Below are 922,746 nucleotides of genomic sequence, written 5' to 3' on the forward strand. Positions count from 1 at the left end.
GACAACTACATATTCCGAGTTAGATGAATTACTTGAGATTTTTGCGAAAAGTGTGGAAGAGATGATGCAAAAAGGAGGTCACAGTGTCGTATGACAATTATTACAAATACATTTGGAAAATTAAAAGAAATTGAAGACGTTATCTCGCTATTTCATGATGATATGACGTTAATGTTTGGGGGATTTGGCGGAATTGGCTCTCCTCCATCATTAATACAGGCTATTGTAGATAAAGAAATTTCAAATTTACATTTAGTCGGAAATGATACAGGGTTTCCAGATGTAGGAATTGGCCGCCTTGTAACAAAAGAGCGAGTAAAATCATTAATTACTTCACATATTGGTTCAAATCCAAATGCAGGAAGACAGTTAAATGAGGGGCGATTACATATTGAGTTTTCACCTCAGGGAACGCTAGCAGAAAGGATTCGCGCTGGTGGTGTTGGACTTGGCGGGATTCTTGTCGATGTCGGCGTAGATACGATTGTGGAGGAAGGAAAGCGAACAATTGAGATGAACGGAAAAACATATTTAGCGGAAACAGCTTTAACTGCAGAGGTATCGATTGTATATGCGAAGAAGGCGGATCCGTTTGGGAATCTTGTGTTTGATAAAAGTGCTCGTAACATGAATCCGCATGTTGCGATGGCTGGAGATATTACAATTGTTGAGGCAGAAGAAATCGTACCACTTGGGAGTTTAGATCCTGAGGAAATTGTTGTTCCAGGTGTTTTTGTAGATTATATTGTACCGTCGGAAGGAGTGAATTGGAAATGGGTATGGGAGTAGAAGTAAGAGATAAGATTGCAAGGCGTGCTGCGAAAGAGATTCAAAATGGAATGATTGTTAATTTAGGGATTGGTATTCCTTCTCTTGTACCTAACCATTTACCAGAAGATATACATGTTATGTTCCATGCGGAAAACGGCATCGTTGGAATGGGGCCAACGCCAAGTAAAGGAAATGAAGATGAAAATTTGTGTAATGCGGCTGGATTGCCGACGTCACTCATTACAGGAGCAAGTTATTTTGATAGCTGCACAGCATTTGGAATGATTAGAAAAGGCTTGCTTGATGTGACAATACTTGGTTCACTGCAAGTAAGTGAAAAAGGAGATTTAGCAAATTGGATTGTTCCGGGGAAACGGGTTCCTGGTATTGGCGGAGCGATGGATTTAGCGCAAAAAGCAAAACGGGTTGTTGTTGTGATGAATCACGTTGATAAGTATGGAAATGCAAAAGTTGTTTCAGAATGTACGCTTCCATTAACGTCGAAAAAGTGCGTGGATTTAATTATTACAGATATGGCTGTAATAGAAGTTACATCTGAAGGATTAATACTACAAGAGCTAATGAGTCCTTATACAGTTGAGGATGTAAAACAAAATACGGAGGCATCTTTTCATGTGAGTTCTAATTTACTTGTGATTGAATGAGGGGAGCTAACAAATATGGAGCAATTAAAAAAACAAGTGTGTGATTATATTGAAAGTCATGAAGGAGAAAGTGTAAAGTTCTTAAAACGATTAATTCAAGAAAAAAGTGTATCTGGAGATGAGAGCGGCGCGCAAGCAATTGTCATTGAAAAGCTACGTGAATTAGGTTTAGATCTTGATATTTGGGAGCCTTCTTTTACAAAAATGAAAGATCATCCGTATTTTGTATCTCCAAGAACGAATTTTTCAGATAGCCCAAATATCGTTGCGACACTAAAAGGAAGCGGCGATGGAAAATCAATGATTTTAAATGGACACATTGATGTTGTACCAGAAGGTGATGTGAATCAGTGGGAACACCATCCATATAGTGGTGAGAAAGTAGGGAATCGCATATACGGTCGTGGAACAACGGATATGAAGGGCGGAAATGTGGCTCTTATGTTGGCGATGGAGGCAATTATAGAACTGGGTATTGAATTAAAAGGAGATATTTATTTTCAAAGTGTAATAGAAGAAGAGAGCGGTGGAGCAGGTACTTTAGCAACAATTTTGCGAGGGTATAAGGCGGATGGGGTTATCATTCCAGAACCAACAAATATGAAGTTTTTCCCGAAGCAACAAGGGTCAATGTGGTTTCGCTTGCATGTGAAAGGAAAAGCAGCGCATGGTGGGACTCGTTATGAAGGAGTTAGTGCGATTGAAAAAAGCATGTTTGTTGTTGAGCATTTGAGACAATTAGAACAGAAAAGAAATGAACGAATTACAGACCCGTTATATAAAGAAATTCCAATCCCTGTTCCAATCAATGTTGGGAAAATTGAAGGTGGTAGCTGGCCAAGCTCCGTACCAGATTCGTTGATTTTAGAAGGAAGATGTGGAGTTGCACCGAATGAGACGATAGAGGCTGTAAAAGAAGAATTTGAAAATTGGATAGAGCAATTAAAGAATGTAGATCCATGGTTCGAAGAATATCCAGTAGAGGTAGAATGGTTTGGGGCAAGATGGGTTCCAGGTGAATTAGATGAGGAGCATGTACTCATTACAACACTTCAAGATAATTTTGCTCAAATTGAAGGAAGAAATCCAATTGTAGAAGCTGCACCATGGGGGACAGATGGTGGTTTGTTTACACAAATCGCAGAAATCCCAACTATTATATTTGGACCAGGAGAGACAAAGGTAGCCCACTATCCAAATGAATACATTGAAGTGGATAAAATGATTGCCGCAGCAAAAATTATAGCATGCACATTACTAGACTGGTGCGAGGTGAAAAAATGAAATATTATGAATCATTTAGAGAACAGACAAACTACTATACTGTAGAAGGAGCGCTAGATTATTTTAATAAACGTATTCGGGTAGAGCATTATACAGGAAATGTAGAAAGTCTTATGCAAAAAATAGAAGAGTTAGCAGAGAAGCATTCTTTCACTAAATGCATTATAAAAGGAAAGGGAGAGCATGTTTCGACTTGGCTCTCTTTTGGCTTTTTATTAGAAGCGACAATTCCACATTATTTTCAAGGGCATGATGCATACTTTTTCGTGAAATATCGTGATGATGAAAGACGAAATAGTATTCAGTGGGCTGAAGAGGATCATATTATAAATGGTGTGAGAGAAAAGGAAGTAAAGGAGAAGCAAGTTCCAGAGAAATTTATCCTAAGAAAAGCGACAGAGGCAGACGCAGAAGAATTGGCAAGTGTGTTTGGAAAAGTGTTTGAAATTTATCCGACACCGTTAAATGAAGCAGACTATATTGTTCAGACGATGAAAGAAGATACAATTTATTATGTGTATGAATCAGAAGGACGTATTATTAGCACTGCTTCAGCAGAAATGAATGTGAAAGAAGGTAATGCAGAATTAACGAATTGTGCAACTTTACCGGAATGTCGAAAACATGGACTTATGAAAAGTTTACTCATTAAGTTAGAAGAAGAATTACAAGAGAGAGCAATCTTTTGTTCTTACACAATTGCACGTTCACTTTCATTTGGCATGAATGCAGCTTTTCATCAGCTAGGATATACATACACAGGAAGGCTAGCAAATAATTGTTATATTTTTGATAAATTAGAAGATATGAATGTATGGGTAAAAGATTTATCTCGCATGAATGGGTAGTAAGTTCTTTACTTGAAAGTTCAGAGTGTCTAATTGGAGCGGGTTAATCATCAGTGGGGATGATTAACCCACTGATTCAAGCTGTACTTTATCTCTTGTTGGCGGGAAAGTAGTAATATGAAATAAATAGAAAAATAGAACGGAATCGTCATGCTTATAATCGCGCACAGGGGTGCCGGAAATTCGGCATGTAATTTGCTGAATTTTTAGCAGGAGGAGGGATGACATTGCTGGCAGTTTCGACACAAGAAGTCATTGAAGCGATTTTGGGCAGTATTGATGAAGCGATTCATGCGGTGGATGAAAATGGTATTACAATTTTTTATAATACTGTTGCTGCAAAACACGATGGGTCCAAGATTGAGAATGTATTAGGGAAGCATTTATTAGAAGCATTCCCGTCTTTATCAAGGGAAACGAGTACACTTATGAAAGTTCTAGATACACAAAAGCCGATTTTACATCAAGTACAGCGTTATCAAAATTTAAATGGTGAAGATGTCTGTACTGTAAATACCACATTACCTATTTTTATAGAAGATAAAATTGCGGGTGCTGTTGAAATTGCAAAAGATTACTCAACGATTCAAAAATTAACGGATACAATTGTTGATTTGCAATCGAAAATGAAACGATCTTCTAGGAAGAAGGTAACAAAAAAACATGTTGCTTTTAATACAATTGTGACGAATGATTTTCGCTTTAAACAAACAAAAGATTTAGCGCAAAAGGTAGCTCCAACAAATGCAAATGTTTTAATATACGGAGAAACAGGAACAGGAAAAGAACTATTTGTACAAGCGATTCATGAGGCTTCAAACCGTAAAAACAAACCGTTTATTGCCCAAAACTGTGCAGCTCTTCCAGAGTCATTACTAGAAAGTCTATTATTTGGGACAACTAAAGGGAGTTATACTGGAGCTATTGAACGTGCGGGGTTATTTGAACTTGCAGATGGAGGGACATTATTTTTAGATGAATTAAATTCAATGCCTCTTGATCTGCAGGCGAAAATGCTACGCGCATTAGAGGATGGAGTAATTCGTCGCATCGGTGATAGTAAAACGAGAAAAGTGGATGTACGTGTCATTACTGCGATGAATCAGCCGCCAGAGATATGTTTGCGTGAAAATAAAATTCGTACCGATTTATATTATCGTTTAAATGTATTTTCGTTATACATTCCACCGCTTCGTGAGCGAAAAGAAGATGTATTATTGTTAGCGTCTTACTTTTTAAGAGACTATAACAAAGAATATAAAAAAGAGGTACTGCATATTGACAATGAGACGAAGGAAAGATTACTAGCCTATCATTGGCCTGGAAATGTAAGGGAGTTAAAGCACACGATTGAACATGCTGTAATTATTGCAGAAGGAGGTTCATTAACAGTTAGTTGTTTACCCCGAACATTTCGAAAAGAAGTAGAGTTAAGGAAAAAGAAGAAGTCTATTCTGCCATTACGTGAGGCACTGCATCAAACAGAAAAAGAATTAATCGATCGAGCGTTAGTGGAAACGGATGGGAATATTTTGCAAGCTGCTAAGCTATTAGGTATTCCAAGGCAAACATTGCAGTATAAATTAAACAAGTATGACAAAACCGCCGAATAATCGGCGGTTTTTGAGTGTTTGCACCAAAAAAGAGCGCTTACATATACAGAAAGTAACGAATATTGTATTGAATCGAGCGCCATTTAAAATAAAAAAATATTTTTTTCTTATATAATAGGGTATCTTTCGTCACCACTTCTTGAAAATGTATAGTTGGCATAATTATTGCTTATATAAATGGCGAGCGTAAAAAAAGGGGGAATAGCAATGTTACATGATGTATACAAACCAAATCGTCACTGGAAAGAGATCGAATTATGGAAAGATGTTACAGAAGAGCAATGGAATGATTGGGTTTGGCAATTAACGAATACGATCAAAACGTTAGATGATTTAAAGAAAGTGATTAATTTGACACCAGAAGAAGAAGAAGGTGTTAAAATTTCAACGAAAACAATTCCGTTAAATATTACACCGTACTATGCTTCTCTTATGAATCCTGATGATCCACGCTGTCCGATTCGGATGCAATCTGTACCGATTTCGGAAGAATTATATAAAACAAAGTATGATTTAGAAGATCCGCTTCATGAAGATGAAGATTCACCAGTTCCAGGCTTAACACATCGCTATCCAGACCGCGTGTTATTTCTAGTTACAAATCAATGTTCTATGTATTGTCGTTATTGTACACGTCGTCGTTTTAGTGGACAAATTGGAATGGGTGTTCCGAAAAAACAATTAGATGATGCTATTGCTTATATTCGTGAAACACCACAAGTGCGTGATGTTTTAATCTCTGGTGGTGACGGTCTTCTTATTAATGATAAAATTTTAGAATACGTATTAAAGAACTTACGAGCAATTCCTCATGTGGAAATTATCCGTATTGGAACGAGAGCACCAGTTGTATTCCCACAACGTATTACAGAAAATCTATGTAACATTATTAAAAAATATCACCCAGTATGGTTAAATACACATTTTAATACTTCTATTGAAATTACGGAAGAATCAAAACTAGCATGTGAAATGCTCGCAAATGCTGGTGTGCCAATTGGAAACCAAGCGGTAATTTTAGCAGGAATTAACGACAGTGTACCAATTATGAAAAAGCTGATGCATGATTTAGTTAAAATTCGTGTTCGTCCGTATTATATTTATCAATGTGATTTATCAGAAGGTATTGGTCACTTCCGTGCACCGGTTTCCAAAGGGTTAGAAATTATTGAGGGACTACGTGGACATACATCTGGTTATGCAGTGCCAACATTCGTTGTCGATGCCCCAGGTGGAGGCGGAAAAATTGCGCTTCAGCCAAATTATTTAATTTCACAAAGTGCGGATAAGGTTGTTCTTCGTAACTTTGAAGGTGTTATTACAACGTATCCAGAACCAGAAAATTATGTGCCAGGAAGAGCTGAAGGTTATTTTAAAGAGATTTATCCAACTTATGAAGAAAAACGCTCTGATATCGGTGTAGCAGGGTTGATGAGTGATAAGAAATTCAATCTTGTTCCGGATGATTTGCAACGTATGAATCGCCGCAAAGACTATGAAACAAATGAAACACATTCTTCCTTAAAGGATAAACGTGATAAGCGTGATCAGTTAAAAGATAAAAAATACCAAGCTCAAATGGCGAAATTAGAAGAAAATACAGAAGCTGAGGGTGACGCAGTATGAATTGTATGTGGTGTGACAGTACAGAGGCGAAAGAAAGTCTGAATACTGTATATTGGGAATTGCCAGATGGTACAAAAGCCATTGAAATTCAAAAGACACCATGTATTTCTTGCTCATCATGTGGAATGGACTATCAGCCTGATCATGTTGTAAAAGAAATAGAAGATCAGTTGTTTTTAATTTATACAAAAGATTTACCAAAACAATTAACATATGAAGAGTTAATGGAGCGCCCACGTCTACTAAAAAGAAATTATTTTGACTTTTAACCAGCAATTATGCTGGTTTTTTTCTTTTTCCGCTTGTATAATGTATCCAAGTTAGAAAGGTAGGGAATATTTTTGAAAAAGTCATTTTATCACTATATGATGAAGCATCGTGCGTCTTTAATCAAAAATGAAATATCGGATTTTGCTGAAGCTATGTATGACGATTTAAGTTTTCCGAAGCAATCAGAAGATTACGATGAAATTAGTTCGTATTTAGAATTAAGTGGATTACTGGATAGTATGTCTATTTTTGATGAAGCATGGGAGCTATACATACAAGAAAGATAACGAGCAAACATATACTACAAATATATCTACACTGGTACATCACTCTATAAAAAGTGATGTATTTTTTATTGGAAAAATTTTTGAATATAAGCTCATGTGATAAGCGTTTTTTAATCGTTTGCATATACTGTTATCAAAAATCACGACTTTAAAAAGGAGAGATATAAATGGCAAGAAAAAAACAACCTAAATATAATGTAGGAGATATAGTCGTGATTACACTATATGGAACTGTTGGTAAAATCACAAATATGAAAATGTTAGATGGCGTTTATGTATATGAAGTTAATAATCATGATGGATATTATGTGGAACAAACACTTCAACATGTCACGGAACAAGAAATGAAAAAAGGTGAAACAGAATGGATTGAATTACGATATCATTTTACGTTCGGTGATCTTGTGCAAGTTACGGGTTATGATAAAGATGTCTTTCGTATCGTTGGATTTCGTACAGAAGTGTGGCGATATAAAAATGATGCATGGGAAGATACAATATATGAATTATCGAGAATCACAGATGGTGAGTGGTTAGAGGCTGATGAATCAGATTTAACATTGCTTGCGAATGCACAAACGGCTAATGCCATCTTGAAAAAAATGAAACAAGATAAAGCAGGGATGAATAAATTAGATCTTGGAAAATTGAAGTCAATCAATAATTCCAAAAAGGTAAGTATTAAAACGAGCAGACAAGAAATTATTGATGGATTATTAGATATTTATAATGACTATCAATTATTATATGAAACATTTCAAGATGAAGAATATAAAATTGTAATGGATGTCGTTCATAATTATTTAGTTAAATTAACAGAGAAAAAATAACTAGAAAGCAAGAAGGAACTGAACAAAAATATAAGCTGTGTAAGGTATACCTACAATTGTTAAAAAAATAATAAGCCCTTTGATGACAGAGTCTGCCCATTTATCTTCATGCATGAACTCTTCTTTTCTTTGTTCCATTTTATTTCCCCCTTCAAATAGCTTGTACTACATCGTATGCTGTAAGACGAGTCAATATGACTGACAAATATGATATGGAAAAGAAAATCTATTTTTCTAATCTCGTATACATAATTTTGAAATTCCTTCATAAAACAGAAATAAAGGAGTGATGCTCATGAAGGAAATTGAGGTCGTAATTGATACGGAAGAAATTGCGGAGTTTTTTTATGAGCAACTAATAGAGAGAGGGTATGTACCAAAGCGAGAAGAGATTGAAGATCTCGCTGATATTACATTTGAGTATTTACTAGAAAAATGTATGATTGATGAAGTGTTTGATGAGGATGAAGGGTGAAAGTAACGACGGGAAAAACTCGTCGTTTTTTACACTTCAAAATCATTTCTTTACAAACTTGTCACAAATATAAAAGATTATTATTGGTATAATAAAAAGAAAATTTTAAACAAGAGGTGAAGGGATGTTCAAAAAAATTATTGATTCTTTACTAGGAAAGAAGAATAGACATCGTTCCTACTCAAGTAGTGATTATCGTCATAGAGGTCGCTCGTATTCAAGTAGCGATTATAATAAGAGGAGAAATCCCCATGGCTATGGACATCAGCATTATAAAAGAAAACACAAAAGTCGTAGCTTTTTTTCAAGTAGTTGATGAAGTGGCGTGATATACTTGCTTGGTTTGATAGGCCGCTGCACAATGATACAATTGTCTCGCAACGCTATAAAATTGAATCAGTAATTGGAATGGGTAGCTATGGTTTTACATATATCGTTTATGATTTAGAAACGAAAGAGAAAAAAGTTTTAAAACAATTAAGACAAAGTAAGCAAAGGTATAAGTCAGGTAGAAGGTCGTTTGCGCAAGAGCAAACAATTTTAGAGCAGTTAAATCATCCGGCAATACCGAGCTTATATGATAGTTTTATATGGAAAAAACAGCCGTTTTTTGTAATGGAGTACATGTCGGGTAAGAATTTCGAAGATTTCATTTTTAGAGATGGACATGTATATGAAGAGCAAGAAGCTTTTCATATTTTATATAAGGTACTTGAGATTGTTTCTTATTTTCATAGTAAAGGTATTATTCATCGAGACTTACGAATTCCAAACATTTTAATGAAAGAGGGACAAATCAGCATTATCGATTTTGGATTAGCTAAATTTATAGAAGAAATCGATGAACGGGCATCTACCTATGAAGGAGAACAAGCCTATATGCGAGAGGTTCATTATCGTAGTGATTTTTATGCACTAGGTCACTTTACATTATTTTTATTATACTCTGGCTATGAATCTACTGTAGAAGAAGAAAGGCCATGGTATGAAGAGTTGCAGATAATGAAAGAAAACTGTGAAATTATTATGCGAATGTTGCGGATGAAGTCTCCTTATTATGAAAATATACAAGAAGTTAGAGAAGATGTACGCCATGTATTAGAAAGGATGGGAGATACATGTTTCAAAAATTTTTAGCGAGCGTTGGAGTAGGAAGCGCGAAAGTAGATACAGTTCTTGAAAAAGAAGAATATTTAGTAGGAGAAGAAATTGTAGGTGTAGTTCACATTACAGGTGGAGCAGTTAGTCAACAAATTGAAAGCATTTACTTAACATTAACGACGTCGTATATACGAGAAGTAGATGATAAAAAAGTAAGCGCTACATTCGATTTAGAACGAGTACGTTTAACCGATCCGATTACGATATCTCCAAATGAAAAAGTAGAAATTCCATTTTCATTCCCAATGCCAATTGAAGCGCCGCTTACATTTGGGATGAAAAATGTTTGGGTTCATACAGGTCTTGATATTAAGCGAAGTATTGATCCGAGTGATCGCGATTACATTCAGGTGTTACCGAATGCATTATTTAACAGTGTGTTAGATAGCGCAAAACAATTAGGATTCAGGCTTCGTCAAGCAGAATGTGAAGAATTGCCACACCGATTACGTACCAATATTCCATTTGCACAAGAATTTGAGTTCATTCCAGTTTCAGGACAGTATTATGGAAAGTTGGATGAATTGGAATTATTAATTCTACCACGTGCCTATGATCGATTAGATATTGTTATGGAAGTAGACAGAAAAGCCCGTGGGCTAGCAGGACTATTTTCAGAAGCATTAGACTTAGATGAAAGAGTCGTTCGTTTTACTGTAACGCGTGAAGATATCCCAGCTATGCAGCAAAAAATTAACAGTTATATTTCTTAATAAAAGATGCATAAAAAAGAAATGGAGAGGAAAACTAAAACAACCGCTCCATTTCTTATTTTTATATAGTGAGGTTATGTATGTGAAACGATATCGACATGTATACTTGTTAATTGTGTTTCTCATTTGTTTTGTCGGATTATCACTTTCGTATCATACCGCTTGCATTGAAAAATTTGATGATGTTATTTCCAAATTTATTCAAAGTTTTCGGAACGAGTATTTGACAGCTTATTTCACCTGGATGTCTTATATTGGTTCAAAGAAAATATATTTCCCATTATTAATCATAGTTGTAATGTACTTTCTTATTCGAAAAAAGTTGTTAGGTGCGTTATTTTTAATCGTTAATTATTATGGATCTCGTTATCTTAACAACCTTTTAAAATTATGGTACGAACGACCAAGACCAGATGTATCGCAGCTTGTTACAGCTACAGGATATAGCTTTCCAAGTGGCCACTCGATGAATGCTACAGCATTTCTAGGATTTATCGCTTATGTAACAATCACGGAACATCGTATTACATTGCATAGAAAGTTGTTAATTATTTTAATTACATGTTTCGTTATATTTTCTATTTCTGTTAGCCGCGTATATCTTGGTGTTCATTATCCATCCGATATATTAGCGGGTTGGGCAGCGGGGGGAAGTTGGCTCATTTTATGTATTATGTTTCACCAAACATTCATCAAAAAAGAACCTATGTCATCATAGGTTCTTTTTGCGTAGGTTCTACATGAATATGAGTGTATAAAATTCCAAATCTTTCTTCTAACATTTCTTCAATTTCATCGGTAATATGATGGCTTTTACTCACGTCCATATGAGCATCTACTTCAATCGTAATATCCACATACGTTTGGTTCCCATACATACGTGCACGAATATCAACAATATTTTCAACACCAGAAACGAGCTTGACAGCATGTGAATATTCTTCCATTTTATCCGGATCGATGCCATCGGTTAACATATGAGAGGCTTCTGTAAAAATATCCCACGCAGTTTTACAAATAATAAAGCCGACAATTAAGGCTGCAATTGGATCGAGGATAGGCATGTCGAACTGTGATGCTACAATACCGACAACTGTACCTATACTAACGAGAGCATCGGATAAATTATCTTTTGCTGCGGCTTCTAGTGCTTTACTTTTTGTGCGCTGCGCAATTTTATTATTATATTTATACACAATGTACATGACGACAGCACAAAATAAGGCAACCCAAGCTGCAAGTACATTAGGCGCCGTTTTCTGTGGAGTGAAAAACGATTGAATTGCACTTACGATAACTTCAAGTCCGACCGTTGCCATAATAAAGGAGGCGACAAGTGAAGCAATTTGTTCTGCACGAGAATGACCATATGGATGATCTGGATCACGAGGTTTTCGAGAAATTTTTAAACCGATTAATACAGCTATAGAAGCACCGATATCTGTTAAATTATTTAAACCGTCTGCACGTAATGCACTGGAAAGAGCAATATAGCTAATTGCGATTTTTAGTGACGCTAAAAATATGTAGGCAATAATGCTGACAATGGCTCCTTTATCAGCTTCTTTATTAGAAAGTGAATTCATAACGATCACTCACCTTTCTGTTAGGAATTTCTTTCTAGTAATAGAGTATCAAACGGAACTCGTGTGGGTCTATACAAACATTGTTGACGCTTTATAGCTTTTTAAGTAGGGGATAACAAAGTTAGCTTAGGGCAAAAAGATTAATATATATACATCAAAAATATTTCTGATTATAATTAATGATGAGAATATTAGTAATATATGGGGGAATAGCAATTAGTGAATAAAAAGGCAACAGTTAAAATAGGGGTATTGTTTACAATTTTATTAATTGTATGTGTTTTTTATGGGTATAAGAGTTTAAATAGTTTTTTACTCTGGGACGAACTCGGTGATTTCAAGATGATTTCAAGTGATAAAGAAGTTGCAGATGGTATTTACTTTGTAAGAGGGAAGATATATTCTGAACATGTAACAGGAGATGAAACGTTACTTGTTGATGGGTATGCGGTAGTGAATCGTATTCAAAAGAAAAAAACGACATACTATACACAGACTTCTGCACCAAATCGTTCTTTATGGAGTAAAGGTCAAGTGACAGCTTTTTATAATGAACCAATACATATTGGAAATAAAGAATTAAAATTAATAAATAAAGAAAATGTGTCTCTTGAAACACCCTTTATAGAATTAAATAGTCAGAATGTAATTTCAACAAGAATAAATGATATTCAGGCGAATGCTACAAAGTTAGCAGATGGAAAAAAACGTTTTTATTCATTTAGAGCAGTAGAAAATAAAGAAAATGTAGTTGTGCTTGGGTCAGTAGATGGAAAAATAATAAAAGAATTACCTAATAGATATGGGAAATCTGTTTATATTGGAAATACTAAGGAACAAATTATAGATAGATTAAAGAGTGAAAACAACAAAAATTGGATATACTTTTCTGTCCTTGTTGTATTAACCAGTATTAGTGGGTTTGTATTATATATGTATGGGAAGGAAAAATGGACAAAAGATGTTTTTGTTTTTACATTTTTCGGTAGAAAGATAAATTAAAGAGGACGCACCTTTGCGTCCTCTTTAAAAATTTATATGAGTTCTTCTTCATTTTCATATCCAGTAAATAAAACTTCTTCAATTTGTATATGATCGAAAAAAATATTATAATCTTTTGAAAGGTTACCATAAGGGTAAAGACAACCGACATAATCCCGATTTTTCCGATTAGATTGTTGTTGTTTTCTGCCTATCTAAGGAAATGTTGTTTATCCCGCATTATAAGACCCTGCCTTAAAATGCAACGAAAGCAAAGTAGTAAGGTAGGGAATAAAACGGCCAGTAAAAGCATGATTCGTTCAACTAATAATCAGTGGGAGGTGATGCCCCACTGATTAAAGTTTCATTTTATTACCTAAATAGTTTGTTTGAATTAGTATGCTTCTAAAAACTCAGTAACTTGCTCTTCTGTTTTTGCATTTGCACTATGTAAATGACCAAGTTTTTCACCATTTTGATACACTAATAAGCTAGGAATTCCCATTACTTGATACTCTTCTGCAATACTTGGGAATTCATCTTTATTTATAGAATACCATTCAAATTTATTGAACTCTTCCATTACATCCCCGATAAAGTTGTCCATACGTACACAATCTGGGCACCATGTAGTAAAGAACTTAACAACTACTGGCTCCTCGCTTGCGATAATGTCTTTGAATTCCTTTTCACTCTTGATTTCTTTCATGTTTTGTTGCTCCTTTTTCATTTTTTGTATTTGGAATAATTCAGGTGGTGTTTTTGCTTTTAACAAACGTTTTTCTTTCCGAATAATTCGTTTGCAAATTGATCCACCGCAGTTTCTTGAAGTCCCGGTACAACATGCAAGTAGGTGTTCAATGTGATGCCAACTATTTTGTGTCCTAATCGTTCACTTACAAATTTCGGATGAATTCCTTGTTTCAACATGATAGTTGCATGAGTATGTCTCAGATCATGGAACCGAATATAAGGAACCTCACTTTTCTTTATAATCTTTTTCCAGAGCTGTGTCAAACTTCTGAAATTGCAGGGGTTACCGTTTTTATGTTTTTCCGAATTATTGAACAGCAACCAAAGATGATTCAATTATGTATCGATTAGGAGCATCCCCAATATAGTTGAATGGATAACATGTGGTTAATGTAAGTGTTGGTTTATCTTTTGCAACGATTACACTCATATCATTGGCGTCGGTAATCCAGTGTTTCCGAATTTGATAAGCGTATATCTTGTTATCGTATTCAAGTAAAATATAATCATTTTCTTGTAAATCTCCTAAATCGGTAAATACTGTATCCCGATGACCACTTAGTACAGTATGTCCATTTCCAGAAGGGGTTGATGTAATGTCACTAACGAACATTCCAACGCCTTTTTTCAATGTTTTGTCATCAGCACCCCAGTAAACTTGATATTTTCGTTTGATTTTCGGGATTACCATATATGCGATTTGTTCTCCTTGTTGGTGTTGCACTTGAGAAGATGGAAATTGTTTCTCGGGTTCTAGTAATGTTTGCTTATGATCAGTTAGGTTGTTTATACTTTGATACTTCTTAATCTCAGTACCTGTTAAAGTTTCAACAGTTTTTGTTGAATCATACCAAGTAATAAAGTAATAAACGAAAGAAAAAGAGCCAATAGTAATCAATAATACACCGAACCATTCAAGCTTTTTCAAATGTATCACTCCATATTAAAAAAGACAGGAATATCCCTGTCTTTTTTAGGTATTATTCTATGCATCCGTCTTTTTACGACGGAATACAAAAATTGAACCTAATAATATTAGACCAGCACTTACAAGCATCATTGTCATATTATTAGAAGCTGTATTTGGTAATTTCTCAGCTTGTTTTTTTGTAACTTCGTTATTGTTTGTTTCTTTTTTTATTGGAGTTTGTTTGCTAGCCATAAATCGATCATATTCCTCTTTGTTTACTTCACAAGGTAATCCATCATTATCACGATCTAAATCATGGGGATCGTTATTCGCGTTATACCCATTACTGTGCCAAAACTCCATTACTTCTTGATTATTTTTGAATTGACCGCAATCTTTGTCATTTGGGTTCTGAGCTGCAAATACAGATGAGTTATACCCGACAGTTAAAAGTGTGAATGCTGTTGCTGAAACTAATAGCTTTTTCATATATGTCTCCCTTTACCTAAATTATGTATTTATATTAAATATTTTACATTTTAAAAATCGGAAAGACAATATAAATTAATTTAAAATGTAATATTTTCCTATTTTAACATAGAGAGAATTTCTTTTATTATCTTTAGAACGAATATTCCCCTATGCTGAAATAAAGAAAAAAGACCACACTTCACGTAAACCGAATTACCCTTGTAATATTTGAAAGTACACGGAGAGAGGGCATGTACCTGTGATTGGGAAAATAACAATTTAGGTAGTATAACAATAGAAGTTGTTGATGTTCGCGAAAATTCATCGTTAGCTGCAGCTGTTATGAGACAAGTCTTAAAGAGAAGTAACCATGTTTACCTAATTTGGCATCATGATGGCTCTTACTTTTTGGTATAAGATTGCTGGGAACAATTGGCTACGAGATGATGTATGTAAAATCGATAAAGTTTACAAAGCATCAGGTGTTGTTTGGATTTCAGGAACGAACATCAATCTTCACAAAGGTTTATGTGATTCAAAGTATATAAGAGTGTAGCAAAAAATAACCGCCCCTTTACTTATAGGTAAAGGGGCGGGGGTTATGAGGGGTAAACATCTTCAAATTTTATCCCAACAAGCATATGTTTCATCATTATAAGGCATTGTGCACTATCATTAACTGTGAAAGAACAAACTTCCTGTTTCGTTTTTTTTACAACCAAAACATCAAAACTACAGGCTAAAACGTCTGTAAGATAGTCTTTTTCCTGAGTATCTATAGCGATTAAAATATTATAAGTATATCTTGGAAAAACACTCCCATTGTTATACCAGAAGATCCATGGTTCAGCATCTTGTTTATTTAAATTAATAAACATGTTAGTAATAGCATCGTTCACCTGACTCACAATATCTTGGTTTATATTTTCTCCCCAACGATAAGTAGGAAATGCTAATATATCTTTAGTAATCAGATTGCTAATTTTCTCAATCAATTCTGAAATTTGAAGTGCTTCTCCGCCGATGATTGCTTCCTGTGACGAATCCAAAAAGTTTATATCACGATTTGATTCTAGCACATTGACTAGAGTGCGAGGATCAGCGAAATCATTAAAATCCATATCTAATTCTTCAAAGAATTTCTTTAATTTAAGAACTTGTCCCAAATGTTCTTGTTTCACAGCAAACACATTATGAAAGTGATTATTCCCCATTTTTCAACAGTCCCTTCTATATAGAACATAAGACAGATATATGATGGGAATTCCAATATATAACTATTTTTTGTTTTAAAAGGATATTAAATTTTAAAAATCCCATAATTTAATTGATGATTTGCGTCATAATGGCAGTGGGAGTGATGAGTAATAGAAGAAATACAATGGAGGTTTTTTGCAGAAGAAATATAAAAAAGTGCTAACAAGTTTGCAAACAAAACTGCAAACTAAACAAATGCTTCTAAGCAAAGGTAAGAGGTAAAAAACGAATTTATAAAAATAGTAAAGACTTAACAAAATGTAACCTGAGAAGAAACCGTAAATTATAAGAATCCCTGCGGAACAGGGGGCAGGGATTCAGAGGTAAGGAAGGTTATTTTGTATTTGTCGAAACGTGTCGTTTTCAACAAATTAATCATACCATTAATTTTCAAAAGCTTATCATGTTAAATGTGTCTGAATTATATATAAACTATGTATAAATTGAAACAAAATAGTTATTTGAATGGAAGGAGCAAATGAGAGGTGAATTTACGTGAGAATCGCGAATGACTAGATGGTAATGGAGAAAAAGAATCCTAAACATCAATTTCATTTTGTAGAAAAAAACAAGGCCCTAGCTTCCTAGGGCGATGGGTATAACTACTCGTTTTTATCGAGCTATTACATGATAAACTGTAACCTGATTAGATACAACGGTAATTGTTACCAATAAAAGGGCAACTAGCAAACGCTAACGGCTTGGTTCATGGGGATGGAGAAAGTAACTTAATGGGTTATCTACTGTATTAATGCAATATCTATTTTAAGGAAACAAGTATATGTTATGGGTAAATAAAATGTAAGGATTCTCTCAGTCATGGAAGATTGGTGGTAGGATTAACGAAAGTTGAGATACACTCGACGGATCTGTTGCTACTATACTTTTTTGAAAAGATAGAGGATTTGAAAAGTCTGTTAATATTAGGTGGTTCAAAATCTAGTTCCTACGTAGAGTATATTATTAATTCTATAAATCGTACACCTTTTGAGTAGGATAAGCATATATAGAAGTATGGGACAAGCGTAAATCGCTTTTTTCATACTCATTGAAAACTCCTTATCACGAAAAGAGCACTTTTGAGTGCTCTTTTTAATTTGGAATACATAAGAGAGAAGTTTAGGTAAGTCATTTCATGCACAAAATGAAATGTATTAAAATATAATGGGGAAATGTAGGGAAGACATTTTTCTTGTGAGAAAATATAGATTTGGGAGCTTCAAACGATTGAGGGAAATATTTTCGATTTACTGAAAGATATTATGATTTGTGAATCCGTGATAAATAAAATGAGTCTAATATAGGTGGATGAACAATATGAGTTCAAGAAATTTAACGGTTACAGGAGCATGGTTTCAAGTAGGAGGAAATACGATAGCTGCTATTGGAACTACGAGGGGGTTTATAGGAGAGAAAAATGTTGAGGAACCACTTGTAATTGTAGGTGGATCATTACAGGCTCTTGGATATATACTACAATTGGTAGCGTTAAAAGATGCCTCTGAACAACAAGGATTACACATAGAAGAGGATAAACTCAGTAAAGAGGACCAATTGCACGAAAAAAATAAAACTTTGGAGAAAACAGGGATTGAATTACTGATTTTAGGGAATATTTCAAATGTAATAGGAACCTTTTTTAATATACACAAGAAAACAAAAGAGAATGATTATCTTATTATTACAGGAAATAGTCTGCAGTCTATTGGTGCATTTGTAGGGGTGGAAGTGGCACTAAATGAAGAACCCAAAATTCCATGGTTGATTGTAGTGGGGAATTCATTACAGACGCTAGGGGCTGGATTACAAGCATATCAAGGTATACACAATCTATCGAAAGAAAAACAAATGGTTGAGAAAAATGATCGGGAAAAAGAAGATGAGAGATTAGTTGGACTAATTGGTATTTGGATACAAGCAATTGGTACAGCAATTTCAGCAATTGGAATCACACAAATGACAGAGGAATAATTTGCGAATTTTGATTATTGAAAAAACTTATATGAGTGAAAGGGAATATTTCTTTCTCTTTTAAGATAGGACAAGGACTTTAATGGGGAATCTTCGTCAGTTTTTATGAACTGTATTGTTGTAGAAATTGGAAAGAATCATGGAGGTATTATAGTGTGTTTTTCTGCTTTCCTGTTATGGTCGTTTAAGTGGTCGTTTACTTAACGGTGTATCATAGAAAAAAGAATCTGTTACAGATTCTTTTTTCTATGATACATATTAAATTAGGAGAGTATGTTAAATCCTTGAAGGGAGCAAGGATTTAACGATAATAGTAACCGTGATATTAATGTAACATAGTTGTGTTATATAGTTAATTGATAATATTTGTATTGAATATTACTAATATTTAGTATAGATACTTACTACTGTAAGTATAGTAGTAAGTTATTTTGATTTACTAATTGATAAATTATTAGATAGAACCAGTAAAACAAACGCTTGTTTTGATTGATTTCTCTTATATACAATTCATTCTAGAAGTATCGGTCTATATATTTATATATGATATGACAAAAGGAGAAGAGAAATAATGGACAAACATATTGTGGGTATTTCTATGAAGGATGGTAATATCGACTGAATACCATTTTTTGTAATATCTTAGTTTGTTGTGAGTTCACATGAAATTCATATTGTTGTGATATTTTTATTTCACTATTGATCTGCTAGTAATAGTTATTTCAATAGAGAGGTTTGACCAAATGAAAAAAAAGTATATTATTTATACAAGGTCATATATTTTGTTGTTTAGGATTTTCTAATTAACTTATGCAAATAAGTAATTTGAAAGTTAATCTCTTCTATTCTATGTGTTATATGCAAGTATTATTAGAGAGACAGAGAGAAAGTGGTTATTTCAACTCGGCTAATTAGTTGAGAGGGCGAAAATTAAGGGAATAATGAATATTGTTTTTGGAGCCTGTTTTGGAGTGACAACTTTTTAAAAATTAAGCTTATTTGTTGAGGTGAAATCAATATGTTGGTTTTATTTTCGTGTAAATCAACGGAAGAATTGAAAGGCAGGAGAAAGTAACATGTCAGAAAATTATCGTTCTCGAGAGGAGCGAAGACAAGTACAAAAGAAGCAACCAAGTGCTCATAAAGAAAAAACGAAAGGTAAAACATCGTTTTTTCGTAAATTTTTAATTGGATGCTTAATACTTGGAATCGTAGCGCTCATTGGGGGAGTAACAACTTTTTTCGTTATGATTAAGGATGCCCCTAAACTTGAAAAATCAAAGCTTGTTAATGCGCAATCAGCAAAAATCTATGATAAAGATAAAAACCTGATATATGAATATGGAAAAGAAAAACGAACAAATATTACGTATGAGCAAGTACCTAAATTAGTAGAAGATGCATTTTTAGCTACAGAAGATGCACGTTTTTATGATCATAATGGAGTTGATTTCAAGGGTACTTCGCGTGCGATTTTAGTCAGCCTAACTGGGAACTATGGCTCGCAAGGTGGTAGTACAATTACACAACAGGTTATTAAAAACTATTTCTTATCTATGGATAAAACGCCTAAGCGAAAGGTGCAAGAGATATATTTAGCTCATAAGTTAGAGCAACAATATTCGAAACATGAAATATTAGAAATGTATTTAAATAAGATTAACTTAGGAAATCGTTCTTATGGTATTGCAACAGCAGCTGAAAACTATTATGGAAAAGAGTTAAAAGACTTAACTTTACCAGAGGTTGCGATGCTTGCAGGATTGCCAAAAGGTCCAAGTATATATGACCCAACAAAACCGCAAAATGTAGCGAGAGCAACAGAGCGTCGAAATGTTGTATTACATTTAATGAATCGTCATGGCTACATTTCAAAGAAAGAAATGGAAGAAGCATCAAAGGTTCCTGTAACTGAAGGACTCCTTCCACCTAAAGAAATTACAGAAATGCCGTATCCAGCATTTATAGACGCTGTTGTGAAAGAAGTAGAGAATGAATTACCAGATGCAAATATTGGATCTGATGGATTATCTATTTACACAACATTAGATCAAGAAGCCCAGAAATATGCAGAGAAGCTTTTAAATGAAAAGGTTATTAGCTATCCGAATGATCAATTCCAAGGTGCGTTTACGTTTATGGACACGAAGACAGGTGAAGTTCGTGCTATAGGTAGTGGACGTGGTGAAAATAAAGCGACATTTAAAGGGCGTAATATGGCAATTGAACTAGATCGTTCAGTGGGTTCAACAATGAAGCCAATTTTTGACTATGGTCCAGCGATTGAATATTTAAAATGGCCAACTTACCACCAGCTTGATGATTCACCATATAAATATTCAACAGGACAAGAGGTTCGAAATGCTGATAGAACATATAAGGGTATGATGACAATGCGTGAGGCGCTTAAACAATCACGTAATATACCTGCAATTAAAACAGCAAAAGAAGTTGGTTTAAGTAAATCGCAAAGTTTTGCAGAAAATTTGGGTATTCCATTTGAAAAATCGGCAGTTGAGGCAGATGCAATTGGAACCAACGAGGCGTCACCAACTGAAATCGCAGGAGCATATGCAGCATTTGGTAATGATGGTAAATATACGAAACCGCATTTTGTTAAAAAAGTAGTTTATCCTGATGGGAAATCAAAAAGTTTTGAATCAAAATCAAAACGTGTCATGGAAGATTATACAGCGTATATGGTAACAGATATGCTACGTTCTGTTGTTCGTTCTGGCACAGGTACAGCAGCAAATGTAAGTTCTTTAGATGTTGCAGGTAAAACAGGAACAACTAACTTTTCACCCGGTGATATAGCAAAATATGGTCTACCAGATAGTGCGACACGCGATAGTTGGTTTGCTGGTTATACGCCGCAATATACAATGGCAGTGTGGACTGGATATATGAAAAATGGTCCTGAAGATTATATAAGTAGTAAAAATACGAAAATTGCACAGCAGATTTTTAAAGAGATGATGAGCAAGTTCGGAACAAACACGTCACATTTTAAGATGCCAAGTAGTGTTGTTCAAGAAGGTGATGAATTACGTGTGAAAGGTGCAAAACGAGATTCTTCTCCAAATCCGAGCACGTCAAACTCAAATTCAAATTCAGGCGGACAGAAGAAAAATGATGAGCAGCAGAAACAACAAATAGAGGAAGAGAAAAAGAAACAAGAGCAAAAACAAAATGAAGAAAATGAGAACAATGATCAGAATGGCCAAGGTAACACCATTCCACCAAGTAATGGAAACGGAAATAACCAAGGTGGAACGACACCACCAAGTGATGGAAACGGAAATAACCAAGGTGGAACGACACCACCAAGTAATGGAAACGGAAATAACCAAGGTGGAACGACACCACCAAGTAATGGAAACGGAAATAACCAAGGTGGGACGACACCACCAAGTGATGGAAACGGAAATAACCAACAAGGTGGAACGACACCACCGAGTGGCGGAAATGGTGACGGACAAGTGAGTACAAATCCACCGAGCACTGGAAATAGTCAAGGCGAGACAAGTGCAAATCAAAATGATGGTCAATAAATCGAATGCCCGTTAAAATTCATTTTGAATGAAAGTGTAATAAAAACCCCTAAGATACCGTATTAATCGGTAACTTAGGGGTTTTCACATGCTTTTTAAATATTAAAAGTGCCGTGAAAGTTTTGGAAATAAATAGATGGAAAATGATAAAAAATTTGCGGTCCAGCATATGAAGAAGTGACTGGATAAGTATGACCAAGGCTACTAGGAGGAGCTCCATGATACCAAAAAGAAGGTGTTTCAGCAGGTGGATATTGCTGCCAAGCTGCAGGAAGTTCAATTCCGATATCAGAAGCTGCTGCATGAACGGGAGCTAGATGAACAGAAGGGGACACAGGAGCTGCAACAGTAATTCTTGAAGGAAATAGATACATAAAAGAATCACCCCTAAAGTGCGTTATACCATAGTATATTCTTTTAGTTGTTGTAAAGGTGCGTATTTAGGAACGATTAAGTGTAATAAGTAAGGCCTATGTTTTAGAATTAGGCACAAAGTCGTAAGACTAAATTAATCTATCACAGGTAGTGAATTTTTCATCGATAGGAATGCTATTTGGTATTTTCAAGATTTCGATTTAGTTGTATATCATTTGGAAATGGATGAAATTGAATTTAATGATGTAAAATAATAACTTTATTAAAAATAAAAAAATTTTATATCAAAATTATATTGTATTAATATCAGTATATAAAATATGTGTAGGCGAGTTGGTGATTGATACAACTCGCTTTTTTCTGTGTTTAAAAAAGATAATAGACATATGAAAATAAATGGTTTATTTTACTAGATTTATATAAGAGTTTATTTAAAATTAATATATTTCGGTTCAAAAGAAAAAAGAAATTTATGAAATCTTTTAGTGAAAAACTTCAACATTATTCTTAAAAAACAGTTTTGTTACAGTAGGAAAAGTATAGGAAACTTATCATTATAAAATAAATTGAAATGTTCTAAAAACTCTGATACATTGAAATAGAAATGTAGTTTCACAATATTGTAAAGGCTTACAGTTATGTGCACGAAGATCTATTAGGATTGGAGGAAATGATAATGAAAGCTGAAGAAAAATTTTCCCCGGGATTAGATGGTATAGTCGCAGCGGAGACGAAAATTTCGTTTCTTGACACAGTCAAAGGTGAAATTGTTATTCAAGGATATGACTTAATTGAATTATCAAAGACAAAAGGGTATTTAGACATTGTGCACCTTCTACTAGAAGAACATCTACCAAATGAGGATGAAAAGAAGACGATTGAAAAGAAATTGAAGGAAGAATATGAAGTGCCAGAAGGTGTATTTAATGTTTTAAAAGCATTGCCAAAAGAAACACATCCAATGGATGGGTTACGTACAGGCGTATCTGCACTTGCTGGTTACGATAATGATATTGAAAATCGTTCGCTAGAAGTAAACAAAGCCCGTGGTTATAAACTGCTGAGCAAAGTGCCAAATATTGTTGCGAACAGTTATCATATTTTAAATAATGAAGAGCCAATTGAGCCACTTCAGGAGTTATCCTATAGTGCGAATTTCTTCTACATGTTAACTGGTAAAAAACCAACTGAGCTTGAAGAGAAAATCTTCGACCGCTCCCTTGTTTTATATAGTGAGCATGAAATGCCGAACTCTACATTTACAGCACGCGTTATCGCATCTACACAATCGGATCTATACGGTGCTTTAACAGGTGCAGTTGCCTCTTTAAAAGGAAGCCTACATGGCGGAGCGAATGAAGCTGTTATGTATATGCTGTTAGAAGCAGGAAATGTTGAGAAATTTGAAGAGTTACTGCAAAAAAAGCTGCATAACAAAGAAAAAATCATGGGATTTGGACATCGCGTTTATATGAAGAAGATAGATCCAAGAGCTTTAATGATGAAAGAAGCTTTAAAACAATTATGTGATGTAAAAGGTGATTATACATTATATGAAATGTGTGAAGCTGGAGAAAAGATTATGGAGAAAGAAAAAGGGATTTATCCGAATCTAGATTATTATGCAGCTCCAGTTTATTGGATGTTAGGTATTCCAATTCAACTATATACACCAATCTTTTTCAGTTCTAGAACAGTTGGCCTATGTGCGCATGTGATTGAGCAGCATACAAATAATCGCTTGTTCCGCCCACGTGTAAATTATATCGGCGAGCGACATGTGCTTAGCAAATAAAAACAACTGGGGAGTTGTTAAGGCCGCCCGCCAGGTGGGTGTTTGACCGACACCCATTCTTAATAATAACGAATTTTCGACAGAAAGGAAAGAATAGCGTGATTAAAACAAATGAAATTAAACAAAAAGATGCAATTTTAGAAGAGATTACGGATTATGTATTAAACAAAGAGGTGACGAGCTCAGAAGCATTCAGTACTGCACGCTATGTGTTACTTGATACGCTTGGGTGTGGAATTTTAGCATTACAATATCCAGAGTGTACGAAATTACTAGGGCCAGTCGTACCAGGAACAGTTGTGCCAAATGGTACACGTGTACCAGGAACTTCATTTGTACTCGATCCAGTAAAAGGTGCTTTTAATATTGGATGTATGATTCGTTGGCTAGACTACAACGATACATGGCTTGCAGCAGAATGGGGACATCCATCAGATAACCTAGGTGGCATTTTAGCTGTTGCAGATTATATAAGCCGCGTACGTATTTCTGAAGGAAAAGAACCACTAAAAGTAAGAGATGTACTTGAAATGATGATTAAAGCGCATGAAATTCAAGGTGTACTCGCGCTAGAGAATAGTCTAAACCGCGTTGGTCTTGACCATGTACTGTACGTAAAAGTAGCAACAACAGCAGTTGTTACAAAAATGCTTGGTGGTACGCGTGAAGAAATCTTCAACGCATTGTCTCATGCTTGGATTGATAACTCTAGTCTTCGTACATACCGTCATGCTCCAAATACAGGTTCTCGTAAATCTTGGGCAGCTGGAGATGCAACAAGCCGTGGTGTTCATCTTGCACTTACTGCATTAAAAGGTGAGATGGGTTACCCAACAGCATTATCTGCGCCAGGATGGGGATTCCAAGATGTATTATTTAATAAACAAGAACTAAAATTAGCAAGACCTTTAGATTCTTATGTAATGGAAAATGTATTGTTTAAAGTATCATACCCAGCAGAATTCCATGCTCAAACGGCTGCAGAATGCGCAGTGAAATTACATCCAGAAGTGAAGGAACGATTAGAAGAAATTGATCGTATTACAATTACGACACATGAATCAGCAGTTCGTATTATCGATAAAGAAGGTCCGTTAAATAATCCAGCTGACCGCGATCATTGCTTACAATACATTACTGCAATTGGTTTATTAAAAGGTGATATCGTTGCGGATGACTATGAAGATGAAGCAGCTTTTGACCCTCGTGTAGATGAATTAAGAAATAAGATGGTTGTTGTTGAAAACAAACAATACAGTTTAGATTACCTTGATCCGAACAAGCGCTCAATCGCCAACGCTGTTCAAGTTCATTTTAAAGATGGCACAGTAACAGAAAACGTAGAGTGTGAATATCCATTAGGCCATCGTTTCCGTAGAGATGAAGCAATTCCAAAAGTTGTTCAAAAGTTCTCTGCAAATATGGCTGTACATTATTCAAGTAAACAACAAGAAAAAATTCATGAAGCGTGTCTGAATGAAGAAAAATTAGAAAATATGAATGTAAATGAATTCGTAGATCTGTTCTTAATATAAAATAGGGGGAATATGAATGGCTTGGGTTGTAAATAAACAGTCAACACAAGAAGAGCTTGCTAATCGATTCCGAGCTTTAGTAGAAGCACCTGAAATTTTACAAATCCCTGGTGCACATGATGCGATGGCCGCTCTTGTTGCAAAAAACACTGGATTTTCAGCTCTTTATTTATCAGGAGCTGCTTATACAGCAAGTAAGGGTTTACCGGATTTAGGTATTGTAACGTCTACTGAAGTAGCTGAAAGAGCAAGAGATCTTGTTAGAGCAACTGATTTGCCGCTTCTTGTTGATATTGATACAGGATTTGGTGGCGTGTTAAATGTAGCGCGAACTGCTGTAGAAATGGTAGAAGCAAATGTAGCTGCTGTTCAAATTGAAGATCAACAATTACCAAAGAAATGTGGACATTTAAACGGGAAAAAACTTGTTTCCACTGAAGAATTAGTGCAAAAGATTAAAGCGATTAAAGAAGTAGCGCCAACACTTGTTATTGTGGCGCGTACAGATGCTCGCGGTGTAGAAGGATTGGATGCAGCAATCGAAAGAGCGATTGCTTATGTAGAAGCAGGCGCAGATGCTATTTTCCCAGAAGCGCTTCAATCTGAAGAGGAATTCCGCTTATTTAACAGCAAAGTAAATGTTCCTTTACTTGCAAACATGACTGAATTTGGAAAAACGCCATATTATAGTGCAGAAGAATTTGCAAATATGGGCTTCCAAATGGTGATTTATCCAGTTACATCACTTCGTGTTGCTGCAAAAGCATATGAGCGTGTATTTACGCTTATTAAAGAAACAGGCTCACAAAAAGAAGGACTATCTAACATGCAAACGAGAAGTGAATTGTATGAGACAATTTCGTATCATGATTTTGAGGAATTAGATAACGGTATTGCTAAAACAGTTTTATCTGAGGATCAATAAAACAAAAAAGGCGATGATGATTACATCTTTGGCAAAAACAACTGCTTGATGTGGAGTCTCATCGCCTTTTCCTATTTCCTAATTGCTTGCAAAAGAGGTGGAAACATATGAACTCTATAGAAGATTACTCTGTAGGAAGATGGCTGAATAAAGATTGTCAATTTGTGAAAATGAGTAATACGATTGCAGAGGCAATCGATCTACTTGTCGCATCAAAAACTGATGAACTGCCTGTACTAGAGGGAAAAAGAATGGTTGGTATAGCGAAATTAGTAGACTGTGTTCAGTGGATGAAGGAAGAAAATGATGTGAGTACTCCAGTTCATATGATTATAGATGATTCCTTCCATAAGGGAACGAGAAAAAAACAAATGGAAGGGGTTCAGCACCTGCCATTTTATGTGATAAATGAAAAAAATGGAATGTTAGAAGGGGTTATAGATCAAAGAGAGATTTTTGCTTTTCAGAAATTTATAAAAGAGAAATTAGAAGATGCAGAGCGTTTAATTGAATGGTTACGACTCTCGTTTGATACGGCATATGAAGGTATAGCGATTGTAGACGAAAACGGCGTTATTCAAATGTTTAATGATACGTATAGCCGGTTCGTTGGCGTAACGAAAGACGAAGCAATTGGACAGTGTGCTGAAAATATCATTGAGAATACGCGCCTTCCAGTTGTATTAAAAACAGGAGTACCAGAAAGAAATCAAGTACATCGTTTGCAAGGGCAAAACCTAGTTGTACACCGGATGCCAATTTGGAAGAACGGACGAGTAATCGGTGCTGTAGGCATGCTTATTCATGAAGGAATTTCAGATATTTATAAAATACTAGAGAGATTTGATCAAAAAGATCGTGCTGTCAAACCGTCATTTTCTAAACCGAAGAAGAAGCAAATTCGATTCGAAGATATTCTTGGAGAAAGTCAGACGATTTCTGAAACGAAAAAAATGGCTCGAAAAGCAGCGCAGTCTAAAGCCTCCGTATTAATTATTGGTGAAAGTGGTGTTGGTAAAGAGCAATTTGCGCGTGCTATACATGATGCAGGTATAACCCAAAACGGTCCATTTATCAGTGTAAACTGTGCTGCTATTCCTGATAATTTACTAGAATCTGAATTGTTTGGCTATGCGGAAGGTGCATTTACAGGTGCGAAAAAGAATGGAAAGGCAGGGAAGTTTGAACTTGCGAATCATGGAACGTTATTTTTAGATGAGATTGGTGACATGTCTTTATTAACGCAGGTAAAAATATTACGTGTTTTACAAGAAAGAGAAATAGAAAAAATAGGTGGCACACATCCAATTTCTGTTGATTTTAGGCTAATTGCAGCGACAAATAAAGATTTAAAACAAATGGTGAGAGAGGGTACATTTAGAGAGGACTTATACCATCGTCTTCATGTTATTCCGATCCATATTCCGCCGCTCCGCTTTCGAAAACAAGATATCCCGCTTATTGTTGAAGAACATTTACAAAAATTATGTCACATGTATGGAACTGAAGAAAAAACAATTGATAAAGAAGTATTGCGCCTAATGTTCCATTACAATTGGCCAGGTAATGTTAGGGAACTGATCAATGTGTTAGAAAGATTATTTGCACTATCGGATGATACGCATATACGAGCTAAAGATTTGCCAGAAGAATTCTATTATCGGGATATGGAGCAGAAAAAATTAGTACCTATGATTCAGTCTTTACCAGCAAAACAAGAAGCGATGAAAGTTGTACGTGAAGAGGAAGAACGAGGGTTAATTGAACGCGTTTTAAAAGAAGCAAAAGGAAATAAGTCAAAAGCAGCAGCATTATTAGGAATTTCTAGGGCGACCTTATATAACAAATTGTCACGATTCAAAATCTAAACAACTTGTTATAAATGATGTAAAACTGTCTAGACAGTTTTACGTTTTCTTTTCATTTTGCCCGTGTTCTATCAAGTTTTTAGTTTGGCATAGATTTTGCATATAAATAAAATGAAGACCGAAATGATAGGGGGATACAGATGGAGAAAACAAAGTTGCAATGGGACGAATTTTTTTCGCTGAATAAGGAGCTTAATACATCCTTTTTTACACCTGAGGATTTTTCAGGTGATGAAGATTTAATTGCAAAAACAACAGAACAATTTGTTAAACAGGAAATTGTTCCTGAAATTGAAAATATCGAGCAACACAATTATCAAGTTTCTCGCAGATTGTTTGAAAAGGCTGGAGAACTTGGATTGTTAAGTATAGAAGTTCCAGAAGAATATGGAGGATTCGAATTAGGAAAGGCAGTTTCTGGGCTGGTAGCAGAGAAGATGGGATATGCAGGGGCTTTTAGCGTTTCCTTTAATATTCATGCTGGAGTAGGAACGTTGCCATATATATACTATGGAACAAAAGAGCAAAAGGAAAAATACTTACCAAAAATCGCATCAGGAGAATGGGTTGGAGCGTATGCGTTAACAGAGCCAAACGCTGGATCTGATGCGTTAAGTGCAAAAACAAGTGCTGTCTTAAATGAAGAGGGAACGGTATGGAAATTAAACGGTGAAAAGCAGTGGATTACTAATGCTCATATGGCTGATGTATATGTTGTTTTTGCGAAGACAAATAAAGGAATGACAGCATTTATTGTCGAAAGAACATGTGAAGGTGTTTCGATTGGCCTAGAAGAAAAGAAGATGGGGATTAAAGGATCTTCAACTGCGACACTCATTTTAGAGGATGTTGTAATTCCAGTAGAAAATGTATTAGGAGAAGTTGGAAAGGGACACCACGTAGCTCTTAATATTCTCAATTTCGCTAGATTGAAACTTGCTTTCGGAAATATTGGAACAGCGAAGCAAGCAATTGGCCTATCTGTTCAATACGGAAAAGAAAGAAAACAGTTTCAGACAGAATTAGTTGATTTTACGATGATCCAAGAGAAAATTGCGAATATGATTATTGCTACATACGGTGCAGAGAGCGCGGCTTACCGAACAGCAGGTGTAATTGATGAAGCGATTCATGAGAATGATGAAAGCATTATGCAGAAAATGTCTCAATTTGCAATGGAATGCGCAATCAACAAAGTAAATGCTTCAGAAACGCTTGGAAATATTGTGGATGAAGCAGTACAAATTCACGGTGGTTACGGTTATATGCAAGAATATGAAGTAGAACGATTATATCGTGATGCTAGAATTAGCCGTATATTTGAAGGAACGAATGAAATTAATCGTTTAACAGTTGCAAAAATGCTAATGAAACAAACAAAGCAACTAGGAGATCAAGTAGATGAAGGTACGTTTGAGAATGTAGAACGAAATCATCGTTATATTTTATTATCAAAACAATTATTGAAACAATCTTTGAAAACGCTATCTAAAACTCCTGAAATAAAAATTGAACAAGAGCAAGAATATTCACGCGTATTAGCAGACATGTTGAAAGATGTATATGTAATGGAATCAGCATTTTTACGTACGAAGAAAGCGGTAAGTAAAAATGGTGAAGAAAAAGAACGTACAAAACAGCTTGTAACAGATGTTCTTTGTGAAGAAGGGTATCGCAAAGTAGAATCAGCAGCAATAGTTCTTCTTTCTGCAGCAGTACAAGAAGAGCAAAATAGAAACGCTATTCTAGATGAAATTCGTCAACTGTCAGTGCCTCTATATACGAACGTATTTACGAAAAAGAGAGAAATCGCAAAAGCGATTATAAATCGTGGGAAATATATTGTTTAAATAGGAGGAGAGTAGTATGAAAAAGATTGGTTTTATTGGTTTAGGTAATATGGGCCTTCCGATGTCTAAAAATTTAGTCAAATCAAATTACATGGTATACGGCGTTGATTTAAATAAAGATGCTGAAGCTTCTTTTGAGAAAGAAGGAGGAATCATTGGATTGTCAATTGCAAAATTGGCAGAAACATGTGATTTGATTTTTACAAGTTTACCATCACCGCGAGCTGTTGAAGCTGTTTATTTCGGCGAAGAAGGATTAATCGAAAATAGTCATTCGAATATTGTTCTAGTTGATACAAGTACAGTAGCACCGCAACTAAATAAAAGATTGGCAGATGCTGCAAATGATAAAAAAGTAGATTTCTTAGCAGCGCCGGTTAGTGGTGGAGTGATTGGGGCGGAAAATCGCACATTAACTTTTATGGTCGGTGGACCAAAAGCAGTATATGAAAAAGGGTTATCGGTGATGGAAGTATTAGGAGCAAATATTTTTCATGTGAGTGAACAAATTGACAGTGGTACAACTGTAAAATTGATTAATAACTTACTAATCGGTTTTTACACAGCGGGCGTTAGTGAAGCTTTGACATTAGCGAAGAAAAATAATATGGATTTAGATAAAATGTTTGATATCTTAAATGTTAGCTATGGACAAAGTAGAATTTATGAACGTAATTATAAAAGCTTTATTGCACCAGAGAACTATGAGCCAGGATTCACTGTGAATTTACTAAAGAAAGATTTAGGATTTGCGGTTGATTTAGCGAAAGAAAGTGAACTTCACTTACCTGTAAGCGAAATGCTTCTGAATTTGTATGATGAAGCTGATAAAGCGGGATATGGTGAAAAAGACATGGCTGCTTTATATCAGAAGGTAAGTGAGCAATTAATCTCTAGTGATAAATAGTAATGGATCCTAGCAAATATAAAAAATAAAAAGGAGCGAATACAATGATTACAACAGAAATTAAACGAGTGAAAAATCATATTAATGGTGAATGGGTAGAATCTACTGGTACAGAGGTTGAAGCTGTTCCGAATCCTGCAACTGGAAAAATAATTGCGTATGTTCCGCTTTCACCAAAAGAAGATGTAGATCGAGCTGTTGAAGCTGCAAAAGTTGCTTACGAAACATGGTCAAAAGTGCCGGTTCCAAATCGTTCAAGACAGCTATATAAATATTTACAGCTTTTACAAGAAAACAAAGAAGAGCTTGCAAAAATTATTACATTAGAAAATGGTAAAACATTAAAAGATGCAACTGGTGAGGTGCAGCGTGGTATTGAAGCTGTAGAACTTGCAACATCAACACCAAATTTAATGATGGGTCAAGCACTTCCGAATATTGCAGGGGGAATTGATGGTTCAATTTGGCGCTATCCAATTGGAGTTGTTGCAGGTATTACACCGTTTAACTTCCCGATGATGATTCCATTATGGATGTTCCCATTAGCAATTGCTTGTGGTAATACATTTGTATTAAAAACATCGGAAAGAACGCCACTTTTAGCTGAGAGACTTGTAGAATTATTCTACGAAGCAGGCTTTCCAAAAGGGGTTTTAAACTTAGTACAGGGTGGGAAAGATGTTGTAAATAGCATTTTAGAGAATAAAGATATTCAAGCTGTTTCATTTGTTGGATCAGAGCCAGTTGCACGTTATGTATACGAAACAGGAACAAAATATGGAAAACGAGTACAAGCACTTGCAGGAGCGAAAAATCATGCGATTGTTATGCCAGATTGTAACCTTGAAAAAACGGTACAAGGTGTGATTGGTTCAGCGTTCGCGAGCAGTGGAGAACGCTGCATGGCATGCTCGGTTGTAGCAGTTGTGGATGAAATTGCTGATGAATTCATTGATGTTCTTGTGTCAGAAACACGTAAACTAAAAGTTGGTGATGGTTTCCACGAAGAGAATTATGTAGGGCCATTAATTCGCGAATCTCATAAAGAGCGTGTACTAGGCTATATTAATAGCGGTGTAGCAGATGGAGCTACTTTACTAGTAGATGGTCGTAAAATTAATGAAGAAGCCGGCGAAGGATATTTTGTTGGAGCGACAATCTTTGATGGCGTAAATCAAGATATGAAAATTTGGCAAGATGAAATCTTTGCTCCAGTATTAAGTATTGTGAGAGTAAAAGATTTGGAAGAAGGAATTAAACTGACAAACCAATCAAAATTTGCAAATGGTGCGGTTATTTATACATCAAGTGGCAAACATGCACAAACATTCCGTGATAATATCGATGCAGGAATGATTGGCGTAAATGTTAATGTTCCAGCTCCAATGGCATTCTTCGCATTTGCGGGAAATAAAGCGTCCTTCTATGGTGATCTTGGAACAAATGGAACAGATGGTGTACAATTTTATACACGTAAAAAAGTTGTGACAGAACGCTGGTTTTAATAGTTGAATAAAATACACATGTACATTGTTACTTGTACAAAAAATACACCACTCGTTAGAAAGTGGTGTATTTTTAATTGTTAACTATTCTTTTCGAAAGCTAACTTGATACCAAATCCAATTAAGATAATGCCAGTAATTCCTTGGATATATCTTTGGGTAGCTGGTTTTTTCATAAAAACACTAATTTTATCAATTAAGAAGATATAAAAGGCAAACCATATTACAGTTAAAACAAGATAGGTAAGACCCATGATTAGAAATTGAACGAGTGTATTATAGTCAGGACTTAAAAATTGCGGTAAAAAAGTTAAAAAGAATACAGCGATTTTTGGATTTAAAAGATTGGTTAGAAATCCTTGGCGAAAACAGGAGCTGTTTTCATCGGCATGTTTCATAGGTAGTTCATTCGTAGCTATGCTGTTTTTGTCTTTTAATGATAACAGTGCTTTAATACCTAAATAGACGAGATAAATAGCACCGACATATTTAAAAATAGAAAATAAGAAAGCTGATTTAACAATAATAGCGGAAAGTCCAATTACAGCAGCTAACGTATGAATTAAAAGAGCGATACATGTACCGAAAACTGTTTTTACTCCTCCCATTTTTCCTGAAGTAAGGGTGTTTTTCGTAGCCATTGCAGTGTCAGGCCCCGGTAAAATAATAAGACAAATTGACATAATAATAAAAAGAAGATAGTTCGCCACCATCACTCCACCTTTCTGTTTGTATGTTTTGAAAATTCAATCAAAATAAGTGTAACACAATTAAAGTTGTATGTTAAATAAAAATTAATTATGTTAAAGCCTATTTAATGAATTTATTCAAAGAGGTGTAAAATGTGGGAAATATAAATATCGTAAAAGGCTAGATGGAACAGCAAATGAGCCGTTTTCACCTAGCCTTTTACTTATGCATTGAGAAGATTAAAGAATCGATTTACATCTTCATCTGAGACATCACTTAATTGTTTATATTTATATTGTGGGTTTTGATCTTTGTCTACTACGACGGAGCGTACTCCTTCAAAGAAATCTTCGTGTCTCATGAAATTTTTAGCGAGCACGAGATCTGTCGCAAAGCATTCTTCTACCGATTTTCCCTTGCCATCAATAAGTTGTTTTAATGTTACTTTTAATGAAAATGGAGATTTTGATAGTAAAGTTTCTTTCGTTTTTAAAGTAAAGGCATTGCTAGCATTTTCTAATGAATGGACGATTTCTTCAATTGTTTGGAATGAAAAATGTGTATTAATTCCTTCTAATAAAGAAGCCAGTTCACTTTCTATATTAGGGGTGGCTGCAAATTTATGAATGATTTCTTTTAAAGTAGTATGTACATCTTGCTGGTTCCAGTTAACATTTTCAAGTTCTGTAAGGAGAGCAGATAATGAATCAGATGTCATATAATAATCAGCAGCATTTATAAATAATACATCAGCAGCTTTTAAAACAGATGCTGTTAACGCGACATAACGACCAGTTTGTCCAGGTGCTTTATTTAAGAAGTAAGCAGCTCCAACATCTGGGAAGAAACCAATATTCATCTCAGGCATTGCCCATTTTGTACGTTCTGTCACGATTCTATGTGTAGCACCATTCGTAAGGCCGACACCACCGCCCATTACAATTCCATCTAAACAAGCGACAATTGGTTTTGGATAATGATATATATATGTATCTATTTCATATTCTTCTTCAAAGAACTGTTCAGCATGTTGTAATGCAGCTTCATTTGAACGTGCTTCATATAATGTTTTAATATCGCCGCCAGCACAAAATCCTTTTGTACCAGCCCCTTTTAAGACGATAAGGGCAATGTGGTTATCTTTCTCCCATTCTTTGAGCTTTTGTCCAATTGGTTTTAACATATCATAAGATATAGAGTTAAGTGCTTTTGGACGGTTTAAAGTAATCGTTGCAACACCGTTTTCACTAATAGAAAATAAAACATTTTCGGTCATTTCGAATCCTCCTCTTATATATCTTCTCATTCTTATTTCTCGATACAAGCTAAAATGTCCTTTATAATTTATCTAAGATGCAAGTAGCATGCCAATTTTGGTATCTTTAATTAAGAAGAAGTAGTAGCGATAAAGTGTCTAACTGTCTAAACAAATGGGCATTAAGGCAATGAACTAGATACTTTTAGAATGGTGCATATTTTGACGAGTTATATTTGCAGGATTTCAACATACGAAAATGAATAGTACAACATCAGTTGTTTCCAATGTAAATGATATTGTTTGCAACTTGATAATGAAGGGAATATTATATTTACCATGTTTAATGTAACTAAACATAAGTAATTGGGGATAGCAACTTCCTTTTGTTGTATTCAGTGAATGGTCTTACTTTTAACAAAGAGGGAGTTTGTATATAATAGGGAGTAGGGAAAGGGGAGATCGGAATGCCAGGGCCTTTACTAGTATCGGTTATTATTTTGTCTTCTCTCATGTTAGGAATTACACAGTATTTTCATCGCACAGATACGACAGAAGAAATTAAAGATAAAGTACGTCTCGTATTTCCCGTTTTTATAATCTCTATTTCACTCTGTTTTGTGTTAAATAGAGATGGGTATATCGTGGCCTTATTTTCATTTTTTATAGCGATTATATTAATCACTATATTGTACTATATAATGAAAGATTATTTACAAAAATAAGAATGCCTGAAAGGGCATTTTTATTTTTGTAAATAAAATAATTTCACATACTGTATTATAGTGAAAAATACATAAAACATTAAAAAAGCAAAATAAATTCTACATCATGTATTCACTTGTCAATCGTGAATAGCCGCTATACTATTAAAGTATAGAGAACAAGAAAAGGGGCTGTACTTATATGAAATTTGAGATGCATACAAAGATTATTTCAAATGAAAAAGAAATGAGATTACATATAGAAGAAAATATATTTCAATTAACTTTAGATGGTTATCATTTATTTGCTTTGGATGAAATGTTACCTTTATATAAATCTGATCAAGAAAAAATCGGTAGTGCAATTGTTCAAAAGATAGAGTGGAAAAATGAAAAGACAACACTGAACTATCAACTTGTTTCATTACAATCGGTAAATTAAAAGAGAGAAAGGAAGGGAAAGATGAAATTATTTCATACAGCGGATTGGCATTTAGGAAAACTTGTTCACGGTGTATATATGACCGAAGACCAACAAATTGTTTTAGAGCAGTTCGTTCAAGCTGTGGAAGAAGAAAAACCAGATGCCGTAATTATTGCAGGTGATTTATACGACCGAGCAATTCCTCCGACAGAAGCAGTAGACTTATTAAATGATGTATTACAAAAAATAGTGATTGATTTACAAACGCCAGTAATTGCAGTAGCAGGGAATCATGATAGTCCAGATCGTATCCATTTTGGCAGTAGTTTAATGAAGAAACAAGGATTGCATATTGTGGGACAATTCCGATTCCCTTATGAACCAGTTGTTTTAAAGGATGCGTATGGAGAGGTACATTTTCATTTAGTTCCGTATGCTGATCCAAGTATTGTAAGACACGTTATGAAAAATGAAGATATTCGTTCACATGATGATGCGATGCGTATTTTTATGAATGAACTTTCGGAAACAATGAATCAAGAAGCAAGACACATATTTGTAGGACATGCATTTGTTACTTCTTCAGGTGAAGCAGAAGACAACACGAGTGATGCAGAGCGGCCGCTTTCTATTGGTGGTGCTGAATACGTAAATAGCCACTATTTTGACAAGTTTCATTACACGGCGCTTGGTCATTTACATCAAGCGCATTTTGTCCGTAATGAAACAATTCGCTATTCAGGTTCACCCCTTGCATATTCCATTTCTGAAGAGCGTCATAAGAAAGGATATTACATTGTTGAATTAGATGAAACAGGACAAACAACAATAGAAAAACGCTTATTTACCCCTCGTCGCCAAATGCGAACAGTAGAAGCGAAAATAGATGATTTATTAAAACATCCGACCAGCGAAGATTATGTTTTCGTTAAACTATTAGATGAAAATCCTGTATTGCAACCGATGGAGAAAATTCGTTCTGTATATCCAAATGCAATGCATGTTGAACGTTCTATACAAAGGCGGGAACTTACAGAATCAAATGAAATGACCGTATCTAGACATAAAACAGATGATTTATCTCTTTTAAAAGCCTTTTATAAAGAAATGAAGGGCTCAAATTTATCAGAAGAGAAAGAGCGTCTTTTCTTAGAAGTATTACAAACAGTGCAGGAACGGGAAGGTGAACGAGGATGAGACCACTTCAGCTTATTATGACAGCGTTTGGTCCATATAAACAGCGAGAAGTTATCGATTTTAGTGATCTTGGTGATCATCGTATTTTTGCCATTTCAGGAAATACGGGTGCGGGAAAAACGACGATATTTGATGCGATTTGTTATGTGTTATATGGAGAAGCGAGCGGAGAAGAACGCAGTGATACAAGTATGCTTCGCAGCCAATTTGCTGATGACAATGTATATACGAGTGTAGAATTAACCTTTCAATTGAAAGGTAAACAATATGAAATTAAAAGGCAGCTTGGTCATAAAAAACAAGGGAATAAAACAATTACTGGGCATGCTGTTGAATTATTTGAAGTAATAGATGATGAGAAGGCTCCATGTGTAGACCGTTTTCATGTAACAGACGTGAACAAAAAGGTCGAGGAGCTAATCGGACTAAGCAAACATCAATTTAGTCAAATTGTCATGCTTCCGCAAGGGGAGTTCCGAAAACTATTAACATCTGAAACGGAAAATAAAGAAGAGATATTACGCCGTATTTTTAAAACAGATCGTTATAAATTAATGCGTGAACTATTAGATCAAAAGCGGAAACAGTGGAAGGACATTTTGCAAGAAAAACAAAAAGAAAGAGAACTATACTTCCGAAATGTTTTTAAGTTACCAGTTCGAGACGGTTCGGTATTAGAGACACTAGTGCAGCAAGAACATGTCAATACGCACCAAGTAGTTGAAGCGCTTGAACAAGAAACAAGTTGTTATGAAGCGGAAGTTGAACAATTACAAATGCAACAAGTAGCACAAACGCAACAATTAAAAGTTGTAGAAGATCGTTTTCATGCAGCGAAATCTGTTAACGAAAAATTAAAAGATTTACAGATGAAACAAGAACAACAAACAACCTTACAAGAAAATCGTGCGCAAATAGAAATAGAGGAGCAACGATTTAAACGTGCAGAACAAGCAAAACGATTATTACCATTTGAACAATGGTATGAAGAAGCGATGCAAACCGAACAAAATACGGAACGATTGCTGAAACAAATATCTGTAAAGAAAGAACAAACAGTTAAGGCGTTTGAACTGGCTCATGCAAAATATGAAGAGTTAAAAGGAAAGGAATCTGCACGTGAAGAAGGTAAGAAGAACGTACAAAGATTGGAAGAATTACAGCCAATCTTTGCTTCATTAGCAGAGAAAAAATCAAAATTACAAAAGGCAGAACTTCAGAGTGAGAAATTGAAAGCTGATCTTTATAAGTTTGAAAAGCAACTAGAAGAGCAAAATTCTCAAAAACAGCAAATAGCTGGAGAACTGCAACAGTTAGAAGTAGCACTTGAGCAGTATGTAGAAAAAGTGGAAGAATTAACAAATATGCGAGAAGATGCAAAAGTCTTAAAGCAAGCATATGACGTTTGGCAAGAAAAACAAAAATATGAACAAGAAAAAGATACTGCCTATCAAAGGCTGGAATTAGCAGTTAAAGCCTATGAAGATATGGAAAGTCGCTGGTTAAACGAACAAGCTGGTGTATTAGCACTTCATCTTCATGAAGGAGAATCTTGCCCAGTATGTGGTAGCACGGCTCACCCAAAGAAAGCTACAGAGCAAGGAGATTCCATTGATGAAAAACAGTTAAATGAGCTGCGAGAAAATAAGAATGCTGCTGAAAAATTGCACATTCAATTAGAAGAAAAATGGAGTTTCTATCGCCTACAATATGAACAAGTGATAGAAGAAGTCGCGAATCGTGGATATCGCTCAGAAGAATTAGTTGAAACCTATCGTGCATTGGTGCAACAAGGCAAACAACTAGCAGCTGATGTAAACTCATTAAAAGAAAGTGAAGAAAAGCGCAAACAACTAGCACAAAGTCTGAAAAAGTTTGAAGAAAAATTAGAAGAATTACAGAAACAAAAGCGTGAAGTTGAAGTGATGCAGCACGGTACTGAGATGGAGTGTATGCAACTTCGTACGTTCTATGAACATGATCAGCAGAAAATTCCTGAGGACTTACAAACATTAGAAGCGTGGAAGCAGCAATTTGATCAAGCTGCAAGCACACTCCGTTTTATGGAAGAGGAATGGAAAAAAGTTCAAGAAGCGTATCAACATTGGCAAAATGAAAATATACGTGTGCAAGCTGAGCATGATGGGGTTGTAAAACAAGTGAACAGTGCAAAAGAGAAGAGAGAAGAGACTTTTGTACGATTTACGAAAGAGCTTAAAAAAGGTGAATTTATCGATCAACAAGGTTATAAAGCAGCGAAATTAACAGATGTAGAAATGAAACATCTGCAAGATCGAATTCAAAAATACTATTCATCACTTGAAGTATTAGCAAAACAAATTGAAGAATTAGCAAATGAATTAGAGGGAAAAGAATGGGTGGATATTACAGTTCTAGAAGAACAAATGAAGGAACTAGAAATTCAGCTCGATATTACAAAAGAAAAACGCCAACGTACTCAAAGTGCAGTTGCATACATTTCTGATCTATATGAAAACATTAAACGAATCGACGAACAAATTCATGAAGAGGAAAAAGCTTTTCAAGAGCTTGTTGATTTATATGAGGTTATGAAAGGGGATAATGAAAGCCGTATTTCTTTTGAACGTTACATTTTAATTGAGTATCTAGAACAAATTGTTCAAATTGCTAACGAAAGACTTCGTAAACTATCAAATGGACAATTCTATTTAAAACGGAGTGAACGAGTTGAAAAAAGAAATCGTCAAAGTGGACTAGGATTAGATGTATACGATGCATACACTGGCCAAACACGTGACGTAAAAACATTGTCTGGTGGAGAGAAATTTAACGCATCACTTTGTCTAGCACTTGGTATGGCAGATGTCATCCAATCTTATGAAGGTGGCATTTCTATTGAAACAATGTTCATCGATGAAGGGTTTGGATCACTAGATGAAGAGTCATTGACAAAAGCAGTCGATGCATTGATTGATTTACAAAAATCAGGACGATTTATCGGTGTTATTTCGCACGTACAAGAGTTGAAAAATGCAATGCCGGCAGTACTTGAAGTAACAAAGCAGAAGGATGGTTGTAGTCAGACTAGGTTTGTGGTGAAGTAATACCTTGAACCCTTCTAATTTACCCAGCATTTTTAACGTTATTTTAGTCCCAAGTCACACTAGCGGTCACACTTTTCGAATACTTCGTCGAGCTTTTCAGCTACAGAACGTTGCATATCAGGAAGTACGTAACTGTACGTATTTAATGTCGTACCTATATCAGCGTGACCTAGTCGTTCTGAAATTAATTTTACATTAACGTTTTGTTGTATGAGCATCGTAGCGTGAGTATGTCGTAAATCATGAAATCGTATGCTAGGTAGCCCAAGTTTTTCAGTTACATTGTAGAACAATCTCCGTATGCTACGAGAATCTAACGGTTTCCCATATTTCGAAGTAAGTACTAAGTCTAAGTCGGTGTATTTATCACCGGCTTTTTCTTTTTCATATTCGACGAAATTACGGTGAGTTTTTTATCCTAACTCTGTTAAACTCTTATTAAACTTTTCTATAATATTTTGATATTCTTCTTTTTCAAACTCATCATCCCATGTATGTTTACTAATTTCTAATTGGGTATACGGTAAAAGTGATTCTAAACAATTTCTTTTATCATTAATTGCTTCTGGTGATAACTCTGATAATATTTCTAGTAACTGACCATCATACATAACTCCAGCTAATGGGTTCTCTTTTATAAAAATACAAGCTTGTTCTATAGCTAATTTTAATAAAATATTTTGTCTTAACATTGTGTAAACATCATCTAATGATAATTCTTGAATCGTTTTATTTAAAAGCTTTTTATACCAGTTATCAAATTTTGAATTGACTTCAAAAGAAGCCTCTATATTATATATTTCTTTTAACAATGACTTTTTAACATCCACTATTCGATACCTCCATATGGTTTGAATAATTCTTCAATTTTATTTTTGTTTGCTTTCTTCAATCCTTGCTTTAATGTCTCCCTTGTATCAGGTGATAAGTTAGGATTTTTTAATGAATTTTCAAGAGCTCTTTGAATCTTTTTCAGTCTTATATGAATCAGTTATTTCTTGAAGATGATTCCAATAGCCACCACTTGGTTTAGGAACAGGATTTCCTTGTAAATCTCTCAAAGTGCCACTAAAATCCATTTCAGTTAAATGGTCATTAACAATATTATCGAAAGTTTTTAGATTTTTCTTTTGTGCTCTAGTTAAACTAGAAGCTGCATCATCAACTGTATTGCCTCCCGTACCTTCTCCATTATCTGCCCTCCAAAGAAAGTCTTTTATCGAAGGTCTCCCTGAGCCCGCACATTCAAAAACAAACTCATTATGATTACGATTAAATAAAGATGCATCGTATTCAAAGCCTTTTGTATAGCGGTTTCCGTATACGATGCATACACTGGCCAAACACGTGACGTAAAAACATTGTCTGGTTTAACGCATCACTTTGTCTAGCACTTGGTATGGCAGATGTCATCCAATCTTATGAAGGTGGCATTTCTATTCAAACAATGTTCATTGATGAAGGGTTTGGATCACTAGATGAAGAGTCATTGACAAAAGCAGTCGATGCATTGATTGATTTACAAAAATCAGGACGATTTATCGGTGTTATTTCGCACGTACAAGAGTTGAAGAATGCAATGCCGGCAGTACTTGAAGTAACAAAACAGAAGGATGGCTGTAGCCGGACGAAGTTTGTGGTGAAGTAAAACAAAGCTGATAGTAGCATATATCCTTTGTTATATCAGTATGAAGGAATCTTTATAGACTAGAAATAAAAATAGAGTATAAAAGATTCATTTCAAATTAGGGATGTTTAGTGTTTAGGTTTTTTGAGGAGAAATTTACCGATTAAAAGATAATAATAGACCAGCCTATTAAAGGACTGGTCTATTATTGTTTCATTTTACAGCTTCCTTTAATTCTTTCCCTGCTTTAAATGCCGGTACTTTTCCAGCTGCGATTTGGATTTCTTCACCCGTTTGAGGATTGCGACCTGTACGTGCAGCTCTCTCGCGTACCTCAAATGTTCCAAAACCAATAAGTTGTACTTTGTCACCAGTTTGTAAAGCATTTGTAATTGTATCAAATACAGATTGAACAGCTACTGAAGCTTCCTTTTGTGAAATATCGGCAGTTTGAGCTACATTTTTAATTAATTCAGTTTTGTTCATTTTTTCACCCCATATTATTTTTTGTCTAGGTCTATTTCGATGATGAGTAAAAGAATGTAGAAAGATTTGTGAAAAGTAAAAGTTGCTAGGATTACACTGTTATCTTAATTTCGGTGAAAGAGGCAGAATCCCTGCAAGATATGAGTGAATTTATATTAATTGTTCCTTAAAATAGGCGAATTCATATAGATTATAATAAATCAGATATATAAAATAGAAGGGAGGGGGAATTCAATTATGATTATTCGTACAAAGTTAGACGAAATCATATTAATTCGGCAGCATGAACATGGATTTTTGGCGGGAGAATTTGCAAGAAATTTTAGAAAAGATGCATTTGAAGATAAGACATATTTAAAAGAGTGTATGAATGCGATTTATGAACATGATAGAGGGTGGATCGGCTTAGATAAAACACCATTTTGGAATGATGCTAAAAATACACCTTATACGTTCATGGATTGTCCGAGTTCGCTAAGGTTTGTTTTTTATACATTAGGGCTAAATGAGATTGAAAATACAAATCCGTACGGTGCTATACTATGTAGTAAGCATTTTATATCATTCCCTCTTAACCAAGACGATCAGGAAATGATAGAGTTTTATAAACAGGAATTGGATCGTCAAAAGAAATTTTTGAAAACGTTAACAAAAAAACAACATGCTATGTTTGATAAGCATTATAAACTTTTGAAGTTTTGTGATGAGTTATCTTTATATGCTTGTATGAATGAACCTGGTGTAACGAAAAAAGAAGAAATTGATTTATTTAAAGAAGGATTTGAAGGCACTGAAATTTTTAATACTATTACAAATAAACCGTTAACAGCTGAATGGATAGATAAAAAGAAGATTCGAATTACGCCGTTTCCTTTTGAATCAGAATTTAAGGCACATGTAAGATATAAATCTATACAAAAAAATATAATAAAGGAAATTGGTATTGTTAAAGCGGATAAAGAAGCAAAATCTAAGAAACTAGAATTATATTTTGTGAGATAAGTATGTAGTTATATAAAAATAAGGAAAAGAGGGGAAAGAAATGTATAATGAATGCAGTAGCGAGTATTTTATGGTTGAGAAATTAGAAGATGGTATTTATGCAGCGATTGCAAAAGAAGGAGGAGGCTCCTTAGCCAATGCCGGTTTTGTTGATATAGGAGATCAAACTATTATTTTTGATACTTTTAACACACAACAAGCAGCTACGGATCTTAAAGAGATAGCAGAAGAAGTAACGGGTCACTCTATATCATGGGTTATTAACAGCCATTGGCACGGAGACCATATTCGTGGTAATCAAGTTTTTAAAAATTGTAATATCATATCTAGTCATAAAACATTCGAGCAAATGGCAGAAATTCATCCTCCTAGAATTGATAAACAGAAACAAGACATAGAAGGGTTACATACATATATACAATCCCTACAAGAGCAATTCACTCAAACAAATGATGAAAGCTTACAAAAACAGATTTCATTCTTAAATCAGTTAGCGATATCATTACCTACACTGCAACTTGTATTACCTCAATATTCTTTCCAAAATGAATTTACTATACATGGTTCGAAGAGAACTGCAAAATTGATTACGCTAGGCGGAGGCCATTCCGTTTGTGATACGATACTTTACTTACCTAAAGAAAAAATTTGTTTTATGGGAGATTTATTATTTGTGAAATCACACCCTACCTTTTTTGAAGAATCTAATCTTCAAGAATGGAAGCGTATATTAGAAATGATTGTGGGATTTGAAATTGATAAGGTAGTACCAGGACATGGCGCTGTAGGTGTAAAAACAGACTTGAGAAAAGTAATAGAGTATATTGAAGAATTAACGTTATTAGTCAGCGAGAATACAAATATTGATGAGGTCAAATGTCCGAGTGCTTATATAAATTGGTATGCGCCTGAGGTTTTTACATCAAACTTAAAGTATTTGAAAAAAGTAATGAAATTACCAATTTTGTAAAGTAATAGTACGACATAAAGAATATATGAGAGTAATACAAGAAAAGGGTACACCATTGCTATATGGGGTACCCTTTGTTTTTAAAATTTTATTAACTTGCAATTTTTCTTTTTGAGTTTTTTAATTTCTCAGCTTGTAAGAATCGATTCGTTTCTGCTACCACAACACCACTTAATCCAATTAGACCAATTAAGTTTGGGATGGCCATAAGTCCATTTGCGATATCAGCGAATGTCCACACGATTCCGAGTTTTAAGTTGGCACCAATTGCAATCATTACAATGAAGATGACTTTATAGTATTGTACAGCACCTTGTCCGAATAAATAGGCTACACATTTTTCACCATAATAAGACCATCCTAAAATAGTGGAGTAGGCGAATAAAATGATTGCAATACCAAGAATCATGCTACCAGCATTGCCAAATACAGATTGGAAAGCAAGTGTTGTCGCTTCAACACCAGTTTTTCCGGATTTCCAGGCACCCGTTGTAATTAATACTAAACCAGTAATTGTACAAACAATAAATGTATCAAGAAAAGTTCCTGTCATTGACACAAGCGCTTGTTTAGCAGGTGAATCTGTTTTTGCAGCAGCTGCTGCAATTGGCGCACTTCCTAAACCTGCTTCATTTGCAAACACTCCGCGTGCCATCCCGATTTGAATAGCGGAAGCAACCGTAGCCCCGATAAAACCACCAGCAGCTGCAGTGCCTTGAAATGCACCAGAAAAAATAAGTGAAAATGCTTCTGGAACTTGATCAAAGTGATAAAAAATGATTATAAGACCTGAAATGACATAAAAGAAAGCTTTAAGTGGAACGAAAAATCCAGTGACTTTCCCGATTTTTTTCACGCCACCTAAAATAACAATCGCAATTAAGAAAGCCATTAATATACCAGTTAAAGCAGGAGGAAATGAAAAGTTTATTCTCATAGCTTCTGCAACAGAATTCGATTGGACCATATTTCCGATTCCAAAAGAAGCGGTTGTTCCGAAAAAAGCAAATAAAATAGCTAGCCATTTTTTCCCTAAACCACGTTCTAAGTAATACATCGGACCGCCGGAATATTCGCCGTTTTCATTATTTACACGATATTTTACCGCGAGGATCGCTTCGGCATATTTCGTGGCCATACCGAACAATGCAGTAATCCACATCCAAAATATTGCCCCAGGTCCACCAATTGTAACAGCAGTTGCGACCCCGGCTATATTTCCCATCCCGATGGTCGCGGCCATCGCTGTCATGAGCGCTTGGAAATGACTAATATCCCCTAAAGAAGATGTATCTTCTGATTTTCGAAATGCTAGTTTGTGAGCGTATAGTAGTTTGCTAAACTGTAACCCTTTTAGACGCACTGTGAGAATGATTCCAGTTCCGACTAGAAGGAATAAGGTCGGTAATCCCCATACGTAGTGATTGATTTGTTCTAATACTTTACTTACTGTCTCCATCTTTATTCTCCTTTTAGAAAAAATAAAAAACCACTTCACATAAATGAAATGGTCTCTGGAGAAACAAGGAATAGAAAAATAAACCGATGCAAATCGGCGTTTTCTTTCTCTTGTCTCTGTCCTTTTACCTGAGAGATTATCCGCTAATACAAGCGGATTTGCTCCTTCGGTGCTCTGTTTCCTCCGCACTATATGATAGGCGAGAGGGAGTCTCTCCAGAGATTCGTCCCCATGCAGTTCTACTTGTAAACCAAGACCTGAGAGTTTCAAAGCTGAGTCATCAACTTTTTGCCCCGTCGGTAGATCAATTGACCTTCTCCTGAATGGTTCATCCGAATTATGTGATTAAAACTTAAACATATTGTTATGAAATGATTTTTACATAATCAATAAACAACATTATAGGTTCCGTATAAATGAATTGCAATCATTTTTTATTGGAAAATAATTTTAGGCAAAAATTTTATTTCTCAAAATGGAAGGGAATGGTGTAGTTAATTTATTTTTTGGTTATCCCTAATTTACCTTCTACTTCAGCTAATGTAGATAAAGCTATGACAATATTTTGATCAGCAAGACCTAAAGATTGCGTAGCATTTTCTAGACTATCTTTTAAAGGTTTCTCATTGTTTAAGCCTTGCGTAACAGATAATGCAGCATTTTCCATACAATTTGAAGCTGCTGTAAACGCAGTTTTAAAATGCTCTATTTTCTGCTTTATTGCAGGATCTTTTATTTTCTCTTCAGCTTTAAAGATCTCCGTTTTTTTAGAAATCTCGTTGAATTGGTTTGCTATACTATTCATTTTATCTAGTAAATCAGCTGTATTTATGTTACCTGGATTTGAATTTAGTTCAGTCCATGTCGGTAACCAATCTTGCTCCACGATATTATCATAGTTTGTAGTAAGTAAATCAATTGGGGATTTTAATTCTTGTTGATAGATTTTTTTATCGACAGGTTCTTTAACGGTTTGAATTTTTTTCTCCTTTGTGTAGTTCAAAAAAATAATGACCCCAATGCTGGCAATTATCAGTGTGCTAAAAAGACAAAGGCACCATTTTTTATAGAACGATTTTTTCATTTGGTATTTCCTCCTAATATGAAAAACATAAGCTGTATTAATCTATAATAACAAGTTACATAGGTAGAAGTTGTTGTATTTTGTCGAAAAAAGGAAGGGACTAGAGAAATAAATAATAATGGGATTATACAGTAAGAATAAAATATTAAATGATATTACTTTTAATAACATATAAGGATGAGGTTTTCGATGGAGAAAAAGAGATGGGAAATATACTCTAATATAATTATGGTATTAGTTTTAGGGGGCTATTGGCGCTAATATTCATGACGAAAGAATCAAAGATTGAAGGTTTTCCAGTTCCTATGTCAGCTATTCATATTGAAGGTGACAATCAAGCAGATTATCAATATATAACTCTAATGCCTATTTCAAACGCGAAGGGGTGGGAGAACCTTGGAGAAGATGGGCATACTGTAGTATTTCAAAAAGGAGATAGGAAAGGTTGAATCAGTTACTGAGAATGTGAGTTTCATTATCAATATACTCCTTTTATTGAGTTATTTAGTAAATATATTATAAGCATACCATGGTAAGGCTCCTTTTTGTTTTTATTCCGAATCTTTTGTTTTATAATTAATTTGTATATAACACTTTATATAGAAATGAGCTGATTGATTGTCAATTATTAAGAAAATAGGTCGTTTTTGTCCCGTAGATGAAAAAGGATACATTATAAATGATTCACATATCAATAATATTCAGCCAGTTTTTCTGGAGGTAATACAAGAAGTAAAGAATGCGTGTTTTCAATCGTTACAGGATGATTTGCATAGCATTTACATTAGAGGGTCTGTTCCAAGAGGGATTGGAATAGAGGGGATTGCAGATATAGACACAATTATATTCGTTCGAAAAGATCCGAGAACAATAGACTTGGAATGGAGTGAAAATATAGAGCAACAATTGCCTCGAAAATTTGGTTGTATATCTGGGGTGGAATTAAGTTTTTATGAAGTAGAAGAAGTGTTACATTCCAGTCGTTTTTCATTTATAAGTTTTATGATTCAAACACATGGAGTATGTATATTCGGTGAAGATATAAGATCACAGCTACCCAAATATAAAGTAAGTCAAGAATTAGCTCATGAACACCTGAAATATTTACAGATACAAATTGAACAAGCGCGTGAAGAGCTAATTCATAATAAAGGTAAGGAGGATATAATAGATTGTTGCCGCTGGATTATGAAAATCATAGTTAGAGCAGGATTAGCATTAACAATTGATAAAGAAGGACTTTATTCTAGAGACCTTTATCCAGCGTATGAGTTGTTTAATAAGCATTTTCCAGAACAAGAACAAAATATGAGGAAAGCGCTACAATATGCAGTTAATCCTATAGACGACATAATGGAAATTACAGCATATTTAGATAACTTTGGGAGTTGGATGATAAAAGAAGCGAATTATTATTTAAATAATAGTGAATGAAACAAAACATAATTTTATTATGTAAACAAATAGTGCCATTTTTTAGTTATAGTAAGGGGGAGCAGCATGTTATTAAAAATAATATTTTGTCGAGTTGAAAAAGAGAAAAAGGGTTTATTTTCAGAGGCGCAAGAGAAATGGGGAGGTTTACAAAATCTAGAGGGGTTTTATGGACAGTTCGGGGGCTGGAATGAAGATGAGGCCTGTATATTTACTGTATGGGGAAACATGGATACATATCAAAAATTTATGAATGAAATGCATGATCCAATTTTTCATAATAGCAATCAAAAGGATACGTATTTATCTTGTAAAATAGAGTTATTTCAAACGTTATTTGATATGAAAGCTACTTCATTTACGAATGCACTTGTAAAAAATCTATTTGTCAGGGTAGCAGTTTGTGATGTGAAAAGAGGCAGGGAAGAGAACTTTTTACATATACAAGAAACAATTTGGAATAAAGGAATGGAAAAATCAGAAGGAATGTTAGGTGGTGTTGTGGGAAGATCTCTTAAAAACTCCAATCGCTATGTCGTTCTTTCTTTTTGGGAAAATGAAATGTCACATCAGCGTTATGTGAAAGAAATTTTTCCTAGATTATATGCGTTAGCTAATGTAACTATGGATGTTGAAAGTATAAATGGAAAGCAAGTTGCGTGTATAGAAGAATGGTCTGTATATTAATTATGAAAAAAGTAAATAAATGATGTTATATCTAGGATAAATGCTTTTAATAGTTATTGTTGTATGAATTGTTAGTTTTAAAAGTAGAAGGTGTGCAATGAATGAATGTATGATGGGTATCTCATTCAATGAGATGAATTCTTTTAAACATGAAATTTATAGAAGACGTCAGATACCCTTTCATGTTAATATATTTAAGTTATATTAGGAGGCTTACCCTTTTGTGATTGTACGGTAGAAGCAGTGTGAGCTTGAATTTTTTAGAGAAAAGGATGTGCCTAACTTGCGTATTAATAAATTTATTAGTGAATCTGGAAAAGCATCTAGACGTGGAGCAGATAAGTTAATTAATGAAAGAAGAGTAATTATTAACGGAAAGGTTGCAAAAATAGGTGACCAAGTACAACCAGGTGATGACGTGCGAGTAAATGGAGAGCAGCTTCGAATTGCTCGAGACCATGTGTATATCGCTTTAAATAAACCAGTAGGTATTACATGTACAAGTGAAAAGGCAGTTAAAGGTAACATTATCGATTTAGTGAATCATCCTTTACGAATTAATCACGTTGGACGTCTTGATAAAGATTCAGACGGTTTAATTTTGTTAACGAATGATGGCGATATTATTAATGAAATTTTACGTGCTGAAAATAAACATGAAAAAGAATATATTGTTTCAGTAGATAAGCCGATTACGCCTGAATTTTTAAAACAAATGGCAGCGGGTGTTAAAATTTTAGGAACAAAAACACTTCCTTGTGAAATAACACAGTTATCAAAATATGAATTCCAAATTATTTTAACACAAGGATTGAATCGCCAAATTCGTCGTATGTGTGAGGCTTTAGGTTATCAAGTTTACACATTAAAACGTACGCGAATTATGAATATCCAGTTGAATAATTTACCTGTTGGACAATGGAGAGATTTAACGAAGAAAGAGAAAAAAAGATTATTTGCAGATTTAAACTACGAACCGCAAGATTGGTAAAAAGGGTAGGGGAAATCAAAAAACATGAAATTTGTTTTTGGTTTCCTTTTTTTATTGAGCAAAAAATGTTTTTTGACACTTGCAAAAATAAAATGAATAGGATATAGTAAATAACAATAAATGGATGTATTGCAAAAGCAAAGAAGAGGACACGAGTTATTTTTAACGGTTATACAGAGAAGGAAGGAATGCTGAGAACTTCCTAACGCAGGAAAATAACTTACCACCTTAGAGCTGCACTAGGGAAAATGAAAGTATCTAGTGCCGTGTAAGCGACGTTACCGCAAAAGAAGCCATTGTATGTTTAGTATGATGGGAATCTGGGTGGAACCACGGGTAAAAAGCACGCTCGTCCCTATTATTAGGGATGAGTGTGCTTTTTTATTTATGAAATGGAGCGATGAAAATGAGAGAACAGATGATTAAGATTATTTTTCCAGATGGTAGTGCCAAAGAATTTGTAAAAGGAATTACTCTAGAAGAGATTGCAGACTCAATTAGTTCGAGTTTAAAAAAGAAAGCAGTAGCCGGAAAGGTGAATGATCAATTATTTGACTTACGTCGAAATATCGAACAGGATGCAGAAATTCAAATTATAACTATGGATTCAGATGAAGGAGTAGAAGTTGCGAGACATACTGCTGCACATATATTAGCGCAGGCTGTTAAAAGAATATATGGCGATGTAAAACTGGGTGTAGGGCCTGTTATTGAAAATGGTTTTTATTATGATATGGATCTTCCAGGTAGTATAGGTGTTGAAGACTTACCTAAAATTGAAAATGAAATGCAAAATATTATAAATGAAAACTTGAAGGTGGAACGAGTTGAAATTACTAGGGAGGAAGCGAAAAAAGTTTTTCAAGATATAAATGATCACTTAAAGTTAGAGCTTTTAGAAGCAATCCCTGAAAATGAACTTGTAACAATTTATAAACAAGGAGAATTTGTTGATTTATGCCGTGGCCCGCATTTGCCGTCAACTGGTTACGTGAAAGCATTTCAATTAACTCATGTTTCAGGTGCATATTGGCGAGGAGATAGTAATAATCAAGTACTTCAGCGTATATATGGCGTTGCGTTTTCTTCTCAAAAAGAATTAGAAAACTATTTGCGGTTTTTAGAAGAAGCAGCAAAAAGAAATCATCGCAAGCTAGGAAATGAACTTGAGTTATTTATGTTCTCGGAAGAAGCACCAGGAATGCCCTTCTATTTACCGAAAGGACAAATTATTCGAAATGAATTAGAGTCCTTTTTAAGAGAAATACAACAAAAATACGATTATCAAGAAGTGCGCACTCCTATTATGATGAATCAAGGATTATGGGAAGAATCGGGGCACTGGGATCATTATAAAGATAATATGTATTTTTCAGAAGTAGACCACAAAAGCTTTGCATTAAAACCGATGAATTGCCCTGGACACATGCTTATCTTTAAAAATAAATTACATTCCTATCGTGATTTACCAATCCGAATGTGTGAATTTGGTCAAGTACATCGCCACGAATTCAGCGGTGCGTTGAATGGGCTACTAAGAGTTCGTACATTCTGTCAGGATGATGCACATTTATTTGTGACACCTGAACAAATAGAAAGTGAAATAAAGTCAGTGTTAAAACAAATTGACTATGTCTACAGAACATTTGGTTTTGAATATGAAGTTGAGCTTTCAACAAGACCTGAAGATTCAATGGGTGATGATGAGCTATGGGACCAAGCTGAATCGTCTCTCGAGAATGTGCTGAAATCATTGAATTATAATTATAGAGTAAATGAAGGAGATGGCGCATTTTACGGACCGAAAATTGATTTTCATATTAAAGATGCTTTACAAAGAAGCCATCAATGTGGAACAGTTCAACTTGATTTCCAAATGCCAGAGAAATTTGATTTGAATTATATTGATGAGAGAAATGAGAAAAGAAGACCAGTTGTTATCCACCGTGCTGTATTAGGTTCTTTTGATCGATTCTTAGGAATATTAATTGAGCATTTTGGGGGAGCATTCCCGGCGTGGTTAGCTCCAGTTCAAGTAAACGTAATTCCTGTTTCTACTTTAGCTCATGATCAATATACAAAAGAAATGGAAGAAAAGCTCAAACAGGCAGGTATTCGAGTTAAACGAGATATTCGTAGTGAAAAATTAGGGTATAAAATACGGGAAGCCCAGATTCAAAAGGTACCATATGTTCTTGTTATAGGGGATAAAGAAGTGGAGAATGGATCGGTAAATGTGCGTAAATACGGAGAAGAAAAATCAGAAGTTGTATCACTAACTGAATTTATGGAAAACGTACAGAATGAAATATATAATAAATGTTCTAAATAATAAAAAATCACACCGCTTATTAAAAGTGGTGTGATTTTTTATTACGATAAGCAAATTATTAATAGTTGTTTTCGCTTACTTCTTCAAAATCTACCTTACAAAAATGTAAGGTGAATGTAAGATAAATCGCAGGAAAATCGCGAATAAAAGTGAGAATATTGAGAAATAAGGGGGGCTATCAATTTCGTTAGAGAAGATAGAAAATTTAAGAAATATTAAGAATTTATGTAGGAGAAATCTAAGAAGTGTATGGCAAAGTAATGATATACAAAATGGGATGGAGTGATAGAAATGGCAACAGATGTAGTGACAGTAGAAAGTGTGGAGAAAACATATGGTAAAAGAAATGAAAGCCAGTCAAAAGCATTAAGAGGGGTATCACTTACGATACAAGAAGGGGAATTTGTTGGGATTATGGGTCCTTCTGGATCTGGGAAAACAACATTACTTAATGTAATTAGTACACTTGATTATGCAACAGGAGGAAGTGTGACAATAGCAGGCACAGATATTACTTCAATGAAGGGGAACGCTTTATCAGATTTTCGTTCTCAAAAACTAGGATTCATTTTCCAAGATTTTAATTTGCTTGAAAATCTCTCGATTTATGAGAATATTGCTTTGCCACTTTCATTACAAGGAGTGCCTTCAAGTGAGATAAGCGGGAAAGTAAATGAGGTTGCAAAGAAACTGGATATTGTGGAGATTTTAACAAAGTATCCATCAGCTGTTTCTGGTGGACAAAAACAGAGAACAGCTGCTGCGCGGGCTTTAGTACATAATCCGGCTATTGTATTAGCGGATGAACCAACAGGTGCACTTGATAGTAAAAATGCAAAAAGTTTGCTAGAAGCGATGCAAGATTTACATGAAAATCATGGAGTAAGTATATTAATGGTAACGCATGATGCATTTAGTGCAAGTTATTGTCAACGGATTCTGTTTATTCAAGATGGGCTACTTTATAAAGAATTGAAACGCCAAGGAACACGTGAGGATTTTTATCAAGATATTTTGGGTGTGCTTGCTCATATGGGCTCAGCGGCTGAATCCAAGTAGGAGGCGAGATCATGTTATTGAAATTATCACGTCATAGTATGAAAAAAATGCTAAAGGACTATCTAGTTTTACTTATTGGTCTCGTCATTAGTATAAGTATTTTCTACATGTTCCAAACGATGGCAATCAACAGTCAATTTACAAAAGATAATAGTATGATTAGTAGTATTCGCCTTGTATTTTGGGTCGGTGCGGTCTTACTTTCCTTCATTACGGTCTTTTATATCGTATATGCGAATTCCTTTTTACTTACATTGCGCAGGAAAGAGCTTGGTATGTATATGATGCTCGGTGCGAAGAAGAAAAAAGTAGCTCAGTTATTATTTATCGAAACATTCGGCATGGGAATTATCAGCATTATTATCGGAATTACTGTAGGAATATTGCTAGCAAGTGCAGCAGGAAATTTTTTAATGAATGGTTTAGAGATTTCGGCAAAAGGCTATGCGCCATTTTATATACCTGCAGTTCTTGTTACATGTGGATTTTTCTTGGTCTTATTTATTATTACTGGATTTATCAATAGTGTACGTTTATTGCGCAAAACTGAACTTGAGTTACTTCGTGAAGATGAAACACAAGATGAAATAGAAAAGAGTAAGCGTCGTGTTTTCATTTTTACTGTAATGGGAGTACTGCTGTTAGGAACCGGATACTATTCTATCCTTCATATAGACAAGTTACGTGAAATAGGTTTTATACTAGCAACGGGTGCTACAACGACAGGGACATATTTTATTTTTAGTTCATTGCTACCATTGTTTGTGACACGATTAAAAAGTAACAAAAATCGAAATGAAACAGGTTTAAATAGCTTTACATACGCTCAGCTTCGTTTCCGGATCAACAGTCTATCACGGGTACTTGGAACTGTAGCGATGCTAATTGCACTTGGTGCAGGAGCGATGACAGCTGGAATGGCATTTCAAAAAAATGTTGGTATTATGACGGATTTTTCTCGAGTCTATGATGTGACAATTCACGATCCGAATGAAAAAGATAAAGCTGCATTAAAGGAAATGAACATTGTAGAGCAGCGGACTTATAAATATAAAGTAGACGGAGAAGCAGTCTATTATTTACGAAACGATTTAACTGCAAAACCACCGCTCATTTCTGATCATCAAGATACTAAAAATGTAAAAGAGCCTGTACGTAAACGCGTAAAGGAACCTTTAACTGAATCATTATATACATCTATGGAAGCACCTGACGCTTCACCTAATCTCCCGCGTATTCCAAGAGATTGGGAAGATGCGATTGTAAGAGAAATTCAAGTTACACATAATCAATTTAATGGAAAACCTGTACGAATTGCAAATGACAATCAATATAAAAATATTCAAGGAACAGAACATAGTGTCACACTAGTGCAAGTAGATGATTTACAAAAATATAAACCTTTATTAATGGATATCGATCAACGACAAAAAGAGTTAGTAGAAAAAGAAACAGGCAAAAAAATAGAATTATATACAAAAATGACAACTTACCAATTTATGAATAGTTTTATGAGTGGTACGATGTTCATGGGATTCTTCCTTGGAATTGCATTCTTAGCAATGATGGCGAGCTCTCTCATGTTTAAAATATTAACAGGAGCTTCTCGCGATGTACGTCGTTACGAAATGCTTCGGAAAATTGGAGTACGACGTAGTATGTTATCACGCAGCATCTATAAAGAGATTTCATATCTCTTTATTTTCCCAGCTATCATTGGTATTGCACATGTTTTAGTAGGGCTTAACTTGTTCCGTCTCTTCTTAGTTGATCCATTTGTAAAAGTTTGGATGCCGATTGGGATTTTTCTTATTATTTATGTTGTCTATTACTGGATTACAGTTCAATTGTATAAGAGTATGGTTCTGCCGAAAGAGCAAATAATAAAGTAGATTTCATTACCCTTAAGAAAAATTCGATTTATGTACGATTAGCAATACCTGATTCTGATCTTTAATAGAGGAACAATAAATGAACGTGGAATTCACGTTCATTTATTTTGTTGGAAAATATATTTTGCATTTTTTTGAATAATTCGTAAAATGAAATTATAGTTCAGAAAGGGAGAATGTTATGTTACTTCGAGTTGGAAAGTGGTGGGGGATTACTTTTTTGCAATTATTTGCTGCACTGGGATGTATTCTTTGTTTAGGGGCACTCCCCCGTTTATTTAAAGGATTACAAATGGATCCTATTGGATATGGAAAAACGATTTTATATCTTGGTGAGAAATTACTTCATCCAGGGGAGATTATGTATGGATTTCGTGATTCTCGGACTCTATTTCCACAAATTTGGATACATTATATGGAGACAATGCTAGTATTTGTTTCGTCTTTTCTACTATCGCTATTTATAGCGTACGTGCTTGTTGTATGGGTATTGCAGCGTTCTCATATTAGGCAACGCGTATGGAATGGGGTTTTTCTTACACTTGAAAGTATTCCGGATATTCTACTTATTTTATTATCACAACTTTTGGTAGTGATTGTGTTTCAAAAAACAGGATGGATGCCAGTGAAGTTTGCGGGGATGTCCGGAGAAAGGGTGCGTCTTTTACCGATTTTGTGCCTTACATTACCGACAACGTTACTATTTATTAAATTGTTATTACTCCGTTTTAGAGAAGAGTCAGAAAAAGACTATAGTTTATTTGCGAAAAGTAAGGGATTAAGCTTACGGCATATATTAACGCATCATATTTCAAGAAACGTGTTACTCACTACAGTTTACTATGCAAAAACGAATATTTTATTCATGTTATCAAATCTTTATATTATTGAATGGCTCTTTAATACATATGGCATGCTTGTATTCGTAAAAGAAAATTCGAAAATAGAAGTGTTTACTGTGTGCTTAGTTCTATTATATGTCCCTATTTTCTTCTTATTTCGCTTGTTACATACGCTCATGCAAAATGTGATAAAGGAGCGTGTGTAATATGTGGCAAAGGTTAAAATATGACATGCGATTTTGGATTGGTTTGATTTTTTTAAGCGGACTTATGCTTGTCAGTATCGGAAATACTCTATTTTTCGATGGAGAAATTCGAGAAGTAACGATGTTGTATAACGAAAAAGGACAAGTAGAGGCAGCGCCTTTTCCTCCATCATCTCAGTTTTGGTTTGGGAGTGATAGTAAAGGGCGTGATTTATTCCAATTAATAATAGAAGGTGCAAAATGGACAATTGGTGCAAGCTTAATTGTTGCGATTTTGCGGGTTATCATTGGAGGAGGATTAGGGTTACTTCTTGGCATGTATAGTAAACGTTCTTTTTCGGTTATTTCTGCATTTTTTGATCCATTTAGTATTGTTCCCATGATTATGATTTCGTATTTTATGTTAAGAGAAGTTTTATTCTTTGAAAATGGTACTATTCCAGCTCCTTTCACAATACGAGTTCTGTTTCAGATTAGTATTCTCACATGTTTGGCTGTGCCCACTGTTATGCTGTATACAGGGCAAGAGGTACAGCGTGTAAAACGAGAAGAGTTTATGATGGCAGCAACTGTTCTTGGGGGGAGTAAATGGCATCAATTACGTCGCCATGTATGGCCTCATCTTGTACCATCTTTTTTCTTACTTGTTGCCCAGCAATTTGTTAGTATGTTGCTGCTTCTTATGCATCTTGGCTTACTGGAGTTATTCTTTGGAGGAACTATATTATTTACCGGTGACGTAGATAGTGTGACGAAGGAATGGACAGGATTGATTGGACAAAATTTTCGCCATTTGACCACGCATACTTGGATTGTTCTTATACCGATGTTTTTCTATAGCTTGACTATCTTGGCAGGAAATCTTATTAGTAATAGTCTGCAAGGATCGATTGGTATAGGAAATCTGAGAAGAAGGAAAGTAGGAAAGAAAGAAGAGAAAGTTGAGAAACAGGTGAAAAGTGAAAGAGAAGATTTTTCTTTCCATCAAGAAGTATCTAAATAAAAAAGATAGATGAGAACAATTTGTTTTCATCTATCTTTTTTCGATTTTACAAAGGCGGTAAATCAATTTTTCCTTCTTCGAACAACTCTTTTAGCATGTGTTTCGTATATCCAGCTGCTTGTCCGAATGTAATTTTTGCAGGCATTGGTGCTTCATTTACGTCTACTACTACATCAATAATACAAGGCTTATTTTGCTTAACAGCATTTTCAAAGGCAGGAAGTAATTCATCAATATGTTCTACTCGGTATCCAATTCCGCCACATATTTCTGCATATTTTGCAAAATTAGGATTTGTTAAGTCTGTACCAAATTCAACATTTCCCATTACTTCTTGCTCAAACTTAATCATAGCGATTTTATTGTTGTTTAAGACAACAACAATAATTGGTAACTTATATTTTACTGCAGTGACAAAATCATTCATCGTCATTCCAAATCCACCGTCACCACAAATTGCAAAGACTTGTTTATCTGGATAGGCAAGTTGCCCAGCAATTGCGCCAGGTAGACCGCATCCGAGTGTAGCCAGCCAACTTGAGATGATGAATTGTTGGTTCGTCATCCGAAAATGACGGGCAGCCCATACTGTGACATTCCCAACATCAACTGATAAAATGGCATCATCATGAGCAACATGTTGCAAGGCATGCATAACTCTTTGTGGTTTGATTGGAGTGGAAGAATCCTCTTCTTGGTTATGCAATTTTTCTTCCCATTTTTTCATCAATTCTTGATGATGTTCTAGGAATGAATGATCGTTATGCTTCTCCACATTTTCTAAAAACCATTTCAATGTTTTATCCGCATCACCAGCTAATCCGATGTCTGTCGCATAACGCTTTCCGATTTGTGCAGGATCTGTATCAATATGAAGCGTCTTTGCTTTTTCGGGTAAAAAGCCAGTGAAAGGGTAAGAAGTTCCGACCATGATTAATGTATCCGCATTCTTCATTGCTTCGTAAGACGGTTTTGTCCCAATTAATCCTAGTCCGCCTATACAGAGAGGATGTTCATCAGGAATAATTCCTTTTGCTGGTAGTGTTAAAACAATAGGGGCACCAATATGTTCTGCAAATGCAAGTAAAGATTCCTTCGCATGTTTTGCTCCTTTTCCAGCTAAAATAACAGGTTTCTTTGCGTCATTTAATGCTAGTTTTGCCAATTTTAGATCCTCTTCTTGTGGAAAGAGTTCGGGAAACGTAAAAGAAGAACTTGTTATACGTGCACCAGCTTCCACTTCAAACTTCGGAACATCATCTGGAATAGTAAGAACAGATACACCTTTCTTTGTATATGCCATCCGAATCGCTTGGTTTACAACGGCAGGGAGTTGTTCAGCTGACATAATTCGCTGATTATAGACAGCGACATCATCAAACATTCTTTCTAAGTTTACCTCTTGGAAAAATCCTGTTCCGAGTAAATCAGATTCAACTTGCCCTGTAATTGCGAGAACTGGCACTTGATCTAGTTTTGCATCATATAATCCATTTAATAAATGGATCGCTCCAGGACCAGCAATTGCCATACAAACGCCGAGTTTACCTGTTAATTTTGCATAGGAAGCGGCTGCTAAAGCACCAGCTTCTTCATGACGAACTTGAATGAATTTGATTTTGTCTTGTTTCTTTCGAAGCGGTTCAATAATAGAATTGATTGAATCCCCAGGCATGCCGTAAATGTGGTCAACGCCCCAATCGATAAGTAAATCAACAAGTGTTTCACCGGCTGTTTTACGAAACATAATAGATCCTCCTTATGCATTGAGATACTATTATGTTTTGGATAAATAGGTAAAATATACAAGAAATGAATCCTTATTTTAATGATGGTCAGCGAAAAGAATAAAAACGGTTATGAGTAAAAATCCACTAATAGACCAAGAAAGGAAGGGGAGAGGAGAAAGGTGTTTCTTAGCCTTCCATAACATCTCATGTATTGTGACATAACCTAAAGAACCGATTGCACTCCCCATTATCAGCCCTTGTAAGTGAAGTGCTTTCCCGTGCATCATCACCCCAAAGATTGTACCAGTACCGAGGATAATCGATAATAACAAGATTGTTAATAGAAATGAAATATATTTATGCTGTGTAAATAGAAAAGGAATGATTAAAGCTAATCCTTCTGGAATATGGTGTGTGACAATCGCAAATAAGAACGGAATTGCAGTTTCGTCATGATTTGTAAAAGCAGCTCCTAATGCAATACCACTCGGCATATTGTGAATAAAAATAGCGAAGGAGAGAAATAAAAAAGTTTGCCATGCTTGCTGCTCTTTTCTATGTATGATAGGGTGATGGCAATAATTATCAAGTAAACTCATAAGTAATATACCAATGGTAATGCCGAGCGTGGGGCCAATGATTTCATAGCTTGAAAAAGTTTCTGGAATTATTTCTAGCGATAATAACCCAAATAAAATGCCTCCACATAGCGCGTATAAACGATGCATTTTTTCTTCGATAAGTTGATGCGTGGCAAGTCCAACTGCGCCACCTAATAGTAATCCACCAAACGAAAAAAACGTAACGATCATTGGAAACCATAGTCGCTCCATATAATCACACTCCATTTTTCTAGCCTTCATTTTCAGCTTACTGTGTGAAAGAAGAGATTAGTCCAACTTATTTGGAAGTAATTTTTTATATAACTTAAATCTGGTAATGATGATGTATGTAATAAAAGGTTAAATTTCTTTAAGATCAATCTATTTAGTAACATCTGATATCACTGTCAATAAGGCATTGGGTGATTTTTGGGATTGTGAAATGGTGTCATAAAATGCCTTTCGAATAGAAGTTTCTCTTGGGTCATCAAACATTTGCATACCAACGCGTGTCATTGCATAAGAAAAACCAACTCGATTGATTGGATCTGCGAAACATAAAGAGCCACCCGCACCTGGATGTCCAAAGCATGAGGAATTTCCATAGTGAGAGCCTGTTTCTAACGGTTTGAAAAAGCCTAATGTAAAAGCGGTGTCTACGGTTTGTACAACATCACGCCAACAACCGTTCGTTTGTACAGGTGGTTTCGATAGTTCACTTAAAGTATATGGGCTTAAACCTAATATGGGGCCACCATTAGCAAATTCACTATAGATTTTTGCCATATCACGCACTACACCGATGCCATTTCCAGATGGAAATTCTATTTCTCGTAATTCTCTTTTGTTGAAGTTATCATGTGCAAGTAACCCTTTTGGATCCACCATGCTACGCTTTGCTAAGGATTTTGGATTCAAAAATGCCCATAGTAAGCTTTTCGGGAAAGAGCCAAAGCTTTTAAATATGTCAAAGATAGATTGGATTCCCTTAATAGTCGCTATACGTTCATTTGGCAGTGAAGTGGGTATACCAATATACATTTCTGCTTGTAAAGGCTGTGCAATCTCTTCACTAAAAAAATGAGTCAAATTTCTTCCTTTTGGATCTACATGACGAATTAATTCACTTATATACCAACCGATTGTCCATGTATGGTAGCCATGTCTTGTGCCGGGTTCCCAAGCTGGTTTCATGGTTTCTAAATAAGGAGCAACGTGCTTCGTATCAAAATCACCAAGTGTATATAATGGTAATTTGTTAATACAACATAACCCAGCTTGGTGTCCAAGCAACTGCCGGACTGTGATGTTTTCTTTTCCATTTACTCCGAATTCGTTCCAATAAGTAGATACTTTCTCTTCGTAATCGATATAACCTTTTGAATGCGCTAAGGCCAATGCAAGACTAGCAAATCCCTTTGTTGCAGAAAAAATGAGAATTGCTGTATCTTCTTGCCAGCGTTTTTTTGTATGATGATCACGATATCCGCCCCATAGATCAACAACGCACTCATCGTTATAATAGATGCAGCAAGCAGCTCCTAATTCTTCACGGTTTGTAAAATTCTCTATAAATGCATGTTTAACTTTTTCAAATCCAGGTTTGACGAAACCGTCAATATGAATGGTTTGTTCCATCGTTGTATCCCCTTAGTGTTTAAATTATAATATTTTAAAATATTGTTATGTATATTAATACTTCACTAAAATATGTAAATCCTTTTTGTTTAGTGAAGGAAAGGAGATTGATATTAAAGATAGAATATATATTCAGTTGTGGAGAGAAGGGAAAAGAGTAACCATGCAAAGTAACAAAGTAACACATCTTTTTGTAATTAATAAAAAACGCACCTTGTTTATGTAGGTTTACAGCTCTTGTAGTAACAGTTACTTTTGAAATCGTTCAGAATGTGAGACACAAAATGAGAAACGGTTTAGGTTAAAAGGGGGATTCTGGGAACACTGTAATAACGATAAAATCAGTTGATGAAAATGGTAAACTCGACATAGAAATTAAAGCTAACACATTTTCATATTGAAATGCCAAACTCTTTGTTACTGAGAGTGAATCATTATTAAAATCACTTCTATTATGCTTTTAATAGAAGTTTACTTAAAAGAAAGTATATCGGTAAAAAGATGATGAAATAAGAAAGTGTTGGTCTCATTTTTATTAAACAAATAGATGTTTTAGTTGAATAAATCAAAGAAAAAAATCGATTTCTTTCCATGAGTATATTAGGAGAAACAATCGGAACTTGTATCCTTGCATATTACATTTTGGATGAGACTATTTCTTTACAACAAGGTATAGGTATTGTACTTATCTTAATTGGTCTAACGTTATTTCTATTACAACCAAAGAAATAACGAATCATAGGATTATGGTCTATTATTGTTATTGATTACTGAAAAATGTTAAGATTATAAAAAAAATCAAGGGAAGAGTCAAGAAATGATTTATGTGATTAGACATGGACAAACAGATATGAACAAAGAAGGAAGACTTCAAGGGAGGATGGGGTTGCCATTAAATGAATATGGCATAGAGCAAGCAGAGTATTTAAGAGATAAGCTTAAAAACATAAAGTTTGATTATGTATTCTCCTCACCACAAGAAAGAGAATTCTAGATAAAATATTTCGTTTTAATATTCTTTATTTTATAATTATTTATAAACATAAATAATTACTATGCTTTTTTATTAGGAGGGGATTTGTGGTGAATATAGTACCAATACAGAAAGATGAAACTCTAATTAGAAACATGTCCAAACTGTACTGCATGGTGCATGAAGGAAAAGATTTTGATGAAATGGTAGAAAGAATTACAAGACATATAGATTATGAGAATTTCAAGGGTATAGTAGCTATAAGTGATGAGAATGAAATTATCGGTTTTGTTTATGGATATGAATCTTTAGAAGGGCAGTACTACAATCATTTGTTAAGGGAAGCATTAAGTTCGAAACAAGTGGATCGATGGTTACATGATTGTTTTGAATTTGTTGAATTAGCGGTCCATTCCGATTATCGGAAAAAAGGAGTAGGAACTGCATTACATAATTATTTATTAGATGGAATATGCAATAAAACTAGTGTTTTGACGACACAGGTAAGTAACAATCATGCTCGTTCGTTATATGAGAAACTAGAATGGAGTAATATAATGGAACCATTTCATCCAAGTAAAGATGATGTTCCTTATGTTATAATGGGAAAAGATTTAAGTACTGTATAATAATTGGCATCATATTTAGTAAGCAACTAGAAAATAAAAAAGAAGACCTGTTGCTAAAGTCTTCTTTTTTGAATATTAAACATCTAATCTAAATGCACCGTGCAATTATATAATTCTGAATCCCAGCCATTTTCTAGCTTTTTAATTTTAGTTATGGATGTATTTTTTGGAGAATCTGTCGTGCTCAAATGAGGTACTAATTCTTTAAGAAGATGCTTAATGTATGAGCCATGACTAACGATTAAGATGTTTTTGTTAGGGTGTTTATATGTAATGTCTTCAATAAATGGTAAAGCTCTCGCTTTAACACTGTCAGCACTTTCGATTCCTAAATCGAGTTCTCTCCAGCTCTTTCCCCATTTCGAAATTCGTTCTTCTTCAGTTGTTCCTTCGATTTCTCCACCACCCACTTCACGAAGTCTAGGGTCTAAATGGATTTCTATATTTTTAATGCTTTTTCCTATTGTTTCGGCGGTTTGCTTTGCTCTTAGTAAATCACTAGAATAGATTAAATCCCAATTTTCTGTAGCTAAACGTTCTGCTAGTTTATAAGCATCAGAGAGTCCGTCTTGATCAAGTGGGATATTTGAATTACCTTGAGCTCTCCCTTCTTTATTCCAGTGTGTGCTGCCGTGCCGAATGATTCCTAGTGTTGTCATTTTGTATCCCCCTTACAATAATAGATTTACCTTGGTAATTATATAATAATTCTGAAAAAAATTTCAACAGATTGTAAATAAATATGGACATGTGAGAGCGGAAGGAGTAGCGTTTTCTTTTTACAGGATGTTTCCTTATTTTTCAGCCTAGATTTTAGAAAATGAAGGGAGATACAGATGAAAGAAAAATGCGAAGGTATTGTGGAATGGTTTAAACAAGATGAAGGCTATGGGAGTATTTTGATAGATGGAATAGAGGAGAGTCACGTTTTTGTACACTTTAGCTCAATCACACCTGATTCAAGCAGGTTTCCTGATGGTTTTAGATACCTTTTACAAGGGCAGAGAGTTTCATTTCATTTAATTGAAATGCCAAAGTTAAATGAACAATCAAAAACTGCTAGAAATGTTGTAATTCTATCAAATTAACCATGTTCAAGTAGGATTTTTTTGTATTATAAAGAATCTTTATTGTATGGATTGGAAGGGGAGAATAAGATGGAAGTTATAATTCGTGCAGTAGAGATACAAGATGCTAAAGCAATTCATCGTATATGCATCCAAAATGATGTTTTGCCTTATATGGTTTTCTTACCTAGTATGCGAGTAGATGCGATGGAAAATAGAATTCGAAATTTAGCGCCGAATCAATTTGAATTTGTTGCAGAATATGACGGGCAAGTAGTAGGATTTGTTGGTTTAACGCAAGGACAAGGAAGAAGGTCACATTCGGGAGATTTATTTATCGGTGTAGACAGTGGATATCATAATAAAGGTATCGGAAAAGCTTTATTAACAAAAATGCTGGATCTTGCAGATAATTGGTTAATGCTAGAGAGAGTAGAACTTGGTGTTTTGGAAATAAATCCTGGTGCAAAAGCACTATATGAAAAGTTTGGGTTTAAAGATGAAGGTATAAAAAAGGGGAGTTTAAAATCTCACGGTAAGTTCATTGATGAACTCATGATGAGTCGTTTTCGGCCAAATGGTTTAATTGCACATACGTAAAGATTGGATAATTACAAGGAATTTACAAAAAGATGTATATTAAAGGACATAAAGCATGATATAAGATGGTCATGCTTTTTTGTTGCGGTGAGATTGTTAAGTAAGATATGTTGGTTGTGCGATGAAGTGTAATTTTTATTTTGACATAGTATATAGTTCCACTCATTTGTTTTTAAGATGTCATATTGAATTGAAAATGAAGCTTTTACTTATTATGTGAATACTCTATACTAGAGTACATACATTTTAAATTGGAGCGATTAAATACGATATGGAGCTGAGAAACTTAGAGCAAATCATTGAAATGAAAAAAGAAGAACTATTTACACTAGTATCTAATTATGGATTTCAACATGAAGAAGTACTTACAGTAAGTCAAGAACTAGATAAATTAATTAACTATATAATGTTATTAAAATAAGAAGCTATTATAATTTGTCGTGAATACCATTTTTCGTAATATAACATCAACGTTCTGAACCTCATAATACACAAAGAATTTAGAATTACATTCATTTTCTCGTATGGATAACACTTGAAAAAAGGTGAGTATCTTTTAACAATTCCTTATGAATTGATTCCCTAGACAACTATAAATATTAAAATAAAGAAAATTTCAATATTTAAACAATTAAATGTTAGACATGTTAAAAGTATATGTGGAAATAATATGTACATTTTAAGAACTTTATTAGCTGCTAGTCGAGAAAGCGAATTTTTGGTTATAATAATAAAGGAATTTATTATCGTATCGGTTAGGAGCGCAGCAAGTATGAAAACAGTTGTTGTCATAGGTGGAGGGATTACAGGTCTTTCTACGATGTATTACTTAGAAAAACTAAAAAAGGATTACAATATAGATTTAGAATTAATCCTTGTAGAAAAAAATGAATATTTAGGCGGGAAAATTCACAGTGTGAAAGAAAAAGATTTTATTATAGAAGCAGGGGCTGATTCAATCGTTGCTCGAAACGAAAATGTTTTGCCCTTTGTAAAAGAGTTGCATTTGGAAGAGGAATTAGTATACAACGAAACGGGTATTTCTTATATTTACTCAAATGATATGTTACATCCGATTCCTGCTGACACAGTATTTGGTATACCAATGAGTGTAGAGTCGCTATTTAGTAGTACGTTAGTTTCAACGAAAGGCAAAATCATTGCACTGAAAGACTTTATTACAAAGAACAAAGGTTTTACGAAAGATACCTCACTTGCTGTATTTTTAGAAAGTTTTTTAGGGAAAGAGTTGGTTGAGAAACAAATTTCTCCAGTTCTTTCGGGAGTCTATTCCGGTAAATTGAACGAGCTTACAATGGCATCTACATTACCATATTTACTTGATTACAAAAATACATATGGCAGTATTATGAAAGGGTTTGAAGTAAATAAAAAACAATTTCAGACTGCTGGGAATAAGAAGTTTTTATCTTTTAAAAAGGGTCTTTCTACGATTATCAATCGTTTAGAAGAAAAATTGACTGGGACAGACATACGAAAAGGAGTAACAACGACGAATGTAAAAAGAGTTGACGACGGATATGAAGTTTCTTTTTTGAATCAAGAGACAATAAAAGCAGATTACGTTGTTTTAGCTGCTCCACATGATGTTGCACAAACAGTATTAAGTTCTAATGAATTAGATGATGATTTCAATAAGCTGAAAAATTCCTCTCTTATTAGCATTTATTTAGGGTTTGAAATACCTGACGAACAATTACCTGCAGATGGTACGGGTTTCATTGTTTCAGAAAATAGTGATTTACATTGTGATGCATGTACATGGACGAGTAGGAAATGGAAGCATACATCAGATAAACAAAAATTATTGGTAAGAATGTTTTATAAAAGTTCCAATCCTGCTTATGAAAAAATGAAACAAAAAAGTAAGGAAGAATTGGTCCAAGTTGCTTTATCTGACATTGAGAAAAGCCTTGGGATTCAAGGGAAGCCGCAAACTGTTGAAGTTACGGACTGGAAAGATTTAATGCCAAATTATCATTTAGAACATAATCACGCAGTTCAATCTTTAAATGAGAAATTATCAGCTGCTTTTCCAAATATGTATCTAGCTGGGGCTTCATACTATGGTGTAGGTATTGGAGCTTGTATAGGAAATGGAAAGAAAACAGCAGAGAAGATTATGAACGCATTGAATAACCGTACTGAGTAATGTAACCTTTAATATTTTTTGACAAAATCCCCTTCTAGTAAAAGAAAGGGGATTTTGTCTGTTGTTACTAAAAATTGTACATATCGTTTATTATTTAACTTTGATTAGAGTGTCTGCACCTGTAGTTTCACTGTCTGTAACTATTTTTTAATATAGTGTAGTGCTATCCTAAGGGGAAAATAAAAAATCACTCTTGATAATAGCACTATTTTTATACCGTAAACAGTTGTTTTGTGCTTTTTAAAACACTTACAGGAAGAACGTTCTGATACCTTCACGAGATTTTCATTCTTCTCTAGTTGTTTCATTTGCATTTCATTAAAAATAATTTTACTCATTTCCCGTACCTCACTTTTATCGTTGTTTCCATTATAATAATGAATGAGTGTCAAAATACACAAAACCCCCGAATCATGAACTTTTTTTAAGTGTCCACGATTCGGGGTACAGTTCACTCAGGGATTAGCCTTTTTGTTTACTACGTATAACGGATTGTATCTTATCAAGAAAGGAAACAATATATGAGTATTACAGTTAATTCTCATGGTTATAGTTTATTAGAATTTCTAAACATACAGGAAATTAGTATTTTTTAAGTCTTAATCTACCCCTGTTTCAATTTAACGCGGATTATTTGCTTTTCGCAGCTACGCTTTCCTGAACACGATAGCAGTACCGAGCGCCGAGGCCGCCGGTACGAAGAGGTCGCCCGAGGTCGTCTCCGCTACCGGTAAACCGTTCTCTTCGAGATAACTTCGAGTGTGGGAGATATCGCTCACTGCTACCGCGTACCCGGCGAATCCTGGCATTGGGGGTGCAATCTCTCCTGGTAGCAGCTCTGACAACCGCGATCCGGGAACGATTGTGATGCGAGCCCCTTCCAAGTTGAAGATGTGTGTCACTCCATCCGTCCGGACCTCACAATCCAAGTATCGGCCATATCGCCTAGTGAATTCATCCAGCTCAGAATCGTCTACACATAAGATTGATTCGACTAGATCCGTTGCCCCATTCGGATGGTTCGGAGGTATTTGCTCCTCCATTATGGCTAAGGGTGGGTTTTCTGCTGCAGCCAGACGACCTTCGTGCACGTTGTCCCCATCAACTTCCAAATAGCGCACGGGAATAAGTTGAATTCCCCCAGACATCTCAAGAGGTCGCTGCACGGTGTTAACGCCGCCATGACTGATTCCACTCCGTTGGAAACGGTCCGCTGTCTGGTCGGCATCCTTGGTACCGAAACAAAGAATATGCGCTCCTTCATAACGGGACAGACATCTAGATACAGTATCGACAGTGCGTTTGATTTTTCCGATTATTACTTGGAGCACATCCGGTGATGCTTGCAACGGAACGAGTTTTGCATTGATCGGAATCCTCGCATCTTTCTCGGCAACCGTTACGATTTCGATGAAGCTGCCTAAAAACTCGGCATGCGAATTTGCTGCTCCGAATGGCTTCGGAGGTTCTCCTTCATTTTCAGCCATCGCCGGATAGGACGGCGGCGAACAGATAAATCCCAATTTTCTGTACAGCTCTAGTGCAGCTTCCATATCGGAGACTATATGGCCGACGTGATGAATGAATTTGATTTCAGCATGCATCTGCATCCACTCTCCTTGAATTCAATAATTGTAACAAAAGAAAAGTTTATTTTAATTGCATTGAACAATTTGGTGTAAAGGCACATAGCCATCAAGCTAAAGTTTTATTGCACCCCTAGAACGAAATTTTTAGGCTTTCTTGTAACAAAGAAGCTTATTTATCATTTTTGGGGTGACTTGTTTTCTTAAGTTGACAGCAATATGGTGATACCCCAATTTATAATCCTTTGTTTAGTTAATTATTCTTATTTTTAAGAACCTCGATGCTTTACATCTGCGGATACACCTCCCGCTATAGGCTAAGCCCTCCTCCAGAACCAATTAATCCCTTATATAATTCCTTTGTTTTATACTCTTTCGCATATAGTATGTAGTCTTTTATTTTTAACTAATTTATTCTGAAAAGACTACGGAAATAGTCTAAATCATTTTTTAAATCAAATACCTATAGCATGAAGACAGAAAAATCATCAAAAAGGGAAATGGATAGTTTGAAATATTTATATAATATTTTTATTTGTAAGCAAAATTCAGTTATGTTAAAATGTCTGAAAGATAAAAATTCTGATTATTATTGTGTTAGGTTTAAAACGAATGAAATATTGTGTATAAACCGAATAAATTAAGAAAATCATTAAGGAGCCTGATTCATGTATTTTGAAAACAGGTTTTTTATTTATGGTGAATTTTCCAGTAAGAGAAGATTTTTCTGATATAATAAACGAGTAGAAAGAAAAGGAGGGTTTTAATGACATTTCCTGTTTTAGAAACAGAACGATTACGTTTAGTTGAAATTGATCAATCTTATTGTCAAAAAATATATGAAATCTTTTCGCTTGAAGAAGTAACGCGTTATTATGGAATGAATTCTTTTACAGAATTTGGACAGGCTTCACGTATGATTGAGTCTTTTTCAAAAAATTATTTTGAAAAACGTGCAATTCGCTGGGGAATTGTATTGAAAGAAACAGGTACGTTAATTGGTACAATTGGATTGAATAATTTACAACTTTGGAGTAAACGTTCTGAGATTGGATATGATTTACATCCTTCTCATTGGGGAAAGGGCTACGCATCAGAAGCTGCTAGAAAAATCATTACTTATAGTTTTCAGGAATTAGATTTATTTAGAATTGGAGCAATTACATATCCTGAAAATGTCATCTCATGTAAGATGCTATCCAAAATAGGATTTCAGAAAGAAGGAATACTGCGCGGGTATATTCAACAAGGCGAAAAACAACATGATGCGTGTATCTATTCTATAATACGAACGGATTTGGAAAGGAACCATGATATATAATATGCATGGTTTTTTCGCATTAGTTATGGAAAGGAATAATAAAAATCCCTCTCATCCAAAGACAAGAGGGATATGAAACCATTAACCTAATTTAGGCAATAAACGTTCTCCGCTTTTCATGTTACTTTTACATAAAGGGCATTTTGGCTCTTCTTCAAATGAAAAGTTCTTTCTCATCCATCCTAGACAATCCTCTGATTCACATTCCCAAACAGGGGTTTGTTCTGGTGGTACTTCTGCTACATCGTTCTTTCGATTGCGATACATGTGACCACTCCTTTTATGTAAAATTTTTTAATTATATATTAAAAAGGTTGTTAACCGTGCGATGGTAACAACCTTTTTATTGTTTAAATTATAGCTTTACAACGTTTTTAGCTTGAGGTCCGCGGTTGCCTTCTTCAACTTCGAAGCTAACTTCTTGACCTTCGTCAAGAGATTTGAAACCTTCGCCAGTGATAGCAGAGAAGTGAACGAATACATCGTTACCGTCTGCAACTTCGATGAAACCGAAACCTTTTTCGCTGTTAAACCATTTTACTTTACCTGTTAATGTCATGGTAAGAGCCTCCTAAAAATAAGAAAAATAAATTACAATATGATCGGTCTTATTTCAACGAAAATAAAAATTCACATATTATCAAAAATCAATTATGAATACGTATTATCCTTAATAGATGCTTGATAATATGCAAAGTGAAACGTCTATAAATTTGACCTTAAGACCTATCTTACAACAAATGGTGAGAAATAGCAAGTGCTGGAAGTAAGTGGAGTAAGGGAGGTGCTTCAATCATGCTACTGGTACAGTGATTGTATTTTATGTTTTTAAGTTCTTTATTAATTAGGTATAAAAATAGGTCTTTTCAATGTAGTATGCCTAGTATAAAGTGCCTCAGATGATTAGGAATGGTATTTCTTGTTGCCTTCTTTTTATTGAATATAGTAAATTTAATGTAAAATAGGAAGTGTTTGTAAGTGATGGAGGGAGGAGTAGTTTTGAATAATAGTCGATTTAAAACAATTAAAGCAGCCAAGGAAGGTCGAAAGAAAGTACATCCAATTTTAGCAGTAATATTATCGGTTGTATTTTTGACTCTTGGCGAATTGTTTATGGTATTTATATTATTTTTACCAAAAGCAGAAACGACATTTATGAAGGGGATTTATGATAATGTAAGGATGTTATTGACATTTGGTGGAGCGATTTTAATTGTATTTTTATGGGTTCGTTTTGTGGAAAAACGTCGATTTTCATCAATTGGTTTTTGGAAAGATAATGCTTTGAAAAAATATTTACGTGGAGCTTTTATTGGTTTTATATTTATAACAATACCAGTTTTAATTTTAGTTTTAAGTGGTTCTGTTACCTTACATGTGCAACAGATTTCAAGTACATTCATATTAGGAATATTAGGTTCTTTAATCGCGTTTTTGGTACAAGGTGCCGCAGAAGAAATTGTTGTACGCGGTTGGTTATTTCCAGTTATTTCAGTTAGAAGTCGGATATGGATTGGGATTGTTGTTACATCATTTCTCTTTGGATTTCTCCATCTGTTAAATCCAGGCATAACAATTCTTTCTATATCAAATATCATATTAGTTGGTGTATTTGCAGCGTTCTATGTATTAAAAGAGAATAGCCTTTGGGGAATATGCGCTTGGCATTCTATATGGAACTGGGCTCAATATAATATATATGGTTTTGCGGTAAGTGGTACAACAATATACTCTACACCTTTGTTTAAATCAACAACAAGAGGACCAGAATCGTTACATGGAGGAACTTTTGGAATTGAAGGAAGTGTAATTACAACAATTATGCTTGCGGTTGCCTCAATAGTATTATGGAAACAACTGTGGGGCAGACGATCGAAACAGCATAATATGGATAGTTTGTGATGAGGGTGAAAATTCACCGTAAGTATCGAAGCCGTGATCGGATTGTTTGTTTTTTTATTGAGCGAACATAGTGTAATAATTGTCAAAAATCCATATGTCCTTGGTCCAAATTTGTAATAGCATCGCCTATCATATATTTAAATGGATTTAAAATAAAAATGCTTTTCTAATTCAATTGATTTTATATATAGGTAAGATAAAGCTAATCGTATTTTGCTGAAAAGAGATAGAGTGTGTGGAATGTAATTTGAATTTTTAGAAAATTGTAATCTTTTTACAGAATAATCTTGCAATATGAAATGGAATAGAAATACAATAAAAGGAAACATAGGGAATGAACTGATAAAAATAATACTTTTGGGGAGAATTTTTATGAAAAAACATCTTCAACGAATCATTTATAACGAGTACATTTAAAAAACGAAATCACTAGAAGGAAAATGAGTGATGGAATGTTGAGGGGGAATGTGTTCAATGAAAACACTATTAAAAATACTAGGGATAATTGCTGGGATGGCAGTAATTGGCGTGGCACTAACTTATGGAATCTTGTACTATCTCAATAATAGTAAGCCAACCGCTAAAAAAACACCAATTGCAGCTCCAGCAGTGGAAGTATTAGCTGATAGTAAAGTAAAAACAGAGAATGCGAAAATTTTAGAAAATGGAATTATTCATTGCCGAATAGTGATTTTAATAAAGACTTTAAGTGGACTGATGAAAAAGTACAGACTGCATTACATGAAATGGCACATCAAAAAGTAAAAGCGGATCAAAAATGGGGTTATATTTTTATAACACAAGAACGAATTGAAAGTTTAATTGAGATTGTTAAGAGTGGCAATATGAATCAAAAAAGTACATATATAGGTATTTTAGAAAGATGGAAGCAAGGAAAATACGAGAAAGTTGATGCTGATCATAATACGATTTGGAAATTACAAAGCGGTAATCTTGGTGAAGGTAAGGGGATAATGTCACAGGATGAGCAGAAAGATTTAATTAATAAAGTCTTCATAAAAAAAGAGACATTTTCAGGAAGTACGTTAATAGCGGGTGGGGAACAAGGGGAAAAATAACTTGTAAAATATACATAATTATATTGAAAATATTAGATTGTTCAGGATCTTATCTTGGTGGAGAAATATACCAAGGTAAGGTTGTTTTATTTGACATATGAAATATAGGAGAATAAGATTCATATATGAAATAAAAAAGAAAGGCTTTTTCAAATGGATATGAAAAAAAGGGAATTATACGGAAGTATTCGAGAGGTTTATCATCAATTGCAAAAAAATTTGGATAAGGCGATAGAAGAGTATGATATAAGTTATGTCCAATTTGGTGTAATACAAGTACTTGCGAAATCTGGAAAGGTATCGATGTCGAAGTTAATTGAAAATATGGGATGTGTTCCAAGCAATATGACCACCCTGATTCAAAGAATGAAGAGGGATGGATATGTTGCAACGGAAAAAAATCCAAATGATCAACGGGAAACACTTGTTTATTTAACTGAAAAGGGAGAAACAACTAGAGAGCAAGTCGATGGGAAGTATGCGAAATTTTTACAAGAAAATTGCAGTTGCTTTACTGATGAAGAAGAACGAAAGCTGCAAGAACTATTATTAAAATGGAAGCACCATTTAGTATAATTGCGGTATAAGAAAAAGTGTAACATCTTCTGTTACATTTTTCTTTATATAAATAATTCATATATGAAATAAAAATATATATAAAGTTTGAGGTGAAAGGAAAATTTTAGTAATTTATTTCATATATGAAATAAAAGAGGAGGAAAAAGATGAAAGGAAAATCAATGTTGTGTATTTTAGCGGCTATTGCGTTTTTTATTGGTTTAGATTGTTTAATCGTTTCACCATTATTGCCTATGATTTCACAAACAACAGGAATGCCTGCTGAAAAAGGAGGGCTTTTAATTACAGCCTATGCACTGTGCTATGGGATAGCGGCTCCATTTTTTGGACCATTGTCTGATAAAGTAGGGAGAAAACATTTGATCGTTATAGGGCTAATTATTTTTTCAATCACTACATTTTGTACTGGGCTTATGAATCGTTTTGAAATACTCTTATTGTTCCGTGGATTGACTGGTTTATCAGGTGCGATGATCATGCCAAGTGTATTTGCACTAGTAGGAGATAAAGTACCATACGAGTCTCGCGGAAAAGCGATGGGAATGATTATGGGAGCGATGATTGGATCAACGGTATTAGGCGTGCCTATCGGTGCGTTTTTATCTGAGGTAGGAAACTGGCAATGGACATTTTATATCATTGGATTACTGACTTTGCTTGTTACGATAATTGCAAGTCAATTGTTAGAAAAAGAGGTACCGAAAAATCAATTATCAGTTTCTGCACCGAAAGCAATGTTGAAATCATATAAAGTGATATTCACGAATTTTTCTATTTTCTTTGCGTTATCAGCAACACTTTTATGGACTGTTGGCTTACATGGTATGTTCTCATACATAGGTGTGTATTATGAAAGAAATTTTGGATTTACAGTTGGACAGATTGGAATTGTAATATTCTTTGCTGGTTTAGGGAGTGTAATTGGTAATATAGTTGGAGGGAAATTAGCAGATAAAATAGGGAAAAAAATAGTGGTTTCCATTGCGGGTGTTATCGCTTCAGTTAGTGTAATTACATTTTCACTCTATATTGATAATATCAAAATCGCGATTATGGCACATATGGTTTGGAGCCTATTCATTGGATTTGGTCAAGCATCACTAACAGCTTTGATTTCTGAATTAAGTCCAGCAATTAGAGGGACAGTTATGGCGTTGAATAGTTCTGCAATGTATATTGGAATGACGATCGCTTCGAGTGTTTCATCGTTTACCTTGAGTAAAGGATTTCCATTTGTTACTTTAGGGATTATTTGCGCAATTGCTAGTTTACTTGTTTTGCCGATGATTTATTTTCTTGTTAAGGAAAAGACTATGTCTAATAAAAAGGAAAGAAGTATGTAAAAGGGAAAGTATACCTACCAACTTAAACATATTCTCAAATGAACAAGGTGAGTTGATTTCTTGCGTAAAGGAAAATCAACTCACCATCTTTTTATGTATCTGGCTATTTGTAATCGTCTTTAAGATTTAGAGAAAAGCAGGGAAGATAAGCAGGTGATAACTATTCAAAAAAGTCTAATTTGGCAACTAGAAAAAACATTGTTATCTAGGAACAAAGATTCTATGGAGCAAAAAACATCAAGAATAAAAAATATTCATTTGATAGGATTTAGATAGATTATAAAGAGGGAAAAAGGAGCGGATTTGTCCTTAAAGTTATATTGAAACTCTTGACTTATTTTGGTATATTTTGTGATAATATGTTGAGTTAGAAGTGAACTTCTTTGATTTAAACACAATAGAAAACGATTACATTAATAGGAATGAACTTATGGAGGAACAATATGGGGAATCTTATTCTTTCTGAAAACTTTTTGATGGAAGAACCAAAAAAGGAATTGTTGTTTCAATTATTTGAAGAGGTGTTTCATATTCCTGTTCAAACGTTGCAAAACTTTGAATCCAATGGATTTTGGGATGCTACATACAAACCTTTTTCTTATTTACAAGAAGGGCAAGTAATTGCAAATGTGTCGATGTTTGCGTTACCAATGTTTATAAAAGGAGAGCAGATTTATGCAGCTGGTATTCAATCTGTCATGACACATCCAAAATATAGGAGAAGAGGTTTGATGAAGCAGCTTCTTGGTAAAGTATTACAAGAAATAGATAAACAATATGAATGTGCAATGTTATTTACAGAGAAACCGGAACTATATGAACCATTTGGTTTTCGAGTTGTACAACAACATCTGATGACGTTATTATATGATAAAATTCAATCTCGTTCATCTTCACTTCGAAAATTAGATTTTTATAATGAAGAAGATGGGCAACTTATAAAAGAAATAATACAAAACGCCCAACAGCTTTCGATGGAATTTTCACCATTAAACTATCAGTCTTCTTTTTATTTTAATATGTACGATGTGAAATGGAATGAAAAACTATATTATTCAGAGAAACTGGACGCACTTATTGCATTTGAAGTGAAAGATCAAGTGTTAAAATTATTTGGTGTTTTTGCACAAATTATTCCGATTTTAGATGATGTTTGTGCCGAAATAACTGAACCATTTACAGAGATTGAATTTTACTTTTATCCTGATGAATTAGGTATTGAAGAGGTAGCGTGCAAAGAGTTTCAGTCTGAAAAGTACTTAATGATTCGCGACAGTGAAAAGTTTGATTTGAATGGATATAAGTTTCCAATTTTAACAGAATTTTAAATAGAATCTTAATCTATAATTAATAACTAGTTACTTATTTTTATAAAAAGGAGCATCTGTTATGGATGCTCTTTTTTGATGTGTACACAGTAAATTTAATGCTAGATAAAATGAAAATTCTATTTGTTTTTACCGCAATTACATCCTTTTTTCTTTACATATCCTTGGCGATATAGGCTTTGTGATGATTGATAATTGGAAGATTGTGAAGATGAAGTGCGGATATCTTTATTATTAGAAGAATCTTTGTTAGAAGAATAATTGTTAGAATCGTACTCTTTATTCATGATACCATCACCTCCAGTTTGATATATAGTATAGTATATGTGAAAACTCTATTAATCGTTACTGTAGTATAAGGTAATGAATATAATGAAAATATGAGAGGATTCGTACATACAAGATTTTGAAGAACAAAAAGGATGCTTACAGAGTAAGTAAACATCTTTTTAGAACTCATTTTTCATCTTATTAACCGAAGTAAAGTGCAATATAATTTTTATAGGATCTTAAGTGAAAGGTACTTAAACTCTGATTTACTAGATAAAGAATATATTTGCGCTGTTGATATATAAATACACTTCAATGCTAACTTCTCCTATTAATACCCCCAATATGGATGAAATGGAAACTGTTGTTGGTAATATGAAGGTGGCTGTTCGGAATAGGGGGGATTTTGATGTGGTGTATTGTACAAAGTATTTCGATTTTGAGTGCAGTTTGCCGGAGGCCCAATTACGGTAGTTGATTGAATAGGGGATACCGCTTTCTTCCACTCCTGTTCATCGAGACAATAGGTATGAGCCATTACAGTTGATGGTGTCAGTCTTAAAATATCTGAGCCAAATATAACTTCTGGTGTAGGAGCGTTAAAAATTGCTAATAAATGTGTATGATCTACAGAGGCAATTTCATAATGCCACCAACCTTGGGGTACGTTAGCCACTTGACCTGGTTTAATAGGAAGATTAAGAAGTTGATTTGTAAATGGGTTAAGTATGGATACAATAGCTGCTCCAGAAATACAGTAAACAAGTTCAGCAGCATTTTGATGTACATGTGGCTCAACGACATTACCAGTGCTTAAAAAAATATCTAATAAAGATGTATTGTCTAATGTATTTAATTGTTTAATCCCTAGTACATTTATATAATTTTGTGCATCTTTTTTAAAAAAATTACTTGTACTTAAATCATGAGTAAAACGGACAGAGGGAGAAGTGTGATCTATATTGGAAGTCATTGATTTTCCTACCTTTCTCTTTTGAAATAGGGTTAAATACATGGATTAGGATATGAGTCTAGTTATTTTAGTGTGCAGGATTGATTTTACCTATTCGTATATAAAGAATAGATTTAGAATGAATAAATGATGTTTTTTGAAAAAGCATAGGCTTCATTTACCTTGTAAAAATCAAACTATTTTCGTAAATACATTGATACCCTTGAGTGATGTAACACTTAAAGAAAAAAGGTATTGTATTCTTACATCCAAATGATAAAGGAATGAATGATCATGTCATATAGTGAAATGATTAGAAAAGAAGTACTGAGCTGGGAGGGTGTTTCTGAAAAGCCACATCGCTTTGGGGGAATTGAATTCAATTATAAAAAGAAAGAGTTAGGTCATCTTCATGGTGACAAATTAGCAGACCTTCCATTTCCAAAACCAAAACGGGATGAATTAGTAAATCAAGGATTAGTAAGTCCACATCATGTATTACCTGAATCAGGATGGATTAGTTATCATATAAAAAGCGTAGAGGATCTGCCGTTTGTCATTGAACTTTTTCGGATGCAGTATGATAGATTCGTAAAAAATTAGAGAAAAGTTGAAGTTGGTACTTCATTTACAAAATAACTAGGTATAAATACCTAGTTATTTTGTAAATCGCTGAGAAATTCTGATTATTTTTTGCTTTTACAAAGTAAGAATAGATGTGAAACGTACATATTTAAGGAAATAGGAAAAATATTAGATGAATTACAAAACTTTTTTGAATTGTATGTAGGAATTCAGTTAATATATGAAAAAGTAGAATATTGACTAAGGAGTATGAGGTGTTTATGAAAGAAGATATTAAGATTAGAGATGCAAAAATTAGTGATTTATCTAGTATAGTGGATATATACAATTCAACTATTTCAAGCAGAATGGTAACTGCTGATACAGAACCTGTTACTGTTACGAGCAAGGAACAATGGTTTCATGAACATTCACCTTCTTTTAGACCTTTATGGGTAATAGAATCGCAAGGTGAGATATGCGGATGGGTTAGTTTTCAATCCTTTTACGGTCGACCTGCTTATAATGGAACAGCTGAAATAAGTGTATACATTCATCAAATACATAGAGGTAGGGGGATAGGTAAATATATCTTACAAAAAGTGTTAGATACTTGTCCGAAACTCAAGATTAAAACATTATTAGCATTTATATTTGCTCATAATAAAGCTAGTCTTCAGTTATTTTCTTGTTTTGATTTTGAAAAATGGGCGCATTTGCCTAACGTTGCAGAATTAGATGGAATAGAAAGGGATTTAATCATTCTTGGTAAAAGGATTTCTTGATATTTGAGTGAAATATTATAATAATAGTGTAATAAGGTCCGTATAATAAGAGATTAAATTTGTATGTGAAAGTAGAAAATATGCAGTTGGATTTGAAAATAAACAAGTTAATTAATCTAGCTTGTTTATTTTCATTTCATTTAATATTATGCATAATTTCATGCAAGCGATTGCGTATTTTGTTTTATAATGAAAACGGATACATAAAAATGTAATTTAAAGAGGAGAATGTCGATGAAAAATCAGTTTCAATATCTTTGTATTGTTATTTTGTCTATCGGTATGTTATTTGTATCATTATTAATTCCGCAAATTAGTTTTGCGGCTGTAAATGGAAAAGGAATGAATCCGGACTACAAAGCATATGTAATGGCCCCGTTAAAAAAGATTCCAGAAGTAACAAACTGGGAGACATTTGAAAATGATCTAAGATGGGCAAAACAGAATGGCTTTTCTGCTATTACCGTTGATTTTTGGTGGGGAGACATGGAAAAGAACGGGGATCAGCAATTTGATTTTTCATACGTACAGCGTTTTGCTCAATCGGTAAGAAATGCAGGTATGAAAATGATTCCGATTATTTCTACACATCAGTGCGGTGGAAATGTTGGGGATGATTGCAACGTACCAATTCCTTCATGGGTTTGGAATCAAAAAAATGATGATAGTCTTTACTTTAAATCTGAAACCGGAACCGTTAATAAAGAAACATTGAATCCACTTGCTTCAGATGTAATTCAAAAGGAATATGGTGAACTATATACGGCATTCGCAGCAGCTATGAAACCGTATAAAGATGTAATCACAAAAATATATTTGTCTGGGGGACCAGCTGGAGAACTGAGATATCCTTCCTACACATCTGCTGATGGAAGCGGTTATCCATCACGTGGAAAGTTTCAAGCATATACAGAATTTGCAAAATCAAAATTCCGTTCCTGGGTATTAAATAAATATGATTCCTTAAATGAAGTGAACAAAGCGTGGAGTACAAAACTTACTTCTGTTTCAGAAATTTTACCCCCAAGTGATGGGGAACTGTTTCTAAAGAATGGATATAATTCTTCATATGGAAAAGATTATTTAGAATGGTATCAAGGTGTTTTAGAAAGTCATGCAAAATTAATTGGTGAATTGGCACACAATGCTTTTGATCCAAGTTTTCAAGTACCAATCGGTGCAAAGATTGCAGGAGTACATTGGCAATATAATAATCCGGTTATACCTCACGGAGCAGAAAAGCCGGCAGGGTATAATAATTACAGCCATTTACTCGATGCTTTCAAAAGCGCAAAGTTAGATGTAACATTTACTTGTCTAGAAATGACGGATAAAGGTAATTATCCGGAATATTCAATGCCTAGAACATTAGTACAAGATATTGCAACATTAGCTAATCAAAAGGGAATTGTATTAAATGGTGAAAATGCTTTAAGTATCGGAAATGAAGAGGAGTATAAACGAGTTGCAGAAATGGCTTTTAATTATAATTTTGCTGGATTTACTTTACTTCGTTATCAAGATGTAATGTATAATAATTCACTAATGGGAAAATTTAAGAATTTATTAGGTGTGACACCTGTTATGCAAACGATTGTAGTAAAAAATGCTCCTACAACAATAGGAGATACTGTATATATTACGGGGAATCGTGCGGAATTAGGAAGTTGGGACACGAAACAGTATCCAATTCAATTATATTATGATTCTCGTAGTAATGATTGGAGAGGAAATGTTGTGTTGCCAGCTGAAAGAAATATAGAATTTAAAGCGTTCATTAAAAGTAAAGATGGAACGGTCAAATCATGGCAAACAATGCAACAAAGTTGGAATCCAGTCCCCTTGAAGACTACCGATTATGTAAGTTTGTGGTAATTATATTATGTAAACAAAAAGATCCTTTAATATGAGATAAAGGATCTTTTTGTTTTTGAAGGAAAAATAAATCTTAAAAAATGTCACATTCATCTTCCTTCATCCGTCTTGTGTGTAAAACAATAAGGAGGAAATTTATATGCAGAACTTTAATGTGGCAATTATAGGCGGGGGACTTGCTGGATTGACAGCTTCGATTTATTTAGCAAGGAAAGGTAAAAAAGTTGTTGTATTAGAGAAATCGAGTCGCTTTGGCGGAAGAGCAATAACAACGAATAAAAACGGCGTTCTTATGAATCTTGGGGCGCACGCTTTATATCGCGGTGGAGAAGCACTATCAACTCTTAAGGAACTTGGAATCAACATTCTAGGAGGAATACCTTCTACTAGTGCACATGGTATATGGAAAAATGATGTGTATACAATACCGACAGATTTTCGGTCAATCTTAGCTACACCATTATTTTCATGGTCTGCAAAAATACAATTTTTCCATTTGATGTTAAAGTTAGGGAAATTTGATTTGAAGACAATTCCTAAAATGAGTTTGAGTGTATGGGCAGAAAAAGAAATTAAAGATCCAATGGTAAGAAATATGTTTTATGCATTATGCCGAACATCGACTTACACATATGCTCCTACATTACAGTTAGCATCTTCTGTACTAAAACAAATACAACGATCAATGAAAGAAGGGGTTTTTTATGTCGATGGTGGATGGGAGACGATCATAACAAAGCTAAGAGACGAAGCTACAAATGCTGGCGTTCATTTTATAGCGAGTAAAAATGTAGTTGAAATTGAGCACTGTGGTCATATTCAAAGAATTCGTTGTTCTGGTGAAGAACTCTTTGAAGCTCCTACTGTTGTTGTTACTATACCACCAAAAGAAGCTTGTAAAATTATAAAGGGAGCAAAAGATACTGCGCTACAAATATGGAAAGAACAGTCTATGCCAGTTACAGCAGCTTCGTTAGATCTTGGTTTAAGAAGGTTACCCAATCCATCATATCAATTTGCTTTAGGATTAGATCAACCTGTATTTTTTACGAATCAATCAAGAGCCGCTAAGTTAAGTGATGATGGAACGGTAGTAGTGGGATTAATAAAATATCACAATCCTGCATTACAAGCTAGTAACTTTAGTGACGATAAAGTTTTGTTAGAACATACAATGGATTTATTACACCCGAAGTGGCAACAGGAGTTAGTTGAAAAGCAATATTTGCCTAAAGTAACAGTTGTATATGATTTTCCACATATTGGTCGTACTGAAAATCCAGGGCCTGCTGTTCCTGAAATGCCAGGGATATATGTTGCAGGAGATTGGGCTGGCCATGATGAATTATTAGCTGACGCTGCAGTTTCTAGTGGTAAACGAGCAGCACTACAAATTTTAGAACAAAGTAAAATCACAAATTGAAAGAGGGTCATGTGAGTTTGGAACTGGAGCAATTGTATCAAGCATATAAGCCTTTATTGTTTTCTTTAGCCTATCGTATGCTCGGGAGTGTTATGGACGCTGAAGATATTGTTCATGATACATTTCTTTCATTAGATCAAATAGAAGAGCTAGAGTCTGTTGATAATATAAAAGCGTACTTATGTAAGATGGTTACGAACCGTGCCATCGATAAATTACGTTCAGCAGCTCATAAACAAAATGTTTATGTTGGCATGTGGTTACCTGAACCACTCGTTGAAGAAAATGATGATCCTTCCATGACATATATAATGAAGGAATCTATTTCTACAGCGTATCTTTTGCTTTTACAACAGTTATCTGAAATTGAACGGGCAGTGTTTATATTACGAGAAGTTTTTGGTTACGATTATGATGAAATCGCATCAATTGTTGATAAAAACAATGCAAATTGTCGGCAAATCTTTCATCGTGCTAGAAAGGGAATTGTAGATAAATCGAAAGCTTCAAAATTAAGTATAAAGCAGATGGCTGCATATGTGGAACAATTTGTCGCATCTTTGCAGCGAGGAGACGTAAAGGCAATGCTAGAAGTGTTAAAAACAGATGCGATATTCAAATCAGATGGTGGAGGGAAGGTCACAACAGCTCTTAAACCAATTTACACATCTGAAAGGATTGTGCGCTTATTCTTAGGAGTTATCAAAACGTTACCAGAAGAACATTCCATTGCATTTAGAATGGTGAATGGTACACCTGGTATTATTGTAAATATAAATAATCGCGCTACGTATGTGCTTTCGTTTGAGTTTCAAGAAGAGAAAATAGCATCTATTTATATGATGATGAATCCAGATAAGCTTATGCATTTAAATGAGAATGTATAGAATGAAAAAGACGCATCTCAACAGAGATGCGTCTTCGATTTAAAATCATGTAAATTACTTCTCTAACATTTCAAGAGGAACATCCTTTTCGCCTAATACCTCGAACTTAATTTCTCCGTCCTCTTCGTAAATACGCTTAATAATCGGTATAGTTATCATTCGCTTTTTGTGCTGTTTACGTTTTCTAGCAGCGTCTAAATTAATCACGTTCATGTTCAAAGCATCCTTTCTTACATACAGTTATAAACAAAAGAAAATGCGTCCGAAAAGGGCGCTTTTTTAATTTGAAATACCGATTAAAAATGATTTTATAATTGCATTTTGATTGTAAAATAATGTGAATGGAATAATTACACGTAGAAATTAACTTTACCAAAAAACGAAACAATACGCTACAAAAAAATTCAATTCTTTGTCTTATAACAGGAAAAACCTATTCGTTTAGCATATAATGAAAGGTAGACAAACATAATCAACTTTCTCATCAATTTTTTATCATTAAATTTGTTGGAAAGGAGATAGATTGTATGAATTCATTAGAATTATTGTTGTTAGAGCTTGAAAAATACGGAAAAGAGCACGATAGTAAAAAAGAGAAACGAGAAGAAAAATTAAGAAATATTTCTCGTGAAATGGGACAATTTTTATCTATTTTAATAAAAGGGTGCGGCGCTCAAAGAATTTTAGAAATTGGTACTTCAAATGGATATTCAACATTATGGTTGGCAAATGCGGCTAAAGAAACGAAAGGAAATGTTACAACTGTTGAACTTTCTTCAGGACGAGTTGCAGAGGCACTTATGAATTTTGAAAAGGCAAATCTTAGATATCAGATTGATATTCATAATCAGGAAGCGGGGGCGTTTCTAGATACACAAGTAGAGTGTTCGTTTGACTTTATTTTCCTAGATTCAGAGCGTACTCAATATATGTGGTGGTGGGAAAATATAAAGCGAATATTAGAACCTAAGGGATTTCTGGTAATCGATAATGCAACTTCGCATGCAGAAGAGTTAGCGGAATGTATTCAGATGATTGAAGAAGATGATACGTTTGAAACAGTATTGCTAGGTTTTCAAAAAGGAGCGTTTGTAGCACGAAAAAAATAAAAAATATAGCCATAACAAACAAGGGGATTCAATAAAAAATGCATATACATTCTTATTTTTATGAGCAGGCACAAAAAAATCCTGACTGCGTTGCACTTTCGGAACAACATAATAGTTGGACTTATAAAGAGTTGGCGCAGAATGTTTCAAATCGTGTATCAGTGCTTATGCAAGAAGGAGCGGCACCAGGGCATATTTTTATTATAAAGTTAGACAATTGTATGGAATGGATTCAAGATGCCCTTGCAGTTTCAGAAATTGGTGGAATTATACTGCCAGTTCATCCAGACGTTACAGAAATGGAATGGAAAACAATTGTAAGTAGAACGGAGCCTAATTGGATTATCACATCTAAAGGGACTGTATGTCAAACAATGGAGCATAATACCATCTCATTTCCTTTTAGACATGTGAATAGTAAGGAAGAGTTATACTTCTTTGGCTATACTTCAGGCTCAACGGGCACACCGAAAGGTTTTGTTAAAAGTCATCGATCATGGACTAGTAGCCTTAAAGGATGGAGTAAGGCGTTTTCGCTAACTGAAAGTGATCGCATAGTAGTTCCATTACATTTATCTTATTCAGCTCAGCTATACCCGGCACTTCATGCATTAGCTACAGGAGCTGAGATTGTTTTATTATCTAATTTCACACCAGAGGCATTTTTCAAAGCGAAAGGCTCATGTGCTTCTATTACACCAGCTTTAATTGAACCTTTAACTCGTTATGCAAAGCAAAAACAAAGTGTACAGGAAATGATTCCGAAGTGTATGATTTCAGTTGGGACAAAATTATCGCCTATACAAAGAAAAAAATTTGAGGAATGTTTTTCTAAATCATTTTTGTATGAGTATTACGGATCATCAGAAATGGGGTATGCCTCATTATTAACACCAGAAGATGCAAGAACGGCACCTGAAACAGTCGGAGTACCATTCCCCGATGTGGAGATTGCTTTCTTTAATGAGAAGAAAGAACGAATAGTAACTGATAAAGAAAATTTTGGGAAATTATTTGTTCGATCTGGTCAGGCTTTTGAAGGATATATTGAAAATGAAGAGCAAACAAAAGCTACTTTCATAGAAGATTGGGTAACATCACATGATATTGGTTTTCAAAGAAAAGATGGAAAAATTGTTTTAATAGGTAGAGACCGAGACGTTATAAAAGCTGCTGGGAGCTTTGTGTATGCTGGTGAAATAGAAGAGGTATTGATGGGACTTACTGGTGTTATAGAAGCTATAGTGTTTGCAGAAAAAGATGATAATCGTGGAGAAGTCATACACGCTATTATTGTAAAGGAACCTTCTCAAACATTATTAGCTATTCAACGAGAGTGTCGTCAGAAATTAATATCATATAAGCAACCAAGAAATTGGACTATATTATCACAATTACCTAAGAAGCCGAATGGGAAGGTAGACAAAATAAAATTGAAAGCGGAATTACTAAACAATAAACCGTGTAATATGTGAAGAATCCGCCTTTAGCACGTAGCATTCTAGGTCTTAAGTCTGAGGAAAATAATGCACGAAACAGGTATACTTATGGTAAGAAACAGGGAATGACTGCATAAGCAGGAGTTTATTAAAAATCGATTTCAAACAAATATCATATAAGTGGTATACGATATTTTAGATGAAATATAGTGCAAATAAATTCGCACATATAAATAAAGGAGCGATTTTGTTGACTGAATTAGAGAAAAAAGAACCTGTATCAGTAGCGAAAGATAATATGCAAGTAGTTGTTGATACAGTTATTAAAGATGAAGAACTTGTTGAACTGAATAAAGAAGCTGATTTATATGTGAAAAAGTTAAATAGTGAACAAAATACTGATCTTTCAAAAGTGTTATCCCAGCTTGGAGATTTAGGAGATAAAGAACAGCAAGCAGCAGGTCAAACATTATCAGCATTAAAACGTCCTGTGACTGCAATGATGAACGGGAAGAATGAAGAGATTCCGAATACATTGCTAGAACTGCGTAAAGTCGTATCAGAACTTGATCCTAATTCATTAAAAGCGTCGGGTATGAAGAAATTTATGTTTAAAGTTTTTAAGAAAAATCCACTTGAAACGTATGTTCATAAATATCAATCTATAGATAAACAAATTGAAGAAATTATAAGATCATTGCTTATTGGACGTGACAATCTCCAAGAAGACACGGTTGGTTTAGAAATGCTAAAAGAGCAATCACATGATAAAATCCATGCATTGGATAAGCAAGTATATCTTGGTAGAAAACTTGCTAGTATGCTTGAAGCAGAAAAGCAAAATCCAGATCGTCAAAAGGATATTCCATTAATCAATGATGCGTTAGAAAAAATTCTTGTGCGTACACGCAACATGCAGCAAGCAAAAAGTGTATTGTTGCAATCTATCGCATCAGTAGACATCATTAAGAAAAATAACGAAAAGTTAACAGAGGCAATTCGTAATGCAATTACAATGACGCAAAATGTAGTTACTGTTTCAGCAGCGATTCAGCTAGCACTAACGAACCAACGTAAAACAATCGATGCGGTTAATGCGACGAATGAAGCAATCGAATCAATGGTATTAAGTAACTCACAAGCTTTAAAACAAAACACAGAAGAAACGACGAAGTTGCTTGAAAATCCAGCAATCAGCATGGATAAGCTGCGCGAATCATTCCAAAATGTATTTGCAGCTATTGAAGCATCTGAGAAATCATCAGAACGCATTATCGAATCAAGTAAGAAGTTTGTTATTGAACTTGATACATTTAATGATGAAATGAAGCAGAAGCTCATTCAGCGTCCAAAGAAATAAAAGGTCATTAGAGGAGGTGAAAAGATGGGTTTCTTCGAATTTGTTTTAATGATAGGTGGAATTTTGCTTTTGCTAGGGTTTACAGTTGTTGTTTTACTCGTTTACTTCGGCCGGAAATTTTACTTATCCTGGACGAAACCATATAAGCGGGCACACGAATCAATTGAAAAATTATCAAATAAATCAACACCATTTTTACAAGAATTTACGCAGCATCCTCTGTTTTATCGCTGGATTCGTACAGAAGGGAAAAAAGAACAAAAAGCATTTAACACACTTTTTTGTGCGGCAGATCAACGTACAAGAGAACAAGTTTTCTCTATGTTACCGAAAGATAAACAGAAAAAAGTACATGTAATGGCAAAAACAACGAAAAAAGTTACAAATGAAGATATTGATGTAACTGCAGTGAAAGTAAAGGATTTCTTACGGCAAGAAGCACAACAATCATCTAAGCCAACGGATCTATCGTTTTATAAATTGTATTTTTACGATCGTTATCCGGATGCATTAAATACTATTCAGGCGTATAAACGATCTGTTAATCCTTCATTACAAAGAATGGTTGATGAGATTACGATTTCGGTCTTAAATGCACTTCCTTACTATCAAGAACAACGTATGTTTGAACAACAACACAAACTGGAAACATTCTTAATGAAAGACTTAATCGCTATGTTGTCATTAGTAACACAGCTGCCGCCATCACAACGTCCTGAAAAAGAAGAAGAATTGCAAGTTTACTTACAAAACTTTCAAAAAGAAATGGAAGCGGTAGAACGAGATATTCGGGACTCTATTGATCATGATTTGAATGTGAAGATGAGAGCGGCGAAGGAGAAATTTAAGAATAAGTAAAGGAAAGCCTCTTGAGTAATTTACTCAAGAGGCTTTTGTAATTTCATTATTTAATTTGAATTGTACCCAAACTTACGCGTGCCTAATTTTTCTTTATATAGGCTTTCAATTTCAAATACTTCCTTATCGTTTTTGTGTAACCATTGCTGCCAACTTAGTGCACTTTTCCCCAATCAATTACTAATCGTTCTTTTAAATCATTAAATTTTGATAGAGGTGTTAGATTATAATAAAAATTATTACCTTTTCCTATTTCAGGTGCCATCCAATCTAGTTTAACTGTACATTGGAAATCGGAAACAGCCTGTGTAGATATAACTTCATACACACCGATGAACTTCGCTTTTGAACCATCAATACCAAGAAAGCTTACTATGTATTTGCAATTTTTTAAGACATCCTTGTCTTGATGTTGTTGGTATAACTCAAATTCCCCTTTTTCATATAATTCAGCTAGATTAATTCGTGAATCTTTATGACGAATAAGTTTTATATTAGTTCTTGTACAATCTAAACCATGCATTGTTAAAAGTTTTTTTAATGATAACATGTTAAAACCTCTTATCTATTAATGAGGAAATAATCGTTTTATTTATATACATAAAGTAAACCCCTCACTTTTAGAGTAAGGGGTTTTATAATTATTTCGCTTTTATAGTAGTTTTGCTAGAAGGATTACTCTCGTTATGCAACCGATCCAAAGCAGTCACCACATACGTATATGTCTCACCAGACATAGCTGTCTTATCTACATAAATTTCCCCAGGTTTTGTTTTTCGTACAGTAGTAAGTAAGTTTTCAGCTTTTTGAATGTCAGCGTCATTCTTTTCATCTACTCGATAGATTGCATAATACGTAGAATCATTGTTTCTATTATCGATAATTCCTAAGGCAATACCATCATTTCTTGCAATGGCACCTTTTAAAGTAGGTTGTTTAGGTGGATCTTGATCTAGCCAAGGCATTGGTGGAATTAATGCAGGGTGTTTATAAATATCTTTTTGTAGTCGGTCTTTTATTCCTAATGGATTGTTATTAATATCTTTTAAACTAAAGTGCATGCTACCTTTTATTTGTGAAAATTGATGATTTAATGTAATTTGTCTTGGATATTCTTCAGGGTCTGACCAAGCAGGGACTGAGTTATTATTAATTTTGTATGCAGCTTGTCCAATGTATAAGTGAATTGGTTTGTTTTCTGTTTCTTTTACCCACCAATCTAGTAAAACGTCATATGCTGCAGGTGCAAAACCGATATTCCAATAGATTTGCGGTGTAATATAGTCAATATATCCTTTTTTGATCCATTCTCGTGTGTCAGCATATAGGTCATCATAATTTCTTTGTCCAGCAGTTGTATTAGAACCGGTTGGATCATCAGCTATATTCCGCCATACACCAAATGGACTAATTCCAAATTTGACATAAGATTTTTCTTGTTTAATAGTGGTATTTAATCCACTTACAAGTTGGTTGACATTATCGCGACGCCAATCTCCAATGTTAGAGAATTTTCCATTATTGTAAGTCTCATAGGTATTCTGATCTGGGAATTCCTCCCCAGTTACCTTATAAGGATAAAAATAATCATCCATGTGAACGGCATCAATGTCGTAATTTTGTACGACTTCTAATATTCCTTCGGTTATAAAGTTTTTCACTTCTGGAATACCGGGATTATAGTATAGTTTTCCTCCATAAGATACAACCCAATCGGGATGTTGCTTAGCGGGGTGATTTTCTGCTAATTGATTTAAATTAGTGTGATTCATGGTTATTCGGTAGGGATTAAACCATGCGTGAAATTCAAGGTTTCTTTTATGGGCTTCTTCAACCATAAATGCAAGCGGATCATAGCCAGGGTCTTTACCTTGCACGCCTGTAAGATATTCGGACCAAGGGCCATATTGGGAAGGGTAAAAAGCGTCGGCGGTGGGTTTAATTTGCATAACAACTGCGTTCATACCTACATTTTTTACATCATCTAGTAGTTTGATAAATTCTTGCTTCTGCTTTTCGATAGGTAATCCTGGCTTAGAGGGCCAATCAATGTTGAGCACAGATGCAACCCATGAGGCGCGTAACTCATGTTTTTGATACGTAGTAGGTACTTCAGCTTGTATGGACCTAGAGGTTATGAACAGGAAGGGAATAATCAAGATGACGCTACAACAACTCATTAATAATTTTTTGAAAATCATCGTACGCCTCCTTACATATTCTATTATTGAGACTACTATATCACGTGAATGTAAGGTTCACAATTGAGAAAGTAGAGCGCTGAAACTTTTATTTCAAATAAAAAATAGTTTTACTGAATTTTCATTTCGTCAGAACTAATTTGTCTACATTCTTCATATGATTTTTAATAACGTGAAACTTCTTTTTGTTGGCGGTTTGACAGTCCTTGAAAAAGGATGGAAATTACTTAAAGCATATAGGAGGATTATGAAATGAAAGTTCTGTTTGTATGTTCTGGAGGAATGTCCAGTTCAATTGTTGTAAACGCTTTAAAAAAAGAAGCGGAGAAAAAAGGGATTAGTATGGTTGTACACGCAATTGGAACAAGCGAAGTGGAAGAGGAGGTGAAAAATGGTTGGGATGTAGTAATGGTTGCTCCGCAAGTAAGGCATAGATTTGATGCAGTGAAAAAAATAGCAGATGAACAGTCCGTCCCTTGTGGTGTGATTCCGCCGCAGGCTTATACACCACTTGGTGGTCCGGTGTTATTAAAAGCAGTGCAAGAACTCATTCATTAGGAGGGAGAGTAATATGAATAAGTTTATCTCGTTTCTTGAGAATAACTTATCTAGCCCAATGGCAAGGCTTTCTGAGCAAAGGCATTTACAAGCAATTCGTGATGGTGTAATTTCAGCATTACCGTTTATTATTGTAGGAAGTTTCTTTCTAATAGTAGCGTTTCCGCCTCTTCCAAAGGATAGTTTTATTTCATTATGGGCAGCCAAGCATCTAACGAGTATTCTAATACCATATCGGTTAACGATGTTTATTATGTCGCTCTATATCGCCTTTGGTATTGGATATAATTTGGCGAAAAGTTACAAATTAGATGCCTTATCAGGAGCGCAGCTTGCAGTTTGTTCCTTGCTCCTTACATTGACACCTGAATTAATTGATAAGAAAGGGTTTATGCTCCCAATGACAAACCTTGGGGGACATGGGTTATTTGTTACAATGATTGTTTCTATTTTATCGGTTGAGATTTTGAGATTCTGTAAGACGAAAAATGTGATGATTAAGATGCCAGAGCAAGTACCACCGTCTGTATCTCGTTCTTTTGAAGCACTTATACCTGCTGCTTTCGTTATTATTATTATGAGTATTATTACTGTTGTTTTTAGTATTGATTTACACCATTTAGTTGATAAGCTAGCTGCACCATTAGTAAAAGCTGGTGATAGTTATTTTGGAGTTATTATACCTGTGTTTCTCATTACATTCTTTTGGTCATTTGGCATACATGGTGTTTCTGTTGTTGGGACAGTTGCCCGTCCTTTATGGGAAGTTTATCTTGGTAAAAACTCTGCAGCAGTTGCAGATGGAGCAAGCAGTATACCATTTATTGCACCGGAACCATTATACCAATGGTTTATATGGATTGGCGGTTCTGGGGCTACATTAGGGCTTGTATTAGCCATGATTGTCTTCGGTAGATCAAAATATTCTAAAGCGCTGTCGAGAACGTGTATTGTACCTGGTATTTTTAATATTAATGAGCCAGTTATATTTGGACTTCCAATTGTATTAAACCCAATTTTAATTATTCCTTTTATTATTACACCGCTTGTGACCGCAACTATTGCTTATACCGCAACTGCTATGGGACTGGTTACAGCGACTTATATTATGCCGCCGTGGACATTGCCAGCTCCAATTGGTGCATATTTAGCGACGGGTGGAGATTGGAGAGCAGTTGTATTAGTCTTCATTAATATAGCAATCTCATTCCTTATTTATCTGCCATTCTTTAAAATGTACGATAAAAATATGATTGAAGTCGAAAAGAGCGGTGATGGCGAGCAAGGTTCTGTGAATGCTTAAGAATGAGAAATACGAAGAAATCATATAGATATGTATTTGAGTGATAGGCAATAAGTCTATCACTTCTTTCATGACTAAAGGTGAAACTTGTCCATTTTATCAATAGAAGAGGGTGAAATGAAAATGAGGATAAAGTTCAGTTATAAAAGTGTGTTTTTACTTCTATTTGTAGTAGTTTGTTCAAACCTTCTGTTTGCGCTTCTTTTAAGAATGTTAGATGTATCACAAATGCACAGTATATGGATTGTGACGAGTATTTCGGCAAGTATGATGCTGACAATTGTTGTATCTTTTATAGATGGTACGTATTCATCAAAAGTACAACTAATTGTTAGATTTGTATCTTTTCTAGTTAGTTGTACATTGCTTACATATATGATTGTCTTTTAAAGAAATGTAGAGGTGATACTATGTATATTGTTGGCTTAATATCTGGTAATAGATGTTGCTCTTGTTCATATTCAAGGGAATGATGCGGGATAAAAAATGAATTTTATAGCAGAGTAGCCTCGTATAAAAAATGAATATTTGGTATTATTTACAAAAAGGATTGTATAAGTCTAAGAATTTTAATAAAAATACTTTTATTTTGAAAGTGAATGATTACATGATTCATATTAACCAGTTTCTATATGTAATAGGCGCTTATATGATTGGCAACATATTAACAGCATATATGATTATAAAATGGAAATACGGGATAGATATTCGAGAAGCGGGTAGTGGAAATCCTGGTGCGCGGAATATAGGGCGTTTATACGGGAAAGGATATTTTATTGCTACATTTTTGGGAGATGCGCTTAAAGCGGCAATTGTTGTTTATGTAGCAATAATCTTATTTGGAGAGTCTATATTTCTATTAATCTCGTTACTAGCAGTTGTTGTAGGTCATATATATCCAATTTTCTTTAAATATAAAGGCGGAAAGGGAATTTCGACATTTATTGGCGGACTAATTGTGTTCAATTATTTGATAGCGCTTACTCTGGTCCTTATATTTATTTTGTTTTATTTAATTTTTAAGAGTTTCACAAAGGCTGGTTTAATTACAATCGCTTGTTTACCACTTTGTATGATTGCATACTCTTATTCAATGGTTACGATTGTACTAAGTGTTTGCATTATTATATTGATTTTGTACGCACATAGAAAATAAAGGAGATTAAAACATGGGGTTAATGTATAAAATTGCTGATCAAGCATGGGAATTTGAAAGTATTCATAAACTAAATTATAAAACATTCGTAGAAGAAATTCCACAGCATGAACAAACAGAAGAGCGCAAAAGCATAGATTTATTCCATGAAGAAAATACGTATTTAATATGTTTAGACGAACAAACATTAGTAGGAATGGTTGCGGTGCGAGGAAAGCGACCATTCTCCTTAGATAATAAAATACCTCATTTAGATGAGTGGTTACCAGAGCGTGGTGATCGTGTATATGAAATTCGTTTATTAGCTGTGGAGCAAGGATATCGAAACGGAAGAGCTTTACTCGGATTGATTCGATTTTTGCATCGCTATTTGCTTCTAAATGGGTATGATTTAGCGCTCATTTCAGCAACAACGCGTGAGTTACCTCTTTATGAACAAATAGGTTTTCGTCCTTTTTATAAATTAGTTGGGACAGAGCAAGCAGCATTTCAGCCGATGTATATCACCCCAAAAATGTTTGGACAATCTAGCATTATAAATGTGGTAACAAAAGAATATACGTTTTTACCAGGCCCTGTCGAAATTGGTGAAAATGTCCAGCAAGCATTTGCTTCTAATCCAATTTCGCATCGTTCCAACCGATTTAAAGCTGCGATGGAGAATGTGAAAAAACGACTATTGCAAATGACAAAAGCTAAGCATTTGCAAATCATGCTTGGGACAGGGACATTAGCAAATGATTCAATCGCTTTGCAGCTAAAGTTATTAAAGGGACGTGGATTCATTTTAACAAATGGTGAGTTTGGAAATCGTTTAATCAAGCAGGCGATTCGAGTAAACTTATCGTTTGATACATATGAAATAGAAATTGGGAGACCATTTTTATACAAGGAAATAGAGAAATTAGTGAAACATCAAGAGTACGAATGGTTATGGTTTGTTCATCACGAAGCATCCACTGGTATGCTAAATAATTTAGAAGAGTTAATTGGAATTAGTAAAAAGTACGGTATTAAATTATGTGTAGATTGTATTAGTTCTATTGGAGCAATACAATCCTCTCTAGAAGATGTGTATTTTGCTAGCGGAGTTAGTGGAAAAGCGATTGGAGCATACACGGGATTATCTTTTGTATTTTACAATCATATTGTGAATGCAAATGAAACATTACCTACCTACATGGACATAGGAATGTATGAGGAAAACGGGAGTGTACCGTATTCTCAATCTTGGAATTTAATATATGCATTACAAGAAGCGCTAAAGAAATTTGAAGATGAAATCGAGTATAAGAAGATATATCAAACATATGCTTTTATTGAAGAAGCTGTTACTAATATGGGATTACAACTTGTATCTCCAAAAGAGCATGCTTCATCTATCATTCTTACAATTGCATTGGATAAAGAACTTTCTTCTAATGAAATAGGAGATTCATTAGCTTCGCAAGGATTTATTATCCATTATGAATCATCCTATTTACAACAAAATAATTGGATCCAAATTGCTTGTTTAAATCAGTATAAAGAACGTGAAATGAAAAGAATGTTGGATTGTTTACGGATGCATGTGAAACAAGTAAATGTATAGTGAAAGACGGTTATAAAGGGCGAGTTTTTTATTTCATGTATTATGTATGTGCTGAATCAAATAAGGATTCCATTTTCACTTTTCCCTTTTCTCGAATTTCTGCATTTGTATGTGCCATGATATATTTATGTGCCCAGGCAATTGCGATAACATCATCTAACAGGCCAATCCCGATAATAGCTGCTAAATCTGGAATGAAATCTATTGCCCAAACGTAATAAGAGAGTGCAACTAATATAATCATTTTAGCTTTAAAAGGCAATCCGTTCTTTTTTAAGGTGTAATATAAAATAATGCTCTCATATACACCGGACTTACCTAACTTGGTTGCACCTTTTTTTAGTTTTTTCCATAGTTTCTGCTTCTCCATATTCTCACTCCTCATTTTATTTTTTCGTTCATATTGTAAATGTATATTTAACATTATGTGAAAACACGTAAAAATATAGATTTTTTAAAAGGATAGACAAACAATCGACAAAATAATCCTTTTTATCGTTTTATTCTTATTGCTCATTTTTATAAGAATAAAAAAGAAGATAGGAGGAGAAAACATGTGGCTTTTGTTTGAGGTAATAGCAGATAGTATATAATTTTATCCCAGGACTGACTCGAAGTTAAAGTGTCATATTGTAAAGTTAAATGAAGGTATAAGATACATAAGTTTTATTTAGAATAATCGAAGAATTGAGAAATTTATTTGGTTGTTTCCAATAAGGCATTATTACCGATGTTAAAAAAGAAACAGAAAGAATTTCTTCAATTAATACATAGCGCACATGAAAAAAGGATCTAAGAATTATTTTATTTTTCATATTTGCTGTAACAAGTGGTACAATGAAACCTTAATGTGAAAAATAAGGAAAAGAAGTGATCTGTTTGAAAACCTTTTTAGAATTAGGAATTAGTGAGACGTTAAATCAAACACTACGTGAAAACGGGATAGCTGAAGCAACGCCAATTCAAGAGCAAGCAATCCCGGTCGTTACGGCTGGAAAAGATATAATTGGGCAAGCAAAAACTGGTACAGGTAAGACACTTGCATTTGTCTTGCCAATTTTAGAAAAAATCGATCCTACGTCAAGTGATGTACAAGCTTTAATTGTTGCGCCAACTAGAGAATTAGCACTGCAAATTACAACTGAAATTGAAAAGATGCTTGTTCATAAAGAAGATATTAATGTTCTTGCGATATATGGCGGTCAAGATGTAGCACAGCAAATGAGAAAGTTAAAAGGCAGTACACATATTGTTGTAGCAACACCAGGACGTTTATTAGATCATTTACGCCGTGAAACGATTGTATTATCCAATGTTTCTATGGTTGTGTTAGATGAAGCGGATCAAATGCTTCATTTCGGATTTTTATACGATATAGAAGATATTTTAGATGAGACACCTGAGAGTAAACAAACGATGTTATTTTCAGCGACGATGCCAAAAGATATTAAAAAGCTTGCGAAGCGCTATATGAAAGAACCTGAAATGATTCGAATTCAAAGTGAAGAAGTAACGGTGAATAATATTAAACAACGTGTGATTGAAACGACAGATCGTGCAAAGCAAGATACGCTACGTTATGTGATGGACCGTGATCAGCCGTTTTTAGCAGTTATTTTTTGCCGTACAAAGCGTAGAGCGAGTAAGTTATATGCTGATTTAAAAGGCTACGGTTATAATTGTGATGAACTTCATGGTGATTTATCTCAAGGAAAACGTGAACGAGTGATGAAGAGTTTCCGTGATGCGAAAATTCAATATTTAATTGCAACAGATGTAGCAGCACGTGGGTTGGATGTAGAGGGTGTAACACATGTATTTAACTACGATATTCCAGAAGATGTAGAAAGTTACATTCACCGAATTGGAAGAACTGGACGTGCTGGTGGATCGGGCCTTGCAATTACATTTGTTGCACCAAAAGATGAAATGTATTTAAAAGAAATTGAAAAAGGTATTGGTGCAACACTACAAAGACAAGTAATCGAACAGCCTGCTAAACAAAAAAATGAAGTGAATGAAACAAAACAAAAGCAACAAATGAAAAAGCCAATGAAAACAGGTCAATATCGTCAAAAAGATAACCACGGAGAATCGAAAAATTCAAAACAGCGATCATTTCATAAACCAAGTAAGAAGAAAAGTAGTATAAAGCAAGGACAGCAAAGACGAGGTCGTTAATATAGAGTACGTGTTAAGAACAAAAGTCGTTTTCTTTTAAAGAAGGAAACGACTTTTTTATTCATAGCACTATTAGTAAGTTGACTTGGAATACCCCTTATTAAGTCAAAGCAGGCGTGTTAATATTTCTGAAATAAATTGTGGTATAATTTACATATAGGGGGACAGTAGATGACACAACATAAAGAAGAACAAATGAATCAAGCACTTGCATTGTTTTATTTTGCATATAAAACATTTACAGAAAAACCAGATGAAATTATAAAAGAATATGGTATACAGCGGGTGCATCACCGAATTTTATTTTTTATTGCTCGTTTTCCAGGGCTCAGTATAAATGAATTGTTATCTCTGTTAGAAATAAGTAAACAAGCTCTTCATGGGCCACTTCGTCAGCTTCTTGAAAAGGGGCTTATCGAAAGTAATGAAGCAGAACATGATCGTCGTGTGAAACAGCTTGTCCTAACGCAAAAAGGAGCAGAGTTAGAAAAAAAACTGAGTGATGTGCAAAGAAAACAAATGGGAAGGATTTTTTCGGAATTTGGTGAAACATGTGAAGAAAATTGGCATCAAGTTATGACTGAACTAGCAAATAATCGTTTAGGTTTTGATGCATGGTTATCTAAGCGTGAAGAGCCAGTTGATTAAAATGAGTAAATAAATTATTCGTCTGTTTTTAGAGTTTGAAAAACAATTTTATCCATGAATGTTGACAACTAGGGATGAATCATAGAATAAATGGATAAAAAATTCACATTACCAGATACTTTATTACGTGTACACATTACAAAATGTAAATAGTTATTTCCGAAAGGGGAATTATTATGATAAAACTTGTACTCATTCGTCACGGACAAAGTTTATGGAATCTTGAAAATAGATTTACAGGATGGACAGATGTAGATTTATCGAAAAATGGATTAACCGAAGCAAGGGAAGCAGGTGCAATATTAAGAAACAATGGATATACGTTTGATGTTGCATATACATCTGTTTTGAAACGGGCAATTCGAACGTTGTGGATTATTCTGCATGAAATGGACCTTGCATGGGTTCCTGTACATAAATCATGGAAGTTAAATGAAAGACATTACGGAGCATTGCAAGGGTTAAATAAGGATGAGACAGCAAAGAAATATGGTGATGAGCAAGTTCAAATATGGAGAAGAAGTACGGATGTAAGACCACCAGCTCTTACTGAAGATGATCCAAGGTATGAAGCTGATGATCCAAGATATAAATTTTTGAAAAAAGGCGAATTCCCGCTTACAGAATGTCTAGAGGATACAGAACAAAGAGTACTGGAATTTTGGCATAAGGAAATTGCACCGATGTTACAAGCTGGACAAAGGGTCATAATCTCCTCTCATGGGAATACGATTCGTGCTCTTGTGAAATATTTAGATGATTTATCGAATGATGGTGTTGTGTCATTGAATATTCCAACGAGTATACCACTCGTATATGAATTAGATGACAATTTACAACCCATTCGTCATTATTATTTAAGTATGGATGGTGCAGTACCTGAAGGTGTAATTCCAAAGCATATATCTTGATAAAAAATATTTGTGAAAGTTTGAAATGCATGCTTGTCTACATGTAAAATGTAGATTCATTATAAAAGACGTGGCTTTCTTCTCATGTATATGCAGTATAGCTTATTTTAGAAGGTTGTCCATGTCTTTTGTCATAATGAGAGAGAGTTGAGCATGTAATGATATCGTGAGAAGTTTTTGAATGGAGGGTGATGTAATTGACAGTCTCTAACATTCGAATTGGTTTGTTTTTTCTTGTACTAGTTTTTTTATTTCTTATTTTCTTTTATTGGAAAAATGAAGAGTTGTACGAAGAGAAAAAACAGCTGATTCGAAAAACATGGTATGGTGTTTTTATTACATCAGTCACAATTTATTTCATGGTGAAAGGAATTGATTTAACCCTCTGGAAAAACATTTTAATGTTCGTTGCAATGGTCATATTTGTTGATATTGCGTTTATTTTAACTCCAAACATTTCGGAAATATGGGGGGCGAAATTTAGTGATATTGGAAAGACCGTTCAATCTATTAAACGATCATTAATTGCTTCGAAAGCACGAGGTGAAATTTACACAACAATTATTCAAAATGTAAACCCAGTGGCATTTGGGACGATGGAGTGGCAAACTGAAACAGAGTATGCAAAAAGCTTAAATGTATTTCTTGATACGTATGGTGAAAAAATTGGAGCAAAAATCGTTGTATTTGTGACAGCCAATGAATTAAATACAAATTTCCGTGGTATCCGCTCTCAATTTAGTATTACAGTACCTTTAGAACATATAGAGCAGTTAAATGCACAAAAAGCAGTGCAGGTTGAAAATGTTGGTATTATACCAGCGAAAATAGTAAAAGATGTTTGTATTGTTATTGATGGTCAAAAGAACAATCTTCAAGATCGGGATTTTGAAAATGTATATAATTTAACGATTCATCATAGTTATTTTAGTAAATAGGACAGAAGCAAAAGTTTCTGTCCTTCTTTCATACATAAATATAGACAAAGTTCGTGAAAATGAAACATAATTGAATAAATTTGGACAATCATCCCAACACTAGCAGGTAGAGGTGATTGTAGTGGAAAAAGAATATAGTAATGAATTTTTCAAAGAAGAAACTGAGGATACAACAGATTTCTCTTTAATAAAAGGAGATACAATGCAGCAAGTAGAAAGTTTAGAAGAAGAATTAAAAAGAAACGGATAAAAGTGCGTCTGGTTTATATTTGAGATATAATTAAGAGAGAAAGGTTGTATCTCTTTTATAAAAGGGGGAGGAAAAAATGCAAGAAATCAAACAACAAAAACTTTCTTTTTTTAAGGAAAAAAAAGAAGCACCAAATACAGATTTCTCTCTTGTAAAAGGTGCATTAACAGAAAATATTAATCGATTAGAAAAGCTCATGAATCATGATGCATCAAAATATATACAAAGGAAAAAATTGGAAGAAAATGTATAAAAGCATTTTCTTTTTTTATTTCTTCTTCATTCCTGCTCCGAATTCCTCAAAATCCAGTTTCTTATAATATGGAATATTTTCTTCTGTGCAAATTAATTGTAAATGCAGATTCCGTTTTTGACATTTCACTATTAATTTTTGCACTATACCTTTTCCAATCCCTTGATTTTGGTAGGATGGATGAACGACTAATCCACATAGGTAAGCGTTAATTACCCCATCTGAAATGATACGCCCTGTTGCAATTAATTGATCGTTATCATAAACACTTATAACAAAAGTACTTTGAGTTAGAGCATGATGCAATTGCTCTTTTGAAAGCTTTAAAAAGTCATTCCAACCGACGGAATCGTATAAATCGAAAATATGTTCAGGATCAGGGAGGTTGTCTGTAAAATACATATACATTCTCCTTTTTTATGTATTATAAAAATTATAACAATATTCTGTGAAAAAAGTGTAGGATAGTTTTGTTAAATAGGAGCGATAGGTTTACATCTTTCATAAAAAGTAAAATGATGAAGCGTGGTATAATGATAAAGAAAAGAATAATTTAAAATTCAATGATTTATTTGAGAGAGGAGCTTTACAATGTATTCTACTTTAGAACAATTAACAAAGCACCCTGTATTTTATCATTTTGCAGAAATTTCAAAGGTTCCAAGAGGATCTGGAAATGAAAAAGAAATTAGTGATTACTTAGTGAAATTTGCAAAAGATCGTAATTTAGAAGTTGTACAAGATGAAGCTTTAAACGTAATTATTAAAAAGCCAGCAACTAAAGGGTATGAAAATGTTCCAGCAATTATTATCCAAGGTCATATGGATATGGTTTGTGAGAAGAATCAGGCAACAGTTCATGATTTTGAAAAGGACCCAATCGAGTTACGAATTGTTGGCGACATGTTGTATGCAAATCAAACGACTTTAGGTGCGGATAATGGAATTGCAGTTGCATATGCATTAGCGCTTTTAGATTCAACAGATATCGATCATCCAGCACTAGAAGTTGTGATTACAACAGAAGAAGAGACAACAATGGGCGGAGCTTTTGCTGTTGATCCAAAGCACTTTGATGGAAAAATATTTATTAATATTGATTCTGAAGAAGATCATAAATTACTAGTAAGCAGTGCAGGAGGAGCAAAAGCAGTTGAAACAATTTCTGTTGTTTGGGAAGAAATATCTGCTGATTTAGCTGCATATCGTTTATATGTTGGAGGGCTAAAAGGCGGCCATTCGGGTATGGAAATTGATAAGCAACGCGGTAATGCAAACAAAGTTTTAGGACGAGTATTATATGATTTATCGAATGAGATCCAATTTAACATGAGTGAAATCCATGGTGGATTAAAAACAAATGCAATTCCACGTGAAAGTGTAGCAACAATTTTATTATCTGCAAATGATGTACATAAGGCAGAAGAGAAAGTTGCAGATTGGACACGCATTTTACAAGAAGAGCTACGTGCTATTGATCCCGATGTACATGTGTCTCTTACGAAATTAGAAGAAAAAGTAGAAAAAGTATTTGCGAAAGAAACACAAAAACAGCTTATATCTTCTTTATTCTTAATTCCAAATGGTATTCAAAGTATGAGTATGGATATTAAAGGGCTTGTAGAAAGTTCAACAAATTTAGGAGTTATTGAAACATTACATAATGAAATTAAATTGCGAAACGAAGTAAGAAGTTCAGTAAGTAGTCTAAAGCAGCATATTACGAATGAAATTAAGCATATTGCAGAATTGGTCGGAGCAAAGTTTGAGAAGGAATCAGAGTATCCAGAATGGCCATATAATCCAAATTCATCGATTCGTGATTTGTTTGAAAAAGTGCATAAAGAAAAATATAATAAAGATGTTGAAATCTTCGCAGTGCACGCTGGTATCGAATGCAGTGTATTTGTTCAAAAAATGCCTGAATTAGATGCAATTTCATTTGGACCAGATATTTTCAACGTTCATACGCCGGATGAACATATTAGTATTTCTTCTGTTATTAATAACTGGGGATACTTCATTGATGTAATGAGAGAAACAAAATCTTTAATATAAATATGAATGAATCGAACTGTCTAAGATTTTCTTAGGCAGTTTTTTGATGTATTTATAGGATTTCTCACACGGATAGGGTGAATAGGTGATGTCAGTATTTGCAAATTTAGCTGGCAAGGGAACTAAGAAAGTAATAATTTCATGTACTGTATTAGAAAGAAAATAAAACATTATATTCAAAAAACACAATATTATCTATTCTATCAAGATAAGCCATATAATAAAATGCTAATAATACGATTTGAAAAGGAATGCTAAAAAATACATACTGATTGTACCTTTATAAGGAAGGAAAATATGAAAAAAGATATAAAAGGTTATTCATTATAAGTATATTAGTAGTAGGAGTTAGTGCATTTTCATATCTACAAAGCAATGTATTAAGTATAGGAAAAGTATTGGCAACATCAAGTAAAATACCTGCTAATTTTAAAGGGTTTAAAATGGTCCAGTTGTCGGATTTACATAGTAAAACATTTGGAGAAAATCAGAAATTTTTAATTGAGAAAGTAAAAAAGTAGCGGTTTAGGGAATAGCATCATTCCTCAAAGGGTTTTTAATAGACCGGAGATTGTAGTCGTACAGTTTAATTAATTTGTACGACTTTTTTATTTGTTTTCGATGAAATTACTGTTATCTATTCACCAATACTCTTTTAATAGAAAATAGTATTGATGAGGGGGAAATTTACATGAAAGATTGAAATTCTCTATAAAGTACAAGTATCCATTACAGTTTTGTTAAATTTTTTCAACGCTACATAAACTAACAAATTTTGACGTCCTTTCTTTGTTATAGTTTAAATAATTAAAATAATCAGTTTTCGTTCGAATAAAAATGTTTATGACTTGTGCATATAAAAAATATTATAAAGGAGTGTACACATGTATAAAGAATTTGAAATTGAGGAATACACTGCAATTGAGGAGCAAATTCATTATTATAGTCAAAGTTTATTAGTGAATCATCCTGAGCAAATAATAAAGTATTTGGAAAAAAGGCTAGAAAAATATGCGGAAACTTTAAAATATGCACATTTGTATCCGGAAAAAGTTATTTTACCTATACAACAACTAATTATTGAATATTCTTTAGATGTTGTTAGAATTAGAAAATATTTAAATTTAAAGACTTAATTTGTAATCATTTGAAATGAATCAGAGTCGACAGTGAGAAAAAATATTCTACTGTCGACTCTGATTCATTTTCAATAACAAACTTAGTTGTTAGAAGTATAGGTTGAAAAAAATAATACTCATAAAAGAAATTTGACATATAATAATTCAAGAGTAAAATAAAAGTGAGTACTCACTCATTTTAGAAAGGGAGGAGATTTTATTGCAACAACCTTCTGTTATTTTGCAAGATGTATCAAAGCGTTTTGGAAAAAAAGAAGTATTGCATAATATTTCACTATCTGTAGCAGAAACAGAAATTTTTGGTTTAGTAGGCCCTTCAGGTTCTGGCAAAACAACACTTATCAAAATGATTGCTGGTATTAGTGAATCGACGACAGGTGAAGTAACAGCTTTAGGAACGAAAATGCCTAATTTAAATGGTATGAAGCAAATAGGCTATATGGCACAGGCTGATGCACTGTATGAAGAGTTATCTGCTTATGAGAACGCAGATTTTATCGCAACAATGTATGGATTGAAAGGTAAACGTAAGAAAGAGAGAATTGAAGAAGTTTTTACATTAGTTGAATTATCAGAGCATGCTAAAAAACAAGTGCAACATTTTTCAGGAGGGATGAAGAAACGGTTATCTCTAGCGATGGCACTTTTACATGAACCAAAGCTTTTAATTTTAGATGAGCCAACGGTTGGAATTGATCCAGTTCTTCGTAAATCTATTTGGGAAAAATTTTATGAACTCAAAGGACAAGGAACAACGATTATTGTGACAACACATATTATGGACGAAGCTGAATTTTGTGAACGTCTTGGATTAATTAGAGATGGGAAGCTAATTGCAACAGGAACCCCAAATGATTTAAAAGGTCGAACTTCATCAGGGCGGATTGAAGATGTCTTTCTATTGGAAGGAGCGGTTGAATCATGAGAATTGGTGGTGTAATTATTCGGATTATTCGGCAATTTTTCCGGGATAAACGATCGTTGGCAATGATGTTCGGAGCGCCAATGTTACTCCTTTGGTTATTATCGCTAGTGTTTACACAAAAGGATTACACTCCCCATATTGCATTAATAGATGTTCCAGTACCTATAGTAGAATCAATGAAAAAACAAGATGCTACCATCTATGAGTATAGTAAAGAAAAAGCACATTCTAAGTTAGAAAATCAACAAATAGATGCCATTATCACTTTCGAACATGGAAAAGTGAATGTGTTGCTTGAAGGTAGCGATTCTTCAAAAAACCGTGCCGTGCTAGAAGCATTACAAAAGGCCACAGAAAAAAATGAAATGCCTGGTATGAAACCAAAAATTGATTTTTTACATGGTTCCGCAGATTTTACGATGTTCGATGGACTCGGACCGGTATTAATTGGCTTTTTCACATTCTTCTTTGTCTTTATTTTATCAGGAGTTTCATTTGTGCGAGAACGTTTAAGTGGGACATTGGAAAGACTGCTATCTACTCCAGTGCGTCGCTGGGAAATTGTCATGGGTTATATACTGGGATTTGGTATTTTTGCTTTGTTACAATCTGTTATCATTGTAAGCTTCTCTGTTTATATTCTTGATTTATATGTAGCAGGATCACTGTGGCTTACATTACTCATTACATGTATGCTTTCACTAACAGCGTTAACACTTGGTACTTTTTTATCGGCATACGCCAATAACGAATTTCAAATGATTCAATTTATCCCACTTGTTATCGTACCGCAAATTTTCTTTTCAGGTTTATTTCCAATGGAATCAATGAATAAGTGGCTACAAATGCTTGGAAAGTTATTTCCGCTCACATATGGTGCTGATGCGATGAGACAAGTGATGATTCGTAATCAAGGATTTGCTGAAATTGCGGGAGACCTTTGTGTGTTATTTCTTTTTGCACTACTATTTACAATAGGGAATATATTTGCTTTGAGGAAACATCGAAGAATATAAATTTTATTAAAAGGGGCATGATGCATGAAAAAAGATTGGTTAGAGGAGTTAATTGCTGCTACCGATACAGATAAGCGTAATGAACGGCAAATGCGTATATTAGAAGCAGCGGTTGATATGTTTGGAGAAAAAGGATATGCGTCCACTTCAACAAGTGAGATTGCAAAGCGTGCTGGTGTAGCGGAGGGAACGATCTTCCGCTACTATAAAACGAAAAAAGATTTACTTTTAGCGGTTGTAATGCCCACATTAACTAAGTTCGCTGCACCATTTTTCGTACAAGCTTTTGCAAAAGAAATACTGGAGAATACGTATGAAACGTACGAAGAGTTTTTAAGAATAGCAATACGAAATCGATTTGAATTTGCTAAAAAACATTTTCCAATGCTAAAAATTTTATTGCAAGAAGTACCATTTCAACCAGAATTAAAAAATGAAATACAACAATTAGTGGAACAAGAACTTTTTTCCCGTTTTAAAAAACTAATTATACATTTTCAAGAACAAGGGCAAATTATTGAAATGCCTACATCTTCAGTTGTGCGCTTTACTTTATCTTCTATAATGGGGTTAATTTTAACTCGATTTTTATTATTACCGGAAGAAAAATGGGATGATGAAGTGGAAATTGAACATACAGTTCAATTGATATTATATGGATTAACACCACGGAGGTAATAAATTTACCAGATGTCGATGGCTTTATCTTAAAGAATCGTTCTCCAAGTTGTGGAACTAGAGATGTGAAAATTTATACAGGATACGAAAAATCACCAGTAAAAGGAAAAGGTGAGGTGTATTGGTAATACTGTATTGAAAAAATTTTCGCATGTTGCAATAGAGGAAGAGGGAAGATTGTCGAATTTTATTATTTGAGAGCATTTCTTTACGAGACTGTTTACAATCGCACATTTTAAAACAATTAAACATCATAAAAGTTTAAAAGGACTTGTATCTTTTCAATCTGATCATAAATATTTATAGCGTATAATCAGACGAAACAAAAAGAATTAGGACGAATTATTGCTAACCATGTAAACGATAATCTTGAATGTGTTTTTGAAAAGTATGAGAAAATTTTATATGAATTATTGAAGCGGACACCTCGCTATACATCGAATATAAATTGTATGTCAGCATATTTTTGGTTACTTTAAAAATAAGTTAAAAAAGCAAGAGAAAGAGTATTTTATGGTACTTCTTAAAAAGTATGCAGAAAAGAAAATACCTCTTAGTAGTTTGCTTGTTGTTTTAAGTCATGGGTCTTGCGTTTTGAAGAATAACATTTAATAAGACAAACATAATTTGGACCGTCCCCTGAAGCATTTGTAGAAATTTCATATTCAGGTAAAGGAAGAGATAGTTAAAGAAAAAACCTCATAATTCGACAAAAAAATTCCTATGTTGTTGTAGAACAATGTAGGAATTTTTTTGTGCATGAGTACAGAATCTGTTTTAAAATTAAATTATGACAGAATTATAACAATTATCTAACTACTATCCTTATCTTTTAAAAAGCAATGTTTGTAGTACAGACTCGCACGCTGTCGAAACTCAATATTCGATAAGGGGTGTGTAGCGGAATGGAATTTACTCTAACTCGCGAAAAACAAATGATTAAAGAAATGGTACGTGACTTTGCTGAAAAGGAAATCGCACCAAAAGCTGTGTATTATGACAAAACAGCTGAGTTTCCATACGAAACGTTTCAAAAAATGGGCGAACTAGGTTTGTTAGGAATCCCATTCCCAGAAGAGTATGGAGGTTCTGGCGGCGATACTGTATCGTACGCATTAGCTGTTGAAGAAATTGGACGTGCTTGTGGCGGTACAGGCTTAAGTTATGCTGCAACAATTTCATTAGGTGCCTCTCCGATTTATTACTTTGGTACAGAAGAACAAAAGCAAAAGTATTTAATCCCGATGGCATCTGGAAAAACATTAGGTGCTTTTGGTTTAACAGAACCGAACGCTGGATCTGATGCAGGTGGCACACAAACAAAAGCATTTTTAGATGGTGATGAATACGTAATTAGTGGTGAAAAGTGCTGGATTACGAATGCGGAGTATGCAAATACAATTATTGTAACCGCTGTCAACGGTGTTGAGGAAAATGGTAAAAAACGTATTTCTGCATTTATTGTACCGACAACAAGTGAAGGTTTAACGATTTCAAGTCCATACGATAAGATGGGGGTTCGCGCTTCTAATACTTGCGAAATCGTACTTGATAGCGTTCGTGTACCGAAAGAGAATATTCTTGGTGATGTGAATAAAGGATTTAAGCAATTTTTATATACACTTGATGGAGGTCGTATTTCCATTGCGGCATTAGCTGTAGGGATTGCACAATCTGCTTTTGAGCGTGCACTTCAATATGCGAAAGAGCGTCAGCAATTTGGAAAAACGATTTCTAATTTCCAAGCGATTCAATTTAAACTGGCAGATATGGCTACTGAGGTGGAATTGGCGCGTAATTTAGTACATAAAGCAGCTTGGTTAAAAGATCATGATAAACCTTTCGGTAAAGAAGCAGCTATGGCAAAACTTTTTGCATCTGAAGCAGCCAGTCGTATTGCGAATCAAGCCGTGCAAATTCACGGTGGATATGGTTATATGCGTGAATATGAAGTTGAGCGTCATATTCGCGATGCAAAACTTTTAGAAATTGGTGAAGGAACTTCTGAAATTCAACGTCTCGTAATTGCAAGACATTTAGGATGTAGATAAAAGGGAGGGTTCACTATGTTTCAAAAAATCTTAATTGCTAATCGTGGTGAAATTGCAGTTCGTATCATTAAAACTTGTCAAAAACTTGGAATACGTACAGTTGCTATTTATTCAGAGGCAGATGAAAATGCACTTCATGTCAAACTAGCAAACGAGGCTTATTTAGTTGGTGGTCCGCGTGTCCAAGAGAGTTATTTAAATCTCGAAAAAATTATAGACATTGCGAAGAAAACAAATGCTGAAGCGATTCATCCAGGTTATGGATTATTATCAGAAAATCCATCCCTCGCGATTCGTTGTAAAGAAGAAGGACTTGTATTTATCGGCCCTTCTGAAGAAATTATTGCTAAGATGGGTAGTAAAATCGAATCGCGTCTGGCAATGCAAGAAGCAAATGTTCCTGTTGTACCAGGAATCACAACAAATATTGAGACTGCTGAGGAAGCGATTGAAATTGCGAAACAAATTGGTTATCCATTAATGCTGAAGGCATCCGCGGGCGGCGGAGGCATTGGAATGCAGTTGATAGAAACTGAGCAAACGCTCACCAGGGCATTTGAGAGTAATAAAACGCGTGCGCAAAACTTTTTCGGTAATGGTGAAATGTACTTAGAGCGCTATATTGCAGACGCGCATCATATCGAAATTCAGCTTCTAGCTGATACTCATGGAAATACAGTGTATTTATGGGAACGTGAATGTTCTGTACAACGCCGAAATCAAAAAGTGATTGAGGAAGCACCATCTCCATTTTTAGATGAAGCGACTCGTAAAGAAATGGGAGAAGTTGCTGTACAAGCAGCAAAAGCTCTTGGCTATATAAATGCAGGTACTGTTGAATTTCTTGTAGATGATGAGAAAAACTTTTATTTCTTAGAGATGAATACGAGATTACAAGTAGAGCATCCCGTTACCGAAGAAATTACCGGTCTAGATCTTGTTGAGCAGCAATTACTTATTGCATCTGGTGAAAAGCTTTCCTTTACGCAGGACGATATAAATCGTAGTGGTCATGCCATTGAAGCGCGTATTTATGCGGAGGATCCAAAAACATTTTTCCCATCACCTGGGAAGATTACGGACCTAACGTTACCAGAAAAAGTGCGCATTGATCACTTTTTAGAAAATAACGTGACAATCACACCGTTCTACGATCCAATGATTGCAAAAGTAATTGCTCATGGTGAAACACGTCAAGAGGCAATTGAAAAACTACAGAATGCACTTCAAGAACTGAAAGTGGAAGGCATTAAGACGAATACACCAATGCTACTGCAAGTATTAGAAGATGAAGTATTCCAAAGTGGAATTTATACAACAGGTTTTGTAACAAAACAACTTGTAAAAAAATAAGGTTTATGAATATTAAAGGGGGAAAAAATGATGACAAAAGTGTATGCATCGATGGCAGGTAATGTTTGGAAGATTGTTGTGGGAGTAGGAGATACAGTAGAAGAAGAACAGGATGTCGTCATTTTGGAATCTATGAAAATGGAAATTCCAATCGTTTCAGAAGAAGCCGGTACAGTCATGAAAATTAATGTGCAAGAGGGCGATTTTGTTAATGAAGGAGATGTATTAATAGAGATTGAATAGGGAGAAGAAGGGGTGAAATGTATTGAAGCTACCTACTTTTGCTGTCATTAAAGAAGTTGGACCACGTGATGGTTTGCAAAATGAGAAGAAAATTGTTGGCACAAAAGATAAAGTGAAATGGATTCAATTACTTTCAGAAGCTGGAGTATCGTATATTGAAGTTTCCTCGTTCGTTCACCCAAAATGGGTTCCTGCTTTAGCTGATGCAAGTGATGTGTTTTCAGAGTTAAAGCAGAAACCAGACGTTACATATGCTGCGCTTGTTCCAAATCAAAATGGTTTGGAACGAGCTCTTTTGCAAAATGTAGATGAGGTGAATGTTTTTTTATCAGCAAGTGAATCACATAATAAAAGCAATATCAATAAGTCTATTAAAGAAGCATTATCTGTTATAAAAGATATTACAAAGCAGGCACAATTTGCAGGTAAAAGAGTAAGAGGTTACGTTTCTACTGTATTTGGTTGCCCTTATGAGGGGGATGTAAGCATTGATGCTGTAGATGAGTTATGTAATCAGCTCTTCTCATATGGCATTTATGAAATCTCACTTGGGGATACGATTGGTGTAGCAAATCCATTGCAAGTAGAGTATGTATTAGAACATTTACTTAAAAAATATGATTCTTCTCAATTCGCAATGCATTTTCATAATACGTACGGGATGGCGCTTGCAAATGTCGTTCAGTCATTGGCATACGGTGTTACGACATTTGATAGTTCTTGTGGTGGTCTCGGTGGTTGTCCTTATGCACCAGGAGCCTCAGGAAATGTTGCAACGGATGATCTAGTACATATGCTCCATCAAATGGGGGTACAAACCAATATAAATGAAGAAAAATTATTAAAAGCTAGCCAATTTATTCAAAGTAAGTTAAACATTCAATTGCCAAGTCATGTGTATAAAGCATTGCAACATAAAACAATAAGTAGGTGATAAAATGTTACAATTGCAAAATATTTCAGTGAACTATATAACACCGCATATTGTAAAAATAACATTAAATCGTGAACGACAAGCAAATTCGTTATCTCTTGCACTATTGGAAGAGTTGCAATCTACACTCACTCATATTAATGAAGAAGCTGATGTTCGTGTTGTCATTTTAACAGGAGCGGGCGAAAAGGCATTTTGTGCCGGAGCGGATTTAAAAGAACGTGCCAATATGAATGAGGAACAAGTACGTCATGCAGTCGGAATGATTCGTTCCACAATGGATATGGTTGAACAATTATCACAACCAGTTATTGCTGCAATAAATGGAATTGCACTTGGTGGTGGTACTGAATTAAGTTTAGCGTGTGATTTTAGAATTGCAGCAGAAACAGCAAGTCTTGGACTTACTGAAACATCTCTAGCTATTATTCCAGGAGCCGGTGGTACGCAACGACTACCAAGACTAATTGGTATTGGTAGAGCAAAAGAATTAATTTATACAGCAAGACGTATTTCAGCAAATGAAGCGAAGGAATACGGAATGGTGGAATTTGTTGTACCAACAAACTTACTAGAAGAAAAAGCAATTGAAATTGCAGAACGTATTGCTAGTAATGGCCCAATTGCTGTTCGATTAGCAAAAGAGGCAATTTCAAATGGTTTACAAGTGGATTTGCACACTGGACTACAAATGGAAAAGCTGGCGTATGAAGGTGTGATTCATACGAAAGATCGATTAGAAGGACTACAGGCATTTAAGGAAAAACGTAAGCCGATGTATAAGGGGGAGTAAATGTGCTAGAACAAAAACAACAATCTAATTCGTTTGCAGAACGTGTTGAAACAATTAAACAAGGCGGAGCTCCGAAATATCATGAGCAAAATAAAGAAAAAGGAAAAATCTTTGTTCGGGATCGTTTAGCTCTTCTATTTGATAATGGCGAGTATGTAGAAGACGCTCTCTTTGCAAATTGCGAGCAGTCAGGCTTACCGGCAGATGGGGTTGTAACTGCTACTGGTAAAATACACGGACGAACTGTATGTGTGATGGCGAATGATTCAACAGTGAAAGCTGGATCTTGGGGTTCTCGTACAGTTGAAAAGATTTTACGTATCCAAGAAACAGCTGAAAAGTTACGTGTACCACTGTTTTATCTAGTTGATTCTGCCGGTGCTCGTATTACGGATCAAGTTGAAATGTTCCCAGGCCGCCGCGGTGCAGGACGTATTTTTTATAACCAGGTGAAGCTGTCGGGTAAGGTACCGCAAATTTGTTTATTATTTGGTCCTTCAGCAGCTGGTGGTGCTTATATTCCTGCTTTTTGTGACGTTGTTATGATGGTGGAAGGAAATGCATCCATGTACTTAGGTTCACCGCGCATGGCTGAAATGGTTATTGGTGAAAAAGTAACATTAGAGGAAATGGGCGGTGCTCGTATGCATTGTTCCGTATCAGGATGCGGAGATGTGTTATGTAAAACAGAAGAAGATGCAATTGCTCAGGCAAGACGATATATTTCATATTTTCCAAGTAACTATCAAGAAAATGCTCCTGCGACTAAGCCTCAAGAACCAAAGCAGTTCGAAAAAACGTTAGAACAAATCATCCCAGAAAATCAAAATGCTCCTTTTAATATGAAAGATCTTATTAACCGTATTATCGATGAAGGTTCTTTCTTTGAAGTGAAAAAGTTATTTGCGCAAGAACTTATTACAGGATTAGGACGAATCGATGGGAAACCTGTTGGTATTGTTGCAAATCAGCCGCGTATGAAAGGTGGCGTATTATTCCACGATTCTGCTGATAAAGCAGCAAAGTTTATTAACTTATGTGACGCATATCATATTCCATTATTATTCCTTGCCGATGTGCCTGGATTTATGATTGGAACAAAAGTGGAGAGAGCTGGTATTATTCGTCACGGTGCGAAAATGATTTCTGCAATGAGTGAAGCGACAGTACCGAAAATTTCAATTGTTGTTCGTAAAGCATATGGTGCTGGTTTATATGCAATGGCAGGCCCAGCTTTTGAGCCGGATTGCTGCCTTGCGTTGCCGACGGCTTCTATTGCTGTAATGGGCCCTGAAGCTGCTGTCAATGCTGTATACGCGAATAAAATTGCAGCGCTACCAGAAGAAGAGCGTGCAAGTTTTATTGCAGAAAAACGTGAAGAATATAAACAAGATATTGATATTTATCGACTAGCATCAGAAATGGTGATAGATGGTATTGTTCATCCGAATGATTTACGTGAAGAATTAAAGAAACGCTTTGAAATGTATATGAGTAAATATCAAGTATTTACAGATCGAAAACATCCAGTTTATCCAGTATAAAAGCCCTATTAAGGGTTTTCTTATTCGAAATATGAGGAGGGGAAAACAGTGAAACAAGTCGTATGGTTTCCAACAGAAGAATATAAAGAGAAAACGCGTTTGCACGGATGGATGAAATCGCTGGGTTATGACGATTATGAAGCATTTTATAACAAGTCAATTGAAGAAACTGCATGGTTTTGGGGAGAAGCAGAACGTGCAGTTGGCTATCAATGGATGAGGCCGTATACAGAAGTGTTAGATTTAGCAAACGGTACACCGTTTGCACAGTGGTATACAGGGGGAACGTGCAATGTAGTTGAATCTGCTTTATCTCGTTGGCTTGCAGATGAAGAAACAAAAAAACAACCTGCCCTCATGTATGAAGGTGAAAATGGAACAACAAAAACATTTACATATGAAGAACTTGATAGCTGGGTAAGCCGCGTTGCGAATGGTTTGAAGCATATGGGCATTGAAAAAGGTGATCGTGTAACAATTTACATGCCGATGATTCCAGAAACAGTTGTTGCTATGTTAGCAGTAATGAAAATCGGTGCAATTATTTCTCCGATTTTTTCTGGATTTGCAGCTGATGCAGTTATGACGCGTGTACAAGCAGCAGGATCCAAAATGATTATTACAGCTGATGGATTCTCACGCCGCGGTAAAATCGTTTCATTAAAAGATGAGGTGGATAAAGCGTGTGAACATTGTCCGACTGTTGAGAAAGTTGTGATTGTCCGTCATGCCGGAAATAATTTTACACCTCACAATTATGATCTTTCCTGGAGTATTCTTGAAAAGGAAAAGCCATTTACACATGCTGAAGAAATGAAAAGCGATGATCCGCTTATGCTCATATATACATCCGGAACGACTGGTAAGCCAAAAGGAACGGTACATACGCACGCTGGATTCCCTTTGAAATCAGCATTTGATGCAGGATTTGGTATGAATATTAAGCAAGGTGATCGTGTGTTATGGGTAACTGATATGGGCTGGATGATGGGACCATTTTTATTATTTGGTTCCCTTATTAATGGGGCAACAATGGTCATGTATGAAGGTGTTCCGGACTATCCGGAAGCAGATCGATTATGGGAAACTGTCGATCGATATCAAATTACACATCTTGGAATTTCTCCAACATTAATTCGAGCATTGATGGCAAAAGGTGATGAATATGTAAAGAAACATTCTCTGGAAAGTTTAGAGGTATTTGCATCAACAGGTGAACCGTGGAATCCTGATCCTTGGATGTGGCTTTTTGAAACAGTTGGAAAAGGAAAGGTACCAATTTGTAACTATTCAGGTGGAACCGAAATTTCTGGTGGAATCTTTGGAAACGTGTTAGTTAAACCAATTGCGCCGATTAGTTTTAATGCATCATTACCTGGAATGGCAGCTGTTGTATTAGATGAACAAGGCAATCCGATTCTTGATGAAGTTGGCGAATTGTGTTTAGAAAAACCATGGGTTGGAATGACGAAAAGCTTCTGGGAAGATGACGAGCGCTACGTTAATACATATTGGTCGCGCTTTGATAATAAGTGGGTACACGGTGATTGGGTAATCTATGACGGTGAACAATATATCATTACAGGACGTTCCGATGATACATTAAATATTGCAGGAAAACGCATTGGACCAGCTGAATATGAATCAATTCTTGTAAAACATCCTAATGTAATAGAAGCTGCCGCAATTGGTGTACCAGATGAGGTGAAAGGGGAAGTCTGCCATTGCTTTGTTGTTTTACAAGAAGGAATAAAATTTACATCTGAACTAAAAAAAGAATTATTGAATTTAGTAAACTCTCATATCGGAAAGGCGTTATGTCCAAAAGATATTCATGTTGTAGAGGACTTGCCGAAAACACGAAATGCTAAAGTAATGAGACGGGTAATTAAAGCAGCATACTTAGGGAAAGAGTTGGGAGATTTATCTTCGTTAGTGAATCCAGAAGTTGTATCATATATTCAGGGATTACAATCTGAGCAAGTATAAAAAATAAATAACGAACTCTTTTTTATAAGAGTTCGTTATTTATTTTTGGATATTCTACATTCTTTTCTATTGGATAACCGTTTGTTTTTCTACCTTCTATGTTTTTGTCTTTATCATTTTCATCCTTTTTTCATATTGTGTAGTAAAAGAATAAAGGAGTGGAAATTATGGGTTGTCGTGATGAATGGTTTGAAAAAACCCATTCTAAATGCCGGGATCACAAAAAGCATTCTAAATGCTGGGATGATAATGATGATTGCTTGAAGAAATTTAAAGAGTGTAAAAAAGATCATAATGAAAAATGTGATTGTTGCTGTACAACTGGTATTTTCCGTAAGTTAAGAGAACTAAGAGATAGTTTTAATTTAGTTACTTTGATTTTAAGAGGAACTACAATTGAAATTGTTGGTGTTGTTGAATCTGTAAATTGTGATACTGTTACCATAAGAACCGGTCGTACTACACGCAGCACAGTATCCCTTTGTGAGATTATTGCAGTTAGTGAACAAGAACCAGAAATTGCTTCTGAAATACATGCAGAGCTTCTTAACATTGTAAAAAAGAATAACTAGTTTTCTTTAAAAGAAGCTATTTTCAAAAGCGAATGGCTTCTTATTTGTGATTCTCATAATTTAGTAGGTAAACTTATATGTGTAAAAAATTAATAGTAATGAGAAAATATCGAATTTATACAGGGGAGCTAACCAATGAGTAGATACCACATTGGGCTTTTTAGGACTCTTCTAATTGTACAAACGCTTTTCATCCTTTTACATATAGTATCAAATAGAGTTCATTATTTTAATGAATTCTACGACAGCTCTAGCTCCTAGCACGTTTACCCTAATCACATTAGATTCTATTATTTATGATTACTGGTAAGAAGTAAAACTCGCAAGCTTTGTGGTATAAGGAAGCGAGTTTTCTTCTGTATATAGGAGAATTGATTTTTGTAATAAAAAATTCATTTTATAAGAAATGTACGCAATATTTGTTGTTCTCCTAAATGTGTTACATGTATAGCTCTCGTTTTCGGGGCTTTTGTTACCCAATTTTGTTCTAACATTCTTTCTAATATAGCTTTTCCTAAGGCTCCTGCTATATGGTGTTGTCTTTCAGTCCAATCTAAGCAACATTTTGAGAATGCTCGTCTTTTCCTGTGTAATGAATCCAAGTCAATACCAAATTCTTTGAAAAATAATTGTCCCTCTTTAGTCACCTCAAATTGTAAATTTTCCTTAACTAATATGTTGTTATTCAAAAGTGAATTTGTAATTTCAACACCTAATTTCCCAGCTAAATGGTCATAGCAAGTTCTGGCATATTGAATTTCTCTAGTCTCTTTCGATTGCTTTAAGGATTGAATTGGTTCTGGGGGAGCTAAATATAGTATTTTTTCTAGAGATTCTGCTATTGTATGATTTGTTATTTTGTAATAACGGTGTCTTCCATGTTTTTCAACATCTATAATTTCTGCTTCATATAGTTTTTGAAGATGAAAGCTAGCTGTTTGTGGTTTGATTTTTGCGGCATGTGCTAATTCAGTAGCTGGATGTGGACGACCATCCAAAAGTTGAATTAAGATGGTTGCTCGTGATGTATCACTAATAAGAGAAGCTATTTTTGCTGCGTTTACATTCATTTGCATCACTCCTTATTTTACATCCATATTTCGATGATAATGGAATTATTTGTGTTTTACAATACAAATAAATATCGAATTTAGGAGTGATAGTATGAATGCTAAAACAGAGAAACTGTTATGTAAAGAAATAAAACCAAAGATTTTATACTATGGAATGCCAATTTATTTATTATCGACATCAGATGAGGATGGAACAACAAATATTAGTCCAATGTCTTCTTCATGGGCTTTAGGAAACTATGTAATTTTAGGTATTGGTTTGGGAGGTAAATCGATTGAAAATCTTGAAAGGAATAGAGAATGTGTTATTAATTTACCTTCTTCATCGCAGTGGAAACAAGTGGAAAAAATCGCACCTTATACAGGATTAGAACATGTCCCAGTTTACAAACAAGAAATGGGATATACCTATCAAAAAGATAAATTTGCACTAGCTGGCTTGACTCCGCTAGATTCAAAATTTGTAAAACCACAACGTATTAAAGAATGCCCATTACAAATCGAAACAATCGTAAAACAAATTAGGATTCTAGAATATGATCCTTTCTTTGCAATTGTTGAAACCGAGGTTGTTCATGTACATGCGCATGAAGAGATAATACTAGGGGAAAACCATATTGATCCGCAAAAATGGAGTCCGTTATTTTATAACTTTAGGCACTATTTTTCGATAGGAGAAGAGCTTGGGAAGAATTATCGAGCTGAAAGTTAGTTGTATGTATTTTGAATGACAAATTATATACAATTGAAGTTTTTCGATGGACAGAAGATGAGGGATATGAATATTGGAATCCAAAAACACGGAATCTCTCTCTTATAGATTCAAAAGAACATGCAATTGAACTTGCTTATGAACATATAAGACAATATACTTCTGAAAAAGTAATGATGAAAGGTGATATTAATACATAATTGCAATTCGTTTTATAGGTGTCAGTGATAAACACTAGGCTTAATTAACTGAAAACAAGTAATTTACGAACTAGAAAATAGGGGGATTTTAGTGAGAAAAATAGTACTATATAGTGATCAAGTGCAAGAAGATAGAAAATTGGATTATGAACTTTTAAGATTATTAAATAAAGAAAACCCTTCAATAGCATATCTTCGATCATCTTCAGATGTAACAGGAAAGTATTTTAATTATGTAGTTAAATACTATAGAGAATTAGGAATTAGTAATGTAGAATATTTTGATTTAGATAAAGAATATGATGAAAGAAAGATTAATGACATATTTAATTATGATGCAATACATCTTTCGGGTGGAAATACATTCCGCTTTTTAAATTCCCTAAGAAAAAGAAATTTAATGCAGCCATTAAAATATTATGTGGAAAATGGTGGGGTTTTGATTGGGGTTAGTGCAGGCAGTATAATAACAACTAAAAGTATTGATACAGCTCAATTTGTAGACGAAGATATAATAGGACTAGAGGATAGAAGCTCTTTAGGTTTTGTAGATTTTGATTTTCTGCCTCATTGGAGTGAGGAACAAAGTGAAAAATATTTAGATTTATTAAAGGATTATTCCAAGTTGAGCAATAGGACCATTTTTGCTTGTAAAGATGGTGGCGGGATAGTTATTGATGGAGAAAATATTAAATTGATTGGAGATATAATAAAAATCTAATCTGGTGAAAATGATGGAGGTAAGAGGATTATCAATTGATCATATAAAGATTATGCGCTGAGTTCATCAATATGGATCTCAATTAAAAGAGAAAGTACGACAGCATCTAAAACAACAAATGATTCATGGTGAGTTGATGAAACCTATATTAAAGTAAAAATGCACTATATTTATATCGTTTCGTTGATTCAGAACAGAATACCATTGATTTTTATCTAAGTAAATCAAGAGATAAACAAGCAGCCAAGTGCTTTTTCAAGAAAGCCTTGGCCTTTTCGTACGTTTCTAAACCTCGTGTGATAACAGTAGATAAGAACTATCAAATTGATCAGATGTTTTTGATGTTGTTCAAACAGTTGCTGTAGTATCTAAGTCTCTATCATTATCTTCGTTATTTGTTTGAAACACTTCCCAACATCGATTTAAACAATAAAGAGGAAATTGATAAAGTCTTGCCGTGATCAATGGATTTACCATCTAGTTGCAGAGTACCAAAAAAAAGTGAAGCAAACAAAAAACAACTCCAAAATCAACTTTTATTGTATATTTTGGAGTTACTTGACGTTTACATTGAAAATGGGTCGGAATTTTGGACATCCTTTCACAATCTAATATAATTGGTTAACCAAAAATTACCGATGAAAAGTTCTTATATTAAATAAAAAAGCCGACTTTCAATCCATAATTCTGGAAGGAATAGTCGGCTTTTCTTAATTTCCACACTGTTTTTTGCTTATCTTAACCCAAAAGTTTTACGATTCTTTTTAAATTAACGGTGAATATGGCCATTGCTCCTTGTAATTCCATACCAATTAGACCCGAGGATGAAGCCACATCGTACCCGTGTTACCCTCAAAACTCATTATTTTTATTAACTCCTTTGATGGCACTCGCTACCCCAATAGCAATGAGATTAATGCAATTACAGTTGAAGAGGCTGAATGTTTCTTCAGTGAATTTTTATTTAAGAGGTTTATTTTTTTAGTTTACTAAATTAATTGATTTATTCACTGGACTTTTTTCGCTCTTTTTATCGTAATAAAAAATGAGTGAATGTTAATAGTTATTAAAATCTTCGGATCCATGAATTTCAATATGGGTGAATAGTGGCGAAAAATTAAATTGAAAATTTTGAAAATTAATATTGCGCTTATTTTTTACCTCTGATATATTATATTTAAGTAAAAATTCAGTAAATTATTAATTTTATTTACTAAAAATAGAAAAAGAGGTAATCATATTGGTAACATTAAATGAAATTGCCAAAAAGGCACAGATATCAAAAACGACTGTATCAAGAGTGTTAAATGAGGATCAAACTTTATCCGTTACAGAAGAGACTCGGAAAAAAATCCTTCAGGCTGCAGAAGAGTTAGATTACATACCTAAAAAGCAACGAAATATAGAAAAAAAAATTACCAATCCTAAGCAGTACGGAAAAATTGGGCTTTTGATGTATCTTTCTCAGGAATCGGAATTTGATGATCCATATTTTTTGGCCATTCGTAATGGAATTGAAAAGAGAATGATTGAATTGGGAATTGAACTATCGAAAGTGTTGAGACCTCCTTTCAATAAAAAGGATCTAGAAGGATTGGATGGATTAATAGTAGTAGGAGTCATAGGTCAAGAAGAGGTGGAAAATCAAGTAAAGCAAGTACAACATTTAGTGTTTGTCGATGTATCTCCTGACGAACAACTATATGATTCAGTGGTGATAGATTGTGAAAAAGCTACTGAAAAGGTTATTCAATACTTATTGGATTTAGGACACAAAAAAATCGGTTATATTGGTGGTCAATCATATACCATTGGTGGATTATCTGGAAAATTAGAGATTCAAGATGTACGAAAAAGAACATATGAAAAAATGCTAACGGAACAGGGATTATATAACCCGGAATATACTTATATTGGAAAATGGGCAACGAAAGATGGCTTAACGCTAATGGAGGAAGCGATCCATTCAGGGAATCTCCCTACCGCCTTTTTCATTGGAAGTGACCCTATGGCCATTGGTGCTTTGAAAGCTTTAACGGATTCAGGATTAAAGGTTCCTGATGATATCGCAATCTTTGGATTTGATGGGATTGAATTATGCGAATTTGTTACTCCTCCATTATCCACTGTAAAAGTTCATACCGAGGAGATGGGGAAAGTAGCAGTAAATCTTCTAGTTGAACGCATTGATGGGAGAACACTGCCATTAAAAGTGGTGGTTCCGACTAATTTGATTATTAGAAAAAGTTGTGGAGGTGAGGGGATTTAAAAAATTTTTAAGAAGGAATGAAAACGTATTCTTAAAGTTAGGTCTAAAGATTGTTTTACAAAAGACAAAATTGATCTTCAAAAAATGATAGGGGGATTTATGTTGAAAAAAAGAATATCGTTATTATTAATTTTAGCTATTTCTTTTGCAATGGTGCTTTCTGCTTGCGCGAACAGTGAGAAATCTTCTAGTCAAGGTAAAAGTGGGGAGAAAGTATTACGCTTTGCTACATGGGATACTGGAGAGAGTCTCAAATACCAACAAGATATTGCGAAAAAGTTTGAAAAGGCGAATCCAGGAGTGAAAGTGCAAGTTGAAGCATATGCTGACGGGTTTGAGGATAAGCTGGCTGCTTCTTTCGGCGCAAAAAATCCCCCTGATGTCATGTATATGTGGAATTATCCAGATTACTATAAATCTCTGGAGCCACTTGATGACTACGTAAATAAAGACAGTAGTTTTAAAACTACTTTTGATGATTTTTATACAAATATTCTAAACTATCACAAATTTAAAGATACTACCTATGGATTTCCAGTTGGTTTTACCACTCGCGTCATTTACTACAATAAAAAACTTTTCCAAGAAGCAGGGGTACCTCTTCCGACTTCTGGTTGGACTTGGGAGCAGTTCAGTGATGCAGCGAAAAAGTTATCCAATCCTGAAAAGAAACAATATGGGTTTGTTCTCTCTTCCAAAAAAAATTCATATGCATTCCAAGAATATGTATGGAGTAATGGGAGTAGTTTCATTAGTCCTGACGGCAAAAAGGTAGATGGATATATGAATAGTCCAAAAACACAAGAAGTCCTTAAAGACTTTCAACATATGATTGATGAAAATAGTGCTATTGTGTCTGATAAAGTCACTGATAGTTTCAAATCAGGGAAAATCGCTATGATCGAGAACGGCATTTGGCCTTTAGAAGAATTTAAAAAGGCTGGCATGGATTTTGGAACTGCAGAAATTCCAGCCTTTCATGGACAACCTTCAAAGGGTGTTATCCATTCTGCAGGAATTGCAATGGCCAAAGACTCTAAAGAAAAAGACATAGCTTGGAAATTTATCAAATACTTTGTATCAGCAGAAGCAGCAAAAATGAGAAAGTCTGATATGCCAGTACTTAAGAGTGTGGTTTCCGAACAAAGTCATAAAAATGATCAGTTATTAAGTACATTCTATTCTATGCTTGAAAGATCATCAGATACTCCAGGCTTTTTACTTACAAGCAAATGGACAGAAGTTGACAAAAAACTAGATTATGCAATTAGCAGTGTATTATTAGGGCAAAATTCAGCAGATAAAGCCTTGAATGAAGCGGTTAAATTAATAGAGCCTGAATTGAAAAAATAGTTTAAGAGAAAGAAGGGGATCATTTCATGATTATAAAAACTGAAAATAAAATAACTCAAACGGTTCCCGAACGACCTATATCCATTCTATCAAAGATTAGATGGGGAGACCTTACTCCCTATCTATTCATTTCTCCTTGGATCATTGGTTTCTTCTGTTTTACGTTCGGACCCTTGATTTTTTCTCTTATCATAAGCTTTTTTGATTGGCCTACTGTTGGAACCCCAACGTTTATTGGTTTCAAAAATTATGTTGATATGTTTACAAATGATCCAGTGTTTTGGCAATCTTTAGGAGTTACCTTTAAGTTTGCTGCTATTTTAGTACCGTTAAACATCGGTATTGCTCTCTTGCTAGCTATATTATTAAACCAAAAAGTAAAATGGCTTTCAGGCTATAGAACGATATTCTATCTTCCTACGGTTGTTTCGGGAGTAGCCCTTTCAATGATTTGGTCATGGATGTACGACGGTGAATACGGTTTACTAAACTATCTACTATCATTAATAGGCATTAATGGACCAAACTGGCTAAATGATCCAACCTGGTCACTTTTTGCCATCGTGTTTGCAGGTATTTGGGGGCAAGGGACTATGATGCTGATATTCTTAGCCGGTTTAAAAAATATACCGAAAGACCTATATGAAGCTGCAGATATAGATGGTGCAAGTAAATGGCACAAGTTCAGTAAAATAACACTTCCGATGCTGAGCCCAACCATTCTGTTTAATGTCATTACTGCTATCATTTCAGCATTTCAACAGTTAACACTCGCGCTTGTTCTAACAGGTGGAGGACCTTTAAGAAAGACGTATTTCTATGCGATGTATGTTTATGAAAATGCTTTCAAGTATTTTAAAATGGGTTATGCATCCGCAAATGCTTGGTTTATGTTCTTAATTATTTTGGCTCTGACATTACTGGTTTTCAAAACATCTAATACTTGGGTTTACTATGAAAATGAAATGAAAAAGAAACAAAAATAGGAAAGGAGGAATATGATGATTACGAGAAGTATAACAACGAAGGTTATTGTACATACAATACTGATTATTTTTTGTTTATTTTTTATCGCACCATTTCTTTGGATGTTCATTACAGCTGTAAAAACCCCTGCTGAGACATTTGTTTTTCCTCCGAAACTAATTCCGTCTCAGTTTGAATTTAGTAATTTTTATACAGCCTGGACTGTTTTACCTTTTACAACATTTCTGAAAAATTCTTTGATTGTTACAGGATTAGGCATCATCGGACAACTATTATCATCTTCTTTAGTAGCTTATGGATTTGCCAGATTCAATTTTAAAGGAAGGGACATTCTTTTTCTAATTTTACTAGCAGGAATGATGATTCCCTGGGATGTAACTGCAATTCCCTTATATATGGAATTTAATCAGTTGGGCTGGATTAATACTTTAAAACCACTGATTGTTCCTAACTTTTTTGGATCACCCTACTTCATTTTTTTACTTCGTCAATTTTTATTAGGAGTTCCTAAAGAAATGGAAGAAGCAGCGATCATAGACGGGGCGAACCATTTTCAAATTTTTTCTCGGATATTCATTCCGTTAATGGCTCCAGTATTGGTGGTTGTCGGTGTGTTTCAAATGTTAGGCTCATGGAATGATTATTTAGGACCATTAATTTTTCTGAACGATCAAAGTAAATACACTTTAACGTTGGGACTCATGCAATTCAAAGGGATGTTTGGAGTTGATATGACTTCTATCATGGCTTCGACTCTATTAATTTGTATTCCTCCCATTATAGTATTTTTTATAGCACAGCGCTTTATCCTGGATGGCGTTCAAAATACAGGTATCAAATAATGTTCCTGATCAAGGAAGACAGAAAGGAGGAAGTGGGCCGTGATCGCAAGGATTTATCATTTATTAGAATGGATCATGAAATTGTTATTTCTTAATTTATTATGGATTGGATTTACATTGATTGGTTTTGGGGTGTTTGGATTATTCCCATCGACTGTTGCTATGTTCCAATTAATAATGGATTTGATCAACAAAAAGGATACAAAAATGGTAGCAACTTTTTGGAATTCCTATCAATCTAATTTTAAAAAATCGAACAAAATGGGTTTTGTCATCGTTTTAATAGGCTCGATACTTATGACGGATCTTTATTTTTTTCAAATGTATGACACCTTGGTAAGTAGGGTTCTTTCCCTTATGAGTTTGTCAATGCTTTTATTTTATGTAGTGAATTTACTCTATATTATTCAGACATTTAATCATTTTGAAGTAAAAACATTTCATTATTTTAAATATGCCACATTAATAGGCATAGCAAATCCGATAAAAACGATCATGATCATCATCACTCTCATTCTGATGTCACTTCTTTTTTTAATATATCCAGGTCTAATTTTCATGTTTGGTGGTAGTGGTATTGCACTAGTCATCGTATTGTTTACAAAAAATATTTTTGCTCGCTTAAAAGGTGTAGCTCTATAATTCAATATTCTAAAAAAGAAAAAGAGGAGGAGAGGCTATGATCACACAAAAGGCAAACATTGAGGCCATTCATGAAGATAGTGTCAAAGTCAAAATTGACCAAAGAGAAGAAAATGGAGTTTTATTTGTTCATATCCATATAGGATCAGAACAACCCATTCAATTCCCAAAAGTTAATTTAGTTTGGCATCACCCAATTGTTGATATTCAATCATATTGGCATCCAGGATCCTCCCGTAGTAAAAGTTTCGGTGTGGATTGGGATGGAGGTTTTTCTTCTAAAGCAACAGTATTAGCCCCGGTTGGCTGTTTCTATAATCAAGAAGGACAGAACAGGCTGGCTGTAGCATATTCCAATGCGATGGATACTGTTAATTTTAATTTGGGCGTCCACGAAGAAACTGGAACGATGAAAGCGCAAATCACATTATTTACAGAGCCATCCAAAGTTCGATCATCCTATGATGGAGTGATTCGAGTCGATATGAGGGATATTCCTTATTATCAAGCAATCCAAGATATTTCCGTGTGGTATGAGGAAATGGATGGATATGGGCCATCCTTTGTTCCAGAAACTGCGAAGCTTCCTATGTATTCGACATGGTATAGCTTTCATCAGGACATATCTGATGATGAAATCGAGAAACAATGTGAGATTGCGAAACAGTTAGGTTGTGGGGCTGTTATCGTTGACGATGGCTGGCAGACAGAAGATGATCATCGTGGTTATGCTTATTGTGGAGATTGGGAAGTGTCTCCTAAAAGAATCGTGGGCATGAGGGAACATGTTGAGAGAGTACATGATTTGGGGATGAAATATTTATTGTGGTATAGTGTACCATTTGTGGGAATCTATTCAAAGACGTGGGAGCGCTTCCGAAGTAAAATTTTATATTTCAATGATAATCTCCAGGCAGGAGTTTTGGATCCACGTTACCCAGAAGTTAGGGAATATTTGATATCTACTTACGAAAAGGCTCTGAAAGAGTGGGATCTAGACGGATTTAAATTTGATTTTATTGATTTATTTGATTTAAATCGAGCGAAGGGCCAAGCAATTCAATTTGATCCAGAACGGGATTATGAATCCGTACAGGAAGCGGTGGATCGTCTATTTACTGATATTATGGAAAGTTTAAAATTAATTAAACCATCCATTATGGTTGAATTCAGACAAAGATATATCGGACCTTATATGAGGAAATATGGAAATATTTTTAGGGTAGGAGATTGCCCGAATGATGCAATTACAAACCGTGTTGGTATTATGGATCTACGCTTGCTATCAGGAAACACTGCTGTTCATTCCGATATGATTATGTGGAGTCCAGAAGATACGACTGAAAATGCGGCACTGCAATTAATCAATGTTATTTTTGGTGTACCGCAATTTTCCATGCGTTTTGAAAAATTAAATAAAGATCATTTTGAAATGGCAAAGTTTTGGCTAGGGTTTTCGAAAAAATACCAAGACGTATTATTGAATGGTGATTTAAAGCCTACTGCACCGGAATTACTTTACCCGATAGTAGAAACTATGAATGACTCAACCAGACTAATCGCCATTTACGCAGATGTTTGTATTAAGACTGGTACCAATATTCCCGAGGAATTTATTATTGTAAATGGCACTTTAAACAAGGAGTTCATCCTAGATTTAGAAAAAGATCTTGTCAATATAACAATTGAGACATACAGCTGTACTGGCAAATTAATCCGAAAACATAAAACCGATCTATCCAAAGGGTTACATAGGATGGAGACAGAGAAATCTGGAGTTCTAATTTTTAGAAAAGCCTAAATCGGATTATGGCTTCATGTTAATGAATGCTGGTATTCAACTAGAACAAACTGTTTTTAGGAACACTGCAATGGAACGATTTTTTTCACGGATTTTTATTCTAAAAAGCCGATCCTAGTTGCAATAAATAATAAATAAAAATGGTTCATGAGGAGGATCAAAATGTCAAAAATTACATTTCTAGGTGCTGGAAGTACGATTTTTGCCAAAAATGTACTTGGTGACTGCATGTTAATACCTAGTATCCAAGGATTCGAGTTTGCCCTGTTTGATATTGACCATCAACGCTTAAAGGATTCTGAGAACATTCTGCAAAATCTAAAGGAAAGCTCCGGTAGCAACGTGTACATCAAGACTTATACGGACCGGAAAGAGGCGTTAAGAGGAGCAAAATACGTCATTAATGCTATACAGGTCGGCGGATATGAGCCTTGTACGGTGACCGACTTCGAAATTCCAAAAAAGTATGGGCTTCGCCAGACAATTGGAGATACAATCGGTATTGGTGGCATTTTTCGCGCATTACGAACCATTCCGGTGATGCTTGATTTTGCCAAAGATATCCGTGAAGTTTGTCCGGATGCTTGGTTTTTAAACTATACAAATCCGATGGCGACGTTAACGGCGGCAATGATTCGTTACGGTGGCGTAAAAACGGTCGGATTGTGCCACAGCGTTCAGGTCTGTGTTCCGTACTTATTTCGTTCGCTCGGAATGGATACAGAAAATGTCCAGTGGAAAATTGCCGGAATCAATCATATGGCCTGGCTTTTAGAAGTGACAAGAGATGGGAAAGACTTATACCCAGAAATCAAGAAACGTGCGGCTGAAAAGCAAAAAGAAAAACATGATGATATGGTTCGTTTAGAACTGATGAACCGTTTCGGCTATTACGTAACGGAATCGTCCGAGCATAACGCCGAATATCATCCATACTTCATTAAAAGGAACTATCCGGAACTCATCGATAAGTTGAACATTCCGCTTGATGAATATCCGCGTCGTTGTGTTAATCAAATTGAGGACTGGGTGAAAATGCGTGAAGACCTTGTTAACAATAAAAACCTGACACATAAACGTACACTTGAATACGCTTCTTATATCATTGATGCAATGGAAACTGATAAACCATTTAAACTCCACGGAAATGTCTTGAATACAGGCTGCTTAATCAGTAACCTTCCGGAAAAAGCCGTGGTTGAAGTTCCGTGCCTGGTCGATCGGAGCGGAATTACACCTTGTTATGTAGGAGAACTTCCTGAACAGCTGGCGGCGCTGAACCGTACCAACATCAATACCCAGCTTCTTACTATTGAAGCAGCTATAACAGGTAAGAGAGAACACATTTATCAGGCCGCAATGCTTGATCCACATACTGCGGCAGAACTGTCTATCGATGATATCGTCTCATTATGCGATGATCTCATTGAAGCACATGGTGACTGGCTGCCTCAATTTAAAGGGGCAGAAATTTTGAAGACAATCTAAATAACGTGAATGAATGCGACAGAATAGACTGGGTTCCAGACTGGTTTATTCTGTTCTGGTGAAAAAATGTTCACTAGAACCCAAGGGCGTATATGCTTGGAAAAAGAGAGCAAACCACTAATTAATCTTTATGTAATAGGGATTTGCTCCTTTTTTTGTGCCTGTTTTGGGTGTAATCTCTAGGGTGATAGCCCCGAGCTGTGAAGGCAGAAGTAACAGGAAAAGACTTAGATTAGTAGAAGTAGTTATTCATTTTGCTGTGGATTCATTTGTCGGCGAAAGTGTAAAGGCCCCGTTAACGTATTTTTTGAAAAAATAGTAAATAAGAGATATTATATAAGCTAAGGCAACATGATAATAAGCTATTTATCTTAAAGGGTAATATAGAAATTGAATTCTTTAGAATAGGAATATCAATTTTGTATTGAATTATTCTATGTAATGATCATTGTTAGAAAGAAAAGAACATCGAGTCGTTAGGCATAAATCCTAAATTCCGGTGTTTTTTTGTATGAAAAAGTAGGCAGGATTTATTTATAATTCAATGTGAATACAGAAATTTGTTCTATAGTCAATGTATTTGTATATATAGTAAGTAATTGCCAAAATATAGGAATTGTATTGGGGAGATGCGACATGGATAGAGGTAGTTGTTTTGTAGGAGGAGATAGTGAACAAGACATTAAATTTTCTATCATAATTCCTGCACACAATGAAGAAAGGTATATTGGTAGATGTCTGGATTCTATTGTGGCTGCATCAAAAAATTATAAAAATAAGGTTGAAGTTATTGTTGTACTAAATCGCTGTAGTGATCGAACAGAAGAAATTGCCCAGTCATATCATTGCATAACTGTACAAGATGAAAACAAAAACCTTTCTAAAATAAGAAATGCTGGTGCAAAAGTAGCTAGGGGAGAAATCATTGTTACAATTGATGCAGATAGCTGGATGAGCGAGAATATGTTGAGTGAAATAGAAAAGCAATTAATGACTGGAAAATATATAGGTGGGGGTGTTAAAGCAAAGTTTGAACGTATTTCACTAGGAATCATAGTATCGGGAGTATTATTAATTCTTCCTCTCATTTTTAAATATGGACTCATATCAGTTGGGATGTTTTGGTGTTATAGGAGAGATTTTAATGCAATTGGTGGTTTTAACGAGGGTTTGTTAATGGCTGAAGATGCAGAATTTGCGATGCGTTTAAAAAAACATGGTAAGACGAGTGGAAAAAAATTCAACACGATAAAGAAAGCATATATGACAACTTCATGTAGAAAATTTGATGAACATGGTGATTGGGCATTAATAAAGAGACCTCAAATTATTTTTGCATATTTAAAGGGGACAAATAGAAAGTATGCAAATGAGTTATATTATGAAAAAGAAAAAGAAAAAGAAAAAGAAAAAGAAAACTAAGATAAACCGACTTGTCTTGAAAACGCAAGTCGGTTTTTATGTAAAAGAGGGTTTGAAATTAAAAATCCTCTGAATCTTTTTTTCGTATATGTAGGAATAGCGAAATGATGATAATAACAAAAATTATTATTGTTTGTACAAATAGATTTTTAAACTGAAATAACGAGATCCATGAACGCGCATAATCCTTAACAGATTGAAGAGATGGAATGCGAGTAGGCTCGGAACCATAAGTAAATAGTTTTTTTGTTTCGATAAACACGCTATTTTCTCCGTTGACCCCCATTACAATGGAAATATATCTTTTGTTTCCTTGTTGCACTGTACCAGCAAAACTATATCCAGCAGAATTTGAAAAGCTAGTTTGTAAACCATCGACGCCTTTAAATTTCACATTGCTATCAAGTGAATACAACATTTTATTTGTATTGAAAACATGTATATCTTTGAAGGTGAATTGATAAGAGGTTAATTTGGAAATTTCCAATATTATAGGATAATCTGTTAGTAAATGCTGGGCTAATTTGGAGGCATCTAAAGCTGTTATTTTAGATTCTTCTTGTTGATTCACTATAATACCGCTTGCATTTGCAAAATATGTTTTATTAGAAAGTCCAAGTTGTGTCGCTTTTTCATTCATTAAATTCGTAAAGTCTTGCTCACTTTTTGAAATATGTTCTGCTAAAGATACAGCCGCACTATTATTAGATGTAAGAACCATTGCATGAAACAGATCACGAACCGTTACTTGATCGGCAGTATTTATATCAATATCCTTTCTCTCTGTTTGAATGGAAGAATCATTTATTTTTACACGATCATCCCAATTGATATTCCCTTTATGTATTTGTTCTAACACAATATACTCTGTCATCATTTTTGATAAACTTACTGAGGGAAGAGGGATATCTTCATTTTTTTTATATATAATTTCTTCTGATGTTGTATCTATTAAAATAGCTGATTTAGCTTTAATTGAAGGTCCATTTACATAGAAATAAAAATAAAAAACAACAATTGCAGTAATAAGAAAAGATAAGATAAGCAGCATCAGTTTCTTAAAATATTGCATAGGCTATCCTCCTTGTATCTCGATATTACTAGTGTAAAAATTAATATTTAACTAGGAGGAAAGAAAAGTTAAAGAATTTCTAAAGAATTATAAGGAAAATATTAAGGTTGGATAATTATAGTGATGATGATGGGCTAAAAATATAATTTGACTTACATTTAAACATAAAGAAGATTTAACATTAGAGGACAGGAATGCATTAAGAATGTATAAGGAATAAATTATTCTAGTATAAATATAGAAGTGAATTATGCGGTAGAAATACTAGCTAGAGATGAAAAATTTCCTTAAGTTAAATGGGAGAAGAATCTGCATGTGTAAAAGGAATTTATTTTCTTTTGTGGAATGTTATTCATATTTACCTTATTAAAATTTGGAAAGGAGAATATTTATGAAGCATTCCCTATTAGAGAAAAACACAGATGCAGATCTAGGAAAGAAAGAATCCTTGCTTACAAAGTGCGCAAATATGTTTTCGAGATGGTCTCAGAAGTATGTACCGGACGCCTTTGTTATTGCTGTGCTGCTCACTTTGTTTACTTTTATTGTGGCATTTTTGATGAATCCCTCTAAGCCGTACACAATCGTAAAATCTTGGGGAGATGGGTTTTGGACTTATTTGACTTTTACAATGCAAATGGTATTACTAATGGTTACAGGGATGACGTTAGCGTCCGTCCCGTTTGTTAATAGAGGTTTGCAGTCAGTTGCAAAGTTAGCCGACACACCTCAGAAGGCTTATACGATGACATTTTTAATTAGTGCAATTGCGTACTACATCAATTGGGGATTAGCGGTAGTTGTGGGAGCAATCATTGCGAAGGAAGTGGCGAAAAAGAATCCGAATGCACATTTTCCATTGCTTGTAGCAGCTGCTTATGCTCCGACAGCCTTATACAGTGCAGGCCTTTCCAGCTCTATTGGCTTGACAATTGCCACAAAGGATCATTTTCTTGCAGATATGATTGGAATTATTCCTACCTCACAAACAATCTTTAGTTACTCTACTCTAATTATTTTTTTCGCTCTATTCATCACAATGCCGATTATTATTGTACTTATGGCTCCAAAAAGCGGGATTATCAGGTATCAAGCAAACGAAACAGATACAAATTCTTTTGTAAAACCCCCTCAAAAAGATTTAACTGCTGCGGAAAAATTAGAATGGACACCAATTCTCGGAATCGTATTAGGTGCAATCGGCACGTTGTATTGTGTGTATGAATTTATAAACGGTCGCAGCTTAGATTTAAATATCATTAATTTATTTTTCTTGTCACTCGGTTTATTACTACATGGTTCCCTTGGCAACTTTGCACAAGGATTTAAAGAATCCGCGCAATCCATTTCGCCAATTATACTACAGTTTCCGTTTTATGCAGGAATTATTGCTGTTTTAGGAAGTTCAGGATTGGGAAGCTCTATCATCGAATGGATGGCGTCCATTGCGACAAAGGATACATTTGATATATTTACATATTGGTCAGCGGGATTGGTGAACTTATTGGCGCCATCTGGCGGAGGGCAATGGGCTTTGCAAGGACCACTGCAGGTCCCGGCAGGATTGAAGCTAGGTGTGGATCCAGCTACTATCGCTATGGCGGTAGGGTGGGGAGACGCATGGACAAATCTGATTCAGCCGTTCTGGGCACTACCTCTATTAGGAGTGCTAGGATTGAAAATTAAAGATATCATGGGCTATTGTTTCATTCTCTGCATTTGGGTCGGGATAGTTACAAGTGTATTGATGTTATTTGTATATTAGCTTTCATAGGGATATCCAAGCTGAAGAACTACTTCACTTTAAGGGAAAAAGTATTCCTCGATGGATTAGTAGTCGTTGGCATGGTTCTGTTGATAATAAAAAGGCAATTTTGATGACTACCTTTGAGAGTTTCGAATGTCATAGATTGATAATTTAAAACAAAGTTTGATAAAACCCTGTATAATAGGGTTTTTCTTTTGCCCCTTTAAATTCATTTAGAATGCTCAATTAAAGGGCTAGTTTGTAGAGGGTTTTAACAGGTTTTTTAGAGTTATTATTTAAATAAGGATTTTGAAGTCTTTTGGTGAATATTAAATGTTAATTTAAAAGACGGAGGTTGTTGTGATGCTGAAACTGTTTCAATATAACTGGCAAGTTCGTGATGATTGGTTTACATTGTGCGAAGACATACCGGATGAAGAACTATTAAAGAAACGGGTCGGTGGGTTCGGCAGTATCCTACATACTCTATTTCACATTGTAGATGTGGAATATATGTGGATCTTAGGTTTGCGAGGTGAACCAGTGCCTGAGGAGCCATTGTTTGAAGATTATGCTAGCTTACAAAAAGTGAAAAATCTTTCAGCTCAATACCACGAGAAAGTCAAGCTGTTTGTGACATCTTGGACAAATGAAATGGATTCTCGGAAACTTTCAGAAACTGATTTCAATAAAGAACCGATTAGCTCGAGAGACGCACCAATCAGGCGCCGAGTCATTGAATGTACACATGGAGAGATCATACGTCACATCATTGTCCACGAAATCCACCATATCGGCCAGTTATCTATATGGGCACGTGAAATAGGAATGGAGCCAGTTTCCGCAAATTTGAGGGGAAGAGGGCTATTCGATAATTAGACTGCCTTTGCCAATTTCACAATCGGGCGCTTTAATGGCACAAGCATCAAGAAATAATCAAACTTATGTATAAACGAATGGTTTAATTGAATATATTTAAAGCGTATTAGACGAGATGGTAGTGGAGAAGCTAGATAAGTAGAACGGTCCTTGTAGGCGACTTTTTTGTTTAATAGCAAAAGCTCTGGAATGTATTAGGGGATGTTTGCTGAAATGCCCATAATAATATGATTATACAGAGAAGAAACGATGCAAATGATCCCATAAAAGAAGAAAGTTATGAAAAAAGGAAAGAAGTCCCGTGACGAAGCGGGACTTCAAGTAGCTGCCGAAAAAATTTAGACTCGACAATTCAATGGTAATATAAATATTCAGGAAATTCACCTGGTAAATGCGACCAAATAATACAGTCAGTTTAATAGAATTTGCGAAAGATGCTAAAAAATCGGCAGAAGAGATCCGGTGATTTAAATGAGATTGGATAATGTGAAGATGATTCTGAAATTGCGTTCCATAAAAAAGAATGTTATTCTAAAAATAGAATAATGAGAGGACTGATGGATGAATAATGATTAACTAATCGATATTTTAATTTGAAATTAATAACTTCAAACTACAAAATATAGGGTTAGTCTATCCATTTTTCACAAATCAGTTCATACTTTATTTGTCATGATTCCAATGATTAATAAGGACTTATTAAGTATAAGTGAAAGACTAATCCTTCCAATCACAAATTTGGGGGATTTTTTTATTCTCTTATAGGTAAGTTGATAATCATTAGTCTGTAACTTTAACCTAACAAATAAAGGAGAGAGAAAAGTGAGTAATTCAGAGACTATTGTTACACATGTAATGCTCTATATAAGTCGTTAATATCCATCAAACTTATATGGAGGAATTAAAAAATTGATGGATGTTCCGACTTTATATGAAACGTTTCGATATATAAAGGAGGAATTATTATGTCAATGATAAAAGTCCAAGACTTAACTTTTTCATACCCAGGTAGCTTTGATAACATTTTTGAAGGTGTAAATTTTCAAATAGATACGGATTGGAAACTAGGATTTATTGGTAGGAATGGACGAGGTAAAACGACGTTCTTTAATTTATTATTAGGGAATTATGAGTATAGTGGAAAAATCACTGCTTCGGTAGAATTTAATTATTTCCCTTACCCAGTTTCGGATAAGAACAAGTTTACTCATGAAATCCTTGAAGAAATTTGTCCCCAAGCAGAAGATTGGGAATTTCTTCGTGAAATATCCTATTTAAATGTTGATGCCGAGGTCATGTACCGACCATTTAAAACATTATCAAATGGAGAACAAACAAAGGTGTTGCTTGCTGCACTGTTTTTGAATGAGGGTCAATTTCTATTAATTGATGAGCCAACAAATCATCTAGATACTGATGCACGAAAGATAGTCTCTGATTATCTAAGGAAGAAAAAAGGATTTATTTTGATTTCACATGACAGAATCTTTTTAGATGGATGTGTTGACCATATTTTATCTATAAATAGAGCAAATATTGAAGTTCAAAGTGGTAACTATTCTTCTTGGAAGTTAAATTTTGATAGACAGCAAGAGCACGAAGAGGCTACAAATGAGCGTTTACAAAAAGACATAGGGAGATTAAAACAATCTTCAAAGCGTTCAGCAGGTTGGTCTCATCAAGTGGAAGCTTCCAAAAATGGAACAAGGAATTCAGGATCTAAGTTAGATAAAGGCTTTGTAGGACATAAAGCTGCAAAGATGATGAAGAGAGCGAAGAACCTTGAATCAAGGCAACAAAAAGCTATTGAAGAAAAGTCAAAATTACTAAAAAATGTGGAGAAAACTGAGTCGTTAAAATTAGAACAATTGAAATTTCAGTCAAATGAATTGGTTGTTTTGGCGGATGTGTCTGTTAAATATGATGACCAAATAGTGAATGAGCCAATTAGCTTCATAGTTGAACAAGGTGACCGAATTGTACTTGATGGAAAGAATGGAAGCGGGAAAAGTAGTATCCTAAAACTAATTCTAAGACAGCCAACGCAGCATACAGGCTCAGTTAATTTAGGGTCAGGGCTCATCATTTCCTATGTCCAACAAGATACTTCTCATTTGAAGGGATCGTTATCGGACTTTATTGAAGAGCACGAGATTGATGAGTCGTTATTTAAATCCATCCTACGTAAGATGGATTTTGACCGAATTCAATTTGAGAAAGATATATCTCATTATTCTGGTGGACAAAAGAAAAAGCTGCTTATCGCTAAAAGTTTATGTGAAAAAGCTCATTTATATATATGGGATGAACCATTAAATTTTATTGATATTTATTCGCGTATGCAAATTGAAGAGCTTATTCAACAATTTAATCCCACAATGGTTATTGTTGAGCATGATAAGGCATTCCAACAAACAGTTGCAACAAAAACTATATCTATGTAGTTCAAAGTGAATTTTTGATCAAACTTTATTTAAAATAACAGCTGACCATATATCAAATTCTTAGAGGCAGCGAGCTTGCTTTTAATTGAACTTTATTTCAAACCAACACTCGGATTTACTATCGACGCTAAGGTTGACGTAAACAGCTCACCACAGTATAAAGTGCACAACTCGAAAGGGAATACGTATTACATTACGGCTAGTGATGCGTATGTGAAGTAATATGAAAAAAAGACCGCCTATTACGGGCGGTCAATTTTTACTAATTTTTTTAATGCTTGTTTTATCGTTTTAACTGTTTGTTCAAGCCATTCTAATGGTGTTATTTCTAACCCGCCAAAATATATTCCATCTGCAGAAGACCGTATGTATTCATTTTTTTTCTGTATTACTATAATCGCTTTGAATAAATTCAGTTAGAAAAATAATAGCGTCTTGTAAATATTCCGTACTTTCTTCTTCAAGTAACTCTTGGAGTGCTTCTTCGTAAAATGTATCTTGATAAAATGTTGCTGCTAAGAACTGATAAACCGGATCTTCTGGATTTTTTTAATAGCATATATTTCTTTCCTCCTATTAGTCAACTGAATAACCTGTTAAAATGAAATTTCCATTGCCGTCTTTTTTTAGATAATTTCGGCATTTTTCATATCATGAGCTGTTGTAAACCCTCTCTGTATTCTACGCCCAATAATATCATTGTTAAAATAAATAGATTAAAAATATTTGAGTTTGGTATAAAATTGCAGTGTTCTGCCCCAAAGTAAAAGTGGGATGAGAGTAGTTATACCAGTGATTTACGGTGGATATTAATGGAAGAATAATATTAAAAAAGTAGTAGATACAGTTAGCAACGTTGGCTTTGAGGCAAAAATAGTTATGTAGCATACAGGGAAAAAGAGAGTACATAATATATCTGTATACAAGTACTCTCTTTTTGGCTTTTTATGATTTTGTAAAGTCCCAATTAGTAGAAACAAATCTAATATGGTAATTGTTTTGGTATATACCCGTTATTATGATTCTTTTTGCTTTGTACTTAATATATGGAACAAGTTCATAATGAGTTTTAGTTTTAAAATATTTAAAGGTCTATTTGAAGGTTTCTTCTCTATTTATAGTATCTAATAAATAGAGTTTGAAATAATAAGCATAGTTAAGGTTTATTTTCTTTTCAAGTGAATGCTCTATGGTTATTATTTCTTTTTTTCGTCAAGCCCTGTACTTTCTACTTTGTAATTGTCCTAATAATTTACAACAGCCAAAATTCTGCGAGCTGGTTCATTAGTAACATGTCCTGATACAAATATTGAACCTAGATCAGAAGGAGTAAATTTAAACTTTGTTACTGTGATATCAAGATTTTCTTGTTCTTTAAAACATTGGATGGCTACTTTTTCAGCTTTATCTTTAATAACTTGCTCCTTTTGTTCATTTTTATGCTCTCTGTATTTATACCCACCAAAAAAAATTAAAATGATTACTATTATTAAAAATAGATACCTTTTTCTCAAAATTAACCCCTCCTTTTAAAAAATATATGATTAAGAATATACTATTTATTCAGGGCGTGAAAGAATAGGAAACGATAAAGTTTTAGATCAAACCTACCATGAGATGTCCGAATTTGCATATTTTACAAATTTAGATAATGCGTAGCGTGGGGGTAGGTATCATCTTTTAGGAATCCTGTGGAGATGTAGAACTTATCAGCCTGCTCTGTGTCTGTATAAAGTACCAAGATTTTATAATGCCTTCTTGCAACACAAATGATGGTATTTAAAAGGAGTTTTCCCAGTCCATTTCTTCGATTATCCTTAGCAATATAGAATCTCCTCAATCGTCCAACCTCTTGTCCTTTTAAGGATGAGTCTATATTAAGTCCTCCAATACCAACTAACACATTTTTCTTGTTAAATACACCGTATAAGGATTCTCCGGGCTTATCAAAAGTGTTGATACCAATTTTATAATCATTAACTAGCCTTTCAAGAAAACGAAAGCCATCTTGCTTACTTTCTTGTACTAAATGAGTGAGATCATTATAAAAGAGATCTTGTATCTCTCTAACTTCAAAATCTTTCATATTTTTCCTCCTCGATAATTAAGTCTATACACTGTATTCTTGTTAGAAAAGAGTAATCCCTTTTTGTGCACTCCATACACTTGTAGTTGATATAACGTCTCAATATCGGAATTTATTTAAAAAATATACATACACCTATATGGTATAATATGGATATTAAATCTTTTTGAAGGAGGGATCATAATGATAAAGAGAGGACTCATTTCAGGAATACTTCTATTACTTATCGTATCTGTAGAAGCTTATTTTAGTGGGGAGTGGAGTCACATTTATTATGTATGTGGAACTTTAGGGTTAATTAGCATTGGGTTAGCTTTCGCTTACTTCATTGATAGCTTAATTTTAGGTAATAAAGGAACTCTATCTTCAAAAAAGGAAACGCGTAAAATTGGCCGTATCGACCAATCAAAAGGTTTTTTAATAATGGCTATACCAAATCTTATAGCAGCATTAGTTTACATCGTTATTTAATGTATATCGTATACATGTGAGGTTAACATAACGTCTTATAATTTATCGGTAGCAAGGAAAAGTTGGAATCCTTGTGTTTACTTGTTTTTTTGTTTCTACACTTGTCCGACCTATATACATGATTTTATACATTGTGAAGATGATGGGATTTTTAGGGTTATGAATATCCTGTATTAGTACAAAAATTCGTATAAATGAAAAAAGATTTTGATTTTGTTATCGAAAAGTAATAAGTATCCACTTTGAAAATTGATAGGTGTCCCTAAGCTCGGGGCTGTAATTCGAACTAAATAGATTACTTATGTGAAGATTATGGAAGTTAAAAATGAAAACAAGTGATACGTGAATTATTAGGAAATAGGGTATATCATTGCTATAGCGAATATATTTTTGAAGCGAAACGCTATGAAGTCGTTTTATAGTCCTAGTGACATGGTGGAGCAATTAGGTATCCAATCACCTACATTATGTGTTAGAAAAAGAGGATTACAGCTTCATAAGAAACGAGCGTGGGCATAGGAAGTATAGAAATGGCATTCCGTAAGGTTATAAACCTAAAGAACGACACAGATATGACACTAGAAAATACCAAAAAGTAAATTGTATCATGGCATCAAGGTGTTGCTATTTTGAATCGACATGAAGTTGAGCGCTATAAAGAACCGGATTTCAACGCTATAAACGATGATTCAAAATCAAAAAGAAGTCATTGAAAAACAAAATGAGTTGCTTCAGGAATTAACCTAACGACTAACTGAGCACGACCAGTAATTCATACAAATTGAATTTTGATTAATTAAGGAGTGAATTGAAATAGGAGGATACCCAGCGATTACAATAATAAAAGAATTAGATAATAGCGAATATGCGATTTATAGTTTTGGTCCTACTATTGATATTTGTGAGCAATACCCAGAAAGGTATGAAAGATGGCGTTTTAAGATTTTGAAAGATAAAATAACTTTTGAAGAAGGCTATGTTTTACTTGATGATATACCTAAGGAACATTTTCAGTTATTTTACAAGTGCGCATTTAAGGTATATAAGCAAGTTGAAGAATGTGGTGGAATGGAGAATTTTAAAAATATTGATTTACCAGATCAAATTTCATTTATTATTTAAAATTTATTAGGATAGATTGTATTTTATTGAAGCATTGATTGACAAGTATCATATAAAGGGAATCACCTTCATTTTATCGCTCAATTGAATGTAGAAGGTTTCTTCAGTCAAAGAATTCTAATTCTCTATCATCAGTTTGCTGTTTGTTACCGTAATACATGGCCTATTACATTTTGAAAATATAAATACAATACCTGGTATTTTTATTTTATCCATATCAAATCTTGCTTTAGCAGAACATGTTCGAAAAGAGCTTATGTTAGATTTACGTAGAATCCCCATCAGGCTTGAAATATAAGTTGGCCGTGAAATTTACAATAAATAAAAAGTACTTATTATCAGTGTAGGATATTCGAAATGATTAGCTTTTTCACTAGAATCTTTGTGATTTAAACCATAACTTCGCCACTTGGGCAAGGTTATGGTTCCTTTTAAAATTATTTTGCGGGATTTGAGTCAAAAATCAAATTTATTCTTCACTCACCAAACTTTCCCACTCACTTAAATACATGACTTCTTGTTTTACTTTTTTCTTTTCGGGAAGTAAACACAGAAATTCTAAAGAATTGCCATCAGGATCATAAAAATAAAGATTTGCAGTAGGTGTCCAGGTATGAACCATAGGCTCGGAAGGTTCAAGACCAAAAGCGGCCATTGGATTTATTCCTTTATTAAGAAGCCATTCTCTTGCATGAATGATTTCTTCATAGTTAACCTTGAATGCAAAGTGACTTGTATGGAATGCTTCTTCTGATACCTCCCAAACGCCCAGCATTTGTTCCTTCTTATTTTCTTTATCAAACCAAAAGAATGCTACACGACGTTCTTCAATAGTGCGAGCATGAAATAATCCAAGTTTAGTATAAAATTCTTTTGCTACTTCTAAATTTTTTGTTTTAACATGTGTTTCATATAAAGTACCTGGAAACAAAGCATATCCCTCCTTTATATTTTTAGAAATTCTTACTATAAAGCCTATTTTAATAAACTAGAAATAGAAGTGATATCGTATTTTCTTAAAATGTTTTTTCAATTTTGTAGCCTTAATGCTGAACAAAAAAGTTCTCTTCATTATCCGCGCTGAGTTCAATAGGGAACCCTAGATATATATTTGGAAGCATAAGTTGGGCAAAACGGCCATCTTATGCTTCTTGTTACAAAATAATTGAAAGAAAAAGAATTGTATTAAATAATTTAATTATAATTTGGTATAATTTAGGTAAATCCAGCTGCTAGGGGGCCAATAATGAAAGGGTTAAAGAAAATATTACCGTTCTTTTTTCAAAACAAAAGGAAAGATACAGATAAAGAGAATACGAATTATAAAGAGACGGCAACAAAAACACTTAACTATTTTATTGAATTAGAGCATTTCAATTTCATGAATTGCGATAAAGAGTCTATAACTTTGCATTCATTTAAAAGTTTTTTTCACAAAGAACCTAATATTCATATACCGGATTTTATCAATCCTAATGGAACTCCACATCAGGATATGCAAATATTCCTTCAAAAAAAAGGAAATAGCGCAAAAGGAAAATATCTTGCAGATAATAATGCATCATTATTTTATTTACCAGTAGCAAAAAATGAAGTATTAAGGCATTTCTCGAATGAATCAAAGCAAAAAACAAGTTTTACTGATTTCCAAAAGGACCCGAATAGTTTTTTGATTCATATTCAACTAAATCAGATGCTTAAGCTAATCCCTGATACCCCGCTCGAATCTAGTGTGGTGGTTAGTCCGATTGTGAAGTACTTTCTACGTACAGGTAAGAGTCTGAAGGAGCTAGAATCAGATTTAATTAATACGATTGCATCTGTAATTGAAAGTGATAATTATGGAAAAAAAGACAAAACGCTTGAATTTATCGGGTCAAAAGAACAAGATTCTTTAGAAAAAGACATCAATTACATACATATCAGATTTAAAAATTGGGAAGAGCTGACCAAAAATATTCAAAGTACATTACAATCATATATTTCAAAGAGACATTTCGATAAAGATGGTGTATTTCGGTTTTGCAGTGAAAAAGAATATGAGAAATATGTACGTTTAACATATAAAGAACATGTAGGCGTAAACAGCTTTTATATAAATGATTTAGAAAAAGTAAAATATGAAATTAAAGATAGCTCCGTTGGTAAAGCTTTAGAAACCTATTTATCTTTAAGTAACTGGGAGGTATTAAAAAACTCAGGGGAAAGAGTAGATTTATTTAAGAATGAAAGTATAAGTGAAATGAAGAACGTATTACGAAAAATACCTATTACGAGATGGCCCTCGGAATTTCCATTAGGACTTATGCAGCAGGTTGCTTTAAATCTTATTATTGCAAAATCAAAAGAAGAGAATGGCTTTATTTTTTCTGTTAATGGGCCACCGGGAACAGGTAAAACGACGTTGTTAAAAGATGTATTTGCAAATATTATATTTGAAAAAGTAAAGTTTCTAAAAGAAGCCACAGATGTATTCTCAAAAGTGCAATTTGCGGAGGGGCAAGAAGATTATTATTATTCCTTTCACCCTAAACTTAAGGAATATCGTATTTTAGTAACATCTAATAATAATTCTGCAGTTGAAAATATAAGTGTAGATTTACCAAAGGATAAGGATTTACTGAAGAACGGTTATCAATTTTTAGGATTCGACAAAGAGAAAAAATGTTGGGGGAAAATTTCTGCGGCAATGGGGAAAACTGCAAATATAAAGGAATACTTCACTACAATTACAGAAGATTTACAGCGTGTTGGTGATTTAGAGCATGAAAACGTATATTCATTTACACAATTAGAACAAAATGTGCTGAAAAAGATAGCTACGGCAGAAGAGAATGATGTCTTTCATAATGTTAATGAAAAGAAATGGCAAACATCTGAGGAACAATTTGTGAATATCGACGGTGAAAACAAAGATGAGCAGATGAATTGCGAGCGGAGCAAACTTTTTGCAAAGTTAATGAGTGAGTATAATGATTTTTTAATTGCAAATCAGGACAAGATTGAAAAGAACTTATCTTTAGCAAAAACCTATTTTTTAGGCGGTAAAGAAAAAGGAAATCTTGATTCCCAAATTAACGAAGCCAAAAGAGACAATTTCATTCAAGCTATGTTTGATACTGTGTTTTTACTCACTCCAATTATCTCTTCAACATTTGCTTCCATTGCAAGGTTTTTAAAAGATTTAAAGACGGAGGATATAGGTTGGTTGTTTATTGATGAAGCAGGCCAAGCTACGCCCCAATCTGCAATAGGTGCGATTTGGCGTTCAAGGAATGTTGTTGTTGTAGGAGATCCATTGCAAATTCCTCCTGTCGTTACATTAAGTGATGACCAACTTAAACTAATTGCAAATGACAGTGCTGGAATAAATGAGCAATATAATTTCTTTTATCGTTTAACTAGAAATGAAGTGAGTGTTCAAGAGTTTGCTGATCTTAATAATAGATATGGAGGCGAGATGATTGACTCAAATCAGAATAAAACATGGCTAGGGTCACCTCTGCGTGTTCATAGAAGATGTAAAAATCCAATGTTTTCAATATGTAATGAAACAACGTATCAAGGTAAAATGTTCTACGGATTAACGGATACTAAGAGTAAAGAAAGTAAGCCTCAATATGTTAGCCAATGGTTAGATATAGGTGGGAAAACATATGGGACAGGAAATCACTTTATTCCCGAGCAAGGTGAAAAAGCAATTGAAATTGCAAAAAAATTCTCGCAAGATAACCCAGATAAATCTTGCTATATTATTTCACCTTTTGTAAGTGTTGTTCAAAAATTAAAGCAACTCAAACAACAAAAACTACCTGGGAAAGAGTATGGAAATATTGAAATTGGGACCGTGCACACCTTTCAAGGGAAAGAGGCACCAATGGTTATTTTTGTATTAGGGGTAGATGATCAAAAACAAGGTCCACTAAAATGGGCTTCTAGTACGCCAAATTTACTCAATGTTGCAGCAAGTAGAGCAAAAGAGGTATTCGTAGTGATCGGGAATGCAGAAAGTTGGGGGAAACAAGAGTATTTTGACATTGCTTATCGATATTTAACAAAAGAGTTAGTTGAATTAAAATGAAATAGATAATCTCATGAATTGTTTGATGTAGGAGCTGTAATGGTAAATTTACAGTTCCTTTTTTGTTTTTAATTCAGTGACAACGTTCATTGTTACAATCACATTATTTTTGGCTCTTTTTGTTATAGGCCCAATAGCTACAAAACGAAAAGAAGAGCACGATAGATTGGAAAAGGAATTGTTAGAACAACAAGGGTATTAGAGCAAGAAATTAAGAAACAAGCGGTTGGTGATATACCGGAAGTGAAGGAAAATAAAATGAAGATCAATAAGAGGCCTAAGCTAAAAACAACTTTTGAAATAAATTTATTCGTTTACGGAGTTCGAATATAACTAATTGTAAAAATATGAAAATAAGTTTTTTCATTATATTGACAATGGAAATAAATAGCAATATAATTTGATTGATTAATCAATCATTTATTATGAAAGGGGTATCTAAATGGCACCTGGACTTACTAAAGATGAAAAAATGAAAAGAAAAAGATCTACTATCTTAAACGCCGCAATTAAATTATTTAGTGAGAATGGTTTTGCAGAGACAAAAGTTGCCGAAATAGCAAAAGAAGCAGGAGTTAGCTTTGGTACTGTATTTACGTATTTTGATTCAAAAGAATCACTTTATGAATCAGCGATTTTAGAGCCATTGGAGGAAATTAGACCATATTTTACTGAGATAGAAGAACACTTTAAAGGTGAACCTTTTGAAGTTGTGAGGGAAATGATAGATTGCCATGTACAACTTTTTTCAATGAGAAGTGAATACCTACGTCTAATTCAGCAGGTTCTTGCGAGACCTGATCGTTTTCCAAAGCTTTTTAAAGAACTAGACGATTTCGTAAATGTATTTATAGACTGTATTCATCCAGTTATTGAAGCAGGCCAAAGGCTAGATTACTTTTATGAAGAATCACCTTCATTAATTGCTAGGTCGTACTTATCCATCTTAAACGGAATGCGTTTAACGTTTATTGATGAATATGCAAACATGATGTGGAAGGATATAACGATACAAGCCCTGAGATTATTTGGACCTATCTCGAATAAATAAGGAGTGACTTATATGAAATTGAGGGATATCCATCCCAACATCAAACTTCGCCTAGCCATGCAATTTCTAGGCAGCCTGATTTCTATGGCCGTTATACCTTTTCTGGCAATCTATTTTTCTCAGAAAATCGGAGCCATTGAAACGGGTATTATTCTTATAATAATTGTGATTAGTGGAGTCATTGGAGGCTTTATCGGGGGGCATGTCTCAGACAAAATAGGTCGGAGAAAAATAATGATTTATTCTGAAATTGGTATATTGCTTTCGTATCTGTTTATAGCACTTTGTAATTCCCCCTGGTTTAACCTTCCTTATATTTCCGCAGCATTCTTTATTATCAATATGTTTTGCGGAGGAATGTTTCAGCCAGCAGCACAAGCTATGATCATTGATGTTACTAATTCTGAATCGAGAAAGCTTGTATTTACAATTAGCTACTGGTTGGGGAATTTATCAACTGCTATTGGAGGAATCATTGGGGCTTTTCTTTTTAAAAACCACTTGTTTGAGTTATTTATTGGGATTTCACTCATCTCTTTGTTATCTGTCTTCATGACCGTATTCTTCATCACAGAAACCTATACACCGGAACCTTCATCTAAGTCTTCTAATTATAAGAAAAAATTTTCATCAATAGAGATGCTTCAAACCTATTTAATCGTTTTAAAAGATAAGCTGTTTATGTTTTATATTTTCGGAGCGATCTTAATCTTTTCCTTGGAACAGTCTTTAACAAACTATATTGGGATTCGTCTTGAAAAAGATATATCCCAGCATTCAGCTTCATTGTTTGGAATAGACTTCGTGCTTGATGGCACGAAAATACTGGGTTTTCTCCGAACAGAGAATACAATTCTTGTAGTTCTCTTATCAAGTGTTGTATTATTCTTATTTAAAAAGTGGAGTGATCGCTGGACTCTAGTTACAGGGATGTTGATTTTTTCTATATGTTTTAGTGTTTTTGCTTTTACAAATAGCGTAGTATTTCTTTTTATTGCCATGTTTATTGGGACAATTGGTGAACTGATGTATGTTCCTATTAAACAGGCGATGATAGGGGAACTTGCACCACCTAACGCTCGTAGTACCTATATGGCTTTTAATAGCTTGACCTTCTACGGAGCAATGATTGTATCTTCATTGTTAATCATCGTTGGAGAGTGGATTCGCCCCATATATATGGGGGGATTGCTTCTTATTCTAGGATTAACTGGTACATCTTTGTACTACATAATAACAAAAACGTTAGACTCTAAAGTTAGTGAAAATAATGAAGGAAAAGTACCTGTTTCTTATTAAAGGATTGTTTTTCCACTAATGCATGAAAAGAACCTAACTAGAAAACGATTTTCCGCAATTGGGTGTGATTGTGGAGTAACACAGGCAGAAAATAATCAAACTTTTTTATAAAACCGAAACATAAACTTGTTGAATAGGAATCCATTTTGAACAATTTTTTTCAAAATGGATTCATTTTATCTATCATAGAATACGGGTTAACACGATATTTTTAATGGTAGAAATTTCATTGTGGATAAAAGGAGTAATTATGTTGAAAATCATTAAAAGTACAATTTTATTTGTTCTATGTTTAGTAGTTCTTAGTGGTTGTTTTACTATAGAGGGAAAAGTTGTTGGGGGGAAAGTAAAAAGTTCTTCAAATAGAATATTGGGAGACTATAGAAAGTTTACCGGTTCTGCAAGTCGAGATATGGAAGTTAAAAAGGGTGAGAATTGGGTATTTTCTTTTGATGAAACAACAAAGAAAGGAACAATAACTGCCTATGTTGTGGATTCAAATGATAATACAATACTAGAATTTAATAATGGGAAAGAGGAAAAAAATATTAAAGTAACTAAAGATGATACATATAAAGTTAAAATTAAAACAGAAGAACATGGTGGGGAATTTATAATGTCATGAAAAAAATAACAGTAGTTTTTCAAACGATCTTATTGTTATATTTTTTAGTATAGTAAAGTATCTTACATCAAGCGCAAACAAGCATACCCCCGTCCTAGATTTAGAACGGAGGTATGCTTGTTTGAGAAAGTGAATTTATTGTTGTTAGGTGAAAAAATTTATTGTTTATATGGAAGAAGTTTTACTGTAAATGTTGTTTTTTCAGCATCGCTGTATACCTCAATTGTTCCACTATGAATCTCCACAATGCTTTTGGCAATGGCCAAACCAAGCCCTGACCCTCCCGTGTATGTGGAACGGGATTTTTCGACACGATAGAAGCGTTCAAAAATATGTGGTAAATCTGTACTTGGAATAGGTTGTCCGTAATTTGTAATATCGATTGCAATCATGTTTCCGTCTTGATACGCTGTTAAGTCAATAAATTTCCCTTCATTTCCATATGTCATCGCATTCATAATTAAGTTTTCAAATACACGTACTAATTTATCTCCATCAGCGAGTACCATAAGCTTTTCTGATGGAAACGAAGGTCTACACTCAATATTGGCTTCCTGGAATTGTATACGAAATTGGACAGATAGTTGACCAAGCAGTTCAATTATATCAATAGGTACAGTGTTTAGTTGTAACTCTTTATTTTGAACACGCGTATACTCAAATAAGTCATTCATTAGCATGTTTAATCGATTTACTTTGTCATAAATAACTTGAATATAGTGGCGTAATTCTACTTCATCTCTGTAATTATCATGATGAATGAGAGTTACATAGCCAACTATAGATGTTAAAGGAGTTCGTAAGTCATGTGATACATTTGTAATGAGTTCACTTTTTGCTTGTTCGGTTTGACGTTCCTCATCAATAGAAACCTTTAATTGTTCAACAATTCGATTAACCCCATTCGCTAAGTCTTCTAAGTAATCATGCTGTAAAATGGATACTTTATGATTAAAGTTTCCGTTTGCAATGTAGCGAATCTCCTCAATCATGTTTTTTATACAAGCTTCATAGTATAATTTCTTCTCATGGCGATAAAAAAGATACACGTAGGAGGAGAAAATAGAAAACAAAAATACATAAGACACCATTATTGTCCAAAAAGATTCTTTAAGTCCCCTATATTTTTCATAGCCAATGATTCTAACAAACTCTTTACTTAACGCTGTCAATGTAAGTGAACTATCAATCACGCTTGTAACGAGTCGATATATAACAATTTCAGAAATAGGTGTAAGTAAAATAGCTAATAAAAGCCAAAAAACAATTTTCCACTTCGGAAGGACTTTTAATATAGCAAATATCTCATTTCTCAATTTTATAACCTACTCCCCAAACAGTATGGATGAGTTTTTCACCATTCGTTCTTGTTTCAAGTTTATCCCTTAAGTTGCTAATATGAACCATTACAGTTTTATTAGAACCGTAACCATCTTCATTCCAAACACGTTCAAATATTTCTTCTGAACTAAATACTCTCCCAGTATTGCTAGCAAGTAGGTATAGGATATCAAATTCAATAGATGTAAGCTTAATATATTCTCCATTCACTTTCACAGTATGATTATGCTTATGTATCTCTACAGAACGAATCCGAATAATTCCGTCTTCCTTTATTTGCGAGGCAGTATACTGGAAGGAGGATCTGCGCAATAACGCTTTAACTCTCGCAATTAATTCAAGTGGATTAAAAGGCTTAATCATATAATCATCAGCACCTGTCATAAGACCTAGAATTTTATCCATATCTTCGGCTTTTGCACTTAACATAAGAATAGGAACCGTATTTTTTTCTCTAACTTGCTGACAAACTTCTAATCCATTACGCTTTGGCATCATGATATCTAAAATCATAAGATCAATTTGATAAAGTGAGAGCATATGTAACGCTTCCTCACCATCATATGCTTTATAAATGTTGTAACCTTCATTTCGTAAATAAACGGCAAGCAATTCTACAATCTCTTTATCATCATCAATAATTAAAATATTTCTTTCCATCGTATATTTAATTCCTCTCTCTACATTTCATCATCATTAATATAATAACAAACATTTATGTGTTTGGGAGCTAAGATTATATACATAATTTCATGTAACGTATTGAAAGGATTTAAAAAACACATCACGAATAAAAATAAGAGGATGCTTTGTTACTTATGATAAATAGAATGTAAGTTTTGTTAGAAGAGAGTAACGTGTTACATAAAGAACTAGCTACATTAGAATCGAGTGAAGATTGGGAAAAAGATATAAAAAACTTTTTTATTAGAATGTATGTTTATTTTCGATGATAGAGGATGTGAGGTAATTGCGAAGAATAAAGAAATGATACGAGATTTATATAAGAAATATAAAGATTTGATTTCCTGTTATGAGCGAGAAAGTAATGATGAATTATTCAAATGAAAATAGGAGGAAGTGAAAAGTGTAATGAAACGTATTGCAATTGTATCAGCATGGGAGCCTGAGCTTACATACTTGCATCAGCATCATCCAAGTCATCGTGTAGAAAAACGAGCAGCTTGGGACTTTCATTTTCATTCTATAAATGACTTAGAAGTAATATCGGTAATTACTGGCGTTGGAAAAGTAAGCTGTGCTAGTTGCGTACAGTTATTAATAAGCGAATTTAAGCCTGAACAGTTATTTATGACAGGCATTTGTGGAAGTTTATCTGAGAAAGTAAAAAATGGTCATATTGTTGTTGCACTTAACACACTACAGCATGATGTAACGGCTGCAGGAACAGGAACAGATAGTTTCAATTTATATACTGGTAGAGCAGCTCCTATTGAAACAACAGAATATCTTGTAAGGCAAATAAAAAAAATGCGTGCTTATGATTCAGTGCATTTTGGGACTTTCATATCCGGAGATCAGCGTATTCGCAGTACGGAAATGAGATATTTACTACATACTGTTTACGGTGCAATAGCTGTTGATCAAGAAATAGCAGCTTTTGCGTATGTGTGTCATGTGAATAAAAAACCTTTTCTTTGTTTGAAAGCAGCTTCAGATCAAGCGAACGATAAAACAGTGGAAGAACAAAAAGTATTTAAAATGTTGGCATGTGAGAAAGCATGTGAATATTTAATTGCGTTTTTACGCGTTTACGAATTAACTACATCTCATCAATAATACGATGTATAAATCTATATCCTTTAAAAGGAGCCTAACTTTAGTCATGAAAATAATAAATAAAGTAGCAATTATCGGTGCAAACGGAAAGGCTGGTAAATACCTTATAACTCAAGCACTACTAGAAGGATACTTTGTCCGTATTCTCACACGAGATCCACAAAAGTTTAAAATATCGCATAAACATTTGGAAGTTGTAAAAGGAGATGCCCGCGATATTTCTGCAATACGTCGATTACTGCAAGGTTGCAATGCTGTTATTAATGCAGTGGGGCAACCTAAAAAAGAGTCATATATATTTAGCACAGTTACGAATCATATTTTAGAAGTAATGAAAGAATACGGGATCAAGCGATATATTCTTATTTCTGGAGGATCAATGGATGTACAAGAAGATACTAAAAGTTTATTAAATAAAATAGGGGCAAAGTTATTTCGTTTGTTTCTTTCGAGTATGATGAAAGATAAATACAAGGAATTACAACTAGTGCGAGATAGTAATGTGAATTGGACTATTGTAAGATTACCTTTTGTTGTAGACGGAGAAGGGACCGGTAAAATAAAAGAGAGTCTTATAGATTTACCAGGAATTAAGATTCAAAATGGAGATATTGCGCCGTTTGTTATAAAGCAAATTCAGGATGAAATGTATAGTTGGAAATGCCCATTTATTTCAAACTAGTTGGAAAGGTGGATGAAATTGTTATGATGGTTCATTATAAAAAATGTAGCGAAGTGAATATAGATTTCGTGTACGAAGCTTTTCGAGATGGTTTTTCTGATTACATCATAAAGATGGAAGTTTCAAAAGAAGATTTTATAAAAAGATTCTTCGGTCCGGAAGGAAATAAACTTGAGTATTCTTATATAGCGTTGGATGAAAATAAACCAATTGGAGTTATACTTGGTGGAATTAAAGAATATGAAAGTATGAAAACAATGCGATGTGGCGCATTAGCGGTTCATCCGGACTATCGTGGGGTTGGCGTTAGTCATAAATTATTTGAATTTCATAAAGAAAAAGCGATAAAAAATGGATGTCAGCAACTTTTTCTTGAAGTCATTGTCGGTAATGATAGAGCGATTCAATTTTATACGAAGTTAGGGTATGAAAAAGTATATGATCTGTCTTACTATAATTTGAGGGACACTTCTATTTTGACAAGTAAGAGTGTCCAAAATATAGAAATAAAGCAAATTAAGTTTGGCGAATTTCAAAACGGTATACAAAAATGGTTAAACTTCCATATAAATTGGCAAAATGATATCGAGTATATGGAGAAAACTGAAAATAATACGTATTATGGAGCTTATATTAACGATGATTTAAAAGGATGTATATGTGTTGGTGACAATGGTAAGATAAGTTTATTATTTGTTGATAAAAAATATAGAAGAATTAGAGTCGCTACAAGTCTATTACAAACTGTAAGCAAAGAATTACAGCTTTCCAGTCTTTCTATTGGATTCCCTAATAATGCTTTACTTGAAGGATTTGTAAAAAAGTGTGGATTCGAGAAAAGTTCGTTGGCTCAGTATGAAATGTATTATACATTATAACCGATAGAGTGGAAATAGAGAAAATCTGTGATTTTAAATGGAGGTATGACAATGTTAGCTTTAATAGAAAAAGTAGATAATGGATATGTAGCTCAATTTAATCGTCCGTTACATTATTCAGTAGAGCAAGTTTGGGCTGTATTAACAGAAAATGAAAAGTTAAAAAGATGGATGCCGAATCTTTACATAGAAGATTTGCGACAAGGAGGTAAGATAAAATTTGATATGATGGATGGTTCTGGAGAATTTATTAATATTGATATTTTGCGATGTCAAATAAATTCTGTATTAGAGTTCACATGGGGGGAAGATCGAGTTCGATTTGAGATACATAAAGATCAAGAAAATTGTTTATTAATATTAAAAGAGTTTATCCAAGAAATAAATGATCATACACCAAAAGATTTATCTGGGTGGCATGTATGCTTAGAAATTTTTTCTTCTGTATTAGATGATCGTGAAATGGAGTTTCCAAAAGAAGAGTGGGAAAGATGGTATAAGAGATATGAATTAGTAATGGATAAAATCAAAAATGAGAGAGTAAATTAATTGTATTATTATATAATAATTTCATATTAAAAAAGCGCATATACGACAGAAAGAACATTGTGCTAATATTGATATTTGAGTAGGGGATAATGTGCAGTTTGAGAATATAGTAGGAGGATAATATTGACGAAGAGTATACCGATATTTTTTATCCTATGTATCTTTGTTATCATTATTATAAATATTAAAGGGAATAATAAGAAGAAAAACGATACGAATCCATCTCTACTGTGTATAGAGAGTGCTAAGTACATAAATTCAGTGGTACTATCTCAAGATAAGCAGCCTCTACCAAATATTAAAGTTTATGAAGAGGCTATTAGTGAAAAAGAGCTTGCAGTTACAAATTCAAAAGGAGAGTTGAAATTTACGACCGGTGTTTGTAGTAAAGTTACTTTAATATTTATTACCCAAAATGGAGATATATTTACAAAGAAATATGATAGAAATAATATACCTGAAATTATTCAGTTGGATTAGCATAGCTTAAAAATAATAAGATCACTATAATTTTATTATGTAAACATATAACGGATTAAATAAGACTCTGATTTTGAAATTACTTTTTCAAAATTAGAGTCTTTTATTTAGTAGAGATAAGTTAATGCCGTACAAGGTTTTCTTAATTATTTACAGTATCTCTAGTAACTTTAATTCCTCTTCTACAAAATCTATTACTTCTTTTATTGTTTTACTAGAAAAATCAAATTGGATTCCAGCGGCTTCATATATTTCTTTTACAGATTTAGAACTACCTAAAGATAATGCCTTTTTATAGTTTTGCAATGTTTGCTGAGGGTTTTCTTTATACTGTTTATACATTTGTAAGGCGCCGATTTGTGCGATTGCATATTCGATATAATAGAAGGGCACCTCAAAAATATGTAGGACAGATAACCATTGTGCGACGATCCAACTTTCATGCCCATTTATATTTACTACGCTTGAATTATATGTTGTAGAGAGCTCTAAAAACTTAGCATTTCTTTCTTCAGCGGTATGATTTGGATTCTCATACAACCAGTGTTGAAATTGATCGATGATAAGCGTAATGGGTATATACTCTATAATTTGTGTTAATTGCTCTTGTTTAGCTTGTTTGAGTTCTTCTTTATTACTATAAAAAACATCCCATTTATCCATTGTAAATAGTTCCATTGTCATACTCGCTAATTCAGCAGTTTCCATTGGTAAATGCTGATATTGGTGTATTAAAATATCTTTCATTAAATCGTGATGAATACAGTGACCCATCTCATGTAAGAAAACAACAACATCATCTTGTGTTGTTGTTAAATTCATAAAAATAAACGATAACTTAGATGAAGGTAAATATTCACAAAATCCACCTGGTGCTTTTCCTTTTCTGCTTTCCAAATCTAGATTGGTATGCATTTTTTCTAGAAGAGCTGAAAAACTCGAATCAATTTTCGTAAAAATTGTTTTACTTTTTTCTATTAATTCATTTTCACTTTTTACAGGCTGTAAAGGCTTATGCTCTATAGGTACAGCATGTATATCCCACGGACGTAATGTATCTACTTGAAGCTTTCCTTGTAGTTCCTTATGTATTTTTTCTTGCAACGGCACAACGTATTTACGAATAGATTCAGCGAACGCATTGCATTGCTCGACAGTGTAATCAAAACGCTCGTATTTTTTAAACATGTAGTCACGATAATTCGTTAAACCAACATTCCTAGCTTTTTTTGTTCGAAGTATAATTAACTGGTTTAAGATTTCTTGAATTTCATTCTCTACGGATAGAAATTTTTCAGAGATAGCAGTCATCGCTTTTTGACGAACATTTCGATCTGGGTCTTTTAGATATACCCTTAATTCAGAAATGTTTACTTCTTCACCATTCCATATAGAAGTGAGGTTGCCTGTGATTTCAAAATATTTTGTGATTAACTCATCTTCAGTAACTTCTAGACTAATATTTTCTTCGTTAAAGAGTTCTATCGTATTTTTAATCTTTGTATCTAAGAATCCAAACTGAGAAGAATTTAATTGTAAACGGTAGGGTGATTCATAATATTTTTGATCTAATAGACTTTTATAACGTTTTAATATAGGCTGTACGTGTTTTTGATCAAAGTCAAAAGTTTCTTTTGCCTCTATATTATTCGTATTTTGTTGAAAGGCAATATAATGTTGCATGAATTGTTCATTGATAGAATTTAAAGTCTGTGATTGTTGTATTAACCAATTCTCAAGTTCTTGACTAGAAGATATTGAGACGTTTACTAGTATATCCAATTCTTTTATTAATTCATCTATATTACTAATATTGATAGGTATTGCCTGCTGCATGAAATATCCCTCACTTTTTTATTTACTAATAGAGGTATTCTATTCTTTTATACGAATTCCTTTTTAACCAGGAAGTTCATACTTACTACACCAAGAATAATACTCCTGTAGTAATTGTAATTAATGTAGATAGATTGTTAAAGACACTTATTTCAGCTACTTTAATATAAGAAATATTCCGCTTGTAACTGTTAAAGCTAATTTCACAAATATAAATGAAAATTCGGTAATTAATGTATATAATGATACAGCTATCTACGCTTTAGTTGTATTTTTCATTATTTCACCCCATTTAATCAATTTATTACCGGCCATATGCATATGGTAATCTTTCTGAGTCGATGCTACAATGTGAACAAATACAGACTGTACCGGTACGCAATAAACAAGAGGTGTAATCATGTATAAATATTTAAAGGTACTAAATGATTTAGAAAATATGATTCAAAAGGAAGAAATACAAGAAGGGAAGAAACTACCATCTATACGTTCACTTGTGACGCAATATGGATGTAACAAAGCAACAATCATACGTGCGCTTCATGAATTAGAGAAGCGTCATATTATTTATTCCGTACCTCAAAGTGGATATTATGTAGTGAAGAGAATGGGGATTTATGAGGAGGATGAAACGGAGAATATTGATTTTGCATCTTCAGCTCCAGACCCTGATGTATTTCCTTATTTAGATTTTCAACATTGTATTAATAAAGCGATTGATACGTATAAGAATCATTTGTTTATATACGGTACACCCAAAGGGTTACCATCGTTAATTTCAGTTGTGCAAAAACAATTAGTAAACTATCAAATTTTCACAAAAGAAGAAAACATCTTTATTACTTCGGGAGTTCAGCAAGCTCTCGCTATATTAACTTCTATACCCTTTCCAAATCAAAATGAAACAGTACTTATTGAACAGCCAAGTTATCATTTATACATTGAATACTTAGAAACAAATCGAACCCCTGTAATTGGTATAAAACGTACTGCTGAAGGTATTGATTTAATTGAGTTAGAAAGAATATTCCGAACGGGAAAAATTAAATTTTTTTATACAATTCCAAGGTTTCACAATCCACTTGGCACTTCATATTCTAAGAAAGAAAAAGAAAAGATTATTTCTCTCGCAAGAAAATACAATGTATTTATAGTAGAAGATGATTATTTAGCAGATTTAGAACAAAATTCGAAGACAGGCCCACTATATAGTTACGATAATTCTTCACATGTAATCTATCTAAAAAGTTATTCAAAGATTGTTTTCCCTGGATTACGTGTAGGCGTGGCAGTTATTCCTCCTTCTATTGCAGCGTTGTTTCATAAATATAAAAAGCTATTAGATATTGATAGTTCGATGATTTCCCAAGCTGCGTTAGAAATTTACATAAAAAGTGGGATGTTTGAACGACACAAGCAAAAAATTCAATCATCTTACTATGCTAGATCTAAAGTGCTATCAGAAACATTAGAAGAAGTTTATAAAGAAAATCAACATTTGTTTACATATAAAGGTGAAAACAATATAGGAATACATACGTGCTTATCATTACATAAAGGTATTGCTAAGGAAACACTTATTAAAAGCCTAAGACAAAATCAAATATTTATTGATGCTATTGATAAAAATTATTTGTCTTCTTTCCATAAGGAAACACTTTTAAAACTAAATGTATCAAATGTGAAAGAAGATAAAATCGCGGTAGGAATTCATAGAGTAATCGAGGAGATGAAACGAGTAAGTCGTGTAGATTTCCATTTTAAGAAAGGCTAATTCTTTATATAGGAGGCTTAGTATGAAGAAAAACGTAATAGTCTTGTTGATATGTATGGTCGTAGGAATCGGAACGATAGCAATTGTGATATATAATAAGAAAAGTGAACAATGTATAGCAGTTGCTATTCAAATAAAATCCGTTGTTGTAGATCATAACAACATGCCTTTAGCAAATGTTAAAGTTTATGAGGGTTCAATTACAAATAAGGAACGTGCTATTTCAAATTCACAAGGTGAATTTGATTTTTATTCTGGTGTTTGTGGTAAGGTTACTTTACAATTGGTTACTCCAGATGGAGAGAGCTATACGCAAAAATATGATAGAGAAAATGTACCTAAATTAATTCAATTGGAAAATGAACATTGAGGAGAATAATATGAAACCATTACAAGGAAAAGTGGCAGTAGTTGCAGGAGCAACACGTGGTGCTGGAAGAGGAATAGCGATGATGCTAGGTGAAGCCGGAGCGACTGTATATGTAACAGGGAGAAGTACAAGGGGAAATTTATCATCAATGGGAAGAACGGAAACAATTGAAGAAACAGCAGAACTCGTTACAAAACAAGGCGGAAAAGGAATTGCCGTTCGTGTGGATCATACAGTAGAAGCAGATATTAAAGCACTATTTAATAGAATCCAAGAAGAACAAAACGGAAAACTTGATATTTTAGTAAATGATGTTTGGGGCGGCGATCCGCTTACTGAATGGGAAAAAGATTTTTGGGAGCATGATTTACATAACGGCTTGCTTATGCAACAACGTGCTGTCCATTCACATATGATGACAAGTTATTATGGTGTTCCGCTTATGGTGAAAAATAAGAAAGGACTTGTTATTGAAATTACAGATGGGATTGATTATCAATACCGCGGTAATTTATATTATAGCTTAGCGAAAATCTCAACAATTCACTTAGCAGAAGCGATGGCAAAAGATTTAGAGAAACATGGTATTACTGCAGTTGCGGTAAGTCCTGGCTTTCTCCGTTCTGAAGCAATGTTAGATTTATTTGGTGTGACTGAGGAAAATTGGCAAGAAGGTGTAAAGGAAGATCCTCACTTTATCGCATCTGAAACACCTTTCTTTGTAGGAAGAGCAATTGCTGCTTTAGCAAGTGATTCAAACGTTCATAATAAAACAGGGAAAGCGCTTAGTTCATGGGAGTTGGCGAGGGAATATGGGTTTAAAGATATTGACGGAAGACAACCTGATTGGGGAAAATATTTCGAAGAGAATGTGTTAAAAGAACAATGAGTATTATATAAAATTAAAAGAAGGCTAAGAACCCTTTATAAATCGGTTTTAAGTCTTCTTTTTTGTTACTACAATCCTTGCTGATTAAATAGCTTCCTTTTTTATGTTCACATTCCTTTTATAGTTAAAACGAACAAGCTATTTTTTTGTCTAATGAATAATATATGGCATCAAATAAATAAGGAAGTGAATCACACATTGTCCCAATGTTTTATTGCTAAATTAGGAGGCCGGGAGGAAGTGCCCTCTGTTTGTACAAATGCTTTTGGAATAGCACAATTTAGAATTAATGATGATTTTACGATACTTCCATTCAAACTGGTAGTGCATGATATAGAACGAGTGACTGCTGCTCATATTCATTTAGGAGAGAGAGTAGAAAATGGTCCAGTTGTTGTTTTTCTATTTGGTCCGGTTACACGAGGAATTAGTGTAGATAGAGGAGTGGTAACAGGAACGATTACAGAATCTGATCTTGTGGGTCCTTTACAGGGAATATCATTACTGGATCTCGTAAGAAAGATGGGTGCTGGTAATACTTATGTAAACGTTCATACGGAAAAACATCCAAATGGAGAAATTAGAGGACAGATAAAAAGATTTTAAAATTTCTTAACTGTATATTGTTAGTGCAGAATATAATTCCCTATTTTTTCTTATAAGTATGATGACAAAAACCTTTAGACATAATTATGACTAAAGGTTTTTAATGTGGGGAAATGTATACAGGACCAACAATTTTAAAGGAGGTTAAGTTCATGGAAGATAATAAAAAATCGATCCTTGCTTTTATCGTGTTAGTTTTAGGTTTAGTGTTTTTTGTTGGAGGTATGGTTTATAGCTTGTGGGGACCATTTTAAATTTGTTCGTGACTAACTGACCCTGGGTAATCCAGTCATAAATTCCTTTTTATTAGTTAGGTTAAGTTATATATTTCGAACATAAAGGAGAACATTAGCAATGAATTATATACTATTTAAAGCGATAAATGGTCTTGCTAGACGAGGAACTACTATGGATACGATAATGATTTTTATCTCACAGAAGACTCGATATTTATACCTTTTCATATTAATATGTATGTGGTTTAGAAACAATTTCTACAAAAAAATTATTTTGTATGCAGGAATTTCAGCAGGAGTCACTTTAATTATAAACCGTATCATCCAAATTTTTTATTTTAAACCTCGTCCTTTTATTGTTCATCGAATTCGTTTGCTTATTCCATCAAAAAATAATTCTTCATTCCCAAGTAAACATACTGCTTTAGCTTCTGCTGTAGCAACTTCCGTTTTACTTCATGAACGTTGCATGGGCTCTATTATGTGGTTATTAGCAGTTTTGACAGGTTTTTCACGTGTTTGGGTAGGGCATCATTATCCATTTGACATAATTGGTAGTGCTGTTATAGGTAGTCTAACAAGCATTGTTATTGATAAAAATACATATACGTTTCAATCTTTTATTACTTGGATTATAAAGATGTATTCATCGTTTACAAAATTATTTAAATGAAAAGAAGCAGCAACTCTCCTTTATTATTCTCAAAAATTATACCCGATATAAAGAGAACATCCACTTCTTTTTGTGAAATTTGAAACAATCTAGTAAATAGATGAGGAGAAATAGGAATTGACTAGGATAACTAAAAACTAGGCACGGCTAGTATATACTTGTTTTTAGTTTTTATGTGCTGTGTGAACAATAAAGAACTGGATCAATGGTAATGCTATTTATTAATTACCATTAAAGGAATGGATTGTTGATGAATATTTTTTTTGAAAGCACAATTTTAATTGTTACGGGTATCCTTGCGTTAAAATTAACCGGAAGTAAATCTGTTAGTCAGATGACACGGGCTGAGATTATTATTGTTGTCTCCATTGCGCGTATTATTGTAGAGCCGGTATTAAGTAGGAAAGTAGGGCCATCAATCCTTGCTGCTTGTATATTTTCAGGCATTTTACTTGTTATTCATTATGTAGAAGTGAAATCAAGGGGGATGGAAAAATTTTTAAATGGTAATAGCATTGTTATTGTTGAGGATGGAGAAATTTTGAAAAATAATTTGAGACGTACGAAAATAACAGAACAGCAATTACTTATGTATTTAAGAGAACAGGGAATTCATGATATAACAACATTACAGCAAGCAACAGCAGAACCGAACGGTCGCATCGGATATCAATTAACAGCTGGTGCGCAGCCGGTTACATGTGAAATGTTAGAAAAGATGTTGCATCAATACAACCTGAAAAAATAGTTAATATGGGGTATATTAACTATTTTTTATTATTTTAAGGAATGTAGTAATACGTTATGAAGTCTTTTTAACCCAATCAACATGTCTTTTTCATTCAACATGGAGTAACTAATTCGTAAATAGTTATAGTTTGATTCATGATTCAAAATACAGGCCGTTCCTGGTAGGAATGAAACATTCACTTCATTTGCTTTTTTCAGTAGCATAAAAATATCAATTGAATTCGGAAGTGCTCCCCATAAATTAAAGCCACCTAGAGGTTGTTGAAAATAAACTTCTCCTGTTTGAAAAGTTAATATTTCTAGTGTTGTATCACGTCTTACTTGTAAAGCAGTACGCAATTTTTCTAAATGGTTTTTCATTCTTTCTGCTCGTAAAAATGGAAGAAGTGCTTTTTGTGTCAATAATGGACTGCCTATATCCATCGAAGCTTTCACAGCATATAACCATTCGAAAATAGGACCTTCTGCAGCTAATGCTGCAATACGAAGGCCTGGTGCTAATGTTTTACTGAATCCTTTTAAGTATATAACATGTCCGTTTGCATCAAAGGTTTTAAGTGGAGCTGGAATTTTAGCACCCTCAAAATATATTTCTCCAAAAGAATCATCTTCAATTATAAAGAAATGATATAGCTCCGCTAGTTCTACAAGTTCCATTCGTCTTCTTTTACTCATAACAGTACCTGTAGGGTTTTGAAAAGTAGGATTTACATAAATTAAAGTCGGCTTCTTTTTTTGACAAACTTCATCGATTAAATCAGAACTAATCCCTTGTTCATCAAGCTCAATTGGGATGATTTGAACCCCTTTATTTATAAATACATCGATTGCTGCACCATAGCACGGGCTCTCTATTATAACTGTGTCACCTGGTTTTAATAATGTTTGAGCAATTAAATCAATTCCTTGCTGAGCACCACTTGTAATTAATAAAGTAGAAGGGTCTACAGATAGTTTTTGATAATCCTTTAAATATCTTGCAATTTCTATTCGAAGCTCTTCATCTCCTTGAACTGATCCATAAGTTGCCAATATCATTTGATTGTCCGCTATTATTTTTTGCATTTCACCCGAAAGAAAAGGATTAGGTAAAAGCCGAGGATAAAGAATAGCTTGTGAAAAATCATAATGCTTTCTATGTTGATTCATTCCATATTGAGATCGCATGACATTGATTGATTTTCTATGCTGCCAATCATATGGCTTCGGCTGATTTTTCCGATTTATCGGTTTATGTATATACACACCTTTTCCTTGCTGAATATATACATATCCTTTCGTTTCTAACTTTTTATAGGCTTTACGAACGGTTAATATGCTTATCTGTAAATCATCCGCCATAGAGCGTAATGAAGGTAAAAAATCCCCATTTGATAGCATTCCACTTTGAATCCGCTCAACGATTTGCATATAAATTTGTTGATAGAATGGTATGTTAGATTCTTTCTGCAGTATAATCTTCATCAGCTCACCTAAGTTTCTTTTTAATTTAATTAAATCTAAAAACATATGCAGAAGCAACTATAGATTTATCAAACTGTTATACGCCTTGATATACTGTTATACACTGTTTCCTCTATACTCATTTCAAGAATACAAAGGAGGAAATGAAATGGTCATTTTTAATTATATTTTAATTTGTATAATTTTTGGGACAACATTTTTAACAATTAAAATTGGGATTGAAGCGGGGACGCCACCATTATTCTCGGCGGGAATTCGTTTCTTTTTGGCAGGCGTTATTCTCATTATCATATTTTCCTTAAAACGGAAACATGTCATGCCATACTTGTTATCAAAAAAAATTATGTACGCTGGTTTTTGTTTAACCTTTATGACATTTGCAACGTTATACTGGGCAGAACAGTATATTTCTTCTGGATTAGCAGCTATTCTTTCTGCGACAGGGCCAATGATGATTTTGTTATTACAAGTGAAAAGAAATAAAACAAAATTACAAAGGGAACAACTTCTTGCACTAATCATAGCGATTAGTGGAGTTGTTTGTATTTCCTTACCAGGTATGCATCAACATTTCACTTTTATATGGAGTATTGCTTGTTTTGTTATATTAATAGGAGAATTGTTTTATGCAATAGGCTCCATTTATTCAAAAGAAATACTTTCAGATTTGCCAAAAGTATCGCCATTTCTTATTAACGGAATCCAAATGTTTTACGGTGGAGTTTTTCTGTTGATTACTTCTATTTTTACAGAACAGCCAAATCTAGCTATGTTAACAACTTGGAGTGTACAATGGCCCATTTTGTATCTCATATTTATTGGATCAATTGGTGGCCATGGACTCTATTATTGGCTCTTATCGAAAACAAATCCAGTTTTCCCATCAACTTGGCTGTATGTATCCCCATTAATTGCTGTTATTACAGGATACGTATTTTTAGGGGAACCAATTAATCCGTTAATGGGAATCGGAGCATGTCTCATCTTGATTGGTGTATTTTTAGCAAATCGCTCTACACTTGAAGTGTATTTTAAACAGGGAAGATTATTTAAAAAAGAAATGTAAAATTATATTTTGGTTGTGAAATAAAAGAATATTTTATCTTAATGCGCCTAAAAATGACAGAAAAAACAAATTATTAGATAGAGTTAGAACTTTTTATATGTTATAATTATATATTGTTTTTATAAAATGGCCCTGTATATGATAGGGCTTTTTTGAGTTGTAAAGTGATAAGGGGAAAAATTATTATTCAACAAAGGGATAGGAGAGATACATGTGAAACAAGCATTAATTGTTATCGATTTGCAAGAAATCTTTTTTTCAGAAGAAAAAAACCACTTATATCAGCATGAACAATTACTTGCAAATGTGAACACAGCCATTAACTGGGCAAAAGTAAAGGAGATACCAGTAATTTTCATTCAGCATACAGATCAAAATCCATCAGATGAAATGGCGAAGGGGAAGTATGCCTGGGAATTACATAAAGGGTTGCGCCGAGAAAGTAATGATATTGTTATAGAAAAAATCACATGGGACGCCTTCTATCAAACTACTTTAGAGGAAACTTTAAAAAAATTAGGTATAGAGCAATTAATTTTTGTGGGTGCTCAAACTGAATTTTGTTTAGATACGACTATACGAATTGCCTATAGTAAGGGATATCAACATAATTTGCTAGTAAAGAGTGCGCATAGTACGTTAAATAGCAATCAACTTAGCGCCAAGCAAATTATTGACCATCATGAGTCTGTATGGAATAACCGTTTTGTGCAAATGCAGCCGCTTGATTTATATAAGTGATGAGAGAAATCATGAAGCTTTTCCAATCCTATTAAACAACTTGAATAAAATAGGGAAATGCTAGATGTTATGATTTCCGGTATTAAAGAAGAACCGCTAGAGAATGCAATTGCTCCTCTTGAAATTAAAGGGCAAGCGTCATTGAAAAAAGTCAGTATGTTTTTGAGCTTTAAAACAAGTACGAGGAAAATATTAATAGGAGGGGAAGTCTTATGGAGATAAAAATAGATGATTTAACCGGTACTGCAGTAAAAAAATTATTGATGGATCATCTACAAAGCATGGCACTACATTCACCCCCAGAAAGTAGGCATGCTCTAGATTTAGACGGATTGCGGAAAGAAGATATTACATTTTGGAGTGCATGGGAAGGTAATGATTTAGTTGGATGCTGCGCACTTAAAGAACTCAATAGTCAACATGGGGAAATAAAATCAATGAAAACATCTTCATTGCATTTAAGAAAAGGTATTGCCAAGCAACTTCTTCAACATATAATTGAGGAAGCAAAGCGACGTGGTTACCAGAGATTGAGTTTGGAAACAGGATCTATGGATGTCTTCAAACCGGCTAGAAGTTTGTATACAAGTATGGGATTTCAATATAGTAAACCGTTCTCGAAATATATAGCGGATCCAAATAGTGTGTTTATGGAAATGAAATTTATGTAAATGATGTAAATAACCAAAGAAATATCTGTATTTAATGAGAATGTATATCTCCTTTATTTGTAATATTGTCGTAATAATCGTAATGATAATTCTGAAAAAACAGAATTACATTCTGGTTCTAAGGGCCTTTCTAATTGTTTTGTTGGATTTTAAGGAAGAGTGAGGTAAATACTTTTAAAGCAATATAAAAAGAAAATTAGGTATCTTTCTGCGCGTTAAATTAGCATAAATAGGAATAAGTAGAGAGTTCAAATTTATTTGGATTTAAAGTGTTGTTAACCCTAATGAAACACGAATCAATCTAATCGCTTATATAATTAGATTGTAAGAGTTAATCGGAAAGAAGGGGTTACTGTGAAAGAAATGATTAGTAGTTATGAAGATGTATTGAATATGTTAGATTCATTATTACGTGAACCAACTCAATTTTGGGATGGTTTTTATTCAAATCGTGAAAAAGAAGTTCCCTTTTTTACTAATAAACCAGATGAGAATCTCGTTAATTATTTCGAAAAAAAATTACTTAGTCCAGGAAAAGTTCTTGAACTTGGATGTGGTCCAGGCAGAAATGCAATTTACTTTGCTGAAAAAGGATGCTTAGTTGATGCAGTAGATTTATCACAGAAATCCATTCAATGGGCAACCGAACGTGCAAAGGAGAAAAATGTAAATGTAAATTTTATTTATAACAATATCTTTGACTTAGAAATCAAAGAGAATACATACGATATTGTGTACGATTCAGGATGCTTTCATCATATTGCACCACACAGAAGAATGAATTATATAAATTTGGTGAAAAAGGCTTTAAAACCAGATGGTTATTTTGCAATCACTTGTTTTGTTCAAGGCGGAGAATTAGGTGGGGCAGACATAACGGATTGGGAAGTATACAAACTACAAAGTCTTAAAGGTGGATTAGGATTTACAGCTGAAAAACTTAGAGCCATTTTTAGAGACTTTTCTGAAGTAGAAATACGTAGAATGAAGGAGATAAATCAATCAAATCCAGTTTTTGGTGTCTCTGGACTGTGGACAGCTTTATTTATGAGTAAAAAGAATTAAGTGAATATAAAGTAATATCAGCGGAAGAAATATTTTTTTCAAAAAAGAAAACAAAGTCTTTCTGATAACTCAACATTCTTTTAAGTAACATAGTGAAACCCTCTCGTTTTATATACGAGAGGGTTTCATTATGTTTAGTTCATATGTACAAAGCATTAGTTTACTTTCTTTATAAATCCTTTGTAATGACGTTTTACGAGCTGACTTTCTAACGTTTTCATCGTTTCTAACGCTACCCCAACAATGATGAGTAAGCTTGTACCACCAATTTGAGCAGAAGGTGGTAAAGTAGCAATCTTTGTGAATACGAGTGGTAAAATTGAGATAGCGCCTAAGAAAATAGCACCAATAAATGTTAAACGATACAAAATTTTTGTTACATATTGCTCTGTCGATTTACCCGGACGAATACCTGGAACATATCCATTTTGCTTTTTCAGGTTCTCTGCCATTTGTTCAGGGTTTACTTGAATAAATGCATAGAAGTATGTAAAAGCAATGATGAGTCCAACATAAAGAGTCATTCCGATCGGATGCGCGAAGTCCAAGTTCGTGCTTAACCATTTCGATACATTAGAGTCAGGAAATAGCTGCGCAATTGTCCGCGGTGTCATGAGAAATGCAGAAGCAAAGATAACAGGGATTACACCTGCACTATTTACCTTTAAAGGTAAATGAGTATTTTTTGCTCCTTGATATTGATTCTTACCTGAAACAGCTTTTGCATATTGAATAGGTATTTTACGAACTGCTTGTTGGATATAAATAACACCGACAACGATTGCTAAAATAACTAATCCAATCAATATGATTTTGACAATATGCATAAAGAGTTGATCTCCAGCATTTTGGAATTGCTGTAAATAAATCTGATTTACCACGTTTGGAATTGCTGCAACAAGCCCTGCAAAGATAAGCATTGAAATTCCGTTTCCTACGCCGTTTGCAGTAATTTGTTCACCTAACCAAAGTAAAAATGCAGTACCGGCAGTTAGCACTGTAGCGATAAATAAATAAGTAGTCCATCCTGGATTAGAAATTAGTTGCCCGCCTGCTATATTGTTAAAGCCAATAGACATTCCAATGGCTTGAATAAATGCGAGAATGATTGTAAAGTATCGGGTAAACTGAGCTGATTTTTTACGGCCCATTTCACCTTGCTTTGCCCACTCTGTAAATTTAGGTACAACATCCATCTGTAACAACTGTACAATAATGGAGGCTGTAATATAGGGTGTGATACCAACAGCAAAGATTGAGAAGTGTTGTAAAGCCCCTCCGCCAAATACATTTAGCATACCTAAAACATTGGCTTGATCTTGTACCTTTAATACCTCTGCGTTAGTATGAGGAACTGGTATAAACGTGCCAATTCGAAAAACAATTAACATCGCAAGTGTAAAAAGGATTTTCCTTCTTATCTCAGCTACTCTCATAAAGTTTGAAATTGTACGAAACATCATGTCGCCTCCTGTATTTTTATCAGTTACATAAAACTGATTGTTATATCCCGATGAATAAACCACAAACCTCCTTCCGTTTAAAATTCATTTGACAAATGGATTTTCGTACATTTTGTAGTTTTTTCATGGATTTAAGAAATACAAGTATTTGTATAGACGATAGAGTTATTTTCGTAATCATTCAATAACCATAATATAACTAATAAATCAAAAAATGTACATAGATGTGCATGAAAAATGAATAAAAAGGGTACTTCTTTACAATTGTTATATGAAGAGTTGATTACATAAGTTTGTAATTGTTATCTATACATAAGTAGAGAATTATCCATAATGGTCGCATCGTTTATGGATTATATACAAGAGACACGAATGGATTTTGAAAAATTATATTCACTAAATGTGCGAATGGGTATGGCACTATTGTACCGGTACAGTTATTGTAAATGAACATTGTTGATACTCATCATAACTTTTAAAATTTGCATATAATACATTCACTCTAAATATTGAAGGGGTGCTTTATATGACAGAGTTACAAGATCAGTTTTTTGAAAGATTGAACCTTAAGAAACAACAGACTGTGAAATTTGAGGACTTGAACAAAATAATGAGCGCAATTGCGTATGAAATTCCGTTTGAGAATTTAGATATCGTAATAGGTAATACGAAAGAAATTTCTAAAGAGAATTTACAAAAGAAAATATTAATGAGTTCACGAGGTGGGCTTTGCTATGAAATGAATTCTATTCTATATTATTTTTTACAAGATTGTGGATTTGATGTGCAGTTGGCATTAGGCACAGTTTATAAAAGTGATTTAAATGTATGGTCTATTGAAGATAGTCATATTACAATCATTTTAAATTATGATTCCGCGTTGTATTTAGCTGATGTAGGAATTGCTTCATTTGTACCTCTCACACTTGTACCGTTTACTGGTGAGGTTGTTACTTCAAAAAATGGCGAATATCGCGTTAGAAGAAAAGATACAGATAAAGGAACGTATATTTTAGAAAGACAAGACATTCACTCGCGGCACACCTCACAAGAAAATATAGAATGGAAGGTGTGTCACGCTTTTCGTACAGATCCCATTGATGAAACAACTTTAAATGAAGTTCAAAGAAAAGTTATAGAAGATGAGAATTCTAGTTTTAATAAGGGGGCAATTGCAGTAAAACTTACGCATTCTGGATATGTCTCTTTGACGAAAGATAGCTTGACTCAAGTAATAAATGGTCAAAAAAGTAAAAGTGTAATTACAGAGAGTCACTACGAAAAGCTCTTACATGATAGATTTAACATAGAAATGTAAACCGAAGTAGTATGAATCTTAATGTAAAAGCATCATGGGAAATAGAGGGTTTATTTGCACAGCAAGGCCATTCTCTTTTATAGTAATATAGGTACGATAAAAGTAACAATGAATAGAAAAGGAGTCTACTATGTCAGTTATCGATAAATTGAACCTTAGTAAATATAGTAATATGGCAGTAATGAATCAACCAAACGATTATGCCCTATTTGCTGAACAAGCAATTAAGTTATCTAAAGATCATGATGCTATCTTCATTTTTGTAGAAACACTTGATGAGATGGTTAAACACACGCAACTTATTATTAATAAACAATTATTACTCGAAAAAGGCTATTTATTTTTCGCCTATCCGAAAAAAGGTAATACGCGTTATGGAACTTTTATTCACAGAGATGAAATATTTCCAGCGATGAAAGTTGGAGAGGATGGATATGTAGGTAATAGTGATATCAAATTCGCGCGGATGGTTAGCATGGATGACGTCTTTACTGTTATTGGCTTAAAACGTGAAAAAAAGAAACCAAAGAAAACATCTGCTGCTAGTCAATGTGTTTCTGATTATATAGAGAATATTAAAGATGTAGAAGCATTTTTAGCTAATCACCCAAATGAACTTCAGTTTTATCAAGGTTTAACACCAGGATATCAAAAAGATTGGGCGCGCCATATATTTTCAGCAAAACAACAACAAACACGCGAAAAACGTGTGCAGCAAATGATTGAAATTCTTTCACAAGGTTATAAATCAATGGATTTATTCCGCAGAAAGAAGAAATAAAGAAAATTTAATAGTAGAGCGTGATATTTTTAAATTAGGAAACAAATGTTAAATAATAAGATATAAAAGAATGAATAAGAAAAGGTGTTTTGAATGAAATCGTATATTGTAGTTGGAGCTGGAATTTTAGGAGCGTCTACTGCTTATCATCTCGCTAAAGAAGGAGCTCACGTTACTCTAGTTGATCGCCAGGATTTAGGACAAGCAACGGATGCAGCAGCAGGAATTGTATGTCCTTGGCTTTCACAGCGGCGTAATCAGGCTTGGTATAAAATCGCAAAAGGCGGAGCGCATTACTATACTTCTTTAATTCAACAATTAGAAGAAGATGGTGAAACAGATACAGGTTATAACCGAGTGGGTGCGATTAGCTTACATACGGATGATAAAAAGTTAGATCAAATGGAGGAGCGAGCATATAAGCGACGTGAAGGTGCTCCTGAAATTGGCGAAATCACTCGCCTATCGCCAGAGGAAACAAAAAAACTATTCCCGCCGTTATCAGAGGAATATGGATCTGTACATATAAGTGGCGCAGCTCGGGTAAATGGACGAGCGCTTCGTCAATCTCTTGTAAATGCTGCGAAGAAACATGGTGCTACCTTTATAAAAGGAGATGCTGTTTTAATTCATGAGAATAATTATGTTAAAGGAATTCATGTAAATGGCGAAACATTAACGGCGGATCAAGTAATTGTCACTGCAGGAGCTTGGGCAAACGAATTACTAAAACCACTTGGGGTAAATTTTCTTGTGACTTTCCAAAAAGCACAAATTGTTCATTTACATATGCCGGATACTAATACTGAAAACTGGCCAGTTGTGATGCCGCCAAACGATCAGTATATTTTAACTTTTGAAGATGGCCGTGTAGTTGTAGGGGCAACGCATGAAAATGATACTGGTCTTGATTATCGTGTTACAGCAGGTGGTTTACATGAAGTGTTTGATAAGGCATTGTCTGTGGCACCAGGATTAGAAAATAGTACAATGCTGGAAACGAGAGTTGGCTTTAGACCATTTACACCAGGTTTTCTCCCAGTTATTGGTCCATTACCTAATTTTAAAGGTATACTGGTTGCGAATGGTTTAGGCGCTTCGGGATTAACAGCAGGTCCATACTTAGGTTCTGAGCTTGCGAAACTTGCTTTAGGACAACCGGTAGAATTAGACTTAAATGATTATGACGTAGCAGGAGCAATCGAATAATTACAAAAACAAAAAAGATTAGGCATAGCTACCTAATCTTTTTTGTTTGTTTCACATTGCTCGCAGTAAATTTTATATGTGTAGAGGGAATTTTGAGTATTTTGGAGAAAAGCTATATGGATTGTAATTTTGAAATTTAGGAGATTAAGGAGTTGTCTTCGGTGGATCATGTTGAGATAAGAAGACCAATCATCGATGATTTTGAAGAATTAAATCAATTGTTTCGAACAGTCATTATCGATACGTTTGCTAGAGAAGGTCTATCGGAATTGGCTGATGACATAGAAAATGAAATTGAAACGAAAAAGCAGTACTTGAAATATGACTTTGAGAGCAATGGGAAAAATCGATATTTTTTGATAGCTGTAGATAAACGTTGTAATAAAATTATCGGCACAATTGAATTCGGTCCATCAAGTGAAATTATTAATAGTTGCACAGATGACGCATTAAAAGACTTGAATGAGGTGGGGACTGTATTTGTACTCCCGAATTATCAAAGATGCGGCATAGGAAATTTACTCTTAAATGCGATTTTTCTTACCTTATTAGGTAAAGGCATAAAAGAATTCTGTTTGGATAGCGGATATACTAACGCACAAAAAATATGGAAGAAAAGATTTGGAGAGCCTAACTTTTTGTTAAAAGATTATTGGGGCGAGGCGTGTGATCATATGATTTGGAGAAAATACATACATGATATACCTATAATATTTAGGAGGTAGTGAAAAAACGGTATTTTTACTCAACACGAATAGCTTTTCTTGCATACATGTGCTATTATTTACCTTTATAATAAAAGAGGACGTGAAGCAACTTGATTAAAATTGATTTACCTGCAGTTGATGTTTCTATAACAGAAAGAAAACAAGTAATAAAAGGCGATGAGCCAAGAATCACTCCAATTCATGGGTTCATTGATTTCCACCTATTCCCAAGAGATAAAGGCGGCATTTTTATGTTTTATAACATTAATGACGAACTTCTCTTTGTAGGGAAAGCACGTAAAATAAGACAGCGTATTAAAAAGCATTTTGAAGACAATGTTTCACCAATTAAAGCAAATCGTGATGAAGTATACCGCATTGATGCATGTATTGTAGAAGATCCAATGGAAAGAGAAATTTACGAAACATATATTATTAATGAGTTTCAAGCGAAGTATAATGTTGATAAGGTATTTTATAAATAAAATAAAAGCAATGTACAACATGATCTTAGTAATATAGTAAGGTCATGTTTTTTTATTTAACAAAAAAACATTGAGTCCCCTTTGATTATTCGACAAAATATGACAATGCAAAAGATTGTTTTTTGCTATGATAAGTAGGAAATTTATATATTGTGTTTATTGGGGGATAAAAAGTATGTTGAAAAAATTTACTACATGTATTTTGGGTGGAGCTTTAGTATTTAACTTATCTGGCTGTGAAAGTACATCAGATAAAACTTCTTCTGAATCGAAAGAAACAATTTCTAAGCAAGAAGAAAAGAATATGAAAACAAAAGAGAATACAGATTCGAAAAATAAGGAACAAACAAAAGCAAAGACAACAATAAAAGAAAAAGAATATCCATTAAACAAAACTTTTAATACGTCAAAATTTGATGTAACTGTGAAAAGGGTTGTAGAAAGAGATAAGGTGGGTAAAGAAAGCATAGGGATCCAAGAAGCTGATAATGGAAATGTCTTTATTGTTATAGAAGTTGAAGGGAAAAATATAACAAACGAATCGATGAAATTAGCAGTTTTGCCATCAGTTGATTTAGTGGATGAAAATGATAATGCTTACGAAATGAATGTATGGGCAGCTAGTAGTTATGCAGTTGAAAAAGGCGTAACTCCTAATCTTAATACAGAATTAAAACCTGGGGAAATAAAGAAAGATAATAGAGTTTATGTGATTAATAAAGAGAGGTTTGACACAGGTAAATGGTATGTTCTTGTTAATCATGAACATAAAGAACAAATTAAATAAAGTTTATACTAAGAGGGGATTTTCCCTCTTTTTTTTGTCTGGAAAAGTCCTTACATTTTGAATTCGTTTCCCTTTCTTTCATAACAGGTAAAAATAAACATATACTGGTACAAGCAAACAAGAAAGGAGACAATCATGAACTGGTTGGAAGCTTTTATATTAGGAATTATTCAGGGGTTAACGGAATTTTTACCTATAAGCAGTACCGGTCACTTGTATTTAGGAAGACATTTGTTTCATTTAGATGAAGCTGGGCTTTTTTTAGACACGATGCTGCATATTGGTACCCTGCTAGCGGTGTTTATTTATTATAAAAAAGAGTTTATCTATTTGGTTAAAAACCCATTTTCAAAACTTACATTTTTACTCATTGTAGGAACAATCCCGGCCGTTATTATCGGTCTACTATTTAAAGATTTCTTTGAAGAGATTTCAAAAACGGGCATAACTATCGGATGGGAGTTTTTAGTGACAGGTTTGTTTTTGTATATGGCAGAGAAACAAAAAAATGGGCGTAAGAAAATGAATGACATTACATATAAAGATGCTTTTATCATTGGCTCCTTTCAAGCATTTGCTATTTTTCCAGCAATCTCTCGTTCTGGTATGACAATTGTCGCTGCACTTTGGAGGAAACTAGACCGTGAAACCGCAGCGTATTTTTCATTCTTATTGTCAACACCTGCAATTGTTGGAGCAATCATCTTACAGTCTGTGGACGTTTTTCAAGGTAAAGCAGAAACAATTTCAAGTACATCGTTAATTGTTGGTACTTTATCTGCGGCATTTTTCGGATATATCGCAGTATCTTGGATGATTCAATATTTAAAACAGCATTCTCTTAAAGTGTTCGCCTATTATGTTTGGGCTCTTGGCATATTAATATTAACTTTACAGTTCACTGGCATATTTTAAAGAGAACCCTTGGAAATATACAGTTAAGCAGTAAGCATATATTAAACTAGCTCTTGCTGGTGAAGATGATTAGATTAACCTAACTTACTCACTTAGTATTTGTAATGAAAGGAAAAGATGAATAAATGTTGATAAAAAAATCCTGTCATGTAAATTTATAGCAGGATTTTTTATTTTATGATTCTATTAATATGCTAGGAGAAGAAAGTGGGAAATGAAAAATTATAGTTTAGCATGATAAAAGAAGCGGAAATATCTTTCGGGAGGTAGAAAATGTTAGGAAAAGCAATCGTTATTGGTGGAAGTATAGCTGGGAAATTAGCAGCAAAAGCTTTGTCTGATTTTTTTCAAGAAGTAATGATTTTAGAAGTGGGCACAGAATGGAATGAAAAAAGCCCCCGAAAAAGAGTACCTCAAACCCATCATCCTCATGTGTTATTAAAGGGTGGTGAAGAGGCTATTGAGAAATTATTCCCGGCAATTATGACCCAATTAAAAGAAGATGGTGGTATCATAAATAATTTTACGGGAGATTTGAAATGGCATCATTTTGGTTTATGGAAACAATCATTTATTGGAGAGTTGAATGCGGTTCAACAAAGTCGTCCTATGCTTGAGTGGCATATACAAAAAAGAATGAGTGAAGTAAATAATATTACAACAAAATATGAAACAATGGTTGAACAATTGATAATAGATCAACAACATCACAAAATCTCTGGAGTAAAAGTGCAGTGTATGAAGACAGGAAATAAAGAAAATCTCCATGCAGATCTAGTTGTAGATGCAAGCGGATTTGGTTCGAAAAATATAGAGTGGTTAAAAACATGTGGCATAAAGGTAAAAGAAGAAAAAGTATGGATTCAATTATTTTACGCAACTAGGGTATTCCGTTTAAAACAACATAAAAATCCTGATTGGTGCAATTTACTTATTTCTCCTAGCTTTCCTGAAAATCCTTATGGCGCCTTTATTCAAACTATTGAAGACAATCGCTATTTCGTAACTTTTAGCGGATATGCCAATGAGAATGCACCAAAAACAGATGAAGAGTTCCTTGCATTTGCTCAGAAGTTACCTGCACCAGATGTTATGCATTTTCTTGAACAAGCTGAACCAATTACAGATATAAAAATACACAAGATTCCTTATCAAGTTCGTCGCCGATTCGATTTAGTGAAAAATATGCCAGAAGGGTTTTTAGTAATTGGAGATGCTCATTGTCGCTTTGATCCAGTTTTTGGACAAGGAATTTCTGTTGCTGCCATGGAAGCTGTCGCGCTACAAATGAGTTTAAAGAAAAGAACATCGCTGCAGAATGGTTTTACTCGAGAATTTTACAAACGTATTTCTAAGGTGATTGCAACGCCATGGGAAATGGTTACTACAGAAGCATTCCGTCACCCTAAAATAAAAGGAGAGAAGTCTTTTATCCAACCATTTCAACAATGGTATACGAAAAAAGTATATCGGCTTTCTGCGAATAATACAGATATTTATATTCGTCTGGTTAGGGTAATGAACCTTATTCGTAGTCCTCTACATCTTTTTCATCCTAAGGTATGGTTTGCCATTCTTACAGCTCGGCAGAAATAGAGGGAGTTAACCTTACTTCAAGCAGTAGGAAATTAACTATTAAATGGCGAATTAATAATAGTTAATCGATTAAAAAGGAATGATTCATAAATGGAAATATACATAGAAAAATTAAAGAAACAAGATGCAGAAGAATTATTTGCTTTTGAGTGTTATAACAGAACTTTTTTTGAAAAGATGGTACCGAGTCGTGGAGATGATTACTATGTTTATGAAATGTTTCAATATAAACATGATGAATTGTTAAAGGAACAAAAAGAAGGCATTTCCTATTTTTATCTCATACGAAATAAGAAGAAAGCAATTGTAGGTCGAATAAACTTAGTAGACATAGAGAAAGATAGACAATTAGGATATCTTGGTTATCGTGTAGGAAAAGATTTTATCGGAAATGGAATTGCAACTAAGGCCGTTCAATTACTCCAAAATCAAGCAGTAAACGAGCAAATTACTGAAATTCATGCAAAGACAACAAATACCAACATTGCTTCACAAATCGTATTAGAAAAAAGCGGCTTTTCACGTACTGCAATTGATAAAAAAGCTACAGAGTTAAATGATTTCATTCATTACGTTTGGAAACAAACTAAAATACTATAAAAGAAATTTAAAAACAAAAGGGGAACAATGCAATGAAGGACTTACGTTATCCAATTGGACAGTTTACTCATGAAGGAAATATTACAGAAGAAACGGTAGAGAAATGGATTCAAGAAATTGCCAATCTTCCTAAAGAATTAACAAAAGCAATTAGAGATCTAGATAAGGATCAATTAGATACACCATATCGAAAGGGTGGATGGACAGTACGGCAAGTTGTTCATCATATTGTTGATAGTCATATGAATAGTTACATCCGTTTTAAATTAGCTCTTACAGAAAATAACCCGACAATTAAGCCGTATAGGGAAGAAAAGTGGGCAGAACTCCCTGACTCAAAATTACCTGTAGATGTTTCTCTTGTATTATTAGATTCATTACATAAAAGATGGGTAAATTTATTAAATTCTTTAGAACAGGCAGATCTTGAAAAAACTTTTAATCATCCAGAATCAGGTGAAACAAAACTAGAAGTAGCAATTGGATTATATGCATGGCACGGTCGTCATCATACGGCACATATTACTTCTTTACGAGAACGGTTAAGTTGGTAAGTGCTATGGAAGTAACATTAGAAAGGGCAGTAAATTTTGATGCAGAATCTATTTTTGCTATTCAAATACAAGCGTTTAAACCGTTATTAGAAAAATACAAAGACTATAAAACGAATCCAGCTAATGAAACGATTGATAAAATAATTACGAGAATAAACAATCCTAATGGAGGATTTTATAAAATAGTAGTTAATAATACTCTTGCTGGGGCTATTTGTGCATTTTGGAAACATACGACGACCCAGTTCTGGATTAGTCCTATGTTTATTCTACCTAATTATCAAGGAAAAGGGGTAGCCCAGAAAGCACTCGTTTTAGTAGAAAAGATGTTTCCAAAAGCAGCTAGTTGGGAATTAGCTACAATTTTAGAAGAAGAACGTAATTGTCATCTATACGAGAAAATGGGTTACATTCAGACGGGAGTAAAAAAGAAGTTGAATGATCATACAACACTTGTTTATTATAAAAAAGTAGTATCATAATTTTTTAAAGGGATAGATAAAACAGAATAAACCTGTGTTATCTATCCCTGTTATTTTGTATTTTTAAAACAAAATAATGTATGTTGTTCCAAAAAATACGGGGTTATAACTTTTGTTTTTGCATAAAAATGCAAAAGGGTTATTTTGTTGTATATTTTACTAAAGCTTTTTGGACGTTTAAAATACTGTCATCACCTTTTAATTCTTTTGTGATTGGATCGTGCATACTAGATATCCAAATTTTCAGTTCTGCATCTAAATCAAAATGTCCTGCTGTTTCGATACTAAATTGTGTAATGCTTTTATATGGAATAGAATGATATTCTGTTTTCTTACCAGTTACTCCTTGTTTATCTACTAAAATCATTCGTCGATTTGTAAATACAATTAAATCTCGAATCAATTTATATGCATACTCAACTTGTTCATCATCAAGCATAATTTTTTGTAAGTCACGCTCAACATTTTCTGTACTCGTATCAGATGCATTTCCTAAAATACCACTAAATAAACCCATATAAAATTCCTCCTTTATAATCTGTGGAATGAGTTTCTTTTATTGTATCACGTTATAGACTAAGAGATTCTTACAATGCAGCAAGAGCTTTTGAAAGAGAATGCAATGAATTTATTGATACTTCATCATAATATCTTGTGCTAAAATATAAGTATTTATAAGTTTAAGAAACAAATGCAGAGGGAGTATACATGAAAAATATTGGTTTAGTATTAGAAGGTGGAGGCATGAAAGGGTTATATACAGCGGGGGTGCTTGAATACTTCATGGAAAATGATATGTTTTTTCCATATGTAGTTGGAGTATCCGCGGGAGCATGTATGGGAGCAACCTATTTATCCCGTCAAAAAGGGAGAAATAAAAAAGTAAATACAGAGTTAGTATCTGATCATCGGTATATATCTTATCGAAATTTAATTCGAAAACGAGAATTATTCGGTATGGATTTTCTTTTCGATGAGGTGCCTAATCAAATTGTACCATTTGATTTTCAAACCTTTTTAAATACAAATGAGCAGTTTGTAATCGGCACAACAGATTGCGAGGCAGGGGAGGCTGTCTATTATAATAAGCAAGAGCACGGGAATGATATATTGAAAATTATTCGTGCATCAAGTTCTGTACCATTTATCGCTCCTGCTGTGGACTATGATGGTAAAAAGCTTTTAGACGGAGGGATTATTGATCCAATCCCTGTTCGAAAAGCGCAAAAAGATGGATTTCAAAAAAATGTTGTTATTATGACGAAGCCAGAAGGATATGAGAAAAAGCGTAATAAGTTTTCGCCTATAGCAAAATATTTATATAGACGATATCCGAAAGTCTCTGAGCTTTTAGTAGAACATTATCGTTTTTATAATGAAACAATTATGTATATGTCTTCGGAATTACAAAAAGATAATTTTTTTGTGATTCAACCAAGTACGCAACTTCCTGTTAGCGGGATTGAAAGGAATAAAGAAAGACTCGTTAACTTATATAACTTAGGGTATAACGATGCAAAAGAACAGTACGATAACTTATTACGATGGATAAATAACTAAGAAAATTGAGGAGAGCCATTGATACTAGGAAAAAAGGTGATTTTTGAAGAGTTAATGAAACTATATAGCCATTTATATAAACCATTCCCACATCGTGATACGCGTAACATGTATCGAGATTTTAAGAAGATGTTTTCTGAGGATGATTGTATAAATGCTGATTTAGATCTATATTGGATGAATATCTCAGGAACATTAAGTTATGTGTTAAATGGAAGGATAGAAAAAATTCCATTTAAGCAAATAAAATTACTTCGCGTATCATTTTTTGATCGCTTTAAACAATTTCGCTTTTTAGAAAAGCATATTGAAGATTACTACATATTCTATAGAGACTATATGTATTATGAAAGAGCACGTAAATTATTACTTTATTATCTGACTTATGAAAAGACCCAACACACGGACTAAACTTGTTTGTGTGTTTTTTGTTCATAAATAATACAACATTTATAAACTTGAAATCCCTTCTTGTATTGTAGATCGATTAACTGAGCTTATTTACAACAATAAAATGAACTTATTGAGGATTCTGAAGAAGCAGCAAAAATAGTTCGGACAATTAATAAAAAGGGTTTAGAATATCACTTAATTTATCCTGCAAGTGCACAAAAAATGAGGGTGAAAACAGAATTTTAGTGTTTTTCCATAAACCTACCACTCGTTATATAATCGAGATAGGCTTATTTTATATATCATGTAAGGGAGAAATGGAGAATGACAAATACATATCAATTACAAATACCAAAGCAATTAGAACAGTATAGGGATATTTTAGAAAAAAGTGTAAAACCTTATATTAAAATTACTGGTAAGATAGGGGAAACAACATTATTTCAAAGCAAATTTGGTGGTTATCCATATTTACCAATTAACCATGAGCACCCTAAAGATTCAAACGGAAAGCCGATGGTACTACTTGCACAATTAAATTTTGAAGAACTTCCTCATATCGAACCTATGCCAACAAAGGGTTTGCTACAGTTTTTTGTAAATGGAGAAGATGATCTTGTTGGTGCTGATTTTGATCATCCAACAACACAAAAAGACTTTCGGATTATTTATCATTCTGATGTAAATTATGACGAATCACAGCTTGTAACGGATTTTAGTTATTTAAATAATCTTGATTTAGAGCATTTTGTTATACCCGAAGCAGCTAAGTTATCATTCGAACAAACTTATCAACCTGTAACAATAGGAGATTATCGTTTTGAATCATTTTTTAAAGATACAGTTGATTTAGAAGATATCGTTGATAAAGAAGAAGAAATAGAGTTTGGTGAATTGTATGAGGAGTCTTTTGAGAGTCTAGGACACAAAATTGGTGGATATCCGTTCTTTACACAAAGCGATCCAAGGGAATGGGACGAATCATATCAAAAGCACAATATTTTACTGCTACAAATTGATACAGATGATTCTCTAGGTATTATGTGGGGAGATTGCGGCGTTGCGAATTTCTTTATAAACAAAGAAGACTTGATCAATTTAGATTCTACTAATGTACTTTATAATTGGGACTGCTGCTAAGGGAATTTAAAGCCACTTTCTATATAGATATTTAGAGAGTGGCTTTGTTTTTGCTTGAAAAGAAATATTTTAAGAAATTATATATTGCATGCGCGGGTTTTGATGAAAGTCACACCGAAAGAAATGTGAATTACATTTATTAGAGATTCCTTTTTGAAATGAGAGGAGATTTTTTTAGTAATCCAAAATATATTATGTTAACTAGATGGACATCGGAAATACAGAGCGTATACAAAAAGGTTAAGTGAATAAACACCGGAATTATATATATTCAATAAACAAGATGTTTAAGTATTATAAAGAACGAAAAAATTAACGATGAATTTATGAATCAAAATAACTGCTAATAACAAATAATTTAATCGCTCGTTTTATTAAGTTATAGTCGTCACAGTATCAATAATTAATCAGAGAAAGTTTTAGAATAAATTTGCTGTGACAAATTTGATCTTAAATCTATATAAAGATATATAGTGAGTTTCCTTGAAAAATCCTTGTTTCATCTCAAAAAGTATAGTTTACTTAGATTTTGAGATGAAACACCTTTTATTTTCATAACTACCTATAATTTATATTATGTTAACTAGAAAAAGCAATAAACTTACTGAAAGTATTTTTATGCCCTTTCCTTTCGCAGTGTGGATTTTCATTTTAGTCACTGTTAGTTTCGCATGTTGCAGTTACTTTAGATTAAGTGAATATAATGTACGAACGCTAAACAACCAGTACGTATGCACGACTAGTTGTTTAACATTCGTACTGGTGATCGAGTTTGTTCTAGTATGTGCACAAAAACTATTTTTTTAGTTGAAAAATTCCATGTTTTCTTTGTAAAAATAATTCTTTATCTTTATAGATCTATTCTGAGAATTTTTCAATCGTGTTTTTACCACTTAAATATATTCGATATTGTTTTTCTTTATCAATAAACTTTGGCTGGTAATTGTACGCAATAAGAATTTGTTTTAAAGTATTCATAAAGTTATATGAACCACCAACAAAACTTACAAAGTGTCTTTGAGGATTTACGTGACCATCTCCATCAAAATAACCTCTAATAAAGTGATGCAGATAATCTTTTGGGACATATGGAAATTGTACGTCATTCTTCGTATCTTCCCTTCTTTCTGCTGTTATTTGCTCTTCCTGTACTGTACGTTTGTTCAATTTTTGTGGTAGCTATGTAGCATGTTTCCTCGAGTTATCTTCCGTCGGTTCTTTTTACACTCTTTAATTTATAGAATTTTTAAATTTAATAGAATTATCACTCTTTTCTTCTTGATTTGTATAAACTCCATCCTTTAATATGAATATACAAACTTAAATGTTCCTATTTTGTTTAAATGAATCATAAATGATTAGATTTAGGTGATAAAGTTTATAAAAAATCAGGAGGGATATGTGTGTTTTCGAAATGGAAAAAAGGATTAGTAACTACTTTATTTGCACTAACAACGTTTTCGACAGTAGCATCTGCTGAAGAACTGCCTACAGATCAACAAAAATGGCAGAAATGGGTTATGATGTACTTGCGTTTGAATCAGGCTTTGCGGAAGCGAATGCTGTATATCAAAACATAGATGATTTAACAGCTGAGCAAGCTATGAAAAAAGCTATTTATGGAGTATGGCATACAGAAGATGTAGAAGAATTATTTCAATACATAAAAGAGCAAAAAGAAAAAGGAACACCCCTTATTTTAACGGGATTCGATATAAATATCCCAACACCATTTAAGCTATTAAGCTCTTCTTCTGATTCATCAGAATACCATTTATCAACTATCTTTCGGTATGCATGTTCTGTATTTATTGATATACCGCAATAGCCTCCCTCAGTACCAACATACAATGCGAGTACAAACACATCTTTATTATTTTCGATGACTTTAGAACTGGCTTCAAAAAATAGATCCTCAACATATCTAAAATCCGCTAACAATATATCTTTTTCATTTGATATATCTTCAAAATATTCAATGGTTTTTTCAGGAGTATAAGTAACAAAACCTTTTTGATTTGACTTCCAATCTCCATTAATTACTCGCTTTAGTAGCTCGGTATAATCCCTTTTTTCTTTGTTTTTACGTATTATTTGTTTGTATTTTGATATTCGTTATTATCTAATAATGTAAAGCAGCTATTACTTATATAATCGTATAGTCATCAAAATATTGATCGATGCTTTGTAGTTTTTCTACTTTAAAATTTGTAATAGCAAAAGAACTCTTATGTAAATGTAACGTTTCATCTAAGGTAATAATGTTGCCGTCTTTATCAAGCATTATGAACGAATAAACGCCCTCTATAGTAGCTGTTACTTTTCCTAACGCTTTTTTATCCAACCATATAGATAGTCCTGCAAACAAAGAAGCAGTAACAAACATTTTGTTATCTATTAATTCAAGTTTAATATAGTCTGGACTGTCAATATCAAATAGCTCAACGTAATTACATTCCGAATTTCCGTATTCTTTTGTAAAATAATCAATGAAACTACTAATAAACATTTCTTTGTTATTCAAATTTTCTAGTATTTCTCCACTTTCATTCAGTATAAGTTCCTCAAGTTTTTCGTTTGAAAGTATTTCGTTATATATTCGCATAGTTATTTCTCCTAAGCCCTTATTATTTCTGTGCATAATAATTTAAATGGTAACGATTTGTTTTTTAATAAACCTTTTTCATCCATGTATTGAATCAATTACTCTAATTTCTTTTCATGGGATATTCTTAGTTATCAAGTATCTTTCCCCTTGTATTTGTTTCACCTTAAAATATTAGTTGTATTATTTGTGAATGATTGTCCCATTAAAAATATATGGTACAGTTACTTTTCGTTGTAATAGACCTTTCACATGTTCGGGAAGTCGTAAATATGTTTCAGCGGTTTGTAACTCCATCCATTTAATTTCCTCGATTTCTTCGGGCCTTGATATGTGTATTGCTCCACCTGTGATTTTCCCTGCAAAGTTAATAAAAATAGCATGGTGCCCTTTTTCTTCAAAAAATGCTTCACTTATTGAAAAAATCCCATCTACCTCTATATCTAATCCTGTTTCTTCTTTTACTTCACGAATTGCTGCTTCTTCTAACGTTTCACCAAACTCGGCTGCACCACCCGGTAAAGTAAAATAAGAACCATTTGTGCCTGTATTTTTAACCATCAATACTTTTTCTTGAAACTCATCAAAAAGTAGTACGTATGTTACAGTAACTTTTTTCATAAGAACCTCCTTAGTAAATTTCTAATATACAGTTCTATATAAGGTGTTGTATCCCCTTGTTAATAAATTTTAAATATTATCATATGGAATATTAAGGATGTTATTTGTTTTTATTTAAAGAAATAGTAGAAAAAATGATTGTGGTTGGAATGATACCTCATAAAAAGAAACGACATAACCGGAGAACGTATGGGCAATTCTTAAGTCAATGTTGGGTTAATATAAAAATTTTTTTAAAAATGTTATTTATTTTAGGACTTTTAGGTGCATTTGTGGGATTTGGTTTTTACATAGTGGATTCAATATCGCATCGAGAATTTACAGTGTACCTTGCTTTGGCTTTTATAATTTGCTTTGTGTTGTCCTATATTCTAGGGCATATTATCAGTAAAGTTAAGGACTGGAATTTTTCAAATGCAGATGCAAACTTTGATGGAGATATCGGAGGTTGTTTTACTAACTCTTATTTTATTTCTATCATTTTTATTATTATTTGGTATGAACTACATCGTTTATAAAATAACTGGAAATAAAAAATTTAGTTCCTTTTCAAAAGAGCCCTAGTATTCATTTAGGGCTCTTTCCTTAAGCTATTTTTTGATATAGCTTTTGTTTTTCCTTCTTTTTCTGATTACTCGGTGGTCGAATTAAAATGGCAATAACAAAGGATATAATACACAGTATACCGATTGTAATAAAAGTAGGCTGAAATCCACCTAACAAAGCGCCGATAAATGCCCCCGCGAGTGCTCCAAAGCCAAAACCTTGATATACGATTCCATAATTTGTACTATGATTTTTGAGACCGAAGAAATCCCCCACAATTGCCGGAAATATGGTGATATTACCTCCGAAACAAAATGCAACACTTGCAACACAAGTAAAATAAATAGCGTAGTTTAAATTCATAAAACTGAGTGTAAACACAGATAAACCGATTACGACAAAAGTTGCGGATACAATTTTTAATCGACCTATTTTATCCGACAATGTCCCGAGAATAATGCGGCCTGCAGTATTAAAGATTGCAATCATTGCAACGGCATTTGCTGCGGTTGCTGCACTCAGTCCTACGAGTTGAACCCCGATATCTTTTACCATACCGATTAAATATAGGCCGCTCATGCACGATGTAAATAACATAAAAAATAATAAATAAGCTTGTTTTGTACGTAACATTTCTTTCGGTGAATAATCACTACTTACAGTTTCAGATACTGTTTCATTTGTAGGAGCCTCACGTAAGAAGAAAGATCCCACGAGTATTACAATCAAAACGATTATGCCCCAATATAAAAAAGCTTCCGATACACCAACTGTATCAATTAGCTTTCCATTCACGTATTTAAAAATTAAGCTTCCCATTCCATATGCTGAGACTGAAATACCAGAAATTAAGCCTTTACGATTTGGAAACCATTTAATTAAATTAGACAATGATGTGATATAAGCTGTTCCATCTGCATACCCTACGACGACACCAGCTAGTAAATAAAGTAACGCTAATGAAGAGACTTGTGAGCTAAGAATTAATCCAAACCCAAGAATAATTCCTGCAGTTGCAATAAGTTTACGAAGTCCCATTTTTTGTTGTAATTTACCTGCAAACAAAGTTGAAAACGATAAAGAAAAGCTGGTAATTGAAAAAGTTATTGCCACAGTATGAAGTTCCCAGCCAAATTTATTTACTAAAGGTTGATTAAACAAACTCCATGTATAAATAGTTCCCAGCCCAATTTGCACGATGATTGTGCCTAGGACAATAAGCCATGGGTTTATAGATGCTTGTTTCATGCGAACTGTCCCTTTCTTATCATGACATGATTTATCACAATTTAGTATATCCGTGTTAAAAGACGAGATACGAATTTAAAACTGGAAATTAAATTAGAGTGATTGTATAAAATCAACAAAAAGGCACTTCAGTAAGAAGCGCCTTTTTGTTGATTAGATTATATACGGATTTATTGTAAAAAAGCTGTGTTAAGATAAGACATTTTCAAATGCTTATATACATATAGTACCAAATGATGCCCTTATTTTTATAGGGCCTAAGATGTATTTTTCTTTCATAAAAAAGTCTTATAAAAATAAAAATTAATATTCGATTTCCTCATAATCTTTTGGTTGTGGAACAGTTTGCATATTTGCTGCATCTTTTGGATCGCTATATATAGCATTTTGCTCAATGCTTGTGTCTTTGATATTTTGTTTTGTAGTTCTATTGGTTTGTTTTTTCATAAGGGCTCACTCCTTTTCTGTATAAAAGTAGTTATACCCTAATTTAAATATTTTTACTGGTATGTAAAAGATGATTTCGAGAATGTATCAGCGACTAAATTGCTAAATTCTCGTAAATAATACAGATAATTGTCTCCCCCATAGTTATATCTTTTATTATACATTTTGGCAACGACAACATTATATTCGGGAATAACTAAAATGGTGGGTCCTGTAATGCCTAATATTTGATACGAGCCTTTAGGCACTCTTTCTCCAAGTTCACTTTGTAAAGCCGGTGTGTTTTGAACGAACCAAAAACATCCATTTTGTGGTAGGTCCATGTTTTCATATTTTGGGCTTTGAAGACTTGTTGCAATTTTAATGACCTCTTTCGGTACAATTTGTTTTCCGTTTAAATACCCTTCATTTAGATGTAAATTTCCCCAATAGGCGAATTCTCTAGCAGAAACGAAAAGATTCTTTTCTGTTCCATCATCTAATATTCCAGTACTGCATATCGCTTCTTCATGAGGATTTACTATTACCTTTACCAAATTCTCATGATGCTTTTTTCGCCATCCTGTTTCTTTAAAACCTGCAGGTATAAAGATACGTTTCTTTAATAGCGTTGGAAAACTTGTATTATATAGCTGATTAATAAGGTGCGTCATCATACGTACATTAATGTCTCTATATGCCCATCCTTTTCCAGGTTCAAACTCTCGATAAATGGTTCCGTCTACTTTTTCATTTAAACCGTGTGAATGGGTTACTAAATGTCTTAATGTTGTTTTACCAAGTAAATCTTTATCATAGTCTTTAAAATAATCAGCTGCGTAATCATCGAGATTCTTTATTTTCCCTTCATACAGGGCATAAGCGACTGCTAGACCTAAGTAACTCTTTCTAGCCGAAGCGACATTAAATTGTGAAGAAGCTGTTATTGGTGCACTGTTTTCAGTATTAGAATGTTTTCCACTATAATGTTCAAGCACCACTTCATTATCTTTCATAATAAAAAGTGCTGCTGCAGTACTATGATTCTGTTCTTTTATTTCTTCTACCCATGAAACTAATTTTTGAAATGTATTCAATGTATCATTCACCTCTAAATAAAATGCTATATCAGATATTAAATTCGACAAAAATAGAAAATGCCCTTAAAATTATTTACTCTACAAAATGAAAGAAAAGTGTCTCTACAATTTGAACATGTACATACACTCTTCTTTCATATAATAACTTTATTTATGCTACAAAGTTAAATGAACCACCAGCTCCAGCAGCTAAAGCAGCCAAAGCATCCGCCACAACCGCCGCATCCGAAGCAACGTCCACCACATCCGCCACAACGTCCGCATCCGCCGCAGCGACGAGCATCTTCTTGTGCATAATAGTATGGATATTGGTTTTGATTATCCCAGTACACAACATTTCCAGACTGATAATCATTTAAATTCAATGAGTGCAGTTCTTGTTGAAACTCATTCATTTTTATGACCTCCGTTTATAAAATTAATCTTCCATCTAACATAATTCATTGGTGCTTTTCTATATTTTTTTGCTTGTTTAATCTCTGTAATAAGCAGTGATAAATATAGAAACTATAAACTAATTTCAATACGTACAACAACAAAATATGAGTTTTTACTGGGTGATGTACCTTGTTCGGTTGCCTATTTTTAAATAGCTTATATGATGGATTCATTATTATAAACATTTTCAAAATATGAAATTGGACAATGAATATAATTTTACATGAATTTCTCATTTGTAAATTTAATGGGGGAATCTCGCAATATGATATGGGGGGTTACAATCGAGGTGGAAAGAATAAGTTGGGTACTTATACAGTAATATTTACATTTAAGCACCCCATACCCTTTATCAACATTTTATAAGTTGCTAATCTAACAATTTGATACATTATCTTTCTGCATCTTTTCTATTAATCTTTGAACAGAGGGTTCGGGCATTATTTTATATGTAATGAAATTTTCATTACTAGGGATGATCCAATGAAAAGCCAAGTGAGACTCTTTCGAAATCGGCGCTATATCACTATGTAAGTCTTTACTATAAACCTCGAAAACATGATTAATTTCATAATGGAGAGTCTCACTATCTTGCCAATCGTTTTCAATAACACCTAAAAAAGCGCTTAATTTCACAATCGATCCCTATTTCTTCTTTAAATTCACGAATTAATGCGCATTCTGCAGGTTCTCCTAATTCTACATGACCACCTGGTAGAAAAGAATGATGCCTTTTATAATTTGCTATTAAAAGTTTGTTATCTTTAATAATGATTCCTCTTACAATATGATGAAATTTTGTTTTCGATTAGGTTTCTCCTCTTTATCCATTTTCTTAATTAAAGTTAAACAAGTAAACGATATACTTCTTCCCCATCATAAACATGACCAAGATTTACAAAACGATAGCTTTCATAAAATCTTTTTGCCCGAGTGTTCTTTTTGTGTATAGATAGACGAATCTCTTATTCCGCACCTGTATTTCTTCTACCCATGAAACTATTTTTTGATATGTATCCAATGTACCATTCATCTCTATATGAAATGCTATGTCAAATATTAATTTCGACGAAAATAGAAGATGCCCTTTTATTTGTTAAATTCAAAAAATGAAAGAAAAGTGTCTCTACAGTTCATACTTGTATATACACTTTTCTTTCAAAAATATTTTTATTTATGTCACGAATTTAAATGACCCACCAGGTAACACCATTAAAACCGTCAAAACAATTAGAGCAACCACCACAACCACCACAACCACCACAACCACCGCAGCCAAAACAACCGAAGCAACCAACACAACGGAATCCACCACAACGAAATCCACCGCAACGGCCACCGCAACCACCGCAACGACCACAACCGCCACAGCGACGAGCATCATCTTCAATATAGTAATATGGATATTGGTTTTGCTGGTCCCAATACATAACATTTCCAGACTGATAATCATTAAGACTTAACGCTTGTAGTTCTTGTTGAAACTCATTCATTTTCATGACCTCCGTTTATAAATTAAAACCCCATCGATGCTTTCTTAGATTTCTGTTCGTTAAATCTAAGTAGAAATAGCGCTATAAACTAAGCTCAATACGTACACCAACAAAATATGACCTATCACTTGATGATGCACCTTGTTCATATGCCTATTTTTAGGTTGTTTTTACTATGGGCTCATTTTTATAAATGGAAATTATAAAAATATGAATTTAAACAATAATATTTAGCTTTATGTCATCATTTTCTAGTTCTATAGCTTAAGCGTGGTAATTTTTTGCGTGATATCTTTTAGTCATAAAAAACACAGATATTAAATTTTTAAAAAGATGAACTAAGAGTATATTAGTTTTTCCAGAAAGGGTACTTATATCATGTTTTTTTTACAACGTAGTACTCTTACATGTTATTTTATAAATTGCTAAGCCAACAACTTGATAATTCCTCTTTTTGCACCTTTTCTATTAATCCTCGGACTGAAGGTTCAGGCATTATTTTATATACAATTAGATTTTTATTATTAGGAATAATCCAACTAAAATCCAGGTGAGACTCTTTAGAAATTGGTTCTATATCACTATGTAAGTCGTTACTATCAACTTCGAAAACATGATTAATTTCATAATGAAATATTTCACTATCTTGCCACTGGTTTTCAATCACTCCTAAAAAGCGCTTAATTTCACAATCGATCCCTATTTCTTCTTTAAGTTCGCGAATTAATGCGCATTCTGCAGATTCTCCTAACTCAACATGACCACCTGGTAGAAAAGAGTGATGCCCTTTGTAGTTTGCTATTAAAAGTTTGTTATCTTTTATAATGATTCCTCTTACAATATGATGAAATTTTGTTTTCAATTAGGTTCCCCCTCTTTATGCAGCAACTACTTTATAGTATTTATGTTCATAAAGAATATTACATTTGTCCAAAATACTCATTTAGTAGTGGAATAATATAAATCATAGGTGTTTCGTAGGGATGAATGCGATGAATAACCGCAAGTGCATCTTTTACTATTTCTCGTTTGCACCGTATTTCCACCTTACATTCTTGTCCTTCGCATATTTGACCAATTTCTCCATTATAAGGTTCTGAGTTATTTAGCGGTCTCCAGTACCCTTTAACTGCGCTATAAGACAGGCAGTTATCATAATTCCCCACTTTACAAGCCTGAACTTTATTTAATGCATCTCGTAAGTCTTCAATAAATTCATCCGGAATAAATATTTCGATTTTTACTTCGTTAAATTGCATACTTTGTTTCACGCCTTTTCTTAATTAAAGTTAAACAAATAAACGATATACTTGTTCTCCATCATAAACATGGCCAAGATCTATGAAACTATATTTTTCATATAACTTTTTTGCCGGAATGTTCTCTTTATGAACAGTTAGGCGAATTTCTTTGCACTGAGAAAAATGGTTGGTAATCCATTTAATCATCACTATTAAAGCAGATTTTCCGTATCCTTTCCCTTGATATTTTTCATCAATCAAAAACCCATTAATCCAATACATGTCGACTGTATTTCTATCGAAGGCATGCATAATAAACCCAACCATAACATCGTTATCGTATATAGCAAATGGTATATATTCTACGTTGTCACCATCTGGTTTTATATATACTTTTGCAAGTGATACAGCTACAGACGGTACAAATTGATTTTGTTCCTTGGATACTTGTAATTTTAGTGCGTCTTCCCAGTTTTCTCTTGTCACGACTTTCAATTGTAGGTTTACCATATCAAACTCCTTTGGAATAATGGATTATGAAATTATTGAAAAATCCTTATATGAATTGAAACAACACAAATAATTGGTAAGAAAAAAACTTCCTTAATTTTAATTCTTCTTTTATATTCGTTTCATTCCATTAATCTCCTTTTTCTCATATAGATTTTAAAACATCGAATGTGATTTATTTACATCGTTTGTTCTTTCAATTCGTATGTAGTGATCTTTTTCGTTTTTTATATGTGCAAGTACAACGCCAAATATTGTTATGACACCACCAAGTATTGATAACATAGTAGGAACCTCTCCTAACCATATCCAACTAATAAAGCAAGCAAACGCTGGTGTTAAATAAAGTGAGCTCGTTGCTTCAGAGGCTCCAGCATGAGAAGTTATATAAGCCAAAGCTATATACGGAAGTACCGTTGGAAAAAGACCTAAATACACAGCGCTAAGAGTAACTTCTATAGGAGCTTTTACTATTTCAGAGCCAAGCCCTGGTAAAAAGATTAGCATTAATACAGTCCCTGCCCATATCGTATATACAGTAAACGGTAAACTTCCATATTTTTTGAGGAATGGTTTTTGAAAAACAAAGAATAAACTTTCTGAAATTGCAGCAATAAGTATAAGTAGTATGCCAGTGTTGAATCCGAGTTCATCTCCAGTACTAATTGATATGAGTGCTACTCCTATAAAACTAACTGCTCCTCCTATCCATCCCCATAATTTAAATTTTTCACGGAAAAATATAAGAGCAAGTACTGCAGTTATGATAGGGGTAACTGATACAATCAAACTTGCAGGCCCTGCGCTCACACTTTTCTCTCCATAATTTAAGGTGATGTGATAAACGGTAAAACCTAAACCGCCTAGAATGAATATTACCGGTATGTCTTTTAATTCTGGTAAACGCATTCTACGTATGACCGATAAAATAACTAAAGCGAATGAGGCTATTAATAAACGTAATAACGTAAGATGTTCCGGCGTATATGCTTCAAGCCCAACGCGAATTCCAGGAAATGCAGAACCCCAAAGAACAATCGTAATACAGTGTGAGAATAAAACACGGAAATTCCATTCACTATATTTCATATCATCTCTTCCTTTCATATAGAAAAAGCCAGCCACTTTTCCTTTTCCAATTATTTCTTTTCATAATATTCAATCGTTGATAAAATGTCTTCAACCAGTTCTTTAATAAAAAAACCAACCACTTTACGGTTCATTAGTAGAAAAAAGGGGGCTTTTTATGAATACATATAATCGAAAGTCGAATAAACAATCCCCTAAGTACCAACAGATTATGGAGTATATGAAAGTAAAGATTACAAATGGCGAATGGCCGATAGGTAGTAAAATCCCAAGTCAACGAAAATTGGCACAGATATTTGATGTAAATCGAAGTACGGTTATTACAGCATTAGAGGAGCTAACTGCAGATGGTTTAATCCAAGGGAAAATGGGTATGGGTACAATTGTGGTCAATAATACATGGACCCTATTAGCTACTGATCCACCGCCTAATTGGAATGAGTATGTGAAAGCGGGTTTGCATAAACCGAGCAAAGAAATGGTTCAAGAAATTAATACAGTAGAATCAAATAAACAATTCATTCACCTTAGTAAAGGCGAACTTGCTTCTAATATTTTCCCATTAGAAACAATGCAATTAGTCATGCAAGAAGTTTGTAAAAACCTCACTGCTTTCGGATATGAAGAACCAAAGGGGTTTCTCCCTTTACGTGAAGCCATCAGTAATTATGTAAGTTCATTTGGTATTCATGTCTCACCATCTTCCATATTAATCGTCTCTGGAGCTTTACAAGCATTACAGTTGATAGCTGTTGGTCTTCTACATAAGGGATCTCCAGTTCTACTTGAACAACCATCTTATCTCTATTCGCTTCATGTATTCCAATCAGCAGGAATGCATTTATCAGGAGTATCCTTGGATTGCCAAGGGGTTATACCAAGTGAGTTATCTAGACTGAATAAATACACTGGTGAAAAAACTGTTTTATATTCTATTCCTAGCTTTCATAATCCCACAGGAACTTTAATGTCAAAAACTCGGCGAAAAGAACTTATAAAAGTATGTGAGAAAGAACAACTTCCTGTTATTGAAGATGATATTTACCGTGAATTATGGATTGATGAGCCACCTCCTCTCCCGTTAAAGGCAATGGATAAACACGGACATGTATTACATATCGGTAGTTTATCAAAGACACTAAGTCCAGGTTTAAGGATCGGATGGATTATCGGCCCTGAACCTGTAATTGAACGATTATCAGATATAAAAATGCAAACAGACTATGGTTCTAGTTCTTTATCACAAAGAGTTGCTGAAAAGTGGCTTTCTAGCGGTTTGTATCAAGAGCATGTAGAATTTGTGAGAGAGCAGCTAAAGATACGAAGAACCATAATGATTCAAGCATTGGATATGTATTGCAAAAATATTGCCGAATGGAATGTTCCTAGTGGTGGTTTTTTTATATGGTTAAAAATAAAACCGAAAATTCCAATGAAAAAACTATACTCAAAAGCGTTATCTAGCGGGATACTTCTTAACCTAGGGCGTATTTATGGAGAAGAGTCTAATCAGCATATTCGACTTTCGTATGCCTATGCATCTGTGGAAGATCTAACAAAAGGAATCTATCAATTAAGCGAAATTGTTCGAGAGTTGATAAACTCATAGTAAAAAAGTCTGTTCCTTTAAGAAACAGGCTTTTTTGTAAATTTATTAATCCTTTTATTGAAATAAAGTGAAACTTCTATTGGCAGGGTGTTTAGTTCCCCACTGATGGTTAACACAACCAATAGGGATTTATATTTTTTTATTCATTCATTATGGTTCTAATTTCTTATAAGGCAAGAATATTTGCATTAATTTATCTCTCCACAAATAGCCTATTTGCTTGTTCTAAATATTACAGGTAGCAATTCGCATTTTTATTCCTTTCTAGTTTTTATAAAGAGTTTTCTCCAAAACTCCTTTTATAAAATCTGTTTTCGCCTTACAATAACGATCAATATCTTTCCGATAATTTTCAGCTAGTTTGTATTTCAATTCCTCATATTCTTTACGTGCAGCTTTATTCGACGATAAATAATCACGTAAAGCGATATGCTCTAAATAACCTTTCCCGTCCTTTGGACAAACATAGAGATGGTATTTCATAAAATGATCTTCTTTATTCCGTTGAAAAGCTTCACGACCTTCAACACCTAGATCTCCTTGATATTGATAACCTTCTTTTTCTAATCGTTTTATAATATCAGGCAAAATATCGTAACTATCTATAACGACATCAATATCAATAATCGGTTTCGCTGCTAATCCTTCAATAGAAGTGCTCCCTACATGTTCAATTCTTAAAGTCAAATCTCCAATATAACTTTCAATCATCATTTTGATTTTCTTAAATTCCATTTTCCATTCAGGATTATAAGGCATAATTTCTATTACTCTTGTTTTTTCAGCCATTAGTCTGTTCCTCCTTAATAAGACCTAGAACTTTTGCAAAAGCAGGTTCTGTTTTCTCTTTTTTTCAGAACTGTAATATCTCCCCAAATATGAGGTAGTTACTTAAAATTACAATATATATTCTAAATTAGCTAATAAAATATGATGAAAAATATTAAAGATAGAGAATGTTCTAGAAGCACCTTTATTTCAATATATTAAATTGAACCGAAGATGTATTTCATCTCTTCGTTAACAAACCAAAAATATTAAAGTAGCAAAGGAGGAAGTTTATTGGATATCTTTCACATCCTTTTAATCATTCATATTGTATTTGGGGCCATATGTTTAATTTCAGGGGCGGTTGCAATGTCTGCAAAAAAGAGAAAAGGAACTCATACAGAATGGGGTGAAGTTTACCATGCATCTTACGTTGTAGTTTTCATCACTGCAATTATATTATCTATTTTACATTGGAATGAGATTGCTTATTTGTTTTATGTCGCACTTTTTTCTTATTCATTTGCTATTTATGGCTATCTTGCAAGAAAAAGACGTTGGAAAAATTGGCTTCACCATCATATTAGAGGTATGCTAGGTTCATATATAGGTGCTGTAACGGCCCTTTTAGTGAACATCGGGAGCTATATTCCAATATTAAATTTACTTCCTAAACTATCGTTTTGGTTTTTACCTACATTGATTGGTACCCCACTTGCAATAATGGTTGTAAAAAAATACAAAAAACATACAAACAAGTAAAAAGTTCTATCTCTCTTGGAAAACAATAAAAGCACCATTAATCATGCAGTAAATATTCTGCTTCGATAATTAAATTCAATGATTTATATTATGACGCAATCATTTTAGTTCAAAGAAAAAGAATCCAGATTTTACTGGGTTCTTTTTTACTTTAGACTCGTCATGTTAAATCTATTTCTGTATCATTGTCAATTAATTATTAAAATAAAATAGACGATCTACGGATTAGAAAAATCCTTAAATCGTCTATTTTAGCTGTGTAACTTCCTACACTTACACTCTTGAAGTATGTTTCGAAATAGCGTTAATTATATTACCCCAATCATCAAAGTGAATTTCATGCCCCGTTCCCTCTAGTGGTAGTAACGATGCATTAGGAATTTCATTAGCTAGAGCTAAGCCATGTTCATATGGAAGCGCCGTGTCTTCGGTACCGTGAATAACCAAAGTAGGTATATATAGTTCTTTTAATTTCCCCTCATAGTAATCATCACCTTTAAGCAGTGCATGATTAAACATACTGAGTAGATTGTTTGCTCTTTTTATTTCTTTTGTTACCTGCTTTGTAACTCTTTGTTCATCAAATTTATGCTTTGGTCCACAGAGTAATGCTGATCCTCTAACCAAATAATTCACTACAGATTCGTTATCCGTCCAGTCCAATTTACTTCCATTCGCATGATTAGCAAGAATTTTTTCATCCATTGGAGGTAAATTTCGATCATTTTCATCAGACCCATAAATACTTGATGCAATCAAAGTCATTGTTAGAACTCTTTGAGGATGTCTTACTGCGATAACTTGAGCAATCATACCTCCCAAGGACATTCCAACAATATGCGCTTGATTAATATCGTATGTATCCAGTACTCCAACAGCATCATCCGCCATGTCTTCTACAGTATATTGAGAACTTCCTGGCTCGTAGACAACGGAACGTCCAACATCTCGATGATCGTATCGAATAACGTATCGCCCTGTATCCGCTAATCTTTGGCAAAACTCTTCATCCCAGTAAACCATTGAACACATTGCTCCCATAATCAATAAAGTAGCTGGATGATTAGGATCTCCAAAACTCTCTGTGCATATATCAATTCCATTAATTTTATTTATTTTTTCTTTCATAATTCATTCCTCATTTCATTCGAATTTGGTCGTTGGGAAAAAAGCACATCAAAACAGCCCAAAATTCACTTTAGAAAAATGCACGAATAGAAATGTACCTGAAATTAACGGAAACGATTGAACTTTATAATCATGCTAAACACTCTCCTTATAAGAGATGAATAAGAGGCTTTAGCCCACTATTTATTATAATATGTTTTGGTAGCGTAGTTAATCTATTTTACTACTAATGAATATTGATAAATAAAACATTCATATCATAATATAGATGTTTTATTTTAGCTTTTTACGTGCTGCAAACGATCCGGATAATTCGTGAACATGCCGTTTACACCCCATACAATCAATTTTTTCATATCTTCCTCTTTATCCACTGTAAATGGATGAATTTCTAAGCCGTGTTTTTGTATTTTTTTAACATAGGTAGCATTCATAGATGTATAATTCATGCCCAAGCCCAAACAATAAGTTTTGTACTCCTTTAAGTCTTCATTAGTTAATCTCGTTGCTTCCTTATGTGTTAATAATTGCACTAGAGGAATGCCTGAATTTAGACTATGAACTTTTTTTAAACTTTCTTTACTAAATGATTGGATGATTATTTTTTCCTTTACAATACTTGGATCAGTTAATTTGTATTGATTCAGTATTTCTAATAGTTTTTCCTCCATTCCAGGATAGTCTTCTGGTGATTTTGTTTCGATATAATATCGAGCATCATGTCCAAATGTTTCAATAATTTCTGCAAGTGTTGGTACTTTTACATCCTGAAATTCTTCTTTTACTAGATTGGGATGTTTTTTGTTAAAGAAACTACCAGCATCAAGTCTTTTTATTTCTTCTAATGTATGATCTTTAACAAGTCCTGATCCATTTGTTGTTCGATTTAATGTATCATCATGCATGGCAATTAAGTGCCCATCTTTTGTCATTTGAAGATCTATTTCTATATAATCGCTTTTAAATTGTTGACCTAATTTGTAAGCTGGTATTGTATGTTCTGGAGCATATGCGGATGCACCTCTATGAGCAATCGTTATTACGTTATCTGATTGGTTCTTAGCTTTTATGTAATTCTTTTCTTTTGTTTGCTGTAGAATGACGATGCTTATTCCTATCCAAAGGAAAATAATTGTAGTGATAAGTGGTTTTTTCATAGTAATATTTTAACTCCTAGTCTTTTACTCTATTTATCTATAATACACGTTAAAATTTAAGTAGGCTTAAATATGTTATTAAGGTTTTGTAACAAAGTTATGCAGTCTGTATAACGGATAATTGCATAACCAATATTTTGATAAAAAACAAACCATGCTTTAAGGATTGAATCTATCCTAAAGCATGGTCTATTTACTATGAGTTACAATTCAATATTTTTAGGTACTTCCTTTTTACCTTTAATCGGTAAGCAAGAGCCTATTAGTGCAATGATAGCACATCCGATAAACATAACAGATAATCCATATACAGCAAGTAAAGAAAGCGTACCAAAAATAATTAAATCCAGCACTGAATCGAGCACTGATAACAATGAAATTGTTGTTGCACGTACATGTGATGGAATTATATCATTACTCAGTTGTGAATAAATCGGGTATCTTATTGCTCTTACAAATCGTAATATAATAAATGCTCCTAAAACGACCCATAACGTATTTCCAAAGCACGCTGCTAATAGTAATCCACAGACAGCTAATGTACCTGAAAGATTTAATAAAAATATACGAGAGAATTTTTTGGTTAACCATCCTATTGAAATGGATGCAAAATATCCGCCTATTGCAGCGACTGCATATAATATACCAATTGCAAATACAGGAACTCCTGCATTTTTCAAAAGTAGTTGATCGTAGTTATCAAAAACCGCACTCGCTGAAATAAATACAAGTGATATATTCAAGAACATGATGAGTAATTGAGGTGCTTTTCGAATCACTTGTATTCCTTCGACTACTTGTGAATACGGTGACTCAATATATTCAAATCCCGCTGCTGGATTTTTTATAAATAAAAGTAAAAATAATTCTACGAAATGAAAAAAAAGCCCGAGTGTAATTAAAATAAGAAATTGCTCTTCTTTTAAATCTTTCGCAAAATAAGATCCAAAAATAACAGCAATCATCATTGAAATAAAGCTAGCCGATTGAATTTTTCCCATCGCTTTATCCATAAGATGTTGTTCATTCGTTTCTTTTAACGATTCATATATTAAGGCTTCGTCAGCACCTGAGAAGAAAGTGACTGATAAACCATTCAACAAGCTATATAAACAAAATAACCATATATTATCAGCAAAGAACAAAATAGAGATACTTATAATTTTGATGCAAGCGCCTGTTATAAACGAGAGTTTTAAGCCGAAGCGATCTGCAAAAACGCCTGCCGGTACTTCTCCAATTAAAACCGCTCCACTCCAGCACATTAATACAATGAGAATATTGGAAGGAGTGAGTCCTCTTTCAACATAAAACAACGTCATAACTGCTTGTAAAAAACTAATTGTTCCAAAAAAATGAACCCAAAATAAAATAGAAATATTATGATTTGCCAGCGTATATTTTTTCAAACTTTCTCCTACTTTCCGATATTTATATTCTTTGCGGAAATAGGAGTGCTAAGTTAGCTTAAATGCTATTCACTCCTCTTCCTTTAATTGAGATTCGTTTTAAATTTTTTAACATGCGAATTCCTCCTTACGTTTAATTATATGTATCGTAACAAAAAATCTAAATATTTACAAAACGAAAATATAAACTGGATAAGATTGTCGAAATGAAAAAAGTGGTATATAATAGGCAGTAACATTACTAGTAATTATTTTAGGTATTCCTAGAATAAAGGAGCGATACATATGAAAATTACTATTTATTTCGGAAGTCATGAAGATCAAGATGTACGTACAATGGATTGTCATTTAGATGTAGACGATGCAGAAGAGCTTGTTTCTGTTTCATAATATAAATTACAAATAATATGGGTTGAATCCTCTTCCCACTTACGTTCAAGACACCTTTTAAAAGGTGTCTTTTTTATTGTTTTTTGATGAAAATCCCTTTACTTTGTAGTGATTAAATAGTAAAATATAAATATACGAACAAACGTTCTTTTTCTATTTCAATCGTACTTGAAGGGATGATTTTTACAATGGCTCAAAACAAGCGCAGAGGAAGAAAAAAGCATACACCGACTATCTCAAATACAGGCTTTATCGGTTCTGTGTTTATTGATACATTGGAACTACAAAAAAAATCCTATTACTTTGCCCGAAAGAAACTTCAAATCGTCCATCATGTGTTAGATGGTCTTGCAGGAGCAACAAGCTCTCTATTTAAAGAACATAATATTTCTGCATATATATCTTGTGTGTATTTACATAAACAAAAGAAAATCGGTTTTGTTCTTTCCACAAAACCTTTTGAACAAGCTGATGGTGTTGCTTATTTTAAAAATTACTTAATTGAAAAGAATTTTTACGATTCTCAAGATGCTGAATTTCAAGAGGTATTTAATACAGGATTTATTGGGGTTGTATTTGCTGATTTATCTAGCATTGACCGCTTTAACTTTGATTTTGAAATGAGTATGCTATCAAAATTAATGAAGGATATGATTATTCCTGTTAAGGAGCTATTTTTACGTCATAATACCCCTGCTTATATCTCTACTTCTCATTTAGAGGAACAAAATAAATTAGGATTTGTTTTATCTATAAAACCTTATGATGAACGTGCAGAAGCGGATTTATATTTTGAAACATATTTAAAAGAACGTGGCTTATATATTGGTGATGAAGAAGAGGACATTGATAAGATTGTTATTCGAAAAAAAGTTGAATTCATATAGAAAAAATGCAGGATTACAATATATCCTGCATTTTTTATTTAAAGACTTCATTTTCTAAAATAACGACAGAATCATTTGTCATTCTCCCAGCCTCTTTTGTATAACTTACAAGTCGTTGTATATTGTCACAACACAACTTTGCTCCCCATACAAGTAATGGAACACCAATAAAATCAATATGGAACCTTCTTGAAAACAAGCCTCCAAACGTCATAGGAAGTGGCACTGTTGGAGATGTATTTGAAAAAATGATTTTTTCGTTGTTTTGATATTGATGTTGAAGAATTTCTCCTAAATTCTTCATAGCTGGAACAACTAACTTTGATGTTCCGTGCCCTATTGTGTAAACTGGGTTCCCTTTCTCGTCTCGCCCATGAAAAATTATTTTTCCCATATCAGAAGTTTTGAGTTTATTGAAATAATCCACATTTAAAATTTCTTCTTTGGTCAGTCTTCGATCGGTTGGTAATTTGTTTAAATGATATGCTGCCGCAAGTGAGGTTGTATGCGTTCCGCCAAAATCAGTGTAAATAAAGATCATGGTATCATTCCTTATCATAAGTGTTCAATGTTTATTAGTATCACCATTTCAATATTTACTAATCAAATAATGTGGGGATTTTATAACTTATTTGATTAATTTGATATATTTCTTTCAAAAATAATATCTTCTACTTATTACTGTAACAAGTGGCGTACAGAAAAAGCGTTTGTATAACGATTAACATATAATGTGTACCTCACAAAGAAATATACTTGAGTTTTAAGTAACAATACGATTATGATATCTAGATAGAATATAATACTGAAAGGATGGTGTATTCTCTTTGAATATCCTTGAAACAGAACGTCTTATCCTTCGCCTACAAACAACCGACGATGCATCATTTATCCTGGAGCTTTTGAATGATCCTTCTTGGTTACAATTTATAGGTGATCGCGGTGTGAGAACGATAGAAGATGCAAAAGCCTATATTTTGAATGGAACGGTTCGTATGTATGAGCAATATGGTTTCTGTCTTTTTTTAGTAGAACGAAAGGAGGATCATGTTCCAATTGGAATTTGTGGTCTAGTAAAAAGAGATTCACTGGAAGATGTAGATATTGGCTTCGCCTTTCTTCCCAAGTATTGGGCCAAAGGATATGCCTATGAAGCAGCTTCTGCGGTGATGGCATATGGAAAAGATAAATTGGGGCTAAATCGTATTGTGGGGATTACTACTCAAGAGAATCACGCTTCAGCTAAGCTATTAAAGAAAATAGGATTACAGTTTGAACGATTAATTCAGTTAGCTAATGATGCTGAAGAACTTAGTCTGTTTGTATTCGATAAACGAAAAGATAACCATATCAACAAATAGCAAACATATTAAAAATAGGAACTCATGTAAAAGACTCTCCAATCGGAGAGTCTTTGTCTTATATACTGAATTTTGATAGATCATTTGTCGGTATAACTATTTTATAGCCTGTACAGATACTGGCTTCCATCCCTTATTTTCAACCCAATCAATGTATACTTTATATTTTTTATTGCTTTGCTTATCTCGCACATTACCATATGCTTTATTCGTTCCATTATTTCCGATAAAATCATAAATGATTTGTGATTCAGGAACATCAACAGCGGAGGAAATTGCCTTTTTCATCTCATTCCAATCTGTCGTTCCCTCTTTAAATTGCATGGCAGGTTTTGTTCCTTGTTCTGTACCAACTGGCTTCCATTGATTATTTTGTTCAGTTTGGTTTTTAGTTGTTCCCTCTTCATTCACCTTCTGCTTTTCCATGTTTGTATTCTTTTGTTCTTCTTGTTTTTTCACTTGATTTTCATTAAGCTGCTTTTCTTTTTCCGGTAATTTTGAGGTTTCTTTCACTTGATTTTGTTGCTCTGCTAATGTTTGTTTTTCAACTTCTTTGTTTAATTGTTCTTTTGATGCGTCTTCTTCTGATTGTTTTGCGTTTTGTTCCTCTAATTTATTTTTTTTCGCTTCTTTAGATGCTAATTGATCTACCTTCTTTTCTTCTAGACGCTCTTTTCCTTTTGTTTGATCAGTAAAAAATAACTGATAAGATACCACGCTGACTGTCAGTAATACCAAACTTAATCCAATATTAACAACACCTCGCTGTCGACGGGTTTGTTGTTTTTCTTGAAACCTACTTTCATTTCCCATTCCTGAAACCTCCATATGACTTTTACAGTATACCTGTATGTTGTTTTCTTTACTTTAGACTCTAGTAAGTTTATTTTCATATTTTTGATGTTGATAAACTTTAAAATTCCATATGTATAGTCTTTCTCGTTTTCCCCCTTATCACTTACACAAACATCTATTGTAAATTCATTTTTTAATTCGTACATTATTACACACGCTTTTCTATATTACATTTTAATATTCAGAATTTCAACAATAAAATTCATATTAAGCTAGAATATTTCTACTATTTTTAATACAAGTTTCGATTGCTTTAACAATTCATTTATTTTTATGAAATACTTGGGAATTTAAAAACGAAAAATGGGGGAAAAATGATTAGGAACTTGAAAAATAGTAGCATCTAAAATACGTATACGTTAAAAATAAGAAGTATATTGACTTTGGATTTGAGACGAATTGTTTAGTTGGATTTTGACTAAAAGAGAAAATATGCGCTATAGAAATAAAATAGCGCACTCTAAATCATAAAAAAGAGTGTCAATCCTTCTTGGATTCCCCCCCCAATACTAAGCTAATTTTTAACATCTTACATATTTACGTTTGAAACCAAGCCTCCCTCTATCAATTTCTTTATGAATACTTTCGTAAGCATTTAGGAAACTGCTTTTTTTCTTGTCCCGTTTTACTTCTACTGTACCTATTTCCTTTGCGGTCTCGACTGCTTTTTCATGTAACGGCAAATATGAAATCCCCACGGTGTATAGAAAATTATTCATAGCGGATTTCGTTCGTTCTGGCGAATCATGAATCGTATTTTTCACAATTTCAAGCATATTGGAAATCTTACTTTCGGAAAATTCATTGTCTAAGCGATTCCCTAAAAGCCAGCAGTAGCAACTCCAGCCCGCTGACATTCTCAGTTCGTCACCGCTTGCAATCCATTTATCAGCAACGTCTTGTGCAAAATCTGACTCTGATAAAGTTACTGCCACCACAAAATCAGACAGCATATAAAAATACGCCCCATCCATCCAACGATCAAAATCCGACTCACTCATAGCTTTTGGGTTTGCAATAATGCCCGCAAAGTACATTGCATCGTAGTTACCTGTGGAATAAAGCTCTTCAGCTAAACGTTGATTCATTTTTAATTTCTTTGCGATTGGTTTCATAGCACCTGTAGCTACCCCAAAAAGCGGCTCTTGCGCACCATTGGATATGTACATTTTTTTCGTTCGTTCCTTACCGAGGGCTTCAAGCTCCTGCATAACTTTTTCGAAATCCATAGTTTTGCACTTCCTTCCTTTATATTAAGACCCTTCTAATTGTAACTTTATTTTGATAATGGTAATAAATATGTCCTTTTCTATAACCAGAGGACTTCGCAATATCTTTAACAGAAGTCTTTGCATAAGAAAATAGTTCGGTTACTTTTTCAGCTATCACTTATTTTTCTTGTTCACTGTTATAACGTCTTTTATTCAACACTTTTCTCCTTTCATTTGCATCTTCGAATTACGAACGTTAGTTCTCAATCTAGTCTATGTAAATTTTCTATATTTAGCAACTGTTTTGTTTTTTATTTTTCTTATAAATACGGTGCATGAAATTACTTATAGGAATGCAATTCATTTTTTTAATTCGTGTTTTTTATCCTCTTTACATATATTTATAAAGAGAATGGAGGGACAGAAATGAGAATTGCATATACAGAAAGTGATGTGGACTTATTAGCTCGTCTAATGAGAGCAGAAGCTGAAGGAGAAGGACAACAAGGTATGTTGGATGTTGGAAATGTCGGTGTGAACAGAGTCATGTGTGATTGTCTAGATTTTAAAGGAATTACAAATATTCAACAAATGGTGTACCAACAGCAAGGTGGAAATTATTCATTCGAAGCTGTAACAAAAGGATATTTTTATCAACGTGCAAGAGAAACTGACAAAGAACTGGCAAGGAAATGCCTAGAGTATTGGAGAGGGCATCCCGCAACCAATTCTCTTTGGTTTTTTAATCCCGTAGGAAATTGTCCTCCTGTTTGGTGGGATCAAACATTAGCTGGGCAATACAAAGAACATTGTTTCTACAAACCAAAGAGCATTGATTGCCCCAAAGTATATTCTGGAAAATAACGCTTATTTGATATGGCTTTAAACCCTTTTTACAATTCATTCTCCCTTTCAAAAGTTAAGAAAAAGCCTTGGCTATGTTTCATATACTAGCAAGGCTTTTTCCATTGGTATTTCTCTAATGAATTGTTAAATACGCTTATGAATTATTTGTAGTCCTCTGAAACGAGTTATCATCCAAATCCTCTTCAATTGATCCATGATTCATGTTTTTCCCGTAAAATATTTCATCCATTTCTGTTTTTAATTTTTTTGTAATTTCCTCTCGTTCTTTTACTGATAACTTCTCTTGTGTATAGCCAAATAGATAGTTGTTTAGGTCAAATTCTTTCAGTTTACATTTTGTGTGAAAGATATGCTCTTGATATACATTGACATCAATCATGTCATAGAGACTTTTCACGTTATTTGGAATGTAATTTTGAATAGAACTTATTTCGTGATCAATAAATAACTTGTTACCTGTTATATCTCTTGTAAATCCTCTAACGCGGTAATCAATGGTCATAATATCAGTATCAAATGAGTGAATAAGATAATTTAATGCTTTAAGGGGGGAGATTTCACCGCATGTAGCCACATCAATATCTGCTCTAAAAGTGCTGATCCCCTCATCCGGATGATATTCAGGATACGTATGAACTGTGATATGACTTTTATCTAACTGCATAACAACTGAATCAGGAAGAGGTCCCGGAGATTCAGTGAATGATTCTGTAGGTACTTCTACCACTGGTCCTTCTGATACTAATATAGTCACGCTTGCTCCTTGTGGTACATAGTCCTGTTTAGCGATATTTAGTACATGTGCTCCTATGATGTCCGAGACATTTTCCAAAATTTTAGTTAATCTGTCTGCATTATACTGTTCATCTATGTATTCTATATAAGCTTCTCGTTCTTCTTTTGTTTTTGTATAGCAAATATCATACATGTTAAAACTTAATGATTTTGTTAGGTTATTAAATCCATGTAATTGAATCCGTTGTTCTGGTGTTAGTTTCATAATAAAATTCCCCATTCTTTTTTCTGCTCAATAATGTTTTAGAAACCCTTTATGAAATATAGTTCCATTCTACAATTTTTTCATACATCTTCTTTTGAAGTAGAATTACTTGTAATAAACGACAACCTATTGATGGTAACTAATCAGTATGGATATACAATTCATTGTAAAAATACGGTAAATGAAATTTGAAATTAAATCCATTAAAAAAAGAAAAGATGTGTAAGCTAACAAGAACTTGTACATCTTTTCTTTTCTTATGTTTCAGACTAATAAAATCCTGGATCAATTTCTATAATTATCCTTAGTCAAACCACTATTTGTTTAAATCTTTTTTCGTTACTTCACTTCTAACATTCACATCTGTTGAGAATTCAGTATCGTTTTTTAGGTTATTTGGATATTTGTTTTTGCGTTTTCGATTATCATTTCGATTCGTCATCATTGATCCTCCCTCTTATGAACATTCGTACCTATTTTGTACAAAAGGACTGATTTAATACAATATGATTCGTTGATATTAACAACTACTTTACCACTTTTTGTAAACTTTCTTTTTGAAAAAACACTTACTTGTTGGCGCATACTACGTTTATTGGAGGTGACAATCATGGGACACAATCAAAACCCGTTTACAACAAAAAAGCGTACTGCCAACGGGCAATACGATAAAGAAGCACACAGCATCGACAGCCACGGTAACTTTGTACCTAATACTCCAACGAATGACGCTGTTCTTCGCACTGAAAGATCGAAGAACAAATGAAAGAAGCCCTGGATTTTCTCCTGGGCTTTTTCATTTCTAAAAATTATTGATATTGTTTGTCATAAATAACAAGTAAGTGGCATTCCTTTTTTACTGGTCTATCAAGAATACTGTTACCCCTGATTCTATGTGGTCATCCCTCTCTTGCATCAACAATGAATGCTCGAGTATCAATTACAGATGAAAGAAGTCATTTTTGCTACTAGAAACCGTAATAAAATTAATACCAGAAGATTTCACATTGTGTTTACACCCTGCGTAAGTAAGATTCAAAATCCCCCAATTTAATACAATTCGTTCAATGCTTTTCCAAGCTATTTGGACATGTTAAAGAATGAGGTGACAGTTATGAAAAATGAAATATTAAAGTTAGTTCCAGAATCGGTAAAAAAGTTAATCCAGAAGAAAGTTAAAGATAGCAACCGAAGCATTATTGAATTAATTATCGATGATGCAACTGCATATGGACTTGATCCGGAGCAAGTAGTCCCTTGTATCATGGCTGCTTATTATGCTCACCAGTCCACTCATTATCCTAGTGAAATGGAAGATGAATGGATCGGAATCTTAGTCTTCTACACGGCTATACGCTCAGCAATGAAGCTTTTATCTTACGGTAAATTTAAAGCAAAGCGATCAGAAAGTGGATGGATGAGATATACAGAGGATTGAACGATTCCGTTTTGAAGTAAGAGATCTCCCATGGGAATCTCTTACTTAGGGATGGAATTTCATGAAACGGAATGGTTGATTAGTACATAATAGATATCCTAAACTTCGCGTAGAAAACGCTTTACAGAAAACGCTTTACAAAAAATGCATTACTAAAGATAAGGTTCAGATACTTTCGCCCCCCAATAAGCCAATATGTTTTTTTATCCTATTTGATTCTTTATTTTCCAATTAAATACAGTGCGTGAAATTAACATTTATGTGCATGAAAAAGAACCTATCATTTATGATTAGGTTCTTTTCTAGTGACTTCTAGGATTAAAGTGTATGGTTATATTTCGATAATAATGGAATTCGTTTCGAAACGGATCCATAGATTCTAAATACCATTTGTATGAATGGCTCTAATTTTCGTGTACTTTGCATTACTATGCCACAAGTTATAAATGATAGGAATGCTCCACCAATTATATCTGCTGGATAATGGACACCAACGTAAATACGTGAAACTCCAACTAGTACTGCCCAAATTAATGCGATATATTTTAACCTTTCTCCTCTCAATAACATTGTAAATGCTATTGAGAATACGAGTACAGAATGATCACTTACAAATGATGAATCTACTGCATGTGGTACTAATTGATGAACGTGATAAGTTACAAAAGGTCTTGCATGATAATATACTGTATGAATAAAAACATTTAATAATAATGAAACTCCAACTGTAAGAACAGCATATACAACAGTATATTGTTTTTGAATTGCCATTTCTTTTTTTGCATTACTAAACCATAAAATAAGCATAAAAAGAGCTGCCACATAAAGCGCGCTATTTGTAATCATAATCATGAACTTATCTAAAATGCTTGAGGTTCCTGCTAAATTATTAATCCATTGAAATACTGTGTAGTTCATACCCGCTCTCTCCTTATTTTCATTACATTCGTACTTTAAAGAAGTACAAGTTTTATCGCTTTACACAGTATACAACAGCAATATGAAAATACCTTAAAACTTTTCTCATCTATTTCTCATTTTTATGGGCGACATAAGGAAACGAAATTGTAACTGATGTACCTTCTTTTTCCTTACTTTCTAATATAATATTTCCATTATATTTTTCTATAAGTCGTTTTGCGATGGAAAGCCCTAGGCCATTTCCCCCCTCCTTACGACTCCTTGCTTTATCTACTCTATAAAAACGATTAAGTACATATGGTAAATCTGATTCGGGTATTCCGACGCCATGATCTATAATACGTATGATAATATTTTCAGTTTGTATATTCGTTTGAATACAAATGTATTTCTCATTTGTTTTGGTATATTTAATTGCGTTATCTAGTATGATAATTATTATTTGCTCTAAGTAAGGTGCTGGTATAGCCGCGTAAGCCTCTTCGGCATATAATTGTATATCAAATTCAAATTCGGTTTGAAGAACTTCAAAATTTTGGATTACTTGTTTTAACACAGTATTTACATGTACAAGCTCGACTGATGATGCAGGAATTTGCTCCGATTCTGTTCTGGATAACTCTAATAATTCTGAAACTAACTTATTCAATCGATCCACTTCTTTCAAACTAGATTGAAGTGATTTTTGTAAAATAACAGGATCATCCTTTCCCCAACGGTTTAACATGGATAAATGTCCTTGAATAATTGTAAGAGGTGTTCGAAGTTCATGTGAAGCATCTTCAACAAACCGCTTTTGTTGTAAAAAAGACCTTTCTACATCATCCATTAGTTCATTAAATAGAAAGCCTAACTTCGCAAGTTCATCATTATTTTCTCGTACGGGAACTCTTTCTTTTAATCCGTTTGTTTTAATTCGATTCATCGTATCAGTTATATTCTGAACACTTAATAAAAGTTGTTTAGCAATAATCCTCCCACCTAAAAAACTAAGTATAAGTCCACCAATACCAGCTGCAACCATTACAACGAAAATAATTTTTAACAAGTGATCGAAGGCCTCTAAATTTTTTCCAACCTCAATTGTCCCCTTAAATGTCGCTGTTTGAATTGGCATCCGTTCTATTAATATCCTATCTTCTAAGTGTCTCTTTATATAAGTTTCAGGCTGAGTAACCGCTTTAGGAGAAGCCCACTTCGGATTAAAATCACGAGAAACTGAGACAACTGGTTGTCCATCTTTATCTAAAATTCGAATAATCTGATGCTTATCATTCATATTATTAAGAAAGTCCTTACTGTTTTCAATTGTTTGGTTAGAAAGTGTTTCTTTTTTATCAGTAAAATATGCTGCTATTTCTTTTACTTGCCTGTTCATTTGTTTCTTTTCATATTCTACTGACCACTGATTAATCACAATAAACTGCAAAATATTATATAAAGCGAATAAGATAAATAATAACGTGGTTGACCAAAGAGTTAGTTTCCATTTTATCGGAAGGTGTCGAATACGCTGTACAAAATCTTTAATCATCTCATCACATACCCAGCTCCTCTAACAGTCTGGATATACTCCTCCTTATCTATCCCATGTAATTTGTTTCGTAAATAGCGAACATATACATCAACAATATTTGTTTCCACAATCGCATCGTAACCCCACACTTGCTCTAAAAGTATATCTCGTGTAAGCACTCTGTTAATATTCTTCATAAACGTGAGTAATAACTCAAATTCTTTGTTCGTTAATTCAATGATCTCATCATTTTTTCTTAGCGTTCTTGATTCTACATGTAACTGTAAATCTTTAAAAACAAGCAATAGTGTTGACTTACTTTCTTCTTTTTGTTCGCGTCTAAATATAACTCGTATTCTTGCCAGGAGTTCTTCAATTGCAAATGGTTTCGGTAAGTAATCATCAGCACCGCTATCTAATCCTGTAACGCGATCCATAATACTATCACGCGCTGTTAACATAATAATGGGAGTATTCTTTGTCGCACGCAGTCTGCGACATACTTCAATTCCACTCAGTCCCGGTAACATCAAATCAAGAAGTATAATATCATAGTTCTTCTCTAGGGCTGCTTCCAATCCTTTTCGCCCATCATATTGTACCTCTACTGCATATCCTTCATATTTTAATTCTAATTCTAAAAATTCAGCTAAACTTTCTTCATCTTCAATTATTAATATGTGATGCAATTTTAATTCCTCCTATAGCATTAAATGAATTATCAATCCTAATCCAAATAAAATCGCAATCATTTGATGTAAGTTTCGATATAATACCGATTTATTTCTGTTTTTACTCCTATTCAAAAGAATTCCAACAGAGCTCAGTAATACTAAAATGCAAAAAGCAAATATACCACTGTAAATCTGTATCATGTGGTGACTTCCCTTTATAAAAAAATAAACTCCATGTGTTGTTGCAACAGCTAATACAGCATAACCAATAAACATATGATATTTCTTTGCTAACATATATAACTCTTTCATATACTTAAATTCGGATATTTTATTTTTGTGCAAAAATAACCAAATATGATGTAAAAACCAAAGCGATATAGCTGCAATCGTGCCATATTCACCAAGAGATCCAAGAGTTTTATTTACACTTTTTAATTCTATTTGATCTCCTAGCATAAAATTTGCGATATATACCATAACACTAAATGCAATAACACAAACTCCTATAACTTTTATAAACAAATGAAAAATTTGACTTCCGAACATTTTCTTCATTTTGCATCCCTCTTTCAATTTCAAAACATCACTACATTCCAAATTGTAGCAATCAAAAAAGAAAAAAGAATGAAAGAAAGATTAGAATAAGATGAGAAATACTTTATGTGAACTAAAAATCAAATTTCCCACCTTAATTTTTATATGTATAGATTTTCTTTCGCCAGTGCAATGATCTTTTGAATAAAAGGTTCTTTGGCATTAGTATATGACACTCGATCAAATGGATACTTCATGGCAAGCTCTTGTTTTAATTGGCTGTATTCAATATGTGCCCATTCATGATTTCTCATAAAATCGCGAAATAACAAATTGTTCTTCCACTCTTGACCACCGTACGTATAGACGTGTAAATGATGTGTCCCTGCTCTCCATTTCCCTTTTCTAAAAAAACGTCTCTGTGGAAAGTGCTTATGAAATACATATTCATATCCTATTGTTTGCAATGGTTCTATCCAACGATCAACCAAATTTAAATTTTTAACACCTATCATCATATCAATGATGGGTTTAGCATCTAAACCTTTTATTGACGTACTTCCAATATGTTCGATTGCTATAGTTTCTTTTTTTAGTAGTGCAACAAATTTCTTTTTCTCTTCTACAAATTCCTTATGCCAATTTATATTATATGGTTCAATGGTTATTTGTTTATCCATTTTTCACCTTCCATTTGAATTACTTAGCCTTCTAACTAAGTAAAACAGGGTTTTTCATTATCTTTCTTGAATATAATAATATTTAATCTAATTATATAGAATACGAGGTGCAAAATGAACGGAATTCCGATTACAATTCATTTAAATGATGTTACTTTTCAATTAAAAGAGCAACACGACTTCAATTGGCTTGCCAGTCTTGGAAAAATATTTGCAGTCTTTGATCAACAAGATTCAGGGAATATTTGCTTTGGTATCGAAAAAAATGGAAAGAAAATGCTTGTTAAATTTGCTGGAGCAAAAACAATGAATTATGCAGGTAATCCAGCAGATGCAATAGTAACTCTTAAACAAGCTATGTTACTTTATGAAGAGTTAAAACATAACTATTTAGTTGAATTGATAGACCATTTTGAAGTACAGAATGGTTATGTAGCAATCTTTAATTGGTTTAACGGAGAATGCCTTCATTCACATTGTTCATTTCCAACACCAACAAATTACAGTGATCCAAATTCTCCATTTTATCGCTATAAACAATTATCAATTGAAGAGCGTCTTACTTCACTCGATCATATTTTTTCTTTCCATGTACATGTTGAAAGAAAAAACTATGTAGCAATAGATTTTTATGACGGAAGTATTTTATATGATTTTAAAACAAATAAAATAAAAATTTGTGATATCGACTTATATAAAAAGAAACCCTATATCAATACAATGGGAAGACTTTGGGGATCATCACGATTTATGTCACCAGAGGAATTCGAGCTTGGCGCAGTAATTGATGAGAAAACAAATGTATTTAATATGGGGGCAACCGCTTTTGTGTTATTAGGAGGCGGACGCAATCACACTTTCGCTAAATGGGAAGCAGGAAAAGAATTGTATGACGTAGTATCGCGTGCGGTAGACAAAAATAGAAATCAACGCTATACATCAGTTGAAGCGTTTTATTTAGAATGGGAATTTGCGCGTAACAAAATGAGTATGAAAAAGTAATCCTCCTTCATTGTAGTAAAATAATTAATACATGAAGAAGTTATGTTTTTTTTGTATAATAACTTATAGTATCGAAAACTACAATAATGAGGCATGCTAGATGGATTTTATATATATCAATCAAAACGTATTAAATAATTTGCTTTACATTTTAATTAGCGTCTTTGTTTTTTACTTTCTATATAATAATAGAATATTTTTCAAAAAATATAAAAAAACACTTATTGTTATTTGCACTAGTGTACCATTAATTTTATGCATGAAATTCCCTATATACATCGATGAAAATTGTGTTCATGATTTGAGACAAATCCCATTTTTAATAGGTACACTTTATGGCGGTTTACCAGTTGGAATTGCTTTATTATCTATCATGCTATTGATTCGGTTTGTTTTTTACGGTGTTAACTTTTTAACAGTTATTGTTTATATTACCATGCTTATTTTTACTGCCTATTATTCTTCTAAATTCAATCAATTAAACAGAAGAAAAAAGCTTATTATATCAATGATTCTACCTTTTTTCCTTGCTTTACTTACAACCTTTATCGCTGTAGTTTTATCGGATTTCCCAATTACAAAATTATATATCGCTTATTTTATTATACTGCCTCCTATTATCATGTTATTTGTTGTGTATATAAATGAAGTTTTAAGAGATGCCGTTATTATGCGGTCAAAACTAGTGAAAATGGAGAAGATGGAGATTGTGAGTCAACTTGCTGCAAGTATTTCACATGAAGTAAGAAATCCTCTTACCGTAGTAAAAGGCTTTACTCAACTCCTTAAAACTCCAAATTTATCACAAGAATCGCGAGAACAATATATTGAACATATTCTTGGAGAACTAAACCGCGCGCAAGTTATCATTGATGACTACTTAACATTTGCTAAGCCGGCATCACAAAAAATTGATAACATTGTAATAGATCAAGAATTAAAAAGAGTAATAAGTATGATGATGCCATTATGTAATATGAATTCTATAAATGTTTCTGAGAAATTAGAAACAGGCTCCATCACCGGGAATACACAACATTTTCAGCAATGCTTTTTAAACTTAATAAAGAACAGTATAGAAGCGATGCCAAACGGCGGAAAACTAAGTTTCAAATCATCTGTTTGTGAAAACAAAATTACTATTGTCATTAAAGATAGTGGAATTGGTATGACACAAGAGCAAATCAACCGATTTGGGGAACCTTATTTTAGTACAAAAACAAAAGGAACAGGTTTAGGTACGATGGTTGCATTGAAAATTATTGAAACGATGAATGGTACTTTAGATATAAATAGTGTTGTTAATAAAGGAACCACTTTAACGATTACATTTCCACAAAGTAATGAGATTACTAAAAACACTAACATGTTGATTTAAAAGGGGCTCCTATGCTCCTTTTTATTTTTGACTATATAAAGGAGACATACTGGTTTTTGATGGGATATACAATGTTCGAGGGATTCATTTTTCAGATGAGCCTTACTCTTTCCTCAATTTATTTTGGTGTATATCACTGGTTTTCTTACGGTTTATTTGAAAGTTTTGCACCAATAATCCTTATCTTTTTAACAACAGCATTCTCTGGCTTTGTATAAGCATATGCTTTTCAAAAAATAAAATCGATGCTCTACTACCTATTTGACTTCATTTTGGATGGAATTTCACGCTCAATCAATTTTTTTCCAAAAGATCCATTAAGATAGCAGTTTTTCATCCCTGTAAAAGGTCTTGACTATCCCCATCTTGTAGATATTCCTTCTTTACTCCATTTTTTATTACCTAACATAGTTGTATCACTACCCACATATGTACTGATTAGGTTTTACATTCAAAAGACTCAATCAGCATCAATCACCAGTATACAAAAATAATTCAACATATTTAGGAGAGATAACTCTTGAATGCTCCCTACCCTTTAACATATCAATTATAAAAAGGAGCATGATAGCTCCTTTCTCATTAAATCTTTGAAGCAATAAACACATATAACTTCGAAATCAATATGTTTTTTTATGGATAAATAAAAAGATTCATATCAGTATGAATAAAAGCAAACTGCTGAATCATTTCATTTAGGCACTTCGCTGCTTTTGTAGGAATTTGATGCTTTACGTGATCAATGAATTTTAATTCATTACATGGCAATTTTTCATGCAATAATTTAGCATGACTATAAAATACTTTATCTTTCTTACCATAAACCAATAAAACCGGATGCTGAATATTTCTAAGCTGATTCGTACAATTATAATGCAAACTATAACGATAATACTGCCAGATATTTTTGGCATTCCCTTTTCGCGCTTCTTTAAACATCTGTATGAACAATTTATGTGTATTTGAGTTACTCCATGAAATAGACCATGCTAAAAATGAAACTGCCCCCGCTTTTGCCAGTTTCATGCCAAGTGAAATCTTATTCTTTAGATACCCATCCCTCACTTCTGACATTCCCCCAATTAGAATAGCCCCTAACACTTTTTCAGCAAAAGCCAATAAAAATTCTAATGCGATAGAGCTTCCAGTCGAATATCCACATACAAATGCTTTTTTAATTTCCAAATGATCCAACAAACATCTAATGTCTTCAGCAATCAGTGGATAGGTAATCGGTTGTTCTGAATACTGACTTCTTCCGTGCCCTCTAATATCAAAAGCAATCACCTTAAAATTTCGAGATAATTCCTCTATTTGATACTCAAAATTCACACAAGTAAGTACAGGAGGATGAATAAAAACAATAGGAATCCCTTTTCCCTTAACGATATAATACAGACTACTACCGTCCACATTCAACATTGGCATATATGTAATCACCTCAACAATCTAAAATCATTTCCAACTCTTTTTCTAGAAAAAGGTATCTCCAAAAATAATGCATACTAAAATTCATTTTAGTACATGAGTATTTCCATTTGTTAGCTATAAGCGTCAATATTATTTTGTTATACGTTCCTGATAACGTTAAAGCCGATTCTCGTTTAAAAAATGAATTTAGTCGCTTCTCAAGTTTTTCTTTTTATTTAGTTAAAAAAACAGATGATATGTTATGCAATAAATAACCTCGTGTAGTACACTTGACGATGTGTCTCTTCACTCATTTCTGTTATTATGCGGTACTTCTTTTTTTCTATTCCGGCAACTATTTAGAATAAATTACAATGCATTTTGTTCCATAAATGACATAGAAAATGAATATCATTCCTTTTTAACTCATTTTCAATATACTTCATCTCATTGATTAAAAAACATTATGTAAACAAATGAACTTTAAATCCTAAAAACCCCGATTGACCTGTACATGTTTTCCTTTGGAATGAGGGAGCCTGCAAGTACACTTAGGGTTTTTAGGAAAAAAGAATTAAGAAATATTAGCATAAATTAGCATCATAAATTTCTATAAAATATTGCAACATAAATTATATGGAATTAAACTTAGTGTTTCTTTTTCCTAATTATTTTTACAGGGGGTAAAAAATGAATACTCTTAACTTCTTGATGTCACTATTCAATTCTGGAAGAAGAACTCAGCAAATGTTTAAATTATTTAGAAATAGACGGAATAACAATAGAAGCTGGATCTGGTTCTCTTTACTAGGATTAGGAACAGTTTTTAGTGTAGTAGCAACACGTAATTCAAATATGATGAACCCTATTCAACGTTTATTCCAAGGTGTTCAAAATACGACAAAAACATTTATTCCATCCAAAGTAAATTTGACAACTGTAGAGTTTGCCGATGAAATTATGCCTAACAGTCAAAAGAAACCAGGGAACCAAAACCAATAACTATCGTGAATAATAAAAACTCGCCTTTTAATCACAAATATTTACAATAAAAAAGTATGTAAATTCAACAATTTTTTTGAAGGTTCACTTTGTTATTTCGGTAAAATTTCAATATAAAAAGGAGCATGATAGCTCCTTTTTCGGATTGAATCTTGTATTGATACTAAAAAGTACCTTTAATAGTTTTTCTAATTACATAATTCTGTGACGAATGATTAAATAAATGGATAGTTTTTAATACCCTCAACCCCAGCAGCTGCATCCAACAATAATTAATAAAATGAATAGCACAACTAATAATGCAAAACCTCCACCAAAACCACAAGAACCACCGAAACTCATGTTTTCTCCTCCTTTTAGTATAAAACTAATGGATAAATTGATTGTTTATTAACGGGTTGGTATTATACAGTATGTTTCTATATGATTTTTGAGCATGTCTTGGCTAAATTTAAAAAGACACTCCGCGAGTGCCTAAATTTTATCTGTATAACATCGAGAAACTTAAAGTGGATACCAAAACCCTTTAAAAATATTAAACTTTAGGTAAATGGCAAATACTAAAATGATAATGCCGATAACGAATCCTATATAATCCTCTTGTTTTGCTTTTGTTGTAAAATACCATGTTCGTTTCTCTTTTTTTCCGAATCCGCGTAAATCCATTGCATTTGAAACAGTATCAATTCGCTCTAAAGAGTGAATAACAAGTGGCCAAAAGATGAGTATCCGGTTTTTAATACGTTCCCAAAAATCCGCTTCTCCTCTTTCAAATGGTACACCTCTTGCTTCTTGAGCGTGCTTAATCAATTTATATTCCGCTTGTATATTCGGTATGTAGCGAAGCGCGATATTTATCGCGTAGGCAATCTTATACGGTAATCCAATTTTATATAGACTGCTAGCGAACTCACTTGGATGCGTTGTGTATATGAAAATAAGTGTAAATGGTAATAATGTAAAATACTTTAATGAGAGCGTAAGAGCATAAAAGAGTGTTTCAAACGTGATAGTAGCATATCCAATATACAAAAATGCTGTACTTGTACCAGTTAACTCAGATCCATGGGTTGGTGTAATCAATAAAATCATCAATGAATTTAGCATACTAAATGTGAAAATAACACTAAATATAATTACAATTTTTTTTAAAGGGATTTTAGCAATCACTAACCCTAAACAACCAATGAAAAACAAGCATAATAAAATACGAAAATCAAAAAATATAAATGTAAGAGTCATCCAAATTATAAATAACAACAATTTAATTGTGCCGTCCATACGATGAAAATATGTATAATTATCTATATAAAATAAATCCGATTTATTCATAATCTCCCCTCCTTTTTGCCTCCATATACATTTGTACAAAAACTTCTGGATAAGGGACTTTACTCAATTTTACTAATGTTATTAGCGAACTTTCCTCTAAATTAGATTGTTGTAATACTTCGCTATTTGTTAATACATTTGGAACAGTACCATCAGCAAGTATTTTCCCTTTATGGAGGACAACTGCACGGTCTGCATATTCTAAAGCTAGGTTCATATCATGTGTAATAAAGATGAATGATATTCCTTGTGTCGCTAATAGACTTATACAGGACATAAATTGTTGATAATGAAAATAATCTTGTCCTGCTGTTGGCTCGTCTAAGATGATAAGCTTCGGATCTCTTGTTAAAACCGATGCAATAGTAAGCCTCTTTTTTTGTCCGTAACTTAACGCTTGAATTGGCCAATTTCGAAATGGATATAATCCACAAATTCGCAATACCTCTTCCACTCGTTTATTTATTTCTGCGCTAGAAACTTTCTTTAATTTTAATGAGAAAGCAACTTCATCCCAAACAGTAGACTGTGTAATCATTTGATTAGGATTTTGCATGACATAGGAGATCACTTCTCCACGCTTTCGGATAGACCATGAACTTATATTTTCATTATCAAATACAATCTCCCCTTCCTTCGTTTTGTTCATTCCCGTTAATGTATGTGCAAATGTAGATTTACCTGCACCATTATGGCCTAATAACGCTACAATTTCTCCTCTTTGTATAGAGAGTGATATGTCCCTTAATGTAAAATCTTTGTGCGAATATGAAAATGATATATTTTCTATTTCGCATAAGATTTCTTTTTTAGGTTGTTTTTTAGACATAGTAGAATGTAACATCCATTGCTTAATCGCCTTATTCACTTTCTCATGATCTAGCGTTTCAATTGGATATAATTCTTCATTTAAAGTATTCATTTTTATATTTTTTAATGCTTCAATATATACAGGCTCTCTTAACCCTATTTTTTGTAGCATGTTTGTTTGTAAAATTTTTTCTGGCGAATCAATTGCTACAATTTTTCCTTCTTCTATTAATATGATTTTATCAAGGTCTAACTTTAGTATTTCTTCTATTCTATGCTCAATAATAACAACTGTTTTATTAAATTGTTGATGCACCTTTCGTATAAGTTCTACTGTTTTCAAACTACTCATGGGGTCTAAGTTTGCTAATGGCTCATCAAATAGTAATATGTCAGCATGTGTTGTTAACAGTCCTGCAAGAGAAACAGTTTGTTTTTGACCACCAGATAATTCATGTGGGCTTCGTGAATGAAACGTATGCATCTGTACTTTCTGTAGTGAGTCCATAACAACGGCCTTCATCTTCTCCTGTTCTACACAATCGTTTTCTAATGAAAAAGCAACATCTTCTCCTACGGTTAAACCAATAAACTGAGAATCTTGATCTTGTAAAATAGTTCCTACCTGCTTGCTTTGTTCAAAAATACTACCTTTTCGCGGATCCTTACCACATATTGAAATGTTCCCAGTACTTGATCCCTCATATGAAAAAGGGATAAGCCCATTTATACAATGGGCCAATGTTGACTTTCCTGATCCACTTCGACCGGCAATCAATACTTTTTCGCCTGGGTAAATACGGAATGTAACATCCTTTAAAGTAGGTTCTGTCACTTGTTTATATTGAAATGTAAATTGTTCAAAGGAAATAATCGGCTTCATAATAATCTCCCTACTTTTCAATCTTCAAATGTGTATGTTTTTTATTTGCTTTCGCTAATCCCAGTGTGATTGGTAAACCTAGAATTAAGAATACAAGGACATCTGCAATCGTTGCACCAAGTACTTGAATAACAATTTTATCCAAAGGTTCACCCATAATGATAATATCAAAAGCACCAGCAAATATGATTGCAACGACAATCCCAATTAAACCTGTTATAGCAAAATATGAAATATCTCTATTACGAAATGTTCCATTTTTCACACTGAAACTTGCTCGTTTTTGTACAAGTCCCATCGTAAATCCAATAATACCTGAGCTAAGTACCCATCCCCACCATACTCCCCATCCAGCGATGGTATCTGTCACCGTATGACCGATAAGACCAATCAAAAGTCCTGCAAATGGTCCGAAAATCGCACCAAATATTGTTAATATAGCCAAAGCAGGCTTGATAAATGTGTTTGGTGCAATTGAAAATCCCCATAGACCTAATACACCATATATTGCAGAACCGATTCCAATTGCTACGACTAATTTTGTAGATAATTTGTTCATATGAATTCTCCTCTCATTTTAGTGAGTTTCTATTAGTCCTATGTAAAAAAACATTGAATTATGAGCCTTCACTTCCTTTCTTCCCAATAAAAAATGACCTCTGCTATAAGAGGCCATTTGCATATGAATATATGATCCTCTTATCTTTCAAAAGACAATATGTCCTTTGCGGAATTAGCACCTTCCTATTATGTAGTAAATAAGGGTTGCTGAGGTTTCATAGGGCCGTTCCCTCCACCTCTCTAGATAAGTATTCGTTTGTAACTTGTATTATTGCACTAACGCAAATTAATTTCAATACTTTTCTTACTATTTTTATTTTTCGCAAAACAGATGATTAAAACATTGTATTCTTATCGGAATTATGGAATAATAAATTAAATAAAGCATGTTTACGGGAGGAATTTGACATGAAAGTAATCGGATTAATTGGTGGATTAAGCTGGGAATCAACGTCTCTTTATTATAAACATATTAATACACTAACTCTATCTCAGTATAATCAAAATGCAAAGCTTGTCCTTTATAGCATGGATTTTGGCGAAGTGACGAATTTATTACAAAATCATCAATATGAGGAAGTGCAAAAACAACTCGTCCAAGTAGCAAAAAAAATAGAGAATTCTGGTGCAGATTGTATACTTATGTGCTCAAATACAGTACATCAATTTGCGGAAGAAGTAGAACAAGCAATCTCTATTCCCCTTCTCCACATTGGTGATGTAAGTGCTGAAGAAATTGTTGAACACGATGTGAAACGAATTGGTTTACTTGGAACAAAACAAACAATGGAACAGGAATTTTATAAAACAAGATTAGCTAATTATGGAATTGAAACAATGATTCCGAAAGAAGATGACCGAAATTTCATTCATAATGTCATTCTCTATGAATTAAGTAAAGGAATTATTTCAAAGCAGTCCAAAGTACGTTTCTTACAAATCATTCAAAAACTTATTGAAAATGGTGCAGAAGGAATTTTATTAGGTTGTACTGAAATTCCGTTACTCATTTCACAAAAAGATCTTTCTATTCCTGTATTTGATACTGCTTTTTTACATGCTAAAACTGCAGTACAATTCGCTGGATAACAAAGAAAAGAGGCTATCTTATAGGGTGATAAGATGACCTCTTTTCTTTATCGTCAATGGAAATTAATCTCGATTACAAAGCCTTTGTTATAGATGGCATCGCTGAATGAGAAGTAACCTGCTCACTTTGAAACATAGGTAAATAAATTGTAACTGATGTTCCTACTCCTACCTCACTCATTATGCTAATTCTTCCTTGATGACTTTCAATAATTTTATAACTGAGCATTAGCCCAATGCCAGTTCCTTTTTCTTTCGTACTATAAAAAGGTTCACCAAGTCTTTTTATTCTTTCTTCAGGAATTCCTAAGCCCTCATCAACTATATTAATAATAACCTCCTCACGCTCTGATTTTTTCACGTAAATAGAGATTTCTCCTCCATCTGGCATTGCTTCAATTGAGTTTTGTAAAATATTAATAAAGACTTGTTTTAATTGATTTTCACAACAATCAATGATTAATTCTTTTGATTCTATATGAAGATTAATTTGGATATTTGTCATGATTGCCTTCGTATTGATTAACGAAACGACATTTTTTAATATGAAACAGAGATTCTTCTTTTCAATTGGAATAACATCAGTTTTTGCAATCGATAAAAACTCATGAAGTATAGCTTCAATTCTTTCAATTTCTGATAGCATAAGTTCAAAATATTTATCTTGGTCTTCTTGATTAATTTGAAATAATTGAATAAATCCTTTAATCACAGTCAATGGATTTCGGACTTCATGGGCTACCCCTGCAGCTAATTGTCCAATTGCCGCAAGTGTATCTGATTTATTCAATAACTCTTCAGTCTTTTTACGTTCCGTAATATCACGGACAATAATCATGACCTTATCTTTTAACAATGGTAAACATCTAGCTTCAAAGAAACTAATACTGCCCTTAAGTGTGAGTGGGTATTCAACAATAACAGTTGATTCTTTATACTGCACTTGGTGAATTGCTTCACGAAATTGCTGTGCAACGGGTGAAGGCAAGACCTCATAAAACTTTTTCCCCATAAAAGATTCTGCCGGTACGTAAAACTTAGCTGGCGAACCGGCTTTATAATCTATAATTGTTCCATCAGCCTCGGTTAAAAAGCACAAATCAGGTAATGCTTTGAAAATAAGCTCTAGTTCAGATGTTTGTTGCTTTAATTGCTCTTCAATTCCTTTTCGATGAGTAATATCAACTCCAACTGCCCAATAGCTATAGCCAGGTACTGGGAATTGTTCTGAAATATTTGACCACATGATTGTTTTTATTTCTCCATTTTTGCATGTTAAATTCATTTCCCAATCTCGAAAACTTTTTCCACGAACCGAAAATTTCTTTTGCATTTGCTTGCGATAACTTTCATCAGGGTATAGCAGTTCAAGCGCTTTTGGATTCCCAACGATTTCTTCTGCAGCATAACCTGTTACAAGCTCACATTCCCGGTTCCATAATATAAATTTCCCATTTTTATCAAGAGCATCAACCATAATGGGCATATTTTGTAAGATTGTGTGTAGCTGTTCTTCTTTTTGAGAAAGTAAATGTATATTTTTTGTTTGGTTTTGAAGTTTATTCATTGCACTATCTACAATGAGTTTTGAAAGCATTTCGAAGTATTTTTGACAAGTAAGAATGTCATTTTTTATTGAACAGGCAACAAATGAACCAAGATGTTGCTCATGAAAAAAAAACGGAATTTCAATCTTTGTAAGTTGTTTATTTTCTTCTCGATTCATACCAAATGAAAAAACACATGCCATATTTTGATCAAGAAGTTGATGTGAAATGTTTGTTAATTTATAAAATTGTTCTGCCATGGTTTCTATTGTGTTCACATCAATGAGTTCCAATAGCCGAGCATTCATTCTCTTTCCACCTCTATATGTAAATTTAATACCAATTTTTAATCACGCTTCTCCATTATACGAATAATGTTCTCATAGGTATATAGCAAGAGCATAATTATTCAAATAAATTTTATTTTTCAATTAAAAAGTGTTCAAAATGGTATATAACTGCCTTTCCATACGTGTGATAGAATTAAAAAATTCACAAATTATTCACAAAATAATTTAAAAATATATACAATACTACCAATATATTCTATATAATGAGCTGTAATAAGGCTTCTATGAATCTCATAGAATACCTTACCCCTAATAAAAGTAAAAAAGAATCCTTTGTGGATTCTTTTTTACTTTTTTTCTATGACATATTGATAAAGAGCATGTGCAACACCATGTTCTTCATTCGATCGTGTTTCATAGTGACAAATCTTTTTAATTTCGTCTACTGCATTTCCCATCGCGATAGACATATGTGCTTTTTCCATCATTGAAATATCGTTAAGACCATCGCCTATCGCAACGGTATTCTCTACCGGAATATTAAGATGTTCAGCTAAAGTATATAAACCATTACCCTTTTGAGCGTCACGATGGTTAATCTCTAAATTATGCCAATATGAAGCAGTAATTGCTAGCTCTGTATTATGTTGAAAATGCCTTTTTAATTTTTGTAATTTCTCTATGTTATAGGAAAATGGTAAAAGCTTATGCACATAAATCTCTTCTGCTAATATTGATTTACAGCTTTCTGTGATATGAAATGCTGTATGTTCAAGATACAGTGCTGCGATGACCTCAAGCTCTTGCTGAACCATATCTTTATTTGATCTTTTTATCCATTCTATTTCATGATTTACACTTTCTTCACCATACGCCGGAACGTATACACCTCGATCTGTATACAGTTGATAATACATACGATTTTGTTCAAGATACTCGACAATTTCAAAGGCTTGTTTATTTTGAATTGGATATCTTTTCATCATTTTTTGATTCGTATAAATAAGAGCTCCGTTTTCTGCAATAATTGGACACTGTAAATTCGCTTCCAGTAAAAGTCGTTCAATATCGACAATAGAACGTCCTGTACAAATCGCTATCACATGCCCCTGCTCCTGACATTTTTGAATCGCTTCTGCATTTTCTTTACTAATCATTTTATTTCTTGAAAGAAGAGTTCCATCTAAATCAATCGCAATTAGTTTCATTGTTTCGTCACCACTTTCTATAAATAAACATGCTCATATAAAGTGAAACCACTAATTAGTAGCCTTCACGAATCAGGATTATATGGGCAGTTGATTCCTCTATTTCCTTCCACTGAAATCGGATGGCTTCTTGTTCGTAAATAGTGGGATAAACAGATAAATCAGGTATCGTTTCCGTATTTACTTTGTCAAACCCAACTTAGTTATAATTTATGAAAAGCGTTTCATGTCAAGGGATATTTTTTAATTCGTTTGAAAAAATCTTAGATATTATAAAAAACATATTAAAAAAATGAAAACACCTACATAAAATAGGGGTTTTCATTTTTTAATACGCTTTATTCCTTCAAAAGAATAGGAAGTTGTTTTAACGTTTGTTCATTCTCTAATACACAGTTCGCTAAATGAAAGGATGGTGAAAGCTCTAGCTTTTTAAAATTGCTAATAAACGTAGTTAATGCAACTTCAGCTTCTAAACGAGCGAGTGGTGCCCCTAAACAAAAGTGTGGTCCTTTGCCAAATGTTAAATGTTTTTTCATTTCCAAATCGATGTAAATCAAAGCGATCTGCTTGCGGAAATTTATTCTCATCTAGATTGGCAGCACTTATCCACGTAACAATCATTTGTCCTTTTTTCATTTTTGGTCCAAATATTGTTGTATCTTCTGTTATAGTACGGGCTAATGTAATTACTTCTCTCATGAAAAAATATAGAAAACCACAAAAAAAAGAAAATACAGTGAATGAAAATGAAATTTATTATCAATACTATAATTATTAAAAGGGCAACCACCTTCGGTTACCCCTTATCATTTAAGCTTCAGGAATGAAGGTTTTGCAATCAGTTTCTTCCGTTGTAGATGCTTTGTTACCTTTATGGCTCACTACATAAATTGCCTCTGCATTACATTTGTTTCCGTTACCCCAAAATTGACAGTTGTTTACTTCACATAAAACATCTTGTGCCATAAGTATCACACCTCCTTATTCTTTTATCATTAACAAATTTGAGAGGTGTGATACTTCTATTTTTTATTTGTATTGATACTACGCTTAAGAATGATCATGTAGAATTAGACAAGAGAAACATTTTCCTCAAACTTTTTTTCTGTTATATAATTGATTTATTATTTTATAAATGATAAAGGAGATTGCATAATGAAAGATCCGTGGAATCCAACAACGAAAGAAATTATTGAATGGGCTTATACCGAAGATGCTATTTTCCCTGAACAAGACTGGGACTTATCGGTATGCAATATCACTAATGTCGCGGAAATGATACTGAATATTGCAAGTGATATAAATTGCCCCAACCAAGTTTTTTTTCTTCATTGTTTATATCTATTAGTTGGAGATGCTATTCGGACTAGCGGAAATACATATAATATAGAATCACTTCAAAATATCTTACAAAGTGCTGCAAATTCAACGAATACAGATATTTTAAGGTGGGTTGAGCGCTCCCAAACCCTTCTATCTAAACCAGAAACATTTTGTTACGACTTATGGTGTGATGGTGGTTTTATTTATAAAATTGATAAAATGAATGAAAAAAGGAGGACTCATCTTTAATCATGGAGCCCTCCTTTTTTGCATATTTTTCACACTTAAGCGTCTGATAATTTTTTCAACGCTTCCATATCCCCACTTACAATCGCATTAATATTTTCAGAAATAATTTTTATATCCAAGTGCCACCACTTTATTTCTAATAGTCCATTTATGATTTCGTCTGAAAATCTCTTTTTAATTTCAATGGCAGGATTGCCACCGACAATTGTATACGGTGGAATATCTTTAATGACAACAGATTTTGTAGCAATAATTGCTCCGTCCCCTATCTTCACTCCAGGCATAATTGTCGCATCCATACCAATCCATACATCATTTCCAATAACCATATCTCCTTTAAATGGTAAGTCAGAAAGTTCTGGTGTGAATCTTTCCCAGCCATGACCGAAAATATTAAATGGATACGCTGAAAATCCATCCATTCTATGATTTGCGCCATTCATTATAAATGTAACACCGGGTGCTATGCAGCAAAATTTCCCCATAACCAATCGGTCTCCAAAAATTTCATAATGATATAGTACTTGATCTTCAAATGTTTCCCCGTCTTTCGAATCATAATAAGAATAATCTCCAACAATAAATATTTGGTTTTGTTATTGTATTTTTAATAAAATAAACACTCTTGTTACTTTCGATAGGATATTTCACATTCGGATTAGGATTCATGTTGGACGACACCCTCCTCATTTGAAGTTCCTACTACTGGTTTCAAATTATATATTGGCAAAATAAATAATGAACCAATAATAAATAGTAATGCTGTTCCTTCATACATTGTACTTAGTGAAAATACTTCTTTTAATGAACCAGCAATGCTCATCGTTAATACCATTGAACCTGTAAATAAAGGACTCAAAATTCCATTTACCCGTCCAATAAAGTCTGTATCCGAATTTTGAATAATAAGTGTGTTTATCCCAATTTGGATACAAGGAAGAGCTAAACCACTGAAAAACTGAGCGATAAGTGTGATCCATAAATTTGTAGAAAATCCAATGATACCGATGCCAATTGCCTGTGCTAACATTCCTAAAATTAACATCTTTTGCGGCGCAATATTTTTCGCAAATACCATCGCTAAAGCTCCGCCAATAATCATTCCAGCACCATTTACAGTTAATAGCCATTGTAAGCTTTCTTTTGATAGATCTAATTGTTCTGTCACGATAAAAATACCGAGTGGCTGAATCAGCCCAATCCCTAATCCTGCTGCCATAAAACAAATACCGAGTAATGTTAATGCTTTCTTTGCTTTTACATATTTAATTCCATCCACCATTTCTTGCAGCAAACTCATTTTTTTCTTTTCTTCTTGTTCTTCAACATCTTTTGGCAGAAATAACAAAACTAAAGCCGCAAATAAAAAAGCAATACCTGTCACAATAATAGAAGTGTAAATTCCGAAGGCTTGAAATATAAACGTTCCAAGTATAGGACCTAATACCATGAAAATCGCAAAAATGGTTTGATATAATGACATAGCCAACTGTACTTCTTCTGTAGATAGATGTTGTTTAAATAATTTCATACCTGAAGGCTGTGAAAATTGCGAAAGAATTGCAGAGATAAGCGTGACGAAAAATACAACTTTCCAACTTCCAAAGATCAGCGTAAGCAATACTGCAAATACTGATAAAGAACTTAAAGCTTCGCACCAAATCATCGTTCTTTTTGGTTTCCACCTATCCGCGAATGTGCCTCCTATAAATGAAAAAATAAAAATTGGTGCAAATTCTGCAACTGAAATCATTGAAATGGCAAACGCATCACCATTCGTCATATCCATTACATACAGCAGTACCGCAAAGTTTCGGATCCAAATTCCTATCTGGAGAAATAATGCTGAAGCAATAATTGCTTGCACAAATCGATTTTTTAATACTACAGATACACTAGCCTTTTGTTTTGTTTCTACATCCATTGACATAAAAAAGCCTCCTATTCCACATTCTAAATAGGAGGCAGCACAATCATATTATAAAAGACAGGTCTATTCGCAGCGCGAAAATACATCCCTTTTACATATAAAAATGTACATACTAATCCTATTCAGAAGAATATTTCGTTTTTTAACGAAGATTTCTTGAAAAATAGAATTAGTTGATCATTGGGATGTCTTCACCCTTCCGTTTCGATTTAAAATTACACATACATACTCTATGTGAATAATTTTAAATATATGCATGTCTCAAATACCTATTCTAGAAAGATAATGGTAATTCCTCTAAAGATCGCATTAAATAATTCCCCTGCCACTTAATTTTTTCTCGCTCACCTTTTATTTGTATATTTGGCATACGTTTTAGCAATGTAGCAATTGCAATTTTTGCTTCTAAACGAGCAAGCGGTGCTCCTAAACAAAAATGACTTCCATGTCCAAATGCAATGTGGCGGTTATTTTCCCTCGTAATATCAAATACGTCCGGATTCATAAAGACATTCTCATCACGATTTGCAGATGCTAGTGAAATGATTACCATATCCCCCTTTTGAATCTCTTGATCATGAATTACAAAAGGTTCAGATGCCCAACGTGCCGTCGTAATTTCAACTGGAGAATAATAACGTAATCCTTCTTCAATTGCTGAATCAATAAACTCTGGCTTTGCTTTTAATAACTGTAGTTGATCTGTATTCTCTAGTAAAGCTAATACAGTATTTGTAATTAGATTCACAGTTGTTTCATGCCCGGCTACAATAAGTAACATAATCATTGAATAAAGCTCTGGTGCACTTAACTTACTTCCTTCACTTTCAGCTTGAATTAATGCACTAACTAAATCTTCTTTCGGCTCTTTTCTTTTCACATCAACCAAATATTGAAGATATGTAATAAACTCAGATAATTTTATTTCATTATCCTTTATCTCTTCTGGCGTTTCAGGTGAAGCAATTACCTCATGTGACCACACTCTAAACTTTTCTTGATCTTCTTTTGGAATACCGAGCATTTCACTAATTACATTGATTGGTAATGGGAATGCATAATCATTCACAAGGTTCAGAGAATTTGTATGTTCTACTTGGTCTAATAAAGTATCTGCGATATTCTGAATACGTTCATCTAATTGTGAAATCATTTTAGGAGTAAACGCTTTTTGAACAAGTGCTCGCAAACGACTATGATCAGGTGAATCTGAATTTAACATATGCTTCGTTAAATAGTCACTATTCTCAAGAGAATGAAATGGTTTTAACCCCTCTTGAGAAAATACATTTTCGGGATTTTTTTTCAAGCGAGAATCCTTTAAAAGTGGTAATGCATCTTCATATCTTGTAATAAGCCATTCTGTCCACAATTCACTCTTACATACGAATAAAATAGGTTGTAATTTACGTGATTCTTTATAAATCTCATAAGCATCTTCTTTAAAATCTGCAGAAGCTAAATGAATACCATCTTCTATTTTTCTACCAACCTTGTTTTTTAAAGACATTGCACTCCCCCACTTTCATGTATTTGTAAAAATCAATTCAATATAAATTATAACTTAACAAAAATAAGAAAATTGTAAATTTTTGTTATGATCTTACTTTATATATTGAAAAACAATTAAATAATGGCATTTTCAAAAAAAGCAGGCAAGAAGAAAGTATTTTCCTCCCGCCTGCTAAAATTCTTTTTTCTTAGTTTATTTTTTGCTAAGCAAAGCACATGAAGTTACTAATTTGTTGATATCGATAACTAACTTTTTGGCGACGACCAGCTCGCCATGTGTAACCTGATACTCCATTTCTTCTTACCTCAGTTGGGAAAAACCATAAATCTCTTCCAAACGGACCTGGTCGGTGTAAACGTAAGTATCCCCATCTCCCTAAACAATTACACATCCATGATTTTATATTACCGCTTTGTGCAGGAGCGGCGAACGTTGATGGTACAGAAGGAGCTTGAGATGGTGGTGGTGACGTGGGTGCATCTTCTGCATCATCAGGTCGATATTCCTCAAGTTCCACATCCCTCATTTCATCAGATGTTTCATAGCCAGAAATTTGCGGATTATAGTATGCTGTTTGATTATAGTCTACATATGGAAAATAAGTTTGTTGATTATACATAACAAAATCACCTCCTATGATTTATTACTTTATCCAACATATGTTGGATTGCTTTTATATGTAGCTTATTTATGTAGCCCAAAATAACGCGGAGAGATTTAAGGATTCAATCAACCACTCTTCTCTTCTTGAAGTAAAAAAGATGTAAAACTTTATCTCTTAAATCAAAGAGGTCGAAATGAGTTTTGATTAAACTTTTTATAAAACACAGAGATTTTTAAATTCAAACGTCAATACGATATCTAATATAAAAACTTCTGTATGCAAAAAAGTGCCTATGTGACATGACATAAGCACTTTTTTGCTATTAATTAACCAGTATACATTACCTACACTACATTCGAAACAGCACCTAATGTTTGTCACTTTTTTAACCGAACACTATAATAGCGCATCGCTTCCAAAGTCCCTTCCATTTCGAATACACCTTGTTTAATTAACGTACGCAAACGATATTCAAGAAAAACATCGCCAACTGACTGTTCTATCTGACCAAGAACTTCTCCAATAAGCCTCGTTGATTTATAAAATTGTTCTTCTGCTCTTTCTTTCTCCAGGTTCTTTGCACATTCAATGATAAAAGAATCGAAGTAAGTTTCTTGCACAGATGAAACTTTATGATTTTCCCAAATTCGTAATAAATTTTTCGTTTCAGAAAACCGCTGCCATTCTTGTTCAAATTGTTGTCGCGATTTTTCAGTAAGTACTGTACCCTTCTCATACGTCTCATAAATTGTTGCTAGCTGCTCGGGCGTTAACGCACTCGTCCCGTGAATCTCATAAATTTCATTCTCTTTTTGAAACAACCCTTTATGAGCCTCTGCTGTATTAATGATTCGAATATTTTTCTTATTTCTCAAATGAACAATTGCAAAACATAGTCCAATATGTTCATTTGCATTCTCTCCACTCCAAATCGTAATTGGCGTATCCCTTGGAATAGACTGTAGTTCTTTTAATGATTGAATAAACTTTGGTAAATATTCTTCTTCAAAATATAAATCTTCTAAATTTAAGTTTTTCGATAACCATTGCTGTCTCAAATGTTGTCCAGCGATTGTCTCCAGCTGATTGATTGGACCAATCGAAAAAAACTCTGAAAATGAAATAACATACTCTTGCTGCAATTTCTTTTTCTTTAACATGTACTTTAAACAACCTGCACTAGATTCCCCAAAAGTAATATGAATGTGCGTGCTCTCGGATATATTTTTCTTATGCAATTTACCATCTATCAATTCGTTCGGAATGCTCGTTAAATATGTAAATGAGTCTTCGTTGTAATTATTTTTTAACAAATCTAATTGCACTAAAATACCTTGAAGTAACTCTTTCGCTTCATCTTCTTGCATTTCATTGACGACTTTTTTTATTTTTTCTATTGTTTCTATCATTTATTTCCCTCTATTCATAAAATGCTATAATGTTTAGTGTAACATATATAAAATAACCTCTTTGTTTTTTTATGAAATAATAGCTAATAAGAATGAAAAAGATAAAAAAGCACATAGTGGAATAAACAACATGCTGTCCATTTTAGCAAAATACGTATCTTTTTTCTTTTTAAAGATGCCAAAATAATTAAATTCTCCAAACACTCTTAATCCAAACACCAACATACAAATCCAAGAACCACTTCGAATGATCATTTGAGGGATAAATGAAGGAATTATTTCTATCTCCCATAGTAAAAATAAAGCCGCAATGCTTAATAAGAGCGCAACTAATAATGTCATACCCATTCCAGGAGTGAAAGTTTTTTCTCCTGACTCAGTTGGAATCACTGCATTTATCCCCCATTTTCCGCCAAATGCCCAGTAAACATGCAATATACTAATACACATTAAAAGACATGCTGATATAGCGATGATAATAAGCAATATTAACACCTCCAACAATGTATTCTCTTCCCCACTTAAGAATATTAAATAAAATAATACTTAGCAACCTATTTTGAGGCCGTGCAATAAAGTGAAACTTTAATCAGAGAGGGACCTTAATTATTAGTTGAACCAAATGCTCGTTAATGCGGGATAAATGTAATTATGCTAAATTCACAAGAAAAAAACACATAGAAAAGCGATTTTCTGCCCAAAACTGAACCGAAAATCGCTTTTTAAATCCTTCGACATACATTTATTTTCGATTATTCATTTCAAACACTTGTTGTACATCTTTATCACCGCGTCCCGATAAATTAACAATAATACTTTGATCGTTTCGTAAAGTTGCTGCTAAATTCATTGCATACGCCACTGCATGGGAACTTTCTAATGCAGGAATAATACCTTCCACACGAGACAATTTATGAAACGCTTCTATCGCTTCGTTATCATTAATTGCTACATATTCTGCACGACCTGTTTCTTTATAATAACTATGCTCTGGTCCAACACCTTGATAGTCCAATCCTGCGGCAATGGAGTGTGCATCTGCAATTTCTCCATTCTCGTCTTTCATCATATAACACTTAAATCCGTGGATAATACCAGGCTCTCCTGCTGTAAGTGGTGCTGCATGCATACCTGTTTCAATCCCTTTACCACCTGGTTCAACACCTACCATATTTACTTCTTTATCATTATAAAATGGGGCAAATAAACCAATCGCATTACTTCCACCACCTACACAAGCAACCAAATAATCAGGTAGACGTTGTTCTTTTTCAATGTGCTGTGCTCTTGCTTCTCTTCCAATTACAGCTTGGAAATGACGAACAATTGTTGGATACGGATGTGGTCCCAGTGCAGAACCTAATAAATAAAATGTACTTTCATAGTTTTGAGCGTAATCTTCAAGCGCCGCATCTACTGCTTCTTTCAGAGTGCGTCCCCCTTCTTGTACAGCAATTACCTTTGCCCCTAATAATTCCATACGAAATACATTTAATTGTTGACGTTCTGTATCCATTCCTCCCATATAAATCGTGCAATCTATTCCGAACATAGCGCATGCAGTAGCTGTAGCCACTCCATGCTGTCCCGCTCCAGTCTCTGCAATGATACGTTTTGCTCCCATTCTCTTTGCGAGTAAAATTTGTCCTAATACATTGTTAATTTTATGTGCTCCAGTATGATTCAGATCTTCTCTTTTCAAATAGATTTTTGCACCACCAATTTCTTCACTCAAACGCTTTGCATAGTAAAGTGGATTAGGCCGTCCTACATATTCTTTGAGATAGTATTCATATTCTTTTATAAACTCTGGATCATCTTTATATTGATTAAATGCATCCTCTAGATGAATTAAAGCCTCTTGTAGTTGTTCTGGTACAAAACTACCTCCGAATTTTCCAAAATATCCATTTTCCGCATGTAATAAATTCATGTTACTTCCTCCCTTTAGTTATTAATTGTTGAATAAAAAAAACGTGTGAACGCAAAAAGCCCCCTACATGCATTAAAGCATGTAGAGGGCGATATATACGATTATACCGTGGTGCCACCTCTTTTGATTCTTTGTCACATAGACTAAGAACCCTCTCGTTTTTGGATACGGAAAAACAAATTCGATATCCTCATCCTTATAACGGCGGAACCCGGGTCGCATACTCCTAACGTTTCAGCGTACCTCTCCTAAGCCCATTCAGTATAATCTATCGTACTGGATTGCACCATCTCCAGCTCTCTGTAACGCATCAATTAAACGTACTTTTCTTAGTCAACGATTTTTATTATTTAAATTTAAATATGATATTATCGGATTGTTTATGTTTTGTCAATAAAATTTGAAAATTCAATCACTTTTTTACCAGAAGCAAGAAGGAATATCTAATATACGTAATTAAAAAAACGCAGTACCCTTTCATCATACAATAGGGCATTGCGTTTTTAAATATTTGTCTAGGAATCTCCTCTACGCATTATAACGATTTCTTCTTCGTTCCATTCTTGTTTGACCTTGCGTTGTTTCTATTTCATGATGTTGATGCTCCGTTTGCGTTGTATGATACATTGGCACTCTTTCTTCACGATTTGGTTCATACGTACGTTTTTCTTTTGGGTTAGAAGATTTTCTACTGAACTTTAGTATCTTCACTTTCAATCTTGGTAAACTCGGAATGCGAATTTTAAAATTCGGTTTAATTCGTTTCTTTTTTTGTTTGAATAAATTTGTTGTTTCTTGTTTTTCATTGATACTACCACGCTTTAGCATGTTGGCAAACAACCCACCAAGTATAAATCCGACTACTAGTAAGAGTAGATACAGTCGTTCTGAAGTTAATAAGTTCAGAACACGTCCAAGAACAGCTAATGATTGGGTTTGTTTTATATCCCACAATAAACCACCCCATAATGTCAGTAATCCTAAAGTAATTGCATAGGTACGGAATCGGAGTATAAGTGGAATTATCGCAATACATGCAGCGATTTTTGCGTTTGCTAGTAACGAGCTAGTTGTTACGTATTGGTTCCAAATTGAGAGCAAGAATGTGATAAATATAGTGTAAGCGAGCCAACTACATATTCGTGAATACATTCGTTTTGCATAATAGCTTCCAAAGCTCGTGAAAAACAACAGTCCTCCTAAATAAAATGACAATTCAAGAGGAATTTTTTTCATAATACCTGCAATTGGGAACAGGAAGCTGAGTACCATTAAAAGCACATCAAGTTTCTTCAAAACTCTCATCCCTTTCTTTTTTCTATCTTTCTTCTATATTACTAAGCAAATTTTCTTGTTTTTTAGCATGTTTCTCACTTCCAGCAAATTATCGTATATATGCATGCAAATAATAACATTCCTAAAAAACATCTTAATCCTACTAGTACTAAAAAGTAAACAAAAAAACAAAGCTATAATTGACAATAGAGATCTAGATTTGTATAAAGAAATGACAAATCCCGCTATTTGTAAATTAGCGGGATTTTCAAATTAGCCTATTGTACTACTTCTTGTTCTTTTCCTATCCAAAAGTTGGTATTTTAAAAATAATTTTATCTTACATGTAGAAAATCGTAATTAAATGATACTGTCCCTATTCTTATTTCGATCTTTCTTTCACCCAAGTAGCGATATCATTAATAACATACTCAGGGATATTGGCAGGACTATAATATTCATCCGGTCTACTTAATTCCCCATCACCTTCTGTAAAGAAGTGATTTAACTTCGGATACAGTCGATAATCTACGTTATCTCGTTCTTTTAATTGTTCTTTCCAAAGAGGAATTTCGATTTTTGATTGAACTTGATAGTCTCTTTCTCCTTGAATAATAAGAAGAGGTGTCTTTTGTTCTTTGGACATTTCTGCTGCTTTAGTTTTACGGATAGAATCCCAAAATACTGGTGATCCTAAATAAAAATCTTTTGGAGGGTTTTTGCTAGAAAAATTAGGATCATTTAATAATTCAAATTGCGATTTGTAAAATTTATATTCTTCAAGTTTCATTCCTCCAATAGAAAAAAGATACTCAAGCTGATCCAAAACAACATCTTGGATCGTACGAGCTGGTCCTCCCATCACAATTGCTCCAGCAATATTTTGATTTTGGTCTTTTTCGATCATTTTCGGAACCATCATTCCACCTTGACTATGGCCAAGAATATAAATTTGATTCTTATCTATCATAGATTCATTTTGAAGAAAACGAGTTGCAAGAAGTGCATCATCCGTTGTCTCTTTATCAACTGTATAAAAAGGACTAAATTGTGTCTTCAATCCATGTTCATATGTTCTTTTATTATAACGAAGAACAGCAATTCCCTTCGAAGCAAGACCTTCAGCTAAATCGCGAAATGGTTTTAAAGCAAACGCAGTTTCATCCTGATCGCTTGCTCCAGATCCTTGAACAAGAATTACCGCTGGGAACGGCCCCTCTCCCTTTGGGACAGACAATGTTCCTGGTAATGGAAACGCGCCACTTCCGACTACTACTTCTTTTTCAACAAATGATTCCGGCTTACTATATGATGGTCGCTCTGCAACAGTACGATACGACATACTAAGTTGAAAGTCATCTATTTTTCCAGATGGATCTAATTTAATTAGTAAAGGCACAGTAAATTTTTCAAAAACCAATCCAATCTCTACATTTGTATGAACGGAATTTGTCTCTTTTTGTTTTACCTCTCCAATGCCAATAAAAGAACCTGCTTGTAATTGTACCGGGAGTCCCTTCCAATAACTCTCCAGCCATTCTTCAGATATTATCTTCTGTAAAGAGCGAGAAGTTAAATCAAATGCAGATTTATAATTTTCAGTATGCATATAACGGATAAATTTAAGAGTAGTAGATATAACAGGATTTTCATCATCCGCATTGTCTATTTCTTTCATATTTGAGTTTGACTCTTTTAACATTGAGGTGAATGGATGGTTAAACGGATTATTATATGTATTGGGATAAAAACTTGTTTTCAATACATCTGTATTCCCCCCCTCATACAGACTTGAAGAAATAGCGAAATTTGTAGGTGAAATTTCTTCCTCAGCATGTGAAACAAAAGGAACACTTATCATACAAATTGTACTAACGAGTAAAAACTTATTCCCTATTCGTTTTCTCATTCTCATATTTATTGACTCCTTTCAAAATTAAATTTTTTAATACAACATTTAGTATTGTAAGGAAATAAAAAGTGTTAAAGAGATTAATAATCTCTCCTCCCTAACATTCAATATAAACTACCTTCCACCTCTTTTTTATTGTGTAATTTTTTTATAATATGTAATCAATTAATTACTAAAATCAATTGATTACATGGATAAATCCATACAAAAAAATGACTAAACTAAGTTAGTCATTTTCTATACCCTTGCATCTATCTTTTCCTTATACACCTACATCTTCTACTTGTTCTTCCACTGGCCACTTTTCTAATGTGTAAGCCATCTCCCAAAATGAATATTCATATTGACTGCTAATTACAAAGTGTTGTTTCATTCGCTTACGATCAGCTTCTGTTACTGTTTCCGCAATCGCATCTAATCTAGCAATTTGCTCTTCTACTAAAGTACGGAACCAGTCAGAGCCATATGCGGAAATCCATTCTTGATAAATCGGTTCTTTAGGTTGACACTCTTTTAAACGTTCACCAATTTCATAATAAAGCCAATAGCACGGCAAAATTGCTGCGATAATATCCCCTAAATGTCCTTCATATGCAGCACGATACATATGTGATGTATATGCATAAGCAGTTGGAGCAGGAACGAATGATTCTTTTTCTTCCGCCGTAATACCTAGTTTTTTCGCAAAATTCTCATGTAGTGATAATTCAGCCTGATATGTATTTTGTGCATGGTGTGCCATACGAGCCGTTGTTTCTAATTCAATAGCTTTCGCTGCTCCTAACGATTGGACTCTTGCGAAATGACTTAGATAATATGAATCTTGCAGAACATAATAGCGGAAACTAGCTACATCTAATGTTCCATCTCCTAGTTTTGTAACAAATGGATGATTAAAACTTGCTTCCCAAATCGGATTAACTTCATTACGTAATAACTGTGAAAATGACATGATAAACCCTCCCATAAACGTTTTGATTAAAACTTGCACCTACTTCAAATAGATGTACAAAATAAAAAAACTTTCTTTACACACGTAAAGAAAGTGGTTTGGACATCATCAATATTTTAATAAATATCCTCTTCTGTCACTTCCACTTCCCTACGCCAGTATTACCCAGATCAGGTCCTAAGGGTCTCAAAAATATATTTTTGATCTCAGCCTATATAGAGGCACCCCTAGTGGATTACATATAAACTATTTAACTCGATATTTATCATAACATATTCTGGAATACTATCAAATATGATTCATAAATTTAACACTTATAATATATAAGTGCACAAATGTTATCTATCTTCTACTAATCTCTCAATCTGCTCCTTCACATTCGAATTACAAATACCACCGTGATAACAAATTACCGTCTCTATATCAAATTCTAAAAATCTTCTAAGTGATTCTGTAGCTTTTTTCATGTCTGGCGTTGTGTGCGGAACAGGTCCTTTTAAGTTTCCATCAATGCATACCATCGCGTCACCCACAATTAATGTTTTATATTTTTCACTATATAAACTAATATGTCCTGGAGTATGGCCTGGAGTATGAATCACTTCGATACCCTCTAAAAATGGTAGTCTTTGTCCATCTTCTAATGTCCAATTTACTTTAGCTGTCGGCGGATTTTTATATAGTGCTTGCACAACATCTGGAAGTGCCGCCCATTTCTCTTCACTCATTTTATTTGGATCTCCTTTAATAAGGGGCAGCTGTCCTTCAATGTAAGGTTTGTCTAATTCATGGGCGTACACTTCAATAAAATGATCTGCTTTCTGCTGTAATTCAGGAAGACTTCCAATATGGTCTATATCTTGATGGGTTAAAATCACTGCTTGTAATTGTTCAAAAGGCACTCCAATACTAATCATCGTATCGCGAATCGCTTCTAATTGGCCCGGCATACCAGTATCGACTAATATAGCTTTTTTTCCATCCCAAAGTAATGTTGGATTTAATTCAAATTCTTGAATTTTTAATTTCAACACAGCTAGACCGTTTTCTATTTTCATATTACAAGTCCCCCTCGGTACATAAATTAGTGAAGTTATTTCACTTACTAAAATGTATCACGCTAAGGCTTTTTAATCAATTGTTAAATAAATAATAATAACATAAAAATATTTATTTGTCAATGTATTTTAATCTAAAACTAGATTTTTTTATCACACATCTTTTCGATACAAATTAATTAAGTCCTTTAGAGCTGCCGCTGCTGCTCCTCTTGGACTCGAGGCTCCCCCGATTGAAGTAACTTTCCCCATCGTATCAGTATGAAAAGTAATTCCTTTTTCCGTTCCATTTACATAAGCCAATGGATGTCCTTTCTCTATTTCACGCGGGCATACTTCAAGTTTCAGATTTCCTGAGTGATCTTTATATACCGATCCAATTAGTTTCAAAGATTTACCTTGTTCTTTTGCTTTCAGTATATCTTGTTTCGTAATGCTCTCTATTCCTTTTATAGATATAGAATTTAATGAACACTCTGCTTGCAGCAGACTATTTGCCAATAATAAGAGTTTACAAGCACTATCCATTCCACTTATGTCTAATGATGAGTTTGTTTCAGCGATTCCTTTTTGTTGAGCTTGATGCAATGCTTCCTCAAATGTTATATCTTCTTCGTACATCGTTGTAAGAATATAATTTGTCGTCCCATTTAAAATACCTTCTATACTCTCAATTTGACATCCAGCTAAACTAAATTGTCCAATATCTAACGTGGGGAGTGCAGCTGCAGTTGCCCCACTGTAACGAATGCTTGCGTTTGCTTGTGTTGCTTTTTCCTTTATTTCTTTCCACGCGGTAACAAGTGCTCCTTTCGAAATAGCTACTACATCCATATGGTTTTCAATCGCTGTTTCGATATACGTTCTTCCAGGTTCACCAGTTTGAAAATTAGTTGGTGTTGATTCTATTAATACATGACCAACAGGAACTTTTTCACTTTTATCAAGTGGATAGCGGCTGAGATATTTCCCCAACGCATAAGAACCTGTACCATACGTTAATAATTCTTTAATATGTAAACCGTTGACGTTATAGAGATTGACTGTACTTCCAATAACTCCAGTACAAACAAGTTCTATGCTGTACATCTCTTTTATATATGAAGCTTTCTCAAATACCAATCTTACAAACTCTTTTCCAACAGTTCCATATCCAGATATCACTATATTTATCCTCATATTATCACCTCAGGCTATTATGCTATTTTTAAAGTTAACTTCATTATACTCTGAAAGTACGCTGTGATTCACGAAGTAAAGCTCCCTCAAAAGAATTTGAAGGAGCTGTTACATTTCAATATAAATATGGATCCAGTTATTTTGGTAAATCTTTGTAACGTTCAAAAACAGGTAAAGTAAATTGTTCGTCCCCAATCATTACCATGCCGTTCGCAGGCCGTTTATTTTCTTCAGAGGCAGAACAGGCACTTAGGCTTGTTACGATTTTTTAACCATTTTTTCATTTCTTTCTTATAACCTCTACGTAAACATATACTACCATATTTTTTCTTACTTATTTTTAAGAAATCATTGCATGACTATTTTAATACTTCATCTCTTTTCCTATATGACAGGTGTCATTTGCTTTAACTGACACCTGTGCATACAAAATATTCCTTTTAAAAGATAAAATAATGACAAAATCATAAGAAAAGAGGAAAATAATGAGTAATAACAACAAAAGAATTCGTTTGCTTGATATATTAAGGGGCTTTGCTGTATTAGGAACACTTGGTACAAACATTTGGATTTTTGCATATCTAGGGGATGTTTCTTATATCTTTACGTTTGATCATGCAATTTGGTGGATGTCAGTTAATGATTTCATTCGTCTATTCGTTCTATTTTTTGTGAACGGAAAACTTCTCGGTTTATTAACAATTATGTTTGGTATAGGACTTGAACTCAAATACCAACAATCTTTACGCAAAGGCAATACATGGCCTGGCGTTTACCTATGGACTTCTTTTGTACTTTTATTAGAAGGTTTCATTCATTTCACCTTGGTTATGGAATATGATATTTTAATGAGTTACGGAATAACCGCAATAATTGTTGCTTTTATTATTAAGCTTGGTGACAAATGGATTAATCGAGCTATGAAAATGATAGGTATCTTTCATGGGGCTGCTATACTTTTCATTCTTGCTATATTTATGTATTTAAAATTCATAGGAAGTAACATTTCGCTAGGTAACGCTAATGAAATTATAACCCCTTATAGTGATGGAACTTGGTTTGAACAAATCCATTATCGCCTAACAAACTTTATCGCAAATCGACTAGAAGTAATTTTTGTTATCCCAATGAATATTGTCCTTTTCCTATTAGGAATACGTCTTATGCGCGCTGGCGCCTTCTCCCCTGATGAAAACGGGAAAAGAATTCGTACAAAAATGCTTAACATCGGCATTATGATTGGTGTCCCTCTCAATCTGTTAATCTTTATTCCAGGCGGTATCTTTGATTTACCAGCTCGCTATTTATTTGCACCTTTCCTTTCTATTTTGTATATTGCATTGATTGCTAAAATGATAGAAAGATTTGAACACTTTTGGTTATGGCAGCGCCTTGAAAATGTAGGAAAAATGTCTCTTAGCTGTTATGTTCTTCAAAATATTCTTTCTTCCATTCTCTTTTACGGTTGGGGCTTTAGCCTTGGCGGGAAAATGAACTCATTATCGATTGTCTTTATTTGGCTTTGTATCTGCTTCTTTGAAATGTATTTCGCAACATTTTGGCTAGCAAGATTTAAATTTGGTCCAATGGAGGCCGCACGAAGATACACATCTGGTTTCATTAAGTAAAAATGATTCTTAGTGGGATTTCACCATTCTCACTAAGAATCGCTCTTTTTAAGATTTTGTGTACTTTACCATGAAATAGAACTTATTATAAAGTCTTATTCCATCTTAGTAGGAGGATAGTAAAATGTTTAAAAAAATTTATCCCCACGATCAAATTGAAAAGTACTTATACTTAGATATTATTTTTATTGTCCTTTTGATTTACAATGTAATTCGAGCAGAAACAACCATTAACTTATTCTTAAAAATTGTTCTTTTACTGCTCGTTTTGTTGTCTTTTTACTTCGCATTGTGGTATAGAGATTGGCGCCTTCTCTTTTCTAGTTTATTTAGCTGCGTATTATTTGCACTACTTGCAATATTCATCGAATCACGGCTACTTCTGTATGGTTTTGTCATCGGGAATTTATTAGGAAGAGCCCAATCTAAATTGTATATCGGCATCGGTACAGCAGGCATCGCAATGATGTTTTTTCTAGTTAGTTGGTATACCTTTGGTCAGCCTTTTTCCATATTAAAAACTTCTTTTCTTCTTGTCTTTATTCTTCAACTTATACAGCCATTTGTCATCCACGTCCGGGAAAAAGCAAAATCTTTACAAAAAGAGCTAAGCGCCGCAAACTCTCAAATTGAAAGATATATCCAAGAAGAAGAAAGACACCGCATTGCCAGAGACCTTCATGATACACTCGGACAAACATTAACAATGATTAAACTGAAAAGTGAACTGACAATACGATTAATAGAAAAGGACACAACACAGGCGAAACAGGAATTAAATGATATTTTAGACACATCACGTTTTGCATTAAAACAAGTACGTGAACTTGTTACTGATATGAAATATATATCAATTGAAAGTGAATTAAATCACCTACGTGAGTTATTACGAACAGCCGGTATCCAATTCACAATTCATGCAACCGGAAACGCACCTTTGCTAACAAATGTTGCGGAAACAATGGTTGCCCTCTCTATAAGAGAAACCATTACAAATATTCTAAGGCATAGCCAAGCAAACCATTGTACAATCGTTCAAAAAATGGATACAAAATGGTTTCAAATAAAAATACACGATGATGGAATTGGCTTTCAACATGATTCACTTGGATTTGGAGTTCAATCAATTCGGGAACGAATGAAGATGATACATGGCACAGTAGATATACATACATTAAGAAACAACGGCACAACGATAATTTTAAAGATACCTATTTCAACAAACCTAGTAAAATCAAATTAGTCTTGTAAAACGATACAAGAAAGGCGGCAGTAAAATGATTCGTATCGTAATTGCGGAAGATCAAAAGATGCTTCGCGGAGCCCTCGTTTCTCTATTAAAACTAGAAGATGACATTGAAGTGATTGCAGAAGTTTCAAATGGGCTAGATGCTTGGAACATTATTACAAAACATCGACCCGATGTGTGTCTTCTCGATATCGAGATCCCCGACATTACTGGACTTGAAATCGCAGAAAAATTAAGAACTATTGGACATCCCTGTAAAATAATGATTGTTACAACTTTTGCTCGTCCAGGATACTTACAAAAAGCGATGGACGCAAAAGTGGAAGCATATTTACTAAAGGACGAACCAATTGAATTTCTTATTGAAGCGATTCATAAAGTAATGAATGGTGAACGTATAGTAAGTACAGATCTAGCTGCTACGCTGTTTTTAAAAGAAGATAACCCACTAACTGACCGTGAAGCAGAAATACTCCGTATGGTTAAAACCGGAATGACAACGAGAGAAATCGGTAAAACATTGTATTTAACAAACGGAACGGTTAGAAATTATTTATCATCCTCCATTCAAAAACTTGAAGCTGAATCAAGATTTCAAGCCATTCGTATTGCTGATGAAAAAGGTTGGATATGATGTAAGATGCGGTGTAGAAAAAGGGATGCTATTACATCCCTTTTCCACTTTCATTTTTTAACTGTAATCTATTTATTTTCCATTCTACTTAGTCTTGAAAATCTAATAATGACACCATCTTTCCAGCGCCAATTACATGTATAAGTAGCGGGATTCGCGGACCACTCGGTTGATTGAGAACAAGCCTATAAATGATTTTAAAAAGTAATTTTTGATTCTCTTTCATTACCTTTTTATTTTCATTGTGACAAATTGCATAAATATGTTCCATTAAATTGGGATTATTTACATTCGTACGAACTATTTCACAAACTTCCAAGACCCATTTTTTCTGTATGTCTTCTAATATTTCGTAAAAATCCCAATCTTTCTCTTGGTTCACTTCAATCATTTTTTGAGGCTGTAAATTTCGAATCCAGTGTTCTACACGGTTACTTATTTTCATGATGTCAATCAAGCTATAGTCTGCATCCGTTTTTGCTAATACTTCCTGTAAAATTTGATTATCAAAATTCACTAATGGTAAGATACCTGCTACTTGATTAAACTTTGGTAGTCTAGTTTTTTCAGTATTCGTTCTTGAAAGCTTCAATGCACCACATAAATCTTCATTATTTAACATTTTATTTTGATAACATTCCGTGTACCTTTCATACTCTGTATAATTGCGAAGTACATCCTCATCCATACCAATATGGAATGTAGCATTTGGTTTATATTTTGAAAACATAAATAGAATGACTTCTGGCACATACACATTCAATAACTCACTTGGAGTAATTATATTCCCAGCAGAACTAGACATTTTTTGATTGTCACCTTTTATTCCGATAAAATCATAGGCAACATAATCTGGTGCCTCATAATGAAAGATTTTTCTAACTATCTCCTTTGAAACATTATAACTACCTGTTTCAGCTGAATGATCTCTACCTCCTGGTTCAAAAATCACATCTTCCATCATCCATCTCATCGGCCAATCAATTTTCCAATTTAATTTTATATGACTCGTTTGCATTATTGATAATACATTGCGATTCCCACACTCACATTCATATTGGATTGTTTCCAATGTTTCATCAAAATTTGTTATTTTTGTTGAATCTTTGCAGCATTGCTTACAATATAGTGTAATTGGATAAAAAGTTTCTCGCTCATCTTCGGACGATTCGCTCGTTTTAAATTTCATTAATATATCGTAGATTTCTTTTCTTCTTTTTAATGAGTGTAGTATATGTTGATTATATCTCCCAGTTCTATATTCTTCATGTTGATAAATAAACTCTACTTCAATTCCAAAAGCCTCCAACGATTTTTCAAATTCTTTTTCAAAATGCTCTGCATACGATTTATGACAACCATATGGATCTGGAATATCACAGTATGGCATACCTATATACTTCTTAAATGATGGATCAATGTTTTTCGGAACTTTTCTAAACCGCGGTCATAATCATCCCATGAAAATATAAATCGTGTCTTTTTTCCTAGATCTTGAAGTGCTTTTACAACAAAGTAAGTCGTAATGTTTTCTCGAAAATTACCTATATGAACAGAACCGGAAGGACTAATTCCAGATGCGCATACAAATGTTTCTTTATTTGGATGTTTTCGAATCAGTTCATGTGCTATTTGATAAGCCCAATGCATATACAATTCACCCCTATGAAATTTAATATTTATTTTCTACCTTCTTTTTCAAAATAAAAAAACTCCCACCCCCAAGATTATTCATCTTGAGGACGAGAGTTGTTTACTTCGTGGTACCACCTCAGTTTATTAATATGTCACCATATTAACCTCTTCAGGTACGGCTCAATTCGCTTATACCCTATCTCTATAACGGGAGAACCCGCCGCATCATCCCTAAATTAATTAGTTCCTTGCGAAGCTCCAAGTCTTTTTTCATTAAGATTCTTACTCCTCCTTCTCAGCTACCGGAGTTCTCTGTATGCAATCATTCTTAACTACTCTTCTCTTCATTGCTATTTTTGTTATAAGTTATTTTTACATATAATAATTTACTACACTTTTATTGTCAAATTTTTCTGAACTAAAAGGATTTCTGCTGTTTTCATTGAATGTATATAGGTTCGCTTTATGGAAAGGAGAAAAACACAAGTGAAAGGCTGTCCTACTTATCAGTTTAATTATAAGAAATCGCAGAAAAAAATGAATCGAGTAACAGACAAAAAATTGTCCTATATTTAATCAATATACAAATGCTTTTGACGAGTTTTCCTCTAACAAACTAGAATTATAATTAGGCGCTAGTACAATATTTGTATACGTTCCTGTACCTGAAAGGTACTTGTACCTATGTTTTAACCCTGCTGGAATAAAAACAGATGCAGGACTCTCAATGATTTGTAATTCTTCTTCAATTTCCACCTCACATATAAGACCTGTACCATCTACTCTATTCCCCCAGAAAATAAAAGCACTATCACAATGATGTGCGTGAGTATCTACATGTCCCGCTAAGTTCTCATCTATATGGTTGTCATAAAATACACGTTGTATGACATAAAATGAAGCACGTTCATCAGTTCTATAATCCATCTGTACCCAACGTTCTCCTGGACCATCGCGATGATATAAAAGTTCAGATGCACCCTTTACAAATGGTTTACTAATTCGGAAAGACTTTGTAAGCTGAGGTCCTTTTCTTTCTATGTTTTTTTGTTGCATCCTACGTACTCTTCCTATCATTTCAGGTTGAACACCTTCATATGCTGAAAAATTTTGCTTAACAGCTTTTTTATGATATGGTGCGGTATGGGTAAATACATTTTTTCCAATAATCGGTCTCCAATGATCTACCTTACAACCGGTTGCCAATTGAAGAGATTGGGTTAATTCGGGAATCATTTTTAGTTGAAAGTATTGATTATATTTTTGAGATAACAGTACTGATAAATTTAGTAAATCAACAATCCCGGCTCTTTCACCTATTCCACACAAAGTCGCATCAATGACAGATGCTCCGGCATCAATAGCAGCAAGAGCATTTGCCATTGCTAGCCCTAAATCATTATGAAGATGAACTTCAATTTCACAAGGGAATGCCTCAACAGCCTTTTTCACGATTTCCGCACAATGACTCGGCTCCCAAATTCCTACAGTGTCTGCTAAACTAATTCGATTTGCTCCAGCTTCATACGCAACTTCTCCAAGGTGGGAGATATCCTCCCATGCAGTTCGTGAGGCATCTTCAATCGTAAATCGGATTTTCATTCCTAAAGATTTAGCCTCTTCAATCGCTTGTTTCACTTGATTTACAACGTAATCTTTTGATCGATTCGTATACTTTGTTTGTAAAGAAATAGGATTAATAGACGCCCAAATTCCTACCCAATCAGCCCCAGCACGATAAACCGCATGAACTTCTTCTTTTTTCGCACGAGCATGCATCAATATGTCAGCTTGCTTTGCAGAGGCGGCAACTTCTCTGCAAATTTCTTCTTCTTCTTTAGAAATGCCTGGATGTCCAACCTCAATAAGGGGTACTCCGAAATTTTCCAACATATGAAGTAGTGTAATTTTGTCTTCCTTAGAAAAACGAACACCACATTGTTGTTCCCCTTCACGTAAAGTTGCATCTAATATTGTTATGTGCTTGTTCATTTCTTTTTTCCTTCTTTCATTTCTATAAAGTTTAATACTTGTTCAAATAGGATGGAATGATTTTTTTCATAAACAGCCCAGTGTGTTGCATCAGGGATGACAACTTCTTTTTTTTGTTTTGCGCCTGTTAATTTTGACATCATATTTCGATCTGCAAATAGATCATCTTCTCCATAAATGACAAGTACTGGAGCAGTAATCTTAGATACATCATATAAAGGACGATTATTCCAAATAGAATATAAATCTTCTAGTGGACCAACTGGTCGACGGATCATTTGATTGTTTTTCTCACTCATAGGATCCGAATTGATAAATACTTGTTTTACGGCATCCATTGCTTCATTTGTAACGATTTTTTTATTTCCCATCATCATATGCCAATGATGCATTCCTTTATCAAAGTCCACCATTTGATAGGCTGATGCCTCAGGATTAAATTGATTAGGTTGTAATGGATTTTCAAGAGGTTTTGTCATCATAGGTAGCTCGAATCCATGCATATATCCATATAGAATGATTTTGTTAATATCTTGAGGATGGGTTATCGCATAATTACCAGCAACAACGCCTCCATATGACCATCCAACGATATGAATTTTTTTCACATTTCTCTTCTTTTTGATCCAAGTTACGACTGTTTCTAGATCCTTTGTCGCATCATTCAAATGAATAACCGGGCGATTTTTGGAAGGAGGTTCTGACATTTCTTGAGGGTGAGAAGAATGACCAAACCCTCTGAAATCCATAGCCCAAGTATCATACCCTTTTCTAGCATACTCATCCATCCACGAATATTTTGGTACATCAAATGCTTGAGCAGTCGGTACACTAAATGGTTCTAAAAATAAGATTACTTCATCGGATGTATACTGTTTTTTATTATTTAAGTTTTTATGAAGTAAATGTAATTTTTCTTCTCCTTGCTGAATTTCTAATTTTTCTTTTACCACTTTAGAAGTTTGAGCGTTTTGAGAAGTTTCTGTACTATTAGAGCAACCCGACATAAGAATTATCAAAAATAAACCTACTAAACTAATATGTGTCCATTTTATCTTCATTTAGAATGTTCCTTTCATTTCATAGAAACGATAGCTATTATTCCAGCAGCAATAATTAATCCTGCCGGTAATCCTTTTGTAAATAATACGGCAACAAGAGTCCCTACTAAGACACCTAACAAAATCGTAGGGTTCATAGTTAAAACTCCTACTCCTTTTCCTCCTATGTATGACACAGTAAAACCTGCTAGAATGGAACCTAAGCCGATAGGAGAAGTAATTAATTTTATTACGCTTTCACTTGTAATCTTTCCAGATGTAATTGGCACTAAAAGGAAGAGCATGAGAAAGAAAATACCAATTGGAAAAGAATATTGTTGAATAAGATGTAATAAAGTTCTTTGTCCAACAGCAAGTAAAACGCCTAATAAACAAGCCACACCAGCTAGCACATAATCCTTTACAAGCAGAGAAAGTATAACAATAATTCCAAGTAACAAAAAAGGAAGCATATTCTCTTACCTCATCTATAATGTTGTATAATCCCAACTATCATTTTCAGGTGCAGATACATGTACCATATTTTGATTGGAAAGATTAATTTGTATTAGATTTGGACTTATGACAGGTTTTAAATCTTCTCGATTTATTATAAATTTAAATGCTTCAAAGCTTGCTAGAATACCTACAATATTTGCAACAGGAGACAGTACAGTCCATGGAAGATCTTTTTGTACATAATTATTTGCCCATTTCTCATCCGCACCATGCTTGACAGAATGAAGAGCACGTCCATCTTTTAATTCATGAATTATATTTTTCATTTCTGGTGTTAGTTCTTGCTGATAAGATGGATATCCTAATGCAATTTCATAGGGTACAGAGTCAGGAGTTAAAGACATCACGCCACCTCTAAAAGGAGGTGTAACTGCAATCCATATAGAAGGAATCCCTAACATCCTGGCTGTACGATGGATAATGACTCTCGCTACTAAATTATCAGTTGCATCTATAATGAGATCTGTATTTTTCAGAAGCTCTAACGCATTCTCTTCGGTAACAAATTCTTTTGTTACGTCTACTTGTAATAAGGGATTAATGTCTTTTAAAACTTCTAAAGCGACGTCTGCTTTAGATTTTCCTAATCTACTAATAGAACTTAGCATTTGTCGATTGATATTGCTTGTTTCAAATACATCTTGGTCAATTACATGTAGAGAACTTACGCCCATTCTTGCCAGTTGAATGAGTGTAATTCCTCCTACCCCACCTGCTCCAACTACAGTAACGCGAGCATTTTTTAATTTTTCTTGCTCTTCTACAGAAATAACACCAATATTTCGCGTGAAACTTTCTTCATACATCTTTTGCGTATCTTTATTTTTGGTTAACATATTATTTTCCTCCTACAGCGTTTTATAATCCCAACCATCCTTTGGGGCTTCTTTTACTTGAACAGGGATATGACTATCCATATCAATAACAATTCCTTTAGGGGCTCTAGCTAGAGGTTCACGACCAGTTAATACTTGTATTGCTTCATGAAAACTAAATAGGGATAATAGATGAGCACGCATTGGTGTAATGATCCATCCCACTTTTCCATCACAAAAATCTTGTGCCCACTTTTTTGGTGCCCCTTTTTCTACAGAATACCAAGCACGACTTTTCTTTATATCCGCAACTTGTTGTCTTAATTCTGGATTTGTTAATTTATGTCCTACAATTGATACATTCAATGCTTCTTCATAAGGAACTCCTGTTGGGAAGAATGTAGAAACAAACCCTCTTGTAGGAGGACTACCTGACATCCCTACACTTGGTATACCTAATTCTCTAGCAGTTCTATGAATAATAACTCTTGAAGGCATATCATCAACAGCTTCTACTACAATATCGTGCCCTTTTATAAGTTCGGTTACATTATCTTCATCTACTTTTGTTTGTAAGAAGTTTGTTGATATATAGGGATGTATATCTTTCACTACCTGTTCTGCAACTTTTGCTTTTGGTTCACCTACAACACTAGAAAGCGCCAACATTTGTCTGTTAATATTAGAGACTTCAAATTCATCTGGATCAACACCAGTAATATGTCCAACCCCCATCCGAGAGAAGAGAATTGCTTCATATCCTCCTACCCCACCTAATCCAAAAATAATGACCTTCTTATTTCGAAGACATTCTTGTTCCTGTTCAGAATATACACCAATATTCTTCTTGACCATTTCCCAATAATATGAATCCATATCCATTTTGTAGTCTCCCTTATATGTAGTAACTATTTTGAGTAATAATACTTACCAAATAATCCTTATATATAAAGTAAGATAAAAATATGTTGCTTTTGTGAGTTATTTGTAAAAAAAATTAAAAATTTTCAACCCTTATTGCGATTAAAAGCTGCAAATTAGATTAAAAATAGCCACAATCTTTTCTAAAACAGATTGTGGCTATTTTTAGTGACCCCAAAAGAATGGATCGTTGCTATACCCCCTTATTGTTCAAAACTGTAATCAACAAAAAAGCCCACCCCTAATTTCATATGTACAGTGGTGGGCAATCTATTTTGATTTACTTTAAAAGTATGGACAATCCAACTCATTAATTGACTCCCAAGGTGTATTTTCTACACATTCGGTATTTTTGTTCTTTCTCCTGGTTACGTTTCTTAAAGGATTTACTTCGATTTTAAACACAGAAGTAGGTTCAACATACGTAAAAAAAACATGATCACTTGGTAAAGTTTTAGATACATCAATATCTCCTACTTGTTTAAACAATTGCTCGGCGCCATATAAAAAAAATCTCGTTATATCAGATTGCTTATTAATCCAAGCTAGCATTTCAGGAGATACAGATTTATTTAAATATACTTTTACCCGATCGCCACATTTATACCTCTTACACCGCATACTCACACCAGCTAACTAATTGTTAAGTTTGTAAATCCTAATTCTTTTTGTTTATGTTCTCTATATCGCGGTGAACATGTATAAACTAATAATCCGCGTGCATTTGTAAAAAGAGGATTATCTACAAATATCACATTTTTTAAACGGCCTTTTTGTTTTAAAATAAGTTCCAAACTATTTTTAATGATAACCGCGCCTCCACCATAGATAAATACATATGGATCATCTTTCATATCATCAATTTTATTAATAATATCTGTCGCAACCCGTGCAGCTAAGCCTAGAAGTGCTTGTTGGGATTCTGCTACTAGTAGTGCATGCCTTGGGTGTTTCTCATATAAATAAATTTGATTGAACTCTGTAATACTATCTATTGTTTTTGTTGGATACTTCCGATTCCATCTCGTAATTATTTGTAATAAGGTTTCTTTCACACCGTAGGACAGCCCTTTACTTAATTGTGGTCTAAAATTCACTCCAAACGAAACGACTTCTTCGGTTGTCCCCGCTCCTATATCAAATGATAATAATGTTTTGTCAACGAAATCTATCTCAGTCGTTGAATTTTTTTCACCTTCCACTTTATGTTTTAAGACATTTCCATCTTCATCGTATATAATCCCCCAAGTACCAGATGCACCTTCAGGTAAACATTTGCAAAACTCAATGGAGACATTTACCGTTACATCTCTTCCGTTCGGATAATGAAAAATAACTTTATGATTTCCCATATAACGGTTAGCGTTTTCCGATGCAATTTCTTGTGTAATAATTTGCATCGGAAGAGCAACTGATAAATCGTAACGAATATTAATATGATCCAACTTGGGACTATGACGCATAGCACTAATTGCTAAACCTGATAAAATCGTTAATACCATTAATTCATCTGTAGATTTATCAGATTTTTTCTCAATCTCTGTTCCTTTTAGCTGATCATTAATCACTTTCTGCCCCACAATATAACGCACGTTGTTTAACATAAGGGATGGAGAACAAATTGTTACATCAATATGTTTTTCAATTTCAGAAATCGATACATCCTCTTCGTCTAATAAACCTGTAGGCTCCCCAATATATAGTGAATAAATACTTGGAATATAAATCGGCTGTTGCCCTTTCACCATTAGTTTCAATCCGTTATTTCCAGCATCTGCACCAGCTTTTAACAGTGTGGACATATATACCCCCTGATTTTATCTGACATCCCTTCCAAATATATGCGAACATTAACTTTTACATTCAAATTAGAGTAAAATCTTTTTTAGCTTCTAATACATTACTAAATTCTAATATAAAAAATCACCATAAATTCCACCTTTGTGTAAAATGTATTTGACATTATCCTCTACCAATTTTATACTATTAATTTGTAAAGAGTTTTTTACAGTTAGTGAGTAAGGAGGGACTATATTGAATCAGAAGAAGTTTATTTTTCTAATTTCTGTACTATCATTGCTTGGGGTATTCATACATGGTACATATAAATATATAACTGAGGGAGCGATTTTAGGAGGAACGATTTGGGGAGCTTCTTTAATACTTAGTTATTTAATCAATCATATTACATGGGGCGATCCAAACGGCGTTTCAAAAGAAAGTAAAGATGAAATGGGACAACAAATTACATATAAAAGTTTCAAAATTGGATATTTTGTATTAGTCATTATTATGTTTATTTTATTGATTTATTCAGAAGGATTTTCGACCTTATATTCACTTGATAATATTCAAAATCTCCCTTTATTTATTGCACTTTGTTCTTCATTCATTGTTATTCCACTAGTAGAATTTATTGTTTCAAAACGATATCAATAAATGTAAATAAAAAGAGAAGGCGTTTTTTCTTCTTTCTTTTGTTCACAGCCAACGATTAAGCCTAAGCAAAGACTATGACTATACATACGATTTTCTTTTTCATAATTGCAACTATCCCCTCTTAAATATTATTACATCATATATTCCACTTTCAATAAGCTGAATATTAACAATCAACAAAAACACCCCGTGTTCCTATAACACGGGGTGTTTCTTACCTTTTCAGATGATTATTCGATTGATCCTCTTGTTCCTTTCTTAATTCATTTTCTTCATCTTTCGGTAATTGTTTATCATTAGCTTTAATCGGATTTGTTTCCTTATTTTCTATCAAATCATTTGGTACTTGTGGCATAACACGTCCAACAATTGCAGCAAGTTCTTCAAGAATTCCTTCGCCAGTATTTCCACGCTTAATTTGATTCCCCATTTGCTTTAATCGTTCATACGTATCAATATCAGCCACAACAACTGCATTTGCACCGTTTGGATCATGTTTTAAGCTTTCAGCTACAGAATATTTGATGGACTCTACGCGAGAACGATCCAATTTCGCTTTTACATCTATACCAACAACAGCGTATTTCCCTATAACTACCGCAGTTGCATCTTTCACCCCTGGTATACTAGAGGCTAAAGATGCTAAATGATCTGCAACCTTTTCATTGGGTTTATTATTATTTGCCTGATAATTAACATTTCTCATGGAAATATTTTTTTGCTCTGGTTTTTCTTGAGCATTATTTTGCTTCCCGATGCTACATCCTGTAACAGCTAGACAAATCATAAGCATGTATATAAGAATTTTCATTATTTTCACCACTTTATCATTGATGTTTAGTCATAAACTTTTTCTACAGCCTGCATCTTTTTCACTTTTTCTTCCGTTCCGTCATTTGCATTAATAAAAATTTGATACGTATCTTTTCCTAATGTTCCAACAAACTCATAACATAAAACTTCTTTATGAGTAGCATTCACAATAATCGCTTTACGTTCTTCCATTACTTTCACATCTGGATTGATTTTCTTTCTCGCATCAGCAGCTGTTAATTTTGCAGCTGGAATGGTCCGTTTTTGATGAGATGCTAAATATTCTTTTGCCGAAAAACCAACAATCGATCCATCATCTAAGGCAATTTTCATTTGAATCGCTTCTGGATAAATACGCACATCATTCTCATTCACAACGTACGTAAACACACCAATATTATCATATTGTGAACTATCGAAGAGCTCCATATTAGTAAACTTATGGTCCTTTAAAAAGGTTAATCCTTTACTTCCTGCGTCATTTAAACTGATTTTTTGTTCCTTAATTTCACGGTTATTCATTACCCATATTGGATATCCACCTTTTTCGGTAATATCCATATAAAATTCATTCTTTGTTTTAGGATCTTGAATCTTTACACTATAAAATGATTCTTTCGCACCTTTACCACTTTTCTCAACTTCTACTTTTTCATCGCCTTTTAAATTTAAAAATGATTTTGCAATTTTTGCCGCTTCATCTTTTGAAATCGCTTTGCCTGTTGCTTCAAAGCCGCCTTTTTTCGCCTTTTGCATACTTGTGAAAGTTGGACCAAAATTATCTGAAGAATAGGATGTTACATTTTTCTCAACCGTCTTAAGCCCGTCAATAATCGTGTTATCCGCTGGATCTTTATCTGAAGCAAGCGCAAGTTCTACATCCATCCAACGTAAATTATTTTTTAAGACAAGATGTTGTACTTTCCGAAGTTCGTCTTGAATATCAGCTGCATTAGAATATAAACCTTGCAATGCTTTATATTCTTGATCGTTTAAAGGCTCTTTCTCTAAATCACGAATTGCAGTACGATAACTAAAATCACCAATATTCGCGAGAAATTCTTCTGTTTTATTAAACGGCATTAATGTTAAAGGGAGTTGTCCTACATCAGAACGGGCTTCTGATGTTAAACGCCATACATCAGCTAATGCCGGTGATAACGATGTTCGCGAATTCATTGCGAGTGTTGTTCCAATTTTATCGTGTAATAAATCAACCTCATATGCTAGATCATGGAAAGCACGCTGATAGCTGTTTTCTGCCCGGATTAAAACCGCATTCTTTTCTTGGTGTTCTTTATAGCCCCAATACCCTGTTCCAACTACGCCGATTGTTAACAATACAATTATGATACCTCTTAACATTTCTTCACCTCCACTCTATTTACAGAAAATATGTTTGCCGATTTTTTTAATTTGTGGTCGACTCCAAATCCATTTACTCGTTGCAGTATCTGGATTGAAATAATAAAGTGCATTTCCAGTAGGATCCCAGCCATTAATCGCATCTAATACAGCTTTTTTCGCAGTTTCATTCGGTGTTAAATAAATTTGACCATCAGCAACTGCTGTAAAGGCACGTGGTTCAAAAATCACCCCAGATACTGTATTTGGGAATGATGGACTCGTTACACGATTCAAAATAACTGCCGCTACTGCAACTTGTCCTAAATATGGTTCACCACGAGATTCACCATATACTGCGTTCGCCATTAATTGAATATCATTTTGTGAGTAACCATTTGGCACATTTGTACCTTTATTTTGAGTTGGCTTGCTACCTTGTCCACCACCTGTGTTTCCTTTATTAGCAGTCGATTTCTCGTACTTTGTTGCTTTCGCAAGCAGTTGCTTCGTCTTCGCTCCCGCTAAGCCATCTACAGGTAAACCAAACTTTTGCTGGAAATTTCGTAGTGCCCAATATGTACCCCAGCCAAACACACCATCTACTTTTCCTTTATAAAACCCGTTATATTTTAATCGCGACTGTAATTCAATGACATCTTCTCCAGAGGCACCTCTTTGAATTACTTGATTAGAAAAAGCTTGCACATTTCTTGTTTGCCCACTACTTACAATTACAGATATACCGATTAATACAAATAAAATCAGTATTTTAAAAATTGCGGTAGAACGCATATAATTCCCTCCTTATTTGCAGTGATGATTTCATGGTTATGTTTTGTAAATAAAACTCTTTTATGTAATGAAGACAAAAAAATCCAAACTTATATGATTTAGACAGCATGTACACAATAAGAAAAACGGCTAAAAGGAGTTTATTATGAAGCGTATTTTTACATGTTTCGTATTAGGAATTGTATTTGCTACAACATATTGCAATATATATATGCACTCATCAGTTGTTCACGCTCAACCACCATATGCAAAATGGGGTAAACTTGCGGTAGAAAAAACGAAAGAAAAATATCCAAAAGCGCAAATTATTGATTACCTTCATATTGGAAGAAAACCAAAGACAGTAAATGTAACAACAGAAAAATTTAAATTATGGCTGCGTGAAGCTGGAAAGGAATATGGCGTTTTTGTTGATGTAGAGTTTGATACAAAAACAGAGAAATTTTTGAAGATTATATTTCAGAAAACCAGTAGATAACATGCATTGGCTTTCAATCAAAAGTAAAAACCCCTCTGTTGACAAATGTTAAACAGAGGGGTTTTTACTTTTAGAATAGACATATTAAATTTTTTGGAATCTTAAAGATCGATTTCCTAGGGTTTTTACAAGTACACAAATGAATCCAATTGCGATCCCGATTCCTACACTATATAAAAAGACACTTCCGTAACCATTTATTCTTGGATCCAGAGTGCCAATTAATAAGAGCTCCTCGTATTAAACTATAAATTACATATAATAGCGGAAATAATAGCCAGCTTACCGCATATTTCCGTTTAATTTCTTTCGTTTGGGGATTTAGAGCCATGCCCATCAAGTTAAGAAAATAGATTACCGCATACCCATCAAGCTAACCAGAAATCTTACATTTTTGTAAGATTAGAGATTACAGGGTGTATTTTTGAATATTTTGTGTATTATGTTTATAATAAATTCTTTCACACAAAGGAGATTATACCTATGTCATTTGAACAAACATTAGAAAAGTATGCTGCTCTTGCAGTAAATGTCGGTGTTAATATTCAGCCTGGACAAATATTATCTATTAATGCGCCACTTGAGGCAGCTCCATTTGTCCGCCTTGTTACAGAAAAAGCATATAAATCAGGGGCAAAGCATGTATATGTAGATTGGAACGATGAAGTATTAACACGTTTAAAATTTGACTTAGCTCCTGAAGAAGCATTCTCAGAATTTCCTGCTTGGAAGGCGCATGCACGTGAAGAGCTTGCAAAAGAAGGCGCTGCATTTATGTCTATCTATGCAGAGAATCCAGATCTATTAAAAGGTGTAGATGCAAAGCGAATTGCAAGTTCTCATAAGGTTGCTGGCGAAGCAATGGAAGTATACCGCGGTTATTTACAAGCAGATAAAGTAAGTTGGTGCGTGATCTCTGTTCCTACGAAAGAATGGGCTGCAAAGGTATTCCCTGATGTTACATTAGAAAAGCAAGAAGAAAAGCTATGGGATGCAATTTTCCAAGCAACTCGTGCAAATCTAGAGAATCCTGTGGAATCATGGAAAAAACATGATGAAACATTACATAAAAAAGTAGATTATTTAAATGAAAAACATTATAAGGCGCTTCATTATACAGGTCCTGGAACAGATTTAACAATTGAACTTCCAGAAAAGCATGTATGGGCTGGAGCTAGTAGCTTAAATGAAAAAAATGTACCATTTATGGCTAACATTCCAACAGAAGAAGTATTTACATTGCCATTAAAAACAGGTGTAAATGGGCAAGTATCAAGTACAAAACCATTAGCATTTGCAGGTAACATTATCGATAACTTTACACTTACATTTGAAAATGGACGCATTGTAGAATATAAAGCTGATATTGGTGAAGAAGCATTAAAACATTTAGTTGAGACAGATGAGGGTTCTCATTTCTTAGGAGAGGTTGCATTAGTACCTCATGATTCACCAATTTCTAATACAAATATTTTATTCTATAATATGTTATTTGATGAAAATGCATCTTGCCATTTAGCAATTGGGCATGCCCATGCAACTAACTTAATCGGTAGTAAGACAATGACAAAAGAAGAACTTGCAGAAAATGGGGCAAACTCTAGTATTATACACGAAGACTTTATGATTGGTTCTGCCAAGCTTAATATTGACGGCATTACAGCAGATGGCACACATGAACCAATTTTCTGTAAAGGAAACTGGGCGTTTTAATAATAAGTCAGGAAAAAAGTACTGTCTCCTGAAAGAAGGCAGTACTTTTTAAATTTTGGCTATGTTTTAAATTGATGTTGAAAATTAATATATTAATAGTAGATATACTATAATTAAGCCATATACATACAGGTTTGGAGGTATTATTACGGCAAGTGTTAATTCTTTGATTTCAGATATTCAAAAACTATCAGTATCTCAACAAGAACAGTTACTTTCCTATTTAGAAGACCTACTTGTATTAGGTACACAAGTTGATCAAGTAACACAAGAAGTCAAGGGATTTAGATTTGCCAAGGGAAAAATCTTCCCACATTGTAGTGCTGAAACTGTATCAAGAAACGGCAAGTATAAAGGGAAGCAACGATATATTTATAAATCCTGCAATAAGACTTTCACAAACTCTGCCACTTACAAAAGCAAGAAAACATTAGATAATTGGCTTAAATACGCTAAATGTATGATTGCAGGTTTTTCCATTAGAAAGAGTGCTACAATTGTAGAGATTAATATTGCAACAAGTTTCTTTTGGAGACACAAAATACTTGATTGTATAAGGTCATTTTTTGGTGTAGGCTCTGTTGAGGGTGTAATTGAGGCTGATGAAGTATTCTTTGCAGAGAGTTTCAAAGGTACAAAACCTTCTAAAACGCCGAGAAAATCTCGTAAAAGAGGAAAACAGATTAAAAAGAGAGGCATATCTAACGAACATGTTTGTATTGCTACTGCTATTGATAGACAGGGGGAGTTACTATGTAGAGGTAGAATGACACACCAAGAATTAGAAAGACTCTATGACGGTCGTGTAGGGGATAACTCTATCTTTTGTACTGACAGTCATAAGAGTTATGATCAGTTTGCCAAAGATTTTTCATTGGAACATAAGCGTATACAAAGAGGAAAACATAAAGAAGGAATTTACCATATTCAACACATTAATGCTGTACACAGCAAATTAAAAAAGTGGATGAATAAGTTTAATGGTGTTGCAACTAAATATATCAGCAATTATTTGTATTGGTTTAAATGGCTACACTTATTTGAAACTGACAAAGAAGTTGTTAAAATCAGGAACTTTATGGTTCAATGCAATGTAGCCCATGCTTATACAAGAATAACAGATTTTAAAGAAAGAGAGCCAATATTTATTTAGGTATATACATTTGTAATATTAGGGATGACGAATTATTTGTATTTCATGGAGGATAAATTGTAATGATGAAAAATAATTTTAAAATAGAAAATATTCCAGCGGTTTTGTGGGGTGACAAATCAGATAAGTTATTTGTGGTGGTGCATGGTAACATGTCAAACAAGGCAGATGACTCAATTATTGTATTTGCAGAAGAAGCAACAGCAGTAGGTTATCAAGTGCTTAGTTTTGATTTACCTCAACATGGTGACCGTAAGGATGATACTTATCTTTACAAAGTTCAAAACTGTGTCCAAGACCTTAATACAATTATGACCTATGCAAAATCGTTATCAAATAATATAAGCATTTTTGCTTGTAGCATGGGAGCGTATTTTAGTCTATTAGAATATAGCCATGAGCCGTTGAAGCAGTGCTTGTTTCTCTCTCCTGTGGTAAATATGGAACGTATCATAAATAATATGATGACGTGGTTTAACGTAAGTGAGAGTAGACTAAAAATAGAGAAAGAAATTTCTACACCTATTGGACAAACTCTCTATTGGGATTACTACTGTTATGTGAAAGAACATCCTATTGTTGCTTGGAATAATCCAACTTCAATTCTCTATGGTTCAGAAGATAACTTATGTGAGTTTGACGTTGTATCTGAATTTAATAAACGTTTTAACTGTAATTTGCAAGTAATGGAGAATGGAGAACACTATTTCCATACTGAGGAACAGTTGCAGTATTTCAGACAATGGCTGAAAAATCATATATACGTTAAATGATAATAAAATAAAAAATGATTGATGTATAATCTTCTTTAAAAGCGAATTAAGGGAAGTCAAAATGTCTTCCCTTAAAAGTTATATAATTTCAACATTGTTTTAAAAGATCGCCTAAATTTTCTATTCTCTTTAACCTTCACCACTTTACTCCTTTTTATAAAAAACAAAAAATCCGATTTCAAATGAAATTAGAAATAAAAGTAAGTCTATGACTTATTTTTACACATATCTCGGCTGTACCCCAATTACTGATCAAATCTCTTTACGATTCTCAAGCCAAACATCATAGTAAAGAAAACAACTACCATTACATAGCCTAGTACGAATTCTACTCGTATCATAGAATTCTTGTTAGTTATATAAAACAAACAGTATTACAGCACCAACTAAATGAGAAAGACCGAAGATTTGAGCCATAAATTTCAAACTCACCGTTAACTTGATGGGTATGGGATTTAGAGCCCAATCTAAAATTTATGTATGTTTATGTATCTCTTCTAAATACTCGATAAATAATTTAAGTGGTACTAATCCACGCTTTGGCATTTGACTACTTATTACTGCCACAAGTTCTAACTGCGGAACAATGATAATATATTGCCCACCATATCCCATTGCAAAATATATATAATACGGTATGTGAAATCTTTCATTGTCTAATATCCACCAGTGATAGCCATATGCCCCAACATGCTCGTATGTTAAAAAACGCGGCTTACTCGATTGTTCAATCCAACTTGAGGATACAATCTTTTCTCCGCTCCAAAATCCATTCTGTAGACATAATAATCCTATTTTTAACAAATCCTCCCCTTTCATTTTCACACCAAATCCACCAACATAAATATTTTGTGGATCTTGTTGCCACTCATATTCGGTAATTTGTAAAGGATTAAATAGATATTCCTTTGCAAACAGCTCCGTTGTCTTTCCAGTTGCAACTTGTAGGATATAACTTAACAAATGTGAAGAACCTGAATTATAATTCATTTTCGTTCCTATCTCTTCTATTAATGGTTTCTGTAAAATGTATTTTATCCAATTGTCTGATTCCACAAAATCGTTCGGAAATACAACTCCATTACCAAACTCCTTCCATTCTTCACCAGTTGTCATTGTCAGCAAGTGATAGATGGTTAATCCCTTCTTTTCTTTCGGTACATGCGGAATCCACTTTGCTATAGGAGTATGTATATCACTTATGTATCCTTTATCTATTGCTATACCGATTAAAATCGACACGATACTTTTAGTAATAGAATTAATTTTATATAAATTGTTTGCACATTCTTTTGTTTTATAATATTTGGTTGTTAACTCACCTTGTTGATAAACGAGAAATGTATTTACTTTCTTCATTTTAAACATATTTTCTAGCATATAAAAATCCAATACTCGTTCCTCCAAACACTTGCTTTCTTCTAATAGTCTTTACTATTCTACTGTGATATAGTGAAACTTTTTTTCTTTAATGGTATTTTTTAATTTTTTTGTTGATTAATTTAACGTTACTAATTGCTTTGCTCTAGGGATGTAATAAAAAAGATGAATGCTATAGTATTTTTTGATGTACTAAACAGCTTATGAACACGATAGTTTCCCTACAGAAAAAAGGAAGTAAATGATTAAAATTTACTTCCTTTTTTCTATGTTTACATACCTAAAAGAATACAACTACATATTACGATTAGAAATAAAACCAATAAACTTTTAGGGAAATTATTCATAGAATACTCCTTTAATTGTGAGATGTGTAACAGATTATAGCATGAATTAATTGCAACGTGTATCACATATATTTATTTTCCAAATATATACAACACATTGTTTGCATCATGCAGAAATATGATTTTTATTTTTGTAAGATTGTTCAAGACCTATCACAAAATGGGAAAAAACACACCTATATACCAAATAGTTACCATTTGATATCACTCAAAAATATCAAAATTCACTTCCATACAACCCTTAAAAAATCACATAAATTAAAGTCTTATTTGAGTATACCAAATGTAAAAGCTTGTATTCTATATCTAACAAAAATAAGCCCGATGCTTTCAGTATCGGGCTTATTTTTGTTAACTTAATGATTATGTTCTTTCGATCATCTTTTTGCTACTTTTTTACAATTTCGTTCTCACATTCCAAAGCTCTGGGAAAAAGCGTTGATCAAGAACACGTTTTAAATAAGAAACACCAGATGATCCACCTGTTCCCATTTTATGTCCAATAATACGTTCTACTGTTTTCATATGGCGGAATCGCCACTGCTGTAACCAATCTTCAATGTCGATTAACTTTTCAGCCAGTTGATATAAATCCCAATATTTTTTTACATCTGCATACACTTCTAACCATGCAGCTTCAACTGTCGCATCTTCTTCATAAGGCTGTGTAATATCACGATTTAAAACATTTGGATTGATTGGGAATCCCTCTTTTACAAGCGCCTGAATTGCAACATCGTAAAGACTTGCTGAATGAAGCGCTTTATGCAAACGAGCATGTAACTCTGGATCTTTTTCATAAATTTTTAATGCATGAGGCGTTTTATAACCAAGTGCATATTCAATCATACGGTATTGATAGGACTGAAATCCCGATGCTTGACCGAGTGAATCACGAAACTCAATATATTCAGATGGCGTAAGCGTTGCAAGAATATCCCAAGATTGAATAATTTGCGATTGAATTTTTGAAACGCGTGCAAGCATTTTAAATGCCGGTGCTAACCTTTCATTTTGAATCGATTCAATCGCTGCGTTAAGTTCATGTAAAATGAGTTTCATCCACAGTTCACTTGCTTGGTGAATAATAATAAACAACATTTCATCATGGTGATCAGATAATCTTTTTTGACTTCCTAACAAACTATCTAATTGTAAATACTCTCCGTATGTCATATTTTCTTTAAAATCCGTATGAATTCCCTTTTCCATAATTACTTTTTCATTTTCTTTCATAAAAATGAACACCCCTTCTATGCATCATCTGCTTGCTCTTATAGTGGTCTTAAGACTGCACGAACCGGACTACCATCCGCATCTGTCAATGCAAGTGGCAAGGCAATCAGTTCATAATCTCCGTCTTGTACATGGTCTAATACAACATTTTCTAAGATATGAATACCGTGTTTAAATAATTGATGATGGGTTGCTAATTCTTTATCATCTAATGGGTCCACAGAAGGTACATCTACCCCGATTAATCGAATGCCTTTTTTCGAAAGAAATGGTGCAATATCAGCACGTAAATACGGAATTACTTGCGGGAACTCCTGTGCATTTCCATGTGAAGAAGTCCGAAGTAATAACCTCTCTATTCCATCTAAAGGGAATTTTTCTAATTCTTTTGCGCCAATACTTTCGATACCTGATACATCTATAATTCGAGCTTTACCAACATAGACGTTAACATCTAAATCTAGTACTCTTTTCCCGTTATTATCAAAATGAAATGGCGCATCAATATGCGTACCTGTATGAATACTCATCGTTAATTTTCCAACATTAACAGATCCGCTTTGTTCTTTTGACCATGAGACTTCGTATGAAAATGGCGTATCTCCTGGCCATGTCGCGATATCATTATTTAATGGTTGTGAAATATCAATCCAATCAGATTCTTTCATCGCTTATGCCACAACCTCTCGCTTATTTTCAAATTTTTTATATTCTTCATCTTTCATGATTTTCTTCAAAATTTGCACAGACTTCCACACTTCTTCATACGTGTTATATAAAGCAACTGGCGCAAGGCGAACTCCATTTGGTGCACGAAAATCAGGAATAACTCCATTTGCTTTTAATGCTTTACATATACGCGCAGCTTCGGGATGCTCTAAATAAATATGTCCCCCGCGTTTCTCGTCCTCTAATGGATTTCCAATTGTAAATCCGAGCCCATTCAGTTCATGGTTGATTAAATCTAGCATATAACGAGTAATGTGTAATGATTTTTCTCGTAATCTTTCAATGCCAGCTTCTTTGAAAATCTCAAGAGAACCAATTAGTGGCGCTGTACTTAACACATGAGGTGTACCAATTTGATATGCCCCGGCATGTTCAGCTGCCATTAATGTATGTTCCATATCGAATTGCTTATCTTTTCTCGAACTAAACCAGCCAGAAAGCCCAGGAAGACGATCAAAATGTTTCTTGTTTACATATAATCCAGCAACACCACCAGGCCCTGCATTTAAATATTTATAATTACACCATACTGCGAAATCAACATCCCACCCCTTAAAGTCATGCGGGATTGAACCGATGGAATGGCATAAATCAAAACCAATATGGATACCACGTTTGTGCGCTTCAGCTGTTAATCGCTTCATATCAAGAATTTGCCCACTTCGATATAGCACGGCAGGCAATAAAATTAACGCAATATCATCCTTCATCGCCTCAATAATATCTTCCTCTTGAAGCATTCTACCATCCCTGCTCTTCACTCGTACAAGATGTTCATCTGGATCTAGTCCTTTTAAACGGATTTGGCTTTGCAACGCATAAATATCTGACGGGAATGTTAATTCATCTGCAAGAATTTTTGTGCGAATTCCTTTCGGTTCATAAAACGTCGCAATGACTTGATGAATATTCGTTGTCGTGGAACCGGTTACAATTACCTCTTCAGGTAAAGCACCAACAAGAGGAGCAGTTAATTCACCTAATTGTTCAGAGAGAAAAAACCAAGGATGTTCTCCTTCTGTCCACCCGTCAATACCATACTCTTTCCATGAATCTAGCATAGTAAGTAAAGATTTTTCCGCTCTTTTTGAAAGTAATCCTAATGAATTACCATCTAAATATATTGTATCTACTTTCTTATAAAATTCTTTTTGAAAATCAGCAAGTTCATCATATTTATCACATTCAATCGCATAGTCGCAAGATGGTTCAAATGGCTCTCGATACATTCTTTCACCTTCTCTTAATTTTCTTTTTATTCCAACTAATTGAAATATAACATCAAAATTGACATAACGTCAATGATATTATGTCAGTTGACTTTTTGTATTCGATTCAACTAGAATAAAAATATATTTTCAGATATTTCAGTATAAAGGAGTGTCCAGTTTGGAAAAAGGTCTTCTTTCAACAAGACAACAGCGATCTATAGAAACGAGAAATAAATTATTAAAATCTGCCCGCAATGTTTTTTTAGAAAACGGATTTCACAAAACAACAATCTCTCAAATTATTAAACATGCTGAAACTGGTTATGGTACGGCATATGTATATTTTAAAAATAAAGATGAGCTCCTTATTATCCTTATGGAAGATATTATGAACCGCTTTTATCAAATTGCCGAACGTTCCTTTTCGCCTAAAACAAAAAAAGAAGCTCACAGTATGATACAAAATCAAACGCGAGCTTTTTTACAAATAACTGAAGAAGAAAGAAATATATTACACGTCGTTGAAGAGGCTATCGGTGCGTCAAAAGAAGTTCGACGAAAGTGGAATGATATTCAAGAACGTTTTATAAATCGAATTATGCAAGATATCACCTATTCTCAGGAAAATGGATTGGCACGAAATGAATTAAATAAAGCAATAGTAGCACGTGGTTGGTTCTCTATGAACGAAATGTTTCTATGGGAAATTGTTCGAAATGAGAAGGAAATAGATGTAGAGGAAATTGTATTTACACTAACAGAGATGTATACCTCAGGACTATATAAGAAATCTTAATTTTTCTCATATTAAGAGTAAGCGCGCATTTTTTTGTTTATAATGAATGAATCATTATCCATCTTAATGTTACAAATACGATCGCACTACTTTCTCATTATTCGACTACAAATAAATCCCAGTGTATCAGTAGCAATTTTATTACGCTTAAGTACAATTCCTGCGTGACCAGAATTATAAATATATCTAGTTGGCTTATCCCAAGAAGTCCATAAATACTCAGTATCCTGAAAATGTACATATTGATCATATTTTGCTGATAGTAATAGAATGTTTTCTTTATTCACCTTTGGTAGCGCTTGACTAGGCTCCGTAATCTTCCAATATTGGCTTAATTGTTCGTATGTGACACCATGATGTTGTAAATCAGCTTTAATGAACTTTCCAGGACTTGTATTCCATATTGAATAGGACAATTGGTTAGCATAGAATATAGAAGCTAATACATCAATGTTACTCTCAACAAGAGCCGTTAAATTTGTTATAAACCCACCTAAACTTATACCTATTAATACTATTTGTCCTTTCTTATTCCTTTTTATCCAGTCGATTAATGCTCTTAAATCAACTACAGCTTGTTGGACCGATTGAATGGTTCGTTGAATATTTGCGCTAATCATATATTCGCCACTGTATAGAGATTCCTCGGGTTTTCTTTCAAAGTGATATGGAAGTGTAAAATAATACATATTCCATCCTAAATCCATAATTCGTTTATGAAAAATATTTTTAACTCGATCATTTGATTCCATTCGCCAACCATGAACAAAAATAACATTAGGAACTTCTTTATTTGTATATAAATAGGCCTCTCCCTTTACAATATCATTATTTAAATGGTCAGATTGAATAGCACTTTCATATTTAAATTCCCCTATTTCATATTTTCCTTCCTGTAATCTATGCGGATTAAAGGCAATAGCAGCTGGATATAATTTATAAAACTCCTCTATCCTCTTTTCACCTTCTAGTTTAGGAAAATTTCGATTAAATTGTAAATCCTTACTTTTTTTCTTGTGTAAATCATGTAAAGCAAATTGTTCTATCATTTTCCATATAATCATATTAATTCTCCCTAAATTGTAAATCTTAGTTATTTTTAACTTCAATTATAATCATAAGATATTTTTCAAGATATAACAAAGCTAACTGTGGTATTTCATTTATTTTAAAGTATGGAAGCTTGAGATATTCCCTATCTATTAAAAAAGAACCCTTAATTTACAAGGATTCTATGAATTATTTGCATCTTAACCTCCTATTTCGAAAAAGAAACTTCAATTAGACATCTTTTTTATTATATCCTACTCACAATTCCCAAAATAAACTTATATTCATCCCGCTTCTTTTTTGCTTTCTTAAACCCTTCTTTTGAGTCTAATATAAAACAAGTTTTTCGAAACCAAACTCGTAAATAGCATGATTCAAAACAAATAGGTTTCACAACTCCTTTTTGCTCAAATTCAGTCCCATCTTCTCGTTCTATTTCTGTTCGAATAAACCATCTATTTCCGATTCCAACCTCTATATACTTCATTTATAACGCTCCTTTCGCATTACTTCTAGGAAATTTCATTATAAACACTTCTACTATTTCCCTGGTAAGCGCACGTTTTGACAGATTCTCCTTTATTTTTTCTTTATTTATGTGAGCTAAAGGAAAAATATTTATGGCACCGAATAACTCAAAGGTATATAAATATTTCTTAAGAAAGGTATGTATATTATGAATAACCAATTTACTACTCTATTAAGTGAAATGATTTTTATAGAAAGACAATATAAATTTCCTAATCCAGATGCTGTTCTCTATCATCCTGGTCATTACACTGAATTAAATGAACAAATTATCACATTATTTCATGAGGAAAGCTTTAAAACCATTATGATTCCCAGTGTACATAATACATTTTTAAATGCAAATGAGTTTACTTTTCATAAAGAAGTCCTAGTTCAATCAGGAATTCCTGAAGAACTCGTTATTCCTATAACAGGAGAAGCTAATACTGCTAATGATGTTATAAAAAACGCAATGCTTCTTCTATCAAAAACAACCGAAAACAAAAATATTTTATTAGCGGGAAAAACTTTTTTTATGAAAAGATTCTTGCTTATAGCGACCGCGTTTGCTACAAATGACATGACTATCGATGTTCTTCCTTTACAAGATCATAGAAACCTTACGAAAGAAACATGGTACTTAACAGATATCGGTAGGAAACGAGTATGGAATGAATACCATATGATTTCAAAGTTTCTTAAAGAAAACTATCATTAAACCGTAAAGTAGTAGACTTTATCGCGTTGACCAACTTAAAAGATTTCCCCTCTCTATAGAAATCATTTCATTCTACTATTTCCCCGGTAAGCGCATATTCCGACAGAACATGCATCTACATACAAAAGAAGTAGATTTACCGACATCTACTTCTTTACAATTGGAACCGTTGCATTCGTTTATAAAACGTACTACACGGAACATCTAATAACTTTGCCACAGGTGATACATTTCCCCAGCATCCATCCTAATTATATCTAGGTACCTCCATCTGGCCTCTAAATCCGTACTACAATAAATCATCTCCCTTTTCTTCATTGTTGGAGATTCATTTTTAGGAGCTCGTGCGAGGAAATATAATTTTATTATAAAACCCCATAAAAACGTTTCCAATAAAATCAGGAAGATGACACAAACATGTTAACAATTCGAATATTTTAATGAACACTTTTGTATTTTCTATATATCACTACATTTTGCGCAATAGAACTCACTGTAATAAAAATCCATAACCATTTCATCGGATGATTATTTAGAAAAAATATTGTGCTTGCTATAATGAACAAAACAGTGGACACGATACTAATGCATAATTTTGTTCCTAGTTGCAAGATTCTCACTCCTTTTCGCCTATGTTTCTACTTTATTTTACTCGCTTAGAAACGTCTATATGTAATTCCATAAGCTATTCTCCATTAAATCTTCCCATAATAATAGTATTATAGTATTTACTATCAGCAAGCCTTTTATCATTTTTTAATATTCCTTCTATTTCAAAACCAAGTTTTTCATACAATTTAATTGCTTTACCGTTTGTTTCTAAAACATTCAAAGCAATCTTTTTGATCCCGTTGCTGTCAGCCCAAGAGATAGATTCTTTTAAAAGTTTTTTACCGATACCATATCCCCAAAACTCTTTTAATACACATACTCCAAATTCTACCTTATGCGAGAATCGCTTTAAATTCACTCCCTCACACCTTGAAAAACCAACAATCCTGTTATTCACTACAGCAACTAAAAATAGGTTTCTTGGACTTTCAGTGTCTGTTTGTATAATCTCTTCAAACCCCTTTGTATCTATGAATCCCTCTCCTTTTTCTCTATCCAAATTTTCAGTCTCTCCATCAATCTGTAATCTTAACTCTGATAAGTCTTTTGCATCTTTATCCATTGCAGATCTAATAGTATACATTACCCCATTTACGTCAAACTCTTGTTTGTTAATAATCATAATATACCCCTTTTACATTAAATTGATTTAGAAAAATAAAACTGCTAAAGCCCTTAATAATTTACTGCAATTCTAGCTAAATACCCTCCACCAATTTGTTCGATAAGATATTGTCCTAAATGGTAAATCTTGATAATCTCAGTTTATCATAGGTTCCATCAGTTAAGAATAAGTAGCTATTACCACTATCTAAAAAAATGTTTTATTGCTTCAAGCTGTATTTTATGATTACATTCGTCACAGCAATATTTACCTTTCTGATCTTCCTTGAATTTCTTATATTTTTCAGTTCCTTCATATACCCGAAATACATTTTTACAACAAAAACAAATAACCTCATAAAATATCATGTCCTTCCCCCTCCTTAAGGTAATACGTTACTTTTGAATTGCCCGCTCAAAGATCTTGATAAGTTCTTTCGTGTAATCTTTAACGTTAAGATCGAAATTTCTCATTAGCTCTAGGCTAACGCCATCACCCTTAAGGACGATGTGAAAAACTCTCGAAACCCTCCTTCTGCATGCCAAAACGTAGAATATTTCCAATAGGAAGAAAAATAGTTTTAGTATGGTCTGCTGCAAACCGAAGTTTCCCTTCATCTGTTCTTTCATTCGAAACAATTTCTATAACAGCGAATATACGTTTTCAATTTTCATCTATAAATTTCAGATTGGATTCAATATATCTTTGAAGCATTCCTTTTGGGGACGTTTGAGTTTCAATTTGCGGACAAATAAAGGACTGGCAAGCTATATAGTAATCCATAACAAATGTATCTAAAGAAACAATATCTATGCTTGACGATGTGATGTAAGAGAATGATAGATTTTCTACACGTAAATCGTTATGATGTAAGAAAAAAGAAAGTGAGCGAAAAATGAGTAAAATCGCGATTATTACAGGTGCATCCAGTGGATTTGGCCTTTTAACTACCCTTGAACTTGCAAAGAAAGACTATTTCGTCATCGCTACAATGCGTAACCTTGATAAACGAGCAGAATTATTATCTCAAGCTACTGCATTACACCTACAGAAAAATATCAAAATCCACCAGTTAGATGTAACAGATCAAAAATCTATACATACATTTCAACTATTTTTAAAAGAGTTAAACCAAGTAGATCTTTTAATCAACAACGCAGGATACGCAAGCGGTGGGTTTGTTGAGGAGACTCCAGTAGAAGAGTATCGGAAACAATTTGAGACAAATGTGTTTGGAGCAATCTCTATAACTCAACTTGTATTACCTTATATGCGAAAACAACAAAGTGGAAAGATTATTAATGTAAGTAGTATTAGTGGCCAAGTTGGGTTTCCTGGTTTATCTCCTTACGTTTCCTCCAAATATGCATTAGAAGGTTGGAGTGAATCCCTGCGCCTAGAGGTAAAACCGTATGGAATAGATGTTTCATTAATCGAACCCGGTTCCTATAACACAAACATATGGGAAGTTGGTAAAGAACTTGCAGAAAATTATGTAGAAACAACCTCTCCCTATAAAGAATATATGGATAAAATACAGAATCATATGAATAGTAGCAGTGAAACATTTGGCGATCCGATAGATGTTGCTCAAAAGATTGTAGCAATTGCTGAAACAAAAACGGCAACATTACGATATCCAATTGGAAAAGGTGTAAAATTGATGATGGTTGCGAAAAAAATTCTTCCGTGGAGAGTGTGGGAGTTTCTTGTACTTAGAAGTTTTAAAAAGATGTAATGACAAGTAAAAAACAAGAGTAGTTTCACACATTCAAATATCAGAATACTACTCTTGTTTTGAGTCTAAAACAAATAAATTACAACACTGAATGAAATCGTTATACATATAACCCCTATAAAAGATATTACATATTCCTTTGACTCTTTATCATATTTCCATTCCATAAATGTTCGAAAAATATGTAATACGACTAAAAATATAAAGATTAAGTAACCCATATTAATATAATCGAAACTCACTATCAAAATGAAGCTAGTAATTAGATAAATAGTAAAAATACTAATTTCTCCCCATTTATGTGCATTATTTACAGGTTTATATATAATGCTATTTTTCCTAGGTATATGTAATTTTTTTCTTAACACATTCTCTAAAAGAAAAAGTATGACAATGATTACTACAACTATTGAAAGTTTCCACAACACGAAATCCCCCCCATCTCTTGATCACGTTCAGCACCGTACGGATATATTAAGGTAAAAAATATAGAACAAAAACGCACATGAGGTAAAACAAAATATACAAGAAAAAAATTACATATTCTTTTGTGTAAGTAAATGCGACACATTATTGCATTTTGATTCTATTAAAGAAACAATTCCCTCAGGATACGTCGGTTTATCTTTCAACTCTTGTATACCTTTCCACGTAAGAATAATTTTTTCATGTTCTTTATGAAATAACGCTTCATTTATCTTTGTTATCGGCTTACACCAATGAAATAACGTACAGTAGTGATATGACTCGCCCTCTACTTCGAATATATGTTCATTTACAATCACTAATGTTTCCACTTGAACTTGTAATTCATATTCCTCAAGTAGTTCCCGAATAATTGCTTCATATGCTGTCTCACCAAATTCAATCGCTCCACCTGGAAAACGATAAAATGTTTCTTTGTCGTCACATTGAACAAGAACTTTAGAATGCTCCTCATCTATAATAATAGCTTCCACACGCAATAAGGGCCTTTTCATTTCCTCCCCCCCTATTTTACTAATTTGAAGATCGGATTTTCTCCGGTTGATCGCTCGGATAAGTAGCATACACACGATTATCATAATCCCAACTCATTATCGTGGCACTATCTCGTCCAAGTTGATGATGAACATGTTCTAAGACATCTTGAACACATTTTGTTAATTCTGGTTTATTTTCATACATGTCTTTATACAAATAAAATGGATTTTCATAACGGCGTTCTCCGCATTCTAGTACACCATCTGTTACCATTATGATTCTATTTCTTCCTGCACGTAACTCTCGAACACCAGAAGAATAACACGGGACTGGTAAAGAAAATGTATTCACATGCCCAATCCATTCATAAAAATGACGTTGGTTCAGCATATACTGTCCTAACTTATGTAACTCTTCATGAAATACATAAACGAGGCAGTCTCCTATAGAAAACCACCAAATATAATTTTCTTTTCTTATACATATTAAGCAAGCTGTCTCACCTTTTACTTGCTGGCACGACTGTTTGAATGAATTTGATTGAAAAAGTGCGAGTAAATGATTTTCAACAGATCGAAATACCGTTTCAACAGGCTCTTCTAATAAAGCTTTTATATTTTCATATTCATTTTTTATTGTATGTACTACTAAAGCAACACTTTCTGCACTATTGTGTCCATCTAATATCATTGCAAATTCCCAGTTTCCATTTGACCAAACGAAAGCACCGTCTTCATTCTTCTTTGCGCCTGCACTCTTATTCCCACCATATCTGCCAAGCACTATCTCACCATGTTGCTGAACTGAAATTTCCCCTAAATACATTTCGTCACTACCAACCCATGAATATTGTGTATTATTTGTTGTATGCATACTCATTCACCATATATGTTCGTATTCTTTCACATAGTTTTTGTATTTGTTCTTCTTGTCCATATGGTGCACCTTCCCAATTTGCTACCTTAGTTGGTGACCAAAATTCCTTCGGTGTATTTGGATAACGTGGAATTATATGCATGTGCATATGATTTACTCCATTACCAGAAACGAAAGCATAAATATGTTCTGCACCCTCGCATTCTTTTAATGCACGGCTTACTCTGCTCGTAATTAAACCAAAAGCTTTCGCTTCTTCTTCTGTTAATTCAGCTAATCCTGGCGTATGTCTTTTTATATCAATCATTACATATCCGAGATACGTCTTGTCCTCTTCCCAATAGACATGTCCTACATATACAAGGTTATCTTCATAAATTGTCCCACCAGGTACTTGAATATTTCCGTTATGTTTTTGACAAATAAAACAGCTTTCTTCAGAGAAGTTTTGAATAGACATATGCAGCCCTCACATTCCTTAAATTTACATTTAATAATATCATAAAAACGGAATGTAAGTTAGATTTTTCTTAAATATCAGAATTTATTTTTGGTTATTCATTTACAGAAATGAAAATCAAAATGATCTCGTATTTCGCACTTATTACCTTATTTTTCATAAGTCACCTTTACACTTATATAGGCATTTACTATAGAAAGCCATCTTTTACTGAAGGAGGAAGAAACCCCATGCACCCCTTTATGAATTCACATTTCAATCACCCACCCATCCCCCATCAAAACCAAGCTGTACGAACTACACCGCCGCTTCCTAACGATTCTTATTATATGATGCAGCGAATGACGAATCTTGAAAATCAATTAGCAAAATTAATCGCGTTAATGGAAGAAAACAACCAATTAATCAAATCGATGGAACAACAACAAAATCAAGTTTGCGCCCCGGGTGGAGGCCCGGTAATTGTTCGTATGTAATCTTTTCCGATCTTTCATCACAATAAAAAGCACGCATCGTATATGAGAAGATCCATTATGATGCGTGTTTTTATTTAACCTTTTCTTTTCCGGTGAAACCCTTGCGTAATCCGATCTAATACAATCGCAATGACTACAATAGCTAGTCCAGCTTCAAACCCCATTCCAATGTTAACTTGCGTTACAGAACGATATACATCTACACCAAGCCCTGGTGCTCCTACAAGTGAAGCTGTAACAACCATTGATAAGGACAGCATGATACTTTGGTTTACACCAGCCATTATAGTTCCCGTTGCGAGAGGTAACTGAACTTTAAATAACTTTTGCGATGTAGTTGAACCAAATGCATTTGCAGCTTCAATTAAATCTTCTGGTACTTGTCTAATTCCTAAATCCGTAAAACGAATTGTCGGTGGCATTGCAAAAATAACAGAAGCGATAATACCAGGAACAACGCCTACTCCGAAAAATGTAATCGCTGGAATCAAGTATACGAACGCCGGCATTGTTTGCATAAAGTCTAATGTTGGTTTTAATATTTTTGAAAACCGTTCATTTTGGGATGCTAACACACCTATTGGAATCCCGACAATAATGGAAATAATGACTGATGTGAGAACAAGCGCCAATGTTTGCATCGTTTGTCCCCAATAGTTAATGTTTAGAATAAATAATAAGCCGATTAACGCAAATACCACTAAAGATATTTTCCTTGTTGTATACCAAACGAGAAAACATACGATTATAATCATTAAAAATGCTGGAATCAATGTTAAGAAATTTGTAAGTAAATCAACAAAACCACCAATGACATATGAAAACCCTCTAAACAGTCCTTCAAAATTCGCATATAAACTAGCAACGAATGCATCAACCCATTCACCTAAAGGAATACGCGGAATACTATTCACCGTCATTCACCTCTTCTTCAATATTTCCTGCGAGGGCTTGAATGACACTTTCCCGTTTTATTATGCCTCTTAACCTTTTCTTTTCATCAATTACTGGTAACGGCAGCTTCATTTCCGCCATTTTTGCATATGTTTCTTCCAATAATGTATCTGAATAAACATGCGGAATATCCTTCAAGAGTAAATCTGCGATTGGCCATTGTTTTTGAACAGCTTTACTGGCATCATCAGCCGTTAAAATACCTAAAAATTCATGTTTTTTATTTACAACATATACAGTGGACACACCTGCATTTCTCATAATTTGTAGTGCTACACGTGGTCCGCGGTCAATTAGTAATGTTTCTGGTCTTTTCAAAATAGATTCAGCAGTAATCACTTTCCCTAAATTCACATCAGCAACGAATTTCTCTACGAATTCATTGGCTGGGCTTATCATAATTTCTTCTGGAGTACCAATTTGCACAATTTCTCCGTCTTTCATTAATGCGATACGATCCCCAATTCGTAGCGCTTCATCTAAATCATGTGTAATAAAAATAATCGTTTTTTCCATCTTATCTTGCAGCTCTAACAATTCATCTTGCATCTCTTTTCGAATGAGTGGGTCTAATGCGCTAAATGACTCGTCCATAAGTAGAACATCTGGATCATTTGTAAGAGCTCTGGCAATTCCAACGCGCTGCTGCATTCCACCACTTAGTTGCCCTGGATAACTATTTTTATGATGATCTAATCCTACTAATTTAAGTGATTCTAGTGCCTTTGCTTCTCTTTCTTCTACTGGAACCCCTTGTATTTCTAATCCATAGGCAACATTTTGTAAGACGGTACGATGTGGGAACAGTGCAAACTTTTGAAAAACCATACTCATTTTCGTTCTTCTGACTTTCCTAAGCGCCTCTTTCCCCATTGTTGCGATATCTTCCCCGTCTATGTATATGTGGCCTGCTGTTGGCTTTATAAGCTGATTGAGCATACGAACAAGAGTTGATTTTCCGCTCCCAGATAGCCCCATAATGACAAAAATTTCTCCGGTATATACTTCAAACGTTGCCTTTTTCACCCCAACGTTCATTCCTGTTTCTTTCAATATTTCTGATTTACTTTTTCCTTCTTTTAATAAGGCGACTGCTCTTTGAGGATTTTTTCCAAATACTTTTGTTACGTTTTCTACACGTACTTTTGTATTTTCCATAAAACGACTCCTTTTCTGCCTATCTATTCACATAGTGTAACGATTTTAAACAGAAATATTACATAAAGAGGATTTTTTTAAAATTCTTGTTTCCGTTCATAATAAGAAGGTTCACTTATAGATTTATTCCTACTAACAACGCGATCCAAAACGAAATGAAAATTTCTATTTATGAAACGGGAGGATTCAATGAAACGGAAAATATGGCTTATAAGCATTTTGTTATTTATCAGTATGATTATTGCCTCTTGTAATGCTACAAATGCAAATACGAAAGGGAAAATTAAACTTGGTGTAACAAGTTGGAAGGAAAATATTGCGGCTGCAAATATGTGGAAAGTTTTATTAGAACAAAAAGGCTATAAAGTTGAACTCATGTATTTGGAAAAAGCAGCCATTTGGACTGGTGTCGCTCGCGGCGATGTTGATGCAAATTTAGAAGTATGGCTTCCGGTTACTGATAAACCCTTAAATGATCGGTATAAAAATGACATTGTCTTAAAATCGAAATGGTATGAGGGCACTGGACTTGGATTAGTTGTTCCTTCTTATATGAAAGATATTAACAGCATCGAAGATTTAAACGTCCATAAGGATGAATTGAACAACAAAATTGTAGGGATTGAACCCGGTAGTAGCCTTATGAACTTAACGGATAAAGCAATGAAAGAATATGATATCAAGCTAAAACTTGTCCAATCTTCGGAAGCGGCAATGATGAGTGAGCTAAAAAAGGCTTATACGCAAAAGAAACCAATCGCTGTAACGCTTTGGAATCCACACTGGGGCTTTTCAGAATTTGATTTGAAATATTTAAAAGACCCTAAAAAAGTATATGGTGAAAAAGACGACATTTATTACTCTGTACGAAAAGGTTTTGAAAAAGATTATCCAGAGATTGTGAAATATTTCGATAGATGGAAAATGAATGATGAACAACTTGGTACTTTAATGGTGATGTTAAATAAAACAAAGGACCCTGAAGAAGCAGCACGAAAATGGATTAAACAGAATGTAGCATTAGTTGATGAATGGACAAAGGATTGATTTATGGCATAAAAATAGGCCGGAGAATCGTATATTCTCTGGCCTATTTTAAGTTATTTTTTTTCAATAACAGCGTCAACAATACCATATGCTTTCGCTTCTTCTGCAGTCATAAAGTAATCTCTTTCTGTATCCTCTGCTACCTTTTCAACTGGTTGACCTGTTCGATCCGATATAATTTTATTAATATCATGTTTTAACTTTAATATTCGTTTTGCAGTTATTTCAATCTCCGTCGCTTGCCCTTTTACTCCGCCAAGTGGCTGATGAATCATAATTTCACTATTTGGAAGCGCAAACCTTTTTCCTTTTGCTCCAGCGAGTAACAATAAGGCTCCAAATGACGCTGCGAATCCCATACAAAGTGTTTGAACATCGGGTTTAATCAAATTCATTGTATCTAATATCGCAAATCCCGCTGTAGTTGAGCCTCCTGGACTATTGATATAAAGAAAAATATCCTTCTCCGCATCTTCTGCCTCTAAAAATAATAACTGTGCCACGATACTGCTTGCTACTTGATCATTAATTTCTGATCCGATCATGACAATACGGTCTTTTAACAACCTTGAATATATATCATAGGAGCGTTCTCCTAATTTTGTTTGTTCTACAACATACGGAATTGCATTCATTATAATCCCTCCATCTACTTTTTAAGCTGCACATAGCATATAACCGTAAGAAGAAGGTGCTTTTGTATTGAATAATAGTACAGGCTGCTTAGGTGATACGTGTTCAAACTGTATTGTCGGAAGAAGTTTTGTTAACAATTGTGGTTTTTGTTCACGAATAGCTGTTACAATTACTTCAACGTCATCATCCTGCCCGGCTAATTCAATCTTCTCTTCTTCACTTACCGTTTTCAATCTATTTCTACTACGAAATAAGGAAGCCTTCACTGCGCCTTCTGAGATTGAACATATTTCCGCAATATCTGATAAGCTGTATTGAAAAACATCTTTTAACAAGAAGATAACGGATTGCTGTACATTTAATAAAGACAAGACTTTCTCTGCCATCTCATGCAAATCAGCAATTTTACCATGCGGTTCTTCAAATGGAATCTCCTGCTCTAATTTCTCTTGAACTGATTTTGTTTTTAGTTGATCTAGCCATTTATTTCGAGCAATTTTATATAGAAGCGTAATACAAATATCTTTCTCCACATATTTTTGAAGTACTTTACAAACCGTTTCTTGGGCAAGATCTTCTCCATCCCATTTACTTTTGGTTAAAAATGTACAGTACCTTTTTAACTCTGCGTAATTTTCAATTAAAAAGTTTATATTTGAATGATTCATATCGATAGAATTTCTTAACATCTGAGTTACTTTTGTGCACAAAATAACCACTCCTTTTCAGCGCTTACTTAATTAACGATTGAACAAATGAAAAAGTTACGGGTCAAATAAAAAAATCATGTTTATGTTTGTAATTGTGCGGTCATAAATATGTTATGTAGAATTTTACACGAGGAGGCTGGAATATGCCAAAATTAACTGTTGTAGGTAATGGCACATTTGATGTAAAAGAAGGAACAAAGTTAGTACTAGCACTCGAAGATAATGGTATCCATATTCTTCATCGCTGCGGCGGGAAAGCACGTTGTACGACTTGCCGTGTAGAAATCGTATCTGGAGACTTCTGCGAGCCTACACATATTGAGAAGAATACTATTACCGAAAAAGGAATTGAAGATCATTTGCGATTGTCGTGTCAAATGCACGTACATACAGACCTTACTGTTCGTCCTATATTAACAGTTGAAAATTCTGGATTAGACGCGGGACCACGACCAGCAGAATGATGAGGAAAAACGATGACGAATTTAAAACGCTTAGTTGGTGAATATGCTGCTGATTTTATAAAAGATGGGATGAAAATCGGCCTTGGTACTGGTTCCACTGTATATTGGACGATACAAAAATTAGGACAGCTAGTCAGCGAAGGTTTAACGATTCAAGCTGTACCAACATCAATCGAAACTCAGAAATTAGCAGAGCAACTGTCTATCCCCTTAATCTCTTTAAATGACGTAGATTATCTTGATCTCACCATTGATGGTGCAGATGAGATTAACCCGGATTTACAGTTAATTAAAGGGGGCGGTGGTGCACTTCTTCGCGAAAAAATAGTTGCTGTGTCTTCCCAGAAACTTATCATAGTCGCTGATGAATCGAAACTTGTAACGAATTTAGGTATTTTTCCTCTTCCTATTGAAATAGTACCTTTCGCTTGGGAGCAAACTGCAAAACGAATTCAATCCTTTGGTTGCCAGACAATTTTACGTATCCAAAACAATCAACCATTTATAACAGACAATGGCAATATGATCTTAGATTGTGTTTTTCCAAACCAAATAACCAAGCCACTTGAAACTCATCAGCAATTAAAAATGATAACTGGTGTAATTGAAACAGGTTTATTTATTAATATGGTAGATAAAGCAATTATTGCAACTGAAAAAGGAATTAAAGAATTATGACAAAACTAAAGGGCATGATCCCTCGTACATTACCGAGTTCATGCCCAAGAAGTTACCTAACGAAGGAACTGTCTAACTTTTTAGGGACACTTCACTAATAGCAGCTTACTAAACGAATTTAGCTAATTCAGATTGCAATCTATATCCTTCTAATTCCCAAATCTTATTTACGATCCGTTCTTTACAACATTCAATTCCAATATTCACATCATAATCAGCAGGATCAGCACATGCGCTGGATTCGGTTAAAATAAATCCATTTGGCAATTTCGCAACCACGACTGTACATTTACCATGAAATTCTTCCACTGTCCATTGAGTTTTTTCTAAAATATTATCAATATTCTGTTGAGTTACCGTATTATCCATTACTCCATAACCTCCCAATCATCTGCAAACAAATCAGTTTATAAAGCTAACCAAGGAACAAAATGTTCTTGTACTGTTTTCATTGTAATATATGCAACATATGAGACATTATGTCCTCTATGCTTGTTTTATAAAGACCTTACGACGCTAATACACCGTTGACCGTCTATATGAATTCTATTGGCCTTTTTGTCCTAATGCAGTTTCTTACCGCCCTCTGTTCGTTCTCCGGATTCATATATGATAAAATTAATTCAGTCTCTAATATGTCCAAACATGTAATTTTCATAGCATTAAAGTTAAGACTAGGCTTACAACATCATTCAAAATTAGATGAAGCAAGTGCATACAATTCGATAAAGAGTTTCAAGTGGTGTATTATTATCGATATTGAGTCAGGTCCAAAGACAGGAAAAAGAACCCCAAAATGGTCTTCTCGATTTAAAACAGTATCCTTATATTCCCATCATATAAGAAAGGACTGAATAAATTGCAATCAAAACAAATAAAAGAAATAACTGACTTAGAAACTGCCTTTCAAATTCGAAAAGAAGTATTTGTCAAAGAACAAGGTGTTCCTCTGGAAGATGAATTTGATACATTCGATAATTTAAGTGATGTATGTCATCATATTTTGGTTTATTTTAATGAGGTACCTGTAGGAACTGGACGCATTAGATTCGTTGATAACACCGGTAAACTAGAAAGAATCTGCATTTTACAACCTTATCGCAAATATGGTTTAGGAAAAGTGATTATCCAAACATTAGAAGAAATTGCTATAGAAAAAGAAATCTCTAAAGTCAAATTACACGGTCAAACACATGCAGAAGGCTTTTATAAAAAATTAGGCTATCATACTTCTTCAGACGTATTTATGGAAGACGGTATTCCGCATATTCTTATGACAAAGGATTTAACGATTAAAGAAGTTAGTAAATAATAAAGTAAAATCCCCTTTCTGCACTATGTAAAGGGGATTTTAAAACGATTCATTCATAATATACTCTATCAATTCTCTCATCTATACACTGTTGTCTCTTAAACTATCTCTACTCCCTTTATTGTTTCTTCAATCGCCTCTTTATTTGATAAAATCCAAAAGAACATCTCTTCATTTAATTTTAATAATTCTGTCGATTGAACAAAGTAAGTAATGAAGATGGCTTGAATACCTAGCATTACATACCAAATCGCCTGAATCTCTTCTTCTGTTAAAGGATTCTGTTTATGGTATCCCTTAAAAATATTTCGAACAATATATAACCAGTTACTTCTTAATTGTTCATCAGAAAATAATTCGCTTAAAATACTGGTGAAACAATAACACAAATCAAATATTTTCACATTGACTTCCATAAGCTCGAAATCTATAAATCCTTGAAATTCCTCTCCCTTAAAAATAAGGTTAGATAAATGCATATCTCGATGAATGAGTTGCATTGGTAACAACGTAATGGCGTCTTTAAAGTCTTTTTGTAGCTGGTACATAGTTTGAATGAGCTCAGGATGAACTTGCTCACTACTTTTCAAAATAGGTGTAGCCCAATCATAAATTACATTGTACAAATTACGTTCCACAAATTCGTCTACATGATTTATGGAACAAAGTGCCTGATGTAACTTAGCAACTTCACTTCCAATAGTACTACTTAACACTTTAAGATTTTCAACGCGTTTTACTTCTACAACATTTCCCTCTACATACTCATACATACAATAATATTTATCATCTTGTAAAATATAGCTTTCGTTACCTCTCGTCTTCAAAAGCCTTTGTTTTCTAATTCCTTTTTGTACAAGTTGATTTAATACATTTGTTTCAGCCATCAACTGCTTTATCGAACCTTTTTCTTTTAATATATAATTTTGCTTATTCCTTATAATCTTCGTTACTTTCGGTTGGATTGCTTCTGCTGTTACTTGCTCGTCTTGAAACCAAAAATTTGTAATATTTAATATGTGTTCCATTGTACATATACTCCTTTATGAAATCCGAAACCTTTTATACTTTTCGAAACATGAATTCAAAAAGCATACCTATTCCAACTCCAATTGTATAAGCTAATAAATCACTCCACAAAAAACCATATCCTAATACAAGCCCACCTAATGTCGTTGCCCGTATACTATCTATCCATTCCGCATGATATAATTGACTCATTTCAATCCCATAGCAAAATAGTAAACTTAAAAATGCAATCTTTTTAGTCTCCATTTTATGAAAAAGAAATCCAAATCCAATGAAAATCATCAGCGCCCATAGTGCATCTCCTAAATAGGCATTTAATAAATCTGGTAAAACATACGCGAACTTTCTTGATCCCAATCCAAAGATAATTACTATTATGGTTAGTGCCGTATACAGTACCCTATTTCGTTTATATTCCATCCTTAAATCCTCTCTCATCACACCAAACCTTTCACAAAACCTGTACCCCATATTTTTATAAAAGTGATGTGCATGTTCCCTTTCAGCACGATTTCCGATATGTAATCTAATTGAAACTCCTCATTGTTCCATCTATGTACAGCGTCTAAGCGTGTATTTCTGATTTCCACATCTCATTCTACTCTACTGTTCAAAGCCCCTATACCATTATTCATTTATTCCTCATGCAATACTTGAAAATCAGTTACCAGTGAAACTATATTTCCCTTCTCATCAATCCCCCAATAGGAAGGATAAAAACCATCACCATAACCCGAACGGAACATAATAATATTACTCCCCGTTTCCTCACACACTACACAATTTCCCCACTCATCATCATGTTCTGTTAGTACGTCATCTATTAGATCATCATACAAACTAATAAATTCGTCTCCTAGTTCTTGTTGTAGTCTATCTTCTACTTCTTCTAACTTATTAATTGCTTCTACATCTGCAAAACACCCTAGTCCCGTATCAACTGGATAGCCAAAAATGTAGCCTTCCTCTAGTTCACTTACATTCTGTCCTGGCTTTGTTGCCATCTTCCACTCTACCGCTTTTGATTCCGATACTTTCAATTCAGCACCAGCAATTACACCATCTTCCTCGTTCCACCAAGCAATAATTGGATATGTACCTAGCTTAATTGTTTGTTCGAAGTGATTTTTATTAAAAATAAGAGGATCACAAGCAACCAATTTTCCTGAAGTAACTTTTAAATGATCTAATACTTCAGGACGTAGTATTTCACTATTCAATTTAGATAATTCATGTAATAACTTTGACATACTATTTTTCTTCCTCTCGTTCATTTATTCATAGACTTTCCTAGAATTTAAGCTGAGAAATCATCAATAATTTCCACCACTTCAATTTTCCCATTAATTAAAAGCTCTGGAAGCTCATTTTTTACATTACCCTTCCAATATTCTTTAGCTTGTTCAATTTTTCGAGAGAAAGGAACACCATCTTCCTTTGGTAAAAGGTTTCCATCACCCTCAAAAGAATTCCCCATAACTCGAAGCTTAACAATCTGCAAAACTTTCCGACTATAAGAATCAAATAATTTTTTCCATTTCAAAGCATCTTCATAACTTTTCGCAGCGTATAAGCAAGACAATCTTGAAGGATATTCAGGATATTCTTGTAGTCTAACCATTTCTACTATCACTTCTCTAATTGCTCTGATTGTTTGGTCTACATACTTAATCGCTACTTCGGCATTTTCTTTATTCATGTTCAATCCTGTATTTGTATAATGATCTTGTACAATCTGAATAAAGTCTTCACCTTTTGAATTCAATTGTTCTCTCTCAAAAAAGAAGCGATATAAGGTATTATTTTGGTTCTTGTCAAAGGTAATTATCTGCCCAAGAATCATTTTCTTCCTAGTAACGATGTGATAAACATACAATTCGTTCTCTTTCATGGCCTGTCTCCTATTGGTCTTCATCAGACTATATTATATAATTTCCATCACTCTTGTCCGCAAAGAATAATTCGTTTCAGGTACTTGATTCATCAGTGTATCAATTACAAATATTTTATTATGAATTCTCATACATGTAGCATTCCATCCGTCTAGAGAACCTTCGTTACTTTTCTTTTTGAAAAGCAGTATGTACGTGTTGCTTCCTTTGATCCCTTCCCACCTCGTATTCTCTTATCTTGTAAGCTGATTACGATGCATGACTATTTGCCTCGTTGCTTTGAATTGTTGTTTTCCATAGAATTTTATTAATTTTTCTTCACAAAATAGACTTACAATATCTATATGAGCAAGCTCATGAAGCAAGATTGTCATCATTTTCTCACCAATTCCCTTATTCCTTACACTATTATGTACTACAACATCTTCAATATACGCTCGAAACACACCATCAGTTACTGCTCTTGCAAATCCTATTAATTGCTTCTCTTTCCATACACCAATCGCTATACTATTCTCTAACATTTTAGAAATATCTTCTTCATCTCTTTCAGGCCACCAACCAACAGAATTGTACAGTAGCTTCACTTTTTTTGCAGTAATAGGTTGTTTATGATGAAATGTATAATTGTACATTCTATTTACCTCCCAATATTCAATTTACATAATATAATTATTTCACAATTTTAATCGCTTTTCTAAAAAATGTTGACTATACCCTTTAGGATGATCTTCCACTACGCCAAACTCCCTGTAACCATGTTTCTTATAAAATTCAGGTGCTTGAAAACTAAATGAATCAAGTAGTATAAGCCTACAGTTTTTCTCTTTGGCAATTTCTTCGATTTTATTTAATAGTTGACTACCATATCCTCCATGACGTACTGACTCATCCACCCATAAAAAATCGATATGGAGGTGATAAAAATATATTGTGCCTGTTATGCCTCCAAATATTTTGCCAGCATTGTCTTTTAATAGAAAACTTACATGTTCTAGTGGGCTTTTTACTTCATCTGGTAGTACAGACATATTGTATTGGATTACTTTATTTTTAATGTACTCGCTGTCTTTTGAATTGTTTTGTTGTGTAATTTCCAAGTCTATTCTCCTTTCTCTTCATTATAGATAGCATCCTGTATACTCTTTATACAAACATTGCAATGTTTCTATTATTTTCATATCAGCTTCTTGATTCTCATACCGATTTGGTAACTCCATTCCACCAATTACATAAAGCAATGGATTTTCATGAAATGTTCCTAGTATACCAATATTTATAACAGCTGTAGACAATCCAACTGTCATATGTGCCAAGTGGTAACTTCGTATTCCCTCATATTCCCCTTGTTGTCTTACCATTCCATTTATAATGGGTTCCCATAACACTGGATCCGATTCATATCCTTGGAATATATGAATTAAAAGTTTAAGAACTTGTTTTAATTTCCCAACGTTTTTCACATCCCTTGGGTCTTTCGTAACATTAATCTTTGAAAAGGAACATTGAATTCTCTTATTTACTTCTTCCCATCCACCGCAAAAGTTCACAACAGATTGTGCAATACAATTGTCATGACATGCAATCATTACTTCCACAGCATTTCTTAATGTTAATACAGTTCTTTTTTGTAGATGTGGATATATTTCTTTACTATCTTCTTTCGGATTAAATACGATATTTGCGATTTCATCACTCCAGCGAACTTGATTCTCTTCAACCATTTTAGCTACCACAAATCAAATTGCCACTTTTGCGGCAGACGCTAGTGGAACCAATATATGATCATTATATAAAGCGATAATATTTTGGCTTTCTGGTGAATAAACAACGATACCTACCTGACCCGATTTTATTTCTTTTATTTTCTTGATTACTTCCTCCATTTGTACGCCTCTTCTCGATTTCGTTTTTATCCCTTTCAGTATTTCGATAATACAAATCAAAAATCCTTTTATGAGGTTAACAAATAGGTATTCTACTATTTTTGTTCCAACTCTACTGGTAAAACATAGACGCCATTTTCTTTCTGAAGTTCTACTACTTTCACAACAGCATTAGTATTTACAGTTCCGTATATATGTGGATAGTTTTGACCATTAGAAGCCAATTCGTATTTTATCTCCGCATCAACTAATGACGAATCAATTACAAGTAGTACTAACTCCATTTCCCTGCTAAAATGTTTTTCTGCCACTTGAAGAGATTGTTCTAAAAAAGAACAATGAATAAATCCTTCTTGCATTAGTGAAGCTTCAATTATATTTCCTTTTGCTTTTGCTACTTCCCATTCTCTTTTTTTCATTATCTTTGTAATCATAGTCATTTTCCTTCTTCCCTTCTTAGTTATAGAAAAAACAAGAGGATTTTCCCGCTAGTCACTTGAAAATCCTCTTTAAACATCTATTATTTACTTTCATATAACTCTTCTTGTATTCCTCGAATTAAAGGTGATGCTTCTCCAGAATAGAAGATTCGTAAGTCATGGAGAGCTCTTGTACATCCAACATATAATAATTTTGCATCATGCTTTGTACCTTTATAATGTACTTCATCAACATCGATAAGAAGTACCGCATCAAATTCTAATCCTTTTGCTAAATACACAGGCACAACTGAAATGCCGCCTTCATATTTATTTTGGTTTGCTTCGATGACATTAACAGTGATTCCTTCAGCTGTTAACTTCTCATATAAATCGCGGCATTCCTCATCTGTTCTTCCTATAACAGCGATCGTTTTCACATTTTCATTCTGCATATGTTGTAGAGTCTTTACAATTGCGGCAAATTGGTCGTCAGTCGAAATAACTTTTACTTTCTCACCACTGCGGAAAACAGGGGTTGCGAATCCTACTGGAACTTCAGCATTTTTAATCACTTCATTTGCAAACTCAATAATTTCTTTTGTAGAACGATAACTTCTCGTCAGTTCAAAATAACCCGTTTCTTGAAACACTTCTTTGAAGTCATTCCAGTCTTCAATTCCTTGATAATCATATATAGCTTGCGATAGATCACCTAAAATCGTAAAGGAATTACCCATTGTAATTTCTTTTAATATATATATTTGGAATGGTGAAAAGTCTTGCGCTTCATCTATAACAACATGGTGGAATTTTTGCCCGATTTCAATACCCGCTAATCTATGGTGAATATGAATAAGAGGTGCTAAATCTTCTACATACACTTCTTTTTTACGGCAACTTTTTTCTGTATCTTGAACAAGTTCTTCAGGCAAAAGTTCCAATATTTCTTTTCGCTGCATCATCGAACTATAAAATGATAACGGGCTCATTTTAGGCCAAAATTTCATATAGGCATTTAATCTCTTTGTAGCTTCTTTTTTTAATACTTTTTTCTCATTTGTTCCTTCAAACTTTTTAAGTTCAATCTCGATCCAGCGTTTTATTCGGCCAACCAATCTTTCTCTACGCTTCATTAATGGATAGTGTTTATATTCCACTTGCATCCATTTTTTAACCTCTTCTACTGTAATAGCAGCTTTATCCCACGCTTCAAAATCTTTTACTGGTACTAAATTCTCTTCAAATTGAGCAATACTTTTTTCAATAAATGACTTAAACTTCAGCGTTCCTTTTAATTTACCAAGCATAACCTTGCTATCATCACGATTTATTGCAAAAGCTTGTTTCAGTTTTTCTTCTGTATTTTTTACTTTCACCGCATCATCTAACGTACGCAGCGCCCAATCTTGAAATGTTGTTTGCCTAATATTTCCGACGCCAAGCTCAGGAAGTACACTAGAAATATAATCTAAAAACAAACTGTTTGGTGCAAATACAATCATTCTCTCTGCCTCTAGCTGTTCACGATATTCATAAATTAAAAAAGCAAGGCGATGTAAAGCGATTGTTGTTTTTCCGCTTCCTGCAACCCCTTGAATCAATAGTGGCATGTTTTTCTCTGCACGAATAATATCATTTTGTTCGGATTGTATCGTCGAAACGATATCTTTTAATTTATTATCTTTATTTTCACCTAATCGATATAGAAGAAAATCATCCGCAAGAGATACATCTTCACTTCCTTTTGTATATGTATCAACCACACGTTCTAGTTCTCTTTTGCGAATGGCGATATTTCTTTTTAAATACACATCTCCTTCTACTAGTCCGTCTGGTGAATGATAAAAAGCCGATTCTTCACCACCAGTAAATGAATAAAACATGCTCGCAACAGGTGCACGCCAGTCAATAACAATTGGTTTCATCGTTTCTTCATCTGAAACACCTACTTTACCAATATAAATTGGATTTGGTTCTAATTGTCCATCCTCCTGAAAATCTAGTCGTCCAAAGTATGGTTCTTGTACACCAACACGTAAGTTTCTCCGACTTGATTCCCTCATACTTTCAAGGATTTGCTCTTTAAAATCTTCTCCATAATAAACTGGGATCTTTTCCAACTTCTCTAATTGCTCATCCATTGTAGCTAAAGTCTCTTTCATCCGCTGGAATTCTTCTTCAAATATAGTACTCATTGTGATGATTCCCTCCTGTCCGTTCGAAAATTTCAGTCGAAATACAATTGTATAAAAAATACGTTTACAAAGTCAATAGATCGAGTAAGAATTTTCCAAAAAATAAAAAAGACAAAGGGTTTACGCCCTCCGCCTTTTTGTTTGCCTGCTCTATTAAATTAAATAGATAAGTAACATTCTAAATTGATTTCCCAAATAGTTTATCTGTAAATCTGCAATTTTGACCAATTCTCTAGAACTTGAGCAAAGGACATGTTGCATAATTCCTAAAAAACTTAATTAGTCCTTGCTATATTTTTTGGTAACGTGTCCAATCGCCAGAAGAAATGAGTTTTTGTAACATTTCGTCATTCTGCGCAACATAAACATATGCATCCCTATTATAATCTCCAAAATAGATAGTCTGTATAATATGATCATATAAATCTTGTTCTGGATTACCTGTATACACTTCCAGTTCATCTAACTTTTTTAAAATCTCATCATCTACTTCATATACTTCGCCATACACTTTATCCTCTTTCGATCGAATCATTGCAGGATAGCCTTCATTTGTATCAAAAAGTTTCCCATGAGTCCATGCTTCTTCAGCTATACACGTCGCCCTATGTAAGTAATGAGCATTTGATTGTTGTTTTCTTAAAGTGCCGTAAACAAAAACATAATGCATTTCCTTATCCCCTTTGTACTTCTCTATTTTCTTATTTGTAAATAAGCACGAATCATAAAGTAACTCACTTCAGCAGGAAGCAGTTCTTTAATCGACTTTAATCCGCCTTCTGCATGTTGCATTGCTGTTTCAATAAGAGATTCATATTCTGCTGGAACGAAACTATGCCAATCCACTTCCATTCCTTCTTCATAACAGCGAATTAAGTGATTTTCGACAGTTTGACTTGATAAGCCTCGTTCTTTTGCGATTATACTTAACTCCGTTCCTTGTTTATACATTTCATACGTTTCTAAGTGAGAATTTGTCGATGATTTTCCAGGTTTCTTGCGTTCCGTAACAACTTCTGTCTTAATCGTATCCGCGTAATCTGGATTTTCTTCAATAAAATGAATGACTGCTTGTAAAAAGTGCGAACCATACTTCGCAAGTTTATGTTCTCCAATCCCTTTAACTTGTAAAAGTTCTGGATCGCTTTGTGGCATTTTCGCACACATATCTTTTAGCGTTTGATCAGAGAAGATAACAAATGGTGGTACGCCTTCCCCTTGCGCGATTTCTTTCCGAACTTCACGTAATATCTCAAACAATGGATGATCCTGTACAATTTGTCTTGTTGCCACTCTTTCTTTACGTAACACATTTTCATTCCCAAGCAATACTTCTTTCCCTTTTTCTGTTACCTTTAAGGTTGGATACGTCCCGTGTTCCACCGCAATTAATTCTTCTGAAATTAAAAACTCAATAAACTCACTTACTTCTTTTACGCTACGATTCGATAAAAGACCATAAGTAGGTAATGTATGGAAATTGAATTCAACTACTTTTTTATTTTTTGATCCGGTCAGTACTTGTGCAATCATTTGCTTTCCAAATCGCTGGTTTGTTCGAATCATACATGATAAAACCATTTGTGATTCTCTCGTAACGTCGACGCTCTCACGTTCATCTGTACAATTCCCACAGCGTCCACAATCTTCTTTTGGTTCTTCACCAAAGTACTCTAGAATAAATGATTGTAAACATTGTTCTGTATGGCAGTAATCTGTCATATACTGCAATTTTTCAAGTTCATTTGAGAAACGTGATTCTCCAGTGGATTGATCAATTAAAAAGCGCTGTACTTGTACATCCTGAGAAGAATATAACAAAATACATTCACTATCTAATCCGTCACGGCCAGCACGTCCTGCTTCTTGATAATAACTTTCCATATTCTTCGGGAGTTGATAATGAATAACATAACGAATGTTTGATTTATCGATCCCCATACCAAATGCAGATGTCGCTACCATTACGCTCACTTCATCACGTAAAAATCGCTCTTGCTGTCCGTTACGATCATGATCATTCATTCCGGCATGATAACGAGCAACTGAAACCCCTGCTTTATATAAATCTTCATACAACTGATCAACAACTTTTCTTGTCGCTGCATAAATAATTCCAGATTCCTTTTTATTTTGACGAATATAGTCCGCTAAATATGCATTTCGATCCTGTCCCTTGATTACTGAGAACGATAAATTTTCCCGTTCAAACGTTGTCATAATTGTATTTTTTTGATCAATTTCTAGCGCGCGACAAATATCTTCTCGCACTTGCGGTGTTGCAGTCGCAGTTAACGCTAATACAAGCGGCTTTTCTGGAAGATAGTCTAATATACGATGTATATGTAAATAACTTGGGCGGAAATCATGTCCCCACTGCGAAATACAGTGTGCTTCGTCAATTGCAATCATCGGTATCTTCATATCAATTAATTGATCCACAAATTCCATTGAATCTAGACGCTCTGGCGCCACATATAGCAACTTATAATGACCTTGTTTCGCTAATTGGATTCGTTGGTTTGCTTCTGTAATTGAAATAGAACTATTAATGTATGTAGCTGAAATTCCATTTTGTACTAACGTATCTACTTGGTCCTTCATAAGTGAAATAAGCGGCGATATAACTAATGTCGTCCCCTCAAATACTAATGCCGGAATTTGATAACAAATCGATTTACCACCGCCTGTTGGCATAATACAAACGGTATCTTTTCCATCCAATACATTTTTAATTGTCTCATCTTGCCCTCTGCGGAATGACGTGTAACCAAAATAGGACGCTAAAAGTTCTTGTGCTTTTGTAAACAAAAAAGATTCACCTGCTTTTCTTAGTCTTTCATCTTGTAATATTATATCATTACTCGAAAATCATTGTACTCTCTACTTCTCTCCATCCCTTCGCATGCTTACGTATAATCGTTACAAACTCATGCAAAGCTGGAGAAAACCATTTATTTTTATGATACGCAAGTTGTGTCGCAAACTTTGTTTCATTTGCAATAACAGCGTGTAATCTCTTATCTTTCCACTCTTGCTGGGCCGTAATAATTGGTAATAAAGAAATCCCTAATCCGCACATTACACATTGTTTTATCGCCTCAATACTCCAAAATTCAAATGTACTTTCATGCTGAATTCCTTGCCTTTGTAAATAATGTTCAAAAAACGCTCGGTAACTGCAACCACGTTCCGTATACAAAAAGGTTTCCTCTTGAGAAAATTGAACGTCTTGCGAATCTGTTTTTGTTACAGTGTAATCTTTTGGGAAAACAAACACCATTTGCTCCATGACAAGTTGCTCGATATGTAAATCCTCTTCATGACGCTCGGTGTCTAAGAGAAAAGCAATATCTATATTCCCGCTCTTTAAATCATTTCTCAATTCCAAACACGTCGAAGCTTTTAATGTAATTTTCACTTTTGGATACTTCTTTTTATATTCGTGAAGAATAGAGGGCAATCGGTAAATTGTTAATGATTCTGGAGCACCAATTACAATTTTTCCAGTAATCTCATTATCCATGCTTGGGATTTGTTTTACTTTCTCGGACAAAGCAATCATTTCATTGGCATAAGGCAGTAAATGCTTCCCTACATCTGTTAACACCATTTTTTTCCCTAACCGATTGAATAAAGGCTGTCCCATTTCTTGTTCAATTGCTTGAATATGTCCTGTTACAGTAGATTGCGCATACCCTAAATAGTCTGCTGCCCGTGTGTATCCTCCTAACTCAACAATTGTTTTAAATGTTTTTAAATGCCGAATCTCCACTTCAATATCCCCATTCTAACATCATAATTTCCGATAATTAACTTCATATATATCTATTTTACTGATAAATAAACCCGATTTACAATAAAAGAAACAAATTTTTTTAACTTTTCAAAAGGAGATGTATGTACATATGAGAAAGAAAAAATTAGGGCCATTACTTCTCAGCGGCTTAATTATTGGTCCCATTTTAGGATCGGGAATCATTTTACTTCCCCCACTTATTTACAAAACAACTGGAGATTATGCCATTATTGCTTGGCTATTTATTATGGGAGTTGGATTTCTTTTTGCTTCATTGTTTGGTAAGTTAAGCATTCGCTTCCCCAGTGAATCTGGAATTGCACATGCAGTCGATCAAGCTTTTGGACCTTCTATGAAACAATTAACTTCTATTCTCTTTATCATAGCAGGTTGTCTAGGACCAACAGCTGTTCTGATGACAGCCAGTCAATATATAGCAGCTTTATTTTCAAACTTTAAATTTCCGTTAGAGGGAATTGGTTTTCTTTTAATGAGCGTTTGTATATTCATTTTATTATTAGATATATCATCTATTGGAAAAATATCATTTGTATTTTCAACAGCTGCAACCGTTCTTTTATTAAGTGGAGGAATCAGTTCTATTCCTCATCTTCGATCAGAACATCTATTTCAAACATCTTTTTCTTTTGGTAATTTTGGATATAGTATTTTACTGCTCTTTTGGGCTTTAGTAGGTTGGGAGATTATTGGGAATTACAGTATGGAGGTCAAAAATCGAAAGAAAACGATTCCGCAAGCAATTGCGATAAGCACATTTACTGTAACGGTTGTTTGTCTTGTCGTAGCAGGCGCTACACAATGGATTGAAATTCCAAATTCAAATCAAGAAAATTTACGAATAACAGTCATACTAGCTACTTTATTTGGTGAGTTTGCTATTCCTCTTATTGCCTTTATTGCTACTGTTCTTTGCATGAGTACATATTTATTGGTTGTTGGCGGTGTCTCACGTCTTATCGCTTCTGAGGCGAAATATATAAAGAAATTATCTAAACTTTCCTATCGTACGAAATCGAATGTACCAAGCTTTTCTTTACTGTTATTAGTAAGTATACATACTGCCGTATTTATCTGCCTATATAACCATCTCATTACAGTTGAACAAATCGTAGCCATTGCAAATGCTTTCTTTATCTGTAATACCATATGCGGAATCTTTGCAGCATATAAATTATTACCAGGTTTATTTAACAAAATTCTCTCTTTAAGTTTAATTGTCTGTTTCTTTATCATTCTCTCTTTCTCTTCCATCTGGATTTTAATGAGTATCGGAATACTAATTGCTTTCTATGGATTACAGTACTTCAAAAACAGACCAAAACCTTATGAAAAGAAAATTTCAATAAGATAATGAAAAGAAAAGATTCTCATTTGAACTATTTCTCACACAAATCACACATTCATTTCCATAATATAACCGCATCAAATTAAAGGAGGTTTATTTATGAAACGCAACAATAATCTAATTGCCTTTCGCTCTTCGGATAAACAACTCAAAGTCTCTAATAATGATGCCTGGAAATATGAATCTATTTATAAATATCGACCTTTATTTTCCTACAAAAAGCTTTTTAACATCTTTTTTAATGAGAAAAAACATGAATAGCATTCATACAACATTTCTCAATGCGCGACCCATGGACTTCATTCATCCTAATTGTTAATATTTAATGAATCTATTGGATTAAAGTCCCTTCTTACGACCTGCCTTTTATTTGCAGGCCTTTTTTATTCCCTCATGACCCTATAAATGTAACAAAAGCGTGAAATTGTGACACGTAATAAAGCAACAATTGATGACCGCTAAATTTTTTTCTCAATACACAAACCCCATTCAGTTTGTTACTATAAAGTTACTCCAGATGGGTTATTACTCATCAACATTATCTAGCCAAAGAGACCTGCCCGCGGGAAGTAGGTCTCTTTGACTTTGTTTGAAAGATTCTTATAGCCTCCTCACTAGGCCTCTCTTCATTTGGACACATTTACCAGCATTATTTCCAAGAAATTCATGTTATGCTTACTTTGTCGAGCCCGACATTCTCGACAATATACCCTTACGAAGCCCTGTAACTTCCCTTGCAGGGCTTCATTTCTTTTATATCCCCCTTATTAACATCTATTTCAATTTCATTTCCTACAATTGACTTAAAAAATCCCCTTTAAGATCCATATAAATTCCCACATCTCTTTATAAAGTGAAACTGATTATTAGCCCTCACCAATCGAGCTTTTACGGACAGTTAATCTCCCGCCTAACTTCTTTAGAAAAGCGGAAGCAGCTCGATCGGAATCACAGGTGTAGCTTTAAAATAAAGTTTGATCAAATTAATGAGAATGACGCTGATAAAAGACAAATAGAAAGAGCATGTATAAAAAAAGATTAATCAAAACATACTCTTATTTCATCTAATTGCTCAAATGTTTTATAAAAAAGTTTGATCGTTTCAATGGGCCTTCCTCAACTAAAGCACCCGTTAATTCAATAACCATCTCACATAATTTTTTTCAATAACCTTACCATAAATGGTGTCTTTAATGTCTCTTTTATTAGTGAATTTTGGTGTTTCATAAAATTATTGATCTGTTTTCGTCTATTTGGAACCATTAACAAAGGTAATCTACCAGGATTAAACCACCCAATTTTTGCAGTTTCAGGTCCATTATTTATTGGTTCTCCCCCTAGTAATTTTCCTAAAAATATATGTTGCATATCATCGTATTGAGGTTGGTGATATTCTCCTATTTTACGATCAATAGCAATTATATAGCCCGTTTCTTCTTTAGTTTCTCTTATAGCACACTTATCTAACTGTTCATTCTCTTCTAGTCTTCCCCCAGGCAAATCCCAGATAGGATAATCATTTCGTTTAACTAGCAATATTTTGCCTTCATTATTATCAACAATAGTAAAGCACCCTGTGGTTTTTGTAGTATTCATTATAAATATGATCTCCTTAACTTACTCAATTGCCAATCAACTTGTATTTCTCTTTGCCTAATAAATTTTCCTTCTTACTGAATTAAACTGGCCCTTTAGTTGAGTAATTTTATTGCTACTCAACATTTCCTTAATCCGCCTTTCAGTTCAGATCTTCTTTTCACTTTTCATTATAAAAACACCCCTTTAAATAAACAGATCCAAAGGGACAAAACATCGCAACTTTTTTATGAACATCGCGTCTTTTTTTAAAACACCGTGACTTTATTTAAAAGCAACAACAGGATGCCCGCGAAAGGCGCTTTTTCCCTCGTCCGAGGGGGCGAAATGACCGGAGATTCTAGCCGCTTGAGCTGGACAATGCTTTGGCCGAATTTTGAGGCGGGAGTCTTACTGTCCGTTAATGCGGCATAATTTTTTGGGGACACGTAACTTAGGAATGCACTTTATCATATCGTAAGGTATATGTATTCAAAGGAGTGTAAACATTATGTAACCTTATTGGCAGCCATATTATTACACATACGATACACCGTATAAAAATTGGGATTCACCGGTACGAGATTACCGCATCAGTAAGAATGAAATGATGTTACAAAATTACATGCGCTCTCTATGGGAACAACATGTCGCTTGGACAAGCCTTGCCATCATAAGCATCATTTTCAACTTACCAGATTTGAATGTCACAGTTGCAAGACTCCTACAAAATGCTCCAGATATGGGGAATTCACTTCAACCTTTTTACGGTAAAAAGGCCGCAAAAAAATATAGTGATTTGATAAAAGATCACTTAGTAATTGCTGCGGATCTTGTCAAAGCAGCAAAAGCTGGTGATCAAAATGCCGCATTAAACGCAGAGAAGAAATGGTATAGAAATGGAGATGAAATTGTAGAATTCTTAAGTAGTATAAATCCATATCTACCAAAAGAAGAATTTAGAAAAATGTTTTATGAACATCTAGCACTAACAAAATCAGAGGCTGTATCTATTTTAAATAAAGATTATCAATCCAGTGTTAAATTGTATGACAAAATAGAGAAAGGAGCTTTAGAAATGGCTGACGCTATTACAGCAGCGATCGTAAAACAATTCCCTCAAGTTTTTCAATAACAGAAGATATCGATTCATTTTTGAATCGGTATCTATTAAACTTTTTCTCCCTATCAACTCGTAAATTCCTTTACATAATTATTACCAACCACCTTATCTCTTTACATTTAACATGTATAGAGATATTTTATTAATATCCTTATTTATATTTATAGGAGGAAAAATATTGATTAACGCAGTAGGTATCGCTTTTATTCTTTCTAATAAGCCTGAAAAGAAGAAAAAAGTTTATCTTAATGATAGATTTGCACTAATAGACATTTTTGAATCTAAAGATGTGTATGATTCTGAAGGCATCCCACTAGTAGAGCTAACATGTAAATACAGTATTTATTTGGATGAAAAATACTATTGTAAATCTCTCGAAGACTACACTGGACAAGTATTTCCTTTCCTTAGTTCAAAAATAGGAAAAGGTCTTGTTAGAAATTTAAATTATTATTTTTCATATGTTGATGTGTATGATAAAAAACCACCAGTTAAAGAAATAAGAAGCCTTATGGAGGAAGTAATCAATTACAATTGAACTACCCCCACCTACCGTTACACGCTTGAGGTAGGGGTCTTCCCGCTAAATATGATAAAGGGGATTTCTACATCCCTTTTTTCTATGAATGATTAATCTTCAGCTCGATATGTTAGTACAGATAAAAATTCTTTTAGTGAATCACTATGTAAAAGTGGCTCCCACTCACCCATGCCATGTTCAGCTGTATACACTGGAAAATTAATATCTTTTACATCAACAAAAAATGGATCACCCATTAATTCCTCATATCCAATAACAAACCAGCTTTCTTTCCAATCCCCTTTTTCGTTTCCAATAAGAGATTCATTTTCTAACCCTCCTACACGATAACCTAATTGTCCTTCTTCAAAATCAGCTCTAGAAAATAGATAAACAGGCAACATTTCTTCTGTAATATCTAAAATTTCTACCTCTTGATTTTCTAACCGATCGAGCATACATAGCAACTTATCAATTTCATTCTTGTAGGACATTTTAACATCTCCCCATCCAGCTTCTCATCTTATAAGCCTATATTTCTAAAGATACACAACACTTTTTTATACAGTATCAATCGATTTCTTTAACTTTTACTAAATCTCGTTATGATTTTCAACCGCACATTTCAACCTCTGCAACATATATCCAATCCCTTTACATCCCTCTAGCGGGTAAGAAATAATCTCTTCTGGATATAATTTTGTTACTACTTTTTTATGTTTCTTTCCTGCAAGCAGGACAATTTCATCAAAATTTAGCAGCTCTTTATCAATCATCTGTTTTTTTAATTGTTCTATACGAATAATTTCATCACTATTTGAATCAAAAGCAAGATCATAGTTTTTTTCTATTATATCAGTTGGTAATAAAAATCCATGTTTAGCTGATAAAATAACCCAGTGTGTAAAAAATTGAGAAGCATATGCTTGGCATGCTTTTCCGAATGGACTAATGTATACACCCTTCGCTTCTGTTGGTCCCTTATCAGGGTACTTATCCCAAATCTTCTTTTTCCCACATGGAATTATGCATAGTCTTGTCATTATTACGTTCTTTCCCCTCTTCTCTTTCAATCCCATAAAATCTACTTCATAATAAAATCATAGCATTTTTCATTCACGGATAAAAATAGTCAGTTTTTCTTTTCTACCTAACCAAGTTCTATTTTTTCTAAATGAAATAGGAAAAGAACAGACCTTGATATCCGAAATTTTATCCTTCCTAAAAACAAAAAAGAACAAGCAGACTGTATATCTGCTTGTTCTTTTACATCCAAAGTACTCTTATAGAGCTTGGAACGTTTCTGTTAATACAGGAACGATTTGTTTTTTACGAGACACAACACCTTTTAAAGTTGCTGTATTGTTTTCTAACGTTACGTTGTATGCTTTCTCAACAACATTCACTGCTTTACCGATTGCAAGACCAACTGAATCGTTCGTTAAGATATCAGTTACAACGAATAAGAATAGGTCTAACCCTTTTTCTTCTACTACTGCAGAAATTACCTTTTCTAATTCCGCTTGGTGTACAAGAACGTCGTTTGTATCAACAGCGTTTACTTGTGCAATTTCAACTTTTGCATCGCCCATTTGGAATTCTTTTGCGTCAAGTGAGATTAATTGCTCCATTGTTTTACCGCTTAAATCTGCACCAGCTTTTAACATTTCTAAGCCATAGCTTTCTGCGTCAACACCAGCGATTTCCGCTAATTCACGAGCTGCCGCTACGTCCTGTTTTGTGCAAGTTGGAGATTTAAATAGTAAAGAATCTGAGATAATTGCAGATAACATTAAACCTGCAACCTCTTTACGAATTGCAACGCCATTTTCTTTGTACATTTTGTTTAAGATTGTAGCTGTACAACCAACTGGCTCACAACGATAGTATAAAGGATCGCTTGTCTCAAAGTTTGCAATACGGTGATGATCGATAACTTCTAACACACGAACAGATTCGATATCGTTAGCACTTTGTTGACGTTCATTATGGTCAACTAAAATAACGTTGTCCACTTCGTTTGCTACTGTCTCAACAAAACGCGGCCCTTCTACTTTAAAATGATCTAACGCAAATTGAGTTTCACCGCTGATTTCACCTAAACGTACAGGCTCAGCATTCATTCCTAATTCTTTTTTTAGCTCTGCATAAGCAATTGCAGAACAAATTGCATCTGTGTCTGGGTTTTTATGCCCGAAAACTAGTACTTTTTCCATGATTTCCACCTCTTCATGAAAAGGATATCTTAAAGAAGCAAATATGACAATATTTTAAACACATTTTTTATAAATAAAATCAAGTTTTTATCATATTCACAAAAAACATCCCTCTTCTCCTATATTAAAAGGAAAAAAATTTGGAAAAACGAATAAAATCATGAAAAGGAGGTTTATTATTATGCCTATTATAAAGCTTGAAAATGGTGTTGAATTATATTACGAAGAACAAGGAAAAGGTACACCTATTCTTTTTCTCCACGGTGTTTGGATGAGCAGCCGTTTTTTTCATAAACAAATTCCTTATTTCAGTGAAAAATATCGTGCGATCTCGATTGATCTACGAAGTCATGGGCGCTCTCCTCATATTGAAACTGGACATACAATTGCAAACTATGCCCATGATGTACACGCTTTTATAGAAAGCTTATCATTAAAAGATGTTATCTTAGTAGGTTGGTCGATGGGAGCATTTGTTGTATGGGAATATATAAAGCAATTTGGAGAACAAAATATTAAAGGTTCTGTTATTATAGATGAATTAGCGTCTGATTTTAAATGGCCTGATTTCCCTATTGGTGCCTTTGATTTCGCAACACTCATTCACTTCATGAGAGAAGTTCAAACAAATCAAGCGGAGTTTCTAAAGGGGTTTATCCCTCTCATGTTTAAAAATCCTCTTTCTACAGAAGATGCAACTTGGATGCTTGAAGAAGTAACAAAAGTTCCAGCTTCTATTGCGAGTGCTATTTTGTTTGATCAATCTGTTGTTGATTACCGTGAAGAATTAAAGTCAATTACCAAACCAACTTTACTTTGCTTTGGTAGAGAAGAAAAATTAATTCCAGTAGCTGCGGGCGAACATCTGCATGAACATATCCATAATTCTAAGCTTGTTATTTTCGAAAACAGCTGTCATTGTCCATTTCTAGAAGAAACTGATCATTTTAACAATGTGCTTCATTCTTTCTTCCAATCACTTTTATAATCATATATTTTAAAACAGAAGGGATTTTCAGAATCAAAACTTTACACTTTGATCAATCGTAACTTTTTCCTTAGCACTATTTCTTTCTAGTTCTTTACATTTTTCTTCCCAAAATTCAATGCCTTCACATCCTGCTTTTTTCTGACTTTCATAATCCTTCAACATTTTTTAAGCAGATTTTATTAAAAGTAAATTTGCAAGAAAGTTAAGTTAAGCCATACTTCCTATCCTTCAATCACCAAGATTCCATCAAAAAAGCAAAGGCATTCACCTTTGCTTTCTTTTCCTTCCTTATAGATGCTCTAAATAATTATTTGTAGCCTTCCCCATTGGATCTCAGTATAATACCCATCTGTAATTGCAACATACCTAAAGGTTCATAAGCATAAAAAATGAATTCGATCCTCTCCGCTTTCAAGTTCCAGGTTTATTTCATTTTAAAATATACATACTAAAAAAGAGCTGGCGAGATTACTCTCAACAGCCCTCTTTATTACTCATCCGAGTTATTTAAAGTCGCTAATGCGAAAATACCTTCATCATCATCTAATTCAAGTTGTAATCTTGCTGCAAATGGATTGATATTGTATTCCCTATCAAGCCATAAGCGAAGTGCTTCAATTAAGTTTGCTTGAATTAAAATTTGCTGGCGACCATTTACTTCTACTTCAGCAGAAAAACCATAGTCATCATCATACATCAATTCAACTAAAACTGCTTCTGGACCAACTTGACGCTTTTCTGCAATATATACACATAGTGCATTTATAAGCTCTTGTTCAGAGATTTTTATCGTTTCCATACTGCTTCTTCCGCCTGTTTCTTACGTTGATTTTTGAAATATTTAAATGCTCGAATCGCTAACATGACGATACCAGCCATTACTAACATATTTACCATGAACGCTAACACAGAACCAAGTGCTCCCATGTTTGCAAATAAGCTTCCCATTAATAAACCACCAAGACCACCTAGTAATAAACCTTTCATAAAGCTTCCTTTATTACTCTTTGGTGCTGTGTTTGATGCTTTTGTTTTTGAATCAGGGTTTGTTTTCTGTGCATTCACATTAGAATCTTTTTTGTTTAAATCCACTTTCGAATTCTGTCCTGAACTTGGTGTAAATGATTTTTTACCTGATTTGTAACTCTTCGCTGCTGCATGATCTACGAAAACAAAACTGCTAGCTCCAAAAACAACCATAAATGCAGTCATTACTGTAACGAGTTTTTTCAACATAGTATATCCAGTCTCCTTTTACTATAGATATATGTGAAATCTATCTTTCTCTAAAATAAGAATGATAGATTTATTTTAAAGTTAAATAAAAAGTTCTTATGAACTTATTATATGAACTTTTGTTGAAATAAGCAAGCGTTATTTACTTAACTTTATTAATAATTTAAAAAAACTTAAGTTAACAGGAAAAATAAAGAAAAACAGAATTGACTTTACAAGCAACTAAACATAATATAAGTTCATAAGAACTTTTATAATTTTGGAGGTGAAAAGATGGAAACATTTCATCTCACACGAAACGAAATGGCGACGCTCCTTCTTTCTCTTAGAGGATGGAATACAAAAAGGCCTCTCGTTATTTTGCAAGAAGCTTGGGCAAAGTCACATAAAAAAGATATTGAGTGTGGTCAAAGTGTTACAGCTTTTATTACAACCGCTCTTTCACCTATTTTTGAAAAACTAATTAAAATTGAAGATACAGATATTGGTTTTTCATTAAATGAGATTGTTGCGCTTGGTAATCAAATTGAAAACACCAGTTTTTCGGTAACAGCTATGCAAAACTGGGTAAAACGAGATATAAAAGAAATGATCGGTTCACCACAAAAAGGAAAAAAATATTCAATTGAACAAGCAGCATTATTATTTATTGTAGAAGATTTGAAAACTGCACTAGACTTTGAATCTATACGTAAGTTATTAAGACTTATTGTAAATGATCCAGCCGATCGAAGTGATGATTTAATTAATCCTGTTCATCTATACGTTGCTTACTCCTCTTTATTTGAAGAGTTGAATCAGGGTGGTTGTTTACAATTAAACGCGACTGATACCATTCGTACAATTGAAAATATTGTAAAAGAAAAAGCAGATAAAATCGCAAGTAAATTTGACCAAATCAACAATGAACAACGGGAAGCCATTCGTAATGCGATTATTATCGCAACGCTCTCTGTACATACCGCATATGTACAAATGTTGGCAAAACGCTATGTATCGGCAACATTATTTCTACAAAATTTAGATGTGAAACCATAAAAAAGAGGAGCGAAATTCGCTTCTCTTTTTTTCTTTCTTATTATAAATAGTACATATACTCTCTTTTTGGCAAAGCGACCATTTCTTGAATGTATTTGGATAGCTCTAAAATATCCATGGAATGCGAATTTTTATTTATATAAATACCACCTATGTATGAACTATACCCTTTCTTTTCCTTCATAACTTCCGATATATATCGAACTTCTTTTTTATAACATGCAAAATCACCTTCTAATCCCGATTCCCAATCTAAACTTCGTGATTTTGAAAGATATAATTGAGATAACTCTGCTAATTGCTCATGTTCCGATACTGCAAAATACTTCATTTCATTTAAAATAACCTCATCAACTAAAGGGACAAAATCTTTTACTTCTAATTCTTTTTCTCTTTTTTGAAAAAAGTTTTGTAATAGTGGGCTATAAAATGAAATGTTATCTTCTTTTATCTTCTGAAAAATAAGTTGAAATAATAAATCTTTTCCCACTACAAATGGATGACCAAATCCATTATGATAAAGAGCGCTTTTCACCTTTACTAAATGCTCTATATACGGTACTCCAGATTCTTCAATGACAAGCTTTTGATTCACCATACGCATAGTAGAAATGAGTTTCTCAATTGGAATTCTTTCTACTTGTAGTGATGAATAATATAAATCACGATTCCAAAAATCAAGCTGATCCATACCCAATGAACAAAACAAGAGTTCATCGATAATTGGAAAACTATTTTCTTCTGACAAGGCTTTGATTACATCTTCTAATAAATTAGGTGTCCGTTCTAAGATAGTACGTACATCTCTATCTTCTTGAATAATCTGTATCGTCCACTCACCATGATCTTGACCAGATATTCGTTGGAAGCAATGTGAATATGGACCATGCCCAATATCATGAAGAAGAGCTACTATAGAAACAACTTTCTGCTCATATTCTGTCAAATCAATGTCACTGATTGTAGTAAGATGCGTTATAACTTTATTTACAAGTACATATACCCCTATAGAATGTTCTATCCTTGTATGTGTTGCATTCAGATGTAAATAATATGTATGTCCTTGCTGTTTAATATGAGCCAATCTTTGAAATGCTTTTGTCTTTATTAATTCAATGATATCTCTATCTTGAATCGAAACCCTTCCATAAATTGAATCTGTAATCTGCACAGTTTCCCCCTCCTCAAATAATAAAATTTCTATTATATTATATCGAATTTTCTGTTTATTTAAAACTTCATTCTCCTTCAAGTATGAGAAATTTTTAATATACTTTTTATTGTCTCTTCATGAAATTCCAATTTGTATACCTTACTATAAAGATTAGAAACAGGATCGTACTAACACTATCTTTCACAAATACGTAAAAACCTTAAAATAGCTATACGGTAAACGTTTGATGTATAATTTATATATGAGAAATCAATTATATATTATTTCCCTAAACAGTAAGTGGCATTTCACCTCTTACAATTTTTAAAAATTTATGGACTAGAAGGTGCAACATGTTAGGTAGTTTTATTCATTCCGTATTATCATTTTTAGAAGGCCTTGGTTATTGGGGCGTTATGCTTGGACTTATGATTGAGATTATCCCAAGCGAAATCGTTCTCGCCTATGCAGGTTATTTAGTATTCTCAGGAAACATCTCATTTGTAGGAGCCGTTGTATTTGGTACGATTGGTGGTGTTATCGCCCAAATCTTTATTTATTGGATCGGGCGTTACGGGGGAAGACCTGTACTAGAGCGCTATGGTAAATACATTTTCATCCATAAAAAACAAATTGATGCCGCAGAAGCATGGTTTAACCGCTATGGAACCGGTGTTATTTTCACAGCACGATTCATTCCAGTCGTTCGCCATGCCATTTCGATCCCTGCCGGAATTACTAAAATGTCACCTATACGCTTTATTACACTTACAGCTCTTGCAATTATTCCATGGTCTATCATCTTTATCTATTTAGGCGAAAAGCTAGGAGAAAATTGGGGTAATATTAACGAAGTAGCTGGACCATATGTGACATCGTTCGCTATTGGTGGAGTCATATTAATTGTTTTATATTTCACTTTAAAAATATGGTTTAAAAAACGAAGAAAACTTGGTTAAATGAATCACTTAAGATAACGACTTAAAAAACACCATCAACTGAATTGATGGTGTTTTTAAGTCGCTATACTTTTATAATTGAATCTGGTTACTTTCTAAAAAATCAATGATTTCTTTTTTATGCTTCAAATCATGTTGAACAAGAATCAAAAAATAATCATTTAACTTCATACTTTCTTTTCCGAATTGATAATCATTATTAAAATTTTGACCAGGAATCTCTTTTATAAGACTGACTAAACGCTCTCTTGTAAGAGCAAATTGATTAATTATCCCAACTTTTGAAATACCAGATCTTGCATATTGAATAGCACTATTATTCATTTTCTCGACATCATTTGAAACATTCGGTAGGCTTTCTAAATGTATGAAATAAGATACCCTATGTTGAATTAAAAACTCGTCCCAAATTATAAAATGCGAAATAACATCTGCAATTCCCCAGGAACCATTTCGAAATGCTTTAAACCATATATCATCAGGTAAACTCTTTAATCCCTTGCACCATTCTATTAAACTTAACTTTTCCTTCAAAATAGATTCTTTACTCATGAGCCTCTCCTTGTTCTTTAATTTTCATTACCATATGTCATTCACATCGACTTATTCTAGACCGTATAAGAAAATCCTCCTGCATTAAGTAAAAGCAAACGGATAAGCAACCATTCCTTTCCTAAGTTCGTATATTATCGTAAAAGGAGGAATTTACACATGCATTGGCAACAAAAAGTTCAATATTTAATCGGTAAGCCTGTCGGAGTTTCTTTAGTAAACGGTCAAGGAACATCTGGAGTCTTATGTGGTGTACACGGTGGACATATTTATTTGTATGAATACTTATATCAAGCGCAATTTGCAATGAAACATTATGATTTTAGACAAATTCAAGATATACATCCTTTTCCAAATTGTCCACAACAAAACCCTTTATATTAAAAATAGGAGCAGCTTCAAAAAGCTGTTCCTGTTTTTATGTTTGTCCTACATACTAATCAATTTTTATTGAAATACATTCTTAAATTCATAATATGATAATTGACGTCCATCATAATCTACATCGTGCGTGTATGTAAATCCAATCTTTTCTAAAACATTCTTCGATTTCTCATTTGTACTTTTAATTCTGGCGATTAATTTTTGAACCTTCAAATCATGAAATACATATTGAATCGATGCATGAGCAGCCTCTGTAGCAAACCCGTTTCCCCAAAACTTCGGATCAAGAAGGTACATAATCTCCACATCTCTTGTTTCATCGATATATCTTAAACCACAATGCCCCACTAGTTCTCCCGTTGTTTTATGAAATAGGAACCACACACCAAAACCATTTTCAGTCCAATGTTCTATGATTTTTCCAACATACTGCTTGGCTTCTTCCCTTAACATCCCTCTAGATACTGCAAGCCATCTACCAACTTCATCGTTTTTCACAATTTGATGGAATGCATCAATATCTTCTAAAGTAGGTCTTCTCATTAAAAGTCTTTCTGTACGAATTGATTTGTCATTGACCTGGATTGACATATTCTCTTCCCCTTCATAATAAGTTTACTTCGTTAAATTATATCATGAATTTTCTTTCATTTTATATTATAAATCCTAAAACAACGATATATATTTATAGAAAAAACAGACTATCGTTCAACCGAAGTCTGTTTTTTCTATACTTCATTTTTATTTTTTCACATCTGCCCATTTCAAGCTAGTTGCTGGCCCAAATTGATGTACATATAAATCTTTTACATATGGCTTTTGTAAATAAGATAATCCTCGCTGGAACACCGGTGCAATTACCGCTTCATCAAGTAGCATTTTTTCTGCATCTTGCATCGCTTTCCAACGTGCCTTTTCGTCATTTCCTAATTCCATTTTTATCTTTTTAATTAATGCATCATATTCTGGATTGGCATAGCCTGTATTATTGACGCCACTTTCTGAAATAAATACTTCTAAGTACGTCATTGGATCTGGATAATCCGGTAACCAACGTGATAATGACATTTCATATTCTTTCTTTTTCTCTAATGCTAGTTTCTGAGCGTGTGGTTGTAACTTCACTTTCACGGTTAATCCTGGTAAGTTTTTCTCCAATTCTTCTTTAATAAATTCTCCTACTTTTTTAAAGTTATCTAAATCATAGTTTAGCATTTCTAACGTAACTTCATTCATTCCTGTTTCTTGCTTCGCCTTTTCCCAATATTCCTTTGCCTGTTTTACATTCGTTTTATTAAACTCTGTCGTTGTTTCCCTGAAATCTTTTTTATCCGGCCCTTTCAAGAAGCCATTTGGAACGTAGTAGTTGGCAGGTACTGATCCATCGTTTAAAAATGAAGTCGCAAGTCCCTTTTTATCAAAAGCCATACTAAGTGCAAGACGAGCATTTTTATTTTTTAGAATTGGCACGTTTTCATTAAAACGAAAGAAATACATAACCGGATCTGTATATTGTTTTAATTCTTTATCATTTTTATATTTATCAACAAATTCTGTCGAAATAACTGCACGGTCAATTTTATCTGTTTGATATAGATTTACTACCGTCGAAATTTCTTTAACAATTTGGTAATTTACTTCATCTAATTTCACTTCTTTTTTATCCCAATATTGATTGTTTTTCTTCATAGTGAAACTTGCTTCATGCTTCCATTCTGACAATGTAAATGGCCCGTTATATAGAGTTGTATTCGCTTCCAAACCATATTTATCTCCTTGTTTTTTTGCGTACTTTTCGTTAATTGGATAAAAGGATGGTAAACAAAGTAATTTTGTAAAATACGGGACAGCATGTTCTAACTCTACAGTAAACGTTTTATCATCTTGAGCTTTTATCCCTAATTCATCCAGCCCCATTTGCTTCTTGTTTATCTTTTCTGCATTTTTCACGTCATACATGATATATGCATATTCAGAGCCAGTTTCGGGATTAACAAGCTGTTTCCAAGCATATACAAAATCATGTGCTGTTACAGAATCACCATTAGACCATTTCGCATCACGTAAATGAAATGTATATGTTTTTCCATCTTTACTAACCTCATACTTTTGTGCAATACCAGAAATGACCTCATCGTTTTTTGAAAGTCTAAACAATCCTTCCATTACATTATTTAATACATTAAATGCAACAGCGTCCGTTACTTTTAAGGAATTTAATGATGGAATTTCTCCTGTCTCAGTTAACTGCAATATTTTCTTCTCTTCTTTTGGTTTTGTAGTCGTTTTTTCTTTTCCACAACCAGCTAAAAATGAAGAAAGTAGTAACGTACTAACAAATGAAAAACGAACAACTTTGTTCATTCGAAAACCCCCTTGTATTATTGTTCTATTACTCTCTTATTAAGGTAAATAACGACGTGCTCCTGCATATTCTTCAATGTAACCCGGGGTGTTTACAGGAATAATTTCAACTGTTTTTGCTGCATTTGGAGAATGAATCATTTTTCCATCTCCAATATACATGCCCACGTGATGAACACTCCCTTTTCCTTGATTGTACGCAAAGAATATTAAATCACCTTTTTGCAAGTTTTCTCTTTCAACAGCAATCCCCGCTTTTGATTGTGGACCTGAATCCCGCGGAATTGTGATACCATGTGATTTGTAAATCGTATGTGTGAAGCCCGAACAATCAAATCCAAAACCACTTGTTCCAGCCCATATATACGGTAACCCTAAAAATAGTTTCCCTGTATTCACTAAATCATCACCCGTTGGAATAGGAATATCATTTTGTGATTTATATACTTTTCCGTCATTTTTCCGTAACCATGCTTTTTGTCCGTTTGGTAATAATACTCGATACGACATATTATCTTCACTTATTAGTGGTAAACGTGTGTTATAACTAACCTCTAAAGATTTATATTTATCAGATGGATTAATGTATAAAATAGCTGTCGGCTTTGTAATTAGAACGAATGGTTGCTCCTTTTTTTCTGCAAATTCTTGATTGTAGGTTAGCTGTTTTACTGGAACCCATCCTGGATAACCAGCCTCATTTCTTGGCGTTGGCTGACCATGAACAACTACTTTTGCCCACTCACCTTGCCGATCAATGATTGTTACTTCCTGCCCCAATAAAGCTTGTGTTTCTAATTTATTTGTACTTGTTAACCAAAGCTTTTCATCAAGCGTCATTGATTTCGTCCATTTCCATAAATCAACAGGATTCGTTGCACTTGGCTCGTCAATAGGACGAAGCAAATTGGGCCCAGTCCATAATGTTGCAGCCGCTACATCTACATATGCTTGATTACCTTTTACCTCTTCAGCATTCGCTACAGAAAAAGATGAAAATACTAACAAGCAACTAAAAAACATAGTAATGACTTTCCTCATAAACACATCCCCCTTTTATTAATATTTCTCCCTGTTCAAAAAAATCGTGACTTCAAAGAAAACCCTTCTGCTGGAATTTTATTTTATATTCACTGCATGATACAGGTTTACCTTTGGTCCGTTATATGTGATTCCGCTCGGCTCTTCCATTAACCATAAAGGAGCATCAAGATCAAAGTAATGAATATTTGGATGAGCGGCTGCTACATGTGCAATTGCTGTTACGGAAAGCGATGATTCCATCATGCTGCCAACCATACATTTTACACCGGCAGCGCCGGCGATATCAGCAATCTTCCACGCTTCCCGTATCCCGCCGCATTTCATTAATTTAATATTTAATAGATCAGCATACTGTCCTTGAACAAGCTTTAAAGCGTCCTGCGCTGAGAAAACACTTTCATCAGCCATAATTGGTGTTTGTACATGATCTTTTACATATTTCATTCCTTCCCAATCTTTCGCATGAACGGGTTGCTCTACAAATTCTATATTTAATTTTCTATTTTCCATTTCCCGAATAATCGCGACAGCTTCTTTTGGACTCCAACCTTGATTTGCATCTAAGCGCAAAGTAACATCCTTCGGTACACTATTTCTAATTGCTTCAATACGCTCTAAATCCAGATCGGCTGATTTACCAACTTTAATTTTCAATATGTGAAATCCTTTTTCTACATGATTTTTTGCTTCTTTGACCATTAATAAAGGCTCATCAACACTTACTGTAATGTCTGTTCGAATCTCTTTCTTTCCACCAAGTAACGCATATAATGGCATATTATGAAGTTGACAATATACATCATATAACGCCATATCTACCGCTGCCTTCGCACTCGTATTTCCTACACAGCTCATTTGAATTTGTAACAGTAATGTTTGAAATTGCTGCAATTCTTTCCCGATTAATACAGAGCGAATCGGTCCTAAAATAGCCTCTTCCATTCCACTCGCAAAGTCCCCAGTAATAACTGGAGTCGCAGCTCCAGCTCCTTTTCCTACAATACCTTTATCTGTGTGAATAAAAACATCAATACTTTCAATTTCAGTTACAGTGCGCAATGCTGTTTTAAACGGTGTATGAAGCTTGATATAGCGCCGTTTTAACGTTAGATCCATGATTTTCATTTTCATTCATCCTTTCTGTCCAATAAAAAAATCCAGCCATAAGAACGACTCTTATGGCTGGATTTTGTCTATGAATGTGTAGACAAAGCAGCGATTTGATTATATTTTTTTTGTGCATCTTTTAATGCTACAAGCAATGCTTTTTGAGAAGATCCGAAATACCGATTTCTAATCTCTTCTACTAATTGTGGGTCATTCATATTTCTATGTAAAAATAAATGTTTTACAAATTGGCTCGTTAATGCAATGGTTGCTGAACAATCCGCATCCACAATTTTCCCTGTATCTTTTTCTACAACAAACGCAACAAAGTAGCTTTTAAACTTTTCTGTAATAGGATTATTTTGAGGTGCTTTAGCGTCCCCTTCGATGTAAATCGTATTAGAAGCATACACATATATCTTCCTTTCCTATACGAGGATAACGGTTTTCTTAACAGTCGAATAAGCTAAAGACTCATCGTTAATTAAGAAATGTATCCGTTTACTGTATATTATATACAATTTACAGAATCTTAACAATATTTATTTTAGTAAATATTGTACAATTAAACTTCCAATCTCTGAAAATATATAATTCGTATGATGTACACATTCAACATTTGAACTTAAAACAGCTACATATACTATTCGGTTATTTATGTCCAGTCTTGCAGCATCATGTGTAACAGTTTGCAGTTCTCCCGTTTTGTTCGCTGTTAAAAGCCCTTTAACCCTCTCTAACTTCCCACATAATTTATAGGTAAATTGTTGATTTTGAAGTGGTTTATAAAACTGTTCTTCGTTTTCATAGTACTTTAGTAAAGATACAATATCTTCAGCTGTTGTGACATTATCCTTTCCCGGTTCCTTAGGTGCTTGCATCATATATCGTTGTAGTTTCGTCCCATTTAACCGTAGTGAATCAATATGTCTTTGAATATGATTCATTTTCAACTTATTTATAAGCCAATTCGTCGCAGTGTTATCAGAAACTGTAATCATCAATGTAATAAGATCTTGTATCGTTATATTTGGTGTACGTAATGAAGCAACTATACCGCTTCCTCCAGTTTTTTCAAGAGATGCAATAGAAATTAACTCATATGAATTTAAAATACCCTCCTTCATCGTTTCTATAGCATATGAAAGAATAGGTAACTTAATAAGGCTAGCTGACGGATGAATCAATTGTTCATTGTACCGATACATAATTTCCCCTTGTACCATGACACTTACATCTCCATTTATACTTTTAATTTGTTTCTCTAATTCATATATAAAGTCTGTTTTTTTCATATTCCCCTCTCCTTTTTGAAAATTATAACAACAAAAACTGTTCGCAGTTATCGATATATCCATATCTTTTTATAAAGGGCATAAATCAGTGACATTATGCTTTCTTCTCTCAACTCATTCAAAGCGCGTGTAAAAAAACAGTTAGCTCTTTGCTAACTGTTTTTAACACACGCTATCTACTCAGGTAATACAAATATAGTTTCATTCGGCTTAGAAAATTGATACTCTTTTCTCGCAAACTTTAAAATCTCTTCTTCATTATCAGTCAAATTTGCAACCTCACTCTTTAAATAACGGGAATCTTTTTTTATAGAAATTAATTGCTTTTGTTGATTTTTGATTGTAGCTCGCTTTTCTACAATCATTTCTTCTTGCTTAGTAAGAATATATTGAACATAAAAAGTTGCTGAAAAAATAAAAATAAAAGCTAAAATAAACCGACGCAATTTTCTCTTATTCATAACTCGGTATTCATTATACTGTGTTTGTTGTAGTGTATTAGGAACATTTACTTTCTTGAGTTTCCTCATTTTTTAAATCCCCCTAACTCATTTTATTTCACTACCACAGGCATACTTTCTTACTAACCTAAATTCTCTTCACGTAAAATAAGCTCCTCCATAAAAAAATCTCATAAATTAACCAATTAGAGATACCTTTCGACGACATCTCTATATTTCAGATGAAAATTTTATATTTTGTGCTATATATTGGTGTTTTATGTTTTTAAGCTAGGCAAAAAGATCTCATAAACACATTTGCTTTTTCAGTGAATAATTTATTAGTAATTCCTTTTATTAAGGAGGTAAACAAATGAAATACCGCGACTTAGGAAAAACAGGTTTAACTGTTTCTGAAATTGGATTTGGAGCATGGGCAATCGGCGGTGATGAATGGGGACCTGTCAATGATGAACATTCTATTGCTGCTATGAAAACAGCAATAGAGCATGGAGTAAATTTTATCGATACTGCTGATGTGTATGGATTAGGACATAGTGAAAAATTAGTGGCACAAGTAATAAAAAAACATCGAAATGAAATTATCCTTTCCACAAAGGGCGGTTTAATTGGTCATCACTATGATCCTGATAGAGAACCTGTCTATGATACAGCAGAAAAAATAATTGCAGTATTCGAAACTAGCTTACTTCGCCTGCAAACAGATTACATTGATGTTTATTTTTGTCATATTTGGTGGGATAAAAAAGAAGAAACAGAAGCATTTCTTCGCGCATTTGAAATTTTAAAGCGTGATGGCAAAGTAAGAGCTGTTGGTGTTTCAACCCATGATTTACAATATATAAAAAATTTTAATCAATACGGTGAAATTGATGTTGTACAACTTGACTACAGCATACTTAACCGAGCACCTGAAAATGATATTTTACCTTACTTACAAGAGAAAAATTTAGGAGCTGTCATTCGTGGACCATTAAAAATGGGGATATTAACTGGAAAGTTTACTGACCAAACAACATTTCCTGATGGTGATTTACGACAAGATTGGCCAAAAGAAACATGGTTTCAAGATGATTTACAAAAAGTTGAACAATTGAGATCTCTTTCAAATCCTAACCGAACTTTAGGACAGGTGGCTCTTCGTTATGTACTATCACACCCTGCAGTATCTGTTGCTATTCCAGGAGCAAAAACCGCTCATCAAGCCACCGAAAATGTAGCTGCTTCTGTACGACCACTTCTATTAGAAGAAGAGTTAGCATATATACTAGAGCTTTAAACAAAAAAATCAGTAGCAATTCATTGTTACTGATCTTTTTTATCCTATTACATCCATAAGATTTTCATATTCAGCTAATTGCGCAGCTCAATATCATATTCCATTCTTTTTGCTGTTGCTTCTGCAATTTCTACCCCTAATAAATTTTTTACTATATGAAATGACATATTAATTCCGGCCGAAATTCCTCCAGAAGTAATAATGTGTCCTTCATCAACAAACTTTACATTCTCTAATACTTCTACAGTTGGAAATTCATTTCTAAATCTTTCAATACTCGCCCAATGTGTAGTCGCCTTCCTTGAATCAAGTAAACCTGCTTTCGCAAGAAGTAGTGCCCCTGTACATACAGAAGCCATTAACTTTACCTCTTTCATTTGCTGCCTGATCCAACTTATAATAATCTCATTTTTCATTTCATATTCCCTAACGCCTAATCCACCCGGAATGATTAAAATATCAACTGGTGGTAAATTTTTAATACTAAAATCTGGTTGTACTTTCAAGCCATTTCTTGCTGTTATTATTTGGCCCTCTTGGCTGACGGTATGAACAGTGAACGGATGAACTCCATTTGCTTCTGTTGTAACCGAAAAAACTTCAAATGGTCCCGTAAAATCCAATACTTCTACTTCATCAAATAAAAAAATTCCCACATGCCAGTGGTTTATCATATAATCTCTTCCTTTTTTATATGTATTTTTTCAATTTTCTTTATACAAGATGTAGAAGATGCTGATATCCCTTTTCTAATGCGATATCATATGCTGTTTTACCATCATTTTTCTTAATACTTTTATCTGCTCCATTTTCAATAAGTAATGCTACTATTTTTTCATCGCCTAATAAAGCCGCTTCATGAAGTCCTGTCCAACCGCCACTTTGTACAGCGTTAACATCTGCCCCCTGCTTAATTAAAAATGTAGCCATTTCGATTTTCTTGTTTGCAATCGCTGCTTGCAAAGATGTATTTTCATTTTGATTCTTCGCTTTCACATGTAAATTAGCGCCCTTTTTCAAGAGAAAACTCGCAATTTCCTTATGACCAAAATAAGCTGCTAAATGCAGTGGTGTCCAGCCATCTTCACTATAAACATGCACCAGATTTTGATCTTCATTTATTAATTCCACTACCTTCTCTAGTTCTCCATTCATTACAGCATTTGTAATTGCTACAATTGGATTCATCGTTATCTTCCCCTTACATAGATTCATTTTATTTCCTAACTATGAAATAATTCTATTGAACATGGAGAATTCCTTTTTACTCTCGATTAGTTTACATAATAATATTATAAATGTTAATTTGATTTTCAAATTATCGTATTTAAAAATATTTTTGCAATAAAAAACGGCCCATCTTTAGAATGAACCGTTCAGGATTTAATTAAATTATCTTTTTATTTTTACATAAAATAATTTAACGTGTTTATATAAAAAAATACAAAAATACCCGTGTTTTAGTGCATTTATTTCATTTTTAAAATTCGAATATATTTTTACAAATACGAAAATAGTTAATGGGTTTACTATAAAAACACCATTGATATTTTTCTATTCGAATTATATTTTCAAGTGAAATATAAAAATCATTTTTATATTTCACTTGAAAAATCATTAGTTTTATATTTTTTTATAAATGTAATAAGCTTTACATTAACCTATAGCAATTTTGCCTTCTTCCCTTTCCTGTCTCTTTTAATACATATGATTTTACTACGAGCTCGGTTAATGAATCTGTTAATGTTTTATATGATAAATTAGATAGTGCTAGCAGATCATTTGTATATAAAATCCTATGTTTTTCCAATAGTAATAATACTAATCGTTCAGATGGTTTTAATGTTTCATCACTTTCTAGTATAAAATCTACATCTTTCATAGGGATATTACATTCTCCTTATTTTTAAAATTACAATTATCGATTATTAATACGAAAATATTATATAATAAATCTGTTATTATTTCAAAATAGCATAGTATATAACTAAGGCATGCATGTTTTAGTTAAAGCTACTCCCTTCGCTTCTTCCATTCCCTTTATAACACCCTTTTGGCAATTTCATGTTAAGATCCCTTCCTTTTCTAATACAAAAAAGCCTCCACATTCGGAGGCTTCCTTCTATTTTACGATTGGCAATGTTAATTCACTTAATTTCACCGTAAGTTTCGTCCCTGCTTTTGGACGAATTGTATAGTCATAGTCACTTGCAATTAATACGACTCCTATTTGATGCCCAGCTTGGAATACATAATCATCCGGCTGCATGTCCCATGTAAATGAGTAATCTTTTCCTGGTATAATTGGTTCTGAGGAGTTTATTCCATTTAAGTTTTGTGGATCCATCCATCCTCTCGTCACAATTTCAGGTTTTACACCACCATAATCAACAAGCAATGCAGTTAAGTTTGATACGGGGCGATCAATACTACCCTTAAATGAAATTTTTGGTGTACCACTTATTCTCATTTCTTTTTCAAGCTTAGGCATTACATATACTAACCGATTTGGTGATTCTAATTCTGGATTTGCTACTAATTGATTCGATTTTATTTTTGCATCATCTAATAATGAGGACACTTGTTGTACCGCCCCCATTCGAAGCGGTAAATCTACTGCTTTATTACTTAAAAGCATACGTATTTTAGATGGAGCCGCTGCAGGGTCTGGCCAATTTTCTAGTTTTTGCCACGTTTTATTTTCTCGTTGTACATCTACCATCGGTTCGTTCATAATTCCATTTTCAATTCCGTATAACCAATAATCGAACCATTTATTTTGTGTTTGCTGCCAGTTATTACTTGATGTTCCACCATGTCCCCCTTGATGTAACCACATTTTGCGAGGAACATTATTTTCTCCAAGAGCTTCCCACCACCCTGAAAACTGTTTTGTCTTTACATTCCAATCATTTAAACCATGTACAATAAATACACTTGCCTTTACATTTTTAGCATCCTTCACGTAGTTACGCTTGTCCCAAAAATCATTATAATCTCCCGTTTTTCGGTCTTGTCCATCAGTTAGCTCTTTCGTGATTTTTTGACAAACTTCAGGATTCTCTCGTGATAGCACTGCTTCTGCCATATTATCTGTATCTTCACCTTGGTAACCACCTGGTGCAACAACTGCCCCATTTGCACGGTAATAATCATACCAGCTACTAATTGCCGCGATTGGAATAATTGTTTTTAACCCTTCAACCCCTGTTGTTGCAACAGCATTCGGCAATGTTCCATTATAAGATGCACCTGTCATTCCAACATTTCCTGTAGACCAATCTGCTTTTATTTCCTTACCATCTTCTGTGAATGCTTTTGCTCTTCCATTTACCCAATCAATGACAGATTTTGTGCCAAGTATTTCTTGTTCGTCACCAGTTGTTGGGCATCCGTCTGATTTTCCAGTACCAATACTTTCTCCTAAAATAACCGCATATCCACGAGGAACATAGTAATTTCCATATGAACCGAGATTGGCTGGTCCTGCATAAGGTTTGCCTCCAGTAGGATGTAATTCTTCATCAACATTATAAACCGGTACATCATTTATTCCCGACCGGTAAGGACTCATTTCATAAATAACGGGAACTTTCACATCTAGTTCTGTTTTCGGTCGCATTACTTTTATCGACACACGATCCTGTTTCCCATCTCGGTCACTATCAATCTCAGTTTCTACAAATAAATTTTCTACAATCGCCTCATCAATTGAATAAATAGGTTTCGTCATTCCATTTTCCAACTCAATTCTGGTCGACTGGGCTATTGTTTCTGGCACTTTACCATTTAACGGTAGCGAAGCAAATTTTATCGAACTCTCTTCGTTCTTTTCTGCATGTACTGTAATACTAGAAATACCTGATGTAAGTGTTAAAGAAAACATTGTCGAAAGCGCAATTATAAACTGTTTTTTCTTCAAATCCCTTCCCCCTTTATATTCTTCTATCCCTTCACTATACAACAAAATGACAGAAAATTAAGTTTACAAAAGAGCGAAAACTTGAGAAATTTGTAATATTTCAATCTTTCTTATATAGCTTATATGATTTCTCTAACCCAACATTATATTGCGTGTTATTATCTGTCCAATCTTCTCCTAAATTTCCAGGCCACCCTGATGTATTGGCGACATATTTCAAAAGTGCTAATTCTGTTAACCCTTTGTTTACTCCGCGTTTATAGGAATTCACCATATGCGATTAATACTCTCTCTCGTATCTTCCTCCATTAACGATCTATCGAATTAATTGTAAACATTATCATATCAACGTAAAATGAGAAACTCATTTTTATGACGTTATCATACAATTTTTTTGTTACATGAATGTGACAAAAAATATTTATAGGATTTGAGGGTATAGTAAATATGAGGTGTTGTTCCATGTTTAAAAAAATAGGGTTCATTTTTCTGTTTTCATTATTATTATCAGCAAATGTTTTCGCAGAAACAAATAAACAAATTGAAGTTTTTGATTGTCAAAAGGAGATGGTCGTGCAAAAACAATCTCTAGATACAGAAATTCAAAAAGAGGCAATACAGTATGCAAAATCCATTACTGGAGCATTTAAAAACCTAAACGTTGTCCCTAAAACTGGCCATATGATAAAAATCCCTTTATCTAAACCGGTTACCATTACAAATCAATGGATTCATACAACGATCGATGAAGTTCTTGTACTCCTTCCACTTAACGAAAAACCTTATATCATGATTTATGATGATGAAAATAATCCACACTTTTATTATGTGCAAGGTCACCCTGAACATTTATTGAAGCATTTAAAAGTAAAATCATAATTACTTATAAAGAAAAAGATTCCATAAGACAATGTCTTATGGAATCTTTTTCTTTATTTTTTTTACCTTGAAAGATTTTATTTTAAAATTATCTACGCCGTTTTTTCAAATATCTTTAGATGAGTGAAAATCTTTGTCTATACAGAACCTACAACTTTCTCATCATCTACTTCATATTTTACTAAACAATCATTTTCCAAGACTAGTTCTTTGTCAACTAAGTTACCTGTGACACGATCAACTATTTTTTTATAAACTTTATTTTGTCTGTATACTTGACCATCTATTTTTTTTACAAAACAATGATCTTCTTCAACGATAGAATACTTATATGGAGGATACTGAGATGCCCTAATTTCTCCGTATATATATTCTTCGTCAAGATGTAGATTGACTTGATAGGTAATATTTGAATTGTTTCTCAATTTGAGATCAATAATACCATTCATCAAAGTGGCACCTGTTCCAAATGGAATTACACGCCCGTAGTCAGGGAATGGGTCGAAACTATGACGATATCTTTCCACTGTTTCCAACTCTGAATGAAGAAACATCCAGTAGAGAAGATTCCCTAACTGACAGAGACCACCGCCTATTCCCTTTATCGCTTCGCCATTCATTAGAATAATTCCTTCTTTATATCCAGCCTTTTCATTAGAATTACCAACAAGATGCCAAAATGAAAATGTTTCTCCCGGTCTAATTACTACCTGGTTTATTTTACAGATAGCTAACCTTAAATTGGTGATTTTGTTATATTGCAGCTGTATATCCGTATCACCTAACTTTCTAATAAGCAAAGATTTATGTTTATAAATCCTGTAAGGTAATGGATTTCGCTCAAATGTTTTTGAAAATTTATGACCTTCAAGATGGTCACTTATTTTTTTAAATAGCCTACGTTGTCTAATTCTAATAGGAATTAAAAAAGGAAATCTTTGCGTTAATAATTTTCTTGCCATTGAGAGTCGAGCTCCTTTACATATTCTTAATCTGTATATTTCAATTTACATTGCTCCAATAATACCGATTTTTTTCATTTGTCATTTACCTCTTCTCGATTACATATAAACTTTAAGTTAATGAACACTTTTCCGGACTCTCTCAGCCATAACTGATACTAAAAATTTCGGAAGGATCAACTGTCGTTTTATTCTTTTAGGCTGTGTTACTAATCTATATAACCATTCTGTACCAGTATCCCTCATTAGTTTTGGAGCTCGTTTTACCGTGCCGGATAAAATATCAATCATACCTCCAATACCAATAGATAAAGGTACGTTTAATTTTTGAAGATTTTCATAAATGAATACTTCTTGCTTAGGAGATCCTAACCCTACCAATAGTAAGTGTGGGTCAAATTTTTGAATTCGAAGTTTGACTTCTTCTATCTGCTCATTTTTGACAAAGCCATGTTGTCCTTCAAAAATAGCATGTGGAAAGCGCATTTTTAAATTTTCTAACGCTTTCTCATTACTTTCTGGTGCAGCACCAAAAAGAAACACACGGTATCCTCTTTGATTACAATACTCTATTAAGTCATGTGTTAGATCTGCACCTGTAACACGCTCTTTCAATGTTCCTTTTAAAATTTTCGAACCGAGTATCACACCTATTCCATCTGCTGTTATTAAATCCGCAGATAGTAAAATGTTTTTGAAATGTACAGATTCCGCTGAAGTTTGTTTGGCCGACATCACAATTTCAGGATTCGCTGTAACAATAAACTTTGGTTTATTTTCCTTTTCAGATAACCAATTTTTTAATAAGTCTATTACTCTCTTATACTCTAAGCTACAAAATGGTATACCTTTTATGTACTGTTGTTCCATTTCTTACATACACTTCCCCTACGTGTTCTCTTATAATAAATGGCTTAAACTTTCTCTTTTACAAGCTGTAAATACTCATCAATATCCTTATTTATTTGAAGCAATGATTTCTCCCAAAACTCATTATCCGCAAGGTCAATGTCAAAGTATTGTTTCACCAACTCTTCGACTGGGCGCTTTCCAGTCTCACACAAGAATTTTTTATATTTGGAATGAAACTCACCACCATCTTGTTTTGCCATTTCTAATAATCCTAAACTTAGTAGATAACCAAATGTATATGGATAGTTGTAAAAAGGAACATTTGCTGAATAGAATTGGCCATATTTCATCCAAACAAAAGGTTGATATTGAGTTAGAGAATTTCCATAAGCTGCTTTTTGTGAGCGTACAGATAATCTCTCTAATTCATCCGCACTTAAAGGTCCCTTTTGACTTTCTTCATAAAATGTTTGCTCAAATTGAAAAGAAGCTCGAATTGCCATTACATAATTAAAGCTGTTTCTGATTTTCCAGCTAAGCAATGATTTTCTCAGTTCTTCACTTTCTGCTGTTTTAACTAAATAATCTACAAGTACCATTTCAAAGAATATGGATGCTGATTCCGCCATACTCATTGGAAGGTAATCATCCAAAAATGCGGTAGACTGCTCATCGCTCATTACATAAAAATGCCATGCATGTCCTAATTCATGTGCTAATATTCTTACGCTATCAATTGTTCCATCATATCGTAATGAAATTCGAGACTCTCCTTCACTTAAGAAAGGAGCGCAAAATCCACTAGGAGGCTTATTATCTCGTGGCTCAGCATCTACCCATCCATTCATAATAGCGCACTTTGCAAATTGTGCTAGTTCTTCATCAATATCCTTTAAGGCATCATAAATATTCTCGACCGCTGTTGAAAAAGGAATTTCAATCTGTTCAGTTTCTTCTGATGTCATAAGTTTATGCCATGTAAGTGTTTCTTTACTATTTCTATAAAAATCTAAAACACTCGATAACTTTTCAAGATTCCCTTCAATGGCATTCCACATTTCTAATAATGCATTTTTAGAAATCCCGTTTGATTGAAGGGATTGTGACAATACCTCTTTTTCTTGTAAGAGGTTACTTTTTAGATTACGCAATCTGCCCATATGATTTAGCACGCTAGCAAATACCACTTTCTCCTTTTCCAAAGCCTCTGTAAGAGAAAAAAATACCGATAATCTTTCATGATGAGTTTCAGCATTCATCGCAAGATAGTTTGCTTTTCCAAATGAGAATATTTCATTATTATTATGTATTTCTAATTTATTTCGTAATTGTATGTACATATCTTCCCAAGCTTTTAATTCATTTTCTATAAAGTTGATATTTTGATTTTCGGGGAAGTTACTTTTTTCATGATTCGATTCTTGTAGTAATATATGAACTTCTGTTTTCAAAGTATTTATTTTTGTGTGGGGGAAAGCAGTAGTCTTTTCATCTGTTTGTTCAGTAGAAAGGCAATAAAAGTAATACTCTGCCTTTTCGATATTTTGTATAATTTTCGAAAGAATTGCTGGGTCTCGATTTTCTTTATATGTTTCTATTAATTGCTCTATTTTCTCTATTTCTGTAGATAACATAGGGTCTTGTTCTTCAGGATATAGCCTTTTCAAATCCCAATTCGTTGGGTGATCAATTATTTGATTCATGTTATAGCCTCCCGCTTTTACAAATAGTTACAATACTGCCTTCATTAGCTAATTATATATGAATTAATATAATTTTCATATCTTTCAATATTCCAACTTTTCAAAGGAGACTCCGCCAGTAATCTTACAAATCCCTCCATACCAACCTTGTACATGTCAATTGTTGTAACATAAAAAGGGATTGATCATACAATCAATCCCCTTACTTTGACAAAGATATTTATACAAAAAATTGATTTATTTCCAAATTTCATTTACCCATTCAGGATGATCTACAAATGGATTTCGGTTATGTTGATACTTTGTATAGATTATTTCATTACGTTTTCGCTCAAAATCATCAACAGGGTCTTGTTCATTCCATTTTAGTAAGACTGATAATTTCCCCATATATGGATCTTTATTGTTATTTACTTTTTCATTAAGTTCTAAATCTACTTCACCGCTATCTCCTTCATAACGAACAGCCATGTAAAATAACATTCTAGCAATATCGCCTTTCACACTATCACGAGGTTCCCAAGAATCTTTATCGTATTTACATTCTGTCGCTTCTGAATGATTCACACCGCCATTATCAAAATCCAAATTCCCACGTGAACTATTGACTGATACATCCGTAGCTCTTAAGTGATGAAGGTCAGTTCCAGGACCTGCAGCCGTTCCAAAATCACCGTGAGATTTTGCCCAAACATGCTCTCGGTTCCAATTATCAACCCCTGAACCATTCGTGAATTTCCCTTGTGAACGTCCTGTATATAAAAGGAGCACATTATTTTTATTATTTGGATCTTCATCAGTATCTCTTAGTGCATCCCAAACTGCACTGTAGGATATCTTTGTATGATTATCAATAATATTATGAAGTTCCTTTTTCAATTCTACTCCCGTTTTCCCCTTCGCGCTATTATAATATGTATCATCATAATTCGCTGCCGCTACACCTTGATTTACTTTTGAAGTCGAAGAAGTGCCTTCACCATATACGGTATCTGTAAACGATAAAGATGAAGAACCTAGAATAAATAATGAAGAAATAGTAAAAATAGCAAGTTTTGTATTTCGGAACACCATATACACATATCCCCTTTAAAATTTAATTTTAACTAATGAACGAAAACAACTCTTTCTAAATACATGAAATATTTCAAAACTACATACACATTTTCTTTTAATATTATAGAAAATCCTATTCAGCCTGTATAAGTTTCCATGCTTTTGGTTTATCCGTTTTTTTCCCTAAAACAATCCAGCTTTTTTCTTTTCCATTTTCTTGATAATTGATTGGATAGCCATCTGTATATAAGAAATATTCAGTTGGATTATTCGGATTTGGATACACTTTAAACTGTGCAGTATTTGTTTTTCGTTTCGCAAGGTGTACCCAATTTGTCATGTTAGAGTAATTTAGGAACACATAATTATCATAGTTGGATTGTGTCATTTTCAGCAGTACACTTTCTCCTCGATGAAGGATTCCGTTATTATCTTTATCAAATACAAACTGAACTGGTGTGCCATGAACTTTATTATCATCTACGTGATTCGATAATAATGCGTAGTCATTAGAAGCATATACTTCAAATGTTAAGCCTCTATTTAGAAACTCACTCGGTACGACGAAGTATTTTTTATTTTCTTGTATTGCTTCTCCCTTAGAATCTTTCACTATCGTATTTTCAATATCTTCAGCAGCAGTTTTGCCAACATATGTTTTAAACCATAAATGGATAAATCCCGCTGTATTTCTTTGGGCTGTTTGCAAGCTTCTCTGAACAGCTGGCATAACTTCTTGCTGCCAAAGAGCATTGTTTCCTTTATTATAGTGAGATTTAATCTCGTCATTGGTAATGTTTCCGATTTCCACTTTTGCGAGTCTCGCTGTTTCATGGATCCACTGTTTTGGATCATTAGAATTCACTAAATTATATACGCCCTCACCATCAGATACTTTATACTGATCCTGAATTGTCGTCACGTAATTTTCAAAAGCACTATGAAACTTTAAAGCACTCATATCGACAGCTGTAAAATTAGCGGCATGCATTGGTTGGGTTGCATCTGTAAAGTAATGCGTCGCAACACCTAAATAATAGAAAGCTTGTTTTCGGTCATCCTTCTTAAAGTATTCACCTGCTAATTTAAAATATTTATCTCCTTGCGAGAGAGCTGTTGGTTCTTCTTCCCCTTTATAGTTCTTTCCCGTATCAGGATCATAGAAATGAGATTTCCATCCTCCCTTAATTAGCCCATCGATGCCGATTGTACCTGTACCTCCATCGTTAAATTCATCCAGGTAATCAGCATCATAAAGACCTCTTTCAAATAACTCCTTATATTCAGGCGTATTTAAAAATTGCAATTCATTTTCTTGAACTGTCTTATCTTGATTGCGACTCATAATTTGAATTGCATTTTGTGCAATCCATAAATGTGTACTTTCATTTGAATGATGCGGATGCTCTGCAGACCATCTTTTCACACGTTTGTGTTCTTGTTGTTCTTGGTTTTCTTGTTTCATTACTTCTCCTATTCCACAAGCTTGTACTTCTGCTGGGATTACCACTGTACCAGAAGCTATCGCTGTGACAAGAGCCATTGTACATAATTTCTTTTTCATACGAATCTCCTAAACCTTATTTCATCTATAACGTAAACGGTTTCACTTTAAGCAAAGATACCCTTCTACATTAAAATGTAGTTTAATCATAACTTATATATTTCAATTTATTTATGCAATTATACATATTTGATTACTAGCTAAAAAAAGAAACGGTACACATAAAAATTCTCTATGCAATGAAATAGAAAAACGAAGATTAAAAACAATTTCAATCCAAATAGACAAAATAACGGTTGTTAAATGAGCTACAAGGAGTTATTGTTTATCGATTATTACAATCAAAAATATTTATTAAATAAGAAAGAGAAATGAATATGGTTTGGAGAACACATGACAAAAGGGCGCGAAAAATAGTAAGATATGTTGCAGGATTTACTACACTTTTAATACTAGTATCCTTTATTTATCAATGGAATAACGGTTTAAACATTGATACGACTGAGAGAGTTTCTTTCGGACTAGTTCTCACTACTTTCCTTTGCAGTTTTTTACCCGTAAAAAAACAAATCAATGAATAATAAAAAAGTACTTGAGGATAGACCTCAGGTACTTTTTTTGCAAGATAACATGTTATGTCTAATTATGTTAGCTGTATTCTTAATTGTATAACAAAAAGGATTGATCAAAAGATCAATCCTTTACTCTACTTCATTTAAGAAAAACAGTGTTAAAACGCCTGGTCCTGTATGCGCACCGATTGCTGCACCAATTGTATTTACAATAAATACTTCACAGCCAAATTTTTCAGTAATTAATGCTTTTAATGCATTGGCAGTTTCTAAATCATCACCATGTGTGATTCCGATTGTTTGATCTTTCAGGTTCTTTCCTCGATCTTCCATGATATCAACCATTCGGCCTAAAACTTTCTTTCTTCCTCTTATTTTTTCAAGCGGTACAAGCTTTCCTTCTTCAACGTTTAAAATTGGCTTAATGTTTAATAGGCCACCAATAAATCCAGCTACCTTACTTAAACGCCCACCTCTAACAAGATACTGCAGGTCAGCTACAGTAAAGATATGCTCCATATGTTTTGTTAGAAAAGCAATTCGGTTCAAAATTTCTTCCTTTGAAGCACCCTCTTTAGCCATTTTCGCAGCCTCTAATACAACAAGCCCTTGACCAAGTGAAGCGCACTTTGTATTAATAATCTCTAAATCTAAATCCGCATATGTTTCTTTTACTTCTTCTTTAATTACTACTGAAGATTGATATGTACCAGAAAGTTCAGATGAAAAAGCTACATATATACAAGGTGTACCTAGCTTTGCATATGTAACAAATTTTTCTTGGAATGTTTCTAATGATGGTAACGACGTTTTGTACACTTCGCCCTCTCTCATCTTTTGTAACAATTGAGTCGATTCTAACGTTACCCCGTCTAAATACTCAGTTTCCGCTTCATCATATACACGAAGTGGAATCAAATCAATATCGTAAGTTTGCAGCAATTCTTTTGGTAAATCCGCCGCACTATCCGTAATGATTTTGACGCTCATTTTTTAAACCTCTATTCTATTATAAGTATACGAAAAAAGAATAATTACCTTTAAATTATATACGTAAAACACTTGTGAAGAAAGAAAAAGTATTATTAGACTATTTTATGCATGAGATAGCAAGAAATGAACTTCTTTTCAACATGATTTATATGGAGATACGAAACTATTATTTTATTACAAATCACGTTATCACCTATATAATAGAAATATAAAAACTTTTCAAGGGGTGTATTTTTATGGGAATCAAGTTTGCTTCATTAGAAGATTTAGAATGGATTAATTATCAATATGAAGACGCGGGATTTGTGCCAAGTGACTTAAAAAAGGATAAAGTTGCGATTATAACGTACAACGGAGAATATGCAGGGTTAGGACGTTTAGTATATATTGATCAAAATACGATAGAGATGGGCGGTATTTACATCCTTCCCAAATACAGAGGTTATAAATTAGCTGGAGATCTCGTTTCTTTTTTAGTGCAAGAAGCCAAACAATCAGATGCATCTCATGTCTATTGTATTCCTTTTGAGGAACTTGCGGATTTTTATAAAAAATATGGTTATAAAAAAGTTGATACAGATCAAAAAGCTGTTCATCCTATTATCATAGCTAAATATAAGTGGTGTTTACAAGAATACGATAAGAATGTTTTATTGTTTGCACTATAAAATTTTAATCAATTACGACTGACAGAAGTCTCCTCCCTAACACGTGCCTTGAGAAAGGAGACTTCTGTTTGAATGCAGTTAAAGTGTATTATACTTTTTCACTTGTAACGGAATGGTAACTACATATAAATCAACCACATAATAAGTAATCCAAATTCCTTTTCCTTCAGCATCCAGTTTTGATTGAAAAAATTGTTCCAACACTTTTCTTTCGCCCACTTTTTAGGAAACCATTGAAATACTTTAGGAACATTATATTTCTTGTTAGACCACATTTTTAACCTCCATAGAACGAAAATAACTACAATCAGGATGATCAGATTAATAAAATCCGAATATAAAGCTTTCAAAAAAACTCTCTCCCTTTTTATTAAAAATGCAACAGCTCCCCTCTTAAAATAGCTTTTTTTACAATAAAATACATGATAGAAAATAGTAAATATGTACCTACTATACCAACAATCGCGATTGAAATTTTACCTGCCATTGTTTCATTTGGATCTAAAACATGAGGTGAAATTGTACCAAAATTTGCAGTACACGCTAACATTACCATCGTACATTTTAAAACTTTCACTTTCTTATTCATACTAATTATCTCCTTACATCCTTAATAGTGGGAATCACATGGTTCTTGTTATGAACTGAAAAGTAAATTCTTTACTCCTTATAAAATAATACACAATGATAGTATAAAATCCGATCTAAAAATAAGGAAACAATTTCATGTTTTCATCAAAAAACGTTATAATAGATTGTAGCCTCTACGACTATGTTATAAAGGAGAATGAAATAATGGCTAAAATTAAAGTATACCAAGCAAAAGAAGAACACATGGAAACAGTAAAAGACATTATTGATGTTCAAGAAGAAAACCCAACTGCTGAACATTTACAAATGCTATACACATGTGTATTAGATACAGAGGATATGGCATTGCCTGAATCATATATCGAAGAAGATATTTTAATCGATTCTATTGAAGTAATGGTAAATGTGTCTCAAAATAAATTAAGAGACCTAGGCACATACGATGTAATTGAAGTACAAAACAAAGGCAAAAAAACACAAATTTTATTATTAGCAGACGAAGAATACGAAATAATTGAAGGCTAATTGGTTACGTTACATACGAAAAACTCCTTTCTAATCTAGAAAGGAGTTTTTCGTTTTCTATGCTTTTGATGTCTCTGCTTTTATATCTTTTTGTTCCTTCTTATATACCATTCGCTCATTCCCCATAAAGAAGATAAACACGAATGCTAAACCTGCTGGAACTAATGCCCACATAAATGTCTGAACGATAGAACTCGAAAGTGCATCAATAATTTTATCTAATATTTGCGGTGGAATTTGAGATCTTGCGCCTTCTGAAAGGATTGCTCTTGCATCCCCTAGCGCATTACTATTGATTCCACCGTCCATGCCTTTAAATGCTTCTTCTAATTGATCTTGAAAACCTGTTCTTTGAATCATACCAAAGATAGTAATTCCAAGTGTCATCCCTAGTGAACGAACAAAGTTACTAGTTGAAGTTGCCGATCCTCTTTGATTCATACCGAAATTATGGATTGCAGCCATACTTAATACCGAGAATGAGAAACCTACGCCAAAACCGATAATAATCATATAAATCGTTAACCATACACGACTTGTTTCTGGTGTTAATGTGCTTAGTAAGAACAATCCACCAAGCATAATAACAGCTGAAATAATCATGATATTACGGTAACTTAGCTTTGATGTTAAAAATCCACCTAACTGTGCTGTAACGACTGAGCCTAACATCATTGGTAATAGTAATAGACCGGAATTCGTTGCGGACCCGCCATATACTCCTTGAATGAATAAAGGAATATAGACAGTTGCTGACATAAAAGCAGCCCCGTAAAATAAAGCGATAATTGTACTCATCCCAAATAAACGCTGTTTAAACATTTCAAACGATATGATAGGTTCTTCCACTTTTCTTTCGATGAAAATAAACATAATCATTAAAATAGCGAATGCTGTAAATAAACTTAAAATAAAAGTAGAATCCCAATCATACTTCTGTCCGCCAAGTTCTAATGCAAACATTAAGCAAACGACTGCACCAACAAGTGTAATTGCACCAAACCAATCGATCTTTTGTTTTTGATGAACGCGTGATTCTTTATAAAAGAATATAATAAAAATAAGTGATAGAACCCCTAGCGGCAAGTTAATATAAAACACCCAGTGCCAGCTAATATAGTCCGTAATATATGCACCAAGTAACGGACCGAAAATACTAGACAATCCAAACACCGCACCAAACAATCCGCCCATTTTCCCGCGTTTTTCGGGCGGAAAGATATCAAATACAATCGTAAATGCAATCGGAACAAGCGCTCCCCCGCCAATACCTTGAATCGCACGATAAATACCTAACTGCGTAATATTTTCTGCTGTACCACAAAGTGCAGAACCAATCATAAAAACAATTAAACCGAAAATAAAGAATTTCTTTCTCCCATACATATCTGATAACTTTCCAAAAATCGGCATCCCTGCCATTTCCGCTACCATATAGGCGGATACGACCCAGACAAAGTTTTCTAATCCGCCTAAATCACCAACAATCGTTCCCATTGCTGTCACAACAATGGTATTATCCATTGATGCCATTAAAATCCCTAGCAATAAACCGGTAACTACAAAGCCGAGTTTACTATCCTTTGCAACCATGTGTCTTACTCTCCCTCTTAATACCTATATTTGTTTATGATCTTTTACAACTGATTTTCCTTTTTGATTAAAACTAGTATGATATTCTACAGCACCAATTTCACACCCAGGACCAATGGTAACATTGTTTCCCCTTACTACTTCAGCTATTGTATGTTCTAAATAAATATCATCCCCTTCAATAAGGCTTGTTTGAAGGGTACCAGTATGGGGTGTAAAAGGCATAAATCTAGATTTTTTTTGTACCGTAATCTTTTTGCCACCTATTTCTTGTACTTTGCTTCCTTCATAACGGAGTGTAATATGAATATTTTCAGCATTTAATAGACCTTCACTTTCAAGTCCACCTGTTAATAATAGCTCTTCTACTTCAATATCCTCCTTAACATGTAAACCTCCTTTAATATCTACAACATTTCCAGATAATTTGCCTTTGACTTCAAACATACCTCTCACTTTCATCTTCTCAACGTGGCCATTACCTTGTACTTGTGTATTTCCATACACTTTCACATATTCTGCCTGTATATTTCCTTGAACTTCACTTTCTCCATAGACGACATAATTTTTTGCCTTCATATCACCAGAAACATCACTCGTTCCATACGTCTTAAATTCATTACAACTAACATGGTTAGAAATTGTTCCTTCACCACGGATTTTCACTTTATTATAAGCTCCACCTGCCGAACTACCTGATCCGTTCACAGTGAGACTATGCTGATTTCCCATATCTATTCCTCACTTCCTCCTAAAATTAAACTTGCTGAATTTCTTTTACTTTCGCATTTTTATCCACATGAAGAACTCCTGTATATTCAATCAGTCCAATCTCACAATTTGGTCCTACCGTAACATTGTTCCCTCTTACTGTTTTGATTTGTACGTGATCAATATCTATATTGTCACCTTCTAACAATTCAGCTTCTAAGTGCGACCCAAACACTGTTTTAAAAAGTCTACTAAATGCTGTTTCTCTATGCCTTACTTTAATTGTTTGACCACCTATTTCTTTTGCTCTACATGTACCGTGAATATCGATGTCAATTTCATCGGCGCTTAGTAGACCTCCAATTGTAAACTGTCCTTCTGACGAAAAGATATCTACTTCACAATTACCGTCAATAGTCGCTTGCCCGCGGATTTTAAGCTCTTCACCTTTCAAAGTACCACCAATTGCTCCTTTTCCAGCAATTTTCAAATCGTTAGCTGTTACATCTTTTGTAATCGTTGCTTTTCCATCAATTCGCATATTTTCAGTGCTTACTGTACCGTCAACTTTACCAGACCCACTAATTTTTGCGCTCTTGCTTTTTAAATCACCATTTACACTACCAGAACCGTTACATTCGAAGTTGTCACATTCAACATTCCCGTTCACAGTTCCTTTTCCGTTTAATTGTACTTTATGAAACTCCCCACCATTAGAAGAACCATAACCATTTATAATTAAATTTTCTGTACGCACTATTTCTCCTCCACTATAATAGTTTTGATTTTAACGCTTCTGTATATTGCATAATTGTTAAACGTACAATTACCTTCGTACCTTTCTCGAAAAATAAATCATCTACATTTGATACTAAGAAGCATGTAGAAATACCGAGTTTACGAGCCACAACTAATTCACTATTCTTTTGTTTCATGATTTCATAATGTTCGTGAAGTACTTGCAGTATCATCTTGCCTTCTTCCAAGCTAATTTCTCCAGATTGAAGCAATTCCTCTAAAATAAATACATAAAGAATATCTACAAACTGAAATTCTGCCTGTTTATTCATTTGTTCTATAAAAAATTGTACAACCGGTTCTGAAGCAATACCCTTTCGGATGATGTCTTCTTTCATAAAAGAAATCTCAGATACACTTGGTGAAAACATATTTGCTAGTTCATCAAGCGATAGGTCTTCTTTCATCGTTTGAATTTTATCAATACGCTCTAATATCTTTTCTTTCGGAAAAAATGTTTCTTGCCCTGTAAAAGTCGATTTCCTGATAAACCAATCTTCTGGTATTAAATTCTTTCGTTTCCACCTATATAGTTGCCCGTATGAAATACCAGTCAGTTCCAATAAATCTTTTTTTGAAATTAAATCTGTACTCAACTGTATAACACTCCTTCCTGATAACAATGTAACATAACACTGTTACATTGTAAATGAGTGTTTTCCATAAATATGCATAATCATGTTCACAACCAGATGTTTATTCCACATAAAAAAGACCCTTTCGTATGCCATTTCATTTCGAAAGAGTCCCTTTATATCAAGGTTTAAACCATATATGGTAAAAATCAATCCATCCTTGAGAATTAATTCTTATATTTTGTACTTTTTCATGTGTACTTATGTGCTGTTTATTACGATATAAAGGAATAATATGAATGTTACGTAACAATGTGTCCTCCACATCGCGTAACAATGTCATTCGCTTTTCTACATTCGGTTCATTAAAGTACGCATGTAATTGTTTATTAAAGTCTAGAGAGCTATGTTGATTTATAAAACTATTTTTCGCAAGAAACATTTGTAAAAAACTTAGCTCTATTTTCTCACTAATTGTCGCGCTATCATGAATCAAATCCGCTTGTTCCATTGTTTCCGCTCGTAATAATTCCAGTGCATCGAGAAAATGTATTTCAATTGTAATTCCGTACTTTGCACATTCTTTTTGAATCCACTTAGAATCTTCCACATGATCTTGTTCTTTAAACGTATATAAGTATAATACTTCGCCACTATATTCGCTCTTTTGTAGAAGAGTGTTCACACCCTCATTTATGCTCCAAGTTGCACGATTTGCTAGTAATAATTCATCTGCTCCCTCACCGCGTTCTCCCTCTAACTCATCTATTATTTTATTACTATGAATTATTCCATATAATGCTTGCCTAAATGTACTATTTTGCAAAAGTCCTTGTTTTTTAGTATTTAACGTAACATACGTTACGTTAGATTCCATTTTAGAAAGTTCTTTATGAGGGTTCTCTATCTCTTTATGCTCAGCTTTCATCGAAACGTCATATTCATCCGTACTTTTCGGCACATTCCAAAGTTCAATTCGATCAAGAAATGGTCGTTCACGAAAGTATGAATTATGTACTTCTAATACAAAGATAGAATCATTATTTTCTCGTAATTTAAATGGCCCTGTTCCACTTACATTCCCTTCTTCATCTTCTGTTACAATAGAACACTGTTCTGTACCTAAAATATGTAATAGCAACTTATTTTCTGTATGCAAGTATATCTCCACAATATGTTCATTTACAATATGGATTCTTTCAACATGCTGCAACATCCACAAGTACGGATTATCCTCCCTATTCATAAATCTATCGAATGAGTAGACAACATCATGAGCTGTGAAACGTTTACCATTATGAAATTGCACACCTTTACGCAAATAAAAAGTCCACACTTTTTGGTCGTCATTATACTCCCAATGAAACGCAAGTCTCGGCTCTATTACATTGGTACTCTCGTTCACATATACAAGCGTGTCGTAAACATGTTTCACCATATGACATTCTGAACGCATTGTAGCATATACAGGATCCAATAGAATCTTCGGACGCATTTCAACTTGTAAACGAAGTACATCTTGTCTACCTTGAGTCGTCATTTCAATTTGATAACCAAATATTGAATTTATCCAAGTTTGGAATTGTTTTTGCAGCATTGGAAAATACTCCATATATTGTTCAACAAATTCTTTTCCGCCTTTTACATCTCCCTGTTTCGTTATTTCTTTCCCCTTTTCTAAAATTAATACAGCGGGATCTTTTTGAAACGATACCTTTGATCGATTCCCTCTCCCGCGTCCTGGAGACCAACCAACCCATCCTAGCTCTTCTAATTTTTTTATAATAAATTTACTGTTTCTATCAGTACAAAACAATGTTTCAGATATATTTTGTAATGTTATTTCTATTTTTTCTCCCTCTGGTCTCCCTTTTCCATACCGGATCCAAAGCTGAACGTACTGATCTAAAATAACCATATTCATCCCCCTAAAAGGTGAAAAATCCCACTCTTTCATTCTACCCTTTTTCATTCCTTGCTTCTATCTTAAGATTTCCATATAGAAAGGAGGAAATAAAGAATGAAAACTCTTATAAAACGTTATAGTAAACCGATTTGGATTCGACTACTAGGTGAATTGTTAACAAGAACAACTGAGGCGATGTTAGCGATAATTTTTATTGTACATGTCAATAAAGCTTTAGAAGGAAATGTCGTCTTGACGATGCTTCTCTTTGGCTTGCAACCACTTTCTGATATCATATTCACAATCATTGCTGGAGGCGTAACAGATAAGTACGGTAGAAAGAAAATTATGTTACTTGGATTATTCATACAGGCAATTGCAATCGGTGGATTTGTTTTCGCTGCATCAGTCCCGTTCTTTGCTTTGTTATATGTAATGAATGGTGTTGGCCGCTCCCTATACATTCCTGCTCAGCGTGCTCAAATTGCAGATTTAACTGCGCCAGAACAACAAGCGGAAATATTTGCTGTTCTTCAATCAGTGGGAGCAGTCGGAGCTGTAATTGGCCCGTTCATTAGTGCCTTTATTTATAATAGTCATCCTGAATACTTATTTATAATTCAAGCTATGGCCCTCCTGCTATATGCCATTCTCGTATGGACGCAGCTTCCCGAAACAGCGCCAATCATTCAAACAGCTCAAAAATCAACACAAGTCACAACAAAGAAAGAATTTATTTTTAAGCATTATGCCGTATTCGGACTTATGATATCTACTCTTCCGATTAGCTTTTTCTATGCTCAAACTGAAACAAATTATCGTGTATTCGCAGAGAATATCTTTCCAAATTTCTTATTCGTTCTCGCATTCATTTCAACTTGTAGGGCAATTATGGAAATCATACTACAAGTTGGTCTTGTCAAATGGTCTGAACGATTTTCAATGCCCAAAATCATCATGATTTCATATGTTTTTTATACATTGGCAGCCATCGGTTATGGTTATTCTACAACATTATGGTCACTCTTCTTTACATTGCTTTTCCTTACAATTGGTGAAAGCATTGCTTTAAATCACTTACTCCGCTTTGTTTCGGGAATCGCACCAAGTCACATGCGCGGATTATATTTTTCCATTTACGGCATACACTGGGACATTTCTCGAACATGCGGTCCCGTTATTGGAGCAATGGTATTAGGCCATGTAAACGGCAGTACCCTATTTTATATTTGTGCCTGCTTATTAATAATTGGTGGAATCATTCAAACCTATTTTGTTTCTTCCGTAGAGCGCAACAAATCAAAAGAGCTGTCTTTATAAAAGAACAGCTTTTTTTCTTCTCTTTACTAACCAGCACCATTATTCATGTTATCTTCTAGAGAAAATACAGAGATACGATCCTTGGATAATTACTTTTAATTCAATTTGTTGTATCCCTGCCGGTTATTCGTTTATACCGATCGTAATATTACAGGCACTTATGAGAAAAAATTAGATATAAGTACTGTTTTGAAAAAATAAATCATAAAAAAAGCTGCCCATTAAAGAGCAGCCCTAAATATGTATTTATACCTCAATATCTTTGCCATCTTCAACAATATGGTACAGTAAATGAGCCAAATGATGAATCGGACCATACTCTTCCTCTTCTTCATCTGTTTCACCTTGGAACTCAAGATCATTTAAGTATAATGCTAAAAATTGATAGAATAATTTCAAATCAAATCCATAGCAAGCACTTGGTTCTTCGTGATCTCCTTCATATTGTAACATTAAGTATTGCTCGTTTCCTTCTGCATCTTCCGCATCAAAGAATACAAAGAATCCTACATTTGTATCTAAATCAAATAGATGGCGAGTACCGTTTTCTGTTACTTTATTGAAGTCCTCTTCACTTAACTTATGTACTGTTGTTGCTTTTGCATTGTCTTCTTGATGAAAGTTTACTGTAAATGATTTCAATGCTGACACCTCCTGATTGTATAACAGTAGCATAACAGATTAGGACAAATAATACAAAAATGGATTGCTGACAATTGACAGCAATCCACTTAATTCACTTTCGCAATGCACGCAGTAATAAGCTAACAATAAATATTAAAACGATTGCACCAATTAATGCTGGAATAATTGCATAACCTCCGATAACCGGTCCAAACGTACCCAATAATAATGTTCCAAGCCAAGAACCAATAATCCCAGCAATAATATTTCCAATTACACCACCAGGTACATCTTTACCAACGATTAAACTTGCTAGCCACCCTAAAATACCACCAACAATTAATGACCATATGAATGCCATATTATTTCCTCCTTCATATCATAAAAAAATATTCCTAAATCATCGCTTACCATTAGTTATGTTACTTTTTTTATTAAGTTATACTTTTAACTTGCGTGTTGTAGAAATACGATTAACCCAAACGATTTAAAGGAACACTGCCATCGTCAACAAGGATTTTACGGGAGACATAATCTATATCTTTATTCTTTGATCTAATTATTCAAGATTGGGTTTAATAGGTGCATGTATAATCCCCCTAAAGGCTCCACAAACAGAACAAATGTTTTAATATTTTTCTTAAAATTCAGTAAAATGAACATATGAAAGGGGGAGCATAAATTGAACAATGTCGATTTACTATTATTAAACCTATCAGAAGTAAGAAGACGAAGCATAAAAGTTTGGACAACTATTCCTGAGGATACATTAGATTGGAGACCAGATGCTGAGGCATTAAGTTGTAAAGAGATGATAAGACATGTTTTAGAAGCTGAATACATTTATCTGCAAATATTAAAAAATCAAGGTGATGCACAAAATGTAACGTCACCTTATGAGACAAGAGCATTTACATCTGTTTCGGACGAACTCCATTTTGCACAACCATACCATGAACTGTTTATTGATTTTATAAAATCTTTATCAAATGAAGAATTAGAAAATATAAAAATAGATCGTTCAAACCTAACTGAACTTGGATACACGGGATATATTCGCTCTTTAGGTGATATGCTACTACGAATCGCGTATCATGAAAGTGTTCATACAGGACAAATATTAGATTATATGAGAACGATGCAGATAGATCGACCAGATATTTGGGACTAAGGTTCTTGATATTTACACATTGAAGAGAATAATTCTCTATTCGGCGGAATAATTGGTCCTAGGCCGTGATTTCCATGGATTTCCGGAAAAAACAAAGGATCTTCCGCCGTCATTGGTCGGCTCGCTCCTTTCATTATTTTTTACCTTCGTAACATAAACATTTCAGTTACAATCTCTTTTCAAATGTTACCATAGTCAGTTACAATCTCAAGGATATCAATATTACATGTTTTATCAGCACAAATTAAAGCAGCCGCTTCATTGATACCAAAACCTCCAAAAAAAGATTGTTTTTTATTAACTCTCTTCCCCCTCCTTATCATATTCTACTATTATTAGTATGTGAAAAAGACAAGGCGGTGAAACAATAAAAAAATAAAAAAGCCGCCTATTTGCTGGCAGCTATAAAGAGATAATACAATTGTTTTCCTTATATTCAACTAACGTTCATTTTTTAAATATGAATACAACTTAGTTAGCTTTCATTTTCCTCTTAAAACCTAAAACAGCAATTACAAAGATAATAATCGTATTGCCAACTATCCATAATAAATGTACAACCAGATCACGGTATTCACCAGATAAAGCAAATCGTGTAGCATCAACCGCATGAGCAAATGGCAATGCGTAACCGATTGTTTTAATTGTACCACCCATCATATCTAACTTGAACCAAGTGCCACTTAACCATGTGTAAATGAAACAAGTTTATCATATTTAGCGAGAAGACCTCTACCTCAAGCGCGTAACGGTAGGTGGGGGGGAGTTCAATGTTAAAGGACTTTATTATTAACAGCAGTTTCCCTCTTTTTATAAGACAAATATGCTAATACATTCTTACTTGCATCATATTTGGGATTATTTCCTTTTCTTGGCTCCCTAACATGTGTCTTCTCAAATCCAGGAATTTCAGGCATGCTTTCCAAAAATTCGACAATTTCTTTTTCAGTTCCCTCAATACGTACACGAATCATTTTTACTACTCCTCAATCTTGTTTTTCTCTATATTTAAGTATAACGTATCTGGAAAAGGCTGCAAGATAATTATCTTTTTAAAGTTGAGCTTTTTTGACATACAAAGAGCGCCATCTCAGTATAAAACGATTCTACTTTATTATTTTCAAAACAAATTTTGAAAAACTCCTTCATTTCATTTGAAGTTTTCATCATACAATCTGTTAACTTTGAGCGCGTTTGCTGTGGCACATCCATCATGTCGCACCACCAATCAAAATTAAATTGTTTCTCAAATGTAATACATGATCGCATTTGCAAACCGTTTTTTTCTAATAATGAAATCCATTCTGTTTTTGTCAAAGCCCGCTCGTGACTCGGATCACGTTTCTTCTCAATAAAATTATAAAATGTATCATACTCTGGATTTTCTGGAGACACATTATCAATTAAAACGAAAAAACCCATTTCTTCTAAAACTCGATGTACTTCCTGAATGAACTGAGATGGATTTTGGAAATGATGTGCTGCAATACGACATACTACTGTATCAAATGACGCATTAGAGAATGGTAAATTCTCAGCATTTCCAGCTACAAATGAAACGTTATCATGTCCATTAGAATGAATAAATTCTTTTGCTTTTTCCAACATTTGTTCCGTTAAATCAAGAGCAACTACACTTTTGAATAATGGTGCTAATGTATTTGCTACATGTCCACCTCCTGTAGCAATATCAAGAAGACGAGCATTTTTATGATCTTGAACTTGCTGCATTAAGTATTGCAAATCTGACCCTTTTGTATGAATTTGACTTTTGACATACTTTTCAGCGTTACTACCAAATTGAGTCTTTATAAGTTCTTCATTATTCATTCTGGATCAACTTCTTTCAACATATATTTACATATTCTTTTTCAGCAAGAATATATAAATGTCCTCTTTTCATCGTAGTATAGAAGTTTATTTGTACCTTCTCTATTTAACTTCGCCAAAATTCCCTCTATATTTTTATCACGCTAAGCATACACTCTTTACGCAACGAAACACCGTTTGAATAATAAAAAAATCCTGAGAAATAACGATTCTCAGAATTTTTACTTTAAAAATATTCTTAATTCAAATCTGTAAGCAGTTCGTTTTCCCATGCAATTGTATTCACGTATGAGTCCTTACTTCTAAACATTCTAAGCGTATAATTAAGATTGTACTTGTCCTGATTTATAAATTCTATGTCCAATTTATTAAAATGACTACCGATATGAAAAGCAAGAAAATACTCGTTCCAATCCGAATAGGAGTTTTGGGCAAGTTTTGCTGCTTGCACCATGTAATGATTCGCTTCCTTTTTGGATAAATAACCCAATCTCCTACCAATCCGGCTCAAACAAATACACCATGCATAATCAAATGCAGCAATCCCAGAATCCGGTAACATATGTAACCCATGATTAGCGACATAAAGTTTTTCATAGTCGGGTTGATCTTTAGGTAACTGTTTCCTCCTCGCTTCTGAAAGAGGGCTTAATTGATTGCGCATAGAATTAAATTCGTAACGCGACCCCTCTTCTAAAAACCACTCAATTCTCTCTTTTAACGCTGCTGGTTCTTGACAACCACATTTTCTCAGCGCTTTTTTTAAATGCTTTTTACCAAGTATACGGTCTCTTATGAAAGTAAATTCATATTCAGTATAATAATTCATAAGAAAATGAGTATCCAAACATACTGTGGACAAGCAGCGAAAATATTGATCAATCTGCTTTCTTTTCCCTAGAACTAGCACCCTGTCTCCTCCTTATGCTTTAATTTTCAGTCTGTAAAATTTCCATAATTCCCAAACAATTGGAAGGAGAAAGAAATATTGAAGCGGCAACCGGGTTACCATTGTAATAATGAATAATACAACATAAATCCAAGTACGTCTTAAAAACATGAAAGTATAATACAAAATATAACTCATTATATGTTTCTTTGTTAACTTCTGCTTCTCTTCTTTTCTTCCATTTCTAACAAACAATTCATTGATATATGAAGCAAATTCCACGCGGTTCAAATCGATTTCTCGCGCCTCTTTCGCCTTATCTTCGGCTTTTTCTAACTCCCCTATCTTAACTAAACATTTCGTCATCATTAACATAGCGTCCATATGCTCCGGTTGAATCGAAAGCAGATGTTCACAATCCTTAATGGCAGTGTCAAATTGGCTACGGTTATAATTTATACGAGCGCGATACAATAAAGCATCTGGATCATCCGCATCAATTAACAATACGTCGCTAAATGATTGCAGTGCCCGTTCCTGATTTTCTGTACGTAAATAATAAACACCTTGCATACGTAACAACTCGGGATCCTTTTGATACATTGAATATGCACGAGTTAACAATTCATTTACGGCTTCTAGTTCATTCGCTATAAGTTTCCTTTGTACTTCTTCTCGTAAATAAAAATACGTTTCGAAATCGAAATGATTGTCCTTCTCGAAAACGTCATAACGCATCCCCTTTAATCCGCTAATTCTCTCTAATAAAAACTGCACATTTTCTTCACCATATTCACTTTCCAAATCCTCTTTTTGCTCACTAAAACGAAAAACATCGTCGAGCAACACCCAAATTGAATGCGGAAAATAATAATGATATAAGAAGAACTCTATTAATTGATCTTGAAGTGCTGCTGCATATTGAACATCCCATATCACATCAGAACGCAATAATTCTTCCCAGTTTTCCGATTCCATTCGTGCAAAGAAATCATCATAAAGTGCCTCAATTCTTTCCATAAATGAATAGACTGGATGCTCTGCAATAACGGTAGTAGCAATTTCAGCGTTGCTGTCAATCCATGGAGAGATTATAAGCTCTCTATCATGTCCATCCGTTTCTTCTAGTTGAACAAGTGGCTTGTCTTTCATTTGCTTCGCACTTTTAATCGCTTGATCGTATGCCTCTCTCAACCGTTGATACCCTTCTGGATCATCTTCTGGATGATGTATTTTTAGACGTTTTGCATAAGCTTTTTTTATAGCTGAAATATCATCGGTAGGTTCAATCTCTAACGTACTCCAAATACTCATTAACGATTGATCCACCTTTCTATACTCTCGATATGTTCTTTTAGAATACTAGCGGCTTCTTTAATCTTTTTATCATTTTGTGTCATAAGTACACTTTCAAATTGTTGTAGCAATATAGCAATTTTTTTCCGTTCATCACCAAGAAATTCTTCATAAAGTCGTTCACCTTTTGCTAGAAGCAATCGATTTTCTTCTCGATCTCGTGGATGAATTTTAATGTCTCTCAATTCTAAAAGTCTAGACTCAATTTCTTCATCTGTAAGATTCCCAGCATTTTGTTGAATAACGACTCTTTTCTTCTCTCCAGTTGTTGTACTTATTACTTCAACTTCAAGAATACCGTTAATATCGTATGTATATCGGACATCAATAGACTCTTTCCCTGCAGGAGCTGGGGGTACTTTAATTTTGAGTTCCCCAAGTTTTAAATTGTTTACTACCATACGGTTTTCTCCCTGATACACATCTACAAGTATATATTGTTGCTTATCCATAATAGTATAAAGTCTTTCCACTCTACTTACAGGAATCGGTGTATTCCGCTCAATTATTGGGAGGAAATACCCAGACTCTTTCTTTCCATCACCTAATTCTTGAACAACACTTGTTCCTAAGGAATATGGACAAACATCGGTTAAGATAACTTCTTCTAACGCCTTATTTCGTTCTTTTAGAGCAACTTGAATTGCAGCACCTAAGGCAACCGTTTCATCGGGATTTATATTCGCATACGGCATACGTCCAAACATTTTAGAAATAACAGATTTGATAAGCGGCATTCTCGTCGCCCCACCAATTAAAATAACAGCATCTAAATCCTTCGGGTCCAGTGAGGCATCACGCAGTGCACGTTCTATAGGATAACGAAGTCGTAAAAGAAGTGGTGTTACGATTTTTTCAAATTCGCCTCTGTTAATACGAGTTTCGTATGTCTTATTATTTATCATAACCTTCATATTTGCAGCATGTTCATCACATAAAGTAAGCTTACAACGTTCTGCCTGTGTATAAATTAATGATAACGTTTTCGAATCAAGAGAATCGGAATCAAGTTGATGTGACTCAAGAAAAAAATTCATTAAACTTCTTGTGAAATCTTCGCCTCCAAGATAATTATCACCAGCGATTGATTTCACATCCATTATTCCTTCAAACAATTCCAAAATGGAGACATCGAAAGTACCCCCACCCAAATCAAATACAAGAAATTTTGTTTCTGACTCTTCTTGATATAATCCATATGCAATTGCAGCTGCTGTTGGTTCACTAATAAGGCGCTCAACCTTTAATCCGGCAATTTCTGCAGCTCGCTTTGTAGCTTTACGCTGTGCATCATTAAAATATGCAGGTACACTAATCACAGCACCCGTAACAACTTCATTTAAATAATCCTCTGCATCTTGTTTCAAGGATTTAATAACAAAAGATGAGAGTTCTTCAGAAGAAAAAGTATATGTACCTAGTTCATATTTTTTCTCTGTTCCTATGAAACGTTTAAAAGTTGATGCTGTCAGTTGTGGATGAGTAATTAATCGTTCTTTTGCAATACGCCCTACTAAAATTTCACCACTCTCATCAACACTGACTACCGATGGTGTAAGAAATTCGCCAAGAACATTCGGAATAAGGATCGCACCATCCTCCGACCAAGAGGCTACTAAACTATTCGTTGTTCCTAAATCAATTCCAATTGTTGCCATACTAATCCCCTCTCTTTTTTACTATATTTTACTATATCATTAGAATTAGGAAAAGTATGTAAAAACAAGGGAATTCAAAGGGATAAAACATTATATTAGCTTAGTTAAACACAATCTTGTTACGTGTAACTACTCCTCCATATACGAATGTTGAACGCATATTCGTGTTATCGAAAGTCAGCCTAATAAACTACAGTTTCGTCTTTCTAAACGTAAAGAACCAAGTAAGTCCTCTCTATTCAATGAACTAAACACTCTATTTCCTTCCGATCTTCTTGTTTTATATATTTATATACATTTAAACCATATGCTTGTACGACGAAGGAAAGTGACAATACAAATAGTTCTTTTAACACATTCTCTTCGTACTCATCGACCCAATCCTTTGTTTCTACGCAAAAATTAAAAATCAACGTATAGAAACTTCCGCATTCAATTTCTGTTTTACCTACACCCATTTCTCTTAATAACTCTTTACATAATAACGAATGTCTATCAATAAAACGCGGAAAGTAATAAGCATAAATCATTTCACGGCACTTCTCCCTAATTATTTCCTCAAATTTAATATAGTATATTCTACTTTCAAAATTGAGCGATCCTCTTGTTTTCCCACTATACTCCCGTAAAAAATCTTCAATTGTATCATATGTATAGCCTTCGTGTGTTTGATTCATATGTACTAGAATACCACTAGAGTTCACCATATATTTTGGGACTGATATGTAATAATATGCAATCCAAAAACAAAGCTTTGCTATTATCTCCTCTTTCTGCTCCTGCAAAAACTCGTCGAACAATTTTTTGAAAAATTGTTGAATCATAAGTATCCCTCCCTCATACATTTTAAATTTATTCCAATGTATTTTCTAATATGTAAATTTGATTTTTTAGCTTTATAAATTCAATTTTTCATCCCAAACAAAAAGATTGAATTTCCGTTATCAAACACGTAATATAGACTCTGATTCAAAAAAGAACGATTGAAATATATGAATAAAAGGAGGGTTTATATACAATTTTTCCCATTTTATAAGACTGAGAGGTTTTGTTATGTGGCGTAATAAAAACGTCTGGATTGTTCTAAGCGGTGAGTTTGTTGCAGGACTCGGTTTATGGCTCGGTATTCTTGGTAATCTAGAGTTCATGCAAAAACATATACCATCCGATTTTATGAAATCAATGATTATGTTTATTGGACTATTAGCAGGTGTTCTTGTTGGACCAATGGCTGGCCGAATGATTGATCAATATGAAAAGAAAAAAATCCTTCTATATGCAGGGTTTGGTCGCGTTATAAGCGTTGTTTTTATGTTTTTTGCTATTCAATATGAAAGTATTGCTTTTATGATTGCCTTTATGATTGCCATTCAAATTTCAGCTGCGTTTTATTTTCCTGCATTACAATCAGTTATTCCACTTATCGTTCGTGAACATGAGCTATTACAGATGAATGGTGTTCATATGAATATCGGGACAATTGCTCGTATCGTTGGTACATCCTTAGGTGGCGTTTTGCTTGTTATGATGAGTTTGCAATATATATACGCTTTTTCAATGATTGCATATGCACTATTATTTTTATCAACATTTCTATTACAATTTGAAGATCAAAAAAACAATACCCCAAATAAAAAAACAGAAAAAGACAACAGTTTTATGGAAGTATTCCGTATTTTAAAAGGAATTCCAATCGCATTTTGTGCACTTATTTTAAGCGTCATTCCCCTTTTATTCATTGGCGGTTTTAACTTGATGGTAATTAATATTAGTGAGATGCAACATGATACAACAATAAAAGGATTTATTTATACGATTGAAGGGATCGCATTTATGTTAGGAGCCTTCGTTATTAAACGTCTGTCCGAGTATTTCCCACCAGAAAAATTGCTATACTTCTTTGCGTTCTGTACTGCTTTTGCACATCTTTCACTGTTCTTTAGTGATGTAAAATGGATGGCACTTGTATCATTCGGGCTATTCGGATTTAGTGTCGGTTGCTTCTTTCCTATCATGTCGACAGTTTTTCAAACGAAAGTTGAAAAAAGCTATCACGGACGTCTTTTCTCATTCCGTAATATGTTTGAAAGGGTCATGTTCCAAATTGTCTTACTTGGAACGGGATTTTTCTTAGATACAATTGGATTGCAGTATATGGTGCTTATTTTCGGTGTCATTTCATTATTCATTATCCTTATGTCGTTATCAAAACAAAAGCAAACAACTAAAAATACTTCCAAAGTATCAAACATGTAAAATCCATCTCAACATTGAGATGGATTTTTTCTTATTGTAAGAGTTGTCCAAAGTCTCCGGTTGTTACACTCCCACTATTTGCTTCATCTGTATCGATATGCATATCTAATGCGTAAGTATCTTTTACACGAATTAGTACTTGATTAAAAACCAATCCTCTGTTTCCTTCTACTTTAACACTTACATATTGTCCATCTTTCACTTGAAAGGTATCAGCATCTTGAGGTGTCATATGTATATGACGCTCAGCGATGATTACGCCTTTTTCAATTTCTAAAGAGCCCTTTGGACCAATAAGAGTAATTCCTGGCGTTCCATCAATATTACCTGACGCTCGAATCGGAGCATCTACTCCTAACTTACGTGCATCTGTTTTTGAAATTTCAACCTGTGTAAACTTTCGGATAGGACCAAGAATACGGACTTTTGAGATTTCTGCCTTTTCAGTCTTAATCGTTACTGTTTCTTTTGCTGCAAATTCTCCTGGTTGTGAGAGTTCTTTTGCAACCACTAGCTCATATCCTTCCCCAAAAAGTTTTTCTAAATCTTCGTTTGTCAGATGGATATGCCGATTTGATACGCCGATTGGAATTTGTTTCACCTGAAACACCTCTTCATTATATAGTAGCATTCATACTCTTTAGTCTTTCCTTCTTTTTCTTTTTACACAACTACATTTTGAATTCTGGCTCAAAAGTGTTAAAATATAATTATGTGTTTTCAGAATAATAAAAGAATATAAAAAGTAGATCATTGAAAACACAGTTTTTTAGGAGGGGTTTTGATGACTTATACGTTAGCAACTAGAATGAAAGCATTCCAATCTTCTATATTTAGTGAACTAGCAGCTTATAAAAAAGAAAAAATTGCAGCAGGTCACAAAATGATTGATTTAAGTATCGGCAATCCAGATATGCCTCCTGCTGATATTGTAAGAGAAGCTATGGTACATACAGCAAGTGGAAAAGAAAATTACGGTTATACTTTATCAGGTATTCAAGAATTTCACGAATCAGTAACTGAATATTACGATAACAATCACCATGTTAAATTAGATCCAAACAATGAAGTTTTATTATTGATGGGTTCCCAAGATGGGCTCGTTCACTTGCCGATGGTTTTTGCAAATCCAGGTGATCTTATTTTAGTACCTGATCCTGGATATACAGCATATGAAACGGGTATTCAAATGGCAGGTGCAAAACCTTACTTCATGCCTTTAAAAAAGGAAAATGACTTTTTACCTAATTTACAAGACATTCCTGAGGAAATTGCTAAACAAGCAAAAATGATGATATTGAACTTCCCTGGAAATCCAGTTCCAGCAATGGCACATGAAGATTTCTTCAAAGAAGTTATTACCTTCGCGAAACAACACAAAATTATTGTGGTACATGATTTTGCCTATGCAGAATTTTATTACGATGGAAAGAAACCAATCAGTTTCTTATCTGTTCCTGGTGCCAAAGAAGTTGGTGTTGAAATTAATTCCTTATCCAAAAGCTATAGCTTAGCTGGTAGTCGCATTGGTTATATGATTGGAAATAAAGAAATTGTAGGTGCACTAGCGCAATTTAAATCAAATACAGACTACGGTGTGTTCTTGCCAATTCAAAAGGCAGCATCAGTTGCCTTACGTCACGGTGCCGACTTCTGCGCCAAAAATCGTATCATCTATCAAGAACGCAGAGATACTTTAGTCGATGGTTTTGCTTCTTTCGGATGGCATGTTGATAAACCCATTGGTAGTATGTTCGTATGGGCGGAAATACCAAAAGGCTGGACTTCATTAGAATTTGCTTATGCATTGATGGATCGTGCGCATGTTGTTGTAACTCCTGGTCATGCTTTCGGACCACATGGTGAAGGTTTTGTGCGTATCGCACTTGTCCAAGATAAAGAAGTGTTACAACAAGTTGTTGAAAATATTAAAAAGAGTGGTATTTTTTCTCTTGAAAAAGCAGATGTATTAGTCAAAAATTAATTACAAATCCCCTGCTTGCTTTTAGCAGGGATTATTATTTTCCCATTTAAAGATTAAAGAACGGAGACCTTTATGAATATCAAGAATATTAACGATATACTCCCTCATCGCTACCCATTTTTAATGATTGATAGAATCACAGACATTGAAGATGGAAAATCCGTTAAAGGATATAAGTTGATAACAAATAATGAATGGTTTATAACCGAGTCGCAAAATAACATGCCTCACATGCTAATTGTCGAAGCACTTGCACAGCTTGGAGCGTTCGTAGGAACAGACAATTCTACTGGATTAGGGTTTCTCTCTTCATTAGACGGTGTAACATTTAATGGAACCGCTACACCTGGTGACAAACTAGATTTGCAATATGAAGTTCTGCGAAACAAACGAGGATTTATTCTTGGAAAAGGAATTGCTTCTGTAAACGGTAAACCAATTGTTACAGTTGAAAAATTATTAGTTTACATTTCTTCATAAAGAGTCAATGATAGATGTTCATTATTATTACACAATGATAAGGGGTGCAAAAATGAAGAGCGCCGTCGGTATTGATGCTGGAGGAACACTAACAAAAATCGCTTATTTTGATAATGACAATGAATTGCATTTCGAAAAATTTTACTCACATGAACAAAACAAAATTAAAGATTGGTTCAATAAAAATAAATATATAAATAGATTGTCTCTGACTGGTGGTAAAGCTGAACAGTTACAAACAATATTTTCAGAAAAATACAATATAGAGTATGTTGCAGAATTCGATGCCACACTTGCTGGTGTTCATTATCTCATTGACCAAGAAAAGCATTCCATAAAAAACTTTATTTTAACGAATATCGGCACCGGTACGTCCATTCATTATGTCTATAACAACAAATATATTCGCACTGGTGGAACAGGGATTGGCGGAGGAACTATCATGGGGCTATCAAAACTATTAACAGATATAGATTGTTTTGAAGAAGTCATTCAACATACAAAACTAGGATCTAGGCGGAATCTCGATATTACAGTTGGAGATATTTATAACGGCATTCTTTCCCCTATTGATAGTAATTTAACAGCCAGCAATTTTGGAAAAGCTGCTAGCAGTGAAGTGGATTATAACAAATCTGATTTACTTGCAACTCTTCAAGGTCTTGTCGGTGAAGTAGTTACTGCATTAAGCCTTCAATTTGCAGAAGCGAAAGATGTAGCTCATATCATTTATATTGGATCTACCCTTTCAAACAATAAAAAACTACAAGAGATTATAAGTAATTATACCGTGTATCAAAATAAAAAACCTATCTTCTTGCAAGATCACGGTTTTTGCGGGGCTATTGGGGCCTTATTGCGTACAACAAAATAAATTTATTATTAACTTAGGAAGAGCTAGCGATCGACTTCACGGCCTAATTTCGACATTAATGTAACCTACATAATAAAAAGGGCCCTGAATAAATACCATGTCATCCATTAATATTGTGGATGACATGGTATTTCCCATATAATTGAAATACATTATGTAAGGGGGTGAAATTATGGATACTTCTGCGTTTTACTCTATTGTGATCATAATTGCTGCGTTGGTCTTATGGCGTAGAACTAGAGCAATGTATCGTCCTATTAAAGGAAACGGAATCCGCATTCTCTTACCCATACTATTTTTATTATTACCCTGCGTTCCCATCATCTTAAATCCAAAAGCACATGCCTCAGGTTGGGAATTGATTTGTGCAGTTATCTTTGGGTTCCTTTTGTCAATTCCACTTATTTGGACCACTAACTATGAAATTCGATCCGATCAGCATATTTATGCTGTAAGAAACAAGAGCTTTATTATTACCTTTCTCATCGTACTTATTATCCGGTTTTTACTTCGTGATTATTTAAAATGGCTAGGTCCAGAAACAAAAGCATCACTATTTATGACTGTAGCACTGGGATATATCTTACCTTGGAGAATTATCTCTTTCATCAAATTTCGTCAATTATACAAAAGTCGAATCCAAACGAACGACAATATTGACTTACGGTAACACTGAATATGTGCCCCTTCAGTACTTCTGAAAGGGCTTTTAAAGTTTTTTAAACCTAATTGGACTTACCATTAAGAGAGCGAGGATTAAAGTAATCCATGCATTGCTATATAAAAACAACCCCATTCCAGCTAATGGCAATCCAGCGGCTGGGATAGGTAATCCCTTAAAATATCCAATGGTTGGTTTAACGCTAAATTTAGCTAATCTTAAGGCACCCATCGTTGGGAAAAGGATAAATGCCAAAGAAGTTAAAATAGATGGTGCCGCTATCGAATGAAATAGAAGTGCAGGAGCAACTCCGAAACTAACAATGTCAGCTAAGGAATCCAATTCTACGCCGAATTCACTGTTCACTTTCAATTTTCTTGCAATCCTTCCATCAAGAAGGTCTAAAACAGCAGAAAAGAAAATAAAAATAGAGGCTGCTTCTAAAAGGCCACTCATATTCAAGGTAATTGAAAAAACACCACACAATAAATTTCCGATCGTAAATAAATTGGGTATAGCTTTTACTATGTGATTGAACAAGGTTGTCCCCCCTAAGTTGATCAAACTTCCCATATATGTAGCATTTTCTATATATTCTTCTGTTATTCTTTAAAATACATGACTACTGTACGCTAAGTAAATTTCGACAAGAGAAAAGTATCCAAGAAGGTTACAAACTTGAGGTTTATAAATTAAATACTGCATAATAAGCAGTATTTCTAAAGTGCGCTTAATCCCGACAACAGAGAGAATAAAATGATTATCGTTTGTAGGTGAGATTAGCGTAACTACTTCGCATGCCAATTTCACTCATACATCTTCTTCGTTAATAAAAGGCTTTGAGTGAGATTCTTGTAGTGGTTCTTCTTGTGTGGGAACGTTTTGTTTAATATGGATATTTTCATAAATACCCCCGATATAAAAGCCTTTATTTTCGTAATATTATATACTATCTAAAGTAAAACGAGTGTTGTAGTAAAACTATTTTTGATGTGATAGTACATAAGGTCATATAGAGTTCTTCTAAATTGAACTATCCCCACCTACCGTTACGCGCTTGAGGTAGAGGTCTTCTCGCTAAATATGACAAAAAGTACACCACTCTCTAATAAGTGATGTACTAACAATTATATAATGTTACAGAGTAGCCTGTTTTTTATTGAACCTTTTCATTTTCTAACATATACGTATCTGTGGATACCGACTGCAAGAACGTATTCATTTCCCCTACAGAATAAATATATAACTCATGCATTGCACGTGTACAAGCAGTATAAAATAATTTCCGTTCACTTTCTCGGCTATATTTTTTCTTTGATGCATCATAGATGATAACCGCATCAAACTCTACCCCTTTCGATAAATACGATGGGATAATCAAAATACCTGTATCAAACGAACTCGTTTCTTTCTTAATGAGACGAACTTGTAATGATGTTTGAAGTGCAAGATAAGCTTCTTTACTTTCCTCAGCTGTTTTACAAATAACCGCAATTGTCTTATGACCTCTTTGCTTCAACTGCTCGATTTGATCCACAATCTTTTTATGATGCGCTTTTCCTTCTTTCACTTCCGTTATACTTGGTTGTTTACCGTCACGCTGAAACGGTTCAATTTCATGCCCATCTGTAATTAACTGCCTTGTAAATTCAATGATTTGTTTTGTAGAGCGATAACTACGCGTAAGTACGATTCTTTCACTCAGCTCTTCTCCATACAACGTACTTAACTGTGAAAATTCATTCTCTGATGCATGTTCATAAATGGTCTGATTAAAATCACCTAGTATTGTCATTTTTGTATGAGGGAATATTCGTTTTAAGAATGCATATTGAAATGCAGAATAATCCTGCGCTTCATCAATAAATATGTGCTGCACAGATGTATTTCTTTGCAACTCTTCCAGTTGATCTTTTAAATATAAATAAGGTGTTGCATCTTCATATGACATATAAAAATCTTGTATTTTTTCTATTGTTTCTTTACATATTTCATTCCATCTTTGCGGTAATTTACTTTCCTCTACAAGTTGCTTAGCAAACTGCGGATCTTTAAATATTTGTATATAAATTGCTGGTGTATGAATAAATTGTAATTTTTTCACACGTCTTCGGAGTGGTTTAAAATGTTCTTTCACAACGATAGCCGCCAACATATTTTGTTCTCGTTCAAATTCATCAAACGCATCCTGGGAATATTCTTGCCTTTGCTGTAATTTCTGATGAACTTTTGCATACGTTTCCTTATCTAATAACTGTACTTCTTCTTCCACCCAAAGTTTTTTTCTCTCTATTTTTTCTTGTTCTTTCAGCTCTTTTAGTAGCCATTCAGAAATTAATTTTATTCGATTTGGAATCCGTATCGAAGAATCAAATTCATAAAATCGTTCTTTTATTTGTTCTTCGGAGATTAATACTTCTCCTCTAAATTTAATATCTTTAAATAACATACCTTCTCGTTTTAAGTAAGATACATACCGATCTACTACTTCAATAAAATCAGAACTTGCTTTATATCTAATTCCTTCTAATCGTGTTTCATAACTCTTTTCTTCCATTCTTGTCAATGCATATTCCATTTGTGTAAATGGATCTTCCAATTCAAACTTCTTATCAATATGACGCTCTAAGTATTCTTGGAATGTCGTTTGTTTCATATTGTCCTCACCAAGTTCCGGTAGCACTGTGGAAACATAACTATTAAACATCGAGTTGGGAGAAAAAAGAACGATTTGATCAGCGTGTAGAGAATCCCGATATCGATATAATAAATACGCGACACGCTGAAGCGCTGCCGATGTTTTACCGCTTCCCGCAGCTCCTTGCACAACAAGCAAACGACTTTTTTCATTCCGGATAATTTGGTTTTGTTCCTTTTGAATTGTTGAAACAATGCTTTTCATTTGTGTATTAGCGTTATTCCCTAATACTTCTTGCAGTAATTTATCACCAATCGTAACACCTGTATCAAACATACTTACAATTTGGCCATTTCGAATAACATATTGTCTTTTTAATGTCATTTCACCCGAAATCACATCATTAGGTGCTTCGTATTTTGCTCTTCCTACAGAATAGTCATAATACAAACTTGATATAGGGGCTCGCCAATCGTATACAAGAAATTGTTCTGTATTTTCATCGTAGAATGAGTGAATACCAAGATAAATAGCATCTTCACTTTTTTCACCATCTTCTAAGAAATCTATCCTTCCAAAGTATGGGGACTGTTGTAATCTTTGTAGTCCTTTTAGTTTTTGATAAGCATGGCGATGACTTTGCTCTCGTTCGGATAATAACTCTGCTTGTTGTTTAATACTCGCTGCCGTTTCAATAGCCTCTTCTGTATTATCAACATTCACTGTTACATCGTCCCAAAAATGTTTTCGAATCTGGACAACATCTTTCATTGCTGCACTCGTATATCGCTCTAATGTATCAATATGATTTTTTATCTTTCCAACTACTTCTTTCACACGATGTTGTTCCTGTTTCCATTCTTGATTTGTTTTTTCCATATCGCCACTCCTTATCAACTAATCGTTCTGAAGCTCATTGTTTGATGCTATAACAAATTCAATAAAAAGTTTGACAAACAAGTAATCGATTTGTTATAATTAAATTGGATAATTATTGAGTTTTATATAAAAATAAACAATGAGCGTTTTTCCATTTTAACACATATATATGAAAAATCAATAAAAAGGAGATACAAATTTGTATCTCCTTTTTATTTTGGAGGTTCCACTTCAAATTCTATTATTGATTCTCCGTCTTCCCCAATACTTTCAACACTTACTTTTTCAATTACACATTTTAAGTTGATACTTAAATCCGGTAGCTCCTCTGCTATTTCTTTTGCTATTTTTTCATTTTCTTTTCTCCCGACCGTCACATGCGGTATATAAGAAATATCGCTTCGGAAAAATGTCGCTAAAGGCCCTTTATATAACTTTTCATGTAATGTACTTACTTTTTCACTTCCCTTTTCAGTAAGTAAAAACAAGTACTCTCCTTCATTACTAATTTGATCTGTAAACTCGATTGCTATCGGATCAACCCCTTCTAGACTTTCAATAATGTGCTTTTTAAGTTCATCGTTAGTAATCATGCTTTCAAAAGGGAATACAAGTGTAATATGAGGATTAATCAGTCCGAATAAAGGATCATGTTTTTTTCTAACCACTTCAATTTCATCTATTTGCGCCTCATTTAGAAAAAGTAAAATGGTACGCATTTTCTATTCCTCCTTCAACAAAACCAAAAACAGCAATTTTATGAAACTGCACGAAATACTTTTCTAAACTTTATATAACAAGCAATTCTCCAAGGGATGATATAAGAAGCAGCAACACCATAAAACAATAAGCCTATTGTTCGCTGATCCAAATCGATTATATATTTCCTAAAAACATACCTTAAAACTACACTCCCTATAAAAGTAATGAGAAATGCTACACTTTTTTCGTATATATATTCCCATCTTCTCTCATAGTTTGTAAGTATAATAAGCGGAAGCGCAAAAAGAATCCCAAATAATATCGCAAAACTAAATTATAATACAGCCGGATGAATAGGACCAAAAAACATTAAAATTCCTGGTGATAAAAAAAGTAGTGGTAATAAAATTCGTTTTCCATTTCCCTTTATCGGTTTATGCATTGATCGATAACGTCTCCATAAAATTAACATTGCAATACATAAAAATGAGATTAATAGTGAAGAAGTATCCTCCACACATTGTCCCTTCTCTCCTAAAATATTTATCTAACAATCATTTATATCATTTGCTCAAAGGAAACTTTACGAATAAGTATACTACTAACTATGATATAGACTACAGTTAATCCCATTGAAATCATAATAAAATATGGTACGTCTATTAAGGTTTCACTATTTATAAACATGAAACTTCTTATCCCTACTTCTCCATAGAGCACACTCGTTACCCCTAAGAAAATCGTCCCCCCTACAGCAAGACCAATCCACTGAAATCGTTGTTTAAAAATAACTACTACTTGAAAAAAGCTCGCTATTGTAACGTAGAATAAAAACTGTGCAAAAAATCCCCCTACTGAATGTCCCCCTATACGCGTGCTTTCTGAACTATATACTATATTCTGTAAAAAAATCAATTGAAGAGATGAAAATACCGCGGCTTGTAATGTTATATAACAAACTGCCCCAACAAAAAATTGTAGTCTTGTTACCCCAAACGAAACAACTAAACGAAATACTTCATCCTGTATTATAAAAGTGCTTACTACTATAAAAAATGTAATTGCAATCGAAGGATTATTTAAAATATCCTGTAAAAATCCTACTTTTATTCCGTTTAAATCCGCTGCACTCGTTGTTCCTTTTATAAGTAACGCCACAATCCAAAATATAAGAATCGCTTTGTAATGAAATTTCATATGTAACTTTAATTGTTTCATTAGCATCATCATTTCACCTCATCATCTGTTATATAAATAAATAGTTTTTGTAGTGTTACGCTATCAATTTCTAATCCTTCTTTTTCAATAAATTGATAATCTTTAGTAGAAAAACCCTCCCATATAACAGCAATTTCCTTATTTCCATATACCTCTCGATGTACAACGTTTTTATTTATTAGAAATTCATCCACTTTATCTTTTCGGCCTGATATGCAATAGGCTTCCTGTAATAAATCTTCAACGGCTGATTGAACAACTACTTCTCCTCCTTTCAAAATCAGCACATCTTCCACAATATGCGCTACTTCTTCTACTAAGTGCGTTGATAAAATAATTGTTCGAGGGTGCTTACCATAATCTTCTAACAACATATTGTAAAATAATTCTCGGTGCGCCGCATCTAAACCGGTAGTCGGCTCATCAAAAATTGTAATAGGTGCCCTACTTACTAATCCCTTAATAATTCCAACAACATTCTGCATACCATGCGATAATTTATGATATTTTTCTTGTACATTAAGCCCAAATTTCCTCGTAAGTTCTTCAGCATAGGCTTGGTCCCAATTTTTATAAAACATGTTACATAGATTAAAAATCTCTTTCACCTTATAGTTTAAATAAACTTCTTCTTTCACTTTTACAAAACAAATATTTTGCAGCGCTTTCCTATTTTCAAAAACATTTTCATCAAATACGGATACACTTCCACTACTTGAAACGATCTGTCCAGAAAGAAGATGTAATAATGTCGTTTTCCCTGCCCCATTTCTACCGAGCAAACCGTATATTTTATGTTTTTCCATCGAAATCGTTACTGCATTTACAGCCGCTTTTCCCCTATATTTTTTCGATAAGTCTTTTGTTTCGAATGCAATCATAGTCATTCCCCCTCCTTCGTAATTTTTCGAATCATATTCATTAATTCTTCTTTTGAAATTTCAAGAACTTTTGCTTCTTCCCACACTTTAGGTAAAAATTCAGTCATAAAAGCATTTTGCCGTTTTTTTAATACAACTTCTTTTGCTCCCTTTGTAACAAACATTCCAATCCCTCTTTTTTTATATAAGATCCCTTCATCCACTAGTAAATTTACCCCTTTCGCTGCTGTAGCTGGATTGATTTGTAACATCTTAGCAAATTGATTTGTCGATGGGACTTGTTCTTCTTCAAGCAATATCCCCTTTAAAATATCAGCCTCAATTGTTTCTGCAATTTGTATGTATATTAACTTGTTCTGCTCAAGTGTTGGTTTCACGTTTTCACCACCTTAGGTTCATAGGTTCATTACTTATGCAATTAACCATATCACAAGAATATAGATTCATTCAATATTTTCCCATAATTTATTTCAAAAAAAGAAGTATCACACCTTACAGGATGATACTTCTCTAAAAACTATTTATAAAACGGTTGTATTTTCTATACATACTTTCAAGTTCTTTTCATTTAAACCATTTTGACAGAAATTCAACTTCATTCCCTTTAATAATTTTGTACGATCTACCACTTGTCCTAAATGATAACCTGTATGTTCCACTAAATGAAACAGATCATGCATGTCTATCCTACTCTTTTCCTTACAAGCTTTAACATAACTTTTTTCCCATTCATCAAATGTCCTCTGTACAGTTTCACATAACATTTCTGGACTCAATTGCACAATCGGAAAGTATTCTTCAATCCCATTTTCAAAATGTATATTTGGATTCGAATAACGGCTACTATTCCTTTTTATATGCTCACAAATATGTAATACGATGCCACCAATTGAATTCACTGAATCCCCTTGCTTCCATAATTCTTCTGCATGTAAGTGCCCAATTGTTTGCATTAGTTTAGATAAATAATGGTCGTACATTCGATGATAGGCAATCTTATAAAACAGCTCCATCTTTCTCTCCCTCCTGTCTCTTGATGAAAAAGATATGATCCTCTAAAATTGACTGATTTATCTCATCTCTAAATCCTATCATGAATCATACAATTCCTTTCGAAAATATACGCACTTTAATCAAAATTAAAAATTTTCATTTTTTATGTTTACAATTATCCATTAATTGTATATACTTACTAACGTAAGAAAAAAATTCTAAAAGGAGGTCGAATGAAATGATGAAATTAAAATTACATGTTGCACCTGTTTTACAATTAAATATTAGTTCGACCACCCTAATGGAGAATTGAAAATCGTTCGGTATTTTCTTTAATTAACACATTCGCCACAGGAGGTCGTATGCTTACCTGTGGCTTTTTCATGCCCTGCCACAGGAGAACCGTATCCTTCTGTGGCTTTTTTGTGCGATTTTTTTAAATCTCTGACACCATTTCTTTAAGAAAGGAGCAAATATTCAATGACTTTTCACGTACTGTTTTTCAGTATTACAATTCAACGAAAGCAATTATCTGAAGTCGAAATTGTGCATGATCAACACATTCAAAAAGCTATGAGTGATATAAAGGAGCGTCAAAGTCCTTACAGTAGTCACTTGTAATTCCTTTACGAAAGGAGGAATTCGTTAATGACTGTTCACATTTTCTTTTTTACGATTACTCTTCAAAAAAAATCTTTATCTGAAACTGATATTTTACGTAAACAACAATTAAAAGAGATTATGGACGAAGTAAAAGATCGCAAGAGTTCTTATTATAATCAAATGTATTAAAAAATAATTTTCAAAAGGAGCAATCATCTTATGAAATTTCGTGTATTCTTTTTAACCATTACCATTCATAAAAATCAATTTTCTGAAACTGAGATTTCACATGAACAGCAGATTCAAAAAATGATAAACGAAACAAAAGAACGTCAAGTTTCTTATTACAATCATATGTACTAAAAACTCATATAAATAGGAGGATTTACCTGATGAAATTCCAAGTATTCTTTTTAACTATCACAATTCACAAAAACAAAGTTTCTGAGTTCGAAATGTTACACGAACAACAAATTCAACACGCTATGAATGAAGTGAAAGAACGTCAACTTCCTTATTGCAGTCACCTATAATTCCTTTACGAAAGGAGGAATTTATTTATGAAATTTCATGTATTCTTTTTAACGATTACGATTCAAAAGAAGCGATTAACTGAAGCTGAAATTGTACAAAAAGAGCAATATAAAAAAGTTTCTGATGAAATTCGAGATCGTAGAAGCAAGTATTATACACATCTATAATGATGCAAATTTAAATATTATGAAAGGAGTGAATTAAGATGTTAATGGCGCGTTGTAAAAAAATGATTTGGATTATTGAGAGGGATTCCACATAGTTCGTTAACTTTTAAAAGGCCATATACTTCAAATAAGTATGCAAAAATCACACAATAAAAACGCCTAATTACACCTTGAAAAACTTAGTATTTAAATTAACTTTAATCGTTATATATAACAAGGCAGCAATCCCCCTTCTTCAAATCTTTTTAAATCACAATCAAAAAAAAGATACATTGCTAAAAAGCAATGTATCTTTCTTGATTCTTATAAATTCTTTTTATTTCCGATTATTTCTTTTCATCTTAATCAATCTCACCAAGTTTGAAACAATCGTTTTCGTCACAGCGTAAACTGGTACTGCTAAAATCATTCCAATAATACCAGCGAAATTACCTACACCAAGGATTAACACAATGATTGTTAAAGGGTGTATATTTAATTTCGAACTCATAATACGCGGTGAAATAATATTACTTTCAAATTGCTGTACAATTGTTACGATACCAATTACCCAAACAGCTTGCATGGGCGATACAAATAATCCAACAATTACAGCTGGTGCCGCTCCAATAAATGGCCCTAAGTTCGGAATAATATTAGTAAATGCCGCTATAATCCCTAAAACGAAAGCATATGGCAAATCAATAATTATATATCCTACAAATGTAAATGCACCGACAAATAAACAAACGAGCGCTTGTCCCTGGATATAGGCAGACAACGTTTCGCCTGTTTCTTTTATAATATGAAGTCCTTCTTCACGATACGATTCTGGTAAAAAACCAACAGCTTTCCTTGGGAATGCATGACCATCTTTAAACATATAAAACAAAATAAACGGTACTGTAAAAATTACTAATGCAACGTTTGTAATAATACCAAACAAAGCCGTTGCACTCGACGTGATTGTATTTGGTATTTCTTTCAAATACTCCATTACATTTTTTTCAATCGTTTCAATTGATACATAATTTTGTGTAGCTAACCATTCAAATAGCCTATGATGAGATAATTCTTGTATGTATACTTTTCCCTCTTTGATATATGTTGGCATATTTTTCACTAAATCCATCAACTGCTGTGAAATCGTCGGAACGACTACACCAATTGAGACTGCAGTTAGTGTAATGATAAAAACATATAACAACAATATCGCTAAATTTCTAGGAACCTTTTTCCCTTCTAAAAACACTAAAATGGGATTAAATATAAAGTATAAAAACAAAGCGATTAAAATTGGGAAAAATAAAGTTGAAATGAATATACCAATGGGTTGAAATAAAAATGATATTTTTGTGCAAATAAATATAATCCCTACAACCATTAGCACTTCCAATGTCCAAAAGTGCACTTTCGATTTCAAAAAAACAGCCTCCTTTAAATTAGCACTTCACTTTATTGTATCAAAACACTCATGAATTTTATACTCTATTTTCATCTTCAATGTTCCAAAATACTAATAAATACACTACAATAAGAATACATACAAATTTTCAGGGTAAAAGGTGATAAATATGACGCAATGTATCATTTGCAGAAAAGAAACGAAAGAACTTAGTGAACAACATGTTGTCCCAGAGATTTTATGTGGATATTATTTTACAAATTTAATTTGTGATACTTGTTATGAGCATCTCACAACAAACGTAGATAGACCATTAATTAGGCATAAACTAATCCAATACAAAATCGAACAAATGAAGCAACAAATTGATTCTCCTCTTTATACGAATGAATATGGTCAAGAATTAGCGGCAGCGGAAACGGAAGAAGTTGAAACGAACGACGAAGTATATTATTCTAATGCGTTAATTATGAAACTATGTAAAAAACATGATATTTCACTACATAATGAAATTTGGAAAGAAGAACGTGTAACGAAAGTAGCAAGCTCCATTCAACGTGAATTACTTTTAGATAACCGTAAATATAAAATGAGTATCTTAAAAATGGCTTATATATTCGCAGTACATACAATTGACGGTTATTTTAATGATCCTGATGCGATTGATATTTCTACTATTATATCTAATGTTGACTTTATCGAATTAAAAGAACGAAGCATTGTTCGTGATTTAAGTAAAAGCTCATTGTGGAATACCCTCAATACGACTAGCGATAACCACTACTTTATTTTATTAAGTGATAAAGATGGTCTATTCTGCTTTATTCGTCTATTTGATATTTTCGATGTTGTTGTCCATCTTTCTCGAAAAAAATATCAACTTCCATCTCCAATTGTTGGAGTGAATGATGTAGAAAAGCAAGAATTCTATATTGAGAATTTAAAACAATACATGGATCAATTATTTAAACAAAAGAGTACACAAACGACTCGCGTTTAATAATCTTTGGATAACAAAGTTATTTTTACAGATTGAATCATAGTTAAATAACAAGAATTCGTAACAAGAACATACGGTCTCCTTTCTTGTTGAAAAGACACTATGTTATAATGAGTATGAAAAGAACAATACAATCACATAAAACAATTATAAATTGTATATAAATAAAAAAGACTAGTGTGCGGCTACACACCAGTCCATGTAACTTAGCAGATTGGATTGTTCATTTATCCTATTTGTTTCTTACAAACGAGACAACCCACATTCTATTGGCGTAGGTGGGTTGTTATTTTTTGAGCTTATCGATTAAAACGACAACAAACGTTAACAGTGCAACGAGAAATAATCCACCTTGCAACAATAACGAAATTTCACTCATTTATTATCACCTCCCTTCAAGCCTGGAGAAGTGATAATTGAACAACCAACCGTACCATAAGTTACCTCTTAATTTTATCATATTTTCTAATTTTTTACGATGAAAACCGGCAAGTCTCTCGCTTGCCGGTTTTATTGATTCCTATTCTTTTATTCCTCATCTTTCTCTAGTTTTTCAACAATCGCTTCATAAAATCTCCGATCATCATCCACATTCACATGTACACGATTCACCTTTTTCGTAAATCCATAGTGGAACTGCGCTGTTAACGGCTCTTTTAATTTGATTTCAAAGGTAGCTGGTTCTTTTATAAATTCCATTACCGTTGCTTCGAATATTTCTTTTTCTTCTTCCTTAGTTAATACTTCACCTTTGTAAAAGGAAATTTCTTCTATTTGAAGAAATGGCACAACAATTTTCTTACCAAATCCGACTTGAATGATCATTTCGGTTTCTGTCATAATATATGGATTTTTACGGACTGCTTGTATCTCAGCTAAAAAATAAAGGATTCCATATATATTTAAAATGAGTAAAATCCAAGCTAACACTGGATTCCATTGATGAAGTAAATAATGAAACCCAATTGATTCAATTAATGTTGCGTGAATCAGCATAATATAAAATGGAATTGCTCCAGTCTTTTTATGATATGAAAAAACATGCTGACTTTCTGGCATCTTTGTACGCCAAGAAAATAAAGCATAGTAAAATAACTTACATTCTGTAACGATTACATTTACTACAGTATTTCTTGTGAATGTGTTATCAAATGCTTTATCAATTGCAAAAGAAAATGATGGATATTCATTCTTATATTGCTTATAACATTGTATAATCTTCGGTAATGCTCTAGCAGTCTTATATAGAATAAATAACTCTAAACCGATAAACACAATTTCTCCTGCAACTAAAATATAAGAAACAAATGAAAACGACTGTAAATAATCGCTTGGAATTATGAATCTTGCGGCAATATAGCCTGCTATTACAACTGGAAATATATAAGTTAACGAATAGCGTTTTCGTATGATAAAGAAATACGTAATAACTGGAATTACAATAAGAAAATCAAACAAGGACCCTAGCACCATTTCCTTCGGTACAGCGGGTACAATAGGAAGTGTATATGCTAGATAATTTGATATTACAATTAAAGCAATAAGACCAATCGAAACATTTCTTCTTTTATGTGAAATTGAATCACTCATGCACTCTCTCCTTTTTATTTAAAAATCTTATTAAGATGGTTTTTATAGAACAAAATAGCTCTTTCATATTCGTTTACACCTTCTAGTTTCACAACAGTTTTAAGCAATAATTTCATTGCTTCTTCATATTCTTTAATATTATATTTTGCAATGGAAAGAACTACTTTCATGGTTTCATTGTCCGGAAACTTTTTGAGCCCAGCTTCTAATGTAACAATCGCTTTATCGTATTCACCGATGCATCGATATGTACTTCCGAGTCCAATATATGCCCTAGATAATGCTTCTCCTTTAAGTCCATTTACAATTGCTTTTTCGTAAAATGGAACAGCTTCTGTTTTAAGTCCCATTACATCATGTATATAAGCGCATTCATAGAGAACTTCTGGATGCTGGGTAAAATTAGTTAACCCAATGAGTATATCCCTTGCTTGTACATATTTTTTCATTCCGAAATTGAATCGCTTGCTCCAATATGTGTTTCACCTACATCACTCCTTATCTGCTCCAGAATACATGCTATACCATCCTCTTCATTGCTATCTGTTATGCAATATGCTAATTCTTTTAACTCCGAAATTGCATTTTCCATCGCAATTGGATAACCACATTCTTTGAACAAGCCGATATCATTCCAATCATCACCAAATGCCATTACTTGTTTTGCACTTATCTCGTGCTTTTGGCACCAATTCAACACAGCATTTTCTTTCGAAACATTACGCCCCATTATTTGGACGAGCTGATTTTGATCTGTACAAATTACGTTTACTTTATGCCGAAATTGTTCTTCTAATTTTTCATAGTGAGAAAACGAGTGTAACAGTATTTTAGATACAGAACGTTGTTTCATTTCTTCATTTGTCATAACAATCGGCTTCGTCGCTGTTATAAAATTTGTTTTTATATTTTGATTAATGTAACATGTATCTTGTACCTCAATTGCAATGAAAGAAGCAGGTTGCGTTTGCATAACAAAATTGATAATTTCCGCTGTGTGAACAGCATCAATTGGGTAATGGTAATTCGTTTTTGTTATTTGATCCCGTAATAGAGCGCCATTGTAATACACCATCATTCCCATACTCTGTAATTCCTTTGGAAGAAACTGTTTTACAGAACGAGGAGCTCTTGCTGTCGCAAAAATAATATGTATTCCTTTTCTATGACAATCCAAAACTGCTTTTATATTTCTCTCTGATACCTTCTTTTCATTATTTAACAATGTACCATCTAAATCTAATACAATGACTTTGATATTTTGAAAAAGCATGAACACCTCTCCCTTTTTATAAACGACCCAAACTCCCCTCTTCTACACGATTGCATAACTGTTCTAACTTGGTTACAATCTCTTTTGCTGTTTCATCTTTCCCTTCACAAATACAAACATTACCATTTTCTCCGATTACATGATGGATGGCTGCATTTGAATATAATGAATGCGGAGAATTTGCTACCATAAGATTTGCTTTCGCCTGCCTCATTCTTTCACTCGCACGTTGAATTAATTCTACTTCATTGACATCGCTTTCAAGTTTAAATCCAACTAAAACCGTTTCTGAATCCCATTGTTTAATTTGTTTTAATATTTTTGGTGCTTTTTGAAAATGAATAATTGGTGCTATATCACTTGAAATCTTCCCATTCTTATCAAGTATATTTCCATCTTGATCACAAATTTTATTAACGATCCAATCCGATCCAGCTGCCGCCATAATTACTGCATCAATTTTCTCGTGTGTAATGATACTTTTCATCTTATCTTGTAAATCAACAATACCTTCGAATGGATGTAATTCTAATTGATCATTGGTAGTATTCGGCTTTTCAGCGAAATAACCATGTAAATATATAACGTGTGCTCCCTTTGTCATCGCTTCTTCAGCAAGCATTCTTCCGATTATACCTTTTGCTAAATTTGTATGACCACGTACTTGATCCCATTTCTCTAAACAGCCACCACTTGTAATTAAAATCTTTTTCCCCTTCATCATAACCATCCCTTACTTATTTTTCGAACGAAACCATTGTACACCAAAGTCAACAATTTCTTTTTGTTTCATTAATCTACACGTTGCATTTCCTACTTTATTAATTGTTACAGCATTTATACGTTCAAACTCTTTTCCAATCTCAACAAACAAGTCAGAATCATAATCCATTTCATCGAACTCTTTCCACACCCGTATGTTATTTTCTAAAACGGGTGCTCCAACTTTAATTAATTCACGTGCTCCTGTACGTATTTCAGATAGGTGAATCGATGTATTAGAATCATAGCCTACACCTATCAACAATACATATCCATCTAAATCATATATTTTCTTTAAAGGTGAGTGTTCTCCAAAACTAATGGAAAGTGAATGCTCAGCTATAATAGTCTCTGCATGTTTCCCCCATACTGCGAAGCTATTTAATGGATGATTACTCCGTTTTACATTCGGATATGTACGAAAACATTCTACAACTTTTCCCATCGCGAGTGTTGGGGTTATATCTGGATGAAATGCTGGAACGTTGTCTCGAATAATTTGCCACCAGCTTTCTGGGACAGGAGGTCTTGCCCAATTTTTTGGATCCGATAAATCAGACGTTTGTGTCGGCATAATGATCGTGCCTTCTTCAGTAATTACATTCATTAACGCTTCTACAACCGCGACTGCCCCACCAGATACCCAACCAATTGAACTAAGAGAAGAATGAACAATCACTGTCATTCCTTTTTTAAGTCCTAATGCCTGTAAATCATTCGATATCGTTTCAATTGTATTTGGTAATTGCGTTTCCGCTACTATGTCGTTTATTTTCATGATTACTCCCCCGTTTGTTCTGTGTTAAGATTTTATAAACTATCAATTTTCACTTTGAATTCACTCTCAATATTTTATCATATTTTTCTCAATTTTTAATCTAAATGAATACGTTAAGTACTAAATCTATAAATATAAGATTAAAAATCCAAAATAGTAAATTTACGGTATAATTATATAAATCAAATTCTTTTTAAGGGTGGATAATATGAAAAAATTCATATTCATTTTTGGAGTACTGTGTATGATCGGATTAAGTGGATGTACTCTATTTACAAGCGATTATGAAAGCTATTGGGTTCTAGAAAAATCTAGATATAATGAAGGTGAATTCGGACCAATTAATCTGTATGAAAAAGCACAAGAAGATCCAACACTTGTTCATCACTCAATCGAAAGAATTAGCGAAGGAAAAATGATGATATTTTTAGCATTTGGCGAAAAATATCAGAATGATAAAATTACAGTAAAAGAAGTGAAAGATAAAAAAGATAAATCAGTTATTGTATTACATGTGGAAAAAGATAAAGGTAGAGATAAAAACCCTGTTATGTATATTGGCGTAAATAAATTAAGAGACTCTGTAAACATTGTAAATGAAGATGGTAAAAAAATTTTTGAGATAAAACAGAATGAAGGATTTACGTCACAACAATAAAAACACAATACTTCATAACTAAAAAAACCAAAGAAAAAGACGTCCTTATCTTCATAAGAAATCCGTCTTTTTCATTCTATTACTTTATACAAACTATCACGATTTTACAATCTCGCTACCTTTTTCAGCATAACTCATATCGCCAACAGACTCAATTTTATACGTCCCATCTTGATAGAGGATTTTAGTTACACTTGCATTTTCTACCCCCATTTTTGTTTTACTACTATCAAGCATTTCTACTAATGAAGTGATCATCAGTCCATGAGATACGATTAAAACGTTACCTCCTCCATTTTTGGCGGTGTCTTCACTAATTTTATCGATTTCTTTTTTGATACGAGCTGAAAATACTTCCCAATTTTCAGCTTGTTTTGTAGAGTCTGCTTCTACAATGAAATTGGTAATCTCTTTAATAGAGAACTTCATTAATTCAGTCGCTGATTTCACACCAGCAAGGTTTTTAATAGCCTCCCACATATTTTCAATCTTTTCACCTTCATAAACCCCAAAATTTAATTCACGTAAATCTTTCCTTTGTTCAAGTTTTAAATTTGATTGTCCACTATACTTTAATACTAAGTTAGCAGTTTCAATTGCACGCCCACTATCACTACTATAAGCATCAACAAAAAGAATATCTTGTAATCCATTCCCTAAACCTTTAGCTACTTCAATGCCTTTCTCCACTAATGGAGAATCAGCCCAGCCTTGTACACGTTCATTTGTGTTTAATATTGTTTTGCCATGTCTAGTAATATATAACGTAACGATATTATCCATGTTTTTATCTGTTATATTTATATCTTTTTCCATATTATTCATATCTTTCTCTCCCTTTAGCCTAATCTATTTGTTTTATCCTTACTATGCGAAAACACGTCTCAGTAAACAGGAACTCTCACCTTTATTATATATGTTATCAAAATACCTTCACACATTGATAAAACATACTCTAAATTATATGTTACATATAAAGTTAGTTTACATCAATTCATATGATTAAAACCAAAAAGGAACAGCCCCCTATAATTATGCATCCGTTCCTTTCTCTTTACTTATGCACTAAAATCCCCAAACAGGAATTCAATCTCCCATCGTTGACCTGGTACAGTCACTTCCACCATGATGCTTTCCCTTCGCACTGTACTTATCTTATAGAATATATGATTGTCTTCTACTCTATTTAGAAAATGATTGAATCCTTTTAATTCCATGTAAATTTCTACATATAAAAAAATATTAGCTCCTTATTTTCAAAGAGCTAATATTCATTCACGCCGTTATTTTTTCTTCCTTTTTCACGACAACTGCAACATAGCTATGCAAAATCATTCCAACCACAACTAAACTCATTCCAATCCATGATAGCGATGATGGAAACGGAGCAGATAACCATAGCAACTCCCCTAATAGCGCAAATAAAACCTCACCAGATTGCGTCGCTTCTACAGTAGCTAATTTCTGCGGATCATCCTTTACAAGGTCAGTTGCAAAGAAAAATAATACAGTAGCAATTAAACCAGAACTAATTGCTACGATGAAGCATTGGAAGACTTGGTCACTTGATGGCAAGCCATTTGTAGAAACCTCATAACCTGATAACAAAAACCAAAATGGTAAACTTGCGAGTGTCATTCCAAGAACTCGCTGAAAAACATCTATCTCACCTTTACATATTTGCATCATTTTCCGATTACCAAGTGGATAAGCAAATGCTGCAACTATTACAGGAACTACACATAAAACAGTTTCACGAATCCCTAAAGAAGAAGCTTGCTCTACTTGCATGAGAAGAACACCTAATAATATGACAGCAGACATCATCAATTCTTTCATTGGAATTTTTTTATGTAGCGAATTCGTTGCAAAGAATGGTGTTAATAAAATTCCTGCTATAATCGTAATTTGCCATGTTGAGGCAACGAGCCACCCTGGTCCAAATGCACCTGCGAAACTAAGTGGTGCATAAAAAAGACCGAAGCCCACAATACTCCATAACAACCACTCTTTCGGATTATTTTTCATATATTGAAAGAGTTGCTTTAAGTTTCCTCTATACATGACTATCATGACAAGTAGCGGAACCATAAAGTAATATCGTAACGATGCACTCCAAATCCAGCTTCCCCCTTGTAAGTCCATCGCACGGTTTAAAATAAATGTAAAGGCAAAGAAAAACGATGCCAAAACTCCCGCTGCAATTGCTTTCATCCTAAAACTCCTTATACCGTTTTCCCTCTACTATATAACAAAATATAATCAATTTGAAATAAAATCCGGAAATTTCATGCTTGAATTAGTGCTTTTATATGTTTATTTCTTGTCGATACAATTTCCGTAATCGGCTTATGTGAGCTTGATGATAGCGGCTATGATCAGCTATATGCCATATCCCCCACCTAATCGTAGCTGTTTCAGCTTTTTCATAATAGACCTCGCGGGTTAAGTCGGTTTCTATTAGTTTTATACATTCATTATAAAACATATTATGAACATCTTGATAATCGTGCATGAGTTCTTGCAAAGAACCTTTTGTTATATTGGGCAATTCTCCTTTTTCATCAAGCATAGGACCATATTTTTCTTGTAATACTAATGGAGCCTGCACACCTTTCAAACGATACACCCAATGTAAATCTACAACTGCTAAATGCTGAAGAAGCTGTCCGATGCTATTTTCATCATTAGAAGGACCTTTGTAATACAATTCTTCTTTTCCTACACCTTCAACTAGATCTCTTAATCTTTTGAATGTGTCACTTACAGTAGCATATAATATTGCAACATGAGGGTTCATGTCCCTTTCTAAATATAAATCTTTCACTGTAATTCTCCCATCTAACTCTTTATCTTTTCATTGATCTCAGTTGCCTGTTCATGATGATTATAATGAATACGCCTCTTGTTTTTAAACATCTTCAACCCCTTTGAAACATTCTCTTAGAGAAATAAAACCATATGCTCCTCATTACGATATACATCATTCATTTTCAACGCTCTTCTTTCTACACCATACGTTGTAAAACCCATTGATTGATACAATGTTTTTGCTGCTTCATTATCTGAAACAACTCCTAAATTAATTTGCTCAATTTTCAGCTCTCTTGCTTTTTCAATTACTGCTCCAATTAAACATTTTGCGAATCCTTTCCCTCTACTTTGAGCATCTACATACATAGCAACAAGATGTCCTTTATGCTTAAAGGCTGCCTTTTGCTCTGTCAGTAATGTTACTACACCTAGCAGTCGATTTTCGTTATTAAAAGCTCCAAATGTGTAACTAGTTTTTGAATTTAAATTTTGAGCAACTTCCTCTACAGGATTTTCTTTTTGCATCGCTTCTTCATACGTTGTCACAAATGCATCTGGATTTACTCGTAATGCCTGCAAACGTAAATCCCAATATTGCACTGCATTAAGGTCAGATAAAATTCGAATCATTTTTATACACCCTTTCATAATTAAAAAGAAAAACCTGCTCTTTTAGCAGGTTTAACTCATATTTTTATTTTCTCTCTATATCGTCTTTAATAAATTACCGTGTTCTAAATAATATGTTTAATTAATTGATTCATACATCATTTCATAAAAATACGATTCATACTTCCAGCTGATGTAGAATTTAATTTCCATTGATTTTTACCATGTTTCTCCATCTCAACTTCAGCCTTTTCTTCAATGCTAGAAGTTGTTACCTCTTGTAACAATTTCTCATAAACAGCAAATACCTGATTAACAATTTGTTCATCTGTGGCATTTGGATTTGTTGAAGCAAAGTTCATCATTTCACTTTGCATTTTAGATTCTAATGCACTATTATCAATTGGTTTCCCTTTAATTTCAACCTTTGCTTTTCCATTTTTATTTGAAATTACTTTCGTTTCATACTTTACATTTTTTTGAATAGCTAACTTTATTTTTCCTAATAAACTTTTTAATAAATCGTCATTCACCTTTTGACCGATTTCTCTTTCCATCGTTTGCTTAAATGCTGCTTCAAAATCATTTAAAAATTGAGTACTATCTTCACCAGTTAAAGTTTTTAATTTTCCCGCATCTTTGTCATAAAACGCTGCATTTATGTAGGCATTTAACGCTTCTGCTGGCTTTTGTAAATCCTTCGCCTTTTCAGCTAATTTTTTGCCATCAATCTTATATCTTACTTTTTCATCTTTATCTTTTTTCGGATCTGAAATAAACTTTGTATACACTAGTTCATACTTTTCTCCAGCTTCTACATCAAAAAATATATTACCAGTAATTGACTTACCCTTATCCAACTCTCCCGGATTTAAGTTTCCTTCTGATCCAAAATAGGTTTTCATTTTCTTATCATCAAGATATAGAGCGAAATCATTTGGAAGAATATTTAATGATTTATCACCTTTATTTTTCATTGTCACTTCTACTTTTAATACCTGCTCATTTTCTAGTTTAGCGTATTGATCAGGTAAGACAAACTCAGCACTTTCTAATGTCATCTCGACATCTTTTAATTTGCTTGTGTCCCCTACTTCACTTACTTTTGTTTCCTCTGGTTTAGATTCTGTCTTCTTTGAGTTACAACCACTTAGAATACCTGCTGCTAAAATAGTTGCAAAGCAAATAGACATGACTTTCTTGTTAATCAACTATGCCACTCCCCTTTGTAAAATAAAAACAATTCATTAACTAATCTTAATTATATACAATAATACGACAATTTGTGTAGCTAAAATTTTAAATTTACATTATTTTTATATTCATCTCTTAATATACTAAATCGATATCTATCAATAAACATTCCATTTCGTACTCTATCTCTCCTCATAATTCCTTCACAAACAAATCCAGCATTTTCATAACTTTTTATTGCTTTTATGTTATCCACGTCTACACGTAGCCACACTTTCTCCAGACCAAATTCATAAAATCCAATTTGTAACATGCTGTATAACGCTGCGATACCATATCCGCGCCCCCAATATTCTTTATTTCCAATTGCAATTCCTAATTCAGCATTTTTATTCGTTTTATCAAAGTTTTTTAGATCGACCCAACCGATATGCACACCATCCTCAGAAACGATAGCTCGTTGTTCATACCCATTTTCCCGGTTCATACACATTTCAATCCACCTTTTTGTCTCATCACGTGTAAATGGTGGGTATTGATCTGGTACCACTAAGTGCTTTGTTACTTTTGTATCCAATGACCATTGATATCGATCTTCTACGTCGTCTAATGTAAGTTCTCTTAATACAATAATTGGTACACTCATTTTTTCATCTCCCTTTTATTTCCCTATAGAAAAGCCTTCAAATAACCTGCCACCATAGTTTTCTAAAGTTTTCTCGACAAAAATAATCAGTTTCTTTTTCTCTCCAGTTTTATAAAAATGATCAAAAGCTGCAACAAACTCTTCTGCAAATAATTCATCGTATTTTCTTAAAACTCTAATAAACCATTTTGAATTTCCAACCCATTTCCCATTTACTCTAAGTACAAATTCATGAACTAACTCAGCCAAAAGATTAGCAATAAACAATTCTTCTTCTCTCTTTGTTGCACCAATAAAATCATCTAATACATCCGTAATAAAGTAACGTTTCTGTCTAGTCAATTCTTCTGTCCACTTTTCAGGACCTTTATCTAATAATTGCCGTGCTTCCTGTTTTAAACTAGTTATTATTTCTTCCTTCCCTTTTAAAATAATCCCTTCCGAAACTAATTGTGGTAAACTAGGTCTCCCGCGCTTGCAGTCACTTTTAAAATATTCTTTATATGTTTTAAAATTATGTACAAACACTTCAACAGGCCAACCATTGCTAAAAAAAGATTCACGATAACAATGAGATAGACTATCATCCCATATTACAATATCAAGGTCAGATGTTTTTGTCGCTTCTCCTCTTGCAACACTTCCTCCTAATAAAGCGGCATTACAATGTGGAAATTGCGATTCAATAAATTTGTGTGCAGCGTCAATTGCTTTCATGCCGTTCTCCTTCTTTCATTTACACTTTTTATTTCTTTCTCTATCTCGGGCTTTTTTTATATACGCTTCTGCCTCAGATGTCTTACATGAAGTGACACCATGATCAACATCAGCTTTTCCAATTTCGCGTACAATTGTGATTGCTTTTTGCTCAAAGTCATCATTTCGAATTCCAATCGTAATAAGTGCACTATGTATCGCTTCCTTTTTCCATTTTTTTCGTATGTATATGCATCTGAACCTCTTTTAAAAATGGAAGAAAAAATTCATCTTCTAACACTTTATCCTTTATAGCAATATTAGCGAGTAATGACCAACCTGCTCTAGCAATCCATTCATCCTGATAGATTGTCCATTCCTTCAATTTGCCTATTGCAATCGAAGACAACGATACAGATGACATAAGTACATCCAGTAAACAATAATTATCAACCTCTTGTTCATAATTTTCTTTACTTTATACATGTACTTACGATATATTCGACACTATTTCTTATTTTCCTAGTTTTTTCTTCAAATACGGTATGTGAAATTTACGACATTTAAAATCAGAATCATTTTATATATACCCCCTCCATGTGCCGTTTTCTCCATCCTCTGCTGTTGTTATCCTGACCACTCAAGCTTTTACCGGCCATTTTTAATAAAAAAGATGTACGAAATAAACACCTTATCTCACTAAAGAATGGTTCATCAATTTTCAATATAGGTTTTGTAATAGAATATAAATTCTTTAAATATGTAAATTTTTGTTTTTTATCCACTTCTTTTTTTATTTTTAAAAACCTGCTAAACAAGAGTAATCCCCTCAGTAAAACAACAATATCTTGCATACTTTCCCACAATTTTTTTTGTACTTGTAAAAATCTTTTTTTGCATTTCTCTACCTAAAATTGCTAATATAATAGAGTAGAACTATTATAGAGAGAAGGAAAATTATGCACAATAGAATTCGAATGACAACTTTAGTAAAGAGAGCATTGTTGATTTGCGTCGGGGTATTATTTTTGTACGAAGCAGTTTATGGATCAACTCATATTGCTTTAGCAAGTACGGAAGATGAAACGAAGTCCGTTCAACTTGTAAGTGAAATTCAAACTGCTCTTGCCCCCAAAGAAGCTCCAAAGCAATATAACGGGCAAGTCAGAAAAGTTGCTTACTTAACATTTGACGATGGGCCTGGAAAATATACTGCTGAGCTGTTAGACATGTTAAAAAAAGAAGATGCAAAAGCTACATTTTTCCTAATTGGAGCAAATGTTAAAGCATTCCCTGATCTTGTAAAACGCGAAGTTGCAGAAGGACATTATGTTGGTATGCATAGTATGACACATAACTACAAAAAGCTTTATACAGAAGGTCATTATGTAGATGAAATGAAAGAAGACCAAGGCTTAATCGCTGGGGTTATTGGAAAATCACCAATATTAACCCGCCCGTCTTACGGATCAATGCCAGGTTTAAACGAAGCCCTTCGTAACAAGGTTGTAGAAAACGGCTTGAAAGTTTGGGACTGGACAATTGACTCTTTAGACTGGAAATATAATAAGATGCCAGTCGATGCTGCCTCAGCACAAATTGCACAAAATGTGCTTGCTGGTGCAACAGACCCAACAGAAGTTGTACTTATGCATGATATTCACCCACAATCAGTAAAAGCAGTACCTGCCATCATTAAAGGTCTGAAGGAAAAAGGCTATGAACTAGAAAGCTATCATGAGGATGAACACTTCCCATTAAATTTCTGGCATGACAAACGTATTTAATTTAAAAAGACTTGATTTTCTCTTTAGAAAAATCAAGTCTTTTTTTGTTTCTAAAGACGTTTTTCGTATACGCGAAGTTGATTATCATTCATGATTTCGATGTATGCTTGCAATGAGTACTTCTTTTTGAAAAGATGGGAGTATTACTGCCCATTAATACGAGGTAAAATCATTTCGTTTCTGTAGTATGCAATAATTATACATTTTTCATACATTCACTATACTCTATTCATACGGTATGTGAAATTACCTTGAGTCTCCTAAATAAAAAGGCCTCCTTACAAGGATATTTATCCTTATATGGAGGCCGGCATTGATTTATTTTTTTACGTTTAACCTTCTTGTTCTTGCTTTGTTGTTTTTACCTGCGTTTTATTTTTATCACGATGATTATAATTATATTTCGAACGATCTACAGGTGTAAATCCTTCTGGTGTGTAGAATCGGAGTAAATCACCATTTACAACTTCGTCAGAAAGCTTAAGTTTCTGCTGAACCATTTTTTCATTTTGTTTGATTTCATCCGTTGCTTCTATTGTTTTTCCAGTGGTTGTATCATAATACTTTCCATTAAGCGCAGTAACGGCCGGACTTACATAGTTACCATTACGGAAAGGAACAACTTGTTGATGCTGTGTTGATAATAAATCTGTACCAAATTGGATATAATTCTTTGTATCTGTACCTAATAAGTGTAACAGTGTTGGGAGCACATCGATTTCTCCACCATATTGGTGTTGAACTCCGCCTTTCATTCCTGGAACATGAATGATTAAAGGTACACGTTGCAGTTGTGCATTTTCAAATGAATTAATTTCTTTACCCATAATTTGTGACATTGCTGCGTTATGATTATCTGAAATACCGTAATGATCTCCATACATCACAATGATTGAATTGTCATATAAACCAGATTGCTTCAAGTAATCCATAAAGCCTTTTACAGATTCATCTAAATAATGTGCTGTTTGGAAATACGTATCTACAGATGTATCACCTGTTTTTGCTGGTTCAATTGTCGCTTCTTCCTTATTAATCGGATAAGGGAAGTGGTTTGACAATGTAATAAATTTCGCATAGAACGGTTGTTTTAATGTTTGTAACAATGGAATAGACTCATTAAAGAATGGCTTATCTTTTAGTCCATAGTTTACAACATCTTTTTCATTCATATCATAGTATGTTGCATCAAAGAATTTATTAAATCCAAATGATTTATAAATATCATCGCGATTCCAGAATGTTTTATAATTACCATGGAATACTGCAGATGTATAGCCCTGCTGCCCTAAAATAGCTGGTGCTGCTTGATACGTGTTATGAGCTTTGTTTGTAAATACAGATCCTTGTGGCAATCCAAATATTGAGTTTTCTAACATAAACTCCGCATCAGATGTTTTACCTTGTCCTGTTTGATGGAAGAAGTTATCAAAATACAATGTATTTGCATCATGCGTAAATGAATTTAAAAATGGTGTAACTTCTTGTCCGTTCAACTTGTAATTAATTAAAAAGTTTTGGAACGACTCTAAATGAATATAGATAACATTCATACCTTTCCCCTTACCAAAATACTCTGGGTTAGGGCTTGCATAGTTCGATGCAATATAATTTCTTACACCTGTCATACTATCTCCATCTGCTAAAGCTCGTTCTGTTGATGCTTTCATGCTTTGAATCCCATCATAAATCGTATAATTATATGCACCTAAATATTTTACAATGTAGTTTCTGTCAAATGTTCTTGTCAGTAATTCCGGACGATCAGATTCTGCTAAACCTAAGTTGATGCTAAACAACAAAATCCCTGTAATAAATACAAGTGACAATTTATGTTTAGCAACACGAATTGGTTTTGGATTTGCAAATTTTGTTATGACTAACACAAGCAGAATAATTGTATCTAAGAAATATAATGGGTCATATAGGTGTAATAACGCTAAAATACTACCACCTAAATCTCCAAAGTTATTTGTTTGTGTTAATGTCGGGAACGTAATAAAATCGCTGAAAAAGCGGTAATATACCACGTTTGAGTATAAAAGAATTGACAATAACAAATTAATAATAATTAACCAGATATAAGATCGTTTCCCTTTTGCAAATAATGCAAGTCCTAAAAATAGGACAGCTGAGCTTAACGGGTTGAAAAATAGCAAGAATTTTTGAATTGTGTTTGATATCCCTAGGTCAAATTCTGTAACATATGCTGCATATGTTTTTAACCAGAATAAAACAACTGCAAAAATGAAAAATCCAAAATGGTTACTTAACACACGTTTGCTCTTTAACAATAATTGTTTCATCTCTCCACCTCTTTTTAACCATCCAAGGCTTATTTTTTTATAAGTCTATCTCTGTTTTTAATTTACTTCCCCAAACAACCCTCTCTTTTCTTTAACCTTATGAAGAATATTAGTAATTATAAGTTTAAGGTTGTATTTATTCAACTATTTCTTACGAAACATGTTGACCTAGATATATATTTAATGAAATACATTTGTAACATTTTTTATGACTAAAATCTAAAGACCATCCGTTTAACAAGACTCACCTACTATAAACCTTTATGCACTACTTCGCAAACATTCTTATTTCCAAAATTACCAATTGGATTTGTTGTTACTAAATTATTCATGTATTAAGAGGTCTCGACTACTTTTTATTCCCTATAATTATTCATAGTTATAAAGAAATAATATAATTTACATCCAATCTTTTCCTTATTATTCTTTATAAAATGCTCATTAAAAAATAAAAACCCTCAATCTTATAATAAGATTGAGGGTTTCATACTGCAGATTATTTTTGGTTATACATTGCATTTATTTGCTTTTGAAGTTCTTCATTTTCTAAGAACTCATCGTATGTTGCTTCTTTATCGATTACACCGTTTGGCGTTACTTCAATAATACGGTTTGCAATTGTTTGTACGAACTGATGGTCATGAGATGTAAATAGTAATGTTCCTTTAAATGCGATTAAACCGTTGTTTAATGCTGTGATAGACTCAAGGTCTAAGTGGTTCGTTGGATCATCAAGTGTTAATACGTTCGCTCCACTTAACATCATTTTAGAAAGCATACAACGAACTTTTTCTCCACCTGACAATACAGAAACATTTTTCTTTACTTCTTCACCAGAGAATAGCATACGACCTAAGAAACCACGTAAGAAACTTTCTGTTTCATCTTGTGGAGAGAACTGACGTAACCATTCAACTAAGTTATATTCACTGTTCTCGAAATACTTAGAGTTATCTCTTGGGAAGTAAGCTTGAGATGTTGTAACGCCCCACTTAAATGAACCGCTATCTGGCTCCATTTCACCCATAAGAATTTTAAATAATGTTGTCATTGCAATATCATTACGTCCGATAAATGCAACTTTATCACCTTTATTTAATGTGAAGTACACATTATCTAACACTTTTTCTCCATCAATCGTTTTTGAAAGACCTTCTACAGTTAATAAGTCATTTCCTACTTCACGCTCTGGTGTGAAGCCAACGAATGGATAACGGCGTGATGATGGTTTAATATCATCTAATGTAATTTTATCTAATAACTTTTTACGAGAAGTCGCTTGCTTCGCTTTAGATGCGTTTGAACTAAAGCGTGCGATGAAGTTTTGTAACTCTTTTACTTTCTCTTCTTTTTTCTTATTTGCATCTTGTGTTAGTTTCAATGCTAACTGGCTTGATTCATACCAGAAGTCATAGTTACCAACATATAATTGAATTTTACCGAAATCAAGATCCGCCATGTGCGTACATACTTTATTTAAGAAGTGACGGTCATGGGATACAACGATAACTGTATTTTCAAAGTTCATTAAGAAGTTCTCTAACCATTGAATTGCTTTTAAGTCTAAATGGTTGGTAGGCTCATCAAGTAATAAAATGTCAGGTTGACCAAATAAAGCTTGAGCAAGTAATACTTTTACTTTCTCTGCCCCTGTTAACTCAGACATCTTTTTATCATGAAGGTCTTCTCCAATGCCTAGTCCTTTTAAAAGGATAGCCGCTTCAGATTCAGCTTCCCAACCGTTTAGCTCAGCAAACTCACCTTCAAGTTCTGCCGCGCGCATACCGTCTTCATCACTGAAATCTTCTTTCATGTAAATTGCATTTTTTTCTTGCATTACTTTATAAAGACGTGTGTGACCCATTATTACTGTTTCTAATACAGGAAACTCTTCATATTCGAAGTGGTTCTGTTTTAACACTGCTAAACGCTCACCAGGCGTAATATTTACATCGCCTGTTGATGGGTCAATTTCTCCAGATAAAATCTTTAGAAATGTTGATTTACCAGCACCGTTTGCTCCGATTAAACCGTAGCAGTTACCTGGTGTGAATTTTATGTTAACATCTTCAAATAATTTTCTGTCCGCAAAGCGCAATCCTACGTTACTAACTGTAATCATGTGGTTCCTCCAATTTTAATACTTTTATATATATACCTCACTAACTATAACATATTTAGCCATCTAAAGGTATATCTAATCATCTTTCTATTTCAGCAACCGCAATTTTCTATTCAAAACCAAAAATGAAATCACTTAAAAGAAATCATAAATAAACGGCTTATGTAATGGAATCAAATGTTCTAACTCTTTCACTTCTTCCTCAGTTCCTGAAACAGAGCCAATTTCGTATAACTCTAGCGGACGTTTATATCCGAATAACATTGCTGATAAATCATTTATATTTAAATGAATTCCTCCACTGTTCCATTTTTCTGTTTCTTCTTTACTAATAATTACTACTTTTTTACTTTGTAATTTAACCGTCACATTATTCCATGGGGCAAATGAATCTGAAATATGCAAAATCACTTCGTTTTGTTGATTACTCCAAACAAATGAATATTGATTTAAAAACTGCTCCACGTCTACAATTCGAACCATAAAATAAGGAGTAATTTCAGCCTTAACTCGAGGCTCTTGCAGAGTATAAAGTAATGGCTCTGTTTCACTTAGTATCATCTTAAGTTCTTTTATCATAGAATCATGTTGGCAAATAAAATTCCAAAGTCCCCTTCTAGCTTCATTATTTAGCGGTACAAATTCTTCTACTGTCATTTTTGAATCATTTATTTTGTACAGTATGTAACCAGTAGCTTCATTTTCTTCATTGTAATAGACTGCTGCCGCCTTGTCATGATAAACTGCTTGCCCCCACCAATCTGTACTTCGAACTAGCATACCAGCGAATCGCCTCGCAAATTGCTCATATACTGCTTCTATTTCTTTTGGATGTGAATCTTTATTAAAACGTCTCACATTCCCTTTCACATGCTTTTGCATCACTAAATCACTCTTCGTCATTGAACATATGAAACGATTGGCAAATAGTTCCCATCCAAACTTTCTGTAAAATGAAACTGCGAATGGATGTAACATTGATACACTAAATCCGTCTTGTTTCATTTTTTGCAGTACATGGTTCAATAGTTCTTTTACATATCCACTCCGTCTATACTCTGGGTATGTTGCCACCCCTGCAATTCCCCCCATTTTAAATACCTCATCACCAATATTTATTTCTAACGGAAGAAGATGCAGTTTTGCTGCGAGTTGATCTCCTTCTAATATCCCAAACAATTGATGGTGCTTTTTCATTAATGTTAGACGCTTTTCAATCTGACCTTCTGGTACTTTATATTGGAAAGCATATTCGGATAATGTAATTGCTTCTCTATATTGTTGCCCTGCTAATTCAACTACTTTCATGACTTTTCTCCTCCTATTCCCTTAATACATTCGTACTCATGCGGATAAAATCCTATGCAAAAATGAGAAAGGGCGATGAAATATACATCGCCCTTTCTAAAATCGTTATATATATTGGTGTAACAAAAAACATCTTCCACATAAAGTGAAACTTTAATCAGTGGGGTTTTCTTCATCCCCCACTGATTATTAGCCCTCACCAATTGGGCTTTTACGGGCAGTTTATCTCCCACCTAACTTCTTAAAGAAAAGCGGAAGCGGCTCGCACAGAATCGCAGGACGCCCAAACACCCGACAGAGAGGCGCTTTTCGCCTCGTCCGAGGGGGGCGAAACGGCCGGAGATTCTAGCCGCTAGAGCTAGACAATGCTTTCGCTGAATTTTGAGGTAGGAGTGTTACTGCTCGTTGATATGAGATAAAGATTTCCCATAAAACAAAAGGTTCTTTGTACTAATCACTTTCAGCATGTCCTTTGTATATCATATAAAGTGAAACTTTAGTCAGTGGGATTTTCCCTCATCCCTACGGATTATTAGCTCCACCGATTAGACTTTTACGGGCAGTTCATGCAAGATAAAATATGCAAAGCAAATAATGTCCTTGTTCGATCTTACAAATCGTTCGTTTAGATAATTTGAATAACCAGATGCATAAATTATCCAATTACTCCTCTATTCTTAACTAATAAATAAAGAAGGGAAGAATAAATAATTATGAGTTCTTATTATGACAAATTAAATAGATTGAATGGAAATCGAGATTCCCTTTCTCAAAGAACAAATGGCGACCTTAGAGGAGAGAGTTGTGAATCTACAAGGCCATCAGCATTTAGAGCAGTCAACATATCTTCGCTTCAACAAATACCTGCTAATACTACTGTTAAAGTTTTATATCCTAACATTCAATTTGATTTGGCCAATGAATTCAATTCAGCTGCCTCCATGTTCATCCCTAACACAAGGGGTGTATACTCATTGATTGCCAGCCTTCTTTTTTCACCTAATAATTGTAATTCATCTTACAGAGGAAGAATAAACATTCAAGTAAATGGTCATGAAATAGCTGCTGATAATGATTTCTTTGGAGCAAATATCCAAATTAAAAATATTATATCCGTTTCTACCATTGCTCAATTAAAATGCGAAGATATTGTTGAGGTATTTTTTCTCTCTAACGTAGCTGGTACAATTAATATATTTAATAGCATTTCACGTTTTGAAGGAGCTAGATTTCCCTCTCCAGCAACCTAATCTAAAACGTCTATAACAAATGTTTCACTAATGTTATAGACGTTTATTTTATGACTTCTCCAATTCAGTTTGTAGTTTGTTTAGTTCTTTAAAGAATGTAGGATACGAAACTCCAACAGCTTCTGCATCTTCTAGTATTGTGTTACCATCTGCTATAGCGCCCGCAATCCCAAGCATCATACCGATTCGGTGATCACTATGACTATTTACTTTATTCCCCTTTAACGAGGACTTACCGTAAATAATCATTCCATCATCCGTCGCTTCAATATGTGCTCCTAATTTAGTTAATTCAGCTACAACTGTATCTATTCGGTTTGTTTCTTTTACTTTCAATTCATGTGCATCCTTAATAACTGTATTCCCTTCTGCTTGTGTTGCCGCCAGCGCAATGATTGGGATTTCATCAATAAGTCTTGGGATAATATCTCCACCGATTTCAATCCCTTGAAGTGATGATGTTTCAATTGTAATATTCGCAGCTGGTTCTGACGCATCATTATGAATAGGATGTATTTCTAAATTAGCACCCATTTTCGTAAGAACATCAATAACCCCTGTACGAGTTGGATTCATTCCAACATTTTTTAATACAAGTTTACTATTTGGAACAATCGCACCCGCAACTAAGAAAAATGCTGCTGAAGAGACATCACCTGGAACTTGGATATCCGTCCCGATTAAATGTTGCCCACCCGCAATTTTTACAGTTTTGTCCTCACGAATTACTGTAACACCAAACGCTTCAAGCATTTTTTCCGTATGGTCTCGTGAAATATGAGGTTCTGTAACAGTTGTTACACCTTCAGCCGTCAGCCCCGCGAGTAGAATGGCTGATTTCACTTGCGCGCTTGCTACAGGTGAAGTGTAGTCAATTGCTTTTAAATTTCCACCCCTTATTGTAAGTGGGGTAAATGTTCCTTCTTCTCTACCGCCAATTTTTGCTCCCATAAGCCTAAGCGGATTCGTTACGCGTTTCATTGGCCTTTTTCCAATTGATGAATCCCCTTGAATACAGGAGTGGAAAGGCGTATTTGCAAGTATCCCAGACATTAACCGTATCGTTGTACCTGAATTACCAACATCTAAAACATTCTTCGGTTCTTGTAATCCTTCTATTCCTTTTCCAATTACAACCACTTCATCACCATTTTGCGAAATTTCTACTCCCATTTCTCTAAAACAAGAAATTGTACTTAAACAATCTCCACCAGGTAAAAAACCCTTAATTGTTGTTTTCCCTTGTGCAATTGCTCCGAACATAACCGCACGGTGTGAGATAGATTTATCACCAGGAATTGTAATTGTCCCTCTTAATCCACTTTTTACAGTTTGTATCATTACTTCTTTCACAGTGTCACCCTCTCCCTATCATATTGTTTCATACGTTTGGTACTGTTCTTTCTGAAGTGCTATCGTCGCTTTTAAGCGATCTTCTTCTCTTTGGAAACTAATACGAAGCACACCAAGTAATCCTTCTCGCGCTTCTATAATTTGCAGATTTGTAATACTAATTTCTTCATAAGCTAAAATACTTGTAATATGAGCTAATGCCCCTACTTTATCTAAAACATCAACATATAAGTCATGGAAAGCTGGAATCGCACCGCTTTTTCGAACGGGTAAAGAATCACGGTACTGTTTCGCATTTTCAAAGTAGTTTTGTAATTCAACAGAATCACCTACAGAAACCGTCTTGTACAGCTCTTTCATCTCACTAATCCACTCTTCTAGTAATTGTAATAAATGACTTTGATTCTGTTTTACGATATCACTCCACATTTTCGGACTGCTCGAGGCAATACGCGTAATATCCTTAAACCCACCTGCCGCAAGTTGATGGATAAGCGGATTGTCCCCTCCATGTTTTTCAACTTGTTTCACCAGCCCCGCCGCAATTAGATGTGGAAAATGACTCACAATTCCGGTTACATAATCATGCTCTTCTGTATTTAATACAAGAAAATGAGATCTTGTTCCTTTTAACCAATCTTTTAATTCTTCTACTCGATGATCTGACACATGACTCCTTGGTGTTAAAATATAAAATGCATTTTCAAACAAGTGAGCCTTTGCACTTTCAACACCCGTTTTATGCGAACCTGCCATCGGATGTCCCCCAATAAAAGCCACTCCTGCAGGTAATAGATCTTCAGCTTCATTCATAATCTCGCCCTTTGTACTACCTACATCTGTAACAATTACATCTTTACGTAAATCATATAATGCAAGCTGACGTAATAACTTTATTGTTTCTTCAACTGGAGAAGCAAAAATAATTAAATTTGCCTCTTCACAAGCAGCCTGTAAATCTCCTGCAACTTTATCAATTACATGAAATTCTTTCGCGCGCTCCATTTGTTCACTATGAATATCATAACCTGTAATCATCACTTCATGTTCCCTCTTTATTGCTAATGCAAGAGAACCACCTATTAAACCTGTCCCAATTAATACAACTTTTTTACACATTTGCCTCATCTCGAAACTTATTCTTTCTATTTATAAAGTGCTGTTTTAACACTGAAATCACTCCTTCATTCTGTTCACTCGTTCCAATCGTAATCCGGACACCATTTGAAAACGGACGAATAATAAAACCTGCGTGTGCACATCGTTCATAGATTTCCTCTGCATCGTCTATTGGTAAAAAGATAAAGTTTGTTTGAGATGGATAAAACGGAATCCCATTCTCGGTACAAAAACTCTCATATCGCTCTAATCCTTCTCGATTTACACGAGCGATCTCCTTTATAAATCCATCATCATTACAAGCAATTGTTGCCGCTCTTTGCGCAAATAAAGAAACATTAAATGGCAAACGAACAACATTTAATTTCTCAATCAATTCTGCCTGTCCAATTGCATACCCTATGCGAAATGATGCTAAACCATATGCTTTGGAAAATGTTCGTAATACAAGAAGGTTTTTATGTTTTTTCAATAATGGTATTGTTTTTGGAAAATCTTTCGCTGTTACATACTCATAGTACGCTTCATCAATTACAATTAGCGCATCATCATGTACACTATTTATAAATTTATTTAATTTTCGGTCATCAATATATGTGCCCGTTGGATTATTTGGATTACAAATCCAAATTATTTTTGTCTTTTCATCTACAGTTAAAACAATTTCCTCTAAGTCATAAATCCCTTTCTTTAATGGAACTTCTCTTACTTCACAACCTTCAATCACTGCATGATGACGATATTGCGGAAAAGTTTCTCCTGCTGTTACTACATTATCTCCCTTACAAAGTACCGCACGACTTATAATTTGAATAACTTCATCAAGTCCACTTCCGCATAAAATTTGTTCCTTTTGAACTTGCAGTTTTTCTGCGATTGTTTGACGAAGCTCTAATGCCCCTCCATCGGGATATAAAGCATGGTCATGCCATATTTTTTGTAATTCTTCTTTAACACGTGGTGAACAACCAAATGGATTTTCATTTGATGCTAATTTTACAAATGAATGATCCCCATATACTTCTTTCATTTGCTCCGCTGATTTGCCTGGCTTATATGGCTGTAATGATGATAATTGCTCTTTCATCTTCATTTGTAATCCATCCTTTTTAAAATTCTTTTGCATATTTGTTATGCTGTGTTATATTTTGCTTGATTAATTCCATGCGATCTTTTCCGAATTGTTCAACTAATGCATCCGCAAGTTCCCATGCAACAACAGCCTCTGCAACAACACTTGCAGCTGGTACTGCACAGCTGTCAGATCGTTCAATACTTGCTTGGAATGTTTCTTTCGTATCAATATCTACACTCGCCAGTGGTTTATATAATGTAGGAATCGGCTTCATTACACCTCTTACTACAATTGGCATTCCTGTAGTCATACCACCTTCTAATCCACCTGCATGATTCGTTTTTCTCGTATATCCTCTTTCTTCGTCCCATAGAATTTCATCATGTACAGAACTTCCTGGCTGCCTTGCCGCCTCAAATCCAATCCCGATTTCAGCACCTTTAAAAGCATTAATACTCATAATTGCTCCTGCAAGCTTTGCATCTAATTTTCGATCATAATGGACGTAACTTCCAACGCCAATTGGCATTCCTTCCGCAATGACTTCTACAATTCCGCCAATTGAATCACCGTTTGCTTTCGCAGTATCAATCGCATCCATCATTGTTTGTTCTACCTCTTTATCTAAACAACGAACAGACGAATTCTCTGTGATTGTTTGAATTTCTTCTATTGATAACTGCCCTACATGACTTGCTTTGACACCGCCAATTTCAAGAACATGCCCAGCGATCTGTACATCTAATTCTTTTAAAACTTGCTTTGCAACTGCACCAGCTGCTACTCTTACGGTTGTTTCCCTTGCAGAAGAGCGCTCTAGAACATTTCGTATATCACGGTGCCCATACTTAATTGCACCGTTTAAATCTGCATGTCCCGGACGTGGTTTTGTAATCGTGCGTTTCATTTCTTTACTTTCTTGCTCAGAAATCGGTTCAGCTCCCATTACTTTCGTCCAATGTTTGAAGTCATCATTTTTTACGATTAATGTAATTGGGGAACCAAGTGTCACTCCGTGGCGTACACCACTTACAATCTCTACTGTATCTGTTTCAATTTGCATGCGTCTCCCGCGACCATGCCCTTTTTGTCTTCTTAATAATTCCTTATTAATATGTTCTGCTTGTAACGATAACCCTGCAGGTACACCTTCTAAAATAACAGTTAACTGTGGACCATGTGATTCTCCAGCTGTAATGTATCTCATTTCTCTTACCCCTTTATTATTTTTTTGTACAAAAAAGTCCCTACTGAGCAATCAGTAGGGACGATTATTATCGCGGTACCACCCTAATTGTAGACTACTTTCGTCTACCTCTTATCATTTTTAACGATCTATAAGACCGTCTTTCCCTTCGTAAAGACCATGATCTTTACTACGAAAAAGATGCTCTAGGGCTGTAATTCATGCTTATCTTTGTACTGATTCTCAGCGTCCATCAGCTCTCTATAAACAGGGAGATAAGCACTACTGTTTCCCTTTCAACGCATATTCAATATGAAATTAAGATAATTTATTTTTGAAACCTTTTAACTCTTCCATGAATTTATGGAACTCTGGAATATCCATTTGTTGTGCAGAATCAGATAATGCAACTGCTGGATCCGGATGTACTTCAGCCATTACTGCGTCTGCTCCAATTGCCAGTGCCGCTTTTGCAGTAGGTAATAATAAATCTCTGCGTCCTGTAGAATGTGTTACATCTACGACAACTGGTAAATGTGTTTCTTTCTTTAAAATTGGCACTGCTGAAATATCTAACGTATTACGCGTCGCTCTTTCGTATGTGCGGATACCACGCTCACATAGAATAATTTGATCATTCCCTTGCGCGATAATGTATTCAGCTGCATGAATGAATTCGTCAATTGTTGCTGCTAAACCACGTTTTAATAACACTGGTTTATTTACTTTACCTACAGCTCTTAGTAAATCGAAGTTTTGCATGTTTCGTGCTCCAACTTGAATGACATCAACGTAATCAAGAGCCATCTCTACATCGTTTGGATTTAAAATTTCACTAATAATCGCTAAATCGAATTCATCAGCTACTTGACGTAAAATTTGTAAGCCTTCAATCCCTAATCCTTGGAAGTCGTATGGTGATGTTCTCGGTTTGAAAGCACCGCCGCGCATTAATTTTAATCCTTGTTCTTTCATCGCTTGCCCTACTTGGCGAACTTGCTCTAAGCTTTCTACAGCACAAGGCCCCATAATGAACGTTTGCTTTCCATTTCCTAATAATTCACCTTTTACATCAACAATTGTATTTTCTTTTTTCTTTTTACGTGAAACAAGTAACGCTTTACGATTGTCATCCTCCTGCAATTCTAAGCTTGCTTTGAAAATTGTTTTGAAAATGTGTTGAACTGTTGAAGTTTCGAATGGACCTTCATTATGTTCCGCAATCATATCCAGTACTTCACGCTCACGAACTGGATCAAAACGTTTCGTACCTTGCACTTGTTTTTGTTTTCCAATCTTTTGAACGATTTCTCCACGTTTATTTAACAGTTGTAATAATTGTAAATTGATTTCATCCACCTGTTTACGTAATTGTTCTAACTCATGATTTGCCATTTTAAAATCCTCCTTTTAATGTTTAAAACTATTTGAAGAGAATAAAAATTCCCTATTTTCTGAATTAAAATTCTATAAAAACTTATTGTGAGATCGATTCCGCCTTTTTTGTGTACAAAAAATCCCTACTGATCTACTCAGTAGGGACGATATTTATCGCGGTACCACCCTAGTTGTAGACTACTTTCGTCTACCTCTCTTCACTGTTAACGATCATTTGACCGTCTTTCCCTTCATAAAGACTATCATCTTTACTACGAAAAAGATGCTCCAGGAATGTAATTCGCACTTGTTTTTGTACTGGTTCACACCAACCACCAGCTCTCTGTTACAGGGAAACAACTACTACTTCTTTTCCTTTCACTGCATGTAATATTCAATTTTCAAGTTGGACCACAAAAATACAAAAAGTCCCTACTGATCCAATCAGTAGGGACGATATTTATCGCGGTACCACCCTAGTTGTAGACTACTTTCATCTACCTCTCTTCACTGTTAACGATCATTTGACCGTCTTTCCCTTCATAAAGACTATCATCTTTACTACGAAAAAGATGCTCCAAGACTGTAATTCATGAGTATCCCTGTACTGATTCACACCAACCATCAGCTCTCTGTTACAGTAAGATCTTCACTACTGTGATCTCTTCATTGCACTTTGTTTATTCAAATGTTTGTGAAATTGAATAAGTATGATTCGTATTATAGAATGCTTTTTAAAATACTGTCAATACTTTTTTAGTTATTTTTTAAAATTCCACTCTTTCCCCATTATCAATCTTGTAAATTTGTCATCACAAGTCCAATACGAATCATTTCGTTTTGAATAGATATTAATAATTGTTTCTCCACTTGGTAATCTGTTAACAATTGTTTAATCTCAATGATTTCATTTTCAAAAGAATTTGCCTCATGAAGGTTTTGCAGTAGCGAAAAAAACAATTCACCATAGGTTTCCACATGATATTTCATGTTATTTTTCTTTTCCAAAATAGCCAAAAATAGTTGTTTCATTTCCGCTTGGTCGTAACGTTCTGATATGGGGGAGAAACGAGTAAGAATTGTTTGTATTCCGTTTTCTGCAACTTCATCCATACATAATACAAAACGTAAAAACATGACATATTCTCTACCAGTTACAGAACTCATTTTTGGACGTTCCATTAAAAAGCCAGCTAACCAAGCCTCCCAAAATTTTTGTTGTTCTCTTACGCTTAATGTTTTCACATAATAACATAAGTATTCCATAAACTTAATTTTGTCATTTTCCGTTTCCTGTATAAAAAGTGGATATAACCAATCGGCTCGTTGATCCCAATATAATACACATTTAATAAAAACAAAGCTGAGCCACTTTAAAAATACTTTCTTTGTATGTGGATGTAATACATATAAATGTTCGACTGCATATTTAATATATCGCTTTATCTCTGTAAATAGCGGTAAATTTATTTGTGTATAGCAAAGGCCTGACCATGCATATTTTATTACCTTGTCTTGTTTTTTTAAGTCGAGATAAGGTAGCAAATTTTTTCTACACCATTGTTTCTCAATATGGTACAAAAATGTTATGTCTGCCGTTAATCGTGCAAGCATGAAATGTGTACTTTGTGACAACGTTCGCATTTGTTCTTCAAATAAAAACAAGTATTCGTGAATGTTCCGATCGTATAAGTGATCATATGCTAGCAGCTTTAATAATACTGACGTCATCTTTCCAATAGGATGTTGAATAGACTCATTATAAAAGTCATGTTCCCCTATCTTGAAATTCGGATCACTTTTCATTACTTGGGGAAATAAAGAAAAGGCAAAACGTTTCACAACACGTATACTATCCTCTTGAAATTCTTCTAATCGATTGCTGATTTCATAAAGAAAACTACTAATTAACCAATGAAAAGATGTATTCCTTACAAATTGTTGTAAGAGTGGAATAATTTTTTGTATCTGTTGATTAGTAAGCTTTCGATTATTCCCCCATGCCCTAATACAGACAAACCATACTTCATTACTTACCATACTTTCCCCTACTAATTGATAAGCAAGCGAAATACTCCACTCTGTATTCAATTTACATGCTTTTGATAACATTTCTAAAAAATGACGCTGCTCAAAAATACCGTCATGAGAAAAGAGCTTAACTTGTTTCATCATTTCATGCTCTTTCAATTGCAATAACCCATCAGCAGTTACGTTACATGTAATGCTTTGTACAGCATCCTCTACTCGCTTTTCACCATAACTCTCTGGGGAAAAATGCGGATGTTTTTGTTTCATTTTTTTATATGCTTGTACTGTACAATTACCATTCGGATCACATGTGTATAGTAAATCCATAACAAGACAAGCATCAAAAGCTCTCTCATTAACAAGGTGTTTCATCACCCTTTGTAACACCTCTTGTTTACTTTGTTCCGAGGCACAGGAATAATGCTTCTTTAAAAAATTAAATACTTCATGCCTATATGTAACATGTAAAAGTAAATTTTGTTCTAGCAACCATTTGACTTTTTCATCGTCAGTTGCAAATGAATTTCCACTCATTGCCTCTACCGCAATTCGTTTTTGTAATATACTATCTGTTTCAATCATTTGAGCGATATAGTAGTTTGCCTTTCTCTTATGATTCGCACATAAATATGCGAGGGATTCTTTTACAATACGAATTAAAAATGTAAAATCTTTTGGCTGTAAATCATGTTCAGAAAACTCGACTCTATTATATGTCACACCGTCCTTTTTTTCTAATGCAGCCTGTCTTAAAAATAACATTTGGATTTTTTCTAATCCCATAACCATAATTTGGTCAGCAAAATATGCGATATGCGGTTTCATTCTTTCATCCCAAATCTGTTGTACAAATGAAAATACAGGAACTGGTAAACGACTTGTTTCCTCTAATTCAATCGAATCCTGCATATCGTGTTCCCATCTTCTGACACGTTTTAATTTAATCTTTCCATCCAAAATAAACGCCAACAATAAGATGAAAATTTCTTTATGTTCAGGGAAAGAACATCTATGTAACAAATGTGAAACAAGTTCTATAGAACTGCTATTTTTTTCTGCTGTTTCTAGTAAAAGTAATGTCCATTTTGCAAATAATAGCGGTTCAACCTGCTCTTTTGTTTCGTTTAAATACGTACAAATGGCCCGCCATAACAAAGGAGAAATTTTTGAGTGATTTTTATAAATAAGCTGAAATAATTCTTTTTGATGACTAAAAAGAAATTGTTTGACAAGCCAATCGGCCAGCAATTCATCCTCTTCATTATGAATGGTGGAAAGTAAAAATAAATTTTGGAGTTTCCCTTCTGCCTCTAACCATTCTACCCACTCGTAATCACGAGCAAATTCTATAAAATACCGGAGTGTTTCAATCTTTTTTACTGATTGCTTTATATATGATAATTGCTCTTGTTCAACTGATGGTGGAACTGTCACAATATCACGAATCCGCATTCTTTTTGTAATATAGTTATCCCCCATTAATTCAGCCCAGCGCCTCACAGCTTGCACAAGTGCCTGATGATTGTTCACCTTATTTGGATAAACAATGGGGCGTACTCCCAAATGCTCCCAATGATATGTATTATCTCCTTGAGCAACAAATGCATAACGTCTTGTACTCGGTGGTAAACCTGTTGCTAAATATTTCATAACAGGATCATTATGGCTATATCCGATGAATAGTACCGTATAATTCGAAAATAAATCAACTAAAAATCTTCTTGCCCATCCCTCTGTTAAGTAAGCCCTTCCAAAATCACCGTCCGTTAATATTAAATTTTCTTTCTCCTGCTCTATATTGCCATGTATATATGCTAAACCTTTGAACGCTCTACCTGTTGGAAGTGCAGGTGCGTAATATATATTAATATCTCGATTCATTTGTCTAATTACACTTGTAAAATGTTGATCAAAATTTGTAGTGACGATGCGAACATCAATGTCATCTGAGAAAAGCCGCGGAATCGCATAGTGTAATGGATTCGGCTTTGAATCTTTCACATCAACAAGATCTTGTGCAACTTGATGTACATCTTTCGTCTTCGCAACTTTTCCAAGATAATAATCATGCGGTTCGTTTTTTTCACGCTTTTCAACGTATAAAGTTTCCGCAATTTCATCAACTAAATCATCGAAATTTGGTAAGTTTGATTTCCCTTTCATAGAAACCCCTGCTCCGACAAATAATACAAGCCTTCCTTGCTCAAGATTATCAAATAGTTCATCTGGAATTTCTACTTCTGAAGTAATCCACATCTGGATCCCCCCTTACCTAAAAATGTCATATACTCTCATTTTACTATAACATTTTTTGTTTATTTTTTTAATATTTCGACAAGATGTTTAACATAAAAAAATTTTTTACACTCATGTACATACATAAGTAATGTATGAACTTCTTGTTTTATACCAAAACTATGTAAAAACAGGAGGTGTGCACTGTGAGCAATTTTACTAATGTGCTTATCAAATTTATATCGTGTATCATTGCTTTTGCTATCGGACTTGATTTGTTTTTTGATGCAACAATTGTTGATGTTATTTCCTTTAGCCTGTTTGTAACAATCGTTTCCTATATGTTTGTTGATAAGATTCTATTGGAGCACATCGGCAATTCCGCCGCTATTATGGCCGACTTTTTGTTGACATATTTAAGCGTATGGATTTTCGGTAATATTTTATTGGACAATTATATGCAGATCGCATGGGGTAGTATTCTGTCCGCTATTCTCTTTACGTTATCTGAAGTATTTGTGCATCGCGCCTCTCATACGCATGAAAGACATAAAAATGAACGAATTAATATGAATGGTCGATTCGCGTATGGAACTGAGTTTGCTGAAGAACAAAACATCTTAGATAAAGATAAGAAAAAATAAGAAAAGAAGGATGTCACAATCTATATCATGACATCCTTCTTTTTCATAAACTTTTCTTTTGATAATATTGCTCCATAACAGATTGCGGAACCATTCCGCTACCTGCTGTCACTACTTCCTTTCAATTCGATTTTATACTTCTATCTTTATATTTTTGAAATCCACAACATCAGCAAATGCACCCAGTACTGCATTATGATGCTTAACAATTTCTTCCGCGCTCAATTGCTCCGAGTCAAATGTACTATGTGCATCGCGAATCAAAGTTACTTTATATCCTTCACTAAAAGCTCTGCGAGTTGTTGTATCCACACAATATTCTGTTTGCATTCCTGATATAATTACATGTTCGATTTCCTTATCTTCTAATACTTTACGAAGATTTGTTTTATGGAAAGAATCTGGTGTTTCTTTTTCGATAATGGTATCACCATCTTTCGGTGCAATGTCAGAATGAATATTCCAGGCCGGTTTTCCTTTTTCTAAAGGATGACCTTTAGGCCCATTATGCTGTACATATATAACAGGAATCTCATTTGAACGACATTTTTGAATTAATTCTTGTAAGGTTTCTAATAATTTCTGTCCATTATGTACTGGTCCATTTGCCGTATACATACCTTCTTGAACATCTATTACTACCAAAGCTTTCTTCATCACACATCGCTCCCTTTTTTTCTATACTCCATCATCCAGCAATCTTCTAATTTCCCTTCGTGTAACTCATGTGCTTTTAATCTTTTCACCTTTTGAAATCCACATTTTTCATAACACCGAATGGCACGTTCGTTACTTACTCTTGGATCCATTGCAATTGCTTCTGCCCCTAATTCGTTGATGATATATGTAATTGTAGCTTGTACGAGTTCTGTACCAATTCCTCTATTCCAATATGTTGGTTCACCAATAAATTGGTCCATGCCCCATATATCCTGATTTTCTCTATATCCATATAACTTGTTCCATTCTGATTCTATCGGGTACATTTGCACATAACCAATTTGTTCTCCAGCGTATTCTACTAGACACCTTTTTTCATCACTCTTTGGATTTTGGATAAAATGCATACGTACTTTTTCTGGAGATTGCGGATTATCTCTGCCTTCGTAATACTGTAAAACTTCAGGATTTGTTAACCATTTTGAAATTGTATTCACATCTTCTTCTATAACATATCTAATCGATACATCCCCTTTTTGAAATAACATATTTCACCTCTTTATTCATAACCTTATAATATTCTATACTCATTGAATTAAGTCCTCTTATTAGACAGTGAATACGATACACCGCCTTGCCATCATACCTTCGTATAAGTTTCACCTCAAAAAATACTACTATTTCTGGATGTTATAAAACCTTTACTTTAGTAATCTATAGATATCAAACCAACATAGGAGGAATAAAAATGTCTAAAGGTTATGATTCAAAAGAGCAGCAACAAGAAGAAATACATGCAATCCGGCAAACGATCACCGAAATGGAAATTGCATTTAATACACATGATGCGAATGAATTAGATCGACACTTCACCTTAAATGCCACATGGGTCAATGTGCTTGGCAAGCGGCTTTCAGGTTGGAAGCAAATCAATGAGACGCACAAAGTTCTTTTACCAGGACCTCTTCGTAATTCATACGCTCGTTATACAATTGAAAGCATTAATTTCATACGTTCCGACGTAGCTATCACACATATTAGACAATATCCAACAACCTCTGACGGGACAATAATAGAAAATGAGCAAGGCAGTCTTGCTGTTTATGTGATGGTCAAAGAAAAGGAAGCGTGGAAAATTGCTGCCGGGCAAAATACGCTCATTCAATAATACTTCACATATCCCCTATTTGAACTGGAGGTTACAACTCATGTCGCACGTAAATCTGAAAAAAATAACTTCTACAAACTGGCGAGAAGCTCTAAACCTTTCTGTAAATATTAAGCAACAAAAATTCGTTTCTGAAGTTACACCACCTGTTGCTATTGCACTTGCAAAAGCGTATATTAAGCCGGATGATAGAATGATTGAACCTTTTGGAATTTATCATAACGAGAAAATAGTTGGTTTCTTTAATCTACATTACGAACCGGATTATCAAAAGGACTTTTGGCTATTTCATTTTTTTATCGACAAAAGATATCAAAGAAAAGGGTTTGGGGGCGCGGCAATGAAAGTATTAATTAACCATATAAAAACCATTCATCCATCTTGCCATCGCATTCGCTTAACTGTGCACCCTGAAAATGATTCGGGTCAAAAATTCTATTCAAATCTTGGGTTTACCGATGATGAAATTCTCACATACGGTGAACAAACCTATTCCTTGTACCTCTAGAATTTTTTTATCTTAGCATGATAACGAACAAAGAGTGCCATGAAAAGTTCTAAAGACACTCTTTGTTCGTGTGAAGTACTATAGGTTATATCGGACTGTCTTAAAATCTCAAATACCAATATATTGCAACTTCATCACTTTGCTCATTTATCCCTTTATATACAAGAAAATCAAAGCCCCCTATAACAAATCCACAACTCTCATAAAAGTTGCATGCTCTAACGTTATTGCATTGTGTCTCCAGCATGATTCCTGGCATTTCACAAGCTTGCGCCCATTGCTTTGCTCGCTCAATTAATTTTCTACCTACTCCAAGCTGTCTAAACTGCTTATCTACTGTTATATCTTCCACGTAAGCAAAACCATTCCAATTCCTCTTTAATATAATCATTCCAATTATTTGGTGATTCATAACCGCCAAAAAGATTATTTGATCTGGATTATTAACATATTCACTATAGTCTATCTCATCCTCTTTATATATATCGTCTGAATAATTTTTCTCATAGCTTGGTATTTCTTGCACTGTGTATTCTATTTGTTGATTTATAGCTCCTAATGAAAGAACTAGCTTAGAGTCAACCGTAAAACTATCATCAATTTCAGGAAATTCATTCAAATCTTCTAATTCTAGTTTCCTAATAACAATGTCCATCTTTCTCTCCTCTAAGTAAAATATAATATATTCCCCATACTAAATATTTATAGCGATTCCTGCAATGTATAAACTAACAATTATGAGGAAAGGCGGACCAATCATTGCACCTCTTAGATGCATCTTATCATTGTTATACCCCTTCATTCCTTCAGTACTTGAAATAACAACAAACCTCAGATTAATCTGGCAAAGTATAACCCAATCTATAAATGTAAATAGAAACCACCTAAGAACTGTCTAGCGACACAAAAGCACCAACTGTTTTTGTGAACAGATAAAGACTAATGTTAAGTAAACGTAATAATAAAACAGTAAATCAAAAAAGATGTAATACTCATGAAACAAACTCCTTTTCAAGCTTCTCTCATTGAATTATTACATCGATTGTTTAAGTCCCTATAGTACAAAATTGCACATCTATCTTATTTGATTTTTTAACGCTGTTAAAAGCTATGCTACATATTTTTATAAATGATTAAAGAATTCTGCATGAGAAACTTCCTTAAAGCTACTGATTGCAGAAGTCAAATCATATCCATTCTCATTCATAATTTTTTCAGTTCCTTTAAAATAAAGTTTTCTCGGTGTATCCATCTATTCTGCTCGCATTGGTTAACAATTTTTTGATTCTGATTAATTGCGTTACTAAGCTTCACCCATGTGTCAGTAATTTAATTTATTCTAAATAAATGCCGTTTACTACTCCTTTATATAAAATACTTTGTTTTTACAAATAATACGCAAACATTTTTGCAACCTTTTCTTTCATTTTTTCTTTTATCGATAATTGATTGACGTCAGAGGATGTTACTCGCTTTGAATTTTGTAAATCTGCATGAATGACTGGCTTTATTTTCGAAATATAGACAGGGTCATGGATATAACAGTTCATTTCTTCATTTAAATGAAACGAGCGCGAATCAAAATTCACGGTCCCAACCATCAATACTTTTTCATCAATCAAAAATACTTTACCGTGTAACACTCCCTTTTTATAACCATATACTTCCATTCCCTGTTTTAATGCTTTTCGGATATATGGATACGCTGCTTCTTTCACTAACAGTGCATCCGAATGAGGTGAGAACAGAATTTTGACACGGACTCCCCTCTTTCTTGCATCTACTAATGCGTTCCAAATCGTTTTGTCTTTTGGTATAAAATAAGGTGTTAATATAATGATGGACTTTTTTGCTTGTTGAAACAGCATTGCATAATCTTGTCCAAGTTTTTCTCCGCTATAATATGCAGTAAATCGATGCGAGGTTGCTCCCTTTTCCTTTATCGCGCTGTGTTTCGGAATCGGTTTCTCTGAGTTTTTCTTCCAGTCTAACACAAATTGGTTTTCTAGATCTTGAACGCCTTCTCCTCGTATTTGAAGGTGATAATCTCTCCAGTAACCAAGTTTTTCTTTTTCCCCCAAATACTTCTTGCCAATGTTAAATCCGCCAATGTACCCTATCTTTCCATCAATAACTGAAATACGACGATGATTCCGATGATCCAAAGAAGAAGAAAGATAAGGGAAAGCAGGCTTATTGTAATATGTAAAATGCACTCCTTGTTTAACTAATAATTCTCTTTCCTTTTTCTTTAGTAAAATTCCACCTAGCCTGTCCAACGCATAGTATACTTCTACACCTTCCTGACTTTTTTGCCTCAATAACTCTAGAAACTGATGACTTACTTTATCATCAGCAATAGAGAAAAAGTTAATATGCACGTAATGTTTTGCTTTTTTTATATCTGAGAATAATTGATTGTTTAACTGTTTCCCGTCTGTATACATAGTAATATCACTTTGACGAATAGGGTATTGGCTAGGCTGCTGGCCAAATCTCCTACTTTTTTCAGCTGCTGTTCTGTCAATTTCATCCCACACAAGCAAAACAAAACATACGCCGATAAATACAAAGAGGAGTACCAGGAAAGTTTTCCCTATCTTTTTCAACATATTTAATCTCCTTTATATCTTATCGTTTTCTTTCTGTTAGTTTTTGTTATCGGTACAAAACTATTCCATACCCATCCATGAATCTAATCTTCACCATAGAATATATAAATAAATTACGTTCTTACATGGTAGATTTTTCTTATGAATATTCTATTCACGTTAAGTTAACATAACACCACTTAACGGTATTCCATGTAGCTATTAGCTAAAAAAATCCTTCCTCGAATAATTAACTGTAAAATTTCTCATTCACATAACCCTAAAATTGGAAATCGTACTATAATAACAAAATAGGCATTCTATATTTTGAAGCACATTTACAAGGAGGAAATACTACATGACAGTTAGCACTAAACTTAAACAAACTATCGCTGGATTAAAGAGTGCTCAAGCATGCCTAGAAGGATTTGTTCTTGATACTGATAACCAGCAAGCAAAACAATTATATAAAGGTGCAGCACAACAAACTCAAGAGATTATTGAATCTTTAAACCCTCGTCTTCAGCAAATTGAACAAGAAGAGCCTCAGTACAAGTAATAACGTAATACCTTTCACATAGAATATCTTCCACATGGAAGCGTGCTCAGCTTAGATATAACGATTATTAAAATGATGATTACAATTAAAATCAAGATAAGAAAAGGAAGTATCCCAAAACAAAAAAATGTACATTTTCATCTGGAGATGTACATTTTTTCGTTTTAAGTGTGTTATAAAATTCTTAAGTTGATGGAGAGGCAAATCCTTTATATCACAATAAAGCTAAACACTTTGAATCTTATTTTATTACTTTTGAATCTGAAGCACGTCTTGAAATTATGCGGAAGAAAGGAATAGAAGATAAACCTAATCCCAATATAACTGGATATGCTCATTTGTTTTTTTCTGTTGGTAGTGAAGAAAATGTGAATCAACTAATCAAAACATTAAAAGAAGCTGGATATCCTGTATTAAATGGACCACGTTTCACTGGAGATGGCTATTACGAGAGCATAATAAGTGATCTGGAAGGAAATCATATCGAGATAACCCTCTAGCATCATACTTATATTATTAGATATTTAAATTATGAAATGAAATAAAAACCGTTCAATAATTTTGAACGGTCTTACTATCTCATTCTTTAAAAAAGTTTGATCATTACAGCCATGCTGGTTCTGTCGTTTTCCTTAATGACAATACCGGTCTACTAACCCCTTTAGATGTTCTATGTTTTCTGAAGATGAATTTTCTGATAATCTAGCCCCAGCAATAATAGGAGCCCACTCCAAAACTTCATTCCTTGATAAGCCAGTATTATTGCAATATATACGTAAATACATTTCAGCTAACTCGACTGAAGACTGCGCATACAATAAATATGTTCTGTATACATCTGCACGAATATCTCCCGCGCTAGCATCTACCCAATCAATAATTTTCAGGTTATCATGACTCATGATCAAATTAAATGGATGAAAATCTCCATGACATAGCCTAGGTTCAATTACCATTGAATCCAATTTTATTAACAATTTATCCTTTTGTTCCTCATCTAGATTGTATACTGATTCAATCTGGCGATGTAGCTTTGCTGACATCGGTTCAAGTATATCCGAATTAACAACAACAGCATGCATCTTTTGTTGTATATCGACACAAATACTTATGTAATGCTCCGCCCGTTCCATATGATTTATCAAAAGTTCACCAACTGTTTGCCCTTTTACATATTCCATTATAATTGCTTGCCTATCCTTTATTTCTGTAACTTCAAATACCTGAGGGACGTTAAGTCCACATGAATAAGCGTAATCTTGTTTCTTTGCCTCGTATAAAGATTCTGTATTTGGAAAGTGTTTTTTAAACACTTTTACAATTTTATGATCACAAAGATATATCTTTGCTGTATTCCCAATAGCTATTGGCTTACCTAGGTTCAATTATTTTCTCTCCTTAAGATAAATTACAATAATGCCTTACACTTCATCTAATATATTCGATGTAATTATATTGAAAGCCTCCCCTCTTATATTAAACTCAGAATTTTTTAATACCCATATTTCGTTAGCGAAACAGGTGATCGATTAACAATACATACAGTAGAAGGATCAAATCTTGGTTCTTTTATTTTTTCCTATCGATCAGAGACCAATAAAAAAGACCCTGTAAAACAGGATCTAAATAAACTTTAAAACATCGTGTCAATATTTCAAATCGATTTATGCTCTTAATTATTTTTTCTCCATAATTGCAAAATAATTTTTCTCGTGATCAGCAAAATTAAATGCTCTTCCAGACGGCATATTTACAATTTCTCCGACTGTAATTTCTTTCTCTACAAACTCTTTATATAACTTATCGATATCTTCAGTGAAAAATAACATGGATGGCGTACTTAAATTTAATTCAGGCTGCATCTTCGCAATTAATTCTTTATTATGTAGAATAATACTCGTTTCCGCTTTCTCCGTTGGCGCAATTTCAATCCATCTAAATCCTTGACCATTATTTTCATCAGCAACTAAGTGGAAACCTACTTTTTCTGTCCAAAATTGCACAGCCTCATCTTGATTATTTACATATAACATAATTTGACCGACTTTATGAATCATCAACTTCTCTTCCCTTCTTCTACTTCAGTTGTATTCAGTATATACGAACTAGCGTTCTTTTTGAAGTACTTTTATGCTAAACTTTCACTTCACACATTTTTACACACTGATTTTCTCGCTCTCTTCATATTTTGAGATGAGTTTTAGTATTTAAATAATAGCCAACCTACTATCCCTTAACATAATAATATTATGTAAACTATATTGTTATATTCTCTCTTCACTTTAACCTATATATCTTAACTTGTTACAGGGGCATGAAATGTTGCTCCTTTTGGATGGATTGGCTTCTACTTTTCCCTTTCTCCTCTGTTGTTAGTGTAAAATGACAATACAGTTATTTAATTTTACAAGTTCAAACAAGCATAACCCCGTTCTAAATTTAGGACGGGGTTATGCTTGTTTGATTTTTGACGTAATATAATTTACTACACTAAAAATATAACAATAAAGTCGTTTGAAATTCTAAGTTTTATTCAACAATAGCTTACTTTAACAGAAGACCCGATTTCAACATAATCTTAACAGACATTAATATTGTTCTTCCGTTACTGCCCCCCATTTGTCCTAGTGACTGAGGAGATTACCATAGACCGCAAAGCACCGTGTTATCAATGATTCTCTTAATTCGAATGCTCTTCTTTTATGATTTAAATGTAATGAATTATAGTATTTCTATATACCCTTCTGCTCCATTCACCCTGATCCTTTGTCCATCCTTGATCAACTTCGTAGCATTCTCCACACCTACAACTGCTGGAAGACCGTATTCTCTGGCAATGACAGAACCATGGGTCATCAAACCACCTACTTCCGTAACCAAACCCTTGATAGATACAAACAGCGGTGTCCAGCTAGGGTCAGTAAAGGCGGTAACCAATATATCTCCCTCTTCTAAATTCGCATTTTCCATATTTAAGATGACACGTGCTCTTCCTTCGATAATACCGGAAGAAACAGGTAGGCCTGCAATAGCATTAGGTGGAATATATTCCCGTTTGTACTCACCTGCAATGATTTCACCATCAGAGGTGATAACACATGGGGGAGTTAGTTTTTCATATAATTTGTACTCGTCTTTTCTTTTGCTGATGATCTGGTAATCTAGTTTATTTGTGCGTACAACTTCGCGAAGTTCTTCAAAAGTGAGATAGTATATATCTTCTTTTTCATGAATAACATTGACTTGCACGAGTTGTTCGGCTTCTTTCAGTAAAGCCTGCTTATAAGCGAAGTAGCGATTAATCATGGCGTATTTTGGATATTCACGATAACCGATGAAATCCCGGATTAGGCTGATCATTCGTTTTGTCTTTTTAGCTTTTTGTTTACCACCCGGTAATTCTTTCAATTGATCTAATAACTCTTGTTCCTTTTTCAAAGCTTCCTGTCGCCCTTGCTCGAATTTCCAATTGCTAGCATTCGGCTCAAAGTTTTTAATGTTACCGAGAATCATGGGGACAAGTGTAGTTGGTTTTTCACTCCAACGAGTTTTAGTAATATCAATTTCTCCACTACATCGCATTCCGTATTTATTGAGATAAGAATAGATAGCGTCTCTGGTTTTTTGTCCTCCTTCAAACTTAACCAGTTCATCCAAAAAGTTATCATCTTTTACATGTTGTAAATAAGCAATTACTTCTGGATAAGGACGAATCACATCTGCGACATCCAATAATGCTAGACCCATTTCCGAAGTAATATTGTTTGGTACAGATTGAGAAAGCGTGTCTGCTACGTTTTTTTCACCTAACCACTTCTCCATTTTTTTATTGATCCATGATGAAGCATCCATAGCTGCCATAATTACACCCAAACTCTGCGGGTTAAATAATATCTTCTTTAATTGCTGGATATCTTCTAGAATAAAATTAAATAAATTTGATCCTGATTTCGTTTGAATGTTTTGTTTTAACTCTTCTATCGATGTTTGACTACTCTTAATCAAATCAGTAACGATCGTCGGATTGTTTTCGATTTGTGTTAGAAAATCCACAGATTTACCATTATTACTTTGACTGGAACTTTGTATTTTTTCATCATCTGGTAACGATTTTATAAATTTTTTTCGCTTGACTACGGTCATAAGTGCGTCTTTGATGAGCGGATTGGATTGTCCCATGACATTTAATAATTTTTTTCTACTGACAGGCGAAGCCAGATTATGTGTGACATCAACAAATAACCTTCCACCAGCTGCATGCATGGGTGGATGAGCTGTTAACTGGAATAAAGACATCCCCAATGGTTTCATGGGGTCAGTCATCATTTGTTGATGACCGACAGATACATAGACGTGATTTTCTTGATCACTCGCTTCAGGGATGGGGTATAAAGTAGTGATTGGCCGGCTCTGAACAATATATAATGTATCATCAACCAAACACCATTCGATATCTTGTGGGCAACCAAAATAAGCTTCGATCTGGCTTCCTATGCGTGCTAGTTGTAATATTTGTTGTTCAGTAAGTGTTTGGCTTTTTTGCTGATTGGGTTCTATTTGCTGTGTTTCTGTGCCTCCTTCTTTTAAGGCGTAGATTGCTAGTTTTTTGGTTGCAATCATTTTATCGATAATCTTTTCTTCTTGCACCTTATAGCAATCGGCAGATACCAAGCCGGAGACAAGGGCCTCTCCTAGTCCAAAGCTAGCATCGATAGATAGTAGCTTTCGATTGGAAGTAATCGGATCAGCAGTAAATAAAATTCCTGAAGCCTGCGGGAACACCATCCGTTGAATGATAACGGATATATACACTTGACTGTGGTCAAATCCGTTTTGCATACGGTAAATCACGGCACGATCTGTAAATAGGGAAGCCCAACATTTGCTGATGTGCTGTAAAATGGCTTCTTTTCCGATGATATTTAAATAGGTGTCTTGCTGGCCGGCAAATGAGGCATGTGGTAAATCTTCAGCAGTTGCACTGGAACGCACTGCATAAGCATGTTCATCGCCAAACTGGGAGAGATAGTAAGTAACAGCTTTCACAACATCGAAAGGAATCTCTACTTCCATAATGATTTTCCGAATTTCCCTGCTGATTTCACCAATTTGATTTCGATCCTCTACTTTTAGTAGTATTAGTTGATCCAACAATGCGTGGAACGCTTCGTTTTGTTCGAGGGCTTTTTGATAGGCTTCTGTCGTAACACAAAATCCTTCTGGCACTTGTATTCCATGAATCTTCGATAGTTCCGCCAAATTCATTCCTTTGCCACCGACCAAGATTTGTCTCGTTTTATCGATCTCCCGAAACTCTAGTACATAGGGTTTCATTTCCTTCCCTCCCATCTATCGCTCAATACCAAGACGAATTATATGAAAAAATTGTTCATCTGATCAACTAATTACGCTGTCCACTCGTTCTTGCTCCTGATGAAGTTCTATATTCATATCAAACACTCCTTTAAAAAAATTGCTTTGTTAAATTATATTATTGAAACCATTAGTAGGTAATAATTATGTCTCCAATAGAATAGAGTACCGAAATGAACATCACCAATTAAACCTGCCGATTTACGCAGGGAAAAACCCTCCAAACAATCGTTCGCACATTTCAGAACATTCGTTTGATTCAATCAAATATCTACAGAATTCTTTAACAAAACCTTTTTATTATAATTGCTTGCTTTCTCAATATGTATATATATTAGATGTGTTAAAATCAAAAACAACGGCATGATTTTTCAAAAAAAAAGGAAGGTGAACAAGAATGAACAGAAACCTTATATGGTTGGCATTGATTTTAAGTTTACTGGTAGTTGTGCCGTTTAATTGGCATCTCGGCATTACTTCGTTAGTTATAGTATTTATTAATATGATCACTAAATTTTCTTTATATTTCATAGGGATATTATCCGCTCTACACCTTATACAATATTTAAAACGAAAATCTAAATACGAAAAACAAATACTTGAACTTTTAAAAGAAATTAAGGAGAGTACAAAAAAGGATTGAGTCCTGTACAATACAGGATCCAATCCTTATTAGCTGCTTAGAATATTTGTCTAACTTTTTGGATTCACTTTAAATCATGAGTTTTTTTAATTGTCCACGATTCGAGGTACAGTCTAAATATTAAGAAATTGGGCTTTTTTTGTTACCTCATTAAAGCGTCCTATAATTGAATAACTGATGGTTTTCTTACAGAAAGTTTACGAAATTCATAGTAAATTAGTAAAGTAAAGAAGAGAATATCCAAATTAATATTCTCTTCTTTAGGTTTATCCGTTTAAAAAGAAGGCAAGTTATCTAAGTTATTTTCTTTAATACCGTCAGGTTCACTACGTATAATATCCCTGCCATACTTATGAAATACGTCCACATGAGCTAACTTCCCTGATTTTGCTTCATCAAGAGCAGTAATATAATCTAATTCTCTTCCACTACTTGTTTTAAAAGCAATAATATCATCCTCATCATTTTTACGAACTGCAACAATTTGTTCTACTCCTGAATCGACTTCCTCAACTACTTCCAATTGAGCTTGGTCTTCCCCTTGTTGTAAGTAATCATTATAAATTTTTTGAAAGTCTTCTTTATCCATAAAACCCACCTCCAAACATTTTATTAATATGTTCGGATGCTATTAGTTTTATGTACTGTGATCCTTAAGAAAATGATTCTTTTACAGTTTTTTACATTTCCATTCTATAAATGCGAACCTATTCCACTTTTTCAGCTCGTATTCAAATCGAACACAATTTTTGCTATAGAACTGCGCCCGATGGTTGAAGAATGAAATTAAAACGTTTCCCTAAGTGATCCATTCCCAAATTCAAATTTAGCTGTCTGTGCAAAGTTTAGACCCTTAGCGAGCCACGAAAACCCCTAGCGGCATAGTAAGATTCTGCTCCATTGTGATACACGAAGACGTGCCCAAAGCGATAATCGCAAAAAAGGGCACCGCCGAGTTCTCTAATATCAGAAGGTGTTTGCACCCAACTTGACGTTTTCTTATCGAAATTTTCAAGATTCTGCAACGCCCGATATTGTTCTTCCGTTAATAGTTCAATGCCCATGGCACTTGCCATATCAATAGCGTTATTTTCTGGTTTATGTTTTTTTCTTGACTCTAGCCCCTCAAGATCGTAACAAACACTTCTACGGCCTTTAGGACTTTCCGCTGAACAATCATAAAAAATGTATTCGCCCTTCTCTATATCATACCCAACAACATCCGGTTCGCCGCCAGTTCTTTCCATTTCATTGAGCGACCACAGTTTTTCAGTATTAGCATCCAGCTTTGCTTGGACTTTAGCCCATTCAAGACCTTTATGGCGATTCATGTTTTTCTCAAAACGAACTTTCAATACTTCAAGTAATTCTTCACATTGTTCTAGTGACAATTCCTTTTTATTGTTAATTTCATTTCCCTTTGTCATGTTAGGTCCCCCCCTTATTATTTATACTCATATTAATTTCAGTATATATAAATAATCATTTTATAATAAATCATTTAAATGATTGTGTGAATTCAGTTTACAATGGATTATAGGATTTAGTAAATCCATTTCTCCACAATCCTGCCCATATGCAGAGGAACGTTAGCTATTATAATAATGTCTGGGTAATAATAAGTAGGTTATCGTTGCTTATTAAAAAAGCAAGGCCCGATTGGCCCTGCTTGTTATTTGACTATTACTTTTCCATCCATTCCTTTCTGGAAATGGTACCGACATATCAGTTCGTATGTGCCGGTTTCATTCGGTTTCACGGTAATTGTTTTTTCTTTTCCCGGTTGAATTTCAGCGTCAATTTTGAGCTTCTCTACAGTGAAGGTGTGCTCTTTTTTACCTTTGTTTTTCAATATCAACGTTGTCGTTCTTCCAATCGGAATAGTGATGACATTCGGATTAAAGTAATCATCGTTCAACTCGACCTCAATCATTTCCACTGACTCAACAGGCTGTGTTACGACGCTGGATTCGGCAAATACACTGAGTGAGCCTGTATTTGTCACAACTATAAATATCGCAAGCAAAATGACCAATCCAGTTAACCACTTTTTCACAGACATTCGCAATCCTCCCTTTCCTAAGCACTATTGTTTTCCAATTCATAAAATATTATTACTATAAATGAGGTACAACGTGCTTCAAATAGTAACTCTTTCATCTGAAACAGTGACAAAGAAAAAAATCAACTCTTATAACAACCTTCTACAATCCATTCCTCTTCACTTAACCTGCACCATTAGTTTAAGTGTAATACTTCATATTCAAAAAAAATATTTTTTATCATCTCTTTCATCTAGTTACCTTTTTAACTAAATGGTACAACGAGTATTTCCTATTGATATTTATTGTATTTTATCTTTGGAATGTGCAATATTATGAATTCCCATTCAAACGATAGATTAGTTGCACAACGCCCGAGGAGAACGTTCTTGTATGAACCATCTTTAAATTCAATCTCTGTTTTATATCAATAAACAACGGTTTTCCTTCTCCCAAAATAACAGGGTGAACGGATAATCTAAATTCATCAACAAGCCCTAAATTGATAAAAGTTGTAATAAGACTTGCTCCACCATATAGCCAGATGTCTTTACCAGGCTTATTCTTTAATTTATTTACTTCTTCAATAATATTATCATTTATGAATATTACTTTATGATCGGTCCCTTTTTGCGTTCTAGAAAACACATATTTTTCTTTACTATGAACTAATTCCCAAATTTCTTTTTCAGTATCAGTATCTTCAATTTCTGGAGTAAATTGTCCCCATAAATCGTAGCTTTTTCTTCCATATAAAATAGTATCAATTTGATTTAAGAAATTAATAAACTCCATATCAGAGTCCATGATACACCAATCAACTTCCCCATTTTTCCCTTCAATAAAACCATCTAAAGTAACTGCTAAATCTAAAATGACTCTTCTTAGCCTTACGTTATTGGACATAATTCTTCCTCCCTTTAATCATTTAGATATTGTTTCCTTAACTATGTATTCTGCTTTTCATTCCCAGTTCATCTTCAAATATATAACCCTCTTATGGAATAACATGACTGATGTTTTTAAACATCTGTATTGTAAATGTAACGATTTTATTTGTATGTAAACAATTTTAACAACTGTAAATATTTTAAAAGATAAAAAACAACCGTTTACAGTATACAAATAGTGCTAGTATCAAGAGTAATTTTTTACTTCCCCTTAGGATAGCACTATACTACATTAACATAACTAATAAAAAAGAAATCATATTATAATATTGAATATATTATTACGAAGTTTAAATCTTAATTTTAAGGAGGCGTTGTCGATGCAAAAGAAAATAGTATTCTTTGGACTTAAATATGAGGGAATAACGCTTCACTAGCCTAAAAACTGCGTGGTTCTATCACTCGAAAGGGGTATCATATTGAACAAAATAACTTTAAAACCCATTGATAAAAGTAATTGGGAGGAAGCTACTAGATTATCAGTGAAAGAAGAACAAAGTACATTTCTTGCCTCTAATCTTTATTCTATCGCACAGGTTCAATTTTTAGATAACTTCTACGCAAATGGTATATATCTTGATAATAAATTAATAGGGTTTACAATGTTTGGTATAGACGCTGATGATAACAATTTTTGGATTTATAGGCTTATGATTGATAAAGAATATCAAGGAAAAGGGTTAGGTATACAGGCTATATTTCTCATTATTGAAAAGATAAGAAGCATTAATAATAAAAATATTCCTCTAATTATGATTGGCTATAATCCTAATAATCTTTCGGCGAAACTAGCTTATAAGAAGGCTGGATTTATTGAAACTGAATTATCATCTTGGGGTGAACAACTGGCGAAATTTATCTTTTGAACTCTAAAAATTCAGTGAGGCTTTACTCGAAAATGAGTAAAGCCTCCCTAAAATACTTACCTTTTTCATGAAGGTTGATGAGTTAGTAGGAACGAATTATGCTACGAAGTTTAAGAATTCTATAATTTAGTTACCAAATCATTTAAAATACTACTAGAAAGGGTGAACCGTATTGATTCGAGGTATCATTTTACATATCCCTTGTCACAGAAAATCTGAAAGGAGTTTTCTTAAACTACAAAAATACATACCTTTATGTGCACGATGCACAGGTATATTGATCGGTTTCCTTATGTTTCCAATTTATTTTTTAATAACACCTTCGTATACGCTATCATTAGCACTATCCTTCTCTGCTCAAATTCCATTATTCATCGATGGATTTACCCAAAAGTGGAAATGGAGAAGTAGCACAAATTTACTAAGAGTAACTACTGGTATCTTAAGCGGTAATGGTATGGGACTACTTATCTCATCTAGTATCATATGGATTCTATCCTAAATCTATTTTACATCGACGGAGGTATTTACATGTTCTGGATCTATTCAATTCTAATTCTCATTTCCGGTGGCAGTGGAATTGGTTTTATCTTTCATGAAAAGTATACAGAAGCAATAATAGCTTTTGTTATTTGTTTACTATTTATCGGATTGCTAAATTTTCATCTTAAGAGAAACCCCAAAAAGAGAAATTTGGATTGTGGCACTTTAGATTGTGCCGATTGTTCAGATTTTGATTGTGATTGCAAAGATTAAATGTAAACTTGAAATAAAGTTGCGGTATGGGACAGTCTCGTTCATAAATTAGTGGAAGTAGCAGTTTTAACTGGCAGGGAAAATTATCGTATTTCCAATGAACATTGTTCAGCCTATCGGGAAAAACAAAAAATTCTCATCTTAAATTCTAAAACGATGTTGAGATCCCCCCCTTCATTAACAGGGTTGTTTGTGGAATGGAGTTCATCGAAACAATCCAACTTTTTTATAAAACGGAAAGTTGATCCAAAAAGAAATGAAACCATTTTGATGAAGAGTTTATCAATACCTAATTGAACCACCCCCACCTACCGTTACGTGCTTGAGGTAGGGGTCTTCTCGCTAAATATGATAAATAATTTTAAGGACATTACATATTTTATATGACTAATAGTAATGTCCTTTCTTATTCCAGAATCGCGCCCTTTTCTGGAACAACAACATTTTCTTTTAATGATTTTTCATCCACTCTGACTTATTCAATATATAATGATTATATAGTTCGTTTTCTATCGTCTGTTGACTCAGATAAGTAAATCCACATTTTTCAATTACTTTATTTGATGAAATGTTGTTAATTAAAGCTACTGCGTTAATGACTTCCAAATTTGTATTTGTAAACAAATAGTCAATCAATCTTTTAGACGCTTTAGTAGCGTAGCCTTTCTTTTGATATTCACTTGAAATGGCATACATAATCTCTCTATTCGGTAAAGGAAGCTCATCTTTTATGCCCGTACAGCACCAACCAATAAATTCATCTGTTTCCTTAATAAATACCCCTAGTTTTAAAAAATGACCATCTATGTTTGATGTATTTACAGCGGCATCAAGAAACGCTTTATTTGCTGGTATTTCGTAATTGGTAACCCAATCAACCCGCTGTTCTTTTGTTGATTTCCAGTCTGGCAAAAAATTAAATATTTCTGGTTGGTTTGATATTCTGTGAATACTATCTGCATCTTCAATTGAAAACTCTTGAAGATAAATATCTCTACAATCTATCCTAAATAATTTTTCTGGTGTTTTATGTTTCATAACCTTTCCCCTTGTATTTTTTTCACTTCAACTATTTGAATAATCTAGTTCTATTAAACCCTTTTCTCCCAGTATAACTTACAAATTCAAGATGAACCTTCAATTTCCTCTTTCCCCTAACAATCTGGCCCTTTAATAAACTAACATGACTGACGTTTTTTAATGTATTGTAGTGTTTGCAAAATAAACTATAATCACTAATTTGAAATACTGTTTGTTCAAATGAATGCTATTACCTATCCCGGGAATTTGATAAAAAGACATCTTCAATATTTTCGAAGATGTCTTTTTATTCACTACACAGTGTAGCTATTATTTTAATACCTTTCTAAATTTGCGACCAAAAGTAAGTACCATACCTGCAAGAACCATCAATACACCCATTGCTGCACTATTATTTGTACTTGCACCCGTTTTTGGAAGCTCTTTATATGTATCTTCTTTTTTATCAGAAGTACTATTGTTTGAGCTATTACTGTTACCATTATCAGAGCTATTGCCATTATCAGAACCATTATTTTCGTTATCAGAACCGTTACCATTGGCCTTATCTTTAACAACCACTTTTTGTGTCATAGTTGATTCATTACCGTCTGAGTCACGAACAAGAAATTTCACTTCATACGTACCAACTTTAGTTGTATCTACTTCACCAAAATGTATTACTTTATCAGTAATATCGCCATCTTCTTTATCAATAGCTTTAACCCCAGACATTGAATTAAATTTATCTCCTACATTAATAGTCACTTCAGCAGGTACAGTTAATACTGGTGCTTCACCTTTTGACTCTTCTTTCTCTTTAACCGTTACTGTTTGTTTCGCAGTTACTTTATGACCCTGAGAGTCTGTAACCGTGTAAGTTAACTCATAAGTACCAGCTTTAGAAGTATCTACTTTACCGTCTACTTTTACTTTAGAAGTAATGTCGCCGTCTTCTTTATCAGTAGCCGATACCCCTTTCATTGGGTCGAATGGATCTCCTACATTAATCGTTGCTTCAGTAGGTACTGTTAACTTCGGTTCCATATCTGGAGTTTCTCCATTTTCCTCTACAATTACAGACTGTGTCGCAGTTGCATTAACTCCTTGAGAATCGACAATTGCATACTCTACAATGTATTTACCTGGTTTAGAAGTATCTACTTTACCTTTATATTTAACTTTGCTCGTTAAATCACCATCTTCTTTATCAACTGCCGTAACACCTTTCATTGGGTCAAACGTATCACCTATATGTAGTGTTGTTGTAAACGGTACAGTTAACATTGGTGCTTCATTTTTTGTTTCTTCTTTCTCTTTAACCGTTACTGTTTGTTTCGCAGTTACTTTATGACCTATAGAGTCTGTAATCGTATAAGTTAATACGTAAGTACCAGCTTTAGAAGTGTCTACTTTACCGTCTACTTTTACTTTAGAAGTAATGTCGCCATCTTCTGGATCAATAGCCGATACCTCTTTCATTGGATCGAATGAATCTCCTACATTAATCGTTGTTTTTACAGGCACTGTTAATGTAGGTTCCATATCTGCTGAATCCATTACATATACATTTCGTATATTTATTGTGTTCTCCCCTTGGGAATCGGTAACACCGTACACTATAATGTATTTACCCGGTTTAGAAGTATCTACATCTTCTGCACCTGCATAACTTACTTTACTTGTTAAATCACCATCTTCTAGATCAAAAGCTGACACTCCCAACATTGGGTCAAATGTATCACCTACATGTAGTGTTGTAAAATTCGGTATCGTTAATACTGGTGCTTCATTTTTTGTTCCTTCCTTCTCTTTAACCGTTACTGTCTGTTTCTCAGTTACTTTAAGACCATTAGAGTTTGTAACTGTGTAAGTTAACTCATAAGTACCAGCTTTAGAAGTATCTACTTTACCGTCTACTTTTACTTTAGAAGTAATGTCGCCATCTTCTGGATCAATAGCCGACACCCCTGCCATTGGATCGAATGAATCTCCTACATTAATCGTTGCTTTATAAGGCACTGTTAATGTAGGTTTCATATTCTCTTTAACCGTTACTGTTTGTTTCTTAGTTACTTTAAGACCCTGAGAGTCTGTAACCGTGTAAGTTAACTCATAAGTGCCTGGTTTAAAAATATCTACTTTACCGTCTACTTTTACTTTAGAAGTAATGTCGCCATCTTCTGGATCAATAGCTGACACTCCCAACATTGGAATAAATATATCTCCTACATGTTTTGTAATGTCATAAATTCCAGTTAATACCGGCGCTTGGTTTTCCGGAAGTTTTTCTTTCTTATTTTCTGCTGTTGCTTGTATTGGTTCATTCATTTTCAATGAATCTGTTGTCTGAGCGTTTACGTTGCTCGCCCCCGCCATCATTGATGTGGCTAATGTTGCTGTTGCTACAAATCCTACTAGTTTTTTAGATTTACTTGTCTTATTGCTCACCTAGAATCCCCTTCCGTTTTTCGAACTGTTATTATATTTCGAAATTTCAATATAATTATAACACGTTATATCCAATATATGTATAATGCGTTTATATATAAGAGGTAGATTCCTTAAGTAAAATAGGATACGATGATCAAATGTATATTGCTATGTATCGAGACCTCACAGTATAGGAAAGTAATGTACCTGTTTTATATAATTTCAAACTAACGCAACGAGAAATGGACTACCTCAAACTAGAATTTAAAAAGTTTTACGACATATTATTTTCCGATGAAAAAACCACAAAAGACTGCATTAGCTAAGGAAAGAAAAGAAAGTAAAAATCTGCAATTTCCTTCACAATTATTGGCCTAATAACGATTGTTATTCCATATTCCCCCATTCTACACTTGCCATTTTATATGAAGAAGGTTACGGAAATTGATAAAGCTGCTTCACACAATAATTAATGAAAAAAAGGATAGAATTTATGCCAATATGGATTTTTACATTATAATTGTGAGAGAGGTGAAAAATGAAAAAAATACTATTAATTATATTTTTGTTAATTTTAGGGATCGGTTCGTGCACCGTCTATAAATTTTATAAAGTTACACATCCCTATAGTTGGCAAGAAGAAAAAGAGATGCAAGAAAAAGCTTCAAGAGCAGCTGTCGAACATTTTAAGAAAGAGAGGGATTTGAATATTACAGTGACGAAAGTAGAATTTTCAGCAGATATTTCTAGAGGGTGGATTGATGTTTATGGCTATGTGACTGAAGACAAGAAGAAAAAAGTATATGCAAATGTGGAATATAAAAATTATTATAAAGTTGAAAGTTCGGTTGACTAATTATCCTGAATAAATAATTTTAAATACATTATGTTTATTTAGAATTAAAAGCACTGCTTTATTAAGAGGAAAATATAGGACTCAGATGAAGATACAATTTATTTGTTATCATCACTTGAGTTTCATTTTAGATATCTATTGTATCTTTTTCTTAATATAGTAATAGTCCATTCTGCTGCATCTCTCTGTAATTTTTTTGATTTGAAAATATAAGTTATAATAAGTAAGCGAGGAATTATAATTCGAAAATAAAAAGACAACTGATGATAGTTGTCTTTTACTTTTAGCATAACGACTTATCTTCCAATCTCCAACTAAACCACCGCGCATGACCATCTGTTTCCCCAACCGTTTCACGATATTCTTTTCCATTTATAAAATAATCAAGATGAAGATCTCTATCCCACATGTTGTTATAAAGATGGAAAACATCGCGTTTCGCTCCGATTTCTTTCACTTTATCTACTAAGTTATGTTTTATACTCTCTGGTATTTGATTCGCCACATGTGTGTGAAAAATGCAAATTACTGCATCATCTGGAATTTGTTCCACAACTTCTGAAAGAAGAGCTACTCCATCCCCTTCTATCAGTTTCACAGATTGTTCTTTTAAGCAAGCTGCTGCGTGATCAAACATTTCAAGTCGTTCTTTATGCTCAGGCCAAATAAGTGAGCGTAACCATAAATAATCTTCTTCATTCTTTAAATCATTTATATGTAAATCAAGTCCGATTCTTTCTATGACAGGTGGACTTTGTGGTAAGAAAAATGGCTGATTGTCCCCTTTTATTTCTGATTTCAATTGGACGTTGGAATGTATATTTCCATATACTCCTCCTGTTCCATATGAATAACTATATTGATCCCAGAACAATTGTAGACCCGCACTTGTCCCAATTTCAATTAAAGCTAATGGTTTATTAACTTTATGAAACATATAACAAAAACTCGGATATAAATATGTACACCTTCTTACTTCGTTTGTTTGTACTAGCTTTGTTTTTAAAATATCGATTATCTCTTCTCGATGAAGCTTACAAAAATCTTTAAAATGGTGAAAAGCATGTTCCAGATTTTTTTCTGGATTCGCAACAAGACTACTATAATATTGTTTTAATACATGACTATTCCCTTTCAATAATAAATAGTGAACGGCACCAAGTAATAAATTAGGAGTTGGCTGACCAAGTTGTGCGTGTGACGCTAATGCAAGAATTTCCTCATCTTCTGAAATTTCCAATGATAAATGTTCGTATAAAGCGCTCGACCCTTTACTTTCCTTTATAGAAAAATTTCTAAATATGTTGGAGATTTGTTTTGGTGAAAGCATTTATATTCCTCCTGACCACAAGTTCGAATATTCGGAATAATTATAACACAAATGGTTGAAATAGCATATTTTTACAAATAACCTTTTCATTTACTTAAAATCACAAATGAAGTTTAAAAATATATCTCCACACCATTAGGATCTTTTTGTTTCTTTTGATATAAAGGATTAAAATATACATATTTCAATGCCGTTTTACTATCAAGAATAGTTTCAATATGATTTATTTTTTTTTGAAATAGAAATGAAAGGTCCTGTTCTAATCCCGTTTTTTTTGTTGTCATTACAATTTTCTGTACTTCTTCTTTAGCCTGACTATCATCTATTGCATCCAAATTTGTTTGTAATTCAATTCGAAGACCATATGGTGTTGAAATGAAGCTTCTCTTTTCTCCTATACTTACTTTCCACTTTAATTTTTCAGCTTGTGCACAAATTGATTCACTTTCTTCTTTTGACGTTAGAAAACCAATATGATCAAATTTAATACTTTTTCCATAGCCAAAAGTTATATTAATCTTACCCTTTCTAGCCTCAATAATCCGAAAAAGTACCTGTTTATCACGAAAATCATCCCACGTTAATGGCGAATTAAATTGTTGAAATTCTCCATTATACTTTCCAATCCTGTTAGAAATGCGAAACCCATACTTTTTATAAAAATTCTCCATTTCTTCTAAATAAGGCGTCCAAAAATGATAATGAAATAACATTCAAATCTCTCCTCTGTATTCTATATATTTAATATAATTGTATAAACATGGCGTTATAATCACCTCTACCAGAAGCGGGAATTCTATTAATTTTTCTTCATACTTTTGAGGGATAAATTCCATCAAAAACAATAAAAAGTTCATTCCTTTCTATACAGGAATGAACTTTTTACTTTAAAAATTATACTTATCAATATTATCCTTCGTGAACACAACTCGTTCCGGCAGTACGATAATTCCGTTTCCATCTGCTTCGTAGTCATAACCTTGAATAGAATTCGGTTCCACCTTTACTTTACCTATATTTGGAACTTCAAAACTATCCCCAACTTTTAATTTCTTCCCTTTTACCACAATTTCATTTGCAACATAAGTTGCAAGTGCTCCTTGTTGTTTTACATCCCATAATCCAAATTGCTGAACTGTTCCTCGTTTTACATAATCACGCATTACATTTGGAGTTGAAAATCCTGTCACAACTACTTTTTTATCCATTTTTAAGTTTTCAGCAGCCTGCGCCATTGCTGGAAGTGCCGTTGCATCAGGGCAAATTACTGCATTAATATCGGGATACGTTTTTAAAATACTTTCGCCAACCGATAATGATTTTTGTGCGTTATTTTCCCCGTACTGCGTCGTTACAATTTCCCAATTTGGATATTTTTCTTTTATAATCTCTTTTGCTTTTGTTACCCACTGGTTCTGATCTGTTACGGTCGGACTTGAATAGAAGAATGCTACTTTCCCTTTATCTCCAATTTGTGATGAAGTCATTTGAATTATTAGATTTGCAAGTTGCTCCGGCGTTCCTTGGCTTATATAAAATGAACGATCTTTTGGATTCACATCAGAATCCCACGTTAAAACGGTCATTCCTTTTTTCTTTGCTCTCTGTAATGATTGTGAAAGTCCATCAACTGATGTAGAGGAAACCATTAATGCATCATAGTTTTGATTAATAAAATTATTTATATACTTCACTTGGCCTGATACACTCGCCTCTGATGGTCCATCATATTTCACTTGCACACCTAACTTATCTCCCATTTCTTTTGCCCCTTCACCACCCGATGTAAAGAAACCGACTCCTGTTAATTTCGGAATGAAAGCAAATTTTACATCATCTGCTTTTTTCTTGTCTGCTGTTTTGCTAGAACATGCGATTAAAGCGATGATACAAATACACATAATAATAAGAAGTCCCAGTTTTCTTTTCATGACATTTCCCCCTTATGCAAATTTCTTCTTTTCCTCATAGTGAGTTGCTGTAATTTGAAATGCCTAATAATAACCGAGAGGATAAGTATAATGCCAATAACTACATTTGACTGTTCGTTCGTTAAACCTGTCATTTGTAAACCGTACTGCATCATGCCAATAAATATACTTGCTAGTACCGTTCCGAGAATACTTCCTTTTCCTCCAGTGATGAGTGTCCCACCTAATACAACTGCCGTAATAACCGGCAGAATTGTCTCGGTTCCAATATCAGCTCGTGCTGAACCGAAATATGCTGTTAAAAAAGTGCCTCCTAATCCACCTCCTAACCCAGAAAGAATATACGCGATAATGACTACCTTTTTTGTACGAATGCCGGAATATTCCGCAGCTTTTTCATTCGTACCGGTCAGCGTAACATAACGGCCATACCTTGTACGATGAAGTAAGAGTGCAAACAAAACAGTCAAAATGAAAAGTAACCATAGTAAATTAGGAATTCCTATAAAACTGCCATTTGCAAGTTGCACGTAAGAATCTGGTAACCCGCTTATTCCCTCATAGCCACTGGCATTTGAGCCACCCGAGATAACAAGTGCAATTCCTGCATATAAAAACATCGTTCCAAGTGTAACAACAAGAGGTTCCACACCTGTCATTTTAATAATTAGCCCATTGATACAACCGGCTAGACAACTAATAAACAAGGCAATAATCGTAGCTACAATAACCGGAAGTCCATTCATCCAGAGCACACCAATAAGAATTGAAGTAAGCCCCATAATGGACCCTACAGATACATCGATTCCACCTGTAACAATTACAAATGTCATCGGAATTGCGGCAATCGTAATAAAAACGAAGTCATTCATACTGAAAAGTAAATTACTAATATTAAAAAAATCATTGTTAAATAAGCCAAAAAGTATGAACTCAATAATAAGTAATACAATCAGAACCCCTTCCCATCTGAGAAATCCACGTGCATACTTCATTGATTCATCCTTCTTTCTTCCAGCTGTCTTATTCCCTTCCATTTTTTCAAAGTACTGTCTAATATAATAATAAGTAACAGTAAAAATCCTGATATAGTACTATTCCAAAAAGCAGGTATTTTTAAGAAGACTAGTGAACTACTAATAACTTCTAAAAAAATCCCCCCTAGTGCTGCTCCAAATATAGAACCTGTTCCACCTTTTAAATGTATCCCCCCGAGAACAGCTGCAGCAATTACTTGCAGCTCAATTCCTGTACCAGTTTGATTTGGCACAAAGCCGATATTCATAACAAATATGCATCCTGCAATCCCGGCGCTTATTCCCGAAATAATAAATGCATATATTTTCACCCTATTTATCGGTATTCCAATGAGACGTGCTCCATCTTCATTATCTCCAGTAGCATAAAAATATCTTCCAAAAGGTGCTTTCGTTAAAAAAATATATAATAATAGTAAAATAGCCAAGATGATCCATACTGAAATAGGTAGCCCTAGTATCATAACAGAAGACATCTGTTTATAAGACTTAGGAATATCTTCAATCCATTTGCCACCTGTATAGATCAACATTGTTCCTCTAATAATTCCTAACATTCCTAATGTCATAATAATTGCCGGCACACGAAACATCGTAACCCCAATGCCATTTATCATTCCAATGACAGCTCCAAGCAAGATTGCAGCAATAATGGAAATTAAAATGCTATTACCATTTGTCAAAAACATCCCACAAACCGCTGCACTTAACCCCATAATAGAGCCCACTGAAACATCGATATTTTTAGTAAATAATACGAATGATTGACCTATAGCTAGTGTGACTAAGATAAGACTTGATTTCATAATTAAAGAAAGCGAACTAAACTGAACAAAACTAGGATTAATCATTCCTACAAGTGCTATGTAAATAAGTAATAAAATGATAATGGATGTTTCATGCATTTTAAATAGATTTGAAAAACGTTTCATTCCGTTACACCTTCCCTTCCTCCATAAGCGAGACGTGTAACTTCATCTATACAAATTTCTTCTTTCCCCAAGTGAGAAACAAATTCTCCATTTCTCATCACATATACCCTGTTTGCCAATTGAACAATTTCTTCTACATCAGAAGAAATCAATAAAATTGCAAGTCCGGATTGTTTTAAACTTTGAATTGCCTCGTACACTTCTAATCTTGCTTTCGCATCAATCCCGCGCGTCGGTTCATCAAGAATGATTAATGTAGGTTCACAGGCAAGATATTTAGCTAATACAACTTTTTGTTGGTTTCCACCTGATAAAGATGTCATTTTTTCATCTTTACTGGGTACGGCTATCCGAAACTTACTAATATACACTTTAGTTAAAGCGCTTTCTTTTTTGTGGTTTAAGAAAAAAAAACTGAGCCGGTGTAAAGACGCTGACGTTATATTTTCTTTAACAGATGCAATTGAAAAGATACCATTACCAGCCCTATCCTCAGGAACATATACCAACCCTTCATCTAGTCGTCTACTCGTCGAATACTTTGCAATTGACTTTCCTTCTAATAAAATAGCTCCCGACAGCACAGGTCTTAGCCCATATAATGCTTCTGCTAATTCCGTTCTACCTGATCCAACAACACCAGCAATTCCTACAATCTCTCCAGCATGTACGGTTAATGATATATTCTGAAATATATCACTCGACAGATTTGTTACCTCTAATACTCGTTGAAAATGTTTTATCGTTTCTTGAAGCGCCTCTTTCTTCTTCTCTTGTTTATAATCTTTTGGCAATAACCCCTCCATTAACATGTCATATGTATAGTCTGATACATTCCCTTGATTCACAATTATTCCATCTCGTAAAATAGCTACTTTATTCGCAATTTCAAAGATTTCCGGAAAACGATGCGTAATATAAATCATCCCAATTCCCTTTTCCTTTAAGCTTTTCATTAACACAAAAAGACTCTTTATTTCATGAGTTGTTAATGTCGATGTTGGCTCATCTAAAATAAGAATCTCTGCTTCTCTTATTAATCCCCTTAATATTTCTACTAATTGTTGCTGCGCAATTGATAATGAACTTCCGATTGCACTTAGCTCTATGTTCCATCCTAAACTTTTTATCAAATCTTTTACCTTTTTACGAAGTTCCTTCTTCTTTGCTTTTATTCCGATGCATATATTTTCTTCAATTGTCATATGAGGAAAAATTAACGGTTCTTGTGGGATTAAATAAATACCATTTGAATGTGCTTCTGCTGGATTAGAAAAACTTTGCTCTCTTCCTTTTACATACATCTCCCCGGCATCATAAGAGTATAAACCTGTTAATATCTTCATCAATGTTGATTTCCCAGCACCATTTCCTCCTACTAGAGCGTATACATCTCCGCGTTCTAATTCCAATGTAACCTCTTTTAATACAAGTTGGTTTGAGAATGATTTACTAATTTGTTTCACCTCTAATAAGGGCACGTTCTTCACATCTTGTCATCCTCCTTTATGCGGAACAATTTTTGAGAAAATGATTTTTTGTTCTACTTGTTTTGTAGCATTGTATATCCCTTTTTTCATATCTAGAACAAATTTTTCTTCAGCATAATGGCTATTTCTATCGGTATAAACAAAATACATAACACATATGTTTAAGCATCGGTCAATTGTTGAAAGGGATGAAGAGAATGTCACAGCTGAGTTTTGAAGAAAATTTGTTAACAAAAGTAGCCTGGTATTACTATAAAGATCATTTAACGCAGCAAGAGATCGCTTCATTGCTTCACATCTCACGAAACAAAGTCGTTCGGTTATTAGATAAAGCACGAGCTGAAGGTATCGTTACATTTCATGTAAAAGGTACAGGTTTACATTGCCTAAGCATTGAACGTGAACTGATTAAAAGATTTCATTTAAAAGACTCTTTTGTGATCCCTACGCCAATGGAAAATCCACCTTATTCTTTAGGAAAAGCTGCAGCGCAATATTTAGAGACTCATTTACAGCAAGGAGATTTACTTGGCATTGGTTGGGGAGAAACTATATCAAAAATGCTAGAAAACATCCATTTTGACATATCTATACAACCTTCGATCGTTACTCTTACAGGTGGTGTAAATCACTACCTTCCTAAAAAGCAGAACTATCTCAATCACATGCAAGGAGAACTTCATATCATTCCCACACCATTTTTAGCATCTACAACTGAAATGGCACAAAGCATTCTTTCAGAACCAGCCGTTAAAGATATGCTACATGTCGCTTCACTTGCTAATACAGCAATAGTCGGTATCGGTGGTTTATCTCATGATGCAACAATTGTAAAAGAAGAAAAATTAACGCTTCGTGAAATGACCTATATACGTAATCAAAATGGTGCTGGAGATATTCTAGGGCAATTTTACAATACACATGGAGAATTACTAGAACTTCCGCATCACGCTCGTTTAATTGGTACACCTCTTCCTGTTCTTCGAAAGATGAAACATGTAGTTGGTGTAGCTGGGGGTGAAGACAAAATAGATGCAATTTACGGGGCTTTAAAAGGTAAATTCATTCATACATTAATTACCGATGAGGACACTGCACTCTCCCTATTAAGAAAGGAAGGTGAATCATAATGTCTGCTCTATTAGCTTACGACGCAGGAACTGGTAGTATCAGAGCTGTTCTTTTCGATTTACAAGGAAATCAGCTGGCTGTAAGTCAAAAAGAGTGGGTTCATAAACCCGACTCTCGTTATCCTGGTTCTATGAATTTTGATGTGATAGAAAACTGGAAACTCGTTCAAGAGTGTACGAAAGATGTACTCAAAAAAAGCAATATATCCCCTTCTTCTATTAAAGGAATTAGTGCAACAAGTATGCGCGAAGGATTTGTTCTATATGATAAAGATGGTCAAGACATATGGGCATGTGCGAACGTTGATGGCCGTGCTTCTTTTGAAGTAAGTGAGTTAAAACAGATTCGTTCAAACCTCGAAGTAGAATTATATGAGAAGTCAGGGCAAACTTTTGCACTAGGTGCCTTACCTAGATTACTTTGGCTCAAAAAACATCAACCCGATATATACGATACAGTCCATTCTTTTACAATGTTAAATGATTGGATTCTCTATAAGTTATGTGGTGTGTTACAAATAGACCCTTCAAACGGATGTACGTCTGGTATATTTCATTTACAAAATAGAACTTGGGATAATTCCATTGCTGAGCAATGCGGCCTAACTTTAACATTTGCCCCAAAAGTAAATGAAGCAGGGACAGTTATTGGTCATGTAACAAAACAAAGTGCAGAGATGACAGGATTACACGCAGGAACACCGGTAGTTACTGGAGGTGGCGATGCTCAGATGGCCTCACTCGGTTCAGGAGTTGTAAACCCTGAACAAACCTTTATTTGCGGAGGTAGCTTTTGGCAACAAGAAGTAAATATAACAAGCCCAAAAATCGATCCAAACGCTCAAATTCGCGTCAATTGCCACGCTATCCCTACACTTTGGCAATATGAAACAATCGCTTTCTTCCCAGGTCTTGTTATGCGATGGTTTCGAGATGCTTTTTGCCAAGATGAAAAGGCACTTGCTACTAAACTAGGTGTAGATGCTTACGAACTATTAGAAGAACAAGCAAAACATGTTCCAGTCGGATCATATGGTATTATTCCCACCTTTTCAAATGTAATGAATTATATTTCATGGCGCCACGCCGCACCTTCTTTCATTAATTTAAGCTTAGATGCTGATAAATGCGGAAAGAAAGAACTGTTCCGTGCAATCGAAGAAAACGCTGCATTTGTAACACTTGGAAATTTAAAATTAATAGAATCATTAACTGGAAAATTCCCTTCTGAAGTTATTTTTGCAGGCGGTGCTGCAAAAGGCAAGCTCTGGCCTCAAATTGTTGCGGATGTTCTCGGAATTCCTGTCAAAGTACCCGTTGTGAAGGAAGCTGCCGCTTTAGGGACAGCAATTGCCGCTGGAGTCGGCGCTGGCATATATGACTCTATGGAGGCTACTTCTCAGAAATTTGTAAAATGGGAGAGCTCATATGAACCAAATGCTGAACATCACAAACTATATCAACAATTCTATCAAACATGGAAATCAGTTTATGAAAAACAACTCCCACTAGCGGATGAAGGATTCACATCACATATGTGGATTGCTCCAGGTGCACTGTAACACATTACATAAAGGAGTGAACAGTATGCTCAAAGTAAATGAAAATGATTTCGCCTATCGCTTTGGTAACCACGGTCCAAAGTATTTAATAAAGGGCCCTAATATTGACCTTGGTGTTGTAGTTATTCAGCCTGGGGAGGAATTTCAAAATCATTATCACACCACATGTGAAGAAGTTTTTTATGCCTTAGAAGGCGAAATTGATTTCTATATTGATAATGAAAGGGTCCCTGTAAAACAAGGTGACGTCTTACAAGTTCGCCCTCACGAATCTCACTATCTTATTAACCACTCAGATCAAATCTTTAAAGCTGTTTTTATTAAGTCACCACATTTACAAGAAAAAGATACTGTACAAACAGAAAATCCAAAATTAATAAAGGAGTGATTGACAATGACTTGGGGATTTCAAAATCGATTGAATACGATATTACCTGATGGAAAAGCAGTTATGTTAGCGATAGATCATGGTTACTTTTTAGGCCCTATCCACGGATTAGAACAACCTTTAGAAACAGTAAAGAATTTACTTCCCTATACAGATTCTCTCTTCTTAACAAGGGGCGTACTCAATTCCTGCATTCCTGAAGACTGCAAAACACCAATGGTAATGCGTGTTTCAGGTGGTCCAACTGTAGTCGGTAAAGATTTAGCAAATGAGACCATTGTTACACCAATTAAAGAAGCACTGCGGCAAAATGTGGTTGGGGTTGGTGTATCTGTTTTTGTCGGTTCAGAATTTGAAACACAAACTGTTACCAATTTAGCTAATGTTGTTTCTGAAGCACATGATTACGGCTTACCCGTTCTCGGTATTACAGCAGTTGCAAAAGAACTCCAAAAACGAGAAGCACGATTTTTAGCACTCGCATCACGTGTATGTGTGGAAATGGGTGCTGATATTATTAAAACGTATTACTGCGAAGGATTTGAAAAAATTACGAGCACATGCCCTGCCCCAGTCGTCATTGCAGGTGGCCCAAAATTAGACTCAATCGAAGACGCTTTAACAATTACATACCAAGCATTGCAAGAAGGTGCCATTGGGGTTGACATGGGACGGAACATTTGGCAATCCGAACACCCAGCTGCAATGATTCAAGCGATACACGGTATTGTCAAAAACGGCTTGCATGTAAAAGAAGCACTTGAATTATATAATGAAGTGAAAAACTAGAATAATGAATGAGAAAGAGCCATAACGATTTCTCCTTTAAGTAAGAGAGAAAAGAAATAGTAAAATGACAGACCCAATATTTAGGTCTGTCATTTTACCGTTAAGCTATGTTATATTTCTCTGTTTATGTTTGAAAAGATAAAATACCCTAACTGTTAAGCTACCTGTGACAAAATACTGTATCAAAAATAATTCGGACTCTTGATTTAAGTCAATGACCAGTCATTATCTTCCTATTAAAATGAAACCAACTTAGTAATATAGGAGGGTATATTATGGCTACTTCAGTAAAAGAACAATCATATCAAAGAAAATCTGCTCTGGTTGCTGGCATATCACTTATCATCATGGCACTTGCTGCATTTTTTTCCTATGGCTTTGCCCATGGAAGTCTTGTGGTGCAAGGGTATGCCAGCGCCACTTTTAATAACATTAAGTCATCAAATATGCTTTTCAAAGCTGAAATCTTCGGTTGGGTCATCATCCTGATCACTGACATTGTGATCGCCTGGGCTTTCTACATGTTTCTGAAGCCAATTAATAAAAATCTTTCATTACTCGGTGCATGGTTTCGTCTTATTTATGCAACTATATTGGGAATTGCCATACTGAATTTAATCTTTGTATTGCTTCTCTCGAAAAGTACAGACTATTTATCATTATTTAAAATGGATCAACTTCAGGCACATATGATGCTGTTTCTTGAAGCATTTGAATCTATTTGGTCTATAGGATTGATCATTTTTGGCGGACACCTCATGATTGTAGGCTATTTGGTTTTCAAATCCGACAGAATACCTAAAATCATTAGTGCCTTATTGTTGCTTGCTTCAATAGGCTATATTGTCATTAACTTATTTAACACAACTCTTTCACAATATGATGCGGTAATTTCAAATCTTAAAATTGTATTTAATGTACCAATGATTGTAGGAGAATTGGGATTTGGTATATGGCTGCTATTCAGGGGAGGAAAAGTCCATAAAGGTGTATGACAATTCCCTAAAATTTATCTTTATTGATTCGCTTCTTGATTCTACTTAATGATTCTGGGGTAATCCCAAGATAACTCGCCAATTGATGTTGGGGTACACGATCGACTAAATGAGGTCGTTTTCGTAATAGTGCTTTGTAGCGTTCTTCTGGAGTAGATGCAATAAATGAAGCCAACTCATCTTGTACCTCACCAAATTTGTGCTCGATCATCTTGCGTGTCATTGTTTCCAATTGTGAGTATTTGTTATACATGTCCTTTTCGGAGTCAAGATTACCAACAACCAATATACAGTCTTCTAGACAAATTAAAGAGTACGCGGATGACTTATCTTGTCTATGATGATTGAAATTCGAAATGGCTTGTTCTTCTGTATAGAAATTGGATGTAACCTCTTTTCCTGTTTCATCTATTGAATACTGTCTAACACATCCCTTCAATACAAAATAACACTTAGTTGGAACATCTCCTTGTCTAAGGAGTATTGTTCCTTTTTTATATTCCTCAATTTGTACATCTTCAACGATTGCCTGTTGTTCTTCTTCGTTTAGTGTTGTAAATCTAGTCATATACTTCATTAATATTTTTTTCATTTCCCTCTCCATTCAACTCCTCTGATTAAGTCATTATGATCAACATCATCTTTGTATTACAAAACTTCTTAGCAAGAACCTATTCAATCATACCTTTGAACTTTCTTTTTTTATTATAAATCCTACTTTAATATATTAGTTAGAAACATCATGATGCTTCGCTACGACTTATTATGGATTATTTATAACAAATGAGGATGATTATTTACATAGATTGAGCATGAGTATTTGCATTATAAAAAATGGTTTACTCATAATCTTATTCACCGAAATATTGATTAGGATTAAAAAAACACTTAGATAACAGCTCCAAGCATAAAATAATCCCTACTTTCAATTAAAAAAAGTAGGGATTTATGGCATTTTAATAAAATATACCTTTTTCTTAAAGGGGATCTCGCCGCATACCCATCAAGCTAAGAAAAGCAAATACCCCAAAACGAGAAAATTGACATCTCTAGGTGAAAATGTACAATTTTTTATTTTGAGAGCGTTATAAAATTCTTAAGTTGATGGAGATGGACCTGGGATCTCTAAAAAAATAAAAATCCCGTTTGTGGATACTAATTTATATTAGCATGATAGTGTTTGAGGCGGGATTCCATCATGTTAAATCGATAATATAATGACACAATTGACAAAACACATAGTGTTGTTATAATTGTACATTGTTATATAGGTAACAAAATATCTTTTTTTAGTGAGAAGGATGTGGAATTATGGCACAACATAAGGAACAAATAAGTAGAAAAGAACAAAAAATTAAAGTAGAACGTGTACAAACTGGAATTAGGATGGAAAAAAGAATGGTAAAAGTTTTAAAAGCAATGGCAGAGTATCACGATATTTCACTAGGCGTGCTTCTTGAAAGAATTGTTCTTCATGCTTTTGAAAACAAACCCGTATTTAACCAAGAGAGTCTTGAAAAGGTTAAAGCTATAAAAGACGTTTACGAAATGGATTATGGTTTAGAAATGAGCCGTCGGTGGAATGATTCAGAAAACTAGAGTGATTACCTTTGAGTACAGTATCATCTTGAGCCTTTGTAATCTATCAGTGAAGTAAAGAAGTTAAATAAAATTATCAGGAGCGATATGAAATGAAATTTAGTACATTAACAATATTTGACCATTACCCAAATCAATCAGCCCGAACACCTCGACAATTCTACAACGAGGTATTGGAACAAGCTGTTCGGGCTGAAGAAATGAATTTTGATGGGGTTTGGTTTACAGAGCATCATTTCTCAAATTTTGGAATCAATCCCTCTCCAGCAGTTCTCCTCGCTGCGTTATCCCAAAGGACGAACAGAATTCGTCTTGGTGTGGGTGTTTCAGTACTTCCATTACATAACCCTTTACGAATTGCTGAGGATTATGCGGTTGTCGATCTTTTATCAAACGGAAGATTAGATTTGGGATTAGGTAGTGGATATAATCAGAAGGAATTTGATGGTTATAATATTTCATTAGAGGAGAAAACTGAGCGATTTAACGAGTCTCTAGAAGTATTACAGAAAGCATGGTCAGGTAAACCTTTTTCTCATCAAGGTGAATTTTTCCAATACAAAGAAATCAAACTTAGTGTCCAGCCAATTCAATCTCCCTTTCCCCCTCACTGGATTGCAACTTCTAGTGAAAAAGGTGCTACTCATGTTGCCAGTATGGGAAACAATTTCATGGGACTTGGATTTAGCAAATCACGAGATGAATTAGCAAAGCTGATTGATACATACAAGAATATGTATCTGAAGTCAGGATTCGGTGATCCAGAACAGTTAGAAATTCCTGTTGCATTTCATGTTCATGTTGCTGAAACATACGCAGATGCTGAATCGAATGCAAAAGGTCCTTATCAATTATTTATGAATACTCCGAATGGGACGAATATCTCATATGAAGTCCTTAAACAGAAATTCAATCCAGTAATAGGCAGTCCTGATGACATTATCAAACAAATTCAATCCTACAGAGAAATAGGCGTTACGAATTTTATGGCAGTAATGAATTTCGGTGGATTAGAACATCATGAAGTGCTTTCATCTTTAGATTTATTTGGTAAGTATGTAATTCCTGCATGTAAGTGAAACATCGTTTAGCATATGAATTTCGTGTCCCTAAAAACGAAAAAAATGAGTTGAATTCTTATTAATAACTGTAGAGATATAAAATTTTCGTTTGGGGGATACTTTAAAATTTTAGCTTGATGGGTAAGGGTTCTCCCCCACATCCATCAACTGAAAAAATTATAAAATTTTATAAAAGAACATCTCAATATACCATGAAATGTTCTTTTATTTACCTTAACTATTTGCTATATGTTTCTCTATATTTTAGTTTACGAGGTTCTACATTATTTTCTATTTGTAATCTTGAGTCGAATCCTTTTGCAATCCTTTTCCAATCTACCATTTTGAAATTCTGATTTACTATTTTCCCATGTTCTATATTCTCTCCATCCTGCGCTAGAAAAATGCCGTTTGGATATTTTTCTCCTAATCCAAAACTCATTACATCAATACCGTCTGTATCACTTGTTCCATCAGTATTTTTACCATCAACAATAGCAAAATTACCAATATACTCATTGTTTCCTTTACGGTCATACACTGCATAAGTATTATTCCCCTGACTAGAAGCAATTAAATATCCTGTCCCATTTTTCCCATAATATATCGTCAAACCCTCAATATCTGCAGTTAAATGGGTTCCATCAGCACTATCTACTTTTGCAATCGGTTGGTTTCCTCCATCTGGTTCCGCATTAAATTTCCAAATTGCCACATCTTCTTCACCAATATATATTGTTCCATACTCATCATCTGCTACAATTCCTTCTGATTGAGAACTTAGCTTTAATTCACGTACTTTCTTTCCGTCTATTTTCCCTTTTCCATTGTCAAATAACTCATATTGTTCAAAAGTTCCATCCTTTCCTACAACTAATGCATAAAAAACACCCGTTTTTTGACTATGATAGAGACTAAATCCATATACTTCTTTCATGCTTGATTGAATGGTAGATCCCGTAATATTTTCTAATTCTCCTGTTTTAGAGTCTATCGTAAATATATCAATTGTATTTGTAGAACGATTTGAAGCTGCCGCAATGTCAATTTTTTTACCTCCAATGAGAAATCCATATCGTACATCAACATTATTTAGTTTCCCGAAGTTATATGAATATAGTTGTTTTCCTTTTAAATTATAGACAGAAATCCCCTCCTCCTTATTCGTTCCAATAATTTTACTCTTTTCAGGATCATGAGGATGAACCCAAATTGCTGGATCATCAGCTGCATCACCCGTATTGGCAACTGCATCTGTTTCCTCTTTTGCTTCCACTTTAACAAGTTTTGAATGCTTTTGTTTCTCTTGTACACTAGGACTTAGAGATTTTTCAACCAAATCCGGTGTAGAATGTACTGTTGAAAATAATACACTCGTCATTAAAGCAACTGTTGATATTTCCTTTAACATTTGTATTCCCTCCTTGAAAAAAATAGTTTTCTTCATCCTGTTAACTTGGACAGGTACACTTTTCTTGTATTATTTTATCTATTAATTTTTAATTATTTATGTATTTATTGTAAATTTTTGGAGAAAAAATCACAGGTGTTATTGTGGGCAGAGTGTTACGTGTATTATTAAAATTATCCAGAAGAAAAAAATTGCACTATCCCTAAAAAGTAAAACTGTTTTTGAAATATCCCCAAAATGAAAAGTTTATTTTTTAAGGGCGCCGTAAGTGTTCCTTCTGTTTTGAATTTAACTTATTTTTATAAAATTAAACGACGCAGAACGTATTTTCTGCGTCGTTTTACTTCAAACTTCAGATGATCTCCTAAAAAAACTCCACACCCTGCAATAATTTCTTCTTCATTTAGCAAGGTTGCTTCTTGAATTGTGATGTTATTCTTTTTCATAAAAGATTGTACAGCATAATAACCTATGGCATAACCTACGCCAGAAAAGAAATAAAAATTATGATACAAGAATGCATACTGTCCGAAAAAGGTTTGGACTATTTATTTACTACCAAAGAGGTTAAATATTATAACCTTACATAATCATTTATCCATCATTATATTTTGATGTTTATTCTAAAGGAAAACCTTGTTTTTCCCCTTTTTTAAGATCCAGTCCAATGCTATTGATTTGAATACCCCTAATTGCTTTATTTATATTTAAATAGGACACTAAATAAGAACTGTTTTACCCAAATATAAATTGATTAATACATATCTAGTCCAAAAAAAAAACATGAACATATTATATTACAACTCTCTAACAAATACTCTAAGAAAGGAGCTATCTATATGTTTGAAGACAAATCTAAAGTTAATTACCCATATGAATTTGCAGAAACTATAACAACACCAGTTAAAAAACCAAATTACACAAAATTTAAAAATAATACAAACACACAACCTTTGGTTATTTCAAAACATTACGTTGAAAAACTTTTATACTCCGAAAGAATCAATGCACCTAAAAACAAATAATCAAAGTTCTTTAAGAAAGACTACATCCATATATAGATGTAGTCTTTTACATACGATGTTTTTATAATTTAAGACTGTTGATAAGCACCCTTCGATGATTTCACATAATACACAGCATGCTCTGCTTTAATAATATGATCCGGTTTTGGTTTCCCGCGACTTTCTCTATGTCCAGCTATATGTTCTTCGCTTGTCTCCCAGTTTTTCCACGCATCTTCAGATTCCCAGCGAATCAGTACAACGACTTCTTCGTCTCCTCTTCTCACCTTTTTAACGAGAACACTTAAGTCGATAAATCCTTCAAATTTTTCAATGATGCCTTCTCCAGTAAAATGTTGAACAACAAGATCTGAAGTTCCTTCTTTTACTGTAATCGTTTTCGTTTCAATAAACATGTATCCCACTCCCTTTGTATGTAAATATTTCTAGTATTCTTCCATTATAATTGATTATGATAATTATTTTCAATTAAAATGTTTAAGCTGATTTTTCTTGAACAGCTTCATCAAGAAATTTAAAGTACGGAAGTAGTATTCCAGCTAAAGAAGTTACACATATGATAGATCCAATTAATACATATAACGCCCTTACTCCCCATATTTCACTCAATGTTCCTCCAACTAAAACACCTAGTGGCATCGCACCTCTTATTAAAAATAAGCGCACCGAAAATACTTTTCCCATCATATCATTTGGCACAACTTGCTGGCATATTGTCGTGTTATGAACATTAAAAAATGCCATGCATACACCCGCTATAACTTCAATAAAAATTGCTAAAGAGATACTGTGATTGAATCCTAGCGAAATATATGTGAGCCCTCCTATTAATAACGCTCCAAGCATGAGAAGACGCCGACTACGACGCTGCACTTTCCCAACAAATATAGAGCCAATTACGTATCCTAGAGGAAAACCTGCCATAAAATATCCGTAATTAGCATAGCTTGCTGAGAGGTCATCTATTATATACGGAAGATTGATAACCATCGTTACGCCGACTCCAAATTGAACAAATGTGAGAAAAACACCTAACCAGACAATAATGGGTTGTTTGAAATAATATGTAAATCCTCCAATAGATTGCTTTAACCAACTTTTACGAACTGTTTGAGCTACTCTATGCTCTTGTATAAATAGCAGTAAAGCACCACTTACAAATAGAAACAAACAAACGAAAAATAAAGTTAGCTTTACTCCTATAAACTCAATAACAATTCCCCCTAATACAGGGGCTAAAAACATCATAAGGCGAACCATTCCATCAATATACGCATTCGCTGATTGCAGCTCTTCTTTTGATACAATTGTTGGCGTAATCGCTTGATTGGCTGGTACGTAAAATGGAGTGATGAGACCCACTATCATTTGTACAACAAAAATATGCCATGTCTCTACATTCCCAATGATTATCATAAATAAAGGAAGTGAAAAAGCTAGTCCACGTGTCCACTGAGATACAATCATAATCCATTTCCTGCTCCATTTATCAATGAAAGGACCAATGACAAGTTGTAAAAGAAGCGACGGGATAAAGTAAAGTAGCCACATACTTCCTAAGGCCATTTTTGAACCTGTTAATTGATAAATAAGAACAGAATTACATAGCGTACCAAATGCACCACCTAATTCGGAAATCGCGCTGCCAATCCACATAAAGAAAAACGATCGATTTTTTAAAATATTTTTCCCCATTTTGCACCAACTTTTCTTTTTCATTCTCCTCCTATTGTGCATATTCTATAAAGGTAAAATCATTATACCTTTTGATGTACAAATGCATAATTAACGATTTAAATAAAATTCCAACTCTTTTGATATAGCCTCTAATGCTTTCTTTTTTAAACTATACTTAGCATCTAGAATATCAACTAACTTCGCAGATCTTAAAATTTTTAAATGATGATGAATTGTTGATTTTCCAATATTCAACTGCTCCGTTATCTCCTGCAATGTACGATCTTGTTCAAACAATAATTTTACAATGCGTAACCTCGCTTCATCACCCAATGCTTTATGTTTATGCACTAAAAAATAACTTGGCTCATATGGATCTTCTGGATATATACTTTCATTTGCAATTGGATAATGAAATATTTTTATATTTTCTATATCAGCTTCGATATTCCATGGTCGATACGTATATTGCGGGATAAGAAGAACATGATGTACACTGGGCTCTGGAGAATAAGTAACACCGCCTGTTGCCCATTCAACAAATTCTTCTGGTTGCATTTTTTCATTCATTTGACGTTTCGTTTCATAGTCTTGTTTTAGTATGCGTGACAGTTTTTCCGCTTTAGGTTCTATAACAGCTTCATACCATCCTGTCATCACTGCAGTGAGGTGCTCTGTCAGCTTTTTTATATCCACTTTGCAAATAAAATCGATGTAAGCAGGGAAAAATGGATTGCTATTTGTGATTTCTTGTAGTTCTTGAACTGCTTCCTTCTCCCCATTGGCTGCATTCTTTCTCATTTCTTCATATTTATAGCCGACAAATGGAATACATATATACTTTAATTCAGATTCTGACAACGAATTGATATACTGAGTAAACTCATATAAATCCTGAAAATCTTCTTGATATAATAGTTGCAGTAATGCTTTCCACGTATTATGTTTCTCTACGAAATGTAAATGCTCTTGCATTTCCACCGATAATGTTTGTCTAATCTCCTCCCATTCATTTCGAGATTTTTCTAACGTATCAATCAGCCTAGTATTCGTAATGGCTGCAATCCCAAGAGCACATTCGAAAAGTATCGAATACTTTACTTGAACGTCATATGTTTCCCTTTTTCTACTCGTTACATGTAAAACTTCCATTGTATCCCTCCTTATTTTGTTATGTATTAAATTCTATAAATATCGAATTTAACCTTCTATAATTTTAGAATTTTAAAAAACCTAAAAAAAAGACGCATATATCATTGGTACAAAATTAAAAATAACCATAAAAAAAGAGGTGCTAATTGGTCACATCCCCGTCAAGTAGACAATAATAAAAAGAGTTTTATGCCACGGCCTTTTCCCGATATTCTATCGGGGAAAGGCCGTGAAGTTTTTCTTGGAATCGCTCTTGATTGTAAAATGTGATATATTCTTGGATTGCTCGATAAGCTGTTTCATATGTTTTTGGACGCACTAAATACAACTTCTCTGTTTTTAAATGAGAGAAGAACGATTCAATACATGCATTGTCAAAACAGTTCCCTCGTCTAGAATGACTTCCTTTTATCTTTAATCGTTCTAACTGTTTTGCGTAACTTTTTGATGTATATTGAAATCCTTGATCAGAATGTAGAAGGGTTTTAGTAGTACGCTTGATTCCTTCTAACTGTTCTAATGTAGATAGTACAAGCGCTAAATCGTTTCGATGTGATAACTTCCATGCCACGATTTCATTGTTATACAAATCTAAGACAGCTGACAAATAAGCAAATTCTTCTCCAATTCTTATGTATGTAATATCTGTTACTAATTTTACATGTCTCTTATCCGCATAAAATTCTCGATTCAGATGGTTTTGAAACACAATCGATGCTTTCCTTCCGTAAAAAGGACGTTTTTTCCGAATCATAGAACGGATTCCTAATTCATGCATCAAACGTCTAACGCGTTTGTGATTCATATACATTCCTTCACGAATCAAAGCGCGGGTCATACGTTTGTATCCATAATACGGGTGTTTCCGATGGATAGATAAAATATGCTCTTTATGCCATGTATCTTTTTGACGGCGCAACGCTACATGGGAGCGGTTTTTTCGCCATTTGTAGTAGCCAGCTTTCGATACCTCGGCAATTTGTAATAACCAACGAAGAGGATATAATGTGCGTAGTCTATCGATAATCGAAAAACGTTCTTTCTTTAAGACCATTCCTTCCCGTGTAGATTTGGATTGCGCTTTTTTAAATATTCCACCTGTGCTTTCAAATAAGCATTTTCTTCTTCTATACTATTAAAATGCTTTCGCTTCCATATGCCACGTTGATCTTCAAACGATTGTCCTTTTTCGTAACGTTTCACCCATTCAACAATTTGAGCGTCACTTTTAATTCCTAACTGTGCTCGAATGAATTGTAATGTTTTTCCTTCCTCTAATCGAAGTCGAACGGCTTCTTGTTTTACTTCTTCTGTATATGTTTGAAATGATTGTCCTTTTTTCGCCATAAAAAAATCCCCTCCAGATAAACAGTATTGAGTCCATCATACCAGATGGACTCTTTTTTACTGTCTACCTAAATGGGATAATACCAATTAGCACCTCTTTTTAAACTTATTTTAGCACTTAAATTAACACCCACATGAATATCATTTTGTCACGAATTTGTCCTAACAGTTTCTTGGAGTTTTTCCATTACCCTTGATAAAGCTAAAATTGAATTTGTTGTTTCAAATTCTCCAACATTTAGGGAATGGTTTACATTTTGGATAACATCAATCGTTACATTTGATTTACTTAATTGGTCAATTTGATTCGCATTGTAATAATGGTCTTTATCCCCGATCACTAAAAGCCCTTCATGTTGGCTATTCAAGATTGAGTCAAAAACCGAATCAAAATTTATTAGAGGAGTGAATAAAATCATTTTTGACTTTAAGAATTCATCTCTCTTCATTAGGTCATTCGCAATTGGAATTGTTCCAAGTGATTTTCCTAAAAAAATCGAATTGTTGTATTGCCCATTTTTTAAAACATCAAAAATCACAGGGTTAATATCATCCATCATTATTTTTGTTATTTCTTCAATCGTTTTTTTCATTGTTTGCTCATCATAAGAGTAATGAATATGGACAATATCGATTTTATTTTGGAGCATTAACATCGTCGAATAATAGAACAAGGGTTTATCGTAATTGTAACCTGAACCTGAAAACATAAAGCAAATCGTTTTGGAACCCATTTCTATATGTGTATAACGAATCACCTTGTCGTTTGTTTGTATCTCCTTTTTCTTTCCTTTCATCATTTTCCCCTCCGAAATTTTTATAATACCATAATATAAATTTCCCTATTACTGATTACCCAATCTCTCCTCATTCAACTTGAGATTTTTCTAACGTATCCATCAATCTAGTATTCGTAATGGCTGCAATTCCAAGAACGCATTCGAAAAGTATCGAACACTTTACTTGGATATTATATATTTCCAGCTCCTCCCTAACACTTCCTTTTTATTAATTAATCAAATATTGAAATATTCTTTAATTTAGTGTAGTGGTTGCTCGTTTAATAAAAGCACCCGTTAGTGCATTAATAAAATGTACTGTACATGTCGAGACATCCTATAAAAAAATAGAAAAATCATTAATACCTGCATATGGTACTTGATTCTTGATTTTATTTTTTAAGCTATGTAAGGTGTATGCTTGCCATTCTTCTAAATTATTCATATCCCATTTTTGTATAAATAATTGATACAAATAAATCTCTCTTATTTTTAAGAAAATAGGAATTTGTATCATTATATCCTTATGAAGCGTATTTTCTGTTTTATATCCTGCAAAAAAATTACTCATAAATATATCACAAAAAGAATGTGTATTGCCATTGAAGAAGCTATGTTGCCAATAAGCATGATAGAAAGCTACTGCAATATCTTGAGCATACCAATTAAATGAGCATTCATCAAAATCAATTGTAGTTATACGACCTTCCTCATCAATAATTAAGTTTCCTTGATGGTAGTCATTATGAATAAGTCCGAAAGTATCAGGAGTAATAGTATATGAAGTTAGACTATGCACCAACTCTTCATATTTCTCTTTAATCCATGGATCTAACTTTCTTCCAAGATTAAAGACATCAGGATTTTCAACTTTCCATTCTGGACGTTGTATTGCTTTTAATTTAAAATCTTTGGATAGTGCATGCATTCTTCCTAAATTTTTACCGAGTTTTTTAAAAACCTTTTCATTCCAGTGGGATTTGTTCGTAACATCAATTTGATCACCCTTAATAAATTCAAAATATGTTTTAACTCGTTCTTCCTCATACCCTAAAGGAATTACTGGCTTAGGTACAAGTACACCTTTTTCATATAAAAAATTCATCCACTCTATTTCTTGTAAAATCATCTCCTTTGTTTTACCCTTTTCAGAAATTCTAACTACCCTTTCTTTCTCTTTAATATAAAATACGTCGTTATTAAATCCTCCATTCAACCTAACACGATTTTCTAACATCCTGTTTTCCCCTTAAACTCTCAATTTACAAGAACGCTTGTATTTAAACAGTAGCATAGTAATTTCTTTGTCTCTTCATTTACTAACCTGCATCGTTAGTTTAATAACACAGTTTCTTGTTTTTCTACTAACATGTAGTCCAGTGAAATAGAACATTCTTTTCTTTAAGCATTACAGAAACAACTTTATGATTCGTAAATAATGATGTCGGTTATTTAACTTTATCTCATCACCATCAATAAAAAGTGAGAGGTTCTTCAAAACAAAAAATAAATGTTAAGAAAAGTTTCGTCTTACGTGTATTTCAAAATCTTAGACATGTAATAACTATCAACTAAGTTTCCATCCATGATACAAGCGGCTCTTTTTATTCCCTCAATCTCATAACCTAATTTCTTATATAAAGAAATTGCTGATGTATTATTTATCCTTACCGTCAATTCTAATCTAATTACACCAATCGTTTTTGCCCAATTTTCAAGTTCTTTAAATAATTGGGTTCCAATTCCTTTTCCGCTATTTTCACGTGTTAGACCAGCAACAATATAAACACTATGTCTAATTCTTTTAGGTTTACTACCAATTGCCATCAAATATCCTACTAATTTATTTCCAATCTCAGCAACAAAAATAGCTGAATTAGAAGATTGAGATATTTTTTTGATAATATTTTGTTGCTGTTCAATTGTAGTAGCTCTTTCCCCTTCCTCAAATAACATGAATTCCGTTTCTTCATCAATCTTTCTGCACAATTTTAAAAAGGGTTCTGCATCTCTTTCCATAATGAGTCGAATCATGGAATATAACCTCACTTAAACTAATTTGCCATAACAATAAATAATTCGACATATGTAAATCAGCTTCTTTAAATTAAGGACTTTGAAAATTCTTGTCCTCTAAAACGAAAGAACTAGCATTATTAAGCTAAAAATGTACTAAAATTCTCATTCCTACATTGACAAGCATTAGCTCTATCCTTTTAAAATTAAATCAACATTTTGCTGCGGCCTTTCCACTTTCAAATAAAAATCCTCTGCTTTCCAATATCTATGTTCAAACTTTAGAAGATTCTTTTGTGTTTCTTCATGCTCGCGAAGAAATCTTTGTTCCCGCGAGCAATCTAAATACACTATATAATCAAAGTATTCTCGCCACTCTTTCCGCTGAAGAAAGACTCCTTCAATTACGATCACACAAGGATTCGGCATGATTACCTCTCTCATTTCACACGAATCCGTTTGATGATTATAGAACGGAAGGTTTAGCTGATTTTCCATCTTTATTTTTTGAAACAACTGCTCTTGCAACCATTGAACATCCCATTGTAATTGATAATACTCATACCACTCTTCATATCCAGTATCATAGCGCTTACTACGCTCTACAATATGATCATCGATATGAAAAATATGAAACGGAATACCTTTTTGTTTCATATCTCCTTCTAGCTGCTTTACCAATGTTGTTTTCCCCGAACGACTTAAGCCATCTATTCCTAAGATAAATCGATTACTTATATTTTTTGAAATGAGTTCTATTAATTTTTTCAAAATACTATCCTCGCCACTCTTCTTTTAGTAACGAATAGATTATAGTATCATGAGCAACACCACTTTGAATCATATATTTTCGAAGTAATCCTTCTTCCTGAAAACCAGCTCTTTTCAGTAATCGATGTGAAGCTTCATTTTCTGTATAAACAACTGCTGCAATCCTTATTAGCTGCAGTGTTTCAAATCCATATGTAAGAATTGCTTGTATTGCCTCAGATGCATAGCCTTTTCCCCAATATGTATCATCTAATTCATAGCCAATTTCAGCTCTTTTATGATTTGGATTGATTAAATGAAATCCGCATGTGCCAATTAATTGATTCGTTCCTTTTAATTCAATCCCCCAACGAATGACATTCCCTTCTTCATATCTTTTTCTAAATGTCTGAATCATATTTTTCACTTGTTCCATAGTTTGAAAAGACTCCATTCCAAAATAACGGATAACAGATTCTTTTTCAAAGTAATCAAACATTGTTTCAGTGTCTAACAATGTGAGTTCTCGTAATTTTAAACGTTCTGTTTCTAAAATTGGAAACCCCATTCCCTTTTCTCCCTCTACTCTAATGAGCTGCAAATTTCGATGTAATTACCATCTGGGTCTGACACATAAGCAATCGTTTGTCCCCATGGTTTCGTGATTGGCTCCACCAATACTTTTACACCTTGTTCTCTTAATTCCGAAATTGTTTCTTTCACATCCTCCACAACAAATCCAAGTTCAAAATTAGAAGATTCTAATGCACCATTTGGAATCGATAACCCAGTTAACTCCCGTACATCCTCTCTACTATTCAACGCTAAAATCGTCGTTCCAGTATCAAATTCAATGTATGTATCATGTTCACCCTTTATTGGTAAGGTTAAAATATCTTTATAAAATCGAAGACACTCTTCATATCGCTCTACATACAAAATGACATATTTCATTTTTAAATTCATTGTAATCTCCCTTTCAAATTCTCTTCTAAAAATTCGACAAAGGATGTAGAAAACCTTGTTTACATTCCAGTATTCATAATAATAAGCAAAAAAAAAGAAGACCGATTTCTCGGTCTCAAACATATTGGCATAAAACAGGAGATTGGTTTGGACATAACCAGTTCATACATTTATTATATTTTATATTTTCTGAATTTTAAATATAATATTCAACAATTCATATTGAGAAACTTTTTGACAGAAATCATGAAACATAGCTGCTTTTGAATAAATTTTCCCATATAAAGAAATGCTACAAATGGAGGTGTATACATATGGAACCAATGCTTTGCCCAAGTTGTAAAACAAACCGCACTCGCTTTAATATTCTTGAGCAACAAGTAAAACCAGTAAAATTAAATCCACAAACAGGACAAGTTGAAGAAGAATACACAAACGAAACAATGAATGCTTTTCATATGGCATATCAAGGACCTTCATATCGTGTCCAATGTGCAGTATGTGGGCTTGTGGAGAACCCGGAACAGTTTATCAAACCTGCGCAAAACCAATCATTTTAACACTTGAAAACTTGATTCGTCCTTAACGATCCAAAAGGTAACCTAAAAATCTCATTACCTTTTGGATTATCTATCAATTACTCGCTTTTAACCGTTCCACTCATCTCTTCATAATGCTTTTTTACCTTCTCTTGAAATTGACTATATGCCACTTTCACTTGTTTTTCCTGTTCCTCAACTAACTCGTTTATCCTTTTCTCTATTTCTTCTGCTAATTCTTGACTGATTTTCTTATCTTTATATAAGGTTGTAACTGTGTGTTTCATAGCAATCTGAACACTTCTTACATTTTCTTGCGTTTTCCGCTCATATTCATCAAGTTTCATTTTATCACTTACACTAGCCATATTTAAATCTACTTGAGCTCCAGCAGCTTTCAACTTTCGACTCGTAATATCTTTTCCTGTTTCTTTAAATTGATTTTGTAATTCTTTTGCATTATTTGCTAGTACGTACTTACCCTTACTTGCTTCTGCGATCTCCTTCAGCTGTTTGTTCGCTTCGTTATCTACTTGAAATCCAATAATATTCATAATAGGCTTGATGTTTGAGTGTGAAATTTTTTGAGCCTCTTCAACCGGATTTCCTCCACACGTTTCCACTCCATCACTTACTACATAAATAATATTCTTGTCGTCTGTTTTTGCAGATTGGAACGTTTCTGTCGATTTTTTAATTGCTTCAGCGAGCGGTGTCCAACCTACAGGCTGAAACCCATCTAATGATTGACGGAACGTTGTTTGATCATACTTTTGTAATGTGTATACATTTTCAATTGCTCCGCATGAAGCCGCCTTATCCTTTTCATCATTTGATCCTTTATGTCCGTATACTCGCAATGAAACATGAACACTCTCTGGTAAACCGGAAACAAACTGCTGAATTGCCTCTTTTGCAATCTCCATCTTCATTTCCCCATCAATTTTACCAGCCATACTACCACTCGCATCTAATAATATTTCAATGTTATAGTTTCCACTATCCTCTTTATTTTTTTGCCCCCCCTTCGTACCAATGCTGCTCTTTTCTTTCTCCTCAAATCCTCCTATCTCTAAAATCTGTAACGGTATTTTATCAAACGGCGTAATATCCTGCTTTAACAAACTATACATCGTATGTACATATAATTCTGCTTGCTCACTATTAGATTTATTCTTCAAATCGGCAGATTTTATATTCGATTCTGTATCACGAGCCGCCTCTTTCATAATCGGTTCCGATTCTTTCGATATGTCTAATAGCCCCACTTTATACTTTCCGTTATATTTTCCATTCGGATATTTCGTCATTTCTTCAAATGTAACAGGAATAGAATGAACAACTTGTTTTTCATTATCTATTTTCTTACTTACATTCTTGTTCTCTGTTTTCGTTGTTTCTGTTTGCGTACTACAAGCATTACAAAAAATAAAAATGATACATATCAGTGTTAGTTTATATACCCTTTGCACATTTCTTCCCCCTAACTATATCCATATACAATTAATCCCATTTACGAATAATTATAACAGAATAATCTTATCTTTCAGAAAAATAAACAAAAAAATTACATATACTCCTATAAACTCTTAAACCTAAAAAACGCCACTTGTTTTCCAAGTAACGTTTTTTCATTCTCCATATATTATTAAAGCTTACTTTAAAATTACTTTTCCTTTTAACACAAATAATCGAACAAGTACAAGTAAATCAATTATTATATGTAATAGTATAGACGGATAAATGGAACCTGTTGTCACATACAACCTTCCAAATAGGAAGCCTAGAATCATTGTCCCGACTATACCTTTCCAACCTTGATAAATGTGAGCCAAACCAAAAATAATGGAAGAAACAATCACCACTCCCGTTGTCGATAGCCACGGAAGCAATTGTGTTAAGTAATTCATCATGAATGACCGGAATAATAACTCTTCTGTAATACCTGCTGTAATACAAATTAGAATCCAAATCACAGATTCTCGATAGTTAGTAGGAAGCATTTCTGAAAAATTGCTCATTTGCTTTTCAGTATGTCTTTGAAAAACCTTGCTTTTCTTGATCGCAATAACTGAGATGATCATACCAATAAACGCTCCTACAAGCATTGAAATGTTTACATTTTCTACATGATGGATACGAATAGAATCTATAGACGTTAGTTTGAACCCATACGTTTCAAAAGGAATATCAATAAAGTACGATGTTACTAGCATAATAGCAGTTAATCCCCACATAGTACTCATTGTTCTTATATAAAATAAAACTCGCGCATTTTGATTCCTTTTTATATCTTCTTGCAACTTATTATACCAGCGCTTACCAATTATCCCTTCTCCTAAAACTAAATATACAAATAGGGCGGTTAAAATAACCATCTCAACAGCCTCCTTATTACAGTTCTACAAAACTTCCTTTTTTAATTCTCGTATCTTCCAAAATAACCTTATTAATACATATACATCTATACACACGCAAATCCCTAGAATAAGTTTTATCCAAATAGGACTATTGACCGAAGGCCCTAAGTAATTCAAATACACCCCTAGTATCATAATGACCAAGATAGGTGCAAAAAATCTCATTAAATCCATAAGTTTTTCAATCTTTGTTTCTTTCTCAGAATAAATATCAGGTAATTCATTATCATCCGTTACTTCTTTAGAAAAATAGTGCCATTTCGTAAAGCTTGTGACATGCTTCCAGCCAGACATCTCATAGATTTCAATGTATTCTTTTTGATTCATTTGTGAGTTTCGATTGTCTAGTTTGAAATCGGCTTTATAAACAACATCTTTCGGCTCCGTTTTCTTAAATGTATACATAAAATTGTAGTTTTGGAATGCCCAGCCCTTTTGGTGCATTTTTCTTAAATACGCCTCTTCTTTTTCTAGGTTCCACGCCGCAAAAAATTTTAATGTCTTCTTAATCTCCATACTGTCTTCACTCCCCTAGAATATTTTCCCCATTTTGAACAGAACGTTGTAACCTTTTAAATTCAAGTTCTAACACTTCTCTACCAAATGGGGTTAACACGTAACATTTCTTTCTATCTGTAGATGCTACTTCAACAATTAGTTTTTCTTTCAAAAGCTTTGTCGTGTTTCCATATAACGTACCAGGTCCAAGTTTTACTTCCCCATTCGTCATTTCTTCCACCATTTGCATAATCCCATAGCCATGCATAGGCTCTACTAGTGACAACAAAATATAATACGTTGCCTCTGTTAATGGAACATATTTCTGCGCTTTCACACTCATTATACCTACCTCCGATACATCGTCACATGATATATCGACACACGATACATCGTATATCGATATTGTATATCGTATTCCAAATAAATACAACTAAAAACGATGGGATTTTTAAAATTTTATATTTATTCTATACAAAAATATTATTATATTAATTTTCAGAAAAATTTGTTAAAATATAACAAATACACTTGTCTACTTTTTGAAAGGGTGATACATATGATAAATAAATTAAAAGAAAATATAAGTTCTGTTTTTGTCGGAAAAGAAAACGTGGTTGATTTACTCCTGGTTTCATTACTTGCGGATGGTCATATATTACTTGAAGATGTACCTGGAACAGGAAAGACATTACTAGCGAAAACAATTGCAAAAAGTATTGGTGGCGATTTTTCTCGTGTTCAGTTCACTCCTGATGTGCTTCCGAGCGACGTAACAGGAATTGAATACTTTAATCCTAAAACGAGTGAATTTGAATTAAGGTTCGGGCCAGTCATGACAAATATATTGCTAGCAGATGAAATAAACCGAGCTATGCCTAGAACACAATCTAGTTTATTAGAAGCAATGGAAGAGCGCCAAGTCACACTCGAAAAGCAGTCTACGCCTCTCCCTAAACCGTTCTTTGTTATTGCGACGCAAAATCCTATTGAATCACAAGGGACTTTCCCGCTTCCTGATGCACAGCTAGATCGTTTTTTAATGACCATTTCAATTGGCTATCCTTCCCCAGAAGACGAACTAAAAATGATGCGCCGTTTTCGAAATGACAGACCTTTAGATAACATTCGTTCTGTTATCACTTTAGAAGATATTTTACAAATGCAACAAAAAGTAAAAGAAATATACGTATCCGAATCGTTAGAACACTATATCATTCAACTTGCTAATGCTACACGAAATCATGATTATATCGCCAACGGTGTGAGTCCACGTGCAACACTTGCCTTAGTTAGGACGATACAAGCACTAGCCTATTTACATGGTCGTGAATACTGTACGCCTGAAGATATACAATTCTTACTTCCTTACGTATGGAAACATCGTCTTATTTTATCAATGGAGGGTGCTCTGCGCACGGCGAAACAGAAGTTAATTGAAATTATTTTAACGGAAGTAGACGTTCCTGTGGAGATTGAGCAATCATGAATTATACACGTATTGTAACCGTTCCATTATTTTTCCAGCATCACATTATAAAACTAACAATTCCGGTTGCTTTGTTTTTAGCGTTCTATGTAACAAATTCATATTTAGTTGTCCCATTTTTGTTTTATTATTTATTTGCTTATTTTATTTATCGTTATACAGCATACATAGATAAGCATTTTCAAATTATCGATAAAAAACAAACAACACGCTTATTTCCTGATGAAACAGGCAGTTTATCAATTCATTTACAAAACAAAGCTAAACTTCCTTTAGTGAATGGCACTTGCTTTTTACATATCAATCCAACCTTAATACCAAATCAGACAACTGGCGTTGAGCAAATATCTAAAACGTTATTTTCTTTTCGCTTTTCACAGCCTGCAAAGTCGGAACAGAGATGGGAATTACCGTTTACAGCTACAAAGCGAGGGGTTTTTAAAATTGAGCAATTTGAATGTATTATAGGTGATCCATTTCATATCATTCAAGTTCATCTGCCTATTGTAGATAAATTGAAGACTGAAATTATCGTTTATCCTACTTTAAAACGTGTTGCAGGGTTACAAGAGATACATCAATTAGCAATAGGTACTTATAAAACAAATTTTTCTTATTTCCATGATGAATCTTCCATTATTGGGATAAAGAAATATGAGAGAGAATCTTTTCGAAGTATTCATTGGAAAGCGTCTGCTAAAATGCAATCTTTACAAGCAAAACAATATGAAGCAGTCAAAAACTATAGTTGGACAATCTCCCTTTACTTAGGAGCAGATCGTGGAATTGGCTGGAGAGAAAACATTGAAGATTTAATTTCTTACACCTCTTATTTGTGTCAGTTTGCAACAGAGAAACAGATTCCTTTTGAATTGTTTGTTAGTATCTTTACGGAAGATGGCCCTTTATACCTTTCATTAAATGAGGGGCACTTACACTATGCAAAAGCGTTAGAAGAGCTGGCCCGTATTTCCGAGGACAGTACATTACTTTCACGTGAAGGCTTCCTTCACTATTTAGATAGAAAAAAAGAACGTTCTTCCATCCTATTCTTTATAGGAATACGAAAAGAAGATGTACCAAATATGAAACAACAAACGTATCTAATTACGGATGAAGGGATGGTGGAACAACTTGAAAACATGGCTCCATTACGTTAATGATTTTCTTCTTCTACTCCTTCTTTCTCTATTGACGGAGCAAGAAAGAACAATTCCCATCATCCTATTTTTAATCATTAGCTTTCTTTGTACGATTCCCATTCATAAAATGAAGACCAATAAGCGAAGAGCTTTCATTTTACTATTTATTCTACAAGTTATACTTTGTTACGTATTTTCTATCTTTTCTATCGTTAGCTCTATCTTACTCCCGTTCTTCTTTTACATCGTCCATGCACGGGATGACATAACAGCATACCATAAAATGCTAGGTGCCTTTTTATGGTTCATTGTTTCTTATTTTCTTCATTTAATGAAGTTACCTTCTCTATGGGTACTAGGCTTATTCGCTTTATTTATTCTACTGTCACTTTGGATTACTAGTTATAATAAAGATCAAAAAACAATTCGTTTTGTATCTATCACAGCAATTGGAATAGTCAGTCTTCTATTCTTCTTATTTATTCCGTATATACGTATCGTACTCTCGTATCTTTTCTACTGGGTAGCACTTGGTTTTGGCTATGGTATCGAAGCATTATTATCTATTACAAATCCAAATGATGCTACAGAAGCAATAGAAAAGTTAGGTGGAACGAGTCCAGAACTTCCAGAATCCGATCACCCATACGATGCCTTTGTTGCTCAATCCGTTACTGCTTCGATCATTGGAATCATTGCTGCATTTGTAATTTGGAAGCTGTACAAAAAGAGAAAATCCTTTCACCTTGGGAATATATCCTTTTATAACTCTGGTACAGTTATTCAAGAAGAAGGTATATTGCAAAAAACAACCCGAATGACGCGCCCACCAACGAACGCCATTCGCAAAGAAATATTCAAACTAGAAAAGAAATTAAAACCACCTTTAAATAGAAATCGTGGTGAAACGATTGACGCATGGATGGAGCGAATTCAAAGAGAAGAAGGTGCCTCTATTCAATTCGATATAATTATAGAGACATACAATGCTGTACGGTATGCTGACCAGGAAAACACTGAACTCTTCCGGCAATTTAAAGAAGAAGTAAATAAACTTTACGCCTATCAAAAGACGTTAAAAAAGAAGAAAAAATAAAACACCTCCTCGACAACTCTATTTTAGAGTAATCGAGGGGGTGTTTCTTATTTTACTCGTTGTCCATCATAAACCTGAATATCTAACGGAGCAGTTAAAAACTGATTCGCCTTTTTAACAAAAGAAGTAAAGTGTCCACTTGCATTATGGCTAGCGACTGCTTCTGCATCTTGCCAAACTTCTACCATAGTATATGCACTTTCTTTTTCAGTATCTTTATATAAATCATATGATACGTTACCACTTTCTTCTCTTGAAGCATGAATGAGCGGCCTAATTTCTTCTACAAATGCTTGTTGTTTTGCTGAATCTACTTGAAATACTGCGTGAATGATAATCAAAGTGCTTCCCCTTTCATTTTCTACGAACTTTTTCAAAATTACTTCCACTGGGCAACTTTATCGATTGACAGACGAACTGATTGATATCCACTATCGGCTGCTTTCCCAATTGAAATTAGCATAACTGGTACATAACGGTCTTTATCTAATCCGAAAGCTTCTGCAATTTTGTCTTTTTCAAAACCGCCAATTGGACATGTGTCATATCCATATGCACGTGCAGTCAACATAAGTTGCATTGAAACAAGACCACCGTCAATTAATACTGTATCTTTCATTACTTCTGGTGAAACTGTAGAGAAATACGCAGAAAGCTTTTGCATTTGATCTTCTTTTACTTCAGCTGGCATAAGCCCACGTTCTACTGCTGTACCATAAATCTCTTCCGCATTATCAAAGTTTTGTAAATCACCAAATACAGCGATCATTGCTGATGAAGTTTCTACTTGAAGTTGATTAAATTTCGCAAGCGGCGCAAGTGTTGCTTTCCCTTCTTCACTATCAATCACAAGAAAACGCCAAGGCTGCATATTAACTGAAGATGGAGCAAGCGTTGCCTCTGTTAAAATTTCTGTCATTTCTTCTTTACTGATTTTCACAGTTGTATCATACTTACGAATCGAACGACGTCCTGTTAAAATTTCTGTAAAATCATTTGTTTTTGTTACGTTACTCATAGATGTAATCTCCCTTTTTCCATTTTATATTTAGACTTCTTGTATGTTTTCTTCAATGCGATTTAGCATATTTAAAAGGTTATCGCGCTCTTCTTCACTTAACCCTTTTAGCGCAGTCGCTGCAAAACGCTCTTTCTCTTCTTGAAAGGCATGAATTTTATTTCGTCCATCTTTCGTAAGAGAAACTAAAGTAATCCTATTATCATCTGGATTTTTACGTCTTGTAATCATTCCATTTGCTTCAAGCTGTTTTAAATGCCTTGTAATTGCAGCATGATCAATATTCACTTCTTGTTGAAGTTCTTTTTGACTAATTTCATCAACCTCATATAACTGAAGTATAAGCTCCAGCCTAGATTGACTCATACCTGTACAACCTTCAAACTTCGAACTTACTTCTTTATTAAGAAAGTGTATTTTATATAAAATAATCGCTTCCTTTGAACATGAATTGGTCAATTTACTCCTCCTTTGCAAAGGCAACATATAATTATTTGATACATCAATAATTGATACATCAAATAATATACCCAATTAAAATTTTAAGCAACTATTTTGTTTTTTTATTTTTGGCTGACATAAAAAAATAAAACCTCTTCCCTTTTACCATAACCTCCATGAACAATATAAAGCCGTTTCCCTATAATAAAATTGGAAAACGACTGCAACTTTCTTACTTATTACAGATTTTCACCAAAGAACTCTGTTAACTTCGCTACTGCTTTTATGCGACGTTCCGTTTGGAGTGCAGCCACAGTATAGCTACCAGTACAAACAAAAGAGTTGTTAAATAATCTACCGCATATCGCACCTCTTCATCTCCTACTAATTATCATCCTTCAACAATCTAGCTTTTACTTGGTATTGATGTTCCCTAAACCTTGAGTCAATTTTCTTACCACCTGTTTTCTCCCAAAATTTAATACTTCATCATGTTACAAATTACAAAAAATTCCTTATAATAGAAATATCATACAAGACTGGAGAGTGATTGTAATGCGGCAATTTATTACTAAAAGAAATGAGGACATGAACATGAACATGAACATGAACATGAAAAACGAAATGAGGATTTTAACATATGAAAACAATAAATATAGGAATTGTAGCGCATGTAGACGCTGGAAAGACGAGTTTGACTGAGCGTATTCTTTATAATACCAATGTAATTCAGGAAATGGGTCAAGTAGATAAAGGAAGTACACTAACAGATTCGATGGAGTTAGAAAAACAACGTGGAATTACTATTAAAGCGGCTGTCGTTTCATTTTTTATAAATGATCTCAAAGTAAATGTAATTGACACACCAGGTCATGCTGATTTTATTGCTGAAGTAGAGCGATCTTAGTAATATCTGCGGTAGAAGGTATTCAAGCACAAACCAAAATTTTAATGAAAACTCTGCAGAAACTAGGCATTCCGACCATACTATTCGTCAATAAAATTGATCGGAGTGGTGCTCAAACTACTAAAGTAATCCAACAAATACGGGATATGCTTACTAATCAAGTACTCCCACTATATAAAGTGAAAAATGAGGGGACAAAAGATGCGTGTATCATTCAAAACGAAGTACATGCTGCTGTATATGATGAGTATATTGAACTTCTAGCATCACATAATGAATCGTTACTTGAATCCTATGTAAATGGTGAAGTATTACATGAAGACACTTTACGAGATGAATTTTGGGATCAGATTCAGCATGCAAATGTATATCCAATCTTTTTCGGTTCAGCGATGACGGGTATGGGTGTCCCCGAATTACTTGAAGGTGTTTCAAAAATGATTCCACAGAATGTTTCAAACAATAACCGAGATGAAATTTTATCAGGAGTTGTTTTTAAAATTGAAAGGGAACCTTCTGGAGAAAAAATTGCATACGTTCGGATATTCTCCGGCTGTTTACAAGTAAGAAAATATATTAATATCAATCGAAAACAAAGTGACGTAAACACCACTTCACACAAAGAAAAAATAAAAAAGCTTCATATATTTCATAATGGAAATGCTGTTCAATCCCCTATTGTTGGCACAGGAGAATTTTGTAAGGTATGGGGGCTTTGCAACATTAGAATCGGTGATGTAATAGGTGAATGGTCAGATAAAGTGAAAGACATTCACTTTGCAGAACCTCAAATGGAAGCTGCAATTGAAGCGCGGCCAAAAGAGAAAAAACATAACCTATATCAAGCACTCGTAGAACTATCCGAAGAAGATCCACTTATAAAAGTAATGAAAGATGACATTCACAATCAAATCTATATTCGGCTGTTTGGTGAAGTTCAAAAAGAAGTGATTGAAACAACTTTACAGGAAAAATATAATTTAGAGGTTTCTTTTTCAAATACAAGAATTGTATGTATAGAAAAACCAATTGGAGCCGGAAATGCTGTAGAAATCATGGGTGAAAACAATAACCCATTCTATGCAACGATTGGCTTTCACATTAAACGTGGTGCACCAGGTTCTGGTATCACTTATAACTTAGAAGTCGAGCTTGGCTCATTGCCTTTAGCATTTCATAAAGCCATTGAAGACACTGTATTCCAAACGTTAAAACAAGGCTTATATGGATGGGAAGTCACTGATATCGTCGTAACATTAACGCATACCGGCTATGCAAGTCCTGTAACGACAGCTGGTGATTTTAGAAAACTAACACCACTTGTCTTAATGGATGCTTTAAAGCAAGCCGGGACCAATGTATATGAACCAGTAAATGAGTTTGAATTAACGGTACCAACGCATTCAATTAGCACAGCAATGTATAAATTATCAGCTATACATGCAGCTTTTACAGAACCTGTACTTCATAACGAATCCTTTTGTTTAACAGGAACTCTGCCGATGGCCCAAACGGAGAATTTTAAGCGCATACTGCATTCTTTTACGGAAGGTGAAGGTGTCTTTATCTCTAGATCTTGTGGATATAGTAAAATCGACTCAAAATTCCCGTCGCGAAAACGAGTAGACTATAATCCACTGAATCGAAATGATTATTTATTGCATGTGCTTCGTGCTTATTAAGTGAAAATACTAGCATGCTCTGTTGTTCCCATAATCAACCTCCTTTTATATTGATTTGTTAAAAGAAAATAAATTTATCAACTTGAGCATAGAAAATAAAAAAAGAGAATCTAAAGAAAGTTCAATTCCTTAGATTCTCTTTTTCTCTAGTATTTCACGAGCAATATGACACTTTTATCGGGACGTTTAAAGTATCGTAACTAAGTAGAGAATTTATTATCAAATTATACTTGAAAACCAATTACTATCCATTCATCGACAACATCACAGAAATTTAATACTTCATCTTCGGGAACTATCCCCATAGTATGACTGGCATAATAGTAGACACCAATATGCTTTCAACTCGTATTCCGAAACTTCACAAACAGGAAATAAAAAGAGCGCTCTATCCAGATAAGCTCGAAAAACAAGGTTTTGTAAACAATCTGATCTTTCACACATTATGAGTGAAAAGTGAAGCTATTAATTGTCTCTTAGCTAATTGTTGATGATAGCATATTTATTATTCCCGAAGAACATTTGATCCCATAAACCCTCAGCTTTATAAATTTTTTTCACACCATTCAATTCATGAGTTAGTTGAACATCCCCTAAGATACGAGTATAGGTAGGGTTAGCTCCTGACTTTTTGGCTATCAAAGCCTGAGTAGAATCCAAATTGTCTAATAAACTTATTGAAACAATATCCCTATTTCTAATAAATTCTACTGTATAAGACTCAAAACTTGAAATAGGTTGAAGGTATATTAAATGGTTATCCATAAACTTTTTAGTTTCGGGATGTTCTATAATATCTTCCCTCTGAATTTTAGTAAGAGATTGATCGTCCGATATTATTTTTCCATCTTTGGCTAACATAAACACAGGCAACCTTTTGTAGTTATAATTCTTCTCAGCAATAATGTCGCAAGCAATGATGTCAAAACCATCAACTTTAGCTCTTCCCCAATACCAATGATTCATCAATTTCTCCATGCCAATATTGCCCCAGTTATGATCATGGTAACCAGTCCCATTTAATTGAATCATTTTATCACCAATAGTCAAAGTAGCTTCGATTGTCGCGGATGGTTGAGCAATAAACCATGCAAAGAAGTGCTCATCTCGGTCTCCGTAGAACCAATGACCGGTGTTTGGACGCCACATCGGTAATTTTGACGTCATTACAGCATGATATTTAATATACCCTTCTTCAAAATGAAGGACATATTGTCCATCTTGATATTTGAGGTAGGATTTGTTGATATTGACATCACAAATATCTTTTTTAGCGTTAAGCCTGCTACCTTTAGCCTCTTGAGAAGACATAAGGATTTTGGTGCCATCAGGATATGTAATATCAATTTGGACTGTAGGCCATGCTGGTCCAAGAACATCAAAGTGGTTTTTTGTGTAAAAGGTAGTCACCACAGTTGTTCCGTCCTCAAATTCGGCATCAGTATACCACCACTCAAAAGAACCCTCCCTTCCATCTGTGCGCATGCCATCCTCTTTTGGCTGCGGTTCTGTAGGATGAATATTTAATTTTCTATAAGTTTCCTCATCATTTGCCAATCTAACTTGTTCTACGTTTACACTCATTTTAACAACCTCCATTTTGTAATGTGCTAACGACCGAAAACTGATGATTGTAATAAAATTGATAATTGTAATGTTTCTTGTATACAGTATAGAAAAAAACACCATATAATATATTATAATTTTCTAAATATATGTTCATTTGTTTTCTTTCGTATTATTGAAGTTTATGTTTTTTTAAGATTAAAAGATTTTATCATTAACAGAAGATTTAAATGATAGAGGGATACTAGAAAAAGTTATTGAATAGCATTTCTTATACTTACTGCACTTATATGAAACCGACATACAACTTCCTAAAAATGCAAATATTTTTTATTGATTTAACATCTTTCGATAAAGTGAAACTTTAATCAGTGGGGGGTTCTTCATCCCCCACTGATTATTAGCCCTCACCAATCGGGCTTTTACGGACAGTTCATCTCCCACCTAACTTCTTAAAGAAAAGTGGAAGTGGCTCGTCTAGAATGTGAGGGGGATGGAGCTTCTGACGTAGAGGTGTTTTTTACCTCGCAGGAAGAAGCGAAGCCACCGAACATTCTAGCCACTGGAACTGGACAATGCTTTCGCTGAATTTTGAGGTGGGAGTGTTACTATCCGTTAATGCGGCATAAAATTGGCTATTTACAAATAGTAAGTGGGGAATATTTGACGCTTACCTCATTAATTTAACATAGACTAAGAAGTCGCTCGTCAGCAGACAAGCGACTTTTGAATTAAATATTAATCTATGTAACCCTTTTTGAAAAAGTTCATGCCGCACATTGCATGTTATGAACCACTGCTAGCAGAGGTTGCTGCAGAGGAAGCAGTAATTGCTGCTAGCATAGCTGCCTGCTGCGCCTGAATAAGAACCTCTACCATTGTTTGCAAGCCTGTGCTGGCAGCCTGACTTTCCGCACCTTTCTGACTTACGAACAGTTGGATCGCAATAAGAATATTTGCATCCGTATGCCAGCGGAATAATTTGTCCCCCTGCAATTTTCCAATGAATGCTCGAATAGAATGAACCTCTTTCTCTCCATCCTCAAGCAACGCTAGTAGCCCGATAGCCGGATAATGCATCTGTTTCACTTTTACTTTTTCTTGCTTCATCATGTTCCATATGTTTATGTAGCGTGCTACCAAAACATCTTCACTTACATCTTTCTTTAACGAAAGAATATGGCTTAAAAATTGAAGATCGTTTCCTTTGCGCATGCCAGCTGCCGCCAACTTCTGATAGAAACGTTCCACCCGGTCCATGAGCGTCTCTACTTTCTCTTGTTGCCCTGCTAGCAAAACAGCGAGCGGATAATCATTTGCACTTGTAAGAAAGAAATGATCCTCTTTCATGCGTTTATATACTTGCATCGACCGCTGAATGCGTGTGTCATGCTGCCCACTTTCTTCTGGTAAAAGCGCTGCTGCTGCGAGATAAGTAAATATACTCCGGCTAAAGCCGCCAGCAACCAAACGTTCATATATGTCTAGAAACTGCTGAAAGGCTTTTTTGTAATGCGTAAAGTGAATATCTAATGTTGCTGCAACTACAAAACGATGATAAGACTTTAAGTATGAAAACATCCCTACCTGATCCTTAATATAGCTACTAATTTCTAAAAAACGTCCAAGATCAAACGGTTTATCGCTACCTGTATACATAGCGGCAATCATCATTCCTGTCCGAGAATCACTCGTTTTCCACTTTAGTTCCCCTTTTAACTGTGCATATATATGTGTGTATTGCTCCAGTTTCTGCTGTAATGTGATCATAGCAATCCCCCTATGTTCCTTTTGTGCTTCTCTTCTATCATACTATAACTCTATATTTAGGAATATCATTTCCAATACATATTTTGGAACCTTATACTTTCCTTAGTATATTTTCTATAATCCCCTATTAGTTAAAAATAAAGTCCCAATTCCCATCTTCCTATCTCTTTTTATTCATTCCTAACAATATGTTCCATATGAATAGGCAAATCATTCACTTTATCCTTTAGAAAACCTGGTTTTAAGTTATATTCATTTATATGCTCTAAAGGTACCCATTGAAATACATACCTTTTGCCGTCTTCTTCAAGAACAAAAGTATCCTCTCCCTTTGCAGGCAACTCAAGCAAATTCACTTCATAATAAAAACTAATTTCATGGTACTGATGCTTATCATATGTAAAGAAGTTTTCAGCCATCCATAGCAGACTCTTCACATCAACATCTACTCCTAATTCTTCTCTAAGCTCTCTTTTCACTGCCAATTCACTGCTTTCTAGCATCTGTACACGTCCACCCGGTACATACCAGAAATCTTCTCCTTCATTTTGAATCATTAACATTTTATTATTATGTTTACATATCGCACCGACTCGATAGTTGAAACACGATTTTTCTAGTTTGAATGTAAGATCCATTATTCTGTATCCCCTTTATATGATTTAATATTTAACCGCTAAAATACTTCACTTGCAAATTTTGTTTATAAGCGATCATGATAGAAAACAATCCATTAAGAGCAAACAAGATAACTACTCCAATTGATAAATAAGCTAAATCTGGAGAAAACACATAAATCGCATGCCATGGAGAATCCGTAATATAGGTTAATCCCGGGATTATCGCAATAGATAGCACCAAGAAAATGATACCGTAAATGTACCATATGCTTCTTTTACGAACTTTTTTTGATCTCATCTTTACGAACAGATAAACAAGCATTAGAAAAAGTAAACATATTACCCCAATTGTAATTAATTGAACAATAGGAGTATTTGAAGGAATATCAACAGGTTCATCTCCATTTATTATATTTATAATACCTTGCTTCAAATAGAAAAGCGCCTCTTCTTCCAGAATATGATTTTTATTGGTAAGAATCACGCCGCCCCAACCTATTTTCGGTATAAAAAACATTTCAGCATGCGAATCAGGGGTTGAGCCTGAATGCCATATCATTTTCTCCTCAGAATCTGGATTTGTAATTCTTAGTCCTAGGCTATAGAAACGGTTTTCACCAGTTTGAATATGAGGTGATACATAAAGATTCATAGTATTTTCAGTTAAAAAATTGTCATTCTCTTTTCGACTAAGGAATTTGATGTATTGAACCATATCTTCTGCACTTGCTGTTATGTACCCATACGGTACTCCCCCATTATCATATGTTACCGAACTTTTTCTAGGAATCCCAAACCATGATTGATAACCAGCAAGATATCCTTTTTTATATGCAGTATCATTATCAGCTGCTGCATTCTTCATACCTAATGGTAAAAAAATCTCCTGCTTCATGTAGTCAGAATACGTTTGATTGGTAACTTCTTCAATAAGAGCACCAAGAATTAAGAAATTCGCATCACTATATTGATGCTTTTCTCCAGGTAGAGCGGTAAGCGCAACATTTGATAGACTTTCCACATTATCATTTATAGCGTTGAGCCCATCAAATTCTTTGTCTGATATTGCTAAACCCGAATAAGTACTAATCCCACTTGAATGGGTAAGTAAATGTTTAATTGTTATTTTAGAAGATGCTTCTTTATCTTTCAGTGTAAACCACGGAATATATTTTTTGACTGGATCTTCTAGGTTAACGGTACCTTCTTCAATTAATTTCATTATGGCTAAACCTGTTAATGATTTACTTATCGATCCTATAGTAAAGGGAGTTGTAGTCGTCACTGTTTCCTCAGTTTCTCCCGTTACTCCCCATGCTTTAGAATAAAACAAATCATTTTCATGAACAATAGCGATTGAAGCACCTGGAATTCGATGTTCTTTTAAAAAAGCTGCTACATAGTTGTCTATAGTATCTTTCATATCTTGTTCTGCGGAGACTTTTGAGGCTGATAGGAATAAAGTGCATGCATTAAATACTAAACAAATTAAAATTATAATGAATTTTAGTAGGTTCATATAAAGTTTCGCCTACTAACATTTATTTTTCGGATAGGAAACACTACCAACGTAGAGATTAGTAAGGAAATTGAAATGCTAGTAATCATTAGTAAGGAATTCCACCAAGAATTATCTGCTATGTGATACAAAATATTATAGTCAAACGCATTATTAGTATGCAGTGGGTTAAATGATTCTGTTAAAAACATAGATAGTATGAGTTGTGAGATGAGGTAAGTAACAATTGAAGTAAGGAATCCTATCACAAATACAATTCCTGTTCTATTTTTGGATTTTCGTATCTGTTTGATTTCAGAATGAAGATCTATTCCGTTCATTTCTAAAAAGTCTTTAACAAATGTTGTTGTATCTACTAAATCTTTTAGACTATCTTGACCGTGTTCACGACATTCTTGTATATGCTCTAAAAGCTGCTGCCTAATGATTCTTCTGTTCTTTGAACTGACTTGATATTGTTTTAATTCTTCCAAAACTTCTTTTACAAACTGTTTTTCTTCCTTGGTCAAATTTATGTTCATTCCAAATGCTCTCCCTTCAAATCACTTTGCAGTAGGGATTTTATATCCTGTTGTAATTCCAACCACTCGTTGATTTTTTTCTGAAGATACACTTTCCCCTTTTCATTGATTTCATAATAAACCCTAACCTTACCACTTTCTGTCATTTCACGGTAAGTATGAACCCATTCTTGATCTTTAAGCTTAGTCAAAATCGGATAAATGCTTCCTACTCCTTTCAGTTTTAAATTGTGTTTTTCTAACTCCTTCATAATTTCATATCCATAGCTTTTTCCCTTTGACAAAATAGATAACACACACATCTCTAAATGACCTTTAATTAAACTTGTTCTATCCATAGGATAAATTTAACAAAAATATATACTTCATTCAAGTATATATTTAGAATTTTTTACTTTTCTTTATATAATATTGAATTAAAACTTGATTAAAATGAAGTCCCATCCCCTTCTTTATTAACCAACACAAAAACTCCATTTTAAATAAAGTTTGATTAAAATGGAGTTAATCTTGCTAACTAAGTATAAAATTTTCATAAGAATCCTTCCAATTTACTTATGATACGGTTCATCTCGACTATCCTAATAGTCAACTAATTCATCATTTTCTATAAAGATTTGAATTTGACAACTATAAGATTCTTTATTAAAGACATCATTAAGTAACTCCACTTCTACAAAACTTTTAACTTTCAAATTATTTTCTTTTACATATTTAATGATTTTATTTCTCCGTTCCTCTTCATTTTCCTTGCTATAAGCGAATGTTAAATACTTTCCCTTTGGTAATATTTTTATATTTTGTCCAGCTTCTATATTGGAATTCCCTTGAAATCTACTAAAAACATACCTTGGCTCTACAGTCCACTCTGAATTAACCTTATATATGATTCCTCTTTCCATTGACATTTTCTCTTCTGTATCATGAATGATTTTTTCTAAGTCTGAATAAGAAAGTAACTCCTTTAAACTTCCTACTTCTTTACATGGTGCTACAATTATGCGACGCTCTTCAAAGAACTTAATGGATATTTCATCATCATGTAATATATCCTTAGAATTCTTTACCTTCATATTTAAGCTATCAATGGTTTTGATAATTTCTTGCATTTTATTTATATTGTCTTCTGCTCCATTTCTTTTTAATTGTAAAAATTGTAGTAGTGTATCAGTATCACAGTCCTTAAAAATCTCTTGAAGTTCTACTATACTTGTGTGTAACTCTCTACAGCTTTTTATAATGTCTATATGAATAAATTGATCTATGGAATACTATCTATAACCTGTCGATTCATCAATATATTTCGGAATGAGAATTCCCATTTTATGATAATATCTTAACGCTTTGATTGTAATGTCCTTTATTTTAGCTACTTCCCCAATGGAAAATAAGTTTTCCACCCTAATCACTCCCTTTATATTTTTTCTTACATTATCGTTGACTCTCTCTTTAGGGGAGATCGTAAAGCATTTACAATTAATATCCAATCAAAATTATATTCCCCGAAACATGTAAAACCCCGCCTAATTTTAGGACGGGGCAAAAGTGAATTTTTTAAATCTAATTTTCATTACACGAGGATTTTGAATTTTTAGAACTCCTAATTTTAGGAATGACGATTACCTAAATTCACTCTCCTCTGTTTGATACATATTCCCTCATCACAATTTCTCTTTTTGAAACCAAGCTTCTAGCAATTCCTGCTCTCTTCCTCTTAATATACCTGCTTTTCGCTCTATATCTTCTCTCGATTTCTCCCATTGATACACATCATATATGGTCTCTTCAATAGGTCTAAAAGAAAGACCAGCGTTAACAGCTTTTTCTATACTAATGAAAAAGCCACCTTTCCACGGTTCTGTTTCTCCTTCTAACGGGAAAGATTCAGGAATCCATAAAGGCATCTCCGTCCAAGGCTGCACTTGACTTTCCAATAGAAATTGCTCTTCTACCCATACAAATTCAGCATCGCTGTTTGTTACTGCTTTACAAGTATTTAATAGGTCTTCAATCGTCAATTCATCATTCGGTCCTGTTACATTAAACTTGCCTACTTTTCTGTTTTCTGTCATATCGAACGCCCACGTTGCTACATCTTTTACGTCAATCAATTGAACAGGACGGTCTGAACGCCCCGGCACCATTACTTTTCCACCTTGTGCTACACGCTGAACCCAGTACGGGAGTCGATCTGAATAGTCAAATGGTCCAACAAGAAGCCCTGCTCTTATATGCAAAACTCGCCCAGGCCAATGTTTTTCTGCTTCTTCCTCACATAAAACTTTCAATGCTCCATAATACTCATAAGGTGATATTTCCCCATTCTCAACCGCTTTCAACTTTTCAGTAGGCGGAATAGACTGTAAATGATAGCATTCCTTAATATGAAATGGAATCCAATCTTTATAAGTAGAGATACTTGATACAAAAGTATAATGTTCGATGTTGTCTCCAAGTACAGAAGCGATTTTTTTAATTTGATGAGGAGCAAATCCACATGTATCCATTACAACATCCCATTTTCGATTTTCTAAGACTGATACATCACTGTCTCTATTACCGATTAGTTGCTCGACTTCAGGAAATACATCCTGATTCGTACCACGATTAAATAAGGTGACCTCATGCCCTCTTTTCAATGCTTCTTCTACTAACGCTCTTCCTAAAAAACGAGTACCTCCTAATATAAGGACCTTCATAATTTCCCCCCATCCATTTTTATAATCTATAAAATTAGCATTCATTTAATTTAACGATTTTCCTACTTAAAAAGTTACGGGGATGACGAAAAATTAATAATATTTTTTTATGCACTGTAAACAAAGGTTGTTACTTTTGTTCAGCTAAGTGCTTTTTTGAGGACAACATTACTTATAAACTTCATCCTAAAAAGCCCCCCTTGGTAAGGGGAGACCTTTACGTTTCACTTTATTTCCACAACCTTTTAACCCCCACCAATTCCTCACCATTGAATTCCATTCTATATATATCTGGTTTTGATGTTTGTAGTAAAAAATCTAAATCGTACTGACTGTCATAATACCCCATCATTAAAGCCATAACAGCTCCATGAGTGCCTAATACTATTTTTTGCCCTTGATAAGTCTTTAATAATTCTTTTAAAACTTTTATAGCTCGTTTCTGACAAGCCGCATTAGACTCCCCTCCCTTTAAAGCGAAGTTTGGATCAGAAAATGACTTTTTTAACAAAGAAAATAATTCCTTATCAGGCATTCGCTTATCTTCCGCAGAAAAAATTCTCTCTTTTAAGTCTTCAAATACGAAAACTTCTTGCCCTAAGTGTTTAGCTAATCCCTGAATCGTTAGGACGGATCGATGGTATGGGCTTGAAACAAATACTTCAATACCCTCCCCTTGTAATATATCAGTTATTCGATAAGTATCTAATTTCCCTTTTTCAGTTAAGCCTCTTGTTCTTTCATTTTCTTCTGTTTTTGGTGATTCGCCATGTCTCACCATGTAAATGAAAGTCTTCATAATACTCCTCCTTTACATAGTTTTTCGTTATTTATCCCGCTATTCGCGGACAGTAAGACCTCCACTGATTAAAGTTTCACTTTATAGCCTCTTCACAAACAATACCCTACTCCCTCCATTCCCATCATAATTTATATGTACAGATACCCCATCCACTTCTCCATCACCTGTTTCAATTTCAAATCCAATATCCTGATGAAATTGAATTGATTTTTTATTTACTGGAGAAGTTACCGCTTTTGCGATATGACGATTATTTGCGCGAGCTGCATCGAAAAAATATGAGTATAGTGTAGAAGCTATGCCCTTTCTTCGATGCTTTGGATTTACTCCAATAAAATGAACATATGCTTCAGCGGTATATGTTTGTGAGAAAAATCCACATAAAAATCCTAGTGTCTCTCCGTCCTGTTCAATAATAAAACTCGTTTCTCGAAAATGAACAAAGAAAAGTTTTGGTAACATATCAGCCATATTTCTTCCGCCCCACCACTCATTAAGGACGGAATGAATCGTTACATAATCTCCCTCTCGAATGTGTCTGACTTTCATTTCGCTCTTCCTCTCATCCTATTAGTTTCCGTCTTATTTATACTTCTGATTATTAGGTAAATACAAATATCTACTGTTACATTGGCCCTTTCCATTCTAATGAAAAACATCACTTTATAATATTTGCTACTTATAACAACAACTCCTCTTCCTCCTAAAATTTTGACATATAAAAATATTTTATATAAAATATTTTTAATAATTAGAATATTAAAATTACAAAAGAGGTGAACAAATGAACCAACAAAGCTCTATTCAGAAAAAAGCACTCATAGCTAGTTTAATTGGTAGTTCAATCGAATGGTTTGATTTCTTCTTATACGGAACTGCCGCCGCACTTGTATTTAACAAATTATTTTTTGTAAACGAGGATCCCCTTGTCGCACTCATGCTTTCCTATCTTTCGTTTGGTATTCCTTTTTTCATTCGTCCGCTTGGAGGCATTATTTTCAGTCATATTGGTGATAAAATTGGAAGAAAGAAGACACTTGTGTTAACTCTCTCTCTTATGGGAGGAGCGACAGTATGTATTGGCTTGCTTCCTTCATATGAAACTATCGGTATACTAGCTCCTATTCTTTTAATATTACTAAGAATTATTCAAGGATTAGGAATTGGCGGCGAATGGGGCGGCGCTTTACTATTAGCAGTCGAATATGCACCGAAGGATAAAAAGGGACTTTTCGGTAGCATTCCACAAACAGGTGTAACAATTGGAATGTTACTCGGAACTGCTGCAATCTCCTTTATGACAATGATTTCTGGTGATAATTTTGTGACGTGGGGATGGCGAATTCCATTTATTTTAAGTGCAATATTAGTATTCATAGGATTATGGATTCGAAATGGATTAGATGAAACACCCGATTTCAAAAAGGCAAAAGAAAGTGGAAATATTTCAAAACTACCTATTGCCGACACATTACGTCATCACTGGAAATCCGTACTAATCGCTACAGGAACAAAGGTAGCTGAAACAGCTCCCTTCTATATTTTCTCAACATTCATTGTTTCCTATGGTACATCACAGCTGAAATTACTGAATACAACTGTTTTAAACGCTGTTACCATCGCTATGCTCATTACTACTATTATGATTCCGATTATGGGAAAACTTTCAGATTCCATTGGAAGAAAGAAAATGTACATATGGGGTACCATTGCGATTCTCTTATATGCTTTTCCATATTTCATACTATTAAACCAAGGAACTACTTTTTCTATCATTATCGCAACTGTTATTGGCTTAGGTATTTTATGGGCACCTGTAACAGCTGTATTAGGTACATTATTCTCTGAAATTTTCTCCACTCAAGTACGCTATACGGGTGTTACGTTAGGTTATCAATTAGGCGCTGCACTTGCTGGCGGCACAGCTCCAATGATTGCTGCTTATTTAATGAATGTGTACAACAATTCTTGGATTCCAGTCGCTTTATATATTGTGCTTACTTGCTGTATTTCTTTAATTGCCATCGCTGCCGTTTCAACGAAGCAGGTCGCAGAGAACATACAAAATCAAGATATACAAGCATAGTCAGTCGGGGGATTCTCAACTCCCCCTTTTCTATTAAAAAGGAGGATGATTTAAATGATTCATATTACAGAAGAAATGGTTAAAGACATTTATAAAATGAAAGATTGCTTACAAGATGTAGAAAAGGCATTCCAGTATTATTTGAACAATGAAATTACAACACCAGTAAGGTTGAATATACAGCATTCTCAAGAAGAGGCGAACTCCCTTTATATGCCCTCTTACGTAGCTCCAATCGAATTTGCATCTACAAAAATTGTTAGTATCTTTCCTCAAAATACGCAGAAAGGAAAAAAAGCACTGCAAAGCTTGATTGTTTTAACAGAAACAAATACTGGTAATCATGTCGCAACAATTGAGGCCTCCTATTTAACAACACTTCGTACAGGAGCAATGAGCGGTATTGCAACCGAACATTTCGCTCGTCAAGATGCTCGTGTATGCGTTGTCATTGGCTGCGGCGCTCAAGCACTCGGACAAATACAAGCTGTTATGGAAGTTCGATCTTTAAATCGTATTCTTCTCGTGAATCGTACAATACAAAAAGCAATTGAGTTTAAGAATCATTTACTCTCCTTATATCCAAATTGGAACGGAACCATTGAAATTATAGAATCAGCTGATGATGCTGTCGCAATGGCTGATATTGTCATTTGTAGTACCACTTCCACTACTCCTGTGTTTGATGGAAAATACATTAAACCTGGTACTCATATTAATGGAATCGGTTCTTACCAACCTCATATGCAAGAACTCGATTTCACTACATTACAGCGCAGTGATAAAATTATTGTAGATACATTGGAAGGTGTACAGCATGAAGCTGGTGATTTCTTGATTGCGAGCGAAAAAAATGAATGGAACTTTTCAAATATATATAGTGAACTTGGGGATATTATTTTAGGGCATAAACAAGGACGGACAAACTCTGATGAAATTACTTTATTTAAATCTGTTGGGGTTGCCTTCTTGGATACAGTGGTGGCTAGTTCGATCTATCAAAAATATGCGGAAAAGTTGTTTGTAAAGTGATTCGAAAAGTGACTCGTCAGCATAACGTAACATTTATAAATATCCGTCACAAGTACGATATTCCAACGTTTATAGTGAATATAACAATGTAAATGAGCGTATATAATTACGCTCATTTATTTTGATCACCACAAGTCACCTTTTGTTTTTCCATTTCCGCTATTCTCATTAATTTTACTAGCATATTGTTTTTGAATATACAGTAACTGTTAAGTATTCTCTTTTTATCTTTACGCAGTATGCTATGATATAGCCCTTCTTAATCCAATTACATTATCCATAATATAAAAATCGTATTATTCTTGTTATTATCAGCGGAATTTAGCGGTATGTTTGCAGAGTAATACAAATACATAGGCCAGAACGTATTTTTAAAAACCAGGAGCCATATGCCTCTAAACTGGATACTGCTAAATTTGATAGATTTTATGATACAGAGGCAAAAATACTAGAAGATATAGCTTCTCAAATTAAGGATCCAAATATTTTCGGGATAATAGATTTATATACAGAGCTAGATGCTTGCCAAAGTTGTAGTAATATTATTTTAGAATTTAGAAAACACCCTAACATTCAGCTTAGTATATATACAAAATAACGAAATTTCGAGGAGAGAAAATGGATTTAAGATACGATGAAATAAAGGAAGCAGTTATGGATACATATGACAGCCTTCATATTGGAGCAAAATATGAAATACGAGATACTTTTTATGCATTACTACATGATCATGAATCCTCAGAGGAATGTTATATTTATATTAGCTTCGCATTGTTACTGATTGAAAAAAATATAAGTATTGATTTTATAGAAACTCGTTTAAATGAGTTTCTGAACAACAAAAATATGGAGGTTTATCGAACTGAGTTAAAGGATGAGATTATTGAGTTTATGAATGATGTCGATAAGTTGAAGCAACACTTATAAAAGTATTATAATTCTTTAAATCTGTATAATTATAGTTTAAACACAAAAACATCCCCTTTTACGTAATGTCCAAACGTACTTTTTACTCAACGAATAGCATGTATTGACGATTAGACATTTACGATAAGGAGGCGTTTTTTAAACATGGATTTCTCCAATTATTATTACGACTATGTACACGAATGTTTTATGCGGAAAAAGCACCGTAAAAGTCACTTCTGTACGAAAGCGAAAAGATGTACATTACATAAAATTTTTATATTATCCTAAATAATATTTAACAAGCTAAATCCATACATCGAAGCTACTACAAAAATGACTGTCCATACAGCTAGACTAATCGTCATCCAACTTATGACGTGTGTCCGATTAGATCCAAATGTTAAAGCTAATACAGCTGCAATATCTGTTCCTACGAGAATTGGAGCTAGCAGAGCCAAACCTGGAATACCATATCGTTCCCATATTCGTCTTGATCTAGTTTCTTTTTTAGAAGGTGTTGTTATACCTTTTTTTAACTTTCTTGCTGCTTGCCATTTTGCATACTGCTTAAAGAAAAAGCCTAGTAATAGAACCAAGATAAGATTCCCTGTAAACGCCATAAGTCCTACTGCAAATGGTTGTAATCCCCATGCGATACCGAGTGGTACAACGATTGACACATCCATCCATGGTGCAAAAGCTAATAAAAATACAACTAAATATTGCCATAATTCACCTGCATTTTGAGCCCACTCCAACATACCTGTTCCCCCTCCTTTTTCGTTCAGATTAAATACGATTTAAAACACGAATGATAGTTAACCAATAGACAATGTATTGCCCTACACCCAGTACACCAATACACATTAATGGAACAAGAATATGATGAGAAAAGAGGAAGCAAATTCCCGCCATTACTGGAAGTGCAAAGCTATAGTAAATATACACATTCCTGCAAGCCTTATAGGTTACCCATTGTTGACCTTCATCTATTTCACGAAATTCGGACGGTGTAAATCCAAATAGTCTAATCCTATCATCAGAATTCTTTCGATTATAATACTTTGTAAGAATGAACCACAAAAAGGTAAACATTACCAAAATACCAAAACACAATCTAGCGAGAACGACCTGTGTGTTCATAAGAGAAAGCAGTAAAAATGCAATGATTAATACAAATAAACTCGCGCCTAGAAGCGGAGATTTTAAAATATGTTTCATCATAATCATTCCTCTCCATTTAAATAAAAAACATCTTCTACAGTAACCTGAAACGCAGCAGCTATTTTTAACGCCATAGTGACAGATGGAGAATAATCACCTTTTTCAATTAATCCGATTGTCTGCCTTGTCACTCCAACTGCATCGGCCAAATCTTGCTGAGTCCACCTAAATCGTGCCCGTAATTCTCTAACTCTGTTTTCAAGCATCACAATTTCCCTTTCTTCATTTTCTACCACCATTGTAAATGATTGACAATAAAATGTAAATGATCGTTTGCATTTTGCAATAAATAATTGCTCTAAAAACATCATCTATAAAATGGCGTTGTTTTGTTTATATAGCTTTTAAAGTATGCTTACGTACAAAAGGAATGAAACATTTTGATTGGAACATCATTACCATTGGTTCATTTCTAAAAAGGTGGGCTTTACTACTAGATCTTGAATTTTTTTGCCACTATACGCTGTTCCGGTAACCTCCTTACAACGTGAACACTTTCGATTGTACATACCTGTTGCTCTCTCCTATATATGCCATTTATACTTACTATAACGCCTTTTAATTGGGATATTTTTTACAATATATATTTATTATGTAATGGGGGATTTCTATATGGAGCGAAAGCATACTTTTGGTTATACAAAGGAGAACCACAACTATATATTACGTCCTAGTTGCTATGCTGTTATCTTCAATAGCCATTATACGAAAATAGCAATTATCAAAAAAGGAACTCGATATTTTTTACCTGGGGGTGGCAAGGAGCAAGGCGAAACAAAAGAATTATGTTTACGTCGTGAACTTGTAGAAGAGCTAGGATGGGATATTGAAATTCAGCACTATATTGGCAATGCTGAGCGATATTTTTATGCTGAAAATGAAAATACATACTATTTAAACAATGGATATTTTTACATTTGTAAAAAGTTAAAAACAGAAAATACTATTTCTGAACAGGATCATATTTTACATTGGCTTTCTCCTTATCAAGCACAAAATTTACTTATACACGAACATCAGCAGTGGGCTGTGCAACAAGCCTTATCATTCATAAAATAAAAACGTCCCCTTTCTACAGAAAGAGGACGTTTTTATCATTAACTCACTTTTTTTAAATCGAAAGCTGGCTTTTTTACCGTTCCTTTTTTCACTACGTACAGGCCGATAAATATAACGAATCCGCCGAGCAATTGCATCATATTCATTCTTTCTCCAATTGTTACTGCAGCGAAAATCACTGCAAACAATGGCACGAGATACATATATACCATTACTTTTGTTGAACCAATTTTACTAATACCAACATACCACATCGCTAGTCCAAAGACTGTTGCAAATACAATCGAATAACCTAATGATCCCCAGCTTAATGTATCTGTTGGCCATGATAATGTATTGATATTGAATAAACAATATATAACGAGCGGTACGATTCCAATTAATGTAGACCAAGATGTTACTCGCATTGCCGAATATTTTGTAATAAGTGGTTGTGCAAGAATTGGATACCATCCCCAAGCAATCGCAGCAACTAATCCAATTAGATTTCCAAGCCAAGCATACTCATATGTAGATTGATTCGTATGCCCTGTTAATAAAACAAGTGCTGCCCCACTAAATGATAATAAGGAACCGATCTGAATTTTCATCGAAAAACGTTCTTGTTTGTGCAACACTGCTAAAATCCCTGTAAATATAGGTGACATCGCAATTAATAGTGACGCATTTGTTGCTGATGTATATTTTACAGATAACATAAATAATGTTTGATAAAGTGTAGTACCAACTATCCCCACGACTAGTAACCTTAACCAATCTTTCTTCTCAATACGTAACGATCTTTCCATAAAAAATGTAATTAATAATAATACTGGAGATGCTATTAAAAATCGTAAGCTATTAAATTGAATGGATGACATATAAGCCACTCCATATTTACCAATTGTATAATTTGCTCCCCATACTAAAGCAACAGCTATTAGGAGCCATTCCATTTGCCATCGTTTCATTTGAATCTCCCCTTCCACTACCCTAGCATAGTAAAATTGGCTGGATATCACACCGTCCAATTGGCTGTTTTTTCACCCAGCCAATTTGTTATAATGAAACTAGATAAAGAATAAGGGGACGTTATAAATGGAGTGGAAGTTAGATACCGACAGCAAGATCCCAATTTATCAACAAGTTGTTGATTTTATTGAAAGACGTATTATGTATGGAGAGCTTCCTCCTGGTAGCTTTCTCCCTTCGGAACGAAAATTAGCAATCCAACTAAATGTAAACCGAAGTACTGTTACAACTGCTTATAATGAACTGCGTGCTATGGGAATTGTGGACAGCACAACTGGAAGAGGTACACGTGTAAGTACACATATGTGGGGCGTTTCTCCAACACTAACACCAAACTGGAGAGGATTCGTAGAAGGTGGTACTTTTTTACCTAATTTACCCCTACTTCGACATATTCGAGAACAAGTCCAGCAAAATGAAAATATCATTGATTTCGCGAATGGAGAACTTGGTTGTAACTTGTTTCCCCATGAACAGTTACAAAGTATATTACGTGAGCAGCCTTTAACGCAATCACTTAGCTATGATCATCCACAAGGCTATCTACCATTAAGACAAGCAGCAGCGAAATATATGAGAGATTATCTAAAAATTGATGCAACAGAACAATCAATTATGATTACATCTGGGGCCCAACAAGCACTTCATCTCATTGTGCAATGTTTATTAAATCCCGGTGATGCGGTAGCATTTGAAAGCCCATCTCATTGTTATTCATTACCTCTCTTTCAATCAGCCGGGATTCGTATTTTCCCGTTACCTGTTGATGAATATGGAGTGAATCCGGAAGATGTGCATGAGCTATATCGAAAGCACCGGATTAAAATGATTTTTTTAAATCCAAATTTCCAGAACCCAACAGGAACAATGCTTCATCCAAATCGGAGAAAAAAACTTTTATCTTTATGTGCAGACTTACGTATCCCAATTGTTGAAGATGATCCATCTAGTTTACTAACGTTAGAAAATAAAAAACCTTGTCCAACATTAAAATCAATTGATGAAAATGGCACCGTCATTTATGTCCATTCACTATCAAAAATGATCGCGCCCGGCCTTCGCGTTGGGTGGCTTGTTGCTCCGCAGTCAGTAGTGGAAAGATTAGCAGATGCACGGCATCAAATGGAATTAGGACTGAGCATTTTCCCTCAGTGGCTCATGCAACAATTTTTTGAGACCGTTCCTTTTGATACGCATATGGAACAATTACGAAGACAGCTCGTACAAAAAAGAGATACCCTTGTCGATTCCTTAAACTACTATCTTCAAGATAAAATTTCTTTTTCAATCCCAAGTGGCGGGATTTACATTTGGGGAAATTTAAAGGAGCCTATTAACGAAAAACAGCTTATTATGCAAAGTTTAAAACAACAAGTAGCCTTTATGCCTGGCAGTATTTTTGGTGCCAAAGACGGATATATTCGTTTATCATATGGAAAAGTAAATACCAATCAAATAGAGGATGGAATTTCTCGTTTACATGCCGCTATCAAGTTTTGTCAAAAATAAAAAACAACGTATTCAGTATGGATGCTTCATAAAAAAATACTTTAGACTAAAAAGGTGCTTTCTAGACGCGAAAACACCTTTTTGTTACTATAATCAAAATGATATAAATGAATATTCTCAACTTGAACGTATTCTAAAAAACATCTATCCTATACTTTTTTAGAATTTGTTTTTAATAAACTTTTAAAATCTAGTTCAGCGATTACTACACTTAATAATATAAGAGTTGCACCTAAATAACCTTTAGCTGTGAGAGTTTCACCTGTGAAAAAGAAAGCAAAACCTGCTGAAAAAACAGGTTCTAATGAAAAAATAAGGCCTGTATGTGTAGGACTCGTATATTGCTGTGCAATGATTTGAACAATAAAAGCCATTCCTGTACAGAATATACTTAATACTAAAATTGAAAACCATGATTCAACAGTACTAGGAAGTTTAGGATTTTCCATAAACATTGAGAAAATAATACTAAATAGACCGACAAAGCCCAGTTGTAAAACTCCAAGGCTAATTGAATTAACCTGCTTCGTTATTGTTCCAGTAATGATGATATGGACTGCATAAAATAGAGCACATAAAATACATAATATATCGCCATAACCTATTTTTAATTGGCTATTTAACGTTAATAACCCTATCCCTATTATTGTGAAAACAACTCCCAACATAACTTTTTTATCAGGCCTTTGTTTTAAAAAGATAGATGATAATACTGGAATAAATATCACTGTAAGACTCATTAAAAAACCAGCATTAGAAACCGATGTATACTTTGTACCAAAAGTCGCAAAAATATAAACTATAAATAAGATAGCAGCTAATAGACAAGCATATTTAATAGTTCTAAAATCAATTTTGATTAAATGCTTATAAAACACTATACCTGACAAAAGAAAAGCAATAATAAAACGTAATGCGATTAAATTATATTCCTGCATGTAATTAAGGCCAACTTTTGTAAGTAAGATGGATGCCCCCCAAAAAAATGTAACCAATAGTAACATTAAATCCGCCTTTAATTGTATTTTCATCCCTATTCCCTCGTTAGTTTTTAGTATATTTCATCATTTATTAGAGTAACTATCACCTTGACATAAGCTTTCAACCTAACCTAATGATTTTAATCCTGCCTATTAGGAGCAAAATCATTGTATCTAATTGATTTCGCTATTTCCAATTCTCTCTATTTATAAGTTATAATTACTCTCCTATCATTCATCTATTTTTTTATTTTAAATATTCAAAATAATTATTTTGGAATACCCCTCCCTGTTAATATTTTTAAGCATGTATACAGAACTGTATATTGATGTATCGAATATGTTTTGTCTAATTTCACTTTAATCCCCGATACTTAGCTGTTGTCAATTCTTGTATGTACGCATCAATCTCTGGCATTTCTTCTTCCCTAGCCAATCGGATTGCAAGCTCTATATCATAAGGAACTCGCACAAGTTGAATTGAAAAACTTGCTGCCTCTTTTTGGCCATATACACCTTCAAAAATCAAATAAGAGGCTTGTGTAATCTCAAGCGGGTTACCCACACTTCCTGCATTACACAACGTTTTCCCACGAAAATTTTGCACATAAGCTTGATGTATATCTCCGTAGCAAACGACATCCGGTTTCCTTTCACCTTCAATGTTTTCGGTAAGATTACTATTTTCAAATAAACTAACACGTTGTTCTATTGGAGCTCCGGGCTGAACTCTTTCATATAGACTTCTAGGTGATGCATGGAACATTCTAATTAGCTTCCCACTCATGATAAATTCAATTGAAAATGGCAATTCCCTTAAATAATTCCGCTGCTGTTCTGATAATTGCTTTTGATGCCACTCTAATGTCTCAGACTCAGTAGGTTTTGTTATAAAATCATCCCAGTTTCCCATCACAACATGTTCACATTCTTTCCGAATAATCTCAATTGCTTCACTAGAATGTGGCCCTTTCCCTACCAGATCACCTAAGCACATAATACGTTCTATCCCTCTTAATTTGATATCTTTAAGAACTGCATCTAGCGCAGGAATATTACCATGAATATCTGAAATAACTGCTATTTTATCCATATGAGTACCTCCAATTATTCTATATTTATTATATTTTTATCAAAAGATTTATACCAATTTGGGGTATAGGATGTAAAACCATTATGTTCTTCTAAAATCCTTCTTAACCTCATTTTCATTTCTTCTAGCAAATTAGGTGTGATTCGATTTGTCCACACAATATCCGCTGGAAAAATCATTGCTGCATACAATGCATATAGTTTCCAAAAATGAAGTGATGGCTCACCATCACAATACCCATGAACTTGTCCAACCGCAAACGGTATACTGATATCGACTGTAAACAAAGGCATCTTGTAAAAATCATGAATAGGATCTCCAAAATCAAACCTTGCAAAGTCGATAACAGCACGAAATTCTTTATGATGAAGCATGAGATTCGCTGGATGAAAATCATCATGTAAAAATACGATAGGACGAGCATGTAATAAATTTTTATGATTTTCCACAAAGCTTAACACTGGTTTTATGTCAATAAAATCCGTCTCATATTCTTCTAATGCTTGCAAGTATCTCTCATATTTATTCCACCTTAACATTTCCCAAGATTCTTCTACTTTCTTTTTCTTCACTGTATGAATTGTTTTTAATACTTCTCCCGCCCGTTTTCCAGCTAAATATTGCTCTTTCTCAGTCAATTTACCAAGTATATCTTTCCCGTCGTCTCCTTCAATCCATTCAAATACTTGTACACATTGATTGAATGGAATAAGATTTACGAAATGAAGTAATTTAGGCATTGGCAGCCCTAATAATTCAAAACGGCTCATATATTCATATTCTTCAAGCCTACGTTCACGAGTTGAAATATCACACACTTTTATAAAATAGCGTTCATGATTGGCTAATTCAATTTTATACTTTTGATCTTGCGAAAAACCTTTTGAAATAGCAGTACACTTTACTGCGCGAGGCCAATTTAATTGTTTTTCTAATTCCATTAACACTTCTTTCATATAGATTCTCCCAATTAATATATGTATGAACTACCTAACACATCTGTTCTGTTCTTCTGCTTATTCGTCCCTTGAAATTCAACCGCAAAAGGATATTCTCCATGTTTGAATAACTGTTCTTGTACAAATCCTTCACCAATAGGTTCACAAAACTGCACATTTACATTTCCAAGTAAAATGCTCTGACAAAGTGCATTCCAATCCTTATGATTTTCTGGCAAAGTTACTTGTACTTCGAGTATCTCTTTCCATCTATCTACTGTTTCACGTACGTTTTTCACTGCATAGTATATTGTCTGAATTTCTTTTACCTCGTTGCTATGTGAGGCAATGACACCTACTTCTTGTAAATCTAACCTTCTATTCTCATCAGATTCTTCCCACTGTATAAAGAAAGGTAATTTCGGACTGCTCTCTTCCTGTTCCACAAATAACATTTTCCATTCTATAAGATGACCGTCATTTCTCATTCGCTTTCCTTCAAATGGTCCTTTTACTTGCAAACCTTTTTCGGCTAGCTGTACAGCTAGTGCTTCGATATGATTGGTACGAAGAGCAATTTGCAGCATTCCTTCTCTATCTTGTAATTTCTCTACAGTTTCCTGAACGAGTGGATTGTCCGCTTGCTTCGCTTTATCTTCATGTTGCACTGCTAAAAATTCAATATAAGATAAGTCAAAATAACTTAAACTATTCCATGTTCCCCAGTTCGTATGTTCTCCGCCTTGCACCGTATGGAAACCGCGTTCCTTCATTTGTTTTTCAGCTTCTTTTGGTGTACAGCCAACAATATGAACAAGATGATCAAATGCTAACATGATTTCTTCCTCCTCTTATTTACATCTTTTAATTATATAATAATTCTGTTATTTCGTTCAATTTAAAAAACTTTTTAAAACCTAGTTGCTTTATAAGATTAATATGCATTATAATAATAAAAAATTAACATTAAGCTGATTGGAAAAACCAAAGGCTCTTTTCTCATTAGGGAAAAGAGCCTTTTTATTTATTATTTTACAGGGGGATTATACATGCAGAAATTAATTGTCTTTGCTATTATTGGTTTTTTTGCTCAACTGATTGACGGAGCACTTGGGATGGCATATGGGGTAACATCTTCTTCATTATTATTAATGTTCGGAATTGCACCTGCTGTTGCTTCCGCATCCGTTCATTTAGCGGAAGTTGTTACAACCGCGGCTTCTGGCGTATCTCACATCCGATTTGGAAATGTTGATAAATATACCGTTTCCAGACTCACATTACCAGGTGCAATTGGCGCTTTTGTCGGTGCTTGTTTTTTAAGCAATTTACCAGGTGATTTAATTAAACCTTACATTTCACTCTTTTTATTTACTTTAGGTATCTATATTTTATTACGATTTATTATTCAAAAACAAATTGTCCGATCAAATAAACGTATGTCTGCTAAGCAACTTATTCCGCTCGGATTGTTTGCTGGTTTTGTTGATTCAACTGGTGGAGGTGGCTGGGGACCTATCACTACACCAGTACTTCTCGCACGAGGAAATGAAGCACGAAAAGTCATTGGCTCTGTAGATACAAGTGAATTTCCAGTATCATTAGCTGCTACTATTGGATTTTTCATCTCATTAGGCTGGGAACAAGTAAGCTGGTTTTGGGTATTTGCCCTTATGCTTGGCGGCATTCTCGCAGCTCCAATCGCTGCATGGTTAGTGCGAATTGTTCCTTCACATTTACTTGGTGTACTCGTTGGTGGACTCATTATTTTCACAAATATCCGGACGCTGCTTACGTCATTTAAAGTAGATCCAACAATTATTACTCTTTCCTATATTGCGGTAGGTCTTGTCATTATCATTGCACTTTTCATTTCAATTCGAAATCATTCTGAATCTGCAAAACAAAATGCTGGATATTCAGCTGATCCAAAACGAGTTTTACCTTGAAACAGAAATAATAAAAATACAACTTAAAAAAACGGCATAAAACCTTTCCTCTTAGATAGAAGCGGTCAGATCCTCTTCCTTCCCTATGCCAAATGAAAACAAAAAGAGAATATGTTAGAAAATCAAAATGGATATATGGTATGAAATGAAAAAGGTAAGCAAATGAATAAATTTGCTTACCTTTTTCATTTCTTTTATGTTCTTTAAATCCTTTTCCTTACAGCTTTAACCGTATCTCGCATAACTTTCTTTTTGGCTTCTAAACTTCATGCATTCATGTCTCATTGCTTTTACGTAAATAATGTCGAATTTATTTTTCTGAATTTTCTTTCAATATTTAGAGGATTTTTCATATCTTTTTGCGAAACATTTGTATAACAATTTTTTCTTCATTTTTTTACATATTCAGTAGGTTGGTTCGGGCGGAGTTTTGAAAACGTTTCCTATACAATAACCGATTGTTTTTGATATATTCCTACAAAAATTCCTTGCAATATTTTCAGAAACTAATTACAATTGCCATATATTAAAAATCAATGCAATGAATAAATCCTCATCAATCCGATGAGGTAGAGGTTGCGGCATTTATTAGTAAAACGGATAAGACACAGAGAATGTTAATGACTCCGTTTAAAAGGAAATGCTGCCGAAGTTTGTATTTCTTCTCTGGAAGTATGAGCTGGGGCTGTCTCCGAATAGGAACAGAACTGTCACGTTTACAAAATACCGTGTAAACGTGGGGTGCTATCTTAACGGAAGGGTATGATGGGGTGGTTATTTGTGAAACGTTCCGCCAAATTCCTTTGGCGGTTTTTTGTATTTTTCTTCCCCCCGTTCCTTCCTGATCTTACAAGAAAAGGAGTGTTGAACATGAATAGCATAGCGGATCAAGCTACCTCTAAAACACAATCTACACAAGAAAAAGGTGAACTAAGGCGCGGATTAAAATCTCGCCACCTTACAATGATTTCTCTCGGCGGTACAATTGGTACCGGGCTCTTTCTTGCTAGTGGTGGTGTCATTCACGCGGCAGGACCTGGCGGAGCTCTCTTAGCATACGCAGCAATCGGCATTATGGTTTACTTTTTAATGACAAGTTTAGCTGAATTAGCAGCGTATATGCCTGTCACCGGCTCATTTAGCACATACGCAACAAAATTTGTCGATCCATCACTTGGATTTGCACTCGGCTGGAATTATTGGTATAACTGGGCAATTACTATTGCAGCTGAACTAGCAGCAGTTACATTAATTATGAAGTTTTGGTTTCCAAATACCCCATCTTTAATTTGGAGTGGCCTTTGTTTAGTTCTTATGTTTCTTATAAATTATTTATCTGTTAAAGGATTTGGTGAAGCCGAGTATTGGTTCGCTCTTATTAAAGTAGTAACTGTTATTATCTTTTTAATCGTTGGATTTATGATGATTTTCGGCATCATGGGTGGTGAAGCGGTAGGTTTTAAAAACTTCACGGTTGCAGATGCACCATTTAATGGTGGCATCATGGCAATCATCGGTGTATTTATGGCCGCTGGTTTCTCATTCCAAGGAACTGAATTATTAGGTGTAGCTGCTGGTGAAACAGCTGATCCAGAACGTAGTATTCCAAAAGCAATTCGCTCCATCTTTTGGCGCATACTATTATTCTACATCTTAGCAATTCTTGTTATCGGTCTATTAATCCCTTATACAACTGATAGTCTTGCAGCTAGTGATGTAACAGTAAGTCCCTTTACACTTGTTTTTGAAAAAGCAGGAATTGCATTTGCCGCTTCTGTTATGAACGCTGTTATTTTAACTGCAGTTTTATCCGCTGGTAACTCTGGTATGTATGCTTGTACTCGTATGCTTTGGGACTTAGCACGTCAAGGGAAAGCACCGAAATTTTTAGGTAAACTAGATAGCCGTGGTGTACCAGTAAACGCCTTGATTGCCACTTCATTAGTTGGAAGCGCAGCTTTCTTAGCCTCTTTATATGGTGATGGCGTTGTATATGTTTGGCTATTAAATGCTTCTGGGATGTCTGGCTTTATCGCATGGGTTGGAATTGCGGTCAGTCATTATCGTTTCCGTAAAGCATACATCGCCCAAGGTAAAGATTTAAATGACCTTCCTTATAAAGCAAAATGGTTCCCATTCGGCCCAATCTTCGCATTTGCACTTTGCGTAATTGTTATTCTTGGACAAAACTACGGTGCATTTATGGGAGAATCTATCGATTGGAATGGTGTACTCGTTTCTTACATCGGTTTACCTCTCTTCCTTGCGATGTGGTTAGGATATAAATTTACTAAGAAAACAAAAGTAATTCCTCTTGATAAATGTGAACTTTAAGTTATAAAGCTCAGCAAACATACAATGTTTGCTGAGCTTTTTTTATTGGAATGAATCCTTCATATTCAAAGGATATATTCATATTATGTCGAATGGTGTATTACATGTAAGAAATTCAACATTCGACATATTTGTAAATTCTCAATTTGAAACAGAAAGACTACATGTTCTTATAGGATCCATGATGCATCCGCCTTATACAAATTACAAAAACAATCTGAAGTAAACTTCTATATTTCAGAACCCGTTTATTCCCTTAAATAGAAGATATTATCCGCTGGAGCATCGAAATAAATAAGAAAAATTCCAAAAACTTCTACATTACAAAGAAGTTATTTCTACAAAAGGTGGGATTAAAATGAAAGTTACATTAGAAACCGTTTCTACAGAACATCTAAAAATATTAAAAAATTTCTACGCTCTATATTTACATGATTTATCCGAATTCTCCCCAACCCTTCATCCAAATGAGAATGGATTTTTTGAATTTGATGCTTTTGAACTTATTTGTAACCGAGATGAGCTTTCTCCATACTTCATTACATATGAAGAAAAATATGTCGGGTTTCTCTTGTTTACAAAATCGCCATTTACCGCACCTGAGACAGACTACTGTATTAACGACCTTTTCTTATTAAAAGCCTATCGTGGAAATAAGATAGCAGAGTTAGCAATTTTAGAACTTTTAAATCAGCACAAAGGAACCTATTATGTAATGCAATTAAAGAACAATAAAACAGCGGTGAACTTCTGGAAAAAGTTCTACCAAAAGAATGAGATAAAGTATCAAGAAGTTGAGAAAATAAGTGATGACGATCTATGCTTAACACAAACATTTATAGTTCCATCCTTACTTTTCAAGTCGTAATCCCTATACGCTTATCATTCATTGAAACCCTTTACTTCCCTATTTCTCATGTTTTTGCAATAATAGAATAAGAACTATAAACAAAGGTAGGGATTCTATGAACATTCGCGTAACTGATGAGGCAAAAGCCGTATTACATAAATCAAACACAAATAACAAAAACATCATACGGATTAGAGGTACAATGACAAATTCTTGTAGTATATTTGTTGATGTTGACTTAATTTTTGATGCATATAATCCAAATGAAATCGCTTATGAAGATGAAAGCCTTATTATTCAAATGGATGATTTTACAAAAGACTATATAGGAAATACATTAAAACTTGATTATAAAACGACAGGTTTTAGTATTACGACTCCTAGCGAAACACTTGTATATGGATTATCAATTAAAAAATAAAGCCATAGTGTTTATAAAAAAGTTTGATTAAAACATGATGGTAATGCCTAGATTTACACTATCGTTTAATGAATACTTTATAAGTTTATAAAGGCGTAGCGAAAATTGCACTGGGCATTCGCGATTGATCAGCAAGAAAAGACCTGACATTATATATCAGGTCTTTTTTCATGTCTTATTCTATACCAACTGCATCATAAGCCTTCGCTACAGCTTGTACTTCTTTAGAGTTTTTACCATATAAATCTTCTGCGGCTTGAAGTGCAGCTTGGCGCATCATTTTAAAATTAGATTTTGCAGTTAAATATTTGGTAAGGGCACGATAGTAAATTTTTTCTGTAGCTTCGCGGCCAACGCCATTTACTTCCACACCATAATGCCAGCCACCTTCTGACAATAAATATGCTGCTTTATTATTAATACTACTGTTAATATGAACACCGCCATTATCATATGGGCCAGGATAATATTTTCTATAATGATCTGGATAACCTTGAGTTGGTTCTAATGGATTGGGAATAGAAGCAGGATTACTTAAGGAACGCATCGCATCTCCTGCTATATCCGGTGTATAAATATCTTCTCCCGCCTCCCAATCATCACGGTCTACCATCGCACCGAAAATATCCGAAAATGACTCGTTTAATGCACCAGACTCATCTTGATACTCTAAATTTGCTGTATGCTCTGTTACAGCATGTGTTAACTCATGGGCAACAACATCTAAGCTCGCAGAAAATGGAATAAATAATTTTCCATCTCCATCACCATACGACATATACACACCGTTCCAACTAGCGTTATTCCAGTTTTCTCCTACATGAACAACAGAACGTAACTTTGCTCCTTTGTTGTCATAGGAATTACGATTAAATGTTTTCTTATAATAGTCGTATACTTTTTCTGCATTTACATGTGCATCAACACCTGCTTTATCTTCAAAGAACTTGAACTTACTTTCAATTTCATAACCCGTATATCCCAGTCCTTTTGATGTTGAATCATAAAATTGTTTATTCAAATTTCTCCAATCAAACGTATAAACACCGTTTCCACGTTTACCATCAAATAAATGGAATGCACTTGTTTTTTCATTTTGAACAATTTCAAATGATTGTCTGTTTCCTAAAACACCATATCCAAAACCAGTAATATGATCGACTGCATTATATTTATTGATCACATTTCCATTTGTTGCATCAATAAAATAATGCCAGTAGCCTGGTGCTGGTTTTGAAACAGATGCCTTTACAAGATAGGAAAGATAATATTGTCCATCTTTTTCATATACGTATAAATCTTTCTTAATACCATCATAGTGATCTACTTTTCCAATCTCTTTCTCAATACCAGCTTTCGCAATATTTACAGCCTCATCTTCTGAAATACTTGCAGTTGATGAGATATTTTTATTTTCTAAATTCGGGATAACTTGTCCAAAAAATGCTTTCACATTATTATTTTTATCAAGTGCTACTGTTTGATCAGAGCCATATACAGGAACACCATTATATTTTTCAATAAGCCTCACATGCGTTGTTCCTGCTTCTGCGTCTTTTTCTTCTCTAACGATTTCAAAATGTTTCTCCATATTTCCTGCTAATTGAAACATGTCTTTCTTACTCTTTAAATACTCGAACACCGTTTCTTTTTTATCTAGTCCTTCCGGTGCTTTCCACTCTTCCCCAATATAAGATGGTGTCTGAAATTCTTGGTTGTATTGAATTTTTTGCTCTGCTGCATAGGTACGTGACGTGCCTAATGTCGCAAATGCCCCTAAAGCCATAGATAAAGCCAATGTTGAAGATAAAATCTTCTTTTTCAAAAATACCACTCCCCATCTCTATATTTTTTAACACTTTTATATAATTCTAGTGATAATAGTACACAACCTTCTATCTGAAGTTTTAGAAAATTTACACAGAAAATTCGGGGCATTTAATTATAAAATTCATACAAAAAAGAACAGCGCTATCTGTAGACGGTAAACGTAAAGCAACTCCAAAATATACAATAAAAGTTGATTTTGGAGTTATTTTTTGTGTACTTCACTTTTTTCGGCACTCTGCATCTAGAAAGTAAATTTGTTGCCCCTTGTGCAAGATATATTTTGGGTAGCACCACATCACCATTAAGCTAAGATTTTGAAGTACCCCCAAAACGAAAATTTTATCATTCTACAGTTATTTATAAAAATTTAATTCATTTTCATTTTGAGGAACAATGAATTTCTTGGTTTAATGGCGATGCGATAGACTCTTTGTATGTATGTTTCACCGCTTTCAAGGATTATTTATTCGCAATTTTCATTTGTTTTATCTTGAGAAAAAACTCCTAGACAGACCCTCCAAAAAAGAACAGAAGGAGCCCATAGTGATAGGCTCCTCTTAAAAATTAAAGTTACAAGATTTATTTTACTAATAATGAATATGTTCCCTTTCCGTTTTCCTTTTCAAAAAATGCAACTACGTAGTACTTTCCAGGTTTCGCTTCAAATTCCCCTTTTATATTATTTCCATCCGCTCGGCCCGTAATGACAGGATTTCCTAGATCTGATTCGTGATATACATCCCATTGTATCCCAATCCCCTGTTCATCTATAAAGGAAATATCTACTTTTTTTGGAGATGTGACATTGAATGTGTACATATACGCCATATTAGGTCTATCCATATTTCCTTTTGAAAGCTTATTAAAACTAAGTACCTTTGCATCTTGATAGTTATGACCTGCTGGCTCATCTTTTTTTACGGTAACCGTTGTTTGTCCTCGGCCTACTTTTCCTTTATTATCTTTCACTGTTAACTTTGCAGTATATGTTCCCTCTCTCCCATATACATGGGTAGGATTTGCTTCTGTACTTGTTGTACCATCCCCAAAATCCCAAAGATAAGAAACAATTTTTCCGCCTGTGCTTTCTGTGCCATCACTATGAAACTCAACTTTTTCATTTACTATCTCATTGTATGGTCCATTCATGTTTACTTTAATCGTCTGTTTTTCTTCTTCTCCCGTTGCAACGCCATGGAATACAACATCGTATTCAAATTGATTGTTCGCATTCACACGATAATTGACAAAATATGCTGTAACTGTTTTGTAGCCGCTCCATTCTTTTTGCGCTAACTTTTCTAAAGATTGATTGATTTGCTTGCTCATCGCTTTCCAATCCTCAGATTCTCCTTTTGTTACGCCACCTGTATATGTTCCTTCTAATGTGAACGTATCAAAAAATTGAGACTTATGCTTTGTAATTGTTGCATCTTTTATCTTTGCTACACCTGTAATTTCTTTCTTTACATCAGCTAGTGGTTTTGGTGCATGTTCAGCTAAATAATCATCTGATACTTGTGGGACATTATATGTATCTCGATTATCAATCAATTGCTTCATATAGTCTTGGTATTCTTTATTTAAATTTGGATCCTTACTTAAAGCTTCACGATATGCATCATAGCCATTCACATCATTTGCACGAATGAAATCTTGAATCTTATCGAAAGTTTCAAATTGATGAGTATATAAGTAAGACTGCAGCGCAAAAGAATAATTATAAAAATCCCACTGCTCTGGTCCTTCTCCATATTTCGAAAACAATGTTCGTTCTGCTGTATAACGCTTCGCAGGATCAGATGATAATCCACTAATTATACTTTTGCGTGGAACAACATTATTCGTACGAGTAGATCCCGCAAAAAATTCGGCATTTCCTTCTTCAAACCAAGTCAAACGTTGATTTTGATACATTTCCCCTTGTCCCCATGATCCTGGAACTTCGTATCTTCCCTGTAAATAGTGTGTAAACTCATGACGAAACAATTCTTCCAAACTATAACGACTTTGCTGTGGTGTACGCTCAAATGTAAAGAACGTTCCGATTCCTTCAATATAAATTCCGCCATTATTCGTGTCATATCCATATAGTTGGCTATTTTTTTTATATTCATCTGGATTATTATAAATGACTATTGTCAGTACATCATCAGCTTTTCCTGCTTCTAACGCTCCATCTTTTCCAATTACACGATGATATTGCGCCTTTACTTCTTTAGCAGCCCAATATAGTCTCTTAACCTTTTCTTCCGTTACTTTATCTCCTGTTTTAAAGACAATAGCACCGTCATCGAATGTATACGTTTTTGGTAAGTACTGCTGTTGACCTTCTTCACGGATTTTCTTTAAATCTACTGTATTTCCGTAATAATCTTTTCCACCATAGTTTGTTGAAATTTGCTCTGCCGCATTAAAATAAGCTTCACTTAAACGAGGGTACATATGCATTGCTTGTGTAAGTACTTCTAAAGGTTTATTTGGATTACTATGAAATTTCCCTAAACGACCAGTATAATAAATACCATTATTAATTAACCATGTATTTTCTGTTGTTACCTGGTTCAAAAGAGCCATTCGACCAACTTCATTTATGTAACCATCAATTTTTCCGTACCATATTGTTTCATCCGCTTTTTTACGTGTATCAAGCAAGTAGGACTGTATATCATTATCAATTCCTTGCATGATCTCATACACGGCGTCCCCTTTCTTCCTGTCACTTACATATGTAGAAATATTATCGTTATACTGTTTTAATATATTCCCTGCATATTGAACTGTTTCAGCATCACAAGAAGCATTTCTAATTAATTTACCGTATGCAGATACCACTTTATCCTGTTTATCTGTACCAAGTTTAAAATTCGGATTTCTTCCAATTTCTTTTAATGCAGGTAAACATTTATCGTGGAAGCTTCGCTCATTTAAATAGCTTACCTCTTTATTATTAAAACCTACATAAGATACGGAACGTAATATTTCAGCAAACGTCTCAATCCCTTTTGTATCATCTTTTGTAAATGCGCTTCCACGACGACCTAATTCATCAATAATAAGCTGTATTCGCTCTTTATTTTGATAAAACGCTTTTGTTTCTTGATTGAATTGATCTAAATCTGTAATTTGATCCCATCCAATTTTCCCCAATGTATCAATGAATTCGTCATTACTCATTCTATTTAGCTCTGCTAAAGAATACTTTTGCTGAGATTGTTTTGCCGCCGCTTGTTTCACTGCCGGAGCTGGACGTTGTGAAAAATCGTTCACTTTTAAACGTTCTTCATAAGACAATGTTTCGTCTGCCTTTGTAGAGTGTGCAAGTTCATCTTTTGAAGTTCCGATCCCAGTTGGTTTCACTTGCAACACATTGTAAGGTGTTTTTTCTTCCGCTGATACTTGCGTTTGAATACTTCCAAACGATAAGGCCACAGTACTAATACCGAGCATCATTTGGGTAAATTTTGATTTCTTGTTCATCATATTTCCTCCATTTATATATTCCATTTAAAATAATAACATATTATTTGTATAAAATAATGTAATATGTAATATTTCATTTCTTTTTATCTTTCTAAATATATAAATTCTCCATTAATTGTTAACAACAAAACGAAAAAGTCGTTTCTAGATGCTGCTGATAACTGGTGTGCTGTGGTAACACCGATGACTGAAAAATGTTTAATATGTATTACAGCTGGATATATCCACTTATGATTTGATACGTATGTGAATCATAAATAAGAAAAGAGAGTCCCTTTTCCCAAAAAATGGTATTATCCCATTTAGGTAGACAGTAAAAAAGAGTCCATCTGGTATGATGGACTCAATACTGTTTATCTGGAGGGGATTTTTTTATGGCGAAAAAAGGACAATCATTTCAAACATATACAGAAGAAGTAAAACAAGAAGCCGTTCGACTTCGATTAGAGGAAGGAAAAACATTACAATTCATTCGAGCACAGTTAGGAATTAAAAGTGACGCTCAAATTGTTGAATGGGTGAAACGTTACGAAAAAGGACAATCGTTTGAAGATCAACGTGGCATATGGAAGCGAAAGCATTTTAATAGTATAGAAGAAGAAAATGCTTATTTGAAAGCACAGGTGGAATATTTAAAAAAGCGCAATCCAAATCTACACGGGAAGGAATGGTCTTAAAGAAAGAACGTTTTTCGATTATCGATAGACTACGCACATTATATCCTCTTCGTTGGTTATTACAAATTGCCGAGGTATCGAAAGCTGGCTACTACAAATGGCGAAAAAACCGCTCCCATGTAGCGTTGCGCCGTCAAAAAGATACATGGCATAAAGAGCATATTTTATCTATCCATCGGAAACACCCGTATTATGGATACAAACGTATGACCCGCGCTTTGATTCGTGAAGGAATGTATATGAATCACAAACGCGTTAGACGTTTGATGCATGAATTAGGAATCCGTTCTATGATTCGGAAAAAACGTCCTTTTTACGGAAGGAAAGCATCGATTGTGTTTCAAAACCATCTGAATCGAGAATTTTATGCGGATAAGAGACATGTAAAATTAGTAACAGATATTACATACATAAGAATTGGAGAAGAATTTGCTTATTTGTCAGCTGTCTTAGATTTGTATAACAATGAAATCGTGGCATGGAAGTTATCACATCGAAACGATTTAGCGCTTGTACTATCTACATTAGAACAGTTAGAAGGAATCAAGCGTACTACTAAAACCCTTCTACATTCTGATCAAGGATTTCAATATACATCAAAAAGTTACGCAAAACAGTTAGAACGATTAAAGATAAAGGGAAGTCATTCTAGACGAGGGAACTGTTTTGACAATGCATGTATTGAATCGTTCTTCTCTCATTTAAAAACAGAGAAGTTGTATTTAGTGCGTCCAAAAACATATGAAACAGCTTATCGAGCAATCCAAGAATATATCACATTTTACAATCAAGAGCGATTCCAAGAAAAACTTCACGGCCTTTCCCCGATAGAATATCGGGAAAAGGCCGTGGCATAAAACTCTTTTTATTATTGTCTACTTGACGGGGATATGACCAAAGGCACTCTCTTTTTTCAATTAGATAGTTTCTCCATGATCTAAACAAAGTAGATTAGCTTTAGCTGATGGCTCTTCAATAGATTGATTAGCAACACCAACAGATAAAATCCCCGTAAAAATCATTACAGTTAAAATTAGTTTTTTCATTATTTTTATGCTCCCTTCTCTAAATCTTTTTTGTCAGCATCTAGGGCAATGTGAAAGAATCTACTAGCTTTTTCATAATTGTTTAGGTCATAGAATTTGTTTCCGAGAATTGAAGCATATTCTTTTACATGACCCCATAGGTTTTCTTTCTTGAAATAATATATTCCCGTCATAATAACTTTCTCTAGTTCCCCAACCTCTGCCCCCTTATTGAGTTCTCTTAAGATAGCGAAATGGCACTTATATTCTTTAAGTTTTGTAAGGTTATATCCTACCTCAATTAGATCTGCAGCAAGAAAATTTTCTCCTAACTTATAATATTCCCTAGCTAATAAGAACATAGTTCTAGGGTTATTTTTTAAAGAATCCTTTAAATATTTAATAGCTAACTCTGAAAGGTTTTGATCAGCATATAATAATCCTAAATTATGTTTCACTTTACCTATTAGTTGTTCTTCGCCATATTTTTCAAATATTCTAAGAGCCGAAATGAAATTTTCCTCCGCAATTTCAAACAGTCTAAGTTTCGTACAAGCAAGTCCTATGGTATTTTGACAGGAAGCAACTTTCATTTCATATCCTGTATGTTTCGAAAATACCTCTTTTGCCTTATTAGCATATTTTGCAGCCAACAACGGGTTTAAGGATTGATAATGGAATACTGCAAACATGTAATCAAATTCAGCCTTTTCTAATTCATCTGGAATCGTTGCTAAGAGTTTTTCAGCCTTCTCATATTGTTCTTTTGCTTCATTATGATTTCCAACCGAAATTGCATAAATAGCTTTGAAGAAATGATAATAATATTTCAAAAATGTTTCGGTTTGCTCTGGAAATGGAGCAATCTTTTCTAGACAGTCTTTAGAACCATCTGTATCACAAACCAGTAAATTATATCTAAAGTTAAGTAGAGAATAATAGATAGAGATATTAGAGTCTTCCTCCATACTATGAATATTTCTATCAATCTCTTCCTTTAAGTGCTTAGCTTTTATTATATGTTGAGAAATAATTGCATTATACCAACCACTTAATAATGTTATTATTTCTTCTTTTGCTATTATATGTGTATCCATAATATTCCTCATCCTATTATAGTAATATCATCATAAAAAACAAATTTTCCGACATTTAACTTTCCATAGTCGAAACAATAGCAGAACATGTCCAATCCCTTGCTTATGCAGCGATTATGTGCTGAGTCCATCAATACGGATAAGAGCTATATTTCTCGCTTACTTAATTTTCGCTGCATCAAACGCTTTTTGAACTGCTTGAACTTCAGCTGAGTTAGCCCCATATTTATTTGTTGCAACTCGAATGCAACCCGCTCTCAATTCAGAGAAATCAGAAGTCATGTTTAACTCATCAGTGTTTGCATAATGGAAGATATCAAACATTTTATCCTCGCCAATACCTTTTACAATTACACCGTTATGAGTGCCACCTTTTGCAATTAAATACGCAACTTTATTGATAATACTAGAGTTGAAATGAACGCCACCATTATCCCATCCATTAAAATCGTTAAATTCACTATAATCATCTGGATAAGGCACTCCAGCTGAAGATTTAATTGAAGATGGATTTGCCATATCACGGAACACCGCTCCCGTTTGCTCTCCCATTGTCCAGTTAAATGCTCCATTATTTACGTATTTCTCAATGGCTGTTCCCATAATATCAGATAACGCCTCGTTAATCGCACCAGATTCTCCGGAATATTCCAAATCGGATTCACTAGATGTAACCGCATGTGTAAATTCATGTCCCGCTACGTCAAACGCCTTTACAATAGGATCTCCGTATACAAGCATGCTACCATTATTATAACTTGCTGCATTCTGCCAATTTTTCGGATCATTTGTATCTGCAGAATCCCAAGCATGTACAACTGATACTACTTTTTGTCCCTTATTATCAAAACTATTACGCTTATATTTATCCTTATAAAAATCATATACTTTTGTTGCTAAGTAATGAGCGCTTATCGCCTTTGGATCATTAAATGTTGTTGAAGTGCTAGTTGCTAGAGTACCAGGGTAATATCTTTCTTCTTTAGTAATATCTCTATAATTTACATCATACGTTTCAATTCCTTGCCCTCTAGTGTAATCAGCAAGCGCATATTTTCCATTACTTTGTTTAGAGATACCAAATGTACGAGAGATACCTAAATCATCTTTTCCTGTTCCAGTTAATGATGTAAGATTGCTTTTTCTACTTTCCTTTAAGGCCCCAACAAGCTTTTCACTAGCTTTTAAGTTAGATTCCTGCACCATATTTTTCAACATATCCCCATTATGTGCATTCACTAAATATGTTCCAGATACATATTTTGGTGTTGCAGCAGCAAATGTAACTTGGTATGCATTGCTGGCTTGTCCATTATTTTCATCAACAAAAATAACTTCCTTTACTTCTGGTTCAGAAATAAAATTGATATCATTCCCGTATTTCGTATAAATATATTGTTTCGCTTCTTCTTGTGATAGATTAATAGGCTTCTTTAAATCTTCTTGTTTTAAATTTTGCGCGCTATCCCCTGAAACACTTTTAAGAACACCCTTTTTATCTACGTGTGCAGTCAATTGATGGCCATATACTTCTTTTCCTTCGTATGTTTGTTGCATACGCACAAGTGTCGTCCCATCATAAGAACCTCGCTTTTGAAGAACCTTATAATCTACTCCTGTTTCTCCATTCACTTGTTTTGGAGACAACGCTTGCTCTGTTTTCTCTTTAAGAGCATCTTTTACTACATTCTCTGGCTCCTTTTGTGATGGTTGTGTAAGTTCACCTGTACGAAACGAATCCTCTTGAATTTGAACTTGTAGTTGATCTGTTTCCTCTGCATGACCTACTCCATATGGTGCTACGGCTGTTAAAGCTAATCCTGTTGTTAACGCGACTGTAGCTAATGTTTTTTTATTCTTCATCATATTCACCTCGTATAATTTTCTGAAATATTGAACTTGTAAAAAAGTATACTGTCTATTCTTGTCAAAAAAAAGAGAAAATGCAGAATTTATGTAACATTATGCAAAATTTCATATTTTAATGTCGATAATTAGTTAATTACATTCAATTATTCTAGAAAAAATTAATGTTTATATGGATCTAACTAATCCTTATTTAAGAACAAACATTAAAAACTTCATTTTGAAAAAATTTGATCAAAATGAAGCTATGTCTTCAAAATAAGTATGTGATTTTGATAATACAGTTTAAATAGAAATAAAACCTCAGCATGGATTGAATTTGTTTTCAAATTCTGTTTTAGCAATTTTAATATATTTATTAACAAACTCTGTTTGTACTTCCATGTTTCTGTCTTGGTCATATTCATACGTATCTATTAAACTCCTTTTTAATTTAAAGCAAAAGTAATACAAGAAATAGATACTATTCATAGTTTATACAAACAAAAACGAAGTCTTGTGGAGGACTTCGTTTTTTACAGTGCATAATGAATTACAGAAATTATTAACACTTTTATATTATTCAACAATTCTGAATGCGGTTCTTTTCGTTTAAAAACTATGCTACAAATCCGAAATATTCTCTTTTTGATGTAATTGGAAATTCTCTTATTTTCGTTAGTTTGATAGCACTAGGAATATACCCTATTAATGTTCAAATGGTAGATCAGACATAACCTTCTCTTCTTCCTCTTCATGACCTTCACCACATAATGCCACTGTTGGTATAATTAATCCCGTTGCCAATGCGAACGTTATCATTTCTTCTTTACTTTGCATGTTTTCACCTCGTATAATTTATATAATACCATATTAAGATTAAATATTTTATATATCGCATCAAAATAATAGTGAAATGCATTTTTTATAAAATTTTAATGAACAGTCTATTGCTTGTTATTTACGACAGGTGATGTGTGTCATTGATGAACTAGAAGAGTTTTTCAAAAAAGAAGCGACCGTGTTTACTGACGTTTGTTTCTGTTACATTCGTGCTCAAATGGTAAATTAAAATCAGCTATAACCTTTCCTTTTTATGGTATTTTTCACATGTTCCATAACTAGTAAAACTAATTCTGCTGTTAACAAAACATTATATACAAATTTTTCCTATTTATGTTTTTCACCACACTTGATTTCTCGATTTACCAATCTTAAATACATTATAATTGTCTAATAGTGTCGAAAAAAAGAGGGATTGAAATTTATCAATTTATTTTTGCAACATTCAGAATTCGGATATTAACGCTAATGTTCCATCTACGATTTTTAAAGCTTCCATTACCCATTCCCATATTATGCGTAACAACACATACCTATCAAGTTAACATGATAGGTTTCCACAAAAACGATACAAATAAGACACTGTTAACCTGAGCGCGGTGCTACCTTATTAAAGTGTTCTATTTCATGGTTAGTGTGTAATTTCTATGTAACAAAGAAAAAAGCACCCTATTTGGATGCTTATCGTATGAATCTCTATTGAGATCAAAGCTTATTCATAAATTATATACAAGCAAAAAGATATGTACTACGACGTACTATAACCTTTTATGTCTTCAAGTGAAATTAATGAGTGAATCTACCGCTAAGCTGTTGTTCAGCCATAGCTACTAAACGTTTTGTAATCTCACCACCAACTGAACCATTTGCACGAGATGTTGTGTCTGGACCAAGCTGTACGCCAAATTCTTGTGCAATCTCATACTTCATTTGATTAATTGCGTTCTCAGCACCTTGAATCACTACATTATTATTTCTGTTATTTTTATTTGCCATATGTATCACCTCCTACGTTTTTAACATGCTACGAATCACGGAAAAATATTTATTCCTTTTTATGGTAATTAATATTTAAAAGTTTCCGTTCATGTTCAATCAGAAAAACAAAAAGAACTTGTAGCAATTACTACAAGTTCTTTTTAAGGTAAGGTGATAAAAAGGGAACACAAACTATCTTAACAGGCATATTAGAAAAACATAGGGATGATGCTTGATAAGTTTATTATATAACAAATATTAACATTTAGAGACTATATTTTTGAAAATTATGTGAATTAAGAAAACCTAACCATTTATTTCATTTTTATTCTGTTTAAAGACCCACTATAGTTAAATGATTTTTCCATATATCCCTTGTATATTAATTGATCTTAAGATGTAAAATATCCATTAATAACTACATTGTATGTAAATTCAAACCACAGAAGGAGCTATATATCATGGATAAAAAAGATTTACGAAATCATCAAATCAACAACATGCCTTTAGATGCACTGAATACTCCGAGTAAGGACCAAGAACAAATGCAAGAATCAGATCCAAGGCTTTCTAACAGAAATGAAGATAGACTCATCAAAAGACAAAACAACAAGCTTTAGTTAAGAACGAATAGGGAATTTTGTTACATAAATAACTACCTTTATTACCGCTATACAGCTACATCTATTTTATTTTTTACTTCGAGAAGGTATTATATCTATAAATCTAGAAGGTAAAACAACATACTTTTTTTGCCTGGAGTGATTCCATATGAAAATGCTAGAACATGAAACGTAACAACCGTATATCTCAATTAGAGGCCCTCCTCCTCTGTTTATTCACTTTATTTTTCTTATAATAAACAGGAGGATCGAACATGAAAAATGATAAATTATTTTTAACACTTTTAGAAAATGCAAATACGAGCTTTAGTGGATGGGATTTCTCTTTTATTACAGAAACTGGTCGCATGAAAAGTGAATTACTTTCTTGGTCATATGGCAGCATGGCCTTTCAGCTTATACAAAACGCTCATGCTATGCTTGATATGGGAACAGGTGGCGGTGAATTTTTATCCCTGTTAAGACCTTTCCCTTCAACTATTTATGCGACTGAAGGTTATACACCCAATATCCCTATAGCAAAAAAGAAATTAGAACCTTTAGGTGTAAAAGTAGTAAAAGTAACGGATGACAACACCTTACCGTTTGATGACAGGCAATTCGATTTAATTTTAAATCAACATGAATCATACTCTGCTTCTGAAGTAAAAAGAATCCTTTCTCCAAATGGCATCTTCCTTACGCAGCAAGTAGGTGGCTTAGATTGTGCGGAAATCAATGAAACGCTCGGCGTACCACTCAATCTAGAATTTACAAATTGGCAGTTAGAAACAGCTCTAGAGGAAATACAACAAAGTGGTTATAAAGTTTTACAATATAAAGAAGAATTTCCCGTTCAAAGATTTTATGATATCGGTGCTTTCGTCTATTATTTAAAAGCCATTCCTTGGCAAGTACCTAACTTCGAAACTGAAACATATATAAATGAGCTATACAAAATACACCAAATTATTCTACAAAAAGGGTATTTCGATGTGAAACAACATCGTTTTATGATTAAAGCTCAAAATCTTTAATCAGTGGACGTTTCTTCTTGTTAAATGAATCAGGCTGTTACTGCGGGCTAATTCGAAGAGAGACCTAAAAGGTATGCCTCATTACCTTTTAGGTCTCTTTTTTGAATACATTACTTATTCTATCCTTAAAAATCATTTTACTGCGGTTTATTCAGCTGTTCTACAGGAACTGGATTTCCTCCCACTCGTTTCGCTTTCAATTCAAAATAGGCATCTAAAACTTCTCTTCCAATTTTAGAATTAATCCCTGATTTATCATCGTTTACCCATGGTACAACTACAGAAAATGCAACTTCCGGTTCCGCGTCATAAGGGGCGTAGCCAGCTAGGGTTAAATTATAACATTTTTTTCTATCTCCATTTTCGTCTTTACCTGTATCGCTATCACCACCATATATCGCTTCTGCTGTTCCTGTTTTTCCAGCAGGCTTATAAGGAAGATTTTGAAAGTGGGCTACACCAGTTCCGTCAGTTTCTTGAAATACCTTTCTAAATCCCTCTTTCACTTGATTTATATACGAAATATCCATATCTACACGATTTAAAATGACTGGTTCCATTGATTGAACAACCTTACCAATATCCTCTGCTTTATCTGGTTGCTCTCTAATCTCTTGTACAATTTGTGGTTTCATACGATAACCACCATTCGCAATCGTTGAAATATATTGCACAAGCTGAAGTGGTGTATACGTATCATATTGACCGATTGAATAATCAAGTAAGAATCCCGGTGTATTATCTTTTCTTCCCCGTTGTCCCGCAGTCTCATTTGGTAACTCAATCCCCGTTAGAACGCCTAAACCAAATTGCCCAAAATGATAGCGCATTTTATCAAATACTTCTTGTTTTATATTTAACGGACTATTCGGTACATAATCAATTCCAGCAATCTTTAAAGCGGTATGAAACATATATACGTTAGAAGATACTTGTAAAGCTCTTACATCATCAACATCACCAAAATCTTTCCATGATCTCTTTTCTTTTGTTGTTCCTTTAAATGTCATCGGCGCATCGAAAAAATGAGTAAATGGCTTAATAGCACCCGTTTGATAACCTGTTAGTAAAGTTGCTCCCTTTACTGTTGAACCTAATTCATAAGAGCTCGTCATTGTACCAAGTGCAAAATCTTCTACTTGCATATTTCCATCTTTATTTACTAGTTTTTTTCCTGAAATTGATAACAGCTGTCCATTTTTAGGGTTCATCATTACCACAAAGGCCCGATCAAGCAACGGTTCTATGCCTTTGAATGCCATTAAATTTCTTTCAATGCTTTCCTCAACTTGCTTTTGTAATTCCATATCAATCGTTAACATTAAATTATTGCCACTTTTTCCTTTTTTAATTTGTTCGGTTCGAAGTATCTTTCCCTCCTTATCTGTAATGTTTTTTGATTGCGCTTTCGTACCATGTAACGCATCTTCATATTGCTTTTCAATATAACTCTTTCCAACACGATCATTACGGTTATACTCTCGAACTAAATAATAGTCTAGTTGTTCCTTTGGAAGTCCTTCATCAGCGCTTGAAACGTTACCAAGTATAGAACGAAGTATCTTATCATATGGATATATACGTTCCCAATCTACAGTTGTATCTACACCTGGAAGATCCGCTAACTTTTCACTAACCACGGCATATTCGCCTTGTTTTACATCCTTCTTAATAATTTGAGGAATCATTTTATAACCAGCGCTCATTTTACTTTTAATTGCTAATACTTCTATATCTTGGACAGTAAGTTCCTTTAATTCCTCTGCTGTAATCCGCTCACGTCTCAATTCTTCCATCTTTTTATCTAATTCTTTTCCCTCTATTTTTTTTGCTCTTAGTTTCTTTTCATCCTCCTTTGTCACCTTTTCTGCTGCACGCTTCTTATGTAATTGCATCCAAAAATCTTTCTTATCTACCTCTGTTAATTTATCCATAGCTTCCTGCGGCATTTCAATGATTTTCGCAAGTAGTTTTGCCGTATTTAACATTTCTTCTGGATTAACGCCTGTCATTTTTGTATATGTAATAGTCCGTAATGGTTTATTATCAACAATCGAATGGCCTTCTCGGTCAAAAATTTTACCACGCGGAACAGGAGTACTAACCGTTAGATCCTCCTTCTTTTCCACCTTATTTGTATACGTCTTGCCATCTATAATTTGGACCTTACCTAATTGAATAATAACAGTTGAAAACATAAGAAATACAAAGAAAAACAGCACATTTAACCGAAAAGGAATGTGGTTTTTCTTTTTCCGTTTCGTTTTCTCTTTCTTCTTTTCCATTAGGCTCTCCTCTCTCTATTGTTTAAAGTCCCTTTCCCTCACACAATTCGCAAAATAAGTAACCAGAAACAAAACCATACATACTCATCCTGATATAAAAATTTTCTCTATTAATAATATTAAAGCACATAGATAATATAATTTATAGTATTTTATGGAAAATTAAGAGAATTAAAACTCGAAAAAACCGAGATAAAAATACCTCTTATCTCGGTTCTCCTACACCATTTAAAATTGATCTACAAACTGCCCAATCTTCTGCTGAAATACATAATCAAAATGATTCTCTTTCCCCATTAATTCTTCATTTACTAAAATTGTTGTTGCCCCTACTTCTCTTTTTGCAATTTGCGGGAATGATGCAACCGGCTGCACTTTTAAAGACGTTCCCATCACTAGTAATACATCCGTTTCATATAAACGCTGTATTGCATTTTGATATTGCGGTAATGTATCACCGTATAAAACGACATCTGGATTTAAGATAAAATTACATATTTCACATCGTGGCAGTTCATGATCTATCATATATTGCAAATCATATTTCGTTTTACATTTTGGACAGTGGGCTGTTTGGAGTGTGCCATGTAAATCAATAACGTGCTTACTACCACCTAATTGATGTAAACCATCGATATTTTGTGTTAACACCGTGATATCTTTTCCTTTTCTTTCTAAATCAGCTAAAAATTCATGCCCACGATTTGGTTTATATTGATGAAACGTATTAATTTGAAATATTTCTTTATAATGTTTCCAAAACTCTTTTGGGTTACGGTTATAATACCCTCTCGATAAGTACATTTCTACTTTTGCATCTGCATATAAACCATTCGCTGATCGAAAATCCGGAATACCACTTTCAGTACTCGCACCAGCACCCGTTAATACCGTAATCTTATTTGCTTTTTCTATAATAGAACGTACTTCTTCATATTGCTGCATGACTCTCACCTCTATGTATACTTCTTCCTATTATTATAACATTTGTCCATAGTAGGCGTTGCATTTTTGCTTAGTGTGTTGCCCCGCCGCATTCTACAATATCTGTTTCTACCTCTAATGCGACCTGTATTAACAATTCAATTCCTTTTGTAATAACAGGCAGTGACATACTTGATTGCCCAGGATGATTACTTGCTTGCTTTGGCAAAAACGGAATATGTATAAAACCACCTCGGATCCTATTTCCATTCTTACCTAACATATGCATAAGTCCATAAAAGAGATGATTACAAACAAATGTACCTGCAGTTTGCGAAACAGAAGCTGGTATTCCTTCTTCACGAAGTTTCTTTACAATCGCTTTCATTGGAAGCGTAGACCAATATGCGACTGGTCCTTCTTCTATAATAGGTACATCAACCGGCTGATTCCCCTCATTATCAGGAATCCTTGCATCATCAACATTAATTGCAATTCGTTCCACTGTAATATCTGGGCGTCCTCCTGCTTGTCCTATACATATAACAAGCTCTGGTTCTATTTCCTCCATATAAGTCTGTAACACTTGTAGTGATTTATGAAACACAGTGGGGACTTTTTTACTAATAATCTTGTAATCTCCCATCACTTGGCCATCTAGTTCCTTTGCAACTTCCCAGGCAGGATTCATTTCTTCTCCACCAAAAGGCTCAAACCCTGTTAACAATACTGCCTTCATCATCCCCACTCCCTTCTAAAACCTGTACGCAAGTCCATACATGATGAACATATTAATCACAAAAATAGTAATCGCAATTGGTGCTTGAGCCTTTATTACCGCGTTTTTATCTTTTAATTCTAATAGCATCGCTGGTACAATATTAAAGTTTGCTGCCATCGGCGTTATCAATGTACCACAGTACCCTGCAAACATTCCAAGCGCAGCCATGATCGCTGGGTTACCTCCATGCATTTGAACGATAAGCGGTAGACCAATTCCTCCTGTTATAACAGCAAATGCGGCAAAGGCATTCCCCATTACAACTGTAAACAACATCATCCCTAAACAATATGCCATAACAGCGACAAATGGATATTCTGTCGGCAATACTTGTCCTACTAAATCTGAGACAACTTGCCCCACACCAGATTTTGCAAAAATACCACCAAGCGCTGCTAACATTTGTGGTAAAATAACGGCCCATCCGACAGCTTGTAATAATCTGCTTCCCTCTTGTACAGGGGCTGTTATTTTTGCCTTTGTGATTCCCATTGCCGCTACGAAAGCAAGCAATGCCCCAAGAGCTAATGCGATTAATGTGACCTTCTCAGGATCAACGAGAAATACATTTCCAAACTTTAGCTTTCCTAACGTTAACGTACCAATGATTGTAAAAATGGGAATTAAAATAGCGGGCATAAAAATTTTATTTCTCAATTTTTCTGCATGTTTCACTCGCTCTTCTGTAGGTGCTTCTTTTTCATTGGACTTCGTTACTTTATTTAATGATGCTAAAACGACCATTGCTAATACAATACAACCGATATAAAATGACGGAATCATATTCCCAAATAAAAATGTAATAGAAAATAATGCCCAAAATAAACTAGAACCAAGGCGATTTGGATGCTGACGATCAAAAGCAATACGAATCGCGACAAAGGCAACAATAATACCTAATAAATAATAGATTGTATCAAGTGTAATAATATTCATCTTATATCGCCTCCTTTTGTTTGCTTTCTTCTTTTTTCATCGTTTTTTCAATATACTTATCGAATCGTTTAAAACGAATCCAACTGACAATAAAAGCTGAGATTGCCGTAGGAATTCCCCAAAGCGCCATATCCCACACACCAACATGCATTCCTACCGAATCAAAAAATCCCTTCATTAATAGAATTGCTCCTGTTGCGATAAAAATATCTTCCCCAAAAAACCATGCTGTATTTTCAGCTGCCGCTGCATTCGCTTTAATCTTTTCTTTCAGTTTTTCTGGAAGTTTTCCGTAACGCCCTTGTGCTGCCCCTTCTGCCATTGGTGCAACTAATGGTCTTACTGTTTGAGCATGCCCACCAATATTAAGTCCTACTGCAGCTGATCCTTCGCGAATCGCAAAATATGACATGAGTACTCTTCCTGTTGTAGCTCCTTTAGATTTCGTTATTAATGCTTCTGCTCTTTCTTTTAGTCCATATCTTTCTAGTATCCCAATGACAGGGAGTGTTAATAAAATTGGCATCGACATATATCTGTTTTCTATGAAAAACTTTCCAAACATACTAATCACATCATAAAAACTCATCCCTGAAATCATACCCGTTGCAATTCCTGCAACCATTACAACTAATAACGTATTAAGACGAAATAAAAATCCAACAGCTACAAGCAATATTCCAATTAATTTCAGCATTTATGTATCTCCCCCTTATTCTACTTTGGTGCACAAATAGAAATATCGTTTAATCGAAATGTTCTGTATATTTTTTCTGCAAATTGAACTGCGTGCTCACCATCACCATGTATGCAAATTGTTTGCGCATCAATATTGATTATCTTTCCACCGACTGTTTTTACATTTCCTTCCTTAACCATCTGCACTACTTGTTCAATTGCTATATCTTCATTTTTTATGATTGCATTTTCTTCTGTTCGGCTTGTTAATGTTCCATCTAATTGATACGTACGATCGGCAAACGCCTCTTGCACAAGCTTCAGTTCATATTTTTCGGCTGCTTGTATAAATTTACTATTTGCTAATCCATACAGGAATAACTCTGGATTTATTTGATAGATTGCTTTTGCAATCGCATCCCCAATTTCTTGATCAGTAGCTGCCATATTATAAAGTGCACCGTGTGGTTTTACATGATGCATCCTCCCTCCTGCCGCTCTTATAAATCCATCTAATGCTCCGATTTGATATAAAACATAATCATATACTTCATCTGGGGAAACGCGCATCATCCTTCTCCCAAACCCAATTAAATCTGGAAAACCTGGATGCGCACCTATTTCCACATTATTTCTTAGCGATTTTTCAACAGTCTGGCGCATAACAGTTGGATCACCAGCATGAAAACCACATGCAATATTTACTGACGAAACAAACGGAAGAATTTTATCGTCGTTTCCTATTTGATATGCACCAAATCCTTCTCCTAAATCACAATTCAAATCAATCGTAACCATGTTCTATTCCCCCCCTACTTTAAGCTTGTAAAGCGATAAATTTCTTTAATAAATTCATATTTTGTTCTTGCTCTATGTAAAGTTCTGTCGCTTCTGTTATAGAAGTCTTTGCAAACGTAACATAATCACCTGGTTTCAATTGTGCAAGGATAGGTAAATCAACTGATATGACATTACCAATTCGCGGATATCCACCTGTCGTTTGTCTATCTGCCATTAAGATAATTGGATTGCCACCAGGCGGCACCTGAATTGTTCCAAAGGTAACTGCACTTGATAAAATCTCAGATTGTTCTATTCTTTTTAGTTCTTCACCTTCAAACCGATATCCCATACGATCAGCATAATTAGATACTTTATATTCTTTTGTAAAAAACGCATCTAAACTCTCATTCTTAAATTGATCCCATTCAAAATCTGGAATGACACGAATAGTTGGGCTACGACTATATTTAGGTAAAACATGACTACATATCCCCCAACTTGTTGCCATTCTTTCTTCATCCATCAAGTTCTTTATCAAGCAAGTAGCAAATTTTGACGGTGTACCAATTTGAAAAAGATCTCCCTTTTTCAATGCCCGTCCTTCCATTCCACCTATACTCCCTCTTACATATGTACTTTTACTTCCCATACTACTTGCAACATCAATTCCACCTGCAAAGGTCACATATGTTCTACACCCAAATTGCACCTTCCCGAAACAAAGCATGCTCCCTTCTTTCGCCAGAACTGGTCGCCATAATGGAATTGGCTCCCCGTTTAACAGAGGCTCCGTATTCGCACCACCAATTGCCAGCAATGTTGTTTTCTTTATAAGTAGTTTCGGTCCCATCATTGTAATTTCTAATCCAGCTTCATTCCCTTCATTTCCTACTAACATATTTATCATTCTTAATGCTGCCTGGTCCATAGCACCGCCAACAGGTACACCATATTGTTGATAATGATATCTTCCTAAATCTTGAACCGTTGTAAACATCCCCGCATGTAAAATCTCAACATTCATTTCTTAGCTCCCTCCATAACCAGAAACTCTTCCTCTGTTATTGGGATAAAACGTAAATACATTCCGCTTTGGACATATGTAGGCTTTTCTTCATCTGGCTGAAACAATGCAATAGGTGTCCGGCCAATAATATTCCAGCCACCTGGTGTTTCTAATGGATATATTCCTGTTTGACTTCCGCCAATTCCAACTGAACCAGGCGCTATTTGTAAACGCGGTGTTTGTTTTCTAGGTGTTTCGAGCTCTTTGGGCATCCCACCTAAATATGGGAAACCTGGTGTAAACCCTAACATATAAACAAAATACGTCGCTTCACTATGAAGACGAATTACATCACTTGCACATAACTCATGGTATGCTGCAACTTCTTCTAAATCAGGTCCATATTTACCGCCGTAGCAAACTGAGATTGAAATACAATCATATTGTTTTTGCGTTTTATTTTGAGTATGACTAAGCAATCGATTTACGTATTCACATACAAAATCATAAGGCACTATCTTTCTTTCATTTTTCTCCCATAATTTATATACATCATAGTATACTGTTAAAGAAGCAAATGAAGGTACACACTCAATCATTCCATGAAAAGGATTTTGCTTTAATAGACTGCATAAATTTTGCACATTTTCATATATAGCCAAATCAATTTTTTCTCCAAATGTAACAACAACTGCTTGATCCCCTAGTGCTGAAAATTTCATCATATCCCTTCCTTTTCACCCATCCAGCCAAGTTCTTTCGAAATTTGATGCGCTGTTTCTTTCACTTTTTTAATAAAGGTTGGAATTGTCGATTCATTATACTCAATTTCTAATCCTGAAATACTAATACCAGCTATTACATGACCATCGCTTGCAAAAATAGGTGCTGCAATGGCAGCTGTATGGTTCTCAAGTTCCGAATAACTTATCGTATATCCTTCTCTTTTTGCCTTACGTAACTGGTTTTGTAACTCTTCTTTATCCACTATCGTTCCATCCGCAAATCGTTGTAATTGTACTTTCTCTACATACCGCATTTGATCGGCTTCTCCAAAATACGAAAGTAAAATACGCGGACATGCTCCTGCATATAAAGGTGCTCGTCTTCCAATCTCTGTGTATACTCTTACTGGTTGATCTCCATCCATTTTTTCAATATAAATTGCCTCATTATCATCTTGAATAATTAAATTGACAGCTTGACCAAGAGAATCACTAAGCTTTTTCATATATGGTTTTGCAATATTTCGTACCGATAATCGCTTCGAAACAAGTTGACCAAACCTTAAAAATATTAATCCCAGTCTATAGGCTCCCTTTGTTGTCTTTTGTAAAAAACCCATTTCCTCAAGCGAACCAATTAAACGGTATACAGATGTTTTAGGCATCCCCGTATGATGAACCATTTCCGTTAACGTTAACTCTTCATGTTCATAAAATAGTTCTAAAATATCCATCGTCTTTACAGCTGTTTTATTTATACTCATCCTAGCTCCCCTAAGTTCCGTAATTCGGAACAATAATTCCGTTTTTCGAAACAAATATATAATTTAAAATTATAAAATATTCTTTCTTTTTAGACAATATTTTTCTAAAATAAAAAAAAGCATTGAAATGAACATTCAATGCTTTTTAACACATATATCAAAACCTTATCTTTAATGCAACGCTCTTACTTGTTGCAACGGCCAAAATACTACTTCACCTTTTCCGACAATTTGATCTTCAGAAACAAATCCAAACATGCGGCTATCTTTTGAAACTTGACGATTATCTCCCAGTACAAATACTTGTCCTTCTGGAACTTTTTCTTTTCCAGTTTTTTGCTCTAACGTGAAATCAGGAGTTAGCTTCCCTTTACCTACCTGTTCCTTATACTCTGCTAGATATGGTTCATCTACCGCTTTTCCATTCACATATAATACGTCGTTTTTATACTCAATCGTATCCCCCGGTAAGCCAATTACTCGCTTCACTAAATCATATCCTTCTTTTCCATGAAACACGATAATATCAAAGCGATTTAAACCTTGTATATTATAACCAATTTTATTGACAAGGACACGCTCATTATTTTCTAATGTAGGCATCATAGACTCACCTTGTACGAGAGAAGGAGTAAATAAAATACCACGTACAATTAAAGCGATTCCTATTGTAATTCCTATTGTTTTAATCCATGAAATAATTTCTTTTTTCTTGCTTTTCTCCATTTTTTCCCCTCTTCTCTAGCATTATAATGATTTTGTCAATCCCACTAGATCTTGTACAGATTTTTGATTTATTTCAGCAAAACAAGATTTACCTTCTCGGACTGCAGTACCAATATGCGCTTCTGAAATTCCTGTTTCATTCAATACTCGTTGTATATTTTCCTTTGTCACACCACTTCCAGCAATGAGCTGTACATCACCTTGACTTACTCTTTGCATTTCATGGAGTACAGGAATATTTTCCACTATGCCTCCTTGTCCACCAGAAGTTAAAATATGAGTGATCTTTTCAAAATTACGCAATGTTTGAACTGCACCAACAAGATCAGCCATTTCATCTATTGCACGATGAAATGTGACATTCATTCCATCTACAACAGATAATAAATCAGCTAATTTTTCTTCATCAATTTGATTTTGTTCATTCAATACACCTAATACAACACCGGCTGCACCAAGTTCTTGCGCGACTCGAATATCTTCTTTCATCATTTCGATTTCTTCTGCTGTATATATAAATGACTTAGCATGAGGACGAATCATAACATGAATAGGTATGTTTACAGCTTTCACCGCTTTTTTTATAAAAGCATAACTTGGTGTTAATCCACCTTCTGTGTATGCTGAAATGAGTTCAATTCGATTTCCACCAGCTTTTTCAATTTGCTTCACATCTTCTAAACAAGTTGCAATAACCTCTAGCATGAAACTTACCTCTTTTCGTACTTTTTCCACATTATTATACCGTAGTATAAATCCGAAACATAGGTTTCTCATATAAAACTTGAAAAAAGCAAAGAAAATGAAAGATTTTTCAAACTCCTGTAAAGTTTAGAAAAACAAGTTCATTACCCTAAAGTTGCGTACTTGAGAAACAACTGAATTCTCTTTCTTTATTTCCATAATTACTATATTTCTGTTATTCTTTTAATATATTTCTAAATTTTGTCACAAACAATACAAGGAGGCTCATTATACGATGAATATGAAAGCTACAACATTGACAGCAACAACTATTGTAATCGCTTCTCTTTTACCATCCACTACTGAAGCAGATACGCAAACAACAGCTGTACAACCAAAGAGCAACGCAGGAATCGGATACGTAAAACTTGATAACGTTCAACTCTATCAAGAAAGCACAACAAATAGTGATTCCCTTGGAAGTATTTCATATAACACACCTGTGATTATTCTCGAAACTACACGTAACTGGTATAAAGTAAACTCCCAAAACAAAATTGGCTACATCCAAAAGTCCAATTTATCTTTGAAAAAGCTACATCCACAACAAACCCAACACATCGTAACTGCAGACGCCTTAAATATTCGTTCAAAACCAAGTATACAATCATCCATTATTGACGTATTACCAAACGGAGCATTTATCTCTGTCCAAGAAACACATCACGACTGGTATCTCATCTCTCACAACGGACAAAAAGGATACGTAAAAAAAGAATTTGTATCCAATCGTTCACACTCATTCGTTAATGGGATTACAATACAAAACAATGCTTACTACGTTGCAACTCCTAACTTAAAAGTACGCAGCGGTGCAGGGACAAACACTGCTGTTATTGGCTCTTTACAAAACGGAACGCAACTTCAAGTCGTTGATACTGTAGGTACATGGTATAAAATTCGTTTTGGCTCTGGATATGGGTATGTTGCAAAACATTATGTATTACAAAATAAACCACAAGAGAAATCTACATCACCTTCCATACCTGCTGTTTTTAAATTTCCAACACAAGGACAAGTTAGCTCACCATTTGAAGTGAGATGGGGACAAATGCATTATGGTGTTGACTTTGTGGCAACTGGAGATATTTCTATCCATGCTGCAGCTGCTGGGAAAGTTATCAAATCCTACTATTCTAGTAGCTATGGTAATGTTGTATTTGTCACTCATTACATAAAAGGAAAATTATATACGACTGTTTATGCACATATGAAAAACAGATTTGTACAAGCCGGAGATCGCGTTCAAGTTGGTCAAGAGTTAGGGCAGATGGGGAGCACTGGACATTCAACAGGACAACATCTTCACTTTGAATTACATAATGGGGAATGGAATTTCGAGAAAACAAATGCCGTTGATCCACTTCCTTACTTAGTACGGTAACATCTTATGCTACGTAATATTCCGTTACTTATTGAGTATCTAGCTTTCTTCGGTCTAATCTGTTGTTTTGTTATTTATGATACAAATATATATTTTTTAAGCATACTCATCTTATTTGTATGCTGTGAAATATTGCGAGAATTATATAAAATACGATTAAAAAAACACATTTCTCATCTATTTACATCACTCATTATTATCGTTTGTTTAATCACTAATTTTATGATTGATGGTCTATTTCTATCGAGTATGTTCCCTGTATTTTTTATAAGCGTTCTTCTTATTGTATCTCAATATATCTACGTGCCTGAACATCACAAAAAAGAAGATAGAGAAGAAAAGATTGTATAGTCTCTTCTGACATATACGTCCATACAAAAAAACCACTCTTGAAATAACAATTCAAAAGTGGTTTTTTCTGCACAAAACACTTTGTTTTTATAACTCCATACGGTTTAAAATATCTTTTAATGTTTTTAACTCTTCGATTGTCAATGTGATACCTTTTCCCATTTTATCATGTTCCGGTGCCCAATCACGCAAATCATACTTTGGCTCTTTGCCGTTCCAGCTAATTAGATTGAGTTCTTTGTTCCAGCCTTTAGGTGACTGTGATATAACTCCAAAAGTTTCTTTAATATCAAATTTGATTTCTGCCACTGTTTTTCCCCCTTTCACATATATATTCCCTTATCTTCTCTCCTACATTCTCTCATATGTTATATCGATAGTGCTAATTTTCCGCACGTCGATCATTGAACACCTTTCACTGTTCATCCCCTACAATAAAAAGAACTTTGGTGTATACCAAAGTTCTTTTTATCATTATCTTTTATCAAGTTTCGCCGCAATTCTATTTCCAATAAATTGTACAGATTGAACGAGAATCACAAGCATAAGTACCGTAACAACCATAACATCTGTTTGGAAACGATAATAACCGAAACGAATCGCTAAGTCACCGACACCACCACCGCCGACAACACCTGCCATAGCTGAGTAGGAAATAAAGCTTACTGTTAAAACTGTTAAGCTTAATACAAGACCTGAACGCGCCTCAACAAGCAGTACTTTCCAAACAATTTGCAGTGGCGACGCTCCCATTGCCTCAGCAGCTTCAATTACCCCTTTTGGAACTTCGCGCAGCGCTTGCTCTACAAGTCTTGCAAAATAAGGAATGGCTGCTACTGATAAAGGAATCGTTGCAGCGATTGGACCAATTGTAGTTCCTAATAAGGTTCTTGTAAATGGTACAAGAGCTACTAACAAAATGATAAATGGAAATGAGCGAATAATATTTACGATGCCGTTTAATGTACGATGGACAATATTTTGTTCCAAAATTTGTCCTTTGCTAGTAAAATATAAAATTACACCTAAAGGAATTCCTAAAATAATTGCCGCTCCAACTGAAAGTCCAACCATTAAAAATGTTTGCAAAAGCGATGTCCAAATTTCTGGAAGCAGTGGAATAACATTATTGAACATGTGCAATGCCCCTCTCTCCTTCAACACCTAATAGAAGTTTTGCGATTTCTGTTGTTGGTTTTAGATGTTGGTCACGTAAATGGAAGGATTCAACAACTTCTCCTTCTTCCATCACTGCTACTTTATTACAAATTTGTTTAATGACATTCATTTCATGCGTTACAATTACGATTGTAACCCCTAGCTCTTTATTTATCTTTTGTAGAAATTGCAAAATAGATCGTGTCGTTTTCGGATCGAGTGCCGATGTCGGCTCGTCACAAAGTAATACTTTGGGATCATTTGCTAATGCACGTGCAATCGCAACACGTTGTTTTTGCCCACCGCTTAGTTGTGAAGGAAAATGATATGCTTTATCGCTTAAGCCAACAATTTCTAAGCATTCTCGCACTCGTTTTTCTTTTTCTTCTTTTGAAACTGACTTCAATTCTAACGGCAAAGCAATATTATCCGATACATTTTTATTATGAAGAAGATGAAAGTGTTGAAAAATCATACCAATCGACTGTCTTGCCGTTCGTAAATCTTTCTTCGATAACTTTGTTAAATCTTCTCCATTTACAATCACCACACCTGAATCCGGCTTTTCTAGTAAATTCATTGTACGTAATAACGTAGACTTTCCTGCACCGCTCAATCCAGCAATTCCGAATATATCATGTTCTTCAATTTGTAATGAGACTGATTTTACACCATGAAATAAACCTTCTTTCGTCTGGAACGTTTTATTGATATCGCGTAACGTTATCATTTTCATTCACTCCTTTTCATTTGATTTAAAAACATCGTCTGCTATTAGCGAGAGTGTTACATCATCCATTGGCGGATTGTGTAAACCAGCTCGAACATTTAAATAATAACGGTGTAGTGGATTTTTTTCAGATAAGCTTTTCGCTCCAACAATTCGCATTGCTTTATCTACAACCGATATGGCTACATTCGTCGCAATATATTTTGCAGCTGCTAATTCGGCTTGCAAAGATTGTTTATCTTCTGCCTCATCATATTTTTTTGCAACTTGATATAAAAACGTGCGTGCCTGCATAAGTTCTAGCTCTAATTCACCTACTAATCTTCTAATATTCGGCAGTAAACTGATTGGATGATTTAAACTATTCGGTTGATATGACTTGGCAAAATCAATCGCATAATTTCTTGCAGCCTGCGCAATCCCTAAATAACATGCTGGTATATGCAGTAACCATCCAATTCCTTTTGGTTTCACCTGTGCACCTTTTACATCTGTAAAAAATTTATTTTGGATTTCAACATTCTGTAATACAAGATCATGGCTAGCCGTTCCACGCATCGCAACACTATCCCATGTCTCCTCTATATAGACACCTTTTTCGTGCCTTGGAATCACAAATTCTCCTATCTCTTCTCGTCCTTCAATACTTGCTGAGATGATGAAATAATCAAGTACAGGTGCCATCGTTGTAAAAGTCTTTCTGCCGTTTATAACCCATTTATCACCTTTTTTCACAGCTAATGTTTCTGGTTTCCCGCCCCTTGTTGGACTCCCTGTCTTCGGTTCTGTTGCTGCTCGGTTAAAAAGAGCACCTTTTTTTACTTCTTCACAAAACCAAGAAAACATATCAGGTTGCCATGAGCGATTTTCCGCAAGTTCTTTCACAATTCCAAGGTGCCAACCAATTGATAAAGCGGTTGCTCCATCTCCCTCTGCAATTTTTTCTTGAAATAAAACAAAATCATACAATGAAATGGCCTTTCCACCGACATCTTTTGGTAATGTTAGCTTCGTATAACCAATATTTTGTAAATCTTTAATATTTTCAAAAGGAAAAGATCCGAGTTCACTCAGTTGATGTTCCCTTTCTGCAAATCGCGGAATGAATTCTTTTATTTTCTCCAATACGAGAACTTGTTCTTCTGTTTCTATAAATGATAATGTCATATCAAGATCTCCTTTACTTTAAGTAGTCAGGGAGCACAAACCCCTCAAATTGTTCTTCAGATTGAATCATCTTTTTAAACTCTGGTGAATGATATGCTTCAATTAAATCTTTCACAAATGGTTTTTCTTTATCTTCATCGCGAACAGTAACAATAATTCTATGTTGTGATGGTGTTTTTTCTAATTCCAGCGCTTCTTTTAACTTATGTCCAGATGAAATAACAAGGTTTCCGTTAATAATACCGTAATCTAAATCTTTCATAGCTCTTGGAATTTGTGGTGATTCAAGCGGTACCAATTTGAAATCTTTCTTTTTAAACGTTATATCTTTTTCAGAGATTGTTAAAATATTTACATTGTCTTTTAATTTCACCCAGCCAATCTCTTCTAAAATACGTAATGCACGTTCTAAATTAACTGGATCATTTGGTACCCCAATCTTCATTCCATCCTTCAAATCATCTAATGACTTATGTTTTTCAGAGTATACACCTTGAGGTGCTGATGGAACCTGAATAACGCTCGAAATTTTTGCATTATTTTCTTTTGCGTACGATTCCATAAAAGCAGTACTTTGAAATATATTTGCATCAATATCCTTATTTGTTAGGGCTGGATTTGTTTCGTTTGGTGAATTAAACTCAACAATTTTAATTTTATAGCCCTTTTTCTCTAAATATGGTTGAACTGCCTTTTTCACTTGATCACTGTATGGTCCTGGGGTAAACCCTAAACGAATTTCTTTTTGGTCACCTGCAGATGATTTTGCGCAACCAGAAATTACAAATAAACTGCATACGATACTTACTAGTGTAAAAAATAAACGCTTCATCTTTTCTCTCCTCCTACTAAAAAAACAACCTTACATATAAGAAGGTTGTCATTTCTTTTCCTTCTTATCTACTCGGAATTAGCACCTTTTTATCACATGATAGGTTGCTGAAGTTTCATTGGGCCGTTCCCTCCACTTCTCTCGATAAGATTATATTTGATTATGCATTTTATTGTGTCACTATTCCGATAAAAATACAAGGTTTTTATCGGAATTTTTTCTATAATTTGTAAAGTTATAGAAAAAAAGACAGACTCAGCAGAACTATTCTACCTTTGTCTATCCTTTTTCTTACTTTCTTAATCACCTTTCAAAGTACGTATAGGTAACGATGCAACATACCCAATATAAGAGCACAATTCTTTAAAAAAGAACGGAATTTCTGTATCTAATGTTTTATATGCTGATGTGGGAGTCGGCGATGCGTATGCATCCATCCCAATATGCTTCGCTATTCTCATCGCTCGCTTCATATGAAGAGGATCGCTTACGATTGTATAAGTATGTAAGCCATTGTCAATTCCAACTTGCTTAGCATTCTTCAAATTATCTTCTGTAAAACGCGACTGTGTTTCAATTAATATATCTTCATCCTTTACGTCATGCTTTAATGCATACGCTTTCGCAGTCCGTGCTTCTTCCAGCTCTGATTCAAATTTAGTACCACCTGTAAAAATAATTTTCTTAATACTTCCATTTTTATACAAGGAGATTGCATGATTGATTCGTTCGCGGAATACAGGAGACGGTTTTCCATTCCAAGAAGCCGCTCCTAGTACAACAGCAGCATCTGTAGGTACCTCATCTGTTTTAAAGCGATTACTCCAAATATCGTAAGCTGCATAACTAATAAATAGAATTATAGAACTAATCATAAGCAAGAACACTTGCAGAACTCGTCTTTTCTTACTTTTCTTATTTTGTTTCATTTGTACTAGCCTCCGCGCATCATCCATACTTCTATTAATTTAAAATGACCTTTTTCGAATCATTACATTTGAGTTTATTTAAAAGAAGGAACTTTTCTAAACAATCAATTCGTATTATAAAGGATTTTCATTCAAATAGAGGATTTTTAATTTACTATTATTTGTGGTTCATACTATATGAGCTTGATTTATGTACAAATTTCCTCATACAACTCCATTGTAACGAATTTTTTCACGGAAGGGAATGATGAAACAAAAGTATATAAAAGAAGTAATCATTTTGTAAGAAAAAAAGGTATATTTTCCTCTCTTAAGAGCATATACCTCTTCCGTTTCACTTTACAATCCAATATTTCATATGTTGTTCCTCAAGTACACATGTAAAGCCTATCTTTTCTAACACTCTACTCGAAGCGACATTACTCGTTAAACAATCTGCCTTAATCGTTTGCACTTCTTCATTCTGCTCCAGCCACTTAACAAAGGCCTTTGCCATTTCAGTTGCATAGCCTTTCCCTTGATATTCTGGTACAATGCTATATCCAATCTCTACTGTACCAGTTGAATCAGGAGCACCTTTACAACCCATATCACCAATAATAACATTATCTTCCTTATGAATAATAAGTCCGCTCCATTTACTTTGTTTCGGGCTTTTTCGTAAACTTTCAGCAATCCACGGCAAAATATCTTTATAATCTGGCATTGGCCATTCTAAAGATATTTTATACGATATGATTTCCTGTAGCTCTTCTCTCCCTTTTATCATTGCCTCGACAAGTTCTAATGTAAAGGGGATCATCTTTAGTCTCTTTGTTTCTAAATTTGTCATATTTGCCTCCTATTTATACATGTCCATTTTGTGTAGTAATCGATCTTTCACGATTGGCCACTCACTTGCAATAATGCTATATACTACCGCATCTCTTACATAACCGCTTGGTAACCTTCTCTCATTTCGTAATATCCCTTCTTTTACTGCGCCTAGTCGTTCAATCGCTCGTTGTGCTTTTTCATTTCGCAAGTCTGTTTTTATTTGCACACGCAGCATGTGTAATTCTTCAAACGCATATTGCAATAACATGTACTTACATTCCGTATTCACACTTGTTCGTTGTACACTCGGATGATACCATGTTTGGCCAAGTTCAACCGTTTTGTTATCATTTGAAATACTATACAAACGTGTACTGCCTACAACTTCATTCGTTTTTTGATCTATAACAACAAATGGTAAATCCGTTCCCTTCTCATATCGTTTTACTGCCGTTTCAACATATCGCTCCATATCTTGATAACTTTCCATTTTAGCTATTAAATACGTCCAAACTTCTTTATTCCCTTCCACAATTGCAAATAATTTTTCTACATCATTTGCATCCATTAATCGCAACATCGCTCTTTTGTTTACTATTTCCATAAATACATCCCCTTTTCTATGTATCTAGCTATATTATAGTTTGCAACATAACACATATCAAAATATTCAAAATTTCATTTTCTATCGATTAAAATCTAATAATACGGAAAAAGGACTTACTTTAAGAACATAAGTGTGTCTTTTCATCTCTTACAGTAAAACATATGCAATTGGCCCACTAATCACTAATGTTAAAATCGTTCTTTCAATATACAAAATTAATAAGTTCTGAAACTTTTCATGGTATATCCATAGATAAAATACATGGGATAGACGTCGAAAAAAGCAAAACAAATGATACGGATACAACCGCAATCACAATCTTAGTTACAAGCGGCGCACTAACGACAAGTAATGAAAACTATTTTTTTATCCTTTTTCGATATTTATTATGACCATCTGCCACGCCAAAATACTCAAAGCCATTGTTTTTATAGAATTTGTTTAGTTTAGTATTATTTGCAACACAATCTAACTTTAAGAACTTTTTGTCAGTGTGCATATTATCTTGAATCCACATCAAAATCCTTTCACCTATTCTCCTTTTCATATACTTAGGGATAATCGCCAGTCTATGTAAATATAGTGAATCAAAAAAAACATCTTCACCAAAAATATGGCGATCCCACTCACTTTGCGTGGAAGAAACTGTAAAAGTACCTATCATTTCATTTTCTTTTAAAACGATGTAAGTGTTGTTGTTCGTTACAGCTTGTGCTATCTCTTCGTCATCTCTACCTTCTAAGAGGTACTGCCACTGATTGATTTCTTTATCTTTTAACCATTGAGCGATTTCTTTTAGCATATTAATAATAAGAGTACTTTCATTATTATGTGCAGTTCTAATTTGATAGCCTTCAAGAGTATTCTGATTCACTTTTCCTCCTCCTTTTTAATACTTCAGCTATTTATCTTGCTATTTGTGGGTAGTAAGCTCTCTTTTTATTACCTTTTATAACCCAAAAAGGCTTAGAGATTTCTCCAAACCTTTTTTATCCAAATAAAATTTTAGAAAACCACTTCTTGAGTACTTATCACATTATTGATTTCGCTGCGCTTTTTTAAACTCCTCCTTAATTTGATTAAGCGTTCCTTCTTCTGTAATTAATCGGTATGCTGCATACGCTAATGCTTTTGCGGATGTAACTAAGGCTTTATCGCCAAGTTCCGAACAAGCTGCTTCTCTAAATTCATTCGTATGCGCAATTAAATGGTCTGGACCAATTTTGATATAAGGATGAATCGTTGGTACAACTTGACTCACATTTCCCGCATCTGTTGAACCGATTCCAAGTCTCTCTTTACGATTTACTTCTTCACCAAGGTTTTCTAATTCCTCAGCAATCACTTCATTAAATGTTTTTGTCACTAATAATTCATCAATTTCATTCTGAAACCGATTGATTTTTACTGTTGTTCCTGTCGCCAGTGCTGCACCCTGCGCAATGTTTCGTACTTTTTCTGTTACTTCCGCACATCTCTTACGTGTTGCTGCGCGAATAAAGAAACGGGCTGATGCGTAATCTGGAATAATATTCGGCGCCTTTCCACCTTCAGTAATGACACCATGAATTTTCACATCTGACGGTAGCTGTTGACGTAGTGCATTAATCCCATTGTAAAGTTGAATAACCGCATCTAATGCATTAATTCCTTCTTCTGGTGACGCTGCTGCATGTGCTGATTTTCCATAGAAATAAAAATCAAGTGGATCAACTGCGAGTGACGGACTTGTTGTTGCTGTTTTTCCGCTAGGGTGAATCATAAGTGCCGCATCCATCTTGTTAAACAATCCTGCTTTCACATAACTTGCTTTTGCACTTCCATTTGGACCACCTTCTTCTGCTGGTGTTCCAAATACAACGATTTCACCGCCGATTTCTTCAATTGTTTCCGATAATGCAATCGCTGCTGCAACGCTAATTGTACCAATTAAATTATGACCACACGCATGGCCTAATCCAGGCAAAGCATCATACTCTGCTAAAAAAGCAATTGTAGGTCCTTGTTTTCCTGAGCTTTTCCGTGCGATAAAACCTGTTTCATGTCCTGCTATATTATGCTGCAATTGAAATCCTGCACTCCCTAAAAGTAAACTTAATGTTCTGGATGCAAAGAATTCTTGATTACCGATTTCAGGATTCGCATGTATATCATGACTTGTTTTTATGTATTTTTCTTTATTTCCTTCTATACTTTCCGTAATAATATTTCGGTGTGACGTTACTTGTTTTGTTGTCATTTTCCCCATTCCTCCTTTAAATTTACACATAAAAAAGCCTCTTTCTAAAAAATAGAAAGAGGCTTGAAAATACAAATTCAAAATAGCCTTCTTTCTTATCTTTCAAGTCTTTCACTTGCTGGAATTGGCACAGTATTCATATTGAATCCGCTGCCGAGGTTTCATAGGGCCAGTCCCTCCACCTCTCGTGATAAGAAAATTGTTTTTATTTTCATAAAATTATATTAAATTATTTTCATTCTAGTGTTATTCCGAGTAAATGTCAAGGAATTCCGATCTGATTTTAACGAATATCTAAAAACCCTTTTAAAACGCCAATCGTTTCAGGTGCATGTAATCTTGCACATATATAAGGGAATTCTGGACTTCCTTCAAACGTCATGTGAGATGTTAAAGGCGCTCCTGCCCAAAAGATTTCATCATCAATTAATAAAAATGGGAGTGACTTATTTTGTCTTTGTATTCTCACGTTTTTTAATGGAATTGGTCCATCACTATATATCGTGACCTGCGCTGCTGTACGCATTAATGCCTGCCATACTCTTTTGTCTACCTGTCTTGTACTTGGAAGCGAAATAATAATTTTTTGTTTTGCCGATAGAATATCTTTTAATAATCCTTTCGGTTCTTCCAAATTCATTTGCATAAACCATCTCAAACGTTTTGTAATTTTTCGTTCTAGCAATGGGCGCGAAGTAGTACGATCATATACATTTCCGTGTCTTTCTATGTGAGAAGTTAAGTGAGATAACGCTTGTTTTCGAGAAAGGTTTTTCCGCATATACTTACAGTCCGATAACTGAATAAACTTCCCTCTTGCTCTCGTTATCGCAACGTTTACTAAACGATGATTTTTATGATCAAAAAATAATACGCCGGGTCTCTCCTGCGGATAACTATCTACTGTATCAAATATCATCATATCTCGTTCAGACCCTTGAAATTTATGAACTGTTGCCGCTAATATAGGCGTATTTCGATACTTTGTTTTTTGCAAAATCTCCCTTATACATGTTGATAAGAAACGGGACTGCGCGCGATATGGCGTGACAACTCCAATCGATTGAACACCATCTAATAATCCAATTAAAATCAGCTGCATCGCAACGAAACCGGACATAATATTAAAACGTGAACCAGAGGCTGCATCTTTTAAAGAATAAGCGCCCATCAAACTTGTATCAAACAAAGCAATTGCTTCATTAGCAAATGGCTGTAATTTCGCTAATTCTTGTCTTGCCGAAACAGAAGGATGATCGAACACTCTATTCTTATAAATAAATGAGTTTGTAAACTTAGATATATCCGCATGCATTCGTCTTTGTTCCTCTAGCATAAATAAATTTGGATGCGTTTCATAACTATTTACAGATTGGACAATACCAGCATGATAAAACATATCTTCCCCTAGCCACTTTCTAACGAGCTCATGATTTGCCATCGCAATTGGTGGCAACTGTAAAAAATCACCGCAAACGACAATTCTTTTTCCAAGAGAAGCTGCTAAAGCAATTTGTGGTACATAAGCCATACTTACTTCGTCCACGACAATTAAGTCAAATGTTCGTTCGTAAATAAGAGAATCAATTGCACACTTAGATAGCGTTGCACCAATTACTTTTGCATTTTCAATATATTCTCTTTCTACTTCTTTAATTTTCGCTCTTTGTTTTCTAAGATCTCCTTCAATTTCTTGCATCCGCTTCTTATCAGAAGCAGTTGCTTTATACGATAAGATTTTTTGGCGAAGATCTTGGCGCATTTCCTCTAAATAAAGCTTTTCTTCTCCCCATGATCCATTCGTTGTTTCGACTAATCTAGAAGCAAGCAACGTTTCATGATTACGTATATGTTCATGTTGACTAAATCCATACCGGACGATTTCTCCTGGTGTCCATTTTTCTTTCTTCTCTATTTGCTTTGTGACTTCACTCATTAATACATCCACTGCTGCATTACTATGAGCTAGTACAAGTACTGATTTTCCTTTTTGATAATGCGCCGAAATAATGCGTGATAAGTTATAAGACTTTCCTGTTCCAGGTGGTCCCCACACATATGTCGCCCTATTATAAAAAGAACGATATGCAAGTTCATTCTTCGGATTTTTCATCTTTTCTATATGCCTTGGCGTGCTCTTTCCATCCAAAAGGCGTTTTACCCGCTGACGCTTTTGTTTATCTTTTCGTATATCTTTCAACCGCTCTTGCAGTTGTTCTAACAACTGCCATGGTTCACTGTATAAACTAGCTTCTCTTATTTCACCTTGTATATAATCATTCAATTTCAGCTCGATTTCTAATCCATGTACTGATAATACTTCTCCTGTTGTTTCCTCACCATCAAATTCAATTCGAATGGGTGTACCCTCTGGTAAGCTTACTTCTGAGATAAGCTGAAATACATAAACTGTACTTTCATAATCTGTATATAAAAAACGACCATTTATAATCGATAGCTTACTACCGCCTATCGTTTTCCAATGTTTAATTTCATATGCTAATGCTTGATGCCACTCTTTCATCGTTTCCGTTAATGAAGGAGTTTGTAAAGTTGTGTTCATTGCGTTGTCTCCTTCCTTCTTTCCAAACATACTTTCTCACTATATCATGAAACATCATAAAATTTGTAAGGTTTTTATCTTGCTTATTTTCTTAATTTTCAATATTATGATACATATTAAAATTATGGAAAGAAGGAATCGATATGCCGGTACAAAGAATCGAACATGTTGGAATCATGGTTGCAAACTTAGAAACATCGATCTCATTTTATGAAGAAGTAGTTGGGTTAAAACTTATCAAACGTATGGGACATCCAGATCCAAACTTAAAACTCGCTTTTTTAGGTGTAGATGGCGCCCAAGAAACTATTGTTGAATTCATTGAAGGTTATAATTCTTCTCTTCCAACAGAAGGTAAAATACATCATATTTGCTTCAAAGTAGATTCATTAGAAGATGAAATGGAAAGGCTGAAAAAATTAGGGATCACTTTTTTATTAAGTGAAGAAATTGAAACGCTACCAGATGGAACACGTTATTTTTTCTTCTCTGGTCCTGATGGAGAGTGGATCGAGTTTTTTGAGACAGAGCGTTCATAGAAAGGAACATATACAATGAATCAAGTAGAAATCCAACTAGGGCATATCAATTGTCTATTGTTACAACCCACGCAACAAGATAAAAAAATAACAATTGTTTTCTATCATGGATGGGGTTCTAGCATTTATAATCAAACATTTTTAGGTACTATTTTAGCAAACTTAGGATATACCGTAATTGTGCCAGAGATTATCTATCATGATTCACGTGAACCCTTGATAGATTATTTTTCTAAATCGATAATGGAACAATATTTCTGGAAAACCATTTTACATACCATTAAACATGATATAAATGATTTATTTACTAGTATCTATGAGAGTGAATACTGCTTAGGACATAAAATTGTAGTCCTCGGAAGTTCAATGGGTGGATTTATATCTTCCGGAGCTTTTATGGAGGACTCAAAAATTGATGCGCTTATTAATATAAACGGTTCAGGAGCTTGGATAACTTCTGAAGAGATTTTTCAAAAGTACGGTTCAAATGCCTCCAATGAAATTCATATGATTAGAAAAATGGATCCTATTCAGTTTATTGAACGCATTCATAATAGACCTATGCTGTTATTACATGGGGCAAGCGATGCTGTTATTTCACCTCTTGGACAACAAACATTTTATGAAAAAGTGCAATCACATTATCAAAACACACCCTCTAACATTACATTTATGCTATACCAAAATATCAATCATTCAATAAGTATTTCAATGATTGAAAAAGTTGTAAATTGGTTAGATGAGCAATTTGTTCTTTATAGCTAATTAAGACAGACTAGCAAAGCTTACATAAAAAATCAGCACCACTTATTTTGGTGCCGATTTTCTTACATATTAGGAAAATAGCGATGTATTCGCATATAACGCCGGTGAACCGCCCGAATGTACAAATAAAATATTATCTTCCTTCTTAAATGTACCTTTTCGGATTAGGTCGATAAGTCCAGCTACCGCTTTACCTGTATATACTGGATCCAATAAAATCCCTTCTGTTTTTGCTAAAAGCTGAACAGCTTCTACCATCTCAGGTGTGGGTAAAGCGTATCCTGGCCCAACGTACTCATCGAAACATGTCACTGCCTCACGCGGAATAAAATTTGGAATCCCAACGTGTGCTGAAGTTTCTTGCACCAGCTTAAATACTTTTTCTTCTTGTTCAGCTTTTCCGCGACTAACATTAATTCCAATTACCGGTACCCCTGTTTGATTTCCATAAAATCCAGTAATCAAACCCGAATGCATGCCCCCGCTACCACTTACACAAACAACTGCATTGAAATCAATTCCCTGTTCAAATGATTGGGTCATAATTTCCTGTGCACAAGCAATGTATCCCATCGCACCGGTAGGGTTAGACCCTCCAACTGGAATGATGTAAGGGGTATGTCCTTTTTCCGTTACCTCTTTCGCTACTTTTTGCATCTCATCCATAAGATCCGTCCCGTTCGGCACAACAATTACGTTCTCAGCACCTAGTAAGTGGTATAAAAAGTAGTTACCATTGAAATCCGGTTTAGAATCTTCTTCAAGTCCCTCTTCTAACACAAGGGTACACTTCATTTTCTCTTTTACCGCAGCTGCTAATGTTAAACGACAATGATTAGATTGAATACCTCCGCATGTAATTAACGTATCCGCACCTTTCGCTTGTGCAGCCGCTACAAGGAACTCTAATTTTCTCGTTTTATTTCCGCCAGCTGTTAAACCAAGTAAATCATCTCGTTTAAAATAAATAGAAGGCCCACCAAGCACTTCAGAAAAATGATCTAATTTTTCAATTGGCGTATATGATTCTGTGTATTTCCTTCTAGGGAATTTTGCTAAATTCATGCTCATTCATTCTCCTTCTGTATCCCCATTCAAGCTTTATACATATAATTAACGTAGCCTAACATGCTTTGCTTACTGCAATATAACCCTTACACTTTCAATTAAAGAAACTATATGTAGTAAAAACAACTTCAATGTTTTTTCGAAATAGATTATTTTCAGGAAACATTTTTCAGTATACTTGATTCATCGCAGTAAAGCGACTTTAACGATTTAAAAACATGATTTCTCCTAACATTTCAGTCATTTTTTTAAAGTTCATACATCCCCTACTTCCTTTTATAACTTTTGGATATGAGTATCTTTAAAATCCGTTTGATATTTAAGACCATATCCGAACAGACGATCCATCCCGATATGAGCTGTCCAAATTAAACCAATCATAAGGAGAACATCTAATTTTAGAAATACCCCTATCAAAATAAGTAATATGGATATTATGTAAGTATGAAATAGGTTATAAATCTGCGCACCAATACGATTATTGATAAGATATGCTAGCATTGAAACATCAGGCGCTAAAAGCAGTAAGAAAAATATAAACCAACTAAAATCACATAATGAATACATATATATGCTTGCGACTAAAACAATAAGCCCTTCCATATGTATGATTTTCTTCTCCACAGTTCACCCTCCCCCTTACAACTAACAGAATAATGATACTATTGTAACATTTAAATCTGAAACTAAACGCAACGAATTATCATACACAAAAAAAGCACAGGAATCCCTCCTGCGCTTTTTCTTACCATACCTATACTAACTTTCCATCACGTAATGTTAAAACACGATCACATACATCGAGTATTCTCTCATCATGCGTAATCATAACCGCTGCTTTTTGACTTTCTTTCACTTCCCGCTTCATCATTTCGACAACTTCACGTCCACGTTTTGAATCGAGGCTTGCAGTTGGTTCATCAGCTAAGATTAAATCCGGATTATTCATAAAAGCACGAGCAATCGCAACCCTTTGTTTTTCTCCACCAGATAATTGATTTGGGTAATGTTTTTTTCTTTGAGATAGCCCAAATGCAGCTAGCAAATGATCCACACGCTTTTCAGAATCTTTCCGGTCTTCTTTCTTCAATTTTGCAATATAGAGTAATTGTTCTTTTACATTTAAATATGGAACAAGATTTGCGAATTGAAAAATGAACCCGATCTTTCTTAAACGAATATCTGTCATTTCCTTTTCTGATAAACGGGTAATATTTTGTTCACGAATGTAAATATTCCCCTTTGATGGTGATAATAACGCACCGGCGATCGATAATAAAGTACTTTTCCCTGATCCAGAGGGACCAACAATACCGATAAATTCTCCAGCTTTTACATCAAGTGAAATCGGATGAAGGGCGGTTACTTCTGTATTTCCCTCACCATATACTTTACTTACTTCTTCTAATTTTAATAATGAAGTCATTACATACCACCTCCAATTGCTTCTAATGCATCAACCTTTAATACTTGATATAAGGAAATAAGCGTTCCAAGAATACTAATTACAATAAAGATTCCCGCATATTGACCAATCATTGCCGTCGTTAATAAGAACGGCATACTTTCTGGCAAAATCTTTTGCAATCCTTCTACCAATACAATACTTATCCCCATTGCCACAACAGATAAGAATAACGCTTGCATAACTAAACTATTTGCTAAATACGAATTTTTTGTTCCGATTGCTTTTAATACACCTAATTGCTGCGTTTTTTGTAGTGTAATGACATAGAAGAACACACCGATTAATAAAGCTGCGATCACAAGCAAGAATGCAATAATCATTGTTAATGTTCCTTGCTCTTCTTTATACCCTGGAATACTTTGAAGAACTTCTTTTTTCTCAATTACATGTGCATTTTTCACTTCTTTATCCGTACGAAGTGCAATTGCACTATAATCCTTTTGGTTTGGCTGAGCAATTTGTCCCCATACATCTTGATTCACATACACAACAGGTGTGTGACTAAACATCTGATCTTTCGTAAAGCCAACGATTTTGAATTCTTTTTTAGAAACCGGATCGATAATTGTATCACCAATATCTACACCTTTTTCTTTAATTGATTCGTCAGCAACCATTTCATCTTGTGCTGTTCCTAATGCATTCCCTTGCACAATCTTTGGTTCCAAGAACGTGTCACGTTCGCTTGCAAAAATCGCAATATCAACCTTTTTTGAACTATCCTTTTTTTCATACGTAGAAATTTTCACATGAAATGGTACAGCATCGTTTGCATCTACTTGCCCTACTACATCATCCACATCTTCTTTTTTAATTTGTGAACGGAGCAATTTATTTTCCGCATCATCTGCTAATACAAATTTTGTTGCATCCATATTTTGAATCGATGATGCATTATCATAGGATAAACCATTTGCTAATCCAGAAATCACAAGGACTAAGAATGATAATAAAATCATAATAAGCCCAATTAATCCGTATCTTAATTTTGATTGTTTTAATTCACGTAGAGCTAAAAACATTTCACTCGCTCCTTCCTCTTTCTTTCCATGTACTCATCTTAAAAAAGAAATATGAACGGAATATGAACAAAAGATTACAGAAAAATGTGCCAAATAAACAAGAGATTTACCTCTTCTGTAACATTTCAATTGCATTTTAAAGAGTAATACAAAAAAGAGAAACAGCTCTATAACAATTGTCCATGAACAATTTAATAAAAAGAAGGACCCTTTGTTTTATTACAAGTACGAAATAAAATATAATGTGTAACATTATATAGAGGAAAAAAAAGGACAGACAATACAGAGCAAGTCTGTATTGTCTGTCCTTCTTGTACTATAAATGGCCTCAGTTACTACTACAACATAGCTAATTGAAAAAGGGAATGCTTGATCCACAATTTCAAATCCCATATGTTCAAAAAAACGTTCATCGCTTAAGTTACCAATTCTATTTCTAGCAACTGCAGGAGTGCTTTGTGAGTTTTTTACTTCCATAAATATTTTTAGGTTATATACAAAAACATGCTTTGACATCGTCTAAAGCATGTTAATTATTTAAACGAATATAAAACTGCTCAGTTGATTTTTTCAACTCATCTATTTATTGAATTCATTAACTGGAAAAAGTATTCAGGTTTATGAGTCTTATTTAGGTTATACCATGCATGTAATGTATCTGGTGCAAATACATCTAATTTTTTCAGTACTTCCATTGTAAATTCCAGAGGAGCTACTCCTGATGCAGTAACCAAATTCTCACCAGATACCGCGGGTCTCATCTCATAAAATTTTTCTCCTTTATAATTAGGACAGACCATTTTAATATACTCTAAGTCATTGCTTGTGTGCTTTCTAGAATCTAAGTATCCCATATTCGCGAGGGCCTCAGTTGCACCACAAATTGCAGCAACAATAGTGCCAAACTTTAAAGCTTCGCCAATTTTTTTCAAGATAGGTTGATGAATATCTTCTCTCCAAGTATTCCCTCCAGGTAAAATTAAAAGATCTTTACTCCTAAGAGTACATTCATCAAGGGAAATATCTGGTTTTATGCTCAGTCCTCCCATCGTAGTAATAATTTCTTTATTTGCTCCTACTGAAACTACTTTTAAAGGTGCTACATCTTTTTTGAAATATCTTCCTGAATTTAGTTCAGCAATTAAATATCCATATTCCCAATCTGACATTGTATTAAATACATAAAGATAAACATTTTTTGTTTGCATCTATTAACACTCCAATCACAATTGATATAGCCTATTATAATAAAATCCTCCTGACAGCGAGCGTCAGAAAAAAGGTCTTAACGTTATAAATCCGTATTTCCCTGCCCCCACCCCATGCCCATCAACTTAAAATTTTGAAGTGCCCCATCGCCATCAAACTAAGAAAAGTAAACACCCCAAAAACGAAAAAAAAAGAGCTAACTTTTCCAAATAACTAACTACAGAGCAAGAAAATTTTCATTTTGGAGGTACCACAAAATCTTAGCTTGATGGGCATGTACGGTACCCCTTAAACAACATTTAAAATAGATGTTTTAAAAAACAACCCATTATCTTCCTTAAAATATTTGATACTATAAAATAAAGAGCATTCAATTTATGTAGGAGGGTTTAAAATGGGAATTAAAATGTCTAGTGCTTATCATCCCTTTTTAAATAGAATTGTCGGAATTGATGAAATTCAAGAAAATGAAGCCTTACAAACAGATTTATACTGCATTGATGAAAATTGTCGTAAACAGCTTAATTTTGTGGATGAGTTCGAACGTAAATATACTGACAAAAGCGTGAAAAAGAAAATGAAAATGATTACTTCATGAAGTTATAAAATTAGGACCGTACATATTAGACATATCTAAAATGTACAGTCCTTTTGTTTACTAGTGGTTCACTTATCTAACCTAAAGATAAGTATGTGGTCCTTTTACAATTTGAATTTCTTTTTAAGCTTCTTATATTTTCTATATGAACGTCTAACAATGTTTAACATGAAATACGGTATTTTAACAGGGAAAGGCAATTTATAAATGAAAGGCAAGTAAAATGTAAAATATGCCTTTTCTAGGTCTCTCCACTTACTATCTTCTTTCGTTTTTAAGAAATCAGATACATCGACTACATATCCCCTTCCGTTTTCCATCATCACATTTTTCCCGTGAACATCACAAGGAGTTAATCCTTGTTCCCTTGCATACTCTAAAGCTTCATTGATATCAAGGATTACCTGCTTAGGAATTTTAATCCCCTTATGAATAGCATCGTATAAGGTAATTTCTTTTAAACGTTTCAATACTATGAAATTTTCTCCTTTATATATAAGCTTCGAATAAGAAGGATGATTTCCGATTCTTCGGTATACTTCTGACTCTTTTTCAATTCCTTCTCCTTCTCGCGCGTAAACTTTCACTACCCAATCTTTGTATTCTTTGTGCATAAATACTGCAGCATAATTACCTGTCCCTAAACACTTCCAAAGTCTAGGAATACCTTTAACTACTACAGGCTCGAATTCATCCTCACTTCTTATGCTTACCTCTTTTAATAATTCATCCTCTATCAATCCCACAAAACTATTTATACTCATCATTTCCACTCCGGTTTTGCTAAAAGGGGTCCCACCCACATTTTAACGAATGTTGGTGCTACCTCAATTACTATCTTAACAAATTAAAATTTTGTCTCTCTATTCTTTCATTCTATCCTCATACTGTTTAGCAAGCTTATAAAAATAAGAACGTTTGATGCCATACTTTTTCATGGCTCCTACTGCTGTAATTGAACCAGATTTCCATTCCTTGTAAGCATCCGTAAATTCTTCTGTTATTTCGACAGGCGGACGTCCTAAACGTCTACCTTGTTTTCTGGCAAGAGCAATTCCTTCAACTTGACGTTGTTTAATATCAATGCGCTCTTTTTCTGCAAAGGCAGATAATATTGTCAGTGTTGCTTTTTGAATTGCGCTCTGAATAACATCATTTGCACTTTCTCCAGTGTAATTGACGTTAATGTATGGTTCCTTTATAAATTGTAAATTTACTTTATTTTTTTCGTAATATCTAAATTCTTCTAATGTATCATTCATATTTCTTCCAAGTCTTGTCAAGGAATCAAACACAATGGTATCTTCTGTACGAACAAGACGTTTTAGCATTTGATAATTCTCTCATTCCATATTTTTCCAGATTCTTCATCTATGAAAATATCCCGTTCTTCTATCCCTAAATTCTTCATATTCTGAATTTGCCGTTCTTCGTTTTGATCTTTACTCGAAACTCGCACATATCCAAATTTTTTATGTTTCATATGCTACACCTCATTGATAATTATAACAATTATGTCTATAAAGGTGTATAGAATAAACAGATGTCTGTAAAATGAGAAACGGATATTTATAGCAAGATTTCGTAAGGTATTTTGGGATAAAAAACTTTGAATTTCTTGAGCAAATAGTTGTAATTCATCGGATACAGAAATAGACATACAAAAACGCCATCCTTTCCTATGATTCTACAGAAAGGATAACGCCTTTTTTGCTTTAGAGGTAGTGCAAAAACTTAGCTTTATAGCGATGGAACAGAATCCCTATAAAGATTTTTAATGTAATAAAATACGTTTATGTTACTACTGGATATTTCATCTCCTATTCCTTTGCTAAATGCCATTTAATGATATGTCCAGCGTGTGTAAGACCTCCTCCAAACCCATAGAGTAAAAGAGTGTCCCCTTTTTTCACCTTTCCTTCATTCATACCTATGTCTAATGCTAATGGAATGGAGACAGAAGAAGTATTTCCCATGTATGTTACACTTGTTAACGTTTTATCCAGTGGGAAACCTGATTTTTCACATATAGATTCAATCATTCGTAAATTAGCACTATGTGGAACAAACCAGTTCACCTCTTCCAGTTGTAACTCTGCTTGACATAACAATTCTTTAATACCAATTGGTAGTGTCCGTGCTGCCCACTTATATACTTCTCTTCCATTTTGAACTATCTTCCCATGTGTTCTTAAAGGATTTCCAAACATGGTAGTAGATAAATTTTTACGATATACATGCATGCCTCCTTCCCCATTTGTCCCAATATGGGTAGCTATAAAGCTAGACTCTTCTTCATCTTTCTCTACTAAAACAGCTGCGGCTCCATCTCCAAATAAGATACATGTAGTTCGATCTGTATAGTCTGTAATCTTAGATAAGGTTTCTGTCGTTACAATTAAAATCTTGCGATGAAGGCCAGATGTAATTAAACCATTCGCCAGATGTAATCCGTATGTAAAACCAGCACAAGTCGCATTGAAATCAACAGCACCTGTATGTTGAATATTAAAATACTCTTGTATTTGGCAGGCTACACTTGGAAAAGTGTAGTCAGGCGTAGTTGTTGAAACGAGAATACAATCCACGTCGACAAGACTTTTATGATAACGTTCCACTAAGTTTTCAATAGCTTTAAAAGCTAATGTAGAAGCATATTCGTTATCACCAGTAATTCTTCTTTCCTTCATCCCAGTTCTTTGTACAATCCATGCATCATTTGTATCTACTAATTTTTCTAAATCATCATTGGTCAGCTTTTTTTCAGGTACATAGGTACCAATAGCTGTAATTCTTGCTTTTGATTGCATACATTTATCCCCCTTTACTATTTTCACACTTAGTTATATAATCAAATAATAGTACTAGGTACTAATTATTGTCAATATTCGAACATTTTATTCCTGGAAATTAAACTAACTAAAATATCTATCTATGGTATAAAGGAGAGACATTCATGCTCAATATTCAACAAATTGAAGAAATTATTCCCCATCGTTATCCCCTTTTATTAATTGATCGGATCATTGAAGTAGAAGAAGGAAAGCGTGCAGTTTAGATCCAAAATGTTGTAACTAATGAAGGATTTTTTACCGGTAATTTTTCTGACTATTCAATCATGTCCAACATCCTTATTGTAGATGCCCTTTTAACATGAATAAATAAGTAGAAGTTTATTGAAAAATTTTCTGGAGAAGAACAATGCTAAAACCCTGTGTTGATGTAGAAAAAAGAAATTCAGAATAATGTAAAGGGAGAAGAGTGATGATTGATATTTTAAAGATTTTTGCGGCCTTAGTTTTGGGATACCTTTTAGGAAGCCTTAATACAGCGGTGATTGTAGGGAAAATATACGGCAAGGACATAAGAAGCCATGGAAGCAAAAGCGCCGGGCTTACCAATACTCTGAGGGTACTTGGGAAATCTGCTGCGGTGTTTGTTCTTGCGGGAGATATATTAAAAGGGGTAATTGCCTGTTATATAGGCTTGTTCCTTAGCGTTTACTTTTATTCGGGAGAGGCTAAAGATTGCGTAAGCCTTTTAGCGGCGGGCGCAGGGGCGGTTATAGGGCATAACTGGCCGGTATATTTTGGGTTTAAAGGAGGCAAGGGAGCACTTACAGCAGTGGCTGTACTGTTTATGGTTGACTGGGTTATGGCCCTTTTATGCCTTGGCTTTTTTGTGATAATAGTAGCTTTAACCCGTTATGTCTCTTTAGGTACAATATGTGCTACATTGCTTGTTGCGGTCATTTCATTTATTCCTGTTTTTGGGAATACCTTATATTTTTATATATTTGCATTCCTAATGGCGTTTATGGTTATTTTCAGGCATATGGAAAATATACAAAGGCTGCTTTTAGGAACAGAAAATAAACTTATTTTTCCACAGCGTTGAGCATGTCGTCAAAATTGAAAAAAATTGGGGTTAGTTAACCGTTTAAGGAGGACGGCAACGATTCTTTACTTTTGGAGCCACTCAAGAAAAATGTACTTTATAATCCTATTTTGGGTATATCTCCTACCTTAGTAGCAATAAAGGGTTAATATAAGTCATCACATCATGCGTAAATATTAACGTACACATTGAATAGAAGAAATCAAAAAATACGTTATCCTTTCCTATGATTCTACAGAAAGAATAGCGTATTTTTTATTTTAGGGGGGTATTTTGTTTTGTTAGCTTGATAGCGATGGGGTAGCACCACATTGCTATCAAGTTAAAATTTTATAATGCCCCCCAAATGAAATTTTGTATCTCTATAGTCAATTACAACCCTAGTGCTTTAGATATTCAGTAGTGTATTCATTTCCTAAAGATATTTTATAATTAATGATTTAATCGACAGTTCGTAATGCTGGAATTTTAAAGTATATATATAAGGTAAATGCTATTAAAGATAAGGCACCAACCATAATAATAAATTTTATATTTATCTCAAGTGAAAGACTTAATGAAGTCAATCCATAGGAAATGGGTGTTAATCCCATGGAAGAGACTGTTTGAATACTCATTACTCTCCCAATCATTTCTGGTTCAGCTTCATTTTGCACAACAGAAACAGCACATATATTAGAAATTGTCATTGATATCCCCAAAAAAACAACAATAACAACACTTTGCCATAGTTCATTACTAAAACTTAATATCAAGAAACAAAGTCCTACAAACATTTGTGATGTTAGGCTAAGAATTCCTCTCTTTCTTTTGAGATTTATAATACCAAGGATAATAGAGCCTAGTACCATCCCGATAGCTAAAAATGACATTATAAAACTATAGTCTATTGTTTCTCCTTCCAATATATTTTTAACAAAAATCGGTAATCCTATAGTTAATGGACCTACGAAAAAAAGATTCAAAAATAATGTTTTTAAAATGAAAGCCATTAATATTGGTGCCTTCTTAACATAGCTAATTCCCTCTTTTAAACTTATAAGCAAATGATGCTTATTTTCTTGAGTGTTAACAATTTTTTTATTAACTTTAATAAAAAATATAAAGCAACTACCTAAAATCAGCAGGATTGTAATCAAACTAAAAATCCCTGTATAATCAAATCCAACAATTATAAATCCGCTTATCATTGGACCCAAAATTGAAGTAGATTGACTTGTAGTCTGAATAATTGAATTCGCTCTTGTTAGAAATTCTTTTGGAACAATAACGGGAGTAATAGAACTAGATGCAGGCCAGAAAAACGCATCCAAAACACCAAAAAATAACGCAAAAATAATTAATGTCCAGAGATGTATCTCACCTGTAAATAATAACAATAAAACTAATCCTCCAATTAATATGGCTTTTGTTAAGTCTGAAAAAAACATTATTTTCGATTGACTTAGTCTATCAGCTAACACGCCGCCTAACAACATAAATAAGATCCGAGGAATTGCTCCAATAATATAAATAATCCCTAAGGAAGCTTCTAAATTTAACTCCTGAACAACATACCATGCTTCAGCAAAATAAAACATACTGAAACTCAGCCCAGAGAAGATGGTACTAATCCAAAGTAATATAAAAGATTTTTGTTTGAATAAAGATTTTACTTTTGTCGTGACTGCAGTTTTTTGTAAAACAGGTTCACTCATCTTTATCCCCTTCCTTAAAATGAGGCTCATCTACTTGGAATCCAACTGTGGCTAAATAAAACCATTCCGCATCACTATTCTCAATTTCATCAATATCATAGAGTTCTTTTAAAAGATCATGATACTTAGCAACCCATTCTTCAAATCGCTTTTTTGTTGTGCGAATTTCTATTTGACTTGATATTCTAGCCCATTCTTCTGGCTTTTCAGACTGTGTTAAAAAAGCATTTTCAGGAGCTGATAAAGCACGACTCTTTGCTCTCTCCAAGGTTGCAATGGTTAATAACCTACGACTCTCTCCATATTCCGAATGAAAAGGTAATAAGTTATTAGAGGGGATAAAACTTTTAGCAACCGCTTGATATAGTTTTTGAGTCATATTTCTTTTTTTATTTTCCTCTACTATTTGGACTAAACCATTTTTTTCTAGATCACGTAAGTGATAGTGAATTTTCGAACGAGACAAACCAATAATTTGTGACAACTGTTGCCCTGAACGAGGTTCTTCAATCAAAAAAGAAAGGATTTGAACTCTTAAAGGATCACTTAATGATTTTAATTGTTCATACTCATTTAGAATTAATATATCTTTTTGTGTCATTTAACATGTTCCTTTCATCTGACTAGTCAGCTTTTATTGACATAAATATAACTGTTTTTTCTGATTATTGTCAATAAAGAAACAAAATATTTTCTAAAAAAATAAAAAACCGTTATCCTGTTTCTAGAATTATAGGAAAGGATGGCTTTTTTGTATGTCTATTTCTGTATCTGATGAATTACAACTATTTGCTCAAGAGATTCAAAGCTTTTTATCCCCACATATCTTACGCGATCTTGCTAGAGATGTTGGCTTTGTGCAAAGAACCAGTAAGTACCAAGCAAAAGATTTAGTCGCTTTATGTGTATGGATGAGTCAAAGTATTGCTACGACTTCTTTAACTCAATTATCTAGCCGTTTGGAAGCATCAACAGAAGTGCTCATCAGCCCCGAGGGACTGAATCAAAGATTTAATAGCGCGGCTGTCCAATTTTTACAACGCATATTAGCTGAACTACTAAATCAAAAATTAGCCTCATCTATGCCGATTTCTTCTCCATATACTTCTGTTTTCAAGCGTATTCGTATTTTAGATTCAACTGCATTTCAACTCCCGGATGTATTTTCATTCATTTATCCGGGTGCTGGAGGATGCAGTCATACAGCGGGGGTAAAGATTCAACTTGAATATGATCTATTAAGTGGGCAGTTCCTACATATTCATACAGGCCCAGGTAAACAACATGATCGAACCTACGGTTCTTTGTGTGTTCCGACAGTGACAGCGAATGATTTATGTATTCGAGACTTAGGTTATTTTCATTTGAAAGATCTACAACATATACACGATAAAAAGGCTTACTATATCTCTCGTATTAAATCTAATACACGTATTTATCAAAAAAATCCCATCCCTGATTATTTTCAAGATGGAAGAATCAAGAAAGGTACAGAGTATATACAAATAGATATGGAGGTCTTAATGAATTCTCTTCAGCCAGGACAAACATGTGAAATCTCCGATGCTTATGTGGGAATGATTGATAAAGTACCAACTCGTGTGATTGTTCATCGATTAACAAAAGAACAACAACAAAAACGATTACAAGATCAAATTGTAAGAGAAAAAAAGAAAGGAATGAAGTATTCTCCTCGTAGTAAACGACTCAGTGGTATCAATGTATATATGACAAATACCCCTACAGATATTGTCCCAATGGGACAAGTACATGATTGGTATTCTTTACGTTGGCAGATCGAAATTTTATTTAAAACGTGGAAATCATTCTTTCACATTCATCATTGTAAAAAGATAAAACGAGAACGATTGGAATGCCATTTGTATGGGCAATTGATCGCCATTCTACTCTGTTCCTCTATTATGTTTCAAATGCGGAAGTTACTTCTTATGAAGAAGAAACAAGAACTGAGTGAATATAAAGCCGTATATATGATTAAAGATTATTTTTCTCTTCTGTTTCAAGCCATACAAAAAGACACCCAAGAATTATCAAAGATTCTTCTTCGTCTGTTTAACCTCTTACAGAAAAACGGACGGAAATCCCATCGATACGATAAAAAAACAGTCTTTGATATATTAGGTGTCATTTACAATTGTACCATGTCTGATAATCAAGCGGCTTAAATCAAAAAATGAAACCCATTAGGGTTTATTTCGTATGCAAATCTTTAAATTCCCTACACGTATCCTTTAGAAAAAAGAAACAACCTCTACTATAATTGACGTTGTATAAGCTTAGCTTGATAGCGATGGGGTAGCACCAACAAAACGCGAATTTCGTACGCTACGCAAAATTTTATAAAGAAGAAGCCGATTTCCTATACGTTAAGAAATTGACTTTTGGGATTTCTATTAAATTAGAATTCTACAATTAGCAAAATAATCATTATTTACCCAATTGTTTATTATAAATATTAATTGAATGTACCTTTTCTGCTAATAAATTATCTATTATTTGCTTTAATACCCTTGGCTCGCGTAGTTCTTTATTATCAAATTTCACTAGCTCATTTATATTAATCCACTTACTATCTAAGATCTCTTCTTCTTCAAGGTACAATGAACCACCAGTAACTTCGGCATTAAAATGAAATAGGACAACTTGAGTGTTTGTACTGCTGATAAAATTATATACACCAGTTGTGCTATTAAGTTTTACATCAAAGCCTGTTTCCTCTTTTACTTCCCTGCAAGCTGAATGGAAAATGTCTTCACCATATTCAATACGTCCACTTGGAAAGTTCCACTTCTCAATGGCAGTTGGTTTATTTTCTTTTATTATTAAGACTTTATCATCTTTAAATACTGATATACTAACTACTAAAACAATCCCATTTTGAGTCATTTTATTTCCTCCAGTATTTTATACCTATTGAAACACTTTATTTTGTGAAGAAGTTAATTTTATGAACTCATTAACATCTTTAACACATAATTTTATCCCTTTTTCCCAAAAAGTTTCTAATGTGATATCTTCTCCTAAGTGTTTCATTACTAAATCTTCTGCTGACATACTTCCTGAATCACGAAGCAATTTTAAATAGTCTTTTTCAAATTCTTTCCCTTTTTCTTTTGCGTTTGCAAACATACTTAATGCAAATAAATATCCAAATGTATATGGGAAATTGTAAAAAGGAGATTGTGTAATATAATAATGTGGTGTCCATATCCATGAATGGAGTGAAGCATTATCAAGGGAACCATCATACCCTATATCTATTGCTTCTTGCATTATTTCATTTAAGCGTGATGATGAAACAATTCCCTTTTTACGTTCCTCATAAAATTTCTTTTCAAACAAAAACCTAGAATGAATATTCATAAAATTCATGACGCTACGCTTTAATTTCTCATCAAGTAAAAACAATTTTTCATTAATAGATCCCGCTTTTTTCATTGCAGCATCTAAAATAATCATCTCAGAAAATGTTGAAGCAGTTTCGGCAATACTCATTGGATACTGTTTATTTATTCCATTAATAGGTTTCATTGCATGGTTATGAAAGGCATGACCTAACTCATGAACTAATGTTAATAGATTTGTAAACGTACCGTCATATGTCATAAAAACTCTTGATTCCTTCGAAAGTGGAAACCCCGCACAAAAAGCAACAGCTGACTTATTAGAGCGATTTTCTGATTCTATCCAACCTTTATTGAAAGCCTGTTTAGCAAATTGCTCTAGTTCTGTTCCAAACTGACTAAAATGCTCCAATATGAAATCAACAGCATCTTCGTATTCTATTTTTTGATCACTCTTTGTAACAGGTGCCCAAAAGTTAAATGATTTCATTTTTTCATGACCATTCATTTTTGCTTTTTGATTTAAGTAGTTAGTGAAGGGGGTTTTGAATTTATTAACCGCAGACCACATTGCATTTAGCGTTTCTTTTTTCATACGATTTTTCATTAAGGGTTCTTCTATTACATTATCTAAGCCACAATTTTTGTAAACTTGTAATCGAAATCCTGCAATATGATTTAATATTTTCGCAAATAATTCTTCGTTTTCTCTCCACTTATTTTCTAAAGCGGTATGAGATTCTTTACGAACTTCTTCGCTAGGGTGTGAACGTAAATTTATAGCTTGCCCCACTGATAATTCGTTTTGTTGACCATTTATTTGAACTTTAATTCTAATATTGCTCATAAACGAATTATAAAATTCCCCCCAAGCATGATACCCATCTACCATAAGGTCTGACACTAAATCTTGTTCTTCATCTGAAAGTTTCATTTTAGTACCTTTACGCCATTCATTTAGTATGAACTTGTAATTTGCTAAAACATCAGTATTAAGTAAGTTCGCCCACAAATATTGATTCGTTTTTATTAAAGTATTTTTCACTTTTTTCAATGCAGATTCAAAACGAGTATGTATTGTTGTTATTTTTCCTTTTAATGTTATAGCATGTTGATCCTTAGGATTTTGAGCAAGAAGACAGGTTATAAAAGAATTAGCTTGTGATATATAAATTTGAATGTCTCCTATGTAATCAAGTAAATCTGCAACTTTTTCTGATTCATTTATGTTTCGCGGGGTATTAAAAAAATTTAGTTTGTCTTCAAATTTATTGACCTTAACATCTAAATCTTTTATATGTTCACTTAATTGAGATGATTCACTTCCACCTGGGAATAGATTATCTAAGTTCCAAACTTGTAAATATTTTGTTTCTTCCAATTATTCCCCCCCTTAAATTATAATAACCCCACAATGACCGAACGTATATTCTTGATTTTATCATATCCTAGAGTGTTATTTCATTATTTTACTCAAATGCTTTAAGTACATTTCTTTTCACTCTCCCTATCACTGCACCATAAATATCCATATTGATTATGTATTAAACACTATTAATAGTTCCAAAAACGACCGTTTATGGAACTTGTTTGTTTTTAAACAAAAGCTGTCACTTTAGGAGATGATTTGCGTAGTTTTTAAATGATAAATTGCATATAAAAAAGAGAAATCTATAAAATTACAGATTTCCCTTTCTTCGACTTGAACTACTTAACTTTAGATTAGATTTGTTTAATTTGGCAATCTTTGTTGAGCGGTTTTCAAACGATAAACTAAATTATGATCTTTTGTAATAATTGAAACTATAGTCTCACTGCTGATTTCTAATCTTGTACAGAAATAATAGAAAAGAATCATTTTCATTCGAATATTTGCAAAAAATAAATCCAGATCTTTAAAATAGTAACTTGGCTTTTCTCCAAAGTGAGTATAATAGTCTCTAGTTGTACATATATCGCCAGCAAAGCCTCTTATTTTTTTCAAATCTGAAAAAGTTAAATTTATTAACCTCTCTTCAAGACCTTTTAATGTATCACGGATCCTTCTTTCTTCAATTGTGTTCCGTAAACTTAATTTATTGTCGATTTTAAATGTGTTCCGTAAATAATATCTATTATATTAAGTTTAATAAGTTAACGGAAGACATCTTCTGTAAACAAAAAACAGATCAAATTCAAAATGATATTTGATCTGTTTTTTATGAGTGATGTAGATTGACAGAATTATATCCACGGTTTTTGTTTATTTAAAAATAGATTTTCATACGGTTAATAAAATGGAATCTAATTTTTTATATGTGTACCCTACTAATTTACCATTAGAAATTATACATGCATGCTCATATTTATTTTGATCGTTTAGCAAGATTGGTAAGTATGCTGGGATCATCTCGCCAACTCCTAAGTTCATATTATCTATCGTCCAAGAAATCTTTTTCCAGTCTAGAATGCCTTCTTCTGTTTTTCTAGGGGTATTATATAAATATGTATTAGGTACTTCAGCAAGAAAAACAAATAAACCACCTGAGTAGGAATTATTAACGTTCCATGTAATAGTCCCTTTATATTCGACCGTATCTAGATTAATACCGGTCTCTTCTTTTATTTCTCGAATTATACATTCCGAAGGAGTCTCTCCATCTTCTATTTTTCCTCCAACCCCATTCCACAACCCTTTTATAGGAGAGTTTTCACGATTTAACATAAGTAATTCATTGTTTTTTTTGATAAAACATAAAGTTTGTTTATACATATAAATCCCCCTTAAGAATATACAATTAGCAATTATTACTTGAGATATTTTATAACAAATACTACTACGTATTTGTTTGCGGTTATTCCAACTCTCGATGTATTGAAATAACGCTAAGTACTCATTTAATATAAAAAGATAAAATAATATCAGAATCTAAAATATTGGATTTGAGTCAATATTTTGGACACAACAAAGTTAAGTCTATGCTACTTCTTTAGCTAGATCTTCTATTGCTTGGGGCATTTTTCTTTTGCGGTTATACCATCCCTCAATGTATTGAACTAGCGCTAGGTTTGCTTGTTTAAATGTCACATATTTTGTACGATATACTTCTTCTTTCTTTAAATTGGCATGAAACGACTCTATACAAGCATTATCATATGGACATCCTTTTTTGCCGAAAGAAGGTTTGATTTTATAATTCGCGAGTATCGTTTGGAATTCTTGACTTGTATATTGTGTCCCTAAGTCAGTATGTAGAATGAGACCTTCTGATGGTTTCTGTGTATGGTAAGCGTTTTCTAACGCTTTTACCACAAGATTCGGTGTCATGTTTCGTGAAAATGAATACCCAATAATTTTCTTAGAATACAGATCCATCACAGATGCTAGGTAACACCAGCCATCTTTTTGCGTGTGAATATAAGTAATATCCGCTACCCCCTTTTCATTAATTGTCGTCGTAGAGAAATCTTGTTCTAATAGATTTGGTTGTTCCTCTACAGTTGATCTTGATGAATGTGGTTTATATTTTTTTAGATAATGGAACAAATATTTTCTTTTTTCATGAGCCGTTGTACACGTTTTATACTTACTGATAATCCTTGATCCAACAGTATTTAATGAATTTTGGGCGCACCGCAACGCTTTCCGCTATCTTGATGAATGTGTATAAATTTTTCGGTTAGTTCTTTATTTTCACGACTATGCTTCGACTCTGTTTTATGCTGGGATTGATAGTAAGAACTTCTTGCGATTCCAAGAGTTTGGCACATCATATGAATAGAATACGTTTCTTTCTGACAATCGGTAAATTGGTGTAGTTCTGTATCGTTTATTTTCTCGTGAATATGGCCATAGCCTTTTTTAAAATTTCATTCTCTTCTTTTAGACGAAGCATTTCTTTTTTCATTCATTTTAGATCTTCTAGCGTCATTTCGTCTTCCTCAACTGATGTGATAGGAGAATATGATTTAATCCATTTATAAACGGTTACTTCTGATACGCCATACTCGCTACTTAATGCTTTTACAGGTTGTCCCGAACGATATAGTTCAACCACCATTTTTTTTAACTCTTCATTAAATTTCTTGTTTGTCATACGGACACTTCCTCCTTGAAATTCATTGTAAGGACTTAACTAAGTTGTGTCCATATGACTATACTAACTCCACAATATCTAAAATTAGTAAACTTAAAATGCTATTTGAAAAAGAGCGAGATATATTACTTAATTACATCCAAGAAAGAAAAGGTTAGAATCTTAAATAACTTCCGCATATAAAAAAGATCTATTTATTTTTTACTTATGAAAGAAATCTTACAAAACTGTCATCTTTATGTAAGGTTATTAGATAGTTCAACTATGATTTCAATGTAATAATAAAAGCGTAGGAAATACATATATAGAAAAAATATAATAGACAGAGGTAATTAGAAGATGATTTTAAAACTATCATTTATACTTTTTGGAGTACTCTTAGTATTATGGGGTGTATATAGTACTAAAAAACATGAAACATTTTTAGACAAAATCACTGGAATAGGACAACTTTTAGCCGGAATTACATGTATAATTATAGGGATTTTAAACTTTATAATTAAATAATTTATAATAGACTAAAAAAGATCATTAATTAGGATCTTTTTTTAGTTCATCTAATCTTCAAATATAAATAATTCATCAATAGTTGTTCATAATACTTTTGCTATATCATGAGCTAATTGTAAAGAAGGATTATACCTTCCCTTTTCTAAATGACTTATCGTTTCACGTCGAACTCCTACAGCATCCGCCAGATTGCTTTGTTTCATATCTATTTTAGCTCGAAACTCCTTTATTCGTGTTTTAAACGCATTTGTTTAAATTTCCTCCTCTATATTTTTATCGTAATAATATAAAGAGAATTGGAACTTTAACATACAACTATAGCAATTTTTCCTCTTTTTTAAAATAATCCGGAAATATTGTTACATCAACAAAAAAACATATCAATTCATATGTGAATTGATATGTTTTTTGTATGATATTTAAAATGTTTCTCCCTGAAAACGGAACTACTTATTTCAAATAGCCCTTCTCATCATTTAGGAATTTCAATTCGAAACGTCGTACCTTCTCCTTTTACATTCTCCACTGAGATTTCTCCATGATGCAATTCAACAATCTTCTTCACAATGGATAATCCTAAGCCACTTCCCTCTACATTACGGCCCTCGCTGTATCCACCTTATAAAATCGATCAAAAATTCCCCATTGAATTCAAGCCTTAGCTTCATTAACAATTTCTATAATGAGGTTGAATATACCCTAATTGTATTCCTTTTGTTACAGCTTCTAATGAGGATGAAACATCCAATTTATCAAATATATGTTGAATGTGGTTTGATATTGTGCGTTCACTAGCATACAACATGGTAGCAATTTCTTTACGCTTATATCCTTCACATAGTAACTGTAAAATTTGTTTTTCACTATCAGTTAATTCTTCAACATAGTCCGTGGATATTGGAAAATAACAACTACCTTCGTTAATCTTAATTAAAATTTCTAACAACTTATCTGGCATGATATTTTTATTAATAAAGCCACTTACACCAATTTTTTGAGCTTCATATCGATAAACAGGCAAATCATAACCTGTTAATATAGCTATTTTCGTATCATATTTACTATCTAAAATACTTTTTGCTATTTCTAAACCATCCTCGCTACTGATATTGTTTAAATTTATATCTACTAAAATAATGTCTGGCTTAAACTCTTTAATGATTGTGATAACATTTTCAACATTTTGTAATGAATAGAATTCATCTATCTCAGGGTAATCTTCCAAAGCTATCTCCAAACTTTTTGAAAACAAAGCATGGTCATCTATTAATAAAATATTGATAGGAATCATCTCCTTTCATAGGAATAAAAATAATAATACATAAACCAGAAGGCTTGCATTCTGAGATAGTCATGTTACCGTTTAACAAAAACAGTTGTTCTTTAATAGAATTCAACCCTCTATGTTCATTAGGAATATGCTTCTCATTTCCCATACCTATCCCATTATCTTTTACTATAAGCTCTATTTTGTTATTTTCTTGTACCAAACTCAAAACTAACTTGGAACATTTAGAATGTTTGAATGCATTTGTTACTAATTCTTTTAAAATTCGGTATATAACAAGATTATAAGGTTCAACTAAGAATAAATTGTCATTACAATTAAAAGATATATCAATATTTTTCATTCCGTATTTTTGCTGTATCACCTCAAGCAAATTGCTATAATTCTTTTTTAATGTGAGTGTCTTTAATAATGTTGGTTGGTACTCTTGCATTTGTACACGTATTGACTGGTTTAAGTTGTCCAACGTTTTTACTATCATTTTATGAATTTCTTCTTTATTAGATTTATTCATCATATTTTTAACTGCTAATATATCTTGCAATATTTCATCATGCAGATAATTAGAAAACTCACTTTTCAACTTCTCCTCTTTAGCTATTTGCAAGAGATTGTGAACGTAAGAACTTTCTGGCAAAGTTTTTGGTTCTTCTGTATCCACCTTTAAGATCGTATTTTTTATGTCTTGAAATAATAGGATAAAATAAAGAAGAACAAACCAAAAAATCGTATGTATAATGATAAAATAGGTAATCATATTAAATCTAAACAACAGCCCAAGCGAACTAATAAAAACAATACAACATAAAAGCATGAATACCATTTTACCTTCCTTTAAAAGAAAATATTGCTTCAGAAATATATGGCTTTTAAAGGCAATGGCATGAATACTGAATAAGGGCAACAGGATCACGATATACCACCCTAAATTACTTAAATATTCAGGGCTTTCTGCAAACAACACAGCATACACAATAAAGAGAGCGATAAGAATAGTAACAGATTTAAGTAAATGTTTTTTTTCGCTTGTGAAGATAAATTTAATTCGTTTTCGATGTTTCAAAAATAAAAAAATGATACAAATAAAACTAAAAATCCATTGACATGAAAATAGAACAGCAAATATTTTATCGTTTATCAATTTCGCAACCAATGTTAATACGTATGTAATCTTTAAAATCCAGTCTGTTTCTTTTTTATAAGCATAAATAGAATCTTGGAAAAAGAACAAAAGCAAAAATTGTACTGTCTTATATAGAATTACTACACTAAATAGTATACTTACTGTATAAGAAATTTGACTTCCATTAAGTGTCAGTAAAAATTGCCATGCAGCAAAAAGTAGCAATTTGGAAAATTTTGATAACGTGTTATTTTCTTTTATGTTTACAAAACTAATATATGCCCCATATATGACCATTATTGTTATAAACGTTAGTGGAAGTAACTTTGCTGTTCCTGCAATCTTACCTTGCAAAAATTCATAGCATAAAAAAATAATCATGCAAAGTTGATTCATTAAAATAAATATTTGTTTTTGCTCATAGTACTTTTTCATAGACTCACTTACCTTTACTAGATTACATACAGATAAAGCTGATGTTTGTTTATTATCATCAGCTTTATCTGTAAATTTTTACTTTTTATCGCTAAATATAATTTTATAGCATGCTCTTTTTGTTAACAAATAATAAATGATATAAACCGCTGTAAAAATAATTACCGTAAAAAGAATTGGTAATATAAAGGCGCTGCTTTTTCCTAATAAATCGTCCATTAAAGCAGTTTTGTATGCCACCAATGCAAAAATACTATGCGCTAACCCTAATATGTAAGGGATGCTAAATAACGTAAAGATTTCTTTTTTAATTATCCTTTTTATTTTTTTCTTGTTATATCCCATTCTTTGTAAAATTATAAATTCATTTTTGTTTGACATCATACTCGAAAGATTATGAAAATAGAGTATGCTACCTGTTGCAATAAAAAAGATGATAGTAACAAAACTAATGAGCAGAAATGTTGAACCATTCTGCTGGATAATGTAATCATTTTTTTGATAACTACTTGTAAAATATATGTTATCTTTAAATAGTGGCGCTAAGTTTTCATAGACTTGTTTGTTATCTCTCATATCTGTTCCGTTAATGCTTATCATAGTCTTTTCTGGAGGCCCTAATGCTTTTATTTCTTTATAAAGTTTGTCAGAAATAATAAGAGTCCCTACACTATTGGCAAATCCGATTGGGGTAAGTAATGTAGTCTCTTTCACTTTTACATCCACGCTATTTGTAGATGTTAAGTTTAAAGTATATGTATTCTCTTTATCTAACTTTTCTTTTTCAGGCCTATATTTTACTAAGATGCTTTCATTTTCACCTAAATTCTCAAACTCTACATTTTTTCCCTGAAAATTTATTAACTCCCTGTAATCTGACTCAGAGATCAGATCAAATCCATGTTCTTTCTTCATACTATATTCTTTAGGTAAATTTTCAGAAGCGGATGTTCCTTGAATAATAGTCGTTTCTTTGTATTTCATGTTTTCTTTTCCGACAGTATCTTGCACAGCTTTAATTGCTTTATTAGCCAGTTCTTTATCTTCCAACGGGAACTCAATAGCTGACGGTACGATACGTTCTGTAGCAGCAACCGGATAGTAAAGCGTCAGTATAGTGGAACCAAATATAGCTAAAGTTCCTGCAGCTAATAAAGTTAACAAAATTAAAGTCTTTGCCTTCGAACGGATTTTAAATATAAAGTTTGGAATGATAATAATATTCGATTCCTTATAAAACCATTTTTTCTTTTTCTTCAATTTTTGAATAGCAAAAGGTAAAAAGGAGTGAATAAAGAAGATTGTCCCTAGTACCACGCTTAACATTGTTACAAGCGCGATTGGTGAAAATCCTATCGCTTTCCACAGCGATTCGGTTCCTCTTACAATATCAATAGCTAAGAAATAGCCTGCCAAAATCAAGAATAGTCCTAATAGCGATAAAGCTGTATTAACTTTCACCTGCTTTTCTTCCTTTTTCTCCAAGCGTACCAAAGTAAGTAAGGAACTTTTCCGAAGGATTATCCAGTTTGATAAAAATAAGACTATCAAAACAGCAAATATAAAAATAAAAGTGAATAGTACCGAATTGAGATTAATTAGCGGCACTTCAGAAGTATTAATTTGTAAGTTGAGTACTCTGACTATCATCTCGATAATTCCCTTATGAGCAATAGCCCCCAGTACTACGCCTACAATTAGAGCAGTAAAACAAATGATAATATTTTCAAAGGTTAATAATTTTACCATAGTTGACTTTCGATACCCCAAGAGCGAATAAATTCCCAGCTCTTTCATTCTTTTTTTCATAAAGAAAGTATTGGAGTATGACATATAGAACAGTACAAATGCCATAACGAAGATTGCCACCGTTCTCGACATTGTTTCTACTCTACCATCAGACGAGATCTTTTCCATGATAATATCGTTCATGGAAAAAGAAATAAAGGCGAAAAACACCATCAAAACAAAAGCCACTGAAACGAAATAGAACGCATAGAAGGAAAAGTTATTCTTCAGATTCTTTTTTGCTATTGTTAATAATCCCACAGTCATGCCTTCCTTTCACACTCTTAGTTATATCAATTTTCATCAATTTTTGAGATTTCCTTTAATATCTCTTCAAAAAATTCTTTTCTACCCTTTTCGTTTCTTTTTAATTCTTTCAAAATATTCCCATCCTTGAATATTAAGATTCTACTTGAAAAACTTGCTGCATAAGCGTCATGGGTTACCATCAAAATTGTTGTATGAAGATCCTCATTAACCTCTCTTAACTTTTGAAGTAGCTCTGTTGCAGAGTTTGAATCTAACGCGCCGGTTGGTTCATCTGCAAATAATATACTTGGCTGCTTCGCAATCGCTCTTGCTGCCGCAACCCTCTGCTTTTGTCCTCCAGAAAGTTGACTAGGGTACTTTGATAATTGTTCGAATATGCCAAAGCGCTTTGCTAAACTTTCTATAGTCGATTCAATTTCATTTGGGGATTTGTTTAACAAAGTAAGTGGTACAGCAATATTTTCTTGCACCGTTAAACTATCAAGTAAAAAATACTCTTGAAAAATAAAGCCTAAATGATCCTTCCTAAAATCTGCAGATTTGTTATTATTAAGTGTTTTAATATTGACGCCATTTATCAAAACATCTCCATCTGTCGGTGTATCAATAGTTGATAGTATATTTAATAAAGTTGTCTTTCCAGATCCTGAAGCACCCATAATGCCAATAAATTCACCTGATTCAATATCAAAAGATACTTTATTTAATCCAGGCAATTGCGTCTTATTGTAAATTTTTGTAACATCCTTTGCAGATAATAATGTATTCACCTTATTTGCTCCTTTCAATTCATTGATATGTTAATTTTATTCTTCAATATATAAAGAAGCATGAGTAAAAAACGCAATCTTCTACTTACATTACAAATTTACTCTATTTGTAAACACCCCCTCCGTTTAGCTGTCAGTTACATAATGAGCACTTTTAAAAAGTTGCCCTTCAATTTTTTCTATACGATTTGTGTTGCATTCCCATTGTAATCCAACTATGAATTACCCATTTTCAAATGGCTAACTCCAATAATCTACCTCGTTCGATTTACATATTTCCTTTTAACATTTTTATCACTTAATCCTATATAGGATCCTATAAAAAAGGGCTGATTTAAAGATTCCCTCTTCAAATCAGCCCTTCTCATTATTTCGGTAATTCAATCTGAAACGTCGTACCTTCTCCTTTTACACTCTCCACTGAGATTTCTCCATGATGCAATTCAACAATCTTCTTCACAATGGATAATCCTAAGCCACTTCCCTCTACATTACGAGCCCTCGCTGTATCCACCTTATAAAATCGATCAAAAATCCGATCCACTTCTTCTTTCCCCATACCAATCCCGCTATCTGAGATTGAAATTACTACACTCTTTTCTAATTCTCGGGCAGCAAATGCGATGGTTCCACCACTATCTGTAAACTTAATACTATTTGTAAATATATTTGTCCAGACTTGATGAAGTAAATTCTCATCACCCTTTATATTCACGTTAGGAACATCAAATTCAACCGCAATATCTTTTTCACGCCATTTCCATTCCAACATAAAAATGACGTCTTTCATTTGTTTTTGCAAATCAAACTCTTTTATTTGAAGAACCTTTTCCTCTTTATCTAAAGAAGCAAGCGTGAGTAACTGTTTACATAAACTAGACATTCGTTTACTTTCAGTCTCAATAATTTGCAAATAATGTTTCCGTTCCTCTTCTGTCATCTTTTCTGACTGTAATGTCTTCGAAAAACCTTGAATGGAAGATAGCGGAGATTGAAATTCATGAGACACGTTGGAAACAAACTCTTGTCTCATTTGATCTAACTCTTTTATACTTTTTGTCATCTTTTTAAAACTTGTAGATAATGTCCCAATTTCATCTTTTCGTCCTTCTTCTAATTCAATATCATATTCACCACTCGCAATTTTCTGCGTCGCTTTAGTAAATGTTTGAATTGGACGAACGATATAACGAGCTGCAATTGCAATAAAAATGATACTTAATACAACAATAAACCCTAGCAACACTGCTAAGAAAATCCTCATTTCACCAAACTGCTGCTGAATATCAGGACGAATAAATAAAGCATACTGCTTATCACCATGTTTCAGTGGAACCCCAACGCTATTAATTAATTCATTATCAAAAAAGCCTGTTATAAATAGTCGAGTTGGATAAGTAGAAACACCATTGTATGTTTTCCCTTGTAAGACTTCATTAATTGTTTCATCGCTAATTTTTGTCTTTCGAAAAGCATTTCCAATACGTTTCCCCTGTTTTTGATCATCTACTACATAAATCTCATACCCTAATTTTGCAATTGAATGCAAATACTCATCCTTATTTTCTTCCGTTTGTTTTTCATACAAGCGCTTTATTTCTTCAGCATAACGTAAAATCTTTTCACTATTATATGGTTTTAATTTCACTTGATAATACACATTGGTTAATAAAAAACCAATGATGCTACTAAGAAGCATAATCCCAATCGTAATCAATGCAAATCTAGAATAAAGTGACTTCATCTTATTTCAGCTCCAACTTATAACCAAGTCCACGTACTGTTTTAATTTGAAAATCATCTGTTCGTTTTGAAAAACGATCTCGAAGACGTTTAATATGAACATCAACTGTCCGTTCATCCCCTTCAAAATCCATTCCCCAAACAAGTTCAATCAACTCTTCTCTTGAAAATGTTCTACCGGGATACCCAGCAAGTTGTGACAATAATTCAAATTCCTTTAATGGCAATAAGATGGTTTGATTATTACATTTCACCTCAAAACTTTTTCTATCAATCGTTGTCCCATGAAGCGTGATAACGTCCGCACTCAACATTTGATAACGACGAAGCAAAGCTTTCATACGAAAAATTACTTCTGCTGGTTCAAATGGTTTTACAATATAATCATCTGTTCCAGAAACAAATCCTTTCTCTTTATCCACTAGTTGGTCTTTTGCAGTTAATAAAATAACAGGTATATCATGATACTTTCTAATTTCTTCACATAAAGTATAACCATCCACAAACGGCATCATAATATCGACAAGAGCAAGGTGAATATTTTCCCTTTCTAATATAGATTGCGCTACTTTTCCATCCTCAGCTTCAAAAATTTTAAACCCTTCCTTTTGTAAGTGGTAATGTAATAATTCTCTAATGTGCTTATCATCATCTGCTAATAAAATATGTATCATATTCGTTAAACCCTTCCTTGTTTATCTCTCTACAACATTACATTAAGAAACAATTGTGTTTTTTGCAAGAAAAAGACAGTATAAAAATGAAAACCTGTATCTTTGATTACCCAGCAATTAAAGATACAGGTTCTTTTTTATTTTACTTTCACTCTCTATTAGTTGAGCTGTACTTCCCTGAAAGTGCACTCGTTTGAGGAAGTTAAAATGACCGTGCAAGCCGGAACCCAAGGTCATCAATGTAAAATGTCGGATGGCTACGACGACGACATGAAGCTCCGCACCCCCTGGCCTCTTCAGCCCAGCTACCTCCTCGAAAAATTCGGTAGGAGCCGTACACTTGTTCATCATATAAATCAAAGCACCACTCCCAAACATTCCCTAACATATCATACAGACCCCATGCATTCGGTTCCTTTCTTCCTACTTCATGGATTTTGCCACCTGAATTTCCATCATACCAAGCAATCTTATCAATCTCTCCATATCTATAACCAGTAGTCCCCGCTTTACATGCATATTGCCACTCTGCTTCTGTAGGAAGTCGATAGCCATCAGATTCCCCATTACAAATAATATTTTCACCATTATCACTTATAGAATAACACTCTTTCAGTCCAGCTTTCTGTGAAAGTAGATTGCAAAAAGAAATGGCATCATTCCAAGAAATATTTACAACTGGTTTTAGATCTTTATCAAAAGAATTAGGTGACTGATTTGTAATCGCATAGTACAGATCCGCAGTTACAGGATACTGTGCAAGAAGAAATGGCCTTATTGCCACTTTCCATTTACTTTTTATTCTATCGTCCCTTAGCTCCACTTCTCCTTCTGGAATTTTTACCATCTGGTTGTCAATGTAACTCATTATTTTATTTAACACTTTACTTCCTCCTAACGATCTTAATGCCGTGAATTTCATTACATTTAGAACCATTAGATCGATACAAAAGTTACGTTGTTTTTTGGTGATATCCTTTAACTCCAAAGGATGATGTATTTTTATTATCTTGTATAGCTTCAATTTTTCCGTTCCATCTAATGATATCTGTAACAAAAATACCTATACTAATGTAGGCTATAACAATATAAGATTTGCATTTAAACAGAAAAACCAATCCTTCACATACTTTCTGTTCTCGGCAGTTATAGTAGATTATTTTTTAATACATTTGAATTAATCAAGGTCTGTGTTAGGTGGATTGTATCCGAGGTGACGTGCCATTGATACGATTTGTCCTTTGTGATGAAACTCATGTGTCTCAGTATGGGTTAAAAGCCATAGCGGAGTCGTACTCCACGGTTCTTTTTGCCATTTCACTTCATTTTCTATATTTTCGAACCAGCGCGTATTGAATTCATCAAAAAAACGTTGTACAATCTCATCTACTAACTCAAACCTTTCACGAACCAACTCGACATCTGAATGCTCAATTTCATAATCAGTAGCAAACGAAAAGTCTGATCGTTTTTTGTTACATGCGAATGATCCAAGCCAGTATCGATAGCAATCGGCTACATGAATATGGGTCTTTATAATGCTACCGCTTCCGAAATTCGGAACTGTGCTGTGCAACTTTTGCGGCGGGATTTCTTCCAAAAATGCAAATAAATTTTCTCTGGTAGAGCTAATAAAGTTGTATTGTTGCTTTAAAACATCTAACATTCAATATCACTCCTCTTTTATTTACCATAATCCCCGTTATACACAATAAACACAGAGACTAATTCTATATTCATCAGAATGAAACCTTTTTCCCTTTTAAAAGCTTTATACAAGAATTAATACATTTTCTTTTTTTACGTATATTTTCTTACAATCGTTCTTATTTCTTGTCTAAGAATTGCATAGCATACTTTATTTTATATGATAAGGTGGGGATAGTAAGAAGAATATAATTGTATCAATACATTTCAGTCTCATACATTTTTTATGGAACTATTTGCTCCCGATTTTGAATCAACCTAACTCTTTCAATCGTTTCATTGCCGAATGTATCGTTAGTCGATGATATGTAATTAATTCATTTTTAAAGATTACCCCGTATATGCCGTATGGTGTTGGTGACAGTTTTAATAACTCTTCTCTGCTTTGAATATCAATAATTATAGTTTTTATCCCCAACTTATTTACTGCTTCTAAAACGTTATCAGAAGCAACCTCGATAAATGGACATTGTTGTGTTCTTACAATCGTTAATTCATGAAAAGTTTGAAGTCTTTCATTCCAGTCGCTCGGAAAATATGGATTAGGAGAATCATCAAATTTATAAACTAGCAATTCAAACCCATAAGGTGCTTGTGCGATTTCAATAAATTCATTTTTAATAAAAATATCTTTACTTGGTGTCCAAGAAGTATTCGAATTCGTTACAACGATAACACCATTCTTATTTTGTTTTTTTGCTTCTTTCATACACTGCTGAATCAACTTCGACGCATAACCCTTACCTGTTATATGTACCCAAAGACAATGAATAACAATATAATTTTCGCCATAAACCACTCTTGAAGAGTATTCAATCGGTGCATATTCAATAAATCCTGCTAGTTTGCTATCTTCCATTATTTTTATATACTTTAAACCTTCTTTAAACCTTTCCATTAACCATCTATTTTTATTTATATATCCTGTTGAATTTGGTTTGCTACGAAGACAATAGCATCCTTCTCTTTCTAAGTTTGTTTCGTCTACACTAACTATGTCAAAAATTTCCACAGTATAACATCTCCAATCATGAATCGCCCTTTTCTTAACGGGATTAATATCGGAATATTCTTTCTTTTAATTATACAAAGAAATTAGAAAAGATGGTATGAAAATTGAGTTTCACACCACCTTTTTAAAGAAATTCATTATCTTTTAAACGACTTTACTATTTTTAACAACTCTATTATGTAGGGACAAAAGGAAGACCTTTTTTCTATAGTCTAAAACATTTTTTAATAAAGCAACGAAAGTATGTCGTGATAAAAGGAGTGGTATTCCCCACTCCTCTTCTTTTTTCTCATATTCGTTAAACAACACGTCTTTATTTGGAAATCAATCTGCATTTCCCATGTCTTTCAGTAAAAGATATTCATACTATCTTTACTCTTACTATTTATATGCCTTGAATTTGATATACTGTCTGTTCTCTATTCTAAAGAATGTATGCAAAGTCCACTACGAAGCTTCGGTTCAAACCAAGTGGACTTTGGCGGCATAACTTCTCCCGCATCTGCAATTGCTAATAAATCCTCCATTGATGTCGGATATAAAGCAAACGCTACTTTATAATCACCACGATTTACTAGGCGCTCTAGCTCCTCTAAACCTCGAATACCACCAACAAAATCAATGCGGCTATCTGCACGTGGGTCGTGAATTTGTAATACTTGACTCAATAAATGATCTTGTAAAATAGAAACATCTAAACGTTTTACAACATCATGGGAATCAAATGTTTCTACTTTTACAGTGAGTTTATACCACCACTGATCTAAATACATACCAAATGATTTTGGTTCAGTTGGTTTATATGGGGATACACTTGCTTTTTCCACATAAAAGTATTGTGAAATTTGCTGTAAAAATTGTTCCTCAGATAAACCCTTTAAATCTTTCACGACACGATTGTAATCCCAAATCGACAGTTCATCATGAGGGAATAAAACAGATAAAAAGAAATTAAATTCTTCTTCACCTGTATAGTTCGGATATTGTTCCCTACGCATAAGCCCTACTTTCACAGCAGATGCTGAGCGATGATGCCCATCTGCAATATATAGGGATGGAATCTCTTCAAATAATTCTACCAATGCCGAAATCGCATCATTTTCTGCGATTTTCCATATTACATGCTCCACACCATCATCGGCAGTAAATTGATAAATTGGCGTATGATTTTCTTGCCAATTTGCAATTAACTTTGTTACAGCTTCTTTTGTGCGGTATGTTAAAAAAATAGGACCAGTATTCGCATTACATACATCTACATGACGAATACGATCTTGTTCTTTTTCGTGACGAGTCCGCTCATGTTTTTTTATTGTATTATCAGTATACTCATCAATTGATGTACAAACGACAAGTCCAGACTGCGTTCGCCCTTGCATTGTTAATTGATAAATATAAAGACATGGCTCTTCATCTTGAATCAATACTTCTTCTTGGATTAAACGTTGTAGATTTTCACTTGCCTTTTCATATACGCTGTTTTCATATGGTGAAACGGCTGGGTCTAAATCTATTTCAGCTTTATCGATATGTAAAAAGGAATATGGATTTCCCTTTACAATTTCTCTTGCTTCTTTACTATTTAACACATCATACGGCAGTGCTGCAACTTGTGCAGCCTTATCAGATACTGGACGAATTGCCCTGAACGGTCGAATTGTCGCCAAATCTCTCTCTCCTTTATACAATCATTCGAACAGCTACTACACCTGTAATCCCCTTTATATTTCCAACTACATTTTCTTTAATTATATCATCAATTCCATTATCAATATCAATCATTGTATATGCAAAAGAGCCTTTACTACGGTTTATCATATCAGCTATATTAATATGATGTTCCGCTAAACATCCTGTAATTTGCCCCACCATGTTTGGAACGTTTTGATGCATAATTGTAATTCGTTTCTTTCCGACATAAGGCAGTTCCACATTTGGATAGTTTACTGAGTTATGGATGTTTCCTGTTTCCAAATAATCACGTAACTGGCGAGCTGCCATAATCGCACAATTCTCTTCAGACTCATATGTGGAGGCTCCAAGATGTGGAGTTGCCGTTACATTTTTCATTTTTATTACATTTTCATTTGGAAAATCAGTTACGTAATGATTAATGATCCCTTCTTCTAAAGCTTTTGCTAACGTAACTTCATCCACAAGTTCTCCTCTTGAGAAGTTAAAGAGACGGACACCCTTTTTCATTGTTTGCACAGCATGTTCTCCAATTATCCCTCTCGTTTGATCTGTCAGTGGAATATGCAATGTAATGTAGTCACATGTCGAAAAGATTTCATCTAAACTAAATGCACGTTGTACTTGTGTTGATAAGCGCCATGCTGTTTCAACAGATATATATGGATCATACCCTACAACATCCATACCAAGAGATAATGCATCATTTGCGACAAGAGCTCCAATCGCACCAAGTCCGATAACACCAAGTCGTTTTCCTGCAATCTCTGATCCCACAAATTGTTTTTTCCCTGCTTCTACAAGCTGCGGAACTTCTTGACCTTCTAACCCAGCTGTCCAACTAACCCCACTTATGATATTACGTGATGACATAATAAGACTTGCAAGAATAAGCTCTTTTACTGCATTCGCATTTGCCCCAGGTGTATTGAAAACAACAATCCCTCTTTCTGTACAACGTTCTACAGGAATGTTATTTACACCAGCCCCCGCTCTTGCAATCGCCTTTAAATCCTTTGAAAAACCTTCTTGATGTAAGGAAAAACTCCGTAGTAATATACCATCGGGATGTTCTAATCCTTCTCCAACTTCATATCGCTCTCCGTCAAAAATTTGCAAACCTTTTTCAGCAATCTGATTTAATGTTTGAACGCGAAACATTTCCCCATCTCCCTATCTATTCTCTAGCTCAAAACCCTTCATGTAATCTACTAATTGTTGAACGCCTTCTACTGGCATCGCATTATAAATACTAGCCCGCATGCCACCAACTGAGCGATGACCTTTCAATGTAACAAGCCCTAACGTATTAGCTTTTTGTAAAAATTGCTTATTTAAATCATTGGATGGTGTTGTAAATGGAATATTCATAAGCGAACGATATACAGGATCAACCGGTGAAGTAAATAATTTCGATTCATCTAGGAAATCGTATAGAATCGTTGCTTTTTTTCTATTTTGTTCTTCAATCGCAGATACCCCTCCCTGCTCCTTTAACCATTCTAATACTAGCTTCGTCACATAAATACTAAAGGATGGTGGTGTATTATATAAGGAATTATTTTTACTGTAAGTTTCATAGTTTAACATTGTCGGACAAGAGGTATCCACTTTACCAATTAAGTCTTTTCTAATAATTGCAATTGTTAATCCTGCTGGTCCTAAATTCTTTTGTGCTCCTGCATAGATGAAACCGAATTTCTCTACATCGTATTCTTCAGATAAAATATTTGAAGACATATCAGCAATAAGTGGAATATTCTCTAATTTTGGTAATTCAACATATTTGGTTCCTTCAATCGTATTATTCGTTGTTATATGAACATAATCTAGTTCTTTCGTAATCATTGAAACATCAACATGTGGGATCGTTGAAAATTGATTTTCTTCCGATGAAGCAATAACTTCTACTTCTCCAGTTTTCTGAGCCTCCTGTAAGGCTTTCTTAGACCATGACCCTGTAAGGACATATCCAGCTCTTTTATGTTCATTCATTAAATTTAATGGAACCATTGAAAACTGTAGGGATGCCCCTCCTTGTAAAAATAGAACGTCGTAATTCTCAGGAATGTACATCAATTCACGAAGCAAGCTACTTGCTTCATCTATAATATTTTGAAACTCTGAAGATCGGTGACTCATTTCCATAATAGACATGCCTGTCCGTTTATAATTCAAAAGCTCCTTTTGCACTTTTTCTAAAACTGGCAAAGGGAGTATAGATGGTCCTGCTGAAAAATTGTAAACTCTCTCCATCAACTGTATAACCTCCCTGTTTCTATATTTATTATTTTTTAAACTTTCTGAATTATAACCTATATAAAATATACGGTCAATTTGTTTTGCCTTATTAAGGTGCAAGACGCGATGGAACCGTTTGCAGATACATTTGTATTCATAAAAATACAAAAAAGTGTTAAGCCTTTCGCTTAACACTCCATTCATAAATTTATAAGAGCTAATTATCCGTAAAGAACCGATCATAAATTTGATAAAGAGCAGAAAGACCAAAAATCCAATAAATGGTATCAACAAGAACTGGTGTAGAACCAAACCATTTCTCAACTACATTATAATCCAATGCAACAAACAACCAATTCAAACCGCCAAGAATCACCAGAATTACTGTAAGGTACGACAAAAATTTCATTATGATTGCCCCCTAGGTGATAAAATGGTGAAAGGCCTTTCACTAAAATATATGTAACAAATCAAAAAACTTTCATATTTTTTAATTAAATTTTTCACGCATTCACAAGTAAGAATACCCTATCTAAATGTTCAACAAAAACAAAGTAATACTACCTCAAAATGATAAAACTGCGCAACTCAGGCAAAAACCTTGCTTTGGGGTAATAGGCCCAGATCGTAAAAGGCTATTCCCTCACCTCTTTAAAGCGTAACTACAACAAGGACAAGCCAGTTTTGGCTTGTCCTTGTTCCATGCCGCCCAGCGAATTCAAACGGCAATCACACAAAGCCGCTATTCGCCCTAGACCTATCACCCCTGCCACAACGCAGGCTTTGTCACCATGAACCATAACATCGCCATTAAAAGAACAATGTAAATCCAAACAGAACGCCGCAACAATTGAATCAAGGCGTCCTTGTCTTGGCCCGTTTCGCTGAATTTCCGAATGGTCGGCGAAAAGGCGCGGGCCAGGAAAAATAATGAACTCGCCATGAGAATAAGGGTCATCACTATCCAAGGGGTCCTCCAAGTCCAAGGGCCCGCCAGTACAAGCAGAACCCCGGATGTAACCAGCACATGCCCGGCATGCTTGGCCAGCCTGACCGAAAATCGGAATACATCCAGATAAGCCTGCTGTGCTTGGTCCTCTGAAGCCCGCAGTTTTTTGATGAGCGGAAGCAATACAAAAAATGGGCCGATGGATAAGATTGCACTGAAAATATGTATATACAGAAGCAGTCGATACAACATGTCCATCCTTATATCACATTAACCTTCGATGGGACGGAACTCATGAACCCAAACTCTCATATTTGGCAGCCACGGCATGCCAGGGTGAAGAGACAGAATAGATTGCTTATATTCCTCCACATTCGCATAGCCTTCTTGACTGGCATGCTCATCAGTCAATTCGCCAAGTGACTGCGAATAGACCTTCTCCACAACATACCGGCGACCTTGAAGCTCCATCACTTCCCCGACATCCGCATATCTCCCGTTGCGGCGAGTAGCCGTTTTCTGTCCTGCAAGCACTTTTTCAATGTCCTCCTGAATCGTGATGAGACGTTCAATCGTACATGTTTTTGGCGGTAAAGCGTTCGTTTCATTTTGGTTTGTCATCTGGGTCACTCTCCTTTTTTCATTTAAGCATAAGCCCACTTTATCATATAAAAAAATTATTCTATAAAGCAAGTTTCTATTTAATAGGGATAACAAACTTTCATACAATGTTTATACTGTAGATTTAAAATAAAGTTTGATAATTTATAATAAAGATTGATAAAGAGGTCTATTTTGTAGGGAAATTGCTTATGCATAAAATAAAACTAATTTTTTGTATACAGTAGCTATAAACTCTCTCGAGATTTGGAAAATAGATTCGCGAATCAACCAGGTTTCCAACCTGATGTGGTGATGAGCTGCGAAGCTATTATGAGTGCAGTGACATAATTAGGAGGTTTCCACTATGACAGCTTTATTTAAACCTATGGCGTTCCATCTGAAAACTGAACGACTTGAACTGAGTATGTGGGAGGAATCCGATTCAGCCTGGTTTAGAAAATTAATTGGCGAACGTGGTGTGGACATGCCAACCCTTGACTCCGTTCGTAGCTATCTTATTGAGATGCGCAAGAAAGCGGCTGAAAATGGCATTTCTCTTCTCACTATCCGTAGGCGAGAAGAAGGCGATTTCATCGGATACTGTGGCTTGATTATCGGCCGTTCCACCCTTGAAGAGCCTGAGATCGCATACGAGTTGTTCCGCCGTGTTCATGGTAAAGGATATGCGACCGAGGCAGCATCCGTTGTGCTGGACGCTGCGATTGCTACCGGGCGTCACAGACTTTGGTCGACTGTGGGCGCTTGGAATGTTGCGTCCCTTCGAGTTCTGGAAAAAATAGGATTTAATCGACATCACAGTACGTGGGACGAGCGCGGTGAGATTGTTTGGAACGTACGCGATTTTTAGAGATCCCGACCTAATTCGAAACTATGAAAAAGAGAAAAGGTCATTAGTTTAGGGGAGAATCCAGATAAAGATAAATGGACTGATTTATAACCCAAATAGTGACAAACTATAACCGAAGCATTTACTCCAGCTGAAGCAGTAACAAAAAATATTATTGCACTAATTGAGTGCTTATCTTGAATAAGATTTAAATGAGGATTTTCAACAATCTGGCGTTGCATTTCCAGTTCCCCTCTGATACAGGTTGTACAACTTCTCAGCACGATAAATAAGGGGAACAGAAAAAATGATTACTAAGAAGATACCCCATTCATAAAGATTTTCATTTTTATTTATTATTTCACCACTGAAATGAAAAAGGCACCTTAAAGGTGCCTTTTTCTGACTTGGTAACCACTTTAATTTTAATAATATAAGTGCTGGACTCCCATCCAATTACCATTTTACCATATTTATCTATATTATGTGTTAAAAAAATGAATTAAACATATTAAACAAGAGATTGATACCCGTAAATATCTACTCCTGCTACATCAGCATATTCATTCTTTCCTGTAATTTCTCTTCAAACGTACGTAATGTTTCTATTTAACTCGAGAAACTTCCATGTAATTTTTATTTTATTCAAAGTTGTAAATAATAAAAGGCAAACAAAGAAAATCTATTTTTAATAAAAAGCCTAGCAAAACCCCATTATATAAATTAAAATATCTATATATTGTAAATAACAAGATAGGGAGCTTTTAAATGAACAAGAAAAAGCTAGGTTTATTAATTTTAGTAATCATTATTCTTGGGTTTGTATTTCCTCTTTCACCTTATTTAACAGATTTAAATCATACAGAACAAAAGTTATATAATGAATTACAAAAATCCCAAGATATTTATACACTAAAAGAGCAAGAACCTAAAACAGTAGTAAGATTATATTTACATTCGATACAAGAAAAAAATTATGAAACAACTTATCTTTTCTATAAAAATGACAAAAAAATGACCGGAGAAAAGAAACAATTTTTAAAAGAGGCACCTAAATTTCATGAAACAATTCTATCATCTTTTAAATTTGCAAGATCATCCATAATAATAGACAAAGATTATAAGGATTCCGCCGTTATTAATATGCCCCCATGGATAGGTACAGACATTCAATTCCATATGTATCAAAAAAATGGAACATGGTTTATATACGACGTTCCTTTTCAATAATTGAATAATATATATTATTGATCTATAAAAAAGAATCTCGGGATTTCTTTATTTTTGAATGTAAACGTTTATTTAGAAGTTTATTTCCAAGTACAACTAAAACAGCCCGCATTAACTGAATAGGCTGTCTCTTTTAGTTCATCTAATCTTCAAATATAAATAATTCATCAATAGTTGTTCCTAATACTTTTGCTATATCATGAGCTAATTGTAAGGAAGGATTATACCTTCCCTTTTCTAAATGACTTATCGTTTCACGTCGAACCCCTACAGCATCCGCCAGATCGCTTTGTTTCATATCTATTTTAGCTCGAAACTCCTTAATTCGTGTTTTAAATGCCATTCGTTTAAATCTCCTCCTCTATATTTTTATCGTAATAATATAAAGAGAATTGGAACGTTAAAAATAAACATCCAAATAGAATTGCAACATCTAATTCTTTTAACCAATGATTTGAAAATAAAATTTCAATAGGAATAAACACCACTAATAATAATAAAGTCACAACAAAAGCATTTCTACAAGACTTATTAACAATATTCTCAAACATTTCATCATGTCTTACCATTCGATAATTTCTAAAACATAAGAAAAACCAAAACATGTTAAACAATTGAGTTTCATAAAACCCTAATAAACCTAATATACCAACAAAACCTAAATATCTTACCCAAGTTGTTTTCACTTTGAATCCCCCTAAATGATATATTTATAACAAAAAGTTATATTTTTCGCACTTCACGTTATAAATATATCACATTGTATACAAAAAAGAATCTAAATATCCAATTCTTTTTTGTATACAACAACTATAAATATGAATGTAAACTTCTAAATAGAAATTTACTTACAAATACCAAAAAAGATAGCTTTAGCTGAAGCTATCTTTTTCATCTCATCTAAATTCCACTAATTTGTTGGTTTTATAAACTTAAATACTAATAATAAAAAGCTAAATAAAATAAAAACTTGAGCATCTTGACTAGGATTGCCATCATAACTATCTTGTATCTCAGTAATTAATTCATGTGCTTTCATTTATCTCATCTCCTTTTGTATATTTAATTTATTTAAACAACAAATTTTGCATCCAATCTATTAATTCAAACATCGTAACTAAGCCTATCAAGATACATTTTTTACACTTGTCTTTATAACTTAATATTATAATACACAAACTGGAAATATCTATAAAATCATCCTTAAATCAACCTTAAATTCACCTTAAATAATTAGATTTTTTTATCATCACTGAAAGTAAACTTTCAACTATTAGTTTACTACCATTTCACCTTAATCATTAACTTCACAACAAATCCACTGATGTCCTCAAAATACACAATAAAAATATACATTCAAAACACTGTAAATCTCTATTTTTGATGAGGCGTATTCCTATGCCCAAATACTAAAAAGCACCTGGTACAATTACTGGTCATGGAGATGATGTGGTGTTTGTAACAATTCCAAGCGGAAATCATGTTGTTAAACTAAATCATAACGGTTCCAGAAACTTCATCATCAAAGTAAATGATACAGGCTTAATAGTTAACAAAATAGGCAGATATGAAGGTTTAACTTCTAAGGTCTTCAAAGACACAAGAATGTACAGCTTTGGAGTGCAAGCAGATGGGGATTGGAGTATTACAATCGAATAGTAATAATTAACGGTCATAGTGATATGGCCGTTTTTATTTTATATTAAAGATTCATCCAATTGTTTCACTAAAAATAATTTTACTCATTTCCCGTACCTTACTTTTATCATTGTTTTCATTATAACGAGGAATAGGTGTAAAAACACAAAAACCCCCGAATCATGGACTCTTTTAAGTGTCCACGATTCGGGGTACAGTTCATCCTATGAAGAGATTCTTCTTTCATACAATACATACCTATTTAAAGTAAAAACTAATATATGTAAAAATCAATAATAGTGAAAAAATCATATTTTATTTATAGTATTAGCCCCACCTACGCTAAATACCTTGACAGCCACGCGCGCCATCCAACCCATTATCATTATAAAAGAAAACGCTTACATTGTAAAGGATTTCCTAATTACTAATAATAAAACGCATATATACTATAATTCACAATTAAGTTTCTAACATACTTCATCATCTAAGCATATGCCAATTGGGATATACCCCTAAACTGAAAAAAGAGGTTCTTTTATTTTAAAGGACCTCTTTGAAATAAATGTATCAATTTTCGATGAGCAATTATTACTTTCCCAATAATTCTAATGATAATTTCCTAACTGTTATAGCCACGCACTTGCTTATTTTTTTCTCCCGTTGTTACTGCTATTGTTTCATTTTTTCTGCACCTGCAAATAATTTATTCACATAATTATTAATATCTTCCCATTTATCACTAGCTGTATTCAAATCCTCTTCCATAAATGTAAAATCATCACGGTTCATTTTTTCAACTCTAGTCAACAATTTACTATATTTACTTCCTATTGTATGCCACTGATTCGATATATTCTGAAGAGCAGTAATTGCTGTATCAATTGTATCAGACATATGTACAGTTTTATTTTTGGCATCTGTTAAAATAGCCACTTCTTGCTGTGCTCCAGAAATCCTAGACTGTAATTTTTGTATTTCTTGCTCTGCAGATGAAATATTGCTTTTAGCGGTAGCAATCATTGCTATACTAGCTCCAAAAGTGAATAATACCAAGACTCCTCCAGCAATAATCATATCATTACTTTTCTTAATGAGATCGTTATAACTATTAATTTGATGCTGTAAATACGGAATGCCAGCATTTGTACTTTCTAAAATAGATGTCAATTGGTTTGAGTCATCTTTGAAACTTCTTGTATCTTCTAACATTTTATTTCGAAATGCCTTCAGTTTTTTTAGTAATTCATCCACTTCATTGGTGTTATTCAAAATACTATGATGTAATGTTTCTAATTCATTTTTAAAGCCTACTGTGTCCTGTTGATTTATAGCAGCTAGTAAATTCTTATAATGTATTTGAAATGCTTTATTATAATCCACAATATGTTGAGCGTTTTTCATAATATGAGGGTTTAAGTCTTCTAACCAATATGTTGCATTCGTTTGTGCATCTTTTTGATGTTTGATCATGTTTGCTCGCAAATCACCATTTATAGAGCTGATTCCACTCAGGTCCGTTTGTTGTTGCTTAAGAAGTGTTTGGGCATATGAATCCATAACAAATGTATTAGCTGCCATTTGGCCTATTGCTTCTTTAAATCCCTCAGGAACAAGAGAAGTTTCACTATTACTTTCTTGCTGTTGTGATTGTCCGGTTTGTTCTGCTGCTAAAGTATGAAGTGGCATTACACTACTTGTTGCCATTCCGGTAATAGCCATAGATAAAGCAATTTTCTTATATAATTTTTTATTCATCATTTCTCACCTTCTCTTTCATATGTATCACGGATTTTATGGAATTCATAAGGTTTTATCACTTACTACAAACACGTTATAATTCTTGTGAAAAAAGTACCTTTTGAATCTATATAGATTTAAATAAAGTTTATAAGGGCTCTTCTATAATTCGTATCTAGTTAAATCTCTATATAGGAAATCTCCTGCTCAAGATTGAACAGGAGACTCGCATCACTTATCTTTTACGCTGATAGATTCTTTTATTTCGAATAATTTTATTTTCTAACCTTTTTGAGTAAATATTACTAGTTATTCTCTGCTACTTTAATTTCACTATTTTGAATATCTTCAGCATACTTTTGAATTTTTTCCCAGCTATCGTTTGCTGTCTGGAGATTTTCTTTTATAAATCCAAGCTGGTTTGGTTTAACTTTGTTAACGTTTTTAAGTAAAGAATTATATTTTGATCCCATTGTTTGCCACTGGTTTGAAATATTTTGAAGTGAATCAATAGCAATATCAATAGTCTCTGATAAACTTTCAGTTTGCTTTTTAAGATTTGTTAATCCAACTACCTGTAATTTTATGTTTGAAATATCCCCAGTGAGTTTTTGAATATCTCCCTGCGCTCTATCAATTTCTTGTTTTGCTAACACAACTCCTGTTACACCCAGTGCCGTAGCGCCTACACCGACTGTAATAAGTACAGCGCCCGCTTTAGCTCCTACACCAGTAGCAATTAATGCTACACCACCTATAATAGCCATTGGGCCTAGAGCTGTTGATACAGATGCTGAAATAAGAATTGCATTATTTTTATTAATGCTCTCCATATTTGCCGAGATTTGTTTTTCTAGCAGAGGTATTCCAGCATCTTGACTAGCTAAAACAGACGTGATTTGGTTGGCATCGTCTTTAAAGCTTTGTGTATCAGATGCCATTTTGCTACGGAAACTTTTCAGCTGTTTCACTAGATCGTCTACTTCTTTTTTATTAGCTGAAATACTTTCAGTTAATTGTGTAAGTCCAGCCGTTAGTTTTTCTGTGTCCCCTTTTTCTACAGCTATATCTACAGCATTTTGTAAAGTCTTATAATAATTTTTAAATTGGTCACTGTAATTGATGATATTCTCGTTTGTAGAAATTAGTTGTGGTTTTAGAGTATCTAACCATTCATTCGCATTTCCTCTAGCAAGTTTTTGATGTTCAATGATTTTTGCTTTTAAAGCATCGTCAATTGTAGTTATATCATTAAAATTAGCATTAGCTTGCTTAAGAATTGTTAAAGCATACAAATCCATTGTCAAAACATTTGACCCTGTTTTTTCTAATGCTTCTCTAAGACCATCTGGTCCTAATGAATACTCAGCATGCGTGCCTGTTGCATCAATTGCCTTAGCATGAACAGCAGCTGGTTTTGCTGTATTTTCCGCTGCAGAAGCATATGTCGGCATGATATTAGCTGCTGCCATTGTTGCTATTAATGTGGATAAAGCCATTACTTTATAAGGTTTTTTTGCCATGTTTTTCTCTCCTTATATGATTCAAGTTAGTCTTCATTCTAAAATGAAGCTTAGTTTACTTTTACTTTTGTAACGAATTCTTCATATTGAGTTGTTTGCTTATTCAATTCATCATTCAATTTTTTAAGCTGTGTTAATTGTGTTTGTAATGCCATTGAATCAATCTTTGCATCTGCATCCGAATTAATCTTCATTTGAGTCATTGTTTCATTTAACGCTTTCCAATCTTTCACTAAAACGTCAAAAGTCTTAAGTTGTCTCTTAATTAAACTTGTAAAGCTACCTACTTGATCTTCAATAAGAGTAATTTGAGTTGCTTGAATTTCATTTTGTGATAACTTTTGTATTAATGGGATTAATTGTTGTCTTTTTTGTTTAATATTATTACTAGCTTCTCGTATATGAGCATCTGATGAATTTTCAATTGTGTCACCAAGGCTTTCAATAGAACTAAATTCTATTGTTTTAGTTTCAAGTGCTGTTTTACTAATCTCAACAGCCTGCTTTCCAACGCTCAAAGAAGTTCCTCTAATTTCTTTTGCTCGATTTAAAATTTTTGTAAGTTCATTTTGAATCTCTTCTTGAATTTGTTTAATTTGTGCTCTTAGTTGTGCAATCTCTCCATTTGAACCATTTAAAGATTCAATAGCTGTGTTAGCTCTTTTAGTAAGACTTTCGCTATCTTGAACCAATTCATCTTTATACCAGTTTAAGTCTACTGAAGTTTGTCCCATATCATCTTGAATCGTTTGCACTTCTTCTTGAAGTGCATTGAAAGCACTTACAAATTCTTCTTTTGCTTTCTGATCTTCATTCACTTTTCCAGCTAATTCATTTAATTTACTATAATAGTTATTAAACATTGTACTAAATGACATCATTTCTTGATTTAAGTTGAAGATTTTAGGATTATATTCATCCATCCAATCTTGAACATGTTTTCTTGCAATTTTTTGATCAGTGTTTAAACTACTCATAGCATTTACTTTAAAGTCTGGTTGTTTTAAGATAACTAATCCATATCCTTGTATTAAAGGAGTGTTTGAGCCCAGTGATCTGATTGAATTTGATAGTGTATTCACAGCAAGAAAGTTCTGAACACTTGTTTGTTTAAATTGAGGTTGCTTACTTTCTGCAGCATAAGCATTTACAGGTGTGAAACAGCTTGTGGATACTGCTGTAGCCAATAAACCTGCGACTAACGTTTTTTTCATGTTAATTCCTCCTATTGGTTAATATCTCTTGATAAAACATTTAGATTAAACTCTAAGTGTTTTATTCTATTTTTGGAAAAACGACTTTATAACCAATTATCTATATAAATGGTTATTTTGATGTTAATTACGAGAATGTAATTATAGATTATAACTATCTGTACATATTACTTCTCTATAAAACTATCCCTCTTGGAACTTTCATCAAAGATAAATAAAAATTTTGATCTCTTTCTTGCATCTTATGAGTTGTAAGGACCTTACACCCTTATTAAAACACTAAGTTTTTTATAAGTAAATCATAGAATTACATAATAATACTTAATCACCTTAAAGTTTATTTATTTGAATAAAAAAGAATTATTATACTAAAAAACTATTATTAAACATCATTTAAGTAATCAAGACAATTACAACTTGATATTTCTATATCGAAATGAATTTTTTAAATTTAACTAGATTAAGTTTATTATAAAGAAAATATTTATAGTATAATTTAACACCATGCCTCACACTATTATCCTTTATTTGGATATGCAGAATTACATGGAAATAGGCACTTTTAGTTAATACCTTTATAACAGATTTAAAACGATTTTAAATAAAACACTGCTCACAAAAAAACACATTACACAATTATCGGTTAGAAAAATGTCGATTTTATCAGAATTTTGTATTTTTTTGTTTTTTTATTTTATTATTAATGTTAAACTTATACTCACAAAGAGAGAGTAAATAGGCACCCTTAGTGATTTAATTTTCTGATTTTTCAGTTTTTGTTTTTGTTTTTTGTCAGTTTGCTCCATTCCTTTTGATTAGCATGTTTGTGTATTACTTTCCTACTCTTTCTTTGTTGTACCCTCCAGAAGAAAACAATTTGTTCCTATCCAAATTGTTTTCTTCTATGATTATCTAATCGAGTATTTTTAAAACGATGAAGATAATTTATGGAAAAGTTATTCTACAAATTTCATTCAAAAGATTTAGCTATATTTAAATGAAATATGAAATGTATCAAGTACTTAGTTTCTTAATCTACTTAAGAGGTATGTCCTATAATTTTTTTAGGAGTCATGCTCAATGCAATTTATACAAATGATTCATGTATTGGAATTATGTTCGGTATATGAGTCATTTATATGGATTGCATTAAAAAAGAGATCTTATAGAAATAAAAGATTTCTTTTTTCATCTTTAAGGTATAAAGCTAATATGCTGAAGCATGTTAAAAACCTCGATATGAATCATACTAGATTATATACATGTATCGATATATAATTTTTACATATTTATACTAACTTAAATAACTAGAAAATTATTTGTCTTATTTTTTTTACAAGCATAATTAAATGCACATTGCTTCTGTAACAACTTCCTCCTTTGTTGAAGTACTATGAAACTTACCAAGCAATAGAAGATCTAGCTAAAAATGTAACTTAGATTTAACTTCTTTGTGTCCGCAATATTGATTCAAATCCAAACAGAACTAGACAAAATTAAAAGGCATAAATCCGGTTCAATACCGAACTTATGCCCAAGAAGCTACCTTTTTAATATTTACTAAGAGAATCGTACCAACGATAGTTGAAACAAAATAAATTATTTACACTCGCAATTACACTTATGCTGTTTAAAATCGATTACCATACGACCTTGAATCTTACCTTGTTCCATTTCTTCGAATACATCTTGTACATCATCTAATGGGCAAGTTTGAACAACCGGCACTACTTTTCCTTCTGCACCGAACATAAATGCCTCTTCTAAGTCCTTACGAGTACCAACTAGAGAACCAACTACTTCAATTCCGTCTAGTACAAGTCGTGGAATGTTTAAGTCCATAGTTTCTACTGGTAAACCTACCGCAACTACTTTTCCGCAAGCACGTACTGCATCAACTGCTGAGTTGAAGGCTACTTTAGAAACCGCTGTTACTACAGCAGCATAAGCGCCACCAATCGTCTCTTGAATAATCTTATCAGCAGGACCTTGAGTAATTGGATTGATAGTCATATCGGCACCAACCTCTTTAGCTAATGCTAATTTGTCATCATTGATATCTACTGCAATTACTTTTGCACCAAATACATTCTTAGCATATTGAATAGCGAGGTTACCTAATCCACCACAACCGTAGATTACGATAGGTTGACCAGGTTTAATGTTTGATACTTTAATAGCTTTGTATGTAGTTACGCCCGCACATGTGATTGATGATGCCCCGGCAGGATCTAATCCTTCTGGTACTTTTACCGCATAATCAGCAGTAACGATACATTGTTCAGCCATGCCGCCATCTACTGTATAACCAGCATTCTTAACTTCACGACAGAATGTTTCTCTACCAGTTACGCAATATTCACAACGTCCACAAGATTGGAACATCCATGCAATACTTACACGATCCCCAATTTTAAGTGAAGTAACATCATCAGCAATTTTAGTTACAATACCTACACCCTCGTGACCAAGGGTACGGCCATCTGTGTTACCAAAATCATGATTCGCAACGTGCAAGTCAGTATGACAAACTCCACAATACTCTACATCTACTAATGCTTCGCCTGAGCGTAACGGACGCAATTCTTTGTCAATAACATCAATGTTTGCTTTGCTGTTTTTATTAACCACTACTGCTTTCATATGTGATCTCCCCTTTAGTGTTTTAGAATTTTAATGCGTTCATCTCACAACTTTTGTTCTCACTGTTATGGCCAATTATTGTACCAAATTCAAGTGTTTAATCATCATTACTGGTTAATCATAACATAAAATTTGGAAGAAATTTCGTGAAATAGTGAACAATATTTGAAGTTTTATATAAAGTGTTTTCGATGCTGATTTGTTTAATCAAGAAACAATATCACAGTACCAGTTAAGTTATCTTGAAAACATGACAAATAATTAAAGCACGGACAATTTTTCCGCGCTTTTCTAAACACATATTTTATTTCGGAAGATTTAGTTGCCACGAGACACCGAACCGATGGTGTACTTATCCTAACTGGCGTTTAAATGCTTTATTGGCAAAGAAGTAAGCGAGGACCATAATGCCTACGCACCAAGCAAGCGCGAGCCAAATATCGTTGCCAACAGGCCCTTCATACAAGAGGGCACGAATCGCATTCACGATTGAAGTCACGGGCTGGTTCTCAGCGAACGCACGGACAATTCTAGGCATGGTTTCGGTGGGGACAAAGGCCGAACTGATAAACGGCAGGAAAATCAGTGGGTACGAGTAGGCTGTCGCCCCCTCCATAGATCTCGCGGTCAATCCGGGAATGACCGCCAGCCATGTCAGCGCCAGCGTAAACAGCCCGAGTATCCCAGCTACCGCGAGCCAATCCAGGATATCCGCGCTGGAACGGAAGCCCATCAAGAGCGCGACGAGGATAACCACCACGATAGTAAGCAGATTGGAAACAAGCGAGGTCAATACGTGAGCCCACAATACCGACGAGCGCTTGATGGGCATGGTAATGAAACGCGCCATCAGCCCGCTCTTTACATCCGTAAACAGCCGGACGGAAGTGTAAGCAACGCCGGATGCGATAGCCATCAGCAAGATTCCCGGCAATAAATAATTGACGTAGTTGTCCGTCCCTGTCTCTATGGCCCCGCCAAATACGTAGACAAACAGCAGCAGCATCATAATCGGCGTAATCGCCACCGTGATAATCGTATCCGGACTGCGCATGATGTTGCGCATTAAACGCCCTAGTAATACCCCTGTTTTACTTTTCATTTACCTCTCCTCCTTTTTGCTGATAATCTCGAGGAAAATTTCCTCCAATGTCGGTTGCTTCTCGATGTACTCCACTTTCGCTGGCGGGAACATCTCTTTGAGTTCGATAAGGGTACCGGTCGTGATGATTTTCCCACCATGTAGGATGGCAATACGGTCCGCCAGTTGTTCAGCTTCCTCCAGGTACTGGGTTGTAAGCAAGATGGTTGTGCCGCCGTCGGCCAGCTTCTTGACAATATCCCACACTTCAATTCGCGCTTCGGGATCAAGCCCTGTCGTCGGTTCGTCGAGAAAAATGACTGCTGGTGTCCCGATCAGGCTCATGGCAATGTCAAGCCGGCGCTTCATCCCGCCGGAATACGTATCTGCCCGGCGATTGGCCGCATCGGTTAGGCTGAATCTTGCAAGCAGATTATCGGCGACTTGAGCGGGATTGGAGACTCCACGCAACTTGGCGATCATCATTAGGTTTTCCCGCCCGGTGAGCATGCCGTCTAAAGCTGCAAACTGCCCTGTTAGGCTGATGCTTTGGCGAACATGATCTGGCTGGCGCTGGACGTTAAAGCCACAAATACCTACTTCGCCGTCATCGGGCTTCATCAGTGTCGAGAGGATGTTGACCGTCGTCGTCTTGCCCGCTCCATTTGAGCCCAGCAGTGCGAAAATTTCGCCACGCTGCACCTCAAAATCCACCCCCTTTAAGACTTCCTTGTCTTTAAAGGATTTTTTTAACCCTTTTACAGAAATCGCTGCATTGCTCATACTTTTTTCCTCCTTATAAAAAGCGCTTTGCGGAGCAGGTTGCCTATACTCTTCTATCTAGTCTGACTGATAATCTGTATTACTTAGTACCGTGTTAAAAGTATAACTGAATAGCGATGGCAGTAATTCACATTTGTAACCAGCTAATCAGTCGGTACTATTTATTAAATTTATTTTTTTCTCAACCGCTTCATGATACTTTGATTCAAATCTTCACGATACTTGGAGACATATGTTTTAGCATTTGCCACTAATTCGTCAGCAAAGGACGCCACGTCGTCCCCAGTGATTTCCAGCACTTGTCTCCCTTCCGCCGCACCGGCTTCGAACAAATCGATTAATTCATACTGTATGTGTAGCATATCCATCCCGTTGCCCGCTGAGAAATTCCACATGTAGTTTTGAATTTTCTTAAATACAAACTGGTAGTCCTCTGGCAGGGCTCCAACCCGTGCCATCATCATTTTGTACTCTTTTTTATCACCAACCATTTTTTTGAACATTTCCATCATGTTATTTTCCTCCTTTTTTATAAAGCTGAATAAGCCCCTCCAAAAATATCGGATGGAATATCTTATGAAGCTAGATTGACTTCAAGACGTTTATTTTTGATGATACAAAATCCCATTTTTTCCAAAACAATTCAAGTTCCTGGCGACCAGCCTCATTAAGTGAGTAAAACTTGCGGGGCGGCCCCATATCTGACGGTTTCTTTTCTATATTCACAAGTTTTTTCTTTTCTAATCGCACAAGGATAGTATAGACCGTCCCTTCCACGACTTCGGTAAACCCAAGCTCGTTCAGGTGGCGGGTAATCTCGTAGCCATAGGTTTCATGACGGCTGATGATTTCCAGCACACAACCTTCCAGTGAACCTTTCAGCATTTCAGTTAAATTTTCCATGTTAAGTTCCTCCTCTACCTCCTCTATTCCGTCTGACTTATATTCAGTATTACAGAGTACCAAGGCGAATTTTTTACTGAATAGCTTTTGAGAAAATACACTATTCAGCATCACTTATTACAAGTACATTGTATCACCGAGTAGCGTGGGTGTCAACTGGATTTTCTAAATATTTTTAAAAACAACTATCCCCATTGTTATCTCCTACCTTTTTTGTAACTCCTTTTATTCCTTCCCAATTATTCACTAAAAATCCGTAGATCTTTTTAACTACCATAGGATCATCTTACGTTCTTATATCCGGAAATTTATCGTATAACGAATCAGAAGCCACAATCGTAGCACTATTCTTAATAGGAAAAGTTAAGTGTAGTATAGCTTTGTTTACTTTTAAAAATACAACTTCTTTTTTTTAACATACGAATTTCATACACACTCAACTGTGAAAATAAAAAGTGTGTTCCTATAACTACACAAGCTACCCCTGCAACTAAATAGGTCATAACAAAGTTTCTTTTAGTAGTGAATTTTATTCAACTAAAGTATTCACTCCATCAAGAAGAAAATAAGCCAGATCCCGATATCTGAAGTACAAATAAAGGCCCAAGAATTTATAGATTCTTGGGCCTTTATTTGTGGTAATGTCTAGCTATCCGTATTCACTCTAAAGAGATGGCCGAGTTCCGATTACAACAGTAGCATCCAGTTCGTCACAATTTTTCACCTGTGGGATTAGCCCGTTTTGAGCAAATATCTCAACAGTTTGCAATGCCTGTTGTTGGCTAGTCTCAACAAGTAGATGGCTATCGGGTGCCAGCCAGAGTGATGCCTCAGCAGCTACCCGTCGCTGGACATCTAGTCCTTCCGCTCCACCGTCGAGTGCCACCCTTGCCTCATATCTCCGGGCCTCTCGAGGTAACAGCTTAATTGCCTCTGTAGGTACGTAGGGTGCGTTTGCGACCAAAATATGGACGCACCCACGCAGTTTAGTTGGAAGTGGATGGTAGAGATCACCTTCGTACACATTACCGTTTACCCAATTAATATTGTTACGAGCACATCTCACTGAGGCTGAATCTATGTCGACTGCATACAACTCGACCTCACCTAGAACTCTAGCCAGTGCAGCGCCCACCGCACCTGTACCACAGCATAAATCAACTATGATAGCTCCTGGCATAGCAAGGTAAGCTGCCTGTTGGACAAGAAACTCGGTACGGCGGCGAGGAACGAAAACTCCTGGTTCCACAGCTATCCGAGTACCACAGAAATCTACCCAACCAATGATGTGTTCCAATGGAAAACCAGCTACTCGTCGTTCCACCATGTCGGTGAGTATTTCCTGTGTTTGTGCCTCTGAGATAAGCAATTGCGCCTCATCTTCTGCAAAAACACAACCGGCAGTCCGAAGCCTGGTTATTATACATTTTTCTGTTTCCGCGTCTATATAAAAATCGAATTTCTTTCCCATTCATTCACCACTCTTGATACCTTTTTAAGTTTATTATTAATAATTCTCTAAAGGTTGGAGAACCCCTGTTTCAACTGCCTTATATTTAAATAAAAAGATCGTATACAATATACATATGAAGTTTACATAACGCACATTATTGATAGTATCCAAGAAAGCTAGCTTTGTCGTTTTGGGGTAATTCTGAATTCTTAAGTTGATGGAGATGGGGTACTGACGGAAAAACGCGGATTTTATAAGATAAGACATTTCCTAACAATGAAATTTTCAGCTTTGCTACTGTAAAAAAACAACTAGCTCCCCCGTAAGAGGTGCTAGTTGACGTAAATTTCGTTCTCGGAAGTTCTACACTTTATGCTTGGGATCGAAATCTAGCTACTTCAAAATGAGTTAGTTCAGATTACGAAGGTCAGGCGCAGTGTTTTAATATAGAGTTGGAGTCGGAGGAGAACAATGGAAGGAAACAATATCTCTTAAAGCAACCGAATAATGATTCCATCTTCCGCCGAAAAACCTATAGCCATAAATTCTTGATTCCCCGACAGTCGTTAAAAAAAACCAGAAATTGTCTCCGTTTCTAAGCCGCAAATACGTGAACCGATACAAACAATTTTGAAGACCCCAAGGATTCAGGGTATAAGGTGGCATTTGTCGTATATATACCATGATTCGAAGTTCACTCCTTATTTTTAAAATTAGACTTATAACTAGTTTATGCTCAGGGGCAAAGCTTAGATTGGATGTATACCTAGTAGCCTACCTAAATTCAATTTTGAATGTATATAGTATATAACATAACGCATCATTATCAGTAGCAAGGACAACGGAGAATCCTTTGATGTCAGTAGGTTTTTCCGTTTTCTCTCTTTATCATCCTAGACATGATTTTATACAATACTGATTTAATGCAGTTTATTGTGTTTGATTTTGGCTGTTTTGGTACAGAAACTTGTATAAAATGTTGCATATTTTATAAGGGGAATTTACGTTAAACAATATTATATATTTCAAATGAAGACACCCCTTTGAGAAAAGAAGTGTCTTTTAAGAACAAACGGATTTTTATGTTAAAATTTTTACTATCAATAATTTCGCGGGAGAGGTCTTTTAAATATGAATATATTAAGAAGAACGATATTTAGTAAGATGGGGATAATCATTTTAGGGGTACTGCCATATCACTATCAACCTAAGAAAACAGGTTATCCCCAAAACGATAAATAAGCTTTTTTCACAAGAAAGCCCAAAAATTTCGTTTTGGGGGTGTAATAAAACTTTAGCTTGATGGAGATGGGATGAATTTAAACCTCTAAAAAACCTGAAGATGTCCCCATAGCAATTACGATGTCTTCTTTCTTTAAGAGGTTTTGATTCTTTAATTGATTTATCGTATGGATTACTGTGGCAGAAGAGTTTTCAAGAAAAAGACCCTTTGTTAACAGGAATTGTTGATCTTGTTTTGCCTGTTCTTCAGTAACTACTACTGCTAATCCATTAGATTCTTGTAATGCACTTAAAGCTTGGAAAGTCACCGTTGTTCCGTCTAATGATTTCAGCTCAGTTTCTCCAATAAACTCTTCTATATAGTGAACTCCATTTAATACATTTGTTAAACGTGGAAATGGCTCAACTGCTATCATTTGGGGAAGTTTTATTGTATTTTTATTTAGGGTAATTTCTTTAAAACCTTGCCAAATTCCCCACAATAGGTCTCCCCTGGAAACTGGAACAATGATTTTATTAGGCACTCTTCCTTGCAATTGTTGCAAAATTTCATAGGCAATAGTTTTATAACCTTGAACTCCAATAAAATTACTTCCAACGGGAGGTGTTAAATAGTTGCTGGCAGGGTAAAACCCGTTATCTGAATATCCCTTCAATTTAACCCATCTTTCTTCAGATGTATCAGTTAATATTAAGTTTGCTCCATAACCTTTAAGTATTGATTGAATACGATTATTTAAGTTTTTCGAAGCAATTACAACACATTTTATACCTCCGAAAGCCGCATAGGCTGCCAATGAAATCCCTGCGTTTCCACTAGATGCTACAACTACACCTTCGGATCCTGTTTCAATAGCTCTTGTTACAATTAAAGAACTCATTCTATCTTTATGTGAGCCTGTTGGGTTTTGACCTTCGTATTTTATGTAAATTTCCCCAAGTTCTTCTTTACCAATTGATATAGGAATCAATGGGGTATTTCCTTCCCCCATAGAAAAGTAAGATTTATAAGGTAATGCACAAGTAGTATCATCCTGTTTATATATTACTTTTAAACTTGACGGCATATTTTCAACCAAACATCTTGGGCAACCTTCAAAAAAATCAGCAAAATCATAGTTGTTATAGCAACGTAAGCATTGCAAATAATTTATTTTAGGATTTTTTTTAATAGTTAATTTCAATGTAAACCATCTCCTAATTTCAAATAATATAATTAATATTTTATTTCGTTTTGCTGCGTTTATATTTCCTTATTCGTTAATTAGTGTAAAATGATTATTGATTATTGTCTAATTGAATTATTCTATGCTGATAATTGATTTTTCAAATAAAGAGGTGATATTTTTGGACTATGAACAAATTAAATCATTCCTTTCTGTAGCAAATCATCGACATTTTACAAAAGCTGCTGACGAACTACATGTAACTCAATCAACAATTACTACTAGAATTAAAAATTTAGAGAGCTATTATGAACAACCTTTGTTTTATCGTTCAAACAAAAAGGTTGAACTTTCTGATTTTGGCAAAGAAATATTACCGTTGCTAGAGAGACAGTTAGAAATAATGGAGAAAACAAAAGACATTGCTAAAGAGTACAAAACGAAAGAAAAGATAATTTGTCTAGGATTAACATATTCTTTATGGAATCCTGTATTAGTGAAGTGGGTTGAACATATACATACTGCTTTTAAAAATATACATTTTAAATTTGTAACAGACCACTCTTCACAAATAATGGAGGGCGTTAAAGATGGTTCTATAGATATTGGAATAGTTTATCATGCTCCATTAAATGATAATATTAAAATTGAAGTAGTGGGGTATGATTGTTTTTCCTTATATGGTGCCTCTTCTTTTCATATTAATGAAAGACTTACTTGGAATAACATTATAAACTATCCAATCATATATCTAGATTGGGGAAGAACTTTTGATGATTGGTTTTTTAGAGAATTCGGTGAATCGTTTACACCCTTTGTGCAAGTCGGCCACAGTAAAACTTTACTGGATTTTGTAAAATCCGGACAAGGAATTGCATTTATTCCGGATCGAATCGTTGAATCATCAGATGGTTTGGAGAAAGTTCATAAACTTGCATATGAGTCTTTAAATCTGTTATATCCTCAGAAAGTGTATCTCATTGCGAAGTCAACCGCACTTAATAACGAGGCTATTCATTATTGCATAGATTCTTTAAAAAAATACTTATTTTAAATACACTTTTTATCAAGATAGAGTAAATTTATATTCATAAAATGAAAAAACGCTATTCTTTTTGTAGAAATATACAGTGGTCTGACCCCATTTGGTGAGACAAAGAAAAAACACCTAGACAACATGTTTCCTATAAGCTATAGGTGACATATTATCTAATTTTCTCTGAATCCGTTCATTATTATAGTAGTGGATATATTCATCCACAGTTTGTATTATACTAGCATTATTCGATTGTTTTATATTTTGCGCATAGAATCCTTCGGATTTCAAATGAGAATGAAAGGATTCTATGAGGGCATTATCATGGCAGTTTCCTGTACGAGACATGCTTGTGATAATGCCTTTTTCTTTGGCATATGTTTGAAATTGTTTTGATGTATACACTTTTCCTTGATCCGAATGCAAAATCGTATCAATCACATTTCGCTTTCTTAAAGCCTCTTTTAGAGTATCTAATACAAGAGAAACATCCTGTGTCTCACCTATTTTATAACTTACAATTTCATTGTTAAACCCATCTATAATAGATGAAAAATAAAGAGTCTTATTGCCGAACATCAAATACGTGATATCAGTGAACCATTTTTCATTAGGCTTGGTAGCTTTAAATCTCCGTTGTATTCTATTTTTAGCTACCACTGGTTCATGACCGAGCACAAATATCTTTTTCTTTTTTCTAACTCGAGATAATACGTTGTATTTTCTCATGATACGTAATACTCTTTTATGATTCATTACGATGTTAAATTGATCACGTAGACAAGCTGTAACCCGACGATATCCATACCGATATTTATGATGTTGACATATTTCTATTACGGTTTTTTCTTCATGATTAGTTACTGTTTTCTCGTGCTTTTTCCAACGATAATAAGTAGCACGTGAAATATTAAATATGGAACACAGTTCTGCAATTGTGAAAGTTGATTGCCATTCCTTTATCATTTTCATTATTTCTTCTTTTCCTCCCACCTCCTTAAAATTTCTTGGCACTTTTCCAGCAATATAATCTTTGCCTTTAAATAACGTATTTCTAATTCTTTTTGTTCAAGTTCTGTTAACTTTTTTAAACCTTTTCCATGTGCAGATTGTCTTCCAATAGATTGTTCAAACCGATAGGTTTCGCCTTCACGATACCATTTCATCCAAGTTTTAATTTGAGCCACATGTTTAATTCCTAAGGCATCCATAATTTCTTTATTTTTGAATCCTTGGTGTTTCATTTCAACTACTTTCCACTTTATTTCGGCGGGATAATGATTCTTTTTCCCCATGCGAAAAACACCTCCATTAAAATCATAACTGATACTTACGATTTAGAGAGGTGTTTTTTATCGTCTCATTCTCAGGGTTCACTCCATACAGAAAAGGTGGCGTTTTTGGTATGAATTTATCGACTTCTGATGAACTAGAATTATTTTCTAAAGAGTTGCAACGATACATGTCGCTAAACTTATATAAGCTTAGCTTGATGGGTATGTGGTATCACCACATCACTATCAAGCTAACAAAACAAAATCCCCCCTAAAACGAGAGAATTAACATCTCTGGGTGAAAATGTACAATTTTTTTGTTTTGGGAGCGTTATAATATTCTTAAATTGATAGCCATGTCGTGCTACCCCGTTTTAAAAGAATTACAAGAAACGAAATCATGAACAGCATCTAGTAAACAAAAAAGTTTTTGGAGTAGACTTTTTGGAAAATAAATAAAGAACCGTGGAGATTTCTCCACGGTTCTTTATTTTTGTATAACAGCTTTTATTGGGTGTTCTATGCGTTTATGCCGCGAAAGTCACTTGACCATGAGGGTGTAGAGGCTCGTGGTCAAGTGACTCGTGGAATAAAAAGCATAGGACGGAATCCCAAAAAGGGTGAAAAACAGGAAATTTGTATATAACTTTATAAATTGTACGTGAGTAGTAACTATTAAATGAAATATCATTGATAGAATACAAGTGTTATGTTATATTCAAAACTTTTGCTTTAAGAGCTCGAGCTCGAAAATTACTTTCATTATCATTTATACCAAAACGCTCACTGATTATCTCAAGTCTATACTGATAAGTGCCTGGTGAAGGAAAATCTATCCACGTAACGGAGGGGTTAAAATCAAGCTGGCTAGAAGTTGTTATTGGTATTGAAAAAACACGTTCAGCTGCCTGTGTAAGAAGATTTCTATCCCTAAATAGCTGGATTACAACGCCTGCACCATAAATAGTTAAACCCTCAAATGGAACATAATGGGCTGTAGCAAAGGCATCCAAATCAACTGCTTGACCTGGTAATACCGTTATAGGTGGAAGTGTTAAAGTTAGCGTGAGCGCAGGTCTTATTTCATTACTACCTGTGAAAGAAACACTAGCTATACCTGATGGTTCTGATGGTCCTGTTGGTCCTGTTGGTCCTGTTGGTCCTGTTGGCCCTGTTGGTCCTGTTGGTCCTGTTGGTCCTGTTGGTCCTGTTGGTCCTGTTGGTCCTGTTGGCCCTGTTGGCCCTGTTGGTCCTGTTGGCCCTGTTGGTCCTTTTGGCCCTGTTGGTCCTGTTGGTCCTGTTGGCCCTGTTGGTCCTGTTGGCCCTGTTGGTCCTGTTGGCCCTGTTGGTCCTGTTGGCCCTGTTGGCCCTGTTGGTCCTTTCTTATGATCACAACAATTTACATTTATTTCAATAGAATGATCGTCGCATTCATTTTTGCAATGCTTGTAGTACTTATCTTTGCAGTGATCGTCGTACCTATTTTTGTAATGCTTGCAGTATTTATTATAGTGGTCTCCCATATTCTATCTCCTTTTCAACATTATAATAAATACTATTAAGATTTTAATAGTTGTGCCTGTATGCTTGTCCAGCATTTCCTACAAAACTTCAAAATGTATACTGTATTCAAGAGAAGTTTACATAACCCCACTTATCAGTAGTCACTGTATCTAGAAAAAACCCCTTCAATTTACTTGCTGAAGGGATTTCGTATTTACATAATTTTCGGTTGTGGAAGTTAACTTTTGTCCTAGTTTAAATGAGTGGTATTGTTACTAAACCTAATAATACAGACACTAGACTTGTATTCAAGTAGATATATGCCTGTGTTGTCAGTATGGAACCATACATCATGCTCTTTCGGTAATTGAAGGAAGCTATCTATAATTTTTGTAATCACTCCTCCATGGGAAACAATCGCAATTCGTTTGTACTGTTTACTCCTTTCTCTAACAGCTGCAAGGATGTTCTCAGCACGTAATCTAAAGTCTAGTTCACTCTCCCTCTTCTGCATTTCACATAACTCAATTAAATACTCTACAGGGCATTTAGCAGCATTACTCAAAATTTCAGTAGATTGAGTCTCTCTCAATAGAGTACTCGACCAAATAAATTCTGGAGGAAATTCCTTTGATATATAATTTGATAGAGAAAAAAGGAGAGCGAATTGCTTATTTCGGGCAAAACTCTCTCCTTCTTTATTAATTTGAGTTTTTATTTGGATTTGCTGCCAGCCCTCCAGTATTGAAACTTTCATTTGTGATTCTTACTGTCGTTTGGCCGTATTTCTCTTGAACTAACCAGATGGCTATCGCACCGATAATACACGGAATTGCAAATGCCATAAAATTAAATTGAAGTGGAAGCTGCGAGCTTAATAAAAATCCACCAAGGGTAGGACCGAGAATACCACCAATTCTTCCTACTCCCAATTCCCAGCCTACTCCTGTTGAACGGATACCAGACGGATAAAACTGTGAGACATATGAATTAGTATTAATTTGTGTACCTGTTGTTGTTCCGCCAGCAATAAAGAGTAATACATACAGTAAAACAGCATTGGGTCTAAGACTTAAAGCAGTAAGGGACAAAAAGCCAAGTACAAAGAAGGTAATTAAAATTTTACGTGATCCGAATCGGTCTGCCATCTTACCTCCAAATATAGCCCCTACTACCGCACCTAAATTAAGCGTAATTAAAAACAGTAAGCTGGAACCAACAGGATATCCGGAAGATTGCATGATTTTAGGCAGCCAAGTACTTAAACCATACATGACTAATAGACACATAAACGCTGCCACCCAAAACATCAAAGTACTTAATGCACGTTTTTCAGTAAATAGCTTTTTAATCGAAGTATCTGTGTTATCTGTGACATTCATGAAAAATTCGTCTTTTTTACTGAACTGATCTTTTGGGCTTATTTTGTTAAGTGTAGAGATAAGCCTATCTTTTTTATTTTCTTTTACATAATAACTATACGATTCTGGTAAAACTTTATAAAGAAAAGGCAAAACCAATAAAGGAACACCTGCAACCCAGACAACTGCCCGCCAACCAAAGAGTGGTAATAGCGCTAAAGCACCCAGTGAAGCAAGAATCCCACCAAATGCATGTCCGCTAAACATGATAGCTACGAGTGTATTGCGCAATTTTTTAGGTGCATATTCAGTAACCAGTGCAATCAGATTTGGCTATACACTTCACTAAATCATTTTACGCGCCTAATACATCTACAGCGTGATTAATAACATCATAATTCTTCATACAATCCTCCCCATGTGTTAACTCTTAGTATCTTCTTGTTTGAATTTATCCGCTTGTTGTTCTATAAAGTCCGCTGCTAAACGAACTGGCCCCATATAACTTCTCTGAAATCCATAAACAGCATAAGTTATCGTGTTAATTAAATTCCCATCTACACTAGCTGACGATTGGTTTAATACATTAATTATTTTATTGCTTGATCCAGTAAACTTTTGATTTATATCTTCTATTTCCCTTTTTAAGCCCGACGCAATTTGTTTTACCTCTTCCACTGATAAACGAGCAAGTACTTCATCACTAACCGGATTACTCATAGTTTCTCTCTCCCTAAAAAAGATTTATAATATTAATAAACATTTTTAGGAGAGAAAATATGGATAGATCCAAAAAGAAAAATGTTATAATTTTAACCATTTTAGCAATTATAGTTTTAATAATAAGTTGTACTGTATCATTTATTCATAATAGAAATATCGCAAAAGAAAAAGCTACTAAAGTCGCAATACAGCACATGATAAAAGAAGAGAATATAGATTTTGTGGTAACCGATGTCAAAATCGAACACTTAGAACTCAAAGGTTTTATTACAGTATCAGGATATGATAAAAAAGATAAACAAGAAAGATATCACGTTATGATAAATAAGACCCAAAATTATACAATCGAATTTTTTGGGAAATTAAATCCTAACTAGTCAATGAATAAAATAACATGATTATAGCAAGGGAATGCTTGTATGCGGATCTGTACTGCATTCTCTTATTCTATGGGGGAAAATATGATTAATTTAAAAAAGAAAAATATTATACTTTTAATCATTTTAGCAATTATAGTTTTGACTATAGGATGTATGGCAAAATTTATTCATGACAAAAATACTGAAAAAGCTGCAAAAGAAAAAGCTGCTGAAGTTGCAATAGAAATTATGAAAAGAGAAAAAAATATAGATTTTGTGGTAACTGATGTCAAAATTCAACACTTAGAACTCGAGGGGTTTATTAGAGTTAGAGGATATGATAAAAATAATAAACAAAAAAAACATTACGTTGTAGTAAATAAAATTCAAAATTATGAAGTCGCGTATTCGGGAGAAGAATAATCTATTTCCAACAGAAAACTCTCATCTTCAAACACTATGTTAATAGGGTACCTTAATGGTGTCTTCTCTTTATAGGGGGAGCACCGTATACCCAAAACGATTAAAATAAAGCTTTTATGCTCTTTATTAAGTTAACTTTAAGCATTGAGTTATTGTATATTGTCATGTTAGTAGGTACTTTTGACACTACTAGTATTTTTTTCATTTGGTCGGCCTCTTAGTTGGGTTTATGGGATGGAAATTACTACAGAAACTGCAGGTTAAAAAATTCTTTAAACCATCTAATATGAACTATGTGAAGTAAAACAACTTCTGATTATGTTTATCATGTAAAATAACTTAATAATCTATCAAAAGAATTGATTTCGGCATATGGTTTTATTTCGGTATCATTCTTGATCATATGAGGATTGAACCATATGCCCTTTATATTTGCATTTTGACAACCACCAATATCCTTTTCTATGTCATCCCCAACGAATAATGCGGCTTCCGGTTGCACATTAAGCTTATTTAATGCTAATTCAAATATGCGTTTGTCAGGTTTACTAATCCCCACTTCTTCAGAAATAATTATTATATCAAAACAACTATTTAAATTAGTGTTAATTATTTTAGCTTTTTGTCTCTGAGTTGAGCCGTTTGTTATAATTGCAACTTTAACTTGCATCTTTATGGTATTCACGAAATTTATAGTATTTTGGTTTATAGAAAAACAATGAGGAAAATTATTATTCCAAAAATCTTGAATGTAATTGCGTGGCAATCTATATTTTGGTGGAAATTCATCAAAAAATGATTCCAAAACTTCTGTTTTATCACTATAGCCATAAGCTCTGTTATCATACTCTTTGAATTTTCGTAACATTTTGTTTTTAATCGAGCGTTCAACACCCTCATAACATTTTTCTAAAATAATTAAAAACATTTTTTCTACTGCCTTATCCCTATTAAGTAAGGTATCATCTAAATCAAATAGCATTGCTTTATAACCTATCAATTAACTTCACAGCCTTTCTCACATGATATAAATAATCCCTAGTTCGAACATTATAATTTAAGTACAGCATTTCAAGAACTTATATATTCAATTACCACTATCTTCTAATCTATCCAAAAGTTTGTTCAATTTTTTGAAATTCCCACAAGAAAAACGATAATATGAAGAAAAAACCAACAACAATTCCTACTAATGGTGCGTAAAATCAAACGAAAAAAATCGCTATTATAGTTGGTACTATGTATCCAAGTGCTACCATAAAATTTCACAGCTTCCCTGCTCCACAATAAGTATAGGGACTATCAAAGCCATCCCCATTATGAACTCCTACCCTTTATTACACCTATTTATGGTCAATATTCTTCATCCCAACCACATATTCCTTCTTAGACTAAACTGCCCTTTAGTTCAAGTGTAAATCTTCAAAACTTCACTTCTATTTAACATAAATATCCACCCCCTCCTATTAAGAAAGAACTGAAAACGACTGTTTATGGGACTTTACTTATTTCTATTCAAATTCAGTCTCAAAACTCATTACCAAAAATAAAAGCTCCTAACATATTAGTCATATACAATATGTTAGGAGCTTGATATTTTAAATATTTTTTGGATTTAGGTCTTGATAAACATACTTCATCAACTTTTCGATTCATTCCTGTTGTTTTTATTTTATCTACTCCCTTTTTTTTATAATACATTATTCCTATACGCTTTTTTTGTTACTATAACAATATTCATCTGAGAATAAAGAAAAAAACCTCCTCATTCTCCTTTGAAATTCATCAAATCAAATTTAAGGATTCTATTATTCGCTATAACGAGTTTTTCCTTCCTCAATACCTATCCTATTATCAAATTGATTAAAACAAAAAAATAAACGAATCTGAGAAGTCATTTTTAATGAACATATAATTTTTTGAAGTAAAAAAGAGTTAGAATTTCATCACCACTCATTTAAACACAGTATTCCATCTAATAATTATCCAAATTCAAACGTTTTTTTAAATTGCATTTTCCCTACAAATTGATCATCTTTTTCAAATTATAATCTACGTATATCTAGGTCCTATCAATTTCTTGCATCTCCCTCTAAAACAATCTTATCATTCTAAATAATCAATCTGATACTCATATAATTTGTAGGATTTTCTTATTTTTTGTCGAATATATTCAATGGGAGGAGGGAAATTGCATGCTTTTCACAGGATTCTTCATTAATCTATCTATTTTTGCTTTCCTAGTTAGTTTAACTTTTTTTATCCATGTATTTATTGGGAAAATGGATTCTAAATCAATTCAGTTATTCGGAGGCATATATGCAGGTATTATAGCTGCTATTTTGATGATTTTCAGTTTTAAGCACATGGGATGGTTTTATGACCTTCGAGTAGTCCCTCTTATAATTTCGTTTATTTATTTTGGCCGTACAGCCGGCTGGATCACATTAATGTTTATTTTATTTATGCGTATCTTCTACTTAGGTGGCGATTGGGGACCAGCTTTGATAACCTCCCTAGTAATAGGTATTATATATACTATATTTAAAATATATTTTAAAAATATCCATCCTTTTAAAAGCGTCTTTCTTTATCTTGCTGTTTATCTAACTATAATCCATTTAGCAGTTGAATTCTTTTTTCCATCTATATCACTTATCCTTCTTGACATTCAGGGTACATTATTTATATCTTCAGGACTATTAATTGGTATTTTTCTTATGGAGTCCCATCAAAAATTATATAGTTTAACACAGAGTTTAGCTAAAGCGAATGAAACATTACAAGAATCAAAGCAAGAATTAAGGGATACCGTCCATGAACTGCAAGGAGGTATTTTTAAATTTAAAAAAGTGAATGGGAATTTTATTCATACTTTATGTGATGGACAGTTATTTTATCAACATGGATTTTACTCTGAACAAGTGGTAGGTAAGAGTTTACTTACCATAGATCGCTCCATTGTTCCATTCCATTTAGTACCTCGACTACTAAAATATTATCAACAAGCATGGGATGGTAATGAAGTCACGTTCGAATTACCTTGGCCAAATGATGATACTATTATGCTACTCTCTCTTAGGCCTGTGAAAAGAGAGGGAACTGTGATTGAGGTGGTTGGTTCTACCGTTGATATTACGAAAAGAAAAAATGCAGAAAATGAACTAAAGGTAACGAAAGAACGGCTAGAATCATTTATTAATCATAATGTAGATGCTATCACTATATTTGATTTAGACGGACACATGATACAAGCCAATAAAGCTTACGAAAAGATATTTGGTTGGTCAGAAAAAGAAATCTTGGGAAAAAAATTACCTTGCGTACCAGATTTTTTAATGGATCAAACTTTAGAAACTATTAAAAACATTACCGCAAAAGATCCTGTTATTACTAAGTTAGAAACAGTGCGACAACGCAAGGACAAAACTCTCATTGATGTAAGCTTGACGGTTTCACCTATTCTAGATTTAAGGGGCAATGTAATTGCTTTATCAGGAATTTGTAGGGACATCTCTGACAGAAAACAAGCAGAAAGAGAACTACATCAATTACATCAACAATTAAGAGACAGTGAAATGAAATACCGCGCACTCATCGATCAAGCAACGGATGCGGTATACGTAGTAGAACTGAATGAAGATCAAGTTCCAACTCGATATATTGAGGTAAATCCTGTTGGGTGTAAAAGATTTGGATATAGTAGAGAAGAGCTTCTCTCGATGCCATTTTCTAGTACTGTTCCGCAAGATTCTCCATTGATCAAAAGATTTTTAGAAAAAATTAGAGAAGGACATACTTCTTTCACTTTACAAGATGAATTTGTGTTTCCGACAGGAAAAAGAATGACAACTGAGTTTGGTGTCCGTGTTTTTAATTTGAACGGCAAAAACGTTTTCTTGAGTATGTCTCGAGATATCACTGAACGGTTAAAAACTGAGGAGTTATTACGAAAATCGGAGAAACTTGCTGTAGTTGGTCAATTAGCCACTGCCATTGCCCATGAAATTAATAATCCTTTAACAGCAATGAAAGGATTCATGTATTTGCTAAAAACAACGGAAAATAAGGGCAGTGAGCATTATATAGATATCGTGTTATCAGAGATTGAGCGAATAGGTAGTATTACTAATGAATTTATGGCGTTAGCAAAACCTCAGGCGTTAGAAATTAAAACAAATGACCTAAATGTATTAATGAAACAAGTTGTAATGATACTTCAGCCTCAAGCAATGATGAACAACATACAAATTACAACTGAGTTTACATCTGATACTTCATTCATCCTTTGTGAAGGGAATCAATTAAAGCAAGTTTTTATAAACATCTTAAAAAATGCGATTGAAGCAACTCCGATGGGAAGGAAATCTTGATTCAAATCGAAGATGTACCTGATAAAAACCAGGTAAACATTCGATTTACTGATTACGGGTGTGGAATTGAAAAGATCGTATACCTTATCTAGGAGAACCATTTTATAGTATCAAAGAAAATGGTATCGGTTTAGGATTAATGATCTGTTATAAAATTATCGAAAAGCACCAAGGAAAGATACTTATTGAAAGTGAAGTAGGCAAAGGAACGACAGTTAATATTAATCTTCCTATATCTACTCTCGAAAATTAAAGCACTTATTCATCTTTTTAGATACAATCTATCACGCGAAGTTAAAAATAAAATATCTCAGAAGCAAAAAGTTTCTTTTCTATAGTTTAGAATAAAGAAACTTTTTTGCTTTTAAGATATATACATGCTACTTAACCTAATGGTATTTTAGGGCAGTCCTTCTTTCACTAAAATACTTTTATATCCCCCTACCATCCTATATACTATGCCATAAAATCGACCGTGTACTTGTCTAGGTTAATAGCACAAGGATTTTAAATATAAAAAGGCCGCAAAGCTTTTCTTCAAAAACGCTCTGCGACCTTTTTATTCCTTATTCTACCTAAATAAAAATTAATTGTATTTTCTCTTGAATCAACGGTACGCTATTACTACATCTATTACTCATTTACTTTCATATAGATGATTTAATTTTGAATCATAATGATGAACCCAGGTTATAATCACTACATAAGCAATAGATGATCTACTTTTTCCACTAAGTCACTTATTATTAAGTGCATCCCTAGTTGATAATAGTTTTTCTTTGAAATCACTTGGCTTAGACATATATAATCTCTAGTCTTTCTAATTTAATAGTATCCGTATGTCCAAGTTTGATAGGTTTCTTGCACCAAATCCATTTTTTTATCTCATTCGTTGACGAGCAAATATGAATCCACCTAAAGCCACCAACAACATACCTCCAATGTATGAAATTATATCCATCGATGTTCCGCCTGTTTTAGGAAGCTCTACTGACGTTTTAGCATTTTCTTTAGTAGGTGGAACTTTAGAATCGCTATTTGTGTCTGTATTTGCGTTTGGATCTGTACTTGGATCTTTTGGTTCTGTACTTGGATTGTCCTTGATTTTTGTATTCGTGATATCAAAACCGTTTACTTCGGATTGATATCCCTCTACTGGTTGTTCTTTTACTTCATATTTGTACGCTGCACCATTCGCATCATATGCCGCTAATTCTTTAAATGTATATTTCCAACCCGTTGCTTCACTTACTTCTTGCGTTGCGATAACCTGACCGTTTTGTAGTAAATCTACTTTAATTGTTTTCGGTCGATTTGTCGCATTTCCGTCATTCCACGTCTTTGTTCCTTCTACTTTTGTTTTGCCAACCTTTGTATTCGTGATGTCATTTCCTTTTACTTCGGATTTGTATCCGTCTACCGGTTGTTCTTTCACTTCATACTTGTAAGCTACACCATTCTCATCATATGCCGCTAAATCTTTAAACGCATATTTCCATTCGCTTGCTGCGCTTACTTCTTGTGTTGCGATTACTTTACCATTTTGTAGTAGGTCTACTTTGATCATTTCTGGACGATCTTTTGCGTTATCGTCTTTCCATGTTTTCTTACCACTAACTTCTGTTGTTTCCGTATTTTTGTAAGTGTTCGTAATCGTTGTTCCTTCTACTTTTGTTTCGTAGCCGTCTACTTTTACTTCACCTACTGTGTACTTGTACTCGTTTCCTTGTTCATCGTACTTTGGAAGGTCTTTGAAGTTGAAATTCCAGTTACCAGTTTGGTCGGCTTTTACTTCTTGTGTTTTTAATTCTTTTTCATTTTGAAGCAATTGAACTGTGATGCTTTCTGGACGTTTGTTGAACTTATTGTTGTAATCGTCCCATACTTTTTTACCACTTAGTTCTGTCACTTCCGTATTTTTGTAAGTGTTCGTAATTGTTGTTCCTTCTACTTTTGTTTCGTAGTCGTTTACTTTCACTTCATTTACTGTGTACTTGTACTCATTTCCTTGTTCATCGTACTTTGATAGATCCGTGAAACTGAAATTCCAGTTACCAGCTTGGTCAGCTTTCACTTCTTGGTTTTTGAACTCTGTACCATTTTGAAGTAGTTGAACCGTGATGCTTTCTGGGCGTTTACCAAACTTATTGTTGTAGTCATCCCATATTTTTTACCACTAACTTCTGTTGTTTCCGTATTTTTGTAAGTGTTCGTAATCGTTGTTCCTTCTACTTTTGTTTCGTAGCCGTCTACTTTTACTTCACCTACTGTGTACGTGTACTCGTTTCCTTGTTCATCGTACTTTGGAAGGTCTTTGAAGTTGAAATTCCAGTTACCAGTTTGGTCGGCTTTTACTTCTTGTGTTTTTAATTCTTTTTCATTTTGAAGCAATTGAACTGTGATGCTTTCTGGACGTTTGTTGAACTTATTGTTGTAATCGTCCCATACTTTTTACCACTTAGTTCTGTCACTTCCGTATTTTTGTAAGTGTTCGTAATTGTTGTTCCTTCTACTTTTGTTTCGTAGTCGTTTACTTTCACTTCATTTACTGTGTACTTGTACTCATTTCCTTGTTCATCGTACTTTGATAGATCCGTGAAACTGAAATTCCAGTTACCAGCTTGGTCAGCTTTCACTTCTTGGTTTTTGAACTCTGTACCATTTTGAAGTAGTTGAACCGTGATGCTTTCTGGGCGTTTACCGAACTTATTGTTGTAATCATCCCATACTTTCTTACCACTTAGCTCTGTTGTTTCCGTATTTTTGTAAGTGTTCGTAATTGTTGTTCCTTCTACCTTTGTTTCGTAGCCGTCTACTTTTACTTCACCTACTGTGTACTTGTACTCGTTTCCTTGCTCATCGTACTTTGGTAGATCTTTGAAATCGAAGTTCCAGTTACCAGCTTGATCAGCTTTCACTTCTTGTGTTTTCAACTCTGTTCCATTTTGAAGCAATTGAACTGTGATGCTTTCTGGGCGTTTGCCAAACTTGTTGTTATAATCGTCCCATACTTTCTTACCATTTAGTTCTGTTTTGTCTGTATTTTTGTAAGTGTTCGTAATCGTTGTTCCTTCTACCTTTGTTTCGTAACCGTCTACTTTTACTTCACCTACTGTGTACTTGTACTCGTTTCCTTGTTCATCGTACTTTGGTAGATCTTTGAAATCGAAGTTCCAGTTACCAGCTTGGTCAGCTTTCACTTCTTGTGTTTTCAACTCTGTTCCATTTTGGAGCAATTGAACCGTGATGCTTTCTGGGCGTGTGTTGAACTTGTTGTTGTAGTCGTCCCATACTTTCTTACCATTTAGTTCTGTTTTGTCTGTATTTTTGTAAGTGTTCGTAATCGTTGTTCCTTCTACCTTTGTTTCGTAGCCGTCTACTTTTACTTCACCTACTGTGTACATGTACTCGTTTCCTTGTTCATCGTACTTTGGTAGATCTTTGAAATCGAAATTCCAGTTGCCATCCTTATCAGATTTCACTTCTTGTGTTTTCAACTCTGTTCCATTTTGAAGTAGTTGAACCGTGATGCTTTCTGGACGCTTACCAAACTTATTGTTGTAGTCATCCCATACTTTTTTACCATTTAGTTCTGTTGTTTCTGTATTCTTGTAAGTGTTCGTAATCGTTGTTCCTTCTACTTTTGTTTCGTAGCCGTCTACTTTTACTTCACCTACTGTGTACGTGTACTCATTTCCTTGTCCATCGTACTTTGGTAGATCTTTGAAATCGAAGTTCCAGTTGCCAGCTTGGTCAGCTTTCACTTCTTGTGTTTTCAACTCTGTACCATTTTGAAGCAATTGAACCGTGATGCTTTCTGGACGTTTGTTGAACTTGTTGTTGTAGTCATCCCATACTTTCTTACCACTAACTTCTGTTGTTTCTGTATTCTTGTAAGTGTTCGTAATTGTTGTTCCTTCTACTTTTGTTTCGTAGTCGTTTACTTTCACTTCACTTACTGTGTACTTGTACTCGTTTCCTTGTTCATCGTACTTTGGTAGATCTTTGAAATCGAAGTTCCAGTTACCAGCTTGGTCAGCTTTCACTTCTTGTGTTTTCAACTCTGTACCATTTTGAAGTAGTTGAACTGTGATACTTTCTGGGCGTTTACCAAACTTATTGTTGTAGTCATCCCATACTTTTTTACCACTAACTTCTGTCACTTCCGTATTTTTGTAAGTGTTCGTAATCGTTGTGCCATCCACTTTTGTTTCGTAGCCGTCTACTTTTACTTCACTTACTGTGTACTTGTACTCGTTTCCTTGTTCATCGTACTTTGGAAGATCCGTGAAACTGAAATTCCAGTTACCAGCTTGGTCAGCTTTCACTTCTTGGTTTTTGAACTCTGTACCATTTTGAAGTAGTTGAACCGTGATGCTTTCTGGACGTTTGCCAAACTTATTGTTGTAGTCATCCCATACTTTTTTGCCACTTAGTTCTGTTTTGTCTGTGTTTTTGTAAGTGTTTGTAATCGTTGTTCCTTCTACTTTTGTTTCGTAGTCGTTTACTTTTACTTCACTTACTGTGTACTTGTACTCGTTTCCTTGTTCATCATACTTTGGTAGATCTTTGAAATCGAAGTTCCAGTTGCCAGCTTGGTCAGCTTTCACTTCTTGTGTTTTCAATTCTGTACCATTTTGAAGCAATTGAACCGTGATACTTTCTGGGCGTTTACCAAACTTATTGTTGTAGTCATCCCATATCTTCGTTCCTGAAACAGATGTAGTTTTCACCTTATTCGGAATCATAAGCTTTACACCTTTTTCAGCATTTCTATCAATTGTAAAGTTTACTTTCGCTTGAGGATCAAAATCTAGATAGTTTGGAGCTGAAATCTCTTGCACATAGTAATTTCCTGGATTTAAATCAGGAACCTCAACAATACCTTTTTCATCGGTTTTATAAGTATTTCCAATTTGCTGACCTGATTCCGTATACAATTTAAAAGAGACATCAGGTATGAATTTTTCCGTATTCCCTTCAATATGCTTAACAATTCTTAACGTTCCTTTTGGTGGTAAATCACCGTCAGCACCGCCATCTGAGTTTATGTTATCAGTCCAGGCCTCCCCTGAAAACGATACCGGTTGCTCATTTAAAATTTGGTAATTAATCGTATACTTATTGACAAAAGTTTTTTGTTTCATTCCACTTTCAGTTATATTAGTTCTATATCTAATATTGAAAGATTGACCACTTACATAATCCTTATAAATTCTAATTTCAAAAGAGTTACCGTTAAAAGTAATCGTTCCATAACCCCGATCCATAAACTGTTGAGGTGTTAAATTTTCATTTCCCAAAACAAAACTATCTAGATTTAATGTTTGACCTGATTGTGCTGTATCAGACAAAACAATGTCAGCACCTAGCTGTTGCTTGTTATTGTTTATAGGTATCTCCCACTTCACTTCAGTCGGAGCATCCGCATCCATTCTACCTGCTTTGTAGGAAAATGGCGCTGTACCTCCACCACCCTCAGTTGGACCCTTAATTGTGATTCTTTGTGTTTGTAAATTTGTTCCTAAATTTGTGTCAACTGTTAGTGTTTGTCCCGTCGCTACATCCTTAGTTGCTTGAACTTCAAATTTAAAAAACCCTCTAATATTTTGAAGTTTCTCAACGACATCACTAAATGTACATACGACATTCGTTGACGTGATTTGACAAGTACCAAAATCAGTCCCTGCCTCATTTTTCAATGGAATCGTTCGACTATATCCTTGTAATTCTGGAGGTAACGTTAATGTTAATGTGTCTCCAGTTTTCATTTGATTTCCAGATTTGTCACTAAAATTAACTTTTATTCCTGTTCGTTCTCCGTAACCTAATTCCGTTTTATCGAGTGTAAAACTATCAACTAGTCCTGTTTTATTTAATTCTTGTGCACTTGCTATTATAGGTATATAACTCTGGCCTATAGTAAACATAAAAATCATTAAAATCGAAAAAATCGAAGTTACTCTTTTTATCATGTCATTCTCCTATCAATTATTATTAGATGGCTTCTAATATGAATATGTAATGACAATGACTCAATAGGATGATGACATTTCTTCTCTTTTAACTGTTATAAACTTAAAAACTTGAAAACAGGTTTCTAAAACGATTCCTCTACTCTCCATTAACCTTCATTTTTTCTAATGCAACACTAATTACACTAAGTTTACTATTTACAAATTTAACAATTGTTGATATTATTGTAACTGGCTAAATTACATTTTTTCATCATCCTTATCAAGTCTCGGAATCTTATGTTGTATCATATCTACCATCTCATGGTGAGCATAAATTCCTGATTAATAATGTTTTCATCCCAATGCTATTGGTTTATTCATACTACTTTCCATTGTTTTCAGATTCATAACATCAGTATGTCCAAGTTTGATAGCACCTTTTTAATGATTCACAATTTTATTTACCAGAACCTTTTGCCCCCTCCTAAAGGCATTTTTTATGCTCTCCTCCGTAATATATGACTACTTTGAAAATAAAAATAGATTTTGTAACTTTTATAACTGATTTTGTAATTAAAGAAACCAAACATAAATACGATATTTTGAATATACTTCTTATTTTATACTCCTTCCTACATACACTGAAATATCATTCTTAAATACTTGCGCCATCCCCCCTACCGAACCCTTGATTCACATAGTGAAAATTACAAATCCCTAGTAACTTTGTTTACTCATGTAAATCTTTCAAATCATTCTCCAGGTTGTAATTACGTTGGCTTATGCTTTTTAAGAAAATGAACGGTAACATCCTCAATCTGTCTCAGCTTATGAATTTAGTATTTTATTCACAACTTACATGACGTATAAACTTCTTGGTTAAATCTCGCTATACCAGATCTTCAATTAAATTCTCAGCATGACGACAAGATTCATAATTAATTGTAGTTGCTTATTTCTTTATTTCCATAAAACCAGATTTCACATTGCTTGGTCGGTACAATGGCATATAGGCCATTTATAAATAGCTGTAATGCATGTGCACTTAAGCAATAAAGGTGTCATCAGAATAACAAAATACACGTGCTCTACTTCTACCAAATAATTAATAATTACATTTTAGTCACCTCACTATTTGTATATAATGCTAGATATTATATAAAACAAAGAAAGAGTAGTAAGCGTAATGTCAATCAGACAAAAAAACTAAATTTTCAGTCTTTTTTATATTTAAAGGAGGATATTTTCAGCTACTCTTTCTTTGTATTATGAGTTTAACACTAAACATAACGTATAACAAGACAAAATTATTCAATTTTCTCTTAATTTCGACATTTTATTCAGGGAGGCTTATATCATACTTGCGAAAGTTCCTTACAATGCATTTTAAACAAAGCCATCTACATCCAAAACACAGTCCTCAAATGTCATATGATCGCGAATATCCTCAACATATGTATCTTTGTAGCTATATGTATTATTTCTCTTCGAAAGTTTCAACTGGTTTTTTCCAAAAATTCAGTATTACTAGAACTGCATTTATAGATTGGTCATTTAAAGCAAGTTGGTTGCGGATAATAAAGGGTTTCCTCATCTTTTTTCACCTCTTACCTTTAAATACAACAAAATATGACAAAACACTTAAAAATATAACAATTTTGATTATAACAAATCGAAATTTGATGAAATATGTTCCTTTAAGAGAAAAATCTTAAGATGAAATGCGTTTTAATCCCTTGTGTATCAATGGGTTTCAGGATTTATATATTCTTTTACGAACATCATACAGCTATTAATTTTCATATTTGTAGAAAAAATGAAATTTAGTGAAAAGGAATGGAAGCGTATACACCTATGAATTTTCATGTTTTTAACAACTAGATAAATCATGTAAAAACTTTGAAACATTGATGTTAAGAGAATTACCCTCTGATTACTAATTACAAAACGGACATCATATAGCTGAATGTTTTTCATGTTTTCATAAAAAAAGGGATATCATACCGCTATGGATTTTCATTTTGTTTGAGAAGTGAAAACTATGAAAAAGGGAAAGAATTCATGTCATAAACGAATTATAGAAACGTCGCAACTTTATTCAAAACGCCTCGTCTTTTTTACAAGCATCGTGGCCCTATTTCAAATTCACATTTTGATACATTCTGCCTTCACGTAATTAGACATATTCTCTCACCTTTTCCGTTATTTCCTTCTATAATTGTTAACGATTGTACGCCTTATACACTCTCATCAATAATTTTGAACCCACTATACTCAATTAAAGCTCTAAACACATCGCTCCCTCCATATGGCCATCCATAAGGATAAAATTCAATCCTTCCAATATTGTTTGTTGCCTTTTCACAAGAGACTAATTCATATTCCCCAGAAGCAAATGCATCAATCATAGATTCAAAGTCCCATGGAGTTCTCAATTTAAGGTCTGTTAAACGTTTTTCTACAGGAGTTTGTTCCCATAAAATTTGGTAATGATGTAATTCTTCTTCCGTCGGCCACCAAAACTGTTTTAATACTTCTTCCTCAAAATACGCTATCCACATAGAATCACTACAATCTATCATCTCTTTTTCTTTCTCTTCCTTAAGCTTGTAAAAAAATTCTCTTAGTCTATGAAAACGAGACTCTTTATGTATTACAAACTCAAAATAACAATTCGTCATATACTCACCTCTATATGTGTATAACTTATGAAACTATATTTCCCTAAATTATAACATTCCAACGTTTGCTTATAACGCCTATTATGGTTTTAAGGTTAATGTTTTACCACCTATTCGATCTGTACGTATTCTTTCAAATTATAGAGAACCTTTACACTTTGATATGTAGAGCACTATTTATTTTTTATCATCCTTATCGTCAGCTATCTTACCCAAAAGATAACGATGAATAACCCCAGTAAATTGAAATTTACTGAGGTTATTCATGCTTATTAGCAAACTCTTTATTTGAAAAGCATGTCCAACAAAGGAATTTTAAACGCATCAAAAAATCTCGGAATGACAAATGCGACAATAAGAAAAAGCACTTCCACAGCTATCTTTTTCCACTTAGAATTCGGTACATACTTTTGATAGAAATAACAACTGAAAAAAGCCAGAAATATGAATATCATCCCGATGAGAACTGGATATAAATGTGGCATAACTATTGGAAAATATTCCGTACTCATATCAGCATTCGGATCGTCCCAAAATAAAGCTACCGTAACAGCAAAAAAGAAAAAAAACGCAAAATTTATCATATGGAAAACAGTAAGTAAAATAAACAGGGTTAAGATAACTTTATCCTTAACTACATGAAATAAATTGTCTTTATAAGCCACGAATGTTCCTCCCTAAGTAATTGCTCCATTATTTAATTAGGCTCATCCTGCTCGATTCGACTTTACACTTTATTGAGATACTGACATCAACAAATGACTCGCTCTTTTTTCTATACTTAATCATCTATTATTGACCCTACCCAAAATGTTTACATTATTTTCATCTACCACTGCTTTCACAACATCTTTTTCAAAGATTACAAGATATCCAGAAGGCAATGTTAATACTTGAATAAGAGAAGGTTTCAATTTTAGTAATTCGTATGCATAAAACACTTCGTACTCTTCTGTATCATCCTCATCATTAATAGGGCCTATATACCAACCGGAGTCACCTTCTTCACAATCTTTTGTTCTTTCTAAATAAATATCATCTAATTCCATTACATTTTTGGCGACCACAATTTTGTCACAAAAGCGCAGCAATTCCCCTTCAATTGTTAATAGTTTTAAAAAACTCACTTGTGTTAATAGTATCCATAAAGAAATCGTCAAATCATCTGTCATATCTTGAAATGGATTCTTCGTATAATCATGTACGATAATATGATAGCCATCTTCCCTTTCATCAAGGAAGTAAATTGACCAACCAACTTGTATAGAAAAACCATTTATTAATCGATCGTTTTCTACCTCAGTTAGAAAATGAAATAAACCTTCTACCTGCATCGCAAAGCACTCATCCGCCTGAGCAATGAAGGTTTTATCTCCGATATTCCTAATAAACTTTTTCACTTATTTTCCCCCTCTTTTCACAAGCACTTCATTTTCATTCTAAATACTCACTCTATTACAAAAAGTACTATTTTGGACGACTATAAATACCCCCATTTCCCCTCACTTCTCACCAAAATTTTATCAATTAATAAATGATCTCCGTCTTCCCAAACCTTTTCTATTATACTTTTCATTTTTTCAATTCCATTCCCAGCATTACAATCACAAAAAACAAGAATATCTCTCGCTGGTATTGCAACCGCATACCCATTTGATACGAATTTTTTTAATGAGTGATCCCATAAGTCGTCTAAAACAATTAAGCTAGCTTCGAAATTCCCGTCAAGAATTAAAGCAATACACCCTTCCGATAGCGTGTGAACCCGTAATTCTTTTTCATCTGCTAATTTATATAGATTATTGATCCCGATTTCTAATAACTGCTTCTCATCCAATCCTTCTCCTGATATATGCTTATTTTGAACATATTGAAAATAAGCGTTTTGATCATCCTCAACTAAAAAGGTAAGTATTAAATCTTCATTAAAAAATGTATGGACAAAACTATTTTCTTCAGATAGGGTAAAACACTTTTCATCTAGATTCTCTTTTACTACTGGTTTCAAGTATGCAACCGCTTCCTTACAAAACTGGATTGTCATATAAATACGCCCCTTTAAATTCTATAACAATACACACCAACTAACAGATATAAAGCCAGCAAAACACTACTAAATTCATTGGAAGCTTAATCGAGAAATGAGTACCTTTAAACTTTTACTAAGATGCCGGTACTCTTCCGTTTCAAAATCTTCCATAACAATTTCTCCAGTACGATTGTTCAAAAGAATTAACATCCCACTACTTTCAAATCCTATAGGAAAATATATTTCATCTCCTTGTCTAAGAAATAAATAATCTTGAATACGCTCTATAAATAAAAATGGTTCAACACCTGGTGTTACAGGGAATAAACTAATATTGTAATTATCAATCCAACCAATCATCTCGAGAAACCAATAAGAATTATAATATTCTTTTATATCAGAATGAAGGGTAGCATTTAGTTCTTTTTCAATTTTTTGAAAATCATCATATTCATCTTTCTCCTTTGGCTTCCAAAATATATAGTCATCCTCATCCTTTTTACCAATATATAAGCGATGATCAATCTCTACATTAAATGGAATCTGCGGGTGTGTTCCGTTCCAATCGCTCCATTTCAATAAGTAACTTTCAAAGTAACGCTGCATGATCGCTTTCAATGCTGATCACCTCTTCAAACGCAAATTTGAAATTAATTCTTGTATATTTTCTGAAATCGTTTCAAATGAATCTCTCTCAAAATCTTCTAATTTAATTTTCCCATTTTCATTGTCAATCACAACTAGCATTCCGTTGCCTTCAATACCTATTGGAATATGTTTTAATCTCTCTTGGTGGTTTTCCTTGTAGCCCTTTAACTGTTCTTCAAATGAATTTAATTCAATATTCGGCAATACCGCTTCTAATTCAATATAATAATTTTTATAAAAGCCATTTAATTCAGCAAACCAATAGGAATTAAAATACATAATAACAGTTTGATGAAACTGAACTCCCATTTCTTGTTCTAAATGAATAAAGTCGTGTACGATATTTTTTTCTACTGGTTTCCATAAAATATAACCTTCCGCATCTATTTCCCCATCATAAAGAATAGGATTCACTTCTTCAAGAACTGGTGTTTTTAATAGAAAATCTAAACCTTCGTGCGCTAATTTTATTCTTAACCTAAAGTATTGTTGCATTACAATCTTAATAGACACACATATTCCCCTTTACTTCACTTAATTTTCCCCCTACAAATCTATCATCAAAAATGGATTGGTATCTCTTTAGTAAATGCCTATGTAAATATGTCTCTAAATTAGAAGCACTCCATTCTTATTCACCTGTATCCATGTTCAACTCTCATCATTTCTATAGTTAGTTATTTACAACAAATCGGATTTCCTGCACCATCTATTCCTATCACAACAATTTTACACTACTCCTTCTTTACTAATGCCCAAATACCATATTGATTATAAAACAATTCATCTTCTGAAAAATGTTTACACTCCGTATGTTGTAATATGAAATGAGGATTTCCTTCATCTAAGCTGAATGTAGAATAGTCCGTTAAGCTAGGATTTTCAATGAGATTATACAAACAAAAAACGTTCATTAATTCTTGAGCATATTGCGGAGTTACTTGATCTTTAAAAGTAATTACATCCGGCAGCCCAAAGCAATGCATACCACACGTATAGTAAAAATCATCTTCTGCGACTACTGTTACAAAAGCTTTGAATAATTGGACTTCATCAACTGTATGATCCATATCATTCCAGCTTCCAATTGTATTTGCTGTACCTGAAGATTCAACTTTCACGCCAAGTCCTCCAGCTTTTACAAGTGCAGTTGCAGTATCAACTAACTTCCTTATCTTTTCAATGGAACCTCCGTCCCCAATTAAATACAAAGTTAAGGAATGCTCTCTAATAAGATCAAGGTCTTCCTCAGTAAATGAATTGTATCCAGCAATTTCAAAAGCTTCTGCTACTCGCTCGTCATGTTCATATATATCAACTTCAAAAAAAATACTCGGGTCCTCTAGTTTACTAATATAATTCCCAGCAAACATATATCCCTCACTTTTTCTTACAATCGCTTCAATAAGTTCACTTCTATCCTTCCATAAACCAGGTATACATAATACAACTTTTGAGCTTTCCATCTCATTCTCCCCCTACCACAGCTTTATATAAAGACAAGTACAATTTCTTATCTATTTGTTTCAGTTATTCTTTTTCTTTCTTATAGCTTAATGCAATCTCAACTACTTATTCAGGTATTAATTCTATATCATTCCAAAATATTAAATCACTAGGTGCCGGATGTAGAACACCGCTATTATTGAATTGATTCACATATTCACTATGTTCTGTTTCTGGTAAATCAAGATTATAAATCTTTTTTACAAGTTCAATAAGTTCCTCTCTGTTCATTTGGCTTTTCATATCATTCAACCTTTCAAATTGCATAAATCACTCCATTGTTCTTTCTATTTCGATTAAACTTTATATTTATTGTACTATATTTCCATTTCATATTTTTACGTTTGATAGTTATATTATTGCTAAAAACTACGAAATCCCTAGGTACATTCCATTCACTAGGGATTCCAATTCATTATATAATTTTATCAAGAAAGTATGTATACGCGTCTCTGACATAAATTACATTTTGTCTATAAGTGTAAAAGATTGAGGCAAGTTAATTCTTCACTTCTTTAACGACTATGACTTAATTCTAGATGCTCTTAAAGGAGAATGAGTCGCGGAAGTATTTGAAGATATAAGATAAAATATTAGTATTCGATATATTTCTTCATATACTTAGGAAACATAAAATCTATCAGAAATAAAAAGAAGCATAAGTCTTCTGTTCTGGAAGATTTATGTTTCAAATCTGTAGAGTGACACAATAATATCCATTTAAATTAAAAATATACAAAGTAAGGATAAGTGTGTCACTCTACACTAAATGTTCTTTCGACTCCGTTTAATCTGCTTAAAACGCATTTCACACTTCTTAGCATCCTTCATTTTGTCCCTGCTTGAATTTGTTCTTTTTGATTTTTATCTATGCACGTAATGCTTTGTAGTTTTTCAGCTTTTTCATCGTTGTTTTAATAGAATTACCATAGGCTCATATGATACGCTTTCCCTCCGTTCATGCTTTTTATTTCAAAGGATTATTTTGTTTAAATTCTGCTTAAATTTCACTTAATTTAAATTAACTTTTTTTAGAATAAAAAGAAATTACTGTATAATTTAATCAGTTAAATTATAGGAGTGTTGAACATGCCTGATACATTGAAACTTATTATTTTTGTCCTGGCAGGATTTAGTGCAACCTTTGCATTGGTACGAGAATTTAAAAAGCCACAGAAAAACATATCTTTAATATCCTTTGAACTTTTAGTTCTTATAGGAGTCACCTGGTTGGTAACTAAGATTTTAATGTAACTTACCTAACAAATATTTCCGTTTTAATAATTCTTAACATTCCGGATGTAAAGTGATAATAAAGTTATTTAATTTCGATATAAATATATAAGAGCCTTGCTACATTTTTTTGTAGTAAGGCTCTTTAAAGTTGTTTAATTTCTATCCATTTAAATGTATTGGTACTCAAAAATCAATAATAAAGTTGTTTAATTAAATGTAGTGTAGTGCTTTGAGAAAAAAAGGATAAATCTTTTACAAAAAATATCCCCTAATTTCTAAACCAAGAGTAGGGGATTATGGCGTTTTAATAGACTTAGGAAGATAAATACAATTCGTTGCTAATAAGAACATCATTCGTTGTGGGTTTGAAATAAGTTTGATTATTTTTTATCTATTTTATGCTACAATCGCACTCCTTAGTTGAATAAAGGAACAATTATCTAAGCGATCCATCCTAGTAGTATAAAATTAAATGCAAATTAAGCTACAAGTTATTATATTTTGTTATCACTGATTTAGCCCTTTCAATAAGCCTATTTTTTATGAAATCAGGTTCTATTATTTCTGCTTCAGGTCCAATACTCCAAAGTAATTCAACATAAAACCACTCTTCTGAAGGGTTAATATTCTTTGTTATTTTCGCAGTTCCATCTGAATTATATTCCATATTATCTCTTAACCATGATATACTCTCAGCTTTTCTTTTTCCCTCTTTGCTTAAACTCACTTCGAGCTTTATGGGATTAGATTCATACCCAAAATACAACCATTCTTTAACATTCAAATGGATATTAGTGGAATGAGAGTCAGAATTAATAATTGTTTTTTTTATTCGATCTACTCTGAAAAGCCTTATGCCTCTTCTCATTCTACAGTAAGCAGGACAATACCAATGCCCGTTATATACATATAAGCCCGTAGGTTCTATCTCTCTATAGATTTCATCTTCTGTTGTTTCATATAAGATATTTACAGTTTTTTCTTCTATAGATGCATCATAAAGGTTTCTTAGCGTCTTTTTATCCACTTTAATATTTGGTTGCCACATCAAGATTTTGTCTCTAGTATTCTCAATTGCATCGGAAGTTTCCTGAGGAATCATATTGAATAGTTTATTTAAAATTACTTCATATGAAGAAGAAAAAGGAGTGGAGCCAACATATTGCATGGCATCTATTGCAAAAAATAAAGCTATTATTTCATCCTCACTAAACCAAATGGGAGGGATCATTTTATTTTTTAGTGTACTAAATCCTCCATTTCTACCTCTTTCTGAATAGACTGGAAAGTAAATTTCACTTAGCTCCTGTATATCTCGGAGGATTGTTCTCTCTGAGACTCCTTCGGATTTAGCAAGTTCCTTTGCAGTGATGGAATTATTATTGTTTAATGCCAGCATGATTCTAATGATACGTTTAGTCTTAGACATTTAATCACCTTTTTCAAAAAATATGACAAAATCTGTCTTATTTATAGTATAAGCTAATTTTAAACCTAGTGAAGGAGGCTAATACAAAAATGAATACCATCGAATATATTACTGAAGCGAAAGAAGTTTTATTTTCACGTAAAAACTTAAAAAATGAAGAGCTATCTGCGAGATTAATAACCGATTACATTGTAAGTAATGGTGTAGTTTACGAGAATATAGGCTCTTGGGTTGATGATGTAGTGAGAATTAAACTTAAAAAGTTGGAGGAAGAAACAACTTACCTAACTCAATCAAAGAAATACAACTTTAGATGTGTTGAATACCGAAAATATGAATATGATCCATCGCAAAGAGAGGTGCTTCATGTTCTTGAGAAAGAAAGTACTTCTGATTTACTACCTCATCTTTTAATTTTTAATCCTGCTCTACAAGGGAAGCCATTAAAAAGATGTGCATCAGAAATAGATGAAGATCGGGAAATATTTGTTGTATATTATTTAGATGATTGCGAATGTGCAAAATGAAGTGTATGCTAAAAAGCCTACTTTCTCGGTATTGAGAAAAGGCTTTTATTTTTCAGAACTCACATTTAAAAATAAATGTACATTAGTTCTCCTTAAATTATATATTGATCATTCTCTTTATTCATTATTATTTATTCTACAGCTATAAATTAAAGACTTAAATTAGTAGCATGTAGTCTATTAAAAAGTACATTCTTTTCTTAAAGCACTATAAAAACGACTTTACTGTAAATTAAACAACTTTTTTGTCACTTAACACCGGATACTAATCTTCTACTTAAATCCATCTGAAACAAACAATCTTCCGCTTGAACATTCCCTTGTGAAAAATATAAACCATGCTCGTTCTCAGCTTTAAATTGTAGTGAACCACTAATCTTTCAATAGTATATCTTTCTCATTTGTCCCAACTTATTCATCTTTATCTACATTGTAAAATTGAAGGACTTCCACTTTACTCAATTGAGATTTGAAACCATAATCAATTGGACCCCATTCTTGAATTACTTGTCCATTTCTGTCAATTTTTCCTCCTCCCTGTTTAAATTGTATACTTCAAACTTGACTCAAGCCAACTTACAACAAAGAACAATAACAATTAATATTAGTTTTGTAAGTATTTAGCCATTTACAATTTCCCCACCATTCACGTGCAGAATTTGCCCTGATATGTATGATGCATCGTCGGAGGCCAAGAATACATAAGCAGGTGCCACTTCAAACGGTTGACCGGCTCGCTTCATAGGAACATGATCTCCAAATGTGGCAAGCCATTCTGGGGGTAAGGAAGATGGAATTAATGGAGTCCAAATTGGTCCAGGGGCCACACCATTCACTCGAATCCCTTGCGATGCCAGTGACAATGACAGCGAACGTGTAAATGAAACAATAGCCCCTTTAGATGCCGCGTAGTCAATTGCATCTTGATCTCCATGATAGGCACTAAGGGATGTTGTATTTATTATGGAGCTCCCTGAATTCATGTATGGCAAAGCAGCTTTCGTAAGTATAAACTGAGAAAAAACATTTGTGTGAAAGGTACTTGCTCGTTGATTCGAATCTACATCAAGTAGACTGTTCCTTATGTATAGTACACCAGCATTATTCACCAAAATGTCAATACGGCCAAATTGGTGAATTGTTTGCATTACTACTTGTTGGCAATGCTGCTCATACCTAATATCACCTGGAATGGTAATGCAACTACGCCCGTACTTTTTGACATAGCACTCCGTTTCTTTGGCATCACTGTGTTCATTTAGGTATGAGATTGCTATGTCTGCACCCTCTTTCGCGAAGGCTACAGCGACAGCTCTCCCAATTCCACTATCCCCACCAGTTATAAGCGCTACCTTATTTATAAGCTTACCGGCTGGTTTGTATTTTGGATTATCAAATATAGGTCTGGGTATCATTAATGATTCAATGCCAGGTCTACTTTGTTGTTGAGGCGGGAAACCCATCACATACACCCCTCTCAGCATTTTTCTATAATGTATTATGATATCTAGGAAAATATATCCTTTTCAAAAATTAAATAGGGGAGGTTTTCATGCGTTCATACTCTCCGAATATTTCTAGTAGCCTTAAATTTTTCATTAAAGATTAAACGAAAAATTTAAAACACACTTATTATGCTTTGAGCGTTTCACCACATTATAAGCAGCAAATACTTTGATTATAAATGTCTTAACCAATATTATTCTTCCCACTCTTCATAAACAACTGCGCCAGCAAAAACAAGATGTCTATTTTCAATAGCGTTCGCTTTTTCATTCGCTTCGTTATATTCAAAATCATAAACTCTAATCACTGTGTTATAACTCTCTAACATATGTTCCCCATAATAATCTGTGAATTGAGATATAATCTTTTCATAATAAGATGCGCCTTCTAATAACAACTGTATAGAGGTAGTTGAAATATCAATAAATGTGATTTCTAATAAGTCTTCATTGTAATCTATAAAATCAATTTGAAAATCTCTCATAAATTGTGATGGGATTCTATCTCCCTGTTCATCAAATTTTATTTCCACATACTTTTGCAACATTTCTTTACTCTTGAAATTCCCTAGCCATAGAGACATGACACCTGGATTTTCGATATTAAGCCCCCCTCAAACTTTTAAAATTTCACATTTCATAAAAAGCTTTTTAGATATTTCATAAGACTTTCTTTGTCTACTCGTTCAACCTTTTCACAATACATAATAAACTTCTCTACTAATTCTTTGTTTGTACTTTTAATTTCATAAAAATTATCTGAAAAATGTTGTACTAAATCTCCATCTACATTCTCGATTGGAGAAGGTAAGTACTTTTCTTTTTGATGTAAATATGCTTGCCAATCCGTATAAGCTACTGCATCAACAATACAATTCCAAACAGCCTCTTGCGAATTTTCCTCATCCATTTGCATATGTATAAATAATCCTGAGAACTCTGTTCCATCATCTAGTAAGTAATAGATTTCATCTCCAGGCTTTTGTTTATATACAAGCCACTCCCAACAAATCATCAACGCTTCTTTCGCTTCTTCATATCCAGAAGAGTGTGATAGTAAATCGATTACTGTTTCACTTAATCCTAATAGGAAACCTGCTTGGTTATCAGCGTTTAAATTTTTAAAACGATTTAACAATGAGATTCCTCCGTTATTCAGTTAGATTTTCAAGTTCCTCAAACCAAAACGCATTCTCCTCTACAGCCTTGGGATCGATACGCCTTACTTCATTTTCAAACCAGATACGCACTGATTCTGGAATTTCATTATCTAAAAAAGCAAATTCACCATTTAAATAAATCGCTTCATCAATTAACTTAGAAAACAATAGAAGGCTTTCTGCAAATTGATGAATGGAAGAGTTCATGAAGATTTCTTCATAGTTGTTGTCGTGATGTAAATAAACTACCTTATTTGTTCTTTCATTAATACAAAGAGGATCTCCAGAACCAGTCGTACCTATCAACCAATAAAACTCAAAGTCTTTTGGCATACCAAATTTTCGAGTTATATTCTGCATTGGTTCAGTTGCATAATCAAACTCTATAAATGGAGCAGCCGATGCCGGAAGACCCGCTTCGCTTAAAAACCTTCTTGTATCAATAGATAAATTTGTATGCCGTAACATATCTCGATCTAATTTCTTTAATGGCCCGTGTCTTTTTTCATTCCATCGATCACAAAATTCTTTAGGTGAAATCATCTAAATACCCCCTTCCTTCCATGCAAATATAGCTTTTCGTCTAGCAATCATATGCCTCTTCCATTCTATTGAAATCAATCATTTCCCTAATCGCGAACTCAAGCCATTCCCAAAAATCACCGAATTCCTTTCTCTGTTCATATCCTGCTGTAGCGAAGTCATGAATCACTTGAACCTTTTGTCCTTTTCCAAATTCAAAGCAGGCAATGTCATCATTATCATCTCTTCTAGCAAAAGGAACTAATTTTCTATTTGGATACCTTTTTTTCAAATCAAGAAAGCGTCTAGTTGCCTGTACTGATTCCATCATATACCATAAATCAAAATCAACTAAATATAATTCAATTGCCTTTTTATATGATTGTGGATATTCAAACCCCTCTATCTTAATAAAATAGCTCTCCATTCAAATTCCCGCTTTCTAGTTTATTTTTAGCAAAACAAAGATAAAGCTTCTCTCCTAATCATTTACCTTCAAATACTTTTTCTTCAGCAAGAAAGAGAATAAATCGTATTATTCTGCTGAAGGATTATAATCAATCTCTACTTTTCCAAAACCTTCCAATACTTTATGTATTCTGTTAGATAAATCTCTTATTTCTTCTTGAGTTAATTCCTCCATTGCATCTAGTGGATTAAACTTGCTTAATCTCTTTGTTATACCTTTTATATATCCAATAAAAACTTTATCATGAGTTAACAATATTTCACCTATAACTACATCGGCAATAACGTCTTCTATTTTCCCTAGATTTATATATTCATCAGCGGCCCTTGCTATTGCATATCTATATCCTCTATTTAAAGCTAAAAAATCATTATAGACTTCATTGATACCTTCAAACAATTCATTGTATTCCCAGTTTTCCATTTCACATTCCTCCATTAGGTATTCATTATCATGGATACTATTTATTAGAACACAAAACACCATTTAAACTATTATGATGTAAAAAAACAGCAGAGTTTATAATATCTCTGCTGTTTCCTATTATTTAACTTCTAACGTGAACCAATTATTTAATGAATAGACAAGCGTTACCAAACAGCCAATTACACCAAACCAAATAACATTAGGATCAATCTTTGAACCAAATAATACTGCTATTAACGATACCATAAACAATAGCATCGCTAGACCATTAATCTTAATTTCGACTATATCGCCACTTTTCACTTGCTTTTCTTTACTTCCAAAAAACAATTGATTTGCTTTTAGCTTTGCTTCTTTTACATCAGAAGGAAGCGTATACTCTTCATTATTTTCTAATTTCATTACCACTTCATTATCTACTTTTAAAGCTACTCTTGTAGCTCCGCCCATCATTCCTGTTGCCCTTATTACTTTTATACTCATCTCAAACTCCCCTTAAAATGTTGTCCGTTTAATAAAAACCTTCCCACTCTTCAGTTTAGTATATTTTCTACAATTTTTCATCTTTTTTCCATGATTTATATTATCATATTTGGATTTAATTTATTAATAGGAGTATGAGTGTTTCTACCTTTTACTTTATAGCCTATAACTAAATAACCTTTTGCACTCCTGTGATGTAGGTAATGTTAGTTTCAAGCAAGATTTCCTTTTACATCCTCTATTCTTATTTAATCGGTTTCTCTGTTTTTAAAATAAATGAACTTAATGCAGGAACCTTCATCTTATTATCATGGAATACATACAGCACTTTACTTCCTGCATGTTCACCATCTACTAGCACTTTCCAAGGACCTTTTGATGGAAGATTTATTTCCATAGCTTCTCTATTTGCATTGTGAGCTACAACAAAATATTCATTTTTATTTCCATTTGCTTTGCTATCAATTGTGTAAGCTACAACATTTTTTGGCGCATCCATGAACGTTACATGTTTTTTAATTTGTTCAGCAGTTGTCATGCGAAAAGCTGAATACTTGTTACGCAGCTCAATTAACCCTTTCATATACTCTACTTCTTTATCAAATGCTGCACGGCGCACCCAATCCATCTGGTTAATCGAATCAGGAGATTTGTAGCTATTATGGTCACCATATTTTGTACGCATGAACTCTTGCCCTGCATGCAAGAATGGAACCCCTTGCGATGTTAATATGATAGAAGAAGACAACTTATGCATTTGTTTACGTACTTCTTCACTATCGCCAGGATTCGTCAACTCAAGCTTATCCCATAATGTATGGTTATCATGTGCTTCAACATATGTCAGTACTTGTTCAGGATCCTGATAAGTAGACACCTTTTTATCATAATCAAGACCAGCCGTAATTCCTTTTTTTATGCGTTCTTCCATGTTTTGCATTCCGTTCACAAAACCATTATCCTTATCTCCAAATACGCTTCCTTTCAATCCGTCACGAATATCGTCATTAAAATGAGCGATTCCGTTCATTTTCTCCGCATTTTTTTGATTTGCTTTTAACTCAGGCGCAAGAGGCGTATTTAAATCCCAACCTTCTCCATGAAGAATAATAGAAGGATCAATTTGATGAACCGCTTTACGTATCGCATTCATTATTTCAACATCATGAATACCCATCAAATCAAAACGGAAACCATCTAAATTATACTCTTTCGCCCAGTACACGACGGAATCTATCATAAATTTCCTCATCATCTTTCGTTCAGAAGCTGTATCATTCCCTACACCTGTTCCATTTGCGAGTGAGCCATCCTCATTGTAACGATAATAATACCCTGGAACTAACTTGTGGAAATTAGATTCAGCCGCACTGTACATATGATTATATACAACGTCCATTACAACACGAAGATTATTATCATGAAGTGTTTGAATCATCTGCTTTAATTCAGTAATTCGAACAGTCGGCTCATAAGGATTAGTAGAGTATGAGCCTTCTGGTACGTTGTAATTTTTCGGATCATATCCCCAGTTATATTGTGGTTCGTTTAATTTTTCTTCATTTACTGAAGCATAATCAAATATCGGTAAAAACTGAACATGAGTAACACCAAGATCTTTAATATGATCAAGACCTGTTTTTACGCCTTCTGGTCCCCTCGTTCCTTTTTCTGTTACACCAAGATATTTCCCTTTATTTTTAATACCACTTTCAGGTTGAATGGAAAGATCACGCACTTGCAACTCATAAATAATAGCATCTTCCGGGTTTTTAAATTTCGGCTTTTTATTCCCCTTCCAATTTTTCGGATTTGTTTCTTTTAAATCAACGACTGCACCTTTATCACCATTCACAGAAGCAGCACGCACATATGGATCAACGGCCTCAGTCCATTTGTCCCCAATCTTCACCTTATATGTATAAAAAAGACCTTTTTGATCACCTGTAAGTTTTGCAGTCCAAGTTCCTTTTTCACCTTGATCCATGCTTATTTCAGTACCTTTTTCATCATTCCATTTTTTATAAGTAACCAACTTTGCCTCGCTCGCAGTGGGAGCCCACAAACGAAACTTGGTTTCCTGTGGCGTATAAATATTCCCTAAATCATTGCCATCATAATAAAATAAATGATCAAATTCCTCGCTACGGATTACTTTACCAATTTCAGTATTAGCTTCAATGGAATTTCCCATTTTGATTTTGTATGTTTTTTTCAAGTCAAGATTCTTTTCTGTAATGATTTTAACCTTATTGGTAATATCTCCATTATTTGTGTCATAAGGATTAACTTTCTCAATGTTAACGCCGTCAATTTCAATTTTATGCTCCTTAATATTGAATGGAACATTAGTAGTCATAGTGATTTCATTGAAGCTATCAATGGTCGCTTTCTGAATAGCAAGTTCAGAAGATGGCTTAGAATCATATACTTTATCATCGCCCGAAAGAACCCATACTTCAGCACGACCATCCTTAATATTTTCAATCCAACGATCACCACCGTCTTTTTCCCATTCATTCGTACGAACTATAAATCCAACACGATTATAATCACCATCTATTTTTACTTTAGCATACTTACCAAACTCATCTTCCCCAGTAAATTCATAGAACCTGCCACTCGCATTTTCGGTCCACATCCAAAGGTTCCAATCCTTTGCATTTCCAACCTTCTCCTTATAATGAATGATAATTTCCGTTGTTTTCGCATTTGATTCTGCTTGTACACTCTGAAAAGAAAAACCAGGTAATAGCATAGCAATTACAGTAAGTAATAAAAACGTCTTGTTTATTAATCTTTTTGTCATATACACTCCATTCACCCTTTCCTACAATATTATGAACCATTCATTATGAGTAACACTGCATAAGTTAATCTAGAAATCGCTTTTATACCACCTCCGTATTGAATGTTTATACTTATTTCCAATGATCTTTTGATAGAAAAATCAAAGGTAGAAAGGAATAAGAAATCAACGAAAACGTTTGCATTAAATGTCAAAAAAAAGACTTACTTATTCCTCCTTATATCTCTAGATATCAAAAAATCATGGAAAACATTCTAAAGAAAACGTTTGTTATCGCTTTCAATTTTATAGCACGAACTATAAAGAGGTCAATATATTATTAATTTTCTGTTTTTACCCTATGTACATATTGTTAACATGTAAAGTTGTAACCCATTGAAGATAGTAAGCATGGGAATATTTTGACTTTGAAACTTCATCTCAGCGTCAACACATAATAAATTTCTCCCACTTTACATAATAAAAGCTCTCCTAAATACATTCACGTATTTAGGAGAGCTTGGAATTACATTATTTTACAAGCTTCATGTATTGAATCCTCTTTCTTTATAACTCGCTTGTATTAATTATTTCTTTTCAAAATAAGCGATAATTCTTCCATCGCCAGGGTACACGCCATCCCATCCATAAGGGAAACAACGACTAATCTTAAAGATCGTTATGTCCCTCTATTTCTTTAACTTTAAGCGGTAAATTTTTTCGATAATAAGTTGTTACAGTTTCCGTATGTTATTTTTCCAATTGAGATAGCTATAATCAACCTCTTCTTTTAATTCAAAATAGTTTTCCCAAGTATCTTGTGCATGATAAAGTGTCTCGCCTGCACCTACAAAAACATCCCTATAGTCATATAGATATTTCCAGTCATTATCACTATTAAAGTAATACATTGCAAATTGATTACCCTCATCATTTAACATGTCATCTGCAAGCACACCACCCCATTTTATATAGATTTGCGTGCCAGTCATTTGTCTAAGATTAAATTTATTAATGTCATCTCGAGATTTTTCTTCAAACGCTTTACTAAATAAATGATTTTCAATAATCCATCCAAGAAACATACCAGTATGTACATATGCTTGTTCAATTGGCAAATCCTCTGGAAGATCATCAAAATAGTACTTTGCTTTATCATAAATCACGATGCCCAACTCCATTTCATACCCTATTTTTTCTATTCTACCAAAAATAAGGTATGAATAGGAAAATATATCTATATCACCATAACTAATCTTCAAAACATACAACTATAATAAAAATCTCATATAAGAAATTCGTTGTCACAAAAGCGAAACATACATTAAATGCTCATAAATAACTGTGGAGAGATAAAATTTTAGTTTTGGGGTATTTTTAATCCCACATGATTTCAAAACAACAATTTGAGCGTAACTGTAAACTATGGTGACTTTGTTTCTTAGTTAATTTCTGCGTTTTATATCATTCGCCAATCATATACAGTAAAGGTGACTACCAATTATAAATCGCTTATTCATTTTGTATAATAAATGAGAAAAAGGAGAGATTTTACAAATGACTGTAGTGAAGAACGGAACATTGCAAGTACCTGGAGCGAGTCTTTACTATGAAATCAGAGGAAAAGGACCTGTACTTCTAATGATCCATGGCGGTGGTGGTGACGCTGATAAATTTCTTAAGGTCGCTAATCATCTTGCTGATTGGTATACAGTTGTTACCTACGACCGCCGTGGCCATTCCCGCAGTAAGCTTACCAATCAAACTGAAGATTACTGCGTGGAAACACATAGCGACGATGCTCACCGCCTGCTAACTAAACTGACCGATGAACCGGCATACGTATTTGGAAGCAGCTCTGGTGCTGTTATCGGACTTGATCTGTGCATACGCCACCCAAGGCAGATAAAGCTACTAATCCCTCACGAACCCGTCTTATTGCAAATTTTATTCGGTGATGAGCAGGTGCAGGCTAGAAAATTCATGGAAGACCTTAAGAAAAATCATAAAAGTGAGGTCATAAAGTTATTATCGAAGTTAGGAGCAGAAACTAGCAATCTAAAACAACTGAATGATGTGCAAGAAAAAAGAATGCTTAGTAATTCAACGTATTTCGTTGAGTATGAAATCCCTGGCATCCTCAATTATTCACTAGATATCGATGCATTGCAAACTGCATTAAAATCTTCATCGATGCGGGTACTTCCAGCCGGTGGAAGTGATTCACGAGATTTTTTCGCTTATCGCTGCGCGGTCGCATTAACAGAACAATTAGAAACAGAAATTGTAGAGTTTCCAGGGCATCATGGAGGCTATAACACAAGTCATCATAAAGAATTTGCTGAGAAATTACACGCGATTTTTCGTTCACATTAATAAAGACAAATAAAAACTAGCAAAATTGAACTGCACCCCAATTGTTAGACACATAATCTAACAATTGGAGGTGCAGTTTTTCTATGGCTAAATTTACGGCTGATGAAAAAATACACATCGTTCTACGTTATTTGAACGGAAATGAAAGTTATCGAGAAATTGGTAAAGCGATCGGCATAAGAGACACAGTAATTTTGAATTGGGTAAACCAATATAAGCAGAATGGTGTGGAAGCTTTCCTAAAACGGTATACAAATTACACACAACAATTTAAACTAGACGTACTAAATTTTATGATTGAAAACGGTACGTCCTTAATTGAAACGGCAGCTATCTTTAACATTCCTGCCCCTTCAACGATTATTGTTTGGAAAAAACAACTCGAAACACAAGGAATTGGTGCCCTTCAATCAAAGAAAAAGGGGCGTCCATCCATGAAAAAAGTGTCGAATAAACAATCAAGACAAGCACCAGTTGAAGGATCAGTCGAAGCACTTGAAGCACGTATTAAACAGCTTGAAATGGAAAATGAGTACTTAAAAAAGTTGAATGCCTTAGTTCAAAACAAGGAAAAGTCACTAAACAGGACAAAGCGCAAGTAGTCTATGAATTAAGGCATAAATATTCGGTGAAGGCACTCGTGGAGCTAGCTGATATTCCACGAAGCACGTATTATGATTTAGTGAAGAAAATGAATCGTCCGGATCTAGATACCGATTTGAAAGCTGAGATTAAAGCGATTTATGAGGAAAATGAAGGGCTTTATGGCTACCGTCGCATTCGTGATGAGTTAACGAATCGTGGTCAGAAAGTGAATCACAAGAAGGTTCAGCGCATTATGAAAGAGCTTGGATTAAAGTGTGTTGTGCGTATGAAAAAATATAAGTCTTATAAGGGGAAATCCGGTAAAATTGCACCAAATATTTTAGAGCGCAATTTTAATGCAAATGCCCCGAATCAAAAATGGGTAACAGACATCACAGAGTTTAAATTGTTTGGAGAGAAACTTTATTTATCACCTGTATTAGACTTGTATAACAGTGAAATTATTACATATACAATTGGCTCTAGACCGACGTATTCACTTGTTTCAGAAATGTTAGAGAAAGCATTAGAACGTTTACCTGAAAATCACCAGCTACTGATGCATTCAGATCAAGGGTGGCATTATCAAATGAAACAATATGTCCGTACACTTGAATCAAGAGGTATTGTGCAGAGTATGTCTCGAAAAGGAAACTGTTACGACAACGCAGTAATGGAGAATTTCTTTGGGATCATGAAGTCGGAATTCCTCTACATAAAAGAGTTTGAAAGTGTAGAGCATTTTAAAATAGAATTAGAAAAATATATAGATTACTATAATACGAAACGGATAAAGGCAAAATTAAAAATGAGCCCGGTGCAATACCGGACTCACTTTTATCAAGCTGCCTAATGAAATAACCGTGTCTAACTTTTAGGGGTCACTTCAAATGAAATTTGCTAGTTTTTATTTATTTCGGGACTACTATTCATCAGAATCATCCCCAAACTTTACATTGTCGATTGCTTCCCTGTCTTTTGCAATCCCGTCTATAGTCCCAATTAAATTTCTTACCATCTCAAGTGTAATCGATTCTTCCTCCTCATAAATTTTTATACTTGCTCCCATTGAAAGTAATTCCTCAGCAAATCCCACCAAAGATTTCAATTGATCTGCATCACTGTAGTTACATTCCATTACAGGCTTTTCTATTTTCATCTTTTGTTTGATTTCACTTATCGATTTAGATGTTTTTTTTCTAATCAAAGAGAGATACCTATTAGAATTCGAATTATGACGCACTACTAGACTCACGGTAACCAACTCTACTACCCTCCGTGTAATGATCATTTTGTATTTCAGTTAGATAGAAGTTTTTATAAAAAAGATTGATTATTTTCAGATTCAAATTATTCAATGCAAGCTACCTATTGTATATAAAGTTACTTTGACACACTATCCAGTATCTTTCTTAAATGACCTTCATCATATTTATATTTGTAATTTCATAACCCAACTTTTCATATAACCCACGTGCAATTGTGTTATGACCAAAAACATGAAGACCAATTTTATTCATTCCTAATTCTTTAGCAATAATTTCAATTTCTTTCATTGCTTGCTTACCATACCCTTTTCCTCGGTGTGGCTCATAGATTATAAAATCAAAAATATAGCCTTGATCTGGATTTGTAGTTGATGTTTTTGCAATCCAAATCATTCCGACTAGTTGTTGGTCTTGAAAAATAGAGTACAAGTAATTCAGCTCAGATTTCTCATCTTTAGGTAACAGTCTAGAAAATTCTTTTTTAGATAGATTGATTGCCTCATCTTCACTCCAGTTTCCTGAAGTAACTTTGTTTTTTGCATAGTTCTCAATTGCACCAGAAATGTATAGTTGAAATTCTTCTTTATTCATCGGTTTTAATGTAATCACTTAATCTCCTCCTACTTTAACGTGATTGAGCTAGTTTATATAAACAACAAGTTCCAATGCTCGCTACTGCTAGCAGTTGAAATAAGCCTAACGACTTAAAGTTGTCATTATTATATAATAATTCAAAAAATATATCGAATGAGTGAAGCATTGTATCTTTTTTTGCAAGCATTTTGACTTTCATTCAAATTAACGCATAATATAACAGGAAGCATAACTTTGCATAAAATGCAGGTTTATGCTTCCAATAAGTTAACATTAACTCACTTATTAGTACAATTCTTAGGTTCTTTAAAAAAGTTAGATGCAATGCAACAAACTATTCCAGTAATTAGAATACTATATTTTACCATTTCACTTGTATGCTCAAATAAATTAATTCCATTAATTACATTAAGCATTACAAGTCCCCAAAACACTTGAATTGCTCCAAAACCTAATAATATTTTTCCTGTTCGAGAAAATTTTTTCATAGCCTTCCACCTTCCATATATATGTAAATTTTATCATGAAAACCCCAAAATGAATGACTACAAAATAAACTTTCTGCAAGTTTATGGGTTATTTTGAAGGGGAATTTTGTAATGTTAGACCTTACAAACGATATTTTGATGCAAAGTTATGGGTTATTGGTATGCAATTTTATGAGTTAAGTCACACATAAAATTAAATTTACTCAAGAACAAAGAGGATCTAAAATATGAGATTCTCTTCAATTCCCTGTATAATGCTCCAATCTACGCCGTCTTCTAACTCATTTTCAAGTTCTTCTAATAAGCAAATCCCTTCTTGTTCAATACCCGCGTCATATCCATAAATCTCAAAATATCTTTTCTTATATTTTGTATACCAATAATATGATGTACTATATATGATCGAATGTTTCGCTTCTTTTCCATTTAAATTCATTGTAGTATGCCTTAAAAAATCATAATAACTCCAAAACTCTTTTAATCTCTCATCACTAAACATCTTACTAGGCACCTTTTCTACTTTGTCTCGTTGCATGAATTTCGTTAATTCCAACTCTTTTATTATTTCCATTCAGTTATCCCTTTCCGTCCTTGTTCGTGTTTATTATATTCCGATTCTTCCATTGAATCTAATGTCTTTACCACCTATCATCAAAAATTACAGTATATTGAGCAACACCAATACACTCCAATTCATTATTTTTATATGTAATCTTTGTTTTTCTGGCGTTATATTCAAAATTATAAACTAGAATTGCTGTATTACATTCTTTATTAAAATTTCTGTTCTCAAATTGTTCAGTAAATTGTTCATAATATGAAAAGCCCCTCAATAAATCTTGAATATTATTTACCGGTGATTGGCCAAACCATTTCTTTTCAACTAAATCACGATCATAATAACCTAAGTTAAAATGTTGTTCGAATATAGAGGGTATACTATCTCCATCTTCCGTATATTTAATATTCGTATAGTTTATAAGCTCATCGTTACTCTCAAAATTCCCAATCCATACTGTTACTTTTTCATTCATCTTATCCCCCCTTTCATTCTCTTGGAAAAGTGCTTTTTCGGTTCTTTAATTTATCTTTTCTATGAAATGTACTATTTCGCTTAAACCATAATAGACTTTTATCGAAACTAGCTAACTCTCAATTTATAGGTTCCCTGCTAACATGAAAAGGATCCACATGATTCTCTTCTAATAATTCCTCAAATTTCTCTGTTTCGTATTTTAGAAAATATTCATATTCTGACTCCGAAATAAAAAAGGCTAGCAAAAGATGATGCCAAATTTTGGTCACTTTATAATATATTTAATTCAATTCTAAATTATCCAAAACGCTCTGAATTAACCATTTTAGTTTCTCTTCATTCATCTTTCTCATACCATATTTTTTAACGAATCCCTGAACCATATCCCAATTCTCTAGGCGCAAAATTTGCTTTAACTCTGTCCGAAGTTTTTTACGATACTCCATATTTTCAACCAAGTTAAAATCTTTAATAATTTTATCCAATTCATCATAATCCGCACTTACATTAAAATAGCATTCAAGAAAATATTTAAAAGTTTCAAATTTCAATTTCCGACTCAAGTTATCGCCTCTTACTAAAACTTTAAATTTGAAAATCAATCATAGCTCATAAAACTATTTCAGAATTAGCTATATCCACTTTTTTAATACACGTATAATTTCTAATACCTTTTTAATTGATATCTGTTAAGGTAATATGTTAATAATTTACCTTAACAGGACTTTTTGAAAATTTAAGTGTTCTTTTTATTTCCTTACTCCCTTCGTACACTGGTTAGTAAAAAACATGTAATTATCTTCTGATTTTTAATCCCACCACTTTTCCTCATCAGAAACCCATATATTTTTCTGTAAGTCAAATGATTGATAAGCATCATGAAAACCACAATCAGTTCGCTATCAAAAAGCAAATATTCTAATACCATTTGTTCCGCCTCGATATGTTGAACACTCACGGCTGCCATCCATCCTCCTGCAAGAACTTCTGTAATTCTTCCTCAGACGGTACATTCTTCTTCCACTCTTCACATTCCTCCAAAAACTTCTCCGTTTCATAAAGAAGCGACGGCTCTTTCTTTCGAAACTTAACTGCCGCTCCCTCTACTTCACTGAGCTTCGTATATCCTTTCCTATGCCAATCTCGTAAAATCCCCTTCACATAAGCAAGCGTCCGCTTATTATTTTCATAGGCAATCTGAAGTGCATTTAGTACAAGCTCCTCCGACAAATCTGTAATCCATTCACTTAATTCCTTCGCTGCATATGATGACAAACTACCGAAATTTTGTTCATAAAATGTGTATACACTGCTACCTGGATTCACTTCTTCTACTTCTACGTCTACTTCTATTTCTTCTTCTACCTCATTCACTTCACATTCTTGAACAACTTCTTGCGGAATCATATCAGATGCTTCAACAGGCATTCCGAAATGCTCTAGCAATAACGGAATATTCAACTCTTCCTTGAGGCATCTTTGAAGAAACATATGTACAAACTCTTTATTTTTCACAGTCTTTAACTCACGTAACACACACTTTTCTATGTTTGTATTCGTAATTGGGTTATAACGTAACCAGTTCAAAATATATAATTCCTTCGTTTTCGCATCAAATAAGATCTTTCCATACGCAATAAACCGCTGCAACAACTTCTCAACCGTTTCACGATTATACCCCGTTTCCATCTCTACCAAACGGAGTGGCAGTGGGTAAATTCCGCATTGTCTCGTTTTCGAACATGTCAGCAAATACATATAAAAATAGCGCTCCTCTGGCGTTAAATCCAGCACAAACTCATCTTGCCAAAAATTCACCTGTACACTCCGGTATACTCCCATATTTCTTCCTCCCATCCTTTAATGGTAAATATAGAATTGGTTACTCCTTCTATATATAGGATTGCAGGCAGGAATTTGGTGAATTTATTTTATAATTTTCACTAGTACTAGAATGTTACTTTTTTATTTTTTGTAGTAGTTCTTGTAGTTGTTTTTTCTTTTGTTTATTTAATGATTTATTACTTGGCAGGGGGTTATTAGGGGCTTATAAGGGGCTTCTTTTATTGTCATCTGCTGAAGAACTTCTAAAATAGTACTGCATAAAAAAATTAATTTTGTTTGATAACTTCATTAATTGTCACTTCTTTATCAGTGACTAAATCATAAAATCCTATATGAACTCCTTCTTCATATAACCAGCATAGATCCGTTCCATAAGGAGCTGCAAAAATCTCAAACATTACAGGAGCAATTTTAAAAATAGATTCCGCATTTAAGATGATAAAATTTTCCGCATGATTCACATATTCATCGGTATCATCTATAGAATACAAATTCCAGCCATTTAATTGCGGGATAGAACCTTTTTCTCTAAATGAATATCTAACTGGTTTTCCAGCAAGAATATTTTTTGAAACGACAAAACCACCATACTCACTGTTACTTATTTTCATTTTCAAACTCCTTAATACTGGAATTGACAGCATGTTTTAATAGAATTTCATAAACTAGTTTCATCTTATCAGTAGGCCATTCATTGTTTGTTACTATCCAGTTACTTTTGTAGTTAATCTATCCTCACCAAGATTAGCTAACGGCTCAAATCATAAAAATAGAGAAGCAGCTCCAGGTAAACCTGCTTTAATTTAGAAACTCATCGGTTCCTTAAGATAAAGATTATGAATTTCTTTTTATTGCATCATCGTTAACTGGACCTGCTATTATTCCGTCTTCTAAACGAAAAGAATGTAACAAAAATTATTGATAATTTTCGATAGCTGAAATAAGAGAACCTGTTCCTTCTTCTGCATAATGAATAAAGTCCAAACATTTTTCACTCCAGCCACCGATTAAATTTGTTTTCTCTCCTACGAATTGTTGGTTACCGTAACTATTCAAATTGAAAGAGTGAACCCAAACATCAGGATTCATTTCACGACGATATGTTTCAAGAAGAATTTGTGAAGAATTGTCTCCATACCTATCTCCGTACACTTGCTCATCCGAGAAGACAAGAATGCGGTCAACTTTGATTTTGTTATCTAATAAATATTGGATAGAAAGATGTAAGTTTGTTCCATATCCATGTTTATTAACTTCTGATAAAAATGTGTTCATGTTCTCTAAAATAGCAGAACGGGTAGAAACATTTATCGCTTTGAAATCAGTTGCGAATACAGATGTAATCGAATTATTACAGAAGGAGTGTGCCATTGCCATCATGAGTGTAGCAATATCTGCACATTTAACGGTCCCATCTTTCGAAACAGGATAACATGTCATAGAGCCTGAGATATCTGCTGTCATAAATGTTGTTCCTGATAACCTCGGCATATTTGTAACAGATGCTTCAATGGCGTCATTCAATACATCTAATAATCCGCTTCCTGCTTGTGGTAATTTTTCTTGTACAACACGATAGGCTGAAAAAAAGCGAAATGGTAATTGTTTTGATTTTTTTACTCGCTCAGGATCGCGAAGAATGTTATATACTGTATCAATATTTGATGCACCTGAATTTACGATATTGCGAAGGTTACGAAGTAAGGCCATATACCCCACTTTACCGCTATCAATTAATTCTTCCCATACTTCTTTTTTGTTTCCCTTTTGAGAAAGCTGTGTTTCCCATGTGAATGGTACTTGTAGTGTATTTTCTAATAAACGTTTATAAAGTTCGTAACGTTCTGTTCCTTTTTTTGCAGATGGGCTAACTAAACGGAATACATCTTTCAATGTAACATCTTTCCCTGTGCGGTTGTATTTTGCTAATTGATATTCATCAAATGTAGAAAAGGCATCTGCTAATCCTTTTTTCAAAGAGTTTGGGATTGGATTTTTCCGACCATATACCCCTAATTGATATGCCATCATTTCTGTTACATCATCAGGACGCTGTGCAATACGAGAAATTGTTTGACGAGCATATTTACGACCTTCAGGGTGGTTTGCGAGTTCCACTGCTAATACATGTGTAACAGAGCGCATATAAAACACTTCACGTGCATAGACTGCTAAACTCGCAACAAATCTAGGGTCTCTGTCCATGATTTGTTTTGCAATAGTAACTAATTCTTCACTGTTGTCTCCATAAAATTTAGGTTCAATAAAAAAAGATGTTAATACCATCGTTACTAATTTATCTTTATCATACATTTTATAAGCTGTTCCGCCCTCTTTTGTATACGTTTGACGGCTTCCTTGAGAAGAATGATTAAACTTTGACATTATTATCTACCCCCAGATGTTTTTTTGACACGACTGGTTGAAATACAAATAAAAAAGGCAACGTATATACGTTGCTCTTTTCACTCATTCCTAACACTTAAGAAATATTCAAAACAGGAATCGAATCCCACAAACACAATCCCTATATGATGTAGTAACTCCTACCTTAGTGTTATGAATCAAAGAAAAGTACGAACTCGATGCGGACCTCCCCGCATCGATTAGGATCGAATCTATAACATTTAATATTAGTAAACGAAATATGAGCTATCTACACTGTTCCTGTTATATATAATGTTTAAAGATTTGGGAGATAAGCGAAAAGGCTCATTACGTCGCTCTACCACTGAGCTACCTCCCAAAATTGGAAGGATGGGATTCGAACCCACGACCTACGGCTTATCAGGCGAAGAAATCCTTCTCTACACTGCCCAAATCGATTAAATATGAAGTATTAAAAAGGGAGATAGGCGGAAAGACTCAATATGTTGCTCTACCAAACTGAGCTACTTCCCTGATGTTTAGAAAACATCAGGGAAGGCAAGGATTCGAACCTGCGACCTACCGCGTGACAGGCGAAGAAATTCTTTCCTACACTGCCCTTTTCTTTTTGCTACTTATTAACTTCATTATACTCGTTAATTAAATATTTGGCAATTATTAGTACTTTTGAAAAATTTTATCTTTTTTATCTATAAATCTTAAAGTTTCTGTATTTCACAATTTAAGTGAATTAGATTATATGAAAATAATGTGCTAGACTAACTAGCAGATATACAAATTTTACATAAAACACCAATGAGATATACCTAATAAAACAAAAATGTATCCATCCTTGCATAAAGATTTTAAAAAAGAAAAAGTTTTCATCCTTGCTAAATATGGTATGTATTATTTTTCTTTCAAAAGATATTAATTATTCCTAAGACAAGAAGCTAGGAGATGTTAGATATGAAATATTTTGTAATAGAAGATGATGAATTATCAGAATGCGGTGAAGAAACAATATATATTTTTGAACATAGTAAAGGAAAAAGAAGTTACGATACGATTAAAACCTTGGAAGATTTTGCAGCAAGGTGCCAATTCATTGAACGAAGAAATATGCATTGGTTTTGGTATAAAGGAAAACACATTGAAGATATGCCTATGTGGGAATTTGAAAAAAAATTTAGAGCCGAACAAGAAGAACTGAAAGCAATATCCCCAGAAGAATTCACAAAATTAAGAAACAGATATGCTCCTCTTATTAAACCTATCGAGTTCCCTATTGAAGGAATCAGAAGCGCTTATGCTTATGAACCAGAATGGAATGATGAATTTTTTGTTATGGAAACGGAAGAAAGTTATTTTGCCGTTTATTGGTTTACAACAACTTAAAAATAGGTTATATAAAAAAGCAACAGATTCCTATCCTAAAGGACTTTCGGGTCAGGATGTCGAGGCTTGGGTATTCCAGCTGCTAGTTTTCTACTACTAATATGATAGTGAATCAATTAAGTTCCTCGAAGTCCCTGTACATCATACCCCTTTACAAGTATCATCATTAACCAAAGTACTTAGTGTTTGATACTTACCTTCAATTTCTTTGCATCAAAAAAAGAGCAAATGTTTCTTATTCGAAACATTTGCTCAATCATTGTCATAATATATGTTCATCTAAAGAAGTGTCTTTCTTTATTAGATTTTGAAACTATATTTACTTTTCTATCTTTGAAAGTTCCTCTCTCCTCGCTTCATGAGTAGCTAAATCTGCGTATCTTGTTGTAATAGGTAAACGACTATTATTTTCTACAAAATGCAAAACAACATGGGTAGCAGTATCTAAATCGATCCAATTACCACAAGAAACAAAAATTGGTTTTACATTTTCTCTAGTTCTTAGCGTTCTTCCATAAACTTCTTCATTTACAACGATCTCAGTATACGAACCTACTTCGTTTTCAGGTTCAGTAAAATCAACATTATTTATTTTTAAGTACGTTTTGGCTACTCCAATAGTTGGCTTTTTTAAATAGAAAGATGCATGCGTTGCAATCCCCATATGACGATTATGCAAATAACCATTTCCATCAAACATATATAAGTCTGGAAAACTTTTTAATTTTTTAACTGTATCAAGCACTAATGGTAATTCTCTAAATGCTAGATAACCAGAAATATAAGGAAACTCAATTTTATCTATATGATGAACTTCTTCAATAATTGCCTTTGTAAGATAATCGAACACAACAATACAGCAGACTCCATAGTCAATTCCCTCATTAGACCAATAAGCAATATCTATTCCCGCTACTAATTTTATATCTTCTAGTTCAAATATATTTTTTAAAGAAATGTTACCTGATAATTGTTTTTGCAGTTTCTCTAACTCATTTATATCGTGTTTTTTCATAATTTTTCACCCGAATTTTTCACATAGTCCAAATCTAATAGTTAGCTCTTTTTTCTTCAACAATGTGATCATTTTTATCCCAAATCCTATACTGTATTTCTACTTTTGAGAAGCCGTTTCTCCAAACTATCCAGCATATGGATTATAATCAATTTCTACTTTTTTTAAACCTTCCAATACTTTTTTTATTCTATTAGATAAATCCGCGATTTCCTCTTTAGTTAACTCCTCTTCCGCATCTAACGGGTTAAACATACTTAAACACCTTGTTATCCTTTCAACAGTACCAACGAAAACTTTGCCATGAGTAATTAAAATTTCTCCTATAGCAGTATCCCTCACAACATCTTCTATCTCACCTAAATTCCAGTATTCATCGACTAGTCTTGCTATTGCATCTCTATATCCTCTATTTAAACTAAAAAAATCATTATAGTCCTCTTTGATCGCTTCAAATAATTCGTTGTATCCCCAGTATTTCACTAAATCTCCCTCCATCCAAAAATATTATGGCTTAATCCCTTATTGTAATCTTAAAATAAAAAACACTTGTTACCTATAAAAGACAATCAAGTGCTTTTTATTTACTTATATGAAAACACCTTTAGCTTTGTTGATTCCCGCATTGATATCAATTAATCGATGGTACTTCAATGGCGTATACCCCTTGCTCAGCACTAAAACTTACAACTGTAACATCCCTATTAGAATACAAATCCAAACATTTATATAAACAATATTTTAGTTTACTTACCTTATATAGCCGTACTTTTGAATACTGGGCCAGTCAATTCTTCCTTAAAATATAATAGGGAATGTACTTTCAAAATCAATTATTACTTCTTCCCTTTCCCTAAAACAATCTAAGTATTAGATTTCCACTATATTTTCAATAACCCTATTTAGTTTTTTATAAAATTCACCTTTTGTTTTTACATGTTTAAACTGATCTGGATTAATATGAGCCTTTTGAGAGAGTGCTACAATCTCTTCTTTTGTAATTGAATCTTTAGTATTTATAGATGCTATATTTGTATATTTTCCATCTTCTGTTTTTGGAATTTCTAAAATCCCTTTATTTACGAGATTCACTACAGCCTTATGCTCTGAAGAATGTGTGTCTACACCGGTAATTTTCCAATTATGCATAACTTTTGGCGTGTATACACCATTCTTTACCTCTTTTAAATATGTAATAGCAAGATTACGAATGGTTCCACCTGTTTCGCCAAAGGCATTCTCTTGTTTAGATGACCAAATCTGTTCAAACTTACGTCCCTCTAAAGCCCCTCCTTTCGCTTGAAGAGCCTCCATTCTATATGCATTCATTCCCAGAGTCATAACATCGCTCATTTTGATTGGTTTATTTGTACGAATAGATCGCAAATTTGTAATTCGGCTTCCATATGGTTTTGTTAAGTCAATTTCGTATTTCACGCCTCCGAAGAAGTCGTTCGTACTGTATTTAGACGCACGGCGTGTTTTATCAAAGCTAACTGTTACATCTCCGGCACGGGATGTGTTAAAATACCCCGCCGCCCACTCCATATAATCTTTTAAATCTTTTCCAGTTATCTTATATACTGTAATTTCTCCCAAGGCATATTGGTAATTATACGCAATATCTTTCTTCTTAATAGGACCTACATCTAAACGAGCATAATCGTTATCAATTTGGTGGGCTACTACATCTGCTTTGCTGTAATAAAGCATAACCTCATGAAAAAAATCTGATAAAGGTGTCTCTTGAATTTGCACACTTGGAATACCCTTTATTTCATTTTCAGGAACAAGATTTCTCCCCTTTAATTGAGCGACTACAACATTTGCATCTCCTCTCGCATACTCGTGAAAAGGTGTTAATGTTTCTTCAAGTGCAGGATCGGATAATACCGTTGTTCCATCAGCATTTTTTACAGGTAAAGTGGTAGCTGTTTTATCTTTTAAAACCAGCTTCCCATCTTGCTTTGTAAAAGTAAGGTCAATACGTGAGATATGCGTACCATATTTATCTGGTTCTGTAATAATAACACCATTTACAACTTCTTTTTTAACAAGTTTATGCATATGAGCTGCAAAAATAGCGCTTAGTTCTGGACAGGCATTTGCAATATCTTGAACCCCAGTACCAGGGATGCCATTCTCATTTTCTAGTCCCATATGCATAACCCCTACCATTACATCTACTTTGCCTTCTAATTCTTTAATTACCCTTTTTGTCTCTTCTACTGGATTTTTCACCACTAAACCAGCCAAATGATCTGTCCCTTTTTCAAAATCACTAATCATTGGTGTATTCATGCCAATAACCCCAACTTTGATGCCACCTTTTTCAACTATCGTATATGCCGGAAGAAAACGCTCTCCATTCTCCTTGTAAATATTTCCTGCTAATGTCTTTCCTTTATATTGCTCACTAACTTTTTTCAATGTATCTAATCCAAAATTGAATTCATGATTTCCAAATGCCCAAGCATCATATCCCATTTCGTTCATTGCTACCATCATCGGAGACTGTGGCTTATCATTGAATAATTCTACTGAATTCCCTTGAATTGTATCTCCGGCATCTAATAATATGGTATTTGGATTTTCTTGACGTACCTTCTTTATAACCGTATAAAGCTGCGTTAAACTTCCACTCATATTAGCACCATCAAGTGCATAATCCCAAGGCATAAACCTACCATGAATATCTGCAGTACCTAATAATGTAATATTAACATCAGATTCCTCTGCTTTAGAGATAACTGGTTTGATTGTTATTGCTGCTCCAAGCAGTATAAAAATAACAAAATAACATACACGGCTCTTCCATCTCATTTTTGACATAATAACAATGTTTCTCCCCTTTTTGTACTGTCATATAGTGTCTTGAACTTTAAAAATGTAACTTATTATCCGGAAAACTTCAAGTCAATTGCAAGGAATGTATCAGATACTTCTACACCTAAGCTAATTAAGGCCTCTTTCACATTTTTCTTATCTTCACGTTTATAAATGTATTCTCCAAGAACTTGGTCTAATTTATCAGGCAAAACATTCACTTTCATTCCCTCCTAATGCTTCTTCCCATTTGATTTTCCAACGATTTATAAAACCCTTTTTTTAGTGTTCCCAACCAAACTTCCCCAACATTAACCTTATAAAGAACGTCATCTCCATCACTGAGCTTAATCTTCTGGATTTTATAGGCCTTATTTATTATTTCATTTATCTCGTCTTTTGTTCTAAACCCTGTTACTATATCTTCTTTTAGTTCCTCATCCCAATACATTTCGGTATCAATGTGAGCTTCCCAATCAAACAAAGCTAATTTATCCTTTAATGATTCATACTTATAAAATGGAAATTTCTTTACAGTAAGGTTTTTGTCAAAGGTATCATTGTAAGTATTTATACAATCTTTGTAAGAAACGACAATTTGAGAACTTATAAAATCTGGTTCATATAACCAAATTTTCAGGTAAAAGTTTTCATCTTCCATTGTCATTTTTTCATACCAGTTTAGATATACATCTATCATTTCATTTAATAATAAACGGTTATACCAATTAGGAGGATTTCTACGGACTAAAGAATAAAAGGGATGAATCCACAACTTTGCATAATCTCTTTGATGCTCACGAATGTAATTCATATCTATCTCGATTACATTTTGCTTCCATCTTTCTATCTTTCTCTTATGTCGTTTCCATCCTCGTATTTTCTTCTTTTTAGAGTAATAAAACTCTTCCATTCACACACATCCCTTAACAATTGTAGAAACACTTACATATTTATTTTTGACAAATGAAAACGATCATAAGTATCTGTCATCTTTTATTTTAACTATCATGAATCATACAATTTTTTTAAAAACTCAGTGAAAGTACTTGCCACATAAAATACATTTCCTCTTGCTACTTCCTCTGCTTCTTCTACTGTAATCCCTTCACTTTCCATCAGTTCTTCTTTTTCCCATACACCTTCATGCTCCCAAAAGATAACAATGAGATTTTCGTTATGATTTTTATAATCAAAACATATTAAATTCCCCGCTGGATCAATGCCAAAAGGAATTACACCATTAGATAAAGTAGCACGATAGTTATCATAATCTGTTACGATGTAATCACTACTTCCCTCATCAAACGAAAGTAATGAACCAAAGACTCTTTCTATTCCTTCAACATCAAAACAATACGGTACTACATTAGCCCCATGATTCACCTTTACACACTCGATATAATTTTTCGGAAATTTAATCCCCATTGCTTGACCTATTTTCCCAACAATTTCTTCAGTAATCGGATCATCCGCATACTTCCATTCTAAATTCTCCATCTAATACCACCTAAATAATTTATACTATGAACTCACACTCATCTCCTGGAAAATCATCTGGGAAAGCGAAACATTCTACTTCCTTTGTTAGAATTTTATATAGAAACTCAGCTAAGCCCATATTATATTCATAATAGCTTGCTGACCTTGATTCATATACAACTATATGCCATTCATCACCTATATTAGATGTTAACCAGTAAATTTCGTCCCCATTATCTGTTATTGCACATGGCAATAATCCACCATCAGTTGGAAAAACATTATGCGTAAAATCTTCTGGAAACGCATTCTTTGATACAATATATGCTTCTCTAATTTCTTTACCTTTTTCAATTAGATTTAAATTCATATTTTGGGTAAATGGATTTAGAACCAATAAAAATTCACCTATACTTCCAACTCCATATGTATTTATAAATTTTTTATAATCTGTTGGTAGCTTGATTCCTAATATGAATTCAATCTCATCCCATTTTTCTTTAGTGTATGTATCTAATAATTCATTATTGGGTTTAATTATATTTTTCAATTTACTTATATACATTCTATCTCCCTCACTTTCTACTTCATCCAGTTACACCTGCTGCGCTATCTTTCATCTTATAATGCTCGCAATGATGGTATTGAGTCGTTTCATACCATTTTAAAGTTGATTTCTTCAGTGGCGGTACAAACACGTTTGATACGGATATCGCGTGTCAAAAAAGACAACAAAAAACCGAAATGACACTAATTTATCAAATCGGTTTTTATTCTATATGAAAGAATTTCTATCAGCCTCTTTTAATTTACTAAGAATTTCATTAGCGACGCTCTCAAATCTTTTAGGATTGTCAGAAATAATTTCATCGAGCAAATCGATTACCGTTGATTTTATATCATTATTCATTCCTACAAGGGTTTTAGCATACTCCATTCTATATAAGTCATTATTTAAAATTCTTTTATTTAATAGCATGGCCCATTCTTTTGCATTCCCAATCATTTTTGGCAATGCTTTAGGCATCTCTGTTAGATATTTTTCCATTTCAAAACTTTCAATTAAGTGAACTAGGCCAAACATAACTTCTTCCTCTTGTGTCTCATCATCAAATATCATACACAGATCTTTAATAAACTTTTCATCATCACAATCTGCTAAGCTTTCTAATGCATCGTCAAACTCTTCACATTCTGATTGATTTTTTAAAAATCTACAATTATATAATCTCTTGATCTCAGATCTACTATCCATATAAACTCCCCCTTTAAAAAAATTAACGAAATCAGATATTATTGAAAAACATAAGGCACATAAAATGACAAATTATAATGTTCTACGAAATCAATAGCCTTCATTTTAAAGTCAATCGAAGAAGATCTTCTTTTCCCCCAAAAAAATCCCCTCCACAATAAACAGTCACGAAAAAAGCCATCATATGCCTTTTTGAGTCGTAAAAATACTTCTTGTAAGGGCTGTGATGGCACTTCTTTCAGAAAAGGATATCTCTTCTTATCGATTACTTGTTGCTTTTGCATGTCAGAACGTGTATACAATTGCTTATTTTCTTTATATTTTCTCTGTTTATCTAAAAGAGCAGAGTTATAGGTTTGACGACAATATTGTAGCCAACGTTCTAACATTTCTTTCTGTGCTTTCGTTGGGAAAATTTTATATTTTTGGCTCAGCAAAATTGTCATCACCTTCCTCTTTTTTCATTGTAGTGGTTCAAATCCCTAAAATAAAAACGAATATACGTTCGTATTGATACTAGTATACATGAAGTTACAAAAAAAGGAAACAAAAACTTCGTGCTGTGCACGACCAACATTCATCTCCTCCCTACCACCGGACTATGTCCTGCACGCGCTTGAGGAAGGGGACTTCTGTTGGAGTACTGTTAAACTTTATTTCAAATCCCCATCAGTTTCAGCTGTCAAATTTTCCTTTTCCTCCTTTGTTTTTTGTCATAAAAAAAGGCTCGTTCCTCCTCATCATTCAAGTTGGAATAAACCTTGTAAATTTATTAAACATGTTTGTCAGTTACCTTTAAAAACATCTCTTAGATTCTTGCTCAATTTATATAGGTACCATCTTTTTCTTCAGGTTTATATTTGAAAAGAATCTCTAAGCTATATGTAGATTGTTCTCCAGTGTTCATAATTCATTAGTCTTTCTCTATTAGTCCCTATTAACAAATTCCATATTCAAATTGCAACATCTTGGTAACCCACTTCCGTTACTTTTTCATTTAATAGACGAAGCCCTAGTCCATTTTCTGTGTCCCATGTACAATTAAATGTAATTCCGATATCTCGACCTTCAAAAATATCCGCATATGAAACAACAATTCCATCTAAACTTATCATTTCTAGTATTTGATCAGTTGTTTCAACTAATGGATAATTCTCATTTACTTCAATATCATAACCTAGTTCATGTCGTGTTTGTTTGTAATAGTCTAATATTGGTTGCAAAAAACTTTTTTGTAAGTGTTCCCAATTTTGCATCAGTGAGGTATATGCTGTATATTGCTCTTCATCAAATTTACCATCCTCATCACCATCGACCATCAATGCTATTTCGACTTCATTTCCAAAAAAATTAATTGTAGTATCCTTAGACCACCCATAATTATATTCAAGCTCTCCAAAAACCACATCATTTATTATCATTTTAAAATCTCCTTTTTTATTGGCAAATCCTTCACTAACAAATACAGAATTTAATAGATATCCATAAAATCAGGTAATAAAATTTTATCATTCGAATATCTTAGTAATATTTTATTCTTCTTTATAAAGCATATCTAAAAAATTCGTAAAACTATCAGCAATATAATAAATACTCTCTCTCATAACCTCATCTGCTTCTTGAGCTGATAATCCTTCTTCGATAAGTGTCTCCCTATCCTCACATTCTTCATGATCCCAAAAGACAACAATTGGGTTATCTTTATGATCCTTATAATCAAAGCAGATTTTATTTCCAGCAGGATCATCTGCAAAAGGAATTATTTGATCAGGTAAACTAGATTTCAAGTTACTATATGTTTTATAAATATTCGATGTAGCATTTTTATCGAAACTACATAGTGAACCGAATACTCGACCTTCTTCATTATTTTTCACATCAAAAGACGAAGGTTCGACAATAGCTCCTCCATATTTTTTTACACACTGAATGTAATCATTAGGATATACAATTTTAAAACTTTTGGCGAATTTTTGAATAATCTCTTCACTAACTTCTTTATCTGGATACAACCATTTCAAGTCATTCCTCATTACCGTTTACCCCCATATATTTTTTACCGCCTAAATGACGTGCTGACTCATGCACGTCACTTATTTTAATTTTATAGTTATAAAAACATTCTTTTCTATTCAAGATCTAACAACAAAATAGATAAAATTAATCAATTAACATTCCATAAAAATATTTTCTTCCTGCTTGCCATTCCATATCAGATAAAGTTTTAACATAAGCTATAATTTTTTGATATTTTGTTTCATCTACAACATCTTTATAGCTTACTGGACACTTTATACCACTCCATGTTGATAATAATGTTGGCGACATATCAATCCCTAACACTTTTCCAGTATTTAAAGAAATAATAGCTGCCTCAATTAATTCCTTTGCTAAATCCCCTGGAAAAACAAGTTTTCTAAAGTAATAATAGTCTTTGGGATTTATTTCTTCAATTACTTTAATATAGTGCTCTCCAATTTCTTCAACCGAAGCGTTTTCACCTAATAGTCTCTCGTATTTTAGGTATATTTCAAGAGAATTTCTAATAACTTCTCCTACATTTGTATCTTCCCACTCTTCTAATAAAGCTAATAAAAAAGGTATAACATTATATGACATGACATCTAAGGAGCAAGAAGCGAAAGTCCAAACAGTATCTTCTGATGCATCAGATAAGAAATTAAAATTATTAACTTCCAATAAGTCTTTATGAGTTGCAATAGAACAAAATAATCTGATACATAAATTCAAAACATTCTCTTCATCAGTAAAGTTAAGCAGCTCTATTAAAAGTTTTTTAACTGAAAAATCACCAACTTTTAGCAACTCATTAATCAATAGCACACAATCTTTTTCAGAGGTTACTTGTGTTAATAATTCCTTTGCTTTGACAATTTCATTTTCATCTAACACATCCCCATACCAAATATCATTCATTAAATTTAAATTCTTGCTCATATGCATCCCCCTATTTAAAATACTCTTCTTTCATTTACTCTCATTTCTATTCAAAAGTAAAACACCTAAACCATTTCAATCGTTTAGGTGCCCTTCAATCTGATTTACACGTATTCTCTCTATTCAAATTAAATACCGCTTCAACACCATTCTTCATTAGCTTTTGTAATACTACATCGAGCCCTTCTATAAAGTAAGCTTTTGATTCAAATATGAGGTTTCCTTATAGGTCTACAACATAAAAAGTAAAGATTTCTATTACTTATCCCTGCTTTTTTCTATTAACCTCCAAAACAAACAACCTTTTTATGTGTATTCCTAGCAAATAGTGATATTTAAATTGCAACATCTTGATAGCCTACTTCATCTACCTTTTCATTTATGAGACGAACCCCTAAACCATTTTCTTCATCCCACGAACAATCAAATGACACTCCTATATCACGTCCTTCGCGAAGGAAATCATACGGAACAGAAATACCTACTAATGTTATATGTTCTGTTAATTGATCAACTGTTTCAATTAATGGATAGTCTTCATTAATTGAAGCATCATAACCGAGCCCCTGCCGTTTTTGTTTATAATAATCTAAAATTGGTTGTAATATGCTATGTTGGATTTGTTCCCAATTATCCATTAATGAGTTGTATGACACATATTGTCCTTGATCAAAATTCCCATCTTCAGTACCTCCTACCAATAATGCTATCTCTGTGTCCTTTCCTAAAAACTTCATGGTTCCGTATCCTACCCATTTATACTGATAATCAAGTTCTCCAAAAATTTTATCCTTTATTGTCATTTTAAAATCTCCTTATTATTTATTTGCAAATCCTCCAGGTCAAAGGCTACTACGTTTATGTCACATTGGCTATAAACTTTCCAAACACTAGAAAATCTAGCTAAAGAAGTAGCATGGCTTTAATTTTTTTTCTATACAAAATATTAGCTCAACTTCAACTTCGTATATCCCAAATTTCTTATCACTATAATAAATGCTTCTGTCTATCTTATTCATTTTAGATATTTGTTTCTAATAAGTCATCATGAGTAGCTACTAAGAAAAAAAGTCTTGTACATAGATTCAAAATAACCTCACCTTGAGTACCATTCATAAGGCATGTGAATTTATCATAGCAACAGATGTGGCATCTGTTACTCCTCTAAGATACTTACCAAAATCAATTTTTAGTAGCGCTTCATAATGCTCTGAAGTAATACCTAAATCAGTCATCTTTTTGTTAATCTTAGAACGCTCGTCTACACTGAAAGTACAATTGCACATAGTAATTTTTATCCTGTTCATCTTATTTGCATTGAAATTACACTATTCATTTTATTCTAAATGTTATAAACTGGAATGAATTAAGAGAAGTGATTAAGACAGTGCAATGTAAAATATGATATGGGAGACAGATGATAACAATGCAATTAGTAAAACCAACTCACCAGCACAGCAAACAAATTATGGCTTATCGGCAAGCATTCCTAAGTACAAGGGAACAACCATATGGTAGTTGTTCCTTACAACAATTTGATTCCTTTGACGAATGGCTTAATAAAGTCAAAATACAAGAAAAAGGAGAAAACCTACCACTAAATCGAGTTCCATCCACTCAGTTTTTGAGCTTTGATAAGGGAAAACTAGTCGGTTTCATCAATATCCGTCATCGATTAACGCCACAATTACTCATAGAGAGCGGACATATAGGTTATAGCGTGCACCCGGACGAACGCCGAAATGGTTACGCTACTGAGCAACTTCGTCTTTCCTTATTTGAAGCGAAAAAATTAGGATTAGACAAAGTATTAATAACTTGTGACAAAGCAAATATTGCCTCTGCCAAAACCATTCAAAAAGTTGGGGGTACCTTTGAAAATGAAGTAATTTCCCCGAATACTGGCGAGATTGTTCAGCGTTACTGGATCGAACTATGATTTCATAATTTTTCAAGAGTCATACTTGATATCGTATCGAAACTATATCATAGCGAAAAGAAAAAATCGGAGTGATTTCTCACTCCGATTAAAGTCTAACTTTTGAGGTTCAGTACAAGGACCCCTCTCCTTATTTCAACTTTCCCTCAAAAACAATTCTTCTTCCGCACGGTTCTACAACTGTTTTCCCATCTTTCTTCACTTCATGAAAGATGGGCTCTTCCATGCGGCGTGAAGGTGCATACCCTTCTTTTTCCATACGCGCTAAGCAATCTGTAATTGTTTCGTTATCCTGTACTTCAAATTTTTTCTTTTTAGGTTGTTTTGTCATGCCCTAACCTACTTTCCATTTTTCTTGATGCGGATTGGCTTTTCATATATGTGATATATAGAAGTGCAATAATTACCATTATTATCATAACCGCTATAAAAAAGCTTGTATACTGTATTTTCTCTATAAATATGCCTCCTAATACAGGTCCCATAATACTTCCTATACTAAAGGCAATTCCGGATAATATATTTCCTGCTGGCAGTAAGTGTCTTGGTAATAAATCCGTCATAAAGCCAAGCCCTAAAGAGAAACATGAACCAATCACCATACCAGCTAACAGCATACACCCAAATACAATCCAATAATACCCGTCAAACACTGCAGCAAGTAAGAAAATGATTGCACTTATGCTGAATGTCCATGTTAAAATGCGATCTCTTCCATATTTATCACTTAATATACCAAGCGGAATTTGCGTAACAATTCCCCCGATTGCGAATGCAGGTAATAAGAAGGATACATCAGCGACAGACCACCCTTTTCGGAGTGCATACACAGGTAAATTACTATTTAACATCGCTTCCAAAACGCCGTATGCTAAAGGCCCCATTAGTGCAATCCACGCAAGAACAAATACTTGTTTATAACGAGAAAGTGATGATTCATTTTTCTTTCCTGTGTCATCTTGCTCTGGAAAAGCATTTTTGGTTGGAAGTAATAATAGCCATCCAATTAAACAAAGAATCGTAGATACGATAAATGGCGTTGCAAGCCCATATTGGACAGTGCTAGCTAAGTATGGGCCTACTGCAAAACCAATCCCAAAAAAGACCCCATATATAGAGACTTGTCTTCCTATTTTACTAGGATCAGATGTCGTCGTAATCCATGTTTGCGTTCCGACGTGTAACATGTGATCGCCTACTCCAACTAAAAAGCGCAGAATAAACCATGCCCAAAATGAAAATGTTTGTGTAAAAAAGAATAATGAAATAATAACGAGAAATCCGCCGATTACGATAATTGGTTTCATTCCAAAACGCTGCATCGGTTTCTCAAGCCACGGTGAAATAAATAAAATCCCAATATATAACGCAGTTGCATGAATACCATTAATACTAGAACGAATCCCTTCTTGCTCAAAAATCATTGCGATCGCCGGTAGAAGCATTCCTTGTGATAATCCAGAAATTGCAACAATTCCAACCATAATCCAAAATGTAAATCGTATTGACATCCTCTTCTCTCTCCCTTTACATGTTCACCAGCCTTCATTATAAACTTTTTGAACAATAATGTGTAAGCATATAAAAAGAAGTTAGACGAATCTTATCTAACTTCTTTTTATATGTTCTGCTTATTTATTTTCCAGCCAATTTGTAACGTGCTGAGTAAATTCATCTAAACAGTCAATAAACGGCGAGTGCCCACAATCCTCTAATATGACTAGTTTTGCATTCCGAAGATGTTTTGCTAATTCTTCTCCGACCACTTGCGGGACAACGTAATCCCGGTCTCCTTGTATGACAAGAGTCGGTACTTGCAGGCGATGAATATGTCCATTCCCTGGTACAACTCCATTATGTTCATCTGAAATATTAAACGTAATTAAAGCATAGTTCACATCTACAAAATTACGCTGCGTTAACATATCATCTAAATACTTTTCATAACGCTCTGGATCTGGTTTATTGTGTGTATAAATCAGTAAATCCCAAACCGTACGATAATATATCTTGTTCATATTTTTAATTGCATCTAGTACTGGAGCAATTTGAACGGGATCTTGCGCAATTTCTTCTTTTGTTTTTAGCAACGTGGATGTGATGGGTTGACCGTTTATATCTTTTTTGAAAATAGGATATCCTTTCATTCCAACTGATTCAACCAAAATCAATTTTTCTACGCACTCCGGATGACAAGCTGCAAACTCCATCGCAACACCACCACCCATTGACCATCCCATCAGTGAAAACTTCTTCAATTGTAGATCATCTATAAATAGCTTTACATCACCTGCAAAGTCTTGCAACGAATCTATTGGCTTATGGTAAGTTGATTTTCCAAATCCTCTTAAATCAATGGCGTAAATGTGATATTCATCTTGTAATTTCCCAATGACTAAATCCCAGTGCTGTGAGGATGTCATATTCCCATGAATTAGGATAAGTTTTTCTTTATTTTGTCTCCCAACTTCTTGATATGCAATCGTTTCTCCATTTGATAACGAAACAAACTCCAGTGTTGCAGGCTTAATCATCACACGCTCCCCCATTCATTTTTAATAGATAGAAAATTCTAAACTTACCTCTAGCATATCATGTAGAATATATGTTCTCAACACAAAAACGATACAAAATACTTACAACAACATACCTATCACTAGACAATTCTGGTAAAAGATTATATAGTTAGCTAGGCAACTAATTTGAAAGGATTAAACAAATGGACGAAAAACAGCATTTTTTTCACATTGTCAGTCAAACTTCTCGAAAGTTTACGAAGAAATTTAATGAACGTGTATCACCAACAGGTTTATTTAGTGCACAATGGGCTGTCATTTTCCGAATTAATCAAACCGGACCTTGTACACAAACTGAGTTATGTCAATATTTAAACGTTGAATCGCCAACGATGACTCGTACTTTAACACGTATGGAAACAATGGGATGGATTATTCGAACCGAGGGAAAAGATCGTCGCGAAAAGCTCATTTCATTATCTGAAACAGCACTAAAAATGATTCCAATATGGCAAGAAGAAGTTGATACTTTCGAAGAAAAAGCGCTACAAAATATTAATGAAGTAGATTTACAACAAGCATTTCAAGTACTGCAAACCATTATTAAAAATTTAGATGATTAATTGGAGGGATGACGATGCAAAGTGAGAGACTTTGGACGAAGGACTTCCTTGGAACTTGTTTTAGTAGTCTGTTTCTCTTTTTAACGTTTTACATGCTTATGACTACTTTACCCGTCTATGTAATAGAGGGGTTGAAAGGAAAACCTGAAGAAATTGGTTTAGTCGCAACAGTATTTCTTATTTCTTCTGTCCTATGCCGCCCGTTTACCGGAAAGTGGCTTGACGATTTAGGAAGAAAGAAAATCTTATTTATTTCTCTTTCCTTATTTTTAGCTGCTACCGTAATGTATTTCGGTGCACAAAGTTTATTTTTATTACTTGCCCTTCGCTTCCTTCACGGCATTGGGTTTGGAATGGCAACGACAGCTACAGGTACAATTGTCACAGACGTCGCACCGGCTCATCGCCGCGGTGAAGCACTTGCCTATTTCGGTGTATTTATGAGTTTGCCGATGGTAATCGGTCCTTTTTTAGGTTTAACGATTATTTCACATTCTTCATTTACAGTTCTGTTTATCGTTTGTTCTATCTTTTCATTACTAGCATTTCTATTAGGTTTACTTGTAAATATCCCACATGAAAAGCCAGTAAGTAAACAAAAACGCGAGCGAATGAAATGGAAAGATTTAATTGAACCTTCTTCTGTTCCAATTGCCCTTACAGGGTTTGTTCTTGCTTTTTCTTATAGTGGCATATTATCTTTTATTCCTATTTACGCAAAAGAAATTGGTTTAGGAGAAGTTGCTAGTTACTTCTTTATTGTATATGCACTTGTTGTTGTTCTTTCTCGTCCATTCACAGGAAAGATATTTGATCGTTTCGGTGAAAATATACTTGTTTATCCTTCCATTATTATTTTTACAATTGGAATGTTCATCTTAAGCCAAGCACAAACGCCATTTTGGTTCCTTGGTGCAGGTATATTAATTGGTTTAGGCTATGGGACGTTAATCCCAAGTTTCCAAACCATTGCTATTTCCGCGGCTCCAAACCATCGACGCGGCTCAGCAACAGCTACTTATTTCTCATTCTTTGATAGCGGTATGGGGCTCGGTTCCTTTGTACTAGGTATCGTAGCAGCACACTCAAGCTATCATAATATGTATTTCATCGCTGCCATTATCGTTGCATTTACATTACTTATTTATTACTTTCTACATGGCAGAAAACAACAGTTCAAAAAGCAACGTACAGATGAAGAATTATCAGCTTAATGTTAATAAGGAAAGTAAACACCCCTGTTTACTTTCCTTATTTTGTATTTCTAAGAAAACGAGCGTATACTTATTGTAGAATTAACAAGGAGGTATATATATGAATTTTAAAAAATCTCCCCTTTTGTTACTCATACTTACACTAGTGTTTATCGTAACTGGGCTTGGATTTACTTTTTTTAAACAAAACAAAGTCTCCCCTTCTAAAGAGAACGTGACAAAAGAAAATTGGTTACAAGATCCCTACTTACGTTGGTCATATACACATATGAAAGAACTAGCGTTAACAAGCGAAGTAAAAAATAATCCCGAGCAAATATCATCATTTCCTACTGCATTACAAAACTTAGACGATTTCTCAGTTAAAAAAGTGAATGGAGGAAATATCCCTTTAAAGAAACTATTAGATGAGAATAAAACAGACGCCTTTGTTGTTGTACATAACGGAAAACTTGTTTACGAGCATTATTTCAACGGGTTTAAACAAAATGAGCAGCATGGAATGGCCTCTTTAGCAAAAGTATTTACTGGTGCACTTGTACAATCATTAACCGAAGAAGGACTCATCAATGTAAATAAGACTGCTGAAACATATGTCAAAGAATTACGAAACACCCCATTCGGAAAAGCAACAATTCAACAATTAATGGACATGCAGGTTTCTGCTGAATACCCTACACATGGATATATACAGCCGGGTTTAGAAAATCAAGATGCTCAATTATATTTAGCCAGCAATATTCTTCCTCGTGGTAAAAACTATGATGGCCCAATAAAAATTTATGATATGCTACAAGAAGCAAAAGAAACGGCACCACCTGGAACTGCGTTTTCGTATAATAACGGTTCATCTGAAACACTCGGCTGGATTATACGGACCATAACTGGAAAATCGTTAACTGAAAATGTAAGTGAGAGAATTTGGTCCAAAATAGGTATGGAAGAAAATGCGTATTATGTTACAGATGAAACAGGAGTTGAACAAGCAAGTGCTGGTTTAAATGCGACTGCAAGAGATTTGGCCAGATTTGGGCAATTGATTTTAAATAACGGTCGCTACAATGGCGTGCAAATTCTCCCTTCCTCTATTTCAGAAAATGTAAAGAGCGTGCAAGAAGGAGAATTTGCAATCGGACAAGGTACATCCATTTCGTATCATAATCAATGGTGGATTCCTCATAATGAACACGGTGCATTTGAAGTGTTAGGAAGTTATGGACAATGCCTCTATATAGATCCAAAAGCGAATATGGTCATTGTACATTTTTCATCCAATGCTGAGCCAAGCAATGATGTTCATACAACTTATTCAAATATGTATGTAGATATCGCAAAACACTTAGAAAAAAGCTAGTTTTATACTAGCTTTTTCACATAATAAATTTTATATAAATCAATTGTTTTCTATACACCTTATTACATTTATCCATTCTCCACATGAAAGATTTAATCTTCTATATGTAAAGAACGTCGTACAAACACTTTCAATCATTGAAGGGTTTTTCCGTAGAAAATCCCATCTCAATACTTTAGGTAGTTCATACATCTTATATTCTTTACTTTCCTTAATAATTCCATCAACTTCCCGTTCACAAATTCCCCTTACTAAATAATCTGCTCTTAATTCTTGGCACACCTTTTTAAAATTTTCATTATGATGTTTCAATTGAAGTAAACATGTTACATACGTACGAAACAATTCATCATTCCGATTACAGCATCTCATTATATTTTCTATTTTTTTCATCATAAATTTTTTGCCTTTTCTTGTATTTCTAAAAGCCACTTTTCACGCTTTGCTGCTTTACTTGTTTTTACAGATTGAAAGGCAGAACGTTTTATTTGGCGTATACCACAAAATTGCAAAATACCTTTTTTCATAATCACCCAATCAGCCGATCGATATAAGAGTGCCACGTACCATAAGGGCGAATCTAACGTATTAATAACCCACGCCGTTTTTCCTGTAAGTAATCCTTTCGGCATTACATCTTCATATCTATATGCAAACCCAGCAACAAAAACACGATCAATAAAACCCTTTATAATAGCGGGCATTCCCCACCACCATATTGGATAAATAAAAATAAAAGAATCTGCCTCTTTGACCAATTTTCTGTATTTCTCTGTTTCTTCTTCATATACTAAATCACGCCTTCTCTTATCTTCATTAAAAGTTAGAACTGGGTTAAATGCTTCCTTATAAAGATCAAGTAATGTAGCAGAATGGTTCGTTCCTTGCAGTCCTTTTTGCACATGTTCTAAAATGGATGCATTGAAACTAGATGGATTCGGATGTGCATATAAGATGAGGATGTTCACCTTTCAACAACACCTTTCCTTAAATTCCCTTTTGACTTCCAAATGTTTGCGTGATATTCTATTACTTGTCAAGTAGCAAGCCTATATGACAAAACGACTGACACCTACTCGGCGAAGGTGTCTATTTTTTATTTTTAGCCGAATGAAATGCCTCTTTCAGGGCATATTCAACTTTTGACACTACACACTCAACACCATTCCCTTGTATCAGACTGCTTTTGCAGTCTTTTACTCTACATAGTCGAAAAATTCAGATAAATTATAACATAAAAAAAGAGAGCCTAGCTCCCTTTTCTTGCCTTATAATATACTCCTTTATTCGTATAGGAATATTCATCATCAGCTAAAGTAATTTTCCCATCCAGTTTCAACTCGTCTAATAGCCTTGATAAATAAAATTGATGTAGCATTTTTTTCGTGAATTTTCCTTCATGATGCGAGATGATATGCTCTTGAATATCTAATAGTGATATTGGTTTATCTTGCTCCATCATATATTCATATACTGCTTTACGCAGCTTTACGTATTTCTCAAGTGTCACAGTACAATTGCAACCCCTTTCTTCTCATGCTGTTATTTTTGGAATCGGTTTTTTTGCAATAAAAAAACCTCTCCGATAAGAAGAAGTTACGTATATATCTTCGTCTTATCTTCCAGAACAAATCATGTTCTGCTGGAATTAGCACCTGCATCGCGGTTGCTGGGTTTCATCGGGCCAGTCCCTCCACCTCTCTGGATAAGAAAATATTCACTTTATATCTTATAATAGCCACTTCTATTTTCATTGTCAAATCATATAAAGTAACCACATTGAAGTTATATTTTCTTTTCTAGCGCTCATACTAAAATTGTATGTACAAAAGGAGGGATTTATAATGGATAAAAATGCTCGTGGATATGTTCAAGATTCGTTTCATTCGTTGCAAGAAGCAAAAAATTGTTTGGAACATGCAATACAAACAGTTGAAAAGAGCGATAATAGGGAGCGAATCGAACAGTCTTTACAAGCTGTGGAACATGCATTACAAAAATGTGATCATACGGTTCATGTTTTAGAACAAGAATGAAAATTGCCCATCTCTTTACTAGATGGGCAATTTCTCAAATGGCATACTGTAACAGTATTGCCGTCGTAATTAAAAAGTATACAGAATTCACGATTTCTAAAACTCCAACTTTTAAGATAGATATCTTTTTACCATACAATACGATTGCGCGAATTAGGCTCGGTATAAATATAAGAGAAAGCCATGGATTTACCAATAAAGAGGCAATGATTAAGAAAATATGATAGCCCCATGAAACATAGCGATAAGTAGGATTATTCTTTTCACGAATCATTGTTTTCACATAAAATGTACTACCTATAAAGTATAGAAAAGAAATACCAGCAATTGCAAAAGCCGTTTCATCGACTGTTTTCATCGAAAAATAATAACTAAGTAAACCGCCTATGCAGAAAGCAAGTATTGCACAAATATCATTTACTAAGGCTCGTTCATTTTTTTGTCGAGCAAAGTATATATTTACGATAAAGAGCGGAATCATCGTAACACCAAACAGAAGTATTTTCCATTCATACAGTAAAGATACGCTCCCGAAAACACATGCGATTGTAAAGTAAATAAGTGCCGCATGTATAAATTCTTTCTTTCGAGGTTGCTTTATGTACATTAAAAATGGATACGTTGCTAAATAGATAAATAACCAAGCGATAAAAAGTGGAATATGATATAAAGTAGCTTTACCAAGTATTACACTAAGTATAAACGGAATCAGCAGCATCCCCCAGGCACCGTGCTGCTTTGGAACAACTAGCTTCATGAATATGGCATCTCCTCTTTGAAAATATGTCTCATTTTCTATTATATAAAAAGTCTCATCTAAAAATCGGACTACATTAAAACAATTTTTTGACACATTTCAAAATAATAATCAACATGTATAAAAAAATGCTTCCTACCAATGGTAAGAAGCATGAAAGAGGCAAACGAATATGTAAGTCGCGACCCTACTTTACATTCTTATGCTTTGTAACATATGCTTATGCCTTGTTTTCCTGAGAGAATAGCCCTTTATCTTTATCTAAAATTCCATATTTCTTTTTAAATCTCGTAATAATTCTAATCCACGATGAGCTAAACAAGACAAGAAAAATTACATTTGAGAGTGCATGCGCTAAATCAAAGTAAAAGCTTGCAGCATAATATGCTATAAAGGCTTTCCATGTTAATCCTTCTAAAAAACCGAGTATCCCCCACAAATTCATAATCCAGCCAAAAACAAAGCCAGCTATGAATCCATAGATGACTCTCCCCCATAACGTTCTCATTATAAATGTGTTTCGAAGTAGACCCGCTATAAAGCCTATCATTCCCCAAGAAAACATTTGCCAAGGTGTCCAAGGTCCTTGCCCTAAAAATATATTAGATACCAATGCTGCCGTTGCCCCAATCATAAAGCCTGTCTCACTTCCAAAAACAATTGCAGATACAATAATAACAAAAGAAGTTGGTTGTACACTCGGCATAATGGAAAATGGTACACGACTCACTGCTGCTATGGCTGCTAAAACAGCGACAATGACGATTTCACGTGAAACAAATGCTTTCCTCTCAAATCGTATATAAAAAGGTAACATAATAACAGCTAATAAGAATAAACTACACCACATAAAATATTCATCTGTTACAAAAGAAGTAAACAGAAGAGTACTTATGACAATAATGAAAATAAGCATTATGAGAGCAAAATATCGTTTGGACACGCTTTATACACATCCTCCCACGTTAATGCATAAGGTAACTGCTTGCGAATAAAACGATTAATAGATGTTGTATAAAAGAAATTATCACTAAAGAATTTCTTTGGCGTATCATCCATAATTACTTTCCCGTCAAATAGCATCATACAATGATCAACATATTTAGCTGCAAATTCAATGTCATGTGTTGCCATCACAATCGTTGTTCCTTTCTTTTGTAACTCTTGAAACAATCCGCCTAATCTTTCCTTTTTCTCTGGATCCAGCCCTTTTGTCGGTTCGTCTAGTAATAATAAGCTTGGTTTTGATAACAAGGCTGTACATAATGCGATTAACTGTTGTTCTCCCCCGCTACAATCATGCGGATGACGATCGCGAATGGACTGCAGCCAAAATCGTTTTAACATATCTTCTGCAATTTCTTTCCCTTTATCATCATATAATTCATTTGCTCTTTCAAAAACTTCATCCCACACCGTCTCAAATGTAAAATGATAATACGGATGTTGCGATACAAATCCGATTCTTTTAAACCGTTCCTTTGAATCAATTTTATGAATCTCCGTTCCGTTCCACTGTACTTTTCCTCTTCTAGCTTTGTTTAATCCTGCTAATATAGTTAAAAGTGTTGATTTTCCAGTACCATTTTTCCCAACAAGCGCAGTCCACTTCCCACGTTCAATCGATAGCATTAAATCCTGTAAAATAAAAGGGCTATTTTTTTCATATTGAAATGATATATGATTTGCTTGTAAAACCACTTCTTTTGTTTCTGCCTGTGATATAACCGGTATTTCATATTCCATAGGTAACTCAGAATGTATTTGTGTTTGTGCCTTCCTTACCGTAAATGGGATTTTCTCTACATTCCATTCTAAAAACAACCTTGGAATTTGAGGGATAAACGGGCGAAACTCTTCTAATGCCCACATTTTTGATATAACATGTTGCGGCGTCCCATCATACATTATTTCCCCAGCATCCATAAACACAACTCGAGTTGCTAGTGGAATGACTTCGTCTAAACGATGTTCACTCATGATAATGGTAATTCCGAGCTCTTCGTTAATTCGTTTTAATAACCCTAAAAAATCTTTTGCTGCAATTGGATCAAGCTGTGCTGTCGGTTCATCAAGTAATAATAATTTAGGCTGTAAAACAAGAACTGCCGCTAAATTAACCAGTTGTTTTTGTCCCCCCGATAATGTATGAACAGACTGGTGTAATAAATCTTGAAAACCTAAAAAACTAATTAATTCAGCAATTCTCTTTTGGATTATATTGGTCTCTAGGCCAACATTCTCAAGAGAAAATGCCAATTCTTGAATAACCGTATCCATAACAAGTTGATTTTCTGGATTTTGAAATACCATTCCTACTTCTTGCGCTGATAATAAATCTGGCATCTCAAGTAAAGAAGTTCCATTATAATACATATTACCTATGCGTTTTCCAACTGGAAGTAACTCTTTCTTGAAATGTTTCAAAAGTGTCGTCTTACCACAGCCTGAACGGCCAGCCAACACAATAAATTCCCCTTGAGAAACCCTCAAGGAAACGCCCGTTAATGCTTGTACCTTTTCATCTGCATACGTAAAAGCTAAGTCTTTTATTTCCGCATGCGCCACCATAACCATTCCCTCCCTTCCATTATGATTGGTAAACTAATAAATAGTAAAAATAAAACGAATAAGATTCCATCATATTGCTGAAATACAAGTGATTCCACTCTTGGATAGATTAATAGTTTGCCAGCACCGTAAAAACTGAACAGAAAACAGCTTAGTAATAAAATTGCTAAGCACGCAAGTATGTACCAATCTTGCCTTCCCATGCGATATTGAATATATGTACTACGCTTTGTTACTCCAAATCCACGTGCTTGCATGGAATCCGCCGTTTGTAATGCATCTTCTAAAGAACAAACAAGCAACACCTGCAAGAGCTTCATTCCATTTTTGATTCTCCCTATGAATGGGCCTGAATCTAATTGCACTCCTTTTGTCTTTTGAACAAGTGTAATTTGCCTTAAACGCCGGATAAATAAAGGAACGAAACGCACTGTGATCATTGTTAGTAACGCAACTTTCGGTGAAATCCGTGAAAACAAGTACAAAAATTTATGACTTGAAATCACATCATTATAAGAAGTAAATGTGAACATAATAGCAAGTAACAATAATCCCATTATGAATCCATACATACATGCCTCTAATGTAATTCGATTATCCCCTAAACGAAATAATGTAGTCGCTCCTCTATGTGTTAACAAAGGGTTCAACACAATAATCATTACGAAGAAAATAAGCGTGCTTGGTATCATTTTTCTTAGTTTCTCGCCATTTCCTTGCATGATGTTTAACAGTACGATCATAATAATCGCACCCATTAAAAAAAGAGGGTGAAGACACACCATACATAGTATCATCACCCCAATATAGTAGATAAAATTCACAAAAGGATGTAAAGAAGAAAAGATAATTTTCATAGTCCTTTACCAAGAATCCTTTCCTATTTTAGCACATATACCCATTCGATTTTATCTCCTGGCTTGACTGTATATGCACCTGCACTTCGATTTGGAAAAGCACCATTTACACGGTACTTCCATCCGCTTGTGCTCGTTATGTCTTTTTCGTATAAATCCTTAATGCCCTTTACATAAATACTATCTCTGGATCCCGTTGCATCTACATCTAATCCTGTACGCTGCAATACTTTATAAACCGTATCTCCCTCTTGTACGTCAACTTTTTTTGCTCCTAATAAATAACCTTCATTTCCACGTACAGAAATGGTAACTTGCTGCGCTTGTGGTTCTGGCTTTGGTTCGGGTTGAGGTTGCGGTTCTGGCTTTGGTACTACTTTAGGTTCTGGGTCTTTCGACTGTTCCTGCTTTGGTGTTTCTTTCGGCTGATTAACTACTTTTGCCTCTTCTTTTACTTCTGATTTTGCTTCTGGCACTTTCTTAGGCTCAGTGTTTGCTTGCTGCGCTTTTGGTTGTTCTTGTTGCGCAACTGATTCTTGCTCTTTTTTCTCTTGTTTCTCTTCTTTCTTAATTTCAGGTTGTTTTTGTTGCTCTTGTTCCTGATTCCACTTTTGCTGCTCTTCTTGTTGCTTTTTCTCTACTGATTCTTGCTGCTTTTCCGGTTTACTTTCTTCCTTTTTCTCTACTTGTTTCAGTTCCTCTTTTTGTTCTGTTTTTGAAATTGCTTTTTGTTCAGATTTTGACTCATTTTGACTACATCCAACAAGCAATCCAAATGAAAGGACAACTGAGAGTAACCATTTCATCATACTCATGTTTTTCTCACCTTTCCTAATAAAATTAGGAGCAAATCATTGCTCCTAATTTTTTGTTAAGCTGCTTTTCGTCTCCATAAAACATATGCTGAAGCAATACACAATACACCCATTCCTACTGGCATTGCAGTGTCCCAAGCAGATGCTCCTGTTTTCGGTAATTGATGGTTTTTCGCAGTTTTTTCATTATTTAATGTTTTCTCTTCTGTAACAACACGAGAGTTCTTATCGTTTGTTTGTTCTTGTGTTTTTTGAATTACTTCTTGCTTTTCAATCTCCTTGCTCTCTTCCACTACCGGTTCCTTCGGCTCTTCAACTGCGTTCTCGTCGCCCTCAGTTGATAAATTTGTCCAATCATATAAAGAACCTTGACCCGTTACAAACGATTTATATTGAACAAGCGCTAGAAGTGCTTGTTCAGTCGCCATACCATTGCCCTCTTGGTCATTTGGCAACCATTTAAATTCACCATTTGCAAGTTGGTATGATATTAAATTTTGAACTGCACTTACATTATTTTTAGTAAATGCTTCACTAGTTGGATCAACCCCTGCAATAGCAAGTCCAATAATTGCTTGTGCAACACTATTTGAATTTTCTTGACCGTCAGCTTCAAATCCACCAGTGTTCAATTGTTTATTTGTTAAATATTGCACAGCTTTATCTACAGCATGCTTTACCTCTGGTTGTTTCTGATACGGTGCTAGTGCCGATAAAACCATACCTGTTACATCAATATTACTAGCCTCGTCCTTACTACTTTCCACATGGTATGTCCAGCCACCGTCTGTATGCTGTGCATTTAAAATCTCTTTTACTAAAGTAGCACGATTCCACTTTGCTTTAGCCGGTACTTCATATTTTTTTGAATCCAGTGCAAGTAAAGCGAATGTATAGCCAGTAATAGAATTTAGTTTTTCAGATTGATATAGTTTTTGAACTAAATTCTTCCCTGCAACATTCGTTGGATTCCCATTTACCGCTGTTACTGCTAAAACAGTTCTTGCTATATCTGTAGCGGTAAATCGTTCCACTCGTTTTTCTACTTTTTGTGTTAAAGATTGTAAATAACTAATCTTTGTTTCTACTGGAATATTATTTCCTGAACGAGCAAGTGCAATTGCTACCCAATCACTATCAATTCCGTCTTCGATCATTTTTTTTGATGTTTTAGCAATCGCTTGATCTAATTGCTTCATTAATAATTCATTTGTGATTGGTTCTTTCGACTCATTAGGCTTTTGTTCTTCTGGCTTCTTCTGTTCTTCTGGTTTTTGTTCCTCAGGCTTTTGACCATCTGGATTTTGCTCTTCCGGTTTTTGTTCCTCAGGCTTTTGACCATCTGGATTTTGTTCTCCCGGTTTTTCCGCATCTGGATTCTTTTTGCAAGTTCCCATCTTATCAAGAACTTGTTGCAATGTTTCTGTGTTCATATTGTTCCAATCTACAACAAAACGAAATGTAACAACATCTTCAGATTCTAATTTATAACTATCCGCCCCTACCATGGCAGCTTTATCATTTACATCATATGCCCATCCACTTGTCTCACCAGCCATTAAACCGTCAATACCTTTAACATACATACCATATTGCGTATTCTCAGCTGTTACTTTAGTCCCCATTACTTTTTGTAACAAACTATAGGCTGTTTCTCCATCTTCAATAGCTACTTCTTTCGGACAAAGAATAACTCCTCTTTGCGATTCCCCAATAATCGCAAGTGTTGCTGTTTTTCCTTCAGCAAACGTAATATGTACAGTATTTGTGAATGAAACAAACACTAATGCAACTGCCATAATCGATGTAAGCAGCCATTTTTTCATCATTGCCATCCTTGCTTATTCCTCCCTTTGCTTACATATGCATAAAAAAAGACCCTTCAAGGGCGTGCAATAACACTCTACTGTGAGTGCTAAACAAAATTGCACAACACCTCCTATCCGCATAGATAGCGGTTGTATTTGTATAGGAAAGACAGTGTAGCTTATGAATGTATTATTGTGATAACATTCACTTTTAGCGGCGAACCCATTTCATTTCCACCTATTTTCTTTAAAAGTTATCGTATAAACGACATACCTATACATTCATTAAATTATAAATATCTGTATTATTTTACTATTGACACGAAATTTTGTCTATGCTTTCTCTGATTTATTTCCTATGAATACTAGTCTGTTACGTGAAACTATAAAGCCTATATATAGTCACTATAACTTACTATGAAGTGGTTGTTTACATACAATAACACCATCTTCATCGATATACACATAATGATTTGGAATCCACTCAATTGCTCCAAACTGTAAAGGAATTTCTTTTTCTCCTTTTCCTTCTTTTCTACTTCTCTTCGGTATTGTACCTAACGCTAAAATACCAATGTTAATATTTCGTAATTCTTTAGAATCACGAACATATCCATATACAATAATCCCTGCTAAATTTCGTTGACTTGCTATATTTGCCAAATTATCTCCAAGTAACGCACAATTTGTAGAAGCCTCTCCATCAACTACTAACACTGTTCCCTCCGGTAAAGTTTGTAGAGCTTCCTTTACTATTACATTATCATCCTCCACTTTAACCGTTGCAATTCTTCCATGAAATTGTTCTTTCTTTCCATATGATTGAAATATAGGCTTACATACTTGTACGTCTCCTTCAAAAGCATCACACAGATCTGTTGTTCTCCACATCTTTCTCCCTCCCTTCTTTTTAGTATATGTTACATATTCTTGTCGTTTTATTTTTCACCTGTCTAATATTGCAAAATTTTGTATACTATAACTTTTTTCCAAACTGCATAATATTTCAAATCCCGTACATACTATATAAAGGCTGGTGAACAGCTTGAGTCCAATTTTGTAGTACCTACAATCTTTTCTCCCTTTCCCTGGGGCTGAGCAGTTAGTTTTTACTAGCTGCTCTTTTGTTTTTATATTTTTGTTAAAAGCCTCTTTTTAATTATCATCACTAAAATCAGACAACTAGTATGTACTCATGAGTGAATAGGACAACCTTTTCTTGTAATATTCTTTTATAAAAGGATAAGGGTGTGACAATGTTGAATAGGAAAAACGATCAAATTGTTATTCATATAATAAAAGGCTCAACTATAAAAAGGTTTTTAATCTTAGATTTAGTTACTGGAACAGGAATTTTTTATATAGTTAAATTTATTTCTTCAAGTGCATTAATTGCATTTATTGGCAGTCTTATGGGAACCGAAAGTATTAAAAAGATACCGAAATTCAAAAATAATACGAATTAAATCCTAGTACCTAGCCCCACTACCTTTACTTCGTTAAGAAGAACAGACCTTCTCAATAAAATAATAAAAAAGAGCCAAATGGCTCTTTTTTATTACATTTCAATACACGGATCTATTATGTCTCCAACTCGATCACCGGAATTAGTAATATACTACTTAACTACAATGTCGTGTAGTTCAAAACGAATCATTTTTTTCAATTCATCTAGTTCTATTTCAACTTGATATCCTATCTTCCCAGCACTAAAGATTATTGTATCTAGCTCCATAGCACTATTATCAATAACGGTAGGAAAATATTTTTTCATCCCAATCGGTGAACAACCCCCATGAATATAACCAGTAAGCGAGAGTAAATCTTTTGATTTCAACATGCTTATTGATTTTTCACGAATGCTTGCAGCAGCTTTTTTCAAATCCAACTCTTCACTGACAGGTACAACAAAAACATAGTGTTTTCCTGATTTCCCTATAGTAACTAGCGTTTTAAATACTTGATTGGGAGATTGTCCTAATACCAAGGCAACATCTATTCCACTAATAGCATCAGTATCCGCATAGCTATAATGTTTATAATTAACTTTCTTCTTATCTAACAACCGCATTACATTCGTTTTGTATTCCATTGTGCTAAAACCCTCCTGTAATAAATCTATATGTACTATGTAATATATAAATTGAGATGTAGACGGTGGAAATATAATTTCCACTACATAAATATTGTAACTTACTTTACTATTCTCTAACAAGGAATGACAAACATATCACTCACACTGTTTATATAAGATTAATTCATTCGTTAATCTCATTTTTGTTTTCAAAAAGCATTGCTATCTCAAAAATCATTTGTTATAATTTTGAAAAAACTTAAGGAGAGACCCAATATGTTGAATTGTACTTCTTTCCAACTTCATCATCATATATAACGCCGTGTATCCGAAGAATTTTTTCTTCGTGGGTACAGGGCTTTTCCTGTTACCCACGAAGCGTTCATAAAGCTATGTGGGTATTTTTATACCTGCATAGCTTTTTTTATTTTATAAAAGGAGTGATTTAAATGGATGTAAGAAATGTAAAAGGAACAAAAGATTATTTACCCGCGGAACAGTTGCTTAGAAACAAAATTAAATGCGCTTGTGAAGAGACTTTTGAACGATATGGCTGTAAACCACTTGAAACACCTACATTAAATATGTATGAACTGATGGCTTATAAATATGGAGGCGGTGCTGAAATTTTAAAAGAGATGTACACACTACGTGATCAAGGAAATCGTGAACTCGCACTTCGGTATGATTTAACGATTCCATTTGCAAAAGTAGTAGCAATGAACCCAGATATCAGGCTTCCCTTTAAACGCTATGAAATTGGAAAGGTCTTTCGTGATGGACCGATAAAACAAGGAAGGTTTCGTGAATTTATTCAGTGTGACGTTGATATAGTCGGCGTAGAATCTGTTATTGCTGAAGCTGAATTAATGGCCATGGCATTTGATCTTTTCAAAACTTTAAACTTAGATGTTACCATTCAATATAATAATCGTAAGTTATTAACAGGTATCCTTCAATCGATTGAAATTCCAGACGAACAAACAAACGATGTTATTTTATCATTAGATAAACTTGAGAAAATTGGGGTTGATGGCGTACGAAAGGATTTACAAAGCCGTGGGATAACAAATGATACTGTAGAGGTAGTTTGTCATACTGTTGAATCTTGTATGACATTAGAAATTGATGAATTTAACCAAACTTTCTTAAACTCACTTGTTATAGAGGGAATCAATGAACTAAAGCAATTACAGCAATATTTACTCGCACTTGATATCCAAGACAATGCTGTGTTTAATCCATTCTTAGCAAGAGGACTTACTATGTATACAGGCACAGTTTATGAAATCTTTTTAGCAGATGGAAGCATTACTTCGAGCATTGGTAGTGGCGGACGTTATGATAATATAATTGGGGCTTTTCGTAACGATAATACATCCTATCCAACAGTAGGGATTTCCTTTGGCTTGGATGTTATTTATACAGCTCTTACGCAAAAAGAAACGGAATCTGCTTCTGTCGATATTTTCATTATTCCTATTAACACCGAAGTAGAATGTTTACGAATCACACAACTTTTGCGTTCTAAAAGTACCTTCAAAGTTGAACTGGAACTTGCCGGCCGTAAATTAAAGCGAGCTCTTAATTACGCAAATAAAGAGAATATTCCTTACGTGCTTATTATTGGTGAAACTGAAATTTCTACGGAAACCATTGTTTTACGTAATATGAAGGAAGGTACCGAAATAAACCTCCCCCTATCTTGTATTGAAGATGGAACATTAAAGGATTATTTATAAAAAAGCAGCCAATTAAAAGGTTAAGCCGTTCTCTTTCGAAATACCCGCAACTATACAAACACATATAAAAGCAGAACAATTCGCACATGAATTCGCTCTGCTTTTTATTGTCATATCAATATTTTAAGTTCCTAGTACTTTTTTACCAAGTGGTTTCGTACTATTCGAATCTGGTTCAAGTGTAATACCAATGTTATCAAAGGACTGTTTTTGTGCAATTTCATATGTCAGAAGTCCTGATCCAGTTTCATCCGGTTTAAATATTCCAGCGTTTTTTCTTTCTCCATCTTTTAATAACCAAACTTGATACACTTCTGATTTGTTTACTTGTGGCAAATGATCAGCTTGTACAACTAATTTTTTCTTATCTCCTTGTTGCATAACAAATACATACCCTTTTGTATTTTCATGATTTTGATCGATTGATACTAATGGACGAGTAGAGATTACTTTCATTGGATCACTGCTTAATTCATCCTTAGCTAAAGATTGTATTTTTAATTGCGAATTTTCGATTGTTACTGCTACTGTAGTCACTAACATTGTTCCTAGTAATACTGTTGCCAACGGTGTAAATTGTTTTTTTAGCAAAACCGTCCATTCTTTCAATTTCGCTGTTACTCTGTTATCTCTATTCGTTTGTTCGCGAACAAATATAAAATCAAACACTTCAGCTTTTAATGTTTCTGGTACTTCTCTCTCTTCAAAATCGAAATGCATTGCTTCCCAAGCTACCTGCATTGCTGGATACTCAGTTTGACATTTGGGGCATGTCTTTAAATGTTCTTGAAACGCTCTTTGTTCTCTATCATCAAATGTATTCGTAACATAGGATAATAAATGCTCACATTCTCTCTCCATACTATCCCCTCTATTCTAGATATTTTTTTAATTGCTTTAAAGATTGATGAAGACGACTTTTAGTGGTTCCCAATGGTTCATCTTCCATTTTAGCAATCTCACTAAGGGAATAACCTTTCCAATATAGCAAGTCGATTAATCTTTTTTGAGACGTAGACAAATTCTGCTTTGCCTTTTGAATTTCAACACTGTGCATCCTTTTCTCGATTTGATTTTCTGAATCTGCTATATGCATATGTTTTTCAGAATCATAAAGATTATTAAAGTTTCTATACATAAGTTCTTTATTTTCTTTTCGGACATAATCAATACATATATTCCTTGTAATAGTAAGTATCCAATTTACGAAATCACCTTTTGAAGGATTATACATACTTTTAGTTGTCCAAAGTTTCAAGAAAATTAATTGAACAACTTCTTTTGTTTTGTCCTCATTCCCTTGGAAAAATTTAAAAGTGAAGCTATATATCAACTTAATATATCGTTCATATAGTTCTTCTAATGCAGGACGATAGTTTCTTTGTACTAATTGCATTAACTCATAATCATTTTTTTCTTTCATTCTCACCTGCACTCCCTATTGTTTTTCTTTTTCTGATAATTCTAAATTAATTATATAATTCAAATAGAAAAATAGGAACCACCAACAACATTGGTCGCTCCTTTTAACAGAATATTTATCTCACTATTCGCTGGCATGCGCCCTATTCGGCGTGCTTTCTATTACTGTTTAAATGTAGTTTCACCATTCAGTACAAACCATATATCTTTAACCCCTTGTCCATTTATATCTCCTTTTGATTTATCATTAGCAAAATAATAGAGGGGGTAGCCTTTATACGTTACTTGTTGTTCCTTCGTATCCTCTCTTGTTATCGTAGCAAAGTCTTTTCTATCAAATCCTTTTGGCACTTCAAAATCTTTCGCAACAAATGGCGGCCAAAGTTTTACACAGTCACCACTACAATTACTTACCTTAGATGTGTCTTTTGCAAAATAATAGAGTGTTTTTCCGTTTGAATCTGCTAAGTATTTTCCAACCTTATCGTTCTCTAATAATTGTAAACTAGGAGATTCGTTTTTATTACTACTAACTTCACTCACGTTTTCTCCACTCGTTTTCTTACTTTGAACATCTTCTTTCTTATCGCTATTACACGCTGTTAATAAAAAAAAGCTCACTAATATGGACACAATACATTGCCATGCTTTCATACTGACTCCTCCTTCAATTTTTTATTTATATTTAAGGTAACGATAGAAAGGTTTGATTGGTTTGATACAAAATAAAAAAAAGATGCAAGCCTCTCCCTCTGCTTACATCTTTGTTAATTCTATCAACTTATGCCTTTTTCTTATACAAAAAATTGTTATTCAGCTCGGAGCGTTCTTCATTAATTAGGATTTGTTGTTTTGTTCCATATTTATAACTACATTTCCCTTCTTATGCCCTTTCTCAACATATCTATGAGCTTCCACAATCTCTTCAAACGCATAGTACTTGTCAATGACCGCTTTTATCCTACCCATCTCAACAAGTTCTTTCAGGAATTCTAATGCTTCGAAAGTTTCAGGTGAATTTTGACCTAATATTAGCTTCTTGTTGCTTGTCAATTTAGTCCATAGCATTCGAACACTTGGCAACGGTTCAACGACATTTATATAGGTACCGTCCTGCTTTAACAACTTGATACAATCTGAAAACAAGCTCTTGTTTACCGCTTCAAAAATCACATCATAAGTCTCGTCTGTAGTAGAAAAATCTTTTGCAGTGTAATCAATTACCTTGTCGGCTCCAAGAGATTTTACCAATTCTAAATTTGCGTTACTGCACACTCCTGTAACTTTTGCTCCGAAATATTTTGAAAGCTGTACAGCATAACTTCCTACACTCCCCGAAGCTCCATATACAAGAACATTTTGACCACTCTGAACGTTAGCTTTTCTAAGAAAAAACAAGGCTGTACGTGCCCCAATTGGAATAGCAGCAGCTTCCTCATATGTTATATTGGAGGGCTTAATAGATACCGGCCCATCTTCAGGTAGACAAATATACTCGGCATAAGAACCAAAACCCACTTGGGTGGCCGCAAAAACTTGGTCTCCTTCCTTAAACCGCTTGACCTCTTTCCCTACTAACTCAACTTCTCCAGCTAACTCCATTCCTAATATTTGTTTTTTAGGTTGACTAAAACCGAGCGTGATTCGAGCAGGTAACCAAACAGAACGAGGAACCGTAAAACTCCGTGATCGAATATCTCCTGCTGTTACAGTTGTCGCTTTTATTTTGATCAGTATTTCATTTTTCTCAGGAACAGGTTTCTCTACCTCTTTCAGTTGAAGAACATCGGGGGGACCGTACTTTGTGTACACAATTGCTTTCATTAAACTTCCTCCAATTCGTTCTATTTATTAATATCATACGAATAATATGAATAGATAGAACAATGGTTCACTCTTCAACGAGTATAAGCTTTTTTCAATGCGGGTACCTCAAAAGAGAACAGCTTACCAAAAGGTGGGCCACTATTTATAAATAGTCTTTTACCTATAAGTACGATTTGGTTTACATAATATATTTATGGTATACCTTTTTGTCTACATAAAATTTCGTTCTTCACTTGTTGAAAATTAAAACCAGCTCTGCCTAAACTTAATTTTTACTACATCTGCATATACATGTACTCCATCTTCTAGGCATCCAAAACTAGTCTTAGATGCTGACTTTCTACTAACAATTGATCTTCTTGAAGACCTTTCAAACTATACTCGGGATAGAAATAAATAAAGAGTGCGTATCAAGTCAGTATTTTCTTGACGTTACTCTTGTTTTAAAAAAAATATTAATGTCTTAAAATTAAAATGTTTAAATTGCTCTAACGATATTTTACCTAAAAAATAGTATCCTATAATTCCACATAATATGAGATTCCATAAAGCCTCAAGAATCATTCCTAATAGTTTAGGTATATTATCCCCTAAAACAACCCCTATAAATTGATACATAATCCCGGAAATAATCAATAATCCCAAAGCCAAAAGAGATTTTGAATCAATTTTTTTCTTTGACTTCATAATCTTTGTTTCCATAACAACCCCTTATTTCTTATTATTTTATTAATTATGAATATACAACAACACATCATTATCCGAAAAATGGTAATTCGGACAACCACAATAATTTTATTTTATCAGTTTTGATTTTCTCCTTGTTTTAGGATTTACTTTTTTTACATTTTTTGAATAGTATAATCACTAGATCTATTTACCGCTCTAAGGTGCCCCGCCTCATCGCCATCAAGCTAAGATTTTGAAATAGCTCCAAAACAAAAATTCTATATCTCTACAGTTATTTATCAGAATTCAGCTCACTTTTTTCGTTTTGGGAAACAACCAATTTCTTAAATTGATGGGTAGCGGTACTCAATAAAGAAAAGACACTCTCATGAGTGCCTTTTCTAATTGTTTTTTAGCAGAAGCAAGCCGCTCCAACAATGATTAATAATATGAAGAGTACAACGAGTAATGCAAATCCTCCAGCAAAGCCGCAACCTCCACAACTACCACCAAAGCCCATAATAGTTCCTCCTTTAAGTAAGAGGGAAAAAACATAGGGGTTCACATGTAACGGATTCGGTTTATTTTATGTTGTTACGAACTAATTGAGCAGGTCCTTTAATAAATAAAGAAAAGACACCATTAAGGTGCCCTATTAACATAGGATTTGAGGGTGAGATTTTTCTGTAAAATATTAAATTTATCTACCGTATATTTGAATGGGTCTAACCATATTCCAGTTTCCTATATAAACTCTAGTCCCTTTGCTAGTCATTTTATAATTCACCTCATTAGCTGCCCAAATGAAACCAGCTTTAATAGCATAGTTAAGAGCTTCCACTCCATTTTCAGTTGTAGTATGTAAGGAGATTATCTCATGGGTTATTTACAAATTGTGGGTGAGGAATATTTGACACTTACTAAATAAAAGAAGAAACCGATATTGTTTCTCCTTTTGCACAGAAATCACTATTTCATAATTTATGAAAGTTTATTTAAAAGCTGATTTAAATCTTGCTTTGTTTTCGTCGTTAATGATTTGATTCGTTTCACATCTATTTTCTCTTTTTCAGTCGCAACAATTAAAGGATACATACTTTGTCCAATCGTTTTATAATCAGTTGGATGTGTTGCTTCTAACTCTTTTTCAATTACATCCCATTTTTCATTTATTTGCTTCCCTAGTTGATTCACTGTATCTAACTTAGGGTTTGCAGCTAATTGTTTATCCAAGCTGTCGATAAGCTGCGCAACTGCTTTTACATTTGCTTTCACAGCTACACTTTTATTTGTATCTTTCGTTGCAGTTTTTCCACTTGTCGTTTGCTCGTTTGTTTTAGTATTTGTTTCTTTTTCTGTCGTTTTCCCATTTGAAGTTTGGTTCGTAGATTTAGCGTTATTCTCCGTTCCAGACGATTCTTTGGAATTCTTTTGATCTTTCTCTGTTTTTTCATTAGTAGATGTGTTTGTTTCTTTCTCATCATTTTTCGTTGCAGAAGTTTCATCAGCATTCGTTGTTTTTGCTTCTTCTTGTGCGTTCGTTTGTTCCTTTTTCACTTGATCTTTTTCTGCAGAGGGACTACAAGCTGTAATGGAGAGCATTGTACCAATTGCTAGTGATGCAATGGTTATTTTTTTTATTTTCATAATAAAGCCTCCTATATTTACATTTTTATCCTCCTCTTTACGATTCTATTTATCTATAAAAATCCCTTTTTGTTCTAACTATCATCTTTCCGACAGAAATCCTTATATTTATACGACAAGCGATTATGCATTAAACTTTAAAATTCGAGCTTTTTTACTCTGTATAACGCATTTTGTATACAGTTATTCCCAGGAAACACAGAGGAATATATTGCCCTATACGGAGTAATGGGAAAATTACTTATAGCTTTACAATAATAATTCCACTACCAAAAGTCCCCTTTTTCTGACAATCCATTTATTTTGCACAAAAAATAAATTCATAAAATATTTCACGCTTCCTATTATTTCTCAACATTTTTGTTAACATAATAAAATTATGAATTATTAATGGGATATTAGAAGAAAATAATTCTATTATCGGGTGCGTTTTTACTTCTACATTTCAATGGTGAGTTTGTATTTAAGTGGAATTTTAAAGGGGATCAAGACATTTTTCATCATTTCGCAGTAGAAACAATAAATTCAAAAAATCAAATAGCTACTACATGTATATTATTCAATGTTACAAATGAATAATAAGTACTATACTGAAAAACACTTTTGTAATTATGTTGCTTGTATATCTACATGTAATAAGGAGGGATGTAAAATGGAGAAAGCGAATGAAAATGCATCTAAATCAAGCCATCGAGTAAAAGAGGACGAAATTGCTACAGAGGCAGGTGTAATTCTAAAATTACAATCACTTCAAACAGCAAGTGAAGGATCTGGATTAGCTCCAACTAATCAGCTGCCATCGAACGTTCTGGAACCTCTTGAAGATAACCATAAATAAAGATTTTTAATAAAAAGGGCAGTCGCAAATTTCGGCTGCCCTTTTTATATTAAGCACTCTTTAACAACTTAACACCTTTTACAATATTCCAAATGAATTAGTAAATAATGCCTAGTATACGAACATGCGTAGGCTCACGCTTACCGCGATATTTATCTCCCACCTAAAATTGATGCACATTTTTGAGGAGAGAGATGAATGTCGGAAAACGATAAAAAACAATGATAAATCCAGCATTCGAGTTTAAGAATTAGCAAGAGTTCGTCATTTCAGTTCCAAATGTATCCGTTTTGCTTCAAAATACAGAACCTGAATAAACTTTTTCGTATCGATACGAGTAGGTAATGTTTGCTCATTATTCAACTCTGTCATCTTTCTCCTTACAGTTGTAAAATCAAAAAACCTAGAAGCGTAATTTTCGAACTTCGGGTTTAAAAAATCAGCAAGTCCAAGGGATGCTAAGTGGTTTAGTGATTGGTAAATTGCCCTCCGGATCCGTTGTTTGGAGGCTTCAATCGACCTTTTTAATTCGGCCTCTTCAGCTAATTCTCCAAGTCTTTTTTGGGCTAAATTCAAAAAAACCTCTTTTAGAGAGGGAAACCCTTGTTCCAGCGTTTTATCTTGTTCATATTTATATAAATAATCCAGCATATCCATTAAATCTTTACTTCCGCTTTCACTAGCTATCCCTAATTCGGATAGAAGAAAATGTATGGAGTTTCGAAAATGATTTGAAGTACTTATATGCTTTTCATTACGGTATTTTTCCTGTGTACTTTGATCACTATCCAATTTAAGTACCATATTGAGCGATTCTTGAATATTTTTTATCGATTTTTCCAATCGGATTCGTTCAATGACTTTCTGAACGACTGTTAATACTTCAATCCGGTTAATCGGTTTAATAATATAGTACTCAACACCAAGCGAATATGCTTCAGCAATCAATTCTTTTGACTCTACTTGAGAAACCATGATGATTTTCCCTTTAAACAACGGTTTTATTTGACGAATTGTTTTTATTCCATCTTGAATCGGCATTAACAAATCGATAAATAAAATGTCTATATTTTTCAAGATTAGCGTTTGTTGATCTAACAATGAGCCATCCTCAGCTTCTCCTACAACCTCCCCAAGATCCGCTTCCTCGATAATTTGAGCCAACATTGAGCGAACCGCTTTCTCATCATCTACTATATAAAAATACATAGAATCACCCTTTCGCAACTATATGATCAATCCCTAATCTAATTTTAAAAATCGATCCTTTTTCTTCGGTTCTGTCCTCAAATGTAACAACACCTTCAAGTTGTTCGACCATTTCTTTGACATACGATAATCCGATACCTGTTGATGGGTTACCTGCATCATCATATTTAGAAGTAAACCCAGGTTCAAAAATTGAATCTTTATACTTTGAAGAAATACCGGGACCATTATCCCCTATTCGAAATTCAACGAAATGGTAGTCTTTGTTAATGTCAATTGTGATGGTTCCCATATCTTGAATAGCTTCTACAGCGTTTGCAACGACATTGTTTATAATTGATAAAATTACGTAAACATGATAGTGAGGATGCACACCGTCAATCTTATACACAAATTGGATGTCTTTCTTTAGTAACCGGGCGTATTTCTCGTTTGCTCGTACAATGATGTTTACCAGTTCATATACGGACATATAATCTGTAAAACTTTCATCAGAAATCAGCTTTGAAAGTCCAGCAAAAATGCGTTGGTTATCCTTTTTAACGTCATGGACTTCACCAGCAATTTTCAATGCCTGCTGCCGTAAATCCTCAATCTGAAAGCCCACCCTCTCGTTATCTAAAGAATCTAAATTTTTGTACAAATCATAGGATTTCTTCGTTATATTTTCAGCATCTTGCAACGTTTTTTTTAAATGAACAGCATCTTCATATAAATTGGAGATGAGCATAAGCATGTGTTCATTTTGTTTTTTTATGTGTCTCTCCCTTGACTGCGCTTCATACAGTTTCATCATATTGAAAAAGCTTAAAACTATAAAACTGTGGGAAAATGCGATAACGATTATCTCATTTATTGCCTCTGGCGTTATAGTTGTTTTTAATACGAAATATTGAATCATTAATTCCACACAGTCTGATAATATTTCAATAATGCAGCCAATAAATCCAATCATCAATGGTTGATGATGAAAGCGTTCTACTTTCGCTAAGTAAAAGAGACAAGAATAAGTAAAGTAAAAGAAAAAACTAGGATACTGGATATGAAAAGAATCTATCCAATCCATATTCCCCTTTGTGATGACGTCCATCAAGATCCGAAATGCTACAACCACTATTGCTGTTAAAAAACCCGGAAAAAATGCTGGCACTCGCCGAAATAATAACAAAAAAAAGAAAAATGTTGGTGCACCAAAGCTCATTCGAAATGTCTCATTTAGGGGAAAAGACTTTATTTCACCTACTAAGGGTACTGTAAATACCATCAAAACCAGAATATAGATGTCTTTTTTTACTAAATTACTAAGATTCAAAATAATCACTTCTCACTTTCGCCTAACAGTCAGTATACAAATCTATTACCATTAATACAACACTTACTCTATTTTTCAAAAAAAACTATTAATAAGATATAAACGAAAGTATTGCACATTGCGAGTGCTCTTGATATTCTTCTACTTTAAAACAGGAAGATGCTATGTAACACAAAAATGTTCAGACACATTATACGGTCTGAACATTTTTGTATTCGCTCTGACATCAAAACATCCATGATACTTTTTAGAATATACCTAAATCCCATTCTTGTGCAATATGTTCCAATAACATAACCCCTGGTAAACTATTCCCATAGTCATCAATAGCTGGTCCATAAATACCAATGCCACATCCATCTTGAAACGGTAGCTCCCTCCTGGCCCTTGAGGGGACGAGTGCCATAATCCCTCCAGACACCCCACTTTTAGCTGGTAGCCCAATGAAAGCAGCAAATTTGCCAGAAGCATTGTACATTCCACAAGTAAGCATTAAAGCTTTTGTTAATCTAGCAACCTCTTTTGGGATGACTTGTTCTTTACGTATAGGATGATATCCATCATGTGCAAGTATAAGCCCTATTAAAGCAATATCCTCTGTATTTATTTCTATCGAACATTGTTTCAAGTAAACCTCTAGTGCCTCCTCCACATCTGATTCTAAAAAACCATTCTCCTTTAAATAGTATGCTAAAGCTCTATTTCGATGGGCTGTTTGCCATTCTGATTGAAACACTTTTTCATTAATGGCGGGACGCTTCCCTATCATTTTTTCGATTAATGCGTATAGAGATTCTAATTTTTCTTGCGCCGATGTTCCTGACAGAAGCGAGGCTACCGTAATCGCTCCAGCATTAATCATAGGATTAAAGGGCTTTCCTGGTTTATGCATTTCTAAACGAATAATCGAATTGAAGGCATCTCCAGTTGGCTCTACATCAACCCGCTCTAATACATAAGAAATACCGCGACTTAAACAAGCAGCTATAAAGGCGATTACTTTTGATATACTTTGCAAGGTGAAAGGTACCTCCCAATCCCCTGACTTTATCATTGTTCCATCTGGCTCTACTATACAAATACCTAATTGCGATAAATTTACCTTTCCCAAAGCTGGAATATAACTGGCGCTTTGTCCTTTAGTAGCATAGGATCGATAATGAGTTACCCATTGATCTAAGTAAGCTTTTTCTTGACTCTCAACCTGAACGCTATACTCCTTTATCATTTAACCATATTCCTCCGTCTTATTAACTTTATATAGAATAATTTTTTCTTTATTATAATCAATACTATTTGCATAAGAACCAAGAAAGATATTCAGACATATTACAGTCCGAATATCTTTTTTGTTACATACTTTTCTTTTTTGAAGTTGAAGTGTCCTGATAATGCTCCCAACATTCAATGTTTTCAAGCCCTTTAATGCTGTCTTTATAAAAAATAGGATCTTTACCAGCTTTTTTCTGTTTCATGTAATCCTGTAACGCAGCAAAGGTCACTTTTGAAAGTAAAGTAATAGCAATTAAATTTATAATAACCATAAAGCCCATAAATAAATCCGCTAAATCCCATACAAGTTGGATCTTTGCAACAGAACCGAATACAATCATCGCTAACACGCCGATTCGGTATACCATCAACCATACTTTACTATTTTTTAAGAATCGAATATTTGTTTCTCCGTAATAATAGTTACCAATTAACGCACCGAATCCAAATAGGAAAATAAAGATAGCAAGACACCCTGATGCCCAAGAGCCGACATGTTCACTTAATGCTGCTTGTGTAAGTGCAATACCATTTAACTCTGGTTGTTTGTATGCATCAGAAAGTAAAATAATAAATGCTGTGCTTGTACAAACAATCAGTGTATCCGTTAATACGCCAAGTGCTTGAATAAGTCCTTGTTTCACCGGATGACTTGTTGTTGCAGTTGCGGCAACGTTTGGCGCACTTCCCATACCAGCTTCATTCGAGAATAAACCACGTTTAACCCCATGCATGAGCGCTGCTCCGATTGAACCGCCTGCTATTTGTTTAAAGCCAAATGCGTTTTGAACAATAAGAGAAAGAACTTCCGGCATTTTTGTGATATTTGTAATGATAACAAATAATGCAATACCAATGTATAACACTGCTAGAAACATTACTTTGTATTCAGCCATTTTTGCAATACGCTGCACACCGCCAAAGATAATCCCAGCGAAAGCAATTGCCATAATAATTCCTAAAGTTAAACGATCTGTACCAAATGCATTCTCAAAAGCAATTGTAACAGTATTTGATTGGACAGAATTAAATACAAAACCGAAAGTAATCGTAATTAAAATAGAGAATATTATTCCCATCCAACGTTTGTTTAATCCTTTTTCCATATAATAAGATGGACCGCCGCGGAAACCCGCTTTATCTTTTACTTTATATATTTGTGCTAATGTACTTTCAACAAAGCTAGATGCTGAGCTAACAATAGAAATAACCCACATCCAAAATACCGCTCCAGGACCGCCTAGTGCAATCGCAATCGCAATTCCTGTGATATTTCCTGTTCCAACGCGAGCAGCCATACCAATACAGAACGCCTGAAACGGTGAAATTTCGTCTTTAGAACCATTCTTCCCTTCCATTAACACACGGACCATTTCCTTTAGCATCCGAAACTGTACAAATTTCGATTTAAATGTGAAATAAATTCCGCAAACAACAAGCATAATAATTAACAATTTAGACCATAAAAAATCATTCGTTGATCCGACTAAATCCACCAACAATTGTTCCATATCATCACCTCATATCAAAATTCCATATCCCCTAATCTATGTAAAATCACCTTTATTTTCTGACATAAATAACCTCGTTTCATATTCACATGCAGCAAAGACAAAAGTTTTCTATAAAAATGGTATTTCCTCGTTTATACGAATATTCATAATATATAACTGCATAGCTGACATCTTGAAAGACCTAATGCTTTTACACGTGGATGCTCTAGCTCCTCCCGCAAAAAAATAGTTTTTATCCAGAAATGTGGCTGCACCATCATGCTTGTTTCATATGCCAGGTTTTTAAATTGGACTTATATAGATCCTTTTTGTCTCTTTTTATTATTTGCACAGAAATATAAACAAAATTACCAGAAAACTCAAACGATTATAAACACTTTCGTGTTTGTTCCAGTATATAGTCTTTAATTTATAATTAACGCTTCTTTGAAAAGCACTCGACTGCCCTGGTATTCCCCTCTAAATCAGCGCATAATATCAGTAGATATACTGCCCTTCACTTGTCTTCAAATTTTTGCTACAGAACCTTCATTTAAATACTTTGTTTACATAAAAAATATATTGCCAATTTTACAGTATCTCAGGAATCTTCATTTCTATTTTCCTCTATGGATAAAGAAAATCATTAATAGATTTCCTTAATATCAGATAAACATATAGAGAAGACCTTTTGCTGTTCATTTATTAAAACAAGTGTTTGTTGGTGCAAATCAAGGTTACAAACTTGTCCCTTACATGTTTGTAAAAATCCACTCTGATAGTAATCGATAGTGATTAAATGATTTTTTGCTAATTTTCTTAATAACATGGATTTACCCCCTTTTTCACTAATAATCTATATAAATGGCCTGTAAGTAAAAGAATCTAGGCTAAGTAAAAATTTCAAAAACCACCCTTTGAAGCGCTTTCAAATCTAAACTAACAGAAACGTATCTTTAATTTATAATCAAAAGTACAGAAACTCACTAAAAAGTACAGTTTCTTATAAAATAATTTTTTAAATATTTAAAAATTCATATAGACGCAAAAACTTTAAGATAGTTACGTGTAATTTCTAAATCTTGGACATACTGATACTATGACTCTAAAAAAAGAGTGTGATCAAAATAGAAAAACAAAAAGAACTCGTAGGAATCTACAAGTTCTTTTTGAGATAATTTTAATATGGCTACAGCAAACTATCTTAACAGACATAGCAGGAAAACTATTGAGATAATGGTTTGACAAGTTCATTATATAACAAATATTAACATTCTAAGATTACATATTTGAAAATTATGCGAATTAAGAAATTAGGCCAATTTATTGTGTTATTATCCCTTGGAAAATCCACTTAAATCAATATATACATAATAAGAGATTACAAAAAATGTAAATATAGATAAATAGAGAAGACTATTTATTAAATGATTAGCCTAGAATACTACTTACTTTACTCTGCATCTACGGAGCTTAGTATAACCTTTCCATCTTCTACTTCAACGCGCTTAATTTTTCAATTGCCTGTTGCTCGGTTGGTAAGAAAAAGAAATCGTTTCCCTTGTTACATTCATAGATGAAATACTTCTTACCTCCGAATCTGTCCATTCCCACGAATCACATATTTTGTAGAAGTCAATGCAGACAGACCCATCGGTCCCCTAACATGCAGCTTTTGCGTGCTGATGCCGATTTCCGCACCGAAGCCAAATTCAAAGCCGTCAGTAAAGCGGGTCGAGGCATTATGATAGAGCGCCGCGGCATCGACGGACGTGAAAAACTTGCTGACGTTTTCCTCGTTCTCTGTAATGATCGCTTCGGAATGCATGGATCCATAAGTATTGATGTGGGTAATCGCTTCTTCAACAGAGGAAACCATTTTGACTGCCAACGTGAGAGACAAAAATTCTGTTTCCCAGTCTTCTTCTGAAGCGGGTACAAGAGAAGAATCAATTTCTAACACTTCCTTATCCCCACGTAGCTCCACTCCTCTTTCCTTCAAGAAAGAAAACAGCTCGGTACCAAATCGCTGCGCCCAATTCTCATGAAGTATAATTGTTTCAATAGCATTGCATACAGACGGACGCTGTGTTTTGGCGTTTACGATAATATCGAATGCCATCTGTTTATTCGCTGTTTCATCAATGAAAATGTGACAATTTCCCGCACCTGTTTCCAATACAGGAACAGATGCTTCTCTCACTACAGTATCTATCAACTGCTTGCCACCTCTTGGAATAAGAACATCCAAGTATTCGTTCAATGTAAATAACTGTTTTGCGCTATCTCGTGACGTGTCTTCAATGAGCTGTACACTCTCTGGAGGCAAGCTCGTTTGTTTGAGCGCCCGGTGAATCACAGCAACAATTGCTTTATTGGAATAAGCGGCGGAAGAACTACCTCTCAAGATCACTGCGTTGCCTGTTTTCAAGCAAATTGTAGCCGCATCCACCGTCACGTTCGGCCGCGCCTCGTAAATCATCCCCACAACACCGAGTGGCACGCGCATCTCCCGAATAGACAATCCATTCGGCCGTTCCCATGTAGCTACACATTCTCCGACAGGATCGCGCAAATCAATCAGCTGTCTGATTCCCGCTGTCATATCAATGATGCGCTGTTCGTTCAGCATAAGACGATCGAGGAGAGAGGCAGACATTCCTTTCGCTTTGCCTTGTTCGATATCTCGTTTGTTCTCCTCCAAAATGTAGGATGTCTCTTCTATCAATTGCTCAGCGATAGCCGCCAGTGCTTTATTTTTTTGATCAGTCGATTTGGTCACAAGCTCTCCAGCAATCTCTTTTGCTTTTTGTCCCTTTGTCAACACTTCATTCATTTTCGTTTCCTCCTTTTCAAAATTAAAAAGTATAAAATTTGAGGCGTGTTTAACTACTCCAACTTGTCACTACCATCCAAGACTCTTCTGCATAGATATTAGTTGAATCAATCGGAAGTTTAGAGCGAGTAAAGACAAACAACGCCTTTTAAGACGGAAAACCTTGTGTTCTTCACTTTAAGATCCCTCTCGGGATCTTAAAGTGAAACCCAATTATCTCTATGAATAACTTCATAGCTATGCCTTTCGCCTCGCGCTTGAATGTCATGGCTCTGCATACCTTTTAGATCCCGCAATTCCTCTGCACTATATCTACACTGTCCTTTTCCTATCACGCGTCCTTGCTCTGTGATGACCTCCACGACCTCGCCTGCTTGAAAGAACCCTGACACACTGGTAACACCGGCAGGAAGAAGACTTTTTCCATGCTGTATGATGGCAGCGGCTGCTCCGGCATCCACTTCGATTTGTCCGCTGACAAGCGAATGTAATGCGATCCATTGCTTGTTCACCTTGATTACTTTTGGAGTAGCGTTACCGATATACGTTCCATCTCCTTTCCCCTTCAAAACATCTAAAAACTTCTCCCGTCCACGTCCTGTTCCGATGAATACACTCGCTCCGAGAGATAGTGCCGTCTTTGCTGCATCGATTTTCGATTTCATGCCGCCCGTTCCAAGTTTTGAGCCAGCATCTCCAGCAAGAGTGGCGATTTCTTCCGTAACTTCAGGGAGAAAGTAATATTTTTTCGCGTCCGGATGTTTCTGGGGGTTCTGGTCATACAAACCGTTCACATCCGTAAAAATCATGAGCATATCCGCCGAAACAAGTCCACTTACTAAAGCTGACAACATGTCATTATCACCAAACGTTAGCTCCTCCAAAGAAATAGAATCGTTTTCATTGATTATAGGAAGAGCGGAGCGATTTAGTAACTCCACTAAAGTGGCGTAGGCATTGCTGTATTGTTCTTTTCTGGAAAAATCGCTTCTCGTCAGCAAAAGTTGCGAGGTAACGATCCCATATTTGCAGAATTCCTCCGTATACGCCTGCATTAACAGACTTTGCCCTACAGCCGCGGCAGCCTGTTTCCCTTTAATTGTCACAGGTCGGCCGGGATACCCGAGAGCGGAAAAACCTGCAGCGACGGCACCAGATGTAACCAGCAAGATTTCATGTCCTTCCTGCTTCAGTCGCGCCAAGGCGGCAACGTGATCTGAAAGCTGTTCTTTAGAGATGCCTCCATGATTAGCTGCCAAGGAACTGCTTCCGATTTTTACGACAATTCGTTGTTTTTTCACTTTTGTACCCCCTAGTCTAAAATCAAAGTTTTTTTGTAAAGTGCGTCTCTTTTTTTTCAAATGAAAACAAAATATGCTTCTATAACATGCAATTTTCAGCAAAGAATCCTTCACCAATGATGCCTATCTAGCAATAAAGAGCAAAATAAAAATGACCGTTCCGCCCTTAAAAAAGGACGAAACGGTCATTGTTCCGCGGTACCACCTTCATTGATATAAAATATATATCCGCTTGGCGCCTGTAACGCAGGCGTACGCCTAAACTTTCGTTTAAGACTCAGGGATAGGTTCGATACTTTCTATACGAGGAATCTTTCAGCCAGCGAATTCCACTCTCTTGCGTCAGAAGACATATGTACTAGTTCCCTTCAACGATTTTCAATTTAATTTTTTATACATTATGCGATATAATGTATTTTTGTGTCAAGAGATATTTTAGAAAATTAAGAAGGCAACAAGTTTTAAGCATTGAATTATGTACATACTGTATTAACATCACAATATCTAGAAAATGTTGATATAACTATACTTTATCTCTTGTTCATAAACATAAAGTTTTCTAAACATACATCTCTTAGCGTACACCAAAAGGAGTAATTCGTGTCTAAACATACAGATAGTGATACGTCCCTATTCTCCAAAATGATTTAAAATGTTTTGGAGTAGTTTATAACAAAAAAATTTAAGTTATAGAGAATGTACTTGTTTAGTGCAGAGTAAGAGTGATTTCTATATATTTTTGTATTGCAAAAAATAGTGTACTCTCTTAAAATGTGTTTTTATACTAATCTCTATATAGTTTATACGGTTTATTTCTTCTACACAGAATATCATTATTTTTTCAGAATAATATTTTTAAACCAATAAAATTTATAATAAAAGGAGCAAGAGCGAGTTATTATGAACAAACAAATAGGATTCATCGGATGCGGAAGCATGGGTATCGCTATGATAGGTGGCATGATTAACAAAAATATAGTTTCTTCAGATAAAATAATTTGTTCAGATTTAAATGTCATTAATTTAAAAAATACTAGTGATAAATATGGCATAACTACAACTACTGACAACAATGAAGTAGCTAACAATGCTGATATTTTAATTTTATCAATCAAACCAGACCTATACTCATCAGTAATTAACCAAATAAAAGAGAAGATAAAAAACGATGTAATAATCGTAACTATTGCTGCAGGAAAAAGTATTAAGAGTACTGAGGATGCTTTCGGCAGAAAGTTAAAGGTTGTTAGAGTAATGCCTAATACACCAGCCCTTGTTGGAGAAGGCATGTCTGCGTTATGTTCTAATGAAATGGTTACAGAAAAAGATTTAGAAGATATACTAGAGATATTTAATAGTTTTGGTCAAACAGAGATAGTAAATGAAAAATTAATGGATGTTGTAACATCTGTAAGTGGCTCTTCTCCTGCATATGTGTATATGTTTATAGAAGCCATGGCGGATGCTGCTGTACTAGATGGTATGCCAAGAGCTCAAGCGTATAAATTTGCAGCACAAGCTGTATTAGGTTCTGCAAAAATGGTACTGGAGACAGGAATACATCCAGGCACATTGAAAGATATGGTTTGTTCTCCAGGTGGAACGACAATAGAGGCTGTAGCAACATTAGAGGAAAAAGGCTTAAGAACGGCCATCATCTCAGCTATGAAACGTTGCACTCAAAAATCTGTTGAATTATCCAGTTCAACCAAAGAGTAAAAACTAAGTTTAAAGGAAACTGATTAAGGTATAAATGGACAAATTCATACCTACTTGAGTTTGTCCGTTTTGCTCTTTAATTATTTTAAGATAATTTTATGCAATCCTATTTTTATGTCCTGTTTGGTGCCTCTAGTCTTACAAAGCCCCCCCTTATTTTCCGCATAAGATCCCTCATAATTACCTTCATAAAAAAATGAGTTACTATATGTAGCATGTAAGGCGATTATCTCATGGGTTATTTACAAATAGATAGGAACATTTGGCACCTACTTATAAACGATATTTTTAAAAAACGACACTAAATCTCTTAGTATCGTTTTTATTTTTAAATTAATCCTCGATATATTGATCAGCCATAACTTTCGAATATATATTTCGGATACATACAATAAAAGTAACTACATTCCAAAACGACCTACCTTCTCTTATTAATAAAACCCACCATTTGAATGAATTACTTGTCCTGTCACCCATTTTGCTTCTTCACTTACTAAAAATGCTATTAAACGTGCTACATCTACTGGCTCCCCTATTCTACCTGCCGGAAATTTGTTTACTAAATATGCTTGCACTTCTTCAGTCATCCACCCTGTATTGGTCGGTCCTGGATCAACAGCATTCACAGTAATCCCCTTTTTCATCGCAACTGGTGCTACTGAGGTAGTAAAAGCTTCAATCGCTCCTTTCGTTGCTATATAAGCAAGCTCATTCGGCATTGGCCCTAGCGATTGTCCAGATGTAAGATTGACAATATTTCCACTCGTTTCAAACGTATAATTTTTAATAAATAATGAACTTAATAGCATCGTAGCGCGTACATTTACCGTATAATGTCTATCTAATTGTTCTACATCTAACTCTTCAACATTTGTATCCGTAGAATATGCAGCATTGTTAATCAAAATAGACGGCTCTCCTAATCGTTCTGATACCATATATAATAAACGGTTAGGGGAATAAGACTGCGCTAAATTCACCTCAGCCATTTCACATCGAACGCCATAATTTTCAACTTCTCTTTTCAATAAAAATGGTTCTTCATCATTCATGCTCCATGGCATTGCCTTATCATACCTAGGCCAGTACGTGAAAAATATATCGATACCTTTTTGCGCAAGTGCTGTGCAAATCGCTGCTCCAATTCCATTTAAACGTGTCGCTCCTGTAACAATTGCTATTTTCGTCACTTGTTTCTCCCCCTATTTTGCCTTCTCATAATTTCAAAACATAAATAGCATTTCTGACAAATAAATCCCCTGCATGAATACAGAGGATTTATCATTTTTTTATTTAATATTTGCTAGAATACGTTCTGCACTTAACTGTAAACTACGTGTTACTATTACATTTATAATAATAAACGCAATCAATAGAATACTAAACATGCCCCATATACCGATTCCAAAGAAGTAGTATAATCCAACAACCCCACCGACGATTACTAGATCCATCGCGATATTTGCAAGGAAATTCCATAGAGTTGTATACCTGCTTTTAAATAACTTCTGCTCTGAATCCCAATGTATATCCGCCGTTTGAGCGTCCCAACGTGTACCGATTAAATTCGTTAACCAAAGACCATTTGCACTTAGTAAAAACCATAACAACATAAAGAGTGGTGAAACACCGGCAACAATTGTCATGATAAGACCAAACACAGCTAAAATTGTTACATTTATAAGCCATGCTGTAAAAACTTTCGCAAAAAATATATCTGATGCCTTTACTGGTAAATAACGATTGACAAACCACGAACTCCCATCCCTAGAAAAAGATGTTGTTGCAATAACATTACTTCCCATTAAGAATAAACCTGCACAGAAACCTATGCCAAGAGCTAGCCCAGACCATTTTGGTTCTTCTATAAACTTAGTTAACCATTTTAAGCTCCCCTCCTGTACGAAAATTATAAAGAATAGCATAATTGGCATAACAAAAGTTTGCACAATACAATTTATAAAAAATTGTGGTGTACGGAATAAAATTTTAAACTCTTTTTTAACATAAGCTTTTATGTGTGAGCTTTGTACAGTTGATTTTTTTAAGTTTTCTGCCGAGATGGCCTCTTTTTTTGCGGTACTCGTTGACAGTCCAATAACTCCTTTTAAATACGTACGCTGTGCAACATAGAAAAACAATCCGAAAAACGCTAAAGAAATCGCTGCAAAAATCACAACGTATATAATCCCTTTCCAAGAAGCATTCTCTATTAACCCCATTGCACCAAAGTATGTAGTTGGAAAATAATTTGTCATCTGAACCAGTAAGGAAGATTGATGATCAGCAAAGTAATTTGCAAGTGCATCTCCTGATACTGCACTTCTGTTTCTCCATTGCATAAACACGTTAATGCCTACAATAAATAATAGAGTTAACAGCCCAATGAACATATTGCTACGATCTTTATTCTTAGCTATATTTGTATAACGCATAATAACCGTCATTAAGAGTGATGCAAGTACTAACGGAATAATAGGGAAAAATATGTAAATTAATAGTGCATATAAGTAATATGTAATAAGCGCGCCACTTTGCAAACCATATACAATAAAGATTGGAAATAAAATGAAAGATCCCATTATATATTGTGTGATTAATACAGTAATAAATTTAGCCGTAATAATTTGTGATGGTTGTAGTGGTAAAGGTAGTAAAGTTTCAACATCATTATTATAATAAAATACCGTTAAAATGTTCGTAATACTAATTACAAATACCCATATGCTCGCAACAGCTAATCCCATTCCAATTATCGATGTTTCTTGTCCGATTGATTTCATTCCTACATACATCCCATATGTAAGTGGGCCGATAAATATAAAGCCAGCGAATAATAATGCTAAAAATGAAAATGCATACGCCAACCGTTTCTTTTTATCCGTTATGACATCTGCATAATTTAATTTCAATAATACTTTTGTTAATGTCCAAATTTTATTCATTTCCAGTCATCTCCAAGAACATTTTCTCAAGTGATTCATTGGATTTAAAATGATCTCTCATTTCATTTAAATTACCTTGGAACTGCAAATTCCCCTTATTAATAATCGCTACTCGATCACATAATTTCTCGGCTACTTCTAGCACGTGTGTTGAGAAAAACACTGTTTTCCCTTTATCTGCATGCTCCCTCATCATCTGTTTTAAAATAAACGCTGATTTTGGATCAAGCCCTGTCATTGGCTCATCTAAAATCCATACATCCGGATCATGCAAAAGTACGCCAATAATAATAATCTTCTGTCTCATTCCGTGTGAATAACTTTGAATTTGATCTGACAAAGCATTATAAAGATCGAATCTCTCTGCTAAAAATTGAATTTTTTCCTGCCTAATTGCATTTGGCACCTCATACATATCAGCCATAAAGTTTAAATATTCTATCCCTTTTAATCGCAGAAACATATCTGGACTATCCGGAACATAGCCAAATGTTCGCTTTGCCTCCATAGGCTCTTTTGTCACATCTTTTCCGTTGACCAAAATTGTTCCTTTATCTATTGCATGAATACCTGTTACCATCTTAATTGTTGTTGATTTTCCAGCACCATTCGGCCCTAAAAATCCAAAAATTTCTCCACTCGGTACTGTTAAACTTAAATCTTTCACAGCATAGGAAGAACCATTGTAACTTTTTGATACATTTACAATTTCAATCATTTTATCCAATCCTTTCCTCATTTACCAATAAACTATATCTCTATTATAGCATACTTACATTTTAAGATTTTGTATTTTTCAGAATCGCATAAACCTCCATGAAATACCTTTATAATTTATCGGTGTATTCAGAAAAAACAATTCACTATTATTTCTATAGTAAATATACATATTCATTTTGATTTTTCAATATGTAAACTACGGCTATGAAAATAAAAAAAGAATCCCACTCGTTTCCTCCATTTGGGCGCACATAGCATAAGGGGATAAGAGTATAAGAAACACTGACCACAGATGTTCTCTCCACCTAAAAGGAAAGTTTTATATCAGTGTTTCATATTCTTTATCCATTAAAATATATATATAAACCTAGACCAACAATTAAAACAACTGCTAACAAAAGGTAAATCATTGTAAGTCTCGTAATATTTCCTTTCGTTGATTTACCATAATTTTCATCCCCATTTTTTCCAACCACTATCGTTCCAACAACTATTACTGCCACTATCATTAACATAATTAGCATCCACTTAATCATACGTTTCTCCCTCCCTTCCTCTTGCAACCATTTTACGATATTTTTACTGTCTATAACTTGAAAATATTATCATTTTTCTGAACTTTAATATTTTTCCTACTCTTCATTTACATTTACCTACTTGTTCTTACGTTAGATTCTTTATTTGTACAATACACTCATGGATACAATGGATTAGGTTGACAAGATAAAGGGAATCCATTCTCCTGGATTCCCTTTATGATTTCTTCTTTACTATCAACAGTAATGTTTAACAGAGCGTATTACTTAAAAATCTTTCGCAAAATTTCAATTTTGTTCCTATAGGGCGGAAATACCAATCCTAACTCTACCCTTGAACTTTTCTTTAAAATGCTTTTATGATGAGTAAAAGCATCAAAACTATGTTTCCCATGATAGGCACCGAACCCTGCATTTCCTACTCCACCAAAAGGTAAGTGTAGATTGGCCATATGTGACATTGTATCGTTGACGCACCCTCCTCCAAAAGAGATTCGCCCTAATACCTGTTTTTCAACATTTTTATTTTCAGTAAACACATACAAAGCTAACGGTTTCGGTTGGTTGTTAACCATATGAATGACTTCATCTAAATCATTGTAATCCATAATTGGTAAAATCGGTCCGAAAATTTCTTCTTTCATAGCTGCAGCATCCCATGAATTTACCTCAAGAATTGTTGGTTCAATATATAAATGACTTCTAGATGAATTTCCACCAAATACTATATAATTTCGATCTTGTTCTAATATAGAAATAAGTCTATCGAATTGTCTCTCATTAATAATTCGACCGTAATCATTGCTTTTTAATACATCTGATCCATAAAAGCTTGTGATGATTTCTTTCATTTTCGAAATCAGTTTTCCCTTGACAGATTTGTGTACAATAACATAATCAGGTGCAATACAAGATTGCCCAGCATTTATGAATTTCCCCCAGATAATACGTTTGGCTGCTATATCCAGGTTAGCTGTTTCATCGACAATAGCTGGTGCTTTTCCACCAAGTTCTAATGTTACTGGTACAAGATTTTTCGCCGCAGCTTCCATGACAATTTTTCCGACTTGAACGCTACCAGTAAAAAAAATATAGTCAAATGGTGCATGAATCAATAAAGAAGTTGTTTCTCTGTCCCCTTCAATTACACGAATATATTGCTTATCAAACGTTTCACTTATTATTTTGTTAATTACAGCTGCAACGTTTGGAGCATTTTCTGAAGGTTTGAGAACTACACAATTTCCTCCCGCAATTGCCCCGATAAGAGGTTCAATTAATGATTGGAATGGATAATTAAAAGGTCCAATAATTAGTACTGTACCATATGGCTCTTTTATTATGTAGCTTTTGGAAGGTAAAAAATGCATAGGTGTTTTTACTTTTTGAGGCTTCATCCACCGTTTTAGATATTTCATTATAAAATTGATACTGTTAAAGACGAAACCAATTTCTGCAGCATACGCTTCAAATTCGCTTTTGTGTAAATCTTGATATAATGCACTCAGCACTTCATTTTCATATTTTTGAATAGATTTTTTTAATTTTTCTAATTGTTCAAGACGAAATTGAAGACTTCTTGTATAATCATTATGAAAAAATTGTTTATGCTCTTGAATTAGTTGTGGAATATTATCAACCATTAGGAAATCCCTCCAATAGCAAGAAATTATTTGATTTCACTGAATTTCAAGCTACATATTTTAGAATAAAGTTTGATTACAAATGTTTTATAAACCTTGATTCTAAATAAGGTACTTTAGCAATAACTATTCGTACAGTTTACAACATCATTAACATACTCTTATACATTTCCTTGTAGGCTATATTTATATTAATATCATCCTATATCTCTTTTTGCTTCTCAAAATGAGCCATACCAAAATTTTCATTAAATCTCTTACACCATATAGAAACTAAACCATATGCATTGATATCTAAACCTTCAGGAATTTCATAGTTTTGAGATCCTTTATTCCCCTTTAAATTACCTAATTCAATATACTGATAGTTTTTAACATCTTCATTATTCTTTAAACTTTTCGTAGGAACCAATACCACTCGAACATCTGGACCATTAGAAGTTTCAAAATCAGTCAGTCTTAGAACACGCTTTCCATCTGGTAGTTGATAAATTGTTGCTACTCCATTCGTTTTATGAACACCATTCTGAAACTGCCCTTTACTTATTACACGTTGTTGTTGATCTTCTTTTGATTTTATTTCTGCTTGTGGAAATACTTCGTTAATTTGCTTATCAATAAATAATTTTTCAGGACGGAATAAAAACCATAAAAATCCCCCAACTATTATTATTCCTCCAATAAACAATACATGTTTTGTTTTCATAAAATAAAAACCCTCCTGTAACATAGTGCTTGTATGTATGTTAACAAGAAGGTCTATCATTTCTATATCATAACTATTACAAAAGTCTTTCAATCAGCTCTTTTTTCTGACATAACGGGAAGCGTAAACCGAAATTCACATCCGGAAGATCCCGAACACCAATTTCTCCCTTATGTATTTCAGTTAGCGATTTTGCAATCACTATTTCGAGTCCAGACCCTTCTGATTGTGAACTTCTTGATGGATCCATTCTGAAAAAACGTTCAAATATACGCATTTGATCATGTGAGCAATCCCTTGCCATTCATCATGGAAAGTGAATTGGCTTGCTGTTTTTGTTTATTTTGGTCTGTGTAGAAGGCAGCTCTCTCTTCTCTAGTTTCATTCGAATCTTAAAAATAGTTATACAAAAAGAGAAACAACGACAGAGGTTAATAAGAGGTCTGCCCCTCTATTTTTTCAATTTTAAGCAGATATTTTTTTGATAATACGTTATTAAAGCTTCTGTATGTTATTTTTACAATTTTTTAAGTTATCTAACAGACTAAAAGTAGATACCCTGTGACTAGGCCTGTTAAAATTTACTTAAACTATTCGTTTTAAGGAGGTTCGTATGAAAACAACGTTAGTAATTATTCGCGGAAACTCAGGTTCAGGAAAAAGCACAGTAGCACGGCAACTACAATTACTCCTAGAAGGCACTTTATTAGTTCCACAAGATGTAGTTCGTAGAGATATGCTTCGTGTGAAAGATACTGTCGGGAACTTGTCTGTTGAACTCATCAAACAAACCGCACTGTACGGTATCGGTAAAGTGAACTATGTAATTGTAGAAGGTATTCTAAGCACTCATAAGTACAAAACTATGCTTACAGAACTAATTGATACATTTGAAGAAAGTTATATCTATTACTATGACATTTCTCTCAAAGAAACAATAACTCGGCATAAAACCAAACCCAACGCTGCTGATTTTGGCGAAGCTGAACTAACAGCTTGGTACACTGATAAGGATTTTCTAGACTCACCAAACGAGAAAATCATTTCCGAAACCATGTCAGTAGAAGAAACCGTTAAAATGATCATCTCTGATATTCGGGTTGTTTCTAAAGCATCAGAAGGCCATTTTCACTAATACACTGAAAAAGTGGTGACAAAAGTATGGTTGCTGGAATAATCCACTACTTTACACTCTATGACAGCAACCCTGTCACTAGGCCTATTTTGATGACCTTTTAAAGCTGATGTAACAGGATTTCCTACCAAAACTAATTACAGTTTACTTCTCTTCTAGTAACAATGTTTTCATATTTTCTAATTGTTCTTTTGAAAAACCAAGTCCTTTTTCAGCATATATTTCAACACTGCCAAACTTACGAGCAATCTCATCAATTGCTGCCTGTAAATAATCAGCACGAGCTTCAAACATAGCTCCTAATATTTCTTTACTTTCCTCATTTTGTAGCTTCGCGCCTAAAAATTCCATCATTTTTTGATTTAACTTTTCACGGAATCCATTACTTAATAAATAGTCTTGCATTACCGTTTCTTCTGAGACACCAAGAAGAAGTAATAATAGTGCCGAACCAAATCCAGTTCGATCTTTCCCAGCAGTACAATGGTTAACTAGTGGTAAATTTTCTTGATCTTGAGCAAGCTGTAGAAAACCAATAAATGCTTCATTACCTTCTACAAAGCCCTTATTCATTTTCACTAAATATTCACCTGGTTTTCCAAGCATTGATAAATCTCCCACTTGGAAAAATTCATTAATATTTAAATCTTTTGCTATATCTTGCATGACCGGTAAACAAACTTGACGAACACCAGCAATGCTCGGATTTGGTTTATGCGTCACTTCAAAATCTGTTCGATAATCACAGATTAGTTTTAAACTAGACTGTTGTAAATAAGCAATATCCGATTCTGTTAACCCTGCTAATTCTTCGGAACGATATAATTTCCCCCACTTTACTTTGCGACCGTCACTTGTATCATAGCCACCTAAATCACGGAAATTAAACGCTCCTTGTAATGGTAAACGGCGCTCAGCTACGGTAACTGTTTGTCCATTACTTGCTACTAACCGGAAATACGGACGCATGTTTGGACTCGGATCTGCTATTGTACATGAAGCTGCTCCAGTGACATGTAATAACAATTGTCCATTTTCCTCAATATGTTCTGATGAAGTACTCCAATAAATAGTCACTTCTCCTACTCCATCTTCCCATTCAATATGTAAGGTATTCTCTAGATTCCGTTCTACACTTGCTTGTAACCAATCTTTTTGTTGTTCCATATTGTCACCAATACTTTCTTTATATAATCCGTTATATGAAGCAATAATCTATTATATTATATTGTATTGTAATGTAAATATAATAGCTCTGTTCTGACTATATTTATGACATTCCCTTGCCTTTCTTTAAGATTAAGAAAAGATTTCTTTTACTTTTATGAGTGTTGTAGATGGAATACCACGAAATACGTATGCAATCTGCTCGTCACCTAAATTTTGATATACAACTGTACCACGCTGAGGATGGGAGTAGAATTCTAACCCATTGATCATTTTCATTCGGCTATAATTTTGAATCCACGACAATACTGGATAATAATTGTGCTGTGAATGACGACACGCCCAAAGAGCATATAGTTGTTCCTTTACATCCCAGTATACATATTGTATTTCATCATCCCCAAAACCAACTGATTCGAGTTTCCATTCATCTGGGGTTGTAATTGGTAAAGAGTCAAATTGCACTTCATTTGGTAAATGCCACTTACTACATCTACTTATTTCACCACAAATTTGTGCTCTTGCCTGAAAACTTAATTGGTGAAATGGTTTATTTACTTGTTTTTTTGCTTTCTCTAATTCTAATGGTTGTAAACCTTCCAAGAACTTTTCCATTTCTTGTTGCTCTATAAAGCCTTCATCAATTGAAATTTCAATCTGCGTTTTCCATTTAGAAATGACATAACTAACTTTACCTTTATAATTCACACCTCTCCAATATACGAGGGCATTATACTGAAAACATTCACCTTGTGCTTGATACATACAACTATCCGGAAATGTCGGCTCCATTATATCAAGAAAAAATTCTTTTACGCGAAACACTCCTGTTGGTGTAAAAACTTGAAACCAAAGTGTTTCCCATTTCTCTCCTTCACTCCGCTCCGATACATTTTTAATATGCCACCCATCAAATAATACGACTGGGTATAGCGCAACCATATGTTCCAGTTTTTGTTTTAGCATAATAAACTCCCTCCTTATTAACTACTTCGGGAGAAGTTATTCTTTATCCTTGCACGAGCAGGATTGTCTTCGAATATATAGAATATTAGGAAACGATGCATTACGAAAGCATAGAGGAGGAACAGCTTTGGATATCATTACACTGCAACAACAGTTGGAACTCATTCAGCTAAATGACTATATACAGATACAGAGTATCGACCTTGATGAGTTAAGTTCCCATATGATTCAAAACATCGGAACCACTGATAGCTACGTGCGTGATCAATTAATATATAAATGTTTTGCACATTTTATTCAAAATGAATTCCTATCCCATGATCAATTGGAGACTTTATTAACAACCTGTCTAAGTAACGATTACTTATACAAAGACATTGCCTCTCCAAATACAGATGGAGTTTTCACACGTTCTTATACCACTTTATTAATTGGTTTAATTATACAGTTCGATAATTCTCATTCATTTTTATTACAAGAAACAGTGCAAGAAGTAAAAGAAAAGCTCATTACGTATATGAATCTCGAAATAGATTACCGTGGATGTGTACAAGATAAAGGCTGGGCTCATAGCATTGCCCATGCATCTGATGCCTTTAACGAACTCGTACACAGTTCACATATTACCTGTTCTTGCTATGAAGAGATTGCTCATTGTATATTAAATAAAATTTTCATTTATTCTACTGTATATCATAATAATGAAGATGAAAGAATTGTAACTCCCCTCCTATCTATGCTTTATTATGACTTTCCAAGAGATCAACTTTTTTCGATTATCTATAAAAAAATAAAACGGTTACCACAATTCAAAGTCAGACTTTCTTGTCATGAATACTTCATATTATGTGCAAATATAAAAACTTTTTTACGCACCTTGTTTTTCAGAACAAAAATAGATTCGAACCTTACTTCTGTAGCCAATCAAGCCGAAAAAATGTTGAGAGAATTACCGAAATATTGTTAATGATACAGGAGCATACATAATGTACATGCAATCTATACAAAAGCCATTAAATCTCATCATTAGGATTGTCAAATCAAAACGATTACTTGCTACATACCAAGCAAGAAGAGAACATTCTGCACCTATTTTGAAAAAACTTGGCTTTACAGAATATGAAACGTATTTACAATTCGCAAAAAATCTAAATTTATAAGGAGTAAAAAAATGGGATACATTGAAGACATACGAAAACTCGTAGGGAATCATCCGCTTATCATAACTGGTTCACACGTTATGATTTTAAATGAACAACATGAAATCTTGCTTCAACTTCGCACCGATTTTAAGATGTGGGGCATTGTTGGTGGAGCTCTTGAATATGGAGAAACATTAGAAGAAGCTGCCAAAAGAGAAGTATATGAGGAAACTGGACTTATTATAAAAGATTTAGAACTCTTTCATACTTTTTCGGGATCTGAATTATTTCAAACATACCCAAACGGCGATCAAGTATATGGTGTCATGGTTGTTTATGTTTGCCGAAATTATGAAGGTGATTTACAATGCGCTCCTAACGAGTCAAAAGAATTGCGTTCCTTTCCATTTCATACACTACCACATAATATAGGCACTGTACCAAAAATGATTATTGAGCAATTTCAACAATCGTTTGCAATAAAAACAAGTAAATAGTTGCCAAAAGGCGTTCCGAAATGCGGGTAACCAGTTAGCTTAATTTCTGTTAACATTATTTTCTTCCCATTCTGACTCCCCCTTTCCAAAATGAAAAGATCCCCTCATCCTAGAAAAGGACGAGGGACTCCCGCGGTACCACCTTTATTAGCTACAGTTATAGCTCACTTGATGCTTCTTTAACGTGAAGCGAATCGCCCTAGCTTACTTATTTCAGCCAGAAGGTCCAAAGTCCATTCCATATTCATCCCTTACTGATTTTCACCAAATACCGTCTCTCTGTGAAGTTCTAAATATGTACTCTTCTCTATCATTGCTTTTGTTTATTTTTCACATTTTACTACATGTATTTTTCTGATAAACATAAATATTCCGTTTTACGCAGCAGGACTTTCACTTTTTTTATCTAATTATATATAGGTTTGCGGAAAATGATTCTACAACTTTGGAGGAGTTATCATGGTAAAATATATTTCGATTCTTGGTTCAACTGGTTCAATTGGTACGTCTGCATTAGATGTAGTCGCTGCACATCCTGAACACTTTAAAATTATTGGTTTAACAGCAGATCACAATATTGATATTCTTGAGAAACAAATACATACATTCCATCCTCGTATTGTTAGCGTGGGTACAAAAGAATTAGCAGATACACTTCGCAAACGAATTTCTGCTGATACGAAAATTACTTATGGAGAAGACGGATTAATTGAAGTTGCAACTCATCCTGATTCTAATCTTGTATTAACTTCCGTTGTCGGCGTCTCTGGACTGCTTCCAACTATTGAAGCATTAAAAGCAAAAAAAGATATTGCCATTGCTAACAAAGAAACATTAGTTGCAGCTGGGCATATCGTGACAGAGTTAGCTAAACAAAATAACTGCCGTTTAATCCCCGTAGATAGTGAACACTCTGCTATTTTTCAATGTTTAAATGGTGAGAATAACAAAGAAATCGAAAAACTAATTGTTACAGCTTCCGGCGGTGCATTTCGAGATAAAACACGTAATGAGATGGAAACTTTACAAGCTAAAGATGCTTTAAAGCACCCAAATTGGTTGATGGGAGCAAAACTAACAATTGATTCCGCTACATTAATGAACAAAGGTTTCGAAGTTATGGAAGCACGTTGGTTATTTGATATTTCTTATGAAAAAATTGATGTTTTAATTCATAAAGAAAGTATTATTCATTCTTTAGTTGAATTTATAGATGGATCTATGATGGCACAGCTCGGTGCTCCTGACATGAGGATGCCTATTCAATATGCGTTCCATTATCCAACTAGATTACCGTCCTCTTATAAAAAGTTAAATTTATTAGAAGTCGGTAGCTTACATTTTGAAAAACCAGATTTAAAGAAATTTCCTTGTCTACATTATGCCTACGAATCTGGAAAGATTGGCGGAACCGCACCTGCAGTCTTAAATGCCGCGAATGAAATTGCAAATGCGCTATATTTACAAAATGAAATTTCATTCTTTGATATAGAAAAAACAATTTACTCTACACTTGAAGCTCATCATAATATCATAAACCCATCTTTAGAGGCTGTACTAGAAGCCGATCGTTGGGCTCGTGAATATGCAAACGAATTATTAATTGGAAAATGAAAAAAAGAGCTAAAACAGACACATTCTGCTTTAGCTCTCCTCTTTACGTGTTCAATTTAATAAATCTATAGCAATGCGTAGCAAATACTTTTAAGATCACTAAGGTAATAGATTACTAACTGTTAAAATGGGAGGTTTATTCATGATTAATAAATTACTTATCACTTCTTTTGATGTGGCTTCAGCTATTTTAGCAATTCAAATTCCTGCATATGAAATTGAAGCAACGTACATAAACAGCACGGCAATCCCGCGTTTATACGATACTGTAGAAGATATCCAAAATTGTAACGAAACATTTTATGGATACACCTTAGAAAATAAACTAATAGGCTTTATTTCTTTTGTAAATAAAGGGACAATTATTGATATCCATCGTCTAGTTATATCACCTGACTATTTTCATAGAGGAATCGCAACAAAGTTACTCCTTCATTTATTTAGCATATGCTCTGAAACAAGTAAATATATTGTACAAACAGGGAAAGCAAACATCCCTGCGCTTTCTTTATATAAAAAACACGGATTCATTGAAATAACAGATATTGTTTTACCTGACGGACTCGTTCTTACGAAATTAGAAAAATCAGAAAAACCTAAATAATTTGACTTTATTTACGAGTTATGTTATTTTATTTTTTATAAAACCTTTTGCTGAATCCAATTTTTGGAACGGGGGAACCATCTATGTAGCCGATGCTACTTGGGGCGAATCTTTTTTAAGTAGGGATACTCTCACTTCCCGAGTCCGACAGCTAACCTCGTAAGCGTAATGGGAGAGAGAGGGTGCTTTTTACTTATGTTACACAGTATCCCTCCTTAGCTATAAAGTTTATGGTATCGATATCATTAGAAACCTATATTTATAGCAAAGGAGACTTGTACAATGTTACGTTTATCAGATCATGAGATGAAAATGATGGAACAGCGTATGCGATTAGAGCAGCAACGTACGTATCAAGCAAACAAAGTTGTGGATAGTTTACATCACAAATATTTTTTTCAACATATTTTCCAGCCGAAAAGATGAAGTGAAATTCTTGCGCATATAAAATGATTTATACGTACAGTATAACTAAACATGAAAAAAGCTTTGCTACTACAGCAAAGCTTTTTTCTGTTACTTTTTCCTTCCTAACATTAAAAGTAATTCTTCATTAATTTACTTATCCAATGTGGAGCATGAGTATTCTCTCTCACATCGAATTGCGCAAAACAGCCTTTTTTTCATCAAAATCACTTAACTCACTAGATTTTCTAACCCATGATTTGTTGTTTTCTTCCTTAAAATCATTTATTTAAAAAATAATAGTGGCATGAGAGTATTCTTCAAGGCCTATCAATCCTTCAACATACCCTGAATATATCAGAATATTAGAGATAATCCCCTGCCAATTATCACCCTATGAATATTACACATTATTTACACCTTCATTTTGATACAATAGCTTATTTTCTTGCTTTCACAATTAAAGTTGTTGGTAACGCTCTCGCTTTATATAACGAATAATATTTCACAGACGGTTCAACTGCTTGTTCCTCAAAATCACTTGATGGTTCACCTTCAACTATTTTTTCAATTGTAAATCCTACCTTAATGAGCTCATTTATGTATGTACTCAATTTTCTTTTATATAATACAGCTTGTACATCTTCCCCTTTAAATGTTTCAAATGTAATAGGTACCTCTTCATGATATGAAGATTCCAAAACAATTTCAGGCGTTCCATACTTCAAGTTTGAATAAATCGGATGCTCCCAACTAAAAACAAAGCTTCCCCCTTTTTTTAAATAAGAATAAATAAGCTGCAATGTTTTTGGTAAATCAGATGTCCATCCTAGCGCATAAATGGAATATACAATATCAAAATGTTCTTTCGGAATATCTGTTTCATCCTCCATCGCAGCACATATCAAGTGTGGATTCCACTCTATTAATGTCTGCTTCGCTGTATCAATTTGTATTGTAGAAAGATCAACGCCCCATAATTCTTCTGCTCCATGCTTCGCCATATACTCCAAAGAATGTCCACTACCGCAACCTATATCAAGAACCTTTTTATGCTTAATCATATCAAACAACTGAATTTCATCTTCAGAAGCAGTATACGGCCCGTACCTTGGCAAAGAATCTACCTGAAAAAAGTAAGGCGCTACTATATCCCAGCACTTTTTATTGAGCTCTAACATTTTTGCTTGTTCCATTTGTCAAATCCCCTCTCTATTATAGTCACCGTGCATTCATACAAATTCTTCTTTCTTAGTACTCGTTACTTTACACGAAATCCCATTAGCTAACTTCTGTCTATATATTTAAGCATTATAGCCAGATCTCCCTTTTCTCTTCGCCCGATAATTTTTCACTTTCGCGATTGTACCACAAGCTCTCCCCTCTTTACTCCCCGCATACATTCCGCACCAACGCTTACTTCCATTACGAGAATGATCATAAAAGACCCAGCGGCAATCTGGACATGCCTTTAATCGTTTCCACTTTCCCTGCTCAATATCAATCAGAATAATTTGCAATATGGTTGTATAAATATTTCGTTCTCCTATTGGTTCATATGTGACAGAATCCATGTTTTCTGTCACACACACGCGAAATAGATATTTTTCAAACCACTGTTGTAGTGCTCCTTTCCCCTCAACTGCGAAACGAATTTCATCTCGAAATCGTTTCAGTTCATCAACTGTACCAAAAGATAATTCTTCATTAAAATGGATCCTCATAAATTGAAGTACATCATCTATAGTATGAAGCTCGTCTACGCACATTCTTGAATCATTCGGAATTCTCCATGTATTTAAAAAGTCCCTTACGGTTTCTAATTGTCCTGGCGCCTCTTGACCATGTTTCAAATTCATTCACCATCTTTCTAAATTTTACTTTTTTCTGACTTTATGTATAATTATAGTATAAAACAGTTAACCATTAAAACTTTTTAATGGTTACATTATTGAAAGGAGTCTCTATGAAAAACTTTTCTATACCAATACGCGTTATACTTATTTCATCATTTTTTATGGCATTTGGATACTTTGCTGTATATGCATTTCTCGCCATCTATTTATCGAGTTTTTTAAACTTTCCTGGCATACAAGTAGGAACCATTTTAACCATTATGACGATTACTTCACGAGTTATTCCTTTATTTTCTGGTATCATCGCCGATAAAGTAGGCTACATGATTATGATGATATCTGGTTTACTATTAAGAGGCATTGGCTTTATTTGTTTAGGAATATTTTCAGAGTTTCATACTATTTCAATTTCCGCCTCCCTGATTGGATTTGGAACTGCATTTTACGAACCAGCTGCTCGTGCTGTATTCGGCTCACAGCCAGCTAACATCCGAAAAGATTTATTTACATACTTAAACCTTGCTTTTAACAGCGGTGCAATTATCGGTCCAATTGCTGGTAGCCTATTACTCGTATGGAACCCTTTGTATCCATTTATCCTTACTGGATTTCTCATGTTATTATTTGCTATCATTTTTTATCTTCTTAGATCCCACTTCCAAGTTTCTACTGAAAATGTACAGCTCTTATCTGGATTAAAAGCCGTTTTTGAAAATAAACATTTTCTGTTATTCTCATTTATCATGATTTTCTTTTACATTATGTTTACTCAGCTTACTGTCGCGCTCCCCCTTTATATGACCAATATCAGTCATAGCGTAAAGTTAGGTGGACTTGTCATTACAGTAAATGCAATTACAGGCGTTTTGTTTATGATTGTATTTCGAAAAATATTTCACAAATACAATACACTTTCGATTGTAAAATGCGGTGTGCTATTTATGGGGCTTTCTTTTTTACTTATTCCTTTGTTTCCACATCCTTATTGGCTGTTTGGCTGTGTCATTTTATTTACAATTGGCGAAACACTTGTATTACCTAATGCTGACATTACAATTGCAAATTATAGTAATGAATCCTATACGGCCACATATTTCGGGGCTTATCAGCTCTCACTCGCTATTGGATTTATTATTGGAAACTACACAGGAACATGGTTTACATCACAGTTACAAGGAATGTATACACCTTGGTTGATTTTTGGCACAATGGGGGTTACAGGTTTTATTTTGCTTCATATTTTAAAAAATATGGAACAAAAACAAGAAAAAGAAACGATTCATACAGGATTATAATCATATATAACGTCAAAAAAGCACCGTCCAGTCTATTATTGAACGGTGCTTTTCATAAAATAATTATAATTTTTTCATCCCGCATTAACAGGCAGAAAACGAAAATGTGTTTTTTGCGAAATCATTAATGAATATCATGTTTTTTGAAATTTCCGCCCTTCACTTCTGCTACGTCATATACCGTAACAAAGGCACTTTCATCAATTTCATGAATGATTTCTTTTATTTTACTTTCTTCTAAACGGTTAATAACACAAGTAATTTCTTTAAATTGTTCCTTTGAATAACCGCCGTACACTTCATTATACGTTGCACTTCGACCTAAGCGCTCTCGAATTGTTTCTACCATTAAATCAGGTTCCTTTGTGATAATTTTAAATGTTTTAGAACCACTTAAACCTACTTCAACGATATGAATTACTTTAGAAGCAATAAAGTAAGCAATTGCTGAAAGGATAGCCCCTTGCAGACCAAATACCGTTGAAACAACAATAAAGACAAACATGTTTAAAAATAAGATGAGGTCACTTGTCCCAAAAGGTAATTTTCGAGAAAGTAATACAGCTAACATATCGATTCCATCTAATGCGCCACCATTACGCAATGCTAACCCCATACCAAAACCGATGATAATCCCCCCAACAACAGTAATTAACAATGTATCACCGTGAATAATAGTTGGTATGTCGTGCATAAGAACCGTACCGATTGCTAGTGAAGCAATACCGATAACCGAATAAATAGCGAAATTTTTACCAATTTGCTTATACCCTAACCAAACAAAAGGAATATTAATGACTGCAATTAGAATTCCTAATGGTAATCCAAATAGTTCTGAGCTTACGATACTTAAACCCGTCACACCACCATCTGATACATTGTTTGGAATTAATACCGATTCTAGTCCATATGCTGTTATAAATGCCCCTATAATAATCGCTAATACTCGTAAAGCGATCTTTAGTTTATTGGGCTTGTGCTTTTTGATTTTACTCATATCATTTCCTCGTTTCAAACTTTTTTCTCTTTTCATTACTACACATGTTTAATTTACCAGACTCACTCCTAATAACTATTTTAACACATTACCACCATAATATTAATGGTTAAACAGCTTTATTGTTAATTAACAAAATTGTTATAAAATTAGTATATTATTTCCCCTTAAATATGAAAGCCCCATGTAATTCATACATGGGGCTTTCATTTTTTATAATATACAATCTTTAAGACTAACTCTTATCAAATATTTGTTTACAAATTACTTATAGTCTCTTTAAACATCTTTGTTTTTACATCCAAAGAATTAACTATAAACTAGTTCTTTTTTGCTTAAACCAAGCACCTCTGCTGTTGAAGTATGAATTTCTTGGAAAAGCTCTGGATTTTCTACTAGTGACACACCATAAGAAGGAATCATTTCTTTTATTTTCGATTCCCATCCGTTCATATGTTGTGGGAAGCACTTTTCTAATACTTCGAGCATAACGTTAACGGCAGTAGAAGCACCCGGAGAAGCACCGAGCAATGCAGCTACCGAGCCATCAGAAGCACTAACCACTTCCGTACCAAATTGAAGTGTTCCTTTACCACCGGCATCAGTATCTTTAATAACTTGCACACGTTGGCCTGCCACCACTATGTCCCAATCCCCGCTTTTGGCATTTGGAATAAACTCACGTAATTCTTCCATACGCTTTTCACTCGATAACATAACTTGCTGAATCAGATATTTCGTCAATGCCATCTCTTTTACACCTGCCGCCAACATAGTGAGGACATTATTTGGTTTTACGGAACCTATCAAATCAAAATTCGAACCAGTTTTTAAAAACTTTGGTGAAAAGCCAGCAAACGGCCCAAACAGCAATGTTTTCTTGTTATCTATATATCTTGTATCAAGATGTGGAACAGACATTGGTGGAGCACCAACCTTAGCTTTACCATATACTTTTGCATGATGCTGTTCTACAACTTCCGGATTGTTACATACCATAAATAATCCGCTTACCGGGAAACCTCCAATATGTTTTGACTCAGGAATACCGGTTTTTTGTAGTAAAGGTAGACTTCCTCCCCCACCACCGATAAAGACGAATTTTGCAGTATGATATTCAATTTTACCGTTATCAATATCATGCACTTTCACTTCCCAGGATCCGTCGCTAGTACGTTTAATATCCTGAACACTATGCTTGTAGTTTATCTCGACATTTTTACTCTGTAAGTGGTCAAACAACATACGTGTTAAAGCCCCAAAGTTGACATCCGTTCCAGAGTCGATTTTTGTTGCCGCTATTGACTCATTCGATGTACGACCTTCCATGATAAGCGGCATCCACTCCTTCAGTTTTTCAGGGTCATCAGAAAATTCCATCCCTTGAAACATCGGATTATTTGAAAGCGCTTCAAAACGTTTTTTCAAAAACGTTACATTTGTTTCCCCTTGTACCATACTCATATGAGGTATTGGCATAATAAAGTCCTGTGGATTACGAATCAGATTACTGTTTACAAGATAAGACCAAAACTGTCTTGAAAGCTGAAACTGTTCATTAATTTTGATAGCTTTGCCAATATCTATAGATCCGTCAGGTTTTTCGGATGTATAGTTCAGTTCACACAGTGCAGCGTGGCCCGTCCCAGCATTATTCCATTCGTTAGAACTTTCTTCTCCTGCGTTTGTAAGTTTCTCGAACACTTTGATTTCCCATTCAGGTGCTAACTCTTTCAATAATGATCCCAAAGTCGCGCTCATGATTCCGGCACCAATTAAGATAACGTCTGTTTTCTGCTGCATGTTGCTCATGATAATCTCTCCATCCCCTATATTAGCAAAAAAGTGTAGGCGCATCTTCTCAGATGTCGCACGCCTAGGCCCCAACCTAGAAACATATCTTTTCTGCCTCAATTATAGCCATATCATATTCTATTATAACTATTAATCGACTAAAATATCTAGTATTATCTGATAATTATAAACCATTTAATCCGGTAAACAAGTAAGAAGTTCATACACAATGGCCTAAAAACACCAAATAACCAATGTCTAAACCTTAAGATAAAGGCTTTGGTTCGCCTTTACCTGTGAACCGAAACCCTCTAAATTTTTTACCGTTACTTATAATATGTTTCCCCGCACTTAATAGAGATTAAAAAGGAAAAATTAATTAATTTACAATGTATATTACGTCACTTTCTCTCAAAAATATCCATATCATCAATAAAAAGGAGAAGCTTTTCGCTTCTCCCTTCTTTACGATGCGTGCTCCTTCTTCTTCATTAATGCTCTTTTTTTCATAGCTTTTGTTAAGTAGCCACCTTTGAAAGAACGAATCTCATATGAAGACATAAATGCCTTCGGTGCGATTCGATTAATAATTTCTAAAAGCTCTTTCTCACGTGAACGCTTTGCAACAATATCTAAACGGTAACGAATCGAATTTATCCCTTCCCCTTCAAATACAGTTACACCAAATCCTGAATGTCTTAACTCATCAACTAACTCATTGCAACGGTCTAGTAAACTAACTTGGTATGTAATATACCCAATTGCCAATTTATTTTCTATATAACCACCTAATAAAAGTCCGGCACTAAAGCCAATGACATAGGCTACAATATTCATCCAATTTGATAAATCTTGGAATACAATCCCTAAACTTACAATATAGATTGCACCTTCTAATAGTCCAACACCAGCAGCGGATCTTGTTTGATTCTTTACAAGCAAAATCGTCCGGATTGTTAAAACAGGAACATAAATAATTTGAAGTACAAAAATAAGTAGCGCTTGTAACATTTGCATCCACCTCTTTCAAAAAGTCTTTTGTCATAATAACATATATAACCTTTAGAAAGCGATGGGTTTTCATAAAATTCTTTAAGATTTCACATGAAAAATAATGTAAAACTTTATTCTCCGTGTTTTTTCTTCATCTTCATATATTTAGAGGTGGGAGTCCTCTCGAAAGATATGATAGAAAAAGAACTTTATGTCGGTCTTTTTACACTTATTTCAAATTCCTTTCATTTTTCCCTCTTTGTTTCTCTTCTTCTTTAGCTAATTGCATATTCGCATAGGCTAAATTCACAATCATTAAAAAGTGCCCGCCTAAAATGCCAGTACCAAATGCCCACATTTCCATTTCATGTTCAATTTCATACATAATGATTGCACCCAATATAGCAGCTGCAAAACGATTTAAAATCCCTAATCCTGGCGCTCGTTGTTTTAATACAATGCTTTTCCCGATCTTTTCAACTCGTCTTGCTAGCAACCAAAGACAGTATGCGCTGACTGCTAATCCGATCCCAAAGCCAGTAACTTGCTTTGAAAAAGGCGTTATCGTCCATAAAAGTAGTAAACCACTAAAAATCATATATAACTGTAGTTTGTATACTCGTAACGCAACTTCAATCAAAATATCCGCTCCTTGTTTCAAGTTTTGCAATAGGTGAAAAAAAAGCAGCAACCTAAACAGTTGCTGCTTTCTCTTGTTGATGATCAATTTTTCGAATTTCAACGCGTTTAATTTGATATGCATCTTTTTCAAGAACTTTAAACTCATATCCTTCTGCTTCGACACATTGTCCTTCTTCAATTTCATGGTTCTGCATCATAATCCATCCACCAATTGTATCCACATCTTCTTCTTCGATGTGTAAACCAAATAAATCTTTAACTTCTGTAATCAACACTTTTCCATCCACAATTTTGTGATGATCATTTATGTGTTGAATTGGTGGATGTTCATCTTCATCGTATTCATCACGAATTTCGCCGACGATTTCCTCCAATATATCTTCAAGCGTTACAATTCCGGCCGTGCCTCCGTATTCATCATATAAAACAGCCATTGGAATTCGCTTTTTCTGCATTTGCAGAAGTAAATCGTGAATTGGAGTTGTTTCCATAACTTCAATAATCGGACGCATATACGTACGAATAGATGATAAATCTTTTGTATCGCCTTTCATATATCGAATAAAGAAGTCTTTTACGTTAACCATACCAATAATATCATCTTTATCTTCTCCAAAGATTGGATAACGCGTGTATCGTTCACTTTGGATGATGTTCATGTGCTCTTCTACTGAATCTTCGAGATAGAAACCGACAATTTCCGTCCGTGGTACCATAATCTCCTTTGCAATGCGGTTATCAAATTCAAAGATATTATTTACATACTTATATTCTGCTTGATTAATTTCTCCACTTTCATAGCTCTCTGAAAGAATTAATCGTAATTCCTCTTCAGAATGGGCTACTTCATGTTCAGAAGCCGGTTTCAAGCCGAACAAACCAGTTATAACACGTGCTGAACTATTTAGCATCCAAATAAAAGGATACATTACTTTATAGAACATCATGAGCGGTCCAGCAAATAATAAAGTTACTCTTTCCGCCTTTTGAATTGCCATTGTTTTTGGTGCTAATTCACCTACCACAACATGTAAATATGTCATAATCATAAAAGCAAGACCAAAAGTTAATACATGAGATATAGAAGGAGTTATATTCCATTTCTCAAATAGCGGACGCAAAAGCTTCTCTATTGTCGGTTCACCTAACCAACCCAGTCCCATTGCCGTAACTGTAATTCCTAACTGGCAAGCAGATAAATATTCATCTAAATTTGTTGTTACCTTTTTTGCTGCTAACGCACCGCGTTTTCCTTCCGCAACAAGCTGATCTATACGACTTGAACGTACCTTAACAATCGCAAATTCTGCTGCTACGAAAAATCCAGTAAATGCGATTAAAATCGCAACCATGACTAAATTAAATATTCCCAATGAATCCCCTTAGTAAAAAAAAACTAAGGTGTTCACCTCCTGTATACTTATAATGTTTTCTGATTCTCTATTTCTTTAGAAAACATAGCGCTATACAGAAATTAAAAGAGTCGGATCCAACTTCAACTATAAAAATAGTATCAATGTTTGTATTAAAGTCGTCGTTTGACCAGATAAAGACTTCGATATTTTTTCACGTTGTGAATCTGTTAACCCATCTAATAGAGGTTTCAACTGTGTTAGTTCTGCTTCTAATTGATGGATATGGTTTGTCACTTCATTCACTTGTTTCGAAACGTGTTCATTGATACCGAGCAGCTTCTTTCTCTCCTCGATCCTCTCTTTAATCTCACAAAGCGGCATATGCATTTCCTTGCATTTCTCAATAAATTGTAATGTCTCAAATGCTGTTTCATCATAATAGCGATAATTAGATTGAGATCGCTCCGCTTTTAAGATACCTAGATTCGTATAATAATCAATCGTTCGTTTCGATACGTGAGCCAAGTGAGCCAACTGTCCGATTCGATACACCTTCCCAACGATTTTTCCCTCCCCATTTATGTTAAGAACATCATACAATACATAAACTGTACAGTCAAACGTGACAGTTTTCTAGCTCTGAATATGAATGACCAATTCGCACTTGATCTCCCTTCTCTAAACTAATTGACTTTGGATAATTACTAATGTGAGACTGAATCACAACATATTTCATTTTACCTCTCCTATATTCTGAAAATTAAGTTATAATTGTATTATAAAACTTATTTACGATAAACAAATTCAAAATATTGAGAGGAGAAATTCTTATGTACTACAGCAACCTTTTCGAAAATGATCAACCTGTAATCCGTCTATAATCTAAGGCGGGCATGCTTATATTTTTATAAAAAATACGCCTCGTCTTAGGACTTGTAAGAATCCTACAAATAGACGGAGGTATTTCACAATGAAACAAACAATTTTAGGTGCCATATGTTTATCACTTGCAGCAAGTATTTGGGGTGGTATGTACGTTGTCAGTAAATATGTACTAGACTTTGTTCCCCCTCTTACACTCGTCTGGCTTCGCTTTATCATCGCTTTTTTCGTTCTATATATTATTTTGAAAATAACAGAACGAAAAAATAAAAAGAAACTCCTTATTCATAAACGAGACTGGTTACTTTTTGCTTGGATCGGTTTCATTGGCTATTTTATTTCAATTACATGCCAATTTGTTGGAACAAAATTATCAGATGCTCACACAGGTTCTTTAGTTACATCAGCCACTCCAGCATTTATGGTTGTATTTGCTGCTTTGATTTTGAAAGAAAAACTAACTGCACGTAGAATACTCTCTACCATCTTAGCTACAATAGGCGTCATAATTGTCATCGGATGGGATATAGAGATGGGTTCTTATTTTATTGGCACAATCATTTTAGTTGGAGCTGCGATTACATGGGCTTTACTATCTATTTATGTAAAAATTGCTTCTAGCCGTTTTTCATCCTTGGTCATTACAACGTATGCAATATTCTTTTCGTTATTTTTCATTACACCGTGCATGATTTGGGAGTTACAATCAAATCCAATTGAAAACTTAAATCCCACAATCATTTTAGGTATTCTATATTTAGGAATCATCTCCACTGCAGGTGCCTTTTTTCTTTGGAATAAAGGACTTGAGTTAATGGATGCCAGCATTGGTTCATTATTTTTCTTTTTTCAGCCCATCGTTGGTTCATTACTAGGGTGGCTATTATTGAATGAAACATTAAACAGCAACTTCTTTATTGGTGGTGCCCTGATTATATTTAGTGTAGTGATTACTACACTTGAAAAGAAGGGCTAACAATAGTAAAAAACACAGGCTGTATAATACTCCAGCCTGTGTTTTTAATTTCTGTTATACACTGTTAAATATTGATGTTGACAATAATCAGAAGTATATTGGGCCTGTTTTTATATCCACTTCTTTAAATCCTTATTTACAAATGTCAAACATACCAAGCATCCTCAGTGAATCTATTCCATTCTAATGTAAAGTTGTTTGCTTTAAGTTTGATACTGCAAAATTGTTTTGTTTTCCAATCGGTGCCGAACATTTCAAAAATAAAATTATTTCTAATTGAACTTTGGCTAAAAGTCAAAAACTCCATTTCTTCCAATTCAACTATTGGGACTTCCTTATCAATTCCATCATCAAAATGGATAATGGGTTTAATCATTGTTACACCTTTAAAAGTAAGTTTGCATCTATCCGTTGCCTTTGCAACTTTATAAGGATTGAGAGGATGAATTTTGGAAATATAAACAAATTCAAATTCAAAAATAGCCATATCTTTTTCAATCTTTATTTCTTCAACACAGCAATCGTGAAAATCTAAGTAGTCAAAATAATGATTTGTGGTTTTATATTTCCAAGAATTCAAATTCACTCTATTTAACACCCCTCAATTAGAAATTACGCTAAATGAATAATCTAGGTTTATCCTAAGTGGTAATTGTTATGAAACATTTACATATTATCTTTTCCTCAAGCAGACCAGTGTGCCGGACGAGAAAGCAACCTTGGTAATTTCGTGTTGACATCCCCTTTCGCTGCGTTAACCTGAACTTGAGTCAGAAAAACACTCTCAGTAAGATCTGCCCCACGAAGATCAGCGTCTCGTAAATCGGCACCAATAAAGTCAGCCATTCTTAAATCTGCTCCTCGAAGATCAGCTGCAATTAAGTATGCTCCTCGTAAATTTGCTCCCTTAAGATCTGCCTTTCTAAGCTTTGCCCCCATAAGGTTTGCTCCTCGATGATTAATCCTTTTATTTTTTTTCGAACTCTTATACTTGTAACATGACTCCGTCCATACTAATTCGCTTGTCTTTAATAGAAGTTCATTTACATACGCTCGGTGTGATGGAATGTTTAAATCCATCAGCAATTCTGGACTAAGCTGAGAAAGTCGTTCTGTCTCTGCAATTGCGTCACAAATTTCCTTATGAATCGTACGTGTCGCTTTTAACGCTAAAGATTCATTCAAATACCACAGCATCTCATGAAGTTGGTGCATAATTGGGAAAACGTCATACATTTTCTTGGCATGTTTTGAATCTTTCCGCCAGTCAACTCCCTCAAAAGTAACCTGTGAAACTTTTTGTCCTGCACCAAAACACTCAAACACAGTACATCCTTTAAAACCTTTCTGCCTTAGATTTTTATGAATGCTACAACGAAAGTTTGATTGCAGATTAGAGCAAGGCTTACCAGCATCCTTATTAACTGCAAAATCTGCCGAAGCTGCGAAAGGTAATGCAACGCAGCACAAACTGAAGCAATTCTCACAGTCAGCTCGTAAACTATTAAAACTCACATCAGTTTTTGTATCCAAAAAATTATTATTCTCTAACAAAACATGTACCCCCTGTTGTTCTACCTCTTATTTCATTTTAAATACATAATTAATTCGTAAATCAAATATCATATTTCATTTCAAACGCTAGGCTAACCTCCAAATATAATTTCATATGAAAAGGACATATTCTCCAACCTATATTATCATTAAATTATAAAGATTCATACAATCAGGAGGGAATCATATGGCATTAGAAATGAAAACAAACTGCCAAACTTGCAATGCTTCACTTCAAACGGATTCGGAAGCTTATATTTGCACTTACGAATGTACATTTTGTGCACCGTGCACGGAAAAAACAAATCATGTTTGTCCAAACTGTGGTGGTGAATTAGTGCGTAGACCCAAAAGAAAATCATAAAAGCAAAGCTACTCATAGCTTTGCTTTTCATTTGAACACTTATTTAAAAATCTCTTTCAATTCACTTCCAATTAACTCAGATAAATATTCATAACCAACAGCATTAAAATGTAAGCCGTCACGCTCTTCATTTTCTAGGAATTTCTTATAATCTAATTCTTCAATCATGTGAGAATGTAGATTAAGAAAATGAACTCCTGTTTGTTCTGCCACTTCTCTTACTACTTCCGCATACTGTAATAATACTTCATTTGTTCTTGCGTACTGCCTTTCCTCATCCACTGGTGCTGGACTTATGAGAAGCACTTTTTCTGGTGAAATTCTTTTCACAATCGCAATTAAATTTTCTTCATATTCTTGTAGTGATACTTGTTTATGAAATGCTGCATCATTCGCACCGAAAAAGACTGTTACAAATGTTGGCTCGTAACATAAGACATCCTCTTCTATTCGTTTTAATGCGTCAAACGTATTGTCACCAGAAACCCCTGCATTTACCACTTTCCACTCAGGAAACAGACTTTGTAAACGCGGTGTTAATCTAGGTTCGCCATTCCAGAATGTTTCACCATCTGTAATACTATCACCAAAACATACTAATGTTTTCATTTCCGTTTCCCCTCTTATGTATGAAATAATTTCCCTTCTAATGCTGAAATATAGCGCTGTGCCGAACGTTCTACAGCTTCATTTGCATTCTCTTTTACTACCCGGTGAAAAGCGTTGTATAAACGATTAAAAGGAAGTGACTTTACCCTTTTGGTCATTTCTTCTACTTTATTTGCAGGTAACGGAATTAAATTTGGATAGCTATACATAAAGCTCACCCACTCTTGATCCGCTACAACTTGAATAATGTCCCCTGTTAATAAAATCCCTTTCCCTTCATTCCCCTGTGACCAGTGTAAAACAGAACCACCTTTAAAATGTCCGCCTAGACGATGCACAGTGAGTTCATCAGATAATTGCAATGATTCTCCTGACCAAAAAACAATATGTTTACTTGGACGCATGACCCACTGTTTATCATCTTCATGAATATAGATTGGTACATCGAATCTTTCCGCCCATTCTACTTGAGTAGAATAATAGTGCGGATGGGATAACGCAATTGCATCTAATCCCCCTAATTCTTTCACCTTCTCAATCGTAGTTTCATCGAAGTATGTAATACAGTCCCATAACAAATTATACGATTCTGTTTTTACCAAATAAGTTGTTTGACCAATCGCAAATTCTGGTTTTGTTGTCATGCTATATAACCCTGTTTCTTCTTCAATGATTTCATTTTGATATGTATGGCTCGCTTGTAAATCATCAAGTGTTGTCCAAGATTGCCCTTTCGGATTCACATATTGCCTCTCCTCATTACAAATCATACAATTCACTGGTTCTTCTGTACTCGCTGCATATTGCACGCCGCACGTTGTACACACAAAATTCTTCATAAAAATTCTCCTGTCCCTATTTATTTTTTTATCTATCAATCTTTCATTGTTAATGAATTTGATCCATCCAATAATGCCAAGCTTGTAAATAAGCTTCTAAATCTTCAGGATGATGTCTCATACAAGTGTCTAATCTGCAATATAAAACGATTACAACTTCTTCATATAAAACTTTTCTCGTTCTATTATGAAATACACTCTTTTCTACTACCTCGCCTATTGTTTCCTTCGTTAGATCTTCCGGCGTCGAACAAAATGCATAAATGAAATCATATATTGGATCTCCCAAAACTGGCAGAGGGTCAATCACACCATATAGTTTATGCTCATTAAATATAAAATTATGAAATCCACAATCCCCATGTAATAAATATGGTTGATTACTATATCTCGTTCTATTTGGACTGTGTACTAAATTAAGAACAGTATGAAAATCTTCTTCTGTTATATAGGATTTTACAGTTTCATTAGCTTCCATCACCCTCTCTAAAAGAAAGACCTGCCAAGAGTCTACCGGTTCTTCTTTCCATCCCCACTGATCCATTTTCATAGCTGGTTTATATGTATGAATCACTTTCTGTACAAGTGTAAAAAGAATATCTTTTTTATTCTCAACATCATAACTTGTGGAACCAGGGATAAATGAATAGACCATATATCTATTGAGTGAATCTACATACAAAAGCTTAGGAAATACACTTTTGTCTTCATAAAATTTAAGGAAATAAGCCTCTTCTCCAATTACTTTCGGTTCATTCAACTTTACAACGCACGGCTCATTTCCTTCTATAAGGTACAGTCTACTTGTAGTACCGCCGGTTAATCTCTTGCACCCTTTTGGATAATGATCAATGACTTCATTAACAATTAATTGTTCAATAATTTCTGAAATATCCACTTTTCCTATTCCCACTCTGCAAATGTATTTGAGATTTCTATAAATAAGACAACGTTAATATTATTTGACAAACATAAGGAAACTCCTTTAATTTTTATATTATAAAAAAGCAATCCTTATTTCTCCGACACCGATAATGCTGAAACTAATATCTCTGCACAAATACCATACTACTCGATTCGTACTCACCGCTAAAATCATACACTTCTGTAATATCCATCCGGTAAAACGGTTGATATCCTACCTTAGGCTATGGATCATTGGCATTCCAATTCGGGTTTTCACTATGGTCTACAGCAATATATCCAAGTAAAATACATCCTCCTTTTACATATCCTTCTTCCTAATACATATTTTATTTTCACACAACAAAAACCTGCTACAAATTGGAGGTTATATAAAATGAACCTTACTTGTATTCTCTTTTAATTTTTATAAATAAGGGAATGCTATAAAAACACCCGTATAATAGGAGGTTTTATATATGAAACACGATTTTTTACAAGCCGTAAATCAAGCTATCGGTAAGGTTGAACATATTCATATTGAAGAAAGTGGCGCGGACAGCCTACTGATTCATCACGATGATGTAAGGCAATTGAAACAAGTTGCTGAAACGTTAGAAAATAACAATTTCCATTCCGTTATGAGGAAAAATGGGAATACATCTTTTATTGAAGTAGTAAACAGATAAAAAAAGTTCGGTCATATACCGAACTTTTTTTATCCTCTCAGCCCCTAAACCTATTTAAAAGTTTTGCAATACAATTCCGTTTCTGCCTTTATAGAGCATCCGTTTTTCAAAAAAACCTTTTGCATTTTTTCATTTGTCATATGGGTACTTCCTATATAATAGGTAGCTCCCATTTGCTTTAACAAACGTAAAGATTGAAGATGAATATGAGCACTAAGTCCTTTTCCACGTTCCTCTGGCAATAATCCGAAATAAAATAATCGTCCTTCCTCCTTCGTACCAGGTTCAATATGAGGAATAGATATTCCAATCGGTTGCTCTTTATCATAAAAGGCAATACATGATTTTTCCCAACCCTGGCCTAATTCTGCTTGTATAGCGTAAAAATGTTCATTGATATTAAGAATGGATGATTTATTATCTGACCCTAGCGTACATCGCTCCCAAAGTGATTTAAATTCTTCTCCAGACAATGTCCCTTCATCTATAGAGCGAAAATTATACTGTTTCTCTGGAACTACGATACACGAAAGTTTGCGAAACACTTCTATTTTTGCTGCATAAAGCTGAAAACCAAATTCACGTAATATTTTTGCACTCGGAGTATAACTGTTAAAATTTTTATCTAGTAAAATACTCGCTCTTTTTACCTTCCAACTTGAGCAAACCTCTACAAATCTTTTTATCTTCTCTTTATAATTTTGAAGATCATACAGCACATCTTCTTCAATTTCTTCAATTGTTACTGCATTTGGTAACCCATTTAATACTTTTTTGGAGGAACCAAATATGTTTTGAACCGTTGTAAGATTACACATTGTGTTCGCCTTTCTATGCAAAAGTTAAAACTACCAATCATAGAGTACAAACATCTGAAATTATACTATTCGGGTTACCCCCATTAAATCCCTTTCAGTTCTAGAATAAAATGTTTTCAGTTTAATGAAAATTTAACCGTAAACATACAGATAAAAAATGGTGCTCCTAGCATTTACATTTCCGTTTCATTCCGCCTACTTCTATAGCGAATTAATTAAGTGTAGCGTGAGACATACATCTATATAACGCTTCGGTAAATACAAACAACTCTTGTTTTTATGCCTATTCATAAAAAGCACGACACCCTTTCTCATTAACATAAGAGAACAGTAATGCACTTTTAACCTCAAGCATTTGAAATGTCCCCAAAACGAAAAATTTATTATTTTACAGTTATTTATGAGAATTCGACTCATTTTTTTCGTTTTTGGCGCAACCCATTTCTAAAGTTCGTGGGCATATGACGAGAACCCAAAATGTATTCATTCATATTCACAGATGATATCTTTTTAGTTTACTTCTTATGCTGAAGCAGCAAGAAATTGTTGTACTTTGCGCATTAATTTGATATTTTATGGAAAGATATACTAGTAAGTATACGATTTGAACATTCTATTTTTTAGAGTATAACAGGAGGAGAATAAATATGTCTGAAATTGAAGTAGGCGAAATTTTTACCCTTAGCGATGAGAGTAATGAGGAGCAGGAAGTTGAAGTGCTTGGAACGATGAATGTCGAAGGAGCAGAATACATTGCTGTTGGCTTTGTAGAAGACATTGAAACGGAAACAGAGGAAGACATTGATATCTTCTTTTTAAAAGTAGAAGAAGATAGTGAATTCTCATACATTGAGAGTGATGAGGAATTTGAAAAAGTATCTGCTGCGTTTGAGAAAATGATGGAAGAGCATGAATAATATTGGTTGGACACAAGAGGGGGATGCATATCCCCCTCTGTTTTTGCATATAAGGATGCCGCCTATCTCCATCAAGCTAAGATGTTGAATTACCCCCAAAACGAAATTTTTCTCACCAAATTTATTTGCGGTAATTAAGTTCAACTTTTTTGTTTTTGTAGCATTTAATTTCATTAGGTTGAATACCCATTTTTTTTGAGAATTTCCTGATTCATTTTAAGATGGAGGCGGAAATCCATAGCATTTCTCGAAACACTTTGCTAGATCACACTACTTGCATTCTTGCAATCTATATAACCATTATGTGCATTATGCATCAAAGGCTGGATTTTAACAGATTTATTAATCTCTTCACGGTGCTTTCTAATTTTACAAATCAATCCTAGAAAAACGATCCAAATAAAGAACTGCTGTCGGTTTGAAATAGTGTTTGATTAAAATGGAACTACAAACGCTGGATTTATAACATAAGAAAAACTCACATTTTGAAAAAAGATTGATCAAAATATGAGTTCGATTTGTTATTTGATGATTATTGTTTATAAAAATGTTTGATCATTTTTAGGTTCGTTTTGTTGAATATTAGTGCTCGTTAACTGAATCAAATCGATTAATCTTTCAGATGTAATTTTTCCGAAATAAAAAATGGTTACTTCAATGGAGTATTTTGGGGTTTTATAACAGCATCTTTTTTCGGCATTAAGTCACCGTTTATACCTTTAAAAAAGAGAGGTAATCCTTCTGCTAAGACAGGGTGTATAACTTTAGTTGGATCTTGTCTTTGATGATGAATATGTAAATGAGGTTCTGAAGATGAACCGCTATTCCCAACACGTCCTATTACATCCCCTAGTTTTACATGATCTCCTACTTGAACAGAGATACTATCTTTTTTAAAATGGTTAAGTAAAAGATAAGTACCTGTTTCTTTTATTTTTATGTACACATGATTTCCTTCCATTGAATTAAAATTTTCTGATCCTGGTTTAATGTCAGCTTCATCATCTGAAACAGCAACTACTATTCCAGAAACCGGCGTATGAATTTCTTTATTCCATATTCCGTAATCTTCATTCCTATCACTTTTAATATTATATGGTTCCATTACTAAATCATATGCCCATCTCTCTGATGCCCATGTTGCATGAGGTAAATTATCTTTGACACTATCCCCCCCCCAACCAACTACAGTTTTTTCAGCTAAAGGCCAACTTACCGTTATAGATGGTTGTGCACGCTTAATATTGTTTGGATAAGCACAGGGAATAATATTCATGGTCATTAAAATTGGAAAGATTAATACTATGTTTATCATTACATTGATAAACAACTTTAAACTTTTTTTCTTTTTAACAATTAAAATGATAAACATGACAAAATTAATTAATAATCCTAGTGCTCCTATGATAGGTAAAACTAATTTGAGTATTGCCCATGAATACGCACCAAATATACCACCAATAAAAAAAGAACTGATCCATAATAGTAAAATGAGCCCTATTAACACACAATTGGGATAACCAATCTTTCGCAGTAATTTTTTTAAAATAAACTCCCCCTCCTTATATCTAAAATCTATTAGGATTAATATTTCAGTAGGCTCTTAACTTAATCTGTTCATCTATTGCCAAATAATAAGAACCATCCCCATTAAATATAACAATTTAAGGATAAAATTTCCATGCAACTTCAGGTGTAGATTCAGTCCGTTATTATTTTCTTATTAAGCAAATCTGTTCCTATAGTTAAAAAAGAAACCTACCCTTAGACAAAAATTATCTAAGGGAAAAAATACCGTAACATTTTTAGAAACGTCGTGACTTTATTCAAAACATCGCGACTTTATTTCAAATCCACAACTGCATCTTATTGAATAAAAAGTTCATTATTTGGTCTCTTTTGCTGTACCCGTATAGGAAAAAGCAATTTCATATTGATAGTAAAGATAACTACAGAATAATTATGATGTTATGTAGCATATATATAGTCTAGTGGCCTGAACTATAAATCATAAAAAAATCATATCAGTAACACTCTAATACTTTTCTTTTACCATTCAGGTGTTACTCGTATAAGGCAATATATTTCTGCTTAATTCCTGTTTAAAAGGAGATGATTGAATGAAGTTAAATCATTTGAATCTATGTGTTGATGATTTATCAGAAGCTAGGCATTTCTTTGAAACATTTTTTGATTTCCAATTTTTAGAGCAAAAAGGAAAAGCTCTTGTAGTCATGAGTGATGAAAATGGATTTATTCTCGTGTTAAGTGATCCAAAAGCATTCAAGGGAAACAAGGCTGTTACATATCCTGAAGCTTTTCACATTGGTTTTTTGGTGGAAACTTCAAGTGAAGTTGATCAAGCATATAATCGTTTAGTTGCTGGAGGCATCGAAATAGATAAGGAACCTTATACAATGAGAGGTAGTAGTTACGGGTTTTACTTTACAGTATTTAATGGTTTATTAATTGAAGTTTCTTGCCTTGACTATAAAGATGGTAAGAAAGTTTCAAAAGCCAATGACATATCCCTTACATAACAACTTTCAACCGAACAAGTCATATCTCATATAAATTAGTTACGAAAAAGGTCCCTTTTTTCTATTCAGGGGCCTTTTATATTGAGTAGCGATCAAGAATATAAAATACCTTACGTACATAAAAATGAGGCTTCTACATAAGTTTTAAGCAAACTTTTTTATAAAATGAAATGTTCATCCAGACAAAAAGAATCCATTTGTTCAAACCTTATTCCAAACCAATCCATTACATAAGTAAGCGTCAAATATTTCCCACCAGCCATTTGTATATAACCCATGAGATAATCTCTTTACACACTACATGTGGAGGTTTTGTTATGGAAAAACACCTATTAGAAAAAGAATGGGAAGTTTAGTTTAAAAAACCTTGCAACAGAACCAAGTTAATAAGAGATTTTGACCCAAAGGCGGCAAAATATATTCCTCCGATAGCTTTGCGGTCTATTCATACATTACCAATTTAAGCCCATTATGATATAATTTTTGTAAAGAGAGGTGAATTTTTTGGAAAGGAAAAATCTGAAGATGTTCTCTAAAATCTCGTTCTTTACAGCACTGACTACGATTATTGTTATACCAACCTCCTTATTCATTTCATCTATAACTTTGGACGAGAGTGTGGAATCTATCCTAAGTGTCTTTATATCACTTGCGTTTTTTGCTTCCTTATTTGGCATTCCCTTGAGCATCGTTTCAATGTTCAGTAAAGAAAATTTAGCTAAAAGAAGTTTTGCTTTAATTGTAAATTCACTGCCAATCACTCTTTTTGTTTATGCTCTAATTATGGAATTTATAGATGAATTCCTTCGAATTGCACCTTAAATGAGTTCAAATAAAAAGGAAATATAAATAATTTTGAGTAATTAGCTATTAGGAAAAATGATATAGAAAGTCTTTACGTGGAGTGGCGAGAATGATTGACTTGTTTCTCAAAAAACGGTTCATCAATCGCAGAGACTTGCCCATCAGCTTTCAGTTGTATTAACTAAATAAATATCGAAATATTCTTACGCCCAGTTTTTAGTGATGGTACCATCCGTTGTGACGTAACTATTAAACAATTTGAACTGGATGAAAAAATCGCACAAAAATTATTGCGGCGTTTACATGTATGAATCAACTTGAAAAGGAGTTTGTTTCATGAATATTACATCTTTTTCGACTTACTGTTTTATTATTACGTTTACTTACATAAAAAATATCCCGATACCTATAAAAGGACCGGAATATTTTTAAATCATATATAAAGATTACGTTTATTCATAATATAGTTAATATACTTAGCTGCACTGCTCTCAATATCTTCATCCTTTAGTTGATATTCCGCTCCATACAACGTAAATGTTGGTATAAATTTCATCCCCGTATATAGACAAGTCGCCTGGAATGGTTTTGTTAGTTCGTTCATTGTAAACCCATCTTTATACTGCGTCTCTAATCCCCCTATAGAAATCGCCAAACCCAACTCTTTATTACGTACTTTATCCCCTGTAGAACCATATGCAAAGCCGTACGTCAGCACATCATCAAACCACTTCTTTAATAATGGTGGTGAACTATACCAATAGAACGGAAATTGAAATATGTAACGATCGTGTTCTAATAATAACCTCTGTTCATAATCAACATCGAATTCCCAATTAGGAGCTGTTTTATATAATTCATGCACTGTTATCTCATTAGAATACTTTTCCAATTCTTCTTTCCATCTTTTATTAATCCGCGACTCTTCAATATTAGGATGTGCTACAATTACAAGTGTTTTCATCGATTATTTTCCTCCTTATAAAAAAATGAAATCCTTAAGTATTAGTATGTGTTAGTTACATATAATTGAAAAGTACGTACTTTCAGGTACTATAGGAACCTCAAAGTACCTATGGAGGTGTAATATATAGATGAATCAGAATCATAACTTTCCTATCGCTACCACCCTTGAAGTCATCGGAGGAAAATGGAAGAGTAGTATTTTATGTATTCTCATGAGCGGAAAGAAACGGACACACGAACTGAAACGTGCAATCCCAGATATTACACAAAAAGTTCTGACGCAACAATTGCGACAACTTGAAGCTGATGGAATCATCCATCGTACTGTATATAAAGAAGTTCCACCAAGAGTTGAATATACAATAAGTGAATATGGAAAATCTTTAATTCAAATTATGAATGAAATGTGTGAATGTGGAAAAGATCATCAAGTCAAAAAATCAACAAAACAAAAGAACCCTTAAATGGGTTCTTTATATATCACTCTTGAAATTTCTTTTCAGTCATCTCTATTAATTCCTTTGTAAATTTATCATCCCAGGAAGAATCAATAAGTACCAACCCTTTAGAGATATTTAATATTAAGCCATTTGAAGAGACTGCTTCCCCATTAAAGTAACCAAGTTCTGTATGAACCCATACTTTTGAGTTTATCTGAGAAATTGAAATAGTCCTCTCCTGATTTTTAATTACGCTTTGTTCTTCTTTTACTACCGCATGCACTCGCTTTATAAAACTAGCAAACTGTCATCCCCCTAATAAGGCTATGCATACCCCTACTTTTAACGCTTGTTCTTTTCTCATAATCATTACTTCCCCTCGTTTTTTCTGCACATTTTTATTTACTAGGAAGCTTTGATAGACGCTCCTTATAATTTTTAGATAATAAAATATTTAGCACACCTATCATATTATTTGTTTCTTGTCGTGCTTTTTCATATGCTTCTGAAAAGGCCACTTTATTTTCCTTTGGTTTTTCAATGTTTGCCAATTCACGCCAACTTTTCTTCATCATTTCATATTTTGCATATAACCCGGAATCTGTTTCAGATTGTGCTACTGGGGCCATATAATCAGATTCTCCACCTTTTCGAAGATATGCAAGTGCCCCTGTAATCTCATCATTTGAAAAATCACCTTGTCTTGCGGGTGCTTCTAATACACGAAGTGACCGAACAGATACGTATACAGCCTTTACAAGTGCTCTTTCTAAATTCGATATTTCATCCCATGATTTATACTGAAAAGAAGGATCCTGTCCGCTAGTCATAAATGTAAACCCTTCTTTAATCAAATCAGTTGGTGCATTTTCCAGCGGCTCCCCTGTATGAACATTTACAATTAAATCCCCATAATTAGATATATCAGTTCTTCGACCATCTTCACTCGTAACACGGCGAATCGGATGATCTGTGTAAAGTATGTATCCACGTTTATCAATATGTTGCTTTAATTCCTCTACTGTTGTTGCAATTCCAATTTGTCCCTCTTCTTTCTTTTGTACTTCTTCTTTTTTCTCTGCAGAATTTTTTCCTTCTTGATTCAATGCCGTATTTTCTTTTTTCTCCTCTGCTGGCTTTACTGCTTCTTTTTCAGCACAAGCAGACAATGTTAATAATGTAACAATTGTTAATAGATCTAGTAACCGTCTAAATTTCATGTCATTTCCCCCTCCATATTCATTATACATACAAAAATTAACAAAAACTAACATAATCTTCTTATCATTCATGCTTTTCTAATTGTACAATTACATACTCTATTCCCTCTTGAAATGCGCTATTTGTCCAATAGAACATCTACGATTATTTTAATATCTGCGATGTAGCATAAAAAAAGAACTTGGTGTATCCCAAGTTCTTTCTCCTCTTTATTCATTAAAGATAACTTTTTAAACTTCTCTACAGTCTCAAAATAATAATCTGATTCCTTTTCCCTTTTCTTTTTAATTTCCGGAATATGATGGGACCAACCAGCTGCGGCAAATGTAACGTTACAGCTTTTTGCTATTTCTAGTGCAGGTTTTAAGTCCTCTAATACGTTAACTTCATCTTCACGTAGATTCCTACCTATTGCATTCCTTTCACTATTATTTCATGTTAGCGTCATATCATCCAATTTTATATCTTTACCACTCTCTATCTCGATTGATTTTCATCTTTTCCTGAAATGCTTCCTCTAAATCAATTTCTAATTTATTCGCTAAATCGCACACATTCCAAATTACATCGAACATCTCTAAGCCTATTTCTCTATTCGTATTCTTATCCTCATTTCGCTTTACGATTGCTTCTGCTAGTTCCCCTAATTCCGCCATTAAATACATTGTACGTATTTCAATCGTTGTATTCTGAAATCCTTTTTCTTCACTGAAGTTTGCTACATACTGCTGAAATTCAGAAAGCTTCATTTTATATCCCTCTTCCCTTTTTATGAATTTCTTCTATCAATCTACTATCTTCTTTATATTTGCAGCGATTTGGCTGCCCTTCTGCACGATGTATTCTTAAGCTATTTAACTCATATACAACTGAATATAACGTCCCAAAATTATATTTTTTTAGATTTAAACAGACATGTTCTTTACTATTCGATAAGATACCCTGTACACTTTCTCGATTTAACTGCGCATTTTTTCTTAACTGTTCCTCCATATAGATATATCTATCTTGAGATTTACTCCAATCATTATTAACATTTTGTTGTAAACCTATCATTTCTTTACTTACAAAATGATTTGTACAAATGATAAAATTTTCATCCTCTCTTGGTCTCCGTACAAACATGTTATGTGGCGCTTTTTCTACTACTGCCATATTTCCTGACCCGTCTGCTAATAAGTAATTATTACAAATTGAAGACGGGAATTCACTTATAATATGTATCGCCTCTTCTACCGTACTTGCATTTTCTAATATTTTGCGAACTGCCACATAAAAATTTAATCCCACTTCTTTATATTCACTTTGTACAAGCGTAATCGCCACTGCTAATCCTTGTTCATTCATCCCATCTACTTTCCCTAAAAACACATCAGAATGTCCAACGTACGAATATTTCTCGTTAGGACAAACGAGTGAACTCTCCGTATATTTTTTCATATCTAAAATCAAATCATAGTTTCTTCCCATAATCACTTCTGAACCGTTATAACATGCAAATATACTGCATTGCGCTTCTGGTTCGAATACGCCTATACTCAATATAAAAGAACTGACCTCTTCATACGTTACATGACAACCTTCAGCAAACCCTTTCATTTCTTCTATAAGTTCTGGGTAAAAGTCTTTTAATAAACCATGACTTTGTCTCCCAAATATTAATTTTTCTTCTGAAACTTTTGGGAATCGAAAACCATTTTTATATAAAATGCTTCCGTAATGTTTTCCCATCTCATAATGTGTTCCCCGTAGCCTTGGGTGATACATATAACCCTCTCCTTTTCTCTTCCTAAGGATAAGGTATATCCTCCTGTAACAGGAGGGTCAATTAAGAATAGACCGGAACACACACTTTCGTTATAAATTGTAACGGATTATGTTTGGATGCCGGCCGAATGTTTTTATAATCGATTTGTTCAGTAAACACTCCCTGTTCATACACTTCAAAAGGTGAATCCCTTACTACATATCCCTTTTCCTCAATGAAATCCATTATTTTTTCATATGCAATTTCTAATTCCGAATACGGTCCTTTTACAATCGCGCAAATATGTTTTCCCCCCTCTAAACAACGAACATTTGAAAGTGCACGATCGTACTCTTTTATAGGTACACAAACTTCTAAATCTATCGGTGCATTCCCTTTATCAAATTGATGAAAAACTGTCATCATTTTCCCATCTACTTCTAGCCCATATGCGTATAACCTTTCAAACAATTTTTTCACAGTAAAATCGATTTCTCGCATACATACTTTTTCACGAACGCCATAAATCCATTGTCTTTCCCGTATTTCTTCAAAGCATTCTGTTACATTTGAAACAGTTACAAACGGCTCATTTCTTTTCAAATCATTAATAGATTGATGAATCCCCTCCAAAGTTTGCTGTATTTTTATCATTTTCCCCTCTAACTGTAGAGCCTTTTCTTGCAAATGATTCACTAATCCGGTGTCATTATGACTTTCTATGACTTCCTGTATTTCTTGTAATGAAAAACCGAAACTCTTTAGCTTTTTTATATATTGTAACGTTTTGATTTGTCCATAATCATAATACCGATATCCTGTTACAGAATCAGTATGCAAAGGTTTTACAAGATGAATTGCATCATAGTGATGTAACGTTTTTATAGATACACCACATATTGTTGAAAACTGTCCAACTGTATACATGTACGATCCCAGCCTTTATTTTCAAATTATTTCCTATCAAACTATATTTTACTATATAACGTATTTATTTTTTCACTCAACTTATTTTAATCTATATGTGTACCTTATTGAACTAATGGTCAGAATAGTTGAACACCTCCCTTAAATGTTATAATATTCAAACTATAATAAGCCATAACAGTATTTAAACTTTAGGGGGAGATTTATATGTCTTTAAAAGCAGGAGATATCATTACGTTTGAACGAACTTTTTCAGTAAGGGACGTTGAATTATTCACAGAGGTTTCAGGTGATGAAGGGATTCACCATATAACACCAGATGAACAGGGAAGACTTGTAATTCAAGGATTACTAACGGCAACTCTACCAACGAAAATAGGTGGAGATAATAACGTACTGGCTCGTACTATGAATTTTGAGTTTTTAAGACCTGTATTTACAGGGGATACGATAATTTGCGAAGCTAAAATTGAAAAGTACGAAAGGCAAGAAAATAATAGAACAGCTATTATTACATCCTTTTCATGTGAAAATCAAAATGAAAAAGTAGTATTAAAAGGCAACTTTTCAGGTGTAATACTTTAAATACTAATTGTTCCGTCACTCCACCATTCAATGAATTGCTTTAAAGAAGGAACAACCTAAGTACAACTATCATCTTCGTGATTCCAGACATAACTTATAATCATTAAGTAAAGCCCCCCCCTAATTTCAATTAAAAAGCAGGGGGTTTTGGTATTTTAATAGCCTTAGTGAAATGAATAAACTATTTTTGCTTATTCAAGAAAAACAATGATTAATTGAAAAAGAAATACGGATTAACGAATTTTAGCCTTGCGGAAACCATCAAATGCACTGATTACTGCAGATATTGTAAAGATGAAAATACCACCGCCAACTATCCATGTTTTAAATTGATTAGTAGTAATAGTAAATACATCCGCCATATACATAATGAAATCTTTGTTTAATAAATTAGGATTTAATAATATTACAATGAATACAACGGTTCCAATTAGCTGAAGAACCGCATTGCATATTGCCATTCTTTGCGTCCATTGTCCCTTTACTAATTTATAAAGAGACAATGCTATTTCTAAACCGAGCATTATAACAACGATTGGCCAATATCGAAGCAAAACATCTTGACTGAAAGTTGGCGCTACAAATTCAAGTCCGTTTCTACCTCCTTCATATACACCTACAAGATGATTCGCATAAAAATAAAGAGTTGACCAAATTGCAGTCCACAATAAACTTCCAAATACCTCGCCCTTTGAAATTGTTTTTTTCTTAGGGACATTAGGGATATTTTTCAAATCATCAGGAGTCCATTTTTTAAGTCTTGCTGTTAATGGCTGCTCATCTCTTCCATTATCTGTTCTTTCTAAAATAGCAAACACAAGTGTTAACCAAAAGAATACTTGGATCCCTACTTCAATGATGGTCCATACTCCTTTGCCCATAAGACTCAAAACAATATTTATAACCGCTTGTTCTCCACTATATCCAATAAAATATACGGCAATCATCGAAATTAACGAAACGACAGCGGCAATCGGTAAAATCATTTTTAATAGCGCCACATATACATCAAAATAACGTGGACCAATTAAGTGCATTGGCCGATCTCGATAACCACTAGCCAATGTGACTGGACTCCCTAATTTTTCAAGAACCGCCTCTACATCTTCTTCACTGTAATCATCAGGAAGCATATCCTCTATGGTTGATCGTAACTCAAGTGTAATATCTTCACGATTTTTTTCAGGTAGCCTTCTTGTAACTTCCTGAATATAAATCTCAATTAGATTCATCATCTTCTTCCCCTTCTAATAAGTTATAGAGCTTTTTTGAATTCTCCATCCATTCCCTTCTTAACTGTAAAAAGATATCTAGCCCATATTCACTTAGAACATAATATTTACGAGGTCTACTTTCAGATGTATCCCAACTACTCGTCACCAAATCCTGTTTCTCTAATCGGCGAAGCAATGGATATAAAGTACTTTGATCAATCGTAATACCCGATTCCTCCAATAACTGAACAAGTGAATATCCATACTGTGGTGTTCGTAATTGACTTAAAACGGCTAATGTCAATGTTCCTCTCCTAAGCTCTGTCGTTAACGAATTCAATAAATTACTCATTCACCCACCTCATTTTTATTACTATATGTCATACAGTATTTAATTTATGCTATGCAACATACACTATTGTTGTGAGAGAAATATTTTAAATTTAGAAATAAAAAGAAACCAGAAATTAGATATGTCTAATTTCTGGTTTCTTTTTTAGTTTTACTTTAGATGTGCAGAAAGTCATGATTTTATAGGCACGCAGATTTCGCAATAATGATCGCGAACCATCTCTCCAATGTATCTTTCGAAAATTGGCCGAGCGTCAATCTGATAACCATAGTTTGACAACGCGGAAAAAATTTCTCTCCACGCTTTTTGAATATCTTCAGCTGTGTGTTTGACTTTGAAAATCGCATATTTCCCACCAAAAAGTTTGCTTTCACCGACGAGATCATCAATTTGATAATCGTCTGAAATAACGATACCGGCATCGTATCGGCAGTTTTCAGGCAGTGTTGTTTCAGGGGTGTCATGTGAAATCCCAAGAATTATTGATGTGCTAGAGAAAAGATTTTTTTCCGCAGCCCATTGCTTTAATTTTTGCATCGCTTGAACATTAGCAGGACCATATGGACCAACTTGTCGTACATATGCGATGCGATATTTTGGAAGAGTTTCGACCTTAATATTCATATTTTTTATTTCCTTTCTGCATCAATATTTACTACATTTCAAATGCTATCACAATATAAAAATAGAATCATTTTATTTTTTAAAATTTTTAAACATCAAAGTCACCAATGAAATTCTACTCCTAATCTAGTTAAAGACGCTACCCCCTACACCTCTATATTTCCCTTTATTTTACATCCAGTTTATAATATAGTGATTATAATAGTAGGGAGGAAGAATAATCATATGGTACTCAAAACACTACATATATATGAAAAAATGAATCACTATTCGGTATCCGGACTAAGCTTAGCTATTATTCGTAACGGAAAATTAGAACATACTGAAGGTTTTGGCTCACTTGAGTTGGGTACAGCTAGGAAGGTTAACGTAAATTCTATTTTTAGCGCTTGTTCTATAAGTAAATTCCTCACAGCGATGCTCGTATTGAAATTAGCAAATCAAGGGATACTGAACTTAGATGAAGATGTGAATAATAAACTTGTATCTTGGAAAGTTCCTGAGAATAAGTTTACTAGTAGCAAAAAAGTTACCTTACGAAATCTATTAAGTCATCAATCAGGAATCATTGATCCACCTGAAAGCTTTGATATATATCATTCTACAAAAGGAAAACCTACCATTCTTCAAATTCTTCAAGGTCAAACATTTTATTGCCCAGTCCCAATTGAAGTGCAATATGAACCGGAAAGTACCTTTCACTATTCAGATGCAGGATTTTGTATAATAGAACAACTCATAGAAGACGTTACTGGGGAACCTTTTAATCTTTTATTACAAAAATTCATATTTGATCCTTTACATATGAATAACAGTACACTCCTGCACCCAACGCAAGATACGACAAATAATCCTTTCGCTTGTGGTCACGATAAAAACGGACATGTGGTAGATGGAAAGTATCCATCCTATCCATATTCAGCTGCTGCAGGAGTTTGGTCAACTCCGACAGATTTATCCACTTCAGTAATAGAAGTCATCCAGTCTTTACAAGGAAATAGTAAACTTGGTCTTTCCTCAAAAATAATGGAAGAAATGATTTCTCCACAAGGTTGTTCAAAGTGGACTGGTCTAGGTGTATTTCTCGATAAATCAGATGAAGAAATAGAAATTTCCTCACTTGGTTGGGGCGTTGGGTTTCAATGTTTAATGCTTGCATATCCTTATAGAGGTACTGGCGCTGTCATTATGACAAACTCGGATTTAGGTGTTCATCAAAACGAGGGGATTATTGGAGAGATTGTTAACTTATTAAAACTATAGGAAGCTTTAGTAACAGGGCTATAATAAAAAAGCTAGCAAAAAGCTAGCTTTTTTCGTTCTGACAAGCATAGAAAGATCCAATACTACACAGAGTGTAGAGCACTTAAAGCCGATTCTTCATCTGCTAAAAAGAATACTGCCTTCCCTTTATTACATTCGTATATAAAATCCGCAAGACTTTTACTATTATATACACTGAAATCTCCGACAATAGCTAATTTTACGCCGTAGTTCATATACTTTTGTAAAATTTCACCCGCTAGACGAGTTCTTAAGTTGAAAAATCCCTCTGTAATATTCATTTTTTTCATCAATATTTTTTGGCAATCATGCTCATAATTGATAGATGCCATTAAGTCTAATGCTCCTTGTACATCACCTATTACGATATCAGTACTTTCTATAATGGCAACTTTAGAATTATCTTTTTCATGAATACTTATTTTCATCTGTATCCCTACCTAACAATAGATTTTTCATTACATTATGATTCCTCTTTTTTCTTTATATAATATTTTTAGCTACAATCTTGAGATGCTCAGGGGCGATGATTTCCTTTATATTTTCTTGAAGATCCTCGTGTAGCATGTCTTCAAGATACTCCAATGATACTTCAAGAGGTGTACACTCTAGTGTTTCAATGTTTAATAGGGAATAATGTTCTTTTTTCTTTATTACCATATACTGATTCTCTTCCGTTACAAGTAAAGAACCTAATCGAATTCCGAGTAAACGTTGATCATCAAATTTCATACTATATACCTCTCTCCATTGATAAACATACTTTAATATTATTTATACACAAATCAATATCCATATTATAACTTTAACAGAATATATATCTAAATAACACAAAAATTGGTATTATTGTCTTTATACATGCAACCGACACTACACTTTTTATATGCAAGATTCTTAATACTCCATATATTACGGTGTAAAAAAACTTTCTCAACATATAAAAATCATTTTTTAGTTTTCTAAATTATCAGAATATATTATAATAAATTTAATAAAAGTTTGACCTCTCCTAATTATGTACATATTGCTGATCGGTAGGAATTGCTACCGATCTATTTTTTATTAACATTGAATCTTCTTTTCGAATAATTGAAAATAAAAACTCTGCATCTCGGCCCACACCACAAAGAAGTGCGGACCCTCTTTGATGTTGCCAAGGCAATCCAATATAGTATAACCCTTGCATCCCGCTAACGCCTCTTGTATGAACGGGTAATCCTGCTTGATTCACTGCACCTTCTACGTCAATCCAATGATAATTTGGTATAAATCCTGTAGACCATACTACATTCTGAACCTGGCATGTGTTATCATCTGAAAACACTACTTTGTTCCGCAATGCATTTACGACCTTAGGCTTCACTGTTATTGTTCCATTACGAATAAGCTCTCTACATTCATAACCAAATATAGGATCTCTCTGCTTCTGAAACCACCTTCCCCGCCTTGTATGGGTTCCTGCATATAATAATCCTATTTTCTTAAGCCAGGAAAAAATACTCCTTCCCATTATTTTTAGTGGTAAAAAAGAAAGCGGATGACTTACCGCAATCGTAACATCACGAGATTTCGCAAGTTCTACTGCAATTTGTGCACCTGAGTTTCCTCCCCCAACTACAAGAACTGCTCCTTCTGGAATTTGCTTTGGTGATTGATATTGTGAAGAATGAATTTGAAAGATATCATTTGAAAGATTTTGAGAAATGGAAGGAATGAAAGGTTGATCAAAAGCGCCTGATGCGATAATAACACGTTTGGATCGTAGTACTTCTTTAGGCGTATAAACCTCAAATTCATCCTCTCTCTTTCTTACTTTAAAAACATTTGTTTGTAGCCTCACTGGTAAAGAAAAACGCTGTGCATACGCTTCTAAATAATTGGAGATTTCATCTTTAGTAGGAAATTCATTTTCATTTCCCTCTAGCTTCATACCCGGTAGTGTACAATAAGCTCTTGGTGTAAACAATTGTAAAGAATCGTATCGCTTTCTCCATGAATCACCAATTCTTTTTTCTCCATCTAATAATACAAAATTATAGTTTCCTTGCCGCAAGTAATACCCCATAACCAAACCTGCTTGACCAGCTCCTACTATAATTACATCTAACACTTTTTATCCCCTCGTTTCATGTCACAAAACATATGAACATTTGTTCATATATTCATATGTTTGATTTCATCATATACATTTTCTTTTTACTAATCAAGGAAAATAATTCTTTTTCTGCTCAACCTGTAAATCTAAAAAAACACAATATTGGTGATAAGAAATTTTTCACCAATATTGTGCTTTAAAATTTGATAAAAGTAACACTTTAAGTAACTCATTTTTTACTCTCTTTTTGAAATACCACTAGACTTATGCTTTTACATTCTCTTTATTTATAAACATCTGCCGCAAGCTCTTGTAATCATTTGAAAAATTAAATTGGAAACCGTGTCTGAAAGGACATAGCTGAACCGTTCTCCCCAGCCTACTTGTTTCTTCATCTTGACAATCCGCTTTTTCGATAGAGTAAAAATTCCATCAGTGAGGAATTTTCTTCATCCCTCACTGATGGAAAGTTCTCACCAATCGAGCATATGCCCGCGAATCGCGGAATAATATTAAACAAACACTCGCTTGATCTCTTTTGCAATTTCATTCATTAAATCTTCTGCTTGCGGATATAAACCACTTTTATCCATAAAAGCATGATCTGTACCATTGTACTGAATCAGCTTCGTAGGAACCCCGCCACGTACTAGTTTTGCCGCGTAAGCTTCACACTCTACTTTTAAATAATCAAATTCGGCAGTTACAATTAGCGTCTCCGGCATTCCGCTTAATTGATCCGACAACAGTGGAGAAACATGGGGATCTGTGATTTCCGCATTATTTTGCAAATAGATTTGGAAAATCCCCCTACTACTTTCACCCAATGCTGTAACCAGTGGCGTGATTATCTCTGCATGGTTACGAATCTCATACTGATCAATGCTCCAGTTGAAATCCTCGGTTTGGACGCCGGCCATATTTACTGACGGATAAATAAGCGCCTGAAATTTAATCATTTCCGTCCCATTCTCACGATCCATTAACGCACAGACTGTAGACAAATTCCCCCCCGCACTGTCTCCAGATATGGCAATTTGCTGTGGATTCACACGAATTTCTTCAGCGTGCTCATACACCCATGTTACGGATTCGAAACAATCTGTTAGACCTGCTGGATATGGATGCTCAGGGGCTAAGCGATAATCAACGGAAATAACAACGGCACCTGCCTTTTCTGCCAATGCTTTACACGGATTTTCCACGACGTCAACACTTCCAGCTATGAATCCTCCGCCGTGAATGAAGACAACAGCAGGCAGAATCCCTTCATTAGAAGGCGTATAGATCCGCAGAGGAATCGGCCCATTTGTGCCATCAATTGTTTTATAAGTGGTTTCGACTTTACTTTTCGTAACATCGTCATTGTTCCAACCAAACATAGCTCGCATTCCTTTAACAAAGCCCATAGTATCTGAAGGGTCAAATGGCTGGTTTTCCATCGCAGCCATTTTTTCTGCCGTTTGTAAAGTCACTTGGAGGACTCGAGGATCTAATTCACCAATCGCATCAGAATCAGGAATCGGTTTAGCAATAAAATCGAATCCTCTTTTTTTGACAACTGGTATCTCCTCGCTCAGTTTAGAAACTAGATTAACGTAAGAAGTTGTATTACTCATCATTACCGTCTCCTTTTTTGATAATTTTAATTTCGGAAAACTTTATTACCGAGTTCTTCAGTATGTTGCTGTACGAGAATCCTCATTCTCACTGCTTAACGATTCACTTTCTCATTGTTTAATAGCTCAATTATTTCACTCAACATTTCCTCTGTAAAAGCACCTGCGCTAAAGTTCACGAGTGCCCGTAATGGCATATAGCCCAGCATAGCATCCATCAATTCGGAAGTGTCACTATCTCCTTCAGACATGCTAGCAAGCGGACTACCTTCTAGCGCCTTTGCCATAAGCTCTTTTGCAATTGGTGCTAGAACTGGGTCCGTAAATAGATCCCCAAGCAGCGTATTACGGTGCACTGGTTTTCGAATGCACACTGTTGATTGAACATAAATGCTGTCATGTAAAACAATCTCTTTTGAAGACTTTCCTACCAAAATTTCAAACTCACCTGTTTCAACATACCAGTCCTTCAATTCAACGTTATAATAAGCAAATGCTCTTTTAGCTAACGTAAAGGTAACCGTTTTTTCTTCGCCTGGCTGTAATTCCACTTTTTCAAATCCTTTTAGCTCTTTCTCAGGACGGATCACACTGCTTTCCACATCTTTTATATAAAGCTGAACAATTTCTTTACCTGCTGCATTGCCAGTATTTTTCACATTTACACTGACAGAAACAGTCTCCATATCTTTTATTTCTTTCTTATTAATTGAAAGATTACTATACTCAAATTTTGTATAGCTTAACCCAAAACCAAATGGGAACAATGGCTCAATATTTTTCGTATCGTAATAACGGTATCCGACGAACACACCTTCTTTATATTCCACTATGTCACCTTCACCAGGGAAGTTTAAGTAAGAAGGATTATCGCTTAAAACTTTCGGGAATGTTTCCGCTAATTTTCCGCTTGGATTCGCATCACCAAATAATAAATCAGCAATCGCTCCTCCTAATGCCTGTCCACCCAAATAGCCTTCAAGTATTCCTTTCACTTTACCTATCCATGGCATTTCAATTGGAGCACCGTTACTTAAAACTACAACGATATTACTTTGAACTTCTGCAACGGCTTCAATTAATTGCACGTGATTTTCTGGCATCTGTAAATGCTTTCGGTCATACCCTTCTGATTCATAGCGATCTGGAAGTCCAACGAAAAGAACCACTGTATCTGCTCCAGTTGCTACTTCTTTTGCTTCATTAATCATGTTTTCATCCAAAGCATCATCGGCAAGATCATAGCCCTCGGCAAATAATACGTTCGTATTTTTACCAGATACAGTTTCAATTTCTTCGAGAATGCTTTCCAGTTTTGTTGGATTAATATGAGAGCTTCCGCCGCCTTGATAGCGAGGTGCCTTTGCAAATCCTCCAATTACAGCTACCGTTCCTGCCTTTTTCAATGGAAGAATGTCATCTTCATTTTTTAACAAAACCATACTTTCGCGTGCAACTTCTCTTGCAAGCTGATGGTGCGCATCCTTACTATACACAGCGTGTTCCCGCTTGTTATCAGCTGCTTTAAAAATAATGTTAAGAAGACGTTCTACTGCTTGATCAAGCTTTTCTACAGATAGCTGACCACCATTAACTGCATCAATAATCTTCTTCTCACCAATTCCAAAGCTTGCAGGCATTTCTAGTTCCAAACCGTTCGCTAAACCTGCAACACGCTCATTTACTGCACCCCAATCAGAAACGACAAAACCTTCAAATCCCCATTCATCCTTCAAAATATCATTTAACAAATAGTTATTTTCCGAAGCATATTCACCATTCACCTTGTTGTAAGCACTCATTACTGTCCATGGCTGTGCTTCCTTAACAGCACCTTCAAAACTAGCAAGATAAATTTCACGCAGTGTTCTCTCATCAACAATAGCATCCGTCGACATTCTACGATGTTCCTGATTATTAGCCGTGAAATGTTTTAATGATGTTCCAACCCCTTGACTTTGTACGCCGTTAATATGATTTGCAGCCATTTGAGATGATAAATAAGGGTCCTCTGAAAAATATTCAAAATTTCTTCCGCACAGCGGCGAACGCTTAATGTTTGCCCCAGGCCCAAGAAGAACACCGACATGTTCAGCCTGACATTCCTCTCCTAATGCAACTCCTACTTGTTTTATTAATTCTTTATTCCATGTACTCGCTAATCCTACCGCTGATGGGAAACAAGTAGCTGGGACACTATTATAAATCCCTAAATGATCTGCTCCCTCTGCCTGTTTCCTAAGTCCATGCGGTCCATCAGTTACCATAATTGAAGGAATTTCCAATCGCTCAATCCCTTTTGTATTCCAAAAATCTAATCCAGAACATAGACTTGCCTTTTCTTCTAGTGTCATTTGTGAAATAATTTGCTTTATATCCCTTTTCATAATAGTCCTCCTAATCAAAAGATTATTGAGTAAGCGCTTTCTTAAACCTATTATAGTTTTTATTTTTCGGATATTATGGTATTGTTTTTAGAAAAATTGTAAAATTTTTAGCTGATGTTATACTGAGTTTTAATGAATGGAGGTTAAACTAATGAATTTCTCCAAACTAGAGGATTTATATTATATTTGTAAGCTGGTCTTTGACATGTATAAAATACCTATCTTTTTTCTTGATAAAAAGGGAGATGTAGCATTTGAACTCTCTCGCAACTTTCAGCATAACCCATTGTATACTTCAAAAGAGGAGATATTTCGTCAACTATTTAAGGAGGAAAACTTCTATCGTTTTCCAGTACTAAGGGAGACCTCCTGCCTTGAAAACTATTTCTCAATTAACCTGCGTTCAAATGACCAACTTAGCGGGAACATCATTGTCGGTCCTGTCCTTTATTCGAGGCTATCAGAAGTATCAATTAAAGGAATCATCAATGACCTTCATCTAAAAATAAACAAAGATGAAATGGTTCGATATTATCATTCTCTCCCTGTTTTAAGCAATTTGAATTTTTTAAATTTGAGCATGGTCCTTTATTACATGCTGTATCAACAAAAATTAGATATGGTTGATATCCTGCAAAAAAATATGCTGTTAGAAAAGGAAAAATTTGAAGTGGAACAGCCCGATATATGTATATCGGAACACCGTCAAAATTTACTGACTCATGTCGATCCACTGGCTGAGAAGAAAATCTTTGCATGTATTAAGGAAGGGAAAAAAGAGGATTTAATTCAAAGCCTAAGGGGATTATCTGAAGAAGGGAATCTGGGGGTGTTATCGAAAACGAGTCACCTGCGTAGCCAAAAAAATTCCGCCATCGCAGCCATCACACTTGCGACTAGAGCTGCCGTAGATGGTGGACTATTCCCTGAAATCGCATATACCCTTAGTGACTTACTCATCCAAAACCTAGAAGAAATAAAAGAAAGTAAAGCTATTATTCCATTTTTGGAGAATGCTTTACTTGAGTTTTCGGAACGAGTAAAAAATGGGAAGTTGCAAAAGTATTCAAAACCCATCAACGCATGTCAAAATTATATATTCACTCATCTTTACGAAGATATTAGACTTTCTCATTTAGCGAAAATAGCCGCACTAAATTCTAGTTATTTGTCTTTCCTTTTCAAAAAAGAAGTAGGAATTTCAGTAAGCGAATATATTCAGCGTGCTAAGATAGATGAGGCAAAAAGTTTAATGACCTATACGAGACATTCTTTATCCGAAATTTCCACACTATTAAACTTTCATGATCAAAGTCATTTTACGAAAGTATTTAAAAAACATACTGGTGTTTCACCTAAACAATTTAAAAATGGGTGTGTTAAATTCCCCCCACCTACCTCTACACGAGCTTGAGCTGGGGGATTCTTCTGTTTCTGCTAGGACAAAAATAGTTCCTCTCGTTAAACAAAAAGGATACAACGATATAGAAGCTCTGTAGTGTCCCCTTGTAAGACAGACGACCTATTCTATTTTCCAGGGAAAACAAGTAGAGCTAAAGGGATATAGCGGCACGACTTTATTCTAACTCCACAAAAGTAAATAGCAAAAAGAATAATCGTATATCAAACCCCGCTTGTCAACGCGACTGATTTTGGGATACAAGAAATAAACTGATTAATAAATTCATCGATTTCTGCCTTAGTAATAATATAAGGAGGGAGTAAACGAATCGTATTTCCATTTGTAACGTCCACAAGCATACCTTTATTCAGTAATTCTAACTGTAGTTTTTTTACATTTTCATTCGTATCCTGAATACTAATTCCAAACATCATTCCAGAGTGACGCACTTCTTCAATAAAAGAAGAGTTTTCCTTCTGGATTTTTTGAAGTTTTTCATTTAAATATAAGGACGTTTCATAAGACTTTTGCATTAAACCATCATCAATTAATGTTTTTAATACAGCCAATCCTAAAGCCGTACCAATTGGTGAATGTGCGAATGTTGTTCCATGATCACCTGGTGAGAATATATCATAAAGTCGTGGACCTACTATTATCCCTCCTAATGGTGTACCGCCTCCCGCTCCTTTACCAAATTGAATAATATCAGGTGTAATATCAAAATGTTGATAAGCAAACAATTTCCCAGTTCTCCCTATTCCACTTTGCACCTCGTCAACAATAAATAACATATTATATTGTCTACAAAGCTCTTCAACACCTTTTAAATATCCCCCCGACAAAGGGTATATCCCACCACTTCCTAATACTGGTTCTACCATAATAGCAATCGGGTTTTCTTTGAGTATGGTTCTTTCAAGTTCCTCTAAATTCTCTCGTTCCACTTCATATACAGGAATAGACGTACGAGGAAAATTCTGATATATACTTTCTTGTCTTGTAAAGTGCAGAGCGCCTAATGTACGTCCATGAAAACTTTCTTTGAGTACAATCACTCCATCACGTTTTTGATTCGTTATATGTCTGTACTTGTGGATTAGTTTTAAGGTTGCCTCAGTGGCCTCCGAACCCGAGTTTGTATAAAAAACTTTCCCATCCTTTAAAGAATAATCGACTAATTTTTTTGCATATTCAATAGCCACTGGGTTTAAGAAATGAAAGGGAAGATGTAAGCATTTTGTAACTTGTTCAAAGGTGGCATTTATAATATTAGGATGATTGTATCCTAATATATTCACTCCCACACCAGAAAATAAATCAAGATATTCTTTACCATTCACATCATAAAGCTTACAACCTTCTCCCTTTTCTATAGCAACCGGCGTACGGGGATACGTAGACATTACATATTCTTTATCTAATTGAGACCAATTGGTCATGAATGATTCCTCCTAGGTGTAAACACATTAACTTTACATTATTTCACATGTTCTCACACGAATTTTTGGTACAACTTGTGAATTGACTGTACCATCATCTTTTTTACAAAAAATATCATTAGAATCCTTCGCTCCTTCTAACCTGTAAGGAGGTTTCGATAATTATATCCAATAGCTTGTTATAGGATATTCCCGCCGCATGAGCGCTTTTAGGCAGTAAGCTATTTTTGGTCATCCCTGGCAATGTATTCACTTCCATAACGTACGGGATTCCATCTTTTATCATCATATCCACTCTAGCATAAACACTGCATTTTAATGCTCTATAGCAGGTCATTGCAGCTACAGCGACACGTTCATATGTTGCAAGTGGAAGCTCTACAACCTCTTCAATCGTAGCGATATCATCGTATTTCGCATGATAATCAAAAAATTCAGCCGTATGTTGAATCGAAATGATTGGTAAAAGCTTTCCGTCCAAAATAGAACATGTAATTTCTTCGCCCTTTATATATTTTTCAATCACTATTTCAGAATCCCATTTGAATACATCCTCAAGAGTGGAAAGTAAAGAATCCTTATCGTAGACAATCTTTACTCCTACACTGGAACCACCTGAATTTGGTTTGACCACTAACGGATATCCCATTCTATCTATTTCATCAAGCTGCAGATCTTCCATATTTGAAAGATGAATCCAATCTGGTGTTTGAATGCCCTCATAACGAATCATTTTTTTTGATATATTTTTATCCATACAAATACTACTTGATAGCATGCCGCTTCCTGTATAGGGAACGCCAAGGGTTTCCAATGTACCTTGAATCGTACCGTCCTCCCCATATTCTCCATGAAGTGCTAACAATGCAATATCAAGATCTCTTCCCTTTTCAACAAGCTCTATTTTATCATTTAGTTTAATAGGCACTATTTCATACTTACTCTTATCCAAATGTGCAATCATTTCTTCCCCTGTCATAAGGGACACTTGTTTTTCAGAGGACACTCCTCCCATAATAACGCCAACTCTCATTTTCCCAACTCCTAATTTTCATTTTTCAAGGTATCGCCAATTATCTTAATCCCATTGAAAATATCCTCTTCTTTTAAGCGAGAGAATCCTAATCGAAACGTATTACTTCCGCCTCCATCTGTATAAAAGACATCTCCAGGAGAAAAAACAACTCCCTTTTGATAGCACTTTTTCAAAAGTATACGAGCATTTATTTCTTTTTCTAACTCTATAAAAAGATGAAGTCCGCCATCTCCAGTCATTCTTTTAAATGGAATGTATTGATTACAAGAATGAAGGGCTAGTTCATATTTTTTCTTATAAATTGACTTGGCCTTTTTTAAATATTTTTCGAAATAACCATCATGTAAATATTGATAAAGCACTGCCTGATCCAATGTGGACGTATGAATATTGCGTGCCCTTTTCATACTTTCTAAGTAGTGGATTAATTTCTTATCCGCTAATATCCATCCAACACGTAAGCCCGGAAAAAGAACTTTTGAAAAACTGCTAATATAGATAACATTGTTCCCGGGTCCAGAAAAGGTCAATAACGGAGCTAAATGTGAACCTGAATAACGTAACTCCTCATTAAATCCATCCTCTACAATTGGAATTTGATATTTTGAAAAAAGGTTCATGATTTTAGACCTTTTTTCAGAGGAGGTGACAATCCCAGTAGGGTTATGGTAGGACGGAATTAGATATGCAAAATCAAAATCTGTTTCGGACAAACTTTTCTCAACTTGACAAATATCGATACCATCATCCTGCATCTCCATCCCGTGGATTTCATATCCATGTAATCGAAAAAGCTTTAATGCAGTATGATGGGTAGGGTTTTCGCAAATAATACGCCCGGATTTTTTAGCTAAGGAAGACAATAAAATATCCAGACCCTCAGTGAAGCCATTCGTAATGAGGATATCTTTGTTGGAAATGTCTACACCTTTCATTTCCATATAGTGAAGAAGGTAATGAATTAAGGGTCTATAACCTTTGGCATATCCGTAGTTCAAAATGATATCTCCTTCATCGGATAACCTGGTCAAAAAAGCCCTTTTAAAATTTTCGACATCAAAAAGCTTTTCATCCGGGGCAATACTATTAAATGAAATCATACCTTTTTCCCAGCGAACACCGTGCTTCATTAAATCTAATTCATCCGCTTGCAACGTAACTTCACCGAGCTTTTCTTTCCAGTTGATTTCGATAGATGGTGTCTGGGATGCATCGACTTTCCCTACAAAATTCCCTTTTCCCTTTATTGCATAGATTAGACCTTCTTGTTCTAAATCTGCATAAGTAGTGAGAACAGTCGTTCTGCTAACCGATAATAATTTACTGAGCTCTCGGGTAGATGGGAGTTTCTGATGCTCCAATAGCTGTCCTTTCATAATCATTTTTTTCAAATGATCCTTTAATTGGATATAAACCGGACGATTTTCTACAAACTTAAAATCATTAAACACTTTCTTGCCCTCCTTATTATCATTTTTACATAATTTTATCTATCTCAAAAGGTCCACCACATATGTATTTTCTTTAACTAGTGGTATGGTTTAAAAAACCATTCATACATCTTTTTACAAATGTAGTGTAGTGCTTTCCTAAGTGGAAGTAAAAAATCCCTCTTGGTAAGAGTACTATTTTTATACCGTAACCAGTTGTTTTGTATCTTTTAAACGACTTACATGAAATTAGTGTTTGATTAAAAAATGTTTTAGACTATAGAGAAAAGTATTAGACTGTCAAAATATAGTTGCAGACTGAAAAATTATTTTCTGTACATGAAAGCACCTTTTGTTAAGATAAAACCAACGTATCGCAAAAGATTTAAAAATCTCAAACAAGCATAACCCCGTTCTAAATTTAGGACGGGGTTAAAAATATAGTTGCTTTATTTTTGATGTAAGATACTTCACTACACTAAAAAACATAACAATAAAGTCATATATAAATTTAAGCTTTATTCAACAATAGCGCCCGATTGTGGAAGATTTTATTGAAGATAAGCATCCCTTTAGCTTAATAATGAAAAGACAATTTCTTACTATTAATTGATGCCTTCTCCTACAATTAAAAATCTATTATGTTTATTTTTTTGAAATTACAGTAAACATACCCGTCATGTTTGGTGAGTAATCTTTAAAATCATACTTTTCATAGAACGATTCTTTACCTTGTGATGCAAACAAACCGACAAACGCCTTATCAGGCGCATTTCGATTTAAGTACTCAACCAAAATATTCATTATTTCTTTCCCAATACCATTTTTCTGATAATCTGGATGAACCACTATATCTTGAATATAGAAATAGATAGCCCCATCACCAACAATTCTCCCCATTCCTACAATTTGTTCATTATCATTGACAGTGATGCAGTGAATCGAATTCTTCAGTGATGTTTCCACCACTTCAAAATTCATATAATTAGTCCATCCCACAGAATCGCACAAATACTTGTATTCTTCCAATGTTGGGATGTTATTTTTAAACTCATATTTCTTCAAAATGTATCCTCCAAGTCCTTAATTTCAACAAGTATATGAATTCGACATCTCTTTATCTATTCCTTTTACTCAACTAAACTCCCTTTAGCTAAAGTATAAACCTTCACATTCTCTACGATGTTGTTCCACAATCTAGCCCGATTGCGAAACAAGAAAAAATTCTTCTCCAATTCCCACCCTAACTGTAGGGACATCTATATAACTACCATCTGCTAATTTTCGCAAAATTTTATCACTAACCGAAGTACTCATAATTTCTTTCCCCCCAAAAAAGATTTATAGTTATTATTATAAAGCAATTCCAGGAGGTGAAATATGGATAAATCAAAAAAGAAAAACATTATAATCTTAATCATTTTAGCACTCATAGTTTTAATAACAGGTTATACTATATCCACTATCCAAGACAGAAATACAACGAAAGAAAAAGCTGCTGAAGTTGCGAAAGAGCACATAAAAAAAGAAGAGAATATAGATTTTGTGGTAACTGATGTCAAAATTGAACATTTAGACCTCGCAGGATTTATTACAGTCTCAGGATATGATAAAAATAATAAACAACAAAGACATTATGTTGTAATAAATAAGACTCAAAATTATATCATCGATCATTGGGGAAAAGAATAAGGTAATATAATAAACTCCCAACAACTAAATACATAAAATAACATAATTATAGCAAGGGGCTGCTTGTGTGCTGATTTGTAATGCATTCCCTTATTCTATGAGGAAAAATATGAGTAATTTAAAAAAGAACAAGCTGCTAAAGCTGCCATAGAACATATTAAGAAAAAAGAAAATATAGATTCTGTGGTAACTAATATCAAAATCCATCAGTTAGAACTCAGAGGTTTTATTACAGTTAGAGGATATGATAAAAATAATAAACAAAAAAGATTTTACGTTGAAATAAATAAAATTCAAAATTATACAGTCACTTCTTTAGGAGAGTAATAATCATTTTCCAACAGAAAACTCTCACCTTCAAATACTATGTTAATAGGGTACCTTAATGGTGTCTTTTCTTTATTTATTAAAGGACCTGCTCAATTAGTTCGTAACAGCATAAAATAAACCGAATCCGTTACATGTGAACTCCTATGTTTTCCCCTCTTACTTAAAGGAGGAACTATTATGGGCTTTGGTGGTAGTTGTGGAGGTTGTGGCTTTGCTGGAGGATTTGCATTACTCGTTGTACTCTTCATATTATTAATCATCGTTGGAGCTACTTGCTTCTGCTAAAAACAATTAGAAAAGGTGCTCATAAGAGTGCCTTTTCTTTATGGGGAACAGCCACATTGCCATCAACCTAAGAAAACAGGTTACCCCCAAAACGATAAATAAGCTCTTTTTCACAAGAAAGCCCAAAAATTTCGTTCTGGGGTGTAATAAAACTTTAGCTTGATGGGCATGTGACGCTACCCCATTATGCAAAAGATAAAAATTGGAAGCCAATAGATGAAAAATAATAATTCCTTATTCAACTAACGCATGCATTAGTTGAACAACCTAAGGCTGCTTCGGTAACCATTTTTTTGTACCAACTGGCAGTTTAGTTTTCAATATGTGAAAAGGGATTTCTAAGTGATTAATTGAATATATATTTATTGTTTACTAATTTTTGGGAGGTCCCTTTATGGGAGATAAGCTTTACTGTATTGCTGTATATCAAGTTCTTAATGAAGAAAGACTAGGAGCTTCGCACGGTTCTATAATAACTTATAGTGATGCTGTGACGTGATCTCCTGTTAGTGTGATAGGGTATTTTTTAATTTATTTATTATAGTAACGTACCATCTCAGTTTGTTGATATGGTGACATATCAACAAACTGAGATGGTACCACGAAATTGCAACTCTCGTCCTCAAGAATTATTTCTTTGGGGTGAAAGTTTTTTATTATATAAGTTTCATTATGTCATAATTTAAAGTTTTCGAGAGGAGAAATTATATGAATCCTATTTTATTAGATGTTCCGTTACAAATAGAAACAGACAGACTAATTCTTCGAGCACCACTTCAAGCTGGTGACGGGAATGTCGTAAACCAAGCTATTAAGGATTCAATTAGTGAGTTAAAGCAATGGTTGCTTTTATTCCAGTCAATTCCTACTGTTGAAGAAACGGAAATTCTCCTGAGAAATGCCCATATAGATTTTTTGAAAAGAGAAAGCTTTCGCTATCTTATCTATCATAAGGGTACTAATGATTTTATTGGAACTGCTAGCCTTCACGGAATTAATTGGAAGATTTCTAAATGTGAAATTGGATACTGGATTAACACACAATTTAGTGGCAATGGATATATGACAGAAGTAGTAAGTGAGTTAACAAACCTTGGATTTCAGTTACTCAAATTTAGAAGGATTGAAATACGATGTGAATCTAATAACACTAAAAGTCGTACGATCCCTGAAAAACTAGGTTTTGAGCTTGAAGGGATATTACGTAATGACGATCTTTCAGCTGACGGTAAAAAACTAACTGATACCTGCATCTATGCAAAGGTAAATTAGATTAAAATTTTAAAATTCCTTGTACAACTAAAGCATGCGATAGTTGTACAACATATCTTAAGGTCGGTTTCCAAATTTGGAAGGCGGCTTTTTTGATTTTTTATAACGAACGGTGGCATAACTTTTAAGGGGTCACACGGCCCAAAAAAGAAAATTGTACGTTGAGGAATATTTTTACATATCGTTAAGAAATAAAAACACAGGAGAAATGATTTTCCCTGTTGTTGATTTAAATTAAAGTTTGATCAAAGTATTGCTACAAATATTGATTTTATAAATAGAAGAAACCCACACAATTTGAAAAAGTTTGATCAAAATGTGTGGGTTTTAATTTTGGATTCCTTAAGTTTTTATAAAAAAGATTGAACATTTTATGTGGCCTCCCTAAATAAATGCAGTTGTCAGTTTAATTATATTCCTTCATGATATAGCATATAAATTTCACTTTTAAAAAAAGAAACATTTTGTTCAATCGCCTAACAGAACAAAATCCCCCTTAAAATGAAAAAATACGCTATTCTTTCTGTAGAATCATAGGAAAGGATGGGGTTTTTGTATGCCTATTTCTGTATCTGATGAATTACAACTATTTGCTCAAGAGATTCAAAGCTTTTTATCTCCAAATATCTTACGAGATCTTGATAACGATGTGGCGAGACTCCTATCTAATATAATGGATTATTATTTTTATAATGGAAATGATAATCATGCAAAAAACCGATTCTCTTTACAATAAAAAGAATCGGTTTCTATTTTTATCCTCTAGATAATATTGGACTAATGAATGCTGAAACTGGGATATTATTACTTGAGAGCATTAATTGTAATCGTGGCAGCCTGCGCGATCAGTTCATTATCATAGGTAGCATCCTTTGTATCACGACTGGACAGAATTGCAATGATAATGGGTTCTCTATTCGGTGGCCAAACGATTGCAATATCATTTCGTGTTCCGTAGCTTCCGGCTCCTGATTTATCAGCGACTTCCCAGTCTTTTGGTACGCCAGCGCGGATGAGTTTGTCTCCTGTAGCGTTTCCGTGCATCCAATCCGTAAGAATTTTACGTTTGTCAGCTGGGAGTACATTTCCAACTGTGAAAGCCTTAAGATCGGTAGCAAGTGCTTTAGCTGTACTTGTATCACGGATGTCACCAGGAATAGCTTCATTTAAATCTGTCTCAAAGCGATCTGCCTGGGTAACTCTATCACCAATCTGTTTGAGCGCTGTTTCAAATCCTTCAGGCCCGCCTAGTTCCTTAAATAAAAGGTTCCCTGCGGTATTATCACTGTAACGAACGGCAGCTTCTGCAATCTCTCCAAGTGTCATACCAGTATCTACATATTTCTCTGTAATGGGTGAATATTCAACTAAATCATCTTTTGTATAAGTGATAACTTCGTTTAATTTGTCAATTGGATTTTGCATTAGCAATGCTCCTGCAGCTAATGCCTTATATGTTGATGCGAAAGCAAACCGTTCATTTTGTTTATAAGAAACTGTTCGATTTGTACCAGTATCAATTGCATAGATACCTAGTCGAGCATCGAACTTTTTCTCAAGTTGAGCGTACTTTTGATGAGTCGCATGATTTGTATGCTTTGTTTTTTCTTTTGCTTCCACTTGCAATGGTTCACCTGTAAAGAGTTTTACACTTACAAGACTTAAACTTAGTATACCAACACACATCCCTATTTTTAGCATCCTTGTACTTTTCAAAATGATCATTCCTTTCAGACTTTTAATACTTAAAACAAATGTTAAATTAGATACAATGTACACAATTTAAATAACAGTTTTCACCATTACATATCCCCCCATTACTTGATTAGACTCTTATGTACGAATTGAAAAAACAACCGTATTTAAGGCGTTTCAAAAGATTACAGATGTATCAATACTACAGATGTAGTTCTTTACTACATTTGTAGTAATGCCACATCTGTAGTATAGTATTACATATGTAATTGGATTGAGTCAACTTTTTATTTTTCCCCATCAAGCTACTATAAATATGCTATATACCTGTTTTAAAAAATTTTAAAATCCAAGAGAGTTGGTGTTGAAGGACATGTTTTTAACGCATTTTATAATTGGTTTATTGGTGTCTTCATTTTCCATTACTGTTATTCTACTTATAAGAAAATGGTTTGGCAGACAACTGACAGAAAAATGGCATTATCATTTATGGATGTTTCTTTTTATCGCTTTAGCACTTCCATTCATACCTACTCATTTATATAATTTTAGTTTTCTCTTTAGCGATGGGGATACATATCAGACTAATGTGCTCAGTACTGATATGGGGATAAATGGAACTAATATGATACAGGGATTAAACCTAATACAAGACTTTTCTGTATCTGTCAATCGGCCAGATCTATCCTTACTTAATGTGGGAGTAATGGGAGTATGGATGTCAGGGGTGCTATTATTTACTTTTACCACGGTTCGTGGATGGATAAAACTTAGAAGGATAAAGAATTATTCTTCTACGTTTTCTAATCAAGAAGTTCTCGTGCTTTTCGAAGAATGCAAGAAAAGACTACAGATTAAAAAATCAATAAAAATTGTTATTTCCAAAAGAGTCCAATCTCCAATGATATTCGGACTTTTTCAAACATATATCGTCTTACCTTCTCAGCATGAAAACTGGCTCAGCTTAAAACATTACGAGTACATCTTTCTTCATGAACTGAATCACTATAAAAACAAGGATTTGCTGACAAATTACGTGATATTGTTCTATCAAATCATTTATTGGTTTAATCCCCTTGTCTGGCTTGCTTTTAGAGAAATGAGATTAGATCGGGAAATCGTATGTGATACATCTGTTTTACATTTGCTAGATGATAATTCATTTAGTGAGTATGGACATACAATCATTAATTTTGTGGATCTTTCAAAACGATCAAGTAAGCTACCATTAGTAACACAAATAAACGGTTCGAAGAGTCAAATCAAAAAACGAATTGAACAAATCGCTACCTATAAGCCTGGCGCAAAGAAATCAATAAGAAAAAGCGTCTTTATTTATGTATTGGCTAGTATCATTTTGACAGTCCAATTACCTGTCATTTCCGTATTTGCGACGGAGAACGACCGATACTATTTTAATAATGACGGAACAGTTTATGAGGATTTACATCAATTCTTTAAAGGGTATGAAGGAAGTTTTGTTTTATATGATCAGAGTGCAAAACAATATCGCATTTATAATGAAGAGAAAAGTACGTTGCGGGTATCACCTGATTCCACATACAAAATCTATAGTGCCTTATTTGCACTAGAATCAAATGTGATATCATCAGAAGAATCCACTATTCCATGGAATGGGATAGTGCAATCCTATGACGCTTGGAATATGGATCAAGATGTCTCATCTGCTTTAAAAAAATCTGTAAACTGGTATTTCCAAGAACTAGATCGTAGAACAGGGTTTGAAACAATCCAAGCCAATCTACAAGATATACACTATGGAAACTCAAATGTATCCGGGGGATTAGGTGAATTTTGGCACGAATCCTCATTAAAAATTTCTCCAGTTGAGCAAGTGCAACTGTTGCAGGCTTTTTATAACAATCAATTAGGATATAAGGAAACTCATATCCAAGCTTTAAAGGAAGCACTGCTCTTAGAAAAGAATGAAGAAGCTCGCCTATCAGGAAAAACAGGTACAGGAACAGTGAATGGAAAAAACATCAATGGTTGGTTTATCGGATATGTTGAGACGAAGAACAATACTTATTTCTTCGCTACCAATATACAAAATGAAGATGATGCATCTGGAAGCAAGGCTGTAGAAATTACTTTATCAATTTTAAAAGATTTAGGAATCTATTAAAGAAAATGGAGGAGATAAATATGGAGAAAAATATTCCTAGTATATCAGAATCAGAGTGGGAAATCATGAACGTGCTTTGGGATGAAGCTCCTCAAACAGCAAATGACATCATACGCTCCTTACAGGAGCGTACTGATTGGAAGCCGACAACTATACGTACTCTTCTCGATCGGTTGGTTCAAAAAGATGTAGTAGGTGTTAATAAAGATCTAAGAGTTTACACCTTTTACCCGCTTTATATACAGGAAGAGTGCCAGCGTGCCGAAGCCGAATCATTTATCAAGCGTATCTATGGAGGTACTTTAAAATCCATGCTTGCCCAATTCATTCAGGAAGATACCCTATCTGATGATGATATTAACGAACTACGCCTTATTTTAGATAAGAAACCTAAAAAGCAATAATATAAAAAAAGCGATTTGGAATTTTTCCAAGTCGCTTTTTTCGGTCGAACTCTAAATAGCGGAGACATATTACTTATATAATTTTATCAATCTTTTTTGTAAAGCAATGCTAAGCTTTCATTCTCATGTTTCATGTAAGTATTGGTTTACGTGAAAAATAAGAACCAACATAAAATAATCATATAACTACCTTAATTAGATATGATGTGTTTTATTCTATAGACGATTTGTTGGCTGACAACTTATCCAACAACATTTTACATATGTCGGACAATCGAGATGGCTTAATGCCATCCCTTGTCCGAAACCAATTCAGCCCCCACCTACTCACTGGTTACGTCCTTCACGTTCTAAATGTTCGATTTTGACATCGGTTACCACAAAGTCTATATTTTTTTTCTTTTTCATGTGTTCTATGGAAACTTTAGCAGCTTTTTCTTTTGTTATGTTTCTATTGTGAATAATTAATGACGTACAGCCTATGGCTAAAATTATAATTGCTAAAATGATTAAAATTATAATATTTCCCCTTCTTAATTTACCCATATTTTTCCTCCTGAAATTGTTTTATAATTTATACTATAAATCTTTTTTAGGGAGAGGGAAACTATGAGTAGTTCAGTTAGTGATGAGGCTCTTGTTGGGGTATCGCCACACATCCATCAACTTAAGAAAAGTAGACACCCCCAAAACGACAAAATACACTGCCTTCTCAAAATAACTAATATTTAAAGGTTTACATTTGATAGTATAAAAGTTAGTGATTAATCAATAACTGATAATCAATTTTAAAAAAATTATAATTCTCTACTCATAGTTTTAGTCTAGATTTTCATCCTCTACTTTTTTATTTTGCCCATTAAGGAGGTTAACGTTTCTTTTAACCCATCCTTATACGGTGTAGCTATAATTTCACCTATTCTATTTTCATATTTTTCTCCGCTTAGAGTAAATCCTTCTTCTGTAAGATACATTATTTCTACTACTTCCTTCATAAATGGATTAAACAATCCACTTATACGAATTACATTTTTATTTAATGGAATAACTAATTTTTTATTCCCAGTAATTTCACGTGCAAGTTTTATTATTTCTTTCCCTGAAATCAATCCAGCACCAGGTATATTCCAATTTTCCCCATAAGAGTCATCTTTGTTTGCTATCTCCACGATCATCTTTGCAGCATCTGGTAAATACACATATTCTCTTGGTGTTTTTAAATTACCAATAAAAACAGAAATTTTATTTTCTGCAAATCCATTCAATGTTGGTTGTAAATATGAATTCTGTGAAGTTATACCATAATAGTCCGGTAACCTAACAATTAATGCTTTTGCACTTTGCCATTTCCTATCAAATATTAAATTTTCAAATTCTACCCTAATCTTCCCTTTTTTTGTATGAGGTTGTTTTGGATGATCTTCATCTCCCTTAGCTACTTGATGACCATAAACATAAATTCCATCTACAATAACTATTTTCTTACCTAAAATATCTGCTGCCTTCATTACGTTTTCTCCAAGTAAAAGAAGCTTATCTGCCATTTCATGATATTGAACATTCGCACATTGAAATATAACATCTACATCTTTTGCTGCTTCTACGATAGTCCTATAATCGAAGATATCACCTAACCTATAAGTTAACAGTGATGTAAAACCATGCTCTTTCATTAATTCTTTCAATTTATTTTCTGAACGTCCGAATGCAATAACTTCTATCCCCCTAAATAATAGTTCTGATACAATCGCTTGCCCCGATCCACCTGTTGCCCCTAAAACAACCGCTTTTTTCATATAATAAATCCCCCTTTAAATTAATTAATTAGTTAGTTATTTATCAATCAATAACTAATGTTGAAATAAAAAACCGAAAAGAATCGGTTATCTTATTTTCTTTAATTATGAATGAGTTCGGGTAAATCTAAGTAGTAGGAAATGTTACAAAGTATTCCTCTAGCTAAGAAAGTTGTTACTTCCCTCTCTGCATTTGGAACATTCGCTAATTGGAACCTCTCCAAAATGTAGCTTCTAATACGAGACAAACCAATTTTTGTACAGTTTCTTATTGCATCTTCTGTAACTGAAAGTCCTATCACCTGCAAAGCAATTTCATTAGGGTATGATACAGACAACTCTTCATATGCCTCAACCATTTTTGTTACAATTTGCTCAGGACTTGATTCCACATTTTTAAATGTTTGAAGTATTCTTTCGAATGCTCTTTCCAAAGCTGCGACAAATAACTCTTCTTTTGTTCTGAAAAATCTAAATATATAAGGTTGAGAAATCCCAACTTTTTCTGCAATTAATGCTGTAGTAGTAGTATAATAACCTTTTTCTGCAAAAACCTCTAATCCAGCTTCAAGGATTTCTTCCTTTCGATTTTCCTTTCTCTGATTCATTATATGTCAACTCCTTCAAATTTGTTATTGATGAATCACTTACTTCCATAATAACTTATTCCTATTTAAGATTCAACGTTTCAAGGATTTCTTTCGATTTTCCCTTCTCAAGTTTATTATATGTCAACCCCTTCAAATTTATTATTGATTAATTACTTACTTGCTCATTTCTATTTACTCCATCGTACCTTTAGTACTGTTTTTTAGTTATATAACACATAAAAAAATTGGTTTATTTTGTTAGCTTCTAATCGACTACATAATTGTGTCAATGAAATATGAGCTATGTTTTGACTTAACCAAATTCATAGAGCCACTAAATCTTGTGCGCAGTAATTACTTTTCGTTTCATAAATCCTATATTTTTAGCTAATTGCTCTAAAGCATCAGGTGACATATATCGTTGCAACTCTTTAGAAAATAATTCTAGTTCATCAAAAATCGATAGATTCATATTAAAAACGCTATCCTTTCCCATTTGGAGTGAACCCTGAGAATGAGACGATAAAAAACACCTCTCTAAATCGTAAGTATCAGTTATGATTTTAATGGAGGTGTTTTTCGCATGGGGAAAAAGAATCATTATCCCGCCGAAATAAAGTGGAAAGTAGTTGAAATGAAACACCAAGGATTCAAAAATAAAGAAATTATGGATGCCTTAGGAATTAAACATGTGGCTCAAATTAAAACTTGGATGAAATGGTATCGTGAAGGCGAAACCTATCGGTTTGAACAATCTATTGGAAGACAATCTGCACATGGAAAAGGTTTAAAAAAGTTAACAGAACTTGAACAAAAAGAATTAGAAATACGTTATTTAAAGGCAAAGATTATATTGCTGGAAAAGTGCCAAGAAATTTTAAGGAGGTGGGAGGAAAAGAAGAAATAATGAAAATGATAAAGGAATGGCAATCAACTTTCACAATTGCAGAACTGTGTTCCATATTTAATATTTCACGTGCTACTTATTATCGTTGGAAAAAGCACGAGAAAACAGTAACTAATCATGAAGAAAAAACCGTAATAGAAATATGTCAACATCATAAATATCGGTATGGATATCGTCGGGTTACAGCTTGTCTACGTGATCAATTTAACATCGTAATGAATCATAAAAGAGTATTACGTATCATGAGAAAATACAACGTATTATCTCGAGTTAGAAAAAAGAAAAAGATATTTGTGCTCGGTCATGAACCAGTGGTAGCTAAAAATAGAATACAACGGAGATTTAAAGCTACCAAGCCTAATGAAAAATGGTTCACTGATATCACGTATTTGATGTTCGGCAATAAGACTCTTTATTTTTCATCTATTATAGATGGGTTTAACAATGAAATTGTAAGTTATAAAATAGGTGAGACACAGGATGTTTCTCTTGTATTAGATACTCTAAAAGAGGCTTTAAGAAAGCGAAATGTGATTGATACGATTTTGCATTCGGATCAAGGAAAAGTGTATACATCAAAACAATTTCAAACATATGCCAAAGAAAAAGGCATTATCACAAGCATGTCTCGTACAGGAAACTGCCATGATAATGCCCTCATAGAATCCTTTCATTCTCATTTGAAATCCGAAGGATTCTATGCGCAAAATATAAAACAATCGAATAATGCTAGTATAATACAAACTGTGGATGAATATATCCACTACTATAATAATGAACGGATTCAGAGAAAATTAGATAATATGTCACCTATAGCTTATAGGAAACATGTTGTCTAGGTGTTTTTTCTTTGTCTCACCAAATGGGGTCAGACCACTATGATTCTACAGAAAGAATAGCGTATTTTTTATTTTAGGGAAATTTTGGTTTGTGTGCTTGATAGCGATGGGGCGTAATTCCTATATCTAGTGAACCGTTTTTATACTTTCCGAACAATAGCCAAATAAATGGATGATGCTATACTTTGAATAAAAAACACAAGCATTACATAATAAATAAAATATTCCTTATCTATTAACTTAAATATTGCTACTAATGCTACTCCAATTAATATACCAACCGTTAGAACAGTATAAGATAGTGACTTAATTTTAAAGATGAACATTTGTCCTCTCTCATCTTGTGACTCCATCCGACGTTCAAAAGTAATTTTGTAAATTTCTGCAATGAACACTAATACTACCAACACACAAATAACAATCGTAGCAATATTAACCATTATTCATCCTCCTCATATTTAAATACATCAGTTATCTCTTTCTCAAGCGAATTAGCAATTTTGAAAGCTAAAATCAAAGAAGGGTTATATTTATTTTTTTCTAAAGCTACTATAGTTTGTCGACTGACACCAACTGCATCTGCTAATTGTTGTTGCGTCCATCTTTTTTCAGCTCTTCCTACCGTTATATTATTTTCGAGCATGTTATTCCTCTCTTCTATTACACAGTTATCTCAACTTGATAGTAATATATTTTTTACAAAAAGTAAAGAATATATTACTGTAAACCGAATAACACATTATATGTTTAACTGAAAAAACGTGAAAATTATACGTTATTACATTTATTTGGGATAAAAACCATGAATTCTTTGTACTAAAGATTATTTTGGCTAGAAACCTTGTTACAGTTTTAATAATTTGTTTTTGGTGTAGCTTGAAGTGTCCCAAAAATAAAAAGTTTGTACATTTTCATCTGGAGATGTCAATTTTCTCGTTTTGGGGGTATTTGTATTTCTTAGCTTGATAGCGATGTGGTGCTACCCCATGCCCATCAACTTAAGAATTTTATAACACCCCCAGGATGAAAATTCCGTGTATTTTTGACAGAAAACGGCTTATTTTTTCGTTTTGGAGTATTTTAAAATTCTACAGAAAGAATAGCGTATATTTTCATTTTAGGGAGAATTTTGTTTTGTTAGGTTGATAGAGATGGGGCAGGACCCCCTATAGATTAATTAATAAATAGGGTATTTTATCCAATTAAATTATGTATAAATATGGTAAATTTATATTGTGATATTCGCTGTTAGAAAGGAGGTGAATATGATGATAATGCAGATAATATTGTATTTTTTCTTCCCGGTAACATTGTTAGCTACTGTTTTTCTTTCTAAAAAGTCACATCTAAAATCAATCTTCAAATTCATTCCAGCTGCTGTTTCAGTAATATTAGCGGTTTTCTTCTATTCCTTGTTTTTATATAATAATGGAATAGGTGAGTTCATGTCCGCTCTCTTTTTATGCGGTATAGCATTAGCAAATCTATTTTTAATTTTAGTATTTAAATTATTCAATAATGCTGCTCCAAGTAATTAGAAAAAGGGCTGTTAAAAGATAACAGAAGTAGAGCATTGATTCTAAATGCCCTACTCCATGTTCTTATTAACGGCAAGATTTTATTCTTAACCAAGCTAAGATAGCAGTTGCCATTGCGTATTTACCTTTATAAGGAGTAGCACCATACATCCATCAATTTAAGAATTCAGAATTACCCCAAACGAAAAAATGAGCTTTTTTGTTAAAAGTTAGCACAAAATTTCATTTTGAGGGTACTATAAAATTTTAGCTTGTTATCAATGTGGCGGGATAACTAACCTAAAAAATACATCTATATTTTACTGGTGATGATAAGTTAATTAAAGTTGATGGATAGCCAAACTCCATTGAAGCATCTATAAATTCTTCTAAATGTTGCACCGATTCAGTGACTATTTTCACCAAATAACTATATTGTCCGGCTAATCTGTGGCACTCAAAGACCATGGGATTTTCTTTGCAAAAATTTCTGAATTGTTGACATTTTTTTGATTCAAACAAAACAAAGGCCGTTACATTCTTATTTAATTTCTCTAGGTCTATAACTGCCCTATAGGCTGTAATAATATTTTTATCCTCTAATTTTTTTACTCTTTCTTTTACAGCAGGTGTTGATAGGTTTACCATTTTCCCTAGTTCAGTCATAGATATACGTCCATTTCCTTGAAGAATATGTAAAATTTTTCGATCAATATGGTCCATTCTAAACACTCCCTTTTTATTTAAAGCAAAACATTTATAATGAATAAATTTTTTAAGTCTTTTAGATGAAATAGCTAATAATTTGTATTTAAACAAAATTATATTATATTTATAATTTTGTGTATATGATTAAAAAAATGTTATTGGAGGAATAAAAATGGGACTTGAGATGAGAAAGTGTTGTGAGAAATGTAGTAATAAGATTGAAGGGCACTCTTTGGCGTTTATTTGTACACATGAATGTACATTTTGTGAGGATTGTACAAAATTAATGAATTATGTTTGTCCTAATTGTCAAGGAGAACTTGTTAAAAGACCTAGGCCGCTATCTAGTAGTGTCTGCTCTCTTAACATATAGGGGTACCGCTCCATCGCTATCAAGCTAAGAAATACAAATACCCCTAATTACAAAAAAACGTTATTCTTTCTAAACAAGCTAGATTAGAAAGGATGACGTTTTTTTATGAATCTTTCGATTAAAGATGAACTACAATCATTTGTGGAAGAATTACAGCGATATGTTACACCTGTATTTTTAGAAGAACTGGCAAGAGAAATTGGCTTTATAAAGCGAAAACGCAAGTTTTCTGGTTCAGACTTAGCTACCATTTGTATTTGGATCAGTCAAAGAGTGGCAAGCGATCCTTTAGTCCGATTATGCAGTAGACTTCATGCAACCGCAGGCACTTTACTCAGCCCTGAGGGCTTAAACAAACGGCTAAATCGAAAAGCAGTTTTGTTTTTACAGCATATTTTCTCTTTACTGTTACAACAAAAAATATGTGAACAAACACAAATCTCTAACCAACTTTTCTCGTATTTTGAGCGAATTCGTATTCTAGATGCCACTGTATTTCAAGTATCAAATGTTTTAGAGAATGTATATCCAGGCTCTGGAGGCTGCGCCCAAAAAGCTGGAATCAAAATTCAATTAGAATATGATTTACATAGTGGGCAATTTCTTAATTTCCAAGTGGGACCCGGAAAAAATAATGATAAAAAATTTGGTACGGAGTGTTTAGATACCTTACGACTAGGAGATTTATGTATTCTTGATTTGGGTTATTTTTCATTGGAGGACTTAGATCAAATGGATCAACGAGGTACATACTATATTTCTCGTTTAAAACTAAATACGAATGTATATGTGAAAAATCCAAACCCCGAATACTTTAAAAACGGTGCAATAAAGAAACAATCGGAATACATACAAATCGATGTGAAACAGATTTTGAAACAACTACAGCCTGGAGAAACATTTGAATTAAAACATGTGTATAAGTTTGTATATTTGAGGAGATGTGCGAGACAGGTGTGAATTTAGGAGGGATCCAATATTTTCTATTCAAGTATGATAGAATGGAAATATACCCAAAATGGAGGAACAACAAATGAACTCAAACACAAAACAGTTTATTTATGATATCCAGCAAAGAAAGAACAATTATATGGAAGATGTATTAATAGCAATACAACACCCTAAAAAAGAGCAATCTGAACAAGTCATTCAAAATATAGTAGAGAAGATGGATATGATGATCAGTTTAGTTGCTACTTACATGACTATTGAATCAGAATCTACAAAAGAATTAAAAGAGCTTCAGGAAGAACTTATTCATGCTCAAGCATATATTCAAAAACGGAAATTTGAAGAAACACAGAGTTAAAACCCTGTGTTTTATTTGGTCGTCGATGACATTAATTTTTTATGAGTCTGATTATTATTTTGGCATAATCCATACAATTTGTTGAATGCGTACAATATATGGCACCGTATCTTCAATAAGCAAATGATCTGGTTTCACATCTTTTAACTTTCCTCTTACATTACCTCTTACAGTTTCAATAACCACATGTTTACCAATTACTGATTGTAATGTCTGAAATACGTAGGGATTGGGTGCACTTACCATATGTTGTTCACTCAAGTCATTTCCTTCCGAATAACTCATTCTATAAGACTCCTTTCTAACTTGCATTCTTTCTCCTAATATATGATATAAATCTTATAAATATGCTAGAAGGATAATTCATTATAGGAACGGAAATAACATTTTAATAAGGTATGGTTTCTATTTCTAAATTGCTAAAAAATGATTTATAGAAAGTTACTTTTACGAGGTAATAGGTGATGATAGATGGATATTTTGAATGTACATCTAAGTTGTTCCTTTTAGGATATGTATCATTTTAAATACGCCCTTTATTAAAATAGTGCTCATACTTTTTTTGAGATTTTTTCGTAATACGTGCGTTAAGTAAAATTGCTAACAATAAAAACAGTCCATATTTCCTCCCTGTAGCTCCTATGATAATCACACTACTACAAACAAGTACAATTAATAGGATAAACGAAATAAATACGATTATAATTCTTTGAGATCTTCTCGTATTTTATGCGTTCTTTCCTTGCATCCATCTAAATTCCTCCTTTACATTATCCATTTCACTCTCAAATAAATCTTGCTCTTAAAAAGGAAACAATATATCGCTTTAAATAATTAGTTTGTTTTTTTATTAACTAATTTATATAACGTAAAAAGAAACCCTACCAATATTAAGCTTTCCATTATGATAATCCCGACTCTCTCCTTCCTTTTACCCCCCAACACATCAGATGAAAGTTATGTATATTCTATATTAGCTGCAGCAAACAAAAAGGATCCTCCCTTCTTTTAAAGGCTGATCCTTTTCTTCGTTCATTCAACTATTTTTAGCTATTCTTGATTAATTAGAATCACAGCTGGTCCATCTACACGAATTCCACCAACTTCGATTTTTTCATAAGGCTCAACTGTAATAGAAATAATCCCTTCTCGCTTCTTTAATTCATTACTTAATTCTTTTGTTAACATTTTTTTCATGTGTGCACTCCTTCTTACTGCTTCATTTACTATTGTTATGTAAATAAGATTAAAAATGGTTTCCTGGTCTGGAAACCATTTTTTGTAGTTGACCATATGGTGTTACCAGTTCGTTTATCAATTTTACGTAAAGAAGATAAACAATTACTATTCACTGTCTCAGTAGATGTAAGGAACTCTTAAAGAGATAGCGGTGAGATTGATTGTTTTTTCTTCTAGAAATAATGACTTAGATAATATATTACCTAAAACAATGAAAGCCCTACCTCTCTTTCATCCTTACGGATCCTTGTCCGTGCCAGTGTGAATCAGGATTGCAAAAATCAAGTGACTATTTAATCGAGTTATTTGATGAAACTTTGAACGTTCGTAAAAGAAATTTAAAAATAAAAATGGATAAGGTTGAAGTAATAATAAAAGAGGTTCCTACTCTAAAAGTGAGTTGAAGAAATTGAATGTCTTTGAAATGATTTGCTTTGAATACTCATCATATTCCCGAAAAATTCAGGATATTTTCGGGGGATATTATACATTATCTATAATGAACCTTAACAGAAACTTTTTATTTGATTTTCAGTGATTCCTTTAATTAATTCTAGTTCACTAACCAAAAATTTATATGCATCATCCAACAATTTTTTTTCGCTTGTATTCAGTGCTTTTTCTTTCTCCATACGCATTAAATCACGTACAACTTCAGCACCTTCTTGTATTTCACCCGTTTTTATTTTGTCAGTATTCACTTTATACCTTTGTTTCCACGGCAATGATTTATCTGATTCTCCATGCTGAAAAATGTGTATAATGTGTTTTAATGCAAGTATATCAGTAACTGGGCGTATACTCGAACTTAGTATTTTGCCCATAGGAATCAGGACTTGCATATTACTGATTGACATTTTTATAACATAATACTGTTGTTTTTTCCCTAAGAATTCTTTTTCTTCTATGGCTTCAATTATACCTGCTCCGTGCATTGGATAAACAATGTTATCGCCAATTTGAAACATATAATCCACCTCCATATATGGTAACCTTCTTAATCATAACATATATGTGTTTTTTTATCAAAATTTTATAATATCACAAAAGTATTTTTAGTGTCAATAACTTTTCCTCTAAAAATCAAATTAAGTAAAACAGCTAAAAAATAATAGGGAGCGTCCCAGTTTTCCCTTGAAGGGAAGGGGAATTTCCTCGCGTATATTCTGAAACCTCTACTCATTAACGTAGATCAGTTTTCCCTTGAAAACGACCAAATCGATCCCGTATTTTTTTCAATCTTGTGTGGTACTCCAAAATCTCAATTCTTGCTTTTTCGGCTAGAGGTGCAATTGGTCGTAAGTCTTGTAACCCCCAATAATCAACCACTACATCAAGTACTTGATCAAAATATTGTAGTGGCCCATAGTTAGCTTCTTTTGCAATTACAGCCATTCTATTTTCAAAATCAGGCATGATGGCACCTGGCATTTTAAAATTCTTAATCACATTGGCAATATGATAGCAATAATTAGGTTCCAATTCTAAATGTGTTCGAATCACGTCTCGATAAAACGCATAATGAAGAGTTTCATCTTTTGCAAGACGGCGTAATAATGTAGCAAGATCTGGATCATGCTTACTTGCAACCTTAGCAACATTATTGTAAAACACCATCGTTGCAAGTTCTTGTAGCGTCGTATACGTCATGGCTTCGATTGGTGTATGAAAATCAGGCTCAAATCCACCCTCAACGACTGATTTTCTTAATTCATGTATCCGTTTTGGGTTCACACTTCGAGTGAGTAGTAAATATGTCTCCAATAAATTCGAATGTTGATCCTCTTCTGAGGTCCAAGTATGAATAAAGTCTGTAATAACACAAAGGGAACCTTTAAAAGTCGCAGATAAATACGTTGTAAACCATGGTAAATTCACTTCTGTTAATAAAGCTGTTTCAATGGCCGTAATTACACCAGAAGGAAGAGTAACTTGACTTTCATCCCAAGGAACTCTTTTAAAGTCCATTCCCTTATCCCATGGTAAAAACTCATGATAACCCCAGTCTATCTTCTGAGCTCTTATTTTATGTTGTTCATACAGTTCTTTTAAACGTGGTTCTAATCGGAAATCTAAATCATTTGTTAGCATATAAGTGCCCCCTTTTCTTACCATGGATATTCATCCTATTTTTATCCTTAAAAATTTTCTACAAATAAATATTACTTTCCTTTTTTTAAGTCAAACATAACGAATTTGTAACAAAACTCTTTAAGAGCGCTATATTTTTATAGATTTTTTTATATCAAAAGGGGGACCGTTACATCTATTTTCTTTTTTATAAAATAGATACTGAGGCATACAATATGCTAGTTAGCCTAAATAAAAAAACTAACCTCAGTAAATACAGAATAACATTCATGGATGAAGATTCTCGTCATGTTGTAAATCTTGGTGAGTGTAAAAAGGTGCATGCCTATAAAGAATCGTTTTATAATAAAGTTTGATAGTGTTTTTTACACACTATCAGTTTATTCAGATATAAAGATTAAACGCTTGAAAAACAAATATAGTTGATTAGATAGCCTTAAACGACAAACCCCAACAAGATCAATGTACATTGGCTATGGATGAGTTAGACCAATTTTTGTGAAACGGTATACAACACAAAGGGAAGAGGCGATAAACATGCAGTCAACGGAAGCGCATATGAAGGAAAAACAACGTAGAGAAAAAATAGAAATTATATTTAGTCACATGGTAAAAGGAGAGAGTTATTTTCACGGCTCTTCCTATCAATGGAAAAACATTGTATATCAAAATTATAATAGAATACAGCAAAAAGAGTTGGAAGTTGAACAACTCATTTCGATAATGGAAAAAGCAGGGGTTCGTTTTACGCAGCATCGTTCACTCATACACTATCCCGTCATTGATTTTGTAAAATATATAGCTAAGATTTATAAGGAGCCCTTCGAAATACAATAATCATATTTAAAATAAATCTTTATAAAAGGTTTATTTTCGAAGATTTTTAACTAAAATCCCCAAAACTCATTGTAATATTCTTTTTATTCGCAATACTATTCATTTTTGTTATAATATCAACCATAGCGTATTATATTCGTTTGTATATCTTCATATTTTGAGAATTTTATTACACAAAAAGACAACTCTTAATTGGAGTTTTCTTTTATTTTTTTTGATATACATAATACTATTCTGATGCAAAGACTTCAAGATTCTTACAACCAGAGAAAAAGTAGGATTTCTCATAGTAAAGATGCTACTTTATTTCCTCATATTCCTTCATTATTTTATAAAACGTGTTTTTCTTTAGCTCCAACATTTGCATAAACATGATAGCTGTTATTTCTCCACTTTTCCATTTAGAATAAGTTTCTTCTATTATATGCATTTGTTGTTTGCTTAGGGTTGAAAGGTTTACCTGAGGACGTCCTAAATGTTTCCCCTGAGATTTAGCTACAGCAATCCCTTCCGCTTGACGCTGATGAATTTTTTTACGCTCTTGATCTGCAACATAGGAAAGTAAAGATAAGAATTGGTCTTCCATTAATCTTCCCATATCACCCATCTCACGAAATTTACGACTATCAAACAAAGTTTCGTTTTCTAAAACAACAATATCAGCTTGTAATTCTCTTGTTATGTATTTCCACTCCGAAATTACTTCATCATAGTTACGCCCCATACGATCTAAAGCATCTATGTAAACAATATCACCTGTACTTAATATTTTTCGTAATAATTGATACTGAGGACGATCAAAATGTCGTCCACTTGCTTTATCGACAAAAATACGTCGAGCTTCCACTCCACGTTCCATCATCTTATGTAATTGGCGTTGTTCATTTTGATCTTTTGTACTTACACGTATATATCCATAAATATTTGCCACGTTTGAGATTCTCCTTACATTTGTTATCACAATTATACCATTTTCGTTTATAAAGGTATTCATTAAAAATAAACGTTTGTAAAATAATTCAAATTACCTTTATAAACTTGATGTTTCAATGTTTCATAGATGTTCTTTACTTGTTTATAAAGGTATACCTTTGTAAACAGTGTTCACTTTTTAGGACAGTTCATATTTAAAAAGTAAAACCCACCGTTAAATATCCAAATAAAAACCCAGTGATATCATGGACATGTACTGATATCACTGGGGTTTATGAGTTTAACATTTTGTATCTTTTTTAAAGACTCACTAATTCTAACTTTGTGCATAACTAATGTAAGGATTAAATTTCTAAAGATTTACAATATTTAGTATAGATAATATCAATTTACTAAAATATGCAATTTATGTAAAATCATAATTAAGCTAAACTCTTCTTTAAATTCTTGCCCCTAACAAGGATTTAAAGACCATGCTATTTTAGCTAAAAATGCGTAAAAAGAAAAAAGCCAAATCTATCTAGAATTTGGCTTTTTCTTTGGAGTTCATGTAAGTAACAACTTGAATCCACTACTCTTTTTCAAATATAATTGTATTTTATCATATTTTAAACGTTTTGTTGTTATATTTTTTAACTTATCAGAAATTTACAGGTGAATATTTGGAACAATCTTTAGCCTATGATATCGCCCACTAATTACTTGAATAAGCTAATTTGTACCTAAAGGTGTGTTTTGTTTTCGGTATAAACCTAAAATTATTTTCATACCTGTTGGAATTCCTTTGCGAATATAAAAAAACTCCTTCCATTATTGGTGAAAGGAGTTACAATACATTGAAAGGGTATTTTCATTTTAATATATGAGGGGTCTCGCCACATGCCTATCAACTTAAGAACTTTCTTTATTCTAAAAAAATTTTTAGAGTAAGTTGTTTTTGAACCAGAAAGGCATATTTTTAACTATAAAAACTATGACAAAATTTATCCGGTTTTCCTTTTTACCTATTTGCTAAATTCAGCAAGTAAAATATTTTTAAATGGATCAGGACTATCAGCTTTAAGACTGTTCAAATTGACGGCCAATGTATGCTTGCCTCCAAGTGTGCCACCAGCAAAAGTGGTAAACCCTAGAACTTTACCCTGGTGTCCCCATATCGAGACACCGTTTGGAAGCTTAGTTTCATAGATCCCAAGACCATATCCGGTTCCTTCTCTATCTGTAGGAACTGTAGTAAGCATTTGTTTTAGTTGCTGTTCCTTCAGTAATTTACCACTGAGTAAGTAAGAGAAAAAATTGTTTAAATCGTCAGCAGTAGAAATCATATCTCCATCCGAGCTACCTGGGTTAATATAAGTAACGTCTTTTAGCTCACTTGCTCCGTCTAGTTGGAAATAGCCACGGGCATGCTTGGTACCTGGAATCACGCTTGAATTGCCAGGTAGGAATGTATTTAACAAATCAAGCGGTTCAATAATCCGATTTTCAACCTCTTCCGCATAGCTGTTTCCAGTTACTTTTTCAATAAGGATCCCCAGTACTACGTATCCTGTGTTTGAATAAGACCAACCCTTTCCTGGAGCAAAGTCTGGAGGAAGAGAAATCCCCATCTTTACAAATTCTTCAGCCGTATACGATTTTTTTATATCCGTAATATCAAAGTCTTTTGAATTTACATAGTCAGCGATACCACTTGTATGATTCAATATCTGCCGGATCGTAATCTGGTTACCATCATATCCGTTTCCTTGAATGACACCAGGCAACCATTTTTCAATGGAGTCGTCTAGATTCAAACGGTTTTCTCCAGATAATTGAAGTAGAACTGTTGCAATGAACGTCTTCGTTACACTACCAATGCGAAAGCGAAAATCTGTTTTCATTGGTTTCTTGGTGCTCAGGTCCGCTAACCCAGCGGCATAACTCCATGTTTTTCCACCTTGAGAAGTTTTAGCAAGTATCCCAGGATATCCAAGTTGCAATGTATCCCGCATTGCCTCTTTGACGGAATTGCGTTCTCTTTGAGTGCTTGTTTGTAACGAACTAGATACATTTTGAATGGACTCCGCTTTTACAATTGAGGTTGGTGCTGTGTATAACAAGGAACCTCCTGTTATTAAAAGGACTAAACCTCTAAATGTAATTTGAAATTGCTTTTTCATAATGGTATTCTACTCCTCTATTCACATTATTGTATAGATGGTTATTTGCTGTCTCATACTAACCATACAGCTTACCTCTTAGCCAAAGACAAAAGGATAATTTTGAATTTGCAATCATCTGTGCACCAATTATTTCTACAAACAACTTTCTGACCTAATAAATGATTAATCCCTCTTTTTCAGATGTATGTTAACCTCTGTAATTTCTTCTTTTCTTCCATAGAGTTTTGTTAATGAATTTGTTTTTATATAAATATATAGTATCTATTCCCCCTCTCGTTCTTCCCTACATTTTGATCATACACAATGAAAATCTCTTTTCTCTTACTCCTTTCTTACAAATTCCTTACGCTCAAAACCACTTCTATAATTCGGTGGCTTTTATTTTAAGAAAACTCAGTTCTATTAACTTGATAGGCATGTGGCGAGACCCCTATTTGTAATTAAATCCCAGAGTGGCCCCTCATACCCTGAATCGTTTCCGTACCCCTATATGCGTTTTACTGGTTTTCATTTTATCTTTGCAACAGAACCGATTATTACTACTTACATCGACATGGTTTTATTGTTATATTTAAAATATACGAATTCGAAAAAGTATTAATAAGAACAATTATTAGTAATAGGAGGTTTTATTATCAAAGGAAAACATCGTAACATTACCCTCGCAATATTAGGACTATATTCCGTTCTGATCCTCTACTTTATGTTTCTTGGTTTCGATAGATTGGGATTAAAATATATTAACCATGAATATGAATTCCAGTTAATTCCGAGTAGTATTCCTTTGGGCTTGCCAAATATGGTAGATGGGGAAGATTTTAATCTATGGTTTTTTAATTTTGGAAATTTAACAGCATTCATACCTTTTGGGGTATTAATTCCTATGTTATATCGTTGTAGCTTTATTAGATTTATTACTTCATTCTGTATTTCTATTTTTATACTAGAAGTCCTACAAATGGTTACTTTTCTTGGTGGCTTTGACATTGATGATGTAATTGTGAATGCAATGGGTGCTACAATAGGATTTTGTGCATATAAAATAGGATTTCGCTCTAATAATACTTTGAAAAACTTTATTATTACAGGTGTAACAGTATTTATCTCGACATTAGGAGTACTTGTAGTTGTAGGTGAAATTAATAAATCATTAGAAAAGGAACAACAATCCCTAAAAAATGGAACCGTTATAGCGCTAAATCAACTGACAGAAAGTACTGGAGATGTACCGAAAGTTAACAATTCCACTAGCTTTGAAGTGGCTCATAAAAAAATTGAACCTAAATTAAATATGTATAGTAGTAAAGGGACAAATTCTCAGCAATTTAAATACTTGTTAAAAGGTAAGTATGCAAAACTTTCGGGATATCTCGGTATCCCTGATGGTGCTAGCAAACATTCTGGTAAGATAATTATTTCTATTGATGGACAAGATGTACAAACCATTCGATTCTCTGAAGAAAGCATATCTACATTCACAAGTTCTTTTGAGATAGAGCTGAATAAAGCAAATGAACTTAGTATTAAATTTATTGATACAGATGCATTGCTATGGGATGTTAAGCTTACAGAATGGAAAAAATAATGAATTGAAATCCACTAGTTTAGATACTAGGGGGTCACTATACATGCTCATCAACTTAAGAAATTAATTGTTCCCCAAAATAAAAAAATGAACTGAATTTTCATGGACAACTATGAAGAGATAAAAATTTCGTTTTGGGGATACCCTAAAACATTAGGTTGATGGATGTGTGGCGGTACCCCATAAAGAAAAGACACTCTTACAAGTGTCTTTTCTAATAGTTTTTTAGCAAGCTCCGCCGAATCCGCCACCCCAACAGCTGCAACCAATGATAATTAGCAGGATGAACAGCACAATTAGTAAAGCGAATCCGCCTCCAAAGCCACCACAGCTTCCACCAAAGCCCATATTAGTTCCTCCTTTTAGTTAAGAGGGAAAACATAGGGATATATATGTGATTTCACGGTTAAGATTTATTTTATGTTGTTTCGATTTGATTGAGCAGGTCCTTTTAAAAAAAAGAAAAGACACCCTAAGGTGCCTTCCTTCGACTTGAACCATCTTAATTTTAATAATATGTATATGGACTCCCATCCAATTTCCATTTTACCATATTTATCCATATTGTTTATTGAGAAAAAAAGAAAAAGCTCCTTAAATTAGAGATTCTATACTAAGTTACCTAAATTATTATTTCCTTACACATAATCATCATTTTATGGGGTACCGTTCATATTTTACTAGAGGGAAAATATGATTTTCCTGTTTTGCTCATGGGTGACATATATATTATTATGATGGTGTTCTCCCAAAGTACTTGTTTACGTTTAATTCCTGCACATTGTGTGGGGATTGTTTCATAAAGAAAAGACACCAGAAAGGTGCCATATTAACATAGTATTTGAGGGTGAGAGTTTTCTGTTGACAGTGATTATTTTTCTCCCGAATACGCGATTTCATAATTTTGAATTTTATTTACTACAACGTAATGTTTTTTTGGTTTATTATTTTTATCATATCCTTTAACTGTAATATAACCTTCGCGTTCTAAATGTTCGATTTTAACATCAGTTACCACAAAGTCTATATTTTTCTCCTTTTTCATATGTTCTATGGAAACTTTAGCAGCTTTTTCTTTTGTTATATTTTTATAGTGAATAATTAATGAAGTACATCCTATGGCTAAAATTATAATTGCTAAAATGATTAAAAATATAATTCTTTTCCTTTTTAAATTCTCCATATTTCCCCTCATAGAATAAGAGAATACAGTATAGATCAGCATACAAACATTCCCTTGTTATAATCATGTTATTTTATGTATTTAGTTGTTAGGATTTTATTATAAATTACAATGATTTCATTCTTTTTACCAATCATCGCCCGAATAATCAACTGTATAATTTTGAATCTTATTTACTACAACGTAATATCTTTTTTGTTTATTATTTTTATCATATCCTGAGACAGTAATAGCACCTTCACGTTCTAAACTTTCGATTTTGACATCGGTTACTACAAAGTCTATATTTTTTTCTTTTTCATGTATTCTATGGAAACTTTAGCAGCTTTTTCTTTTGTTATATTTCTATTGTGAATAATTAATGAAGTACAGCCTATAGTTAAAGCTATAATTACTAAAATGATTAAAATTATAATGTTTCTTTTTTTACTTTGGATCATCTAAATTCCAACCCATGACTAAATAATCTCGATTGTTATTTATTGTAACAAAGAAAGTCCTCTCTTTATCATTTTTAACGTGGCCAGTGACTTCAATAAGTCCCCCCCTCAAGGCTGGCATAATTTCGACTTCGGTTACAATAACATCTACATTTTCTTCTTTCTTTATATGTTGTATTGCAACTTCAGCAGCTTTTTCTTTTGTTTGTTTTTCATTTTGGATACTTGATATAGTATAACCTACGACTAAAACGGCAATAGCTAAAATTATTAGAATTATAATATTTCTTTTTTTTGAAAAAAACATATTTTTCCTCCTGGGGGTACCACCCCATCGCTATCAAGCTAACAAAACAAAATACCCCCAAAACGAGAAAATTAACATCTCCGGATGAAAATGTACAATTTTTTTGTTTTGGGAGCGTTATAATATTCTTAAGTTGATGGATGTGGGGTATCGCCAGCATTTCGGAAAAAACCCACGCTAAGCAAAAAAATAAAATAAGCCATCCATTTGGATAGCTCATTTACATAAGTCCCGTTATTGGAAGTAAATTCAAGTTGTTTTTAGAGTAGGTATAGCTAGTACAAATTCCTGAATTGCGCGCCTGAATTCCTCTTTGTTTTCTAAATAAGGATGATGCTTATCTTCTAAAATAGTAACGGACATATTAGGAAACTTAAATTTTTTATAGTGATCTGGTCCAACAGCATCATCATATTTGCCACTAATTACGAGAGTTGGTACTGAAATTTCAGTTGTGATTCGAGTATAATCTTGAAAAAACTCAGGATCAGCGTGTATATATTTACGAAAATCAGGGCGATGTTCAAGTTCTTTGTCTAAGCTTTTTAAGATTTTAAGATTTTTTCTATCTATGAACTGTAAATCATAATACTTTCCCATTTCTAGTAGTTTTTCAGCCATTGCAAAGAAGTCTTTATAGAAAGATTCGATTGACTCATAAGAATCCAAAACATTATCTTCTTCTAACCAGCTTTTTCCTACATTCATTTGATGCAGGTTTGACTCCCGCTTGTTTAGTGTACAATTAAGCAAGATTAACCTTACGACACTGTCAGGGTGTTGTTTGGCGTAGTTAGTAGCTAAAATACCACCAAATGAGTGTCCCATTACAATCCATTTATCTATCTTTAATTCTTGCCTTATTTCCTCAAGATCTAAAAGTAATCTTTTTAGTGAGTAATCTCCTTTTGGAGCGAGTGAAGAGCGACCACACCCCCGCTGATCAAGATAATGCATTTCCATAAAACTTTCTAAAATAGGGCCACCAGTCTGTTCAAAAGAGTAACTCCAATAACCAGGACCTCCATGTAAGAAAATACAAGGTAAGCCTTGTCCATTTTTGCTTATATGTAAGGTAGTACCATCACTTGTCATTAAATTTTTCATTTTATGAATCCTCCTTAAAGTGAACTTTTCATTATTAATAGTTCGTGACTGTTCATTGGAAAACCTACCTTAAAAACCTGTATACCCTATACATGATCGGTTAACATAACGTCTCATTATCGGGATTCAATGTATTTAGAAGACTATTAAAAGTCCTCCAGATTATTTAATTGAAGGACTTTAGTGTCCACATAATTATCGATATAGGAAGTTAATTTTAGAAATTATTGAATATAATCATAAATATTTTTTGCTAATAGTAAACAAGTTACTGTAATGAAAAGGGCACGAACATACCCACTCCCTTTTTTTATAGCAAATTTGGAGCCAATGATCCCACCAGCAATTTGTGCTATTCCCATTATGAAGCCGTACGCGTAGTTTACTTGTCCTAAACACATAAACATCAACAATGCACCAATATTGCTTCCCAAATTAAGAAACTTCGCATTACCTGCTGCCTTTAAAAAATCATACCCAATTAATAAAAAGGAAAACATTAAAAATGAACCCGTGCCAGGGCCTAGAAATCCATCATAAAAACCAATAACAAAAACAAAAAAAATAAAAATAATGAAGTGCCGAACGGACAATTTCTTATGAGTGGAAATACTACCCCAATCCTTTTTGAATATCGTATAAATAGCAACAGCACCGAGCATTAGTAACATCAAAGGCTTCAGTATCTCTGGGTTCATTAAATGAACGGTCCATGCACCTACTATGGAACCTATGAAAGTGAGTGGAAATAATTTAAACGCTGATTTCAAATCAAGATTACCAGAACGATAAAACACAATATTACTAGTTACACACCCCATTGTCGATGCTAATTTATTCGTAGCTACTGCCCCTGCTGGATTCAGTCCTGTAAAAAATAAAGCAGGTAAAGCAATCAGTCCACCACCCCCTACTACTGAATCAATAAATGAAGCTAAAAAACCAAAAACGATTAAAATAATTAATATTGATGGGTCTAATTGGAAATCCATATATAATCAACCTTTCTGTAGTCACTACTAAAATAGTAACTAATAATTTGCTAAATGTAAATGATTACTGTAACGTTGGAAATATAAGAAAAGAACAATTGGGGGACGAAAAATTGAACTATATAGTGCAACAGCTCAAAAAATTAGGTTTTAATGAATATGAAGCTAAATCTTATGTATCTCTTGTTAAACAAGGTCCTGTTACAGCCTACCAAGTGAGTAAGGACTCAGGTATTCCAAGAGCACGAATTTATGATGTATTAAGTAATCTTGTTGAAAAAGGAATTGTCATGAAGGAAGAAATAAATGATACCACTCGATATTCACCTTTACCTGTTGAAATCTTTTTGCAAAAGGCTCAATCAGAGTGGAAATCCACTTATGAAGTAATAAGTGAATCATTAAAAAATCTAGAAACTTCCGAGGAAAAAGCAGACAATCGAGTGATTACTTTAAAGGACTATAAGACGATAATTAGTTATTGTCAGACATTACTAAAAAAAGCCGAAAAGCGTATTGTCATATCGATGTGGGATGATATGTATGAGATGTTGAAGGAGGAACTGGTTGAGGTCGCTAATAAAGTCACGGTACAAGGTATTACGCTACATGTTGAAAATCCCATTAAAAATTTAGAAATCCATCGTATAACACCTTATACAGAAACCCGATCTACAGAACATTGGTTTATTCTGTCCATAGATTCTAAAGAGATGATTTATGGACCATCAATTGAGGAGCGTAGTGTTGCTTTTTATACAGATGACCCTATTCATATTTATTTATTAGAGGATTATGTATGGCATGACGTGCTAGTGAATCGACTTGTTAAACGTAGCCAAGACAATTTGGAGAATTGGATTACTACAGAGCGAAAAGCATTCTTTATGGAGGAATAAGAAGCATTATCTAAATTAAAGTTCTTTGTTCAACCTGACCGTTGAACAAGGAACCATGTATATTCTATACATGATTGGTTAACATAACGCATCATTATCAGTAGTCAATAATGAATAGAATTTTCGTTATGGGGGTAGTGGTATTTTCTTAGCTTGATAGCGATGTGGTACTACCCCAGTATGAATTAACAGTATAGATAACCATCACAAAAAAGCTCAGATTTGAATCCTGAGCTTTCCAAATGTTATATTTTGTTTCACAATTGCTCCCGATTGTTGAGAACTTATTTTTTCATTTGAATTCTTTTAGCCTTAGCTTGCTCAGGATAGGATACAAGTACATCTCCATCAATCCATACTTTTACTTCATCACCTTTTGACCATTCCTCTGTATTGTCATATGCTAAATAAATTAAAGAAATACCCTTTTCCTCTCCCTGTATCTCTGAAATTGATTTATTTTTTATTTCTTCATACTTGTCCAGAGAAAGATTCTCTGAAAGTAATATCTCATTTTCTGTTACTTCTAAAATAATACCTTCCATATCAGCCTTGCCACACCCTGCGAGTGAAATACTTAACAATATAACTGTAAATGCAATGAAAAATTTTCTTTTCATTAGCTACACACCTTCCCTTTATAAGATTAGACGAATTTAACATTATATAGGGGTACCGCCCCATCGCTATCAAGCTAATAAAACAAAATACCCCCTAAAATGAAAAAATACACTATTTGTTCTGCAGCATCATAGGAAAGGATAACGTTTTTTTCATTTTAGGGATACAATTTCGCTTTAGTTAAATGGTGATGGGCGACTTTCTAACAAAAAATTAGTTTAGTATTTTTTTAACCGTATTAAATATATAACTATTTTAATACCATAAAAGAGTATTGCAATGGTCATTATTTTCCCGAAAATTTTTATCGTTAATTCTAAAAGAGCACCTTGTTTAAATGCTTTCTTTAGAATGAATTCAAATAGAAGTCCAAATACAACAATTATAGCTAAAAAAATTAATAAGGAAACTATTTTGTTGGAATACGTAGTCGCATTAAAAATAAGATATTCTGGAAAGATGACAAAATCTATTACAGGGCTTAATGTGTTACATATTTGATTATCACATATGTCTGTTATAGAAGTTAATTCTGTTATGGATTTAACTAATTTTTCAATTGATTTTTTCATATCTTCTCCTTTTAGATTTATGCAAAATGGTTAATATAATAATGTTCTCTAAACACTGACCTATAATAAAATAATAACAAAAATTCATATTTAATAAAAATTGATTTCGATTAAAAGGTGTATGGTAACAAATCTTATTTCTATCATTTTGGGATAACTCGCTATTTTTAGGTTGATGGTGATGGGGTACCGCCCCATTGCCATCAAGCGGTTCTGGTGCAAAAAAACGAAGCCGCTTGCAAGTAATCTTCTAAACTTGGACATACTAATACTAGTACTCTAAAAAGGTGTGTGATTAGTATGGAAAAGAAAAATTTGTTCAAATGGAAGCACTATCAGCCTGATATTATCTTATTAACGGTAAGATGGTACCTACGGTACAATCTTAGTTTTCGTGATTTAGTGGAAATGATGGAGGAACGAGGTTTATCCATTTCTCATACAACCATTATGCGTTGGGTTCATCAGTATGGTCCTGAATTGGATAAACGGATCCGACATTACCTCAAACAAACAAATGACTCTTGGAGAGTCGATGAAACATATATCAAAGTAAAAGGTCAATGGATGTACTTGTATCGTGGTGTGGATTCGAAAGGAAGCACAATCGATTTTTGCCTAAGCAAAACAAGAGATCAGAAGGCTGCAAAACGCTTTTTCAAGAAAGCTTTGCGGTCTTTTCATGTTTCAAATCCACGTGTTATAACAGTCGATAAGAATCCAGCTTATCCTATAGCAATTGAACAGTTGAAAAAAGAAAAAAGCATACCTGATAGTATGCAACTTAGACAACAAAAGTACTTGAATAACATAGTAGAACAAGATCATCGCTTTATAAAGAAGCGAATCCGTTCTATGTTAGGGTTCAAATGCTTTGACTCAGCTACATCCATTCTTTCTGGAGTAGAAGCCATGCATATGATGAAAAAAAACAGATTGATTTACGGAATCAGTCTGTCCAAAATCAGAAAGAATTCATCCATCAATTGTTTGGACTTGCAGCATAAGATATGATTCCGTTAGGAATATATGTGCTGTATTCTTTTTTGTTTTATTTTTGCACCAGAACCATGTAAAGGGGTTTCACACCTTCAATACTGCTTTTACGGCTAGGCGAGGAAGGTCGCTGAATTATGGTGCTTTAGGACCAATCAACGCCATCCCAAGAGGATTGCAATTTTCGCAACAGAACAATTTGGCCGAGATGATATGTATCGTGCATCATGATATTGCTGAGTAAACGCTCAATAGAGTACCTGTTAGCTGCATACGGAACTTTTAACTTTTCATCATCAAGGTCCGCAATGACCGTTTTTAATTTATTCATGACTTCATTGAGGCGCTGCACTGTCTGGGCCCACCCAATTTCGTCTTCTGGATCCCCCGGATTTCCAAAGGTTTCTTCATTGTCTTCTGCCTTATGCGGATTCTCTGTGACCTTAATTCGATGGATTACGTCTTCATTCCAAAATATCAAGTGGTTGACAATCTGCCAAATCGAATTGCTGATTCCCGAACTTGTCCATGCTGCCTCAGCTGCGCTGACTCCATGAAGCGCTTGATCCATGGATGCAAACCAATCATTCTCATGACAATGCATGTCTAGTTGTTCTAAAAACATTTTGGTTACAACTTGCATACAACCAATCTCCTCACTGTTTAGTGTAATTTTTCAAAGTTAAAAGACAAGAAAAAATATTCTCAATGAAATACTCCAATCATTTATATTGAGAATACAACAAAACCATGATCACTATGACTTATTCGGCTCATCCAGCTTTTATTCCTTCATCATGACAAGTAAAGTACTCTATAGGGTACAGTTCATCTTTGTTCAAAATAGATTCTTTTTATATTCTGTAGAGTAAGGTTGAGAGTAGATATTTTTAATCAAACTTTATTTTAAAACTACATTTAGTTTTTGGAGTAACCTGTTCCGTTAAGTTGATAGGCATGGGGTCCCACCAACAAAACGCGAATTTCGTACGCTAAGGAAATACAACATATGAAAAAGCCTAATTTCAAGCTACAATAACAAGAAATTAGGCTTTAATTATTTCATAGAAGCAAAGATTACTTAATTATAGGTTTACCAACTTAGTAATTATATTTATATCTCCCAATTCGCTAAGTCTTTGTACTATGATGTTTTCTGTATCCTCACTTAATACTAATTGTTCAGATGAAAACGGTTCTAGTTGTAAGCTCTCACCAATCATAACTGAATACATTGCATGTTGAAACATTGTAATATCATTCGCATCATTACCGAATGCTATATATTCTTTTTCTTCCACACCCAATTGTTGCAATCCACTCCACTTATCTATTCCGTTTGGACTTATGTCTAAGATTCCTTCGTTTCCGTGAGAGTGAACTACAACATTCATATTGCTAAGCCGTTCTTCAACTGCTGCCATATTGTCTGAAGTAAGCACTAAAATTTTTACGATTGACTGTAATTTATCCAATTTAACGTTTTTAGCACGTCCTTCTGGATCAAGATTATTCAAAATCGGATGTGTGGCTGGCCCTGTATAGGCATAATCCCAATCACCATCTATTAAATAAGCAGCATTATAAGTTCTAAGTAATTGAACAATATTTGCAAGCGTTTCTTCATCAAAATTAATCGTTGATATGATTTTCCCTTTAATTGCAATCATTGATCCATTTCCACCAATCATTGGGTATTGATGAAAACGTTCATGTAAGATGGGAAGTAAATCACGTATTGGCCGAGCCGATGCAAAAATAACTTCGTGCCCTTGAGCTACTAGCTTTTCTAATGATACTAGTAGTCTTTCGGAAATAGGTTGACCTTTAAAGCAAATTGTCCCATCTAAATCGAACACAAATTTCATTCTATGCCACTCCTAAAATTTTTTATTGTTCTTATCATATCAGTTTATCTTATAATAAAAAGGACATATGTCCCAAAAGGAGCATTATATGAAATTTATTCATGACTTGAAGCTACTTGAAGCAAAATTAAGAGAATATCATATTGAAGAAATATTTGGACGAGAAAAACAACTCCCATTTACACTGCAACAATATGAACAAGATGAAATTATTTTACTTGAGGGAATTGAACTAGAATCATTATTATTTTTGGTGGAAGGAAAAGTAAAAATAACATCAAGTGTTGAAACTGGAAAATCACTTTTACTAAGATTTGTCCAACCTTTTTCCATTATTGGTGATATTGAATTAATTCGAAATGTTCCCGTTCAATCACAAGTTAAAGCAGTAAATGAATGCTTATTAATTGGACTGCATTTTGATTATATAAAACAATATGAAATGAGTAATCCGAAATTTTTACATACACTTTTAAAACATGTAAGCTATAAGCTTCAAACTTGTACAACAGCTTCTCGTGTAAACTTATTAGCATCTGTGGAAAACAAGTTTGCGAGCTATCTTATGTCCACGATATCACCTGATCCCGATAACATTTTTGGAATGGAGCTAAAGACTTCCAATATAAAAGAGGTTGCAGATTTACTTGGCACGACATATCGACATCTAAATCGAGTTATTCATTCGTTATCCGAAAAAAGAATTATTGAAAGAAATAAAAACTCTATTCGCATATTGAATTGGGGCGATTTAGAAGAAATGTCCAATGGAATCCGATATAAGTAAAAAGGATAATCCTGATTTTTCGAGGGTTATCCTTAAAATTCGTTAATTCTCCACTTCTGATACAGTAACCTCTAATTGGGGTACAGACCCACATCCATCAACTTAAAGATTTAGAGTATTTTTGAAGTTAAAAGCACGTTACTATTTTCTTATGTTAATGAGAAAGGGTGACGTGCTTTTTATGAATATGCACCAAAAACAAGAATTATCTTTATTTGCTGAAGAGTTATATCGATATATGTCCCCCGCTACACTTAATCAACTAGCTATAGAAGCTGGCGGGATGAAACGAAAACGTAAGTGCCACGGGCACCATTTCTTATCTTTGTGCGTGTGGTTAAATCAACAAATCGCTACTACCTCTCTTACTCAACTTTGTAGTCAATTAGAAACTTCAACAGGAATTTTATTAAGTCCAGAGGGACTTAATCGACGATTTAATTCGGCTTCTGTAGCCTTCTTTCGAACTGTATTTACTACACTTCTACAAGCTAAAATTGGAGGAGTATCTAAGATTTCTCATTCTCTTTCTGCTTATTTTGAGCGGATTCTAGTCCTCGATTCTACAACCTTCCAAGTTCCAGATCAATTCGCAACTACTTATCCTGGTGCCGGAGGATGTAGTCATAAAGCTGGTGTAAAAATTCAACTAGAGTATGACTTGTTGAGTGGAGAATTTTCTGATGTGGAAATTGAACCAGGAAAACGAAGTGATCAGGCATATAGTGCGACTCGAACAGGCATGGCACAAAAGAATGAATTGTATATTCGTGATTTAGGATATTTTCGTCTACAAGACTTTAAGTCTATTCAAGATAAGCAGGGATATTATTTATCCCGTCTTAAGTTACCAACTAAAATATATAGAAAAGAATTTGAAACAGTGGTATTTAAAACAAAACCCGCTCAATTGAGACCGGTATATATACAAATTCATTTGGAAGACATCATGAAACAATTACAACCTGGCCAAGTGTATGAATTACATGATGTATATGTAGGGAGTAAAGACAAACTGCCTACACGTATTGTAGTTTATAGGTGTACCGAGGAGCAAAAGCAGAAACGCCTACGTGACCGAGCTATTCGCGAAAAGAAAAAAGGAATTACATATACAGAGCGTACGAAACTTTTACAAGGTATTACGGTATACATGACAAACATTCCTACGGAATGGGTACCAAAAGAGAAAATCTATGATTTATATTCACTACGTTGGCAAATAGAGCTGTTATTTAAAATATGGAAATCTTGGTTTCAAATTCATCGTTGTAAATCTATTAAACAAGAGCGATTAGAATGTCATCTTTATGGGCAACTCATTAGTATTCTATTATGTTCTTCTACTATGTTTAAAATGCGAGAGCTCCTGTTACGTAAGAAACAGAAAGAGCTAAGTGAATATAAAGCGATGTACATAATTAAGGATTATTTTTTACTTTTTCATCAAGCATTACACAAAAACACCCAAGAGCTATCAAAGGTTCTCCTTCGTCTGTTTAACCTCCTACAGCATAACGGACGAAAATCTCATCGATACGAGAAAAAGACAGTCTTTGATATTTTGGGTGTTGTTTATGAGTATACCACTTCTACTCATCAGGTAGCATAGTAAAAAAATTGAAACCCGGCAGGGTTTATTTGATATGCCTACTTTTATAAAATCTATAAAAGATAATAAAAAACTATATGGAAAGACCGCATTTTGTATAAAAATATACCTTAAGTTGATGGGCATGTGGCGGTACCCCTATAGAAATTACAAGTAATGACAATGCAAAATTTTATAAAGTTGCACCTAAAAATGAAATTGAATCAAAAACAGTAGCTTCTACAGTTTCATACAATGTAGGTGGAGGTTTAGAGATTAAACCAGAAGGTCCATCATCATCTGCATCATCATCTGCATCAGCCGGTGCATCTTGGTCTAATACTATATCATATGAACAACTAGACTATAAAACGTTTGTAACAAATAACACAGATAAAAAAGTAGATTGGAATGTAGAATTTAATCAATTTTATAATAAAGGATATGGACCTTATAATAGAGATTCGGGTGGTTTTTATGGTAATGAACTATTTATGAACTCACGTACCGATCCATTCATTAATGCGGTAGATAATTTCACATCAGACAGTCAACTTCCAGCTCTAGTAAGATATGGTTTTCAGCCAAGTACAATGGCAATTATAATTGCAGATAAAAATGCAACTACAACGGATTTATCTGTAAAACATGCTAGAGAAAACGATGTGTATATCTTAGGTTATAATCCTATAAAAGGTTGGACAGGAGAAAATCACAAAAATTATACGCATGGCAACTTTGGAACTATAGATAATTATAAACTTGATTGGAAAAATAATAAAATTATTCACCAAAGTTCTGGGCTACAATCGAATTAACAACAAATTTTTATCTATAATAGTTAAACCTATTCCAATACTGGAATAGGTTTTTTACTTAATATTTGAATGCAAACTTTTGAATATTAGTTTACTTTCAATACACTTGTTAACTAAATATTTTTTTCAGCAAAATAAATTGATTTTTTCTATCCCTCGTGAATTTCTTTAATACTTTTTCCTTCTAAAAACGCATGTCCCGTTTTAATTTTTTCTACTGTTTCAAATCCATACTTTTCATACACTTTTTCTACTTTTTCGTTAATTGGGATCACCCAAAGATTATCTAGTCCTCTATTCATTACTTCACTTTGAATAAAGTGAATAAGTTCACCTATTAACCCTTTACCTCTAAACTTTTCAATTGTAGCTACACTTTCCATTCGGGCTTGTTTTTCATGTTCAAAAATACAAGCGATGGCACATGCTACTCCATTGTATCTAAGTAGATAGTGAGTGAATGCTTGATGTTGGAATTCATCTTGAAAAACTTTTTTTCTAACTTCGCCCCCTAACTCTTTTATACTACATTCAATATCTAAAGCTTCATCAAAATTTAACTCAGATACCTTTTCAATAGTAACTTTTTCATTTTTATCTTTTTAGTTAATTTCTTGTTCCATAATTGGACTGGACTTATTAATTCTTCAAATCCAAAATTCTTTATTTGTAATTCAGAAATCAGTTTTTCTTGCATATCTAAGTTGTATATATAAAATCTAGGTACGATATTTTTAGTTTTATAGAAATCCACTACTTCATCTACTATCATTTGTGGATTTAAACTTACTACACTTACATGTGCATGATTTGCATCATAATAATATGGGTTGCTTTCATTACAAAATATAGATCCCCATGATTTCTCTATTCGGCTAGTAAAGGTTTCAAGATATGCAAAATCAAGCTCAAGAACATTTTTTAAACTAGTCATACGATATTCCCTCTTCTCTATTTATTTCTTCAATATCTTCTTACTTGATTATACATTTAAACATTTTAATTTTCAGTTTTTTATTGAAATATTTCTCATACCCTTCAATGAATATATAGTATTTCTTTTAATTTATATAAAAATTTTTATCTTTTGTATAATTAAACTTTACTTTTTATAAAACAGGTTTAATATAAGTCTTAAGAAAGGAAGGTGTTACCTATGAAGGAAAAACATGGAGACTCTATAACAAATAAAGTCTATGAATATAGGGTATTAAAAAGAATGTCACAAAAGATTTAGCTGATGCTGTTGGGGTTTCTAAACAAACGATATTTGTTATGGAAAAGAATAATTACTCTCCTTCACTAGTGTTAGCATATCGAATAGCAAATTATTTTGAGGTTGATATAAACGAAATATTCTCTTATGTAGGAAAGGAAGATAATAATGCTTGATTTATTAAACAACTGGATGTCAGAAAGCACAGATAATTTCAATATCTTTGTAGGTTTTACAAGCCTTTTGATGTTGGGTTCAGTAATTGTACTTTTTATTATCTACAAAAAAATTGGTAAACCAGATGAAAGAACAAATACTATTTATTTAAAAATTACTTATTGTATGTTTATTACTCAAATTCTAATGAATTCCATATTTACTTCTTTAGTTAGTAAAGACATGTATTTCCGTCAATTCTTTATATTAACTCAAGCCTTGGTATTCTTTGTTGGAGCTATTTATTCTATTAAATTATATAGAAAAGAATGCAAGTAGTTTACTTGCAAAAAGCAATAAAAAAACAGTAGTGATCTTATGAACTGCACCCCAATTGTTAGACACATAATCTAACAATTGGAGGTGCAGTTTTTCTATGGCTAAATTTACGGCTGATGAAAAAATACACATCGTTCTACGTTATTTGAACGGAAATGAAAGTTATCGAGAAATTGGTAAAGCGATCGGCATAAGAGACACAGTAATTTTGAATTGGGTAAACCAATATAAGCAGAATGGTGTGGAAGCTTTCCTAAAACGGTATACAAATTACACACAACAATTTAAACTAGACGTACTAAATTTTATGATTGAAAACGGTACGTCCTTAATTGAAACGGCAGCTATCTTTAACATTCCTGCCCCTTCAACGATTATTGTTTGGAAAAAACAACTCGAAACACAAGGAATTGATGCCCTTCAATCAAAGAAAAAGGGGCGTCCATCCATGAAAAAAGTGTCAAATAAACAATCAAGACAAGCACCAGTTGAAGGATCAGCTGAAGCACTTGAAGCACGTATTAAACAGCTTGAAATGGAAAATGAGTACTTAAAAAGTTGAATGCCTTAGTTCAAAACAAGGAAAAGTCACTAAACAGGACAAAGCGCAAGTAGTCTATGAATTAAGGCATAAATATTCGGTGAAGGCACTCGTGGAGCTAGCTGATATTCCACGAAGCACGTATTATGATTTAGTGAAGAAAATGAATCGTCCGGATCTAGATACCGATTTGAAAGCTGAGATTAAAGCGATTTATGAGGAAAATGAAGGGCTTTATGGCTACCGTCGCATTCGTGATGAGTTAACGAATCGTGGTCAGAAAGTGAATCACAAGAAGGTTCAGCGCATTATGAAAGAGCTTGGATTAAAGTGTGTTGTGCGTATGAAAAAATATAAGTCTTATAAGGGGAAATTCGGTAAAATTGCACCAAATATTTTAGAGCGCAATTTTAATGCAAATGCCCCGAATCAAAAATGGGTAACAGACATCACAGAGTTTAAATTGTTTGGAGAGAAACTTTATTTATCACCTGTATTAGACTTGTATAACAGTGAAATTATTACATATACAATTGGCTCTAGACCGACGTATTCACTTGTTTCAGAAATGTTAGAGAAAGCATTAGAACGTTTACCTGAAAATCACCAGCTACTGATGCATTCAGATCAAGGGTGGCATTATCAAATGAAACAATATGTCCGTACACTTGAATCAAGAGGTATTGTGCAGAGTATGTCTCGAAAAGGAAACTGTTACGACAACGCAGTAATGGAGAATTTCTTTGGGATCATGAAGTCGGAATTCCTCTACATAAAAGAGTTTGAAAGTGTAGAGCATTTTAAAATAGAATTAGAAAAATATATAGATTACTATAATACGAAACGGATAAAGGCAAAATTAAAAATGAGCCCGGTGCAATACCGGACTCACTTTTATCAAGCTGCCTAATGAAATAACCGTGTCTAACTTTTAGGGGTCACTTCACTTATGCACTACTGTTTTTTTATTACCCCCTATTTGAAATCATTGACCTCAAGTCAAATCCATTGATATCATCAAAATTAACAAGAAAAGTATACATTCAAAACACTATAAATAAAGAAGTTAGAACATCCATAAACAAAAAAAACTAGATCGATACTAGTTCTTTACATAAGTCCCGTTAACGGAAGTTAATTATATTTTTCTACGTACTAAATAAAAAGCTAACGACCCCATAATAACAGGCGCGACGAAATAAAAAAAACTTGAAAAAGTAAAAGTAAAAAGAAATAGTGTAAGTGTATAGATAGCTGATAATCCTATAAATACAGGGATTCCAAATTGTAATTCTCTACATCGTTTGATTTTCCTGTATAAGACTTCCCCAATTAGACAAGCTATAAGAGCTGGTATACTACCATAAATGACGATCATTTTAATGAATCCAAATAAAACGGTCGGGTGAATATAGCTAGGATTAAAAATATATGAAATCAAGAACCATCCGAAAATAAAAGCAAATAGACTTGCAGCATAACTAATTAAAAATTTTATCAACGTAATCACCCTCACAATTTCCTAATATTATCTTCATTGTATCATTATATAAGATAGATAAAATGTGAAATAAATGTAGTATACATGTGAGTTTGACATAACGTCCTATTATCGGGATTCAATGTATTTAGAAGACTATTAAAAGTCCTCCAGATTGTTTAACTGGGGGACTTTTGTGTTCACATAATTCTTGTTAGCGGAAGTTTTTTTATCTAGGCTCAGTTAACGTTTAATGTTGATTTTCATGTTAAGATTGAAGTATGTAACAACATGTCGCTACAAAAAGAACGGAGGAAATATGGTGAAAATGCATCTTCAAGAAAGTTTATATGTTGAATTGAAAAATGCAATTCGTTGTCATTATAACGAACTTATAACTAGGTGCGGTGTTGACACAATATATGGGTACTCCATATTAACAGACGATTGTGTCAATAGCATTGGACCAGTGGCTAATAAAGAAAGACTGATCAAAGTTAATAAATCGGACCCTTTATACAATTATTATAGATATGGAGCTGTTGAGTGGAGCGAATGGGACGATTTCGGAATGTTTGATGAAGTGGACAAAATTATTAAGAAATATCATGAAACCGTCGAAGATGACTTTAACATGCGAGTAAATACACTGTTGAATGAATCGTTAAATGTGTTAATGGAACTTGAATCAGAAGGATTGTTTGGAGACAGAAATGATAATCGATTTATTGTCATTTGTGTAACTGATTCATCGAACGCAATCATGATTGAATCAGCTCGATTGCTTAATACATTAAAGATATACGAAGAATATGCTTCAGAATTTGCATAAGAATGAATATAAGTAAAACTGCTCTCTATAAGAGGCGGTTTTCTTTTGTTCGAAAGTCAACAATTAATATTAACAGGGGTCTCGCCACATCACCATCAAGCTAAGAAAAGCAAATACCCCAAAACGATAAAATTAGCATCTCCCGGTGAAAATGTATAATTTTTTGTTTTAGGGGTGTTATAAAATTCTTAAGTTGATAGGCATGTATGGTGACCCCTATTCGCTACTATCTAATTCTTTTATTATTGTAATTGGTGGATATCTTCCCATTTCAATTCACCCCGTGATTAATCAAAATTCAAAAAATCATTTCCAAAATTCATACCATTTCCTATCTTTACTTGCCGCAATCATCTTCTTAACTTCCTGGACTTCCCTTATTGTTTGCATGAGCATTTCATCACGACCCTGTTTCTTCGTCATGTCTTCGCTAGTATTTGTCGCCATAAGTGCCTGGGATTCCTGTATCGTTTGTATAGCGATCAATAACTCTGATTCCCTTTGTATGAATCGCTGGTCTTGCTCAGTTAATCGTTTAGTTAATTCCTGGAGCAACTCATTTTGTTTTTCAATGACTTCTCTTTGATCTTGAATCATCGTCTGTAGCGTTGAAATTCGATTCTTCATAGCGCTCAACTTCATATCGATCCAATGGCAACACTTCAACACCTTGATACCAAGATACAATTTGCTTTGTCGCATTTTCTAGTGTTATATCTGTGTCGTTCTTTAGGTTTATAACCTTACGAAATACCATTACATCACTTTCTCTATATTTTCTATGCCCACGCTCGTTTTTTATAAAAGTGTAATCCTCTTTTTCTAACACGTCTGCATACTTACGTAATGTAGATGATTGGATACCTAATTGATCCGCCACGCCACTAAGACTATAAAATGTCTTCATAGCGTTTCACCTCAAAAATATATTCGCTATAGCAATGATATACCCTTTTTCCTAATAATTCACGTATCACTTGTTTCAAATTCTTAACTCCCATAATCTTTACATGGGTAATTTGTATAGTTCATATTACAGGCCCAATCTTAGGAACACATATCAATTTTAAAATTAAATACTCATTATGTATCGAGATAATAAAGCTCTTTAATTTTATCTTCAGAAAGGCAATAACCTCCCATCAACAATATGATAGGAGGTTATTAAAGTTATTTTAAATTTATTTTTTTTGTTTTAATGGTTTCGATTTTTGCAAATAATAATGTTGTTTAATTTGAGAAGCGAATATTAAAAACATACCCCTTCTTGATTGCTACTTTACAATTAAATCCTCGTAGTCATATCGAGGGTCTAATACAATGTCACCATCTTTCTTTTTGACGACGCGGACTTTACTACCAAATTCTGCTTCATTATAAGTCTCTGTTCTTACCCATACATCTTCGTATTTACCGTCTACGAATATTTCTAGTGTTGGGTGTGTAAAGATGATTTTCTCTTTCTCTACATGCCTACCTACGATTTGTGCTTCCATCGGTTTACCCTCATCTACCAGTACCGCATTTTGAAACCCCTCAATGATAGGTAAAACAATAAACACGATAAAGATAAGTCCAAATACGATTACTTTCTTTTTCGTACTCCATTTCTGTTTTTCTTTCTGTTTCGCTTTCTCTTCTGCCCGTTCTTGCTCTATTTCTAGCATTATTTCTTCTAATTCTTCTAGTTCTTCACCTAGTGACTCTAAGTTTTCATCACTTTCTACTATCTCGTATACATTTTCTTTAACCATACGAACTTGATGTTTGTTTTCTTTTATTTCTTCTAACTCTACCTTTGATACATCAAATTCATGATAAACTTCCCCGTCTTTGTCAACAACTCGAATATGAATGTTTCTCCTATTAAACATCTGAACTACCCCTTTGAAAATAACTTCTTTCTTAACTATAAAAATACCGGAATATCCCATTTTCATCATACAGGATAAAAAGTATAAATTCTAATTAATACTTTTTTTCAAAATATCTATTTTATTTTTGAAATGACTTTATTATTTTTTAACAACTTTATTATTCGTGAACACATTACATCTCGATACAAGCATCAAAATCTTTTTTATTTATACAAGATTTTATGCAAAAAAAGAATAGCAAAGATTCCTAGAATCCCCGCTATAGCAACCATGTATAAAATTCTGCATATCAATTGAACAAGTGTAGAAACAAAAAATCAAGTAAATACAAGGATTCCCCCTTGTCCTTGCTACCGATAATTGTGCGTTATATTAACCTCGCACGAATATTTATTCATCTTCAAAAATGACATCTAAAATAAATAAATGTACACTACAAAACAAGATTAACCCACACAAAATATATAAATCTAGCATTAAATATATAGTGGACAGGCAATGAATATAGATTCAATAGCCTGTTATCAATTGAAAAAGGAGATGATTTTAATGGCATTTTTCTTTTTAGCAAATGGATCCATTAATAATAATGGAGCATTAGTGGTTAATTTTGATGAAAGAGGACTTGGAAATGATGATGTTAATTATGTACTAACAGCTGACTCACAGGCAGTCTATGCTTGTATTAACAGAGGCGGCCAGAACCCTCGTGCAGCAAATAAACAAACCGCTTCAGCTGCGGTAACGTCAATAGGTGACTTTTCCCCAAAAAACGGGAGAATAGTAGAAACATTACCAGCTGCAGGCCCTCCTTCAGCAGGAAGCTTTTCATGTACTAGTGGTCAAAGATTAGTTCTTGCATCTGTAAGTTACACTAACATTATTTTAAAAGACACTACGAATGATGTTTCAATAACTATACCAGATACTTCAAGAACATTCGTTAATATTCAATAAGAGCTGTTATACAAAATAAAGAACCACGAAAGAATTTACGTGGTTCTTTATTCACTTTCCAAAAACTCTTAAGTTTTATAAAATCTGTTAATAAGGTTCAACCGAGATATGTGTAAAACTAGATCACAATAATACATTATTTACCGTTAATGATGCGTTATATTAACCGAGCATGTATATGATATACATTAGGACCTTATTGTATTATGATAAGATTTAATAATTGAAAATTTAGACAAGTTTATCTAGAAAAAGGAGAAATGCTAAACACTGATGGTGGTAAAGATTGGGGAGACATTTTAGATTACGGCATTGAAGCTGGAAAATGTCTTTACAAAAACGCTGGTTCAGCAGGGCAAGTTGATGCTCGATATAAACATGGTGCACCTGGAAGAAGATATTAATATTTAAAATTCAACTATATCTTATTTTAAGTTATAATGAAGCTTCAAATAAAATATAAAGGATCTAACATCATGACTAATATACACAATCAAAATCTGATTTCATTGAAACAATTTATTTTAGGAACACTATTAATATCGATGTTTGCACCATTTCTTTTTGGGCTATTATTAAAAATAGTATTCTCATTACATTTTACCGTACAATTATTTGATAGTAATGATAGTTTAGAAATAGCAAAAAATTTCTTATTACCCCTTTCTATACTTTCATTTGCTATTTATTACATTTTCACGCGCAAATCTTTTTATAATCTAATATTATCTACGCTTAATATTAAATCACTAAATCGAGGTAGGACATATGTATATATATTGATTGCAAATATATTTGTTATTTTATCGGGTAAAACAACAAATATCATCTCGAATGATTCAGCAAATATACAAGCAACAGATTTAGGAATTGACACATTATCCGAACAATCTTTTATCATATACATAATTGCTATATCAACACATGTATTAATCGGACCTGTTTTAGAGGAAATTCTATATCGTGGAATTATTCTTAGATTTTTAGAAATCAAATATTCTTTTTTTACTGGGTTAATTATATCCAGTATATTATTTGGTTTAGCTCATAACTATGACTTTGCATTCATTATTTTTGCAACTCTAATGGGTATAATTTATGGTTTACTTTATAAGAAAACTAACTCAATAATCCCAGTAATAATTGGACATATGACTTACAATTTATATACATTTATATAATTGTAATCAAGGAAAGGACGCATTATTCAAAATTATATTTCGTAAGATTATAATTGCGAGAATTTCATATAAGAATAGAACGATCATTACTTAAGTGTTCCATACATGCCCTAACTTTAATTTTATTGTTTATAAAGGGACATTTTTAGGGAATTATGCTATCAAATGCTAAAAAAAGATGTGCACACAAGATTGTTATACAATACTCTTGTGGCACATCTTTTTTAAGAGTCTCGCCATCGCTATCAAGCTAGGCTCATGTAACGTCAATTATAGGAGAGTTTGTTTCTTTTTTCTAAAGGCTACCTCTAGAAAATTTAAAGATTTGCATACGAAATAAACCCTAACGGATTTCATTTTTTTGAATTAAGCCGCTTGATTAAATCGTTGATTCAGTCCCTCAGGACTGATAAGCACTTCTGTTGACGCTTCCAAACAGCTAAATAACTGAGTTAAAGAAGTCGTAGCGACATTTTGGCTCATCCAGGTGTATCGCCAGCATTTTTGAAAAAAACCATGTTAAGAGTTTTCGAGTCATTTTAATCCTGTTTTAAATTATGTTGCGTACAAAATGGATTACTTTTAGTAAATTGTGTTGCGTTATCAAACGATTTTAATAATTTTTCTTCCCGTAATACAACACAAATGACATTGTGTTGTATTAATTTAGCATATACGTAAAATATAAATATCAGTCAAAGGAAAGGTGTCGTAATGACACTAAGCAAATAAATCAACAATTTAATTAGAATTTGAAATCAATATAAAGTATCAAAAAGTGTTTTAGAATATGTTACTTTTATTCAGATTAAAAATATACAAGTAAAGGAAAATAATATTATGTATAAAGTTATGATTGTAGAAGATGATACTAAAATTGCAGAGTTGCTTCAATCACACATTAATAAATATGGTTATAAGGGAATAATTGCGACAGATTTTGAAAATATTCTAGAGGTATTTCAGACTGTTCAACCTCATGTGGTTTTACTTGATATTAATCTTCCTAGTTTTGATGGATATTATTGGTGTCGTCAAATTCGAACTCTGTCTACTTGTCCAATTATTTTTATATCAGCACGTAGTGGGGACATGGAGCAAGTCATGGCATTAGACTATGGAGCGGATGATTATATTACAAAACCATTTCACTATGAAGTTTTAATCGCGAAGATACGAAGTCAACTTCGACGTGTATACGGTGACTATGCTCCAAAAATAGAAGAAAGAGCAATACAGCAATCTGGTTTAATTCTTTACCCTGAAAGATCCGAAATGGAGTTAAACGGAAAAATAGTACCTCTTACAAAAAATGAAAATTCCTTGTTAACAATATTATTGCAGCGCTGTCCAAGTATTGTAAGCCGCGAAGCTATCTTAGAAAAATTGTGGAATGATTTCTCTTATGTTGATGATAATACACTAAGTGTCAATATTACACGTGTTCGTAAAAAGTTGCAGGAAATTGGGATTGATGGTGCGTTAGAAACTGTTCGTGGTAAAGGATATCGTCTAAAGATAACCTGGGAAGATGAGGAGACAGTGTGATGCGATTATTTGTAAAGGACCAAATACCTTTTATTTGTTTTTCTGTGATTCAGTTATTTGTCACGCTGTTAGTATATTGGTTAGATGGGTATACAAATCTATTAACTGCCTTGTATAGTGTGTTTTTAGGGACATGCTTTGTAATGGGATATTTAATATATCGTTATTATAACCATCGTAGATTTTATGAGACATTATCTCATCCTCCCCAAATGTTAAATGAATCACTGAAAGAATTAGATTCTTCTCCAGTATCTATTGCATTACAACAGGTGTTAGAAAAGCAATATAGTCATTATGAGCAAACACTAAAGACTTGGGAGCATAAGCAAGAAGAACACCTCACCTTTTTAAATCAATGGATTCATCAAATGAAAACACCTTTATCGGTAATTGAATTAATTACACAGGATGCAGATGATGAACGTTTTGAAAGTATTAGTGAGGAAGTAGATCGAATGCGAACAGGACTGGAAATGGTCTTATACATGGCGCGTTTAGAAACATTTGAACAAGATTTTTGTGTAGAAAAAGTCTCACTACGAAAAGTTATTGATGAAGTGATTCATGAAAATAAACGTTTCTTCATTAGAAGTTATGTGTATCCAAAGGTAGAAATGGAACAAGATTTTATAGTGGAAACAGATAAAAAATGGCTTCGGTTTATTCTGAATCAGATAGTATCTAATGCAATTAAATATTCAATGGGAAGTAAAGAAAATATAACAATTTCTGCTTTTACTAATAATCGAACGTTAACTCTTGAAATACAGGATCGTGGTGTTGGGATTCCAAAAGCAGATTTACCGCGTGTATTTCGGCCGTTTTATACAGGAGAAAATGGTCGGAAATTTAAAGAATCAACAGGAATGGGGCTGTACCTTGTTCAAAATATTATTAAAAAACTAGGACATGATATTGAAATAGAGTCTGAAATAGGGGTAGGTACTGCAGTTCGTATTATTTTTTCTCACACTGCTTATTAGAAGATGATTCATCTTCTTTTTTTTATTTTCAGAAACATTACAAAGTTGTTAGATAAATGAAAGACTATTCAATATGAGAAATAAATTATATGCATTACACTTATTTCGAAAAGAACAAAGATAAAGGGGACTTATTGTATGGAAACATTAAAGGTTCGTGAATTAAATAAAACGTATACTGGGAAAGTATTGTATGAAGCACTTTCAAATATTAATTTAACAATCAATAAGGGTGAGTTTGTAGGGATTATGGGACCATCAGGAAGTGGAAAAACTACTTTACTTAATATGGTTTCTACCATTGACGCTCCAACATCAGGGGAAGTATTGATTAATGGAAAGAACCCTTATCATTTGGCCACTAATGATTTGGCGTTATTTCGACGCCGTGAATTAGGATTTATTTTTCAGTCATTTAACCTGTTGAATACATTAACAGTGAAAGAAAATATTGTTCTGCCACTTACGTTAGATAATGTGAATTTGGAAGAGATGAATAAACGAGTAGAATCTATTTCTAGACAATTGGGGATTGAAAAGATTTTACATAAACGCCCCTATGAAATTTCCGGAGGACAAGCTCAACGGACAGCCATTGCGCGTGCACTTATTCATTCTCCTCAATTAGTTCTTGCGGATGAACCGACAGGAAATTTAGATTCAAAAGCTGCTAGTGATGTGATGGAGTTATTAAAGAAATTAAATAAGGAACAACAAGTAACAATGATGCTAGTAACACATGATCCAATAGCTGCTAGTTATTGTGATCGAATTGTCTTTATTAAAGATGGAAAATTTTATAATGAAATTTATTATGGCGAGAATCGTCCAACTTTTTATCAAAAAATTATAGATGTATTGTCATTATTAGGGGGAAATCACAATGAATTTTCGTCAATTCGCTAGTAATAATGTGATCCGTAATAAACGGTTATATCTCGGCCATTTTTTGAGTAGCACATTTGCAGTTATGATATTTTTTACTTTTGAATTACTTGCTTTTCATCCTTACTTTAGTGGAAAAATTGCATCAACAAGTGCAACGATGACAGCTTTAGGGACGCAAGGATTTAAGATTGCTCAATATTTAATTATGTTTTTCTCTTTTTTCTTTATTTTGTATTCTGTTAATGCGTTTTTAAAAACAAGAAAACGTGAATTTGGAGTTTTAATTCTTCTTGGTATGACGAATTCTCAGTTAAAGAGATTAATCTTTATCGAAAATATGTTAATTGGATGTTGTTCTATTATTGTTGGTATTGGAATTGGACTTATTTTTGGGAAATTAATCTTATTAGCAAGTGCAAATCTTTTAGCATTAAAAGGTCGTTTGTTATTTTATCTACCAACAAAGGCAATTGTAGTGACATGTATTTCGTTCCTAATCTTATTTGTACTCGTTTCTATTTTTACCGCAAGAATGATGAAGGTATCTCAGTTAATAGAATTAATGAAATCAGAAGAAAAACCAAAACAAGAGCCCAAGTCATCTAAGTGGTTAGCGTTACTCTCTATTCTTTTTATCGCGATTGGATATGCTGAAGCATTTTATTTGTATGCTTCATTGTGGAGAGGGAACAGTTTTGTGTATGTTATGCTCATTTGCGTCTTCTTTAGTGTGTTAGGAACATATTTTTTATTTACTCAACTTAGCTTTTATCTCATCAAATATGTAAAAGAGCGTGAACATACTTTCTTTAAAAAAACGAATCTGTTAACTATTTCAGAATTGGCTTATCGAATGACGGATAATGCGAAAACGCTATTTTTAGTTAGTATTCTTTCTGCTGTCGCTTTTACGTCTATTGGAGTTTGTCTTTCCATCGGAAGTAGTGCTTTAGCAGAATCTCAGAGCCCTTATGCATTTAGTTATACATCATATAAAGGAAACGTAGAGGAAACATCACATATTTCTCAAATCAAAAAACAATTGAATGACGCTGGATTTTCATACAAATTGATTTCTCCTACTATTTTCACAACAGAAAATACGGTAGATATTATGAAACTTACGGATTATAATGAGTCAGCAAAAATATTAGGATATCCTACAGAAACCTTGCAAACGGAGAAGGATAGCCTCATTCTTCCGTCCAAAAGTAGATTAAGAAGTCAATCATCAGAGGAATTAAAAAAAGAAGTTGCATCACTTACCTTGCAAGAAGGGGATGTAAATCTTCATGTTTCTGGAAAAAAAGTATTAATGGATCATATACTGAGTCCTTCGTTTGGATTTATTGCTGTTGTTTCTGATTCAGTTTATGAACAAATAAAAAATACAACGCCATTACAAGAAAATAAACGTAATCAGTATACTCAATACGGTTTTTTAATTCAAAATTGGACGAAAACCGAAGCAGTTGCAAATAAACTTATGAGTATAATGCCTTATGATAATACACAAGTAAACCCTCCGTATATATTTGAATCACTAATGTTAAAATGGTTGGAAGGAAAACAAGTAAATGGGTTATTATCTATTATTAGTGTATTAATAGGCATTGTATTTTTTGTTTTTGCCATTAGCTTTTTGTACTTCCGTTTATTCACAGATCTAGATCGAGATAGAAGACAGTATCAAATGCTTTCTAAAGTGGGGTTAACGGAAAAAGAATTGAAGAAGGTTGTAACACAACAAATTAGTGTGTTATTTTTTGTACCAATTGTAGTAGCAGTAGTTCATAGTGGTGTAGCATTTATGGCACTACAATATATAGCGCAGCATAAACACGTAGATTTATCAGTTGCTCAAAATTCTATTTTCGTATTCACAGGGTTTATATTTGTACAAATTACTTACTTTTTGTTGATTCGAAGAAATTATTTACGTCAGTTACTTCGCTTTGTGGGCTGAGGTTCCATATGATTTAAACATATTCAAATTAATAGTATAGGCTGATTATTGACTTACACTACTTTTTTATACAAAAAGAATGCCCTTAAGTAACAGTTTTTTTAGAATAATACTGTTAGCGTGGGTTTTTCCGAAATGCTGGCGGTACCCCATGCCCATCAAGCTAAGAAAAGCAATTACCTTCAAAACAAAAATTTTGTATTTATTATATCCCTGCATTCTCATTTTGATTTAATGAGAATGCAGGGATACTCGATTTGTAATATTACCGCAACAATCGCAATTATTATTCTGAAAATTAAAAATACAACTCTGATTCTAAGGTTATTTCCGTTTGTTTGATTGGATTTTGAGAAAGTGTAAGGTAAATACTTTTAAAACAATATAAAACAACGTGGGGTAAACCAAATCCAAATACTGTATTCTACGCTCTATTTTTTACTTTTCTAAAACAATTTCTGCTATTTCATTAGCATATTTTTTAGAGTCAAATTCATCATAGTTACTTAGTACCGCAACAGACAAATATTCTTTTGGAAACCGCATGAAGTGTGAACTATAACCTGCCCACCCTCCGGAATGTTCCAAGTATCGACAGTTAAAACCTTCTGCAACCTTCAGTCCAAAAGCATAATCTTCATTGTCAATAATCCCCTCTCCAGTTGGAGAAATTTCCGGACCCATTTCGCTCATTCTTTTAACAAGGTCTTTTCCACCAACGGTACCTGTAGTTAAATTCTCTCCCCATTTTACCAGGTCTTCAACTGTTGTATGAACTGCTCCATCCCCTGTATGTTCCCAAGGGCTTTCATAGATTTTATATGTTCCTTGCTCATTCTTCGAATATCCACTGGCAATTGATATAGTAGTTGGGTAGTAATCCACAATTGTTGTGGCCCTCATATTTAAAGGGTCAAAAATACGATCCTTTGTAAACTGACGTAGAGACTTGCCACTTACCTTCTCTATCACTTGTGATAATAAAAAATATCCTGTATTGCTATACTCAAATTTTGTTCCAACTGGGAACCTTGCAATTTGATGACTTTTAAGGTGTTCTAGCGATTCTTCCACAGTTAATGTATCAGTATATTTAATATTTGCTACTTCAGCCAATTCCATATAATCAACTAGTCCACCAGTGTGATGAATTAGGTGTCTCAATGTTACAGGTTCAGCATATGCTCCTATAGAAGGGACAAACTTTACAATTGAATCATCTAAACTCAATTTCTCCTCTTGTTCTAAGAGTAATATAGAAAACGCTGTAAATTGTTTTGAAACTGAAGCAATATTAAAAATAATTTTTGTAGTTATGGGTAGATTTTTCTCTATAGAAGCTAAGCCAAATGCACCTTTATAAGTTACTCCGCTATCGAAACTAGCAATATATGCAAAGCCAGGAGCTTGTGGTGAAAACTTTTTAAATAATTGTTTAATCGATGTATGTATCTTTTCATTATATGTATTATTCATCTCAATCACATCCCCTTCCCTTTAAATGATTAGGAATATATTAACCTGTTATCTTTCTCATATTGAATCCAATTCGACCCCATATCGGATTATGACATCCAACAATGGGATAATCATCTTCAGGCTGAGTGCGCAGACCTACTTGGATACTTCAGTTTTGGATTATCTTTGCATCATTCCAATATGATTTGAATTTTAGAATTGGATTACACATTTTACTTCAACTCAAAACGATATATTTTAAATAAAGCCCCATCACACTAATCTCTTTATAGAGAGCTTCAGGAAATAGTATCTGTTTTTTGTTATAACGGTGCTTTGTACGTAGATAATCAGTTAGACAGAAAACATTATCCCATTGAACAGATGTTTACGTAAAAAATTCTAGAAGCTAATATTTGTAACTTTATTCGTATGCCAACTATCTTTTCTTCGCATCAAATTGAAATAATGATAGTTCCCCATATTTCCTTCATTAATAAGCGAAATAATCCCAAATAGAGACATTCAAATTACACTTTTTAAAATGTAGCTCTTAAATATAGAATTGTTCACGTATCCTAGCAGTTGACTACATTCCCTCTTACAAAAGTAATCCTGTTTCTTTTGCTTTTTGCACGGCTTCTTCTCGATTTTTGACTCCTAGCTTCTCATAGAGATTGGAAGCGTAATTTCTTACTGTTCCGTTTGACAAGTAAAGTGTCGAAGCTATTGTTTTATAACGGCTGCCTTGTGATAATAGTTTCAAAATCTCTAGTTCGCGTTTCGTTAAGCCATACTCTTTTCCATCTGATTTTGATCCAAAAGGTCCTGTTTCTTTATTTTCTTCCCACATTCTATGGAACAAGTCATGATTAATCAGCGTACCTCCCCGATAGATCAGGCGAATTGATTCAGCTAGTTCACGCGAATCTATGGATTTCAACAAATATCCATCCGCACCATTTCGTATGATTTCCTTTACCTTTTCTGTATCCTGAAATGTTGACAGAATGAGTACACGAATGTCCGGCCATTTTTCCTTAATCATTTTTGTCGCATTAATTCCATTCAGATTGGGCATCTCTAAATCCATCAATACTACATCTGGTTTCAATCTTTCACACAGTTCCACAGCCCGGTCTCCATCTTCAGCCATTCCCACTACTTGTAAATCCTCCTGACCATCCAAAATTGTATGAAGACTTTCTCGAATAAAAGAATGATCATCGACAATACACAAGCGGATTTGTTCATTAGACAATTGTACTTGTTTCGGTAATACACATGAAATTAACGTCCCTTCCCCTTTTTTGGAATAAACAATGACTCTTCCTTGCGACTGACTCACTCGCTCTTTCATTGCAGTTAATCCAAAACCATCCTTCCACTCTTCCGCCCCGCATCCATTATCCTGTACATCCAATCTTATCTGTTGTGGTTCAAAGTGAAGTGACACAGTGATTTCTGTGGAATGCCCATGGCGAACAGCATTTGTTAGTGATTCCTGCAAGCTCCGATATAGTGTCATTTTTGATTGTTTGGAGACCATATGCTCTTCCCCTATTATTCGAGTACGTACATTTACTTTTGCATGTTTCTTAAATTCCTCTGTCAATTGTTGTAATGTGATAGCTAAGGGAAGCGACTCTTGTGATAAATCCATTTGATGCAAATACAGTCTTACTTCTTCCATACTGTTACGGGCCAATTGTAATAATGAATCGAGCTGTTGCTCTCCTTCTTTAGTCTTTAATTCCGTACGTAATGTTTCCATACCCATAATAATTGAGGTATAGGAATGCCCCATTGTATCGTGTAAGTCTTTTGAGAGCCTATCACGTTCCTCCAGTAAAGTAATTCGCTCAACTTGGGATACGTATTGTTCCAATACATGTTTCTGGTTCCGAATAGTTTCACTTTGACGGTAATTAATAACCAGTACACGAAAGAAAGAACCCATAACAAAGGCTAAACCAATTTGTAGGATGATTACCCATAAATCTGTTACTTTGGAAAATATCGCAATGAGCAACGGAAACAAAATAATTGTGATAGAACCCGACCAGCGGTAAGATTTATGAACACTATTTGTCGCAATCATGAAAGTTGGCATTAAAAAAGCAAGATACGCTGACGGAAATAATAAAGTTAAATAGAAACAAACTCCGCCAAATAATATTATTTCAGTAAACAAATAATAGCGATAACTGAACATTAAACAAATCCAAGGTACTGAAAATGAAGCGACTTCCCAAAGAATGATGATCCAAAGTGGTACAGTCAAATGGTCTTGTTGTTGGATAGTCGTTGATATCAATGATAGCCAAATGATAAAACGTATACAAAGTAATCCCCAATCATACCAGAACCATATTTTCAAAGTCTTAAACAAATTATCACCCCTTTATAGCTTTAAACATAGTACGTGTGTACATTCCAATTATTCGAACTAAGCAGTTCCCAATACATATACGTATCCAGATGAAAATGCCTCCAACGATCATGACAAAAATAGCCTTCGTCCATGAATTCATAGCAATTCCCAATAAGTATATATTAAAATATCGAAAAAGTAAGGGTGTAACGATAAATACTAGCGGCGTCACATACAGTAAAACGGCACATATAAGACTAATTATTCCGACAAAAAATTTCTGCATAAGCCAAAAAATGGCCCTCCAATTGCTACTATTAAGAATTGTATCTCTCGCTTTAATCCATTTATCTCCTACCTCTTTTTTCCTTGGTTGGAATAGCTCTATCGATATGTCCGTATAAACCTTCGTCTGAATGCGTTCATACTGAACAAACGTGTGAGTGGTTTGCAGCACCCAAGCCAATATGGGAATGCCTACGAAGATAACTGTCATTACTAATGCAAATGTAATGCTGACCAGATAGAAACAAAAGTAAAAGAATCCGGATGCAAAGGTAAATAACAAGAAATAGAAATCTTGCAAAGTTTTTTGAGCTGATGCTTTCGTCATTAAAATCTCTCCTCCTCATTCATTGCTAATACGTTAAAAGCTACTTTTTGATTCTAAGTATTTTTCTGTCACATACGGTAGTGTCAAAATGTCATGGTTTGTATGACATAACTATTAATACAGCCGTAGCTCACTCATTTTTCGTTGTCCTTTATAAATATGACAAAAGTTCACTATCTACTATGACTCGCCGCTTGCTACGCTCTGTTCATACGCTAGCGAGTTGCTAACTCGTTGAGCTAACAAAAAAATTCCAATTAAATAAAGGAGCGTACAAAAATGAAACAAGCAATTAACAAACTGGGGATTGTTGCAATTCTTCTTTCTTCTTCAACCATGATTTCTGCGTGTTCCCAACAATCATTAGAAGCTGAAAAATCAAAGCCATCGGTATTCACCACTGATATCCAAATGACGAAAGCACCCAATAATAGAAAAGAAATAGAATCTTTTGCTGATCCGTTATTTGAAGAAAAAATGAAGAAGTACAATGTGAACGGTTCTAGTTTTGTCGTCGTTCATGATGGAAAGGTCGTTATCAATAAAGGGTATGGATATGCTGATAAAGAAAAGAAAATCCCCGTCACTAAGGACACGGTCTTTCAAATCGCTTCAGTCTCGAAAACTTTTACTGCCTTGGCTGTGATGCAGCAAGTCGATAAAGGAAAGCTTAAACTAGATCAAGACGTACAAAAATATCTTGGTGGATTAAAAATACCTAATCAAACAGGAAAACCTCTTACCTTGTTTGATATGCTCACTTATACCAGCGGGGTAGATTTTCCCGATCTCCCAACGATAACTGGACCTGAATACGTTCATAATAGTATACCAATGAAGGAATTTTTCTCTAAACATATGCCAACGGTGGTACGGCCACCAGGGGAAGTTTATACGTATGACAACGTCTCATTTGCGCTCGCAGGGTTAGCAGTAGAGAATGTTACTAACACCCCTTTCTCAAAATATATGGAAAAGAATATTTTTAAACCATTAGATATGAAATCTACAAGTATGAGCTTTACGTCTGATCTTCTTGAAAGAATGGCTACACCTTATGGTCCCACCGGCGATCCAATCCCAACAAGTGGGCACGGTCTAATGGATGCACCACAAGGGGGCATTTTATCTACTGCGGAAGACATGTCAAAATACATGATTATGCAACTACAGAAAGGAAAATTTAAAGACAAAGAAATTGTAAGTAAAAAAAGCATGGATATGATGCATGCCTATCAAGTTTTTGATGATAAGACGATTCCTGTTGCGACAATTGGATTTGAAACGCCTTTCAATAAATTTGCTAACGGTCAACACGTTGTAATAAAAGGGGGAAGTATGCCTGGACATCAATCACTGATGATTTTAGTGCCTGAACAAAAAACAGCATTCTTCATGTCTTACAATAATGATTCAACGATGAGTATAGACATATATGAAGCTCTCATGGATCACTATTTCCCTGCTAAGAAGAATGCGGCAAAAACAAGTTATCTCCCATTAGAGGAAAAGGAAGCTCATAAATACCTGGGCTTATTCCAAAACACGCGTTTCGCTGCAATTCGCACCCACTTTACCTATGAAGATGGGAATTTGGTCATGGAAGGGGGATTATCCGGAAAACAAGTCCTCAAAATGATTCATCCGTTGTTATTTGAAGATTCGGAAGGCAACAAAGTTGCTTTCAAAAAAAATGCAGCTGGAGAAATCACATATTTTCACTACAGCTCTCCTAAAAGCCTAGATTTTATGGCTGATGCACAAAAAATTAACAACAAACCGTCCTTAGCGGATGTCCCGCAAATGAGTAACTATAGAAGCCATATCGATAATCTTTATGCTTTAAACATCATGGATGCTAAAAAAGGTAACTTATTCGATCCGATGGGTACTATGACACAAGGAGAATTTGCTGATTCCTTGTTACGTGCACATGGGTGGAGTAATTTTCCAGATGAATCCAAAGAGGCTCAAGAAAAATTTATAATAGGTATTCCTGGATTTGACCGTACAGCTCCGATTACCCGACAGATCGCAGCAACCATGATTCAAAACTTAAAGCAGATTCAACCTGATCAAGCTAATAAAGTTAAATTGCTTGATGCGGCGGATGACTGGGCAGTCCAATCTATTCAAGCACTTGCCTCCCAAGGAATTCTAGACCCTGATACTTCCATCAATGCTGACGGATCCTTTATCTTCCGTCCGAAGGATTTGTTACTGCGTCAAGAAGCAAGTGCCTTGCTGGATTTAGCTTTTAACTATTATGCATTGCCTATCAAACGACAGTAGATATTCATCCTAAATTGAATCATAACAAAATTGGATGATGGTATCTCATCAGCATCAAGCTAAAATATAACAAGAAATTCAACTTTATAAGATTTTTATGGAAACGGAAATGATTCGAAGCATAACCCGATGCATTTGAAGTTTTTGCATTTAAAGAAGGAACCTATTAGGAAATATAATAGGTTCCTATTTTGTTATATTGGATTTGAGTCAATATTTTGGACACAACAAAGTTAAGTCTATGCTACTTCTTTAGCTAGATCTTCTATTGCTTGGGGCGTTTTCTAACCAATACTACTATGAATTCTTTTGCGGTTATACCATCCCTCAATGTATTGAACTAGCGCTAGGTTTGCTTGTTTAAATGTCACATATTTTGTACGATATACTTCTTCTTTCTTTAAATTGGCATGAAACGACTCTATATAAGCATTATCATATGGACATCCTTTTTTGCTGAAAGAAGGTTTGATTTTATAATTCGCGAGTATCGTTTGGAATTCTTGACTTGTATATTGTGTCCCTAAGTCAGTATGTAGAATGAGACCTTCTGATGGTTTCTGTGTATGGTAAGCGTTTTCTAACGCTTTTACCACAAGATTCGGTGTCATATTTCGTGAAAATGAATACCCAATAATTTTCTTAGAATACAAATCCATCACAGATGCTAGGTAACACCAGCCATCTTTTTGCGTGTAAATATAAGTAATATCCGCTACCCACTTTTCATTAATTGTCGTTGTAGAGAAATCTTGTTCTAATAGATTTGGTTGTTCCTCTACAGTTGATCTTGATGAATGTGGTTTATATTTTTTTAAGATAATGGAACAGATATTTTCTTTTTTCATGAGCCGTTGTACACGTTTTATACTTACTGATAATCCTTGATCCAACAGTATTTGATGAATCTTGGGCGCACCGTAACGCTTTCCGCTATCTTGATGAATGTGTATAATTTTTTCGGTTAGTTCTTTATTTTCACGACTAAGCTTCGACTCTGTTTTATGCTGGGATTGATAGTAAGAACTTCTTGCGATTCCAAGAATTTGGCACATCATATGAATAGAATACGTTTCTTTCTGAAAATCGATAAATTGGTGTAGTTCTGTATCATTTATTTTCTCGCGAATATGGCCATAGCCTTTTTTTTAATTTCATTCTCTTCTTTTAGACGAAGCATTTCTTTTTTCATTCGTTTTAGATCTTCTAGAGTCATTTCGTCTTACTCAATTGATGTGATAGGAGAATATGATTTAATCCACTTATAAACGGTTACTTCTGATACACTATACTCGCTACTTAATGCTTTTACAGGTTGTCCCGAACGATATAGTTCAACCACCATTTTTTTAAACTCTTCATTAAATTTCTTGTTTGTCATACGGACACTTCCTCCTTGAAATCCATTGTAAGGACTTAACTAAGTTGTGTCCATATGACTATACTAACTCCAAATAACATCGTATCTTTTTTAGAAACATCGTGACTTTGTTCAAAACATCGCATGATGGTTGTTGGGTGAACTGAAATGCCACGTTCTTTCAGGATTTCAGAGACATCGCGATAACTTAAAGAAAAACGACAGTAGTAGTAGTCGACAGCTACTAAAATAATCTCTTTCTTGAATTGTTTTCCTTTAAAATACCTCATGCCTGATTCTCCTAGATCCTGTTTTCTAGAGTGTAGCTCCATGTAGAAAACTTTGCAACAGAACCCCAAACGATGTACCGCCGTCTCCTACAATATTCGACTTAAATTGACTCTCGTGCTGAGCAATGGAAAGCGGGATCCACGCTGGTACATCATACTGCTTAGCTACATAAGTGATGATTTCTTTTACTTTCTGCACTTCCTGTTTATGCAGGTATTCTATATAAATTGTGTGAAAAGTCACTATGCCCGCAATAAACAAGACCAAAACAGGCACAATTTTTTTCAAGGGTCTCTCCTTCTTTTCTCCTTACAAGAACAATATGATTCTAGTATTTCGATGCATCCCATACTTTTTTCGAATGCCCATCATATATAACAGCTGTTTTTCCTTTTATTTCTTCGTTCTCATATTTAAACGGTTTGTTTGAAAAATTCACAATGACTTTCATATCCTCTCCGAACTCCGTACATTGAACCGAACGATCTTCAGAAAGAATCTTAAAGTTTGTCATTGGCTTTGTCACTGCTTTTTGATGAAAATCAGACCAAATGTTTACGTAGGAAACAATCATATCCTTATTGGCATTCCACATATCCTTGTCGATATGGTATAACGGTGGAACATTGTATAATATCTCGGACAGCATTCTGTTTCCAATTTCATCTTTAATTTTCAAACTTCCCCATTCCCAATGATGCGTTGTAATCACCGAATCATTGTATACAAGCTTATAAAGAGGGATAGAATATACTGGATCTAGATAAATGTGTTGGTACAACGGTTTGATTGGCACAGTCTTGCTGTAACGTTCAGGTGTTGCACCATTTGACGACCAATAGCCTCCTACATAGTATGGACTCGTTTTATTCTTTCTCATGTCCTCGTCATCCCATTTGATCACAGGTGTTTCAATGCCGTGCGCGAAAGCAATAACATCACTTGCAAAATCATTACCACCTTCTGAACCGACTACCATATGCTTTTCTTTTCCAATATAGTCCATTCTTTGCAATCTTGCCTTCAAATCCTGTGCTTGCGTTGTAATATGGTCTGGAGAATAATCGTCATACACTTCACCGGTTGCGTCACAATCTACAAACCAAGAATTAAATGGAATACCGTTCTGTAAAATACTATCTGTACGTTGCTTTACACTAGGTAACGATAGAGTCGGATTCAGTTTTCTTCCTTTTCCTAAGAAACCTTTTATTTTTTCCCCATTCTTATTTGTAATGGTCGCGTTTTCGTATAAACTTTTATCTACAAAAGAAGCAGTGTTCCAATCTTTGCTTGCATTCTCCTGAATGGAGTGATAAGAATCATAAGGACCAATAAGATATCCTAAATCATTTGCTTCTTTCACCATGCCCGGATTCATTAAACCGTTTGACCAGTTTGGCAATCCGATCCAAGCATGCTTAATTCCCGACTGACGCATGTCCTCTATCAAATCAGTCGAATCCTGTTTTCCCCACTTTTCGATATCGTCTGCTGTATCCTTAAGCTTACTTTTTAGTAGTCGTTTATTAAGCGTATACAGTTCCTGTTCACTTAAATGAGAAATTCCTTTCTCCAGCAATTTTTTCAATTCGCGGTCCGTATTCGGGAATATTACATTATTATAGAACTGATCTAGTTTCAGTACTTTATCAAACGCACGAATAATTACATTTTTTTGATTTTTATCAATATAGTCTTGTTTATTCAATTCACTAATAGCTGCTTCAAACTCTGTAGAGCCGTCTTCTGTTTGCTTCAGCAATTGTTCCATCCAAGCGATAAACGGTTCGTCCAGCTGACTCTTCAATTGATTCCAACGAATATTCTCTACTGTAATTGCATCCTGATTCCACAAGTACATATGCGGAGCACCGTACAGCTTTTTGATGTTCGGATTTCCCTTCGCTTTCTCCGTAAGCGTTTTGAACTCTCCTTTCTCCTTTATATAGTTTTTATATACCTGCGCGATTTGAGTAGGGTCAGAATCCGTCACATATAATCTGAATCCATACTCCTTATTTGGATTAATTGTCGGGAACTCATGAGTAAAGCTAAATTGTATATTATCATCCGTATTGAAATGGATAGTATCGTTAAACATATTGTCCGCAATATATACAATCGAATATTTAGACTTATCTAATGCAAAGAATCTCATAGAAAAACTTTCAATAAATGAAAACTCTTCATCCTTCAAGAATTCTTTCCAATATGGGTCATCGGCTGGTATACGCTTTCCTTCCCATAGGGGTAAAGTATAACGATTTGCACTTACTTTTGGCCATTCGAATTGCTTTGCCCCATCCGATTTCAGCGTAATATCCAAATAATATTTCTTTTTTTCTACCTTAATCTCCATCTTATCGTCCGGATAGCTCCATGATACAACACGGTCTTTCCTTTTTACATCCTCAACCTTTTTCTTTGAAAAAGGAAGAGAAGCACTCTCCTTAACGCCATCTTTCTCCACAACAATTTCACCCGTTTCTGGTGTAACATCAAATGAAAAATTGCTGTATTGAAAGGGATGTTTCTCATTTACCTCCTTATTTTTATCCTTTGCACAATACACAGTAAGTGGCGTAATAAGCAATGAAATAGAAATAATCGCATAAAAAATGGTTTTTTTCACCTTGTAAACCTCCTTCTGCCACTTACTATAAGTCCACATTGTGACACCAATATTACAAACTCGGTGAAATAACAAAAAAAGCAGCTATCCTGAACTGCACCCCAATTGTTAGATACATAATCTAACAATTGGAGGTGCAGTTTTTCTATGGCTAAATTTACGGCTGATGAAAAAATACACATCGTTCTACGTTATTTGAACGGAAATGAAAGTTATCGAGAAATTGGTAAAGCGATCGGCATAAGAGACACAGTAATTTTGAATTGGGTAAACCAATATAAGCAGAATGGTGTGGAAGCTTTCCTAAAACGGTATACAAATTACACACAACAATTTAAACTAGACGTACTAAATTTTATGATTGAAAACGGTACGTCCTTAATTGAAACGGCAGCTATCTTTAACATTCCTGCCCCTTCAACGATTATTGTTTGGAAAAAACAACTCGAAACACAAGGAATTGATGCCCTTCAATCAAAGAAAAAGGGGCGTCCATCCATGAAAAAAGTGTCAAATAAACAATCAAGACAAGCACCAGTTGAAGGATCAGCTGAAGCACTTGAAGCACGTATTAAACAGCTTGAAATGGAAAATGAGTACTTAAAAAAGTTGAATGCCTTAGTTCAAAACAAGGAAAAGTCACTAAACAGGACAAAGCGCAAGTAGTCTATGAATTAAGGCATAAATATTCGGTGAAGGCACTCGTGGAGCTAGCTGATATTCCACGAAGCACGTATTATGATTTAGTGAAGAAAATGAATCGTCCGGATCTAGATACCGATTTGAAAGCTGAGATTAAAGCGATTTATGAGGAAAATGAAGGGCTTTATGGCTACCGTCGCATTCGTGATGAGTTAACGAATCGTGGTCAGAAAGTGAATCACAAGAAGGTTCAGCGCATTATGAAAGAGCTTGGATTAAAGTGTGTTGTGCGTATGAAAAAATATAAGTCTTATAAGGGGAAATTCGGTAAAATTGCACCAAATATTTTAGAGCGCAATTTTAATGCAAATGCCCCGAATCAAAAATGGGTAACAGACATCACAGAGTTTAAATTGTTTGGAGAGAAACTTTATTTATCACCTGTATTAGACTTGTATAACAGTGAAATTATTACATATACAATTGGCTCTAGACCGACGTATTCACTTGTTTCAGAAATGTTAGAGAAAGCATTAGAACGTTTACCTGAAAATCACCAGCTACTGATGCATTCAGATCAAGGGTGGCATTATCAAATGAAACAATATGTCCGTACACTTGAATCAAGAGGTATTGTGCAGAGTATGTCTCGAAAAGGAAACTGTTACGACAACGCAGTAATGGAGAATTTCTTTGGGATCATGAAGTCGGAATTCCTCTACATAAAAGAGTTTGAAAGTGTAGAGCATTTTAAAATAGAATTAGAAAAATATATAGATTACTATAATACGAAACGGATAAAGGCAAAATTAAAAATGAGCCCGGTGCAATACCGGACTCACCTTTATCAAGCTGCCTAATGAAATAACCGTGTCTAACTTTTAGGGGTCACTTCATCCATTCACATATGGCTAGCTGCTTTTTGTATCGGAAGAGACACTCTTCGGAAAACGAATATAAAATTGAATGATGTCTTCATATAGGGACACACCGTAATCAAATTGATGGCGGTTCAGAATAGACTGGACAATCGTTAATCCTAGACCGGTGCCAGATCTATCTTTGCTTCGTGAAGATTCAGTCACATAAAAAGGTTCCCAAATATCCCTAACTTCTATCCCCTTCATATTCGTACCGTTCTCCACTATGAAAAGAATTCTATCCTCCTTTTCTTCAAATCGTATATCAATTCTCTTATTTTGTGTGTACTTGATGGCATTACTAAGCAGATTGTTTAGCACCTTCTCAATCTTGCCGCGGTCTGCTATGATCCATAATGGCTTATCTTCCTGTTGGATCGAAAGATGAATTTCTTTGAGCTGTATTTCAATTTCATGCTTCGCCAAACAATGTTGAAACAAAGCTAGCAAATCAAATGTCTCCTTGTGCAATTCTTCCCGCTCTATCCTTGAAAATTCGAGCAATTCGTCTATTAACGTAGATATATTATCAGTTTGCTTCAATATTGTATGAACATAAGTGCCGTCATCCAGGCCATCCTGAATGCCTAAGGAATATGCTTTAATCAAAGATAGGGGTGTTTTTAGCTCATGCGTAATATCTGACATGAACAGTTTTAAGTTTTTGTTTCTTCTATTTAAATCCTCATGCGCAGCTTTCAGCGTATCACTCATCACGTTAATACTATTGGCTAGATCTTCGATTTCATCATTTGTCCGTATATCAGTTTTTTTGAAATCCAGCATAGCGATATTTTTAGAAATATCCGTTAGCTCCTGTAAAGGGCTTGTAATTTTCCGCGACCATATCCATACCAATACAACGAGAACAAAAATAGCAAAAATGAGGACATACAGGTTAAACGTATTAATGATATAGGCTGTTTCATTAAAATGTACGATAGATTCACCTACCATTATAAACACGCCATCCTTCACCGTATAGCTTGTCAAAAAACTCGACTTCAGCTTCCCTTGGTCGTATAGCTTATTTACAAGGGTTCCGTTTTTCACGTCCTGCAATGTTTCCTTCGTAACCCAAAACTTATTCAATGTCAGCCCCTTTTTTGCTAGCTGTGCACGCAGCGACCAATTGAAACTTGCCTCATCATTGCTGATGGGCTCATATACAATCGTCAAGTTATGCTTTTTCTCCAGGTCTGCTACGGAATTTATAAAATCGTTGTATCCCATTGATGTAATTTCTTTTGAAATAGCATTCAAATCCTGTTTCACTCTGTGTACATAATAGCGGGGCAGAAAATAGTTGGTAATCAACATAGAGAACGCAAAAATACAAATAATACAAACAGAAATGGTAACGGCAAATTTTCTCCCAAGTCTATTCATGTCCTTTCTCCATGCTATATCCCATCCCCCTATGTGTCTTAATTAAATCTGCACCTATTTTTTCTCTCAATCGTCTCACATGGGTATCTACCGTTCGTTCTTCACCGAAATAATCAATCCCCCATACAAGATCCAGTAAATCCTTGCGTGACAGAATACTGCCTTGATTCCGCAAAAAACAGCTCATAAGCTCAAACTCTTTCTTCGTCACTTCTAAATCTTCATCATCTTTATAAACTTTCTTCGCCTGTATATCAACTTTAATATTGTGTATATATATGACCTTATCCTCTTTCAGCAGTTTTTTCGCCCTCGTTAGCAAAATACCTGGATGAAACGGCTTTTTCACATAATCATCCACACCTGTGTTTAGTGCCATCAACTCGTCTTCATGCTCGCTTTTCGCTGTCAGCATCAATACCTTTGCATCGCTGTGCTTCTTCACTTCTTTACACACATTAAGCCCGTTAACATAGGGCATCATCCAATCCAAAATCACTAAATCAATTTTCGTTCCGTAAAATATATTGAGGGCCTGCTCTCCATCTTCAGCGAGAAACACATGATAACCTTCTCGCTCAAAATAAGCTTTTAAAATCCGCAGCATATCCTTTTCATCGTCTACAATCAGTACGTTCATATTTCCTCCGTCAATAATTTATCCTTATGATTTTGTTAAGAATTCCAAAAAATGATTTTCGTAGGTTCATCACCAAAAGACAGGGGTGACATATAGATAGATGTACATTCCACTCCGAGTGGACGCTTTCCGTTCCGTGTATGAAAAATGAGTCATTTTAAAAAAATCAACCCCATGCTACGGTGATGAACCAAAAAGTACATTTCTTATTACCTCTTATACCAGCTAATACTTCTTATATAAGATTTCTCCGTTGCTACACACCCTCCATTTTTCTAAATGAGTCATATAAGTCGTTTTCTTTTTACCTTTTTCCAAAAGATAATTTTAAAATCCATAGCGTTCTCTATCACTTTTTTTCATCGTGAACTCTCCGATATTGATTTCTCTTTCTATCGATTATAATCAAAAAGTGAAGTAGAATACATATTCTGTGTCATTGTTAATAGGAACCCTGTCGCACGCAAGTTAAGATCTTATGTCACCTTCAAAACGAAAATTTGGTGTCTTTTATAATAATAAGACTTATTTTTATTATTATAGGGTAATTCATTTTTGTCAGCAGGATCTTCCTAGGTACAACCAAATTTTAAATATAGCAAGATTTACTTCATCATATCTAACAAATCTTTCATTTTAACTTAACGTTATGAATTTCTTAACGAAAAGACAGAGAGTTCTGGTTTACTCAAAAAGCGCAAGGGCATTCTTGTTGTTCCAATACCACGATTTACATACAGTTGTAACGGTTTCGTTTTCCCTTGTAATGAATACAATCCTTCTACATATTGATCTGCTAATTTAGTAGTGACGATAGGACCAATAAATGGAAGTCGAACTTGTCCTCCATGACTGTGACCAGATAGTTGAAGATCAACTGGATATGCAAGAACCTCATCTACCGTATCCGGTTCATGCACTAGCAGTATGTTAAAATCTTTTTCTTGTAGATGCTGAAGGGTAGGTTGCACTTTGGGTTTGCCAAGTAAAAAGTCATCAAGACCAGAAATCGTAATATAATCACCATTGTTTGCCTTGATTCTTGTCGTTTCATTGACCAAAACAGTAAAACCCGCTTTCTCCATATACTGTTTGTACAAATACCCTCCGCCTCCCCCGCGGTCATGATTGCCGAATACCGCATATTTTCCAAGAGGAGCGCGAATTTGAGACAAAATCGTTTGTGTATCTTTTCTTTCGGAACCATACTCTTCAAACTTATCAATTAAATCACCTGTAAATACTACAATATCGGGTTTCAGTTCATTTATTTGATCGACTAGCTTTTTCTGCTGCTCATGAGAAAAATTAGGTCCGAAATGTGTGTCTGAAAACTGTACAATCTTTACACCTTGAAATCCCTTGGGAATATTAGGACTTTCGATATCAGTCCATGTAATGGACAATGATTTCGGTTCAAACTGAAACGCATATAAATAAATGGCGATGGGGAAAATGAAGATTATAAGGAAAATGACACATGCTCGCTTAAACTTCCATCGTGACATCCCTCTTTTTGATTGTTTCAAAGAATGGATTAGCTTTACTATTAATCCATTTTTCTGGGTGTATTCTAAACTACCTTTCATATGTCACCTCTGTATTTATCATAAAAAACTACTATTTAAAAACCGTTATAGCATTTTTATGTTACAGGTATTTGTCATTTTGGAGATTCATGTGCAAAAGATTCAAATCATTTTTCAGCCAACAATCTGTTCAAACGTGTAAAGAATAAAAATTGTGATATATCTTACTTCATCAAACTCACTTGCTGTACTGTTTTATTGTAACTGTTCACTACACCACTCCCAAGACTGACAAACATCAAGAAGAGTTATCCCCTTATAGGGGTCACCATATATCCCCATCAACTTAAGAATTCAGAATTACCCCAAAACGAAAAATGAGCTTTTTGTTACAAGTTAACACAAAATTTCGTTCTGGGGGTACTATAACATGCCCATCAACTTAAAAATTCAAAATTACCCTAAAACGAAAAAAAGCCCTAAATTAATAAGGCTCTTTTTTATTTTATCGAAAGTAAACTTTTGTATATTAGTTTACTTTCATTTCCTTGATTTTATTTACTTTATAGCAAATCACTCATTTTCTCCAAAATCACTAACGAAAGTATACATTCAAAACACTATAAATAAAGAAGTTTAAATCTATGAACAAAAAAGAAAAAGCTAGATCCATGCTAGCTTTTTTACATAATTATCGTTACCGGAAGTTGTTTTTAAAAATATGTCGGATGGTTTAGCCATTCTTCAATATCAACAGAACCTTGAACTGATAGCAAACGATATAAATATCTATATGGTTTTCTAACATAAGTTAAATCAGGAATATCACGTACAGATATATATCCTCTAATAAAGTCTTCAGCACTCTTCTTATCCAATACATATTCTAAGGCAATAAAATCTAACTCTCTAGGTGCTACTGCATAAGCTTCTGTATCTACTAATCCGGTAATTTCAGTTCCATTGTTTAAAAATTGTGTGGGATCTATATCGACTAAAATAAAATTACTTTCTGTTGGAGTAGGAATCCTTTTTAATAACAATTGTATTTCAGGAAGAATCTCTAATATTTTTGGGTTATTTTTATAAAATCTCTCAGTTAGCTGTTGCATTATGTTTATAAGCGTACTGTGAAAATCGTAAATAGATGTTTGATGAGTCCCTAATGGATTACCTATGTAATTAAAGCTTTTTTGATGAATGAGTGCTAATCCTTTCCCAAAGCTTTCTAATATGGAAGATGGTTGATTCAAAAAAGTATGTATTGTATGCCCATTTAACTTTTCTACTACCACGTATTCCTTATTATCTATAGTCATTTTTCGTAGAACCCTTGGCACAGGAAATGAACTTAGTTCCGCTAAGGAGTTATTAATGATTTCTAAATGAAATACATTTCGAGGATCAATCCCAAATAGCTGTTTACACCCCCACCAGAAGTCATTATGAGGTTCTTGAATCATTTGTGAGGAACGTACAATGACTTCCTCGGTTTCCGTCTTAATTAACAATACATTACTGGCGTGATTTTCATATCCAGGATGCAATTCTGTTATCAATTGGATTGAACTATTAAACAAGATTTGTAACTTTTCCATGAATGAATGCCCCCTTTTTATATAAATTTAACATAGGAAAAGCATGAATACCCTATTCATGCTTGGTTAACATAACGTCTCATTATCGGGATTCAATGTATTTAGAAGACTATTAAAAGTCCTCCAGATTCTTTAACTAGGGGACTTTTGTGTTCACATAATTCTTGTTAGAGGAAGCCATTTCACTGTTTACGGTATAAATCTTACTATTATCTCTATTAGGGGTCCCATGAATATAGGACTTAGGTTAATGTTATGGTAAAATTCACTATGTAGGAGGGAGAGATTTGAGAGTTTTTATTTATATTGCTTTAATAGCATGTACTTGTATGTTAATGAGTTCGTTGATTTTACAAAAGAAATTTTTATATAAAAAATATGATGTTTTTTTGTCTACTATAATGATAGGAGTATATATAACCCTTATGCTCTATGGCTTTTATGGTGTTGACATTTCTATCGGTAGACCATTATGGTACATAACAGTATTTATATTGATTGGAGTTGTAACGGGTACTCTTATAAGTTTAGCTGTGAAGCTGGGAAGGCAACAAGATAGATATAAATTTCATGTTTTTGGTCATATACTAGGATTTTTAGGATGTGGAATACAAGTTATAGCTTACTTTTATGAAGAATATCAGTGGCGTTTTTTTAATATGGAACTATCTATTTCTTTTTTCTTGATTTTATTAACTACATTATTTGTTTGTATAGCAGTGTTCTTTCATCGGATTTTTTTCATGTGTGTTGCAATTTTTCCTAGTTTATTAACAACGGAACATTTATCTATGTTTTGGATTATTGTGAGTAATTGTTTGTTTGTAATGGGTGCATTGCTTATGACTACGGAATAGAAAAAGAAACGACGAGTAGATAAGCGTGTAGAGTATTTTAGAGGAAAAGGTTATTCATAATAACATCCTGATATAATTTAAATTTCTAGAATAAAAGATTAAATTGTTAATAAGGGGGAGCGCCACATAGCCGTCAAGCTAACAATCGATATATCCCCCAAAATAAAAAATTTAAGCTTTATCCAGTAAAGAACTTCTAAAATTTTCGTTTTTGGGGATAATTGTTTTTCTTAGCTTGATGGGCATGTATGGTGACCCCTAATAGGAAGAACGAAAAAATTTTTTTAGGGGAAAAATCAAGATTACAGCCAAATTTTTGCTAATTGAGAAACTCCTTCTATTATCTTTTTTTCACATAAATCACCCAATCCAAGTTGAATATGCGGATATCGTGGTATATATTTCGAGAAATATTTTGAACAAGGATAAACTACAATTCCGTGTTCATATGCCCTTTCAATTAGCATTTTTTCACTCATTTCTGTTTTTACTTCAATAATAACGAAAATTCCGGAGCTACCACCTTTTATTTCAACATAATTCTTAAAATGTTTTAATAATTCCCTATTCAATAGATTCATTTTACGTTTATACAAAGCTTTCATCCTCCTTAAGTGTGAGTACCAATATCCTTCATTCATAAAGGTCGCCAGTGTTCGCTGATGAATAGATGAGGATGTTTGCTCAAGCAAAGGGAGTATCTTTTTATATTCACTTATTAGCCTCCTAGGCAAAACCATATAACTGACACGGATAGAGGGTAGTAGTGCTTTTGAAAAAGTTCCTAAATAAACCACCCTATCACTAGAATCTAAACTTTGAAGAGACGGTATAGGTTGATGGATGTATCGAAATTCACTATCGTAATCATCCTCAATAATATATCCTTCCACCCTTTTTGCCCATTGAATTAACTTTAATCTTTCATTGACGGGGATAGTCACTCCATATGGAAAGTGGTGAGTAGGAGTGACATATAAAAGTCTAGAAGGCGATTTTAAAAGGAGATCGACTTGGATGCCTTGTTCTTTTACCGGGATTGGATCAATGATAAATGATTGAAGAACAAAAAGTTCCCTTGCCACATTATATCCAGGGTCTTCTACTGCCAGATAATGATAGTCTTGCTTTAGCAACAACGACAAAAGTAATAACAAGTGCTGTGTGCTACTGCCAATAATAATTTGTTCTGCAGAAGTATTAACTCCTCTTGATTGAAACAAGTAATCTGCTAGTACATTTCTTAATTTAATGTCGCCTTGTTTTTCTCCGTATGAAAACATGCTAGAGTCTTTAATGATTTTGTTTGTAAGCATTCTCCATTTTTTCAAAGGGAAGTTTTCTTGATCCACTGTCCCAATTTTAAAGTCAATAGTATTCATGGCAGCATGATTTGTTTCATGATGCTGTTCTCTAATGGGTTCATAATTAAGTGTCTCATCCGATATAGTAGCCTCTACAAAAAATCCCTTTTTCTTCTCACTTCGAATATATCCTTCCGATTGCAGTTGTTCATATGCTACTTGAGTTGTGTTTCTGCTGACCTCTAATTGGATAGCAAGTTGTCTAATCGATGGCAACTTTGTATTCCTTTCTAATTTACCAGATAAAATCTGAGTACGTATGTATTGATAAACTTGTTGGTACATAGGAGTGTTACCTTCTCGATTGATATTAAATATTAGTTCATTCATCATTGAAATACCCCATCTGTCATTTGTATTTATTGTAAACTGTACCTTTTAGAAATGACAGTATAAATGAATAATGAATTTAGAAAAAAATTTGATTTGGGAGAAAATTCATGACGATATTTATGTACATATTTTGTTTGATTGTATGGGGACTCAACTTTATTGCAGTAAAAATTCAAGGAACTCCTGTCAGCTTGGAATTATCCTTAACTTATCGTTTAGTTATGACAGCCTTTTTATTTTTGATTCTTGTTTGGTTCCTTCGACCAAGTGGGATACCAACAAGAAAAGATATACCATTTGTAATAGTTTTTGGTGTATGTAACTTTGCATTAAGCTATTTATGCCTTTATTACGCCACAATTTTGAGTTCTGCAGCAATCGTAACATTGGTTTTTTCATTAAAGGTGATTTTGACCCCGATTACCCTTCGGATTTTTTTAAAAGAGAAGTTACATTCACGCGTTTTGGTTGGGGGGATTTTTGGTGTATTAGGCGTATGTATTCTCATCTATCCGAATTTGAACAACTTTCAAGGGTCCAATGACATAAAAGGAATTATGGTTGCAATCTTAGGTACGCTTCTTACAGCAGTAGGTGATGCCAGCTCGGCACGAAATGCAAGTCACAAGGTGAATCCTATCTATGCAAATGCCATTGGATTTACAGTGGGCAGTATATTGATGGGAGTAATTGTATTACTTCAAGGACAAGAATTTATATTTCCAACATCGTTTTCATACTTATCTGTGTTGCTATATTTAACTCTGGTTGCTTCATTTGTAGCATGGTTATTCTATTTGAAACTTGTAGAAAAAATTGGAGGAGCTCGAAGTGGCTATATGGTTGCACTTTTCCCGGTAATTGGAGGAATAACTTCCGTTTTAATCGGTGAGTCAGATCCATCATTGTATTTGTTTGCTGGTTGTTTTTCTAGCTGTATTGGCGCTGCTATCGCATTAGGGTTTAGAACTCGGAAGCAAGTTGCGAAATTACCTCTAAAAAGAGTTACTTAAGAAGGAATAAGTGTTGTGAACTTGGAAATAGAGCTCATTTATTTGGTATGCAAAACTTTAAAGAGCTTATACTGGAGCTTTAGAAAAAAGAGAAAATCTCAAGTGAAATTAAACTTATATAATCTTAGCTTGATGGGCATGTGGCGGTACCCCATTAATAGCTTAAATAATTGTTCATTCAATTAGCAGATAATCCATTTGTTTATCTGTCAAACTCTCTCATACGCTTTTTATTTTCAAAAAAATTTAGTGTTTGGAGGTATAAAAATGAATTTTCAACATTCTAAAAAAGAAAATAGTAAAAACTCAAAAAGCTTAAGATCTGAAACTACAAAAACTGGACTTCAACCAGTTGAACAAGTCATGAATGGTTTGTACAGAATGCCTGAAACTGATATAGAAAACAAAGAACACCAAAAAACGGAGATTTAAAAAAATAATTAGTATTTAGATACTACTTTTATTATATATATATTATTTCTAATAAAAAACCAAGGGAAATTAATTTCCCTTGGTTTTTTAAATTTTATAATATTATCAAGCACCTACTTTTGTTCTTTCTTTTTTTCTCCAAAGTTTACCTGGCCAAAATGCTAATCGTCCTAGAACCACTGTAATGGCAGGGACAAGAAGTGGTCTTACAATGAATGTATCTAATAGTACTCCAATTGCTGTAACAATACCAAATTGAACAAGTACTTGGATTGGTAGTGAAGCTAAAACAGCAAACGTTCCTGCTAAGATTAAACCAGCAGACGTAATAACGCTACCTGTTTGAACCACCCCGTTTTTGACTGCTTCAAGGTGTGACTGGTTACTTTTGTTTTTCCATATTTCGGAAACCATAAATATGTTATAGTCCTCTCCTAACGCTACCAAGAACACAAATGCATATAGAGGAATCGCCCCTTGTATTGCAGGCGCATCCATACCATAGTGAAGTAATAACCATCCTGCCCCTAATGCAGAGAAGAATGATAATATCACTGTTACAATTAAGTAGATCATCGCCACAACAGAACGTAAATATACAAGTAATAATAATGCGATAATACCAATCATAACAGGAATAATCACATTTTGATCACGTTCAGTTGTCTGTTTCGTATCGTATAATGTAGCCGTTTCTCCTCCAATCCATATGTGATTATTAGCATCACTTATTTCAGCACTTTTCATTACCTGTTCTAAACTTTTTCTTAACTCAGGGATTTTATTCATCCCCTCAATAGAATACGGATTATCTTTTATTGAAACTTCAAATAATTGTAATTGATTATTCAGTTTTCCTTTTACTGGTTCTGTTACTTGATCTACAAAAGAAATTTTTGTTAATTCTTCTTTAACAGATACATCTTTTCCTTTTGTATCAACAACAATTTGTACAGGTGCTAACTCACCAGGTGAAAAATGATTAGAGATTAAATCAAATCCTTCACGTGAAGGCATATCTTTTGGAAATGATTCTAATAAATCATACGTAAATTGGATACGTGGAACAAATGAAGCCAACCCACCTAATAAGAATAGTGTTAACAGGATAATTGTCCATGGTTTACGAATAACAAGATCTCCAAGTTTTTTACTTAAGACCCCTTTCGACTCCTTTAACTTAATTGTTTTCTTTTTTTTCTTAGCATATTCTTCATTCATTTCTATTGTTCTTGGAATGAATGGGAAAAATGCTACTCTCCCAAAAATAGCTAGTAATGCGGGTAAAAGTGTCAATGAGGCAACCCCCATTAGGAATACAGCAACACTAAATGGTACTGCAAATCTATGGAAAGAACCGATATGAGCAAGTAAAAGGGTACCTAATCCAACTACTACTGTAAGAGCACTCATGATAATTGCCCCACCCGATTCTTTGATAGCAAGTTGCAGAGCTTTAAATTTATTTTGTTCTACTAATAAAAACTCTCTATATCTTGAAATAAGAAATAAACAATAATCAGTACCAGCTCCAAATAAAAGTACAGTCATAATTGAAATTCCTTGTGCATCAGCAGAAATCCACCCTTTATCTGCTAAAAATCCTAAAGTTGGACTAATTACCCCGTAAGCAAACCCAACTACAATTAAAGGTAAGATTGCTAAAAGTGGTGAGCGATACAGAAGAATAAGTAAAACTAAAACAAGTAGCACTGTTGCAATAAGTAATTTTACATCAGCCTGACTGAATAAGCTTACTGCATCAGTCTGAATACCAACTGGTCCTGATAGACGAACATGCAGACCAGAATCAGAAATTTTTCTTTTAAAAGGATCATCTGCCAAAGTATCCTTTATAACACGCTGCAATTCATTCATATTCTCTTGAAGAATATCTGTTCCTGCTGTTGTGTTAAAAAATACAGGAGTTACTAGAGACGTACCATCTTCTGAAACACTCTTTGCTAATGTTTGCTGTGATATTGTATCAAATGGCGGTAACATTGATTGACCTTTTAATGGTGTTTTTTTTAGCTGTTTGTAAGTATCTTGAATTGTCTTAAAGTCATTCGCTTCTAAACCCTTGTCTCTATGCCAAACGATAAGCGCGGGGTTTCCAGCATCATTAGGAAACTCCTGTTTAATTAAACGATTAGCTTGTTGTGACATAGTGTTTTCAGGAAGGTTTGGAGCCGTCTCATCTTCAACTTTATTAACTGCTGGCCATGTAAATGATAAAACCAGGGTTAATAAGACCCATACTAAAAGAGTAATCCACCTTGCTTTTGGTCCCCCAACCAATTGTCCCCAAGTATATAGAGGATGTTTTTTCATAAATATCCACCTTTCTAACTAAACTTTTGCAGTAATTATATATACTAGTCAGTTAATTAATCAAGAACCATTGTATGAATATGCTATAATATTTTTAACTCTGAAAAGTCAGGAGCGAATAGAATTGGAACACAAACAACGTCCCTTGGGAAGACCACGTCAAAATAAAAATACTATATCTACAAAAGATAAAATTGTAAACATTGCTACAAAATTATTTTTAAATAAAGGATATCAAATTGTTTCTATGGATGATGTTGCTAAAGAATGTGATGTGACAAAGGCAACCGTTTACTATTATTATGCTACTAAAGCTGATCTTTTTACTGATACAATGGTTCAAATGATGGTTCGAATTAGAGAAAATATGTATAGGATTCTTTCATCAAATAAGCCTCTTAAAGAGCGTTTACTTGATGTCGCAAAAATTCATTTAACCGCTACAATGGACATTGATATAAAAAGCTTTATGAGGGATGCAAAGATTTCCTTGTCTGATAAGCACTTAAAACAAATGCAAGATGCAGAAGATAAAATGTATGAAGTATTGGCACAAACTATAGATAAAGCGATACAAGAAGGGGAAATTCCTAAAAGGCACACGCTTTTAAGTGCTCACGCCTTTGTCGCTTTGCTATACGTTGGAGACTACAAAGATGTTGATCAAAATCCCCTTATCCCTGATATAGAAGATTTAGCACAACAAATTGTTGATTTTTATTGGAACGGATTAAGTAAGTAATTATGATTGCTTCTTAACTATTTTTTCTACAATACTCTCTTTTTAATTGATAACAATTTATTTCGGTAAACTTTTAATTAATTCCTCCATTTGGTTTAATCAATTCGCATTAGGTTCATACTAACTTTTGTTTAAATATATGAGAAATGGGGCTGGATTAAATATGGAATTTGAAGGTAGAAACTCTACAGAATCTGCACTTCATCATTATAAGTATGGTTTGGGTTTATTTACTGAGAAAATGCCTAAGCTAGCTGAACAATTTAATTCTTTTACAGAGGAATGCTTTAAAGAAGGCACCTTATCCAAAAAGCAAAAACAGCTAATTGCTTTAGGTATTAGCCTTTATTCTCAGGATGAATATTGTATCATTTATCACATTAAAGGATGTCTAGATCAAGGAGCTTCAGAACAGGAGATCTTTGAGGCAGTGGGAGTGACAGCTGCATTTGGTGGTGGTGCTACTATAAGTCAGGCAGTTACTCTTGTACAAGAATGTATGCAAGAGTTAAAGCAGTAATAAGAATATCATCATGGATTAGGGAATAAATTTCTCGAGTTTATGTGTTACTATTCTTACACAATAAATAAAAACAAAGAAACTTGAGCGTGTGCTAATTCTACTCAAGTTTTTTGTTTTCTCTGTTAGGAATATTAGGTGCGATCTTTTGTCGTTTGGATTATGTGTTGTGAAAATAAATTCTTTTTGCAATAACCGTTGTATAATTCCTGTCACTGTTGGTCTGTCCGAAATATTTACATTCTAAATTCTTAATTTTAAATTTAATATTTGAAAATGTTGTTTCTCCTTATTCATTATAATACCTATAAATGTGTACTATATTATTAAGTACATTAATTCCTGAATCTCTAATTTTTTTATGTACGTATACATTCTATGTGAAATATTCTAATTTTGCATTGGGAAAGAACTTCTCCATATAAGAATATAGATAATTTTTTATATCTTCTTCTTCTTCTTTTTGATAAATGTATTTTCCAATTCCGTATTTTCCCCATTTATATCTTCTTTTCTCTTCATCTAATTCCAATTTTGTCATTGGGTAATTTTTTTCAATCACTCTCTTAGCAGGCTTTGTAAAACGGTGTTGAATAAATTCAAACGTGATATCATCACGTGCATCAGAGGGTAATTCAGCATTAAGACGCTCAAACATCTGATAGTATCCATCTTTCCAACCTTCATGAAGATAAATAGGAGCAACAATAAATCCGAGGGGATATCCTGATCTTGCTACCTTTCCAGCTGCTTCAATCCTTTTAGCTAGTGGCGAAGTTCCTGGCTCAAAATTTTTAATAACATAATCAGCGTTTACACTAAACCGAAATCTTGTTTTTCCATTATGCTTTGCATCAAGTAAATGATCTACATGATGAAATTTTGTAACAAACCTCAATTTTCCATAGTCGGATTCTCCAAAATGCTCAATTGCGCGTTTGAGGGTATGAGTCAAATGATCAATTCCCACAATATCGGATGTACAGGAGGCTTCAAACCTTGTCAGTTCAGGTGCACGTGCCTCTATATATTTGTCAGCAGCTTCTAAAATTTCGTCGACATTTACATAGGTACGGATATATGGCTTACTTCCCATTGTTGTTTGTAAATAGCAATAATGACAATGGCCCATACAGCCTGTTGCAAACGGAATAGCATACTCTGCTGAAGGCTTTGAGGTATCAAATTTTAGTGTTTTTCTAACGCCCACGACAAGAGTAGATTTTGCTACCCGATACTTTTGAAAATCGTTTTCTCCTGGGAGATCTCTCACTTGATTATGAGAAGTAGTATGCCGAATCTCAACATCCATCTTTGCAAATTTTTCATGAAGCTCTCTTCCTAATGGATAATCCAGTGCTTTGGGTTCAAAGTACACAAGTTTAGGCATGAATGGATTATTCATTCTAGCCTCCCCTCTGAAGCATCTCCATAATAGTAGTTGTAAGCTTGGTTTGCCTCTTCTTCTGTAGAATAAACAGCCATTTCATGTGAAAGTGGATAATAAGTTTCATAAAGAAACAATGCTAATTCATTAGGAGTATTAGGGTTATTTACAACAGCTGCGGCTTGTATATTTGCTACATCCTGAATGTGGGGATTGCGATAAAAAACATAGACAATATCTCCAGCATGATAAGTTTTGCTTTCGTTAGACAATTCCATTCCATCACCTTTTTTTTATAAAATTTACTACATAAAGTTATTCATTAATAAAATTTTCCCTTTAGGATTTAGAATTATGTCATCTTTATTATGGAAAATTAGGTTCTGGTGCAAAGATAAAACAAAAGAGAATATAGCGCATATATTTCTAGCGGAATTGTATTTTATGCTGTTAGTCTGAATAATTGATGGATGAATTCTTTCTGGTTCTGAACAGACTGATCTTGTAAATCAATCTGTTCTTTTTTAATCATATCCATGGCTTCTACTCCTGCAAGAATGGATGTAGCTGTGCTAAAAGACTTGAACCCTAACATAGAACGCACACATTTCTTAATAAAACGATGATCTTGTTCCACTATATTATTGAGATATCTAACTTGCCTTAGCTTTATGCTTTCGGGCATATGTTTTCTTCTTATACCTATGAGATTTTCGCCCGTTTTGCTGTAGGAGGTTGAACAGGCGAATTAGAATCTTTGATAGCTCTTGGGTGTCTTTCTGTATAGCTTGGAAAAGAAGAAAAAAATAGTCTTTAATTATATAAATAGCTTTATATTCACTCAATTCTTGTTTCTTTTTCATCAGAAGTAATTTCCGCATTTGAAACATAATAGAGGAACAGAGTAGAATGGCAATCAGTTGCCCATACAAATGGCATTCCATTCGTTCTTGTTTTATCTTTTTACAATGATGAATGCAAAAGAATGATTTCCACGTTTTAAATAAAATTTGTCGGGTAAAAGACTGGCGCGGTATCAATTGTGGCCCGTCTCCAGCCTCTCCCCATAAGAACTGCTCGTGAGGTTTTCCCTCAAGCAGCTCACCCCATAAACTTCATCAAAAGGGTTATGAGACCTATCAAATGGCAGACACTTTCATCGGTAACTCTTTGCACTTTTCAGGGGAAGGACTTTCCAATCCCAGTAGAGCCCCAGTACACCATAGAGATATTCGTTACTCCATCTCTGCCATCCGATGCTACGCTTTCGTCGTCGTTTCCTTCTTGTTAATAGCGTGCGAATTTTCATCTCCGTATAGTCACGTACTTCACTGAAAGCTCGGCTGGAGTTCCCAACCCGGAAGTAGTTTACCCATCCAGCCAATACGGCATTGATTTGTTTTATCAAGTCTTGTGCTGGTTTCGCTCCTGCATTTTGAATGAGTTTACGGATTCGCGCCTTCACTGTCGTGCGAGCTTTCTTCTTCGGAGTCATGAAAATGAAGGATCCATTCTTATTTCGGTTCGGTATTCGTCTCAAATCAAACCCTAGAAAGCCGAAGGTTTCTCCTTTTAGGACATTGACCATCCGAGTTTTCTCCAGGTTCAGTTCAACTCCCAAAGGCTTTAACTGTTCCCGTAGTCGTCGTAGTGCCAGTTCAGCCCATCCTCGTTTACTAGAGTGTCCGCTTACAGCGATAACCATATCGTCGGCAAAACGGTGATAGTTTACAGCTTCGTAATTGCCTTCTGCTGTCTTACGTCGAATGGCATCAAATGTCCAATCCACTTCATTGAGGTAAATGTTCGCGGCTAGAGGAGAAAACGGTCCCCCTTGCGGGACACCGATCTTTCCTGTTGCCTTAATTACCTGTTTTACAAGATGCATAACCTGTGGGTCTTGGACACGTTTCGCGATTTTCTCCAATAGTATGTTGTGTCGGATTGTATCAAAGTAGCGAGATAAATCAACATCAATTATTATGGTCATACGACGCAATATACTACGTCGTACTTCTGCCAATGCCTGATGTGGAGAGCGTTTCGGTCGAAATCCATACGAGTTTGGGCAGAAATCAGCTTCAAAGATTGCTTCCAATATGAGCTTTAGTGCTCCTTGTACCACACGATCCCGTATACAAGGAATTTGCAGGGTTCGCATTTTGCCGTTTGCCTTTGGGATTTCTACTTTCCAATTGGCTTGTGGTCGGTATGTTCCGGCTTGCAATTCCTCTTGAATGCCTGTTAAGAATGGGATAACTCCTTCTAGTTCTATATCAGCAAAGCTTTCTCCATCGATGCCTGGGGCACCTCCGTTTTTCCTCGCCTGTTGATATGCTTCATGAAGGGTTGTTATTTTGGTAATGTGGGTAAATAGCCCCCAAAACCGGTGCGTAGGTTCAGACTTCGCCTTTCGATAGATTCGTTGCCTTAGTTCCTGCAAAGTGATGGGTGTTTTTGTCATGGCACCCTTGCCTCCTTTAGTCATACGAAATGTTTACAGGTTCGGACCCTTTCCTCCCCGCGCGTTTTGCTGCACGCAGATCTCTGGTACTACGATCCGTTCCGCCACCCTGACACCTACCGATCTCACTTCCCGATCGCGGTTATAGAGACGGTCTCCTCGATGAGGTTTCTTCATCCGGTGTCGAGGGCTTCTCCAGTTTCCACATTATCTTTCTCTCCATGTCGCCGCTGATACCCCGCCGGTGAGAACTGCCGTTCCAGACTCGTTTCGGTCAGTTCTTGCTGCTTTCGCACGTTATCGACCGTCTCAGCCACCGGAATTGCGTGTAACGAGGCTACGTCTACGTTCACTGTACGTTACAACCTGGAGATTTGCCCACATGCCTTTTGCATGTGATGTCAGAGGGCTTCGCCATGTCGCTTTCACTTCATGGCGCCTCTCAGGCTACGGGAGTGGAGTCTATTCTCCCGATTGGACTTTCACCAACTAGATAATGTGTCCTTATCTGGACACGCCGATTTGCCAACGTAAAGAATACCAATCATGTACTTGTCCTATTGGGACAACATCTGTAGGAGTGTTTATCATATATACATTGATACCACTGAGTCGTTTACTACGAGGAGAATACTTCATTCCTTTCTTTTTTTCTCTTATAGTTTGATCTTGTAATCGTTTTTCTTGTTGTTCTTTTGTTAGTCGATGAACAATCACACGAGTAGGTACTTTATCAGTCATTCCTACATAAGCGTCGGGTATTTCACATGTTTGTCCTGGCTGAAGAGAGTTCATTAACACCTCCATATCTATCTGTATATACTCCGTACCTTTTTTGATTCTTCCATCTCGAAAATAATCAGGATCGGGATTTTTTGATAAATACGTGTATTCGACTTGATACGAGAGATATAGTAAGCCTTTTTATCCTGTATATGTTGAAGATCTTTCAAATGAAAATATCCTAAATCTCGAATACATAAATCATTCGCTGTCACAGTTGGGACACACAGAGAACCGTAGGTTCGATCATGTTGTTTACCTGGACCGGTATGAATATGTAGGAACCGTCCACTTAATAAATCATATTCAAGCTGAATTTTCACCCCCGCTGTATGGCTGCAGCCTCCTGCATCTGGATAAACGAATGAAAAGGAATCTGGGAGTTGAAATGCAGTTGAATCTAAAATACGAATACGCTTGAAAACAGAAGTATATGGAGAAGAAATCGGTATAGATGAGCCCAATTTTTGGTTTAGTAGTTCCGCTAATATGTGTTGTAAAAATTGGAGCGCCGCTTTATTAAACCGTTGATTCAATCCCTCAGGACTGATGAGCACTTCTGTTGATGCTTCTAAACAGCTAAATAACTGAGTTAAAGAAGTTGTAGCGACATTTTGGCTCATCCAGGTGTATCGCCAGCATTTTTGAAAAAAACCATGTTAAGAGTTTTCGAGTCATTTTAATCCTGTTTTAAATTATGTTTCGTACAAAATGGATTACTTTTAGTAAATTGTGTTGCGTTATCAAACGATTTTAATAATTTTTCTTCCCGTAATACAATACAAATGACATTGTGTTGTATTAATTCCACATACATGAACAGTAATAATTAATATAAGGTATAATTAATTGTAAGACTATTTGCATTAGTTCTTTATTTTAATACAGATACCATTTAAGGGAGAGATAAAGCAATGAAACTCAGCAAATTAAAAAAAGGTGATCTAATTGGAATCTATTCCCCTTCATCACCAGCAACTTATACAGCGCCTAAAAGATTTGATCGAGCAAAAAAATTTCTGATGAGCAAGGGATTTAATATAATAGAAGGAAATTTAACTGGTAAACATGATAACTACCGAGCTGGAAGCATTAAAGAGAGAGCTGAAGAACTTAATGAATTGATAAGAAATCCTAACATCAAATGTATAATGTCAACCATTGGTGGAATGAATTCAAATTCAATATTGCCTTATATTGATTATGAGGCATTTATAAAAAATCCTAAAATAATGATAGGTTATTCAGATGTTACTGCGATATTACTAGGAATATACGCAAAAACTGGAATAAGTACATTCTATGGACCGGCACTAATTCCTTCATTTGGCGAATTTGAGCCATTTGTCAATTTTACATACGAATATTTTAGCGACATGTTGGAAGATAAACAAAAACTACCATACCATATTAAAAAGCCGCCTTATTGGACAGATGAATTTATCCACTGGGAAGAAAAAACTAAGGAAAAACACCCTATCAAAAATGATTGGGTTTGTGTAAATACCGGCAAAGCAACAGGAAGGTTAATTGGAGGGAATTTAGACACTTTAACTGGTATTTGGGGTAGCGAGTATATGCCAGAGATAAAAAAAGGGGATATCCTTCTTATCGAAGATACAACAAAAGATGCTGCTACTATTGAAAGAAGCTTTTCATTACTTAAGGTCAATGGAATATTTGATGAAATTTCTGGTTTAATCCTCGGAAAATATGAACAGTTTAACGATAATGGTACAAATAAAAAACCATATGAAATTCTATTAGAGGTTTTAAATGGTATTAACCTGCCTTTTATTGCAGAATTTGATTGTTGCCATACTCACCCAATGTTAACTGTCCCAATTGGTATACAAATAGAGATGGATGCAGCAAATAAAACAATAACAATTCTTGAAGATTGGATAAATTAACTCTATTAAATACTAAAAGACTGATTAACCTAAACATGGATTAATCAGTCTTTTTAATATCCCAATTTGCTTAGCGTGGGGTTTTTCCGAAATGCTGGCCGTACCCCATGCCCATCAAGTTAAGATTTTAGGATACTCTCCATAACGAAAAATTTACCATTTTACAGTTATTTATGAGAATTCGGCTCACTTTTTTGGGGATCAATTAATTTCTTAAGTTGATGGCGATAGGGCGAGACCCCTAATTTAAATAAGAAATTGGAATTAATTGAATAATTCCCTTTATTATCAAGAAATAAATGACAAAGCTTTTAAAATAAAAGAATATCAATTGTAAAACTCTTCAATTCTATCCAACCATTCATTTACTAGATTGTTAAAAAGTTGTGGTTGCTCTATTTGTAAATTATGACCAGCTGTATCCAATACGGCAAATGTTCCTCTCGGATATTTATGTAAAATGTTAAGTGCATCTTTATATCCAACAGACGAGTCTTGTCTTCCTAAAAGAAATACACTTGGTTTATCAAAATTAGACTGATCGACTTTAAATGAAAACTCATATTTATTCCTTACTCTATTTAAAAACTTTTCATCTGCAATTTTACAACCTTCAACAATTTCATTTTTGTAACGCAACCAATTATACTCATCAAGTACAACTTGATTGCTTTTGAAATGTTCTAATTCCTCTTTCGATAAACTTTCAATAAATTTATCATCTGCTTTCAAGATTCTATGTTTCTCAACTGCTCTATTTTCGTTCAGAGGAATAATAACAGGACATATAAATGCCGCTCCGAGTATTCGCTCTTTTTGTTTTTCGATAAGTCCTCTAGCTATATAGCCGCCGTAAGATTCACCAGCAATTATGTATTCTTGATCAGGGAGAACTGCTTGAATAAAATCTAAAACAGCATTCAACATTTCATCAGAGCAACTTATTTCGTCATAGTTTTTTGTTACTCCCATTCCAGGTAGATCAATATAAATACGTCGCCATCCCTCTCTCTTAGTAAATATAGGTTCCATACAACCACTCATTAATCGATGATCAGGTGTATAGCCATGTATCATTAAAATTGGTTTTCCTTTCCCTATATCTTCATAGTAAATGTCGGCTTGCCCAACCTTGCAATATGGCATATTGAATCCTTCTTTCTTGAAAATTTCAAATATTGGAGCGTTTATTGCCTCCAAATTTAAATATACAAAAAGATAATTGAAGATTCCAGTTATTTGGAACGGAATCCTTATTCCACAAAATTGCCCTTTAATAAATTAAACTGGTTAACGGGAGCTCGCCCCATCGTTAGCAAGCTAACAAAATGAAATTCCCTTAAAATGAAAAAAATATGCCATCCTTTCCTATGATTCTACTGTACCTTTGAAATAAAGTTTGATTGTTTTGATCTGTTTTTATTTATGAACTATTAAAGCTTGCCTTCATTAAAATAAAATATTAGACTGAAAAATGCGAATAGAAATGAAATTACTTAATAAAAACTATTATTATCTATTTTTAAGCTTTCTATTTAATTATATTAAATTGAAGTGGTGAAATTAATATGAGTCAATGGATAATTAATGATGAAAGAAAAAAGAATAGTATCGGTTGCTTCTTAACATTCTTATTGAGTATAGGCATTGTTATTGCATCAATTATATACGCTGTTTATTGGGTGTTTTTTGAAGAAGTTGAGACACTCCTTTTAAAGGATGCATCACCAAACCAATTAAATCAATTAGACATTAGAGGGATTGCACACGGGCATATTTGGGGTGATACAGAAGTGAAAATTTACTTTACGGAAAAAGGAAAGGTAGTAAAAACCGAAAAGGTAAGAATATCTAATTATTTAGAGTCTAATCATCCAAATCGCTATAAAATTTCATGGAAAGGTAATACTGAAGTTTCAATATTAATGAGATTTGAGTATGCAACTAAAACGTTAGAATATAATTTCGAAACTGGAAAAATAAGTGGACATGACGAAAGAGAGAATAATAGGTTTTTTTAAATTATTACAGTGGTTAATAACATCCTTAATTTTCTATTAAAAGATACGTTTTTTTTCACTAGAGAGATAAAAATTTTGTTTTGGGGATTCTTCAAAATATTAGCTTGATGGACATGTGGTGGGACCCATTATGCACTTCTAAGCATACCGACTGTTATACGATTATATTTTTGACACGCTGAAATGAGCATTTGCTCTACTCGTTTATCAAATGCTAAATCCTTGCCTAATTCGAGCCAACGGAACCAATAGAGGTAAGTTGTCCAAATACTGAGTTCCCACACCTCGAAAACGCTCCAACCAACCTTTTAAGCGATTGTGGAAGTTATTAACGTGTTGTATATGGAATATCCCTTTCTTAACACTCAGTAAATGAACGTAGCAATTTCATAGAGATTCCCCTTTTTTATCATTTAGAGAATGGATTTGAAAAAGGAACAAAAATTAAAAGAAGCATTGAAACCTTTGATGTATTAATTTTAGATGAATTAGGATATGTACCATTTCAAAAAGATGGTTCAGAATTATTGTTTCATATAATTGCAGACTGTTATGAACAAAAAAGTGTAATTGTGACCTCGAATTTAGAGTTCGGACAGTGGAATAAAGTATTTGGTGACAATAAATTAACAGCAGCCTTAGTAGACAGACTTGTCCATCACGCACACATATTAGCTTTTACTGGAGAAAGTTATCGTTTAAAGAACGCACTTTCTACTATTTAATAAAATTGAATATAAACGTTGGCAAGCCTGTGTATGTTTCTCTTCATTTGTCTGCACTTTGATATTGCAAAAAACAAAACGGTACATCTTTTTTATAAACAGTACGACTTTATTTCAAATCTACAACAAATAAAAACTGTGTAGAAATAATAAAGTTTTTTAATAATATATTGAACTATATAAATATATTTACATCAAAAGATATTAAAGATGTTTAAATTCATTAAACAAAAGCATCTTTTAGTTTAATAAGAAAGCTCGTATATTTTTTGATTACATTTCTATGAAATCATACATTAAACATAATTCCAATCTTTTCCGATATCACAATCCCCATATGGATTTATTCCATTAAATGCTCCGACATACATAACTTTTCCACTGCGAATGACCCATTCCATACCATGTTCTTCTTCCCATGTGCAATTTAATTCTAAATCAATGACAGGTTCAGATTTATTTTTAGGGTTCGGGATACATATAGTATTTGGTGTAATATAAAGTAGAACATCTGTCGGTTTAGAAAATTCTATAATATCTTCACCTATATTATCAAGAAATTCATTACAGTATCTAATAGATGCTTTACAAAGTTTATTTATCAGTTCCTCACTTAAAGCATTTAAGTATGTTATACATAGTTCTGCGTATTCAATATCTGCATTTTGGTCTATGTATACCAGAATATTTTGATCAAATAATTTGAAATAGGCCTCTCCTTCTAATTCGGAATATTCATTGGTTTTAAGGTTTTTAATAGCCACTTCCTTTAATACCTCCTTTAAATTGAATTTTTATATTATTTTACCACATAAGCAGTCCCTATTTTTTAAGGTTATTAACTATAACTACTCCTTTAGTCCAATAAGAAATAAACAACTTTATTATTTTTTAAAGACTGTATTGTCATTTAACAATAACATCGTATCTTTTTTAGAAACATCGTGACTTTGTTCAAAACATCGCATCTTTTTTTAAACGTAGTAACTTTATTTCAAATTTACAAGACCATGAATTACGGTAACCAACAGTAAACTGATGATAGAGAATTGGAATTCTTTGATTGAAGAGACAAAAAATCGCATCTATTATTAGAAACTTCACGAATTTATTTAAAACTTTGCGTCTTTCTTACAAACATCGTGACTTTATTTCAAATTCACAAGTGCCATACGATTTAAGAAATCCATAGAAGTGAAAAAGGCGAAAACGGAAGAATTGCGAGCGGCAGGACAAAATAAAAAAACATCTCTTTTTATCGAGATGTTTTTTCATAATACCTAAATCAATTCATCTGTTATATTATTTCGCTTCATCTTCAGAAATTAAAAAGCTTATATCATACTCTCCTAACTTTTCAAGTAATGAATCTGTATCGATTTTCAATAAATTCAAATGAATATAAAATGGTGTAAATCCAGAACGTTTATTAACTCGATACAGCCGTTGTCCTTTTGATGGTATAGAGGTGATATAGCGCTCTTCAACATCATCTTCCATCACAATTCCTAAATACCTTTGCCCTCCGATTGTATAAGGTAACAAACCGTATACATCCTCCAAAGCAATTTTCACAGGATATTTTTGGGTGTTAATAATTGTAATATATTCCGGCTCTAAAATGACGGCTGGATTATTTGCAATAATTTTTTGAATAGCTTTCCAAAGAGCAATTAGGACAACTAACGCAAAAACTCCAAATAAAAACCCAATTACAAAGTTAGGCTCCTCAGATAAAAATGCGTACGTAGCAATAAAAAGAAACATCGCTTCAATTGCCAAAATCAAAAACAATAATCCGATTACTTTTACCTTTGATTCATAAATATAATATTTCCCCATTCGATTCTCCCTATTAATATAAATCCACTTTGATTTTTCAACTTGTTTGTTCGCTACAATTTTTCTAAATCCAATATAACGATAAATTTCTTACACCAAAAACGCCTTTATTCATTCCCTTTCAAATTGAAAAATATCTTGATTGATCATTTGACGGAAGTATCTATCCATTTCTTCTGCTGAAACACTTTTTCTATTTTGTAACCACCATGCACTTAATGTTGTAATTACACCAGAATGGAATTCGATAATTAACTCAATTGGTACTGTATGATTTTTACAAAGTCGATTTAATTCTTGATTCTCCTGCTTCTTCATTTCACGAGTTTGATAATGCATAAAGCTAATAAATTGTTCATCATCCATTTGTGACTCTAATATTTTACCAATTTCTTTATGATGTAAAAATTGTTCCATCACTTGAAATGGCTTAGTTAATCGATCTAAAAGTGCTATTTGAAAAACTTCCTCTTGAAATTTTTTAATTCCAACTGCCAATAATGCATCTTTATCTTCAAAATGTTTATAAAATGTTGTTCGATGCACCATCGCACGATCACAGATTTGATTGATGGTAATAGAACTATATTTCTGTTTTGACTGCGTCATTAATTCAAATAAAGACTCCTACAATAATTTATGTGTACGTCTAACACGTAAATCCAACTGTTCTTCATTATTTTCCATCTACACTTCTCCTTTTTTGTAGATTAATTATACAACTTATGGAAATTGATTCTCCCCTTTTAATCTACATGTGTATATCATATTGCATATAATCCTTAGTATACAAGTGTATTAAAAACAATCAATGCAGGAAGTAATCTAAGGGGAGTATGTTTCTGGGCCAGACGGATTAGGTAGTCAAATTTTGTTCTATTGTATTCTGACTAGACATGGAGGAATTTATATGGAAAATACAGTATAATGTTTAGAGTCTTCTTTAAATCCTCTTTTTGTTTTTCAATACTCCGATAAGCCCTATCTAATTCTATTGATAGATTCTCTTCCTCATAAAGATGCAGAATATCATTTATTTCAGTACCCCAGTCTTCAATTGGTTTTCCAATATATCTACAATAAGGGTCCCCTTTACCAACACACTCAACTTCTTTAAAAACACCCCTCCGTCCTAAATAGTAACTTCCATAGCCCCCAGCATATCCTATCAGCGTGGAGCATACGGGCTCATGGTGGTGACCAAAATGTTTAATATGCTGTTCTGCTTCATAGGAATGATACCAATATCCTTCTGAATAGAATTCACCCTTCTCTTTGTTAGCTCGAAGTTCTATTGAATCAACTAGAACAGTTCCCTCAATGGAGTGAATCTTTGGGGCAGCATGGAGCCATTCCAGTTCCTCTTCCCATGGAAGCATTTCTTTTATATATTTTGCATCATTTACGCCACAATTCCACCCATATCGAAGCAAAAAACCCTTAGCCCGTTCATGACCCAAAACGGAAATAAGGTCTTTTCGTAAGGTTCCATATGAATCTGCTCCCGTAAAAATAGTTCTACGATCCTTGAAAAATACCTTTCCTTCATCCTTTTGGAAAAGCAATGAATCTGCGACCAAATCTGCTCCCGATAAATCCTTTGCTTGCATAGTTCCACCTCAATTATGATTGGATATATTTACGTTAGATTCTAGCTTGCTTTTATTGCTAGTTTACAGATTATTTCGAATTTTATTCAATACAATTATAACATTTAGTTAATCGTATCAAATCTATCCAATCTATTAATTCAAATAAAAATGGATGAAACCATTACGATTTCACCCTTAAATAACGCCTATATTTCCCTGAAATGGATTTTTCATCAATATCTCATCCAAGACAGCCATGGCCTCAAAATAAGAAATGTTTTTTTCCAATATGTTGATTAACAAAAACATCCGCTTTTTACTTCAACAAATTTAACAGTATTTCCAACAGAAGTCCCCTTCTTCAAACAACTCGTAAGAGTGTTAAGGAGGGGTCATTCACTTATATTAGTACTTTGTTGATAATGCTGGTGGACCAGAACGTGGTCCAAATGGGCCTTCGTCAAGCCATTTTCCTAATTTCGGAATATGAGGTGCTAAGAAAGCGCTGATTTCTCGTTTTAGTTTAATCTCTTCATTCGTACCTTGAATATGTTCAAGAGCTAAGTTTGAACACTCACGATTATATAGACCAGCGTTTAAACGCTCATTTGCTGCAGCTTTAATGGCCGAACGAGCTTCCTCAATTGTATCAGCCTTTAATGCTGATACAATACCTTTCACACCAACTATTGCATCCGGTACCCCTGAATTTAATCCGCGTGCACCGAAAGGAGCGAATAAATGGGCAGCTTCACCAGCTAAAATAATGCGACGATTTTCATCAGTGTAGGTTTCTGCAACAACTTGATAGAAGGTATAGGTTGATATCCATGTAATACGTTCTGTATACTTTGGATTCAGTACTTTTGGAAGCCATTCGCGTACACCCTCTTCTGAACCGTAATATGCCCTATCATCTTCATCAAATAACTGTAAATCGATTCGCCATCCCCCAGTAAACGGGACATACATCACATTGCGTCCCCCAGCATCAGGATGTTGATAATGAAAAGTACGTTCTATTGGAAGTGGATTTTCTTCATCCTCTTTTACATCAACTACCACAAACGCATCACTCGTACGCGGCCCTTCGAATTTGATTCCGACTGACTTTCTTACTGCAGAATGTGCACCATCTGCTGCGAGAACATATTTTGCTTTCCAAACATCTTTTTCAGTTTCAATCGTAACGCCATCATTTGAAGTGACTACATCTTTCACTGGTTCTCCCCATATAAATTCAATATTGGCAGCTTGACAGGCTTTAAACAACGCTTTTTCAATTTCGTGCTGATGTAAACTTGCGAACGCTGGAATTGTGTTTGGAGCCGGTGGCTCATACACACGTTTGTAAACCGGTTCTCCCCGATAGTATGTTTTCTTTACTGGCCAAACAATACCAATATCCGCTAATTCGAAACCTAAGCCTGAGGATATACTTTCTAATAGTTTTAAAGTCTCTCTATGAAGATAAATGGCGCGACTGCCTGCACGCTCGCGTCCTTCTGGTTCGGCTTCAATAATGGTTGCCCGAATACCTTGATTATGTAATGCAAGGGCAGCAGTCATACCAACTGGACCTGCACCAACCACCAATACTTCACGTATGTTTGCCATTTTAATCTACTCCTCTAATAGTCTCTTTTTCACATGTTCTGGAATGGCGACTGCCTTCGTACGCTCTTCTGCTGTTGAAGCCCAAGCCCGGACTTCATAGCCTTCCGCTACAAGTTGACCTTCACAATAAAAATGATGTGATAATTTAAATACTTTTTCTTTTAGAAATTTAATTTTCGAACGTACTATCAGTTCTGTATTGTATAGAACTGGTTGTTTAAAATTACAATGTGTTTCAATCAAAGGTAAAACAATATTCTCTTTAAATAAAGTATCCGTCGGATGTCCTATTAAGGAGAAAATTTCATGTGTTGCTTCATCCATCCATTTATAATAATTCGGATAAAATACTATTCCCGCAGCGTCTGTGTCTCCCCAATGCACTTTTACTTTGTAATCCATTTATTTATCTCCTTCTTTTCCAGTAACCCCAGCAGTTGATTTTAAAACTTTTACACTAAAATAGCAGGTTCAAATTCTCCCGTTACTTCTTGATAGCCATTGTTACTCTCAAATGGTTTTTCTTGTTCAAGATCGAATTTTTCCATGATTGGTAAATCATTTACAGAGAAGAAGAAAGTATCCTCTAATGCCACATGCTCGTGTACAGCCCAGTTCGGAATGATAAAATAATCCCCTTTTGCCCAATCAAATCGAACACCATTAATAATGCTGTAACCAGAACCTTTAAATACTTGATAAATCGCTGAATGTGTATGACGGTGAGCCTTTGAGTGGAACCCTTTTGGAAGCTTTTGCATCCAAGCTCCAATGTTTGGATTGGCTGTTTCACCGTTTGATGGATTAATATATTCCACCGCATATCCATCATATGGATCTGGCTCAAAGCGAGATAACCCTTCAATTGCTTGTAATGTTTTATTCCATTTATAATTGCCCAGTGGCGCTACCTTAGAATTACGGTCAGAAATCGGTCGAACCATACCACCCTCATAGCGCTGTGCTGTATAATTATCAGGAACTTTCGGCTGTTCAATTCTTTCAGGATATGGCTCAAAGAAAGTTCCGCCCATCATATAGATTGTTGGGATATCAAGAACATCCATCCAAATCATAGGCTCTGTGCCCTCATGGCCATGTCCATGCCATAGATTCTTGGGAGTGATGACAAAATCCCCTTCTTCCATAAAAATTCGTTCGCCTTCTACAATAGAGTAAGCGCCTTCACCTTTTGTAATAAAACGTAATGCATTTTGCGTATGACGATGCGACGGAGCTACTTCACCCGGCTGGAGAAGTTGTACTGCAGCATAAAGGGTTTGTGATGTCGAAGCCCATCCCCATGGCTGACGATAGTCCAAACCTGGATTTTGCAAATAAATAGCTCTTCGTTCACCGCCGCGATCTGGCGTAAAGATTTGCGCCGCTTCCATTAATTTCTTCTCAAGCAGCTCCCATTTCCAAAGGTATGCTTGTGCATGCGGCTCAGGCTGGTGATGCATTAAGGCTGGAATCGCCTCCCAAAGCGGTCCAAGATTGTATTGCCGAATATCTTTTGTAAAGTCTTGGACAATTTTACTTTTGAAAAACTCGTTTTGCTCTGCCATTCTATATCCCCCCGAATATTACTGATTGACTTTGGATAAATTACGCTCAATTTGGCCAAAATGCTTACTTGTGTGTTCTACGAGTAAATGATCGACGATAAAGGAAATTGGTTTTGTTCCAAAGCGAGGATTTCGGCTTGGTGCTTCAAGCGATAATTTCTCCTCATCTAATTTTCCTAACGTCTGCTCAACACGATACTTAAGTTCCTCAAGTTGTTTCAAAACATCCGATACTGAAGTGCTATCAACCTTATCTTTATTTACTGCCTCCAAACGATCTTCTTGCTGTAGACCGCGTCCCCATTCCTTACCAGGAGTCTCTAAAAGAAGTTCAATTTCATCCAGCCAATAAGGGACAGCTTCCACAAGATGGCAAAAAATTTGCATAATGGACCATTCTTCTTCTGTAGGATTCCAGCGAATGACTTCTTCTGAAAGTCTTTTCGCTTTCAGAAGAATTTGATCCAATGACTGCTTAACAGTTTCAATAGAGTCATTTATCGTTAAACTCGTCATGATTATTTCACCTCTGCTGGTTCTTTAACAGTTGTAACCTTATTTTCCAATACGCCAATTTGATCAATTTCGATTCTTACGATATCTCCATCCTTTAAGAAAACCTGCGGATTACGGGCAACACCGACTCCTCCTGGTGTTCCTGTTAAAATTACATCTCCCGGCTCAAGCGTCATCAAGTTGGATAAAAATTCAATTAAATACTGAACAGAGAATACTAGATTAGCTGTATTGGACCGTTGGCGTTCTTCACCATTAACGGTTAGTACTACTTCTAAACCAGATGGATTTGTAAGTTCATCTGAAGTAATCAGCCATGGCCCCATAGGTGCACTGCCTTCAACCGTTTTCCCTTGAAGCCATTGAAGTGTGCGGCGCTGCAAGTCGCGGTATGTCACGTCATTCACGATGGTATAACCGGCCACATAATCAAGCGCTTCGGCTTGTGGCACATTTCTTGCACGTTTCCCAATTACAAAAGCAAACTCTGCTTCATAATCAAGCTGTTCTGAAATTGGAAAGAATGGAATATCATCCTGTGGTCCAACGACAGTATTCGCAAACTTAGCGAAAACAACCGGATATGGCGGAAGTTCACGCTTCATTTCCAAAATATGTTCACGATAGTTATGACCGACACAAATCATTTTTCCTGGTGCTGGAACCGGAGCTTCAACTTTTACTTCACTTAAATCGTATATAAGTCTATAACCATTTACTGTTTTATTTTCTAAAGCAAATTCAATTGCTTTTTTAGCAAGTTTAGCGCTTTCATTTCCACCTTGTAAAAACCCTGTCATATCTGCTGGAACATATGCATCTGTAATTTGTTGGGCACGAATTTTTCCTTCTGATGTTAGTAAAGACTTATATGCAATATGAAGATCAATAACTTGATCATTAAGAATAGCTCCGGTACGATGTGAAATTCCTTCACGGCTAAATGTAATTAATTTCATGAGTGTTCCTCCAGGTAAATTTATTTTTTAGTGTTATAAAAGTTTCAATTATCCTAAGCTATAATTTAATAAAAGAATCTTTTACTCTACTAAAATGGATTTATTTTTCTAAATATAAACTTGAATATAATACAATTCCTTCAGTGGAAAATGTCTCCTTAATGTACTTTGGTATGTACTCCCTATTTTGCAGTACGATTGTCGATAACACGACGAGCCTTCATCGTGAAACGTGTTAAGGAATTGTCTTCCATTCGCTCAACATCAATTCTGAGACCCACACGTTTTCTTAACGATTGCGCTAAAGCCGGAACAACTTTTTCAGGGCCTTCAATTTGAATTTTTACTTGATTCATTTCCTGTTCTGTATAATAAATAATTCGAAATTCCTTAATGGAGTCGAATTCACGAACAATTGCTTCAAGAGATGAAGGGTAAATATTAACTCCACGTATGACAACCATATCATCTGTACGCCCTAACAAACCGCCTGGTAAAAATAAAAATGGATTTCCACATGTACAAGCATCCGGTTTATATACAACAACATCCCCAGTACGATAGCGAATCATCGGATAACCGAAACGTCCAAGATTTGTTAATACGAGCTCTCCACGTTCACCAGGTGCCACATGGTCTAAGGTATCTGGATTTATAACCTCAGCAATGAATTGTGTTTCATTCACATGTAATCCACTTTGTTCTTTGCAAGAATAGCCGTATGCACCCATTTCAGTCATTCCAACATGATCAAATAGCTTAGCTCCCCATAATCGTTCAATTTGAGAACGTGTAGAAGGAACCGATCCTCCTGGTTCTCCAGCTGTAACGATTTTTTCAATAGTTGAGTCTTTAATATTTAGCTCCAACTTTTCGGCCACCTCTGCTAAATGAAGTGCATAGCTTGGTGTGCAAAAAAGAACTGTTGCTTTGTTTTGAAGTATACTGTTTAAACGTTCCTCCGAAGACATGCTCCCACCTGGAATGGCCATGCTGCCGAGTTTTTGAACAGCTTCATGTGCTGCCCAAAACCCGATAAAAGGTCCAAATGAAAATGCTAAATATGCACGATCATTATTCGTTACACCTGCAGATTTTAAAACTACCAACCAACAATCTGACCACCAATTCCAACTTTCCGTCGTGTCGAGTACCTTTAAAGGTCGTCCTGTCGTTCCTGATGTCTGGTGATAGCGAATATAGCTATCTTCTGGATATGAATGATTTCGACCGTATGGAGGATTTATGGTTTGATCTTCAGCTAATTCGCTTTTCGTTGTAAATGGTAGATGACTTAAATCTTTCAGTGAAGTAATAGGTAAGTTTATACCTTTAAGTTTTTCCTTATAAAACTCATTAAAGCCTTTAACAAAAACTAATAGCTCATTTAACTTTTGCATTTGGTAAGATTTAAGATCAACTTTTGTCTCGTAGACTTGATGATCCACTAAACATCCACCTCACTTTTATTTTATTGAAATTTACAAAAATTCAATAAACCTTGTAAAAATAATAAAACAAGATTAACACTATGAAAATGCTTTTATACCGCTATGTGGAACAAGGAGAACAAATTTTTTTATAAATTGTGAAGGTTTACTTATGGTTGAAGTAGTATTCATATATAAAAGAAAACTTTTGTTCTTTGGAGTTATGGTTTATTTATAGGGGGAATATTTATTTATGTCTCGCACGACAAACAGCTCATTAACAAATGCACTTCGCATTTTAAAGAACTTTTCTATTGACCATCCAGAATTCACATTATACGAAATTACAGATCATATTGGTGTTTCCAAAAGTACGGCTTGTAGACTTCTTCAAACATTAGAAAGCGAAGGATTTGTTTATCGAAATATAAAGTTTAATTCGTATCGTTTAGGATCTTCCATACTCGCACTATCGAATACAGTTATCGATCAAATAGCCAACTTAAAGGAAACTACACATTTTTTAAAACAATTAACTATAAAAACAGGTGAATCCTCACACATTGCTATTTTAGAAAACACTAATGTCATATATTTAAAAAAAGAAGATAGCCAGCACCGCGTTCAATTACTGTCACATATTGGACGCCGTAACCCTGCACACTGTACGGCGTCTGGTCAAGCCATTTTAGCATTTATTAATCCTCTAACGATTGAAAAACTATTCGAACATGGTTTAGAACAAACGACCCAATATTCAATTGTAAGTTTACCGATGTTAAAAGAAAAATTAGCGACTATTCGAAAGCAAGGCTATTCTATTAGTAAAGGTGAATTCATTGAAAATATCGTGTCAGTCGGAGCTCCCATTTACAATAAAAAGAATCAAGCATTCGCTGCAATTAGTGTTGCTGGTCCAAAGAAACGAATCCTACCAAACTTACAAAAGATCGTCGAAAACGTACTCTTCACAAGTGAAAATATTACAAAATACGTTCAAGCCCACATAAAGGATGTTGACATTGAAACATTTATTCAATGAAAAATATTTAGTTGCCTCTGTAAAAAATGCCATGCGCATTTTAAGACTTTTTACACCGAAGCAAAATGAATTAGGAATAACAGAAATGGCGAAAAAGCTTGATTTATCTAAAAGCACAGTGCATCGTTATGTGAAAGAACTAGTACAAGAAGGATTTTTAGTCCAAAATAAATCAAATGGTTATTATCGCCTTGGCCTATCAAATTTAGCATTAGGCGGTATTGTCCAATTGAACAAAGAAATGTACACAGACGCTATACCAATACTTACCAAACTTACAAATCGTTTTCAGTTACTAGCACATATTTGCGTAGTGGAACACAATCGTGTTGTCTACTTAATACGTGAAATGGGCAATCAACCCGTGAAATTAATTACGAAAAGCGGGCGGCACAACGACATACACTGTACAGCAGAAGGACTCGTAATTTTAGCGTTCAAAAGTAAAGACATTATAAACAATGTCCTCACACAGGATTTAAAAAAGTACACAAAATACACAGATACTGACCCGGTGCTTTTGAAACAAAAAATTTTAAAAATCCGCTCCAATCAATACGCTGTCACAAAGGATATGTATGCAATCGGGTTTATCAGTTTAGCGGTGCCAATTCGAGATTATACAGGTGAGGTCGTTTCTTCTCTCGCCCTTATTGGAGAATCAAAAAATGTTATGACAAATGAATACGACGAAATAATTAAAGAGTTACAAAGGAGTGCTAAAAAAATCTCAGAGCAGTTGGGATACTATGACCAATTATAGTACCCCTCTCCCCGTTTGTTTAAGTGTATTCCTTCACTTCTTGCATTCTTTAAACAATCAATCTGTTCAATAAACGAAAAGGCAGTCCTTTTAAGGACTGCCTTTTCGTTTATTTTTAGTTGATGAACTTCCATAGATACAATCTAATTAATACGTTAATTTTCCTAAACGAATATCATTAGTCATACCCTCATAAGGTGCCTGAAATATGACTTTTTCATTATTGACTCTCTCATTTTTGAAATATGTGATATCAACAAACTCAGGAACAACATGCTTTGGATAGGTTTCATATTTTATGCGAGACTCTTCCATTCAGTACATATCTTCACAATCTTGCTTTTTTTATAATCCAGATACCTCAACATGTACCATAAATCAAAAGGCTATCCTTGCAAAGATAGCCTTTTGATTTATTTTTAGTAGATTGACTTCCATGGATAAATAAAAATAAAGCGTTCCGATTAAAAAGTTATTTTTCCTGAACGGATATCATTGGTCATACCCTCATAAGGTGCTTGGGATATAACTTTTTCGTTATTGACACCCCATCGCCATCAAGCTAAGAAAAGCGAATACCCCAAAACGAAATTTTTATCTTTCCACAGTTATTTATAACATCCCTGCTCATTTTTTCGTTTTGGGGAACAAATAATTTCTTAACTTGATAGCGATGTGGTGATATCCCTTATTTAACATTTCATGTAAACCAATTTGGAAAATATAGACCAGATTTTAATCGGCGTCCTCCAGATATTGAATTTGATATACCTGTATCACCGATTCCAATTGAAACAGCTGGTTAATCTAAGCATGAGAGGAGGACAATTCATATAACCTTCTCTTTTGCTTTACGTTTGTATGTGGCTCCAAAAAGAAAGAATCGTTGCCGTACCCCATAAGTGGGTCTGATATAATCCTAAATATAAAAACAGAGAAAAAAGTCCTGGTTTCTATCACCATCCCAAAGACATTGGTATATTTTCATTTCCCTCAAAAAAATGCCTTTATTTATGGTACAGTTTCCATCTATAAATGCTAAACTACATCCTCAACAATACGGTGTAAGCGTAATTTAATTGGAATAATACCCTTTACCAAACTTCTAAATGAAATGTATGGCTGAGTAGTTGCTATTATTTTATTAATAACTTGAAATATATGTTTCTATGAAAAAAGCTGTTGAAAGGAATCCCCTTCAACAGCTTCTCCATTATTAACGATATAAACGAACTGCACCCGCAGAATTATCATCTGCTTGTCCAACGACTTCGAATTTTAATCCAAGTTTCGGTACTTTACGCCCTGCATCTGGGATTAAGTTGTTCATATAAGATTTCGAATCATCAAACTTCGTTACACCTGGTAATCCGTTATACTCAAATGTTCCGCGTGATGGAGATACAACTTTCCACGCTGGTGTTTGGTTAAAGGAGAACGCAGCATCTGCAATTTGATATCGTGTACTATTTTTAACAGTTGGTTTACCGTTTAACGTTCCAACAATTGCCTCTGGGTGAGAGTCAACAACTCCTAAGAAACCTTCGCCCGGATGAATACCAACCCAGTTATCTGTAAAGCTAGAGTCTGCATACCATACAACAAGACCTGTATTGTACGCTACACCGCTGCTATATTTTAACGCTTCATCAGCACCAGCATAGTTTCTCCACTCTAAATAGTAGTTATGTTTCTTCTTATAAAAGCCGTCTGATACAACGAAACCGTTTAATTTAAATTGTGATTCACCTTCTGCATCATCAGAGAACACAACTTTTCCATCGACAGTTAATGTTGCATTATCAAGAGTAAAACCACTTGGTGCTGTAGCACCATCTGTAATATATTCGAATACTAATTTTACTTTTTGACCTTTAAATTTGCTTAAGTCATATGATTTATCTATCCATTTTCCTTCTGTTGTGTCTAGACCATTTTTAACATTCTTTTCACCAATTCGATCCACTAACGTTTTCGTACCATCTTCTGTCACTGCATGTACTTCAAGGAAGTCCCAACCAGTTTCAATTTCATACAATGATTTGTAATCAAACTTCGCATTTGTTGCATTTGTTAAATCAAACACTGGCGTTTCTAGTGTCGTATGAAGATCATCGCCTTTTGTACTAAAGTAATATTTCTTACCAAATGCAGGCTCAATACCTTTTACATCTTTATCTGGTAAGTTAACACGAATCAGACCAGGACGAGCTGATTTCGTTACACTTTGATCTAAGTATGTCGCAAAACCGATACCGCGATTTAATTTATCATAGTCAGTCTCTACAATATTCGCCCAGTTTCCGCCAATGTTCTTTTGAAAGAACTCTTTGTTTTGCGGAGAGAAACTTGGTGGCGTTGAACCTGCAATTTTACCTGCCCAGCTGCCGCCGCTCATAACAGACCAAGAGTTAATCGGCTCACCTGATCCAGAGTATTGCGTATCATACTCATCTGGAAGACCTAAATCATGACCAAACTCATGTGCGAATACACCAACTGCTCCGTCTTCTGGCTCAATTGTGTAATCGTATGCTGCCATTTTACCGCCCCAGTTATCCACTTTTGCTTTTGTTCCTTCAATTGGATATGGCTTTCCAAGATTCCAGCGGTGTGACCAAATTGCGTCATCACCTAATCTACCGCCGCCTCCATCTTGACCAACTCCAGCATGAATGACCATTAAGTGATCAACCAGTCCATCTGGTTCATTTTTATTTCCGTCTCCATCAAAGTCATATTGATCATACTGGTCAAATTCAGATAAATCCATACCGCTTGCTACAGCTGCATCTAATGACTCTTTTACAAGATCACGAGGTCCTTTTGGTCCTTTATTATCATGACCGCCATCGCCAGCATCTGCCCCATAATCCGCTGCTTTACCTGGAACCGTTAACCACTTTGTTACTGTTCCATCAACTGTATAGCTACCGCCTGATTGCTCTTCATAATATTGCTTAAATGTCGAGATTTTCGAACCATCAAATAACGTAAACGGCTTATCACCAAACAACATGTTTTGATAATGTTCTGGCGTAAAGTCGTTTGAATACATATAACCTGGTACTTGATCAATATTGTTATGCTTAAAATCAGCATATTCTACTAGCAATACAAGTACTTTATCTTTGCGAACATCACCATTATATTGTTTTTGCTTCGCTGAAGAAGTTGGTACTTTTCCGTTTAATCCACCTTTAACCTGCTCTTGCCCAGCTACCGGACTACCAATAGGTTGATCAGCTTTTTCTTTCATATCTGCTTTTGCATCTTTCACTTTTTTCAAAAAGTCAGAAGCTTCTCTCGAGACACTGTCCCCCGCTGCTGGTTCTTTTCCAGCATTCTTGCCTTTTTTCTTCTCTACATATTTTTCAACAGCTTTTAATGTGTCTTCTTTCGACGCAGATTTACTAATTACACCACGCTGCTTCAACGCGTCTGCTAGACGATCCTCCGGAATTAAATTTTCATCAATTGGACTTAAAGATTCTACATTAGACGGCGTTGCCGCATAAACAGATTGACTACCAAACCCAAATGTGCAACTAAGCACAGCTGCCGCCGCAAGCGTAGACAGCACTTTAAAAGGCTTTTTCTTCATCCTTATTCCTCCCCAATCTTAAATACATAGCAATATTTTGATAATAAAGAAAATTCTATCGATTTGCAAGATATTGTCTTTATTTGTAATATTTTTGAAAATATCCTTTGTTTTAGATTGATATATATTCTGATCAATAGATATTTTTGGAATATATTAGGGGTACAGCAGCGCTCACTACTTTTTGAGGTCACTCATTATTTTAGTTAACAGAATTAAAGTTCCGTTAACTTTTGGAGATGAATGTAACAAGATTAGTTTACAGAACACTTAATAAATCATATTCTAGTTGAATTTTCACGCCAGCATTTTGACCACTACCACCTGAACCTTGATATGTCGAAGTGAATTTATCCGGAATCTGAAAATGTGTAGAATCCAATACACGAATACGGTGAAAATAGTTTGTATACAAAGTTGAAATTTTACTAGAAGAACAAAATTGTTGATGAAGTAAATACGCCAATACTTGTTGTAAAAACTGTACAGCTCTTGAATTAAAACGTTGATTGAGTCCTTCTGGGCTCATAGAAATACCTGTGTTTGCTTCTAATCGACTACATAGTTGTGTCAATGAAGTGTTTGCTATGTTTTCGCTTAACCACACACATAAAGCTACTAAATCTTGTGCTCGATATTTACTTTTTCGTTGAACAAACCCTATCTCTCTAGCTAATTTCTCTAGAGCATGCGGTGACATATACCGTTGCAACTCTTTAGCAAACAATTCTAGTTCATCAAAAATTGATAAGTTCATATCAAAAACGCCATCCTTTCCTATGATTCTACAGAAAGAATAGCGTTTTTTTAATTTTAGGGAAATTTTATTTTGCTAACTTGATATCGATCCAGCAGTCCTCCTATAGAAGGACATATTAAATGAAAAATCGAGCTGAGCTCCTATGGACAACTATGAAAGGATGAAATTTTCGTTTTGAGGATGCTTCAGAAGTTTAGGGTGATGGGTATGTATGGTGATCCCTATTAGGCTAAACTTCTATAATGCTTTCAGAATGAAAACGTGATGTCTTTTATGACAACCAAGTTTATTTTTATCGTTGTGGGGGGGGACACCAAAATCTTAAGTTGATGGGCATGCGGCTGAACCCCAATATTTATAAGAAATATGGTTGTATTTAATAGCATACTCTGTTTCTTCTAATTCGCCTATACCTCTTACGTATGGTGCTACCCCGTCTAAAACATTTTTTTAATCAAGCACCATGTACTCTAAAGAGTATCCACTTCCACAAACTACATCAAAAAATTTTTATTTAGAAATTTCAGAAATCTATTTCCCTTGATCTAAAATTGTAATACAATCGAGTTAAATAAATTTAACCGGTTAAAAAAAGGATGGTGCAAAATGAAACAAAAAGCGATTTCAATTATTGAAACATACGAACAACTAAAAGTAATAAGTGATCCATTGCGTACAAAAATGCTTATATACTTAGTCGAAAAGCCATATACAGGTCACCAACTTGCCCAACTTTTAAATCTTTCTCGCGCAAAAGTACACTATCATCTCCGCGAACTAGAAAAACACAACATCATTCAATTAGTAAAAAAAGAAGAACAGGGAGGAAATATTTTAAAGTACTATCAAGCCGTTTCACGTGGTTTTATTCCTGCAAATCACTTACTTCATTATTCTGAATCACAAGAGGCAACGAGACAATCTTATTTGGAAGTATTACATCGTGCACAAACAAGAGTATTAACTGCTCCAGATTCATCATTCAACTTAACATCTTCTGATGTTGAAGATTGGCCTAGTATCTCGATGCAAACAGAATTTTCATTAACAAAAGAGCAATTTATAAAGTTTTTAAACCAGTATAGATACCTTGTTAAAGAAACCTTAAAAAATTCCACAAAAACTGATGCCAATAAAAACTTTTATGTTACAATCACAGGCTTTGAAATTGATCAACCACTCTTTAACCAAGATTCATAATTCATTATTTGCAGGGAGGAATATTCATTGAGTGAACCTTTCATATCACAACAAGCTCAACCTAAGTATACGAGTATTTCATTATTTAAAAACCGTGCATTTTTATTTCTTTGGTTATCAAGTACCGCTTCTTTTCTTGCTCTTTCAACCTACCTATTTGCAGAGCAATGGTATGTTATTCGAGCTTTAGGTCAGGAATCAGCGCTTGGGATTGTCATGATGGTAACTATGATCCCACGCGTCCTCCTAATGACTGTTGGAGGAGTGTGGGCAGATCGTTTTAAACGTTCAAAAATTATGTTAGTTTCTAGCTTCACACGTTGCTTACTAATTTTTATTATGATTACTTTATTACATTTACATCTATTAAATTTATGGTCATTACTGGTCTTTGCACTACTGTTTGGAATTCTAGATTCTTTCTTCTCACCAGCGAATCAATCCCTTCTTCCTCTTCTAGTTCCCAAAGAGATGTTGACTCGATCTAATTCTTTTATTCAAACTTCCAATCAAATTGCAATGTTTACTGGACCAATGATAGGTGGCTGGATTATTACCGTTAGTTCTTTCTCAGTTTTATTTTTCTCCGTCGCTTGTTTCTTAGTAATTTCATGCACTTTCACATTATGTATTAAAGAAAAAAAACTTTCACTTTCTTCTGGGCAAGTATCTGCCAAACAAGAGTTATTAGCAGGTTTCCAATATGTATGGAATATGCCTTTTTTAAAATCCATACTTTTCATTTTAATGACAATTAATGTATTCTTCTTTGGTCCTTTACTAATGGGAATTCCATTAGTAGCGAACGAAGTATTACATGGAAAGGCAGTAGAGGTAAGTTTTTTACAAAGCTCTTATCAAGGAGGAATGCTAGGTGGCGCTTTATTAATTGGACTTTTAAATATTAGAAAAAAAAGAGGGCTTTCTATTCTAATACTTATTTCTTTTCTTGGTATTTCACTTTCTTTTCTTGGTCAAATATATGTTTTATGGCAAGGAATCCTTTTACTTGTGATGATGGGTTTCATGTCTTCTATGATTAATGTACCACTGGTTTCTATTATTCAAGAAAACAGTGAAACAGATAAGCTAGGGAGAGTTATGAGCTTCGTAAGTGCCTCTTCCAATGGTTTAGTTCCGTTATCATATGCTTTTGTATCCATATGCTTAACATTTGGTACTTCTATATCTGACATTCTACTATATTGTGGCTTGCTCATAACTATCTGCTCTTTTCTTTTTATAATAAAATATAAAATTGTACGTGATACAAATTAAGTAAACAGTGCAGTATTTTTAATAAAACACTGCACTGTTTCTAGAAACTAAACGTTGTAACTCTTGGGAATACAGTTGTAGTTCATCTTGAATTGAAAAAAACATTATAAAAGACACCTCTTACTATTTAAATAAAGAAGATGCAAAAGATATAGCAATGCAATTTACATATCGTTAATGCTTTTCTTGAAAAGTTATGCTCTATATCTCTACAATTATTTATGAGAATTTAGCCTGTTTTTTCGTTTTGAGGTGTTTGCTTTTCTTAGCTTGATGGCTATGTGGTGGAACCCCATCACTATTAGGCTAAAATTTTATAGTACCCACAGAACGAAATTTCATGTTAACTTGTAACAAAAAAGCTCATTTTTTCGTTTTGGGGTAATTCTGAACTCTTAAGTTAACGGGCATGGCGGGGCACCCCATATAATACATAAAAACTTTATGGTTTATGAAGAATATAGAGGTGAAAGCATTTTCTCATCACATATATTACATCGCCTAAAAGGAATAGAAACTTATATTTTAAATACTAAAAAGGCATTTACCAAAAAGAGTAAATACTTTTTTGAATTTAATAAAATTCAATAAATTTATACTTTCTAGAAGAAAAGACAATGATTACAAAGATTCCAGCCATGTTGAACATCAGAACCTTTTTTTCAGCTATTTGCACGAGAACCAAAAATAATACAACCATATACCACAATTAGAAATAAAATTACTAAACTTATTGAGAAATATTTCATAAGAGACTCCTTTTTGATATGATGTGCAAAATGTATTGTCATAAATTAAGTCAAGAAATAACTACGATAAAAGAATTTTTTCCCAATATTCTTATATTTAAAACCCTGCTATTATTAATTTTACTTATTAAGACTAACTAATCAATTCCTTTGCGACCTCTTTCGATCTGAACGCTTTTTTTATATTGTTTAAATTCTTGTTTATCAACTCGAAATTTTTCACCAGTATCCATGTTTTTTACTAGATATGTTTTAGCAGTATATTCCTTTATTAAAAAATAAAAGAAATATATCCAGAAAGTTAATGTGAAAGTCGAGAAAGCTAAGAATAATCCTGGAATAAACATTATAATCTCCAAGCTTGAATTTATTCGTTTTAAAACATTTTTTTGTCCTGTTGCTACTTCACCTTGCTGTGGTCGTTGCATGCGTTTTAAAGATGCAACCGTATCATAGCTCATAAAAAACCTCCTTCAAGTGAAAAGCTATTTAGAGCTTTGATTTGTCTTTAGGAATGAGGTGGCAAGATACTTAATTGATATTTATTTTTCTTGCTTTTTCTCTTTTATTTTAATTTTTGCTGCTTTGTAGAATGCTAATTTTCCTTCATTGTACTCTTTGGTATATTGATTGAACTTTTCTTTTTCTTTTAGTGTTTCTTCATTCAATATATTGATAGCTTTAACTTTCTCACTAATCTCTTTTAGTTTTGTTTCTTTGTCTTTTAACTTTTCATAAAGTTCTTTTTCGAGTATTAGTGATTTTTTGTAACTTTCATTCATTTTCCGAAAAGCTTCATAACGATTTGTATAAACTTCTGCTACTTTTTTTGCTTGTTTTTGTAATTTTTTATCCTCGATTTTATTTATATAACTATGAACTGATGTTACTTCTTTTTGCGCTTTTTCTAGTACATCTTGTTCAGTTTTCAACAATTTTTCACGTTCATTTACATTTATAACAGCCTGTTCTATTTGTTGTATCACTGCTTCGTTTTGTTCTTTTCCTTCTTGTATAATTTGATTGTACAATTCTTGCGCTTTTGTTTCTAACTGCTCAAATATTTTCACATTATCAAATAATGTTTTTTCTTGATTTGCTGCATTTTCAAAAGCAACATATAATTCTTCTTCTGGTTTTGCACCCAAACACCCTACTAGCAACGCAATTAATAAGATTGCTATAAATGCCACTTTTCTATAAATCAATGTCATTTCCTCCTATGATGTTATATACGTTCATTTATTTTATAAAAAATGTACCAATCCTTTCTCTACCGACGATACATATCGTACTTCAATGTACCTCAACCATTTTCTTCAAAATATCAAATTCAATTCCTTTATCGGCTACATTGATTATTGTTTGCCATACCTCTTGTATTAAATTAATAATACGTCTTCCTTTTGTATATAATTCGGTGGGGATTTGTACAATATCTTCATGAATATTGAGGCAATTCATCATAGAGGCGTTGTTACTGTTCCAACAATGTTTGATTGATGCATGAACATCGTGTATTTCTAAAGACTAAATTATCTCTTAGCAGTATGGAAACTACATGAAAGTGTAGATATACACTTGTAAAATATACAAATCATACTTTCAAGGTATCCAGAAGAAAAGACGTTTTTTGCTATAATCCCAATTTTCCACACTAGATATGGTAACGATTCCATATTTGTTTGTATTGACTTTCAAATAGATTGAAATTTTCTATACATACAAGAATTTGATAAGATAGTGTAATTTCTCCCCCAGTAACTACTTGAATCAAGTGATTGGAGGAGAAACAAGCAGGAGCTGTATCCCACAATACCAGTGCTTTATTTAATTCTACTTATATTAGATTAGAACCTTCGCACATTTAACTATCCCATGTTCGTAACCTTCCGCATAGGCAGCAACCATGATTGTTGTTTCTTTATATGTTCTTTAGGTAATAAATGATTGTACTAAACGTTGTCTATTAAAACTGCTCCCCATGTCCTACGATAACAGTCCATTATGAAGGAATTTATTGAAAGGAAACTTAATTACATATAATCCCCTTTTCGAGAGCCTCTTCTAAAGACACACTAGTGTATCCAAGTTCTTTTGCAATTACTTCACATGTGATTTCACCGTTGAGCATGTTTACGCCAAGTTTTAACGCATCGTTTTCAAAAATAGCTTTTTGCACGCCCTTGTTGGCAATTTGCAATGCATATGGAGCAGTGACATTCGTTAAAGCAATAGTAGATGTTCTCGGAACGGCACCTGGCATGTTTGCAACGGAGTAGTGCAGAACTCCGTACTTTTCAAATGTCGGATTATCATGAGTAGTTACATGGTCACACGTTTCCACAGCGCCCCCTTGGTCAATCGCTACATCCACGATTACAGATCCAGGCTTCATTGTTTTTACCATTTCTTCCGTTACAAGCTTAGGAGCTTTCGCGCCAGGAATTAATACTGCACTAATCAAAAGATCTGCTTGTTTTACCGTTTCCGCGATATTGAACGGATTGGACATCAATGTTTTGATTTGAGTACCGAAAATATCATCCAGTTGGCGTAAGCGATCAGCGTTTAAGTCAATAATCGTAACATCGGCACCAAGACTAATCGCCATTTTCGCAGCATTTGTTCCTACAACACCACCGCCGATAATGGCAATTTTACCTCGGCTTACACCAGGAACCCCTGCAAGGAGAATGCCTTGGCCACCATTCGACTTCTGTAGGAATTGTGCCCCGATTTGCACAGCCATACGTCCAGCTACCTCGCTCATTGGTGTAAGGAGAGGAAGCGTATGATTCACTTCTACTGTTTCGTAGGCAATTGCGGTTACGCTTTTATCTTTAAGAGCTTGAGCTAAAGCGGGTTCAGCAGCCAAATGTAAGTATGTAAACAAAATTAAGCCCGGGCGGAAGTGCATATACTCGCTGGCAAGAGGTTCTTTTACCTTCATAATCATTTCTGATTGGTTCCATACTTCAGCAGCACTTTCAATAATTTCGGCACCAGCATGTACATAGTCTGCATTTCTAAAGCCACTACCAACACCTGCATTTGTTTCAACTAATACCTTATGGCCAGCTGTCACAAATGGAATAACTCCTGAAGGCGTAAGTGCGACACGATTTTCATTATTTTTTATTTCCTTTGGAACTCCAATAATCATTAGATTGCCTCCCCTAACTAATCTTTACGTTATTTTGTTGTAATTCGAGTATAGGGGATTACATATGTTTTTTCATCGTTGAGAACAAAGAAAAATACAGCATCCTTTTGTGGAATTCCACAAAAGGATGCTGTTACATAAATTTTTGTAACTTGAGATCCAAATACAAAATCATTTTTTGATTTGGATCTTTTAAATCAATTTCACTGATTTCACAAATACGTTTCAGTCTATAACTCAGTGTATTTGCATGAATGTTCAAAGCTTGGGCCACTTCGCCAACATTGCTATCTTTATTCAGAAAGGTTTCCAATGTTTCAACAAGATCGCTATTATGCTTATGGTCATACTCATATAGCTTTTGCAACGCCTGGTTTTCATACTCTTCATGCTTCCTTTGTTCCAGTAGAATATCGATTAATTGATAAATCCCCATGTCTTGATAACTGTGAATATCAGTTGTGTCAGAAGGGAACTTTTCCTTTATAGCTAAAACCTTTAGTGTTTCTTTGTAAGCTTTACTAATCTTTTGGTAATCACTATAAATACTGCTGAATGCTGGCTTGATAGATTTTATACCAAATCTCTTTTCCATTTTGTATATAAATTTTTCGATGAAAGCGCTGATTTCATGGAAAGGTCGATTTACATTATCCAATGAGGTAAGAAGAATCAACTGGTTACGATCAATTGTATAAAGTAAAACTTTCAAATGTTGACTTGTTTTTAACAAATAAGAAATTTGTTTTTCTTTTTCACTTGTAATTTCTTGGTCAAAATGGAATACAGCAACGGTAAATAAGGAAGCTGGAGAAATGTGAAGCAGGTGAAAATTTTCAATGATTTCTTCGTTTACCTGCATATGATTGGTAAGCAACTTCCACAAAAACTCTTGCGATCGTTCATTTTTTTTGTTTTTGTGGATTTGAAGCTGTAATAACTTGCTTTTCACGGAATCCGCAGCTTTTCTCAGCAATGCGTAATCTTGCTCACTGAAAGTTTTCTCGATTTCCAAAGCCCAAATGAATCCTAAGACGTCCTCTTTGTTCCAAATAGAAATCGCAACTCTGTCACCGAGACCAATATCATCTATCTTTTTTACACGAATAGGTTCAGGATTTTTTAGAAGAGCGGGAATAATGCCCTCTTTCCACAAGTTATTGATTATTTTTTCAGGTACGCGGCGCCCCATAATAGTCGCAATTCTCGCGGAGTCTGTTCTTTCATCATGGGTACTATATGCGAGAAGGCGGTGATTCACATCTTCAATCGTAATTGGGCATTGCAGAATCTCACTGATTACATCAGCAAACTCTTCTAAACTATCGAAGCTTACTCTAAAAAGATCGTTTTTCATAAATGGCAAAATTCATCCTTCCTATTTAAAATATATTTTCGTATTTACTCTAGATGAAAATATATTTTGTGTAAATTAACAAAATAATACCATAATACCTTCTATTCTATGAAATAAATAGATTTTCACAAAAGCTAAAGCTTTATTTTTTATAAGATAAAATTTTATAATGATAAAAAAGAAAGGAGAATCTCTATGAAATTGCTACGTTCATTTCTCATTCTAACTCTTGTTGTATTATTAAGCGCATGCAATACAGCGACAAACGTCACAAAGGTGCAAGAAAACGGCGAAACAACTTTAAAAATTGGGTCCCTGCAAGGGTATCATGATGTACAAACAATTAAAATTGAAAAAGGGAATGTGGAAATTCCTTTTGAGGCGGCCGTTGAAGAAGGTACGATTTTATTGCAAGTCACAAAAGACGACAAGGTCATTTATGAAGAAGAAGTCACTTCTCAAAAAGAAGGTTTACTTTCTTTTGAAGCACCAAAATCCGGATCATATGATTTAATTGTACGTGTGAAGGGTAAAGAAGAAAAAGCAAAAGGAATTCAAATACATACGAAGCTATGAAAAATCGGCAAGCGGAGTGTAACCGCTTGCCGTTTCAATTTAAATACCAACGTTTTTGAGATCGATACTATCTCTTAGAGTGATAAAATCAACGTTTTTTCCGTTTTATAGATACGATCTCATTTATTTTTCTTGGTGTTCCGCATCCCATTCACTTAAATAGGATGCATATTCCAATTCATCTGGATTATCATGTAACATAGAAATAAACTCTAATTTATTTCCATCACAATCCAGAAAGTATACACTTGCAGCTGGCATCCATCTTTGGACAATTGGCCCTTGATTTCCTTTTCCTTGGCTTCCCACCACTTCTATTCCACGATTCTCTAACCACAATTTAGAAGTCTTTAGAAATTCTAAATCTACACCAAAAGCAAAGTGTTTCATCTCAAAATCTTCAATATTATGTACTTCCCATAGTCCAAGCATTTGCTTTTTACTCTCTCCTACCCCAAAAAAAGCCACTTTTCTTTTGGATAGTTTTCTTGCTAATGCTAACCCTAACTTATTTTGATAGAAATCTATCGCCTTTTCTAAATCTCTTACATGTAAATGAGTTTCGTATATGTTCTGTATCATTCTGCTTATTCCTTTCTTTATTGGTAACTACGGGTTGAGTAGTTACTGTAATTCTAAATCTGAAGTATGTATAATCATTGTAATGTATCTCCATATCCAATATATCTATTTACTATTATATCGAAGTTGAAATATGATAAATCCAACTGAGGTAGCAAATTCAAATAAAAATCCCACTACTTTTTTAGGAGAAATCTCCATTAAATTCAGATGATATAGTTTTATAATAAAGTCACGATGTTTCTAAAAAAGACGCGAAGTTTTGAAGAAAGTTGCGACGTTTTTAAAAATGATGCGATGAAACAACTTATCTAAGTGGAGAAGGGATTTCACCTTTTTTTATTGAACGAATGAAGCAGGATAATTTTAGAATGTTGCTTATAATATATTTTAAAGAAAATAGTACAGGAGGTGCTAAAATGGCTAGGTTAAAATTATTAAAGAGTATAGGACATAATACTGTTCATAGCTATTTAAGTTTAATGAATTATAGAGACAACGGGTTTGTTTTTAAACATTTATATAATATTGCTAAAGAGAAAAATATAGATAGCATAGTTATAGATATTTTAGGAAGAAATATTAAACCTAAAGCTTTTGAAATTCCAGTAATAAAGGAGTCTTTAGATGATTTAGGAAAAGACTTCGAACGTCTTTTAAAAAATGCAAATATTCCCTTAGACAATGTTTTTTCTGCAACAGCAAGCATCATTTTTAATCTTGAAAACTCACACATTGGTATTTCTGGTGCTGAACTAGAAAAATATGATTGTCTTGTAGAAATTATAGATAAAAATGAAAAATCACATGAAATTACCGTTAAAGAATGGTGGCGATAGTTCCATGTTAAATGACAATAAAGGTGTTTCTGTAGTGCTTAAAGAAATAGTCTAAAACATTTTTTTAATGAGACAATAAGGAGCGATTTATGAAAAAAATTATACTTATTGGTTCGGGCGGTTCAGGGAAATCTACATTAGCAAGACGTTTAGGTGAAAAATTAAAAATAAATGTTTATCATCTTGATGCATTATTTTGGAAACCTAATTGGGTAGGTGTTCCAAAGAATGAACAAAGAAAAGTGCAAAATGATTTAATTAAAGAAGAAGAATGGATTATTGATGGAAATTATGGTGGGACAATGGAAATAAGACTGAACGCAGCTGATACAATAATCTTTCTTGATATACAAAAAACAATATGTGTTTATCGTGCTTTCAAAAGAATAGTACAATATCGAAATAGAACAAGACCAGATATGGGCGAAAGATGCGAAGAAAGATTTGACTTAGAATTTTTCAAATGGATATGGGAATATCCAACGACCAAAAGACCTGCAATTTTAAAAAGACTTGATCAATTATCTAGGGATAAAAAAGTTATTATCTTAAAATCACCAAAAGAAGTTCAACAATTTTTAGAACAAGTGCAATAATTATAAACTGAAGGGTGTATTTTTTCATTTCCCTAAGTCTATTAAAAATCAACAAGTCCCAACTATCCTTTGTAGAAAATTAGGATTTGTTTTCATGAAAGAATACATCTTCTTTTTTAAAGCACTACACTACATTTAATTTACAATAAAGTCGTTCAAAAAACTCTAGTCATGTTATTCAACAATCGGACCATTTCATGGAATAACACCTTTAAAATCTGGATATTTGTGTTAAAATTTCTCTGTATTGTTTTCTATCTAAACTGGACAAGAGGGGTATTTGGGATTTATGGGAATAGCTTGTAATTTGAACTGCGGACATTGCTCTTACAATCAAAATGTTTTTTTAGGAATTGGATTTAGTTATATACACTTGAGTTCGATTTTAGAATGGTATGAGGAAGAAGAAGGTCGGCAATACATCAGAGAATTTATTAATAACAAGGAAACGTCTTTTGAATGCTACGACGGTCTATATGTTTGTCAGAAGTGTTGTTACCTATTAAATAAAGTACATTTACATATGAAGTCAGGAACCCAATCTTACACGAACACTCATACTTGTCCTCGATGTAATACTCAAATGCCGTCAAAGCCTTTATTCGATATTAATCAAAGTCATGTTCTAGATTGTCCAGATTGTGGGCAAGAAAAGCTAAAGGTGAGTTTTTATATGGATTGGGACTAGGAAGTTGGTTCTTAAAATTTCCTTGTTAAATTAAAAGAAGCTTTAGCAAAATGACTGTGGAGTTATTTTACAGTCATCGTGTTTTTCAATATTCTACAATCGGGCGCGATTCTGGAGTAACACAGATAGAAAATGCTCAAATTTTATTCCAAAGCTACACATGAAATCATATTTAAATAATGAAAAAACGCTATTCTTTTAGTGAGGATAGCGTTTTTCACTCTTGGGGGTAGTTAATATTTTTAAGTTGATGGGCATGGGACGAATCCCCTATTAGTTCCATAAACAAACAAAAGATGTGGCTATGTTACAAGAAATACTCAATCACAGCACACCACAAATTATACTCAAATACATTAGAATTAACAAAAAAGAGAAAGATAATGTACTTGATACATTTCTTATTTGATTCCAAAAAACTACTTTTCTTTTTTCCATGATATTCGAAATTCTCCACCATGTTCTTCCGTTTTAATTTTAACCTTATATGTATCATCTTTAGATACTTTAATATTTTTTTGATCTTTGTCATTATTAAATTCTAATATTGTATTATCATTTGAATCCACCACATAAGCAGTTATAGTTCCTTTCTTTGTTGTTTCATCAAAAGAAAATACCCAATTTTCACCTTTTTTCACTTTCATATCTTGAGCTGCTGAACCAGAGAATTTTTTATACTTACCAGATACACTATCTGAAGAACCATGAACTTTACCACCAACAATAGTTCCCTCTCTTGTAAAACAACCACTAAGAACTACTAGACATAAAACAAATAAAATTGTATTTTTAATGATTTTCAACATAATTACTCCTCTTATTCACAATGAAATTTCTACCATTAAAACTTATAAAAATAACTATTATAAAAAATATATATCCTAATGAATAAAAATTTTAATATTATAGTTATAGTTTCTAAATCACCTTCTATATTTCTAAAAGTGCCAATTCTATATGCAAGTTGGCTTTCCAACTCAGTAAATCTTTTTTCAATTATATTATAATTTTAATCATTTAGAGCGACTTTCTTACTTTGATTAGTCGTTTTTGCTGTTGCGATATATACACCGATTAATACCAAAATCATTCCCATTACTTGTTTCCAAGTCATAATTGAACCATAAAATAATACAGAAATTAAAGTCGTTACAATCGGAGTAAGGTTTAAATAGATACTTGCTTTACTTGCCCCTATTTGTTCTACACCTTTATTGAATATAATATAACCAACAAGAGTACCGCATACAACCATATAAAACATTTCTAACCAGCCCCTGGGCTGACATGCTTGGTACAAGGTCCCAACCACCTTCAAATAATGATGTAATCGCTAGGAAGACAGATCCCATTACAGTCATGATTGTTGTAGCGAATAACGGTGATACGTCTTTCATTACAGATTTACCAACTAAGCCGTATATTACACCGCACGCTAAGGCTGCTAGAAATAATAAATCACCTACATTAAATGCTAATGAAAGTAACATATCAAGTGACCCTTTTGTAATAACGATAATAACACCAACTAGAGATAAAACTAAACTTATTCCAACCTTGCTGTTCCATTTTTCATTTAAAAAGATAATGGCACCTAGTGTGACAAAGATTGGCATTGTTGCAATAATTAAAGAACCATTAATGGCAGATGTATACTGTACTCCTAAGAAGAAAAGTGCATTATATCCGAAGATTCCAGTCAACGAAACGAGTAATAACCCTTTCCATCTTTTCTTTAAAGAACCAATATGCCATTCAGATTTTATCGTTGAATAAATCATAAGGATGACTCCCGCTATACCAAATCGAAGAGTAGCTGCTACAAGAGGCGGAATTTCTGTTACTACATGTTCTGCTGTTGAGAATGAACCACCCCAAAACAAAGGAACTAATAACATTAAAAAGTATATTTTGTTTGAATTGTTTTGATTTTGCATCTTTGTACCCCCTATTAGTTGAATGCACAAAAACATGTTCATAAGTTCGAACTTATAAACGCATTAGTTAAAAATTAATATCCTGCTTCAATTGCAGATACTAATCCTTTCATATATTCCAAAAAATTACTAGTTGTCAAAGAATAATAAATTTCTTTCCCGTTTTTGTTTGGCCTAACTAGTTCTGCCTGTTTTAAAATTTTTAAATGATGGGATACAGCAGGTCTCGAGATGCTCATTTGTTCAGTTATTTGGTTTACATTTAAGCTGTCATTTTTAAGTAAAATTATGATAATTTGTTGCCTGTTCACATCACCTAATGCTTGAAAAATTGGAGTCGTCAACCTAAATTGTTCCAATATATTTTCTCTGTTTTTGCATTCGTAATTTTCCATAATCCGCATCCTTTTAATTATTATATTCAAATTAGATTCCATCAGCATAGGGTAAATGGTAGTAAGATTCCTACTGATAGTACCATGACTATGTTTATTTCATAAGTATATCATCTTTCACAACAATAGTTAGTAAATATCATAATTAAAATTTGAAAATTTCTTTAGTTTCTATCAGAAGATCCACCACCTTTTTGCATTCTTCAATAAAGTAATTACTTGTCACACCAATACGTAATCGACCATTACCACACTTTCTTTAAGTTTAATTGAATATTCAACAACTGAAAGGTTTACATTGGATCCCTGTGCATTGTGTGGGGATTTTTTCATAAAGAAAGACACCCTTATGAGTGCCTTCTCTCATTGTTTTTTAGCAGAAGCAAGCAGCTCCAACGATGATTAATAATATGAAGAGTACAACGAGTAATGCAAATCCTCCAGCAAAGCCACAACCTCCACAACTACCACCAAAGCCCATAATAGTTCCTCCTTTAAGTAAGAGGGGAAAACATAGGAGTTCACATGTAACGGATTCGATTTATTTTATGTTGTTACGAACTAATTGAGCAGGTCCTTTAATAAATAAAAAAAAGACACTCAATGCGTACTTATCAAATCAGTAATTTATTGATAAAAAGATATCTTCATTATTCGAAGATATCTTTTTATACAATGCACTGAGTTACAATTATTTTAGTACCTTTCTAAATTTGCGACTAAAAGTAAGTACCATACCTGCAAGAACCATCAATATACCCACTGCTGCACTGTTATTTGTACTTGCTCCCGTTTTTGGAAGCTCTTTATATGTATCTTCTTTTTTATCAGAAGTACTATTATTTGAGATATTACTGTTATGAGTATCAGAGCCATTGCTGTTGTTAGTACCAGTACTGCCATTATCGTTGTTGGTATTGGTATTACCATTATCAGAACCATTACCGTTGTTGGTATTGGTATTACCAGTGTCAGAATCGTTATTGTTGCCTGAACCATTGTTTCCGTTATCAGAACCGTTACCATTGTCCTTATCTTTCACAACCACTTTTTGTATTGTAGTTACCTCATTACCGCCGGAGTCACGAACAAGGAACTTTACTTCGTAAGTACCAGTTTTAGCTGTATCTACTTCACCAAAATGTATTACTTTATCAGTAATATCACCATCTTCTTTATCGATAGCTTTAACCCCACTCATTGGGTCGAATTTATCATCAATTGTTAGTACTGTTTCTTTTGGTACTGTTAGCTCTGGTGCTTTGTCTTCAACAGATTTTTCATTAACTATTATAGTTTGTGTTTGAGTTGCCAAATGACCTGCAGAATCTTTAACTGTGTATTTAATCGTGTAAGTGCCTGGTGTATTTGTATCTATATGACCTTCATATTTTACTTCTGGCGTAATGTCACCATCTTCTTTATCCGTAGCACTTACATCGTTCATTGGATTGAATTTATCTCCTTCAGTAATTGTAGTTTCTGAAGGTACTTTTAGTACTGGTGCTTCATCTTTTGTTTCCTCTTTCTCTTTAACCGTTACTGTTTGTTTTGCAGTTACTTGATGACCTTTAGAGTCTTTAACTGTGTACGTTAACTCGTAAGTACCTGCTTTAAATATATCTACTTTACCATCAACTGTTACTTTAGAAGTAAGGTCTCCGTCTTCTTTATCAGTAGCGGATACTCCTGCCATTGGGTCGAATGAATCGCCTACATTCATTGTTGTTCCACCAGGTACTGTTAATTTCGGTTCCATATCTGGAGTTTCTTCGTTTTCTTCTACAATAACAGGTTTAGAATCAGTTGCTTCCCAAATAGGAGCGGCTAAAAGTGGATAATTCAAATTTTCTATTTTTTGTCTTGTTTCTAGTGTAGCAATTAGCCCCCATTTATCAAAGAATGGAAGTAAATTTTTCTGTGTAATCTTAGAAGTGTTATAAATGAAATCTTGTATTTTCTCGTCACTAGTTTTAGGAAGTTCTTCGTTCGGAATTGCACGGTATAATTGATGTAATTTCGGATAGAATTCTTCCCCAAAAGCTAAGTCTAATTGCCAAAACATTGTTAATTTGACGAAGAGATCATCAATTTTATTATAGTCTTTTTCGGATTGAGGCTTATTTAAATAAGTAAATGCTTTGTCATATGTTCCGTTCTCTAACCTCGATTTATTTCCAAAAGCTCGTTGTACGGACATACTATAAATATTTACAGTAACTTCCCCTAATCCATCCCATGTCCAAGGAAGTTGTTGCCTTTGATGACCAGCTTCATGCCAAGGTCCCCATCCATTTTCTGTAAAGTCTTTCGCATTTAGTACATGCTGAATTGCATCTCCGACATACGCAGTTCTACCATAATACGAATACATATAAAGAGTTGAGTGATTATCCTCCACAAAGTGTACATAATGCTTGTCCGCTTCCTTTTCAGATAAACCAGAAACTCGATCTTGAATTCTAATAGATTCATCTAATTTTTTTAAGAGTTGTACAGGATCTGTGTTAGAACCTATTAAATATTTTTTCACTCTTGCAGGACTTGCGGTTATAAGTACACGCTCTCCTTTTAGTTCCACCGCATGAGCATTAGGATATTTATCTAGCATGTCTACTAAATCTTGTTGTGTATGTTTTCCTAACTCAAACAGAGGGCTAGTTGTTCCACCTGTTTTTATCTCCGTCTTCACTGTTCCACCTTGCCCTGGATTATATAAATAAATCATTCCGCCATTTGGAGATTCGATTGTATTTTCTCCTGGTTTTAAAGTGAACGACTTTATGAGCGAATCTTGATTCCATGCACCATCGTATGAGAATGTTCCTATATAAGCTTGAATATTTTGTGATCCTTCAACTTGAATGGTGATTTTTTCGTTTGGACTTGCATATAGTCCAGTTGGTTCATAGGGGCTAAACTTAAATTGTCGTCGATCATTTGCTCTAATTTTTTCTGGATCTCCCTTACCTTCGACATAAAAAACATGTTCCGCCGACACTTGTGTTTCAGCTGCAACTTTTGTTATTCCTGTTACTCCTCCCATAAATGGTGAAGCAAGTACATTCATAGCTATTAATGTTTTGATTGCGACCCCTTGATGCCTTTGTTGGGTATCTTTTTTCATTCTGTACCACAAACCTTTCTGTAGTTTTACAAGTTTAATAGTTCAATACATATTAATAGGTTTTATATAAACATTTTCACATTAGTGAAATGTAAAACATGAGTATAAATGGAGGATTCGGTCCGGGCCTCTTCGTGCTTTGTACAAGCTGAAAACAAAAAGGACGGTGAGTGCAGGTTACCTTCTTTCTGAGTAGAAGGGATTTATATACAAAAAATAATCATTATTAATTATACAGAAAATTCAGAAATATCACCTTCTACATTTTTTAGTTTATTCATAATTTTTTATCACCTTGATTTTAACATTCACTATATAATATAACAATTAAAATATGACATTTTTCGTTAAATATCGACAAAAAATCCTTCATCACATCTTTTGATTGGATGAAGGTATAAACAAATATAGTAATGAAGAAATATCGAGCAACAAGTATTAGCAAACATTATAAAAAATTAATTATTGATATCCGCTAATACTTATTGTTACATTTGGTTCCATTCCTACATAAACCCCTATATTTAATACTTATCCTTACTCACCTTTAACAATCGCTCAGAATAATATGTACCTAGAGGGTGTGACAATATTGAAAAAAAACATTGAAATTACAAGAGATATACAAGTCATACGGTCTATCCAACGCGATCTCAATATTGTGACAGTCGCACTATTACTAACTGGACAGATCACTATTATAGGAGTCTTTGTGACACCAGGAGGTTTTCGCGTTTCATTAGGAGGACCATTAACAGGGGAAAGCCGACTAGAAGGTAAATTCAAAAAACAAACTGCGAATATGATTATTGATGTAATAGACGTTATCCTCGCCGCACTATTACTCAACGATGAAATTGGAGTTACGGGTAGTTTTATTGCACCTGGTAGATTTACTATTAATGTGAGTGGACCAATTTTTGGTGTTCCTAAACTTGAACCTACTCTCCCTTGCTTGAAAAGGGATTATAAGTTCTTCCAAAAAGTTGTGTCCAAACATTTTCATGTGAATCCTAACTTATTAAAAATACTTACAAAGGAATGATAACATGGATTTAACAGATATTCCCACTATTCACCCATCTAAAAACGGAGTCTTTCTTTTAGCTCTTCCTTTAATTATTTTTATCTTCTTTTTTACTCAACCTAAAGTAGAAACAAAATAATACTCTCGCTAACTAGGAAAGAGCTTATTTCTCATCACCAAAATTCTAGGTTCTTTCCTATAACCTATTCTAAGCTTTTTATTCCACGGTTCATCTTTTTTAAACCGATATTTCCCTCTTTAGGTAGGGAATATCAACTACTTGTATCTCATTTCAAAGCTCTCTTTCTTTCCATCCCATTCAATTGTCACAAGAAACACTTCTTCCTTATCATGCACTGCACAACCTGAACATGACGATTTTAATTGAATCGTTCCCCTATCAATAAATCCTGTTCCCTCTTGTTTACTACTATTATCTTCAACTCTCCATTTTACGTCATTGATTTTTTCTCTATCTTTTCCTTTGTAAATAATTGTGCCTTCTCCAGATTCACTCGTATCTGTCTGTGAAATTATATACTTGCCTTTCCAATGCTTACTTTCTCCAACATATGAATAGGTGCGATCACAACCACTTAACGTCCAAAAACATATCATTACACTAAACAGCATTATGATTTTCCTCATACCTTCCACCTTTTTAGATTTTATTCGGATATCGTATCTATAAATCAATACGAAAAAAGGTGTAGTTATATTATTTTTCGTCCTACAAAATGGATACATTATAAATACTCAGGGAATGTTTTACAACTTTTTTCTTGTTCCATATCATGTCCAAAGAAAACAATAGGTTTTTCATCCAAAACAATTTCTTTTAATCGTTTGATAGATTGTGAGGCCATTTCTGAATCAAATCCTGCGAATGGGACGCCCTGCTCAAAGTTTTCCTGCGTGTAAGATGCATCAATCGTTAGTAAAACAGAACCTGACTTTTCCGTTTTAACGAATACTGATTGATGCCCCGGGGAATGCCCTGGCGTATAAAGCAACTGAACACCTGGCATTACTTCATAATCTCCCTCAATCATTTGATAGTTCAAATTTGGTAGTATGCATTCCTTTAAATATTCTTCTCTATGTAAAGCAGCATCATGTTCAGTTCGTTGCACAATAATGGGTGTATGGTTGAAGTTCCCATTCCCCCCGGCATGGTCAAAATGCAAATGAGAACTAATAACACAGAGAAGATCTTCTGGCGCATAACCTACCCGCTTTAAAATATTTATAACTCTATCATCCGGTTTCATTTTCGGGAGAATCTGTCCTTCAACAAACGTTCCCTTAAAAAGATCTTCATTATCTACTGCGCTTTCTGGCATTCCTGTATCTATCAAAATTGGACCTTCTGTCGTTTCCAACAGATAGCACCAAACTGGTAAATTCAAGAGTTTACCCGGAGTAAGCGTACTATTAACAGAAGAATGATCCAACATGCAGCGGCCAGCTGGTAAAAAGTAAAGTTTTTTAACCTTCATTCTATATCCACCTTCTCATATCAGTTTGGATGAAACAATACAGTAATACTTCCGCTAAAAACAAACTTTCTCATTCTATCTCTTTTTTCACTATAAACTTTTCTTTACATTTTCATGTATCCATCTCCGCATCACCTGTAACTCCTCATTTGAAGCAGTTCCTTCCCCGTATCTTACTTTCTCATAAATCGGAATAATAGTATCGCCTTTATGGATACGGGAAAACCATTGCTGCATCGTCTCTTGTAATCTTCTCTTTTCAAACTTCGGTAATGTCATTTCCCATTTTATTAGCATTGCTCTTACTTCTTCTATTGGAAGCATTAAACTATCTTGCTCTTCTTGTTCTACATTCCCCTCAACTTTTCGTATTTCTTTTTGTTTCGTATCAATAAGATGGATCTCCTGCTTCTTATTCCGCATACGACGAAAGATGAAAAATATGATTAACATTACTAAGACAAAGATGCCAATTTGTATAAATATATTTTCAGTGCTACCGCCTAGAAATTCTATGCCACCAATTGGCACCTTTCTATCTCGAGGGATTCCTTTGTGATTCTCTTTCTTATAATATCCATCTTTATCAAAATCCGGTAAATCTTCCATTTCATATAATCCTCCTGAATCCTCTCCTGGTTCCACCGGCGTTCCTGCTCCTTTAAATACCCATTTTCTGGGCATTTGTGAGTCACCATCCTCTCCTACCTTTGATTGAGAAGAATCTAATACTTGTTCCTTTGCAAAAAAGACCCCTTCCGTTATTCCAATCGCTAATATAAAACAAAGACCAATAGCTAGGAAACAAAATATAACACGCGATCCCCATTTCAATGTATTCACCGTTCCTCCCTTTACTTCACAATTTGTATCCATCCTTTTTGTTTTTCAGGTGGATATCCTATAATTAATGGAATACATCCTGCTTCTTGTCTGCGAAATCCTGTTTGATAAAAAAAATGCGTATTAAGCGGTGTATCTTTTTCCGTTAATGAAGACAACAAATCCATTGCTTTATAAAGTTGTTTTCGGTGCTTTCCGCCCTTTAAATGAATGACACCTTGTTCCCGTACTCCATTTATCCATAGTTCGAACGAGCAATCTTGTGAAATTAACTCCCGGCATACACCAGCAGCAACTTGAATTAAATATTCCATATCGGTGCGAAGTGTATATCCCGTTTTACCTAATAGATTTACATATAATGCATACCGATCGCCTTGCGTATATTCATACTTTTTTGCACTAATAACTCCTGTTTTCGCAGTAGCTCCCCAATGAATCGAACGAAAGGATTCCCCTTCATACTCTTTCACGCCTACTATTTTCGTTTCATCATATAACGGAGAAACAGCCGCTCTACGAAATCCGTGTTTCCATGTTGTCATTTCCGGTATTGTTACTTTCGACATTTGCGGAAGAATATGAAATTCAGGGAGTTTCTTTTGTTCAATAGGTAAGTAATACGTTAAAAGACCAAATGGATCTGATATCATGAGTTCCGCAGCTTGCCACCCTTGTCTCCCTCTTTCATGTGCATTTCCCTCTAACATAATTGTTATCATATCTCGCCCTTCTAATAGGAGAGGAATTTGATAAGAGTGATGCGAACGCTGCATCTTCTGATCCGTTTCCCACTCTATTTGTTCATTAGAGCGAAACTGAAGAGCTGCTTTAAAAATTGGAAAACGTACTTCATTTATAATCTGCACCACACATTCTCCTCTTTCGTTCATAAATAGCCTCTTTTGATTTTGGGAGATTTCCCATTTCACTTTCATGACTGCCTTCATATACAAATACAAAAATCCAACTAGCAACAAATAAAACAAAAAGATAGCCACAATGAAAAATTGATTTGTAAAAACAACGAGAACAAGACAAATAACGCCGCTTCCTCCTATAAAAAGAGGTTCCAACAACGGATGTTTCCTTTTTATAATCTCATTCATACGCTTTCTACTGGCACTGCAAGTTTTTCTAAAATCCCTTGCAGCACATCTACTTTAGTTGTTTTCATATCCCCTTCAATCGTTAACGTTAACCGATGTGCACAAACCGGGGATGCTAAAGCTTTCAAATCATCAGGAGTTACATAATCTCTTCCTTTTAATAAAGCTCTTGCTTGAGCCGCTCTCATAAAAGCTAAAGATCCACGCGGACTAACCCCAATTTCTACTAAATCATGATTTCGCGTCGCTTCTACAATATCAAGCAAGTATTCTTCCACCTCATCATGTATATGAATCTTTTTAGATTGCTCTTGCAACTCCAATATGTCAGAGAGAGTTACAACGCTTTGTAAGTCATTAAATGGATTGTTTTCTTTAAATCGTTTTAACATTTCCTTCTCATATTTTCGATTTGGATACCCTTGGCGAATGGTTAATAAAAAGCGATCCAATTGCGCATCTGGAAGTGTAAATGTTCCTGCCGACTCTAAAGGATTCTGCGTTGCCAATACAATAAATGGGCTTGGTAATACATGTGTTACGCCCGCAATCGTTACCGTACGTTCTTCCATTACCTCTAACAACGCTGATTGCGTCCGCGGAACCGCCCTGTTAATTTCATCTACTAATACAAGATTCGCAAAAATAGGCCCCTTCCTCGTTTTAAAGTCACTCTCCTTCATATCAAAATATTCTAATCCTACTACATCACCCGGCAACGTATCCGATGTAAATTGAATACGTTGAAAAGCCCCATCAATACTTTTCGCAAGTGTTTTGGCTAATGTTGTTTTTCCCGTTCCTGGTACGTCTTCTAGTAAGACATGTCCGTTGGCAACTAGCGCGATCATTGCTAAATCAATTACTTCTTCCTTCCCTACAATAACTTTTGAAACATTTTCTTTAATTTTCTCTAATATAGACATATTTTTTATCACCCTTAATCGTTTGATTTTTCTGATATTTTAACACAATATCCTTTTTCCATAAACCGGAAAATGAATTGGATTTTCAATTCTTATTCCAAATATAATCCCAAACCTTTACAATCCCCTTTGTTCACATAAAGTTCAATTATTTCATATAATCGAATACCCTATAATTATGATACAATAATTTTAAACTTGTTATACTATGACTCCTGGAACACTAGGAGTCTTTGTTATGTAACCACCATGATTTGAAAATACAATAGAAATTTACAAATCGAAAACCCACATTATAAAGTTTGCACCAGGAGGTATATAATGAAAAAATTATATTATGCATCGTTCGTATATTTAGTAATCGGTTTATTATCAGGTGTATTTGCTAGAGAATATGCAAAATCAAAAGGTATTCTAGGATCCACTCTGCTAAACCTTTTACATACACATACGCTCGTACTTGGGTTTTTATTTTTCTTAATTGCCCTAGCATTAGCAAAAGCATTTTCATTTCATAAAGTGAATGGCTTTAATAGTTGGTTCATCGTCCATAATATTGGATTAATTTTAACCCTTTCTTCACTAGCAACCCGAGGGCTTCTTCAACTAAATGGAGCTAATTTTAAGGAATTAACCTATATAATCGGATTCTCTCACTCTCTCATTGGTCTTACCCTTATTTGGTTTATGATTCTATTAAAAAAATCATTCAAAATGTAGTGTGTAGCAAAATATCAACAAAGATAGAACGAGGCTGTCTATAAAAAATCTTTTAAAGACAGCCTCGTTCTATTTAGATTATTCCCCTGTTTCAGCGAACTTCTTAATCCTTTCACCAACCTCATCACGTACTCTTTGGAATACAGACCACTCTTGACCTGCTGGATCATCAAATCCCCAGTGAACACGTTTTATGTGCGAAGGTGTAGTCGGGCATACATCATTTGCATGACCGCAAAGTGTTACAATCAGATCAGCATTGTTTAAAATATCAAGATTAATCATATCAGATGTTTGATTTGTAATATCGATATCTACTTCTTTCATTGCTTGTATCGCATTTGGATTCACACCATGCGCTTCTATTCCTGCAGAATATACATTCCATTTGTCACCTAAATATTTTTCCCCAAACCCTTCAGCAATTTGGCTACGGCAAGAGTTACCCGTGCATAAGAAGTAAATCGTTTTTTTATTTCCCATGTGAATTCCACCTTTATTATGATTGTTTTTGAAAGTATTTTTTCTGAAACAAGAGTGCTACATTTACAAGCGCTATCATAACCGGCACCTCTACTAAAGGCCCAATAACTGCCGCAAATGCTGCTCCAGATTGAATTCCAAATACCCCTACCGCTACAGCGATTGCTAGCTCAAAGTTATTACTTCCAGCTGTAAAAGCTAATGTTGTTGTTACCCCATAACTTGCACCAATCTTCTTGCCCATAAAGAAAGAAACAAAGAACATCAATACAAAATAAATGAGTAATGGAATCGCAATACGTATAACATCCAGTGGTACGCTAACAATGACATCTCCTTTTAATGAGAACATCACAATGATTGTAAATAATAGTGCGACTAACGTAATTGGACTAATCTTTGGGATGAATACTTTTTCATACCATTCACGCCCCTTTGCTTTTACAAAGATCAAGCGTGTTAGTATGCTAGCGATAAACGGAATTCCTAAGTAAATAAAAACTGACTTTGCAACCTCTACCATTGTAATGTCTACAACAGCCCCTTCAATTTCTAACCATTCTGGAATGACTGTCACAAACACATAAGCATACACTGAGAAAAATAACATTTGAAATACAGAGTTAAATGCTACTAATCCTGCTGCATACTCTGTATCACCTTTTGCTAAGTCATTCCAAACGATAACCATTGCAATGCAACGTGCTAAGCCAATCATGATGAGTCCTACCATATATTCTGGCTTATCCTGTAAAAATATAATAGCTAAAGCAAACATAAGAACAGGTCCAATAATCCAGTTTTGCACGAGTGATAATATTAATACTTTTACATCTGTAAAAACGCGCCCCATCTCTTCATAACGAACTTTTGCAAGCGGCGGATACATCATTAAAATCAAGCCAATTGCAAGTGGAATCGAGGTCGTTCCCACCTGTAAACGATTTATTCCATCCACAAACCCAGGTGATAAATACCCTATTGCAATTCCCACTACCATCGCAACAAAAATCCAAAGGGTTAAATACCGATCTAAAAACGATAATCGTTTCATTTTTTCTCCTTTTTGTTTTAACAACACGAAGTTGAATTTATACTCTTTTCATCAGAACTTACACAACAACTAGGCGTTTCTACTTTATGAATTTCACTATCAGCCTTCGTATAGAAAAACTCCCATTCATTCCCATCAGGGTCCGTCACCCAAAACTTATCTTGCACAGCATAGCAACAAGTCGTATCCATTTCCTCACGGGCAAAGAATCCTTCTTTTTCTAAACGTTCTTTGTGCAAGATGATCTCTTCTCGATTTTCCACTTGGAAACCGAAATGATTTACCTGGTTTCCTTTTACTTCATCTCTTACATTTAAAGTGAAATTTAGTCCCGGACTTTCTAATAAAAATTTTGCATAATCTTCTTTTACTTTCACTGGTGTTACTCCAAATACCTTACTGTAAAATTCAATTGATTTTTCCAAATTCGTCACATTGATCCCAACATGTACATATTGCATATTCTATTCCTCCCTCAACTTTATTAATCAATTTTTTTTGATTTATGTAGTACAAAAAACTTAGCAGCAACTTCCTCTGCCAGTTTTTCGGAACACACAACAAAGTTCTTCCGACAACAAATTATTTACTTCTTCATCATTTAAATCATAATAGCTCCATGTTCCCTTTGTTTCTTTTACAATTAAATTTGCATCAAGTAATATTTTTAAATGATACGAAAGTTTAGATTGCGAAATTCCAAATACTTCTGTTAAATCACACACACATGTTTGTCCGCGTTGGCAGAGTTCATACATAATTTCTAATCTTTTTTGATCAGCAAGTGCTTTAAACTTCTTTTCAAACTGTCCGAAGGTTTCTTTCACACGCTCAACTCTCTTCATCAATTTTTTTATGATTATATTATATACACCACTTTATTATAAATTCAATTAATTAATCAATTTTTTTTGATTTATCAGTTGAATTTATAATCATTATCCGTAAAGATAAAGGAGACTCCAAAGCCCTCCTTTATCTTCTCTAAAAAACTATTAGACGAGTAAAAAATAGTTTTTCATTTTATATACTTAAACAGACTCTATAACTTTAGAGTTATAAATAAACCTTCGACTTACTACCGTCATCACAATTACAAGTATTAGAAAATATAGAGGCATGACAATGAGTGAACGTGTATACAACTGACTCATTCCCCATATCGTAATTGTAACGATTATATAATAACCTAAGCTAATTTAACTACCAGCACTATAAGTTACAATTCCCCAGAGCATTACAGCACGATGCCAGATTATATCAAACAACCATTGCCAGCAGAAAGAGTAATGATATCACCTTATACAAAACACTCAATAACAAGTTGCTCTTTTAAATTTCGAAATAACCTCTTCTACTCATCTTTTTCGCACCAGAAATATACATAGTTTATATTTATAAATTTAATATCATTTTAGCAACCATAAAGTAAATGATTAGTCCAGTGCCATCAACAAACGTTGTAATGAACGGTCCGGAAACAACGGCAGGGTCTAGTTTGAATCTTCTGATAATCAATGGTAATGCAGCGGCTACAATAGAAGCCCAAACAACAATAAACACCATTGTAATTGCTACAACTTGTGCAACTTCTATTCCAACTCCTAATATATATGCACGAATTAGACCTGCTGTACCAAGCGCAAGACCAAGGAGTACACCAATTAACATCTCTTTTCTTATAACACGAAAAATGTCTTTAAACTTCACTTCCCCGATACCTACTGCACGAATAATTGTTGCTACAACCTGTGTACCTGTGTTTCCTCCAGTACCTACTAGTAATGGAATAAAGAACGCAAGTGCGACCACTTTGTCAAGTTCATCTTGAAAATGGTGAAGTACTGTGCCTGTATATGCCTCTGCCATGAATAGAAGCAATAACCAGGGAATCCGTTTAGAAAAAATCCTCCAAATAGAAGCTTCAAAATATGATTGATTTAATGGTTCGCTACCACCTAACCTCTGGATGTCTTCAGTTGCCTCTTCTTCCATTACATCCATTACATCATCAAATGTTATGATACCAATCATTTTTTTATCAGCTGTTGTTACAGGTAAAGCAGATAAATCATGATCTGTTAACTTTTTTACAGCTTCTTGTTGATTGGCTTCAGCATATACTGAGATAATATCTCGAATCATTATGTTTGATAAGATTTCCTCATCCAATGCTGATAATAACTCACGTATGGAAACGATTCCTTTGAGGTGTCCGTAGTTATCTAGAACATATATATAGGATACCGATTCTACATTGGTAGCAATTTTTCTAACATGCTCTAAGGTCGTTTTTATTGACCAATCCTCTCTAGCTGAAATATAATCACTTGTTACAAGACTACCTGCTGTCTCAGGTTTAAATTTCATTAAATCCTTTACCTTTTGTTGCGTTTCTTTATTTAAATACGACATTAATTGTCCATCTTTATTAAGCTGAATAGCTAGAAACAAATCAACAAGCTCATCAACTGGTTGCTTATTCAGCAATATTTTAGATTTATCTCTAGGTAAATTGATTAGGATCTTATACTGTTCGTCTGGACTCATATGTCTAAGGACTTTAGAGCTTTTTGTAATTGGGATCAGATCTATTACTGATACTTGATCTTTAAGTGGAAATTTTTTAATTTCTTGTGCAATATCATATGGTGGATCACTCAAAAATTCTTCTACCATAAAAATATTTTCTGTTAACAACAGCTGCTTTAATTTATTTTTCATCATAATTCCTCCTAATAAATAGTTCCATTAGGTCATTTAATAGTACAAATAATTAGATATCGATGATCGTATACATAAAAAAACCTTTACTCAAAAAGGAGTAAAGGTTTTTAAAAATCACAAATAAACAAAGGGTGAAATCTCTTTTTACCATCATAGAGATATATCCCTCCAAATTATCACGTACCTCTCCCTCGTTGAGTTTTAGCACTGTACAGCATAGGTTTGAAACCAGCTACATTAAGAAGGGCCTTCTCTCCGACCGTTCCTGTTGACCCATTGGCGTCTCTCGACATTTTTGGGCAGCAGCGTTTCTCTATACAGGAGCCTCACCTAACAGAGACTATTCAAATATAACTTCAATTTACAGCGTTCTTTTTGATTTGTCAATATTTTTTTATAATAAATATATATTCTTTTTAATTTTTGGCTCTATTAAAAGTATAGTGTTGATATTTTATGCTTTCTCAAATTATTAGTATAATTACATTTGAACAAGTATTTGTGAAGGAGAAAAGTACAAAAGCGTTGGCCAAAACCACACAATGCACATTCCTGATACTTAACAGAAAAAGCGATGTCACAATGTGACATCGCTTTTGTATGTATGGAAGACTAGTAGAAAATCTTCTAGCCTATTCCCATTTATAAGTCCAAAATTGTTCAATTTGTAACCATTTTAATGTTGCAGCATCTTTGTTTTGCAACTTTACTTCCGTTTCTTCTAACATCGCTTCTGTTTGTGAACGATGCGCACGTAAAGCCGCTAATTTTTGTTCGAATACTTCACTAATGTTGTTGATAACATCTGGTTCACCTAATACTTCCTCACGATTTTTTGTAATCGCAACTGCATGAATGACTGGACGTGTTTCTTTCGGCATACGTGATACAGCGCGAACAGTAGCACGGCCAAATGCATCATGATCTGGATGAACACCATGCTCTGGATAGAATGTAATAATTCGTGATGGTTGTACATCCCGAATGACAGTTTCAATTTTATCTGCTACAAAATCTACATCTTCAAATTCTAATGTTTTATCGTGGAAACCAAGCATTCTTAAATCTTCAATGCCCATCGCTTCACATGCATCTTTTAATTCCTTTTCACGGATATTCGGAATCGTTTCGCGGTTCGCAAAAACATTCTTTCCCATATTGCGTCCCATTTGTCCAAGCGTTCCGCACGCATATGTCACAGGTACTCCTTGCTTTCTTAATAAACTAATTGTTCCTCCAGCTGCAAACGATTCATCGTCTGGATGAGGAAATACAACAAGCACATGTCTTTCCATACATTTCCCTCCTTCTTATTTAAATGGTGTTAAGCTTAATTCAAGCGCTACTGCTAAACGACCTTTATTATCATGCCCTGCTAATAATAAACGATCGTTCTCGTCTACTTCCCAATGTGTAATACCTTCAGCATATACCCAACCATGATCCATTTTGAGACCAACTCGGTATGGATTTGTTCCTGTTATTTTCCCACGTTCAAAACGAATAATTGCATTTCGAATAAATGCTCCGACTGTCATCATCTTTTCATTAAAATGTGAAGCGTATGCTCCATTTGTTGTTTCTAAATGAATATATACATCTTTATTTACAAACCGTTCAATTTCATGTTGAATAACAGTACTATCTTTTACTATTTCCATCGGATTTCACCTCTTTAAACCATTTTACGCAAAAATAATGTAAATTGCTATCTCTATATTAGAGGACAAAACTCACTTTGCATAATAATTTGCATTTTGTTTTTTATTTTTTCACATAGAAAAGTTCACTATTCTCCTACTACTCGTAAATAGTTTTCTTTCTTTTTTGAATTTGCTACAATAGAGTTCATGCGGAGGGATATATTTCGACAATTTAATATATATTTTAAAGAAGGTGACATGTTGGAATATTCAGCACATGAAGTAGCAAATTGGCAATATTATTTTGCAATCGCCGTATTTTTAGTGACATACGGATTTATTATTTCTGAGAAATTAAACCGTGCTGTAGTTGCACTATTGGGTGCTGCAATTATGATTATTTTTGGCATTGTAGACTTACATACTGCCTTTACATCGCATATCCAATGGGAAACCATTACTCTTTTAATTGGAATGATGATTCTCGTGCATATTACGAGTCAATCTGGTGTATTTGAATATGTAGCCATTAAAGCAGCAAAAGCAGCGGGTGGAAAACCAATTCGAATTTTATTATTTTTATCCCTATTAACCGCAGTTGGCTCTGCATTTTTAGATAATGTAACAACCGTATTATTAATCGTTCCTGTTACACTGTCGATCACGCGTATTTTAAAGGTACAACCTGTTCCTTATTTGATTTCTGAAGTATTATTTTCAAATATCGGTGGTACCGCAACACTAATTGGTGATCCTCCAAACATTATGATTGGATCTGCTAATAAACACCTAGATTTTAATGCCTTTTTACTCAATTTAACACCAATTGTACTTATTATTTCCATTGTTACATTAGGCATTATTTATCTTATGTATCGTAACAAATTAAAAACAACACCTGAACAAATTGCCAAACTTATGGCTCTAAATGAAAAAGACTATATTCGTGACCGAAGCTTGCTCCTAAAATCTCTTTCCATTTTAGGATTGACAATTCTCGGATTTGTTCTTCATTCCATTATTCATGTAGATGCGGCAGTTATCGCGATGACCGGTGCAACGCTCCTCATGTTAATTGGTGTAAAACAACATGAATTAGAAGATATATTTGCTCATGTAGAATGGGTAACGATTTTCTTCTTCGCTGGATTATTTGTTCTTGTTGGCGGTTTAATTGATATCGGACTTATTTCATCTTTGGCAAAAGAAGTGATTGATGTAACAAATGGTGATATCGGCTTTGCAGCGATTCTTATTTTATGGGTATCAGGGGCAGCATCAGCTACTATTGATAATATTCCATTTGTCGCAACGATGATTCCGCTGATTCAAGATTTAGCTTCAGGACTTGGACTTTCTGTTGACTCTCCTCAAATTGAAGTACTGTGGTGGGCATTATCACTTGGTGCTTGCTTAGGGGGGAACGGAACATTAATTGGTGCTTCTGCAAACGTAGTTGTCGCAGGTATTGCTAAGCGCGAAGGACATGGATTTTCTTACCTTGATTTCTTAAAAATTGGCTTACCGTTAACAATCGTTGCATTATTATTATCACATGCTTATATATATTTACGTTATTTAATGTAAAAAGGTTTGCAGCATATTGCTGCAAACCCTTTTTATCACCAAAATATCCCGATAATTACCAATGCTCCTAAAATTATACCACCAATTTCTCCAACGATTCCTGGTGATAATTGAACACCTTTTTTAACTTCTACAACCGGCCTTTCATGTCTAAGCTGTTGAACTTCACTTTGTAGTTGATGCACACTACCATGCAATTCCTTTACCAGTTCTTTTAACTCTGCTAATTCTTCATTTACTGGCTTTGTTTTTTCTAAATTCATATGACATGACTCCTTATTTCAATTCATATGTTGTAAAATTTCGCCAGTCGTTATTCTTTTCCCTGCAATTACATCCGTATTACCAAATATAAATATAGCAAAATTTTTACGATTAATTTGATATGTTACAACATTATGTGCGATTACACTCTATGTAAATCAATTTTGAGTCTTTAGCCATTCATCTCGCAATATACCCATTATGATACGATCAAAACTCTTCCCATCCCGCTGAACAGCTTCTCTCATACACCCCTCCACTTTAAATCCAACCTTTTTATAAACTTCAATTGCCGATTTATTATATGAAATAACATCGAGACCTACACGATGTAGGTTTAATTCATAAAAAGCATATTTCAGAATAAGGCGTAATCCTTCCGTACCATATCCCCTACCTCTATAATTCTTATCACCTATACCAACTGCTAACAACCCAGCTCTATTATTCCACTCTATGCTATGAAGTGCCACAAAACCAATTAAAATATCATCTTGAATCGTTCTTAACATAAAAGAAACGCCATTTGATTTTTGTCCTTTTAATAACTCATATTCCTTTAATTCATGTAACGATTGTGGAACTGCAGCGTCCGTATCTACATTTCTTAAATACTCACTATCTTCTTGCCAAATAGCCATTTGCTCAATATCTTCAGCTCTGATTGCTGATAACTTAATATTTCACCTAGAAAAAGATTATTCAATTTCGTGTTCATTTCAAAAATCCCCCTTTTCAATTCTGGGGATAGCTCTGTAAGTTAATAGGCCTCTCTATCCCCTTGTTCCATAACCCTCACTACCAATGAGATACTTACGATACGCGATATCATTCATCCCCTTTTAATATGTATAAATTTATTGTACTTATATCAGACTATTCATTCAACTTATTTATATAGAAACTAGCATAGCGACTGTCCTTACAAACATAGAAAAAAACGATATTTGTTCTTCATCCAAATATCGGCTTTCTCTTCTTTCAAAACATCTATTATTCACTTTTCTTCTTACATGCAAAACAAATATTTCTCCACTTAATACATGTTTCCAATTGACACTCTTGTTACATCTATGAATTGCTGTAATGGCGCTGTAATCCACTTATCTCTATGCCAAGCAATCTGTGTAAAAATAGGAGAGATTGTATTCTCTAAAACTAACTCCTTCATTGTACCTTGTTGTATCTCTTTTTCTACTACCATTGCTGGTAAAATAGCTATACCTAAGCCCGCAATTACACATTGCTTAATTGCTTCTACACTAACAAACTCAATTTTATTTGCAGGATATACATCTTCTGCCCGGAATAGTTCTTCAAATATAGTACGATAAGAACAGCCAAATTCTGTTAACAAAAGTGTTTCACTTTCTAAATCCTTTGTAGAGATTAAAGATTTTTCAAGTAAAGGATGATTAGGAAATGCTACTATTTTCAATTCTTCTCGAACTAATGACTCTACATGCAAAGCATCTTCTATTTTACATTCATCTAAAATAAAGGCTAAATCAAGTTTTCCCTCCATCAGTTGCTCTTTTACAGCCTCATTTGAATGAGCAGGTTTGAATATAAGTCTTATTTGCGGGAATTTCGTCTTAAATTCCTTCAAAATGGAAGGAAGCCGATATGTGCATTGACTTTCTTGTGCGCCAATCACTAGCGTACCAGATGTTGTTTCCTCATCTTGCACAACCATTTTCGCTTCATAACTTAACGCTATTATCTTATTGGCATATAGTTGAAACTTCCGTCCTGCTTCAGTCAAAAAAAGGCGTTTTCCTAATCGTTCAAACAATGTTGCTCCTAGCTCAGCTTCCAATGCTTTTATTTGTGCCGTGACACTTGATTGAGCAAAATTTAATATTTTAGCTGTCTGCGTAAAGTTCAAGTTTTCTGCTGCTGTTTTAAATGTGATTAATTGTTTTATCTCCAAGACACTTTCCTCCTTCTAATCAATATTTTCGATTGATTAGATCTGAATAATCTTCTTTTCCTATTAATATTTATATTGTATGATAAGAACCAATAACAAACAATATTGATTCATGTTACAAATTGGAGGTATTTCATATGAAAGCACTTTGTTTCGAGGAATTCGGAAATGCGGATGTATTAAAATATCAAGAAGTTTCAGACCCAACTATAAAACCGAATGAGATTCTCGTTCGCACAAAAGCGATTGGCCTAAATTTTGCTGATATATATAGACGTAGAGGTAACTATCATCTTGTTGGTAAACCACCTTATATATTAGGGTATGAGGGTTCAGGAATTGTAGAGAAAATCGGCGCTGAAGTTACGGACATTTCTGCCGGTGATCGCATTGCATTTGCTGATGTACCATTTGCAAATGCGGAGTTAGTAGCTGTTCCAAAAGAAAAAGCGATTCTACTCCCGGACTCTATTTCCTTCGAGGCAGCCTCTTCCGTCTTATTACAAGGGTTAACTGCTCATTACTTAACAAAAGACAGCTACAAAATAAAAGCTAGTGATTTTGTTTTAGTTCATGCAGCTGCCGGAGGGGTTGGACAACTTCTCATTCAAATGATTAAAATGCAAGGCGCACAAGTAATCGGTCTTACTTCATCTAAAGAAAAAGCAAAAGCAGCTTATTCAGCTGGAGCAGACTATGTATTTTTATATTCAGAATCATGGTGTGAGAAAGTACTGCAAATTACAAAAGGTCATGGCGTAGATGTTGTATACGAATCAATAGGTTCTACATTAGAAGAGAGCTTTAAGACTACAAAAACCGGTGGTACGGTTGTATTTTACGGAATGGCCGGCGGTGATCCTGCTCCTGTTGATCCACGAATGCTGATGGATACTTCGAAAACTTTAACTGGCGGCGATCTTTGGAACGTACTCACAACGTATGAAGAACGCAAACAACGTTCCAATCAACTATTTGATTGGATTACTGCTGGAAAATTAAACATCCAAAATCCAACTATTTTCTCTTTAGAAGATGGTGCTGAGGCACATCATTTATTGGAAAGTCGAAAAAGTACGGGGAAAATTTTATTAATACCATGAACACTTCGACTTAAAAATCAAAAAGATAGCTAGAAGATTTCTTCTAGCTATCTTTATCTGTGCTACTCAGAAAAAGCTTCCGAATATTGAACAACGCCTTGCACATTTTGAAGAGCATTCTCCGTTAACTCCATTGCCATAAATACTTCGTCTGGCACCTCAAATGGCGCTCTTATATTCCATAGACTAGCTGATTTAAAACCAAATTTCGGATAATACTCTTTATGCCCTAAAACAATTATAGAATGATATCCGAGCTCTTTTGCTTCTCTTAATACATTCGAAATCAATAAGCTTCCAATTCCTTTTTTCTGATAGTCTGGTGCAACAGATACTGGAGCAAGCGCTAACGAATCTACAGATTTATCACCATTGACGATTTTTATTTTAGATAAAAGGACGTGACCAATAATTTCTTTATCTACCGCCACTAATGATAACTCTGGAATAAACGCATCAGATTTTCTAATACGATTTACAAGTTCGTGCTCTTTCTGCTCGCTAAATGTTTCATGTGAAAATGCTTGTTTTACAACCTCTTCTGCCCTTTTATATTCTTTCTCAAATTCTTGTCTAATCTTTATATTTATAGCCCCTCATCCTCTATTCTTTCTTATTTCTTTTTGAATTTTACGCAACGCTTTTTTCGATCCACGCTCTATATCATGCTGCATTTTCCGTTCTTTATAATCCACAAACAATGTGTCTAAATCATACCCTTCTGGATATAGTTCCTTTGCTTTTACCTCTAAAGAAATTCGCTTAACATTCACTTCAATAAACTGTCCATTGTAAAACACAACGATATTGGAGAAATTGTCTTTCTCTTGGTATACAATCCCAAATTCATCGTAGTCTAATAATTTCACGCGATCCCCTTTTGTATATTCATTCGTCTCTTCTATTTTTTGTTTTACAATCTTAGGCTTTCTTACTTTCCCTTCATTCAGTTTTTCTAAGTGATACTCTTTATTTTCTATATATCCTTTTGCCCTTTGCAGCACATTTTCTCGTATATTCATTTTTCTTGAAATCCATAGGGCGTTGCTCTCTCCCGACTTCCCTATCATTAACTTATACATCGGTTCCAATGTTTCACTATTAAATTGCATCGCCGCATTCATAAAATCACTGTGCATTTCTGAAAAGCGTTTAATCTCACCATAATGAGTAGTCGCAACGGTAATACACCCCATATGGTAGAACTCTTCTAAAATAGAAATCGCAAGCGCCGCTCCCTCATTCGGTTCTGTACCACTTCCTATTTCATCAAATAATAAAAGCGTATTATTATTCGATGCTCTCATAATTTCCGAAAGGTTTTTCATATGAGATGAAAATGTACTTAGCGCATTTTCTATACTTTGATTATCGCCAATGTCTACAAATATATTTTCAAAAACAGCAATTTCCGTTTCCTTGTCTCCAGCAATGTGAAATCCTGACATAGTCGCCAATGTTAATAGCCCAATTGTTTTTAAAACAATCGTTTTCCCACCAGCATTTGGTCCTGTAATAATTAAGCTCCGATAGTTTTGCCCGATTTCAAAATTAAGCGGTATAGCTTCTCCTGCTAATAATGGATGTCTGCACCCTACTAACTTTACATACCCATAATCATTTAATTTCGGCTCTATCCCGCCAATATGTTTACTACATTTTGCTTTTGCAAACACCATATCGTATTGACTAATCAGCTCCATATTAATCTTAATGTTATAAATGTCCTCTAAGATCATTCCTGATAAAGTAGCTAATATTTGATATTCTTCCATCGCTTCTTCAGCCTTTAAGCTCGCTAGTTCCACATTTAATTTTGTAACAGTATTTGGTTCTATAAAAACTGTTGAACCTTTAGAAGAAATTTCAACAATCGTTCCTGCAACTTGATTTTTATAGGAAGCTTTCACCGGAATCGTATATCGATCGTCTTTTTTACTAATAAAGAATTCTTGAATATATTTTTTATTTGTACTGCTATTTAAAAATTTATTTAAACGTTCTTTAATTTTCCCCTCTACGGAGTCGATATTATTTCGTATTCGCTTCAATTCTTTACTTGCGGCAGAATCAATACTATTTCCTTTAATTGAAAAATTAATTTCTTCTTCCACACTTTTGAATTCGGACATTGAATTCGCATACGATGCTAGTATGGGTGCGAAAAATTCTTTATCCAGCATAAACGTTTTAACCTTTCGACACCCTCTTAAAAAGTCTGATACACTAACTAGCTCAGTTGGATCTAAAATCATTCCCTTTTCTAGCTTTTGAATTGTACTATCGATATTAGAAATTCCGAAAAAAGGTACATGCCCTTCTGCATCTAATATAGCTCGCGCTTCAGTTGTTTCATTCAAACGATTTTTCACTACTTTGATACTTGCGCTTGGCTCCAATTTATCTAACAACTGCTTTCCTAATCCACTTACGCAGTAAGATTTAACGATTTCCTTCAACTCGTTATATTGCAACTTTTCAAAAGTCATTTTATTCAATTTCTATTCTCCTCACTATGATTTACTCACATCATAAATGAAGATACCTACCCATTAGATTTCAATGAGATATAAATAATTAAGTTTTCCTGTGATAAAAATAAACACAAAAAAGCTGCGGAGATACCGCAGCTTTTTACATTTACAAGGCCTGTGTAAGATATAGCGAAAGAAACCATCTAAAAAACACATGGCTATCTCATCATTACACGCTTTATAAAGTATTGTAGGTATCTTCATAGGTTATTTGAAATAAATCCACGACAAAGCTAGGGGTATGAATTATATAAAAATCCCCTATTCTCATCAGATTTATTTCATTCAATTTTTTCCTATTTAGAACCTACCGCACTCACAAAAAGCACCTCTCATTAATTTATTATTATGTTCATTGAAATCTAATTTATTGAAATTATCATACTATATGTTACGGCAGAAGTAAAGGTTCCATACTTTACAATATTCTTCTTATTATACTTTAGTCGTAAGTATATATATGGATTATTTATTCAACGTATTACGGATGTTTTCTTATTCGACATTCGATACAATTATATATAAGTAAAATGGATAAGGAGCGATTCACGTGACAGAACTACAAAAGCAATTCTTTTCCAGATTAAATATACAAGAAAGAGAGTCCATTTCATTTGAAGATTTAAACGAAATCCTTCATGCAATGGCACAAGCGATTCCCTTTGAGAATCTAGATATTATTCACGGTACAGTAAAAGAAATTTCAAAAGAAAATCTTCAAGAAAAAATTTTAGTTCATAACCGCGGTGGCCTTTGTTACGAATTAAATCCAACGATGTATTACTTCCTTAAAGATTGCGGTTTTGATGTTCACTTAGTATCAGGAACAGTTTATCATGCCGCTTCTAATACTTGGGCTGTTGATTCAGGGCATGTGGCAACTGTTTTAAAACATAATAATAAGCTTTATTTAATTGAAGTAGGTTTCGGTTCATATCTGCCCATTTCACCCGTTCCTTTCTCAGGTGAAGCTGTTCACTCTGTTACAGGAGACTATCGTATCCGCAAAAAAACAACTACAAAAGGAAACTATATTTTAGAGATGAAAAAGAATACTGAATTTCTAGATGTCGCTTCATCTGAAGAGTGGACATTAGGCTATGCATTTTATATTGAAGAAGTTGATGAAAGAAAATTAAATGAAGCTCAAAAAATAATTGTAGAGCATACAGACTCTCCTTTTAATAAAGTACCTCTTATTGTAAAACTAACTCCTGATGGGCATGCTTCCTTAACAAAAGATAGTTTTACAGTAACAAAGCAAGGAAAAAAGAGGAAAGAAGAGATTACAAAAGAGCAATATTCAGACCTATTGCACGCAATATTTGGTATACAATTATAGTCAAACTAAAAATTCTTGTCGTTTCTGACAAGAATTTTTATCGTACAGCAGGTTTTTTTGCAATTTGTTGTATTTCACAGTTATATAGAATATACTAAGCCTTGCTTTCTAAGGAATGTTTATTCGTTTTATCTATTTAATTATTATCAATTTACCAAGTGACATATCAGCGATATTTTATGTCTATTTTGTATAAGTGTTAGCAAGTTCGTATGCAAACTTGTTAGCACTTTTTTATATTTCTTCTATTACCTTCTTATGGGAAAAATTCTGTACCTAAAGGTCCATACCGTGAAGTAAATGGCTACCCAATAAAAGTGAAAGCTGGGGCTCAAGAAAAACATATTCCTAATGCACCTAACTACAAACAAGAGGTTGCAAATGGAAAAAACAAAAGTATCTTCTATGGTGATAATAAAACAGCACAAGAATTGCTTGATAAGTTTGCCGGGAAAGGTCTACTACTACCAGACGGTAAAAAAGAAAGAGTAGACTTTGGTAAACCAATTGGGAAATACTATGATCGCGATACTGGTCAATACCTTGAGACTACTAGAGGAATGATTCATTACGGAAAAGACGGTGCTCATATAGTACCAGCAAGACCATAAAATATATAAGAAAAGAGGATGCACATGGGATATGATTCTTTAATAGGAACATTAATAAAATATGAAGATAGTGAAATGATACTAGAATGGAAAAGTGGATTGAGGATAATTGGCGAACTCGATACAGTTTTTGAAACAGACAATGGATTAGATGATGATATAAATTATACAGAATACGATGCAGCTGCATTTAAAGTAAATAGTATTTTATCCCATCCTACTACTAACCAAGACAGTGTATATAATTGGTTAATACAAGAAAAAGGTTCATTGGTTGAAATTTCCCTCTATGATGATCCACCAAGTGCAGTATTTTTAGCTGAGGGCAAGAGAGTATGGGAAAGGGAAATACATAAATAATAGTCGCTATTTAAGCTTTGACCTTGATTGGCTTTTAGTCTTTCAAGGTTTTTTATAGTTATAAAAAGTTTTATAGTTAAATGAAATGTAAATCGATATTTGAATTAGAAGACCACGAAGATAACAAACGTACGAGATTAATTGCAGTCCCTAAAAAACTTATTACTTGATTTATACTTTAAATACGATAATGACAAATCTCGTGAAGCTGAAATTGAAAAGGAAATGGCTTTAAAGAGCAAGAAGCTAAAGTTATGCTAAATTTGAGTTTGTAGGAACTAATAATTTAGGGGAAATTACAACATACCATGTAGAAAGCGGAAAAACTTTTTTTGGAAAACGGTGGATAATAGTAAAAACATCCCTGTTATCAATTCAGTAGAATAGAGGTCAAAAAATGAAAAATAAGATATTGATATGTAGAATTGATTCAATTATTGAAGAAGAAATAGACTTTTTAGTAAATAATCAAAAAGTAACAGGTTTTAATGCTTCACCTCAAGAAGTTGTTGTAAATAAAGAATACGAAGCTGAGATAGATATATTTGTGAATGACGCTTTGACAGTAGAAACGCAAAAAGAAGATAAATTCAAAAAAATAGAAAATATTGCTAATGGAAGTTATATTCTTTTTGGAAAAATGTTAGAAAATAATGTTTTAGATGTTGGTTTCTTTATAACTAGTGATTTACTTGAAGACTACAAATATTTAGAGGGGCAATATGTCTATTTACAAGTTGATAGATTACAATTATCTTTTGACTAGCTATTTTGCTAGATTCTGAGGGCAAGAAAAGAACTTTTTGAAGAACAAGTCTTCTTTAGGATTGTATACCATGTTACCTGGCCTTGAGTAAGTGAAGAGAAAGTACAGATGGAGAATAATCAACAAAAGAGATCTCACATTCGAGGTCTCTTTTGTTGATTTAAATTAAAAATTATTATTTAAGTGGATGCTCTTTTGCAACTCTTACTTCACATATACATAAGCTTCACTTGCAGTTACATAGTATGTTTGGCCCTTGCTATTTTGTACTTTGTACTGTGGTGATCCATTAACAGTTACCTTTTCATCGATTGTAAATCCTAATCCTTGCATCTACAGTTCCAACAAACACCACGTAACATTACAAGGGTTACGTGGTATGCAAACTATGATATAGTGAACTATGCTATATTAAATTTTCACTGATTGTTCTTCTTGATAGATAATTTCACCATCAATAATAGTTGTTTCTACTTTTAAATCTTTAATTTGGTTTGGGTTGATACTTAAAATGCTTTCATTTAATATAACTAAATCCGCCAACTTTCCAACCTCTATGCTTCCTTTTATCTCTTCTTCAAAACTCGCATAAGCGCCATTCCAGGTGTATAGTTTAATAGCCTCCATTACGCTTATAGATTGTTTAGCACCAAACTCCATTCCAGACTGGCTTTCTCTATTGACAGCAACATGAATTCCTAATAAAGGATTATAGTCAGTAACTGGTGCGTCCGATCCACCTGCTGCCATGATGCCATGATCAATAAAATCACGAACAGCGTACATGTGATTCACACGATCACCATAGTGCTCTACATATATCTGCCCGAATTCATATGGAAATGGAGGATTTGGAATAGGAACCACCTCGAGCTTTTTCATTCTTTCTTGTAAATCTGGTGAAGAAATTCCCGCGTGCTCAATCCGATGACGGTGGTTTTTTCTTGGTGATTCCTCCAACGCCTTTTCTACACAATTTAAATACATTTCAATGGCTTTATCACCTTGTGCATGTACAGTGATTTGATAGCCTTTTTTATGTGCTTCACCTAAAATCCGGTAGATTTCTTCCTCACTATAATAAAGAATGCCATAGTTGTTAGAGTCACTGGAGTACGACTCACGGGTTGCAATTGTAGGCCCGGTGCTACTTCCATCTGTAAACAATTTGGCTGGTCCAACTCTAAATCTCTCATCTCCAGTACCAGTTACCACGCCAGCTTCGACCATTTTATTAACAAATTCATGGGAGTTATTTAACTGACATATCATTGCATATATTCGGACACGAATATTCTTACTCTTCACAGCTTGTTGTAGTAAACGGTAACTCTCAGGGCCATATCCACCTGCCTCATGTATACTTGTTATGCCCGCTGCTACGAAATGATCTGATGCAATTTCCATAGCCTTCATCAGTTCACTTTCTGTATAACTTGCAACCTCGCTCATCTCCATATTTGCTGCTTCAATTAACTTTCCTGTAAGCTTTCCTGCCTGATTCTTTTCAATAACTCCCCCATTAGAATCCGGTGTGTTCTCGTTAATTTCCGCAATTTCTAACGCTTTACTGTTCACCACACTTATATGGCCGCAAGTACGGGATACAATAATGGGGTGTTCACTTGAAATTTCATCCAGCTCAGTGATTGTTGGATAACGCTTTTCCTTCACAGCAGTTTCATTAAAGCCCCAAGCACGTATCCATTCACCTTTAGGAGTTTCTAAAGCTTTCTTTTTCAGGTCATTTAACAAAGCCTCGATAGAATCAATATGTTCAGCTTTACAACTTACCGCCAACTGATTCACCCCATAAGAAATGAGGTGAATATGAGAATCAATGAATCCAGGAAGAAGGGTTTTTCCTTGCAGGTCAATTACATCCGTTTTTTCTCCTATAAAACTCTTAACCTCCTGATTTGAACCAACAACTGCGATACGATTATCTTTTATTGCTACAGCTTCGACTACTGTATTCTTTTGGTCTACTGTAATAACTTCTCCATTTATCAATACAACATCAGCTTTCATAAACTCAGCCCTTTCGGAATTACTCTTTTAGAGTGATTCGTTCAGTATTTAAAACTATCTCTCTCGATATGCTATTCTGCTTTTTAACAAGATTTATTCATAACTAGTTAAAGTTGAGCTAAGCATTCTTTTAATGTTTTAACAATAAAAGTAAAGTCTTCTTCTGTGATGCTTAATGGAGGAGCAAGCTGCAAAATATTATTGTAACCTGCAACAGTGTCACCATTTTTACCAATAATTAGACCTTTTTCTTTACAAGCATTGATGACTTTGTTCACCTTTTCAATAGCAGCCGGTTCTTTCATTTGCTTATCTTCCACTAGTTCAATACCTAAAAGAAGACCTTTTCCGCGAACATCTCCTACGTTTGGATGCTCTTTTATCTCCTCTAGTTCATATAGCAGTCGTTCACCCAATTCTTGCGAACGTTCAATGAGTTTCTCATTCTCCATAATTTCTAAATTCTTCAAAGCTAAGGCACATGCTGCAGGATTGCCTCCAAACGTATTCACATGGCGGAAGCGATCATAATCTTCACTGCCTATGTATGCCTCATAAACCTCTCGTCTGACTGCTGTTGCTGACAAAGGAAGATACGCACTAGTAATACCTTTTGCCATTGTAATGATATCTGGTTTGACGCCATAGTTCATAAATCCAAATGGCTTCCCTGTCCGGCCAAATCCACATATAACTTCATCACAAATGAGCAACGCACCGTGCTTCTCGCAAATTTCTTTTACTTTTGCCATATATCCATCAGGAGGCATTAAAATTCCGCCCCCAGTAATAATTGGCTCCATAATCACGCCGGCTACTGTTTGGCTTAACTCCCATGTCATGACACGATCGATTTCATCAGCACTTGCCAGTGTATGAACATCATCTGGATTGCGATACGTATCAGGCGGTGCTACATGCAGAAATCCTTGCCCCAATGGTTCATATTTGTACTTTCGTTGGGCTTGACCTGTTGCTGCAAGAGCCCCCATTGAATTACCGTGGTAAGCGCGATAGCGTGAAATAAACTTATAGCGTCCATGATCGCCTTTTTGTTGATGATATTGACGAGCAATTTTAAATGCTGTTTCATTCGCTTCCGATCCACTGTTAGAAAAGAAAATGACGTATTCGTCACCAAGCCATTCATTCAATTTTTCTGCTAATTTAATAGCAGGAACATGACTTTGTGTCAGAGGGAAGTACGGCATTTCTTCAAGCTGTTCATAAGCCGCTCTTGCAAGTTCTTTTCGACCATACCCAACATTCACGCACCAAAGACCGGACATACCATCTAAATAACGGTTTCCATCAATATCCGTCACCCATGCCCCTTCTGCTTTTGTGATAATTAAATTCGTTGGACTAGGGGCCGCTCCTCTCATTGCATGCCAAAGGTACTTTTCATCTGCTTTTTTCAAACTTTGTGTTTGTTCTGTCGCTTGCACAATCACCAACTCCATTCTATCCTTTTATGATTTTACATCACGCTTTCAATAACGAGCCGTAAGCATTTTTTTGCGAGTATAGAATTCTACGCCATCTTTTCCATTTGCATGGAGATCACCATAGAAGGATTTTTTATAACCTGAGAATGGGAAGAATGCCATTGGAGCAGGAACTCCTAGATTGACCCCTAGCATACCTGCATCAATTTCTTCACGGAATTCACGAATGGCTTTAGCGCTATCGGTGTACAGGCATGCACCATTTGCGAATGGCGAAGCATTAGCAACATCAATCGCTCCCATCAAGTCTTTTACTCGTACAATAGAAAGAACCGGTGCGAAGATTTCATCCTGCCAGATTTTCATTTCCTGTGTCACATTGTCAAAAATCGTTGGGCCAACAAAATAACCTTGACCGTTTGCTGCATCGTCTTCACGTCCGTCACGAATAAGTGTCGCTCCCTGCTCTACACCGGATTGAATGTAGCCGAGTGTCCGCTCTTTATGTCCTTCACGAATAACAGGACCAAGGAAAACATCTTCTTCCAGACCATTACCAATAGTAATAGCGTTAGCCTCTTGAAGTAGTCTATTAACGAGCTCATCTGCAACGTCTTCTTCTACAACCACAACAGCCGCCGCCATGCATCGTTCACCGGCTGAACCGAAGGCAGCATTTGTAATTTCTTTCGCTGCAGAACTAAGGTCCGCATCTTTTAATACGATTGAATGATTTTTTGCACCTGCAAGAGCTTGTACACGTTTGCCGTTAGCTGCTGCGGTTTTATATATATACTCAGCCACAGGTTGAGAACCAACGAAAGATACAGCCTTCACATCCTCATTATCAAGAATGCCATTAACGACGTCATGTGCACCATGCACAACATTTAGTACTCCATCTGGAAGACCTGCTTCTTTAAACAGTTCAGCTAAGCGATTAGCCAATAGCGGTGTTCTTTCAGATGGTTTTAATACAAACGTGTTTCCGCATGCAATCGCGAGTGGAAACATCCAGCATGGTACCATCATCGGAAAGTTAAATGGCGTTATTCCTGCGATTACTCCGATTGGGTAACGATACATCCCCGATTCAACACCAGTAGCAATATCAGGAAGTTGCTCTCCCATCATTAAAGTGGGTGCACCTGCGGCAAATTCAACACATTCAATCCCCCGCTGCACTTCACCGTAAGCTTCTTTATAACTTTTTCCGTTTTCCAGGGTAACGAGCTTAGCTAACTCTTCCCAGTTTTCAATCAATAGCTGTTGATAGCGAAATAGAATACGAGCACGCCGAGGCACAGCGACTCTTCTCCATGTTTTGAATGCTTCTTTAGCAGTTGTTACAGCTCTATTTAAATCTTCTTTAGTCGAAAGTGGCACACGAGCAATGATCTCTCCTGTTGCTGGATTTGGTACATCTTCAATCTGTTTACTTGTGGATTCTATCCATTGTCCGCCAATATAATTTTTCAACGCTTGTACATTTTTCGTTACTACCATCATGAAACCTCCTAGTTTTCAAATAACCGTCCTATGTATTGCACCCCCAAAAGAAAGCGCATTCATATGGCGGTATGTAAACTTATTTGCATAAATCCCACTACATTTCGTCAACATAACTTGAGAGTACAATGTCGGCTTTTTGGTTCGTTAGACTTTATCTCTATTTTGTTTTACTATTCTGAATTTATTACCCGTGAAATACATAGGAGCAGTCATCTGCTTAGGCCCTCTTCTCATTTCACATTATTTCAGATTGATCTCATGGTTCATTTTATAATTCTTTTTCAAAAACACTGGACAATCCCATTCACAAACAAGGTCTTTAGCCAAGGAAACGATCCAATCCTTTGTAATATGATATTTTTCCCCCTCAACAGTAATGAACACTTCACCATCTGTCACATAGAAAACTTCCTGCTCCTCTACATGCCACGGTCCTTTATTCGGTTCGCCTACCCATGGTTCCCACGTGTCAACACCTAATTTTTGTGCTTCTTCTGCTGTAAGTTTTTTCGCAAAAAACATGATGATCCTCTCTCTTTCTTATTGGTATTTTTGAAGGAATAGATTCTATAAACGTACGTTCTTAACATTCGTATCTTTTAAACGTTTGAACTCTTTTCTTATAAAATATATGGCAATGAGAACGCCTGGAATTTCTGCAGCAGGACCTGCGTACCATATACCTTCTACACCCCAGAACTTCGGGAAAATAAACATGAATGGAAATGAAAAAACCAACATTTTGCTAACATTTATAAACGTTGCAGTCCAGTTTCTCTCTTGGGATTCGAAATAACCAGATACAAGCAAGCTAACTGCATTAAACACAAACAAAGAATTGAATACAACTGTCGTCCAAATGCCCAGTTTCTGCAATTCAGGATTACCACCGGAAAAAAATGAAACAATTGGATCTGCAAAAATGATTAGGATGGCTGTCACAATCACAAAGAAAGCAACCGTAAAAATGATTCCCATCTTAATTGCTTGTTTCACACGCTCAAGGTTGCCCGCACCGTAATTATAACTAATGATCGGTTGCAGTCCTGTCATCCCACCGAGCGCTGCTAAGGCGAGCAGATTTGTAATGTAACCATTTTGAATCGTGAAAGCAGCAACGTGCAGCCCACCACCGTAGCTTTGCAGTAAGTTGTTGAAGAAGATAATTGCAATAAACATCATGAACTGACTTGAGAAAGATGCAAATCCTGTCCAAGCCACCTCACCAATTACCTTAAGCTTAATCCTCATATCTTTTATTTTTGGCTTAAGCTTTGTTTTCCCAAACCAAAAATAAAAGATAAGTAAAACAGGGATCGATTGTGAAATTGTATTCGCCCACGAAGATCCCATCATTCCCATGTCATATTTCACTACCAGAATCCATTCTGTAATTCCCGCAACAACTGCTGCAATTAACCAACTGTTCATTGATAATACAGGTTTTTCATCAATATTTGTAAAAATACTTAGTACAACCGCCAATATCGTTATTGGCAATGAAATCCACAATAGTCGGCTGTATTTCACCGCATATGGAAGTGCCTCCTGACTTGCTCCGAATAAAGTCATGATTTGATTTTCAAAGACCAATCCAAGTATGGCTAGTAATGTTGAGAAGAAAAGAGTAAACCATAAAGTTTGCCCCATAATACTCCTACCTTCTTCAATTTCCCCTTTTCCAAGTCGAAGTGAAATGACCGCTCCGGCTCCTATACCAAAAAGAACGCCAAGCATACGTGTAATAACCATGACCGTAAATCCAATTCCGATCCCTTCGACTTCCAGCTCCTGAAAGTCACTGACGAAATAGCCATCGACAACCGCTACAACTCCTAGAATCACGTTAGCCATAATTCCAGCCAAAGCAAACCGTAAATATAGTAACGGAATACTTTTGGTTCCCAGCACTGAATCATTCGCCGGCTTATTCATTACTTCTAGTTGCTCTATCTTCGATGATGGACGGTTGTCTACTATTTTCATGAGCATGTCCCCTTATAAATAATTTATATAGCAAGTTAAGCTCAATTAATTCGCATACCAACCTACAGGCTTCGCATTCTGATGAATATTGATTTGCTTCGTTTCCATAAAGTGCTCTAGCCCAACAGTACCTAACGCTCTTCCGATTCCACTTTGCTTATATCCTCCCCAAGGACCTTCGACATAGGCGAAATGATAACTATTAATCCAAGTAATTCCCGCACGCAATTTACTAATGACTCGTTTTGCTCGATCCATATCTTCAGTAAATACAGCACCAGCTAATCCATAAATGGAATCATTTGCTTTTTGGATGGCATCTTCCTCATCTTTAAATTTCTCTACAACAAGGACTGGACCAAAAATCTCTTCCTTAACAATACGCATATTCGCATTTACATCAGCAAAGATCGTTGGCGCAATAAAAAATCCTTGATCAAGCCCATTTTCTGTTAAGCGCTTACCGCCACAAACTAATTTTGCACCTTCTTCAATTCCGCTCTTAATGTAATGTAAAACTTCATTCATATGAGACTCGTTTGTGATGGCTCCCATTTCAATGTTCTCGCTTTCCCCGTTGCCAACTACAATTTTGCTCGCACGCTCGGCCAATCTTTCAACAAACTTATCGTAAATGGTCTCTTGTACAAGCAAACGAGATGCAGCTGAACAAACTTGCCCAGCATTGTGGAAAATACCAAACATCGCATTCTCGACTGCAGTTTCAAAATCCACATCATCGAACACAATAAGTGGAGATTTACCACCCAGTTCAAGTGTGATTTTTTTCATATTGCCCGCAGCTGCGCGCATAATGCTTTGACCTGTTTTTGTTCCACCAGTAAAGGCGATCTTGTCAACATCATGACTCTCGGCAAGCTCATTCCCAACCTTTGATCCAGGTCCCAATACCAAGTTTGCCACTCCGTCTGGAAGTCCAATCTCTTCGATAATCTCAAAAAGTTTGAATACGCTTACAGGAGTGACCTCAGCAGGCTTAAGTATAATTGTATTCCCTGCGGCAAGTGCAGGAGCAATTTGCCAAACAGCTAACATAAGCGGGAAGTTCCAAGGTACAATAAGTCCACAAACACCAATCGGTTCATGAATAATAATTGTGTCTGAAGAATCGGCACGCGTGTAAGATTCCTTTTTCATGCCCTTGATCAAGTCAGCATAATAGCGGAAGCATTGAATCGATACCGGAATATCCACATAAGTGGTTGCACGAATCACCTTACCGTTATTTGCAGTTTCCAAACTTGCAATTTCAGCTGCCTTCTCTTCAAGACGGTCTGCAATCTTATAGAGATAGTCAGCTCTTTCATCAGCCGATAAATCCGACCAGATTCCGCTGTCAAACGCTTTGCGAGCCGCCTTGATTGCTATCTTCGCATCGTCTGCTGATCCATAAGCAGACGACGCGATGACCTCTCCGTTTGCCGGATTGATAATGTTTCGTCTAGCGCCGGATAACGCTTCTACCCATTTCCCGTCAATGAACATATTAATTTTCATAAATAGCTCTCCTTTACGCAATAATATCTAAAAGTTTGAAACCAATATGTGCTAGATTTACCAGCATAGTTTTCTGATTATAGAACGGGAATGATTTGAGGCGTTCCTTTTCAAATCGATATCCACCTGCACTCCCCGTAACAATCCATTGTGCCAATAACTTACCAAACAATGTCGAGAGAGAAGCGCCGTGGCCCGTATAACCCGTTGCGAAATATGCGCCTTCTTTGGATCTGCCGATAACCGGGAAAGTATCAATTGTAACCCCGATAAATCCACCCCAACGGTAATCAATCTTACTTCCTGCTAGTTTTGGCATGATTTTAACCATGGCATCGTAAACATTTTGGTAAACAGCATCGCCTAAGTTTGGACGAACATCGCCACCGCCAAATACGATCCGATTATCTGGTGTACGTCGGAAATAGTAAAGGAAACTGCTTGTATCAAAAACCATGCGATCTTTAGGAATGACGGTACTCACCAGTGATTCTGGAAGCTGTTCAGTAGCAATAATACGTGCCGAAATTGGCAGTACGCCTTTGTTCAGTTCACTCATGATTTTTCCAGAGTAACCATCTGTAGCCACAATAATGTCTTTCGCAGTAACAACACCTTTTTCTGTTACAACTTTCACACTGTTTTGACCGTACTCAATAGATAGTGCTTTCGAATGCTCAAAGATTCTTGCACCAATCGATTTAGCTGCTTCTCCCAAACCAATTGCATAGTTCAGTGGCTGGAACGAGTAACTCGAGTCGTCGACTAAACAGCCATAATAATGTGGGGAATCAATCTCTTGATGCAACTGATTTCGATCAAGCACGCTTGATTCGTACCCGAAAGTTTTGTTTAAGTATTCGCTTTCATGTTTCAATCCTTCAAAATGCTTGGCTTTGTAAGCCGCCACAATGTGACCTGTTTTTCTAAAGTTACAGTTGATTTGATGCTCGTTGATGATACTTTTAACCAATTCAACACTAAACAGGGAGAGATCGTTAAGCTGTCTTGCTTCCTCGGCACCATACTTTTTGGCAAGCTCCTGCATCGTTGGCTTATAGCCTGGCAATACCATCCCGCCGTTACGACCGCTTGCGCCATATCCGATTGTTTCTTGCTCAAGGACAACGACACTCTTCCCTAATTTTTGCAAATGATATGCAGAAGAAAGACCTGTGAAACCTGCGCCAATAATGACAACATCTGCCTCTTCATTTCCCTCAAGAATTTTTCCTTTTTCATAACTGGTTGCAGTCGCTGTCCACAGTGAGAGAGTATCCATTCGATCCATCTTATCCATAGCTAATTCTTCTCCTTTGGTGACATGTATGTTACAATACAGTCAAATTATTCACAATATTCACATTTCGTGAATCTATCATATGACGTGGAGTTTCCTCCAGGTCAATAGCAATTTGAGAGTTTTTTGAATTCATTTTTGCGAAAAAAGTGGAGTAACTCCACTTTTTTCATTGGGGGGACATCTATGAAAATTGGTACATTTGCAAATCTATTTCACGTTACAACTGATACCGTTCGTTATTACATTGAACTAGGATTATTAATACCAGACAAAAAAAACACCCAGTATCAAATGAACCAATTGTGTCTCGACGACATGGCTTTTATTACTGAGCTGAAAAAATTTCATTTTTCACTGCTAGAAATTCAACAAATTTTATCGTATCAGCGTGTCACAGACTTCTCGGACCATGAGGATATCGACTACTACAACAACTTGCTCATTGATAAAAAGAGCCAGCTGATCAAGAAAAAAGAAGACATATCAAAAGCTATCCAATTGATTGAAAAAGCGGTTCAAACTAGCTCACCTTCATCCAAAGAAGAGAATCTTACAGGGATCCCGCTTTCCTTTGTAAATCTGCTCTATTGTCCGAAGTGTCACATTCCACTTGAAATGAAAGATGTAACGATTAAAAAAGTCTACATTCAAACAGGAAGTTTAACTTGTACTTGTGGATACGAGGCAGCTATCGAGGAAGGTATTATCATTACCTCGAACTTGTACGAGACGTCTCCTTATCCATCTTATTTTTACGATAAAGAAACGATTAAAGAGATCAATCCCAAAATGATTAACTTATTTGAAAAAAGTAATTTTTGGTTCCAAAAAGTTCTACAAAATGTAGATTTGAAAAACAAATTAATCGTGGAAACTAACGTTGACGCTTTTGTGTCACTACCCAAATATATCGATAGTCTTGAAACGAGCGCATCCTATGTATTCAGTGGCTATTCACTTGCGATGCTCAAGAAGGTTAGAAAAAGAATTGAGCGTATGAATCCGAAGCCAAACGTCCTTTATATTTTGAATTCTGATTTAAATTTGCCATTGAAACCGCTTAGCATCGATATTTTTGTGGATAGTTTTACAGCAACTGATTTTTCACTGCTCAATCCGCAGTTCCCAATTCACGTTCTAAAAAACTATTTCCATAGCAGTTCAACAATTGTTGGCGGGTACTCCTATTATGATAGCTCAGCCAAATCCTTAAAAAACATTTCAGCCTTATATCCAAATTCTAACGAGCATATTTTATATCCAAAATACTTAGAAGAAAATTTATCTGTCAACGAGTTTCAAATCACCCAAAATGAAAATATCGGTTACTGTACAGATCCAGGACCCTATTTTGATTATCATGTAATAGGCGAAAAATTCCACATGCTAATGTATTTGGCTAATACAAAAAAATAGCGCACAAAAAGAGACTGTCCGAAAAGCAGGCTAGTTCACGGATGAGACAGCCCCCTTGTAGCTAAAATCATGATTAATCTAAAAAATGGTAGCGCAGGCATAAGCACCCGTGCTACCATTTTCGATTTGATCTATTTGCTATTCTTAAGCAAATTATAGGCAAGTGAAATTAAAAAGACACTTTTCCCCCCTCAGTTTGTCGTTTCCGACAAGACTTTTCATCGTGCAGCAGGGATTTTTTGCAATTTGTTGTATTTCATAGTTATATAGAGAATATACAAACTACATATTTAGAGAGGACATGATTATGACAGAATTTAAGAATAGAATAGATGTACCTAATCAGGAAAAATGGGATTTAACAGCCATTTATAAAACAATTGAAGACTGGAAAAACGACTATGAAAAAATCGAAATTTTAACAGAGAACTTAAAAGAATTCAATGGAAATATCCATGATGGCCAAAGTTTACTTACTTATCTTACAAAAAGTGAAGAAGTATCAAGTTTGTTCAGTCTCGTTTATGCATATGCAAGGCTTCAAGCTGACCTTGATACACGCGATATGGAAGCTCAGTCTCTTATAGACAAAGCATCACAATTACATGTTAAAATAAGCGCCACTCGTTCCTTCTTTTCACCGTTCTTACTTAGTATCGATGAGAAAACATTACATTCCTATATAGAAGAAAATGAAGGCTTACACTATTATAAAGAGGATTTATTTGAATTATATCGCTATAAAAACCATGTCTTAAATAAAGATAAAGAAGAGATTTTATCCCAAATGGGTGAAGCCCTCTCTGCTCCTCAACATACATATGGAATGATAAATAACGCAGACATTACATTTGGAGAAGTTACAACTGAAAATGGGGATAAAGTGAACTTAACTCGCGGGATGTACTCAAAATTAATAAAAGATGAACATAGAGATACGAGGAAGGAAGCTTATAAAGCCTACTATCAACCCTACGTTCAACTAAAAAACTCTATAGCTTCTACTTTAGCAGCAGCTATAAAAAACAATGTTACCATTTCAAAAATTAGAAACTATCCTTCTGCTTTAGAAAAATCTTTATTTGGTGATATGGTTCCAAAGGAAGTATATGATACTTTAATTGATACGACTAAAAGAAATATTAAATCTCTTCATACGTATAATCATTTACGAAAAGAAAAATTGCAGCTAGATGAATTAAGACAGTATGACTTAAATGTTGATTTAGTAAAAGGCGTAAAACAAGATATTCCATATGATGAAGCATTTGAAATGATGCTTACTTCCCTTTCTCCACTCGGTGAAGAATATCTTCAAACACTTCGAGGTTTTAAAGACAAACGCTACATAGATGTAAGAGAATTACCTGGTAAACGTTCTGGTGCCTATAATTTTGGTGTATATGGTGTTCATCCGTTTATCCTTTTAAATCATAATGATGACTTAAATAGTCTCTTTACGCTTACTCATGAATGTGGACATGGTATGCATACATATTATTCACATAGTTTCCAGCCGAGAATTTCCGCTCACTATTCAATTTTTGTAGCCGAGGTAGCTTCAACAGTAAATGAAGTACTGCTCATTCACCATTTATTAAAAGAAGCAAAAGATATAGACGTACGCAAACATTTAATCAATCACTTTATCGACCAGTTTAAAGGAACTTTCTTTACACAAGTTATGTTTGCTGAATTTGAAAAGATTACGCACGAAATGGCAGAACAAGGTAAGCCACTAAATGCTCAAGCATTCAATGATGTTTATGAGAAATTATTTAGAGAATACAATGGGGACACTCTCGTATTCGATGAAGAAGTAAAATATGGATGGTCTAGAATCCCTCATTTTTACCGACCATTTTACGTTTATAAATACGCTACCGGATTTGCTTCCGCAATTCAAATCGCAGAGCAACTTTTAAGCGGTGATCCTACCGCTCAGAAAAATTATATCGATTTCTTAAAAGGCGGAAGTTCAGATTATCCACTGAACCTTTTAAAGCAAGCCGGTGTCGATTTAACAACATCAAAACCTATTGAAAGTGCATTAGATCGTTTTAGTAAACTAGTTGAAGAATTTTCGTCATTTTAACAAAAAGAGCCTCTCATGCTAGAGGCTTTTTCAAATTTATTTTCCTTCTAATGAATCTTTTGCCATCTTTCAAAATTCCTGATTACATGCATCACTCATTCCATTTTGGACATTCAAGAAAAGAATGTTCAAAATTTGTTTATCCCAATTGAAATTTATTAAATGTATTTTATTTAACTAATGCACCATAAAGCAAGTGATACAGGTCCCCCCTCGATAAATGAATCAAACCCCCTCAGTTTCCTAATGTAATGAGTCTTCTTCACTATCTATTAAAAAGACTACTGTATTCCTTGAACGAGACGTACTCTTATTAGAAAAAATTAAGCACCTACAAAGTCAGGGCCAATAGCTAGAAACTGCAATTAAACAAGTGCTGAGCAAGCAAAAGCATGTCCCACTCACCCCACAGAACACCCTTCACTCATAGATATAGATTTGAACATGGGAAAAGTACAATTAAAAAAAGAATTGTTAGAGGCAATCAAGCAGGAGTTTTTAGTAGTAAGCAACGTATTTTGCAAAGATTAGAAGAACGAGATCAAGTGCTGATACAACATATACGAGAGGTACAAAAAAGTTAATATAGGTTAATAAACAAGCACTTTTTCTATTAAAACATAAAATAATATATCTCTTATTCGAAGGGAGGTATAAAAATGAGTTGGAGTAGTGACTGTTCGAAGCGTCGTAATGATTCTTGTAAATGTGAGCACCGTAGCGATTCGTGGAAAGATAAACACGACAGTGATTCTTGTAAGTGTAAACGTCATAGTGATAGTGGTTCTTGTAGATGTAAGAGAGAACATCGTCGTAGATGTTGTTTCATTTGTTTTCATTGTGATTGCAAACATTGATAAAATAGTTCCTCGTTTTTAGTTTTTGGTTAGAAATCATATAAAAAGCTTATCCTTTGTAAGAAAGGTTAGGCTTTTTATATTTGCTACTAATTGCGCTATGTTAACCTTATATGGATTTTTATTTATAACATTTTTTTTAACTCTTCATTCTTTCTTAAATTTTATCGGACACAGTTCTTTTCTACTACCTTGTTTTTTTCTTATTCCTCAACTAGAGGCACTTACATTTCACCATGAACTACATAAATGAATATCTGAAAAAAACTTTATACAATTTTAAATAATGAAATACGTTTTAGTTCCACTCATAAAAGTGCTACTATAGATATCAGAACGACTTAATAAAACCAATGATTGATACGTTTTTTATTCATTGATTATAGAGGAAATGCACATAATTATAGATGAATTCAAGAAAGGTTTGTAAAAAACTAGTTTTAAAAATAAAACAACAAAAGGAGATACAATGGAAAAGAAAAAAGAACTTAAAGAAGCTGGATGGAATTTTGACAACAGTTATGCTCGTCTACCAGAGCCATTTTTCGCCAATCTCTCTCCAACACCCGTACGTTCACCAAAGTTAGTCATTCTAAATGATTCTTTGGCAACATCTTTAGGGTTAAGCATAGAGGAACTTAAAAACGAAGAAGGCTTAGCAATGCTTGCCGGCAACAAAGTTCCCGAAGGTGCTTCTCCCCTTGCTCAAGCATATGCTGGGCATCAATTTGGACACTTTAATATGCTGGGGGACGGACGTGCTCTACTAATTAGCGAGCATATTTCTCCTTCAGGTAAGAGGTTTGATATTCAGCTAAAAGGTTCCGGTCGAACACCATACTCCCGCCGAGGGGATGGCCGCGCGGCACTCGGACCCATGCTGCGTGAATATATCATAAGTGAAGCAATGCATGCGCTTGGTATTCCTACTACCCGTAGTTTGGCTGTAGTTTCAACAGGTGAGTTAATCATTCGCGAAACTGCCTTGCCAGGTGCAATTTTGACACGTGTAGCTAGCAGTCATATACGCGTCGGTACGTTTCAATACGCAGCAGCTAGCTGCTCAGTTGAGGAACTTAAAACTTTAGCTGATTATACAATTAAGCGTCACTTTCCAGCTATTCAATCGCAGGAAAATCCATACTTAGCGCTACTTGAAGAAGTGCTGAAGCAACAAGCCAGCCTAATTGCAAAATGGCAACTCGTTGGTTTTATCCACGGGGTGATGAATACCGACAATATGACCATTAGTGGAGAAACCATCGATTACGGTCCTTGTGCCTTTATGGACGAATATGATCCAGCAACCGTATTTAGTTCCATTGATACACAAGGCCGATATGCCTATGGTAACCAGCCTTATATAGGTGTTTGGAATCTTGCCCGATTTGCGGAATCTTTATTACCACTCCTACATACAAATTTGGAACAAGCGACCCAAATAGCTCAAGATAGCCTTTCAAAATTTGGTGCTCTATATGAACAGCATTGGCTAACTGGAATGAGAGCGAAAATAGGTATATGTAATGAAGAAGCAGAAGATAAAGTCCTTATTGATGAACTCCTTAAGATGATGGAGAAATATCGCGCAGATTATACGAATACCTTCCTTGCTTTAACTTTTGATACAAATGAAGATACCGATTTGTTTAACAGCACAGAGTTTACTCATTGGAAGAAAAAATGGCAAGCAAGACTAGGCAAACAGCAGGAATCAAAAGCTTCTTCACATCAGTTGATGCGAGACAATAATCCTGCGGTAATTCCACGAAATCACCGTGTGGAAGAGGCGCTAGAGGCCGCAGTAAAACAAGGGGATTATAGTGTGATGGAACGACTGCTCGCGGTTCTTTCAACCCCTTACGCACATTCACCTGAACAATGTGAATACGCTACATTGCCTGCGCCTTCATCCCGTCCTTATCGAACTTTTTGTGGTACGTGAGAAAACATGCAGTCAACACCTTTTCATGATTTACTGTTTATATAACATGATGCTCCTCCTTCACTTGAAGGGGGAGCATTTCTTTCACATGATTCGTATAAAGTGAAGCTTTAATCAGTTATTTTTTCATTCCCCACTAGTTATTAGTAGAACCATTCCCTATTCTTTCATTTTAAAGATCTTATTCGGATTCAGAATGTTTTTCGGATCAAGAGCTTGTTTTATATTTTTCATCACAAGAAGTGCTGCCCCATGCTCTTTTTCTTGATATTTTCGTTTACCAATTCCTACCCCATGTTCACCTGTACATGTTCCACCGCGTTCAAGAGCATACATTACAATCTTTTCATTTGCCGCTTCTGTTTTATGCACTTCTTCTGTATCATTAGGATTCACCATTAATAGAACATGAAAATTCCCATCTCCGACATGTCCAAGTATCCCCCCAACAATTCCCATTTCATCTAAAGTCTCTTTGGCATATTGTATTGCATTTGCTAACTCTGAAATTGGCACACAAACGTCCATACTCATCAGTTTTTTCCCTGGATGGCTATGAACATATGCATACGCTAAGTTGTGTCTTGCTTCCCATAATTTATTTCTTGCTGCCGTTTCGGTTTCAAATGAAATAGCATTACATTTATGATCTTTCACAATTTCTTTTGTAAATTCAACATCCTGTTTTAACCCTGCTTCATTCCCATGAAACTCTAAAAATAAAGTTGGCTCTTCTCTATAATTTGTTTCACTATAAAGATTAACTTGTTTCATTGAAAGTTCATCAACAAGTTCAATCCGTGCGATCGGAATGCCAGCTTGTAAAATATCAATCACAGCTTCTACAGCATCATTTACTGCCGGAAAAGATGCTCTTGCTGCCATCGTATGCTCAGGTATTCCATACACTTTTAATGTCAATTCCGTAAAACAACCAAGTGTTCCTTCTGATCCAACGAAAATACCATTTAAATGATAGCCAGATGATGACTTTGCCGCTAGAGTCCCTGTGTGTATAATTGTCCCATCTGCCAGTACCACTTCTAAATCACGAACTTGATCACGCATCACACCATACTTTACTGAAGTCGTTCCACTCGCATTTGTAGCAGCCATTCCTCCTAGCGTAGCATCGGCTCCTGGGTCTACACTAAAAAACAACCCGTGCTTTTTTAATTCTTTATTAAGCTGCGAACGAGTCACACCCGGTTGAACTTTAACGAGAAAATCATTTTCTCTTACCTCTAGCACTTGATTCATAAGTGAGAAATCTATTGTAATCCCGTTTTCATATGGAATCACATGCCCTTCCAAACTTGATCCTACTCCAAATGGTACAACGGGCGCTTGGTACTTGTTCGCTAGTTTTATTACTTCACTAACCTCTTTTGTCTTTGTTGGAAATACAACAACATCTGGTAAACTACTAGCATGATAAGATTCATCTTTACTGTGCAATTCTCTCACCGTTTCATTTACTACTACTTGCGTTTCAGGAAGTACCTCTTTTAAGGCAATTATCAAATTTGCAGTTTCAGCTTTCATTTTATTCTCTCCCATCATTTTGTTACAGATTTGATATACAATTTAAGATCGTTTTATAATGATTCATCTGATGAACTATTCCATACATGGTAATCTGAAAAATCAAATAATTCAAGTCTTAATTCGGAAACAATTTAAATTTCGAAAGTTCTCTTTTCTTGTTAGGAGATTACTAAAATTATCCAGAGTTAATATTTGTAATATCAAGAAACTTTATTTATATTCAAATTAACCTGAATTTAACAATAGACATACAGGATAAATATCATTTATGGGGGAATTAGACGTGCAATTACCAACCTTTAAATATAATCCGAACTCATTAGAATTAGGGATTATAAAAAAAGAACTTACGACTTGTTGTGTTTGCAAAAACGAACGTGAATATATTTATAGCGGTCCTTTCTATTCCATAGAAAATGTAGAAAGCATCTGCCCTTGGTGTATCGCTAATGGAAATGCAGCTAAAAAATTTGATGGCGAATTTCAAGATTCATACTCTTGTGATGAAGTAAACGATGAAGAAAAATTAAAGGAACTTATCCATAGAACACCTGGATATCGCGGATGGCAACAGGAATACTGGTTAGGGCATTGCAATGATTTTTGTGCATTCATTGGATATGTAGAATGGAAAGAAATCGCTCATTTAGAGAATGAATTACAACAAGACTTAGTTGAATTTACGGGGTATTATGGACTTAGTTTACAAGATTTTCAGTATTCATTGGGGCATCAAGGTAGTTTGCAAGGATATCTTTTCAAGTGTTTACACTGCGGTATACACCGTTTACATGTAGATTGCACCTAATATATCAATGTACGACAACTGTATTCACATCGTAATACTTTATACCAATAGTGCATTTCGTTTCATTTTTCTATAATGATACAAAGCAACAATGAATACAACTTCTTCCTACCATCAAAAAACGAAAAAGAGTCCACTTGTATTGGACTCTTTTGTATATATGTGAAAAGATTTTGAAGTTCCTTTTCCATTTCTTCATGTATATCTTGATTTGCAGCAATAATTCCAAAAGCACCCCAATTAAACATGCAAACCTTTCTCTTTGAAATAACTTAACATTTTCCGGTAATTCTCACCATACTTCTCCTGAAATTCTTTCCCAAAATCTTCTTCAATGTGTTGCATCATCATATCATGGTAAAAAGCGTTTTTTATTACTTCAATTACTGCTGGATGGCTCGTCTCTAATGCAGATGGCTTCATATCTCCTTTGAAACTACCAATTAAAGCTGAACTAGAATCACAGAGAATAGAAAACTTCCTTTCATCCACAGGCCATTCTTCGTCCCTATAATGCTGGAATACATGTTTAAGAGGTGTTTTACATGTTCCCATTGTAATTAATATGACACTAACCCCTTTACATTCAGCTACAAGTAACGCTTCCTCTATATGGTGTAAATCTTCTGACCAAACATCTACAACTATAGATGTTTCTGCATTTGCAATAACGCGACGTGCAGCATTATCTAACGCATTGCTTCCTTGCCAATTATAAAAAGCAGATGCAGGTCTAGGCGGATTTTTTAATTGATTAATAAGAGCCTTCGAAGTTTGTTCAAATTCAGTTTGAACAAGGCGAATTAATTGCTCAATTGGAACAGCATTATAAAGTACTGTCTCCCCTTCTATACTACGGCAAGCTCCTTTGTCCGTTAATGATCGTAATGCAGCATATACATTTGTTCTTGATACAGATACCCGTTTTGCAACTTCATAACCGGACAACTCTGTCTCTTCATGTAACGTCAAATAACACCTTGCTTCTAAATCAGACAAACCTATTTTTTTTAGTAAATCAATCATGGGAGACCTCCTATCTTAACACTTGAATGGGATGCATATCTTAAGTGGTATTTATCAATACTCCTAAAAAGTGTATTACCCTTAGTTTAAACGAAAATCAACAAAATTTCATCTGTTTATTCTTGTTAATTAACATTTGTACAAGAACAAGAAAGTCTAAACTAGAATTTTATAGATTTACAAAATTCTACCCATGTAGTCTTAGGTTAAATCAAATAAATAAATTTGAAAGAAGATAACTCCTTTAAAGAAAAATCCCCAAAAGTTCTTGTTTTTGGGGATTAGATGAATTATACGTATAAATGTTTCAACACTTACTTCATTTCCAGTTTAATATTAATAACTGAACGAACTTCTTTTACTTGTTGTTCTGCATCTCCAACATTGGAAGCATAACCTAATTCTAACAATAGTCCAGTTACCACTGTACCAGTGCGATTACGCCATCTCACCTAATCGATTAAACGCTTCAAATTAGATAAAAAATAGCCACAATCTGTTTATGAAAAGATTGTGACTACTTTGCGTGGACCCAAAAAGGTTTTTTGCTAATCTATTTCTTCGCATCTTTCATGCTATAATATCCTAAATTAATCACAATTAAGAAATAACCACCCATAATTCCAGCAGCAAATGTCCACATGACACTATGATGTTCAATTTCATACATAATAATCGCACCGAGTATCGCTGCTGCAAACCGATTCATCATACCAAGCGTCGGTGCTTTTACTTTTTTTACAATGCTATCTCCAAACTTTTCAATACGCCTTCCTAAAATCCAAACACAATACATACTAACAAGCAAGCCAATGCTTGCACCTAAAAAATGGGACGAGAAAGGCGTCATAACCCATCCTAATAACATCGCGCCTAGCAAATAATACATTTGTATATTAAATGCTCTTAGTGCCATACGAATCATGCTGTGCTCCTTTACCTGCTTCATTGTATTTACATATCAACAACTACAGCTGCTACTATCAAAAACATATATATCCCTATTGTTTTTCTAATATATAAGTCACGTGAAATAAAGAACTGGCCGCTTCTATCCAGCGCCGGATACACTCTTCCACACAAAAAAAGAATGGTTTTATGTCGGCTTTTTATTTTATATCTATATTCAATAACATGGGGTTTCTGTACAAAACAACATGTTATCCCTTAACGTACAAGTTTTCACTTTTGATAACGTGACCTCTAGAATGAGATAACCGCAAAACATCGTCATAACTGTCTTGAATGATTTTAGAGTTAGCTTTTCCAGTTAGAATCTTTTCGATAATTCCATACATTCTTATTCATGAATAATTCCTATAACCCTGCCGAACGTAATAAAAACGAAACACCATAAAAATGCGCCGATAGCAGCGAACAAAATATAAGTTTTCAACTTCATTTTGCTAATCCCCGAAAGGTAACAGGTTATATGTCTGACACCTGGAATGAAATACCCAAAAATAAGAGAATAGGATCCATATTTCCCCATCCACTTTTCAACTTTGATTATTCTCTTTTCCTTCAAACCGATCCATTTCCCATACTTCTCAATAAAAGGACGACCTGCCTTTTTACCGATCATATAACTGATCAACATACCCAACAACGCTCCTACAAAACTGACTAAAATGGCAAGCCCATAATTCAGGACATTAATATTCGTAAAGTAACCTACGACTGTCATCATGACTTCATCAGGGATTGGTATTCCTACAATCCCAAGAACAAGCATCAAAAAAATAGCGAGGTAACCATAGTCTGCTATAACCTGCTGTACTAATTCCATCTTTCAGACTCCAATTTTTTTGACATATGTTTTTTTAAATGGGGGAATTTTATTTTGCTCACCATTAAATAAGACAGTACACATGTGCCAAGGGCTATAAGAATAGGATTATTCAAAAAGCATAAAATGACGAGACACATTGCCGCAAATGGAATTGGCATTCCGATAAACGTCGGGAGCTTGCTTTGTTGAATATTAAATCTAGCAAGCCGAAGCATTCCACAAATACTGTAAGCCAGTGCACATAGCATCCCAATAGACTGCAGATCTTTTAAAGCTACACTATATGCAAGTATAGACGGAGCTATACCAAAGGTAACTAAATCCGCAAATGAGTCTAGTTCTCTACCTATCTCCGAAATAGAATCAAGTTTCCGAGCAATCATGCCATCAAAAAGATCAAATAACATACCTGTAATAATAAAAATCATTCCAAAATAAATATCGTGAACGAAAACTGAGTAAATAGCCAGAAGTCCACAGATAAAATTTGCTATCGTAATAATACTTGGTATATAACTCATAACATGCTTTTCCCTCTTTCAATTAACTAAGTAATGTTTCAAAAAGTTAATTAAAACTCAGTGAACATATACAACTTTTTTAATAAAAATCGCTTCATAGAAACTTTATTACTATTTGGGCTCAAGTGTCTTCTTTTTTTCTTCCAATATAATTTTATTTATTTTAATTAAGGTATCAGTCATTTGCTGCAAGGCTTCGATATCAATTTTAGAGAAGTACTTCTCAATAAGTAAATCATCTAGCTGAGACAACCGTTCTATATAATCGCTACCATTAGGACCAAGTGTAAGGAAATACTCACGTTTATTGTTAGGATTTACTTGTTTCGAAATCATATTATGCTTTTCCAATTTAGATAAAACTTGGCTAACAGCGCTTTTAGATATATTAAAAGTGGTCGCAATATTGTTCGCTGTAGTATTTTTATTTAAATTAATATAGAATATCATACTCTCTTGCTGCCCTGTAAGACCGAACTCATCCTTTAACTCGTGAGATAGTAAAATGTAGAATTCATTGTAGGCTCTATTCATTTCGTTAATTACTTCTTTATAAGATCTGGTCATAGTATTGTTCCTCCAGTCATTCTGTTATTGCATTGTGCGCCGTTTTTTGTTTCAACACATATTTTAGTTTAGTTTAGTTAACTTAACTATATTACACCTTTATGTTAGTGTAAAGGAAAATATATGGATTTGAGTCAATGTTTTGGACACCAAAAAGTTAAATCTAAGCTACTTTGTTAGCTAGATCTTCTATTGCTTGGGGAGTTTTATAACCAATACTACTATGAATTCTCTTGCGGTTATACCATCCCTCGATGTATTGAAATAGTGCTACGTTTGCTTGTTCAAATGTGGAATATTTTGTACGATATACTTCTTCTTTCTTTAAAATGGCATGAAACGACTCTATGCAAGCATTATCATATGGACACCCTTTTTTGCTGAAAGAGGATTTTATAATTCGCGAGTAAGATTTGAAATTCCTGACTTGTATATTGAGTTCCTAAGTCAGTATGTAGAATAAGAACTTCTGGTGGCTTCTGTATATAGTAAGCGTTTTCTAATGCTTTTACCACAAGATTCGTTGTCATATTTTGTGAAAATGAGTATCCAACAATTTTTTTAGAATACAAATCCATCACAGATGCAAGGTAACACCAACCATCTTTTTGCGTGTGAATATAAGTAATATCTGCTACCCACTTTTCATTAATTGTAGTTGTAGAGAAATCTTGTTTTAATAGATTTTCCCGCTCCTCTACAGTTGATTTTGATGAATGTGGTTTGTATTTTTTAAGGTAATAGAACGGATATTTTCTTTTTTCATGAGCCGTTGTACACGTTTTATACTTATTTGTACACCTTGTTCCAATAGTGTTTGATGAATCTTTGGTGCGCCGTAACGCTCTTCGCTATCTTGATGGATTTGTTTAATTTTTTTGGTTAATTTTTTATTTTCACGACTACGCTTACACTCTGTTTTGTGATGAGATTGGTAGTAAGAACTTCTTGCTATCCCAAGAGTTTGGCACACTATATGAACAGAGTCCGTTTCTTTGTGACAATCAATAAATTGGTGTAATTCTGTATCTTTTATTTTCTCGCGAATATGGCCATAGCCTTTTTAAAAATTTCATTTTCTTCTTTTAGACGAAGCATTTCTTTTTTCATTCGTTTTAAATCTTCTAATGTCACTTCTTATCTTTTTTCAGATAAGAAGTAACATTTTTTTGGATACTACCAATAATGAGTGGTTATGTCAACCTCACATGTATATATTATTCATCATTCTTTCTTCAAGTAACAAGATAAGGTAGTTCAAAAAGTTATATTAAATCTGTTACAGTAATTTATAGAATACATAATTTGAGAAATGAGGAAAAACAATGAACAGAATTGAATTTATAAGAAAAGAGGAGAAAAAATATCACGACTATTGTTATGATAATTATAAACTGTTTGAAGAAGGTTCGTGGCTACATAAACCTGTAAAAACGGTAATAGATCTAATTTCATTATTTGATGGAAAAGACGATCTTAGTGTGCTTGATTTAGGTTCTGGAGTGGGTAGAAATAGTATCCCATTGGCTCAAGCTATAAAAGAAAATGGCGGTACAGTTGTGTGTGTTGATTTATTAGACTCTGCTTTGCAAAAATTAAATCAATACAGTGAGGAATATGAAGTTAAAGAAGTAATTCAAACTGAAAAAGCTGATATAGGAAACTATGACATTAAGCCTAATAACTTCGACTTCATTGTTGCAGTTTCAAGTTTAGAACATGTCCAATCAGAAGAGGTATTTGGAAAGGTTGTTCAACGAATGGCAGACGGAACGAAGTACAACGGAATAAATTATATCATTGTAAATTCTGAAGTTGAAGAAATTGATATGGATACCAATAAGAAATTGGATGCACTAATGGAGATAAACATTCCAACAGAAGAAATGATGAATAAATTAAGACAAATATATGATGGTTGGGAATTATTGAATATCATAGTAAAACCGCTCGAATATAAAATTTTTCGAAATGAAAAGTCGGTTTTATTAAAAACAAATGCAATCACATATGCTGTGAGAAAAAATAATCTATAAGGGGCCACCATACACTACTATCAATCAAAGATGAATTTATATCCATAATTCATAGAAAACGTTATTCTTTTTGTAGAAATATACAGAAAGGAGAGAGTGGAATGAAAGAAAAATTATTGAGGGTTGGAACTATTTATATTCCTGTTACCAATGTAGAACTTTCTTCAAAATGGTATGTAAACAAATTAGGTGCAGAGTTAAGCTATAAAGACGAAGACAAGGCTATTCTTAACTTTGCAAACCAAAGTTTTTTTCTGGTTAAATCCCAAGCAAATCAAAGCTTAAATTTTTATGATTTTTGTGGTAAAGAGCACTTCTCTTTAACATTTGAAGTTAATGGTTTAAATGTACTTGAATCAATCCATAGTGATTTTATTAAAAAGGAAATAAAAGTTGGAGAGATCGAGAACAGAGGACACCCTGGAAAGAACTTTGTTTTTTATGATTTAGATGGTAATAAATTTGATGTCTGGAGTGAATTAAGTCCCACCTTCAAAGAACAATTTCTTATATCGCAATAAGAGATTTTGATCATTCAATAAACAGTGGATTTTCAGGAATTAATCAATATGGTGCAAGCATGCTCTACTAAGTAGTCCCCGATAACAGAACCGCGTCCAGTTGCTACGTTTACAAGACCTTTGGGAAGGCCAGCTTTATACAGTGATTCAACCATTTTAATACCGCTAATTGCGCCTTGTGTTGCTGGTTTAAAGATAACTGCGTTACCCATAATAAGAGCTGGTGCAAGTTTTGCAGCAGCTCTTATTATGGGTAGTTAAATGGTGCAATTGCTAATACAACACCAAGTGGTGCACGTTGGATAATCGCAAGTTTAGATTTAGATCCGCCAGGGAAGCTATCACCCACCATGCTTTCTCCGTGCATGTGAAGTGCTTCGTCAACAGTGTAACGAATGAAGTCAGCTGTACGAACAACCTCTTTCTTCGCATCTTTATATCCTTTACCGACTTCTTTCATAATAATAGCAGCAATTTCAGCTTGCATATTTACGAGCTCATCAGCCCATTTATATAAATATTTTGCGCGATCTTGTAGAAGAAGCTTCAGCCCATGATTTTTGAGCTGCTTTCGCAGATACAATTGCTTCATCTACTCCGCCGCGAGTAATTGCTTGTACTTGACCAATTACTTCGTGTAAGTATGGCGATGAAATTTCGATTGTTTCTTCTGAAGAGCTTTCTCTCCATACTCCGTTTAAATAAAATTTGTACGTATTTCTAGTTGTCATGATTAATCCTCCTAAAATTGTAACTTGTAAAAGGAGGTATAAAGTGTAACTTTAATCAGTAGGGTTTTCTTCATCCCCCACTGATTATTTGGCCTCACCAATCGGGCTTTTACGAGCAGTGTATCTCCCACCTAACTTCTTTGCTTTCGCTGAATTTTGAGGCGGGCGTATTACCGCCCGCAAATAGCGGGATAAATTCAGCTTCCAGCCCAAACATCTTTTCCATATCGTCCTTCAAGCTGTAACTGATCCAACCAATTTCTTGCCTCTTGTTCACTGACTCCATGAACCTCTTGATATGCGTGACAAAGAGTATCTTCTACATCTGGAGCCATTCGACTTCCATCACCACATATATAAAGATGAGCACCTTTATCTAACAACGAAATTAAATTAGCTCCATCTTGTTTCATTAAATGCTGTACATATGCTTTTGGATGTCCTTCCCAGCGAGAAAAAGCTGTGTGTAAAGATATTAAGCCATCTTTTTCACCTTTTTCTAGTTCTGTACGATAGAGATAATCTTTTTTAGGATGACGACAACCGAAATACAGATGCGCTTCCCCTAAGTTAACACCTTTTTGCTTTTGGACACGACGCATTTGTAAGAACCCACGGAATGGTGCAACTCCAGTTCCTGGTCCAACCATGATAATTGGTGTTGCTGGATCTTCGGGTAATTGAAAACGTGATTCTGGAGTTCGAACAAAACAAGTAATCTCATCTTCATTGTGACGCTGAGCTAAATAATTAGAAGCGACACCTTTATATTCTCCTTGTCCACTCCATGCAGGTTCCCTAACAACACCGACCGTAATACTTAGATGATCCTGTGCAACGAGTGGAGAGCTTGAAATAGAATAGTAACGCGGTTTGAGCGCAGGAAGAAGTTCTAAAAAGCGTTCAAACGGAATTTCACACGCTTCATACTTTTCAAGAAGATCCAACATTGAAATACGTTTCTTTAGTATTTGGTCCTGATAAACTCCATCTTCCAATAATACTTCCAATTCATATTTATGAGGAGGACAAACTGTAAATGTTGCCAATTCCCGTATTTGTGCTCGGGTTGCCGCTTCTTGAACCTCAACACTATGGCTAAGAAGGTCAAATAAACTAACAGGACGGTCCAAAGGAAGATGAACTACGCTGCGTCCACTTGTACTCAGAATGACTTGATCCTTCCCATTTAATCCAAAACGTTTTAAAATTCGGTTGACATTTTTCCAGCTGTTACTTGGCAGCACTCCAAGGTGGTCTCCTTCCTGATAAGTAACTCCTTCCGGCAAGGCTATCTCAATATGACGAGTGCTCCGCTCACTTTCAGATGACTGAAGCTCTCGGCTAGCAATCACCGTTGCATAAACAGCTTCGTTATTTTGAGCGACCGGATTAGCAGGGGGACCTGAAATCAATTGAACGGAAAGCGATGATTGATGAGACAATATTTCTGTTCCCTCTTTCATCTTTAGGCCAAAAGCATTCGAGACATCCTTCCACATGTTCTCTTGCCACTCAGCAAAATCATTCTCAAAATCTCCTCCGGCATCTGCTTCTCCCCTTGTGGTAAGCTTCATGGCACCTTTCTGTTCAAGCTCTTTATCAATAAACTTCGGAACACTCTGGTAAGTATTCGCCCAATTCCGATCTCCGCAGCCAAAAACTGCATACCTGATTCCTGTACATTCCTCTGTGTCTGCTTGTTCCAGCCATTTTACGAACTGAGCGGCATTCTCAGTTGGTTGACCATTATATGAAGAAGTTACAATGAACACCGCACCTTCTTTAGGTAACTTGCCGATGTAATCGTTCAATATTCCCACCTTGCTCTGAAATCCCAGTAACTGTGCATGGTCTGCCAGTTGCCTAGCAATCTCTTCTGCTCTTCCTAAATTTGAACCATACAATACAAGCAGAGGTACGTTTTCAGCACCTTCAAGTACTTCTTGTTTTGAATATTGAGAAGTCACTTTCTCCTTTTCATCATCCAACGGAAGATTCAGTAAAGGTGCGACTTCCTTCTCTTCTCTTAATTTAACTCTAATTCTTAAATTTTCTGGTTTTATGGTCAATGTTTGCTTAATCTTCAACTGATAGTTTTCATAATCAATTAATTCAAACTTTTGAAGAATCATCCCAAGTACCAGCGTAGCTTCATAAAGTGCGAACTGCATACCAATACAAGCACGTTGACCATTCCCGAATGGTTTATATGCATGATTTGGTACTTTAGAAGGGTCTGCGAAACGTTCCGGACGGAATTCTTCTGCATCCTCCCCCCACGCTTCTTTATCACGATGAAGCGCGGGAAGAAGCACGGTCAAACCTTCACCTTTTTTCACATGATACTGTCCACCGATTATAGTATCCTCCTTTGGATACACATCAAAAGATGGAGCGGTCGGCCATAACCGTATGGCCTCGTTTAGAATCATGCGAATGTATTTGAGGTTTAGCACTTGTTTATACGATGGAGTGGAATCACCGAGGACCTGATCCACTTCTTCGTATGCTTTCTTCAGAACTTCTGGATGTTTTAGTAAAAAATAAGTCGTAAAGGATAATAAACCACTTGTTGTTTCATGCCCAGCAATTAAGAAGGTAATAATTTGGTATCGGATATTTACATCATCCAACCCCTCACCGGTCTCAGGGTCTTTACTGTTTAACATGCGTGACAGTAAATCTATTTCTCCGTTATTTCCATTGGCCTTTCGCTCTTTAATGATTTGGTCTACCAACGAAAACATGCTTTGTATATCATCTTGGAATTGTCTGTTTTTTCTAATCATCAGAGTATCCATGCCCTTCGAGCGGGCAACTTTATGCATAGCTTCGTCAAGTGCACGTACCATGCTGTCGATAAATGGATCATGTTTTTCTTTATAAAAACTATTAAATCGGTAGTTAAAACCACAAAGACCAATCGTATCCAAAGTAAGACGGGTCATGTCTCCGGGTACATCGATATGATCACTATCGTGATTCAACCGAGCCCATTTCTGAATCAGCTGCGAAGCGATGTCTAACATCATGGTATGATATCCCTTCATGGCTTGTTGGCTGAATGTTGGCAGCAATATATTATGGGCTTTTCGCCAGTTTGGCTCCGATGTTTTACTCGTAAACAGACCGTCCCCCGTAAATTCGCGTACATGCACCATATCATTTGCAACATGTTTATCAAAACGATTGATATCACAGACTTCAGTTACCAGTTTGTGTTCAGAGATACATATTGTTTTAAAACCTGGAGCAGTCAACCGAAATATTGGCCCATATTCTTTCGCTATCTCACAAAAAGAAATAGTAGGTTGACTCATGTCGAATAAAGGGTAGTTGCCGAGTGGCCCATATGTTTTGGGTTGTGGAATATTGCTTGTTTGTTCTTCTCTCATTTTCATCCTCCTAGCATTCGTCTAACAAAAAGATAGATAACGAACAATATGTAGTTTATAACTCATTCATGTTGTTTATAATGTAATTATATCGTTTTTACTACACAATGCAATTTACATTCAAGGCATAAATGTAGGGTAAGAAACAAAAAGATGAAATCTGTTGTTTATAATGACAATAACGAACAAGGAGATATAAGATGTTGAAAAAGCGGATCTGCGGATTATTCGGACAAAGAAATTTATATATGATGCTTTTATCAAAAAGAAAAAAGTAATCCAGTTTGTTTAGATTACTTTTTTCAGAATTATAATAAAGGAGAAATTAAACGCATTAGGGATTCCATTATTCGTTTTTGAATACTACGTTTCTGAAACGATTCCCATCGAATTTCAGTTGAATAATTAAAGTCCTTTTCAAAATCACGTTTAATATCAAGAACTGTCTTAGATTCATAAAGTACGCTAATGATTTCATAATTTAGTTCAAAGCTACGGACATCCATATTTGCTGTGCCAATTGTTGCAATTTCATCATCTACAAGTACAATTTTAGCGTGCATAAACCCATCTTTATAGCTGTAAATTGAAGCACCGGCTTTTAGAATAGGTGTGAAGTATGATTGAGATGCTTGATCACTAATGATTCTATCTCTCTTACCTGGATATAGAATACGGACATCTATTCCAGCCATTGCACTTAAACGTAGTAATGTTAATATTTCTTTATCCGGGATGAAGTAGGGTGTTGCGATCCAAATTGATTTCTTAGCAGAACCTATAACAGCAAGTAAAGTATTACGAATGTTTGTATCATCTGAACTCGGCCCACCTGCTACAATTTGAACAGCACCTTCTGTATGAGGCTTTTCTTTACCTGGAAAGTATTTTGTATTCATAAATTGATTCCAAGAATAAGTATTTAAACCACTAGAGGTATAGAGCCAATCCTCAAGGAATATTGCTTGTAATTTGTACAATGCTTTTCCTTCTATTCGTAAGTGGCTGTCACGCCAAATTGGGAATTTTTTAGAACGACCAAGATACTCATCGCCAACGTTGAGCCCACCTGTAAAACCAATCTCTCCGTCTACAATGACAATTTTACGATGGTTACGATAATTTACTGTTTCAAGTGGACGCCATGACGAAAGAACAGGATCAAATGCCATAACCTCAATTCCTGCATCTTTCATGGGTTGTAAGAAGCGATTTCGTAATGAATTGCTTCCAATCCCATCATAAAGAAAGCGTACAATTACACCAGATTTTGCTTTCTTTATTAATGCATCGCGAATTTTTGTACCAATTTCATCTGCTCGATAAATATAGTATTGAATATGTATATGATGTGTAGCATTTTCAATAGCTTGTATAATGTTTGTAAATGTTTGGTCCCCATTTGTTAAGAGTTTTGTTGTGGTATTATTGGCAACAGGACCGCCACCGAATTTTTGTACAACCTGTGTTAAACGAGCAGAGCGCTCACTTAATGAGGAAGTGAATGATAGATCTAGGCGTTTTTCTTCTAAAATCTCACGGAATAATTTTCTTTTCTCTTCTGCACGACGTAGATGTTTTTTTCTTCTCCAGCGGCTCCGGCCAAAAAGACAGTACAAAAGTACTCCACCAATCGGAAAAAGTGCTAATACCAAAAACCATGCTAAAGTACTTTGTGGGGAACGGTTTTCGATAAAAATAATGAAGGAAATTCCTACTATTGCGATATACCATAGTACGCGGACAAAATTGTATAGTGAGATAATGGATGTATCTAACATAAAGAGCATGATAGAGACAAGTGTAAACACAAATAATAATTGAACGATAGGATTTTTCATCTTGATAAAATTCACCCATTCTGTCTTAAATATAGGATTCGTATATGGAAGCTGTAATCTAACATTTCTATTAGTGTTAAATCACAGGGGTGCTGCTCTAGTCCGTCATATCATTCACATAAAATGTAATGACTTAATAAATTCGAGCTCATGAAAGCCAAAGAGATACAAGGAATTTCCCTTGTATCTCTTTGACTATAGATTTACTTCCTCTATACTGACGCAGTAGATATAGAACCTTTTTGTTTATCTTTTTTGAATACAGACAGTACCATAATTATAAGAGATACAAGTCCAAGAAGCCCCATCACCTGAACATATGAGCCTATCCTGTACCCGCCAAAGAAGAAGCTGCTGCGAAATGCTTCTACACTGTACTTAAAAGGAGTCCAAGAATATAACCAGTGTTTTGTCACATCCGGAAGAAATTCGTGTGCCAGTGATAAGATTGGCATAGAAAAGAAGAAGACTACCATTAATATTGGTACCCCGACACGTCCAATCCAGTTGAGTACTGCACTTTGCAAAAGGAAGAACATGAAGCCAAAGAAAAGGAACAATAAGAAAATTTCTCCTTGGTTCGGTATGTTTACCTCGAGTATGGTATGAGCAATGAAAAGGATTAAACTTGCAATTACTGTCACGAAAACAGAACCGGCAAGGATCTGTGATAAGACTGATTTTCCTGTAACACGTCCGTTTGTAAACTTTTGGACAGCTATAAATAAGACTAAGGAGCTGATAAGAGTAGTAATCCATAAGATTTGTGTCAGCATTATAGGAATATTTCCATTACCTGTATGTGCTTGAACTGGATGAATCAACTCCGTTTTAACAATAAATGGGCTTGCCAATAACTTTGCCTGTTCAGTTGTTAGTGTCATATTTTTTTGTGAAAGCTGATCAAGCAAGGTATTACGGATATTTTCGTTGATCCCTCCAATGAACTTATCAATCATTTGGCTCGAAACCATTGCGGCATTATAGTTCATTCCTTGATTCACCAAGACTTGTACCTCAGTTTGTTTTCCCTTAGGTGTGGTCAGCGATACAAGTTGCTGGGATATTTCTGGTGGAAACACAATGGCAGCGTAATACTTCTTATCCTTCATCCCTTGCAATACATCTTTTTTCGTTTGTAAGAACGTCCATTTAACTGTGCTTTGCTTATTTTGCAGAATTTGCTCTTTTATTTTATCTCCTATATTTACACTTCCTTGTCCTTGTAAGTTCATACCTGTATCCTGTATTACTAAGGCAACCGGCAAGTCTTTTGGAACAGGATTAACAGTTGATCCCATAAAAGCAAAACTAGCGATGATAACAGCAGCCATAATACCTAACAAGCCACCTAGAACCATCTTTTGTTTGAAAAATTGCTTTACTGTATGCATTTTAAATTATTCCTCCTAGCATTCGTCTAACAAAAAGATAGATAACGAACAATATGTAGTTTATAATAAATTCATGTTGTTTATAATGAAATTATATCGTTTTTGCTACACAATGCAATTTACATTTAGGACATAAATGTAAGATAAGAAACAACAGGGTAGAATCTGTTGTTTATAACAGCAATAACGAACAAGGAGGTATAAGATGTTGAAAAAAGCGGATCTGCGGATTATTCGGACAAAGAAATTTATATATGATGCTTTTATCAAACTGATAGCGGAAAAGGGATACGATGCTATTACCATTCAAGACATCACAAATGAGGCACTCATCAATCGGGCAACATTTTACTCGCATTACAAGGATAAACAAGATTTGTTAACGAAGCTTAGTGAGGGGGTACTAGGAGAGTTGACAAGTAAGATGGTCCTATATGCCCATGTACAGGGAGATCAAATAGATCTTTCGAAATTCGAGGAAATTTTACAATCCATATTTGAATGTATGGTAAAACATGCAGACTTTTATAAAACCATGCTTGGTCCTCATGGCATTTATGATTTTAACCTACAAATGCAGCGGACTATTATGGATAACCTTGAACAAAATTTCATTGAGCTTAAAATTGAAGAACATGATTTAGATATTCCAAAGGATATGGTATTGCATTTCATCACTTCCTCTGTTGTTGGGATGGCAATTTGGTGGCTTCAAAATGACATGAAATATTCACCAAAATATACTGCACAACAATTAGTGAAGCTTTTGACTAAAGGACCCTTGTGTGCAATTGGTTTTACTTTATTTAATGAGGGCTAGAGTTTCGTTTCATCATTTTTCTCCTTATTTTATTTGTCTGTTTATATTAAATAAAACAAGAAATTATAAGACTGCAAAGCGCTTTTTTAAGAAAGCTTTGTAGTCTTTTCATGTTTCAAATCCTTGTGTTCTCACAGTAGACAAGCCACCCTATCACCATAATTAAAAAAAGTTTAGAGTTTCTTGTCTCACGATCAAAAAGTTTATACTTTCATGTCTATTTACAAACGTTTATTCATAAATTTTCAGTTTAGGAATTCATGTCTTTCTACAACATTATGAACATGGTGAAATATTACAGATAAATTTTGCATATACGAATTATTGATTTTGCAAACCTCCATGTACATGTTCATTGAAACAATGAATACCCTTTGAACATTTCAATCTATCACCTCTTATTCAGAAACATCAATATCTGCAAGTACTTTATTTCTCTATCATCCAAATTATGTTAAGATTATTTTAATATTTCAAAAAAATATATAAAAGGAGTCTAATAATAATGGATGTCTACTTAGTACAACCCACAATTGACTTACAAAAAGAATACTTAGAATTTTATCAAGAATGGAAAAATAGCGGTGAAACAATGATTCCTTGGGTTATTGCAAAAGATCCTTCTAACTTACCTGCCATGGTTCAAGAGTTACTCGATGCAGCGGAAGGAAAAAACCTCCGTAAAGGCTGGGTACCTGACTCTACTTATTGGCTTGTTACACAAGATAAAGAAATTGTTGGTGTTGTTAATATTCGTCACCGTTTAACAGAGCATTTATTCAATGCTGGTGGACATATTGGTTATGGCATCCGCCCTTCAGCAAGACAAAAAGGATACGCTACAAAATTGTTAGCTTTATCGTTAGAAAAAATAAAAGAATTAGGTGTTACAAAAGTGCTTGTTGTTTGCGATGAAAATAATACCGCTTCAGAAAAAACAATTTTGCATAACAGAGGATTTCGCGATAGTGACTTTATGGAAGAAGACGGTAATGTTGTAAGAAGGTATTGGATTGAGCTGTAAACATCCAGTTATTAAGGACAAAGGAGGAGTTCACATGTCTACATTGGCATCCCAATTAGAAAATATAATTCATACTGCTTCGCAAAAAATGATACTTCTTTCTGATATGGACATAAAATTTAATCTAACAAAATGGTCTAAAAAAGAAATATTAGGTCATCTTTGCGATTCCGGTACGGTAAATCATAAACGCTTTGTTGATATTCTTACTTCAAAGGAAGCTATTACACTCTCTGGCTATAACCAAGATTTATGGGTGCATACACATAATTATCAACAGTCTTTTTCATCAAATGAAATTCTAAAATTATGGGAAGCTAATAACATACAAATTATAAGATTACTAAACAATGTAAAGAATGAACAATGGCAACTAACATGTAAGTTAGAAGACCAACAAGAAGTAACTTTAGAATGGCTTGTTACAGATTATATTGATCATATGAACCATCATCTTAATCAGATATTTAAAAAACATAAAAAATAAATCTCATTTCACCCTTATCCTACTCAATTGCTTTCTAATTGTATACAAAAAGCCACTCTTTCTAGAAAAATACTAGAAAGAATGGCTTAGCTCGCTCTTCTATTAATGAAAATTTTTTCATCCCTTACGAATAGGCAACCTTTATCAATCAAGCACGAAACAAGAATACACTTCTTATCTTGCTGCACGTACCTCAGCAATAAGCTTTCCACCTTCTATACTCATATAAAGCTTCACAGGTACATCATTTGTATTTTCAAATACTAAATCTAAATATGGATAGGCAATTGTAGCATCTCGGCCTTTTGGAACATATCCTACTTCTTTGGAATGCGTTGTTCTCTCCACCATCTTTAATCCAGCTTGATCTGCTGCATTAAATAAAGTAGAAGACGTTTGGCATACACCACCGCCATAACCATCTACTAATTTTCCGTCAACAATTTCTTTTCCTAACTGATACCCTTTGTCTGGTGTTGTATCGCCAATCAGTGCATTAAAAGAGAAGCGATCTCCTTTTCCTAATACAACTCCACTAATGCTATTTGCAGACAAACGAATATTTTCAATTCTACCACCAGTAGAACCACCTAAATTTGTTTCATATCTCCCTAAAACTGCACCATTACCACTTGCATCGGCCGGTGTCGCTACTGGTTTTTTCTCAACAATCGGCAATTGATATGAGGCATCCCACATACCTACATTCATTAATTTGTCTACTAGTTCTTTTTCCATTAATTCATAAGAAGGCTTACCTTCCTGCCATGTTCCATTGCTTGCCATACGTGAAGGAACCATCTTTTGATCAATGCTTTTTCCAACTTCCTTAGCAACCTTCGTTACTTCTTTTTTAAATTTATTTTCATCTTCAAAATAACCTAAGTTTGCTAGATTCACATTTTTTATTTCTTTCCCACTTCTAGGATCAACTAAACTCACACTGTCACTGACTCCAGTCTTAGCTTCTACAGTATGCTCTCCTATACCACTCACTAACGAAACTTCACTTACTTTTGTACCACATCCACTCACTATACTTACACATAGTGCCCCTATTACTATACTTTGTACCTTACGTAACAATACACTCTCTCCTTTTTCTTGCTATTACTCTTTGTTTTCAAATTTATGTATGTATGATTACATGTTTTTTGCAATATGACTCTAAAATATTACAATTTGATTTCCACTATATTAAAATTACTCTTTTCTTTAAGAAATGTCTACAAATATTTACTTGAAAAACTTAAGTTTGTAAGATTGTAACCCTCTCTTATTTAACCAGTATATACCAAATGATAATCCAAAAACAATTTTAACAAATTAATATGTAAGAATTTCTTCATAATCAATAATAATTCATAAAAATCCTTTTCAATATGTCTTATGAAGGACCTCATTCAAAATAGGTATTTGCCGTGCCACCCATCCGCTCTTACACATACATTATGATGAATTCAACCAAATTTAGAGAACGGAGGATATTTATGTACCCCTACACTCCTTATCATTATCAAGGTCAATATGACGGACAAACGCAATATCAACCATATATAGAACAAACTGAACAAATTGATCCATATGATCCAAACAGACAATTTCAAATTCCAATTTCATTCCCAGGTACTGGTGGCCGTCAGTTAGAAAGACGAGTAAATGAGCTAGAGCAACGCGTAAATCAATTAAATCGTCAAGTAAATCAACTTCAAAACACAGTAGAACGCCATACACGTAGACTTAATCGATTAAATCAACGTTTACGTACTGTAGAGAACCGACTAAATATTCCATTTTCAGCACTTGAAGATGGATTCTAATTAATAAAATAAAGAAAACTATAGGGAAGGAGGCTCCTTCCCTATAGCCCCAATTAATATGTAGTAGTTCTCCAATATTCGTTTTCTCTTATTAAATTGACGAAAGTTTTCTCCATCTCTATACTGATAAGAGTCAATGAAATGAAACAAGGTGATAAATATGGATTTTGAAATAAATTTCCTCTCTTTCTATGTCGTACAAGTAGAAGGAAAAGGTGAACAAGCAGATAAGCGATATAAGCATTTCCAAACGTTAGATGCTGAAGAATATGAAGATAGCCCTTTAAAAGAATTCTTAGATGGTGAATTATTAAAAATATCTAAACGAAAAGTAGAACGCCATGCAAAAACCGAACAAGCCCCAACAAAGATCGGTCGATTTATTGTAGAAGCTGGGCACGAATTCGATTCCAATCCTCATTATAATTTATTTAATCGTATCCGATTTGCAGAAACGAAAGAGAATTTCAAAGATATGAGCGAACCTCTCGTTTATACATATATCGATACAAGCGCAGTACGTGGTGGTGTATTTTTAGTTGCTCAGGCAAAATTACGTAAATACTTTGACGACCCGTTCGTATTCGTTATGAAGTGTGACTTCGAGCCAAAAGTTGCTTCCATTTCTGATGAAGCAACACTTATTCATAACGTGGAAATGGCAATTACAACAAAAAATATGAAATCCATTCAATACCCATATATGCCGGAAGAAGGCATGGTAGAAGTAGGCGAACTAAAAATACACCAAGCATCACACGCCCGCTACTTTGAGGATTTCTTAAAATTCGTAGAATACGAACGTTCCATGCCTGAAATTATGAAAACACAAGTTATGGATATGGTATATGACCAAATCGAAGATGTATTTGAAGAAGGCACAGAAGAACGCGAGCAATTTGACCAAGCAATGGAAGTATGGGCTGCAAGTCCGAAGCGTGAAATTATGGAACAGTTTTCAACGGAAGAAGTACTGGAAGCCACAGCGCAAATCGTCGAGCATGCCCCTGAGGTTGAACTGAAAGTAAAAGCAGATCATATTTCTGTGAAGGCCTTACTTGCAGATTTCGGGGATCAGATCCATATTGCGAAGGTAAACGATAGGTATGTACTCATGATTGAAGCGGATACACTTACATTTGAGAAGGGATTCTCTCCTATTGAATTTTTGAAGCCAGATGAGTTACAGGATGTGATTGAAAGGATTGAGAAAAAAGCTTCCAACCCCAATCAATATTAAAAGTTACATTTTGATCGAGCGCTAATTTATAGTGCTCGATTATTTCCACTCACATTTCTATCACCGCGTTACTACAGTATTAAAACCTCCGATTAGAAAAATCACCAACTTAGAAAGATGGTGTATGAAGACGAGCTCAAAGTGAGATAACCAAAAATAAAATTTAAAAGCCCACTTATTAATAAGAATAATTATTTCATTCCCCTCAAAAAATACTACAATTTCAAAAATTAGATTTTGGAAAACTTGTATACATATACTCCTTTTTCTACTAATTAAAGAAATCTAGGTAAAAGGATACGCCTTATAAAAATTATTTCCAACAGCCGCCCTAACTTTTGACTATACATCATTCATTTCTTCTAATACGCGTAATTGCTGGTTTCCTTTCTGTACAGCAACAGTAAAATATTCCTGTAAAAGCAAGATTGTATCATCATGAATATAATACCGTTCCATTATATGTTCCCATGTCTTGCTATTATAAAAATCCTCCCAATTAAATTGAACATGCTCTTTTTTCTTTAATTCTTTAAATACCCATCTTTTCATTTTCTTTTTTGCTTTTTCGGTCAATACACCGTTCTTAGCAAGTACGAGCTCTTCATTTCTTTTATATCGCTTATAAATATCCTTTTCCTTTGATACTTTAAGAAAGATATTTACGGTGTTCTTAGCGTCTGCAAAGGCACGGTGCTGTTTGCCTTCCCATTCTAATGCGAATTGCTCCACCGCAAATTTCAAACTTGGTGTATGTATAAATAATTGCTCATATGCTTGAAATACAAATTTTTGCAAATCAAATTTCCTTTCATTCTCTATATTAGGGCATTCTATATTATGTAGTTTACAATCTTGCGCAAGAAATCTATAGTCCTCCTTCCCCCATGTTATAAACATATAGTCACCTCCAGCAAATTGAAGAAATCGCTCCATTACCTTTGGAAACTTTTCTACCCCTTTTAAATCTTTCTTTGTAATTCCCGTTAATTTTGTTGTATGACGAGTCAGAGGTGCTATCGGTTTAACAAGTGAAGAAAATCTCTCAATAATACGCATTGTACTTGCTTCTACCTTAATTGCTCCAATATCAACCACTTCCAATGGATCTTCCGATTTATAAGGCCGAAAATTCCTCTCAACATCAAATACAATATAATATTTAGGTTCATTCAAGTCACATACCTCTTCCTTGTCTAATTATAGTTTTAACTATATAGTCCCCACTGTACCAGTACAAAAAACAAAATTTCTAAAAAAGATTACAGGTTATTTTTTGAATTTTAAGACAAAACCACCCAAAAATTTTTATAAAACTTCAATCCATGTTTTTTCTTTATCTTCGTCAAATTATTTTCAATGATATATACTACAGGATAAAATGGATTAAATCCAACAAAAAAAAGGAGAAGGGAAATCCCTTCTCCTTTTAATTCAATTACTTCTTAACTACGTTAGTAGCTTGTGGTCCACGGTTACCTTGTTCTACTTCGAAAGTAACTTCTTGACCTTCTTCTAAAGTTTTGAATCCTTCGCCTTGGATAGCTGAGAAATGAACGAATACGTCTTCTCCGCCTTCAACTTCGATGAATCCGAAACCTTTTTCTGAGTTAAACCATTTTACTTTACCGTTTTGCATGAAAAAATCCTCCTACAATGTACCTATATGTACATATTCATTTTCGACCACTTTACAAAATAATAAGGACATTAAAAAACTGCAACCGCAGAGGAGATTTAACATTGCTATCCTCCTCTGAAGTTACAGCTCATTTAAATCTCTATATTATTAAAAGTAAAATGGTTTATAATTACTATATCATATCAATATAATAAAAGTAAAGCTGAATTCCCTATTTTTTTTGTAGATCTTACACAATGCTTTTCTCCCAGTGCATCACTTTCGATTTTCCAGACCCTGCTACAACATAATTTTCCCTTTCATTAACAATTGGCTGGCCATGTCCTTTGATTGATCCACACACCATAATTAACCCCTCTCTCTATTTGTATAAAAAAAGCACGACTGACTATTCTTGTCATTCGTGCTTTTTTCTTATTTTTTAAAAATGCCAAATGGCTTTCCTACTGGTAATACAACTTTTCCGAAATGTGTATTTAATACAGCTGCTGCTGAACCATAGAAAGATAGTAATGAAATACATAGTTCAGAATACGCTGCTAAGCTATGCATAGCATGTGGCATAACACCTAAAGTACTAAATGAAAGACCAATAAATAAGAAATCAATAAGTACAAAAATCATAAATAATACTTTATGTGTTTCCATTGCTCCAATTGTCATAAAAATCGTAAAGATTAAATATCCAATGAAGGCTACTCCAAGTTGTTTTGGATCTACAGCTTGTGCTAATTTTTCACCGAATACACCTAATTGAATTAACCAAGACGTTCCAACGCCTAGCCAAAACAGACCATATGCACCAAATGCAGTTGTACCGAACGTATTATTATGCTTTGCATCGTGAACGCAAGCAAAAAGTTGTGCAAATCCTCCTAAAAAGATTGCCCATGGCAATACAAATGCAACACCATCCGTTAATCCTAATTTTTGTGATGATGCTACAAGTGTTACCATTGCTAATCCAAATAGACCAATTCCAGATGGATCCGCTGTTGTCATTTTTACATGATGTGTAGTTTGATTACTCATAAAAAACCTCCTGATTTTGAACACATACTTGAATACAATACTGAATTCAGAAGGCCATGTCAATGGTTTTTATTGTATGTCGTCAGACTTCATACTTTTGTAGCGATGCACGATCATTTCCGCTACTTCATACGGCTTGATATTTAGATGTAATAGCTTTTTTATAGGGATCCAAACCGGAATATATTGGCCTCTATCAATCCTTGTAAATTCTTCACCTTTTCCTGTACCAAAAACGCCACCAATGATACGGGCTTCATAAAAATACTGCGTACCTTTATACTCATACTTCGTAACAAGCTTTTGAATTTCAACGTGCACGCCCAGCTCTTCATAAACCTCACGTATTGTCGCTTCTTTAGGTGTTTCATTTTCTTCAATTCCCCCACCTGGAAATACAAAATACACTTCATTGTTTCGAATACGTTTTATTAGAGCGATTTGTTCCTTCTGTATAATGAGAGCTGCACCTCGATTTCGAATCACGCTATGACCTCAACCCCAATCGCAACTGTCCCCCATTTTTGCTCTTGTTCTTTTGTATATATTTCATATGTACTTGTTAGCATCTCTTCTAAACTCCAATTTGCACAGTCCATCAACTCTTTATCAATATCCTTATACATTTCTTGAAATGTTTTATAACATTTCAATTCCGTTACCTTTACACGAATTGTTTCTTTTGCTGTTAAATTTGTAAATTCGATTTCATCATCTTTTTGTATATCCTGACGTTTTTTGTCATATAAACGTACTTCAAATATCTTTTTTCCAGATTGAATAGATTGAAACGGCTCATCATATAGCCCCATTTTATCTTGCACTCTTCATCACCCTGCTTCATTATATCATGTAACCCTTCTTCTTTTTTGATTTTTCCGTTATTACACTTCCCCCTTTCTATCGTGGTGAAGGAAAAATTACATCATATACAAAACATTCATAAACTCTCCAATATATTTGTGATTCTAATCACTCCGACCTCCTTCCTAAACCATTATGCTAAAAACATCCAAATGAACAGAGGAGTGTTTGATATGACTATACCTTTTACAAAAACATCTATTGTTGGTGAAATAGTTACTACTTTTCCACAAGCAAGTGATTTATTTAAGAAACATCGCATTGATTTTTGTTGTGGCGGGGACAAAACAATCGAAGTAGCGACACAAACAAAAGAAATTTCCCCTGATGAACTTTTAAAAATATTGAATGAACAATACACTTTATATCAATCAAAAAATAATGAATCTATAAACTGGAGTGAAGTTAATTTTTCAACACTAATTGACCACATTACCCAAAAACACCATCGCTATATTCAAGAAGAATTACCACAACTAAGTCCATATGTAACAAAAGTATTTCGCGTACACGGTCAAACAGAGTCTCATTTAAGTGCCGTTCACCGACTTTTCCATGAGTTAAAATTAGAACTGGAACAACATATAATCAAAGAAGAAACTCTTGTATTTCCACTTATCAAAAAATACGAACAAAATCCAACTCAAGAAAATTTAGTTTTGGCAATCGAAAAGCTTGAAGAATTAGAACAAGAGCATGATGGAGCTGGCAATCTGATAAAAGAATTACGAATTATTACAAATGACTTTACTCCTCCAGAACATGCATGTCGCACATATCGCATGGTCTATAATCGTCTAGAGGATTTTGAATCCGATTTATTCCAACACGTACATCTTGAAAACAACATTTTATTCAAGCGATTATTTGCTATCCGCTAAAGCCAATAAGCAGCGAGGATTATTTTTCGCTGCTTATTTTTTCCTTAACTCCGACTATAATCTGCTACTAATTACTTCATTTTTTTTAAAAATCCTCTATACTTTATAAATAGATTATGTACACCACATAATTAAAAAATCCCTATACATATGAGAGGAGTTCAATATACAATGCGATATGTTATTGTAACAGGTACTTCACAAGGATTAGGCGAGGCTATCGCTACACAACTACTAGAGGAAAATACACAACTTATTTGTATTTCTAGAAGACAAAATGAAAAACTTCTTGAAAAAGCAAAACAAAAAGGTATTTCTTTCACATTTCACGCAATCGATCTCCAAGATGTACATCATTTAGAAACTCATTTCGAAACAATCTTTTCATCTATCGAAGAAGAAAGCGTCTCCTCTATCCATTTGATTAATAACGCCGGTACACTTACACCGATAAAACCGATTGAAAAATCTGAGAGTGAACTTTTGATCTCAAATGTACACATTAATTTAATTGCACCGATGATTCTTACTTCATCATTTATGAAACACACGAAAAATTGGAAAGTCGACAAACGTGTTATCAATATCTCCTCAGGTGCTGGACAAAAGCCTTACTTTGGATGGGGTGCTTATTGTACAACGAAAGCTGGTTTGAACATGTTTACACAATGCATTGCTACAGAGGAGGCTGAAAAAGAATATCCTGTTAAAACCATTGCCTTTGCACCAGGTGTTGTGGATACAAATATGCAACAGCAAATTCGCCAAACAGAAAAAGAAGATTTTACTAACTTAGATCGATTTATCGCTTTAAAAGAAGAAGGAAAATTACTTTCTCCTGAATATGTTGCAAAAGCTGTTGTTCATCTTCTAGAAATTGAAGATTTTAAGCAAGGTGGAGTAATTCGGATTGATGAAAATTAGTTTCATAGCAAAAGGCTCGCTTGTATGCGAGCCCTTCATTACATCGGTTCTAAAAATATTAATACAGATTCCATTATCAGTTCATATCCTATCTCTTGATAAATCTTATTTGAAGTCGGATTCGCTAAGTCCGTATATAAAGTAGTTGTTTTATAGCCTCTTTCTAACATATGTTGACTAAGAGCAGCTACACAATTAGAAGCGTACCCTTTTTTACGTTCGTCTTTCGGTGTATATACAAAATTGACTGTAATATTACTCTTAGTTGGTCTTGTAATTGCAGCTACCGAAACCAATCTTCCATCCACTTCCCACCCAAACAATCGATTTGTACTTACTAATGTATTTGCAGTTTGTTTGGCTTTTTCTTCCGTAGTAGGTAATTGAACGTCTTCACAAAATTGGTACACCCACTTTTCAATAGATGGTAGTTCACTGCTATTTATTTGACGGAAAACACCATGCGCATCCCATTTTTTCTTTACTTTTTTTAATTCATACACACCTTGATTCATACGAATAGAAAGCTTCTTTTGTTCTAGTTGTGCAATCTCTTCAGCTAATTGTTTCACCACTCGTTTTTCACCAATCAGTCCAGGTATATCTGGATACACCTTTGTTAATTCTTTCGCTATTTCCTGTATAGTCTCCCCCGAAACTTCGGATTTAGCAACAATCATTTTCTGCTCCTCAGTTTGAAAAAATATGAGAGCAATTTTTTCATTTTGCTTTGCCACTGCCATAAACAACGGATTCTCCGTGAACTGTAACACACCTAATAATAAATTATTCTCTTGTTCATTCCTTTCTAAAATAGGAGTAACTTCCTCCTTAAAACAAGAAACTTCCTTATATATCTGTAATTGAATCATCGACAATCTCTTCCTTCTATTTATATTTAAATAGAATATTAGCGACTAATTCACTAAATCCTGCTTTTATGATTCAATAATATTAAAGACTTTCTCCATCACTTCTTTTTCAGCTTGTAGCATCCGTTGTTTTTCTTTGTCAAATTTAATTTCTTCTTTCTTAAAATCCTCTTTCCTCTTTCGAATCATGCGTATCATTTCCGTTTTACTTGGCCCACCGTATACAGTTCGTTTTTTAACAAATGCTTCAGGTGATATAATGTCATCCCACTCTTTTTCTGAAAGCGTTACATGAAAGTTGTCTTGTAGGTACATATTGATTTCAGAAAAATTTAGTTCATACAACTCTTTTTGTTGCTGTATAGACATTTTGGCAATATAACTTGCAGCATGATGAGCGCGCCGAAAAGGAATCTTATAATTTTTGGTTAATGTTTCTGCCAGATCTGTTATCGTAATCGCATGTTTAAACGATCGATTTCTTAAAACTTCATCTTCCACCTTCATTGTTTGAATCACTGCATTCATTATACAAAATACACGAATTGCTTTTTCAATTCCTTCATATAAATAAGGTTGCAAGTCATCCTCTGTATCTACAATGTCTCCAAATGGTGTATTATGAATCATTTGAAATACAGTGAAGGTTTCTCCAAGTACACCGCTAACAAGAGCACGAGCATGTTCAATAGAAACAGGGTTCCGTTTTTGTGGCATTATACTGCTAATTTGTACATACGGACTTGCAACAGTAATCCCATTGTATTCTTTTGTTGCTAGTAGTAAGAAGTCATGGAGCCATCGACTGCTATTTGTCATTGCCACCATAATTGTCGCACTTGTCTCTAATAAATAATCTGCGCTCGCAATAGCGTCATATGAATTTTCAATAACACTTGAAAACCCGAGCAACTTTGCAACTTGCTGTCTATTTATAGAAAAGCTTGTAGTAGATAGAGCAGCTGCTCCTAAAGGAGATTGATTGACAAGATGATATAGGTTCCAAACTCTCTCTAAGTCCCGCTGCATCGTATCATATATCGCCAACATATAGTGACCAAATGTTGTTGGTTGCGCGGGTTGTGTGTGCGTATAGGCCGGCATGATTGTTTCTATATGTTCGTTTGCCACTTCTAACATACTTTCTTGTAAAAGAAGAAAATGCTCTATATACCGTAATAAATAGCGGCGCAAACTCATTCGATACATCGCGACTCCCATATCATTTCGACTCCTGCCGATATGCATATTACTTACAAAATTATGATTCGCTTCTTGCTCAATTAAATGTTCTACTAAAAAAAAGAGATCTTCATGTTCCTGCTCATACAATAATTGACTCTTTGGGATTTGCGCCACTTTCTCTAACGCTGTTAAAATAACTTTTGCATCTTCTTGCCTCATTAATTTTTGTTCCACAAGCATGATAATATGAGCCCGATGAATCATAAACATCTCTTGCAATAAATAATCTCGCTGAAATTGAAACACATGCTGTAACACACAGTTTGCATAGGTTTTTCCAGGGAAATTAGCGCCTTCACTCTTTATAAATTCTTCTTTACCCTGTTTCATCACTTTTCCCCTTTCGCCCAGTTATTTACTAATCATCATACCCAGAGCTTCTGAAAAGGTGCTTGTATGAAGTGAAACTTTCATTAACTGAACAAAAATAACCCCGGTGCTTCACGCATCGGGGTTATTTAATAACAGTTGCATCATATTTTTCACTTTGTAACACTTGGAAATGTAGATTTCGCAAGTGCTTACGAAGCTCTGCACTATCATCTTCATTCAATTGGTTTGCTAAAAACACTATTTCTGTACAATTCCCAAGTTTATCAGTGGCATAAACCGCTTTTGCTAATGTCCACGGCGTATACCCATTTTTTTGCCCAGCATGTCTAAATGACTTACGGTACTTTTTTGCTTTCATGTCCGTTTCAACAAGATTCGCCCACTCTTTTTCTTCAGCATCTGTAAAACCTTTTTTATGATTCGCTTTTTCCAAAAGCACCATATAATCATTTGCGGATGCAGCTGGCAACTTGTCTGACCATATTTTTTCATATTTCTCTTCTAAATATAGCGGAATTTCTTTTTGTAATAACGGCCCTTTCTCTTTTAAGCGTTCATGTATTAACACGGCATAACGACGGTATTCTTCTGGGGGCATTTCTTTTAACTTTTTCTCTAATTTAGATTTTGGAATATGCAATTCCTTATGCAAATATCCTGGAATATATAAAGAAGAAACAATAGGAAATAACGGTTGATGAGAAGGAAGTGATAAGTTTTGTAAATTTTGATTAATATGATCTAATCCAAGTTGATCCATTAAATACTCTGTATTGGCATTTGAACTAAACTTTATCATGCCTTTTGCAACTTCCTCTAAAGAAACTGCATTTCCATCCATTTTACCAGTTCTTATTAAATACTTTTGCCAACGATCCTGTGCACCACCATCTGTATTTGGAATATAGTAACGATTTACATCATCAATCGACACATAACTATTTGGATCAATTCTCCCATCTACAACTTGTTTCGTAAATTCAATTGCGACAATTAGCTTCATCGTGCTCGCAACTGGTAACACAACATTTGGATTAACAGAATAAACAACTTTATCATTTCGTTTTATAAGTAATGCACTATTTTTTTCATCTTTATGTTCTTCAACATATGAAGCAATAAATTGAGCATCATCATTATTAGAACTCCAAACTTTTTTCACTAAAAAGTTACCGGATATAAGCACTATGAATACACCAATGATTCCCGCACATATTATAACTTTTCTCAAGTGAATTCCCTCTCCCAATTCATATCTTTTATCTGTCATATATAGTTATACACAAAATAATAGAGACGATTATCTAAATAATCGTCTCTATTATTTTAACTTGTAATCTTATATTATGTCTATGTCATAATTCGAACAAAATTTTCAACAAATTTCTTATAATTTAATTTCCACCCAATTCTCACCCAATTTTTAAGTGCTTTTGCATCAGGTTGTGGCCTGAAGTCAGCAATACTTTCACCTTTTGCACTACCTTCTAAATCAACTTCTACTTTCCGATATACATATTCAATCATTGAAGGATTTACAACTGCCATCATCGTAAGCACATCGTGAATGGGACTTCCTGTAATTTTCGGATTTATTTTCTTATATGCTTTATAATAATATTGAAATATAGGTTCAATTAATTTGTTAAATGCAGTTTGTGAATGTTTTTTTATATATTGCACAGTTTCAGGTGTAACGATTGATTCACTTGTAACATTTAGAGGGATTAATGTTACGTTTTTGGCATACTGCATGACTAAATTTGCAGCAAGTGCATCACCATGAAAATTCGCCTCCGCTACAGGGGTAACATTCCCTGGAATAAGGAAAGCACCGCCCATACAGTAATATTCTTTTACATTTTGCATTATATCTTTTCCTAATATAAACGCCGTTGCTAAACTTGTTGATCTCCCTGTATCCACAATAATGATTTCTTTTTTATAACGCTGAATTATGTCAAAGATCGCACAAAACGATTTGATATTTGGTTGAATCGTTTTCGGAGGGCGAATTGGGCCTAATCCTTCCGCTCCATGAATTTCCGGATAATATGTTGTAAATTCACCCGACAACGGCATTTTTGCTCCATTTATAATAGGTATATCTTCTCTACCTGCTAATTGCATTAAATACGCTGCATTACTCGTTGCTTGTTCTTGTGTTACATTTCCATATCCAGTTACAATCCCAACAATTTCAATCTCAGGATGTAACAGCCCATACATAATGGCTAAAGAATCATCAATCCCAGGATCCCCTAAAAAAAGTACCTTTTTCATAGGCTTCAACTCCATCCCATCAATTGTTACTACTTTATGAATAACCAAAAGGAAGCAGAATAAAAAACTTCATTTTCATCATAACGTAAAACTTAAATCATCTCCTACTAATCAGGCTTTTACATGCATTCTGATCCCTAGCCTAAATTCTTATCTTGTACTGAATTTTGAGGTGAGGTCTTACGGCTCACGAATAGCCGAATAAAAAACCACAGCGCTTTTCACCTTTGAAAGCACTGTGGTTTTGTTTTACTGTTTCTATTCTTTTTTCACCGTCAATACACTGCCAATTATATAAGCAATAAAAGCAAAACAAATCGGAAAGACTACTGTATGTATATGGAACGGATTTGGGAACCAAAGATGGATGACCACATAAGATCCTACTCCAACTATTATGGATGCAAGCGCACCGCATGCATTCCCTCTTTTCCAATATAACCCTAAAACAATTGGCCAAATAAATGCTGCTTCTAAGCCACCAAAAGAAAATAAATTTAACCAAATTAAGAAATCAGGTGGTTTAATAGCTGCTACGTACACAAGTAAACCAACGATTCCAGTAATCCACAAGCTTCCTTTTTTGATAGCCGTATCAGTAGCCTTTTCATTGATGTAGTTCACATATATATCTTTAATAATTGATGAACTTACAAGTAATAAAAGTGAATTTACAGTTGACATAATGGCAGCCATTGGGGCTGCCAAAAAGACTCCAGCAAGCCAAGGTGGCAATACTTCCATTGCAAGAAGCGGCATCACTTTATCTGGTACCGTTACGCCTGGAAGCACCACGCGTGCAAACACACCCGTTAAATGCATACCAATCATAATTGTACCGACAACAATTGTTCCGATAATTAAAGCTTGATGCATTGCTTTTGAATTTTTATAAGACATCGCGCGCACGCTAATTTGTGGTAATCCAACCACACCAACACCGATTAATATCCAAAATGATGTTACATACGTTTTCGTTAAACTACCATCCGCTCCAAACGGCGTAATTAAATTCGGATTAATTTGAACGAGTTCCTGCATAATCTTTTCAATTCCGCCACCAGCAATCACCGTTGCAATTAAAATAATTGTCGTTCCCGCCAACATAATAATGCCAAGCAATGTGTCAGATAAAGCAACTGCACGGAATCCACCAATTAAAACGTATATAAGTACGGAAAATGTAAAAAGAAATAAAGATGCTGTATACGAAAGACCTGTTAACGATTCAATTAACCTTCCGCCTCCAACCCACTGAGCAACTGTTGCTGAAAATAAAAAGATAATAATACATAGTGCTGAAAGAATGACCACTGCTTTATGATTATATCTTCCTTTTAAGTAGTCAATAAGTGTAATTGCTTCCATCTTTCTTGCAATGATTGCAAATTTTTTACCAATTACCGTCAAGACGATGTAACCCGTTACAACCTGGATTGCCGACAATAATACCCATCCAAGTCCCATATTATATGCAATTCCAGGTCCCCCAATAAAACTACTCGCACTACCGTACGTAGCAATCATTGTCATAGCTAATAATAAGCCGCCTAGCTCACGTCCTCCAAGAAAGTATTCTTGTAAAAATTTATTATGAGCCGTTGCTTGCACACGCCTTGATGCATATACACCAATTAAAAATACAACGATAAAAGAAATTATCATTGGAATTATTACGTACCAATTCATTCATCATTCCTCACTTTTTTCTTCCTCATCGAGCGAAATATCTTGAAATGCAAAACGCACGATTAAAATAAGAAGTATAACTACTACAACAAAACCGACTATACAACTATAAAAAAACCATGCTGGAAAACCTAATACATATGTATATTCACTTGGATCCTTACTACCAAGCCCATAAGCAAACCCATACCATATTATAAAATTAATAAAAGCAAGTCCAAGACCCATTAACGCTTCTTTATGGGCAATTCGAAAGCGTGGATCATCATGATAATCCTTCATTTTCTCCCTCCTCTCACGATGTATTATTGTAACATTGTTCTTCTAGTTTTTCCTAATAGAAAAGAAAAATTAGAGGGATTTTTTTAAGATACAGTAGCAAGTCCAGTATTACATATTTTTTACAATTGTAACAAAAATGAAATTTGAATTTTCAATCTTCTTTATTTATGATTTAAATTAGAGGTCTTTCAACTAGTTTTTCACAACCCTATTGCAGGAATAAACGCCGTCTCGCACTGCGTTTACACTATATTTCCAAGGGGGTTATACAATGAGTCAACTAGCTGTAAATCTTCATGAAAAAGTAGAGCAGTTTCTTCAAGGAACAAAAAAATTATATGTGAATGGAGCATTCGTCGAAAGCGCTTCCGGTAAAACATTTAAAACTCCTAACCCAGCAACTGGTGAAACACTTGCAATCGTTTCGGAAGCTGGTCGAGAAGATATTCATAAAGCAGTAATCGCTGCTAGGATTGCATTTGATGAAGGACCTTGGTCCCGGATGAGTAGCGCCGAGCGCAGCCGTCTTATGTACAAACTTGCAGATTTAATGGAAGAACATGCAGAGGAACTGGCACAACTTGAAACATTAGATAACGGAAAACCAATCCGTGAGACGTTGGCAGCAGATATTCCTCTTGCGATTGAACATATGCGTTATTACGCTGGCTGGGCTACAAAAATTGTCGGTCAAACTATTCCAGTTTCCGGTGAATATTTTAACTACACGCGCCATGAAGCAGTTGGTGTTGTTGGACAAATTATCCCATGGAACTTCCCTCTCCTAATGGCAATGTGGAAAATGGGTGCTGCCCTTGCGACTGGTTGTACAATTGTACTAAAGCCAGCAGAGCAAACACCTCTTTCTGCTCTATACTTAGCTGAATTATTTGAAGAAGCTGGTTTCCCAAATGGTGTTGTCAACATCGTACCAGGATTTGGCGAAACAGCTGGACAAGCGCTTGTGAATCACCCTCTCGTTGATAAAATCGCATTTACAGGTTCGACTCCTGTTGGTAAACAAATCATGAGACAAGCTTCTGAAACACTAAAACGAGTTACATTAGAACTTGGTGGTAAATCACCAAATATTATTTTGCCAGATGCTGATTTATCTCGTGCAATCCCAGGTGCACTTTCTGGCGTTATGTTTAACCAAGGACAAGTGTGCTGCGCTGGATCACGTTTATTTATTCCAAAGAAAATGTATGACAATGTTATGGCTGACCTTGTTCTGTATTCGAAAAAATTAACACAAGGTGCAGGTCTAGATCCTCAAACAACCATTGGGCCTCTTGTTTCAGAAGAACAACAAAAACGCGTTATGGGATACATTGAAAAAGGTATTGAAGAAGGTGCAGAAGTACTTTGTGGTGGAAACAAACCATACGAACAAGGCTATTTCGTCGCTCCAACTGTATTTGCAGACGTGAACGATGAAATGACAATTGCAAAAGAAGAAATTTTCGGTCCTGTCATCTCCGCATTGCCGTTTGATGATATTGATGAAGTAATTGAACGTGCAAATAAATCATCATTTGGTCTAGCTGCTGGTGTATGGACAGAAAATGTAAAACATGCACACTATATCGCAAGCAAAGTCCGCGCTGGTACTGTATGGGTAAACTGTTATAACGTATTTGATGCAGCTTCTCCATTTGGTGGATTTAAGCAATCTGGTCTTGGCCGTGAAATGGGATCCTATGCATTAAATAACTATACAGAAGTGAAGAGTGTTTGGGTGAATCTGAACTAACGAAAAGGGCCTGACTCATGCAGTCAGGCTCTTTTCCCATTAAACTTGTAATCCACCACTCACATTTAATACCTCGCCTGTAATATAAGACGCATACTCTGAAGCTAAAAAAGCCGCTGTATTTGCGATATCTTGTGGCGTTCCAATTCTTCCAACTGGAATTGCACCAACCATCTTCTCTTTCACTTTATCTGGTATGGTCTTTGTCATACTTGTATCCATAAAACCGGGACAAATGGCATTACAAGTAATACCAAATCCACCCACCTCTTTCGCTGCCGTTTTTGTTAATCCAATGAGACCTGCTTTCGTTGCGGCATAATTTGCCTGCCCAATATTCCCTTCTCTACTAATTGAAGAGATATTGATGATACGTCCAAATTGTTGCTGCCTCATATAAAGAAGTGCTGGTTGCATACAATAAAACACACCCGTTAAATTCACCTGCAACACTTGCTCCCAAGCTGATTTCTCCATTTTATGTAACATCGCATCTCTTGTAATTCCAGCGTTATTCACTAAAATATGTAACCCGCCGAATGTTTGAACCGCATATTCAATTAATGATTTCGCCTCATTTTGATTACCTACATCACAAGGATATAAACTCACTTCATACCCTTGTTCCAAAAATTCATTTATTGTTTCCTTTAATTTCTCTTCGTTTACATCGCTAATTAATACCTTTGCTCCAAGCTTTGCAAACGTACGAGCAATCTCCTTACCTATCCCTTGTGCTGCCCCTGTTATAACCGCTGTTCTCCCATTTAAAAAGTCCATTATTCTCCCCCATTTCTATCGCTTATACTGTATATTTCGGCTTTCCCTTTTCCAAATCCTTTTTGTATAAAAAAGTCTATTTGTGTCAAACTAAACTTGCAACATAGCATAAACACAAGGAGATTGTGTCGAATGAACAAAAAGGATTTAAAGCGAAAAATAGCCTCTGATGGCATTGATGTCGAGTTCTCACGTGAGCTCGCTGACCAAGATGACTTAGAAGCAAACGCTCGTGCAGATGCCGCCGATGCACGTCAAAAACACCAATCAACAAAAAAATAAGGTATGATTCATTACCTTGTTCTTTTCAATCGGAACCTACTACCAACAAAAATAAACCGAGACAAATTCTCGGTTTATTTTCTATATTTTTTTATATAGTGAGCAAAAGTAAGAAGTGGAAATATATAATGATAGCTATGATAGTAAATGTAAAATCCACCTGATAGCCCTATGCCTGTAGGATAATCTTGATTCTGCATTGATTGTGTAAGTAAATAAGAAATCCCTTTTCGAATGGTTGGTGTTTCTATATCATAATAAGCAATAAGCGCATCGAGTGCCCATGCTGTTTGTGATGGTGTACTAAAAGGTAACGAAATAAATTGCCTTTCTATACTACTTCTGCAAGACTCGCCCCAACCTCCATCTCTATGTTGAATATTCTCTAACCATGCGACTGCTTTTTGCAAAGCTGTGTGATTAGGCGAGACTCCTATAGCACGTAAACCTGTCAGAGCTGCCCAAGTACCATATATGTAACACACTCCCCATTTTCCATACCACGATCCATTTTTTTCCTGTGCATTGATTAGCCATCTTATTGCTCGATTTCTTCGTTCACCTTGTAATTCATGTGACGCATACCTTCCAAAAAACTCCAATACCCGCCCTGTAATATCTGATGTAGATGGATCTGTAAGCATATCGTTTGCATTTTCAAGAGGAAAATGCGTCAGTAAATGATTGGTTACACCCTTTTCAAAAGCCGCCCAGCCCCCATCAATATTTTGCAATCCTCTTACCCATTGAATTCCTTTCTTCCACGCTCCTTCTACTTTTGGATCCCCTCTCCTACTTCGTGCTAACGCTCTAAGTACAGCTGTTGCATCATCATTATCCGGAATTGTCGTATTTATATCTGAAAATCCCCATCCCCCAGCTTCAAGTGATGGAGCATGTACACTCCAATCTTTTTTCTCTTTATGTTGTTTTTGCAGTAAATAACCTGTTGCTGTTTGAATCATTTTGTTGTCATGCGTTACACCCGCTTCTTGCAACGAATAGCTTAATAAAGCCGTATCCCACACTGTAGATGGTGAATTTTGAAGATGTAATCCCTTATCCATATTCCATATATAAGATTTCAATCCTAATACTGCCTTTGAAATAAGCGGCGACTGAATTGAATGCCCAAGTGCAAGTAGCGCATAAATCATGTAAAATGTAGCACTCGCATAACTGTATAATGTTCCATTTTCATCAATCCGCTCAATCATAAAACGCTCTGCTTCCCTGTCCCCTTTATGATGCAAAGATAAAGGGTATGATAAAAACTTCTTCACATCTCTAATTAGCGTTTGAAACAGCGGTGAACGTTCTTCTCGGAACCACTGCGTCTTACTCACTCCTGAAATATGATCTAAATTAGGAAGTATTGTGCTTGACACAGTAAATCGCTTATTCATGCAAATCATCGCCGGAATTAAGTGAATACGAGCCGAACTACTTAGCTCAAATATACTGAGTGGGGAATCTTCGGGTAAAAATAAAATTGGTGTTGGAAAGTGAAACAACGAAGGATATTCATATCCACCATGAAGCGCTAATAAAAATTTTGTCATAAAGTGAGCGTGTGTAATCCCACCTCGTTCACGAATAAATACTTCCGCACGTTTCATATTTATATCTTCTTTCGTGTATCTTCTAGAAGCGAGTAAAGCCGCATATGCCTGAATTGTAGCGGATAAGTTACCGACAGATTCGTCTTCGTATAACTTCCAAGTTCCTTCATTTGTTTGAAGAGATGCCAGTCTTGCAACAAACGGCTCTATTTCTTGATCTTGACCTAATAATTTAAGCAAAAAAATCATATGGCAATCTGTTAATGGAGAACCTTCAAAACAAAATCGCCATGTTCCGTCTTGATGCTGCATCGTTTGCAGTGCAGTAATTTTCCGATTGACTTCCTGACGCACTTTTTCATATAATAACACTCTTTTCACCCACCCTTTCTAAATCCGTATACGATATTCCACTTTACAAAAAATTATGTATAAACAAATAAAAGCAGAACATATAAAAATACATGTTCTGCTCATAAACAATATCCAATTGCAACTACAATACCTAATATAGCTCCTACCACAACTTGATATGGTGTATGTCCGACAAGCTCATTTAATTTCTTATACTCTGTTTGTCTACCGTGAAAAAAATCATTTAAAATCTTCGCCTGTTTACTTACCGCGAGTCTTACCCCAGATGCATCATACATTACAATAATTGCAAAAATAGCGGCCACTGCAAATACCGCACTCGTTACACCTTCCACCATCCCAACACCTGTCGCTAATGCAGTAACTGTTGAAGAATGAGAGCTTGGCATTCCTCCAGAAGCAAAGAATTGTGCGAAATCAAATTCTCCCGCCTTGATTAATTTAAAAATGACTTTCGCTAGTTGCGCCAAAAACCAAGCGAGTACAGCTGCCATCAGTGGATCATTATGTAAAATTGTTTCCATTTTTCCAGCTCCCTACTTGCAGTAATGGAAATTCTATACTTATAAGTATAAAGAAAAAAGCGTAGAAAATACTACGCTTTATGATACTTTTGCTGATTTATTTTTAAGAAACTTCGGTTGCCTCTCCAATAAAAATTTTGTTTTAGCGACCGAAAATATGAAAAGTGCAATCCAAATAAAGAAAAATGCCGTCATATGTGCCGATGTAAAATGCTCATGGAACACAAAAACCCCTAAAACAAGATTAATGGTTGGTGCAATATATTGTAAAAACCCAATCATATATAGTGGAATAAGTTGTGCTCCTTTGGCAAAATAAAAAAGAGGTAATGCAGTAACAACCCCCGCTCCCATTAAAAGTAACGTTGAAGTAGACGAAATAGAACCAAACGAACCAAAACCATGGTCACCAATCATAACTAAATAAACGACTGCAAGAGGCGTCACAATCATTGTTTCCATCGTAAGTCCTATCATTGCATCATAATTCAGTAACTTCTTTGTTAATCCATATAATCCAAATGTAAACGCAAGTGAAAGGGCAATCCATGGAATTGAACCGTATCGAAACGCTAAAATAATAACGCCTATTCCCGCCAAACCAACTGCAACATATTGCCAAAAGTTAAGTTTTTCTTTCAAAACAACTGTACCAAGTAAAATACTTACAAGAGGATTAATATAATAACCAAGACTTGCTTCAATGATATGATTTTGATTCACAGCCCATATGTACACAAACCAATTCCCACTAATTAAAATAGAAGCAATCGTTAATGATGTTAATAATTTAGGTCGTTTAAAAAGACTCACAAGCTCGCTCAGAAATTGCCCCATTCGCTTTGATACTCCTAAAATTAGTAACATAAAAACAAATGCCCAAACAATGCGATGCGCTAATATTTCTTCTGCAGGAACTTCCCCCACCCATTTCCAGTAAATGGGGAGAACTCCCCACATCATATAAGCACCCGCCGCATATAAAATCCCTTTCTTTTGCAGTGCTTTTTGACTCTCCATCTTCCCTTTTCTCCTCTTCTTTTTTCTCTTCATTATAAGGTGTAGCTTTAAACCTTTACAAATATTCTCTCCCTATCTTTTTCGACAATATAATTCCCTTTTCAAACAACTTACTTATCATTCATATATACATGCTTCAGAACCTAGTAAAAACAGCTAAACTCCTTTTAGAAACCTAATTGGTATCACCTCAACCTAAATCACCCATATAGCATATGAAGTTATAGCAACAAAAAGCGGTATACCAATTTTAAATTTATTTTTATGAGTCTTATGGTGAAAAACATACATTCCAATCCACGTTCCGATTGCTCCGCCTGCTGCAGACACTAAGAACAATGCACTTTCAGGGGTACGCCATTGTTTTTTCACAGCCTTACGTTTATCAAGCCCCATCATCGAAAAAGCAATGACACTCATACACAATATATACATCCATTTTACGAACATTATTAATTCTCACTTCACTATCTTTTTTAATTTAATTCTTTGTACAATAATAGATTTTTTATTTATATACAAATAAAAATCGCTGTAGACAGTAAAGAATTACTTGTAAACAAGCTATCTTTTCAGCCTACAGCTGCTATTTCAATTATTTATCCCACTATTCGCAGGAAGTAAAGCTAAATTGATGAGGGCTAACACCCCATACACTTTATGCCCCATTTTTCCTTACATTACTATGCTTTTTAGCATACACAAAATAAACCAAAATACCTATCATAATCCAAATCATAAAACTGATTAAAGTTAATTTAGAAAGATTTAAAGCTAAATACATACAACTGATTATTGACATTATCGGTAAAAAAGGAACCAATGGTGCACGAAATGGCCTTTCAATATTTGGGTGTGTTTTACGAAGTACAATTACCGCAATACATACAAATATAAAAGCTGTTATCGTTCCCACATTTACTAAATTTGCCAATAAATTCAAATCTACAAGCCCCGCTAAAAGTGCTGCGAGAACCCCTGTAACCCACGTATTAAGAAATGGTGTTTGAAAACGTTTATGTACACTTGAAAGCTTTCTTGGAAGTAATCCATCACGACTCATTGAGTAAGATACCCGTACAAAAGCAAACATAGCTACCAAAAGAACAGTAGTTAAACCAGCAATGGCTCCTACTGATAACAAACCTGCAATTTTATCCTGTCCTACAACACGCAACGCATAGGCAACTGGATCAGCTACATTCAATTCAGTAAATGGTACCATTCCTGTTAAAATAAATGAAACACCAATATAAAGAATTGTACAAATACATAACGATACAAGAAGACCAATCGGAACATTGCGCTGTGGTCGTTTCACTTCTTCAGCTGCTGTAGCAACTGCATCAAATCCTAAAAAAGCAAAAAATACAGTAGCCGCTCCTCCAATAACACCATGAAATCCAAACGGAAAAAATGGTTGCCAATTCTCTGGTTTTACATACTGTCCACCTACAATAATAAATCCTACAATAACTGCAAGTTTAATAATAACCATTATATTGTTAATGCGTGCACTTTCTTTCGCACCACGACTTAACAAAAATGTAACAACTAAAATAATACAAACTGCAGGTAAATCAATGATTCCACCTTTCCCCATGCCCGGTGCCGAGGCAACAAGAGTAGGGATTTTAATATGAAATCCTAGAAGTAATGATTGAAAATAAGCGGACCACCCAGCTGCTACTGCAGAGGTCGCTAATAAATACTCTAACATGACACACCAACCAACTATAAAAGCAAAAATTTCTCCTAATGTAATATATGTATAAGAATATACACTACCGGATACTGGAACAGTAGAAGCAAATTCAGCATAACAAAATGCCACACAGGCACAAACAAGCGCAGCCAATACAAAAGATAGAACAATTGCTGGGCCAGCATGTTTCGCTGCCACAATACCCGTTAATACAAAAATACCAGTCCCAATAATTGCCCCGATTCCTAAAAGAGTTAAATCAAATGCTCCTAACGTTTGATTCAACACCCTTTTCTTTTCTTCATTCATTTCCTTTTTAATTAGTAGACTCATTAGTAGAAACCTCGTTTTCAATATAATCCCTTACTAAGTACAACCTCTTCTATTCTGTTTTAGAATTTTTATAATTATTATTTTTAAATAACTATAAATTTTACTTATTTCCAAACTAATTTTTTAAAAATACAAAAATTCAAAATATACACTTAAAATTACAATGTGATATTCTTGCAAATGATGCATCACTAAGAAACAGAATTGAATTTATCATATAATTAATTCAATTGTCAATAATAAGAGCACTCTTTTTATAATGGATAATTATGTAACAAAAAGTATTATTTCATAATTTAAAATCATGAAATTCTATTCATTACCAGGTATATCCCCTGATTTATTTTTCTAATATTAATATTCCATTCACTATCCCCTACAAGATACATATGCACTCCACTATTTCATAATTGAAATTGTTTTTGTGAAATAAAAACTATAGTCACTTGATTGTATCTTAACTCTATTATTTGCATGATATAAATTTCATATCATACATTTACTTTTTATTATTAATTCAGAAAATAAATTTTTGGTTGCTATATAAATTTCGTATTAGTATAATAAAAAACGTTGTGAATATAACAATTTTAAAATTCAGAATTTTCTTTGTAACAATATGGTATTGTAAAGAATTATTTCAATGGAGGTTTTAAGTTGGCAAATAAAGTACCCTTTTCTCGTGTCCTTGTAATCGGCCTTATGTTATTTGCACTATTTTTTGGTGCTGGAAATTTAATTTTCCCAGCTATGTTAGGCCAAGCAGCTGGGCATAATGTGTGGACTGCTACTGCTGGATTTTTAATTACAGGTGTAGGTCTTCCTTTGTTAGGCGTTCTAGCATTTGGTATTTCTAATAGTGATGATTTACAAACATTAGCGAACCGTGTTCATCCTTGGTTCAGCGCTGTGTACACATTTATTCTTTATTTAGCAATTGGTCCGTTATTTGCACTCCCTAGAGCTGGAAGTGTTTCTTTTGAAATAGGTGTAAAACCATTTTTATCTAACGGAACAGAGACGTTTGCATTACTTATTTTCACAATCATTTTCTTTAGTATTACATGTTGGTTCTCATTTAATCCAACGAAAATTGTAGATGTTGTGGGGAAACTTTTAACCCCTATTAAGCTTACATTCATCGGGATTTTAGTAGTTGCGGCGTTTGTCCAACCAATCGGCCCTATTCAGGCACCTGCAAAAGAATTTGTGAACAATTCTTTTTTTAAAGGTTTCCAAGAAGGCTACTTAACAATGGATACACTTGCATCTTTTGTATTCGGCATTATTATTATCAATGCTATAAAAGAGAAAGGTACTTATGATAAAAAAGAAATAGTGAGCGTTTGTGCAAAGGCTGCTGGTATTGCAGCAATTGTATTAACAATTGTTTATACTTCACTTTCTTATATGGGGGCCGCTAGTGTATCTAAACTAGGGCACCTAACAAATGGAGGAGAAGTATTAGCTAAAGTAGCGAATTATTATTTTAGTTCTTTAGGCAATTTATTGTTAGGCTTAATGATTACTGTTGCATGTTTAACAACAAGCGTCGGACTTGTAACATCATGCTCTTCATACTTTCATAAAGTATTCCCGAAAATATCTTATAAAACATTTGCTGTTATACTTTCTGTTTTTAGCGCATTGATTGCAAATCTTGGTTTGACAGAATTAATTGCGGTTTCTGTACCGGTACTTACAGCGATATATCCACTTGCAATTATGCTAATTGTTTTAACGTTTTTGCACCCTATATTTAAAGGTAGAACTGAGGTATATCAATGGAGCTTACTCCTAACTTTTGTCGTTAGTTTGTTTGATGGACTAAATGCAGCAAATATACCTATTCAAGCAATCAATGTTACTTTTTCTAAATTTCTTCCTTTATACGATGCAGGTTTAGGTTGGATCTGTCCTGCATTTGTTGGAGGATGTATTGGTTACTTCATTTATGTATTCCGGATGAAATTCATTACGAATACTCCGAAAACAAATCATTAAAAAACCATGCAGATAAAAATCTGCATGGTTTTTCCTAATCTTCCATTTCTATTTCCGTATTGTTCTTTTCCACATGCTCATTACGTAATTCTTCTTCCTGCATTTCCATAGAAATCATCGCATGGTAGATCTCCGGATATAATCCAAATATTTGATATACGCTTCCTAAAAACGGCACTTGAACCCCTCTTTTCAAAAATGATATGTCTATACTAAGGGTTCCCTATCTACATCCTACACATTCGTTTTTGTATCTTGTTCCTCATCTTGAACATGCAGTACATGTTGCCATTTTTTATAAGGCGCACTATTTGGATCAACATAGCCTTTCGCATACGAACGATCCCATAGTTGTTTTACAAACATCTCTGCTTCTTTCTTTGCCACCATTTCAGCACCAGTTCCATAATAATCTTGGAAATAAACTAAAATTTCATCAAGAAATAACCGTAACAATTCATCTGATGTTTCCTCAAGCGTCGGGTCATACTTTGCCTCTCGATCATACATTAAAATAATATCTAAAATATTATGGACATGTTCTTTTCTAAGCCATCTTACATCTTGTGCACCTAACACAAAAACATGTGTATATAAATGCCCGCCTTGGAGTGTCGCTTTCTCCTGTTCTTCTTCAAAACGCGACAAAATATTTTCATAAATAAACGGATTATGAAGCAATGCACGGTGTAATTTATAGCTCTCACTTGAAATATTTTTCCCCATTGACTGAATTAAAAAGCTACGCCCTACCCCATTATATTGATAGACAAATTGACCATCGACAGCAACAAGACTAATCCACCGGTACATATATGCATAAAGAAGAGCACGATTACATTTATCATAATCTAACTTCGTTTGCGTTGCATTCAAATCCGGCATAAAGGCTGGTAAGTGCCAATATTTATCTAAATGCGGCGTTAAATTAGATTTTTTAATATTTAACTTATTCACACGACGATAATAAGACTGAAAATAATCCCCTTTATCATTCATAAAACCATTTGCAATATGCCCAGAAGAAAGTTTAGGAAAATCTTGTAATGATAATCCATAGTGTGCTCGGTAACAAATTACTTCAAATGGTGAAAATGCTTCATTTACTGTATCCTTTTCTTGAAACATCTCTTGTAGAAGTTCTTCTTGTAATTCTTGTCTTAGCGAAGGATGTATGCCCCAATATTGTAACTCTCTATGATGAGATACTTTCGGGATAAATGGACTTGCTAGATGGAAAAGGTCTTCAATTTTTTCTCTCACATATTCATTGCGATCACGTTTTTTAAAATCCGCTTCTTTTCGCAATGCTTCAATTATATTGAGCTCTAGTTTGTCTCGATATCGCACTTGAAGTTCAGCATAGCAATACGTTAAAATATGCTCTCGATAGAAATCCTCTACCTTCTTAGATTGACTTTCTTCAGCTTGTGCATCACGGCAATATTCTGCATACAAGCTCATATAAATCTCCGCTGATATATCCTTTGGCAGTACACCTAAATTTAAATGTTGTTGCATATCTTGCCATATTTTTTCTTGCAGCCTTTCATCTGCTAACACATATACATTTGTCGGGTTTGTTTTTCCTTCAAATTCTTTGCTACGCTTTTGAATTTCAAACAGTAAATTTTCACGTGTCTCTTGTAAATTATCAAAGAATCTTTCCCAATGTTGAATCATTTTGTTTACCGCTTGATATAATGATTGATAAACAAGTTCGAGTAACATTTCTTTACGATACTCATTCAATTTATGCACATATTGCGTGACTATATCTTCAAATTCTTTTCGTAACATACGCTGTTGATTATAGAACATTTTCCCAAACCAACCTTGTTGCTGAGCCAGCTCAACACGTCGCACTGCTGTAACTGTACCGTCAATATTACTTACATTAAATTTCTTATCGTAGTTTTGAATTAAATTACGTTTCTGCTCATTATTCTCATGCAATCGATTCATTTTCTCTATTAACTGCTTCCGAATTTCATATAACATGAAACGAGCAGCCACCGGATGAACAGCTTCTGTTTTCTTTAAAAACCACGTGTTTAGTTGATATGACTGTCCTTCTGAACCACTTGGAGCATATCGATCCGATTCTATCATGTCATACAAAAGCGTCGTCACATGTTCATGTACACGGCTTGGTATTGCATAAGCATACAACCGAACAGCATGATCAACCCTCGCCACTTCCCCCTTCATCTGTTCCGTAATTTTGAGTTTTGCGGCCGAAATTTTACACTCATGCTGCAATCTATTTAACTCTTCATCTTTTTGTACAGTACGTTGTACATAGCTTTCAACTGCCTCTAAAAATAACTTTGATTTTGCAATACCAACCTTCCCACCTTCTGCCCCTTCACGTGTTTCATTATACATCTGTCTATAAAAGATATGAGCTTGCTCTGGACGAGTGGCAAGATGCTCTAAATCTTCTAAATAGCTCTTCCCACGCTCTGGCTTCTCACGTTGCATACCACGACGAACATCTTGTTCATAGCGCTGCTTTTTCTCTTGAAACAATTGATCTAAATGAAGCCAGGATTCATCTAAGCCTTGCACGGCCCATTTCAAAGCACAATATTTTAACACATGCTCATACGGATAAATGAGCTTTGCAGTTCCAGCTCCGCAGTAACGTGCTTTTCCATTCGATTCTGCAAGCTGCTGAATTTGATTATCTTCCTGTGCAAAATGACTTGTAGACATCGGGCTAAATAACTGCAAATAAATCGTGTTTGTCATTTGTTCCATATAATCTGATAAATTGTGTAAATGATGACCATGTAAATTTTCATAATCATATAAAAAACAATAATTATACGGCAAATGGTGTTGTTTAATCGTGTGATTCGTCCGGCCATCTTCATCTACTTGATCCGGACGATACTCTAATTCAATCGTTACACCACCTCTTTTTGATAATTCACCTGTTGAGCCCAGGGTAATCGCATGAAGTTCTTTTAAAGAGGCATAACCATTTGCTTGCACAGTTTCAAACTCTTTCGCACTAATCGTACGCGTCTTGACAAGTACATCCGGCATTAAAAACGCGCCACGTATTAAGATGTTATGGTGCTGCAGTTTTTTCCTAAGCATTTCACGCAAATATAATGCAATTTGTAAAAACATACCTGAGCCCGTGCCGCCAGCTAACGATGTGACAATAATCACGCGAACACCATACTCAGTTTGATCACTGGTGACAGGAAATATTTTTTCAATTTCTTGCCAAAAAGCAGTTAATTTATCTTCTTTCATCGCTGCCCGTAAAGCTAGACGTGAAATGACACGAAGTTGGCCAGCTCCTTCTGTTAACGGCTTATCTAAAATAGTAGGATCCATCGGAAACCATTCCGGAATCGTTGGATCCCCCGCAATATATTCTCGCGGTGTTTTACTAGAACTAGTTTGTGTCTTAAACTTACGAATGTGCTCAAATTTACTTAATGTATTCACATCTGTATCAAACACATGCATCGCTACCTTTTTACGTCGTTCTTCTGGTAACTTTTCATATACTTGATGAGTAACAGTACTACCGATTCCACCTAAGCCAATTAAAATTGTTGGAACTTGTAATGTCATGTGAACCACCTTCCTATTAGTATGTATTCAAAAAGAAGGATAAAGAGAGCCGAGCAGTTCGAAGCTCAACAGCCAGGAGGATACGAAGTTTAGCTGTACTACTTGAGTACTGGGCTTTTCGAACTTTCTATTATTCACATTCGTATCGATAAATTTCTTTCCCATACCCTCGATCAATCAGTAAAATCTCATTCGGATATAATGTCTTATGCTCATTCCCGGCCTCTTCCTCTGTGATAAACATACCGTCAATAATCATACCAATCACTTGCGATTCCTTTGCGACAAATACAGACTTCGATCCTTTTTTTGCTATAAAAGTTACCGATTGCACAGTCTTTCGCTCTGCTCGAAATGGAATACCAAAATAATGTTTCCACCACTTGTTTCTTAGTAATTCTGGTTCAGATTGATACAGCCAATCTTTCGCTACTTCTTGATCCCATTCGTAGTACAACATTGCTTTCCGATGAAACCTCGGCCGGACAATCCATCCTAAAATAAGAATCACAACAAGCAAAAATAGTAATGCAACTGGGATTACGAATTGAAAGATTAGCGAATAACGTTCCCAAAATGGTGCATTTTGAATATGAAACGAAATCGTTTTCTTTACTTCTTGTAACTTTGAATCGTTTATAGTGATGGTAGCTTCTATGGTGCCGGTAGCTGTAAAATTGAATGTATCGGAGTAGTAAGGACGAGGGTAAATATAAATTTGATTGCCATGTTTCCGCAGTTCGTAGTTGATCGATTGATGAGATGTGACACCTGTAGATTGTAATAGTTTCTTTACTTCCACTTCTGTCATCGGTTCACCATTCAGTAAGGGTTGCAAGACAAATGGTTTACTCTTTTCTAAATTTGTCACCTTTTCTTCATAGTTTTTCGTAATGACCTGTAAAGATAGTTTTGGTTTAGGTACAGATTCAATTCGGAATTCTCTTGTTTGCCTGTAAAATCCTTTTATATTCATATGAATTTTCCCACGTACTGCCTGTTTTCCAACTTGTGTTTCATAATAGAATCGTTTTCCCTTACTATCCCATTTCATTGGATACATCTTTCCATCTAGTTCTACTTCTGCTTGAAAATAAGAAGATTGAATTGGTAAATCCGTCGGCTTCGCTTCGATTACTGCTTTTGTTCCCTCATACATTTCCTCAACGTTTTTTTTCGCTTTATCCTCTTTATCGTAAGTAGAAACGGTATAATCAAGTGCTGGTTCAACAAGTACTTTCAGCCCTTCTTTCACAATATCTCTATCAATTTCTAGCGTATATGTCCCTGGTTTCATCACTTCACCATTCGTAGCACTAATATGGGTAATACCACCATATAATTTCGATTCTCCTGGTGCATGAATCGAAAAGAACGATTGTACTGCTAATGGTTTAGAAAGTTGTTCTATTTGATATTGTGATACATTAGAAGATTGTTGCACAAGTGTCATTCTTTTTAATGGAAACGGTGTCGTAATCTCTAATTTATTTCCATATATATTCGTTTTCACAACAGATTCAACAGAAGAAAATGGATCTCGATTCGCAACCAAGGCCGCAGCTTGATTTACACTCTCAATGACCCCATCTTCCCCACTTGTTGGCATGATGATGCCATTTATTTCTTTCTTCCAAATTTCTTTGAACGTATTCATCTGTTGTTGCTCTTGCTGACCTAAATTTTCTTCCATTGTTATTAAAACTGGATGCAATGATATTTTTTTTGATTCCATTTCTTTTTTAAATTGTGCTAGTTTCTGTGTGATTTGTTCTTTACCATCAGTCTTTTCTTTTTCGAGTTCATTAAATGCTCCGTCAGTTAATACAATAAGCCAAAATTCACGTTTTCCATTTATGTCTGCTTCCTTTTTAATAGATTGCATTGCTGTTTCTACAGCACGAAACGGCGTATTTAAATAGTTCTTCCACACTCCAATTTCATTAATCTCTGTTTGTCTTTTTTCATTGGTCAGCGTTACATTTAACGCTTCAGTAGGACGACTCATTGGAACATATGAAAATTTATCTTTTTCATCTAATAATGCAACTAAACTTTGCAAAGCATAATTGGCATATTTCCAGCGATCGTTATTTCTCATGCTGCCAGAATCATCATATACAAGTGAAACGACCCTTTCTTTTGCCTCCTCTCCTTTTGCAAAAGTTAAAAAAGGATTCAAACATAATAATAGAAAAAAGATGAATGTGGCACAGATTCGAATCTTCATGATGAGGCTTCGCCACCTTTGTAGACAAATTCCTATGTTTAAATTTATGAAGAGAAACAAGATATATGACTTGTATTTTTAGACAAACAGGCTCTCATAATTTAATTATGTAAATAATATTACTAAAATAAAAAATCTCATTCTGTTGAGCGTTACCTTATAAATTCCGATTAATTGTGCATCTTATAGGATTTATTTTTCACATAAACAAGCCTGCATGGAACAAAAATGAGAACTACAAGCTCTTACTACATTTCATATGGAAAATCACTGTAAAAAAGTTTGATTCCCTTACACCCTATCATATACATAAAAAACACGCCTATAAAAGCGTGTTTTTACTGTTTCACATATACTTCAACAATAGGATTATCTTTACGATCCGCATGCAAACGAATCTTCTCTTCACTTGTACGATAAATACTTGCTAATAACATGATAGTTAACAAATTAGGAGTTTTTCCATCACTCCCAAGTTTTCGTTCAAGTGTTTCTCTATATTCAAAATCTAAATCTCCTTGTATATATGTATACACTTCAAATCCATCTTTCAAATCACAAACGACTCTGTCAATAACATCTGCTCCTATTTGCTTTTCCATTTCACTGCGAAGGGCATTCGTAAATTCATTCCAAGGCACTTCATACGTTTGAAATTGATCTTTAGGTTCCATAAGTCCCACTCCTTTTTCACATACACTCTTCCCATATCTTTTCCCTTTCTTATAACAATTATGAAACTTAGGTCAATCATACAAGCCGCCCTTGTCCCAATAACATATTGTATTACTGTAATACGGAAGGAGGAAAGAACATGCATAGACAAAAATGTTATAATACTTGCCGACGTTATTTAGGTAAAGTTGTACGAATTGAAGATCGTGATGGTTATATTCATCTTGGTAAAATTGTTGATGTAACAGATGATTCTGTTTGGATTACGCCAATTCATCGTCCATCTTTTGATACAGGTTTTGGATATTATGATGCATATGCAAATGGTGGTTGTGATTGTTGCGGTGGCATAGGTCAATGTGACCATTGTGGATTTGGTTTTGATAGATGTTGCGATAGGGGTTTTTGTGGCGGTGGTGCCGTTCAATTAGCTTTCGGGTTTATTTTTGGTATTACTTTAGCTGCATTATTTTTCATCTAATGTACAAAGGGAGCTGACTGCATTTTTAGTCAACTCCTTTAATATACTGTTTTATTTCTCACAAATAAATATCCGGTGCCCTAATATATGTTGGTACATATGCAATACTCGCTCGTGTTGTACCCATGCATCATACAATTCGGTCGGAATAAATTGTGACATGTTCCATTCTGGCTCTTCCATTTGTCCTGCGATCGTCTCCGCAATCGTAGCTCCACCTACAATTGTTACCCTTTTGAATTTTTCCATTTGAAATAAGTCAATCCATTCTGTTTCTGTTTGTAATTCCTTTATTCCATATAAATGTATTATTTTAGCCTCCTCTTCTTTTGTTATATGCTTTTCAATTATCATTTCAATAACAATAAGTTTCCCGTTCTTTCGCAAGACACGATAACATTCAGGAATTACCTGCTCTTTGTTCGTGAAAGCAAGTACAGATTCTCCCAGTACAAGATCAAATTGCTCGTCGAAAAGCGGTAATTTCTCAGCACTTCCTTGAATTAGCTCAATTTGTAACTGTTCTTGTAACCATCTATTTTTTGCTTTTTGAACCATAATCTCATTATTTTCAACTGCTGTGACGTTATAATCATATTGTTTTTTCATATAAGCTGCTGTCCGTCCTGTTCCGCAACCTATTTCAAGTACATTTGCTTCACGGTGTAATGGCAACTGTGCCAATAACTGTTTCGTTAACGTAAAACCACCAGGGTGTGCACTCCCAATTCCATAATAGGCTAAAAAATCAATGTATATATTCCGTTTCATAGGATTCTCCTTCATTTTTTCTATATTACCTATATTCATACAAATAAAAAACGGTGCAAAATAAAAAAGCATTTCTAAGGTGGATTTAGTTCTCCTTAGAAATGCTTTTATCTTCATTACTTACTATTTTCTTCTGTTACATAAGCCCACTTGAAACTGTATTCTGGACTAATGTTATGTTTTACAACACCTTTTACGTTTGGTCTCATTACATACGATCTAGCACTTTGGAATAACGGTACAAGTGCTACATCCTCTTCAAGCAACAGTTTTTCTGCCTTCCCTAACTCTCCCCAACGTTTCTTCGCATCTGCCATTAGCTCTGTCTTACCTTGTTTGATGATTTCATCATATTTTGGATTCGAGTAGCTCATTTGGTTTTGAGAATTTGTTGATTCGAACATATCTAGGAATGTCATTGGATCCGCGTAATCTGGGCTCCATCCAGCATATGAGAAATCGTAATCTTGATCAGATTCTAATTTTAACTTTTGTTTGAACGGTTGCATTTTAATATTTACTGTTACACCTTTTAAATTTTTCTCGATTTGGTCTTTTACATATTCTCCAACTTTTTTCGCATTACTTGTATCATAGTTTAAGAACTCTAGTGTCACCTGATCTTTACCAAGTTCTTTTTTCGCTTCTTCCCATGCTGCCGCCGCTTTTTTCGTATCATTCTTTAAGCCGTTTTTAAACTCCTCTTGGAAGTCTTTCCCATCAGGACTTTTTGCTAATCCGTTCGCTACTAAGTAATCTGCAGGTTTAGAACCATCATTTAAAATTACATTTGCCAAATCCTTTTTATTAATTGACAATGCAATGGCTTCACGCAATTTTTTGCTCTTTAATGGTGTATCTTGACCACCGCGCTTTTGATTTAAACGTAAGAAGAATGTGCCTGGTTCAGAATATACACCAAACTCTTCTTTGTTATTTCTATATTTATCAACAAACTCTCCACTTAATAAAGTAAAGTCAATCTCACCACTATCATATAGATTTACACGAGTTGCCATATCTTTAACAACACTGTAGTTAACTTCATCTAACTTCACAGTCTTTTTATCCCAATAACTATCATTTTTCTTCAGTTTCCATCCTTGCTCATGTTTCCAATCAGTTAGAACAAACGGTCCATTATAAACTGTAGTATCGGATTCTAAACCGTATTTCTCTCCTTTTTCTTTTACGAACTTTTCATTTAGTGGATAATACGATACAAATGCCGTTAAGTTCAAGAAATATGGAGTTGCTCTTTCTAGCTCAACTTCAAGTGTATAATCATCTACGGCTTTTGCACCTAGTGTAGATACTTCTGCTTTTCCTTGATTAATCGCTTCTGCATTTTTAATGTAATATGCAATAAACGCATACTCTGCAGCTGTCTTTGGATCTACTAACCTTTGCCATGCATACACGAAGTCTTTCGCTGTTACTGGATCACCGTTTGACCATTTTGCATCTTTACGAAGTTTGAATGTATATTTTTTACCATCCTCACTTTTTGTGCTGGATTCAGCTGCAGCTGGGATTGGCTTATTATCTTTATCAAGGCGATATAATCCTTCCATTGTATTCCCTAAGATTTGAGAACCAAGTGTATCCGTATTTTTAGAAGTATCCATCGTTGGAATTTCGTTTGTTTCTGTACGATTTAATACTTGCTTTGCTGCATATTTAATATCAGATTTCTTATCTTCGCCACTACTAGAAGACGTATTAGTTTTCTTATCCCCACCTGATCCCGAGCATGCTGTTAATGCCATACTCATTGCTAAAACTGGTGCTACAACCGCTGTAAATTTTTTCATCTTTTTCTTTTTCACTTTTTGTACCCTCCCTAAATTATATGTACGATGCCACTCTTGAGAGATTTCCTGATGTCTATTTTGTTATCAGAAAATTCTTATTAATTAATATTCTACTATTTTTTCTAAGTTTGTAAAGTTATTTTTAAAAATTCAGAAAATTTTTTCTATAATAATGATTCCTTTTTTAATAGTACAATTACAAGATTCTCCCCATCTACTATATGAACCCTGGGATCATCTTATTCGTCTCTCTTTTTTCGAATTCTATATTTAACCTTCTTTCCCCTTATATAACCGATATAAATTTAATAATTCCCTTCAACTCTTTATCAATTTGAGATTATATTATCTTAAAAATTTATAAATAGTACTTTTATTGCATAGTTTATACATCGTGATTTTTTTTAGTAATAAAACAATTAATAAAGTACAACTTTAATCAGTGTGGATTTTCTTCATCTCCCACTGATTATCCCCATGAAAAAGCATCTCCAAAAATAGTTTATCTACCTTTGGAAATGCTTTTCTAATTCAACATTATTTTTTGTCTTCCTCAGTTACATAAGCCCACTTAAAGCTATATTCTGGACTGATATTATGTTTTACAATTCCTTTTACGTTTGGTTTCATTGCATACGCACTGCCTCTTTGATATAACGGCACCATCGCTACATCTTCTTCAAGCAATAGTTTTTCTGCTTTTCCTAACTCTTCCCAACGTTTCTTCGCATCAGACATTAATTCATTCCCAGCCTTTTTAACCATTTCATCATATTTGGGGTTTGAATAGCTCATTTGGTTATAAGGGCTCTTCGTTTCAAACATATCGATAAATGTCATCGGATCCGCATAGTCTGGGCTCCAACCTGCGTAAGAGATTTCATAGTCTTGCGCTGATTCTAGTTTTAACTTTTGTTTAAACGGCTGGATTTTCGTATTAATTGTTACACCTTTTAAGTTTTTCTCAATTTGGTCTTTTACATAATCAGCAACTTTTTTCGCTGTTCCATCATCATAACTTAACAATTCTATTGTCACTTGGTCTTTCCCCAGCTCTTTTTTCGCTTCTTCCCATGCTGCGGCTGCTTTTTTCGTGTCTTGCTTTAAACCGTTTTTAAATGTTTCTGTGAAATCTTTACCGTCTGGACCACTTGCTAGTCCTTTTGGTACTAATTGATCTGTTGCTTTGGAGCCGTTGTTTAAGATAACATTTGCTAAACCTTTTTTATCAATTGATAATGCAATTGCTTCACGTAACTTTTTACTTTTCAGCGGCGTATCTTGACCTCCACGTTTTTCATTTAAACGTAAGAAGAAAGTGCTTGATTCTGCATACTCACCATACTCATCTTTCTTCGGTTTATATTTATCAACAAACTCACCTGATAATAATGTAAAGTCAATTGCGTTAGTATCATATAAGTTCACTTTTGTAGCTACGTCTTTTACAACACTATAATTAATTTCTTCTAGTTTCACACTCTTTTTATCCCAATACTTATCATTTTTCTTCAATTTCCAACCTTGTTCATGCTTCCACTCAGACATTACGAATGGTCCATTATATACAACTGTATCCGCCTCTAAACCGTATTTCTCTCCTTTTTCTTTCACAAACTTTTCATTTAACGGGTAATACGATGGAAATGCTGTTAAATTTAAAAAGTATGGAACTGGTTTTTCTAATTCCACTTCAAGGGTATAATCATCAACTGCTTTAGCACCTAATGTAGATAGCTCTGCTTCTCCTTTATTAATCGCTTCTGCATTTTTAATATAGTAAGCAATAAACGCATATTCAGAAGCTGTGTTTTTATCAAGTAAGCGCTGCCATGCAAACACGAAATCTTTCGCTGTTACTGGATCACCGTTTGACCATTTTGCATCTTTACGAAGCTTAAACGTATATTTTTTACCATCTTCACTTTTCGTGCTGGATTCAGCTGCAGCTGGGATTGGTTTATTATCTTTATCAAGGCGATATAACCCTTCCATCGTGTTCCCTAAAATTTGCGAACCAAGTGTATCTGTTGATTTTGAAGTATCCATTGTTGGAATTTCCTGATTTTCTGTACGATTTAATACTTGTTTTGCCGCATATTTAATATCCGATTTCTTCTCTTCACCACTATTAGACGTTGTACTTGTCTTCTTATCTCCACCTGATCCCGAGCATGCCGATAATGCCATACTCATTGCTAAAACTGGCGCTACAACCGCCGTTAGCTTCTTAATCTTTTTCTTTTTCATTTGTATACCCTCCCTAATTTTATGTACGATAATACCTCTCTATTTTTCTGATATATTTATATTATCAGAAAATTCTTATTAATTAATATTCTACTGTTTTTTTATGTTTTGTAAAGTTATTTTTTGAAATTCCAGAAAATACTTTCTACTATAATAACGATGTGCTTTCGTTACACTAATTTGCAAGAAATTACCATTCACTATATGAGAAAAGTATATTTCTTATTCTTTATATATATGCCTTCTAGTGACGAAAGCCTCTATAAGTAAGATTCACTACATAGAAAAAAGCACCTCTAAAAGTAGACACCCTACCTTTAGAAATGCTTTTATCTTCATTACTTACTATTTTCTTCTGTTACGTAAGCCCACTTGAAGCTATATTCTGGACTGATGTTATGTTTTACAACACCTTTTACGTTTGGTTTCATTACATATGATCTAGCATTCTGATGTAATGGTACAAGCGCTACATCTTCTTCAAGCAACAGTTTTTCTGCCTTCCCTAACTCTTCCCAACGTTTCTTCGCATCTGCCATTAACTCTGTTTTTCCTTTTTTGATGATTTCATCATATTTCGGATTTGAGTAACCCATTTGGTTTTGAGAGTTTGTTGATTCGAACATATCTAAATATGTCATTGGATCCGCATAGTCTGGGCTCCAACCACCATATGAGAAGTCATAATCTTGTTCAGATTCTAACTTTAACTTTTGTTTGAACGGTTGCATTTTAATATTTACTGTTACACCTTTTAAGTTTTTCTCAACTTGGTCTTTTACATATTCTCCAACTTTTTTCGCATTACTTGTATCATAGTTTAAGAACTCTAGTGTCACTTGATCTTTACCAAGTTCTTTCTTCGCTTCTTCCCATGCTGCCGCTGCTTTTTTCGTATCATGTTTCAGACCATTTTTAAACGTTTCTTGGAAATCTTTACCGTCAGGGCCGTTTGCTAATCCTTTTGGTACTAAGTAGTCAGCAGGCTTAGAACCATCATTTAAGATTACATTTGCTAAATCTTTTTTATTAATTGACAACGCAATTGCTTCACGTAATTTCTTGCTCTTTAATGGTGTATCTTGACCACCGCGTTTTTGGTTTAAGCGTAAGTAGAACGTACTTGGTTCAGAATATACACCAAACTCTTCTTTGTTATTTCTATATTTATCAACAAACTCTCCACTTAATAAAGTAAAGTCAATCTCACCACTATCATATAGATTTACACGAGTTGCCATGTCTTTAACAACACTGTAGTTAATCTCATCTAACTTCACATTCTTTTTATCCCAATAACTATCATTTTTCTTCAGTTTCCATCCTTGCTCATGTTTCCAATCAGTTAGAACAAACGGTCCATTATAAACCACTGTATCAGATTCTAAGCCGAATTTCTCTCCTTTTTCCTTTACAAACTTTTCATTTAATGGGTAGTACGATGGGAATGCTGTTAAGTTTAAGAAATACGGAACTGCGTTTTCTAGTTCAACTTCAAGTGTGTAATCATCTATCGCTTTTGCACCTAGTGTAGATACTTCCGCTTTCCCTTTATTAATTGCTTCTGCATTTTTAATATAGTATGCAATAAACGCATACTCTGCAGCTGTCTTTGGATCTAACAAACGTTGCCACGCATACACGAAGTCTTTCGCTGTTACTGGATCACCGTTTGACCATTTTGCATCTTTACGAAGTTTAAATGTATATTTTTTGCCATCTTCACTTTTCGTGCTGGATTCAGCTGCAGCTGGGATTGGCTTATTATCTTTATCAAGGCGATATAATCCTTCCATTGTATTCCCTAAGATTTGAGAACCAAGAGTATCTGTACTTTTGGAAGTATCCATCGTTGGAATTTCGTTTGTTTCTGTACGATTCAGTACTTGTTTTGCTGCTAATTTAGCATCAGATTTACTATCACTTCCGCTTGAATTCGTACTTGTTTTTTTGTCTCCACCTGTAGAACATGCCGTTAATGCCATACTCATTGCTAAAACTGGTGCTACGACTGCTGTTAGTTTTTTCATCTTTTTCTTTTTCACTTTTGTACCCTCCCTAATTTCTTGTACGTTTCTAGATTAAGAAATTTCTGATAATTCTGTTTTTCTTTATATTCTTATCAAAAGATTTCTATTAACTATTATTCTACTAATTTTTTGTTTTTTGTAAAGTATTATTATTAAAAATTTTATAAAAATTATTTTATTGCACTAATATTCATAAACATGCCACTACGTTGATATAGCATTTTTTTGTATTCCTACATGCATTTGATTTTTCTTCTATTTATTCCAATTGTAAAGAAAACTCTTCTGAATTATTGTTAATAAATAATGTATAATTCTAGCAAATCCTTTCTTAACAAAATATAAAAGCAGACATTTATAATTATCTG

General features: G+C 34.1%; 886 protein-coding genes, 1 tRNA gene, 84 pseudogenes, 9 riboswitches and 8 other annotated features (1 of these 988 only partly in view). Of the genes and pseudogenes, 353 read left to right on the forward strand and 618 right to left on the reverse strand.

The annotated features are described in order from the left end of the window. The 10 genes from QRY57_RS12740 to QRY57_RS12785 form a co-directional block, all read left to right on the forward strand. On the forward strand, positions 1 to 94 hold the end of the coding sequence (locus tag QRY57_RS12740) for an aspartate aminotransferase family protein (RefSeq protein ID WP_098302510.1). Its footprint begins 1,217 nt before the window's first position; the window shows 94 of its 1,311 coding nt (coding positions 1,218-1,311); its start codon lies off the left edge, out of view; it ends in the stop codon at positions 92 to 94. After that, on the forward strand, positions 91 to 789 hold the full coding sequence (locus tag QRY57_RS12745; protein WP_286017630.1) for a CoA transferase subunit A: 699 nt from the start codon (positions 91 to 93) through the stop codon (positions 787 to 789). The genes QRY57_RS12740 and QRY57_RS12745 overlap by 4 nt, the downstream gene beginning before the upstream one ends. Then, positions 774 to 1,436 carry a CoA transferase subunit B gene (locus tag QRY57_RS12750; protein ID WP_026594336.1) on the forward strand — a complete coding sequence of 221 codons (663 nt, stop codon included), beginning with the start codon at positions 774 to 776 and terminating at the stop codon, positions 1,434 to 1,436. Before QRY57_RS12745 ends, QRY57_RS12750 begins: the two co-directional genes overlap by 16 nt. Before the next feature lie 15 nt (positions 1,437 to 1,451). Then, on the forward strand, positions 1,452 to 2,720 hold the full coding sequence (locus QRY57_RS12755; RefSeq protein WP_286017631.1) for a peptidase: 1,269 nt from the start codon (positions 1,452 to 1,454) through the stop codon (positions 2,718 to 2,720). After that, on the forward strand, positions 2,717 to 3,568 hold the full coding sequence (gene ablB, locus QRY57_RS12760; protein WP_286017632.1) for a putative beta-lysine N-acetyltransferase: 852 nt from the start codon (positions 2,717 to 2,719) through the stop codon (positions 3,566 to 3,568). The genes QRY57_RS12755 and ablB overlap by 4 nt, the downstream gene beginning before the upstream one ends. A 221-nt stretch (positions 3,569 to 3,789) precedes the next feature. Further along, entirely contained in the window at positions 3,790 to 5,181 is a 1,392-nt protein-coding gene (locus tag QRY57_RS12765; protein WP_090689187.1) for a sigma-54 interaction domain-containing protein, read from the forward strand. Between the two features lie 207 nt (positions 5,182 to 5,388). Beyond that, a complete protein-coding gene (gene kamA / locus QRY57_RS12770; protein WP_090689191.1) occupies positions 5,389 to 6,807 on the forward strand; it encodes a lysine 2,3-aminomutase in 1,419 nt (472 codons plus the stop codon). Beyond that, positions 6,804 to 7,076, forward strand: coding sequence for a YokU family protein (locus QRY57_RS12775; RefSeq protein WP_017149664.1), 273 nt, complete (start codon positions 6,804 to 6,806; stop codon positions 7,074 to 7,076). The genes kamA and QRY57_RS12775 overlap by 4 nt, the downstream gene beginning before the upstream one ends. Positions 7,077 to 7,148: 72 nt before the next feature. Beyond that, positions 7,149 to 7,364: a YozE family protein gene (locus tag QRY57_RS12780; protein WP_026594341.1), complete on the forward strand. Its 216-nt coding sequence runs from the start codon at positions 7,149 to 7,151 to the stop codon at positions 7,362 to 7,364. A gap of 167 nt (positions 7,365 to 7,531) precedes the next feature. Continuing rightward, positions 7,532 to 8,194, forward strand: a complete 663-nt coding sequence (locus tag QRY57_RS12785; protein ID WP_026594342.1) for a germination protein YodN — start codon at positions 7,532 to 7,534, stop codon at positions 8,192 to 8,194. Here the strand turns inward: QRY57_RS12785 and QRY57_RS12790 are convergent, their stop codons facing one another. After that, positions 8,195 to 8,332 carry a DUF3930 family protein gene (locus QRY57_RS12790; protein ID WP_081811136.1) on the reverse strand — a complete coding sequence of 46 codons (138 nt, stop codon included), beginning with the start codon at positions 8,330 to 8,332 and terminating at the stop codon, positions 8,195 to 8,197. It abuts the gene before it with no gap. A 157-nt stretch (positions 8,333 to 8,489) separates the two neighbouring features. Between QRY57_RS12790 and QRY57_RS12795 the strand changes: the two genes are divergently transcribed. From QRY57_RS12795 to QRY57_RS12815, 5 genes are all read left to right on the forward strand, one after another. Further along, the gene (locus QRY57_RS12795; protein ID WP_003197525.1) at positions 8,490 to 8,669 is read left to right on the forward strand and encodes a YozD family protein; all 180 of its coding nucleotides are present in this window, start codon (positions 8,490 to 8,492) and stop codon (positions 8,667 to 8,669) included. Between the two features lie 124 nt (positions 8,670 to 8,793). Then, positions 8,794 to 8,985: a hypothetical protein gene (locus QRY57_RS12800; protein ID WP_081811137.1), complete on the forward strand. Its 192-nt coding sequence runs from the start codon at positions 8,794 to 8,796 to the stop codon at positions 8,983 to 8,985. Continuing rightward, positions 8,985 to 9,806: a serine/threonine protein kinase gene (locus QRY57_RS12805; protein WP_286017633.1), complete on the forward strand. Its 822-nt coding sequence runs from the start codon at positions 8,985 to 8,987 to the stop codon at positions 9,804 to 9,806. Before QRY57_RS12800 ends, QRY57_RS12805 begins: the two co-directional genes overlap by 1 nt. Then, positions 9,788 to 10,543 carry a sporulation protein gene (locus QRY57_RS12810; protein WP_208018693.1) on the forward strand — a complete coding sequence of 252 codons (756 nt, stop codon included), beginning with the start codon at positions 9,788 to 9,790 and terminating at the stop codon, positions 10,541 to 10,543. The genes QRY57_RS12805 and QRY57_RS12810 overlap by 19 nt, the downstream gene beginning before the upstream one ends. A gap of 82 nt (positions 10,544 to 10,625) precedes the next feature. Then, a complete protein-coding gene (locus QRY57_RS12815; RefSeq protein ID WP_026594345.1) occupies positions 10,626 to 11,261 on the forward strand; it encodes a phosphatase PAP2 family protein in 636 nt (211 codons plus the stop codon). Here the strand turns inward: QRY57_RS12815 and QRY57_RS12820 are convergent. Continuing rightward, positions 11,248 to 12,129, reverse strand: a complete 882-nt coding sequence (locus tag QRY57_RS12820) for a cation diffusion facilitator family transporter (RefSeq protein WP_286017634.1) — start codon at positions 12,127 to 12,129, stop codon at positions 11,248 to 11,250. The genes QRY57_RS12815 and QRY57_RS12820 overlap by 14 nt on opposite strands. A 342-nt stretch (positions 12,130 to 12,471) precedes the next feature. Here QRY57_RS12820 and QRY57_RS12825 point away from each other — a divergent pair, with 342 nt between their 5' ends. Beyond that, a complete protein-coding gene (locus QRY57_RS12825; RefSeq protein WP_286017635.1) occupies positions 12,472 to 13,131 on the forward strand; it encodes a hypothetical protein in 660 nt (219 codons plus the stop codon). Positions 13,132 to 13,163: 32 nt separating this feature from the next. Here QRY57_RS12825 and QRY57_RS12830 read toward each other — a convergent pair whose 3' ends face one another. The 6 genes and pseudogenes from QRY57_RS12830 to QRY57_RS12855 all read right to left on the reverse strand — a co-directional run bounded on the left by QRY57_RS12830 (position 13,164) and on the right by QRY57_RS12855 (position 16,458). Further along, positions 13,164 to 13,325, reverse strand: a complete 162-nt coding sequence (locus QRY57_RS12830; RefSeq protein ID WP_286017854.1) for a DUF4176 domain-containing protein — start codon at positions 13,323 to 13,325, stop codon at positions 13,164 to 13,166. A gap of 179 nt (positions 13,326 to 13,504) precedes the next feature. Continuing rightward, positions 13,505 to 13,819, reverse strand: a complete 315-nt coding sequence (locus tag QRY57_RS12835) for a thioredoxin family protein (protein ID WP_026594348.1) — start codon at positions 13,817 to 13,819, stop codon at positions 13,505 to 13,507. Between the two features lie 59 nt (positions 13,820 to 13,878). Continuing rightward, positions 13,879 to 14,154 (reverse strand): annotated as a pseudogene (locus QRY57_RS12840) (site-specific integrase); the annotation flags it as partial. A 16-nt stretch (positions 14,155 to 14,170) separates the two neighbouring features. Continuing rightward, entirely contained in the window at positions 14,171 to 14,791 is a 621-nt protein-coding gene (locus QRY57_RS12845) for a class D sortase (RefSeq protein ID WP_286017637.1), read from the reverse strand. A gap of 57 nt (positions 14,792 to 14,848) precedes the next feature. After that, positions 14,849 to 15,262, reverse strand: coding sequence for an excalibur calcium-binding domain-containing protein (locus QRY57_RS12850; protein WP_286017638.1), 414 nt, complete (start codon positions 15,260 to 15,262; stop codon positions 14,849 to 14,851). A gap of 581 nt (positions 15,263 to 15,843) precedes the next feature. Beyond that, the gene (locus QRY57_RS12855) at positions 15,844 to 16,458 is read right to left on the reverse strand and encodes a pesticidal protein (protein WP_286017639.1); all 615 of its coding nucleotides are present in this window, start codon (positions 16,456 to 16,458) and stop codon (positions 15,844 to 15,846) included. A gap of 1,360 nt (positions 16,459 to 17,818) precedes the next feature. Between QRY57_RS12855 and QRY57_RS12860 the strand changes: the two genes are divergently transcribed. Continuing rightward, the gene (locus tag QRY57_RS12860) at positions 17,819 to 18,472 is read left to right on the forward strand and encodes a DUF6944 family repetitive protein (RefSeq protein ID WP_286017640.1); all 654 of its coding nucleotides are present in this window, start codon (positions 17,819 to 17,821) and stop codon (positions 18,470 to 18,472) included. Positions 18,473 to 19,548: 1,076 nt separating this feature from the next. Next, positions 19,549 to 22,026 (forward strand): transglycosylase domain-containing protein, encoded by a 2,478-nt coding sequence (locus QRY57_RS12865; protein ID WP_286017641.1) that lies wholly within the window; start codon positions 19,549 to 19,551, stop codon positions 22,024 to 22,026. Between the two features lie 95 nt (positions 22,027 to 22,121). On the opposite strand, the gene QRY57_RS12870 is transcribed toward QRY57_RS12865, so the two are convergent. Beyond that, positions 22,122 to 22,400, reverse strand: coding sequence for a hypothetical protein (locus QRY57_RS12870; protein WP_026590772.1), 279 nt, complete (start codon positions 22,398 to 22,400; stop codon positions 22,122 to 22,124). Positions 22,401 to 23,077: 677 nt separating this feature from the next. On the opposite strand from QRY57_RS12870, the gene mmgD reads away from it, so the two are divergent. The 7 genes from mmgD to QRY57_RS12910 all read left to right on the forward strand — a co-directional run bounded on the left by mmgD (position 23,078) and on the right by QRY57_RS12910 (position 32,786). After that, positions 23,078 to 24,196 carry a citrate synthase gene (mmgD, locus tag QRY57_RS12880; protein ID WP_035414621.1) on the forward strand — a complete coding sequence of 373 codons (1,119 nt, stop codon included), beginning with the start codon at positions 23,078 to 23,080 and terminating at the stop codon, positions 24,194 to 24,196. A gap of 98 nt (positions 24,197 to 24,294) precedes the next feature. Continuing rightward, positions 24,295 to 25,731 (forward strand): 2-methylcitrate dehydratase, encoded by a 1,437-nt coding sequence (prpD, locus tag QRY57_RS12885; RefSeq protein ID WP_026590774.1) that lies wholly within the window; start codon positions 24,295 to 24,297, stop codon positions 25,729 to 25,731. A 16-nt stretch (positions 25,732 to 25,747) separates the two neighbouring features. Then, positions 25,748 to 26,656 carry a methylisocitrate lyase gene (prpB, locus tag QRY57_RS12890; protein WP_026590775.1) on the forward strand — a complete coding sequence of 303 codons (909 nt, stop codon included), beginning with the start codon at positions 25,748 to 25,750 and terminating at the stop codon, positions 26,654 to 26,656. Between the two features lie 107 nt (positions 26,657 to 26,763). After that, positions 26,764 to 28,524 carry a sigma 54-interacting transcriptional regulator gene (locus tag QRY57_RS12895; protein ID WP_286017642.1) on the forward strand — a complete coding sequence of 587 codons (1,761 nt, stop codon included), beginning with the start codon at positions 26,764 to 26,766 and terminating at the stop codon, positions 28,522 to 28,524. Between the two features lie 140 nt (positions 28,525 to 28,664). After that, positions 28,665 to 30,374, forward strand: a complete 1,710-nt coding sequence (locus QRY57_RS12900; RefSeq protein WP_286017643.1) for an acyl-CoA dehydrogenase FadE — start codon at positions 28,665 to 28,667, stop codon at positions 30,372 to 30,374. Between the two features lie 16 nt (positions 30,375 to 30,390). Continuing rightward, positions 30,391 to 31,281 (forward strand): NAD(P)-dependent oxidoreductase, encoded by an 891-nt coding sequence (locus tag QRY57_RS12905; protein ID WP_286017644.1) that lies wholly within the window; start codon positions 30,391 to 30,393, stop codon positions 31,279 to 31,281. Between the two features lie 44 nt (positions 31,282 to 31,325). Further along, positions 31,326 to 32,786 carry a CoA-acylating methylmalonate-semialdehyde dehydrogenase gene (locus QRY57_RS12910; RefSeq protein ID WP_026590779.1) on the forward strand — a complete coding sequence of 487 codons (1,461 nt, stop codon included), beginning with the start codon at positions 31,326 to 31,328 and terminating at the stop codon, positions 32,784 to 32,786. Positions 32,787 to 32,866: 80 nt separating this feature from the next. On the opposite strand, the gene QRY57_RS12915 is transcribed toward QRY57_RS12910, so the two are convergent. After that, positions 32,867 to 33,499 (reverse strand): LysE family translocator, encoded by a 633-nt coding sequence (locus tag QRY57_RS12915; protein ID WP_286017645.1) that lies wholly within the window; start codon positions 33,497 to 33,499, stop codon positions 32,867 to 32,869. A 200-nt stretch (positions 33,500 to 33,699) separates the two neighbouring features. Next, on the reverse strand, positions 33,700 to 34,752 hold the full coding sequence (locus QRY57_RS12920) for an enoyl-CoA hydratase/isomerase family protein (RefSeq protein WP_286017646.1): 1,053 nt from the start codon (positions 34,750 to 34,752) through the stop codon (positions 33,700 to 33,702). Between the two features lie 446 nt (positions 34,753 to 35,198). On the opposite strand from QRY57_RS12920, the gene QRY57_RS12925 reads away from it, so the two are divergent. The 4 genes from QRY57_RS12925 to QRY57_RS12940 all read left to right on the forward strand — a co-directional run bounded on the left by QRY57_RS12925 (position 35,199) and on the right by QRY57_RS12940 (position 40,142). After that, positions 35,199 to 35,456, forward strand: a complete 258-nt coding sequence (locus tag QRY57_RS12925) for a hypothetical protein (RefSeq protein WP_026590782.1) — start codon at positions 35,199 to 35,201, stop codon at positions 35,454 to 35,456. A 181-nt stretch (positions 35,457 to 35,637) separates the two neighbouring features. Beyond that, on the forward strand, positions 35,638 to 35,877 hold the full coding sequence (locus tag QRY57_RS12930) for a DUF2584 family protein (RefSeq protein WP_286017647.1): 240 nt from the start codon (positions 35,638 to 35,640) through the stop codon (positions 35,875 to 35,877). A gap of 21 nt (positions 35,878 to 35,898) precedes the next feature. Next, positions 35,899 to 37,056, forward strand: coding sequence for an exonuclease SbcCD subunit D (locus QRY57_RS12935; protein ID WP_286017648.1), 1,158 nt, complete (start codon positions 35,899 to 35,901; stop codon positions 37,054 to 37,056). Next, the gene (locus QRY57_RS12940) at positions 37,053 to 40,142 is read left to right on the forward strand and encodes an AAA family ATPase (RefSeq protein ID WP_286017649.1); all 3,090 of its coding nucleotides are present in this window, start codon (positions 37,053 to 37,055) and stop codon (positions 40,140 to 40,142) included. Before QRY57_RS12935 ends, QRY57_RS12940 begins: the two co-directional genes overlap by 4 nt. 59 nt (positions 40,143 to 40,201) lie before the next feature. Here QRY57_RS12940 and QRY57_RS12945 read toward each other — a convergent pair. From QRY57_RS12945 to QRY57_RS12955, 3 genes and pseudogenes are all read right to left on the reverse strand, one after another. After that, positions 40,202 to 40,552, reverse strand: a pseudogene (locus QRY57_RS12945) (tyrosine-type recombinase/integrase); the annotation flags it as partial. Between the two features lie 3 nt (positions 40,553 to 40,555). Then, complete coding sequence (locus QRY57_RS12950; protein WP_286017650.1) at positions 40,556 to 40,972, reverse strand: contact-dependent growth inhibition system immunity protein; 417 nt, start codon at positions 40,970 to 40,972, stop codon at positions 40,556 to 40,558. Next, positions 40,972 to 41,485 (reverse strand): annotated as a pseudogene (locus QRY57_RS12955) (polymorphic toxin type 28 domain-containing protein). Before QRY57_RS12955 ends, QRY57_RS12950 begins: the two are co-directional and overlap by 1 nt. Here QRY57_RS12955 and QRY57_RS12960 point away from each other — a divergent pair. Further along, positions 41,450 to 41,790 (forward strand): annotated as a pseudogene (locus QRY57_RS12960) (SbcC/MukB-like Walker B domain-containing protein); the annotation flags it as partial. The pseudogenes QRY57_RS12955 and QRY57_RS12960 sit on opposite strands and share 36 nt — an antisense overlap. 192 nt (positions 41,791 to 41,982) lie before the next feature. Here QRY57_RS12960 and QRY57_RS12965 read toward each other — a convergent pair. Then, positions 41,983 to 42,255 (reverse strand): HU family DNA-binding protein, encoded by a 273-nt coding sequence (locus QRY57_RS12965; RefSeq protein ID WP_026590786.1) that lies wholly within the window; start codon positions 42,253 to 42,255, stop codon positions 41,983 to 41,985. Between the two features lie 237 nt (positions 42,256 to 42,492). Here QRY57_RS12965 and QRY57_RS12970 point away from each other — a divergent pair, with 237 nt between their 5' ends. Both QRY57_RS12970 and QRY57_RS12975 read left to right on the forward strand, forming a co-directional pair. Beyond that, positions 42,493 to 43,257: a DUF3891 family protein gene (locus tag QRY57_RS12970; RefSeq protein WP_286017652.1), complete on the forward strand. Its 765-nt coding sequence runs from the start codon at positions 42,493 to 42,495 to the stop codon at positions 43,255 to 43,257. A 40-nt stretch (positions 43,258 to 43,297) separates the two neighbouring features. After that, a complete protein-coding gene (locus tag QRY57_RS12975; RefSeq protein WP_286017653.1) occupies positions 43,298 to 44,227 on the forward strand; it encodes an MBL fold metallo-hydrolase in 930 nt (309 codons plus the stop codon). Between the two features lie 91 nt (positions 44,228 to 44,318). On the opposite strand, the gene QRY57_RS12980 is transcribed toward QRY57_RS12975, so the two are convergent. Next, entirely contained in the window at positions 44,319 to 45,686 is a 1,368-nt protein-coding gene (locus QRY57_RS12980; protein WP_286017654.1) for an alanine/glycine:cation symporter family protein, read from the reverse strand. Between the two features lie 106 nt (positions 45,687 to 45,792). Further along, positions 45,793 to 45,915, reverse strand: a riboswitch (glycine riboswitch). 270 nt (positions 45,916 to 46,185) lie between these two features. Next, the gene (locus QRY57_RS12985) at positions 46,186 to 46,770 is read right to left on the reverse strand and encodes a hypothetical protein (protein WP_286017655.1); all 585 of its coding nucleotides are present in this window, start codon (positions 46,768 to 46,770) and stop codon (positions 46,186 to 46,188) included. Positions 46,771 to 46,959: 189 nt separating this feature from the next. Between QRY57_RS12985 and QRY57_RS12990 the strand changes: the two are divergent. From QRY57_RS12990 to QRY57_RS13030, 9 genes and pseudogenes are all read left to right on the forward strand, one after another. Next, positions 46,960 to 47,219, forward strand: a pseudogene (locus QRY57_RS12990) (hypothetical protein). A 169-nt stretch (positions 47,220 to 47,388) separates the two neighbouring features. Then, positions 47,389 to 48,204, forward strand: coding sequence for a nucleotidyltransferase family protein (locus QRY57_RS12995; protein ID WP_286017656.1), 816 nt, complete (start codon positions 47,389 to 47,391; stop codon positions 48,202 to 48,204). A 66-nt stretch (positions 48,205 to 48,270) separates the two neighbouring features. Then, complete coding sequence (locus tag QRY57_RS13000) at positions 48,271 to 48,891, forward strand: DUF4937 domain-containing protein (RefSeq protein ID WP_286017657.1); 621 nt, start codon at positions 48,271 to 48,273, stop codon at positions 48,889 to 48,891. 283 nt (positions 48,892 to 49,174) lie between these two features. Further along, on the forward strand, positions 49,175 to 49,882 hold the full coding sequence (gene rluF, locus QRY57_RS13005) for a 23S rRNA pseudouridine(2604) synthase RluF (RefSeq protein WP_017149579.1): 708 nt from the start codon (positions 49,175 to 49,177) through the stop codon (positions 49,880 to 49,882). A 131-nt stretch (positions 49,883 to 50,013) separates the two neighbouring features. After that, positions 50,014 to 50,242, forward strand: a binding site (T-box leader). 46 nt (positions 50,243 to 50,288) lie between these two features. Continuing rightward, positions 50,289 to 52,214: a threonine--tRNA ligase gene (thrS, locus tag QRY57_RS13010; RefSeq protein WP_286017658.1), complete on the forward strand. Its 1,926-nt coding sequence runs from the start codon at positions 50,289 to 50,291 to the stop codon at positions 52,212 to 52,214. A gap of 291 nt (positions 52,215 to 52,505) precedes the next feature. Continuing rightward, the gene (locus tag QRY57_RS13015) at positions 52,506 to 53,273 is read left to right on the forward strand and encodes an ABC transporter ATP-binding protein (RefSeq protein WP_208018910.1); all 768 of its coding nucleotides are present in this window, start codon (positions 52,506 to 52,508) and stop codon (positions 53,271 to 53,273) included. A gap of 11 nt (positions 53,274 to 53,284) precedes the next feature. After that, positions 53,285 to 55,165, forward strand: a complete 1,881-nt coding sequence (locus QRY57_RS13020; protein WP_286017659.1) for an ABC transporter permease — start codon at positions 53,285 to 53,287, stop codon at positions 55,163 to 55,165. A gap of 181 nt (positions 55,166 to 55,346) precedes the next feature. Continuing rightward, a complete protein-coding gene (locus QRY57_RS13025) occupies positions 55,347 to 56,213 on the forward strand; it encodes an ABC transporter permease subunit (RefSeq protein WP_286017660.1) in 867 nt (288 codons plus the stop codon). A gap of 1 nt (position 56,214) precedes the next feature. Next, a complete protein-coding gene (locus tag QRY57_RS13030) occupies positions 56,215 to 57,216 on the forward strand; it encodes an ABC transporter permease (RefSeq protein WP_286017661.1) in 1,002 nt (333 codons plus the stop codon). A 46-nt stretch (positions 57,217 to 57,262) separates the two neighbouring features. Here the strand turns inward: QRY57_RS13030 and QRY57_RS13035 are convergent, their stop codons facing one another. The 3 genes from QRY57_RS13035 to QRY57_RS13045 form a co-directional block, all read right to left on the reverse strand. Next, positions 57,263 to 58,963 (reverse strand): pyruvate oxidase, encoded by a 1,701-nt coding sequence (locus tag QRY57_RS13035; RefSeq protein ID WP_286017662.1) that lies wholly within the window; start codon positions 58,961 to 58,963, stop codon positions 57,263 to 57,265. Between the two features lie 78 nt (positions 58,964 to 59,041). Further along, the gene (locus QRY57_RS13040) at positions 59,042 to 59,779 is read right to left on the reverse strand and encodes a ZIP family metal transporter (protein ID WP_286017663.1); all 738 of its coding nucleotides are present in this window, start codon (positions 59,777 to 59,779) and stop codon (positions 59,042 to 59,044) included. Between the two features lie 150 nt (positions 59,780 to 59,929). Next, positions 59,930 to 61,186 (reverse strand): serine hydrolase domain-containing protein, encoded by a 1,257-nt coding sequence (locus QRY57_RS13045; protein WP_286017664.1) that lies wholly within the window; start codon positions 61,184 to 61,186, stop codon positions 59,930 to 59,932. A 585-nt stretch (positions 61,187 to 61,771) separates the two neighbouring features. Between QRY57_RS13045 and QRY57_RS13050 the strand changes: the two are divergent. The 3 genes and pseudogenes from QRY57_RS13050 to QRY57_RS13060 form a co-directional block, all read left to right on the forward strand. Continuing rightward, positions 61,772 to 61,918 (forward strand): annotated as a pseudogene (locus tag QRY57_RS13050) (EamA family transporter); the annotation flags it as partial. Between the two features lie 85 nt (positions 61,919 to 62,003). Then, positions 62,004 to 62,171 (forward strand): annotated as a pseudogene (locus tag QRY57_RS13055) (histidine phosphatase family protein); the annotation flags it as partial. A 143-nt stretch (positions 62,172 to 62,314) separates the two neighbouring features. Continuing rightward, positions 62,315 to 62,788 carry a GNAT family N-acetyltransferase gene (locus QRY57_RS13060; protein ID WP_243765371.1) on the forward strand — a complete coding sequence of 158 codons (474 nt, stop codon included), beginning with the start codon at positions 62,315 to 62,317 and terminating at the stop codon, positions 62,786 to 62,788. 83 nt (positions 62,789 to 62,871) lie between these two features. On the opposite strand, the gene QRY57_RS13065 is transcribed toward QRY57_RS13060, so the two are convergent. Further along, positions 62,872 to 63,447 carry a histidine phosphatase family protein gene (locus tag QRY57_RS13065; RefSeq protein WP_286017666.1) on the reverse strand — a complete coding sequence of 192 codons (576 nt, stop codon included), beginning with the start codon at positions 63,445 to 63,447 and terminating at the stop codon, positions 62,872 to 62,874. A 177-nt stretch (positions 63,448 to 63,624) separates the two neighbouring features. Here QRY57_RS13065 and QRY57_RS13070 point away from each other — a divergent pair, with 177 nt between their 5' ends. From QRY57_RS13070 to QRY57_RS13085, 4 genes are all read left to right on the forward strand, one after another. Next, positions 63,625 to 63,876, forward strand: a complete 252-nt coding sequence (locus QRY57_RS13070; protein WP_286017667.1) for a cold shock domain-containing protein — start codon at positions 63,625 to 63,627, stop codon at positions 63,874 to 63,876. Positions 63,877 to 63,945: 69 nt separating this feature from the next. Beyond that, on the forward strand, positions 63,946 to 64,455 hold the full coding sequence (locus QRY57_RS13075; RefSeq protein WP_208018900.1) for a GNAT family N-acetyltransferase: 510 nt from the start codon (positions 63,946 to 63,948) through the stop codon (positions 64,453 to 64,455). A gap of 271 nt (positions 64,456 to 64,726) precedes the next feature. Further along, positions 64,727 to 64,876: an aspartyl-phosphate phosphatase Spo0E family protein gene (locus QRY57_RS13080; RefSeq protein WP_026590802.1), complete on the forward strand. Its 150-nt coding sequence runs from the start codon at positions 64,727 to 64,729 to the stop codon at positions 64,874 to 64,876. A 351-nt stretch (positions 64,877 to 65,227) separates the two neighbouring features. After that, positions 65,228 to 66,628, forward strand: a complete 1,401-nt coding sequence (locus tag QRY57_RS13085) for a protoporphyrinogen oxidase (RefSeq protein WP_286017855.1) — start codon at positions 65,228 to 65,230, stop codon at positions 66,626 to 66,628. A 647-nt stretch (positions 66,629 to 67,275) separates the two neighbouring features. Here the strand turns inward: QRY57_RS13085 and QRY57_RS13090 are convergent. Next, a complete protein-coding gene (locus QRY57_RS13090; protein WP_286017668.1) occupies positions 67,276 to 68,238 on the reverse strand; it encodes a VOC family protein in 963 nt (320 codons plus the stop codon). A 742-nt stretch (positions 68,239 to 68,980) separates the two neighbouring features. Here QRY57_RS13090 and QRY57_RS13095 point away from each other — a divergent pair. Beyond that, entirely contained in the window at positions 68,981 to 69,535 is a 555-nt protein-coding gene (locus tag QRY57_RS13095; protein WP_026590804.1) for a GNAT family N-acetyltransferase, read from the forward strand. An 81-nt stretch (positions 69,536 to 69,616) separates the two neighbouring features. On the opposite strand, the gene QRY57_RS13100 is transcribed toward QRY57_RS13095, so the two are convergent. Both QRY57_RS13100 and cspD read right to left on the reverse strand, forming a co-directional pair. After that, positions 69,617 to 69,802, reverse strand: a complete 186-nt coding sequence (locus QRY57_RS13100; protein ID WP_000286200.1) for a cold-shock protein — start codon at positions 69,800 to 69,802, stop codon at positions 69,617 to 69,619. 88 nt (positions 69,803 to 69,890) lie between these two features. Next, on the reverse strand, positions 69,891 to 70,094 hold the full coding sequence (cspD, locus tag QRY57_RS13105; protein WP_026590805.1) for a cold-shock protein CspD: 204 nt from the start codon (positions 70,092 to 70,094) through the stop codon (positions 69,891 to 69,893). Between the two features lie 422 nt (positions 70,095 to 70,516). On the opposite strand from cspD, the gene QRY57_RS13110 reads away from it, so the two are divergent. The 5 genes and pseudogenes from QRY57_RS13110 (at position 70,517) to QRY57_RS13130 (ending at position 75,766) form a co-directional block, all read left to right on the forward strand. Continuing rightward, a complete protein-coding gene (locus QRY57_RS13110; RefSeq protein ID WP_432804088.1) occupies positions 70,517 to 71,437 on the forward strand; it encodes a CPBP family intramembrane glutamic endopeptidase in 921 nt (306 codons plus the stop codon). 474 nt (positions 71,438 to 71,911) lie between these two features. Continuing rightward, positions 71,912 to 72,516, forward strand: a pseudogene (locus tag QRY57_RS13115) (PRK06770 family protein). A gap of 159 nt (positions 72,517 to 72,675) precedes the next feature. After that, entirely contained in the window at positions 72,676 to 73,092 is a 417-nt protein-coding gene (locus tag QRY57_RS13120; RefSeq protein WP_286017856.1) for a MarR family winged helix-turn-helix transcriptional regulator, read from the forward strand. 149 nt (positions 73,093 to 73,241) lie between these two features. Continuing rightward, entirely contained in the window at positions 73,242 to 74,438 is a 1,197-nt protein-coding gene (locus QRY57_RS13125) for an MFS transporter (RefSeq protein ID WP_286017670.1), read from the forward strand. A 443-nt stretch (positions 74,439 to 74,881) separates the two neighbouring features. Beyond that, complete coding sequence (locus QRY57_RS13130) at positions 74,882 to 75,766, forward strand: GNAT family N-acetyltransferase (protein WP_286017671.1); 885 nt, start codon at positions 74,882 to 74,884, stop codon at positions 75,764 to 75,766. Between the two features lie 119 nt (positions 75,767 to 75,885). Here QRY57_RS13130 and QRY57_RS13135 read toward each other — a convergent pair whose 3' ends face one another. After that, positions 75,886 to 76,053, reverse strand: coding sequence for a hypothetical protein (locus QRY57_RS13135; RefSeq protein ID WP_170833629.1), 168 nt, complete (start codon positions 76,051 to 76,053; stop codon positions 75,886 to 75,888). Between the two features lie 314 nt (positions 76,054 to 76,367). Continuing rightward, entirely contained in the window at positions 76,368 to 77,009 is a 642-nt protein-coding gene (locus QRY57_RS13140) for a cupin domain-containing protein (protein ID WP_286017672.1), read from the reverse strand. A gap of 273 nt (positions 77,010 to 77,282) precedes the next feature. Here QRY57_RS13140 and QRY57_RS13145 point away from each other — a divergent pair, with 273 nt between their 5' ends. The 5 genes from QRY57_RS13145 (at position 77,283) to QRY57_RS13165 (ending at position 82,522) form a co-directional block, all read left to right on the forward strand. Beyond that, positions 77,283 to 77,591: a luciferase domain-containing protein gene (locus QRY57_RS13145; protein WP_026590812.1), complete on the forward strand. Its 309-nt coding sequence runs from the start codon at positions 77,283 to 77,285 to the stop codon at positions 77,589 to 77,591. Positions 77,592 to 77,833: 242 nt separating this feature from the next. Further along, positions 77,834 to 78,337, forward strand: coding sequence for a GNAT family N-acetyltransferase (locus QRY57_RS13150; protein WP_286017673.1), 504 nt, complete (start codon positions 77,834 to 77,836; stop codon positions 78,335 to 78,337). Between the two features lie 234 nt (positions 78,338 to 78,571). Then, positions 78,572 to 80,212 (forward strand): family 14 glycosylhydrolase, encoded by a 1,641-nt coding sequence (locus QRY57_RS13155; RefSeq protein WP_286017674.1) that lies wholly within the window; start codon positions 78,572 to 78,574, stop codon positions 80,210 to 80,212. 139 nt (positions 80,213 to 80,351) lie between these two features. Continuing rightward, positions 80,352 to 81,635, forward strand: coding sequence for a protoporphyrinogen/coproporphyrinogen oxidase (locus tag QRY57_RS13160; protein ID WP_286017675.1), 1,284 nt, complete (start codon positions 80,352 to 80,354; stop codon positions 81,633 to 81,635). Between the two features lie 17 nt (positions 81,636 to 81,652). Beyond that, the gene (locus tag QRY57_RS13165; RefSeq protein ID WP_286017857.1) at positions 81,653 to 82,522 is read left to right on the forward strand and encodes a sigma-70 family RNA polymerase sigma factor; all 870 of its coding nucleotides are present in this window, start codon (positions 81,653 to 81,655) and stop codon (positions 82,520 to 82,522) included. A 54-nt stretch (positions 82,523 to 82,576) separates the two neighbouring features. Here the strand turns inward: QRY57_RS13165 and QRY57_RS13170 are convergent, their stop codons facing one another. After that, on the reverse strand, positions 82,577 to 82,735 hold the full coding sequence (locus QRY57_RS13170; protein ID WP_090689319.1) for a hypothetical protein: 159 nt from the start codon (positions 82,733 to 82,735) through the stop codon (positions 82,577 to 82,579). Positions 82,736 to 83,049: 314 nt separating this feature from the next. Between QRY57_RS13170 and QRY57_RS13175 the strand changes: the two genes are divergently transcribed. The 4 genes from QRY57_RS13175 (at position 83,050) to QRY57_RS13190 (ending at position 87,288) form a co-directional block, all read left to right on the forward strand. Then, a complete protein-coding gene (locus QRY57_RS13175) occupies positions 83,050 to 83,631 on the forward strand; it encodes an O-methyltransferase (RefSeq protein WP_051588548.1) in 582 nt (193 codons plus the stop codon). A gap of 38 nt (positions 83,632 to 83,669) precedes the next feature. After that, positions 83,670 to 85,106, forward strand: coding sequence for a class I adenylate-forming enzyme family protein (locus QRY57_RS13180; protein WP_286017676.1), 1,437 nt, complete (start codon positions 83,670 to 83,672; stop codon positions 85,104 to 85,106). Positions 85,107 to 85,320: 214 nt separating this feature from the next. Further along, positions 85,321 to 86,430, forward strand: a complete 1,110-nt coding sequence (locus QRY57_RS13185; protein WP_026590820.1) for a toxic anion resistance protein — start codon at positions 85,321 to 85,323, stop codon at positions 86,428 to 86,430. A 24-nt stretch (positions 86,431 to 86,454) separates the two neighbouring features. Continuing rightward, on the forward strand, positions 86,455 to 87,288 hold the full coding sequence (locus QRY57_RS13190; RefSeq protein WP_286017677.1) for a DUF3974 domain-containing protein: 834 nt from the start codon (positions 86,455 to 86,457) through the stop codon (positions 87,286 to 87,288). A 154-nt stretch (positions 87,289 to 87,442) separates the two neighbouring features. Here the strand turns inward: QRY57_RS13190 and QRY57_RS13195 are convergent, their stop codons facing one another. Next, on the reverse strand, positions 87,443 to 87,838 hold the full coding sequence (locus QRY57_RS13195; protein ID WP_286017678.1) for a hypothetical protein: 396 nt from the start codon (positions 87,836 to 87,838) through the stop codon (positions 87,443 to 87,445). Positions 87,839 to 87,929: 91 nt separating this feature from the next. Next, positions 87,930 to 89,489 (reverse strand): glycoside hydrolase family 10-like protein, encoded by a 1,560-nt coding sequence (locus QRY57_RS13200; RefSeq protein WP_286017679.1) that lies wholly within the window; start codon positions 89,487 to 89,489, stop codon positions 87,930 to 87,932. A gap of 252 nt (positions 89,490 to 89,741) precedes the next feature. On the opposite strand from QRY57_RS13200, the gene QRY57_RS13205 reads away from it, so the two are divergent. The 5 genes from QRY57_RS13205 (at position 89,742) to QRY57_RS13225 (ending at position 94,097) form a co-directional block, all read left to right on the forward strand. Further along, complete coding sequence (locus tag QRY57_RS13205; RefSeq protein ID WP_286017680.1) at positions 89,742 to 90,047, forward strand: PTS sugar transporter subunit IIB; 306 nt, start codon at positions 89,742 to 89,744, stop codon at positions 90,045 to 90,047. 13 nt (positions 90,048 to 90,060) lie between these two features. Then, positions 90,061 to 91,350 carry a PTS sugar transporter subunit IIC gene (locus QRY57_RS13210; RefSeq protein WP_286017681.1) on the forward strand — a complete coding sequence of 430 codons (1,290 nt, stop codon included), beginning with the start codon at positions 90,061 to 90,063 and terminating at the stop codon, positions 91,348 to 91,350. A 123-nt stretch (positions 91,351 to 91,473) separates the two neighbouring features. Further along, a complete protein-coding gene (locus tag QRY57_RS13215; RefSeq protein ID WP_286017858.1) occupies positions 91,474 to 91,740 on the forward strand; it encodes a hypothetical protein in 267 nt (88 codons plus the stop codon). A 217-nt stretch (positions 91,741 to 91,957) separates the two neighbouring features. Next, complete coding sequence (gene plsY, locus QRY57_RS13220; protein ID WP_286017682.1) at positions 91,958 to 92,506, forward strand: glycerol-3-phosphate 1-O-acyltransferase PlsY; 549 nt, start codon at positions 91,958 to 91,960, stop codon at positions 92,504 to 92,506. A gap of 13 nt (positions 92,507 to 92,519) precedes the next feature. Further along, positions 92,520 to 94,097: an aminotransferase class V-fold PLP-dependent enzyme gene (locus QRY57_RS13225; protein WP_286017683.1), complete on the forward strand. Its 1,578-nt coding sequence runs from the start codon at positions 92,520 to 92,522 to the stop codon at positions 94,095 to 94,097. Positions 94,098 to 94,137: 40 nt separating this feature from the next. On the opposite strand, the gene QRY57_RS13230 is transcribed toward QRY57_RS13225, so the two are convergent. After that, the gene (locus QRY57_RS13230) at positions 94,138 to 94,467 is read right to left on the reverse strand and encodes a YkvA family protein (RefSeq protein WP_026590823.1); all 330 of its coding nucleotides are present in this window, start codon (positions 94,465 to 94,467) and stop codon (positions 94,138 to 94,140) included. A 500-nt stretch (positions 94,468 to 94,967) separates the two neighbouring features. Here QRY57_RS13230 and QRY57_RS13235 point away from each other — a divergent pair, with 500 nt between their 5' ends. From QRY57_RS13235 to spoIISB, 6 genes are all read left to right on the forward strand, one after another. Next, a complete protein-coding gene (locus QRY57_RS13235) occupies positions 94,968 to 96,278 on the forward strand; it encodes a DEAD/DEAH box helicase (RefSeq protein WP_026590824.1) in 1,311 nt (436 codons plus the stop codon). A gap of 171 nt (positions 96,279 to 96,449) precedes the next feature. Beyond that, complete coding sequence (locus QRY57_RS13240; protein ID WP_286017684.1) at positions 96,450 to 96,926, forward strand: MarR family winged helix-turn-helix transcriptional regulator; 477 nt, start codon at positions 96,450 to 96,452, stop codon at positions 96,924 to 96,926. Positions 96,927 to 97,102: 176 nt separating this feature from the next. Then, on the forward strand, positions 97,103 to 97,837 hold the full coding sequence (gene gpmA, locus QRY57_RS13245; protein WP_286017685.1) for a 2,3-diphosphoglycerate-dependent phosphoglycerate mutase: 735 nt from the start codon (positions 97,103 to 97,105) through the stop codon (positions 97,835 to 97,837). A 197-nt stretch (positions 97,838 to 98,034) separates the two neighbouring features. Then, positions 98,035 to 98,775, forward strand: a complete 741-nt coding sequence (locus tag QRY57_RS13250; RefSeq protein ID WP_026590827.1) for a type II toxin-antitoxin system SpoIISA family toxin — start codon at positions 98,035 to 98,037, stop codon at positions 98,773 to 98,775. Positions 98,776 to 98,896: 121 nt separating this feature from the next. Continuing rightward, on the forward strand, positions 98,897 to 99,025 hold the full coding sequence (locus tag QRY57_RS13255; protein WP_026590828.1) for a hypothetical protein: 129 nt from the start codon (positions 98,897 to 98,899) through the stop codon (positions 99,023 to 99,025). 76 nt (positions 99,026 to 99,101) lie between these two features. Next, positions 99,102 to 99,278, forward strand: a complete 177-nt coding sequence (spoIISB, locus tag QRY57_RS13260) for a stage II sporulation protein SB (RefSeq protein WP_286017686.1) — start codon at positions 99,102 to 99,104, stop codon at positions 99,276 to 99,278. 15 nt (positions 99,279 to 99,293) lie between these two features. On the opposite strand, the gene QRY57_RS13265 is transcribed toward spoIISB, so the two are convergent. Next, positions 99,294 to 99,680 (reverse strand): GNAT family N-acetyltransferase, encoded by a 387-nt coding sequence (locus tag QRY57_RS13265; protein ID WP_170833630.1) that lies wholly within the window; start codon positions 99,678 to 99,680, stop codon positions 99,294 to 99,296. A gap of 189 nt (positions 99,681 to 99,869) precedes the next feature. Here QRY57_RS13265 and QRY57_RS13270 point away from each other — a divergent pair, with 189 nt between their 5' ends. From QRY57_RS13270 to QRY57_RS13335, 14 genes and pseudogenes are all read left to right on the forward strand, one after another. Further along, positions 99,870 to 101,336, forward strand: a complete 1,467-nt coding sequence (locus QRY57_RS13270; protein WP_286017687.1) for an aminoacyl-histidine dipeptidase — start codon at positions 99,870 to 99,872, stop codon at positions 101,334 to 101,336. An 884-nt stretch (positions 101,337 to 102,220) separates the two neighbouring features. Beyond that, a complete protein-coding gene (locus QRY57_RS13275; protein WP_286017688.1) occupies positions 102,221 to 102,472 on the forward strand; it encodes a hypothetical protein in 252 nt (83 codons plus the stop codon). A gap of 202 nt (positions 102,473 to 102,674) precedes the next feature. Further along, positions 102,675 to 103,400 (forward strand): ABC transporter ATP-binding protein, encoded by a 726-nt coding sequence (locus QRY57_RS13280; protein ID WP_286017689.1) that lies wholly within the window; start codon positions 102,675 to 102,677, stop codon positions 103,398 to 103,400. Further along, positions 103,397 to 104,416, forward strand: a complete 1,020-nt coding sequence (locus QRY57_RS13285; RefSeq protein WP_286017690.1) for an ABC transporter permease — start codon at positions 103,397 to 103,399, stop codon at positions 104,414 to 104,416. The genes QRY57_RS13280 and QRY57_RS13285 overlap by 4 nt, the downstream gene beginning before the upstream one ends. A gap of 24 nt (positions 104,417 to 104,440) precedes the next feature. Continuing rightward, positions 104,441 to 105,094, forward strand: a complete 654-nt coding sequence (locus QRY57_RS13290; protein WP_286017691.1) for a TetR/AcrR family transcriptional regulator — start codon at positions 104,441 to 104,443, stop codon at positions 105,092 to 105,094. A gap of 5 nt (positions 105,095 to 105,099) precedes the next feature. Continuing rightward, positions 105,100 to 105,717: pseudogene (locus tag QRY57_RS13295) on the forward strand (YbgA family protein); the annotation flags it as partial. Between the two features lie 282 nt (positions 105,718 to 105,999). Beyond that, positions 106,000 to 107,145: an acyl-CoA dehydrogenase gene (locus QRY57_RS13300; protein WP_026590837.1), complete on the forward strand. Its 1,146-nt coding sequence runs from the start codon at positions 106,000 to 106,002 to the stop codon at positions 107,143 to 107,145. Positions 107,146 to 107,160: 15 nt separating this feature from the next. Next, a complete protein-coding gene (locus QRY57_RS13305) occupies positions 107,161 to 108,498 on the forward strand; it encodes an acetyl-CoA carboxylase biotin carboxylase subunit (protein WP_286017692.1) in 1,338 nt (445 codons plus the stop codon). A gap of 27 nt (positions 108,499 to 108,525) precedes the next feature. After that, positions 108,526 to 108,741, forward strand: a complete 216-nt coding sequence (locus QRY57_RS13310) for an acetyl-CoA carboxylase biotin carboxyl carrier protein subunit (protein ID WP_026590839.1) — start codon at positions 108,526 to 108,528, stop codon at positions 108,739 to 108,741. 22 nt (positions 108,742 to 108,763) lie between these two features. Further along, on the forward strand, positions 108,764 to 109,675 hold the full coding sequence (locus QRY57_RS13315) for a hydroxymethylglutaryl-CoA lyase (RefSeq protein WP_026590840.1): 912 nt from the start codon (positions 108,764 to 108,766) through the stop codon (positions 109,673 to 109,675). Between the two features lie 4 nt (positions 109,676 to 109,679). Next, entirely contained in the window at positions 109,680 to 110,468 is a 789-nt protein-coding gene (locus QRY57_RS13320) for an enoyl-CoA hydratase (protein WP_026590841.1), read from the forward strand. 2 nt (positions 110,469 to 110,470) lie between these two features. Beyond that, on the forward strand, positions 110,471 to 112,012 hold the full coding sequence (locus QRY57_RS13325) for an acyl-CoA carboxylase subunit beta (protein WP_286017693.1): 1,542 nt from the start codon (positions 110,471 to 110,473) through the stop codon (positions 112,010 to 112,012). 48 nt (positions 112,013 to 112,060) lie between these two features. Continuing rightward, positions 112,061 to 114,001 (forward strand): AMP-binding protein, encoded by a 1,941-nt coding sequence (locus QRY57_RS13330; RefSeq protein ID WP_286017694.1) that lies wholly within the window; start codon positions 112,061 to 112,063, stop codon positions 113,999 to 114,001. Between the two features lie 167 nt (positions 114,002 to 114,168). Then, positions 114,169 to 114,573 carry a hypothetical protein gene (locus tag QRY57_RS13335; RefSeq protein WP_286017695.1) on the forward strand — a complete coding sequence of 135 codons (405 nt, stop codon included), beginning with the start codon at positions 114,169 to 114,171 and terminating at the stop codon, positions 114,571 to 114,573. A 392-nt stretch (positions 114,574 to 114,965) separates the two neighbouring features. Here the strand turns inward: QRY57_RS13335 and QRY57_RS13340 are convergent, their stop codons facing one another. Beyond that, the gene (locus QRY57_RS13340) at positions 114,966 to 115,643 is read right to left on the reverse strand and encodes an ArsR/SmtB family transcription factor (RefSeq protein ID WP_286017859.1); all 678 of its coding nucleotides are present in this window, start codon (positions 115,641 to 115,643) and stop codon (positions 114,966 to 114,968) included. A 94-nt stretch (positions 115,644 to 115,737) separates the two neighbouring features. Between QRY57_RS13340 and QRY57_RS13345 the strand changes: the two genes are divergently transcribed. From QRY57_RS13345 to QRY57_RS13400, 12 genes and pseudogenes are all read left to right on the forward strand, one after another. After that, on the forward strand, positions 115,738 to 116,358 hold the full coding sequence (locus QRY57_RS13345) for a flavin reductase family protein (RefSeq protein ID WP_286017696.1): 621 nt from the start codon (positions 115,738 to 115,740) through the stop codon (positions 116,356 to 116,358). An 11-nt stretch (positions 116,359 to 116,369) separates the two neighbouring features. Then, on the forward strand, positions 116,370 to 116,558 hold the full coding sequence (locus tag QRY57_RS13350) for a hypothetical protein (RefSeq protein ID WP_286017697.1): 189 nt from the start codon (positions 116,370 to 116,372) through the stop codon (positions 116,556 to 116,558). Positions 116,559 to 116,649: 91 nt separating this feature from the next. Then, positions 116,650 to 117,279, forward strand: coding sequence for a Type 1 glutamine amidotransferase-like domain-containing protein (locus tag QRY57_RS13355; protein WP_432804074.1), 630 nt, complete (start codon positions 116,650 to 116,652; stop codon positions 117,277 to 117,279). After that, positions 117,278 to 117,596: pseudogene (locus tag QRY57_RS13360) on the forward strand (DDE-type integrase/transposase/recombinase); the annotation flags it as partial. The gene QRY57_RS13355 and the pseudogene QRY57_RS13360, both read left to right, overlap by 2 nt. Positions 117,597 to 118,519: 923 nt before the next feature. Beyond that, entirely contained in the window at positions 118,520 to 119,548 is a 1,029-nt protein-coding gene (locus QRY57_RS13365; protein WP_026590847.1) for a LacI family DNA-binding transcriptional regulator, read from the forward strand. A 102-nt stretch (positions 119,549 to 119,650) separates the two neighbouring features. Continuing rightward, positions 119,651 to 120,901 (forward strand): ABC transporter substrate-binding protein, encoded by a 1,251-nt coding sequence (locus QRY57_RS13370; protein ID WP_286017860.1) that lies wholly within the window; start codon positions 119,651 to 119,653, stop codon positions 120,899 to 120,901. A 26-nt stretch (positions 120,902 to 120,927) separates the two neighbouring features. Continuing rightward, complete coding sequence (locus tag QRY57_RS13375; RefSeq protein ID WP_090689380.1) at positions 120,928 to 121,887, forward strand: carbohydrate ABC transporter permease; 960 nt, start codon at positions 120,928 to 120,930, stop codon at positions 121,885 to 121,887. Positions 121,888 to 121,902: 15 nt separating this feature from the next. Beyond that, positions 121,903 to 122,730: a carbohydrate ABC transporter permease gene (locus QRY57_RS13380; RefSeq protein ID WP_026590850.1), complete on the forward strand. Its 828-nt coding sequence runs from the start codon at positions 121,903 to 121,905 to the stop codon at positions 122,728 to 122,730. Between the two features lie 39 nt (positions 122,731 to 122,769). Further along, positions 122,770 to 123,372, forward strand: a complete 603-nt coding sequence (locus QRY57_RS13385) for a YesL family protein (RefSeq protein ID WP_286017698.1) — start codon at positions 122,770 to 122,772, stop codon at positions 123,370 to 123,372. 37 nt (positions 123,373 to 123,409) lie between these two features. Further along, positions 123,410 to 125,173, forward strand: a complete 1,764-nt coding sequence (locus tag QRY57_RS13390; protein WP_286017699.1) for a glycoside hydrolase family 36 protein — start codon at positions 123,410 to 123,412, stop codon at positions 125,171 to 125,173. Positions 125,174 to 125,335: 162 nt separating this feature from the next. After that, a complete protein-coding gene (locus QRY57_RS13395; RefSeq protein ID WP_286017700.1) occupies positions 125,336 to 126,661 on the forward strand; it encodes an alpha-glucosidase/alpha-galactosidase in 1,326 nt (441 codons plus the stop codon). Between the two features lie 636 nt (positions 126,662 to 127,297). Continuing rightward, positions 127,298 to 128,083, forward strand: a complete 786-nt coding sequence (locus tag QRY57_RS13400) for a glycosyltransferase (RefSeq protein ID WP_286017701.1) — start codon at positions 127,298 to 127,300, stop codon at positions 128,081 to 128,083. A 58-nt stretch (positions 128,084 to 128,141) separates the two neighbouring features. Here the strand turns inward: QRY57_RS13400 and QRY57_RS13405 are convergent, their stop codons facing one another. Further along, positions 128,142 to 129,155 carry a D-alanyl-D-alanine carboxypeptidase family protein gene (locus tag QRY57_RS13405; RefSeq protein WP_286017702.1) on the reverse strand — a complete coding sequence of 338 codons (1,014 nt, stop codon included), beginning with the start codon at positions 129,153 to 129,155 and terminating at the stop codon, positions 128,142 to 128,144. A gap of 391 nt (positions 129,156 to 129,546) precedes the next feature. Between QRY57_RS13405 and QRY57_RS13410 the strand changes: the two genes are divergently transcribed. From QRY57_RS13410 to QRY57_RS13420, 3 genes are all read left to right on the forward strand, one after another. After that, positions 129,547 to 130,920, forward strand: coding sequence for a short-chain fatty acid transporter (locus tag QRY57_RS13410; RefSeq protein ID WP_286017703.1), 1,374 nt, complete (start codon positions 129,547 to 129,549; stop codon positions 130,918 to 130,920). 345 nt (positions 130,921 to 131,265) lie between these two features. Further along, the gene (locus QRY57_RS13415; RefSeq protein ID WP_026590858.1) at positions 131,266 to 131,781 is read left to right on the forward strand and encodes a DinB family protein; all 516 of its coding nucleotides are present in this window, start codon (positions 131,266 to 131,268) and stop codon (positions 131,779 to 131,781) included. A 965-nt stretch (positions 131,782 to 132,746) separates the two neighbouring features. Next, positions 132,747 to 134,225: an Lsa family ABC-F type ribosomal protection protein gene (locus tag QRY57_RS13420; protein ID WP_286017704.1), complete on the forward strand. Its 1,479-nt coding sequence runs from the start codon at positions 132,747 to 132,749 to the stop codon at positions 134,223 to 134,225. A gap of 242 nt (positions 134,226 to 134,467) precedes the next feature. On the opposite strand, the pseudogene QRY57_RS13425 reads toward QRY57_RS13420, so the two are convergent. The 3 genes and pseudogenes from QRY57_RS13425 to QRY57_RS13435 all read right to left on the reverse strand — a co-directional run. Then, positions 134,468 to 134,774: pseudogene (locus QRY57_RS13425) on the reverse strand (hypothetical protein); the annotation flags it as partial. A gap of 695 nt (positions 134,775 to 135,469) precedes the next feature. Next, positions 135,470 to 135,739, reverse strand: coding sequence for a hypothetical protein (locus tag QRY57_RS13430; RefSeq protein WP_286017705.1), 270 nt, complete (start codon positions 135,737 to 135,739; stop codon positions 135,470 to 135,472). 122 nt (positions 135,740 to 135,861) lie between these two features. After that, entirely contained in the window at positions 135,862 to 136,311 is a 450-nt protein-coding gene (locus QRY57_RS13435; RefSeq protein ID WP_286017706.1) for a GNAT family N-acetyltransferase, read from the reverse strand. A 183-nt stretch (positions 136,312 to 136,494) separates the two neighbouring features. Here QRY57_RS13435 and QRY57_RS13440 point away from each other — a divergent pair, with 183 nt between their 5' ends. From QRY57_RS13440 to QRY57_RS13445, 3 genes and pseudogenes are all read left to right on the forward strand, one after another. Next, a complete protein-coding gene (locus tag QRY57_RS13440) occupies positions 136,495 to 136,782 on the forward strand; it encodes a DUF5316 family protein (RefSeq protein ID WP_286017707.1) in 288 nt (95 codons plus the stop codon). Positions 136,783 to 137,187: 405 nt separating this feature from the next. Continuing rightward, positions 137,188 to 137,526: pseudogene (locus QRY57_RS27005) on the forward strand (DUF3967 domain-containing protein); the annotation flags it as partial. Positions 137,527 to 137,727: 201 nt separating this feature from the next. Next, on the forward strand, positions 137,728 to 137,904 hold the full coding sequence (locus QRY57_RS13445; RefSeq protein WP_286017708.1) for a hypothetical protein: 177 nt from the start codon (positions 137,728 to 137,730) through the stop codon (positions 137,902 to 137,904). 469 nt (positions 137,905 to 138,373) lie between these two features. Here the strand turns inward: QRY57_RS13445 and QRY57_RS13450 are convergent, their stop codons facing one another. Beyond that, positions 138,374 to 138,835: a VOC family protein gene (locus QRY57_RS13450; protein WP_286017709.1), complete on the reverse strand. Its 462-nt coding sequence runs from the start codon at positions 138,833 to 138,835 to the stop codon at positions 138,374 to 138,376. Between the two features lie 315 nt (positions 138,836 to 139,150). On the opposite strand from QRY57_RS13450, the gene QRY57_RS13455 reads away from it, so the two are divergent. The 5 genes and pseudogenes from QRY57_RS13455 to QRY57_RS13470 all read left to right on the forward strand — a co-directional run bounded on the left by QRY57_RS13455 (position 139,151) and on the right by QRY57_RS13470 (position 144,960). Further along, positions 139,151 to 141,985: a DEAD/DEAH box helicase gene (locus QRY57_RS13455; RefSeq protein ID WP_286017710.1), complete on the forward strand. Its 2,835-nt coding sequence runs from the start codon at positions 139,151 to 139,153 to the stop codon at positions 141,983 to 141,985. Positions 141,986 to 142,061: 76 nt separating this feature from the next. Then, positions 142,062 to 142,318: pseudogene (locus tag QRY57_RS27160) on the forward strand (hypothetical protein). Between the two features lie 109 nt (positions 142,319 to 142,427). After that, entirely contained in the window at positions 142,428 to 143,036 is a 609-nt protein-coding gene (locus tag QRY57_RS13460; protein ID WP_286017711.1) for a TetR/AcrR family transcriptional regulator, read from the forward strand. A gap of 12 nt (positions 143,037 to 143,048) precedes the next feature. Then, positions 143,049 to 144,335 carry an MFS transporter gene (locus QRY57_RS13465; RefSeq protein WP_286017712.1) on the forward strand — a complete coding sequence of 429 codons (1,287 nt, stop codon included), beginning with the start codon at positions 143,049 to 143,051 and terminating at the stop codon, positions 144,333 to 144,335. Positions 144,336 to 144,585: 250 nt separating this feature from the next. Continuing rightward, positions 144,586 to 144,960 (forward strand): hypothetical protein, encoded by a 375-nt coding sequence (locus tag QRY57_RS13470; protein ID WP_286017713.1) that lies wholly within the window; start codon positions 144,586 to 144,588, stop codon positions 144,958 to 144,960. A gap of 158 nt (positions 144,961 to 145,118) precedes the next feature. Here QRY57_RS13470 and QRY57_RS13475 read toward each other — a convergent pair whose 3' ends face one another. Then, positions 145,119 to 146,276 (reverse strand): sensor histidine kinase, encoded by a 1,158-nt coding sequence (locus QRY57_RS13475; protein WP_286017714.1) that lies wholly within the window; start codon positions 146,274 to 146,276, stop codon positions 145,119 to 145,121. Further along, positions 146,266 to 146,961: a response regulator transcription factor gene (locus QRY57_RS13480; RefSeq protein ID WP_208017431.1), complete on the reverse strand. Its 696-nt coding sequence runs from the start codon at positions 146,959 to 146,961 to the stop codon at positions 146,266 to 146,268. Before QRY57_RS13480 ends, QRY57_RS13475 begins: the two co-directional genes overlap by 11 nt. Positions 146,962 to 147,237: 276 nt before the next feature. Between QRY57_RS13480 and QRY57_RS13485 the strand changes: the two are divergent. From QRY57_RS13485 to QRY57_RS13510, 6 genes and pseudogenes are all read left to right on the forward strand, one after another. Next, a pseudogene (locus tag QRY57_RS13485) lies at positions 147,238 to 147,369 on the forward strand (DUF3885 domain-containing protein); the annotation flags it as partial. A gap of 24 nt (positions 147,370 to 147,393) precedes the next feature. Continuing rightward, entirely contained in the window at positions 147,394 to 148,101 is a 708-nt protein-coding gene (gene mtnN / locus QRY57_RS13490) for a 5'-methylthioadenosine/S-adenosylhomocysteine nucleosidase (protein ID WP_286017715.1), read from the forward strand. A 46-nt stretch (positions 148,102 to 148,147) separates the two neighbouring features. After that, positions 148,148 to 148,783, forward strand: a complete 636-nt coding sequence (locus tag QRY57_RS13495; RefSeq protein WP_090689430.1) for an SDR family oxidoreductase — start codon at positions 148,148 to 148,150, stop codon at positions 148,781 to 148,783. A gap of 26 nt (positions 148,784 to 148,809) precedes the next feature. Continuing rightward, positions 148,810 to 149,661: a GNAT family N-acetyltransferase gene (locus QRY57_RS13500; RefSeq protein ID WP_286017861.1), complete on the forward strand. Its 852-nt coding sequence runs from the start codon at positions 148,810 to 148,812 to the stop codon at positions 149,659 to 149,661. A 51-nt stretch (positions 149,662 to 149,712) separates the two neighbouring features. Further along, positions 149,713 to 150,210, forward strand: coding sequence for an SRPBCC family protein (locus QRY57_RS13505; protein WP_286017716.1), 498 nt, complete (start codon positions 149,713 to 149,715; stop codon positions 150,208 to 150,210). Between the two features lie 123 nt (positions 150,211 to 150,333). Then, a complete protein-coding gene (locus tag QRY57_RS13510) occupies positions 150,334 to 150,690 on the forward strand; it encodes a hypothetical protein (protein ID WP_286017717.1) in 357 nt (118 codons plus the stop codon). A gap of 150 nt (positions 150,691 to 150,840) precedes the next feature. On the opposite strand, the gene QRY57_RS13515 is transcribed toward QRY57_RS13510, so the two are convergent. Continuing rightward, positions 150,841 to 152,526 (reverse strand): M3 family oligoendopeptidase, encoded by a 1,686-nt coding sequence (locus QRY57_RS13515; RefSeq protein ID WP_286017718.1) that lies wholly within the window; start codon positions 152,524 to 152,526, stop codon positions 150,841 to 150,843. Between the two features lie 400 nt (positions 152,527 to 152,926). Here QRY57_RS13515 and QRY57_RS13520 point away from each other — a divergent pair, with 400 nt between their 5' ends. The 6 genes from QRY57_RS13520 to QRY57_RS13545 all read left to right on the forward strand — a co-directional run bounded on the left by QRY57_RS13520 (position 152,927) and on the right by QRY57_RS13545 (position 157,822). Next, positions 152,927 to 154,300 carry an aminotransferase-like domain-containing protein gene (locus QRY57_RS13520; protein ID WP_286017719.1) on the forward strand — a complete coding sequence of 458 codons (1,374 nt, stop codon included), beginning with the start codon at positions 152,927 to 152,929 and terminating at the stop codon, positions 154,298 to 154,300. Between the two features lie 22 nt (positions 154,301 to 154,322). Then, positions 154,323 to 154,670 carry a hypothetical protein gene (locus QRY57_RS13525; protein ID WP_286017720.1) on the forward strand — a complete coding sequence of 116 codons (348 nt, stop codon included), beginning with the start codon at positions 154,323 to 154,325 and terminating at the stop codon, positions 154,668 to 154,670. A gap of 10 nt (positions 154,671 to 154,680) precedes the next feature. Next, on the forward strand, positions 154,681 to 155,559 hold the full coding sequence (locus tag QRY57_RS13530; protein ID WP_286017721.1) for an SDR family oxidoreductase: 879 nt from the start codon (positions 154,681 to 154,683) through the stop codon (positions 155,557 to 155,559). Positions 155,560 to 155,712: 153 nt separating this feature from the next. Further along, positions 155,713 to 156,165: a CHRD domain-containing protein gene (locus QRY57_RS13535; RefSeq protein WP_286017722.1), complete on the forward strand. Its 453-nt coding sequence runs from the start codon at positions 155,713 to 155,715 to the stop codon at positions 156,163 to 156,165. Between the two features lie 354 nt (positions 156,166 to 156,519). Continuing rightward, the gene (locus QRY57_RS13540) at positions 156,520 to 157,074 is read left to right on the forward strand and encodes an undecaprenyl-diphosphatase (protein ID WP_286017723.1); all 555 of its coding nucleotides are present in this window, start codon (positions 156,520 to 156,522) and stop codon (positions 157,072 to 157,074) included. Between the two features lie 250 nt (positions 157,075 to 157,324). Continuing rightward, complete coding sequence (locus QRY57_RS13545; protein ID WP_208017442.1) at positions 157,325 to 157,822, forward strand: DUF421 domain-containing protein; 498 nt, start codon at positions 157,325 to 157,327, stop codon at positions 157,820 to 157,822. Positions 157,823 to 157,851: 29 nt separating this feature from the next. On the opposite strand, the gene pdxR (QRY57_RS13550) is transcribed toward QRY57_RS13545, so the two are convergent. Continuing rightward, the gene (gene pdxR / locus QRY57_RS13550; RefSeq protein ID WP_286017724.1) at positions 157,852 to 159,288 is read right to left on the reverse strand and encodes a MocR-like pyridoxine biosynthesis transcription factor PdxR; all 1,437 of its coding nucleotides are present in this window, start codon (positions 159,286 to 159,288) and stop codon (positions 157,852 to 157,854) included. Between the two features lie 148 nt (positions 159,289 to 159,436). Here pdxR (QRY57_RS13550) and QRY57_RS13555 point away from each other — a divergent pair, with 148 nt between their 5' ends. The 4 genes from QRY57_RS13555 to QRY57_RS13570 all read left to right on the forward strand — a co-directional run bounded on the left by QRY57_RS13555 (position 159,437) and on the right by QRY57_RS13570 (position 162,831). Further along, positions 159,437 to 160,354 carry a DMT family transporter gene (locus tag QRY57_RS13555; protein WP_286017725.1) on the forward strand — a complete coding sequence of 306 codons (918 nt, stop codon included), beginning with the start codon at positions 159,437 to 159,439 and terminating at the stop codon, positions 160,352 to 160,354. 213 nt (positions 160,355 to 160,567) lie between these two features. Further along, a complete protein-coding gene (locus QRY57_RS13560) occupies positions 160,568 to 161,095 on the forward strand; it encodes an isochorismatase family protein (RefSeq protein WP_286017726.1) in 528 nt (175 codons plus the stop codon). A gap of 212 nt (positions 161,096 to 161,307) precedes the next feature. Next, positions 161,308 to 161,766, forward strand: a complete 459-nt coding sequence (locus QRY57_RS13565) for a GNAT family N-acetyltransferase (RefSeq protein ID WP_286017727.1) — start codon at positions 161,308 to 161,310, stop codon at positions 161,764 to 161,766. A gap of 354 nt (positions 161,767 to 162,120) precedes the next feature. After that, positions 162,121 to 162,831 carry a class I SAM-dependent methyltransferase gene (locus QRY57_RS13570; protein WP_286017728.1) on the forward strand — a complete coding sequence of 237 codons (711 nt, stop codon included), beginning with the start codon at positions 162,121 to 162,123 and terminating at the stop codon, positions 162,829 to 162,831. A gap of 155 nt (positions 162,832 to 162,986) precedes the next feature. Here the strand turns inward: QRY57_RS13570 and secY are convergent, their stop codons facing one another. Then, positions 162,987 to 164,291: a preprotein translocase subunit SecY gene (secY, locus tag QRY57_RS13575; RefSeq protein WP_026590886.1), complete on the reverse strand. Its 1,305-nt coding sequence runs from the start codon at positions 164,289 to 164,291 to the stop codon at positions 162,987 to 162,989. A 529-nt stretch (positions 164,292 to 164,820) separates the two neighbouring features. On the opposite strand from secY, the gene QRY57_RS13580 reads away from it, so the two are divergent. The 11 genes from QRY57_RS13580 (at position 164,821) to QRY57_RS13630 (ending at position 173,728) form a co-directional block, all read left to right on the forward strand. Beyond that, positions 164,821 to 165,612 (forward strand): arylamine N-acetyltransferase family protein, encoded by a 792-nt coding sequence (locus tag QRY57_RS13580; RefSeq protein WP_286017729.1) that lies wholly within the window; start codon positions 164,821 to 164,823, stop codon positions 165,610 to 165,612. Between the two features lie 130 nt (positions 165,613 to 165,742). Continuing rightward, a complete protein-coding gene (locus QRY57_RS13585) occupies positions 165,743 to 166,393 on the forward strand; it encodes a YdeI/OmpD-associated family protein (protein ID WP_286017730.1) in 651 nt (216 codons plus the stop codon). 93 nt (positions 166,394 to 166,486) lie between these two features. Continuing rightward, positions 166,487 to 167,602: an NAD(P)/FAD-dependent oxidoreductase gene (locus QRY57_RS13590; RefSeq protein ID WP_286017731.1), complete on the forward strand. Its 1,116-nt coding sequence runs from the start codon at positions 166,487 to 166,489 to the stop codon at positions 167,600 to 167,602. A gap of 161 nt (positions 167,603 to 167,763) precedes the next feature. Further along, positions 167,764 to 168,327 (forward strand): GNAT family N-acetyltransferase, encoded by a 564-nt coding sequence (locus QRY57_RS13595; RefSeq protein WP_286017732.1) that lies wholly within the window; start codon positions 167,764 to 167,766, stop codon positions 168,325 to 168,327. Between the two features lie 92 nt (positions 168,328 to 168,419). Beyond that, a complete protein-coding gene (locus QRY57_RS13600; protein ID WP_026590891.1) occupies positions 168,420 to 168,794 on the forward strand; it encodes a nucleotide excision repair endonuclease in 375 nt (124 codons plus the stop codon). 175 nt (positions 168,795 to 168,969) lie between these two features. Then, entirely contained in the window at positions 168,970 to 169,581 is a 612-nt protein-coding gene (locus tag QRY57_RS13605; RefSeq protein WP_286017733.1) for a DUF4352 domain-containing protein, read from the forward strand. A gap of 135 nt (positions 169,582 to 169,716) precedes the next feature. Beyond that, a complete protein-coding gene (locus tag QRY57_RS13610) occupies positions 169,717 to 170,496 on the forward strand; it encodes an undecaprenyl-diphosphate phosphatase (RefSeq protein WP_026590893.1) in 780 nt (259 codons plus the stop codon). A gap of 273 nt (positions 170,497 to 170,769) precedes the next feature. Then, a complete protein-coding gene (locus QRY57_RS13615; RefSeq protein WP_286017734.1) occupies positions 170,770 to 172,092 on the forward strand; it encodes an NAD(P)/FAD-dependent oxidoreductase in 1,323 nt (440 codons plus the stop codon). A 90-nt stretch (positions 172,093 to 172,182) separates the two neighbouring features. Next, a complete protein-coding gene (locus QRY57_RS13620) occupies positions 172,183 to 172,692 on the forward strand; it encodes a GNAT family N-acetyltransferase (protein WP_286017735.1) in 510 nt (169 codons plus the stop codon). Positions 172,693 to 172,724: 32 nt separating this feature from the next. After that, positions 172,725 to 173,246, forward strand: coding sequence for a YfiT family bacillithiol transferase (locus tag QRY57_RS13625; RefSeq protein WP_026590896.1), 522 nt, complete (start codon positions 172,725 to 172,727; stop codon positions 173,244 to 173,246). Beyond that, on the forward strand, positions 173,186 to 173,728 hold the full coding sequence (locus QRY57_RS13630) for a GNAT family N-acetyltransferase (RefSeq protein WP_286017736.1): 543 nt from the start codon (positions 173,186 to 173,188) through the stop codon (positions 173,726 to 173,728). The genes QRY57_RS13625 and QRY57_RS13630 overlap by 61 nt, the downstream gene beginning before the upstream one ends. Before the next feature lie 139 nt (positions 173,729 to 173,867). Here QRY57_RS13630 and QRY57_RS13635 read toward each other — a convergent pair whose 3' ends face one another. Beyond that, a complete protein-coding gene (locus QRY57_RS13635) occupies positions 173,868 to 174,245 on the reverse strand; it encodes a PH domain-containing protein (protein WP_026590898.1) in 378 nt (125 codons plus the stop codon). A gap of 191 nt (positions 174,246 to 174,436) precedes the next feature. Between QRY57_RS13635 and QRY57_RS13640 the strand changes: the two genes are divergently transcribed. The 3 genes from QRY57_RS13640 to QRY57_RS13650 all read left to right on the forward strand — a co-directional run bounded on the left by QRY57_RS13640 (position 174,437) and on the right by QRY57_RS13650 (position 176,821). After that, positions 174,437 to 175,288, forward strand: coding sequence for a patatin-like phospholipase family protein (locus QRY57_RS13640; RefSeq protein WP_286017737.1), 852 nt, complete (start codon positions 174,437 to 174,439; stop codon positions 175,286 to 175,288). Positions 175,289 to 175,306: 18 nt separating this feature from the next. Next, entirely contained in the window at positions 175,307 to 175,699 is a 393-nt protein-coding gene (locus QRY57_RS13645) for a YxiJ family protein (RefSeq protein WP_286017738.1), read from the forward strand. A gap of 306 nt (positions 175,700 to 176,005) precedes the next feature. Beyond that, complete coding sequence (locus QRY57_RS13650; protein ID WP_286017739.1) at positions 176,006 to 176,821, forward strand: YwqG family protein; 816 nt, start codon at positions 176,006 to 176,008, stop codon at positions 176,819 to 176,821. 795 nt (positions 176,822 to 177,616) lie between these two features. Here QRY57_RS13650 and QRY57_RS13655 read toward each other — a convergent pair. After that, a pseudogene (locus QRY57_RS13655) lies at positions 177,617 to 177,916 on the reverse strand (LAGLIDADG family homing endonuclease); the annotation flags it as partial. A gap of 308 nt (positions 177,917 to 178,224) precedes the next feature. Between QRY57_RS13655 and QRY57_RS13660 the strand changes: the two are divergent. Next, positions 178,225 to 178,544: pseudogene (locus QRY57_RS13660) on the forward strand (erythromycin esterase family protein); the annotation flags it as partial. A gap of 423 nt (positions 178,545 to 178,967) precedes the next feature. Here QRY57_RS13660 and QRY57_RS13665 read toward each other — a convergent pair. Together QRY57_RS13665 and QRY57_RS13670 are read right to left on the reverse strand one after the other, a co-directional pair. Next, a complete protein-coding gene (locus QRY57_RS13665) occupies positions 178,968 to 179,426 on the reverse strand; it encodes a hypothetical protein (protein WP_286017740.1) in 459 nt (152 codons plus the stop codon). A gap of 183 nt (positions 179,427 to 179,609) precedes the next feature. Further along, the gene (locus QRY57_RS13670; protein WP_286017741.1) at positions 179,610 to 180,047 is read right to left on the reverse strand and encodes an NUDIX hydrolase; all 438 of its coding nucleotides are present in this window, start codon (positions 180,045 to 180,047) and stop codon (positions 179,610 to 179,612) included. Positions 180,048 to 180,151: 104 nt separating this feature from the next. Between QRY57_RS13670 and QRY57_RS13675 the strand changes: the two genes are divergently transcribed. Next, positions 180,152 to 180,565 carry a permease gene (locus tag QRY57_RS13675; RefSeq protein ID WP_286017742.1) on the forward strand — a complete coding sequence of 138 codons (414 nt, stop codon included), beginning with the start codon at positions 180,152 to 180,154 and terminating at the stop codon, positions 180,563 to 180,565. 67 nt (positions 180,566 to 180,632) lie between these two features. On the opposite strand, the gene QRY57_RS13680 is transcribed toward QRY57_RS13675, so the two are convergent. The 11 genes and pseudogenes from QRY57_RS13680 to QRY57_RS13730 form a co-directional block, all read right to left on the reverse strand. Further along, the gene (locus QRY57_RS13680; protein ID WP_286017743.1) at positions 180,633 to 181,841 is read right to left on the reverse strand and encodes an L-lactate MFS transporter; all 1,209 of its coding nucleotides are present in this window, start codon (positions 181,839 to 181,841) and stop codon (positions 180,633 to 180,635) included. A gap of 303 nt (positions 181,842 to 182,144) precedes the next feature. Continuing rightward, positions 182,145 to 182,288, reverse strand: a complete 144-nt coding sequence (locus QRY57_RS13685) for a hypothetical protein (RefSeq protein WP_026590908.1) — start codon at positions 182,286 to 182,288, stop codon at positions 182,145 to 182,147. 53 nt (positions 182,289 to 182,341) lie between these two features. Next, the gene (locus QRY57_RS13690; protein WP_026590909.1) at positions 182,342 to 183,364 is read right to left on the reverse strand and encodes a serine hydrolase domain-containing protein; all 1,023 of its coding nucleotides are present in this window, start codon (positions 183,362 to 183,364) and stop codon (positions 182,342 to 182,344) included. Positions 183,365 to 183,531: 167 nt separating this feature from the next. Beyond that, positions 183,532 to 183,762 (reverse strand): heterocycloanthracin/sonorensin family bacteriocin, encoded by a 231-nt coding sequence (locus tag QRY57_RS13695; RefSeq protein WP_090689519.1) that lies wholly within the window; start codon positions 183,760 to 183,762, stop codon positions 183,532 to 183,534. A gap of 418 nt (positions 183,763 to 184,180) precedes the next feature. Beyond that, positions 184,181 to 184,577 (reverse strand): annotated as a pseudogene (locus QRY57_RS13700) (NUDIX domain-containing protein). A 73-nt stretch (positions 184,578 to 184,650) separates the two neighbouring features. Next, a pseudogene (locus QRY57_RS13705) lies at positions 184,651 to 184,770 on the reverse strand (GNAT family N-acetyltransferase); the annotation flags it as partial. Between the two features lie 222 nt (positions 184,771 to 184,992). After that, entirely contained in the window at positions 184,993 to 185,298 is a 306-nt protein-coding gene (locus QRY57_RS13710) for a heterocycloanthracin/sonorensin family bacteriocin (protein WP_286017744.1), read from the reverse strand. A 415-nt stretch (positions 185,299 to 185,713) separates the two neighbouring features. After that, positions 185,714 to 186,160, reverse strand: a complete 447-nt coding sequence (locus tag QRY57_RS13715; protein ID WP_286017745.1) for an NUDIX domain-containing protein — start codon at positions 186,158 to 186,160, stop codon at positions 185,714 to 185,716. A 58-nt stretch (positions 186,161 to 186,218) separates the two neighbouring features. Next, positions 186,219 to 186,557 (reverse strand): divalent cation tolerance protein CutA, encoded by a 339-nt coding sequence (gene cutA, locus QRY57_RS13720; protein ID WP_208017466.1) that lies wholly within the window; start codon positions 186,555 to 186,557, stop codon positions 186,219 to 186,221. Between the two features lie 30 nt (positions 186,558 to 186,587). Next, positions 186,588 to 187,049 (reverse strand): GNAT family N-acetyltransferase, encoded by a 462-nt coding sequence (locus tag QRY57_RS13725; protein ID WP_286017746.1) that lies wholly within the window; start codon positions 187,047 to 187,049, stop codon positions 186,588 to 186,590. Positions 187,050 to 187,205: 156 nt separating this feature from the next. Further along, on the reverse strand, positions 187,206 to 188,138 hold the full coding sequence (locus QRY57_RS13730; RefSeq protein ID WP_286017747.1) for a DMT family transporter: 933 nt from the start codon (positions 188,136 to 188,138) through the stop codon (positions 187,206 to 187,208). A 157-nt stretch (positions 188,139 to 188,295) separates the two neighbouring features. On the opposite strand from QRY57_RS13730, the gene QRY57_RS13735 reads away from it, so the two are divergent. After that, entirely contained in the window at positions 188,296 to 189,747 is a 1,452-nt protein-coding gene (locus QRY57_RS13735; protein ID WP_286017748.1) for an aminotransferase-like domain-containing protein, read from the forward strand. A gap of 264 nt (positions 189,748 to 190,011) precedes the next feature. Here QRY57_RS13735 and QRY57_RS13740 read toward each other — a convergent pair whose 3' ends face one another. After that, positions 190,012 to 190,536 (reverse strand): GrpB family protein, encoded by a 525-nt coding sequence (locus tag QRY57_RS13740; protein ID WP_098303350.1) that lies wholly within the window; start codon positions 190,534 to 190,536, stop codon positions 190,012 to 190,014. A 273-nt stretch (positions 190,537 to 190,809) separates the two neighbouring features. Here QRY57_RS13740 and QRY57_RS13745 point away from each other — a divergent pair, with 273 nt between their 5' ends. Then, entirely contained in the window at positions 190,810 to 191,277 is a 468-nt protein-coding gene (locus tag QRY57_RS13745) for a DUF2306 domain-containing protein (RefSeq protein WP_286017749.1), read from the forward strand. 273 nt (positions 191,278 to 191,550) lie between these two features. Here the strand turns inward: QRY57_RS13745 and mle are convergent, their stop codons facing one another. From mle to QRY57_RS13760, 3 genes are all read right to left on the reverse strand, one after another. Continuing rightward, positions 191,551 to 192,405, reverse strand: a complete 855-nt coding sequence (gene mle / locus QRY57_RS13750; RefSeq protein WP_286017750.1) for an alpha/beta fold macrolide esterase — start codon at positions 192,403 to 192,405, stop codon at positions 191,551 to 191,553. 278 nt (positions 192,406 to 192,683) lie between these two features. Beyond that, a complete protein-coding gene (locus QRY57_RS13755; protein ID WP_286017751.1) occupies positions 192,684 to 193,562 on the reverse strand; it encodes a glycerophosphodiester phosphodiesterase in 879 nt (292 codons plus the stop codon). 203 nt (positions 193,563 to 193,765) lie between these two features. Beyond that, the gene (locus QRY57_RS13760; protein ID WP_286017752.1) at positions 193,766 to 194,971 is read right to left on the reverse strand and encodes an MFS transporter; all 1,206 of its coding nucleotides are present in this window, start codon (positions 194,969 to 194,971) and stop codon (positions 193,766 to 193,768) included. Between the two features lie 566 nt (positions 194,972 to 195,537). Between QRY57_RS13760 and QRY57_RS13765 the strand changes: the two genes are divergently transcribed. Further along, a complete protein-coding gene (locus QRY57_RS13765; RefSeq protein WP_286017753.1) occupies positions 195,538 to 196,248 on the forward strand; it encodes a hypothetical protein in 711 nt (236 codons plus the stop codon). Positions 196,249 to 196,282: 34 nt separating this feature from the next. Here QRY57_RS13765 and QRY57_RS13770 read toward each other — a convergent pair whose 3' ends face one another. Then, on the reverse strand, positions 196,283 to 196,789 hold the full coding sequence (locus QRY57_RS13770; protein ID WP_026590922.1) for a DUF3189 family protein: 507 nt from the start codon (positions 196,787 to 196,789) through the stop codon (positions 196,283 to 196,285). Positions 196,790 to 197,075: 286 nt separating this feature from the next. On the opposite strand from QRY57_RS13770, the gene QRY57_RS13775 reads away from it, so the two are divergent. Continuing rightward, entirely contained in the window at positions 197,076 to 197,609 is a 534-nt protein-coding gene (locus QRY57_RS13775) for a GNAT family N-acetyltransferase (protein ID WP_208017475.1), read from the forward strand. 96 nt (positions 197,610 to 197,705) lie between these two features. Here QRY57_RS13775 and QRY57_RS13780 read toward each other — a convergent pair whose 3' ends face one another. The 4 genes and pseudogenes from QRY57_RS13780 to QRY57_RS13795 all read right to left on the reverse strand — a co-directional run. Next, entirely contained in the window at positions 197,706 to 198,422 is a 717-nt protein-coding gene (locus QRY57_RS13780; protein WP_286017754.1) for a YrrS family protein, read from the reverse strand. Between the two features lie 341 nt (positions 198,423 to 198,763). Beyond that, a pseudogene (locus QRY57_RS13785) lies at positions 198,764 to 198,922 on the reverse strand (IS4 family transposase); the annotation flags it as partial. 63 nt (positions 198,923 to 198,985) lie between these two features. Further along, positions 198,986 to 199,693, reverse strand: coding sequence for a DNA alkylation repair protein (locus QRY57_RS13790; RefSeq protein WP_286017755.1), 708 nt, complete (start codon positions 199,691 to 199,693; stop codon positions 198,986 to 198,988). Positions 199,694 to 199,739: 46 nt separating this feature from the next. Then, a pseudogene (locus tag QRY57_RS13795) lies at positions 199,740 to 199,853 on the reverse strand (TetR/AcrR family transcriptional regulator); the annotation flags it as partial. 248 nt (positions 199,854 to 200,101) lie between these two features. On the opposite strand from QRY57_RS13795, the gene QRY57_RS13800 reads away from it, so the two are divergent. Beyond that, positions 200,102 to 200,539 carry a cell wall hydrolase gene (locus QRY57_RS13800; RefSeq protein WP_286017757.1) on the forward strand — a complete coding sequence of 146 codons (438 nt, stop codon included), beginning with the start codon at positions 200,102 to 200,104 and terminating at the stop codon, positions 200,537 to 200,539. A gap of 136 nt (positions 200,540 to 200,675) precedes the next feature. Here the strand turns inward: QRY57_RS13800 and speD are convergent, their stop codons facing one another. Both speD and QRY57_RS13810 read right to left on the reverse strand, forming a co-directional pair. After that, the gene (gene speD, locus QRY57_RS13805; RefSeq protein ID WP_286017758.1) at positions 200,676 to 201,542 is read right to left on the reverse strand and encodes an adenosylmethionine decarboxylase; all 867 of its coding nucleotides are present in this window, start codon (positions 201,540 to 201,542) and stop codon (positions 200,676 to 200,678) included. Positions 201,543 to 201,858: 316 nt separating this feature from the next. Continuing rightward, positions 201,859 to 201,987 (reverse strand): hypothetical protein, encoded by a 129-nt coding sequence (locus QRY57_RS13810; RefSeq protein WP_286017950.1) that lies wholly within the window; start codon positions 201,985 to 201,987, stop codon positions 201,859 to 201,861. Between the two features lie 165 nt (positions 201,988 to 202,152). Between QRY57_RS13810 and QRY57_RS13815 the strand changes: the two genes are divergently transcribed. Together QRY57_RS13815 and QRY57_RS13820 are read left to right on the forward strand one after the other, a co-directional pair. Next, positions 202,153 to 202,308 (forward strand): hypothetical protein, encoded by a 156-nt coding sequence (locus QRY57_RS13815; RefSeq protein ID WP_170833632.1) that lies wholly within the window; start codon positions 202,153 to 202,155, stop codon positions 202,306 to 202,308. Positions 202,309 to 202,656: 348 nt separating this feature from the next. Then, positions 202,657 to 202,980, forward strand: coding sequence for a hypothetical protein (locus QRY57_RS13820; RefSeq protein ID WP_090689545.1), 324 nt, complete (start codon positions 202,657 to 202,659; stop codon positions 202,978 to 202,980). A gap of 318 nt (positions 202,981 to 203,298) precedes the next feature. On the opposite strand, the gene QRY57_RS13825 is transcribed toward QRY57_RS13820, so the two are convergent. The 5 genes from QRY57_RS13825 to QRY57_RS13845 form a co-directional block, all read right to left on the reverse strand. Beyond that, complete coding sequence (locus tag QRY57_RS13825) at positions 203,299 to 203,898, reverse strand: undecaprenyl-diphosphatase (RefSeq protein ID WP_286017759.1); 600 nt, start codon at positions 203,896 to 203,898, stop codon at positions 203,299 to 203,301. 109 nt (positions 203,899 to 204,007) lie between these two features. Further along, complete coding sequence (locus tag QRY57_RS13830; RefSeq protein WP_286017760.1) at positions 204,008 to 205,435, reverse strand: HAMP domain-containing sensor histidine kinase; 1,428 nt, start codon at positions 205,433 to 205,435, stop codon at positions 204,008 to 204,010. Then, positions 205,432 to 206,106, reverse strand: a complete 675-nt coding sequence (locus tag QRY57_RS13835) for a response regulator transcription factor (RefSeq protein WP_286017761.1) — start codon at positions 206,104 to 206,106, stop codon at positions 205,432 to 205,434. The genes QRY57_RS13830 and QRY57_RS13835 overlap by 4 nt, the downstream gene beginning before the upstream one ends. Before the next feature lie 12 nt (positions 206,107 to 206,118). After that, entirely contained in the window at positions 206,119 to 206,649 is a 531-nt protein-coding gene (locus QRY57_RS13840) for a hypothetical protein (protein ID WP_286017762.1), read from the reverse strand. Between the two features lie 140 nt (positions 206,650 to 206,789). Beyond that, the gene (locus QRY57_RS13845) at positions 206,790 to 207,308 is read right to left on the reverse strand and encodes a GrpB family protein (RefSeq protein ID WP_286017763.1); all 519 of its coding nucleotides are present in this window, start codon (positions 207,306 to 207,308) and stop codon (positions 206,790 to 206,792) included. Positions 207,309 to 207,422: 114 nt separating this feature from the next. On the opposite strand from QRY57_RS13845, the gene QRY57_RS13850 reads away from it, so the two are divergent. Continuing rightward, the gene (locus QRY57_RS13850) at positions 207,423 to 208,310 is read left to right on the forward strand and encodes a protein kinase family protein (protein ID WP_286017764.1); all 888 of its coding nucleotides are present in this window, start codon (positions 207,423 to 207,425) and stop codon (positions 208,308 to 208,310) included. Positions 208,311 to 208,410: 100 nt separating this feature from the next. After that, positions 208,411 to 209,688: a sensor histidine kinase gene (locus tag QRY57_RS13855; protein ID WP_286017765.1), complete on the forward strand. Its 1,278-nt coding sequence runs from the start codon at positions 208,411 to 208,413 to the stop codon at positions 209,686 to 209,688. Positions 209,689 to 210,321: 633 nt separating this feature from the next. On the opposite strand, the gene QRY57_RS13860 is transcribed toward QRY57_RS13855, so the two are convergent. After that, the gene (locus QRY57_RS13860) at positions 210,322 to 211,116 is read right to left on the reverse strand and encodes an alpha/beta fold hydrolase (RefSeq protein ID WP_286017766.1); all 795 of its coding nucleotides are present in this window, start codon (positions 211,114 to 211,116) and stop codon (positions 210,322 to 210,324) included. A gap of 672 nt (positions 211,117 to 211,788) precedes the next feature. Here QRY57_RS13860 and QRY57_RS13865 point away from each other — a divergent pair. Then, positions 211,789 to 212,100, forward strand: coding sequence for a hypothetical protein (locus QRY57_RS13865; protein ID WP_286017767.1), 312 nt, complete (start codon positions 211,789 to 211,791; stop codon positions 212,098 to 212,100). A gap of 243 nt (positions 212,101 to 212,343) precedes the next feature. Here QRY57_RS13865 and QRY57_RS13870 read toward each other — a convergent pair whose 3' ends face one another. The 4 genes from QRY57_RS13870 to QRY57_RS13885 form a co-directional block, all read right to left on the reverse strand. Next, positions 212,344 to 212,442 (reverse strand): YjcZ family sporulation protein, encoded by a 99-nt coding sequence (locus tag QRY57_RS13870; protein WP_016115012.1) that lies wholly within the window; start codon positions 212,440 to 212,442, stop codon positions 212,344 to 212,346. A 162-nt stretch (positions 212,443 to 212,604) separates the two neighbouring features. Beyond that, positions 212,605 to 213,432 carry an energy-coupling factor transporter transmembrane component T family protein gene (locus QRY57_RS13875; RefSeq protein WP_286017768.1) on the reverse strand — a complete coding sequence of 276 codons (828 nt, stop codon included), beginning with the start codon at positions 213,430 to 213,432 and terminating at the stop codon, positions 212,605 to 212,607. Further along, positions 213,425 to 215,125 (reverse strand): ABC transporter ATP-binding protein, encoded by a 1,701-nt coding sequence (locus tag QRY57_RS13880; protein WP_286017769.1) that lies wholly within the window; start codon positions 215,123 to 215,125, stop codon positions 213,425 to 213,427. Before QRY57_RS13880 ends, QRY57_RS13875 begins: the two co-directional genes overlap by 8 nt. Before the next feature lie 10 nt (positions 215,126 to 215,135). Beyond that, positions 215,136 to 215,684, reverse strand: a complete 549-nt coding sequence (locus tag QRY57_RS13885) for an ECF-type riboflavin transporter substrate-binding protein (RefSeq protein ID WP_208017485.1) — start codon at positions 215,682 to 215,684, stop codon at positions 215,136 to 215,138. Positions 215,685 to 215,821: 137 nt separating this feature from the next. Further along, positions 215,822 to 215,937: riboswitch (SAM riboswitch) on the reverse strand. A gap of 157 nt (positions 215,938 to 216,094) precedes the next feature. Here QRY57_RS13885 and QRY57_RS13890 point away from each other — a divergent pair. Beyond that, positions 216,095 to 216,775, forward strand: a complete 681-nt coding sequence (locus QRY57_RS13890; RefSeq protein WP_208017486.1) for an aspartate/glutamate racemase family protein — start codon at positions 216,095 to 216,097, stop codon at positions 216,773 to 216,775. Positions 216,776 to 216,848: 73 nt separating this feature from the next. On the opposite strand, the gene QRY57_RS13895 is transcribed toward QRY57_RS13890, so the two are convergent. From QRY57_RS13895 to QRY57_RS13910, 4 genes and pseudogenes are all read right to left on the reverse strand, one after another. Continuing rightward, positions 216,849 to 218,630 carry a PAS domain-containing sensor histidine kinase gene (locus QRY57_RS13895; protein WP_286017770.1) on the reverse strand — a complete coding sequence of 594 codons (1,782 nt, stop codon included), beginning with the start codon at positions 218,628 to 218,630 and terminating at the stop codon, positions 216,849 to 216,851. Positions 218,631 to 218,959: 329 nt separating this feature from the next. Then, complete coding sequence (locus tag QRY57_RS13900; protein WP_286017771.1) at positions 218,960 to 219,820, reverse strand: HAD family hydrolase; 861 nt, start codon at positions 219,818 to 219,820, stop codon at positions 218,960 to 218,962. Between the two features lie 338 nt (positions 219,821 to 220,158). After that, a pseudogene (locus tag QRY57_RS13905) lies at positions 220,159 to 220,510 on the reverse strand (cytochrome P450); the annotation flags it as partial. A 123-nt stretch (positions 220,511 to 220,633) separates the two neighbouring features. Beyond that, positions 220,634 to 220,789: a DUF1540 domain-containing protein gene (locus QRY57_RS13910; protein WP_081810977.1), complete on the reverse strand. Its 156-nt coding sequence runs from the start codon at positions 220,787 to 220,789 to the stop codon at positions 220,634 to 220,636. A gap of 189 nt (positions 220,790 to 220,978) precedes the next feature. On the opposite strand from QRY57_RS13910, the gene QRY57_RS13915 reads away from it, so the two are divergent. After that, positions 220,979 to 221,395 carry a hypothetical protein gene (locus tag QRY57_RS13915; protein ID WP_286017772.1) on the forward strand — a complete coding sequence of 139 codons (417 nt, stop codon included), beginning with the start codon at positions 220,979 to 220,981 and terminating at the stop codon, positions 221,393 to 221,395. Positions 221,396 to 221,430: 35 nt separating this feature from the next. Here the strand turns inward: QRY57_RS13915 and QRY57_RS13920 are convergent. The 12 genes and pseudogenes from QRY57_RS13920 to QRY57_RS13975 form a co-directional block, all read right to left on the reverse strand. Next, a pseudogene (locus QRY57_RS13920) lies at positions 221,431 to 222,064 on the reverse strand (Vat family streptogramin A O-acetyltransferase). After that, positions 222,054 to 223,325 carry an MFS transporter gene (locus QRY57_RS13925; RefSeq protein WP_026590948.1) on the reverse strand — a complete coding sequence of 424 codons (1,272 nt, stop codon included), beginning with the start codon at positions 223,323 to 223,325 and terminating at the stop codon, positions 222,054 to 222,056. Before QRY57_RS13925 ends, QRY57_RS13920 begins: the two are co-directional and overlap by 11 nt. A gap of 274 nt (positions 223,326 to 223,599) precedes the next feature. Next, complete coding sequence (locus tag QRY57_RS13930) at positions 223,600 to 224,835, reverse strand: cytochrome P450 family protein (RefSeq protein WP_286017773.1); 1,236 nt, start codon at positions 224,833 to 224,835, stop codon at positions 223,600 to 223,602. A gap of 205 nt (positions 224,836 to 225,040) precedes the next feature. After that, the gene (locus tag QRY57_RS13935) at positions 225,041 to 225,457 is read right to left on the reverse strand and encodes a hypothetical protein (RefSeq protein ID WP_286017774.1); all 417 of its coding nucleotides are present in this window, start codon (positions 225,455 to 225,457) and stop codon (positions 225,041 to 225,043) included. Positions 225,458 to 225,819: 362 nt separating this feature from the next. Next, positions 225,820 to 226,851 (reverse strand): DUF1835 domain-containing protein, encoded by a 1,032-nt coding sequence (locus QRY57_RS13940; protein ID WP_286017775.1) that lies wholly within the window; start codon positions 226,849 to 226,851, stop codon positions 225,820 to 225,822. A 69-nt stretch (positions 226,852 to 226,920) separates the two neighbouring features. Further along, positions 226,921 to 227,337: a DUF3995 domain-containing protein gene (locus QRY57_RS13945; RefSeq protein ID WP_286017776.1), complete on the reverse strand. Its 417-nt coding sequence runs from the start codon at positions 227,335 to 227,337 to the stop codon at positions 226,921 to 226,923. 256 nt (positions 227,338 to 227,593) lie between these two features. After that, a complete protein-coding gene (trpB, locus tag QRY57_RS13950; RefSeq protein WP_286017777.1) occupies positions 227,594 to 228,784 on the reverse strand; it encodes a tryptophan synthase subunit beta in 1,191 nt (396 codons plus the stop codon). An 81-nt stretch (positions 228,785 to 228,865) separates the two neighbouring features. Further along, positions 228,866 to 229,130, reverse strand: a binding site (T-box leader). 182 nt (positions 229,131 to 229,312) lie between these two features. Continuing rightward, on the reverse strand, positions 229,313 to 230,080 hold the full coding sequence (locus QRY57_RS13955; RefSeq protein WP_286017778.1) for a DUF3959 family protein: 768 nt from the start codon (positions 230,078 to 230,080) through the stop codon (positions 229,313 to 229,315). 361 nt (positions 230,081 to 230,441) lie between these two features. Beyond that, a complete protein-coding gene (locus QRY57_RS13960; protein WP_286017779.1) occupies positions 230,442 to 231,974 on the reverse strand; it encodes an alpha/beta hydrolase in 1,533 nt (510 codons plus the stop codon). A 259-nt stretch (positions 231,975 to 232,233) separates the two neighbouring features. Beyond that, positions 232,234 to 232,923: a thiaminase II gene (gene tenA, locus QRY57_RS13965; RefSeq protein WP_286017780.1), complete on the reverse strand. Its 690-nt coding sequence runs from the start codon at positions 232,921 to 232,923 to the stop codon at positions 232,234 to 232,236. Positions 232,924 to 233,053: 130 nt separating this feature from the next. Further along, positions 233,054 to 233,162, reverse strand: a riboswitch (TPP riboswitch). A 99-nt stretch (positions 233,163 to 233,261) separates the two neighbouring features. Then, positions 233,262 to 233,981 carry an MBL fold metallo-hydrolase gene (locus QRY57_RS13970; protein ID WP_286017781.1) on the reverse strand — a complete coding sequence of 240 codons (720 nt, stop codon included), beginning with the start codon at positions 233,979 to 233,981 and terminating at the stop codon, positions 233,262 to 233,264. Between the two features lie 153 nt (positions 233,982 to 234,134). Then, on the reverse strand, positions 234,135 to 235,160 hold the full coding sequence (locus tag QRY57_RS13975) for a homoserine dehydrogenase (protein WP_286017782.1): 1,026 nt from the start codon (positions 235,158 to 235,160) through the stop codon (positions 234,135 to 234,137). A gap of 485 nt (positions 235,161 to 235,645) precedes the next feature. Here QRY57_RS13975 and QRY57_RS13980 point away from each other — a divergent pair, with 485 nt between their 5' ends. The 3 genes from QRY57_RS13980 (at position 235,646) to QRY57_RS13990 (ending at position 238,671) form a co-directional block, all read left to right on the forward strand. Continuing rightward, positions 235,646 to 236,788 (forward strand): DUF418 domain-containing protein, encoded by a 1,143-nt coding sequence (locus QRY57_RS13980; protein ID WP_286017783.1) that lies wholly within the window; start codon positions 235,646 to 235,648, stop codon positions 236,786 to 236,788. A gap of 124 nt (positions 236,789 to 236,912) precedes the next feature. Beyond that, positions 236,913 to 238,031: a sensor histidine kinase gene (locus tag QRY57_RS13985; RefSeq protein ID WP_286017784.1), complete on the forward strand. Its 1,119-nt coding sequence runs from the start codon at positions 236,913 to 236,915 to the stop codon at positions 238,029 to 238,031. 34 nt (positions 238,032 to 238,065) lie between these two features. Next, on the forward strand, positions 238,066 to 238,671 hold the full coding sequence (locus QRY57_RS13990; RefSeq protein WP_286017785.1) for a response regulator transcription factor: 606 nt from the start codon (positions 238,066 to 238,068) through the stop codon (positions 238,669 to 238,671). Between the two features lie 88 nt (positions 238,672 to 238,759). On the opposite strand, the pseudogene lysS reads toward QRY57_RS13990, so the two are convergent. The 8 genes and pseudogenes from lysS to QRY57_RS14030 all read right to left on the reverse strand — a co-directional run bounded on the left by lysS (position 238,760) and on the right by QRY57_RS14030 (position 247,395). Next, positions 238,760 to 240,321: pseudogene (lysS, locus tag QRY57_RS13995) on the reverse strand (lysine--tRNA ligase). Between the two features lie 85 nt (positions 240,322 to 240,406). Next, positions 240,407 to 240,663 (reverse strand) — a binding site (T-box leader). A 219-nt stretch (positions 240,664 to 240,882) separates the two neighbouring features. Next, positions 240,883 to 242,298, reverse strand: a complete 1,416-nt coding sequence (locus QRY57_RS14000) for a hydroxymethylglutaryl-CoA lyase-like TIM-barrel protein (RefSeq protein WP_286017786.1) — start codon at positions 242,296 to 242,298, stop codon at positions 240,883 to 240,885. After that, positions 242,295 to 243,359, reverse strand: coding sequence for an alpha/beta fold hydrolase (locus tag QRY57_RS14005; protein WP_026590966.1), 1,065 nt, complete (start codon positions 243,357 to 243,359; stop codon positions 242,295 to 242,297). The genes QRY57_RS14000 and QRY57_RS14005 overlap by 4 nt, the downstream gene beginning before the upstream one ends. A gap of 14 nt (positions 243,360 to 243,373) precedes the next feature. Beyond that, positions 243,374 to 243,811 (reverse strand): DUF441 family protein, encoded by a 438-nt coding sequence (locus QRY57_RS14010; RefSeq protein ID WP_026590967.1) that lies wholly within the window; start codon positions 243,809 to 243,811, stop codon positions 243,374 to 243,376. 15 nt (positions 243,812 to 243,826) lie between these two features. Next, on the reverse strand, positions 243,827 to 244,693 hold the full coding sequence (locus QRY57_RS14015; protein WP_286017787.1) for a HesA/MoeB/ThiF family protein: 867 nt from the start codon (positions 244,691 to 244,693) through the stop codon (positions 243,827 to 243,829). Positions 244,694 to 244,705: 12 nt separating this feature from the next. Further along, entirely contained in the window at positions 244,706 to 245,554 is an 849-nt protein-coding gene (locus QRY57_RS14020; protein WP_026590969.1) for a HesA/MoeB/ThiF family protein, read from the reverse strand. Between the two features lie 324 nt (positions 245,555 to 245,878). Then, positions 245,879 to 246,214 (reverse strand): hypothetical protein, encoded by a 336-nt coding sequence (locus tag QRY57_RS14025; RefSeq protein ID WP_286017788.1) that lies wholly within the window; start codon positions 246,212 to 246,214, stop codon positions 245,879 to 245,881. 11 nt (positions 246,215 to 246,225) lie between these two features. Continuing rightward, positions 246,226 to 247,395 carry a ParM/StbA family protein gene (locus QRY57_RS14030; protein ID WP_286017789.1) on the reverse strand — a complete coding sequence of 390 codons (1,170 nt, stop codon included), beginning with the start codon at positions 247,393 to 247,395 and terminating at the stop codon, positions 246,226 to 246,228. 232 nt (positions 247,396 to 247,627) lie between these two features. Between QRY57_RS14030 and QRY57_RS14035 the strand changes: the two genes are divergently transcribed. Beyond that, a complete protein-coding gene (locus tag QRY57_RS14035; RefSeq protein WP_286017790.1) occupies positions 247,628 to 248,032 on the forward strand; it encodes a hypothetical protein in 405 nt (134 codons plus the stop codon). Positions 248,033 to 248,246: 214 nt separating this feature from the next. Here QRY57_RS14035 and QRY57_RS14040 read toward each other — a convergent pair whose 3' ends face one another. The 3 genes from QRY57_RS14040 to sleB are packed head-to-tail and all read right to left on the reverse strand — an operon-like array spanning position 248,247 to position 250,984. Further along, the gene (locus QRY57_RS14040; RefSeq protein WP_026590973.1) at positions 248,247 to 248,843 is read right to left on the reverse strand and encodes a YhcN/YlaJ family sporulation lipoprotein; all 597 of its coding nucleotides are present in this window, start codon (positions 248,841 to 248,843) and stop codon (positions 248,247 to 248,249) included. A 26-nt stretch (positions 248,844 to 248,869) separates the two neighbouring features. Continuing rightward, on the reverse strand, positions 248,870 to 250,210 hold the full coding sequence (gene ypeB / locus QRY57_RS14045; protein ID WP_286017791.1) for a germination protein YpeB: 1,341 nt from the start codon (positions 250,208 to 250,210) through the stop codon (positions 248,870 to 248,872). Between the two features lie 15 nt (positions 250,211 to 250,225). After that, positions 250,226 to 250,984: a spore cortex-lytic enzyme gene (sleB, locus tag QRY57_RS14050; protein WP_286017792.1), complete on the reverse strand. Its 759-nt coding sequence runs from the start codon at positions 250,982 to 250,984 to the stop codon at positions 250,226 to 250,228. A gap of 145 nt (positions 250,985 to 251,129) precedes the next feature. On the opposite strand from sleB, the gene QRY57_RS14055 reads away from it, so the two are divergent. Next, on the forward strand, positions 251,130 to 251,462 hold the full coding sequence (locus QRY57_RS14055) for a YqzG/YhdC family protein (RefSeq protein WP_286017793.1): 333 nt from the start codon (positions 251,130 to 251,132) through the stop codon (positions 251,460 to 251,462). A gap of 84 nt (positions 251,463 to 251,546) precedes the next feature. Here QRY57_RS14055 and QRY57_RS14060 read toward each other — a convergent pair. Continuing rightward, positions 251,547 to 251,784, reverse strand: a pseudogene (locus QRY57_RS14060) (Pr6Pr family membrane protein); the annotation flags it as partial. Positions 251,785 to 251,945: 161 nt separating this feature from the next. On the opposite strand from QRY57_RS14060, the gene QRY57_RS14065 reads away from it, so the two are divergent. The 3 genes from QRY57_RS14065 (at position 251,946) to QRY57_RS14075 (ending at position 255,101) form a co-directional block, all read left to right on the forward strand. Next, positions 251,946 to 253,175 carry an aminopeptidase gene (locus tag QRY57_RS14065; protein ID WP_286017794.1) on the forward strand — a complete coding sequence of 410 codons (1,230 nt, stop codon included), beginning with the start codon at positions 251,946 to 251,948 and terminating at the stop codon, positions 253,173 to 253,175. A 145-nt stretch (positions 253,176 to 253,320) separates the two neighbouring features. Further along, complete coding sequence (locus QRY57_RS14070) at positions 253,321 to 254,328, forward strand: IS1595 family transposase (protein WP_286017862.1); 1,008 nt, start codon at positions 253,321 to 253,323, stop codon at positions 254,326 to 254,328. A 62-nt stretch (positions 254,329 to 254,390) separates the two neighbouring features. Next, on the forward strand, positions 254,391 to 255,101 hold the full coding sequence (locus tag QRY57_RS14075; RefSeq protein ID WP_286017795.1) for an alpha/beta hydrolase: 711 nt from the start codon (positions 254,391 to 254,393) through the stop codon (positions 255,099 to 255,101). A 245-nt stretch (positions 255,102 to 255,346) separates the two neighbouring features. On the opposite strand, the pseudogene QRY57_RS27010 reads toward QRY57_RS14075, so the two are convergent. The 5 genes and pseudogenes from QRY57_RS27010 to kynU form a co-directional block, all read right to left on the reverse strand. Beyond that, positions 255,347 to 255,533, reverse strand: a pseudogene (locus tag QRY57_RS27010) (hypothetical protein); the annotation flags it as partial. A 42-nt stretch (positions 255,534 to 255,575) separates the two neighbouring features. Further along, on the reverse strand, positions 255,576 to 256,493 hold the full coding sequence (locus QRY57_RS14080) for a serine hydrolase domain-containing protein (RefSeq protein ID WP_286017796.1): 918 nt from the start codon (positions 256,491 to 256,493) through the stop codon (positions 255,576 to 255,578). Between the two features lie 731 nt (positions 256,494 to 257,224). After that, positions 257,225 to 258,064 (reverse strand): tryptophan 2,3-dioxygenase, encoded by an 840-nt coding sequence (gene kynA, locus QRY57_RS14085; RefSeq protein ID WP_026590981.1) that lies wholly within the window; start codon positions 258,062 to 258,064, stop codon positions 257,225 to 257,227. A 38-nt stretch (positions 258,065 to 258,102) separates the two neighbouring features. After that, positions 258,103 to 258,732, reverse strand: coding sequence for an arylformamidase (kynB, locus tag QRY57_RS14090; protein WP_286017797.1), 630 nt, complete (start codon positions 258,730 to 258,732; stop codon positions 258,103 to 258,105). 3 nt (positions 258,733 to 258,735) lie between these two features. Next, positions 258,736 to 260,022: a kynureninase gene (gene kynU, locus QRY57_RS14095; protein ID WP_208017513.1), complete on the reverse strand. Its 1,287-nt coding sequence runs from the start codon at positions 260,020 to 260,022 to the stop codon at positions 258,736 to 258,738. A 160-nt stretch (positions 260,023 to 260,182) separates the two neighbouring features. Here kynU and QRY57_RS14100 point away from each other — a divergent pair, with 160 nt between their 5' ends. Continuing rightward, complete coding sequence (locus QRY57_RS14100; RefSeq protein ID WP_286017798.1) at positions 260,183 to 260,800, forward strand: TetR/AcrR family transcriptional regulator; 618 nt, start codon at positions 260,183 to 260,185, stop codon at positions 260,798 to 260,800. A gap of 86 nt (positions 260,801 to 260,886) precedes the next feature. On the opposite strand, the gene QRY57_RS14105 is transcribed toward QRY57_RS14100, so the two are convergent. After that, on the reverse strand, positions 260,887 to 261,864 hold the full coding sequence (locus QRY57_RS14105; protein WP_286017799.1) for an alpha/beta hydrolase family protein: 978 nt from the start codon (positions 261,862 to 261,864) through the stop codon (positions 260,887 to 260,889). A 233-nt stretch (positions 261,865 to 262,097) separates the two neighbouring features. Then, positions 262,098 to 262,337 carry a DUF3977 family protein gene (locus QRY57_RS14110; RefSeq protein WP_286017800.1) on the reverse strand — a complete coding sequence of 80 codons (240 nt, stop codon included), beginning with the start codon at positions 262,335 to 262,337 and terminating at the stop codon, positions 262,098 to 262,100. Between the two features lie 189 nt (positions 262,338 to 262,526). On the opposite strand from QRY57_RS14110, the gene QRY57_RS14115 reads away from it, so the two are divergent. After that, positions 262,527 to 263,078, forward strand: a complete 552-nt coding sequence (locus tag QRY57_RS14115; protein WP_090689655.1) for a hypothetical protein — start codon at positions 262,527 to 262,529, stop codon at positions 263,076 to 263,078. Positions 263,079 to 263,232: 154 nt separating this feature from the next. On the opposite strand, the pseudogene QRY57_RS27165 reads toward QRY57_RS14115, so the two are convergent. The 3 genes and pseudogenes from QRY57_RS27165 to QRY57_RS14125 form a co-directional block, all read right to left on the reverse strand. Then, positions 263,233 to 263,313 (reverse strand): annotated as a pseudogene (locus QRY57_RS27165) (helix-turn-helix domain-containing protein); the annotation flags it as partial. 450 nt (positions 263,314 to 263,763) lie between these two features. Next, the gene (locus tag QRY57_RS14120; RefSeq protein ID WP_286015305.1) at positions 263,764 to 264,312 is read right to left on the reverse strand and encodes a GNAT family N-acetyltransferase; all 549 of its coding nucleotides are present in this window, start codon (positions 264,310 to 264,312) and stop codon (positions 263,764 to 263,766) included. Positions 264,313 to 264,497: 185 nt separating this feature from the next. Beyond that, positions 264,498 to 264,662, reverse strand: coding sequence for a DUF2197 domain-containing protein (locus tag QRY57_RS14125; RefSeq protein WP_081810979.1), 165 nt, complete (start codon positions 264,660 to 264,662; stop codon positions 264,498 to 264,500). A gap of 527 nt (positions 264,663 to 265,189) precedes the next feature. On the opposite strand from QRY57_RS14125, the gene QRY57_RS14130 reads away from it, so the two are divergent. Further along, positions 265,190 to 266,032: an oxidoreductase gene (locus tag QRY57_RS14130; protein WP_286015306.1), complete on the forward strand. Its 843-nt coding sequence runs from the start codon at positions 265,190 to 265,192 to the stop codon at positions 266,030 to 266,032. A 65-nt stretch (positions 266,033 to 266,097) separates the two neighbouring features. Here QRY57_RS14130 and QRY57_RS14135 read toward each other — a convergent pair whose 3' ends face one another. From QRY57_RS14135 to QRY57_RS14150, 4 genes are all read right to left on the reverse strand, one after another. After that, on the reverse strand, positions 266,098 to 266,460 hold the full coding sequence (locus tag QRY57_RS14135) for a DUF4181 domain-containing protein (protein WP_286015307.1): 363 nt from the start codon (positions 266,458 to 266,460) through the stop codon (positions 266,098 to 266,100). Between the two features lie 108 nt (positions 266,461 to 266,568). Next, on the reverse strand, positions 266,569 to 267,012 hold the full coding sequence (locus tag QRY57_RS14140; protein ID WP_286015308.1) for an NUDIX domain-containing protein: 444 nt from the start codon (positions 267,010 to 267,012) through the stop codon (positions 266,569 to 266,571). 19 nt (positions 267,013 to 267,031) lie between these two features. Beyond that, positions 267,032 to 267,874 carry a PP2C family serine/threonine-protein phosphatase gene (locus tag QRY57_RS14145; protein WP_286015309.1) on the reverse strand — a complete coding sequence of 281 codons (843 nt, stop codon included), beginning with the start codon at positions 267,872 to 267,874 and terminating at the stop codon, positions 267,032 to 267,034. Continuing rightward, positions 267,852 to 268,331 carry an HIT family protein gene (locus tag QRY57_RS14150; RefSeq protein ID WP_026590992.1) on the reverse strand — a complete coding sequence of 160 codons (480 nt, stop codon included), beginning with the start codon at positions 268,329 to 268,331 and terminating at the stop codon, positions 267,852 to 267,854. The genes QRY57_RS14145 and QRY57_RS14150 overlap by 23 nt, the downstream gene beginning before the upstream one ends. Positions 268,332 to 268,561: 230 nt before the next feature. On the opposite strand from QRY57_RS14150, the gene QRY57_RS14155 reads away from it, so the two are divergent. Next, complete coding sequence (locus QRY57_RS14155; protein ID WP_286015310.1) at positions 268,562 to 268,807, forward strand: hypothetical protein; 246 nt, start codon at positions 268,562 to 268,564, stop codon at positions 268,805 to 268,807. 74 nt (positions 268,808 to 268,881) lie between these two features. Here the strand turns inward: QRY57_RS14155 and QRY57_RS14160 are convergent, their stop codons facing one another. Both QRY57_RS14160 and QRY57_RS14165 read right to left on the reverse strand, forming a co-directional pair. Continuing rightward, positions 268,882 to 269,721 (reverse strand): ABC transporter permease, encoded by an 840-nt coding sequence (locus QRY57_RS14160; protein WP_026590993.1) that lies wholly within the window; start codon positions 269,719 to 269,721, stop codon positions 268,882 to 268,884. Next, positions 269,714 to 270,919 carry a quaternary amine ABC transporter ATP-binding protein gene (locus QRY57_RS14165; RefSeq protein WP_286015311.1) on the reverse strand — a complete coding sequence of 402 codons (1,206 nt, stop codon included), beginning with the start codon at positions 270,917 to 270,919 and terminating at the stop codon, positions 269,714 to 269,716. Before QRY57_RS14165 ends, QRY57_RS14160 begins: the two co-directional genes overlap by 8 nt. 189 nt (positions 270,920 to 271,108) lie before the next feature. On the opposite strand from QRY57_RS14165, the gene QRY57_RS14170 reads away from it, so the two are divergent. After that, complete coding sequence (locus QRY57_RS14170) at positions 271,109 to 271,966, forward strand: glycine betaine ABC transporter substrate-binding protein (protein WP_286015312.1); 858 nt, start codon at positions 271,109 to 271,111, stop codon at positions 271,964 to 271,966. Positions 271,967 to 272,019: 53 nt separating this feature from the next. Here QRY57_RS14170 and clpP read toward each other — a convergent pair whose 3' ends face one another. Further along, positions 272,020 to 272,601, reverse strand: coding sequence for an ATP-dependent Clp endopeptidase proteolytic subunit ClpP (clpP, locus tag QRY57_RS14175; protein WP_208017525.1), 582 nt, complete (start codon positions 272,599 to 272,601; stop codon positions 272,020 to 272,022). 21 nt (positions 272,602 to 272,622) lie between these two features. Next, complete coding sequence (locus tag QRY57_RS14180; RefSeq protein WP_286015313.1) at positions 272,623 to 273,312, reverse strand: RNA polymerase subunit sigma-70; 690 nt, start codon at positions 273,310 to 273,312, stop codon at positions 272,623 to 272,625. Positions 273,313 to 273,455: 143 nt separating this feature from the next. On the opposite strand from QRY57_RS14180, the gene QRY57_RS14185 reads away from it, so the two are divergent. Beyond that, positions 273,456 to 273,776, forward strand: a complete 321-nt coding sequence (locus QRY57_RS14185) for a 2Fe-2S iron-sulfur cluster-binding protein (protein WP_286015314.1) — start codon at positions 273,456 to 273,458, stop codon at positions 273,774 to 273,776. Between the two features lie 12 nt (positions 273,777 to 273,788). Further along, positions 273,789 to 274,454, forward strand: a complete 666-nt coding sequence (rpiA, locus tag QRY57_RS14190) for a ribose 5-phosphate isomerase A (protein ID WP_286015315.1) — start codon at positions 273,789 to 273,791, stop codon at positions 274,452 to 274,454. Positions 274,455 to 274,562: 108 nt separating this feature from the next. On the opposite strand, the gene QRY57_RS14195 is transcribed toward rpiA, so the two are convergent. Further along, positions 274,563 to 274,823, reverse strand: a complete 261-nt coding sequence (locus QRY57_RS14195) for a Gp49 family protein (protein WP_286015316.1) — start codon at positions 274,821 to 274,823, stop codon at positions 274,563 to 274,565. Positions 274,824 to 275,313: 490 nt separating this feature from the next. Here QRY57_RS14195 and QRY57_RS14200 point away from each other — a divergent pair, with 490 nt between their 5' ends. After that, entirely contained in the window at positions 275,314 to 275,766 is a 453-nt protein-coding gene (locus tag QRY57_RS14200) for a GNAT family N-acetyltransferase (protein ID WP_286015317.1), read from the forward strand. Between the two features lie 98 nt (positions 275,767 to 275,864). Here QRY57_RS14200 and QRY57_RS14205 read toward each other — a convergent pair whose 3' ends face one another. The 14 genes and pseudogenes from QRY57_RS14205 to QRY57_RS14270 all read right to left on the reverse strand — a co-directional run bounded on the left by QRY57_RS14205 (position 275,865) and on the right by QRY57_RS14270 (position 286,965). After that, a complete protein-coding gene (locus QRY57_RS14205) occupies positions 275,865 to 276,794 on the reverse strand; it encodes a phosphotransferase enzyme family protein (RefSeq protein ID WP_286015318.1) in 930 nt (309 codons plus the stop codon). A 34-nt stretch (positions 276,795 to 276,828) separates the two neighbouring features. Next, entirely contained in the window at positions 276,829 to 277,215 is a 387-nt protein-coding gene (locus tag QRY57_RS14210) for a ribosomal maturation YjgA family protein (RefSeq protein WP_286015319.1), read from the reverse strand. A 215-nt stretch (positions 277,216 to 277,430) separates the two neighbouring features. After that, complete coding sequence (locus tag QRY57_RS14215) at positions 277,431 to 278,045, reverse strand: DUF4241 domain-containing protein (RefSeq protein WP_286015320.1); 615 nt, start codon at positions 278,043 to 278,045, stop codon at positions 277,431 to 277,433. A 47-nt stretch (positions 278,046 to 278,092) separates the two neighbouring features. Continuing rightward, the gene (locus QRY57_RS14220) at positions 278,093 to 278,686 is read right to left on the reverse strand and encodes a DUF2441 domain-containing protein (RefSeq protein ID WP_286015321.1); all 594 of its coding nucleotides are present in this window, start codon (positions 278,684 to 278,686) and stop codon (positions 278,093 to 278,095) included. A 102-nt stretch (positions 278,687 to 278,788) separates the two neighbouring features. Further along, positions 278,789 to 278,916 (reverse strand): annotated as a pseudogene (locus QRY57_RS14225) (MmcQ/YjbR family DNA-binding protein); the annotation flags it as partial. 4 nt (positions 278,917 to 278,920) lie between these two features. Then, a complete protein-coding gene (locus QRY57_RS14230; protein ID WP_286015322.1) occupies positions 278,921 to 279,322 on the reverse strand; it encodes a GNAT family N-acetyltransferase in 402 nt (133 codons plus the stop codon). 42 nt (positions 279,323 to 279,364) lie between these two features. Next, positions 279,365 to 279,718: a GNAT family N-acetyltransferase gene (locus QRY57_RS14235; protein ID WP_286017863.1), complete on the reverse strand. Its 354-nt coding sequence runs from the start codon at positions 279,716 to 279,718 to the stop codon at positions 279,365 to 279,367. 90 nt (positions 279,719 to 279,808) lie between these two features. Continuing rightward, a complete protein-coding gene (locus tag QRY57_RS14240; protein ID WP_286017864.1) occupies positions 279,809 to 280,411 on the reverse strand; it encodes a serine hydrolase family protein in 603 nt (200 codons plus the stop codon). Positions 280,412 to 280,426: 15 nt separating this feature from the next. Beyond that, positions 280,427 to 280,573 carry a hypothetical protein gene (locus tag QRY57_RS14245; RefSeq protein WP_286015323.1) on the reverse strand — a complete coding sequence of 49 codons (147 nt, stop codon included), beginning with the start codon at positions 280,571 to 280,573 and terminating at the stop codon, positions 280,427 to 280,429. Between the two features lie 95 nt (positions 280,574 to 280,668). After that, positions 280,669 to 281,007, reverse strand: a complete 339-nt coding sequence (locus QRY57_RS14250) for a DUF952 domain-containing protein (protein WP_286017865.1) — start codon at positions 281,005 to 281,007, stop codon at positions 280,669 to 280,671. An 86-nt stretch (positions 281,008 to 281,093) separates the two neighbouring features. After that, positions 281,094 to 283,190: a HelD family protein gene (locus QRY57_RS14255; protein ID WP_286015324.1), complete on the reverse strand. Its 2,097-nt coding sequence runs from the start codon at positions 283,188 to 283,190 to the stop codon at positions 281,094 to 281,096. A 289-nt stretch (positions 283,191 to 283,479) separates the two neighbouring features. Beyond that, positions 283,480 to 283,860 carry a gamma-glutamylcyclotransferase family protein gene (locus QRY57_RS14260; protein WP_286015325.1) on the reverse strand — a complete coding sequence of 127 codons (381 nt, stop codon included), beginning with the start codon at positions 283,858 to 283,860 and terminating at the stop codon, positions 283,480 to 283,482. A gap of 23 nt (positions 283,861 to 283,883) precedes the next feature. Then, positions 283,884 to 286,001, reverse strand: coding sequence for a DNA helicase RecQ (gene recQ, locus QRY57_RS14265; RefSeq protein ID WP_286015326.1), 2,118 nt, complete (start codon positions 285,999 to 286,001; stop codon positions 283,884 to 283,886). Between the two features lie 49 nt (positions 286,002 to 286,050). After that, positions 286,051 to 286,965 carry a LysR family transcriptional regulator gene (locus QRY57_RS14270; protein WP_286015327.1) on the reverse strand — a complete coding sequence of 305 codons (915 nt, stop codon included), beginning with the start codon at positions 286,963 to 286,965 and terminating at the stop codon, positions 286,051 to 286,053. 133 nt (positions 286,966 to 287,098) lie between these two features. On the opposite strand from QRY57_RS14270, the gene QRY57_RS14275 reads away from it, so the two are divergent. Together QRY57_RS14275 and QRY57_RS14280 are read left to right on the forward strand one after the other, a co-directional pair. After that, positions 287,099 to 288,361, forward strand: coding sequence for an APC family permease (locus QRY57_RS14275; RefSeq protein ID WP_286015328.1), 1,263 nt, complete (start codon positions 287,099 to 287,101; stop codon positions 288,359 to 288,361). A 93-nt stretch (positions 288,362 to 288,454) separates the two neighbouring features. After that, a complete protein-coding gene (locus QRY57_RS14280) occupies positions 288,455 to 288,616 on the forward strand; it encodes a hypothetical protein (RefSeq protein WP_170833633.1) in 162 nt (53 codons plus the stop codon). Between the two features lie 888 nt (positions 288,617 to 289,504). Here the strand turns inward: QRY57_RS14280 and QRY57_RS14285 are convergent. Beyond that, positions 289,505 to 289,951 carry an NUDIX hydrolase gene (locus QRY57_RS14285; RefSeq protein WP_286015329.1) on the reverse strand — a complete coding sequence of 149 codons (447 nt, stop codon included), beginning with the start codon at positions 289,949 to 289,951 and terminating at the stop codon, positions 289,505 to 289,507. A 499-nt stretch (positions 289,952 to 290,450) separates the two neighbouring features. On the opposite strand from QRY57_RS14285, the pseudogene QRY57_RS14290 reads away from it, so the two are divergent. Together QRY57_RS14290 and QRY57_RS14295 are read left to right on the forward strand one after the other, a co-directional pair. Next, a pseudogene (locus tag QRY57_RS14290) lies at positions 290,451 to 291,065 on the forward strand (acetylglutamate kinase); the annotation flags it as partial. Positions 291,066 to 291,231: 166 nt separating this feature from the next. Then, entirely contained in the window at positions 291,232 to 291,591 is a 360-nt protein-coding gene (locus QRY57_RS14295) for a cytoplasmic protein (protein ID WP_208017542.1), read from the forward strand. Positions 291,592 to 291,683: 92 nt separating this feature from the next. On the opposite strand, the gene QRY57_RS14300 is transcribed toward QRY57_RS14295, so the two are convergent. The 3 genes from QRY57_RS14300 to ppaC all read right to left on the reverse strand — a co-directional run bounded on the left by QRY57_RS14300 (position 291,684) and on the right by ppaC (position 293,789). After that, positions 291,684 to 292,067 carry a hypothetical protein gene (locus QRY57_RS14300; protein WP_286015330.1) on the reverse strand — a complete coding sequence of 128 codons (384 nt, stop codon included), beginning with the start codon at positions 292,065 to 292,067 and terminating at the stop codon, positions 291,684 to 291,686. A gap of 99 nt (positions 292,068 to 292,166) precedes the next feature. Next, a complete protein-coding gene (locus tag QRY57_RS14305) occupies positions 292,167 to 292,616 on the reverse strand; it encodes a DUF6884 domain-containing protein (RefSeq protein ID WP_286015331.1) in 450 nt (149 codons plus the stop codon). Positions 292,617 to 292,856: 240 nt separating this feature from the next. After that, positions 292,857 to 293,789, reverse strand: coding sequence for a manganese-dependent inorganic pyrophosphatase (gene ppaC, locus QRY57_RS14310; RefSeq protein WP_286015332.1), 933 nt, complete (start codon positions 293,787 to 293,789; stop codon positions 292,857 to 292,859). A 181-nt stretch (positions 293,790 to 293,970) separates the two neighbouring features. Between ppaC and QRY57_RS14315 the strand changes: the two genes are divergently transcribed. Next, positions 293,971 to 294,777 (forward strand): alpha/beta fold hydrolase, encoded by an 807-nt coding sequence (locus QRY57_RS14315; RefSeq protein ID WP_286015333.1) that lies wholly within the window; start codon positions 293,971 to 293,973, stop codon positions 294,775 to 294,777. 33 nt (positions 294,778 to 294,810) lie between these two features. On the opposite strand, the pseudogene QRY57_RS14320 reads toward QRY57_RS14315, so the two are convergent. From QRY57_RS14320 to QRY57_RS14330, 3 genes and pseudogenes are all read right to left on the reverse strand, one after another. Next, a pseudogene (locus QRY57_RS14320) lies at positions 294,811 to 295,026 on the reverse strand (alanine:cation symporter family protein); the annotation flags it as partial. 244 nt (positions 295,027 to 295,270) lie between these two features. Next, positions 295,271 to 295,579 (reverse strand): YxcD family protein, encoded by a 309-nt coding sequence (locus tag QRY57_RS14325; protein ID WP_286015334.1) that lies wholly within the window; start codon positions 295,577 to 295,579, stop codon positions 295,271 to 295,273. Further along, on the reverse strand, positions 295,567 to 296,016 hold the full coding sequence (locus QRY57_RS14330) for a hypothetical protein (RefSeq protein ID WP_026591020.1): 450 nt from the start codon (positions 296,014 to 296,016) through the stop codon (positions 295,567 to 295,569). The genes QRY57_RS14325 and QRY57_RS14330 overlap by 13 nt, the downstream gene beginning before the upstream one ends. Before the next feature lie 273 nt (positions 296,017 to 296,289). Between QRY57_RS14330 and QRY57_RS14335 the strand changes: the two genes are divergently transcribed. Further along, positions 296,290 to 297,054 carry a DUF1836 domain-containing protein gene (locus QRY57_RS14335; RefSeq protein WP_090689717.1) on the forward strand — a complete coding sequence of 255 codons (765 nt, stop codon included), beginning with the start codon at positions 296,290 to 296,292 and terminating at the stop codon, positions 297,052 to 297,054. 40 nt (positions 297,055 to 297,094) lie between these two features. Here QRY57_RS14335 and QRY57_RS14340 read toward each other — a convergent pair whose 3' ends face one another. Beyond that, positions 297,095 to 298,225, reverse strand: a complete 1,131-nt coding sequence (locus tag QRY57_RS14340; protein ID WP_286015335.1) for an HD domain-containing protein — start codon at positions 298,223 to 298,225, stop codon at positions 297,095 to 297,097. A gap of 335 nt (positions 298,226 to 298,560) precedes the next feature. On the opposite strand from QRY57_RS14340, the gene uptA reads away from it, so the two are divergent. Further along, a complete protein-coding gene (uptA, locus tag QRY57_RS14345) occupies positions 298,561 to 299,166 on the forward strand; it encodes an undecaprenyl phosphate transporter UptA (protein ID WP_026591023.1) in 606 nt (201 codons plus the stop codon). Between the two features lie 72 nt (positions 299,167 to 299,238). On the opposite strand, the gene QRY57_RS14350 is transcribed toward uptA, so the two are convergent. Continuing rightward, positions 299,239 to 299,718 carry a DinB family protein gene (locus tag QRY57_RS14350; RefSeq protein ID WP_286015336.1) on the reverse strand — a complete coding sequence of 160 codons (480 nt, stop codon included), beginning with the start codon at positions 299,716 to 299,718 and terminating at the stop codon, positions 299,239 to 299,241. Positions 299,719 to 299,877: 159 nt separating this feature from the next. Between QRY57_RS14350 and QRY57_RS14355 the strand changes: the two genes are divergently transcribed. Continuing rightward, a complete protein-coding gene (locus QRY57_RS14355; RefSeq protein WP_090689726.1) occupies positions 299,878 to 300,102 on the forward strand; it encodes a hypothetical protein in 225 nt (74 codons plus the stop codon). 63 nt (positions 300,103 to 300,165) lie between these two features. Here QRY57_RS14355 and QRY57_RS14360 read toward each other — a convergent pair whose 3' ends face one another. The 7 genes from QRY57_RS14360 to QRY57_RS14390 all read right to left on the reverse strand — a co-directional run bounded on the left by QRY57_RS14360 (position 300,166) and on the right by QRY57_RS14390 (position 306,442). Beyond that, a complete protein-coding gene (locus tag QRY57_RS14360) occupies positions 300,166 to 300,693 on the reverse strand; it encodes a GNAT family N-acetyltransferase (RefSeq protein ID WP_286015337.1) in 528 nt (175 codons plus the stop codon). A 150-nt stretch (positions 300,694 to 300,843) separates the two neighbouring features. Beyond that, complete coding sequence (locus QRY57_RS14365; protein ID WP_286015338.1) at positions 300,844 to 302,466, reverse strand: peptide ABC transporter substrate-binding protein; 1,623 nt, start codon at positions 302,464 to 302,466, stop codon at positions 300,844 to 300,846. Between the two features lie 39 nt (positions 302,467 to 302,505). After that, on the reverse strand, positions 302,506 to 303,507 hold the full coding sequence (locus QRY57_RS14370; protein ID WP_286015339.1) for a C40 family peptidase: 1,002 nt from the start codon (positions 303,505 to 303,507) through the stop codon (positions 302,506 to 302,508). 78 nt (positions 303,508 to 303,585) lie between these two features. Then, positions 303,586 to 304,635 (reverse strand): dipeptide epimerase, encoded by a 1,050-nt coding sequence (locus QRY57_RS14375; protein WP_286015340.1) that lies wholly within the window; start codon positions 304,633 to 304,635, stop codon positions 303,586 to 303,588. A gap of 68 nt (positions 304,636 to 304,703) precedes the next feature. Next, positions 304,704 to 305,030, reverse strand: a complete 327-nt coding sequence (locus QRY57_RS14380; protein WP_286015341.1) for a DUF3870 domain-containing protein — start codon at positions 305,028 to 305,030, stop codon at positions 304,704 to 304,706. A 129-nt stretch (positions 305,031 to 305,159) separates the two neighbouring features. Continuing rightward, on the reverse strand, positions 305,160 to 305,912 hold the full coding sequence (locus tag QRY57_RS14385; protein ID WP_286015342.1) for a serine hydrolase: 753 nt from the start codon (positions 305,910 to 305,912) through the stop codon (positions 305,160 to 305,162). Positions 305,913 to 306,088: 176 nt separating this feature from the next. After that, a complete protein-coding gene (locus QRY57_RS14390) occupies positions 306,089 to 306,442 on the reverse strand; it encodes an FtsB family cell division protein (RefSeq protein WP_286015343.1) in 354 nt (117 codons plus the stop codon). 283 nt (positions 306,443 to 306,725) lie between these two features. Between QRY57_RS14390 and QRY57_RS14395 the strand changes: the two genes are divergently transcribed. After that, entirely contained in the window at positions 306,726 to 307,652 is a 927-nt protein-coding gene (locus QRY57_RS14395; RefSeq protein ID WP_286015344.1) for an aldo/keto reductase, read from the forward strand. Between the two features lie 74 nt (positions 307,653 to 307,726). Here the strand turns inward: QRY57_RS14395 and QRY57_RS14400 are convergent, their stop codons facing one another. The 5 genes and pseudogenes from QRY57_RS14400 to QRY57_RS14420 all read right to left on the reverse strand — a co-directional run. Beyond that, positions 307,727 to 308,326 (reverse strand): DJ-1/PfpI family protein, encoded by a 600-nt coding sequence (locus QRY57_RS14400; RefSeq protein WP_090690030.1) that lies wholly within the window; start codon positions 308,324 to 308,326, stop codon positions 307,727 to 307,729. A gap of 40 nt (positions 308,327 to 308,366) precedes the next feature. Further along, positions 308,367 to 308,840 carry an ankyrin repeat domain-containing protein gene (locus tag QRY57_RS14405; protein ID WP_286015345.1) on the reverse strand — a complete coding sequence of 158 codons (474 nt, stop codon included), beginning with the start codon at positions 308,838 to 308,840 and terminating at the stop codon, positions 308,367 to 308,369. 463 nt (positions 308,841 to 309,303) lie between these two features. Beyond that, complete coding sequence (locus QRY57_RS14410) at positions 309,304 to 309,534, reverse strand: hypothetical protein (RefSeq protein WP_003198034.1); 231 nt, start codon at positions 309,532 to 309,534, stop codon at positions 309,304 to 309,306. Between the two features lie 240 nt (positions 309,535 to 309,774). Continuing rightward, the gene (locus QRY57_RS14415; protein WP_286015346.1) at positions 309,775 to 311,574 is read right to left on the reverse strand and encodes a Xaa-Pro dipeptidyl-peptidase; all 1,800 of its coding nucleotides are present in this window, start codon (positions 311,572 to 311,574) and stop codon (positions 309,775 to 309,777) included. 100 nt (positions 311,575 to 311,674) lie between these two features. Then, positions 311,675 to 311,854, reverse strand: a pseudogene (locus QRY57_RS14420) (invasion protein); the annotation flags it as partial. Positions 311,855 to 312,036: 182 nt separating this feature from the next. On the opposite strand from QRY57_RS14420, the gene QRY57_RS14425 reads away from it, so the two are divergent. Continuing rightward, positions 312,037 to 312,453, forward strand: a complete 417-nt coding sequence (locus QRY57_RS14425) for a hypothetical protein (RefSeq protein WP_286015347.1) — start codon at positions 312,037 to 312,039, stop codon at positions 312,451 to 312,453. Between the two features lie 137 nt (positions 312,454 to 312,590). Here the strand turns inward: QRY57_RS14425 and QRY57_RS14430 are convergent, their stop codons facing one another. From QRY57_RS14430 to QRY57_RS14460, 6 genes are all read right to left on the reverse strand, one after another. Beyond that, on the reverse strand, positions 312,591 to 313,415 hold the full coding sequence (locus tag QRY57_RS14430; protein WP_286015348.1) for a VanW family protein: 825 nt from the start codon (positions 313,413 to 313,415) through the stop codon (positions 312,591 to 312,593). A 117-nt stretch (positions 313,416 to 313,532) separates the two neighbouring features. Continuing rightward, positions 313,533 to 314,285 carry a WecB/TagA/CpsF family glycosyltransferase gene (locus tag QRY57_RS14435; RefSeq protein WP_286015349.1) on the reverse strand — a complete coding sequence of 251 codons (753 nt, stop codon included), beginning with the start codon at positions 314,283 to 314,285 and terminating at the stop codon, positions 313,533 to 313,535. Between the two features lie 44 nt (positions 314,286 to 314,329). Further along, entirely contained in the window at positions 314,330 to 315,970 is a 1,641-nt protein-coding gene (locus tag QRY57_RS14440) for a M3 family metallopeptidase (protein WP_286015350.1), read from the reverse strand. 237 nt (positions 315,971 to 316,207) lie between these two features. Then, positions 316,208 to 317,044: an endonuclease I family protein gene (locus tag QRY57_RS14445; RefSeq protein ID WP_026591045.1), complete on the reverse strand. Its 837-nt coding sequence runs from the start codon at positions 317,042 to 317,044 to the stop codon at positions 316,208 to 316,210. Between the two features lie 115 nt (positions 317,045 to 317,159). Continuing rightward, positions 317,160 to 318,590, reverse strand: a complete 1,431-nt coding sequence (locus tag QRY57_RS14450; protein WP_286015351.1) for a zinc dependent phospholipase C family protein — start codon at positions 318,588 to 318,590, stop codon at positions 317,160 to 317,162. A gap of 641 nt (positions 318,591 to 319,231) precedes the next feature. After that, positions 319,232 to 320,092 carry a DegV family protein gene (locus QRY57_RS14460; protein ID WP_286015353.1) on the reverse strand — a complete coding sequence of 287 codons (861 nt, stop codon included), beginning with the start codon at positions 320,090 to 320,092 and terminating at the stop codon, positions 319,232 to 319,234. Positions 320,093 to 320,331: 239 nt separating this feature from the next. Between QRY57_RS14460 and QRY57_RS14465 the strand changes: the two genes are divergently transcribed. Beyond that, on the forward strand, positions 320,332 to 320,763 hold the full coding sequence (locus QRY57_RS14465) for a GNAT family N-acetyltransferase (RefSeq protein WP_286015354.1): 432 nt from the start codon (positions 320,332 to 320,334) through the stop codon (positions 320,761 to 320,763). 78 nt (positions 320,764 to 320,841) lie between these two features. Here QRY57_RS14465 and QRY57_RS14470 read toward each other — a convergent pair. Further along, positions 320,842 to 321,038, reverse strand: a pseudogene (locus tag QRY57_RS14470) (hypothetical protein). Between the two features lie 95 nt (positions 321,039 to 321,133). Further along, positions 321,134 to 321,352, reverse strand: a complete 219-nt coding sequence (locus QRY57_RS14475) for a hypothetical protein (RefSeq protein WP_286015355.1) — start codon at positions 321,350 to 321,352, stop codon at positions 321,134 to 321,136. A 206-nt stretch (positions 321,353 to 321,558) separates the two neighbouring features. On the opposite strand from QRY57_RS14475, the gene QRY57_RS14480 reads away from it, so the two are divergent. After that, positions 321,559 to 321,879, forward strand: a complete 321-nt coding sequence (locus QRY57_RS14480) for a hypothetical protein (RefSeq protein WP_026591051.1) — start codon at positions 321,559 to 321,561, stop codon at positions 321,877 to 321,879. Positions 321,880 to 321,936: 57 nt separating this feature from the next. Here the strand turns inward: QRY57_RS14480 and QRY57_RS14485 are convergent, their stop codons facing one another. The 5 genes from QRY57_RS14485 to QRY57_RS14505 form a co-directional block, all read right to left on the reverse strand. Then, positions 321,937 to 323,472, reverse strand: a complete 1,536-nt coding sequence (locus tag QRY57_RS14485) for an MDR family MFS transporter (RefSeq protein WP_286015356.1) — start codon at positions 323,470 to 323,472, stop codon at positions 321,937 to 321,939. Between the two features lie 24 nt (positions 323,473 to 323,496). Continuing rightward, positions 323,497 to 324,204 (reverse strand): cytoplasmic protein, encoded by a 708-nt coding sequence (locus QRY57_RS14490; RefSeq protein ID WP_286015357.1) that lies wholly within the window; start codon positions 324,202 to 324,204, stop codon positions 323,497 to 323,499. Between the two features lie 25 nt (positions 324,205 to 324,229). Continuing rightward, complete coding sequence (locus tag QRY57_RS14495) at positions 324,230 to 324,940, reverse strand: polymer-forming cytoskeletal protein (RefSeq protein ID WP_026591054.1); 711 nt, start codon at positions 324,938 to 324,940, stop codon at positions 324,230 to 324,232. Positions 324,941 to 324,953: 13 nt separating this feature from the next. Beyond that, entirely contained in the window at positions 324,954 to 325,577 is a 624-nt protein-coding gene (locus QRY57_RS14500) for a YhbD family protein (protein WP_286015358.1), read from the reverse strand. A gap of 160 nt (positions 325,578 to 325,737) precedes the next feature. Then, the gene (locus QRY57_RS14505; RefSeq protein WP_286015359.1) at positions 325,738 to 327,528 is read right to left on the reverse strand and encodes an SgrR family transcriptional regulator; all 1,791 of its coding nucleotides are present in this window, start codon (positions 327,526 to 327,528) and stop codon (positions 325,738 to 325,740) included. Between the two features lie 48 nt (positions 327,529 to 327,576). Here QRY57_RS14505 and QRY57_RS14510 point away from each other — a divergent pair, with 48 nt between their 5' ends. After that, positions 327,577 to 328,782 carry an MDR family MFS transporter gene (locus QRY57_RS14510; protein WP_090689783.1) on the forward strand — a complete coding sequence of 402 codons (1,206 nt, stop codon included), beginning with the start codon at positions 327,577 to 327,579 and terminating at the stop codon, positions 328,780 to 328,782. 246 nt (positions 328,783 to 329,028) lie between these two features. On the opposite strand, the gene QRY57_RS14515 is transcribed toward QRY57_RS14510, so the two are convergent. Both QRY57_RS14515 and QRY57_RS14520 read right to left on the reverse strand, forming a co-directional pair. Then, positions 329,029 to 329,424 carry a cytosolic protein gene (locus QRY57_RS14515; protein WP_141527950.1) on the reverse strand — a complete coding sequence of 132 codons (396 nt, stop codon included), beginning with the start codon at positions 329,422 to 329,424 and terminating at the stop codon, positions 329,029 to 329,031. A 94-nt stretch (positions 329,425 to 329,518) separates the two neighbouring features. Then, on the reverse strand, positions 329,519 to 329,767 hold the full coding sequence (locus QRY57_RS14520) for a GlsB/YeaQ/YmgE family stress response membrane protein (RefSeq protein WP_098339618.1): 249 nt from the start codon (positions 329,765 to 329,767) through the stop codon (positions 329,519 to 329,521). A gap of 321 nt (positions 329,768 to 330,088) precedes the next feature. On the opposite strand from QRY57_RS14520, the gene QRY57_RS14525 reads away from it, so the two are divergent. Then, complete coding sequence (locus QRY57_RS14525) at positions 330,089 to 330,577, forward strand: DinB family protein (protein WP_286015360.1); 489 nt, start codon at positions 330,089 to 330,091, stop codon at positions 330,575 to 330,577. On the opposite strand, the pseudogene QRY57_RS14530 reads toward QRY57_RS14525, so the two are convergent. The 8 genes and pseudogenes from QRY57_RS14530 to QRY57_RS14565 all read right to left on the reverse strand — a co-directional run. After that, positions 330,577 to 330,932 (reverse strand): annotated as a pseudogene (locus tag QRY57_RS14530) (nucleoside hydrolase); the annotation flags it as partial. The gene QRY57_RS14525 and the pseudogene QRY57_RS14530 sit on opposite strands and share 1 nt — an antisense overlap. A 116-nt stretch (positions 330,933 to 331,048) precedes the next feature. Next, on the reverse strand, positions 331,049 to 331,237 hold the full coding sequence (locus tag QRY57_RS14535) for a YhgE/Pip domain-containing protein (RefSeq protein WP_286015361.1): 189 nt from the start codon (positions 331,235 to 331,237) through the stop codon (positions 331,049 to 331,051). A gap of 113 nt (positions 331,238 to 331,350) precedes the next feature. Then, positions 331,351 to 331,551: a YvzF family protein gene (locus QRY57_RS14540; protein WP_026591061.1), complete on the reverse strand. Its 201-nt coding sequence runs from the start codon at positions 331,549 to 331,551 to the stop codon at positions 331,351 to 331,353. Between the two features lie 70 nt (positions 331,552 to 331,621). Beyond that, entirely contained in the window at positions 331,622 to 332,407 is a 786-nt protein-coding gene (locus tag QRY57_RS14545; RefSeq protein ID WP_286015362.1) for a class I SAM-dependent methyltransferase, read from the reverse strand. A gap of 238 nt (positions 332,408 to 332,645) precedes the next feature. Then, complete coding sequence (locus QRY57_RS14550; protein WP_432804089.1) at positions 332,646 to 333,254, reverse strand: DUF1266 domain-containing protein; 609 nt, start codon at positions 333,252 to 333,254, stop codon at positions 332,646 to 332,648. A 75-nt stretch (positions 333,255 to 333,329) separates the two neighbouring features. Continuing rightward, the gene (locus tag QRY57_RS14555) at positions 333,330 to 334,610 is read right to left on the reverse strand and encodes a J domain-containing protein (RefSeq protein WP_286015364.1); all 1,281 of its coding nucleotides are present in this window, start codon (positions 334,608 to 334,610) and stop codon (positions 333,330 to 333,332) included. Then, positions 334,610 to 336,310 carry a molecular chaperone HscC gene (locus QRY57_RS14560; RefSeq protein ID WP_286015365.1) on the reverse strand — a complete coding sequence of 567 codons (1,701 nt, stop codon included), beginning with the start codon at positions 336,308 to 336,310 and terminating at the stop codon, positions 334,610 to 334,612. The genes QRY57_RS14555 and QRY57_RS14560 overlap by 1 nt, the downstream gene beginning before the upstream one ends. Before the next feature lie 239 nt (positions 336,311 to 336,549). Next, positions 336,550 to 337,134 carry a hypothetical protein gene (locus QRY57_RS14565; protein ID WP_286015366.1) on the reverse strand — a complete coding sequence of 195 codons (585 nt, stop codon included), beginning with the start codon at positions 337,132 to 337,134 and terminating at the stop codon, positions 336,550 to 336,552. Between the two features lie 229 nt (positions 337,135 to 337,363). Between QRY57_RS14565 and QRY57_RS14570 the strand changes: the two genes are divergently transcribed. Then, a complete protein-coding gene (locus QRY57_RS14570; protein ID WP_286015367.1) occupies positions 337,364 to 338,566 on the forward strand; it encodes an MFS transporter in 1,203 nt (400 codons plus the stop codon). 31 nt (positions 338,567 to 338,597) lie between these two features. Here the strand turns inward: QRY57_RS14570 and pduL are convergent, their stop codons facing one another. Further along, complete coding sequence (gene pduL, locus QRY57_RS14575; protein ID WP_208017591.1) at positions 338,598 to 339,167, reverse strand: phosphate propanoyltransferase; 570 nt, start codon at positions 339,165 to 339,167, stop codon at positions 338,598 to 338,600. Between the two features lie 183 nt (positions 339,168 to 339,350). Here pduL and QRY57_RS14580 point away from each other — a divergent pair, with 183 nt between their 5' ends. The 4 genes from QRY57_RS14580 to QRY57_RS14595 all read left to right on the forward strand — a co-directional run bounded on the left by QRY57_RS14580 (position 339,351) and on the right by QRY57_RS14595 (position 342,574). Beyond that, positions 339,351 to 340,550 (forward strand): LL-diaminopimelate aminotransferase, encoded by a 1,200-nt coding sequence (locus QRY57_RS14580; protein ID WP_286015368.1) that lies wholly within the window; start codon positions 339,351 to 339,353, stop codon positions 340,548 to 340,550. A 72-nt stretch (positions 340,551 to 340,622) separates the two neighbouring features. After that, entirely contained in the window at positions 340,623 to 341,030 is a 408-nt protein-coding gene (locus tag QRY57_RS14585; RefSeq protein ID WP_286015369.1) for a 3-hydroxyacyl-ACP dehydratase FabZ family protein, read from the forward strand. A 52-nt stretch (positions 341,031 to 341,082) separates the two neighbouring features. Beyond that, positions 341,083 to 341,904, forward strand: coding sequence for a type II pantothenate kinase (coaW, locus tag QRY57_RS14590; RefSeq protein WP_286015370.1), 822 nt, complete (start codon positions 341,083 to 341,085; stop codon positions 341,902 to 341,904). A gap of 172 nt (positions 341,905 to 342,076) precedes the next feature. After that, entirely contained in the window at positions 342,077 to 342,574 is a 498-nt protein-coding gene (locus QRY57_RS14595) for a cytochrome c biogenesis protein CcdC (protein WP_286015371.1), read from the forward strand. Between the two features lie 39 nt (positions 342,575 to 342,613). Here QRY57_RS14595 and pssA (QRY57_RS14600) read toward each other — a convergent pair whose 3' ends face one another. The 9 genes and pseudogenes from pssA (QRY57_RS14600) to QRY57_RS14640 all read right to left on the reverse strand — a co-directional run bounded on the left by pssA (QRY57_RS14600) (position 342,614) and on the right by QRY57_RS14640 (position 349,896). After that, positions 342,614 to 343,105, reverse strand: coding sequence for a CDP-diacylglycerol--serine O-phosphatidyltransferase (gene pssA, locus QRY57_RS14600; protein ID WP_090689808.1), 492 nt, complete (start codon positions 343,103 to 343,105; stop codon positions 342,614 to 342,616). Positions 343,106 to 343,174: 69 nt separating this feature from the next. Then, a complete protein-coding gene (locus QRY57_RS14605) occupies positions 343,175 to 343,375 on the reverse strand; it encodes a hypothetical protein (protein ID WP_286015372.1) in 201 nt (66 codons plus the stop codon). A 346-nt stretch (positions 343,376 to 343,721) separates the two neighbouring features. Next, positions 343,722 to 346,082, reverse strand: a complete 2,361-nt coding sequence (gene helD / locus QRY57_RS14610) for an RNA polymerase recycling motor HelD (RefSeq protein ID WP_286015373.1) — start codon at positions 346,080 to 346,082, stop codon at positions 343,722 to 343,724. 212 nt (positions 346,083 to 346,294) lie between these two features. Then, complete coding sequence (locus QRY57_RS14615) at positions 346,295 to 346,801, reverse strand: 2'-5' RNA ligase family protein (RefSeq protein ID WP_286015374.1); 507 nt, start codon at positions 346,799 to 346,801, stop codon at positions 346,295 to 346,297. A gap of 38 nt (positions 346,802 to 346,839) precedes the next feature. Continuing rightward, a pseudogene (locus QRY57_RS14620) lies at positions 346,840 to 347,301 on the reverse strand (CcdC family protein). 41 nt (positions 347,302 to 347,342) lie between these two features. Continuing rightward, positions 347,343 to 348,014 (reverse strand): DUF4052 family protein, encoded by a 672-nt coding sequence (locus QRY57_RS14625; RefSeq protein ID WP_286015375.1) that lies wholly within the window; start codon positions 348,012 to 348,014, stop codon positions 347,343 to 347,345. Then, positions 348,011 to 348,883, reverse strand: a complete 873-nt coding sequence (locus tag QRY57_RS14630; RefSeq protein WP_286015376.1) for an ABC transporter ATP-binding protein — start codon at positions 348,881 to 348,883, stop codon at positions 348,011 to 348,013. Before QRY57_RS14630 ends, QRY57_RS14625 begins: the two co-directional genes overlap by 4 nt. A 2-nt stretch (positions 348,884 to 348,885) precedes the next feature. Beyond that, positions 348,886 to 349,260 (reverse strand): GntR family transcriptional regulator, encoded by a 375-nt coding sequence (locus QRY57_RS14635; protein ID WP_026591079.1) that lies wholly within the window; start codon positions 349,258 to 349,260, stop codon positions 348,886 to 348,888. A 144-nt stretch (positions 349,261 to 349,404) separates the two neighbouring features. Continuing rightward, positions 349,405 to 349,896, reverse strand: coding sequence for a hypothetical protein (locus tag QRY57_RS14640; RefSeq protein ID WP_286015377.1), 492 nt, complete (start codon positions 349,894 to 349,896; stop codon positions 349,405 to 349,407). 460 nt (positions 349,897 to 350,356) lie between these two features. On the opposite strand from QRY57_RS14640, the gene QRY57_RS14645 reads away from it, so the two are divergent. From QRY57_RS14645 to QRY57_RS14665, 5 genes are read left to right on the forward strand one after another with little or no spacing between them, the layout of a single operon-like run. Continuing rightward, positions 350,357 to 350,497, forward strand: coding sequence for a YrzI family small protein (locus tag QRY57_RS14645; RefSeq protein ID WP_026591081.1), 141 nt, complete (start codon positions 350,357 to 350,359; stop codon positions 350,495 to 350,497). Between the two features lie 27 nt (positions 350,498 to 350,524). Then, entirely contained in the window at positions 350,525 to 350,668 is a 144-nt protein-coding gene (locus QRY57_RS14650; protein ID WP_286015378.1) for a YrzI family small protein, read from the forward strand. A 30-nt stretch (positions 350,669 to 350,698) separates the two neighbouring features. Next, positions 350,699 to 350,842 (forward strand): YrzI family small protein, encoded by a 144-nt coding sequence (locus QRY57_RS14655; RefSeq protein ID WP_026591083.1) that lies wholly within the window; start codon positions 350,699 to 350,701, stop codon positions 350,840 to 350,842. A gap of 29 nt (positions 350,843 to 350,871) precedes the next feature. Next, on the forward strand, positions 350,872 to 351,012 hold the full coding sequence (locus QRY57_RS14660) for a YrzI family small protein (protein ID WP_026591084.1): 141 nt from the start codon (positions 350,872 to 350,874) through the stop codon (positions 351,010 to 351,012). Positions 351,013 to 351,039: 27 nt separating this feature from the next. Further along, positions 351,040 to 351,180, forward strand: coding sequence for a YrzI family small protein (locus tag QRY57_RS14665; RefSeq protein WP_026591085.1), 141 nt, complete (start codon positions 351,040 to 351,042; stop codon positions 351,178 to 351,180). 316 nt (positions 351,181 to 351,496) lie between these two features. On the opposite strand, the gene QRY57_RS14670 is transcribed toward QRY57_RS14665, so the two are convergent. Next, complete coding sequence (locus tag QRY57_RS14670; protein ID WP_026591086.1) at positions 351,497 to 352,582, reverse strand: AI-2E family transporter; 1,086 nt, start codon at positions 352,580 to 352,582, stop codon at positions 351,497 to 351,499. 151 nt (positions 352,583 to 352,733) lie between these two features. Between QRY57_RS14670 and QRY57_RS14675 the strand changes: the two genes are divergently transcribed. Beyond that, positions 352,734 to 353,564 carry an HNH endonuclease gene (locus QRY57_RS14675; RefSeq protein WP_208017605.1) on the forward strand — a complete coding sequence of 277 codons (831 nt, stop codon included), beginning with the start codon at positions 352,734 to 352,736 and terminating at the stop codon, positions 353,562 to 353,564. Between the two features lie 286 nt (positions 353,565 to 353,850). Here the strand turns inward: QRY57_RS14675 and QRY57_RS14680 are convergent, their stop codons facing one another. The 6 genes from QRY57_RS14680 to QRY57_RS14705 all read right to left on the reverse strand — a co-directional run bounded on the left by QRY57_RS14680 (position 353,851) and on the right by QRY57_RS14705 (position 357,967). After that, the gene (locus tag QRY57_RS14680) at positions 353,851 to 353,943 is read right to left on the reverse strand and encodes a putative holin-like toxin (protein ID WP_098302256.1); all 93 of its coding nucleotides are present in this window, start codon (positions 353,941 to 353,943) and stop codon (positions 353,851 to 353,853) included. 149 nt (positions 353,944 to 354,092) lie between these two features. Continuing rightward, positions 354,093 to 355,154: a hypothetical protein gene (locus tag QRY57_RS14685; protein ID WP_286015379.1), complete on the reverse strand. Its 1,062-nt coding sequence runs from the start codon at positions 355,152 to 355,154 to the stop codon at positions 354,093 to 354,095. 14 nt (positions 355,155 to 355,168) lie between these two features. Next, positions 355,169 to 355,603 (reverse strand): tetratricopeptide repeat protein, encoded by a 435-nt coding sequence (locus tag QRY57_RS14690; RefSeq protein ID WP_286015380.1) that lies wholly within the window; start codon positions 355,601 to 355,603, stop codon positions 355,169 to 355,171. Next, positions 355,600 to 356,427, reverse strand: a complete 828-nt coding sequence (locus tag QRY57_RS14695; protein WP_286015381.1) for an HAD family hydrolase — start codon at positions 356,425 to 356,427, stop codon at positions 355,600 to 355,602. Before QRY57_RS14695 ends, QRY57_RS14690 begins: the two co-directional genes overlap by 4 nt. Positions 356,428 to 356,443: 16 nt before the next feature. Then, the gene (locus tag QRY57_RS14700; RefSeq protein WP_286015382.1) at positions 356,444 to 357,157 is read right to left on the reverse strand and encodes a phosphopantothenoylcysteine decarboxylase domain-containing protein; all 714 of its coding nucleotides are present in this window, start codon (positions 357,155 to 357,157) and stop codon (positions 356,444 to 356,446) included. A 3-nt stretch (positions 357,158 to 357,160) separates the two neighbouring features. Beyond that, positions 357,161 to 357,967: an AAC(3) family N-acetyltransferase gene (locus QRY57_RS14705; RefSeq protein ID WP_026591090.1), complete on the reverse strand. Its 807-nt coding sequence runs from the start codon at positions 357,965 to 357,967 to the stop codon at positions 357,161 to 357,163. A gap of 208 nt (positions 357,968 to 358,175) precedes the next feature. Between QRY57_RS14705 and QRY57_RS14710 the strand changes: the two genes are divergently transcribed. After that, positions 358,176 to 358,625, forward strand: a complete 450-nt coding sequence (locus tag QRY57_RS14710; RefSeq protein ID WP_286015383.1) for a hypothetical protein — start codon at positions 358,176 to 358,178, stop codon at positions 358,623 to 358,625. 96 nt (positions 358,626 to 358,721) lie between these two features. Here QRY57_RS14710 and QRY57_RS14715 read toward each other — a convergent pair whose 3' ends face one another. From QRY57_RS14715 to QRY57_RS14755, 9 genes and pseudogenes are all read right to left on the reverse strand, one after another. Continuing rightward, a complete protein-coding gene (locus tag QRY57_RS14715) occupies positions 358,722 to 359,450 on the reverse strand; it encodes a histidine phosphatase family protein (RefSeq protein WP_432804049.1) in 729 nt (242 codons plus the stop codon). A gap of 450 nt (positions 359,451 to 359,900) precedes the next feature. Continuing rightward, complete coding sequence (locus QRY57_RS14720; RefSeq protein ID WP_286015384.1) at positions 359,901 to 360,839, reverse strand: DMT family transporter; 939 nt, start codon at positions 360,837 to 360,839, stop codon at positions 359,901 to 359,903. 94 nt (positions 360,840 to 360,933) lie between these two features. Continuing rightward, positions 360,934 to 361,452 (reverse strand): DinB family protein, encoded by a 519-nt coding sequence (locus QRY57_RS14725; RefSeq protein ID WP_026591094.1) that lies wholly within the window; start codon positions 361,450 to 361,452, stop codon positions 360,934 to 360,936. Between the two features lie 116 nt (positions 361,453 to 361,568). After that, positions 361,569 to 362,069: a GNAT family N-acetyltransferase gene (locus tag QRY57_RS14730; protein WP_026591095.1), complete on the reverse strand. Its 501-nt coding sequence runs from the start codon at positions 362,067 to 362,069 to the stop codon at positions 361,569 to 361,571. Positions 362,070 to 362,206: 137 nt separating this feature from the next. Continuing rightward, positions 362,207 to 363,259 (reverse strand): DUF5105 domain-containing protein, encoded by a 1,053-nt coding sequence (locus tag QRY57_RS14735; protein ID WP_026591096.1) that lies wholly within the window; start codon positions 363,257 to 363,259, stop codon positions 362,207 to 362,209. Positions 363,260 to 363,339: 80 nt separating this feature from the next. Then, complete coding sequence (locus QRY57_RS14740) at positions 363,340 to 363,888, reverse strand: GNAT family N-acetyltransferase (protein ID WP_286015385.1); 549 nt, start codon at positions 363,886 to 363,888, stop codon at positions 363,340 to 363,342. Between the two features lie 15 nt (positions 363,889 to 363,903). Further along, positions 363,904 to 364,605: a nucleotidyltransferase domain-containing protein gene (locus QRY57_RS14745; protein WP_286015386.1), complete on the reverse strand. Its 702-nt coding sequence runs from the start codon at positions 364,603 to 364,605 to the stop codon at positions 363,904 to 363,906. A gap of 15 nt (positions 364,606 to 364,620) precedes the next feature. Then, positions 364,621 to 365,044 (reverse strand): annotated as a pseudogene (locus QRY57_RS14750) (DNA alkylation repair protein); the annotation flags it as partial. Positions 365,045 to 365,159: 115 nt separating this feature from the next. Then, positions 365,160 to 365,438 carry a hypothetical protein gene (locus tag QRY57_RS14755; protein WP_286015387.1) on the reverse strand — a complete coding sequence of 93 codons (279 nt, stop codon included), beginning with the start codon at positions 365,436 to 365,438 and terminating at the stop codon, positions 365,160 to 365,162. A gap of 105 nt (positions 365,439 to 365,543) precedes the next feature. Here QRY57_RS14755 and QRY57_RS14760 point away from each other — a divergent pair, with 105 nt between their 5' ends. Beyond that, positions 365,544 to 366,371, forward strand: coding sequence for a peptidoglycan-N-acetylglucosamine deacetylase (locus QRY57_RS14760; protein ID WP_026591100.1), 828 nt, complete (start codon positions 365,544 to 365,546; stop codon positions 366,369 to 366,371). Positions 366,372 to 366,703: 332 nt separating this feature from the next. Here the strand turns inward: QRY57_RS14760 and ltaS are convergent, their stop codons facing one another. The 3 genes from ltaS to QRY57_RS14775 form a co-directional block, all read right to left on the reverse strand. Beyond that, on the reverse strand, positions 366,704 to 368,677 hold the full coding sequence (gene ltaS / locus QRY57_RS14765) for a lipoteichoic acid synthase (RefSeq protein ID WP_286015388.1): 1,974 nt from the start codon (positions 368,675 to 368,677) through the stop codon (positions 366,704 to 366,706). A gap of 496 nt (positions 368,678 to 369,173) precedes the next feature. Next, positions 369,174 to 370,799 carry an ABC-F family ATP-binding cassette domain-containing protein gene (locus tag QRY57_RS14770; protein WP_026591102.1) on the reverse strand — a complete coding sequence of 542 codons (1,626 nt, stop codon included), beginning with the start codon at positions 370,797 to 370,799 and terminating at the stop codon, positions 369,174 to 369,176. Positions 370,800 to 370,934: 135 nt separating this feature from the next. Further along, positions 370,935 to 372,107 (reverse strand): GNAT family N-acetyltransferase, encoded by a 1,173-nt coding sequence (locus QRY57_RS14775; protein ID WP_286015389.1) that lies wholly within the window; start codon positions 372,105 to 372,107, stop codon positions 370,935 to 370,937. Between the two features lie 713 nt (positions 372,108 to 372,820). On the opposite strand from QRY57_RS14775, the gene QRY57_RS14780 reads away from it, so the two are divergent. Continuing rightward, positions 372,821 to 373,357, forward strand: coding sequence for a hypothetical protein (locus QRY57_RS14780; RefSeq protein ID WP_026591104.1), 537 nt, complete (start codon positions 372,821 to 372,823; stop codon positions 373,355 to 373,357). 48 nt (positions 373,358 to 373,405) lie between these two features. On the opposite strand, the gene aroA is transcribed toward QRY57_RS14780, so the two are convergent. The 6 genes from aroA to QRY57_RS14810 form a co-directional block, all read right to left on the reverse strand. Next, a complete protein-coding gene (gene aroA, locus QRY57_RS14785; RefSeq protein ID WP_286015390.1) occupies positions 373,406 to 374,710 on the reverse strand; it encodes a 3-phosphoshikimate 1-carboxyvinyltransferase in 1,305 nt (434 codons plus the stop codon). Between the two features lie 18 nt (positions 374,711 to 374,728). Continuing rightward, positions 374,729 to 375,829, reverse strand: coding sequence for a prephenate dehydrogenase (gene tyrA / locus QRY57_RS14790; RefSeq protein ID WP_286015391.1), 1,101 nt, complete (start codon positions 375,827 to 375,829; stop codon positions 374,729 to 374,731). Further along, complete coding sequence (gene hisC, locus QRY57_RS14795) at positions 375,822 to 376,922, reverse strand: histidinol-phosphate transaminase (RefSeq protein ID WP_286015392.1); 1,101 nt, start codon at positions 376,920 to 376,922, stop codon at positions 375,822 to 375,824. The genes tyrA and hisC overlap by 8 nt, the downstream gene beginning before the upstream one ends. A 16-nt stretch (positions 376,923 to 376,938) precedes the next feature. Continuing rightward, the gene (gene aroC / locus QRY57_RS14800) at positions 376,939 to 378,111 is read right to left on the reverse strand and encodes a chorismate synthase (RefSeq protein ID WP_286015393.1); all 1,173 of its coding nucleotides are present in this window, start codon (positions 378,109 to 378,111) and stop codon (positions 376,939 to 376,941) included. A 53-nt stretch (positions 378,112 to 378,164) separates the two neighbouring features. Further along, positions 378,165 to 378,399 (reverse strand) — a binding site (T-box leader). Positions 378,400 to 378,408: 9 nt separating this feature from the next. Further along, the gene (locus QRY57_RS14805) at positions 378,409 to 379,485 is read right to left on the reverse strand and encodes a bifunctional 3-deoxy-7-phosphoheptulonate synthase/chorismate mutase (RefSeq protein WP_026591109.1); all 1,077 of its coding nucleotides are present in this window, start codon (positions 379,483 to 379,485) and stop codon (positions 378,409 to 378,411) included. Between the two features lie 139 nt (positions 379,486 to 379,624). After that, positions 379,625 to 379,858, reverse strand: a binding site (T-box leader). A gap of 55 nt (positions 379,859 to 379,913) precedes the next feature. Further along, positions 379,914 to 380,146, reverse strand: a binding site (T-box leader). A 113-nt stretch (positions 380,147 to 380,259) separates the two neighbouring features. Beyond that, positions 380,260 to 383,754, reverse strand: coding sequence for a DUF4020 domain-containing protein (locus QRY57_RS14810; RefSeq protein ID WP_286015394.1), 3,495 nt, complete (start codon positions 383,752 to 383,754; stop codon positions 380,260 to 380,262). A gap of 185 nt (positions 383,755 to 383,939) precedes the next feature. Between QRY57_RS14810 and QRY57_RS14815 the strand changes: the two genes are divergently transcribed. Further along, the gene (locus tag QRY57_RS14815) at positions 383,940 to 384,377 is read left to right on the forward strand and encodes a YndM family protein (protein WP_026591111.1); all 438 of its coding nucleotides are present in this window, start codon (positions 383,940 to 383,942) and stop codon (positions 384,375 to 384,377) included. A gap of 132 nt (positions 384,378 to 384,509) precedes the next feature. Here the strand turns inward: QRY57_RS14815 and QRY57_RS14820 are convergent, their stop codons facing one another. Both QRY57_RS14820 and QRY57_RS14825 read right to left on the reverse strand, forming a co-directional pair. Further along, entirely contained in the window at positions 384,510 to 385,034 is a 525-nt protein-coding gene (locus QRY57_RS14820; protein WP_286015395.1) for a cysteine hydrolase family protein, read from the reverse strand. Continuing rightward, the gene (locus QRY57_RS14825) at positions 385,034 to 385,585 is read right to left on the reverse strand and encodes a GNAT family N-acetyltransferase (RefSeq protein WP_090689875.1); all 552 of its coding nucleotides are present in this window, start codon (positions 385,583 to 385,585) and stop codon (positions 385,034 to 385,036) included. The genes QRY57_RS14820 and QRY57_RS14825 overlap by 1 nt, the downstream gene beginning before the upstream one ends. Before the next feature lie 200 nt (positions 385,586 to 385,785). Between QRY57_RS14825 and QRY57_RS14830 the strand changes: the two genes are divergently transcribed. Together QRY57_RS14830 and QRY57_RS14835 are read left to right on the forward strand one after the other, a co-directional pair. Further along, positions 385,786 to 386,205, forward strand: coding sequence for an SgcJ/EcaC family oxidoreductase (locus QRY57_RS14830; RefSeq protein WP_208017624.1), 420 nt, complete (start codon positions 385,786 to 385,788; stop codon positions 386,203 to 386,205). A 40-nt stretch (positions 386,206 to 386,245) separates the two neighbouring features. Next, positions 386,246 to 386,713 carry a GNAT family N-acetyltransferase gene (locus QRY57_RS14835; RefSeq protein WP_286015396.1) on the forward strand — a complete coding sequence of 156 codons (468 nt, stop codon included), beginning with the start codon at positions 386,246 to 386,248 and terminating at the stop codon, positions 386,711 to 386,713. 100 nt (positions 386,714 to 386,813) lie between these two features. Here the strand turns inward: QRY57_RS14835 and QRY57_RS14840 are convergent, their stop codons facing one another. The 3 genes and pseudogenes from QRY57_RS14840 to QRY57_RS14850 form a co-directional block, all read right to left on the reverse strand. After that, on the reverse strand, positions 386,814 to 387,368 hold the full coding sequence (locus QRY57_RS14840) for a GNAT family N-acetyltransferase (RefSeq protein ID WP_286015397.1): 555 nt from the start codon (positions 387,366 to 387,368) through the stop codon (positions 386,814 to 386,816). A 39-nt stretch (positions 387,369 to 387,407) separates the two neighbouring features. Next, positions 387,408 to 387,578: pseudogene (locus tag QRY57_RS14845) on the reverse strand (nitroreductase); the annotation flags it as partial. Positions 387,579 to 388,098: 520 nt separating this feature from the next. Beyond that, a complete protein-coding gene (locus QRY57_RS14850) occupies positions 388,099 to 389,325 on the reverse strand; it encodes a phospholipase D-like domain-containing protein (protein WP_286015398.1) in 1,227 nt (408 codons plus the stop codon). A 337-nt stretch (positions 389,326 to 389,662) separates the two neighbouring features. Here QRY57_RS14850 and QRY57_RS14855 point away from each other — a divergent pair, with 337 nt between their 5' ends. After that, positions 389,663 to 389,863, forward strand: a complete 201-nt coding sequence (locus QRY57_RS14855; RefSeq protein ID WP_003198197.1) for a DUF1657 domain-containing protein — start codon at positions 389,663 to 389,665, stop codon at positions 389,861 to 389,863. 191 nt (positions 389,864 to 390,054) lie between these two features. Beyond that, positions 390,055 to 390,363: pseudogene (locus tag QRY57_RS14860) on the forward strand (VOC family protein); the annotation flags it as partial. A gap of 132 nt (positions 390,364 to 390,495) precedes the next feature. Here QRY57_RS14860 and QRY57_RS14865 read toward each other — a convergent pair. The 7 genes from QRY57_RS14865 to QRY57_RS14895 form a co-directional block, all read right to left on the reverse strand. Beyond that, positions 390,496 to 391,248, reverse strand: a complete 753-nt coding sequence (locus tag QRY57_RS14865) for an aminoglycoside phosphotransferase family protein (protein WP_286015399.1) — start codon at positions 391,246 to 391,248, stop codon at positions 390,496 to 390,498. A 291-nt stretch (positions 391,249 to 391,539) separates the two neighbouring features. After that, entirely contained in the window at positions 391,540 to 391,920 is a 381-nt protein-coding gene (locus QRY57_RS14870; RefSeq protein ID WP_286015400.1) for a VOC family protein, read from the reverse strand. A gap of 664 nt (positions 391,921 to 392,584) precedes the next feature. Continuing rightward, on the reverse strand, positions 392,585 to 395,197 hold the full coding sequence (gene ppsA, locus QRY57_RS14875; RefSeq protein ID WP_286015401.1) for a phosphoenolpyruvate synthase: 2,613 nt from the start codon (positions 395,195 to 395,197) through the stop codon (positions 392,585 to 392,587). Between the two features lie 956 nt (positions 395,198 to 396,153). Next, positions 396,154 to 396,468 carry a DUF3892 domain-containing protein gene (locus tag QRY57_RS14880; RefSeq protein WP_286015402.1) on the reverse strand — a complete coding sequence of 105 codons (315 nt, stop codon included), beginning with the start codon at positions 396,466 to 396,468 and terminating at the stop codon, positions 396,154 to 396,156. Positions 396,469 to 396,724: 256 nt separating this feature from the next. Then, positions 396,725 to 397,306 (reverse strand): DUF4256 domain-containing protein, encoded by a 582-nt coding sequence (locus QRY57_RS14885; RefSeq protein WP_286015403.1) that lies wholly within the window; start codon positions 397,304 to 397,306, stop codon positions 396,725 to 396,727. A 245-nt stretch (positions 397,307 to 397,551) separates the two neighbouring features. After that, positions 397,552 to 397,941, reverse strand: a complete 390-nt coding sequence (locus tag QRY57_RS14890; RefSeq protein ID WP_286015404.1) for a cupredoxin domain-containing protein — start codon at positions 397,939 to 397,941, stop codon at positions 397,552 to 397,554. A gap of 313 nt (positions 397,942 to 398,254) precedes the next feature. Further along, a complete protein-coding gene (locus QRY57_RS14895; RefSeq protein WP_286015405.1) occupies positions 398,255 to 398,827 on the reverse strand; it encodes a dihydrofolate reductase family protein in 573 nt (190 codons plus the stop codon). Positions 398,828 to 399,290: 463 nt separating this feature from the next. Between QRY57_RS14895 and QRY57_RS14900 the strand changes: the two genes are divergently transcribed. The 3 genes from QRY57_RS14900 to QRY57_RS14910 all read left to right on the forward strand — a co-directional run bounded on the left by QRY57_RS14900 (position 399,291) and on the right by QRY57_RS14910 (position 400,493). Further along, on the forward strand, positions 399,291 to 399,737 hold the full coding sequence (locus QRY57_RS14900) for a GNAT family N-acetyltransferase (protein ID WP_286015406.1): 447 nt from the start codon (positions 399,291 to 399,293) through the stop codon (positions 399,735 to 399,737). 172 nt (positions 399,738 to 399,909) lie between these two features. Then, a complete protein-coding gene (locus tag QRY57_RS14905; RefSeq protein WP_286015407.1) occupies positions 399,910 to 400,239 on the forward strand; it encodes a DUF2085 domain-containing protein in 330 nt (109 codons plus the stop codon). Between the two features lie 29 nt (positions 400,240 to 400,268). Continuing rightward, positions 400,269 to 400,493 carry a hypothetical protein gene (locus QRY57_RS14910; RefSeq protein WP_286015408.1) on the forward strand — a complete coding sequence of 75 codons (225 nt, stop codon included), beginning with the start codon at positions 400,269 to 400,271 and terminating at the stop codon, positions 400,491 to 400,493. Between the two features lie 450 nt (positions 400,494 to 400,943). On the opposite strand, the gene QRY57_RS14915 is transcribed toward QRY57_RS14910, so the two are convergent. Together QRY57_RS14915 and QRY57_RS14920 are read right to left on the reverse strand one after the other, a co-directional pair. Next, positions 400,944 to 401,531, reverse strand: coding sequence for a GNAT family N-acetyltransferase (locus QRY57_RS14915; protein ID WP_026592918.1), 588 nt, complete (start codon positions 401,529 to 401,531; stop codon positions 400,944 to 400,946). Between the two features lie 312 nt (positions 401,532 to 401,843). Beyond that, positions 401,844 to 403,964 (reverse strand): immunoglobulin-like domain-containing protein, encoded by a 2,121-nt coding sequence (locus QRY57_RS14920; RefSeq protein WP_286015409.1) that lies wholly within the window; start codon positions 403,962 to 403,964, stop codon positions 401,844 to 401,846. A gap of 520 nt (positions 403,965 to 404,484) precedes the next feature. Between QRY57_RS14920 and QRY57_RS14925 the strand changes: the two genes are divergently transcribed. Further along, positions 404,485 to 404,802, forward strand: a complete 318-nt coding sequence (locus QRY57_RS14925) for a hypothetical protein (RefSeq protein ID WP_286015410.1) — start codon at positions 404,485 to 404,487, stop codon at positions 404,800 to 404,802. 283 nt (positions 404,803 to 405,085) lie between these two features. Here QRY57_RS14925 and QRY57_RS14930 read toward each other — a convergent pair whose 3' ends face one another. From QRY57_RS14930 to QRY57_RS14955, 6 genes are all read right to left on the reverse strand, one after another. After that, positions 405,086 to 406,132, reverse strand: a complete 1,047-nt coding sequence (locus tag QRY57_RS14930; protein ID WP_286015411.1) for a DUF2332 domain-containing protein — start codon at positions 406,130 to 406,132, stop codon at positions 405,086 to 405,088. A 113-nt stretch (positions 406,133 to 406,245) separates the two neighbouring features. Beyond that, positions 406,246 to 406,845, reverse strand: coding sequence for a VOC family protein (locus QRY57_RS14935; protein ID WP_286015412.1), 600 nt, complete (start codon positions 406,843 to 406,845; stop codon positions 406,246 to 406,248). Between the two features lie 174 nt (positions 406,846 to 407,019). Continuing rightward, positions 407,020 to 408,063 (reverse strand): autoinducer 2 ABC transporter substrate-binding protein LsrB, encoded by a 1,044-nt coding sequence (lsrB, locus tag QRY57_RS14940; RefSeq protein WP_286015413.1) that lies wholly within the window; start codon positions 408,061 to 408,063, stop codon positions 407,020 to 407,022. Next, positions 408,060 to 409,058, reverse strand: a complete 999-nt coding sequence (locus QRY57_RS14945; protein ID WP_286015414.1) for an ABC transporter permease — start codon at positions 409,056 to 409,058, stop codon at positions 408,060 to 408,062. The genes lsrB and QRY57_RS14945 overlap by 4 nt, the downstream gene beginning before the upstream one ends. Next, positions 409,055 to 410,032 (reverse strand): ABC transporter permease subunit, encoded by a 978-nt coding sequence (locus QRY57_RS14950; protein WP_286015415.1) that lies wholly within the window; start codon positions 410,030 to 410,032, stop codon positions 409,055 to 409,057. Before QRY57_RS14950 ends, QRY57_RS14945 begins: the two co-directional genes overlap by 4 nt. Then, positions 410,029 to 411,522 (reverse strand): sugar ABC transporter ATP-binding protein, encoded by a 1,494-nt coding sequence (locus QRY57_RS14955; RefSeq protein ID WP_286015416.1) that lies wholly within the window; start codon positions 411,520 to 411,522, stop codon positions 410,029 to 410,031. The genes QRY57_RS14950 and QRY57_RS14955 overlap by 4 nt, the downstream gene beginning before the upstream one ends. Positions 411,523 to 411,701: 179 nt before the next feature. Between QRY57_RS14955 and QRY57_RS14960 the strand changes: the two genes are divergently transcribed. From QRY57_RS14960 to QRY57_RS14980, 5 genes are all read left to right on the forward strand, one after another. Next, the gene (locus QRY57_RS14960; protein WP_286015417.1) at positions 411,702 to 412,652 is read left to right on the forward strand and encodes a sugar-binding transcriptional regulator; all 951 of its coding nucleotides are present in this window, start codon (positions 411,702 to 411,704) and stop codon (positions 412,650 to 412,652) included. After that, positions 412,652 to 414,214: an autoinducer-2 kinase gene (gene lsrK / locus QRY57_RS14965; RefSeq protein WP_286015418.1), complete on the forward strand. Its 1,563-nt coding sequence runs from the start codon at positions 412,652 to 412,654 to the stop codon at positions 414,212 to 414,214. The genes QRY57_RS14960 and lsrK overlap by 1 nt, the downstream gene beginning before the upstream one ends. A gap of 25 nt (positions 414,215 to 414,239) precedes the next feature. Further along, complete coding sequence (locus QRY57_RS14970; RefSeq protein WP_026592908.1) at positions 414,240 to 414,602, forward strand: cupin domain-containing protein; 363 nt, start codon at positions 414,240 to 414,242, stop codon at positions 414,600 to 414,602. A gap of 6 nt (positions 414,603 to 414,608) precedes the next feature. Further along, positions 414,609 to 415,391, forward strand: a complete 783-nt coding sequence (lsrF, locus tag QRY57_RS14975) for a 3-hydroxy-5-phosphonooxypentane-2,4-dione thiolase (RefSeq protein WP_286015419.1) — start codon at positions 414,609 to 414,611, stop codon at positions 415,389 to 415,391. A 275-nt stretch (positions 415,392 to 415,666) separates the two neighbouring features. Then, complete coding sequence (locus tag QRY57_RS14980) at positions 415,667 to 416,386, forward strand: DUF4386 domain-containing protein (RefSeq protein WP_286015420.1); 720 nt, start codon at positions 415,667 to 415,669, stop codon at positions 416,384 to 416,386. 7 nt (positions 416,387 to 416,393) lie between these two features. Here QRY57_RS14980 and QRY57_RS14985 read toward each other — a convergent pair whose 3' ends face one another. After that, complete coding sequence (locus tag QRY57_RS14985; protein ID WP_286015421.1) at positions 416,394 to 416,978, reverse strand: Crp/Fnr family transcriptional regulator; 585 nt, start codon at positions 416,976 to 416,978, stop codon at positions 416,394 to 416,396. Between the two features lie 719 nt (positions 416,979 to 417,697). Here QRY57_RS14985 and QRY57_RS14990 point away from each other — a divergent pair. Next, positions 417,698 to 417,985 carry a hypothetical protein gene (locus QRY57_RS14990; protein WP_286015422.1) on the forward strand — a complete coding sequence of 96 codons (288 nt, stop codon included), beginning with the start codon at positions 417,698 to 417,700 and terminating at the stop codon, positions 417,983 to 417,985. A gap of 92 nt (positions 417,986 to 418,077) precedes the next feature. Continuing rightward, a complete protein-coding gene (locus tag QRY57_RS14995; RefSeq protein WP_286015423.1) occupies positions 418,078 to 419,064 on the forward strand; it encodes an LLM class flavin-dependent oxidoreductase in 987 nt (328 codons plus the stop codon). Between the two features lie 220 nt (positions 419,065 to 419,284). On the opposite strand, the gene QRY57_RS15000 is transcribed toward QRY57_RS14995, so the two are convergent. Both QRY57_RS15000 and QRY57_RS27170 read right to left on the reverse strand, forming a co-directional pair. Next, positions 419,285 to 420,427 (reverse strand): phytase, encoded by a 1,143-nt coding sequence (locus QRY57_RS15000; protein ID WP_432804090.1) that lies wholly within the window; start codon positions 420,425 to 420,427, stop codon positions 419,285 to 419,287. A 398-nt stretch (positions 420,428 to 420,825) separates the two neighbouring features. After that, a pseudogene (locus QRY57_RS27170) lies at positions 420,826 to 420,939 on the reverse strand (DUF2268 domain-containing putative Zn-dependent protease); the annotation flags it as partial. Between the two features lie 357 nt (positions 420,940 to 421,296). On the opposite strand from QRY57_RS27170, the gene QRY57_RS15010 reads away from it, so the two are divergent. After that, complete coding sequence (locus QRY57_RS15010) at positions 421,297 to 421,482, forward strand: hypothetical protein (protein ID WP_026592901.1); 186 nt, start codon at positions 421,297 to 421,299, stop codon at positions 421,480 to 421,482. Between the two features lie 68 nt (positions 421,483 to 421,550). Here QRY57_RS15010 and QRY57_RS15015 read toward each other — a convergent pair whose 3' ends face one another. From QRY57_RS15015 to QRY57_RS15065, 11 genes and pseudogenes are all read right to left on the reverse strand, one after another. Further along, on the reverse strand, positions 421,551 to 421,877 hold the full coding sequence (locus QRY57_RS15015) for an antibiotic biosynthesis monooxygenase family protein (protein ID WP_208017652.1): 327 nt from the start codon (positions 421,875 to 421,877) through the stop codon (positions 421,551 to 421,553). A gap of 82 nt (positions 421,878 to 421,959) precedes the next feature. Then, on the reverse strand, positions 421,960 to 423,177 hold the full coding sequence (locus tag QRY57_RS15020) for an MFS transporter (RefSeq protein ID WP_286017867.1): 1,218 nt from the start codon (positions 423,175 to 423,177) through the stop codon (positions 421,960 to 421,962). Between the two features lie 90 nt (positions 423,178 to 423,267). After that, positions 423,268 to 424,311: an ArsR/SmtB family transcription factor gene (locus QRY57_RS15025; RefSeq protein ID WP_286015425.1), complete on the reverse strand. Its 1,044-nt coding sequence runs from the start codon at positions 424,309 to 424,311 to the stop codon at positions 423,268 to 423,270. A 187-nt stretch (positions 424,312 to 424,498) separates the two neighbouring features. Beyond that, a protein-coding gene (locus QRY57_RS15030) for an IS3 family transposase (RefSeq protein WP_286015426.1) occupies positions 424,499 to 425,658 on the reverse strand; the annotation gives its coding sequence in 2 pieces (ribosomal slippage) (positions 424,499 to 425,400 and positions 425,400 to 425,658; 1,161 coding nt in all). A 149-nt stretch (positions 425,659 to 425,807) separates the two neighbouring features. After that, the gene (locus QRY57_RS15035) at positions 425,808 to 426,455 is read right to left on the reverse strand and encodes an alpha/beta family hydrolase (RefSeq protein WP_026592897.1); all 648 of its coding nucleotides are present in this window, start codon (positions 426,453 to 426,455) and stop codon (positions 425,808 to 425,810) included. Between the two features lie 73 nt (positions 426,456 to 426,528). After that, positions 426,529 to 426,642: pseudogene (locus QRY57_RS15040) on the reverse strand (ArsR/SmtB family transcription factor); the annotation flags it as partial. A 132-nt stretch (positions 426,643 to 426,774) separates the two neighbouring features. Next, positions 426,775 to 427,674: a phosphotransferase enzyme family protein gene (locus tag QRY57_RS15045; protein WP_286015427.1), complete on the reverse strand. Its 900-nt coding sequence runs from the start codon at positions 427,672 to 427,674 to the stop codon at positions 426,775 to 426,777. A gap of 293 nt (positions 427,675 to 427,967) precedes the next feature. Then, positions 427,968 to 428,471, reverse strand: a complete 504-nt coding sequence (locus QRY57_RS15050) for a GNAT family N-acetyltransferase (RefSeq protein ID WP_286015428.1) — start codon at positions 428,469 to 428,471, stop codon at positions 427,968 to 427,970. Between the two features lie 174 nt (positions 428,472 to 428,645). Then, entirely contained in the window at positions 428,646 to 429,224 is a 579-nt protein-coding gene (locus QRY57_RS15055) for a kinase (RefSeq protein WP_286015429.1), read from the reverse strand. Between the two features lie 4 nt (positions 429,225 to 429,228). Further along, positions 429,229 to 429,771, reverse strand: coding sequence for a GNAT family N-acetyltransferase (locus QRY57_RS15060; RefSeq protein WP_026592893.1), 543 nt, complete (start codon positions 429,769 to 429,771; stop codon positions 429,229 to 429,231). A 14-nt stretch (positions 429,772 to 429,785) separates the two neighbouring features. Next, a complete protein-coding gene (locus tag QRY57_RS15065) occupies positions 429,786 to 430,169 on the reverse strand; it encodes a VOC family protein (RefSeq protein ID WP_026592892.1) in 384 nt (127 codons plus the stop codon). A gap of 314 nt (positions 430,170 to 430,483) precedes the next feature. On the opposite strand from QRY57_RS15065, the gene QRY57_RS15070 reads away from it, so the two are divergent. Continuing rightward, complete coding sequence (locus tag QRY57_RS15070; RefSeq protein ID WP_026592891.1) at positions 430,484 to 430,729, forward strand: hypothetical protein; 246 nt, start codon at positions 430,484 to 430,486, stop codon at positions 430,727 to 430,729. Between the two features lie 77 nt (positions 430,730 to 430,806). Here the strand turns inward: QRY57_RS15070 and QRY57_RS15075 are convergent, their stop codons facing one another. From QRY57_RS15075 to QRY57_RS15090, 4 genes are all read right to left on the reverse strand, one after another. Further along, positions 430,807 to 432,180, reverse strand: coding sequence for a vWA domain-containing protein (locus QRY57_RS15075; RefSeq protein WP_286015430.1), 1,374 nt, complete (start codon positions 432,178 to 432,180; stop codon positions 430,807 to 430,809). A gap of 183 nt (positions 432,181 to 432,363) precedes the next feature. After that, positions 432,364 to 433,086: a CPBP family intramembrane glutamic endopeptidase gene (locus QRY57_RS15080; protein ID WP_286015431.1), complete on the reverse strand. Its 723-nt coding sequence runs from the start codon at positions 433,084 to 433,086 to the stop codon at positions 432,364 to 432,366. 24 nt (positions 433,087 to 433,110) lie between these two features. Continuing rightward, entirely contained in the window at positions 433,111 to 433,644 is a 534-nt protein-coding gene (locus QRY57_RS15085; protein ID WP_026592890.1) for a DUF2812 domain-containing protein, read from the reverse strand. 7 nt (positions 433,645 to 433,651) lie between these two features. Beyond that, the gene (locus QRY57_RS15090; RefSeq protein WP_026592889.1) at positions 433,652 to 433,969 is read right to left on the reverse strand and encodes a PadR family transcriptional regulator; all 318 of its coding nucleotides are present in this window, start codon (positions 433,967 to 433,969) and stop codon (positions 433,652 to 433,654) included. Between the two features lie 216 nt (positions 433,970 to 434,185). On the opposite strand from QRY57_RS15090, the gene QRY57_RS15095 reads away from it, so the two are divergent. From QRY57_RS15095 to QRY57_RS15105, 3 genes are read left to right on the forward strand one after another with little or no spacing between them, the layout of a single operon-like run. After that, positions 434,186 to 435,115, forward strand: a complete 930-nt coding sequence (locus QRY57_RS15095) for an AAA family ATPase (protein ID WP_286015432.1) — start codon at positions 434,186 to 434,188, stop codon at positions 435,113 to 435,115. Next, positions 435,112 to 436,275 carry a DUF58 domain-containing protein gene (locus QRY57_RS15100; RefSeq protein WP_286015433.1) on the forward strand — a complete coding sequence of 388 codons (1,164 nt, stop codon included), beginning with the start codon at positions 435,112 to 435,114 and terminating at the stop codon, positions 436,273 to 436,275. Before QRY57_RS15095 ends, QRY57_RS15100 begins: the two co-directional genes overlap by 4 nt. After that, positions 436,250 to 437,353, forward strand: coding sequence for a DUF4018 domain-containing protein (locus QRY57_RS15105; protein ID WP_090690107.1), 1,104 nt, complete (start codon positions 436,250 to 436,252; stop codon positions 437,351 to 437,353). The genes QRY57_RS15100 and QRY57_RS15105 overlap by 26 nt, the downstream gene beginning before the upstream one ends. 47 nt (positions 437,354 to 437,400) lie before the next feature. On the opposite strand, the gene QRY57_RS15110 is transcribed toward QRY57_RS15105, so the two are convergent. Genes QRY57_RS15110 through QRY57_RS15120 form a run of 3 tightly spaced genes read right to left on the reverse strand, consistent with a single transcriptional unit; the run spans position 437,401 to position 438,830 of the window. Continuing rightward, a complete protein-coding gene (locus QRY57_RS15110) occupies positions 437,401 to 437,694 on the reverse strand; it encodes a putative quinol monooxygenase (RefSeq protein ID WP_026592885.1) in 294 nt (97 codons plus the stop codon). A 38-nt stretch (positions 437,695 to 437,732) separates the two neighbouring features. Then, positions 437,733 to 438,371, reverse strand: a complete 639-nt coding sequence (locus QRY57_RS15115) for a nitroreductase family protein (RefSeq protein ID WP_090690111.1) — start codon at positions 438,369 to 438,371, stop codon at positions 437,733 to 437,735. A 30-nt stretch (positions 438,372 to 438,401) separates the two neighbouring features. Further along, the gene (locus QRY57_RS15120) at positions 438,402 to 438,830 is read right to left on the reverse strand and encodes a MarR family winged helix-turn-helix transcriptional regulator (protein ID WP_208017664.1); all 429 of its coding nucleotides are present in this window, start codon (positions 438,828 to 438,830) and stop codon (positions 438,402 to 438,404) included. A 622-nt stretch (positions 438,831 to 439,452) separates the two neighbouring features. Between QRY57_RS15120 and QRY57_RS15125 the strand changes: the two are divergent. After that, a pseudogene (locus QRY57_RS15125) lies at positions 439,453 to 441,401 on the forward strand (GTP-binding protein). Between the two features lie 480 nt (positions 441,402 to 441,881). Here QRY57_RS15125 and QRY57_RS15130 read toward each other — a convergent pair. The 10 genes and pseudogenes from QRY57_RS15130 to QRY57_RS15175 all read right to left on the reverse strand — a co-directional run bounded on the left by QRY57_RS15130 (position 441,882) and on the right by QRY57_RS15175 (position 451,447). After that, entirely contained in the window at positions 441,882 to 442,985 is a 1,104-nt protein-coding gene (locus QRY57_RS15130) for a lipocalin-like domain-containing protein (protein WP_208017666.1), read from the reverse strand. A gap of 768 nt (positions 442,986 to 443,753) precedes the next feature. Further along, positions 443,754 to 444,737, reverse strand: coding sequence for a DUF4003 domain-containing protein (locus tag QRY57_RS15135; protein ID WP_286015434.1), 984 nt, complete (start codon positions 444,735 to 444,737; stop codon positions 443,754 to 443,756). A 170-nt stretch (positions 444,738 to 444,907) separates the two neighbouring features. Beyond that, positions 444,908 to 445,375 (reverse strand): NUDIX hydrolase, encoded by a 468-nt coding sequence (locus QRY57_RS15140; RefSeq protein WP_286015435.1) that lies wholly within the window; start codon positions 445,373 to 445,375, stop codon positions 444,908 to 444,910. A 31-nt stretch (positions 445,376 to 445,406) separates the two neighbouring features. After that, entirely contained in the window at positions 445,407 to 446,876 is a 1,470-nt protein-coding gene (locus QRY57_RS15145; protein WP_286015436.1) for a serine hydrolase domain-containing protein, read from the reverse strand. Then, positions 446,873 to 447,397, reverse strand: a complete 525-nt coding sequence (locus QRY57_RS15150; RefSeq protein ID WP_286015437.1) for a hypothetical protein — start codon at positions 447,395 to 447,397, stop codon at positions 446,873 to 446,875. The genes QRY57_RS15145 and QRY57_RS15150 overlap by 4 nt, the downstream gene beginning before the upstream one ends. After that, a complete protein-coding gene (locus tag QRY57_RS15155) occupies positions 447,394 to 447,735 on the reverse strand; it encodes a PadR family transcriptional regulator (protein ID WP_098303399.1) in 342 nt (113 codons plus the stop codon). The genes QRY57_RS15150 and QRY57_RS15155 overlap by 4 nt, the downstream gene beginning before the upstream one ends. 243 nt (positions 447,736 to 447,978) lie before the next feature. After that, positions 447,979 to 448,797, reverse strand: a pseudogene (locus tag QRY57_RS15160) (MerR family transcriptional regulator). 261 nt (positions 448,798 to 449,058) lie between these two features. Further along, positions 449,059 to 450,096: an NAD-dependent epimerase/dehydratase family protein gene (locus QRY57_RS15165; RefSeq protein ID WP_286015438.1), complete on the reverse strand. Its 1,038-nt coding sequence runs from the start codon at positions 450,094 to 450,096 to the stop codon at positions 449,059 to 449,061. Positions 450,097 to 450,325: 229 nt separating this feature from the next. Beyond that, a complete protein-coding gene (locus tag QRY57_RS15170; protein WP_026592873.1) occupies positions 450,326 to 450,895 on the reverse strand; it encodes a histidine phosphatase family protein in 570 nt (189 codons plus the stop codon). Between the two features lie 81 nt (positions 450,896 to 450,976). Beyond that, the gene (locus tag QRY57_RS15175) at positions 450,977 to 451,447 is read right to left on the reverse strand and encodes a GNAT family N-acetyltransferase (protein ID WP_286015439.1); all 471 of its coding nucleotides are present in this window, start codon (positions 451,445 to 451,447) and stop codon (positions 450,977 to 450,979) included. A 235-nt stretch (positions 451,448 to 451,682) separates the two neighbouring features. On the opposite strand from QRY57_RS15175, the gene QRY57_RS15180 reads away from it, so the two are divergent. The 4 genes from QRY57_RS15180 (at position 451,683) to QRY57_RS15195 (ending at position 454,943) form a co-directional block, all read left to right on the forward strand. Continuing rightward, positions 451,683 to 452,984: an MFS transporter gene (locus tag QRY57_RS15180; protein ID WP_286015440.1), complete on the forward strand. Its 1,302-nt coding sequence runs from the start codon at positions 451,683 to 451,685 to the stop codon at positions 452,982 to 452,984. Between the two features lie 54 nt (positions 452,985 to 453,038). Beyond that, complete coding sequence (locus tag QRY57_RS15185; RefSeq protein WP_286015441.1) at positions 453,039 to 454,016, forward strand: ornithine cyclodeaminase family protein; 978 nt, start codon at positions 453,039 to 453,041, stop codon at positions 454,014 to 454,016. Positions 454,017 to 454,365: 349 nt separating this feature from the next. Further along, complete coding sequence (locus QRY57_RS15190) at positions 454,366 to 454,614, forward strand: deaminase domain-containing protein (RefSeq protein ID WP_286017868.1); 249 nt, start codon at positions 454,366 to 454,368, stop codon at positions 454,612 to 454,614. Between the two features lie 20 nt (positions 454,615 to 454,634). Then, entirely contained in the window at positions 454,635 to 454,943 is a 309-nt protein-coding gene (locus QRY57_RS15195; RefSeq protein WP_286015442.1) for a hypothetical protein, read from the forward strand. Between the two features lie 266 nt (positions 454,944 to 455,209). Here QRY57_RS15195 and QRY57_RS15200 read toward each other — a convergent pair whose 3' ends face one another. Genes QRY57_RS15200 through QRY57_RS15210 form a run of 3 tightly spaced genes read right to left on the reverse strand, consistent with a single transcriptional unit; the run spans position 455,210 to position 456,358 of the window. Next, positions 455,210 to 455,686, reverse strand: coding sequence for a small multi-drug export protein (locus QRY57_RS15200; RefSeq protein ID WP_286015443.1), 477 nt, complete (start codon positions 455,684 to 455,686; stop codon positions 455,210 to 455,212). Between the two features lie 28 nt (positions 455,687 to 455,714). After that, the gene (locus QRY57_RS15205; protein WP_286015444.1) at positions 455,715 to 456,149 is read right to left on the reverse strand and encodes a hypothetical protein; all 435 of its coding nucleotides are present in this window, start codon (positions 456,147 to 456,149) and stop codon (positions 455,715 to 455,717) included. Positions 456,150 to 456,151: 2 nt separating this feature from the next. Further along, a complete protein-coding gene (locus tag QRY57_RS15210) occupies positions 456,152 to 456,358 on the reverse strand; it encodes a helix-turn-helix transcriptional regulator (protein ID WP_026592862.1) in 207 nt (68 codons plus the stop codon). A gap of 403 nt (positions 456,359 to 456,761) precedes the next feature. Between QRY57_RS15210 and QRY57_RS15215 the strand changes: the two genes are divergently transcribed. Continuing rightward, on the forward strand, positions 456,762 to 457,208 hold the full coding sequence (locus QRY57_RS15215; protein ID WP_286015445.1) for an NUDIX domain-containing protein: 447 nt from the start codon (positions 456,762 to 456,764) through the stop codon (positions 457,206 to 457,208). A 38-nt stretch (positions 457,209 to 457,246) separates the two neighbouring features. On the opposite strand, the gene QRY57_RS15220 is transcribed toward QRY57_RS15215, so the two are convergent. Then, the gene (locus QRY57_RS15220) at positions 457,247 to 458,158 is read right to left on the reverse strand and encodes a DMT family transporter (RefSeq protein ID WP_208017678.1); all 912 of its coding nucleotides are present in this window, start codon (positions 458,156 to 458,158) and stop codon (positions 457,247 to 457,249) included. A 127-nt stretch (positions 458,159 to 458,285) separates the two neighbouring features. Here QRY57_RS15220 and pdxR (QRY57_RS15225) point away from each other — a divergent pair, with 127 nt between their 5' ends. Continuing rightward, a complete protein-coding gene (gene pdxR, locus QRY57_RS15225) occupies positions 458,286 to 459,728 on the forward strand; it encodes a MocR-like pyridoxine biosynthesis transcription factor PdxR (protein WP_286015446.1) in 1,443 nt (480 codons plus the stop codon). A gap of 149 nt (positions 459,729 to 459,877) precedes the next feature. Here the strand turns inward: pdxR (QRY57_RS15225) and QRY57_RS15230 are convergent, their stop codons facing one another. The 4 genes from QRY57_RS15230 to QRY57_RS15245 form a co-directional block, all read right to left on the reverse strand. Then, positions 459,878 to 460,759: a DMT family transporter gene (locus QRY57_RS15230; RefSeq protein ID WP_286015447.1), complete on the reverse strand. Its 882-nt coding sequence runs from the start codon at positions 460,757 to 460,759 to the stop codon at positions 459,878 to 459,880. 304 nt (positions 460,760 to 461,063) lie between these two features. Continuing rightward, positions 461,064 to 461,801, reverse strand: coding sequence for a metallophosphoesterase family protein (locus QRY57_RS15235; RefSeq protein WP_286015448.1), 738 nt, complete (start codon positions 461,799 to 461,801; stop codon positions 461,064 to 461,066). A gap of 14 nt (positions 461,802 to 461,815) precedes the next feature. Then, positions 461,816 to 462,757 carry an aminoglycoside phosphotransferase family protein gene (locus tag QRY57_RS15240; RefSeq protein WP_286015449.1) on the reverse strand — a complete coding sequence of 314 codons (942 nt, stop codon included), beginning with the start codon at positions 462,755 to 462,757 and terminating at the stop codon, positions 461,816 to 461,818. Between the two features lie 14 nt (positions 462,758 to 462,771). Further along, positions 462,772 to 463,575, reverse strand: coding sequence for a VOC family protein (locus QRY57_RS15245; RefSeq protein ID WP_208017682.1), 804 nt, complete (start codon positions 463,573 to 463,575; stop codon positions 462,772 to 462,774). A 213-nt stretch (positions 463,576 to 463,788) separates the two neighbouring features. Here QRY57_RS15245 and QRY57_RS15250 point away from each other — a divergent pair, with 213 nt between their 5' ends. The 4 genes from QRY57_RS15250 (at position 463,789) to QRY57_RS15265 (ending at position 468,293) form a co-directional block, all read left to right on the forward strand. Further along, positions 463,789 to 464,688 (forward strand): sulfite exporter TauE/SafE family protein, encoded by a 900-nt coding sequence (locus tag QRY57_RS15250; protein ID WP_349775661.1) that lies wholly within the window; start codon positions 463,789 to 463,791, stop codon positions 464,686 to 464,688. A gap of 562 nt (positions 464,689 to 465,250) precedes the next feature. Further along, positions 465,251 to 465,443: riboswitch (Lysine riboswitch) on the forward strand. A gap of 115 nt (positions 465,444 to 465,558) precedes the next feature. Then, on the forward strand, positions 465,559 to 467,022 hold the full coding sequence (locus tag QRY57_RS15255) for an amino acid permease (RefSeq protein WP_090690197.1): 1,464 nt from the start codon (positions 465,559 to 465,561) through the stop codon (positions 467,020 to 467,022). 358 nt (positions 467,023 to 467,380) lie between these two features. Next, positions 467,381 to 467,890 carry a GNAT family N-acetyltransferase gene (locus QRY57_RS15260; RefSeq protein WP_286015450.1) on the forward strand — a complete coding sequence of 170 codons (510 nt, stop codon included), beginning with the start codon at positions 467,381 to 467,383 and terminating at the stop codon, positions 467,888 to 467,890. Between the two features lie 97 nt (positions 467,891 to 467,987). Further along, positions 467,988 to 468,293: an iron-sulfur cluster biosynthesis family protein gene (locus QRY57_RS15265; protein WP_098303414.1), complete on the forward strand. Its 306-nt coding sequence runs from the start codon at positions 467,988 to 467,990 to the stop codon at positions 468,291 to 468,293. A 175-nt stretch (positions 468,294 to 468,468) separates the two neighbouring features. Here the strand turns inward: QRY57_RS15265 and QRY57_RS15270 are convergent, their stop codons facing one another. Then, positions 468,469 to 470,118, reverse strand: a complete 1,650-nt coding sequence (locus QRY57_RS15270) for a M4 family metallopeptidase (RefSeq protein WP_286015451.1) — start codon at positions 470,116 to 470,118, stop codon at positions 468,469 to 468,471. Between the two features lie 584 nt (positions 470,119 to 470,702). After that, positions 470,703 to 473,603 carry a collagenase ColA gene (gene colA / locus QRY57_RS15275; RefSeq protein ID WP_286017869.1) on the reverse strand — a complete coding sequence of 967 codons (2,901 nt, stop codon included), beginning with the start codon at positions 473,601 to 473,603 and terminating at the stop codon, positions 470,703 to 470,705. A gap of 377 nt (positions 473,604 to 473,980) precedes the next feature. Between colA and QRY57_RS15280 the strand changes: the two genes are divergently transcribed. After that, a protein-coding gene (locus QRY57_RS15280) for an IS3 family transposase (protein WP_286015426.1) occupies positions 473,981 to 475,140 on the forward strand; the annotation gives its coding sequence in 2 pieces (ribosomal slippage) (positions 473,981 to 474,239 and positions 474,239 to 475,140; 1,161 coding nt in all). A gap of 60 nt (positions 475,141 to 475,200) precedes the next feature. On the opposite strand, the gene QRY57_RS15285 is transcribed toward QRY57_RS15280, so the two are convergent. From QRY57_RS15285 to QRY57_RS15305, 5 genes are all read right to left on the reverse strand, one after another. Continuing rightward, on the reverse strand, positions 475,201 to 475,329 hold the full coding sequence (locus QRY57_RS15285; RefSeq protein WP_255259976.1) for a hypothetical protein: 129 nt from the start codon (positions 475,327 to 475,329) through the stop codon (positions 475,201 to 475,203). A gap of 5 nt (positions 475,330 to 475,334) precedes the next feature. Next, positions 475,335 to 476,405: a Rap family tetratricopeptide repeat protein gene (locus QRY57_RS15290; RefSeq protein WP_286015452.1), complete on the reverse strand. Its 1,071-nt coding sequence runs from the start codon at positions 476,403 to 476,405 to the stop codon at positions 475,335 to 475,337. Between the two features lie 159 nt (positions 476,406 to 476,564). After that, complete coding sequence (locus QRY57_RS15295) at positions 476,565 to 478,268, reverse strand: M4 family metallopeptidase (protein WP_286017870.1); 1,704 nt, start codon at positions 478,266 to 478,268, stop codon at positions 476,565 to 476,567. A gap of 690 nt (positions 478,269 to 478,958) precedes the next feature. Beyond that, positions 478,959 to 479,090 carry a hypothetical protein gene (locus QRY57_RS15300; protein WP_286015453.1) on the reverse strand — a complete coding sequence of 44 codons (132 nt, stop codon included), beginning with the start codon at positions 479,088 to 479,090 and terminating at the stop codon, positions 478,959 to 478,961. A gap of 789 nt (positions 479,091 to 479,879) precedes the next feature. Beyond that, complete coding sequence (locus QRY57_RS15305; RefSeq protein ID WP_286015454.1) at positions 479,880 to 480,089, reverse strand: alpha/beta-type small acid-soluble spore protein; 210 nt, start codon at positions 480,087 to 480,089, stop codon at positions 479,880 to 479,882. Between the two features lie 443 nt (positions 480,090 to 480,532). Here QRY57_RS15305 and QRY57_RS15310 point away from each other — a divergent pair, with 443 nt between their 5' ends. Then, positions 480,533 to 480,691: a hypothetical protein gene (locus QRY57_RS15310; protein WP_286015455.1), complete on the forward strand. Its 159-nt coding sequence runs from the start codon at positions 480,533 to 480,535 to the stop codon at positions 480,689 to 480,691. Between the two features lie 257 nt (positions 480,692 to 480,948). Next, on the forward strand, positions 480,949 to 481,710 hold the full coding sequence (locus QRY57_RS15315; RefSeq protein ID WP_286015456.1) for a class I SAM-dependent methyltransferase: 762 nt from the start codon (positions 480,949 to 480,951) through the stop codon (positions 481,708 to 481,710). Between the two features lie 137 nt (positions 481,711 to 481,847). On the opposite strand, the gene QRY57_RS15320 is transcribed toward QRY57_RS15315, so the two are convergent. The 11 genes from QRY57_RS15320 to QRY57_RS15370 all read right to left on the reverse strand — a co-directional run bounded on the left by QRY57_RS15320 (position 481,848) and on the right by QRY57_RS15370 (position 492,023). Next, entirely contained in the window at positions 481,848 to 483,995 is a 2,148-nt protein-coding gene (locus QRY57_RS15320; RefSeq protein ID WP_286015457.1) for a penicillin-binding transpeptidase domain-containing protein, read from the reverse strand. 228 nt (positions 483,996 to 484,223) lie between these two features. Continuing rightward, on the reverse strand, positions 484,224 to 484,940 hold the full coding sequence (locus QRY57_RS15325) for an NAD-dependent protein deacylase (RefSeq protein WP_286015458.1): 717 nt from the start codon (positions 484,938 to 484,940) through the stop codon (positions 484,224 to 484,226). 70 nt (positions 484,941 to 485,010) lie between these two features. Continuing rightward, on the reverse strand, positions 485,011 to 485,658 hold the full coding sequence (gene pcp / locus QRY57_RS15330) for a pyroglutamyl-peptidase I (RefSeq protein WP_286017871.1): 648 nt from the start codon (positions 485,656 to 485,658) through the stop codon (positions 485,011 to 485,013). Positions 485,659 to 485,673: 15 nt separating this feature from the next. After that, positions 485,674 to 486,636 (reverse strand): DUF979 domain-containing protein, encoded by a 963-nt coding sequence (locus tag QRY57_RS15335; RefSeq protein WP_286015459.1) that lies wholly within the window; start codon positions 486,634 to 486,636, stop codon positions 485,674 to 485,676. A 1-nt stretch (position 486,637) separates the two neighbouring features. Then, positions 486,638 to 487,333, reverse strand: coding sequence for a DUF969 domain-containing protein (locus QRY57_RS15340; protein ID WP_090690225.1), 696 nt, complete (start codon positions 487,331 to 487,333; stop codon positions 486,638 to 486,640). Between the two features lie 20 nt (positions 487,334 to 487,353). Further along, a complete protein-coding gene (gene pxpA, locus QRY57_RS15345) occupies positions 487,354 to 488,112 on the reverse strand; it encodes a 5-oxoprolinase subunit PxpA (RefSeq protein WP_286015460.1) in 759 nt (252 codons plus the stop codon). Positions 488,113 to 488,131: 19 nt separating this feature from the next. Then, positions 488,132 to 489,121, reverse strand: coding sequence for a 5-oxoprolinase subunit C family protein (locus QRY57_RS15350; protein ID WP_286015461.1), 990 nt, complete (start codon positions 489,119 to 489,121; stop codon positions 488,132 to 488,134). After that, positions 489,118 to 489,825, reverse strand: coding sequence for a 5-oxoprolinase subunit PxpB (pxpB, locus tag QRY57_RS15355; protein WP_286017872.1), 708 nt, complete (start codon positions 489,823 to 489,825; stop codon positions 489,118 to 489,120). Before pxpB ends, QRY57_RS15350 begins: the two co-directional genes overlap by 4 nt. Further along, the gene (locus QRY57_RS15360; protein WP_286015462.1) at positions 489,825 to 490,592 is read right to left on the reverse strand and encodes an IclR family transcriptional regulator; all 768 of its coding nucleotides are present in this window, start codon (positions 490,590 to 490,592) and stop codon (positions 489,825 to 489,827) included. The genes pxpB and QRY57_RS15360 overlap by 1 nt, the downstream gene beginning before the upstream one ends. 171 nt (positions 490,593 to 490,763) lie before the next feature. Next, complete coding sequence (lepB, locus tag QRY57_RS15365; protein ID WP_026592451.1) at positions 490,764 to 491,318, reverse strand: signal peptidase I; 555 nt, start codon at positions 491,316 to 491,318, stop codon at positions 490,764 to 490,766. A 21-nt stretch (positions 491,319 to 491,339) separates the two neighbouring features. After that, on the reverse strand, positions 491,340 to 492,023 hold the full coding sequence (locus QRY57_RS15370) for a copper homeostasis protein CutC (protein ID WP_090690236.1): 684 nt from the start codon (positions 492,021 to 492,023) through the stop codon (positions 491,340 to 491,342). 274 nt (positions 492,024 to 492,297) lie between these two features. On the opposite strand from QRY57_RS15370, the gene QRY57_RS15375 reads away from it, so the two are divergent. Further along, positions 492,298 to 493,446: an SH3 domain-containing protein gene (locus QRY57_RS15375; RefSeq protein ID WP_286015463.1), complete on the forward strand. Its 1,149-nt coding sequence runs from the start codon at positions 492,298 to 492,300 to the stop codon at positions 493,444 to 493,446. Between the two features lie 6 nt (positions 493,447 to 493,452). Then, positions 493,453 to 493,797: a hypothetical protein gene (locus tag QRY57_RS15380; RefSeq protein ID WP_243765358.1), complete on the forward strand. Its 345-nt coding sequence runs from the start codon at positions 493,453 to 493,455 to the stop codon at positions 493,795 to 493,797. Positions 493,798 to 493,884: 87 nt separating this feature from the next. On the opposite strand, the gene QRY57_RS15385 is transcribed toward QRY57_RS15380, so the two are convergent. From QRY57_RS15385 to QRY57_RS15440, 12 genes and pseudogenes are all read right to left on the reverse strand, one after another. Then, positions 493,885 to 494,106 carry a YdbC family protein gene (locus QRY57_RS15385; RefSeq protein WP_026592448.1) on the reverse strand — a complete coding sequence of 74 codons (222 nt, stop codon included), beginning with the start codon at positions 494,104 to 494,106 and terminating at the stop codon, positions 493,885 to 493,887. Positions 494,107 to 494,271: 165 nt separating this feature from the next. Next, a complete protein-coding gene (locus QRY57_RS15390) occupies positions 494,272 to 494,934 on the reverse strand; it encodes a methionine ABC transporter permease (RefSeq protein ID WP_026592447.1) in 663 nt (220 codons plus the stop codon). After that, the gene (locus QRY57_RS15395; protein WP_176527673.1) at positions 494,924 to 495,685 is read right to left on the reverse strand and encodes a methionine ABC transporter ATP-binding protein; all 762 of its coding nucleotides are present in this window, start codon (positions 495,683 to 495,685) and stop codon (positions 494,924 to 494,926) included. Before QRY57_RS15395 ends, QRY57_RS15390 begins: the two co-directional genes overlap by 11 nt. 6 nt (positions 495,686 to 495,691) lie before the next feature. After that, positions 495,692 to 496,852: an acyl-CoA dehydrogenase family protein gene (locus QRY57_RS15400; protein WP_098302467.1), complete on the reverse strand. Its 1,161-nt coding sequence runs from the start codon at positions 496,850 to 496,852 to the stop codon at positions 495,692 to 495,694. A 13-nt stretch (positions 496,853 to 496,865) separates the two neighbouring features. Continuing rightward, positions 496,866 to 497,684, reverse strand: a complete 819-nt coding sequence (locus QRY57_RS15405) for a MetQ/NlpA family ABC transporter substrate-binding protein (RefSeq protein ID WP_286015464.1) — start codon at positions 497,682 to 497,684, stop codon at positions 496,866 to 496,868. 61 nt (positions 497,685 to 497,745) lie between these two features. Beyond that, positions 497,746 to 497,835: riboswitch (SAM riboswitch) on the reverse strand. 148 nt (positions 497,836 to 497,983) lie between these two features. Beyond that, positions 497,984 to 498,613, reverse strand: a complete 630-nt coding sequence (locus QRY57_RS15410; protein ID WP_026592444.1) for a YdcF family protein — start codon at positions 498,611 to 498,613, stop codon at positions 497,984 to 497,986. Positions 498,614 to 498,947: 334 nt separating this feature from the next. Continuing rightward, the gene (locus tag QRY57_RS15415) at positions 498,948 to 499,445 is read right to left on the reverse strand and encodes a GNAT family N-acetyltransferase (RefSeq protein WP_286015465.1); all 498 of its coding nucleotides are present in this window, start codon (positions 499,443 to 499,445) and stop codon (positions 498,948 to 498,950) included. A gap of 9 nt (positions 499,446 to 499,454) precedes the next feature. Further along, a complete protein-coding gene (locus QRY57_RS15420; RefSeq protein ID WP_026592442.1) occupies positions 499,455 to 500,033 on the reverse strand; it encodes a GNAT family N-acetyltransferase in 579 nt (192 codons plus the stop codon). A 150-nt stretch (positions 500,034 to 500,183) separates the two neighbouring features. Beyond that, a pseudogene (locus QRY57_RS15425) lies at positions 500,184 to 500,391 on the reverse strand (YjiH family protein); the annotation flags it as partial. A 3-nt stretch (positions 500,392 to 500,394) separates the two neighbouring features. After that, the gene (locus QRY57_RS15430) at positions 500,395 to 500,910 is read right to left on the reverse strand and encodes a GNAT family N-acetyltransferase (protein WP_286015466.1); all 516 of its coding nucleotides are present in this window, start codon (positions 500,908 to 500,910) and stop codon (positions 500,395 to 500,397) included. Positions 500,911 to 501,072: 162 nt separating this feature from the next. Beyond that, complete coding sequence (locus QRY57_RS15435) at positions 501,073 to 502,275, reverse strand: M20 family metallopeptidase (protein ID WP_286017873.1); 1,203 nt, start codon at positions 502,273 to 502,275, stop codon at positions 501,073 to 501,075. A 92-nt stretch (positions 502,276 to 502,367) separates the two neighbouring features. After that, positions 502,368 to 502,472: riboswitch (SAM riboswitch) on the reverse strand. An 86-nt stretch (positions 502,473 to 502,558) separates the two neighbouring features. Beyond that, positions 502,559 to 504,868 carry an AAA domain-containing protein gene (locus QRY57_RS15440; RefSeq protein WP_286015467.1) on the reverse strand — a complete coding sequence of 770 codons (2,310 nt, stop codon included), beginning with the start codon at positions 504,866 to 504,868 and terminating at the stop codon, positions 502,559 to 502,561. Positions 504,869 to 504,981: 113 nt separating this feature from the next. Here QRY57_RS15440 and QRY57_RS15445 point away from each other — a divergent pair, with 113 nt between their 5' ends. Then, a complete protein-coding gene (locus QRY57_RS15445; protein WP_286015468.1) occupies positions 504,982 to 505,377 on the forward strand; it encodes a VOC family protein in 396 nt (131 codons plus the stop codon). Between the two features lie 15 nt (positions 505,378 to 505,392). Further along, positions 505,393 to 506,142, forward strand: coding sequence for an alpha/beta hydrolase family protein (locus QRY57_RS15450; protein ID WP_286015469.1), 750 nt, complete (start codon positions 505,393 to 505,395; stop codon positions 506,140 to 506,142). Between the two features lie 69 nt (positions 506,143 to 506,211). Here QRY57_RS15450 and cuyA read toward each other — a convergent pair whose 3' ends face one another. From cuyA to QRY57_RS15480, 6 genes are all read right to left on the reverse strand, one after another. Then, positions 506,212 to 507,207, reverse strand: a complete 996-nt coding sequence (gene cuyA, locus QRY57_RS15455; RefSeq protein WP_286017874.1) for a D-cysteate sulfo-lyase — start codon at positions 507,205 to 507,207, stop codon at positions 506,212 to 506,214. A gap of 279 nt (positions 507,208 to 507,486) precedes the next feature. Continuing rightward, on the reverse strand, positions 507,487 to 507,834 hold the full coding sequence (locus tag QRY57_RS15460; RefSeq protein ID WP_090690273.1) for a DUF4260 domain-containing protein: 348 nt from the start codon (positions 507,832 to 507,834) through the stop codon (positions 507,487 to 507,489). Positions 507,835 to 507,964: 130 nt separating this feature from the next. After that, on the reverse strand, positions 507,965 to 508,636 hold the full coding sequence (locus QRY57_RS15465) for an ABC transporter ATP-binding protein (protein ID WP_286015470.1): 672 nt from the start codon (positions 508,634 to 508,636) through the stop codon (positions 507,965 to 507,967). After that, positions 508,636 to 509,700, reverse strand: a complete 1,065-nt coding sequence (locus QRY57_RS15470) for an ABC transporter permease (RefSeq protein WP_286015471.1) — start codon at positions 509,698 to 509,700, stop codon at positions 508,636 to 508,638. Before QRY57_RS15470 ends, QRY57_RS15465 begins: the two co-directional genes overlap by 1 nt. Positions 509,701 to 509,952: 252 nt before the next feature. Continuing rightward, positions 509,953 to 510,216, reverse strand: a complete 264-nt coding sequence (locus QRY57_RS15475; RefSeq protein ID WP_286015472.1) for a hypothetical protein — start codon at positions 510,214 to 510,216, stop codon at positions 509,953 to 509,955. Between the two features lie 59 nt (positions 510,217 to 510,275). Then, entirely contained in the window at positions 510,276 to 510,908 is a 633-nt protein-coding gene (locus QRY57_RS15480; RefSeq protein ID WP_286015473.1) for a type 1 glutamine amidotransferase family protein, read from the reverse strand. Positions 510,909 to 511,303: 395 nt separating this feature from the next. On the opposite strand from QRY57_RS15480, the gene QRY57_RS15485 reads away from it, so the two are divergent. Beyond that, complete coding sequence (locus QRY57_RS15485) at positions 511,304 to 511,507, forward strand: hypothetical protein (protein ID WP_286015474.1); 204 nt, start codon at positions 511,304 to 511,306, stop codon at positions 511,505 to 511,507. A gap of 104 nt (positions 511,508 to 511,611) precedes the next feature. Here QRY57_RS15485 and QRY57_RS15490 read toward each other — a convergent pair whose 3' ends face one another. The 3 genes and pseudogenes from QRY57_RS15490 to QRY57_RS15500 form a co-directional block, all read right to left on the reverse strand. Continuing rightward, entirely contained in the window at positions 511,612 to 512,271 is a 660-nt protein-coding gene (locus QRY57_RS15490) for a protein kinase family protein (protein ID WP_286017875.1), read from the reverse strand. Positions 512,272 to 512,370: 99 nt separating this feature from the next. Further along, positions 512,371 to 512,990 (reverse strand): annotated as a pseudogene (locus tag QRY57_RS15495) (recombinase family protein). Between the two features lie 337 nt (positions 512,991 to 513,327). Next, positions 513,328 to 514,317: a ketoacyl-ACP synthase III gene (locus QRY57_RS15500; protein WP_070144492.1), complete on the reverse strand. Its 990-nt coding sequence runs from the start codon at positions 514,315 to 514,317 to the stop codon at positions 513,328 to 513,330. A 146-nt stretch (positions 514,318 to 514,463) separates the two neighbouring features. On the opposite strand from QRY57_RS15500, the pseudogene QRY57_RS15505 reads away from it, so the two are divergent. Both QRY57_RS15505 and plsY (QRY57_RS15510) read left to right on the forward strand, forming a co-directional pair. Continuing rightward, a pseudogene (locus QRY57_RS15505) lies at positions 514,464 to 514,655 on the forward strand (hotdog family protein); the annotation flags it as partial. A 116-nt stretch (positions 514,656 to 514,771) separates the two neighbouring features. Then, a complete protein-coding gene (plsY, locus tag QRY57_RS15510; protein WP_098135982.1) occupies positions 514,772 to 515,404 on the forward strand; it encodes a glycerol-3-phosphate 1-O-acyltransferase PlsY in 633 nt (210 codons plus the stop codon). Positions 515,405 to 515,844: 440 nt separating this feature from the next. Here plsY (QRY57_RS15510) and QRY57_RS15515 read toward each other — a convergent pair whose 3' ends face one another. Continuing rightward, entirely contained in the window at positions 515,845 to 517,101 is a 1,257-nt protein-coding gene (locus QRY57_RS15515) for an MFS transporter (protein WP_286015187.1), read from the reverse strand. Further along, complete coding sequence (locus tag QRY57_RS15520; protein ID WP_286015186.1) at positions 517,094 to 517,702, reverse strand: ArsR/SmtB family transcription factor; 609 nt, start codon at positions 517,700 to 517,702, stop codon at positions 517,094 to 517,096. The genes QRY57_RS15515 and QRY57_RS15520 overlap by 8 nt, the downstream gene beginning before the upstream one ends. A 154-nt stretch (positions 517,703 to 517,856) precedes the next feature. On the opposite strand from QRY57_RS15520, the gene QRY57_RS15525 reads away from it, so the two are divergent. Continuing rightward, positions 517,857 to 519,287 carry an IS4 family transposase gene (locus QRY57_RS15525; RefSeq protein WP_286015185.1) on the forward strand — a complete coding sequence of 477 codons (1,431 nt, stop codon included), beginning with the start codon at positions 517,857 to 517,859 and terminating at the stop codon, positions 519,285 to 519,287. Between the two features lie 262 nt (positions 519,288 to 519,549). On the opposite strand, the gene QRY57_RS15530 is transcribed toward QRY57_RS15525, so the two are convergent. The 22 genes and pseudogenes from QRY57_RS15530 to QRY57_RS15630 all read right to left on the reverse strand — a co-directional run bounded on the left by QRY57_RS15530 (position 519,550) and on the right by QRY57_RS15630 (position 541,365). After that, positions 519,550 to 520,008: an NUDIX hydrolase gene (locus tag QRY57_RS15530; protein ID WP_286015475.1), complete on the reverse strand. Its 459-nt coding sequence runs from the start codon at positions 520,006 to 520,008 to the stop codon at positions 519,550 to 519,552. Between the two features lie 24 nt (positions 520,009 to 520,032). Further along, positions 520,033 to 521,847 carry a M3 family oligoendopeptidase gene (locus QRY57_RS15535; RefSeq protein WP_286015476.1) on the reverse strand — a complete coding sequence of 605 codons (1,815 nt, stop codon included), beginning with the start codon at positions 521,845 to 521,847 and terminating at the stop codon, positions 520,033 to 520,035. 351 nt (positions 521,848 to 522,198) lie between these two features. Further along, a pseudogene (locus QRY57_RS27175) lies at positions 522,199 to 522,558 on the reverse strand (HEPN domain-containing protein); the annotation flags it as partial. Between the two features lie 168 nt (positions 522,559 to 522,726). Beyond that, positions 522,727 to 523,218 carry an NUDIX hydrolase gene (locus tag QRY57_RS15540; protein WP_286015477.1) on the reverse strand — a complete coding sequence of 164 codons (492 nt, stop codon included), beginning with the start codon at positions 523,216 to 523,218 and terminating at the stop codon, positions 522,727 to 522,729. Positions 523,219 to 523,422: 204 nt separating this feature from the next. Continuing rightward, positions 523,423 to 524,542, reverse strand: a pseudogene (locus QRY57_RS15545) (IS3 family transposase). Between the two features lie 593 nt (positions 524,543 to 525,135). Continuing rightward, positions 525,136 to 525,282 (reverse strand): helix-turn-helix transcriptional regulator, encoded by a 147-nt coding sequence (locus QRY57_RS15550; protein ID WP_286017876.1) that lies wholly within the window; start codon positions 525,280 to 525,282, stop codon positions 525,136 to 525,138. A 242-nt stretch (positions 525,283 to 525,524) separates the two neighbouring features. Next, positions 525,525 to 525,691: pseudogene (locus QRY57_RS15555) on the reverse strand (ATP-binding protein); the annotation flags it as partial. A 28-nt stretch (positions 525,692 to 525,719) separates the two neighbouring features. Then, positions 525,720 to 526,343: a response regulator transcription factor gene (locus QRY57_RS15560; protein WP_208018822.1), complete on the reverse strand. Its 624-nt coding sequence runs from the start codon at positions 526,341 to 526,343 to the stop codon at positions 525,720 to 525,722. Beyond that, on the reverse strand, positions 526,312 to 527,898 hold the full coding sequence (locus QRY57_RS15565; RefSeq protein ID WP_286015478.1) for an ATP-binding protein: 1,587 nt from the start codon (positions 527,896 to 527,898) through the stop codon (positions 526,312 to 526,314). Before QRY57_RS15565 ends, QRY57_RS15560 begins: the two co-directional genes overlap by 32 nt. Positions 527,899 to 527,976: 78 nt before the next feature. After that, a complete protein-coding gene (locus tag QRY57_RS15570; protein WP_286015479.1) occupies positions 527,977 to 529,947 on the reverse strand; it encodes an FtsX-like permease family protein in 1,971 nt (656 codons plus the stop codon). A gap of 32 nt (positions 529,948 to 529,979) precedes the next feature. Continuing rightward, complete coding sequence (locus QRY57_RS15575; protein ID WP_286015480.1) at positions 529,980 to 530,726, reverse strand: ABC transporter ATP-binding protein; 747 nt, start codon at positions 530,724 to 530,726, stop codon at positions 529,980 to 529,982. A 367-nt stretch (positions 530,727 to 531,093) separates the two neighbouring features. After that, positions 531,094 to 532,470, reverse strand: a complete 1,377-nt coding sequence (locus QRY57_RS15580; protein WP_286015481.1) for a sensor histidine kinase — start codon at positions 532,468 to 532,470, stop codon at positions 531,094 to 531,096. A gap of 1 nt (position 532,471) precedes the next feature. Continuing rightward, complete coding sequence (locus QRY57_RS15585; RefSeq protein WP_090690305.1) at positions 532,472 to 533,143, reverse strand: response regulator transcription factor; 672 nt, start codon at positions 533,141 to 533,143, stop codon at positions 532,472 to 532,474. 202 nt (positions 533,144 to 533,345) lie between these two features. Further along, entirely contained in the window at positions 533,346 to 534,011 is a 666-nt protein-coding gene (locus QRY57_RS15590; RefSeq protein WP_432804091.1) for a formylglycine-generating enzyme family protein, read from the reverse strand. A 309-nt stretch (positions 534,012 to 534,320) separates the two neighbouring features. Beyond that, positions 534,321 to 534,809 (reverse strand): DinB family protein, encoded by a 489-nt coding sequence (locus tag QRY57_RS15595; RefSeq protein ID WP_286015482.1) that lies wholly within the window; start codon positions 534,807 to 534,809, stop codon positions 534,321 to 534,323. 294 nt (positions 534,810 to 535,103) lie between these two features. Then, positions 535,104 to 535,862 carry a GNAT family N-acetyltransferase gene (locus QRY57_RS15600; RefSeq protein WP_286015483.1) on the reverse strand — a complete coding sequence of 253 codons (759 nt, stop codon included), beginning with the start codon at positions 535,860 to 535,862 and terminating at the stop codon, positions 535,104 to 535,106. Positions 535,863 to 536,281: 419 nt separating this feature from the next. Next, positions 536,282 to 537,529, reverse strand: coding sequence for a DUF1015 domain-containing protein (locus QRY57_RS15605; protein ID WP_286015484.1), 1,248 nt, complete (start codon positions 537,527 to 537,529; stop codon positions 536,282 to 536,284). Between the two features lie 13 nt (positions 537,530 to 537,542). Further along, entirely contained in the window at positions 537,543 to 538,715 is a 1,173-nt protein-coding gene (locus QRY57_RS15610; protein WP_286015485.1) for a 3-phosphoglycerate dehydrogenase family protein, read from the reverse strand. 12 nt (positions 538,716 to 538,727) lie between these two features. Then, entirely contained in the window at positions 538,728 to 539,810 is a 1,083-nt protein-coding gene (gene serC / locus QRY57_RS15615) for a 3-phosphoserine/phosphohydroxythreonine transaminase (protein WP_286017878.1), read from the reverse strand. Between the two features lie 202 nt (positions 539,811 to 540,012). Continuing rightward, complete coding sequence (locus QRY57_RS15620; protein ID WP_090690326.1) at positions 540,013 to 540,204, reverse strand: DUF378 domain-containing protein; 192 nt, start codon at positions 540,202 to 540,204, stop codon at positions 540,013 to 540,015. Positions 540,205 to 540,555: 351 nt separating this feature from the next. Next, complete coding sequence (locus QRY57_RS15625; protein WP_026592415.1) at positions 540,556 to 540,996, reverse strand: DUF2269 family protein; 441 nt, start codon at positions 540,994 to 540,996, stop codon at positions 540,556 to 540,558. Positions 540,997 to 541,014: 18 nt separating this feature from the next. Then, on the reverse strand, positions 541,015 to 541,365 hold the full coding sequence (locus QRY57_RS15630; protein WP_286015486.1) for an ASCH domain-containing protein: 351 nt from the start codon (positions 541,363 to 541,365) through the stop codon (positions 541,015 to 541,017). 346 nt (positions 541,366 to 541,711) lie between these two features. Between QRY57_RS15630 and QRY57_RS15635 the strand changes: the two genes are divergently transcribed. Continuing rightward, positions 541,712 to 542,215, forward strand: coding sequence for a GNAT family N-acetyltransferase (locus QRY57_RS15635; RefSeq protein ID WP_286015487.1), 504 nt, complete (start codon positions 541,712 to 541,714; stop codon positions 542,213 to 542,215). Here QRY57_RS15635 and QRY57_RS15640 read toward each other — a convergent pair. After that, positions 542,212 to 542,436 (reverse strand): hypothetical protein, encoded by a 225-nt coding sequence (locus QRY57_RS15640; protein WP_243765353.1) that lies wholly within the window; start codon positions 542,434 to 542,436, stop codon positions 542,212 to 542,214. The two genes, QRY57_RS15635 and QRY57_RS15640, sit on opposite strands and share 4 nt — an antisense overlap. 526 nt (positions 542,437 to 542,962) lie before the next feature. On the opposite strand from QRY57_RS15640, the gene QRY57_RS15645 reads away from it, so the two are divergent. Beyond that, positions 542,963 to 543,424, forward strand: coding sequence for a hypothetical protein (locus QRY57_RS15645; protein ID WP_286015488.1), 462 nt, complete (start codon positions 542,963 to 542,965; stop codon positions 543,422 to 543,424). A gap of 142 nt (positions 543,425 to 543,566) precedes the next feature. Here the strand turns inward: QRY57_RS15645 and QRY57_RS15650 are convergent, their stop codons facing one another. The 3 genes from QRY57_RS15650 to QRY57_RS15660 form a co-directional block, all read right to left on the reverse strand. After that, on the reverse strand, positions 543,567 to 543,767 hold the full coding sequence (locus QRY57_RS15650) for a helix-turn-helix transcriptional regulator (RefSeq protein ID WP_090690333.1): 201 nt from the start codon (positions 543,765 to 543,767) through the stop codon (positions 543,567 to 543,569). A gap of 4 nt (positions 543,768 to 543,771) precedes the next feature. Next, positions 543,772 to 544,110, reverse strand: coding sequence for a DUF2178 domain-containing protein (locus QRY57_RS15655; protein ID WP_208018812.1), 339 nt, complete (start codon positions 544,108 to 544,110; stop codon positions 543,772 to 543,774). A 224-nt stretch (positions 544,111 to 544,334) separates the two neighbouring features. Continuing rightward, positions 544,335 to 544,463, reverse strand: coding sequence for a hypothetical protein (locus tag QRY57_RS15660; protein ID WP_286015489.1), 129 nt, complete (start codon positions 544,461 to 544,463; stop codon positions 544,335 to 544,337). A gap of 380 nt (positions 544,464 to 544,843) precedes the next feature. On the opposite strand from QRY57_RS15660, the pseudogene QRY57_RS15665 reads away from it, so the two are divergent. After that, positions 544,844 to 545,083, forward strand: a pseudogene (locus tag QRY57_RS15665) (tripartite tricarboxylate transporter TctB family protein); the annotation flags it as partial. Positions 545,084 to 545,734: 651 nt separating this feature from the next. Here the strand turns inward: QRY57_RS15665 and nheC are convergent. From nheC to QRY57_RS15715, 10 genes are all read right to left on the reverse strand, one after another. Beyond that, entirely contained in the window at positions 545,735 to 546,820 is a 1,086-nt protein-coding gene (gene nheC, locus QRY57_RS15670) for a non-hemolytic enterotoxin subunit C (protein WP_286017879.1), read from the reverse strand. Positions 546,821 to 547,107: 287 nt separating this feature from the next. Next, complete coding sequence (gene nheB, locus QRY57_RS15675) at positions 547,108 to 548,325, reverse strand: non-hemolytic enterotoxin subunit B (protein ID WP_208018811.1); 1,218 nt, start codon at positions 548,323 to 548,325, stop codon at positions 547,108 to 547,110. 50 nt (positions 548,326 to 548,375) lie between these two features. Then, complete coding sequence (gene nheA / locus QRY57_RS15680) at positions 548,376 to 549,539, reverse strand: non-hemolytic enterotoxin subunit A (protein WP_090690338.1); 1,164 nt, start codon at positions 549,537 to 549,539, stop codon at positions 548,376 to 548,378. Between the two features lie 1,599 nt (positions 549,540 to 551,138). Further along, entirely contained in the window at positions 551,139 to 552,182 is a 1,044-nt protein-coding gene (gene adhP / locus QRY57_RS15685; protein ID WP_286015491.1) for an alcohol dehydrogenase AdhP, read from the reverse strand. A 352-nt stretch (positions 552,183 to 552,534) separates the two neighbouring features. Then, positions 552,535 to 553,284 (reverse strand): ABC transporter permease, encoded by a 750-nt coding sequence (locus QRY57_RS15690; RefSeq protein ID WP_286015492.1) that lies wholly within the window; start codon positions 553,282 to 553,284, stop codon positions 552,535 to 552,537. Continuing rightward, on the reverse strand, positions 553,285 to 554,046 hold the full coding sequence (locus QRY57_RS15695; protein ID WP_286015493.1) for an ABC transporter ATP-binding protein: 762 nt from the start codon (positions 554,044 to 554,046) through the stop codon (positions 553,285 to 553,287). A gap of 170 nt (positions 554,047 to 554,216) precedes the next feature. After that, complete coding sequence (locus tag QRY57_RS15700; RefSeq protein ID WP_286015494.1) at positions 554,217 to 554,558, reverse strand: DUF1048 domain-containing protein; 342 nt, start codon at positions 554,556 to 554,558, stop codon at positions 554,217 to 554,219. A gap of 70 nt (positions 554,559 to 554,628) precedes the next feature. Beyond that, positions 554,629 to 554,949, reverse strand: a complete 321-nt coding sequence (locus tag QRY57_RS15705) for a PadR family transcriptional regulator (protein WP_017151750.1) — start codon at positions 554,947 to 554,949, stop codon at positions 554,629 to 554,631. Between the two features lie 664 nt (positions 554,950 to 555,613). Continuing rightward, entirely contained in the window at positions 555,614 to 556,420 is an 807-nt protein-coding gene (locus QRY57_RS15710) for a putative protein N(5)-glutamine methyltransferase (protein ID WP_286015495.1), read from the reverse strand. Positions 556,421 to 557,721: 1,301 nt separating this feature from the next. Further along, the gene (locus QRY57_RS15715) at positions 557,722 to 558,828 is read right to left on the reverse strand and encodes a pyridoxal-phosphate dependent enzyme (protein WP_286015496.1); all 1,107 of its coding nucleotides are present in this window, start codon (positions 558,826 to 558,828) and stop codon (positions 557,722 to 557,724) included. Positions 558,829 to 558,991: 163 nt separating this feature from the next. Between QRY57_RS15715 and QRY57_RS15720 the strand changes: the two genes are divergently transcribed. Then, positions 558,992 to 559,864, forward strand: coding sequence for a LysR family transcriptional regulator (locus QRY57_RS15720; RefSeq protein WP_286015497.1), 873 nt, complete (start codon positions 558,992 to 558,994; stop codon positions 559,862 to 559,864). Positions 559,865 to 559,978: 114 nt separating this feature from the next. Here QRY57_RS15720 and QRY57_RS15725 read toward each other — a convergent pair. The 5 genes from QRY57_RS15725 to QRY57_RS15745 all read right to left on the reverse strand — a co-directional run bounded on the left by QRY57_RS15725 (position 559,979) and on the right by QRY57_RS15745 (position 564,704). After that, a protein-coding gene (locus QRY57_RS15725) for an IS3 family transposase (RefSeq protein ID WP_286015498.1) occupies positions 559,979 to 561,141 on the reverse strand; the annotation gives its coding sequence in 2 pieces (ribosomal slippage) (positions 559,979 to 560,874 and positions 560,874 to 561,141; 1,164 coding nt in all). Between the two features lie 686 nt (positions 561,142 to 561,827). Then, positions 561,828 to 562,643 (reverse strand): hypothetical protein, encoded by an 816-nt coding sequence (locus QRY57_RS15730; RefSeq protein WP_286015499.1) that lies wholly within the window; start codon positions 562,641 to 562,643, stop codon positions 561,828 to 561,830. A 230-nt stretch (positions 562,644 to 562,873) separates the two neighbouring features. Further along, positions 562,874 to 563,380 (reverse strand): histidine phosphatase family protein, encoded by a 507-nt coding sequence (locus QRY57_RS15735; protein WP_286015500.1) that lies wholly within the window; start codon positions 563,378 to 563,380, stop codon positions 562,874 to 562,876. Then, positions 563,325 to 564,311 (reverse strand): MFS transporter, encoded by a 987-nt coding sequence (locus tag QRY57_RS15740; RefSeq protein WP_349775679.1) that lies wholly within the window; start codon positions 564,309 to 564,311, stop codon positions 563,325 to 563,327. The genes QRY57_RS15735 and QRY57_RS15740 overlap by 56 nt, the downstream gene beginning before the upstream one ends. A gap of 96 nt (positions 564,312 to 564,407) precedes the next feature. Beyond that, the gene (locus tag QRY57_RS15745) at positions 564,408 to 564,704 is read right to left on the reverse strand and encodes a hypothetical protein (RefSeq protein WP_286015501.1); all 297 of its coding nucleotides are present in this window, start codon (positions 564,702 to 564,704) and stop codon (positions 564,408 to 564,410) included. 59 nt (positions 564,705 to 564,763) lie between these two features. On the opposite strand from QRY57_RS15745, the gene QRY57_RS15750 reads away from it, so the two are divergent. Then, positions 564,764 to 565,084: a hypothetical protein gene (locus tag QRY57_RS15750; RefSeq protein ID WP_286015502.1), complete on the forward strand. Its 321-nt coding sequence runs from the start codon at positions 564,764 to 564,766 to the stop codon at positions 565,082 to 565,084. An 84-nt stretch (positions 565,085 to 565,168) separates the two neighbouring features. After that, positions 565,169 to 565,489 (forward strand): hypothetical protein, encoded by a 321-nt coding sequence (locus QRY57_RS15755; RefSeq protein WP_286015503.1) that lies wholly within the window; start codon positions 565,169 to 565,171, stop codon positions 565,487 to 565,489. Between the two features lie 325 nt (positions 565,490 to 565,814). On the opposite strand, the gene QRY57_RS15760 is transcribed toward QRY57_RS15755, so the two are convergent. Continuing rightward, a complete protein-coding gene (locus QRY57_RS15760) occupies positions 565,815 to 566,471 on the reverse strand; it encodes an HAD family hydrolase (protein WP_286015504.1) in 657 nt (218 codons plus the stop codon). Between the two features lie 1,213 nt (positions 566,472 to 567,684). Between QRY57_RS15760 and QRY57_RS15765 the strand changes: the two are divergent. Continuing rightward, a pseudogene (locus QRY57_RS15765) lies at positions 567,685 to 570,115 on the forward strand (PAS domain S-box protein). A gap of 627 nt (positions 570,116 to 570,742) precedes the next feature. Here QRY57_RS15765 and QRY57_RS15770 read toward each other — a convergent pair. From QRY57_RS15770 to QRY57_RS15825, 11 genes are all read right to left on the reverse strand, one after another. Continuing rightward, positions 570,743 to 572,029, reverse strand: coding sequence for a Cna B-type domain-containing protein (locus tag QRY57_RS15770; RefSeq protein WP_349775680.1), 1,287 nt, complete (start codon positions 572,027 to 572,029; stop codon positions 570,743 to 570,745). Further along, entirely contained in the window at positions 571,933 to 572,253 is a 321-nt protein-coding gene (locus QRY57_RS15775) for a Cna B-type domain-containing protein (protein ID WP_286015505.1), read from the reverse strand. Before QRY57_RS15775 ends, QRY57_RS15770 begins: the two co-directional genes overlap by 97 nt. Continuing rightward, entirely contained in the window at positions 572,229 to 575,837 is a 3,609-nt protein-coding gene (locus tag QRY57_RS15780) for a Cna B-type domain-containing protein (RefSeq protein WP_286015506.1), read from the reverse strand. The genes QRY57_RS15775 and QRY57_RS15780 overlap by 25 nt, the downstream gene beginning before the upstream one ends. A 2,219-nt stretch (positions 575,838 to 578,056) precedes the next feature. After that, positions 578,057 to 578,500, reverse strand: coding sequence for a hypothetical protein (locus QRY57_RS15790; RefSeq protein ID WP_286015507.1), 444 nt, complete (start codon positions 578,498 to 578,500; stop codon positions 578,057 to 578,059). 284 nt (positions 578,501 to 578,784) lie between these two features. Next, positions 578,785 to 579,165, reverse strand: a complete 381-nt coding sequence (locus tag QRY57_RS15795) for a hypothetical protein (RefSeq protein ID WP_286015508.1) — start codon at positions 579,163 to 579,165, stop codon at positions 578,785 to 578,787. Between the two features lie 120 nt (positions 579,166 to 579,285). Continuing rightward, a complete protein-coding gene (locus tag QRY57_RS15800; protein ID WP_286015509.1) occupies positions 579,286 to 579,900 on the reverse strand; it encodes an immunity protein Imm33 domain-containing protein in 615 nt (204 codons plus the stop codon). Between the two features lie 80 nt (positions 579,901 to 579,980). Further along, positions 579,981 to 580,544: a DUF1444 domain-containing protein gene (locus tag QRY57_RS15805; RefSeq protein WP_286015510.1), complete on the reverse strand. Its 564-nt coding sequence runs from the start codon at positions 580,542 to 580,544 to the stop codon at positions 579,981 to 579,983. 75 nt (positions 580,545 to 580,619) lie between these two features. Beyond that, positions 580,620 to 581,147 carry a SecY-interacting protein Syd gene (locus tag QRY57_RS15810; protein ID WP_286015511.1) on the reverse strand — a complete coding sequence of 176 codons (528 nt, stop codon included), beginning with the start codon at positions 581,145 to 581,147 and terminating at the stop codon, positions 580,620 to 580,622. Between the two features lie 6 nt (positions 581,148 to 581,153). After that, complete coding sequence (locus tag QRY57_RS15815; RefSeq protein WP_286015512.1) at positions 581,154 to 581,690, reverse strand: SecY-interacting protein Syd; 537 nt, start codon at positions 581,688 to 581,690, stop codon at positions 581,154 to 581,156. 221 nt (positions 581,691 to 581,911) lie between these two features. Further along, complete coding sequence (locus QRY57_RS15820; RefSeq protein WP_286015513.1) at positions 581,912 to 582,643, reverse strand: DUF4261 domain-containing protein; 732 nt, start codon at positions 582,641 to 582,643, stop codon at positions 581,912 to 581,914. A 106-nt stretch (positions 582,644 to 582,749) separates the two neighbouring features. Further along, the gene (locus QRY57_RS15825) at positions 582,750 to 582,914 is read right to left on the reverse strand and encodes a bacteriocin immunity protein (protein ID WP_432804092.1); all 165 of its coding nucleotides are present in this window, start codon (positions 582,912 to 582,914) and stop codon (positions 582,750 to 582,752) included. 858 nt (positions 582,915 to 583,772) lie between these two features. Here QRY57_RS15825 and QRY57_RS15830 point away from each other — a divergent pair. After that, on the forward strand, positions 583,773 to 583,937 hold the full coding sequence (locus tag QRY57_RS15830; protein ID WP_286015514.1) for a hypothetical protein: 165 nt from the start codon (positions 583,773 to 583,775) through the stop codon (positions 583,935 to 583,937). Between the two features lie 466 nt (positions 583,938 to 584,403). Here QRY57_RS15830 and QRY57_RS15835 read toward each other — a convergent pair whose 3' ends face one another. Continuing rightward, positions 584,404 to 585,348 (reverse strand): helix-turn-helix transcriptional regulator, encoded by a 945-nt coding sequence (locus tag QRY57_RS15835; protein WP_286015515.1) that lies wholly within the window; start codon positions 585,346 to 585,348, stop codon positions 584,404 to 584,406. Between the two features lie 89 nt (positions 585,349 to 585,437). Here QRY57_RS15835 and QRY57_RS15840 point away from each other — a divergent pair, with 89 nt between their 5' ends. After that, positions 585,438 to 585,875 carry a hypothetical protein gene (locus QRY57_RS15840; protein ID WP_286015516.1) on the forward strand — a complete coding sequence of 146 codons (438 nt, stop codon included), beginning with the start codon at positions 585,438 to 585,440 and terminating at the stop codon, positions 585,873 to 585,875. 254 nt (positions 585,876 to 586,129) lie between these two features. Here QRY57_RS15840 and QRY57_RS15845 read toward each other — a convergent pair. The 10 genes and pseudogenes from QRY57_RS15845 to QRY57_RS15890 all read right to left on the reverse strand — a co-directional run. Continuing rightward, positions 586,130 to 586,246: pseudogene (locus QRY57_RS15845) on the reverse strand (penicillin acylase family protein); the annotation flags it as partial. Positions 586,247 to 586,495: 249 nt separating this feature from the next. Continuing rightward, positions 586,496 to 587,338, reverse strand: coding sequence for an SDR family oxidoreductase (locus QRY57_RS15850; protein ID WP_286015517.1), 843 nt, complete (start codon positions 587,336 to 587,338; stop codon positions 586,496 to 586,498). 236 nt (positions 587,339 to 587,574) lie between these two features. After that, the gene (locus tag QRY57_RS15855; RefSeq protein WP_286017883.1) at positions 587,575 to 587,982 is read right to left on the reverse strand and encodes an immunity 22 family protein; all 408 of its coding nucleotides are present in this window, start codon (positions 587,980 to 587,982) and stop codon (positions 587,575 to 587,577) included. 35 nt (positions 587,983 to 588,017) lie between these two features. After that, positions 588,018 to 588,518, reverse strand: coding sequence for an Imm6 family immunity protein (locus QRY57_RS15860; protein ID WP_286015518.1), 501 nt, complete (start codon positions 588,516 to 588,518; stop codon positions 588,018 to 588,020). 13 nt (positions 588,519 to 588,531) lie between these two features. Continuing rightward, complete coding sequence (locus QRY57_RS15865) at positions 588,532 to 589,083, reverse strand: SUKH-4 family immunity protein (protein WP_286015519.1); 552 nt, start codon at positions 589,081 to 589,083, stop codon at positions 588,532 to 588,534. Positions 589,084 to 589,123: 40 nt separating this feature from the next. Beyond that, positions 589,124 to 589,489, reverse strand: a complete 366-nt coding sequence (locus QRY57_RS15870; protein WP_286015520.1) for a hypothetical protein — start codon at positions 589,487 to 589,489, stop codon at positions 589,124 to 589,126. 108 nt (positions 589,490 to 589,597) lie between these two features. Further along, complete coding sequence (locus QRY57_RS15875) at positions 589,598 to 589,954, reverse strand: Imm3 family immunity protein (RefSeq protein WP_286015521.1); 357 nt, start codon at positions 589,952 to 589,954, stop codon at positions 589,598 to 589,600. Positions 589,955 to 590,074: 120 nt separating this feature from the next. Next, positions 590,075 to 590,440, reverse strand: a complete 366-nt coding sequence (locus QRY57_RS15880) for a hypothetical protein (RefSeq protein ID WP_208018793.1) — start codon at positions 590,438 to 590,440, stop codon at positions 590,075 to 590,077. 244 nt (positions 590,441 to 590,684) lie between these two features. Then, positions 590,685 to 593,255, reverse strand: coding sequence for a type I pullulanase (gene pulA / locus QRY57_RS15885; protein ID WP_286015522.1), 2,571 nt, complete (start codon positions 593,253 to 593,255; stop codon positions 590,685 to 590,687). Positions 593,256 to 593,962: 707 nt separating this feature from the next. After that, complete coding sequence (locus QRY57_RS15890) at positions 593,963 to 594,409, reverse strand: DUF7832 domain-containing protein (protein WP_208018791.1); 447 nt, start codon at positions 594,407 to 594,409, stop codon at positions 593,963 to 593,965. Positions 594,410 to 594,785: 376 nt separating this feature from the next. On the opposite strand from QRY57_RS15890, the gene QRY57_RS15895 reads away from it, so the two are divergent. Further along, positions 594,786 to 595,604 carry an alpha/beta fold hydrolase gene (locus QRY57_RS15895; RefSeq protein ID WP_286015523.1) on the forward strand — a complete coding sequence of 273 codons (819 nt, stop codon included), beginning with the start codon at positions 594,786 to 594,788 and terminating at the stop codon, positions 595,602 to 595,604. A gap of 83 nt (positions 595,605 to 595,687) precedes the next feature. Further along, a protein-coding gene (locus QRY57_RS15900) for an IS3 family transposase (RefSeq protein WP_286015524.1) occupies positions 595,688 to 597,042 on the forward strand; the annotation gives its coding sequence in 2 pieces (ribosomal slippage) (positions 595,688 to 596,141 and positions 596,141 to 597,042; 1,356 coding nt in all). A 72-nt stretch (positions 597,043 to 597,114) separates the two neighbouring features. Here the strand turns inward: QRY57_RS15900 and QRY57_RS15905 are convergent. The 10 genes from QRY57_RS15905 to QRY57_RS15950 all read right to left on the reverse strand — a co-directional run bounded on the left by QRY57_RS15905 (position 597,115) and on the right by QRY57_RS15950 (position 604,319). After that, a complete protein-coding gene (locus QRY57_RS15905) occupies positions 597,115 to 597,396 on the reverse strand; it encodes a hypothetical protein (protein WP_286015525.1) in 282 nt (93 codons plus the stop codon). A gap of 205 nt (positions 597,397 to 597,601) precedes the next feature. Continuing rightward, the gene (locus QRY57_RS15910) at positions 597,602 to 598,066 is read right to left on the reverse strand and encodes a GNAT family N-acetyltransferase (RefSeq protein WP_286015526.1); all 465 of its coding nucleotides are present in this window, start codon (positions 598,064 to 598,066) and stop codon (positions 597,602 to 597,604) included. Between the two features lie 263 nt (positions 598,067 to 598,329). Beyond that, complete coding sequence (locus QRY57_RS15915) at positions 598,330 to 598,539, reverse strand: hypothetical protein (protein WP_090690446.1); 210 nt, start codon at positions 598,537 to 598,539, stop codon at positions 598,330 to 598,332. A 220-nt stretch (positions 598,540 to 598,759) separates the two neighbouring features. Further along, positions 598,760 to 599,110 carry a hypothetical protein gene (locus tag QRY57_RS15920; protein ID WP_286015527.1) on the reverse strand — a complete coding sequence of 117 codons (351 nt, stop codon included), beginning with the start codon at positions 599,108 to 599,110 and terminating at the stop codon, positions 598,760 to 598,762. A gap of 67 nt (positions 599,111 to 599,177) precedes the next feature. After that, a complete protein-coding gene (locus tag QRY57_RS15925; RefSeq protein WP_026593195.1) occupies positions 599,178 to 599,573 on the reverse strand; it encodes an immunity 22 family protein in 396 nt (131 codons plus the stop codon). A 283-nt stretch (positions 599,574 to 599,856) separates the two neighbouring features. Next, entirely contained in the window at positions 599,857 to 600,138 is a 282-nt protein-coding gene (locus QRY57_RS15930) for a contact-dependent growth inhibition system immunity protein (protein WP_208018785.1), read from the reverse strand. A 391-nt stretch (positions 600,139 to 600,529) separates the two neighbouring features. Continuing rightward, a complete protein-coding gene (locus QRY57_RS15935) occupies positions 600,530 to 601,417 on the reverse strand; it encodes a DnaD domain-containing protein (protein ID WP_286015528.1) in 888 nt (295 codons plus the stop codon). Between the two features lie 269 nt (positions 601,418 to 601,686). After that, positions 601,687 to 602,031 carry a DUF2185 domain-containing protein gene (locus tag QRY57_RS15940; protein WP_286015529.1) on the reverse strand — a complete coding sequence of 115 codons (345 nt, stop codon included), beginning with the start codon at positions 602,029 to 602,031 and terminating at the stop codon, positions 601,687 to 601,689. Between the two features lie 304 nt (positions 602,032 to 602,335). Then, the gene (locus QRY57_RS15945; RefSeq protein ID WP_286015530.1) at positions 602,336 to 603,805 is read right to left on the reverse strand and encodes a TROVE domain-containing protein; all 1,470 of its coding nucleotides are present in this window, start codon (positions 603,803 to 603,805) and stop codon (positions 602,336 to 602,338) included. A gap of 365 nt (positions 603,806 to 604,170) precedes the next feature. Continuing rightward, positions 604,171 to 604,319 (reverse strand) — tRNA-OTHER (locus QRY57_RS15950). A gap of 437 nt (positions 604,320 to 604,756) precedes the next feature. Between QRY57_RS15950 and QRY57_RS15955 the strand changes: the two genes are divergently transcribed. After that, the gene (locus QRY57_RS15955) at positions 604,757 to 605,185 is read left to right on the forward strand and encodes a hypothetical protein (RefSeq protein ID WP_286015531.1); all 429 of its coding nucleotides are present in this window, start codon (positions 604,757 to 604,759) and stop codon (positions 605,183 to 605,185) included. A 319-nt stretch (positions 605,186 to 605,504) separates the two neighbouring features. On the opposite strand, the gene QRY57_RS15960 is transcribed toward QRY57_RS15955, so the two are convergent. The 15 genes and pseudogenes from QRY57_RS15960 to QRY57_RS16025 all read right to left on the reverse strand — a co-directional run bounded on the left by QRY57_RS15960 (position 605,505) and on the right by QRY57_RS16025 (position 616,007). After that, positions 605,505 to 606,200 carry an endonuclease V gene (locus QRY57_RS15960; protein ID WP_286015532.1) on the reverse strand — a complete coding sequence of 232 codons (696 nt, stop codon included), beginning with the start codon at positions 606,198 to 606,200 and terminating at the stop codon, positions 605,505 to 605,507. Positions 606,201 to 606,326: 126 nt separating this feature from the next. Next, complete coding sequence (locus QRY57_RS15965) at positions 606,327 to 606,683, reverse strand: Imm3 family immunity protein (protein ID WP_286015533.1); 357 nt, start codon at positions 606,681 to 606,683, stop codon at positions 606,327 to 606,329. A gap of 387 nt (positions 606,684 to 607,070) precedes the next feature. Continuing rightward, positions 607,071 to 609,032 (reverse strand): bifunctional metallophosphatase/5'-nucleotidase, encoded by a 1,962-nt coding sequence (locus QRY57_RS15970; protein ID WP_286015534.1) that lies wholly within the window; start codon positions 609,030 to 609,032, stop codon positions 607,071 to 607,073. A gap of 65 nt (positions 609,033 to 609,097) precedes the next feature. Continuing rightward, entirely contained in the window at positions 609,098 to 609,247 is a 150-nt protein-coding gene (locus QRY57_RS15975; protein WP_243765382.1) for a hypothetical protein, read from the reverse strand. 2 nt (positions 609,248 to 609,249) lie between these two features. Further along, the gene (locus QRY57_RS15980; protein WP_286015535.1) at positions 609,250 to 609,939 is read right to left on the reverse strand and encodes a hypothetical protein; all 690 of its coding nucleotides are present in this window, start codon (positions 609,937 to 609,939) and stop codon (positions 609,250 to 609,252) included. 95 nt (positions 609,940 to 610,034) lie between these two features. Beyond that, a complete protein-coding gene (locus QRY57_RS15985) occupies positions 610,035 to 610,526 on the reverse strand; it encodes an SMI1/KNR4 family protein (RefSeq protein ID WP_286015536.1) in 492 nt (163 codons plus the stop codon). Positions 610,527 to 610,545: 19 nt separating this feature from the next. Next, entirely contained in the window at positions 610,546 to 611,073 is a 528-nt protein-coding gene (locus tag QRY57_RS15990; protein WP_286015537.1) for an SMI1/KNR4 family protein, read from the reverse strand. A gap of 210 nt (positions 611,074 to 611,283) precedes the next feature. Then, positions 611,284 to 611,763, reverse strand: coding sequence for an Imm30 family immunity protein (locus tag QRY57_RS15995; protein WP_286015538.1), 480 nt, complete (start codon positions 611,761 to 611,763; stop codon positions 611,284 to 611,286). Positions 611,764 to 611,930: 167 nt separating this feature from the next. Beyond that, a pseudogene (locus QRY57_RS16000) lies at positions 611,931 to 612,209 on the reverse strand (helix-turn-helix domain-containing protein); the annotation flags it as partial. Between the two features lie 507 nt (positions 612,210 to 612,716). Continuing rightward, entirely contained in the window at positions 612,717 to 613,184 is a 468-nt protein-coding gene (locus QRY57_RS16005; RefSeq protein ID WP_098302844.1) for a DUF6985 domain-containing protein, read from the reverse strand. Between the two features lie 111 nt (positions 613,185 to 613,295). Beyond that, a complete protein-coding gene (locus tag QRY57_RS16010; protein WP_286015540.1) occupies positions 613,296 to 613,784 on the reverse strand; it encodes an SMI1/KNR4 family protein in 489 nt (162 codons plus the stop codon). 139 nt (positions 613,785 to 613,923) lie between these two features. Then, positions 613,924 to 614,721 carry an Imm47 family immunity protein gene (imm47, locus tag QRY57_RS16015; RefSeq protein ID WP_286015541.1) on the reverse strand — a complete coding sequence of 266 codons (798 nt, stop codon included), beginning with the start codon at positions 614,719 to 614,721 and terminating at the stop codon, positions 613,924 to 613,926. A gap of 335 nt (positions 614,722 to 615,056) precedes the next feature. Beyond that, positions 615,057 to 615,524 (reverse strand): DUF6985 domain-containing protein, encoded by a 468-nt coding sequence (locus tag QRY57_RS16020; RefSeq protein WP_286015542.1) that lies wholly within the window; start codon positions 615,522 to 615,524, stop codon positions 615,057 to 615,059. Between the two features lie 223 nt (positions 615,525 to 615,747). Further along, positions 615,748 to 615,840 (reverse strand): annotated as a pseudogene (locus QRY57_RS27180) (Imm47 family immunity protein); the annotation flags it as partial. Further along, positions 615,834 to 616,007, reverse strand: coding sequence for a hypothetical protein (locus QRY57_RS16025; RefSeq protein ID WP_286015543.1), 174 nt, complete (start codon positions 616,005 to 616,007; stop codon positions 615,834 to 615,836). The pseudogene QRY57_RS27180 and the gene QRY57_RS16025, both read right to left, overlap by 7 nt. Before the next feature lie 140 nt (positions 616,008 to 616,147). On the opposite strand from QRY57_RS16025, the gene QRY57_RS16030 reads away from it, so the two are divergent. Next, positions 616,148 to 616,660: a GNAT family N-acetyltransferase gene (locus QRY57_RS16030; protein WP_349775662.1), complete on the forward strand. Its 513-nt coding sequence runs from the start codon at positions 616,148 to 616,150 to the stop codon at positions 616,658 to 616,660. 130 nt (positions 616,661 to 616,790) lie between these two features. Here the strand turns inward: QRY57_RS16030 and QRY57_RS16035 are convergent, their stop codons facing one another. From QRY57_RS16035 to phaZ, 3 genes are all read right to left on the reverse strand, one after another. Then, positions 616,791 to 616,991 carry an NETI motif-containing protein gene (locus QRY57_RS16035; RefSeq protein WP_026592348.1) on the reverse strand — a complete coding sequence of 67 codons (201 nt, stop codon included), beginning with the start codon at positions 616,989 to 616,991 and terminating at the stop codon, positions 616,791 to 616,793. After that, positions 616,975 to 618,171, reverse strand: a complete 1,197-nt coding sequence (locus QRY57_RS16040) for an MFS transporter (RefSeq protein ID WP_098302640.1) — start codon at positions 618,169 to 618,171, stop codon at positions 616,975 to 616,977. Before QRY57_RS16040 ends, QRY57_RS16035 begins: the two co-directional genes overlap by 17 nt. A gap of 120 nt (positions 618,172 to 618,291) precedes the next feature. Continuing rightward, entirely contained in the window at positions 618,292 to 619,194 is a 903-nt protein-coding gene (phaZ, locus tag QRY57_RS16045) for an intracellular short-chain-length polyhydroxyalkanoate depolymerase (protein ID WP_286015544.1), read from the reverse strand. A gap of 185 nt (positions 619,195 to 619,379) precedes the next feature. Here phaZ and QRY57_RS16050 point away from each other — a divergent pair, with 185 nt between their 5' ends. From QRY57_RS16050 to QRY57_RS16060, 3 genes are all read left to right on the forward strand, one after another. Then, positions 619,380 to 619,799 (forward strand): MarR family winged helix-turn-helix transcriptional regulator, encoded by a 420-nt coding sequence (locus QRY57_RS16050; RefSeq protein ID WP_098302642.1) that lies wholly within the window; start codon positions 619,380 to 619,382, stop codon positions 619,797 to 619,799. 14 nt (positions 619,800 to 619,813) lie between these two features. Beyond that, complete coding sequence (locus tag QRY57_RS16055) at positions 619,814 to 621,013, forward strand: MFS transporter (RefSeq protein WP_286015545.1); 1,200 nt, start codon at positions 619,814 to 619,816, stop codon at positions 621,011 to 621,013. A gap of 100 nt (positions 621,014 to 621,113) precedes the next feature. Beyond that, complete coding sequence (locus tag QRY57_RS16060; protein ID WP_286015546.1) at positions 621,114 to 622,367, forward strand: serine hydrolase domain-containing protein; 1,254 nt, start codon at positions 621,114 to 621,116, stop codon at positions 622,365 to 622,367. Positions 622,368 to 622,406: 39 nt separating this feature from the next. On the opposite strand, the gene QRY57_RS16065 is transcribed toward QRY57_RS16060, so the two are convergent. The 3 genes and pseudogenes from QRY57_RS16065 to QRY57_RS16075 all read right to left on the reverse strand — a co-directional run bounded on the left by QRY57_RS16065 (position 622,407) and on the right by QRY57_RS16075 (position 623,936). Then, on the reverse strand, positions 622,407 to 622,760 hold the full coding sequence (locus tag QRY57_RS16065) for a group-specific protein (protein WP_286017885.1): 354 nt from the start codon (positions 622,758 to 622,760) through the stop codon (positions 622,407 to 622,409). Beyond that, complete coding sequence (locus tag QRY57_RS16070) at positions 622,760 to 623,335, reverse strand: NAD(P)H-dependent oxidoreductase (RefSeq protein WP_286015547.1); 576 nt, start codon at positions 623,333 to 623,335, stop codon at positions 622,760 to 622,762. Before QRY57_RS16070 ends, QRY57_RS16065 begins: the two co-directional genes overlap by 1 nt. A 281-nt stretch (positions 623,336 to 623,616) precedes the next feature. Continuing rightward, a pseudogene (locus QRY57_RS16075) lies at positions 623,617 to 623,936 on the reverse strand (hypothetical protein). A 43-nt stretch (positions 623,937 to 623,979) separates the two neighbouring features. After that, positions 623,980 to 624,079, reverse strand: a riboswitch (SAM riboswitch). A gap of 132 nt (positions 624,080 to 624,211) precedes the next feature. On the opposite strand from QRY57_RS16075, the gene QRY57_RS16080 reads away from it, so the two are divergent. Next, on the forward strand, positions 624,212 to 624,403 hold the full coding sequence (locus QRY57_RS16080; RefSeq protein WP_286015549.1) for a hypothetical protein: 192 nt from the start codon (positions 624,212 to 624,214) through the stop codon (positions 624,401 to 624,403). Positions 624,404 to 624,437: 34 nt separating this feature from the next. Here QRY57_RS16080 and QRY57_RS16085 read toward each other — a convergent pair whose 3' ends face one another. The 7 genes from QRY57_RS16085 to rraA form a co-directional block, all read right to left on the reverse strand. After that, a complete protein-coding gene (locus QRY57_RS16085) occupies positions 624,438 to 625,160 on the reverse strand; it encodes a YwiC-like family protein (RefSeq protein WP_286015550.1) in 723 nt (240 codons plus the stop codon). A gap of 220 nt (positions 625,161 to 625,380) precedes the next feature. Beyond that, positions 625,381 to 626,103, reverse strand: a complete 723-nt coding sequence (locus QRY57_RS16090) for an ECF transporter S component (RefSeq protein ID WP_286015551.1) — start codon at positions 626,101 to 626,103, stop codon at positions 625,381 to 625,383. Further along, positions 626,076 to 627,737, reverse strand: coding sequence for an ABC transporter ATP-binding protein (locus QRY57_RS16095; protein WP_286015552.1), 1,662 nt, complete (start codon positions 627,735 to 627,737; stop codon positions 626,076 to 626,078). The genes QRY57_RS16090 and QRY57_RS16095 overlap by 28 nt, the downstream gene beginning before the upstream one ends. Beyond that, positions 627,710 to 628,588, reverse strand: a complete 879-nt coding sequence (locus tag QRY57_RS16100; RefSeq protein WP_090690530.1) for an energy-coupling factor transporter transmembrane component T — start codon at positions 628,586 to 628,588, stop codon at positions 627,710 to 627,712. Before QRY57_RS16100 ends, QRY57_RS16095 begins: the two co-directional genes overlap by 28 nt. Before the next feature lie 23 nt (positions 628,589 to 628,611). Next, entirely contained in the window at positions 628,612 to 629,403 is a 792-nt protein-coding gene (locus QRY57_RS16105) for a DUF4430 domain-containing protein (RefSeq protein WP_286015553.1), read from the reverse strand. 56 nt (positions 629,404 to 629,459) lie between these two features. After that, positions 629,460 to 631,238 (reverse strand): DUF4430 domain-containing protein, encoded by a 1,779-nt coding sequence (locus tag QRY57_RS16110; RefSeq protein ID WP_286015554.1) that lies wholly within the window; start codon positions 631,236 to 631,238, stop codon positions 629,460 to 629,462. 378 nt (positions 631,239 to 631,616) lie between these two features. Further along, positions 631,617 to 632,102 carry a ribonuclease E activity regulator RraA gene (rraA, locus tag QRY57_RS16115; RefSeq protein WP_286015555.1) on the reverse strand — a complete coding sequence of 162 codons (486 nt, stop codon included), beginning with the start codon at positions 632,100 to 632,102 and terminating at the stop codon, positions 631,617 to 631,619. Between the two features lie 365 nt (positions 632,103 to 632,467). On the opposite strand from rraA, the gene QRY57_RS16120 reads away from it, so the two are divergent. Further along, complete coding sequence (locus QRY57_RS16120) at positions 632,468 to 632,677, forward strand: hypothetical protein (protein WP_243765387.1); 210 nt, start codon at positions 632,468 to 632,470, stop codon at positions 632,675 to 632,677. A gap of 152 nt (positions 632,678 to 632,829) precedes the next feature. Here the strand turns inward: QRY57_RS16120 and ybaK are convergent, their stop codons facing one another. Continuing rightward, the gene (gene ybaK / locus QRY57_RS16125) at positions 632,830 to 633,303 is read right to left on the reverse strand and encodes a Cys-tRNA(Pro) deacylase (protein WP_090690538.1); all 474 of its coding nucleotides are present in this window, start codon (positions 633,301 to 633,303) and stop codon (positions 632,830 to 632,832) included. A gap of 431 nt (positions 633,304 to 633,734) precedes the next feature. Here ybaK and QRY57_RS16130 point away from each other — a divergent pair, with 431 nt between their 5' ends. Next, complete coding sequence (locus tag QRY57_RS16130; protein ID WP_286015556.1) at positions 633,735 to 635,027, forward strand: histidine--tRNA ligase; 1,293 nt, start codon at positions 633,735 to 633,737, stop codon at positions 635,025 to 635,027. Positions 635,028 to 635,150: 123 nt separating this feature from the next. On the opposite strand, the gene QRY57_RS16135 is transcribed toward QRY57_RS16130, so the two are convergent. From QRY57_RS16135 to QRY57_RS16165, 7 genes and pseudogenes are all read right to left on the reverse strand, one after another. Continuing rightward, positions 635,151 to 635,888, reverse strand: coding sequence for an anti-sigma factor (locus QRY57_RS16135; protein WP_286015557.1), 738 nt, complete (start codon positions 635,886 to 635,888; stop codon positions 635,151 to 635,153). A 10-nt stretch (positions 635,889 to 635,898) separates the two neighbouring features. Beyond that, positions 635,899 to 636,450 carry an RNA polymerase sigma factor gene (locus QRY57_RS16140; RefSeq protein ID WP_026592328.1) on the reverse strand — a complete coding sequence of 184 codons (552 nt, stop codon included), beginning with the start codon at positions 636,448 to 636,450 and terminating at the stop codon, positions 635,899 to 635,901. Positions 636,451 to 636,611: 161 nt separating this feature from the next. Continuing rightward, on the reverse strand, positions 636,612 to 637,103 hold the full coding sequence (locus QRY57_RS16145; protein WP_026592327.1) for a COG4315 family predicted lipoprotein: 492 nt from the start codon (positions 637,101 to 637,103) through the stop codon (positions 636,612 to 636,614). Between the two features lie 183 nt (positions 637,104 to 637,286). Beyond that, complete coding sequence (locus QRY57_RS16150; RefSeq protein ID WP_286015558.1) at positions 637,287 to 638,273, reverse strand: NAD(P)-dependent alcohol dehydrogenase; 987 nt, start codon at positions 638,271 to 638,273, stop codon at positions 637,287 to 637,289. 453 nt (positions 638,274 to 638,726) lie between these two features. After that, positions 638,727 to 638,978: pseudogene (locus QRY57_RS16155) on the reverse strand (CPBP family intramembrane glutamic endopeptidase); the annotation flags it as partial. 379 nt (positions 638,979 to 639,357) lie between these two features. Further along, on the reverse strand, positions 639,358 to 639,465 hold the full coding sequence (locus QRY57_RS16160; RefSeq protein ID WP_000505670.1) for a YjcZ family sporulation protein: 108 nt from the start codon (positions 639,463 to 639,465) through the stop codon (positions 639,358 to 639,360). Between the two features lie 461 nt (positions 639,466 to 639,926). After that, a complete protein-coding gene (locus tag QRY57_RS16165) occupies positions 639,927 to 640,592 on the reverse strand; it encodes a hypothetical protein (RefSeq protein ID WP_026592324.1) in 666 nt (221 codons plus the stop codon). Positions 640,593 to 641,244: 652 nt separating this feature from the next. Here QRY57_RS16165 and QRY57_RS16170 point away from each other — a divergent pair. Beyond that, a complete protein-coding gene (locus tag QRY57_RS16170) occupies positions 641,245 to 641,430 on the forward strand; it encodes a flagellin (RefSeq protein ID WP_286015559.1) in 186 nt (61 codons plus the stop codon). Positions 641,431 to 641,694: 264 nt separating this feature from the next. On the opposite strand, the gene QRY57_RS16175 is transcribed toward QRY57_RS16170, so the two are convergent. The 8 genes and pseudogenes from QRY57_RS16175 to proB all read right to left on the reverse strand — a co-directional run bounded on the left by QRY57_RS16175 (position 641,695) and on the right by proB (position 650,853). Beyond that, positions 641,695 to 642,639 (reverse strand): response regulator, encoded by a 945-nt coding sequence (locus QRY57_RS16175; RefSeq protein WP_286015560.1) that lies wholly within the window; start codon positions 642,637 to 642,639, stop codon positions 641,695 to 641,697. Between the two features lie 4 nt (positions 642,640 to 642,643). Next, positions 642,644 to 643,960, reverse strand: a complete 1,317-nt coding sequence (locus tag QRY57_RS16180; RefSeq protein WP_286015561.1) for a sensor histidine kinase — start codon at positions 643,958 to 643,960, stop codon at positions 642,644 to 642,646. 238 nt (positions 643,961 to 644,198) lie between these two features. Beyond that, positions 644,199 to 645,179 (reverse strand): glutaminase, encoded by a 981-nt coding sequence (locus tag QRY57_RS16185; RefSeq protein ID WP_090690558.1) that lies wholly within the window; start codon positions 645,177 to 645,179, stop codon positions 644,199 to 644,201. A gap of 124 nt (positions 645,180 to 645,303) precedes the next feature. Then, positions 645,304 to 646,734, reverse strand: a complete 1,431-nt coding sequence (locus QRY57_RS16190) for an alanine/glycine:cation symporter family protein (RefSeq protein ID WP_286015562.1) — start codon at positions 646,732 to 646,734, stop codon at positions 645,304 to 645,306. Positions 646,735 to 647,362: 628 nt separating this feature from the next. Further along, positions 647,363 to 647,545 (reverse strand): YolD-like family protein, encoded by a 183-nt coding sequence (locus QRY57_RS16195; protein WP_286015563.1) that lies wholly within the window; start codon positions 647,543 to 647,545, stop codon positions 647,363 to 647,365. A 665-nt stretch (positions 647,546 to 648,210) separates the two neighbouring features. Then, positions 648,211 to 648,303, reverse strand: a pseudogene (locus QRY57_RS16200) (DUF4180 domain-containing protein); the annotation flags it as partial. Between the two features lies 1 nt (position 648,304). Then, positions 648,305 to 649,552 (reverse strand): glutamate-5-semialdehyde dehydrogenase, encoded by a 1,248-nt coding sequence (locus tag QRY57_RS16205; protein WP_286015564.1) that lies wholly within the window; start codon positions 649,550 to 649,552, stop codon positions 648,305 to 648,307. Positions 649,553 to 649,749: 197 nt separating this feature from the next. Beyond that, the gene (gene proB, locus QRY57_RS16210; RefSeq protein ID WP_208019077.1) at positions 649,750 to 650,853 is read right to left on the reverse strand and encodes a glutamate 5-kinase; all 1,104 of its coding nucleotides are present in this window, start codon (positions 650,851 to 650,853) and stop codon (positions 649,750 to 649,752) included. Positions 650,854 to 651,022: 169 nt separating this feature from the next. After that, positions 651,023 to 651,234, reverse strand: a binding site (T-box leader). Between the two features lie 519 nt (positions 651,235 to 651,753). Here proB and proC point away from each other — a divergent pair. Further along, complete coding sequence (gene proC, locus QRY57_RS16215; RefSeq protein WP_286015565.1) at positions 651,754 to 652,572, forward strand: pyrroline-5-carboxylate reductase; 819 nt, start codon at positions 651,754 to 651,756, stop codon at positions 652,570 to 652,572. 431 nt (positions 652,573 to 653,003) lie between these two features. On the opposite strand, the gene QRY57_RS16220 is transcribed toward proC, so the two are convergent. From QRY57_RS16220 to QRY57_RS27300, 7 genes and pseudogenes are all read right to left on the reverse strand, one after another. Then, positions 653,004 to 653,762 carry an SDR family oxidoreductase gene (locus QRY57_RS16220; protein WP_286015566.1) on the reverse strand — a complete coding sequence of 253 codons (759 nt, stop codon included), beginning with the start codon at positions 653,760 to 653,762 and terminating at the stop codon, positions 653,004 to 653,006. 99 nt (positions 653,763 to 653,861) lie between these two features. Then, positions 653,862 to 655,517 carry a putative ABC transporter permease subunit gene (locus tag QRY57_RS16225; protein WP_286015567.1) on the reverse strand — a complete coding sequence of 552 codons (1,656 nt, stop codon included), beginning with the start codon at positions 655,515 to 655,517 and terminating at the stop codon, positions 653,862 to 653,864. Continuing rightward, entirely contained in the window at positions 655,510 to 656,235 is a 726-nt protein-coding gene (locus tag QRY57_RS16230; RefSeq protein WP_090690577.1) for an ABC transporter ATP-binding protein, read from the reverse strand. Before QRY57_RS16230 ends, QRY57_RS16225 begins: the two co-directional genes overlap by 8 nt. Before the next feature lie 343 nt (positions 656,236 to 656,578). Next, positions 656,579 to 656,773 carry a hypothetical protein gene (locus QRY57_RS16235; RefSeq protein WP_026592311.1) on the reverse strand — a complete coding sequence of 65 codons (195 nt, stop codon included), beginning with the start codon at positions 656,771 to 656,773 and terminating at the stop codon, positions 656,579 to 656,581. 263 nt (positions 656,774 to 657,036) lie between these two features. After that, positions 657,037 to 658,416 (reverse strand): aldehyde dehydrogenase, encoded by a 1,380-nt coding sequence (locus QRY57_RS16240; protein WP_286015568.1) that lies wholly within the window; start codon positions 658,414 to 658,416, stop codon positions 657,037 to 657,039. A 202-nt stretch (positions 658,417 to 658,618) separates the two neighbouring features. After that, the gene (locus QRY57_RS16245; RefSeq protein WP_286015569.1) at positions 658,619 to 659,122 is read right to left on the reverse strand and encodes a DM13 domain-containing protein; all 504 of its coding nucleotides are present in this window, start codon (positions 659,120 to 659,122) and stop codon (positions 658,619 to 658,621) included. A gap of 89 nt (positions 659,123 to 659,211) precedes the next feature. Next, a pseudogene (locus QRY57_RS27300) lies at positions 659,212 to 659,472 on the reverse strand (sensor histidine kinase); the annotation flags it as partial. Between the two features lie 263 nt (positions 659,473 to 659,735). Between QRY57_RS27300 and QRY57_RS16255 the strand changes: the two are divergent. Then, positions 659,736 to 660,257, forward strand: coding sequence for a P-loop NTPase family protein (locus QRY57_RS16255; protein WP_286015570.1), 522 nt, complete (start codon positions 659,736 to 659,738; stop codon positions 660,255 to 660,257). Between the two features lie 144 nt (positions 660,258 to 660,401). On the opposite strand, the gene QRY57_RS16260 is transcribed toward QRY57_RS16255, so the two are convergent. Both QRY57_RS16260 and QRY57_RS16265 read right to left on the reverse strand, forming a co-directional pair. Further along, positions 660,402 to 661,424 carry a tyrosine-protein phosphatase gene (locus QRY57_RS16260; RefSeq protein WP_286015571.1) on the reverse strand — a complete coding sequence of 341 codons (1,023 nt, stop codon included), beginning with the start codon at positions 661,422 to 661,424 and terminating at the stop codon, positions 660,402 to 660,404. A 132-nt stretch (positions 661,425 to 661,556) separates the two neighbouring features. Beyond that, positions 661,557 to 662,390: a hypothetical protein gene (locus tag QRY57_RS16265; protein WP_286015572.1), complete on the reverse strand. Its 834-nt coding sequence runs from the start codon at positions 662,388 to 662,390 to the stop codon at positions 661,557 to 661,559. Positions 662,391 to 662,517: 127 nt separating this feature from the next. On the opposite strand from QRY57_RS16265, the gene QRY57_RS16270 reads away from it, so the two are divergent. The 6 genes from QRY57_RS16270 to QRY57_RS16295 all read left to right on the forward strand — a co-directional run bounded on the left by QRY57_RS16270 (position 662,518) and on the right by QRY57_RS16295 (position 666,673). Next, on the forward strand, positions 662,518 to 663,357 hold the full coding sequence (locus QRY57_RS16270; protein WP_286015573.1) for a DUF2785 domain-containing protein: 840 nt from the start codon (positions 662,518 to 662,520) through the stop codon (positions 663,355 to 663,357). Between the two features lie 19 nt (positions 663,358 to 663,376). After that, positions 663,377 to 663,550: a hypothetical protein gene (locus QRY57_RS16275; RefSeq protein WP_170833655.1), complete on the forward strand. Its 174-nt coding sequence runs from the start codon at positions 663,377 to 663,379 to the stop codon at positions 663,548 to 663,550. An 11-nt stretch (positions 663,551 to 663,561) separates the two neighbouring features. After that, positions 663,562 to 664,029: an NUDIX hydrolase gene (locus QRY57_RS16280; RefSeq protein ID WP_286015574.1), complete on the forward strand. Its 468-nt coding sequence runs from the start codon at positions 663,562 to 663,564 to the stop codon at positions 664,027 to 664,029. Between the two features lie 112 nt (positions 664,030 to 664,141). Further along, positions 664,142 to 664,352 (reverse strand) — a binding site (T-box leader). Positions 664,353 to 664,488: 136 nt separating this feature from the next. Beyond that, a complete protein-coding gene (locus tag QRY57_RS16285) occupies positions 664,489 to 665,643 on the forward strand; it encodes a 1-deoxy-D-xylulose-5-phosphate reductoisomerase (protein WP_286015575.1) in 1,155 nt (384 codons plus the stop codon). A 142-nt stretch (positions 665,644 to 665,785) separates the two neighbouring features. Further along, positions 665,786 to 666,247 (forward strand): GNAT family N-acetyltransferase, encoded by a 462-nt coding sequence (locus QRY57_RS16290; RefSeq protein ID WP_286015576.1) that lies wholly within the window; start codon positions 665,786 to 665,788, stop codon positions 666,245 to 666,247. 38 nt (positions 666,248 to 666,285) lie between these two features. Beyond that, positions 666,286 to 666,427, forward strand: a riboswitch (cyclic di-AMP (ydaO/yuaA leader). Positions 666,428 to 666,529: 102 nt separating this feature from the next. Further along, positions 666,530 to 666,673 (forward strand): hypothetical protein, encoded by a 144-nt coding sequence (locus QRY57_RS16295; RefSeq protein WP_090690615.1) that lies wholly within the window; start codon positions 666,530 to 666,532, stop codon positions 666,671 to 666,673. Between the two features lie 419 nt (positions 666,674 to 667,092). On the opposite strand, the gene QRY57_RS16300 is transcribed toward QRY57_RS16295, so the two are convergent. Further along, on the reverse strand, positions 667,093 to 667,848 hold the full coding sequence (locus QRY57_RS16300; RefSeq protein ID WP_286015577.1) for a class I SAM-dependent methyltransferase: 756 nt from the start codon (positions 667,846 to 667,848) through the stop codon (positions 667,093 to 667,095). Between the two features lie 108 nt (positions 667,849 to 667,956). Next, positions 667,957 to 668,511: a CGNR zinc finger domain-containing protein gene (locus QRY57_RS16305; RefSeq protein WP_286015578.1), complete on the reverse strand. Its 555-nt coding sequence runs from the start codon at positions 668,509 to 668,511 to the stop codon at positions 667,957 to 667,959. Positions 668,512 to 668,618: 107 nt separating this feature from the next. Here QRY57_RS16305 and QRY57_RS16310 point away from each other — a divergent pair, with 107 nt between their 5' ends. Beyond that, positions 668,619 to 669,803 (forward strand): MDR family MFS transporter, encoded by a 1,185-nt coding sequence (locus tag QRY57_RS16310; protein WP_286015579.1) that lies wholly within the window; start codon positions 668,619 to 668,621, stop codon positions 669,801 to 669,803. Between the two features lie 124 nt (positions 669,804 to 669,927). Here the strand turns inward: QRY57_RS16310 and QRY57_RS16315 are convergent, their stop codons facing one another. From QRY57_RS16315 to QRY57_RS16340, 6 genes are all read right to left on the reverse strand, one after another. Beyond that, positions 669,928 to 670,800, reverse strand: coding sequence for a YitT family protein (locus QRY57_RS16315; RefSeq protein WP_286015580.1), 873 nt, complete (start codon positions 670,798 to 670,800; stop codon positions 669,928 to 669,930). Positions 670,801 to 671,109: 309 nt separating this feature from the next. After that, positions 671,110 to 672,612, reverse strand: a complete 1,503-nt coding sequence (locus QRY57_RS16320) for a malate:quinone oxidoreductase (RefSeq protein ID WP_090690625.1) — start codon at positions 672,610 to 672,612, stop codon at positions 671,110 to 671,112. 447 nt (positions 672,613 to 673,059) lie between these two features. Continuing rightward, positions 673,060 to 673,605, reverse strand: a complete 546-nt coding sequence (locus QRY57_RS16325; RefSeq protein WP_208019457.1) for a DUF2179 domain-containing protein — start codon at positions 673,603 to 673,605, stop codon at positions 673,060 to 673,062. A gap of 211 nt (positions 673,606 to 673,816) precedes the next feature. Continuing rightward, a complete protein-coding gene (locus tag QRY57_RS16330) occupies positions 673,817 to 674,227 on the reverse strand; it encodes an ATP synthase subunit I (RefSeq protein WP_286015581.1) in 411 nt (136 codons plus the stop codon). A gap of 52 nt (positions 674,228 to 674,279) precedes the next feature. Beyond that, on the reverse strand, positions 674,280 to 675,581 hold the full coding sequence (locus QRY57_RS16335) for a hemolysin family protein (RefSeq protein WP_372440549.1): 1,302 nt from the start codon (positions 675,579 to 675,581) through the stop codon (positions 674,280 to 674,282). A gap of 147 nt (positions 675,582 to 675,728) precedes the next feature. Further along, a complete protein-coding gene (locus QRY57_RS16340; protein ID WP_026593214.1) occupies positions 675,729 to 676,136 on the reverse strand; it encodes a MerR family transcriptional regulator in 408 nt (135 codons plus the stop codon). A gap of 418 nt (positions 676,137 to 676,554) precedes the next feature. Here QRY57_RS16340 and QRY57_RS16345 point away from each other — a divergent pair, with 418 nt between their 5' ends. Then, positions 676,555 to 677,442 carry a DMT family transporter gene (locus QRY57_RS16345; protein ID WP_286015582.1) on the forward strand — a complete coding sequence of 296 codons (888 nt, stop codon included), beginning with the start codon at positions 676,555 to 676,557 and terminating at the stop codon, positions 677,440 to 677,442. Positions 677,443 to 677,587: 145 nt separating this feature from the next. On the opposite strand, the gene QRY57_RS16350 is transcribed toward QRY57_RS16345, so the two are convergent. Continuing rightward, complete coding sequence (locus QRY57_RS16350) at positions 677,588 to 678,028, reverse strand: hypothetical protein (protein ID WP_286015583.1); 441 nt, start codon at positions 678,026 to 678,028, stop codon at positions 677,588 to 677,590. A gap of 98 nt (positions 678,029 to 678,126) precedes the next feature. Further along, positions 678,127 to 678,996: a pentapeptide repeat-containing protein gene (locus QRY57_RS16355; RefSeq protein ID WP_208019462.1), complete on the reverse strand. Its 870-nt coding sequence runs from the start codon at positions 678,994 to 678,996 to the stop codon at positions 678,127 to 678,129. Between the two features lie 187 nt (positions 678,997 to 679,183). Here QRY57_RS16355 and QRY57_RS16360 point away from each other — a divergent pair, with 187 nt between their 5' ends. Beyond that, a complete protein-coding gene (locus QRY57_RS16360; RefSeq protein WP_286015584.1) occupies positions 679,184 to 679,360 on the forward strand; it encodes a DUF1272 domain-containing protein in 177 nt (58 codons plus the stop codon). A gap of 39 nt (positions 679,361 to 679,399) precedes the next feature. Here QRY57_RS16360 and QRY57_RS16365 read toward each other — a convergent pair whose 3' ends face one another. The 4 genes and pseudogenes from QRY57_RS16365 to QRY57_RS16380 all read right to left on the reverse strand — a co-directional run. Beyond that, positions 679,400 to 679,969 carry an SGNH/GDSL hydrolase family protein gene (locus tag QRY57_RS16365; protein ID WP_286015585.1) on the reverse strand — a complete coding sequence of 190 codons (570 nt, stop codon included), beginning with the start codon at positions 679,967 to 679,969 and terminating at the stop codon, positions 679,400 to 679,402. Between the two features lie 14 nt (positions 679,970 to 679,983). Further along, a complete protein-coding gene (locus QRY57_RS16370; protein WP_286015586.1) occupies positions 679,984 to 680,808 on the reverse strand; it encodes an MBL fold metallo-hydrolase in 825 nt (274 codons plus the stop codon). Between the two features lie 49 nt (positions 680,809 to 680,857). Next, positions 680,858 to 681,706, reverse strand: coding sequence for an aminoglycoside phosphotransferase family protein (locus QRY57_RS16375; RefSeq protein WP_286015587.1), 849 nt, complete (start codon positions 681,704 to 681,706; stop codon positions 680,858 to 680,860). Positions 681,707 to 681,860: 154 nt separating this feature from the next. Next, positions 681,861 to 682,049 (reverse strand): annotated as a pseudogene (locus tag QRY57_RS16380) (NUDIX hydrolase); the annotation flags it as partial. A 141-nt stretch (positions 682,050 to 682,190) separates the two neighbouring features. Here QRY57_RS16380 and QRY57_RS16385 point away from each other — a divergent pair. After that, positions 682,191 to 682,400, forward strand: coding sequence for a hypothetical protein (locus QRY57_RS16385; RefSeq protein WP_286015588.1), 210 nt, complete (start codon positions 682,191 to 682,193; stop codon positions 682,398 to 682,400). A 50-nt stretch (positions 682,401 to 682,450) separates the two neighbouring features. Here the strand turns inward: QRY57_RS16385 and QRY57_RS16390 are convergent, their stop codons facing one another. Next, entirely contained in the window at positions 682,451 to 683,218 is a 768-nt protein-coding gene (locus tag QRY57_RS16390; RefSeq protein ID WP_286015589.1) for a GNAT family N-acetyltransferase, read from the reverse strand. A gap of 647 nt (positions 683,219 to 683,865) precedes the next feature. Between QRY57_RS16390 and QRY57_RS16395 the strand changes: the two genes are divergently transcribed. Then, positions 683,866 to 684,135, forward strand: coding sequence for a DUF1292 domain-containing protein (locus tag QRY57_RS16395; RefSeq protein WP_026593224.1), 270 nt, complete (start codon positions 683,866 to 683,868; stop codon positions 684,133 to 684,135). Positions 684,136 to 684,784: 649 nt separating this feature from the next. On the opposite strand, the gene QRY57_RS16400 is transcribed toward QRY57_RS16395, so the two are convergent. Next, positions 684,785 to 685,642, reverse strand: coding sequence for a M23 family metallopeptidase (locus QRY57_RS16400; RefSeq protein ID WP_286015590.1), 858 nt, complete (start codon positions 685,640 to 685,642; stop codon positions 684,785 to 684,787). 613 nt (positions 685,643 to 686,255) lie between these two features. Between QRY57_RS16400 and QRY57_RS16405 the strand changes: the two genes are divergently transcribed. After that, positions 686,256 to 686,675 (forward strand): VOC family protein, encoded by a 420-nt coding sequence (locus QRY57_RS16405; protein ID WP_286015591.1) that lies wholly within the window; start codon positions 686,256 to 686,258, stop codon positions 686,673 to 686,675. 1,004 nt (positions 686,676 to 687,679) lie between these two features. Next, positions 687,680 to 687,819 (forward strand): annotated as a pseudogene (locus tag QRY57_RS16410) (enoyl-CoA hydratase); the annotation flags it as partial. A gap of 93 nt (positions 687,820 to 687,912) precedes the next feature. Here the strand turns inward: QRY57_RS16410 and QRY57_RS16415 are convergent. Further along, complete coding sequence (locus QRY57_RS16415; protein WP_286015592.1) at positions 687,913 to 688,443, reverse strand: NAD(P)H-dependent oxidoreductase; 531 nt, start codon at positions 688,441 to 688,443, stop codon at positions 687,913 to 687,915. A 130-nt stretch (positions 688,444 to 688,573) separates the two neighbouring features. Between QRY57_RS16415 and QRY57_RS16420 the strand changes: the two genes are divergently transcribed. Next, positions 688,574 to 688,909: a winged helix-turn-helix transcriptional regulator gene (locus QRY57_RS16420; RefSeq protein ID WP_286015593.1), complete on the forward strand. Its 336-nt coding sequence runs from the start codon at positions 688,574 to 688,576 to the stop codon at positions 688,907 to 688,909. A gap of 19 nt (positions 688,910 to 688,928) precedes the next feature. Here the strand turns inward: QRY57_RS16420 and QRY57_RS16425 are convergent. The 5 genes and pseudogenes from QRY57_RS16425 to QRY57_RS16445 all read right to left on the reverse strand — a co-directional run. Beyond that, positions 688,929 to 689,249 (reverse strand): annotated as a pseudogene (locus tag QRY57_RS16425) (subclass B1 metallo-beta-lactamase); the annotation flags it as partial. A 34-nt stretch (positions 689,250 to 689,283) separates the two neighbouring features. Further along, positions 689,284 to 690,105 (reverse strand): hypothetical protein, encoded by an 822-nt coding sequence (locus QRY57_RS16430; protein WP_286015594.1) that lies wholly within the window; start codon positions 690,103 to 690,105, stop codon positions 689,284 to 689,286. Positions 690,106 to 690,573: 468 nt separating this feature from the next. Next, positions 690,574 to 690,855: a MazG nucleotide pyrophosphohydrolase domain-containing protein gene (locus QRY57_RS16435; protein ID WP_286015595.1), complete on the reverse strand. Its 282-nt coding sequence runs from the start codon at positions 690,853 to 690,855 to the stop codon at positions 690,574 to 690,576. A gap of 1 nt (position 690,856) precedes the next feature. Further along, on the reverse strand, positions 690,857 to 691,873 hold the full coding sequence (locus QRY57_RS16440) for a C45 family autoproteolytic acyltransferase/hydrolase (RefSeq protein WP_286015596.1): 1,017 nt from the start codon (positions 691,871 to 691,873) through the stop codon (positions 690,857 to 690,859). A gap of 61 nt (positions 691,874 to 691,934) precedes the next feature. Further along, positions 691,935 to 692,780, reverse strand: a complete 846-nt coding sequence (locus QRY57_RS16445; RefSeq protein ID WP_286015597.1) for a MerR family transcriptional regulator — start codon at positions 692,778 to 692,780, stop codon at positions 691,935 to 691,937. Between the two features lie 207 nt (positions 692,781 to 692,987). Here QRY57_RS16445 and QRY57_RS16450 point away from each other — a divergent pair, with 207 nt between their 5' ends. After that, positions 692,988 to 693,365, forward strand: a complete 378-nt coding sequence (locus QRY57_RS16450; RefSeq protein WP_208019387.1) for a hotdog domain-containing protein — start codon at positions 692,988 to 692,990, stop codon at positions 693,363 to 693,365. A gap of 233 nt (positions 693,366 to 693,598) precedes the next feature. Here QRY57_RS16450 and QRY57_RS16455 read toward each other — a convergent pair whose 3' ends face one another. The 3 genes from QRY57_RS16455 to QRY57_RS16465 all read right to left on the reverse strand — a co-directional run bounded on the left by QRY57_RS16455 (position 693,599) and on the right by QRY57_RS16465 (position 695,555). After that, positions 693,599 to 694,597, reverse strand: coding sequence for an HAAS signaling domain-containing protein (locus tag QRY57_RS16455; protein WP_286017886.1), 999 nt, complete (start codon positions 694,595 to 694,597; stop codon positions 693,599 to 693,601). Beyond that, on the reverse strand, positions 694,584 to 694,931 hold the full coding sequence (locus QRY57_RS16460; protein ID WP_208019388.1) for a PadR family transcriptional regulator: 348 nt from the start codon (positions 694,929 to 694,931) through the stop codon (positions 694,584 to 694,586). Before QRY57_RS16460 ends, QRY57_RS16455 begins: the two co-directional genes overlap by 14 nt. A gap of 171 nt (positions 694,932 to 695,102) precedes the next feature. Next, the gene (locus tag QRY57_RS16465) at positions 695,103 to 695,555 is read right to left on the reverse strand and encodes an AraC family transcriptional regulator (protein WP_286015598.1); all 453 of its coding nucleotides are present in this window, start codon (positions 695,553 to 695,555) and stop codon (positions 695,103 to 695,105) included. 225 nt (positions 695,556 to 695,780) lie between these two features. Between QRY57_RS16465 and QRY57_RS16470 the strand changes: the two genes are divergently transcribed. Continuing rightward, positions 695,781 to 696,818 (forward strand): serine hydrolase domain-containing protein, encoded by a 1,038-nt coding sequence (locus tag QRY57_RS16470; RefSeq protein ID WP_286015599.1) that lies wholly within the window; start codon positions 695,781 to 695,783, stop codon positions 696,816 to 696,818. 83 nt (positions 696,819 to 696,901) lie between these two features. Here the strand turns inward: QRY57_RS16470 and QRY57_RS16475 are convergent, their stop codons facing one another. The 5 genes from QRY57_RS16475 to QRY57_RS16495 form a co-directional block, all read right to left on the reverse strand. Further along, a complete protein-coding gene (locus tag QRY57_RS16475) occupies positions 696,902 to 697,267 on the reverse strand; it encodes a DUF4180 domain-containing protein (RefSeq protein WP_208019391.1) in 366 nt (121 codons plus the stop codon). A 55-nt stretch (positions 697,268 to 697,322) separates the two neighbouring features. Continuing rightward, entirely contained in the window at positions 697,323 to 697,571 is a 249-nt protein-coding gene (locus QRY57_RS16480; protein ID WP_286015600.1) for a hypothetical protein, read from the reverse strand. 277 nt (positions 697,572 to 697,848) lie between these two features. Continuing rightward, on the reverse strand, positions 697,849 to 698,949 hold the full coding sequence (locus QRY57_RS16485; RefSeq protein ID WP_286015601.1) for a flavin-containing monooxygenase: 1,101 nt from the start codon (positions 698,947 to 698,949) through the stop codon (positions 697,849 to 697,851). A gap of 497 nt (positions 698,950 to 699,446) precedes the next feature. Beyond that, complete coding sequence (locus tag QRY57_RS16490) at positions 699,447 to 700,553, reverse strand: alpha/beta hydrolase (RefSeq protein ID WP_208019402.1); 1,107 nt, start codon at positions 700,551 to 700,553, stop codon at positions 699,447 to 699,449. 95 nt (positions 700,554 to 700,648) lie between these two features. Continuing rightward, positions 700,649 to 702,940: a glycoside hydrolase family 3 C-terminal domain-containing protein gene (locus QRY57_RS16495; protein ID WP_286015602.1), complete on the reverse strand. Its 2,292-nt coding sequence runs from the start codon at positions 702,938 to 702,940 to the stop codon at positions 700,649 to 700,651. A gap of 151 nt (positions 702,941 to 703,091) precedes the next feature. Between QRY57_RS16495 and QRY57_RS16500 the strand changes: the two genes are divergently transcribed. Beyond that, complete coding sequence (locus QRY57_RS16500; protein WP_286015603.1) at positions 703,092 to 704,354, forward strand: helix-turn-helix domain-containing protein; 1,263 nt, start codon at positions 703,092 to 703,094, stop codon at positions 704,352 to 704,354. Positions 704,355 to 704,563: 209 nt separating this feature from the next. Here the strand turns inward: QRY57_RS16500 and QRY57_RS16505 are convergent, their stop codons facing one another. From QRY57_RS16505 to QRY57_RS16520, 4 genes are all read right to left on the reverse strand, one after another. Then, positions 704,564 to 705,784, reverse strand: a complete 1,221-nt coding sequence (locus QRY57_RS16505) for an aspartate aminotransferase family protein (RefSeq protein ID WP_286015604.1) — start codon at positions 705,782 to 705,784, stop codon at positions 704,564 to 704,566. A 118-nt stretch (positions 705,785 to 705,902) separates the two neighbouring features. Further along, positions 705,903 to 706,817 (reverse strand): D-alanine--D-alanine ligase, encoded by a 915-nt coding sequence (locus tag QRY57_RS16510; RefSeq protein ID WP_286015605.1) that lies wholly within the window; start codon positions 706,815 to 706,817, stop codon positions 705,903 to 705,905. An 11-nt stretch (positions 706,818 to 706,828) separates the two neighbouring features. After that, positions 706,829 to 708,271: a MocR-like pyridoxine biosynthesis transcription factor PdxR gene (gene pdxR / locus QRY57_RS16515; RefSeq protein WP_286015606.1), complete on the reverse strand. Its 1,443-nt coding sequence runs from the start codon at positions 708,269 to 708,271 to the stop codon at positions 706,829 to 706,831. Positions 708,272 to 708,895: 624 nt separating this feature from the next. Next, positions 708,896 to 709,315, reverse strand: coding sequence for a GNAT family N-acetyltransferase (locus QRY57_RS16520; protein WP_286015607.1), 420 nt, complete (start codon positions 709,313 to 709,315; stop codon positions 708,896 to 708,898). A 315-nt stretch (positions 709,316 to 709,630) separates the two neighbouring features. On the opposite strand from QRY57_RS16520, the gene QRY57_RS16525 reads away from it, so the two are divergent. From QRY57_RS16525 to QRY57_RS16540, 4 genes are all read left to right on the forward strand, one after another. Then, entirely contained in the window at positions 709,631 to 709,942 is a 312-nt protein-coding gene (locus tag QRY57_RS16525) for a hypothetical protein (RefSeq protein ID WP_286015608.1), read from the forward strand. Between the two features lie 507 nt (positions 709,943 to 710,449). Then, positions 710,450 to 710,557, forward strand: coding sequence for a YjcZ family sporulation protein (locus QRY57_RS16530; RefSeq protein ID WP_286015609.1), 108 nt, complete (start codon positions 710,450 to 710,452; stop codon positions 710,555 to 710,557). Between the two features lie 708 nt (positions 710,558 to 711,265). Then, positions 711,266 to 711,829, forward strand: coding sequence for a GNAT family N-acetyltransferase (locus tag QRY57_RS16535; protein WP_286015610.1), 564 nt, complete (start codon positions 711,266 to 711,268; stop codon positions 711,827 to 711,829). A gap of 556 nt (positions 711,830 to 712,385) precedes the next feature. Next, positions 712,386 to 712,565: a hypothetical protein gene (locus QRY57_RS16540; protein WP_286017944.1), complete on the forward strand. Its 180-nt coding sequence runs from the start codon at positions 712,386 to 712,388 to the stop codon at positions 712,563 to 712,565. A gap of 68 nt (positions 712,566 to 712,633) precedes the next feature. Here the strand turns inward: QRY57_RS16540 and bla are convergent, their stop codons facing one another. Continuing rightward, positions 712,634 to 713,554, reverse strand: coding sequence for a class A beta-lactamase (gene bla / locus QRY57_RS16545; RefSeq protein WP_432804050.1), 921 nt, complete (start codon positions 713,552 to 713,554; stop codon positions 712,634 to 712,636). A gap of 343 nt (positions 713,555 to 713,897) precedes the next feature. On the opposite strand from bla, the gene QRY57_RS16550 reads away from it, so the two are divergent. Together QRY57_RS16550 and blaI are read left to right on the forward strand one after the other, a co-directional pair. Continuing rightward, a complete protein-coding gene (locus tag QRY57_RS16550; protein WP_090692120.1) occupies positions 713,898 to 715,670 on the forward strand; it encodes a BlaR1 family beta-lactam sensor/signal transducer in 1,773 nt (590 codons plus the stop codon). Between the two features lie 20 nt (positions 715,671 to 715,690). Then, positions 715,691 to 716,074 carry a penicillinase repressor BlaI gene (gene blaI, locus QRY57_RS16555; RefSeq protein WP_286015611.1) on the forward strand — a complete coding sequence of 128 codons (384 nt, stop codon included), beginning with the start codon at positions 715,691 to 715,693 and terminating at the stop codon, positions 716,072 to 716,074. A 327-nt stretch (positions 716,075 to 716,401) separates the two neighbouring features. On the opposite strand, the gene QRY57_RS16560 is transcribed toward blaI, so the two are convergent. The 4 genes and pseudogenes from QRY57_RS16560 to QRY57_RS16575 form a co-directional block, all read right to left on the reverse strand. Next, positions 716,402 to 716,620, reverse strand: coding sequence for a hypothetical protein (locus QRY57_RS16560; RefSeq protein WP_349775663.1), 219 nt, complete (start codon positions 716,618 to 716,620; stop codon positions 716,402 to 716,404). 293 nt (positions 716,621 to 716,913) lie between these two features. Continuing rightward, positions 716,914 to 717,870 (reverse strand): SDR family oxidoreductase, encoded by a 957-nt coding sequence (locus QRY57_RS16565; protein ID WP_286015612.1) that lies wholly within the window; start codon positions 717,868 to 717,870, stop codon positions 716,914 to 716,916. A gap of 101 nt (positions 717,871 to 717,971) precedes the next feature. Beyond that, positions 717,972 to 718,478, reverse strand: coding sequence for a TetR/AcrR family transcriptional regulator (locus QRY57_RS16570; RefSeq protein WP_286015613.1), 507 nt, complete (start codon positions 718,476 to 718,478; stop codon positions 717,972 to 717,974). Between the two features lie 239 nt (positions 718,479 to 718,717). Next, positions 718,718 to 718,932 (reverse strand): annotated as a pseudogene (locus QRY57_RS16575) (IS4 family transposase); the annotation flags it as partial. 111 nt (positions 718,933 to 719,043) lie between these two features. On the opposite strand from QRY57_RS16575, the gene QRY57_RS16580 reads away from it, so the two are divergent. Continuing rightward, positions 719,044 to 720,206, forward strand: a protein-coding gene (locus tag QRY57_RS16580) for an IS3 family transposase (RefSeq protein ID WP_286015498.1) whose coding sequence is annotated in 2 segments (ribosomal slippage) — positions 719,044 to 719,311 and positions 719,311 to 720,206 — 1,164 coding nt in all. Because the reading frame shifts where the segments join, the coding sequence is not laid out codon by codon here. 140 nt (positions 720,207 to 720,346) lie between these two features. On the opposite strand, the gene QRY57_RS16585 is transcribed toward QRY57_RS16580, so the two are convergent. Both QRY57_RS16585 and QRY57_RS16590 read right to left on the reverse strand, forming a co-directional pair. Beyond that, positions 720,347 to 720,646 (reverse strand): hypothetical protein, encoded by a 300-nt coding sequence (locus QRY57_RS16585; RefSeq protein ID WP_199647712.1) that lies wholly within the window; start codon positions 720,644 to 720,646, stop codon positions 720,347 to 720,349. Further along, a complete protein-coding gene (locus QRY57_RS16590) occupies positions 720,646 to 720,849 on the reverse strand; it encodes a helix-turn-helix transcriptional regulator (protein WP_199647711.1) in 204 nt (67 codons plus the stop codon). Before QRY57_RS16590 ends, QRY57_RS16585 begins: the two co-directional genes overlap by 1 nt. Positions 720,850 to 721,471: 622 nt before the next feature. Here QRY57_RS16590 and QRY57_RS16595 point away from each other — a divergent pair. Next, a complete protein-coding gene (locus QRY57_RS16595; protein WP_286015614.1) occupies positions 721,472 to 721,744 on the forward strand; it encodes a hypothetical protein in 273 nt (90 codons plus the stop codon). Between the two features lie 279 nt (positions 721,745 to 722,023). Here the strand turns inward: QRY57_RS16595 and QRY57_RS16600 are convergent, their stop codons facing one another. Further along, positions 722,024 to 722,446, reverse strand: a complete 423-nt coding sequence (locus tag QRY57_RS16600; protein ID WP_090695563.1) for an Lrp/AsnC family transcriptional regulator — start codon at positions 722,444 to 722,446, stop codon at positions 722,024 to 722,026. 157 nt (positions 722,447 to 722,603) lie between these two features. Here QRY57_RS16600 and QRY57_RS16605 point away from each other — a divergent pair, with 157 nt between their 5' ends. The 3 genes and pseudogenes from QRY57_RS16605 (at position 722,604) to QRY57_RS16615 (ending at position 724,113) form a co-directional block, all read left to right on the forward strand. Continuing rightward, entirely contained in the window at positions 722,604 to 722,804 is a 201-nt protein-coding gene (locus QRY57_RS16605) for a DUF1272 domain-containing protein (RefSeq protein WP_286015615.1), read from the forward strand. Positions 722,805 to 722,909: 105 nt separating this feature from the next. Next, a pseudogene (locus tag QRY57_RS16610) lies at positions 722,910 to 723,725 on the forward strand (IS4 family transposase); the annotation flags it as partial. Between the two features lie 112 nt (positions 723,726 to 723,837). Continuing rightward, positions 723,838 to 724,113, forward strand: a complete 276-nt coding sequence (locus QRY57_RS16615; protein WP_090695566.1) for a hypothetical protein — start codon at positions 723,838 to 723,840, stop codon at positions 724,111 to 724,113. 54 nt (positions 724,114 to 724,167) lie between these two features. On the opposite strand, the gene QRY57_RS16620 is transcribed toward QRY57_RS16615, so the two are convergent. The 5 genes and pseudogenes from QRY57_RS16620 to QRY57_RS16640 form a co-directional block, all read right to left on the reverse strand. Further along, positions 724,168 to 724,398: a YuzF family protein gene (locus tag QRY57_RS16620; protein ID WP_286015616.1), complete on the reverse strand. Its 231-nt coding sequence runs from the start codon at positions 724,396 to 724,398 to the stop codon at positions 724,168 to 724,170. Positions 724,399 to 724,636: 238 nt separating this feature from the next. Next, a pseudogene (locus tag QRY57_RS16625) lies at positions 724,637 to 724,865 on the reverse strand (hypothetical protein). A 298-nt stretch (positions 724,866 to 725,163) separates the two neighbouring features. Continuing rightward, entirely contained in the window at positions 725,164 to 725,310 is a 147-nt protein-coding gene (locus QRY57_RS16630) for a BC1881 family protein (RefSeq protein WP_000738547.1), read from the reverse strand. 548 nt (positions 725,311 to 725,858) lie between these two features. Then, entirely contained in the window at positions 725,859 to 726,320 is a 462-nt protein-coding gene (locus tag QRY57_RS16635) for a CarD family transcriptional regulator (protein WP_170833718.1), read from the reverse strand. Between the two features lie 214 nt (positions 726,321 to 726,534). Continuing rightward, entirely contained in the window at positions 726,535 to 727,443 is a 909-nt protein-coding gene (locus QRY57_RS16640; RefSeq protein WP_286015617.1) for an acyl-ACP desaturase, read from the reverse strand. 537 nt (positions 727,444 to 727,980) lie between these two features. Between QRY57_RS16640 and QRY57_RS16645 the strand changes: the two genes are divergently transcribed. Beyond that, positions 727,981 to 728,280, forward strand: a complete 300-nt coding sequence (locus tag QRY57_RS16645) for a hypothetical protein (RefSeq protein WP_286015618.1) — start codon at positions 727,981 to 727,983, stop codon at positions 728,278 to 728,280. Between the two features lie 298 nt (positions 728,281 to 728,578). Here QRY57_RS16645 and QRY57_RS16650 read toward each other — a convergent pair whose 3' ends face one another. Next, complete coding sequence (locus tag QRY57_RS16650; RefSeq protein ID WP_286015619.1) at positions 728,579 to 729,241, reverse strand: recombinase family protein; 663 nt, start codon at positions 729,239 to 729,241, stop codon at positions 728,579 to 728,581. 976 nt (positions 729,242 to 730,217) lie between these two features. Beyond that, entirely contained in the window at positions 730,218 to 731,375 is a 1,158-nt protein-coding gene (locus QRY57_RS16655; protein WP_286015620.1) for a serine hydrolase domain-containing protein, read from the reverse strand. 691 nt (positions 731,376 to 732,066) lie between these two features. Here QRY57_RS16655 and QRY57_RS16660 point away from each other — a divergent pair. Beyond that, positions 732,067 to 732,963 carry a VanZ family protein gene (locus QRY57_RS16660; RefSeq protein WP_286017888.1) on the forward strand — a complete coding sequence of 299 codons (897 nt, stop codon included), beginning with the start codon at positions 732,067 to 732,069 and terminating at the stop codon, positions 732,961 to 732,963. A gap of 225 nt (positions 732,964 to 733,188) precedes the next feature. Here QRY57_RS16660 and QRY57_RS16665 read toward each other — a convergent pair whose 3' ends face one another. The 5 genes from QRY57_RS16665 to QRY57_RS16685 form a co-directional block, all read right to left on the reverse strand. Then, positions 733,189 to 733,311: a YjcZ family sporulation protein gene (locus tag QRY57_RS16665; RefSeq protein ID WP_081811100.1), complete on the reverse strand. Its 123-nt coding sequence runs from the start codon at positions 733,309 to 733,311 to the stop codon at positions 733,189 to 733,191. A 523-nt stretch (positions 733,312 to 733,834) separates the two neighbouring features. After that, on the reverse strand, positions 733,835 to 734,146 hold the full coding sequence (locus QRY57_RS16670) for a hypothetical protein (RefSeq protein ID WP_286015621.1): 312 nt from the start codon (positions 734,144 to 734,146) through the stop codon (positions 733,835 to 733,837). Positions 734,147 to 734,572: 426 nt separating this feature from the next. Further along, positions 734,573 to 734,893 (reverse strand): hypothetical protein, encoded by a 321-nt coding sequence (locus tag QRY57_RS16675; protein ID WP_286015622.1) that lies wholly within the window; start codon positions 734,891 to 734,893, stop codon positions 734,573 to 734,575. Between the two features lie 249 nt (positions 734,894 to 735,142). Beyond that, positions 735,143 to 736,000 carry an alpha/beta fold hydrolase gene (locus tag QRY57_RS16680; protein WP_286015623.1) on the reverse strand — a complete coding sequence of 286 codons (858 nt, stop codon included), beginning with the start codon at positions 735,998 to 736,000 and terminating at the stop codon, positions 735,143 to 735,145. Between the two features lie 224 nt (positions 736,001 to 736,224). Beyond that, positions 736,225 to 736,992, reverse strand: coding sequence for a TSUP family transporter (locus QRY57_RS16685; RefSeq protein ID WP_286015624.1), 768 nt, complete (start codon positions 736,990 to 736,992; stop codon positions 736,225 to 736,227). A gap of 113 nt (positions 736,993 to 737,105) precedes the next feature. On the opposite strand from QRY57_RS16685, the gene QRY57_RS16690 reads away from it, so the two are divergent. Next, positions 737,106 to 737,891 (forward strand): TrmB family transcriptional regulator, encoded by a 786-nt coding sequence (locus QRY57_RS16690; protein WP_286015625.1) that lies wholly within the window; start codon positions 737,106 to 737,108, stop codon positions 737,889 to 737,891. A 284-nt stretch (positions 737,892 to 738,175) separates the two neighbouring features. On the opposite strand, the gene QRY57_RS16695 is transcribed toward QRY57_RS16690, so the two are convergent. Beyond that, the gene (locus QRY57_RS16695) at positions 738,176 to 738,511 is read right to left on the reverse strand and encodes a DUF3221 domain-containing protein (RefSeq protein WP_286015626.1); all 336 of its coding nucleotides are present in this window, start codon (positions 738,509 to 738,511) and stop codon (positions 738,176 to 738,178) included. 219 nt (positions 738,512 to 738,730) lie between these two features. Then, positions 738,731 to 739,084: a hypothetical protein gene (locus QRY57_RS16700; protein WP_286015627.1), complete on the reverse strand. Its 354-nt coding sequence runs from the start codon at positions 739,082 to 739,084 to the stop codon at positions 738,731 to 738,733. Positions 739,085 to 739,384: 300 nt separating this feature from the next. Here QRY57_RS16700 and QRY57_RS16705 point away from each other — a divergent pair. Then, positions 739,385 to 740,091: pseudogene (locus QRY57_RS16705) on the forward strand (IS6 family transposase). Between the two features lie 134 nt (positions 740,092 to 740,225). Here QRY57_RS16705 and QRY57_RS16710 read toward each other — a convergent pair. Further along, positions 740,226 to 740,723 carry a DinB family protein gene (locus QRY57_RS16710; protein WP_286015628.1) on the reverse strand — a complete coding sequence of 166 codons (498 nt, stop codon included), beginning with the start codon at positions 740,721 to 740,723 and terminating at the stop codon, positions 740,226 to 740,228. A gap of 442 nt (positions 740,724 to 741,165) precedes the next feature. Then, the gene (locus QRY57_RS16715) at positions 741,166 to 741,948 is read right to left on the reverse strand and encodes an HAD-IIB family hydrolase (protein WP_286015629.1); all 783 of its coding nucleotides are present in this window, start codon (positions 741,946 to 741,948) and stop codon (positions 741,166 to 741,168) included. Positions 741,949 to 742,036: 88 nt separating this feature from the next. Here QRY57_RS16715 and QRY57_RS16720 point away from each other — a divergent pair, with 88 nt between their 5' ends. The 3 genes from QRY57_RS16720 to QRY57_RS16730 all read left to right on the forward strand — a co-directional run bounded on the left by QRY57_RS16720 (position 742,037) and on the right by QRY57_RS16730 (position 745,144). Beyond that, positions 742,037 to 742,735 carry a Crp/Fnr family transcriptional regulator gene (locus QRY57_RS16720; protein WP_286015630.1) on the forward strand — a complete coding sequence of 233 codons (699 nt, stop codon included), beginning with the start codon at positions 742,037 to 742,039 and terminating at the stop codon, positions 742,733 to 742,735. Between the two features lie 181 nt (positions 742,736 to 742,916). Further along, on the forward strand, positions 742,917 to 744,347 hold the full coding sequence (locus QRY57_RS16725; protein ID WP_286015631.1) for an IS4 family transposase: 1,431 nt from the start codon (positions 742,917 to 742,919) through the stop codon (positions 744,345 to 744,347). A 146-nt stretch (positions 744,348 to 744,493) separates the two neighbouring features. Beyond that, positions 744,494 to 745,144, forward strand: coding sequence for a leukocidin family pore-forming toxin (locus QRY57_RS16730; RefSeq protein WP_286017889.1), 651 nt, complete (start codon positions 744,494 to 744,496; stop codon positions 745,142 to 745,144). Positions 745,145 to 745,293: 149 nt separating this feature from the next. On the opposite strand, the pseudogene QRY57_RS16735 reads toward QRY57_RS16730, so the two are convergent. Continuing rightward, a pseudogene (locus QRY57_RS16735) lies at positions 745,294 to 746,078 on the reverse strand (GNAT family N-acetyltransferase). Positions 746,079 to 746,300: 222 nt separating this feature from the next. On the opposite strand from QRY57_RS16735, the pseudogene QRY57_RS16740 reads away from it, so the two are divergent. The 3 genes and pseudogenes from QRY57_RS16740 (at position 746,301) to QRY57_RS16750 (ending at position 748,306) form a co-directional block, all read left to right on the forward strand. Then, positions 746,301 to 746,536: pseudogene (locus tag QRY57_RS16740) on the forward strand (helix-turn-helix transcriptional regulator). After that, entirely contained in the window at positions 746,529 to 746,855 is a 327-nt protein-coding gene (locus tag QRY57_RS16745) for a 6-aminohexanoate hydrolase (protein ID WP_208019594.1), read from the forward strand. Before QRY57_RS16740 ends, QRY57_RS16745 begins: the two are co-directional and overlap by 8 nt. Before the next feature lie 97 nt (positions 746,856 to 746,952). Beyond that, positions 746,953 to 748,306, forward strand: a protein-coding gene (locus QRY57_RS16750) for an IS3 family transposase (protein WP_286015632.1) whose coding sequence is annotated in 2 segments (ribosomal slippage) — positions 746,953 to 747,410 and positions 747,409 to 748,306 — 1,356 coding nt in all. Because the reading frame shifts where the segments join, the coding sequence is not laid out codon by codon here. 228 nt (positions 748,307 to 748,534) lie between these two features. On the opposite strand, the gene QRY57_RS16755 is transcribed toward QRY57_RS16750, so the two are convergent. Next, positions 748,535 to 748,906, reverse strand: a complete 372-nt coding sequence (locus tag QRY57_RS16755) for a hypothetical protein (RefSeq protein ID WP_432804051.1) — start codon at positions 748,904 to 748,906, stop codon at positions 748,535 to 748,537. 292 nt (positions 748,907 to 749,198) lie between these two features. Here QRY57_RS16755 and QRY57_RS16760 point away from each other — a divergent pair, with 292 nt between their 5' ends. Further along, positions 749,199 to 749,708 carry a DUF4303 domain-containing protein gene (locus QRY57_RS16760; protein WP_286017891.1) on the forward strand — a complete coding sequence of 170 codons (510 nt, stop codon included), beginning with the start codon at positions 749,199 to 749,201 and terminating at the stop codon, positions 749,706 to 749,708. A 306-nt stretch (positions 749,709 to 750,014) separates the two neighbouring features. Here the strand turns inward: QRY57_RS16760 and QRY57_RS16765 are convergent. Then, positions 750,015 to 750,615, reverse strand: a pseudogene (locus tag QRY57_RS16765) (DUF3967 domain-containing protein). A 367-nt stretch (positions 750,616 to 750,982) separates the two neighbouring features. After that, a complete protein-coding gene (locus tag QRY57_RS16770) occupies positions 750,983 to 751,582 on the reverse strand; it encodes a hypothetical protein (RefSeq protein ID WP_208018481.1) in 600 nt (199 codons plus the stop codon). 501 nt (positions 751,583 to 752,083) lie between these two features. Between QRY57_RS16770 and QRY57_RS16775 the strand changes: the two genes are divergently transcribed. The 7 genes from QRY57_RS16775 to QRY57_RS16805 all read left to right on the forward strand — a co-directional run bounded on the left by QRY57_RS16775 (position 752,084) and on the right by QRY57_RS16805 (position 759,111). Further along, positions 752,084 to 752,542, forward strand: coding sequence for a hypothetical protein (locus QRY57_RS16775; RefSeq protein WP_286015633.1), 459 nt, complete (start codon positions 752,084 to 752,086; stop codon positions 752,540 to 752,542). 260 nt (positions 752,543 to 752,802) lie between these two features. Continuing rightward, positions 752,803 to 752,946, forward strand: a complete 144-nt coding sequence (locus QRY57_RS16780) for a hypothetical protein (RefSeq protein ID WP_286015634.1) — start codon at positions 752,803 to 752,805, stop codon at positions 752,944 to 752,946. A gap of 72 nt (positions 752,947 to 753,018) precedes the next feature. After that, positions 753,019 to 753,723, forward strand: a complete 705-nt coding sequence (locus QRY57_RS16785; protein WP_286015635.1) for a CPBP family intramembrane glutamic endopeptidase — start codon at positions 753,019 to 753,021, stop codon at positions 753,721 to 753,723. A gap of 840 nt (positions 753,724 to 754,563) precedes the next feature. Next, positions 754,564 to 755,271, forward strand: a complete 708-nt coding sequence (locus tag QRY57_RS16790) for a response regulator transcription factor (protein ID WP_286015636.1) — start codon at positions 754,564 to 754,566, stop codon at positions 755,269 to 755,271. Continuing rightward, positions 755,271 to 756,257, forward strand: a complete 987-nt coding sequence (locus tag QRY57_RS16795) for a sensor histidine kinase (RefSeq protein ID WP_286015637.1) — start codon at positions 755,271 to 755,273, stop codon at positions 756,255 to 756,257. Before QRY57_RS16790 ends, QRY57_RS16795 begins: the two co-directional genes overlap by 1 nt. Positions 756,258 to 756,395: 138 nt before the next feature. Beyond that, positions 756,396 to 757,163 carry an ABC transporter ATP-binding protein gene (locus QRY57_RS16800; RefSeq protein ID WP_286015638.1) on the forward strand — a complete coding sequence of 256 codons (768 nt, stop codon included), beginning with the start codon at positions 756,396 to 756,398 and terminating at the stop codon, positions 757,161 to 757,163. Further along, a complete protein-coding gene (locus QRY57_RS16805) occupies positions 757,141 to 759,111 on the forward strand; it encodes an FtsX-like permease family protein (protein WP_286015639.1) in 1,971 nt (656 codons plus the stop codon). Before QRY57_RS16800 ends, QRY57_RS16805 begins: the two co-directional genes overlap by 23 nt. A 438-nt stretch (positions 759,112 to 759,549) precedes the next feature. On the opposite strand, the gene QRY57_RS16810 is transcribed toward QRY57_RS16805, so the two are convergent. The 3 genes from QRY57_RS16810 to QRY57_RS16820 form a co-directional block, all read right to left on the reverse strand. Further along, the gene (locus QRY57_RS16810) at positions 759,550 to 760,587 is read right to left on the reverse strand and encodes a serine hydrolase domain-containing protein (protein WP_286015640.1); all 1,038 of its coding nucleotides are present in this window, start codon (positions 760,585 to 760,587) and stop codon (positions 759,550 to 759,552) included. Positions 760,588 to 761,170: 583 nt separating this feature from the next. Further along, positions 761,171 to 762,961, reverse strand: a complete 1,791-nt coding sequence (locus tag QRY57_RS16815) for a helix-turn-helix transcriptional regulator (RefSeq protein ID WP_286015641.1) — start codon at positions 762,959 to 762,961, stop codon at positions 761,171 to 761,173. A gap of 4 nt (positions 762,962 to 762,965) precedes the next feature. Next, positions 762,966 to 763,556, reverse strand: coding sequence for a sensor domain-containing protein (locus tag QRY57_RS16820; protein WP_286015642.1), 591 nt, complete (start codon positions 763,554 to 763,556; stop codon positions 762,966 to 762,968). A gap of 279 nt (positions 763,557 to 763,835) precedes the next feature. On the opposite strand from QRY57_RS16820, the gene QRY57_RS16825 reads away from it, so the two are divergent. Next, entirely contained in the window at positions 763,836 to 765,848 is a 2,013-nt protein-coding gene (locus tag QRY57_RS16825) for a serine hydrolase domain-containing protein (protein WP_286015643.1), read from the forward strand. Positions 765,849 to 766,132: 284 nt separating this feature from the next. On the opposite strand, the pseudogene QRY57_RS16830 reads toward QRY57_RS16825, so the two are convergent. The 4 genes and pseudogenes from QRY57_RS16830 to QRY57_RS16845 form a co-directional block, all read right to left on the reverse strand. Then, positions 766,133 to 767,229: pseudogene (locus QRY57_RS16830) on the reverse strand (IS3 family transposase). A 119-nt stretch (positions 767,230 to 767,348) separates the two neighbouring features. Then, positions 767,349 to 767,498, reverse strand: a pseudogene (locus QRY57_RS16835) (IS6 family transposase); the annotation flags it as partial. A gap of 25 nt (positions 767,499 to 767,523) precedes the next feature. Further along, positions 767,524 to 767,787 carry a hypothetical protein gene (locus tag QRY57_RS16840; protein ID WP_286015644.1) on the reverse strand — a complete coding sequence of 88 codons (264 nt, stop codon included), beginning with the start codon at positions 767,785 to 767,787 and terminating at the stop codon, positions 767,524 to 767,526. Between the two features lie 40 nt (positions 767,788 to 767,827). Then, positions 767,828 to 770,173 carry a glycoside hydrolase gene (locus QRY57_RS16845; protein WP_432804093.1) on the reverse strand — a complete coding sequence of 782 codons (2,346 nt, stop codon included), beginning with the start codon at positions 770,171 to 770,173 and terminating at the stop codon, positions 767,828 to 767,830. A gap of 108 nt (positions 770,174 to 770,281) precedes the next feature. On the opposite strand from QRY57_RS16845, the gene QRY57_RS16850 reads away from it, so the two are divergent. Then, positions 770,282 to 771,636, forward strand: a protein-coding gene (locus tag QRY57_RS16850; protein WP_286015646.1) for an IS3 family transposase whose coding sequence is annotated in 2 segments (ribosomal slippage) — positions 770,282 to 770,735 and positions 770,735 to 771,636 — 1,356 coding nt in all. Because the reading frame shifts where the segments join, the coding sequence is not laid out codon by codon here. Between the two features lie 51 nt (positions 771,637 to 771,687). Here QRY57_RS16850 and QRY57_RS16855 read toward each other — a convergent pair. The 4 genes from QRY57_RS16855 to QRY57_RS16870 all read right to left on the reverse strand — a co-directional run bounded on the left by QRY57_RS16855 (position 771,688) and on the right by QRY57_RS16870 (position 776,852). Then, positions 771,688 to 773,085: a sensor histidine kinase gene (locus QRY57_RS16855; RefSeq protein ID WP_286015647.1), complete on the reverse strand. Its 1,398-nt coding sequence runs from the start codon at positions 773,083 to 773,085 to the stop codon at positions 771,688 to 771,690. After that, positions 773,078 to 773,725 carry a response regulator transcription factor gene (locus QRY57_RS16860; RefSeq protein WP_286015648.1) on the reverse strand — a complete coding sequence of 216 codons (648 nt, stop codon included), beginning with the start codon at positions 773,723 to 773,725 and terminating at the stop codon, positions 773,078 to 773,080. Before QRY57_RS16860 ends, QRY57_RS16855 begins: the two co-directional genes overlap by 8 nt. A gap of 647 nt (positions 773,726 to 774,372) precedes the next feature. Beyond that, entirely contained in the window at positions 774,373 to 775,314 is a 942-nt protein-coding gene (locus tag QRY57_RS16865; protein ID WP_432804052.1) for a metallophosphoesterase, read from the reverse strand. Between the two features lie 653 nt (positions 775,315 to 775,967). Continuing rightward, positions 775,968 to 776,852: a protein kinase family protein gene (locus tag QRY57_RS16870; protein ID WP_286015649.1), complete on the reverse strand. Its 885-nt coding sequence runs from the start codon at positions 776,850 to 776,852 to the stop codon at positions 775,968 to 775,970. A gap of 287 nt (positions 776,853 to 777,139) precedes the next feature. Here QRY57_RS16870 and QRY57_RS16875 point away from each other — a divergent pair, with 287 nt between their 5' ends. After that, positions 777,140 to 777,709, forward strand: coding sequence for a hypothetical protein (locus tag QRY57_RS16875; protein WP_286015650.1), 570 nt, complete (start codon positions 777,140 to 777,142; stop codon positions 777,707 to 777,709). 302 nt (positions 777,710 to 778,011) lie between these two features. On the opposite strand, the gene pdxR (QRY57_RS16880) is transcribed toward QRY57_RS16875, so the two are convergent. Continuing rightward, a complete protein-coding gene (gene pdxR / locus QRY57_RS16880; RefSeq protein WP_286015651.1) occupies positions 778,012 to 779,406 on the reverse strand; it encodes a MocR-like pyridoxine biosynthesis transcription factor PdxR in 1,395 nt (464 codons plus the stop codon). Positions 779,407 to 779,513: 107 nt separating this feature from the next. On the opposite strand from pdxR (QRY57_RS16880), the gene QRY57_RS16885 reads away from it, so the two are divergent. Continuing rightward, positions 779,514 to 780,419: a DMT family transporter gene (locus QRY57_RS16885; protein ID WP_286015652.1), complete on the forward strand. Its 906-nt coding sequence runs from the start codon at positions 779,514 to 779,516 to the stop codon at positions 780,417 to 780,419. Between the two features lie 267 nt (positions 780,420 to 780,686). Beyond that, positions 780,687 to 780,851: a DUF4021 domain-containing protein gene (locus tag QRY57_RS16890; protein WP_286015653.1), complete on the forward strand. Its 165-nt coding sequence runs from the start codon at positions 780,687 to 780,689 to the stop codon at positions 780,849 to 780,851. 105 nt (positions 780,852 to 780,956) lie between these two features. Here the strand turns inward: QRY57_RS16890 and QRY57_RS16895 are convergent, their stop codons facing one another. After that, positions 780,957 to 783,185: an MMPL family transporter gene (locus QRY57_RS16895; protein ID WP_286015654.1), complete on the reverse strand. Its 2,229-nt coding sequence runs from the start codon at positions 783,183 to 783,185 to the stop codon at positions 780,957 to 780,959. A gap of 124 nt (positions 783,186 to 783,309) precedes the next feature. Between QRY57_RS16895 and QRY57_RS16900 the strand changes: the two genes are divergently transcribed. Both QRY57_RS16900 and QRY57_RS16905 read left to right on the forward strand, forming a co-directional pair. After that, on the forward strand, positions 783,310 to 783,927 hold the full coding sequence (locus QRY57_RS16900; RefSeq protein ID WP_286015655.1) for a TetR/AcrR family transcriptional regulator: 618 nt from the start codon (positions 783,310 to 783,312) through the stop codon (positions 783,925 to 783,927). 163 nt (positions 783,928 to 784,090) lie between these two features. Continuing rightward, on the forward strand, positions 784,091 to 784,447 hold the full coding sequence (locus QRY57_RS16905) for a carboxymuconolactone decarboxylase family protein (RefSeq protein WP_026592696.1): 357 nt from the start codon (positions 784,091 to 784,093) through the stop codon (positions 784,445 to 784,447). A 105-nt stretch (positions 784,448 to 784,552) separates the two neighbouring features. Here the strand turns inward: QRY57_RS16905 and QRY57_RS16910 are convergent. From QRY57_RS16910 to QRY57_RS16940, 7 genes and pseudogenes are all read right to left on the reverse strand, one after another. Beyond that, positions 784,553 to 784,681: pseudogene (locus QRY57_RS16910) on the reverse strand (MarR family transcriptional regulator); the annotation flags it as partial. A 142-nt stretch (positions 784,682 to 784,823) separates the two neighbouring features. Beyond that, on the reverse strand, positions 784,824 to 785,852 hold the full coding sequence (splB, locus tag QRY57_RS16915; RefSeq protein WP_286015656.1) for a spore photoproduct lyase: 1,029 nt from the start codon (positions 785,850 to 785,852) through the stop codon (positions 784,824 to 784,826). After that, on the reverse strand, positions 785,849 to 786,112 hold the full coding sequence (locus QRY57_RS16920; RefSeq protein WP_286015657.1) for a transcriptional regulator SplA domain-containing protein: 264 nt from the start codon (positions 786,110 to 786,112) through the stop codon (positions 785,849 to 785,851). The genes splB and QRY57_RS16920 overlap by 4 nt, the downstream gene beginning before the upstream one ends. Before the next feature lie 164 nt (positions 786,113 to 786,276). Then, a pseudogene (locus QRY57_RS16925) lies at positions 786,277 to 786,513 on the reverse strand (DDE-type integrase/transposase/recombinase); the annotation flags it as partial. Then, a pseudogene (locus tag QRY57_RS16930) lies at positions 786,488 to 786,847 on the reverse strand (IS4 family transposase); the annotation flags it as partial. The pseudogenes QRY57_RS16925 and QRY57_RS16930, both read right to left, overlap by 26 nt. A gap of 143 nt (positions 786,848 to 786,990) precedes the next feature. After that, entirely contained in the window at positions 786,991 to 788,298 is a 1,308-nt protein-coding gene (ltrA, locus tag QRY57_RS16935; RefSeq protein ID WP_286015658.1) for a group II intron reverse transcriptase/maturase, read from the reverse strand. A gap of 513 nt (positions 788,299 to 788,811) precedes the next feature. Then, a pseudogene (locus QRY57_RS16940) lies at positions 788,812 to 789,707 on the reverse strand (IS4 family transposase); the annotation flags it as partial. A 288-nt stretch (positions 789,708 to 789,995) separates the two neighbouring features. Between QRY57_RS16940 and QRY57_RS16945 the strand changes: the two are divergent. Continuing rightward, positions 789,996 to 790,994, forward strand: a complete 999-nt coding sequence (locus tag QRY57_RS16945) for a S66 family peptidase (RefSeq protein ID WP_286015659.1) — start codon at positions 789,996 to 789,998, stop codon at positions 790,992 to 790,994. A 327-nt stretch (positions 790,995 to 791,321) separates the two neighbouring features. On the opposite strand, the gene QRY57_RS16950 is transcribed toward QRY57_RS16945, so the two are convergent. Continuing rightward, positions 791,322 to 792,140: an alpha/beta fold hydrolase gene (locus QRY57_RS16950; protein WP_286015660.1), complete on the reverse strand. Its 819-nt coding sequence runs from the start codon at positions 792,138 to 792,140 to the stop codon at positions 791,322 to 791,324. 422 nt (positions 792,141 to 792,562) lie between these two features. Here QRY57_RS16950 and QRY57_RS16955 point away from each other — a divergent pair, with 422 nt between their 5' ends. Then, positions 792,563 to 793,015: a hypothetical protein gene (locus QRY57_RS16955; protein ID WP_286015661.1), complete on the forward strand. Its 453-nt coding sequence runs from the start codon at positions 792,563 to 792,565 to the stop codon at positions 793,013 to 793,015. Between the two features lie 128 nt (positions 793,016 to 793,143). On the opposite strand, the pseudogene QRY57_RS16960 reads toward QRY57_RS16955, so the two are convergent. Then, positions 793,144 to 793,378, reverse strand: a pseudogene (locus tag QRY57_RS16960) (IS1595 family transposase); the annotation flags it as partial. Positions 793,379 to 793,416: 38 nt separating this feature from the next. On the opposite strand from QRY57_RS16960, the pseudogene QRY57_RS16965 reads away from it, so the two are divergent. After that, positions 793,417 to 793,740 (forward strand): annotated as a pseudogene (locus tag QRY57_RS16965) (ATP-binding protein); the annotation flags it as partial. A 296-nt stretch (positions 793,741 to 794,036) separates the two neighbouring features. Here the strand turns inward: QRY57_RS16965 and QRY57_RS16970 are convergent. The 10 genes and pseudogenes from QRY57_RS16970 to QRY57_RS17015 form a co-directional block, all read right to left on the reverse strand. Further along, complete coding sequence (locus QRY57_RS16970; protein ID WP_286015662.1) at positions 794,037 to 794,504, reverse strand: DUF6985 domain-containing protein; 468 nt, start codon at positions 794,502 to 794,504, stop codon at positions 794,037 to 794,039. Between the two features lie 538 nt (positions 794,505 to 795,042). Next, positions 795,043 to 795,582 carry an STM3941 family protein gene (locus tag QRY57_RS16975; protein WP_286015663.1) on the reverse strand — a complete coding sequence of 180 codons (540 nt, stop codon included), beginning with the start codon at positions 795,580 to 795,582 and terminating at the stop codon, positions 795,043 to 795,045. A 111-nt stretch (positions 795,583 to 795,693) separates the two neighbouring features. After that, positions 795,694 to 796,269 (reverse strand): annotated as a pseudogene (locus tag QRY57_RS16980) (TetR/AcrR family transcriptional regulator). 203 nt (positions 796,270 to 796,472) lie between these two features. Next, positions 796,473 to 797,192, reverse strand: a complete 720-nt coding sequence (locus QRY57_RS16985; RefSeq protein WP_286015664.1) for a XylR N-terminal domain-containing protein — start codon at positions 797,190 to 797,192, stop codon at positions 796,473 to 796,475. A gap of 387 nt (positions 797,193 to 797,579) precedes the next feature. After that, the gene (locus QRY57_RS16990) at positions 797,580 to 798,791 is read right to left on the reverse strand and encodes an FAD-dependent monooxygenase (RefSeq protein WP_286015665.1); all 1,212 of its coding nucleotides are present in this window, start codon (positions 798,789 to 798,791) and stop codon (positions 797,580 to 797,582) included. Between the two features lie 6 nt (positions 798,792 to 798,797). Further along, on the reverse strand, positions 798,798 to 799,193 hold the full coding sequence (locus QRY57_RS16995; protein WP_286015666.1) for an acyl-CoA thioesterase: 396 nt from the start codon (positions 799,191 to 799,193) through the stop codon (positions 798,798 to 798,800). A 50-nt stretch (positions 799,194 to 799,243) separates the two neighbouring features. Next, positions 799,244 to 800,359 (reverse strand): cupin domain-containing protein, encoded by a 1,116-nt coding sequence (locus QRY57_RS17000; RefSeq protein ID WP_026591521.1) that lies wholly within the window; start codon positions 800,357 to 800,359, stop codon positions 799,244 to 799,246. Positions 800,360 to 800,377: 18 nt separating this feature from the next. Next, entirely contained in the window at positions 800,378 to 800,875 is a 498-nt protein-coding gene (locus QRY57_RS17005; RefSeq protein WP_286015667.1) for a DinB family protein, read from the reverse strand. Positions 800,876 to 800,877: 2 nt separating this feature from the next. Then, entirely contained in the window at positions 800,878 to 801,834 is a 957-nt protein-coding gene (locus tag QRY57_RS17010; RefSeq protein ID WP_286015668.1) for a fumarylacetoacetate hydrolase family protein, read from the reverse strand. 182 nt (positions 801,835 to 802,016) lie between these two features. Continuing rightward, complete coding sequence (locus QRY57_RS17015; protein ID WP_286015669.1) at positions 802,017 to 803,282, reverse strand: phenylacetate--CoA ligase family protein; 1,266 nt, start codon at positions 803,280 to 803,282, stop codon at positions 802,017 to 802,019. Positions 803,283 to 803,517: 235 nt separating this feature from the next. On the opposite strand from QRY57_RS17015, the gene QRY57_RS17020 reads away from it, so the two are divergent. Both QRY57_RS17020 and QRY57_RS17025 read left to right on the forward strand, forming a co-directional pair. Continuing rightward, positions 803,518 to 804,306: an IclR family transcriptional regulator gene (locus tag QRY57_RS17020; RefSeq protein WP_286015670.1), complete on the forward strand. Its 789-nt coding sequence runs from the start codon at positions 803,518 to 803,520 to the stop codon at positions 804,304 to 804,306. Then, a complete protein-coding gene (locus tag QRY57_RS17025) occupies positions 804,287 to 805,069 on the forward strand; it encodes an IclR family transcriptional regulator (protein WP_286015671.1) in 783 nt (260 codons plus the stop codon). The genes QRY57_RS17020 and QRY57_RS17025 overlap by 20 nt, the downstream gene beginning before the upstream one ends. A gap of 147 nt (positions 805,070 to 805,216) precedes the next feature. On the opposite strand, the pseudogene padC reads toward QRY57_RS17025, so the two are convergent. From padC to QRY57_RS17040, 3 genes and pseudogenes are all read right to left on the reverse strand, one after another. Continuing rightward, positions 805,217 to 805,384, reverse strand: a pseudogene (gene padC, locus QRY57_RS17030) (phenolic acid decarboxylase); the annotation flags it as partial. 901 nt (positions 805,385 to 806,285) lie between these two features. Then, complete coding sequence (locus QRY57_RS17035) at positions 806,286 to 808,673, reverse strand: immune inhibitor A domain-containing protein (protein WP_208018486.1); 2,388 nt, start codon at positions 808,671 to 808,673, stop codon at positions 806,286 to 806,288. 268 nt (positions 808,674 to 808,941) lie between these two features. Beyond that, positions 808,942 to 809,430 (reverse strand): annotated as a pseudogene (locus QRY57_RS17040) (IS4 family transposase); the annotation flags it as partial. 609 nt (positions 809,431 to 810,039) lie between these two features. Between QRY57_RS17040 and QRY57_RS17045 the strand changes: the two are divergent. Together QRY57_RS17045 and QRY57_RS17050 are read left to right on the forward strand one after the other, a co-directional pair. After that, positions 810,040 to 810,633 (forward strand): ArsR/SmtB family transcription factor, encoded by a 594-nt coding sequence (locus QRY57_RS17045; protein ID WP_286015672.1) that lies wholly within the window; start codon positions 810,040 to 810,042, stop codon positions 810,631 to 810,633. Between the two features lie 27 nt (positions 810,634 to 810,660). Further along, the gene (locus QRY57_RS17050; RefSeq protein ID WP_286015673.1) at positions 810,661 to 811,911 is read left to right on the forward strand and encodes an MFS transporter; all 1,251 of its coding nucleotides are present in this window, start codon (positions 810,661 to 810,663) and stop codon (positions 811,909 to 811,911) included. A gap of 886 nt (positions 811,912 to 812,797) precedes the next feature. Here QRY57_RS17050 and QRY57_RS17055 read toward each other — a convergent pair. From QRY57_RS17055 to QRY57_RS17070, 4 genes are all read right to left on the reverse strand, one after another. After that, on the reverse strand, positions 812,798 to 813,121 hold the full coding sequence (locus QRY57_RS17055; protein ID WP_286015674.1) for a hypothetical protein: 324 nt from the start codon (positions 813,119 to 813,121) through the stop codon (positions 812,798 to 812,800). A gap of 81 nt (positions 813,122 to 813,202) precedes the next feature. Then, positions 813,203 to 813,868: a YkyA family protein gene (locus tag QRY57_RS17060; RefSeq protein WP_286015675.1), complete on the reverse strand. Its 666-nt coding sequence runs from the start codon at positions 813,866 to 813,868 to the stop codon at positions 813,203 to 813,205. Positions 813,869 to 814,692: 824 nt separating this feature from the next. Next, positions 814,693 to 815,826, reverse strand: coding sequence for an alanine dehydrogenase (gene ald, locus QRY57_RS17065; RefSeq protein WP_286015676.1), 1,134 nt, complete (start codon positions 815,824 to 815,826; stop codon positions 814,693 to 814,695). A 133-nt stretch (positions 815,827 to 815,959) separates the two neighbouring features. After that, positions 815,960 to 817,183, reverse strand: a complete 1,224-nt coding sequence (locus QRY57_RS17070) for a PucR family transcriptional regulator (protein ID WP_286017893.1) — start codon at positions 817,181 to 817,183, stop codon at positions 815,960 to 815,962. Between the two features lie 195 nt (positions 817,184 to 817,378). On the opposite strand from QRY57_RS17070, the gene QRY57_RS17075 reads away from it, so the two are divergent. After that, positions 817,379 to 817,759 (forward strand): BA_1872 family lipoprotein, encoded by a 381-nt coding sequence (locus tag QRY57_RS17075; protein WP_026591532.1) that lies wholly within the window; start codon positions 817,379 to 817,381, stop codon positions 817,757 to 817,759. A gap of 123 nt (positions 817,760 to 817,882) precedes the next feature. Here QRY57_RS17075 and QRY57_RS17080 read toward each other — a convergent pair whose 3' ends face one another. Continuing rightward, complete coding sequence (locus tag QRY57_RS17080) at positions 817,883 to 818,341, reverse strand: VOC family protein (RefSeq protein ID WP_286015677.1); 459 nt, start codon at positions 818,339 to 818,341, stop codon at positions 817,883 to 817,885. Positions 818,342 to 818,760: 419 nt separating this feature from the next. On the opposite strand from QRY57_RS17080, the gene QRY57_RS17085 reads away from it, so the two are divergent. Then, positions 818,761 to 819,180, forward strand: coding sequence for a hypothetical protein (locus QRY57_RS17085; RefSeq protein ID WP_286015678.1), 420 nt, complete (start codon positions 818,761 to 818,763; stop codon positions 819,178 to 819,180). An 89-nt stretch (positions 819,181 to 819,269) separates the two neighbouring features. Next, a complete protein-coding gene (locus QRY57_RS17090; protein WP_286015679.1) occupies positions 819,270 to 819,776 on the forward strand; it encodes a DNA topology modulation protein in 507 nt (168 codons plus the stop codon). 1,107 nt (positions 819,777 to 820,883) lie between these two features. Here QRY57_RS17090 and QRY57_RS17100 read toward each other — a convergent pair. The 5 genes and pseudogenes from QRY57_RS17100 to QRY57_RS17120 form a co-directional block, all read right to left on the reverse strand. Further along, positions 820,884 to 821,273: a hypothetical protein gene (locus QRY57_RS17100; RefSeq protein ID WP_286015680.1), complete on the reverse strand. Its 390-nt coding sequence runs from the start codon at positions 821,271 to 821,273 to the stop codon at positions 820,884 to 820,886. Between the two features lie 203 nt (positions 821,274 to 821,476). Beyond that, positions 821,477 to 822,404: pseudogene (locus QRY57_RS17105) on the reverse strand (DMT family transporter). A gap of 74 nt (positions 822,405 to 822,478) precedes the next feature. Further along, complete coding sequence (locus tag QRY57_RS17110; protein WP_286015681.1) at positions 822,479 to 822,799, reverse strand: metalloregulator ArsR/SmtB family transcription factor; 321 nt, start codon at positions 822,797 to 822,799, stop codon at positions 822,479 to 822,481. 373 nt (positions 822,800 to 823,172) lie between these two features. Continuing rightward, positions 823,173 to 823,280, reverse strand: a complete 108-nt coding sequence (locus tag QRY57_RS17115) for a YjcZ family sporulation protein (RefSeq protein ID WP_000505670.1) — start codon at positions 823,278 to 823,280, stop codon at positions 823,173 to 823,175. 210 nt (positions 823,281 to 823,490) lie between these two features. Further along, the gene (locus QRY57_RS17120; protein ID WP_432804094.1) at positions 823,491 to 825,869 is read right to left on the reverse strand and encodes a M60 family metallopeptidase; all 2,379 of its coding nucleotides are present in this window, start codon (positions 825,867 to 825,869) and stop codon (positions 823,491 to 823,493) included. Positions 825,870 to 826,509: 640 nt separating this feature from the next. Here QRY57_RS17120 and QRY57_RS17125 point away from each other — a divergent pair. Then, positions 826,510 to 826,971, forward strand: coding sequence for a hypothetical protein (locus QRY57_RS17125; protein WP_432804053.1), 462 nt, complete (start codon positions 826,510 to 826,512; stop codon positions 826,969 to 826,971). Between the two features lie 258 nt (positions 826,972 to 827,229). Here QRY57_RS17125 and QRY57_RS17130 read toward each other — a convergent pair whose 3' ends face one another. The 5 genes from QRY57_RS17130 to QRY57_RS17150 all read right to left on the reverse strand — a co-directional run bounded on the left by QRY57_RS17130 (position 827,230) and on the right by QRY57_RS17150 (position 831,330). Next, on the reverse strand, positions 827,230 to 827,601 hold the full coding sequence (locus QRY57_RS17130; RefSeq protein WP_139265557.1) for a hypothetical protein: 372 nt from the start codon (positions 827,599 to 827,601) through the stop codon (positions 827,230 to 827,232). A 98-nt stretch (positions 827,602 to 827,699) separates the two neighbouring features. Next, a complete protein-coding gene (aiiA, locus tag QRY57_RS17135; protein WP_286015682.1) occupies positions 827,700 to 828,452 on the reverse strand; it encodes a quorum-quenching N-acyl homoserine lactonase AiiA in 753 nt (250 codons plus the stop codon). Between the two features lie 90 nt (positions 828,453 to 828,542). Next, complete coding sequence (locus QRY57_RS17140) at positions 828,543 to 829,295, reverse strand: hypothetical protein (RefSeq protein ID WP_286015683.1); 753 nt, start codon at positions 829,293 to 829,295, stop codon at positions 828,543 to 828,545. Positions 829,296 to 829,306: 11 nt separating this feature from the next. Continuing rightward, on the reverse strand, positions 829,307 to 830,404 hold the full coding sequence (locus QRY57_RS17145; RefSeq protein ID WP_432804054.1) for a DUF58 domain-containing protein: 1,098 nt from the start codon (positions 830,402 to 830,404) through the stop codon (positions 829,307 to 829,309). Continuing rightward, a complete protein-coding gene (locus tag QRY57_RS17150; protein WP_026591543.1) occupies positions 830,401 to 831,330 on the reverse strand; it encodes an AAA family ATPase in 930 nt (309 codons plus the stop codon). The genes QRY57_RS17145 and QRY57_RS17150 overlap by 4 nt, the downstream gene beginning before the upstream one ends. A 321-nt stretch (positions 831,331 to 831,651) precedes the next feature. Between QRY57_RS17150 and QRY57_RS17155 the strand changes: the two genes are divergently transcribed. Beyond that, positions 831,652 to 832,050 carry a DUF2871 family protein gene (locus QRY57_RS17155; RefSeq protein WP_208018501.1) on the forward strand — a complete coding sequence of 133 codons (399 nt, stop codon included), beginning with the start codon at positions 831,652 to 831,654 and terminating at the stop codon, positions 832,048 to 832,050. 78 nt (positions 832,051 to 832,128) lie between these two features. On the opposite strand, the gene arsC is transcribed toward QRY57_RS17155, so the two are convergent. From arsC to QRY57_RS17190, 8 genes and pseudogenes are all read right to left on the reverse strand, one after another. Continuing rightward, positions 832,129 to 832,533, reverse strand: coding sequence for an arsenate reductase (thioredoxin) (gene arsC / locus QRY57_RS17160; RefSeq protein ID WP_286015685.1), 405 nt, complete (start codon positions 832,531 to 832,533; stop codon positions 832,129 to 832,131). A 16-nt stretch (positions 832,534 to 832,549) separates the two neighbouring features. After that, positions 832,550 to 833,587 (reverse strand): ACR3 family arsenite efflux transporter, encoded by a 1,038-nt coding sequence (gene arsB / locus QRY57_RS17165; RefSeq protein WP_286015686.1) that lies wholly within the window; start codon positions 833,585 to 833,587, stop codon positions 832,550 to 832,552. Positions 833,588 to 833,604: 17 nt separating this feature from the next. Next, positions 833,605 to 834,048 (reverse strand): ArsI/CadI family heavy metal resistance metalloenzyme, encoded by a 444-nt coding sequence (locus tag QRY57_RS17170; protein WP_286015687.1) that lies wholly within the window; start codon positions 834,046 to 834,048, stop codon positions 833,605 to 833,607. Between the two features lie 60 nt (positions 834,049 to 834,108). Next, positions 834,109 to 834,432, reverse strand: coding sequence for an arsenical resistance operon transcriptional regulator ArsR (gene arsR / locus QRY57_RS17175; protein WP_208018505.1), 324 nt, complete (start codon positions 834,430 to 834,432; stop codon positions 834,109 to 834,111). Positions 834,433 to 834,618: 186 nt separating this feature from the next. Beyond that, positions 834,619 to 834,783: pseudogene (locus QRY57_RS27185) on the reverse strand (multidrug effflux MFS transporter); the annotation flags it as partial. A 199-nt stretch (positions 834,784 to 834,982) separates the two neighbouring features. Next, entirely contained in the window at positions 834,983 to 836,311 is a 1,329-nt protein-coding gene (mgtE, locus tag QRY57_RS17180) for a magnesium transporter (RefSeq protein WP_286017896.1), read from the reverse strand. Between the two features lie 181 nt (positions 836,312 to 836,492). Beyond that, a riboswitch (M-box (ykoK) riboswitch) is annotated at positions 836,493 to 836,659 on the reverse strand. Between the two features lie 287 nt (positions 836,660 to 836,946). Continuing rightward, entirely contained in the window at positions 836,947 to 837,609 is a 663-nt protein-coding gene (gene bshB2, locus QRY57_RS17185; protein ID WP_026591546.1) for a bacillithiol biosynthesis deacetylase BshB2, read from the reverse strand. Between the two features lie 15 nt (positions 837,610 to 837,624). Continuing rightward, on the reverse strand, positions 837,625 to 837,975 hold the full coding sequence (locus tag QRY57_RS17190) for a YojF family protein (RefSeq protein WP_026591547.1): 351 nt from the start codon (positions 837,973 to 837,975) through the stop codon (positions 837,625 to 837,627). Positions 837,976 to 838,218: 243 nt separating this feature from the next. On the opposite strand from QRY57_RS17190, the gene QRY57_RS17195 reads away from it, so the two are divergent. Beyond that, on the forward strand, positions 838,219 to 839,544 hold the full coding sequence (locus QRY57_RS17195) for an ArsB/NhaD family transporter (RefSeq protein WP_286017897.1): 1,326 nt from the start codon (positions 838,219 to 838,221) through the stop codon (positions 839,542 to 839,544). 35 nt (positions 839,545 to 839,579) lie between these two features. Here QRY57_RS17195 and QRY57_RS17200 read toward each other — a convergent pair whose 3' ends face one another. From QRY57_RS17200 to QRY57_RS17210, 3 genes and pseudogenes are all read right to left on the reverse strand, one after another. Next, positions 839,580 to 839,807: a hypothetical protein gene (locus QRY57_RS17200; RefSeq protein WP_026591549.1), complete on the reverse strand. Its 228-nt coding sequence runs from the start codon at positions 839,805 to 839,807 to the stop codon at positions 839,580 to 839,582. A 159-nt stretch (positions 839,808 to 839,966) separates the two neighbouring features. Next, positions 839,967 to 840,526 (reverse strand): annotated as a pseudogene (locus tag QRY57_RS17205) (GNAT family N-acetyltransferase). 318 nt (positions 840,527 to 840,844) lie between these two features. After that, positions 840,845 to 841,741, reverse strand: a complete 897-nt coding sequence (locus QRY57_RS17210) for a LysR family transcriptional regulator (RefSeq protein WP_026591551.1) — start codon at positions 841,739 to 841,741, stop codon at positions 840,845 to 840,847. A gap of 137 nt (positions 841,742 to 841,878) precedes the next feature. Here QRY57_RS17210 and QRY57_RS17215 point away from each other — a divergent pair, with 137 nt between their 5' ends. Beyond that, positions 841,879 to 842,844, forward strand: a complete 966-nt coding sequence (locus tag QRY57_RS17215) for a quinone oxidoreductase family protein (RefSeq protein WP_286015688.1) — start codon at positions 841,879 to 841,881, stop codon at positions 842,842 to 842,844. Between the two features lie 62 nt (positions 842,845 to 842,906). Here the strand turns inward: QRY57_RS17215 and QRY57_RS17220 are convergent, their stop codons facing one another. Together QRY57_RS17220 and QRY57_RS17225 are read right to left on the reverse strand one after the other, a co-directional pair. Further along, a complete protein-coding gene (locus QRY57_RS17220; protein WP_286017899.1) occupies positions 842,907 to 843,434 on the reverse strand; it encodes a GNAT family N-acetyltransferase in 528 nt (175 codons plus the stop codon). Between the two features lie 6 nt (positions 843,435 to 843,440). Continuing rightward, on the reverse strand, positions 843,441 to 845,342 hold the full coding sequence (locus tag QRY57_RS17225; RefSeq protein ID WP_286015689.1) for an endonuclease MutS2: 1,902 nt from the start codon (positions 845,340 to 845,342) through the stop codon (positions 843,441 to 843,443). Between the two features lie 586 nt (positions 845,343 to 845,928). Here QRY57_RS17225 and QRY57_RS17230 point away from each other — a divergent pair. From QRY57_RS17230 to QRY57_RS17245, 4 genes are all read left to right on the forward strand, one after another. After that, positions 845,929 to 846,720, forward strand: coding sequence for an arylamine N-acetyltransferase family protein (locus tag QRY57_RS17230; RefSeq protein WP_286015690.1), 792 nt, complete (start codon positions 845,929 to 845,931; stop codon positions 846,718 to 846,720). Positions 846,721 to 847,037: 317 nt separating this feature from the next. Next, a complete protein-coding gene (locus tag QRY57_RS17235) occupies positions 847,038 to 847,331 on the forward strand; it encodes a polymorphic toxin type 50 domain-containing protein (protein WP_286015691.1) in 294 nt (97 codons plus the stop codon). A gap of 24 nt (positions 847,332 to 847,355) precedes the next feature. After that, positions 847,356 to 847,691 carry a hypothetical protein gene (locus tag QRY57_RS17240; RefSeq protein ID WP_286015692.1) on the forward strand — a complete coding sequence of 112 codons (336 nt, stop codon included), beginning with the start codon at positions 847,356 to 847,358 and terminating at the stop codon, positions 847,689 to 847,691. Positions 847,692 to 848,088: 397 nt separating this feature from the next. Beyond that, the gene (locus QRY57_RS17245) at positions 848,089 to 848,457 is read left to right on the forward strand and encodes a hypothetical protein (protein WP_098019361.1); all 369 of its coding nucleotides are present in this window, start codon (positions 848,089 to 848,091) and stop codon (positions 848,455 to 848,457) included. 204 nt (positions 848,458 to 848,661) lie between these two features. Here the strand turns inward: QRY57_RS17245 and QRY57_RS17250 are convergent, their stop codons facing one another. The 8 genes from QRY57_RS17250 to QRY57_RS17285 form a co-directional block, all read right to left on the reverse strand. Further along, on the reverse strand, positions 848,662 to 848,790 hold the full coding sequence (locus tag QRY57_RS17250; protein WP_286017945.1) for a hypothetical protein: 129 nt from the start codon (positions 848,788 to 848,790) through the stop codon (positions 848,662 to 848,664). A gap of 78 nt (positions 848,791 to 848,868) precedes the next feature. Continuing rightward, positions 848,869 to 850,488, reverse strand: coding sequence for an amidohydrolase (locus tag QRY57_RS17255; RefSeq protein WP_286015693.1), 1,620 nt, complete (start codon positions 850,486 to 850,488; stop codon positions 848,869 to 848,871). A 107-nt stretch (positions 850,489 to 850,595) separates the two neighbouring features. After that, positions 850,596 to 851,951: an aspartate aminotransferase family protein gene (locus QRY57_RS17260; RefSeq protein ID WP_286015694.1), complete on the reverse strand. Its 1,356-nt coding sequence runs from the start codon at positions 851,949 to 851,951 to the stop codon at positions 850,596 to 850,598. A gap of 30 nt (positions 851,952 to 851,981) precedes the next feature. Next, on the reverse strand, positions 851,982 to 853,442 hold the full coding sequence (locus QRY57_RS17265) for a CoA-acylating methylmalonate-semialdehyde dehydrogenase (protein WP_286017900.1): 1,461 nt from the start codon (positions 853,440 to 853,442) through the stop codon (positions 851,982 to 851,984). Between the two features lie 246 nt (positions 853,443 to 853,688). Continuing rightward, the gene (locus tag QRY57_RS17270) at positions 853,689 to 853,970 is read right to left on the reverse strand and encodes a cupin domain-containing protein (protein ID WP_286015695.1); all 282 of its coding nucleotides are present in this window, start codon (positions 853,968 to 853,970) and stop codon (positions 853,689 to 853,691) included. Between the two features lie 45 nt (positions 853,971 to 854,015). Further along, positions 854,016 to 855,434 (reverse strand): MATE family efflux transporter, encoded by a 1,419-nt coding sequence (locus QRY57_RS17275; RefSeq protein WP_286015696.1) that lies wholly within the window; start codon positions 855,432 to 855,434, stop codon positions 854,016 to 854,018. 45 nt (positions 855,435 to 855,479) lie between these two features. Then, positions 855,480 to 856,952, reverse strand: a complete 1,473-nt coding sequence (locus tag QRY57_RS17280) for an aldehyde dehydrogenase family protein (RefSeq protein WP_286015697.1) — start codon at positions 856,950 to 856,952, stop codon at positions 855,480 to 855,482. Positions 856,953 to 856,965: 13 nt separating this feature from the next. Then, the gene (locus QRY57_RS17285; protein ID WP_026591562.1) at positions 856,966 to 858,252 is read right to left on the reverse strand and encodes an NAD(P)/FAD-dependent oxidoreductase; all 1,287 of its coding nucleotides are present in this window, start codon (positions 858,250 to 858,252) and stop codon (positions 856,966 to 856,968) included. 186 nt (positions 858,253 to 858,438) lie between these two features. On the opposite strand from QRY57_RS17285, the gene QRY57_RS17290 reads away from it, so the two are divergent. The 4 genes from QRY57_RS17290 to QRY57_RS17305 all read left to right on the forward strand — a co-directional run bounded on the left by QRY57_RS17290 (position 858,439) and on the right by QRY57_RS17305 (position 864,568). Then, complete coding sequence (locus tag QRY57_RS17290; RefSeq protein WP_286015698.1) at positions 858,439 to 859,671, forward strand: MerR family transcriptional regulator; 1,233 nt, start codon at positions 858,439 to 858,441, stop codon at positions 859,669 to 859,671. Positions 859,672 to 859,978: 307 nt separating this feature from the next. Next, positions 859,979 to 861,766, forward strand: a complete 1,788-nt coding sequence (gene pepF, locus QRY57_RS17295) for an oligoendopeptidase F (RefSeq protein WP_286015699.1) — start codon at positions 859,979 to 859,981, stop codon at positions 861,764 to 861,766. Positions 861,767 to 862,438: 672 nt separating this feature from the next. Beyond that, complete coding sequence (locus QRY57_RS17300) at positions 862,439 to 862,645, forward strand: hypothetical protein (protein WP_026591565.1); 207 nt, start codon at positions 862,439 to 862,441, stop codon at positions 862,643 to 862,645. 447 nt (positions 862,646 to 863,092) lie between these two features. Then, complete coding sequence (locus QRY57_RS17305) at positions 863,093 to 864,568, forward strand: protein adenylyltransferase SelO (protein ID WP_286015700.1); 1,476 nt, start codon at positions 863,093 to 863,095, stop codon at positions 864,566 to 864,568. Positions 864,569 to 864,727: 159 nt separating this feature from the next. Here QRY57_RS17305 and QRY57_RS17310 read toward each other — a convergent pair whose 3' ends face one another. Then, positions 864,728 to 866,113 carry an FAD-binding oxidoreductase gene (locus tag QRY57_RS17310; RefSeq protein ID WP_286015701.1) on the reverse strand — a complete coding sequence of 462 codons (1,386 nt, stop codon included), beginning with the start codon at positions 866,111 to 866,113 and terminating at the stop codon, positions 864,728 to 864,730. Positions 866,114 to 866,399: 286 nt separating this feature from the next. On the opposite strand from QRY57_RS17310, the gene QRY57_RS17315 reads away from it, so the two are divergent. Next, a complete protein-coding gene (locus QRY57_RS17315; protein WP_286015702.1) occupies positions 866,400 to 866,924 on the forward strand; it encodes a CbrC family protein in 525 nt (174 codons plus the stop codon). A gap of 240 nt (positions 866,925 to 867,164) precedes the next feature. Here QRY57_RS17315 and QRY57_RS17320 read toward each other — a convergent pair whose 3' ends face one another. From QRY57_RS17320 to QRY57_RS17350, 7 genes and pseudogenes are all read right to left on the reverse strand, one after another. Further along, positions 867,165 to 867,950 carry a TrmB family transcriptional regulator gene (locus tag QRY57_RS17320; RefSeq protein ID WP_286015703.1) on the reverse strand — a complete coding sequence of 262 codons (786 nt, stop codon included), beginning with the start codon at positions 867,948 to 867,950 and terminating at the stop codon, positions 867,165 to 867,167. A gap of 314 nt (positions 867,951 to 868,264) precedes the next feature. Beyond that, a pseudogene (locus QRY57_RS17325) lies at positions 868,265 to 868,393 on the reverse strand (protein-tyrosine phosphatase family protein); the annotation flags it as partial. 110 nt (positions 868,394 to 868,503) lie between these two features. After that, a complete protein-coding gene (locus tag QRY57_RS17330) occupies positions 868,504 to 868,875 on the reverse strand; it encodes an ATP synthase subunit I (protein ID WP_286015704.1) in 372 nt (123 codons plus the stop codon). 375 nt (positions 868,876 to 869,250) lie between these two features. Continuing rightward, positions 869,251 to 869,739, reverse strand: a complete 489-nt coding sequence (locus QRY57_RS17335; RefSeq protein WP_286015705.1) for a DedA family protein — start codon at positions 869,737 to 869,739, stop codon at positions 869,251 to 869,253. Further along, positions 869,730 to 870,263: a CDP-diacylglycerol--serine O-phosphatidyltransferase gene (gene pssA, locus QRY57_RS17340; RefSeq protein ID WP_286015706.1), complete on the reverse strand. Its 534-nt coding sequence runs from the start codon at positions 870,261 to 870,263 to the stop codon at positions 869,730 to 869,732. The genes QRY57_RS17335 and pssA (QRY57_RS17340) overlap by 10 nt, the downstream gene beginning before the upstream one ends. A gap of 111 nt (positions 870,264 to 870,374) precedes the next feature. Then, positions 870,375 to 870,830, reverse strand: coding sequence for a MarR family winged helix-turn-helix transcriptional regulator (locus tag QRY57_RS17345; protein WP_286015707.1), 456 nt, complete (start codon positions 870,828 to 870,830; stop codon positions 870,375 to 870,377). A gap of 163 nt (positions 870,831 to 870,993) precedes the next feature. Continuing rightward, positions 870,994 to 871,967, reverse strand: a pseudogene (locus QRY57_RS17350) (IS3 family transposase); the annotation flags it as partial. Between the two features lie 188 nt (positions 871,968 to 872,155). Here QRY57_RS17350 and QRY57_RS17355 point away from each other — a divergent pair. Beyond that, positions 872,156 to 872,866 (forward strand): class I SAM-dependent methyltransferase, encoded by a 711-nt coding sequence (locus QRY57_RS17355; RefSeq protein ID WP_286015708.1) that lies wholly within the window; start codon positions 872,156 to 872,158, stop codon positions 872,864 to 872,866. Positions 872,867 to 872,967: 101 nt separating this feature from the next. Further along, the gene (locus tag QRY57_RS17360) at positions 872,968 to 873,387 is read left to right on the forward strand and encodes a VOC family protein (RefSeq protein WP_286015709.1); all 420 of its coding nucleotides are present in this window, start codon (positions 872,968 to 872,970) and stop codon (positions 873,385 to 873,387) included. A 32-nt stretch (positions 873,388 to 873,419) separates the two neighbouring features. On the opposite strand, the pseudogene QRY57_RS27190 reads toward QRY57_RS17360, so the two are convergent. The 6 genes and pseudogenes from QRY57_RS27190 to QRY57_RS17390 all read right to left on the reverse strand — a co-directional run bounded on the left by QRY57_RS27190 (position 873,420) and on the right by QRY57_RS17390 (position 880,751). Next, a pseudogene (locus QRY57_RS27190) lies at positions 873,420 to 873,979 on the reverse strand (aldehyde dehydrogenase family protein). Then, entirely contained in the window at positions 873,897 to 874,118 is a 222-nt protein-coding gene (locus QRY57_RS17375; protein ID WP_286015712.1) for an aldehyde dehydrogenase family protein, read from the reverse strand. The pseudogene QRY57_RS27190 and the gene QRY57_RS17375 overlap by 83 nt, the downstream one beginning before the upstream one ends. Before the next feature lie 197 nt (positions 874,119 to 874,315). Beyond that, positions 874,316 to 876,052 (reverse strand): annotated as a pseudogene (locus tag QRY57_RS27195) (diflavin oxidoreductase); the annotation flags it as partial. A 122-nt stretch (positions 876,053 to 876,174) separates the two neighbouring features. Then, positions 876,175 to 877,516 (reverse strand): annotated as a pseudogene (locus QRY57_RS27200) (cytochrome P450); the annotation flags it as partial. A gap of 308 nt (positions 877,517 to 877,824) precedes the next feature. After that, positions 877,825 to 879,357 carry a cardiolipin synthase gene (locus tag QRY57_RS17385; RefSeq protein ID WP_286015714.1) on the reverse strand — a complete coding sequence of 511 codons (1,533 nt, stop codon included), beginning with the start codon at positions 879,355 to 879,357 and terminating at the stop codon, positions 877,825 to 877,827. Positions 879,358 to 879,569: 212 nt separating this feature from the next. After that, positions 879,570 to 880,751: a YhgE/Pip domain-containing protein gene (locus tag QRY57_RS17390; protein WP_286015715.1), complete on the reverse strand. Its 1,182-nt coding sequence runs from the start codon at positions 880,749 to 880,751 to the stop codon at positions 879,570 to 879,572. A gap of 205 nt (positions 880,752 to 880,956) precedes the next feature. Between QRY57_RS17390 and QRY57_RS17395 the strand changes: the two genes are divergently transcribed. From QRY57_RS17395 to QRY57_RS17405, 3 genes are all read left to right on the forward strand, one after another. After that, the gene (locus QRY57_RS17395; RefSeq protein WP_026591577.1) at positions 880,957 to 881,571 is read left to right on the forward strand and encodes a TetR/AcrR family transcriptional regulator; all 615 of its coding nucleotides are present in this window, start codon (positions 880,957 to 880,959) and stop codon (positions 881,569 to 881,571) included. 505 nt (positions 881,572 to 882,076) lie between these two features. Then, complete coding sequence (locus tag QRY57_RS17400) at positions 882,077 to 882,595, forward strand: GNAT family N-acetyltransferase (protein ID WP_026591578.1); 519 nt, start codon at positions 882,077 to 882,079, stop codon at positions 882,593 to 882,595. A 34-nt stretch (positions 882,596 to 882,629) separates the two neighbouring features. Further along, the gene (locus tag QRY57_RS17405; protein ID WP_286015716.1) at positions 882,630 to 883,082 is read left to right on the forward strand and encodes a DinB family protein; all 453 of its coding nucleotides are present in this window, start codon (positions 882,630 to 882,632) and stop codon (positions 883,080 to 883,082) included. 174 nt (positions 883,083 to 883,256) lie between these two features. Here QRY57_RS17405 and QRY57_RS17410 read toward each other — a convergent pair whose 3' ends face one another. After that, entirely contained in the window at positions 883,257 to 884,168 is a 912-nt protein-coding gene (locus QRY57_RS17410) for a VanW family protein (RefSeq protein ID WP_026591580.1), read from the reverse strand. A gap of 404 nt (positions 884,169 to 884,572) precedes the next feature. Between QRY57_RS17410 and QRY57_RS17415 the strand changes: the two genes are divergently transcribed. Together QRY57_RS17415 and QRY57_RS17420 are read left to right on the forward strand one after the other, a co-directional pair. Further along, positions 884,573 to 884,902, forward strand: a complete 330-nt coding sequence (locus QRY57_RS17415; protein ID WP_026591581.1) for a hypothetical protein — start codon at positions 884,573 to 884,575, stop codon at positions 884,900 to 884,902. A 160-nt stretch (positions 884,903 to 885,062) separates the two neighbouring features. Further along, positions 885,063 to 886,142: a DUF3900 domain-containing protein gene (locus QRY57_RS17420; protein ID WP_026591582.1), complete on the forward strand. Its 1,080-nt coding sequence runs from the start codon at positions 885,063 to 885,065 to the stop codon at positions 886,140 to 886,142. Between the two features lie 342 nt (positions 886,143 to 886,484). On the opposite strand, the gene QRY57_RS17425 is transcribed toward QRY57_RS17420, so the two are convergent. From QRY57_RS17425 to QRY57_RS17445, 5 genes are all read right to left on the reverse strand, one after another. Further along, entirely contained in the window at positions 886,485 to 887,318 is an 834-nt protein-coding gene (locus QRY57_RS17425) for an exonuclease (protein WP_026591583.1), read from the reverse strand. Between the two features lie 262 nt (positions 887,319 to 887,580). Beyond that, a complete protein-coding gene (gene cspB / locus QRY57_RS17430; protein WP_003198964.1) occupies positions 887,581 to 887,781 on the reverse strand; it encodes a cold shock-like protein CspB in 201 nt (66 codons plus the stop codon). 417 nt (positions 887,782 to 888,198) lie between these two features. Next, complete coding sequence (locus QRY57_RS17435; RefSeq protein WP_026591584.1) at positions 888,199 to 888,816, reverse strand: acetate uptake transporter; 618 nt, start codon at positions 888,814 to 888,816, stop codon at positions 888,199 to 888,201. A 69-nt stretch (positions 888,817 to 888,885) separates the two neighbouring features. Beyond that, on the reverse strand, positions 888,886 to 889,302 hold the full coding sequence (locus QRY57_RS17440; protein WP_286015717.1) for an NUDIX hydrolase: 417 nt from the start codon (positions 889,300 to 889,302) through the stop codon (positions 888,886 to 888,888). Beyond that, positions 889,299 to 889,640, reverse strand: coding sequence for an ASCH domain-containing protein (locus QRY57_RS17445; RefSeq protein ID WP_286015718.1), 342 nt, complete (start codon positions 889,638 to 889,640; stop codon positions 889,299 to 889,301). The genes QRY57_RS17440 and QRY57_RS17445 overlap by 4 nt, the downstream gene beginning before the upstream one ends. A gap of 213 nt (positions 889,641 to 889,853) precedes the next feature. Here QRY57_RS17445 and ric point away from each other — a divergent pair, with 213 nt between their 5' ends. Together ric and QRY57_RS17455 are read left to right on the forward strand one after the other, a co-directional pair. Further along, positions 889,854 to 890,561 carry an iron-sulfur cluster repair di-iron protein gene (gene ric / locus QRY57_RS17450; RefSeq protein WP_286015719.1) on the forward strand — a complete coding sequence of 236 codons (708 nt, stop codon included), beginning with the start codon at positions 889,854 to 889,856 and terminating at the stop codon, positions 890,559 to 890,561. 171 nt (positions 890,562 to 890,732) lie between these two features. Then, entirely contained in the window at positions 890,733 to 891,485 is a 753-nt protein-coding gene (locus QRY57_RS17455) for a (S)-benzoin forming benzil reductase (RefSeq protein ID WP_286015720.1), read from the forward strand. 38 nt (positions 891,486 to 891,523) lie between these two features. Here QRY57_RS17455 and QRY57_RS17460 read toward each other — a convergent pair whose 3' ends face one another. The 6 genes from QRY57_RS17460 to QRY57_RS17485 all read right to left on the reverse strand — a co-directional run bounded on the left by QRY57_RS17460 (position 891,524) and on the right by QRY57_RS17485 (position 898,189). Further along, positions 891,524 to 892,357, reverse strand: coding sequence for a GNAT family N-acetyltransferase (locus QRY57_RS17460; RefSeq protein ID WP_286015721.1), 834 nt, complete (start codon positions 892,355 to 892,357; stop codon positions 891,524 to 891,526). A 66-nt stretch (positions 892,358 to 892,423) separates the two neighbouring features. Further along, a complete protein-coding gene (gene argH, locus QRY57_RS17465; RefSeq protein WP_286015722.1) occupies positions 892,424 to 893,932 on the reverse strand; it encodes an argininosuccinate lyase in 1,509 nt (502 codons plus the stop codon). Between the two features lie 124 nt (positions 893,933 to 894,056). Next, entirely contained in the window at positions 894,057 to 895,166 is a 1,110-nt protein-coding gene (locus tag QRY57_RS17470; RefSeq protein WP_286015723.1) for a serine hydrolase, read from the reverse strand. Positions 895,167 to 895,285: 119 nt separating this feature from the next. Further along, a complete protein-coding gene (locus QRY57_RS17475) occupies positions 895,286 to 896,218 on the reverse strand; it encodes a nucleoside hydrolase (RefSeq protein WP_208018544.1) in 933 nt (310 codons plus the stop codon). A 258-nt stretch (positions 896,219 to 896,476) separates the two neighbouring features. Then, entirely contained in the window at positions 896,477 to 897,907 is a 1,431-nt protein-coding gene (gene panF, locus QRY57_RS17480; protein ID WP_026591593.1) for a sodium/pantothenate symporter, read from the reverse strand. A gap of 3 nt (positions 897,908 to 897,910) precedes the next feature. Next, the gene (locus tag QRY57_RS17485) at positions 897,911 to 898,189 is read right to left on the reverse strand and encodes a YhdT family protein (RefSeq protein ID WP_026591594.1); all 279 of its coding nucleotides are present in this window, start codon (positions 898,187 to 898,189) and stop codon (positions 897,911 to 897,913) included. A 271-nt stretch (positions 898,190 to 898,460) separates the two neighbouring features. Here QRY57_RS17485 and QRY57_RS17490 point away from each other — a divergent pair, with 271 nt between their 5' ends. Beyond that, positions 898,461 to 899,945, forward strand: a complete 1,485-nt coding sequence (locus QRY57_RS17490; RefSeq protein WP_286015724.1) for an aldehyde dehydrogenase family protein — start codon at positions 898,461 to 898,463, stop codon at positions 899,943 to 899,945. 39 nt (positions 899,946 to 899,984) lie between these two features. Here the strand turns inward: QRY57_RS17490 and fabG are convergent, their stop codons facing one another. Further along, positions 899,985 to 900,725: a 3-oxoacyl-ACP reductase FabG gene (gene fabG / locus QRY57_RS17495; protein WP_286015725.1), complete on the reverse strand. Its 741-nt coding sequence runs from the start codon at positions 900,723 to 900,725 to the stop codon at positions 899,985 to 899,987. A 132-nt stretch (positions 900,726 to 900,857) separates the two neighbouring features. On the opposite strand from fabG, the gene QRY57_RS17500 reads away from it, so the two are divergent. Continuing rightward, on the forward strand, positions 900,858 to 901,007 hold the full coding sequence (locus QRY57_RS17500) for a YfhD family protein (RefSeq protein ID WP_026591597.1): 150 nt from the start codon (positions 900,858 to 900,860) through the stop codon (positions 901,005 to 901,007). Positions 901,008 to 901,081: 74 nt separating this feature from the next. Here QRY57_RS17500 and QRY57_RS17505 read toward each other — a convergent pair whose 3' ends face one another. The 5 genes from QRY57_RS17505 to QRY57_RS17525 form a co-directional block, all read right to left on the reverse strand. Next, the gene (locus QRY57_RS17505; protein WP_286015726.1) at positions 901,082 to 902,941 is read right to left on the reverse strand and encodes a terpene cyclase/mutase family protein; all 1,860 of its coding nucleotides are present in this window, start codon (positions 902,939 to 902,941) and stop codon (positions 901,082 to 901,084) included. 101 nt (positions 902,942 to 903,042) lie between these two features. Next, complete coding sequence (locus QRY57_RS17510; protein WP_026591599.1) at positions 903,043 to 903,468, reverse strand: divergent PAP2 family protein; 426 nt, start codon at positions 903,466 to 903,468, stop codon at positions 903,043 to 903,045. A gap of 78 nt (positions 903,469 to 903,546) precedes the next feature. Further along, positions 903,547 to 904,488 carry an EamA family transporter RarD gene (rarD, locus tag QRY57_RS17515; RefSeq protein WP_286015727.1) on the reverse strand — a complete coding sequence of 314 codons (942 nt, stop codon included), beginning with the start codon at positions 904,486 to 904,488 and terminating at the stop codon, positions 903,547 to 903,549. Positions 904,489 to 904,683: 195 nt separating this feature from the next. After that, positions 904,684 to 904,938 (reverse strand): DUF1294 domain-containing protein, encoded by a 255-nt coding sequence (locus tag QRY57_RS17520; protein WP_286015728.1) that lies wholly within the window; start codon positions 904,936 to 904,938, stop codon positions 904,684 to 904,686. Between the two features lie 208 nt (positions 904,939 to 905,146). Further along, complete coding sequence (locus QRY57_RS17525; protein WP_286015729.1) at positions 905,147 to 906,526, reverse strand: APC family permease; 1,380 nt, start codon at positions 906,524 to 906,526, stop codon at positions 905,147 to 905,149. Positions 906,527 to 907,183: 657 nt separating this feature from the next. Between QRY57_RS17525 and brnQ the strand changes: the two genes are divergently transcribed. Continuing rightward, positions 907,184 to 908,530 carry a branched-chain amino acid transport system II carrier protein gene (gene brnQ, locus QRY57_RS17530; RefSeq protein ID WP_026591603.1) on the forward strand — a complete coding sequence of 449 codons (1,347 nt, stop codon included), beginning with the start codon at positions 907,184 to 907,186 and terminating at the stop codon, positions 908,528 to 908,530. A 34-nt stretch (positions 908,531 to 908,564) separates the two neighbouring features. Here brnQ and QRY57_RS17535 read toward each other — a convergent pair whose 3' ends face one another. From QRY57_RS17535 to QRY57_RS17550, 4 genes are all read right to left on the reverse strand, one after another. Beyond that, positions 908,565 to 908,708 carry a hypothetical protein gene (locus tag QRY57_RS17535; RefSeq protein ID WP_026591604.1) on the reverse strand — a complete coding sequence of 48 codons (144 nt, stop codon included), beginning with the start codon at positions 908,706 to 908,708 and terminating at the stop codon, positions 908,565 to 908,567. A 56-nt stretch (positions 908,709 to 908,764) separates the two neighbouring features. Further along, the gene (locus tag QRY57_RS17540; protein ID WP_286015730.1) at positions 908,765 to 912,127 is read right to left on the reverse strand and encodes a tubulin-like doman-containing protein; all 3,363 of its coding nucleotides are present in this window, start codon (positions 912,125 to 912,127) and stop codon (positions 908,765 to 908,767) included. Positions 912,128 to 912,257: 130 nt separating this feature from the next. Next, positions 912,258 to 914,357, reverse strand: a complete 2,100-nt coding sequence (locus tag QRY57_RS17545; RefSeq protein WP_286015731.1) for a vWA domain-containing protein — start codon at positions 914,355 to 914,357, stop codon at positions 912,258 to 912,260. A 338-nt stretch (positions 914,358 to 914,695) separates the two neighbouring features. Continuing rightward, positions 914,696 to 915,031, reverse strand: a complete 336-nt coding sequence (locus tag QRY57_RS17550; RefSeq protein WP_286015732.1) for a hypothetical protein — start codon at positions 915,029 to 915,031, stop codon at positions 914,696 to 914,698. A 140-nt stretch (positions 915,032 to 915,171) separates the two neighbouring features. Between QRY57_RS17550 and QRY57_RS17555 the strand changes: the two genes are divergently transcribed. Then, positions 915,172 to 915,513 (forward strand): hypothetical protein, encoded by a 342-nt coding sequence (locus QRY57_RS17555; protein ID WP_026591608.1) that lies wholly within the window; start codon positions 915,172 to 915,174, stop codon positions 915,511 to 915,513. A gap of 51 nt (positions 915,514 to 915,564) precedes the next feature. Here QRY57_RS17555 and QRY57_RS17560 read toward each other — a convergent pair whose 3' ends face one another. From QRY57_RS17560 to QRY57_RS17575, 4 genes are all read right to left on the reverse strand, one after another. Next, positions 915,565 to 916,284 carry a class I SAM-dependent methyltransferase gene (locus QRY57_RS17560; protein WP_286015733.1) on the reverse strand — a complete coding sequence of 240 codons (720 nt, stop codon included), beginning with the start codon at positions 916,282 to 916,284 and terminating at the stop codon, positions 915,565 to 915,567. 116 nt (positions 916,285 to 916,400) lie between these two features. Next, positions 916,401 to 918,098, reverse strand: coding sequence for a peptide ABC transporter substrate-binding protein (locus tag QRY57_RS17565; protein WP_286017901.1), 1,698 nt, complete (start codon positions 918,096 to 918,098; stop codon positions 916,401 to 916,403). 537 nt (positions 918,099 to 918,635) lie between these two features. Further along, positions 918,636 to 920,348 (reverse strand): peptide ABC transporter substrate-binding protein, encoded by a 1,713-nt coding sequence (locus QRY57_RS17570; protein ID WP_286015734.1) that lies wholly within the window; start codon positions 920,346 to 920,348, stop codon positions 918,636 to 918,638. 338 nt (positions 920,349 to 920,686) lie between these two features. Continuing rightward, a complete protein-coding gene (locus QRY57_RS17575) occupies positions 920,687 to 922,393 on the reverse strand; it encodes a peptide ABC transporter substrate-binding protein (protein WP_286015735.1) in 1,707 nt (568 codons plus the stop codon). Positions 922,394 to 922,746: the final 353 nt, after the last annotated feature.

The organism is Bacillus arachidis, assembly GCF_030285945.1.
GTDB classification, from domain to species: Bacteria; Bacillota; Bacilli; order Bacillales; family Bacillaceae_G; genus Bacillus_A; species Bacillus_A arachidis.

Excerpts from the sequence above, each read along its gene's own strand:
- QRY57_RS15375 (WP_286015463.1), top strand. The coding sequence starts at position 492,298 with ATGAATATGAAAGCTACAACATTGACAGCAACAACTATTGTAATCGCT.
- QRY57_RS13825 (WP_286017759.1), bottom strand. The coding sequence starts at position 203,898 with ATGAACTACACAGTATTTCAATGGATTAATAATTTAGCAGGAACCTCA.
- QRY57_RS14450 (WP_286015351.1), bottom strand. The coding sequence starts at position 318,590 with ATGAAAAAGAAATTATGTACAATGGCTCTTGTCACAGCGATAGCTTCT.
- QRY57_RS15070 (WP_026592891.1), top strand. The coding sequence starts at position 430,484 with ATGGAACCAATGCTTTGCCCAAGTTGTAAAACAAACCGCACTCGCTTT.
- QRY57_RS13880 (WP_286017769.1), bottom strand. The coding sequence starts at position 215,125 with ATGAAGCCGATTATTTCCTTTGAACAATTTACATTTCAATATAAACAA.
- QRY57_RS12920 (WP_286017646.1), bottom strand. The coding sequence starts at position 34,752 with ATGACCGAAAATGTTTTATTTTCTATTAGTGAAAACGGTGTTGCAACG.
- ald (WP_286015676.1), bottom strand. The coding sequence starts at position 815,826 with ATGATTATTGGAGTTCCAAAGGAAATAAAAAATAATGAAAATCGTGTC.
- QRY57_RS16785 (WP_286015635.1), top strand. The coding sequence starts at position 753,019 with ATGACTAATATACACAATCAAAATCTGATTTCATTGAAACAATTTATT.
- QRY57_RS14775 (WP_286015389.1), bottom strand. The coding sequence starts at position 372,107 with ATGAAAGTAGTTGAATTAGCAGGGCAACAATATAGAGAAGCAATTACA.
- QRY57_RS15175 (WP_286015439.1), bottom strand. The coding sequence starts at position 451,447 with ATGAAAGTCAGACACATTCGAGAGGGAGATTATGTAACGATTCATTCC.
- QRY57_RS14630 (WP_286015376.1), bottom strand. The coding sequence starts at position 348,883 with ATGATTGCATTCGAAACAAAAGACTTATCGAAAAAATATAGGGGAAAA.
- QRY57_RS16450 (WP_208019387.1), top strand. The coding sequence starts at position 692,988 with ATGTCTTTAAAAGCAGGAGATATCATTACGTTTGAACGAACTTTTTCA.
- QRY57_RS16280 (WP_286015574.1), top strand. The coding sequence starts at position 663,562 with ATGGGATACATTGAAGACATACGAAAACTCGTAGGGAATCATCCGCTT.
- nheB (WP_208018811.1), bottom strand. The coding sequence starts at position 548,325 with ATGGCAAAAAAACCTTATAAAGTAATGGCTTTATCCACATTAATAGCA.
- QRY57_RS13545 (WP_208017442.1), top strand. The coding sequence starts at position 157,325 with ATGAATATTTTTTTTGAAAGCACAATTTTAATTGTTACGGGTATCCTT.
- QRY57_RS13025 (WP_286017660.1), top strand. The coding sequence starts at position 55,347 with ATGTTACTTCGAGTTGGAAAGTGGTGGGGGATTACTTTTTTGCAATTA.
- QRY57_RS14120 (WP_286015305.1), bottom strand. The coding sequence starts at position 264,312 with ATGATTATTAACAAACAAGAGTTTGACGTAAATGGGGTAATGTATACT.
- QRY57_RS13410 (WP_286017703.1), top strand. The coding sequence starts at position 129,547 with ATGAAGCATTCCCTATTAGAGAAAAACACAGATGCAGATCTAGGAAAG.
- bla (WP_432804050.1), bottom strand. The coding sequence starts at position 713,554 with ATGATCATTTTGAAAAGTACAAGGATGCTAAAAATAGGGATGTGTGTT.
- QRY57_RS15245 (WP_208017682.1), bottom strand. The coding sequence starts at position 463,575 with ATGTTAGCATTTGATCATCTTGTTCATATTGTTGGCTGTACACCAAAA.
- QRY57_RS14435 (WP_286015349.1), bottom strand. The coding sequence starts at position 314,285 with ATGGAACAACAGTACATAAAAGGTATACCATTTTGTAGCTTAGAGTAT.
- clpP (WP_208017525.1), bottom strand. The coding sequence starts at position 272,601 with ATGAATGCAATTCCGTATGTTGTAGAACAAACAAAATTAGGAGAACGC.
- QRY57_RS13400 (WP_286017701.1), top strand. The coding sequence starts at position 127,298 with ATGGATAGAGGTAGTTGTTTTGTAGGAGGAGATAGTGAACAAGACATT.
- QRY57_RS16465 (WP_286015598.1), bottom strand. The coding sequence starts at position 695,555 with ATGAATATTAAGGTCGAAACTCTTCCAAAATATCGCATCGCATATGTA.
- rraA (WP_286015555.1), bottom strand. The coding sequence starts at position 632,102 with ATGTGGAGAACAACAGATCTGTGTGATGCTTTTGAAGGAGACGTACAA.
- QRY57_RS13755 (WP_286017751.1), bottom strand. The coding sequence starts at position 193,562 with ATGAAAAAACCACTTATCACTACAATTATTTTCCTTTGGATAGGAATA.
- QRY57_RS16560 (WP_349775663.1), bottom strand. The coding sequence starts at position 716,620 with ATGGGTAAATTAAGAAGGGGAAATATTATAATTTTAATCATTTTAGCA.
- rarD (WP_286015727.1), bottom strand. The coding sequence starts at position 904,488 with ATGGAGAGTCAAAAAGCACTGCAAAAGAAAGGGATTTTATATGCGGCG.
- QRY57_RS16510 (WP_286015605.1), bottom strand. The coding sequence starts at position 706,817 with ATGAGAGTTGGCGTTATTATGGGAGGAGTGTCCTCTGAAAAACAAGTG.
- QRY57_RS17120 (WP_432804094.1), bottom strand. The coding sequence starts at position 825,869 with ATGAATGTACTTGCTTCACCATTTATGGGAGGAGTAACAGGAATAACA.
- QRY57_RS12895 (WP_286017642.1), top strand. The coding sequence starts at position 26,764 with ATGAACTCTATAGAAGATTACTCTGTAGGAAGATGGCTGAATAAAGAT.
- QRY57_RS12790 (WP_081811136.1), bottom strand. The coding sequence starts at position 8,332 with ATGGAACAAAGAAAAGAAGAGTTCATGCATGAAGATAAATGGGCAGAC.
- QRY57_RS13155 (WP_286017674.1), top strand. The coding sequence starts at position 78,572 with ATGAAAAATCAGTTTCAATATCTTTGTATTGTTATTTTGTCTATCGGT.
- QRY57_RS14140 (WP_286015308.1), bottom strand. The coding sequence starts at position 267,012 with ATGAAAAGGCCCTTATTGCGTGTGGAAGCTATTATTATAGATGAGGAG.
- QRY57_RS16680 (WP_286015623.1), bottom strand. The coding sequence starts at position 736,000 with ATGAAAAATTTAATGACAAGTGATGGTACTACCTTACATATAAGCAAA.
- arsR (WP_208018505.1), bottom strand. The coding sequence starts at position 834,432 with ATGAAGAGAGTTGAGCGTGTGAAAGAAACCTTCGGACAGTTTGAAAAG.
- QRY57_RS15610 (WP_286015485.1), bottom strand. The coding sequence starts at position 538,715 with ATGTTTCGCGTTCAAACATTAAATCAGATTGCTGAAAAAGGTTTGCAA.
- QRY57_RS12865 (WP_286017641.1), top strand. The coding sequence starts at position 19,549 with ATGTCAGAAAATTATCGTTCTCGAGAGGAGCGAAGACAAGTACAAAAG.
- QRY57_RS17460 (WP_286015721.1), bottom strand. The coding sequence starts at position 892,357 with ATGATTCAATTACAGATATATAAGGAAGTTTCTTGTTTTAAGGAGGAA.
- QRY57_RS16295 (WP_090690615.1), top strand. The coding sequence starts at position 666,530 with ATGTTACGTTTATCAGATCATGAGATGAAAATGATGGAACAGCGTATG.
- QRY57_RS16695 (WP_286015626.1), bottom strand. The coding sequence starts at position 738,511 with ATGAAAAGAAAATTTTTCATTGCATTTACAGTTATATTGTTAAGTATT.
- QRY57_RS15565 (WP_286015478.1), bottom strand. The coding sequence starts at position 527,898 with ATGAAAAAGTACTATGAGCAAAAACAAATATTTATTTTAATGAATCAA.
- QRY57_RS15360 (WP_286015462.1), bottom strand. The coding sequence starts at position 490,592 with ATGAGTATAAATAAAACAGCTGTAAAGACGATGGATATTTTAGAACTA.
- lsrB (WP_286015413.1), bottom strand. The coding sequence starts at position 408,063 with ATGAAAAGAAAACTGGGACTTCTTATTATTATGTGTATTTGTATCATC.
- QRY57_RS16335 (WP_372440549.1), bottom strand. The coding sequence starts at position 675,581 with ATGGTTGCGATTTTAATCGCATTTACTGGATTTTTCGTAGCAGCAGAA.
- QRY57_RS12935 (WP_286017648.1), top strand. The coding sequence starts at position 35,899 with ATGAAATTATTTCATACAGCGGATTGGCATTTAGGAAAACTTGTTCAC.
- QRY57_RS13540 (WP_286017723.1), top strand. The coding sequence starts at position 156,520 with ATGAATTATATACTATTTAAAGCGATAAATGGTCTTGCTAGACGAGGA.
- QRY57_RS15630 (WP_286015486.1), bottom strand. The coding sequence starts at position 541,365 with ATGACAAACCAAAATGAAACGAACGCTTTACCGCCAAAAACATGTACG.
- splB (WP_286015656.1), bottom strand. The coding sequence starts at position 785,852 with ATGAATAATCCATTCATGCCTAAACTTGTGTACTTTGAACCCAAAGCA.
- QRY57_RS15380 (WP_243765358.1), top strand. The coding sequence starts at position 493,453 with ATGCTACGTAATATTCCGTTACTTATTGAGTATCTAGCTTTCTTCGGT.
- QRY57_RS13035 (WP_286017662.1), bottom strand. The coding sequence starts at position 58,963 with ATGTTTCGTAAAACAGCCGGTGAAACACTTGTTGATTTACTTATCGAT.
- QRY57_RS12925 (WP_026590782.1), top strand. The coding sequence starts at position 35,199 with ATGCCAGGGCCTTTACTAGTATCGGTTATTATTTTGTCTTCTCTCATG.
- nheC (WP_286017879.1), bottom strand. The coding sequence starts at position 546,820 with ATGAATAAAAAATTATATAAGAAAATTGCTTTATCTATGGCTATTACC.
- QRY57_RS13830 (WP_286017760.1), bottom strand. The coding sequence starts at position 205,435 with ATGATTAAAGATTTTGTACAGCGTATTCGACACCTTCCGATAAAATGG.
- QRY57_RS14810 (WP_286015394.1), bottom strand. The coding sequence starts at position 383,754 with ATGTGGATTACTTCAGAAGTAGAAATTCCAGATGAACTATTTGATAAT.
- QRY57_RS17330 (WP_286015704.1), bottom strand. The coding sequence starts at position 868,875 with ATGATTCGTATGGCACTAAGAGCATTTAATATACAAATGTATTATTTG.
- QRY57_RS16590 (WP_199647711.1), bottom strand. The coding sequence starts at position 720,849 with ATGCTCGAAAATAATATAACGGTAGGAAGAGCTGAAAAAAGATGGACG.
- QRY57_RS13650 (WP_286017739.1), top strand. The coding sequence starts at position 176,006 with ATGACAAATACATATCAATTACAAATACCAAAGCAATTAGAACAGTAT.
- pcp (WP_286017871.1), bottom strand. The coding sequence starts at position 485,658 with ATGAAGGCAGTATTGTTAACAGGGTTTGAGCCTTTTGGTGGAGAAGAA.
- QRY57_RS14440 (WP_286015350.1), bottom strand. The coding sequence starts at position 315,970 with ATGAATCAAATAATTGATCACCCAACGAATTGGGATTTGAAAAGGCTA.
- QRY57_RS15045 (WP_286015427.1), bottom strand. The coding sequence starts at position 427,674 with ATGTTAGAAAATCGTGTTAGGTTGAATGGAGGATTTAATAACGACGTA.
- QRY57_RS14330 (WP_026591020.1), bottom strand. The coding sequence starts at position 296,016 with ATGTTGAAAAAACTCGTTACAGTAATGACTGCATTTATGGTTGTTTTT.
- QRY57_RS13615 (WP_286017734.1), top strand. The coding sequence starts at position 170,770 with ATGTTAGGAAAAGCAATCGTTATTGGTGGAAGTATAGCTGGGAAATTA.
- QRY57_RS14980 (WP_286015420.1), top strand. The coding sequence starts at position 415,667 with ATGGCTACTTCAGTAAAAGAACAATCATATCAAAGAAAATCTGCTCTG.
- QRY57_RS13515 (WP_286017718.1), bottom strand. The coding sequence starts at position 152,526 with ATGCAGCAGGCAATACCTATCAATATTAGTAATATAGATGAATTAATA.
- QRY57_RS17390 (WP_286015715.1), bottom strand. The coding sequence starts at position 880,751 with ATGCATACAGTAAAGCAATTTTTCAAACAAAAGATGGTTCTAGGTGGC.
- QRY57_RS15590 (WP_432804091.1), bottom strand. The coding sequence starts at position 534,011 with ATGAGTTACATTGACAACCAGATGGTAAAAATTCCAGAAGGAGAAGTG.
- QRY57_RS17265 (WP_286017900.1), bottom strand. The coding sequence starts at position 853,442 with ATGGTAGTAACGAAAAATGTACAAGCGTTGAAAAATTATATTGGCGGA.
- QRY57_RS13275 (WP_286017688.1), top strand. The coding sequence starts at position 102,221 with ATGTATAAAGAATTTGAAATTGAGGAATACACTGCAATTGAGGAGCAA.
- QRY57_RS14745 (WP_286015386.1), bottom strand. The coding sequence starts at position 364,605 with ATGAAAGCAATTGACGCTGCACACAAATTTATTGAATCGCAATTTCCA.
- QRY57_RS12980 (WP_286017654.1), bottom strand. The coding sequence starts at position 45,686 with ATGGAGACAGTAAGTAAAGTATTAGAACAAATCAATCACTACGTATGG.
- QRY57_RS16770 (WP_208018481.1), bottom strand. The coding sequence starts at position 751,582 with ATGTTTAATAGGAGAAACATTCATATTCGAGTTGTTGACAAAGACGGG.
- QRY57_RS13890 (WP_208017486.1), top strand. The coding sequence starts at position 216,095 with ATGAAAGTAATCGGATTAATTGGTGGATTAAGCTGGGAATCAACGTCT.
- QRY57_RS14005 (WP_026590966.1), bottom strand. The coding sequence starts at position 243,359 with ATGAAGATAAAATGGACACATATTAGTTTAGTAGGTTTATTTTTGATA.
- ltaS (WP_286015388.1), bottom strand. The coding sequence starts at position 368,677 with ATGAAACAATTATTGTTAAAGAGCAAACGTGTGTTAAGTAACCATTTT.
- QRY57_RS17355 (WP_286015708.1), top strand. The coding sequence starts at position 872,156 with ATGAACAGAATTGAATTTATAAGAAAAGAGGAGAAAAAATATCACGAC.
- QRY57_RS13205 (WP_286017680.1), top strand. The coding sequence starts at position 89,742 with ATGAAAGTTCTGTTTGTATGTTCTGGAGGAATGTCCAGTTCAATTGTT.
- QRY57_RS12975 (WP_286017653.1), top strand. The coding sequence starts at position 43,298 with ATGTATAATGAATGCAGTAGCGAGTATTTTATGGTTGAGAAATTAGAA.
- QRY57_RS16365 (WP_286015585.1), bottom strand. The coding sequence starts at position 679,969 with ATGAAAACATTAGTATGTTTTGGTGATAGTATTACAGATGGTGAAACA.
- QRY57_RS14110 (WP_286017800.1), bottom strand. The coding sequence starts at position 262,337 with ATGAAGTATATAGAGGTTGGAATCGGAAATAGATGGTTTATTCGAACA.
- QRY57_RS14820 (WP_286015395.1), bottom strand. The coding sequence starts at position 385,034 with ATGAAGAAAGCTTTGGTAGTAATAGATGTTCAAGAAGGTATGTATACG.
- QRY57_RS16685 (WP_286015624.1), bottom strand. The coding sequence starts at position 736,992 with ATGGATTTCCAATTAGACCCATCAATATTAATTATTTTAATCGTTTTT.
- QRY57_RS15095 (WP_286015432.1), top strand. The coding sequence starts at position 434,186 with ATGATAAATAAATTAAAAGAAAATATAAGTTCTGTTTTTGTCGGAAAA.
- QRY57_RS15830 (WP_286015514.1), top strand. The coding sequence starts at position 583,773 with ATGCCTGATACATTGAAACTTATTATTTTTGTCCTGGCAGGATTTAGT.
- QRY57_RS13710 (WP_286017744.1), bottom strand. The coding sequence starts at position 185,298 with ATGAATGAGTTTCAACAAGAACTACAAGCGTTAAGTCTTAATGATTAT.
- QRY57_RS13975 (WP_286017782.1), bottom strand. The coding sequence starts at position 235,160 with ATGAGGATAAATATAGTGATATCTGGATATGGAACTGTTGGAAAAGAG.
- QRY57_RS16030 (WP_349775662.1), top strand. The coding sequence starts at position 616,148 with ATGCAATTAGTAAAACCAACTCACCAGCACAGCAAACAAATTATGGCT.
- QRY57_RS13730 (WP_286017747.1), bottom strand. The coding sequence starts at position 188,138 with ATGAAATATAGTGAATGGAATTTCCGTGTTTTATTCTCACACTGTATT.
- QRY57_RS16435 (WP_286015595.1), bottom strand. The coding sequence starts at position 690,855 with ATGAAGCTTTCTGAATTTCAGCAGTATGTAGCAAACTTCAGTGAAGAA.
- QRY57_RS16150 (WP_286015558.1), bottom strand. The coding sequence starts at position 638,273 with ATGAAAGCAATTGTGTACACAAAGTACGGTCCCCCCGATGTTCTTCAA.
- mgtE (WP_286017896.1), bottom strand. The coding sequence starts at position 836,311 with ATGAAAAATAAATTAAAGCAGCTGTTGTTAACAGAAAATATTTTTATG.
- QRY57_RS13680 (WP_286017743.1), bottom strand. The coding sequence starts at position 181,841 with ATGAAACAAGCATCTATAAACCCATGGCTTATTGTCCTAGGCACAATC.
- QRY57_RS16790 (WP_286015636.1), top strand. The coding sequence starts at position 754,564 with ATGTATAAAGTTATGATTGTAGAAGATGATACTAAAATTGCAGAGTTG.
- QRY57_RS15445 (WP_286015468.1), top strand. The coding sequence starts at position 504,982 with ATGCCGGTACAAAGAATCGAACATGTTGGAATCATGGTTGCAAACTTA.
- QRY57_RS12785 (WP_026594342.1), top strand. The coding sequence starts at position 7,532 with ATGGCAAGAAAAAAACAACCTAAATATAATGTAGGAGATATAGTCGTG.
- QRY57_RS15155 (WP_098303399.1), bottom strand. The coding sequence starts at position 447,735 with ATGGATAGAACAAGTTTAATTAAAGGTCATTTAGAGATGTGTGTGTTA.
- QRY57_RS17020 (WP_286015670.1), top strand. The coding sequence starts at position 803,518 with ATGTCTCGCACGACAAACAGCTCATTAACAAATGCACTTCGCATTTTA.
- aiiA (WP_286015682.1), bottom strand. The coding sequence starts at position 828,452 with ATGAAGGTTAAAAAACTTTACTTTTTACCAGCTGGCCGCTGCATGTTG.
- QRY57_RS14555 (WP_286015364.1), bottom strand. The coding sequence starts at position 334,610 with ATGAGTATTTGGAGTACGTTAGAGATTGAACCTACCGATGATATTTCA.
- QRY57_RS15865 (WP_286015519.1), bottom strand. The coding sequence starts at position 589,083 with ATGATTTCACCTAAAGAATTTTGTGATCGATGGAATGAAAAAAGACAC.
- QRY57_RS14370 (WP_286015339.1), bottom strand. The coding sequence starts at position 303,507 with ATGAGGAAAGTCATTACTATGTTTTTTAGTTGCTTGTTAGTATTTTCA.
- QRY57_RS14465 (WP_286015354.1), top strand. The coding sequence starts at position 320,332 with ATGGGAATCAAGTTTGCTTCATTAGAAGATTTAGAATGGATTAATTAT.
- QRY57_RS14665 (WP_026591085.1), top strand. The coding sequence starts at position 351,040 with ATGAAATTTCATGTATTCTTTTTAACGATTACGATTCAAAAGAAGCGA.
- QRY57_RS16855 (WP_286015647.1), bottom strand. The coding sequence starts at position 773,085 with ATGAATAGACTTGGGAGAAAATTTGCCGTTACCATTTCTGTTTGTATT.
- QRY57_RS12795 (WP_003197525.1), top strand. The coding sequence starts at position 8,490 with ATGAAGGAAATTGAGGTCGTAATTGATACGGAAGAAATTGCGGAGTTT.
- QRY57_RS12905 (WP_286017644.1), top strand. The coding sequence starts at position 30,391 with ATGAAAAAGATTGGTTTTATTGGTTTAGGTAATATGGGCCTTCCGATG.
- QRY57_RS14535 (WP_286015361.1), bottom strand. The coding sequence starts at position 331,237 with ATGATGGGTGGTACAATTAAAACAATCGGTTACGCATTGCCATTTGCT.
- QRY57_RS15370 (WP_090690236.1), bottom strand. The coding sequence starts at position 492,023 with ATGCTAGAGGTTATTGCAACTTGTTTAGAAGATGTGAAGCAAATTGAA.
- QRY57_RS16120 (WP_243765387.1), top strand. The coding sequence starts at position 632,468 with ATGTTGAATAGGAAAAACGATCAAATTGTTATTCATATAATAAAAGGC.
- QRY57_RS14285 (WP_286015329.1), bottom strand. The coding sequence starts at position 289,951 with ATGAATACTACAAAAACCACAGGGTGCTTTACTATTGTTGATAATAAT.
- QRY57_RS15850 (WP_286015517.1), bottom strand. The coding sequence starts at position 587,338 with ATGGGTTTCCCGCCTCAACAACAAAGTAGACCTGGCATTGAATCATTA.
- QRY57_RS15955 (WP_286015531.1), top strand. The coding sequence starts at position 604,757 with ATGAAATATTTTGTAATAGAAGATGATGAATTATCAGAATGCGGTGAA.
- QRY57_RS13070 (WP_286017667.1), top strand. The coding sequence starts at position 63,625 with ATGAAAGAAAAATGCGAAGGTATTGTGGAATGGTTTAAACAAGATGAA.
- QRY57_RS15085 (WP_026592890.1), bottom strand. The coding sequence starts at position 433,644 with ATGGAGATTAAGAAGACATTAAAATTTTTTGCGGCGTGGAACCTAGAA.
- QRY57_RS15990 (WP_286015537.1), bottom strand. The coding sequence starts at position 611,073 with ATGTATATAAGTAAATTGAAAAATATAATTAAACCCAATAATGAATTA.
- QRY57_RS15470 (WP_286015471.1), bottom strand. The coding sequence starts at position 509,700 with ATGTTTTTAGCTCTACGTGAATTAAAACAATCAAAATTAAGATACGGA.
- QRY57_RS15530 (WP_286015475.1), bottom strand. The coding sequence starts at position 520,008 with ATGACTCAAAATGGGATTGTTTTAGTAGTTAGTATATCAGTATTTAAA.
- QRY57_RS17260 (WP_286015694.1), bottom strand. The coding sequence starts at position 851,951 with ATGGAGTTGGTGATTGTGCAAGCGACAGAACAAACACAAAGTTTGAAA.
- QRY57_RS16665 (WP_081811100.1), bottom strand. The coding sequence starts at position 733,311 with ATGGGCTTTGGTGGAAGCTGTGGTGGCTTTGGAGGCGGATTCGCTTTA.
- QRY57_RS16540 (WP_286017944.1), top strand. The coding sequence starts at position 712,386 with ATGCCTATTTCTGTATCTGATGAATTACAACTATTTGCTCAAGAGATT.
- QRY57_RS14640 (WP_286015377.1), bottom strand. The coding sequence starts at position 349,896 with ATGGAGCTGTTTTATAAGATTGCCTATCATCGAATGTACGACCATTAT.
- QRY57_RS13065 (WP_286017666.1), bottom strand. The coding sequence starts at position 63,447 with ATGACAACACTAGGAATCATTCGGCACGGCAGCACACACTGGAATAAA.
- QRY57_RS12940 (WP_286017649.1), top strand. The coding sequence starts at position 37,053 with ATGAGACCACTTCAGCTTATTATGACAGCGTTTGGTCCATATAAACAG.
- QRY57_RS15945 (WP_286015530.1), bottom strand. The coding sequence starts at position 603,805 with ATGTCAAAGTTTAATCATTCTTCTCAAGGAAGCCGTCAAACGTATACA.
- QRY57_RS16230 (WP_090690577.1), bottom strand. The coding sequence starts at position 656,235 with ATGATTGAAATTGTAAATGTATCAAAAAGTTACAATGGTTCTTCCTAT.
- kynA (WP_026590981.1), bottom strand. The coding sequence starts at position 258,064 with ATGAAAGAAAATGAAAAAGTAATTATGGAAAAGGGAATTCATACGGAT.
- QRY57_RS13770 (WP_026590922.1), bottom strand. The coding sequence starts at position 196,789 with ATGATCTTTATTTACACTGATTTTGGCGGAACGCATACAACCTCACTT.
- QRY57_RS14255 (WP_286015324.1), bottom strand. The coding sequence starts at position 283,190 with ATGAGTACTATATTTGAAGAAGAATTCCAGCGGATGAAAGAGACTTTA.
- QRY57_RS14000 (WP_286017786.1), bottom strand. The coding sequence starts at position 242,298 with ATGAACAAGCACATAACAATATTAGATGCAACTTTACGTGAAGGGGAA.
- QRY57_RS17290 (WP_286015698.1), top strand. The coding sequence starts at position 858,439 with ATGAAAATTGGTACATTTGCAAATCTATTTCACGTTACAACTGATACC.
- QRY57_RS16675 (WP_286015622.1), bottom strand. The coding sequence starts at position 734,893 with ATGTTTTTTTCAAAAAAAAGAAATATTATAATTCTAATAATTTTAGCT.
- QRY57_RS16795 (WP_286015637.1), top strand. The coding sequence starts at position 755,271 with ATGCGATTATTTGTAAAGGACCAAATACCTTTTATTTGTTTTTCTGTG.
- QRY57_RS15035 (WP_026592897.1), bottom strand. The coding sequence starts at position 426,455 with ATGAAAGGAAAGAAAAAGGAGATACAAACAAACGACAAGGTGATTCGT.
- QRY57_RS15060 (WP_026592893.1), bottom strand. The coding sequence starts at position 429,771 with ATGGGGTTTCCAATTTTAGAAACAGAACGTTTAAAATTACGAGAACTC.
- plsY (WP_286017682.1), top strand. The coding sequence starts at position 91,958 with ATGATTCATATTAACCAGTTTCTATATGTAATAGGCGCTTATATGATT.
- QRY57_RS16710 (WP_286015628.1), bottom strand. The coding sequence starts at position 740,723 with ATGCAAGTTGTAACCAAAATGTTTTTAGAACAACTAGACATGCATTGT.
- QRY57_RS14770 (WP_026591102.1), bottom strand. The coding sequence starts at position 370,799 with ATGATTACAGTTAGTAACGTAGGATTGCGCTTTGCGGACAGAAAATTA.
- QRY57_RS12810 (WP_208018693.1), top strand. The coding sequence starts at position 9,788 with ATGTTTCAAAAATTTTTAGCGAGCGTTGGAGTAGGAAGCGCGAAAGTA.
- QRY57_RS13520 (WP_286017719.1), top strand. The coding sequence starts at position 152,927 with ATGTATAAATATTTAAAGGTACTAAATGATTTAGAAAATATGATTCAA.
- QRY57_RS16655 (WP_286015620.1), bottom strand. The coding sequence starts at position 731,375 with ATGAAAAAGCAATTTCAAATTACATTTAGAGGTTTAGTCCTTTTAATA.
- QRY57_RS16025 (WP_286015543.1), bottom strand. The coding sequence starts at position 616,007 with ATGTGCAATTGTACTTTCAGTGTAGACGAGCGTTCTAAGATTAACAAA.
- QRY57_RS17100 (WP_286015680.1), bottom strand. The coding sequence starts at position 821,273 with ATGTTGAAAATCATTAAAAATACAATTTTATTTGTTTTATGTCTAGTA.
- secY (WP_026590886.1), bottom strand. The coding sequence starts at position 164,291 with ATGTTTCGTACAATTTCAAACTTTATGAGAGTAGCTGAGATAAGAAGG.
- QRY57_RS15335 (WP_286015459.1), bottom strand. The coding sequence starts at position 486,636 with ATGAATATTATTACACTTGATACAATCTATTATTTATTAGGTATTATT.
- QRY57_RS17320 (WP_286015703.1), bottom strand. The coding sequence starts at position 867,950 with ATGATTGATTTACTAAAAAAAATAGGTTTGTCTGATTTAGAAGCAAGG.
- QRY57_RS14125 (WP_081810979.1), bottom strand. The coding sequence starts at position 264,662 with ATGATATTTTATGAGGTTATTTGTTTTTGTTGTAAAAATGTATTTCGG.
- QRY57_RS13725 (WP_286017746.1), bottom strand. The coding sequence starts at position 187,049 with ATGGTAAACCTACAATTGAAAGTCGTGACAAGAGAAAACTGGGAAGAC.
- QRY57_RS13940 (WP_286017775.1), bottom strand. The coding sequence starts at position 226,851 with ATGATAGAAACAATAGAAAAAATAAAAAAAGTCGTCAATGAAATGCAA.
- QRY57_RS13840 (WP_286017762.1), bottom strand. The coding sequence starts at position 206,649 with ATGAAGAAAATGTTCGGAAGTCAAATTTTTCATTTGTTTATAAAAGTT.
- QRY57_RS15020 (WP_286017867.1), bottom strand. The coding sequence starts at position 423,177 with ATGGGGAAAAATATTTTAAAAAATCGATCGTTTTTCTTTATGTGGATT.
- QRY57_RS16320 (WP_090690625.1), bottom strand. The coding sequence starts at position 672,612 with ATGAGCAACATGCAGCAGAAAACAGACGTTATCTTAATTGGTGCCGGA.
- QRY57_RS15305 (WP_286015454.1), bottom strand. The coding sequence starts at position 480,089 with ATGGCAAATAAAAATAACAGAAATAATAATGTAGTGATTCAAGGTGCT.
- QRY57_RS15475 (WP_286015472.1), bottom strand. The coding sequence starts at position 510,216 with ATGTCAAAGCATGTTTTTGTATATAACCTAAAAATATTTATGGAAGTA.
- QRY57_RS17250 (WP_286017945.1), bottom strand. The coding sequence starts at position 848,790 with ATGCAAGGATTAGGATTTACAATCGATGAAAAGGTAACTGTTAATGGA.
- QRY57_RS16455 (WP_286017886.1), bottom strand. The coding sequence starts at position 694,597 with ATGAATCTAATTGAGATTTATATTCAGGAAGTTACAAGAAGGCTACCT.
- QRY57_RS13345 (WP_286017696.1), top strand. The coding sequence starts at position 115,738 with ATGAATGCTAAAACAGAGAAACTGTTATGTAAAGAAATAAAACCAAAG.
- QRY57_RS16265 (WP_286015572.1), bottom strand. The coding sequence starts at position 662,390 with ATGCTAAAACAAAAACTGGAACATATGGTTGCGCTATACCCAGTCGTA.
- QRY57_RS14055 (WP_286017793.1), top strand. The coding sequence starts at position 251,130 with ATGAAGCGTATTTTTACATGTTTCGTATTAGGAATTGTATTTGCTACA.
- QRY57_RS15140 (WP_286015435.1), bottom strand. The coding sequence starts at position 445,375 with ATGGATCTTACATTCAAACTAGAAAAATCGTGTTTCAACTATCGAGTC.
- QRY57_RS14195 (WP_286015316.1), bottom strand. The coding sequence starts at position 274,823 with ATGGATAATACGGTAACTCAACAGAATATTGATAATATTTTAGAAAAA.
- QRY57_RS13100 (WP_000286200.1), bottom strand. The coding sequence starts at position 69,802 with ATGTATCGCAATCGAAAGAACGATGTAGCAGAAGTACCACCAGAACAA.
- QRY57_RS14570 (WP_286015367.1), top strand. The coding sequence starts at position 337,364 with ATGTGGCGTAATAAAAACGTCTGGATTGTTCTAAGCGGTGAGTTTGTT.
- QRY57_RS17115 (WP_000505670.1), bottom strand. The coding sequence starts at position 823,280 with ATGGGCTTTGGTGGTAGTTGTGGAGGTTGTGGCTTTGCTGGAGGATTT.
- QRY57_RS15325 (WP_286015458.1), bottom strand. The coding sequence starts at position 484,940 with ATGCAGCAATATGAAGAAGTACGTTCTATTATAGAAAAAGCAAATAAG.
- QRY57_RS13980 (WP_286017783.1), top strand. The coding sequence starts at position 235,646 with ATGAGTAATAACAACAAAAGAATTCGTTTGCTTGATATATTAAGGGGC.
- QRY57_RS16995 (WP_286015666.1), bottom strand. The coding sequence starts at position 799,193 with ATGGATTACAAAGTAAAAGTGCATTGGGGAGACACAGACGCTGCGGGA.
- QRY57_RS15585 (WP_090690305.1), bottom strand. The coding sequence starts at position 533,143 with ATGATACATATTTTATTAGCAGATGATGATAAGCACATTAGAGAATTA.
- QRY57_RS14995 (WP_286015423.1), top strand. The coding sequence starts at position 418,078 with ATGAAATTTAGTACATTAACAATATTTGACCATTACCCAAATCAATCA.
- QRY57_RS16640 (WP_286015617.1), bottom strand. The coding sequence starts at position 727,443 with ATGCTAACAAATGATTTAGATTTCCGATTAGAACCACGTTTAAAAGAA.
- QRY57_RS14720 (WP_286015384.1), bottom strand. The coding sequence starts at position 360,839 with ATGAAAGCAATTGCAGCGGGAGTTTTGGCATCGTTTTTCTTTGCCTTT.
- QRY57_RS15635 (WP_286015487.1), top strand. The coding sequence starts at position 541,712 with ATGACAGCTTTATTTAAACCTATGGCGTTCCATCTGAAAACTGAACGA.
- QRY57_RS16495 (WP_286015602.1), bottom strand. The coding sequence starts at position 702,940 with ATGAAAAGGGATATAAAGCAAATTATTTCACAAATGACACTAGAAGAA.
- kynB (WP_286017797.1), bottom strand. The coding sequence starts at position 258,732 with ATGAAAGAATCTGATTGGATTGATATTTCACAACCATTAAATAATGAT.
- QRY57_RS13500 (WP_286017861.1), top strand. The coding sequence starts at position 148,810 with ATGGTTCATTATAAAAAATGTAGCGAAGTGAATATAGATTTCGTGTAC.
- QRY57_RS14010 (WP_026590967.1), bottom strand. The coding sequence starts at position 243,811 with ATGCTTCCTTTTTTGTTACTTGGAATTATTGTTATACTTTCTCTGCTT.
- QRY57_RS17345 (WP_286015707.1), bottom strand. The coding sequence starts at position 870,830 with ATGACCAGATCTTATAAAGAAGTAATTAACGAAATGAATAGAGCCTAC.
- QRY57_RS15780 (WP_286015506.1), bottom strand. The coding sequence starts at position 575,837 with ATGATAAAAAGAGTAACTTCGATTTTTTCGATTTTAATGATTTTTATG.
- QRY57_RS16745 (WP_208019594.1), top strand. The coding sequence starts at position 746,529 with ATGCTTGATTTATTAAACAACTGGATGTCAGAAAGCACAGATAATTTC.
- QRY57_RS13230 (WP_026590823.1), bottom strand. The coding sequence starts at position 94,467 with ATGGAGAAGCAGAAACTATGGAAAAAACTAAAAAAAGGTGCAACCAAG.
- QRY57_RS13200 (WP_286017679.1), bottom strand. The coding sequence starts at position 89,489 with ATGATTTTCAAAAAATTATTAATGAGTTGTTGTAGCGTCATCTTGATT.
- QRY57_RS14715 (WP_432804049.1), bottom strand. The coding sequence starts at position 359,450 with ATGAATAATATGGAAAAAGATATAAATATAACAGATAAAAACATGGAT.
- QRY57_RS13885 (WP_208017485.1), bottom strand. The coding sequence starts at position 215,684 with ATGAACAAATTATCTACAAAATTAGTCGTAGCAATTGGAATCGGTTCT.
- QRY57_RS13505 (WP_286017716.1), top strand. The coding sequence starts at position 149,713 with ATGTTAGCTTTAATAGAAAAAGTAGATAATGGATATGTAGCTCAATTT.
- QRY57_RS15840 (WP_286015516.1), top strand. The coding sequence starts at position 585,438 with ATGAATACCATCGAATATATTACTGAAGCGAAAGAAGTTTTATTTTCA.
- QRY57_RS13080 (WP_026590802.1), top strand. The coding sequence starts at position 64,727 with ATGGAGCTGAGAAACTTAGAGCAAATCATTGAAATGAAAAAAGAAGAA.
- QRY57_RS13415 (WP_026590858.1), top strand. The coding sequence starts at position 131,266 with ATGCTGAAACTGTTTCAATATAACTGGCAAGTTCGTGATGATTGGTTT.
- QRY57_RS14545 (WP_286015362.1), bottom strand. The coding sequence starts at position 332,407 with ATGAATAATGAAGAACTTATAAAGACTCAATTTGGTAGTAACGCTGAA.
- QRY57_RS16065 (WP_286017885.1), bottom strand. The coding sequence starts at position 622,760 with ATGAAAAAAATAGAAAATATAATGAGATGCTGTAATCGGAATGATGAA.
- QRY57_RS17400 (WP_026591578.1), top strand. The coding sequence starts at position 882,077 with ATGGATGTCTACTTAGTACAACCCACAATTGACTTACAAAAAGAATAC.
- ppaC (WP_286015332.1), bottom strand. The coding sequence starts at position 293,789 with ATGGAAAAAGTACTAGTTTTCGGGCATAAAAACCCAGACACAGATGCA.
- QRY57_RS13170 (WP_090689319.1), bottom strand. The coding sequence starts at position 82,735 with ATGAACGTGATTAATTTAGACGCTGCTAGAAAACGTAAACAGCACAAA.
- QRY57_RS14910 (WP_286015408.1), top strand. The coding sequence starts at position 400,269 with ATGTTCTGGATCTATTCAATTCTAATTCTCATTTCCGGTGGCAGTGGA.
- QRY57_RS16285 (WP_286015575.1), top strand. The coding sequence starts at position 664,489 with ATGGTAAAATATATTTCGATTCTTGGTTCAACTGGTTCAATTGGTACG.
- QRY57_RS16600 (WP_090695563.1), bottom strand. The coding sequence starts at position 722,446 with ATGGACCATATTGATCGAAAAATTTTACATATTCTTCAAGGAAATGGA.
- QRY57_RS16225 (WP_286015567.1), bottom strand. The coding sequence starts at position 655,517 with ATGAATAAAATTTGGACATTAACAAAAGTATTATTGAAATTAAATTAT.
- QRY57_RS16845 (WP_432804093.1), bottom strand. The coding sequence starts at position 770,173 with ATGTGGACTTATAGTAAGTGGCAGAAGGAGGTTTACAAGGTGAAAAAA.
- QRY57_RS15660 (WP_286015489.1), bottom strand. The coding sequence starts at position 544,463 with ATGAAAGCACATGAATTAATTACTGAGATACAAGATAGTTATGATGGC.
- QRY57_RS16635 (WP_170833718.1), bottom strand. The coding sequence starts at position 726,320 with ATGTTTCAAATTGGCGATAACATTGTTTATCCAATGCACGGAGCAGGT.
- QRY57_RS13815 (WP_170833632.1), top strand. The coding sequence starts at position 202,153 with ATGGGACACAATCAAAACCCGTTTACAACAAAAAAGCGTACTGCCAAC.
- speD (WP_286017758.1), bottom strand. The coding sequence starts at position 201,542 with ATGAAACTAACACCAGAACAACGGATTCAATTACATGGATTTAATAAC.
- QRY57_RS13030 (WP_286017661.1), top strand. The coding sequence starts at position 56,215 with ATGTGGCAAAGGTTAAAATATGACATGCGATTTTGGATTGGTTTGATT.
- QRY57_RS15750 (WP_286015502.1), top strand. The coding sequence starts at position 564,764 with ATGGATAGATCCAAAAAGAAAAATGTTATAATTTTAACCATTTTAGCA.
- QRY57_RS13375 (WP_090689380.1), top strand. The coding sequence starts at position 120,928 with ATGATTATAAAAACTGAAAATAAAATAACTCAAACGGTTCCCGAACGA.
- QRY57_RS16470 (WP_286015599.1), top strand. The coding sequence starts at position 695,781 with ATGGTACTCAAAACACTACATATATATGAAAAAATGAATCACTATTCG.
- mle (WP_286017750.1), bottom strand. The coding sequence starts at position 192,405 with ATGAAAGAAAAAATAAATAAAATTAATGGAATTGATATATGCACAGAG.
- QRY57_RS15015 (WP_208017652.1), bottom strand. The coding sequence starts at position 421,877 with ATGTTTATTGAAACGAAAACGATTACAGTAAAAGAAGGAACTTCAGAT.
- QRY57_RS17145 (WP_432804054.1), bottom strand. The coding sequence starts at position 830,404 with ATGAATGAGATTATAAAAAGGAAACATCCGTTGTTGGAACCTCTTTTT.
- QRY57_RS16670 (WP_286015621.1), bottom strand. The coding sequence starts at position 734,146 with ATGGAGAATTTAAAAAGGAAAAGAATTATATTTTTAATCATTTTAGCA.
- pepF (WP_286015699.1), top strand. The coding sequence starts at position 859,979 with ATGACAGAATTTAAGAATAGAATAGATGTACCTAATCAGGAAAAATGG.
- QRY57_RS16305 (WP_286015578.1), bottom strand. The coding sequence starts at position 668,511 with ATGAATTTGAAACATGGTCAAGAGGCGCCAGGACAATTAGAAACCGTA.
- QRY57_RS16445 (WP_286015597.1), bottom strand. The coding sequence starts at position 692,780 with ATGTATACAGTTGGACAGTTTTCAACAATATGTGGTGTATCTATAAAA.
- QRY57_RS16955 (WP_286015661.1), top strand. The coding sequence starts at position 792,563 with ATGAGTCAATGGATAATTAATGATGAAAGAAAAAAGAATAGTATCGGT.
- QRY57_RS15640 (WP_243765353.1), bottom strand. The coding sequence starts at position 542,436 with ATGCAACGCCAGATTGTTGAAAATCCTCATTTAAATCTTATTCAAGAT.
- QRY57_RS14130 (WP_286015306.1), top strand. The coding sequence starts at position 265,190 with ATGAGTAAAATCGCGATTATTACAGGTGCATCCAGTGGATTTGGCCTT.
- QRY57_RS13565 (WP_286017727.1), top strand. The coding sequence starts at position 161,308 with ATGGAGATAAAAATAGATGATTTAACCGGTACTGCAGTAAAAAAATTA.
- QRY57_RS15745 (WP_286015501.1), bottom strand. The coding sequence starts at position 564,704 with ATGAGTAATCCGGTTAGTGATGAAGTACTTGCTCGTTTATCAGTGGAA.
- QRY57_RS15010 (WP_026592901.1), top strand. The coding sequence starts at position 421,297 with ATGTTTGAAGACAAATCTAAAGTTAATTACCCATATGAATTTGCAGAA.
- QRY57_RS16105 (WP_286015553.1), bottom strand. The coding sequence starts at position 629,403 with ATGAGTATGATGAAATGGTTACTCTCAGTTGTCCTTTCATTTGGATTG.
- QRY57_RS13855 (WP_286017765.1), top strand. The coding sequence starts at position 208,411 with ATGGATTTTATATATATCAATCAAAACGTATTAAATAATTTGCTTTAC.
- QRY57_RS13040 (WP_286017663.1), bottom strand. The coding sequence starts at position 59,779 with ATGGAGCGACTATGGTTTCCAATGATCGTTACGTTTTTTTCGTTTGGT.
- QRY57_RS14025 (WP_286017788.1), bottom strand. The coding sequence starts at position 246,214 with ATGCGGTGTAAGAGGTATAAATGTGGCGATCGGGTAAAAGTATATTTA.
- QRY57_RS12835 (WP_026594348.1), bottom strand. The coding sequence starts at position 13,819 with ATGAAAGAAATCAAGAGTGAAAAGGAATTCAAAGACATTATCGCAAGC.
- QRY57_RS15130 (WP_208017666.1), bottom strand. The coding sequence starts at position 442,985 with ATGAGTGTAAACGTAGAACAAGTTAGATTGGCAAATGATGAGGAAACT.
- helD (WP_286015373.1), bottom strand. The coding sequence starts at position 346,082 with ATGGAAAAAACAAATCAAGAATGGAAACAGGAACAACATCGTGTGAAA.
- QRY57_RS14335 (WP_090689717.1), top strand. The coding sequence starts at position 296,290 with ATGGAAACATTTCATCTCACACGAAACGAAATGGCGACGCTCCTTCTT.
- QRY57_RS12915 (WP_286017645.1), bottom strand. The coding sequence starts at position 33,499 with ATGGTGGCGAACTATCTTCTTTTTATTATTATGTCAATTTGTCTTATT.
- QRY57_RS17385 (WP_286015714.1), bottom strand. The coding sequence starts at position 879,357 with ATGAAAAATCCTATCGTTCAATTATTATTTGTGTTTACACTTGTCTCT.
- QRY57_RS14305 (WP_286015331.1), bottom strand. The coding sequence starts at position 292,616 with ATGACAAGACTATGCATAATTCCATGTGGGAAAAAGAAGATTTGGGAT.
- QRY57_RS14315 (WP_286015333.1), top strand. The coding sequence starts at position 293,971 with ATGCCTATTATAAAGCTTGAAAATGGTGTTGAATTATATTACGAAGAA.
- QRY57_RS14280 (WP_170833633.1), top strand. The coding sequence starts at position 288,455 with ATGAAACGCAACAATAATCTAATTGCCTTTCGCTCTTCGGATAAACAA.
- QRY57_RS13925 (WP_026590948.1), bottom strand. The coding sequence starts at position 223,325 with ATGTCAATGGATGTAGAAACAAAACAAAAGGCTAGTGTATCTGTAGTA.
- QRY57_RS14065 (WP_286017794.1), top strand. The coding sequence starts at position 251,946 with ATGTCATTTGAACAAACATTAGAAAAGTATGCTGCTCTTGCAGTAAAT.
- QRY57_RS14840 (WP_286015397.1), bottom strand. The coding sequence starts at position 387,368 with ATGGACATTGTTATTAGGAAACTAGAATTAGAAGATTTGAATGAATTT.
- QRY57_RS15875 (WP_286015521.1), bottom strand. The coding sequence starts at position 589,954 with ATGGAAAACTGGGAATACAATGAATTGTTTGAAGGTATCAATGAAGTC.
- QRY57_RS13240 (WP_286017684.1), top strand. The coding sequence starts at position 96,450 with ATGACACAACATAAAGAAGAACAAATGAATCAAGCACTTGCATTGTTT.
- QRY57_RS14585 (WP_286015369.1), top strand. The coding sequence starts at position 340,623 with ATGAATATCAAGAATATTAACGATATACTCCCTCATCGCTACCCATTT.
- QRY57_RS17200 (WP_026591549.1), bottom strand. The coding sequence starts at position 839,807 with ATGAATTTAGAAAAAACAAAGCCAGTAAATGAAGAATTAGCAGAGTTA.
- QRY57_RS16100 (WP_090690530.1), bottom strand. The coding sequence starts at position 628,588 with ATGAAAATTATCTTTTCTTCTTTACATCCTTTTGTGAATTTTATCTAC.
- QRY57_RS16130 (WP_286015556.1), top strand. The coding sequence starts at position 633,735 with ATGGATGTAAGAAATGTAAAAGGAACAAAAGATTATTTACCCGCGGAA.
- QRY57_RS14260 (WP_286015325.1), bottom strand. The coding sequence starts at position 283,860 with ATGCATTATGTTTTTGTTTACGGCACTTTAAGAAAACAACAATCAAAT.
- QRY57_RS13685 (WP_026590908.1), bottom strand. The coding sequence starts at position 182,288 with ATGAAAAAACAAACCAATAGAACTACAAAACAAAATATCAAAGACACA.
- ric (WP_286015719.1), top strand. The coding sequence starts at position 889,854 with ATGACTATACCTTTTACAAAAACATCTATTGTTGGTGAAATAGTTACT.
- QRY57_RS13535 (WP_286017722.1), top strand. The coding sequence starts at position 155,713 with ATGAATAATATATGGCATCAAATAAATAAGGAAGTGAATCACACATTG.
- QRY57_RS17170 (WP_286015687.1), bottom strand. The coding sequence starts at position 834,048 with ATGCAATATGTACATGTTGGGATCAATGTGACGAATTTGGAAAAATCA.
- QRY57_RS13850 (WP_286017764.1), top strand. The coding sequence starts at position 207,423 with ATGAACGGAATTCCGATTACAATTCATTTAAATGATGTTACTTTTCAA.
- QRY57_RS16345 (WP_286015582.1), top strand. The coding sequence starts at position 676,555 with ATGAAACAAACAATTTTAGGTGCCATATGTTTATCACTTGCAGCAAGT.
- QRY57_RS14685 (WP_286015379.1), bottom strand. The coding sequence starts at position 355,154 with ATGAGTGATTCAATTTCACATAAAAGAAGAAATGTTTCGATTGGTCTT.
- QRY57_RS14645 (WP_026591081.1), top strand. The coding sequence starts at position 350,357 with ATGACTTTTCACGTACTGTTTTTCAGTATTACAATTCAACGAAAGCAA.
- QRY57_RS13585 (WP_286017730.1), top strand. The coding sequence starts at position 165,743 with ATGTCAGTTATCGATAAATTGAACCTTAGTAAATATAGTAATATGGCA.
- QRY57_RS14780 (WP_026591104.1), top strand. The coding sequence starts at position 372,821 with ATGAGTTCTTATTATGACAAATTAAATAGATTGAATGGAAATCGAGAT.
- QRY57_RS16085 (WP_286015550.1), bottom strand. The coding sequence starts at position 625,160 with ATGAAGCTAGTTGTTCCAAAGCAGCACGGTGCCTGGGGGATGCTGCTG.
- QRY57_RS15790 (WP_286015507.1), bottom strand. The coding sequence starts at position 578,500 with ATGACGAATTGTTATTTTGAGTTTGTAATACATAAAGAGTCTCGTTTT.
- QRY57_RS15205 (WP_286015444.1), bottom strand. The coding sequence starts at position 456,149 with ATGATGAAACATATTTTAAAATCTCCGCTTCTAGGCGCGAGTTTATTT.
- pdxR (WP_286015446.1), top strand. The coding sequence starts at position 458,286 with ATGGAGTGGAAGTTAGATACCGACAGCAAGATCCCAATTTATCAACAA.
- QRY57_RS13015 (WP_208018910.1), top strand. The coding sequence starts at position 52,506 with ATGGCAACAGATGTAGTGACAGTAGAAAGTGTGGAGAAAACATATGGT.
- QRY57_RS13915 (WP_286017772.1), top strand. The coding sequence starts at position 220,979 with ATGAAAGATCCGTGGAATCCAACAACGAAAGAAATTATTGAATGGGCT.
- QRY57_RS17035 (WP_208018486.1), bottom strand. The coding sequence starts at position 808,673 with ATGAAGAAAAAGCCTTTTAAAGTGCTGTCTACGCTTGCGGCGGCAGCT.
- QRY57_RS13135 (WP_170833629.1), bottom strand. The coding sequence starts at position 76,053 with ATGAATAAAGAGTACGATTCTAACAATTATTCTTCTAACAAAGATTCT.
- QRY57_RS12870 (WP_026590772.1), bottom strand. The coding sequence starts at position 22,400 with ATGTATCTATTTCCTTCAAGAATTACTGTTGCAGCTCCTGTGTCCCCT.
- QRY57_RS16885 (WP_286015652.1), top strand. The coding sequence starts at position 779,514 with ATGACGATATTTATGTACATATTTTGTTTGATTGTATGGGGACTCAAC.
- QRY57_RS15170 (WP_026592873.1), bottom strand. The coding sequence starts at position 450,895 with ATGAAGACTTTCATTTACATGGTGAGACATGGCGAATCACCAAAAACA.
- QRY57_RS15805 (WP_286015510.1), bottom strand. The coding sequence starts at position 580,544 with ATGACAATCCAGTTTTGTAAGGAAGCGGTTGCATACTTGAAACCAGTA.
- QRY57_RS12900 (WP_286017643.1), top strand. The coding sequence starts at position 28,665 with ATGGAGAAAACAAAGTTGCAATGGGACGAATTTTTTTCGCTGAATAAG.
- QRY57_RS15525 (WP_286015185.1), top strand. The coding sequence starts at position 517,857 with ATGTCTATTTCTGTATCTGATGAATTACAACTATTTGCTCAAGAGATT.
- QRY57_RS14105 (WP_286017799.1), bottom strand. The coding sequence starts at position 261,864 with ATGATTATATGGAAAATGATAGAACAATTTGCTTTACATGATTTACAC.
- QRY57_RS14425 (WP_286015347.1), top strand. The coding sequence starts at position 312,037 with ATGTTTAAAAAAATAGGGTTCATTTTTCTGTTTTCATTATTATTATCA.
- QRY57_RS14755 (WP_286015387.1), bottom strand. The coding sequence starts at position 365,438 with ATGCAAGATATTGTTGTTTTACTGAGGGGATTACTCTTGTTTAGCAGG.
- QRY57_RS17510 (WP_026591599.1), bottom strand. The coding sequence starts at position 903,468 with ATGGAAACAATTTTACATAATGATCCACTGATGGCAGCTGTACTCGCT.
- QRY57_RS13935 (WP_286017774.1), bottom strand. The coding sequence starts at position 225,457 with ATGTATAATCAACAAACTTATTTTCCATATGTAGACTATAATCAAACA.
- QRY57_RS14520 (WP_098339618.1), bottom strand. The coding sequence starts at position 329,767 with ATGGCATTCATATGGTCATTAATTGTTGGTGGTATTTTAGGGTGGCTA.
- QRY57_RS16800 (WP_286015638.1), top strand. The coding sequence starts at position 756,396 with ATGGAAACATTAAAGGTTCGTGAATTAAATAAAACGTATACTGGGAAA.
- QRY57_RS14895 (WP_286015405.1), bottom strand. The coding sequence starts at position 398,827 with ATGTCCAATAACGTAAGGCTAAGAAGAGTCATTTTAGATTTAGCAGTT.
- QRY57_RS13590 (WP_286017731.1), top strand. The coding sequence starts at position 166,487 with ATGAAATCGTATATTGTAGTTGGAGCTGGAATTTTAGGAGCGTCTACT.
- QRY57_RS15465 (WP_286015470.1), bottom strand. The coding sequence starts at position 508,636 with ATGACTTCATTATTAAAATTAGAAGAAGTAAGTAAAGTATATGGTGAG.
- QRY57_RS13765 (WP_286017753.1), top strand. The coding sequence starts at position 195,538 with ATGATTTTTACAATGGCTCAAAACAAGCGCAGAGGAAGAAAAAAGCAT.
- QRY57_RS14405 (WP_286015345.1), bottom strand. The coding sequence starts at position 308,840 with ATGAATCCAATTGTAGCAATTACAAATGCTGTAATGAATGGAGAACTA.
- QRY57_RS13340 (WP_286017859.1), bottom strand. The coding sequence starts at position 115,643 with ATGAATGTAAACGCAGCAAAAATAGCTTCTCTTATTAGTGATACATCA.
- QRY57_RS14880 (WP_286015402.1), bottom strand. The coding sequence starts at position 396,468 with ATGGATAAAGAAGACTTTCAAAAAATTTATAATGATTACTTACAACAA.
- QRY57_RS15390 (WP_026592447.1), bottom strand. The coding sequence starts at position 494,934 with ATGTTCAATAATGTTATTCCACTGCTTCCAGAAATTTGGACATCGCTT.
- hisC (WP_286015392.1), bottom strand. The coding sequence starts at position 376,922 with ATGAAGATGAAAGAGCAATTATCATCATTACAGCCATATAAGCCAGGC.
- QRY57_RS13910 (WP_081810977.1), bottom strand. The coding sequence starts at position 220,789 with ATGGCACAAGATGTTTTATGTGAAGTAAACAACTGTCAATTTTGGGGT.
- QRY57_RS15735 (WP_286015500.1), bottom strand. The coding sequence starts at position 563,380 with ATGAAAGTTTCAATACTGGAGGGCTGGCAGCAAATCCAAATAAAAACT.
- QRY57_RS13130 (WP_286017671.1), top strand. The coding sequence starts at position 74,882 with ATGGGGAATCTTATTCTTTCTGAAAACTTTTTGATGGAAGAACCAAAA.
- QRY57_RS13335 (WP_286017695.1), top strand. The coding sequence starts at position 114,169 with ATGGGTTGTCGTGATGAATGGTTTGAAAAAACCCATTCTAAATGCCGG.
- QRY57_RS13190 (WP_286017677.1), top strand. The coding sequence starts at position 86,455 with ATGGGTTTCTTCGAATTTGTTTTAATGATAGGTGGAATTTTGCTTTTG.
- QRY57_RS15410 (WP_026592444.1), bottom strand. The coding sequence starts at position 498,613 with ATGAAACAAAATAAGAAAAGTAAGAAAAGACGAGTTCTGCAAGTGTTC.
- QRY57_RS12805 (WP_286017633.1), top strand. The coding sequence starts at position 8,985 with ATGAAGTGGCGTGATATACTTGCTTGGTTTGATAGGCCGCTGCACAAT.
- QRY57_RS13455 (WP_286017710.1), top strand. The coding sequence starts at position 139,151 with ATGAAAGGGTTAAAGAAAATATTACCGTTCTTTTTTCAAAACAAAAGG.
- QRY57_RS15435 (WP_286017873.1), bottom strand. The coding sequence starts at position 502,275 with ATGACAACAAAACAAGTAACGTCACACCGAAATATTATTACGGAAAGT.
- QRY57_RS15595 (WP_286015482.1), bottom strand. The coding sequence starts at position 534,809 with ATGTTAGATGTTTTAAAGCAACAATACAACTTTATTAGCTCTACCAGA.
- QRY57_RS13160 (WP_286017675.1), top strand. The coding sequence starts at position 80,352 with ATGCAGAACTTTAATGTGGCAATTATAGGCGGGGGACTTGCTGGATTG.
- QRY57_RS15915 (WP_090690446.1), bottom strand. The coding sequence starts at position 598,539 with ATGAAAAAATTTTCTCGAACAGGAAAAATATTATTAGGTTTTGGAGCA.
- QRY57_RS16585 (WP_199647712.1), bottom strand. The coding sequence starts at position 720,646 with ATGGTTAATATTGCTACGATTGTTATTTGTGTGTTGGTAGTATTAGTG.
- QRY57_RS14030 (WP_286017789.1), bottom strand. The coding sequence starts at position 247,395 with ATGTCCACACTGTTAAAAGCTGGTGCAGATGCTGGAAATAACGGATTG.
- QRY57_RS14485 (WP_286015356.1), bottom strand. The coding sequence starts at position 323,472 with ATGGTTGCAAAGGATAGTAAACTCGGCTTTGTAGTTACCGGTTTATTG.
- QRY57_RS15100 (WP_286015433.1), top strand. The coding sequence starts at position 435,112 with ATGAATTATACACGTATTGTAACCGTTCCATTATTTTTCCAGCATCAC.
- QRY57_RS13110 (WP_432804088.1), top strand. The coding sequence starts at position 70,517 with ATGGAGGGAGGAGTAGTTTTGAATAATAGTCGATTTAAAACAATTAAA.
- QRY57_RS17055 (WP_286015674.1), bottom strand. The coding sequence starts at position 813,121 with ATGAGCTATGATACGGTTGCATCTTTAAAACGCATGCAACGACCACAG.
- QRY57_RS15050 (WP_286015428.1), bottom strand. The coding sequence starts at position 428,471 with ATGATTCGACTCATTATGGAAAGAGATGCAGAACCCTTTTTAAAATTG.
- QRY57_RS17150 (WP_026591543.1), bottom strand. The coding sequence starts at position 831,330 with ATGTCTATATTAGAGAAAATTAAAGAAAATGTTTCAAAAGTTATTGTA.
- QRY57_RS14350 (WP_286015336.1), bottom strand. The coding sequence starts at position 299,718 with ATGAGTAAAGAATCTATTTTGAAGGAAAAGTTAAGTTTAATAGAATGG.
- QRY57_RS15705 (WP_017151750.1), bottom strand. The coding sequence starts at position 554,949 with ATGGAAAATTTAACTGAAATGCTGAAAGGTTCACTGGAAGGTTGTGTG.
- QRY57_RS14395 (WP_286015344.1), top strand. The coding sequence starts at position 306,726 with ATGAAATACCGCGACTTAGGAAAAACAGGTTTAACTGTTTCTGAAATT.
- QRY57_RS13620 (WP_286017735.1), top strand. The coding sequence starts at position 172,183 with ATGGAAATATACATAGAAAAATTAAAGAAACAAGATGCAGAAGAATTA.
- QRY57_RS13095 (WP_026590804.1), top strand. The coding sequence starts at position 68,981 with ATGACATTTCCTGTTTTAGAAACAGAACGATTACGTTTAGTTGAAATT.
- QRY57_RS13020 (WP_286017659.1), top strand. The coding sequence starts at position 53,285 with ATGTTATTGAAATTATCACGTCATAGTATGAAAAAAATGCTAAAGGAC.
- lsrF (WP_286015419.1), top strand. The coding sequence starts at position 414,609 with ATGACTTGGGGATTTCAAAATCGATTGAATACGATATTACCTGATGGA.
- QRY57_RS15220 (WP_208017678.1), bottom strand. The coding sequence starts at position 458,158 with ATGAAACGATGGCAAATGGAATGGCTCCTAATAGCTGTTGCTTTAGTA.
- QRY57_RS15300 (WP_286015453.1), bottom strand. The coding sequence starts at position 479,090 with ATGCAAAGTAAAGAAGAAATGATAACGTTCGCATTGGCAACGGGATTA.
- fabG (WP_286015725.1), bottom strand. The coding sequence starts at position 900,725 with ATGGACTTTTTAAATGGGAGAACAGCGGTTATAACAGGGGCAGCACAA.
- QRY57_RS14040 (WP_026590973.1), bottom strand. The coding sequence starts at position 248,843 with ATGAAAATTCTTATATACATGCTTATGATTTGTCTAGCTGTTACAGGA.
- QRY57_RS16370 (WP_286015586.1), bottom strand. The coding sequence starts at position 680,808 with ATGAAGAATTTTGTGTGTACAACGTGCGGCGTGCAATATGCAGCGAGT.
- QRY57_RS14565 (WP_286015366.1), bottom strand. The coding sequence starts at position 337,134 with ATGATTCAACAATTTTTCAAAAAATTGTTCGACGAGTTTTTGCAGGAG.
- QRY57_RS16005 (WP_098302844.1), bottom strand. The coding sequence starts at position 613,184 with ATGATAATAAATGATGTGGTTTTTGGAGAGCTTGAATATAATTATGGG.
- QRY57_RS17090 (WP_286015679.1), top strand. The coding sequence starts at position 819,270 with ATGAAAAAAATTATACTTATTGGTTCGGGCGGTTCAGGGAAATCTACA.
- QRY57_RS14850 (WP_286015398.1), bottom strand. The coding sequence starts at position 389,325 with ATGTTGAAAAAGATAGGGAAAACTTTCCTGGTACTCCTCTTTGTATTT.
- QRY57_RS15995 (WP_286015538.1), bottom strand. The coding sequence starts at position 611,763 with ATGGATAGTAGATCTGAGATCAAGAGATTATATAATTGTAGATTTTTA.
- QRY57_RS15620 (WP_090690326.1), bottom strand. The coding sequence starts at position 540,204 with ATGAAATTTTTGTCGTACCTTACAGTAATTCTGGTGATTCTTGGCGGT.
- QRY57_RS12855 (WP_286017639.1), bottom strand. The coding sequence starts at position 16,458 with ATGGGGAATAATCACTTTCATAATGTGTTTGCTGTGAAACAAGAACAT.
- adhP (WP_286015491.1), bottom strand. The coding sequence starts at position 552,182 with ATGAAAGCAGTAGTGGTTAATAAAAACAGCAAAGCAAACATTGATGTT.
- QRY57_RS16040 (WP_098302640.1), bottom strand. The coding sequence starts at position 618,171 with ATGTCAATACGATTTACATTTTGGATTATGGTTGGAATTGTTGCAATT.
- QRY57_RS15980 (WP_286015535.1), bottom strand. The coding sequence starts at position 609,939 with ATGGAAGAGTTTTATTACTCTAAAAAGAAGAAAATACGAGGATGGAAA.
- QRY57_RS16385 (WP_286015588.1), top strand. The coding sequence starts at position 682,191 with ATGAAACACGATTTTTTACAAGCCGTAAATCAAGCTATCGGTAAGGTT.
- QRY57_RS12765 (WP_090689187.1), top strand. The coding sequence starts at position 3,790 with ATGACATTGCTGGCAGTTTCGACACAAGAAGTCATTGAAGCGATTTTG.
- QRY57_RS14385 (WP_286015342.1), bottom strand. The coding sequence starts at position 305,912 with ATGAAAAAAACAGACTTTATATATGAATTAGAGAAACAAATTAAAAGT.
- argH (WP_286015722.1), bottom strand. The coding sequence starts at position 893,932 with ATGAAACAGGGTAAAGAAGAATTTATAAAGAGTGAAGGCGCTAATTTC.
- ppsA (WP_286015401.1), bottom strand. The coding sequence starts at position 395,197 with ATGAAACCCTATGTACTAGAGTTTCGGGAGATCGATAAAACGAGACAA.
- QRY57_RS16055 (WP_286015545.1), top strand. The coding sequence starts at position 619,814 with ATGCAAAGTGAGAGACTTTGGACGAAGGACTTCCTTGGAACTTGTTTT.
- QRY57_RS14410 (WP_003198034.1), bottom strand. The coding sequence starts at position 309,534 with ATGAAAGATGTAGATTTTATACTAGAAAGTGATGAAACATTAAAACCA.
- QRY57_RS16205 (WP_286015564.1), bottom strand. The coding sequence starts at position 649,552 with ATGAATGAAGTGTTGACAAAGGGACAAAAAGCAAAAGAGATTGCTGGA.
- QRY57_RS13810 (WP_286017950.1), bottom strand. The coding sequence starts at position 201,987 with ATGATGACGAATCGAAATGATAATCGAAAACGCAAAAACAAATATCCA.
- QRY57_RS14205 (WP_286015318.1), bottom strand. The coding sequence starts at position 276,794 with ATGGAACACATATTAAATATTACAAATTTTTGGTTTCAAGACGAGCAA.
- QRY57_RS16725 (WP_286015631.1), top strand. The coding sequence starts at position 742,917 with ATGAATATGCACCAAAAACAAGAATTATCTTTATTTGCTGAAGAGTTA.
- QRY57_RS13640 (WP_286017737.1), top strand. The coding sequence starts at position 174,437 with ATGAAAAATATTGGTTTAGTATTAGAAGGTGGAGGCATGAAAGGGTTA.
- QRY57_RS16300 (WP_286015577.1), bottom strand. The coding sequence starts at position 667,848 with ATGGAACAAGCAAAAATGTTAGAGCTCAATAAAAAGTGCTGGGATATA.
- QRY57_RS16865 (WP_432804052.1), bottom strand. The coding sequence starts at position 775,314 with ATGAAAGGTAGTTTAGAATACACCCAGAAAAATGGATTAATAGTAAAG.
- QRY57_RS12755 (WP_286017631.1), top strand. The coding sequence starts at position 1,452 with ATGGAGCAATTAAAAAAACAAGTGTGTGATTATATTGAAAGTCATGAA.
- cspD (WP_026590805.1), bottom strand. The coding sequence starts at position 70,094 with ATGACATTAACAGGTAAAGTAAAATGGTTTAACAGCGAAAAAGGTTTC.
- QRY57_RS16920 (WP_286015657.1), bottom strand. The coding sequence starts at position 786,112 with ATGGAATTGTCTAACGAAAGCAAAACTTATCATGCTGGAGATATTGTC.
- QRY57_RS13960 (WP_286017779.1), bottom strand. The coding sequence starts at position 231,974 with ATGAGAATGAGAAAACGAATAGGGAATAAGTTTTTACTCGTTAGTACA.
- QRY57_RS13470 (WP_286017713.1), top strand. The coding sequence starts at position 144,586 with ATGTTGAAAATCATTAAAAGTACAATTTTATTTGTTCTATGTTTAGTA.
- QRY57_RS14145 (WP_286015309.1), bottom strand. The coding sequence starts at position 267,874 with ATGAGTATGCATACAACAAATAATACACAATATTCATGGGTTGGTAGT.
- thrS (WP_286017658.1), top strand. The coding sequence starts at position 50,289 with ATGAGAGAACAGATGATTAAGATTATTTTTCCAGATGGTAGTGCCAAA.
- imm47 (WP_286015541.1), bottom strand. The coding sequence starts at position 614,721 with ATGAGCAAGAATTTAAATTTAATGAATGATATTTGGTATGGGGATGTG.
- QRY57_RS15135 (WP_286015434.1), bottom strand. The coding sequence starts at position 444,737 with ATGATCACATTACAGCAGAAACTGGAGCAATACACACATATATATGCA.
- QRY57_RS14300 (WP_286015330.1), bottom strand. The coding sequence starts at position 292,067 with ATGTCCTACAAGAATGAAATTGATAAGTTGCTATGTATGCTCGATCGG.
- mtnN (WP_286017715.1), top strand. The coding sequence starts at position 147,394 with ATGAAACGTATTGCAATTGTATCAGCATGGGAGCCTGAGCTTACATAC.
- QRY57_RS13665 (WP_286017740.1), bottom strand. The coding sequence starts at position 179,426 with ATGCGAATATATAACGAAATACTTTCAAACGAAAAACTTGAGGAACTT.
- QRY57_RS17130 (WP_139265557.1), bottom strand. The coding sequence starts at position 827,601 with ATGAGGAAAATCATAATGCTGTTTAGTGTAATGATATGTTTTTGGACG.
- QRY57_RS15835 (WP_286015515.1), bottom strand. The coding sequence starts at position 585,348 with ATGTCTAAGACTAAACGTATCATTAGAATCATGCTGGCATTAAACAAT.
- QRY57_RS15285 (WP_255259976.1), bottom strand. The coding sequence starts at position 475,329 with ATGAAAAAACTAATTTTAACTGTAATGATTTTTACGGGGATTTTATCT.
- QRY57_RS13930 (WP_286017773.1), bottom strand. The coding sequence starts at position 224,835 with ATGTCTTTAAAAAACAAGGTTGGTAGAAAAATAGAAGATGGTATTCAT.
- QRY57_RS15295 (WP_286017870.1), bottom strand. The coding sequence starts at position 478,268 with ATGAAGAATAAAAAAACATTAGCTACAGTCGCGTTAACAACAGGATTA.
- QRY57_RS16475 (WP_208019391.1), bottom strand. The coding sequence starts at position 697,267 with ATGAAAATAAGTATTCATGAAAAAGATAATTCTAAAGTTGCCATTATA.
- QRY57_RS14560 (WP_286015365.1), bottom strand. The coding sequence starts at position 336,310 with ATGGCAACAATTGGAATTGATTTAGGAACAACGAATAGTTTAGTAGCC.
- pxpB (WP_286017872.1), bottom strand. The coding sequence starts at position 489,825 with ATGAAATTTTCAGCACTAGGGGATCAAGCAGTTGTTGTTACATTTGGA.
- QRY57_RS16135 (WP_286015557.1), bottom strand. The coding sequence starts at position 635,888 with ATGGAGAGAGAATGTGAGCATTTATTATCCTATGTTACGAATACATTT.
- QRY57_RS13440 (WP_286017707.1), top strand. The coding sequence starts at position 136,495 with ATGATAAAGAGAGGACTCATTTCAGGAATACTTCTATTACTTATCGTA.
- plsY (WP_098135982.1), top strand. The coding sequence starts at position 514,772 with ATGATTGATATTTTAAAGATTTTTGCGGCCTTAGTTTTGGGATACCTT.
- QRY57_RS16990 (WP_286015665.1), bottom strand. The coding sequence starts at position 798,791 with ATGGCAAACATACGTGAAGTATTGGTGGTTGGTGCAGGTCCAGTTGGT.
- QRY57_RS16945 (WP_286015659.1), top strand. The coding sequence starts at position 789,996 with ATGAAACTCAGCAAATTAAAAAAAGGTGATCTAATTGGAATCTATTCC.
- QRY57_RS14990 (WP_286015422.1), top strand. The coding sequence starts at position 417,698 with ATGGCACAACATAAGGAACAAATAAGTAGAAAAGAACAAAAAATTAAA.
- QRY57_RS13580 (WP_286017729.1), top strand. The coding sequence starts at position 164,821 with ATGACAGAGTTACAAGATCAGTTTTTTGAAAGATTGAACCTTAAGAAA.
- QRY57_RS12860 (WP_286017640.1), top strand. The coding sequence starts at position 17,819 with ATGAGTTCAAGAAATTTAACGGTTACAGGAGCATGGTTTCAAGTAGGA.
- QRY57_RS13195 (WP_286017678.1), bottom strand. The coding sequence starts at position 87,838 with ATGTTATCATTAAAAAAACTTTTAACAATGCATGGTTTAGATTGTACA.
- QRY57_RS17275 (WP_286015696.1), bottom strand. The coding sequence starts at position 855,434 with ATGAAAATAGTAGACAACCGTCCATCATCGAAGATAGAGCAACTAGAA.
- QRY57_RS13085 (WP_286017855.1), top strand. The coding sequence starts at position 65,228 with ATGAAAACAGTTGTTGTCATAGGTGGAGGGATTACAGGTCTTTCTACG.
- QRY57_RS14235 (WP_286017863.1), bottom strand. The coding sequence starts at position 279,718 with ATGTCTGTACTACCAGATGAAGTAAAAAGCCCACTAGAACATGTAAGT.
- QRY57_RS16530 (WP_286015609.1), top strand. The coding sequence starts at position 710,450 with ATGGGCTTTGGTGGTAGTTGTGGAGGTTGTGGCTTTGCTGGAGGATTT.
- QRY57_RS16870 (WP_286015649.1), bottom strand. The coding sequence starts at position 776,852 with ATGGAAAAGTTACAAATCTTGTTTAATAGTTCAATCCAATTGATAACA.
- QRY57_RS15580 (WP_286015481.1), bottom strand. The coding sequence starts at position 532,470 with ATGAAGTCACTTTATTCTAGATTTGCATTGATTACGATTGGGATTATG.
- QRY57_RS16255 (WP_286015570.1), top strand. The coding sequence starts at position 659,736 with ATGAAAACAACGTTAGTAATTATTCGCGGAAACTCAGGTTCAGGAAAA.
- QRY57_RS14650 (WP_286015378.1), top strand. The coding sequence starts at position 350,525 with ATGACTGTTCACATTTTCTTTTTTACGATTACTCTTCAAAAAAAATCT.
- QRY57_RS13290 (WP_286017691.1), top strand. The coding sequence starts at position 104,441 with ATGAAAAAAGATTGGTTAGAGGAGTTAATTGCTGCTACCGATACAGAT.
- QRY57_RS13060 (WP_243765371.1), top strand. The coding sequence starts at position 62,315 with ATGTCCAAACTGTACTGCATGGTGCATGAAGGAAAAGATTTTGATGAA.
- QRY57_RS15940 (WP_286015529.1), bottom strand. The coding sequence starts at position 602,031 with ATGAAAATAAGTAACAGTGAGTATGGTGGTTTTGTCGTTTCAAAAAAT.
- QRY57_RS15480 (WP_286015473.1), bottom strand. The coding sequence starts at position 510,908 with ATGCAAACAAAAAATGTTTATCTTTATGTATTTAATACAATGTCAGAT.
- QRY57_RS14890 (WP_286015404.1), bottom strand. The coding sequence starts at position 397,941 with ATGTCTGTGAAAAAGTGGTTAACTGGATTGGTCATTTTGCTTGCGATA.
- QRY57_RS17240 (WP_286015692.1), top strand. The coding sequence starts at position 847,356 with ATGGGATATGATTCTTTAATAGGAACATTAATAAAATATGAAGATAGT.
- QRY57_RS17555 (WP_026591608.1), top strand. The coding sequence starts at position 915,172 with ATGCATAGACAAAAATGTTATAATACTTGCCGACGTTATTTAGGTAAA.
- QRY57_RS15145 (WP_286015436.1), bottom strand. The coding sequence starts at position 446,876 with ATGAACCTACTAAAATTCATTATAATTTTAATTTGTTTAGTATTTAAT.
- lsrK (WP_286015418.1), top strand. The coding sequence starts at position 412,652 with ATGTCTGCTCTATTAGCTTACGACGCAGGAACTGGTAGTATCAGAGCT.
- arsB (WP_286015686.1), bottom strand. The coding sequence starts at position 833,587 with ATGAAACGATTATCGTTTTTAGATCGGTATTTAACCCTTTGGATTTTT.
- QRY57_RS12985 (WP_286017655.1), bottom strand. The coding sequence starts at position 46,770 with ATGAAAAAATCGTTCTATAAAAAATGGTGCCTTTGTCTTTTTAGCACA.
- QRY57_RS17335 (WP_286015705.1), bottom strand. The coding sequence starts at position 869,739 with ATGGAATTAGTACAGCAGGTTATAGCAGACTATGGTTACCTCGCTATT.
- QRY57_RS13845 (WP_286017763.1), bottom strand. The coding sequence starts at position 207,308 with ATGGATAAACAAATAACCATTGAACCATATAATATAAATTGGCATAAG.
- QRY57_RS15560 (WP_208018822.1), bottom strand. The coding sequence starts at position 526,343 with ATGATTCCTATCAATATTTTATTAATAGATGACCATGCTTTGTTTTCA.
- QRY57_RS15320 (WP_286015457.1), bottom strand. The coding sequence starts at position 483,995 with ATGGAAAAGAAGAAAGAGAAAACGAAACGGAAAAAGAAAAACCACATT.
- QRY57_RS13860 (WP_286017766.1), bottom strand. The coding sequence starts at position 211,116 with ATGCCAATGTTGAATGTGGACGGTAGTAGTCTGTATTATATCGTTAAG.
- QRY57_RS14165 (WP_286015311.1), bottom strand. The coding sequence starts at position 270,919 with ATGGAAAATACAAAAGTACGTGTAGAAAACGTAACAAAAGTATTTGGA.
- QRY57_RS16235 (WP_026592311.1), bottom strand. The coding sequence starts at position 656,773 with ATGATTAAGTGGATGCTAATTATGTTAATGATAGTGGCAGTAATAGTT.
- QRY57_RS16175 (WP_286015560.1), bottom strand. The coding sequence starts at position 642,639 with ATGTATTTTTATATAGTAGATGATGAGAAAGCGGTTCGCTCAATGTTG.
- QRY57_RS14480 (WP_026591051.1), top strand. The coding sequence starts at position 321,559 with ATGGCTAAAATTAAAGTATACCAAGCAAAAGAAGAACACATGGAAACA.
- QRY57_RS17550 (WP_286015732.1), bottom strand. The coding sequence starts at position 915,031 with ATGGAACCTAAAGATCAATTTCAAACGTATGAAGTGCCTTGGAATGAA.
- QRY57_RS14740 (WP_286015385.1), bottom strand. The coding sequence starts at position 363,888 with ATGAGTGTACCAATTATTGTATTAAGAGAACTTACATTAGACGACGTA.
- QRY57_RS16160 (WP_000505670.1), bottom strand. The coding sequence starts at position 639,465 with ATGGGCTTTGGTGGTAGTTGTGGAGGTTGCGGCTTTGCTGGAGGATTT.
- QRY57_RS13985 (WP_286017784.1), top strand. The coding sequence starts at position 236,913 with ATGTTTAAAAAAATTTATCCCCACGATCAAATTGAAAAGTACTTATAC.
- QRY57_RS17005 (WP_286015667.1), bottom strand. The coding sequence starts at position 800,875 with ATGACGAGTTTAACGATAAATGACTCTATTGAAACTGTTAAGCAGTCA.
- ltrA (WP_286015658.1), bottom strand. The coding sequence starts at position 788,298 with ATGACAAAAACACCCATCACTTTGCAGGAACTAAGGCAACGAATCTAT.
- QRY57_RS12775 (WP_017149664.1), top strand. The coding sequence starts at position 6,804 with ATGAATTGTATGTGGTGTGACAGTACAGAGGCGAAAGAAAGTCTGAAT.
- QRY57_RS16825 (WP_286015643.1), top strand. The coding sequence starts at position 763,836 with ATGAAACAAGCAATTAACAAACTGGGGATTGTTGCAATTCTTCTTTCT.
- QRY57_RS16275 (WP_170833655.1), top strand. The coding sequence starts at position 663,377 with ATGTACATGCAATCTATACAAAAGCCATTAAATCTCATCATTAGGATT.
- QRY57_RS16570 (WP_286015613.1), bottom strand. The coding sequence starts at position 718,478 with ATGAATCAGAGAAAGGAAAATCGAAAGGAAGAAATCCTTGAAGCTGGA.
- QRY57_RS13380 (WP_026590850.1), top strand. The coding sequence starts at position 121,903 with ATGATTACGAGAAGTATAACAACGAAGGTTATTGTACATACAATACTG.
- QRY57_RS17255 (WP_286015693.1), bottom strand. The coding sequence starts at position 850,488 with ATGAAAGCTGATGTTGTATTGATAAATGGAGAAGTTATTACAGTAGAC.
- QRY57_RS13800 (WP_286017757.1), top strand. The coding sequence starts at position 200,102 with ATGAGAATTGCATATACAGAAAGTGATGTGGACTTATTAGCTCGTCTA.
- QRY57_RS15420 (WP_026592442.1), bottom strand. The coding sequence starts at position 500,033 with ATGGAAATAGTAAACAAAAGAGCGATGTTGCGATTAATGGATGCAAAT.
- QRY57_RS17110 (WP_286015681.1), bottom strand. The coding sequence starts at position 822,799 with ATGGAAAATTACGAATGCAAAAACAGAGAAAATATATTGGAACAATTT.
- QRY57_RS15115 (WP_090690111.1), bottom strand. The coding sequence starts at position 438,371 with ATGAGTAACGTAACAAAAACAAATGATTTTACAGAAATTTTAACAGGA.
- QRY57_RS16645 (WP_286015618.1), top strand. The coding sequence starts at position 727,981 with ATGCAGTCAACGGAAGCGCATATGAAGGAAAAACAACGTAGAGAAAAA.
- QRY57_RS15180 (WP_286015440.1), top strand. The coding sequence starts at position 451,683 with ATGAACCAACAAAGCTCTATTCAGAAAAAAGCACTCATAGCTAGTTTA.
- QRY57_RS15310 (WP_286015455.1), top strand. The coding sequence starts at position 480,533 with ATGGATAAAAAAGATTTACGAAATCATCAAATCAACAACATGCCTTTA.
- QRY57_RS17490 (WP_286015724.1), top strand. The coding sequence starts at position 898,461 with ATGAGTCAACTAGCTGTAAATCTTCATGAAAAAGTAGAGCAGTTTCTT.
- QRY57_RS13780 (WP_286017754.1), bottom strand. The coding sequence starts at position 198,422 with ATGGGAAATGAAAGTAGGTTTCAAGAAAAACAACAAACCCGTCGACAG.
- QRY57_RS14490 (WP_286015357.1), bottom strand. The coding sequence starts at position 324,204 with ATGGGAAATCAGCATAGTCTCACTGTGAACGGATCAGGTAGTTCGGCA.
- QRY57_RS15520 (WP_286015186.1), bottom strand. The coding sequence starts at position 517,702 with ATGACACAAAAAGATATATTAATTCTAAATGAGTATGAACAATTAAAA.
- nheA (WP_090690338.1), bottom strand. The coding sequence starts at position 549,539 with ATGAAAAAAACGTTAGTCGCAGGTTTATTGGCTACAGCAGTATCCACA.
- colA (WP_286017869.1), bottom strand. The coding sequence starts at position 473,603 with ATGAACAAGAAATCAAAATTTACCCAAATGATGCTCGGTATTAGTACT.
- QRY57_RS13635 (WP_026590898.1), bottom strand. The coding sequence starts at position 174,245 with ATGGGTTTATTTAGTGGTATTTTAGGAAATGCATCTGATACGAGTACA.
- QRY57_RS13460 (WP_286017711.1), top strand. The coding sequence starts at position 142,428 with ATGGCACCTGGACTTACTAAAGATGAAAAAATGAAAAGAAAAAGATCT.
- QRY57_RS17080 (WP_286015677.1), bottom strand. The coding sequence starts at position 818,341 with ATGATACAGAACATATACGAAACTCATTTACATGTAAGAGATTTAGAA.
- QRY57_RS15255 (WP_090690197.1), top strand. The coding sequence starts at position 465,559 with ATGAATAGCATAGCGGATCAAGCTACCTCTAAAACACAATCTACACAA.
- QRY57_RS14075 (WP_286017795.1), top strand. The coding sequence starts at position 254,391 with ATGATGAAAAATAATTTTAAAATAGAAAATATTCCAGCGGTTTTGTGG.
- cspB (WP_003198964.1), bottom strand. The coding sequence starts at position 887,781 with ATGCAAAACGGTAAAGTAAAATGGTTTAACTCAGAAAAAGGTTTCGGA.
- panF (WP_026591593.1), bottom strand. The coding sequence starts at position 897,907 with ATGAATTGGTACGTAATAATTCCAATGATAATTTCTTTTATCGTTGTA.
- QRY57_RS17545 (WP_286015731.1), bottom strand. The coding sequence starts at position 914,357 with ATGAAGATTCGAATCTGTGCCACATTCATCTTTTTTCTATTATTATGT.
- QRY57_RS16245 (WP_286015569.1), bottom strand. The coding sequence starts at position 659,122 with ATGAAAACAAAACATGTATTGTTTATTGGAGGAATAATAATAGTTGGG.
- QRY57_RS14935 (WP_286015412.1), bottom strand. The coding sequence starts at position 406,845 with ATGTTATTTCATTATCATTTTTGGACGCCTTATTTAGAAGAAATGGAG.
- QRY57_RS14505 (WP_286015359.1), bottom strand. The coding sequence starts at position 327,528 with ATGAAAAAGGGTAGAATGAAAGAGTGGGATTTTTCACCTTTTAGGGGG.
- QRY57_RS14275 (WP_286015328.1), top strand. The coding sequence starts at position 287,099 with ATGAGAAAGAAAAAATTAGGGCCATTACTTCTCAGCGGCTTAATTATT.
- QRY57_RS15450 (WP_286015469.1), top strand. The coding sequence starts at position 505,393 with ATGAATCAAGTAGAAATCCAACTAGGGCATATCAATTGTCTATTGTTA.
- QRY57_RS16405 (WP_286015591.1), top strand. The coding sequence starts at position 686,256 with ATGAAGTTAAATCATTTGAATCTATGTGTTGATGATTTATCAGAAGCT.
- kamA (WP_090689191.1), top strand. The coding sequence starts at position 5,389 with ATGTTACATGATGTATACAAACCAAATCGTCACTGGAAAGAGATCGAA.
- trpB (WP_286017777.1), bottom strand. The coding sequence starts at position 228,784 with ATGAATTTATTACATGCGGAAAATGGATATTTTGGAAAATTCGGAGGT.
- prpB (WP_026590775.1), top strand. The coding sequence starts at position 25,748 with ATGGCTTGGGTTGTAAATAAACAGTCAACACAAGAAGAGCTTGCTAAT.
- QRY57_RS17525 (WP_286015729.1), bottom strand. The coding sequence starts at position 906,526 with ATGAGTCTACTAATTAAAAAGGAAATGAATGAAGAAAAGAAAAGGGTG.
- QRY57_RS13075 (WP_208018900.1), top strand. The coding sequence starts at position 63,946 with ATGGAAGTTATAATTCGTGCAGTAGAGATACAAGATGCTAAAGCAATT.
- QRY57_RS14245 (WP_286015323.1), bottom strand. The coding sequence starts at position 280,573 with ATGGAGGAAGTAATCAAGAAAATAAAAGAAATAAAATCGGGTCAGGTA.
- QRY57_RS13970 (WP_286017781.1), bottom strand. The coding sequence starts at position 233,981 with ATGAAAATAGAAAACGGTCTAGCTGTGTTGAAATTAAAAATTCAAGAA.
- ybaK (WP_090690538.1), bottom strand. The coding sequence starts at position 633,303 with ATGGAATACAAAACGAATGTAATGCGGTTGTTAGATAAGAAGAAAGTT.
- QRY57_RS17415 (WP_026591581.1), top strand. The coding sequence starts at position 884,573 with ATGTACCCCTACACTCCTTATCATTATCAAGGTCAATATGACGGACAA.
- QRY57_RS14695 (WP_286015381.1), bottom strand. The coding sequence starts at position 356,427 with ATGCTTTTTCAAAATATCAAAGTCATTGTATTAGATTTAGATGGTACA.
- QRY57_RS16720 (WP_286015630.1), top strand. The coding sequence starts at position 742,037 with ATGAAATTTATTCATGACTTGAAGCTACTTGAAGCAAAATTAAGAGAA.
- QRY57_RS15240 (WP_286015449.1), bottom strand. The coding sequence starts at position 462,757 with ATGAAAGAAGTGTTAATGGAATTAGAAAAACAATTAAATTGGCCTCGC.
- QRY57_RS16315 (WP_286015580.1), bottom strand. The coding sequence starts at position 670,800 with ATGAGTAAAATCAAAAAGCACAAGCCCAATAAACTAAAGATCGCTTTA.
- QRY57_RS14805 (WP_026591109.1), bottom strand. The coding sequence starts at position 379,485 with ATGGCAAATCATGAGTTAGAACAATTACGTAAACAGGTGGATGAAATC.
- QRY57_RS13045 (WP_286017664.1), bottom strand. The coding sequence starts at position 61,186 with ATGGAACAAACCATTCATATTGACGGTTTCGTCAAACCTGGATTTGAA.
- QRY57_RS17485 (WP_026591594.1), bottom strand. The coding sequence starts at position 898,189 with ATGAAGGATTATCATGATGATCCACGCTTTCGAATTGCCCATAAAGAA.
- QRY57_RS13265 (WP_170833630.1), bottom strand. The coding sequence starts at position 99,680 with ATGTATTTTACAGACAACCTCCCTGATCCTGAACATATTTTCGATTTA.
- QRY57_RS15645 (WP_286015488.1), top strand. The coding sequence starts at position 542,963 with ATGAACAAGAAAAAGCTAGGTTTATTAATTTTAGTAATCATTATTCTT.
- phaZ (WP_286015544.1), bottom strand. The coding sequence starts at position 619,194 with ATGATTAAGCCTGCAACACTGGAGTTTGTTTCGTTATCAAATGGAGAA.
- QRY57_RS15755 (WP_286015503.1), top strand. The coding sequence starts at position 565,169 with ATGATTAATTTAAAAAAGAAAAATATTATACTTTTAATCATTTTAGCA.
- QRY57_RS15650 (WP_090690333.1), bottom strand. The coding sequence starts at position 543,767 with ATGGCATTTAAAACACGAATTAAGGAGTTTCGAGCTAAAATAGATATG.
- QRY57_RS16020 (WP_286015542.1), bottom strand. The coding sequence starts at position 615,524 with ATGACAATAAAGGATAAAATTTTTGGAGAACTTGATTATCAGTATAAA.
- QRY57_RS12930 (WP_286017647.1), top strand. The coding sequence starts at position 35,638 with ATGAAATTTGAGATGCATACAAAGATTATTTCAAATGAAAAAGAAATG.
- QRY57_RS13870 (WP_016115012.1), bottom strand. The coding sequence starts at position 212,442 with ATGAGTTTCGGTGGTTCTTGTGGTTTTGGTGGAGGTTTTGCATTATTA.
- QRY57_RS16890 (WP_286015653.1), top strand. The coding sequence starts at position 780,687 with ATGAATTTTCAACATTCTAAAAAAGAAAATAGTAAAAACTCAAAAAGC.
- QRY57_RS17190 (WP_026591547.1), bottom strand. The coding sequence starts at position 837,975 with ATGGAAATAGTAAAAGATAGTACTGTTATTCAACATGAAATTGAACGG.
- QRY57_RS14985 (WP_286015421.1), bottom strand. The coding sequence starts at position 416,978 with ATGAAAAAAATATTAATGAAGTATATGACTAGATTTACAACACTAAAC.
- QRY57_RS12825 (WP_286017635.1), top strand. The coding sequence starts at position 12,472 with ATGATTTCAAGTGATAAAGAAGTTGCAGATGGTATTTACTTTGTAAGA.
- QRY57_RS16505 (WP_286015604.1), bottom strand. The coding sequence starts at position 705,784 with ATGACCAATTGGTCTCAATTAGATAAAGAATATGTAATGTCTACGTAT.
- QRY57_RS15415 (WP_286015465.1), bottom strand. The coding sequence starts at position 499,445 with ATGACAAATTTAGAAACAAAGAGACTAAAGATGATCCCCTTTACATTA.
- QRY57_RS17070 (WP_286017893.1), bottom strand. The coding sequence starts at position 817,183 with ATGAAAAACGATCTTTTTAGAGTAAGCTTCGATAGTTTAGAAGAGTTT.
- QRY57_RS17270 (WP_286015695.1), bottom strand. The coding sequence starts at position 853,970 with ATGTTTTTTGCGAAAAAACTTACAGCAGAAGAAGCACAAAAATTAGGT.
- QRY57_RS17075 (WP_026591532.1), top strand. The coding sequence starts at position 817,379 with ATGAAATTGCTACGTTCATTTCTCATTCTAACTCTTGTTGTATTATTA.
- QRY57_RS15000 (WP_432804090.1), bottom strand. The coding sequence starts at position 420,427 with ATGACGAGTGTATTATTTTCAACAGTACATTCTACACCGGATTTGGTT.
- QRY57_RS12965 (WP_026590786.1), bottom strand. The coding sequence starts at position 42,255 with ATGAACAAAACTGAATTAATTAAAAATGTAGCTCAAACTGCCGATATT.
- QRY57_RS15315 (WP_286015456.1), top strand. The coding sequence starts at position 480,949 with ATGAAAAATGATAAATTATTTTTAACACTTTTAGAAAATGCAAATACG.
- QRY57_RS12800 (WP_081811137.1), top strand. The coding sequence starts at position 8,794 with ATGTTCAAAAAAATTATTGATTCTTTACTAGGAAAGAAGAATAGACAT.
- QRY57_RS17310 (WP_286015701.1), bottom strand. The coding sequence starts at position 866,113 with ATGAAAGCTGAAACTGCAAATTTGATAATTGCCTTAAAAGAGGTACTT.
- QRY57_RS16080 (WP_286015549.1), top strand. The coding sequence starts at position 624,212 with ATGGATAAAAATGCTCGTGGATATGTTCAAGATTCGTTTCATTCGTTG.
- QRY57_RS17375 (WP_286015712.1), bottom strand. The coding sequence starts at position 874,118 with ATGACAACTAGAAATACGTACAAATTTTATTTAAACGGAGTATGGAGA.
- QRY57_RS13140 (WP_286017672.1), bottom strand. The coding sequence starts at position 77,009 with ATGACTTCCAATATAGATCACACTTCTCCCTCTGTCCGTTTTACTCAT.
- QRY57_RS14930 (WP_286015411.1), bottom strand. The coding sequence starts at position 406,132 with ATGCTTTCACCAAAACAAATCTCCAACATATTTAGAAATTTTTCTATA.
- QRY57_RS14355 (WP_090689726.1), top strand. The coding sequence starts at position 299,878 with ATGCATTGGCAACAAAAAGTTCAATATTTAATCGGTAAGCCTGTCGGA.
- QRY57_RS14830 (WP_208017624.1), top strand. The coding sequence starts at position 385,786 with ATGTCTAAAGGTTATGATTCAAAAGAGCAGCAACAAGAAGAAATACAT.
- QRY57_RS16185 (WP_090690558.1), bottom strand. The coding sequence starts at position 645,179 with ATGATAAAGGAGTATAGCGTTCAGGTTGAGAGTCAAGAAAAAGCTTAC.
- QRY57_RS15080 (WP_286015431.1), bottom strand. The coding sequence starts at position 433,086 with ATGGTTATTTTAACCGCCCTATTTGTATATTTAGTTTTAGGAGAAGGG.
- QRY57_RS17280 (WP_286015697.1), bottom strand. The coding sequence starts at position 856,952 with ATGAAAATTAATATGTTCATTGACGGGAAATGGGTAGAAGCGTTATCC.
- QRY57_RS13395 (WP_286017700.1), top strand. The coding sequence starts at position 125,336 with ATGTCAAAAATTACATTTCTAGGTGCTGGAAGTACGATTTTTGCCAAA.
- QRY57_RS14365 (WP_286015338.1), bottom strand. The coding sequence starts at position 302,466 with ATGAACAAAGTTGTTCGTTTTTCATTTGTTAGTACGTTACTACTTTCT.
- pdxR (WP_286015651.1), bottom strand. The coding sequence starts at position 779,406 with ATGATGAATGAACTAATATTTAATATCAATCGAGAAGGTAACACTCCT.
- aroC (WP_286015393.1), bottom strand. The coding sequence starts at position 378,111 with ATGAGATACATTACAGCTGGAGAATCACATGGTCCACAGTTAACTGTT.
- QRY57_RS12970 (WP_286017652.1), top strand. The coding sequence starts at position 42,493 with ATGATTATTCGTACAAAGTTAGACGAAATCATATTAATTCGGCAGCAT.
- QRY57_RS17085 (WP_286015678.1), top strand. The coding sequence starts at position 818,761 with ATGGCTAGGTTAAAATTATTAAAGAGTATAGGACATAATACTGTTCAT.
- QRY57_RS15340 (WP_090690225.1), bottom strand. The coding sequence starts at position 487,333 with ATGCTGAAATTAATTGGAATATTGCTTGTAGCTGTTGGATTTTTATTT.
- QRY57_RS14625 (WP_286015375.1), bottom strand. The coding sequence starts at position 348,014 with ATGATGATGCTAATGAAACAATTAAAGTTACATATGAAATTTCATTAC.
- QRY57_RS15625 (WP_026592415.1), bottom strand. The coding sequence starts at position 540,996 with ATGTTGTATCGACTGCTTCTGTATATACATATTTTCAGTGCAATCTTA.
- QRY57_RS14870 (WP_286015400.1), bottom strand. The coding sequence starts at position 391,920 with ATGATTCATAAAGTCGGTCAAATTATGTTATATGTAAATAATCAAGAT.
- QRY57_RS13495 (WP_090689430.1), top strand. The coding sequence starts at position 148,148 with ATGAAAATAATAAATAAAGTAGCAATTATCGGTGCAAACGGAAAGGCT.
- QRY57_RS13215 (WP_286017858.1), top strand. The coding sequence starts at position 91,474 with ATGAGGATAAAGTTCAGTTATAAAAGTGTGTTTTTACTTCTATTTGTA.
- QRY57_RS12820 (WP_286017634.1), bottom strand. The coding sequence starts at position 12,129 with ATGAATTCACTTTCTAATAAAGAAGCTGATAAAGGAGCCATTGTCAGC.
- QRY57_RS16165 (WP_026592324.1), bottom strand. The coding sequence starts at position 640,592 with ATGAAAATAAAAAAAATAACCATTGCATCACTAGCAATTGGTACAATG.
- cuyA (WP_286017874.1), bottom strand. The coding sequence starts at position 507,207 with ATGAATTTAGCAAAATTCCCTAGAAGGAAATACACAGAATCATATACG.
- QRY57_RS12850 (WP_286017638.1), bottom strand. The coding sequence starts at position 15,262 with ATGAAAAAGCTATTAGTTTCAGCAACAGCATTCACACTTTTAACTGTC.
- QRY57_RS14660 (WP_026591084.1), top strand. The coding sequence starts at position 350,872 with ATGAAATTCCAAGTATTCTTTTTAACTATCACAATTCACAAAAACAAA.
- QRY57_RS13990 (WP_286017785.1), top strand. The coding sequence starts at position 238,066 with ATGATTCGTATCGTAATTGCGGAAGATCAAAAGATGCTTCGCGGAGCC.
- QRY57_RS14760 (WP_026591100.1), top strand. The coding sequence starts at position 365,544 with ATGCACAATAGAATTCGAATGACAACTTTAGTAAAGAGAGCATTGTTG.
- QRY57_RS17215 (WP_286015688.1), top strand. The coding sequence starts at position 841,879 with ATGAAAGCACTTTGTTTCGAGGAATTCGGAAATGCGGATGTATTAAAA.
- QRY57_RS16595 (WP_286015614.1), top strand. The coding sequence starts at position 721,472 with ATGATGATAATGCAGATAATATTGTATTTTTTCTTCCCGGTAACATTG.
- QRY57_RS15290 (WP_286015452.1), bottom strand. The coding sequence starts at position 476,405 with ATGGATACACATATAATAGCAAAAGAAGAAATAATAACATTATTAAGT.
- QRY57_RS14170 (WP_286015312.1), top strand. The coding sequence starts at position 271,109 with ATGAAACGGAAAATATGGCTTATAAGCATTTTGTTATTTATCAGTATG.
- QRY57_RS13405 (WP_286017702.1), bottom strand. The coding sequence starts at position 129,155 with ATGCAATATTTTAAGAAACTGATGCTGCTTATCTTATCTTTTCTTATT.
- QRY57_RS17475 (WP_208018544.1), bottom strand. The coding sequence starts at position 896,218 with ATGAAAAAGGTACTTTTTTTAGGGGATCCTGGGATTGATGATTCTTTA.
- QRY57_RS13145 (WP_026590812.1), top strand. The coding sequence starts at position 77,283 with ATGTCATATAGTGAAATGATTAGAAAAGAAGTACTGAGCTGGGAGGGT.
- QRY57_RS17285 (WP_026591562.1), bottom strand. The coding sequence starts at position 858,252 with ATGGATAAGATGGATCGAATGGATACTCTCTCACTGTGGACAGCGACT.
- QRY57_RS13895 (WP_286017770.1), bottom strand. The coding sequence starts at position 218,630 with ATGAATGCTCGGCTATTGGAACTCATTGATGTGAACACAATAGAAACC.
- QRY57_RS13180 (WP_286017676.1), top strand. The coding sequence starts at position 83,670 with ATGCATATACATTCTTATTTTTATGAGCAGGCACAAAAAAATCCTGAC.
- QRY57_RS13435 (WP_286017706.1), bottom strand. The coding sequence starts at position 136,311 with ATGAAAGATTTTGAAGTTAGAGAGATACAAGATCTCTTTTATAATGAT.
- QRY57_RS15350 (WP_286015461.1), bottom strand. The coding sequence starts at position 489,121 with ATGAATGTTGAGATTTTACATGCGGGGATGTTTACAACGGTTCAAGAT.
- tyrA (WP_286015391.1), bottom strand. The coding sequence starts at position 375,829 with ATGTGTAAAAAAGTTGTATTAATTGGGACAGGTTTAATAGGTGGTTCT.
- QRY57_RS14475 (WP_286015355.1), bottom strand. The coding sequence starts at position 321,352 with ATGAATAAGAAAGTGAAAGTTTTAAAATGTACGATGGTAATGTTAGCG.
- QRY57_RS13735 (WP_286017748.1), top strand. The coding sequence starts at position 188,296 with ATGAATACATATAATCGAAAGTCGAATAAACAATCCCCTAAGTACCAA.
- QRY57_RS16240 (WP_286015568.1), bottom strand. The coding sequence starts at position 658,416 with ATGGTTGATAATATTCCACAACTAATTCAAGAGCATAAACAATTTTTT.
- QRY57_RS16905 (WP_026592696.1), top strand. The coding sequence starts at position 784,091 with ATGGAATTTGAAGGTAGAAACTCTACAGAATCTGCACTTCATCATTAT.
- QRY57_RS14325 (WP_286015334.1), bottom strand. The coding sequence starts at position 295,579 with ATGGAAACGATAAAAATCTCTGAACAAGAGCTTATAAATGCACTATGT.
- QRY57_RS14710 (WP_286015383.1), top strand. The coding sequence starts at position 358,176 with ATGAAAAAATTCATATTCATTTTTGGAGTACTGTGTATGATCGGATTA.
- QRY57_RS14185 (WP_286015314.1), top strand. The coding sequence starts at position 273,456 with ATGCCAAAATTAACTGTTGTAGGTAATGGCACATTTGATGTAAAAGAA.
- QRY57_RS14855 (WP_003198197.1), top strand. The coding sequence starts at position 389,663 with ATGACAGTTAGCACTAAACTTAAACAAACTATCGCTGGATTAAAGAGT.
- QRY57_RS14400 (WP_090690030.1), bottom strand. The coding sequence starts at position 308,326 with ATGATAAACCACTGGCATGTGGGAATTTTTTTATTTGATGAAGTAGAA.
- QRY57_RS16805 (WP_286015639.1), top strand. The coding sequence starts at position 757,141 with ATGAATTTTCGTCAATTCGCTAGTAATAATGTGATCCGTAATAAACGG.
- QRY57_RS14945 (WP_286015414.1), bottom strand. The coding sequence starts at position 409,058 with ATGAAGTATGCACGTGGATTTCTCAGATGGGAAGGGGTTCTGATTGTA.
- QRY57_RS15165 (WP_286015438.1), bottom strand. The coding sequence starts at position 450,096 with ATGAAGGTCCTTATATTAGGAGGTACTCGTTTTTTAGGAAGAGCGTTA.
- QRY57_RS16060 (WP_286015546.1), top strand. The coding sequence starts at position 621,114 with ATGAATTTTAAAAAATCTCCCCTTTTGTTACTCATACTTACACTAGTG.
- QRY57_RS13820 (WP_090689545.1), top strand. The coding sequence starts at position 202,657 with ATGAAAAATGAAATATTAAAGTTAGTTCCAGAATCGGTAAAAAAGTTA.
- QRY57_RS14540 (WP_026591061.1), bottom strand. The coding sequence starts at position 331,551 with ATGATTCGTGTACGTATTGAGGGAACTGAAAAAGAAATTGTCGAATTT.
- QRY57_RS15970 (WP_286015534.1), bottom strand. The coding sequence starts at position 609,032 with ATGTCAAAAATGAGATGGAAGAGCCGTGTATGTTATTTTGTTATTTTT.
- QRY57_RS16190 (WP_286015562.1), bottom strand. The coding sequence starts at position 646,734 with ATGGAACAATTGTTGGTGGATTTAGTCGGATCAACGAATGATTTTTTA.
- QRY57_RS17245 (WP_098019361.1), top strand. The coding sequence starts at position 848,089 with ATGAAAAATAAGATATTGATATGTAGAATTGATTCAATTATTGAAGAA.
- QRY57_RS14155 (WP_286015310.1), top strand. The coding sequence starts at position 268,562 with ATGCACCCCTTTATGAATTCACATTTCAATCACCCACCCATCCCCCAT.
- QRY57_RS13420 (WP_286017704.1), top strand. The coding sequence starts at position 132,747 with ATGTCAATGATAAAAGTCCAAGACTTAACTTTTTCATACCCAGGTAGC.
- kynU (WP_208017513.1), bottom strand. The coding sequence starts at position 260,022 with ATGTATCGAGAGCCATTTGAACCATCTTGCGACTATGCGATTGAATGT.
- QRY57_RS14950 (WP_286015415.1), bottom strand. The coding sequence starts at position 410,032 with ATGAAACGTTTTTCAAATCTATTTAAAATGCATGAAACATCCATTATC.
- QRY57_RS13465 (WP_286017712.1), top strand. The coding sequence starts at position 143,049 with ATGAAATTGAGGGATATCCATCCCAACATCAAACTTCGCCTAGCCATG.
- QRY57_RS15960 (WP_286015532.1), bottom strand. The coding sequence starts at position 606,200 with ATGAAAAAACACGATATAAATGAGTTAGAGAAACTGCAAAAACAATTA.
- QRY57_RS15880 (WP_208018793.1), bottom strand. The coding sequence starts at position 590,440 with ATGAGTATAAAAGTAATAAGGGCAACAGGAATGATGGGCGGAGCTACA.
- QRY57_RS13605 (WP_286017733.1), top strand. The coding sequence starts at position 168,970 with ATGTTGAAAAAATTTACTACATGTATTTTGGGTGGAGCTTTAGTATTT.
- QRY57_RS14240 (WP_286017864.1), bottom strand. The coding sequence starts at position 280,411 with ATGGTTGAAGAGAATCAAGTTCGCTGGAGTGATGAAATCGCAAATATC.
- QRY57_RS17570 (WP_286015734.1), bottom strand. The coding sequence starts at position 920,348 with ATGAAAAAGAAAAAGATTAAGAAGCTAACGGCGGTTGTAGCGCCAGTT.
- QRY57_RS13875 (WP_286017768.1), bottom strand. The coding sequence starts at position 213,432 with ATGAATAAATCGGATTTATTTTATATAGATAATTATACATATTTTCAT.
- QRY57_RS16140 (WP_026592328.1), bottom strand. The coding sequence starts at position 636,450 with ATGAAAGAAAAAAATGATTATGAGTTAATGCAATTAGTACAAAGAAAC.
- QRY57_RS14375 (WP_286015340.1), bottom strand. The coding sequence starts at position 304,635 with ATGAAAATCATGGATCTAACGTTAAAACGGCGCTATATCAAGCTTCAT.
- QRY57_RS15025 (WP_286015425.1), bottom strand. The coding sequence starts at position 424,311 with ATGGAAGTTTTACATGTAACGAGTAGAAAAAGGGAAACATATGACGTT.
- QRY57_RS16525 (WP_286015608.1), top strand. The coding sequence starts at position 709,631 with ATGGATAAATCAAAAAAGAAAAACATTATAATCTTAATCATTTTAGCA.
- QRY57_RS14835 (WP_286015396.1), top strand. The coding sequence starts at position 386,246 with ATGTCGCACGTAAATCTGAAAAAAATAACTTCTACAAACTGGCGAGAA.
- sleB (WP_286017792.1), bottom strand. The coding sequence starts at position 250,984 with ATGCGTTCTACCGCAATTTTTAAAATACTGATTTTATTTGTATTAATC.
- QRY57_RS16395 (WP_026593224.1), top strand. The coding sequence starts at position 683,866 with ATGTCTGAAATTGAAGTAGGCGAAATTTTTACCCTTAGCGATGAGAGT.
- QRY57_RS16195 (WP_286015563.1), bottom strand. The coding sequence starts at position 647,545 with ATGTTATTAAGAAAATTAGCAAAAAATCATTTAATCACTATCGATTAC.
- QRY57_RS17405 (WP_286015716.1), top strand. The coding sequence starts at position 882,630 with ATGTCTACATTGGCATCCCAATTAGAAAATATAATTCATACTGCTTCG.
- QRY57_RS16895 (WP_286015654.1), bottom strand. The coding sequence starts at position 783,185 with ATGAAAAAACATCCTCTATATACTTGGGGACAATTGGTTGGGGGACCA.
- QRY57_RS13320 (WP_026590841.1), top strand. The coding sequence starts at position 109,680 with ATGTTACAATTGCAAAATATTTCAGTGAACTATATAACACCGCATATT.
- QRY57_RS13150 (WP_286017673.1), top strand. The coding sequence starts at position 77,834 with ATGAAAGAAGATATTAAGATTAGAGATGCAAAAATTAGTGATTTATCT.
- QRY57_RS13390 (WP_286017699.1), top strand. The coding sequence starts at position 123,410 with ATGATCACACAAAAGGCAAACATTGAGGCCATTCATGAAGATAGTGTC.
- QRY57_RS16500 (WP_286015603.1), top strand. The coding sequence starts at position 703,092 with ATGAATTTCTCCAAACTAGAGGATTTATATTATATTTGTAAGCTGGTC.
- QRY57_RS14250 (WP_286017865.1), bottom strand. The coding sequence starts at position 281,007 with ATGATTACAAAGATAATGAAAAAAAGAGAATGGGAAGTAGCAAAAGCA.
- QRY57_RS17435 (WP_026591584.1), bottom strand. The coding sequence starts at position 888,816 with ATGAGTAATCAAACTACACATCATGTAAAAATGACAACAGCGGATCCA.
- QRY57_RS13300 (WP_026590837.1), top strand. The coding sequence starts at position 106,000 with ATGGAATTTACTCTAACTCGCGAAAAACAAATGATTAAAGAAATGGTA.
- QRY57_RS12750 (WP_026594336.1), top strand. The coding sequence starts at position 774 with ATGGGTATGGGAGTAGAAGTAAGAGATAAGATTGCAAGGCGTGCTGCG.
- QRY57_RS14230 (WP_286015322.1), bottom strand. The coding sequence starts at position 279,322 with ATGTACAATTATACATTTCATCATAAACAACCTATTACTGCAAAAAAA.
- QRY57_RS15870 (WP_286015520.1), bottom strand. The coding sequence starts at position 589,489 with ATGGAGAGCTATTTTATTAAGATAGAGGGGTTTGAATATCCACAATCA.
- QRY57_RS12910 (WP_026590779.1), top strand. The coding sequence starts at position 31,326 with ATGATTACAACAGAAATTAAACGAGTGAAAAATCATATTAATGGTGAA.
- QRY57_RS16035 (WP_026592348.1), bottom strand. The coding sequence starts at position 616,991 with ATGACAAAACAACCTAAAAAGAAAAAATTTGAAGTACAGGATAACGAA.
- QRY57_RS13000 (WP_286017657.1), top strand. The coding sequence starts at position 48,271 with ATGTTATTAAAAATAATATTTTGTCGAGTTGAAAAAGAGAAAAAGGGT.
- QRY57_RS15230 (WP_286015447.1), bottom strand. The coding sequence starts at position 460,759 with ATGAAAATACAATTAAAGGCGGATTTAATGTTACTATTGGTTACATTT.
- QRY57_RS15760 (WP_286015504.1), bottom strand. The coding sequence starts at position 566,471 with ATGCTATTTGATTTAGATGATACCTTACTTAATAGGGATAAGGCAGTA.
- QRY57_RS16170 (WP_286015559.1), top strand. The coding sequence starts at position 641,245 with ATGGAGAAAGCGAATGAAAATGCATCTAAATCAAGCCATCGAGTAAAA.
- QRY57_RS15935 (WP_286015528.1), bottom strand. The coding sequence starts at position 601,417 with ATGGGAGTATACCGGAGTGTACAGGTGAATTTTTGGCAAGATGAGTTT.
- QRY57_RS16095 (WP_286015552.1), bottom strand. The coding sequence starts at position 627,737 with ATGGTTATGGTGGCGCATGCGGAAATAAAAGACTTAGCTTTTACGTAT.
- QRY57_RS16050 (WP_098302642.1), top strand. The coding sequence starts at position 619,380 with ATGGACGAAAAACAGCATTTTTTTCACATTGTCAGTCAAACTTCTCGA.
- QRY57_RS13090 (WP_286017668.1), bottom strand. The coding sequence starts at position 68,238 with ATGCAGATGCATGCTGAAATCAAATTCATTCATCACGTCGGCCATATA.
- QRY57_RS14915 (WP_026592918.1), bottom strand. The coding sequence starts at position 401,531 with ATGAAACATAAAACACCAGAAAAATTATTTAGGATAGATTGTAGAGAT.
- QRY57_RS15235 (WP_286015448.1), bottom strand. The coding sequence starts at position 461,801 with ATGGATAAAATAGCAGTTATTTCAGATATTCATGGTAATATTCCTGCG.
- blaI (WP_286015611.1), top strand. The coding sequence starts at position 715,691 with ATGGAGAAAAATATTCCTAGTATATCAGAATCAGAGTGGGAAATCATG.
- QRY57_RS16260 (WP_286015571.1), bottom strand. The coding sequence starts at position 661,424 with ATGGAACAACAAAAAGATTGGTTACAAGCAAGTGTAGAACGGAATCTA.
- QRY57_RS15730 (WP_286015499.1), bottom strand. The coding sequence starts at position 562,643 with ATGGGAGACCACTATAATAAATACTGCAAGCATTACAAAAATAGGTAC.
- QRY57_RS14925 (WP_286015410.1), top strand. The coding sequence starts at position 404,485 with ATGAAAAAAATACTATTAATTATATTTTTGTTAATTTTAGGGATCGGT.
- QRY57_RS14445 (WP_026591045.1), bottom strand. The coding sequence starts at position 317,044 with ATGGTGTTCCGAAATACAAAACTTGCTATTTTTACTATTTCTTCATTA.
- QRY57_RS16860 (WP_286015648.1), bottom strand. The coding sequence starts at position 773,725 with ATGAACGTACTGATTGTAGACGATGAAAAGGATATGCTGCGGATTTTA.
- QRY57_RS14460 (WP_286015353.1), bottom strand. The coding sequence starts at position 320,092 with ATGAGCGTCAAAATCATTACGGATAGTGCGGCGGATTTACCAAAAGAA.
- QRY57_RS16950 (WP_286015660.1), bottom strand. The coding sequence starts at position 792,140 with ATGCCATATTGCAAGGTTGGGCAAGCCGACATTTACTATGAAGATATA.
- QRY57_RS13610 (WP_026590893.1), top strand. The coding sequence starts at position 169,717 with ATGAACTGGTTGGAAGCTTTTATATTAGGAATTATTCAGGGGTTAACG.
- QRY57_RS17520 (WP_286015728.1), bottom strand. The coding sequence starts at position 904,938 with ATGTTCGTAAAATGGATGTATATATTGTGTATGAGTGTCATTGCTTTT.
- pxpA (WP_286015460.1), bottom strand. The coding sequence starts at position 488,112 with ATGGTTACGATTGATTTGAATTGTGATTTAGGAGAAGGATTTGGTGCA.
- QRY57_RS16715 (WP_286015629.1), bottom strand. The coding sequence starts at position 741,948 with ATGAAATTTGTGTTCGATTTAGATGGGACAATTTGCTTTAAAGGTCAA.
- QRY57_RS15250 (WP_349775661.1), top strand. The coding sequence starts at position 463,789 with ATGCAGAAATTAATTGTCTTTGCTATTATTGGTTTTTTTGCTCAACTG.
- QRY57_RS15925 (WP_026593195.1), bottom strand. The coding sequence starts at position 599,573 with ATGAATGAAAAAGTAACAGTATGGATTGGGAATTTTGAGAGTAACGAT.
- QRY57_RS14430 (WP_286015348.1), bottom strand. The coding sequence starts at position 313,415 with ATGGCAAGAAAATTATTAACGCAAAGATTTCCTTTTTTAATTCCTATT.
- QRY57_RS16325 (WP_208019457.1), bottom strand. The coding sequence starts at position 673,605 with ATGTTACAAGCGCTACTTATTTTTGTACTTCAAATTATTTATGTTCCT.
- QRY57_RS15440 (WP_286015467.1), bottom strand. The coding sequence starts at position 504,868 with ATGTTTGGAAAGAAGGAAGGAGACAACGCAATGAACACAACTTTACAA.
- QRY57_RS16360 (WP_286015584.1), top strand. The coding sequence starts at position 679,184 with ATGGCATTAGAAATGAAAACAAACTGCCAAACTTGCAATGCTTCACTT.
- QRY57_RS14390 (WP_286015343.1), bottom strand. The coding sequence starts at position 306,442 with ATGAGGAAACTCAAGAAAGTAAATGTTCCTAATACACTACAACAAACA.
- QRY57_RS15700 (WP_286015494.1), bottom strand. The coding sequence starts at position 554,558 with ATGATGGAAATGTTCAAAAAAATGGTTGGTGATAAAAAAGAGTACAAA.
- QRY57_RS15825 (WP_432804092.1), bottom strand. The coding sequence starts at position 582,914 with ATGAACAGAGAGGAACTTATTGAACTTGTAAAAAAGATTTATAATCTT.
- QRY57_RS15985 (WP_286015536.1), bottom strand. The coding sequence starts at position 610,526 with ATGGAGAATTTAGAATGGAAGTATGCGGATGATCCGATTACTGAAGAA.
- QRY57_RS14595 (WP_286015371.1), top strand. The coding sequence starts at position 342,077 with ATGGATACTTCTGCGTTTTACTCTATTGTGATCATAATTGCTGCGTTG.
- QRY57_RS15150 (WP_286015437.1), bottom strand. The coding sequence starts at position 447,397 with ATGAACATAAATTTGACCAAGGAAGAAAAACAGTTTGTAAAAGAAGTT.
- QRY57_RS16310 (WP_286015579.1), top strand. The coding sequence starts at position 668,619 with ATGAAAAACTTTTCTATACCAATACGCGTTATACTTATTTCATCATTT.
- QRY57_RS13125 (WP_286017670.1), top strand. The coding sequence starts at position 73,242 with ATGAAAGGAAAATCAATGTTGTGTATTTTAGCGGCTATTGCGTTTTTT.
- QRY57_RS15260 (WP_286015450.1), top strand. The coding sequence starts at position 467,381 with ATGAAAGTTACATTAGAAACCGTTTCTACAGAACATCTAAAAATATTA.
- QRY57_RS12745 (WP_286017630.1), top strand. The coding sequence starts at position 91 with ATGACAATTATTACAAATACATTTGGAAAATTAAAAGAAATTGAAGAC.
- QRY57_RS15920 (WP_286015527.1), bottom strand. The coding sequence starts at position 599,110 with ATGGAAATAATAAAAGAGTTGGAATTAACGAAATTCATGCAACGAGAC.
- QRY57_RS17560 (WP_286015733.1), bottom strand. The coding sequence starts at position 916,284 with ATGAAACGGAATATATACATTGATTTTTTAGCCTATTATGGAATTGGG.
- QRY57_RS17045 (WP_286015672.1), top strand. The coding sequence starts at position 810,040 with ATGAAACAAAAAGCGATTTCAATTATTGAAACATACGAACAACTAAAA.
- QRY57_RS16290 (WP_286015576.1), top strand. The coding sequence starts at position 665,786 with ATGATTAATAAATTACTTATCACTTCTTTTGATGTGGCTTCAGCTATT.
- QRY57_RS16605 (WP_286015615.1), top strand. The coding sequence starts at position 722,604 with ATGGGACTTGAGATGAGAAAGTGTTGTGAGAAATGTAGTAATAAGATT.
- QRY57_RS13270 (WP_286017687.1), top strand. The coding sequence starts at position 99,870 with ATGTATTCTACTTTAGAACAATTAACAAAGCACCCTGTATTTTATCAT.
- serC (WP_286017878.1), bottom strand. The coding sequence starts at position 539,810 with ATGGAGAGAGTTTACAATTTTTCAGCAGGACCATCTATACTCCCTTTG.
- QRY57_RS16780 (WP_286015634.1), top strand. The coding sequence starts at position 752,803 with ATGCTAAACACTGATGGTGGTAAAGATTGGGGAGACATTTTAGATTAC.
- QRY57_RS16565 (WP_286015612.1), bottom strand. The coding sequence starts at position 717,870 with ATGAAAAAAGCGGTTGTTTTAGGGGCAACAGGTGGATCGGGGCAAGCG.
- QRY57_RS15890 (WP_208018791.1), bottom strand. The coding sequence starts at position 594,409 with ATGGAGTTGGGCATCGTGATTTATGATAAAGCAAAGTACTATTTTGAT.
- QRY57_RS16975 (WP_286015663.1), bottom strand. The coding sequence starts at position 795,582 with ATGGGGAAATATTATATTTATGAATCAAAGGTAAAAGTAATCGGATTA.
- QRY57_RS17000 (WP_026591521.1), bottom strand. The coding sequence starts at position 800,359 with ATGGCAGAGCAAAACGAGTTTTTCAAAAGTAAAATTGTCCAAGACTTT.
- QRY57_RS16460 (WP_208019388.1), bottom strand. The coding sequence starts at position 694,931 with ATGAGTAATTTATTGAATTCGTTAACGACAGAGCTTAGGAGAGGAACA.
- QRY57_RS17305 (WP_286015700.1), top strand. The coding sequence starts at position 863,093 with ATGGAAAAGAAAAAAGAACTTAAAGAAGCTGGATGGAATTTTGACAAC.
- QRY57_RS13285 (WP_286017690.1), top strand. The coding sequence starts at position 103,397 with ATGAGAATTGGTGGTGTAATTATTCGGATTATTCGGCAATTTTTCCGG.
- QRY57_RS17395 (WP_026591577.1), top strand. The coding sequence starts at position 880,957 with ATGTTGAAAAAAGCGGATCTGCGGATTATTCGGACAAAGAAATTTATA.
- QRY57_RS16390 (WP_286015589.1), bottom strand. The coding sequence starts at position 683,218 with ATGTGTAATCTTACAACGGTTCAAAACATATTTGGTTCCTCCAAAAAA.
- QRY57_RS14690 (WP_286015380.1), bottom strand. The coding sequence starts at position 355,603 with ATGAAAAAATATGTACAAGCAAGGGATATACTCATTGGGTTAACTAAT.
- QRY57_RS14885 (WP_286015403.1), bottom strand. The coding sequence starts at position 397,306 with ATGACAAAGGGAAATGAAATTAACAATAAAAAGGAATTGTCACTAGAA.
- QRY57_RS15500 (WP_070144492.1), bottom strand. The coding sequence starts at position 514,317 with ATGCAATCAAAAGCAAGAATTACAGCTATTGGTACCTATGTACCTGAA.
- QRY57_RS13790 (WP_286017755.1), bottom strand. The coding sequence starts at position 199,693 with ATGGATTTCGAAAAAGTTATGCAGGAGCTTGAAGCCCTCGGTAAGGAA.
- ypeB (WP_286017791.1), bottom strand. The coding sequence starts at position 250,210 with ATGTTAAGAGGTATCATAATTGTATTGTTAACAATCGGCGTAGTTGGA.
- QRY57_RS15515 (WP_286015187.1), bottom strand. The coding sequence starts at position 517,101 with ATGAGTGAACCTGTTTTACAAAAAACTGCAGTCACGACAAAAGTAAAA.
- QRY57_RS14360 (WP_286015337.1), bottom strand. The coding sequence starts at position 300,693 with ATGTCAATCCAGGTCAATGACAAATCAATTCGTACAGAAAGACTTTTA.
- QRY57_RS14580 (WP_286015368.1), top strand. The coding sequence starts at position 339,351 with ATGACTTATACGTTAGCAACTAGAATGAAAGCATTCCAATCTTCTATA.
- QRY57_RS16550 (WP_090692120.1), top strand. The coding sequence starts at position 713,898 with ATGTTTTTAACGCATTTTATAATTGGTTTATTGGTGTCTTCATTTTCC.
- QRY57_RS14020 (WP_026590969.1), bottom strand. The coding sequence starts at position 245,554 with ATGGATATGGATTCATATTATTGGGAAATGGTCAAGAAGAATATTGGT.
- QRY57_RS13740 (WP_098303350.1), bottom strand. The coding sequence starts at position 190,536 with ATGGCTGAAAAAACAAGAGTAATAGAAATTATGCCTTATAATCCTGAA.
- QRY57_RS17455 (WP_286015720.1), top strand. The coding sequence starts at position 890,733 with ATGCGATATGTTATTGTAACAGGTACTTCACAAGGATTAGGCGAGGCT.
- QRY57_RS13695 (WP_090689519.1), bottom strand. The coding sequence starts at position 183,762 with ATGAATGAGTTTCAACAAGAACTGCACTCATTGAATTTAAATGATTAT.
- QRY57_RS13310 (WP_026590839.1), top strand. The coding sequence starts at position 108,526 with ATGATGACAAAAGTGTATGCATCGATGGCAGGTAATGTTTGGAAGATT.
- pssA (WP_286015706.1), bottom strand. The coding sequence starts at position 870,263 with ATGAGTTATATACCAAGTATTATTACGATAGCAAATTTTATCTGTGGA.
- QRY57_RS16535 (WP_286015610.1), top strand. The coding sequence starts at position 711,266 with ATGAATCCTATTTTATTAGATGTTCCGTTACAAATAGAAACAGACAGA.
- ablB (WP_286017632.1), top strand. The coding sequence starts at position 2,717 with ATGAAATATTATGAATCATTTAGAGAACAGACAAACTACTATACTGTA.
- QRY57_RS16775 (WP_286015633.1), top strand. The coding sequence starts at position 752,084 with ATGAATATAGATTCAATAGCCTGTTATCAATTGAAAAAGGAGATGATT.
- QRY57_RS14615 (WP_286015374.1), bottom strand. The coding sequence starts at position 346,801 with ATGCGTACCATTTTACTTTTTCTAAATGAGGCGCAAATAGATGAAATT.
- QRY57_RS13210 (WP_286017681.1), top strand. The coding sequence starts at position 90,061 with ATGAATAAGTTTATCTCGTTTCTTGAGAATAACTTATCTAGCCCAATG.
- QRY57_RS15710 (WP_286015495.1), bottom strand. The coding sequence starts at position 556,420 with ATGGGAAAGAAATTCGATTTTTATATAGACGCGGAAACAGAAAAATGT.
- QRY57_RS15405 (WP_286015464.1), bottom strand. The coding sequence starts at position 497,684 with ATGAAGCGTTTATTTTTTACACTAGTAAGTATCGTATGCAGTTTATTT.
- QRY57_RS14150 (WP_026590992.1), bottom strand. The coding sequence starts at position 268,331 with ATGTCTATTCAAAACTTCTCTGAAGAAAGCTGTTTTATTTGTCAAAAA.
- QRY57_RS14115 (WP_090689655.1), top strand. The coding sequence starts at position 262,527 with ATGAATAACCAATTTACTACTCTATTAAGTGAAATGATTTTTATAGAA.
- QRY57_RS16700 (WP_286015627.1), bottom strand. The coding sequence starts at position 739,084 with ATGAAAAAATCAATTGAAAAATTAGTTAAATCCATAACAGAATTAACT.
- QRY57_RS16630 (WP_000738547.1), bottom strand. The coding sequence starts at position 725,310 with ATGAAAAAAATGTTAACAAAAGAATTAAGTAATGAATTAAAGAAGCGA.
- mmgD (WP_035414621.1), top strand. The coding sequence starts at position 23,078 with ATGAAAGCTGAAGAAAAATTTTCCCCGGGATTAGATGGTATAGTCGCA.
- QRY57_RS14215 (WP_286015320.1), bottom strand. The coding sequence starts at position 278,045 with ATGTCAAAGTTATTACATGAATTATCTAAATTGAATAGTGAAATACTA.
- QRY57_RS15215 (WP_286015445.1), top strand. The coding sequence starts at position 456,762 with ATGGAGCGAAAGCATACTTTTGGTTATACAAAGGAGAACCACAACTAT.
- QRY57_RS14655 (WP_026591083.1), top strand. The coding sequence starts at position 350,699 with ATGAAATTTCGTGTATTCTTTTTAACCATTACCATTCATAAAAATCAA.
- QRY57_RS14510 (WP_090689783.1), top strand. The coding sequence starts at position 327,577 with ATGAAAACTCTTATAAAACGTTATAGTAAACCGATTTGGATTCGACTA.
- QRY57_RS13625 (WP_026590896.1), top strand. The coding sequence starts at position 172,725 with ATGAAGGACTTACGTTATCCAATTGGACAGTTTACTCATGAAGGAAAT.
- QRY57_RS13530 (WP_286017721.1), top strand. The coding sequence starts at position 154,681 with ATGAAACCATTACAAGGAAAAGTGGCAGTAGTTGCAGGAGCAACACGT.
- QRY57_RS15400 (WP_098302467.1), bottom strand. The coding sequence starts at position 496,852 with ATGACATTATCATTTATAGAAACAGAAGAACAAGTTCTCGTATTGGAG.
- QRY57_RS13175 (WP_051588548.1), top strand. The coding sequence starts at position 83,050 with ATGAATTCATTAGAATTATTGTTGTTAGAGCTTGAAAAATACGGAAAA.
- QRY57_RS15820 (WP_286015513.1), bottom strand. The coding sequence starts at position 582,643 with ATGGAAAGCTCAAAAGTTGTATTATGTATACCTGGTTTATGGAAGGAT.
- QRY57_RS13630 (WP_286017736.1), top strand. The coding sequence starts at position 173,186 with ATGGCACGGTCGTCATCATACGGCACATATTACTTCTTTACGAGAACG.
- spoIISB (WP_286017686.1), top strand. The coding sequence starts at position 99,102 with ATGCAAGAAATCAAACAACAAAAACTTTCTTTTTTTAAGGAAAAAAAA.
- pdxR (WP_286017724.1), bottom strand. The coding sequence starts at position 159,288 with ATGAAGATTATACTGCAGAAAGAATCTAACATACCATTCTATCAACAA.
- QRY57_RS15695 (WP_286015493.1), bottom strand. The coding sequence starts at position 554,046 with ATGAGCAATGCAGCGATTTCTGTAAAAGGGTTAAAAAAATCCTTTAAA.
- QRY57_RS15185 (WP_286015441.1), top strand. The coding sequence starts at position 453,039 with ATGATTCATATTACAGAAGAAATGGTTAAAGACATTTATAAAATGAAA.
- QRY57_RS16420 (WP_286015593.1), top strand. The coding sequence starts at position 688,574 with ATGAATCAGAATCATAACTTTCCTATCGCTACCACCCTTGAAGTCATC.
- QRY57_RS16415 (WP_286015592.1), bottom strand. The coding sequence starts at position 688,443 with ATGAAAACACTTGTAATTGTAGCACATCCTAATATTGAAGAGTCGCGG.
- QRY57_RS15895 (WP_286015523.1), top strand. The coding sequence starts at position 594,786 with ATGACTGTAGTGAAGAACGGAACATTGCAAGTACCTGGAGCGAGTCTT.
- QRY57_RS16985 (WP_286015664.1), bottom strand. The coding sequence starts at position 797,192 with ATGCAAGCAAAGGATTTATCGGGAGCAGATTTGGTCGCAGATTCATTG.
- QRY57_RS17565 (WP_286017901.1), bottom strand. The coding sequence starts at position 918,098 with ATGAAAAAATTTACAGCGGTTGTAGCACCAGTTTTAGCAATGAGTATG.
- cutA (WP_208017466.1), bottom strand. The coding sequence starts at position 186,557 with ATGCAATTTAACGAAGTAAAAATCGAAATATTTATTCCGGATGAATTT.
- QRY57_RS16145 (WP_026592327.1), bottom strand. The coding sequence starts at position 637,103 with ATGAAAGCATGGCAATGTATTGTGTCCATATTAGTGAGCTTTTTTTTA.
- QRY57_RS14730 (WP_026591095.1), bottom strand. The coding sequence starts at position 362,069 with ATGATTCGAATTTTATCTGACCTTAATGCAGTGCAATATTGGGATTTA.
- QRY57_RS13525 (WP_286017720.1), top strand. The coding sequence starts at position 154,323 with ATGAAGAAAAACGTAATAGTCTTGTTGATATGTATGGTCGTAGGAATC.
- gpmA (WP_286017685.1), top strand. The coding sequence starts at position 97,103 with ATGATAAAACTTGTACTCATTCGTCACGGACAAAGTTTATGGAATCTT.
- QRY57_RS13225 (WP_286017683.1), top strand. The coding sequence starts at position 92,520 with ATGGGGTTAATGTATAAAATTGCTGATCAAGCATGGGAATTTGAAAGT.
- rpiA (WP_286015315.1), top strand. The coding sequence starts at position 273,789 with ATGACGAATTTAAAACGCTTAGTTGGTGAATATGCTGCTGATTTTATA.
- QRY57_RS16620 (WP_286015616.1), bottom strand. The coding sequence starts at position 724,398 with ATGAGTTATTCGGAAGGAAATGACTTGAGTGAACAACATATGGTAAGT.
- QRY57_RS15490 (WP_286017875.1), bottom strand. The coding sequence starts at position 512,271 with ATGAGTATAAATAGTTTTGTGGGATTGATAGAGGATGAATTATTAAAA.
- QRY57_RS17360 (WP_286015709.1), top strand. The coding sequence starts at position 872,968 with ATGAAAGAAAAATTATTGAGGGTTGGAACTATTTATATTCCTGTTACC.
- QRY57_RS13305 (WP_286017692.1), top strand. The coding sequence starts at position 107,161 with ATGTTTCAAAAAATCTTAATTGCTAATCGTGGTGAAATTGCAGTTCGT.
- QRY57_RS16615 (WP_090695566.1), top strand. The coding sequence starts at position 723,838 with ATGAACTCAAACACAAAACAGTTTATTTATGATATCCAGCAAAGAAAG.
- QRY57_RS15690 (WP_286015492.1), bottom strand. The coding sequence starts at position 553,284 with ATGAAAAGTAAAACAGGGGTATTACTAGGGCGTTTAATGCGCAACATC.
- QRY57_RS14970 (WP_026592908.1), top strand. The coding sequence starts at position 414,240 with ATGCTCAAAGTAAATGAAAATGATTTCGCCTATCGCTTTGGTAACCAC.
- QRY57_RS17500 (WP_026591597.1), top strand. The coding sequence starts at position 900,858 with ATGAACAAAAAGGATTTAAAGCGAAAAATAGCCTCTGATGGCATTGAT.
- QRY57_RS15540 (WP_286015477.1), bottom strand. The coding sequence starts at position 523,218 with ATGTATAAACAAACTTTATGTTTTATCAAAAAAAACAATGAATTACTT.
- arsC (WP_286015685.1), bottom strand. The coding sequence starts at position 832,533 with ATGGGAAATAAAAAAACGATTTACTTCTTATGCACGGGTAACTCTTGC.
- QRY57_RS17010 (WP_286015668.1), bottom strand. The coding sequence starts at position 801,834 with ATGAAATTAATTACATTTAGCCGTGAAGGAATTTCACATCGTACCGGA.
- QRY57_RS13120 (WP_286017856.1), top strand. The coding sequence starts at position 72,676 with ATGAAAAAAAGGGAATTATACGGAAGTATTCGAGAGGTTTATCATCAA.
- QRY57_RS17420 (WP_026591582.1), top strand. The coding sequence starts at position 885,063 with ATGGATTTTGAAATAAATTTCCTCTCTTTCTATGTCGTACAAGTAGAA.
- QRY57_RS15195 (WP_286015442.1), top strand. The coding sequence starts at position 454,635 with ATGGATTTAAGATACGATGAAATAAAGGAAGCAGTTATGGATACATAT.
- QRY57_RS16110 (WP_286015554.1), bottom strand. The coding sequence starts at position 631,238 with ATGGCAATGATGAAAAAATGGCTGCTTACATCGATTATGGCAGTTGCA.
- lepB (WP_026592451.1), bottom strand. The coding sequence starts at position 491,318 with ATGGAGAAAAGCAAGAAAAAAGAAATTATTTCATGGATTAAAACAATA.
- QRY57_RS13900 (WP_286017771.1), bottom strand. The coding sequence starts at position 219,820 with ATGAAACTAATTGCGATTGATTTAGATGGAACTCTTCTTTCAAGAAAT.
- QRY57_RS15065 (WP_026592892.1), bottom strand. The coding sequence starts at position 430,169 with ATGAATTTAAAAATGAAATATGTCATTTTGTATGTAGAGCGATATGAA.
- QRY57_RS16810 (WP_286015640.1), bottom strand. The coding sequence starts at position 760,587 with ATGAATAATACATATAATGAAAAGATACATACATCGATTAAACAATTA.
- QRY57_RS16480 (WP_286015600.1), bottom strand. The coding sequence starts at position 697,571 with ATGAAATTTGATGATCAACGTTTACTCGGAATTCGATTAGGTTCTTTA.
- QRY57_RS16820 (WP_286015642.1), bottom strand. The coding sequence starts at position 763,556 with ATGACGAAAGCATCAGCTCAAAAAACTTTGCAAGATTTCTATTTCTTG.
- QRY57_RS14705 (WP_026591090.1), bottom strand. The coding sequence starts at position 357,967 with ATGAAAATAAACGACATAGTAGCGGAAACGCAATTACCAAATACAATT.
- QRY57_RS15485 (WP_286015474.1), top strand. The coding sequence starts at position 511,304 with ATGGGAATTAAAATGTCTAGTGCTTATCATCCCTTTTTAAATAGAATT.
- QRY57_RS13670 (WP_286017741.1), bottom strand. The coding sequence starts at position 180,047 with ATGAAAAAAGTTACTGTAACATACGTACTACTTTTTGATGAGTTTCAA.
- QRY57_RS15200 (WP_286015443.1), bottom strand. The coding sequence starts at position 455,686 with ATGTTGGAGTGGGCTCAAAATGCAGGTGAATTATGGCAATATTTAGTT.
- QRY57_RS15395 (WP_176527673.1), bottom strand. The coding sequence starts at position 495,685 with ATGATAACGTTACGCGATATCAATAAAACGTTCCAGACGAAAGAAGGT.
- QRY57_RS17155 (WP_208018501.1), top strand. The coding sequence starts at position 831,652 with ATGAAAAAATTATATTATGCATCGTTCGTATATTTAGTAATCGGTTTA.
- QRY57_RS14675 (WP_208017605.1), top strand. The coding sequence starts at position 352,734 with ATGACGCAATGTATCATTTGCAGAAAAGAAACGAAAGAACTTAGTGAA.
- bshB2 (WP_026591546.1), bottom strand. The coding sequence starts at position 837,609 with ATGGAAAGACATGTGCTTGTTGTATTTCCTCATCCAGACGATGAATCG.
- uptA (WP_026591023.1), top strand. The coding sequence starts at position 298,561 with ATGTTAGGTAGTTTTATTCATTCCGTATTATCATTTTTAGAAGGCCTT.
- QRY57_RS16440 (WP_286015596.1), bottom strand. The coding sequence starts at position 691,873 with ATGTATCACCCAAGGCTACGGGGAACACATTATGAGATGGGAAAACAT.
- QRY57_RS14220 (WP_286015321.1), bottom strand. The coding sequence starts at position 278,686 with ATGAAAGAGAACGAATTGTATGTTTATCACATCGTTACTAGGAAGAAA.
- tenA (WP_286017780.1), bottom strand. The coding sequence starts at position 232,923 with ATGTCATTTTCACAGTTATTACGTAATGAAGTTAATCCGATTTGGGAA.
- QRY57_RS13555 (WP_286017725.1), top strand. The coding sequence starts at position 159,437 with ATGGTCATTTTTAATTATATTTTAATTTGTATAATTTTTGGGACAACA.
- QRY57_RS15090 (WP_026592889.1), bottom strand. The coding sequence starts at position 433,969 with ATGAGTGTGAAAGCGCAGAAATATGTTCCATTAACAGAGGCAACGTAT.
- QRY57_RS14210 (WP_286015319.1), bottom strand. The coding sequence starts at position 277,215 with ATGGAATATAAACGAAATAGGGTACTGTATACGGCACTAACCATAATA.
- QRY57_RS17540 (WP_286015730.1), bottom strand. The coding sequence starts at position 912,127 with ATGACATTACAAGTTCCAACAATTTTAATTGGCTTAGGTGGAATCGGT.
- QRY57_RS15265 (WP_098303414.1), top strand. The coding sequence starts at position 467,988 with ATGAACATTCGCGTAACTGATGAGGCAAAAGCCGTATTACATAAATCA.
- QRY57_RS16430 (WP_286015594.1), bottom strand. The coding sequence starts at position 690,105 with ATGAAATTTAGACGGTTACTAGATCTATTAACAATTGTTACATTATTA.
- QRY57_RS13865 (WP_286017767.1), top strand. The coding sequence starts at position 211,789 with ATGAATACTCTTAACTTCTTGATGTCACTATTCAATTCTGGAAGAAGA.
- QRY57_RS13480 (WP_208017431.1), bottom strand. The coding sequence starts at position 146,961 with ATGGAAAGAAATATTTTAATTATTGATGATGATAAAGAGATTGTAGAA.
- QRY57_RS14825 (WP_090689875.1), bottom strand. The coding sequence starts at position 385,585 with ATGTTATTTCAAAAAGGGGATGTATCGATTAGATATGTTATAGAAGAA.
- QRY57_RS14680 (WP_098302256.1), bottom strand. The coding sequence starts at position 353,943 with ATGAGTGAAATTTCGTTATTGTTGCAAGGTGGATTATTTCTCGTTGCA.
- coaW (WP_286015370.1), top strand. The coding sequence starts at position 341,083 with ATGAAGAGCGCCGTCGGTATTGATGCTGGAGGAACACTAACAAAAATC.
- QRY57_RS16490 (WP_208019402.1), bottom strand. The coding sequence starts at position 700,553 with ATGAGTAATACAACTTCTTACGTTAATCTAGTTTCTAAACTGAGCGAG.
- QRY57_RS14700 (WP_286015382.1), bottom strand. The coding sequence starts at position 357,157 with ATGGTTATGATGAAGGGGAAAAAGATTTTAATTACAAGTGGTGGCTGT.
- QRY57_RS14015 (WP_286017787.1), bottom strand. The coding sequence starts at position 244,693 with ATGTTAACCAAAAATAAAGATACGCAAAAGATGTATGAAGAAAGTTTC.
- proC (WP_286015565.1), top strand. The coding sequence starts at position 651,754 with ATGAACAAACAAATAGGATTCATCGGATGCGGAAGCATGGGTATCGCT.